Source organism: Streptomyces xiamenensis, from assembly GCF_000993785.3.
Classification (GTDB): Bacteria; Actinomycetota; Actinomycetes; order Streptomycetales; family Streptomycetaceae; genus Streptomyces; species Streptomyces xiamenensis.
In genome coordinates this window covers 686,107-1,591,699 of sequence record NZ_CP009922.3, presented here as the reverse complement: position 1 = coordinate 1,591,699, position 905,593 = coordinate 686,107, and the positions used below count along the sequence as shown (strand labels likewise).

Sequence of the window (905,593 nt, the reverse complement as noted above, 5' to 3'; positions counted from 1 at the left end):
GGCCGTGGCCAGCGGCGCGACCTCGCTGGAGGCGGCGGCACTCGTCGCGGACGCGGACACCGCCGAGGTGCCGGCCGAGGACCTGGCGGCGGTGCGGGACCTGGGCGGTCCCGGCACCCCCGTCCTGCTGGCTGGCCCCGAGGGCGACCTTCGTGCGACGATCGCGGCCTCATGAGTGACTCCCTTTCCCCGATGTCCGCGATGTTCGGCTCTGTGCCGGAGGGCTACCGTTCGGGCTTCGCCTGCTTCGTCGGCCGCCCCAACGCCGGCAAGTCGACCCTGACCAACGCGCTGGTCGGCACGAAGATCGCCATCACCTCCAGCCGCCCGCAGACCACCCGGCACTCGGTGCGCGGCATCGTGCACCGCGAGGACGCCCAGCTGGTCCTGGTGGACACCCCCGGGCTGCACAAGCCGCGCACCCTGCTGGGCCAGCGGCTGAACGACGTGGTCCGCACCACCTGGGCCGAGGTCGATGTCATCGGTTTCTGCCTGCCCGCCGACCAGAAGATCGGCCCCGGCGACCGCTACATCGCCAAGGAACTGGCGGAGATCAAGCGCACCCCCAAGATCGCGGTCGTCACCAAGACCGACCTGGTGGAGCCGAAGATCCTGGCCGAGCGACTCCTGGACGTACAGCGGCTGGGCTCCGAACTCGGCCTGGAGTGGGCCGAGATCGTGCCGGTCTCCGCCGTCGGCGACCAGCAGGTCGGGCTGCTCGCGGACCTGCTCGTCCCGCTGCTGCCGGAGGGCCCGCCGCTGTACCCGCAGGGCGATCTCACCGACGAGCCCGAGCAGACCATGATCGCCGAGCTGATCCGTGAGGCCGCGCTCGAAGGGGTACGGGACGAGCTGCCGCACTCCATCGCGGTCGTCGTGGAGGAGATGCAGCAGCGCGAGGACCGCCCCGCGGACCGGCCGCTGCTGGACATCCACGCCAACGTCTACATCGAGCGGCCCAGCCAGAAGGGCATCGTCATCGGCCCCAAGGGCAGCCGTCTCAAGGACGTGGGCACCAAGGCGCGCAAGCAGATCGAGGCGCTGCTGGGCACGCCCGTCTTCCTGGACCTGCATGTGAAGGTGGCCAAGGACTGGCAGCGCGACCCCAAGCAGCTGCGCCGGCTGGGCTTCTAGCCCCTTCCAGCCCTCGCCGTTGCCGTCACCCGTCCAGCCCGTCACCGTCGCCGTAGCGGTACGGGGTGGTGGTGCCGATCGCCTTGAAGCCCAGCCGCCGCAGAATCGGGCGGCTGTCCTCGGAGGCGTCCACCTGGAGGTGGCGGACGCCGTGCGCGGCGGCGATCCGGGCCCGCGCGGCGACCAGCGCCCGGTAGATGCCCCGGCCCCGCCAGCCGGGGGCGGTGCCGCCGCCCCACAGGCCGGCGAAGTCCGTCCCCGGATAGCGCTCCATCCGGGCCGCGCACACCGGCTCGCCGTCCTCACCCGCCAGGGCCACCAGCACGTCCACCAGCTCGGGCGAGGCGGCCAGCTGGGCGCGCACCATCGCGCCCAGCGCGGCCGGGTCCGTTCCGAACGCCGCCGCGTGCGCCCGCATCATCAGCCGCACCCCCGCCTCGTCCGTGGCGCGGTGCAGGGTGATGCCCGGCGGCAGCGCGGCCTCCGTGGACAAGGTGGCGGTCTCGGCGACCATCAGGGTCTCCGGCGTCCCCGCCCTGAACCCGGCCCGGCGCAGCCGCTCGCCCAGATCGGCCGGGCCGTCGTGGGCGTACGTCTTCCATTCGAAGCCGCGGCCGAGCCCCGTGAAGTGCGCGACCTGCGCGGCGATCGCGGCGTCCGCCGTCTCCTCGGTGAGGTCCGACCACACCACCCCGTCCCAGCCGCCCAGCTCCCGGGTCACGCGGACCACGGGCCCGCTGCGCTCGGCCGGGGACAGGTGTTCTCTCAGCTGCGCGTCGAAGCGGGCCAGCACCGCCGTGTCGTCCATCGGGCCAGCTGACCACCGGCGCCCCGCCGGCGCCACCGGTTTTGCCCGGTCTCGCATAGTGATACGGGTCGGTCCGGTCCGTACGGCGCCGGGTTAGGCTTGGCGGGCGATGCGTCACGGGAACCTGCTTCTCCTTAGCCGCCGCGGCGAGGGTCTGTAGTCGTACGGGCCGACCCCCTCCCCGCGGAGTTCGGCGCTGCCGTCGGCCGTTTTCCCGCTGAGACCCATCCAGGAGCCCCCGTGCCCAAGCCGACGCCCATCACCGCCGCCACCGCCCCTCAGCGCGCCTCCGGCATGCCGGTGCACCGCTACACCCCGTACGAGGCGGTGGAGCTGCCCGACCGCACCTGGCCCGGCAAGCGGATCACCGCCGCACCGCGCTGGCTCTCCACCGACCTGCGGGACGGCAACCAGGCGCTGATCGACCCGATGTCGCCGGCCCGCAAGCGCGCGATGTTCGACCTGCTGGTGCGGATGGGCTACAAGGAGATCGAGATCGGCTTCCCGGCCTCCGGGCAGACCGACTTCGACTTCGTGCGCTCGATCATCGAAGAGGGCGCGATCCCCGAGGACGTGACGATCTCCGTCCTGACCCAGGCCCGCGAGGAACTGATCGCGCGCACCGTCGAGTCCCTGGTGGGCGCCCCGCGCGCCACCGTCCACCTGTACAACGCCACCGCGCCGACATTCCGGCGGGTCGTCTTCCGGGGCGGCAAGGACGACGTGCGGCGGATCGCGGTGGACGGCACCCGCCTGGTGATGGAGTACGCCGAGAAGCTGCTGGACGACCGTACGGTCTTCGGCTACCAGTACAGCCCCGAGATCTTCACCGACACCGAGCTGGACTTCGCGCTGGAGGTGTGCGAGTCGGTGATGGAGGTCTGGCAGCCGGAGGACGGCCGCGAGATCATCCTGAACCTGCCCGCTACCGTGGAGCGCTCCGTACCAGCCACCTACGCGGACCGCTTCGAGTGGATGTCGCGGCACCTGTCGCACCGCGAGCACGTGTGCCTGTCGGCGCACCCGCACAACGACCGGGGCACGGCGGTGGCCGCCGCCGAGCTGGCGGTGCTGGCCGGGGCCGACCGGGTGGAGGGGTGCCTGTTCGGGCAGGGCGAGCGCACCGGCAACGTGGACCTGGTGACGCTGGGCATGAACCTGTTCTCGCAGGGCGTGGACCCGCAGATCGACTTCTCGCAGATCGACGACATCCGCCGCACCTACGAGTACTGCAACCAGATGGAGGTCCCCCCGCGCCACCCGTACGCCGGTGACCTGGTGTACACCTCCTTCTCCGGCTCGCACCAGGACGCCATCAAGAAGGGCTTCGAGGCGATGGACGCCGAGGCGGCCCGGCGCGGCGTCGGCGTGGACGAGCTGACCTGGGACGTGCCCTACCTGCCGATCGACCCCAAGGACGTGGGGCGCAGCTACGAGGCGGTCATCCGGGTCAACTCGCAGTCCGGCAAGGGCGGCATCGCGTACGTCCTGAAGACGGACCACAAGCTGGACCTGCCGCGCCGCATGCAGGTGGAGTTCTCGCGGATCATCCAGGAGAAGACGGACGCCGAGGGCGGCGAGATCACCCCGGCCGAGATCTGGCGGGTGTTCGCCGACGAGTACCTGCCGGCGGCGGACGGGGCCGGCGGCTGGGGGCGGATCGCGCTGCGCGACGCCCAGACCTCGACGACCAGCGGGGGCGGTGTGGACGCGCTCACGGTGGAGGCCGTCGTGGACGGCGCCGACACCGTGCTGACGGGGCAGGGCAACGGCCCGCTGGCGGCGTTCTTCGACGCGCTGGCGGGGGCGGGCGTGATCGGTGAAGAGGTGCGCCTGCTGGACTACGTGGAGCACACGATGAGCGAGGGCGCCGGGTCCCAGGCGGCGGCGTACATCGAGTGCGCGATCGGCGGCCGGGTGCTGTGGGGCATCGGCATCGACGCGAACATCGTGCGGGCGTCACTGAAGGCGGTCGTCTCCGCCGTCAACCGGTCCGCTCGTTAGTCACCGGAACGTGCGGGTCCGCGCCCCGGCCGGGGCGCGGATTCGTTTCGGCCGCGCATTTGGCCGGTCTGACTACTGACCCCGACGGGGGAGTGTGGTTAACATCACGTCTCACACTCGCAGTGTTGCGGGTGTGTTACGGAGGTCGGCGTGCCGAGGGTGGCAGGGACAGGTATCCGAACGGCGTGGCGGGTCATCGACGACGGGGACTTCTTCTGCCCCGGGTGCGGTGGTGACCGCTGCTATCAGCGGCTGGCCGGACGGCGGCGGATGACGCTGCTGGGAGTGCCCCTGCTGCGGCTGGGGAAGGCCGCCCCGGTGGTCTCCTGCGTCTCCTGCGCGGGCCACTACCCGCTGACCGCCCTGGACGACCCGACCACCACGGGCCTGTCCGCGCTGCTGCGGAACGCCTACCTGGTGGTGGCCCTGGCACTGCTGGCCCCCGCGGACCCCGTGACCCGGGCGGCGGCGGTCGACTCGCTGCGCGAGGCGGGCTTCCCGGAGATCTCGGCGGACGGGCTGGCCGGGCTGCCCACGGAGACCGAGGTACGGGACGCCCTGGAGCCGCTGGCCCCGCATCTCGCGCCCCAGGGCCGGGAGAGCCTGCTGCTGCACGGCGCCCGGATCGCCCTGGCGGACGGCCCGTACACCGATGCCGAACGCGTCACTCTGACCCTGATCGGCAGCTCCCTGCGCCTGGCGGCGGCGGACCGGGAACGGCTGCTGGCGGCGGCGTAGGCCGGGCGGCCCCGGCCCGTATCGCGGGTGCCGGGGGCCACGCGGCACCGGGTGGTGCGACGCTCGCCCCTCACCCCCTCCCGCGCTTGCGTCCGCTCCCGCTCTTCAACGGGGCGCGGATGAGAGGCTGTCCGGCATGGCTGTCATTCACCACACCACCCTCACCCCGACCAAGTCCGAACTGCTCGCCGCCTGGCTGCCGTCCCGGCCGTGGTACCGGGGCGGTGACGGGGAGCCGCGGCTGATCAGGGCGGGCGGGTTCCGGCTGGACGATCCGGCGGGCGAGGTCGGCGTCGAGTTCGTCATCGTGCGCGACACCTCCGGGGCCGAACCGGTCGTCTACCTGGCGCCGCTGACCTACCGCGGGGCTCCGCCGGCGGGCGCGGAGCACGCCCTGGTGGGCACCCTGGAGCACGGGGTGCTGGGGCGGCGGTGGGTGTACGACGCCTGCCACGACCCGGTGTTCGCCGCGCAGCTGCCCGCCCTGATCGAGGGCCGGGTCCTGGCCCAGGCGCAGAGCGTCAGCGACACCCCCGACGACGACGTCCTCCGCGTGTACCGCGGCACCGCGGCGCTGGCCGGAGACTTCGGCTCCGCCGGGGTCACCGACCACCGGGACCGTACGGAGCTGACGGCCGGGGACGGCAGCGTGCTGCGGGTGCGCCGGGTACTGAGCCCGGGGGCCGGTCCCGGCTCGGGCGCGCCGGCCGGTGACGCCGGTGAGGTCGAGGCGTCCTGGGAGCAGCCGGACGGCGGCCGGGAGCGCGGGGTACTCGTCACCGTACGGACCGCCCCGCCCGCTTCCTGAACCCTCACCCCGCGGCGGCGCGGGTGAAGCGGGTGCCCCAGTCGTGCAGTCGCTCGCGCAGCGCGGGCGGCTCCACGACCTCGAACTCCGCGCCGGTCATGCCCAGGGCCACTAGCGGCCACTCCAGGGAGTCGGTCGTCATCACCACCCGGCAGCGTCCGGCATCCGCAGTCTCCTCCACCGTGGCCCACTGCCCGACGCGAGCGCGGACGCCGGCGGCCGGGGCGGCCACCAGGGCCTCCACCCGGTGCGGGGCGGGCCAGGTGTCGATGCCCGCGCGGACGAAGGCGGCGGCGTCGGCGGCGGGCAGCTCGCGGGGGCGGAACCGGTCGCCGGTGCGCTCGGCCGCGCCCGCGACGCGGTCCAGGCGGAAGCTGCGCCAGTCGTGCCGGGTGAGGTCGTAGCCGACGAGGTACCAGCGGCGGCCGAGCATCACCAGACGGTGCGGCTCCAGATGCCGTTCGGTGCGCTCGCCGGCCGCCGAGGTGTAGGCGAAGCGCAGCCGTTCGCTGTCGCGGCAGGCCATGGCGACGCCGGTGAGCAGATCCGGGTCCACCGTCGGCGGGGCGGCCGAGTCGCCCCAGCCGGGGCCCGGGACGGTCACCCGGTGCAGGGCGTCCACCCGGTGCCGCAGCCGGGTCGGCATCACCTGGACGACCTTGGCCAGCACCCGCAGCGAGGACTCCGCGATGCCCTCCACCGGGCCCTGCGCGGCGGCCTGGAGACCCACCACCAGGGCCACGGCCTCCTCGTCGTCCACCACCAGCGGCGGCAGTGCGGCACCGGCGGCCAGCTGGTAGCCGCCCTCGGTGCCGCGTTGGGCCTGGACCGGGTAGCCGAGCTCGCGCAGCCGGTCGATGTCGCGGCGCAGGGTGCGCACGGAGACCCCGAGCCGCCCGGCCAGTTCGGTGCCGGGCCAGTGGCGGTGGGTCTGGAGGAGGGAGAGCAGCCGCAGGGTCCGGGAGCTGGTGTTGGCCATGCGGCCATTCTCCGGCCGCTTCAGGTCAGGAAGTGACCGCTGTGGTTCCTAGCGTGGTGGGTGTCGGGCAGGAGCGGACAGCACGTCGGAGGAGAACCACCATGACCATGGCCACCACCGCGTCCACGGGCGTCGTCAGTGATGAGCGCGCGGACCTGCTGGAGTCGCTGCGGCTGCACCGGGGCTTCCTCCGGTTCACCGTGCGCGGCGTGAACGAGGAACAGATCCGGTTGCGCACGACGGCCAGCGAGCTGTGCCTGGGCGGGCTGATCAAGCATGTGACGGCCGGGGAGCGGGGCTGGACGGACTTCATCCTGGACGGCCCCGCGGCGATGGGTGACTTCTCGGCGATGACGCCGGAGGAGCAGGAGCGGTGGGCCGCCCGGTCCGTGGTGGGGCCGGGGGAGACGCTGGAGGGGCTGCTGGAGGAGTACGCGGCGGTGGCCGCCCGTACCGACGCGATCGTGGCCACGCTCCCGGACCTGGGCGTCTCGCATCCGCTGCCGAGGGCGCCCTGGTTCGAGGAGGGCGCGCGCTGGTCGGCGCGCCGGACGCTGCTGCACATCATCGCGGAGACGGCGCAGCACGCGGGGCACGCGGACATCATCAGGGAGACGCTGGACGGCCAGAAGACCATGGGCTGAGGCCCTGGGGCGTTACGGGGCCGTCCGCTCGGCGAAGCGGACCCGGGACTCCTCGATGTGAGCGAGGTGGCGGGCGGTCCAGTCGCACATCACATCGACGGTCTCGCGCAGGGCCCGGCCCGGCGGGGTGAGCGTGTAGTCGACGCGCGGGGGCACCGTGGGGTGCACCTCGCGCTCGACCAGGCCGTTGCGCTCCAGCATGCGCAGGTTCTGGGTGAGCATCTTGTGACTGATGCCCTCGACCTCCGTGCGCAGTTCGCTGAAGCGCAGGGTGCGCTCGCCCAGGGACTCGATGATGAGCAGGGCCCATTTGTTGGCGACGTCCGAGAAGATCTCGCGGGCGAGGGAGTCGGCGCGGCGCAGATTCGCTTCGTCGGGCAGGCCGCTGAGCTGCTGGGTCACCATGAGGTTCCTCCGTCACCAAAAAGTGCGTTCTTCCAGTTCAGCGTTCACTCTCCTATGGTTCCTGAGTAACCGCAAGAGAGCGGTTGCAGGAATGCGGAGAAGAGGAAAGAACATGGCTGTGACGCTGCTGAACCCGGACGGTCTGCCGAAGATCGATGGCTACCGGCAGGTGTCGGTCGCCACCGGCTCGAAGATGGTCTTCGTCTCCGGGCAGGTCTCCTGGGACGAGACGGGTGCCCCGGTGGGGGAGGGCGATTTCGTGGCCCAGGTCGAGCGGTGCTACCTCAATGTCGGCACGGCGCTGGCCGCGGCGGGGGCGACCTTCGACGACGTGGCGAAGCTGACCGTCTACGTCGTGGACCTGACGCCGGACAAGCTGGAGCCGTTCCTGGAGGGCGTGGCGCGGGCGGCCGAGAAGCTGGGGGTCACCCCGGCGCCGCCGATCTCGGTGCTGGGTGTCGCGGCGCTGGACGTCCCCGAGCATCTGGTGGAGGTGGAGGCCACCGCGTTCATCGACTGACGGACGGACGCGTCATCAGCATCGGCAGCAATGTGGCCGAGCGCGCCCCGTTCCCCGGCATGGCCCTGTACGCGCTGAGCAAGTCGGCGCTGACCGGCATGACGAAGGGCCTGGCGCGCGACCTCGGGCCGCGCGGTATCGCGGTCACCCTGGTGCATCCCGGGCCCACCGACACGGAGGCGAACCCGGCCGACGGGCCCAACGCCGAGACCTTCGCCGGCTTCACGGCGCTGGGCCGGTTCGCCGAGCCGGCCGAGGTCGCCGCCACCGTGGCCCATCTGGCGGGGGCGGACGGCGGCTACCTCACCGGGACCGCGGTGCACGTGGACGGCGGGTTCACCGCCTGACAGTGCCGGGTGCCGACGCCCGCCGGGCGGCCCGCGCGGGCGGGGGCGTCACCCGCCCGCGCGCTCCTGCTCGGCGAGCCGGGTGCGCAGCGCGTCCAGGTCGGGCAGGAACCACAGCTGGCCGCCCCGGTTGCTCTCGCGGACGAAGTCACGCAGCGGCGTACTCCCCTCCACCTGGCGGGAGATGTCGCCGATGACCGCCAGGCCGAGGCGATAGGTGGCGAACTTCTGGACGATGTCGCCCGCGACGCGGGTGCTCAGCCGGAAGAAGTCCTCGCCCAGGCGGGCGGCCGGGAGCGCCACCCAGGTCGCGCCGAGATACCAGCCCTCGCCGATCAGATCGGTGGCGGCCCGCTCGTCCCGCACGGGCGGGCCGTCCGCCGGGCAGACCAGAACCTGGGTGCCGGAGAGCTGCTGGACGCTGTTGGCCGCCGGGCCGGTGTCGGTCGTCATCGCGGGTCCTCGTCGCTCTCGTGGTTCTCGTCGTCGGTCAGGGCGTGGATGATGCGCAGCAACTCGGCGGTGTCGGCCAGATCCCCGAGGACGATCACCTTGAGGACGGCCCGCTCCTCGTCGTAGACGCTCTCCACCCGGAGCGGGGCGCCCCGCCGGTTGTGGATCGCGGCCAGCACGGTGGTGGAGACCCGGTTGGCCTCCGCCGGGGTGATGGCGTCGATGCGCACGATCCCGGACACTTCCGCCTGGCGGCGTGCGCCCGTGCCGCCCGTGCCGCCCGGGGTGGCCTCCGTGGGGGCCGGGGCGCCGGTGAACGCCGCGAGATCCTCGCCGGTGATCCGGTACTGCCGCCCCACCCGGCTCGCCCTCAGCCGCCCGTCCCGCACATAGCCGCGCACGGTGCGCACATGCAGCCCGAGCAGACCGGCGACCTGCTCCACCGAGTAGTACCGCTGCGGCATCCGCCCCGCCATTCTCTTCCCTCACACTCCCTTGACTTCCCTCACATTACCTCAGAAGGGGAAAGAAAGGTGATACGAAGGAGTGAGACGCATGCCCGTGCCGACCGCGATGGCCTCCCGGCGGGCGAGGTGATCCACCCCCCAGCCGTCTCGGCCGCCGCTCCGCGTCGCCCCGGTGTCCCGTCCGGCAGAATGACGGCATGAGTCTGTTCCGCGACGACGGCATCGTGCTGCGTACCCAGAAGCTGGGAGAGGCGGACCGGATCATCACCCTCCTCACCCGCGCTCACGGGCGGGTACGGGCGGTGGCGCGCGGGGTACGGCGGACGAAGTCGAAGTTCGGGGCGCGCCTGGAACCGTTCTCGCACGTCGACGTGCAGTTCTTCGCGCGCGGCAGCGAGCTGATCGGCCGCGGGCTGCCGCTGTGCACCCAGGCCGAGACTATCGCCCCCTACGGCCGGCACATCGTGGGCGAGTACGGCCGCTACACCGCCGGCACGGCCATGCTGGAGACCGCGGAACGCTTCACCGACCACGAGGGAGAGCCGAACGTCCAGCAGTATCTGCTGCTGGTCGGCGGCCTGCGCACCCTGGCGAACGGGGAACGGGCGCCGGGCCTCGTGCTGGACGCGTTCTTGCTGCGGTCGCTGGCGATGGGCGGGTACGCGCCCAGTTTCGAGGACTGCGCGAAGTGCGGGCTGCCGGGGCCGAACCGGTTCTTCTCGATCGCGGCGGGCGGGGTGATATGCGGGGACTGCCGGGTCCCCGGGAGCGTCGTTCCCTCGCCCGAGGCGCTGCGGCTGCTCGGCGCGCTGCTGACCGGCGACTGGCCGGCGGCGGAGGCGGCCGAGAGCCGGCACGTACGGGAGGGCAGCGGGCTGGTGTCCGCGTATCTGCACTGGCATCTGGAGCGTGGGCTGCGTTCGTTGAGATTCGTGGAGAAGGGCTGAACGGGTTACCCTCAGCGGCAGAGCATTCGAACCGTGGAGAGTCCCCTATGGCCGCCGTCCAGCGCCGGTTTCTGTCCCGGCAGCACCGTGAGTACCGGACGCCCGATCCCCACCCCTCCGGCGCCCAGCCGCCGAAACTGCCGGGCGAGCTGATCCCGCGGCACGTGGCGATCGTCATGGACGGCAACGGCCGGTGGGCGAAGGACCGCGGACTGCCGCGCACCGAGGGCCACAAGATCGGCGAATCCGTCGTCCTCGACGTCGTCAAGGGCTGCCTGGAGCTGGGCGTCAAGAACCTCTCCCTGTACGCCTTCTCCACCGAGAACTGGAAGCGCTCCCCCGAGGAGATCCGCTTCCTGATGGCCTTCAACCGCGACGTGATCGACCGCCGCACCGAGGAACTCCACGCGCTGGGCGTGCGCATCCGGTGGGCGGGGCGCGAGCCGCGGCTGTGGAAGTCGGTGGTGACCAAGCTCAAGGCGGCGGAGGAGCGGACCCGCGACAACGACGCCATGACGCTGTACATGTGCGTCAACTACGGCGGCCGGGCGGAGATCGCGGACGCGGCGGCCCGGCTGGCGCAGGACGTGGCCTCGGGCCGGCTCGACCCGCAGAAGGTCACCGAGAAGACGGTGGCGCGGTACATGTACCACGCCGACATGCCCGACGTGGACCTGTTCGTGCGGCCCTCGGGCGAGCAGCGCACCTCCAACTATCTGATCTGGCAGAGCGCTTACGCGGAGATGGTGTTCCAGGACATCCTGTGGCCCGACTTCGACCGGCGCGCGCTGTGGGCGGCGTGCGTGGAGTACGCCTCGCGCGACCGCCGCTTCGGCGGGGCGCTGCCCAACGAGGTGCTGCTCGCGCAGGAGGCGGAGGCGGCGGCCCAGCGCGAGGTCAGCGGCTGAGGACCGGGTCGCCGACGGCGAAGACCCAGTCGGAACAGTACGACTCGGGGAGCGCCTCGATCTCCAGGCGCAGGACGTCCGTCACGTCGAGGGTGTAGGAGTCGGCGTCGCCCAGCGTGAGTGTCTCGCTCACCAGCGGCTCGCCGTCGGCGCGCACGGTGAACCGCACCGACTCCTTGACGGACGCGTCGTGGAGCCCGGCGGTGAACTCCAGGGAGGTCCAGGAGCGGCCCAGGTTGTAGGAGACCGGGCCCTCCAGGACGCAGCTGCTGAAGGTGAGGGAGTCCTGGTACTCCGTGCCGTCGATGTGCGCGGGCTCCCGCATGATCCCGTAGGGCATCTCCACCGGTTCGAGGTCGACCAGCGGGCTGACGGGCGGCGCCTCGCCCCCCTCGCCCTCGTCCCAGATCTCACCCAGGCCGAGATCGTCTCCGCCCTCGCCGACCGTCTCGGTGACGGTCTCGGTGACCGTGGCGGCCGGCCCCGCTCCGGCGCCCGCTCCGTCGCCCCCGCCGCCCAGCAGATAGCCGCCCACCCCGCCCAGCGCGATCGCCGCCACGGCCGCCGCCGCCAGCAGCGGCTCACGCACCGTCCTGCGGTGCGGGGCGGTCGCCGGGGGCAGCGGGGGCGGAGGCGGTACGGAGGGGGAGGCCGCCGCCGCGCCGCTGGTCCGCAGCGCGACCAGGCGTACCCACTCGGTCAGCGTGTGCGGCCGGCGCTCCGGGCGCGGCGCGAACAGGGTGAGAAGCCGGTCCAGCCGCTCCTGCGGCAACGCCCCCAGCCGTGGCAGCGCGCCGAACGCGTCCCGCAGCTCCTCGGCGGTGCCGGGCGGGGACTGCGCGCTGAGCAGAAAGTACGCCAGCGCCCCGAAGGCGTACCGGTCGGCCGCCGGTGAGCGCTTGCCCTCGTACACCTCGGGCGCCGCGAATCCGGGGGTCAGCCACGGCTCGGCGGTCTGATGCTCGGTGGCGAGCTTGCTCAGCCCGAAGTCCACCAGCGTCGCCTGGCCGTCGGCGTTCACCATCACATTGCCCGGCGACAGATCGCCGTGGATGACGGTCCGGCCCGAGGGGGTCGCGGCGCCCGAGTGCAGCCAGTCGAGCACCTCGGCGAGCTGCTCCAGGACGCGCAGGACGGCGCGGCGCTCGGCCGGAAACTCCAGGTGCGGGGTCAACTCCTCGCGCCAGTCCCGCAGATCGAGCCCGTCGACATGGTTCATCACCAGGCACAGGGTCCGCCCGCTCGTCTCCTCCGCCCGCCCCGCCGGATGCGGCGGCGGCCCCTCGAAGTGCTCCCTGACCCCGACCACCCCCACGCGGTGCGCGAATCGCAGCAGTTCGGCCTGCTCGTTCCACTTGGCGCTGATCTGCGCGAACCGCTGCTGGGGGACGGTGCGGCGCATGTCCAGCACTTTGACGACCACGGGCTCGGTGCCGCCGGACAGCTCGATCTCGGCGAGATACAGCACCGCCTCGCCGCCCCGCCCGATGGACCGCACCAGCCGGTACCGGTCGGCCGCCCCCTGCGGCCCCACGAACAGACTCCCCGCCACGGTGCCCCGACCTCCCCCGGAATCAAGGGCACTCAGGGTACGCGCCCGGAGTGTCAGTCGTCAGGACCCTCATCGGGCGCGAACGCCCGCCGGATCTCGTCGGCGGCTGCGGGCCGGCCGGAGTTTTCCAGGATTTTGATGATCCGATCGATGAACAGGGTGTTGTCCACGGAGATGTCCGCGTGGCGCATCAGATCGACCAGCGCCTCCACCACCGTCCGTTCCGACTCGGTGAGAGGGGCGTCCTCCACCGGTTCCGAGGGGTTCAGCGGGGAGGTGGAGACATCGGGAAGGTCCTGGTTGTTGGCCGCGGCCGACAGCAGGGTGAACAGACCGATGAGATCCGCCGTTTCGTGCAGCTTGTTTTCGTTCCTCGCGAGCCACCACACAAGGGCGCTGCCCGGATCCTTCAGCACGTCGTCCCCCAGATAGGCGCGTTTGTTCCGTTCGTGGTTGCGCTCGTGCTCCCAGACGTCCTCGTCCTTGCGGATCATGGCCAGTTTCTCCAGCCGCTCCCGGTCCGTCTCAGGGAGCGCGAGGCGTACATCGCGGGCCATGGCCATCACTCTGCGCCGGTCGTCGGGGGCGGTGAGGCCCAGTTCACCGCTGAGTAGATGCTCGGTGAGGGAGTACTGGGACGGGTGCTCGTACTGCGTGATAACCCGGGCGCGTGACAGAACTGCTCTCGCGGCGAGAGACCCTCCGTCCAGTGGTGAGTCGTCCTCTGTCTCCATCTCGTACCAGCGAACCGTGGCCGAAAACTCGAAGCGATAGTCCGGAGTGCAGCTCGGAAGGGCGACACGGTGAATGCGGTGCTCCATGTACTGCGGTCCGGCGGGGGTCGGCTCCGCGTCGGGCGCCAAGAAATAGGGATCGTCCGGCGGCGGCACCCGGTGCTCCCTTGTGGGGACCATGGTGGCCACCGACGTGCTCAGCGCGGTGACAACGAGGATGACCCAGCACCAAGGGGGCCAGCTCAAGCCGATACCGACGATGAGAAAGGCCAGGATCGACAGCACAGTGAGATAGCCGAGCAGAGTTTTGTGGTTCGCAGTCATCCGGTGGGCTCCATTTCCCTGTCCTGCACCACATCGATCGTGTCGAGAAGCAGCGAGACCGTTGTCCGTCGCTGTTCGCGTTCTTCCACGGACGCGCACGACCAGGCTCGGGCCACCGTGTACAACTCCTCGATGCTGTCCTGCCTGTCACTCACCGCCCGCACCAGCAGATCCAGCAGGAGTTCCGGGCGATGTCCCGCAGCGCAAGCTCCGAGCCACTGATGAAGCGGTCCCAGCCACAGTTCGCGCGGTTCGTCCAGGAGGACCGTGCGCCAGCAGGTTCTGAGGTCGAGGCGCACGTCCGCGCGGCCTATCAGTCCGTCATCGGATCCGATGACGTAGGGGTCGGAGAAGTCGAGGAAGAGCCGGAGATCTGCGTCGCGGTACTCTGCGCTGGCTCGGGCAAGTCGTCGTAGCAACCGGCGTCGCTGCCCGCTATCGCCGTCGACCTGACCGCGGAGTGTTTCAAAGGCGACACGCTTTCCGGCCACATCCTCGCGGCGTGCCAGATGGTGCAGGCGGACAAGTGCCTCATTCGGGCGGCTTGGCGCGAGAACATCGGCGCACACCTTGGCAATGACAGTGCGTCGGCTGTCGCCGAGGTGGCTCTGTTTCGCCCAGTTGTACAGGGTGCCTCGGAACCGGAGGGCGTACGGTTCGCTGCGCAATCCCCGCTCGAGAGCGTTCGCTGCTCCTGCCATCAGCTCACTGGGCTGGCCGGGCTCCGTCCAACTGCTGGCCAGTTCCTCCAAGTCCTGAGGCCGTCCGGTACGCAGACACTGTTCCGCGAAGCGTGCGACGAAAGCCGCACGTTCGTCAGGGGCCAGGGGAACCTCTTTGCACAGACGGTCCGCCCACTCACGGAAACCGTGGCGCAGAGCCGGTCTGTTGGTCCAGAAGTGGCGGCGCACCGCCTGGTCATAGGCGAGTCGTGGGAAATGAACCCTGCCTTCCCCGTCGGTTTCGGCGTCGATGGAGGTCAGCATCTGGGACAGGTCGTCCCGTTCCAGTACCGGAATGTCTTCCCCGTCGGGCTGACGCATCACGCCGAGCAGGATGCGAGTGCTTGTCAGTACCGCTTCCCCCGGTGCGCCGGTGAGCATCGCGGCCGACAGGAGCATGGCTCGTTGCCATGCCAGGCGGTGGCGGGTGATGCGGCTGGTGACATCGCGCGTCCAGGGACGCAGGGCGCTCAGCGCGTGGTCACACCACGTCGTGAAGGACTCGGCCGGTGTCTCGTGACGTGCGGACAGGATCAGCGTGGCCAACTCGGCGAGCGCACGAGCCGGAGCCTCGTTGAGCCACGCCGTGAGGGGAGGGTACTGAAAGTCTTTCCGCCCGAGCACGAGGCCATCGGCTCGCAAGTGGCGTTGCAAGAGGTTGATGCTATCGGGGCGGTTGAGTGAGGCGTGGAACGGCCGCAGTTCCGACGGAGTGAATTCCGGGTTCGCCGGCAGAATGACCACCAGCCGGGCATCCAGATCACGGATAGCGGCGTGGTAGGACGCCAGCCTGCGCTGAATGGCCGCGAGAGATGCGGAGTCGGAGCGGCTCAGGTCGAGCAGAAGGTGATCACCCGGCTCCACGGTGTCAGGCGCGAGGACCGGTACTCCGGGGCCGTCCGGGGTGTCCGCAAGTTCGATGATGGTGCGCCGGGAACGATGATGCGGCCGCAGCAGCATCATTGCGGCGCTCTTTCTCCCAGCTCCTTCGGGGGCACTGAGAAGTACGATTCCGTGCTCCGTCAGAAGGCGGTGGGCGACGCCCCAGCCGGCTGGGGTGGAGAATCGCCGGGCGAGCCAGCGGAGATAGTCCTGCCCGATGAATCGTGGATCGCGCTTCGTCCCCAGCAGGCCGTCCTGCAGGATGGTGAAAACGACCTGCGGACCGGATCCTGTGTTCACCGCGCCGGCGGCCCCGTTGAAGATGTTCTGGAGCGGGTCGTTCACCGAGCGTCGTCCGTGTCACTCGGCTCGGATCGGAAGAATTGCTGTCGGGCATCCCGCACGTCACCGGAGAATTGGGTGACGTGCTGCGGACCGTTTCCGGTGTTGACCACACCGTTGGGCTGGGTGAAGAGGGCACCCACACCACCGTTGTAGGTGGCTCCGGTGTCCCCGATGCGCACGTTGCCGGGGACGTTGTTCATCTGATAGGCGGTGCCACTGTTGTCGCCCATGGTTTGCGATGTCGCCATCTCGTCATCCGGGCCTTTCGTGTCCGTCTCGTCGGCCTGGTCCGCATCATGTTCCGCGAGTTCCGGCACCGTCTTGATCAGTTCCTCTCCGATGCGGTGCAGATCGGCGGGAGCGGAGCGGTGATCGAAAGTCACATACTGGTGCTCGGTAACGAACGCCAACTCCTGCGGAACTTCCGACCTCTTGGGCCATGGAGTGTTCTTTCCGATCAGCACAGGAATCACCGGGATTCCGTATTCGTGAGCCTCCACGATCTCCCGGCGAGTCCAGTCATGCGGGTTCTCCAGCGCGCGCCCGCCGTCTGCTCCCCGGAAACCTGCCCACGCGCGTCCGATGACCGCGATCACAACCTGGCAGCGGCGAATGGCATCAGGAAGTCGATGGGTGTAGTTCTCGCCGCTGTCGATCGACTGGTTGTCGAAGAAAACACGGCCATTTCCGAACCGGAGAGCTAGCTCCTGCCGGATCATAGCGGCAGCCATTTCTCCATCGCCTGTGCGATAGTTGACGAAGATTTCCGGGGAAGCGGGCATGCTTGAGGCACCTCTCTGAGAAAGTGATGAATGGGGCGCGGGGCGGTGGTCGCGCTCAGACCGCCGGCCGCAGGGAGGCCGCCATGCGAGGGGAAAGCTCCCGGACCACGCTGTGCGTACGGAAGCGATTCAGCTCGCTGTTGAGCCGGTACAGGTCGGTTCTGATCGTCGCTGAGCTCACCACATCGACCGATCGAAGCAGCGAGTCTGCTACCGCACACGCCTCGTCGATATCTCCTGCCGTGGCGTGGGCAAGGGCCTGGCGCATCCCGTACCGCGCCCTTGCTCGCATCGCGTCTGCGGGGAGGCGGTTCAATTCACGACCCAAGCGAGCAGCGGCTTCTGCGGGTCGACCGAGGTCGTACAGGCACCAGCCTTCCGCCATCGCTGTCGGATCGCTGACATGGGAGGTACCGAGAACGGGTGCCGCGTCTCCCTTCGTGGCGCGGTCGAGCAAGTCACGCGACCTGTCCAGGGCGCGTCTGCACAAGACTTCCTGGCCTGCCAGGGCGTGCCCCTGGGCCTCCTGTACCGCGGCGAGGCCACGGATGCGGTAGGAGGTGTTCTTGTCCTGTGCCGCGCGCGCCAGGGTGATGGTCCCATCCGCGTCGCCGGCGTACATCGTGACAAGCGCTCTGCGCAGTACGGCGTAGTGCGTCAGGTCGTGATCACCGCCCGAAGAGGCGAGACTGGCCGCCTCGTCGGTCCATTTCATGGCGGAGACATCGTCACCGCCTTCCTGCGCCATCCAGCCCGCGAACTCGGCATATCGCGAGGCGAGCAGCAGCAACTGGGTGCGTACGGGGTCTCCGGCCTTCGACGCGATCCCCGTCAGGGTGTGGGTTTGCGCGGTCAGCGCAGGCAGCACGGCGTGTGGCCCCGCGACCTGGCCGATCCGACGGAACTGATCGAAGAGGGAGCGGAAAAAGGCCAGTGAGACGCCCTCCTCCTTGCTGGCGGCCGGCGCTGTCTGATTCCCGGGAAGGGAACTCAAAAGCACCGAGGCAGCGCCCACCGTCACGACCTTCCGGCGAGGCGGGTCGGCGGATGAGGAGGAGAGAGACGCCAGCCTGCCGTTTGCGCCCAGAGCAGCGTCGCACAGGCGGGCCAACTGGGGAGGAGGCTGCTTGGCGCCGCGTTCGATCTTGCTCAGGTGACCCTTGCTGTAGTGGATCTTCTGAGCGAGCTGGCCGAGGCTCAGCCCGGCCAGGCTCCGTAACCTTCGTAGTTCCGCGCCGAAGCACGGATGGACTTCTTGAGTAGTGTGCTCGTGGCTCTCAGTCACAAGGAAAGCGTGCGGCACCGTGCCAGTCGCTCACAAGACGGTCAGGTGTGTTTCCCGTTTCCTCTTGCCGCCGCCGTGCACTCGTCGCAGGTGCCGAAGATCTCCACCGTGTGGCCGACGTCCGTGAAGCCGTGGTCGCGGGCGACCGCCTCGGCCCATTTCTCCACGGCCGGGCCCTCCACCTCGACGGCCTTGCCGCACAGCCGGCACACCAGGTGGTGATGGTGGTCGTCGGTGCTGCACCGGCGGTAGACGGCCTCACCGTCGCTGGTGCGCAGGACATCGACCTCACCGGCGTCCGCCAGCGACTGGAGGGTCCGGTAGACGGTGGTCAGGCCGACCGAGTCGCCGCGGTGTTTGAGCATGTCGTGCAGTTCCTGCGCGCTGCGGAACTCGTCCACCTCGGCCAGTGCCGCCGCCACCGCCGCGCGCTGGCGGGTCGACCGGCCACGGACCGGCGGTCCTGGCGTGTCCACGTCTACCACTGCTCCCTGCTGATGCTGCCGCGTCCCTGTGTGCGCCCCAAGGGTAGCGGCTCCGCTACGACGAGGCCGCCAGCGCCTTCTCGCCGGCCGGTGACGGCTGGGCGGAACGCCGGGCACGGTGTCTGGCCAGCGGCAGGGCGAGCAGCGACACCACCGCGAACAGGCCGAGCGCGATCAGGACGATCGTCGCGCCGGGGGGCACGTCCGCGTGGTACGAGGTCACCGTCCCCGAGATGGAGACCAGCACGCCCAGCGCCATCGACAGGCCCAGCGTCGCCGCGAAGCCCCGGGTGACCGCCTGGGCGGTCACCACCGGGATGACCATCAGCGCGCTCACCAGCAGCAGTCCCACCACCCGCATCGCGACCGTCACCGTGGCCGCCGCGGTCACCGCCAGCAGCAGGTTCAGGGCCCGTACCGGCAGGCCGGTGACGCGGGCGAACTCCTCGTCCTGGCAGACCGCGAACAGCTGGCGGCGCAGCGTGAAGGTGATGAGCAGGATGAACGCCGACAGGACGCAGATGGCCGTGATGTCCTGCGGGGAGACGGTGGTGATCGAGCCCCAGAGGTAGCTGGTCAGGTTGGCGGTCGAGCCACCGGGCGCCAGGTTGATGATCATCACGCCGCCCGCCATGCCGCCGTAGAACAGCATCGCCAGCGCGATGTCCCCGCGCGCCCGCCCCGAGGAGCGCAGCAGCTCCATGGCCACCGCGCCGACCGAGGAGACCAGCACCGCCATCCACACCGGGTTGGTCTGGAGCAGGAACCCCAGCGCCACCCCGGTCAGCGCCACATGGCCGATCCCGTCGCCCATCAGGGCCTGCCTGCGCTGCACGAGGAAGATCCCCACCGCGGGCGCGGCCACCCCGATCAGCAGCGCGGCCAGCAGGGCGCGCTGCATGAAGGCGTAGTCGAGGAGTTCCAGCATCACAGGATTCCCGTCTCCAGCTCGTGGGGGTGGCAGGCGTTCGTGGCCTCCACCAGGCCCGCCGACAGCGATACCGAGCGGGTGATCAGGGGCTCCAGCGGGCCCAGCTCGTGCAGCACCACCAGGGTGGACACCCCCTGTGCCAGCTGGCTGCGCAGCGTGTCCGCCAGGATCCGCTGGCTGGCCAGGTCCACTCCGGCCAGCGGCTCGTCCATGATCAGCAGCTCCGGCTCACCGGCCAGCGCCCGCGCGATGAGCACCCGCTGGTGCTGGCCGCCGGAGAGTGACTCCACCGGGTCCCGCGCCCGGTCCGCCAGGCCCACCAGTTCCAGCGCCCGCTCCACGGCGGCCCGGTCGGCGCGTCCCAGGGGCCGCAGCCGGCGCCGCGCCAGGCGGCCGGCGGACACCACTTCCCGTACGGTCGCGGGCACTCCGCCGGCCGCGGTCGAACGCTGCGGCACGTACCCGACCCGCCGCCAGTCGCGGAAGCGGCGCACCGGTGTGCCGAACAGCGTCAGCTCGCCGCCGCTGACCGGCACCTGGCCGACCGCCGCCCGTACCGCGGTGGACTTGCCCGAGCCGTTCGCGCCGAGCAGGGCCACCACCTCGCCGCGGCCCACGGTCAGGTCGACGCCGCGCAGCACGTTGCGACCGCCCAGTTCGGCGTGCACGTCGCGCAGGGTCAGCGGTATGGCGGAGTCGGATTCCATCCGGGTCTCGTCCCTTCGGTCGTCTAGGAGGAGGCGCCCAGTGCCTGGCGCAGCGCTTCCAGATTGGCGCGCATGACCTCCAGGTAGTCAGCGCCGGCGGACCGGTCGGTGATTCCCTCCAGCGGGTCCAGGACGGCGGTGGCCAGGCCGAGGTCGTCGGCGAGGGTGCGCGCGGTGGCGTCGCTGGCGAGGGTCTCGAAGAAGACGGTGGAGACGTTCTCCTGCTGGGCGACCTCGTGCAGGTCGCGCAGCCGGGCCGCGCTGGGCTCCGACTCGGGGTCCAGGCCGGCGATGGCCTCCTCGTGCAGCCCGTAGCGCTCGGCGAGGTAGCCGAAGGCGGCGTGGGTGGTGATGAAGGTCCTGGTGTCGGTGTCGGCGAGGCCGGCGGTGAACTCCTCGTCGAGGGTGGCCAGGTCGGCGACCAGCGCCTCGGTGTTGGCCTCGTAGTCGGCGGCGTTGTCCGGGTCGGCCTCGGCCAGCGCCGTGCCGACGCCCTGGGCGACCTCGGCGTACTTCACGGGGTCGAGCCAGATGTGCGGGTCCTCGGCGCCGTGGTCGTGACCGTGGTCGTGGCCGTCGTCGTCCGCGTGGTCGTGGTCGTCGTGGTCCTCGTCGTGGGCGTGGTCCTCGTCCGTGCTGTGGGCCTCCAGGGAGGTGTACGAGGTGGCCTCGGCGATGTGGGTCACGCCGGACTGGGCGATGGCCTCGTCGACGGCCGGCTGGAGCCCCTTGAGGTAGACGATCACGTCGGCCTCGGTCAGCCGGGCGGTCTCCTTGGGGGAGAGGTCGAGGTCGTGCGGCTCGACGCCGGGCTTGGTGAGCGTGCTGACCGAGACGTGCTCGCCGCCGATCCGCTCGGCCAGGAATTCCATCGGGTAGAACGAGGCCACGACGTCCAGCGTGCCGTCCGCGCTGCCGCCGCCACCTCCGCCGTCCGCGTCGGATCCGCAGGCGGTCAGGGCCAGCATCCCCAGGGCCGCCGCACCGGCGGCGAGGGTGCGGGCGGGGGATATCCGGGGGCGGCGTCGTCTGCTCATGACAGCCATTTTCAAGTGGGATGGAAACCATTGTCAAACGATCGGGAGGGTATGTGACCGGTACCTCCCGATACCCCGGATACCCGCCCGTGATCCGGCCATCACGATTTGCTGATGGGCCCTCGTACGCCGGTAATCTGGGGCCACTCCATCGTCGTCCTGAAGAGAGCACCGTGGCCGCCGACAAGATCGACACTATCGTCAGCCTCAGCAAGCGCCGTGGCTTTGTCTACCCGTGCAGTGAGATTTACGGGGGGCAGCGCGCCGCCTGGGACTACGGTCCGCTGGGCGTGGAGCTGAAGGAGAACATCAAGCGCCAGTGGTGGCGCTCGATGGTCACCTCGCGCGACGACGTGGTCGGAATCGACTCCTCCGTCATCCTGGCCACCGAGGTGTGGGAAGCGTCCGGTCATGTCGCCACCTTCTCCGACCCGCTGACCGAGTGCACCTCCTGCCACAAGCGCTACCGCGCGGACCACCTGGAGGAGGCGTACGAGGCCAAGCACGGTCACCTCCCCACCGGTGGCCTGAACGACCTCAACTGCCCCAACTGTGGCAACAAGGGCACTTTCACCGAGCCCAAGCAGTTCTCCGGACTGCTCTCCACCCACCTCGGCCCGACTCAGGACTCGGGCTCGGTGGCGTACCTGCGCCCGGAGACCGCCCAGGGCATCTTCACCAACTTCGCCTCCGTGCAGCAGACCTCGCGGCGCAAGCCGCCGTTCGGCATCGCCCAGATGGGCAAGTCGTTCCGCAACGAGATCACGCCCGGCAACTTCATCTTCCGCACCCGCGAGTTCGAGCAGATGGAGATGGAGTTCTTCGTCAAGCCCGGCGAGGACGAGCAGTGGCAGATCTACTGGATGGAGCAGCGCTGGAACTGGTACCGCGGCCTCGGTATGCGCGAGGAGAACATGCGCTGGTACGAGCACCCCAAGGAGAAGCTGTCGCACTACTCCAAGCGCACCGCCGACATCGAGTACCGCTTCAACTTCGGCGGCTCGGAATTCGGTGAGCTGGAGGGCGTGGCCAACCGCACGGACTACGACCTGAGCGCGCACTCCAAGGCGTCGGGCCAGGACCTGAGCTACTTCGACCAGGAGGCCGGCGAGCGCTGGACCCCCTACGTCATCGAGCCGGCCGCCGGTGTCGGCCGGGCGATGCTGGCGTTCATGCTCGACGCCTACGTCGAGGACGAGGCGCCCAACGCCAAGGGCAAGCTGGAGAAGCGCGTCGTGATGCGCTTCGACCCGCGCCTGGCCCCGGTGAAGGTCGCGGTGCTGCCGCTGTCCCGCAACCCGCAGCTGTCCCCGAAGGCGAAGGGGCTGGCCACCGCGCTGCGCCAGCACTGGAACATCGAGTTCGACGACGCGGGCGCCATCGGCCGCCGCTACCGCCGCCAGGACGAGATCGGTACGCCGTTCTGCGTCACCGTCGACTTCGACACCCTGGAGGACAACGCGGTGACCGTGCGCGAGCGCGACACCATGAAGCAGGAGCGGGTCTCGCTGGACCAGATCGAGTCCTACCTGGCGAGCCGTCTGATCGGCTGCTGAGCCGGTCGCAGCCGCGAGAGCGCACCGTGGCCCGGTCCCCGTACGGGGACCGGGCCACGGCCGTGTCCGGCGTCACCAGCCCGAGGTGTCCAGCTTGCAGTCGAACGGCTGCGGGAGGGTGAAGCTGTCGCCGAAGAGCGCGGTGTTGTGCCGTCGGTACCCCGCCTCTCCCGGGGAGTGGTACACGGTGACGCTGCGTTCCAGCATGTCCACCAGGAGATAGACGGGGACCCCCGCCCTGCCGTACGCCAGGACCTTGTCCACCCGGTCGATGTCGGCGGTGGCGGCCGATGTCAGCTCGGCGACCAGGGATAGAGACGCGCCGGGGAGGCGGATGCTGTCGATGTCGGTCGCTACCTCGTCCGACACATGAAGGTCGGGACCGTACGCCCTGCCCTGTCCGGGGAAGGTGAACAGGTGCGGGCTGGTGTCGATGACGTGGCCTTCGGGCTCATGGCCGGAGAGCTGGTGGACGATGCTCCGCATCACCGGGCGATAGGTGCCCTTCGACCACGGTGACACGACGATCTTCCCCTCGATGATCTCGGCCTGAAAGCCGTCAGGTACCTCCATCTGCTCCACCATGCGGCACAGTTCATCGAACGATGCCGGGGTGGCGGCCCCTATCGATTCCCGTCGCTCCATCACCATCGTCATGATGCACCTCTTCGCACAGTCGGGCCAGTAACCACACAAAGTGTAGGGGCGGCTACTCACAGCGCCCTTCAGTTCGCCTGGTTCGCTCAGGCCCGCAGGCCGCGGATCACCAGGGCGCTGACCGCCTCGAAGGACTCCTGGACGTCGGGCGCGGACCACTCGGCGGCGTGCGAGGGCTTGTGGAAGGAGGCCGTGGCCCGGAAGACGGCCCGGGCCGCGGCGGGGGCGTCCGGGGGCCCGGCGGCGAACTCCCCCGAGGCGCGGCCCGCTTCGATGATCGCGGTGAGCTGGCCGACGAGCTCGGCTATGTGCCGGGAGACCGTCTCGCGCTGCTCCTGAGCCAGCACCTGGTAGGTCGCGAAGAGTTCCGGGTCCTCCACGGCCTTGCGCCGCTTCGCCGCGAACAGGGCCCGCAGCCACCGCTCCAGGCGGCCGGCGGCCGGTCCCTCGCCGGTGGCGATCGCCGCCAGTTCGCCGGTCGCCCGGTCCAGCCAGCGCCGGGTGACGGCCTCGCGCAGCTCGGCCTTGGTGCGGAAGTGGCGGTAGACCGTGCCGTGGCTGACCCCCAGGGCGCGCGCCACGTCCACCACCGTGGCCTTGGCCGGGCCGTAGCGCCGCAGCACATCCTCGGTGGCCCGCAGGATGTCCTCGGGGGTCAGCGGCTCCGGCGGCATCGGTCCTCGGTTCGTGGTGCTCGGGTCGGGTCGGGGTCGGTCAGCTCTTCTTCTCGCTGTCCAGATGGGCCATCTGCTCCGCCGGGTAGCGGTCGCCAGCGGCGGCCCCCGCCGGCACCGCCGCCTCGATGGCGGCCAGATCACCGGCATCGAGCGTAACGTCCAGCGCGCCCAGGGCCTCACTGAGCCGCTTCCTGGTACGCGAGCCGACCAGCGGCACGATGTCCTCGCCGCGGGCCAGCACCCAGGCGATCGCGAGCTGGGCCACGGAGACGCCGCGCTCCTCGGCGATCGCCCGCAGGGTCTCCACCAGGCCGAGGTTGTGCCGCAGGTTGTCGCCCTGGAAGCGCGGGCTCGCGGTCCGGAAGTCACGGGCGTCCAGCGCGCGGTCCGGCTGCCAGTGGCCGCTGATCAGGCCGCGCGAGAGTACCCCGTACGTCGTGACGCCGATGCCCAGTTCCCGGCAGACGGGCAGGATCTCCTCCTCGATGCCGCGCGAGATCAGCGAGTACTCGATCTGGAGGTCGCTGATGGGCGCGGTCGCGGCGGCGCGGCGGATGGTGTCGGCGCCCACCTCGGAGAGGCCGATGTGCCGCACGTGTCCGGCGCGGACGAGGTCGGCGATGGCGCCCACCGTCTCCTCGATGGGCACGTCCGGGTCGACGCGGGCGATGCGGTAGATGTCGATGTGGTCGGTGCCCAGGCGCTGGAGGGAGTAGGCGGCGAAGTTCTGCACGGCGGCGGGCCGGCCGTCGTACCCGAGGAAGCCGCCCTCCACGCTGCGCAGGGCCCCGAACTTGACGCTGATCAGGGCGCGGTCGCGCAGGTCGGCGGAGAGCCCGCGCAGCGCCTCGCCGATCAGCATCTCGTTGTGGCCCATGCCGTAGAAGTCGCCGGTGTCCAGCAGGGTGATGCCGGCCTCCAGGGCGGTGTGCAGGGTGGCGACGGACTCCTCGCGGTCGGCGGCCCCGTAGAGGGCGGACATGCCCATGCAGCCGAGGCCGAGGGCGGAGACCGGTACGCCGGGGGAGGTGCCGAGAGTGCGGGTGGGTACGGCCGGGTGAGGTGTGGCTGTCATGGGTCGAGCGTGCCACATGGAATGACAGATTTCAAAATCTGTCATTCCATGTGGCGGAGGTGGGGGGTCATCGACCGGAGCCCGGGGCCCCCACCCGGCGCGGCGGAGCAGCCGGACGCGTACGGGACAATGGGGGAATGACCGCACCGCCCCTCCAGATCGGACCGCACACCGTCGACCCGCCCGTGGTGCTCGCCCCCATGGCCGGGATCACCAACGCGCCGTTCCGCACCCTGTGCCGGGAGTTCTCCGGGGGCCGGGGCCTGTTCGTCAGCGAGATGATCACCACCCGGGCGCTGGTCGAGCGCAACGAGAAGACCATGCAGCTCGTTCATTTCGACGCCGCAGAGAAGCCGCGCTCCATCCAGCTGTACGGCGTGGACCCGGTCACCGTCGGGCGGGCCGTGCGCATGATCGCCGACGAGGATCTCGCCGACCACATCGACCTGAACTTCGGCTGCCCCGTCCCCAAGGTGACCCGGCGCGGCGGCGGGTCCGCCCTGCCGTACAAGCGGCCGCTGCTGCGCGCCATCCTGCGGGAGGCCGTACGGCACGCGGGGGCGCTGCCGGTGACGATGAAGATGCGCAAGGGCATCGACGACGACCACCTGACCTACCTGGACGCGGGACGGATCGCCGTCGAGGAGGGCGTGACGTCCATCGCCCTGCACGGCAGGACCGCCGCGCAGCACTACGGCGGGCAGGCCGACTGGTCGGCCATCGCCCGGCTGAAGGAGGCCGTGCCCGAGATCCCGGTGCTCGGCAACGGCGACATCTGGACCGCGGAGGACGCGGTACGGATGATGCGCGAGACCGGCTGCGACGGGGTGGTCGTGGGGCGCGGCTGCCTGGGCCGGCCCTGGCTGTTCGGCGATCTGGTGGCCGCCTTCGACGGGCGGGGGCCACAGGCGTACGCGCGGCCCTCGCTCGCCGAGGTCGCCGAGGTGATGGTGCGGCACGCCCGGCTGCTGGGGGAGTGGCTGGGCGACGAGGCGCGCGGCGTCATCGACTTCCGCAAGCATGTCGCCTGGTACACCAAGGGCTTCTCGGTCGGCTCGGAGGCCCGGCGCCGGCTGGCGGTGGCCGGCTCCCTGGACGAGCTGGCCACCTTGCTGAACGAGCTGGACCTGACCCAGGAGTGGCCCGCGGGGGCGGACGGCCCCCGGGGCCGCACCTCGGGCCGCAACAAGGTGGCGCTGCCCGATGGCTGGCTGGGCGACCCCTACGACTGCGCGGGGGTGGCGGCCGACGCCGAACTGGACACCTCGGGCGGCTAGGTCCTGTCTGACACATGGCGCCGGTCAGGCCCGCGTTGTCTGGTGCTGGGGGCACCTCCCGGCCGAAGGCTGGGGGAGCATCGCAAGGCGGAGGGGCGTCCTCGTAGTGGGCTACTTGGGCGTCTCGACAACGCAGCGAGGTGCCGTGCCAGGCGACGTGGGCCAGGCGGGATGTGTCAGACAGGGCCTAGGCCCGGTCCGGGCGAGGCGGCCGGGGGAGCACGGCAAGTTGACCCCGTACCGGGGTGCGGCAGTGCCCCCGGCCGCCCGGACGTCACGCCTCGGGCACGGCCCGGACCTCCGGTGCGGGGGCCGCCGGTGGCGGTGTGGCCGTGCGGGCCCGGGCCGCCGCCGCGACGGCGGCGGTGAGCAGGGCCGCCGTCACCAGCGCCGCGCTCACCCACAGCGGGGAACGCAGGCCCAGCCCGGCCGCGATCACCACCCCGCCCAGCCAGGGGCCCGCCGCCGCGCCGATGTTCAGGCAGGCGGTCGCGAAACTGCCCGCCAGGGTCGGGGCACCGGCCGCCGCGTACAGCACCTGCGAGATCAGGGTGCTGCCCACCGCGAAGGACAGCGTGCCCAGGGCCGGCACCAGGACGAGCACCGCCACCGGGTGCGCGGCGCTCAGCGCGAACACCGCCCAGCCGGCCGCCAGCGCCACCCCGCCCCCGGCGAGCAGCGGCACGGGGCGCGTGTCGGCGAACCGGCCACCGATCCGCACCCCCAGGAACGACCCGATCCCGAACAGCGCCAGCAGCCCCGGCACCGCACCGGCGCCCAGCCCGGCGACCTCCGTGATCACCGGTGCCAGAAAGGTGAACGAGCAGAACGTCGCCCCGTTGACCAGCGCGCCCAGCAGCAGCGTCACCAGCAGCCGGGGCGCGCGCAGCACCCGCAGCTCGGCACGCGCGTCGAGCGGCGGTCCGTCGGTGGCGGTGCTTTCCGCGCCCTTCGGCGCGCCCGGTACGGACGTCAGCACGGCGGCGATCGCCGGCAGCGTCACCAGCGCGACCGCCCAGAACGCCGCCCGCCAGCCCCACAGCTGGCCGAGCAGCGCCCCGCCGGGCACCCCGGCCACGCAGGCGAGCGTGGTGCCGCCGAGCAGGACGGACAGTGCCCGGCCCTTGGCGTCGGCCGGGACGAGCGCGGTGGCGGTGGTCAGCCCGACCGCCATGAACCCGGCGTTCGCCAGCGCCCCGGCGACCCGGGTGGCCAGCAGGACGGCGAAGCTGCCGGTCAGCGCGCCGACGACATGGACGAGGACGAAGACGGCGAGGAACGCGGCGAGTGTCGCGCGGGGCGGCAGACGCCGGCAGAGCAGCGCCATCAGCGGGGCGCCGACCGCCATGCCGACGGCGAAGGCGGAGGTCAGCAGCCCCGCCTCGGAGAGGGAGACGCCGAGATCGGCCGCGATGTCCGGCACCAGGCCGGCCAGCATGAACTCGGAGGTGCCCTGGGCGAAGACCGCCAGCGCGAGGAGATGGACGGTGGGCGGCATGGATTCCCTGGGGTGGCCAGGCATGAGAAGGCTCCGTGAGTGATCGGTGGATACCGGTGGGGAACACGGCACCGGTCGATCGGGTGCGGCACGGAAGGAGCGTGGAACAGCACGACGGAAGCGGGCCCGCGCAGACGCACGAACGCGCAGACGCACGAATGCGCAGACACGCGAACGCGCGGACACGCGAACGCGCGGACAGCGGGGAGCACGGCACAGCACAGAGCGTGCCGGAACAGGTGATCCGTCGAGGAGGGCTCGGCCGGCGCCACCGGATGACCGGTGGCTAGCTTCTGGACGCCTCGGGACTCGACATGCCGGTCAGGCTAGCAGCCTTCCCTCTCCAGGTCGTCCAGATATCCGCTCACCGAGGCGCGGTAGCGGCGCAGATGCGGGGTGAGGGTGCGCAGCGCCAGCAGCGCCGCCTCCCGGTCCCGGCCCAGGTCGAGCAGGGCGAGCGCGGCGAACGTGTTGATCTCGTCCGTCAGCACCCCGTGCCCCGCCGCGCGTTCGGCGGCCAGCAGTGCCGCGCCCTCCTCGGCCCGGCCCAGATTGCGCAGCGTGCTGGCGTACTGGACGGCCGCCTGCACGCGCAGTTCCCCGGTGAGGCCCGCGGCGAAGGCCTCCTCGTAGAGTCCGGCCGCCGCTTCCTCGCTGTCGGTGGCGTCGTGGGCGGAGGCCAGCTCGAACAGGGCGCGGGCCTCGCCGGGCCGCTCGGCCGCCAGCGCGGCCATCCGTGCGCGGAAGGCGGCCGGTTCGAGGTCCTCGCAGGCGTCCCACAGGGCCGCCAGCCGCTCGTCCCAGCCGCCCTCGTGCGTGTCGTCGGTGCTCATGGAGCCCGACCCTCCCACGGCGCGGACCCGGCCGTCACCCGGTTTGTGCGGCCGCGGCCGGCTCGCGTACGGCCGGCGTCGCCGCGCCGACCGCCGTGCGCAGCGCCAGGGGTGCCGCCGCCGACCAGGCCTGCGGCGAGCAGGCGTGCGGGTAGGGCACCGGGCCGAGCCGGTCCTCGCGGTCGTACCCGGCGATCACCTCGGCCAGCCGCCACCCGCTGCGCGCCGCCACGTCCACGATCGCGCCGGCCACCGTACGGGCCTGCTCGTGCAGCCCGTACCGGGCCAGGCCGAGCGCGGCGATGGCGTTGTCGTGCGGCCACACGCCGCCGCGGTGGTAGGACAGCGGGTGGTACGCGCCCTGGCCGGCGGCCACGGTGCGGATGCCCCAGCCGGAGAAGAAGTCGGGGGACAGCAGCCGGCGGGCGACGGCCTCGGCCCGGTCCTGGTCCAGGATGCCGGACCACAGCAGATGGCCCGCGTCCGAGCCCAGGGCGTCCGCGCGGCGGCCGATGCCGTCCAGCGCGAGGGCGGGGAAGCGGTCGGCCGGCAGCCAGAAGTCGTTGAGAAAACGGTTCCTCAGTTGGTCGGCCCGCTCCTGGAGCCCGTCCGCGTAGCCTGCGTCGCCCCACACCGTACGGGCCAGGCCCGCGGTACGGGTCAGCGCGTCGAACGCGTATCCCTGTGCGGTGGCCGCGCTGATCACGCCCTTGGCCGGGGAACCGTCCGTGAAGCAGATCGCGCGGGCCGAATCCTTCCAGCTCTGGTTGGCGAGCCCGCCCTCGTCGGCCCGGTAGCGCAGGTAGCCGTGCTCCTCCAGGCCGCCGTCCGTCAGCATCCAGCGCACCGCGGCACGGGCGTGCGGCTCCAGGCGGCGGGCCAGCTCCGGACCGTGTGCGACGGCGTACGCGTCGAGCAGCACCAAGAAGAGCGGGGTGCTGTCGACCGAGCCGTAGTAGCGGTCGTAGGGCACCTGCCGGAAGTGGGCCAGCTCCCCGTGGCGCACCTCGTGGACGATCTTGCCCGGCTGCGCGATGCGCGCCGGGTCGGCCTCGCGGGCCTGGGCGGCGGCGAGCGCCAGCAGCGTGCCCCGGGCCAGCTCCGGGCGGTCGCGGAGGGCGAAGAGGGAGGTGATCAGGGCGTGCCGCCCCAGCAGGGTCAGGAACCACGGCACCCCGGCGGCCGGTACGTGAACCGTTTCGCCCTCCGGTCCGGTGGCGGCCATCCGCAGCCCGTCGAGGTCGGCGAGCCCGCGCTCGCAGGCCCGGTCCAGCTCCGGCCAGCCGGACGGGGCCACGCCGCGCGGTGCGCCGTCCTCCGGCGCCGCCGGCTGCGGGACGACGGCGGCGGGCACCGGCTCCGGCGCCACGTGCGGATGGGCGGTGACCCGCAGCAGCAGCTCCGCGGTGCCGTGCGGCGGGAGCCGCAGCACCCAGCACAGCCGGCGCGCGCCGCTGCCGGTCTCCTCGACGGCGTCGGGGGCCGGTTCGGTGGTGACCACCGTGCGGGCCTCCCAGTCGCGCCGCCGGTAGCCGAACTCGACGCCGTCCGGCAACGCCTGACGGGTACGCACCGCGTGCGGCTTCTCGTACCAGCGGTGATCGGAGCGCAGCTCGAACTGGTCGGCGAAGTCGGCGTCCACGGTGAGCGCGAGTAAGACGGTGGATTCCTCGCCCCGGTTGCTGCGCAGCCGCAGCCGCTCGGTCAGCGCGGCGGTGGAGACGGTCTGCTGCCGGAAGACGGTGTGGGCCGGCGCCTCCGCCCGGCTGCCCGGGCGGGTGACCACGGTGGTGGCGGTGGCGGTCAGGTCGTCGGAGGCGGGGACCAGGACGGTCGGGGTGCTGCCGTCGATCGTCAGCTGCCAGCGGCTGAGGTGCCGGGCGTCCCGCGCGAACAGGCCGTCCGGCCAGGCACCGCGTTCGCCGGTGATGTCCCCCGAGGGGCCCACCGCCGCGAAGGTCCCGTCATGGACGAGCTGTTTGTGGTGCGTGGTGGTGGTCACGAAGCCCCCCTGCGGCCTGTGGCTCGGAATGCTCGGTTGATGTGGTGGTGGCAGTGCTGGTGGAGCTGATGGAGCCGGTCGTGCCGGTGGCGCCGGTGGCCAGGCTGTCGGTGGCGCCCTGGGCCAGCAGATCGATGGTGAGCGCGGCCGTCCAGCCGAAGTCGCGGCTGCCGCGGGCCGCGCCCGTGTACGGGTCCACGTACTCGGTGAAGTCCGACGCGACGGCGGCCCGCAGCATGGCGGCGCGCAGCGCGGCGGCGCGGCGTGGCTGCCCGTACCTGCGCAGCCCGCGTTCCAGCAGCCAGTTGACGTTGAACCAGGCCGGGCCGCGCCAGTAGCGGCTGGCGTCGAAGGCGGCGCCGGTCAGCGCGTAGCTGGGCGCCATGGCGGTGATGTCGCCGAGGCCGAAGTGCGGCCCGGTGAGCGTGTCGATCAGCGCCCGGGCGACCGGGGCGGGCAGCCCCGGCACGATCAGCGGGATCAGCCCGGCCGCGCTGCGTTCGCGCACCCGTGACCCGGCGCGTACGTCGAAGCTGAAGAACTGCCCGGCGTCCTCGTCCCACAGCCGCTCGCGCAGCGCCGCGGTGCACTCCTCGGCGCGCACCAGGTGGGCGGAGGAGTCCTCGCCGATCTCCATCGCGATCTCGGCGAGCGCGTGCTCGGAGGCGATGAGCAGGGCGTTGAAGGCCGGGTCCTCGACGGCGAAGGGGTGCGGGGCGAGATCGTCGCGGTACCCGTGGTCGCGGTAGTCGAGGGCGAGCCGTACGTACTTGCGGTAGTCGAGATCCGTCGGCCGGTCGCAGGGCGCGCCGTGGGCGAGGTCGGCGCGGGTGAAGGAGCCGGGGGCGGCGGGTGGGACGGCGGCCAGCGGCTGGTCCCAGCTGGGGCTGTTGTCCATGCCGGATTCCCACGGATGGACGATCGAGGCCAGGCCGTGCCCGCCGAGGTCGCGGCGCTCGGTGAGGTAGCGCTGCCAGGCGGCCAGCTTGGGGTAGACGCGCACGAGGAAGCCGCGCCGCTGCGAGGTGTCGGGGTCGGCCTGGTGCACCAGCCAGGCGGCGAGCGCGTGGATGGGCGGCTGGACGATGCCGGAGGTCTCGGGGGCGGTCGGGGCGCCGGCTCCCGCGCCGCGCCCCGCGGTGGTGCTGCGCCAGAAGTCCGGGCTGGGGAAGTAGGCGGCGAGGGGCACCTCGGGGTGGAACACGATGTGCGGGATGCGGCCGTCCCCCCACTGGGCGGCGAGCAGGGTTTCCAGCTCTTGCTGGGCGCGCAGCGGGGACAGGTGCCGCTGGCCGATGGCGATGAAGCCGGAGTCCCAGCTCCACTGGTGCGGGTAGAGGCTGTGCGAGGGGATGGTGGAGGAGCCGGTCCAGTTGTCGAGGAGTACGTGGCAGGCACCGTCGTAGGCGCTGATCGCGTCGGGGGTGAGGGGGTGGAGGGTGCTGGTCTGTTCGGCTCGTTCCACGTGAACTCCGGAAGCAGGTTCGGGGCCACCGTTTTTGTCGATGACACCGTAGAGTTACGTCTACTTAACACGCAAAAGTAGCGCTGTAATATCTCCATCACAAGATGAAGTGGCGAACGTCATCAGATCGCGACCGGAGATGGACCGGTGCCCATGAACCAGCCCAAGCCCATGAACCAGGCGAGCGCCGGGCATCTGCTCCGGTTGATCCGCCGGGGGCAGGCGGGCACCCGGGGAGAACTGCAGCGGGTGACGGGACTGTCACGGTCCACCGTCTCCGCCCGCCTCGATCAGCTGTTCCGGGCCGGCTGGGTGCGCGAGCACGCCGGTGATCCGGTGGCGGATCCGACCGGCGGGCGCCCGGCGGTCCGACTGGAGTTCGACGGGTCGCACGCGGTGGTCCTGGTTGCCGACCTGGAGACGCGGAACGCCCGCGTGGCCGTGCTGGACCTGAGCGGCGAGGTGCTCGCCGAGCACGCGGGGCGGCTGCTGATCGACGACGGGCCCGCGGTGGTCCTCGACCGGCTCGGGGCCTGGTTCGCGGAGCTGCTGACGAAGGCCGGCACTGGCATGGAGAAGGTCTGCGGGGTCGGGCTCTCGGTGCCCGGGCCGGTGGACTTCGCCTCGGGGGAGATCGTCCAGCCGCCGATGATGCCCGGGTGGGACGGCTTCCCGGTGCGCGAGGCCCTGCGCGCGGCCCTGCTGCGCCACACGGGTGGCGGTGCGGCCGAGGGCGAGGACGGGCTGCCCGTCCTGATAGAGAACGACGCCAATGTGATGGCGTACGCCGAGCAGCGCCTGGGGTTCCCGGACTGCTCGGCGTTTCTGCTGGTCAAGGTGTCCACCGGGATCGGCGCCGGGGTGGTGGTCGACGGTGAGATGTACCGGGGCATCGACGGCGGTGCCGGGGACATCGGGCACATCCGGCTGAGCGGGTTCCCGGACGCGCTGTGCCGGTGCGGTTCGTACGGCTGTCTGGCGGCGGTGGCCAGTGGCCGGGCGCTGGCGGAGCAGCTCACGGCGGCCGGGGTACCGACGGCCTCGGGGTCCGGGGTGCGCGACCAACTGGCGATCGGGCAGCCGGACGCGGTGCGGCTGGCGCGGGCGGCCGGGCGGCAGGTCGGGGAGGTGCTGGCCACCGTCGTGACGCTGCTGAATCCCGGGGTGCTGGTGATCGCCGGGGATCTGGCGGGGCCGCCGTTCCTGACCGGGGTGCGGGAGCTGCTGTACCAGCGGGCGATGCCGCGGACCACGGCGGAACTCCAGGTGGTGACGGGCCGGCTGGGGGACCACGCGGGTCTGGCGGGCGCGGGCGCGATGGTGGTGGAGCATCTGTACGCGCCGGACCGTGCGGACGCGCGGCTGGCGGCCCGGGCGGAGGTGCGGGGCGCGCCGGCCGCACCGGGGGCACCGGCCGCGCCGGAGGCGCCGGACGTACGGGAGTCGCCGCATGCGGAGGGCCTGCCGGCCGTGCCGTCGGGACCTGCCGCGCCGCCGTTCGTTCCGGGTCGCTGACCGGTCGTTGACGGAACGCCCGGCCGGTCACGGCGGCGCGTTCCTCTGCTCCTCTTTACCTAATCTTTCCCCTTCTCTCCGGGGTTCTTTGCGCTGCTTGCAGGCATATATCCAGCTTTTGTGCGCGCGGAGTTCCCCACTTATGATGGAAGTAACGCTCAGATGAGCGTTCGCCGGGGTACTCTCCCGCTGTCAGGGCAGACAGCACCACCCCCCGGATCCCGTCCGGGGGTCCCTCAGAGGAGTCGAGTCTCGTGACGCAGACCGTGGAACCACCCTCCATATCTCCACCGTCCGTCCCTCCCACGCAGCCGGCGAAGCTGGTCTACGACTTCGCCGAAGGCAACAAGGACCTGAAGGATCTGCTCGGTGGCAAGGGCGCCAACCTGGCCGAGATGACCCGGCTGGGGCTCCCCGTCCCGCCCGGCTTCACCATCACCACCGAGGCGTGCCGCGCCTACCTGGCGAACGGCACGGAACCGGCCGGCCTGCGCGACGAGGTGCGTGCGCACCTCGACGCGCTGGAGCGGCGGATGGGCAAGCGGCTCGGGCAAGGGGCGGATCCGCTGCTGGTGTCGGTGCGCTCGGGGGCCAAGTTCTCGATGCCCGGGATGATGGACACCGTCCTCAACATCGGACTGTCGGACGCCTCGGTGGACGCGCTGGCGGCCCAGGCCGGGGATGAACGTTTCGCCTGGGACTCCTACCGGCGGCTCATCCAGATGTTCGGCAAGACGGTGCTCGGCATCGACGGCGAACTCTTCGAATCGGCGCTGGAGGACGCCCGCCGGGCGGCGGACGCCGCCACGGACGTCGACCTGGGGGCGGGCGAACTCCGCTCTCTGGTGGACACGTTCAAGTCCATCGTGCGGGAGCGGACCGGCCGGGACTTCCCGCAGGATCCGCGCACCCAGATGGACCTCGCCGTGCGCGCCGTCTTCGCCTCCTGGAACGGCGACCGGGCCCGCCTCTACCGCCGCCAGGAACGCATCCCGCACGACCTGGGCACCGCCGTCACCATCTGCGCGATGGTCTTCGGCAACCTCGGCCCCGACTCCGGCACCGGCGTCGCCTTCACCCGTGACCCGGCCACCGGACACCAGGGCGTGTACGGCGACTACCTCCCCAACGCCCAGGGCGAGGACGTGGTGGCGGGCATCCGCAACACCGTGCCGCTCGCCGACCTCGAACGCCTGGACGCCGCCTCGTACACCGGGCTGCTGCACATCATGGAGGTGCTGGAGAACCACTACCTCGACCTGTGCGACATCGAGTTCACCATCGAGCGCGGCACCCTGTGGATGCTCCAGACCCGGGTCGGCAAGCGGACCGCGGCGGCGGCCTTCCGGATCGCCACCCAACTGCTGGACCAGGGCCTGATCGACGAGCGCGAGGCACTGCGCCGGGTGACCGGGAACCAGCTGGCCCAGCTGATGTTCCCCCGTTTCGATGTCTCGGCGGCGGAGACCGACGTGCTGGGCAAGGGCATCGCCGCCTCCCCCGGCGCGGCGGTCGGCGCGGCCGTCTTCGACTCCGCGACGGCGGTGGAACGGGCGGCGCGCGGCGAGGCCGTCATCCTGGTGCGCCGCGAGACCAACCCCGATGACCTGGACGGGATGCTGGCCGCGGCGGGCATCCTGACCTCGCGGGGCGGCAAGACCTCGCACGCGGCGGTGGTCGCCCGGGGCATGGGCAAGACCTGCGTCTGCGGCGCCGAAGGGCTCGACGTCGACACCGGGCGGCGCCGCTTCACCACGGCGGACGGCAGGGTGATCGAGGAGGGCGAAATCCTCTCGATCGACGGCACCAGTGGCACCGTGCACCGCGGCCGGGTCCCGGTCGTACCGTCCGCCGTCGTCGACTACTTCGAGCACGGCACGGGCGCGGACGACGACGACCTGGTCCGCTCGGTGGACCGGATCATGCGGTACGCCGACCGCGTACGGCGCCTGGGTGTGCGCGCCAACGCCGACACCACCCAGGACGCGGCCCGCGCCCGGCGGTTCGGCGCGCAGGGCATCGGGCTGTGCCGTACCGAGCACATGTTCCTGGGCGAGCGCCGGGACATGGTGGAACGGCTCATCCTGGCCACCTCGGACGCGGACCGGGAAGCGGCGCTGGCGGCGCTGCTGCCGTTGCAGCGGGGCGACTTCACCGAGCTCTTCGAGGCGATGGACGGCCTGCCGGTGACCGTCCGGCTGCTGGACCCGCCACTGCACGAGTTCCTCCCCGACCTCACCGAGCTCTCGGTACGGGTGGCCACCGGGGACGACCCGCACGACCGGGCGCTGCTGCCGGCCGTGCAGCGGCTGCACGAGCAGAACCCCATGCTGGGGCTGCGCGGCGTCCGGCTGGGGCTCGTCGTACCCGGCCTGTTCACCATGCAGGTACGTGCCATCGCCGAGGCCGCGTCCGACCGCCGGGCGGCCGGCGGGGACCCGCACGCGGAGATCATGATCCCGCTGGTGGGCACGGTCCAGGAACTGGAGATCGTGCGGGACGAGGCCGAACGCGAGATCGCCCGGGTGGAGAAGGCCCGCGGGACGGAACTGTCCCTGTCGCTTGGCACGATGATCGAGCTGCCCCGGGCGGCACTGACGGCGGGTCAGATCGCCGGGTCCGCCGACTTCTTCTCCTTCGGCACCAACGATCTGACCCAGACCGTATGGGGCTTCTCCCGGGACGACGTGGAGGCGAGCTTCTTCTCCGCCTACCTGGAGAAGGGGATCTTCGGCGTCTCGCCGTTCGAGACGATCGACCGGGACGGCGTCGGCGCCCTCGTGCGCACCGCGGCCCGCGCCGGCCGGGCCGCCCGCCCGGACCTGAAGCTTGGCGTGTGCGGCGAACACGGCGGCGACCCCGAGTCGGTGCACTTCTTCGACGAGGTGGGCCTGGACTACGTGTCCTGCTCGCCCTTCCGCATCCCCGTGGCCCGCCTGGAAGCAGGCCGGGCGGCGACGGCGCGCGCCTAGCGACGCCGGAGCCACCGGGACGTCCGCCACCCCGACCCTCACCCGGCGGAAGGTCCCGGCCCCTCACGGGGACCCCGGGGGCGGCGCCTGTGCGGAGGCGCCGCCCCCCTTTGCCGTGTTCCCGGGCCTGTTCACCGGCGTCGTGCGTCGTCCACCGGCGACGGGCACCGGGGCGGGCGTCCGCGGTGGGCACACGGCCCGGGGCGGTTCACCCGCGAGGCGCTCCGGGGAAACGCCGCCCCCCGTACGCCTACTCGACCGGCGGGCAGGTGCCGGTTTCCTCGCCGATGGTGTTGATCTCGGCGTTGGAGCGGGGGTCCTCCGCGTAGTTGATCTGGTCGGTGCAGCTGAGGCCGGGCTCCTTGGGGGTGCCGTCCCCGGCGTCGTCCCCGGCCTCGGCGCCTTCGGTTCCCTCGGGCTCGGGGCAGGTGCCGGTCTCCTCGCCGATGGTGTTGATCTCGGCGTTGGAACGCGAGTCCCCCGCGTAGTCGAACTGGTCCGTACAGCTCTGCGCGGGATCCTTGGGGGCGTCCACCGAGGAGTCGGCCCCGGACGAGGAGGCGCCCTCGGTGTCATCACTGTCGCAGGCCGTCAGCGCCAGACAGGCCGCCACCGCGGCGATGGCCAACACCGAGATCTTCCGAACGCGCATTGCTCTTGTCCTCTGGGGGTGGGGGTCCCCGCTCGTGCGAGCGGGGCTGCTGTCTCTGCGGACATCAACCCGGCTGCCCCGGTTGCACCACACCATGCCCCAGGACACGTTCGTGACACACCCACGTGAATGAGCCCGGCGCGGTCGGGGGTCGCCGCCGAGGAAAGCGGCTTGGTCAGCAGCGGAGGCCGCTCAAGGCCGTTCGCTGATCCCCCCGTCCCCCGAGGCGCCGAGCACCCCTACCTTCGTGGACGGAGCACCGGTGCGGCCAATCATTTCGGCGTACGCTGAAAAACCAAGGTCACACGCCTGGGAGGTGCTCGTTGCTGCGCATCCATGTCACGGGGGAGGACCTGGCCCGGATACGCCTGGCGGACCGGCCGGATCCGATGTGGGAGACCGTCCTCAGCTCGCTCCGTTTCCGGGACCGGCGCGGACCGGCCTCGTACGGACGGTGGCGAGGGCAGGTGCGGGGGCGCTTACGGGCACTGCCGCACACCCTGCGGGCACTCATCCCGCTCGGCGGTTACTTCCCGGACTTCCTGACCCCGGTCACCGCCGGTGCCGACTGGGAGGAGCGGGTCGACCGGCTGCGCTCCACGCCCCGGCGGCAGTTGCGGGCCGAGATGCTCACGCTCGACGCCGAGTCCGCCGTCGCGCTGCCCGGCTGGGTACGGGAACTGGCCGACGGAGAGCGGGAGACGCTCGACAAGGTCGCCGGTGACCTCGACCGCTACTACCGGTCCGCCGTCGCCCCGCCCGGTATCTGGTCCGCCGTCCAGACCCAGGTGGACGCCGACCGCGCGCTGCGGATCCGGCATCTGACCTCCGGCGGCATCGAAGGGCTGCTGCACGGGCTGCGTCCCGTGCTGCGCTGGGAGTCACCCGTCCTGGAGGCGGACTACCCCGTCCCGCGCGAACTGCGTCTCGACGGGCGCGGGTTGCTGCTCATCCCGTCCTTCTTCTGCTGGCGCCACCCGGTGACGTTCTACGACGACGGCCCCAATCCGGTGCTGGTGTACCCGATCCAGCACACCGTGTCGACCCTGCCCGGCAGCGCCGCGCTGGGGCGGCTGATCGGCGCCACCCGCGCCCGGGTGCTGCGCTGCGTCGGGCACGGCGCCACGACCGGCGATCTCGCCCGGCGCGCCGGGATATCCGCCGCCTCCGCCAGTGAGCACGCCGGCGTCCTGCGCGAGGCGGGGCTGGTGTTGTCGGTGCGGCGCGGCAACGAGGTGCTGCACACCCTCACTCCGCTCGGCACCGAACTGCTGCCCACTCACGCGCTGGGCGCCGACCAGTGGTAGCGCCGTTCGGGGCGGCCGGTCGCCCCGTACCGCAGCCGCACCCCCACCTGCCGGGTGGAGACGAAGTATTCGAGGTAGCGGCGCGCGCTCACCCGTGACAGACCGCTGCGGACGGCGCACTCGGCCGCCGACAGGTCCTGCGCCGGGTCCAGCGCGGCGAGGGTGCCCCGGATGAGCTCGGCCGTCTGTTCGGAGAGCCCCTTGGGCAGCCGGGGCGGGGTACGGGAGGCTCCGGCGCCGAACACCCGGTCCACGTCGTCCTGTCCGGGCACGGCGATGGCCGCCAGCTCCTGTGCCCGCCGCGCGTAGTCCCGCAGCCGCTCGGCCAGCACCGGCGGGTCGAACGGCTTGATGATGTAGTGCACCGCCCCGCCGCGCAGCGCGCCCCGTACCGTCTCGGCCTCCCGGGCCGCGGTGATGACCAGCACGTCCACGTCCGAGTCCTCGTCGGCGCGCAGGTCGCGCAGCACCTCGAGGCCGCTCATGTCGGGCAGGTAGATGTCCAGCAGGACGAGGTCGGGGCGCAGCGCGGCGACCAGCGCGAGCGCCTCGGCGCCGGTACGGGCCTCCCCGACGACCGTGAAGCCGGGAACCCGTTCCACCAGCTTGCTGTGCAGCCGGGCCACCATGAAGTCGTCGTCGACGACCAGCACGTTGATCATGAGGAGGCCGCTCCTTCGCGGTCGGCGTCGCGCGGCAGCCTGGCGGTGAACGCGGCCCCGTCGACGGTGACCGCCCCGCCGCGCCGGGTGCACACCAGGCGGGTGATGGCCAGGCCCAGACCGCGGGTCGCGTCGGCGGCGGTGGCCTTGGTGGTGAAGCCGTGCCGGAAGATCTCCTCGGCGAGTTCGGGTGCCACCCCGGGGCCCGAGTCGGTGACCGTGAGCCTGACCTCCGTTTCCGTCTCGGTGAGGGCGATTTCCACCCAGCCGGCGCGGCCCGCGCCGCGCACCGCGTCCAGGGCGTTGTCCACGAGGTTGCCGACGACCGTGACCAGGTCGGAGGCGAGGGTCTCGGGGACCGGGCCGAGCGCGCTGTCGGCGGTCACCCGCAGGGCGGCGCCCTGCTCGGCGGCGAGCGACGCCTTGGCGATGAGCAGCGCGGCCAGCGACGGGTCGGCGATCTTCGAGATGACCTCGGCGGCCCGCTCGGTGTGCGCCCCGCTCACCCCCCGGACGTAGCGGGCCACTTCCGGGTACTCGCGCAGTTCGACGAGTCCGGCGATGACATGCAGATGGTTGGAGAACTCGTGTGCCTGGGCCCGCAGGGTGTCGGTGGCGCTGCGGGTGGTCTCCAGCTGGTGCTGGAGGGCGGCTATTTCGGTCAGATCGCGCATGGTGGTCACGGACCCGGCGGACTGGCCCCGGGTGATCAGCGGCATCCGGTTGAGGGTCAGCACCCGGTCGGCAGTGAACACTACCTGGTCGTGCCCGGGAGAGCGGCCGGTCAGCACGTCGTGCAGCCGGGGCTCGACACCGAGGTCGGCGAGGGTACGGCCCGGGGCGTCGCCCGGCAGTCGCAGCAGGTCCCGGGCCGCGTCGTTGACGAGGGTGACCCTGCCCTGCCGGTCCAGGCCGAGCACGCCCTCCTTGATGCCGTGCAGCATGGCCTCGCGGTGTTCGGCGAGCGCGGTGATGGCCTCCGGCTCCATGCCCAGGGTCTGCCGCTTGATGCGGCGCGCCAGCAGGTAGGAGCCGAGCGCGCCGAGCGCGCTGGCGATACCGAGATAGGCGAGCATCTGCGGGGCGGCGGCGGCGATGCGCTCGGTCAGGCTCTGGTAGTCGCGGCCGGCCGAGACGATGCCCAGCAGCCGCCCGTCCTCGCCGAAGACGGGCACGTGCGCCACCAGGGAGGTGTGGCCGTCCGCGGTGGTGATGCCGATCCAGGACCGGCCGCCGAGCACCTGCGATCCGCCCAGCGGCAGCTCGGTGCCGATCCGGCGCGGGTCGGCGGCGGTGAGCACGATCCGGTCGGTGCCGGTGATCTCCACCGTGGAGGCGCTGGAGACGCTGCGGGCGTTCTCGGCGGCCGTCTGGAGGATGCCCTCGCGGTGCGGGTCGGAGAGGCCGACCCGCACCGCGTCCTGGGCGGCGACCGTCTCGGCGACGCTCAGCAGCCGGCCGCCCTCCGCCCGCCGGAACTCGGCGTCCGCCTGCGCGACGGTGACCGCCGCGATGACGCCGAGGACCACCACGATCAGCCCCAGCTGCAGGACCAGGAACTGTCCGGCGAGGGTGAGGCGGGGCAGCCGGGCACGTACCGACATCACTGGCTCCGCCTCCCTTCTTCGGACATGCGCTGGTGTTGCATCCTAGGTACCTCAATGGCGACGGGCGGAAGGGCGGGCGGTGAGTACCACGCGAAGGACGCTGCTCGCGGGCGGCGCGGGCACCCTCGGCGGCCTGCTGCTGGGGGCGGTGGGCGCGGCCGGCTGCGCCGCGAGCGGCCCCGTGCCGCACCACGAACTGCGGCTCATGGTGCCCAACATCCCGGGCGGCGGCTACGACTACACCGCCCGCACCCTGGCCGTCACCCTGAGCGACGCCGAACTGGTGGAGGCGGTGGAGGTCTTCAACCTGACGGGCGGCTCGGGCACCGTCGCGCTGACCCGGCTCGTCCACGAGGCGGGCAACCACCGGCTGCTGCTCCAGATGGGCCTGGGCCTGGTGGGCAGCGTCACCACCCACGCCGAACGCAACCCGACCCGGATCGCGGACGCGACGCCGGTGGCGCGGCTGGTGGACGAGGCGGAGGCGGTGATCGTCGCGCCGGACTCGCCGTACCGCACGCTGGCCGCGCTCGTGTCCGCCTGGCGGGACGGCGCCCTGCGGGCGGGCATCGGTTCGCTCCCCGGCGGCCCCGACCACCTGGCGCTCATGCTGACCGCCGAGGCGGCCGGGATCGCACCCGATGACGTGCGGTCGGCCGTGTACGACGGCGGCGGCGGGCTGCTGGCGGCGCTGCTCAGCCACGGTGTGGACTTCATCATGAGCGGGATCAGCGAGTACCGGCACGCGATCGCCGCCGGGGAGCTGCGGGTGCTCGCGGTGACCGGCGAGCGGCCGCTGGCGGGGCTCGACGCGCCCACGCTGCGGGAGAGCGGGTTCGACCTGGCGGTCACCAACTGGCGCGGGCTGCTGGCCCCGCCAGGGCTGAGCGAGCGGGACCTGGCCGGGACGACGGCGGTCCTGGACGCGCTGCACGCCACCCCGCAGTGGCGGCGGGCGCTGCGGGACAACGGGTGGACGGACTCCTACCTGACGGGTGCGGACTTCGGACGGTTCCTGACGGCGGAAAACGCCCGGGTGTCCCGGCTGCTGAACGCCTTCCCGCCGGTGACCGTCGCGGCGGGGGACGCACAGACGTAACCGGTCGCCGTTCGGCGGCGGCGCGGGACCGGGCCCGCGCCGCGCTCAGTCCGCGGACGCGGCCCGCACCGGTGGCAGGGCGTCGTAGTGGACGCCCGTCAGTTCCTCCGAGCGTTCCCACAGGCGCTCGGCCAGCCGGTCGCGGCGGGTCCACGGCGCGCGCCAGCCGGCTCCGGGGCCGCCGCGCAGCCGCCGCACGCCCATCACGCTGGGCCCGGTGAACGAGTCGGCGCTCACATCGGGGGCGGTCGCCGCGTACAGCGTCGGGGTGGCGCCCACCTCCGGGTCGGTGGCGAACAGCCGGTTGCCGATGCGCGCGATGCGCCGGCCCGTGCCGCTGCCCGCCAGCCGCGGCCCCTTGGCGTGCAACGCGGTCTCCGAGTAGCCCGGATGCACGGCGGCGGCCAGCAGATCGGCACCCGACGCCTCGATCCGGCGCGCCAGTTCATGCGTGAACAGCAGATTCGCGGTCTTCGAGCGGCCGTAGGCGCGCCAGCGCCGGTAGTGGCGCTCCTCGCCCAGCACCCCGGGGCCGGTCAGATGCAGCAGGCTGGAGACCGTCACCACCCGCGCGCCCGGTGTCGCCAGCAGCTGATCGAGCAGCAGTCCGGTGAGCGCGAAGTGCCCCAGGTGGTTCACCCCGAACTGCGTCTCGAAGCCGTCCGTGGTCGTCGCGTACGGCACGGCCATCAGCCCCGCGTTGTTGATCAGCACATCCAGCGGCTGATCCGCGAACCCGGCGGCGAACGCCCGTACCGACGACAGATCCCCCAGATCCAGCAGCCGCAGCTCCGCCCGCGCCTCGGGCACCTGCCCCAGCAGCCGTTCCAGCGCCTGTGCGCCGCGCCGCCGGTCCCGGCAGGCGAGCACGACATGCGCGCCGCGCCGCGCCAGCTCACGGGCGGTGACATAGCCCAGCCCGCTGTTGGCGCCGGTCACCACGATGGTGCGGCCCCTGAGATCCGGGATGTCCCGTACCGTCCAGCCCATACCGTCAAGCGTAGGACCGTACGGCGCCGCCGGGCCAGTGTCTCAGCCCGCGATCACCTCCGCGGGGCAGCGCAGCCGCCGGTCGTGTCCGACGACGCGTTCGGGGCCGGTGAGGGTGAGCGGCAGCCGGTGCCGGATGTCGCCGCTGGAGGCGGCGAGCCGCAGTTCGAGGTCGCCGGGATCGGTGACGCGGCGGCCCGGGGCCACGGTGTACGCGGCCAGATCGGCGTGGAAGGCGAACCGCACCCGGGCGCTGGCGCCGGCCGCCAGCTCCACCCGGGCGAAGCCGATCAGCCGGTTGACGGGACGGACGACCGCGGCGACCGGATCGTGCAGATACAGCTGCACCACCTCGGTGCCCGCGAGATCACCCGTATTGGTGACGGTGATCTCGACGTCCGCGCCGCCGCCGGTGTCCGTGGTGCGGGTGGACAGCGACGGCGCGTCCCACGCGAAGGAGGTGTACGACAGCCCGTGCCCGAAGGGGTACAGCGGGGTGGGGTCGATGTTGCTGGCGTCGCCCAGCAGACCGAGCGGCGGGGCGAGGTACGTCCAGGGCTGGCCCCCCGGGAGCGCGGGCACGCCGACCGGCAGCCGCCCCGAGGGGTTGACCCGGCCGGAGAGCACCCCGGCCAGCGCCGGGCCGCCCTCCTCGCCGGGGAAGAACGTCTGCACGATCGCGGCCAGCCGGTCCGCCCAGCGGCCCAGCGCGTACGGCCGCCCCGCGCACAGCACCAGGACCACCGGCGGGCCGTCCTCGGCCGCCAGCAACTCGTCCAGCAACGCGCCCTGCCCGTCGGGCAGTTCCAGATCGGCGGCGTCGCAGCCCTCACCCGAGGTGCCGCGTCCGAACAGCCCCGAGCGGTCGCCGACCGCGACCACGACGACCTCCGCGCCGTCCGTCCCCTCCGTGGTGATCACGGCGTCGGGGAGTTCGGCGCGCAGCGACTCCAGCAGGGTCGGCACCTCAACCCCCAGGGGCAGCTCGGGGTGTTCGACCCCGACATGGCGCGGGAAGCTGTAGCAGCCGAGCATGGCCGCCACCTCGTCCGCGAACGGGCCGGTCACCGCGATCCGGGCGGTCGGCGCCAGCGGCAGCACCCCACGCGGGTTGGCCAGCAGGACGACGGACTCCTCGGCCAGTCGGCGGGCGGCGGCGCGCAGCTGCGGCGGATCGAGATCCACCGTGCCGGAACCGTCGGCCAGAGCGCTCGGTTCGGGGGACCAGCCGGGGTCCAGCAGCCCCAGTTCGGCCTTCTGCGTCAGCACCCGCAGCGCCGCCCGGTCCACCAGGGCCTCGTCGACCTCGCCGGACCGTACGGCCTTCAGCAGCGGCAGGCCGAACGCCCGTACCGCCGGCAGTTCCACGTCCACGCCCGCCGTCAGCGCCAGGGCGCCCGCCTCGGCCGGGGAGCCGGCCACCCCGTGCGTGGTCTCCAGGAAGGTCACGCCGAAGTAGTCGGAGACCACCGTGCCGGTGAAGCCCCACTCCTCGCGCAGCAGCCGGGTCAGCAGCCAGGCGTCGCCGTGGGCCGGTACCCCGTCGAGGTCGACGTACGTCGCCATCACCGAGCGGGCGCCCCCCTCGCGCAGCGCCATCTCGAACGGCGGCAGCACCACATCGGCCAGCTCGCGCGGGCCCATCGACACCGGGGCGTGGTTGCGGGCGCCGCGCGAGGACGCGTACCCGGCGAAGTGCTTGAGGGTGGCGACGACGCCGGCCGACTCCAGGCCCCGCACGTACCCGGTGGCGATGGTGGACACCAGGTACGGGTCCTCGCCGATGGTCTCCTCGGTGCGGCCCCAGCGCGGGTCGCGCACCACGTCCAGCACCGGGGAGAGCCCCTGGTGGATGCCCACCGAGCGCATGGAGTCGCCGATCAGCCGGGCGGTCTCCTCCACCAGTTCGGGGTGGAAGGTGGCGCCCCAGGCCAGCGGGGTGGGCAGCACGGTCGCCTGCCAGGCGGTGAACCCGGTCAGGCACTCCTCGTGCGCGAGCGCCGGAATGCCGTGCCGGTTGGCGGCGACGACCTTGCGCTGGTCGTCCGCCAGCGTGCGGGCGCGGTCGGCCGGATCCACCGGGTTGGTGCCGAAGGGGCGGGTCACCTGGCCCAGGCCGTGCGGCAGCAGGGCGTTCAGGTCCAGCTCGGGCTCGGTCAGCGAGCCCTGGAGCGGGGCCACGTCCTCACCGTCGCCGTCCGAGCCGGGCCAGATGCTGCTCAGCTGGGCCAGCTTCTCCTCCAGGGTCAGCCGGGCCAGGAGGTCGGCGGCGCGTTCGGCGGCCGGACGGGACGGGTCCTGCCACTGCTGGTGCTCCATGAGGGTCAGGGCTCCTTTACGGGGGGAGGGTTGCGCGCGAGGGTCAGCGACCGCCGACGCCCATCAGGCCGTTGATCAACTGGCGGCGGGCGAAAAGATAGGCGGTGAAGATGGGCACGATGGACAGCACCACGGCGGCCAGCAGGGCGGGGATGTCCACCCGGAACTCGCCGATGTAGTCGTACAGTCCGAGCGTGAGCACCCGGTTCTCCCTCGACTGGGTGAGGATCAGCGGGAACATGAACCCGTTCCAGGCGCCGAGTGCGGAGAACACGCCGACGGTGGAGATGCCGCCGCGGGTCATCGGCACCACGAGCTGCCACAGCACCCGGGCCGGGCTCGCGCCGTCCAGCGCCATCGACTCGTACTGCTCCTCCTCGATGTCGCGCATCGACCCGACCAGGATCAGCACGCTCACCGGGAGCGAGAAGGCGGCGGTGGGCAGGATGATCGCCAGCAGCGTGTCGTACAGCTGGAGTTCGGTGATCATCAGATAGACGGGGATGATCACCGCCTGGGAGGGGATCGCCAGGCCCAGCAGGAACAGCTGGAAGATCCGCCGGGAGGTCCGCGAGCGGGTCCTGATGACGCTGTAGGCCACGGTCACCGCCAGCACGATGACCAGGGCCGCGCAGGAGACGGTGACGATCAGGGTGTTGAGGAGATAGCGCGGGAAGTCGCCCTCCAGGACCCGGCGGTAGCTGTCCAGGGTGAACTCGGTGGGCAGCGAGAGCGGGCCGTTCTCCAGGTAGGTGCTCCGGCTCTGCACCGTGGACGCCACCAGGATGTACAGCGGGACGGCCACGATCACCAGCCACAGGACGGCCGCCGCCCCGGCCGGGAGATTGGCGCGGCGCCAGGCCGCCGGCCTGCGGCTGGTGCTCCTCGTGTCGCCGGTGCCGCTCATATCCCCTCCCGGGTGCTGCGCATCTTGCTGAAGCCGGTCAGCCGCACCAGCAGCAGCGAGACGGCGGTGGCAGTGATGACCAGGGCGGTGGCCACGGCGCTCGCGTAGCCGAGGTCGAACGCCTGGAACCCGGTGCGGTACATCAGGAACGGCACGATCGTCGTCGCGTCACCGGGGCCGCCGCGGGTGAGGATCAGGATGGTGTCGAAGTAGGTGAGCGCGCCCACCACCATGAGCACGGTGGAGGTGACGATGGTGTTGCGCAGCTGGGGGACCGTGATGGCGAAGAACTGGCGTACGGTGCCGGCGCCGTCGATGGACGCCGCGTCGTACAGGGACTGCGGGATCTGACGGGCCCCGCCCTGGTAGATGAGCGTGTGCAGCGGGATGAACTGCCAGGCGGTGACGAACAGGACGGCGGCGAACGCGCCGCGCGGGGAGCCCAGCAGGTCGGCCGAGGAGAGATTGAACCACTCGGCGATCTGGGCGTTGAGCCCCAGGTTCGGGTCGAAGATCGTCTTCCAGAGCAGGGCGAGCGCGACGGAGGAAGCCAGCAGCGGCAGGAAGAAGATCGCGGACAGCACGGCGCGGTTGCGCTGCCGGCCGGCCGCCCACACGCCCAGGAGCAGGGCGATCGGGGTCTGGAACAGCCAGGTGAGGAGGGTGAGCAGCAGGCTCAGGCCGATGGCCTGGCGCATGGCGTCGTCGTTCCACAGCCGGGTCCAGTTGTCGGTGCCGCTCCAGGACGGGTCGGACAGGCCGTCCCAGTTGGTGAAGGACAGATAGCCGACGATGACCATGGGCGCGGCGGCGAAGAAGACGAAGAACAGCAGGCCCGGGACCGCCCAGGCGATGCCTGGGCGGCCGGTGCGGCGCGGGGAGAGGGTGGTCACGTGGGGTGCCCGCCTACAGATTCCGCATCGCGGCGACGAACGCGTCGGGACTGATCTGGCCGCCGAACAGCTTCTCGATGTTGTCGTGCAGGGCGGGCGCGTCGCCGGCGGGCAGCGCCTGGTCCCACGAGAGCGTGAAGGACGGGGCCTCGGCGACCATGTCGTACTGGAAGCGGGCGAACTCCGGGTTGGCGTGCGAGTCCAGCAGGCTCTCGGCGCCGGAGGTGGTGGGGATGTCGCCGTTGTCGATGAGGGCCTGGGCGTACTCGTCGCTCGCGGACATCCTCAGGAACTCCAGGGCGGCGTCCAGGCGTTCGCCCTCCACGCTGGAGCTGACCGACCAGTAGTTGGTGGGGTTGCCGACGACGGCGCGCGGGTCGCCGGTACCGTCCGGGACGGTGGGGAAGGTGGCGAAGCCCAGGTCCTCGGCGGCGAACTCGGGCTGCTGGGAGAGCTGGTTGGCGTACTCCCAGCTGCCCATGAGGTGCATGACGCCGCCGCCCTGGGCGAAGAAGGTGGAGGCGCCGTCGGCGGTGTAGTTGACCGAGCGGAAGTTGTTGCCGAAGGTCCCGGCGTCCACCAGTTCCTTGACGGCCTCGGCCATCCACTGCACGGCCGGGTCCTCCCAGCCGGTCGCGTCGCCGTTGCGGATCCGCTCGAAGATCTCGGCACCGCCGCGCCGGTCGAGCAGATACTCCAGCCACATCAGCTCGGTCCACGGGTCGGCGCCGGCGACGACGGCCGGGACGGTGTCGCGGTCGATGAAGACGTCGATGACGTGGAGGAGATCGTCCCAGGTGGCGGGCGGCTCGACGCCGGCCTCGGCGAAGGCGGTCTTGTTGTAGAAGAGGATCACCGGCTGCACGCCGCGCATCGGGATGCCGTAGTAACGGCCGTCCACGGAGCCCGAGTCCAGGATGGAGGGGATGAAGGCGTCCTTGAACTCCGGGTCCTCGTCGAGGATCGGGGTGAGGTCGATCAGCATGTCCTCGGCGACGAAGTCGCTGATGCTGCCGCCGCCCCAGTTGAAGAAGATGTCGGGCGCGTTGGGGCTGCCCATGGCGGTGCGCATCCGGTCCGTGTAGTTGTCACCCGGGATCTGGACCAGATCGAGCTTGATGTCGGAGGTCTCGTTGAACTTCTCGACGAACTCTTCCTGGATGACCGTCGAGCCGTCCTGATAGACCCACACGGACAGGCTGTCGCCGTCGCCGCGGTTGGGCCCACTGCTGCCACAGGCCGCCAGGGCGGTCGCGGCAACGGCGCACGCTGCCGTGGCCGCGAGGGCACGCAGGGTACGTATACGCATCGCACACCTTCCGGAAAATCGCCGAAAATTATCGGACCAGGTGCCGAAGAAAGTTACGGCGACGGGAGGTTGGCGTCAACGGTTTGCACACGCCCGCTTTCCGCGGGTCCGGCCCCGCGGGCGGTACGGCACCGGGCGCGCGAACGTCACGCCCCGGGGCAGGGCCGGTCGCGGCACGGCGGGGGAGTGGCGGGCCCGGTGAACGTCACGGGGCCGCCGGCCGCCCGGCGCTTAGCCGTTGCGGCGTGACCGGGCGCCGGGGCGGGTGTGCACGGCCTGCGGTTCGCCCCGTCGCGTCGGCGTGCCGAGCGCCGTCCGGCCGCCGTTCCCGGACTCCGTCCCGGCGACCGGCCGGCCCAGCGGTGGTGTGGTCGGGCCGTGCGGCCGTCCAGGGCGCCGCGCGGCTCTCCGGCCCTCGGCCGGCACGGTGGTGGCCGGCGGGCACCACCGCACCACACCGTGGCTAGTCCGCCGGGCGCGGGGCGGGTGGGGCCGTGCTGGCGCGGACCACCAGTTCCGTGGCCAGTTCCAGGCGCGGGGCGTCGATGTCGCCGCCCTGTGCCTGGCGCAGCACGGTCCGGGCGGCCATCTTGCCCATCTCGGCGAGCGGTTGCCGCACCGTGGTCAGCGGCGGCGCCGACCAGCGCATCTCGGGGAGGTCGTCGAAGCCCACCACGCTCACGTCCTGCGGGACCCGCAGGCCCTTGCGGCGCAGCGCCTCGATCGCGCCGAGGGCCATCTGGTCACTCGCCGCGAACACCGCCGTCGGCGGCTCGGGCAGGGCCATCAGCGTCTCGCAGCCGGTGAACCCCGACTCGTGGTAGAAGTCGCCGGGGACGATCAGTTCGTCGTTCACCGGCACCCCGGCGTCCTCCAGCGCGGACCGGTAGCCGTCGAGCCTGGCGCGGCTGCACAGCAGGCGCGGCGGGCCGGCGATGAACCCGATACGGCGGTGGCCGAGTTCCAGCAGGTGTCCGGTGGCGGCCATGCCGCCCGCCCAGTTGGTGGCGCCGATCGTCGGGGCGTCCAGGGCGGGGGAGCCGGCCGGGTCGATCACCACCAGGGGCACGCCGAGCCGGTGCAGTTCCTTGTGCAGGACGGGCTCCAGCGCGCTGGTCACCAGGATCACGCCGTCCGAGGCGCGGGCCCGCAGGTTCTTCATCCACTGGCGCGCGGCGCCGGCCCGGTCGTGGATGGCGGAGACCACCGTGCCCACCCCCGACGCGTGGGCGACCTCCTCCACCCCCCGGATGATCTCCACCGCCCAGGGGCTGTCGAGGTCGTTGAAGACCAGGTCGAGCAGCGCCGCCCGGTCGCCGGGGGCCACGGTGCGGCGGCGGTAGCCGTACTGCCGCAGCAGGTCCTCCACCCGGGCCCTGGTGTCTGGCGCCACGTCGGAGCGGCCGTTGACCACCCGGGAGACGGTGGGCACCGAGACACCGGCCTCGCGGGCGATGGCGGTGATGGTGACCTTCCGCCGTCCGTCGCCCTGGTCCTTGTTCCCGCGCTGCACCGCCATGTTCCCCTGCTTTCTGACGACGTCCGACTCCCGCCGGAAGTTTTTCAACATTATTCCGGAAGGGTTGACGTCCGCCATGGTCACCCTTACAACGGTCCCGTCAGCCTGCGGGGGCATGACAAGGAAAGGGACGGCCATGTTTCCCCTGATGCGCAGAGCCGCGGTCGTCATCGCCGCCGGAGTCCTGCTCTCCGGTGCGGCGTTGCACGGCGGCGCACAGGCATCCCAGACGTCGGTGGAAGAATCGCCATCGGCTCAGTTGGCGACCTTACGCGAAGCCGCGTCAACAAGCGGCAAATTCATCGGAACGGCGATCGCCGACCACCGGCTCAGCGACGCCACGTACAACGGGATCGCGGCGCGCGAGTTCAGCAGCGTCACCGCCGAGAACGCCATGAAGTGGGACGCCATCCAGCCGCAGCGCGGCACGTTCAACTGGGCGGCCCCGGACCGGCTCATGCAGTTCGCGCAGGCCAACAGCCAGCAGGTGTACGGGCACACCCTGGTGTGGCACAGCCAGATGCCGGGCTGGCTCCAGAACGGCAACTTCAGCGGCACCGAGATGAACCAGATCATGAACACCCACATCTCCACGGTGATGGGCCGCTACCGCGGCCAGATCAACCGCTGGGACGTGGTGAACGAGGCGTTCAACGAGGACGGTTCGCTGCGCAACTCCAAGTGGTACCAGGTGCTGGGGCGCGACTACATCGCCAACGCGTTCCGCGCGGCGCGGGCGGCCGACCCGAACGCCAAGCTGTTCATCAACGACTACAACACCGACGGCATCAACGCGAAGAGCAACGGCATGTACAACCTGGTGCGTGATCTGCGTGCCCAGGGCGTGCCCATCGACGGGGTCGGTTTCCAGTCGCATCTCATCCTGGACCAGCTGCCCAGCGACTACCAGGCCAACCTGCAGCGGTTCGCGGATCTGGGCGTGGAGGTGGTGGTCACCGAACTGGACATCCGCATGCGGACGCCCTCCGACGCGGCCAAACTGCAGCGGCAGTCCCAGCAGTTCGCGCAGGTGGTGCAGGCGTGCCTGAACGTCTCGCGCTGCTCGGGCGTCACGGTGTGGGGCTTCAGCGACCGTGACTCGTGGGTGCCGGGCACCTTCCCGGGGGAGGGCGCGGCGCTGCCCTACGACGACAACTACCAGCCGAAGCCGGCCTACAACGGGATCCTGACGGCGTTCGGCGGCTCGCCGGGCGGCGGCGATCCGGGGCCCGGGCCGGGCGCGGACTGCACGGCCGCCTACCAGGTGGCCAACCGGTGGAACGCCGGGTCCGTGGTGGAGGTGCGGGTGACCGCCCGGCAGGCGCTGAACGGCTGGACGGCGACGTTCGCTCTCCCGGCGGGCGAGTCGGTGACCAGCTCGTGGAACACCCAGCTCACCCAGTCCGGGACGACGGTGACCGCGCGCAACGTGGCCCACAACGCCACGGTGCCGGCGGGCGGCACGTTCAGCTTCGGCTTCCAGACCAACAGCGGGGCGGTCTACTCGGCCCCGGTGGTGAGCCTGAACGGCACCGCCTGCACGGCGGGAACCGCCTGAGCCTGGCCCTTGCCGCGGGACGGCGCCGGCCGATGACCCCGCGGGGTCATCGGCCGGTGGCCGCCGGGGCGGGGCTCAGGGCTTGTCCGGCCCGGTACCGGGGAGGCCCACGTCCCCGGCCCGCGCGGTCATGGTGCGGGTGAGGAACTCCCCGGGGTCGCGCACCACGTTGTGGAAGTGGCCGAAGAGTTCGAAGCTGATCAGGCCGAAGAGCGTGGTCCACGCGGTGATCAGGGCGGGGGCCGCCTCGGGCGGCATGGTCCGGGTGTACTGGGTGAGTTCCGGGGTGACGACGTCGTGCGGCCGGCTGTTGGCGGGCGGGGCCAGGTCGCCGCGCGCGTGGGTGTCGGCGATGACGGCGATCAGGGTGAGGGCGACCCGGGACGCCGGTCCGACGGTGGACGCGGGGGCGGCGTAGCCGGGGATGGGCGAGCCGTAGATGAGCGCGTACTCGTGCGGGTGGGCGAGCGCCCACTCCCGTACGGCGTGGCAGACGGCCAGCCAGCGCTCCAGCGGGGGGCGGGACGGCGGAGCGGCCGCCAGGGCGCTCTCGGCGGCTTCACCGACCATGTCGTACGCGTCGATGATGAGCGCGGTCAGCAGGTCGTCGCGGCTGGGGAAGTAGCGGTAGAGGGCGGATGAGGCCATGCCCAGCTCGCGGGCGACGGCACGCAGGGAGAGCTTGGCGGCCCCATCGGCGGCCAGCTGCGCCCGGGCCTCGTTCTTGATGGCGGCCGTCACCTCGCGCCGGGCGCGTTCCCTGGCTCCTCTGATCGCTGTCATACGAACATTCTGCCACTGTTTCGAGAGCAGTGCTCTTGCTTGTGTGCGGTGATAGTGCAACTATTGCTCTCAAGTGAGAGCAGTGCTCTCGAAGCGAGAAGGGGAAGTGCCATGAGCGAGCAGCGGCCGGAGCGGACCGTCCACGTGAAGCAGCCCGGGTGGCTCACCAACAAGGTGTTCAACCCCCTGATGGCGTGGCTCACGCGGCGCGGCATCAGCGTCCGTGGCTCCCGCGTGCTGGCCGTGCGCGGCCGCACGAGCGGCGAGTGGCGCCGTACCCCCGTCAACCCGCTCCGGTACGACGGGCAGCTGTATCTGGTGGCCCCGCGCGGCCACGTCCAGTGGACCCGCAACATGCGGGTGGTCGGCGGCGGCGAACTGCGCCTCGGCAAGAAGGTGGAGGTGTTCACCGCCACCGAGGTCGCCGACGACGACAAGCCGGAGCTGCTGCGCGCCTACCTCAAGCGCTGGAAGGCCGAGACCGGCGCCTTCTTCAACGGTGTCGGCCCCGACTCGACCACCGAGGAACTGCGCCGCGCCGCCCCCGACCACCCGGTGTTCGCCGTCACCGTCACCGAGGTCCGCAACGGATGACGGGGCGGTCCACCCCGTTCCCGCCCGGGCTCCGGCCGTCCCGCCTCATCACCGGCTGTCGGGCCAAGGGCTCCTCCGAGGCGGGCCGACTGGCGTAGCGTTCGCCCCATGAGCGACCCCGAGCTGCTGGCGAGAATAGCCGAACGGCCCGAGCTGTTCCGGTACTTCGAGTGGCCCTGCGACTTCGACGTGACTCGTCTGGACCCGGTGGAGCCAGGGCTGTCCCTGCGGTCGGGCGCCACCCTCGTGCCCGTCGCCGGCTGCGGCGCCGGCGGCAGCTACTTCCTGGTCGACGGCACCGCCGTGCTCTACGCCTCCTCCGAGGGCGAGTGCGCGCTGATCGCCGACTCGCTGCGCGCCGCCCTGGAGCTGATGGCCGGGGTGCCCTTCTGGAAGGAGTACCTCCACCTGAGCGCGCGCGGCCGGGCCCGTCCCGTCGCCGAGGTGCTCGCCGAACTCGACGAGGAACTGGCCGAGCTTCCCGAGTTCGCCGCGAGCGGCGGCCAGTCCGCCGCCCGCGCCCTGGGGCTCGGCCGCCCCGACCGGGTCGCGCTGCTGACCGGGCTGCGGGACGCCATGGCCAGGACCAGCCCCGGCCACCTCCTGATCAACGCCGACGGGGAGCCGTACGACGAGTTCTGAGCCCCGGTGCCCCGGGCGCCGGCCCCGTGACCGCGTGATCGACGAGCGGTCCCCGCACCCGGGCGCGATGCTGGAGAGGTGAGGGAGGTGGTCGCGCATGGCAGGACCACGGCACCGGCAACCGCGCCCGCAACAGCCGTCGCAGCCGTCGCAGCACCGCAGTGACATCGGACGCCGTGTCGTCATGCTGCGCGAACGGCTCGGACTCAGCCGCGAGGACGTCGCCGACCGGGCCGGGGTCGCCCCCGAGTACCTGGCGTACCTGGAGGAGCACGCGGCCTCGCCCAGCTTCAGCTCACTGACCCGGGTCGCCCGCGCCCTGGACACCACCGTCGCCGAGCTGACCGGCTCGGACCTGTCCTCGGGCGGTGGCCACGCCAACCGCGAGGCGAAACTGGTAGCCCTCGACGCCACGGCGTCCCGGGCCCGCATCCCACAGTACGGGGTGGGCCGGATCGGCGTCGAGAACGAGCACGGACCCGGTATTTACCCCGTCAACTACTCCATCGTCGGCGACAGCGTCGTGCTGCGCACCTCCCCCGACTCTCCCGTCGCCTCCGCCGCCGGCCACGAGGTCGCCTTCGAGGTCGATCACATCGACGAGGCACGCAGTGAGGCATGGAGCGTGCTCATCGTCGGCCGCGCCTCCCTGGTCACCGACGAGGAGACCCGCCGGCAGCTGGACGAGGCCGCGCACACCGAATCGTGGGCCGGCAGCGACCGCCAGCTGTGGGTGCGGATCCGGGCCGAACGGGTCTCCGGGAGCGAGATCCAGGCCCGGTGACCGGGCTGCCGGTCAGCGCCGGCCCGCGTCCCGCACCACCCCTCCCGTGCCCGTCCCCGACCCTCCCGCGCCCGTCCCGCACCCGGCTGCCGTTGCCGACCAGGCGAACAGGGGTTCCCATGGAAAGCATGAGTGCCATCACCGTTCCGGAGCTGGAAGCGTGCCGGGCCGTCGTCTTCGACACCGACGGGGTCATCACCGACTCGGCCCCCGCACACGCCACCGCCTGGAAGGCCGCCTTCGACCCGGTGCTGCGCGAGCACGGCCAGGCACCGTTCGACGCCACCGAGGACTACCGGCGGTACGTCGACGGCAAGTCCCGGCTGGACGGCGCCGCCTCCTTCCTCACCCAGCGCGGCATCGGGCTGCCCTTCGGCGACCCCGAGGACCCGCCCGGCACGGCCAGTGTCTGTGCCGTCGCCGCCCGCAAGGAGGAGGAGTTCATGCGCCGCCTCGGCGACGGCTCGGTGGACGCGTGGCCCGGCACCGTACGTTTGCTGCACGCCCTGTACGAGGAACGCGTCCCCTGCGCCGCCGTCTCCTCCTCCCGGCACGCCCGCGACCTGCTCGCGCACACCGGCGTCCGCACCCTCTTCCAGACCGTCGTCGACGGCAACGACGCCGCGCACCTGGCGCTGCGCGGCAAGCCCGACCCCGCGCTCTTCCTGGAGGGCGCCCGCCGCCTGGGCGTCCCGCCGGACGCCTCCGCCGTCGTCGAGGACGCCCTGGCCGGGGTCGAGGCGGGCCGTCGCGGCGAGTTCTCCCTCGTCATCGGCGTGGACCGGGCCGCAACCGCCATCAGCGCGGGCGAACTGCGCGAGCACGGCGCCGACCTGGTGGTGGGCGACCTCGGCGAACTGCTGGCCCCCGAGGCGAGGTGAGCCCATGGCGACCACCATCGAGCTGGGCCGGCTGACCGACGAGTGGATCTGGGCGTACGAGGGCTACGACCCGCGCGCCGAACGGCTGCGGGAAGCCCTGTGCACCCTGGGCAACGGCTACTTCGCCACCCGCGGTGCCGCCCCCGAGGTCACCGCGGGCGCGGCCCACTACCCGGGCACATACGCGGCCGGCTGCTACAACCGGCTCACCTCCCACGTCGCGGGCCGCGACATCGAGAACGAGGACATCGTCAACCTTCCCAACTGGCTGCCGCTGCGCTTCCGCGTCCACCCGGACGACGGCCCCGCAGGCCGCTGGTTCTCCCCCGACCGCGAACGCGGCGGACTGCTGCTCTACCGGCAGTGGCTGGACCTGCGGCAGGGCACCCTCAACCGCGCGCTGCGCTTCCGCGACGCGCACGGCCGGCATCTGGGCGTCGAGCAGAGCCGCCTGGTGCACATGGGCGACCCGCATCTGGCGGCGCTGCGCACCACCTTCACCGCCGAGGACTGGAGCGGCACCATCGAGATCGACTCCGCGATCGACGGCACCGTCGCCAACACCGGGGTGCGGCGCTACCGCGACCTGGCCAGCGCCCACCTCACCCAGGTCAGGACCGGCGTGGTGGAGGAGGAGCCCGACACGGTGTGGCTGCACTGCCGCACCACCCGCTCCGCCATCCACGTCGCGCTCGCCGCCCGCACCCGCTGCGTGAGCGGGCCGCCGCCCGAACGGATCGCCGTCACCGACAAGCTGGTCGGCCGCCGCGCCGCCCAGCGGCTCACCGTCCCCCTGGCTCCCGGCGAGCCGGTCACCGTCGAGAAGACCGTCGCCCTGCACACCTCCCGCGACCGGGCGATCAGCGGCCCGCTGGAGGCGGCCGTCGAACGCGTCCGCCGGGCGGGGGACTTCGCCGAGCTGCTCGGTTCGCACGTCGCGGCCTGGGGGCGGTTGTGGCGGCGCGCGGACATCGAGGCGCCGGGCGAGGCGGGGCACATCCTGCGGCTGCACCTGTTCCACGTGCTCCAGACGCTCTCCCCGCACACCGCCGACCTGGACGTGGGCGTCCCGGCGCGCGGGCTGCACGGCGAGGCGTACCGCGGGCACGTCTTCTGGGACGAACTGTTCGTGCTGCCCTACCTGAACCTGCACTTCCCCGAGGTGTCGCGGGCGCTGCTGATGTACCGCTACCGGCGGCTGCCGCAGGCGGTGCACGCCGCCCGCGCGATCGGCCGGGACGGGGCCCGCTACCCGTGGCAGAGCGGCAGCGACGGCCGCGAGGAGACACCCGAGGTGCATCTCAACCCGCGTTCGGGACGCTGGCTGCCCGACCACTCCCGGCTCCAGCACCATGTCGGCTCGGCCATCGCGTACAACGTGTGGCGGTACGGACAGGCCAGCGGCGACACCGAGTTCCTGCACACCAAGGGCGCCGAGATGCTGGTGCAGATCGCCCGCTTCTGGGCGGACTCGGCCGTCTTCGACGCGAGCATGGGCCGCTACCGCATCCTGGGGGTGGTGGGCCCCGACGAGTACCACGAGGGGTACCCGGACGCGGACCGGCCCGGGCTCGACGACAACGCCTACACCAACGTCACCGCCGCGTGGGTGCTGGCGCGGGCGCTGGAACTCACGCGTGAACTGCCCGCCTCCCGCCGGGAGGACCTCTACGACCGCATCGACATGCGCCCCGGCGAGCCCGAGATGTGGGACGACATCTCCCGGCGGCTGCACGTGCCCTTCCACCGGGGCGTGGTCAGCCAGTTCGAGGGGTATGGCGAGCTGGCCGAGCTGGACTGGGTCGCGCTGCGCGAACGCCACGGCGACATCCGGCGACTCGACCGCATCCTGGAGGCGGACGGCGACAGCGTCAACCGCTACCAGGCGTCCAAGCAGGCCGATGTGCTCATGCTCGGCTACCTGTTCACCCCCGGCGACCTGGGGCGGCTCTTCGGCCGGCTCGGCTACGACCTGGACGAGGCGACCTGGCGGCGGACCGTCGACTACTACCTGGCCCGTACCAGCCACGGCTCCACACTCAGCGGCCTCGTGCACGCCTGGGTGCTGGCCCGCGCCCGGCACCGGGACGCCTGGGGGCAGTTGCAGGAGGCGCTGGCCAGCGACGTCGCCGACATCCAGGGCGGTACGACCGCCGAGGGCATCCATCTGGGCGCCATGGCCGGCACCCTCGATCTCCTGCAGCGCGGACTGACCGGCCTGGAGACCCGCGACGGCGTTCTGTGGATGGACCCGGCGCCGCTGCCGGAACTGTCGGAGTACGGCTTCTCGCTGCGCTACCAGAGCGACGGCGGCATCCAGGTGCGGATGAAGCCGGGCCAGCTGTGGGTCGGCGTGCCGCCGTGGGAGGAGGAGCCGGTCCGGGTGCAGCTCGCCAGGGGGTCCCCCCGGCCGGAGGCTGGGGGAGGCCAGCTGGACGGGATCGGCTTCGAGGTGGCCCCGGGCGAGGACCGGCTCATGCCGTTGCCCGGGCACACCGCCCCGTGACGCCGGCCTACGACGTCACGGTTGCCGCCGCCGGCTGACGGCGCGCCGCGAACACCGGTACGGCACGGGCGTCGTCATCGTCGTCCAGACAGCGCCCGGTCCGCAGATCGAACCGCTGCTTCAGCAGCGGCGAGGCCACGAACGCGCTGCCGCCCGCCGACCCCAGCAGCCCGCGCGAGAGCACATAGGCCCCGGTGAACGGGTCCCGGTTGCCGATCGCGTACGCCGCACCCGTACGGTCAAGGAAGACCGCGATCTGCCGCCCGTCCGGCAGCAGCGCCGCCACGCCGCGCCCCGGGACCAGCTCGTCCGCCGCGCACACCGGCACCCAGCGCCCTCCGCTGAGCACCTCCACCGTCGTCGTCGCCGTCGTCATCAGGCCCGCCCCCCGACCGGGATCTCCGGGCCGGACAGCAGCACCAGGTCCGGCTTGGACTGCCCGCGCTCGGGGACGAACCGCACGCTCGGATCGGGCACCCCCGGCGCGTTGACGAAGGAGACGAACCGGCGCAGCTTGTCCGGGTCGTTGATCGCCTGCGCCCACTCGTCGCGGTAGCCGGCCACATGTGCCGCCATCAGCGCTTCCAGCTCCTCACAGATGCCCAGGGAGTCGTGCACCACGACATCCCGTACGTGGTCGAGACCGCCCTCGATCCGCTCCAGCCACACCGAGGTGCGCTCCAGACGGTCGGCGGTGCGGATGTAGAACATCAGGAACCGGTCGATGAGCCGCACGAGTTCGGCGTCCGACAGGTCCTGCGCCAGCAGATCGGCGTGCCGCGGGGTCGCGCCGCCGTTGCCGCCGACGTACAGGTTCCAGCCGTTGGCGGTGGCGATCACCCCGAAGTCCTTGCCCATGGCCTCCGCGCACTCCCGGGCGCATCCGGAGACCGCCGACTTGAGCTTGTGCGGGGAGCGCAGCCCCCGGTAGCGCAGCTCCAGATCGATGGCCATCCGCACGCTGTCCTGCACGCCGTAGCGGCACCAGGTGGAGCCCACACAGGACTTGACGGTGCGCAGCGACTTCCCGTACGCGTGCCCCGACTCGAAACCGGCCGCCACCAGCCGCCCCCAGATGGCGGGCAGCTGGTCGACGCGGGCCCCGAACATGTCGATGCGCTGCCCGCCGGTGATCTTGGTGTAGAGGCCGAAGTCGCGGGCCACCTCCCCGATGACGATGAGCCGCTCGGGGGTGATCTCCCCGCCGGGGATGCGCGGCACGATCGAATAGGAGCCGTTGCGCTGGATGTTGGCGAGGAAGTGGTCGTTGGTGTCCTGGAGGGCGGCCTGTTCACCGTCCAGCACGTGCGTCCCGGCGCCGATGGCGGGGGCGAGCGAGGCGATGATGGAGGCGACGGCCGGCTTGCAGATCTCGCAGCCCTCGCCGCCGCGCGCCGCCTCGCGCCCGTACTGGTCAAGGAGCCGCTGGTAGCTGGTGACCCGCAGGGCCAGCACGATCTCGTACAGCTCCTGCCGGGTCTGTGCGAAGCAGCCGCACAGCCCGGTGTCGATGACCGCGCCGCCCGCCGCCAGCTCCTCGTTGACGAGCCGGCCCAGCACCTTGACGCAACTGCCGCAGCCCGTACCCGCCTTGGTGCACTTCTTCACCTCGGGGACCGAGGCGCAGGAGTGATCGGTGACGGCGGAGCGGATGGCGCCCTTGGTGACGTTGTGGCAGCTGCACACGACCGCGTCGTCGGGCAGCGCCCCCGGACCCTGCGCCGTGGGCGGGGCGAGCCCGGCGGGCAGCACCAGCTGCTCGGGCGGGGCGGGCGGCACGCTGCCGGTGAACGGGCGCAGCAGGCCGTAGGCGTCCGCGTCGCCGACCAGCACCCCGCCCAGCAGGGTGCCGTCGCCGCCGATGACCAGCTTCTTGTACACGCCGGAGCGGGAGTCGGCGTACACGACGTCCAGCGAGTCCGGCGCGGTGCCGTGCGCGTCGCCGAAGGAGGCCACGTCCACCCCCAGCAGCTTCAGCTTCGTGGAGGTGTCCGCCCCGTGGAACCCGCTCGCATCCTGCCCCGCGATGGTGCGGGCGGCGGTGGCGGCCATGTCGTAGCCGGGCGCCACCAGGCCGTACACCCGGCCGTCCGCCGCCAGGGCGCACTCGCCGATGGCGTACACGGCCGGGTCGGTGACGGACACGCAGCGCTCGTCCACCGTGATGCCGCCGCGTTCGCCGACCGCGAGCCCGGCGTCCCGGGCCAGGCCGTCGCGGGGGCGAACCCCGGCGGAGAAGATGACCAGTTCGGCCTCGACGGCGGAGCCGTCCGACAGAGACATCCCGGTGACGGTGCCGTCCTGGGGGTGGGTGAGGATGCGCTGCCCGCCCACTCCGGTGTGCACGGTCAGCCCCATGTCCTCCACGGTGCGGCGCAGCGCGGCGCCGCCGCCCTCGTCCACCTGGACGGGCATCAGGCGCGGGTTGAACTCCACGATGTGGGTGGCGAGTCCGAGCCCGCGCAGGGCGCCCGCCGCCTCCAGACCGAGCAGCCCGCCGCCGACGACGATGCCGGTGGTGGTGCGGTCGGCCTTCGCCCACTCCTCGATGGCCAGCAGGTCCTCGATGGTGCGGTAGACGAAGCAGCCGGCGGCGTCCCGGCCCTCGACCGGCGGCACGAAGGGCGCCGAGCCGGTGGCGAGGACGAGCGTGTCGTAGCGGATGACGCGCCCCGAGCGGGCGGTGACCGTACGGGCGGCGCGGTCGATGGACTCGGCCGGGTCGGACAGGCACAGCTCGATGCCGTGCAGGTCGGCGAAGCCGGTCGGGGTGAGGGAGAGTTCGTCGGGGGTGACGCCCGAGAAGTAGGAGGTGAGCTTCACCCGGTCGTAGGCGGGGCGGGGCTCCTCGGCGAGGACGATCACCCGCGAGCGGGCGGTGACGCCCCGTTCGGCCAGTTCCTCGAGGAAGCGCTGACCGACCATGCCGTGACCGATGAGCACGATGGTGCCGGTGTCCTGGGCCTTGTCCGTGTCGGTGTCCGTGGACATCAGTTTCCTCCGTCGTGGGTGAGCAGGTGCAGCAGCGGCGTGGCGGGGAGGGCTTCGTCGGACTCCCAGGCGCGGGTGAGCTGACCGACCGCGCCGAGATCGCCGACCAGTACGCCGCCGCGCAGCCGGTCGCCGCGCACGACGAGGCTGCGGTACGTGCCACGGGTGGCGTCGGTGAGCCGGACGGTGTCGTCACCGTCGGTGGGGGAGGCGGTGCCGAAGGCGGCCACGTCGATCGGGCCGGGGAGGGAGAGCCGGTACAGCGGGCGCGAGCCGTGATAGGCGGCCTCGGCGCGGCCGTTGAGCAGGTCGCCGAGCACATCGGCCTGTTCGAGAGCCGCACCGGCCAGCCCGTGGGTGACGCCCGCGTGTTCGGCGCAGTCACCGATGGCGTGGACGTGCGGCTGCGAGGTCCGCAGCCGCTCGTCCACGACGATGCCGCCGGTGCGGCCCACCGCGATCCCGGCGTCCCGGGCGAGACCGGAAAGCGGCAGCACCCCGCAGGCCAGGAACACGGTGTCGGCGGCCAGTTCATAACGCCCCCCAGCCTCCGGCCGGGGGGACCCCCGGGCCAGCAGCACGCCGCCGGGGCGCAGCCGCCGCACCCGGCACTCGGTGTGCACCTCGACGCCGAGCGCGGTCAGCTGCTCCCGCAGCAGCGTGGACGCGGCGGCGTCCAGCTGGCGTTCCATCAGCCGCTCGCCCTGCTGGACCAGCACCGTGTCCACGCCGCGCACCGCGAGGGCGGCGGCGGCCGACACGCCCAGCAGCCCGCCGCCGACCACGACGGCGCGCTCGCCCGGGTCGGCGAGGGCGTCGTCCAGGGTGCGGAAGGCCCGTACGCCTTCGGGCAGTTCCCCGTCGTGCAGCGGTGGCAGCACGGGCGCGGCGCCGGTGGCCAGCACGAGGGTGCCGTAGGGCTCCCGGGTCCCGTCGTCGCACACCACCTCGCGGGCGGCGGTGTCGACGGCGATGGCCCGTACCCCCGCGCGCCAGCGCACGCCGGGGCCCGGCGCGGGCAGGGCGATCACCTCCGGGCCGTACTGCCGCGCCAGCACCCCGGCGAGCAGCACCCGGTTGTACGCGGGGTGCCGCTCGCCCGCGATGACGGTGGTGGGCGCGTCGAGCCGGCGCGCCAGCCGGGCGGCGGCCATTCCGCCGCCGACGATCACCACAGGTTCCATGCCCTGAGCGTGCGGGCCCTCCGTTACCCGCCCGCATCACCGCCGTTTCCCCCGCGCAACGCTGCCCTCAGCGGGTGCACCGGGCCGGTGTGAGCCCTTCCGGCTGCCCGTCTCACCGCGGATTAAGGTCCGCTCAGGCCACCCTTATGCGCCCCTTAACGGCCGCTCCGCCGGCCGCGCGCGCCCGTACGCTGCCGGGCATGACGGCGACCTGGCCAGCACCTTTACGGCTCGCCCCGCACACCGTGCGCCTGGGCATGGGGCCGGCGGGCTGCTGGCCACCGGCCTGTGGGCGCTCTCCGCGCGCCCGGACGATGTGCCCGCGCCGCCGCCCGGGACGCTGTTCGCCTCCGCCGCGCGGCCGCCCGGACCGGCCGGCCCCCGGGGTGCCGCGCCGCCCCGGCCGCGCCCCGGCTCCGGACCCGACACCGGCCGTACCCGCGTCCGACCCGCACCAGTGGAGGAAAGAGATGCCCCTTCAGGTACGAACGGCCCACACGGCGGAGCTGTCGACGGCGACGCTGCGGGCGATCCGGGCGCTGCTGGGCCTGATCGAACATGACTGGGACCACGCGCTGGGCGGCATGCACACGATGGTGTGGGAGGACGACCGGCTGATCGCGCACGGCGCGGTGGTCCAGCGCCGGCTGATCCACGGCGGGCGGGCGCTGCGCACCGGGTACGTCGAGGCGCTGGGCGTCCACCCCGACCACCGGGGGCGGGGGCACGCCCGCACGGTGACGGCCGTCCTGGAACGGGTGATCGCGGCGGCGTACGACCTGGGCGCGCTGTCGGCCCCGCCCGGGGTGGCGGCGTACTGGCCGGCCAGGGGCTGGCAGCCGTGGCAGGGCCGCACCTGGGCGCTGACCCCGATGGGCATCGCGCGCACGGAGGAGTCGGACGGCACGGTGCACATCCTGCCGGGGCCGGTCCCGCTGGACGTCACGGGCGAGCTGATCTGCGACTGGCGGGACGGCGACATCTGGTAGCTCAGAGGCGAATCAGCCCCGCCCGTCGATGAGACGCCCGGCCCGGCGCGACGGTCGCGCACGCAACGGTGAGCTTCGGGGCGGCATGGGAATCGCGGCCGGGGTCCGTCTCCACACCGGGGGAAACGCGGGGTTGAGTCCCCCCGCACCGGACGCTCCATCACGTCACGAGCAGGCCCGCAGAGCCCGGATCAGCGGTCCCGGGAAGTGCGCTCGGGCCGCGTTCCCCCGGAGCCCCGGCCGAAGGCGGCGGAGATCCGCTCGTGTGCCTCGGCCAGTTCTCCGGCGGAGAACGCGCCGTGCTCCTCTTCGAAGTTCCGCAGCTCCTGGCCGAGCAGTGCGTGGCGCAGCCGCCGCGCCTCCTCTTCCGTGGCATCGCCGGACACGGTGTTCATGGTTCTTCTCGGCTCTCGTACCTGCTCGGTGGGTGGGGGCGTGGTGGCGGGCGGGGTCCCCGGATCCTGCGCCGTACCGGCGGGCCGTACACGCGGTGGTCGGGCCCCGCCGTACGGTCGGTGCGCCGCACGCGGTCGGCTCGCATCACCAAGCTCCAGGCGGTGCACGGGAGATGATGGCCCCGGTAGTCCGGGTTCTGTGGGGAGCCGTCTCGTGATGGTGTTCGTGGCTGTTCTGCTGTGGGTGTCGCCGGTGATCTTCGCCATGTCGGTGCTCACGGTGGTCGTGCAGTTGGCGCGATGGCTGCTGCCCGGGGGGTTGCCGAGGGTGCCCAGTGCCAAGCCGCTGTTGTTCGGCGCCGCGCTGGCGTGGAGCGGCGCGGGGACGCTGTACGTGCACGCGGTCGGAACGTACGCGGGAGGCTTCCTGTTTCCCGACAGCGTCTGTCTCCTCGAGCTGGGTACGGACGAGCCCCCGGAGTCGCGGCGGCACTTCCCGCTCGGCGTCGTGTGCCAGGGCACGGAGATGGTGCCGGGCTGGGTCAACCCCGCCCTGTACGCGCTGCTGGTGCTGGGCGTGGTGTCCCTGACGGCTGCCGCTGTCTACGCGTCGACCCGGCCCGACAGGAAGTCCTCCCACGTGTGACGTCCCCGGTCCGCGCCCTCGGCGGCCAGGTTGGTGCCGGCGCGCAGGGCGCGGCCGGCCTTTCCGGGGAGGGGGAGGGGGAGCACCGGGCGGCGGGTGCCGGTGGAGCGCAGGTAGGAGTGGATCAGCTCGTCCAGCCCGTACACGGTGGGGCCGGCCAGGTCGGGGACCAGGCCGGCAGGTTCGCCCAGGGCCAGTTCCGCCAACCGGGCGCCCACATCGCGTGAGTCGACCGGTTCCACGCGCACCCCGCGCGGTGCCGGAACGACCGGGAGCCGCGTCATCTTCGCCAGCACGGTGTGGAGCAACTCGTGGAACTGGGCCGCGCGCAGCGTGGTCCAGGGAATGCCGGACTCGGCGACGGCCACCTCGGTGCCGAGCTTCATGCGGTGGTACCCGATCGGGACCCGGTTCGCGCCGATGACCGAGATCAGCACCAGGTGCCGCACGCCTTCCTCGGTCGCGGCGCGCACCAGGTTGCGGGTGGCCTCGTCGTCGCCCTTGGGGCCGCCGGCCAGATGGACGACGGTGGTGGCGCCGGCCACGGCTGCCTCGACGCCCTCGTTCTCCAGCAGGTTCCCGGTCACGTACGTGAGGCCGCCGTCCTCCCCGTCGCGGCCGTCACCGGTGGGGCGGGGACGTCGGCTCAGGACGCGCACCGGGTGGCCGGCCTGCCGCAGCAGGGGGACGACGTGCTGTCCGAGGGTGCCCGTGCCGCCGGTGACCAGAAAGGGCGCTGTCATGGCTTCTCCGCATCGCAAGGGGGTTCTCTGTCTGCCATGACCCCTGGAACGGTGCCAACGTGACGCGCCGAACGTGCCGCCGCACGAGGTGTACGCGTTGCCACGAATGCCTGCGCCAACTCATCACGTTTCCCTAAGATCTGCTTCATCTTGTCGCCCGATATGGCGACAGTGTGAAACCGCAGGGAGAACGACGATGACACACGCACGCTTAACCGCGCTTCTGGCCGCCTTCGCCGTGGCCGTGCTGCTGCCGCTGGGTACGGCGGGCAGCGCCCAGGCCGCCGGGTCCGTGAAGATCACCAAGATCTACTACAACAGTCCCGGCAAGGACGACCGCAGCAACGCCAGCCTCAACGGCGAGTGGGTGCAGATCACCAACTCCACCAGCAAGGCCGTCAGTCTCAAGGGCTGGACGCTGACCGACGCCCAGAAGCACACCTACACCTTCGGCACGTTCAGCCTGGGTGCCGGCAAGTCGGTGAAGGTACGGACGGGTTCGGGCAAGAACACGGCCGCCAACGTGTACCAGAACCGTGGTGCGTACGTCTGGAACAACGACAAGGACACCGCCACCCTGCGCAAGTCCAACGGCACGAAGGTGGCTTCGTGCTCCTACAACAACTCCCGCGTGGAGTTCAAGAACTGCTGACCTCCTCGGTGACCCACGCCAGGTAGGCCGCGCTGCCGCCGGTGATCGGGGTGGCGATGATCTCGGGGGTGTCGTACGGGTGGCGGTCCAGCAGATGGGATTCCAGGGCGGGGTAGCGGGCGGCCGTGGTCTTGCAGCTCACCCGCCACTCCTGTCCCTGCTGGACCTCCCCCTCCCACCAGTACACGCTGGTGATCGGCCCCTCGATCTGCGCGCAGGCCGCCAGCCGCGCCCGCACCGCCGAGTCCGCGAGTCCGTGTGCGGACTCCTCGCTGTCCGTCGTGACGTGCACCAGTACGTGCTCGGCCGTCATGTGAGCGCCTCCCGGGGGGTGGTTCGCGGATGCCTGGTGTTCCCCGGGAGGCTATCCACTCATCCCTGCCACACGCCGGTCGCCGCAGCCTCCTTCACGTAGTCGGTGAAGTCCCGGGGAGCACGTCCCAGGGCCGCCCGTACGCCGTCCGTCACCCGTGCGTTGCGGCCGTCCAGCACGTCCGTGAACAGGTCCGCGGTGAACTCGGCCTCCGCCGGGGGCAGTCCGGCCTCCGTCAGCACGGTCCGGTACGCCCGCGGGCCCGCCCGGCGGTAGCGGATCTCCCGGCCCGCCGCCGCGGACAGTTCCCCCGCCGCCTCCTCGAAGGTGAGCAGGCGCGGTGAGGACAGCTCGTAGGTCGCACCGGCGTGCGCCGGGAGGTGGCCGGTCAGTGCCTCCACCGCGACGTCCGCGATGTCGTCGGCGTCGACGAAGGGTTCGGTCACCCCCTCCGCCGCCGGAAGGACGAACTCTCCCTGCCGCACCCCGTCCAGCAGGAAGTCCTCGCTGAAGTTCTGCGCGAACCACGAGGCCCGCAGCACCGTCCAGCTCTCCGCGCCCGCGCCCCGTACCGCGTCCTCCGCCGGTACGGCGGACGGCATGCCGCGCCCGGACAGCAGCACCAGGCGGCGCGCTCCGCGCGCCACCGCCAGCCTGGCGAAGGCGTCCAGGGTCCCGGCCGCGCCGGGCGCCGAGACGTCGGGCGCGTAGGCGAGGTAGACGGCGGACACATCCGCCAGGGCCGGCTCCCAGGTGGTGCGGTCGTGCCAGTCGAAGGGCGGCCGTCCGGCGCGTGAACCGAGACGTACGGTGATGCCGCGCTCCGTCAGCCGGGCGGCGATACGGCGGCCGGTCTTGCCGGTACCGCCCGTGATCAGCGTGGTGTTCATGCATCCCATTCCACGCCCCGGGCCGTCCGGCGGCCATCCCTCAGACGCTCGCCGCCATGTGCGGGCGTCTAATCTCTCCCTCATGGACAGTCTCGCGAGCCTGCTCGAAGGCCCCCGCGCCCACCGCGCCTTCCTGCTGCGCGCCGTCTTCGACCCGCCCTGGTGCGTACAGGTCCGGGACCGCGCCCCGCTGACCGTTCTGTGCGCCCTGCGCGACACCACCTGGATCACCCCCGGGGGCCAGGACCAGGACCAGGGCCAGGTCCAGGACCAGGAACCGGTGCGGATCGACACCGGTGACATCGCCGTGGTGCGCGGCCCCGCCCCGTACCGCGTCGGCAGTGGTACGGATGTCCCGGTGCAGGTGGTGGTGCACCCCGGGGACGTCACCACCACCCCCGAGGGCGAAGGGCTGTGCGAGCAACTGGACCTCGGCGTCCGCACCTGGGGCAGCGGACCCGACGGCGCCGCCCAACTGCTCATCGGCACCTACCACGTCGACGGCGAGGTCAGCGGCCGGCTGCTGCGGGCCCTGCCGCAGTTGCTCGTCCTGCGCGAAGCCGACTGGGACTGCCCCCTGCTGCCGCTCGTCGCCGAGGAGATCGGCAAGGACCGGCCCGGCCAGAGCGTTGTCCTGGACCGCCTGCTGGACCTGCTCCTCATCGCCGTGCTGCGCGCCTGGTTCGCCCGCCCGGAGGCCCGGGCCCCCGCCTGGTACCGGGCGCAGGCCGACCCGGTCGTCGGCCGCGCGCTGCGCCTGCTGCACGAGGACCCCGCCCACCCCTGGACGGTCGCCGCCCTCGCCGCCCGCGCCGGGGTCTCGCGGGCGGCCTTCGCCCGGCGCTTCGCGACTCTCGTCGGCCGGCCGCCCATGGCGTACCTCACCGACTGGCGACTCGCCCTCGCCGCCGACCTGCTGCGCGAACCCGCCGCCACCCTCGACGCCGTCGCCCGCCGGGTCGGCTACGGGAGCGGCTTCGCGCTCAGCACCGCCTTCAAGCGGGAACGCGGCATCAGCCCCAGCCTGCACCGCCTGAGCGCCGGATAGCGGTGGCCCTCACGCGTCCGCGCCGAGGGTGGGGGCGTGGCCTCAGCCCCAGCCGGCGCCGGGCGTGAGCGCGTCCGGCACCGCCGTCACCGAGGTGAGCACCAGCACCGCGTCCTCCAGCGCCACCACCGAGTGCCGCACCTGCGGGATCTTCATGATCTCGCCCTCCGTCAGCGGGATCCCGGCCGCGCCGTCACCGGCCGGCACCACCTGGACGGCGCCCCGCACCAGATAGAGACTGGCAGCGGGCGGCGCGTTGTGCTCCTCCAGTTCGGCGCCCGCCGTCAGCGCGATCACGCTCTGCCGCAGCGGGCCGTCGTGCAGGAACAGATGGGCGCTGCGGCCGTGCTCCGCCGCGCGGGCCCGGTCCAGATGGTGCTCGGCCAGGGCGTTCAGATGCGTGGTGTGCTGCGTGGTGTCGGTCACCCTTCCATGCTCCGGGGTGCGGGCGGCAGCGCAACCCGGTTCACCATGAAGCGCCCCCTTTCACTCCGGCCCCTTTCACTTTCTCCCCCGTCCCCCCGCCCGCCCCGCCGCGCCCTCACTCCCGCTCCACCCGCACCGCGCAGATCTTGAACTCCGGCATCCGGGAGGTGGGATCGAGCGCCGGATTGGTGAGCGTGTTCGCCCGCCCCTCACCCGGCCAGTGGAACGGCATGAACACCGTGTCCGGCCGGATACCCGCGTCGATCCGGGCCGGCGCCACCGCCCGCCCCCGTCGCGACACGACCACCAGCCGGTCGCCCTCCGCCGCCCCGAGCGCCGCCGCCAGCCGCGGATGCACCTGGACGAAGGGCCCCGGCGCCGCCGCGTTCAGCTCCGCCACCCGCCGCGTCTGCGCCCCCGACTGGTACTGCGCCAGCACCCGCCCCGTGGTCAGCAGCACCGGATACTCGGCGTCCGGCTCCTCCGCCGCCGGACGGTGCCCCACCGCCGTGAACCGCGCCCGTCCGTCCGGCGTCGCGAACCGGTCGAGGAACAGCCGCGGCGTCCCCGGATGATCCTCGGCCGGACACGGCCAGAACACCCCGCCCTCCGCCGTGATCCGCGCGTACGTGATCCCCGCGTAGTCCGCCGTGCCGCCGGCGGAGGCCCGCCGCAGCTCCTCGAAGACCCGCTCCGGCTCCTCGGGGAAACCCTCGTCCCACCCCGCGAAGTCCAGCCGCCGCGCCAGCCCGCGCAGCACCGCCAGATCGCTGCGGCACCCGTCCGGCACCGGCACCGCCCGGCGCCGCAGCTGCACCCGGCCCTCCAGATTCGTCAGCGTGCCGCTCTCCTCCGCCCACTGGGTGACCGGCAGCACCACGTCCGCCAGCCGCGCGCTCTCCGACAGCACGACGTCGCACACCGCCAGAAAGTCCAGCGACCGCATCCGTTCCTCGATGTGCGCGGCACGCGGCGCCGAGACCACCGGGTTGGAACCCATCAGCAGCAGCGCCCTGATCCCGCCCGGGTCCGGGCCGCCGAGCGCCTCCAGCAGCTCGTACGCGCTGCGCCCCGGCCCCGGCAGCACGGCGGGGTCCACGCCCCACACCCCGGCCACGTGGGCGCGCGCCGCCGGGTCGGTGAGCATCCGGTAGCCGGGCAGCTGGTCGGCCTTCTGCCCGTGCTCGCGCCCGCCCTGCCCGTTGCCCTGCCCGGTGAGACAGCCGTAGCCGGAGTACGGGCGCCCCGCCCGGCCCGTCGCCAGGCACAGATTGATCCAGGCCGAGACGGTGTCGGTGCCCTTCGACTGCTGTTCGGGCCCGCGCGCCGTCAGCACCATCGCCGCCTCCGGCGCGCAGAACAGCTCCACCGCCTCCCGCAGCTGGGGCACCGGTACCCCCGTGATGCGCTCCACCAGCTCCGGCCAGTGCGCCATCGCCTCCGCCCGCGCCTCCTCCCAGCCGCTCGTGCGCTCCGCCACGAACGCCTCGTCCACCCGCCCCCCGGCCACCACCAGGTGCAGCAGCCCCAGCGCCAGCGCCAGGTCCGTCCCCGGGCGGGGCGCCAGATGCAGATCGGCCTGTTCGGCGGTGCGGGTACGGCGCGGGTCGATCACGATCAGCGTGCCGCCGTTCGCGCGCAGCTCGGTGAAGTAGCGCAGCGCGGGCGGCATCGTCTCCGCGAGATTCGAGCCGACCAGGATGACGCAGCCGGTGCGCGGAATGTCGGCCAGCGGAAACGGCATCCCCCGGTCCAGGCCGAACGCCCGGTTCCCGGCCGCCGCCGCCGAGGACATGCAGAACCGGCCGTTGTAGTCGATCTGCGAGGTGCCCAGCACCAGCCGGGCGAACTTCCCCAGCGCGTACGCCTTCTCGTTCGTCAGCCCACCGCCGCCGAACACCGCGACCGCGTCCGCCCCGTACCGCTCCCGCGCCCCCGACAGGCCCCGCGCCACCCGCGCCAGCGCCTCGTCCCAGTCCGCGGGAGCCAGCTCGCCGTCCGCTCCGCGCACCAGCGGCCGGGTCAGCCGGGCACCCGGATTGAGTACGGCGGTGGCCGTGGCACCCTTCCCGCACAGCGCGCCCCGCTCCACCACCCGCGGAACACCCTGCGGCACCCGGCGCAGCCCCATCGCGCACTGCAGCGCGCAATACGGGCAATGCGTGTCCGTGATGTCTGTCATATCGGGGCTCATGCGGGCCATCGTGCGACGGCGGTGTTACGCGGGCCCCGCCCCGGGGTTACGGCCCCGGCGCGCATCGCTCACCCCGCGTACGGGGCGCGGGGTGAGCCCGGGGCGCGGCATTGGTGACACCCGCGCAACACAGCGGCAACGCCATGGGCCCAGGCTGGCGGCATGAGCGCCCGCACGATTCCCACCCCCACCCTGGTGGCCGTCGCCCACGGCTCTCCCGACCCCCGCGCCGAACGGAGCATCACCGCCCTGCTGCGCCTGGTGCGCGCGCTGCGGCCGGGACTGCGCGTCGAGGCCGGCTATCTGGAGAACAACACCCCGCGTCTCGCCGACACCCTGGCGGGGCTCGGCGCGGGCGGTGGTGGCCGGGCGGTGCTGGTGCCGCTGCTGTTCAGCCGGGGGTACCACGTCAAGCACGACATCCCCGGGGTGCTGGAGCGGGTACGCGGGGGCCTGACCGTGACCACCGCCGCCTGCCTGGGGCCGCACCCGCTGCTGGTCGACGCCCTGCACAGCCGGCTGGTGGAGGCCGGCTACCGGCGCTCCGCCGACCCGGACGCGGACGGTGTCGTCCTGGCGGCGGCCGGATCGCTGGACCCCGAATCGGCGGCCGGGACCGAATACACCGCCCACATGCTCGCCGACCGGCTCGGCGGCGTACCGGTACGGCCCGCGTACGCCTCGGCCGCCCGGCCCACGGTGGCCGAGGCGGTCGCCGAACTGCGCCGCAGCGGGCGGAGCAGGATCGCCGTCGCCTCCTGCTTCACCGCGCCGGGCCTGTTCGCCACCCGGTGCGCCGAGGCGGCGCCGGGGGTGGCCGCCGCCCCGCTGGGCGCGCACCCGGCGCTGGCCCGGCTGTTGCTGCACCGCTACGACCAGGCGCGCGGCGCGATCCCGGAGCCCGCCCCCACCCCGGCCCCGGCGACGCGGCGGCCCGCGCTGGTGGCGAGCGAGGGATAGCGGAGGGAGCGGCAGCCGGTTCGGCGGCCCGGCGGATCCGCGCACGTCGTCGCTGAGATCCGCGCGTTCCTGCCGTGCCCGCGGGCCGGGGTGCTGTTGTCCGGGGGGCGAGCGCGCCCCACGCCGCATCCGGCGGATCTTGTACGTTTCTCGCATGAACGGCACGGCGACCACGCGGACACGCGCCCGGACGGGGCGACCGCACCGTGACGGGAGCGGTGAGGTCTTCCCCGGCCACCCCGCGCCCCTCGCGGCGCGGCCTGCCCCCCGGGCCACCGCCGCCGGCCTCACCGACCGAGCGCACGACCACCGGCACCTCACGCGGCATGTCGGCACCACACCGGGCAGGTTCCCTACATGAAACTCGACAAGCCGCTGAGCGCTCCGGTGAGCAGCCGTCCCCCCATCGCCCTCTCGGCGGCGGGCTTCGTCAGCTGCTTCGACCGGTTCGCCATCAGCCCGCTGCTGATCCTCATCTCCACCGGGCTCGGTATCCCGCTCGGCACCGCCGTCTTCACCGCCAGCGCCTACTTCCTCGCCTACGGCCTGTCCCAGCCTCTGTGGGGCATACTCTCCGACCGCGTCGGCCGGGTCCGCGTCATGCGCTGGACGCTGCTGATCGCGGCCCTCGCCGGCGCGGTCTCCGCGCTCGCGCCCAACGCCCACGTCCTGATCGCGGCCCGGATCGTCGCCGGTGCCTGCTACGGCGCCGTCGTCCCCACCTCCCTCACCTACCTCGGCGACACCGTCCCCGCCGCCCGCCGTCAGCGCGCGCTCTCCGACCTGATGGCCGTCATGGCGGTCGGCACGGCACTGGCCACCGCCGTCGCCGGTGTGCTGGCCGAGGCCGTGGACTGGCGGCTGGTGTTCGCCGCGCCCGCCGTATGCGCGGTGATCTGCTCGTACGCCCTGCGCACCCTCCCCGAACCCCGGCGCGCCGCGAGCTCGGCGGGCGGCATCGGCGGCCACCTCGGCGCGGTGCTGCGCAACCGGTGGGCGCTCACCGTCTTCGGTCTGGCCTTCGTGGAGGGCGCGGTGCTGCTCGGCACCATGACCCTGCTGGCCACCGCGCTCCAGGCGCGTGGCGTGAGCGCGACCGTCGCCGGGCTCGCCACCGCGATGTACGGGGTCGGCGTCGTGATCTTCTCCCGGCTGGTGCGGATGCTCACCGGGCGGCTGCCGGTGTGGGGGCTGATCGCCATCGGCGGGGCGCAGATGTGCGCCGGGTACGGGATCGTCACCGCCTGGGTGACGCTGCCCGCCGTCTTCGTCACCGCCCTGCTGCTGGGCGGCGGCTGGTCGTTCATGCACTCCTCGCTCCAGACGTGGGTCACCTCGGTGGTGCCGCAGGCACGCGGCACCGCGGTGGCGTTCTTCGCCGGAGCTCTGTTCATCGGCTCCTCGGCCGCCGCGACCGCCGCCGGGCCGCTGGCCGAACGCGGGCACTACGCCCTGCTGTTCGGCATCGCCTGTGCCCTGACCGTCCCGCTCACCCTCACCGCCGCGCTGACCCGCCGCCGCTGGCGCCCGGCTCCCGAGGAACCGGTGGCGGTGCCGGGGCCCGTGACGGCGGAGCCGGCCCCGGCCGAGCCGGCCCCCGCGGAGCCGCAGACCCAGGCCGGTCCCGGCGGTCGCTGAGGGCGGGCCGGTCCGGGACCGCCACCGGGCCGCCGCACCACCGCACCACCCCGGCGGCACCCCGCTGTCATCCCCGCCGGTTAATGTCGGGATATGCAACACAGCGCCGCGTACGCCCCAGCCGATGCCGAGCGGTGGGACCCCGAGCCGGACAAACGCTCCGGGCGGACCGCATTCCAGCGGGACCGGGCGCGGGTGCAGCACTCCGCCGCGCTGCGGCGGCTGGCGGGGAAGACCCAGGTGGTCACCCCGGACACCGGCCACGGCGGTCCGACCGGAGCGGCCGTGGCCGAGCACGCCTGGGACGCCAGCCCCCGTACCCGGCTCACCCACTCGCTGGAATGCGCGCAGGTGGGCCGGGATCTGGGGACGGCCTTCGGCTGCGACTCGGACATCGTGGAGGCCGCCTGCCTCGCGCACGATCTGGGCCACCCGCCGTTCGGGCACAACGGGGAGCGGGTGCTGGACGAGATCGCCGCGCCCTGCGGCGGGTTCGAGGGGAACGCGCAGTCGCTCCGGCTGCTGACCCGGCTGGAGCCGAAACGATTCTCCGAGCCCTTCCACCGGTCCGTCGGCCTCAACCTCACCCGCGCCACCCTCGACGCCGCCACCAAGTACCCCTGGCCGCGCGGCGGCCACCCCACCGATCCCGCCTCCCCCAAGTTCGGCGCCTACGAGGACGACCTGCCCGTCTTCGACTGGCTCCGCCAGGGCGCCCCCGGCCACCGCCGCTGCTTCGAGGCGCAGGTCATGGACTGGTCCGACGACGTCGCCTACTCCGTCCACGATGTCGAGGACGGCCTGCACGCCGGGCACCTGGACCCCGCCCTGCTGCTCGCCGAGCCCGAGCGCGCCGAGATCTTCCGCGTGGTCCGGGCCCGCTACGCCCCGCCGTCCACCGGCGACACCGACCTGGCCGCCGCCCTCGACCGGCTGCTCGACCAGCACTGGTGGCCGCACGGCTACGACGGCTCCGCCACCGCCCAGGCCCGGCTCAAGGACGCCACCAGTCAGCTCATCGGACGGTTCTGCCTCGCCGCCGAGCAGGCGACCCGCGAGCGGTACGGCCCCGGCCCGCTGCACCGTTACGCGGCCGAACTGATCGTCCCGCCCGACACCCGGCTGGAGTGCGCCGTCCTCAAGGCGGTGGCCGACGTGTACGTCATGCAGCGCCCCGACCAGGAACTCCGCCGGGGCCGCCAGCGCGAGCTGCTCGCCGAACTCGGCGACGCCCTCATCCGCCGCGCGCCCCACGGACTGGACCCGCAGCACCGCGCCCTTTACGCCGCCGCGAGCGATGACGCATCCGCCCTCCGGGTGATCGTGGATCAGATCGCCGCGCTCACGGACGCATCGGCACGCTCCCTGCACGCCCGCCTCACCGCGTCGTCCCCGGGGTATGTGTGGGGGTGACCATCCCCCAGCACAGCAGGGGACACCTGCGGCAAGGAGGCAGCGCGTGGACGGTATGGACGGCATGCACCGCACGTTCGTGATCATCGGAGGAGGGCTGGCGGGCGCCAAGGCCGCCCAGACCCTGCGGGAGGAGGGCTTCGGCGGCCGGGTCATCCTCATCGGCGACGAGCACGAGCAGCCCTACGAGCGTCCCCCGCTGTCCAAGGGATACCTCGCCGGGCGTGCGGCCAAGGAGAGCGTGTTCGTCCACGAGCCGTCCTGGTACGCCACCCACCACGTCGAACTGCACCTCGGGCAGCAGGCCGTGCACATCGACCGCGAGGAGCGGGAGGTGCGGCTCGGTGACGGCGCCCGCGTGCCGTACGACGCGCTGCTGCTGGCCACCGGCGCGGAGCCGCACCGGCTCCAGATCCCCGGCGCGCGCGGCGTGGCCGGCGTGCACCATCTGCGCCGCCTCGCGCACGCCGACCATCTGCGCGCCGTGCTGGCCGACCGCACCCGGCAGGGGGAGCCGCTGGTCATCGCGGGCGCCGGCTGGATCGGCCTGGAAGTGGCGGCGGCGGCCCGCGAGCTGGGCTCGCCCGTGGTGGTCGTGGAGCCCTCGCCCACCCCCCTGCACGGCGTGCTGGGCCCGGAGCTGGGGGAGGTGTTCACCGGGCTGCACCAGGAGCACGGGGTGGAGTTCCGCTTCGGCCGCCGGCTCGCCTCGATCAGCGGGCGGGACGGGCAGGTCGCCGGGGTGGTCACCGACGACGGCGAGGAGATCCCGGCCCGCGCCGTCCTGGCGGCGATCGGGGTGCGGCCCCGTACGGCGCTGGCCGGGGCCGCCGGGCTGAAGCTGGCCGAGGACACCGGCGGGGTGGCGGTGGACGCCTCGCTGCGCACCAGCGATCCGCACATCTGGGCGGCCGGCGACATCGCGGCCTTCCCGGCGCCGGACGGCGGGCGGCTGCGGGTGGAGCACTGGGCGAACGCCCTGAACTCGGGACCCGCGGCGGCCCGCGCGATGCTCGGGCAGGAGGTGACCTACGACCGGGTGCCGTACTTCTTCTCCGACCAGTACGACGCCGGCCTGGAGTACTCGGGCTGGGCGCCGCACGGCTCGTACGACCGGGTGGTGTACCGGGGCGAGGTGGGCAAGCGGGCGTTCATCGCGTTCTGGCTGAGCGCCGAGGGCCGCGTCCTGGCCGGGCTGAACATGAACGTGTGGGACGTCACCGGGCCGATCCAGGAGCTGATCCGGTCGGGCCGCCCGGTGGACGCGGCGGCGCTGGCCGACCCGGCGACGGACCTCGGCTCGCTCTGACCCGCCGCTCCGGTTCCCCGGGCGCGGCCGGTGCCGGGGAACCGGCCGGTCCGCCGGTGTTCCGCCTGGTGTTCCGCCCGGCGCGGCATAGGGTGGCATACAGGTGCGAAGCACCGGCGCGGACGGAGCGGACGAGCGAGGTGGCGGCAGGTGGTCGTGCGGGACGCGAAGCCCGATGAGCAGACCGTGACCTCGCTGGCGGCGGCGGCAGGGACGGCGCCCTCCATGTTCAACGCGCAGCCCTGGCGGTTCCGCTACCTGCGCGACGCCGCCACCTTCCAGCTGCGCGCCGCCCTGGACCGCACCCTCCCGCACACCGACCCGCACGGCCGCGCGCTGCATCTGGGCTGCGGCGCCGCCCTGTTCAATCTGCGGGTGGCCGCCGCCCACGCGGGCTGGGAGCCGGTCGTCACCCTGCTGCCCGACCCCTACGATCCCCGGCTGCTGGCCACCGTGCGGCTGGCCCCCGCCGACGCCCCCGACCAGGAGCTGGCCCGGCTGCACCCGACCCTCACCCGGCGGCACAGCAGCCGGGTGCCGTTCCGCGACGAGCTGGTGCCCGAGCCGGTGCGCGCCAGGCTGCGCGCGGCCGCGGAGCGGGAAGGCGGTCAGCTGCACTTCCCGTCCATCTGGCACGTGCGGGCCATCCTGGAGCTGGTCCGCGACGCGGAGGGCCGCGACCGTGCGACCCCGGCGCGCGCCGAGGAGCGTGAGCGCTGGACCCGTACCCCCGAGGAGGCGCGGACCGCGACCGACGGCGTGGTGGAGCAGGTGCTCGGCCCGTACGGCGGCTACCACAGCATCCCGGTGCGGGATCTCGCCGGGCGGCACAGCGCGTTCGAGCAGGGGGACCCCACCCCGTTCGAGGAGGAACCGCAGCTGGCGCTGCTGGGCACCGCCGAGGACCGGCCGGCGGACTGGCTGCGGGCGGGGCAGGCGATGGAACGGGTGCTGCTGCTGTGCACCGAGTACGGGCTGTCCACCGGGCTCACCACCCAGGTGCTGGAGTGGTCGGAGCTGCGCTGGCCGGTGCGTGATCCCGAGTCGGGGATGGGGCAGGTGCAGATGGTGATCCGGCTCGGGTACGGGCCGCCGGTGCCCGGTTCGCCGCGCCGCCCGGTGGGGCAGATCCTGGAGATCGACTGACCGGCGAGGCGCTTCCGGCCGCCCTCACTACAGTGGCGGCATGAGTGCCATCCGTACCGCCGTCGTCCCCGTCTCCGAGGTCTTCCGGCTGCGCCGGGACGTGCTGCGTCCGGGGCTGCCGGCCGCGAGCGCCGAGTTCGCCGAGGACACGCTGCCGGGGACGTTCCACCTCGCCGCGTACGAGGGCGCCGGGACGCGGGTGCTGGGGTGCGTCACGCTGTTCCCGGATCCGCTGGACGGCGACACCACGGCGTACCGGTTCCGGGGGATGGCGAGCGACCCGGTCGTGCGTGGCCTGGGCTACGGCGCGGCCGTGCTGGCGGCGGCCGAGCGGGAGGCGGCGGAGCGCGGGGCCGGGCTGCTGTGGTGCAACGGCCGCACCGGGGCGCGCGGCTTCTACGAGCGGCACGGCTACGCGGTGCGCGGCGAGGAGTTCGTGATCGAGGGCGTCGGCCCGCACTACGTCTTCATCCGGAAGATCCCCAGCCGGGCATAACGCCACATATGCGGTTACGTTGCTCGTGGAGGTGCATGAGCGATGGCCAGACAGACCGTGGCGGAACAGTTTGTGGACACCCTGGTGCGCAGCGGGGTGCGGCGCCTGTACGGCGTCGTCGGGGACAGCCTCAACCCGGTGGTGGACGCGATCCGGCGCGACCGCTCCATCGACTGGATCCAGGTGCGGCACGAGGAGACCGCCGCCTTCGCCGCCGGTGCCGAGGCCCAGATCGCGGGCCGGCTCGCCGCCTGCGCGGGCTCCTGCGGCCCCGGCAATCTGCACCTCATCAACGGCCTGTACGACGCCCACCGCTCCATGGCGCCGGTGCTCGCCCTCGCCTCCCACATCCCTTCCAGCGAGATCGGCACCGGCTTCTTCCAGGAGACCCACCCGGACCAGCTGTTCCGCGAGTGCAGCCACTACTGCGAGCTGATCTCCAACCGGCGGCAGATGCCGCGGGTGCTCCAGACCGCGATCCAGCACGCGGTGGGCCGGGGCGGGGTGAGCGTCGTCGCGCTGCCCGGGGACATCGCGGGCGAGCAGGTCGCCGAGCGCGCCGAGGAACACGCCCTGGTCACCAGCCGTCCCTCGGTCCGCCCCGCGGACGGCGAGATCGAGAAGCTGGCGCGGATGGTGGACGCGGCGGACCGGGTCACGCTGTTCTGCGGCAGCGGGACGGCGGGGGCGCACGCGGAGGTGATGCGGTTCGCCGAACGCGTGAAGGCACCGGTGGGGCACGCGCTGCGCGGCAAGGAGTGGATCCAGTACGACAACCCGTACGACGTGGGTATGAGCGGACTGCTGGGCTACGGCGCGGCGTACGAGGCCACCCACGAGTGCGATCTGCTGCTCCTGCTCGGCACGGACTTCCCCTACAACGCGTTTCTGCCGGGCAAGGAGGTCAAGATCGCCCAGGTGGATGTCCGCCCCGAACATCTGGGCCGGCGCTCCACCCTGGACCTGGCGGTGTGGGGGGACGTGAAGCAGACCCTGGACTGTCTGACCCCGCGGGTCCGTGCCAAGACCGACCGGCGCTTCCTGGACCGGATGCTGAAGAAGCACGCGGAGGCGCTGGAGGGGGTGGTCAGCGCGTACACCAAGAAGGTGGAGAAGCACACCCCGATCCACCCGGAGTACGTGGCCTCGGTACTGGACGAGGAGGCCGCCGACGACGCGGTCTTCACCGTGGACACCGGGATGTGCAACGTATGGGCGGCGCGCTATCTCACCCCGAACGGGCGGCGGCGGGTGATCGGGTCCTTCAGTCATGGATCGATGGCCAACGCCCTGCCGCAGGCGATCGGCGCACAGTTCACCGACCGGCGGCGGCAGGTGATCTCGATGTCGGGGGACGGCGGGTTCACCATGCTGATGGGGGACTTCCTCACCCTGGTCCAGTACGACCTGCCGGTGAAGGTGGTGCTGTTCAACAACTCCACGCTCGGGATGGTGGAGCTGGAGATGCTGGTGGCGGGGCTGCCGGCGTACGGCACCTCTCACCACAACCCGGACTTCGCGGCGGTCGCGGAGGCGGTGGGGGTGCACGCGCAGCGGGTGGAGAAGCCCAAGGAACTGCGGTCCGCGCTGCGGTCCGCCTTCAAGCACAAGGGCCCGGCCCTGGTGGACGTGGTCACCGACCCGCACGCGCTGTCGATCCCGCCGAAGATCAAGGCCGAGATGGTCACCGGCTTCGCCCTGTCGGCCGGGAAGATGGTGCTGGACGGCGGCGTGGGCAAAATGGTGCAGATGGCCCGCTCCAATCTGCGTAACATTCCGCGTCCGTAAACCCGGGTCCCGTCGTTAACTCTTTCGCATGGCCTTACCGTGACAAGGGCGGTGGGATGATCAGCTGGGCCTAGGGTGAGGGAGCGGAGCGTGCCGGACCCAGTCCGAAGGAGGTTCGTGGTGACAACGGTGCTGGAGCGACCGGCGGTCGTGGCGGATGACGGCTCCCCCGGGGAGTTCGAGGATCTTCTCCAGATCGCTCTGGACCTGGACACTCCGGATGGCTTCAAGGCCGAGATCATCAAGGGGACGATCGTTGTGACGCCGTGGCAGCGGCCCTACTACTTCCGGGCCATGGAGTCCCTGAGGGAACGCCTGGCTCCGCACGTCCCCGAAGGGCACCGCGCGAGCACATCGCCCTTTCTTTTCGCCTTTCCGAAAGCCAAGCGTGCCTTCGGGCCGGATTTGTACGTGGCGGACACGGGGGCATTCGAGCAGTTGCAGGGTCCTGTCAACGGGGCCGCCCTCTCTCTCGTCGCCGAGCTGACTTCGCCCTCCACCCGCGGGGCCGACGTGAAGGACAAGCTCGCTGTGTACGGGCGCCATGTCCCCGTCTATCTGCTCCTGGACATGCAGGCCGAAGAGGCCACCGTCTTCTGGGACCCTTCGCCGAATGGGTACCGGGCCCACCGGGCCGTCTCTTTCGGACAGTCCTTGGCGATCCCCGAGCCCTTCAGCTGTGATCTCGACACCTCGGACTTCGGACGTCCTTCCGGCCCCGGGCGGTGAGGGACCGGATCGGCAGCCGAGCTGTCGGCGGTCGGCCGTAGACTGCCGGTGTGGCGGGCAGGATCAATGACGACGACGTGAAGGCGGTACGGGACGCGGTCCCGATCGACTCCGTCGTGTCCGAGTACCTCCAGCTGCGCAGCGCCGGCGGGGGCAACCTGAAGGGCCTGTGCCCCTTCCACGACGAGAAATCCCCCTCCTTCCAGGTGTCGCCCAGCAAGGGCCTCTTCCACTGCTTCGGCTGCCAGGAGGGCGGCGACAGCATCAGCTTCCTGATGAAGCTGGAGCACCTCACCTTCGCCGAGTCCGTCGAGCGGCTCGCCGCTCAGGCCGGCATCACGCTGCGCTACGAGCAGGGCGGGTACAACAGCAACCGGCAGCAGGGCGAACGCACCCGGCTGATCGAGGCGCACAAGGTGGCCGCCGCGTTCTTCACCGAGCAGCTCGCCTCGCCCGAGGCCGAGATCGGCCGCCGCTTCCTCTCCGAGCGCGGTTTCGACGAGCAGGCCGCCACCCACTTCGGCGTCGGGTACGCCCCGGCCGGCTGGGACCAGCTGGTGCGCTACCTGCGCGGCAAGGGCTTCACCGACCGCGAGCTGATCACCTCCGGCATCGCCCAGGACGGCCGGCGCGGCCCCATCGACCGCTTCCGGGGCCGGCTGATCTGGCCCATCCGCGACATCACGGGCGAGGTGGTCGGCTTCGGCGCCCGCAAGCTGCGCGAGGACGACAACGGTCCCAAGTACCTCAACACCCCGGAGACACCGCTCTACCGCAAGTCGCAGGTGCTGTACGGCATCGACCTGGCCAAGCGCGACATCGCCAAGGACAACCGCGCCGTGGTGGTCGAGGGGTACACGGACGTCATGGCCTGCCATCTGGCGGGCATCACCACCGCCATCGCCACCTGCGGCACCGCCTTCGGCGCCGAGCACATCAAGATCCTGCGCCGGGTGCTGATGGACGACAGCGGCTCGCACCGGGCCGGGGAGGTGGTCTTCACCTTCGACGGCGACGCGGCCGGGCAGAAGGCGGCGCTGCGCGCGTTCGAGGACGACCAGCGGTTCGCGGCCAGGACATCGATCGCGATCTCGCCGGGCGGGATGGACCCGTGCGACCTGCGGCTGGCGCACGGTGACCAGGCCGTGGCGGAGATGGTGGAGAACCGGACGCCGCTGTTCGAGTTCGCCGTCCAGTCGATCATCGCGCGGCACAATCTGGACACGGCGGAGGGCCGTTCGGCGGCGCTGGAGCAGGCCACCCCGGTGGTGGCGCAGATGAAGGACTCCTCCCTCCAGCACGAGTACGCCGTCCGGCTGGCCGGTCTGGTCGGCATCCCCGACGAGCGGTTCGTCGTCCAGCGGGTGGCCCAGCTGGCCCGCTGGGAGCGCGAGCGCAAGCAGCGCGGCGAGTCCCCGCGCGGGCGCAGGTCCGTTCCGGCGCCGGCGGCCCCCGCCGTGCCCGAGCGGCGCGGCCCGGCCCTCGACCCCGACAATCCGGCCCACCAGGTCGAACGCGAACTCCTGAAGCTCGCCCTCCAGTTCCCGCATCTGGTGGCACCGGCCTTCGACGCGTACGAGGAGAGCGAGTTCACCGCACCGCCGTACACACTGGTGCGCCGGCTCATCGCGGCGGCCGGCGGCGTCACCGACGCCGACGAGAACCTGGTGACCCGGGTGCTGGACGCGGCGCCGGACGACACCGTGCGCGTGCTCATCCGGGAGCTGACCGTCGAGGCGCCACTGACCTCGCGCGCCCCCGACGAGCGGTACGCGGGCGAGCATCTGGTGCGGGTCCGGCTGGCCGCCGTCGAACAGCGCATGCGTGACCTGGAGATCGTCGCGCGCCGCATCGAGGCGCAGTCCGCCAACAGCCAGGCCGCCCAGGAACGGCAGCAGCTGTGGACACTTCAGCAGTACCGCACGGCGTTGCAGGCGCGCGGCCCGGCGGCGCTGTACGGCTGACCGGGCGCCGTCCACCCCGGCGCGTGAACCCCGTGTAACAGCGGGGTAATTGGGCATAGCACACCAGGAGCCGCCAGCACAAAAAATGGACGCATGCCTCTCGTGACCGGACTGCCCCCCACGCGCCGGTCGCGATCACTGTGGAGGTCGCCCGTGTCGCCCGTGCAGAGCCAGATCCTTGATGTTCCGGCACCGGTTCGGGTCCGGAAGCCACCCGCTCCAACGGCGTCGGCGTCGGCGTCGGGCGCGTCGGCCGACCTCTTCCGGCAGTATCTGCGGGAGATCGGCCGCATTCCGCTCCTGACGGCGGCGGAGGAAGTGGAGCTGGCCCGCCGCATCGAGGCCGGGCTGTTCGCCGAGGAGCGCCTGGCGGCGGCCCACGGCGCACAGCGGCACGACCCCCGGCTCGCCCTGGACCTCGACCAGCTCGTGGTCCGCGGCCGGCGCGCGAAGCGGCAGCTGATCGAGGCGAACCTGCGGCTGGTCGTCTCCGTCGCCAAGCGGTACATCGGGCGCGGGCTGACGATGCTGGATCTGGTCCAGGAGGGCAATCTGGGGCTGATCCGGGCGGTGGAGAAGTTCGACTACGCCCGGGGCTTCAAGTTCTCCACGTACGCGACCTGGTGGATCCGCCAGGCCATGTCGCGGGCGATCGCCGACCAGGCCCGCACGATACGCGTCCCGGTGCATGTGGTGGAGCTGATCAACCGGGTGGTGCGGGTACAGCGACGGGTCCTTCAGGAGCGCGGCTACGAGCCGTCCCCGGCCGAGGTCGGCGTCCTGCTCGGTCTGACGGCGGCCCGGGTGACGGAGATCCTGCGGCTCGCCCAGGACCCGATCTCCCTCCAGTCCCCGGTGGGGGAGGAGGACGACGTCAACCTGGGCGACCTGATCGAGGACGTGGACATCCCCTCGCCGGCGGAGTCGGCGGCGTTCCTGCTGCTGCGGGAGCAGCTGGAGGCGGTGCTGTCCACGCTGGGCGACCGGGAGCGGCGGGTGGTCGAGCTGCGCTACGGCCTGACGGACGGGCGGCCCCGGACGCTGGAGGAGATCGGCCGGCTGTTCGGCGTGACGCGTGAACGCATCCGGCAGATCGAGCACAAGACGCTGGGCAAACTGCGCGACCACGCGTACGCCAACCAGCTGCGCGGCTACCTGGACTGACCGGCGGCCGGGGAGCGCGTCACCCCTGCGGGTGAGTGGTGTCCCGGACCGCCCCGTACTGCTGGCGGATGGCCTTCCCCGTGGGCAGGTCATCGCCCGGGTGGTAGGTCTCCCCGTCCTGCTCGGGCCACTTCGGCGGGGTGTCCGGGGTCAGCCGGCCCTGTTCGACCCCCAGGGCCCAGGCCGCCTGGCGGGCCGCACCCAGCGCGGTATAGGCGGCCGGGGCGGGGATCACCACCGGGGCGCCGAGCAGCGCGGGGGCGAGTTCCCGCACCGCCGGCAGGTCCGCCGCCGCGCCCAGCAGGAAGAACCGGTCGATCCGTACGCCGCGTTCGCGCAGCACGTCCGCCGCGTCCGCCAGGCCGCACAGCATCCCCTCGAACGCCGCCCGGGCCAGGTGTTCGGGCTTCATGCTCTCCCGGCGCAGGCCGGTCAGGGTGCCCGCCGCGTGCGGGAGAGCGGGCACCCGCTCGCCCGCCAGGTACGGCAGGAAGACCAGCCCGTGGGCGCCCGGCGTCGAGCGCAGCGCGAGGTCGGAGAGTGCGGGCAGGTCGCAGCCGAGCAGTTCCGCGGTGCCGCGCAGCACCCGTACCGCGTTGAGGGTGCGGACCACCGGCAGGTGATGGCCCGTGGCGTCCGCGTACGCGGTGACCGCGCCGCTGCTGTCGGGCGGCAGCGCCGCGTGGTGGACGGCGCAGACCGAGCCGGAGGCGCCGAGGGAGAGCACCGCGTCGCCGGGGCCCACGCCGAGCCCGAAGGCCGCCGCCATCGTCTCGCCCGTGCCCGCCGAGATCAGCTGGCCCTCCGGGGTGCGCCCGGCCGGCTGGGCGGGGGCGAGGACCTCGGGCAGCGCGACCGCGTGTCCCAGGGCGAGTTCGACGAGTTCGGGCCGCCACTCACCGCCCACCGGCGACCAGTAGCCGGTGCTGGAGGCCCCGCCCCGGTCGGTGGCCATGCGTGCCGGACGGCCCAGCAGTTGCCACACGAGCCAGTCCTGGGCGAGCGCCACCCCGGCGACCCGCCGCGCCGCCTCGGGGTGTTCGCGCGCGAGCCGGCGCAGCCGGGCCACCGGCTGTCCGCCCTGGGGTACGGAGCCCACCGCGCGGGTCCAGGTGTCGGGGCCGCCGAGCGCGTCGGTCAGTTCCCGGGCCGCGGCGTCGAGCGCGGCCGTGCGGGCGCGGTCCTCGCCGCCCACCCCCGGGGAGGCGGCCCGTACCGGCGCTCCGCTCTCGTCCAGCGCGACCACGGCGTGCGGCTGCGCGGCGACCCCGATCGCGGCGACGTCCTCCAGGACGCCGCCGCCGGCTGCCTCCCCCAGGGAGTGCAGCCACGCCTCGGGGGTGGCTTCTTCCTTCGGGTGGTCGGCGTGGCCGTGCCGTACCACCTGGCCCGTATCGGTGTCACAGACCACGATGCGGGTGTAAACGGACGAGCTGTCCAGACCGGCGACAATCCCCATGTGGCCGATGATGCCTCACCGCGCCGGACATCCGCCCCCGCCGATCAGTGTTGTGACAGTCCGCTCATCACTCTGTAGCGGTGGCCACGAACGTGGCGATGCCCTGGGCACGCAGCGTCTCGCGTGCCGCGGGCGACAGGCCCTCGTCCGTCACGATCGACTCGAACTCGCTCAGCGCCGCCACCCGGTACATGCCGAAGGTGCCGTACTTGGCGGACCCGGTCAGCAGCACCGACCGCGAGGCGCTCGCCATCGCCGCCTGCTTGACCTCCACCTTCGCGGAGGACGGCGTGGTCACCCCGCGCTGCAGGTCCCACGAACTGGTGGAGACGAAGGCGATGTCCAGCGCCAGCTGCGTCAGCGTCTGCGCGGCGAGCCGCCCCACGGTGGAGCGGTTGGCGTGCTCTATGCGGCCACCGGTGTGGATGACCTCCACGTCCGGGTTGCCCATCAGGGCGTTGGCCGTGGTGAAGTCGTTGGTCACCACCGTCATGCCCTGGCGCCGCACGATGTGCGGGACCAGGGCCTGACAGGTGGTGCCGGCGTCCAGGTACACGGTGGTGCCGTCCTGGAGGAGTTCCCCGGCGCGGGCGGCGATGGCGAGCTTCGCCGGCTGGTCCATGGTCGACTTGTCGATGAAGCTCGGCTCATGATGCAGCTGCCCGGCGATGCGTACCCCGCCGGGCACCGACACGGCGCGCCCCTGTCGCTCCAGCGCGGCGATGTCGCGCCGTACCGTCATGTGGGAGACCCCGAGCAGCTCGGTCAGCTGGTGCACGCTGAGCACCGAGTGCCCGCGCAGCAGCTTGATCAGCAGCTCCCGGCGCTGATCCGGGATCAGCGGGGTGTCCGCGGAGCCGGGAGACCCTTCTGACGACACCGTGGTGCCTCCTTGTGCCTGTCGGTCTTTCCGTGGACCGGCCCGGCCGGCCGGCAGAGGTCTGCCGGCCGGGCCGTCGCCGGATGGGTCAGATGACGCCGAATCCGTACAGGGCGTACACGATCGCGAAGCCGGTCACCCCGGACAGGGCCGAGGCCACCCCGATGGAGCGGATGCCCTGGCCGACCGTCATGTTGGACAGGGTGGTGGTGACCCAGAAGCCCGAGGAGTTGGCGTGCTTCATGATCTGCGCTCCGGTGCCGCACGCCAAGTAGATGGCGAGCGCGGAGATGCCCAGGCCCTCGGCGAGCGGTTCCATGATCGCCGCGGCGGTCATCACGCCGAGGATATTCGAACCGGTGATGGTGCAGATGGCCGCGGCCACCAGGAACGGCACGATGATGGGGGACAGGCCCCAGTCCTGGATCATCTCGGCGACGGAGTCCGCCACTTCGGTGTCCCGGATGATGGTGGCCAGCGCGCCGCCGACACCGGTGAGGGCGAGCGGCATGGCGGCCAGCTTCAGACCGGCCTCGAACAGGTCGTTCAGGGTCTCCTTGCTCGACCAGCGGCGGCCGAACAGCGGCAGCGCGGCCAGACAGCCGATGAACAGGGCTATGACCGGCTCACCGAGGAAGGCCAGCACCCCGCCGACGGCGTTGTCCGCCTCGAACAGGTCGACCACGAACGAGCTGGACATGATCAGCACGATCGGCAGGAAGATCGGGACCAGCGACATCCACAGCGGGGGCAGTTCGCGCTCGGTCTCGCCGTCCGCGTCGGTACCGGAACCGCCCAGGGAAAGACGGGGCTTGCCGCCGCCGTCACCCGCGGCCGCACCGGCGCCCGCGAGGTGGTCGGTGAACTCCGGCTTGGGGTCGACGTGCGTCTTGATGGTCAGCAGGTAGATCGTGGCGACGATGATGCCGGGGATGGCCACGACCAGGCCCCACAGCGTCGCCTCACCCAGGTCCACGCCCAGCAGCGAGGTGGCGGCCAGCGGGCCGGGGCCCGGCGGCACCAGCGAGGTCATCACGTAGGCGCCGATGTACAGGATCGGGCCCAGCCGCATCATCGACATCTTCGACTGGTACGCGATGGCCGAGACCACCGGGATCAGCATCAGCACGACGGTGTCGGCGATCAGCGGGATACCGACGACCGTCGAGGCCAGCGCGACGGCCCACGGCACCTTCTTGCCCGAGAACAGGCTCAGCGCCGCCTTGGTGATCCGCAGTGCCGCGCCGCTCAGCTCCAGCATCTTCCCCAGCACACAGCCGAAGATGACCAGCAGACCCACACTGGCCAGGGTGTTGCCGAAGCCGGTGGTGACCAGCTCGATCGTCTTGGCACCGCCCATGCCGAGCACCAGGCCCAGCGAGGTGACGATGATGAACAAGGTGGCCACCGGGTGGACCTTGAACTTGGCGATCAGCAGCACCAGCGCCGCGATCGCCGCGCCGAACGCGAAGAGCGTGTAGGCGTCGGACATGGCGAACCTCTTTGTTTCATGGCCGCGTCACTGCGGCCGTCCTGGGGAGGGGAGAGCGTGGGGGAGTCAGGGGGTGGTGGGGGCGGTGGGGTACGCGTCGCGCCCGGCGTTCCAGGCGGCGAGCAGGTCGGGGTCGTAGCCGCTCACGTCGTCGAGGGTGAGCAGCGAACCGGCCGCCACGTCCCGTACGAGGGTGGCGTGCGCGGCCAGGTACAGCGGCGCGGTGTCGGCCGGGGCGTCGGCGGCGGCCAGCAGCACCGGCGCCACACCTGTCACCTCGTGGTGGTGGCCGCCCATGGTCAGCACGGTGCCGGCGCTCAGGTCCTCGGTGGCGCGCCCGGCGAGTACGGCGTGCTGGGCGGGGGAGGGTGAGCCGGCGGGGATGCCGCGCAGCACGGCGTCGCGCAGGGTGGTCGGGGTCTCGACGCCCATCAGGTGGTAGGGGAGGTAGACGCAGGCGTAGCGGCCGTCGCGGCTGACGACGTGTCCCTTCTGCCGCAGCAGCTCCCAGGTGACGGTGTCGTGGGTGCGGACCACGACGAACACGCCGCCGGCGAAGCTGGCTTCCTCGGGCAGCCGCAGCACGCTGAAGACGTCCACGACACCAGGACGGGTGACGACGCCGCCGTGCTCGCGCAAGGCGTAGACGTCGGCGAGTTCGGCGGTACGGGCCACCGGGTAGTGCATCGCCTCGACATCGGGGGTGAAGCCGGTGCTCGTGGCGACGACGGACATCTCGCAGTAGTCGGCGGCGGCGCTGCGCTTGAGGCCGGCGACGGCCTCGGCGCGGGCGGCCAGGGTGGTGCGGACGCCTTCGGGGCTCTCCCGGTCCAGCTTCAGCAGGCCGCCGAGGGCCGGGGCGTCGATGGTCTCGTCGAGCTGGGTGACGGTGCCGCGCTCGGGGTCGAAGACGAGGTCGTACTCGCCGGACTTGCCGATGGCGACGATCTCCAGGCCCAGGCCGTGGGCCCAGGTGAAGAGCTGGATGAGGTTGGCGGGCTGGTCGCCGGTGGCGGTGGTGTAGACGAGACCGCTGTCGGCGGCGAGGGAGGCGAGTTCGATGCCGCTGACGGAGTCGACCTCCTTGCTGACCATCGCCACGTGGTGGCCGCCGGTGAGCGCGGTGCGCGCGGCGCGGTACCCCACGGCCGGGCTGCCGGTGGCCTCGACAAGGATGTCGTAGGCGGCGCCGGCCAGCAGGGAGATGTCCGCGATCACGGCGGTGCGTCCCGCGGCGCGGGCGGCCTCGATGCCGGCCCGGTCGGTGGCGACGGTGAGGGAGCCGGGTCCCTCGGCGGGGAAGCCCAGCTCGGCGGCGAGCGCCAGTACCCCTTCGGTGTCGAGGTCGCACAGTACGGCCGGCTCGACGTCCGGGGTGAACCGGGTCTGGGCCAGCAGCGTACGGGCGAAGCCGCCGCGCGCGCCCGTCAGTGCGTACGTGACGGTTTCCCGCGTCCCGTGCGGCTCGGCGTTCATGGTGCCCTCCTGGCGCTGGTGCTGCTGCGTGTGCTGCGTCGGCGGGTGAATCGGGTGAACCCGCCTATGCAGCGCGAACGTAACGCCAATTAACATGAGCGTCAACTGTAGTACCATAAATTCACAGATTGGCGCGGGAGCATCACGCGCCTCTCGCCTGGATACGTAGGAACGGCGTAACGGACGGTGACGACGCATGGCGGCAGGACAGGTCAGATGGGGCGGCGTGGCCGATGACTTCACCGGTGCTACCGACCTCGCCACCAACTGGGTCGCCCGGGGACTGCGCACCAGCGTGACCCTGGGTGTCCCCAGCGACGAGCAGCTCGCGGATCTGCGGGTCGCCGGGATGGACGCGGTGGTGGTCGCGCTGAAGACGCGGACCGCCCCGGTGGCGGACGCGGTACGGCAGTCCGTGGCGGCGCTCGATGCCCTGCGGCGGCTGGGCTGCGAGCGCTTCTACGACAAGTACTGCTCCACCTTCGACTCCACCCCGGCCGGCAACATCGGCCCGGTGGCCGACGCGCTGGCGGCGGAGCTCGGCGCGGACAAGGTGGTCGTGGTGCCGTCCTTCCCCGCCACCGGGCGCACGGTCTACCAGGGGCATCTGTTCGTCGGCGGGCAGCTGCTGAGCGAGAGCTCGATGCGGCACCACCCGCTGACCCCGATGACCGATTCGGACGTGGCCGCGCTGCTGCGCCCGCAGACCACCCACCGGGTGGCGACCGTGCCGCTCCAGACGGTCCGCGCCGGAGCGGCGGCCCTGCGGGCGGCGATCGACGCGGCGGAAGGCACCTACGTGGTCGTCGACGCCCTGGACGAGAGCGACCTCGCGATCATCGCCGAGGTCACCTCCGGGGACCCGCTGGTGACCGGCGGCTCGGGCCTCGCGCTGGGACTGCCCGCGGTGGCGGACGCCCCCGCCACCGACGCGATGCCGGTGACGGCGGGACACCGCGCGGTCCTGGCCGGCAGCGCCTCCTCCGCGACCCGCGGCCAGATCGCCGACGCCCGCGAGCAGCTGGCGCACCACAAGCTGGACCTGGCCGCGCTGCGGGCCGACCTGCCCGGCGAGGTCGCCCGGCTGACCGCCTGGGCGCGCGAGCGCTGGAGCCGGGCCCCCGGCGAGCCGGTGCTGGTGTATGCGGTGGACTCCCTCGACGACCTGGAGAAGGCACCGCCCGCGGGCGAACGTCCGGCCTCCGAGGTCATGGAGGAGGCGCTGGCCGGCTGCGCCACCGCCTTCGCCGAGGCCGGCGCCCGGCAGTTCCTGGTGGCCGGCGGCGAGACCTCGGGCAGCGTGGTGCAGGCACTGGACGTACAGCGCCTGGAGCTGGGCCCGTCGCTGGCGCCCGGCGTCTCGTGGGCCCACGGCACGGCGGCCGACGGCCGCGCGTACAACCTCGCCCTGAAGTCGGGCAACTTCGGCCACCGCGACATCTTCACGGCGGGCTGGCAGGCCCTTGCGTAACACACGGACCGAACGGGAGCTGGAACCGGATATGAGCAGCGACGCACGCCACGAACTCGTCGCGGCGGGGCGTGAGCTCACCGCCGCCGGGCTGAGCCCGGGCGCCTCGGGCAATCTGAGCGTCCGGATCGGCGACCGCATCTACATCACCCCGACCGGTGCCCGGCTGGACGCGCTGGACCCCGAGGGCCTGGCCGTCCTGGACGCCGGCGCCCCGGTGGACACCCCACTGGAGCGGGCACTGCTGGAAGGGCCGCGGCCCTCCAAGGAGTTCCCGCTGCACCTGGCGCTCTACCAGCGCGACCCGGAGGCGACGGCGGTGGTGCACCTGCACAGCGCGCACGCCGCCGCGTACTCGTGCCTGCCGCCCTGGTCGGACCGGAGCGCGGTGCCGCCGCTGACCCCGTACTTCGTGATGCGGGTCGGGCAGACCCCGCTGCTGCCGTACGCGGAGCCCGGCGATGTGCCGCAGGCCGTGCTCCTGCGCGAGCTGGACTTCCCGTTCCGGGCGGCGCTGCTCCAGAACCACGGCCCGGTCACCTCGGGCACCACGATGGCGGCGGCGGCCGACGCAGCTATAGAGCTGGAGGAGACCGCCCACCTCCTCCTCCTGCTGAACGGCCGCACCCCCCGGCTGCTCACCGACGCGGAGGCCACCAGCCTGGCGGAGCGCTATGGCACCCCGTGGCACCCGGGCGGCGGCCCGGCGTGACCCGCACCCGGTGGCGGCGGAACACGGCCGCCTCCACCGGACCCGACAGCCCCCGGCCCTTCCGGCCGGGGGCTGTCGGCGTGCCAGGACCGTCCGGGCCGGCCCGGACGGATCAGGTGCGCCGTGCCGGTGCCGGTCGGGGCCTGCCCAGGCGCACCGTCCTGGTCTCCTCGGTGAAGGAGCCGAACGACAGCCGCCAGCTGTCGGCGTCCGGCCAGTGGTAGGTGACGACGCCCTCCGCCGGGCGGTAGTGGGCGCTGTAGACGGTGCCGAACCCCTGCGCGTGTCCGTCCTTGTGCAGCGGCGGGCGCAGCAGGGCCGCCACATCGGGCCCCGCGGCGCGCAGGACGGCCAGCCGTTCCCGGCTGTGCCGCGCCCGCTGTGCCTCCTCCGCCTCCTTCGGCACCGTCTCGGACTGATGGTTGGCGGCGCAGGCGTCGGGGGCCTCGGTCATGGGGATGTCCGGGCCGAGATACACGGTGACGGAGCGGGTGGCGTCCACCAGGGTGAGGTTCTGCGGGATGCGGACGGGGACGGTGCGCAGCCGTGTGAGCGCCTGGTCCACGGACGTACAGGTCTCCAGCAGCCAGCGGATCACCAGCACCACCGCGAAGCCCGGCCCGTGGACCTTGCGCCCGCCGAAGGTGAGGGAGATGGCGAGACCGGCGTCGTTCATCCCGTCCAGCAGGCCCCAGCCGCCCTCCTGGGTACCGATGACGGGGCGCAGCAGGTGTGAGCGGACGAAGGTGCCCTCGACGCCGTCCGGCGCGAAGTCGTAGGTGCGCAGGAGTTCACCGCCGCTGCCGATCTGGGTGCAGCCGGACCAGAAGGGGCGGACGGCGGCCAGGGTGAGAAACGTCCCGGCGTGCGGGATGTCCTCCAGCTGGGCGGTCAGCCGGCGCAGGGACGGCAGCAGCTCCGGCAGGTGGGTCGCGAACAGCCGGCGGGCGGCAAGCGCACCCGCGTCGGTGCGGCCCTCGGCGGTCAGCCAGTCGGCGACCACGGAGGGCGGGTAGGTCTCGCGTATCAGGGCGGCCCAGCGGCCGTCGTCCCCGGCGCCGAGGTCGAGGGACCGGAACGTTTTGCTCGGGGTGGTCTCCATGGGCCGCAACGTAGTGAATTCCACCGGGAATCCGCGAGCCACGGTGATGTCCGACCGCTGAGCGAACCCGCCCGGCCGGCGGGGGGACTTCACACCACAGGGCCGGCCGGGCGGGTTCTTCCCCCTACCGTTCCGTGGTGGTCCGTGGATGTTCCACCGGGGTCGGGGAGGGGGTGTCGGAGGGCGGCGCCGCGCGGGCGGCCCGCCGGGCCCGGTCCATCACCCGCCACTGGGGGAGCAGACCGGGCAGGAGAGTGGTGATCGCGTACAGGATGCCACCGGTGACGAGCGCGGGTGCCAGTCCGATGGCGCCGATGGCGGCGCCGGCGGCCAGACCGCCGAACGGGATGCCGGACCACGCGAGCGAGCTGACCAGACCCTGGACGCGGCCCAGATGGGTGCGCGGGCTCCGTTCGAAGATCAGCGCGCTGATGATCGGATTGAGGAAGCCGCCCCCCAGGCCGCTGACGGCGAAGACCGCCAGCACCACCCACGGCGACGCGTCGGCCGCCAGGACGAGGAAGCGCGGAGCGCCCGCGATGAGGAAGCCGATGATGTAGACCGGCAGCCGGGGCAGCCGGTGGGCGAGGGCCGCCGCGGTCAGGCTGCCGGCCATGGCGGTGATCCCGGCGGCGGTGCCGAGCAGCCCGACCACCTCCGGTCCGTGTCCCGCTCCCTGAGCCCACACGGGCAGCAGCACCGACATGAACGCCGCGTCCAGCAGGTTGGTGACCGCCACCATGAGGGCGAGGGACAGCAGCAGCGGATCGCGCCGCAGCACCGTGAAGCCCTGGGCGAAGCGCCGCCAGTAGCCGTCCTCTTCGCTCTCGCCGCTCGCCGGGTCGGGCCGGGCCGGTGCGCCCATGCCACGCGGCAGGAACACGGCGATGATCAGCGAACCCAGTGCGAAACAGCCCGCGATGACGGTCAGCGAGGGCACCGGGCCGATGGCCGCCACCAGCAGGCCGGCCAGGCCGGGTCCGATGGTGGAGGCGAGGCGTTCGGTGGTGCCCGCCAGTCCGGTGGCGCGTTCCATCGGGATTCGGCAGCGTTCGGCGGCCTCCGGCACCAGCACCATCTTCGCCAGGTCGCCCGGCCCCCGGCTGGCCCCGATCAGCGCCACCAGGCCGAGCAGTACCGGAAAGGACAGGGCCCCGGCGGCGTACAGGATCGGGATGAGCAGCGCGGGCAGCGCGCTGGCCAGGTCCATGGTCCAGGAGATCCGGCGGGGCCCGATCCGGTCGACGACCGGCCCGGCCAGCCCTTTGAGCACCACGTAGGGCACCATCTCGAAGAGCGCCACCAGCCCCGTCTGCACGGCGCTGCCGGTGCTGGTGAGCACGAACCAGGGCAGGGCGAGGGTGGAGATCTTGGTGCCGGTCTGGGCCACCGCGAGCGCGCCGAGCACCCCGGCCAGCGGGCGAAGGCTGCGGCGCTCCTCCACACCCTTCATCGTTCGTCCTCGTTCTGGTCAAGCTCTCGCCCGGCGGAGTCAAAAGATCCCTCAAGGTCGGGCAAAACATGCAGCACGACCTGGACCCCTTCGGCACCTTCGGGCGCCTCCCCGGGGCCGGTGGCGGAGGCCGGCCGGTACCGGGCGACGACCTCGTCCAGCTCGTTGCGCAGTTGTCGCGCCTCCTGCTGGGTGAGTCGCAGCAGCCGATCGCCCAGGCCTAGCGTCTCGCGCCATTCGCGCGGCATGGTGTCCAGTTCGTTGAGGGTGCGCTGGGTGGCCTGGGCATGGGAGACGGCCACCGACTGGAGGAAGGCGAGGGTCGCCTCCGGCTCGCGATCGCGCAGGGTGAGGTCGCCGAAGGAGGTGAGCCGGTGGACCGAACGCCACCAGCGTTCCCGGGCGTTTCCGCGCTCCTCGTCCTCCTCCACGAAGCCCGCGGCGGAGAGCTGCCGCAGGTGGTAGCTGGTGGCTCCCGAGGTGAGCCCGAGCCGCCCGGCGAGCAGGGTCGCGGTGGAGGGCCCGTTGCGCCGCAACAGACCGAGCAACTGCACCCGCACGGGGTGGGCGAGGGCGCGCAGACCCTTGGCGTCGAGGACGACGACATCGCGGTTGTCGTGGGGGGCGTACGGGTTCTCGGGATCGGTCATGAGCACCACCCTAGAACCGCAAAGATATCTTTGCAATGACTTCTTTCCAAAGACTTCTTTGCGTTTCTCACCACTATTCTCGGCTCCGACACTGCCGCTGTGGAGGGCGCGACACACTCATGGGCACCAAACGAACCACGCTGCCGGGCGTGGGCGTTCAATACGACATCAGCACCCGGGACGGACGGCACGTCTCCGTCGTCGCCCACGAGGACGGCCGCCGCTTCCTGGGGTTCTACGACCCCGAGGACCCCGACTCCTGCCAGTGCACCGTGCCGCTGGACGCCGAGGAGGCCGCCAAACTGGCCTCCCTCATCGCGCCGGACAGCACCAGCGCCGCCTTCGCCCCCGGCGAGATCGGCCTGGACCTGATCACCGAACGCATCGCCATCGGCCCGGACTCGCCCTACCGGGGCCGCCCGCTCGGCGACACCAGGGCACGCACCCGCACCGGCGCCTCCATAGTCGCCGTGCTGCGCAGGACCGGCGCCCACCCGTCGCCCGGTCCCGACTACCGACTTGAGGCAGGGGACACGCTGCTGGTCGTGGGCACCCGCGAGGGTGTCTCCGACCTCGCCGACATCATCGCTGGGGGATAAACGCGTATGCACGAAACCACCACCATGCTCATCGAGCTGGGCGCGGTCGTGTTCGGGCTCGGCATCGTCGGGCGCCTGGCCGGCCGCCTCGGGCTCTCCCCCATTCCGCTCTATCTCATCGGCGGACTGGCCTTCGGCTCCGGCGGCCTGCTGCCGCTCACCACCACCGAGGGCTTCATCGAGATCGGCGCCGAGATCGGCGTCATCCTGCTCCTGCTGATGCTCGGTCTGGAGTACAGCCCCGCCGAACTCGTCGACAGCCTGAAGACCCAGTACCCCTCGGGCATCGTGGACTTCGTGCTGAACGCCACCCCCGGCGCGGTCGCCGGCCTGCTGCTGGGCTGGGGTCCGGTCGGCGCCACCGCCCTGGCCGGCGTCACCTACATCTCCTCCTCCGGTGTCATCGCCAAGGTCCTCACCGACCTCGGCCGCCTCGGCAACCGCGAGACCCCCGTCATCCTCGGCATCCTCGTCATCGAGGACCTCACGATGGCGGCCTACCTCCCGCTGCTCACCGCCATGCTGGCCGGCGTCGGCCTGGCCGGCGGCAGCCTCACCCTGCTGATCGCCCTCGGTACGGCCGCCACCGCGCTGTACGTGGCCCTGCGGCACGGCCGGTTCATCTCCAAGGCGGTCTCCTCCGACAACCCCGAGATGCTGCTGCTGGTCGTCCTCGGCCTGACCCTGCTGGTGGCCGGCTTCGCCCAGCAGCTGAAGGTCTCCGCCGCCGTCGGCGCCTTCCTCGTCGGCATCGCCCTGTCCGGCGAGGTCGCCCACAACACCCGCCAGCTGTTCACCCCGCTGCGCGACCTCTTCGCCGCCGTCTTCTTCGTCTTCTTCGGCCTGTCGACCGTGCCCGGCGACATCCCGCCGGTGCTGGTCCCCGCGCTGCTGCTCGCCGTCGTCACGACCATCACCAAGATCGCGACCGGCTGGTACGCGGCCAAGCGCGCCGGCATCGGGCCGCGCGGCCGGCTGCGGGCCGGCGGCGCCCTGGTGGCCAGGGGAGAGTTCTCCATCGTCATAGCGGGACTGGCCAGCGGCGTCGAACCACGCATCGCGCCGATCGCCACCGCGTACGTCCTGATCCTGGTCATCGTGGGCCCGTTCGCCACCCGCTGGGCCCAGCCGGTCGGCATGAAGGTCCTGGAATGGCGGGCCGGCCGCCGCGCCGCGACCGGGGCGAATCCCGTCACCGGACCCGCCCTGGAAGCCACCGACCCCCAGGGCGCCCCCTCCTGAACCGGGCCGCCCGCGCACTCCCACCCCCGCGCGGGCGGCCCCTCACTCTTCGTACGGATGTCCGGGCGACTCCCGTCCGCCCAGCGCAACGCCCCTGCCATGCCTCCGGGCAGCGACGGGACGGCACCCGGGCCGCGGCGACGGGCCTAGCCTTCGAGGGTGGAATGCCCCGGCTGCAACGCCCCCCAGGGGATGTCCGCCATCACCACCCGGGGCGGCGTGTACTGCTTCCCGTGCCTCACCTGTGAGCAGGTGGCCATCGTCGCCCCGGACGGCGGCTTCGCCTTCGCCACCGCGCAGCCCTGCCGCACCCCAGGCTGCGACGGCTCGACCGGCCTGTCCTACCGCTACATACACAGCGGCGTCTTCGACCGCGCCGTGCTCGAACCCTGCGACCAGTGCTACGGCGGCGACCGCACCCAGCAGTGGCCCACCCGCGTCCGGGCCCACTGACACCGCACCGCTGGCCCGCTACAGCCGGCCGTGGGCCGCCTCCTCGTGGGTGACGATGTACACGTCGAGGTAGTCGCCCGAGCCCTCCACGATCGAGGTGCCCACGCCCTTGCCCGCCAGCAGGGACTTCACCCGGCCCCGGCGGCTGGCACCGATCACCAGTTGGGTGGCGTTCACCCCACGGGCGAACTCCAGGACCGCCGCCGCCGGATCGTCGCTCGTCACCAGCTCGAAGGTGCCGCCCAGGCGTTCCACCAGCGCCCGCTGCCGGGCGATGGTCTCGCTGGGAGCCTCGCGCAGCCCGTCGTCCCGCCGGACGTGGATCGCCAGCAGTTCGCCGCCCGCCCCGCGCTGGGCGATGCGGTTGCCCCGGCGGATCAAGGTGGTGCCCTCGGCGCCGCCGGACAGCGCCACCACCACGCGCTCGCGCGTCGCCCACGGCGTCTGGATGCCCTGCTCGCCCCGGTACCGCTGCAACGCCTCCTCCACCCGGTCCGCCACCCACAGCAGGGCCAGTTCGCGCAGCGCGGTCAGATTGCCCTCCCGGAAGTAGTGGGTGAGCGCGTCGGCGACCTTGTGCCGCGGATAGATGTCGCCGTACTCCATGCGGCGGCGCAGGGCCTGCGCCGACAGGTCCACCAGCTCGATCTGGTCCGCCCGGCGCACCACCTCGTCCGGTACGGTCTCGCGCTGGACGACCCCGGTGATGTTCTCCACCACCTCGTTCAGGGACTCCAGATGCTGGATGTTGACGGTGGACACCACATGGACGCCGGCCCGCAGGAGTTCGTCGATGTCCTGCCACCGCTTGGCGTTGCGGCTGCCGGGGACGTTGGTGTGGGCCAGCTCGTCCACCAGCGCCACCTCGGGGTGGCGCGCCAGCACCGCGTCCAGGTCCATCTCGGTGAACCGCGCGCCCCGGTAGGTCATCTCCCTGCGGGGGACGGTCTCCAGCCCCTCGGCCATCCTGCGGGTGGGTTCGCGGCCGTGGTCCTCCATGAAGCCGATGACCACGTCGCCGCCGAGCGCGGCGCGCCGTCTGCCGTCCGCCAGCATGTCGTAGGTCTTGCCCACCCCCGGGGCCGCCCCCAGGAAGACGCGCAGCGTGCCACGGGACACCGCCCTCTCACCCGGCCTTCGCGGCCAGGGCCAGGTTCAGCCGCAGGACGTTGACCCGCTCCTGCCCCAGGAAGCCCAGGGTGCGGCCCTGCACGTGGGAGTCGACCAGCTCGCGCACCTGCTGTTCCGTCAGTCCGTGTGCCCTGGCCACCCGGGTCACCTGCTGGCGGGCGTACTCGGGGGAGATGTGCGGATCCAGGCCGCTGGCCGACCCGGTCAGCGGGTCCGGGGGCACCTCGTGCGCCGGTACGTGCTCGGTGCGCGCGACCGAGGACCGCCGCAGCCGTACCTCCGCGAGCAGCCGCGCGCTGCTGGGGCCGAGGTTGCTGCCGCCGGTGGCCAGCGGGTCGTAGCCGCCCGGGCGCGGATGGAACCACAGCGGGCCGCCGAAGTCCTGGCCGATCAGGGAGGATCCGACGACGCGGCCCCCGGCGTGCACGAGGGAGCCGTTGGCTTGGTCGTGGAACGCGGTCTGGGCGACGCCCCAGATGACCACGGGGTAGGCCAGCCCGCACAGCACGGTCATCAGCAGCAGGACTCGCAGGCCCGCGGCGGCCTGGCGCAGTACCGACAGGACCACGGCGCTCAGCCTCCCAGGCCCGGGATCGGGGAGATGAGCAGGTCGATGAGCTTGATGCCGATGAACGGGGTGACCAGCCCGCCCGCCCCGTACAGCGCCAGGTTGCGGCGCAGCAGCTTGGAGGCGCCCGCCGGGCGGTAGGCGACGCCGCGCAGGGCGAGGGGGATGAGGGCGACGATGATCAGGGCGTTGAAGATGACGGCGGACAGGATCGCCGACTCGGGGGAGTGCAGCGCCATGATGTTGAGGTGCCGCAGCCCCGGGTACAGCGCGGTGAACATCGCCGGGATGATCGCGAAGTACTTCGCCACGTCGTTGGCGATGGAGAAGGTGGTCAGGGCTCCCCGGGTGATGAGGAGCTGTTTGCCGATCTCGACGATCTCGATGAGTTTGGTGGGGTTGGAGTCGAGGTCCACCATGTTCCCGGCTTCCTTGGCGGCGTTGGTTCCCGCGTTCATGGCGACGCCCACGTCGGCCTGGGCCAGGGCCGGGGCGTCGTTCGTCCCGTCGCCGGTCATCGCCACCAGCCGGCCGTCCGCCTGCTCCTGCCGGATCAGGGCCATCTTGTCCTCGGGGGTGGCCTCGGCCAGGAAGTGGTCGACGCCCGCCTCGTGGGCGATGGCCTGGGCGGTGGCCGGGTTGTCGCCGGTGATCATGACGGTGCGGATGCCCATCCGGCGCAGTTCGGCGAACCGTTTCCTGATGCCGACCTTGATGATGTCCTTCAGCCGGACCACACCCAGGACCCGGGCGGGGGCGTCGGGGCCCGGCCGTTCGGCGACGACCAGCGGGGTGCCGCCGCTCGCGCTGATGGCGTCGACCAGCGGGCCGACCTCGTTGATGGAGGTGCCGCCGTTCTCCCGCACCCACTTGATGACGGCGGTGGCCGCGCCCTTGCGCACCATCCGGCCGTCGTCCAGGTCCACGCCCGACATCCGGGTCCTGGCGGAGAACGGGACGAAGTCGGCCCCGGTCACCTGGCCCTCCTCGCGGGCGCGCAGGCCGTGCCGTTCCTTCGCGAGGACGACGATGGAGCGGCCCTCGGGGGTCTCGTCGGCGAGCGAGGCCAGTTGGGCGGCGTCCGCCAGTTCGTCCTCGCCGACCCGGGGCACCGGCACGAACTCGGTGGCCTGCCGGTTCCCCAGGGTGATGGTGCCGGTCTTGTCCAGCAGCAGGGTGTTGACGTCCCCGGCCGCCTCCACCGCCCGCCCGGAGACGGCGAGCACATTGTGCTGTACCAGCCGGTCCATGCCGGCGATGCCGATGGCGGACAGCAGCGCGCCGATGGTGGTGGGGATGAGGCACACCAGCAGCGCCACGAGCACGACCACCGTCTGCTCCCGGCCGGAGTAGGCGGCGGCCGGCTGGAGGGCGGTGACGGCCAGCAGGAAGATGACGGTGAGCGCGGCGAGCAGGATGGACAGCGCGATCTCGTTGGGGGTCTTCTGCCGGGCGGCGCCCTCCACCAGGGCGATCATCCGGTCCAGGAAGCTCTCGCCCGGTTTGGCGGTGATCCGTACCACGATCCGGTCCGAGAGCACCTGCGTGCCGCCGGTCGCCGCCGACCGGTCGCCGCCCGATTCGCGGATGACCGGGGCCGATTCGCCGGTGATGGCCGACTCGTCGACGCTGGCGATGCCCTCGACCACCTCGCCGTCGCCGGGCACCGTCTGCCCGGCCTCGACGACCACCAGGTCCCCGACCCGCAGCTGTACGCCCGGGACCTCCTCCTCCCGGCCGTCCCCGTCCGGGATCAGCCGCCGGGCCACCGTTTCCCGCTTGGCCCGGCGCAGCGCCGCTGCCTGGGCCCGGCCGCGCCCCTCGGCGACGGCCTCGGCGAGGTTCGCGAACAGGACGGTCACCCACAGCCAGGCCGCCACCGCGACGGCGAAGACCCCGGGGGAGGCGGCGGCGAGCACGGTGGTGAGCAGCGCACCGGCCCACACCACGAACATCACGGGGGTACGGACCATGTGGCGCGGGTGCAGCTTGCGCAGCGCGGCCGGGAACGAGGTGAGGAGCTGGCGGGGGCTGAACGCCCCGGTGGGGGCCTTGCCGCTGGGCCCGGTCACCGCAGCCCCTCGGCCAGCGGGCCCAGGGCCAGCATCGGGAAGAACGTCAGCCCGGCCACCACCACGGCCACCGTGACCAGCAGTCCCGTGAACAGCGGGGTGTGGGTGGGCAGGGTGCCCGCCCCGGTGGGGGTGCGGTGCTGGGCGGCGAGCGCCCCGGCCAGCGCCAGCACCAGCACCATCGGCACAAAACGGCCCATCAGCATCACGAGCCCCAGGGTGGTGGTGTAGAAGGTGGTGTCCGCGCCGAGCCCGGCGAACGCGCTGCCGTTGCCGTTCCCGGCCGAGGCGTACGCGTACAGCACCTCGCTCAGCCCGTGCGGCGGGCCCGCCAGGATCCTGGCGCGCGGCTCGGGGAACGCCAGCGCCAGGGCGGTGCCCGTCAGCACCGCGAACGGCATCGCCAGGACGTACAGCGCCAGCAGCGTGATCTCCCGCTGCCGCAGTTTCTTCCCCAGGTACTCCGGAGTCCGCCCCACCATCAGCCCGGCCAGGAACACCGCCAGCATCGCCAGCACCAGCATCCCGTACAGGCCCACGCCCACCCCGCCCGGCGCGACCTCGCCCAGCAGCATGTTCAGCAGCAGCATCCCGCCGCCCAGCGGGGTGAAGCTCTCGTGCGCCGCGTCCACCGACCCGGTCGAGGTGGTGGTCGTGGCGTTGGCGTACAGGGCGCTGTTCCACACCCCGAACCGCCACTCCTTGCCCTCCGTCGCCGCACCCACCGCCTGCGGCACGTCCCCGTGGTGCGTCGCCTCGGCCGTGGTGACGGCGGCGAGCCCGATCGCCCACAGCGCGGTCATCGCCGCCAGCACCGCCCAGCCGTGCCGGGGCGAGCCGGTCATCCGCCCGAAGGTGCGGGGCAGCGCGGACGGGATCAGCAGGAGCAGGAAGACCTGGAAGAAGTTGGTGAACGGGTTGGGGTTCTCGTAGGGGTGCGCCGCGTTGGCGTTGTAGTAGCCGCCGCCGTTGCCGCCCAGCAGCTTGATGGCCTCCTGGGAGGCGACGGGGCCGCCGGTCAGCGCCTGCCGGTCCCCGCCCAGGGTGACGATCTCGCGTACTCCGTGGAAGTTCTGCACCACTCCGGCCGCCGCCATGACGATCGCGGCGAGCACCGCCAGCGGCAGCAGCACCCGCACCGTGCCGCGGACCAGGTCCACCCAGAAGTTGCCGAGCCGGTCGGTGCGGGAGCGGGCGAAGCCCCGGATCAGCGCCACCGCCACGGCCAGGCCCACGGCCGCCGACAGGAAGTTCTGCACGGCCAGGCCCGCCATCTGCGCCGGCGGCCCCAGCGTCGTCTCGCCCGCGTACCACTGCCAGTCGGTGTTGCTGACGAAGGAGAGGGCGGTGTTGAAGGCGCCGGAGGGGTGCACCCCCGCGTGCCCCTGCGCCAGCGGCAGCACCCCCTGGAGCCGCAGAAAGGCGTACAGGAACAGGGCGGAGACGGCGGAGAACGCGAGCAGCGACAGCGCGTACGCCGTCCACCGCTGGTCGGCGCGCGGGTCGACGCGGGCGATCCGGTACAGCAGCCGCTCCACGCCCAGGTGCCGCTCGCCGGTGTAGACGCGCGCCAGGTAGTCGCCGAGCGGGACGTGGACGAGGGCGAGCAGCGCCACCAGCGCGGCGATGGTCAGCAGGCCGGCGGCGGCGTCGTTCATCAGAAGCGCTCCGGGAAGAGCAGCACCCACAACAGGTAGAGCAGCAGCGCGCCACTGGCGCCGAGGCCGAGGATGTTCTCCCAGCTCACCGCTTTCCCCTGTCCGCTTCTCCGCCCGCCGGGCGAGGGTGCGGCTCGCCGGCTGTCTCGCCGTGGGCGGCCCGGTGCGCGTCGCTCACCTGGGCCACCCCCTTCACGATCAGCACCAGAACCGTGAAGCACCCGATCGTCAGCGCGATGAAGGCCACGTCTGCCATCAGCGAAGTCTGCACAGCGCGCCGAGGGGGCGGGGGGCGCGCGCCGGGTCAGCCGGGCGAACCACCCGATCGGGCCAGAGGGCTGTGCTCCGTCAGGAACCCGGCCAGGGCGGCGTTGAAGGCCGACTCCTGCTCCAGGTTCGGCAGGTGCCCGGCGGACTCGATGATCTCCAGCCGCGAGCCGGGGATGTGGCGGTGCATCAGCTCGGCCTCGGCGACCGGCGTGAACTCGTCGTGCCGGCCGACCACGATCAGCGTGGGCACGGTGATGCGCGGGAGCAGGGTGAGGTAGTCGGGGCGTTCGGCGCGCCCGCGCAGGGCGGCGGCGGCGCCGGCCGGGTCGGTGGTGTCCATCATCGCCAGTACGTGCCGGTTGACGTCCGGCCGGGTCTGGAGGGTGTCGCGGCACACCATCTTCGGCAGGGTCTCGTCCGCGTACGCGGTCATGCCCTCGCGCAACAGTCGATCGGCGGTGGTGCGGCGCACCCGGCGGGCGGGTGCGGAGTCGGCGCGCGGGCTGCCGGCGGCGAGCACGAGGGCGGTGACCCGCTCGGGGAAGAGCCGGTAGAACTCCAGGGCGATCTGGGCGCCCATGGACAGCCCGCCGACGGCGCAGCGGGCGACGCCGAGCCGGTCCAGGAGGGCCGCGAGGTCGTGGGCGAAGACGTCCAGGGTGGTGTGGTCGCCGGCGGGCGGGGTGTCGCCGTAGCCGCGCAGGTCAGGGACGATCACCCGGTGGCCGGCGGCGGCGAGGTGTTCGGTCTGGGGGTGCCACATGGTGCGGTTGAAGGGGTGCCCGTGCACCAGCAGCAGGGGTGCGCCGGTGCCCCGGTCCTCGTACGCCGTGTTCCGCATGGTTCCTCCTGTGGGACCTTGACGGATCGAGGCTATCCGGAGCAATATCCGAGTGCAATAACATCATTGAACTCAGTGCAATGTGCGGGACGAGAGCAATACGGGGTGTGGCGCATGGAGGATTACCGGCTGATCGCCGACCGGATCGCGGCGGACATCGCCGAGGGCCGGCTGCGGCCGGGCGACCGGCTGCCGCCGCAGCGGCAGTTCGCCCGCCGGCACGCCATCGCCGCCTCCACCGCCGCCCGCGTCTACACCGAACTGGCCCGGCGCGGGCTCACCGTCGGCGAGGTCGGCCGCGGCACCTTCGTGCGCGCCACCCCGATCGCCCCGGGACCCTGGCTCTCCGAACCGGCCGACCCCTCCGCCGGGCGCGTCGAACTCGGCATGAACCGCCCGGGCGCCTCCCCCGATCACGCCGCCCTGCTCGCCCGCGGGCTCAGCGGCATGCTGCGCGCCGATGTCCTCACCGCCGCGCTGTGGCAGGTCGGGGCCCGCGGCACTCCCGAGGCACGGGCCGCCGCCTCCGCCGGGCTCGCCCGCGCCGGATGGACGCCGGACCCCGCGCACACCCTGTTCACCGCCGGCGCCCGGCAGGCCATCGCCGCCACCATTTCCGCCCTGGTGCCCCGGGGGAACGGCTGGGGGTGGAACGGTTCACCTACCCGCCCGCCGCCGGGATCGCCGCGCGGCTCGGCGTCACCCTCGTACCGCTGGAGATGGACGAGGACGGGGTACGCCCCGACGCCCTGCGCGCCGCCCACCAGCGCACCCCGCTGCGCGCGGTCTACCTCCAGCCCACCCTCCACAACCCGCTCACCGTCACCATGCCCCCGCACCGGCGCGAGGCGGTCGCGGCCACCGTGCGGGAACTGGACCTGCCGCTCATCGAGGACGCCGTGTTCTCCTTCCTGCGCGAGGACGTGCCGCCGCTGGCCGCGCTCGCGCCCGACCACACGGTGCTGGTGGAGAGCCTGTCCAAGCGGATCTCGGCCGGGCTGACCGTGGGCTTCGCGTTCACCCCGCCCGCCCTGACCGAGCAGATCGCCACCGCCGTACGGTCCGGCGCGTGGACCGCGGCGCCGTACGCGCTGGCCGCCGCCACCCGCTGGCTCGCCGACGGCACGGCCGCCACCATCGCCGCCGCGAAACGGGAGGAGGCGGCGGCGCGCCAGCGCATCGCCCGCGAGCGGCTGGCCGGCTTCAGCATCCGGGCCGACGAACGCTCCGACCACCTGTGGTGGGAACTCCCCGCCCCCTGGCGCGCCGACACCTTCCTGGCCGCCGCCTCCCGCCACGGCATCGCCCTGGCCCCGGCCGCCGCCTTCACCACCAACCCGGCCCACGCCCCGCACGCGGTGCGCATCGCCCTGGCCACCCCCTCGCACCAGGTCCTCGACGCCGCCCTGGGCACCCTGGCCGAACTGGCGCGCTCCCGCCCGGAGGAGGCCCGCGAACTGGAGTGAGCGGGCGCCGCCCCCGTACGACACGCGCCGCCCCGGGGTCCCCGGGCGGCGGGCGGTCATCGCCCAGGATGGCGAGCACCGGTGGGCGCGAGGCGAGAGACGAGGGCACGCGATGACCGTGGCAGTGACCGCAGCGGGGAGCGTGGGCGGCGGGCCCGCCACCCTCCCGTGACGCCGGACGCCCCGGCCCCGGCCGCACCACCGGGCCGCAACCCGTACGTCGATCTGCTGCGGATCACCGCCGTCGGTTTCGTCGTCGTCGGCCACTGGCTGCTGACCTCCATCAGCGACCAGGGCGGCCATCTGCACGGCGAGGATGTCGTGGACGCCCTGCCGTGGACCCAGTGGCTGACCCTCTTCTTCCAGGTGATGCCGCTCATCTTCCTCGCCGGCGGCTACGCCAACGCCGTGTCCTGGTCGGGCCACCACGCCCGCGGCGAGTCCTGGGGAGGCTGGCTCGCGGACCGGGCCCGGCGGCTGCTGGTCCCCACCACCGTGTACGTGGCGGTCACCGTGCTGGCCGTGGTGGTGTGCGTGGCCGCCGGGGTGCCGGCCACCGTACGGGACGAGGTGTTCTGGGCCGTCGCCCTGCATCTGTGGTTCCTGCCGATGTATCTGCTGCTGCTCGCCCTCACCCCGCCGCTGCTGGCCCTGTGGCGGCGCCTGGGCCTGTGGCTGCCGCTGGTGTTCGCGGCGCTGAGCGCCGTGGTGGACGTGGGCGTCCTCGGCCCCGGCATCCCCGTGATCGGCTGGAGCAACTACCTGTGGGTGTGGGGCGGCCTGTACCTGCTCGGCTTCGCCTGGCGGGACGGGGCCCTCACCCGCCCCCTGCAGCTGTGGTCGGCCGCCGCCGCGGCGGCGCTGTGGGTGCTGCTGGTCGTCCCCGGCCCGTTCCCCGTCAGCACCATCGGCGTCCCCGGCGCCCGTGTCCAGAACGCCTCACCCCCCTCCATCGCCCTGTTCGCCTACTCGGTCGTCCTCATCGGCCTGCTGCTCGCCGCCGAGGACGCCGTACGCCGCAGGCTGCGCCACCCGCGCCGCGTCACCGCCGCCAACGCCGCCGCGATGCCGCTGTACCTGTGGCACATGGCACCCGCCATGGCCATCGGCGCGGTCCTCTACCCGGCCGGCCTGCTGCCGTTCGAACCCGTGGGCTCCGGCGGCTGGTGGCTGCTGCGCCCGGTGTGGGTGCTGATCTGCGCCGCCCTGCTGATCCCCCTCGTCCTGGCCATGGCCCGGCTGCCGCACCCGCCCCCGTACCCCACCCGCACCGGCTGGAGCACCGGACCGTGGCTGCTCCTCGGCGCGGGCCTGACCGCCGCCTCCTTCGGGCTCGCCCGCCTCGCCCTGCGCGGCTTCGCCCCGGACGGACGGCTGCCCGCCGTGCCCCTGCTGTGCTACGCGGTGGGCGTCGCCCTGCTGCTCGCCGTCTCCGCCGCGCCACGGACGGGTGGCGGTGTCGGGCATTCGGCGTCCGCGTAGTGCCGGATCGCGCGCCACCGCGTTGACTCACCATGTGACTCCCGGGACGACGACCACCCAGGTACGGGCCGCGCTGGAGCAGCGATTCGGCCGCGGCCGCGCCGGCGACGAGCTGGACACGATGAACCGGCACGCCGTGCTCTCCGGCGGCAAACTGCTGCGCCCTCTGGTGCTGCTGGAGTTCGGCGCCGCCACCGGCGCCCGGCCCGCCCGGCTGCTGGGCGCCGCCGAGGCCGTCGAAGTGCTGCACTCCGCCTCGCTCGTGCACGACGACATCATCGACGGCGACGACACCCGCCGCGGACAGCCCGCCCTGCACCGGGCGTTCGGCACCGAACGGGCGCTGGTGACCGGTGACGCGCTGTTCTTCATGGCGTTCAGCGCGCTCACCGGCTGCGTACGGGCCGGGGTGCCGGCCGAGACGGTGGTACGGGCCTGCGGCCTGGTCGCCGAGGCGGGCGAGGAGATCTCCCGGGGCGTGCTGCGCGAACTGGCCCTCAGCGGCGGCTGGGAGCTGCCCCCGCAGGAGTACCTGCGGATGGCGGGCGAGAAGACCGGTGCCCTCCTGGCGCTGGCCGGGCGGCTCGGAGTGGTGCTGGGCGGCGGCGACGAGCCGCGCGTGCGGGCCGCCACCGCGTACGGGCACGCGCTCGGGATCGCCTTCCAGCTGCGGGACGACCTGCTGCCGTGGACCACCGGTGAGGCGGTGGCCGGGAAACCCGCCGCCAGTGACCTGCGCAACCGGCGGGCCGCGATGCCGCTGCTGCTCGCCTGGCAGTACGCGGGGCCCGCCGACCGCGAACTGCTGACCGGGCTGCTGGCCGGCGCCGACACCCTCCCGGACCCGGAGCTGCTGGCCCGCGCCGCTCCCGTGCTGCGCCGCACCGACGCCATCGGGCGCACCGGCGAGCTGGCCCGCGCCTACGCCACCGCCGCGAAGTACGCCCTGACCGGCGGCTTCCCGCCCTCCCCGCACCGCGACCGGCTGATGGCGCTGGCCGACTGGTCCCTCACCCGCGACCGCTGAGACGACCGGCTTCCCGCCTCGCCGCGGACCGGGACGGCGGGTGGGGCCGCCCGGCACCCGGCTGCGGCAGGGCCCTTACGCGCCCCGGCCCACCATGGCCACCAGGTAGCCGGGGAAGGCGAACCGGACCGTCAGCGGGAGCGGCGCGGCCAGCTCGCGCAGGGCTGCCGCGCCGTACGCCTTGCGCAGGCTGATCACCCCGTCGTGCACATGGGTCGGCCCCCCGGTCGCGAACATGAGCGGGATCGCCGCCGCGCACACCCAGGGGCTGCGCCACGCGTCGATCAGCAGCAGCGTCCCTGCCACCCGGGTGCCCTCGCGCAGCACGGCGCGCACCTTGTCCGGCGGCAGATGGTGCAGGCTCGCCGCGAACACCGCCACGTCGAACGCCGCGTCGGGTGCGTCGATCGCCGTGGCGTCCAGCCGCCGCACCACCGCCCTGGGGTGCGCCCCCAGCGGCCCGGCCTCCAGCGCCGCCACCGCGTCCGGCGCCACATCGCTCACCGTCACCCGCGCCCCGGGGTGCCGGCGCAGCACCCGCCGGGACAGGCCGCCGGTACCGGCGCCGAGTTCGAGCACCCGGGGAGACGGGCCTGCCCCGGCCCGCTCCAGGGTCCAGCGCGCGTACCGGTCGTAGCCGCGGGTCAGCAACTGCATCCGGTGCAGGGCCCGCCGGACCCGGGCCGCCTCGTGCGGGGTGTCGGGGCGGTCGAGGTACTCGGGCTCGTCCGTCTCGTACCGCCGGTCCAGCCAGGAGGCGTGCGGGCCGCCGCGCGGCATCACGGCCGTCATTCGGGTCGCGCCATGGCCAGCAGGATGACCACCAGCACCAGGACCGGGTACAGGCTGGCCCGGTTGAAGACGGCCAGCGCCGTCTCCGGGCGCGGGTCGCGGTGCAGCGCGAGGCCGGGCACCAGCAGCGCCCAGCAGCCGGCGAGCACGGTGCCCACCACGCCGATGGCCCGGAACGAGGTCCACCCGGCGATCATCAGGGCGACCCCGCACACGAAGGTGATCAGCAGGAACGCGAGCACCAGGCGTGCGGTGACCCGGTGGCCGTAGACGACGGGCACGGTGCGCACCCCCAGGTGCACGTCCTCCTCCACGTCGGCCCAGTCGTTGACGAGGTTGCGCCCGCCGATCTCCCAGGCGGCCATCCAGCAGAAGAACAGCGGCAGCCGTACCCAGTCGACCCCGCCGCCGCCCGCCGTCACCGGGGCCAGCGCGAACCAGCCCGCGCACGCCGCCAGCCCCACGCACGCGCCGGTCAGCCAGAACTTGTGCGGGGTGACGGTGGCCAGCGCGCAGTACACCACCTGGAGCAGCGCCGCCACCACGAACAGCACCGCGCACAGCCAGTGCAGCCAGGCCGCCAGCACCAGCGCGAGGCCGCCGAGCGTCACCACCCAGGCGACCGCGCCGGGGTAGGAGAGCCGGCCCTGCGCCAGCGGATGCCGGACGCCGGTGCTGTCGATGTCGAAGCCCTCGTAGGAGCGCAGGTGGGCGAACCGCTTGCGGTCCAGCCGGTGGTCCAGCAGGTCGTTGACCGCGAACAGCGCGAAGTACCCGGCGAACGCCGCCACCAGCGCCACCCCCAGCCGGTCCAGCGGCGGGTTCGGCACCGCGATCAGCGCGCCGATCAGCGGCTGGGCGACGGACAGGGAGGCCTGCGTGCCGCGCGAGAAGCCGTACAGGGCCCGCACCCGGTCACGCATCCGGTCCGCCAGGACGGGGATCGCCATCATGCTCTCCACTCTTTACAGTTCACGTGTCCCACGAACTCACGGGCGAAGGCCGCCGCCTCGGGGCCCGGCCGGGTCAGCCGCCGCAACTCCTCCAGCGCGTCCCCGGGCGGCCGGTGCAGCAGGCGCATCAGACGCTCGGAGAAGTCCTGGGCACGGCGCAGCGCCGCGAGCCGGCGCTGCCCGTATCCGGCGAGGCCGCCGTGCAGCAGGGCGTGCGCGAGGTCGGCCGCGTCGTCGATGGCGAGGTTCATGCCCTTGGCACCGGACGGGGTCAGCAGGTGGGCGGCGTCGCCGGCCAGGAACAGCGGCCCGTGCTGGAGCGGCCGGGTGACGCGGCTGTGCATGCGCAGCGTCCGCCGCTCGTACAGCCCGCCGAGCGCGGGGCCGCCCTCCAGCCGCAGCCGCAGTTCCTCGCGCACGCGGTGATCGGGCCAGTCGGCGGGGGTGTCGCCCGCGGCGCACTGGAGGTAGAAGCGGCTGATCGCGGAGGTGCGCGGCATCATTCCGGCGAACCCGCGCTCGTGCAGCGCGTACAGCACGCCGGGGGCGGGGGCGTCGACCTCGGCGAGCACCGCGAGCCAGTCGTACGGGTAGCGCTGGGTCACCTCGCGGCGCAGTACGGGGTGGAGGGCGTGCCGGCTGACGCCGTGTCCGCCGTCGCAGCCGATGACGTAGTCGCAGTCGATCTGGAGCCGGTCGCAGCGGATGCGCCGCAGTTCCTCGACGGCGCGGGCCGGGGTCGCGAACCAGGGCAGCCGTCCGTCGGTCTCCAGGGCGGCGATCAGGTCGCGGACCAGCCACTGCTGCGGGTACACCCAGTGCCGGGCGCCGCCGGTCAGGGCCGCGTAGTCCATCCGCAGCCGCTGTCCCTGGCACAGGAACTCGCACCAGCCGTGCCGGGTGCCCTCGGCGAGCAGCCGGTCGGCGAGGCCGTGGGCGCGCAGGTAGGCGACGGTGCGTTCCTCCAGCAGCCCCGCCCGGGCGCGGCTCTCGACGCGGGCGCGCGGGTGGCGTTCGACGACCTGGCAGTCGATGCCGGCCCGGCCCAGCACATTGGCGAGCACCAGGCCCGCCGGTCCGGCGCCGATGATGCCGACCTGGGTGCGCAGTCGGCGCATCAGGGGGACACCAGGGAGGGGTGGAACAGTTCGTTGACCAGGACCAGGGGCCGGTCCCCGTGCCACAGCAGATACGTCTTGTAGCAGGCGGGTTCTCCGCTGGGCCAGCGGCGCCGGCCCACGTCCAGGACGGTGCGGCGGTGGCCGGTGCCGGCGGCGTGCAGTGCGGCGCCGATGGGAAGCCGGCCGTCCGCCAGCAGCGGCCGGATCCCCGGCAGCAGATCGTCGCGGGCGACTACCTGGTTGACCGACAGCCAGCGGCCTCCGGGGCCGGTGAGCGCGGAGTGCCGGGCGAGGACGTCCTGTTCCTCGCCGATCTCCAGCAGCGCGGGCACCGGGCGCCCGGCGCGGCCCGCGGGGATGCGGTCGGCCCGCAGCAGCCGTACCCGGGGGGCGGCGCCGGTCAGGGCGTGCAGCGCGGTGGTGGTCAGGCCGTCGCCGCTGAGGAGCATCCGGGTCAGGGGGGAGGCGAAGTCCGCGATCCGCTCGGTGAGCGTGGCGCCGCCGGTGATGTCGAAGACCTCCGTGCCGAAGGCCGCGGCCCGTAATGAGCGCACCGGCACCCTCCTCGTCTCACCCTCGCCCGGTTCACCAGAAGCACAACGTCCCCGGCACCGGGAGGTCACGGCGGATCCCCCGCATGTACGACGAGAACCGGACGCCTCCCGCTGTTACCGTCAAAACCGTCATGACCCATGGTGATCAGCCCGGTATCGATGACAGCCGGCCCCCGCCCAGAGCCGGATGGCTGGTGTGGCTGCTCGCCGCGGCGGTGATCATCGCCGCGCTGGTGCTGGCGGCGTCCCGCCGGGACGAGTTGGGCCAGGCGTTCGAGCAGTTGTCCCACGTCAATCCGGCCAAGGCGGCGCTGGCCCTGATCTGCCAGGCGGGCGCCATGTGGTGCCTGGCCGCTGTCCAGCGCTGGCTGCTGCTGACCGGCGGGCTGCGGATGGGCATGCGGCCGCTGCTGTCCATGATCCTCGCCTCCAACGCGGTGGCCGGCGCGCTCCCGGGCGGCGCCGCGTTCTCCGCCGCCTGGCTCTACCAGCAACTGCACCGCAGGGGCGCGAGCAAGGCGCTGGCCGCCGCCTCGCTGGTCATCGCCGGGGCGCTGTCCGCGCTCGGCCTGATCGCGGTGCTGGCTGCCGGGCTGCTGACGGCCGGCGCCCGGGGGCCGGCCGGCGTCCTGGGCCGGATCGGGATCGTTCTGGTGCTCCTGGCGCTGCTGGTGCTGGTCCTGGCGCGCTCGGCCGCGGTACGGGCCTGGGCACGCCGCGGATGGCGGCGGGTCCAGGCCCGGCACCGCAGGGCCAGGGAGGGCACCGAGGCGGTGAACCGGCTGCTGGTGCAGGCCCGCGCCATCCAGCCGGGCTTCCGTCCGTGGCTGCGGCCGTACGCGTACGCCCAGTTCAACTGGCTGCTGGACGCGGCCTGTCTGGTCGCCTCGCTGTGGGCGCTGGGCATCTCGGTGCCCTGGCACGGGGTGCTGATCGCGTACGGGCTGACGCAGATCCCGGGCAGTCTGCGGCTGACCCCGGGCGGGGTGGGCGTGGTGGAGGCGAGCATGGCGGCGCTGCTGGTGGTGTACGGGCTGAACGCCGCCGACGCGCTGGCGGCCACGCTGCTCTACCGGATCTGGAGCTACTGGCTGTTGCAGCCGATCGGCTGGGGCTGCTGGCTGGCGCTGTCGGTGCAGGGGCGTCGGGAGGCCAAGGGGGAGTGAGCGCGGGGGACGGCGGTCCGCCGGGCGGAATACTCTGCTGGCATGAGTGAGCGAGGGATGCAGGAGCTGGCCCTGCTGCTGCTGACGGCGCTGGCCAACGCGCCCCGGCACGGTTACGCGATCGCGCAGGAGGTCAAGGCCATCACGGACGGCCGGGTGGTGCCGCGCACCGGCGCGCTGTACGGGGCGCTGGACCGGCTGCTGGCCGATGGCCTGATCCGGGTGGAGCGTGAAGAGGTGGTGGACGGGCGCGCCCGCCGTACGTTCGCGCTCACCCCCGCCGGCCGGGACCGGCTGGCGGCGGAGGCGGAGCGGATGGCGGCCACCGCCTCCGAGGCGCGCCGGCGGCTGGGCATCGGCGGCGCCGTGCAGCCCACATGAGCCGCGGTCCGGTCCGGCTCTACCCGGCCGGCTACCGCGCCGTGCACGGCGCGGAGATCGCCGAGACGCACCGGGAGCTGACCGCCGGGCTGTCGCGCGCGGCCCGGCTGCGGGCCGACGCCGATCTGGCGGCGCACGCGCTGCGGATGCGCCTGGGGCTGGACCCGGCCGCGCCCGGCGGGCGGCTGTTCGCGCTCGCGGCGCCGTTCGCGCTGGCCACCGCCGCGGTGGTGGCCGGCCTCGAACTGACCGGCTGGTACCGGACCCTGGTGCTCTCCCCGACCACGCTGCGCGCCATGGTGGCTGGTACGGGGGCCGCGTGGGGGCTGTATCTGCTGTGCTCGCTCCTGGTGTGCGTGGGCGCGATCGTCGCGCTGACCGGGCGCTGGGTGGCCGGGGTCGCCGCGGTGACGGGCGGGCTGCTGGGGACGGTCGCGCTGTGGCCGGCCCTCGGTCCGGCGCGCGGCGGGGGCGCGCTGGTGCCGGTGCTCGCCCTGCTGACGGTGGCCGTCGTGCTGGCCCGCCCGCCGGACCGGCGGGCCGATCCCGAGGTGTGCGCGGCGGCCGGGGTGATGGCGGCGGTGGGCTGGTTCCCGCTGGTGGCCGTGGGCACCGGGGAGTTCGCGGTGAGCACGGATTACGGGGCGTGGCCGCTGCTGGTGCTGGCCGCCTCGGGCATCGTGCTGGCGGTGCGGCGGCGCTCGCGCGGGCTGTACGAACTGGGGGCGATGGCGGTGGCCTCCCCGCCGCTGATCGGCCGCGCGTACGCGGATGCCTGGCTCGATGCGTGGCCCGTGGTGCTTCTGTCTCTGGTGCTGCCGCTGGGGGCGGCGTTCACTGTCGGGGTGTGGTGGGTGCGGCGGGGGAGCTGACCGAATTGCCATAGTCCGTTGAAGTGAATAGTCTCCTGTGCGTTCCATTGTTGAGCGCGAGCAGAGAGAGCACCGCGTTGCCGTTCACGCTGTCCCACCCCGCGGCCGTCCTGCCGCTGCTGCGCCGTCCTTTCGTCCCGGCGGCCCTCGTCATGGGCGCCCTCGCCCCCGACGTCCCCTACTACCTCGGTGAGCTCGGCGTCGCCGCCACCTCGTCCGGCGACTGGTACGAGCCGTTCCTCAACGCCACCACGACGCACGGGCCCCTGACCGGGCTGCTGGTCAACCTGCCCATGGCTCTCCTGCTGGTCTTCGGCTGGCGGCTGGTGCGCGGGCCGCTGGTGGCGCTGCTCCCGGCCCGGGTGCGGGTGGGGCCACCCGCCGCCGCTCCCGGGGCCGGGCCCCGGGTGCGGGCGCGGTACGCCGGATGGCTGGTGCTCTCCGCGGTGATCGGGATCGCCACCCATCTCGCCTGGGACGCCGTCACCCACGGGGACGGCTTCCTGGTCACCCGCGCCGCCCTGCTGAGCGAGGCGGTGCTGGGCGGACTGACCGTCTCCCGGCTGCTCCAGACCCTCAGCACCGTCCTCGGCCTGGCGCTGATCGCCCGCCATCTGTGGCGGCGCCGCGACCGGACGCGGGCCGGGCACCGGGACGCGGGCAACGGCGTGGCACGGCTGAGTCGCCCGGTGCGGCTGACCGTGCTCGCGCTGCTGGCCCTGGCCACCGCGCTGGGCGTCGCCGCCGGGGCCCGCGCCGACATCGACGCCTTCCGGTACACGACCGTGGTGGACCACGAGCACCCCGTCACCCGCGTCTTCGAGGACGGCACGAGCGAGACGACGTACCCCGCCACCACCGTCCGGGCACCCTGGGGAACCTTCGCCGAGGGGGTGCTGACCGGCGCCGCCAAGCGCGGGGGCGCCGCCTTCACCGCAGCCCTGCTGCTGTACGGCGCGGCCTGGCACACGTACCGGCCGCGGGCAGGTGACGGCCCGGTCTCCTCCGAACAGCCGGTGCCCCGGGCCCCGCCGCGTGACCTGACCCCGCCGCGCGGCCCGTGCCCCCGCCGCGCGGTCAGCGGCCCCGCCGCGGGGTCAGCGGCCCCGGGTGAGGCGTTCGCCGGCAAGGCCCGGGGCAAGGCGGGCTGTGCGGGGCGGGGGGAGCCGGGTGGTGGGGGCCGGCGGGCGGGTGAAGAGGCGGGCCGCGGCGGTGGGGGAGCTGAGCGCGGGGGACTGGGTGAGGATGGCGCGCTCCAGGTCGCGCAGTTCGCGGCCCGGGGAGACGCCCAGTTCCTCGACGATCGCCGCCTTGGCCCGCCGGTAGCGTTCCAGCGCCTCGGCCTGGCGGCCACTTTGGTACAGGGCCAGCATCAGCTGGGCGCACAGCCGTTCCCTGGCCGGTTCCGCCGTGGTCACCACGCTCAACTCGGCCGTGACCTCGGCGACGCGCCCCAGCATCAGGTCGGCGGTGACCTTGTCGCTGAGCACCTGCCAGCGGTCCTCCTCCAGCGCGGTCAGCTCCGGCCAGGCGACGCCCGCCTCGATCAGGTCGGCCAGCGCGCGGCCCTGCCACAACCCCAGGGCGTAATCGAGAAGCTGAGCGGCCGACGCCCAGGAGCCGGCCGCCAGCCGCTGCCGTCCGTGCGCGACGAGACGCGCGTAGCGCGGCAGATCGATGTGGTGCGACGGCACGTGCAGGACGTAACCGTGGCGCCCGGCCGCCAGCGAGTGCGGCGTCGAGCCGTGGGTGGGTCCGCTCTCGGCCGCCAGTGTTCTGCGCAGCCCCGAGACGGCGTTCTGGAGGATCTTGCGCGCGGTGGCCGGCTCGTTGTCGCGCCACAGCGCGTCGATGAGCCGTCGCGTGGCGACCGGGGTGTTCGCGTGCAGCAGCAGGAACCCCAGCACGGCGCGCTGCCGGACACCTCCGAGCGCCAGCCGTTCGCCTTCGTGCAGTACTTCCAGCGGGCCGAGCAGGTGGAATTCCACCGCGGAACCATCCCATCTCGGGCATCTCGCGTGCGCGTGGGGGGCGTTGGCGACATTGCCAAGGCAGGACGAACGTTCCAGGGGGGACATGATCGCACGGCGCCCGCCGCCGTTGAAGGCGGTTGCGCAGTACCGGGCAGCACTGCCCGGCGCGGGCCCCGTTCCAGCTCTCCCGTGGCCGCCCGTGCCCGTTCGTAGCGGCGGAACGCCCGTCCACGCGCCGGTCATCGCCCGTCCATCGGCCGCCCCGCCGGCCGATTACCACGGGAAGAACGGCGGATGGGGGCCAGTCAATACGGTCGCTGTGCGGCTCCACCATGCGCCACCTCGATCACCACGACAGCGCCCAGCCCCTTGTCGACGCACAGGACGGTTTCCTCACCATGGCGTACTCATCCGACGAACAAGAGATCTTCGAGACGCTCCGGCAGATCGTGTCCGACACGCTGCGGGTACCGGCCGAGCGGGTGACCCGGGAATCCGTGCTGTCCGACCTCGGCATGGTCGAATCCATCAAGCTGCTGCGGGTCGCGGGCAAGGTCGAGCGGCGCTTCGACATAGAACTCGACGACAGCCTCTTCTTCCAGGGCGTCTCCCTGGGCCGGCTGGTGGAGGAGATCGCCGCGCAGCGCGCCGCCACCGTCTCCGGGGAAGCGGCGTGAGCGGTACGAGTGGCACGGGCGGCGCACCGGGGCTCGCTCCCGCCGTGCCCGCCTCCGTCACCCTGCTCGACGGCCTGTTCACGTACGCGGCCGAGCGGTATCCCGAGCAGCTGATCGGCGCCACCGACCCCCAGCAGGCCGTCACCTTCCGTCAGTTGGAGCGCGACGGGCTGGCCCTGGCCGCCGAGCTGCGCGCCCGCGGCGTCGAACCCGGCGCCCCGGTGGTCTTCCCGGCCGGTTCCCCCGCCGACTTCTTCCCGGTGCTCAACGCCATCGTGTCGGTCGGCGCGATCGCCGTGCCGGTCTCCGCGCGGGCCGGCCGCAACCAGGCGTCCGCCGCCCGGCTGCGGCACATCGTCGAGGACTGCCGAGCCGCCCTCATTCTCGCCGACGACGACGCGGTGCCGGTCCTGGCCGAGGTGCTGCCCGATGTCACCACCCAGCCGCTGAGCGAACTGCTGCGCACCGCCCGCGCGTCCGCGCCGGCCGCTCCCGGCGACGTACGCCCGCCCGGCCGTGACCCGGGGGACCTCGCCCTCATCCAGTACACCTCGGGCAGCACCTCCCACCCGCGCGGGGTCGCCCTGACCCACCGCAACGTGCTGGCCGCGCTGCGCATCATCCCGGCCGCCCTGCGGCCACGCACCACCGATGTGATCAGCCACTGGCTGCCGCTCTCCCACGACCTGGGCCTGTTCGGCTCACTGGCGTCGCTGGGCAGCGGCATCCGGGTGTGCGTGTCCGCGCCGCGCGACTTCGTCAAGCAGCCGGCCGAGTGGCTGGCCGCGTCCTGCGCGGCCGGCGCGACCATCCTGGTCGGCCCGGACTTCTTCTACCAGTACCTGGTCGAGGCGGTACCGGCGGACGAGGTGGCGGGCTTCGACCTGTCCGGCGTACGGCTGGCGCTCAACGGCGCGGAGCCCATCGACCCCGAGGGACTGGGCCGGTTCGCCCGGCACTTCGCCGCCGCCGGCTTCCGGGCCCAGGCGCAGGTGCCCTGTTACGGGCTGGCCGAGGCCACCCTGCCGGTCAGTTTCGACTCCGACAGCCGGCCCCCGACCATCGACTGGGTGGACCGCGCCGCGCTCAACGACGAGCGCAAGGCCATCCCCGCCACCACCGGCGCGCGGGGCGTCGTCAACTGCGGAACCCCCGCCCCCGGCGTCGAGGTCCGCGTCACCGCCGACGGCGAGGTGGTGGGCGAACGCGCGGTCGGCGAGATCGAGATCCGCGGCGAAGCCGTCACCGCCGGCTACTACCGCGAGCCCGCACCGTCCGGGCTGCCGGGCGGCTGGCGCGGCACCGGCGACCTCGGCTACCTGGCGGACGGCTGCGTGCACATCACCGGGCGCAGCAAGGAGATCCTGATCCTCGCCGGGCAGAACCACTACCCGCAGGACATCGAGGACGCGGTACGCGACGCCCCCGGCCTTTTCCGCCGCTCCGCGATCGCCGTCGTGCTGCCCGCCGACCCGGACGCCGGGCTGCCCGAGCGGCTGTGCGTGTTCGCCGAAGTCGCCACCGAGGGCCCGTACACCGAGACCGTCGCCGCCATCCGGCGCTCGGCCGCCGAGGTGCTGGGCGGTGCCTCCGTCGACGTGGTGCTGCTGCCCGCGCTGGCCATCTCCCGTACCACCAGCGGCAAGTTCCAGCGGCTGCTGATGCGCCGTCGGCTGCTGGAGGGCACGCTGCGCAAGGTCGTCGCCCGGGTCTCGGCCGCAGAGGCGCTGCCCGCCGCCGGGGCCGGCCGGGGAGGTGCGCCATCGCTCGGCTGACCGGCGAGGGCCCGGACGCCGCGCGCCGCGCGCGGGCGCTCGCCGCCCACCTCGGCGATCCGCTGCGCCCCGAGGGGCCGCTCACCTACGCCGCCAGTGTCCGTGACGACCGCGAACAGCGTTTCCCCGCCGAGTCGCTGGCGGCGCTCGACAGCTGGGGCTACCGCGCGTACCAAGTGCCGGCGGAGCACGGCGGACGGCTGACCTCCCTGGAGGACCTCCTCACCATCGGCCGGGTCATCGCGGAACGCGATCCGGCGGTCACCCTCATCGCCAACTCGCCACTGGGCGCCGCGATGCCGGTGTGGCTGGCGGGCAGCGCCGCGCAGCGCCGCCAGGTCGCGGACGCGGTGCTGGGCGGGGCGTACGTGGCGCTGGGCATCACCGAGCGCGCGCACGGCGCCGATCTGCTGGCGAGCGAGACGACGGTGCGCCGCGAAGGCGGCGGATACGTCATCGACGGCGAGAAGTGGCTGATCAACAACGCGGCCCAGGCCCGGTTCGTGTGCCTGCTCGCCCGCGACCCCGACCGCACAGGCATGCGCAGCCTGTCGTTCGTGCTGGTCGACCTGGAGGAACTGCCCGCCGCGTCGTACGAGATCCTGCCGCGCGTCCCCACCCACGGGGTGCGCGCCGCGCAGATCGGCGGCATCCGCTTCCACGGCGCCCGGGTGCCCGCGTCCGCGCTGATCGGACGGGCCGGCGCCGGGCTCGAACTCGCCTCCGCCTCCCTGTCGGTGACCCGCACCCTCGTCCCGGTACTCAGCCTGGGCGTGCTCGCCACGGCGCTGCGCTGCTGCACCGCGTTCCTCGCCGAACGCCGGCTGTACGGCGGCACGGCCACCGACATCCCGTACGTGCGGGAGGAACTCGCCGCGGCCCTGGTCGATCTGCGGGCGGCCGAGGCCGTGGCGCGGGCCTGCGCCCGCGCGCCGCACGTGCTGCCCGACCTGGTGCCGGTCACCTCGGCCGTCGCCAAGTACCTGGTGCCCAAGGTCGTCGAGGCCCGGATGCGGAAGCTGTCCGTGGTGCTCGGCGCCCGCTCGTACCTGCGCGAGGGCCACTGGTCGGGGCTCTTCGAGAAGCTCCGGCGCGACGTACGGCTGTTCGGACTGTTCGACGGCAGTGAGCCGGTCGTGCTCAGCTCGCTGGCGGCCCAGGCGTCGTGCCTGGACGCCCCGGCCGATCCCCGGCGGGCGGACGCCCTGTTCGCGCGCGGCGGCCCGCTGCCGTCCCTGTTCGGCCAGGACACCGGCCCGTTCGCGGACGACGACCCGGTCACGGCCGGCGTCGAGGAGACCGCCGCCGTCCTGGAGCGCCTCGGCGCCGCACACGGGGACGGCGTCCTGTGCCGGGCCGCCGCCGCGCTGCGCGCCGCCGCAGCGCGGGTACGTACCGAGGCGCGGGACGCGCTCGACCCGCGCTCGCTGGCCGGGCAGCAGTTCGCCGACCGCTACGCGCGGCTGTTCGCGGCGACCTGCCTGGCCCGTAGCGCGCCGGCCGCGGACGGGCCGCCGGCGCCCTGGCTGGGATCCGGGATCTCCGCCCTGCTGGAACCCGGCCGCCGGATGCCGGCCGGCACGGCCCGCCTGCTGTGGGAGGACGTGGCCCGCCTCGCGCGGCCCGGCACCGAGCCGGCGGACGGCCCGGCCGGGCTCGAACTGGTGGCACAAGGAGGTGAGTCCCGGTGACGACACCGACCCACACCGGCTCCGCGGCGCTCTCGCTCGAACACGCCCTCGCGGACCCGTACGACGCGCGACTCCCCGGCGGTTTCGCGCAGGCGCTGGAGGCCGACCGGCACGCCGCGTTCCCCGAGCGGCTGTGCCGCGCCGCCCTGGACCGGGGTGTCGCCGAGTGGCTCATCCCCGCCGAGTGCGGCGGTGAACTGCGCGGTATCGAGGAGGCGTTCGAACTGTGCCGGGTGCTGTCCCGGCGTGACCTGACGGCGGCCATCGCGCTCGGCAGCAATCTGCTGGCGGCGCTGCCCGTGTGGCTGCGCGGCAGCGCGGCGCAGAAGGAGAGCGTCGCGCGCCTGCTGCGGGCCGGCGGCTTCGTGGCCTTCGCGCTCAGCGAGCGCGAGCACGGCGCGGACCTGGTGGCCGGCGAGACCACCGCCACCCGCGTCCCCGACACCGAGGGAGAGGGCGACGGCTGGCGCATCGACGGCGAGAAGTGGCTCATCAACAACACCGGACACGCCGCCGCCGCGACCGTGACGGCTCGCACCGGCCGCGGCCCGCGCGGCCTGACCCTGTTCCTGGCCACCGCCCCGCACGACGGCACCGCCTGGCGGCGGCTGCCGAAGGTCGCCACCCACGGCCTGCGCGGCAGCGCCATCGGCGGCCTGACCCTGACCGGCCTGCGGGTACGCGGCACCGACGCCATCGGCCGGGTCGGCTCGGGACTGGAAACCATCCTGGAGACCTTCCAGATCACCCGCGTACTCGTCTCCGGCCTCGCCCTCGGCGCCCTCGACACCTGTCTGCGCCACACCCTGGCCTTCGCCCGCGACCGGCGGCTGTACGACGCCCCCGTCCACGACCTCGAACCGGTGGCCCGCCGGCTGATCGACGCGTTCGCCGATCTGCTGGTGGGGGAGACCGTGGCGGCCGGCGCCTGCCGGGCCGCGCACGACCGGCCCGACCAGCTGCCGCTCCAGTCGCTGTGCGCCAAGTACCTGATCCCGCACCGCGCCATGGACGCCATCGAATCGCTCAGCGTCGTGCTGGGCGCCCGTTCCTACCTCACCGGCCAGGACCAGCTCCAGGAGGCCGTCTTCGAGAAGATGCGCCGGGACTGCGCCGTCACCGGACTGTTCGACGGCTCGACCCCGGTGGTGCTGGGCGGCCTCACCGACCAGCTCACCCCGCTCGCGGAGGCCCGCGCTGCCGGCACCGTACGCACCGAGGGGCTGCCCGCCCTGTACGCCCCGGGGCCCCCGGCCACCGCGCCCGCCCCGCTCGACCCGGAACGCATGGCCCTCGACACGGACGAGGACGCCGTCACCGCCGGACTCGACCACCTCGCCGCGCTGCTCGGCGGCGAACAGCCCGTACCCGCGCTCACCCCGGCCCGGCGCGCCCTGCTGCTCGACCTCACCGAACACCTGCGCACCGCGCGCGCCGCGCTGGACGCCGAGGCCGCGGCCCTCGCGGGCGATCCGGGACAGCGGCGCGGCGCCGCCGCCTACGACCTGGCGGCCCGCTACACCCACCTGCACGCCGCCGGCGCCTGCGCCTGGCGCTGGCTGGCGCGGCACCACAGCCCCCTGAGCCCCGAGGACGCCGAGCGGGACGGCCCGTCGGCCGGGTTCCTGGACGACGGCGGCTGGCTGGCGCTGTGCCTGCGGCACCTGGCCCAGCAGGCCGGCACTCTCCCGGCCGCCCCCGTACTCGACGAGGTGGACCGCACCGCGCTCGACCTGCTGAACCAGCTCTACGACCGGAACCTGCTGTTCTCCGTGACGCGGTTCCCCCTCGCGGAAAGGACGACCCATGGGGCCGGCTGAGGAACGGGAAGCTCCCACGGAACCCGGCGATCTGGTGGTGACGTTCGCCGACGGCAGCACCACCACCGTCCGGCTCTTCCCCGCCGAGGACCCGGCCGCGCCCGTCGTGCTGTTCCTGCCCGCCATGGGCGTACGGGCCGGCTACTACGAGGTGCTGGCCGATGTGCTGGTGGAGAACGGCACGCACGTCGCGCTGGCCGACCACCGGGGCCACGGCGGCAGTTCGGTGCGCCCCGGCCGCCGGAGGACCTGGGGCTACGCCGACCTGCTGGAGGTCGAACTGCCCACGATCATCGAGGAGGTCAGGGCCGCCTTCGGCGTCGAACAGCTCGTGCTGGCCGGGCACAGCCTGGGCGGCCAGCTGGCCCTGCTGTACAGCGCCACCGCCCCCGAGCGGATCTCGCGGGCCGCCGTCATCGGCACCGGCACCGCCTGGCACCGCGTCGTGACCGGCAAGGACGCGGCGCGCCGCTACTTCGGCGTCCGGCTCACCGGGGTCGTCGCCACGCTGTGGGGCTATCTGCCGAAGTGGTTCCCGTTCGCCGGACGCGAGGCCCGGCATGTGATCCACGACTGGGTACGGGAGGGCCGCACCGGCCGCTACCAACTCTCCCGCACCGAGATCGACTACGAGGCCGCCCTGGCGAAGAGCACCGTCCCCACCCTCTTCGTCGGCTTCGCACACGACCCGCTCGTCCCCCCGGCCGGGCTGCGGCACATCGCCGACAAGGTCACCGCCGCCCCCGTCACCCTGCGCGAACTCTCGCTCGAACAGCTCCGGTTGAAGGAGCCCAGCCACTACCACTGGGCCCGGCGGCCGCAGGCGGTCGCCGACGCGCTGACCGAATGGATGGCACAGCCATGACCACCAGGACCGAACCGGGCCCCGGCATCGACGCCCTCAGCATGGCCGACGTCTACACGCCCGCCTACACCGAGCAGATCGAACGGGCCAGGCACGAGGCGTCGTTGCTGTTCGCCCGCGTCGCCATGACGCACCTGTTCGCCGAAGGGCCCGCCGCGTACCACCCGGACGCCGAGCCGCCGGCCGGCGCGATGGCCCGCCAGCCGTTCTACTTCCGCAAGAAGCTCCTCGACTACCTCGCCGACCGCGGCGAGCTGATCATCAACGGCGACACCTGCCGTCCGACCCCCGAACTCGCGGCCCGCGCCCGGATGTCCGAGGAACAGTTCCTGGGCCCCGGGGTCACCGGCTCGCCGACGATGGAGGTCATCAAGTACTTCGAGAGCGTGGTCGGCGGCGTGCTGTGCGGCCGCGACGGCCTTGTGCTGCTGGAGGAGGCGTACGGCGCCGAGGAGACGCAGCGGCTGTGGCACCACCTCATGGTGGACGCCGGCCCCAAGCGAGCGCCGAGCAAGCTGGCCGCCCGCGCCCTCGATCTGCGGCTGCGCTCCGGCGAGCCCACCGTCGTCTTCGAGGGCGGGGCCGGCATCGGCGCCACCTTGCGCGAGGCGCTGACGATCGAGGGCTTCCGGGAACGCACCGCGCACCTCGCCTCGTACGGGTTCACCGACGTCAGCCGCTCCCTGATGCAGCAGGCCCGGCGGACGTTCACCGCCGAACTGCCCGAGCTGGTGGAGCGGATGCACTTCGACCGGGTGGACCTCGATGACCTGGACGCGTACGACGATGTGCCCTATCTCCAGGACGAGGCCGCCGACCTGGTGATCTACGAGAGCGTGCTGTACGACGTGGCGAACCTGCACCAGGTACTCAGCCACAGCCGCCGGATCCTCAAACCGGGCGGCTGGCTGGTGTTCACCTTCGGCAGCCGGGGCCGCCCGGGGCAGTTCTTCCCTTTCGAGTTCTTCCAGTCGACGCTGCACAGCTTCTACCGGGCCGAACTCGATCCGCCGCGCCGGGTCAACCCCGGCTACCTCACGATGGCCGAGTGGACGGCCTCCCTGGAGAGCGCGGGCTTCGGCCGTTTCCGGGTGCTGCCCGACGCCGCCGATCACGACAAGTGGCCCTACGGAGGCATCGTCGCCGAGCGGCCGTGAGCGCGGGCACAGGCACGAGCACGAGCGGCGCCGGCAGCAGCACGGCCCGGCCCGTACCGGCGCCGGGCCGCACCCACGCGAAGGAAGGCACACACCATGAGTGACCGGATCGGCGGCCATGTGCGGGCCGCCGTGATCGGCTGCGGCTTCGGCGGGCTCGGCGCGGCGGTGCGGCTGCGCCGGGAGGGCGTGAACTCCCTGGCCGTCCTGGAGGCGGCGGGATCGCTCGGCGGCACCTGGCGCGAGAACACCTATCCCGGCGCCGCCTGCGACATACCGTCCCACCTCTACAGCTACTCGTTCGCCCCCAATCCCCGCTGGCCCCGGGTGTTCTCCGCCCAGCGCGACATCCTCGCCTATCTGGAACGGGTCGCCGACCGCTTCGACGTGCGGCGCCACATCCACCTCAACACCGCCGTCACCGCCGCCCGCTGGCAGCCCGAGCACACCCGCTGGCACCTCACCACCGACCGCGGCGAGCTGACGGCCGATGTCCTGGTGACGGCCGCCGGCATGCACTCGGCCCCGAAGATCCCCGACATCCCCGGCCTCGACACCTTTCCCGGCGCCGCCTTCCACAGCGCGTGCTGGGACCACGACCGCGACCTGGCCGGGCGGCGCGTCGCCGTGGTCGGCACCGGCGCCTCGGCCACCCAGATCGTTCCCGCCCTCCAGCCCACCGTGCGGCGGGTCACGCTCTTCCAGCGCAGCGCGCCGTGGGTGCTGCCCAAGTTCGACCGGCCCCACCCGCGCGCCGAACAGTGGCTGTACGAGCGGCTGCCGCTCCTGCGGCTGGCGCAGCGCGGCCGGTTCTGGGCGGTCGGCGAGGTCCGCAGCGATCTGCTGACCCGGCGGCTGCGCCAACTGGCGCTGGCCGAGAAGCTCGTCGCCGCGCACCTGCGGTTCGGCGTCAAGGACCCGGAGCTGCGCCGCAAGCTCACCCCCGACCACCGGATGGGCTGCAAGCGGGTGACCTTCTCCAACACCTTCTATCCCGCGGTCACCCAGGAGAACGTCGAGGTCGTCGCCTCGGGGCTGGCCCGCGTCGAGGGCGGCACCCTGATCGGGCAGGACGGCAGCACGCACGAGGCGGACACCATCGTGTTCGCCACCGGCTTTCACAACGTCGGCCGGCCCATCACCCGGCGCATCGCCGCGGCGGACGGTACGACGCTGGCGGAGGCGTGGGACAAGGGCGGCGGCATCCAGGCACTGCGCGGAACGACCATGACCGGGTTCCCCAACCTGCTGATGATGGGCGGGCCGCAGGCGGTGTCCTCCTCCAGTTCCAAGGTGCTGATGATCGAGGCCCAGCTCAGCTATCTCGCCGACTTCCTGCACCGGCTCGACGAACTGGCCGAGCCGGTCGGCGAGCCGGGCGGGGTGGCGCTCGACCCGTCCCCGGACGCGCTGCGCGCCTGGAACGCGCGGATGCGCGGCAAGCTCGCCAGGACCGTGTGGGAGACCGGCTGCGACAGCCCCTACCTGGACCACGAGGGCCGGGACGTCACGCACTGGCCGGGCACCACGACCGAGTTCCGCAGGGCGACCCGGCGGGTGGACCTGGCCGAGTACCGGGTGGTGCGCGCGGTGCGGGAGCCCGTCCGGTAGCGGCCGGGGCGGGCCCGCCCGCGCGGACCGCGCCACCTTGCTCGCGGCTCACCTGATGGCATGTCATGGACCGCGTACGGCACGTGCGTACCGCGATGAAGGAGTGGACCTCATGGACGACCGGACGACCGCCCCGTTACCCGCCCGGACGGGCCCGGGCGGGGCGCGCGGGTGAGGGCCGGCGCGGACCCCGGGGAGCTGCGGTTCCGGCTGCTGGGCCCGCTGGAGGTGCTGCGCGGCGGCGCCCCGGTACGGCTGGGCGGCTTCCACCAGCGGGCCGTCCTGGCATACCTGTTGCTGCGGCCGAACCGGGTGACGGCGACGAGCGAGCTGATCGCCGCGCTGTGGCGCGGCCCGGCCCCCGCCTCGGCGCGCAAGATGGTGCAGAACGCGGTGTGGCGGTTACGGGGACGGCTGCTGGACACCGACCCGGCCGGCGCGCCGCAGACCTCGGACGCGGCGGACGGGCGAAGGCCCGCCGCCCCCGTCGCCCTGTGGTCCCGGCCGCCCGGCTATCAGCTGAACGTGCCCCCGCACGCCCTTGACCTGCACCGCTTCCACACGCTCGCCGCCGAGGGCCGGGACAGGATGCGGGAGGGCGCGGTGGCCACCGCGTCACTGCGCTGGCGCGAGGCGCTCGCCCTGTGGCGCGGCCCGATGCTCTCCGATCTGGTCGAGACGGGCGTGCGCTGGCCCGACCTGGAGGCGGCGCAGACGGCACGCCTCGACGTCCTGGAGAAGTACTTCGACGCCGAACTCGCCCTGGGCCGGCACGACAGCGTGCTCCCCGAGCTGCGAGCGATCACCCGGGCCGAGCCGCGCGGGGAACCGTTCACCGGGCAGCTCATGCTCGCGCTGCACCGTGGCGGCCGGCGCTCCGAGGCACTGGACGTGTACGCCGCGATCCGCACCGAACTGGCCGAGGAACTGGGCCTGGAGCCCGGTCGCCGGCTCCATGAACTGCACCGGGCGATCCTCGTCGGCGACCCGGCCCTGGACCTGGACCCGGCCCGGCCGCCGGGCGGGGCACACACCGCCCTCGCCCCCGCCCCCACCCTCGTGCGCGGCCGGCCGGAGCCCGCCGCACCCGCCGCCCCTGCGGCGGAGCGCTCCGGTGCCCCGCCGGTACCCCCGCCCGCCCCGCCGGCGCCGGTGCGCGAGTGCCGTGAGGTCACCGCGGCCCTGATCAACATCTCCTTCCCCGCCGGCGATGACGACGGCGATCTGGAGCGCGTCGACGCCGAGAGCGCCGCGCTGGAGGCGGTCATCGGCGAGGAGGCCGGCCGGTTCGGCGGCACCGTCACCTCCCGGATCGGCTCCTCCTGGCTGGTGGTGCTGGGCGCCGGACGCGCCCGCGGCGACGAGCCGCTGCGCGCCGTCCAGCTGGCCCTGGCGATCCGGCAGCGGTTGCGCTGGGGCCGGCACCCCGAGCGGCGGCCGCGGATCAGGGCCGCGATCGACACCGGAGAGGCGGTGGTCCAGCACCGGCCGCAGGACGCCGTCCCCCCGGCGGTCACCAGCGCGGTGTTCGACCGTGCGCACGCGCTGCTGCCGCTCGTACCGCTGGACGAGGTGTGGGTCGGTGAGACCACGCGCGAACAGACCTGCTCGGCTCTCGACTGCCGGCCCGCCCGGGTCTCCTCGGCCGCCTGGACCGTACGGGGCATGCGCGGAAGCGACCTGGACACCGGGGAGAAGGTACCGCTCCTGGAACGGACGGAGAGCTTACGGACCCTCGCGGCCCTGCTGGACGGCGTCCCCGGCGCGGACGGGCCGCACGCCGCGCTCGTGGTGGCCGGGGCCGGGCTCGGCAAGACCGCGCTGCTGACCGCGTGCGAACGGCTGGCCACCGAGCGGGACATGCCCCGCCGCCCGCGCCCGCTGCTGGCGCACCTCGCCCCCCGCACGGTCGACGACAGCCCGCTGTTCACGGTCGCCACCGAACTGTGCGCCGCCTGCGGCATCGAGATCGAGGACCCGCCCGGCACCGCGCGGCACAAGCTGTGGACGGTCATCGAACGCGTCGCCGACGACGCCGACGAGGCCGCCCGGCTGTTCGCCCTGCTGCTGATCGTGATCGGGCACGTCCCCGACCACGAACGGACGGTGCCCGCCGACGAGGTGATGACGGCGTGGCACACCCTGCTGGAACGGCTGGCCACCGAGCGCCGGGTGATCGTGCTCATCGACGATCTGCACACCGCCGACGACGCCGTGCTGCGCCTGGTGGACCGGGCCGTGGACCCGGCCGGACGGCCGGGACAGCGGCTCACCGTGATCGCCGCGGCGCGCCCCGAACTGTTCCGGCGCCGCCCGGCGTGGGCCCCGGCGGCCGGCGGGACCGCCACCGCCCCGCGGCTGGTGCCCCTCGCCCTGGCCCCGCTGTCCGACCCGGCGGTGGCCGAACTGGTCCACGCGCTGCTGGCGGCGAGCACGTTCCCGGACGTGGAGGCGGAGCCGGAAGCGGCTGGGCCGGCGCGGGAACTGGCCGAGGCGGTGACCGCGCTCGCCTGCGGCAACCCGCTGATCGCCGCCGAGTTCGTCCGCATGGCACTGCGCCGCCCCGGCTCCCCTGCGCTCTCCCGCGACCCGCGGACCACGCTCATCCCCGGGCGGGTACGCCGGATGCTGGGCGCCGAACTCGACGCACTGCCGGCCGGCCTCGCCCGGGTGGTCCAGGACGCCGCCGCGATCGGCGACGACATCCGCGCCGACACCCTCGCCGCGCTGCGCCGTCACCCCACCGAGGAGACGGCCGAGGCACTGGGCGAACTCGCCGCGCGCGGCATCCTCGCCCCCCGCGCACCGGCGCCCGACGGCACCGCCCGGTTCGGCTTCCGGCGGCCCCTGCTGCGCGAGGTGGCGTACGCACGGCTCCCCCGGGGCGTACGCGCCGCCCGGCACGCCGCGCTGGCCGCGCACACGGGGCAGGCCGGGCCGCCGCCCGCCCTGGAACTGCTGCGGCTGCACTCCGTCATGGAACGGTGGCGCCGGTGACCGGGCGGGCGGGCAGCACCACGGTGACGACGAGACCGCCGCCCTCGCGGGGGAGCAGGGTCAGCATGCCGTGGTGGACCCGGGTGATCCGGTCGACGAGCGCCAGCCCCAGGCCGTGCCCACGGGTCCCGCCGGGGGCCGGGACTGGCCCGGGCCCCGCCGCCACCCGGCCCGCGCCGCGCAGGAACGGCTCGCGCAGCCGCGCCACGTCCTCGGCCGGCACCGGCCGCCCGGTGTTCTCCACCCGCAGCGTGACCGTGCCGGCCGCGCGGTCGTGCCGGGTGCCCACCCGCAGCGCGCCGCCGTCGGGGAGGTTGTGCCGTACGGCGTTCTGCACCAGGTTCACCGCGAGCCGGGCGAGCAGCTCGGCGTCCCCGCGTACCGGCGCGGCGCGCAGGTCGGCGTGGGCCCGGACCCCGGCCCCCTCGGCCTCGGTGGCGCACTCGGCCAGGGCGGCCGAGGCGGCCGCGGCGAGGTCGGTGTCGTCGCGGGCCGCCGTCACCTCGTTGGCGTCGGCCAGCCGCAGCAGCGCCTCGGTCACCGCGATGGCGCGTTCATTGGTGTCGGTGAGCCGTCGCAGCAGCCGGGGGTAGTCCTGCCCGGCCGGATCGCGGCGGGCCACCTCCAGCAGGGTGGAGGTCACCGCCAGGGGGGTGCGCAGCTCGTGGGAGGCGTTCGCGGCGAACCGTTCCTGCGCCGCGAAGGAGTCCTGGAGCCGCCCCAGCATGGCGTCGAAGGAGTCGGCCAGCTGCCGGAACTCGTCGTTGCGGCCCCGGAGCCCGATGCGGTGCTCCAGGGCGCCGGTCGCCGCGATCCGGGTGGCGGCGTCGTTGATGCGCCGCAGCGGGCGCAGCACCCGGCCGGCCAGGAACCAGCCGCCCACCACCCCGACCACGGCGAGCGCGGCCAGCAGATAGCCGGACACCCCCACCAGGGTTTCCAGGATCTCCTGGCGGCTGGGCGCGTACGCGCGGTCCCGGGGGTTCGCCGCGGTGAGCGGATAGTTCGGCACCTGGCGCAGCACGATGTAGACCCCGGCCAGGACGACGGCTCCGGCGGCGACGAGAAAGACCGCGTAGCCCAGGGCAAGCCGCAGCCGGGCGCTCACCCGGGGGCCGCGCGGCGGGAGAGGGAGCGGCTGCGTCACGGAGCCGGCTTCCGCAGCCGGTACCCGGATCCGTGCACGGTGGTGATGGGGTCGGGGTCGCCGAGCGCCTTGCGCAGGGTCGAGACGGTCACCCGGGGCGCGGTGGAGAACGGGTCGGCGTGTTCGTCCCAGACCTTCTCCAGCATCGTCTCGGCGCTGACCAGGCCGCCGCCGGCCCGCATGAGGAGTTCCAGCACCGCGAACTGTTTGCGGGTCAGCCGCAGGTAGCGGCCGGCCCGGTACGCCTCGTGACGGAAGGGGTCAAGACGCAGCTCGCCCCAGGTGAGCACGGGCGGCGCCGAGGCGGCCGGCCGGCGGCCCAGTGCCCGCAGCCGTACCACCAGCTCCGCCAGGGCGAACGGTTTGGTGAGGTAGTCGTCGGCGCCCAGCTCGAAGCCGCCGACCTTGTCCCGCAGCCGGGCGGCCGCGGTGAGCATGAGGACCCGCACCGCCGGGTGGTTCTCGGCGATGACCCGGCACACCTGATCGCCGTGGGTGCCGGGGATGTCGCGGTCGAGCACCACGGCGTCGTAGTCGTTGACGGAGATCCGTTCCAGCGCGGTGTCCCCGTCCAGGGCGATGTCGGCGGTGATCGCCTCCAGCCGCAGCCCTTCCCGCAGGGCCTCGGCCAGGTACTCCTCGTCCTCGACCACCAGCACGCGCACGTTCCGTTCTCCCTCCCTTCGGCCCGGCCAGTCTAGGCAGCGGCCGTGTTGCGGAAATGTGAGCCGGCGGGCTCACGGCCGCGCAACGTGCGGGCGCGTGGGATGGCCCCCGTCACGCGGCGAGGGCCGCCGCGGGAGGGAGCCATCGATGGACCGCGTCACTCATCGCCGCCCCGGCGCCGCCCCGCTGGGCATGGTGGCCGTGCTGCTGGCGGGCACGCTCGCCGGCTGTACGGCCACCGCTTCCCCCGGCGGCGGCCCGGATCCGGCGGGCGGCCCGCCCGGGGGATCGCAGGACAGCGGTTTCCTGTCCGCACCGATCTCCCCGTTCGCGGACGACTGGGCGATCACCGGGCTGGAGCCCGGGCTGCGGGCGGCGCTGCACGCGGCCGCCGAGGACGCCGCGGCGGACGGCGTGGAGCTGGTGGTGACCTCGGGTCGGCGCAGCGCCTCCTATCAGCGGGAGCTGCTGGACAACGCGATCCGGGTGTACGGGAGTGAGGAGGAGGCCAGGCGCTGGGTGAGCACTCCGGAGCTCTCCCGCCATGTCACGGGGGAGGCCGTGGACATCGGCTACACGGACGGCGCCGACTGGATGGTCCGCAACGGCGCGCGGTACGGGCTGTGCCAGACGTACGCGAACGAGATGTGGCACTTCGAACTGGTGGTCGCGCCCGGTGAGGTGTGCCCCACGGCCCGCCCGGACGCCTCCGCGGGCTGAACCGCTCCGGGCCCGTCGGCCCGTCCGTCCGCGCCCAACGCGTGGCGCCGCGAGCTCGGGTGGTGCCCGGCGGCACCCGGGTGGCGGACATGCCGCAGGCCAGGAGCGGATGCTCCTGGCCTGCTGAGGTGGGGCGGGTGGGACTCGAACCCACGGCCGACGGATTATGAGTCCGTTGCTCTAACCGGCTGAGCTACCGCCCCATCAACGGCGAGCCGCGCACACATGTGCGCGCCGTCTGCCGCAGCATAGCTGCTCATACGATCTCCCGCCCGGACTGGGGCGGTTGTACGGAGGCTACGACGGCGGTCATGGGTTGATCGGTTCCCGGTCAGCGGGCGGTGATGCATGGAGAACGCCGAAGGGCCCCTGAACGGGGCCCTTCGAGTGATGCTCCCCCGACTGGACTCGAACCAGTAACCTGCCGGTTAACAGCCGGCTGCTCTGCCAATTGAGCTACAGGGGACTGCGCCGCTCGGGTCTGCCTCCCGTTGTTCTGCGGAAGCGTTCCCTCGCTGCGGGCAATACATTAGCGCATGTGAGGCGGTGCTTCGAAATCGGTGACCGGGGCGCCCATAAGTACGACGGACAGTCCGTACGAGAAAGGACGCATCCCCATGCGCAAGCTCATCTTCGTCGCAGGTGCGGCGGTCGGCTACGTGCTCGGTGCCCGGGCCGGGCGCGAGCGGTATGACCAGCTGGCGGACGCCGCCCGCCGGTTCCTCGACCGGCCCGCCGTGCGCAACGGCATGGACACCGCCAACCAGACCGGGCGTCAGGCGGCGGCGATGGCGGCGGGCGCCGTTGTGGACCGGGCCGGCGACAAGCTGCCCGACCCGGTCGCGGAGAAGCTGCGCGAGGTGCGCCGCTCCGCAGCCGCGGAGGAAGAGGTCGCCTGAGCGGAGGGAGCCCGGCCCCCGTCGCCACCCGGCCGCCGCCTCTTGCCGGGGAAGGGCCCGGCTCGGTAGCGTGCTGTTCGACATTCCGGCATCTGACCGGCATGCCGAACAGTGAGCGAGCGGAGGCCGCGGTCATGGGGCGTCGCGTACCGGCGGTCAGCCGTGCGTTGGACATATTGGAGCTGTTCCTCGACGGGGACGGCACGCTCTCCGCGCCCGAGATCACCCGCAGGCTCCAGCTCCCGCGCACCACCGTCCACGAGCTGGTCACCACGCTGGCAGCACGCTCCTATCTCGTCCCGGTCCCCGAGCAGCCGGGCCGCTACCGCCTCGGGGTGCGCACGTACCAGCTCGGCAGCCGCTACGCCGAGCAGCTCGATCTCGCCGCCGAGGGCCAGCAGGTCGCCCGCGCCATCGCCGAGACCTGCGGGGAGACCGTGCACGTCGCCGTCCTGGAGGACGCCGACGTCATCTACATCGCCAAGGTCGACAGCACCCACGCCGTACGGATGGTCTCCGCCACCGGCCGCCGACTGCCCGCGCACTGCACGGCCGTCGGCAAGATGCTGCTCTCCACCCTGCCGCCCGAGGACCTGGCCGCCCGGCTCCCCGCCCGGCTCACCGCCATGACCCCCAACTCCCTCACCTCCCCCGAGGAGCTGCGCGCCGAGCTGGCGCGGGTGCGGGAGCGGGGCATCGCCTACGAGCAGCGCGAGTCCAACCCCGATGTGAGCTGTGTGGCCGCCCCCGTACGGGACCGGGCCGGCCGGGTGGTGGCGGCGCTGTCCGTCTCGGTGCCGATGATCCGCTGGAGCGAGGAACGGCAGCGGGAACTGGCGGAGCTGGCCGCGCGCGGCGCGGCCGATCTGTCCGAGCGGCTCGGGCATCACACCGGCAACCGGGACTGACCGCACACTTCAGGGAGAGGGTTCGCGTGGCACAGCACCTTGGGCAGGGACTCGACATCGCGATACGGGCGCGGGCGGAGCTGGGCGAGGGCCCGACCTGGGACCCGGCGGCCGGGCGGCTGATCTGGGTGGACATCCTGGGCTCCCGCGTCCACTCCCACGACCCGGCGGGCGGCACGAACACCGTCCTGCCGGTCGAGCAGCACGTCGGCGCCGCCAAACCCCGGGCCGGCGGCGGTCTGGTGGTCAATCTGCGGGACGGCATCGGCCTGTACGAGCCGGACGGCACCGGCTTCCGCTGGCTGCACCGCGAGGTCGTGCCGGGCCGCCGCGCCAACGACGCGGCGGTCGCGCCCGACGGCTCGCTGTGGGCCGGCAGCATGCGCTACGACCAGGCCACCGGCGGCGGCACGCTCATCCGGGTGGACGCGGACGGCACCGTGCACACCCTCCTCCCCGAGGTCACCGTGAGCAACGGTCTGGGCTGGAGCCCGGACGGTGGCCGGGCGTACTACGTCGACAGCCCCACCAAGCGGATCGACATCCTCACCTTCTCCGACGACGGCGAGGTGCGCCGGGCCCCGCTGGTGGACACCAGTGCGATGCCGGGCGACCCGGACGGGCTGACGGTGGACGCCGACGGCTGTGTGTGGGTGGCGTTCTGGGGCGGCGGGGCGGTGCTCCGCTACACCCCGGCGGGCGAACTCGACCGTACGGTCCCGGTGCCGGTCTCGCAGCCCACCGCCTGCGCGTTCGGCGGCGCGGACCTGACGGACCTGTACATCACCACCGCCGCCACCGGCACCGATCCGGCGGCCGAGCCGCTGGCGGGTTCGGTCCTGGTGCTGCCGGGCGCGGGCAGCGGGCTGCCGCAGCCGGCGTTCGCGGGCTGAGCCGGAGCGCTTCCGCTGGTGCGGAATGTCCCTGCCGGGGGGAAGGTTGACCAGGGAGCCGCGGTGCGCACCGTGCCGCGGCGCTCCTGAGCCGTCCCCCCCACCCGGAGGTTCTCCGTGTCCCTGCCGAGCACCGCTCTCGCCTGGCATCTGGTCGCCCGCCCGCATGGTGTCCCCACTTCCTCGGACTTCGCGCTGCGCGAGATCCCGCTGGAGGCGCCGGGCCCGGGCCGGCTGCTGGTACGCAACGTCTACCTGTCCGTCGACCCCTACATGCGCGGCCGGATGAACGACGTGCCCTCGTACGTGCCGCCCTACCGGCTGGAGGAGCCGATGGAGGGCGGCGCGGTCGGCGAGGTGCTGGCGGTGGGGGAGGGGGTCACCGGGTTCGCGCCCGGCGACCATGTGCTGCACGGCCTGGGCTGGCGTTCGCACGCGGTGGTGGACGCGGCGCGGGCCGGGCGGGTCTCGGAGCGTGACGCCCCGCTCAGCACCTATCTGGGGGTGCTGGGGATGACCGGCCTGACCGCGTACGCCGGGCTGGTGGCGGTGGCCCGGCTGACGGAGGGCGACACGGTCTTCGTCTCCGGCGCGGCGGGCGCGGTGGGCAGCGAAGTGGGGCAGTTGGCCCGGCTGCTGGGCGCGGGCCGGGTGGTCGGCAGCGCCGGCTCGGCGGAGAAGGTGCGCTGGCTGACCGAGGACCTGGGGTTCGACGCGGCGTTCAACTACAAGGACCCGGCGCCGGTCACCGAGCAGCTGCGGGAGGCGGCCCCGGACGGCATCGACGTCTACTTCGACAATGTGGGCGGGGAGCACCTGGAGGCGGCGATCGACGCGTTCCACGTCCACGGCCGGGCGGTGATCTGCGGAATGATCTCGCTCTACAACGCCACCGAGCCGCCCGCCGCCCCGCGCAACCTGAGCCAGGTCATCGGCAAGCGGCTGCGGATCGAGGGAATGCTGGTGGGCGATCACCAGGGTCTGCGCGAGCGTTTCGTCGAGCAGGCGGGCGCGTGGGTGCGGTCGGGTGAGCTGAAGTACGAGGAGACCGTGGTGGACGGCGTCGAGCACACGCTGGACGCGTTCCTGGGGATGCTGCGCGGCGAGAACACCGGGAAGATGCTGGTGCGCCTGTAGGCGCGCGGTCGGGGCCGGCGCCGACGGCGCGTGCCGGAGCCCGGGTGGGACGCCGACGGCGTTGCGCCCGGGCTCCGTTGTGCGCGGCCGTGGGCGGGATTCCGGCTTCGTGCTCCCGGGCGGTTGACCCTGTGCCGCGGCGGTTCTCCGGTGCGGTGCGTTGCGGCGCACGTTCGCAGATGCGATCTCCGTTCGGTATATCGACTACTGGCCAGTGGCCGGCGCGGTCGGCGGGACCCCGTTGACGCCGGCTCCATCCCGCCTTAGATTTTCTTTTTGTTCGAAGCTGCGACCGATGTACGAAATAACGAACACCATCGAACAACACCGTTCAGTCAGTCAGGGACCCGCATGAGTGCTCAGCAGACGACCGCCCGTTTCACCCTCGACCCCGCCTTCGCCGTCTCCGAGGTGGACCCGCGGCTCTTCGGCTCCTTCGTGGAGCACCTGGGACGCTGCGTCTACACCGGCATCTACGAGCCCGGGCACCCCGCCGCCGACGCCGCCGGACTGCGCACCGACGTCCTGGACCTGGTCCGGGAACTGGGCGTCACCGCCATCCGCTACCCCGGCGGCAACTTCGTCTCCGGCTACAAGTGGGAGGACAGCGTCGGCCCCAAGGAGGACCGGCCGCGCCGTCTGGACCTGGCCTGGCGCTCCACCGAGTCCAACCAGTTCGGGCTCAGCGAGTTCATCGACTTCGTCCGCAAGGTCGGCGGCACCCCGATGATGGCCGTCAACCTGGGCACGCGCGGGGTCGCGGAGGCCCTGGAGCTCCAGGAGTACGCCAACCACCCGGCCGGCACCGCCCTGTCCGACCTGCGCGCCGCGCACGGCGACAAGGACCCCTTCGACATCAAGCTGTGGTGCCTGGGCAACGAGATGGACGGACCCTGGCAGACCGGCCACAAGACGGCCGAGGAGTACGGGCGGCTGGCCGCCGAGACGGCGCGCGCCATGCGGCAGATCGACCCGAGTGTCGAACTCGTCGCCTGCGGCAGCTCCAACTCCGGGATGGACACCTTCGCGCAGTGGGAGGCCACCGTCCTGGAGCACGCCTACGAGCTGGTGGACCACGTCTCGCTGCACGCCTACTACGAGGAGCGGAACGGGGACCGCGACTCCTTCCTGGCCTCGGCCGTGGACACCGAGTCCTTCATCGAGAAGATCGTCGCCACCTGCGACCACGTGGGCGCCAAGCTGAAGTCGAAGAAGAAGATCAATCTCTCCTTCGACGAGTGGAACGTCTGGTACATGAACCCCGAGGCGCCGGCCCACACCGACCCGCCGCAGGAGGACTGGGCCGAGGCGCCGCGCCTGCTGGAGAACCACTACAGCGTGGTGGACGCCGTCGTCTTCGGCTCGCTGCTCATCGCACTGCTGCGGCACGCGGACCGGGTGAAGGTCGCCTGTCTGGCGCAGCTGGTCAACGTCATCGCCCCGATCCTGGCCGAGCCGGGCGGCCCGGCGTGGAAGCAGACCACCTACTTCCCCTTCGCGGCGGCCTCGAAGTACGGGCGCGGCACGGTGCTCGACGTGCGCCCGGACTCCCCGACGTACGAGACGGAGCAGTTCGGCACGGTCGACCTGCTGCACACCACGGCCGTCAAGAACGACGAGACCGGCGAGGTCACCATCTTCGCCGTCAACCGCAGCCAGACCCGGGCGCTGCCGCTGGAGGCGGTGCTGCACGGCCTGGACCTGACCCGGGTCGTTGAGCACTCGGTGCTCTCGGACGAGGACCCCGACGCGCGCAACACCCTGGAGAACACCGAGCGGGTCGCCCCGCACGCGGCCACCGGCACGACGCTCACCGACGGCACCCTGAGCGCCACCCTGGAGCCGCTGTCGTGGAACGTCATCCGGCTCGCGTGACCCCGTAGCCGCCGGCCCGCACCCCCACCGACCGGGGCCGCCGCCGCCCGCCCATCCCCGGGCGCCGGCGGTCCCACCCGCCTCCGGCTCACTTCCCGGTGCAGATGGGGCAGTTCTCCTTCCGGCGCTTGCCGTCGTAGTGCACCCACACCCACCCCTGGCCCCCGCACGATCCACAGTCAGCCATGGTGCGTATCCCCTCTCGCGGTGAGGATGTCCGTCGCCGGGAAGGCGGGATCATCCAGCCATACGTACTGTCGCTCCCGGGTGAGCCGCAGGCCCATCCGGTCCGGTCCCGGGCAGCCCCGGTCGGTCCATGCGGCGTGCACGTGCTCCGCCTCGTCCCACAGATCGCGCGGCCCGCTCTGGGTGACCTCGCCCGCCCGTACCGTGGCGCGGGAGGCGCCGCCGGCCAGTACCAGCTCCCCGTCGCGGCCCTCCCAGGGCAGATCGCCGAGGAGGACGTCGAACAGCAGCTGGAGCCCGGGCGCCGGATCGAGCAGCGGCGCCGGATCGCGGTCCAGCGCGCGCGTCCGGGGCGGCCCCGGGTCGCCGGCCGGGGTGCCCGGTCCCGTCCCGCGCTGGGAGCGCAGCGGCATGAAGGCGCAGTCCTCGTGGAAGGTCCCCAGCGCCGAACCGTCCGCGCCGACCACCAGCCGCAGCAGCCGCATCACAGGCGCGTAGGGCAGCACGATGACGCCGCCGGGGCGGGTCTGCTCGATCCAGGGGTACGGGATCTCCCGCACCCCGGCGGTGATGTGCAGCCGGTCGAAGGGCCCGTGCTCCGGCGCCCCCGCGGTGCCGTCGCCGACCACCAGACGCGGCACCGGTCCCGCCGCGCGCAGATTGCGCTCGGCGACGGCCGCCAGCGCGGCGTCGATCTCGACGGTCGTCACCCGCCCGGGGTCTCCGGTGAGGTCCGCGAGCAGCGCGGCCGTCCAGCCGGTGCCGGTCCCCACCTCCAGCACCCGGTCGCCGGGCGCGGGCGCGAGGTGCCGCAGAAAGGCGGTGATCAGCAGCGGGCTGGACGCCGAGCAGGTGGGCGCGAAGGTACGGGCCGCGTTCCGCGCCGTCAGCTCGGTCGCCCCGTCGTCCAGTTGGGTGAAGACCACGGTGTCGGAGCACACCGCCGTCCACCACAGGTCGGGATCCCGCTCCCGGTCGATCCAGTACCCGTCGCCCGCCGCGGGCTTGGCCCAGGCCGCGGTCGGAATGAACGCGTGCCGGGGCACCCGGATCAGCGCGTCGGCGAGCGGTCCCATGGGCACGGTCGAACCTCTTCGGGTGGGGGCGGCGATTCCGGCCAAGAGCCCTACCCGTCCCATATGCCGTGCAAGCCGCAGATGGGGGAGGAGCGCGTGGAACGGGACATAGGCATATGCGGCGCGGGTGCGGACCCGGCGGGCCCACGCCGCCCGCCGTGATGATCCGGGTGGCCGCGACGCCGTCCATGCCGGACATCCGGACGTCCATCACCACCACATCGGGGCACAGTTCGGCCGCCGGCGCGACCGCCTCCGCGCCGGTCCCGGCCTCGCCCACCACCTGGAGCCCGGCCGTGTCGGCGATCAGCACCCGCAGCCCGGATCGGATGAGCGGCGGGTCACCGGCCGGCAACGCCCGCACGCACAACGGGCCGCCGGTCCACCGGCGCGATCTGTGAGCCCCCCGTGAACCACCACAGGACGTCCACCGAACCGGCCCGGGGCGGGGATTGACGGAGTGAACAAGCGCTTTCTAGGTTGAGGTGTACAGGACGGTTCGGTACACGAGAGGACCCCATGAGCCGCAGCAGGCACCGCAGGCCCACCGGACGCCGCAATCTGGCCGCGGTGGGGGCCGGAGTGCTGGCCGCCGGGCTGCTGGTGCTGGCCGGCGGGACCGCCGTGAGCGCGGGTGAGTCCGCGGAGCCGGCCGGGCCGGAACACGGCCGACAGGTGCCTTCCGAGGGTCGCTGACCGGGTCGGGTCGGGGCGGCGGAACGGGCGGGACCGTGCCCGCCGCCCCTCGTCCGCCGCCGATCCCCTCGCCGGTTTCTTCGCCCGGTTTCTTCGCCGATTCCGTCGGTGATTCCCTGACATTCTTCTCCTTTGTTCTTCTCCACGTGGCGTCGATACGGGTTCGTGTTCACCTGCCACTCTCAGAGTTCCTGCGGCAGCGACAACGCGTGGACACAGGAGCGATCCCATGGGGCACGGACACCACCACCCGCACGGTCATGACCACGAACACGGTCACAGGCACGACCACGAGCACGACGGGGAACCCCGGGCGCTACCGGCCGCCATGGACACGGAGATCCCGGACAGCGAGCTGAGCCCCGATCAGCTCTCCCGGCGCTCCATGCTGCGCCGCGCCGGACTGCTGGGCGCCGGGATCGCCGGCGCGGGCGTGCTGGGGTCCTCCGCCTTCGAGGCGGCGGCCGCCGCCCCCGGCACCCGCCCCACCGGCAACAACGGCCGGGGCAACGGCAATGGCAACGGCCGGATGCTGTGGCTGGCCGGGGACCACCACATCCACACCCAGTACAGCTCCGACGGCCTGTACCGGGTCTCCGACCAGGTCCGCAACGGCGCGCGCCACGGCCTGGACTGGATGGTCATCACCGACCACGGCAGCACCAACCACTCCCGGATCGGCGTGGAGAAGGTCAACCCGGACATCAAGGCCGCCCGGGAGCGCTACCAGGACACCCTCGTCTTCCAGGGCCTGGAGTGGAACATCCCCGCCGCCGAGCACGCGACCGTCTTCGTCCACCCCGGCAAGAACGAGGTCGACGTCCTCAAGCAGTTCGAGACCGGCTACGACGGTGCCGTCAAGGGCGCCACCGCCGACACCCCGCAGAACGAGGCCCTGGCCATCTCCGGCCTGAACTTCCTCGCCGAGCAGGTCCAGCGCAAGAAGGTCAAGGCCGCGCTCATGCTCGCCAACCACCCCTCCCGCAAGGGCATCGACTCCCCGCACGAGATCCGCGCCTGGCGCGACGCGCAGCCCGGCATCGCGGTCGGCATGGAGGGCGCCCCCGGCCACCAGGCCGCCGGCATCGCCAAGCCGGGCGGCCCCGGCTCGGGCCGCGGCTACTACGACTCCAGCCCCGGCGCCGGCTCCTTCCCCGCCTACCCGGCCGAGAGCTACCGCACCTGGGGCGGCTTCGACTGGATGACCGCCACCGTCGGCGGCCTGTGGGACAGCCTGCTCGCCGAGGGCAAGCCCTGGTGGATCAGCGCCAACTCCGACTCGCACAGCAACTACGCCGACACCGCCGCCCGCCCCTCCGACACGGACTTCGACGCGAACGGCTTCCACGGCGACCCGGTGTACTCCGGCGGCCTGAACCTGGACGCCGGCGACTACTGGCCCGGCCAGTACAGCCGCACCCACGTCGGCGCCACCGGCTTCTCCTACGCCGCCGTCATGGAAGGCATCCGCGACGGCCGGGTCTGGGTGGACCACGGCGGGCTGATCTCCGGCCTCGACGCCCAGCTGCGCGGCGGCAACCGCTCCGCCACCCTCGGCGGCACCCTCCAGGTCAAGCGCGGTACGAGCGTGGAGTTGCGGCTGGAGATCGCGCTGGCCAACGGCGCCAACTGGGCCGGCTTCGTGCCCGAACTGGCCCGGGTCGACGTCATCCGGGGCGAGGTCACCGGCGCGGCGCAGGACCGCGACGGCTTCCGTGCCCCCGGCACCAAGGTCGCCCAGTCCTTCGAGGTCAACAAGTCGACCGGCTCCGTCACCCTCACCCACAAGCTGGGCAAGGTCGACCGCCCGGTGTACGTCCGGGTGCGCGGCACCGACGGCAACCGCTCGCAGGTGGGCCTGCACGGCGCCGCCACCGACCCGAACGGTCCGGCGCTGGACGTCGTCGGCGACGCCGACCCGTGGCGCGACCTGTGGTTCTACTCCAACCCCATCTGGGTGCTGCCTTCGTGAGCACGTTCCACGTCATCGGCGTCGACGCCGGGCGGGAGACCACCACCCTGCGCGCCGCCGACCATGTGCTGCACCGGCTGGCCGGCTTGCTCCCGCTGCCGGCCGGTGCGTACGCCTGCACCCACCGGGTGCGCCCGCCGGGCGAGCGGCCGGGCCTGGCCCTGTCGCTCGCGGTGCCCGCCGCCGACGCCGGGAGGGTCCTGGACCGGCTCGGCGCGCGGGCCGGCGCGGCGGGGGTGCGGTGCGGTACGGAGGCGGGCGCGGGCGCCGCGCTCGCCACGGCCGAGCACACGGGCCGTACGGGCGGCCGGGCGGTGTGCTTTCCCGGCTCCGCGGGTCTGCCCGAACGGCTGACCGTCGCCGAACTCCTCGCCACCACGGCGATCGACGCCGCCGAGGTGCTGGGCGGCACCCCGGCCGACCCGGACACGGTGCTCCTCACCCGTTCCCACGTCCGCCCCGAATGGGTGGGCGGGCGGCTGCTGCTGCGGCTGATGCCGGCCCTGGGCGGCACCTATGTGCCGTTCGAGACCCCGGATCCGCACCCCTGTTGCGGAGCGGATCACGACTGAGGGTCCGCGTCCGGCGGCGGGCCGGTGGCCGCCGCCCGCAGCCGGTCGGCCAGGGTACGGGCGGCGGCGGCCAGGGGGCTCGGCCCGACGACGGTGAAGGGGGCGTCGAACCGGGTCACGAGCGCGAGCAGAGCGGTCCATGACCACGAGCCCACCGTGAGGCGGCACGTCCGCTCGGTCAGCTCCTCCACCTCGCCGTCCTCGATCCACGGCGCGACCTCGCTCGCCGGCAGGGAGATGACGATCTCCCCGGTGCACGGCCACCGGTCCTCGGCGGCCGACCCCTTGGACCGCGCGGCCAGGAAGGTCCGCGCGTCCGGGGCCGGAAGCGGGCGGGGGGTGAAGGGGCCGCCCTGCGGCAGACGCGGGGTCACCCGGTCCAGGCGGAAGACGCGCCAGTCGTCGCGGTCCAGGTCCCAGGCGATGAGGTACCACCGGCCGCCACGGGCGACCACGGCGTGCGGCTCGGCGCGTCGCGCGGGACCGTCGGCCTCCCCGTAGCCGAAGCGCAGGACGTGCCGCCGCCGCACGGCGGCGCTCACCGTCCGGAGCACCCCGGGGTCCACGCGTGCGGCGGGTTCGGAGCCGGTGAACCGGACATCGTCGATCCGGTGGCGCAGACGCGAGGGCATCACCTGCCGTACGGTCTCCAGCGCCCGCGCCGCGGCCTCCTCGATGTCGACCCCGCTCGCGGAGGCGTTCCGCAGGGCGACCGCGATCGCCACGGCCTGGTCGTCGTCGAACAGCAACGGTGGCAGCTCCGATCCCGCGGCGAGGCGGTAACCCCCGTCCGGGCCCTTCGTTGCGCTGATCCGGTACCCGAGCTCGCGCAGCCGCCCGATGTCGCGCCGCACGGTACGCGGGCTCACCGCCAGCCGCTCGGCCAGCGTCTGGCCGGGCCAGTCGCGCCGGGTCTGCAACAGCGACAGCAACGACAGCATCCGGGAGGAACTTCCGACCATGCACCCGATCGTGCCCGAAGTGGAGGACCGCCGCTGTCCTCTACTGCCGCGAGGGTGGATCCCGCGGCGAACAGGCCGCCGAGGAACCCTCAGGAGAAGGACACCCCCATGACCATCAGGACCACCACCCACCTCAACTTCCGCGGCACCGCCGGGCAGGCCCTGGAGTTCTACCAGAGCGTGTTCGGCGGACGGCTCACCCTCGTGACGTACGGTGACCTCGGCGCGCCGAAGGACGCGCCCGGTGCCGGCAAGGTGGTGTTCGGCCAGGTCGAGAACGAGGACGGGTTCCGTGTCATGGCCTACGACATCCCCGGCACGGACGACGCCGACCCCGCCGCGGTCGCCGGGTCCACCCGCCGGGAGAACGGCATGACCCTCACCGACCGCACCTTCTTCCAGTCCGTGCGGGGCGAGACCCTCGACGAGGTCACCGGCTACTGGAAGGCGCTGTCCGACGGGGCCGACATCGTCGAGCCCCTCGCCGCCTCGCCCTGGAGCCCCGGCTTCGGCATCCTCACCGACCGCTTCGGCGTCACGTGGGTCCTCGACGTCCAGGCCCCGTACGCGGGCTGACGGCGCCCGCCCGGCCCGCCTGTGGGCCCCGGTGAGCGCGCGGCCCGCCCCCCGGCGGGCCGCGCGCTCACCGGTCAGGCGGCGCGGGCGGCGGACGCCGCGCGGGCGGCGGCCCTGGCGCGTTCCGCCGGGACGGCCAGGGTGAACGCCGCGGAACAGCCCTCGGTCAGACCGCGGGTGCCGACCCGCTCCGGGGACAGCAGGCCGTCCCGCTCCCCGCCGCCGGCGTACACGATGTCGCGGGCCAGCGTCGCCGGACCGTCACCGATGTGCTGGGCGTACGGCTCCAGTTCGTACACCTCGGCGACCAGCTCGTCCGGCAGGAACAGCTGCCCGGTGAAGTGCGTGGCCTCCGCCGCGAAGCCGCCGCTCTCCGGCTCGGCGCCCAAGTGCACCCGGACGTGGATGTGCGGGGCGCGCGGGGCGTACCAGCCCGGCACGATGGTGCGGAAGGCGACCCGGCCCTCCCGGTCGGTGACCTGGTAGCCGCGCAGGAAGGAGTCCGGGTCGGCGCCGCTGCGGTCCTCGCGTTCGGCGCGAACCTCGCCGCCCGGGTTGGCGTCGGTGTAACCCGAGTAGTACCCCCAGGCGTCGCAGTGCCAGACCTCGACGGCCGTGCCGGGCAGGGCGGCCCCGCTGCCGCCGCTGTCCCGCACCGTCAGGTCGAGGGCCAGCGGCACGCCTTGCTTGCCGTCCGTGATGTCCTGCCGGTTCTGGGCGGCGGTCAGCGTGTACGGGCCGTCCGAGCGGTGGGTGGTCAGCTCGTACCAGGAGCCGGCGGTGGTGTCGCCGGTGGCGCTCGCGGTGGGGTGGACGGGGGTGGCGGCGCCGGTGGCGGCGCTCGCGGGGCAGTGGCCGGCCAGCACAAACCCGGCGGCTCCCAGGCCGCCGATGGTCAGGATGCGACGGCGGCTGAGTCTGTAATCCGTCATGAGGATCAAGCTAGGTTCATCATGGTGCGTTGAGCAGAGTCCCGGGCTGGCCGAACAGATGTCGTCCCCGTATGGCGCACCCCGCCCCGGGCCGGCGCCCCGCGCGTTGGCGGACCACCGGACCCGCTCCCGGGTTCAGCTCATGGGCGGCGGCATGCCCTCGCCCTCGGCCCGCTCCTCGGCCTCCTCGTCCGCCACCGGGGTCACCGTCACCACCAGGTGGTCCCCCTGCGCGTCCGCCGTGATGGTGTCGCCGCGCTCGACCCGGTCGCTCAGCAGCAGCGTGGCGATCCGGTTGTCCAGCTCCGTCTGGATGGTGCGGCGCAGCGGCCTGGCCCCGTACTCCGGCTGGTGCCCGCGCTCCGCCAGCAGCCGCTTGGCGGCCGGGGTGACCTCCAGGCGCATGCCCTGGGCCCGCACCCGGCGCCGGCTGCGCTCCAGCAGCAGGTCCACCACCCGCTCCAGGTCGGCGTCCGACAGCCGGTGGAAGATGATCGTCTCGTCGATCCGGTTGAGGAACTCGGGCGGGAAGCCGCGCCGCAGCTGCTCCAGCAGTTCGGTCCTGATCTCGTCGACCTCACCGCCGTGCGACAGGATCAGGTCGGCGCCCAGGTTGCTGGTCATGATGACCACGGTGTTGCGGAAGTTGACGGTGCGGCCCTGGCCGTCCGTCAGCCGCCCGTCGTCCAGTACCTGCAGCAGCAGGTGGAACACGTCGGGGTGTGCCTTCTCCACCTCGTCGAAGAGCAGGACCCGGTACGGCTGGCGGCGCACCTGCTCGGTCAGCTGCCCGGCCTCCTCGTACCCGACGTAGCCGGGCGGGGCGCCCACCAGGCGCGAGACCGTGTGGCGTTCCTGGAACTCGCTCATGTCGAAGCGCACCATCCGGCTCTCGTCGCCGAACAGCAGCTCGGCGAGGGCCTTGGCCAGCTCCGTCTTGCCGACCCCGGTGGGGCCCAGGAAGAGGAAGGAGCCCACGGGCCGGTCCGGGTCGCCCATCCCGGCGCGGGAGCGGCGCACCGCCTCCGAGACGGCGGTGACGGCCTCCTCCTGGCCGACGATCCGCTCGTGCAGGGCGTGCTCCAGGCGCAGCAGCCGGGCCCGCTCGCTCTCGGTGAGCTGGGCGACGGGGATGCCGGTGGCGCGCGAGAGCACCTGGGCGATGTCGTCGGCGGTGACGGTGCGCACGCCCTCGTGGTGGCCGGACCCGCCGGGCGCCGTCCCCTCGGCCTCGACGGTGGCGAGCTGCCGCTTGATGTCGGCGGCCCGCTCGTAGTCCTCGACCGCGATGGCCTGGTCCTTCTCCCGGTTGAGGGAGGCGATCCGCTCGCGCCGCCGCTGCCCGTCCGCCCCGCCGGGGCCGCCGCTGAGCCGCACCCGGGCGCCGGCCTGGTCGAGCAGGTCGATGGCCTTGTCGGGCAGGAAGCGGTCGGACAGGTAGCGGTCGGAGAGTTCGGCGGCGGCGGTCAGCGCCTCGTCGGTGAAGCGCACCTGGTGGTGCGCCTCGTACGCGTCCCGCAGCCCCTCCAGGATCTGGACGGTCTCGGTGACGGTCGGCTCGGGGATGGTGACCGGCTGGAAGCGGCGCTCCAGGGCCGCGTCCTTCTCGATGTGCCGCCGGTACTCGTCCAGCGTGGTGGCGCCGACGACGTGCAGTTCGCCTCGGGCCAGGGCCGGTTTGAGGATGTTGGCGGCGTCCATGCTGCCCTCGCCGCCGGTCCCGGCGCCGACGACGGTGTGCACCTCGTCGATGAACAGGATGGTGGAGCGCTCGGTGGCCCGTACCTCGTCGATGACGTTCTTCAGCCGCTCCTCGAACTCGCCCCGGTACTTGGACCCGGCGAGCAGGGCGGTCAGGTCCAGGGCGACCACCCGCCGGTCGGCGAGGGTGGAGGGCACGTCACCGGAGACGATGCGCTGCGCGAGACCCTCGACGATGGCGGTCTTGCCGACGCCCGGCTCGCCGATCAGCACGGGGTTGTTCTTGGCGCGCCGGGAGAGGATCTCGACGGTCTGCTCGATCTCCTCGGCGCGGCCCACCACCGGGTCCAGCCGGCCCGCGCCCGCCTCCTCGGTCAGGTCGCGGCTGTACAGGTCGAGGGTGGGGGTGTTGCTCTCCCGCTCGGTGGCGGTGCCGGGCATGCCCAGCGCGCCGGGGCCGCGCACGGGCTCGGCGGGCCGGCCGGGGCGGGCGGATTCGCGCAGCCGTCCGCTGTCCACCCGGGCGTCGCCCAGCAGCAGCCGGGCCGCGGCCGATTCGGGGTCGTCCAGCAGGGCGCCCAGGATGTGCTCGGGGCCGATGTAGGACACGCCGGCCGCCCGGGAGCGGGCGTGCGCGGCGATGAGGGTGCGTTTGGCGGAGGGAGTCAGGCCCAGTGGGGTGCCGGCCCTCGTCCCCGGGTGCGGCAGGGTGTCCTCGACCCGTTCCGCCAGCCGGTCGGGGTCCGCGCCGGCGGTGGTGAGCAGCCCCCGGGACGGTTCGACCTGGGTGGCGGCCCACAGCAGGTGGCCGGTGTCCAGATCCTCGCTGCCGTCCCGGGTGGCCCGGCCCGAGGCGAGCGAGATCAGCTCGCGCGCGGCGTCGGTGAGCAGCCGCCCGATCGGCACCCGCTGGACGGCGGGGGGCGAGGCGAGCGGCGACATCCCGAAGAAGCGGTTGAGCAGATCGGAGAACGGGTCGGGCGAGGAGGACGACGACGAGGATCCGAAGGGCAAGCTCATGCTTTCCACTACAGCAAGAGCCACCAACCCCCGCAAACCGGCGCAAACCCCACCCGGCTACCCGGTCGTGAAGGTGTGCACCGTACTGCTGCGGTAGGTCTCACCGGGCCGCAGCACGGTGGAGGGGAAGCCGGGCCGGTTCGGCGAGTCGGGGAAGTGCTGGGTCTCCAGGCAGACCGCGTCGCCCTGCCGGTACGCCCGCCCCGAGGAGCCCACCAGCGAGCCGTCCAGGAAGTTGCCGCTGTACAGCTGCACCCCCGGCTCGGTGGTGGCCAGCTCCATGACCCGGCCCGAGCGCGGGTCGCGCAGCGTGGCGGCGTACCGCGGCTCCTCGCCCGCCCCGGCGTCCAGCACCAGGTTGTGGTCGTAGCCCTGCGCGTACCGCAGCTGCTCGTGCCCGGTGCGCAGATCCCGGCCGATCGGCTTGCCGGCCGGGCCCGTGAAGTCGAACGGGGTGCCCTGGACCGGGGCCAGTTCACCGGTCGGGATGAGGGTGGGCCCCACCGGGGTGTAGCGGGAGGCGGCCAGCCGCAGCTCGTGGTCCTCGACGCTCCCGCTGCCCTCCCCGCCGAGGTTGAAGTAGGTGTGGCTGGTCAGGTTGACGAGGGTGGGGGCGTCGGTGGTCGCCGTGTAGTCGATCCGGAACGCCCCGCCATCGGTGAGCGTGTAGTCCACCCGTACCTCCAGCGTTCCCGGGTAGCACTCCTCGCCGTCCGGGCTGGTCCGGCGCAGCGTGAGCCCGGTGCCCAGCGGCCCGTCGAAGGGGGTGATGTCCCACAGCCGCCGGTCGAACCCGGTGTTCCCGCCGTGCAGGCTGTGTTCGCCGCTGTTGACCGGCAGCCGGTGCTCCCGCCCGTCGAGCGTGAACCGCCCGCCGTCGATCCGGTTGCCGTAGCGGCCGATCAGCGCGCCGAAGTACGGGGACGCGCCGCCGGCCGCGTACGGCGCCAGGTGGTCGAAGCCCAGCGAGACGTTCGCGAGCCGCCCTTCCCGGTCCGGTACTTCCAGGGACTGCACGATCCCGCCGTAGGTGAGCACCGCGAGCCGCAGCCCGCCGCGCGCCAGCGTCCATCGGTCGACGCCGGTTCCGTCCGGCAGGGTGCCGAACGGGGTGCGCGCGGGCGGGGCCGCGGCCGTGCGGTGCTCCGTGGTGCTCATGTTGCCTTTTGCTCCTTCATGTGCGGGAGCGCTCCTTCATGTGCGAGCGCGGCGCTTGTTCCACACATCGAAGCCCACGGCGGCCAGCAGCACCAGCCCCTTGATGATCGACTGCCAGTCGGGACCGATCCCCACCAGCTGCATGCCGTTGTTCAGCACACCCAGCACCAGGCCACCGATCACCGCGCCCAGCACCGTGCCGACGCCGCCGCTCATGGACGCGCCGCCGATGAACGCCGCCGCGATCGCCTCCAGTTCGAAGAGCTGACCGGCGCCGGGGGTCCCCGCGTTGAGCCGTCCCGCGAACACACATCCGGCCAGCGCCGCCAGCACGCCCATGTTGATGAACACGGCCATGGTGACCCGCTTGTCCTTCACACCGGACAGCTGGGCCGCCGCCCGGTTGCCGCCCAGCGCGTACACATGCCGGCCCAGCACCGCGTTGCGCATCACGTAGCCGAGCACGATCAGCAGCCCGGACAGGATCAGCAGCACCACCGGAACACCCCGGTAGCTGGCCAGGGTCATGGTGAACGCGGCCGTCGCGGCCACGATCGCGGCGCACTTGAGGAGGAAGAGATTGCGGGGCAGCACCTCCAGCTCGTACTCCCGCTGCTGCTGCCGCTTGCGCCACTCCTGGAACAGCACCACCGCCACCACCAGCAGGCCCAGCAGCAGCGTCAGATTGTGGTAGTTGGTGTACGGGCCGACCTCCGGCAGGTACCCCTGGCTCATGTTCTGGAAGCCGCGCGGGAACGGGCCCCGGGACTGACCGTCCAGCAGCAGCTGGGTGGCACCCCGGAACAGCAGCATCCCGGCCAGCGTGACGATGAACGACGGGATGCCGATGTACGCCACCCAGAAGCCCTGCCAGGCCCCGGCCGCCGCGCCGATCAGCAGCGACAGCGTGAGGGCGAGCGGCCACGGGACCCCGTGATTGACGATCAGGACCGCCGAGGCCGCCCCGGAGAACGCCGCGACCGAACCGACCGACAGATCGATGTGGCCGTTGATGATCACGATCATCATCCCGATGGCCAGGATCAGGATGTAGCCGTTCTGCAGGATGATGTTGGTGACGTTGCCCGGCATGAGCAGATCGCCGCCGGTCCAGATCTGGAAGATCACCACCAGCACGCCGAGCGCGATCAGCATCCCGTACTGGCGCATGTTGGTGCGCACCGAGCGCAGCAACTCCGATGCCAGCACGGCCAGTCCGCCGGCCGGCCCGCCGCTCCCGCGGCCGGGCCCGGGCCCGTCACCGCCGCCCGGCGCGGGCGCGTTCTTGTCCAGCGTGACGTCGGTGCCGCTCATCCTCGTGCCTCCCCGTCCTCGTCGCCCCTGCCCCCGCCGGCCGCGCTGACAACGCTGTCAACGGGCTCCTCGGTGCGCGTCATCAGCCGCATCAGGGCCTCCTGGGACGCCTGCTCCCGCTCCAGTACGCCGGTCAGCCGCCCGGCCGCCATGGTGGCGATCCGGTCGCACAGACCCAGCAGCTCCGACAGTTCGGAGGAGATCAGCACCACCGCCCGCCCCTCGGCCGCCAGCGCGCTGATCACCGCGTAGATCTCCGCCTTGGCACCCACGTCGATGCCGCGCGTCGGCTCGTCCAGGATCAGCACCTTGGGCCCGGTGTTGATCCACTGACTGAGCACCACCTTCTGCTGATTGCCGCCGCTCAGCCGTCCCACCTGCTCGAACACCGTGGGCGTCTTGATGTTCATCGAGGTGCGGAAGCGCTCGGCGATCCGCGTCTCGGCGTGCTCGTCCACGACGCCGCGCCGCGCCATCCCCGGCAGCCCCGCCAGGGAGATGTTGCGGCTGATGGTGTCGATCAGGTTCAGCCCGTACGTCTTGCGGTCCTCGGTGACGTACGCCAGGCCGTGCGCGACGGCCTCCGGCACCGTACGGGTGGACACCTCCTCGCCGTCCACGGCCACCGTGCCGCCCTCGTACCGGCCCCAGGAACGCCCGAACAGGCTCATCGCCAGCTCGGTGCGGCCGGCGCCCATCAGCCCGGCCAGGCCCAGGATCTCGCCGCGCCGCACCTCGAAGGAGACCGAGTCGACCGACTTGCGCCGCTCGTCGGCGGGGTGGGCCACCGTCCACTCGCGCACCGCGAGCGCCACCTGTCCGGCGTCCTCGCCCTCGTAGGGCACCCGGTCGGGGTAGTAGGCGTCCAGTTCGCGGCCCACCATGCCCCGGATGATGCGGTCCTCGGTGAGGCCCTCGGCCGGCAGCGTCTCGATGGTGCGGCCGTCGCGCAGGATGGTGACGGAATCCGCGACCGACAGCACCTCCTTCAGCTTGTGCGAGATGAGGATCGCCGAGATGCCCTGGTCACGCAGCTCGCGGATCAGGTCCAGAAGCTGGCGGCTGTCCTCGTCGTTGAGCGCGGCGGTGGGCTCGTCCAGGATCAGCAGCCTGACCCGTTTGGCCAGCGCCTTGGCGATCTCCACCAGTTGCTGCTTGCCCACGCCCAGGGCGGAGATCTTCGTCTGCGGGCGCTCGCCGGTCAGCCCGACCCGGCGCAGCAGCCGCTCGGTCTCGCTCAGCGTGGTGGACCAGGAGATGAAACCGCGTCCGCCGGTGCGTTCGTTGCCGAGGAAGATGTTCTCGGCGATGGACAGCTGCGGTATGAGCGCGAGTTCCTGGTGGATGATGACGATGCCGCGCCGCTCACTGGCGCGGATGTCCTTGAAGGCGCAGGGCTCGCCCTCGAATTCGATGTCCCCCTCGTAACTGCCGTGCGGATGCACCCCGCTGAGCACCTTCATCAGGGTGGATTTGCCGGCCCCGTTCTCCCCGCAGATGGCGTGGATCTCGCCGGGCCGCACCGACATGCTGACCCCGTCCAGGGCACGCACCCCGGGGAAGGTCTTGACGATGCCGCTCATCCGCAGGACGTGTCCGGGCTCGGATGCCGTGCCGTGTGCACGTGCCATGACGTCGCTCCCGTGCTTCCGTCTGCCTCCGTCCGCCTCGCCGCTCAGCCGAGGTCCGATTCCTTGTAGTAGCCCTCGTCGATGAGGATCTGGTAGTTGGTGATGTCCATGCTCACCGGGTCCAGCAGGTAGGCGGGCACGACCTTGACACCGTTGTCGTAGCTCTCGGTGTCGTTGACCTCCGCCTCGCCGCCGGTCAGCAGCGCGTCGCTCATCGCCACGGCCTGCCGGGCCAGTTCGCGGGTGTCCTTGTAGACGGTCTGGGTCTGCTCACCGTCGATGATGGACTTGATCGAGGCCAGTTCGGCGTCCTGCCCGGTGATGACCGGGAAGGGCTGGTTGCCCGAGCCGTAGCCGATGCTCTTGAGGGAGGACAGGATGCCGATGGAGATGCCGTCGTAGGGGGACAGCACGGCGTCCAGCCGCTGGCCGGAGTAGTGCGCGGTCAGCAGGTCGTCCATCCGGCTCTGCGCGCGGCCGCCGTCCCAGGCCGCGGTGGTGATCTGGCTGAGCTTGGTCTGCCCGCTGCGGACCACCAGCTGTCCGCTGTCCAGGTAGGGCTGGAGCACGTCCATGGCGCCCTGGAAGAAGTACTGGGTGTTGTTGTCGTCCGAGGAGCCGGCGAACAGCTCGATGTTGAAGGGGCCTTCCTCGCTGCCGTCGGCCAGGCCGAGGGCCTCGACGATGTACTCGCCCTGGAGCCGGCCGACCCGCTCGTTGTCGAAGGAGGCGTAGTACTCGACGTATTCGCTGCCCAGCAGCAGCCGGTCGTAGGAGACGACGGGTATCCCGGCGTCGTGGGCCTGCTGGAGCACGTTGGTCATCGCGCTGCCGTCGATGGCGGCGATCACCAGCAGGTCGACCTGCTGGGAGATCATGTTCTCGATCTGCGAGACCTGGTTCTCGACCCGGTTCTCGCCGTACTGGAGGACCGTGTCGTAACCGGCGTCCTCGAACTGCTGGACCATGTTGTTGCCGTCCGCGACCCAGCGTTCGGACGACTTGGTGGGCATCGCGATCCCGATGGTGCCGCCCTCGGCCTCGGGATCCCGGTCACCGCCGCCGCCCCCACCCCGGTTGGAGTCCTGGCCGCAGGCGGCCAGGAGCAGGGTGAGGGCGAGGGCGGCGCCGGTGGCGGTGGTGACGCGTGTTGCGGCTCGTGCGCGAGACATGACGGGGTCACGTCCTCTCGACTCGGTGGTGCGGTGCCTTGTCTGTGCGGTGGTGCGTGGTGCGAGTCGTGCAGGTGGCGCTGTTCCTGGCGGTGTTCGGTGAGGGAAGTTGTTCGGTTGTGGTGGTGGTGCTGGCCGGCTGATTCTCCGTCAGCTCGCCGGAATGGGGAAGCGGTTGAGCGCGCCCGGAAGCCGTGAACCGAGCGGCGACATCGTGTCGGTGCCGCTCTCGCCCCCGCCGAGCCGGGCGAGCAGGTCCAGGGCGAGCCGTCCGCGCCGTACCCGTTCCCGCGCCGTTTCCAGCGCCAGGTCCCGCAGGTGCCCGCCGAACGGGTAGATGCCGGGCGCCTTGCTGAGCCCGAACTTCAGATAGATGGGCGCTCCGCGCCGGATCAGCTCCGCGATCTCGTGCATCCGGACGTAGCCGCCCAGATCGTCGGGCGCCTCCAGGTAGAAGTCGAGCGGGACCCGGCTGACCCGGCGGATCTCGGTGAGGTGCTCCAGCGTCAGGTCCGAGGGGATGTTGATGGAGTCGCCGCCGAGCCCCTCGTGGACGGAGACGGCCGCCGGGTTCACCGGGCCGATCAGCGCGGACACCTTGAAGGTGGTGTCGGCCGGCAGGTCGCCGCGCTCGCGCAGCTGGTGCAGCACCCACAGCACGCCCTCGTCCGCCACCAGCAGGCAGCGCACGCCCAGCGCGGCGGCGCGCAGGGCGTCCTCCACGCAGCCGGCGACGGCGGACTGGCCGCGGGCCCGCAGCCCGCCGCCGCCCGAGGCGGTACGGGTACCTGCCCCGATGTCCCAGGTGCCGCGCGGCCCGGTGAACAGGCACAGCTCCACCCCGGCCCGCGCGGCGGTGTCCACCATCTCGGTGATCTCGGCGTCGGTGAGCATCCACACGCCGCTGCCCTGGCTGACACGGTGGACCGGCACGCCCAGCTGGGCGGCCTCTTTCAGGACGGTGTGCAGGGCCTCGGGGCCCTCGACCGAGGGCACCTCGGTGCGCCAGCGGCCACCGTCGGGGAAGGCGTGCGGGGAGGAGTCGGCGGTGTCGCCGGCCGGTATGGCGTGGCCGAGCGAGGCCAGGGCGGCCTCGCCCGGGCGGTGCGGAAGGGCGGCGGCTGACTCAGACACGATGCTCCTGTAAGGGTTTGTTCGATATGTCGTACGTGGTTCGGACGGGATGGCGGGCGGTCACACGACTCCCCGGCACGGGGCGGTGCGGCACCGGCGGCCGGCTAGGGCGTCAACAACACCTTGCCCACCTCCGGGTCTCCGCTACCGACGAGTTCGATCGCTTCGCCGAAGGATTCCAGGGGCAGTTGATGGGTGATCAGGTCCGCCGGGCGCAGCAGCCCGCCACCGAACGCCCGCACCGCGTAGCTCCAGGCGGCGGGCGTCGCGCCGAACACCGAGGAGACGGTCAGCTGGGAGACCGACAGATGCACCGGATCGATGCCCACCGCCCCGGCCTCCGGCATCCCGGTCAGCACCACCCGCCCGCCGCGCCGCGCCAGCAGCGTGGCGTCCCGGGCGGTGGTCGGCGCCCCCGCCGTCTCGATCACCAGGTCGTAGCGCCCGTGCAGGGCGTTCGCCGCGTCCGGGGTGACCGTGGCGGTCGCGCCGAACGCCGCGGCCTGCTCCAGCGGACGCTTCCTGGGGTCGATGGCCAGCAGTTCGCCGGGGGAGGAGGCGGCCAGGAACTGGACGGCCAGCAGCCCCAGCGTGCCGGCGCCGACCACCGCGACCCGCTCGCCGGGGCTGGGCGGGGCGGCGAGCACGGCGGCGGCCACCACGGCGGCCGGCTCCAGCAGCGCGGCGGCGCTCAGGTCCACGCCGTCGGGCAGCGGGTGCAGCAGCCGGGCCGGTACGACCACGGTGTCCGCGAAGGCGCCCGGCCGCGTGAAGCCGGTCTCCTCGTACCCGGCCGTGCACAGGCTCGTCTGCCCGGTGCGGCAGCGCTCGCACATCCCGCACGCCCGGAACCCCTCGGCGACCGTCCCGCGCCCGATCAGCGAGGGGTCGACGCCCTCGCCGACCGCCTCGATCGTGCCCGCCCACTCATGCCCCGGCACGATCGGGTAGCGCACATAGCCGGGCGCGCGCGTGCCCTCGTACACCTCGCGGTCGCTGGCGCAGATCCCGGCGGCACGCACCGCCACCCGCACCTCGCCCGGGCCCGGCTCGGCGGGCGGCCCCGTCACCAGCCGGTGCCGCCCCGGCTCCTCGATCAGGACGGAGCGCGCCGTGCTGCCGCGCGTCACTTGTTCGTCCCCTCCCGCTTCTCCCAGCCCTCGGCCCACAGGTCGAACCGGGCCTGCTGCTGCGGGAACTCGGCGGCGGCGTCGGTGTCCAGCTCCACGCCGAGCCCCGGCTCCTCGGAGAGGGTGAAGTACCCGTCGACCACCTCGGGCGCCCCCTTGACGACCTTCTTGATCTCGGCGTCCGCGAAGTCGTTGAAGTGTTCGAGGATCTTGAAGTTGGGGGTGCAGCCCGCCAGCTGGAGGCTGGCCGCGGTGAGCACCGAGCCGCCGACGTTGTGCGGGGCGATCAGCACGTAGTGGGTCTCGGCGGTCGCGGCGAGCTTGCGCATCTCGGAGATGCCGCCCAGGTGCCCGAGGTCCGGCTGGATGATGTCGGCGGCCTGGGACTCGAACAGCTCGCGGAACTCGATCCGGTCGTGGATGCGCTCACCGGTGGCGATCGGCAGGGTCGTCTTTGCGGCGACCTTGGCCAGCGCCTTGAGGTTCTCCGGCGGCACCGGCTCCTCCAGCCAGGACGGCGCGAACTCCTCCAGGTCCTTGGCCAGCCGGATGGCGGTGGCGGGGGAGAAGCGGCCGTGCATCTCCAGCAGCAGCTCGCGCTCGGGGCCGATCGCGTCCCGCACCGCCTCGACCAGGGAGAGCGAGCGCACGGTCTCGGCGTGGTCCAGCTCGAAGTTGCCGGTGCCGAACGGGTCCAGCTTCAGCGCCTGGTAGCCGCGGGCCACGACGGCCTCGGCGGCCCGGTGGAAGGCCTCGGGGGTGCGCTCGACGGTGTACCAGCCGTTCGCGTACGCCTTGATCCGGTTGTCGGAGGCGTTCGCCCGGCCGCCCAGCAGCTGCCACACCGGTACGCCCAGGGCCTTGCCCTTGATGTCCCAGCAGGCGGTCTCCACACAGGCGATCGCCGACATGACGATCTCCCCGGCCCGCCCGTAGTCGCCGTACTTCATGCGGCGGACCAGGTCCTCCACGGCGAACGGGTCGGAGCCCTTGATGTGGTTGACCTCCGCCTCCCGGAGGTAGCCGATGAGGGCGTCGGTGCGGCCCAGCATCCGGGTCTCGCCGACGCCGGTCAGCCCCTCGTCGGTGTGCACCTGGACGTATGTGAGGTTCCGCCAGGGGGTACCGACGACATGCGTACTGATTCCGGTGATGCGCACGGGGACAGCCAGCCTCTCACTTGTTCGATATTTCGACAGCTGTTCGAAATGCTGGCGTGAACGTAATGAGAGCCAAGCCGCCGTGTCAATAACTTGGCCCCATTCGGCACCGACGAGCCCTACTCCATGCTGATCTGCTCATACGCCAGCGCGGCCAGCGCGGCCTGCCCCCGCGCGTTCGGGTGGAACCAGTCCCACTTGCTCAGATCGTCCGCCGTGAACTGATACCCGAAGACCGCCCCGCCGTCGTACCGGCACAGCGCGTCGGCGGCGCACACCGACTCCAGCACCGCGTTGAACTCCTCCACCCGCTCGCGCACCGCGTCCCGCCGCTCCGTCGCCTCCGGCGTGACGGCCACCGGATCGGCCAGCATCGACGGGCACACGTCCGCCACCCCCCACACCGTGCGGGCCAGCGCCGACGTACTGCCCTCCTCCCACAGCCGCAGCAGATCCGGCACGCTCGACACATAGATCTGGGTGTCCGGCAGCGACTCCCGGACGATCTCCACCGCCCGCTCGATGTCCGCGCGGAAGTCCTCGGTGTCCGTCATCGAGGCGAGATCGGGGGCGCACGCGTCATTGCCGCCGACCATGATCGTCACCAGCTCCGGATCGTGCGCCGTGACCGCCCGCGCCTGGGCCGGCAGGTCGGACGCCCGCGCCCCCGACTCGGCCAGGTTCCACGAGCGGGTGGCCAGCAGCTCGGGGTCCCCGATCAGCTGATGCGCGAGCGAGGCCACCTCAGGGTCCGTCCCGGTCGCCCAGGACACCTCGGGACAGTCGGCCAGCACCCCGCAGGCGTCGAAGGCCCGGGTGATGGAATCCCCGATCGCCGCCACCGACGCCGGGCTGGTGTTCCACGGCGGGGCGGCAGGGACCCCCGCCTCGTCCGTCGCGTTCACGGACTCGGGCTCGGAACCGGCGGGGGTCGACGTACACCCGGCCACCAGCGCCAGCGAGGCGGCGGCGGCGAGCGTCGAGGCGAGGATGGGGCGGCTGACCGGCATTCAGTTCCCTGCCCTTGAGTCATGGTGCGCTGGCACTGCGGCGGGGCCCGGGGCCACCGCCGCGCGGTAGCTTGGGTCCAGGCACTGGACGGCGAGTGGGATCGGGCCCTTCATCCAGCGTAAAAGACATGACCTCATGTCACACGCTGTCCATTTTGGCGAGAAATGATCTCCATGGTGTTTACTGTTCGTGCGCGGTACGTGGGGGTGTGGGCGCTGGTAGGAAAGACCTGGAGGACCCGATGACCACACGAGGAGTCCTGTACGTACACTCCGCGCCGCGCGCGTTGTGTCCGCACATCGAGTGGGCCGTGGCGGGAGTCCTGGGCAGTCGGGTGTCCCTCGACTGGATCAGACAGCCCGCGTCCCCCGGCACCTGGCGCGCCGAACTCTCCTGGCAGGGCGCCCCCGGCACTGCCTCCCAACTCGCCTCCGCCCTGCGCGGCTGGCATCTGTTGCGCTTCGAGGTCACCAGCGACCCCTCCCAGTCTGCGGAGGGCGAACGCTACAGCTGCACCCCTGAGCTGGGCATCTACCACGCGGTGACCGGTATCCACGGCGACATCATGATCCCCGAGGACCGGCTGCGCGCCGCCACCGCGCGCGCCGCGCGCGGCGAGAGCGACCTGCACATGGAGATCACCCGCCTGCTGGGCAAGCCGTGGGACGACGAACTCGAACCGTTCCGGTACGCGGGCGAGGGCGCCCCCGTCCGCTGGCTCCACCAGGTGGTCTGATCATGACGCGCCGCTCCGTCGCGGTCCTCGGCACCGGCATCATGGGCGCCGCCATGGCCCGCAACCTGTGCCGGGCCGGCCACGACGTACGGGTGTGGAACCGCACCCGGGCCAAGGCAGAACCCCTGGCGGCCGACGGCGCCCGGGTCGCCGAAAATCCGGCGGATGCGGTAGCCGGCGCGGACACCGTGCTGACCATGCTGTACGACGGACCGGCCACCCTGGACGCGATGCGGGCGGCGGCGGACGGCCTCGCCGAGGGCACCGTGTGGCTCCAGTCCACCACCGCCGGCACCGACTCCCTGCCCCTTCTCCTGGACCTGGCGCGGGAGCGGGGGCTGACCTTTGTGGACGCCCCGGTGCTGGGCACCAGGGCCCCGGCGGAGGCCGGTGAGCTGACCACCCTGATCGCCGGACCCACCGAGGTGTGGGAACGGATCGAGCCGGTGCTGGACGCGGTCGGCTCCCGCATCGTGTGGGTGGGCGAACGCCCCGGCCAGGCCACCCGGCTGAAGCTGGTCTGCAACACCTGGGTGCTGGCCGTCACCCACGGCGCGGCCGAGACGCTCGCCCTGGCAGAGGGCCTGGGCGTCAACTTCGACCAGTTCCTCGACGCCATCGCGGGCGGCAGCCTGGACATGGGCTACCTGCGGGCGAAATCGACGGCGGTGCGCACCCGCTCACTGACCCCGCCCAGCTTCGCCGTGGACACTGCCGAGAAGGACGCCCGGCTCATCGTGGCGGCGGGCCAGGAGGCCGGGGTCCTGCTGGACGCGACGGCGGCGGGCGCGGAGCGCTTCCGGCGGGCGGCGGCACAGGGCCACGCGGCCGAGGACATGGCCGCCTCCTACTTCGCGAGCTTCGAGCCCCCGGCCGCCGAGGGCTGACCCCCGGCATCGATCCCTGGGCGGGGGAGTGGAGAGCGGGGCGGCACCTACGCGTACACCGCGCGGATCTCCTCGGCGAGTTCCCGCATCCGCTCCCGGGCCTGCGCCGGACCGGTCACCGTGAGACTGCCGCCGAACGGCAGGAGCAGCCGGACATCCTCCACGTTCCGCCCGTTGACGGTGACGCTCACCCGCCCGCCCGCGACCGCCTCCCCGATCACCAGCCGCCGGCCGAGCATGCGCCGGGCCACACCGAGCCGTTCGGTATCGACCTCGGCCCGGATGGGGAAACCGCCCGGGTTCTCCCAGTGCGCCGTCAGCTCGGCCGCCACCCCGGCCAGGTCCGAGCCCGGACGCAGTCGCCGGGCCGCCCGTACCGGCTCCCAGTCCACGAGCCGCTCCAGCGCGTACAGCCGGGGACGCCCGGCCCGGTCGGCCACCAGATACCACCTCCCGGCCTTGGCCAGCAGGCCGTAGGGGTCCACCACCCGCCAGGCGGGCTCAGGCTCCCCCGAGCGGCGGTAGCTGATCCGCAGCCGCACCCCGCGCCGCAGGGCGTCCACCAACGCCGCCCGGGGCAGCCCTTCCGACTCCCCGGAGAACCACGGCCTGTTGTCGGTGGTGACGAGCGAACTCAACGGCAGCGCGCCGGTCCCCGCCTGGCGCGGCGCCGCCCGTATCTTGCGGCGCGCCCGGCTGCTGTCGGCGGACGCCCCCAGCTGCCCGCGCTGCGCGTCGTCCAGTCCGTGGAGCGCCAGCTGATCCCGCTCCTCCGGCGTCAGCCGCGCGGTGTCCAGCGGGCCACCGGGCAGCAGCGTCACCCCGCCCCACCGGCCGCGCCGCACGAGCAGCGGGAAGCCCGCCTCCTGGAGCCAGCGCAGATCCCGCAGCACGGTGCGCACGGACACCCCGGACTCGGCGGCCAGGTCCGCGGTGGTCGTGGCCTCCCGCGATTGCAGGGCCAGCAGCAGTGAGAAGAAACGATCCGGGGTCACGGAATCCGAGCATCGCAGAAAAGGTGACGGGATCCGTCAGGTATGACCGGCAGGCTCCGGTCGTCCACTCAGAACGACCGACCCAGGGAACGCCTCATGCCTGCCTCGATCACCTTCATCGTCTACGTCGACGACGCGCCCGAAGCCGCCCGCTTCTACGCCGACCTCCTGGAGCTCAAACCCACCTTCGAGACCCCCCGATACATCTCCTTCTCCCTCGGGGACGGCGCCGACCTGGCCCTGTGGAGCGGCCAGGCTGACGGCGGCCTGAACGCGCGGGCGCCGCGCACGGGCGAGGTCTGTCTCTGTCTGCCGGGCGCGCCCGAGTCGATCGACCGCCGGTACGAGCAGTGGGTGGCCAAGGGCGTCCGGGTGGTCAGCGAGCCGGCCGACACGGTCTTCGGACGCACCTTCGTCGTCGCGGACCCGGACGGCAACCTGATCCGGGTCGCCCCCGTCGACTGACGGCGCCCACCCCGCTCGGCCGGGAACCCAGCCGGTTCCTCCGCGCCTCGTGCTGAGCGAAGGGCGCGTCAGCCGGCCCCGGTGGTGTCAAGATGGCGGGTGTCACCGAGGACGGCGAGCTGACGGTTGTGGAAGAAGTCGTCCTCGCGCAGCGTGCTGATGCTGCCGGACGGCGCCCGGAAACTGGCGTACCCGGCCGCCTCGATCGGCATCCTGATCCAGGCCGCGACGAGGAACGTGAGGGAGCCGCCGTGCGTCACGATGATCTGGTGGCGGCAGGGGCGGGCCAGGATCCGGTCCAGTGCGGCGTACAGGCGCCGCGCCCATTCCAGCTTGGTCTCCGCGCCCGCCACGCCCTCGTCGTGGTCCATCCGTTCCCCGACGGCGGGCGGTGGGACGAACCGCCGGTCCAGCCACTCCTGCGGCCTTCCGCCCGCTTCACCGTAGGACTTCTCCCGCAGATCGCGGTCCAGGGCCGGCCGCACGCCGAACACCTCCGCCACCTCCTCGGCCGTCCGGACGGTGCGCCGCAGGTCCGAGGAGTACAGCTCCACCTCGGCGTCGTCCGGGACCTGTGCCCGCAGCGCCTGGGCGATGGAGCCGGCGGCGCGGACGCCGGCGGGCGTCAGGTGGGAGTCGTGCCACCCGCCGACGACTTTCTCGACGTGGTGGGTCGCCTCCGGGTGGGTGACGACGTACAGCGTGCGCATGGTGCGGTCCTTTCGGTGGGCGGCCCGCAACTGTGCAAGAGCCGCACCCGGTCGGGCAAACGCTTTCGCCGCCCGTCAGGGACCGGGGCGGGAACGGGGCCAGGTGCGGCAGGACCTGCACGAGCGGGCCCGCTCGACGCGCCGGAACGCACACGCGGCCGTCGGGCCCGCGCCGCCTCACATCCGCGCTCTCAGCCCGTCGCCCTCACGGACCGTCCGGGACCAGGGCGGCGAGGACGGACGGCAAGTGGGGTGGTTCCAGCGGGTCCGGCAGCGCGCCGAGTTCGGCGGGGAAGATCCACGCGTGCCCGCCCAGATTCACCTGCTCGTCGGGGAGCAGGCCGGTGCGCGCGAGCGCGGGTTGCTCCTCGGCGAACCGGGCGAGGAAGAAGTGCTCGGGCCCGACGAACCGCTTTCCGTTCCACCGGAAGTCACGGTCGACGGGCACCGACCGGTCCAGCACCGAGGCGGGATCGAGCCCGGTTTCCTCGGCCAGTTCGCGCCGTGCCGCCACCAGCGGGGTCTCGCCCGGGTCGATTCCGCCGCCGGGCGGCTCCCACAGCCACCTCCCGTCGAACGGGTCACGCCAGCGCAGAAGCAGCAGACGGCGGGCGGCGTCCAGACAGATGACCCGGGCGGCGGGCCGGTGCGTTGTCTCCACCGACCTGACGGTAGGCGGTGCGTGAGATGCCGATCAACACCGCCGGACCGCGCCGGTGAGCGGCATCCGAGGACACTCCGCCCCTGGTTTCAGTATGTGCACGTCCCGCGAATATCGTGATGGCTTGGTGGTGGATATCGGTCCCGGCGGACGGGATTCTTTTATGGCCTGGGCGGGTCAATTGCCAACAGCTCATGCGGGGTCATGGTTTTCACCTCGGGCCGCCTGGTTTCGCCCCCCACACGTTGCCGCCGCTGCTAAATTCTTTGTGATCGAGCAATGCTCCGCACACATCACTGGCAGGGTTCCGGCCTGGGGGGGACTTGGGCCAGGGAAAGGGCATGATGAGCCACTTAGGATCTTCCGGCCGCTGGGCCAGAGGACTGGTCGCCCTCACCGTGACCGCCGCGTCGACGCTCGCCGCCATGACCGCCGTGGCAGGCCACGCCGCCGCGGCAGGGCTCCCGGAAGCCGCCACAGCCGCCGACGGGCCGAAGCTCGGCGACGCCTGCACCTCCGCCGAACTCGGCACGCGCCACCCGTATCTCAAGACCACCGAAGTGTCCCCGACCATCACCCATTTCAAGGGCTGGTACGTCACCGAGGGCACCACCGGCAGCCACGAAGTCACCACCAGCACGGAGACGACCATCTCGGTCTCCGTCGGCCTTGAGGGAAAAATCGAGGCTGGTTTCAAGGTCGCGACTCTCGAAGCCGTCGCCGCGAGCCTGGGCTTGAACGTCAAGGTCGAATACTCCTCCACCAGCACCGAGTCGGACAAGGTCACGTGGAACTTCAACCAGCCGGGCTATTACGGCGTCTACAAAGGCACCAAGAAAGTCACCGGTACGTACGGAAGCCTCAACTGCAACCGCGCACAGCAGGACGACGGCAGTTGGGCGTTGCGGTGGATCGAGGGGTCCGGCAGCGGCAGCTTCACCACCTACACCACCCTTGAGGAAGGCGCGGTGCGCTGCCAGGACGATGTGCCCGCGGGCAGCATCGTGGCCAAGGCACAGAACCTCCTCGACTGCGGTTCGGCCGCCGCGCAGGCCGAGCACCCGGCGGGTGCGGTGGCGCCGACGGCCGAACAGTTGCGGGAACGCAGCGTGCGGAGCCCGGCCCTCACCGGCGGCACGTCCGCCGGACAGCCCGAGGCCACCGGGCAGGGCACGCAGGCCGCCCTTGACTGCCAGACCACCGTCTACAAGATCGCCGTACCCGGCCAGCCCTTGTCCTGGGGCGCGCCGGTCCTGGCGAGCGACGGTGTCCGCCTGCGGCCCTCGACGATCTTCAGCGCCCACCTGGACCACTGGCGCCTGTGCAACGTGACGGAGACCAACGGGGTCCTCGAGGCGTCCCTGTGGAACTGGGGCAACGGAGGGTGCGCGACCATCGCCCAGCCCACCGCGGCTGACGAACGGGCGATCCTGCGGACGGCCTCCTGCACGGAGGACGATCTCCAGCGCTTCTACATCTACCGCGACGTTCCCGGCAGTTCGCTGGTCGGTGTGCAGAACAAGTACACCGGCTCCATGATGGGCCACGACCGGTACGCGGACGGGGAGTTCATCCGCCAGTATTCCGGCGGCAGACAGGACGGTACGGGTACGTACAGCCTGATCGAAGTCTGACGGCCCACACCGTGCGGGGGTCGTGAACGGCGGGCAGGGACACTGTCCACGACCCCCGTCCTGGCCGGCCGGCGACACCGGGACCCGTCACCAACGTCCCCCGGCAACACACCTCGTGCCGTGACGGGGACGGTTCGCTGTGATCGGAATGCTGCTTGTGGGACCAACACGCGCGAAGCGGCTGGTATGACTGAGGCATGCAGGAAGAGACCGCACGCTCCGCGATCGACACGTTCATCTCCGCGTTCAACACCTCGGACGACAGTTATGTGACTGCCCTGCTCTCCCAGGCCCTGACCGCGGACGTGGTCTTCTGGGGGCCGTTGGGTCGCAGCGAAGGAATCTCCGCGGTCGAACGGTTCGTGCTGGACATCCGCCACCATCCGGCGGGGGCCGGGACGATGGTGCGCTGCTCAGCGGTGGACATGCCTGACGAATGGGCCCGGTACCAGTGGGTCTTCACCACGCCCGGTGGGGGCCCCCGCCTGGCGGGAACGGACGTCGTCCATCTGACGCGGAGCCTCATCGACCAGATCATCGTCTTCGCGGGAGAGATCGAGCCGTCCGATTCCTGAGTCATCCTTCTCCGCGGTCCTACGTCGGGAGCCGCGGTTCGCGGTCGGTCGGTCCGGGTACGCGGCCGACCACCGCCGGCCGTGTGCCCCCATCTCGCTGGTCCGTACAACTAGGGCGGACGGCCGGAGAAGGCCAGCCAGAGGGAACCGACGGCCCCGGCCACGGTGAGCACACCGAGCGCGGCGACGACGTACCGGAGCCCTAACTCCCCCACGGGCGCCGGCGACGAGGGCGGTGCCGGGGGAGGGGCGTCGTGATCGTGCGTGCCGACGTACCGCACCAGCCATCCGGTGCACGTCTCGCAGGAGTAGAACGGCGCGTGCCGGGCCCCGTGGATCACCGGCCCCAGCCAGATCACCGGCACCCCTTCCCTGCGGCACATCAGACACAGGCCGCTCTCCCACCAGCCGCTGAGCACCCCGGTCCGGGCGAACAGCAGGGGCTCCTCCGGCACCTTCACCGCACGCGCCGCAGCGGTGCGTGCAGCCTGGTGACCTCGATGGTGAGGAACTTGCCGAGGATGTAGGAGTTCCCGTCATCGAAGATGAGCTTCTTGCGGGACGGCATGAGCTCGCGCAGTTCGCGGACGCGGTGCGGGATGCCGCCCACCGAGACGACATCGCCGACGCGGACGTCGCTGCCGTTGACCACGATGGTCCGGATCAGCGGTTCGAACATGACCCCTCCTGAAGAGTGAAGATGAGGCTCTTGCCGTTCGCGGTCCGCTCGGTCCGCCAGTGCGAGGCGAGCACGTCCAGCAGTTCGAGCCCGCGCCCCGACTCGTCCTGCACGGCGGCCCGTCGACGCACGGGAACGGCGCGGCACCGGTCGTGCACCTCCACCTGCACGGAGCCGCCGAGCGGCGAGTGACACAGCACGTCGAACGAGTCGCCTGTGGCGTGCAGAACGGCGTTGGTCGCCAGTTCGGAAATCAGCAACTCGACCGCGAACCGGTCCACCCCCGGATACGGCGCGTACGCCTCCACCGCTATCCGCCGCGCCCGGCGGACAGACGCCGCGACACAGGGGTACCGCCCGACAGCCAACACGAACCCGCGCTCAAGCATGGGAAGTTCCTTCCAGCCGACCTGCGACGACCTGGGGTCACGCCCAGCGACATTGCGATGGCTGGACGTACATGAGCGAGTGTTAGGCATATCCCCGTGAGTATGCAAGGAGAGTGGTTGGAGTTCATCCTTTGGAGCAACCGCGCCTTGATGAGGCGCGCTACTCTGCTGGGTGGCGGGGTTCGACGAAGGTAAGGGAGAACTGTGTCGACGAGCGTCAACACCAGTGCCCTCGCGATCCAGCGAGACCTGGGCGAGGAACTGCGCCGCCTACGGCTGGAGGCCGGGTTCAAGACGCAGACGGCGGCTGCGAAGCCGCTGAAGTGCTCGCAGAACAAGATCTCTTACGTGGAGAGCGGCAAGCGCTGGCCGGATGAGGCGCTCCTGAAGCGGATGCTGAAGGTCTACGGTCTCTCGGAGTCGAAGAGTGCCGAGATCAGGGCCACCATCCGGACAGGCAAGTCGATCGAGCGATCGTGGTGGGACGAGCCACGGTATCGGGACCTGATCGCCGGCGGCTTGGGGAAGATCTTCCCTCTCGAAGACGGCGCAGCGAAGATCTGGAACCACTCCGGCACATTCATCCCCGGCCTGCTGCAAACCGAGGGGTACATCCAGGCTCTTGCGGCCTTCGGCCAGAGGGACGAGAGTGCCCTGCATCGTGAACTCTTCGTCGAGATGCGCCTTCGGCGGCAGCACATCCTGACCCGTACTCACCCGGTACTCATGACGGGAATGTTCCTGGAGTCGGCTCTGCGGCCCGTTGTCGGAGGCCGGGAGGTGATGCGTGAGCAACTCCAACACTTGCAGGAGATGGCCCACAAGCCGAACATCACGCTACGCGTTGTGCCGTTCTCGGCCGGGTCCGCCGCTGCTGTCGGCTCGCCGTTTACTCTGTTCGAGTTCCCGGGAGCCCACAACAAGGCGGCGGTCCTTCGCGAGATGTCGCGGGGTGACGATGACACCCACAGCGCGGCAGAGGTTCGCCGGATGCGGCGTCGTTTCAACGACCTTGCGGAGCATGCTCTGGGCCCTGGGGAGACGATTGGACTCATCGAAGAGATTGAGAAGGCGCTATGAGGGATCTCAAGCCCGATCTGTACGCTGCCCCGCTGTCAGGCGAGTGGCAGAAGTCCAGCCTGAGTTCAGGTGACGGAGACGCGTGTGTCCGGCTGATGAAAATAGATGGCGGTGTGGCACTGGGCGATTCAAAGCGTCCTGAGCTGGCCCCGCTTCGGTACACACAAGTCGAGCTAGCGGCCTTCCTTCAGGCTGCGAAGGATGGCGAGTTCGACCATCTTCTTGACAGGTGACGCCGGAGGCGCGCGTGGCGAGTGAAGAAGATTCCGATGTGGGCACTGCGCCGCTGAACGGCCACTGGATGTAGTCCAGTTACAGCGCGGTCAACGGCAACGCCCGCGTTCAGCTCATGACCATGCCCGGCGGCGTTGCCCTGGGTGATTCGAAGCGCCCCGACCTGGCGCCGCCCCACTGCATGCGAACCGGGCTTGCGGCCTTCCTCCGTGCTGCCAAGGCCGGAGCGTTCGACCGCCCCTGAGGGCGCTGAATGCCGTCCCGGGCCAGGTGACTTCGGCTGGCCGGTCAGCCCACGGAGCGCTGTTTGCGCGCGTGGGTGCGGGCCTTCATGCGGTTGCCGCAGGTGGCCATGGAGCACCAGCGGGCTGTTCCGGGGCGGCTGTGGTCGATGAGGAACAGGTTGCACTCCTCGTTCGCGCAAGGCCGCAGCCGTCGCGGCAGTTCCTTGGTGACGCGCGACCACGCCAGGACGACGCGGGCCGCGAGTTCCCTGTCCGGCGCCGCCTCCAACTCCCAGGAGACACCCGCCGGCGAGACGCCGGGGCGGAGTCGTGCCTGATCAAGCACCGTTGCCAGGCCACTGACGTCTGAGGACATCCCCCGGATCAGCCCGTGCAACGTGTCCCGTACCTGGCGTAGATGATCGCGCTCCTCGCGTGTGCCGCGTCCGCCGAGCGTCCGTATCCACTCCGCCGCGTCCTCCGCCGTCAGTGCGTCCGTGGGTCGCCCGTCGAGCACCGGGGCGCTGTTGAGCACGGCGAGCAGGAGTTCCTCGTCCTCGGCCACGCCCATGTCCCGCTCTCCTTGACACGCCCTGCTGTGCTCTGCATGATCAGCATAACCTAACCGGTAAAAATAATTTAAGGGGTTACCGTGGTCGCTGTTCATCACCGGACTGTGGACGTGGACGGTCTGACCGTCTTCTACCGGGAGGCGGGTCCCTCGGACGCCCCCGTCCTCCTGCTGCTGCACGGCTATCCGACGAGTTCGCACATGTTCCGGCACCTGATCCCCGCGCTGGCCGGCCCGTACCGGGTGATCGCCCCCGATCACATCGGCTTCGGCCGATCCTCCGCACCCGACGTGAGCGACTTCGCCTACACCTTCGACGCCCTCGCCGACGTCACGCGCGGCTTCCTGGACGTCCTCGGCGTGCACCGCTACGCGATCTACGTCCAGGACTACGGCGCGCCCATCGGCTGGCGGCTCGCGCTGGCGTCCCCGGAGGCGGTCCTCGCCGTCGTCTCGCAGAACGGCAATGCCTACGAGGAGGGGTTCGTCGAGCCCTTCTGGGAGCCCATCTGGGCCTACGGCGCGCAGCGCAGCCCGGAGAACGAGGAGCAACTGCGGCCCGCCCTGGGCCGGGAGGCCGTCGAGTGGCAGTACACGCACGGTGTTCCCGACCCCAGCCTGATCGACCCGGACGCCTGGGAGCACGACCTGGCGCTTCTCGCCCGGCCCGGCGTCGACCGGGCCCAGCTCGCCCTGTTCGGCGACTACGCCGGTAACCGCGAGCTGTACCCGGCGGTGCAGGCGTGGCTGCGGTCCAGCGGGGCGCCCGTCCTGGCGGTCTGGGGCCGCAACGACGAGATCTTCGGGCCGGAGGGGGCGCGGGCGTTCCGCCGGGACGCCCCGGACGCGGAGATCGTCCTGCTCGACGGCGGTCACTTCCTGCTGGAGAGCCACCTGGACGAGGTCGCCGCCGCCATCCTCCGGTTCCGTCCGCGTGTGCTCGGCGAGCCGGCCGGTCAGCGGTGAGGGGGGAGCGGTAACCCGGGCGGTTCCCGCCCATGAGCCGTCGGGGGAGCCGGCGGACGTGCGGGCGGGGCCTTCCCATTCGCCCCTGCCCCGGCCGTGGCGATCGTCGCGGTGATGGCTGCGCGCCCGCCCCGGGGATCCTTCGTCCGCGTCCCGGTGTGCGGGTCGCCTTCGCATCGGCGTCCCGGGCCGTTGTCAGTGCCGGCGACCATACTCGGCGGCATGCCGATCACGAACCCCCAGGCCGCCGAGCGCCGGTTCCTCGAAGTTCTCTATGCCGATGACTACTTTCCCGATCAGGTCCTGGACCGGGGCCGGGCGATCCTGACGCGGTTGTGTGAACGGATCGAGGCCGAGCGGCCGGCCGATCTCGCCGCGCTGTACGTGCTGACCCATGCCGCCACCGTGGAGTTCAACGCCCTGGAGGCCGAGTTCGAGGCAGCCGGCAGTGAGATCGAGACGGTGGCTCGCGAGGAGATCGGCGGGGACATCTGGTTCGTCGCCCAGGCGTACGGCTTCGCCGACGCGGATGTGGAGGAGCTGATCGCCCCCCGCGAGTGGTGAGGGGCAACTCGGCGCCGGGCGCCGTGCGTCGCACGCCGTGAGCCACCCGGTGGGGGCGGCTGTTCCCGCCACGGCTCTCGTCAGGCGGGCGGCCAGCCGCGCAGTGCCATGTCGGCCACGTGCTGGAGTTCGTCGCGGGTGGCGCCGCCGGCCGCCTGGACGGAGATGCCGTTGGCGAGCGTCATGAGGTAGCGGGCGAGCGCCCCGGGTTCGGCGTCGGCGGGCAGATCACCCTCGTCGGCGGCCTGCCGGAAGCGGTCGCGCAGGTGATCGACGCCCGCATTGCGCCAGTCGGCGAGCAGGTCGCGGCTGCTGACTCCGGCCTCCCCGGCGGCGAGCGCGCCCTGGACGCCGAGGCAGCCGGCGGGGCACCCGGGGCGGGTGCTGACCTCGACGGCGCCGTTCAGGAAGGCGGTGGCCACGGCCAGGGCGGTCGGCTCCCGCAAGGCCCGTGCGACGTACGAGGCGGGGCCCTCGGAGTAGCGGTCCAGGGCCTTGCGGAACAGTTCCTCCTTGTTGCCGAAGGCCGCGTACATGCTGGTGCGGTTGATGCCCATGGCCTCGGTCAGGTCGGCGAGGCTGGCGCCCTCGTAGCCCTGTTCCCAGAAGACCCGCATGGCCCGTTCCAGGGCCTCGTCCGCGTCGAACCCTCGCGGACGGCCGAGACGGCCCTTGTGTCGCGCATCCATGCGGCCCAGTCTACCTCTTCTGTACCGATCGGTTCAGAGGTGCTACGTTTCCTTTTACGTACCGATCGGTGCGGAACTCTGTGGAGGGCAGTCGCATGGGGCAACTCGAAGGCAAGACCGCTGTCATCACCGGCGGTCACACGGGGATCGGCCTGGCCAGCGCCGTACGCATGGCGGCCGAGGGCGCGCACGTGTTCATCTTCGGAAGGCGCAAGGCCGAACTCGACGCGGCGGTGGAGACCGTCGGCGCTCCGTCGGTGACCGCCGTGCAGGGTGACATCACGAACGTGGCCGACCTCGACCGGCTCTACGAGGCCGTCCGCGCCCGGGGGCGTGGCCTGGACGTGGTCTTCGCGAACTCGGCCGCGGCCTTGTTCTCGACGCTGGAGCACACCACCGAGGAGCAGGTCGAGCGGATCCTCGCCGTCAACGTGCGGGGCACCCTGTTCACCGTCCAGAAGGCGCTGCCGCTGCTCAACGACGGCGCCTCGGTGATCCTCAACGCCTCCACCGCCGCCGACAACGGCACCGAGGCGTTCGGCCTCTACGCGGCGTCCAAGGCCGCCGTCCGGTCCTTCGCGCGGACCTGGGCCAACGAACTGAAGGGCCGGGGCATCCGGGTCAACGCCGTCTCGCCCGGCCCGATCGACACCACCGGGATCAGGGATCTCTTCGGCGAGGAGCAGTTGCCCGCCGTCCGGGAGAACCTCGCCGCGGATACCGCGATCGGCCGGATGGGGCGCCCGGAGGAGGTCGCGGGCGTCGTGGCGTTCCTCGCCTCCGACCAGAGCAGCTTCATGCTCGGCGCCAACGTGTACGTCGACGGCGGCGAGAACCAGATCTGACGCGGGGCGGCAGGAGAGCGCCATCGCCTCTCGCGGTGGGCCTCCCACCGGCGTCAGGCACCGGCCCGCACGAAGAGGTCATGTGCGACCCGTCGTTGACGGCCACGACGGGGCCGGCGCGGGGACGGCGGGCCGCGCCGTGCCGGGTGGCTACGGTGCGGTGCCCCGGGAGGTGAGGCCGTGGTCGAGGAAGTCGAGTACCCGGCGCCAGGTCAGCTCGGCGGCCTCCGGGTCGTGGTCCTCGCCTTCACGGTCGATGTAGAAGTGGCCGGCGCCCGGATAGCGGAAGATCTCCAGCTCGACGCCCTGTTCCCGCGCCGCACGACGGAGCGCGGCGACGTTCTCCGGCGGCACGAAGTCGTCCGGTTCGGCCGCGTGCAACTGCACCCGCGTGCCCGGCGGGACGGACGCGGGAAGCTCGGCGGTGGCGTGCAGGAGAAGGACACCGGCGGCAGCGGTGCGCTCGGGCCACAGCTCGGTGACGACACCGGTCCCCATGGAGACACCGGCGAGCACGGTCTCCTCCGGCATGTCCCGCAGCGCCTGCCGGGCACGGTGGACCACTGTCGCCCAGCCGACCCGGTCGAGCAGCTGAAACCCCTCGTCGAGGGTGGTCGCGGTCGCGCCGCCGAACAGGTCGGGTGTGATGACCTGGTGTCCGGCGGCACGCAACCGCTCGGCGGCGAGACGTTCGGCAGGACGCAGGCCGAGGATCGAGTGGAACAGCGCGATATGAGCCATCACGTCATCCTGCCCCACCGCACCGACAGGCCCCCAGGACGTCCCGTCGCGGCGTCGGCCGTCACGGTCCGCGCGGCAGCGGCGGAACGGTGATGACGGGGGTGTAGCCCGTGTCGTGCGGGGGTTCGCCGATCGGGGCGCCGTCGACGGCCACCCAGGCGTGGGCGCCGAACGGTTCCGTACGCACCCCCGTGCACCAGGTGGGCCACACCCCGCGCGCCCGGCACAGCAGTGCGGTGGCGAGGGAGCGCGGCAGACAGCTGCGGGCGGCGGCGCAGCGCGCGCTCGCCGTGACCACCGCGTGCCGGGCCGCGGCCACCTGCTCCGCCGTGGCCGGCCGCGCGCCCCTGCGGAGCAGCTCCAGGACGCGGCGGATGCGGTACGGCCCGGCCCGCGCCAGAGGCCGGGCGGCCACCGCGCACAGCAGGGCCAGGGCGCGGTGGGGCGGGCCGGGGCGGCCGTTCTCGGTCATGGCCTCAGCTCGCCAGCAGTCTTTTTTCCCGCAGGGTGGCGAGCAGGTCGGCCACGTCCGCCTCCGCGTGGACGGCTCCAGGGTGTTCGCGCGCCAGGGCCGCGGCGGCCTGCTCGGGAGTGGCACCGTCGAGGAGATGGCGCAGCACGAGGGTGCCGGTGGGGTTGATCTGCCAGTACTTTCCGGCGCGTTCGTCGAGCAGGACCATGGTGTCGCCGGTGGTCGCCGGGGTGATGCCCGGACGCAGGGCGATGGAGGCGGGTGCGGGTGCGGTCATGGGCTCTCTCCGTTCGGGGTTGCCCGGCCGACGGGCGGCCCCGTCACGGCGGAGGCTCTCCGCAGCGGCCGGGCCGCAACCGGCGAAGCGGCCAAACCGCTCCAACGGGCGAACCCTTCGCATCACCGTCGCCGAGCGCGGTCGGTACGCGACGGGCGCTCCCCGTGAGCCCTCGCTGCCGCCGGGCGGCTCCGGACCCGGGCCAGAGGCCGCGGCGGGGAGGCGTCAGACCGGCTCGCCCGCGGTGATGCGCTTCTCGAACCAGTGGTGGGCGTACGGCTCGGCGTTGAAGGCGGGGACCTCGGTGAAGCCGTACGCGTGATAGAGCCGGATCGCCTCCGTCAGAACCTTGTTGGTGTCCAGCCGGAGGGTGTCGTAGCCATGCCCGGCCGCGCGCGCCTCCAGTTCGGTGAGGAAGCGGCGGGCCAGCCCCAGGCCCCGGGTGGCGGGGGAGACCCACATCCGCTTGACCTCGGCGGGGGCGTCGGCCGGGAGCTTGAGGCCGGCGCAGCCGACGGGTTCGCCGTGCAGCCGGGCCACCAGGAACACGCCGCGCGGCGCGCGGAGTTCGCCCGCGTCGGGGAGCAGGCTGCGGGCGGGGTCGAAGCCGGTGTCCAGGCGTTCGCCCAGCTCGGCGAAGAAGGAACGCAGGCAGTGCTGGGCGTCGGGATGATCCGGGTCCACGGGGTCGAGGGAGACGGTTCCCGCGGTGAGCAGCCGTTCGGCCTCGGCCAGGGCGGAGACCAGTCGTGCGCGCTGGGAGGTGTTCAGGGGTTCGAGCAGCGAGCCGGCCATCTCGTCGCTGCGGCGGTCGAGTTCGTCCAGTTCGGTGCGGCCGGCGCCGGTGAGGCGCACGGTGCGGACCCGCTTGTCGGACGGCAGGGGTTCCACCGTCACCAGGCCCGCCGTCTCCAGCGCGCGCAGCAGCCGGCTGACGTAGCCCGAGTCGAGCCCGAGGCGCTCGCGCAGCCGCCGTACGTCGGAGCCGCGCTCGCCGATCTCCCACAGCAGCCGCGCCTCGCCGATGGGGCGGTCACGGCCCAGGTAATGGTCGTGGAGCACGCCGACACGCTCGGTGATGGTCCGGTTGAACCGGCGGACTTGTTCGATCTGGGGCCTCTCCAGCATCCTCTGACCTTAGTCAGACAATCCGCGTTCTGTCACATCGGGGCGCGTCCGGTGATCGCTTCGCTCCTCCGCACCCCAGCACAACCGCACAAGTTCCGCGTGGCACGGGTGGCGAAGGCTCCGGCGGGTGGAGAAATAAGAGGTGCCCAGGAATGCCATGCGGTTCCGAACGACCGGTGCGGCAGCCGCCGCACTGCTGATGGTGCTGACCCTGCCCGCTTCCCCCGCCTTCGCGGACGGCGCCGGCGCCGGGGGCGGCACCGGGCCGGACCTCCGGTGCGCGGTGACGCGCGGCGCCCTGCTCCAGGTCACCCCGCTGGAGCGGTACGCCCGCGCCGAGGTGGCCGCCATGCTGGAGACCGCGACGGGCGTGCCGGCGCAGGCCGGACTCGTCCGCTACGGGGCCGCGTTCCACCGGCTGACCTACCGCACGCTCGCGCCGCACGGCGGTGCCCTCACCCACTCGGCACTGCTCGTCCTCCCCGTCCTGCCCACCGGTGCCGGTGCCACCCCGCTGCCCACCGTGTCCGGGGTCCCGGGCAGGAACGCCCGGAGCCACGACGCGTACTCCGCCGGTGGGGACGGCTCCGTTGCCGACGCCCTGCTCTACGCGGCGGGCGGATTCGCGGTCGTCGCCGCCGAGGGCCCCCGGCCCGGCCCCCACCTGTCCCCGTACGCCGTCTCCACCCGGTCCGCAGCCCTGGACTCCCTGCGCGCCGCCCGAACCGCCGCCGGGCGTCTGGGGGTACGGCTCAGCGGTGAGCTGTACGTCACCGGCCTCCCGCAGGGCGGGCAGGCCGCCACAGCGGTGGGCCGGGCGCTGCGGAGGGAAGCGGCGGGCCCGTTCGGATGGCGGGCGGCGGCGCCGGTGGCCGGGCCGTACGACCTGAGGGCCGGGCACCTGCCCGTGCTGTCCGGCGCGCACCGTGACGGTCTTTCGCAGGCGCGCTTCCTCACCTACCTCCGGGTCGCCCAGCACCGGCTGCGACCGCCGCACGGGCACCCGGGGGAGGGGCCCCGCCCTCCCTACGCCGCGCACGGGGAGCGGCAGGCCGGCGGAACGCACACCGGCGGCTGGGTCCGTGGCCACCTGCCGGAGGCCGAGGAGGAGCCGCCGGGCCGGTGGTACGCGCCACCGGGCGCTCCCGCCACGGGTGTTGACGGGGCGTGCGCCCGGGGGTCCGGCGCCCTGGTGCGGCTGCACGCGGCGGCGGGGGAGCGGGCGTGTTCACCCGGCATCCCGTCGGCCCCCGGCGCCAACGGGGCGTGCGGGGCCTGGCGGACGTGGTGGTGAGGGCCGCCGCCCGCCGGGGGCAGCGGCCAACTCGGGGCGCAGCGCCGGGTGATCGGCGCGAACCTGCGGTGCCCCGGGTTGTCGCGCGGGCCGGTGGCGCTACGCTGCCCGGGTGGCAGAACCGCTGAAGACCTGGGTCGGTGGCCGGGAGGTGGATGTTCCCAACAGCATCCCCGACATCAGAGCCGCCCTGCCCCCGCAACGACGGCCGGATTTCGACATGGCCATCAACGAGGCCGGGGTGCACGAGATCCACGCCGTGATGCGGCACTGGATGCTGGAGGCGGTACCGGACCCGGCCGCCGACGCCACGATGGAGCGCCTGGCCCGGGAAGAGGCCGAGCGGCACGGCGCCGGGTGAGGCATCGCCTCGCCTACGCGCCGCCGGCCGACGACGGCTTGCGCAAGATGCCGCGACGGTCGGAGTTCGAGAGCGCGATGGCGACGACCATCGCCCGTGACCCGTACGGGCACGGCTCCACGGAGGTCGGCGGTGACCGGGACCGCCGCGACGCCACCGTGGCGGGGGCCATCGTGCGCTACGTGGTCTCGGCCACGGTCCTGACCGTCACCGTGGTCCGGCTGATCTCGCTCTGAGTACGGCTCGGATCCCGTACGAGCGTGGCAGCCGGGCGAGTTGGCGTCCGGCTGCCGTGCGGCGGCCCTTCGGAGCGGGTGATCCGCGCGGTGACCTCGGCGCCCTCCAGGGCTGCGAGGACCGTGGTGGCCGGCTCGCGGGCGTCCGGGGACAGCTTCTCGCGGCTGCTGGAGGTCATCCGGAAGAACTGACCCGGCGCCGGTAATGGCGGGCGGCGCGGGCCCGGTCGGCGCAGGACGGCTTGCACCACTCCTGGCGGCCGTGGCTCTTGACGAAGTACCGCACGCAGCGCGGGGCCGTGCAGGCGCGCAGCCGCTCCCGCTCGGGGCCGGCGAGGAAGGTGATCGTCGCGCGGGCCAGGGCGGCGAGCAGCCGGGCGTCCGGGTCGGCGGCCGAGGGCAGTACGGTCGCCGCCGGAACGCCCCCGGCGGGCCAGTCCAGTTGGGGGGCGACGGGCTCCAGCGCGGCGGCGGCGTTGAGCCGGGCCAGCGCCTCCTCGTGCGGCATGAGCCGGTGGGCGTCCGCCGGGCTGGCCGGGCCGGGGCTGACGGTACGGGCGAACAGGGCCCGTGCCGCCGCCCGCAGGCCGGTGATCCGCAGCCGCAACTCCTCGCTCGCGCCGACGCCTTGGACGGGCAGCGCGGGCTCCCCGGCCGTCCCGCCCGCCCCGGGCAGCTCCGTCAGCCACCGCGCGAGCCCTTCGACGGTGGCCAGGTCGTCGCACACCCCGCCGGAGCCGTCGTGCCGGATCGTGCTCGCCAGGTCCAGGGCCGGCCAGCGTTCCATCGGGTCCCTCGCTCCGCTCCCTTGATGACATCGGTGCGCACAGTCTAAGGTCCTCACGGTAAATCGAAAAATTACCGTGAGAAAAGGAGGGCGCAGTGCTGCTGCTCGCCCAGATCAGTGATCTGCACCTGGACGGAACCGAGCGCGCGACCGAACGGGCCACCCGGGTCATGGAGCATCTGCGCGCCCTGCCCCGCCCCGTCGACACGCTGCTGGTCACCGGCGACATCGCCGACCACGGAACGCCCGAGGAGTACGCGGAGGCCACCCGGATCCTCAAGGCGCCGTTCCCGGTGCTGACCTGCCCCGGCAACCACGACGTCCGCGCCCCGTACGAGCGGGAACTGGGCCCCGGCAACCAGGTTCACCACTTCGGGGAGGTCGCCGTTCTGATGTGTGATGTCACCCTTGAGGGTGAGGACGAGGGGCACCTGTCCCCGGAGACAGCCGCGTGGATCGACCGCACCCTCGGCGCTCTGGCACCGGGCACCCGGGCACTGATCGCCTTCCACCAGCCGCCCGTCGCGCTGCACCACCCGCTGCCGGACGCCCACCGGCTCACCAACCCTGGCGACCTCGCGGCCCTCCTCGACGCCCATCCCGAGGTCATCGCCGTCCTGACCGGGCACGCGCACACCGCCGCCGCCTCGGTCTTCGCCGGGCGCCCGCTCCTGGTGTCCCCGGCCGTCACCTGGACGCTGCGGATGCCCTGGGAGGGCGACCGCCCGGCCGACCGGGAGCAGCCGCCCGGGCTCGCCTACCACCTCCTCGACGACGAGGGGCGGCTGACCACGCACTTCCGCGTCATCCCGTGACGGGGTTCGCGCTGGCGATCCTCCCGCTGGTCATCACGCCCGGAGCCAGCCTGGCGCTGCTCATCCGGCATGTCACCGAGGGCGGCCGGCGGCGGGCGCTGCCGGTGATCCTGGGGACGGCCACCGGGCTGTACGTCCATGCCTCGCTCGCCGTGGCCGGTCTGGCGGCCCTGGTGATGCGCTCGGAGGCGGCGTTCACCGTGGTCAGGATCGCCGGCGCCTGCTACCTCGCCGGGCTGGGGGCGTGGACGTGGTGGTCGGCCACCCGCGCCGTGCCCGCTGCGGCCGGTGGCGGCCGGGTGCGGTGGAACTCCGCCTACCCGCAGGCGCTGTTCGCCAATCTCCTCAACCCCAAGGCGGCCTCGGTCTTCCTCACGCTGGTGCCGCAGTTCGTCACGACCGACCGACCGCTGGGGGGTCAGATCCTCGCGCTGGCCACCGTGCAGGTGGTGATGGTCGGCCTGTGGCTGCTGGGCTGGGCGCTGCTGATGCGGCGGGCCGCCCCCTACCTGGAGAGCGCGCGGGTGCGCGGGGCGGTCGGCCGGGTCACCGGCGGGGTGCTCATCGTGCTCGGGGTGCGAGGGCTGGTCGGCTGGTGACCCGGCTCCCCGCGGCGCCCCGGAAACCATGGCGCCCCCGGAGCGTGACAGAAGGCCGCCCGCCCGGGAAACCCCGGGCGGGCGGCCTTCGTACGCCGTGCCCCGCGTCGCGTGTCCTGGACCCGCGAGCGAGGGCCGACGATCAGTTCGAGCGCAGTGCGAGCACCACGTTGTGGCCGCCGAAGCCGAACGAGTTGTTCAGCGCGGCGATCCGGCCCTGCGGCAGTTCCCGGGGAGCGCCGCGGACGATGTCGGCGTCCGCCACCTCCGGGTCCACCTCGTCCAGGTTGAGCGTGGCCGGAGCCAGCCGGTTGTGCAGCGCCAGGACGGTGGCCACCGTCTCCACGCCGCCCGCGCCACCGAGCAGATGACCGGTCATCGACTTGGTCGCCGAGATGGCCGCGTGGTCCAGGTCCTCGCCCAGCACCTTGCGCATCGCCTTGATCTCCGCGACGTCGCCCTGCGGCGTCGAGGTGGCGTGCGCGTTGACGTGGGCCAGTTCCTTCGGATCGAAGTCCGTCGTCTCCTGGAGGTGCTCCAGCGCCGCCGCGATCCCCCGGCCGGTCGGCTCGGGCTGCGCGATGTGGTGGCTGTCGGCCGACAGGCCCTGGCCGATGACCTCGCAGTACACCCGCGCGCCACGGCGCTCGGCGTGCTCGGCGGACTCCAGAACCACCACGCCCGAGCCCTCGCCCATCACAAAACCGTCCCGCGCCGTGTCGTAGGGGCGCGAAGCGGACTGCGGGTCCTCGTTGTTCTTGCTCATCGCCATCATGCTGGCGAACGCCGCGATCGGAAGCGGGTGGACGCACGCCTCCGTACCGCCCGCGACCACCACGTCGGCGCGCCCGCTGCGGATCATCTCCACCGCGTAACCCACCGCCTCCGAACCGGACGCGCAGGCGCTCACCGGCGCGTGCACCCCCGCCCGGGCACCGATCTCCAGACCGACGTTCGCGGTCGGGCTGTTCGGCATGAGCATGGGCACGGTGTGCGGGGAGACCCGCCGCGCGCCCTTCTCCTTCAGGACGTCGTACTGGTCGAGCAGCGTGATGACACCGCCGATGCCGGAGGCCACCACCGCGCCGAGGCGCTCGGGGATCACCCCGGACTCGTCCTCGCCGGCCTTGCCGGTGAAGCCCGCGTCCGCCCACGCCTCACGGGTGGCGATCAGCGCGAGCTGCGCCGAGCGGTCAAGACGCCGGGCGAGCGGGCGGGGCAGCACCTCGGACGGGTCCACGGCAACCGTCGCCGCGAACCGCACGGGCAGATCCGCCGCCCACTCCTGCTCCAGGGGGCGCGCGCCGGACTTCCCGGCGAGCAGCGCCTCCCATGTTGACGCGCTGTCGCCACCCAGCGGTGTGGTTGCGCCGATGCCGGTGACAACCACCGTTCGATTGGTCGCGTTCACGGGACTTTCCTATCCGCTAGTAAGGGTTCAGAGGTACAGGGGTACCGCGCCACCGCTGGGTGGCGACATGCGCCGAATCAGGTCAGCTCTGGTGCGTGAGGATGTAGTTGGCAGCGTCACCAACGGTCTTCAGGCCCTTGACGTCGTCGTCCGGGATCTTGACGTCGAAGCGCTCTTCGGCGGCCACGACAACCTCGACCATGGACAGCGAGTCGACGTCGAGGTCGTCGGTGAACGACTTGTCCTCGAGCACGTCCTCCTCGGGGATCCCGGCGATCTCGTTCACGATCTCACCGAGACCAGCGATGATCTCTTCCTTGGTGGCAGCCATTGCCGCGCTCCTTCAGTGTGCTGCGGTGGGTACCGCATCTGGGTGATGAAACGGCCCGGCGCTCGCCGTGCCGACTCAGTTGTGCTTAGGGGAGAGTAACGACCGTCGCGGCGTACACGAGACCCGCCCCGAAGCCGATGACGAGAGCGGTGTCCCCGCTCTTCGCCTGACCGGTCGCCAGCATCCGCTCCATCGCGAGCGGAATGGAGGCGGCCGAGGTGTTGCCGGTGGTTTCGATGTCGCGGGCGATCGCGACGTGCTCCGGCAGCTTCAAGGTCTTCACCATCGAGTCGATGATCCGCATGTTGGCCTGGTGCGGGATGAAGACGTCCAGGTCATCGGCGGTGATCCCGGCGGCGTCCAGCGCCTGCTGGGCCACCTTCGCCATCTCGAACACCGCCCAGCGGAAGACCGTCTGACCCTCCTGGCGCAGCGCGGGGAACTTCACCTCGCCCTGCGAGTCCACCGGCAGTTCGCTCAGGTCACCGATGCGGAACCGGTCCCACGGCACGGTCTGCGCGATGACGTCCGACTTGTCGCCCTCCGAACCCCACACGGTGGGGCCCATCGCGGGCTCCTCGGAGGGGCCGAGCACGACCGCGCCCGCGCCGTCCCCGAACAGGAAGGCCGTCGAACGGTCCTCCTTGTCGGTGAGGTCGGACAGCCGCTCCACACCGATCACCACGACGTACCGCGCGCTGCCGGAGACGATCAGGCCCTTGCCGACCGCCAGGCCGTAGCCGAACCCGGCGCAGGCGGCGGAGATGTCGAACGCGGCGGCGTTGCCGGTGCCCAGCTTGTGGGCGATCTCGGTCGCCACGGAGGGGGTCTGCATGAAGTGGGTGACGGTGGCCACCACCACCGCGCCGACCTGGTCGGCGGTGATCCCGGCATCCGCGATGGCCTTGCCCGCGGCGTCCAGCGACATCGAGGCGACCGTCTCGTCCTCGCCCGCCCAGTGCCGGGAGACGATGCCCGAACGCGAGCGGATCCACTCGTCGGAGGAGTCGATGTGCTTGAGGATCTCTTCGTTCGGTACGACGCGGGCCGGGCGGTAGCCGCCGACGCCGAGGATGCGCGCGTGCGGCGCGCCCGTGCCGGGACTGATGGTGGCGGTCATACTCGGTGGCTCCTCTTCGCCTTATTCGCTTGATGCGCCGGCGGCGGAGGCACCGGAACCGGTGCCGGCCGCGCCCGCGGCCGCGGCGAGCAGGTCGCGGGCCTCCGGCAGCTGCTCAGGGGTCTTGATCGCCAGCTGGGCGACACCCTTGAGGTTGCGCTTGGCCAGACCCGCGAGTGTGCCGCCGGGGCACAGCTCCACCAGCGCGGTCGCCTCCAGGCGCCGGAAGGTCTCGGTGCACAGGTCCCAGCGGACCGGGCTGGAGACCTGCGCGACCAGGCGCCGGACGATCTCCTTGCCGCTGGTGACGATCTCACCGTCGGCGTTCGACACGTACTGGATCCCCGGGGCCGGGTCGGCGACGCTGACGTCCCGGGCCGCCTCGTCCATGGCGGCCACGGCGGACGCCATGTGCTCGGTGTGGAAGGCACCGGCCACCTTCAGGGGGATGACCCGCGCCTTCGCCGGCTTGTCGGCGGCCAGCGCCGCCAACTGCTCCAGGGTACCGGCGGCCACGATCTGGCCGCCGCCGTTGTTGTTGGCCGGGGTCAGGCCGAGCGCGTCCAGCTTCGCCGCGACCTCCTCCGGGTCGCCGCCGAGCACGGCCGACATCCCGGTCTCGGTGACGGCCGCCGCCTCGGCCATCGCCAGACCGCGCTTGCGGACCAGCGTCATGGCCTCCTCGTCGCTCAGCACCCCGGCGATCGCCGCGGCCGCCAGCTCACCGACGCTGTGGCCGGCCGTGACACCGGTGTACGGGGTGTCCCCCAGCAGTGCGCGGGCGGACAGCAGGGAACCGGCGACCAGCAGCGGCTGAGCCACCGCCGTGTCGCGGATCTCGTCCGCGTCCGCGTCCGTGCCGTAGTGGACCAGGTCGAGGCCGATGGCGTCCGACCATGCCGTCAGCCGGTCGGCGGCACCGGGGACATCGAGCCAGGGGCGCAAGAAGCCGGGCGCCTGTGCGCCTTGGCCGGGAGCTACGAGTACGAACACCCTCACACTCTCTCTTGGCCAAGGGTGTCCCCGCCGGTGGGGACGGGGACGAAGAACGGCTGATCGAGTTGTGAGGACCCCACAAGGTAAGGGGTGGGCCTCACCCGACCGGTCACACCCGGTGCTCCCCGTCGGCGAGCCGTCCGAGCATCAGCGCGATGCGCAGCGTAAAGGCCGATCGGACATCGGACGGCGGCCAGCCGGTGACGTCGGTCACACGTCGCAGGCGGTAGCGGACGGTGTTGGGGTGAACAAAGAGCATTCTGGCCGCACCCTCCAGCGAGCTGGCCTGCTCCAGATACACGCTCAGCGTCTCCAGCAGCGCGGCCCCCGACTGCTGGAGCGGTCTGTAGATCTCCTCCACCAGAAGCGTCCTGGCCACCGGATCGCCCGCCATGGCGCGCTCCGGCAGCAGATCGTCTGCCAGGACGGGGCGCGGGGCGTCCGGCCAGGCGGCGCACGCCCGGAGCCCGGCGGCGGCGGCCTGCGCGGAGCGGGTGGCCGCCCGCAGGTCCCCGACCACCGGACCGGCCACCACAGGGCCCGAGGCGAAGGGGCCGATCAGCGACTTCGCGGCGGCCAGCGGATCGTCGCTGCCGCCGGTGATGACGACCAGGCGCTTGCCCAGCACCCCGGTCAGCACCTGGAGCTTGGCATAGCGGGCGGCCCGCCGGATCGCCTCCACCGTCAGTTCGCTGTCCCCGTTGGGCGCGCTGCCCAGCAGCACCGTCACATGGTCGGGCGAGGACCAGCCCAGCGCCGCCGCCCGGGAAAGATCACCCTCATCGGCTTCCCCGGACACCACGGCGTTGACGACCAGGGATTCGAGCCGGGCGTCCCAGGCGCCGCGCGCCTCCGCGGCCTGCGCGTACACCTGGGCGGTGGCGAAGGCGATCTCCCGGGCGTAGACCAGCAGGGCGCTCCGCAGCACCTCTTCCTGGCCGGGGGCGGCGATCTCGTCGACGGCGGTCTCGACCACCTCGATGGTGGTGCGGACCATCTCGACGGTCTGCCGCAGCGTGATCGCCCGGGTCAGCTCGCGCGGCGCGGTGCCGAACACGTCGGTGCTGATGGCCTGCGGGGTCTCGGGATGCCGGAACCACTCCGTGAACGCCGCGATACCGGCCTGGGCGACCAGGCCGATCCAGGACCGGTTCTCCGGCGGCATCGCGCGGTACCAGGGAAGCTGCTGATCCATCCTGGTGATCGCGGCCGCCGCCAGCTTCCCGGAGGATTGTTCGAGGCGGCGGACGGTGGCGGCATGCGGGTGACTCTGATCGGCATCGGACACGGGTCCAGCCTGCCTCATCCGGCGGGCGCTCATTCCCGGCGGGGGTCCGCGGGCGGTGGATACGGTGGGGCCCATGGGTGACGAACGGGTGCGAGTGCAGCGCGGTGCCGACCGCCACCGGGGCGGGGAACCGGGGGAGGGGATCGACAGCCGGTACGCGTTCTCCTTCGGCGGCCACTACGACCCGGACAACGTACGGTTCGGGCCGCTGCTCGCCTGCAACGAGGAGCGGCTGGCGCCCGGCAGCGGCTTCGGCGAGCACCCGCACCGGGACGTGGAACTGGTGAGCTGGGTGCTGGCGGGCACGCTGACGCACCAGGACGCGGCCGGCCGGACGGTCACGCTGGGCCCGGGGGACCTCCAGCACCAGTCGGCGGGCGCCGGCATCCGGCACGCCGAGCGCAACGCGGGCCCGGCGCCGCTGCGTTTCCTGCAGATGTGGCTGGAACCCGGCACGGCGGGCGGCGAGCCCCGGTACACGGTGCTGCGGTCGGTGCCGCTCGACGAGCCGTACGAGGTGCCGGGTGCGGGTGCCCGGCTGCGGGTGTGCCGCCCGGCGGCGGGCGCGGGGCTCGCCCTGCCGCCGGCGCCCCGGGTGTATCTGGTGGTGACGGCGGGGTCGGTTCGGCTGGGCGACACCGTGTGCGAGGCGTCCGACGCGGCCCGGATCACGGACGCCGCCGGGCTGACGGCGGAGGCGGGGCCGGCGGGGGCCGAGGTGCTGATCTGGGAGTTCGACGGCGGTCACGGGGCGCCCTGACCGCACGCCGCACGACGTACCGCATGACCGGGGCGGGGACGGTGCCGGGCCGGCGGGCGGCCGGGCCGCGTCCCGGGGTTCCCGGAAGGTGACGGAGGTCACACAGCGGTAATCTCGGTGATATCAACAGATTGTTTAAGGCGCCTACGGTCCAGCTATGGCCAGAGCTTGGGAGAAAGATCAGGTCCATCCCGTCGACGAGGTCCCGCGCCCCACCCGCCTGGTGGCGTTCGGACTGCAACACGTGCTCGCCATGTACGCGGGCGCCGTGGCCGTTCCGCTGATCGTCGGCGGGGCCCTGGGGCTCTCACCCGCCGAGCTGGCGTACCTCATCACCGCCGACCTGCTGATCTGCGGTGTCGCCACCCTCGTCCAGTGCGTCGGCTGGTGGCGGTTCGGGGCCCGGCTGCCCATCATGCAGGGCTGCACGTTCGCCGCCGTCACCCCGATGGTGCTCATCGGCCAGGACGGCGGACTGCCCGCCATCTACGGCTCGGTGATCGTGTGCGGCATCGCCATCATGCTGCTCGCGCCGGTCTTCGGCCGGCTGCTGCGGTTCTTCCCGCCCCTGGTGACCGGCACGGTCATCCTCGTCATCGGGCTCAGCCTGCTGCCCGTGGCCGGGAACTGGGCGGCCGGCGGGGCCGGGGCCGAGGACTTCGGCGACCCGCGCCATCTGGGCCTGGCCGGCGGCGTCCTGGCGGTGACGCTGCTCCTGCAGCGGTTCGGCCCCGGGCTGCTGGGCCGGGTCGCCGTGCTGGGCGGCATCGCCGTGGGCATGGGCGTCGCCGTGCCGTTCGGCCTCGCCGACTTCTCCGGGGTCGGCGAGGCCGACTGGCTCGGGGTCAGCACCCCGTTCCACTTCGGCGCCCCCGAGTTCCAGCTGGCCGCCATCGTCTCCATGCTGGTGGTCGCCCTGGTGACCATGACCGAGACCACCGGCGACCTGATCGCCGTCGGTGAGCTGACGGGCCGCAGGCCCGACCCGCGCCGGCTGGCCGACGGGCTGCGGGCCGACGGCCTGTCCACCGTGCTCGGCGGCGTCTTCAACACCTTCCCCTACACCGCCTACGCCCAGAACGTGGGCCTGGTCGCGCTCACCCGGGTCCGCAGCCGCTGGGTGGTCGCGGCGGCCGGCGCCATGCTGGTGGTGCTCGGGCTGCTGCCCAAACTGGGCGCCGTCGTCGCCGCCATCCCGGCGCCGGTGCTGGGCGGCGCGGGCCTGGTGATGTTCGGGACGGTCGCGGCGAGCGGACTGCGCACCCTGGCGGGTGTCGACTTCGGCGGGGAACGCGGCGGGCACGCGCTGACCGTGGTCGCCGTCTCGGTGGCCGTCGGCCTGCTGCCGGTCGGGGTGCCCGGCGTCTACGACGGGTTCCCGCACTGGTTCCAGACCATCATGGACAGCGGCATCAGCGCCGGATGCCTCACGGCGATCGTGCTCAACCTGCTGTTCCTGCACGGCCGGCAGCCACAGCCGGCCGAGGCGCCGCCGCCGACCGGGACCGCACCCGCGTCCACGACCGGCACCGTGCCGACGCCGCCGCCCGACGACGCCGCGACGGCACCACGCGGCCCCGCGGCGTAAAAGCTGTCCTCCGGGGCCCGCCCGGCGGGGCCTCGCTCAGCGCGAAGCGCCCAGCTCCGCCAGCACCGCGTCCGTGAACGGCGGCCACGCCTGCGCCGCCCACGGGCCGAACGCCCGGTCCGTCAGCGCCACACACGCCGCGCCCGCCTCCGGGTCCACCCACAGGAAGGTGCCCGACTGCCCGAAGTGCCCGAAGGTACGCGGCGAGGACGCCGCACCCGTCCAGTGCGGGCTCTTGTGATCGCGGAGGGAGAAACCGAGCCCCCAGTCATTGGGCTTCTGGTGCCCATAACCGGGCAGCACTCCGTTCAGCCCCGGGAACACCACCGAGGTCGCCTCGTCCAGCGTCTCGCGCGCCAGCAGCCGCGGCGCCTGCAACTCGGCCGCGAACGCCGCCAGATCGGTCACCGTCGAGACACCGTCCTTGGCCGGCGAGCCCGCCAGCTCCGTCGACGCCATCCCCAGTGGCTCCAGCACCGCCTCGCGCAGATAGTCCGCGAACGGCATCCCCGTCGCCTTGGTGAGATGCTCGCCCAGCACCTCGAACCCGGCGTTCGAGTACAGCCGCCGGGTGCCCGGCTCCGCCATCACCCGGTGCTCGTCGAACGCGAGACCCGAGGTGTGCGCCAGCAGATGCCGCACGGTCGACCCGGGCGGACCGGCCGGCTCGTCCAGCTCCGTCGCACCCTCCTCGACCGCCACCAGCACCGCGTACGCCGCCAGCGGCTTGGTCACCGACGCCAGCGCGAACCGCTGACCGGCCGGGCCGCGCACCCCCGCCACCCGCCCGTCCGCCAGCACCACGGCCGCCGCCGCTGACGGCACCGGCCAGCTGTCGATGATCTCCAGACTCCGCAGATTCGGCATGACCCCGACCCTAACGCGCCGCCCCGCGGCACCCGCCCGGTGGCCCTTGCCTGGAGTGCGCTCCAACTCCGTACCGTGGGCCCATGACCCTGACCCAGCAGGAGCGCACCGCCACCGGAACGGAAGACGACCTGTGCGCCTCGGTCGACCGGCCGCACCCCAGGCCCGCCGGCCAGGACCGGTACAGCATCAGCGAGGTGGCCGCCCACACCGGGCTCAGCGTGCACACCCTGCGCTGGTACGAGCGCATAGGGCTGATGCAGCACATCGACCGCTCCCACACCGGGCAGCGCCGCTACACCAACCAGGACCTGGAGTGGCTGGCCTTCGTCGGCAAGCTGCGGCTGACCGGAATGGCGGTCGCGGACATGGTCCGGTACGCCGATCTCGTACGACAGGGCGACCACACCTACCCGCAGCGCCGCGCCCTGCTCGTCGCGACCCGGGCCGAGGTGACGCGCCGGATGGCCGAACTGCACAGCACGCTCGCCGTCCTCGACTTCAAGATCGACATGTATACGACGACAGGGGAACACTCCGCATGAGCACCACCACCCCCATCGAGCGGGTGCCGCTGGGCACCGGCGGCCCGCTCGTCGGCGTCCAGGGCCTGGGCTGCATGGGCATGAGCTTCGCCTACGGCCCCACCGACGCCGACGCCGCCCGCGCCACCCTGGACCGCGCCCTGGAACTCGGCGTGACGCTCTACGACACCGCCGACATGTACGGGGCCGGCGCGAACGAGACCTTCCTCGCCCCCTTCTTCCGGGCCCACCGGGACGAGGTCACCATCGCCACCAAGTTCGCCATCGGCCTAGACCCCGACGACCCGGGCCGCCGCCTCATCCGCAACGACGCCCCGTACATCCGGCAGGCCGTCGAGGGCAGCCTGCGCCGCCTGGACGTGGACGTCATCGACCTCTACTACATGCACCGCCGCGACCCCGCCGTCCCGCTGGAGGAGTCCGTCGGCGCCATGGCCGAACTGGTCCGCGAGGGCAAGGTGAAGCACCTGGGGCTCAGCGAGGTCACCGGCGCCGAACTGCGCGCCGCCCACGCCATCCACCCCATCGCCGCGCTCCAGTCCGAATGGTCGCTGTTCTCCCGCGACGTGGAACGCACCGCCGTACCCGCCGCCCGGGACCTGGGCGTCGCCTTCGTCCCCTACTCCCCGCTCGGCCGCGGCTTCCTCACCGGCTCCTTCGCCGACGCCGGCACCGAACTCGGCGACGACGACTTCCGGCGCACCCAGCCGCGCTTCACCGGCGACAACGCCGCCGCCAACCGCGCGCTGCTGCGCCCGATCCAGGACATCGCCGCCGCCCACCGAGCCACCCCCGGCCAGATCGCGCTCGCCTGGGTGCAGCAACAGGCCACCGAGCGCGGCATGACCGTCGTCCCCATCCCCGGCACCCGCCGCCCCTCCCGCGTCGAGGAGAACACCGGCGCCACCCGCGTCCGGCTCACCGAGGAGGAGCTCACCGCCCTGGAGCCGATCGCCGCCCAGGTCGCCGGGGACCGCTACGCCGACATGTCCAGCACCTCGGCCGGACGGGAATAACCGTTCCTAAAGAGTGAGCATGAGTTGCACGTGCTCAGCCGAACGACCCGAACGGTCTTGGGCGTTCTGGTCCACCGCGTTCCTGCCGCGTCCAGCGCCAGCGGATCGTGTCCGTGGTCCGGGTACGCGGGGTGGTGTCCCTCGCTCCCTGGGTCGCCGGGTCGGGCCTGGGCGGTCCGATGCCTCACACCATCGCTCTGGTGGTGTGGGGGCGGTGCCGTCCGTCGTCTGATCCGGTGGCCGAGGGAACGTCGTCCGATCGCCACCGCTGCGGCGTAGTGCCGCGTCGCGGGGCGTCGCTTGGTGGTGAGGGGCTTGCGCCAGTGCTCGGCCCCCCACATCGAGGTGTAGGCGGGATCGACAGCGATCACGCCGATACCGGCTTCCGCGCACATCGACAGCAGACGTGCACGGACTCTGCCGGTGGGGATGCCGGAGATGAGCTGCCGGAACTTCTTCTTCCGGCCGTGCTTCTCGCGGGTCTTGGAGTCGGTGAAGTCGAGGTCTTCGATCGCGACGGCCCGCACGCCGCACTCCTGCGTCCATCGCAGGAGGCGGGTGAGGGCGTGCCGGAGCTGGGCGTCGCGGTGGCTGGCCGAACCGCTGAGGTCGTAGTCGAAGCGCCGGGGTGCGCCGACCGGGTTGCCGTACTCGTCCAGCAGCCACGCGGCCAGATGATCGGCGTTGGTGTCCATGCCGATCACACCACCGGCCCGCAGTGCGTCCAGTGGGATCACGGGCAGGTCTTTGCGGGTCCAGGACGCGTCCAGATACCAGCGGCCGGAGGCGGTGTTGAGGTGGATGCGGTAGGCCACGGCTCTGTTGCCGGTAACACGGTCGCGCCACTCCTCGCCCCGGAACGGGAACGACACCTTCGCGGCCAGCACGTAGCGGCTGTGCCGGGCGTTGGCCAGGTCGGCGAGCGGCGCGGGAAGTTTGATCGACACTCCGCCGTCGGGGGTGACGCGGATCGTCTCATTCCCGTACCGCTTGCCGGACTCGCCGTCAGCGGTGAGGAACCAGCGGGCCGCCTCCCACTGGGCACGCCACTGCTCGGGCATCTTGCCCGCGGCGTTGAGGTTATGGCGCTGGCGGAAGAGGCGACGGCCGCCACGTGTGACGGACACTCGTCCGGCTTCCCGCTCGACGCGGATCTTTTCGCACTTCTCTTCGAGGATCGCCAGACGGCGCGTCTTGACGAACCACTCGTGCTTGGACCGGTAGCCGCCGGGTTTGCCCCGGCTGCCCTTCTCCCCGACCGGGAGGGACAGGCGGTGCCGCAGGGTGCGGATACCGGCGTCCAGCGACGCCAGGTGCTGGTGCTGGGCTCGGCGGGACAGGCCCCACTGGTCGTGCGTGCTGGAGGTGACCGAGCCAGCCCACCGCGAGGACGACTCGGCGGTCAGGTCCCGCTTCCGGGCGGCCCACGTGTCGGTGGAGTGGTCCATTCCGTCACGGCGGCGCCGGGCCAGATCAGCGGAAGCGAGCCGCCCCATGTGCTCGCCGACGGCCCGCAACACCTTCTCGTCCTCGGCGGTCAGGCTCTTGAGACGGTCGCGGATACTGACGCCGGACGGCCCGTCCGCGACGAACGGCCGGGCGATCTGCCGCAGCGGTTTCTTCTCAGCCATGCTCAGCCGCCTCAAGCGCCTTGCGGGCACGGTTCTTCGCCGACCGGCGCCCGTACAGGCGGGCACAGAACGACGTCAGCACCTCCACCACATCGCGCACCAGATCGTCTTCCACCTCACCATCGTCCAGGACGACAAGGCGGCGGCCGTGCGCGGACAGGGCTGCCTCAACGAGTTCGACGTTCATCCGGCCGAGGCGGTCTTTGTGCTCGACCACGACCGTGGTCACCGCCGGGTCGGCCAGCAGCCGCTTCGCCTTCGGCCGGCAGCCGTTCATCCCTGAAGCGATCTCCGCCTCTACACGGACGACACGGTGACCGGCCTTCGCCGCCCACTCCGACAAACGGGCAACCTGACGTTCCAGGTCGGCCTTCTGGTCATGCGAGGAGACGCGGGCATACAGGCCAAGACCACCGACTGCCCCGGGAGTCGCGGCGGCTTCGATGTTCACCAGGATCGTGCGCGGCCCAACGCGCTGAGCGGGCACGGGAAGCGTCCCGTTCTTATACCACCGGTACGCGGTATGGGGGCTCACCCCCTGCGCTCGTGCCCACTCAGTCAGATTCATTCCGCGATCATAGTGCAACTAGAGGACAGCCATACACACTTATGCACGCTCAGACGACGGCAGTTTCTCACCCCCGCGCCCCGGAGCGGCGGCGCTCGATCCGCCGCAGCACCGCGTACGCCAGCCGGTACGCGAGCGACACGGCGAACGTGGCCGCGAACCGCCGCACCGGGCGCGAACGGACCAGGTACCGCAGCGCGGACCTCAGGAGTGATAGCGGCGTGCCCATCGCGGCTCCACCTCCATCCATTCCCGCCCCCAGTACCGGTCGTGCCCGCGCTCGAAGCGCTCGCGCGCCAGGTGCCGCGTCAGCAGCACCGCCGCGCCGGCCCCGCCCGCCGCCAGCAGCCCGGCCGCCGAGGACTGCACCCCTCTGGCCGCCGGGCTCGGCGGCGCCTGGGTCGGGGAGCCGTGCTGATCGAGCCAGAGCGTCACCTGCTCGCCCGGCTTGCCGCCGTGGTCCAGGCGCACGGTCTGGGTGTGCTCGGTGCCGTTCGTGTCGTTCCAGCGCACGGTCGCCGTGGTCTCCCCGTTGCTGGGCCGCACCGCCGGGCTGGGGGCGGCGGCTCGGGCGTCGTCCACGACCACCGCCGGGGTGCTGTGCCGGGTCTGCTCCTGCCGTACACCCGTGTGCCAGGTGCTGGAGAACGCCAGCACACCCATCAGCACGGGCCCGGCCACCAGCAGCACCGACAGCACCATCAGCACCACGCCCTCCACCACATCGCTGCGCCGCCGCAGTGCGGAGCGGTGCCAGCGCCACATCCGTACTCTGTCCGCCATCGCAGTCGGTCCTCGGTCCTCGCTGCCGCGTGGCCCCCGTCGTGCGGCAACCGAGTACCCGGCATCAGCCCCGTAACCCCTTCACACGACGGCGAAGGCGTACAGCGAGAACGCCGCCGCCAGCACCCCGGCCAGCGCCCGCCCACCCGCCGAGGCACCCGTCCACGGCTGCTCGAAACGCCTGGTCAGCGCCCCGATACCGACCAGCAGCACGGCGAACAGCGGCAGCCACATCAGCCGCGCCGCCACCCATCCCACGGTGGCCGGGGCCGAGGTCAGGCCCAGCACCGCCGCACCGCCGCTCAGCACGGCGGAGGGGATCGCGGCGGCCAGCATCGCGCTCTGGTGCCAGCACAGGATCGTCATCGCGCTGAGGTTGATCACCACGACCGGCGTCCACAGCGCGGGGCGGGCCAGCAGCGCCGCCAGCCGCTCGCGCACCAGCACCGCCACTCCCGACTGCGCGGCGGCCAGCGCCAGCACCAGCAGCGACGGCGGGTGGGAGTTGGTACGGGCCTCGCCCGGCACCCCCACCATCGACGCGGGGTAACCGAACACTGTCAGCAGCGTCACGAACAGCGCCAGCCCGCCGCCCAGCAGCAGCCACGCCGCCGCCCGCCGCGACAGCCGTCCCACGCCCCACACCAGCCCCAGCTGATAGCCGAACAGCCAGCCCGGCAGCAGGTTCAGCAGCCCCAGCCAGGACGGCATCGCCTCCGCGTACGGCCCGTACCGCAGCGCGTCCACCACCGCCACCGAGGCGAGCAGCGGCAGCGCCGACCACAACCCGGCGCGCTCGGCGGCGCGCAGCGCGTACGGGGTCAGCGCCGTGATCACCGCGTACACGCCGACGAACCACAGCGGCTGGACGACCAGCACCGCCGCCGTCCGCAAGGTGGCGCCCGGCACCCCGGCCAGGGACAGCGGCGGCAGCAGCGCCGCCCACACGGCGGCCACCCCCAGCACCGGCCGGCCAAGACGCACCAGCCGGCCGCGCAGCCACGTGGTGGCCGGGGTGCCGCGCTCGGCGGCCCGGCGCAGCGACAGGGCCGAGGAGTACCCGCCGACCAGGAAGAAGACGCCCAGCAGCTGGAACAGCCAGCTGGCCGGGGCGAGCGCGCCGAGAGCGGCGAGCGGGCTGCTGTTGTGCAGCGCGCCGGCCTCGTCGAGGGTGAAACCGCCGACCAGCCAGTGTCCGGCGGGCACCGACAGCAGGGCGAGCGCCCGCAGCCCGTCGACGGCACGGTCCCGGTGGGCGGGGGTGCGGGCCTCGACGGTGGAGGCGAGGGAACGCAGCTCAGTGGAGAGGGACATCGGAGCACTCCGGGGAGGTCGGGGCGCAGCCGATCAGCTCGTAGGCGCCCAGGGTGATGGCGGAGAGGTTGCGCAGCGCGTCGGTGCCGGGCGTGCCGTATCCGGCGTGGCCGCCGGCGTCGTCCGAGGTGAAGACCCGGGCGCCGTACGCGGGGTCGGTCGGGTCGGTGCCGTGACCCAGGCCCAGCACCTGGACGTTGGGGACGGCGCTGATCCAGTCGGCGGGCGCACGGGAGGCCCACACGCGGGCGCCGGTGCCCAGGGCGGCGGCGGAACCGGCGCGGGTGCCCGGGCTGCCGAGGAAGACCAGGTCGCCTGCGGCCAGGTGCGTACCGGCGTCCCGGGCGGCCAGGCCGCACACCACGGAGCCGTAGCTGTGGCACAGCACGGTGGGCGGGGCGGCGGTGGGAGCGGTGGTGACGGCGAGCCCGGCCAGGAAACGCTCCAGCCGTGGTGCCCCGGCCCGCGCCAGCCGGTCGGTCGCCTGGTCGGGGCCGACGCCGTCCGGGGTGGTGTACCCGATCCAGGCGACGGTCGCGGAGGCCGTCCCGGGGGCGTCGGCGGTCAGTTGGTCGTGCAGGGCGCGGGCCCAGGTGGTCGGCGTGTTGTACGTGTCGAGGTCGTTGTCGCTGCCCGGGACGACCACGGCGGTCCGCTCGGCGGACGGCAGATCGCCGAACACCTCGGCGAAGGTGCCCCGGCCGCGCGGATCGAAGGCGAGCAGCTGCCGGCCGGGGTCGGGCGGGACGCCGTAGTGCTCCTGCCAGGCGAGGGCGTTGGCCGCGTACCGCAGCGTGAGGGGGGCGCCGTCGAGATTGCCGACCGTCAGCGGGTGGCGGGCCGCGAGATCGCTTCGCTGGTCGCCGGTGAGGGCGGCGAAGAACGCGGCGACCTCGGCCGGTGCGGCGTCCCGCGGGTCGGGCAGCGGCACCCCGAGGCTGTCGTCCGCCCGCCACGCCGCCGCCCCGGCCGGGGGGCCCTGGACGGGCTGGGTGTGCGACCCGAAGGTCCACCCCCCGGTCGCGGTGGCGGCGGTCAGCGCGAGCAGTGTGCTGGCCAGAACCCGCGTGAGACGGCGGCGCGGCATGTCAGGTCTCCCTCCCGGGGCCGCCGGAGGAGCCGGCGGCCGGTCGGGAAGGAGAGTGCGGGGACGGCACCCGTACCCGCGTCACACCGGGGAGCCATTCCCGGTGTCATACCGGGGTAGGGGGTGCGGCGGTGGACCGCCCCGAAAGTGGGGCGGTCGTTACCGCTCGCCGGGGGAGACCAGCCCGGACTCGTAGGCGAAGATCACCGCCTGGGCGCGGTCGCGCAGGCCCAGCTTGCCCAGGACGCGGCTGACATGGGTCTTCACCGTCTGCTCCGCCACGAACAGGGACGAGGCGATCTCCTGGTTGGACTGTCCGCGCGCCACCAGCTCCAGCACCTCGGTCTCACGGGCCGTCAGCCCCTTCAGCCGCAGCGCCGGGTCCTTGCGGCGGCCGGCCGCCGGCCGGGCGGCGAAGTCGGCGATCAGGCGGCGCGTCACCGAGGGCGCCAGCAGCGCGTCCCCGGCGGCCACCACCCGCACCGCCGCGATCAGATCGGCCGGCGGCGCGTCCTTCAGCAGAAAGCCGCTGGCGCCGGCCCGCAGCGCCTCGTACACGTAGTCGTCCACGTCGAAGGTGGTCAGCATCAGCACGCGCGGCCGGTGCACCACCCCGGGCGGCGGGTCCAGCAGCCGCCGGGCCGCCTCCAGGCCGTCCATCACCGGCATCCGGACATCCATCAGCACCACGTCGGGGTGCTGGCGGCGGCTCAGCTCCACGCCCTCGGCGCCGTTGACGGCCTCGCCCACCACATCGATGTCGCTCTGCGCGGCGAGCAGCGCCGCGAACCCGGCCCGCACCATCGCCTGATCGTCGACGATCGCCACCGTGATCGGGCCGCCGGCGCCCGTGCCGGTGCTGTTCATGAGATCTCCCCCCGGGTCGGTTCGGCCAGTGGCAGCACGGCCGCCACCCGGAAGCCGCCGTCCGCCGTCCGGCCGGTGTCGAGTTCCCCGCCGACCAGGCGGGTTCGCTCCCGCATGCCGATCAGACCATGGCCGGTGCCGTGCGACTCCAGCGGGCGGGCGGGGGTGGCGGCCGGGCCGTTCACGACCTCCACCCGCAGCGCGGAGCGCGCGTCGTCGACGGCCACCGTCACCGTCACCGCGGACCCCGGGGCATGCCGTACGACGTTGGCCAGCGCCTCCTGGACGATCCGGTACGCGCTGAGGGTGACCGCCTGCGGAAGCCCGTCGGCCTCCCCGGACCGCGTCAGCCGGGCGTCCACCCCGGCGTGGACGGCCGACTCGACCAGCGCGTCCAGTTCGTCGAGACCCGGCTGCGGCGCGAGCTGCGGATCGCCGTCGCTGCCCTCGCTGCCCTCGCTGCGCAGCACGCCCAGCAGCCGCCGCATCTCCGCCAGCGACTGGCGGGCGGTGCCCGCGATGGTGGCGAACTCCTCGCGGGCCGCCTCCGGGATGCCCTCGATGCGGTACGGGGCGCTGTCCGCCTGCACGGTGATCACCGACATATGGTGCGCGACCACGTCGTGCAGCTCGCGGGCGATCCGGGCGCGCTCCTCCAGCAGGGTGCGGCGGGCCCGCTCGACCTCGCTGACGTGCTGCGCCTCGGAACGCTCGCGCACCGCGCCGCCCAGCAGCAGGACGACGCCGGACAGGACGACCAGCAGCACGTTCGAGCCGGGGGAGTGGTCGGGGTTGAGCAGACCCAGCAGGACAGCGGCGGCCACGGTCGCCAGCCAGACGGCGACCAGGGTGCGGCGCGGCAGGCGCAGGGACAGCGGCAGACACAGCAGGAGGTAGCCGATGATCGCGGGCGGCGGCCAGGGCCACGCCTGGTTGCCGAGGGTGTCGGCCCACAGGAGCAGGGCCAGGGCGGTCAGGATGTCGGCGACGAAGACGATGTACCAGGCGGACAGGGGCCGGGCGGCGGCCAGCAGGAGCGGCGCGGCCTGGGCGACCCCGAGCAGGCCGGCGAGAGCGCCGGGCAGGCCGTAGTCGTTGAGGAGGACGACGATCCCGGTGGGCAGCAGGGACGCGGCGGCGGCGAAGGCCAGCACGTGCGGCAGCACCCGCATCCACGCCCGGGGGGCACGGGCGAGCAGCGCCTCGGACGGCTCGCGAGCCCCGAGCGCCCGGGACAGCAACACTCCCTGCCGGCGCACGTCGTTCCACAACCGCCCGGCAGCCGACTCCGCAGTAGACCCCACGCGGGCCAGCGTACGACCTGCGGTCCGCCGGGCCCCGCCGGCCGCCCCGCCGTGCTTCTCCCCCGAGCGCGCCACCGTCCGTGCTCGCCGGTCGGCCCACGCTCCTACAACTCGGCCAGCAGCTCTTTCTTCTTCGTCGTGAACTCCTCGTCCGTCAGCAGCCCCGCCCCGTGCAGCTGGCCCAAGTGCCGGATGCGGTCCGCGATGTCGGCGGGGTCGGCCCGGTGGTGGTGGGCCGGGGCGCTGACCTTGGCGGGGACGGGATCGGTGGCGTGCACCGCCGCCAGGACCGCGGCGGCCAGCGGGAGCGACTCGTGGACCAGACCGTAGCCCAGGCCGAAGCACACCGCCGTGGGGTCCTGGTCGGGCTCCCCCGACGCGGGTTCCGGTTCGCCGTCCGGGCCGTGGCGCAGCAGCCGCAGATGCCCGCCGGTGATCTCCGGGGAGCGCCATTCGATGCCCGCCAGCTCGCCCACCTGGAAGAACTGGTCCCCCGCCTTCCACTTCGCCGAGGAGGCCCCCGTCGAGAACCAGCGGAAGGAGACCACGTCGCCGTCGAAGGCGACCCGCGCGTCGTACGCCTTGAACTGCAGCGGCGCGGGCGGCGCCGCCACCAGATAGCCGTCGGCCGGCTCCGCCGCGTCCGGGGGCAGCACCGCCCGCAGTTCGTCGGCGTAGTACTCGCCCAGCGTCTCCCGCTCCGCCGGCAGCAGCAGCCGGTACGGATCGGCCGAGGACTTCAGCTGCCCGGCGGCCGCGTCCAGCAGCGGGTCGGCACCCCGCCGGGGCACCGCCCGCAGCACCATCGTTCCCTTGCGCTTCCCCGGTGTGAGTTCCACCGAACTCAGCGCCTCATACGGGATACGGCGCTCGCCGAGTATCTGGAAGAGCTTCGGCGTCCGTATGCCCCGTTCGAAGCGGATGAGCACGGAGTCGGTGTCGAACTCCCAGGAGGAATGAATTCCCGCCAGCACATCACCCATGCGGGTCATCGTATGCGCCCGCGCTGACGGTTTCCCCTCGCGCGTCGCAGTGTGTCCGGTGGTCGCCAGCAAACGGTGCTACGCGCATCAAACCAGTGCCGCGCACGGGTCGGAAGGGGCGCAGTGGGTGATCCCTGGCGCGCACCGGACGGAGTCGACCGCACCGGTGGCCACGAGCGCCAGGTTGACGAGACTCTCGGCCCCCGGTTCGAAGTAGCCGCTGTGTCCCACCGCGTCGCCGGTGCCGAGCAGCCGCGCCCCGAACGCCGGGTCCGCCGGGTCCGCGCCGTGGCCCAGCGGCCCGACCTCCAGGTGCGGGACGTCGCTGATCCAGTCGTCGTCGGAGACCATCGCCCACACCCGGGCGCTGGTGCCCAGGCCGGTCACGTCCGGGGCGCGCATTCCGGGGCTGCCGGCCACCGCGATGTCGGTGACGCGTGCGGGCAGGCGGTCGGCGGCCAGGCCGCACACCACCGAGCCGTAGGAGTGGCACAGCAGCGCCACCGGGGAGTCGCCGGGCAGCCCGGTCAGGGTGGTCAGCAGCCGGTCGGCGCCCGCCTCGGCCAGGTCGCCGGTGAACGCGGACATGGCGATGCCGGAGGGCGCGTCGTAGTCGGCCCAGGCGATCACCGCCGTGCTGGTCCCGGGTTCCAGGTCCCGCTCCTCGCGGTACAGCGCCTGGGCCATGCCGACCGGTGCCGAGTACTTGCCGAAGGTCTTCTGGAAGCCCAGCAGATCGGTGTCGACGCCGGGCACGATGAGCGCGACGCGTTCCGCCGTCTCCAGGTCGCCCAGCACCTCGGCGACCTTGCCCCGGCCGGTGGGGTCGAAGGCGAGGATCTGCCGCTTCCCGTCGCCCAGGGTCTCGAAGCGGTTCAGCCGGCGCTGTGCCTCGTGCGCCCCGGCGGGGGAGAAGCCGCCGACGGCGATGCGCGCGCGTTCGGCCTCCGCGGCCTCGGCCAGCGCCACCCGGTTGGCCTCGTACCGAAGGGTGATGGGGGCACCGGCCAGATTGCCCACGACCAGCGGGTAGTCGTGCGCCAGGGTCCGCTGCTCGGCGGCGGTCAGGCCGGCGAAGAAGGCGCCGATGCCCTCGGCGGGGGTGTCCGGGCGGGGGAGGGGTTCGCCGTGCAGGGTGCCCTCGGCCCAGGCGGCGTGCTCCTGCGCGTACACGCTGGGGGGCGGCGCGTCGCCCCGCGCCATCCAGCCCGCGGTGGCCAGCACGGCGAACACCACCGCCAGGGGCATCAGGACCCGTCGGGCGGTGGTCGGCAGGCGGAAACGCTCCTGGCGGAGCGTCGCGAGAGTCAGCACTATTCGCGCATCATATGAGTCCGCCGGGCGCAAATCGGACAGCCCCGCCGTGGCGTGTGACACACCTCGACGGGGCCTGACCAGCCTTTATGTGGTACTTACGCGTCGCCGCCGGCCGTACCGGGGTGCGCGGCGGCAACATCCAGCAACTGATAGCGATCGATTGCTGTGCGGAGCACCGAGCGGTTCAGCTTGCCGTCCCGCACCAGTTCGGTCAGCACCCCGAGCACGATCGACGGGGCGTCGATGTGGAAGAAGCGCCGCGCCGCACCCCGGGTGTCGGCGAAGCCGAAACCGTCCGCGCCCAGCGACTGGTACGTACCGGGCACCCAGCGCGAGATCTGGTCGGGAACCGCCCGCATCCAGTCGGAGACGGCCAGCACCGGTCCGTGGTCGTCGTGCAGCGCCCGGGTCACGTACGGCACCCGCGGCTCCTCCTCCGGGTGCAGCAGATTGTGCTCCTCGGCCGCCAGCGCGTCCCGCCGCAGCTCGGTCCAGGAGGTCGCCGACCACACATCCGCCCGTACGTCCCACTCCTCGGCCAGGATGCGCTGCGCCTCCACCGCCCACGGCACCGCGACGCCCGAGGCCAGGATCCGCGCCGCCACGGTGCCGCCGGGGGCCGTGCGGTAGTGGTACAGGCCCTTCAGCAGCCCCTCGACGTCCACCCCCTCCGGCTCGGCCGGGTGCTGGATGGGCTCGTTGTAGACGGTCAGGTAGTAGAAGACGTCCTCGGCGTCGGGGCCGTACATCCGGCGCAGCCCGTCCCGCACGATGTGGGCGATCTCGAAGCCGAACGCCGGGTCGTACGCCACACACGCGGGGTTGGTGGACGCCAGCAGCTGGGAGTGGCCGTCCGCGTGCTGCGTCCCCTCACCGGTCAGCGTCGTACGGCCGGCGGTCGCGCCCAGCACGAAACCGCGCGCCAGCTGATCGGCCATCTGCCAGAACTGATCGCCAGTGCGCTGGAAACCGAACATCGAGTAGAAGACATACACCGGGATCAGCGGCTCGCCGTGCGTCGCGTACGCCGACCCCGCCGCGATCAGCGACGCCGTGCACCCCGCCTCCGTGATCCCGTCGTGCAGCAGCTGCCCGGTCGGCGACTCCTTGTACGACAGCAGCAGCTCGCGGTCCACCGACTCGTACGTCTGCCCCAGCGGGTTGTAGATCTTCGCGGACGGGAAGAGCGAGTCCATGCCGAAGGTGCGGTACTCGTCCGGCGCGATCGGCACGAAACGGTGGCCGATCTCCTTGTCGCGCATCAGATCCCGCAGCAGCCGCACGAACGCCATCGTCGTCGCGATCGACTGCTGCCCGCTGCCCTTGCGCAGCGCCGCGTACACGCCCTCCTGCGGCAGCTTCAGCGGGCGCGCCCGGTTCACCCGGGTGGGCACGTAGCCGCCCAGCTCCCGGCGCCGGTCGTGCATGTACTGGATCTCCTCCGACTCCCGCCCCGGGTGGTAGTACGGCGGCAGGCCCTCCTCCAGATCGCTGTCCGGGATCGGCAGCCGCAGCCGGTCGCGGAAGCCCTTGAGGTCATCGACCGTGAGCTTCTTCATCTGGTGGGTGGCGTTGCGGCCCTCGAAGTTCGGGCCCAGCGTCCAGCCCTTGACCGTCTGCGCCAGGATGACCGTCGGCTGCCCCTGGTGCTCCTTGGCCGCCCGGTACGCCGCGTAGATCTTGCGGTGGTCGTGCCCGCCGCGCCCCAGATGCAGGAGCTGGTCGTCCGTCATGTGCTCGACCATGGCCCGCAGCCGCTGGTCGCCGCCGAAGAAGTGATCGCGGATGTAGCCGCCGGTCTCGGTGGCGTACGTCTGGAACTGCCCGTCCGGGGTGGTGTTCAGCTTGTTGACCAGCACCCCGTCCCGGTCCTGGGCCAGCAGCGGGTCCCACGAGCGGTCCCACACCAGCTTGATGACGTTCCAGCCGGCGCCCCGGAAGACCGACTCCAGCTCCTGGATGATCTTGCCGTTGCCGCGGACCGGGCCGTCCAGACGCTGGAGGTTGCAGTTGACGACGAAGGTGAGGTTGTCCAGGCTCTCGCGGGCCGCGATCGTCAGCTGGCCCAGCGACTCCGGCTCGTCCATCTCGCCGTCGCCCAGGAACGCCCACACATGGGAGCGCGAGGTGTCGCAGATGCCCCGCGCCTGCATGTAGCGGTTCATCCGGGCCTGGTAGATCGCGCCGATCGGGCCCAGGCCCATGGAGACGGTCGGGAACTCCCAGAAGTCCGGCATCATCCGCGGATGCGGATAGCTGGAGAGGCCGTACGGGGCCTTGGAGCGCTCCTGCCGGAACCCGTCCAGGTTGCGTTCCGTCAGGCGGTCCAGCAGGAACGCACGGGCGTAGATGCCCGGCGAGGCGTGCCCCTGGAAGAAGATCTGGTCCCCGCCGTCGCCGCCGTCCTTGCCCCGGAAGAAGTGGTTGAAGCCCACGTCGTACAGGGAGGCGGAGGAAGCGAAGGTGGCGATGTGCCCGCCGACCCCGATGCCGGGCCGCTGGGCGCGGGAGACGGTGACGGCCGCGTTCCAGCGGGTGGCGTTGAGGATCTTTCGTTCGATCTCCTCATTGCCGGGGAAGAACGGCTCGTCCCGGGTCGCGATGGTGTTCACATAGTCGGTGCCGCTCATCTCCGGCACCGCGACGCGCTTCTCGCGGGCGCGTTCGATCAGCCGCAGCATGAGGTAGCGGGCCCGCTCCCGGCCGCGCTCGTCGACGGCGGCGTCGAGCGAGTCGAGCCATTCCCGGGTCTCCTCGGGGTCGAAATCCGGGACCTGGCTGGGCAGACCGCCAATGATGATCGGGTTGCGATCGGATCCGGAAGCCACGCTGTTCCTTCACGTCCTTCGCTGGGAGTGTGCGGTTCTGGTGGGATGTCGGTGTGTCGGATGTGTCGGATGTGGGGAGTGTGCCGGGTGGGGCGCCACGGGCGTCTCGTGTCATATCCAACGTCTGCGGCGTTTCCCACCGTTCCATCGTGTACCGGGCGGCGGCGGGAAAACATCTCTACCGGGCGGTATTCCCCACTCCGGTGGACATGGCCCGCGTACCGCCATCCGGCCGCTCCTGGGCCCAGCACACCGGGGTGCCGCCACCCGCGCGAGCGGCGTCTGCCACTATGACGCAGATCACGCAACCATGGCCGACACGGGCCCGGGGCGTCAACGACGGGCCGGGTTCGCCGGGCCGGGTACTTGCGCGATTCGCCCGGCCCGTGTGGACTACGGCAAAGCCGCGCGTCAACGCGCGGGCCCGAACCGTACTGACTGAGACAGGACAGGAGCAATCCGTGAGCGCGACCGCGGACCACGCGGAGACCAACCTTGCCGTGAGGCTGGGTTTCCAGCCCGGAATGGTGGTCCAGGAGATCGGCTACGACGACGACGCCGAGGAAGAGCTCCGCGAGGTGATCGAGGCCACCACGGGCCAGGATCTCGTCGATGAGGACTATGACGACGTCGCCGACGTGGTGCTGCTGTGGTTCCGCGAGGACGACGGCGATCTGACCGACGCGCTGGTGGATGCCATCGGGCTGCTCGACGAGGACGGGCAGATCGTGCTGCTGACGCCCAAGCCGGGCCGGGACGGTTACATCGAGCCCAGCGAGATCGGCGAGGCCGCCAAGACCGCCGGTCTGGCCCAGACGAAGAACCTCAACGCCGGCAAGGACTGGACGGGCAGCCGTCTGCTGACCCCCAAGGCGGCGCGCAAGAAGTAGCGCGCTGCACGGCCCCCGGCGCCATCCCGGCCGCCGGGGGCCGCAACGTAGGCTGGGCGCGACACATGCAACCGACACCGAAACGGATGTCCGTCCATGGCGATTGAGCCCGGCACCAAGGCGCCCGACTTCACCCTGAAGAACCAGCACGGCCAGACCGTCACGCTCTCGTCCTTCCGGGGCGAGAAGAACGTCGTCCTGCTGTTCTACCCCTTCGCGTTCACCGGTGTGTGCACCGGCGAGCTGTGCGCCCTGCGCGATGAGCTGCCGACCTTCGTCAACGACGATGTTCAGCTGCTCGCCGTCTCCAACGACTCCGCGTTCTCGTTGCGGGTGTTCGCCGAGCAGGAGGGCCTGGAGTACCCGCTGCTGTCCGACTTCTGGCCGCACGGCGAGACCTCCCGCGCGTACGGCGTCTTCGACGAGGACAAGGGCTGCGCGGTGCGCGGCACGTTCATCATCGACAAGGAGGGCGTCGTCCGCTGGACGGTCGTCAACGGCCTTCCGGACGCGCGGGACATCGAGGAGTACGTCACCGCTCTCAAGGCGCTGTAACCCGGATCACCACCCAACGCGTCGTAATGACATATTGGGGACGGTTCGTGCGTCCCCCGACGCGCTTTCGCACACGCATACCAACGGACTGGAGGACACCGTGGGAGTCAGCCTCACCAAGGGCGGCAATGTCTCGCTGACCAAGGAGGCCCCGAATCTGACGGCGGTGACCGTGGGCCTGGGCTGGCAGGCACGCACCACCACCGGAGCGGACTTCGACCTGGACGCCAGTGCCCTGCTGACCAACACCCTGGGCAAGGTCATCAGCGACCAGCACTTCATCTTCTTCAACAACCTCAAGAGCCCCGACGGCTCCGTCGAGCACATGGGCGACGAACTGGTCGGCGGCAACGCGGACGGCGGCGACGAGGAGGAGATCAAGGTCGACCTGGCCAACATCCCCCTCGAGGTGGACAAGGTCGTCTTCCCGGTCTCGATCTACGACGCCGACTCCCGCCAGCAGAACTTCGGCCAGGTCTTCGGCGCGTACATCCGCATCATCAACCAGGCGGACGGCCGCGAGCTGGCCCGCTACGACCTGACCGAGGACGCCTCGACGGAAACGGCGATGGTCTTCGGGGAGCTGTACCGGCACGGTGGCGAATGGAAGTTCCGCGCCATCGGGCAGGGCTACGCCTCGGGACTGCGGGGCATCGCACTCGATTATGGCGTCAACGTCTGACCCGTGATACGGCGCCGTGACGCCCGGCGTGGGAGACAGGACTTCTTGTGATACTGAAAACCTTCGGCTGGTCCTTCGGGGTCACCGCCATCGGACTGGCGGCAGCTTTTTACTTCTGGGGGTGGGAGGGGTTCGCCGTCGTCGCGATCCTCTCGGTCCTTGAAATCTCCCTCTCCTTCGACAACGCGGTGGTCAACGCCGGTGTGCTGAAGAAGATGAACGCCTTCTGGCAGCGCATCTTCCTCACCATCGGCATCCTCATCGCGGTGTTCGGCATGCGGCTGGTCTTCCCGGTCGCCATCGTCAGCGTCACGGCGGGTATCGGGCCCATCGACGCGGTGCAACTCGCGCTCGACAACCCCGACCAGTACCAGGAGATGGTGACGGACGCCCATCCGTCCATCGCCGCCTTCGGTGGCATGTTCCTGCTGATGATCTTCCTCAACTTCATCTTCGAGGAACGCGACGTCCACTGGCTGGGCAGGCTGGAACGCCCGCTGGCCAAGCTCGGCCGGATCGACTCCTTCGCGGTGGGCGTGGCACTGGCCGCGCTGCTGCTGACCGCCAGCACGGTCGCCACGCACGCCTACCAGCACGGCGGTACGTACTCCGACGAGTCGAGCACGGTGCTGCTGGCCGGCCTCGCCGGTGTGCTCACCTATCTGGTGGTCGGCGGGCTCTCCGGGTTCTTCGAGAACAAGCTGGAGGAGGACGAGGAGCGTGAGGAGGCCAAGGCCGAGGCCAGGGCCGAGGAGGCCAAGGCCGCCGGGCAGCAGCCCACGATGGTCGGCCTGGCCGGCCGGGCCGCGTTCTTCCTCTTCCTCTACCTCGAAGTCCTCGACGCCTCCTTCTCCTTCGACGGGGTCATCGGCGCCTTCGCCATCACCAACCACATCTTCTGGATGGCGCTCGGCCTGGGCATAGGGGCGATGTACGTGCGGTCGCTCACCATCTACCTGGTGCGCGAGGGCACGCTGGACGAGTACCGCTACCTGGAGCACGGCGCGCACTACGCGATCGGCGCGCTCGCCACCATGCTGCTGGTGAGCATCCGCTGGCACCTGCCGGAGGTGGTCACCGGCGGCGTCGGGGTCGCGCTGATCGGCCTGTCGTTCTGGTCCTCGCTACGGGCCAACCGCGCCGACGCGGCCACCCGCCGCGGCGGTGGGGACGACGGGGACGGCGGCGGAGTGGACTCCGGGAAATCCGCCATACCCTCCGGGGTGTGAGCACCGCGCGATTGCGGAAACCTAACAGGCGGGGCGCCGCTGGGCCACATGCCCAGGGCGCCCCGCCATGGTTATGCGGGTACGAGGGCGGGTGGAGTGGGACATGGCGTCGCTGTGGAGCTATCTGAGGCGCAGCCGGGAGCCGGCGCAGAAGTTCGACACGGTGGGTGGCGCGGCCAGCTACGCGTACGAACTCACCAAGCGCTACCCGGAGTTCTCCCTCACCCGGCGTGGCGCCGACACCGGCACCCTGCGGGTGGACCTCTCCTGGCGGATGCGCACCGAACTGGGCGGCTCCAGCCACCGCAAGCTGAACGCCTGGCGGCACCCGCTGGAGCTGTTCAAGCCGGCCGAGATCCAGGGGCACACCCAAGGGCTCGCCAACGTCGACTTCGACCTGGGCTGCCTGTACGAGCTGACGAACGGCACCAAGGGTGTCGTGCAGCCGCTCGGCGGGCTGACCGGGGACTTCGGCGACCCGCCGTACATCAAGCTCAGCGGTGACGACCGGTTCGGCACCGCCTCGGGCGAGCAGATGTACATCAACCTCGACAACAAGGACGAGATCAAGCGGCTGCTGATCTTCGTCTACATCTACGACGGGGTGGCCGCCTTCAGCCGGGCCAACGTGGTCATCACGCTGGTGACGAGCGACGGCAAGCACGTCGAGATCGGCCTCACCGACCCGCCGGACCAGGCGCACTCGTGCGCGGTGGTCCTCATCGAACACGAGGCGGACGGCGCCCTGGTGGCCCGCCGGCAGGTGAAGTACACCTACGGCTTCCAGTCCGAGATCGACCACCTCTACGGCTGGGGCATGTCCTGGGCGCGGGGGCGGAAGGCCGGCCGCGCCTGACCACCGGCGCCGCCCGCCGGTGACCGCGCCGATCTGAGTACCGGTACTCATGTCGGTCCTTGCACGCCACTGATAGCTTCCTGCTGCCGAATGGCTGATGCGGGGAGCTGACGTTGTCGAACGGACTGGAAGTCGATCCGGGCGAGTTGCGGGGCCTGTCGATCAACTCCGGCGTGGTCGCCGGGAATCTGGACGTGCTGCTGCGGTTGCTGCGCACCGCCGAGGGCGAAGGGGCCGCCCCCGGCGGTGGGTTCGAGGCGGTGGCCCGGCTGCGCGAGGTCCGCGCCAGCTGGGAGGAGCGGCTGGGCACCGTACGGGACGAGGCGTCCGGCATGGAGCACGGCCTGGTGACCACCGCCGGGAACTTCGAGGCCACCGAGGCCGACATCCAGGCCGGCTTCGCGGCGCTCGGCGCGCGCCTGGAGCAGGAGGCGGGGCCTTCGTGATCACCGTCTCGCAGCTGGACTCCGCCCGCCCGGCCGACTTCGCCTCCGAGGCCGAGAACTGGTCGCAGTTCACCACCTGGGCGGGTACGGCCAAGGAGTTCGTCGACCAGGAGATGGCGGACGTGCTGCGCGAGCGGTCGGGGGAGACCGTCACCGCCGCTCTCGGCCGCGTCACCGTGCTCGCCGACAACTGCGAGTACGCGCGCCTCCAGTCCGGCCTGGTGTGTGCCGCCCTGGGCGGCCTCGCCGAGGAACTGGCCGACGCGCAGCGGCGGTTGCGGTCCGCTCTGGAGGAGGCCGCCGAGCGCGGCTACCCGGTCGGGGAGGACGGCTCCGTCACCTTCCCCGCGATCGCGGGCGAGGACGGCGAACCCGGCTGGCAGGGCGGCACCGCGACCTGCGGGGGCGGCGGCCGACTGGGCGACTACCTGGACTCGGTGCGTGCCCTGATCGGTGGCCCGCACGCCATTTCCGCGCAGGGCCTGGCCCAGCGCATCGGGCGCGCGCTGCGGCAGGCGGAGGAGGTCGACGAGCGGTACGCGCGGACCCTGGCCGCCCTCGTCGTCGAACCCGGCCTGCGGATCACCGAGGCGATGTGGGCCGACGCGGGCGAGGACCTGCGGACCGTGGGCGCCGCGCTCACCGGACTGCTGTCGGCGGACGACATCCCCGCCGGGGCCCCGGCGGGGGAGAACGCCGCGTGGTGGAACGCGCTGAGCGAGCGCGAGCAGGAGACCTATCTGGCGCTGTTCCCGGCCGCCGTCGGGGCGCTGGACGGCCTGCCCGCGGTCGTGCGGGACCGGGCGAACCGCGGTGTGCTGGAGATCGAGCAGGCCCGGGTCGCCACCGAGCTGGAGGCCCACCGGGCGCTGGAGCCGGCCGCCGGGGGCCCGGCGCACGAGGAGTGGCAGCGCGCACACGACCGGCTGGAGGGCCAGTCACGGGGCATGGAGGCGATCCAGAACCGGCTGGCGGCGGGCGGTACCAACGGACTTCCCGAAACGTTCCTGCTCGGCTTCGGCACGGAGGGCAACGGCCGGGCGATCGTCGCCGTCGGCAACCCCGATCTGGCCGACCACACCGCTGTGTACGTCCCCGGGACCGGCGCCCGGCTGGAGAACGTCGAGGGCGACCTGGTGCGCGGCACCCGGCTGTGGCGCGAGAGCACGATGGCGGCCATGGGTGAGAGCGTGTCCACCGTCATGTGGCTCGGCTACGACGCCCCGCAGAACGCGATGCCCTTCGAGAAGGACGAGATCATCCCCTCGGCCACCGACCGCCGTTACGCGCTGGAGGGGGCGCCCGCGCTGCGGGAGTTCACCTCCGGCCTGGAGATCGCGGCGGGCGGCCCCGACGCGGGCCACACGACGGTGATCGGGCACAGCTACGGCAGCACGGTGGTCGGCGCGGCGGCGCGCTCCGACGGCGGGCTGGCCACCGACGACATCGTGGCGGTCGGCAGCCCCGGGATGCTGGTGCCCTACGCCAAGGACCTGGGGGTCGGCAGCGACCACGTGTGGTCGATGGCGGCGGGCACCTTCGACGACGTGGTGCCCAACGCGGGCCGGATGTTCCTGGGCGAGAACGACGTGGGGGTGGGGGTCGGCCGGTACGGCATCCCCTACCTCAAGACCGATGTGATCCCGAATGTCCCCTCGGACGAGCAGTTCGGCGCGCATATCATGGCGAACGATTCCACGGGCCACAGCGCCTACTGGGACGAGAACTCCCTGAGCCTGCGCAATCAGTCGCGGGTGATCGCGGGCCGGTACGACGACGTGGAGCTCGGATGAGCACGGGCGTACGGGGGCGGCGGCGACCGGCGGTCCCGGCCACCGCCGTACTGGCGATACTGACGGCACTGACAGCACTGACCACGGGATGCGGCGGCGCGACCATGACGACGAACGACGGGCACGACAGGCACGACGGGCAGAGCGAGCACGGAGCGCACGAGGCCGCGCCGCGTGACGGCCACGGCACGGCGCCGGTCGCGGAGAAGCCGGTGGAGACGGCGCGGCAGGAGACCCGCGCACTGTCCGAGCGGCTGCTGGAGCTGGCCGCCCCGGCCGACGGCGCGACGGTCACCGACCCGGGGCCCGGTGTCGACGTGTGCGAGGAGGACCCCGAACGCGAGCGGCTGTTCACGATGTACCACGCCTGGGGCCTGCACCGGCTGCCGCGCCAGGAGCTGGAGCAGGCCATGGACCGGCTGCGGCAGGGCCTCCCGGCGCAGGGCTGGACCGTCGTCGAGGACGGTGTCCTCGCCAACGCCAACCGCTCCCCGCACCTCCTCCTGGAGAACGCCGCCCTGCACTTCGCCGCCGACATCACCCTGGCCGGCCGGGGCGACAGCTCCCAACTCCAGATCACCCTCCAGTCGGCCTGCTTCAGCACCCCGGAGGGCGAGTCGCCGCGTGGCGAGTTCTGAGGCGGATCAGCCCGGCCCGGGCGGCAGGAACTGGGGGCCCTGGGGCGGGAGGGTGAGGTCGGGCGGTGCGGGCGGGGCCGTTGCCGGCTGGGGATAGCCGTAGCCGGCCCGGCGGCGCGGGTCCTCGGGGGGCGGGGGAGCGGCGGCCGTGACGCCGAACTCCGCGGCCAGTGCCACGAGTCCGCCCCAAAAGCCGAGCCCTGAGGCCCGGAAGTTCCAACTGCCGCCGAAGCGGTACAGCTCGCCGCAGATCACCGCCGTCTCCCCGGGCCGCGGCTCGGGCGTGAAGCGGGCCAGCGGCTCGGCGGCCGAGGCCCCGTACAGCAGCAGATGCGGATGCGTCCTGGCGGCGTCGAAGCCGGACTCCGCCGAGGCGGCCAGCACCACCCGGCCCACCGCCGGGTCCAACCGGGCCAGCTCGGCCTCCACCGTGGCCAGCAGCCCGTGGCCGTCCCGCCGTTTGGGCAGTCTGCGCACCAGACCGGTGGGGTGCCGCGGCTGGTTGTAGAAGACGAAGTCCCCCGGCGAGCGCACCCGGCCCGTGTCTGCCAGCAGCAGCGCCGACAGCTCCACGTCCGCCCCGCCGGAGCCGCGCGGTGACCAGCGCAGCACCGCCCGTACCGAGGTGACCGGCAGCCGAACGGTGGCTCCCTTGTCCAGTGCGTGCGTCATACAGAAATCCTGCCTGCCGCCACACTGGTGAAACAACGGCCCGCTTACGATGGCCGAGATCCGGTGCTGCCGACGGGGTGCCCGGGAAACATCGACCGTCCGGGGTGAAATATGCGGCATTATGGGCACCTATCGGCCGCGCAACGTCGCGTCCTCTTCCATCAGGAGCCGGCCGAATTCAGCCTGGACTCTCCCGTGGACCTGCTGGGCACCGCCCTGGGCGCTACGCTCTACAGCCCCGCGACCCGGCCCCGGCTCGCCTCGGACATCCGCAAGCAGCAGGCCGCCGGCGTGGTGTCCATGGTCCTGTGCCTTGAAGACTCCATCAGCGACGCGGAAGTTCCCGGCGCCGAGGAGAACCTGGTGCGCCAGCTCGGCCGCCTGGAGCGCGAAGACCCCGCCGATCAGCCGCCGTTGCTGTTCATACGGGTCCGCACCCCCGAGCAGATCACCGACCTCACCAGCCGGCTCGGTACGGCGGTACGGCTGCTGGCCGGCTTCGTCCTGCCCAAGTTCACCGCCGCCGCCGGCCCCGCCTTCCTCGAAGCCCTCACCGGCGCCGAGGTGATGAGCGGACGGCGACTGCTCGCCATGCCCATCCTGGAGTCGCCCGAACTGCTCCACCTCGAATCGCGCGCCGAGCACCTGACGGCCGCCGCCCGCGTCCTGGACAAGTACCGCGAGCGCATACCCGCGGTGCGGCTGGGCGTCACCGACTTCTGCTCGGCGTACGGCCTGCGCCGCACCCCCGACATGACCGCCTACGACGTGCACCTGGTCGCCTCCGTCATCGCGGACGTGGTGAACGTCTTCGGCCGCGCCGACGGCACCGGCTACACCGTCTCCGGGCCGGTGTGGGAGTACTTCCGGGCGCAGGAGCGGATGTTCAAGCCGCAGCTGCGCCGCAGTCCCTTCAGCGGGCGCGCCGAGGGGCTGCGCGAATCGCTCATCGAGCACAACATGGACGGGCTGCTCCAGGAGATCGAACTCGACCAGGCCAACGGCCTGATGGGCAAGACCTGCATCCACCCCTCGCACGTGGCCCCCGTGCACGCCCTGTCGGTCGTCTCGCACGAGGAGTTCAGCGACGCGGCCGACATCCTGCGCACCGGTCCCCACGGCGGCGGGGTGCTGCGCTCCGCCTACACCAACAAGATGAACGAAGTGAAGCCGCACCGGGCCTGGGCCGAGCGGACCATCCGCCGCGCCGAGGTGTTCGGCGTGGCCAGGGACGGCGTCGACTTCGTCGATCTGCTGGCCACCGGCATGGAGGGCGAGGGCGAATGACCGCAAGCACCTGGAACGGCGAGTGGGTGACGCGCCGGCTCGGCGTGGAGCTGCGGGGCGAGGCGGCGCGCGAGCACCTGGGCCTGGCGGTGCGGCGCAACCCCAAGCGGGCGCACCTGCTGGTGTCGCGGATCCTGGGCAAGCACGTGCCGCAGCGGCCGGGGGTGGTGTACGGCGCCGGCCTCGAACTCGGCCGCCGGGTACGGGAGCTGCTGGGCGCGGGCGCGCCGGTGGCCGTGGTGCTCGGGTACGCGGAGACCGCCACCGGGCTGGGGCACTGCGTCGCGGACGGCATCGGCGGCGGTGCGGGCGACGGCGCGCGGGACGGCGTCACGTATCTGCACTCCACCCGCCGTAACGTCCCCGGGGTCGCCCAGGTGCGGTTCGAGGAGGAGCACAGCCACCACACCGGCCATCTGGTGCTGCCCGCCGACCCGGCGCTGATGGCCGCCGACGGCGCGCTGGTCCTGGTGGACGACGAACTGTCCACCGGCCGCACGGTACGCAACACCATCACCGCCCTGCACCAACTGCGGCCCCGTGAGCGGTACGTCGTCGCCGCGCTCGCCGATCTGCGCACCGAGGAGGACCGCGCGGCGCTGGAGAAGTTCGCCGCCTCCCTCGGCACCACCGTCGATGTCGTCTCGCTGGCCGCAGGCGACGTCGTGCTGCCCCAGGACGTCCTGGAGCGCGGCCGGGCCCTGGTCGCCGAACTGGACGACCCGGCGCCGGCCCCGGCCGCACCCGCCGCCACCGGCACCGTACGGCGCCTCACCCCCGGCTGGCCCGACGCGCTGCCCGAGGGCGGCCGGCACGGCTTCACCCCCGCGCACCGGCGCCGTCTGGAGCGGGCGCTGCCCGGCCTCGCCGCGGAACTCGCCGCCGCCCTGCCGCCCGGCGCCCAGCGGGTTCTGGTGCTGGGCACCGAGGAGTTCCTGTACGTCCCGCTGCGGCTGGCCGCCGCCCTGGAGGACCGGGAGCCCGGTGTCGAGGTGCGGTTCTCCAGCACCACCCGCTCGCCCGTCCTGCCCGTCGACGACCCCGGGTACGCCATCCGTTCCCGGCTCGTCTTCCCCGCCCACGACGACCCCGCCGACGGCCCCGGGCCGCGCTATGCCTACAACATCGCGGGCCGCCCCTGGGACGCCGTCGTCGTCCTCACCGACTCGCCCGGTGACCGGCCCGAACTGCACGCCTCCGGCGGCCTGCTGGAGCGGCTCGCCGCCCACACCCCGCACGTGCTGCTGGCCACCGTCCCCGCCGCCGCCCCGCCGCTGCGCGGCCCCGCCTTCTCCTCCTACGCCCCCGACGAGGTCGCCTGGCTGCTGAAGGACCTCACCGACGTCTCCCTGGAGGCGCCCACCGAGGAACGCGAGGAGGCCATCCAGAGCGGCGGCGCCCACTACGCCGAATCACTGCCCGTCGAGTACCAGCCGAGCGCCGAGTACCAGCGGCTGTTCCACACCGCGCTCGACGCCTCCGCACACCGGATCGCCGCCGCCGTCGGCACCGTCACCGACATGGTGCTGACCGGCCGCCCCCGCCCCGTCCTGGTCTCCCTGGCCCGGGCCGGCACCCCGGTCGGCATCCTCATGCGGCGCTGGGCCCAGCACGCGCACGGCCTCGAACTCCCGCACTACGCCGTGTCCATCGTGCGTGGCCGCGGCATCGACACCACGGCGCTGCGCTGGCTGGCCGCCCACCACGACCCGGCCGACGTGGTGTTCGTCGACGCCTGGACCGGCAAGGGCGCCATCACCCGCGAACTCACCGAGGCTCTCGCCCCGTTCCCCGGTTTCGACCCGTCCCTGGCGGTGCTCGCCGACCCCGGCGGCTGTGTGTCCACCTACGGCACCCGCGAGGACTTCCTCATCCCCTCCGCCTGTCTCAACTCCACGGTCTCCGGGCTGATATCGCGGACCGTGCTGCGCGCCGACCTGATCGGCCCGCACGACTTCCACGGCGCCAAGCACTACACCGAACTCGCCGAGGCCGACCGCTCCGCACACTTCCTGGACACGGTCAGCGACCGCTTCACGCACGTGGGGGAGGACGTGGCGCGGGCCGTACCCGAACTGCTCGCCGCCGACCGCACCCCCACCTGGGCCGGCTGGCGGGCCGTGGAACGCATCAGCGAGGCGTACGGCATCGGGGACATGAACCTCGTCAAACCGGGCGTCGGCGAGACCACCCGGGTCCTGCTGCGCCGCGTCCCGTGGCGCGTCCTCACCCGGCGCGGAGCCGGCGCCGACCTCGACCACATCCGGCTGCTCGCCGAACAGCGCGGCGTCCCCGTCGAGGAGACCGACGACCTTCCCTACAGTTGCGTCGGACTGATCCACCCCCGGTACACCAAGGGCGCCACCGGCGCCGACGGAAAGGCAGCACGATGACCGGCACCGGAACCGGGACCGACACCGCCGGCGGCGGCCCCACGCTCATCGCCAGCGATCTCGACCGGACCCTCATCTACTCGCCCGCCGCCCTCGCCCTGGACATGCCGGACGCCGACGCGCCGCGCCTGCTGTGCGTCGAGGTCCACCAGGGCAAGCCGCAGTCCTTCCTCACCGAGACCGCCGCCGCGCTGCTGACCCGGCTCACCGCCGCGCCGCACGCCGTGTTCATCCCGACCACCACCCGCACCCGCAAGCAGTACCGGCGCATCAGCTTCCCCGGCCGCCCCGCCCCGTACGCGATCTGCGCCAACGGCGGACATCTGCTGGTGGACGGCGAGACCGACTGGGACTGGCACGCCCAGGTGCGGCGCACCCTGGCCGCCGAATGCGCTCCCCTGGCCGAGGTGCGGGACCATCTGCGCCGCTCCGCCGACCCCCGGTGGCTGCTGAAGGTGCGCGACGCCGAGGACCTGTTCACCTATCTCGTCGTCGAGCGCGATCTGCTGCCCGACACCTGGGCCAAGGAACTCGCCGACTGGGCCGGGCCGCGCGGCTGGACCGTCTCGCTCCAGGGCCGCAAGCTGTACGCCGTGCCGCGCCCGCTGACCAAGTCGGCCGCCGTCGCCGAGATCGCGCGGCGCACCGGGGCCGGTACGGTGCTGGCCGCCGGTGACTCGCTGCTGGACGCCGATCTGCTGCTGGCCGCCGACACCGGCTGGCGCCCCGGGCACGGCGAACTCGCCGATACCGGCTGGAGCGCCCCGCACGTCACCGCCCTGGAGGGGCGCGGGGTCAGCTGTGGGGAGGAGATTCTCCGGGCGTTCGCGCGTCACTGCGCTGTGTGAGGTGCTGACGGGCGGCGGCTTTCTCGCGCAGCCGCCGCTCCTCGGCCGCCTGCTCCGGATGCCGGGCCTGCCAGTACGGGTTGTCGTGCGGCAGCCGGCCGCTGACCCGCCCGTACATGCCGAAGAACATCAGCAACAGCCCCACCACGAAGCTGAAGAGGACGTTCTGGATGCGGAACGCCAGGAAGTTGGCGCCGGTCTCCAGCACGGCGAGGTTGTAGAAACCGCTCAGCACGAACAGGACGCCCACCACCAGGTTGAGGGTGGAGGCGAAATTGCCGCCCTTGATCATGCCGACGAACAGCAGCAGGCCGAAGACGATGGACAGCCAGCTCAGGGCGCCGTTCCCGTTCAGCCCGGCGATCGTGTTGTCCCCGGTGGAGAAGAAACCGATGCGCTGGATGACGCCGAAAACCCCGAAAACGATCAGCGCCAGCCCCATGAGCCCGGCACCGATCCGGTAGACCGTGCTCAGGCGGTGCTCGGCGGGCAGATGCTCATCGAGCCTGGCCCGCAGGAACAGACCCCGCAGTCCGACCTCGGGCATCCGGTCGTGCGAATGCGTAGTGGCCATTTCTCCACCATGGACCCCATACCGGGACGTATCAACCGCAGCAGCCGCCCCCGCAGCAGCCACCGCCGCCACCGGCGGCCGGTGCCGGGCCCGCGGCGGCCGGGGAACCCGTACCCCCGGCGACGGCGACCGCGACGGTCGACAGCAGCTTGACGGAGTCCTCGTGCCCGGCCGGACACACCGCGGGATCACCGGACGCGGCCATCGGACGGCTCAGCTCGAACTGGGTGCCACAGCTGCGGCAGCGGTACTCATAACGCGGCATGGCCACAGCCTAGGGCCTGTCTGATGGATAGCGCCGGTCAGGCCCGCGTTGTCTGGTGCTGGGGGCACCTCCCGGCCGAAGGCTGGGGGAGCATCGCAAGGCGGAGGGGCGGCCTCGTAGTGGGCTACTTGGGCGTCTCGACAACGCAGCGAGGTGCCGTGCCAGGCGACGTGGGCCAGGCGGGATCCATCGACAGGCCCTAGCGGCGCCGGATGTCCTCCACGACGGAGGAGACCAGGCTCCGTACCGCCTCCATCTCGGTCAGGAACAGCCAGTAGTCGGGGTTGCGGCCCCCCGACTCCAAAGCGGCCACCGCCCGGTCCAGCCGCTCCACCGCCGCGTCCAGCGGCCCGGCGTGCCGCGGGTCCGGGACGGACCGGCCGCTCATCGCCAGCCGCTGCCCGTCCCGGATCGCGAACCTGGTGCGCTCCGCCTCCTTCGACGGGTCGAAGGACACCTCGTTCAGCCGCCGCAGCCGCTCACCGGCCGCCGACACCGACTCATCGGTACGCCCCAGCAGGGTCTGCACCGCCGCCAGCCGTGCCGTCGCCTCGTCCCAGCGCTGCTCGTCGCGCGCCCGCTGGGCGTCACGCAGCGTGTTCTCCGCCTCCCGTACCGAGGCCGCCGCCTGCTCGGGAACGCGCTGGAGATCCTGCCAGCACGCCGCGCTGAAGCGGCGCCGCAGCTCGCTCAGTACCGGCTCCACCTGCCCGGCGCGGGTGGTGATCGCCTGAGCCCGGGTGCGCAGCGACGCCAGCCGCTTGTCGATCCCTGCCGCCCGGCGCGGCAGCTGCTCGGCCTCCGCGGTGATCGCCTCGGCCCGCCGCCGTACGTCCTCGGCGCGCCGCACGGTCGGCTGGATGCCGTGCTGGGCCGGGCCCTCGTTCAGCAGCCGCAGCTCGGGGCCGAGTGCCGCCAGCGCGGTGGCCAGCTGATCGGCGGCCAGCCGCGCCTCGCGTACCGAGTCCAGTGCGGAGGTCGCGGCCAGCAGGGCCCGCTTGGCGCCCTCCACGGCGGGGGCGACCTGGCGCAGCTGGTTCTCGGCGCGCTCCAGCAGCGGGCCCAGGCTCTCGCCGAAGCGGTCCAGATCGGCCTTGACCCGGCGCAGCTCGTCACGGACCCGGGTGAAGTCGTGCCGGGCGCGGGAGGCGGTGCCGGCGTCCAGGTCCTCGCTGTCGAGGTCGTGGGAGTCCACGGTGCGGATGTACTCGTGGCTGACCTGGTCGATGCGCTCGCCGAACGCGGCGAAGTCCGCCGCCACCCGGCCCGCCCGGCGCGTGTCGTCGGCGGCGGCGGTGATGGTCTCGATGGTGATCCGCAGCTCGCGCTGGGCGGTGTCGAGGTCGTAGAAGGCGGCGGCCGTCTCGTCCTGCGCGGCCTGCGCCTCGTTCCGCAGGTCCTCCACCCGGCCCCGGCCCCAGCGCCGTACCCCGCCGCCGGTGAACGCCCCGGGGAGGGCGAGTGCCACGGCGGGCAGCAGCGCGAGCGGCAGCAGCGCGATCCCGGCAAGTTCCTTCGCGGTACGCGTCGCCCTCACTGTGCACTCTCCCCACTCCACGACTTCCGTCATTCTTTCATCAGGAGTGGGGACAGAACATGGCCAGGTCAGTCAGAGCCGTGAACGGAAATGGCCCCGTTGTGGGTGCTGATGCCGATCCGGGCGGCGGCGTCGGCGCTGTGCGGGGCGTCCACGTCGACGGATCCGTTGTGGGTGTCGGTGTCCACCCGGTACGTACCGGCGGCCGGGACGGTGAGATCGACGCCGCCGTTGTGGGAGGTGACGGCGACCTCCTCCGGCACGGTGGTGAGGGCGAGGGTGACGCCCCCGTTATGGGTGTCGGCGGTGATCAGCGGGACATCGAGCCCGGAGCCGCTGACCTTCCCGTTGTGCGAGGCCAGCCGCAGGGAGGGGGCGCCGATGTCCCGCACGGTGACGCTGCCGTTGTCCGACTCCAGATCCAGCGGTGCGGAGAACCCGGCGGCCTCGATGGCACCGTTCGAGCCGCGCAGGGTCACGGCGAGATCGGCGGGCACCGTGATCTCGTGCCGGATGTCGCAGGTGGTGACGAACCCGTCGCAGGTGACACGCAGGGTCAGGGTGTCCCCGTCCATCTCCCAGTCGGCGTCGGTGGTGCCGCTCACCTTGCTCGCCGTGAACCAGCGGGTGACGCCGATCTCGCCGCTCAGCCCGGGGTCGGGCACCAGCCGGACGTCGCTGCCGCCCGCCTCGACGGTGAGCGTTCCGCCCTCGACACCGAAGGCGGCGTGCTCGGCGGCGCCGTCGTGCGTCTGCCGTGAGCAGCCGGTGAGACCCGCCAGCAGCACGGCGGTTCCGGCGGCGAGGACGGTGACGGGGAGGAGGGCGCGGCGCACGGTGGGACTCCTGGTGGCGGGGCGGGGAACAAGAACACCTCAACGCTAGAAACGCCGCCGCCACCTGGTAATCCTGCTGCCCGGCCGAAGCCGGGTATGGCTAACCCCACCATGGTCGGCCATGTACGCTGTTGCACATCCACGGGTGCATAGCTCAGCGGTAGAGCGCCGCCCTTACAAGGCGGATGTCGGCGGTTCGAACCCGTCTGCACCCACTCCCGTGCGATCGACCCGGCCCTGTCCCCCCCGTGGGGGGCAGGGCTTCGTGGTGTGTGGTGCGTGGTGTCCAGCGTCGGGGAGAAGGGGCGGGCCGGACGATGAACAGTGGTCTGTTCACGGTGATGTGGGGACTGACGGCGACCGCGTTCGGCTGGATCGTCGCCACGGACTTCCGTGACGCGGCACGGCGACTGGAACTGATGTCGCGGCGCTCCCTGCCGTTCGGCCTCGGCCGGCAGCCGGTACCGGTGATCGCGGGTGTTCCGGTGCTGCGGCTGGTCGCGGGCGTCTTCGGTCTCGTGGGGCCGGTTGTCCTGGTGGTGGGTCTGGTCGAACTCGCGGGCCCGGACAGCGCGGTCACCTCCGCCATGCCCCGACCGCCGTTGCCGTTCCTGCTGTTCGCCACCGTGCCCGTCGCCCTGGGGCTGTGGATCATGTGGCGGCCGTCCGGGCCGCTGCGCGGTGAGTGGGCCGGGGGCGGAGTCGTACGGCGCGCCGCCGTCGTCGTGCTGACGCTCTCGGTGCTGTGCGGGCTGTTCGCCTTCGTGTTCGACGCGATGACAGTGCAGCCGCTGTGCTGGCTGTCGGCCGCGGTGTCGGGGCTGATCCTGCTGCCGGGGCGACGGTGAACGGCGCGGACGTACGGGAGATGCCGGCGCTGCTGGCGGTGCCGTCCGGTGCCGGGTACGTCTGAGGATCTCTCGTCGGCCCCGTTCAGGCCGTGGTACTGCCGGTCCGGGTGGTGTGACGGGTGAGGCCGGTGTGGAGGGCGGCGGCGGCCACGTGGAGGAGCGCCGCCCACATCAGCAGGAGTGCGGCCGGGAGTGCCGCCAGCAGGCCGACCAGGGCCGCTCCGCAGGCCGCCGCCGTGATCTTCAGCCCCGCGCCCAGGGTGAAGACCTGGGCGCGCAGGTGGTCCGGGGCGTGATCGGCGCGGATGCGGAGGGTGGCGCTCAGCAGCGGGCCGTCGCACAGGCCCGCGAACGCGTACAGCGGCAGGCAGAGCACCGGCGACGGCGCCAACGCCGCCGCGCCCAGGGCCACTCCGGTTCCGGCCAGCGCCACCGTGACCAGCCGGGCGGGCGGTACGGGGCGGCGCAGCCGGGCGGTGGCCAGCGCGCCGGCGAGGGCGCCGAGGGCGAACACCGTCATCAGCAGGCTGCCGCCGCCGGGGAACGCCCGCTCCTCGGCGAGCAGCACGGTGGTGGTGGTCAGTCCGCCCACCCCGAGGAAGGCCAGGGAGGTGGCCGCCGTGACGGCCCGCAACTGCGGGACCCGCCACAGCGCCGTCGTACCCGCTGTCATGGCCGCCGTCACTCCGGCACGCGAGGGCGGGCGGGCGGGGGCCGGGGGCCGCGGCAGGGCCGCCGTCAGCAGGGCCGCCGTCGCGGCGGACACCGCCAGCGCCAGCATGGCCCGGGCCGGGCCGGTGAGGGCAGTCAGCACGCCCACCGCCGCCGGGGCGGCCACCGAGGCGGCGTTGTAGACGGTCGCGTCCAGGCCGTAGGCGCGGGTGCGGTCCCGGCCGGCGGGGGCGAGCCCGGCGACCAGACTGGACAGGCCGCCGGCCACCACGGGGCCGCAACTGCCGCCCGCCACCGCGATGGCCGCGGTCAGCGGCAGCGGCGCATGCCCCACGGTCGCCGCCAGGGTGGCGATGGCCGTCGCGAAGATCCCCAGCGCCGCGCCGTACCAGCGGGCCGGCAGCGCGCCCACCAGGGGCGCGGCGAGTACATGCGGCGCCATCCAGGCCGTCAGGACGAAAGCTCCCTGGGCGGCGCTGCCGGTGCGGTGCAGCGCCAGCAGGGCGAGCGCCACCGCCATGCCCTCCTCGGCCATACGTGCCAGGAAGGCCGTCGTCAGGTAACGGGACATGCGCCGGCTCCCTTCCCCCTGCACCACGCATCTGTAGCGGCTAGTTGCTATAAGACGTTACGCTCGGACCATGGTCAAGCAGGAGTTCCGTCCCGCCCAGCGGGCGATCGATCTCGCCGACGCCGTACGCGCCACCCCGGATCTCTCTCGGGAGGCGCTCGCGGAACTGCTGGTACGGCACGGGGAACGGCCCGTCGACGTGGCCGGGGAAGCGTTCGGCGAGGGCGACGCCGCCGCTCTGCGCGGCGCTGTCCAGCGGCTCCTGGACGAGGTGCTGACCGACCCCCATCCCGATCCCGCCCCGGACATCAGTGCCGACGCGCGCACCGACCGTGCCGCCCACGCCCTCAATCGCCTCCTCGCCGACTGCGGTGCCCGCCCCCGCCTCTCCCGGCACGACGGTCAGCCCTGGCACCTGCACGTCGACCGGGGCGACGACGCCGGCTGGGCGGACTGGTTCCTCGCCTCCAGCGCCCTCGCCCTGGCGCAGGTCCTCACCGAGTACGGCCGCGCCACCTGGGGCACCTGCGCCTCGCCGCGCTGCGGCACCCTCTTCCTCGGCACCGGCCCCGGCAGCCCCCGCCGTTACTGCTCCCCGGCCTGCGCCTCCCGCGAGCGGGTCGCCGCGCACCGCCGCCGTATGCGGTGAGCATTCACCGTTCCTTCGAATGGCCCGCAAACCCCTGCGGCGCAAGCACCGTTAGTCTGCTCGGAGTTGACTAATCGATGACGGAGTGAGGAGCCGGAGTGGCAGAGCTCAACGACGAGACGGGTGGTCCGGTGGACCTGCGCACGGATCAGCCGCACGCCGCCCGGATGTACGACTATCTGCTGGGCGGCAAGGATCACTACACCGTGGACGGTGAAGCCGCCGAGAAGGCGCTGACCGCCTTTCCGCTGCTGCGCACGGCCGCCCGGGAGAACCGCAAGTTCCTCGGCCGCGCCGTCCAGTACCTGGTGCGCGAGACGGGCATACGGCAGTTCATCGATCTCGGCTCCGGGCTGCCGACCGCCGAGAACGTCCACCAGGTCGCCCAGCGCCACGACCCGACCTCACACGTCGTCTACGTCGACAACGACCCGATCGTGCTCGTCTACGGCAGTGCCATGCTCGCCCAGGACCGGCGCACGGCCGTCATCCAGGGCGACGCCCGCGATCCGCGCGCGGTCCTCGATCACCCGCGCACCCGTGAACTCATCGATTTCAGCGAGCCGGTGGGCGTTCTTGCGGTCGCCGTGCTGCACTTCGTGGGCGACGAGGAGAAGCCGGAATCGATCGTGCGGACGCTGCGTGACGCCGTGCCCTCCGGAAGCCACTTCATCCTGTCGCACGCCACCGCCGACATCGCCCCCGAGGCGGCCATGGGCGTCCAGCGCGCCTACCGGGCGCAGGGCGTGCCGCTGACGCTGCGCGACAAGGCGCGTTTCACGGAGTTCTTCGAAGGGCTGGAGATCATCGAGCCCGGGGTGCAGGTCGTCTCGGACTGGCGGCCCGAGGTGCCCGAGGAGGAGCGGCCCGACCACGCCGATGTGTCCTGGTACGGAGGCGTCGGCCGACTCGCCTGACCGGCGGCGCGCGGCGGTGTTGCCCGGTGCCTACGCGGTGGCGGGCGCAGGCTGGGCGGGGGCCGGACGCAGCAGCCGGACGGCCACCGCCCCCGCCACCGCCAGGGCCACCAGCGACAGGCCGGTGCTGATCCAGCTCGCGCCCAGGATCTGGCCGCCGAGGTAGCCGATGCCGACGCTGTAGCAGGTCCACACCACGGCGGCCAGCGCCGACCACGGCAGGAAGTCCTTGGCCCGGCGGCGGGTGGCGCCGGCCCCGATCGAGACCACCGCCCGCCCGGCCGGGGCGAAGCGCGCCAGGACGACCAGCGAACCGCCGCCCCTGGCCAGCGCCGAGCCGAGTCGGACCTGGGCGCTGGAGAGGCGCCGGGAGCGGGCGATGGCGGTGTCGAAGCGGCGCCCGCCGTGCAGGGCGAGGCGGTAGGCGCACAGATCACCGAGGAACGAGGCGGTCGCCGCGCACAGCATCAGCAGGGCCAGCTGCGGCAGATGGGCTCCGGGGTTGGGGGCCGGCAGGCCCGCCACGTCCATGGCCGTACCGCCCGCGATGGTCGCCGCGGTGACCACGACGGCGCCGCTGGGGAGCACCGGGACGAACACGTCGAGCAGGATGAACAGCACGACGACGAGGTAGATCCACGGGGCGTAGAGCAGGACCCCCAAGGTCTCCAACACGTGTTCCCCGCTCCCCGCGCAGCCGTTGGGCCGTCAGCCGTCCTCGTCGCTGGATGTTCTCGATAGTGACGCATTCCTGTGCACGGTCGTTCCCCATGTCGTGCGTACACGTACCGCCGTACAGCGTACGCCCGCGTCATCCAGCCGGTGAACGCGGGTGCGTACGGCGGGCGCCCCACTCCCGAGGGGGCATCGTGTGGAAACGCCCCAGGTGAGGGGCTATGTGCAGCGGCGTGTGAGGAGAACGGACATGGGTGTGCGGAGCACGGAGATCAGTGGGGTGCGGAAGGGGCCGCGGATGCGTGTGCTGGCGCGCTCGCTGGCCCCCGCGATGGTGCTGACGCTGGCGGGCACGGGAATCGCGCAGGCACGCGCCGGGGATGACGGGGCGCACTGGCTGCGGGCGTGGGGGTACACCGTCCCGCCCGGCGAGAGCGACGGCCGTGACGCGCTGACGTACGACGAGGACCTGGTGCCCGCCGGTGCCCGGATCCAGGTGGTGCAGCGCGTGACGGGCGACGCGATGACGGTGGAGCTGGAGGTGCGCGGGGTGCTGCCGGGGCACACCTTCGGGGCGCATGTGCACGAGTCCCCGTGCGGGGAGGACCCCGCCGACTCCGGTCCGCACTACCAGAACGTGCCCGGTGAGGACCCCGGGGCGGCGAACCCCCGCAACGAGGTGTGGCTCGACTTCACCGCCGACTCCCAGGGCCGGGGCACGGCGGTCTCCCGGCACGCGTGGGTGTTCCGGCCGGGCGAGGCCAACTCCCTGGTGCTGCACGAGCACGCCACCGGGGACCACGGGGTCGCGGGCGGCAGAGTGGCGTGCCTCACGGTCGCGTTCACGGACTGAGGGTGTCGCGTACAGTGGAGGCGTCTGAAGGGGAGTAGCTCTTCGCCGGACCGTCGACATACTGGCCCCTCGGGGCCCGGCGCCCGGAGCGGACGCGTGAGCGTCCGCCAGCGAGACCTTCGGCCAGCAGTGTCCATGACGCTGCCGTGCCGAAGCGTGCGCTCTCCCGCGGATTCCTCGGCACGGCCGTCGGCCCGTCCGATCCACCCTCATGAGGAATCCCCGTGTTCTCCCTGACTACCGCCGCCGTGGTCTTCGGCGTCATCTTCCTTGCCGAACTGCCCGACAAGACCGCGCTCGCCGGTCTGCTGCTGGGCACCCGCTTCCGCGCCTCCTACGTCTTCGCCGGGGTCGCCGCCGCCTTCGCCATCCATGTGGTGCTGGCGGTGGCGGCCGGTTCGGTGCTCACCCTGCTGCCGCAGCGCCCGCTCCAGGCCGTCGTCGGCCTGCTGTTCCTGGGCGGCGGGCTCTATCTGCTGCGCAGCAAGGCGGAGGAGGACGAGGAGATCAAGGAGCCCACGAGCGCGTCCTTCTGGAAGGTCGCGGGCTCCGGCTTCATGCTCATCCTGGTCGCCGAGTTCGGCGATCTCACCCAGATCATGACCGCCAACCTGGCGGCCCGGTACGACGACTGGCTGTCGGTGGGCATCGGCGCGTTCGCGGCGCTGTGCGCGGTGGCCGGGATCGGCATCCTGGGCGGCCGGGCGCTGCTCAAGCGGGTGCCGATGCGGCTGATCACGCGGGTCGCGGCGTGCGTGATGCTGGTGCTGGCGGCCTGGAGCCTCTACGAGGCGATCGCCGGCTGAGCGTCCTCGACGAGGAGTGTGAGGGTCAGGCCCTCACCGCCCGGCAGCGGGTCGACCGTCACGTGCTCCAGGGTGGGTACGGCCACGGTCGGCCCGTGGGCGGCGGCCCGCGGGCCGATCCCCACCACGCGCATCCCGGCGGCCAGACCGGCCGCGATGCCGGCGGCGGAGTCCTCGAAGACGACGCAGTCGGCCGGCGCCATGCCCAGTTCGGCGGCGCCCTTGAGGAAGCCCTCCGGGTCCGGCTTGCTGGCGCCGACCGACTCGGCGGTGATCCGGGGCCGCGGGATGCGCAGCCCGGCCGCCGTCATCCGGGCGGTGGCGAGCGCCACATCGGCCGAGGTGACCAGGGCGTGCGGCAGGGCTCCGGCCTCCAGGGCGGCCAGGAAGCGGTGGGCGCCGGGGATCGGCACGATGCCCTCGACGTCGCTGGTCTCGGCGGCGAGCATCCGCGCGTTGTCCGCGTGGTTCAGCTCCATCGGGCGTTCCGGCAGCAACTCCGCCATGGTGGCGTACCCCTGCCGCCCGTGGACGACCCGCAGGACCTGCTCGAAGGGCACTCCGTGCTCCTCGCCCCAGGCCCGCCACAGCCGTTCGACCACCGCGTCCGAGTCCACCAGGGTGCCGTCCATGTCCAGCAGGAGGGCGCGGGCGGTGAGTACGGCGGTCGGCATCGCGGGAGCTCCAAACAGCGGACAGCACAAAACCCAGTGGCCCCGCCCGCAAGGTCGGGGAGCGGGCGGAACCACTTTGTTTTTCTACGATACAAAACGGAGCCCGGTCACCGCCAGCCCCCCCGTACCGTCATCGGTGTTCACCTCCCGGCCAGTCGCCGTTCGCCGCCCCCAGCTCGGCCGACAGCTCGCGCACCAGCACCTCCAGATCGTGCGGGCGGCCCGGACCCCACCAGTCGCCCAGCAGTGAGGCGAGTTCCTCCTCCTGGGCCCGCACCAGCGCGGCGGTCGTCGCCCGCCCCCGCGTCGTGGCGTGCAGATCCAGGCCCTCCCGCACCGCCTCGCCGCGCTCCTCCAGGGTGCGGGCGGCCCGCGTGATGACCTCGACCGGGACCCCGTGCCGGTCCGCGAGCAGCGCGGGCTCGGCCCGGCCGTCGCGGTGGATGCGCAGCAGCAGCCAGCAGGCCGCCGGTTCCAGGCCGGTGCCCGAACGGCGGGCCACTTTCTCGTACACCTCGCGCCGCCCCGCGTAACTGCCGAGCTTGGACAGCGCGCGCAGGCACTCGTCGTGCGAGGAACGCACCACCGGGGTCGGCGGTACCGTCTGTGCCGCGTCCGGCGCCTGCACGCTGCGCCGCAGGGGTTCCTCGCGCAGCAGCCAGGCCAGCACGAAGCCGATCGCCATCACCGGCACCGCGTACAGGAACACGCTGGTGATCGCGGAGGAGTAGGAGTGCAGGACGTTGACGCGCAGCCCGTCGGGGAGCAGGGCGATGCCGCGCGGGTCGTGGAGCAGCGTGTCGCGGCTGACGCCGGGCGGCGGCGCGACGCCGCGCAGATCGGCGCTGAGCTTGTCGCCGAGCAGTCGTGTGAAGACGGTGCCGAACACCGCCACGCCGAAGGCGGCGCCGATGGAGCGGAAGAAGGTCACCCCGGCGGTGCCGACGCCGAGGTTCTCGTACCCCACGGCGTTCTGGACGGCCAGCACCATCACCTGGAGCACGCCGCCGATGCCCATGCCGAAGACGAGGAAGTACAGGCTCGTCTCCCAGGTGCCGCTGGAGGGGCTGAGGTTGTGGAGCAGGATCAGCCCGAGCGCGGTGACCGCGGTGCCGATGATCGGGTAGATCCTCCAGTGGCCGGTGTGGCTGATGAGCTGCCCCGAGAGGGTCGAGGTGAACAGCAGGCCCAGCACCATCGGCAGCAGATGGACCCCTGAGAGGGTCGGCGAGATGCCCTTCACCACCTGGAGGAAGGTGGGCAGGTAGGTGATCGCGCCGAACATCGCGAAGCCCACGATGAACGCGATGCCGCAGCACAGCGAGAAGGTGCGGATGCGGAAGAGGGACAGCGGCAGGACGGGTTCGGCGGCGCGCCCCTCGACCCGGATGAACAGGGCGAGGCAGACGAGGCCGAGGACGGCGACGCCGGCGATCTGCCAGGAGGCCCAGGCCCAGGTGGAGCCGCCGAGCGAGGCGATCAGCACCAGGCAGGTGGCGACGGCGGCGACGAGGAAGGTACCCGCGTAGTCGATGGTGTGGCGCCTGCGGCGGGCCGGGAGGTGCAGCACGAGGGCGATCACCACGAGGGCGACGGCGCCGACGGGGACGTTGATGTAGAAGACCCAGCGCCAGGAGAGCCGGTCGACGAAGAAGCCGCCCAGCAGCGGGCCGAGCACGCTGGTGGCGCCGAAGACGGCGCCGAACAGGCCCTGGTAGCGGCCACGGTCCCGGGGCGGTACGAGGTCGCCGACGATCGCCATCGACAGGGCGATCAGCCCGCCGCCGCCCAGACCCTGGAAGAAGCGGAAGGCGATCAGCTCGCCCATGTTCTGCGCGAGGCCGCACAGCGCGGAGCCGATCAGGAAGATCACGATGGCCAGCTGGAACAGCTTCTTGCGGCCCCACTGGTCCCCGAGCTTGCCCCACAGCGGCGTACCGGCGGTGGAGGCGAGGAGGTAGGCGGTGACCACCCAGGAGAGGTGGTTCAGGCCCCCGAGGTCGCTGACGATGGTCGGCAGGGCGGTGGCCACGATCGTCTGGTCCAGGGCCGCGAGGAACAGCCCGAGCATGAGGGTGCCGAGCGAGAGCCACAGAGCGGCACGGGAGCGGGTCTCCGGCTCGGGCGGCGGTGGAGGGCCGGCATCGGCGGGTGTCGCGGGCTGCGCCGTCATACGGGGCGTCGCCTCCTCGCGGGGGGATGGGGGAGTGGGGAGAGAGAGGGAGAAGGGGCGGGAGGGACAGAAGGGGCCGACTGCCCTTTCGGGCACGGACGTATGAGTGCTTGTAACGGACAGCTACGGTGTTCGATTCGTTCTGCACCATCTTGTCCGTAAATTCGGGTGCTGGCTTGTTGAACGAGAGACGGGCATCACTCGTACGGGTGGTGCATAATCGCTGCCAATCGAGGGGGAAGGGTGGCGCGATGTCCCAGGACGCCGACTGCCTGATATGCGGACGCCCGGCGGACCCCAGTGGGGAGCCCGCCTGCGGGTGTCTCACGCACTCGCTGTCACGCCCCGTACCCTCCTCCGTCACCGGTCCTGATCCGGCCGATGTGGCGCTGTTTTCGGTCGAGTCCCCGCCCCAGCAGCGCCGCGCGATGCCGAGGGTGCCCCTGCAGGCCACCCCGGAGACCCGGGCCCAGGGCGCGCACCGCAAGCCCAGGCAGCGCACCCGGGCGGTCGCCGCCGCCGGCGGGGCGATGGCGGCGGCGGTGGTGGGCTGCACGGCGCTGGCCGCCTCGCTGATGGGCGGGCAGGGCCGCACCAACGAGGCCCTGGAGAAGAGCCAGGACGGCCCGATGATCTCCCTGCCGGACGGCGACCCGCTGCCGGACGGCGGTGTCCTGCCCGACGGCGGTGACCGGTGGGAGTACGGTCCCCGCCCCGGCCCGACGCCCTCGCCCTCCCCCGCGACGGGGACGGGGACGGGGACGGAGTCGGACGCCGGGAACGGCACCGGCACCGGCCGGGACACGGACGACGGCACCGTGCCGGTGCCCCAGCCCCCGCCGGTCACCGAGACAGGCGAACCGTCGCCGCCCGCCGAGCCCGCCCCGCCGCCCGCCCCCGAGAACCCGGGCGAGCCGCCCGAGGAGACGCTCCCCTCCGAGCCGCTGCCCTCACCCGACCCGCCGGGCGGCGTGCTGCGGGAGGGCGATACCGGGGAGCAGGTGGTGGAGCTCCAGCAGCGCCTCCTCCAGCTGGGCTGGGTCTACGACGGACCGGCGCACGGCACGTACGACGAACGGACCGCGGACGCGGTGGCCCGCTTCCAGATGGCGTACGGCGTGCAGGGGGACGAGTGGGGGGTGTACGGCGTGAACACGCGCCAGTCGCTGGAGCGGCACACGGCCCTGTAGGGCCTGGGTGCCGCGCCCGGACCGGTGGCACGGCGGCATCCCGCCGACGGCGCCCTACCGGCCCGGCGACGTGCCGGCCCGCACCAGGGCGCGGGCCAGACCGGCGGTCTCCGGAAGGGTGTCCAGCGCGAGGGGCTGCGTGGCGACGGCGCCCTCGTGCAGCACGAGGAGTTGAGTGGCGAGGGCGTCCGGGTGCGAGCAGCCCGCCGCGGTGGCGAGTTCCGCGAACAGGTCCCGCAGCCAGAGCTTCTGGTGCGCGGCGACGCGGTGCGCGGGGTGCGAGGGGTCCGGAAGCTCCGCCAGCGCGTTGATGAAGGCGCAGCCGCGGGTGTTGCTCCCGCTCCAGGTCCGCAGGGCCTCGAAGGGGGCGGTGACGGCCTCGGCCGGAGAGTCGCAGGCGTCGACGGCGGCCCGGACGTGAGCCCGCCAGCGCCGGTCGCGTTCCGTGAGGTAGGCGGCCACGAGGTGCTCTTTCGAACCGAACCGGTTGTACAGGGTCCGCTTGGTCACGCCGGAGTGCTCGGCGATCAGATCCACCCCGACCGCCGTGATGCCCCGGTGGTAGAACAACTCCTCCGCGGCCGCCAGAATGCGGCGGCCGGCGGGCGTCATGGGCCGCGTTTCGTCCACGACGGGCCCCCTTCACAGAACGGTGTACGGTGGGAGAAGTTCACAGATCAGTATACCTGAGGAGGTTCAAGCGATGAGTGCGTCCGATGCCATGCGAGCGGTCCGCATCACCAGGCACGGAGGGCCGGAGGTCCTTGAACCGACGGAGGTCCCCGTCCCCGCCCCGCGGGAAGGGGAGGTGCTGGTCCGGGTCGGCGCGGTGGCGCTCAACAACACCGACCTGTGGACGCGGGAGGGTGCCTACGGCCGCCCGGACGACCCCGGGGCGCTGTCGGGCTGGCGAGGCCCGATCGACTTCCCGCGCATCCAGGGCGCCGACGTGGCCGGCCACGTCGTGGCCGTCGGGACCGGCGCACCGCGGGATCTCGTGGGGCGCCGGGTGGTCCTCGACCCCGCGATCTACGACACCGAGGGGCCGGACGCCAACCCGGTGGGCCTGATGGGGAGCGAACGCGACGGCGGATACGCCGAGTACGTGACGGCGCCGGTGAAGCGGGTGCACGACGTGACGGAATCCCCGCTCACGGACGAGCAGCTCGCGACGTTGCCGACCGCCTACGGCACGGCGCTGGGCATGATCGAGCGAGGCCGGCTGCGCGAGGGCGACACCGCACTGGTCTCGGGAGCGTCCGGCGGGGTGGGCATCGCGCTGGTGCAGATCGCCCGCGCGCGCGGCGCCAGGGTGATCGCCATCAGCAGCGGAACCAAGATCGACGCGGTACGCGAGGCGGGCGCGCACGACGTCATCGACCGCGCGGGAGACATCACCGCGCAGCTCCGCGCCGCCGCCCCGCAGGGCATCGACGTCGCACTCGATGTCGTGGCGGGCGAACTGGTCGCCGAAGGGCTCCCGCTGCTGCGCGAAGGGGGCCGGTGGGTCATCGCCGGGGCGCTCGGTGGCTACGGAGTGGCCTTCGACGTACGCCGGCTCTACTTGCACAACGCCCAGGTCATCGGTTCCGCGATGCACACGCCCGCGCACTTCGACCTCCTCATGGACCTGGCGCGCCGCGCGGAGGTCCAGCCCGTCATCGCCGCCAGCTTCACCCTGGAACAGGCCGCCCAGGCGCAGGAGGAACTCTCCCGCAGGGGACACGTGGGAAAGATCGTCATGCGGCCCTGAGGTCCGTACGCGCGCGGACGCGGGTCAGGAACGGTCGCGGCGGCGGGCGCGCCACAGACCGGCCACCGCCAGCACTGCCACCGCCGACAGCGCCGCGATCACCGGCAGCGGTGAGGCGCCGTCGTCGCTCTCGCTCGCGGTGTCCTCGCTCGCGGCGGGCGCCGCCTCACCGCAGCCGGTCTCCGGGTAGCCGGTGATGCCGCACAGCATGCCGTTGGAGGCGTAGCGCAGCGGCTCGGCCACCGCCGCCAGGGCGGTGGCGGCCGTCGTTCCTGCCGCGTCGGGGGCGCACGCCGTACGGGCGGCCGGGGCACCGTCCGCCGTGCCGAAGTCGATGACCACCGCCACCCCGGCCGGATCGCCGGGGCAGATCTCCGCGTGCTCGGTCGCGCCGCGCGGGGCGGCGGGTGCGGCCGTCGCGTTCTCGCTCGTCGTGAAGTGGAAGCCGACCACATCACCCTCGGCGACGCGCGCCGTGCCCGGTCCCTCCGCCGCGTACGCCCAGCTGCCCGAGCCCGCGTCCCACTGCCAGAACGACCAGTAGGCGTAGCTCGCCGCCCACGCCTTGGCGGGCAGGCACAGCAGGAGCAGCAGGGCGGCGGACAGCGCCAGCGCGCGCCGCACCGTTACTCCTCGTCCTTCTTCGGCGCGGGGGACTCGGGCCTGTCCTGCTTACGCTCCGGCCCGGCCTGCCCCTGCTCGGGGGCGGACTGCTCCTGGTCCGGCTCCGCCGTCGCGGTCCGCGCCTGCTCAGGGGCGGGCGCGGCCTTGCGCCGCATGCTCATGACCACGCCGATGCCGATCCCGATGGCCAGACCGATCAGCAGCACCCACACCAGCGAGCCGGAGCCGCTGTCCTCCGTGGACGAGGCCGGGTCGGTGGCCATGCCCGCGCCGTCCGGGGCCGGGCCGAGCAGCGACAGCTCGCTGATCAGGTCCGTCCCGCCGAAGCTCTCCGGGGCCGCGCCCGTCGCGTGCGCGGCCAGCACCAGGGTGCCCACCGCCGCCGGGTTCGTCGCGTAGTCGGCCCAGCCGCCGTGGTGCTCGCGCAGCCAGTCGAGAACGGCCTCGGCCGACTCGCTGTGCCCGCCCGCGGCCAGCGCGATCACCGTACGGGCGGTCGAGCCGAAGTCCGGCTGCTCCTCCGCGCCGGGGAAGGCCGTGACCAGGTGCTGGCCGCCCGCCTCAAGGCGTGCGGTGAGGTAGGCGGCGCCCGCCGACGCGGCGGTCCGCGGGGTGAGTTCGGCGACCGGTTCGCCGCCGTCGCACTCCAGCGCCACCGGCGCGGTGTCGGTGCCGGGGGACACGCCCTCCGCCGGCGTGCTCGGTGTCACCAGCAGCCCGGCGCCCTGCAGGGCCAGCACCACGTCCACCGTCGCCGCGTCGTTCACCGTCAGCGCGCCCGAGTCCGGGTCCGGCTGCCAGGCGAACCCGCCGCGCTCGGCGGCCGGCGCGGTGCAGCCCAACTGCATCCCGGCCAGCGCGTCGTACGGGCTCGCGTCGCCCCGTACGACCTGCGCCGGATCCGTCCCCGCCGCCGCCAGCGCCGAGACCACCACGGCGGTCGAGCTGGCGTCGCTGGCGCCGCCCGGGTTGTAGCTCCAGCCGCCGTCCGGGTTCTGCACCCCGGTCAGCCAGTTCACCGTTCCGGCGACGGCCTCGTCGTGGCCGCCGAGCGCGGCCAGCGCCTGGAGCGCCATCGCCGTCGCGTTGGAGTCGGCCAGCGTCACATCGGCGCACGCCTCGCCCTCCGGATCGGCCCGGTAGGACAGGAACGAGCCGTCCGCGCACTGCTGTTGCAGCAGCCACTCCACGGCCTCGGGCGCCGGCGTGTAACCCGCCGCGTCCTGGGCGAGCAGCGCGACCGACTGCCGCCACACCCCGTCGTACGACGGGTCGGCGGAGCCGAACAGCGCGTCCGGGAGGGCGTCGTCCGCGGCGGGCGCGGCGACGGCACCCCACGGTGTGGTCAGGGCGATCACGGCGGCGCCGGCCAGGGCCAGGGCGCCGCGGCGCGGGAGATGCATCTGCGCTATGCCTTTCTGCGGACGGTCGGCCCACTCTATCCGCCCGGTTTCAGCCGCTTTCCCGCACGTCCGCGCCCCACTCACGGGCCGGCACGTGGTGTTCATCACCTTCCCCGGCTACGACCCGTTCGTGGTGGGCAGGCTATGTTTCTCCGGAACCTTGTGACTTACCCGTGAGTAGCCGCTTGACCGAGGGGGCCGGGCGTGACCGCAGAGGCAGGCGTGGACCGCCCACTGAGCATCGCGTTGCTGACCTACAAGGGCAACCCCTTCTGCGGCGGCCAGGGCGTGTACGTGCGGCACCTCTCCCGTGAACTCGCCGCGCTCGGCCACCGGGTCGAGGTCATGGGCGCCCAGCCCTACCCCGTCCTGGACTCCCTCGGCGAGGGCGTCACCTTCACCCCGCTGCCCAGCCTCGACCTGTACCGGCAGCCCGATCCGTTCCGCAGCCCGCGCCGCGACGAGTACCGGGACTGGATCGACCGCCTGGAAGTCGCCACCATGCGCACCGGCGGCTTCCCCGAGCCGCTCACCTTCTCGCTGCGCGCCCGCCGCGCCCTCGCCGCCCGCGCCGCCGACTTCGACGTGGTGCACGACAACCAGACCCTCGGCTACGGGCTGCTCGGGCTGCCGCAACGTCTCGGCCTGCCACTGGTCACCACCATCCACCACCCCATCACGGTGGACCGCCGCCTGGAACTGGCCGCCGCCCCCACCCGGGGCCGCCGTATGTCGCTGCGCCGCTGGTACGGCTTCACGCGCATGCAGAAACGTGTCGCCCGCCGGCTGCCGTCCGTCGTCACCGTCTCCGGCTCCTCCCGGCAGCAGATCATCGACGACCTCGGGGTCCGCCCCGACCGGGTCCGGGTCGTGCCCATCGGCGCCGACACCCGTGTCTTCCACCCCGACCCGGCCGTCCCCGAGATCGCGGGACGCATCGTCACCACCTCCAGCGCCGACGTCCCCCTCAAGGGACTGGTCCACCTCATCGAGGCGCTCGCCAAGGTCCGCACCGAACACCCCACCGCCCACCTGGTGGTGGTCGGCTCGCGCCCCCCGGCCGGCAGCCCGGTGGCCGACGCCATGGAGCGCTTCGGCTTCGAAGAGGGCAGTGGAGCCGTCGAGTTCGTCAAGGGCATCAGCGACACCGAACTCGGTGACCTGGTGCGCGGCGCCCAGGTCGCCGCCGTGCCCTCCCTGTACGAGGGGTTCTCGCTGCCCGCCGCCGAGGCCATGGCCACCGGCACCCCGCTCGTCGCCACCACCGGCGGCGCCATCCCCGAGGTCGCGGGTGCGGACGGCGAGACCTGCCTGGCCGTACCGCCCGGTGACGCCGGTGCGCTCGCCGCCGCCCTCGGCCGGCTGCTGGCGGACCGCGACCTGCGGGCGCGCATCGGCGCCGCGGGACGCGAGCGCGTGCTGGCCCGTTTCACCTGGCGGCAGGCCGCCATCGGGACGGTCGAGCGCTACCGCGCCGCCGTCACCGCCTGACCCGGTCCCGATCCTGACCCGATCAGGGATTGATCGCACAGAACCACAGCCGAAGGAGCCGCCCGGTGCTGACCGTGGACTTCACCCGCTTCCCGATCGCCCCGGGGGACCGCGTCCTGGATCTGGGCTGCGGCGCGGGACGGCACGCCTTCGAGTGTTACCGGCGCGGCGCCCACGTCGTCGCCCTGGACCGCAACGGCGAGGAGGTCCGCACGGTGGCCGGCTGGCTCGCCGCCATGCGGGAGGCGGGCGAGGCACCGGCCGCGGCGAGCGCCGTCGCCATCGAGGGCGACGCGTTCGCGCTGCCGTTCGCCGACGCCACCTTCGACGCCGTCATCATCTCCGAGGTCATGGAGCACATCCCCGACGACAAGGGCGTCCTGGCCGAACTGGTGCGGGTGCTCAAGCCGGGCGGCCGGATCGCCGTCACCGTGCCCCGGTACGGCCCGGAGCGGGTGTGCTGGGCGCTCAGCGACGCCTACCACCAGGTCGAGGGCGGCCACATCCGCATCTACCGGCCGCGCCAACTGCTCGCCCGCGTCCGGGAGGCCGGCCTGCGCCCGTACGGCAGCCACTGGGCGCACGCCCTGCACTCGCCGTACTGGTGGCTGAAGTGCGCCTTCGGCGTGGACAACGACAAGGCGCTGCCGGTGCGCGCGTACCACAAGCTGCTCGTGTGGGACATCATGAAGAAGCCGCTGGCGACCCGGCTCGCCGAGGACCTGCTCAACCCGCTCATCGGCAAGAGCTTCGTGGTGTACGCGACCAAGCCCCGGCGGCAGGTGCGCGCGTGAGCGGCAAGGACACCGGGCACGGCACCCAACGGCTCGCGCTGCCCGGTGTGTTCACCGCCGAGCAGGCCGCCGTCACCGCCGCCGCCATCGCCGGGATCCAGCGCGCGGACGGCGCCATACCGTGGTTCCGGGGGCACCACCTGGACCCCTGGGACCACATCGAGGCCGCCATGGCCCTGGACGCGGCCGGCGACCACCGCCGCGCCGCCGCCGCCTACCACTGGCTCGCCCGCCACCAGTTGCCGGACGGCTCCTGGTACGCCGCGTACGCCGACGGCGACGCCACCCGGCCCACCGACCGGGGCAAGGAGACCAACTTCTGCGCCTACGTGGCGGCAGGGGTCCTGCACCACTATCTCGCCACCGGGGACGAGGAGTTCCGGGAACGGATGTGGCCCGTGGTGTACGCGGCCGTCGAATTCGTGCTGGAACTCCAGCGCGAGGGAGGCGAGATCGGCTGGCGCCGGGACCCGGACGGCAGCGCCTGCGACGGGGCCCTGCTCACCGGCTGCTCCTCGATCCACCAGGCGCTGCGCTGCGCGCTCGCCCTGGCCGAACTGCGGGACGACCCGCAGCCGGACTGGGAACTGGCCACCGGGCGGCTCGGACACGCGCTGCGGCACCACCCCGAGTGCTTTCTCGACAAGTCGAGTTACTCGATGGACTGGTACTACCCGGTGCTCGCGGGCGCGCTGCGCGGCGCGGCGGGGCGGGCCCGGATCGAGGACCGCTGGCCGGAGTTCGTGGTCGAAGGGCTCGGCGTGCGCTGCGTGTCCACCAACCCGTGGGTGACGGGCGGGGAGAGCGCCGAGCTGGCGCTGGCCCTGTGGGCGGTCGGCGACAGCGAGCGGGCCGCGCGCGTCCTGCGCTGGATCGGACATCTGCGGGCGCCGGACGGGCTGTACTGGACCGGGTACGTGTACGCGGACGAGGCGATCTGGCCGCGCGAACGCACCGCGTGGACGGCCGGCTCCGTCCTGCTGGCGGTGGCCGCGCTGACCGGGGACGAGGCCACCGGGGCAGTCTTCGGCGGTGCGGGGCTGCCGCGCGGCCTGGAGGCCGAGGAGTGCTGCGACCGGTCCTGAACACGGCCGAGGGCGGCGGGCCGTTGCCGGCCCGCCGCCCTCGTGTGTCCGTCTGCCAGACCTGTTTACGGCCTCACGGCCCGACTCAGCCGCGCTGGATCCCGGAGGTGTCCTGGAGCACGCCGCGACGGCCGTCCTGGGTCTGGGCGACCAGGGCCTGACCGCGCTGCTCGACGGCCAGGTACCAGGTACCGGGCGCCAGCTCGGCGACCGGGGTCGGCGCGCCGTTCTCGTCGTACAGCGGGCGGGCGGCGGGCACGGCGAACCAGAACGGCTGGAAGTTCGGGTCGGCGGCGGCCGGCTGCTGCACGGCGCTCACACCGGGCTGCGAACCGTACGGCGGCTGCTGGGCACCCGGGCCGGGGTAGCCGTAACCGGCCTGCGGCTGACCGGGCTGGGGCTGACCGGGCTGCGCGCCGTACGCCTGCGGCTGACCGTAGGCGGACGGCGGGGCCTTGGGGCCACCGGCGGGGATCAGCGGAGCCTGGAGGGCGGGCACCATCGGGGCGGCGATGGCGAGCGCGGCCAGGATCAGGGTGGCGATGAACGCGAGCACGAAGCCCACGCCCTTGTTGGCCATCTCCGGGCCACCGGTCATGGTCCAGAACGCGGCCCAGAAGGAGGTCACCGACAGCGCGGTGCCCCACTGGGCCAGCTTCAGCCCGGCGAACTCCTTGTCCGCCTGCGGCAGGAAGCGCGAACCGACGATCAGGCCGCCGCCGATGATGCCGGCCAGGTAGATCGAGGGCAGCGCCGGAAAGAAGTCGGAGGACCAGCCGTTCCAGCTGCCGCCGCCGTCCGTGTCGTACAGGTCGAGAAACGAGGCGATGAAGAGCAGGACCGCTGCTCCGATCACTCCAGCGTCGCCTCGGGTGAGTGAGCGGTTGTTCACATCAGATCCTTCGTCGTCTTGTCGGTCTCGTCGTCATGGTCTGGTCAGACACTAGGCGGGCCCATCGTACGGATGAAGTCCGCCGCCGGTCCGTGGGGAGGGCTGATCTGTTTCCCAGACGGCACGCTTGTGATGTTGTCGTGACTTTCCCCACAGCGTCCGAACATCGCGTGCCGGGAACGTCCTTCCACCTGCTCAGACGCGGTCGGAAACGGTCCGCCGCAGCACCCGCAGCGAACGGCACACGGAGACCTCCGCGAAGGCCCCCGACTCCACCGCCCGCCGCCAGATCCGGTACGGGGCCTGGCCGCCGTCCGCCGGGTCGGGGAACACGTCGTGGATGACCAGCAGTCCGTCCACCGCCAGCTGCGGCACCCAGCTCTCGTAGTCCTCCACGGCCTGGGCTTCGGAGTGCCCGCCGTCGATGAACACCAGGCCGTACCGTCCGCCGCCGCCCCCGCCCAGGGCACTCGCCGCCCGGGCCGAGCCGCCGACGACGGCCACCACGTACTCCTCCACGCCCGCCTCGGCCAGGGTGCGCCGGAACAGCGGCAGCGTGTCCATCCGCCCGGGATCCGCCGGGTCGGCGGTCGCCGGATCGTGGTACTCCTCGCCCGGCTGCTGTTCCTCGCTGCCGCGGTGGTGGTCCACGGTGACCGCGACCGTACCGGCCGCGCGCGCGGCGTCCGCGAGCAGCAGGGTGGACCGGCCGCAGTAACTGCCGATCTCCAGCAGTGGCAGCCCGAGCGTCCGGGCGGCCTCCACGGCGGCGCCGTGCAGCGCCCGGCCCTCGTCCAGCGGCATGAAACCCCTGGCCCGCCGGACGTGGTCAAAGATGTCCGTGGTGTCCTCGGCTTCGGACACATCGTCCCCCTACGGTCCCCGTTGCCCGCCCCCGCGAGCTGTCCGTGGCCACCATGCTGCACCATCCCGCCGACAGCCGCGCCCCGGGGTCCCGGCACGGACCGGCCGGACCGTGGGAAGCACCCGCCCGACCGACCCGCCGACCCCCCGCGCCGTGCGAACCCGGCCGCCCGATCAGTCGGTCCGGGCCAGCGGCGAGTGGTGCAACGGCACGGGCTTGGTGACGCCCTGGTTCGCCGGCGCCGCGGACACCGGCGGCCCGTGCCCCGCGGGCGCCTCCTGCCCACCGGGCACGTACGGCACCGCCGTCTCCGGCGCGGGCCGCAGCGGCTGCGGCTCGGGGACCGGCACCAGCACCCGCTCCAGGCCCCACGGCAACTCCTCCGTCGCGTACGGCAGCAGCAGCTCCCCGGCCGCCGTCCACCGCCCGACGCCCGCCAGCCAGCCCTCCGGCGCCGCTATCGGCTGCACCTCGCGCTGCTGCGCCCGCCACACCGCCACCCACCGCACGCCGACCTCGGGCGCCGACAGCTCCAGCGCCACCGCGCACGCCTCGGGCGTCAGCATCTGCCCGGGCTGCACGGCGAAGGGTCTTATCGCCACGCCGTCCGGGTGCAGCGCCTCGGGGAAGCGCACCGGCAGCCGGCTGCCGAGCACCCCCCACCCGATGCGGTCCTCGCCCGGGGCGTCGGAGACGACCATCAGCAGCCCGCTGTCCGGGTCGGCCAGCAGCAGCCGGTCGTTGCTGTGCTCGGTGATCCGCAGCAGCTCGCTCGGGAGCCCGCCGCCCTCCACGTCCACCGTCACCGTGCGGGTGTGGCCGGTCGCCGGGTCCGTGCGGTCCAGGGCCAGCAGCCGGCCGCCCGCGTCCAGCCAGGCGCCGCCCGAGCAGTGGCCCGGGACCCGCGTCACCGGCTCGGGACCGAACGCCCCGCCGCACACCAGCCACAGCGCCGTCTCACCGGCCGCGTCGTCCGCCACCAGCGCGTACACCCGCGCCCCGTCGGGGGCCGGCGGCAGCAGCCGCAGCGCTCCCGACGACTCCAGCGCGCCCAGCGGCAGTTCGCCGGTCTCGGGCCCGGAGGGATAGAGCAGCGCCAGGTGATAGTGGCCGTCCGCGTAGCGGGCGATCAGCACCCGGCCGTCCGCGAGCGGCTGCACCGGGCTGTCCGGCTCCTCCGGCTGGCCGGCGGGCAGCGGAACGGCGTACGGTTCGGGACCGTCCAGCGTCCAGCGTTCCGTGTACCAGGCGTCTTCCGCCCCGCCCGGGGCCCGTACGAGCCGGGCGGCGTACGATCCGTCCGCCGCGATCGACATCATGAAATCGCTCACCTCCAGGCCAGGACGGTAGATTTCGCGCGCCGACCGAACAACCCGCCGTGCTCCGCTTCACGCATAAGGGTGACCCAGCGGGGTTTGCAAGATCAACCTGGGTGGGGTGTGCATCGGCCGGGCCGGGCCGGGGCCGCACCGGAAACCGGGCGGGCGCGGGGCCGGGTAGCCTGAGCGCGTGCCGCCCGTACTCTCCGATGTCATCTCCGCGCTCGACGCTCTGTGGCCCCCCGCGCTGGCCGAGGACTGGGACGCCACGGGCCTGGTCTGCGGCGATCCGCAAGCCCCCGTCTCCCGCGTACTGTTCGCCGTCGACCCGGTCCAGGAGATCGCGGACGAGGCGATCGAACGCGGCGCCCAACTGCTCATCACCCACCACCCCCTGTATCTGCGCGGTACCACTTCGGTGGCCGCCGACACCTTCAAGGGGCGCGTGGTCCACCAGCTGATCAAACACGATGTGGCGCTGTTCGTCGCCCACACCAACGCCGATCGCGCCGACCCGGGCGTCTCCGACGCGCTCGCTGGCGCCCTTGATCTGCGGGTCACCGGGCCCCTGATCCCCGATCCCACCGACCCGGCCGGACGGCGCGGACTCGGCCGGATCTGCGCGCTCGACCGGCCGCTGACCCCCGCCGAGTTCGCCCGGTACGCCGCCGAGCGGCTGCCCGCCACCGCGCAGGGCGTCCGCGTGGCCGCCGACCCGGCCGCCCCCGACCGCCCGATCCGTACGGTCGCGGTCTGCGGCGGCAGCGGGGACAGCCTCTTCGCGGCGGTCCGGGCGGCCGGCGTCGACGCCTACGTCACCGCCGACCTGCGGCACCACCCCGCCTCCGAGGCCCGTGAGCACACCGGGCTGACCCTGGTGGACGCCGCGCACTGGGCCACCGAATGGCCCTGGTGCGCGCTGGCCGCCGCCGAACTGGACGCGGTCTCCGAACGGCACGGCTGGGGGCTGCGCACGCACGTCTCCCACCGGATCACGGACCCCTGGACCGCGCACGCATCATCCGACCCCAACACCACCCCGGGAGCCCCCAACTGAAAGCCGCGCCCGTCGATCAGATCCGGCTGCTCGACGTCCAGGACCTGGACGTCCGGCTCACCCAGCTCGCACACCAGCGCAAGAACCTCCCCCAGCACGCCGAGATCCGCGCCCTGGAGGGCGAACTGACCCAGCAGCGCTCGCTGCTGGTGGCCGCCCGCACCGAGAGCAGCGACACCGCCCGCGAGCAGGCCAAGGCCGAGGCGGACGTCGACCAGGTGCGCAAGCGGGCCGCCCGCGACCAGGAGCGGCTGGACTCCGGCCTGGTCACCAACCCCAAGGACCTGTCCGGGCTGCAGAGCGAGATCGCCTCGCTCTCCCGCCGCCAGGACGACCTGGAGACCGTCGTCCTGGAGGTCATGGAGCGGCAGGAGGCCGCCGAGGCGCGCGCCGCCGAACTGGCCACCGCCGTCACCGACCTGGAGGCCAGGGAGGCGGAGCTGGTCGAGCGCCGCGACGAGGCGCTGTCCGTCATCGACGCCGAGGAGGACACCGTCCGCAAGCAGCGCGAGCAGATCGCGCAGGGCGTGCCCGCCGACCTGCTGAAGCTGTACGACCGGCTGCGCGAGAAGCAGGGCGGGGTCGGCGCGGCGCGGCTGTACCAGCGGCGTTGCGAGGGCTGCCGCCTGGAACTCGATGTCACGGTGGTGAACGAGGTGAAGGCCGCCGCCGCCGACGATGTCGTGCGCTGTGAGAACTGCAGCCGCATCCTGGTCCGTACCCCCGAGTCCGGCCTGTGAGCCGCCGCTTCATCGTGGAGGCGGACGGCGGGTCCCGGGGCAACCCGGGCCCGGCCGGGTACGGCGCGCTGGTGCTGGACGCCGCCAGCGGTGAAGTGCTGGCGGAGACCGCCGAGTCGATCGGCAGGGCGACCAACAACGTCGCCGAGTACCGGGGGCTGATCGCCGGCCTGCGGGCGGCGCACGCGCTGGACCCGTCCGCCACCGTCCTGGTGCGGATGGACTCCAAGCTGGTCGTCGAGCAGATGTCGGGCCGCTGGAAGATCAAGCACCCCGACATGCGGCCGCTGGCGGTCGAGGCCCGCGACATCTTCCGCTCGGGCGCGGTGCGTTACGAGTGGATCCCGCGTGAGCGCAACAAGCACGCCGACCGGCTGGCGAACGAGGCGATGGATGCGGCGGCCAAGGGCCGCAGCTGGCAGCCCTCCGAGTCGAAGGCACTGACCGCCGAACCCGCCGTACGGGACCGGCCCGAGCCCACCCAGCCCGAGGCGGTCACCGTCGGCACCCCGGCCGTGGGCTGGGGCGCGGATCAGGGCCCCGGCACGACGTTCGTGCTGCTGCGGCACGGCGAGACGGCGCTGACCCGCGAGAAGCGGTTCAGCGGCAGCGGCAGCACCGGGGACGCCGACCCCGAACTGGCCCCGGCCGGAGTGCGGCAGGCCGAGGCGGCGGCGGTGGCGCTGGCCGCCGCGCCCGAGGGCCGGCGGATCGAGGCGATCGTCGCCTCCCCGCTGCGCCGCTGCCGGCAGACGGCGCAGGCCGTCGCCGACCGGCTCGGCCTGGAGGTGCGGATCGAGGCGGGGCTGCGCGAGACCGACTTCGCCGCCTGGGAGGGCCTGACGTTCGCCGAGGTGAACGAGCGGCACCCGCAGGACCTGGCGCGCTGGCTCGCCTCGGCCCAGGCCGAACCCACCGGCGGCGGAGAGAGCCTCACGGCCGTGGCGCGGCGTACGGCGCTGGCCCGGGACAAGATCATGGCCCGGTACGCGGGCCGGACGGTGCTGCTCGTCTCGCACGTCACGCCGATCAAGTCGCTGCTGCGGCTGGCGCTCGGCGCGCCGACCGAGGCGATGTTCCGGATGGAGCTGTCCCCGGCGGCGCTGTCCGCGGTGACGTACTACAACGACGGGCACGCCTCGATGCGGCTGTTCAACGACACCGCGCACCTGCGGACGGCGGACGGGGCCGGCCCGCTCGGCCCGTACGCGGCGGCCCCCGCCTGGCGCTGAGCGCGGGGGCCGGGGCGCTCAGACCTGGTCGACCACGATGTCGAGCTGCCGGTCGTCGCCGGCCGGCCGCTCCACCGTGTGGCCGAGGTCGCGCAGCGCGGCGGTCAGTTCCGGGAGGGTGCCGGGCAGCTCGCCCGCGCTCAGCAGTTCCCGCACCACCTTGCCCTTGGTGGCCTTGTTGAAGTGGCTGACGACGGTCCGGGTCGGGGCGTGCAGCACCCGCACGGTGACGGTGCGCGCCGCGAGCTCGCCGGTGGGCTTCCACATGCCGCGGTAGGCGGCCGAGCGCAGGTCGAGCAGCGGGCCGCCGTCCGCCTCGGCGGCGGGCTCCAGGGCCTCGGCGAGCGGGCGGCGCCAGTAGGCGGGCAGGCCGCCGAGCGCGGGGAGCCTGACCCCGGCGCCCAGGCGGTAGGAGGGGATGCGGTCCGTCACACGCAGCGCGCCCCACAGTCCGGAGAAGATCAGCAGCGATTCCCCGGCCCGCCGCCGGGCCGCGGGCTCCAGGGTGCCGAGCCCGAGCGCGTCGTACAGCACGCCGGTGTACACCTCGCCGGCCGGTGCGGCGGGGGCGGTGCGCAGGGCGGCGTTCTTGGTGATCTCGCCGGCCAGCCGCTCGCCGAGCCCCAGGATGGTGCGCGCCTTGTCCGGGTCGGCGGCGCACAGGGCGGTCAGCTCGTTCAGCACCGTCTCGCGGGCCGCAGTCAGCGCGGGCAGGGACAGCGCCTCCGGCTCGACCGGCTCCCCGCGTTCGGGGCCGGCGGCCTTGCCCTCGGACGGTGGCAGCAGTACGAGCACGATCGGGTCTCCTCTGTGGGGCGCAAAGCAGCAGGGTACGCCGGGTAGGGTGGGAGGTGCGGCAGACGAGTCGCGCGGGCGGTCGCGTTGGTGTCCGGTTCAGGCCGGGTGCCGCCGAGGAACGTCCGGGCTCCACAGGGCAGGGTGGTAGGTAACGCCTACCTGGGGCGACCCACGGGACAGTGCCACAGAAAACAGACCGCCGGGGCCGTGCGAACGGCACCCGGTAAGGGTGAAACGGTGGTGTAAGAGACCACCAGCGACCGGGGTGACCCGGCCGGCTCGGTAAACCCCACCCGGAGCAAGGTCAAGAAGGGGCCATCGGCGATGGCCTCGCGCGGATGACTGAGGGCGGCCCGCCCGAGTCCGCGGGTAGACCGCTGGAGGCTGTCGGCGACGGCAGCCCTAGATGGATGACCGCCACCCACCCCTTTGGGGGCGGGAACAGAACCCGGCGTACAGCCCGACTCGTCTGCCGTCTCTCCGGGCGGTGGTGCGCCGCCGAGCCGTCGGGGTGACCGGGTTCGTCATCGATGCCGCATCTCCACCGGTTCCACCGGCCCGCGCCGGAATCAGGCCTCAGTCGGCGGCGCCGGTCACGGCGACGGCACTTCCCACCGTGACCGCCACCACCGTGCGCGTCACGGCGGCGCTGACCGCGTCCGCTCCCCAGGTTCCCTTCTCGTATTCCTTCGCCCGCTCGTAGACCTTCCCCGACCACGGAATGGCGGGGTGGAGGCCGGGCAGGCTGCCACTGGCGGAGAGGAGCCCGATCAGCACCGCCGTACGCTCGCCGGGCGTCCGCCCGTCCACCAGCGTGGCGCGTACCTCCCGCAGGACTTCGGCCTTGTGCCGGGTATCCGCCACGGACAGGGATGTCGTGTGGAAAAGGCCCAGCCTGCGCTTGCGCTCCCGGCTCACCACGCCCCGGTCGACGAGTCGGTCCAGGACCGTGCCGCGCAGCTCGGCGCCGATCTCGACAAGGAGCGTCTGGACGCCTCGTGTGCGTTCGGCGGTCTTCCGGTATGCGTCCCGGAGCAGCGGGTCCTCGATCGAACGGCCGGAAACGGCGTGCACCTTGAGGCCGGTCAGCCCCGTGTCGCCTTCGGCGGCCGTCACATGGCCGCGAAGGGCGAGCTCGGCCAGTACGGCTCCTCCGAGCGTGTAGTACAACGTACCCTCGCCGGCGATCGCCCCGGATGTGTCGTCCATCAGCGTGAGCAGCAGATCCTCGACGATCAACATCTCTTCCCGCATGACTTCTCCTTGAGCGGTGCCGTTCACCCTTGCGTCGTACAACTGGCGCGGTCCCGCGGTCCTTCCGCCGCTCGGTATGCCGTCCTCGGCACCCACATTAAAGTGGATGCATCAACTATATCGGGGCTGTCGATCGTCCTGTGCAACAGGTGTACAGCCTCAGGGTTGAGGTCCGACGATGCGGAATCCGACGGAGGCCCAGCAACTGGTGGACATTCTGTGCGCGGACCATGTAGATCGACCACGACGCCGGGCGCCGCGGATCTCGCACGGTGCTGGAACTCGGGTTGCACGGCGACGTCCGGCAGGCGCAGCGGGCTGTGCTGCCGGGGGTCGGGGCGGAGCGGGAGCGTGCCCATCTGGACCGGGGGCCGAGCAAGCGTGCCAAGCCGCTGGAGACCGTGGTCTCCGCCTGCACCCGCGACGTCGGGCGGCACACCCCGATCCACCCTGAGTACGCGGCCTCGGTGCTGGACGATCTCGCCGCTGAGGACGTGGTGTTCACCGTGGCGCCGGCATCGAGGCGATCCGGGTCGAGCGCTCCGAGGATGTCGTCAAAGGGCTCAAGGGTGCGCTGGCCCATGACGGACCGTTCCTGCTCGACCTGGCCCGCTCCAACCTGCGCAACGTTCCCCGCCCTTGAACTGGTCACCGCCCTCCGGGGTCCGGCCTCACGATCCCGGCGCCACCGGTACCGCGGTGGAGTGCGCCGACTGCCGTATCCGGTTCCGGAACTGGGCGGGTGAGGAGCCGACCACGCGGCGGAACGCGGTACTGAACGCGCTCTCGGAGAGGTAGCCGGTGGCCCGTGCGAGCTCGGAGATCGACAGGGAGTCACGGGCCAGGGCGTCGCGCGCGAGGCTCATGCGCCATTGGATCAGGTACTCCAACGGCGGGATCCCGACATGGCTCTTGAATGCCTGGGCGAACGCGGAACGCGACATGTGGCTGATCTCGGCGAGTTCCCTCAGGTTCCAGGAGTGGGCCAGATCCGCGTGCACGGCCCGCAGCGCGGCACCGATGCCGTCCTCGTTCAGGGCGCCCAGCCAGCCGGTGGGCCGGTCCGTCCGACCGGCGTGAGCCCGCAGCATGTGCACGAGAAGGATCTGTGCGAGGTGGTTCTGCACCAGCGGGCCGCCGGCGGCGCAGACCCCGACCTCGGTGGCCAGGAGATCGATCAGCTGCGCGAGCCGCCCGCCATGGGGATCGCCCACGCGGACGATCACCAGCGGCGGCAGAAGATCGGTCAGGAGGGCCGCGTTCCGGTCGTCGAACGCGATGTGACCGACGCACAGGTAGAGGTGCTCCTCGGACTCGGGGCCGATCCGCACGAACCCGTCCTCGGCACCCGCCCACACCCGCTCCGCCGGGCGCGGGCTCGCGTCGGGTGTGCTGGCCAGCACGTAGGGCGGCGGGTTGCCCAGCATGAAGGTGTCGCCCTCCCGCAGAGGCACCGGTTCGTGCCCATCCAGGATCAACCAGCATGTGCCGCGCACGAGGCCACCGATCCGCACGTGCGGGAACGTGTCGAAGCTCAGCGCCCACTCGCCCGCGGCCCGCAGACTCGGCCCGATCACCGTGCGGGGCCGGAGCAGACCGATCGCGTCAGCCACCGGGTCCCGGAATCCGAGCACCACACGCCACCTCCTGGACGATACGTAAAGAAACTCGGACTGTGCATCATGGATAGTACTCCCGAACTTCCGCAGTATCGATGTCGAACGGATCGGCATCGAGAGAGCGATGGAGACATCCACCATGGGACAGCTGGAAGGCAAGACGGCGGTGGTCACCGGGGGCAGCACCGGTATCGGTCTGGCCACCGCCGTGCGGCTGGCGGACGAGGGTGCGTACGTGTTCGTCACCGGGCGACGCGAGGCCGAACTGGCGGCCGCCGTCAAGACCATCGGAGCGGACCGGGCCACCGCGGTCGCCGGCGACATCGCGAACCTGGAGGACCTGGACCGACTCTACGAGGCGGTCCAGGCGCGAGGCCGGGGTCTGGACGTCCTGGTGGCGAACGCGGCGATCGGTTCGTTCATGACGCTGGAACAGACCACCGAGGAGCACTTCGACCAGACCTTCGCGGTCAACGCCCGAGGCACGCTGTTCACTGTGCAGAAGGCGCTGCCGGTGCTCAACGACGGAGCCTCGATCGTCATGGTCGGTTCGACGGCAGCCGACCGCGGGATGGAGGCGTTCGGCGCGTACGCGGCGTCGAAGGCGGCCGTCCGGTCCTTCGCGCGGACCTGGTCGACCGAGCTCAGGGGCCGCGGGATCCGGGTCAACGTGGTCTCGCCGGCGTGGATCGAGACTCCCGGGGGTACCGCCGCCTTCGGCGACGAGGAGACCGCCCGGGCCATCAAGGAGAAGGTCGCCGCGACCGTGCCCAAGGGCCGTATGGGCAGGCCCCAGGAGGCCGCCGCGGTGGTGGCCTTCCTGGCCTCGGAACAGAGCGGCTATGTCGTCGGCTCGAACGTCTACGTCGACGGCGGCGAGAACCAGACCTGAGGCACCACACGGCGGGTGGCGGCCGAAACGGCCCGGCCGCCACGCCGCTTCCGGCGCCTGCGCCTCGCGGCGTTCGGACGTACCGCCGCACCGCGGACGGCCCGCGGCAGCACGACGCATGCTCATGAGCCTTCCGTCCGGGTCAGTTGACCACGCCGTGCTCCCACGCCCACGCGGCGGTCTCCACGCGGTTGCGGGCCCGCAGTTTGTCCTGAATCCGGCTCAGGTGGCTCTTCACCGTGCTCAGGGAGAGGGTCAGCTCCTGCGCGATCTCGTTGTTCGTGCGCCCTCGCGCCACGAAGCGGACGATCTTGTGCTCCTGCGGGCTCAGCCGCTGTGCGGCGGCCGGGTTCTCGGTGTGCCGCGGTGGGCTCAGGTGCTCCAGAAGCCGCACGGTGACGGACGGAGAGATGAGGGAGTCCCCCCGGGCCGCGGCGTGCACGGCCTCGATCAGCAGCCGGGGCCCGGAGTTCTTGACCACGAAGCCGTTCGCGCCGGCGCGCAGCGCACGGTACACGTACGCGTCGAGGTCGAAAGTGGTCACGATGACGATCCTCGTGTCGTCCGTCGCGTTCCCCGGCGTCCGCCGGAGCCGCCGGGTGGCCTCGATTCCGTCCAGCTTCGGCATCCGGATGTCCATGAGACACACGTCGGGGCGTAGCCGGCGCACCACCTCGACAGCCTCCACACCGTCGGACGCCTCACCGATCACGGATATCTCGTCCTGCGCCTCCAGGATCAGGCGGAAACCCGTCCTCATCATCTCCTGGTCGTCACGGAGCATGGGCAGAACCTCGGGCAGCCCTTCAGCGGCGAGGAAGGTGTCGTACGTGCGGGCGCTGCCGAGGCGGCGGGTTCCGCCGGACGGCGTTGGCGACACGTGGGTGACCTGACGGTCGAAGGTCAGGCGTCCGTCGCGTTGATGGACCCGGAGGGGCGTATGCGGCGCCTCGGCATCGGTTCGGCGTCACATACGCCCCTCTTCGACAGCGATGACGCGGTCCCGCGTCATGAGAAGCCGTCAGGGCGACCGGGCGTCATCCGCCGTCACTTCGCGAGGAAGTCGCGGAGCGCGGTGTTGACCTCGTCGGCGTGGGTCCAGAGCAGGCCGTGCGGCGCACCTTCGACCTCGATGTAGTCGGCCTCGGGGAGCGCCTTGTGGAAACGGCGCCCGGTGGCCTCGATCGGGAGGATGTTGTCCTTCGTACCGTGCAGGATCAGTGCGGGCTTGCCGCTCGCGCGGACCGCCTCGACGTCGGTGCGGAAGTCCTCGATCCAGGCCGGCACCACGGCGTACGCGGCCACGGGAGCGCTGCCGATCGCGACGTTCCAGCTTCCGGCCACGACCTCCTCGCTGATGCGCGTACCGAGGTTCTCGTCGAGGTTGTAGAAGTCCGAGTAGAACTGCTTGAACCAGGCGTACCGATCCGCCTTCGCGGTCGCGGCGATGGTGTCGAAGACCTCCTGCGGCACCCCGTCGGGATTGTCGTCGCGGGCGACCAGGAACGGTTCGAGCGAGGCGAGGAAGGCGAGCTTCGCGACCCGCTCATGACCGTGGCGGCTCACGTAGCGGGCGAGTTCGCCGGTGCCCATCGAGAAACCGACGAGGACGACGTCGTGCAGGTCCAGGGTCTCAAGGACCGTGTTCAGGTCGGCGGCGAAGGTGTCGTAGTCGTAGCCGGAGTTCACCTTCGACGACTGGCCGAAGCCCCGGCGGTCATAGGTGATGACCCGGTAGCCCTGGGCCAGCAGCTCGCGCGTCTGGCGTTCCCAGCTGTGCCCGTTCAGGGGGTAGCCGTGGATCAGGACGACCGGCTGCCCGGAACCCTGATCCTCGTAGTAGAGCTCGACCGGCGTGCTGTTCTCCGTGCCGACGGTGATGTGACCCATGATTTCTGCCCCTTCCGGCCGGCGAAACGTAGGCCGGCCGACATCATGCGTGTGATGACGGTGTGGTGACGGAGGGTGGAGCGGGGGTGTCGCGGTTCCGCGTCGGCCCGTGGTGGGGCGCGGATCTCACTGTGTGCGTTCAACCGCTGTGACCTCTTCCCGCGGTCGCCGTGGTCAGGTCAGCGCGTTCCATGTGTCGACGACCGTGACGCGGCCACCATCGCCGGGATCGGGATCGGGAATGATCGATTCTGGGTCAACTAGGTAGACTTCGTGACCATCCAGCGTCAGTCGGCGTGCGACCTCCAGCACCATGCGCCGTGCCACGTCGTCGATCGAATGGACCCGTGTCAGGTCCAGAGCCACCCTGACGTCCGAGGACGGAATTTCCTCGGCCTCCCGCACAATTCTCTCGGCCCCGGCAAAGCCGATACCGCCTTGCAGCCGCAGGACCCGGAGCGCGCCCGGTCCGCTGCCGACGACGTGGTGGGAGCGCACGACGGCACGCGCGGCGGCGGGGACCTCCATCACATGCAGACCCATGTCCGAGGAGAATCGCTCGAACAGTGACACCCCGCGAACGCTGTTCCCGTGCCTGTCCAGTCGTGGTGAGAAGGTGGCGATGCCGATCTGCCCGGGGAGCGCGCCGATCAGGCCCCCGGCCACTCCGCTCTTCGCCGGAATACCGACCTGCGTCGCCCAGTCGCCGGCGGCGTCATACATGCCGCAGCTGAACATGACGCTCAGCACCTGACGTACCACCGTTTCCGGAACCACCTGATCACCCGAGAGAGGGTTCCTGCCGCGGTTGGCCAACGTCGCGGCCATCACGGCCAGATCCCGTGTGGTGACGAGCACGGAACACTGGCGGACGTAGCCCTCCACGATGGGCCGGGGATCGCCGGTGAGGATGCCGTGACCGCGCAGCATGTGCGCGATGGCGAGATTGCGGTGCGCGGTCTCCATCTCCGACGCACAGACCGCCTCATCCATCCGCAGCCGGCGCCCGGCGAAGGCCGAGAGGCCGTGGAGTACGCGTTCCACACGCTCCGCCGGATTCAGGTCCTCCGCTCCGGTCAGTGAGTGCACGGTGATCGCGCCGGCGTTGATCATGGGATTGAGCGGGCGCCCGGTGTCGCTTTCGAGGGAGATCTCGTTGAACGCCTCTCCGGACGGCTCGACACCGACCTTGGCGAGTACGGAGTCGAATCCGCGATCGGACAGGGCCAGTGCATAGGCGAACGGTTTGGAGATCGATTGGATGGTGAACTCGATGTCGGAGTCGCCGACACCGTAGACCTCTCCGCCGATCGTGGCGAAGGCCGCTCCGAGGCGGTCGGGGTCCGCTGCCGCCAGCTCAGGAATATATCCCGCCGGCTCTCCGGACGCGTCCGGCTCCACGTCTCCCAGCACCTCGGCCAGATAGTCGGGAATGATGGGCCGCATTCGTCCTCCATGCACAATTCACGTCGTCACGCTGTGAGAACCGGGTTGTGTGCGCCCTGGTACCGGGCGCCACCTGACAGCGCCGCACGGCGCCAAATTATCGATGCGGCCGAGGAGATGACCTCGCGGCTCGCCGGGCGTGGCGCGCGTGACCGCTCCTGGAATCCGACGAGATCGAGCTGGAGCGTCATGGACGCACCGGTGTCGCTGTTACGAGGGTTCCATGAGTTTCTCCGGAGCAGCGGCGTCGGTGAGCACGCGAAGCCGGTCGGCGTCGACATTGGCTCCGAAGGCGGGGTTTCCCGGCTCGAGCCGGATGCCCGCCGCGAGGTCGCCGATGGGGACGGGGTCGAATCCGAGCGTGTCGATCAGCATGGACACCACGGTGAGATCCTCGGGCGAGTCACCGGCGAGCGCGATGGCCTTGCGTCCGGGGGCGCCGGCGGGACGAGCCTCGTCCTCGAGGTCGTGGTAGCCCATGTGGTTGAAGGCCTTCACGACATGTGCTCCCGTCAGGAACCGCCGAACGACCTCGCTGGAAGAGGTGTCGGGCGGGAGGATCGCGTCACGGGGACCATCGACCTCCCACCAGTGGTTCATCGCGTCGATGACCAGCTTGCCCGCCAACTCCGCGCGCGGGAGGTCGCGGTGTTTGCCGAGGGGGAGAGCCAGGATCACCACGTCCGCCGCCTCCGCGGCCTGGGCCGGCCACACGGCGGTCGCCCCGGGGGTGAGGACCTTGATGGTGAGCGCGATCCTGGAGGGGTCACCGGACCCCGAGATCAGGACGCGACAGCCGGCGGCGACGGCCAGGCGCGCCAGGACGGTGCCGACTTTCCCGGCTCCCAGGATCCCGACCGTGGTGACGGGGCTGGTCATCGTGTCGCTCCCGCCGCGGCCGCGGGCCGCTCGGCCAGCAGTTCGCGGACCCGAGGGATGACCTGGGTGCCGTACAGCTCGACCGAACGCAGACGCGCGGAGGCGGAAACGGTGCCGGCCGCGGAGTAGATCAAGTCGAACCGGCCCGCGTTCAGAACTCGCACGGCACGAGCGATCTTGGTGGCGACCGTCTCCACAGAGCCGACGTACAGGGACCCGCGTTCCACCTCGGCGTTGAACTCCTCCCGGCGGAGCGGCGGCCAGCCGCGCTCCCGCCCGATCCGGTCGCGGATCTCCTTGTACCCGGGGTAGAAGAGCTCCTTGGCCTCCTGGTCGGTGGCGGCGACGAAGCCGGGCGAATGCATCCCGACCGGCTGTGCGGTCGTGCCGAACTCCTCGCTGGCACGCTGGTACAGATCCACGTAGGGAGCGAACCGGTCCGGGGCGCCGCCGATGATGGCCAGCATGAGCCGGAAGCCGTACTGGGCGGTGCGGAGCACGGACTGCGGTGTTCCGCCGACCCCGACCCAGGTGGGCAGACGCCCCGTATCGGTCTTCGGGAACACGTCCGCGTTGTGCAGAGCGGCGCGCGTGGTGCCTTCCCAGGTGACCGGCTTCTCGTCGAGGAGCCGGTGGAAAAGGTCGATCTTCTCCTCGAACAGCACGTCGTAGTCCTTGAGGTCGTACCCGAACAGGGGGAACGACTCGGTGAAGGAACCGCGTCCGAGGATCACCTCGGCGCGACCTTCGGAGAGCGCGTCGACCGTGGCGAACCGCTGGAAGACCCGCACCGGGTCGTCCGAGGACAGCACGGTCACGCCCGAGGCGAGCCGGATGCGTCGCGTGCTCGTCGCGATGCCGGCCAGCACCGTCTCAGGGCTGGAGATCGCGTACTCGGGCCGGTGGTGCTCGCCCAGCGCGACCACGTCGATACCGGCCTGGTCGGCGAGGACCGCTTCGGCCACCGCGGCGCGGATCGCCCGCGCATGGGAGAGGATCGCGCCCCGGTCGTCACGGGGCCGGTCTCCGAAGCTGTCGATACCGAACTCGATGTGCGGAGCATCCGTCGTGTTCACTGTTCAACGCTTTCGTTGTGTCGGGGTGTGGCGTGCGGCGTCCGTGACGACCCACACCATCTCCACCGATCTAGTTGACACATAAACCATGGCACTCCTTTGGTTTATGTGTCAACTATGCCGGGGTGCGGCACGTGCACGCGCGCAGCGGTGAACTGACGCCCGGGGCCTGGCCGCGGGGCCCGGGCTCACGATGCCATCCGGACTTGCCGCAGTCGGCGGATTCCCGTACCCGGGACGTTCCCGCCCGGACGGCGCGGGGCGGACGTCCGGTGATGGGGGAGGCCGTGTCCCCTCGCCGGGTCAGTCCGGCTGCTTCTCCATGTGGTCCAGGACGCGCCGGGAGATCCGGGCGAGTGCGCTGAGCTCGCTGGGTGTCAGGGCGTCGATGAGCAGGCGGCGGACGTGTTCGACGTGCTGAGGTGCGGCTGCTTCGATCGCCTCGTAGCCGGCCGGGGTGACGGTGACGAAGGCTCCGCGACCGTCCTCGGGGCATTCCTCCTTGGCCACGAGTCCGCGTTTCGCCATCCGTGTGACCTGGTGGGAAGCCCGGCTCTTCTCCCACTCCACGCGTTTGGCCAACTCCGAGAAGCGCATCCGTCCGTCGCCTCTTTCGGTAAGGCTGACGAGCACGATGTAGTCGGAGCCCGACATGCCGGAGTCGGCCTGGATGTGCCGGGACAGCCGTCCGATGAGCTTCTCCTGCATGCGGATGAAGCTGTCCCAGGCGGCCTGCTGCCCGGGGTCGAGCCAGCGTGGCGGTGCATCCATGGGGGCAGTCTAACGAAGTCGTTGACAGCTCATCTAACAGCGAGGGCGGCGGCTCGGGTCCTGAGCGCCTTCCCGCCGTGGGTCGCACCGGGCGTCCTGTCAGTCGCGTTGGGCCCCTCGGGTGACCCTGCGCGGCGAGCGCGCTGAATCCTGTGCCACAAGTTGATTAATCAACCAGAATGCGCTTCAGTTGATCCGTCAACGACATCTCCTCGGGTAGGGGTAAGAGCATGAGTGCGAAGAAGGTTGTTGCCGTCGCCGGAGCCACGGGTGCCCAGGGTGGCGGTGCCGCGCGGGCGATCCTCGCCGACCCGGACTCGGGGTTCACCGTGCGTGCGCTGACCCGGAACCCCGGCTCGCCGGCGGCCAAGGAGCTCGCGCAGCTCGGTGCCGAGGTCGTGCGGGCGGACTTCTCCGACGAGCCGACCGTGCGCGCAGCGCTCGAGGGTGCCTACGGCGCCTTCCTCGTCACCAACTTCTGGGCGCACGGTTCGGCGGCCAAGGAGAGGGAGGAGATCGAGGTTCTGGTGCGGGCCGCGAAGAGCGCCGGACTGCGGCACGTGGTGTGGTCGACGCTGGAGGACACCCGTGAACTGCTGCCGCTGCGCGACGAGCGGATGCCCGTCCTGCAGGAGCACTACAACGTCCCGCACTTCGACGTCAAGGGCGAGGGAAACGAGCTGTTCCGGCAGGCCGGGGTGCCGACCACCTTCCTGAACACCACCTTCTACTTCCAGGGCTTCCTGTCGTCGATGGGTCCCAAGCGTGCCGAGGACGGCGTACTGACGCTGACCCTGCCGTTCGAGGACGGCAAGCTGCTGGCCGGCGTGGACGTGAACGACATCGGCCGCACGGCGCTGGCCCTCCTCAAGGGCGGCGAGCGGTTCATCGGCCGGACCGTCGGTCTCGCCGGCGACCACCTGACCGGCGCCCAGTACGCGCGGAAGCTGGGCGCCGCGATCGGTGAGCCGGTGCGCTTCCAGCCGGTGCCCTACGACGTCTTCCGCTCCCTGGACATCCCGGCGGGCGAGGAGATCGCCAACATGTTCCAGTACTACGGCGACTTCGACCAGGAGTTCACCGGCGCCCGCGACCTGAACCTGCTGCGGGGGATCAACCCGGCGCTCAAGAGCTTCGACGACTGGCTCGCCGAGAACGCCGCGAACATCCAGGTGGACTGACCCGCCGCCGTCGGCAGGCCCGCTACGTGCCGGGGCGCGGCGACACGGGGTGCTTGCTCATGATCGACACGCGATTGAAGGCGTTGATGGTGATCGCCACCCAGATCGCGGCCGAGATCTGGTCTTCGGAGAGGACCCGCCGGGCGGCCTCGTAGGCGGAAGCCTGGGCCGTGGCGTCGGCCGGCTCGGTCGTGCTCTCGGCCAGCGCCAGGGCGGCGCGCTCCACAGGGGTGAACAGGGCGGTGTCCCGCCATGCGCTCAGGGTTCCGAGTCTCTGCGGTGACTCACCGGCGCGCAGCGCCGCTCTGGTGTGGATGTCCAGGCAGTAGGCGCAGCCGTTGAGTTGCGAAACGCGGATGTTGATCAGTTCCGCGGTGGTGCGGTCGAGTCCTGCCTCGGCGGCGGTGGTGCGGACCGCCTCGGCGGCCTGCACCAGTGCCTGGAAGGCATGGGGGCTCTGTTTGTCGATGAAGACCCTGCGGGGTGGGGAGCTGTGGGTGGGGTCGCTCACGTCGGGGGGCTCCTTCGGGTCGCGCCGGGAGTGGCCTGTGTCCGGGCGGGTGCTGTGGCCAGTGGCCTGCCTCCATGGCACTATAGTTGATGTGGCAACCAGATTGGGTAGGGGGTGCTCTCGGTGAGCAGTACGGAAGCCGATGCCGCGGCGCTGCTGGGCAGTGCGCCCGTCGAAGATGACCGGTCGACCGGAGCTTCCCGGGTCGATGTCCTGTCGGCGCGAGAGGTGCCCCTCGGCGGTCCGCGTGCGTTGCGCGTGCGGCGGACACTGCCGCAGCGAAAGCGCACACTCATCGGTGCCTGGTGCTTCGCCGATCACTTCGGACCTCATGGGGTCGCCGCGTCGGGTGGAATGAACATGCCCCAGCATCCGCACACCGGACTGCAGACGGTGAGCTGGCTGTTCAGCGGCGAGATCGAACACCGCGACACCCTCGGCACCCATGCCCTGATCCGGCCCGGCCAGATGAACCTCATGACCGGCGGTTACGGCATCGCCCACTCGGAGGTCTCCACCCCGAACGCCGCCGTTGTCCACGGCGTCCAGTTGTGGGTCGCGCTGCCCGGGGAACACCGCGACGCCGACCGGGACTTCCAGCACTACGTGCCCGAACTCGCGCGGGTCGACGGGGCCGGGATCAGGGTGTTCCTGGGCACGCTCGCCGGAAGCACCTCCCCGGTCCGGACCTTCACACCGCTGCTCGGCGCCGAGATCGTCATCGAACCGCACGCGACACTCACGCTCGCCGTTGACGCGGCTTTCGAGCACGGCCTGCTCGTGGACAGCGGGGACATCCGCCTGCTCGACACGGTGCTGCGGCCCGCCGAACTCGGATACGTTGCTCGCGGCGCGGACACCCTGACGCTGGTGAACGAGACCGACGCGCCGGCGCGGACGATCCTCCTCGGAGGACCTCCCTTCGGGGAGGAGATCGTCATGTGGTGGAACTTCATCGGCCGCAGCCACGAGGACATCGTGAAAGCCCGCGAGGACTGGGAGGCATCCTCCGACCGCTTCGGCGAGGAGCTTCCCGGCCGCCGCCTTCCCGCACCGGCCCTGCCGAACGCCGTCATCACACCGCGCCGGAACCCGCCGACCCGCTGACCTCCCTGACGAAAGGCACACCATGAGCGAGTCCTCCACCGCCAAGGTCGTCGAGCGTGTGGACGCCGACAGCCGGTACGAGATCCTGGTCGATGGCCGACGCGCCGGTCTGACCGCCTACCGTGACCAGGGCACGCGGCGTGTCTTCTTCCACACGGAGACCGACGAGGCATTCGCCGGCCAAGGGCTGGGCTCGCAACTGGTGCAGCAGGCACTCACCGACGTGCGCGCATCCGGGATGCGGATCGTCCCGGTCTGCCCCTACGTCGCCAAGTTCCTCAAGCGGCACGACGAGTTCGCGGACATCACCGACCCGGTCACACCTGAGGTCCTGCGATGGCTGAAGGCACAGCTCGGCTGAACCGGTCAGCCCGCGAGCTGCTTCTACAGGGCCTCGACGTCGTGGACGTTGGACATCTGCGCGAACTTCCCGTCGCGGATCCGGTACAGAGCGAACTCGTCGATCTCCATCGGCGCGCCCGTGGGGGCCACCCCGAGCCATTCCTTGGTGGGAGTACCGTGGTTGACGGAGTGGCAGGCCAGGGTTTCACCGTGGATCGCCACCTCCTTGATCTCCCAGCGCATGTCGGGAACCGCGTCCGTGATGCTCTTGAGTGCCGCGACGACATCCGCCCGCGTGGCCGGCTCGCCGTGCGAGAGGATGGACTCGTGGACGAACTCGTCCATGCGGTCGAACTCATGCGCGTTGAGCGCCTCGCAGTAGCGATCGTAGAACTCGCGCATGTCGAAGTCGGACATGACTGCCTTTCTCGCCCGGGGTCCGGACTGTGCTCGTGTGCTCACGGTTCACCCGCGACATCGATACTGCGGGAGATCGGCGACGCTCTCCATGACGCACAGTCCGACTTTCTTTACGTATCGTCCAGGAGGTGGCGTCGCCGCTCGGATTCCGGGATCACGCGCGACCTTGGCGGCCGTCTCACCGGTCTCCGTCACGATCCGTACGGCCGCGCCGAGGCCGTCGCGGCCAACGGGGCGGACGGCCACCCTCGGCCCGCTACGGCCGGCCCGCTGGGTGCGTGCCGGCGTCCACGGCCCCGGCCGGCCGGTCGTCGAACCTGCCGGGCGCGGCCTGTTCCTCCTGGACCAGCCACAGGAGGAAGTAGAGGACCGTCCACGCCGTCCAGGCCGCCTGCTCCTCTTTCGCTCCCGCTTCCAGCACGGCGTCGATCAGGCGGGCCGGGTAGGTCCCGGTCACCAGGGCGGCGCCGTCGCGGTGTGCGCACCGCCCTGCCCGAGCTCAACGACGAATTCGCCGCACAGGTCAGTTCTCTCGCCGTCACCTATCCGCCGACCGTGACGAACGCCCACCCGCTGACCGGTACCCGGGCCGGTGACCTCGCCGTCGGCGACAACGGCCTGTTCTCCTCGCTGCGCGCCGGCAGCTACCTGCTGCTCGACCTCACCGGCGGCCCGGACCGACCCCTCCACCACCTCGCCCGGCCCGGCCTGCGCGTGCACACCGGAACCCCCCACCTGCTCCCGGCCGAGTGGTCCGCCGTACGCGCGCCGCCCTCATCCGCCCCGATGGCCACGTCGCCTGGGCGAGTGGTGACAGCCGCGACACCGTGCTCGTCGACGACCTCACCTCCGTCCTCGCCACCACCCACCGAGGGTGACCCGGCCCACGGGCTGAAGCTCGGGCGGCCCTTCGGGGACGGGGAGGCTTCGTACTTTCGGCCGACCTCCGGGCCTCACATTCCACCTCTTGACCGAACCGGCCGGCCCGCCGCGCGTGAACGATGGGTCATGCATGACAAGCCGACCACCTACCCGCAGGAATTCCGTGATGCCTTCCCTGACCAGCCCCGTTGCCAAGTTGCTGCTGACCGCCTCAGCCTCGGCCCTGTCGTTGACCGCAGTCACTGGCTGCGGTGTGTTCACAGGCAGCTGGGACGTCACGCTCGAAGTGACAGGTGAGGGAAGCGGTGACGTCAGCTATGCCTTCTCCGGAGACAGCGACGGCACGTCGGAGAGCGGTGTCATGCTGCCCTGGAGCATGAGCCAGAACGTCGGGTATGGCTTCAACGACGTCGCCGTCACCGACGCGGCACCGGGAACCGTCTGCCGTATCTACGTCGACGGGAAGCTCAAGGACGAGCAGCGGGAGCCGGATGCCGAGGGCACGGTGGGATGCTTCGTGAATCTGCAGTGAGTGTGTCCTCCCGGGGAGCGGCGCAACTCGCGTGGTCCGTCGTTCCTCCTCCCCGGCCGGCGCTGTTCCGGGCGGCTCCTCCCCGCCCCTTCCGTGGTTTCGTCGCGGCGTCAACGCTTTGTCGACAGGCGGGCTTTACACATGCTCCATCCCGAGGAACGGAGCGGCCGTTCCGGTGGGGTCCGGGTGGCTACGGGGAGACATCCGGGCCCCACCGGGCGGAGTCGTCCGTGGCCGCGTGCGGTTTTCGGGGTGTCCTTCGCCAGTGAATCCCCCGACAAGGATGTTCATGCCCCTGACCGGCACCGCACCAGAACTCTCGCCAGCGGAAGTGGAGGCGGCACAGCACGCCCAGGCCCTGTACCAGATGACGACGGCGCACTGGATCACCCAGGTGGTCCGGGCCGCCGCCGTCCTGCGGGTGGCCGACCACATCGCGGACGGGGCCCGTACGGCCGAGGAGATCGCCGAGCGCGAGTCGAGCCATCCCGGCGCCACCCAACGGCTGTTGCGCGCCTGTGCCTCGATCGGGCTGCTCGCGCACGAGGGCGGCGGTCGGTTCGACCTCACGCCCGTCGGGGCGCTGCTGCGCGACGGGGTGCCCGGGTCGCTGCGGGACGCGGCGCTGCTGTCGGGGGCGCCGGCGCACTGGCAGGTGTGGCAGCCGTTCCCCGAGGCGGTGCGCGAGGGGCGTCCGCAGTGGGAACGGGCCCTGGGTTCGGATCTGTTCACGTATCTGGCCCAGCACCCCGAGGACGCCGAGCTGTTCTCGCGGGCCATGAACAACGCCACCGAGCAGGTCGTGCAGGACACGGTCGCGCTGCTCGATCTGGACGGGGCGGCCCGGATCGCGGACATCGGCGGTGCGGACGGGGCGCTGGTCCTGGGGCTGATGGCGGAGCACGCGCACCTGGAGGGCGTGGTGTTCGATCTGCCGCACGCGCTGCCGGCCGCCGAGGCGGCGGCCAAGGCGGCCGGGGTGGCGGAGCGTTTCGAGGCAGTCGCGGGGGACTTCTTCGAGAGCGTGCCGCAGGCCGACTACTACCTGCTCAAGTGGGTGCTGCACGACTGGTCGGACGAGCAGTGCGTGCGGATTCTGCGCAACTGCCGCGAGGCGGCCCGGCCGGGCGGGCGGATCCTGGTGATCGAGGCGCTGCTGGGGGAGACGGGTTCGCCCGATCCGGTCGCGCTGCTGGACATGAACATGCTGTCGGTGTCGGCGGGTCAGGAGCGTTCCCTGGAGGCGTACGACGCGCTGTTCGCCGAGGCGGGGTGGAAGCGGACGGGGCTGCGTCCCACCCGTTCGATGTTCGCGCTCATCGAGCTGGAGCGTCTGGACTGACCGTCCGGTGCTCCGGGGCCGGGCCGCACCACGGGGGCGGCCCGGCCCGTACCAACGGCCCGTTCATACAGTTGCACGGTAAACCGTCGCCTCGATCTTCATCACGTCATACATTCGTCCAATCGGCTGGAACCTGCGCCAAGGACGAGATCTATGACAACGGGGCTCCGCTTCTCCCTCCTCGGACCGGTACGCGCCTGGCACGACGGCGCCGAAATCCCGCTGGGATCGCCACAACAGCGCTCCACCCTCAGCGTGTTGCTGCTGCACGCCGGTGGCACCGTACCGGCCGGCCAGTTCGCCAGCGCGCTGTGGGACGGCGCCCCGCCCAGGGGAGCACGCGGCACGGTGCGCACGTACATCCACCGGCTGCGCCGCGCCCTGGAGCCCCAGGGCGCGCACATCGAGTCCGGCACCCACGGGTACGCGCTCATGGTCGAGCCGACCGCCATCGACGCGCACCGCTTCCGGCACCTGGTCGGCTCCGCACGCACGGCGCACGGCGCGGGCGACCACCGCGGCACCGCGCGCCTCAGCCGCCAGGCGCTGGACCTGTGGCGCGGCGAACCCCTGCGCGAGATCCACGGCGAGGCTGCCGAGCGCGAACGGGTCGGGCTGCGGCAGACCCGCACCAGCGCACTCGATCTGTACGGTTCCGCCGCGCTCACCCTGGGGCGGGACGACGAGGTCATCCAGCTGATGTCGGTTGCCGTCGTCGAGGACCCGCTGCACGAGCGGTTCCACGAACTGCTGATGCTGGCCCTGTACCGGGCGGGCCGGCAGGCCGAGGCGATCTCGGCGTACGGACGGGTACGCACCGTCCTCCGCCACGAGTTGGGCGTCGACCCCGCCGCCTCCCTCACCACCCTGTACGAGCGCATCCTGCGCGGCGACCCGGCGCTCGGCCCGCGGCACGGGGACGGGGACCACGCGCTCGCGGGTGCCCCGCCGGGCGCGGACAGCGGCACGGGCGGGGCGGCGGGCGGTGAGCCCGTGCCGCCGCGGCCCTGCGGGCCGGCACAACTGCCGCTCCCGGCACCGTTATTCATCGGGCGCGGCCCGGATCTGGCGGCAGCGCTGCGGGACATCGGACGCGGCACCCGGGTGATCGTGGTGAGCGGCATGGCGGGCGTCGGCAAGACCGAGTTCGCCACCCTCCTCGCGCACCGGCTCCGCCGCGAACACCCCGACGGGCAGCTCTACCTGAACCTGCACGGCTTCGACGCGGACCGGCCGATGATGCCCACCGCGCACGCCGTGGACCGGCTGATCGAGGCCCTGGACGTACCCCGGCAGCGGATACCGCGCGACGCGGAGGCCCGTACCGCCTTCCTGCGCCGCCAGTTGGCGGGCCGCCGCCTGCTGCTGTTCCTGGACAACGCGCGCGACGCCGCCCATGTGCTGCCGCTGATCCCCGAGTCGGCGCCGGGCCCGCTGGTGCTGGTGACCAGCCGCTCCCCGCTGGCCGGACTGATCACGGCACGCGGCGCCCGGGTGAGCGAACTGCGGCCCTTCGCACGGCAGGAGGCCCTGGAGCTGATGCGCGGCAAGCTCGGGCCCGAGCGGATGCGCGGACAGGAACGGGCGGCCCAGGACATCGTGGACTGCTGCGGCGGGCTGCCGCTGGCCCTCGCCGTGGTGTGCGCCAAGGCGATCGCCAATCCCTCGTTCTCGCTCGCCGCCATCGCCGGGGAACTGCGCGACGCGCGCGCCCGCATCTCCTTCCTCACCGGCCAGGACAGCTCGCCCGGGGTCCGCTCGGTGCTGTCCTCCTCCTACCGGGCGCTGAGCCGGGCGGCGGCCGGCCTGTTCCGGCTGCTGCCGCTGCACCCGGGCCGCTCCGCCACGGCCCCGTTCATCGCCGACCTGCTGGCCCAGCCGCTGGGCCGCGTCCAGGAGTTGCTGGACGAACTCACCGCCATGCGGCTGCTGGAGGAGCGCAGTCCCGGTCAGTACGGCTGGCACGACCTGGTACGCGCGTACGCGGTGGAGGTGCTCGCGGAGACCACCACGCCCGAGGAGCGCGACGCCGGGCTGCGGCGGGTGCTGAGCCACTATCTGCACACCGCCCACGAGGCGGCCCGGATCCTGTCCCGGCACCACGACATGCCGCCGATCCGCCCGCTGGGGCGCTGCTCGCTGAGCACGTACGCCGAGGCGCGGTCCTGGTTCGAGACCGAGCACGGGGCGATCCTGCATCTGATCGACACCGCGTACCGCGCCGGCCACGACCGTACGGTGTGGCAACTGGCCTGGATGGTGCGGCACTACCTCGACGTCAACGGGCACTGGGACGAACTGCGCGCCACCAGCACCCTGGCGCTGCGCGCGGCGGGCCGCGAGGGCAGCCGGCTCGGCATGGCCATGGGGCACCGCGGGCTGAGCCGCGCCGAGTACAACGCGGGCCAGTGGGGCGAGGCGGAGCGGCATCTGCACCGGGCGCTGGAGCTGATCGAGGGGAGGGCGATCGGCTGGTCGCCGCCTACACCCACCGGCAGCTGGCCGGGGTGCACGCGTCGGCCGGCGTGTACGAGAAGATGCTGGCCGAGGCGCGTACCTCCCTGAAGATCTTCGGCGAGCTGGGCTGGACGGTCGGGGAGGGCGCGGCGCTGAGCGTGATCGCCAAGGCGCAGGGCCGGATGCGGCGTTACGGGGAGGCACTGGTCTCGGCGGAGCGGGCGCTGAGCATGCTGGAGGAGGCCGGTGAGCTGAGCGACATGGCGCGCACGATGGACCTGATCGCGTACGCGCATCACCATCTGGGCCGGCACCGGGAGGCGATCGGGTACTGGCGGCGGGCCGCCGAACTGCACGCGTCGCTGGGCGCGGTGGACAAGCGGAACTCGCACGCCATGACCGCCCTGATCCACTCGCTGCTGTATCTGGCGGCGGACGAACGGTGGGCGGGGGAGGCGGGCCCGGCGCGGGGCACGGCGGTGCGGGCCGGGCAGCGGCTGGTGGACTATCTGGAGCTGCACCGGGCGGGCTGCCCGCCGGCGGACGTGCCGGCCGGACTCGGGGTGCTGATCGACGAGCTGCGGGGGCTCGTCGGCGAGTTGTCCCGGGTGCCGGAGCTGACGGAGACGCTGCTGCGGCGGCTGTTCGCGCTCTCGGCGCGGGCGCAGGGCCTGGGCGGGGTGATCGAGCGGCTCGTGGACACGGAGACGAGTCCGCCGCACGGGCTGCGGGCTCACCCCTGGGTGTGTGACTGACCTGAAGGTACGTTCTTACGGTGGCCGGGGCGGTTGCGTACGGTGGGGTACCACACCAGAAGTAACCATGGCGGTCCCGTACGGTCCCGCCCGGTCCGCCCCCTCGCCCCCCGGAGTGATCATGTCTCCCCTACAGCCCGCCTCCCCGGCCGCGGAGCCGCCGGCCCCGTCGCAGACCGGCACCGACGACGGGCCACGGCCGCCCGCGCTGATCGTCATCGGCCAGGAGGACGGCCCGGGCGCCGGCCAGGCCCCCGGCGAAGGCTCCGGCCCGCTGTGCGTGGACGGGGCGTGCGCGCTGTGAGGATCGATGTCTGGTCGGACGTGGTCTGCCCCTGGTGCTACATCGGCAAGCGCCGGCTGGAGAGCGCGCTGGCGCGGTTCGAGCACGCGGACGAGGTGGAGCTGCGCTGGCACAGCTTCCAGCTCGACCCCTCGCACCCGGCGGGGCTGCGCGAGCCGACCACCGCGATGCTGGAGCGGAAGATGGGCGCCGGCCCCGAGCAGATCCGCGAGATGCAGCAGCGGGTGACGGACCTCGCCGCAGCCGAGGGCCTCACGTACGACCTGGAGCGCGCGATCTCCGTCAACACCCTGGACGCGCACCGGCTGCTGCACCTCGCCGACCGGCAGGGCCTGGGCGACGCCGCGCACGAGCGGCTGCTCGCCGCCCACCTGTGCGAGGGCGCGACAGTGGACGACCTGGACACACTGGTACGGCTCGGGGTCGAGCTGGGCCTGGACGAGGCGGAGACCCGGGCGGCGCTGGCCGGCGACGCGTACGCGGACGAGGTGGCGGCCGACATCGCCGAGGCGCGGCGGATCGGGGTGAGCGGGGTGCCGTTCTTCGTCCTGGAGGGGAAGTACGGCGTTTCGGGCGCCCAGCCCGTCGACACCTTCCTGCACGCGCTGCGTACCGCCCATGCGAACCCCGCCTGAGCTGCGGAGACGTCCCCGGTTTTCTCGAGCTGCGAGGTTGGGCCATCGGAGGGAGCATGGGGGGAGAAGGAGTGGAGTGGTGCTCCCGACTCCTGTCCCAGTGTTCCCTTGGAGGTGCAGTCATGTCGTCGTCGCACCAGACATGGAAGACCAAGATCGACATCGAGGATGAGGGCCGGTCCTGCCGGGCCGAGGCCCGCTTGCAGGGCAAGACCTCGCGTGGCCTGGTGGGGGAGGGATCGGCGCAGGCCAAGCCGGGGGACGAGTACGACGCGGCGATCGGTCACGAGCTGGCGGCGGCGCGGGCACTGTCCGACCTGTCGTACCAGCTGCTGTACCAGGGCGCCCGGGACATCGAGGCGCACACCCACCAGGAAGTGACGGAGCTGCGCGAGCGCTGACGGTGCGCCGGGCGCGGTGGCGCGCGGGACACACCGTGCGCGCCGCGCCGCCGCACGCATGAGGTGCGGCATGAGCGACCTCTGTGACACGGTGTGTCCGATCGTGGCCGAAGCGTCATCGGATCGCCATGTCGTTGACGCATACCTGCCAGCCACAGGATGAGTGCTCCCGGTGCACTCATGTCCATGACGCAGATCTCCGAAGAATTCTCCGCACACCTGCGTGCCGCCGTCCGGTCCCTGGGACGGCGGAGATTCGTCACCGTGACCGGCGCCGCCGCCGCGCTCGCGTTCTCCGTGGGCCTGCCGGGGGCCGGCACCGCCCACGCCGCCGCCCCCGCCGACGCGGCGGGCCTGGACGGCAATCCCTTCACCCTCGGCGTCGCCTCCGGCGATCCACAGCCCGACTCCGTCGTGCTGTGGACCCGGCTGGCCACCGACCCGCACGCTCCGGACTCCGGCCTGCCGGCCGAACCCCTGCCCGTCCGCTGGGAGATCGCCCGCGACCGCGCGTTCGAGCGTCCGGTGGACGGCGGCACGGTCCTGGCACACCCCGAGTTCCACCACTCCGTCCATGTGGAGGCCGGCCGGCTGGCCCCCGGCACCGACTACTACTACCGCTTCCAGGCCGGGCCGTGGACCTCCACCACCGGGCGCGCTCGCACCGCCCCCGCCCGCCACGCGCGGGTCGGCGCCGGGCTGCGGTTCGCGCTCGTCTCCTGCCAGCGGTACGACCAGGGGTACTACACCGCGTACCGGCACCTGGCGGCCGAGGGGAACATCGATGCCGTCATCCACCTCGGCGACTACCTGTACGAGTACGCGATCAACGCCGCCGCCGGCGCCCGCGCGTACACCGGTGAGCAGCGGCTGCCCGCGCACTACAACCGCGAGACCGTCACCCTGGACGACTACCGGCTGCGGTACTCGCTCTACCACGCCGATCCCGACCTCCAGGCCGCGCACGCCGCGCACCCGTGGATCGTGACGTGGGACGACCACGAGGTGGACAACAACTACGCCTCCGCCGTCTCCCAGGACGACGACGCCCAGGCGGAGTTCCTGGTGCGCCGGGCGGCGGCGTACCGCGCGTACTACGAGAACATGCCGCTGCGCCGTCCTCAGCTCCCCGACGGCCCCGACCTGCGGCTCTACCGCCGGCTGCACTACGGCCGGCTGGCCCAGCTCGATGTGCTGGACACCCGGCAGTACCGGGCGGACCAGGCGAACGGCGACGGCTGGAAGCTGCCCACCGACGCCTCGCGGGCGCCTGACCGGCAGCTGCTGGGGGCGGCGCAGGAGCGCTGGCTCGCGGACGGCTGGCGCACCTCGCGCGCGGTGTGGAACCTCGTGCCGCAGCAGATCGTCGTCGCGCGCCGCCGCAACCAGCTGGCCGAGCCGTGGCCGCTGGCGATGGACGCCTGGGACGGCTATCCGTGGGCGCGGGAGCGGCTGTTGCGCACGGTCCGCGAGAGCGGGGTGCGCAACCTGGTGGTGTTCACCGGGGACGTGCACGTCCATCACGGATTCGACATCAAGGAGGACTTCGACGATCCGGCGTCCCGGACGCTCGGTGTGGAACTGGTCACCACCTCGATCTCCAGCGGCGGGAACGGGAACCGGCGGCCGGCCAACTGGGAGGCGATGATGACGGTCAATCCGCATCTGCGCTTCTACGACGGCCGGCGCGGTTATGTGCTGGTCAGCCTGGACGAGCGGCAGGTGCGGGCCGATTACCGGGTGGTCTCGGGGGTCACGGTTCCGGGCGGCGAGGTGAGCACGGCGGGCTCGTTCGTGTCCCGTGCGGGGGACCCCGGGCTCTTCCCAGCGTGATCTTACGAACGAAAACCATATAGAACGGTGGCCGGATCATGGGACGATTGGGCGGTCTCAGCGAGTACCGGAGAGGTGCATGAATCAGCCCGGCAGCCAGCCGAACACGGCCGCCCCCGCTTCCGTCCCCGTCCCCACCGCCACCCCCCTTCAGACCCAGAGCCCCGACGTCCGGCCCGCTCCCTCCGCTGCACCAGAACTCAGCAAGCGGCAGCGGGCCGGACTGCTGATCACGCTCATCCTCGGCAGCCTCTCCGCGCTGCCCGCGCTCTCCATCGACATGTACCTCCCGGCGCTCCCCGACGTCACCGAGGACCTGAACACCGGCGCCGCCACCGTCCAGCTCACCCTCACCGCCTGCCTCCTGGGCCTCGGCCTGGGCCAGCTGATCGTCGGCCCCATGAGCGACCAGCTGGGCCGCCGCCGCCCGCTGCTCGTCGGCATGGTCTGCTACGTCGCCGCCTCGCTGGCCTGCGCGGTCGCCCCCACGGTGGAGATCCTCACCGCCTGCCGGGCGGTCCAGGGCGTAGCCGGCGCGGCCGGCATCGTCATCGCCCGCGCCGTCGTCCGCGACATGTTCGACGGCCTCGCCATGGCCCGGTTCTTCTCCACCCTCATGCTGATCTCCGGCGCCGCCCCCATCCTGGCCCCCGTCTTCGGCGGCCAGCTGCTGCGGCTGACCGACTGGCGCGGCGTCTTCCTCACCCTGGCCGCCTCCGGCCTCGTCCTCACCCTGATCGTCGCCCGCTGGCTGCCCGAGACACTGCCGCCCGGCAAGCGCGACGGCGGCGGCGTGGGCGCCGCGCTGCGGGCCATGGGCGGACTGTTCAAGGACCGGGTCTTCACCGGCTATCTGCTGGTCGGCTCCCTCACCTTCGCGGCCCTGTTCGCGTACGTGGCGGCCTCGCCGTTCGTCGTCCAGGAGATCTACGGCGCCTCGCCCCAGACCTTCAGCCTGCTGTTCATGGTCAACTCCATCGCGCTGGTGGCGGTCAGCCAGATCAACGGCAAGATCCTGGTGGGCCGGGTGTCCTTCAACCGCATCATCGGCATCGGCCTCACCCTGCTGATCCTGGTCTCCGTCGCGCTGCTGCTGCTGACCGGCGGCGTCTTCGGGGAAGCCGGCCTGGTCGCGGTCTCCATCGGCCTGTTCTGCCTGATGGGCCTGATGGCCCTGGTCCTGCCCAACGCCAACTCCGAGGGCCTGATGCGCGCCCCGCACGCCGCCGGCTCCGCCTCGGCCCTGCTCGGCGCCTCGCAGTTCTTCATCGGCGCCGTCGCCTCTCCGCTGGTGGGCGTCGCCGGTGAGGACACGGCCGTCCCCATGGCGGTCGTCCAGCTCAGCTCGGTGGTGCTGGCCGCGCTGTGCTTCGTCTTCCTGTGCCTGCCCAGGCGGAACCGCGCCGTTCCCCGATGAGACCACCCGGGCGGTGGCCGTCGTCGACCACCGCCCGCAGTGGGCCGCCGGGTACGCGGTCCGTGCGGCCCCGGAGGACCGGCGCGGAGAAATCGGTGGAGGCGCGGGCCCGGAAGGTCTACCGTGGCCGGGTCCACGATCCACGCGTTCGCGATGAGGTGTATTCGATGACGGTCCGAGCAGCGGCGGCCGACTTTGGCCGGCCGTCCTTCCCCAGGACCATGACCTCATCGAACCCAAGGGACACCTCTCGTGGATCTTCCCCGCATCTTCACCCTTCGCGAAAGTAGCCACCGGCTCCACAACCCGTTCACCCCCGGCAAGCTCGCCGTCCTGGGCGAGGCGCTGCGCCTGGAGCCCGGCACCCGCGTGCTCGACCTCGCCAGCGGATCGGGCGAGATGCTCTGCACCTGGGCCCGGGACCACGGCGTGACCGGAACCGGCGTGGACATCAGCACGGTGTTCACCGGTCAGGCCCGCGCCCGTGCCGCCGAGCTCGGGGTGGCCGACCGGGTCACCTTCGTCCACGGCGACGCCACCGGCCATGTCTCGGACGAGCCGGTCGATCTCGCCGCGTGTGTCGGGGCCACCTGGATCGGGAACGGCGTCGCCGGCACCGTCGAACTGCTGGGCCGCAGCCTGCGGCCCGGCGGACTGATGCTCATCGGCGAGCCGTACTGGCGCCGGGACGTGCCGGACCGGGAGACGGCCGAAGCCTGCCTCGCCGGCGGCCCGGACGACTTCCTGGCCCTGCCGGAACTGATCGGCCACTTCGGCACGCTCGGCTACGACGTCGTCGAGATGGTGCTGGCCGACCAGGACAGCTGGGACCGCTACCAGGCGGCACAGTGGCTCAACCTCCGCCGCTGGCTCGACGCGCACCCCGACGACGAGCTGGCCGCCGAAGTACGGGCCGAACTCACCACCGAACCCGTCCGCTACACGCGGTACCAGCGGGAGTACCTCGGCTGGGGGGTCTTCGCCCTGATGGCGCGCTGATGGCTCGCTGAGGGTGCGGTCGACGCGGGCCGGGGCGGTGTGCCGCCCCGGCCCGCGCGACCCTGTGTGGGCCGGGGCGCGGGCGTCCCTCCGGGCGTCGCGGCACCCCGGTCCCACCGGGCACCCGCTCCGTCCGCGCGGCCGCGACCCGATCGCCGGGACGGACGGGAGCGGGGACGGACGGGAGCGGCCCGGGGTTCAGCCAGCCCCCTCCGCGCCTTCCGCGTCCCGTTCCCGGGACCCGTCCAGCTGGATCAGATCCCAGCGGTTCCCGTACAGGTCGCGGAAGACGGCGACCGTGCCGTACGGCTCGTGGCGCGGCGGCTCCTCGAAGACCACCCCGGCCGCCCGCATCCGCGCGTGGTCGCGGGCGAAGTCCTCGGTGTTGAGGAACCAGCCGACCCGCCCGCCCGTCTGGTCCCCCACCCGGGCCTCCTGCCCGGCGCCCACCGCTCGGGCCAGCAGGAGCCCCGACTCCCGCGCCCCCGGCGGGGCCACCACCACCCACCGCTTGCCGCCGCCCAGCGCGGTGTCCTCCACCAGCGCGAAGCCGAGCGCGTCCCGGTAGAACGCGATGGCCTCGTCGTAGTCGTGCACCAGCAGCGCCGTGAGTCCCAGATGTGCCATCCGGTGATGATGCCCGCCGTCGGGACGCCCCGGCCATCCACCCCGGCGGACGCCTACGATGGGCCGGTGAACAGCAGCACGCCCCCCGTCGCCGGCACCGCCGCGTCCCCCGCGCCTCTCGCCGCCCCCGCGCCCGCCGCGGCCGATGAGCTGCGCGGCGCGCTGGACCGGCTGCTCGACGGGCTGCCGCCCAAGCGGACGGCCGCCGCCGTGGAGCGGCTGATCACCAGCTACCGGGGCCGTACCCAGACCCACGCGCCGGTGCTGCGCGACCGGGCCGACGCCATCGCCTACGCCGCCTACCGGATGCCCGCCACCTTCGAGGCGGTCACCGCGGCGCTGGAGGCGTGCGCGGCGCGGATGCCCGCCGGCTGGGCGCCCGGCAGCCATGTGGACGTCGGTGGGGGGACGGGCGCCGCGCTGTGGGCCGCCGCCGAGGTGTGGCCCATGTCGCGCGGTGCCGAGGTCATCGACTGGGCAGGACCCGCCCTGGACCTGGGCCGTGAACTGGCCGCCGGCGCCGCCCAGCCCGCAGTCCGCTCCGCGCGGTGGCGGCAGCAGCGGATCGGTGCCGAGCCCGAACTGCCCGCGGCCGACCTGATCACCGTCTCGTACGTGCTCGGAGAGCTGACCGGGGCCGACCGCGACAGCCTGACCGACGCGGCGGCCCGGGCCGGTTCCACGGTGGTGCTGATCGAGCCGGGCACCCCGGAGGGCTATCTGCGGATCAGAGATGCCCGGGACCGGCTGGTCGCCGCCGGGCTGCGCGTCCTGGCTCCCTGCCCGCACAGCGACCGCTGCCCGATCGAACCCGGCTCCGACTGGTGCCACTTCGCCGCCCGGGTCGCGCGCTCGGCCCTGCACCGCCAGGTGAAGGGCGGCGTACTGCCGTACGAGGACGAGAAGTTCGCCTACGTCGCGGCCACCGCAGCCCCCGCCGCCGCGCCGGACAACGCGCCGCGCCCCGTCGCCCGGGTCGTGCGCAAGCCGCAACTGCGCAAGGGCCAGGTGCTCCTGGACCTGTGCACCCCGGAGGGTGCCCTCACCCGCACCACCGTCACCAAGCGGCACGGTGACACCTACCGCACCGCCCGCGACACCCCCTGGGGCGCGGCGTGGCCGCCGCCGGAGGGCACGGACGTCACACCGCGTTGACGAGCACCACGAAGACGGCGGTGCCTATGCCCACGCTCAGGATCGTGCGGCGCCCGAACGCCAGATGAACGGCGGCCGTGACCGCGACGGCGAGCAGCGCGTACGGCAGGGTGCCGGGGGCGGCGGTCAGGGTGGAGCGCAGCGAGGTGACGGCGAGGATCCCCAGGATCCCGACCGGCATCCACAGCGCGAGCCGCTGGACGACGGCCGAGCCGCGCAGGGTGCGCAGCACGGCGAACGGCACGGCGCGCAGCGCCAGCGTGATGCCGAAGACGATCGCGAGCACGGCGAGCAGATAGGGCGTACTAGGCATCGGCGCGCCTCCCTGCCAGGGCGTGGCGGGCGAGCAGCAGCCCGACGAACAGCAGCAGCGCGGTGAACAGGGCGACGTCCGGGGTCAGCAGCAGCGCCGCCGTCACCCCGGCCGCGGCGAGCAGCACCGAGGGGATCTCCCGGCGGGAGCGGAAGGCGTCGAGGGTGAGCACGGTGAACAGCGCGCACAGCGCGAACTCCAGGCCCTCGACGGGGGCGGGCAGTGCCGCGCCGAGCGCGACGCCGAGCAGGCCGCCGCCGACCCAGTAGAGCTGGCAGGCGAGTTGCATCGCCAGCAGCCGGGGCGCCGAACGTTCGGCCGCGGACTGGGTTGCGGTGACGGCGTACGCCTCGTCGATCATCGCGTACACGGCGTAGGCCCTGGCGTACCGGTTCCGCACGAGGTGCAGGGGGAACGAGAAGGCGTAGAAGACGTGCCGGAAGTTGACCACCAGCGTGGTCAGCGCCACGGCGGCCAGCGGGGTGACGGCCGCGACCATGCCGACCAGCAGCAGTTCCAGGGAGCCCGCGAAGGCGGCCACGGACAGGGCGGGCGTCAGCCACCAGGGCAGACCGGCCTGGACGACGAGCAGGCCGAGCGCGATGCCCAGCGGGAAGATCCCGAGCCCGGCGGAGAAGGAGTCGCGTACGCCGGCGGTGATCCGTTCCCGGCGGAGGCCGGGCGGGGGAGCGCAGGGGGCCGGGGGAGGGGGAGCGGTGGGGGCGGTGGGGCCGGGCGCCGTGGCCGGGCCCGGGGTGTTCTCTCGCACGTCTCCATGGTCGCGCAGAAAGCGCGCCATATGGTGGCGAACATTGCCCAAAGGAAGCTACATCGTGCAATGTATGGGCCATGGATGCCACGGATCGCGCAATCATTGCCGAGCTGGAACGGGACGGGCGGCTGACCAACGTCCAGCTGGCCCAGCGGATCGGCCTGACCACCGGCCCGTGCCTGCGGCGGGTGCAGCGTCTGGAGGCGGACGGAGTGATCCGGGGTTACCGGGCCGTGGTCGACCCGGCGGCGCTGGGCCGGTCCTTCGAGGTGCTGCTCGACCTGACCCTGGACAGTCAGGCGTCCGGGATCGTGGAGCACTTCGAGCGCACCCTCACCGAGGCCGAGGAGGTCATCGAGCTGCGCCGGCTGTTCGGCAGCCCCGACTACTTCGCGCGGGTGGCGGTGGCCGATCTCGTCGCCTACGAGGCGTTCCTGAGCGGACGGGTCATGACAATCCCCGGGGTCAGGAACGTCACCTCGCACTTCACGATGAAGAACCTCAAGCCCGCCCCGTAGACCCGCGAACGGGCGGCGGCGCCCCGGCACCGCCGCCCGTTTCCCCGGGGCTACGCATCGCGCCGCTCGCGCAGTCTCCTCAGCAGCTCCCGCTTCTGCGCCGCCGCGTCCTGGCCGGCGCCGCCCGCTCCGGCGCCGCCCCTGCCGCCGCGCAACTGCTTGCGTGACAGGTGGGTGCGCGGCCCGCCGACGCCCATCATGGCGCCACTGCGTCCCTTGCTCATGGCCGGTCCTCCTTCCTTCCGTCGCTCCGTCGTTGCGGAGTGGATCCGTCACCACCAAGGCTGAACGAGACGTATCGTCTTGTCAAACGCCTTTTCTCATTACACTGCCCTCATGGGAACGACCTCTCCGCACGACACGCCCCGCGCCACCCGGGGCCCCTCCGCCCCCGACCCCGCGCGCCGCAACCCCCGCTCCCGGCAGGCGATCTTCGACGCCAGCCTGGACCTCGTCGGCAAGGTCGGCTACGAGAAACTCACCATCGAGGCCATCGCCGCCCAGGCCGGGGTCGGCAAGCAGACCATCTACCGCTGGTGGCCCTCCAAGGCGGCCGTCCTCCTCGACGCCTTCACCGCCACCGTCGAACATCCGGACTACGACGCCGAGTTCCCCGACTCCGGCGACCTCGTCGCCGACCTCAAGGGCGTGCTGCGCGCCACCGTCGACGAGTTCAACGACCCCGCTTTCGAAGCCCCCTACCGCGCTCTGGCCATCGCCTCCGCCGGCGACCCCGAGCTGGCCCACTCCTTCGTCACCCGGCTCTCCGAACGCGGCGTCCAGGTCTACATGGACCGCCTCCGCACCGCCCAGCAGGCCGGTGAGATCGACCCCCGCACGGATCTGCGGATCGCCACCGAGCTGATCCTGTCCCCGTTCTCCCAGCGCTGGCTCACCCGCAGCGCCCCGCTCACGTACGAGTTCACCGACGCCCTCGTCGATCACGCGCTGCGCGGACTGCTCACCCGCGCCCCCCGGGAGTGACCCTCGCCGCACCCCGCCCCCATCCGCCCCCGTGGTGATGTCCGATCCGGTAATGTCACGGAGCACGCAGGACGAGCGGGACGGAAGTGAGGCGACCTCAGCCCATGGAAAAAGAGCGCAAACTTCCCCGCTGGATGCGCAGGGGCGCCCGCGCCGCCGCCGATTCGGCCGCCGCCGCCCAGGCCCGTGAGGAACTGCTGCTCGCCGCCGCCGGAGCCGGCTTCCCGCTGGCTCCCGCCGCCCACCCCCAGGGCTATGGCTGCTCCTGCGAGCGGATCGGGTGCCCCACCCCCGGACGCCACCCGGTATCCCTCGCCTGGCAGACCCAGGCGACCACCGACCCCGAACGCCTCCTGGCCTGGCTCCGCGCCGACCAGGAGGCGAATTTCATTACGGCCACCGGCGTCACCCACGACGTCCTGGACGTCCCGGCCGAGGCGGGTCACGCCGCGCTGAAACGTCTCGCCTCCGAGGGCACCGACACCGGCCCGGTCGCCATCGCCGACCCCGACCGGATGCTCTTCTTCACCGCCACCCGCGGCACCCCGGACGACGAGGACGAGTGGTGGCCCTGCGCGCTGGACTGCCTCCCCGAAACCATGGACGAGCACCCCGGCCTGCGCTGGCACTGCCGCGGCAGCTACGTGCTGGTGCCCCCGTCCCAGGTGGCGGGCGGCGGCGTCCGCTGGCTGCGCGAACCGCACCTGCCGCTGCCCGAACCGCTCACCCTGCTCGAAGCACTGACGGACGCCTGCGCCGCCGAACTGGCCAGGGAGGCCGAGAAGGAGATCCCGGCCGACTGGCTCACCGGCTGACCACCTGACCGGCGGCGCGCACCGCGCCGCGGCCGGCCACCGATGGCCGACGCCACCGGGGTGAACCGGCCCGCCGGCGCACCGTCGTCATTCGCCGATGGCCGACGTCACCCCGGTGATCCGGCTCGGCACCGCCACATCGCCCGCACCGGAAGCCGGGACGAGAGCGGCGTGCATGGCCATCCGTACCAGCGTCACCGAGGTCTCTGCGCTGCCCTCCATGAGCGCCTCCACCAGCGGATCGACCACCGGGGTCTCGCCCTCCGCCATGGTCTGCTTCTCGTGGTGCCGGGTCGCGAAGAACACCAGCGCGCCGCCGTCCGTGTCACGCAGCGCCACCGGGGCGAAACCCGGCTCGGTGGGCACCGAGTCCTGGTACTGCATGGCATAGGCCGGGTTGCTGTTGGACTCCTCGCGCCGCTCGACGGCCTCGGTGGTGTACGGACCGTCGGCGAACGGCCCGGCCTTCGACCCGAGGAAGTCGTTGTACGCCGGGCCCAGCAGCGCCGGCGGCAGGACGAGCCCCGCGTCGTCCCCGGCCGCCTGCTCGGCGTCCGCCGGGATCGGGATGTCCTCGGCGTAGCCGTCGTCGTCGACCGCGAACTCGGGCACCGCGGACGGCTCCAGCACGCTCAGATAGGACGCGAGCCACTCCTCGTCCATCCCGTTGCGGGTGAACACCAGCAGCCAGCGGTTGTCCCCGCTGCGGTTGGTGGCGGTGTCGGCCACAAAGAACTTCGGCCAGCCCGCCTGCTGCGGTATGTGGAACGTCGCGTCCGTCAGCTCCAGCGGCTCGAAGTCCGGGTTGCCGCCCGGGGTCACCTCGCCGCGCGCCACCAGGCCCGCGTGATCGATCTCGCCCAGCGGGCCGTTCTCGATCGTCTCGTTCAACTCGGCGTCGTACGCGGCATTGGACTCGTTGCTCACCTCGACGAAGCGGTCGAGCGCCGCCTCCGCCTCCTCCTCGGAGGCCGCCGGCACGATGGCGGTCTCCCCGTGCACCGTGACGCACCCCGACACGGACGCCGCCGTGGCCACAGCCATGACCACGCCCACGGCGGTCCTGGCCACCCGCGCTCGCACCCGCATCGTGAAGCCCTCCCCATACCCTCTTGCTCAGCCCCGGCCCTGTGGCCACGGGCCCAGGCATCGTAACCGTGCCCGCCGACGGCCCTCGCATGGGAGGATGCGAACCATGGTGGGGACCATGACTTTCACGGCGGCGTTACGGGAACTGCGCACCGCACAGAAGACCTCCAAGGGCGTCTCGCTCTACTCCCGCCACATCAACCGCCCGCTGGGCCGCGTCCTGGCGGCGGCTGCCTTCCGCGCGGGCCTCACCCCCAACCGGGTCACGCTGCTGTCGGCGCTGGTGAGCTACGCCGCCCTGGCGGCGGTCGCCCTGCTCCCGCCGTCATGGGCCCTCGCGGCGGGGGTGTACGCCGGGCTGGTCCTCGGTTTCGCCCTGGACTCGGCGGACGGCCAACTGGCGCGGCTGCGCCGCGAGTCCAGCGCGGTGGGGGAGTGGCTGGACCATGTGGTCGACGCGGCGAAGATCACCGCCCTGCACGCCGTCGTCCTGATCACCTTCTACCGCCACTTCGACCTGCCGCACGACGGCTGGCTCCTCCTCCCGCTGCTGTTCCAACTGGCAGCCGTGGTCATCTTCTTCGGCGGCCTGCTGCGGGAGAAACTCAAGCCGGCCCCGAAGCCCGCGCCCGGAGCCCTGGCGCCCCCACCCCCTTCCCGCGTCAGGGCGGTGGCGCTCCTTCCGGTGGACTACGGCGTCCTGTGCGCCCTGTTCCTGCTCCTGGGCAGCCAAACCGCCTTCCGGCTGGGCTACCTGGCGCTGTGTGCCGCCTACGTCCTGTTCTGCGCCGCGTTCCTGACGAAGTGGTTCTGCGAGCTCCGCTGAGCGGCGTCGGGCCACACGAGAAAGACGGACTGCCGCCGTACGAACGCCAGATGGTCGGCGGCCGATTCGGGCGACGCGCAGTACACGCGCATCGGCTCTCCCTCCCGCACCACTTCCGTGGGCCCGGTGGGAAACGCGAGCCCCCACCCCACCACGCTGACCCGGGCCCTGTCGTCCTCGCCGAAGGACTCCTCGACCAGCGCGTAGGGCCGTGGAGCGCAGCTCCGGACGTAGGCATGCAGCTTCTCGTCGTAAGGATCGTCGCCCAACTCGACGCCGTCGTGCGTCATCATGTACTCCCGCCTGTCGGAGTGTGATCTGAACAACACAGACGGTAGGGCATAATGATGCGACGGCGCAAGGTTGTGTTAATGAGGGTGGATTCAACCAAGTGAGGGAGCGGGCGGATGCCACCGAGGGGTCAGCCAACAGCCCGGCAGCAGCGTCTGGGCGCGGAGCTTCGCAAGTTGCGGGAGACCGCTGGGTTCTCAGCCAAGTACGCGGCTGAACTGCTGGGCACCAACCCGATCCAGATGAGCCATACGGAAGCCGGGCGGTCCGGGGTCAGCGAGGAACGCCTGCGGCGGATGGCGGCGCTGTACGCCTGCCAGGACCGGGCGTTGATCGATGCTCTGGTCGCCATGGCGGGGGAGAACGGTAAGGGCTGGTGGGATGCCTATCGCGACGTTCTGCCACCGGTGTCGCTGGATCTGGCCGAGCTGGAGCACCGGGCCGTCCATCTGCACCTCGTGCAGATCTCCCACATCCCTGGGCTGTTGCAGACCGAGGCCCATGCCCGTGCCAGCTTCGCCTATGCCGTCCCTGAGCTGGAGCCGGACGCACTGGACGCCCTTGTAGCACATCGGATGCACCGGCAAGTGGTCTTCGAACGCTCAACCGTGCCCGAGGTGGTGGCGATCATCCACGAGGCGGCCCTCCGGATCAGGGTCGGTGGAGTGGCTGTCGCCCGGCAGCAGTTGCGGCATCTCTGTGAGTTCTCCGAGTCGGGCCTCGTGGAGATTCGTGTCATTCCCTTCGAAGCGGACGCGTTCGCCGGTGCGGGTGCCACGATGTACTACGCGGGCGGAGCGGTGCCGCAACTCGATACGGTCCAACTGGACGCGCCCCACGGCGTCGTCTTCCTCGATGCCCTCTCGCAGCTCGCGCGCTACCGAACCCTCTTCGGCAAACTGAAGAGGGACACACTGGATGTGGTTGAGTCACGGGACCGCATCCTTCGGATCGAGCGAGAACTGTGAGGATGTCACTGTGCCCAAGGGAACGAGTTGGCAGAAGTCGAGCTTCTCCGGCAATGGTGTCGGCAATGAATGCCTGGAGATAGGCACCCCGCCGGCTGACGGCAGGCTTCGCCTGCGCGAGAGTGACGACCCCGGCATGGTCCTGAGAGCGAAGCCGCCCGCGCTGAGCGCCTTGCTCCTGGCGATCAAGGCGGGCCGGCTGCCGCGCTGAGCCGGTCAGCGACTGCCGCTCACCGCTGACGAGTTGCCATCGGAAGGTAGCGGCCCGGGGCGTCGGGCCACTTGGTCCCGATCACCTCCACCACCTCTGTTATGAGCGGTCGTTCACGCCGCCCGAACGTCCCAGTTCCCGCACGGCCACCGTGCGGAAGTCCGTCGGGGGGCGGCCGGTCAGGTGGTGGACCGTGGGGGTGGTGCGGTCCTCCGCGCCTTCCGCGATGGCGAGGTCCAGGGACGCCAGCAGCGCCGCGAACTCCGCCGGCATTCCGGCCGCCAGGTGCTCGCTCAACTGGTCGTGGCTCAGGTGCTGGTGGGTGACCGGGCGGCCGGTGACCTCGGTGAGGGTGGCGGCGATGTCGTCGAAGGCCAGCGCCTGCGGGCCGGTCAGGATCAGGTCCGTGTTGGGCGCCTCGGCGGTGGTCAGGGCGTGGGCGGCGACGGCCGCGATGTCGTCCGCGTCGATGAAGGCGACCCGGCCGGTGCCGGTCGCGGACGCCAGGGTTCCGGTGGCCCGGATGCTCCGCGCGTGGGCGTGGTCGCGCAGGAAGTTCTGCATGAACCAGGAGGGGCGCAGCACCGCCCATTCCGCGAACAGGCCGGGCAGGGCCGCGTGCACCTCGCCCACCGCCGGGCCGCCCAGGGGGATGGCCGATGAGCTGAGGAGCACCGCCCGCCGGACGCCGGCGGCGCGTGCCCGGTCCAGGAACGGCAGCATGATCCGGGCGGGGTCGGTCTCGCCCGGGGGCGGGACGAGGTAGACACGGTCGACCCCGGCGAGGGCGGCGTCGTGGGTGGCGGGGTCGTACCAGTCGAAGCGCGGGTCGCCGTTGCGGGTGGCAGCCCGGACCGGGTGGCCTGCGGCCCGCAGTTGGGCGGCGGTGCGGCTGCCGGTGGTGCCGGTCGCGCCGGTCACGAGGATGGAGGTCATCGGGTGCCTCCGGCTTCGGTGGTCGTGCGGTCCGGTGGCAGGTGTGTCCTCGCGCGGTCGGGGTTCCTCGCTGCGGCGGCCATGGGCATGGGTTTCCTCCAACGCGTACGATGCGGACCCAGGGTCCGTTACGTTGGACGATACGGACCGGCGGTCCGGATTGCAACAGGAGGAACGGCCCACCATGACCGAACGCAAGCCGCGCAAGGACGCCCTCCGCAACCGGGCGGCCGTACTGGAGGCCGCCGACACGCTGTTCGCCGACTGCGACAGCCCGGCCGACCTCACCATGGCCGACATCGCCGCGGCGGCGGGCGTCGGCAAGGGCACCCTCTTCCGGGCCTTCGGCGACCGCACCGGACTCATCCGCGCACTGTACGAGATCCGGTTCACGCCGCTCCGCGAGGCCGTCGAGACCGGACCGCCCCCACTCGGACCGGGCGCGCCCGCGCTCGAACGGGTGCCCGCCGTGCTCGACGCCGTCCTGTGCTTCAAGATCGACAACCGCCATCTCGCCCTGGCCCTGGAGGAGTCCGGCAGCGGCAGCCCGTACGAGATGGCCCACTACGACCGCTGGCACGCCCTGCTGCGCGCCGAACTGGAACGGATCCCGGAGTGGGGCGACGGCGGCTTCGCCGCGCACGCCCTCCTCGCCGCCGTCCGGGCCGACCTCGTGGAGGACCTCGTCGGGCGGCAGGGCGTCTCCCGCGCCGACCTGCGGGCCCAGCTGGCGGAGTTCACCGCCGGGGTCCTGCGCGGACACCGGGGCTGATCAGCGGTCCGCGCCCGCCGTCACCGTGTTGGCCGCGGCGATCACCGTGATGGCCGCCCACGACCACGGGTCGAGGTGCTGGTCCAGGACCAGCAGCCCGATCAGCGCGGCGAACACCGGGTTCACGCTCATGAAGACGCTGAAGAGGTGGGCGGGGACCCGGCGCAGCGCCAGCAGGTCCGCCAGGAGCGGGACGACCGAGGACAGGACGCCCGCCGCCAGCGCGCACAGCAGGGCGAGCGGGGTGGGGCCGCAGAGCCACAGGACGACCGCGCCGACCGGCAGATACAGCAGCCCGGAGACGCCCGCCGCCGCTGCCGAGCCCTCCAGACCCGGCAGCCGTCGGCCGATGGCGCGGTTCAGCAGGATGTAGCAGGCCCAGCACGCGGCGGCCGTCAGCCCCAGGGCGATGCCCGCGTAGTCGGTGCTCGGCTGCGGCCGGACCAGGACCATCACGGCCGCCGTGGCGGCCAGCGCCGACAGGACACCGGTGCGCCGCCCGGCGGTGGCCAGGGCCACGGCCAGCGGCCCGAGGAACTCCAGGGTGACCGCGAGGCCGAGCCCGATCCGGTCGATCGCCGCGTACAGGGTCAGGTTCATGGCCCCGTAGACAAGCGCGAGCGCCAGCACCAGACGCCACTGCCCGGCGCTGAAGGCCCGCAGCCGGGGGCGCCCCACGCCCAGCAGGACGGCGGCGGCCACCCACTGCCGTACGGCCACCACGCCCACCGGGCCCAGGACGGGGAAGGCGAGTGCGCCGATCGAGGCCCCGGCCTGGTTGGCCAGGCCACTGCCCACCATCAGCGATATCCCCGACGCGCGTTCTCCGGCTCTCATGCCCCGACCCTCCGCCGCGGCCGGGCGCGGACAAAATGCACCGTGCGGCGCATCTATACGCTGGACGCATGGAGGGAAAGGAACTGGAGCTGCGGCACCTGCGCTGTCTCGTCGCGATCGCCGACGCCGGCACCTTCACCGACGCCGCCATCGCGCTGGGCGTCTCCCAGGCCGCCGTCTCCCGCAACCTGCTCGCCCTGGAGCGGATCCTCGGCGTGCGGCTGCTGCACCGCACCAGCCGCACCGTCACCCCCACCGCCGCCGGGGTGCACGTCCTGGCCCGCGCCCGGCACCTGCTCGGCGAGGCCGACGCGCTCGTCGCCCGGGCCACCACCGGACACACCCGGCTCCACCTCGGGCACGCCTGGTCCGCGATGGGCGGGCACACCACCGAGTTCCAGCGGCGCTGGCACGCCCAGCACCCGGACGTCGAACTGCACCTCGTGCGCCACAACACCCCCACCAGCGGCCTGGCCGAGGGCCGCTGCGACCTGGCCCTGGTCCGGCTGCCCTTCGACACCCGCCGCTGGGCCCACGCCCTCGTCGGCCAGGAGTCGCGGGTCATCGCGCTCGCCTCCGACGATCCGTGGGCGCGGCGCCGGAGCATCCGGCTGGCCGAGATCCGCGAGCGCACCCTCGTCCTGGACCGGCGCACCGGCACCACCACCCTGGACCTGTGGCCCGAGGGCGAACGGCCCGCCGTCGAGTACACGCACGACATCGACGACTGGCTCGCCGCCATCGCCACCGGGCGCTGTGTGGGGGTGACGCCCGGCTCCACCGCCACCCAGTACCGCCGCGACGGCATCGTCTACCGGCCGCTGCGCGACGCCCCGCCCGTCCCGGTCCATCTCCTGTGGCGGCACACCGACCCGCACCCGGCGACGCAGGCCGTCGTCGACCTGCTCAGGGGCCTGTACCGCGAGGACGGCTGAGGGGACTGCCGCGGCCGCAGGGGGGCGGAACGCCCTCGCGCCGCCGTGCTGTTGACCGTGGCCGTCCGGGGCGTCCGGGATCAGTCCGAGCGGCCCGTCACCGCCACCGTGACGCCCAGGCCGATCATCGCCAGGCCGCCGGCGCCGCCGACCATGGACAGCCGCTCCGGTGAGCGCGCGAACCAGTCGCGGGCGGTGGCCGCCGTCAGGCCCCAGACGCTGTCCGAGGCCAGCGCTATCACGTTGAACACCACGCCGAGCAGCAGCATCTGGAGCGCCGGGTGCTGCTGCCCGCGATCCACGAACTGCGGCAGGACGGCCGCGAAGAACACGATCGTCTTGGGGTTGGTCACCCCGACGACGAACCCCTCCCAGAACGTACGCTTCCCGCCGCCCGTCCCCGCCCGGGCGGCGGGAAGCGCGGACGACAGGGCGCGGCGCGAGCGCCAGGCGGCCACGCCCAGATAGACCAGGTACGCTCCGCCCGCGAACTTCAGTGCGGTGAAGACCAGTGCCGAACGCTCCACCAGCTCCCCGATTCCGGCCGCAACCGCCACGATCAGCACGTACGCGCCGACCGCGTTGCCCGCGACCGTCATCAGCGCGGCGCGGCGGCCCTGGGACAGGGCCCGGCCGACCACGAACAGCACGCTCGGCCCCGGGATGATGATCAGCAGGAAGGACATGACGGCGAAGGCCAGCAGGCGGTCGGCGGAAATCATGGGGCCATCAAAGCAGCGTGCCCCGGGCCGCGTCAGCCCTGTTCCGCCCGGGTCGCCAGGGCGTCCAGCGCGCCGCGCAGCTGGGTGCTGGAGGTGTGCACGGTGTAGGGGAAGTACACGACCTCAACGCCCACCTGCCGGAAGTCGCGCTCCAGCTTCTCGCCCTTCGGCGTGCCCCGCCAGTCGTCGCCCTTGAACAGGATGTCGAAGCGCACCTGTTGCCAGGTCGTCACCTTGTCCGGCACGGTCTCCACGAACGCCGCGTCCACGTACCGGATCGATCGCACGATCTCCAGCCGCTCCACCAGCGGTATCACCGGCGGTCTGCCCTTCGCCAGCTCCGCCATCTCGTCGGATACCACCCCGGCCACCAGGTAGTCGCAGCGACTGCGCGCGTGCCGCAGGATGTTGAGATGGCCGATGTGGAAGAGGTCGTAGACGCCGGGTGCGTAACCCACCAGGTGCGGTACCCGCTGCTGCCCGTGTCCCTGCGGCATGACTCGTGCCCCCCACGCGGTCGCTGGGACCGCCCGGCCAGGGCGGCACGGGCGGCGGATCCACCCGACCTTAATCCCAAACCCTCACTCCCCGGGCCTGATTGATGACATGCGGTGCAGGTTCTGCGGATAGGGTGGACACTGAGCGCTGTCGGGATTCCCGTTCAGGGGGGAGAAGTTCGACTGTGGGCGAACGACACGAACGGCTGCTGCTGGTCTCCACGAACTACGCGCCCGAACAGGCCGGCATCGGCCCGTACGCCACCCAGCTCGCCGAGCACTGGGCGCACGCGCGCGGCGCGGAAGTACACGTCCTGGCCGGGTTACCGCACTACCCCGCCTGGCGTCTGGACCCCGCCTACCGCCATGTGTGGCGCACCGTCGACGAACGCGCCGGGGTCCTCGTCCACCGGCGCCGGCACACCGTCCCCCCGCGCCAGTCCGCGCTGCGCCGCGCGCTGTACGAGGCGACGATCCTCGGCCACGGCCTGCTGGCCCCGCCCCGCATGGGCCGCCCGGACGCCGTGGTCGCCCAGGTGCCCAGCCTCGCCGGCGGGGTGCTCGCCGCGCGGATCGCGCGCCGCCACCGCGCCCCGTACATCCCCGTCATCCAGGACCTGATGGGCGCCGCCGCCGCACAGAGCGGCATCCGGGGCGGGGACCGCGCCGCGTCCGCCGCCGCCGCCGTGGAGCGGCGCATGCTGCGCGGCGCCACGCTGGTCGGCATCATCCACGAGACGTTCCGGGAGCGGGTCCGGGCGCTGGGCGTCCCCGACGAGCGGATCCGGCTCGTCCCCAACTGGTCGCACGTGTCAGGACCGGCCACGCCGCGCGCCGCCGTCCGCGCCCGCCTGGGCTGGCCGCCGGAGCAGACCGTGCTCCTGCACTCCGGCAACATGGGCCTCAAGCAGGGACTTGAGGTGCTGATCGGCGCGGCCCGCGAGGCGCCCGAGATCCGGGTGGTGCTGATGGGCGACGGCAGCCAGCGCGAACGCCTGCGGGAGCTGGCGGCGGGAACGCCCAACGTGGAGTTCCTGCCACCCGCCGCCGACGCCGACTTCCCCGACGTCCTCGCCGCCGCCGACGCCCTCGTGGTCACCCAGCGGGCCGCCGTCCTGGACATGAGCGTCCCCTCCAAGCTCACCTCCTACTTCACCGCGGGACGCCCCGTCATCGCCTCGGTCGCGGCGGAGGGCGGAACGGCCCAGGAGATCCGCGACTCCGCCGCCGGCTGGCTGGTGGCGCCCGAGCACCCCGCCGCGCTCGCCGCCGCCGCCCGGGAACTGGCCGCCGACCCGGCCGCCGCCGACGCCATCGGCGTGCGCGGCGCCGACTACGCCCGTACCCGGCTCGGCCGCGCCGCCGGTCTCGCCCGGGTCGACGCCCTGCTGGACGAGGCCCTGGGGCGCGCGCTCCCCTCCCGTTCCGCACCCCGCCCGGAGCCCACGGACCCGGCCCTCGCGTTCAAGGAGTCCCGTTGAAGGAGGCCCCCGCGGGCAGCCCGGCCGCAGCCGCCCCGTACGACGAACCCGACCTGCTGCGCGACCAGTTCCGGCAACTGCTGCGCTACCGCCTGCTCATCGTCTGCGGCATCGTGCTGGGCCTGGCGGGCGGCGGCTGGCTGGGGCTCACGGCCAACGAGACGTACGTGGCCACCGCCGAGGTCACCGTACGCACCCCCACCGCCGACCCGTTCGCCGGCGGCACCGTCGACCGCGTCGCGATGGGCTCCGAACGCCGCACCGCCGTCAGCGACATCGTCGCCCAGCGCGCCGCCGAGGCACTCGGCGACCCCGACCGCGCCCAGCAGCTCAAGCGCGGACTCCAGGTCACCAACCCGCCCAACACCGAGGTCCTGCGCTTCGCCTACTCGGCCGACGACCCGCAGCTGGCCGCCGAGCGCGCCAACGCCTTCGTCCAGGCCTACCTCGGCAACCGGCAGGCCGACGCCGACGCCACCATCGCCGCCGGCGTCGCCTCCCTGGAGAGCCAGCGCGCCCCCCAACTGGAGCGCCGCGACGCACTGGAGGACGAACTCGGCACCCTCTTCGAGGGCAGCGCCGCCTACGACAACGCCCTCGCCGACCTGTCCGGCGTCACCAGCGCCATCTCCGACCTCAACGCCGCCATCGCCCGCCTCACCTCGCTGGACACCACCGGCGGCCGGGTCATCACCGAGGCCACCCCGCCCGGCAGCCCCTCGGGCCCCGGCCTGCCGCTGCTGCTCGCGCTCGGCTACGTCGTCGGCATCGGCATCGGACTGCTCGCCGCCTGGGTCCGGCTGGTGTTCGACCCGACCGTGCGCTCGCCCGGCGATGTCACCCGGGCCCTGCACGCCCCCGTGCTCGGCGTGCTGCCCCGGCCCGCGCGCGGCGACGGCCCGGAGGAACTGCTCGCCCAGGGCCGGCTGGCCGAGGAGTACCGCTCGGTGGCGTTCCGGCTCGCCTACGACGAGGCGTTCGCGCAGCGCCGCCGGCTGCTGGTGGTCGCGCCGCGCGGCAGCATAGAGACCCCGCTGGCCGCCGCCGTCAACCTCACCGCCGCCTTCGCCGAGATGGGCATGGACGCCCTGCTGGTGGAGGCCGACCTGCGCACCCCCACCCTGACCGAACAACTGCGGCACGCGGACGGCGTACGGCCCGGCTGGGCCAGCTCGCCCGGCGGGCGCGGCGAGAGCACCGACTGGCCCAGCGGGCTGCGGGTACCGATCGACGCGGAGGAGTCCGGCATCTTCGACCTGGTGCCCGGCCGCCGCGTGCGCAACGTGCCGCGCGCCCTGACCTCACCGGCCGCCAGCCAGTTGATCAACCACGCCGACGCCAAGGGCGCCGTGGTGGTGGTACTGGCCCCCGCCGTGCTGCTGTACGCGGACGCCATCGCCCTCACGGACCGGGTGGACGGGGTGCTGGTGGTGTGCGACCCCAGCGAGGTACACCGCGACGACCTGACCCGGGTACGGGAGTTGGTGGTCGGGGCCGGCGGCCTGCTGCTGGGGGCGGTCCTGCACTCGTGGGGCAGCGGCACCGACCCGCGCGAGGGCGAGGGCGAGGGGGATGGCGCACGTCCGGGGGAACGGACCGGCGAGGCCGAGGGCCGCGACCGCGACGGCCGGGCCCCGGCGGTCCGCCCCGTGCCGGGGCAGCCGCACGGGGCGCGGCACCGGCAGCCGCCGGGTGGCGTCAACCGGGAGCCCCAGGGGAGCAATTCGGAAACCATGGGACTGCGGATCCTCGATCCCGGCGCGCTGGGTGATCATGAAGGGCACCACTGAGCGACACCAGGGATCCGAGAGAAAGCCGTGAGCAGACCGCAGTGATACGACCCGGGCGCGCCGTCGCCTTCTCCATCGCCGATCAGGGGGTGGCGGCCCTCACCAACATCGCGGTGGTGGTGTTCGCCGCCCGCCAGTCCTCCGCCGGGGCCTTCGCCGATTTCGCCCTCGTCTACGCCGTGTTCGCCGTCCTGCTCGGCGCCTGCACCGCGTACGTCGGCCAATCGCTCGTGCTGCGCGGCGGCGCCGGCCGCGACCCCGCCGAACTGGCCAGGGACTGCCGCTCGGCCGCCCTGTTCGCGCTCGCCGCCGCCACCGCCGTGGGGCTGGTGCTGGCGCTGCCCGCGTACGCGCTGTCGGCCGGGGCGCTGGCGGCGCTGGGCGCGGTGCTGCCGATCGTGCTCACCCAGGACACCCTGCGCTACGCCTTCTCGGTGCTGCGGCGGCCCCAACTCGCGCTGGCGGCCGACGTTCTGCGGCTGGCGGTGGCCGTACCCGCGCTGTCGCTGCTGCCGGCCGGTCCCGGCGCCGCGACGCTCGTGCTGGCCTGGGGTCTTTCGGCACTGCCCGCGCTCGGGCTCGCGAGCTGGCTGCTGTACCGGGCCACCGCGGACGCGGCCGGCCGGCCGCGCCCGGCGGCGCTGCTGGCGCGCGGGCATCTGGGGCAGCGGTTCGTGGTGGAGTTCGGCGTCGGCAACGCCTCCTCGCAGCTGGCGATCATCGGGCTCGGAGCGCTGGCCAACCCGCTGGCCGTCGGCGCGCTGCGCGGCGCCGGTACCGTCTTCGGCCCGCTGAACGTGCTGTTCAACACCGCCACCGGCTTCGGCCCGCCGCTGCTCGGCGAGCAGCGATCGGGCGCCGGCAAGGCCCGTACGGCGGCGCTCGCGGGCGGCGCGCTCGCGGCGGTGGCGGCGCTCTGGGCGCTGCTGCTGTCCATGCTGCCGGACAGCTGGGGCCGCCAACTGCTGGGCGACACCTGGCAGTCGGCGTCCGCGCTCATCCCGGCCACCGGCAGCCAGTACGCGGCGATGGCCATGGGCACCTGCGGCCTGCTGGCGCTGCGCGTGCTGAGCCCGCGCGCCACCTTGCCGATCCAGCTGGTGTTCTCACTGGTCTCGGTGGTGGCCCTGCTGACCGGCTACGCGCTGGGCGGCATCCTGGGCGCGGCCTGGGGCCTGTGTGCGGGCTCGGCGGCGAAGGCGGTCGCGGCCTGGACCCGGGTGGCCTTCGAGGTGCGGGTCGCCGCCGAGCGGGAACCGGAGGCGGAACCGCCGGACGGGGAGCCGGCCCCGGAGCGGGACGGGCGGGTGGCCGGGTAGCCGGCCACCCCCTTGCCGGGCCCGTCGGCTGTCGCTGTCAGCCGAGGATCGGGATCAGGCCGAGCGCGAAGACGACGTAGAAGCCCGCCGTCACCGCCAGCCGCGCCGGGGTCAGCCGGTGCGTCCGCATCGTCAGCAGCAGATAGCCGATCGCGGCCATGGTGATCAGCCCGGACCACAGCAGCGCGCCGTCGAAGTGCCAGCGGGTGAAGATCAGTCCGATCCCGCTGGGCACGGTGGCCTGGATCATCATCGAACCCGAGATGTTGGCGAGCGCCAACTTGATCTTGCCCTGCCTGACCCAGATCACCGCGTTCATGATCTCCGGCAGTTCGGTGGCGATCGGCGACAGCAGCAGCGCGGTGACCGTCGCGGACAGCCCCAGCATGGGGCCGATGCTGTCGAGCTGACCCACGAACGCGTGGGCGGCGACGAAGATCACCGCGAGGCTGGCCAGGGTCTGGAGCACCACGGCCCAGGTCGCCGGGGAGGCGGCGTGGGGCTGGAGCTTCAGCGGCTCCAGCTCGTCCTCCTCCTCGCCGTCCAGCGAGCCCTCGGCGGCGCGGCTGTTGCGGATCTCGCGCCAGAAGTAGGCGGCGTACGCGGCGAAGAACAGCACGCCCAGCGCGGGCTTGAACGCGAACGCCACCAGGCCGAGTGCCACCTTCACGATGAAGATCGGCAGGAACCACTTCTGGTCCTTGGCCAGCCGCCGCATGTCGCGCTCGTCACCCAGCGCCTCGGACGCGGCGCCCACGCCGCCGGAGCCGGAGCCGCCGGTTGCCACCAGGGCGCGGTCCCGGCGCCGCTTGAGCAGCAGCATCGTGCCGGTCACGCCGTACGCGACGGTCGCCAGCGCGAGCGGGCCGCCCATGGCCGCTCCCACGCCGATGTCCTTGGCCTCGTCGGTGGCGCCGGTCGTCACCGCGACCAGCGTGACCACGGACTCGGGCAGCGCCGTACCGAAGGCGGCGAGGATGGTCCCGACGGCCATCTTCCCCACGTTGAGGCGCTCGCCCAGCCACTCCACGGCATTGACGAACCACTCGCACGAGAGATAGATCGCCACCGCACACAAGATGAGCAGTACGAAATGGATCACGGTTATCGTCCGGCCTTCCCGCGCGACGGCGGGGCATCGAGGACGTCCGGCGCGGGGGAGCGGCGGCAGCTTCGACCCCGCCGACGCACCGCATGACATACGTCGTCGACAAATGGGCCGAAGGTCTCGCCCGCCCGTGCACCGGCCTGGACCGGATGGCGGGCCCGGCCACCGGGAACCCGGGGGTTCCAGTGTGTCGACGACCGGTATCGCGGGGCTACTCCCCTTCGCAGCCGCCCACTGTACCTGACCTGGGCATCCGCTATCCGTGCAGCCAGATCCGGAGCGGGCCCACCGTCGCGAAGCCGTGTGCAAGGGCGGCCGTGAGGTCCTCGCCGTGCTCGTAGCCCACCACCGGCAGGCCGGGGAAGAGGTGGTGCACCGCCTCCAGTACGAACGGCCAGGCGGTATCGGGGGTGGCGTCGTCCCGCCGGAAGACGTTGGAGACGCCGATCACACCGGCGGCGCGGCCGGCCACCGCCCCGGCGACCACCCCGCGGTCACCGGGATGCCGCCCGGCCAGCACGAAGGTGTCCGGGTCGGCGAGCAGCGCGGGCGGGAAGAGAGCGGCGTCCCCGGCGCCGTCGTCCCAGGCCAGTGCCCAGGTACGCAGCGCGTCCGGGTCGCGGACCACCTCCCACCCCAGGCCGGAGGCGGTCGCCGGTGCGCCGGCCGGCCGGTGGATCCACGCCGCCTCGAACAGCACCCGGAACCCGGCCCCGGTCAGCTCCAGGTCGGCGAAGCTGTCCTTGACCGAGGCACCCGGGGTGGCCGTGTCGATCCGGGCCACCAGCGCGGCCGGGTCGGCGCCCGGCGTCAGCGTGACCGCGTCCGGGTAGTACGGCGGGGTACGGGTGGGGGCGGCCCAGGACTGCGGGCCGAAGCCGCCGCCGGTCACGCCGTGGGCGGCGCTCATCACGGCGCACCACTCGGCGTTGTTGCGGGCGGCGGCCAGGACCAGGGACGCGGGGGATTCGTTCGGTGTCACATCCGCTGATCCTGCTCCGCCCGCCCCCGTTGGTCGAACGGATTTCCGCTCCGGGGAGTCAGGGGTGCCACACTCCCGTGCCCGCCGTCTCGCGGACGTAGTCGGTGATGTCGCGCGGCGCGCGCCCCAGCGCCCGCTGGACGCCGTCCGCCAGGGTGCCGAACCGGCTCTCCGCGATCCAGCCGAACAACTCGTTCAGCAGGTCCGCGTACTCGCCGTCCAGGCCACGGCCGGTGGCGTGGCGCCGGAACTCCTCGGGCGTCAGCGGGCGGTAGCGGAGGTCCCGGCCCGTGGCCCGCGCGATCAGGGCCGCCACCTCGCCGGTGCCCAGCGTGCGCGGCCCGGTCAGTTCGTACGCCTGCCCGGCGTGGCCGTCCTCGGTCAGCGCGGCGATCGCCACCTCGGCGATGTCCCGGGCGTCGACGTACGGTTCGACGCCCTGCCCGGTGGACCAGGCGAGCTCGCCGTCCAGGACCTGGCTCAGGAAGAACGGATCCTCGCTGAAGTTCTGCGCGAACCAGGACGGCTTCAGGATGGTCCACTCCGCTCCCGACTCGCGCACCGCGCGCTCGCCCGGCAGCTTCTCCTCGCCCGCCGGCACCACCCAGTCCCGGGCGGACAGGAACACCAGCCGCCGCACGCCGCGTTCGACCGCCAGCTTGCCGAAGGCGCGCAGTGGTGTGGCCGCGTCCGCGCGCTGCGAGTCGACCAGATAGGCCGCGCGGACCCCTTCGAGGGCCGGCTCCCAGGTGTTCTCGTCGTACCAGTCGAAGCGGGTCCGCCCGCGGCGCGTCGCCTCCCGGACGGTGTGGCCGCGTTCCCGCAGCCCGGCGGCCACCCGGCGACCGGTCTTGCCGGTGGCGCCCAGGACCAGGACGGGCTGTACTGTCGTTGTCGCTGTGCTTGTCATGAGGAGAGTCAAACCCGGCAGCGGTGAGCGCGGGAATGGTTCATCGGCTCACTCGGATGTCCGATCGTCCAAACTGGGGAGCATGGACGCACTCGCCCAACTGCTGTACGAGGTACGGTCCGACGGCGCCCTCTTCAGCCGGAACCTGATGGCCCCGCCCTGGTCGGTGGGGTTCGCCGCCCGGACCCCGCTGACCCTGGTCACCATGGTGCGCGGCACCGGCCACATCCACCCGGGCGGCGGGGCCGCGCCCGTCGCGGCCGGGCCGGGCGATGTGGCCATCGTGGTGGGGGCCGAGCCGTTCACCGTCGCCGATTCCCCGGATCCCGGCACCGCCCCGCTGTACGTCGTGCACGGCCCCGACCTCTGCACGACGGCGGACGGCGAGGCGATCAGTGACGATCTGCTGCTCTCCCTGCGCACCTGCGGCAACTGCCTGGAGTGCCCGGAGGCGATCCTGCTCACCGGCACCTACCAGGTCGGGGGCCGCGTCTCCGAGCGGCTGCTGCGCGCGCTGCCCCGGGTGCTGGTCGTCGCGCACGGCGACGGGCCCCGGCCGATCCTCGACCTCGCCGCGCTGGAGATCAGCCGGGACGACCCCGGCCAGCAGGCCGTTCTTGACCGGCTGCTCGACCTGCTGCTGCTCGCCACCCTGCGCGAGTGGTTCGCCCGTCCCGAGGCCGATCCGCCGGGCTGGTACCGCGCGTTGGGCGATCCGGTGGTGGGCCCGGCGCTGCGGCTGATCCACGACCGGCCGGCCAGGGCCTGGACGGTGGAGGCGCTGGCCGCCGAATCCGGCGTCTCCCGGGCCACGTTCGCGCGCCGCTTCACCGAACTCGTCGGCGAGCCGCCGATGGCGTACCTGACGGGCTGGCGGCTGGCCCAGGCGGCCGACCTGCTGGCCCGCACCGACGCCACGGTGGAGTCGATCGCCCACCAGGTCGGCTACGGCAGCGCGTTCGGGCTGAGTGTGGCGTTCCAGCGGGTGTACGGGGTCCGGCCCAGCCACCATCGGCAGGCGGTCAGGGCGTGAGCGGGGCGGTGCTCAGGAGCCCAGCTCCCACAGGACGTGCGCCAGCGCGTCCGTGTTGAGGTCGAGCGCCGTCTGATCGATGTTGTCGAGGGTGTCGCACGCCCGGTGGTAGCAGGGGTCGAAGGCGACGCCCGCCGTACCGTTCCACTGCGCCGCCTGGGCCGCCGTCATCGTGTTGCCCGCCCCGGTGAACAGGCCGCCCACCGGGATGCCGGCGCTGCGGAACGGGACGTGGTCGGAGCTGTTGCGGGCGGCGGTGGCCGGCTCGGTGGGGATGCCGCGCGCCGCGAACCAGTCGGTGAACAGCGCCGCGATCGCCGCGTCGTCGTCGTAGACGAAGTAACCGGCGTTCGGGGAGCCGATCATGTCGAAGTTCAGGTACTCGCCGAACCGGGCGCGTTCCGTGGCGCCGAGCGAGGCGACGTAGGCGCGCGAGCCGACCATGCCCAGTTCCTCCGCGCCCCACCAGCCGAACCGCAGCTCCTTCTGCGGGCGCAGGTCGGCCCCGGCGACCGCCAGCGCCACCTCCAGGACCGCCGCGGACCCCGAACCGTTGTCGTTGACGCCCGCCCCGGACCGTACCGAGTCCAGGTGGGCCCCGGCCATCAGCACCTCGTCGGTGGCGGCGTGCGGCCAGGTGGCGATGAGGTTCCAGCTGGTGATGCCGGCGTTGGTGAAGGCGTGGCGGCTGGTCTCGTACCCGGCCTCCTCCAGCAGGCCCTCGATGTAGTCGAGGGAGGCGGCGTAACCGGGCTGGCCGTGCGCGCGGTTGCCGCCGTGCGCGGCGGCGATGGACTCCAGCTCGGTGAGGTGGCCCAGGACCCGGTCCACCTCGATGTCGGGCGCGGCGGCCGTCGTGGGGGGCGTGGCTCCCGTGGGGGCGGGTGCGGCGGTGGCACCGCCGGCGAGTCCGGCGGCGAGAGCGAGGGAGAGGGCGATGACGGGCACGGCCGGACGGCGGTAGGTCATGGACGCTCCAGAAGCGTGGGGGACTTTTGACGCGTGCACGCTCATCAGACAGATGTGCGGACCGCGCCGTCAAGAGCCCGTCAGCGCAACTGCGTCCGCGGATCCCCCCGCCAACTCGTCACCAGCGCCAGACACAGCAGCGCGATCCCGATCCGCCCCGACGCCTGGAGCAGCGAACCGCGCAGCAGGATGAAGCTGTACCCGGCCAGCACGGGCGCCACCACCGCCAGCACATTGCCCGGTGAGGGATCGTCCAGCGTCCGGGCCACATAGCGGCGGTCCGTGCGCGCCGCCAGATAGCCCACCGCGACAAAACCCGCCGCCATGCCCAGCGGGCCGAAGTCCAGCCACAGTTCCGCCCACAGCGGCGAGGACAGATTGGCGCTGGAGGTGCCCATCCAGCCGCCCACCAGGAACCCGGTGTCCTCCGGCTTGGACTCCCACACCGTGCGCGGCACGAAGAACAGCGCCGCGCCCACCACCTGGCGGCCCAGCGTGTGCCCGTTGCCGTCCCCCGCGTACGTCACCGTGTTCGCGAACATCCCCACCTGGTCGTAGTCCTTGATGACCAGCGGCTCCATCAGCGACCCGGTCTCCACCGGCTGCCGCCCCTCCTCGTCGTACCGGAACCGGTCGGTGAACGGGAACACCAGCAGCGCCACCACCAGGCCCAGCGCCAGCGCCGCCCGGTACATCACGCTGCTGCGCGGAAAGAGCGTGAACAGCAGCGCGAACAGCACCGTCAGGAACCAGTAACGGGGATTGGAGATCGGGTTGTTGACGATGACGTTGAGGACGAGCAGACCGGCCCAGCACAGCACCAGCCACAGCCGCCGCCGCGCCCGCCGCGAGGTGACCAGCCAGCGGGTGAGGAACAGCAGCGCCAGCAGCGCCGGCACGGTGCCGAAGCCGCGCAGCAGTGCGTTGCCCGCCTCGCCCCCGGCCCCGTCCGCACCGGAGGCCGTCGCCTCGTTCAGCGCGGCGCCCACTTCCTGCCGGCTGCTGAAGAAGACCGCCGGGCCGCCCAGCCGCACGATCAGCAGCCCGCTCGCCACGTACGCCACCGCGACCAGCACGAACAGCCGGCGCCGGTGCACGGTGGCGGCCGGCGCGCGCATGCTGCGCAGCGAGGGCCGGTGCCGGGCCAGCAGCGCCCCGACGTCGAAGGCGACCATCCCGGTCAGCACCAGCACGGTCGCCAGCAGCGTGTCCGAGCGCGGGCCCAGCACCGGGGTGGGATCACGGCCGAGCACCGACTGGGCGAGCGGGGCGATGCCCATCGCCAGATAGCAGAACAGCCAGAAAACGCCCTGGACCAGCCGCCGCCGCCCCGACAGCACCATGGTGCACAGCCGTACTCCGGCGTACCCGGCGACCACCAACTGAAGCCAGAACGCGGTGTCCCGCACCCCCTCACCCGGCTGCGCGGCCACCGCGAACGGCAGCAGCCCCACCACCCCGGCCACCAGCGGCACCGACAGCGGCCGTGACAGAACGGCCCGTTGTCCGGGCCCGGCCGTCAGGGGAGCCACGCGGCCGTGCCCCCCGGGATCGCCCGGCTCAACGCCCGGCCCCTGCCGGGGTGTTGGTGTGCGATCGTCGGCTCATGGTCCTTGTCGCGGCGCGGCATGGCCTCAGGCTAGCCGCAACTCACCCGCCGTACTCCGAGAAGATCCCGGCCAGTACCCGCCGGGACTCCGCCGCGGACGCCTCGTCGCTCTCCCGGCTCGCGGCCAGCACGATCAGCGCCTTCCACAGCGCCCAGCCGCGCGCCCGGGCCCAGGTCGCGTCGTCCACCCCGAGGGCCTCCCGGAAGGCCCGGCGGCTCTCGCCCGTGAACAGCGTCCAGGCGATCACCGCCTCGCACGCCGGGTCCCCGACGCCCATGCAGCCGAAGTCGATCACCGCCGACAGCCGGCCGTCCCCGTCGACCAGCAGATTGCCCCACGCGATGTCGCCGTGGAACCACACCGGTGGGCCCGGCCACCCGGCCCCCAGCGCCTTTTCCCAGATCTCGGTGGCGAGCGCCCCCGGCACCTCGCCGTCGCGCAACGCGTCGATGGCCGTACGGGTGTCCGCGTCGTAGGTCCTCAACGGCCCGCCGCGGAAGCCGGTGTGCAGCGCCGGGGCAGGTCCGCCGGTGGGGTCGATCCGCTGGAGCGCGGTGAGGAAGCCCGCCAGATCGACGGCGAAGGCCCGCACGTCGGCGATCCGGTGCTCCCGCGCCGGACGGCCCTCCAGCCAGCGGTTGACCGACCAGGGGAAGGGGAACCCCTCACCCGGCGTGCCCGCGGCCACCGGCGCCGGGATCGGCAGCGGCAGCAGCGGCGCCAGCTCCGGCAGCCAGCGCTGCTCCTTGCGGACCTGCCCCGCGTAGCCGGTGGCGCTCGGCAGCCGTACGGTCATGGTCTCCCCGAGCCGGAACGTGCGGTTGTCGTTGCCTCCGGGCAGCACCTGCTCGACGGGCAGGTGGGCCCATCGCGGGAATTGCGCGGCGATCAGCCGGCGGACCAGTGCCGCGTCGATGTGGGGGCGTACCTCCGGTTCGTTCACCGGGCCACCGTGCCCGCGCCGCTCCGGGCGGGCAACCGGTTTTCCCGGTCGGCCACGGATGCTGCCCGATCTCTTGCCACCGGGCGGTCGCACTTCTATTCTCCGATGCCAGAAAGCGCTTGCAACGGGCGTCCGGTGAGCCGTAACTGCCGGACACCCGCTGTGTTCTGCGCATCAGCCGCTACTGATCCCGTGTGACTCCGCCCGCCACGGCGCCAACCCGCCGTGGAGGGAAAGGGCGTACTGCGCCATGCCGGGATGTGGCCCCAGCGAGCGGTCGCACCACGTGTCATCCAGTAATGCCCAGCAACGCCCAGCAACCCCCCACGATGTGGAAATGAGAGGCGAGCGGAGCAATGAGAGGATCAGTCGCGCTTGTGCGACTCTGCGTGACCATGGCCCTGACGGCCCTGGTGGTCGCGACCGGCGCGTTCCTGTCGGTGCCGCAGGCATCGGCCGCGGTCGGCACCGCCACCGGTTACGCGTCCCAGAACGGCGGCACCACCGGCGGCGCCGGCGGCCAGACCGTCCGGGCCACCACGGGAACCCAGATCCACGCGGCCCTGTGCGGCCGGGCCAGCAGCAGCACCCCGATCATCATCGAGGTGCAGGGCACCATCAACCACGGCAACACCAGCAAGGTGTCGGGCGGCAGCTGCAACACCGCCGACGGGGTCATCGAACTCAAGCAGATCAGCAACGTCACGCTGATCGGCGTCGGGACCGGTGCCCTGTTCGACCAGGTGGGCATCCACGTCCGCGAGTCGAGCAACATCATCATCCAGAACGTGACCGTGCGGAACGTCAAGAAGTCGGGTTCGCCGACCTCCAACGGCGGTGACGCCATCGGCATGGAGAACAACGTCCGCAACGTGTGGGTGGACCACGTCACCCTGGAGGCGTCGGGCGGCGAATCCGAGGGCTACGACGGGCTGTTCGACCTGAAGAACAACACCCAGTACGTGACCCTGTCCTACAGCATCCTGCGCAACTCGGGCCGTGGCGGCCTGGTCGGGTCCAGCGAGAGCGACCTCTCCAACGGCTACGTCACCTACCACCACAACCTGTACCAGAACATCGACTCCCGCGCCCCGCTGATGCGCGGCGGGATCGCCCACACGTACAACAACCACTTCCTGAACATCAACGACTCGGGGATCAACTCCCGGGCCGGGGCCCGCGTCCGGGTGGACAACAACTACTTCGAGGACTCCAAGGACGTCCTGGGCACCTTCTACACCTCCGAGGCCGGCTACTGGCACGTCAACGGCAACACGTTCGACAACGTGACCTGGTCCAGCCGCGGCGGCACCACCAACCCGGCCGGCCCCAACCCGACCTCCACCACCTCGGTGAGCATCCCCTACTCCCACAGCCTCGACCCGGCCAACTGCGTGCCGGGCGTGGTCGCCCAGACGGCGGGCGCCAACAAGGGCAACCGCGTCTCGGACGGCAGCTGCACCCCGCAGAACCCCGACCCGGGCAACCCCGGCAACCCCGACCCCGGCAACCCCGACCCGGGCAACCCGGACCCCGGCACCCCCGGCGGCACCAACCTGAGCCTCACCGGTGACTCCGACGGCAGCAGCAAGGCCAGCGGCACCAGCTACGGGAACGTGCGGGACGCCAACATGAACACCTACTGGTCCCCGAACGGCACCACCGGCTCCATCTCGATCAAGTGGAGCTCCGCCACCACCGTCTCCAAGATCAACATCAGGGAGGCGTCGGGCGCCACCGGCCGCATCGGCTCCTACCGGGTGCTGAACGCCGACACCGGCGCCGTCCTGGCCACCGGCAGCGGAGCGGGCGTCATCTCCTTCCCGGCCACCTCGGTACGGAAGATCACCTTCGAGATCACCAGCGCGAGCAGCACCCCCAGGATCGCGGAGTACGAGACCTACGCCTCCTGACCGGCACAGCACCGGGGCCGGGCCGCTCCCCCGGGGGCGGCCCGGCCCACCGGCTCCGCTCAGCGCGGCGACAGGCGCAGAACGGTGCCCTCCCCGTTCGCCGACAGCAACAGCGAGCCGTCCGGCGCCAGAGCCAGCCCCGCGAAGCGCCGTGGCCGGCCCGCCACACCCGGCACCGGATCCGGCTCCTCCCGCTCGATCCCAGGGGGCAGCCCCACCGGCAGCCGCTCCGCCTCCACCCGCCGCCGTCCCGTCTCCAGACAGAACGACACCAGCCGCCGGTGCTCCGTCTCCACCGTGAACAGCTCCGAGCCGCGCACCACCAGACCCTGCGGCCCGCCGAGCCCGCTCGCGAACGTCGTCAGCGCGCCGTTCGACTCCACGCGCAGCACCGCACCCCGCCGCTCCTCACTCACATAGCAGCGGCCCTCCTCGTCGAACGCCACATCCACCGGATGGTCAAGTCCCGCCGCCAGCACGGTGATCCCGCCCGCCGCCGGCACGGCCACCACCCGGCCGGCACCGGTCTCCGCGACCACCGGCACGCCGCCCGCACCCACCGCGATCCCCATCGGCAGACGCAGGCCGGCCGCCCGTACCCGCGGGGTGCGCTCCCCGAGGTGGTACGTCAGCACCTCGCCCGTCTCGGACGTGAGGTGCAGTTCCCGGCCCAGCGCCACCACTCCGTGCGCGCCGTTGAAGATCTCCAGGGTCTGCACGCCGCCGTCCGCCCGGCCCTCGACCCGGCCCAGGCGGTAGTGGTCCGCCGCGTACACGGTGCCCCGCGCGTCCGCCGTCACCCCGAACGGGCCGTTGAGGCTCTGCGGCACCAGTTCCCGGGACCGGCCATCGGGACGCAGCACCGTGACGCCGCCGCCCGCGTAGCTGGACAGGAACATCCGGCCCGCGGCGTCGATGGCCAGGTTGTCGATGCCCGGCACTCCCGTGGCCAGCACCGAACGGCGCCCGTCGCCGAACACGTCGATCCTGGTGAGCTGCCCCGACATCCCGCTGGAGACCCCCACCAGCATCCCGTCCCGGTCGAACCGCGCCCCGACCGGCCCCGGTACGTCCGAGGCGACCAGCTCCGGGACACCGCCGTCCGGCGGGACCCGCCACAACTCGCCCACCACGATCTGCGGGTAGTACAGCAGCCCGTCCGGGCCCTGCTGCATCGCGTTGCCCATGGCCAGCCCCTCGGCCACCACCTTCGGCCCGCGCGAACCGTCCGGGAACAGCTCCAGCAGCCGGCCGTCCACCCGCATCTCGTTGACGAACAGCCGGTCGCCGATACAGGTGATGCCGTTCGGCACCTCCACCTCGTCCGACACCAGGTGGTACGCGCCGGCCGGGGTACGCCGCCACACCCGCCCGGCCGGCAGGTCGGCGATGTACATCGAGCCGTCCGCGCCGAACGCCAGGTCGTCCGGCGCCTGTACGGGGCCGTCCAGCGGCACCACCGTCTCGATCTCGCCGGAGACCGGGTCCACCGCGCTGATCGGCCCGGCCAGGAACTGCGCCACGTACAGCCGCCCGTCGGGGCCGAACGCGACACCGTTCGAACCCCACAGCGGGTTCGGCCGGTTGAGCCGCTCGATCCGCCAGCGGCGGCTGTGCGGCCGGGCCCGCCCGGTCGGATCGAACCGGGTGGGCGCCGCCAATCCCGCCGGGGCGAGGACGGCCGTCACTTGACGATCACCTCGCCGATGCCGCTCTCGGTGCGCCACTGCCGCAGCATCTCGTAGAAGGCGACGGGCCCCGCGGCGTAGGACTCGATGCGCTCGGGCACCTTGCCCTCGTTGTTGTAGTACCCGGGGGTGCACTCGGCGAGGAACACCAGCCGGGCGGGGACGGGCTGTCGCACCGTCGCCAACCACGCCTCCTCGGCCTGCGCCGACGGCTCGACCCGCCGCGCGCCGCGCGAACGCGCCTCGGCGACCACCTCCGCCACGTGCACCGCCTGATCGTCCAGCGCGTGCGTGAAGTTGACGGACACCGCGTTCTGGAGCGTGCCGAGATGGAAGAGGTTGGGGAAGCCGTGGCTGTAGAAGCCGTGCAGCGTACGCGGCCCCTCCCGCCAGTACTCGGCGAGCGTGACCCCGCCCCGGCCCCGTACCGCCAGACCCGCCCGGTCGGCCGGGCGCACCGCCGTCTCGAAGCCGGTGGCGAAGATCAGGCAGTCCAGCTCGTACGCCGTGCCGTTCACCACGACGGCGCGCTCGGTGATCCGCTCCACCCCGTGCCCGCCGGTGTCCACCAGCGTCACGTTGGGGCGGTTGAAGGTGGGCAGATAGGTGTCGCTGAAGGTGGGCCGCTTGCACATGTAGCGGTACCAGGGCTTGAGCGTCTCCGCCGTGCCCGGCTCGGTGACGACGCTCTCCACCCTGGCCCTGATCTCGTTCATCTTGCGGAAGTCGGCCAGTTCGGCGAGGACTTCGGGGCTTTCGCGGCCCGCCACCGGCATCATGGTGCGCTGGAGCTCGGCGCCCGAGGTCCAGCCGTCCGCCACCAGGTCCTCCTCGGCCTCGCCACCGGTGACCACGGTGAGGAAGTTCTCCCGGCGGTGCGCCTGCCAGCCGGGGGACAGCGAGGCCGCCCACCGCGGATCGGTGGGCCGGTTGTCGCGCACGTCGACCGAGGACGGGGTGCGCTGGAAGACGTACAACTCCTGTGCGTCCGCGCCCAGATGCGGCACGCACTGGATGGCGGTGGCGCCGGTGCCGATCACCCCGACCCGCTTGTCCGCCAGCTTGTGCAGATTGCCGTTCGCGTCGCCGCCGGTGTAGCCGTAGTCCCAGCGGCTGGTGTGGAAGGTGTGCCCGGTGAACGTCTCGATCCCCGGAATGCCGGGCAGCTTGGGCCGGTTGAAGGGCCCGCTGGAGACCACCACGTAGCGGGCCTCGACGCGGTCCCCGCGATCGGTGCGCACCGTCCAGCCCTGCGCGTCCTCGTCCCAGTCCAGGGCGGTCACCTCGGTCTGGAAGCAGGCGCCCTCGTACAGGCCGAAGTGCCGCCCGATCGCCCGCGCGTGCTGCCGGATCTCCTCACCCGGGGAGTACTTCCAGCGCGGAACGTAGCCGATCTCCTCCAGCAGCGGCAGATAGACGTACGACTCGATGTCGCAGTGGATGCCGGGGTAGCGGTTCCAGTACCAGGTGCCGCCGAAGTCGCCGGCCTTCTCGATGATCCGGATGTCCCGCAGCCCGGCCTGGCGCAGCCGCGCCCCGGCCAGCAGTCCGCCGAACCCGCCGCCGATGATGACCGCGTCCGCACTGCCGGTGACCGGCTCGCGGGTGGCGCTCTGAGCGTCGGGGCCGGTGTACGGGTCCTCCTCGTAGTACCCGAACTCGCCGGTGGTGCGCAGATACTGCCGGCTGCCGTCCGGGCGGACCCGGCGGTCGCGCTCGGCCCGGTACTTGGCACGCAGGGCGTCCGGATCGAACCCCAGGTCGTCTGTCGCTGACACGCGTAACCCTTCTGGTCGCTTCACGGAACGGGGGAGATGGTGCCGGCGCTCGTGCCGGGCGCGGCGGCGCGCAGCGCCTCGTGCCAGGGGGTGCGGGCGGCGACGGCCGCCCGCCACGGGCGGATCGCCCCGGGCGGCATGCCGACGGCGAGCGCGCCGGTGAGGTGGTCGCCGGTGCGGTAGACGGCCAGGAACCGGCGTTCGGCGAGATCGCCCGCCACGACGGCGAGTTCGTCGTGGCCGCGCAGGTGCCCGTACGCCTGGACCTTCAGGTCCTACTGGTCGGACCAGAAGTACGGCACCGGCGCGAACGGACGACGCCCCTCGGGGCGCAGCAGATTCCGGGCGGCGGCCATGCCCTGCTCGGCGGCGTGCGTACGGTGCTCGACGCGCAGCGCCGTGCCGAACAGCGGATGGTGCCAGCGCGCGACATCGCCCGCGCCGTAGACACCGGGGGCGGCGGCGCAGTACGCGTCGCACACCAGGCCGTCGTCCACCGGCAGTCCGCTGCCGGCCAGCCACTCGGTGTTCGGCCGGGATCCGATCGCCACCAGCACGTCGTCGGCCGGGATCTCCTCGCCGTCCGCCAGCCGTACGCCGCGCCCGCCGTCCAGCACCTCGCGGACGGTGACGCCGGTGCGCAGCGTGACGCCGTGCGCCCGGTGCACTCCGGCGAGCAGGTCACCGATCCGCTCGCCGACGGCGTGCGCCAGCGGGACCGGGGCCGGTTCGAGGAGGGTGACCTCCGCGCCCAGGCCCCGGGCCACCGCGGTGGCCTCCGCTCCGAGGAACCCGGCGCCGACCACCACCAGATGGCGGCCGGGGCGCAGCCGGTCCCGCAGCGCCAGAGCGTCCTCCACGGTGCGCAGCACATGGGCGGCGTCCCCGCCGGAGCCGGGGAGCAGGCGCGGCCGTACGCCGGTGGCGATGATGAGTCCGTCGTAGGGCAGGTCGCGTTCGCCCGTGCTTCCGCCGTCCGCGAGCAGGACCGTGCGGGCAGCCGGGTCCACCCCGGTGGCGGCGGTGCCCAGCCGCAGGTCCAGGCCGAGCGCGGCCAGATCGGCCGGGGCGCGCAGCGCCAGCCGCTCCGGGGCCCACTGCCCGGCGAGCACCTGCTTGGACAACGGCGGCCGGTCGTACGGCGGGTGCGGCTCGTCGCCGACGAGGGTGAGCGTGCCGTCGTACCCCTCGCGGCGCAGCGTCTCGGCCGCCGCGAGTCCGGCGGCCGAGGCGCCGACGATGACGATCCGGGTCACCGGATCACCCCTGCACCAGCCGGATCGCCGCCGCCGGGCACACGGCGGCGGCCTCCCGCACCTCGTCGTGCAGGGCGGACGGCGGCGTCTGTTCCAGCAGGATCACGACGCCGTCCTCGTCCCGCTGGTCGAAGACGCCGGGCGAAGCCACGACGCACTGACCGGAGGCCACACACTTGGGTTCGTCGATTTCTACGCGCATGATGCGATTCCTCGGAAAATGAAGGGGGTCACCAGGTGACGGGCAGGGCACGCACGCCGTAGATGGTCTCCTCGGGCACGAACTCGATCTCCTCGCACGCCACGGCCGGCCGCAGCCCCGGTGTCCGGCGGTGGAGCGTGCCGTACACGATCTGCGGCTCCGGGCGGGCGAGCGGCTGGCCCAGGCACTGGTGCGGGCCGCAACCGGACGCTGGGGTGTCGGCCATGTCTCTCCTCGGTTGTGGGGTGCACCGGGGCAGGGTGGTTTCAGGCAACCCGATGGAGCTGACACCTTGCGGTCAGTTACCTGACGACAACCTGACGTGACACAGGTCACAGAGTGCGACGGTCTCCGAGGCGCGGCGGCCCAGCCAGTAGCCGAAGCCGCGCCGGGTGTGGATCAGCGGCGGCCCCTCCCGGTCGACCTTGTGCCGCAGCCGGGAGACGAGCTTCTCGATGGCGTTGCCGGCCCGGAACTCCCCCCAGACATGGCGGCAGATCTGTTCCTTGGAGAGCACCTGCTCGGCGTTGACGAGCAGTTGGCGCAGCAGCCGGTACTCGGCGGGGGTGAGATCGAGCGGGCGTGCCCCGCGCCGGGCCTGACAGGTGGCGTCGTCCAGGACGAGATCGCCGTAGTGCTGGGCGAGTTGCTCGGGTCGCCCGGCGCCCCGGCCGCGCAGCAGCAGCTGCGTTCTGGCCAGCACCTCCGGGATCCGGACCGGCTTGGTGACGTAGTCCTCGGGCGCGGGGCGGGTGCCCAGTCCGGGGAGCAGGCTGAACAGGGAGTCGCAGTCGGTGAGGAAGAGGACGGGCGGCCGTACGGGCAGGGGCCGGCGGTGCTCGGCCAGCCGGTCGAGCCGGGGGAGCGCGACGTCGAGGATCAGCAGGTCATACCGGCGCCGGGTGAGGTGGGCCACCGCCTCACGGCCGCAGCCGCCCGTGTCGACCCGGTAGCCCGCCAGTTCGAGGGTGGTGGTGAGGAGTTCGGCGCTCGGCGGATCGCCGGCGAGGACAAGGAGCTGCTCCCCGTCCCCCCTGGCCGGCGGTGCCTTGTCGTGAGTGCTTGCCTGGGGTGCCTGCGATGCCAGCATGAAAGACCATTCGGAAGGAGCGCTTGGACTTCACGGCGAGTGGGGCGGCGGGGAGGGGGCGGGGGCAGGGGTCCGGGGGAGGGGTGGGGAGGGCAGGGGTCCGGGGGAGGGGTGGGGAGGGCAGGGGCGGGGGTTTCAGTGCCCGCGGGGGAGGCCCCGTCCGTATTCTCCTCCTCGGTGAGGTTGTCCGCGTGGGCGAGGAAGTCGTCCACCATCTTGTTGAACAGGCTGGCGAGCTGGGTGAGTTCCTCCGGTGACCAGTCGGCGAGTGCCACCTCCATGCTCCGGCCGCTGGCGTCCCGGATCTTGCGCACCGCTTCCCGGCCGGCCTCGGTGATCCGGATGCGCTGGGCCCGCCGGTCCTCCGGATCGGCGACCCGGGTCAGATAGCCGGCCCGCTGGAGATGCTGCGCCTGCCGGGTGACGTGGGACGCCTCCACGGACATCCGCAGGGCCAGCTCGCTGGGCCGCAGCGGCTCGGCCTCCGCCACCTGCCGCAGCAGGGCGGCCCCGGCCCGGTCCAGGGGGACCCCGGCCTGGGACATCAGTCGGGTGTGCTGGCGGGCGCGGGCGGTGAGGTAGGTGATGCGGTTGAGGGCGCTCTCGATGGCCAGCACCTCGGGGGAAGGTGCGCCGTCGGCGGGAGAGTCACCGGAGGAGGGGGTGGGGACTGGCATGGATCACACTCTAGTTCAGCTTTGCCTGAGTCAAGCAATGTCTTCGCCGTGATTGTTTGACTTAGGCAAGCTCATCATGTTTGCCTGAGTCAAGTAAGCCACTTCCCGGCGAAACGGCAGTTCAGACCCCCGTGCCACCTGGCACACACGTTCCCGGGAGGCCCCGGACCGGACCGCCCACGAGCGGGGGCGGTCCGTACGCCGGAACCCGTGGGGACGGGGATCGGCACCGGTTCCCGGGCCCGATCCGCGCGGGCCCGGGAACCCGCACCCGCCACCAGAGGGAGAGACGATGACCACCACCACAGGACTGCGCGACAAGAGCGTGATCGTCACCGGGGCGGGCTCGGGCATCGGCCGCGCCGCCGCCCTGCGCTTCGCCGGGGAGGGTGCGCGGGTCCTCGTCGCCGACCTTGACGGCGAGGCGGCGGAAGGGGTCGTCGCCGCCATCGGGGGCGACGGCGGCACCGCCCGCGCCGTCGTCGGCGACCTGAGCGAACAGCGCGTGGTGGACGAGGTCGTCGCCACCGCCGTGGAGGCGCACGGCGGCCTCGACATCCTGGTCAACAACGCCGGGATCATGGACCGGATGTCCGCGCTCGGCGAGACCGACGACGCCGAATGGGACCGGGTCATCCGCGTCAACCTCACCGCGCCGTTCCTCCTCACCCGCGCCGCCCTCCCGCACCTGCTGGAACGGGAGAGCGCCGCCATCGTCTTCACCGCCTCCGAGGCGAGCCTGCGCGGCAGCGCGGCGGGCGCCGCGTACACGGCCGCCAAGCACGGCATCGACGGACTGACGAAGTCCCTGGCCGTCATGTACCGCGAGCAGGGAATCCGCACCAACGCCATCGCCCCCGGCGGCACGGCCACCGGCATGCGCCCCCAGGCCGACCCGGAGGCCCACGGCCCCCGCGCCATCGGCCCCTACCTGCGCCTGGTGGGCAAGGTCTCCGAGCCGTCCGAACAGGCAGCCGCGATCGTCTTCCTCGCCTCCGACGCCGCGAGCAACATCAACGGCGCGATCCTCCCGGTGGACAACGGCTGGGCGGCCATCTGACCCCGCTCCGGCGGGTCACAGCGCCCACCAGCAGTACAGCCGCCGGCCGGAGCCCCGTGCGCGCCGGGCCAGCCCGGCCAGCGCCTCCAGGGCACCGGCCGTGTCCTCGGCGCTGATTTCCAGCTCCCGCAGCTCGCCGGTCCGCGACCACAGCCGGGCACAGCGGGCGCGGTCGTCCGCCGAAGTCGTGGCCAGGGCAGCGGTCAGCGTGTCCGTCAGGCTGACGACGAACGCCGCTTCGTCCTCCGGATCGGACAGCAACCGCCCGGCCCGGGGGAGGGCGCGGGCCTCCTCGTAGCCGCAGCCCGTCAGGATGGCTTCGAGCCGGGCCATCGCGACGACCGGGTCGATGTTCTTGAGACCGACGGTGTCGAGGCCCGCCTGCCCCGGTCCTTCCCCGGTCGGGAGCACCGCGACGGCGGCCTGATCGTCAGGGGCGGAGAAGTAGTCGCACAGAGGCATGCCGGCGATTGTGGCACCGGGGACTGACAATCCTCCCTGGCACATCCGGGGCGGCATCCGTCCGTCCCACGGAGCAGCGTTGACCCCCGCCGCCTCGGCCGCCGCGCCCTCGCCCCCCGGCGGGGCGAGGCGGCCGAGGGGCCCTGCCGACGCCGCGTCCGGGGCCGTCGGGGGGTGTGCCTGCACCGCGCCCGGGGCCCACGCGAAGCGTCAGAAGCGGTCGGCGTGGGCCGTCGCCCACTCCGTGAAGGTGCGCGCCGGGTGGCCCGTCACCCGCTCGACCGTGTCCGCGACGGTCGAGGCCTCGGGCGGCGGTGCGGCGTGCCAGTTGATGACGTAGTCGGCGTCCTCCCGGGACACCCCCTCGGCCAGCAGCCTGTCCACGGCCTGTTCGTGCGTGATCGGGGCGAACTCCACGGGGCGCCCGATGACTCCGGACAGCACGGCGATCCGCTCCCGCGTGGTCAGCGTCTCGGGCCCCGTCAGGTTGTACGCCCGCCCGGAGTGGCCGTCATCCAGCAGAGCGGTCGCCGCCACCGCGCCGATGTCGGCCTCGTGGATGACGGCACTGGGCGCGTCGTACGGTTCGCGCACCACGCCCTCGGCGCGGATCGACTCCGTCCACGTCAACGCGTTGGACATGAACTCCTGCGGCTCCAGCCGTGTCCACTCCACCCCCGAGTCCGCGACGGCCCGTTCGACCGGTCCCACCCAGCCGCCCCACACCACCGTGATGCGCCGCACGCCCGCGTCGACCGCCCGCCGCACCAACGCGGGCCCGGCCTCGCTGAGTCCCGCCGTCACCGTGATGTGCAGCCGTTCGACACCGGCGAGGGCACCGCCCAAAGTCTCGGGCGCGGTGTGCGTGCCGGTCACCACCTCCACCCCGTCCGCCGGAAGTCTTCCCGCCGCCACGGCGGCGGCCGGATCGCGGGTGAGCGCCCGTACCCGTTCGCCCCGGCGGAGCAGTTCCGCCACCACATGCCGTCCGGTGTTCCCCGTCGCGCCTGTTACCAAAGTCGTCACGTGCGGACTCCCTTCATCGCTCACGACCGTAGAAGTTCAAGCGTGGTTGAGGTCAAGTGGCTTGCCCGGAGGGGCCGTTGTGTCCGGTCGCGCATGCCGGGTCGCGCTGTGTTGACGGCTGCGGCACGCGGACGTCCCGGGTGGAGGCGGGCGGCGGGGCAACGGGAGCCCCGCTCGCCACGGACCGGGGCGTGTACCGTACGGCAGCGCTGTGGCCAGCCGGTTCGCCGGGGCGGCCGCCCAAGGTGCCGGACCGGGACGGTGCCGGTCGACCCCGGCCGACCGCGACCGGATGGCGCAATCCCCCGCAGCGTGAGGGAATTTCCCCTCACGGCAATGACCCGTGTGAGGGAATTCCCCAGCGGAATCCGTGAGCCGGAAGGGGCCGCCTCTAGCCTGACACGAGGTCAGGCGGACGACTGTGAGGTGGTCGCACCATGAGTACCGGCGAGCACGATGTTCCCGAATTCGACGGTGGGGAACAGGGAAACCGCGAGAGCCGGGAGGTCGTCGATCCGTTGCTGCGGGTCGTGGGAAAACAGATCAAGCGGCTGCGCGAGGCGGCCGGATTGACACAGCAGGAGTTCGGTGACCGGATCGGATACGGGGTCGATCAGGTGTCGGCCGTCGAACGCGGACGTCGCGCCCCGAAGGCTCCCTTCATCGACGGCGTGGAATCGGTACTCAACGCCGGCGGGGTACTGAAGGCCATTCAGGAGGACATCGACCGCGCGCGTTTCCCGGCCCGATTCCGTGACTTCGCCAAGTGGGAGCAAGAGGCTTTCAGCCTTTACTCGTACGAGCCCCTGGTCGTCCCCGGGCTGTTGCAGACGGAGAGCTACGCGCGGGCACTGATCAGCGGCCAGTGCCCGCCCACCGACGAAGAGGTGGTGGAGGAACTGGTCGCCGCGCGTATGGAGCGCCGGGGAATCTTCGAGAGCCACAAGGCGGTCGTCACCGCCTTCGTGATCGAGGAGGCCGTGCTGCGCCGCCCGGTGGGGGGCAGGGAGACGATGGCGGAGCAGTTTGACTGGCTGCTTCGGATGGGCGCACTGCGCAATGTGTCCATTCAGATTATGCCGACTGCCCAGTGGCGACACCACGGCATCTACGGCTCCATCACGCTGCTGGATACCAAGGACGGGCGCAGTGTGGCGTATACCGAGTCACAGGAGATCAGCGCGGTGATCACCGACCGCTTGAGAGTCGGTGTCCAGGCTCAGCGCCATGGCATTATCCGTATGCAGGCGCTGGACGCGGAGCGGTCCGCGCGCCTCATCGAACGATTGGCGGGAGAGCTATGAACGGTGAGCGGCCGGCTTGGCGCAAGAGCAGTTACAGCGATGGCTCCGGTGCCAACTGTATCGAAGTGGCCGCGAGTTGTGATGGCGTGCAGGTCCGTGACACCAAGGCCGCACAAAGAGCGCGGCTGTCCTTCACACGTGAGCAGTGGACGGCCTTCATAGCGGGGGCGGTGCGTGCATGATCCGGCGCCGGAGTGGGGCACGGCGACCGTGAGGGTGCCCACCTCGCCGAAGATGCCCGCCGGGCCCGTCACGGCCCGTGTCCGCGACACCCGGAACACCCGCGACACCCGGGACACCGGACTCCTCGTCGGCCTCCCTCCGACGCCATGGGCGCTGCCCGTGCGGTTCGCCACCCGGCGACAGCTGTCCGATTTGTTAGGTTCGGCTCATGCCTCTCCACCACTCGCATCGCCAGCAGCACCTTCAGTCGCGGTGGACCGCCGTGGACGACTACTTCTCCGGCCTGCTCGCGCCCGAGGACGAGGTTCTGCGGGCCGCGCTGCTCAACAGTGAAGCGGCAGGGCTGCCCCCCATCCACGTGGCGCCGAACCAGGGGAAGATGCTGCAACTGCTCGCCCAGCTCCAGGGGGCCCGGCGGATCCTGGAGATCGGGACACTCGGCGGCTACAGCACCATCTGGCTGGGCCGGGCGCTGCCCACCGACGGCAGCGGCCGCCTCATCACCCTGGAGTACGACGCGGTCTACGCGGATGTCGCCCGCCGGAATCTGCGCCGGGCCGGCCTGGCCGAGACCGTGGAGGTACGGGTGGGGGCCGCGCTCGATACGCTCGCCGCGCTGGTCGAGGAGGGCGCCGAGCCGTTCGACGTCGTCTTCATCGACGCCGACAAGCCCAATAACGCGCACTACCTGGACTGGTCGCTCAAGCTCACCTGCCCCGGCAGTCTGATCATCGGGGACAACGTGGTCCGGGACGGCGCCGTCATCGATTCCGACAGCACCGACGCGCGGGTCAAGGGCGTACGGCGGTACCTGGAACGCATCGCGCGGGACGAGCGGTTGTCCGCCACCGCCGTCCAGACCGTCGGAAGCAAGGGGTACGACGGCTTCTCCCTCGCACGTGTGATCGGTTAAACGCGCAAAGGGCCTATGTACAGGGGCGGTTCTCCTGATTGGGTGTCCTCCGGCACACACCCGTCACCTCGCGTCACCTCGCGCCACCCCACCCCGGAGCGGTCATGTTCATCGCCTATGGCGTCGTCAGCGCCCTGCTTTCCGCCATACTCATCGGCACGGCCGCCGTATCCCTGTCCGGCAATCCCCAGTACCGCGCCAACCTCCGCGCCCTGCGCGTGCCGGACGCCTGGCAACCCCGGCTGGCCCTCACCAAGCTGGCCGGCGGGATCGGGCTGCTCGCCGGCCTCGTGATCGTGCCGCTCGGCGCCGCCGCCGCCTCCGGCGTGATCTGCTACTTCATCGGGGCGGTCCTCATCCACCTGCGCGCCGGTGACCGCGGCCTGGTCCCGCCCATCGTCTCCGGCCTGCTCGCCGTCGCCGCCCTGATACTGCGACTGGCCTCCGCCTGAACCGCCGGTCTGCTTGACTGATGCCCGTGCGGGTTCTTCATGTGGTCACATTGCACACCCCGACGCACGCGTTCGGCGGCCCGACCCGGGTGGCGCTCAACCTCTGCCGGGGTCTGCGCGCACGCGGGCACGAGGCCCTCACGCTCGCGCTCGGCGACGGTTTCCCGCCCGGGGAGCCCCTGCCGCGCCACGTGGACGGGGTGCCGGTGCGGTTGTTCCCGGCCCGGCACGTACTGCCCCGCTTCGAGGTGAGCGGCATCACCTCGCCCGCCCTGCTGGCCCGCGCCCGGTCGTACATCCGCTCGGCCGACGTGGTCCATGTCCACCTGATGCGGGACCTGATCACCCTGCCCTTCGCACTGATCGCCCTGCGGGCCGGCCGGCCCCTCGTCGTCCAGACGCACGGCATGGTCGATCCGACCGACAAACGCGTCGCGCAGCTGGTGGACGTACTGGGAATGCGCCGGGTGCTCCGGCGCGCCGACGCCGTCCTGCATCTCACCGAGCGCGAGCGGCGCGAGACCGCCGCCGTCGTGGCCCCCGACCCGATCGCCCCCGCCCACCGCCTCGTCAACGGAGTGCCGGGGCGCGAACGGCGGACGCGCCTCCCCGGCCCCGGACGCCCCCCGACCGTGCTCTACCTCGCCCGCGTGCAGGAGGGGAAGCGGCCGCAGGACTTCGTACGGGCCATGCCGGCCGTGCTCGACCGGCACCCGGACGCGCGGTTCGTGCTCGCCGGGCCCGACACCGGGGCGCTCGCCGGCACACTGGCGCTCGCCGGCGAACTGGGGGTACGCGACGCGCTCGACGTGCCCGGCGGGCTCGACGGGCCCGATGTGCTGCGGCAGTTGCGGGCCGCGGACGTGTTCGTGCTGCCGTCCGTCCAGGACGCCTTCTCCGTCTCCGTCCTGGAAGCGATGTCGGTCGGCACCCCCGTCGTCATCACCGCCACCACGGGGCTCGCCCCGGACGTCGCCGGGGCGGGCGCCGGGCGGGTCGTGGAACGGCCGCAGGACATCGCGGGCGCCGTCCTGGAACTGCTGGACCCGGCGGCCAACGAGAAAGCCTCGCTGGCCGCCTGGGACCTGGTGCGGCGGCGGTTCACCCTCGACGCCGTCGTCGGCGAACTCCTCGGCATCTACGAGGGACTCGAACACCGCCGCTAGAACCGGGACTCGGCCAGCTCCCGCGCCTTCACCCCGATCTGCCAGCGGTAGAAGCTCATCGCCAGCGCGTAGTCGAGCCCGGCCCGCCCGTCCAGGAAGCCACGCTTGCAGACATACGCGTAGGCGAAGGAGACCAGCGGCTTGAACGGGGCCCGGTGGAACAGCTGCCCCTGCCGGGTCTTCGCCACCCGGATCTGCTCCCGCACCTCGGGGTTCAGCTCCAGCCACGCCTCCCAGTCCGAGTAGCGGTTGTGCCGATCGAACCACGTCCCCACCGGGTCCAGGTCCCGGTGCTCGATCGGCGCCCGCAGCCGGAACGCCGGGTGCGCCAACGGCTGGTAGTGCCCCTCCTGTTCACCCATCCCCGGCGCGTCCAGATCGTCCGGCTCGGGGAACCTGGCCCGGGTCCTGTCCAGCAGCGCCCGCTTCACGATGGTGTACCCGTGCCGCAGCCGCCGCCCGCCGAACCAGTACCCCAGCGGTATGTCGAACGCCGCCGGTTTCACCCCGCGACCGTCGAAGAAGATCCGCCGCAGCTCGGCGAGCAGCTCGGGGCTCGGCGTCTCGTCACCGTCCAGGAACAGCACCCAGTCCCTCTCGCGGTGCACATGGTCCAGGCACCACTGCTTCTTCTTCGGGTACTTCCCGTCCCAGGTGTACGGGACGATCTCGGCGCCCGCCGCCTTCGCCAGCTTCCGGGTGCCGTCCGTGCTGTCGGAGTCCACCACGACGACGGCCTCGAAGTGGTGGATGACGGAACGCACCGTGGAGGTGATGTTCTCCGCCTCGTTCTTCGTCGGGATCACCACGACGATGGGTAGTTTCCGCACCGGTGCGCTCACTCTCCTCGGGCCTGGTCCAGCAGATCCCCGTACTCGGGGCACAGGTTCTCGATCGCCGTCTCCGCCTGCGGGATCTCGCCGTCGCGCAGCGCGCCGGTGATCTCCTCACCGGTGGCGTGCCGGTCGAGGTAGCCGAGGCGCTCGCACGCCTCCGTGCCGATCTCCAGCACCGCCGCCGGGTCGGTACCGGCCGGCACGTCGGGGCTGCCGGACAGCTCGGTCACGAAGGCCCGCTGCTCCGCCGTCAGTCCACCGCCGGACGCGGACCCGCCGGCGGGCGAGCCCTGGGGCGCGGCCCCCGGATCCGCGTCGGGGTCCGCGTCGGGGTCCGTGTCGCGGTCCGGATCCGGGTCCGCCGCGCCTTCCCCTTCGCGCTCTCCCGCGCCCCCGCCGGCCTCCCGGCCCTCGCCGTCCGCCGTGCCGTCCGCCCCTGGTGCCCCGGCCGGCCCCGTCGCCCCGGGCTGCCCGGCGCCCACCGTCACCTGGCCCCCGCCGCTGCGCGCCGAGCACTGGTTCAGCACCAGCAGTCCCGCCAGCGTCGCCAGCAGCCCCAGCGCGAACAGCAGCCTGTACCTCCGCAGCCACATCATCACGGGGCCCCGAACGTCAGCAGCAGCTGCGGACGGTTGGCCTCGGCGCCCGACTCACGCGCGTACAGCCACAGACTGTCGTCCCCGTCCCCTACCAGCGCCACGTTCAACTGCCCGCCCAGCGATCCGCGCACCGTCGCCGTCGTCAGCGGCACCGTGTACGTGCCGCCCACCGACTCCGGCGCGCTCAGCGTGCCCAGCGCGCCCGTCCCCAGCGCGGGTCTGCCGGTGTACGTGGTGCCCGTCTCCGTCCAGCTCCCGGTGACCGGCAGTACCGTGAAGTCGTCCACCGACCCCGCCACCGCGTCCGTCGTCACCCGTACCCGCAGCGCGGCGCTCTTGAGCACGGTCCCGGAGGGGGCGGCCGGCAGCTGGAAGCGCAGATACGCCTCGTACCCGGGGGTGCCGCGCACCGCCAGATTCTGGTGCGTGCCGTAGTTGGCGCTGACCGCCGCCGCGTTGACGTAGGTGTCGGCCACCGGCGTCAGCTGGGTGACGGTGTCCACCGGCTGCGACGCCGCCTGGTAGTGCGCGGTGACCCGGGCCGCCGACAACTGCGCCCCGTACACGGCCGTCTCGTCCAGCTGGCCGTTGAAGAAGTCGCTGGAGGGGCGGGAGGCGAGGCTCGCCGTGCTGTCGCCGCCGACGCGCCACCAGCCGGTGCGGTTCCGCACCTGGGTGATGGACGTGTTGCTCGCGACCTGTGTGCCGTCCACGTACAGCCGCATCCCGTTCGCGCCCACCGAGGCCACGACATGGTGCCACCGGCCGTCGTTGTACCGCGCCGTGCCGCCGCTGGTGATCGTGCGCAGCGCCGTGTCGTACACCCCGAACGACAGCCGGCCGTCGTTCAGCATGTACAGGTTGTTGTCGCGCACCGAGCTCGGCTCCAGGGTCCGGTTGCCCAGCCCGATGATCTTGCCGCCCTGCGTGGTGGTGGTCTTGAACCAGGTCTCGACCGTGAACCGGGTCAGACCGGAGTAACTGCGGTCGCTGTAGGTGTACGTCGCGGACCCGTCGTGGCCCACGCCCGCCGCGCCGGGCCCGGGTACGGCGCCGGGGGTGACGCCGCGCTGCGGGCCGTTGCGGTGCACGCCGTTGGCCCGGTTGTTCGCCGAGGCGTCGGTGACCAGGTTCCCCCAGGTCTCGTCGAACCGCCAGTACAGCAGCGGGTTGTCGGCCCGCACCGCCTGCACGTACGGCTGGGTTCCGGAGGCGACCGTCGCCGACACCGGGGTGGACAGCGCCGTGGTGTTGCCTGCCCCGTCGGTCGCGGTGACCCGGTAGCTGTGGGTCTCGCCCGCCGTCACCGCCGTGTCGGTGAAGGTCTGCTGCGGGCGGCGCCAGGGCACCGACTCCACCTCACTGGTGTGGATCGGGGTGGTGGCGCCGTCGCGGTAGACGCGGTACGTCAGCAGGTGGTCGTCCAGGTCGATGCTGGGCCGCCAGTGCACCTCGATCTGGCCCGGTGTGTGCGAGGAGGCGTACACCTCGGGCACGGACGGATTCCCGGTGTCCGGGCGGTCGGCGAACCGGGTCAGGCCCCACTGCGGCTGCCCGTTGACGGTGGTGAAGCCGCCACCCACCCACAGGAAGTCGCGGTCGTCGGTGGGGTGGTCCAGGACGGCCTGGAGCACGCGCGGCCCCAGCGCCTCGCCGAGGCCGTCGTTGGTGTTGGGGAACCAGCCCAGCAGCTTGGGGTGGTTCACCGACTGCGCGAACAGGTGGTAGCGCGGCTGGTCGGGGAACTCGCCCATGCTGGAGCAGTCATGGGCGTGGTGCCCGCTGTAGAGCACGTCCTGGTACACCTCGACCGCCTGGGTGGCGCCCAGGCAGGTGTCGCGCCAGCGTTCGTTGAGGTCGCTGTGGTTGAGGGCGATCCGCCCGTCGAACACTCCCGACCCGGTGCCCTCGTTGCCGGTGTAGAAGCCGGTGGCGTCCACCGCGATGTCCTGCACGGTGGAGGTGCGCTCGATGAACCCCAGCGGATACGTGCGGACGTTGGCGCCGGTGTCGGCCCGTACCACCGCCAGCGCGTGCGAGTCGGCGCCGTTGACGGTGAAGAAGTCGCCGCCCAGGATCACCCGGCTGCCGTCCGGGGTCAGTTCCACCGCCTTGGCCGGCTCGTCGGCGTTGGCGACCCAGTCCGTCAGTGTGCCGTCCGGGGTCACGGCTGCGAACCGGGACCTGGCGGTGCTGTTGATCTGGGTGAAGTTGCCGCCCAGATAGACCCGGTCGTCGCTCACCGCGAAGGAGCGCACCATGCTGTTGGCGGCGACCGGGAAGCTCTTGCGGGTGCAGCCGGGCAGGTCGAAGGCCGCCACCGAGGAGGCCCCGACGCCGTTCACCGACCCGAAGGTGCCGCCCACGTACAGCGTCTGGCCGTCGGGGGAGACCTCCAGGGCACGGACCGTCGCCGTACCCGATCCGACGGTGAACCGCAGATCGCACGTCACCGGCTCGCCGGTGGCGGCGTCCAGGGCGACGAAATTGTCCACGGCCTGCTCCTGGGTGCCGGACGCGGCGCCCGGGGGACGGATGGTGGAGAAGGTCCCGCCCACGAACACCGTGCCGTCCGCCTCCGCCAGGGCGTGCACGATGCCGTTCGTCTGCCAGGTCGGGAGCTCGTCCGCGGTGAACCCCACGGGAGGGGTCAGCGCGTGCGCGCCCCCGCTCTCGCCGCCGACCCCGCCGCCGGCTCCCACCAGGGCCCCGGCGGCCAGCGCCAGGGCCGTTCCGTACACGGTGGCCCGCCGCCACCCACTCCGGTTCTGCCGTGCTGTCATCGCGCCCACTCCGCCTCGCCGTCCTTCACCGGTCGCTCCCCTTCACCGATCCATCCGTGACCATCCGTCCGGCGGTGGTCACGGTCCCCGCGTGTGCACGCCGCGGTCGCGGTCACCGATCCACCCGTACCCGGGCCCCGCTCAACTCCTCCTCCAGCGCGGCGATATCGGCCTTCACCATCAGCCGGGCCAGCTCGCGCCAGCGCACCGCCGGCTCCCAGCCCAGCAGCTCCCGCGCCTTGCCCGCGTCCCCGATCAGCGCGTCCACCTCGCTGGGGCGTTCGTACTTGGGGTCGAACCGCACGTGGTCCGCCCACTCCATGTCCGCCGCCGCGAACGCCTCGGCCAGGAAGTCCCGTACGGTCGCCGCGTCCCCGGTGGCCACCACGTAGTCGTCGGGCACCTCGCGCTGGAGCATCCGCCACATCGCCTCGACGTACTCCGGCGCGTAGCCCCAGTCCCGTACCGCGTCCAGATTGCCCAGATACAGCTTGTCCTGGAGCCCGGCCCCGATCCGGGCGACGGCCCGGGTGATCTTGCGGGTCACGAAGGTCTCACCACGGCGCGGCGACTCATGGTTGAACAGAATGCCGTTCACCGCGAACATGCCGTATGCCTCGCGGTAGTTGACGGTCGACCAGTAACTGAACACCTTGGCGCAGCCGTACGGGCTGCGCGGGTGGAACGGGGTCCCCTCGTGCTGCGGCGGCGGGGCCGCGCCGAACATCTCCGAGGACGACGCCTGGTACACCCGGGCCGGTACGCCGCTGGCCCGGAGCGCCTCCAGCAGCCGCAGCGAACCGAGCCCGGTGACGTCCCCGGTGTACAGCGGCGCGTCGAACGACACCCGCACGTGCGACTGGGCGCCGAGGTTGTACACCTCGTCCGGGCTGACCTCCCGCAGCAGATTGACCAGCGCCACCCCGTCCGACAGATCGGCGTGGTGCAGGATCAGCCGCCGCTCGAAGTCCTGCGGGCCCTGGTAGATGTGGTCGATCCGCTCGGTGTTGAAGGAGGAGGAGCGGCGCACCAGCCCGTGCACCGTGTACCCCTTCCCCAGCAGCAGTTCGGCCAGGTACGAGCCGTCCTGCCCGGTCACCCCGGTGATCAGCGCGGTCCTCGGCATCAGCGGTTCCCCCAGTGGGATGTGAAGTCGGCTTGTGTGAAACGGCGTTGCCGCGTGCGGGCGGGCTGGCAGAATCCGGGAGCGTGACGTCGCCCGCGCCTTCGCCCGCGCCCCCGCTCCTGCTGCCGCCCGCCGCCCGGATCTTCGTCGCCGGCCACCGCGGTCTGGTCGGCTCCGCCCTCACCCGCCTGCTGACGGCCGAGGGGTACGAGGTCCTCACCCGTACCCGTGACGAGCTGGATCTGCGCGACGCCGGGCGCACCGGCGCCTTCCTGCGCGAGGCCCGCCCCGACGCCGTGGTGCTCGCGGCGGCCCGGGTCGGCGGGATCATGGCGAACTCGCGCCATCCGGTGCCCTTTCTGGAGGACAACCTGCGCATCCAGCTGTCCGTGATCGCCGGAGCGCACGCGGCGGACATCGACCGGCTGCTGTTCCTGGGCTCCTCGTGCATCTACCCCAAGCACGCCACCCAGCCGATCACCGAGGACGCGCTCCTGACCGGCGCGCTGGAACCGACCAACGAGCCGTACGCCCTTGCCAAGATCGCCGGGATCACCCAGGTACGCGGCTACCGGCGGCAGTTCGGGCGCGCGTACATCTCGGCGATGCCCACCAACCTCTACGGGCCCGGCGACAACTTCGACCCCGAGACCTCGCACGTCCTGCCCGCCCTGATCCGCCGCTTCCACGAGGCGCGCACCTCCGGCCGCCGGGAGGTGGTGCTGTGGGGGAGCGGCACCCCGCGCCGGGAGTTCCTGCACAGCGACGACCTGGCGCGCGCCTGTCTGCTGCTGCTGCGCCGGTACGACGGGGACAGCCCGGTCAACGTCGGCTGCGGCGAGGACCTTTCCATCGCGGAACTGGCCTCTCTGGTGGCGGATGCCACCGGGTTCACCGGGGGCATCGGCTGGGACACCGGCAAGCCGGACGGCACCCCGCGCAAGCTGCTGGAGGTCTCCCGGCTGCGCGCGCTGGGCTTCACCCCGGCCGTGCCGCTGGCGGACGGCATCCGGGACACCTACCGCTGGTGGCGTGCGCAGGGCGGGCAGGACCAGCGGGCCCCGGGCGGTGAGCGGGCGGCGCGGATCGCGTAGAGGTGTCATCACCCGTGCCGCCCCTCAGTACGCGCCCCGGCCGTCCACGACGGCGCGGAACGTCCTGGCCAGCACGTCCAGATCCCCGGTCAGCGACCAGTTGTCGGCGTAGGACAGATCCAGCGCCAGGCTCTCGTCCCACGACAGCTCCGAGCGCCCGCCGACCTGCCAGGGGCCGGTGAGGCCCGGTTTCACCGACAGCCGCCGCAGCGCCGCCGATCCGTAGCGCTCCACCTCGTCGGGCAGCGGCGGGCGCGGGCCGACCAGGGACATCCGGCCGGACAGCACGTTGAGCAGCTGCGGGAGTTCGTCCAGCGAGCTGCGCCGCAGCCAGCGCCCGACCCGGGTGACGCGCGGATCGCGGCGCATCTTGAACAGCGGGCCGCCGCAGTGGTCGTTGGCGGTCTCCAGCGCCGGGCGCAGCCGTTCCGCGTCGGTGACCATGGTGCGGAACTTCCACATGGTGAACGGCTCGCCGCGCAGCCCGACCCGGGTCTGCCGGTAGAGGGCGGGGCCGCTGGAGTCGAGCCGTACGGCCAGCGCCACCGCCGCCAGCAGCGGGGCGAGCAGCAGCAGGCCGAGGGCCGCTCCGGTACGATCCAGGGCCGCCTTGAGGAACGGCTGCGGGCCGCGCCGCAGGGGCGGGACGACATGCAGCAGGCTCAGTCCCGCGGTGGCCTGGACGCGTACCCGGCCCGGCGCCACCTCGCTCAGTCCGGAGGCGATGACGAAGCCGAGCCCGGCGTCGTGCACCGCCCAGGACAGCCGGCGCAGCCGGTCGCCGGTGAGCAGCGAGCCGGGGGCGACCAGGATGAGGTCGGCCTCCAGCCGGCGGGCGGCGTCGAGCACGGTGGAGCCGTCCGGGCCCTCGGGAAGCACCTCGGACAGGGCGAGGGTGAGGGTGGGTTCGTCGGCGGTGAGCCGGCCGGTCTCCGGAGCGCCGCAGGTGAGGTGGCCGCCGCCGACGGGGACGGTGCCGATGACGACGTAGGCGTGGTCGGTGCGGGCGGCGAGCTGTGCGGTGACCGCGTCCACCGGGCCCGGTTCGCCGACGACCAGGACCCGGCACAGGGCTTGGGCGCGGCGGCGGCTGCGGGTGAGATGGCGGTGGGTGAGGGCGGCGGCGAGCGCGGTGAGGAACGGGGCCGGGGCGAGGGCGCCGACGGCGGTGAGGAGGCTGGAGGACTCGCCGGTGAGGACGCGGAGCGCGGCGAGCAGGCCGAGCAGGATGAGCCAGTCGTGCAGGGAGCTGAGCAGGCCCCGGGTCTCCCCGAGGGTGCGTAACGCGTAGCGGTGGTGGGCCGCGCGGACGCCGGCCCAGGCGGTGGCGGCGGTCGCGGCGGCGGCCAGCGGGCGGGGTTCCCCCGTGGCGGTGAAGGCGGCGAGGACGGGGACGAAGACGCCGAGGGCGTCGGTCGCCAGGGCGGTGGGGGCGTACCAGGCGGGTTTGTCGCGGCGCCGGGTGGGGGGCGGCGCGCTCGCGGCGGAAGGTCTTCGGACGGCTCCGGAGCGTGAGGTACCCAGTGGACGCATGGACCCCCCAGGTGATGCGCGATGGTGGACGCGGTGCGACGGTGCGACGGTGCGACGGTGCGACGGTGCGGCGGTGCTGAGTTGCGGAAGTGCGGCGGTACGGAGGCGGTGCGCGGTCGGCCGGACGGTTGTGCGGGTGTGGTGAATCAGCCGTGAACAGGGCGCGTCCTCACCTCCCCGTGAGTCGCGCCCGTGCAGCAGCAGAGAGCTTAGGGGAAAGGACCACCGTTTGGCGGTTGTTGGTCGAATCTTTCCCGATGTGCCGGTGTCAGCGCCTGGATTCAGTCGCTCTGCGGGGAATCACCAACCGCACACCCGTATGGGGGTGCGGCAGTACGTCGACGGGGTACTGGTAGACGGATGACAGCAGTCCGTTTGTGAAGATCTCCTCGGGCGGGCCCTCGGCGGCGATCCGCCCGCCGTGCAGCACGGCGGCCCGGTCGGCGTACGCGGCGGCGAGCCCGAGGTCGTGCAGCACGACCACCACGCCCTGCCCGGCCGCGGCCCGTTCGCGGCAGATACGCAGTACCAGTTCCTGGTGGCGCAGATCCAGCGCGGCCGTCGGCTCGTCGAGCAGCAGCAGCGGGGCGCGCTGGGCCAGGACACGGGCGAGCGCCACCCGGGCCCGCTCACCGCCCGACAGCGCGGAGAACGGCCGGGCCGCGAACGCGGTCACCTCCGTCGCCGCCATCGCCTCCGCGACCGCCCGTTCGTCGTCGTCCGCCTGCGGTGTCCCCGCCCACGGCGCGCGACCCATCGCCACCACCTCGGCCACCGCGAACGGGAACGACAGCTCGGCCGACTGCGGCAGCACCGCGCGGCGCAGCGCCAGATCGCGGGCGTCCCAGTCACCGGCCGGCCGGTCCGCGATGAACAACTCGCCCGCGTCCGGGCGCAGATCGGCGGCGAGTGCGGCCAGCAGCGTGGACTTGCCCGCCCCGTTCGGGCCGACCAGCGCCACCACCTCACCGGCGGCGACCGACAGATCCACGCCGTCCAGCACGGCGCGCCCGCCCAGCCGTACGGTCAGCCCGGCGGCGTGCGCCAGCGGCCGGCCCGGCGCGGGCGGCGCCGGGGGCCGCGGGGCGCGGGCGGTCCATCCGGTGAGCAACTGGCGGATCACGCCCAGCCTCCTTGCCTGCGACGGGTCCTGCGCAGCAGCCAGAAGAAGAACGGGCTGCCGATGAGGGCGGTGAGCACCCCGAGCGGCAGCTCGGCGGGTGCCACGAGGGTGCGGGCGCCGAGATCGGCGGCCAGCAGGACGAGCGCGCCGCCCAGCGCGCTGCCCGGGATGAGGAAGCGGTGACCCGGCCCGACCGCCATCCGCAGCAGATGCGGCACCAGCAGCCCGACGAAGGTGATCACCCCGGCCACGGCCACGGCGGCGGCGGTCAGCAGCGCCACCACCAGGATGAGGGTGATGCGCAGCCGTTCGACGTCCACCCCCAGGTGGCGCGCGGGGCGTTCGCCCAGGGCCAGCAGATCCAGGCGGCGCGCGTACAGCGGGGCGACGAGCAGCCCGGCGAGCGCGCAGGGCAGGACGGCCAGCACTTTGGGCCAGGTGGCCTGGGCGAGCGAACCGAGCTGCCAGAACGTGATCTGGCTGACCTGGGCGTTGTCGGCGAAGAAGGTGAACAGGCCGACGAGCGCGCCCGCGAAGGCGTTGACGGCGATGCCGGTGAGGATGAGGGTGACGACCTCGGTGCGCCCGGCGGAGCGCGAGAGCGCGTACACCAGCAGGACGGTGAACAGGCCGGAGACGAACGCGGCGGCCGTCACCGTCCAGTTGCCGAGGAACGTCCAGCCGAACGCGATCGTGGCGACCGCGCCCACGGCGGCGCCGAGCGAGATGCCGATCACGCCGGGTTCGGCGAGCGGATTGCCGAACACCCCCTGCATCAGGGCTCCCGCGCAGCCGAGCGAGGCGCCGACCAGCAGCGCGAGGACGACGCGCGGCAGCCGGACGTTCCACAGCACGCTCTCGGCGGTGCGGTCCATGGCCTGGCCGCCGAGCCCGGTGCGGTGGGCGACGGAGGAGAGGATGTCGGGCAGCGCGATTCGGTAGGCACCGGTGCCGGTGGCGATGAGCGCGAGCAGCACGAGGGCGGCGAGCAGACCCGCGGTGAGCAGGGCGGCGCGTCGGCGCCTGACCGGAGCCACGGGCGCGGCGCCCGGTGCCACCCGTATCGCGGCCTCGTCCACCGGCCGTCCGGTACCGGACCCGGCGGCTTGTCCGCGGCCGTCCCCCTGTCCGTGGCCGCGATCGCGGTGGAGGTCGTGAGCGGTCATGCGGCGTCGGCCCCGGCGTGGATCTGGGCGGCGAGGTCGGCCAGCACCGCGTCCGTGCGGGGGCCGTAGTTCAGCAGGACGCCGTCCGGGATGTCGGCGATCCGCCGGTCCGCGCCGGCCGGGGTCTCGGCGATTCCGGGGATCTCCAGCAGCCCGTCGATGCCACCGACGGAGTCCAGCCCCTTGGTCATCACCAGGATCACCTCGGGCGCCGCCGTCACCAGCGCCTCGCTGGTGATCGGGGTGAAGTCCTTCGTCAGCCCCGATTCCTTGCCCGCGTCGATGCCGCCGGCCGCCTCGATCAGCGAGGAGGCCCCCGACTCGGCACCGCCGATCAGATAGACGGAGGCCGTGCCGCGCAGATAGAGGAACGCCACCCGGGGCCGGTCGCCGCCGGAGGGAAGGTCCGCCCGCACGGCGGCGATCCGCTGCCCCGTACGGTCGTTCAGGACGTCCCCGGCCTCCGGCACGCCCAGTGCGCCGGCCACCGCGGTGATCCGGGCCGCCACGTCGTCCAGTTCCCCGGCGGCGTCGAAGACGACCACGGGGACGCCCGCGCCGCGGATCTGGCCGATGGCTTCGGCCGGCCCCGTGGTGGACTCGATCAGCACCACGTCCGGATGGAGCGACAGCACGCTCTCCGCCGAGACCTCATGGCCCCGGGTGACGACCGGGAGATCCGCCGCCTCCTCGAAGGTGGCGGTCACGTCCCGGCCCACGACGCGCTCGCCGAGGCCCAGGGTGTAGACGATCTCGGCGATGGATCCGGACAGCGGGATGATCCGCTCGGCGCTCTCCACCGTGATCTCCACGCCGTCCGCCGAGTCCACCGTGACCGGCAGGGCGGGCACCGGCGCGGGCCCCTCCAGGGGTTCGAGGCGGTCGGCGGGGTCGCCGGCCGGGCCCGCCGGCCCCGTGCCGGCCTGCTCCCCGGTGCCGCTGCCGCCTCCGGTAGCGGTCGCGCACCCGCCGAGGGCGAGTGTGGCGAGCAGCAGCAGTGCGGCAAGTGGGCCGCGCACTAGGTGCCGTTGTGTCACGGGGAGTCCGCCTTTCGGGCCCGGGGTTTCCGATCTGGCCACCCGTAGCTTAGGTTAGCCTAACCTCAGTTCATGGCCCCGGGTCTGCTGGAAGGAACCCGTCGATGCTGCCCAGATCCCAGCGTGCCCGCGCACTCGCCCTCGCGCTGCTCGCCCTCCTGCCGTCGCTGGTGGCGGTGCTGCTGCTGCCCGGCACGGCCCAGGCCGCCGAACGCTCTGTCTCCGGCGGCCGGCTGGACTGGGGCATCAGGTCCTCCTTCCTCACCTATGTCACCGGGCCCATCGCCCAGGGCAGTTGGTCGCTCAGCGGCGGGGCCTCCACGGTCGGAACCAGCCAGTTCCGCTTCCACTCCGCCACCGGCTCCTACGACCCGGACAGCGGCGCGGCCACCGCCGCCTACTCCGGGGGCGTGCGCTTCCTGGGGCACCAGCAGCCGGACGGCTCCTACGAACTGGACCTGACCGTCTCCAACCCCACGCTCTCCCTCTCCGGCGGCTTTGGCACCCTCTACGCCGACGTGCGCAGCAAGGCGCGCGGCAGCGGCGAGATCACCGACCGCGCCCGGGTGCCGCTCGCCTCCCTCGACCTCTCCGGCGTCGACCTGCGCGGCGGCACGCAGTTGGCGGTCTCCGGCATCCCCGCCACCCTCACGCGTGACGGCGCGACCGCCTTCGCCGGTTACTACGAGGCGGGCGACGCGCTGGACCCGGTGACCTTCACCGCCGACACCCCGGAGCGCGCCGCGCTGCCCGCCGAGGACCCCGAACCCGGCCCCGAGCCGGGTCAGGAGCCCGAGGACGGGCAGGAAGAGGAGCCCGCCGCCCGGGAGATCACCGACGCGGCCGTCGACTGGGGGGTACGGCGCACCTACCGCGAGTACGTCACCGGTGACATCGCGGCCGGGCGGTGGGAGCTGAGCGACGGGGCCCAGGACGGCGGCGCGCTGTTCCGCTTCCCGGCGGGCGAGGGCACCGTGGATCCCGAACAGGGCACCGCCGAGGCGCGTTTCACCGGAACGCTGCGCTTCACCGGCAACGACCTCGATCTCGAACTGAGCGCCGTCCGCGTGGACATCGCGGACGGCACCGGGACCCTGTCGGCCGATGTCACCACGGATGAGGGCGCCCGCGAGCGGCAGCCGCTGGTCACCTTCACCGCCGGCCCGGAACAGCTGGCCCCGGCCCACGGCCTGATCCTCATCGAGGAGACCCCCGCCCAACTGACCGACGAGGGCGCGGACATCTTCGGCCTGTACCAGCCGGGCACGCAGATGGACCCGGTCACGGTGGCCTTCGCCCTCACCGAGGACGCCCGACTCCCCGCCCTGCCCGACATCGGCAGCGACCCGGTGGAAACGGAGACGGCCGCCCCCGCACCGGAGAGCGACGCGGAAACCGAGCCCGAACCGGCCGCCGCCTCCTCTTCCTTCCCCGCCTCCCTCATCGCGGCGGGCGCCGGCACGGTCCTCGTGCCGGCCGCCCTCACCGCCTACCTCATGTCGAGGCGCCGCAGCGCGCGGCACACAGAAGATCCTTCCGGAACACCCGAGGAGTCAACGCGATCATGACGACCGCAACCCGAGCCCGTACCCGTACCGTACGGCGCGGCGGCATGCTGCTGGCGGCGGCGACCGCCACCGTGCTGTACACCACCGGCTTCGCGGCCCCGGCCTTCGCCGACGAACGGCCCGGCGCGAGCTCCTTCGAGCTGATCGACGGCACCCTGGACTGGGGCGTCAAAGCCTCCTTCAACCGCTACGTCTCCGGTCCGATAGCCGGCGGTTCGATCACCACCGCCGACGGCGCCGAGACGAACGCGGACTCCACCTTCCGCTTCACCAACGGCACCGGCGGCTACGACCTTCCCACCCACGGGGTGGACACCGCCTTCGACGGCAGCGTCCACTACGAGGGGCACCACGGCGCGCTCGACGTGAAATTCTCCGATCTGCGGGTCGTCACCGAAGGCACCGCGGGGGCCATCGTCGCGGACATCACCGTCGCCGGTGAGGTCACCGAGGACGTGGAGGTCGCCGGCCTCGACCTGTCGAGTGTCCGGCCCGGTTCGGGCGACGGCGGCGCGATGGTCTTCGCCGACATCCCGGCCACGCTGACCAAGGCGGGCGAGCAGGCGTTCTCGTACAACGGCAGCCCGATGTACCCGGAGGGCACCGAACTGGACCCGGCCACCCTGACGGTCACCCCGAAGACGGCCGAGCCGGAGCCGGAGCCCGAGAACCCGGAGAACCCGGAGAACCCGGAGAACCCCGAGAACCCGGAGAACCCCGAGAACCCGGAGAACCCGGAGAACCCCGAGAAGCCCGAGAAGCCGGACGGTGAGAACCCCGTCGACGACGAGCCGGACGCCGAGGACCCGATCCCCGCCGGGGTCGTCCACGACGGCACCCTGGACTGGGGCGTCAAGGAGTCCTTCCGCACCTACATCAACGGACCGATCGCGCACGGCGATGTGGAGCTGGCCGACGGCGCCGTCCACAGCGGTGACGGCTACCGCTTCACCGACGCCGAGGGCGAGTTCGACACCACCGAGGAAACCCTCGGCGCCGCCTTCGACGGCAGCGTCCGCTTCTTCGGCCACGCCGAGGCCGGCGGCGGGTACGCCCTCGACCTCACCTTCTCCGACTTCGCGGTGGAGATCGACGGTACCCAGGGCGAGTTGATCGCCGATGTCGTCACCAAGGACGGCACGTACGACGCCGTCACGGTCGCCGACCTCGACATCCCGGCCGGCGCCCTCACCTCCGAGGACGACGTCATCGTTCTCACGGACATCCCGGCGACGCTGACCGCCGAGGGCTCCGAGGCGTTCGCGTACAACGGCACCCCGATGTACCCGGCGGGCACCGCGCTCGACACGCTCACCGTCACGGTGGCCCTGAGCGAGGACGCCGAACTGCCCAGGGGCGAGAACCCCGGTGGCACCGGCTCCATCACCACCCCGGCCGGCACCACCCCCCAGGGCGGCGCCTCCGGCGGTGCCCTCGGTGGCGCCCTGGCCAGCACCGGCAGCGGTATCCCGCTCGCCGAACTGGCCGGTGGCGCCGCCGCCCTGAGCGCGGCAGGTGTCGCGGCGTTCTACGCCGCCCGCCGCCGCACGCTGTCGCCGGGCTGACGGTCCAGCCCGCGACAGACAGCGTGCCCGCCGGTCAACGCCCGGCCGGCGGGCACGCGCCTCCCCACCGGCCGTCATGGCCCCGGCCGGTCAGCGACGGCCGAGCAGCCTCTCGATGTCCATCAGCTGCTCGGCCGTCAACGGCCCGAACTCCATCGCCGCCGCGTTCTGTTCGGCCTGCGCCACGGTGCGGATGCCCGGGATCGGCACCGCGGCCGGGCTGCGCGCCCACAGCCAGGCCAGCGCGCCCTGCGCCGGGGTACGGCCTGCGCTGGTGAGCACGTCACGCACCGCCTCGAACTTCGCCCGCCATACGGGCTCCAGCCGACCGTCCCTGAAGTACCTCAGCCAGGCCGGCGGTTCGGCCCGGATGTCCCCGGGGCTCAGGCTCGCGCCGCCGCCCGGGACACTGTCGTACTTCCCTGTCAGCACCCCCATCGCCAGCGGCCCACGGTTGATCGCCGCCAGCCCCTCCGCCTCGCACAGCGCCAGCAGTTCGGGCGCGTCCTCCAGCACGTTGCAGTTCAGCTGCACGCTCGCGCAGTGCTCGCCGGCCGCGAACACCTTCGCCCGGTCGGGGAAATCGGTGGACCAGCCGTACGCCCGGATCAGCCCCTCGGCCACCAGCTCCTCGCACACCTCGCGCAGTTCCTCGCCCACCTCGGGCGGCGCGTGGCCGATGTGGAACTGGTAGAGGTCCAGATGGTCCGTGCCCAGACGGCGCAGGCTCGCGGTCAGCGCACGCCGCACATAGCCGGGGCTGACATCCGGATCCCGCGCCATGGTGCCGGTGGCCGGATCGAAGACGTTGCCCCACTTGGAGGCGAGCACCACCTCCTCGCGGCGCCCCTTCAGCGCCCGGCCCAGCACCTCCTCACTGTGCCCGGTGCCGTAGCAGTCGGCGGTGTCGAAGAAGGTGACACCCAGCTCCAGCGCCCGCCGTACCGCCCGCACCGACTCCTCGTCGTCCACCGCGCCCCAGCCCAGCGGCAGGCCCTCGGTGTCCTGCCACGGGCCGCCGATCGCCCAGCAGCCGAAGCCGAGCGGGCTGACAGCGATCCCGGAGCGTCCCAGTACCCGTTGTGTTGTCGTCATGCGGGGAGTCTGCACGCTGGAGTGGGCTCCAGCGGAAGGGCCGTTGCCCGGGAGTCCTACAGCGCGAAGATCCCGAACCCGAAACCGTCCGCGCTGATCGCACCGTCCCTGATCCGCACCCCGCTCACCTCCAGCGGCCGCGGCGTGCCTCCGTCCGTCCCGTACGGGAAGGTGACCGGCGCGAGCCCCGGGTTGACCGCCACCAGGTAGCGCCCGCCGCGCACGTACACCAGCGGATAGCCGGTGGAGAGCACCTCCACCGAGCCCCGGCCGCCCAGTTCGGGCGTGCCGGCGCGCAGCGCGATCAGTCGCCGCACCAGGTGCAGCAGCGAGTTCTCGTCCGCGCGCTGCGTGGCGACGTCGGGGCGGTCCGGGTCCGGGTCCAGCGGCAGATAGAACCGGTCGGCGGGGGCGGTGGAGAACCCGGCGCCCGGTGTCGCGTCCCACTGCATGGGCGTACGGGAGCCGGCCCGGTTGTACGTGGCCTCCAGCACGCTTCCCTCGTGGTCGGGCAGCCCGGGGAGGTAGCGCATGCCGATCTCGTCGCCGTAGTAGATGGCGGGCAGCGTCGGCCAGGTCAGCTGGAAGGCGAAGGCGGGCGGCAACTGCTCGGCGGTGCGCGGGCCGCAGCACAGCCGGGAGAAGTCGTGGTTGGCGGTGGGCAGCGAGATGAAGCCCTTGTCCCCGATGAGCGCGGTGGCCGAGCGCCACGCCGAGACGAACGTCTCGGCGCTGCCACGCGCCCCGGCGTCGAAGTAGCAGCTGTCGCGCTGCTCCCAGTGCTGGTGGACGGTGCCGGTGCCGTTGTTCCACAGCGAACGCATCGGCAGCCCGTCGGAGGGACCGCCGAACTGGAGCAGGAAGTCGGCGTGGAACCCGGCGGGCACCGACATCTGCGGGTCGCCCCACTCGGCGAGCAGCGCGGCCTGCCGGTGGGTGGTGTCCAGCCAGGTGCGCAGTTCGCCCCACAGCCGGCAGGTCTCCACCAGGCCCGGATCGTCCTTGACGAGGGAGTGCGCCATGTCCACCCGGAACCCGGCCAGGCCGAGCCGCAGCCAGTGGTCCATCACCTCGCGCAGCGCGGCCCGGTTGGCGCGCGGCCCCTCGGCGTCCACCGGCTGCCGCCAGGGCTCGGCCGCGTCCTGGCGGGCGTAACCGAAGTTGAGGGCGGGCTGGCTCTCGAAGAAGTTCGGCAGATAGCCGCCGGGGCGGGTGCCGGGGGAGCGGACGAAGCGGGGCGGCAGCGTGCCGTCCGCGCCGGGCTCCGCCCAGATGTACCGGTGGTCGCCGGGGTCCCGTGCCGAGGCCGTGAACCACGGGTGCTCGTCGGAGGTGTGCCCGGCGACCAGGTCCAGCATCACGCGGATGCCCAGCCGGCCCGCCTCGTCCACCAGACGCGCCAGGTCCTCTTCGGTGCCGTAGCGCGGGGCGGGGGAGAGATAGTCGCTGACGTCGTAGCCGGCGTCCCGGAAGGGGGAGGCGAAGCACGGGTTGAGCCAGACGGTGTTGACGCCCAGCCAGGACAGGTGTTCCAGATGGGCGGTGACGCCGGCGAAGTCGCCGATGCCGTCCCCGTTGGAGTCGGCGTAGCTCTGCGGATAGATCTGGTAGAGAACGGCGTCGGCCAGCCAGGACGGTGGGGGGCTGAAGGGCGGCATGCCCCTCACGTTAACGGCAGGCGGTGGCCAGATCCTGGAAGACGGAGGAGTTGAGCGCGAAGGCCCGCTTGCACTCCTCCACGATGCGCAGCCGCTCCTGGCCGTCGGCGGCGATGTCGTCCAGGGACTGGCGGTACTCGCGCTTGAAGGCGGCGGGGTTGCCGATGGCGTCGAAGACGTAGAAGTGGACGCCGGGGCCCTTGCGGGTGAAGCCCCAGGTCTTCTCGGCGGTGCCGCGGATGATCTGGCCGCCGGAGAGGTCACCCAGGTAGCGGGTGTAGTGGTGGGCGACGTAGCCGGCCGGCCAGGTGGTGGCGACCTCGGTGACGCGGGCGGCGTAGGTCTCGGTGGCGGGCAGCGGGGTGATGACGGTGCGCCAGCCGGGGCCCTCGTGCAGGTGGTCGAGGTCGGCTTCGAGGGCGGCGGTGCGCGACAGCTCGGGCCGGATGAACGGGCCGGCCACCGGGTCGGCGGCGAGGTCGGCGCTCCTGGCCTCCAGGGCGCGGTACACGAACCACAGCTGCTCGGTGTAGCGGCGGTAGGCGGCGACGCCGAGCTTCCCGCCGAGCATGTCGCTCATGAAGGAGGAGTTCTCCGCCTCGGTGTGCGCTTCGTGGGAGGCCTCGCGGATCTGGGCGGAGAACGGGGTGACGGCGAGCGGCGTGGTCAAGGGGGCCTCCGGGGACGATGGCGCGGGGCACGGCATGCTGCCGTGCCCCGCCATACTCCCTACTTAGGCTTACCTAAGTCAAGCTCTTGCCGACACGTTGTCGGTAAACATGCGGGCCTCAGGGAAGCGTCAGCACCTCCGCGCCGGCCTCGGTGACGACCAGCGTGTGCTCGAACTGGGCGGAGCGCTTGCGGTCCTTGGTGACCACGGTCCACTGGTCGTCCCACATCTCCCACTCGTGGGTGCCGAGGTTGAGCATCGGCTCGATGGTGAACGTCATCCCGGTCCGCATCACCGTCGTGGCGTTCTGGTCGTCGTAGTGCGGGACGATCAGGCCGGAGTGGAAGGAACGGTTGATGCCGTGACCGGTGAAGTCCCGCACCACGCCGTAACCGAACCGCTTGGCGTACGACTCGATCACCCGTCCGATGACGTTGATCTGCCGGCCGGGGCGCACCGCCTTGATCGCCCGGTTGAGGGCCTCCCGGGTGCGCTCCACCAGCAGCCGCGACTCCTCGTCCGCGGCCGCCTCGCCGCCCACGAAGAAGGTGGCGTTGGTGTCACCGTGCACGCCGCCCACATAGGCGGTGATGTCGAGGTTCACGAGATCGCCGTCGCGCAGCACGGTGCTGTCCGGGATGCCGTGGCAGATGACCTCGTTGACCGAGGTGCACAGCGACTTGGGGAAGCCCCGGTAGCCCAGGGTCGAGGGGTAGGCGCCGTGGTCGCACAGGAAGGTGTGCGCGATCTCGTCCAGCTTGTCGGTGGTGACCCCGTCCGCGATGTGCGCGGCGGTCTCGGCCATGGCCTGCGCGGCGAGCCGCCCGGCCAGCCGCATCCGCTCGATCGTGGCATCGTCCTGCGCCTCGGGCCCCGTGTACGGGGTGGGCCCCTTCTTGCCCACGTACTCGGGGCGGGGGATGACGGAGGGGACGGACCGCTGCGGCGAGACCGTACCGGGAACAAGAAGAGACTGGCCAGACATGCCAGCGAGTCTACGGGCGGGCAGGATGGGGGTATGGCTGCGCTCTTCCGACGACGGACCACGACCGGCAAGGCCGGCGAGTGGTACTACTGCCTCAAGCACCAGAAGGTGGAAGAAGGCCCCGAATGCCCGGCCAAGGACCGACTTGGCCCCTACGACACACCGGGCGAGGCCGCCCGGGCGATCGAGACGGCCCGCACCCGGGACGAGGAATGGCGCAAGGACCCCCGCTGGCGCGACCGCGAGCCCGAGCCGCTCAAGGACGAGGAGGACCCGCCGGCCTGACCCGGCGGCCTGACCCGCCGGACAGGACGGAGACGGGCGGGACGGGCGGCGCCATCGGGAGCCGCTCGCCCGGCCCCGGGATCGGTGACCTGCCGACCGGCACCCCGCTCGTTCTCCGGGACGGGGTGGCAGGATCGGCCCCATGACTTCTCACGATGCCGCCGCCACCCCCAAGCCCGCCCCCAAGGACCCCTGGGAACTGCCCGATGTCTCCGGTCTGGTCGTCGGGGTGCTCGGCGGAACCGGCGACCAGGGGAGAGGGCTCGCCTACCGGCTGGCCCGCGCCGGACAGCAGGTGATCATCGGCTCGCGCGCCGCCGAACGGGCCGAGACGGCCGCCGGTGAACTGGGGCTCGGGATCCGCGGCCTCGACAACGCCGGCTGCTCCCGCGAGAGCGACATCGTCATCGTCGCCGTCCCCTGGGAGGGCCACGCCAAGACCCTCACCGCGCTGCGCACCGAACTCGCCGGCAAGCTCGTCGTCGACTGCGTCAACCCGCTGGGCTTCGACAAGCGGGGCGCCTTCGCCCTCGTCCCGGAGGAGGGCAGCGCCGCCCAGCAGGCCGCCGCCCTGCTGCCCGAGTCCCGGGTCACCGCCGCCTTCCACCACCTGTCCGCCGTCCTGCTCCAGGACCCCGCGATCACCGAGATCGAGACCGACGTCATGGTGCTGGGCGAGGACCGCGCCGACTGCGAGATCGTCCAGGCGCTGGCCGGCCGCATCCCCGGCATGCGCGGCGTTTTCGCCGGGCGGCTGCGCAACGCCCACCAGGTGGAGTCGCTCGTCGCCAACCTGATCTCCGTCAACCGCCGCTACAAGGCACACGCCGGGGTCCGGCTCACCGACATCTGACCCGCTCGGGGACAATGGGGAGCATGTCTTCCAGCACCCCCGCGCCCGACACCACCACACCCGGCCCCGACCCCGCGGCCGCCCGCTCCTCACGGCGGCTCGCCCTGTACGCCCTGGCCGTCTGCGTCCTCGCGGTGGCCGCCGCGGTGGTCTCCTTCGCCCAGGCCAATTTCCTGGGCATCGTCTGGGTGCTGATCGCCGGGCTGTCCTCGAACATCGCCTGGTTCGCGTACAAGAGGGCCGCCACCGTCCGCTGACCGCGGCCGGCGGCGGCCCTCCCCGGGCCGTGCCCGGCGCCTACACCTTCTTGCGGAACTTCGAGATCGCCAGCGGCGCCGTCACCAGCGTGATCGCCACCGACCACAGCACCACCGATGCCGCCGGGCCGGCCACGTCACCGGCACCGTTGATCAGGTTCCGGGACGCCTCCGCCAGCTGCGAGAGCGGATTGACGTTCGCGAACGCCTGCAGCCAGCCCGGCATCGTCTCCGTGGGTACGAAGATCGACGAACCGAACTGCAGCGGCATCATCACCATGAACGCCATCCCCTGAATCGCCTGGGCGCTGCGCATCGTCAGCCCCAGCAGAATGAAGATCCAGGTCAGCGAGGCCCCGAACAGCGCCGCGAGACCGACCGCGGCCAGCAGCTCCACCCACCGGCCGTTGAGCTCCAGACCCACCGCGAGGCCCACCACCAGCAGCACCGCCATGGTGACCAGCAGCCGGCCGAGCTCCACGATCACCTTGGCGATCAGCACCGAGGAACGGGCTATCGGCATCGACCGGAACCGGTCCATCACGCCCTTGCTGAAGTCCTCGTGCACCCCGGTGCCCACGGACATCGCCAGGCTCAGGCCCATCATGGCCATCAGCCCGGGCACGATCCAGTTGGGGTAGCCGCCCGCCTCTCCGGCGATCGCCCCGCCGAAGACGTACACGAACAGCAGGGTCATCACGATCGGCATCAGCAGCGCGTCGGCCATCGATTCCGGGTTCTGCTTGATCTGGAGCGCGTTGCGCCGGATCAGCGCCGAGATGTGCCGCAGATTCGCCCGCGCCCCGATCCGGCCGTCGTCCGACTGCCGCTCCCCGGCGGGCACCGGCTCCGGGCGCGGCTCCGGCCGTGCCTGTGTCGTCGTCGCACTCATGCCGTGGCCGCCTCTTCTTCCTTCTCGTCCGCCTCGTCCGCCGTCGTGGCCGGCTTGCCCGTGATGGACAGGAACACCTCGTCCAGGCTGGGCAGATGGGTGCTGATGTCGGCTATCCCGAAGCCCCGTGCCCCCAGCAGCCCGACCACGGCCGTGAGCTGCTCGTCGCTGATGATCGGCACGCTCAGCGCCTCACCCGCCGCGTCGGTACCCGCCCCGGCGATGCCGTCCAGGCCCGCCTCGGTCACCGCCGCCGCCATCAGCGGCAGCTGCGCCCGGTCCACCGGGCGCACCAGCAGCGTCCGCCCGCCGACCTTCGCCTTCAGCTCGCGCACCGTGCCCTCGGCGATGACCTTCCCGTGGTCCACCACCGTCAGCTCGCTCGCCAGCTGCTCCGCCTCCTCCATGTACTGCGTGGTGAGCAGCACCGTGTTGCCGTCGGCGACGATCCGCTTCACCTCGTCCCACACCTCGTTGCGGGTCCGGGGATCCAGGCCGGTCGTCGGCTCGTCCAGGTAGAGCACGCGGGGGTGGCCGATCATCGACGCCGCCAGGTCCAGCCGGCGCCGCATCCCGCCGGAGTACTTGCCGACCGGCCGCCGGGCGGCCTCGGTCAGGGAGAACCGCTCCAGCAGCTCGTCCGCCCGCTTGCGGGAATCGGCGCGGGAGAAATCGAGCAGCCGCCCGATCATGTACAGGTTCTCCCAGCCGGAGAGCTTCTCGTCCACCGAGGCGTACTGGCCGGTCAGCCCGATGGTGCGGCGCAGCTGGCGCGCCTGGCGCACCACGTCGTAGCCCGCCACGACCGCCGTGCCGGCGTCCGGTATCAGCAGGGTGGACAGGCAGCGCACCAGCGTGGTCTTGCCCGCGCCGTTGGGGCCGAGCACGCCCATCACCGTGCCCTCGCGGACGTCGAGATCGATGCCGTCGACGGCCCTGGTCTCCCCGAAATGCTTGACCAGGCCGCGGACCTCGACGGCGTTCCGCCCGCGGCCGGGGGTGTTTTCTCGCGTCATGCGCCCCAGCCTGCCAGGGACCACCGACAAACCACCGACAGAGTGACGACACCCCCGGCCGCGGGCGATCGGCCGGTCAGGGAACGCTCAGGAACGGAAGCTGTGCTCGGGCGCCGGGTAGGTGCCCGCCACCACATCCTCCGCGAACGCCTTGGCGGCGTCCCCGAGCGCCCCGCGCAGCTGCGCGTACTGCTTGACGAAGCGCGGCATCCGGCCGCCGGGCCAGTCCGTCATCCCGGCCATGTCCGTCCACACCAGCACCTGCGCGTCGCACTCGGCGCCCGCCCCGATGCCGACCGTCGGAATGTGCAGCGACCGCGTGACCTCCGCCGACAGCTCGGCCGTCACCAGCTCCAGCACCACCGCGAACGCCCCGGCGTCCTGGACCGCCTTCGCGTCGCGCAGCAGCTGCTGGGCCGCCTCCTCGCCGCGGCCCTGCACCGGGTGGCCGCCGAAGGCCAGCACCGACTGCGGGGTGAGGCCCACGTGCGCCATCACCGGGATGCCGGCCTCCACCAGCAGCCGGATCTGATCGGCCGAGCGCTCACCGCCCTCCAGCTTCACCGCCCCGACACCGGCCTCCTTCAGCAGCCGGGTGGCGCTGCGCAGCGCCTGCGCCGGGCCCTCCTGGTACGAGCCGAACGGCAGGTCGCCCACGATCAGCGCGCGCTTGGTGCCGCGCACCACGGCCGCCGACAGCATGGTCATCTCGTCGAGGGTGACGGGCACCGTGGAGTCGTACCCGAGGTGGGTGTTGCCCATGGAGTCGCCGACCAGCATCACCGGGATGCCGGCCTCGTCGAACACGGAGGCCGTCAGCGCGTCGTACGCGGTGAGCATCGGCCACTTCTCGCCGCGTCGCTTCGCGGCCGCTATGTCACGTACGGTGATACGGCGGCTGTTCCTGCCCCCGTACAGTCCCGGTTCGCGCGGCTCGCGCGGAGCCTGGGCAGCGTTGTGCTGCGTCATCGTTGTGCTCCATTCATCGTCTCGAAGCGCCGTACGGCGTCCCCGGATCGCTTCCCATGGTCGCACCGATCCCCGGGCACGGGAAGCAGATGGGGCGGAACCCGGCACGGTCGTGTGAACGTCCTTGCTGTGAGCCGGAAGTACACCCCGGCGGCCTGCACGGATGCGCTTCGGGAGTCCCGGTTCGCGTAAGGTTCCGAGGGCACAGAGCGACGGTTGGCGAGGGCGGCGCATGGCAGTGGTGGACACCCCGGGTGACGACGACGAGAAATCGCCGGAGCCGCCCAAGGCGCCCCGGGAGCCCGCGCGCTGGGGCGATCGGGTGGGCCGCTGGCGACGTGGTGTGATCATCGCCGTGGTGGCGGTGGTGCTGGCGCTGGTGATGCTGCTGCACTCCCGGGTCCCCAACCGGATCGGGAACCTCGGCAGCCTGCTGGAAACGTTCCTGCCGTGGGCCGGCCTGGCCATCCCGGTGCTGGCTGCCTGCGCCGCGCTGCGCCGCTCGGCCACCGCGCTGGTGGCCCTGCTGGTGCCCCTGCTGGTGTGGCTGAACCTCTTCGGCGGACTGCTGCTGGACAAGACCGGCAGCGGCGGCGCCCTGATGGTGGTCAGCCACAACGTGGACGCCGACAACCAGGACCCGGCCGGCACCGCCGCGGCCCTGGCGGCGAGCGACGCCGACCTGATCGCCCTCCAGGAGCTGCCCCAGCGGCACGTGGCCACCTATGAGGAAGCCCTGGCCGCGGAGTACCCATACCACACGGTGGCGGGCACGGTCGGGCTGTGGAGCCGGCTGCCGCTGAGCGAGACCACCGAGCTGGACACCGGCATGGGCTGGACCCGGGCGCTGCGTACCTCCGTGCACACGGACAGTGGCGAGGTGGCCGTCCTGGTGGCGCACCTGCCCTCGGTACGGGTGCAGTTCCGGGCCGGGTTCACCGCCGAGCAGCGCGACGACGCCGCCGAGCTGCTGGGCCGTGCCATAGCGGACGAGCCGCTGAGCCGGCTGCTGGTGCTGGGCGACCTGAACGGCACGGTGAACGACCGCGCGCTGGCCCCGCTCACCTCCCAGCTGCGCTCGACCCAGGGCGCGGCGGGCGCGGGCTTCGGCTTCAGCTGGCCGGCGAACTTCCCGGTGACCCGCATCGACCAGATCCTGGTGCGTGAGCTGGAGCCGGTCTCCTCCTGGACCCTGCCCGCCACCGGCAGTGACCACCTCCCGGTGGCGGCCCGGCTGGACTTCTGACCCCGGCGGCGGCCGGCCGCCGGGCGGGATACGGGCGCTCTCCGGGCGGGGGAGCGGGCAGCTGCCCGTGCTCCCGGTGGCCCCGGTGGTCCCGGTCCGCTCCGGTTCGCCGCCCGGCGGTCTATGTTTGATGGCGGGGACCGCCCCCGTCAGGAGGACACGACAGACATGGCCCGTACCCGTTTCGCCCCGGACCGTGGGCTCACCAACCGCATGGTGACCACCATGTTCCTGCTCGGGCTGCTGTATGTGGTCTTCGTCGGGGTCATGATCGTCCTGCTGGGCAAGGCCTGGCCGCTCATCGTGATCATCGTGGGCGCGGTCTTCGTCGCCCAGTTCTGGTTCAGCGACCGGATCGCCGCGTACAGCATGGGCGCCCGCGAGGTCACCCCCGAGCAGGCCCCGGAGCTGCACGGCGCCGTGGACCGGCTGTGCGCCCTGGCGGACATGCCCAAGCCCAAGGTCGCGATCGCGGACACCGATGTCCCCAACGCCTTCGCCACCGGGCGCAGCCAGCACAAGTCGATGGTGTGCGTCACCACGGGGCTCCTGCGCCGCCTGGAGCCCGACGAACTGGAGGGCGTGCTGGCCCACGAGATGTCCCACGTGGCACACCGCGACGTCGCGGTGATGACCATCGCCGGCTTCCTCGGGGTGCTGGCGGGGCTGATCACCCGGATGGCCCTGTGGGGCGGCCTCGGCCGCTCGCGCAACAACCAGAACATCGCACTGCTGCTCATCCCGCTGATCAGCGCCGTCGTGTACGTCCTGAGCTATCTGCTGACCCGGCTGCTTTCCCGCTACCGGGAGCTGGCCGCCGACCGGGCCGGCGCGCTGCTGACCGGCCGCCCCTCGGCGCTGGCCTCCGCGCTGACCAAGATCTCCGGCCAGATGGCGCGGGTGCCCACCCGTGACCTGCGGCAGGCGGAGCCGTTCAACGCCTTCTACTTCGCCCCCGCGGTCTCCGGCCAGAGCCTGAGCAATCTGCTCTCCTCGCACCCCAGCCTGGAGAAGCGCCTGGACCAGCTGGGCCGCATCTCGGCGGAGCTGGGGCGCCCGTAGGATCGGCAGCGCCGTCGCCAGCCGTCAACCGTGAAGGTGCTGATCCTCCCGTGGGCTTCCTCGACATCATCCTGGGCCGCAGCAAGCCGGTGAAACCCGATCTCGATCAGCTGTTCGCGGTGCCGTCCGCGGCGCTGACCCTCGAAGCGGGCGCCGGGTTCGCCCCCACCGGGCTCGGTTCGGTGTGCTTCGCCAGCGTGGAGGGCGGGGCGTTCGCCCGCATCCAGGACGACGTACGGGGGCTGCTGGACGCCGACACCCCCGCCGGCGGGGTGCCGGTGAAGTTCAGCCAGGACGGCTACGGCTACACCTGGCTGCTCGCCGAGCACGACCCCTCCGACGCGGCGGGTCTGGTCAACGATCTGCACGCGGTGAACACCCTGCTCCAGGACGGCGGCTTCGGCCCGCAGCTGCTGTGCTCGCTGATCGGCTTCAAGGACGACCGGGACCGCCCGCTCGCCCTCGTCTACCTGTACAAGCGGGGCACTTTCTATCCCTTCGCGCCGGTGCCGGGCGGCGGCGAGCGGCGGGACACCCCGCTGGAGCTCCAGATGCGCGGACTGCTGGAGAACGATCTGCGGCTGGAGAAGGACCTCAGCCGCTGGTTCCCGGTCTGGGGCGCCCCCGGCCTGTAGCCGAGCCCCGGCGGCCTTACCTCCTCCACCTCTTCCTGCGCCCCTGACCCGGCCGATAACGCCAACCGAGGTCACATAAGCGGAATGATCCGTTCCAAACGCAAATATTCGGTCAGGATCATGCGGGCATAGATTGCCGGAAAAGGGAGCAGGGCAAGGAACTTCACGCCCCAGGAATGAACACCTGTTCATGGGAGGGGCTGAAGAGAGGAGGTCTCATGCCACAGAACGTCACCTTCCACCTGCCGTTCCAGGCCGGATCGAATCCAGAGTCAGCCCGTGCCGGGGAGCACCACCTCGCCTGGATCCGCGCCCATGGACTGGTACGCGGCGAGCGGGCCCTGAGCCGCTACCGGGAGTGGCTGCTCACCGATCTCGCCGGATACGCCTACCCGGAAGCCCGCGGCGCCGACCTCGACCTGGTCACCGACGCGGTCTGCATCGGCTTCCCGCTGGACGACCAGTTCGATGGACCACGCGGCAACGACCCCGAGCACGTCGCCCGGCTCAGCACCGAACTGGCCGCCATCCCCTACCGCGTCCCCGGCACCCCGCCCGCCCTGGACACCGCGCTCACCCGCGCCTACACCGACGTGTGGCAGCGCAGCGCCCAGGGCATGTCGGCCGCCTGGCGCACCAGGGCCGCCGCCACCTACACCCGCTTCTTCCGCGCCTACGTGGAGGAGGCCCACAACCGCCGCTCGGGCGCCGTCCTGGACGAGAAGACCTACATCACCCTGCGCCGCGAAGCCGTGGGCACCGGCCCCTGCTTCGACCTCATCGAACGCGCCGGGCACTTCGAGCTCTCCGAGGAGCTCTACTGGAGCACCGGCGTGCAGACGCTGCTGCGCTGCGCCACCGATGTGATCTTCCTGTGCAACGACGTGCACTCCCTGGAACGCGAGGAGGCCCAGGGCGACCCGCACAATCTGGTGCTCATCACCCAGCGCAGCCGCGGATGCTCCCGCGCCGAGGCCCTGGAGCGGGTCGGCACCCTGGTGGGGGACGCCGTGCACCGCTTCCAGGACACCGCGCGCACCCTCACCGAGCGGCATGCCGCCGGGCCCGAGGGCCGGCGGCTCGCCCGCCACATCGCGGGGCTGCGGCACTGGATGACGGGCAATCAGCGCTGGGGCACCGCCTCGGCCCGCTACGCCACCGAGAACATCGGCATCGAGGTGATCCCGGGCGACATCGGCTCCACTCGGCGCGAGGACGCGCTCAGCGGCCCCACAGCCGGTTCCACCAGCCGCGCCGCTCGTCCCTGAGCGCCTCGGAGCGGGACCCGGCACCGGCTTCGGCCGGGTCCCGCACCGCCGTCAGCACCCCCGACTCCGTACGCGCTCCGCGGGCCAGCCGGTCCTGCACCGCCGCGTGGGCCACCGCCCGGTGCCCCAGCTCCTCCGGGGTGAACCGGATGGGCGCGATCGGGTTCGGCGCGTCGCGCGGGGTGAACCGCACCGGCAGCCGCTCCAGATGCCGCGACCAGGTCGACGCCGACCAGCTCAGCTCGTCCGCCTCGATGGTCAGATGGATGTCCGGCAGCCGGTACAGCAGCGCCTCGATCGCCGAACCGGTGATCGCCCGCCCGATGTCCGCGCCGGGGCACTCGTGGGCCCCACTGGTGAACGACAGATGCGAGCGGTTGCCGTACATCATCGCCCCGGGCGAGGGCCGGACCACCGGGTCCACATTGCCCGCCGCCAGGCCCAGCAGCATCGCGTCGCCCTTCTTGATGTGCTGTCCGCCCAGCTCCATGTCGAACATCGCGAAGCCGCCGGGGCACACCGCGATCGGCGGCTCGTCCCACAGCACCTGCTCCACCGCCGCCGGCAGCGTCATCCGGCCACCGTGCAGCGAGCCGCGGAAGCGGGGATGGGTGAAGACCACCCGCAGCGTGTTGACGATCAGGTTGGTGGTCGTCTCGTTGGCGGACACCAGCACCAGCCGCAGATGGTGCAGCACTTCCTCGTCCGACAGACCGGCCGGGTGCTCGATCAGCCAGCTCGCCAGGTCGGACCCGGGGGCGTCGTGCTTGGCCGCCACCAGCTCCCGCAGCCGCCGCTGGATGAACTGATCCGCCGTCACCGCCTTCTCGGTGCCGATCAGCAACTGCCGCGCCGCCTCCGTCATCGGCGGCCCGTCCTCCTCTTCCAGACCGGCCAGCCGCCCCATCACCCGCATCGGTACCTGCTGCGCGTACTGGGCGAGCAGCTCCGCCTCGCCCGCGTCCACGAACTCATTGATCAGATGATTGGAGTACCGGGCCACCAGGCGGCGGATCGCCCGCCGGTCGAACCGTTCGAGGGACTCGTTGACGGCGCCGCGCAGCCGGTGGTGGACCGAGCCGTCCTGGTGCGTGGCGTCCGGCCCCCAGGCCAGCACGGGCGCGATCGCGTCGTGCGCCCCCACCACCCCGTTCTGCCAGTCCCGCCAGTTGCGGCCGTCCCGGCTGTAGCGGCGCGGATTGCGGCACACCTCCAGGATCTCGTGGTAGCCCAGCACCAGCCAGGCCGGTACGTCGCCCTCCAGCAGCACCGGGGCCACCGGCCCGTGGTCCGTCCGCAGCCGCTCGTAGAGGCCGACCGGATCGGCCGACGCCTCGGGGCCGTACAACCGGACCACCCCGCCGGGCCCGTACGGCCCGACCGGGTACCCGCGCCCCGCCGGGGCGCCCCCCGCGTGCGCCGGACAGCCGGGTGGCGGCTGCGCGCCCGTCGGCCCGAAACCGGACGGATCGGCGGCTGGCGCGCTCATCGTGTGACCTCCGACGGTGCTTGGGTGCCTCGGGTGGCATTGGTGTACAGATGACGCATCAGGGTCAGCAGCACGTCGCGGCTGGACTCCAGCATGCGCGCGTCGCAGTTGACCAGGGGGACGTCCTCGCCCAGGTCGAGCGCGGAGCGCAGCGCCGCCACCGAGTGCAGCGGCGCGTCGGGGAAGTTGTTGACCGCCACGACAAAGGGCACGTTGCCCGCCTCCAGCCGGTCCATCGCCTGGAAGCTGTCCTCGAGACGGCGGGTGTCCACCAGCACCACGGCCCCCAGCGCCCCCTCGATCACGCCGTTCCACAGGAACCAGAACCGCTGCTGCCCCGGGGTGCCGAACAGGTAGAGCACCAGCTGCTGGTTGAGGGTGATGCGGCCGAAGTCCATGGCGACGGTCGTCTCCGTCTTGCGCTCCACCCCGTGCAGCGAGTCGACGCCGACACTGTCGCGGGTCATGGTCTCCTCGGTCGTCAGCGGGCGGATCTCGCTGACCGAGCCGACCATCGTGGTCTTGCCGACGCCGAAGCCACCCACGATCACCACCTTGACGGACTTCTCCGTCGAGGCGGGCAGCAGATCCTCCGGCCGTGGGCCCAGGGAAAGGTCAGAGCCGTTGTAGTCCATCGATCAATGCCTTCAGGGTGTCGATATCGGGATCCGTCGCGGTGCGCTGGGGCGCCGCACTTCTCGCTTCCCTGACCTCCACATGGGAGTTGGCCAGCAGATCCGCCAGCAGCACATTGACCGCGCTGAACGGCAGATCGATGTACGCGGAGATCTCGGCCACGGACAGGGGGTTGCCGCACATCCGCAGAATGGCCGCCTGCTCGGGGTGCATACCGGAAGTGGGAGCGGATCGGGACACGACCAGCGTGACCAGATCCAGGACTAAATGGTCCTCCTTGCCCTCGCTGCGCCCGCCGGTGATGACATACAGCGGTACGGGGGCCTCTTCCTCCTGACCGCCCGCCCCACCGCCGTCCTCCCGCCGTTTCCGGCTCATGGCGCCGCCTGTTCGGGGGCTCGCACCGCGCTGGACAGGTGCTCGCCGAGCCGCAGCACCAGATCCCGCATCCGCTGGCTGACCATGGCGGCGCTCACCTCGGCGCTGGCGGTGACCGCCAGGTACGAGCGGGAGCCGGCCGACATCAGATAGAAGAAGCCGCCGGTCAGCTCCAGCACCACCATCCGTACGTCGTTCTCCTCGTCGGGGAACTCCATCGCCACGGACTGCGCCAGGGACTTGATGCCGGATCCGGCGGCGGCCAGCCGTTCACCGGCGTCCCGGTCGTCTCCGTGCTGGGCCATGCACAGGCCGTCCGCGGACAGCAGGACGATGTGCCGGATGCCGGGGACGGTGGCCGCCAGGTCCTTCAGCATCCAGTCCATGTTCATCAGCCGCTGTGTCACGTGCTCTACCACCTGTTACACCCTTTACTTCCGGAGGTCTTTGCCGGTCGGCTGATCGGCGGAGGAATGGTCGGTGCCGCTGGGGTGCCCGCCGTCGGCGGCGGCCAGACCGGCGAAGAAGTCGGAGACCCACAGCCCCGACTCGACCTGGCGGGCCGGTTTGCCCGCGGCCCGGTCCCGGGCGTCCACCGGATCGGGCGCGGGCGCCGGGGCGGGCTGCTGGCGGGCGGCCTGCGTGGCGGCGGCGCGCCGTGGGTTGTCGAAGGCACGGTTGCGGTGCCGTTGCGGCAGCCCGTTCTCGTTGCGCTCGTACTCGATCTCTTCGTCCTCGTCGACCGGCCGGGCCAGGCCGGGTGCCATCACCGGGTGCGGCTTGGGGCGCATGCCGGGGATCGGGTACTTGGGCTCGGGCAGCTGGGTGAGCAGCTCCTGCGGTACGAAGACCACCGCCCGTACGCCGTTGCCGGTGGAGGGGCGCAGGGTCAGCCGCAGCCCGAACCGGTTGGACAGGATGGAGGCGACCCGCAGCCCGACCCGGGCGGTCTCGCCGAGGTCGGAGAGGTCCAGGCCGTCGGCGGCCTGCTTCATCAGGAACTCGGCGTGCTTGCGGGACTCCTCGGTGAGCCCCATCCCCTTGTCCTCGATGGAGATCTCCACGCCGGCGGCGACCTCCTCGGTGTTCATCACGACCGAGGTGCTGGGCGGGGAGTAGCGGCAGGCGTTGTCCAGCAGTTCGCTGAGCACCAGGATGACCGATTCGGCGGCCGGGCCGATGACCGCGACCTCGGCGACGTGGTGCTGTTCGACGCGCAGGTACTCCTGGATGGGGGCGCTGCCGGCCCGCATCACGTCGTACAGCGAGATGGGCCGCTGCCAGCGCCGCATCGGGGCGCCGCCGCCGAGCACCGCCAGTGAGACGGCGAAGCGGCCGGTGACGTTGATGCCGTGCTCCAGGTGCATCAGGTCGCCGAGGATCTCCGGGCCGCCGTGCCGGTACTGCATCTTGTTGATGTCGTCCTGCAGGCGGTGGATCTCGGACTGGATGCGGCAGGAGATGTTGACGATGGCGCGGTTGGCGGAGTCCTTGGCGTGCTCGCGCTCCTGGACCGCGATCCCCGATTTGAACAGCGCCGTGTAGTAGGAGGCGCCGATCTCCGGGTCGCTGGAGAGCTCGCTGTGGTCGCGGGGCGCCACCTCGGAGGGCGAGGCGCCGTCCTGCACCTTGTCGAGCACCACCGGGAAGATCTTCCAGGCGAGGTGGTGGGCCTCCTTGCGGCGTGCCGCGCGCTCGGTGGCCAGCTGCTCCTTCAGCGCGGCCAGGGCCATGCCCCGGCGTGCGGCCTCCGCGGAGAGAGCGGTGACCAGGGCCGTGGTCACCACCGCGCACCAGGCGACGGCCACCCGCTGCTCGCTGCTCACCAGCAGCAGCGCGACGACGGCGCCGATGACGGTCACGGCGGGCGGAACGATCCACGCTCCGGGGCGCGGGGGGCGCTCACTCCGCTGTAATGAACCGGCTCGCACCATGGGCTTCCTCACTAGCGTTGCGATCGACAGTGGACAGAGGGCGGGGGCTGGGGACGGCAGTTGCGGATGAGGAGGGGGTATGCCTCTGACATACATGCGTCCGCTCACGGGCAGCGGCCACCCAGCCGCGACTAGCTGTAGTGGCCACAACTCGCTATGTGACAGGGAGAGTACGGGGCCGCAAGCCCCCGGCGCAGCGAGTTCGTCAAACGTCCCCCGAACGAGTCCGTGAGCGGGGGCGCGAGGGGTGCTGACAAGCCGATGAGCTGCGCGGATGCGCCGGTGCGCGCCCTGAAACACTCCCCGCGTAACCATGGCCAAAGCTTGTCGGGCGGGTGGCCGGTTCGGCTCAGCCCCGCCGGACCCGCCCCCGCTCGGCACCCGGCCGCACGCATATGACCAGCGGCGCGACGCCCCCGCACCCGGCCCGCCGTACCCCGCCGGTCACACCCGCCGCGACCGCGCCGCACCCCCCGCACGGCCCCCGTACCCCACGCCGTGCCGCACCGGCAATGCCCCGGAAACCGGATGCCCTGATACTGGGGGGCGACGGATGAGCTTCCGTGCGCCAGAATGAGCGTTGTGACCTGCGAGGATGGTGGCCATGGATAAGCAGCAGGAGTTCGTGCTCCGGACACTGGAGGAGCGGGACATCCGGTTCGTCCGGCTGTGGTTCACCGATGTGCTGGGCTTCCTCAAGTCCGTCGCCGTCGCCCCCGCCGAGCTCGAACAGGCATTTGACGAAGGCATTGGCTTCGACGGCTCCGCGATCGAGGGCTTCGCCCGCGTCCACGAGTCCGACATGATCGCCAAACCCGCGCCCTCCACCTTCCAGATCCTGCCCTGGCGCGCCGAATCCCCCGGCACCGCCCGGATGTACTGCGACATCCTCATGCCGGACGGATCCCCCTCCTACGCGGACCCCCGCTACGTCCTCAAGCGCGCCCTCGCCAAGAGCTCCGACCTCGGCTTCACCTTCTACACCCACCCCGAGATCGAGTTCTTCCTGCTCAAGGACAAGCCGGTGGACGGCTCCCGCCCCACCCCCGCCGACTCCTCCGGCTACTTCGACCACACCCCGCAGAACATCGGCATGGACTTCCGCCGCCAGGCCATCTCCATGCTCGAATCCATGGGCATCTCGGTGGAGTTCTCCCACCACGAGGGCGCGCCCGGCCAGCAGGAGATCGACCTGCGCTACGCCGACGCCCTGTCCACCGCCGACAACATCATGACCTTCCGCCTCGTCATGAAGCAGGTCGCCCTCGAACAGGGCGTCCAGGCCACCTTCATGCCCAAGCCGTTCTCCGAATACCCCGGCTCCGGCATGCACACCCACCTCTCCCTCTTCGAGGGCGACCGCAACGCCTTCCACGAGACCGGCGCCGAGTACCAGCTCTCCAAGATCGGCCGCTCCTTCATCGCCGGACTCCTGCGGCACGCCGGCGAGATCTCCGCCGTCACCAACCAGTGGGTCAACTCCTACAAGCGGATCTGGGGCGGCACCCAGCGCACCGCCGGCGCCGGCGGCGAGGCCCCCTCCTACATCTGCTGGGGCCACAACAACCGCTCCGCGCTCATCCGGGTGCCCATGTACAAGCCCGGCAAGACCGGCTCCACCCGCGTCGAGGTGCGCTCCCTGGACTCCGGAGTCAACCCCTACCTCGCCTACGCCCTGCTGCTGGCCGCCGGCCTCAAGGGCGTTGAGGAGGGGTACGAACTGCCGCCCGGCGCCGAGGACGACGTGTGGGCGCTCACCGACCGCGAACGCAGCGCCCTGGGCATCGAGCCGCTGCCGCAGAACCTCGGCGAGGCCATCAACCTCATGCAGCACAGCGAACTCGTCGCCGAAACCCTCGGCGAGCACGTTTTCGACTTCTTCCTGCGCAACAAACGCCAGGAATGGGAGGAGTACCGCTCCGAGGTCACCGCCTTCGAGCTGCGCAAAAACCTGCCCGCGCTGTGACAGGACCCGGCACCCCCTTCGGCGGCCGGCGGCAGGGCCGCTTCAGCCAGCTCGCGCGCCGCGGGTTCACCGACCCGCGCGCCGCCTCCCTGCTGCTGGACCACGAGGCGCTGCACCCGGTGGGCGACGACGGCGTGCTGCTCGACGCGCTCGCCGCCACCGCCGACCCCGACCTCGCGCTGGCGGCCCTCACCCGGCTCGCCGAGGCCCAGCCCGAAGGGGACCGGGCCGTCCTGCTCGACACCCTGCTGGCCGCCAAACCCCTGCGCGACCGCCTGCTGGCCGTGCTCGGCGCCTCCGAGGCGCTGGGCGACCACCTCGCCCGGCACCCCGTCGAATGGCGCACCCTCACCGCCTTCGACACCGCCGACCTGCACCCCGGCATCGAGGAGTTCACCGCCGCCCTCGCCGAGGCCACCGACCCCGACTCGCTGCGCGTGGGCTACCGCCGGGCCCTGCTGACCATCGCCGCCCGCGACATGACCGGCACCACCGGCTTCACCGAGACCGCCGCCGAACTCGCCGACCTCGCCACCGCCACGCTGCGCGCCGCCCTGCGCATCGCCGCAGCCGAGGCCCCCGAGGACGCCGCCGGCTGCCGGCTCGCCGTCATCGGGATGGGCAAGTGCGGCGGCCGGGAGCTCAACTACGTCTCCGACGTCGACGTCATCTTCGTCGCCGAACCGCCCGAGGGCGCCGCCGAGGACACCGAACCCGCCGCGCTGCGCGCCGCCACCCGGCTCGCCGCCCGCATGATGCGGATCTGCTCCGACACCACCGCCGAGGGCACCATCTGGCCCGTCGACGCCAATCTGCGGCCCGAGGGCCGCAACGGGCCCCTGGTACGCACCCTCTCCAGCCATCTCGCCTACTACCACCGCTGGGCCAAGACCTGGGAGTTCCAGGCCCTCCTCAAGGCCCGCCCGATGGCCGGCGACGAGGAGCTGGGGGCCCGGTACGCCGAGGCCGTCGCCCCCCTGGTGTGGGGCGCCGCCGAACGCGACAACTTCGTCCCCGACGTCCAGCGCATGCGCCGCCGCGTCGAGGAGTCCATCCCCGCCGACCGCGTCGACCGCGAACTCAAACTCGGCCCCGGCGGGCTGCGGGACGTCGAGTTCGCCGTCCAGCTGCTCCAGCTGGTGCACGGCCGCACCGACCCCGCGCTGCGCCACGCCAGCACCCTGGACGCGCTGCACGCGCTGGCCGAGGGCGGCTACATCGGCCGCAAGGACGCCGCCAGCCTCCACGACTCGTACGAGTTCCTGCGCACCGTCGAGCACCGCATCCAGCTGTACCGGCTGCGCCGCACCCACCTCATGCCCGAGGACGAGGCCGACCTGCGCCGCCTGGGCCGCTCGCTGGGCCTGACCCCCGACCCGGTCGCCGAGGTCACCGCCGCCTGGCGCCGCCACACCACCGCCGTGCGCCGGCTGCACGAGAAGCTCTTCTACCGCCCGCTGCTGGACGCCGTCGCCGGCCTGGAGGGCGGCGGGGTACGGCTGGCACCCGAGGCCGCCAGGGTCCGGCTGGTCGCCCTCGGCTACGCCGACCCGGCCGCCGCACTGCGCCATCTGACGGCCCTGGCCTCCGGCGTCACCCGCAAGGCCGCCATCCAGCGCACCCTGCTGCCCGTCCTGCTGGACCGCTTCGCCGACTCCGCCGACCCGGACGCCGGACTGCTCGGCTTCCGCAAGGTCTCCGACGCGCTGGGCACCAGCCCCTGGTACCTGCGGCTGCTGCGCGACGAGGGCGCCGCCGCCGAGAACCTCGCCCGGGTCCTGTCGGCCGGCCGGCTCGCCCCCGACCTGCTGCTGCGCGCCCCCGAGGCCGTCGCCCTGCTCGGCGACCCCGGCGGGCTCGCCCCGCGCGGCGCCACCGCCCTGCGCCAGGAGGTGCTGGCCGCCGTCGGCCGCGCGGACTCGGCCGAGGCCGCCACCGTCGCCGCCCGCGGCGTACGCCGCCGCGAACTGTTCCGCACCGCCGCCGCCGACATCGTCGGCGCCTACCGCCCCACCGAGGCACCCCCGGGCGAGGGCCAGGGCCCCGCCCTGGACCAGGTCGGCGACGCCCTCACCGACATCAACGCGGCCACCCTCGCCGGCGCCCTGCGCGCCGCCGTCCAGGCCCGCTGGGGCGACGAGCTGCCCACCCGGTTCGCCATCATCGCCATGGGCCGCTTCGGCGGCCACGAACTGGGCTACGGCTCCGACGCCGACGTCCTGTTCGTCCACGAGGCGCGCGAGGGGGCCGACCGGGCCGAGGCCGACCGCGCCGCCCTCGCCGTCGCCGGCGAGCTCACCCGGCTGCTCCAGCTGCCCTCCGGCGACCCGCCGCTGCTCATCGACACCGCGCTGCGCCCCGAGGGCCGCGGTGGCCCGCTGGTGCGCGCCCTCGACAACTACGCGGCCTACTACCGCCGCTGGTCGCTGGTGTGGGAGAGCCAGGCGCTGCTGCGCGCCCAGCCGGTGGCCGGAGACCCGGAACTGGGGGAGCGGTTCACCGCCCTCATCGACCCGCTGCGCTACCCCGAGGCCGGGCTGAGCGAGAGCGACGTCCGCGAGATCCGCCGGCTCAAGGCCCGGATGGAGGCCGAACGGCTGCCGCGCGGCGCCGACCCCACCACCCACACCAAGCTCGGCCGCGGTGGACTGTCCGACATCGAGTGGACCGTGCAGCTGCTCCAGCTGCGGCACGCCGCCGAACTCCCCGAGCTGCGCACCACCCGCACCCGCCGCGCCCTGGCCGCGGCCGAGGCGGCCGGGCTGCTGGACGCCGAGGACGCCGCCGTGCTGGACGCCGCCTGGATCCTGGCCTCACGGGTGCGCAACGCGGTGATGCTGGTACGCGGCAGGCCGCAGGACACCTTCCCCACCGACCCCCGCGAACTGGCGGCCGTCGCCCGCTACCTGGGGTACGAGCCGGGCGCCGCCCGCCAGCAGGACACCGGCAGCGGCGGCCAGATGATCGACGACTACCGCCGTACGACGCGCCGTGCCCGTACGGTGGTGGAGCGGCTGTTCTACGACGGTGACTGAGCGCGTTTCGCGCGCGGCACGGTGTCCGGCACCAGCTGGGGCAGCCGGTACGGGGACTCGGCGAACCACGTCCGGGCCACCGCGAAGCCGAACGCCAGGCAGACCAGCCCGCCCACCGCGTCCAGCCAGAAGTGGTTGGCGGTGGCCACGATCACCAGCAGCGTGAGGGTCGGGTACAGCACACCCAGGACCTTCACCCACAGCGGCTTGGACAGCAGCACGATGGTGATGCCGCACCACACCGACCAGCCGATGTGCATCGACGGCATCGCCGCGTACTGGTTGGAGACCGACTGCATGCTCTCCGACTGGAACGAGCCCCAGGTCTGGTGCACCCGCCCGGTGTCGATGAAGTCCATGCCGGCCATCAGCCGCGGCGGGGCCAGCGGGTAGAAGTAGTAGCCGATCAGCGCGATCCCGGTGGTGGCGAACAGCACCAGCCGGATCGCCCCGTACCGGCCGGGGTGCCGGCGGAAGACCCACACCAGCACGCCGATGGTCACGATGAAGTGCAGCGTGGCGTAGTAGTAGTTCATGGGCACGATCAGCCAGGTCACGGACTCGATGCCGTGATTGACCGCGCGCTCGAAACCCAGCCCGATGCTGTTCTGGAAGTCCCAGATCTGCCGCGCGTGCTCCTGCGCCCGCTCCTCGTGGGTCGGCGCCGCGTTGCGGATCATGGAGTACACGCCGTAGCTGACGGCGATGAGCAGCAGCTCGAACCAGAGGCGGGGGCGGCGCGGCACGCGCAGCGAACCCAGCCATCTCGTCCGGGACGGGGACTCGGATTGCTTGTCGGTCACGCTCCCCGCATCCACTCGCTGTTCACTGTCCGGCTCGACGCTTGTTGCCCCCATGGTCGAACAGTCTGCCAGAGACCGGAGGCCCGCCCGATCATCCTCCGGTCGGGTTCTGACCCCAGGGGGTTCCCCGTACGACGGAGGGAGCGGTGGCCGTGCTGCCGCGGACGACGAGTTCGGGCAGGAAGACGAACTCGCTGTGCGGGGTGGGGGTGCCCCCGATCTCCTCCAGCAGTGCCCTGACGGCCGCCTGGCCCATGGCCGGGACGGGCTGGCGGATGGTGGTGAGCGGCGGGTCGGTGAAGGCGATCAGCGGTGAGTCGTCGTAGCCGATCACCGACACCTCGCCGGGGACGGCGAGACCGCGCTGCCGCGCCGCCCGGATCGCACCGAGCGCCATCATGTCGGAGGCGCAGATCACCGCCGTGCAGCCGCGTTCCAGCAGGGCGGTGGCCGCGGCCTGACCGCCCTCCAGGGTGAACAGCGAGTGCTCGATCAGCCCGCGCGCCTCGTCCTCCGGGGTTCCCAGGTCCTCGGCGGCGCCGCGCAGGAAGCCCTCGATCTTGCGCTGGACGGGGACGAAGCGGGCCGGCCCCAGCGCGAGGCCGATCCTGCGGTGGCCGAGCGAGATGAGGTGGCTCATCGCCAGCCGCATGGCCGCCCGGTCGTCGGGGGAGACGAAGGGGGCCCGCACCCGTGGTGCGAACCCGTTGACCAGGACGAAGGGCACCCCGTTGCCGCGCAGTCGCTCGTAGCGTTCCACGTCGGCGGAGGTGTCGGCGTGCAGGCCGGAGATGAAGATGATCCCGGCCACCCCGCGTTCGACCAGCATCCCGGTCAGCTCGTCCTCGGTGGAGCCGCCCGGGGTCTGGGTGGCGAGCACCGGGGTGTAGCCCTGCCGGGTGAGCGCCTGCCCGATGACCTGCGCGAACGCCGGGAAGATCGGGTTCTCCAGCTCCGGGGTGATCAGCCCCACCAGGCCCGCGCTGCGCTTGGCCAGCCGCGCGGGACGCTCGTAGCCGAGCAGGTCGAGGGAGGCGAGTACGGATTCGCGGGTGGCCGCGGCGACGCCCGGCCGGCCGTTGAGCACCCGGCTGACGGTCGCCTCGCTGACCCCCGCCTGGGCTGCGATGTCAGCTAGCCGTGCGGTCACCCAGTGGACCTTACCGGCCGCCTCGGTGCGTGCCCACCGGGCCGGGGGAACTGTACCGGGATGTGTGTATTCCGGCCGGGACCAGGGCGGGCGTGTTCACCCGGACGGCCGCTGCGGCGCGCCCCGGCGCGCGGGGCGCGCACAGGGGCCGGCGGCCGGGACCGGAGCCGCCGGATCGGTTGTGGCGACAGGCTTGCAGAAATTTGCCGCAAGGTCTTTCCAAAGGATGACGTCGCTGTTACGTTCCTGATCGGCCCGGCGTGGCGAAGGAGCCGCGCCTAGGGTGGGATGCAGCCCCCTAAAACGGGCGAAACGCTTGAAGGAGTTCACATGCGGCGCAGCATAGGGACGACGACGGCCGCGGTCGCGGCGTTGGCGCTTGCGGTAACGGCTTGCGGCGGTGGTGACGGAGGGGACGGTGGCGGCGGAGCCGCCGCCGACGGTGAGCTGAGCGGCACCATCACCTACTGGGACACCTCCAACGAGACCGAGGCGGCCGTCTTCAAGGCCATCGCCGAGGAGTTCGCGACCCAGCACCCCGGCGTCACCGTCGACTATGTGAACATCGGCTTCGACGACGCGCAGAACCGTTTCAAGAACGCCGCCGCCGCCAACGAGGCCCCCGATGTGATGCGCACCGAGGTCGCCTGGGTCGCCGACTTCGCCAGCCTCGGCTACCTGTGGCCGCTGGATGACACCGCCGCCCTGGAGAACCAGGAGGACTTCGTCCCGCAGGCCTGGGCCAGCACCCAGTACGAGGGCACGACCTACGCCGTCCCGCAGGTCATCGACACCCTGGCGCTGTTCTACAACGAGCGGCTGCTGGCGGACGCCGGCGTCGAGGTGCCCACCACGCTGGAGGAGGTCAAGGACTCCACCGGCGCCTTCGAGGGCGCCGGCGCCGTCCCCATGTACATGCGCGGCGACGACCCGTACTGGTTCCTGCCCTTCCTGTACGGCGAGGGCGGCGACATGGTCGACGCCGAGGGCAAGAAGGTCACCATCGACAACGAGGCCGGCATCGCCGCCTTCACGCAGATGAAGGACATGGTCGACTCGGGCGCCGCCATCACCGACACCAGCGACGGCTGGGAGAACATGATGGGCTCCTTCACCCGTGGCGAGGTCGCCATGATGATCAACGGCCCGTGGGCCATCAACGACGCCGTCGCCGGCCTGGGCGACGACCTGGGCGTGGCCCCGGTCCCCGGCGGCTCCGCGGGCCAGGCCGCACCGCAGGGCGGCTGGAACTACGCGATCTACGCCGGCACCCCGGAAGAGGAGTCCCCGGCCGCCTTCGAGTTCGTCAAGTACATGTCCTCCGCCGCCACCCAGCAGCGGATCACCGAAGAACTGAGCCTGCTGCCCACCCGCACCTCCGTCTACGACGTCGAGTCGGTGCGGAACAACGAGATGGTGCAGTTCTTCAAGCCGGCCGTCGACGTGGCCCACGAGCGCCCCTGGATCCCGCAGGCGCAGTCCCTCTTCGACCCCATCAAGGAGAACGTGCAGGGCCTGCTGATCGGCTCCGCGTCCCCCGAGGAGGCCGCCAAGAGCACGGGTGACGCCTACCGCGACATCCTCGACGACTGGCTCGACTGAGCGGCCCGGTGCGAAACCTGTGGAAGCGTGTGACATGAAGGGCGGCCGAGACCATGGCTGAAGCGGCGATCTCCCGGCTCAAAAGAGGCACCAGGCTGCGCCGATCCCTGTCCAACTACTGGTACGCGTGGGCGATGATCGCCCCGGTGGTCGTCGTCATCACCGGCATCATCGGCTGGCCCCTGGTGCGGGGCGTCTTCCTCTCCCTCACCAACGCCAACGAGGCGAACGTCGAGCGGCAGATCGGCGTCAACAAGATCGAGGCCACCTACGAGTTCGTCGGCCTGGAGAACTACCTCGACATCCTCGGCGGCAGCGAGTTCTGGGACCGCCTGGGCTGGACCCTGGTGTGGACGGTGTCCTGCGTCAGCATCACCTTCCTCATCGGTCTCGGCCTGGCCAACATGCTCAACCGCAGCTTCCGCGGCCGCACTCTGTACCGGATGGCGCTGATCCTGCCCTGGGCGATCCCCGCCTTCGTGTCCGTCTTCGCCTGGCGGATGATCTTCAACGAGCGCAACGGCATCCTCAACAACCTCCTGGAGGGCCAGGGGATCGCCGGGGTGCACTGGCTGAGCGACCCGACCTGGGCCAAGCTCGCCGTCATCGGCGTCAACGTCTGGCTGGGCGTGCCCTTCATGCTGATCGCCATGCTGGGCGCCCTCCAGTCCATCCCGCCCGAGCACTACGAGGCGGCCGAGATGGACGGCGCCGGACCCTGGCAGCGCTTCTGGAACATCACGCTGCCCGGGGTGCGTTCGGTGTCGATGACCGTGGTGCTGCTCAGCACCATCTGGACCTTCAACATGTTCCCGGTGATCTTCCTGCTCACCCGGGGCGGCCCGGCCGGCTCCACCGACATCCTGGTGACCGAGGCGTTCCGGCTGGCGTTCATCAGAAGCCCCCGCGACTTCGCCAACTCCGCGGCCTGGGGCGTCCTGATCCTGCTGCTCCTGGTCCTGTTCGCGATCTCCTACCGGCGAGCGCTGCGCAAGCAGGGAGAGGTGTGGTAGCGATGGCCACCGAGACAACCCGTTTCACCACCGGCACCACCACGGCCGCCCCGGGCACGGGCACCGGCACCGGCGACACCCCCCAGTGGGGCGGCGCCGGCGGCGGACGCGGCAAGCGCCCGCGACGGCGCGGCGAACGCGGCCCGCTCGCCTCCTTCGGGCTGCACGCCACCTTGCTGCTCGCCGCGTTGGTGGCGGTCTTCCCGCCGGCCTGGCTGCTGGTGACGTCCTTCAAGCCCAAGGCCGACACGTTCACCATCTCGCTGCTGTCCAACTTCACGCTGGACAACTACGACCACGTGCTGAACAACACCAAGTTCCTCACCTGGTTCGGCAACTCCCTGCTGATCGTGGTCACCACCACCATCATCGGGGTGTTCATCTCCTCCACCACCGGCTACGCGCTCAGCCGCTTCCGCTTCCCCGGCATGCGCCCGCTGATGTGGACCCTGCTCATCACGCAGATGTTCCCGATGGCCGTGCTCATCGTGCCGCTGTACAACCTGATGGCCCAGTACGGGCTGCTGAACCGGCCCATCGCGCTGATCGTCACCTACCTCACCATCGCGGTGCCGTTCTGCGCCTGGATGATGAAGGGCTTCTTCGACACCATCCCCGTCTCCATCGACGAATCGGGACGGGTGGACGGTCTGTCGCCCTTCGGCACCTTCTGGCGGCTCATCATGCCGCTGGCCCGGCCGGGCCTGGCCGTCACCGGCTTCTACACCTTCGTCACCGCGTGGGCCGAAGTCGCCTACGCCACCGCGTTCATGACCGGTGAACGGCACCTCACCCTGGCGGGCGGTCTGCAGACCTTCGTCAACCAGCACACCCAGGACTGGCATCTGATGACTGCCGCCGCCGTGCTCATCGCCGTACCCGCGACCCTGGTCTTCGGCTACGCGCAGCGGCACCTGCAGTCCGGGCTCACGGCGGGCGCCACCAAGTCCTGACCCGGCCCGCACCGAGCACCGCCACCGCACCGGCCCGCGCCGGCACCCCCATCACGTACACGACGAGCCACAGGGAAGACATGACCCAGCACCTCGCCGCCCCCACCACCCCTGCCGCCGAGACGCCCGGGTGGTGGCGGGACGCCGTCATCTACCAGGTCTACCCGCGCTCCTTCGCCGACGGCGACGGCGACGGCATGGGCGACCTCCCCGGCATCCGGGCCCGCCTGCCCTACCTCGCGGACCTCGGCGTGGACGCCGTGTGGCTGAGCCCCTTCTACGCCTCCCCGCAGGCCGACGCCGGCTACGACGTCGCCGACTACCGGGCCATCGACCCCATGTTCGGCACCCTCCAGGACGCCGACGACCTCATCCGCGAAGCCCACGACCTGGGCCTGCGCATCATCGTCGACATCGTCCCCAACCACTCCTCGGACCGCCACGAGTGGTTCCGCCGCGCCCTGCGCGAGGGCCCCGGCTCCCCGATGCGCGAGCGCTACCACTTCCGCCCCGGCAAGGGCGAAAAGGGTGAAGAGCCCCCCAACGACTGGGAGTCCATCTTCGGCGGCCCCGCCTGGACCCGCACCACCAACCCCGACGGCTCGCCCGGCGAGTGGTACCTGCACCTCTTCGCGCCCGAACAGCCCGACTTCAACTGGGAGAACGACACCGTCCGGGACGAATTCCGCTCGGTGCTGCGCTTCTGGCTCGACAAGGGCGTCGACGGCTTCCGCATCGACGTGGCGCACGGCATGGTCAAGGCCGAAGGGCTCCCCGACATGGGCCACAGCGGACAGCTGAAGCTCCTGGGAACCCAGACACTGCCGTTCTTCGACCAGGACGGCGTCCACGAGATCTACCGCGACTGGCGCACCATCCTGGACGCCTACCCGGGGCAGCGCATCGGCGTCGCCGAGGCGTGGACCCCCAGCGCCGAGCGCACCGCCCGCTACCTGCGCCCCGGCGAACTCCACCAGGCGTTCAACTTCCATTACCTGAGCACCCCGTGGGAGGCCGGCGCGCTGCGCGAGGTCATCGACTCCTCGCTGGACTCCATGCGCCCGGTCGGCGCCCCCACCACCTGGGTCCTGTCCAACCACGACGTGGTGCGCCATCTCACCCGGCTCGGCGGCGACGTGGGCCGGGCCCGTGCCGCCACCCTGCTGATGCTGGCGCTGCCCGGCTCCGCCTACCTCTACCAGGGCGAGGAACTCGGCCTGCCCGAGGTCACCGAACTGCCCGACGAGGTACGGCAGGACCCGGCGTTCTACCGCCGCTCGCCGGACGAGGACAGCACCGAGGGCGATGGCCAGGACGGGCTGCGCGACGGCTGCCGGGTGCCCATCCCGTGGAGCAGCGAGGGGCCGTCGTACGGGTTCGGCACGGGGGGCAGCTGGCTGCCGCAGCCCGGCGGCTGGGCCAAGCTCGCCGTCTCGGCGCAGACGGACGACCCGGACTCCACCCTGGTGCTGTACCGCTCGGCGCTGGCCATCCGCCGCCGTCGGCCCGAACTCGGCGCGGGGGACGGAGTGGAGTGGCTGGACGCCCCCGAGGGGGTGCTGGCGTTCCGCCGCCGCGCCGCGGAGGGCGCGGACGGCGCCGACGGGGGAGCGGTGCTGGTCCTGGCCAACACCACCGGGGCCGACATCACGCTGCCCGCCGGGCTCGCACCCGCCGGCACCCTGCTGCTCGCCAGCGGCCCGGTCCCCGCCGGGGGCGACATCCTGCCCGCCGACACCACGGTGTGGTGGGCCACGCATGGCTGACGCCGCGCCCGCCCGACTCGCCGATATCGCCGGGCAGGCCGGGGTCAGTGAGGCCACGGTCAGCCGGGTGCTCAACGGAAAGTCGGGGGTCGCGGCCACGACCCGGCAGCGGGTGCTCGCCGCCCTGGACGTCCTGGGGTACGAGCGCCCGCTGCGGCTGCGGCAGCGCAGCGCGGGCCTGATCGGCCTGGTGATACCCGAGTTGACCAACCCGATCTTCCCCGCCTTCGCCCAGGTCATCGAGCAGGCGCTCGCCTCGCACGGCTACACCCCGGTGCTGTGCACCCAGAGTCCGGGCGGGGCCACCGAGGACGAACTGGTGGATCAGCTCGTGGAACGGGGGGTCACCGGCATCGTCTTCCTGTCGGGGCTGCACGCGGACACCACCACCGACCCCGACCGGTACTCCAGGCTGGCTGGGCGCGGGGTGCCGTTCGTGCTGATCAACGGCTACAACGACCGGGTGGAGGCGCCGTTCGTCTCCCCCGACGACGCGGCGGCGACCCGGATGGCCGTGCGGCATCTGCGGGATCTGGGGCATGAGCGGATCGGCCTGGCGGTGGGGCCGGCCCGTTTCGTCCCGGTGCTGCGGAAGGTGGCGGGCTTCACCGCGGAACTGGGGGAGGGGGCGCCGGTGCGGCACTCGCTGTTCAGCGTGGAGGGCGGCCAGGCCGCGGCCACCGCCCTGCTGGACGCGGGCTGCACGGGCATCGTGTGCGGCAGCGACATGATGGCGCTCGGCGCGATACGGGCCGCGCGGCAGCGCGGGCTCACCGTGCCGGGGGACGTGTCGGTGACCGGTTATGACGACTCCGACCTGATCGCGTTCACCGACCCGCCGCTGACGACCCTGCGCCAACCGGTCCGCGCGATGGCGGGCGCGGCGGTCACGACCTTGCTGGAAGAGATCAACGGAACCCAGGTCCAGCACACGGAGTTCGTCTTCCAGCCGGAACTCGTCGTCAGGGGGAGCACGGCGATCGCGCCCCAGCGCGGCAACGGGTGACGGGATGGCAGCCGTTCGACGCTAGCAGTCCGCAACTTCTTGTGTAAGAGGTTGCGGACATTCGACGTCAACATTTCCGGGGCGTGTCATGCCCCTTGACCGCCCCTGCGGGCCGCTCTACGGTCAGCCCTGCAACCTTATTGCTGAAACTTCCAAGAACCTTTCGGCAAGAAGAGTGCTCTTCCGGCACCCCCACCCGTGAGGAGATGTCATGCCCCTGATCCGTACGGCGCTCGCCGGTCTGACGGCAGCAGCCGCCGGGCTCGCGGTCTCACTCGGCGCCCCCGCCGCCAGCGCCGCACCGCCCGGCGACAAGGACGTCACCGCCGTGCTGTTCTCCTGGAACTTCGACTCCATCGCCCGCGAATGCACCCAGCGTCTGGGCCCGGCCGGGTACGGCTACGTCCAGGTCTCCCCGCCCCAGGAGCACATCCAGGGCAGCCAGTGGTGGACCGCCTACCAGCCCGTCAGTTACACGATCGGCAGCCGGCTCGGCAACCGCGCCCAGTTCCAGAACATGGTCAACACCTGCAGGAGTGCCGGCGTCGGCGTGGTCGTGGACACCGTCATCAATCACATGACGGCCGGCTCCGGCACCGGCACCGCCGGCAGCACCTACACCAAGTACGACTACCCGAACGCCCCCTACAGCGACTGGGACTTCAACGACTGCCGCCGCGAGATCGGCGACAACTACGGCGACCGTCACAACGTCCAGAACTGCGAACTGGTAGGGCTGTCCGACCTGAACACCGGCAAGGACTACGTCCGCCAGCGCATCGCCGACTACATGAACGATCTGCTCTCCCTCGGCGTCGCCGGCTTCCGCATCGACGCGGCCAAGCACATGCCCGCCGCCGACCTCGCCAACATCAAGTCCCGCCTCAGCAACCCCAACGCCTACTGGAAGCAGGAGGCCATCTACGGCGCCGGCGAGGCCGTCTCACCCACCGAGTACCGGGGCACCGGCGATGTCCAGGAGTTCCGCTACGGCACCGACCTGAAGCGGGTCTTCCAGAACGAACGGCTGGCCTACCTGAACAACTTCGGCGAGGGCTGGGGCCACATGCCCAGCGGCGGTTCCGCCGTCTTCGTCGACAATCACGACACCGAGCGCAACGGCTCCACCCTGTCCTACAAGAACGGCGCCGACTACACGCTCGCCAACGTCTTCATGCTGGCCTGGCCGTACGGCTCACCCGATGTGCACTCCGGCTACGAGTTCACCGATCACGACGCCGGTCCGCCCGGCAACGGCCAGGTGAGCGCCTGCTACGCGAACGGCTGGAAGTGCCAGCACGCCTGGCCGGAGATCTCCTCCATGGTCGGCTTCCGCAACGCCACCCGTGGCCAGGCCGTCACCAACTGGTGGGACAACGGCAACAACGCCATCGCCTTCGGCCGCGGCAGTCGGGGCTTCGTCGCCATCAACCACGAGGGCGGCTCGCTCACCCAGACCTACCAGACCTCGCTCCCGGCCGGGAACTACTGCGACGTGCAGAGCAACCGCACCGTGACGGTGGACGGTTCGGGACGGTTCACCGCCACCCTCGGCAGCAACACCGCGCTCGCCCTGCACAGCGGCGCCCGCTCCTGCTGACCGTCCGGGCCACCGACCCCGGATGACCGCGTGACGCGCGACCGCGCGCCCGCGTGACCGCTGCCCGTACGGCCCTTCGCCGTACGGGCAGCGCCGTCCCGTCTCAGCCCAGCGAACTCAGCGTCTCGCCGTGCTCCAGCGTCGCCGTCAGCTCCGCGTCCGCCTCCTGCCCGGGTGCCGGCAGCGCCATCACCCGGCCGGTGACGTGCCCCTCGACCTCGCCCTCCGCCGCGATCGAGTGGACCTCGGGACTGCCCGCGGCCAGCAGGTACCAGGAGTCGGCCGGCGACTTCCACAGCACGCCGGCCAGCACCCGCGGCTCGAACTCTCCGCAGGCCGTGCCCTCCTCCTGCCGCGCGACGACGGCACCGGGCTCACCGTCGTTCGCGGACGGGATCTGGAACTGCGCCATGGTGCGGCTGCCCGAACCCCGCCAGGTCTCGGCCCGGGTGCACACCCACTGGGCCGTACCCGCCCCGTCCGGCAGCTCCTGCTCGGCGAAGTTCCAGGTGTTCACCGAGCGCACCCCGGTCGCCGTGGCCCCGGACAGATGACAGGCGGTACGCGCCCACCGGGCGGCCGCCGTGCCGTCCGACAGCGCCCCGGCCCGCTCGCCCGGCGCACCGTACGTGAGCAGCGCCGGGGTCAGCTCCCCGAGGTCCGCCATCGCGTACGGCGCCGCCGTGCCCGCCGCCGTGAACTCCAGCACCGCGTACTCGGCGCACTGCTCCTGCGTGCCGCTCCCGGCCGGGGTGCGCACCGGGGCGCTCACCCCGTGCTCGTCGACCTCCGCGGGGACCCCGCCGCGGCCCGGGGTCAGCAGATCGGTCATCTCCAGCGACTCCACCCAGGGCGCCAGCAGATAGCGGGTGTTGCCGTCCGCCCGGTCCAGGACCACGGCGGAGGAGGCGAGGGCGTCGGCCCCGTCCACCCGGGCGAAGTCCATCACCGCGCCGCCCTCGGTTGCGCCGGCCGCCTCCGCGTACCGCACCAGCCGCATCCCGTCGTACAGCAGCACCACCGTGGCCTGGCCGACCTCCCCGGCGAACAGCAACTGCGGCGGGCCCGGGGGCGGTCCGGTCTGGGTGCCGGGCGTCGCGGAGACGCCCACCGACTCGCCGGGGCGCGCCCACACGGCCAGCGCGCGGCGCAGCAGTTCCTGGTCGTTGACGGCTTCGCCACGGGCGGGCCACACGGCGAAGTCCACCCGGGAGGAACCCTCCCACACGTCGGCGGGCATCCGGCGCAGCGTCTTGGGGTCCAGGGCTGCCTGGGCCTGCGCGTTCTCCGCGTAGGGCGGGGCGGCGGCGCCGTCCGGGCCCCAGCCGCCGGGGACCAGCGCCACGGTGCCGGCGGCCAGCGCGAGAGCGGCGGCACCGGCGAGGAAGGTGCGCTGCCGGCGGCGGCGCCTGGCCAGATCGGTGGGGCGGGCGGTCAGCGCGCACGGATCGACGAGTTCACCGCCCTCGGGCAGGGTGTCGGCGCCGCGCAGGGCCGCGCGGATGCCGTCCTCGTCCACCCCTGAGGCGGCCAGCAGGGTACGGATGGCGGGCGCGTTGAGCCCGTCGAGCCGGCGCAGCGCGTACGCCGCGCGGCCGGCTCCGGTCAGCCGCTTGAGGGCCTGTTCGAGGGCGAGTTCGGGGGTGTCGCCGGTGGCGCGCGGGAACAGCCGCAGCCCGGCCACCCGGGGCAGCCCGTAGGGGCCCGTGCGCAGCCGGGGCAGCTCGCGCCCGGCCAGCCGCACGGGGCGGGCGGCGGTCAGCGCTGCGCGCAGGACCCGCTGGCGCAGATGGAGATAGCCGGGGTCGGCGGTCGGCCCGGCTCCGGCGCGCGGTACGGGGACGGCGCCGGGGTCACCGCCCGCCGTGGGCAGCACCGCCGGCGCGGCCGTCCTGCCGCGCGGCACGGCGCGCTGGACCAGGGCGTGTGCCGTGAGCACCCGGCGGTGCCGGCCGAGGTCGTCGGGCAGGGCGAGGTAGGCCAGCCTGACCAGCCGGGGATAGTGCTCCACCAGCGCGGCGGCGGCCTGCTCGGGGCCGACGCCGGGCGCGGTCTCCCGGCGCCGGTGGCTGGTGGTCTTGACATCGGGGGAAGACAGATCGCTGGAGGACACATCCCGCTGAACGAGCGGAAGGGGCCGAGGACACGCGGGTGTTCCCGGGCGTCCGGACCGCGTCCGGTTTCTCTCCGGAGCGGTCCGTTTTTCTCCTGAAAGCCGCGCTTTGTGTCCGCCGGCTGTCTGCCGGCCGTGCGTTTCGGACCGGGTCAGCGCCGTTCGAGATAGGCGAGCACGGCCAGCACCCGCCGGTTGTCGTCGTCGGAGACCGGGAGGCCGAGCTTGGCGAAGATGTTGGAGGTGTGCTTGGCGATGGCGCGCTCGGTCACCACCATCCGCTCGGCGATGGCGGCGTTGGAACGGCCCTGCGCCATCAGCTCGATGACCTCCAGCTCGCGCGGGGTGAGCCGCTCCAGCGGGGAGTCCTGGGTGCGCTGCGCGAGCAACTGCTGGATGACCTGCGGATCCATCGCCGTACCGCCCCCGGCGACCCGGCGCACCGCGTCGATGAACTGGTCGGCGTCGAAGACCCGGTCCTTGAGCAGGTAGCCGACCCCGCCGTGGCCGTCCGCCAGCAGTTCGCGGGCGTACAGCTGCTCCACGTGCTGGGACAGCACCAGCACCGGCATGCCCGGGCGGTCGCGGCGCGCCCGGAGCGCGCACTGCAGCCCTTCGTCGGTGAAGGACGGGGGCAGCCGGACATCCACGACCGCGACGTCCGGCCGCAGTTCGGCGAGCGCCCGGGTGAGGGCGGGGCCGTTGTCGACGGCCGCCGCGATCTCGAAGCCGTGCGCCTGCAGGAGCCGGGTGAGGCCGTCCCTGAGGAGAAACAGATCTTCGGCGAGAACGACGCGCACCCGGTACCTACCTGCTTCCGCTCGTGTCCGTCGGTTCCGTCCGCCCGCCCGGAGTGGATCAGCCTACCGCCGGTTCCGGTGGCTCAGCCGCGCGGCAGCACGGTCCCCAGAACGGTGGGCAGGGTGTGCCAGTCGGAGCTGACGACGCTGGCGTGCGTGCCGGCCAGCTGCCGTACCCGCTCCAGCGCCTCGCTCTCCGCCGGCTCGGTGGGGCTGATGGCGGGCGGTACGGCGTGCGCGTCCGTCATCACCAGCAGGTAGTTGTTGCGGGCGTACCAGCCGGTGTCGATGGTGCCGCCCGCGTACGTGGGGGCGTTGCCGTCGAAGACGACGAACCACGGGCGCAGCGTGGCGTCCGCGTACCGTGTGGTGCGCGGGTCGTCGGCTTCGGCGTGGTGCACGGCGGGGAAGGCGACGGCGCGGTCCAGGTCTCCGGCGGCGGCCAGGTCGCGCAGGTGGCGGCTGTACTCGACATCGGTCCACAGGGTGTCGAAGGGGTTGCCCTCCTCGACGGTGCCGGGGATGAGGTGGAAGAGGAACTTGCCGGACAGCTCGTCGCGGGTGGGCCAGCCGTCGGCGCGCACCGCGTCGTCCAGGGTGGCGTGTCCGGCGGCCAGTTCGCCCGGCCGGTAGACGGCGTCGCCGAGGATGCCGTTCACCAGCGCGTCGAACTGGGCGGGGCCGCGCCCGAGGTTGGCGGCGAAGCCGTCCTTCATCTCCACCTTGATGAGGATGGGTCGGTGCCCGGGGTTGCCGTCGTGCCAGGCCCGCAGATCGGCGAGGCAGCCGGCCAGGCCCTGGTTGCGGGCCTTGGTGCGCAGCTCGGCGGGGGAGGAGGCGTTCTCACAGTTGTTGTCGTTGCCCAGCGGGTTGCTGTGCGAGACCCGCCAGCCGCCGCCGAAGAAGTTGGTCCAGACGTCGAGTTCCAGCATGCCGGCGCCGGAGTCCAGGCCGTCGGCGAGGTAGGGGAAGGTGCTCTTCTCGTAGGCGTTGTGGACGCCGACCATGGTGCCCGCGTCGAAGGCCAGGGCGCCGTCGGCCGAGGTGCCGGCGTCCGTCGCGCCGGCCGCCCGGGCGGCGCCGTGGGGGAGGGTGAGGGCCAGTGCCGTCGCGCTGATGAGCAGGAGGTTACGGAGGTTCCTGATGCGTCGCATACGTCGCCGCGCTCTCTTGTGGGGGGAGCAAGTCCACGCCAGCGTAAGCGAGTTGGTCTACACCTGGATGAGGTGGGGGTGAACGCGGGACCTCGCCGGGCGACCCGGGGGCGGCTGCCCGCTCGGACTCCCGGGGTGGGACGGGCACGGGGCGGACGGGCACGGGACGTACGGGACGGGTCAGCGCGCCACCGGCGGCTCGCAGGGCACCTCGATCGTCACCAGCGTCGGCCCACCGGCCGGACTGGACAGCGCGAGCACCCCGTCGAACGGACCCAGCCGCCGCTCGATGCCGCGCAGCCCCGTCCCCCCGTCCAGGGAGGCACCGCCGCGTCCGTTGTCCGTCACCGCGATCTTGAGGCTGGACTCGCCCTCCCCGTAGTAGATGTCCAGCCAGATGCGGTCGGCGCCCGAATGCTTGGCGGCGTTGGTGAGCACCTCGCTGACCGCGAAGTACGCGGCGGTCTCCACCGGTTCCGGCAGCCGCCCGGACAGCTCGACATCGACCTCCACCGGAATCCGCATCCGCAGCGCCAGCGCCTTGACGGCGTCCCCCAGACCGCGTTCGGCGAGCACCGGCGGATGAATGCCGCGCACCAGGTCGCGCAGCTCGGTCAGCGCCTCGGCGGAGGAGGCTCGGGCCTGCGCCAGCAGCTCCTTGGCCTGGGCCGGGTCCTTCTCCATCAGCGCCTCGGCCGCGCCCAGGCTCATGCCCATCGCGACCAGCCGGGCCTGCGCGCCGTCGTGCAGATCGCGCTCGATGCGGCGCAGTTCGGCGGCGGAGCTGTCCACCGCGTCGTGCCGGGTCTCGGTGAGCCGCGCCACCCGCTGGGCGAGCTGTTGCTTGTGGCTGGCGCCGATGAAGACGCGGCACAGCAGGAAGTGGGTGCGCAGCAGCAGCGGGTTGCAGCGCAGCCCCAGCAGGAAGAAGCCGGCACCGGTGAGGGCGCCGAGGACGGCCGTGAACCAGGAGCTGATGGGCACGAACGCCAGCCAGATGGTGCCGGACGCCTCGTGAATGGGCTGCCAGACGCCGGCCAGCAGCACCAGCCCGTACACCCCGTACAGCAGCAGGGAGGGCGCGAGCACCAGGACGGCGAAGCCGAGGGTGGCGTCCACCAGCAGCCACAGCAGGTCGCGCCAGGTGGCCGGGTCGCGCAGCAGACGCGTGGTCTCCTCCACCCGTGCGGCGAGCCCGTCGCGCCGGGCGTCCGGCAGCGGGCGGTAGGCGGCGTGGATGGTGACCCCGGACCAGTCGTGGGCGAGCAGCCGGCGCTGATTGGCGTGCGCGCGGGTGAGACGGACGACCAGGGGAGTGGTGAGGAAGCCGAGCCCGAGCCCGAGGAAGGCCAGGGACAGCACGGAGAGGATGAACAGCAGCAGCGAGCCGATGATCGAGGCCAGCGACAGCAGCAGTGCCCTGGCCGACGCCAGCAGGGCGTCGCGCGCCCGTTCGGTGCTCATGGTGTCCGTGTCCTCCGCCGCGTGCTGCTGTGGGTGCGTGTGTACGGAGGACAGTCTTCCGGAGAGCGCGGGCCCCGATCACGGGGGCCGCGACCCGAAGCCGTGGTGTACCCAGGTACACCGCGGCTTCGGGTCATCGGATCCGCGGCGGGTCACCCGGTCCGTGTCCGAGCTGCCAGCCACGGACCGGGGACGTTTCCGGGGGCGGGATCAGACCTGGCCGGCCTCGGCGAGCGCCGCGCCGCAGGTGTCGGTGATCAGCCGGGTGACGACGTACGGGTCGACGTTGGCGTTGGGGCGCCGGTCCTCGATGTAGCCCTTCTTGTCCCGCTCGACCTGCCACGGGATGCGGACCGAGGCACCGCGGTCGGACACGCCGTAGCTGTACTGGTCCCACGGGGCGGTCTCGTGCGCGCCGGTGAGCCGGTCCTCGACGCCCACGCCGTAGTTCTTGACGTGCTCCAGCGGCTTGCCGTCCTTGCCCAGGGACTCGCACGCGGTGATGATCGCGTCGTAGCCCTCGCGCATGGCCTTGGTGGAGAAGTTGGTGTGCGCGCCGGCGCCGTTCCAGTCGCCCTTGACGGGCTTGGGGTCCAGGGTGGCGGCCACGCCGAAGTCCTCGGCGGTGCGGTAGAGCAGCCAGCGGGCCACCCACAGCTGGTCGGCGACCTCCAGCGGGGAGAGCGGGCCGACCTGGAACTCCCACTGGCCCGGCATGACCTCGGCGTTGATGCCGGAGATGCCCAGGCCCGCCTTGAGGCAGTGCTCCAGGTGCGCCTCGACGATGTCACGGCCGTGGATCTCGTCCACGCCGACGCCGCAGTAGTAGCCGCCCTGCGGGGCCGGGAAGCCGTTCTCGGGGAAGCCGAGCGGGCGGGAGCCCTCGAAGAACGTGTACTCCTGCTCGATGCCGAAGATCGGCTCCTGCGCGGCGTACTGCTCGGCCACCGGGCGCAGCAGGGCACGGGTGTTGGACTCGTGCGGGGTGTCGTCGGTGTTGAAGACCTCGCACAGCACCAGGATGTCGTTCCCGCCGCGGATCGGGTCCGGGTAGGAGGCGACCGGCTTCAGGACGCGGTCCGAGGCGTGGCCCTCGGCCTGGTTGGTGCTGGAGCCGTCGAAGCCCCAGACCGGGGGCTCGGCGCCGTCGGCGAGGATCTTCGTCTTCGAACGCAGCTTCGCCGTCGGCGAGGTGCCGTCGATCCAGATGTACTCGGCCTTGTAGCTCACGGTCGTGCTCCTTGAGGAGTTCATCGCAGATGTCGCAATGGCGTGTGGGGGTGTGCGGGGTGGTCCATACGCTGTCGCCACCCTCGCTACCTGCGGTTTCTGACCAGTTGCCCGGTTGTTAACGAGCTGTGAACGGGGTTTGGGCCGGCGGACGGCGTGCCGGTGCGGCGGAACGGCCCTTACCCTGTGTGGCATGTCACTTCCTCTGCGCATGCGCTTCGGACTGTTCGGCACCGGCCCCTGGGCCCGGTTGACCCAGGGGCCCGCCCTGGCCGGGCACCCCGGGGTGGACTTGGTGGGCGTGTGGGGCCGCCGCCCCGAGGCGGCGCGGGAGTTGGCCGGGCGGCTGGACACCCGGGCCTACGAGGACGCCGACGCGCTGATCGCCGACTGCGACGCGGTGGCGATCGCGCTGCCGCCGGACGTCCAGGCCCCGCTGGCGGTACGGGCCGCGGCGGCCGGCCGTCATCTGCTGCTGGACAAGCCGCTGGCCACGACCGTGCCGGCGGCCCGGGAGGTGGCCGAGGCAGCCGCGGCCGCCGGGGTGGCGTCGGTGGTCTTCTTCACCCTGCACTTCACCCCCGAGTCGGCGGCCTGGCTGGTGGAGCAGCAGGAGACCGACGGCTGGGTGAACGGCCGCGCCGAGTGGTTCTCCGGCATCTTCGACGAGGGCGGCAGCGACAGCCCGTACGCCGCCTCCCCGTGGCGGCGGGAGAAGGGCGGACTGTGGGACATCGGCCCGCACGCGCTGTCGGTGCTGCTGCCGCCGCTGGGCGATGTCACCGGGCTGGACGCGATCACCGCCGCCCGGGGCCCCGGCGACATGGTGCACATGGCGCTGCGCCATGTGAGCGGCGCCTCCAGCACCCTCACGGTGAGCCTGTCGGTGCCTCCGCAGGCGTCGTCGATGTCGGCGGTGCTGCGCGGCAAGCCGGGCATCGTGACGCTCCCGGACCGGGGCGAGGCCCGGCACGTGGAGGCGTTCGGCGCGGCGATCGACGCGCTGGAGCGGGCGGCGCGGACGGGTGAGGCGCACCCGTGCGACGTACGGTTCGCGCTGCGGGTGACGGAGATCCTGGCGACGGCCGAGGGGCAACTGGGCGCGGCCGGCTGATCCCTGACCGATCCCCGGCCCGCGCCGGACCGCCGTGCCCCGGTGGGTGCCGGGCGGGCCCGGGCGCCGGTGCTCCGAACGGACGCGGGCGGTGGTGAGCCCTTCCAAGGCATGAGATCCGTTAATCATGTCATCGGAAGTCTCAGAGAAGTCCGCCGTGCCCCGCCGCGTCCTGCTCGGCGCCACCGCCTGCCTCAGCATCCTCGGCCTCGACCGCCTGCTGACCGCGTGCTCCTCCTCCGGCGCCGGTACGGGCACGGCCGGCGCGGCCCCGGGCCCCGCCGCACCGGCGGCCCCCGCCGCGGACTCCTACCGCCTGCGCCCCTTCACCTCCGGCAGTGCCGCCCGGACCACGCCACCCCGGCAGCCGCTGCCGGTGCGCGCCGAGGCCGCCCTGACCCTCGCCACCCCGGGCAAGAAGATCGCCATCACCCTGGACGACGGCCCGCACCCCACGTACACGCCCCAGGTGCTCAAGCTGCTGCGCACGTACAAGGTTCCCGGCACCTTCTTCGTCATCGGCGAGAACGCCCACTCCCACCCCGACCTGGTGCGCGCCATCGCCGACGAGGGCCATGTGGTGGCCAACCACTCCTGGAGCCATCCGCAGCTGGACACTCTCTCGCAGAAGCGGGTGCGCCGCGAGCTGGGCGACACCTGCGACATCATCCAGGACATCCTCGGCGCCCCGCCCGACCTCGCCCGCGCCCCGTACGGCGCCTGGGACAAGGCGTCCCTCACCGTCTGCGCCGAACTCGGCATGGAACCCCTGGGCTGGTCCGTCGACACCAACGACTGGGCCAGACCCGGCACCTCCAGCATCGCCGGCTCGGTCCTGGAGGGCGCCCACTCCGGGGCGATCGTCCTCACCCACGACGGAGGCGGCGACCGTTCCCAGACGGTCACCGCCCTCGGCCAGGTCCTTCCCAAGCTCCTGGACCGCGGCTACGAACTGGTCCTGCCCACCGCGCCCCCCGTCTAGGAGCGCGGAGCCCGCCCCAGCGCCGCCACCAGCTCCTGCACATTCGCGTAGCTGCTGCGCCGCGGCAGCGACCGCACCTGATCGATCAGCTCGTCCGGCGCCCGCTCCTCCAGCAGGGTGCGCAGGACCTCCGACCGCTTCGCCGGGAACCCGGTCCGCCGCAGATGCCGCGCCAGCTCGAAACGGAACGCCTCGTCGCGCACCTCCCGGTCGTCCCCCGCACCGGGTGGCGGCGTCGCGCCGTCCGCGCCCTCCACCGGCTCCGGATCCCGCCAGGCGTCGGCCCGGGTGGGCCGGTCCGCCCGCAGCACCCCTTCCACCTCGTGCTTCAGCTGATCGTCCTGATGCGCGCTCAGCCGACTGCTGCCCCGTTCCTGCATGTCAGGTCCCTCCTTCGGTGCCGGGCCCGGCGGGTACCCGGGGTTTGAGAGAGAAACCAGCGGTAACGCGGTGCGGAGCCGCGATCCCAGACCCGTACTCCGGGGCAGAAAAAAATATCTGGCCCGAAATGCGCCAAACGGGGCAATGGGTACACAATGGGAGCAAGGTCTGTAAATGAGACTGAGACAGCGCGGTCGCACGAATCCCACAGAAGGAGGCGAGTCGCATGGCCGACGTCTCACACCACAGGGGTACGGACGTCTCCCATCGCAGGGACACCAGCATGGCGGACCACCCCGACGCACGTGAGATGCGGGAGCGCTACTCCCGTGTGACAGGTGGCGCGACAGTGCCGCTGGTGGACGCACCGGTCTTCCTGGCCGGCCTGTATCTGGCGGTCTCCGCCTGGCTGGTGCCGACGTTCATCGCCGCCCAGCCGCGTCTGGGCATACACAACCTGATCCTCGGAATCGCGGTGGCGGTGCTGGCGCTGGGCTTCGCCCTGGTGCCGGAGCGGATGCACGGCATGGGCCTGGCCCTGTGCGTCATCGGAGCGTGGTCGATCGTTGCGATCTGGACGGTGGGCAGTGGCGCCAGCGGCGGCATCATCCTCAGCCAGATCATCGTCGGCGGTGTCATCTTCCTTCTGGGACTGGCAGCCACCGGCGCGGCACTGGCGATGCGCCGCAAGCGCCACACCCACAGCGAGAGGATGACGACCTGACAGGGAGTCGCACATAGACACAACAGAACAACGCCGAAAAGCCCGGCGGGCAGCCCCATCAGGGACTGCCCGCCGGTGCGTTCCGCGCCTGCGCGCGGTGCCGATCCGCTTACACGTCGAAGTACAGCTCGAACTCGTGCGGGTGCGGGCGCTGGGCCATCGGCGCGATTTCCTTCTCGCGCTTGAAGTCCACCCAGGTCTCGATCAGGTCAGTGGTGAAGACGCCACCCGCCAGCAGGTAGTCGTTGTCCTCCTCCAGGGCCTCCAGCACGGCCGGCAGGGAGGTCGGGACCTGGGCCAGCTCCGCGTGCTCCTCGGGGGCCAGCTCGTACAGGTCCTTGTCGACCGGCTCCGGCGGCTCGATCTTGTTCTTGACGCCGTCCAGGCCCGCCAGCAGCAGGGCGGAGAAGGCCAGGTACGGGTTGGAGGACGGGTCCGGGGCGCGGAACTCCACGCGCTTGGCCTTCGGGTTGGAGCCCGTGATCGGGATGCGCATCGCGGCCGAGCGGTTGCGCTGCGAGTACACCATGTTGACGGGGGCCTCGAAGCCCGGCACCAGACGGTGGTACGAGTTCAGCGTCGGGTTGGTGAACGCCAGCAGCGACGGGGCGTGCTTGAGGATGCCGCCGATGTAGTAGCGGGCCATGTCGGACAGGCCCGCGTACCCCTGCTCGTCGTAGAAGAGCGGGGAGCCGCCCGTCCACAGCGACTGGTGGACGTGCATGCCGGAGCCGTTGTCACCGAAGATCGGCTTGGGCATGAAGGTGGCGGTCTTGCCGTTGCGCCAGGCGACGTTCTTGACGATGTACTTGAACAGCATCAGATCGTCGGCGGCGGCCAGCAGGGTGTTGTACTTGTAGTTGATCTCCGCCTGGCCCGCGGTGCCCACCTCGTGGTGCTGGCGCTCGACCTCAAGACCGGCGTTGATCAGCTCCAGGGTGATCTCCGCGCGCAGGTCGGCGAAGTGGTCGACCGGCGGGGCGGGGAAGTAGCCGCCCTTGTAGCGGACCTTGTACCCGCGGTTGCCGCCCTCCTCGATGGCGCCGGTGTTCCAGGCGCCCGCCTCGGAGTCGATGTAGTAGTAGCCGGCGTTCGACTTGGTCTCGAAGCGCACGTCGTCGAAGACGTAGAACTCCGCCTCGGGCCCGAAGTACGCGGTGTCGGCGATGCCGGAGGAGGCCAGGTAGGCCTCGGCCTTCTTCGCCACGTTGCGCGGGTCGCGGCTGTACGCCTCGCCCGTGATCGGGTCCTGGATGAAGAAGTTGATGTTGACCGTCTTGTCCTTGCGGAACGGGTCGAGACGCGCGGTGGAGAGGTCAGGGACGAGCGCCATGTCGGACTCGTGGATGGCCTGGAAGCCGCGGATCGACGAGCCGTCGAACATCAGCTGCTCATCCGGGTCGAAAGCCTGGACCGGGAGCGTGACGTGCTGCATGATGCCCGGCAGATCGCAGAAGCGGACGTCGATGAATTTGACGTCGTTATCCGCAATGTACTTCTTGATCTCGTCGGCGTTCTGGAACATCCGATCGTCCTCCTTGCCCACCCATCGGGCGGGGAATGCGCAGCTCGGGTGCGGGCCCGGGGCACGGACCTGCCGGGGCCGACCCTAAGAACCGGCCATTTCTCGGGCATGACCCTCGTGTTTCGCCGATGTTAACCAGCCAACCGGAGCAACCTCCGGCGACTGGCCGGTGGGCGCCCGCGGCGGGAGCCGCCCGGAGACCGCCGGGCGGACCGCGCTACCGTGGACGGGTGGACAAAGAGGCGGACAAAGAGCTCGACAATCGACAGGTCATCGGATCCTGGCTCTCCGGCCCCCGGGCCACCGCCGAGAGCATGGGGGTCGACTTCGGCTACCGGGGCGAGCGCTTCGGCCTCCCCGAGCACGGGCCGGGCTCCATCGCCTCGCTCGGCCGGCGGGTGGCGGCCATCTGTGTCGACTGGGCGCTGTGCGCCCTGATCGCATACGGTCTGCTCGCCGACGGCCCGAGCTCGCTGGGCAACTGGACCCTGCTGGTCTTCACCGTCACCGGCATCCTCACCGTCGGCACCCTGGGCTCCACCCCGGGCAAGCGGCTGCTGGGCCTGCGCGTCGTCCACCTCAGCGGGGAGCGGCTGAGCTTCCCGCGCGCCGCCGCCCGTACGGTCCTGCTCGCGCTCGCCGTCCCGGCCCTGATCTGGGACCGCGACAGCCGCGGGCTCCACGACCGGCTCACCGAGGCCGTACAGCTCCGCGTCTGAGCCCACCGGGCCCCGACGCCGGCGGGCGACCGGGACGACCAGCGACGGCATCGCGGCACCGCGGCACCGAGGTACGGAGGACGGACACAGCGGAAGGGCCCGGCGGGATCGACCGCCGGGCCCTTCCGTTCGATGTCCACCCGTCATCCGTGACGGGTTCGCTCAGCGCCCCCTGCGCTGCTGCGGGCCGCCCTTCGGCAGCTTCATACCCTTGGGCATCGGGCCCTTCGGCAGCGGCATGTTGCTCATCAGGTCGCCCATCGCGCGCAGCCGGTCGTTCACCTCGGTGACCCGGTGGCCCGGCAGCACCCGCGGGAACTTCATGACCTTGCTCCGCAGCTTCTTCAGCGGCACCTGGTCCTCGCCGGTGCCGACGAGCACGTCGTGCACCGGCACCTCCGAGACCACCCGGTTCATCCGGCGCTTCTCGGCGGCCATGAGCGTCTTCACCCGGTTCGGGTTGCCCTCGCCGACCAGCACCACGCCGCACTTGCCGACCGCCCGGTGCACCACGTCCTGCTGGCGGTTGATCGCCACCGCCGGGGTGAACACGAAGCCGCGCCGCAGGTTCTCCAGCACGGCGGCGGCCGCTCCCGGCTGCCCCTCCATCTGGCTGAAAGCCGCCCGTTCGGCCCGCCGCCCGAAGACGATGGCCGTGGTCAGCAAAGCGACCAGGAAGCCCAGGATGCCCAGATAGATCGGGTGACCGATCAGAAAGCCGATGCCAAGGATCACACCGAAGGTGCCCAGGCCGACTGCAGAGATGACCAGGCCGATCCACCGATCGACCCGCTTGGTCATCTTGTACGTCAGAGCGATCTGCTTGAGCCGCCCTGGGTTCTCGGAATCTTGTTCCTTGTCCTTCCGCGCCATGTCGGCAAGTTTACGGCCGTCCCGCCGACACCGGCGCCCAGGGCGGCTCAGGCCGCCGGGGACGCCGCCTCGCGCCGCTCCAGCGCCTGCCGGTACAGCCGCCCCGCCCGGTACGACGAACGCACCAGCGGGCCGGACATGACCCCCGCGTAGCCGATCTCCTCGGCCTCCTGCTGGAGCTCCACGAACTCCGCCGGCTTCACCCAGCGCTCCACGGGGTGGTGCCGCGGCGTGGGCCGCAGGTACTGGGTGATCGTGACCAGCTCGGTGCCCGCGTCGTGCATCTGGCGCAGCGCGTCGCTGACCTCCTCGCGGGTCTCGCCCAGGCCCAGGATCAGGTTGGACTTGGTGACCAGGCCCGCCTCGCGCGCCCGCGTGATCACTTCCAGTGACCGCTCGTAACGGAAGCCGGGCCGGATCCGCTTGAAGATCCTCGGCACCGTCTCCACGTTGTGCGCCAGCACCTCGGGCCGCGAGGAGAACACCTCGGCCAGCTGCTCGGGCACCGCGTTGAAGTCCGGGATCAGCAGCTCCACCCCGGTGCCGGGGAGCAGCGTGTGGATCTGCCGGACCGTCTCCGCGTACAGCCAGGCCCCGCCGTCCTCCAGGTCGTCACGGGCGACCCCGGTGATGGTGGCGTACTTCAGCTCCATCTGCCGGACGGACTCGGCCACCCGGCGCGGCTCGTCCCGGTCGAGCTCGGCCGGCTTGCCGGTGTCGATCTGGCAGAAGTCGCAGCGCCGGGTGCACTGCTCGCCCCCGATCAGGAACGTGGCCTCCCGGTCCTCCCAGCATTCGAAGATGTTGGGACAGCCCGCCTCCTGGCAGACCGTGTGCAGCCCCTCCCGCTTCACCAGACCCAGCAGGTCCTTGTACTCAGGACCCATCGTGGCCCTGGTCTTGATCCACTCGGGCTTGCGTTCGATCGGGGTCTGGCTGTTCCGGACCTCAAGGCGCAGCATCTTACGACCGTCGGGCGCGACAGCGGACACGTCCGCCTCCCTACCACTTTTGGTTCATCGGCGTATCTCAGCGTACGCCTGTGCTTATGAGGTCAGACCGCGCGGGGGAGGGGGACCGTGTCCTCCAGAACCGCCCGCAGATGCTTCTCCACCACGGGCAGCACCTCCGCCACCGGCACCCGCCGCCCCAGCTCCTGGGAGAGCGATGTCACACCCGCGTCCCGGATGCCGCACGGCACGATCCGGTCGTACGAGGTGTTGTCCGGGTCGCAGTTCAGCGAGAAGCCGTGCATCGTGACGCCCTTGGCCACCCGGATGCCGATCGCGCACAGCTTGCGGTCCTCGCCGCGCTGCCCCGCGTTCGACGGCGCGTACTGGGGGCCGGCCAGCCGGGGATCGAACTCCTCGTCGTTCAGCCGCGGATCGAAGTCGAGCCTGAGCCCTCCGGTCACGGACGCCGGCGCGGGCACCGAGTCCCCCAGGACCCACACCCCGCTGCGGCCCTCCACCCGCGTGGTCTCCAGGCCGAACTCCGCACAGGTGCGGATCACCGCCTCCTCCAGCCGCCGCACGTGCGCGATCACGTCCACCGGGCGCGGCAGCTTCAGGATCGGATACCCCACCAGCTGCCCGGGGCCGTGCCAGGTGATCTTCCCGCCCCGGTCGATGTCGATGACCGGAGTGCCGTCCAGGGGCCGTTCACTGTCCTCGGTACGCCGCCCCGCCGTGTACACCGACTGGTGCTCCAACAGCAGACAGGTGTCGGGAACCTCGTCGGCGAAGCGCGCGGTGTGCACCCGCCGCTGCTCCTGCCAGGCCGCGTGATACTCGACGGCTTCGTCCCCGAAGCCCAGATGGACAAAGCGCAGCTCACTCACTGCCGCTCACTCTCCCGGTGCAGAACCACGACGCGCGCAGCGTCCCGAACCACTGTACGGCCGTGCTCCGACAGGTAAGCGTGTGCCCCGGTCCTCACACATATGGATGAATCATCCGCAGACGGGCCGATCAGGTGGGGAGAGACCGTTACATTCACGCCGTTCCAGCCGCACAGCCGTAAGGCAGGAGACCGCATCGCCGATGTCCACGGAACGACCCGGAGGGACCCCCTCCGTACCCCCACCCGCGCACGCCCCACGGGCCGTCGCGCCCGGCAGCACGCCGCCGCCGGCCCCGCCTCCCTCCGGGCAGCGCACCCCCAACCGGCAACTGGCCGCCCTGATCGCCGAAGCCGGCTTCTCGCACGCCGGTCTCGCCCGCCGCGTCGACCAGCTCGGCCTCGAACACGGGCTTGATCTGCGGTACGACAAGACCTCCGTCACCCGCTGGCTGCGCGGCCAGCGACCGCGCGGCACCACGCCCGCGCTGATCGCCGAGGTCTTCACCCGCCGCCTCGGCCGCCGGCTCTCCGCCCAGGACCTCGGTCTGGAGGCCTGCGCGCCCGTGTACGCGGGGCTCGAGTTCGCCGCGACCCCCGCCGAGGCCGTCGACATCGTCGCCGGCCTGTGGCGCAAGGACTCCGGCAGCTACGCCGAGCTGCGCAAGATCGCCTTCACCCCGGCGGGGCTCGTGGTGCCCAGCCGTGACTGGCTCATCGGGCGCCCGGACGACCGGGTGGCGCGCGGCGACCCGCCGGACCCGGTGGGCGGCATCACCGGACTGCCCAGCCTGGCCGGGCTCACCGCGCACCCCCGGGTGCCCGAACAGACCCGGCACCGCGCCGCCAGCGCCGTCGCCGCGAACCGTGCCGGGGCGGGAGGCGGCACCGACCGCGTCGAACGCGGCCCCGGGCAGCGCGTCACCGGCGGCGACATCGCGGCCCTGCGGTCGGTCGCCGAGCTGTTCCGCGCGCTCGACAACGCCTACGGCGGCGGCCACGCCCGGCAGGCGCTGGTGCGGTACCTGGAACACGAGCTGGAGCCGATGCTGCGCGGCACCTACGGGGAGCAGACCGGCCGCCGGCTGTTCTCCGCCGCCGCCGACCTGACCCGGCTGGCCGGCTGGACGGCGTACGACATCGCCGCCCACGGCCTCGCCCAGCGGTACTTCGTCCAGGCGCTGCGGCTGGCCCAGGCCGCCGGGGACCGCTCGTACGGCAGCTATGTCCTGGTGTCGATGAGCCGGCAGGCCGTCTACCTGGGGCACGGGCGCGAAGCGGTGCAGCTGGCGCGGGTCGCCCAGCAGGGCATGGCCAGCTCCGTACCACCGGCCGTCCAGGCGCTGCTGCACGCGGTCGAGGCGCGCGGGCACGGACTGCTGGGGGAGGTGCGGGCCTGCTCGGCGGCGCTCGCCAGGGCGGAGCGCGCCCTGGAGGCGGCCAGGCCGGGGGAGGAGGTGCCCACCTGGGCGCGGTTCTTCGACGAGGCGCAGCTGGCGGACGAGTTCGCGCACTGTCACCGCGACCTCCAGCAGTACCGGACCTCGGCGCGCTACGCGGAACGCTCCCTGCAACTGCGGGCCAACGGCTACGCGCGCAGCCGGCTGTTCTGCCGGGTGGTGCTGGCCACGGCGAAACTGGGCCTGGGCGACGTGGACCACGCGTGCGCCCTGGCGGTCGAGGCCGCCCAGCAGGCGACCGACATGCGCTCGGCGCGGGCGCACGAGTACCTCCAGGACTTCGAACGGCGCCTGGACCCCTACCGCGACTCGCTCGCGGTGCGGGGCTACCGGGAGAAGGTGGCCGCCCTGACCTGACACGGACGGTGCGGGCGGCCCGGCCCGGGGGCGCGGGCACAACGGGCGCGCGCCGGGTGGTTCCGGCCCCGTGCAGGGGTCGGAACCACCCGGCGCGACCCGCAACACCGGCGTGCGGGCCGGCTGGGCCGTGCCCCTGCCCGCGTCACCGGCGTCAGGCCGCGGCGCTGGTGTTCGGCTCGCTCAGCACCGGCCGCCCGAAGTCCTCCAGCAGGGCGGCGACCGCCGTCCGCGCCGTGTCCGGATCATCCGCCCCGCGGTGGTCGCCGCAGATGTACAGGCCGTCCAGCAGCCGGGTGCGGCGCGGTCCCGCGTACGGGGGCGGGTTCAGCGGTACGGCCTGCGGATCGTGGTGCGCGGCCAGCAGCCGCCACTCATGGGCCGGGGTCCCGTACAGCGCCGTCAGCTGAGGGCGGGCTGCCTTGTCCAGGATCTCGGCCGGTTCGCCCGCCGCGGGCCCCAGCACCACCGAGGTGACCAGCGCCGCGCCCTCCGGCGCCCGGGAGGGGTCGGCGGCCGAGGCGACCAGCGAGTAGCTGAGGGGCCCGCGCTCCGGCACCGCGTCGACGAGCAGCGCCGGGCCGGTCTGCGGCCCCGGCCCCGGGACGGCGTGGTGCAGCACCGTCACCGGCCGGAACCGCGGCACCCGCAGCCCCGGCAGCAGCCGCGCGGCCTCCCGCGCCCCGGTGGCCAGGACGACGGCCCGGCAGCGTACGGTCCCGTGCCGTTCCGTCTCCACCCGGGAGGTGGACACGGAGGTGACGCGTACCCCGGTGCGGACGGCATCCTCCGGCAGTCCTTCCGCCAGGCCGCGCGCGTGGGCGCCGGAGCCGCCCGCCGCCAGTGCCAGGCCCTCCCGGGCGAAGGACCGCAGCGTCAGATCGCCCAGCCGGCTGGAGGTGGCGAGCCGCGGGTCATGGAGCAGCGCCGAGAGCAGCGGACGCAGAAAGCCTTCTGCGATCCGCGCCGGTATGCCCCGCGCGGACAGCGCGTCCGCCACCGGCAGCTCCGGCCGGGCCGCCAGCCGCTCGTCGGGAAGCTGCCCGAGCCGGGCGAGGTTGGCCCGCAGCCACGAGTGGTCGAACGCGGTGATGAGCGAACGGCTCCGCCGCGCCCGGCCGTCGTCGGCGGCCACGTCCGCCGCCGTGGTGGCGCCGCCGCCCTGCGCCTCACCCACCCGGTGCACCTCACCCCGCGCCCCGTGCAGCAGCGCGCCCCCCGTCAGCCGGCACACCGCCTCCTCCGGCAGGCCCGGGGCCGTCAGCCGGCTGCTCCGGTCGAGGAGGAAGCCGTCCCGGGAGGCGGTGGCCATCCGGCCCCCGATCCGGTCGGCCGCCTCCAGGACCGTCACCGTCAGCCCGGCGTCCCGCACTCTGCGGGCGGCGGCGAGACCCGCCGTACCTGCCCCGATGACGACGACGTCGGAATCCACTGCTTGCGTTCGGCTGCTCAGCACGGGCCCTCCCATGAGGCGGTCGGCGCTTGCCGGACGGGCCATGGGTGGGCCCGCCCGCAGGGGCTGCTGCCCATTCGCGGCACGGGCAACGCCGCCCGGACCGACGCTGACCCTCTCACGACGTCCGGAATGCGGCAGAGCGCACGCACCGGGCACAGGCGCACGCAGGTCGCACTATGTGCCTCAGTACACCGCCGAACGCCGGTACATCAGCTTTCGTTGGCGAGCGCGGCCCGTACCGCGTCCTCCACGGTGGGGTGCGTGAAGGTGAAGCCGGCCTCCAGCAGCCGGCGCGGCAGCACCCGCTGGCTGCCCAGCACATCCTCCGAGAACTGGCCGAGCGCCACCCGCAGCAGCGGCGCCGGAGCCGTGAACACTGTGGGCCGGTGCAGCACTTCGCCCATCACCCGGGTCGCCTCGCGGTTGGTGACCGGATGCGGCCCGGTCAGGTTCACCGGCCCGGACAGGCCCGGCTCTTCGGCCAGCAGGAAGCGCAGCGCCGCGATGTGGTCGGCCAGCGAGATCGCGCTCCAGAACTGGTTGCCGTCCCCGAGCCGCCCGCCGAGCCCCGCCTTGAACAGCGGAAACAGCCTTCCCCACGCCCCGCCCGAGCGGGCCACCACCAGGCCGGTGCGCGCGTACACCGTACGGACCCCGGCCTCGGCCGCCGGCACGGCCGCCGCCTCCCACTCGCGGCAGACGTCCGCCAGGAAGCCGCTGCCCGCCGGGGCGTCCTCGTCCACCGGATCGGTGCCGGTGTCCCCGTACCAGCCGATCGCGCTGCCGCACACCAGCGTCCGGGGCCGGTCCGCCTCGGGCAGCGAGGCGATGGCGGCGGCGATCGCGGCGGTGCCCAGGACACGGCTGTCCCGGATCTCCTGCTTGTAGCGGGCGGTCCAGCGGTGGTCGCCGACCCCGGCCCCGGCCAGGTGCACCACGGCCTCGCAGCCGGCGATGGAGGCGGCGGTGCTCTCCTGCTGCCGGCCGCTGGGGTCCCACCACCGCTCGTCCGCCGCGCCGGGCGGGCGGCGCACCAGCCGTACGACGTCGGTGCCGTCCGCGCGCAGGGCGGAAGTGAGGGCGGTGCCGATCAGACCGGAGGAGCCGGTGACGGCGATACGGGGGCGGGGGGTGGCGGCGGGTCGCTGTGATCGCTTGGGCATGGCGGCCATGCTAAGCGCGGAAGCGGGCCCACAATCGGGGGTAGGCCGTGGCCAGCACGCCGGAGTCCTCGAAATCCACCGGTGAGCCCTCGGGTTCCTCCGGTGGTTCCTCGAAGCCGAGTTCGGGCAGTTCGACGCCGGTCAGCCGCTCGTAGGCGTCGTACGCCGCGTAGCCGACCTCCTCCGCCTCGCCGTCCTGTTCGGGGTCGAAATCCTGGGGAAGCAGTTCGGCGAGCGTGTCGGGGTCGTGCAGCGCGCCCTCGAAGACGTGCCGGCCCTGGGCGATGAGCCAGCAGCGGAAGTTCTCGAAGCAGTCGTCGCTGGCGCCGTCCAGGATCACCCAGGCGGCGCCCCACAGGTCCCAGCGGTAGGCGCGGTTGAAGCGGGCCTCGAAGTGGCGGGCGAAGTCGGTGACGGATTCCGGATCGAGATCGCTCAGACGTTCGACGATGAGGTCGGCGGTCACCACCGGGTCGCCCTCCGCCCCTTCCCGGGCGGCGTCGACGATCTCCCAGAAATCCGTTTCGTCCATCACGGGACAAGGATCCGCCGCCCGGTCGCGACACGCATCCCGAGACCACCGGAAAGTACGACAGAGGTTGTCGGGTTTCGCTGTCAGGGTGACTCCGTACGCACGCGAGGCGGCGTACGCGGCACGACACACGCAGCACGGAACACGACACACGCAGCACGGAACACGACACACGCAGCACGACGCACGACGCACGACGCACGACGCACGAACGGAAGGACACACGTGTCAGACCTGGAAACACGGACCGCACCCCTCGCCGGGAAGATCGCCCTGGTCGCCGGAGCCACCCGGGGCGCCGGCCGGGCGATGGCCGTCGAACTCGGCCGGGCGGGCGCCACCGTCTACGCCACCGGTCGCACCACCCGGGCCGCGGTCAGTGAGGTCGGCCGGGCCACCGAGACCATCGAGGAGACCGCCGAACTCATCACGGCGGCCGGCGCGGACAGCGGCAGCGGCGGTACGGGCATCGCCGTACCCACCGACCACCTCGTACCCGAGCAGGTGGCCGCCCTCACCGGGCGCATCGACCGCGAGCAGGGTCGGCTGGACATCCTGGTGAACGACGTCTGGGGCGGCGACCACCTCCTGGACGTCCACGCCACCCCCCCGATGTGGGAGATCGGCCTGGAGCAGGGCCTGCGGATGCTCCGGCTGGGCGTGGAGAGCCACATCGTCACCAGTCACTACGCGCTCCCGCTGCTGGCCCGCAACCGGGGCGGCCTGGTGATCGAGGTGACGGACGGCACGGCGGAGTCCAACCGCGACTACCGGCTGAACTTCTTCTACGACCTGGCCAAGAACGCCCCCATCCGGATGGCGTACAACCTCGGCGAGGACCTGAAGAAGTACGGCTGCACCGCCGTCTGTGTCACCCCCGGCTTCCTGCGCTCGGAGGCGATGCTGGACACCCACTTCAAGGTCACCGAGGAGAACTGGCGCGAGGGCATCGAGCGGGAACCGGCCTTCGCCATCGCCGAATCGCCCACCTACATCGGCCGCGGCATCGCCGCGCTGGCCGCCGACCCCGAGCGGGCGCGCTGGAACGGCGCCTCGCTGAGCAGCGGTGATCTGGCCAAGGAGTACGGGGTCACCGACACCGACGGCTCCCAGCCGGACGCCTGGCCGTTCATCAAAGCCCTGGCGGAGGGGAAGCAGCCGGACGCGGCCGACTACCGCTGACCCTCATCGGGCCAGGGCCGAGGCCAGGGGCAGCAGGGAGCCGGTGAGCGGGCTCCCCGGCCGGTACGCCACGCACATGACGTCCCGGTCACCGATGTCCCACGTCGCGGCGGTCGGCAGGACGGGATAGAAGTCCAGGCCGGCCGCCGCCTCGCCGGGCCAGTACGTACGGAAGCCGCGGCCGCAGCTCTCCCGGGCGAACGCCGCCACCCGTTCGCGGTCGAAGGCGCCGTCCGGGGCGGCCACGAAGCCGTACACCTGGTTGGCTGCGCCCTCCTCGTCGCACGGCACATAGCGCACCATGACCTCGCCCGCCGCCGGGGAGCGGGCGGGGTCGGTGAAGCACTCGCCGCCCTCGATGGCGAGGACCCCGCCGCTCTCGGCGGTGAGGAACGTGTCGCCCTTGCGGTCCGGCACGGCGGGCCCCGGGGCCGGAGCGGCGTCGGCGGCGGGCAGCAGTGCCACGGCCACCAGCGCCAGCGCGCCGCAGAACACCGGGACCGCCCCGCGTCTGGCTGCCATCCGCCCGCTCCTCGTACCTCGTCCGTGTCCGACCGGCCAGAAACTATCCCGTTCCGGGGACACTTCGGCGAACGGACGGCAAACGGCCAAAGGCCGCACGGCGCCCGGAACCCCACCACCCATGAGATGGCGCAGAGTTCACCCCGTGGCAAGACGGCAACAGCGGATTGTTCGGCTGATCCTGGCTGAATCCACACGCCTTGGGCACCAGGCCCGAGGAGGACACACCGAACTCGCCCGTGAAGGGTTCCTCATTCCGTGACTGCCAACACCGCACGCTGGACCATGGCGTCCACGCGTACCAAGGTCGCCGTGCTCGGCGGCGCCACGCTGCTCGCCAGCGGCGTGCTCGCCGGCCCGCTGGCCTTCGGTGACTCTCCGACCGATCCCACGCCCCACCCGGCGGCGGAGATCCACAAGCCTTCCCCGATGCCCGACCGCGTCATGCTGACGCCCACCACCACCCCGGCGACCAGCCAGAACGTCACCTGGCGGGCGGAGGCACCGGCCGGTTCGTCCCAGGCCCAGATCCTCAAGGCCCCGCGCGGCCTGGGCGATGTGAAGCCCGCCGCCGGCGAGGTCACCACGGTGAAGGCCGGCCCCGCCACCCCGGTCAACACCAACCTGGGCTACGCCTCCACGTACCACACCGTCTCCTTCTCCGACCTGGAGCCGGACACCCGCTACACCTACCGGGTCGGGGACGGCGTCAACTGGAGCGCGTGGACCGACTTCACCACCGCGGCCGAGAGCCTGGAGCCGTTCTCCTTCATCTACTACGGCGACGCGCAGAACTACATCGATTCTGCCGTTCCCCGGGTCTTCCGCCAGGCGTTCGCCGACCGGCCCGAGGCGAAGATGATCGTCAACGCCGGTGACCTCATCAACTCCCCCAACTCCGAGGAGGAGTGGGGCCAGTGGTACCAGGCCGGCGGGTTCATCGACGGCCAGGTCAACAACTTCTCCGTCACCGGCAACCACGAGTACAGCAGCGGCCGGCTGTCCGCCTTCTGGCGCCCGCAGTTCCCCTACCCCGACAACGGCCCGGGCAACGAGGAACTCAAGCAGACCGTCTATACGGTGGACTACCAGGGCGTGCGCTTCATCGGCCTGGACTCCAACTTCCAGGGCAACGCCGAGCTGATGGCCGCGCAGACCGCGTGGCTGGAGGGGCTGCTCAGCGACAACCCCAACCAGTGGACGGTGGTCACCTTCCACCACCCCGTCTACGCCATGACCGGCACCCGCAACAACGTCAACGTGCGTAACCAGTGGGGCCCGCTGTTCGAGGAGTACGGCGTGGACCTGGTGCTCCAGGGCCACGACCACGCCTACGGGCGCGGCAACCAGGTCGCCAACCGCGACTCGGTCACCGTCCACAACGGCGTCACGTACGCGGTCTCCGTCTCCGGCGGCAAGATGTACGACCTCAACAACGGTGCCAACTGGACCGACAACGGCGCCGAACTCATACGCCAGGGCGAGAACGCGCAGCTCTACCAGATGATCGACGTCACCGGGGACACCATCCGGTACGAGTCGCGGTTCGCCAACGGCGAGCACAACGACGGCTTCCTCATCCGCAAGAACGCGGACGGCGAGCGCACCGTCAACGAGATCCGCACCGAGGAGAACACCACCGGCGAGCAGGTCACCGTCGACCGGACCACCGCCCGCAAGGGCGACAAGGTCCAGGTGTCGGCGTTCGGCTACGACCCGCGCGAGCGCGTCGAGATCCGGCTGCGGACGGTGGACGGCAAGGACAAGGAACGGGTCATCGCCACGGTCGAGGCCGATGAGATCGGCCGCCTGTCGTACTCCCTGAAGCTGCCGAGCTGGGTGAAGAAGGACACCTCCTACGAGGTCTACCTCACCAGCGAGAACCAGCGGATCGACAGCCCGTCGATCGCCATCACCAAGTAGCGCCGCCGGTACGGGTCGCGGGTGCGCGACAGCCCCCGCGCCCCGTACCGCGTCCATCCCGGGAGACCGACGAACACCGTGACCGTGACCCACCGCACCCGGCTGCCCGCGCTGGCCGCCACCGCGGCGGCGGCCGTCCTCTGGGCCACCGCCGGCCCGGCGGCCCCGCCCGCCGCCGCCCACCCCTTCGGCCCGCCGTCCACCGCCACCATCAGCGCGGACGGTCCGACGGTCTCCATCGCCTGGCGCGCCGCCGAGGACGACTGGGTCGCGCTCGGCCAGGCCCTGGGCGCCCTGGAGGACCCCGCCACCGGGAACGTCTCCACCACCCTCACCGGCGAGCAGAAACTGCAAGGCTCGCAGGACGTACGGGCGTACCTGCTCGACCAGATCTACATCACCCAGGACGGCAGCCGCTGCGAGGGCGAACTGGCCTCGATGGAGAACCTGCTGGCCGAGGGTGCCCGGCTCACCTACCGCTGCCCCCGGGACGTACGGAAGGTGGACGTGACCGTCGGCGCGCTCTCCGACCTCAACGAGGCGTACCGCACCATGCTCACGGCCGAGACCCCCGCCGACCCGAGCAGCACCCTGCTCACCGCCACCGACACCACCCGGCGGATGAACTTCTCCTGGTACGCGGGCGTGCTCGCGACCCCCGGCCTGGCCGTGGCCGCCGGCACCGCCGCCGCCATCATGGCGGGCGCCGTGGCCTGGGTACTGATCGGGCGGCGGCGGGCCGGGAGGGCACGCTCATGAACGACCTCAACAGCCTGGACGGCAAGCTGATCGCCCTCTTCGACGGCCGGGCCGCCTTCTGGGTCGCGCTGCTGGTGGCCCTGGGCGTCGGCGCCGCGCACGCGGTGGCCCCGGGGCACGGCAAGAGCATCACCGCCGCCTATCTGGTGGGGGTGCGCGGGCGGTACCGGGACGCGCTGCGGCTGGGGGTGATCGTCGCGATCATGCACACCCTGTCGGTGCTGCTGCTGGCCAGCGCGTGGGTGGGGCTGACCGGGGCGGCCGGGTTCGCGACGGAGACCGTCACGGCGTGGCTCCAGGTCGCCGCGGGCGTGGTCGTCATCGCGGTCGGCGCCCACCTGGTCCACCGCCACCTGCGCACTCGCCGCAAGCGGACGCAGCACGCCCACAGCCACGCCCACGGCCACGATCATCACCACGCCCACGACCCCGACCACGGCCATGACCACAGCCACGACATCCCGGAGACCTCCCCCTGGTCCCGGCGCGGCCTGACGGCCATCGCCGTCTCCGGTGGCCTGCTGCCGTCCCCCTCGGCCTTCCTGGTCCTGGTCAGCGGCATGCTCACCGGCCGCTCCCTCAACGCCGTCATCCTGGTCCTGGCCTTCGGCGTGGGCATGGCCGTAACCCTCACGGGCGTCGGCATGCTGACGGTGCGCGGCCGTACGCTGCTGGCCGGCCGCGCGGGCGGCTCCCGGCTGGCCGCCACCGTCTCCGCCTGGACCCCGGCCATCGCCGGCGGAGCGGTCACCGCCGGCGGCTGCCTCTACCTCTTCGCCGCCGTCTCCGTCCTGACCGGCTGACCCTCCCGGCCGCTGACCACCCGCCCCCACAACCGGCCGAGGGCGGTCCGTGGCCGCCGGTGCCGCCCCCGCCGATACGTGATCGGCGGGGGCCGCACCGGATCGGAGGCCCCGACGTACAACGGAACCCGTATCCCCGCACCGTCCACCGGCGCGTCGACCATGGCGCGAGTGTGCTGTGGGGCGACGTGTCGGGCAGCCTTCAATGAGTCGAAGGCCTGATCGGGAAGCCCGGCCCAGAGCTGAGCGCGGGCCAATTCGATGTAGAAGCTACTGCGACGTTCGGCCGGGAGATCCGTTGGTGGTGTCCAATTACGGGAGATTTCCAGAGCTCGCGGGACGTGATCTCCACCGAGGGAAACTGAAAGCGAAACCTTGTGCACGATGAGGCTGGCGGGGCCGAAGGCCGTTCCCTGGTAGACACCTTCCGCGACCTGATGAGCCAGGAGGCCGGCCCTTTCCATGTGATCGATCGCAGAAGATGAATTCCCGTCGCGACCCGCCATCACAGCGGCACGCATGTGCAGGGCACCCCGCGATGCTCGTGTCCTCGTGTCTCGCGGAGCCGGGGACTCGTCGAGTGCTCGTTCCAACATCCGAAGCCCTGCGGCATGGGCCTGAGCAGCGAAAAACGTCTCAGCTCGGACGTACGCGACGGTGGCGTCGAGCGAAGCATTCTCGGCACGTGGCGCTGCCCACCGCATGATGTCGATGATGCGTGCCGAAAGATCTGGGGCGCCGTACTTGTAGGCAACCGCATCCGCAGAACGGCAAGTACTCACCAGCAGGTGGGTAATTTGTGCCGTTTCGTTGCCGGGTGCGGTGTGCAAAGCGCGCAGCAATTCAGCCAGTAGCCCGGGTGCTTGACGTGCGACCCGGAGGTATTGGGCTCCGAGACGCCACTCGGCGAGGTTCGCCGTCCCTTTCCTCAATTGGTGCAGGGGACGTACAGGCCCTTCGTCCGGCCAATCGAAGCCAGCCAACACCGCTGAAAGAGCCGGCATCTCGTCACGTACCCGGCTGGAAGCGTGCTCTCGATTCCCGTGCAAGCGCAGGACATCAACGCCGAGGGCGGCAGCCAAGGCATCGAGCACCGTCTCGCTGGCGCCCCGGGCACCTCGTTCGATCTTGCGCAGTGATCCGACATGAATGCCGGCAGCTGCTGCGAGTTGCTCCTGGGTAAGACGGGCCATACGACGCTGGTAGGCGACTCTTCTCCCGACGGCGTGGGCTGTTTCCACAGACATGTGAGGCTCCGGAAGGCGCGCGACATGTTCCGGACCGTACCGGCCAGACAGCGTTGCCGTGCCGCAATCCGGAGAACGCCAGCTACCCGGGGGACACCTCACGGATAACCGTGTTCGCCAGTTCCTCAAGAGAGCCCACGCTCCAGTCAGCGACGGCGCGGACCTTGGGATCGTCCGCCCACAAGTACCCCCATGGACCCCGCCGGATATGGGCGGTGCGCAGGCCGGCCGCGTGTGCGGGGAACACGTCGTTGGCGGGATGGTCCCCCACGTACAGAATCTCGTCCGCCGGGTGACCGGTCAGCTCGATCAGCCGGTCGAAGAACTCGGGCGGGGGTTTGGCCACCCCCCATTCGGCCGACATCGCGACCGCGTCGGCAGGCAGGTCCAGCCCGCGCAGCAACACGCCCGCTCGCTCCGTTTGGTTGCCCGCGACCACTACGCGCAGACCAGCGGCCCGCAGGGATGCCAGCGCGGCCCGCACATCCGGGTACAGGTCGTCCTCCGTGAGATCCTCGCCGCGTCCAGCCGCTTCCCGTGCCGCGTACTCTGCGGCCAGGTCCACTCCCGGCCGCAACAACCGCAGAGCCTCCGCGTTGTCCTGCCCCCGGGCCACCACTGCCCCGACAGTTGCCGACAGCGTGTGCCGGGGTACGCCCAGCCAGTCCGCCCACGCGTTCCAGTACCGGTCATCGCACGTCAATGTTTCCCCGACGTCAAAAGCCACCGCACGGATCACGCACGCCTCCCTCAAGATCAGATGCCCCATTGTGTGCATGGCCGCAGAGCCGCCGAGGATGCGAACGGTTCGCTGTGCCATGTCGGTCACTGCCGTACTTCAACCAGGCGCAGGCCGCGCAGCCGGCCGTTCCGTGCAGCATCGAGACGCTGCGGCAACAGGGCGTCCGAGTGCTCACCGGTCCGGGCCTGGACCACTACACCCCGTACCCGCCCAAGCAGGGCCTGGTCAGCAGCCGCAGGCTTCCGTGACGGGGACGGTCAGCGGGTCGGCGTCGCGGTGCTCGGTGCCCTGCTCCGCCTCGTAGGCGAAGCCCTCGCGTACCCAGTACTCGAATCCGCCGATCATCTCCTTCACCCGGTAGCCGAGTTCGGCCAGCGCCAGGGCGGCACGGGTGGCGCCGTTGCAGGCGGGGCCCCAGCAGTAGGTGACGACGGGCACCGAGGGGTCGAGGAGTTCTGCGGCGCGTTCGGGGATCAGCGCGGTCGGCAGGTGGAGGGCGCCGGGGATGTGTCCCTGGTTCCAGGACGCCGTGGAGCGGCAGTCGAGGACCACGCAGCCCGGTTCACCGCTCGCCAGCGCGGCGGCGACGTCGGACACATCCGTCTGGGAGCGGAGCGCTGCTCAGGAACCGGTTCGTCCTCGCCCGCTGACCACGGGGTATATCGGTTGGCCCGGCGGTGCTTCGCGGGCATCCTGCGACGGTGAGTGTGACGAGGTGCGCGGAGTGTGGAGCGGAGACGGCAGGGGCGAGCTGTGAGGAAAAGTTCGAGCGGCTGCTGGCCCTGGACCATTCCCAACGGGAGCCTTGGGGCCCGCTGCACGGGGTCGTCGTCGCCTGTTTCCTGCTCCAGCATCCAGGGCACCCCCTCGCCGGCCCCGGCAGGCCGGGGCCGCGCCTGGTGGTGCTCCGGGCGTTCCTCGACGGGGGCCGGGAAGGGCTCCGCGCGCTGACCGCCGCGCTGCGCCGGGGCAACTCCCACCGGCGGCGCGGTGCGCCGTCGTGGCCGGCGGAGCCGGAACTCCCGGAGCGCCCAACGCCCACCACGTTCGGGGTCACCATCGCCGACGTGTCCGTGGACGGCGGCTTTCCGGCCGCCGGCCTCGAGGAGCGGGTCCGCGCCTGGGCCGCCGCCACCCTCGCCGCCCTGGCCGGCGAGGACGCGCGCCGGCCCCCGGGTCAGGCGTAGAGCGCCGCCGAACGGCGCGTCGCCTCCGCGAAGCGGCGGCGCAGGTCCGCCGGGGCCAGGACCTCCGCCTCGGGGCCCAGCGCCAGGAGTTGCTCGAAGGCGACGTCCTGGGACTCCACCGGCAGCAGCACCGTGACCCGGCCCGTCCCGTCCGGGGCGCCGGCCGCCGCCAGGGATTCCTCCGCCGCCGTACGGTCAGTCACCCGGCGCAGGGCCCGGGTGCCCGCCTCGGTCAGGCGCACCGTCACCGTCTCGCGCAGGATCGAGCGGGCGAACTCCTTCGCCCGTTCCTCCCAGAAGGCGGGCAGGTCGAACGTCTCGTCCCGCTCGAAGCGCTCGCCCGTCGCCGTGGCCGAGGTGAAGCGGTCCACCCGGTAGACCCGTACCGAGGACCCCACCCGCGCGGCCAGGTACCACACACCGGCCTTGAGGATCAGGCCGTACGGGGCCAGCGTCCGCTCCTTCTCCCGGTAGACCACGCTCAGCACCGCGTCGTCCCACACCGCCTCCGCCACCACCGGCAGCAGCGGCGGCGGGTCGGCCGGCTGCCACCAGCCCGGGGCGTCCAGGTGGAAGCGCTGCGCCGCCGAGTCCGAGGCGTTCGCCAGGTCCGGCACGAGCGCCGCCGAGACCTTCAGCCGGGCCGCCGACGCCGCGTCCGCCAGGCCCAGGGCGTGCAGGGCCATGGGGACGCCCGACAGGAACAGCGCCTCCGCCTCGTCCCGCCCCAGTCCCGTCAGCCGCGTGCGGTAGCCCCCGACCAGCCGGTAGCCGCCGGACCGGCCCCGGTCCGCGTACACCGGGACGCCCGCCTCCGACAGAGAGGCGATGTCGCGCTGGACGGTGCGTTCGGAGACCTCCAGTTCTGCCGCCAGCTCCGCCGCCGTCATGGTCCGGCGGGACTGGAGCAGCAGGACCACTCTCATCAGGCGGGCGGCTCGCATGCCGCCATCATCACAAACGGCGAAGGGCCCGCCCACCCCCGATCCGGGGGCGGGCGGGCCCGATGGCCGCACGCGGTTACAGGCCGTAGGCCTCGCGCGCCGCCAGCACCGTCTCGCGCTTGACCTCACCGGACCGGGCCAGCCGGTCCAGCGCCGCCACCACGATCGACTGCGGGTCCACGCCGAAGTGCCGGCGGGCCGCCTCACGGGTGTCGGAGAGGCCGAAGCCGTCCGTGCCGAGCGAGGAGTAGTCCTGCTCGACCCACTGACCGATCTGGTCGGGCACCGCCCGCATCCAGTCGCTCACGGCGAGGACCGGGCCCCGCGCGCCCCGCAGCGCACGCGTCACGTACGGGACCCGGTCTTCCCCTCGAAGCTGCGCCGCGTCACAGGACAGGGCGTCACGGCGCAGCTCGCTCCAGGAGGTGGCGGACCACACGTCGGCGGCCACACCCCACTGCTCGGACAGAAGTCGCTGGGCCTCGAGCACCCAGTGGATGGCCGTACCCGACGCCATCAGCTGAACCCGCGGCGCCTCCGCCGAGGGGGCCTGCCCCTCGTTGAAGCGGTACAGGCCGCGCAGAATGCCCTCCTCCACGCCCTCGGGCATGGCGGGCTGCGGCTTCGGCTCGTTGTAGACCGTCAGGTAGTAGAAGACGTCCTCGGCGTCCGGGCCGTACATCCGGCGCAGGCCGTCCTTGACGATGACGCCCACCTCGTACGCGAACGCCGGGTCGTACGTCAGCGCCGCCGGGTTGGTGGAGGCGATCAGCGGCGAGTGACCGTCCGCGTGCTGGAGGCCCTCACCGGTCAGCGTGGTGCGGCCGGCCGTGGCGCCCACGATGAAGCCGCGGCCCAGCTGGTCGCCCAGCGCCCACATCTGGTCGCCGGTGCGCTGCCAGCCGAACATCGAGTAGAAGATGTAGAACGGGATCATCGGCTCGCCGTGCGTGGCGTACGCCGTGGCCGCCGCCGTGAAGTCGGCCATCGAACCGGCCTCGGTGATCCCCTCGTTCAGGATCTGGCCGTTGACGGCTTCCTTGTAGTGCAGCAGCTGGTCGCGGTCGACCGACTCGTAGGTCTGGCCCAGCGGCGAGTAGATCCCGGCGGACGGGAACATCGACTCCATGCCGAAGGTACGGGCCTCGTCGGGGACGATCGGCACCCAGCGCCGCCCCGACTCCTTCTCCCGCATCAGGTCCTTGACCAGCCGGACGATCACCATGGTGGTGGCGACCTCCTGCGAGCCCGAGCCCTTCTCCAGCGCCTTGAACGCCTTCTCGGACGGCTCCGGCAGCACCACCTGGTGCACCCGGCGGGCCGGCGCCGGACCACCCAGGGCCGCGCGCCGCTCCTGGAGGTAGCGCACCTCGGGGGAGTCGGGGCCGGGGTGCGCGTAGGGCACCAGATCGCCGGAGAGCTCGCTGTCCGGGATGGGAAGCTCCAGCAGGTCCCGCATGGTGCGGAACTGCTCCATCGTCAGCTTCTTCATCTGGTGGTTGGCGTTGCGCGACTGGAAGCCGTCGCCCAGGGTGTGGCCCTTGACGGTCTGGGCCAGCACCACGGTCGGGGCGCCCTTGAACTCCACGGCCGCCCGGTACGCGGCGTACACCTTGCGGGGCTCGTGGCCACCGCGCGAGGTGTGGAAGCACTCGGCGATCTTCGCGTCCGGCAGCGAGGCACCCAGCTGGGCCAGCGCCGGGTCGGTGCCGAAGAAGTGGTCGCGGATGTAGGCGACGTCGCGGGTGGCGTACGTCTGGAACTGCGCGTCCGGGACCTCCCGCAGCCGCCGTACCAGCGCGCCGGTGGTGTCGGCCCGCAGCAGGTCGTCCCAGGCGGAGCCCCACAGGGTCTTGATGACGTTCCAGCCGGCCGCCCGGAACTGGGCCTCCAGCTCCTGCACGATCTTGAAGTTCGCGCGCACCGGGCCGTCGAGCCGCTGGAGGTTGCAGTTGATGACGAAGGTGAGGTTGTCCAGACCCTCACGCCCGGCCAGCGCCAGCGCGGCGGTCGACTCGGGCTCGTCCATCTCGCCGTCGCCCAGGAACGCCCACACGTGCGAGGCGGAGGTGTCCTTGATGCCGCGGTTCTCCAGGTAGCGGTTGAACCGCGCCTGGTAGATCGCCGACAGCGGGCCTATGCCCATGGAGACGGTGGGGAACTCCCACAGCCACGGCAGCCGCCGCGGGTGCGGGTAGGAGGGCAGGCCGGCGCCGCCCGACTCCTGGCGGAAGTTGTCCAGGTGCGCCTCGGTGAGGCGGCCGTCGAGGAAGGCGCGGGCGTAGATGCCGGGGGAGGCGTGGCCCTGGATGAACAGCTGGTCGCCGGAGCCGGGCGCGTCCGCCGCGTCCTTGCCGCGGAAGAAGTGCTGGAAGCCGGTCTCGTACAGCCAGGCGGCGGAGGCGAAGGTGGCGATGTGGCCGCCCACCCCGTACCGGGCGCCCCGGGTGACCATCGCGGCGGCGTTCCAACGGTTCCAGGCGGTGACGCGGGCCTCCAGGGCCTCGTCACCGGGGAAGTCGGGCTCGGCGCCGGTGGGGATGGAGTTGATGTAATCCGTCTCCAGCAGCGAGGGCACATCGATCCCGCTGGCCTGGGCGTGCTCCACCGTACGGCGCACCAGCTGGCCGGCCCGGTGCGGGCCGGCGGCGGCGGCCACGGCGTCGAGGCTCGCGCCCCACTCGGCGGTCTCCTCGGGATCACGATCCGGCAGCTGATCGAGCGCGGAGAGCCGAAGGCGTACGGGATCGGGCATGGGTGGCCCCCTTCCGGACAGGACAATGTCATGCGGGTGTAACAACGGTTCGCTGATGACTGTAAGCCCGTGATCGATGATCGATCAAAGGTGGGTCGTAAAAAAACGCTCAGAACGGGGAAATTGGCATCCTGTGCCAGGACAATTGCGCATCTTCAGGCCCCCCGTGCACCCTGTGCCACCCCCGCCGGGTCCCCGTCCGGCACCTCCCGGCCCTCCGGAACGTGCGGCGCGCAGTTCAGCACATGCGCCTTCACCAGCTCACCGATCCGCGGATCACCCCGCGTGAACGCGTCCAGCAGCGCCTGGTGTTCCTCCGCGTACGACTGCTGCCGCGTCCCCAGCCAGCGGATCGACAGCGCCGTCCACACCTCGATCCCCAGCGACTCCCAGGTGTGCAGCAGCACCCCGTTCCCCGCCGCGCGCACCAGCTCCCGGTGGAAGGCCACCGTGTGCCCCACCTGAGCCTCCCCGTCCCCCGCCCGGTCCGCCGCGTACAGGGCCGCCACATGCGGCTCCAGCGCCGACACGTCGCGCGCCAGCCGCCCCGCCGCCAGCTCCGCCGCGATCTGCTCCAGACCGGCGCGCACCGGATACGTCTCCTCCAGCACGGACACGGTCAGCGCCCGCACCCGCACCCCCTTGTTCGGGACGGACTCGATCAGCCGCAGCGCCTCCAGCTCGCGCAGCGCCTCGCGTACCGGCGTCTGGCTGACCTCCAGCTCCACCGCGATCCGCCGCTCCACGATCCGCTCGCCCGGCTGCCAGCGCCCGCTGACGATCCCCTCCACGATGTGCTGACGGATCTGCTCGCGCAGGGAATGCACGACCGGCTGACTCATGAGTGACATCACGCTCCCTGGTACAGGCTGCCCTGGGGGTGTCTTCACAGTCCCGCCTGCCCCGCGGTGTCTGGCACGGCACCTCGCTGCGTTGTCGCATCGCCCGAATAACCCGCTATGAGGGCGACCCTCCGCCTTGCGATGCACCGCACCAGACACCGCGGGGCCCGCCCTTCGGGCGGACGGCGCCACTGTGAAGACACCCCCCAGAACAATAAGGCCGCGCCCCGCCCGGAATGCTCCGGACGGGGCGCGGCCCGCGGTGTCGCCGTGGCCTTACAGACCCAGCTCACCCTCGAACTCGCCGGCCTCCAGGCGGGCCTTCACGTCCGCCAGGTAGCGGGCGGCGTCCGCGCCGTCCACCAGCTGGTGGTCGTAGGACAGCGTCAGGTACACCATGTCGCGGATCGCGATCGTCTCACCCAGCTCGGGGTGGTTGATCACGACGGGACGGCGCACCGTGGCACCGATGCCCAGCTCGGCGACCTGCGGGTAGTTCACGATGATCGTGTCGAACAGCGCACCGCGCGAACCGGTGTTGCTGATCGTGAACGTGCCCCCGCCCATGTCGTCCGGGCTCAGCTTGCCGGAGCGGACCTTGCCGGCCAGCTCGGCGGTCTTCTTGGCGATGCCCGCCAGGGACAGGTCGCCCGCGCCCTTGATGACCGGGACCATCAGGCCCTTCTCGGAGTCCACCGCGATCCCGATGTTCTCCACATCGTGGTACGTGACGGTGTCGTCGTCGTTGAGCTTGGCGTTGACGGCCGGGTGGACCTTCAGCGCCTCGGCCGCGGCCTTCACGAAGAACGGCATCGGGGACAGCTTGGTGCCCTCGCGCGCCAGGAAGGACTCCTTGGCCCGCGCCCGCAGCTTCATGATCCGGGTGACGTCCACCTCGACCACGGTGGACAGCTGCGCCTGGTTGTGCAGCGCCTTCATCATGTTCTGCGCGATGACCTTGCGGATCCGGGTCAGCTTCACCGTCTGGCCGCGCAGCGGGGACGGGGTCTGCGGAGCCGGGGCGGCCTTCGCGGCGGCCGGGGCGGCGGCGGGCGCCGCGGCGGCCTTGGCGGCCTCGGCCGCGGCGAGCACATCCTGCTTGCGGATGCGGCCGCCGACACCGGAGCCGGTGACGGTGTTCAGGTCCACGCCGTTCTCGCCGGCGAGCTTGCGCACCAGCGGGGTGACGTACGCGCCCTCCGCGGCCGGCGCGGGAGCCGGTGCCGCGGCGGCCGGAGCCGGGGCGGGTGCGGGGGCAGGCGCGGGCGCCGGAGCTGCCGGTGCCGGGGCGGGTGCGGCGGCCTGGGGGGCCGGCGCGGGAGCCGGGGCGGCCGGAGCCGGAGCGGGAGCGGGAGCCGGGGCGGGCTCGGCAGCGGCCGGAGCCGCGTCCGCCGCACCGATCACGCCCAGCTTGCCGCCGACCTCGGCGACCTCGTCCTCGCCCACCGTGATCTCCAGCAGGGTGCCGGAGACCGGCGCCGGGATCTCGGTGTCGACCTTGTCGGTGGAGACCTCCAGCAGCGGCTCGTCGGCCTCGACCGACTCACCGACCGCCTTCAGCCAGCGGGTGACGGTGCCCTCGGTGACGGACTCGCCGAGCGCGGGCAGCACCACGTCGGTGCCGGAGGCGGCACCGCCGGACGGCGCGGCCGGAGCGGCGGGGGCGGCCGGAGCCGGGGCCTCGGCCTGCGCCGGGGCGGGCGCGGGCTCGGCCGCGGCGGGCTCCGCGGCCGGGGCGGCGGGAGCGGCGGCCGCCCCCGTACCGTCGTCGATGATCGCCAGCTCGGCGCCCACCTCGACGGTCTCGTCCTCGGCGACCTTGATGTTGGTGAGAACACCGGCGGCGGGCGCCGGGATCTCGGTGTCGACCTTGTCGGTGGAGACCTCGAGCAACGGCTCGTCGGCCTCGACACGCTCACCCTCGGCCTTCAGCCAGCGGGTGACGGTGCCCTCGGTCACGCTCTCGCCGAGCGCCGGAAGGGTTACGGAAACCGGCATGGTTTCTGTTGCTCCTTACGAGATGTGCGGTACGGATGGTGGCGCGCTCTGGTGGGCAACGCGGCCTGGGTCAGTCGTGGGAGTGCAGCGGCTTGCCGGCCAGGGCCAGGTGGGCCTCGCCGAGCGCCTCGTTCTGCGTCGGGTGCGCGTGGATGAGCTGCGCGACCTCGGCGGGCAGCGCCTCCCAGTTGTAGATGAGCTGAGCCTCGCCGACCTGCTCGCCGAGCCGGTCGCCGACCATGTGGACGCCGACGACGGCACCGTCACGGACCTGCACGAGCTTGATCTCGCCCGAGGTCTTCAGGATCTTGCTCTTGCCGTTGCCGGCCAGGCTGTACTTCAGGGTGACGACCTGGTCGGCCCCGTACCGCTCCTTGGCCTTCGCCTCGCTGATGCCCACGGAGGCGACCTCGGGGTGGCAGTACGTCACCCGCGGCACACCGTCGTAGTCGATCGGCACCGGCGACAGACCCGCCAGCCGCTCGGCGACCAGGATGCCCTCGGCGAAGCCGACGTGCGCCAGCTGCAGGGTCGGGATGAGGTCACCGACCGCCGAGATGGTGGGCACGTTGGTGCGGCAGTACTCGTCCACCAGCACGTGGCCGCGCTCCATGGCGACCCCGGCCTCCTCGTAGCCCAGGCCCTGGGAGACGGGGCCGCGGCCGATGGCCACCAGCAGCAGCTCGGCCTCGTGGACCTTGCCGTTGTCCAGGGTGACCCGGACGCCGTCGGCGGTGTACTCCACGCCCTTGAAGAAGGAACCGAGGGAGAACTTTATGCCGCGCTTGCGGAAGGCACGCTCCAGCAGCTTCGAGCTGTTCTCGTCCTCCGCCGGAACCAGGTGCGGCAGGCCCTCGATGATCGTGACCTCGGTGCCGAACGACTTCCACGCCGAGGCGAACTCGACGCCGATGACGCCACCGCCCAGCACGATCGCCGACTTCGGGACCCGGTCCAGGACCAGCGCGTGGTCCGAGGAGATCACCCGGTCGCCGTCAATGGTCAGACCCGGCAGCGACTTCGGGGTGGAGCCGGTCGCCAGGAGGATGTGCCGGCCCACGTAGCGCTTGCCGTTCACATCCACGGAGGTGGCCGACGACAGCCGGCCCTCGCCCTCCACGTAGGTGATCTTGCGCGAGGCGACCAGACCCTGGAGCCCCTTGTAGAGCCCCGCGATCACCCCGTCCTTGTACTTGTGCACCCCGGCGATGTCGATACCGTCGAAGCTGGCCTTCACGCCGAACTCCGACGCGTCGCGGGCGGCATCGGCTACCTCACCGGCGTGCAGCAGGGCCTTGGTGGGGATGCAGCCGTTGTGCAGACAGGTGCCGCCCAGCTTGTTCTTCTCGATCAGGGCGACGTCCAGGCCCAACTGCGAAGCGCGCAGGGCCGCGGCGTAACCGCCGCTGCCGCCACCGAGAATCACCAGGTCGAAAACGGTGCTGGCGTCGTTCGCCACGTCACGTTCCTCCAAGCATGGGGTTCACCGGAACCCGGTCCGCATCGACCGGCCGGCGGTGTATGTACGCCGCGTGGTGTGATGCGCGGCTCGATGTGGCTCGCCCCGGTTGGTTGAGCCCGGCCCTGTCCTGCCGGAACAACATCTTCGCACTTGTCGGCGACAAGTGAGACGCCGGGCCGGGCAGGGCCGGGGCCACCGTGACGGGCATCACGTGACGGGGCGGGTCAGCCCTGTCCCTCCAGCTCCCCGGCGGCCGCCCGCTCGGCGAGCAGCAGCAGGGTGCGCACGGCCGAACCCGTACCGCCCTTCGGGGTGTAACCGAAGGCGCCGCCCTCGTTGAAGGCCGGGCCCGCGATGTCCAGGTGCGCCCACGGGGTGCCCGCCGGGACGAACTCCTTCAGGAACAGACCGGCCACCAGGCCGCCGCCCATCCGCTCACCCATGTTCTTCAGGTCGGCGATGGTGGAGGTGCTGATGCCCTCGGCCAGATCGGCGAGCAGCGGCATCTCCCAGGACTGCTCGCCCGCGCGGCGCGCGCTGTCGTGCAGCAGACCCCGGAAGGTGTCGTCGTTGCCCATCACGGCGAAGGTGCGCTTGCCCAGCGCCAGCATCATCGCGCCGGTCAGGGTCGCCACGTCGACGATCGCGTCCGGGGACTCCTCGCCGGCCCGCACGAGCGCGTCGGCCATCACCAGCCGGCCCTCGGCGTCGGTGTTCAGCACCTCGACGGTCTTGCCGCCGTACATGCGCAGCACGTCACCGGGGCGGGTCGCCGAACCCGAGGGCATGTTCTCGGCCAGCGCCAGCCAGCCGGTGATGTTGACCTTCAGGCCGAGCCGGGCGGCGGCCACGACCGTGGACAGGACGGCGGCGGCGCCGGCCATGTCGCACTTCATCGTCTCGTTGTGACCCGCCGGCTTGAGGGAGATGCCGCCCGAGTCGTAGGTGATGCCCTTGCCGACCAGCGCGATCGTCCGGTCCGCCTCGGGGTGGGTGTGCGCCACCCGCACCAGGCGCGGCGGGGACTGCGAACCGATGCCGACACCGAGGATGCCGCCGAAGCCGCCCTCGCGCAGCGCCGCCTCGTCCAGCACCTCGACGGACAGGCCGTGTTCGGCGGCGGCCTCGGTGGCGTGCGCGGCGAAGCCGGCGGGGGTGAGGGCGTTCGGCGGGGTGTTCACCAGGTCGCGGGTGCGCGCCACCTCGGTGGCCAGCACCTCGGCCCGCGCGATCGCGTCCTGCCGGGCGGCGTCGTCCGCACCCTCGGCGTCGGCGGTCAGCACCGTGACGCGCGCCAGCGGACCGCGGTCGTCCTCGCCGGTCTTGCGGAAGGCGGTGAACGCGTAGGCGCCCAGCAGCGCACCCTCGGCGACCGCCGCGACCCGCTCCGCGTCGGAGACCGGCAGCGCGAACGCGGCGTGCTCCGTGCCGGACAGCGCGCGGGCGGCGGAGCCCGCCGCGCTGCGCAGCGTCTCCGGGTCGAAGTCCTCGCCGTCCTGCGGCGCGGAGCCGAGCCCCACCGCGATCACCAGCGGCGCGGTGGTGCCGGCCGGGGCGGGCAGCCGGGTGATCTCGTCCTTGCCACCCTTGGCACCGAGGGTGGCCAGCACGCCGGCCGCCTCGGTCAGCAGCCCGGCCGGGGCCGGGACGCCGGCGGCCGGCGCGGGGCCGTCCTCGCCCTTGACGATGCCGATGACCAGGGCATCCGCGCTCACCGCTGTCGCGGAGGTCTTGCTGAGGGTCAGTGCTGTCACGGTGCAGTTATTCCGTTTCGTCGTAGGTCGGGGCCGACGGCCCACAGGGTACGCCGGGCCGCCGTCAGCCTGCTCCCAGGGTCGCCACGAGCAGGGCGGCCGTACCGGCGGTCTCGGACAGCGCGCCCAGCACATCACCGGTCACGCCGCCCAGCCGCCGGCGGCAGCGGGCGAGCAACCCCTCGGCGGCGCACAGCCCGAGAAGAGCGGCGCAGCCGCCGAGGGGCCAGACGACGAGCGTACTGAGCGCCACGACGGAGCCGGCGACGGCGTACGCGCCGCCGCGCGGCACCACGCCGGCGACGACCGCGCCCAGGCCGTCCGCGCGGGCGGCGGGCACCCCCGCCCGGCAGCCGAGCGTGAGGGCGGTGCGCGAGACCAGGCCGCACAGCACGGCGGCGACGAGCCCGTACCGTTCCCCCGCCCCGTACAGCTGGGCGAACGCGGCGACCTGCGCGAGCAGCACGAACAGCAGCGTGACCACGCCGAACGGGCCGATGTCGGAGCGCTTCATGACGGCCAGCGCCCCCTCGGCGGGCCGCCCGCTGCCCAGCCCGTCGGCGACATCGGCGAGCCCGTCCAGATGCAGCCCGCGGCTGAGCACGGCCGGCACCGCGACGGTGCCGACGGCCACCAGCCACACCCCGAACCCCAGCCGCGACAGCCCCCAGCCGGCGCCGGCGGCACACAGCCCGATGACAAAACCCGCCACCGGGGCACACAGCATCCCCACCCGTGCGGTGTCCCGGTCCCAGCGGGGCGGCGTGCGGCCCGGCGGCAGCACGGTGAGCGTGCCGAAGGCGAACCGCAGACCGTGCCGCACTGCGTCGAAAGGGGGTGCGGGCGGCGTGGCATCCATGAGGCGGCAGCGTAGCCCCGGACGCTCAGGAGCCATGGGGCACTGGCTGTACCGCAACATCGTCGAACCGGGGAAGCTGCCGCTGCTGCTGGCGCTGGCCGCGTTCATCCTCACCTTCGTCATCACCCGCACCATCACCCGGCTGATCCGGGCCGGCCGCGGCCCTTTCCACGATGTGACGGGCGCGGGCGGCACTCACGTCCACCACGTGGTGCCGGGCGTGATCCTCATGCTCATCGGCGGCTTCGGCGGCATCGCGGCCGGTGCGGTGGGCATCACGGCGTACGTGGTGGCGGTGCTGTTCGGGATCGGCGCGGGCCTGGTGCTCGACGAGTTCGCGCTCATCCTGCATCTGCACGACGTGTACTGGAGCGAGCAGGGCCGGCAGAGCGTGGAACTCGTGGTGGTCACGGCGGCCCTGGTGGCGATGCTGCTGGCGGGGTTCGTCCCGCTGGACGTCAGGAACGTCTCGGCGGAGGAGAAGGTCACGCGCGGCAACGCCATCGCGACGGTGCTGGTGAACTTCGCGCTGGTGCTGATCACCCTGCTCAAGGGCAAACGCTGGCTGGCGCTGTGGGGGTGCTGGTCCCGCCGGTCGCCCTGTTCGGGGCGGTCCGCCTGGCCCGCCCCGACTCGCCCTGGGCCCACCGCCTGTACCGTCGCCGCCCTAAGACGGCGGCCCGCGCCGCCCGCAGGGCCGAACGTCACGACGCCCGCTGGTCGGGCCCCAGCAAGAAAGTGGAGGACTGGCTGGGCGGCACCCCGACCGACGAACAGCGCCAGAAGCGGGACGGCGGTGGCGGGGACGCGGGAGGCGCGTAGCGCCGGTGGCCCGGGACGCGGGCCCCGCGCCGCCCGGCACCGGGTGGCGCGGGCACGGCGCACGACCATCCCCCGCACCGTCAGGGCCCGCCCGCCCGGGGAGACTTACGTCGCCTCGGTGATCGCCGTCTGCGCCGCGTCGTCCCGCGCGGGCTCGGCCTCGGGGGCCGGCTCCGGCAGGACCGGGAGCTCGGCCGCCAGGTCGGCCGCCGCACGGACCAGGGGGAGGGCCAGAAGCGCCCCGGTGCCCTCGCCCACGGTCACGCCGTGATCCAGCAGCGGGTCCATCGCCATCCGGTCCAGGGCCTTGGCCTGCCCGGGCTCCCCGCTCGCCTGACCCGCCAGCCACCAGTCGGGGGAGCGGAACGCGATCCGCTGCGCCACCAGCGCGCACGCCGTGGAGACGACGCCGTCCAGGATCACCGGGGTACGCCGTACCGCGCACTGGAGCAGGAAGCCCGTCATCGCCGTCAGGTCGGCCCCGGCCACCGCCGCGAGCAGCGCCAGCTGGTCGCCCAGGATCGGCCGGCCCCGGCGCAGCCCGTCCCGGATGGCCGCGCACTTGCGCATCCACGCCAGGTCATCGATGCGGATCCCGCCGCGCCCGGTGACCACCGAGGCGTCGGTGCCGCACATGGCGGCGATCAGCACCCCGGCGGGGGTGGTGCCGCCCACCGAGATGTCCCCCAGGAGCAGCAGGTCGGTGCCGGAGTCGGCTTCCTCGTCGGCGACCGCCATCCCGGCGCGGAAGGCCGCTTCGGCCTCCTCGGGGGTCAGCGAGTTCTCGATGTCGAGCCGGCCCGAGCCGCGCCGTACCCGATAGCGGGTGACCTCCTCGGGGAGTTCCTCCACCGGGCAGTCCAGCGAGGTGTCCACGATCCGCAGCGGCACCCCGGCCCGCCGGGCGAGGATCGCCGCCGGGCTCGTACCGTCCAGGGCGGCCCGCACCAGAGTCGAGGCGCTGCCGGCCGGACGTGCCGAGACACCGAGTTCGGCGATGCCGTGGTCGCCGGCGAACAGCACCGCCTTGGGCGATTCGATCGCCCGCACCGGCACCTGTCCCTGGGCGGCGGCCAGCCAGCCGCCCAGGTCGTCCAGCCGGCCGAGTGCCCGGGCCGGCAGCCCGATCCGGGTGCGCCGGTCCTCGGCCTCCCGCCGCAGCTTGGCACTTGGCCGCTCGATGAGGTCGCCGAAGGCATCAAGGGTCAGACCACCGTCGCTCATGGGGTAGAGGCTACCTGTCCGTCACCGCAGCCCAGCGGCCCGTGGTGCGGCCCCGGCCACCCGGTCCCGGCCGGCCCCGCGCGGCGCCCGGGCGGTCAGGGCCGGAGCGTGGTCACGGTGCCCGCCACCGCCAGCAGGACCTGCTCGCACTCGGCGGCGATCGCCGCGTTGAGGCGGCCCAGTTCGTCGCGGAAGCGGCGGCCGGCCGGGGTCGCCGGGACTATGCCGGAACCCACCTCGTTGCTCACCAGCACCACTGTGCGCCCCGTGGTCCGCAGCGCCTCGGCCAGTTCCGCGGTGCGCCCGGCGACCTCGGGCAACTCCCCGGCGTCCGCCGCCTCCCAGGCGCGGGCCCGGTCCATGACGTCGGTGAGCCACAGCGCCAGACAGTCGATCAGCAGCGGCGGCCCGTCGGGGGCCTGAAGCAGCGGGACCAGGTCGCAGGTCTCCCTGGTGCTCCAGCCGCCGGGGCGCCGCTCGCGGTGGACGGCGATGCGGTGCTGCCACTCGGGGTCGGCGGGCCGCTGTCCGCCGGTGGCCACGTAGACGACGTCGGGGTACGCGGCCAGCCGCCGTTCCGCCTCGGCGGACTTGCCCGACCGCGCGCCGCCCAGGACCAGGGTCCGCCGCGGTGGCTCGGGCACGTCGCGGAAGTCCCCGACGGCCAGGGTGGTGCCGTCCGGTTCCAGCCGGGCGCCGGCCGCGGCCAGCCGGCGGCGCAGTTCGGCGCCGGGCGGTACGTCGTGGTCCAGGTGCACGGCCAGTACATCGGTGGTCCAGGTCACCGCGCCCGCCGCCCGCAGCCGGGCCAGCGCCCCGGGGCGGCCGATGACGTCCAGCAGGCACATGTCGTAGGCGGGTCCGTCGGCCGGCAGCCCGGCGGGGGCGGCGCCGGGCGGCAGGTACAGCAGCCGGCTGCCGTCGGGGCCGGTCACCGCGTAGCCGGTGCCGGGAACGTCGAGCGCCAGCGCGCGGACCCGGTGCCCGGTGATCAGGGCCAGTTCCTTGCCGTCCGGGACGCGCACCGGGGCGGGCAGGTCGGCCGGCACCTCCACGCCGGGGGAGGTGTGCGGGTGGGTGAGCAGCACCTGCCGTACGCCGTGCAGCGTCCGCCCGGCGCGGGCGGCGGCCAGGGCCGGTCCCGGGGTGAGGTCGAGCAGCAGGACCCCGTCGATCAGCAGCGCGGTCGCGTTGCGCGCGTCGGGGCCCAGCGCCCGGGCGCAGGAGGCGCACGGGCAGCCGGGGCGGGGGAGACCGGCGGGCGCGCCGGTGCCGAGCAGAGTGACGTCCACGTGCTGATCCTCTCGCCATCCGATCGCGTCCGCTGTCGCAGCCGCGCGTGGGTGGGGGGTGATCTAGTCTGCGATCAGCGGTAGCCGGAGCGGCGTGCGGGCAGTACATACCGAGATCGCACTTGTAGCAGCAGCAGTGGAAGCGGCAGAAGCGGAGGCGTCCATGGCGTGGGTGTGGCGGTTCGAGAAGGCGGACGGTTCGGTGGCCCCGGTCGGATCCGACCCGGGCGACTTCGGTACGCAGGGGGATGCGGAGAGCTGGATCGGCGAGATCTGGAAGGACCTGCTGGCGGAGGGCGTGGACCAGGTGACGCTGCTGGAGGACGGCAGCAAGGTGTACGGGCCGATGAGCCTGCACGAGGCGGCGGACGACAGCTGACCCCGGGGCGGGCCCGGAGGGGGAACCGGCACCCCGTCAGTCGGGGCCGGATCATCGTGTGTTCGGCTTGTCGTACCCGAGTTTCCCCGCCTCGTACGCCACGATGGCCCCACGCGCCACGGAGGGACGGGCGATCCGCCGGTCTCCCGCCCCTCCGCACGGGGGCGCGGGTGAGCGACGAGAGCGGGCGAACACCTCGATGACGCACCCACCACAGGCCGCCGGCCGACGCCGGACCCGCAGCGGGAGAGCGGTGGCGGTGGCCGTCGCCGCGGTCGTCCTGGCCGTCCTCCCGGCGGCGGCCCGGGCCATCGTCGGAGGCGAGAGGGCGACCGGGGAATACCCCTTCGTCACCGCCGTCTCCGGCCAGCGCGACAAGGGCGGGCCCGCCTTCCGCTGCGGCGGATCCCTGATCCACGAGCGGTGGGTCCTGACGGCCGCGCACTGCGTGGCCGACGGCGACGCCACCGTGGACCCCGCCCAGCTCTCGGTGCGGGTGGGCTCCCGGGACCGCACCGCCGGGGGCGCCGTGGCCGGAGTCTCCGAGGTCCTCGTCCACCCCGGCCACGCGCCGCGGGAGTCCTGGCACGCGGACCTCGCCCTGCTCCGGCTGGACCGGGCGGTGGACCTGGAGCCCGTCGAGCTCGCCGGCACCCCCGCCCAGCCGGGCGACCGCGTCCGCGTCCTCGGCTGGGGCCTCCTCGGCACCACCCACCCCGCTCCGCCGGCCGCACTGCACCAGCTCGACACCGAGGTGATCCCGGACGCCGCATGCCGCACCGGCGGACCCCACGAACTCACGGAGGGGGACCTCTGTGTCAGCCCCGACCCGGCCGACGGCACGTGCTACGGCGATTCCGGCGCCCCCGTCCTGCGGTACGCCGACGGCCGTCGGCAGCTGACCGCCGTCGTCTCCCGCGACCTCGCTCCCGGCGGCGCCTCCGAGGAGTGCGGCGTCCACCACGGCGTGCACGTCAGCGTCCCGCACCACGCGCGGTGGGTCGCGAGCGTCCTGAACGCCGGCTGACCTGACCGGCGTACGGGTCCCCCGGCCCCGTACGCCGCCCGCCCCTCACACCTCGCCCAGCGTCACCTTCGTGTCGTGCCGGTCGCCGTTGCGCAGATACCCCACCGCCACCTCGTCGCCCGGCTGGTACGCCGCGAGCGCCTCCGACAGCGTCACCACATCGGTCACCGGCTCCTCGCCGAGCCGCACCAGGACATCCCCGGCCCGCAGCCCCGCGTCCGCCGCCGGGCCGTTCTCCGTCAGGTCCACGATCGCCGCCCCGATCGGCTGGAACCCGTCGCCCAGGATGGTCCGCACCGTCACCCCCAGCGCCGCCCGCCCCGACCGGGTCACTTTCCCGTCCTCGATCATCTGGTCGGCCAGATCGGTGACCGTGCGCGAGGGGATCGCGAACCCGATCCCGGGCGCCTGGCCCCCGCCCAGCTGCGGATCGCGCGCCGCCAGCGTGGGGATGCCGACCACCTCACCCTTGAGATTGACCAGCGCGCCTCCGCTGTTGCCCGGGTTGATGGCCGCCGAGGTCTGCACCAGGTCGCCCAGCGTCGCCTGGCCCTCGCCCTCGCTCACCGAGCGGCCCACCGCCGAGACGATGCCCTGGGTGACGCTGGAGGACAGCCCCAGCGGGTTGCCCATCGCCAGCACGATCTGCCCCACCTCCACCCGACCGCTGTCCCCGAACGTGGCGGGCCGCAGCCGGTCCGGCCTGTCGTCCAGCACGATGACGGCCAGGTCCTGCGGGGCGTAGGTGGCCACCAGGGTGGCCGGCAACGGCTGCTGCTGATCCGCCAGCAGCACCTCGAACTCCTGCTCCTCACCCACCACATGGGCGTTGGTGACGATGTGCCCGTCGCCGTCGTAGATGATCCCCGAGCCCAGCCCGTCCCGCGTGGTGATCTGCACGACCGACGGCAGCACGTCCGACACCACCTGCTGGTACGCGTCCTCCAGCGCCCCCGCGTCGGCCCGCGGCGCGGTGTCGGCGGCCGGCGCCGTACCGTCCGACCGGGTGCAGCCGGCCAGCAGCGCGCACAGGGCGCCGAGCGCGGCCAGCGCGCGGAGGGGGCGTTGGAGGGGGAGCGCTGAGGGACCGGGGATCGGCGTCATACAGCGGATTGTGACGGCGCACGCCCCCGGGGCGGCGCATATGCGCTACGCCATTCCGGGGGCGTGTGGGGGAAACGAACGGCTCAGCGGCCGGTACGGGGCGCCTCGCCCCGCTTGATCTGCGGCTTCGGCAGCCGCATCCGGCGCAGCTGGAGGGTACGCATCAGGGCGTACGCACGCGCGCCGCGGTGGCTCTCGTTCGGGTAGTGCTCCGCGAGCGCCTTCTTCAGCTGGCGCGAGGAGACCACCGAGTCCATCACGATCATGAGGATGACACCGAGCCACAGCAGCATCGCGATCGGCGCGGCCGACGGGATCATGCTGAGGACCAGGATCAGCACGGCGATGGGCAGGAAGTACTCCGCCACATGCCACTTGCTGTCGGTGAAGTCCCGCGCGAAGCGGCGCACCGGGCCGCGGTCACGCAGCGGCAGATGCCGCTCGTCACCGCTCAGCAGCGCCTCGCGCTGCTTGGCCAGCGCCACCTTGCGGGCCTCGCGCTGCCGCTTGGCGGCCTCCTTGCGGGAAGCCGGCGGCTTCACGACGGCACGCCGCAGGGCCTCCGCCTCGCTGCGCTTGGGGGTGGGCCGCCCCTTGGGCGCCTGGGCGTCACGGATCTGCGGCTCGGCCACCGTCGCGGGGGCCTGCTCTTCTTTCGCACGGCTTCGGAACACATCTCCAGGGTACGGGGTGAGCCACGGGAACCGTGAGCCCCCTGCGGCAACCCCGGTATCACCCAGGGTCGCCCCTCCACCCTGCGCCGGACTCGGTCCGGTATCGATCCTCCTGCGGGATGACCCGATTCCGGGCCGGACAGTGCGCTAATGGGAGAGCGCCCCGTAGGCTAGGGGATCAAGCAGGAGAATGGTCTTTAGGTCCGAGTCCGTCACGAAGGGGGCGCCCAGGCCGATGAGTGGTTTGATGAAGCGGATGGGGATGATCTTCCGCGCGAAAGCCAACAAGGCCCTGGACCGGGCCGAGGACCCGCGCGAGACGCTCGATTACTCGTACCAGAAGCAGCTGGAGCTGCTCCAGAAGGTACGCCGTGGAGTCGCCGACGTGGCGACCTCCCGCAAACGCCTTGAGCTCCAGCTGAACCAGCTGAACGGCCAGTCCTCCAAGCTGGAGGAGCAGGGCAAGAAGGCCCTGGCCCTGGGCCGTGAGGACCTCGCCCGCGAGGCCCTGACCCGGCGCTCCGCGCTCCAGCAGCAGGTCTCCGACCTGCAGACGCAGCACGAGACGCTCCAGGCCGAGGAGAACAAGCTGACCCTGGCCGCCCAGCGGCTGCAGGCCAAGGTGGACGCCTTCCGCACCAAGAAGGAGACCATCAAGGCCACCTACACCGCGGCCCAGGCGCAGACCCAGATCGGCGAGGCGTTCTCCGGCATCTCCGAGGAGATGGGCGACGTCGGCCTCGCGATCCAGCGCGCCGAGGACAAGACCGCGCAGCTCCAGGCCCGCTCCGGCGCCATCGACGAGCTGCTGGCCTCCGGCGCCCTGGACGACCCGACCGGGACCTCCAAGGACGACCTGACGGCCGAGCTGGACCGCATCTCCTCCAACTCCGACGTGGAGCTGGAGCTGGAGCGGATGAAGGCCGAGCTGTCCGGCGGCAGCAGCGGCGGCCGGGCCGCGATCGAGGGCGGCAACGGCTCCGCCACGCGGGGCGACCAGCAGGAGTCCCCCCGGTTCGACAAGCAGTGACAGCCTGTCCGCGCTGAAGAAGACCCACAGGGGCAAGGAGAGCGGTGTGATCGTACGGATCATGGGTGAGGGGCAGGTGAAGCTGGATGACAGCCACTTCCCCAAGCTCAATGAACTCGACGACGAGCTGACGGCCGAGGTCGAGGCCCATGACGAGGAGGGATTCCGGCGGACGCTGACCGCGCTGCTGGACGCCGTCCGGGGCATGGGCACACCGCTGGACGCCGACGCGCTCGAACCGTCCGATCTGCTGCTTCCCCCGCCGGACGCGAGTATCGACGAGGTCCGCGCGATGCTCACCGACGACGGCCTCATCCCGGACTGACCCGGCCCGCCCGCGGGCCGGTCCCACACCGGACCGGCCCCCGAGGTGGCGTCCCACCGGCCCCCTCACGCCGCTGCGTACGCGGCCGGTGCCGCAGGACGGCCCCTGCTCGTACTCTGGCACAGTGACTGCTCACCCCGGCACCCCCGCCCGCCCGCGGCCCTGGCTGCTGCACCCGCTGGTCGTGGACGCGCTGGTGGCCTCGGTGACGCTGCTGATCGTGCTCGTCCTGTCGGTCACGATCAACAAGCACCCCGGTGGCGGCGACGGCTTCGGCCAGCGCCCGCTGCCCCTCCACACCGTCGTCACCGCGCTGCTGGGCGCGGGCGCGCTGGTGCTGCGCCGCCGCCATCCGGGCCCGGTGCTGTGCGCCACCATCGTGCTGACGCTCGTCGAGCTGATCATGGGCACGTTCTCGCACTCGCCCGGCGAGCGCCACACCTCGATGATGGGCATGGTGGCGGTGGCCCTGTTCACCCTGGCCGCCTCCACCGACCGCCCCACCACACTGCGGGTGGGCACCTGCACGCTGGCCCTGATCACGGTGGCCGGCATGCTGCTGGGCGCTCAGCCCTGGTACACCTCGGAGAACTTCGGCATCATCGCCTGGACCGCGCTGGCCGGTCTGGCGGGCGACGCCGTGCGCCACCGGCGGGCCGCCGTCAACGCGATACGCGAGCGGGCCGAGCGAGCCGAGGCCACCCGCGAGGAGGAGGCGCGCCGCCGGGTCGCCGAGGAGCGGCTGCGGATCGCCCGAGAACTCCACGACGTCGTCGCCCACCACATCGCCCTGGTCAATGTGCAGGCCGGGGTCGCCTCCCATGTCATGGACAGCCGCCCCGACCAGGCCAAGGAGGCGCTCGCCCAGGTACGGCTGGCCAGCCGGCAGGCGCTGAGCGAGCTCCAGACCACGGTCGGGCTGCTGCGGCACCGCGACGATCCGGTCGCCCCCACCGAGCCCACCAAGGGCCTGGCGGTGCTCGGTGACCTCGTCGACGGCTTCAGCCGCGCCGGGATGGCGGTGGCCGTCGAGCGCGGGGACGGCGAGGAGGAACGCGCGCTGCCCGCCGCCGTGGACCTGGCCGCCTACCGGGTGGTCCAGGAGGCGCTCACCAATGTGCACAAACACGCCGGGCCCGACGCCAAGGCACGGGTGCGGATCTCCCGCGCGGGGCGGGGGGACTCCGCGCGGCTCGAGGTGATGGTGCTGGATGATGGGCACGGCGGTGCCGCCGCGCCGCCGCGCGCCCCGGCCGCCGGTGGCGGCCACGGACTGACGGGCATGCGCGAGCGGGCCGCCGCGCTCGGCGGCAGCTGCGAGACCGGGCCGGTGCCCGGCGGCGGGTTCCGGGTACGGGTGGTGCTGCCGCTGCGTTCGCCGGGCGGCCCCGCCGTGGAGCGGTCGGAGGCCGCCGACCGTGGCTGGGTGCGTCCGTGTGGCTGAGAGGGTGTGGGCATGATCCGGGTGATCCTGGCCGATGACCAGGCGCTGCTGCGCAGCGCGTTCCGGGTGCTGGTGGAGTCGGAGCCCGACATGACGGTCACCGGTGAGGCGTCGGACGGCGCCGCGGCGCTGGCACTGGTGCGTGAGCGGGGCGCCGATGTGGTGCTGATGGACATCCGGATGCCCGGGCTCGACGGGCTCGCCGCGACCCGGGAGATCAGCGCCGACCCGGCGCTGAGCGCGGTGCGGGTGGTCATTCTGACCACCTTCGAGTCGGACGACTACGTGGTGGAGTCGCTGCGGGCCGGCGCCTCCGGGTTCCTGGGCAAGGGTGCCGAGCCGGGCGAGCTGCTGTCGGCGATCCGGCTGGTGGCGGCCGGGGAGGCGCTGCTGTCACCGGCCGCGACGCGCTCGCTGATCACCCGCTTCCTGGCCACCGGGGACCACGGCGCGGCGGGTGGTGGCGCGGCGGCCGACCTCCAGGTGCTGACGGCCCGCGAGCGCGAGGTGCTGGTGGAGGTGGCGGGCGGGCTGTCCAACGACGAGATCGCGGCCCGCTTCGAGGTGAGCCCGCTGACGGTGAAGACCCACATCAACCGGCTGCTGACCAAGCTGGCGGCCCGGGACCGGGCCCAGCTGGTGATGACCGCGTACGAGACGGGTCTGGTGCGGCCCCGCTTCCCCGGCTGAGGGCCGGGCACGGGGGCCCCGTGCGGGGCCCCCGTGGTGTCGTGCGGGTCAGGGCAGGGCGAGCATCTGCTCCAGGGCCAGCTTGGCGTACTTCTCGGTCTGCGGGTCGACCGTGATGCGGTTGACGGTGCGCCCCTCGGCCAGCGCCTCCAGCGTCCACACCAGGTGGGGCAGGTCGATGCGGTTCATGGTGGAGCAGAAGCAGACGGTCCGGTCGAGGAACACGATCTCCTTGCCCTCGGCGGCGTAACGATTCGCCAGCCGGCGGACCAGGTTCAGCTCGGTGCCGATCGCCCACTTGGAGCCGGCCGGGGCCGCGTCCAGGGTGTTGATGATGTACTCGGTCGATCCGACGTAGTCGGCGGCGGCGACCACCTCGTGCCGGCACTCGGGGTGCACCAGGACGTTGACGCCGGGGACCCGGGCCCGGACGTCCTCCACCGACTCCAGCGAGAACCGGCCGTGCACCGAGCAGTGGCCGCGCCACAGGATCATCTTCGCGTCGCGCAGCTGCTGGGCGGTGAGCCCGCCGTTCGGCTTGTGCGGGTTGTAGAGGACGCAGTCCTCCAGGGACAGGCCCAGGTCGCGCACGGCGGTGTTGCGGCCCAGGTGCTGGTCGGGGAGGAAGAGCACCTTCTCGCCCTGCCCGAAGGCCCAGCGCAGGGCGCGCTCGGCGTTGGAGGAGGTGCAGATGGTGCCGCCGTGCCGGCCGGTGAAGGCCTTGATGTCGGCGGAGGAGTTCATGTACGAGACGGGCACGGTCCGCTCGGCGACCCCGGCCTCGGTGAGGACGTCCCAGGCCTCGGCCACCTGCTCGGCGGTGGCCATGTCGGCCATCGAGCAGCCGGCGGCCAGGTCGGGCAGGATGACCCGCTGGTCGTCGGTGGTGAGGATGTCGGCGGACTCGGCCATGAAGTGCACGCCGCAGAAGACGATGTACTCGGCGTCGGGGCGGGCTGCGGCGTCACGGGCGAGCTTGAAGGAGTCGCCGGTGACATCGGCGAACTGGATGACCTCGTCGCGCTGGTAGTGGTGGCCCAGGACGAAGACGCGCTCGCCCAGCCGCTCCTTGGCGGCGCGGGCCCGGGCGACCAGGTCGGGGTCCGAGGGGGAGGGGAGGTCGCCGGGGCAGTCCACGCCGCGCTCGCTGGCGGCGTCGGCCTCGCGGCCCAGCAGCAGCAGGGCCAGGGGAGAGGGCTGGACATCCAGGGGATCGGCGGTGCTCGGGGCGGTGTTCACGGCCACCCAACCCTTTCCGGCGCGTCCACGCCTTTTCGTCTATCTGACGTTATGGATGATAGCCGCTTCGCGTCAGTTTGACGACGCTGAAAGCGTCAATGTGACGCATCCCCGGTTTCGGGTCCTCGGGGGTGTGCGAGCATGGGAAGAAGGGAAAAACACCCGCCCAGAACCGGAATGATTCCGTAGGGCTTTCTGTTGGAGCAGCCGGCAGAGGATTCCGTACTACCCGGGAGAGAAGCAGATGTCCGTATCGGACCAGACCGTTGTGAGCGACGGCATCATCCTTTCCGACGCGGCCGCGGCCAAGGTCAAGAGCCTGCTGGAGCAGGAAGGCCGGGAAGACCTCGCACTGCGCGTGGCGGTCCAGCCGGGTGGCTGCTCCGGGCTGCGCTACCAGCTCTTCTTCGACGAGCGCTCGCTCGACGGCGATGTCGTCAAGGACTTCGACGGCGTCAAGGTCGTCACCGACCGGATGAGCGCCCCGTACCTGGGCGGCGCCTCCATCGACTTCGTCGACACCATCGAGAAGCAGGGCTTCACCATCGACAACCCCAACGCCACCGGCTCCTGCGCCTGCGGCGACTCCTTCAACTGAGTCGCACACACCAGCACGCGCGCGAAGGGCGGCGGCCCCCTGATGGGGCCGCCGCCCTTCGCCGTGCCACGGCCTGTGGTGCGCCGCCGCTCAGCTCACCGGGATCTCCTGACCCCACTCGTCGACCAGCGTCCGGTCGCCGATGGGGGAGTCCAGCGTCAGCTCACCGGTCTGCTCCTCGGCCACCAGGATGCACGCGTCGTACGGATCACCCGGCACCTCCTCGACCAGCACCCGCACCTCGTCCGCCGACTCCTCGGCGACCAGGCGGTACTCGGCGCACACCCCGGTCCAGTAGGTCAGGTCGAGCGCGGTGTCCTGCGGGTCGTAGGACTCGACGGAGGTCCCGGTGTACCCGGGCTCCTCCCCGCCGTCCGAGCCACCGGTCGTGCCGCCGTCCCCGGGGTACGCCGGCTCGGCCGACCCGGCGGAGGAGCCGGAGTCGGGGTACGAGCCGTCCGGGATCCCGTCGAACTCCACCGCCGGGTACTGGAGGGTGCTGCCGAACCCGTCGCCGCCGCTCAGGGTGTAGGACCAGCCCGGCACCAGCGTGGACGGGGTGAAGTCGTTCTCCTGCCACAGCATCAGGACCTGCTCGGCGCCGGTCACCTCCAGCTGTTCGACGACCGGCTCGGGCAGCTCGATCGGCTCCGGCAGCGGCACCGGCTTGCACTCCGCGACCGTCGCCCCGGCGGACTCGCCCTCCGGGTCGCCGTCGATGTGCGGCATCTCCTCGGGCAGCAGTGTCGGACAGTCGGCGAAGCCGGGCTCCATCCGGGCCAGCGGGCCCGCCTCGGCCGCGTTGCGTGCGTCCAGCGTCTCCTGGGCGCTCAGCATCTCCCGCTCCCGCTCCGCCACCGGCTCGCCGACCGATCCGGAGGCGGAGACGATCGCGCCCTGCGACGACACCGTGATCTCGGTCTCCAGACCGTGGGCCCGCAGACCGTCCACCATGCGGGGGAACAGCAGCGTGCGGTTCCCGTCGTGGCGATCCAGCTCCTCCACCGGCGCGTCCGTCAGCCCCAGCAGGTCGAGCAGCGGTGCGGCGGCCGCCAGCGCCTCCTCCCTGGACGGTGCGGGCCCCACGGGCTCCGCCGGCACTCCCTCGCTGCTCACGATGGTGTGCGGGTCATCCGGATCGCTGGGCTCCACCGTCGTGTACGCGTCGACCCCGGATTCGGCCGAGTAGAACCACTGACCCGTCTCCCTGGTCGCCGAGAGATAGGAGCCGTTCGCGTCCGGCCCGGCGGCGTGCCACCAGTGGCCGTCGCTGAGCCTGGGCTCCCCCTCCACCCCGAGCGCCGCGGCCAGTTCGGCCACCCGCTCCTCGTCGATCCCCTCCGCGAATCCGTACACCGCCGCGCTCCCCGGGCCCTGCGGCAGCGGCCCGGTGGCCACCAGCTCCGATCCCCAGTACCCGCCCGGCCAGTCGGCGACCCCTTCTCCCGCGGTGCGCGACCCGGGATCGCTCCACTCCGGTTCCAGGGCTCCCTCCCACTCCCCGCCCCCGCCCTCGCCGCCGCCGAGCACCGCCTGCGCGCCGAAGAGGCCGCCCGTCAGCAGGGCGACGCCCAGGGCTCCCGCGGTGACGGTCAGCCAGCGCGGGCGTTCCCTGCGGGGTGGCTCCTGCGCCGGGGTGAGCACTTCTGTCTCGTCCGACTCTTCCGTCACGGCCAAGCTCCTTCCATGGGCTCTTACCACTGGGACGGAACGACCCCGCGCCGGGTTCCTGGGGCCACCGGTAGCCTGGTCGGGCCGATATCCGTGCCTCCCCGGGAGCAGTCCACCGTGCGCATCGCCGTCTCCGGCTCCATCGCCCATGACCATCTGATGACCTTCCCCGGTCGGTTCGCCGACCAGTTGGTGGGGGATCAGCTGCACACCGTCTCGCTCTCCTTCCTCGTCGACGCCCTGGAGGTGCGCCGCGGCGGGGTCGGCGCCAACATCTGCTTCGGGATGGGGCAGCTCGGCGCCCGCCCAATCCTGGTGGGCGCGGCCGGCGAGGACTTCGAGGAGTACCGGGCCTGGCTGGACCGGCACGGCGTGGACACCTCCGCCGTACGGATCTCCGAGGTGCTGCACACCGCCCGTTTCGTGTGCACGACGGACGCCGACCACAACCAGATCGGCTCCTTCTACACCGGCGCCATGAGCGAGGCCCGGCTGATCGAGCTGGCGGCGGTGGCCGCCCGCGTCGGTGACCTGGACCTGGTGCACATCGGGGCCGATGACCCCGAGGCGATGATGCGCCACACCGAGGAGTGCCGCACCCGGGGCATCCCCTTCGCCGCCGACTACTCGCAGCAGCTGGCGCGGATGGACGGCGAGGACATCAAGAACCTCACCGAGGGCGCCGCCTACCTCTTCAACAACGAGTACGAGAAGGCCCTCATCGAGACCAAGACCGGCTGGTCGGCCGAGGAGGTGCTCAGCAAGGTCGGCACCCAGGTCACCACGCTGGGCGCGCGCGGGGTGCGGATCGACCGGGCGGGCCAGGAGACGATCTTCGTCGGCTGCGCCCAGGAGGAGTCGAAGACCGACCCGACCGGCGTCGGCGACGCCTTCCGCGCCGGGTTCCTGGCCGGGCTGGCCTGGGGCGCCTCGCTGGAGCGTTCCGCCCAGGTGGGCTGCATGCTGGCCACGCTGGTGATCGAGACGGTCGGCACCCAGGAGTACACGCTGCGCCGGGGCGCCTTCATGGAGCGCTTCACCAAGGCGTACGGCGCGGACGCGGCGGCCGAGGTCCGCGAGCACCTGCTCTAGGGAGCCTCCGGGCTCCGGTGCCGCCTGCGCTGCTCCCGCACCTCACCCGAGGTGGCGGGAGGGGCGCCCCCGGAGCGGGCCGTCCGGGTGATTTCCCCGGCGCGATGTTCCGGCGCGGCCAGATGCCGTGCCCCGGCCGTTCACTCCGCCCGGCGGACCCGGTACGCGGTGGCGCCCGCGTCCGCTTCGCTCTCGCCCAGATAGTCGTGGTGGTGGGTGTGGCACCAGGCGGGGATGTCCAGACGGGCGGCCTCGTCGTCGGACAGGACGGTGACCACCGCGCCCACCGGCACGGTGCCGATCACCGCCGCCAGCTCGATCACCGGGACCGGGCAGCGCTTGCCGAGCGCGTCCACCGTCACCCCGTCCGGGCCGCTCGCCACCACCACCGGCTCGGCGTCCGGCACCAGCTGGGCACGGACGGAGCCGACCGCCTCGGGGAGGGTGGCCAGGAAACGGTTCACCTCCCCGCGGCTGGTCCCCGGCGGCAGCGAGACCCGCACGTTGCCCTCCGAGAGCACGCCCATCGCCCGCAGGACATGGCTGGGCGTGAGCGTCGAGGAGGTGCACGAGGAGCCGGAGGAGACCGCGAAGCCGGCCCGGTCCAGGGCGTGCAGCAGCGCCTCGCCGTCCGCGTAGAGGCAGGAGAAGGTGACCAGGTGCGGCAGCCGCCGCACCGGGTCGCCCACCACCTCGGTGTCGGGGACGAGTTCCGGCACCCGGTCCCTGATCCGGTCCACCAGGGCGGTCAGCCGCTCCGCCTCGGCCGCGGCCTCCTGGTGGACCGCGCGCAGCGAGGCCGCCGCCGCCACGATCGCCGGGATGTTCTCGAAGCCGGCCGCCCGGCCGCGTTCGCGCTCGTCGGCGGGCGGCGGGGGAGCGAACCGTACGCCCTTGCGCACCACGAGCAGCCCCACCCCGGCCGGGCCGCCCCACTTGTGCGCGCTGGCCGCCAGCAGCGACCAGTCGCCGGGCACCGGACCCCAGGGCAGCGACTGGGCCGCGTCCACCAGCAGCGGGACCCCGGCCGCCCAGCACAGCTCGGCCGCCTCCGCGACCGGCTGGGCGGTGCCCACCTCGTGGTTGGCGGACTGGAGGCAGACCAGCGCTGCCGGGTCGCCGTCGCCCAGCGCCTGCCGCAGGGCGTCGGTGCGCAGCCGTCCGGTGCGCTCGACCGGCAGTTCGGTGACGGTGCCGCCCGCCGCCTCGTGCGTCCCTGCGGCGTGCAGTACGGCCGAGTGCTCGACCGCCGACACCAGCAGCCGCCGGCTCACCCGGCGGCGGCCGGCCAGTGCGCCCGCGATGCCGGTGTGCAGCGCACGGGTACCCGAAGGGGTGAACGTCAGTTCGTCGGGGCGGCAGCCGACCGCTTCCGCCGCCGACTCGCGCGCCGCGTCCAGCAGCATCCTGGCCCGGCGGCCCTCACGGTGCGGGCGGCCTGGGTCGGCCCACCCGTCGTCGAGCGCGGCCAGCAGGGCCTGCCGGGCGACCGGGTGCAGAGGGAGGGAGGAGGCGGCATCGAAGTAGGACACCCCCTGAACGTAGCGCCCCCGCGTCAACCCGGTGCCCGCGGCCACCCGGTATCGAACCCCTGTGCCCGACGCGCTCGCACGGCGTCAGAAGGGGGCGCTGAGCGGGGACTCGGCGGGTGGGGGAACCGGCGCGCCGGGTTGGGCACCCTCCCCGCACGACCTCAAATAGCGTCCAGTAGGGTTTGCACCGCATAAACATCCAAACCCCTGCCCGTGTCAGGGCCGGTGCCCCCGCCCCGGGCGAAGGCAGTGGCCGTATACCGCGGGCGAGACTCTCGGGAAGGCGCTACGTGAGTCCCAACGGCTCCGACCGCTCGTCGCGGCGCCCGGTGCGGCGGATCCTGCCGCAGGCGTTGCTCGCGGGCTTGGTCCTGGCGACCGCGACAGGTTGCACATCCGAGGACTTCCCCCGTCTCGGTATGCCCACTCCGGTGACGGAGGAGGCGCCGCGCATTCTGTCCCTGTGGCAGGGCTCGTGGGCCGCCGCTCTGGTGACGGGCGTACTGGTGTGGGGGCTGATCCTGTGGAGTGTCTTCTTCCACCGCCGGTCCAGGACCAAGGTGGAAGTGCCGCCGCAGAACCGGTACAACCTGCCCATCGAGGCGCTGTACACCCTGGTTCCGCTGGTGATCGTCTCGGTCCTCTTCTACTTCACCGCACGTGACCAGACCAAGCTCCTGGAGACCTCGGACCAGCCGGACCACGTGATCAACGTGGTCGGTTTCCAGTGGAGCTGGGCCTTCAACTACCTGGAGCCGGTCGGACATCTGTCCGAGGAGACCGAGACCCAGAAGTTCGCCCAGAACGCTCCCGAGCTGGCGTCCATCCCCGACCGCTTCATGGAGGCCGTCCCGGAGAACGCGGACGGGGTCTACACCGTGGGCGCGCTGGACGACCGCGACCCGGACACCGGCAACCCCGGGCCCACCCTGTGGCTGCCCGAGGGCGAGACGGTTCAGTTCATCATCACGTCGCGGGACGTCAACCACTCCTTCTGGGTGGTTCCGTTCCTCATGAAGCAGGACGCGATCCCCGGGCACACCAACCGCTTCGAGGTGACCCCGAACAAGCAGGGCACCTTCATGGGCAAGTGCGCCGAGCTGTGCGGCGAGGCCCATGCCCGGATGCTCTTCAACGTGAAGGTCGTCTCCCCCGAGGAGTACCAGCAGCACCTCCAGGATCTGGCTGCCCAGGGTCAGACGGGCTTCATCCCGGCGGGCATCGAGCAGACGGAAGCCGCCACTAACGCGGAGACGAACCAGCCGTGACAATCCTTGACACCCCACAGGAGGCCGGCGCCGCGAAGGCAGTGCCGCCGGTGCGCCGGAAAGAGCCCGGCAATATTGTGATCAAGTGGCTCACCACCACGGATCACAAGACGATCGGCAATATGTATCTGCTGACGTCGTTCATCTTCTTCATCATCGGCGGCGTCATGGCGCTCATCATGCGCGCCGAGCTGGCCAGGCCGGGTCTGCAGCTGGTCTCCAAGGAGCAGTTCAACCAGCTGTTCACCATGCACGGCACGGTGATGCTGCTGCTCTTCGCGACCCCGCTGTTCGCCGGGTTCGCGAACTGGATCATGCCGCTGCAGATCGGCGCGCCCGATGTGGCGTTCCCGCGGCTGAACATGCTGGCGTACTGGCTGTACCTCTTCGGCGGTCTGCTGGTGATCGCGGGCTTCTTCACCCCGCAGGGCGCCGCGAGCTTCGGCTGGTTCGCCTACTCACCGCTGTCCGACGCGGTCCGCTCGCCGGGCGTGGGCGCCGACATGTGGGTGATGGGGCTGGCCTTCTCCGGCTTCGGCACCATCCTGGGCGCGGTCAACTTCATCACCACCATCATCTGCATGCGCGCCCCCGGCATGACGATGTTCCGGATGCCGATCTTCACCTGGAACGTCCTGCTCACCGGTGTGCTCGTGCTGCTGGCCTTCCCCGTGCTGGCCGCCGCGCTGTTCGCGCTGGCCGCCGACCGGGTGTTCGGGGCACAAATCTTCAATCCGGCCAACGGCGGCTCGATTCTGTGGCAACACCTCTTCTGGTTCTTCGGCCATCCAGAGGTGTACATCATCGCGCTGCCGTTCTTCGGCATCATCTCGGAGATCATCCCGGTCTTCAGCCGCAAGCCGATCTTCGGTTACATCGGTCTGGTCATCGCGACCATTTCCATCGCCGGTCTGTCGGTGACGGTGTGGGCGCACCACATGTACGTGACGGGAGCGGTACTCCTACCGTTCTTCTCGTTCATGACCTTCCTGATCGCGGTACCGACCGGTGTGAAGTTCTTCAACTGGATCGGCACCATGTGGAAGGGGTCACTGAGTTTCGAGACCCCGATGCTGTGGTCGATCGGCTTCCTGGTCACGTTCCTCTTCGGTGGTCTGACCGGTGTCATCCTGGCCTCGCCGCCGCTGGACTTCCATGTCTCGGACACCTACTTCGTGGTGGCGCACTTCCACTACGTGGTGTTCGGCACCGTGGTCTTCGCGATGTTCGCCGGCTTCCATTTCTGGTGGCCGAAGTGGACCGGCAAGATGCTGGACGAGCGTCTCGGCAAGATCACCTTCTGGACGCTGTTCATCGGCTTCCACGGCACCTTCCTGGTCCAGCACTGGCTGGGCACCGAGGGCATGGTGCGGCGGTACGCGGACTATCTGGCCGCGGACGGCTTCACCGCGCTGAACACCATCTCCACCATCAGCTCGTTCCTGCTGGGCATGTCGATGCTGCCGTTCTTCTACAACGTCTGGAAGACGTGGAAGTACGGGAAGCCGGTCAACGCCGACGACCCGTGGGGCTACGGCCGCTCGCTGGAGTGGGCGACCTCCTCCCCGCCGCCGCGGCACAACTTCGTCACCCTGCCGAAGATCCGCTCCGAATCGCCGGCGTTCGACCTGCACCACCCGGAGCTGGCCGTGCTGGACGCGCTGGAGAACACCGATCCCCGCACCGCGGTGACCGGTGGGACCGAGAGCAAGCCGACCGAGGGCCGCACCGAGTCCGAGGGAGACGCCAAGTGAAGATCCAGGGTTACCTCTTCAGCGGCATCGCCCTGTTCATGCTGGGCGCGGCCATCGTCTACGGACTGTGGTCCAAGGAGCCGGTGGGCACCACCGCCCTGTTCCTGTCCTTCTCGCTGGCCGCGATGATCGGGTTCTACCTGGTCTTCACGGCCCGCCGGGTGGACACCGGGGCGCAGGACCGCAAGGACGCCGACATCGCGGACGACGCGGGGGAGCTCGGCTTCTTCGCGCCGCACAGCTGGGCGCCGCTGGTGCTGGCGCTCGGTGGTCTGACCGCCTTCATGGGGCCGGTGTTCGGCTGGTGGCTGGCGTTCTTCACCGCGCCGCTGCTGCTCGTCGGTCTGTGGCTGTGGGTCTTCGAGTTCTACCGGGGCGAGAACCAGAACCAGTAGCCGCGACGTCCCGCGCACGTACCGCCGCCGGCCCCCGGGGAAGCCTCCCCGGGGGCCGGCGGCGTGCCGGGGAGAGGCGACGCGACCGGTGGGTCCCCCGAATGCGGGAACTCCGCGCGCCCTGTCGGAGTATTATTCGTATTTTGTGACCATGGGTCACGAAAGAGGCATCTCGGACAGCGCGCCCATCAGGGCGGTCGCATCCCGCCGGACGGCGCTCAGCTGCGCCCTGATACTCGCCCCGCTGATGGTCTGGGTCACCGCGTGCAGCGATGCCTCCAGATCCCTCACGGGCAAGCCCTACGACGCCACGGAACAGCTCTCCTTCGGCCCCGCCGGGGACAGCGACGCCGCCGTCAACCCCGACGAGCCACTGAAGATCACCAGCAAGGACACCGACGGCCGGATCACGGACGTGGTGGCCACCGACGCGATCGGCCGCACCGTCACCGGACAGCTGTCCGAGGACGGCAGCAGCTGGCACAGCACCAGCCCGCTGGCGGCCGGGGCCAGCTACACCATTCAGGTGAGCACCGAGAACGACGGCCGCCCGGGGCGCGGCACCCACACCTTCAGCACCGGCGACTCGGACGCCTCCCCCCTCGACGTCGAACTGGGCCCCACCGCGGGCACCTACGGGGTCGGTCAGCCGCTCACCGCGGAGCTCAGCGAGGAGGTCGCCGACCCGGCCGAACGCCTCCTGGTGGAGAGCGCCCTCACGGTCGCCTCCGAGCCCCAGGTGGAGGGCTCGTGGCACTGGGTGGACGACACCCTGCTGCACTACCGGCCCAAGGAGTACTGGCCGGCCGGGGCCAGCGTCACGGTCAGCTCCCAGCTCGCCGGACTGCACATCAGGGACGGACTGCGCGGCGGTGCCGGGCAGGAACTCCAGCTCACCATCGGCGACCGCGTGGAGGCCGTGGCCGACATCAGCGGCCACCACATGACCGTCTCCCGCAACGGCGAGGTCCTGCGCACCCTGCCCATCACCACCGGAAAAGTGGGATTCGCCACCCGCGACGGCAAGAAGGTCGTCCTCGGCCAGGAGCAGAACGTCCGGATGACCGGCACCAGCATCGGCATCCCGGCCGGCAGCTCCGAGTCGTACGACCTCGATGTCTCCTGGGCCACCCGGCTCACCTGGAGCGGCGAGTACGTGCACGCCGCGCCCTGGTCGGTGGGCTCCCAGGGCAACTCCAACGTCAGCCACGGGTGTACCGGAATGAGTGACGCCGACGCCCGCTGGTTCTTCGAAACCGTGCGCCAGGGCGACATCGTCGAACACATCAACGGATACGGCGAGGACATGGCGCCCTTCGGCAACGGCTTCGGCGACTGGAACCTGTCCTGGGACGAGTGGCTGGCGGGCAGCGCGCTCCACCAGGCGCCCGACCCGGCCGGCGCCTCCGGCAGCCCCAGCCGGCTCGCCCCGGCGCTCTGAGAGCCCGCCAGAGCTCCTGGGAGCCGCCCTGTGGCCCCGGCCCCGTCCAGTGACCGGCCGGGGCCTCAGCCAGGGCTCTCCCGGCTCAGGCGACGGCAGGCAGCCGCGAGCGCAGCAGTTCCGCCAGGGCGGCCGCCAGCTGGACCGGGTCCACCGGGTGCGGTACGGCCGACTCCGCCCGGCTCCAGGTCGCCAGCCAGGCGTCCTGGGGCCGTCCGATCAGCAGCAGCACGGGCGGGCAGTCGAAGATCTCGTCCTTGATCTGCCGGCACACGCCCATGCCGCCCGCCGGGACGGCCTCGCCGTCCAGCACGCACACATCGATGCCGCCGCGCTCCAGTTCGGACAGCACGGCGGGCAGGGTGGCGCACTCCACATACTCCACCGCCGGGGCGTCCGAGGCGGGGCGGCGGCCGGCCGCCAGACGTACCTGTTCGCGGGTGTTCGCGTCGTCGCTGTAGACCAGCACCGTTGCGGTCCGCTGCATCGTTCCTCCGCGTGAATGGACGGGTAGCGTGGCCCGGATGCTACTCCGTCGGCACCGCCCGGCGGCAGGGGTCGTCAACCTCGGAGTGGCCCCGCGTCGTCCCAGGACATACCGCTTGGACACACCGAATGGCACCCCCCGGCTAAGCGCCGGATAAGCGACCGACATAATGTCCGGCGTGGCGACAGCAACAGCAGTAGAAACCGGGCGCGCACACCCCTCGGTCAACAGGCCGAATGTCACCAGCGTCGGAACCGTCATCTGGCTGAGTTCCGAGCTGATGTTCTTCGCGGCGCTCTTCGCGATGTACTTCACCCTGCGATCGGTGATGGGAGCGGACTTCTGGACGGATAAGGCGGATACCCTCAACGTCCCCTTCGCCCTGGGCAACACCTCGATCCTGGTGCTCTCTTCCCTGTTCTGCCAGCTCGGCGTCTTCGCCGCCGAGCGCGGCGACGTGAAGAAGCTGCGCCTGTGGTTCGTGGTCACCTTCGTCATGGGCGCGGTCTTCATCGGCGGCCAGGTGACGGAGTATGTGGAACTGGTGCACGAGGGCGTCACGCTGTCCTCCGACCCGTACGGGTCCGCCTTCTACCTCACCACCGGCTTCCACGGCCTCCACGTGGTGGGCGGACTGATCGCCTTCCTGCTGGTCCTGGGACGGACCTACGCGGCGCGGCGGTTCACCCACGAGCAGGCCACGTCGGCCATCGTCGTGTCCTACTACTGGCACTTCGTGGATGTCGTCTGGATCGGCCTCTTCGCCACGATCTACCTGATCAAGTAGCCGGTCGCCGCACCGGACGCGCTCCGACGCACACCTCAAGCACCGACGCAGCAGATCCTGACACCGGGGTAATCCGTGAAAAAGCTCTCCGCACGACGGCGCCATCCGCTGGCTGCGCTCGTCGTCCTTATCTTCGCGCTGGCGGTCACCGGGGGGCTGTACGCCGTACTGGCGCCCTCGGGTGAGGCCCAGGCCGAGGAAACGGCCCAGACCCTCGCCATCGAGGAAGGCAAGGCGCTCTACTCCGTGGGCTGCTCCAGCTGCCACGGCAACGAGGGCCAGGGCGGCACCGGTGGACCCTCTCTGGTGGGTGTCGGTGCCGCTTCCGTCGACTTCCAGGTGGGCACCGGCCGGATGCCCATGGCGCAGCCGGGCCCGCAGGCCGAACGCAAGCCCACCGTCTACAACCAGGCCGAGATCGACCAGCTCGCCGCGTACATCGCCTCCCTGGGCCCCGGCCCGGCCGTGCCGGAGTCCGACGCGTACGACCCCGCCCAGGGTGACCCGGCGCGCGGTGGCGAACTGTTCCGCACCAACTGCTCGCAGTGCCACAACTACACCGGTCAGGGCGGTGCGCTGACGCACGGCAAGTTCGCCCCCAACCTGGCGGACGTGAACCCGCGTCACCTGTACGAAGCCATGCTGACCGGCCCGCAGAACATGCCCTCCTTCCCCGACGGGGTGCTCCCCGAGGACGCCAAGCGCGACATCATCGCCTGGCTGGACGCGACCAACACCTCCGAGTCGCCCAACCCCGGCGGTCTGAGCCTGGGCGGATACGGCCCGGTGGGTGAGGGCTTCTTCGCCTGGACCATCGGCATCGGCATGCTGATCGCCGTGGCCGTGTGGATCGCCGCCCGCAGCGCGAAGGCGAAGAAGTCATGAGCAATCCCGACGACAACGACTCCCGGAACTCCCACAACAACGTGTCTGACGAACACCTGCCGAGCGAGCAGGAGCGTGGCGCGGTGGCCCCGGCGGACGATCCGTTCGCCGACCCCGGACTGCCGCCGCACGAACACCGCAGGCAGGACATCGACGAGCGGGCCGCCAAACGGTCCGAGCGCACCGTGGCCCTGCTGTTCACGGTGTCCATGCTGTCCACCATCGGCTTCATCGCCTCCTACGTGGCGATCCCGATCGACAAGATCGTCTACATCTGGCCCTTCGGTCACATCAGCGGGCTCAACTTCGCCCTCGGTCTGACCCTGGGTGTCGCCCTCTTCTGCATCGGCGCGGGCGCGGTCCACTGGGCCCGCACGCTGATGTCCGACGAGGAGATGAGCGACGAGCGACACCCGATCGAGGCCACGCCCGAGGTCAAGGCCCAGGTCCTGGCGGACTTCGCCCAGGGCACCAAGGAGTCGCAGTTCGGCCGGCGCAAGCTGGTGCGGACCACGCTCTTCGGCGCGCTGGCGCTGGTACCGCTCTCCGGAGTGGTGCTGCTGCGCGACCTCGGCCCGCTGCCCGGCACCAAGCTGCGCCACACCATGTGGAAGCCCGGCTCGCTGATCATCAACGAGAACACGATGCAGCCGCTGCGGCCCGAGGACATCACGCTCGGTTCGCTGACCCAGGCCATGCCGGAGGGTCTCGACCCGCACGACCACAACTTCCAGGTCGAGATCGCCAAGGCCGCGGTCATGCTGGTCCGCCTGGAGCCGGACGACATCAAGGACCCGAAGTCGGCCGAGTGGGGCCACGAGGGCATCCTGTGCTTCTCCAAGATCTGCACGCACATCGGTTGCCCGGCCACCCTGTACGAGCAGCAGACCCATCACGCGCTGTGCCCCTGCCACCAGTCGACGTTCGACCTCGCCGACGGGGCCCGGGTGCTGTTCGGTCCCGCGGGCCACCCGCTGCCGCAGCTGCGTATCAAGGTGAACGACGACGGTTACCTCGAAGCCCTCGGTGACTTCGAGGAGCCGCCCGGCCCGAGCTTCTGGGAGCGCGGATGAGTACGGCAACCAAGAACGCCGAGGCTCCCGAGGCACCGTCCTCGCGGGGCAAGGCGCCCGCCGGCGAGCGCATCGCCGACTGGGCGGACGGCCGGGTGGGGATCTACTCCCTCGCCAAGGCCAACATGCGCAAGATCTTCCCGGACCACTGGTCCTTCCTGCTGGGTGAGATCTGCCTCTACGCCTTCATCATCCTCATCGCGACCGGTGTCTATCTGACGCTGTTCTTCGTGCCGAGCATGGCGGAGGTCGAGTACCACGGCTCCTACGCGCCCATGAACGGGCTGCTGATGTCCGAGGCGTACGCCTCGACGCTCGACATCAGCTTCGAGGTCCGCGGTGGTCTGCTCGTGCGGCAGATCCACCACTGGGCCGCGCTGATCTTCGTGGTCGGCATCTTCATGCACATGATGCGGGTGTTCTTCACCGGTGCCTTCCGCAAGCCGCGTGAGGTCAACTGGGTCTTCGGCTTCCTGCTCTTCGTGCTGGCGATCCTCACCGGTCTGACGGGCTACTCGCTCCCCGACGACCTGCTCTCCGGTGTCGGTATCCGCTTCTCCGAGGGCGCGATGCTCGCCGTCCCGGTGGTCGGCTCCTACATCCAGATGTTCGTCTTCGGCGGGGAGTTCCCCGGCACGGACATCATCCCGAGGTTCTTCGTCGCGCACGTGCTGCTGCTGCCCGGCATCATGGCGGCGCTGGTGGTGGCCCACCTCATCCTGATCGTGTTCCACAAGCACACCCACTACGCCGGGCCCGGCCGCCGCAACACCAACGTGGTCGGTTTCCCGCTGTTCCCGGTGTACATGGCCAAGGCCGGCGGGTTCTTCTTCCTGGTCTTCGGTGTGATCGCGATCATCGCCGCGACCACGACGATCAACGGGGTGTGGGTGCTCGGTCCGTACCGGCCGGACCAGATCACCTCCAACGCGCAACCGGACTGGTATCTGGGCTTCTCCGAGGGCCTGGTGCGTCTGATGCCGGGCTGGGAGTGGGTGATCCCGGGCGGGTACACGCTGAACTTCGGTCTGCTGGTGCCGCTGGCGGTCTTCCCGCTGATGCTGATCATCATCGCGGTGTACCCGTTCTTCGAGAGCTGGGTCACCAAGGACCGGCGCGAGCACCACATCGCGGAGCGGCCGCGCAACGCGCCGACCCGTACCGCGTTCGGTGTGGCGTGGATCAGCTGGTACCTGGTCGCCCTGGTGGCCGGTGGCAACGACGTGATCGCGCTGAAGTTCGGGCTGTCGATCAACACCATCACCTGGGTCTGCCGGGTCGCGTTCTTCGTCCTGCCGGTGCTCGTCTTCTGGGCCACCCGCCGGGTGTGCCTGGGCCTGCAGCGCCGGGACAAGGAGAAGGTGCTGCACGGCCGGGAGACCGGTGTGATCAAGCGGCTGCCGCACGGCGAGTTTATCGAGGTGCACGAGCCGCTGGACCGCGAGCAGCTGCACACGCTCACCGCGCACGACCAGTACAAGCCGGCCGAACTGCCGCCTGCGACGGACGAGAACGGGGTCCGGAACAAGGTCGGCGTCATCGAGCGGATGCGGGTCAAGGTCAGCCGCGGCTACTTCGGCGAGAGCGGTCAGGTCACCAAGCCGACCGCCGAGGAGTACCGCGAGATCACCGAGGGGCACGGCCACCACTGAGCCGCGTTCCGCGCTGACGGGTCAGAGCCCCGGTCCGATCTTCGGACCGGGGCTCTTGCCATGTCGCGGGCAGGTTAGGCTGCCCCGCAGAAGATCCCCGGATCCCCCCAGAGGTGAGCCATGAGCACTGTGCCCCCCGTCGGCGACGACGCCGCGGCGGCCCGCGCCTGGCCGGACATCCTCACCGCCCTCATCGCCGGAACCGACCTCTCCACCGGGGACACCGCCTGGGCGATGGACCGCATCATGCGCGGCGAGGCCACCGACGCGCAGATCGCCGGATTCGCGGTAGCGCTGCGCGCCAAGGGCGAGACGGTCGGCGAGATCGCCGGCCTCGTCCGGGCCATGTACGCGCACGCCCGGCTGATCGAGGTCCCCGGCCCGGCCGTGGACATCGTGGGCACCGGCGGCGACCGGGCCAAGACCGTCAACATCTCCACCATGTCCGCCATCGTGGTGGCCGGCACCGGCGCCAAGGTCGTCAAGCACGGCAACCGGGCGGCCTCCAGCGCCAGCGGCGCCTCCGACGTCCTGGAGAAGCTGGGCGTCAACCTCACGCTGCCTCCCGAGCGGGTCGCCGAAGTGGCGCAGGAGGCGGGCATCACCTTCTGCTTCGCCGCCAACTTCCACCCCGCGCTGCGCCATGTGGCGGGCGCCCGGCGCGAGCTGGGGGTGGCGACCCCGTTCAACTTCCTGGGGCCGCTGACCAACCCGGCCCGGGTCCGGGCCCAGGCCACCGGCGTGGCCGACGCCCGGATGGCCCCGATCATGGCCGGAGTGCTGGCCGAACGGGGCAGCTCGGCGCTGATCTTCCGCGGCGACGACGGCCTGGACGAGCTGACCACCACGGCCACCTCCACCGTGTGGGTGGTCCGGGACGGGGCGGTGCGCCAGGAGACCTTCGACCCGCGCGAGGTGGGTCTGGAGCTGGTGCCGGTGTCCGCGCTGCGCGGCGCCGACGCCTCGTACAACGCGGACGTGGCGCGCCGGCTGCTGGCCGGTGAGCCGGGCCCGGTACGCGACGCGGTCCTGCTGAACTCGGCCGCCGCGCTGGTGGCGCTCGCTCCCTCGGACGCCCCGCTGGCCGAGCAGATCGCGGCGGGCATGACCCGGGCGGCGGCCTCCGTCGACACCGGCGCCGCCCGCGAGACCCTGGAGCGCTGGGTGAGCGCGACCCACCGCTGACCGCTCCTGTCCCCGGACTCCGTCCGGCAGGTGCCCCCTGGCCCGGGTGGCCGCCGGCCCGTGCGGCGTGGCGGCCACCGGTGCAGGATGGGCGGTATGTCCGATGATGGCGAAGGGGCCGACGCGGTCGTCTGTGCCGGGCTTCGCTACGCCTTCGACGGAACCGGAGCCGTCGACGGAGTCGACCTGACGGTCCGTACCGGCGAGGTCTTCGGCCTGCTGGGCCTGGGGGTACCTCCCGGACGAAGTCTGGGGGAGGAGCGGGCAAGACCACCGCGATCCGCACCATCACCACCCTGCTGCCGGTGCCCTCCGGCATGGTCCGGGTCTTCGGCCGGGACGCCGCCCGGCAGAAGATGGCCGTCCGCCGGCTGCTCGGCTACGTGCCGCAGGCGCTGTCGGCGGACGCCGACCTCACCGGGCGGGAGAACGTCAGCCTCTTCGCCCGGGTGTACGACGTGGACCGCCGCGAACGCGCCGCCCGGGTGGCGGCGGCCCTCACCGCGGTCGGACTCACCGAGACCGCCGACCGGCGGGCCGCCACGTACTCGGGCGGCATGATCCGCCGCCTCGAACTCGCCCAGGCGCTGGTCAGCGGGCCACGGCTGCTGGTCCTCGACGAGCCCACCATCGGGCTGGACCCGATCGCGCGCACCAGCGTGTGGCGGCGCATCGACGAGGTCCGGGCCGCCACCGGGATGACCGTCCTGGTCACCACCCACTACATGGACGGGGCCGAACAGCACTGCGACCGCGTCGCCCTGATGCACCGGGGCACCATCCGGGCCCTCGGCACCCCGCGTGAGCTGCGCGAACAGGTCGCCGGGGAGCGCGGCGCCAAGGCCCCGCCCTCCCTGGAGGACGTCTTCCGCCACTACGCGGGGGACACCTTCGAGGACGAGGGAACGGAGGGCTACCGCGATGTCAGAAGCACCCGGCGCGCCGCCTCCCGGGGAGGCTGACCTCGGCCCGCTGCTCACCCCGCCCCGGGCCCCTTCTACGGCATCACGATCATCTGGGAGCGGGACGCCGGGGTGCTGACGAAACTCATGGTCACCCCGACGCCGCGGGCCGCGCTGGTGATGGGCAAGGCATTCGCGGCCGGGGTGAAGGCGCTGATCCAGGCGGTGGTGGTGATCGTCATCGCCACGCTGCTCGGCGTGTCGTTCCTGTGGAACCCGCTGCGCCTGCTGGGGGTGGTGGTGGTCGTGGTGCTCGGCTCGGTGTTCTTTTCCTGCCTGTCCATGACCATCGCCGGCATCGTCCTCACCAGGGACCGGCTCCTGGGCATCGGACAGGCCATCACCATGCCGCTGTTCTTCGCCTCGAACGCCCTCTACCCGGTGGAGCTGATGCCCGGCTGGCTGCGGGCGGTCGCCGCCGTCAACCCGCTGAGCCATCAGGTGGACGCCCTGCGCGGCCTGCTGATCGGCACCTCCGACCGGCTGCTGCTGGATCTGGGCGTCCTGGTCCTGTCGGCGGCCCTGGCCGTCACCGCCGCCTCGCTGCTGCTGCCGCGCCTGGCGCGCTGAACGCCGGGCGGGCTCCGTCCCGGCGGCGCCGCTTCAGGCGTCGAGGCCGATCGCGAAGGCCGCCTCCAGGTCGTGCTGGGAGTAGGCGCGGAACGCGATGTGGGTTTCGGTCGACTCCACGCCGGGAACCTTGCTGATCCTGCCGGGGATCACGTCCGCCAGGTCGTCGTGGCGGGGGACGCGGACGATGGCGATCAGGTCGTGCGCGCCGGTCACCGAGTACACCTCGCTGACCCCCTCCAGGGCCGCGATCGCCTCCGCGATCTCCGGGATGCGGTCCACGCTGGTCTTGATGAGCACGATGGAGGTGATCACGGCTTGGCCTTCCCTGGACGCCGGTCGCGGTACGCCGCTCACCTTAGCCCGCGCGCCCCCGTCGTCCGCCGGACGGGCGATCCCCGGCGCTTGAGCACACGGGCCAGTACGCAGGCCGTAGGGTGACCGTGCGGATGATGACAGCCTCCCCCGGACCCCTCTTCGGGAGGTACCCCCGGCCGGGCAGTTCAGAAAGTAGGCGAAACCATGGCGCATTCTCGGCCAACGGATGCTGACGGACGGGTGTGACCGGTCATGGATGCCACGGATGGCGATGAGGGAGCGGAGCCCGCAGAGAGCCTGGACCGTCCGCTGCCCGAGAAGGTCCGGCACCGTGTGATCGTGCTGGCCGGAGACGCCTTCGCCGGCCTCACCGTCAACGAGCTGCCGCCGGTCCTGCGGCAGTACGCGCGGTTCACCCCCGCCCGCCGGATCCGGCACGGCGGCGCCGCCATCGCCACCGCCCTGGAGAACGACACCCTCTTCCGGCACCGCGTCGCCGCCCGGCTGCGTGCCGCCGAACCGGAGTTGTCCGAGGCTGTGGAGGGCGGCACCCCGCCCGCCGCCGCCGATCCGGTCGCGGTCGCCGCCATCGCCTATCTGCTGCGGCCCCCCGGCTGGGCCAAGCTGGTGGCCGCCGCCGGCGAGGAGGCGCAGCGCGCCCAGGACGAGCGCGCCGGTGAGGAGCGCGAGCGCGAACTCGCCCGGCTGCGCTCCGAGCTGGCCGACGCCCGGACCACCGCGCGTACCGACAGCGAGCGGCTGCGCACCGAGCTCGAAGCGGCCCGCAAGGAGACCGACGCGGTGCACCGCAAGCTGCGCAGCGCGCTCAGCGACGTGCGGCGCGGCGAGGCCACGGTGCGCAAGCTGCGCGAGGAACTGGAGACGGTCCGCGCCGAGGCCGGTGCCGCCCGTGCCGCGGCGGACAGCGAAGCGCGGCGGTTGCGCGCCCGGCTGGCCGAGGCCGAGACCACCCTGGAGTCGGGCCGCAGGGCGGCGCGAGAGGGGCGGGGCATCGAGGACATGCGGCTGCGGCTCCTGCTGGACACCGTGCTGGACGCGGCCCAGGGGCTGCGCAGGGAACTGGCCCTGCCGCCCGCCCAGCTGCGGCCCGCCCAGACGGTCGACGCGGTGCGCCCGGGGGAGCTGTCACCGCAGGACGTCGCCCATCGCGCGCTGGCCGAGGACGATCCGGCGCTCCTGGACCAGTTGCTGGCGCTGCCCCAGGCCCATCTGGTGGTCGACGGCTACAACGTGACCAAATCCGGTTATCCCACCCTGCCGTTGGAGAAGCAGCGGGCTCGGCTGCTGCGCGGACTCGCGGTGCTGGCCGCGCAGACCGGCGCCGAGATGACCTGCGTGTTCGACGGCGCGGAGCTGGCCGCGCCGGTGCTGCTGACGCCACCGCGCGGGGTGCGGGTGCTGTTCAGCAACCCGGGGCAGACCGCCGACGAGCTGATCCGGCGGCTGGTGCGCGCCGAACCCCCGGGCCGCCCCGTGGTGGTGGTCTCCTCCGACCGGGAGGTCGCCGACGGCATCGCACGCGCCGGGGCGCGTCCCGCCGCCTCCGCCCTGCTGCTCAAACGCCTTGCCCGGACATGATCCGATTGTGCCGATCTTGCCCGTCCTGCGGATATTTCCCCCGGTCGGCCGCGGTGTGACCGCTTCTGTGCCGCACACTGGGTGACCCGTGGTCGCTCGGCGTGTGAGGTAAGTAAAAAAAGCCCACAGGGATTTGAATGAGGGAACAACGCCTCGCTAGGGTCGGGCCTCGAACCTTCGCGCGGTCGCTCACCCATCCCGGGGGGCCGTGAGGGTACCGCCGATTCCGCGGCCGATGCGCGGAGCCGGGGCCAAGCCCCCACACCCGGCAGGCGGCTGAGGAAGAAGGAGCTCGCCCCAGTGGCGTCCCACCGTCGTCCCAAGCCCCCGAGCCGTACGCGGGTGACCGTCTTCGGCGCCACCGCGGCCGCCACCGTAGCCCTCAGCTCCCAGGCAGCCCACGCCGAGACCAAGGAACAGGTCCAGGAGCGGGTTGACGAGCTCCACCACGAAGCGGCCGTCGCGACCGAGGAGTGGAACGGGGCCAAGGAGCGCGAGGAAGCGCTCCAGGAAGAGGTGGAGACCCTTCAGGACTCCGCCGCCCGCGGCCAGGAGGAGCTCAACGAGCTGCGCTCCGGCCTCGGTTCCATCGCCGCCGCCCAGTACCGCACCGGTGGCCTGGACCCCTCCGTGCAGCTCTTCCTGTCCGGTGACCCCGACGCGTACCTCGAACGCGCCTCCACGCTCAGCCAGGTCAGCGGCAAGCAGGCCGAGACGCTGCAGCTCATCGAGTCCAAGCAGCGCACCCTGTCCCAGCAGCGCGACGAGGCCACCGAGAAGCTCGCCGAGCTCGAGGAGACCCGGGACGAGCTGAAGGACCGCAAGGACACCATCCAGGGCAAGCTGAGCGAGGCGCAGTCCCTGCTCAACCAGCTCACCGAGGAGGAGCGCGCGGCGATCGCCGCCGCCGAGGCCGAGGAGGCGGCTGCCGCCCAGGCGGAGGCCGAGCGCGCCAACCGCAGTGGCAGCGACGGCCGTCCGGTGCTGGACGGCAGCGGCTCAGCCCGTGGCCAGTCCGCGCTCTCCGCCGGCGCCACCAAGGTCGGCTCCCCGTACCAGTGGGGTGCCACCGGGCCCAACTCCTTCGACTGCTCCGGCTTCGTGAGCTGGTCGTACTCGCAGGCCGGCGTCACCCTGCCGCGTACCTCCCAGGCGCAGGCCAACGCGGGGACCCGGGTCAGTGAGAGCCAGCTGGCGCCCGGCGACATCGTGTTGTTCTACGGCGACCTGCACCACGTGGGGATCTACGCCGGCAACGGCCAGGTGCTGCATTCGCCGGGCACCGGCAAGTACGTCGAGTACACCGGGCTGCACACCATGCCGTTCCAGTTCGGCGTCCGGGTCGGCTGACCCGGCACGTTCCTCCATCCGGGTGAATCGGCGGCCGGACACCGTGGCCGCCGACCCCCGCTGACCTGCGGCGCTTCTCTGGCTCGCCGGACAACATCCGGCCCGGGATGCGCTGTACCCGGCCGCGCCGCAACTAGATTCTGCCCCCTTCAGGTACCCCACCGAAGGGAACACGGCGCGCAGTGGCAACCCACCGGCGACCCCCGCAGCACGGCCCGGCCCGCGCGGCCCGCGCCTCCGTCCTGTCCGCCGCGGCGAGTGCCGCGGTCGCCCTGAGCAGCGCGCCCGCCGTGGCCGAGCCCGTCCCCAGCAGCGCCGGCGCCGCCGAGCGAGTGGACCGGCTCTTCGCCGAGGCCGAGCGCGCCGTGGAGGCGTACAACGGCACCTCGGAACGGGTCGAGGAGCTGACCGCCGAGGCCGAGCTCTACCAGCGGCGGGTGGAGACCGGCAGGCAGGCCGTCAACGAGACGCGCCGCTCCCTGGGTTCGGCCGCCGCCGCGCACTACCGGGCCGGCGGCATCGACCCCACCGTCACCCTCATGCTCTCCGACGACCCGGACAGCTATCTCGCCCGCGCCGCCACGCTGAACCGGGTCAGCACCAGACGCTCGGGTGAGCTGCGCGAGCTGCAGGCCGCCCAGCGCACCCTGGAACAGCGCCGTGCCGAGGCCGGCGACAAACTCGACGAACTCGCCGCCGAACGCGAGGTGCTCGCCCGCGAGAAGCGCACCGTGCTGCGCAAGCTCGCCACCGCCCAGGCCCAGTACGACCGGCTCACCGCCCGCGAACAGGCCGACCGGGAGGCGCGCGAGCAGGCCGCGGCCACCACCGCCCCCACCGCCGCCACCGCCACCCCGGCCTCCGAGCCCAGCGCGACCGGCCGCGGCGCCACCGCGCTCGCCGCCGCCCACAGCGCCCTCGGCAGCCCCTACGCCTGGGGCGCGGCCGGCCCGAACTCCTTCGACTGCTCGGGACTGACCCAGTGGGCCTACCGCCAGGCCGGGATCTCCCTGCCCCGCACCTCCCAGGCCCAGGCGGCGGCCGGCACCGCCGTACCGCTGTCCGCCGCCCAGCCGGGCGACCTCGTCGTCTACCGCGGCGACGCCAGCCACATCGCCCTGTACGTGGGCGGCGGCCAGGTCATCCACGCGCCCTACCCCGGCGCCCAGGTACGCATGGAGCCGGTCGGCATGATGCCGCTGCACTCCGTGGTCCGACCCTGAACCCCGGCCCGGGCCCCGCCACCGGATACGCTCGCCCGTGATGCGTAAGACATTGATCGTCACCAATGACTTCCCGCCGCGCCCCGGCGGCATCCAGGCGTTCCTGCACAGCATGGCGCTGCGCCTGGAGCCGGACCGGGTGGTCGTGTACGCCTCCACCTGGAAGCGCGACAAGGAGGGCCGGGCGGCCACCGCGGCCTTCGACGCCGAGCAGCCGTACCCGGTCATCAGGGACCGCAGCACCATGCTGCTGCCCACCCCGCGCGTCACCCGCCGCGCGGTCAACCTGCTGCGCACCCACGGGTGCGAGTCGGTGTGGTTCGGCGCGGCGGCGCCGCTGGGCCTGATGGGGCCGGCCCTGCGCAAGGCGGGCGCCCGGCGGCTGGTGGCCACCAGCCACGGCCACGAGGCCGGCTGGGCCCAGCTGCCCGCCGCCCGGCAACTGCTGCGCCGCATCGGCGAGGGCACCGACACGGTGACGTATCTGGGGGAGTACACCCGCTCACGGATCGCCTCGGCGCTCACCGAGGAAGCCGCCGGACGCATGGTGCAACTGCCGCCCGGCGTGGACGAGAAGCTTTTCCACCCCGGATCGGGCGGCGACAAGGTCCGCGCCGAACTGGGCCTCACCGACCGTCCCGTGGTGGTGTGTGTCTCCCGCCTGGTGCCGCGCAAGGGCCAGGACACCCTGATCAGGGCCATGCCCCGGATCCTGGCCGCCGAGCCGGACACCGTCCTGCTGATCGTCGGCGACGGCCCCTATCGCAGGGACCTGGAGAAGCTGGCGCGGGAGAGCGGGGTGGCCGGCTCCGTCCGGTTCACCGGGCCCGTCCCCTGGGAGCGGCTGCCCGCCCACTTCGGGGCCGGCGACGTGTTCGCCATGCCCTGCCGCACCCGGCGCCGCGGCCTCGACGTGGAGGGCCTGGGCATCGTGTACCTGGAGGCGTCGGCCACCGGACTGCCGGTGGTCTCCGGCGACTCGGGCGGCGCGCCCGACGCGGTGCTGGACGGCGAGACCGGCTGGATCGTCCGCGGCGGGGCCCCCGGCGCCGCGGCCGAGACCGCCGAGCGCATCGTCACCCTGCTGCGTGACCCGGGGCTGCGGCGGCGGATGGGCGAGCGCGGGCGGCAGTGGGTCGAGGAGAAGTGGCGCTGGGACCTGCTGGCGCAGCGGCTGCGTGAACTGCTCTAGCGACGGCCCGCGATAGCCTTCCCGGTGACACTCACCCCCCACGACACGACGACAGCGCGCGCGGAACAAGGAGCCACCGGGATGGCCGAACACACCAGGTCGAGCATCACCATCGACGCCACACCGGCCGAGGTCATGGCGGTGATCGCCGACTTCGGCCGCTACCCCGAGTGGACGGGAGAGGTGCGGGAGGCCGAGGTGCTCGGCACGGACGGGCGCGGGCGCGCCGAACAGGTGCGGCTGCTGCTGGACGCCGGCGCCATCAAGGACGAGCACACCCTGGCGTACACCTGGTCGGACACCGACGAGGTCAGCTGGTCGCTCGTGAAGTCCCAGATGCTGCGCTCGCTCGACGGCTCCTACCGGCTGGTGCCGGTGGACGGCGGCACGCACACCGAGGTCACCTACCAGCTGACCGTGGACGTGAAGATCCCGATGCTGGGCACCATCAAGCGCAAGGCCGAGAAGGTCATCATCGAACGCGCCCTGGACGGGCTGAAGAAGCGGGTGGAGAGCGGCGAGGCGACCGCCGGATGACGTCGGCACGGGTGCTGCTGGTCACCGGGCCCGGCGGGGCCGGCACGACGACCGTCGCGGCCGGCACCGCGCTGGCGGAGGCACGGGCCGGGCGCTCGGTCCTGCTGCTCGGCGAGCGCGTCGGGACACTCTCCGGGGTGGCGGCCGTCCGCCCCGACACCGGGCAGTGGTTCCGGGACGGCGTACTGGGGATCCAGCGGCAGACGGGCACCGACCTGCTGCACGAGGACGAACTGACCGCGCTTCCCGGCAGCGAGGGGCTCGCCCTGCTCACCGCGCTGGCGCAGGCGCACCGCTCCGGGCGGTGGCAGACCCTGGTCGTCGACCTCCCGCCGGTCACCGAGGCGATCCGGCTGCTGGCCCTGCCCGAACTGCTGGCCCGCTACGTACGCAGGCTGCTCCCCGGCGGCCGCCCGGCCTCGCTCCTCGCCCAGCTGGCCGGCCTGCCGTACGAGGCGGCCGGACGCTGGGCCGGGGAACTCGATGAGCTGCACGCCCTGCTGACCTCACCGGCGACGGCGGTGCGGCTGGTGGTCGAACCCACGGCACAGGCACCCGCCACCGTACGGATGGCCAGGGCCGGACTCGCCCTGCACGGGCTGGCCCTGGAGACGGTGATCGCCAACCGGGTGCTGCCCTCCGGCTCCCCGGACCCCTGGCTGCGCGAGGTGGCGGCGGCACAGCAGTCGGCCCTCGACGCGCTCCCGGCCGAGACCCGCGACCTCCCGCACCTGGGCGGCACCCCCGGCGAGGCGGAGCTGACGGAGCTGGCCGCGAGCGGGGCGCTGGACTGGGCCCCGGCGGGCGAGCCGCGGCGGCTCACCCCGGTCCTCGACGACGGGCCGGTGTGGCGGCTGCCGCTGCCCGGCGCGAACCGCTCGGAACTGGACCTGGTGCGGCGCGGCGACGAACTCTTCCTCACGGTCGGGCCGTTCCGCCGCGCGGTGCCGCTGCCCGCCGAGCTGCGGCACCGCGAGGTGACCGGCGCGGCCCTGGAGGAATCGGGGGCGCTCGCCGTACGGTTCGCCCCCGATCCGGGGTAACGTCGGGGAATCCACGACGCGCAGCTGTGCCAGGAGAACGCCATGAGCGAACCCACCGAGCAGCCATCCGACGCCGACCCGCACGCCTGGGAACAGGCCTGCGCGGAAGATCTCGCCGCCGAGCGGGCCCGGTTCCGCGAACGCACCGGACAGTCCTCGCACGGGGACACCGCCGAGGAACTGCGCAAGCTCATGACGGCGATCACCGAGGAGGCGGGGCGGATCGGGGCCCGGTTCGGGGCGGACGCCACACTGCTGGCCGCCCGCGCCCGGTCGGCGGTCAACCCCGACGTGCTCCAGCACCTGTCCAACGCGGGCGCCGAACTCGTGGCCGCCTACCGGGCCGCGGTGATCGGGTACCAGCGGCAGAGCACCGAGGACGGGCTCGGGGCCGAGGAGCGCGGTGACGCCCGCGACGCTCGTGACGACCGTGACGGAGAGGAACCTTCCGGTCCGGCCCAGCGCATTGATCTGGACTGATCGCGAGGTACGGTGTTCGCCGGCGGGGACCGACTGACCTTATCGAGGATTTCATGGGACTGACCATCGGCGTTGACATCGGCGGCACCAAGATCGCGGCCGGTGTGGTCGACGAAGAGGGCACGATCCTCGACACCAGCACCGTGCCCACGCCGCCCACCCCCGAGGGAGTGGTGGAGGCCATCGCCGAGGCCGTCAAGACCGTGGGACGCGGCAGCAAGTGCGAGGCCGTGGGCATCGGCGCGGCCGGCTACGTCGACGACAAGCGCGCCACGGTCCTGTTCGCCCCGAACATCAAGTGGCGCCACGAGGCCCTCAAGGACAAGGTCGAACAGCGCGTCGGGCTCTCGGTCGTCGTCGAGAACGACGCCAACGCCGCAGCCTGGGGCGAGTACCGCTTCGGCGCGGGCGCCGGGCACGACGACGTCGTCGTCATCACCCTCGGCACGGGCCTGGGCGGCGGCATCATCATGGGCGGCCGGCTCTACCGCGGACGGTTCGGCGTCGCGGGCGAGTTCGGCCACATCCGGGTGGTACCGGACGGCCTGCTGTGCGGCTGCGGAAGCCAGGGCTGCTGGGAGCAGTACGCGTCGGGCCGCGCCCTGGTGCGCTACGCCCGGCAGCGGGCCAGCGCCACCCCCGAGGCCGCGAGCATCCTGCTGGCGGAGGGGGACGGCACCCCCGAGGGCATCGAGGGCCGCCATGTCTCCGCCGCCGCGCGGCAGGGCGACCCGGTGGCCATCGACTCCTTCCGCGAACTGGCCCGTTGGGCCGGTGCCGGGCTCGCCGACCTGGCCTCCCTGTTCGACCCCTCCGCCTTCATCGTGGGCGGCGGCGTCTCGGACGAGGGCGACCTGGTCCTGGAGCCGATCCGCAAGTCCTTCCGGCGCTGGCTGGTCGGCAGCCGCTACCGGCCGCACGCCCAGGTGGTGGCCGCCCAGCTCGGCGGCCGCGCCGGCCTGGTCGGCGCGGCGGACCTGGCCCGCCAGGGTTAGGGCTTCTCCGACGGGTTCCGCCCGGCCCGGCCGGCCCGCACCCGGCTGCCGTCAGCCCACCTCGAGCGCCGTCCCGTACAGGCGGCGCACGTGCAGCCGGATGACCACCCGGCGTTCGGCGACCTGCTGCTCCAGGAACGCGCTCTCGTCCGCGGGCCGCAGGTCGGCCGGCAGCATGTCGAGCAGTTCGCGGCCGACCGCGTCGCCCGGGCTCGTGGTGATCTCCGAGACCTCGGCCTCGCCCTCGGCGACCGCGAACGACCACACGTCGCCGCCCGGCACATGCAGGGCGGCGTGCGGGTCGCGGCGGATGTGCCCGGGCTTGGCGCGGTCGGCCGTGGTGGAGATCCGCACGACGCGGGCCGCCGGGTCCCAGTGGTACAGCATCGTGGTCAGGTGCGGGTGGCCGCTGCGCCGCACGGTGGCCACGGTGCCGAACCGCTGGGCGGCCAGCAGCGCGGACAGCGCGTCGTCGGTGAGGGAGCGGGGCCCGGGTCGATCCGTCATGACGCGATCAACCGCGCTGAGGGCCCCGGCATTCCACCGCCGGGCGTGCACCGGCGCTAGCCTCGGGCGTATGCCCGCCGTCGTGCGCCTGCTCAGCTACAACGTCCGCTCGTTGCGTGATGACACCGCCGCGCTGGCCCGGGTGATCCGGGCCTGCGCACCGGATGTGGTCGCCGTCCAGGAGGCGCCCCGGTTCGCCGGATGGCGGCGCCGGGCCCTGCGGCTGGGGCGGGCCACCGGGCTGCTGTACGTCAGCGGGGGCGCCCCGACCTGCGGCACCATGATCATGAGCACCCTGCGGCCGACGGTGGAGCGGGTGGCGGAGGTGACCCTCCCGTACACTCCCGGGCTGCACCGGCGCGGACTGGCCTGCGCCGTCCTGCGCTTCGGCGCCGGCGCCCGGCTGGCCGTGGTCAGCTGCCATCTGGGGCTGCGTGCCGCCGAGCGGCGCCGGCACGCGCCGCTGGTACGGGAGCAGTTGGCGGGGCTCGGCGCGCCCGCCGCCGTACTGGCGGGCGACCTCAACGAGCCGCCGCGGGGCGCGGCCTTCCGGTATCTCACCCGCGATCTCACTGACGGCTGGGCCGCCGCTCCCCGGGGCGGGGAGCACACGTACCCCGCCACCGGCGCGGTCAGCCGTATCGACGCCGTGCTCAGCACCGAACGGGTCACCGTGGAGGAGTGCGGCGTCCCGCTCGGCCACCCCGGCGTCACGGAGCACGATCTGCGCGCCGCCAGTGACCATCTGCCGGTCCTGGCCACCCTCCGGGTGCCCTGAGGCTGCCCCGTCAGACCACGGCGCCGCTGCCCGGGTCCGTCCAGTCGTCGTCGCCGTCCCGCATCCGCGAGATCAGCGTGGCGAAGCCACCCAGGAAACCGCCGACCCCCAGGGTGACGATCCACCAGGTCATCTCCTGCTGGAGGAGCACCGAGCCGAGCAGCAGCAGCGGCCCGCCCAGCACCGCCACCCAGGCGAGCTTCGTGGTCAGGTCCGTCTCGGGCAGCGGCGGCGGGTCCGGCGGGACGAAGTGGTCGCCGTCGGGGTCCTCGCCGGGACCCCAGTCGCGCGGGCCGCTGCCGGACCACGCGCCGGTACCCGTACCGGAGACGGTGCCGCCGCCCTCCTTGCCGCTCTCCGCGCCGGCCGCACCGGTCCCACCGGCTTCGGCACCGGCCGTACCGGTCCCACCGGACACACCCGTCCCGCCGGCCTCCGCGCCGGACTCCCGGTCCGGCTCGGCGGGCGGCACCCGGTCCACGGTGTCGGTCAGATCCAGCTCGTCGCCCTTGGGCCAGACCCCGGGCGGATCGGCCGGCTCCTCGCCGTATCCGGCGACGATCTGAGCCCAGGCGGCTTCCTCGTCGATCGGGTCGCGGCCGTCGCCGCGCTCCTGGTCACGTTCCGTCACTGGCGGTCTTCCTCGTCGCGGGGCGGATGACGCGGGTGATGAAGGCGTCCGTCTCCTGAAAGATACGCTCCGCGTCATGGTCCAGGGTGGCCACGTGATAGCTGTTCTCCAGCACCAGCTCGGTGACATCCGTGGAGGACACCGAACCCAGCACCACGGCCGAGTCACCCGGTGGCACCACATGGTCGACCGCGCTGTGCATCAGCAGCAGCGGCTGCGTGACCTGCGGCAGTTCGCCGCGTACCAGATGCACCAGCTGCCGCAGCGCGTACGCCGCGGGCAGAGGCACCCGGTCGTAGCCGACCTCGGCCGGGGCGTCCGGCCTGCGGATGTCTCCGACCACCCCGCGCGCACTGGGCAGCACGTGCCGCAGCAGCGGCAGCGCGAACCCCTGGACGCGCGGGAAGGTGATCGCCGGGTTGACGACCGCGACGCCGGCGATCCGGTCCCCGTGCAGGGCGGCCAGCCGCAGCGCCAGCGTGCCGCCCATCGACAGGCCGCACACGAACACCCGCTCGCAGCGGTCCCGCAGCTCCCGCAGTTCACGGTCGACGGCCGCGTACCAGTCCTGCCAGCCGGTCACCCGCAGATCCCGCTGCGCGGTGCCGTGCCCCGGGAGCAGCGGCAGAGCCACGGTGTGACCGCGTTCGGCCAGGTGCCGTGCCCAGGGCCGCAGGGGCTGCGGGGTGCCGGTGAAGCCGTGGCACAGCAGCACACCGGTGGCCGACCCCGCGTGGGAGAAGGGTTCGGCTCCGCTCAGCAGGGGCATGGGGGCCTCCGTTCGGTGCGGGGGTGCGGCCAGCCTACGTGGGCCCGGAGGCGCCAAGAACAGTAAATCCCCAGTAGGGTCGGGCACGAAAGAACACAGGAGGTTGGCGGAGTGCTGTACGGCGCGATGAAGATTTCCGTCGGAGCAGGGCTGAAGCTGGCCTTCCGACCATGGGTGGAGGGGCTGGAGCATGTGCCCTCCGAAGGGCCCGCGATCCTGGCGAGCAATCACCTGTCCTTCTCGGACTCCTTCTTCCTCCCCGTGGTGCTGGACCGCAAGGTCACCTTCATCGCGAAATCCGAGTACTTCACCTCCCCCGGGGTCAAGGGGAAGCTGACGGCGGCGTTCTTCAAGGGCGTCGGGCAGCTTCCGGTGGACCGCTCCGGCACCCGCGGGGCGGGCGAGGCGGCGGTGCGCAGCGGCATAGCGGTCATCGAGCGCGGCGAACTGTTCGGCATCTACCCGGAGGGCACCCGTTCCCCGGACGGCCGCCTGTACCGGGGCCGGCCCGGCGGTCTGGCCCGGGTCGCGCTGGCGACGGGCGCGCCCGTCCTGCCGGTGGCCATGATCGACACCGAGAAGATCCAGCCGCCCGGGAAGGTGATGCCCAAGCTGATGCGCCCCGGCATCCGGATCGGCGCGCCGCTGGACTTCAGCCGCTATCAGGGCATGGAGGGGGATCGCTTCATCCTGCGTTCGGTCACCGACGAGGTGATGTACGCGATCATGAAGCTGTCCGGACAGGAGTACGTGGACACCTACGCCTCGGTGGTCAAGAAGGCCATGGAGGAGGAGGCGAAGCGGAAGAAGGCGGAGGCCAAGGAAGCCTCGCCGGACTGAGGGGGAGGGTCACCGGCGGATGGCTGACAAGGCGCAGGCGGGGGAGGACCGGGGCACGGCGGAGCCGTCCTCGGGCATATCGGTGGAGCAGCCGCTGTGGCGGGCGCTCACCGGGTACCGGGTGGTCACCCTCGGCTACGCGCTGGCGGTGTTCGCGCTCGGCTACCGGGACTACGGCCGGCCGCTGCTCGGCGTCGGCTACCTCGCGCTGCTGACGGCCTGGACCCTGCTGACCCTGCCGAGCGTCTCCTCGGCCGAGCGCTGCACGGGCCGGTTCCTGACGGCGGACCTGACGATGGCGGTGAGCGGCATCCTGCTCAGCTCGCTGGCCGATCCCGCCGGCCGGGTGGGGCCCACCCTGCCCTCGATCTGGGTGGCGGGCCCGGTGATCGCGGTGGCCATCAAGAGCGGCTGGCGGTGGGCCGCGTTCGGCTCCGCGCTGGTGGGCGCCGCCAATCTGCTGGAGGACGGGCACTTCTCGCGCAGCGCGCTGCACAACGTGCTGCTGGTGTGCGTGGCGAGCATCGCGATCGGCTACGTGGTGGAGGTGGCGCGGGCCAGCGAGCGCACCCTGGCCAGGGCGCTGCGGATCGAGGCCGCGAACCGGGAGCGCGAACGGCTGGCCCGGGACATCCACGACAGCGTGCTCCAGGTGCTGGCCATGGTCCAGCGGCGCGGCACGGCCATCGGCGGTGAGGCCGCCGAGCTGGGGCGGCTGGCGGGCGACCAGGAGGTGGCGCTGCGGGCACTGGTCACCGGGCAGCGGCAGGAGGGCGCGGGCGGGCCGCCACCGGGCGCGGCCTTCGACGGGCTCCTCTCCGGGGAGCGGCACGCGGCCCCGGGGGACCCGGACGCCGAGATCGATCTGCGCACGCTGCTCACCCTCGCGGCGGGCGGCCCCGGCGGGCCCGTCACGTACGCGGGCCCCGGCTGCCCCGTACCGCTGCCGGCGGACACCGCACGGACCGTGGCCGCCGCCGTCGGCGCAGCCCTGGACAATGTGCGCAGCCACGCGGGCGGCCCGGCGGGGGAGCCGGCGGCCGCCTGGATTCTGCTGGAGGACGAGCCGGAGGAGATCACCGTGACGGTGCGCGACGACGGCCCCGGCATCCCCGAGGGGCGGCTGGCGGCGGCGGAGGCCGAGGGCCGGATGGGCGCGGCGCTGTCCATCCGGGGACGGATGCGGGAGCTGGGCGGCAGCGCGCGCTGGATCTCGGTGCCCGGGCAGGGCACCGAGGTGGAGCTGCGGCTGCCCCGCAAGCGCGGGTGGAAGGAGGCCGGCCGGTGAGCGCGGGACAGCCGGTGACGGTGATGGTCGTGGACGACCATCCGATGTGGCGTGACGCGGTCGCCAGGGATCTGGGGGCGGCCGGGTTCGACGTGGTGGCCACCGCGGGGGACGGCCCGCAGGCGGTGCGCCGGGCCCGGGCGGTACGCCCCGACGTGCTGGTGCTCGACCTGAACCTGCCGGGGCTGCCCGGGGCGGAGGTGTGCCGGCGGCTGGCCGGCGCTCCCGGGGCGGGCGGCGAGCAGGGGCCCCGGGTGCTGGTGCTGTCGGCCAGCGGTGAGCAGGAGGACGTGCTGGAGGCGGTGAAGGCCGGTGCCACCGGCTACCTGGTGAAGTCGGCCAGCGCCGAGGAACTGGCCGAGGCCGTGCGGCGGACCGCCGGGGGCGATCCGGTCTTCACCCCCGGCCTGGCCGGCCTGGTGCTGGGGGAGTACCGGCGGCTGGCCTCGGGGCCGCCCCCGGGGAGCGGGGGCGGCCTTGAAGTGCCGCAGCTGACCGAGCGGGAGACGGAGGTGCTGCGGCTGGTCGCCAAGGGGCTCACCTACCGGCAGATCGCCGACCGGCTGGTGATCTCGCACCGCACCGTGCAGAACCATGTGCAGAACACCCTCGGCAAGCTGCAACTGCACAGCCGGGTGGAGCTGGTGCGCTACGCGATCGAACGCGGACTCGACACCGAGTGATCCAGCAGCTCGGCGACGATCGCCGGGCCGCCCAGGGTCAGCACCGACTCGGGATGGAACTGCACGGAGGCGAAGCCCTCCCCGCGCAGCGCGTACACGTCCCCGGTGGCCTCGTCGCGGCTGACCTCGATGGCGTGCGCGCGCAGTTCGTGCGCGGTGTCCTGATCGCAGCGGGCGGTGAACGAGTTGTAGCAGCCGACGGTCTCGGGCCGGCCGAAGAAGTCGATCCGCTCCTGTGCCCCCTGGAACGGATGTGCCTTCCGGAGGAGTTCCAGGCCGAGTTCGGCGGCGATCAGCTCGTGGCCCAGGCAGACCCCGAGGACGCCGCCGGGGTGCGGCCCGGCCAGCAGGGTGGCCGTCAGCGTCCGCAGCAGCCGCATCTTGGGGTCGGCGGTGTCGTTGGGGTCGCCGGGTCCGGGGCCCAGCACCACGGGCCCGGGGTGGGCGGCGGCGCGGGCGGGCAGCCCGGGGGCGTCGTAGCGTTCCACCGTGACGTCGGCGCCGGTGGTGCGCAGCAGGTGGGCGAGCATCGTGGTGAAGGTGTCCTCGCCGTCGACCACCAGCACCCGCCCGCTCCCGGTGGGGCGGCGCGGGGCGAGGTCCTGCATCCGCAGCCAGAACGGCGCGAGGCCGGCGCGGCGGCCGTCCAGGGCGGCCCGCACCCGGGGGTCGGCGGCCAGGGCGCGGCCCGCGGGGGCGGCGGGCGCGGCGGAGGCACCCCGTACCGGCCGCTCGCCGGGGGCCGCGGTCACCGGCTGCCCTAGTGCGGCCAGCACCCCGGCGGCCTTGGCGTGCGTCTCGGCGACCTCGCCGGCCGGGTCGGAACCGCGCACCAGGGTGGCGCCGACCGGCAGCCGCAGCGCCCCGTCGGGCGCGATGTCCACGGTGCGGATGAGGATCGGTGAATCCAGGGTCTGGGTCCCGGTGGCGTCGTGCCCCAGCAGCGCGAGCGCGGCCCCGTAGTAGCCGCGTCCGGTCGGCTCGTGGCGGCGGATGACCCGGCAGGCGTTCTCCACCGGGCTGCCGGTGACGGTGGCGGCGAACATCGTCTCGCGCAGGACCTCGCGCACGTCCAGGGTGCTGCGCCCGCGCAGTTCGTACTCGGTGTGCGCCAGATGCGCCATCTCCTTCAGCCGGGGGCCGATCACCACCCCGCCCCGGTCGCCGACCGCGCACATCATCTTCAGCTCCTCGTCGACGACCATCGACAGTTCCTCGATCTCCTTGGGGTCGCCGAGGAAGTCCAGCAGCCCCTGCGGGTCGGGTCCGGTGGCCGGGTAGCGGTAGGTGCCGCTGATGGGGTTCATGACGACGGTGCCGCCGCGCATCCTCACGTGCACCTCGGGGCTGGCGCCGACCAGGGTGCGCTCGCCGGTGTGCACCACGAACGTCCAGTACGCGCCGCGTTCGCCGGCCAGCAGCCGGCGGAAGAGGGCGAGCGCGTCCCGCCGGGCGAAGCCGTCGATACGGCCGGTGAACGTCCGCCGGATCACGAAGTTGGCGCCCTGACCCGCGCCGATCTCCTCGCGCAGCACGGTGCGCACGATCTCCTCGTACGCCGGGTCGTCGACGTCGAAACGGCCCTCGGCGACGGAGACGGCGTGCGCGGGCAGCGCGTCGAGGGCCCGCGCCAGCGGCAGCTCCTCCACCCGGTCCGGGACCAGGACGGACAGCGGGGTGCCGTCGTCGGTGACCTCGAAGCCGCGCTCGGCGATCTGCCGGAACGGAATCAGGGCCAGCGCCCCGATGCCGGGCCGCTCGGGCAGCGGGAGGGCGCCGATCCGGTCGACCTCGTGGACCGGGCCGGTCAGTACCTCGATGGTGCCCTCGCCGGAGCGCACCCGCCCCGGGGTGCGCCGGTGCAGGAGGGCGAACGGCTCGCCGCCGTTCAGCAGCCGCTCGATGACGGCTGCGGGTGATGAGTGGTGCCCCATGGTGACAACCCCTGTCCTGGATGGGGAAGGGGCGACCCGATGGCCTGCGAACGCCGAAGGCCGCCCCTTCGGGCGGCCTTCGCGTCGTGCTGCGGGATGCGCGCAGTCAGTGGGCCGCCGAGGGAGCGGGCCACCACCAGTTACGGGTCTGCTGCGTGCGCATGCGGTGGACTATAGCGCCCGAGTGGCCCCTGTCTCACTTCGCGGGCGCGGGGAAACGCCACCCGTACGAACCCGTAACCTTGGGCGCGTGACCGTGAACGCTGACAGCAGCTTCTCCATCGCTTCCTCCTGGCGAGACCTGCCCGCGGCGCAGCAGCCCGAATATCCGGACCTCGAGGCTCTGCGCGCTGTGACCGCGGACATCGAGGGCTATCCGCCGCTGGTGTTCGCCGGCGAGGCGGACCAACTGCGGGCCCGGCTGGCGAGCGTGGCACGGGGCGAGGCGTTCCTGCTCCAGGGCGGCGACTGCGCCGAGGCGTTCGACCAGGTCAGCGCCGACCAGATCCGCGCCAAGCTGAAGACCCTGCTCCAGATGAGCGCGGTCCTCACGTACGCGGCCGCGGTCCCGGTGGTCAAGGTCGGGCGCATCGCCGGCCAGTACTCCAAGCCGCGTTCTAAGTCGACCGAGACCCGCGACGGGGTGTCGCTGCCCTCCTACCGGGGCGACTCGGTGAACGGCCCCGAGTTCACCCCCGAGGCCCGGATCCCGGACCCGGAGCGGCTGCGCCGGATGTACCACGCCTCGGCCGCCACGCTGAACCTGGTGCGCGGCTTCACCACCGGCGGGTACGCGGACCTGCGGCAGGTGCACGCCTGGAACCAGGACTTCGTGCGCACCTCCGCCTCCGGCCAGCGCTACGAGGCGCTGGCGCGGGAGATCGACAACGCGCTGAACTTCATGAAGGCGTGCGGCGCGGACCCGGCCGAGTTCCACTCGGTGGAGTTCTACGCCTCGCACGAGGCGCTGCTGCTGGACTACGAGGCTGCGCTGACCCGCGTGGACTCGCGCAGCGGGCGGCTGTACGACGTCTCCGGCCACATGGTGTGGATCGGGGAGCGGACCCGCCAGCTGGACGGGGCGCACATCGCGTTCGCGGCCTCCATCTCCAACCCGATCGGGGTGAAGATCGGCCCGACCACGACTCCGGAGGAGGCGCTGGCGCTGATCGACCGGCTCGACCCGGAGCGGGAGGCGGGGCGGCTGACGTTCATCACGCGGATGGGGGCGGACAAGATCCGCGACCTGCTGCCGCCGCTGGTGGAGCGGGTCACGGCGTCCGGCGCCGAGGTGGCGTGGGTGTGCGACCCGATGCACGGCAACACCTTCGAGGCGGCCTCCGGGCACAAGACGCGGCGCTTCGACGACGTGCTGGACGAGGTGAAGGGCTTCTTCGAGGTCCACAAGGGCCTGGGCACCCACCCCGGCGGCATCCATGTGGAGCTGACCGGCGACGACGTCACCGAGTGCGTCGGCGGCGGCAACGAGATCCTCGTCGATGACCTGCACCAGCGCTACGAGACGGCCTGCGACCCCCGGCTGAACCGCAGCCAGTCGCTGGATCTGGCCTTCCTGGTGGCGGAGATGTACCGGGGCTGAGGCCACCGGAGAACAAGGGCAGGGCCCCGGAGTGCGGCAGCGCACACCGGGGCCCTGTTCTCTGTCCGGCGACGGGAAGGTAAGGTGAGGTTTGCCTTACTAAGACCGGAAGATCACTGCGGGAGGTGGAGCGGGTGTACGTCTGCTCGTGCTTCGGCATCACCGAGGACCAGGTCCGCGCACACGCGGCCGCGGGCGCCTGTACCCCCCGCCAGATCGCGGCCACCAGCGGGGCCGGCACGGACTGCGGCTCGTGCGTCCGCCGCATCCAGGGCCTGCTGGGCCGCCCCTGCCCCCGCCGCGAACCGGCCGCCGCCGCGCCCGCGACCGAGTCCGCCGCCGTGCCCACGACCGCCCGGCCCCTCCCCGCCGCCCCGGCCCCCGCGCTTTCCCCGCTGCCCACGGCAGTCTGAGCCCCCTGCGACCCGGGCGCCGTGCTGCGCCCGCCGGGCGGGACAGCCGCTCGGGTGGGGCTGCCCCGCCCGCGGCACCAGACGCCAGACGTCAGGCTTCGTCGGGCTGTTCGATCAGCTGGGCGATGTACAGGGGTTCGCCCAGCTTCTCGATGAGGTCGAGCTGGGTGTCGAGGTAGTCGATGTGGTGCTCCTCGTCCTTCAGGATCGACTCGAAGATCTTCGCCGAGGTGATGTCCGACTTGGCGCGCATGAGTTCGACGCCGCGGCGCAGGCGGTCGATGGCCTCCACCTCGATCTGGCGGTCCGCCTGGAACATCTCGGTGACCGTCTGGCCCACCCGGACATGGAAGAGCCGCTGGTAGTTGGGCAGCCCTTCCAGGAACAGGATCCGGTCGGTGAGGACCTCCGCGTGCCGCATCTCGTCGAAGGACTCGGCGCGGGTGTACTTGGCGAGCTTCACCCAGCCGAAGTTCTCCTGCATCTTCGCGTGCAGGAAGTACTGGTTGATGGCCGTCAGTTCAGCGGTGAGCTGTTCATTCAGGAACTCGATGACCTCGGGATCGCCCTGCATGGCAGCGCGCTCCTTCCGCGAGAAGGGGCAGGTGTTCGAGGCATCGTGGCACCCCCGGGGGATTACGTCCAGTAAGCGAAGGCTTACCGAATTACCCCGTTTCCGGGGAGTTCTCGCCGGGGCAGGGGTGGCGGTGCGGACTGTGCATGTCAGGTCTGTCACCATAGAGGGATGGGTCACCCGGAAAGCCGTTCGGAGGAGGAAGCGGACACGCGACAGGCGGCCGGAGGGCTGCCCCCGGGACAGCGTGAGCAGCGCGGCTGGCCGGTCACCCACTACGGGCCCGTGCCGCGGTTCAGGGCCGAACGCTGGGAGTTCCGGATCTTCGGCGCGACCGCCACCGGCGACAAACGGTGCTGGAACCACGAGGAGTTCAGCGCTCTGCCGTACGAGACGGTGGTCGCCGATCTGCACTGTGTCACCAAGTTCAGCATGCTGGGCGCCGAATGGGGCGGGGTGCGGGCCAGCACCCTGCTCTCCCTCGTACCCCCCGCGCCGGGCGTCACCCACGTGATGGTGTGGGCCGAGTACGGCTACAGCGCCAACCTGCGGCTGGCCGACTTCGCCGACGGGCACAGCGTGTTCGCCACCCATCGCGACGGTGAGCTGCTGACGGCGGAGCACGGGTTCCCGCTGCGCCTGGTGGTGCCGCGGCTGTACGCCTGGAAGGGCCCCAAGTGGGTGCGCGGCGTGGAGTACATGACCGCCGACCGCCGCGGGTTCTGGGAGGAGCGCGGCTACCACAACCTGGGCGACCCCTGGCGCGAGCAGCGCTACAGCTATCAGGAGGAGCCGGGTGACGGTCCCGAGCTGTGAGCCGGTGTCTTCCTGAGCTCCTTCAGCAGGGCCACGTCCGCCGCGTGACCCTCGGGTCCGCCCGGGGTCTCGACGATCAGCGGGACGCCGGCGGTCGCCGGGTGGCGCAGCAACTCGGCGAAGGCGGCGCGGCCGATGTGGCCGACGCCGATGTTCTCGTGGCGGTCGCGCCGCGATCCGGCCGGTGCCTTCGAGTCGTTGGCGTGGATCAGCCGCAGCCGGTCCGGGCCGGCCACCCGTACCAGCTCGTCCAGAGTCGCGCGCGCCCCGCCCGGGGCCGCCAGATCGTGGCCGGCCGCGAAGACATGGGCGGTGTCCAGGCAGATCCCCACCCGGGGGTGGCCGCGCAGCGCGGCCAGGTACGGCTCCAGATCAGCGATCCGGGAACACAGGGAGGCGCCCTGGCCCGCGGTCGGTTCCAGCAGCAGGTACGGGTCCTCGTCGTGGGTCAGCTCGTCCAGCAGCGGCAGCAGCAACTCCCCGGTCTGGGCCAGCGCCGAGTCCCGGCTGCGTCCGCCTGTCGCCGAACCGGTGTGCACCACCACTCCCCGGGCGCCGATCGCCCGGCCCCGGCGCAGCGAGTGCCGCAGTGAGCGCACCGAGCGCTCGGCGGTGACCGGATCGGCGGAGCCCGGGTTGATCAGATAGGGCGCGTGGACGTACGCGGGCAGCCGCCGCTCGGCGCACCCGGCGCGGAACTCCTCGTCCTGACCCGGGTCCCCGGGCGGGGTGGCCCAGCCGCGCGGGTTGGCGACGAACACCTGGAGCGTCTCCGCGCCCAGTGTGGCGGCGTACGCAAGGCCACGGGCGGCCAGGCCCCCGGCTACGGGGACATGGCCGCCCATGGGATTGCGGTCGCGATCTGAGGTCACCCGGAAAGCTTGCCAGGTGCGGGTGTGAGGTGCCGCCGGGGGCCGCCGGTCAGTAGGGACCGTTCACGTTGTCGATGGAACCGTAGCGGTCCCAGGCGTAGTTGGCGGCGGCCACGATATTGGCGACCGGGTCGTAAAGGCTGTAGGGAGTGCCTTCCACGTGATAGGCGTCGAAGGTCGGCTGAATCACCTGGAGCAGCCCGATGGAGGGCGTGCCATTGATCCAGTTGATGTCCCAGTCATTGATCGCGTTGGGATCACCGCTGGATTCCCGCATGATGTTGCGGTAGAGCCCGTCGTAGGAGCCCGGAATTCCGTGCTCGGCCATGATGTCCAGCGCCTCGCGGATCCAGCCGTCCAGGTCGTCGGTGTAGGTGGGGGCGGCGGGCGCCACCGGCTCGGCGGCCGGGGCCGGTGCCTCGGGGGCGGCGGTGACCTCGGCGGCGGCCGTCTCGGCCGCGGCCAGCGCCTCGCGCTCGGCGGCGCGGCTGGCGGCCTGCTCCGCGGCGACCCGCTCGGCCTCCGCCTGCTGCGCGGCCAGTTCCTGGGCGGCCTGGACGGCCTGCTCGGCGGCGACGCGCTCGGCCTGCCGGGAGGGGGACTCGGGGGCCAGCGCGCGCAGGGTCTTCTGCAGGGACTGGGCCACGTCCTGGGGGGCGGAGCCGTCGGCCTCGGCCGCGCCACCGTCGTACCGCTGCTGACCGGGGACGTCGTTGGCCTTCAGCACCCAGGCGACCGACCGGTCCGCGGAGTCCGCCGCGGCGGACTCGTGGGCGCTCGCGGTGGGTACGAGGGTGAAGGCGATGGCCGCCATGCCGCAGCCGGCGACGGCCGTCGTGGCGGACTTCTGGAGCCGGGAGAAGCGACTTCGGCGGGGAGTGGGGAGCTGAGCGGTCATGCGGGGGACCTCACGTTCTCGCGAATGCTGCGACGGCCTTTCGTAGCAGCAGCGGAAAACCCCGCGCAAAGGTCACGAATACTAATGAGGTTAGTGCTGGGGGGAATCATCCCCGGGGGGTTCCCCGAGGGGTTCCCGAGGATTGTTCCCGGAATTTGCCCGGCTTTTTACGGCCTGCGGCGCGCAGGTGAAAAACACTAAGCGCGGTCGTATGTGACGCCCGCCCTATGGCGCGCATCACAGCGGCGGGGGTCCTCCGCGGTACGGAATGTGACCCCCGCCTCAGTGCGTACGGTCCTCAGCGCACCCAGATGGTGATGGTCGATCCGCGCGGGGCGGTGTCACCGCCGTAGATCGACTGGTTGAAGACGGTGCCGGTGAAGAAGAGCCGGTTGACGTTGACCTCGAAGCCCGCGTCCTCCAGGATCCGCCGGGCCTCGCTCTCCGACTCGCCGCGTACGTCGGGCACCTCGATCATCTCCTGGCCCTTGGAGATGGTGAGGGTGATGACATCGCCCTCACCCGCGCTCTCGCCGGGCGTGGGGGACTGTTCGGCGACGGTGCCCGACTCCTCCTCGGAGAACACCCGCTCCGGGGCCACCTCGACCTCGAAGCCGGCCTCCGTCAGCTGCTGCATGGCGGTGCCCTCGGCCGTACCGATGACCTCGGGCACCTCGATCTCGGCGCCGCGGCTGACCACCAGCGCCACCGCCGCGTCGGGGCGCTTCTCGGTGCCGGGCGCCGGGTCGGTGGAGATCACCGAGCCCCGCGGTACCTCGGTGGAGAACTCCCGGGTCTCGGTGCCCGGGGTCAGGCCGGCCCGGGTCAGCTGTTCCTTGGCGTCCGCCAGCGGGATGCCGCGCAGATTGGGCACGACGGCCACGGGCGGGCCCTGGGAGACGGTGAGGGTGACGGTGGCGTTCTTGCGCACGCGGTCGCCGCGCGCCGGGTCGGTGGAGATGACATGGCCGGGCTCCACGGTCTCGTGGTACGCCTCGTCGACCGCCACCTTCAGCCCGGCCTCGCGCAGGGTCTGCTCGGCCTCGGCCTGCGGCACCCCGTACACCCCGGGGGTGTGCAGGAACTGCCCGGAGTTGATGTACCAGATGCCCGCGCCGATGCCCAGGACGGCCAGCACGGCGGCGACCATGGCCAGGACGGCGCGGCGCGGCAGCTTCCGCCGGACCGGCGGCGCGGCGGCGCGGTCGTCGTCGTCCCCGTTGTGCGACAGCGGCGGCAGCAGCTCGATCCGGGCGGTGTGGTTCACCGCGTCGCGGTCGGGGCCGTCCGGGGCGGTGGAGCGCACGCCGGCCGGGCGGGGCACCACACTCGTCCGTTCGTCGGGGTCGGCGGTGGCCGGGACCGCGGCGGTCTTGTCGGCGTCCGTCGTGCCGCCGGCGCTCTCGCCCGCCGGTACCTGGGTCGCCGCCGGCGGCTGGAGGTCCAGCTCCTCGTCGGTCAGCTCATCCCGTATCGCGCGGACCAGCGCCAGCAGCCCGGCGGCGTCCCCGGGCCGGTCCTGGGGCGTCCTGGCGGCGGCGCGCGCCACCAGGGTGTCCAGGGCCGGTGCCAGCCCGGGCACGGCCTGCGAGGGCGGCGGCACGTCCCGGTGGACGTGTGCGAACAGCACCTGGGCCGGGGAGTCGCCGGTGTGCGGCTTGGCACCGGTCAGCAGTTCGTACAGCAGCACCCCGCAGGCGTAGACGTCGGCGCGCTGGTCGGCGGTGCCGTGCTCGATGCGTTCGGGCGCCAGGTACGAGATGGTGCCCAGCAGGGTGCCGGTGTCGGCGGAGGTCTGGTGGTCGACGCCGCGCGCCAGACCGAAGTCGGCGACCTTGACCCGGCCGTTCCCGCCGATCAGGACGTTCTCGGGCTTGATGTCGCGGTGCACGAGCCCGGCCCGGTGGGCGGCGGCCAGACCGGCCAGCAGCGGCTCGACGATGTCCAGCACGGCCCGCGGCGACAGCGCGCCGCGCTCGCGCAGCAGGTCACGCAGGGTGCAGCCGGCCACGTACTCCATGGCCAGATAGACGTAGTCCCCGTCGCGGCCCTGGTCGAGCACGCCGACGATGTTCTGGTGGTCGAGGCGGGCCACCGACTTGGCCTCGCGGATGAAGCGCTCGGTGAAGTCGGCGTCGTCCGCCAGCGAGGGGTGCATGACCTTGACGGCCAGCTCTCGTTCGAGGCGGGTGTCCACCGCCCGGTAGACCGTGGCCATGCCGCCGACGGCGATCCGCTCGTCCACGCGGTAACGGCCGTCGAGTACATGCCCGATCAGCGGGTCCTCAAGGGTGGTGTCCACGGCTGTTGAGTCTACGGTCTGCCGCGGACACCCACCCGGCCGCCGCGGTCCTGTGATCAGGACCGCAGCGAAACAGTGACGGAAGTGTCAGCTCCCCGTTGCCAGTCCGAGCAGGGAGCGGATCTCGATCTCCGTGTCGATGCCGAGGGTGCCGTAACCCTGCTCGTAGTTCTCCCACACCGCCGCCTCGTCACCGGCGTCCGACAGGTCCTGCCAGTACGGCAGGCTGCTCTCGCGGGCGTCGATCAGCTCGCCGACCAGCGACTCCACTTCGGCGTCCGACCAGGTGGCGGCGGAGAGCGCGGCGATCTCGTCCTCGATGACGGACGCCATGGCCTCACCCCACGACCGGAAGGCGGGGACGCCGGAGTCCTCCGACGGCTCCATCCACGACTCGGTGTCCAGCGCGCCGGTGATCTCCAGGTAGCCCAGGGCGTCGGCGCTCAGCGCGCTCTCGTCGGGGCGCAGCGACTCGGACATCGACCGGCCGCTGGCGAGCCCGAAGAAGCACAGGATCTCGCGGTCGCCCATGCTCCAGCTGGCTTCCTCGGGGTGGTAGTAGAAGATGCCGGTGTCCTCACCGAGCGTCCAGGTGTCCAGGATGTAGGGCTGGACGAGCCGGTTGCACTCGGCGTTGGCGATCTCCACCATCTCGTCCATGCCGGGGAAGCTGTCGTACCCGGTGACCTCGAAGGAGCCGAACGCCTCGGCCTCGTGCGGCACGTCGCAGGGGTAGAGGGTGACATCGGTCTCGCTGCCGCCCTCCTCGCCCTGGTAGTCGGAGAGGCCGCTGGTGTCGAAGCAGTCGCCGACGGCGATGTCGAAGACGGTGATCCCCTCGCCGTCCGGCGCGACCTCGCGCCCGGGGTCGCCGTTCTCCTCGTCGGTGGCCGACTCGCTGGGGGAGGGGGTGGGGGTCGCCTCGCTGCCCTTGTCGTCCTTGAGGAACACCGTGGGGACCAGGATCGCCAGCGTGATGATCTGCACGGCGGCCAGGGCGATACCGGCGATGGCCAGCGGCCTGCCGCGTTCCCCGGTCTTTTTCACCTGGTTGAGACCCAGGATGCCCAGGATCAGCGCGATCGGTGCCATGGCGAGCAGGCCGGTCACCAGCGAACCGACGGCCAGGCCGTTGGTCTTGGCCGGCGGCTGCGGCTGCCCGTACGGCGGCGGGACGGGACCGCCGGGGTACCCGGGGCCTCCCGGGTAGCCGGGGCCGCCGGGTGGCGGGTAGCCGTAGCCCTGCGGCGCGCCGGGCACCGGCGCCTGGCCCGGGTAACCGTAGCCCGCGCCCGGGGCGGCGGGTCCGGGCGGCGGGGAGGCGGAGGCGTACGGGTTCTGGCCCTGCTCCGGTCCCGGCGGCGGCGGTTGCGGCGGTGTGCTCACGGTCGTTCTCTCCTTCAGCTGCCGCTCGGGAGACAGGGCCGGCCCGCGGCTCGCGATCCCCCGTAACGGACAGAATGGTCCCCCAGATCCGGCGATCGTATATCAGTGCGATCGGATCAAAATGCCGGTCGTTCGGGGTCCAGCTCCGCCCGCCCCTCCAACGGCGAGGAGGCCAGGGCGAAATGCCGCCGCGGAATCCGCCCCGCGCCGAACGCCAGCCGCCCCGCCTCGACCGCGTGCCGCATCGCCCGCGCCATCGGCACCGGACGCTGCGCCCTGGTCACCGCCGAGGCCAGCATCACCCCGGCGCAGCCCAGCTCCATGGCCAGCGCCGCGTCCGAGGCGGTGCCCGCGCCCGCGTCCAGGATCACCGGCACCCCGGCCCGCTCGGTGATCAGCGAGAAATTGTGCGGATTGCGGATGCCGAGCCCCGAGCCGATCGGCGAGCCCAGCGGCATCACCGCCGCGCACCCCGCCTCCTCCAGATGCCGCGCCAGCACCGGGTCGTCATTGGTGTAGGGGAGCACCGTGAAGCCGTCGTCCACCAGCGTCTCGGCGGCGTCCAGCGTCGCCACCGGATCCGGCAGCAGGGTGCGCTCGTCGGCGATGACCTCCAGCTTGACCAGCGCGGTGCCCAGCGCCTCGCGCGCCAGCCGCGCGGTCAGCACCGCCTCGCCCGCGGTGAAACAGCCCGCGGTGTTCGGCAGCGGCGCGATGCCGAGGTTGCGCAGGATGCCGAGCACCGAGCCCCGTACCCCGGGATCCACCCGCCGCATCGCCACCGTCGTCAGCTGGGTGCCGGAGGCGGCCAGGGCGCGCTCCAGCACCTCGGGGCTGGGGGCGCCGCCGGTGCCCATGATCAGCCGGGAGGTCAGCCGCAGCGGGCCGAGCACCAGGACATCGTCCCCGTCCCCCGGCGGAGGGCTCGCGGCGGCGTTCGCGGGATCGTCCGCCGCGCCGGTCGTGAGGTCGGTCATCGGTCGTCAGCCTCCCTGGACGGCGGTCAGGATCTCCACCCGGTCACCCGGCGCCAGCGTGGTGCCGTGCCAGCGGGCCCGGGGGACCACGCACTCGTTGACCGCCGCCGCGACCCCCGCCCCCGTGTCGCGCGAGAGCAACTCGGCGACCAGATCGGCCAGGGTCGTGCCGGGCGCCAGCTCGCGCGGGGCGCCATTGACGGAAACGGTGGGGGACCCGCTCATACCGGCACCACCGAGGGGAATCGCAGCGGGCTGAAGGGCCGCGCGATCGCCGGGACTTCGCCGGTGACCAGCGACTCGGCCAGGACCTCCCCGGTCAGCGGGGTGAGCAGCACCCCGTTGCGGTGGTGCCCGGTGGCCAGCTGGAGCCCCGGCAGCGCGGTGGGCCCCAGCAGCGGCGCGTTGTCCGGGCTGCCGGGCCGCAGCCCCGCGAGGCATTCGCGCAGCGGCAGCTCGGTGATGCCCGGCACCAGTTCGTGCGCGTCCCGCAGCAGCTGATAGACGCCGCCCGCGGTCACCGTGGTGTCCCAGCCCTGCTCGCAGGAGGTGGCGCCCACCACGAGTTCGCCGTCGGCGCGCGGCACCAGGTAGACGGCCGAGCCGCGCACCACCGCCCGCACCGTGCGGGAGAGGAACGCGCCGCCGCCCGCGCCCTCCGGCACCGGCGGCATGTGCAGCCGCAGCACCTCGCCCTTGACCGGCCGGACCGGCGGGGCGATCCCGGGCGGCAACCCCGGCAGTTCACCGCTGTGGCTGCCGGCCGCCAGCACCGTACGGGCGGCCGACAGCGCCGTACCGTCCGCCAGGACCGCGCCGGTGGCCCGGTCCCCGGTGACGGTGAGTTCGCGCACCCGCTCGCGGTGGAAGGTGACACCGGCCCGTTCGCAGGCGGTCAGCAGCGCGGCGGCCAGCCGGCGCGGGTCGACCTGGTGGTCGCCGTCCACCCGCAGCCCGCCGCGCACCCCCGGGGCCAGCATCGGCTCCAGCCGCCGGCACTCGCGGCCGGTGAGCCACTGCGAGCGCAGCCCGCACCGCTGGTGCAGCGCGTGCACCTCACGCAACTGGGCACGGTCGTCCGCGTCCAGCGCGACGGCCAGGGTGCCGCAGGCGCGGAAGCCGACACCGGATCCCGCGGCGTCCTCCAACTCGGCGGCGAAGTCCGGGTAGCGGGCGGCCGAGGCGAGGTTCAGTTCGAGGAGCGGCTCCTCGCCGTGGTGCAGTTCGGTGACGGCGGCCAGCATGCCGGCGGCCACCCGCGCGGCGCCGCCGCCCGGCGCCGGGTCGGCGACGGCGACACGCAGCCCCCGCCCGGCCGCCCGCCAGGCGGTGACCAGACCGATGACGCCGCCACCGATGATCAGGACATCGGACGTACGGCCTGCGGACGCTGAGGGCACGGACCTCACCACGCGGCTGCTCCCTTCGCCGGCATGACCCGGATCAGGTTCGTACGGTCGGAGGCCGCCCGCCTCCCTCTCAGCCCGGACCGCCGGGCTCCCGTGTGCTCTGTCGCCCGCCACAGTAGTACGGGCGGGGCCGGGGACGAAAAGCCCCCGCAGCCCTGCGGCTTCCCGCCCCCGTGCCGGACGTCCGCGCGGCGGACCGGTGTTCGCGCCGCGCACCGGCCGCGACCGGAGATTCCGTGGAGCGCGGCAGGGCCGGGCCCCGTGCCGCGCGCGTAGGGTGGCCGCGTGGAACAACGGGATCAGCGGGTCGTCATCGCCGGGGCCGGGCTCGCCGGCGCGCAGACCGCGGTGCGGCTGCGCGAAGCGGGCTGGGCCGGAACCGTCACCGTGGTCGGGGCCGAGCGCCACCGGCCCTACGACCGCCCGCCGCTGTCCAAGGACGTGCTGCTCGGCAAGGCCGAAGGCGCGCCCCTCGACGTGGACTTCGACACCCTCGGCATCGAACTCCTGCTGGGCCGCACCGCCACCGGAATCGACGCCGGCGCCCGCGCGCTGCGCACGGACGCCGGAGCCGTGCCGTACGACCAGCTGGTCATCGCCACCGGAGCCGAGGCGCTGGCCCTGCCCGGCAGCGAAGGGACCCCCGGCGTCCACGTGCTGCGCACCCTGGACGACGCCGCCCGGCTGCGCCCGCTGCTGACAGCCCGCAGCCCGCTCGTCGCGGTCGGCGCCGGCTGGATCGGCGCCGAGGTCGCCACCGCCGCCCGCGCCGCGGGGGCCCCCGTCACCGTGCTGGAGGCCGCCGGCCACCCGCTGCCCGGCGCGCTGCCGCCGGAACTCACCGAACCGATGCGCCAGTGGTACGCGGACGCCGGCGCCGAACTGCGCACCGGCGCCCGGGTGGCGGCCGTCCGGCCGGGTGAGGTGGAGCTGGACGGCGGCGAGCTGCTGCCCGCCGGCGCCGTGCTGGTCGGCATCGGCTCCCGCCCCGCCACCGGCTGGCTCGCCGGCAGCGGCGTCGAACTGGCCGCCGACGGCTCGGTCCGCGCGGACGACCGGCTGCGCACCTCGCTGCCCGGGGTGTACGCGGTCGGCGACTGCGCGTCCTTCCCCTCGGCCCGGTACGGCCGCCGGCTGCTGGTGCACCACTGGGACAACGCCCTGGCCGGGCCCGCCACCGTCGCCGCCCAGATCACCGGGACGGCCGACACGGCGTACGACCCGGTGCCGTACTTCTGGAGCGAGCAGTTCGGCCGTTTCGTGCAGTACGCCGGGCGGCACGCTCCGCACGACACGCTGCTGTGGCGGGGCGACCCCGCCGCCGGGAGCGCCCCGGGCGCCGCCTGGTCGGTGTGCTGGCTGGACGGCGCCGGGGTGCTGCGGGCGGTGTGCGCCGTGGACCGGCCCCGCGACCTGGCCCAGGGCCGCCGGCTCATCGAACGCGGTGCCCGCCTCGACCCGGTGCGCGCCGCCGACCCCGCCGTGCCCCTGAAGAACGCGACGGCCTGAACGGCACGGGGCGGCCCCCGCACGGCGGTACCGTCCCTCCGCTGCCACTCCCCGATGACGCCTGTCAGTCGGAGGTGGCAGGCTTGAGGCGTGACCGAGATTGATGCGAAAACCGAAGCTCTCGTCCCCGACTGGCTCACCCTCCCCGACATCGCCGAAGCGCTGGACGTGGAAGTGACCCGGGTTCGTCAGCTGGTCAAGGAGGGGCAGCTGATCGCCGTGCGCCGGGGCGAGAACCGGGTGCTCCAGGTGCCGTCCGCCTTCATCGGCGAGGGCAGGATCGTCAAGGGCCTGGCCGGCACCCTGACGCTGCTGCGCGACGACGGCTTCACCGACGGGGAAATGCTGGAGTGGCTCTTCACCCCGGACGACAGCCTGCCCGGCACCCCCGCCGACGCCCTGCGGGAGAATCGCGGGACCGAGGTGAAGCGGCGGGCCCAGGCCCTGGCCGTGTGACGGCCGCACGCGCGACCACCCGACCGCTTGACCGTACGACCGCCTGACCGGTGGCGCGGCACCCTTGGTGCCGCGCCACCGCACCGACCTGCCAAGCACCACCGAGGGGGAGAGCCGTGACCGACGGCATCGCCGGCGCCCGGCTGTATCTGTGCACCGATGCCAGGAAGCGCCAGGGCGACCTGCCCGCCTTCCTGGACGCCGTCCTGGCCGGCGGCGTGGACATCGTCCAACTGCGCGACAAGAGCCTGGAGGCCGCCGAGGAGCTGGAGCTTCTGGACGTCTTCGCCGACGCCTGCCGGCGGCACGGCAGGCTCCTCGCGGTCAACGACCGCGCCGATGTCGCGCACGCCGCCCGCGCCGACGTGCTCCACCTCGGGCAGGGCGATCTGCCGGTGCCCGCCGCCCGCGCGCTGCTCGGCACCGGGGTGCGCATCGGGCGCTCCACCCACAGCGAGGCCCAGGTCGACGCCGCCCTCGCACAGCCCGGCGTGGACTACTTCTGCACCGGCCCCGTGTGGCCCACCCCCACCAAACCGGGCCGCTCCGCCCCCGGGCTGCCCCTGGTGCGGTACGCGGCCGCCCGCCGCCCCGAGCGGCCCTGGTTCGCCATCGGCGGCATCGACGCCGGCAACCTGGATCAGGTGCTGGAGGCCGGGGCCCGCCGGATCGTGGTGGTACGGGCGCTGACCGAGGCCGGGGACCCCGGTGCGGCGGCGAGCGCGCTGGCCGCGCGGCTGCGCGCCGCGTGACGCCGTACGCCCGTCCGCAACCCGGACACACATGGGAGATTTCCGTCGCTCTGGGTAGCCTGCGGCCATGGCCCTTGGGATTCCGTCCACGATGAATGACCGGGCGCACACGGTGCGCGACCTTCTCGCCGCCGGCAAGCGTTCGTACTCCTTCGAATTCACCCCGCCCAGAACCGAGCAGGGCGAACGCACCATGTGGAACGCCATTCGCCGGGTCGAGGCCGTGGGGCCGACCTTCGTGTCCGTGACCTACGGCGCCGGCGGCTCCTCGCGCGAGCGCACGGTGCGGGCCACCGAGCGGATCGCCACCGAGACCACGCTCACCCCGGTCGCCCACCTCACGGCCGTCAACCACTCGGTGGCCGAGCTGCGGAACATCATCGGGCAGTACGCGGGCGCCGGCATCCGCAACATGCTCGCGCTGCGCGGCGACCCGCCCGGCGACCCGATGGGGCAGTGGAACCGGCACCCCGAGGGTGTGACATACGCCGCGGAACTCGTGAGTCTCATCAAGGAGTCGGGCGATTTCTGTGTCGGGGTCGCGGCATTTCCGGAGATGCATCCGCGTTCCACCGACTGGGAGACGGATATCCGGCATTTCATCAACAAGTGCCGGGCGGGGGCGGACTTCGCGCTCACCCAGATGTTCTTCGACCCCGAGGACTACCTGCGGCTTCGTGACCGGGTGGCCGCCGCGGGATGCGATGTCCCGATCATCCCGGAAATCATGCCCATCGCGAATCTGCGGCAGATCGAACGCTTCAAGGAGCTCAGCAACTCCTCCTTCCCCGAAGAGCTGGAGAATCGGCTCCGCGCGGTCAAGGACGACCCGATGGCTGTACGCTCGGTCGGGATCGAGTTCGCCACCGAGTTGTGTGCACGGTTGATGGATGAGGACATCCCCGGTCTGCACTTCGTCACCCTGAACACGACGCTGCACTCGACGGCGACGCTGGACGTCTACAAGAACCTCGGTCTGCACCGGGCGGGCCTGGAACAGCGCTGAAGCACAGCTGAGAGGGGCGTACATGGGCTGGGCGGTCCTCTACATCGCGTTCGGAATCGTGGCCCTGTGGCTGCTCGGGGAGGTCCTGCTCCAGTACAAGGCGAGACTGCGCTGGCGGCTGCTGGCCTTCTCCGGCTTTCTGGCCGTGGTCCTCGGCGTGGTGCTGCCGAACGTTCCGGTGATCGCGCTGGGCACCCTCGCGTTCGCCACCGGCCAGACCTTCGTCACGCTGTCCTTCCGGCGCGGGTTCTCCACCGGCTGGGCGCTGGGCGGCCAGCCGGGCAACAGCAAGCGCCGGCGGCGCGAAGGCGCCGAGGAGAGCGGCGAGATGCGTCCGCTGGACCCGGTCGAGGAGAGCGAGGCCGGGTCCGACGGCCCACCCCCGCCCGCGCCGCCCGCCGCACCGGGGGAGCCCGGCGCGGACGGCGGCGGCTACGACGCGTGGGACTACGACCCGCAGACCGCCCACCAGGGCGAATCCGCGCCGCAGGAGCAGGACCCGTACGCCGGGCACCAGGCGGGGGCGCAGTCCCCGGAGACGGTGTACGGGGACGGCTACCACGAGCAGCAGCAGCCCTACGACGCGGCGGGCACCGGGTACGACCCGGCCCAGCAGCCCTACGGGGACCCGCAGCAGCAGCCGTACGCCGAGCCCTACGCCGGCGCCGGGGCGACCGCGGCGTACGAGACCTACGGCGCCCCGTACGGCGACCCGCAGCAACAGCAGTACGCGCAGCAGGAGTACGCCGACCAGTGGCAGACGGCCGCGGCCGACGCCTACTACCAGGAGACCCCGCCCGGCGGGGTCTGGGTCCCCCAGCAGCGCGAGACCGCCGCCCCCGCCCCCGCGCAGGACAGCGGCTACGGCTACCCGCCCCAGCAGGACACCTACCCCCCGCAGCAGCACCCGGGCGGCTACGACCCGGCGGCCGACCAGGGGTACTACTACAACGAGCAGCAGCAGCGCTACTGACCGCCGGACGGGGCCGCGCACAACGGCCCCGCCCCGCACGTCAGTAGGAGCCGCGCCAGCCGGGGCCCTCCACGATCAGACCGGTGGCCAGCGCCCCCGACATGCCGGTGTGTGCCAGCCCGCCGCCCGGGTGCGCCAGGGCGCCGGCCCGCCAGGCGCCCGGCAGGCGGCCCGCGTTGGGGGCGGCGAGCAGTTCGCCGTCCGCCCCGGCCAGGGCGGGCGCCGGGATCACCCCGCCGGGCATGCCGGTCTCCCGCTCGATGTCCAGCGGGGTACGCACCTGGTGCCAGCGCACGTTCTCCAGGCCCGCCGCCGTCAGCAGCCGGTCCGTCCAGCGCTCCACGGTGGCGGCCTCCCGCCAGTCCACGGCCCCCTGCGGCGGCGCCAGCGCCGACACGACCGCCGTGTGCCCCGCCGGGCCGGTGCCGGTGGCGGGCCACAGCGTCGCGTCGTCGGGCCGCAGCACCCGTACGACCGGCCCGCCGTCCGCCGGGTGCACCAGCAGCCGGTGCGCCGTGCCCGGCGGGCGGGCGCCGTCCAGCGCCAGCAGCACCGTGAACCGGCTCTCCCCGCGCGGCGCGGCGCCGAGCCCCGGGGCGCTCCACACCACGTGGTCGGCCGACACCCGTTCACCGTCGGCCAGTTCGACTCCGGCCGCCTTCCCGTCGCGTTCCAGGATCCGCCGCGCCTCGGCCCCGTGCACGAACTCCACGCCGCGCTCCGCGCACCGTTCGCGCACCGCGTCCACCAGCGCGGCGATGCCGCCCACCGGGTACCAGGTGCCGAACGTCTGCTCCACATAGGCCAGTACGGTCGCGGAGGCGGGTGCCCGCTCGAACCGGATGCCGTACTCCTCGACGGTGCCGGCCAGCAGGGCCGTCAGCCGGGCGTCGCCCAGCTCCCGTTCCGCCACCGCGGGCAACCCCGGCCCCCGGGCGGGGGCCCGGCGCCGCAGCAGCCCGGTGCGCCGGGGCGGCAGCGCCGGGTACGGGTCGGGCAGCAGGGCCGCCCGTCCGGCCGCCGAGGTCAGCGGCTCCTCCACCAGCGGCCGCCGGGTGGCCTCCCAGGTCTGCCGGGCCCGCCCCTGCAACGCGTGCCAGCGCTCTCCCGCACCGGCGCCGAGCGCCTCGTCCAGAGCCTGTCCCACCCCGCCCCGGGAGAAGCCGGGCAGCCGCAGCCGGGTGCCGTCCGCGAACCGGTGCTCGGCGGCCGGATCGACCCGCCGCAGCTCGACGCACTCCTCCAGGGGCCGCTTGCCGGTCTTGATGAACAGGTCCCGCCACACCGCCGGCAGCCACAGCAGTCCGGGTCCGGTGTCGAAGGTGAAACCGTCCCGCTCGAACCTGCCCGCCGCTCCGCCCGCCCGTCCGCCGCGTTCCAGCACCGTCACCCGATGCCCCGCCACGGCCAGCCGGGCCGCCGTCGCCATGCCGCCCATACCGGCACCGACCACCACCACTCGCGCCATGCGCCGCACCCTACCCGGGGCCGTGCGGGCCGGTTCGAACGGTCTCCCCGGGGCCTGGGCGGTCCGTGCCGGGGCGTCCCGCGGGTCCGGCGGGCACAAAGGTACCTAGCCGGGGGCCGGCCTACTCAGAGACCGGATGAGTACCGGCCTGAGCACGAGAGCGGATGGGCGGGAGTGCCGCCGGACGGCAGGCTGTCGATCAGCGGGAACCGGGGTCCGCACCGCCGGCACGGGGCGGCGGAGCGGCTCCGGGCCCCGGCTCTCCCGCGCCGACCCTGCGCACCGCTGCTTGTCGCGCTCGCGGCACCGACCAGGGCGCAGGACGAGGGCGCAGGACGAGGGCGCAGGACCACGGCGCGGCTCAGGGCGCGTCCGCCCGCACCCGGCCGTGCAGCAGCCGGGCCAGCGCCAGATGAACATCGCGCAGCGGCCGTTCGGGATGGAACGAGAGCCAGTCCAGGGCCCCCACCAGGATCATCCCCACTAACGCGCCCGCCGTCAGCTCCACATCGAGCGCCGGGTCCAGCTCCCCGCCCTTCACCCCCTCGTGCAGCACGCGCTCCACCACCTCCACCGCCTGCCGCCGGGCGGACAGCAAGGTGGCGTGCCAGGCCCGGTGGGTACGCCACAGCTCGGCGGTGAACAGCCGGGTGAGCGAGGGATTGCGTTCGATGAACACCAGCCCGGCCAGGGCTATCGCCGACAGCCGCCCGACCGCGTCCGTCCCCCGGTCCAGCGCCGCCTCGTCGGCCCGGTGCAGCTCGCCGGCGAGCCGGCCCACCCCATCCCGCAGCACTTCCTCGAACAGCTCGCTCTTGCCGGCGAAGTTGTAGTAGACGGTGCCCTTGGCGACCCCCGCGCGCTCGGCGATCTCCTCCACCGTCGTGGCGGAGAAGCCCTGTGCGGCGATGAGCGTCACCGCCGCGTCGTAGAGCCTTTGCCGCGTCGCGTTGCGACGGTTGCTGATCGCGCGTGTCATGCGCCGATTCTCTCCTCACCACAAGGCTGTTGGGGCCCGCGGGGCGTATGTGCAGGTGTTTGCAGTGCTCAGCGCGGATTGTCAGTGGCATGCGTCAGCATGTGCCCAGATGCGAAGAACGGACCGACACACGAAGAGCAGCACCGCCGAATGACGACTGGAGGCTCGTCATGACCGGAATCCCCGCCGACGTGCACCGGGTGCCGCGCCGCGCCCCGGCGCCGCCCGCCGCCCTCGATCTCCTCGCCCAGGCCGCGCGCGGGCTGGACGAGGCCGCCACGCTGCCCGACCCGGGCGAGGCGTACGTGGCCGCCCATCTCGCCGCGCTGCGCACCGCCGCGGCCGTGGTCGCCGCCCGGGGCCGCCCCGAGCCGACCGCGCGGGGCCGCAGCCGGATCCGCAGCGTGTGGGAGGTGCTGCCGGAGATCGCCCCGGAACTGTCCGAGTGGAGCACCCTGTTCGCCGCCAGCGCCGCCCGCCGGGCCCGGATAGACGCCGGGATACGCCGGGCCGCCGATCTGCGGGAGGCCGCCGAGCTGCGGCGGGCGGCCGGGTTCTTCCTGCGGCTGGTGGAGTCCATGCTGATCAGGCAGCCGGTGCTGCGGACCGAGGACCCCGGAGGTCCGGTGCCGAAGTAGGCTGTGGCTGCCCGCGTACGGCGGGCCGCGCACCCGCAGGACCGGCGGTACGCGGCAGCACAGCAGTACACAGCACTTCGAGGAGCCGCCCGTCATGCCGTCCAACCCCCCGGCCCGGGACGCGGGCGGACCGCTGTCCCCGGGGCCGCACACCGTGCTGCGCACCGGCGTGGTGTGGGAGGTGCTGCGTCGTGCCCTCACCGAGCGGGCCGCCGAGACCGGCCGGCCGGTCCTGGACGTGCTGGACACCGGAGGCGGCAGCGGCAGCTTCGCCGTGCCCGTGGCCGGGCTCGGCCACCGGGTGACCGTCGTGGACCCGAGCCCCAACGCGCTCTTCGCCCTCCAGCGGCGGGCCGCCGAGGAAGGCGTGGCGGACCGGGTGCACGGCGTGCAGGGCGACACCCAGGGCCTGCTGGACGTCGCCGAGCCGGGCGGCTACGACATGGTCTTCTGCCACGGGGTGCTGGAGTACGTGGACGATCCGCGCGCCGGTCTGGCCGCCGTGGCCGGGGCCCTGCGTCCCGGTGGCGGCACGCTGAGCCTGCTGGCGGCCGGGGTGGGCGGGGCGGTGCTCTCCCGTGCCCTGGCGGGGCGCTTCAAGGAGGCCAGGAGGGCGCTGGGCGACCCGGACGGCCGCTGGGGCGAGGCCGACCCCGTACCGCGCCGCTACACGCCCCAGGAGCTGGCCGCGCTGGTCACCGAGGCGGGGCTGGAGCCGGGGGCGGTGCACGGGGTGCGGATCTTCGCCGATCTGGTGCCCGGAGTGCTGGTGGACACCGAGCCGGACGCGCTGCGCGCGCTGGCGGCGCTGGAGGCCGAGGCGGCCGAGCTGCCGGCCTTCCAGGCGGTCGCCGGACAGCTGCATCTGCTCGCCCGGCTGCCCCATGAGGCGCCGGGCCGCCAAATGTGATCTCCGCCCCGTATTATCGGCAGTCAGCCCTCCGGCATGACCCGGGTCGGGGACGGGAAAGACTTGTCCGATCCCGTGGATCCGCGTCACCCGGCGGGTGGGTGAAATTGGCGAACTGGGGTGGGTTTCACAGGGAGCCTTCCCTGCCTATCCTGGAAAGAGTCGGAAACGGTCGCCTCCGCGGCCGGCGAGTAGGAGGACTCCGTGCCGCTCTCGGACCACGAGCAGCGCATGCTCGAACAAATGGAGCGAGCGCTGTACGCCGAAGATCCCAAGTTCGCGACAGCGCTTGAGGGCAGTGAGCTGCGGACGTTCACCCGCAAGCGGGTGTACCAGGCGATCGCCGGATTCCTGGTGGGCATCGCGCTCCTGATGGGCGGCATGGTCGCCCAGCTGATCTGGCTCAGCGTCGTCGGTTTTGTGATCATGCTGGGGTGTGCGGTCATCGCCGTCACCGGCTGGCGGAAGGCTCCCGCGCCCGGCGAGGGGGCGGCCCCCGCGGGCGGCGGCAAGGGACAGCGGCCGCACAAGCAGCGGCGTTCGATGATGACCCGTATGGAGGAGCGCTGGCAGCGCCGCCGCGATGATCGCGGCGATTGAGCGAAGATCCCCGGGATTCCGGGGGTGAAGGTGCGGAAGGGCCCGCCGGTCCGGGAACCGGCGGGCCCTTCCGTTGTGCTTCTGGGTGCCCGTTCTTTCCCTTTCCGGGCTTTCAGGCTTTCCGCATTTTCCCGAGGAATGCGGTGCGGCGTTCACGCAGCCGCCGGGCGGCCCGCAGCCGTTGTTCACTCATCCGGTAAGTCACCCGAATGGCGGAGCGCGGCAACAGCAGTGCCCGCCACCGGGTCCCGCGCCCGACCCCGGCCCGCAGCCCGGCCAGGGCCGTCCGTACGTCCCGGGCCGGCCCCTCGTCCGCCGGCTCCGCCCCCGGCGCACCGGCCCCGGGCGGCGCGGGCGCGTACAGCTCCCGCTCCACCCCGGTGGCCAGCCGGTGGACGGCGTCCCGGGCCGCGGCGTCCAGGGGGATCACGGTGGTGATCCTGGTGGCGGACTGCCGCGGCGTCTCCGCCGCCAGCGGCCCGAGCCCCAGGTCCCAGGCGCTGTCGCTCAGCTCCTGCCAGGCGGCCGTCGCCCCCGCACCGGGCGCCAGGCGCCTAGACCGCACCCGCTCGCGCCACAGCGGCGGCACGGCGAGCACGGCGAGCAGCGCCAGCGCGGCGCCCGCCCCCCACAGCCACGGCCCCGGGGAGGGCCCGCCGCCGGAACCGCCGCCGGCCGGGGCGGGGGCCTCGCTCTCGCACGCGGCTGCCTCCCGCACCGGGTCGCAGGTCTCCGGGTCGGTGGGCGCCGGCGAGTTCTCGGGGGCCTCCGGCTCCGCGGTCTCCGTGTCCTCCTCGCCCGGCTGGGCCGGGTCGGGGCGGTCGGCCTCCGGGAGCGTGTAATCGGGGGTGTTGCCCTGTCCCGGGGTGGGCTCGAAGCGGGTCCAGCCCACGCCCTCGAAGTACAGCTCGGGCCAGGCGTGCGCGTTGTGCAGGCCGACCCGGTAGGAGCCGTCCACCTGCCGGTCGCCCGGAGTGAAGCCGACCGCCACCTGCGCCGGGATGCCCAGGGTGCGCGCCATGGCCGCCATGCTGAACGCGAAGTGGACGCAGAAGCCCTCGCGGTCCTCCAGGAACGCGGCGATCGCCTCACTGCCGCTGCCCGAGGAGACATCGGTGTTGTACCGGAAGCCGCCGTCCTTGGCGAACCAGTCCTGGAGCGCCACCGCCCGCGCGTGGTCGTCGGCGGCGTCGGCCGTGACCTCCCGCGCCAGCTCGGCGACGACCTCCGGAAGGTCGGGGGGCACCTGGGTGTAGTAGGAGGCGAGGTTGGCGGGGGCGGGCGGCGCCCCGGCCAGCTGCTCGGCGGTGGGCTGCACCTGGCGGTGCGTCACCGTCCAGGTCCGGCCCTGGGTGGTCATCCGCCCGTTGTCCGAGACCAGGGTCTGCGAACCGCGGTCGAACCACCACGCCCCGTCCGTCATCACCGACACCGCCGGGTAGGGCACCGGCAGCGAGGTCTGCGCGTACGAGCCGCTGGCCTCTATCTCCGTGGTCATCTCCTGGAAGGCCACGCCGGGGCCGAGTCCGGGTACCAGCCACGGGGCCGCGGGCACCTCGTTCTCCAGCCAGCGCGAGGACTTCCACTCGCTGCCGGTGAACTCGTCCAGCGCCACCAGCCGCAGATACATGCCGGTGGGGTCGCCGCCCTCGGTGCGGTAGGTGAGCACCTGCTGGTTCTGCGGCTGGTTCAGCTGGTCCTGGAGTGCCACCACCGGGTTGACCGAGCTGATCGGGCCCGAGCCGCCGGTGCCGGTGCCCGAGCCGCGGCCGTCCAGGTCCAGCAGGCCCTCGCCCAGCGTGGGCATCAGGACGGGCGCCAGCACCGCGGCGCCCAGCGTCAGCGCGCCGATCCGCCGGCCGGCCCGCAGCCGGGGCCCCGCCGACTGCGCGGGCGGCGCCGCGGCGGCAGGCTGTCCGTACCCGTATCCGCGGGCCGGCCCCGGGCCGGTGAAGTAGCGGCCCCAGCGGTCCAGCCGCTCCTGGCCCTCGGCCAGCAGAAGCAGCAGATAGCCCGCCGCCGCTGCGAGGAAGTACAGCCAGCCGGCCTGCTCCTGGTTGACCCCGGCCGCTATCGAGTACAGCGCCAGCAGCGGCAGCCCCGCCGCCGCGGCGCTCGCCGAGGTGACCGCCAGGACATCCACCAGCAGCCCGATCAGCAGCACCCCGGCCAGCAGCATCAGCCGGATGCCGTCCGTCATCGGGGCCGGTGCCACGTAGTGGCCGATGTCCTCGGCGCCCGCCGACAGCAGCTCACCGAACCGGCCGAACGCCTCGGGCCCCGGCAGCAGGCCGCCCAGCGCGTACGCGGACACCGTGCTCACCGTCACCAGCAGCAGCGACACCAGCACCTGGGCCGCGACCGCCAGCGCGGCGGGCGCGCCCAACCGCCGCGCCACCATCCCGGTGGCGGTCTGGGCGGCCAGCAGCAGCCCGGCCTGCACCAGCCAGCCGCTGTCCCTCACCAGCGGCAGCAGCGCCGCCGCCGAGCCCATCGTGGCCAGCCACGCCGCCAGCGCGACCCTCGGCCTGGTCTCCAACACCGCTCACAGCCCCCTGTACGCGCCGGCTCGTTCCCCGTCGGCCTGCTGCCACACCTGCGCCAGCGGCACCCCGGGGTGCAGCGGCAGCGCGGCCCAGCCGCTCTCCCGCAACTGCCCCAGCGCCCCGGCCTCCACCGCCGGGTCCAGCTGGCCCGCCGCCACGAAGGCGACCCCCCCGGACGCCCGCTGCCGCAACCGCGCCAGCTGGGCGATCGCCGCCGCGTCCGGCGCGCCGAGAAAGGCGATCAGCAATCCGGTCTCGGTGCCGGCCAGCGCGGCCAGCGCACCGTCGAGATCCGACCTGGGGGCGGATACGGCCTGGGTGTCGGTCACCAGGTCCAGCGGCCCGGGCAGGGGGGAGTGGTCCAGGACCGCCAGGGCGTCCATCATCAGGCCCATCGTCTCCGCGCTGTCCGCCACCTGCTGGTCGGGCGCCGGGACCAGATGACCCGTGTCGGTCACCAGCCGCACCTGGTAGCCGCGTTCGGCCAGGTGCGAGATCACCGAGGCGGCCCCGGAGACCGCCCGCTCGAAGGGCGCCTGCGGCCCCGAACCCGCGTAACCCGAACGCCGCGTGTCCAGCAGCACGGTGCACTGGGCGCGCGGCGGCTGTTCCTCGCGGCGCACCATGAGCGTGCCCCGGTGCGCGGTGGACCGCCAGTGCACCCGGCGCAGATCGTCCCCGTACCGGTAGTCGCGGGGAATGATGTCCTCCTCGCCGGTCACCGCCATGGACCGCTGCCCGCTCTCGCCCTGCCCGCCCGAGGCGCCGCCCAGCCGTACGGCCGGCAGCCGCTCGATGTGCGGCAGCACAGTCATCACGTCGTACGCGTCGAAGGAGCGGTGCAGTTCGACCATGCCGAACGGGTCGGCCAGCCGCAGCTCCAGCGGCCCCAGCGGATAGCGCCCGCGCTGGTCGGAACGGACCCGGTAGCTGACCTCGCGCTGACCGCCAGGCTCGATCCGGTCCAGCACGAACCGCGGCCGGGGCCCCAGCACGTACGGCACCCGGTCCTGGAGCATCAGCTGACCGCTGGGCAGCCGGAACCAGTTGTCCACCCGCAGATGCACCCGGGACTCGCCGCCGGCCGGCACCCGCGCGGGGGACAGCCGGCGCGAGGCCGAGACCCGGTTGCGGGTGAGGTACAGCACCAGGACGCACACCACCGGCAGCGCCGCGAGCAGCGCGCCGACCCGCAGCAGATCCGGCTGGCCCAGCAGATAGGCGCACACCGAGGCGGCGGCGCCGGCGGCCAGGAACGACCGCCCGCGCGTCGTCAGGCCGCCGAAGGCCGCCCGCAGCGGCCCGCGCCCGTCCCCGTCGCCGCCGGGCATCAGTAGCCCCGGTGCTGCGGGGCGCCGTACGGGGAGGGCACCGCCGTACGGTGCACGATCTCGGTGACGATGTGCTCCGAGGTACGCCGGTTCAGCTGCGCCTGGGCGGTGGGCAGCAGCCGGTGCGCCAGCACCGGAACGGCCAGCGCCTGCACGTCGTCGGGCAGCACGTAGCCGCGCCCGCACAGCGCGGCGGACGCCTTGGCGGCCCGCAGCAGTTGCAGGGTGGCGCGCGGCGAGGCACCAAGACGCAGCTCGGCGTGGGTGCGGGTGGCGATCACCAGGTCCACCGCGTACCGGCGGACCGCGTCCGAGACATGGATCTCGCGCACCGCCTCGATCAGCTTCACCACGTCCTGGGCGCTCGCCACCGGCTGGAGCGCGTCCAGCGGGGAGTAGCCGCCGTGCGACTGCAGCATCCGCAGCTCGGCCTCGGGGTCCGGATAGCCCACCGAGACCCGGGCCATGAAGCGGTCGCGCTGCGCCTCGGGCAGCGGATAGGTGCCCTCCATCTCCACCGGGTTCTGGGTGGCGATCACCATGAACGGGTCGGGCAGCGGATAGGTGCGGCCGTCCGCGGTGACCTGGCGCTCCTCCATCGCCTCCAGCAGCGCCGACTGGGTCTTGGGCGAGGCGCGGTTGATCTCGTCGCCGATCATGATCTGGGCGAACACCGCGCCCGGCTTGAACTCGAATTCCCTGGTCTGCTGGTCGTAGACGCTGATCCCGGTGATGTCCGAGGGCAGCAGGTCCGGGGTGAACTGCACCCGCCGCACCGTGCAGTCGATGGCCCGGGCCAGCGACTTGGCGAGCATGGTCTTGCCCACCCCGGGCACGTCCTCCAGGAGCAGGTGCCCCTCGGCCAGGAGCACGGTCAAGGAGATGCGTACGACCTCCGGCTTGCCCTCGATCACGCGCTCCACGGCGCGGCGCACCTGCTCCGCCGTGGCGCTCAGATCGGTGAGCTTCGTCTGCTCCTCATAGGTCGTCAACCGGCCCTCCTCGGCCCGCACTGCTGTCTCGGTCCCCACCCTGAACGGCGCGGACGCTGCCGGATACGACGACACCGGAAACGTGCCGGGAGGTCGCCCTCCGGCAGCCATTCTTCACGCCCCCGGTCCCGGCCGTCACCGGCCGGCGGTGTCCTGCGGGTCGATCTCGCGGAGCAGACCCGAGGTCACGTCGAACACAAATCCGCGTACGTCATCAGTGTGCAAGAGGAACGGCGAGGTCCGCACGCGTGCCATCGACTGGCGTACGTCCTGGTCCAGATCGGTGAACGACTCGACGGCCCAGCTCGGCTTCTGACCCACTTCCAGCTCCAGCTCGTGCCGGAACTCCTCGGTGAGTTGCAGCAGGCCACAGCCGGTGTGGTGGATGAGGACGACGGAACGGGTGCCGAGACCGCGCTGAGAGATGGTCAGCGAGCGGATGATGTCCTCGGTGACCACGCCGCCCGCGTTGCGGATCGTGTGACAGTCGCCCAGATCCAGGCCGAGCGCGGCGTGCAGATCGAGACGGGCGTCCATGCAGGCGACAATCGCCACTTTCCGCACGGGGCGGGCGTCCATCCCGGGATCGGTGAACGTCGTGGCGTACTGCTGATTGGCTGAGACCAATTCATCTGTGACCGATTTTGCCATGCCCCGACGGTATTACGTGGCGCCCGCTCACGGATACCGGAGCCCGTCCGTGAGACCGGACGTCACAGCGGAAACGTGTCACACCCGCCCCCCGGGGGTGACCGGAGTCACCCCGGGAAGCGCACGGCCGAAACACGAACACACACCCCGAACCTCAATGATTGACCCACCAGGCGTGTGGACTAAGGTGACGCGCACCGGGAGGCGGGCCGGGCCGCCAGAGCCACCGTCTTCGTACCGCACCGCTCACCTCGGAAGGCGCATGACCACCAGCAACGACCGGCCCCCGCACACCCGGCACCGCCCGGTCATGCTCCAGCGCTGCCTCGACCTGCTCGCGCCCGCGCTCGACGCGCCCGGCGCCACCGTCGTGGACTGCACCCTGGGCCTGGGCGGCCACAGCGAGGCGCTGCTCGGTGCCTTCCCGCAGGTCCGGCTCATCGGCCTGGACCGCGACACGCGCGCCCTGGAGCTGGCCGGCGCCCGGCTCGCCCCGTACGGCGACCGCGCCACCCTGGTGCACGCGGTGTACGACGAACTCCCCGCCGTCCTCGCCCGGCTCGGCACCCCGCGGGTCGCCGGCATCCTCTTCGACCTGGGCGTCTCCTCCATGCAGCTGGACGAGGCCGATCGCGGCTTCGCCTACTCCCAGGACGCCCCGCTGGACATGCGGATGGACCAGACCACCGGGCTCAGCGCCGCCGAGGTACTGAACACCTATCCGCCCGGTGAACTCGTCCGCATCCTGCGCGCCTACGGCGAGGAGAAGTTCGCCCGCAAGATCGTCGAGGCCGTCGTCGCCGAACGGGCGAAGCAGCCGCTGACCTCCAGCGCCCGCCTGGTCACCCTCATCCGCGACGCCCTGCCGCAGGCCGCCAAGCGCACCGGTGGCAACCCGGCCAAGCGCACCTTCCAGGCGCTGCGCATCGAGGTCAACGGCGAGCTGTCCGTCCTGGAGCGCGCCATGCCCGCCGCCGTCGACGCCCTGGCGGTCGGCGGCCGGATCGCGGTGCTCTCCTACCACTCGCTGGAGGACCGCCTGGTCAAGCGGGTGCTGGCGGACGGCGCCCGCAGCACGGCCCCGGCCGGTCTGCCCGTGGTCCCCGAGGAGTACCAGCCACGGCTGAAGCTGCTCACCCGGGGCGCCGAACTGCCCACCGACGAGGAGATCGCCGAGAACAAGCGGGCCGCACCCGCCCGGTTGCGCGGCGCCGAGCGGGTGCGGGAGCGGGTGCGGTGAGCCCGAAACGGCGCGAGCCGGGCCCGCAGACCCGCATCGCCCGGCTGACGGGTCTGGTGCCGGCGGGCCGCGGCTCCGCCGCCCGTACGCCGTTCGTGCTGCTGATCGTCCTGCTGCTGGGCGCCGGGATGCTGGCCCTGCTGCTGCTGAACGCCTCGCTCAACCAGGGCTCCTTCGAACTGAGCGAGCTCCGCCGGCACACCCAGGAACTCACCGACGAACAGCAGGCGCTGCAGGCCGAGGTGGACGCCTTCTCGGCGCCCGGCGCGCTGTCCGAACGTGCCCGTGAACTGGGCCTCGTCCCGGCCGGCCCGCCCGCCTTCCTGGACCGCGACGGCACCGTGACCGGCGAGCCCTCCCCGGCCCCGGAACCGCCACCGGACCCCGAGGAGTCCGACACCACGGACGGTACGAACGGCACGGACGGTACGGACCCGGCGGACACCCCGGAGACCCCGGAGACCCCGCAGGACCCGGACACCCCGGACGGGACCGACCCGACGGACGAGAGCGGCCCGGCGGACGCCGGACCGGACGGCAGCGAGGACGGCGCCGCGGCCGGAACACCGGACACGGACCCGGTGGACCCCGCCGACCCGGTGGCGCCCGAGGAGGAGACGGACCAGTGAGCGGATCGGCCGGCAACCGCGGCGGGGGAACCCGGCCCCCCGCCCCCCGTCGCCCCCGGAAGCCCGGCGGCTCCCGCGGCGGCCACCCCCGCCCCGCCACCGTGCGCCCCAGGCTGCGGCTCGTCAGCCTCGGCCTCGCCCTCGTCATGGTGGCCTTCACCGTGCGGCTGCTCCAGGTCCAGGCCGTGGACGCCGCCACCTACACCGACAAGGCCGCCGTCAACCGCTACGTCACCGTGCCGCTCGCCGCCCAGCGCGGCGACATCACCGACCGCAACGGCACCGCGCTGGCCACCACCGTCGACGCGTACGACATCACCGCCGACCCCTTCCTGTTCACCGAGGAACAGACGGGCGTCCCCGACGCCCCCGCCCAGGCCGCCGCCCTGCTCGCCCCCATCCTCGACCGCGACGAGGACACCCTGACCGCCCTGCTGTCCGAGCCGGACTCCCGGTACGCCGTGCTCGCCCGCAAGCAGACCCCGCAGATCTGGCGGCAGATCAAGGACCTGCGCGGCAACCTCAGCGAGGCCGCGGCCAAGGGCACCGGCGACCAGGTGCTCTCCGGCGTCTTCGCCGAGAAGAACGCCAAGCGCGTCTACCCGGGCGGTGACCTGGCCGCGGCCACCCTCGGCTTCGTCAACGCCGAGGGTGTCGGCGGCGGTGGCCTGGAGGCCCAGCTCAACACCGCGCTGGCCGGCGAGGACGGCACCATCACCTACGCCCAGTCGGGTGGCCGCCGGGTGCCCACCGCCGGTTCCCAGGAGCAGCCCGCCGTCCCGGGCACCGACATCGAGCTGACCATCGACCGCGACATCCAGTGGGCCGCGCAGAACGCCATCAGCCGGCAGGTCGAGGAGTCCAAGGCCGACGACGGCTACGTCATCGTCCAGGACAACACCACCGGCGAGATCCTCGCGCTGGCCGGGGCCCCCGGCTACGATCCCAACGATCTTTCCTCGGTCACCAGCAGCGACGTCCTGCGCAACGCCGCCCTGCTGGACGCCTACGAGCCGGGCTCCACCCTCAAGGTCGCCACCATGGCCGCCGTCCTCGAGGAGGGCGTCGCCACTCCCGGCACCCACGTCACGGTCCCCAACCGGCTGCCGCGCGCCGACCGCAACTTCGCCGACGACCACGACCACGAGACGTACTACCTCACCCTGGCCGGCGTGCTCGCCCGGTCCAGCAACATCGGCACCATCCTCGCCGCCGAGGAACTGGGCGACACCCAGCCCGAGGCGAACGAGGTCCTGCACTCCTACCTCACCCGCTTCGGCTTCGGACAGCCCACCGGGCTCGGCTTCCCCGGCGAGACCTCCGGCATCCTCGCCGCCCCCGGGGACTGGAACACCTCCCAGCAGTACACGATCCCCTTCGGCCAGGGCATGTCCGTCAACGCTGTCCAGGCCGCCTCGGTGTACTCCACCGTCGCCAACGGCGGCGAGCGCATCGCCCCCACCCTGATCCGCGGCTACACCGGCCCCGACGGCACCTACGAGCCCTCCCCCGAGCCCGCCCGCGAACGGGTGATCAGCGAGGAGACGGCGGCCACGCTCGGCGAAATACTGGAGACCGTCGTCACCGCCCCCGAGGGCACCGGCAGCGCCGCCCAGATCCCCGGCTACCGGGTGGCGGGCAAGACCGGTACCTCCAACCGGGTGGATCCGCTCACCGGCCGCTACTCCGGCTACACCGCGTCGTTCGCGGGCTTCGCGCCCGCCGACAACCCCCGCATCACGGTCTACTGCGCCGTGCAGAACCCCACCAAAGGCAGTTACAACGGCAGCAAGGTGTGCGGACCGGTCTTCAACGAGGTCATGGACTTCTCCCTGAAGGCGCTCCAGGTCCCGCCCACCGGCACGGACTTTCCGGGCCTTCCCGTCACGTTCGACCCCAACGACTGACCGAAGCGGAGAGCAAGCACGTGAGAACGATCACCGAGGGCGAAGGAAACGCCCCGCTGGGCGCGGCATCCGGCCGCACCTCACTTCGCGGCACCCCCACCACGCCGGGTACGCTCACCGCCGTGCCCCACGCTGATCTCACCCCGTCGGCGCCGCCCCGCCCGGCACGGGTCTCCCCCGTACCGCTGGCGCAGCTGGCCGGGCTGCTGGGGGTCGCCGAACCCGCCGCCGCGCACGCCGGTACCGCCGTCACCGGCATCACCCACGACTCGCGCGCCGCCCTCCCGGGTGACATCTACGCCGCGCTGCCCGGCGCCCGCTTCCACGGCGCCGACTTCTGCGCCCAGGCCGCGAGCCGCGGCGCGGTGGCCGTACTCACCGATCCCACCGGCGTCGAACGCGCCGCCGCCGCCGGGCTGCCCGTCCTCACGGTCCTCGACCCCCGCACCCGGATGGGTCAGCTGGCCGCCACCATTTACGGCGAGCCAGGCGCCGGGCTGCTGAAGATCGGCATCACCGGCACCTCCGGCAAGACCACCACCGCCTACCTGGTGGAAGGCGGGCTACGGGCCGCGGCCAAGGAGGGCGAGCCGACCGGGCTGATCGGCACGGTCGAGACCCGCATCGGGGACCAGCGGGTGAAGTCCGAGCGCACCACCCCGGAGGCCACCGAGCTGCAGGGACTGTTCGCCGTGATGCGCGAACGCGGGGTGACCTCGCTCGCCATGGAGGTCTCCAGCCACGCGCTGGTGATGGGCCGGGTGGACGGCGTCGTCTTCGACGTGGCGGTCTTCAACAACCTCAGCCCCGAGCACCTCGACTTCCACCCCGACATGGCCGACTACTACGCCGCCAAGGCGCAGCTGTTCACCAAGGCCAGGGCCCAGGCCGGGGTCGTCAACATCGACGACGAGTACGGCCGCCGCCTCGCCGGTGAGGCCGAGATCCCGATCACCACCTTCTCCGCCGAGGGCCACCCGGACGCCGACTGGCGCGCCGGGGACGTCACCCTGGGCCCGCTCGGCTCCACCTTCACCGCCATCGGGCCCGGCGGGGTACGGGTGTCCGCCACCGCGCCGCTGCCCGGCCCGTTCAACGTCGCCAACACCCTCGGTGCCATCGCCGCCCTGGCCGTGGCCGGTATCGACCCGGTCACCGCGGCCGGCGGTATCGCCACCGTCCCCGGCGTCCCGGGGCGCCTGGAGCGGGTGGACGCAGGGCAGCCCTACCTCGCCGTCGTGGACTACGCGCACAAGCCGGACGCCGTCGAATCGGTGCTGTACGCCCTGCGCAAGGTCACCGAGGGCAAGGTGCACGCCGTGCTGGGCTGCGGCGGCGACCGCGACCCGCACAAGCGGCCCGCCATGGGCGCCGCGCTCGCCCGGCTCGCCGACACCGCCGTGCTCACCTCCGACAACCCGCGCTCCGAGGACCCGCTGGCCATCCTCGCCGCGATGCTCGCCGGCGCCGCCGAGGTGCCCGTTCACGAGCGCGGCACCGTTCTCCTGGAGGAGGACCGCGCCGCCGCCATCGCCCTGGCCGTCGCTCGCGCCGAGGCCGGCGACACCGTCCTGGTGGCCGGCAAGGGCCACGAGCTGGGCCAGGACATCGCCGGAGTCATCCGGCCCTTCGACGACCGAACCGAACTGCGTGCCGCCATCGAGCGGGCCGCGGTTGCCCATCCGCCCTCACGCCACAACGCCACGCGAGGCCCACTGAAGTGATCCCTCTTCCCGTTGCTGAGCTCGTCACGGTCGTACGGGGCACCCCGCACGACATACCGGAGCCGCCACCTCCCGTCACCGGGCCCGTGGTCATCGACTCCAGGGAGGCCGTCCCCGGCGCCCTGTTCGCCGCCCTGCCGGGCGACCGCGTCGACGGCCACGACTTCGCCGACCGGGCGGTCGCCGCCGGCGCGGCCGTCGTCCTGGCCACCCGCCGCCTCGGCGCCGGGGTGCCCACGGTCGTGGTCGACGACGTCACCGAAGCGCTGGGTGCCCTCGCCCAGCACACGGTGCGCCGGCTCGGTACCCCGGTCATCGCCCTCACCGGCTCCTCCGGCAAGACGAGTACCAAGGACCTCACCGCCCAGCTGCTGGAGCGCGTGGGCCCCACGGTCTACACCGCCGAATCGTTCAACAACGAGATCGGCCTGCCGCTGACCGCGCTGCGCCTGACCGGGGAAACCCGTCATCTCCTGCTGGAGATGGGCGCCCGCGGGATCGGCCACATCCGCTATCTCACGACGCTGGCCCCGCCCACCATCGGCATGGTGCTGAACGTGGGCACCGCCCACCTGGGCGAGTTCGGCAGCCGGGAGGCGATCGCGCGGGCCAAGGGCGAGATCGTCGAAGGGCTGCCGCCGGCCGAGGAGGGCGGGGTGGCGATTCTCAACGCCGACGACCCCCTGGTGCGCGCGATGAGCGAGCGCACCCGCGCCCGTACCGTGTTCTTCGGGGAGGCCGAAGAGGCGGACATCCGCGCCGAAGACGTCCATCTGACCCCTCAGGGACGCCCCGCGTTCCGCCTCAAGACCCCCACCGGGTACGCCGACGTGACCATGCGGTTGTACGGTGAGCACCATGTGTCGAACGCGCTTGCCGCTGCGGCTGTTGCGCATGAGGTAGGCATGTCCGCTGCGGAGATCGCTCAAACGCTTTCCGCCGCGGGCCCGCTCTCGAAGTGGCGGATGGAGGTCACCGAGCGAGCGGACGGCGTGACGATCGTCAACGACGCCTACAACGCCAACCCGGATTCCATGCGGGCCGCCCTGCGCGCACTCGCCGCCATGGGCGGCGCCGCCGGAGCCGGGGGAGGCCGTACGTGGGCGGTGCTCGGCGCCATGGCCGAGCTGGGGGACGACGCGCTCGCCGAGCACGACGCCGTCGGACGGCTCGCCGTCCGGCTCAACGTCAGCAAGCTTGTGTCCGTGGGCGGTCAAGAGGCCGCCTGGCTGGACATGGGCGCCAAGAACGAGGGTTCGTGGGGTGAGGAGTCGGTGCACGTGTCCGACGCTTCGGCAGCGGTGGAGCTGCTGCGCGGTCAGTTGCGGCCGGGAGATGTGGTGTTGGTGAAGGCGTCCAGGTCGGTGGGCCTGGAGCAGGTCGCCATCGCACTGGCCGGCGACGTCGACGGCGTTGGTGAGGTCGCCGCCCGATGAGGCAGATCCTCTTCTCCGGTGCCATCGGGCTGTTCCTCACCCTGATCGGCACCCCGCTCCTGATCAAGCTGCTCGCCCGCAAGGGCTACGGCCAGTTCATCCGGGACGACGGCCCGCGCGGCCACGCCGGCAAGCGTGGCACCCCCACCATGGGCGGTATCGCGTTCATCCTGGCCACCCTGATCGCGTACGCCGCGACCAAGATCATGACCAGCTCCGCGCCCACCGTCACCGGGCTGCTGGTGCTGTTCCTGTTCGCCGGGATGGGCCTGGTCGGCTTCCTCGACGACTACATCAAGATCGTCAAGCAGCGCTCGCTCGGTCTGCGGGCCGGCGCCAAGATGCTCGGCCAGTTCTTCGTCGGTATCGCCTTCGCGATCCTCGCGCTGAACTTCTCCGACTCGCGCGGCCTGACCCCCGGCTCCACGCACCTGTCCTTCACCCAGGACTTCGGCTGGTCCATCGGCCCGGTGCTGTTCGTGCTGTGGGCGCTGTTCATGATCCTGGCGATGTCCAACGGCGTGAACCTGACCGACGGCCTGGACGGCCTGGCCACCGGTGCCTCGGTGATGGTCTTCGGCGCCTATGTCTTCATCGGCGTGTGGCAGTACGGCCAGACCTGCGCCAACGAGCTGACCGCCGGGGCCACCTGTTACGAGGTGCGCGACCCGCTGGACACCGCCGTGGTCGCCGCCGCCATGATGGGCGCCCTGTTCGGCTTCCTGTGGTGGAACACCTCGCCCGCCAAGATCTTCATGGGCGACACCGGCTCGCTGGCCCTGGGCGGCGCCCTGGCCGGTCTGGCCATCGTCTCCCGCACCCAGCTGCTGGTGGCCCTGCTGGGCGGTCTGTTCGTCCTGATCACCATGTCCGTGGTGATCCAGGTCGGCTCCTTCCGGCTCACCGGACGCCGGGTGTTCAAGATGGCACCGCTCCAGCACCACTTCGAACTGAAGGGGTGGAGCGAGGTTCTGGTCGTGGTCCGATTCTGGATCATCCAGGGCATCTGCGTGATTGTCGGTATCGGAGTCTTCTACGGCGGATGGGTGGCGGACTGGTGAGCGAGTTCTCCGGGCAGCGGATCACCGTCGCCGGACTCGGCGTGAGCGGCATCTCCGCTGCCCGCGCCCTGGCCGGCCTCGGCGCCCGCGTCACGGTGGTCGACGGCGGCGACGGCGAGCGGCAGCGCGGCGCCGCCGCCGAGCTGGAACGGGCCCACACCGGCATCACGGTGCGGCTCGGCGACGGCGCCACCCTCCCGGAGGGCACGGACCTGGTGGTCACCTCGCCCGGCTGGCGGCCGGACAGCGCGCTGTTCGCCGCCGCCGGGTCGGCCGGGGTCGAGGTCGTCGGCGACGTCGAGATCGCCTGGCGGCTGCGCGGCCCCGACGCCCCGCCGTGGCTGGCCGTCACCGGCACCAACGGCAAGACCACCACCGTACAAATGCTCGCCGCCATCCTCACGGCGGCGGGCCTGCGCACGGCGGCGGTCGGCAACATCGGCACCCCGATCATCGACGTGGTGCTCTCCGGCGAGCCGTACGACGTGCTCGCCGTCGAACTCTCCAGCTACCAGCTGCACTGGGCGCCCTCGGTGCGCCCGCACTCGGCGGCAGTGCTCAACCTCGCCCCCGACCACCTCGACTGGCACGGCTCGATGGCCGGCTACGCCGCCGACAAGGGCCGGATCTACGAGGGCAACACCGTCGCCTGCGTCTACAACGCGGCCGACCCCGCCACCGAGGACCTGGTCCGCGAGGCGGACGTGGTCGAGGGCTGCCGCGCCATCGGCTTCACCCTGGGGACCCCGGGGCCCTCCCAGCTGGGCGTGGTGGACGGCGTCCTGGTCGACCGCGCCTTCATCCCCCAGCGCCACCGGCAGGCCCAGGAGCTGGCCGAGGTCACCGATGTGACCCCGGCCGCCCCGCACAACATCGCCAACGCGCTGGCGGCGGCGGCCCTGGCCCGCGCCTACGGCGTCGAACCCAGGGCGGTACGGGACGGGCTGCGCGCCTTCACCCCCGACGCGCACCGCATCGCGCACGTCGCGGACGTGGCGGGCGTCTCCTACGTGAACGACTCGAAGGCCACCAACACCCACGCCGCCCAGGCCTCGCTGGCCGCCTACGAGTCCATCGTGTGGATCGCCGGCGGCCTGGCCAAGGGCGCCACCTTCGACGACCTGGTCAAGACGGCCGCCGGCCGGCTGCGCGGCGCCGTACTGATCGGCGCCGACCGGCAGCTGATCGCCGACGCCCTGGCGCGACACGCGCCGGATGTCCCGGTCGTCGGCCTCGACCGGACCGACACTGAAGCGATGGCCGCCGCCGTACGGGAGGCGACCGCGCTCGCCCGCCCCGGTGACACCGTCCTGATGGCCCCGGCCTGTGCGTCGATGGACATGTTCACCAACTACAACGAGCGCGGCGAGGCGTTCGCGGCGGCCGTCGCGGACCTGACCGACTGACCCCGCCACCTCCGGCCGCCGGCGGGACACCGAGGAGGGGACGGAGCGATGACGCCCTGCCTGCCGTCGAGGGCGGAGCACAGGCCCCCCGGACACCGGCCGGCCACCACCCGCCGGGAGACCGCCGCCCACCCGCGCCCCGCTCTCCCGGCACCGGCCGCGCGGCCGGTGCCGTACCGCCGTGTTGCGACGGCCGCCGGTGCGGCCATGATGTTCCGTCCAGGTGCCGCAGAGCGGTGGGGGAGAGCGTGAGACGTACGGGTGCTGATGGGTCAGGTGGCCGGCGCTGGCTGCCGGCGGCCGTGCTGCCCGCCGTGGCACCGGCCGGTGCCGAGGGGCTCGTGCTGCGCGAGGCGCGCGGCCGGACGCCGTCGGCCCGGGGAAAGGTGGCCCCGGCCCCGCGCCGGTCCCCGGCCGCCGTGTCCCGGACGAAGTCCGCGCCCGCCGCGACCGGGAAGCGTGCCCCCAGGCCGCCTTCACGGCCCTCCAGAGCGCCGCGCACGCCGCGCTTCGTGCGCCGCCTCCGGCGCACCTGGGACCGGCCGCTGACGGCCTATTACGTGCTGCTCGGCACCGGGCTGCTGTTGGCCTTCCTCGGCCTGGTGATGGTCTTCTCGGCCTCCCAGATCCAGGCGTTGCGCTGGGGGCTGCCCGCCACGTACTACTTCCACAAGCAACTGCTGGCCTTCGCCGGCGGCGCGGTGCTGCTCATCCTCGCCATGCGGATGCCGGTCAGGCTGCTGCGCGCGCTGACCTATCCGTTCCTCGCCGTCACCGTCGGCCTGCTCGTCCTCGTCCAGGTGCCCGGCATCGGCGTCGAGGTGAACGGCAACACCAACTGGCTCGATCTGGTGGGCGGGTTCCGCCTCCAGCCCAGCGAGTTCGCCAAACTCGCCCTGGTGCTGTGGGGCGCCGATCTGCTCGCGCGCAAGGGGGACAGGGCGCTGCTCGGCCAGATCCGGCACCTGCTCATCCCGCTGATCCCGGGCGCGCTGCTCGTCTACGGCCTGGTGATGCTGGGCGGCGACATGGGCACCGTGGTCATCCTCACGATGATCCTGTTCGCCCTGCTGTGGCTGGCCGGCGCCCCCACCCGGCTGTTCACCGGTGTGCTGGCCACCGCCGCCGGTCTCGCGGCGCTGTTCATGGCCGCCGCCCCGCACCGCATGGACCGGCTCGCCTGCGTCGGCGCCACCGAGCCGGGCGACGGAGACCGCTGCTGGCAGGCCGTGCACGGCATCTACGCCCTCGCCAGCGGCGGCTGGTTCGGCTCGGGGCTGGGCGCCAGTGTGGAGAAATGGGGTGAACTCCCCGAGCCCCACACGGACTTCATCTTCGCCATCACGGGGGAGGAGCTCGGTCTTGCGGGGACGCTGTCGGTGCTCGGTCTCTTCGCGGCTCTAGGCTATGCGGGTATCCGCGTGGCCGGACGCACGGAGGACCCCTTCGTGAGGTATGCCGCGGGCGGGGTGACAGCCTGGATCATGACCCAGGTCGTGGTGAACATCGGCGCGGTGCTGGGACTGCTTCCCATCGCCGGGGTGCCCCTCCCGCTGTTCTCGTACGGGGGGTCCGCCCTGCTGTCCACCATGTTCGCGGTCGGGCTGCTGATCGCTTTCGCGCGCAGCGACCCCGCCGCCGGGGCGGCCCTGGCCATGCGGAAACCTGGGCTCATTGGTAAGTCGATGAGACGGCGCGCGAAGAAGGCGCCGTCCGGAGAGCGGTGAAATTCGGTGCATGTTGTACTCGCCGGCGGGGGGACCGCCGGTCACATCGAGCCCGCGCTCGCCCTCGCGGACGCCCTGCGCAGGCAGGACCCGACCGTGGGGATCACGGCCCTCGGCACGGAGCGCGGCCTGGAGACCAGGCTGGTGCCCGAGCGCGGCTACGAACTCGGCCTGATCCCGGCCGTACCGCTGCCCCGCAAGCCGACCCCCGAGCTGATCACCGTCCCCGGGCGGCTGCGCGGAACGGTCAAGGCCGCCGAGGAGATCCTGGAGCGCACCAAGGCGGACTGCGTGGTGGGCTTCGGCGGCTACGTGGCCCTGCCGGGCTACCTGGCCGCCAAGCGGCAGCGGGTGCCGATCGTGGTCCACGAGGCCAACGCGCGTCCCGGACTCGCCAACAAGATCGGCGCCCGGTACACGAAGTTCGTCGCCGTCTCCACTCCGGACAGCAAGCTGCGGCACGCCCGCTACGTGGGCATCCCGCTGCGCCGTTCGATCGCGACCCTGGACCGGATGGCGGTACGGGCCGAGGCGCGCGCCGCGTTCGGGCTCGACCCCAATCTGCCCACCCTGCTGGTGTCGGGGGGTTCGCAGGGCGCGCGGCGCCTGAACGAGGTCGTCCAGGCCTCGGTGACGGTCCTTCAGCGCTCCGGCGTGCAGATCCTGCACGCGGTCGGTCCGAAGAACGACCTGCCGCAGGTGGAGACGATGCCCGGGATGCCGCCGTACGTCCCGGTACCGTATGTGGACCGCATGGACCTCGCGTACGCGGCGGCCGACATGATGCTGTGCCGCGCGGGCGCGATGACCGTCGCCGAACTGTCGGCCGTCGGGCTGCCCGCCGCCTACGTCCCGCTGCCGATCGGCAACGGCGAACAGCGGCTGAACGCCCAGCCGCTGGTGAAGGCCGGCGGTGGACTGATCGTGGACGACGCGGAGCTGACGCCGGAGTGGGTCAAGGGCAACGTCCTGCCGGTGCTGACCGATCCGGGTCGGCTGCTGGCGATGTCCAGGGCGGCCAGTGAGTTCGGCCGGCCGGACGCCGACGATCTGCTCGTCGGCATGGTGCACGAGGCGATCGCGGCCCGCAAGGCATAGCGGGCGGCTGAGGAAGGCGAGGGAGCGTGGCCGGAGCCGGCAGCGTCGCCCAGCGGCGACAGGTGAAGGCACCGCCCGGGGGCGGGCAGCGCCCGCCGGGCCGCCGGCTGCTGCCGCGCTCCCGGATCCTGCCGGCGCTGCTGCTGGTGGCGGCCGTCGGGCTGGCCGGCTTCGGCGCCTGGGCGCTGTACGGCTCGCAGTGGCTGCGCATCGAGAAGGTGTCGGTGAGCTGGGAGCCGGAGAGCCGACGGGAACTGACCGGCGATCAGGTGCTGTCGGTGGCCGCGGTTCCGCTGGGTGCGCCGATGGCCTCGCTGGACAAGGAGGCGATCGAGGCGCGGCTGCTCGCCGAACTGCCCCGGCTGAAGTCGGTGCGGGTGGTCCGCGCCTGGCCGCACGGGGTGGGTCTGAAACTGACCGAGCGCGAGCCGCAGGCCCAGCTGCCGGCGCCCGGCGGCTACGCCGAGGTGGACGACGAGGGCGTGCGGTTCGCGGAGATCGCCGAGCCGCTGCCCTCCGTACCGCTGCTGGAGCTGGACATGGAGGACAGCCCCAGCGCCCGCCGGTTCGGTGAGGAGCGCACGCTGCGCGACGCGGTGGCGGTGGCGTCGGCGCTGCCCGGGCCGCTGGCCGGGGAGACCTCGGTGATCCGGATCGTGTCCTACGACGCCATCACCCTTGAACTATCAGATGATCGCACCGTGCGCTGGGGGAGTCCGGAGGACTCCCCGGCGAAGGCGGAAGCGCTGACCATACTGATGAAAGCGGCCCCGGACGCCCGGCACTTCGATGTGAGCGTGCCCAGCGCCCCCGCCGCGTCGGGGGGTTGACGATGGATACCTGGTTCGCCGCACCAAGCGTGATCACATAGGGTGAAAAGAAAAACGGGAGGTTCGGCGTGTTCGTTGAACGCGTACCACATGTCGACTTAGTGTCCGTTCCGAGCAATCCAAGGAACGACCAGCACAGCTAACCCTAAACTTGAGCGTTAGGGTCGGGTCGGCTTTCCCAAACCGTCCCATCGGTATCCTTCGGCGCACCGCTGCATCCGCGGAGCGGCGATACGTAATCGAGGCGAGAGGCCTTCGACGTGGCAGCACCGCAGAACTACCTCGCAGTCATCAAGGTCGTCGGTATCGGCGGCGGTGGCGTCAACGCCATCAACCGGATGATCGAGGTCGGTCTCAAAGGCGTCGAGTTCATCGCGATCAACACCGATGCGCAGGCGCTGCTGATGAGCGACGCCGACGTCAAACTCGACGTCGGCCGTGAGCTCACCCGTGGCCTGGGCGCCGGAGCCGACCCGGAGGTGGGCCGCAAGGCCGCCGAGGATCACCGCGAGGAGATCGAGGAGGTCCTCAAGGGGGCCGACATGGTCTTCGTCACCGCGGGCGAGGGCGGCGGCACCGGCACCGGCGGCGCGCCGGTGGTCGCGAACATCGCCCGTACCCTCGGCGCCCTGACCATCGGCGTGGTCACCCGGCCCTTCACCTTCGAGGGCCGCCGCCGCGCCAACCAGGCCGAGGACGGCATCGCCCAGCTGCGCGACGAGGTCGACACCCTCATCGTCATCCCCAACGACCGCCTGCTGTCCATCTCGGACCGCCAGGTCAGCGTCCTGGACGCCTTCAAGTCCGCGGACCAGGTGCTGCTGTCGGGTGTGCAGGGCATCACCGACCTCATCACCACCCCCGGTCTGATCAACCTGGACTTCGCCGACGTCAAGTCCGTGATGTCGGAGGCCGGCTCCGCCCTGATGGGCATCGGCTCGGCGCGCGGCGACGACCGCGCGGTGGCCGCCGCCGAGATGGCGATCTCCTCCCCGCTGCTGGAAGCCTCCATCGACGGGGCACGCGGGGTGCTGCTGTCCATCTCCGGCGGTTCCGACCTCGGTCTGTTCGAGATCAACGAGGCCGCCCAGCTGGTGAGCGAGGCCGCCCACCCCGAGGCCAACATCATCTTCGGCGCGGTCATCGACGACGCGCTGGGCGACGAGGTCCGGGTCACCGTCATCGCGGCCGGCTTCGACGGCGGCCAGCCGCCGGCCCGCAGCCGGGACCGGGTGCTCGGTTCGTACAGCGCCAAGGAGGAGTCGCCGGCGCCGGCGGCCAAGGACCGCGGCACGGACGGCGACAGTGAGCGCCCCTCCTTCGGCGGGCTCGGCACGCTGCCCTCCCGTGAGCCGGCCGAGCGTGAGGCGCCCGCGGTCACCGAGCCGGTCGCCGAGCGGCCCGAGACGCCGGCCTCGCTCAGCCCCCAGGTGCCCTCGGCCCGCCCGTACGACGGCGGTCAGGCCGAGGAGCTCGACGTCCCCGATTTCCTCAAGTGATCCTTTGCTGACGTGATAGACCGACAGAGCATGGCGAGCGGCGCGCATTTCGCCTTCACCGACCGGTGGGGCGGGGTGAGCGCCGCTCCGTATGACACGCTCAATCTGGGCGGCGCGGTCGGTGACGACAGCGCCGCCGTCGAGGCCAACCGGGCGCGCGCGGCGGCCGATCTGGGTCTTGACCCGGCCGCGGTGTGCTGGATGACGCAGGTGCACGGCCGGGAGGTCGCGGTCGCCGAGGGCCCGTGGCCCGGTGGACTGGCCCCCCGCGCGGACGGGGTGGTGACCGCCCGGCGCGGTCTGGCCCTCGCGGTGCTCACCGCCGACTGCACCCCCGTTCTGCTGGCCGACGCCACCGCCGGAGTGGTCGGCGCGGCGCACGCCGGGCGGCCGGGGCTCGCCCTCGGGGTGGTGCCGGCCACCGTCGAGGCGATGGTGGCGCTGGGTGCCGAGCCGGAGCGGATCACCGCCAGGACCGGACCCGCGGTGTGCGGCCCCTGTTACGAGGTGCCGGCCGCGATGCGTGACGAGGTCGAGGCCGCGGTGCCGGGCAGTGGCTGCTTCACCCGGGGCGGTACTCCCGGGATCGACATCGGTGAGGGCGTGCGCCGGCAGCTGGCGGGCGCCGGGGTCACCGACTTCCTGCTCTCCCCGGTGTGCACGCTGGAGTCCGCCGACCACTACTCCTACCGCCGGGACCGGACCACCGGACGGCAGGCCAGCTATGTATGGGTGTCCCCCCTATGAGTGAGCGCGAGCAGGAACTGAGGTCGGGGCTCGCCCGGGTGGAGGAGCGCATTGTCCGCGCGTGTGGTGCGGCGGGGCGCGCGCGGGAGGACGTCACGCTGGTGGTGGTGACCAAGACCTACCCGGTGGAGGATGTGCGGCTGCTGGCGGGCCTGGGAATCCGGCATTTCGCGGAAAACCGGGACCAAGAGGCGGCACAGAAGGCGGCGGCCTGCGCGGATCTTTCACTGAACTGGCACTTTGTGGGTCAGTTGCAGACCAATAAGGTCCGCTCGGTGGCCGGATATGCCGATTATGTGCATTCGGTGGATCGGCTGCGGCTGGTCGGCGCGCTCTCCTCGGCGGTGGCCGCCGCCGGGCGCCCGCCGTTGCGGGTACTGGTTCAGGTCGCCCTGGAGAAGGAATCCGGACAGGGCGCCGGCCGGGGCGGGGTAGCGCCGGAGGGCGTGGAGGAGTTGGCGCACGCGGTGGCGGACGCCCCCGGCCTGGAGCTCGCCGGACTCATGACGGTCGCCCCGCTGAGTGGGGCGTACGCCGGGCGCCCGGCGTACGCCTTTGAACGGCTGTGGGAAATCTCAAGGGACCTGCGCGCCACGCATCCTGCTGCCACCATGGTTTCGGCGGGTATGAGCGCCGACCTGGAGGAGGCGATCGGGGCGGGGGCGACACACGTACGCGTCGGCAGTGCGGTACTCGGAGTCCGCCCCGCCCTCGGGTAACGTCGCCAAACGAGTCGGAACACTGCCGAAAATATGGTCATTCCCGATACATTCGGGCACAGTGACGTGGATTGACGGCCCATCCGGGGCGGTGCCGATCCACCAGAGAGCGGAGGATCCAGTCGATGGCTGGCGCGATGCGCAAGATGGCGGTCTACCTCGGCCTCGTGGAGGACGACGGCTACGACCGCCCGGGGTACGGCCCCGACGACGATTTCGAACCCGAGCCCGAGCCGGAGCGCGCACGGCGCCAGCAGGCGCACGAACCGCCGCCCCGGGAGCGGGTGGAGGAGCCGGTGCGGGCGGTGCATCCGCCGGCCCAGCGGGAGAGTGAACCGGCCCCGGCGCCCCTCCTGTCGGAAAACAGACGACCTGGGAGGATCGCTCCCGTGTCTTCCATCACATCCGAACGACCCCACGTCGAGAAGAGCGCACCGGTGATCATGCCCAAGGTCGTGTCCGAGCGGGAGCCGTATCGCATCACCACGCTGCACCCGCGCACCTACAACGAAGCCCGTACGATCGGGGAACACTTCCGCGAGGGAACCCCGGTGATCATGAACCTCACGGAGATGGACGACACGGACGCGAAGCGACTTGTCGACTTTGCCGCTGGCTTGGTCTTCGGTCTGCATGGCAGCATCGAGCGCGTGACGCAGAAGGTCTTCCTTCTGTCGCCTGCTAACGTCGATGTAACGGCGGAGGACAAGGCCCGGATCGCTGAGGGCGGGTTCTTCAACCAGAGCTGACACGACAGCAACCGGACGAGAGCGAACCCGGCCAACCGGCCGGGCAGGGCAGGGGAGAGGGACACCCAGGATGGGCATCGTACGAGACGTGATCCTGATCGCCTTGTATTGCGTCCTCGGACTTCTGCTCTTCCGGCTGGTGATGGACTACGTCTTCATGTTCGCGCGCTCATGGCAGCCCGGACGGGCGATGGTCGTCGCCCTGGAGGCCACCTACACTGTCACCGATCCGCCGCTGAAGGCGCTGCGAAAGGTGATTCCTCCGCTGCGCTTCGGGGGTGTGGCGCTTGATCTGTCCTTCTTCGTACTCATGATCATCGTCTACATCCTGATCAACGTCGTGGCCGGGCTGTGAACGAGTACGGTCTTGCCGATATGCTGACGAAATACGTTGAGGTGAAGAGATGCCGTTGACCCCCGAGGACGTGCGGAACAAGCAGTTCACCACTGTCCGTCTCCGCGAAGGCTATGACGAGGACGAGGTCGACGCCTTCCTCGACGAGGTCGAGGCAGAGCTGACCCGGCTGCTGCGGGAGAACGAGGACCTGCGCGCCAAACTCGCGGCCGCCACCCGCGCCGCCGCCCAGAACCAGCAGAACATGCGCAAGCCGGAGCCCCAGGAACGCCCCGGGCCCGGTGGCCCCGGCGGGCCCGGTGGCCCGCCGGCCATATCCGGTCCGCAATCCGGCCCCCAGCAACAGCAGATGGGCGGCCCGCCCCAGCTGCCGGGGCCCGGTGGTCCGATGGGTCCGGGTGGTCCCGGTGGTCCCGGTCAGATGCAGCAGCACCAGCAGATGGGCGGCCCCGGCCCGATGGGTCACGGCCCCGGCCCCGGTGGACCGATGGGTCCCGGTGGCCCCAACCCGCTGGGCGGCCCCGGTGGTCCCGGTGGTCCCGGTCAGATGCAGCAGCACCAGCAGATGGGCGGCCCCGGCCCGATGGGCCACGGCCCCGGCCCCGGCGGCCCCGGCCCGATGCAGCAGCCCGGCGGCAACGAGAGCGCTGCCCGTGTGCTCTCCCTCGCGCAGCAGACCGCCGACCAGGCGATCGCGGAGGCCCGTTCCGAGGCCAACAAGATCGTCGGTGAGGCGCGCAGCCGTGCCGAGGGTCTGGAGCGGGACGCCCGTGCCAAGGCCGACGCGCTGGAGCGGGACGCCCAGGAGAAGCACCGGGTCGCGATGGGCTCCCTGGAGTCCGCCCGCGCCACCCTGGAGCGCAAGGTCGAGGACCTGCGCGGCTTCGAGCGGGAGTACCGCACGCGACTGAAGTCGTACCTGGAGAGCCAGCTGCGTCAGCTGGAGAGCCAGTCCGACGACTCGCTCGCCCCGCCGCGCACCCCGGCGGCCGCTTCGCTGCCGCCATCCCCGCAGCCCTCGCTGGCCTCGGCCGGCGCGCCGTCCGGCCCGGGCGGCGGCATGGGCGGCGGACACCAGTCCATGGGTGGTCAGCAGCAGATGGGCGGCCCCGGTCACAACGGCACCCACGGCGGCCACCCCGGTGGCGGTCACGCGGGTCCGCCGTCCTACGGCGGCCAGCAGGGGATGTCCCCGGCGATGACCCAGCCGATGGCGCCGGTCCGCCCGGCCGGCCCGCAGCCGGTCCAGCAGCAGGCCCCGTCCCCGATGCGCGGATTCCTGATCGACGAGGACGACAACTGACGGCGCCCACCACGGCGTAACGCGTCGGCATATCACCAACGAGGCCGGGCCCGGACATCTTGTCCGGGCCCGGCCTCGTTGCCGTGTGCGCGGGGGAGCGATCAGGTCGGTGTGCCGGGCGGGCCACCCGGCCCGCCCGGCACACTCCCCGTGCCGCTACACCCGGCGCAGGTGGAAGGTGAGGGTCAGATCCTCGTCGCTGAAGGCCGGGCCGAAGGCGTCGGTGGCCTCGCCCTCCGCGAAGTCCGTGGCCAGCACCTCCGTGGAGATCAGCGCCTGGTGGTCCGCCAGGGCGCGGCTCACCTCCGGGTCGGTGGCCGCCCAGCGCACCGCGATCCGGTCGGTGACCTCCAGGCCGCTGTTCTTGCGGGCCTCCTGCACCAGCCGGATGATGTCCCGGGCGATGCCCGCCCGGCGCAGCTCCGGAGTGATCTCCAGGTCCAGCGCCACGGTCGCGCCGGTGTCCGAGGCCACCGACCAGCCCTCGCGGGGCGTTTCGGTGATGATGACCTCTTCCGGGGTGAGGGCGATCCGCTCGCCCTCCACCTCGACCGCGGCCGTGCCGGCCCGCAGCGCCGCCGACAACTCGGTGGCGTCCGCCGCCGCGATGGCCTGCGCGACCGGCTGGGTGCGCTTGCCGAAGCGGCGCCCCAGCGCCCGGAAGTTGGCCTTCGCGGTGGTGTCCACCAGCGAGCCGCCCATCTCGGAGAGCGCGGCCAGCCCGGTGACGTTCAACTCGTCGGCGATCTGCTCCCGCAGGTCCTCGCCGAGCAGTTCGAAGCCCTGCGCCGCGACCAGCGCCCGGGACAGCGGCTGCCGGGTCTTCACCCCGGACTCGGCGCGGGTGGCCCGGCCCAGCTCCACCAGGCGGCGCACCAGCAGCATGTCCTGCGACAGATCCGCGTCCACCCGGGACGGGTCGGAGTCCGGCCAGTCGGCCAGGTGTACCGAATCGGGGGCGCCGGGGGTCACCGGCACCACCAGGTCCTGCCAGACCCGTTCGGTGATGAACGGCACCAGCGGGGCCATCAGCCGGGTCACGGTCTCCAGCACCTCGTGCAGGGTGCGCAGCGCGGCCGGCTCGCCCTGCCAGAAACGGCGGCGGGAGCGGCGCACGTACCAGTTGGACAGATCGTCGACGAACGTCGAGATCAGCTTGCCGGCCCGCTGGGTGTCGTAGGTGTCCATGGCCTTGGTGACCATTTCGACCAGGGCGTTCAGCTCGCTGAGCAGCCAGCGGTCCAGCAGCGGCCGGTCGGCCGGCGCCGGGTCGCCTGCGGCCGGGGCCCAGGACGCGGCGCGCGCGTACAGGGACTGGAAGGCGACGGTGTTCCAGTAGGTGAGCAGTGTCTTGCGCACCACCTCCTGGATGGTGCCGTGGCCCACCCGGCGGGCCGCCCACGGGGAGCCGCCCGCCGCCATGAACCAGCGCACCGCGTCCGCGCCGTGCTGGTCCATCAGCGGGATGGGCTCCAGGGTGTTGCCCAGGTGCTTGGACATCTTGCGGCCGTCCTCGGCCAGGATGTGGCCCAGGCAGACGACGTTCTCGTAGGAGTTCTTGTCGAAGACCAGGGTGCCCACGGCCATCAGGGTGTAGAACCAGCCCCGGGTCTGGTCGATGGCCTCGGCGATGTACTGGGCCGGGTAGTGCTTCTCGAACTCCTCGCGGTTGCGGTGCGGGTAGCCCCACTGCGCGAACGGCATGGCGCCCGAGTCGTACCAGCCGTCGATGACCTCCGGGACCCGGGTGGCGGTGAGCGAGCAGCCCTCGGCCGTGCAGGGGAAGGTGATCTCGTCGATGTACGGGCGGTGCGGGTCCAGCCCCGACTGGTCGGTGCCGGTCAGCTCGCTCAGCTCGGCGAGCGAGCCGACACAGGTGCGGTGGTCCTCGGCGCAGCGCCAGATGGGCAGCGGGGTGCCCCAGTAGCGGTTGCGGGACAGCGCCCAGTCGATGTTGTTGTTGAGCCAGTCGCCGAAGCGGCCGTGCTTGACGGACTCCGGGTGCCAGGTCGTGTTCTCGTTCTCCCGCAGCAGGGCGTCCTTGACCTGGGTGGTGCGGATGTACCAGGACGGCTGTGCGTAGTAGAGCAGCGGGGTGTGGCAGCGCCAGCAGTGCGGGTAGCTGTGCTCGTAGGCCAGGTGCTTGAAGAGCAGACCGCGCTCGCGCAGGTCGGCGGTGAGCGCCTCGTCGGCCTTCTTGAAGAACTGGCCGCCGACCAGCGGGACCTCCTCGGCGAAGGTGCCGTCCGGGCGGACCGGGTTGACGACCGGCAGGCCGTACGCGCGCCCGACCCGCAGGTCGTCCTCGCCGAAGGCGGGCGACTGGTGGACCAGACCGGTGCCGTCCTCGGTGGTGACGTAGGTGTCGTTGACGATGTAGTGGGCGGCCTCGTCGAAGGGGACCAGCTCGAAGGGGCGCTGATAGGTCCAGCGTTCCATCTCGGCGCCGGTGAAGGTCTCGCCGGTGGCCCGCCAGCCCTCGCCCAGGGCGGTGCTCAGCAGTGCCTCGGCGACGACCAGCCGCTCGGCGCCGTCGGTGGCCACGGCGTAGGTGACCTCGGGGTGGGCGGCGACGGCGGTGTTGGAGACCAGGGTCCAGGGGGTGGTGGTCCACACCAGCAGGGCCGCCTGTCCGGCGAGCGGGCCGGAGGTGAGCGGCATCCGGACGTAGACGGAGGGGTCGACGACCGTCTCGTAGCCCTGGGCCAGCTCGTGGTCGGACAGGCCGGTGCCGCAGCGCGGGCACCAGGGCGCGACCCGGTGGTCCTGGGTGAGCAGACCCTTGTTGAAGATCTCCTTGAGCGACCACCACACGGACTCGATGTACTGCGGGTCCATGGTGCGGTAGGCGTCGTCGAGATCCACCCAGTAGCCCATGCGCGTGGTCAGCTCGGAGAAGGCGTCCGTGTGCCGGGTGACCGACTCGCGGCACTTGGCGTTGAACGCCGCGATGCCGTACGCCTCGATGTCCTGCTTGCCGGTGAAGCCCAGCTCCTTCTCCACCGCCAGCTCCACGGGCAGGCCGTGGCAGTCCCAGCCGGCCTTGCGGCTGACGTGGTAGCCGCGCATGGTGCGGTAGCGGGGAAAGGCGTCCTTGAAGACCCGCGCCTCGATGTGGTGGGCTCCCGGCATGCCGTTGGCGGTGGGCGGGCCCTCGTAGAACACCCACTCCGGGCGCCCCTGGGACTGCTCCAGGGTGCGGTTGAACGTCTTGTTCTCGCGCCAGAAGTCGAGGACCGCGTGTTCGAGCGCGGGCAGATCGACTTGGGCCGGCACGGGGCGGTACTGCGTCATCGGCATTCCTCCGGCGGACACACTGATCTCCGTCGGAGGGACGAGAGCCCGGCTCGGGCGCCCGCGGTACCACCCTCCTTGGCCGGGGCGCGGTGCTGACCGCCTCCTCGGCCCCCTCATTGGGCCGCGATGCCGGCTCTACTCACCCACCGGGACACAGCTGGTCCCGGTGTGGCTTTCCTCCGGCGGCTCCGGGGTGATCTTCGCGCCGCGCACGCCCCCGGGCTCGCACCGTCCCCGGGTCGCTCCTGGCTGCCGGACGGCGCTACTCGTCCCCATCCATGCCTTTCGCTGCGCCCCAGTGTACGGGGCGTCGCGCAGGGGGAACGACCGGTTATCCGGGGGCCGGGCGGGGCACAACGCAGGAGGATCGGCGCGTCCCCGTTGCCGCTCACCCCGGGTCGATTTATCGTTCCGGTCACAATGCGCGAGCAAGATCACACTATGTGAAGGGGCCGCCGCGATGGTGGCGAGCGATACCGGCGATTCATCGGACGGCACTCCGGCCGAGTCCGGGAAGAAGACCACGGCCAAGACGACGAAGAGCACGCGGAAGCCGGCGAAGAAGGCGGCGAGGAAAAGCGTGCCGAAGGCGGCGGCGGAGGAGACGGCCCAGAGTGCCGCCCCCGCGAAGCGGACGGCCGCGAGCAGGCCGGCCAAGAAGTCCACGACGGACGAGACGGGAGTCAAGAAGGTGGCTGCGAAGAACACCACGACGGAGACGACGGAGACGACCGAGGACTCGGCCGCCGCGGTGCCCGCCGCCCGGGCCGCCGCCCCCGGGGAACTGCCGGTCCGGCCGGGCGAGGACCCCTGGACACCGCAGGAGGTCGCCGAGGCCCGCAGCGAGCTGACGGGCGAGGCGGACCGGCTGCGGACCGAGATCGCCGCGTCCGAGGACGCGCTGGCCGGGCTGATGCGTGACTCGGGCGACGGTGCCGGGGACGACGAGGCGGACACCGGCTCGAAGAACATCACCCGCGAGCACGAGCTGGCGCTCGCGGCCAACGCGCGCGAGATGCTCTACCAGACGGAGAAGGCGCTGGACCGGCTGGCGGCCGGCACGTACGGAACGTGCGAGGTGTGCGGCAAGCCGATCGGGAAGGCCAGGATGCAGGCGTTCCCCCGCGCGACGCTGTGCGTCGAGGACAAGCAGCGGCAGGAACGGCGGGTCTGACGGCGGGCGTGCCGGTCGTCGGGTGATCGGACCGGCCCGTGTCGTACCCTCAACGTGTGAGCGAGGCGGAGCGCACCATCGAGACACCCGAAGATTCCTCCCGTCGTCCGGAGCCGGACGAGCCCGTGGAGGAAACGGCACCCCAGGCGGAGGCGGCCGCGGACGCGGCGGACGAGCCCGGGGCCGGGCCCGCGGCGCCTCGGCGCCGCCGGGTCGGCGTGCTGGCGGTGGTGGCGGCGTTCGCCTTCGTGCTGGACCTCGTCACCAAGATCGCCGCGGTGGAGTGGCTGGAGCACCAGCGCTCCATCGACATCATCGGCGACTGGCTGCGCTTCTCGGTGATCCGCAACGGCGGGGCCGCCTTCGGCTTCGGCGAGGCGCTGACCGTCTTCCTGACGGCCGTGGCCGCCATCGTGGTGGTGGTGATCATCCGGCTGGCCCGCAAGCTCTACAGCACACCGTGGGCGATCGCGCTGGGGCTGCTGCTGGGCGGGGCGTTCGGCAACCTCACCGACCGGCTCTTCCGGGCCCCGGGGGTCTTCGAGGGCCACGTCGTGGACTTCATCTCCGTCCAGCACTTCTCCGTGTTCAACCTGGCCGACTCGGCGATCGTCTGCGGTGGCATCCTCATCGTCATCCTCTCCTTCCGGGGCCTTGACCCGGACGGCACCGTGCACAAGGACTGACCGGCCTCGGGCATACTCGTTCGGGTGAGCGCGCATCCCGAGACCCGGACCCTTCCCGTACCCGACGGCCTGGAAGGGGAGCGGGTCGACGCCGCCCTCGCCCGGATGCTCGGCTTCTCCCGCACCAAGGCGGCCGAGCTGGCCACCGAGGGCAAGGTGCGGCTGGACGGCGCCGAGGTCGGCAAATCCGAGCGGGTGACCGGCGGCTCCTGGATCGAGGTCGAGATTCCCCCGCCGCCGGGCGCGGTGACCGTGGTGGCCGAGCCGGTCGAGGGCATGGAGATCGTGCACGACGACGACGAACTGGTCGTGGTCGACAAGCCGGTGGGGGTCGCCGCCCACCCCAGCCCCGGCTGGACCGGACCCACCGTGATCGGCGGCCTCGCCGCGGCCGGCTACCGCATCGCCACCTCCGGCGCGGCCGAACGGCAGGGCATCGTCCACCGGCTGGACGTGGGCACCTCGGGACTGATGGTCGTCGCCAAGTCCGAGCGCGCCTACTCGGTGCTCAAGCAGCAGTTCCGCGAGCGCACGGTCGACAAGCGCTACCAGGCCCTCGTCCAGGGCCACCCCGACCCGCTCAGCGGCACCATCGACGCGCCCATCGGGCGCCACCCCCAGCACGACTACAAGTGGGCGGTCACCGCCGAGGGCAAGCCCTCGGTCACGCACTACGACCTGATCGAGGCGTTCCGGGCGGCGAGCCTGCTCGACATCAAGCTGGAGACGGGCCGCACCCACCAGATCCGGGTGCACATGTCCGCGCACCGGCACCCCTGCGTCGGGGACCTGACGTACGGCGCCGACCCGACGCTCGCCAAGCGGCTGGGGCTCACCCGGCAGTGGCTGCACGCCGTGCGGCTCGGGTTCACCCACCCCGGCGACGGACAGTGGGCGGAGTTCGCCAGCCCCTACCCGGAGGACCTCCAGCGGGCCCTGGACCGCGTGCGGTCCGAGAGCGCCTGATCGCCTGACGGCGCCGGGGGCCTTGTCCGGACGTTTGCCCCGAACGCACAGGGGTCCCTTTAGGATCAACTGAATGGACCAGCTCACGCTGCTGTTCGCCCTGCTGCTCGGTGCCGTGGTCACCGTGCCGCTGGGCGACCGGATCTCCCTGCCCGCGCCCGTGCTGATGACCCTGTTCGGCGGTGCGCTGGCCCTGCTGCCGTTCGTACCGAACGTCGAGATCGCCCCCGAGCTGATCCTGCCCCTGGTGCTGCCACCGCTGCTCTACGCGGCCGTCCAGCGCACGTCCTGGCGGCAGTTCACCGCCAACCTGCGGCCCATCCTGCTGCTGGCGGTGGCCCTGGTCTTCGTCACCACCGCCGCCGTCGCCGCGGTGGCGCACGCGATCGTCCCGGGCCTGCCGCTGGCCGGCGCCGTGGCGCTGGGCGCGCTCGTCGCACCCCCCGACCCGATCGCCGCCACCGCCGTGGCCGGACGGATCGGACTGCCCCGCCGGATGGTGTCCATCCTGGAGGGCGAGGGCCTGTTCAACGACGTCACCGCCATCACCCTGTACCACGTGGCCATCGCCGCGACCGTCACCGGCACCTTCTCGGTGGGCTCGGCGGGCGCCGAACTGCTGCTGTCGGCGGCGGTGGCGATCGTGGTCGGCGTCGTGCTGGGCTGGGCGACGGTCAAGGTCCTCGCCCTGCTGGGCGACGCGACCCTGCGCACCGGGATGACGCTGCTGGTGCCCTTCGCCGCCTACGTGATCGCCGAGCAGACCCACGGCTCCGGGGTGCTCGCCGTCCTCGTCACCGCCATTTTCCTGAGCGAGGGCTCCGCGGACGCCGACGACGTCGCCGGGCGGATGACCGGACAGGCGTTCTGGTCGATCATCGACACCCTGGTCACCGGTGTCGCCTTCGGACTGATCGGCCTGGAACTGCACACCGTGCTCGGCACCGCCACCGACCGCTGGCGGGAGATGCTGCCGGCCGCCGGACTCGTCCTCGCCGTGGTGATCCTCGTCCGGCTGCTGTGGCTGCTGCCCGCCTCCTGGCTCACCCAGCGGCTGCACCGGCGCACCGACTACGCCGAGGAGATCCCGGTCAGCCCGCGCGAGACCCTGGTGATGTGGTGGTCGGGGATGCGCGGGGTGGCCTCGGTGGCCCTGGCCCTGGCCATCCCGCTGTCCACCGACACCGGCGCCGACTTCCCCGAGCGCGACGCCCTCGTCTTCGTCGCCTTCGTGGTGGTCCTCGGCACGCTGCTGCTCCAGGGACTGACGCTGCCCTGGCTCGCCGGGAAGCTGGGAGTGCGCGCGGACAGCGGCGTCGAGGAGGAACTGGAGCACCAGCTGGCGATGCGGGCGGCCAAGGCCGCCAAGCGGCGGCTGCGGGAGATCGAGGAGGCGGAGGGCGAGGACCTGCCCGAGGAGGTCTCGGAGATCCTGCTGCGCCGCGCGTACGACATCGGGGTGCGGATCTCGCCGCGGATCGCGGACGACGAGCGGCGCGACGCCTTCCACAAGCGGGCCGGCTATCTCAAGCACGTGCACCGGCTCAACGCCGAACTGCTGTCGGCGGCCCGGCACGAGGTGCTCGCCGCACGCAGCGAGCCGGGTTCCGACCCGGAGGTGGTCGACCGGGTGCTGCGTCAGCTGGACCAGCGCAGTCTGTAGACCGGTACGGGCCCGGCCCCGGAGTCCCGGCGCGGGGGAGCGGATCTCAGGGGGAGGGGTGGTCCTCGGTGCCGGAGGGGGATATCGCCGCGGGGGAGTGCGCCACCCTGGGCAGGGCGTGCGGGTGGTGGTCCCGCAGCCAGGCGATCAGCTCCTCGCGGACCGCGCAGCGCAGCGTCCAGGCGTCCCCGGAGTCCTTGGCCGACATCGCCGCACGGACCTGGATCGTGGTCGGCGTGCTGTCGGTCACCACCAGGCTCCACACCCGGCCGTCCCAGTCCGCGCGGCCCAGCAGGAACTCCTGGAGCCGCTTGCGCAGCGCCGGGATCGGGGTGGCGTGGTCCAGGTGCAGATACACCGTCGCGGTGATCTCGTGGCCGCCGCGCGACCAGTTCTCGTAGGGGCGGCTGTTGAAGTACGACACCGGCATCGTCAGCCGGCGGTCGTCCCAGATGCGGATGGTGAGGAAGGCCAGCGACAGTTCCTCGACGGTGCCCCACTCGCCGTCCACCACGACCGTGTCGCCGATCTTCACCGACTCGCCGAAGGCGATCTGCAGGCCGGCGAACAGGTTGCCGAGCATCGACTGGGCCGCCACACCGGCGATCACGCCGATCACACCGGCCGAGGCCAGCATCGAGGTGCCCAGCGCCCGCAGATCCGGGAAGACCAGCAGTATCGCCACCGCCGACGCCACGATCGCCAGGATGGTGGTGACCACCCGGCGCAGCATCGTCAGCTGGGTGCGGAACTGCCGGACCCGGGCCAGGTCCTCCGTCCTGGCCTCGTACCGGGCCAGGGTGTTCTCGGCGACCGCGTCGGCCGCGCGGATCGCCAGCCAGGCGGCGGAGGCGATGGTGAGGGTGGCCAGGATCTTGGGCACCACGTCGCCCTTGCCCAGCGACAGCTCCCACACCGCGTAGCTGATCTGCACGGCGCCCGAGGCGAGCAGCACCTGCAGCGGCGGCTGGCAGCTGCGCAGCAGGGACCACAGCCGGGTCTCGGGGTGGCGGGCGTCGGCGGCGCGCAGCGCGCGGTCGATCAGCCAGCCCATGAGCAGGGTGAGGGCGACGGTGCCACCGATCACCAGCAGTGGCCGCAGCACATCATCCATCGGTGGTTCAGTCCTCCGTCGTCGTGGTCCCCTGCGGGCCTGTATGCCGCGCGCTCACCCGGCCAGGCTACTGGCAGGATGAGGGCGCAGAGCAAGAGTGCCCCCTCCGGAAAGCGATCCCACCATGGCCGACGTTGTGCTGTTCCACTCCGCGTACGGGCTGCGGCCCGCCGTGCACACGGCGGCGGAGCGGCTGCGGGCCGCCGGGCACCAGGTGCACGTGCCCGACCTCTACGACGGGCGGACCGCCGGGACCGTGGAGGAGGGGATGGAGATCAAGGACGACATCGGCACGGACGAACTGCTGCGCCGTGCCGTCGCCGCCGCCGCCCCGTACTCGGACAAGGGCCTGGTGTACGCGGGCTTCTCGCTGGGTGCCTCGCTGGCGCAGACGCTGGCGCTGGGGGATGTGAAGGCGCGCGGGCTGCTGCTGCTCCACGGGACGGGGGACATCGCCGATGACGCGTCCTCGCCCGGGCTGCCCGTGCAACTGCACGTGGCCGACCCGGACCCGTTCGAGCCGCACGACTGGCAGACCGCCTGGTACCTGCGGATCGGGCGGGCCGGCGCGGACGCGGAGGTCTTCCCCTACGCGGGTGCGGGGCACCTGTACACCGACCCGGAGCTGCCGGACTACGACGCGGAGGCGGCGGAGGCCACCTGGCGCGTCGCGCTGGCGTTCCTCGACGAGGTGGGGTGACCCCCGGCCCCCACGGTGTGGGGGCCGGGGGCCGGCCCGGGTGCCTCAGCCCTGGGAGGCGGCGGCCAGGGCCGCGTCCAGGCTCTCGGGGGTGTACGGGGTCTCGATGAGCTGCCCGTTGATCTTGACGGCCGGGGTTCCCTCGACCTCGGGGTCGGCGTTGAACTTGTCCCCCATCTGAACGGCCCACGTGGCGTAGGTGCTGTTCGTGATGGCGTCCTGGAAGTCCTGGTTGTCCTTGAGCTCCGGGACGGTGTCGCCGATCTCGATCAGGTACTCGTCGGTGAACCCGTCCGTGCGCTCGTTGGGGTGCCAGTCGGCCGAGTAGAGGGCCTCGTGGAATCCGAGGAAGGCCTCGGGGCTGACGTTGAGGGCAGCGCCGAGGGCGGAGACGGCGTTCTTGGAGCCGTCGCCGGGGAAGTTGTTGTCCAGGAAGGTGCCGAAGACGAACTCGACCTTGTAGCTGCCGTCCTCGATGCCCTGCTTGAACGTCTCGCCCATCGTCTGTTCGAAGGTGGCGCAGACCGGGCAGCGCGGGTCCTCGTACAGGGTGACGGTGTTGGCGGCGTCCGGGTCGCCGACCTGGACGGTGAGGCTGTCGTCACCGGAGGTGTTGGCCGGGGCCTCGGTCGGGTAGTTGGCCGCGTTCTCGGCGTCGGCGTCGGTGTCGTCGGTGGCGGGGGCGCCGTTGTCGACGATGTCGCGCGCGGCGCTCCAGTCGGTGCTGTCACCGCCACCGCCGCTGTTGTTGGCGATGGCGAAACCTATGCCGCCGGCTATCGCCAGGATGGCGAGGACCGAGCCGCCGACGGTCAGCTGCCGGCGGATCTTGTCGCGCTTCGCCTGCTTGTCGCGTTCCGCCTTCAGGCGTTCGCGGGCCTCGCGCTTGGCTTCCTGGGAGTTGCGCTTGCTCATGATCGGGTTCTCCGTGAGGTGTGGGGTTCCGGTGCTGCGTGGAGCGGTCAGGCCGCGAGGGCCGGGCCGCGCGGCGGACCGCGCAGGGACACGGAGTGGGTGAGCAGCGCGCCGGCGCCCAGCGGGCGGGGCCGCAGAGCGGCGTACCGTACGGGCCCGCGGCCGGCCGTGGCGGCGGCCCGGTGGACCGCGACGGCGATCAGCAGCGGCCGGAAGGTGGCGGCCACGGCGGCGTGCAGCAGCCGGGCCAGCGCGGCCTCGCCGCAGCGCAGCCAGGCCGCGGCGGCGAGCCCCACCGTGAGGTGGGCGCCGAGCAGCAGCCAGGGCAGCGCCGGGTGGACGGGGGTGGCCAGCGGGGTCTGCTCACCGGTGGCGAGCCGGGCCAGGGGCGTACCGACGTCGCCGCCCGCGCAGAACAGGTTCAGGCCCATGAAGTGCAGCGGGCGGACCAGGCCGCCCGCTCCGGTGCCGTAGCAGGCGGTCTGGCCGGCGGTGAAGATCGTGTCCGCGGCGAGCTGGAGGGGCAGCAGGAGTCCGGCGATGTGCCAGAAGCGGCGCTCGCCGGTCCCGGCGAGCACGTACGCCACGGCGAAGATCACCACGGTGACGGCGGCCACGGTGGGGACCGGCAGCGGCGTACCGGACAGCAGGACGTGCGCGGCGGACGCCAGCGCGACGCACAGCGCGCTGAAGACGGCCGCGCGCGCCGTGCGTATGCCGGGTCCGCTGACTATGCCCATCGAGCCGAGTGTGCCACGGGTGGGCCCGTGGCCGGTATGGGGGTGACGGAGGTGACCGTCACAACGCGATACCGGCCCAGGCGGAGGGACCGAATCCGCCCTTGATGTCCGAGGCGATGTTGTCCGGGTTCACCAGGAAGCCGAGCTCGAAGATCGTCGTCTTCTGCCGGCCCTCGACCTTGAGGCGGACCGGGGAGTCCCCGGGGTGGGCCTTGAGGGTGCGCTTGAGCTCACGGACGGCGCGGCCGTTGATCCGGTGCTCGGGGAGGACGAGCAGGACCGGGGGCTTGCCGCCGTGCTCGGCCGAGGAGATGTCCAGGGCGGTGATCTCCTGGCCGAAGATGCTGATGGCCCCGTCGCGCTCGTTGATGCGGCCGCGGACCGAGAGCACGTTGTCGTCGATCAGCTCGTGCTGGACGAGGGCGTACGACTTGGGGAAGAACAGCACCTCGCAGCTGGCGTCCCGGTCGGCGATGGTGACGATGGCCCACGGGTCGCCCTGCTTGTTGAGGCGGCGGTCGATGCCGGTGATCAGTCCGGCGATCTTGGTCTCGCCCTCGGTGCGGCCGGAGGCGAGCAGCTCGGCGATGGAGGTGTCGCGGCTGCGGGCCAGGATGTGCTCGGCGCCGTCCAGGGGGTGCGAGGAGACGTACAGGCCGAGCATCTCGCGTTCGAGGGAGAGCTTGGCCTTGCGGTTCCACTCCTGCTCGCTGACCTCGAAGTCCAGACCGATGGTCGGGATGTCGTCGCCGGTGTCGATGGAGCCGAAGAGGTCGTCCTGGCCGATGGCCTGCTGCTTCTTGACGGGGATGACGGCGTCCACGGCGGTCTCGTGGATGTCGCACAGGCCCTTGCGGGTGTGGCCCAGGGAGTCGAAGGAGCCGGCCTTGATGAGGGAGTCGATGGTGCGCTTGTTGCACACCACGATCTCGGACTTGTCGAGGAAGTCGGCGAAGGAGGTGTACTTGCCCTTGGACTTGCGGGTGCTCACCAGGGATTCGATGACGTTGGCGCCGACGTTGCGGATGGACTGGAGGCCGAAGCGGACGTCCTCGCCGATGGCGGAGAAGTCGGCGACGGACTCGTTGACGTCGGGGGAGAGGATCTTGATGCCCAGGCGGCGGCACTCCGCCAGGTAGATGGCGGTCTTGTCCTTGTCGTTGTCGACGGAGGTGAGCAGGGCCGCCATGTACTCGGCGGGGAAGTTGGCCTTCAGGTAGGCGGTCCAGTAGGCGACCATGCCGTACGCGACGGTGTGCGACTTGTTGAACGCGTACCCGGAGAAGGGGACCAGCACGTCCCACACGGCCTGGATGGCCTCGTCGGAGTAGCCGCGCTCGCGGCAGCCCTTCTGGAAGGGGATGAACTCCTTGGCGAGGACCTCGGGCTTCTTCTTGCCCATGGCGCGGCGCAGCAGGTCGGCCTGGCCCAGGCTGTAGCCGGCCAGGATCTGGGCGGCCTTCTGCACCTGCTCCTGGTAGACGATGAGGCCGTAGGTCGGGTCGAGGATCTCCTGGAGCGGCTTCTCCAGCTCCGGGTGGATCGGGGTGATCTCCTGGCGGCCGATCTTGCGCAGCGCGTAGTTGGTGTGCGAGTCGACGCCCATCGGGCCGGGGCGGTAGAGCGCGAGGACGGCGGAGATGTCGTCGAAGCGGTCGGGCTGCATCAGGCGCAGCAGGGAGCGCATGGCCGTGCCGTCGAGCTGGAAGACGCCCAGGGTGTCGCCGCGGGCGAGGAGTTCGTAGGTGGGCTTGTCGTCCAGTTCGATGGTGCTGGTGTCGACGTCGATGCCGCGGTTCTCTTTGATGATCTTGATGGCGTGATCGATGATGCCCAGGTTCCGCAGACCCAGGAAGTCCATCTTGATCAGGCCCATCTCCTCGCAGTCGGGATACGAGAAGCCGGTGATGATGGTGCCGTCGCGGTCCCGCTTGTGCATCGGGATGAGGTCGAGGAGCGGGGTGCGGGAGAGGATGACGGCGGCGGCGTGCACGCCCGTGCCGCGGGTGAGGCCCTCGATGCCGCGCGCGGTGTCGATGATCTTCTTGACGTCGGGCTCGTTCTCGTACATCGAGCGGATCTCGGCGGCCTCGGAGTACCGGGGGTGTTCCGGGTCGAAGATGCCGGACAGCGGGATGCCCTTGCCCATGACGTCCGGCGGCATCGCCTTGGTGATGCGGTCGCCCATGGAGAAGGGGAAGCCGAGGATGCGGTTGGCGTCCTTGACGGCCGCCTTCGCCTTGATGGTGCCGAAGGTGTTGACCTGGGCGGTGTACGCCTCGCCGTACTTGTCGGTGAGGTAGCGCACCATGACGTCGCGCTGGCGGTCGTCGAAGTCGAGGTCGACATCCGGGGGGTTGATGCGCTCGGGGTTGAGGAACCGCTCGAAGAGCAGGCCGTGCTTGAGCGGGTCGACGTCGGTGATGCGGGTCAGGTACGCGACGAGGGAGCCGGCCGCCGAGCCTCGTCCCGGGCCGACGGGGACGCCGTTGTCGCGGCCGTACTTGCAGATGTCGGAGACCACGAGGAAGTAGGAGTCGAAGCCCATCGGGGTGATGACCGACAGCTCGGTCTCCAGGCGCTCCAGCACCTCGGGCTCGGGGTTGTCGCCGTAGCGCTCCTTGATGCCGCGCTCGCACTCCTTGCGCAGCCAGCTGGCCTGGGTCTCGCCCGCGGGGACGTCGAACTGCGGCATCTGGTCCTCGTAGGCGAACACCTCCTTGTACGACTCGACGCGCTCGGCGATCAGCAGCGTGTTGTCGCAGGCCTCGGGGAGTTCGGAGAACAGCTGCCGCATCTCGGCGGAGGTCTTGATGTAGTAGCCGGTGCCGTTGAACTTGAAGCGGTTGGTGTCCGCCTTGTTCTTGCCCACGCCCACGCACAGCAGGCTGTCGTGGTCGTCCGCCTGGTCCTCGGTGACGTAGTGCGAGTCGTTGGTGGCCAGCAGCGGGATGTTCAGCTGCTTGGCGATGCGCAGCAGGTCCTCGCGAACGCTGCGCTCGATGTCCAGGCCGTGGTCCATCAGTTCCAGGAAGTAGTTCTCTTTCCCGAAGATGTCCTGGTACGTGGCGGCGGCCTTGACGGCCTCGTCGTACTGGCCGAGCCGGAGCCGGGTCTGCACCTCGCCGGAGGGGCAGCCGGTGGTGGCGATGATGCCGGTGGCGTGCTGGGAGATCAGCTCGCGGTCCATGCGGGGCTTCATGTAGTAGCCCTCGAAGGAGGCGAGGGAGGAGAGCCGGAAGAGGTTGCGCAGCCCCTGGGCGTTCTGCGCCCACATGGTCATGTGGGTGTAGCGGCCACCGCCGGAGACGTCCTTGCCGCCCTCGCCGCTGGCGTCCTGGCCGCGTCCGCTGCCGCCCCAGAAGACCTGCTTCTTGTGGAAGCGGGACTCGGGCGCGACGTACGCCTCGATGCCGATGATCGGCTTGACGCCGGTCTTGCTCGCGGTGCTGAAGAATTCGTAGGCCCCGAACATGTTGCCGTGGTCGCTCATCGCGACGGCGGGCATCCCCTGGCGTTCGACTTCGGCGAACAGCTTGCCGTTCTTCGCGGCCCCGTCGAGCATCGAGTACTCGGTGTGAACATGCAGGTGAACGAAGTTGTCGGCCACGGTGGTAGGGACTCCTCGCGGGGTGGGGCTCAGGGGGGTGTGGGGGTTCCCCACCCTAACGCGATGAGGCCGGTGGGCCGGTGGGTGACGTGGGTGAAGGTGTGCGGGAAATCCGGTCCCTGTGAGGGGGTGGGCCCGGGAGCGGGTCTATTCCGTGGGGCTCGTCGTCGACCAGGATGTCGAACTCGGCGTTGTCCCCCCTCGGCCGAGGTCGTGGTGATGGTCACGCCGTAGGTCCGGCCGCCCGCCGTCAGCCCGCGGCGGATGCTCGCCCCGACCTGCGCAGGTGAGGTCCTCGGCGCAGGTGAGGTCGTCGGGGGCCTGGCCGACCCGCCCCTCCAGCGCTGCGGACGCCTGCTCGGCCGCCTCGTCGGGGACAGACGCGGGTCGCCCGCGCTCCGGTTCGACGGCGGCATGAAGCGAGATGATGTTGAGATTTTCGCGCCGGTGTCGCTCCCGGGAGGTCGCCTGCGCGCGGCGGCGTTCAGCGGGCGGCAGCCGGGGCGTGCGTGGCGTCGTGAGAAGGATGTTCCGGTCTTGATCGGATCATGAGATCGCCTTTACCGGAAAAGGAAACTGCTTTGCCCGAATGAGTAATTGACGGCGTTACCTTCGATGTGGAGTGAATGGCCCGCTTGAGGGGTGGAATGCCGTGGAAGCCAGAATGATTGAGAAGGCCGTATTTCTCCTGCGTGAGGCGCATGTCTCGCGTGGTGCGGTGATACGGGCGCTGGCCGAGTATTTCCCGGGGACCGCGTTCGACGATCGCACGCGGTGTGTGTACGAGGCGTGGGACCAGGTGCATCAGGGTGCACCGGCGCTCCCTTCCGTTCCCTCGGAGCTGTCCCAGGCACGCACGTTCGCGGCGGCGCACGAACGGCACGGATTCTCCGACTGAGCGGCGACGGAATCGCGCACACGGCGAGGGCGCACCCCGGCGGGGGTGCGCCCTCGTGCTGTGGTCAGTTGTGGCCGAAGCGGCGGGGTTTGCCGGAGGGGGACTCGGACTGCTCGCGTATCTGCTGCTGCTCACGTTCGTTCATGCGGCGTTCGTCGTCGCCGGAGCGTCCGCTTCTGGGCTGCTGCTGATCGCGGCCGCGTTTCTTCTTGCTCATGATCGCCTCCAGGCTGCGGGAATCAGTGGGCGCGATCAGATTCGCATGATCGTACAGACTTCGCATTTCGGGCAGGTTGCGCGATGTCTCCTGTATGACCGGTTCCGGTCCGACTCGCCACGCCGATGATCGAGTTCAGGCTGATAACGGTGACGCGGTCGGGCAGACTCCAGAAAACGGCTCGGTGAAAGAGGTGCCACGTGGACCGCTGCGTCGTCCTGGTCGATGCCGGATATCTGCTCGGGGCCGCCGCGAGCCTCCTGGCGGGTGAACCCTCCCGCCCCCGCATCAGCGTGGACCACACCGCCCTCATCCAAGGGCTGCGGGAGGGCGCGGAGGCGGACACCGGCTGCGATCTGCTGCGCATCTACTGGTTCGACGGCGCCCCGGACCGGGTCCCGCAGCCCGAACACCGGCGACTTCGCGTCATGCCCCGTGTCACCGTAAGGCTGGGCGCCCTCACCCGCAGCGACGGACGGTGGGCGCAGAAGGGCGTGGACGCCGCCATGCACGCCGAACTCACCGAACTGGCGCGGAACCGGGCCTGCGCCGACATCGTGCTCATCACGGGTGACGGCGATCTGCTCCCGGGCCTGGTGTCCGCCAAGGAACACGGGGTCGCCGTGCACCTGTGGGCGGTCCAGGCCGCCGACGGCGACTACAACCAGTCCGAGGACCTCGTCGCCGAGGCGGACGAACGACGGGTGCTCGACCGGGCCTGGATCACCAGGGCCATCCGGGTGAAGGAGGCCCAGCCGCAGCCGAGGCCCGAGATCGCCGCGATCCTCTCCGCCCCGCCCGCCCAGGCCAAGAACGGCGAACAGGTCCGGGCCACCACCGCCGCCGTCAGCACCGAGCCGTGCCCCACCGCCACCGAGACCGAGCCGGTGGGAAAAGTGCCCACCCCCAAGGACCTCGCCTCGCTGGGCCGCCCCGCGCAGGCACCCCCGACCTCCGCCACGCTGCGCTGGTCCTCCGACCGCGGATGGGTGGAGCGCGGCCCCGAGGAGTCGCCGGAGACGGCGGCGCTGCCGATGCTGTCGCACCTGACGACCGCCGAGCAGCGCTGGGCCGACCGGGAGGAGGACATCACGGCGGTCAGCGGTGACCCCTTCGAGGTCGGCCAGGTCTTCGCCCGCCGCTGGGCGGAACGGCTCGGCGGCACCAAACCGTTCGTACAGCTGTCGGCCCTGTCCGCCGACTACCCGCGCATCCCGCACCGCATCGACGGCGAGCTGCTGCGCTACGCGGCCCGCTTCGGACTGCTGGCGCACAAGGACGACCAGATCGACGAACGGGACCGGTACGCGATCCGGGCCGGGTTCTGGCGGGAGATCGACGAACGGACGGACACGGTCCGCACCGCGGGCCCCGAATCCTGAGGCCCGTCCCCCAAGAAGGCCCCGGGTCCCCGGCGACGGCGGGCGCCACGTAGGGTCAGGGGCTGTGGGCCCCATTACCGCATGGGTCGGGCGGTCGAAGTCCGGCGTTCAGCAGACAGCGGCGGACAGCGGTGATGCTGTGACCGCGCTGACCGTGCGCGGGCTCGTCAAGACCTACCCGGCGCCGCGCGGTTGGCGGCGTTCCCGGGGCGCCCCTGTGGTGGCCAGCGACGGCGTGGACCTCGACGTCACGGCCGGAGAGATCTTCGGCCTGCTGGGGCCCAACGGGGCCGGCAAGACCACCCTCGTACGACAGCTCACCGGGCTCCTGCGACCCGACGCCGGGAGTATCGAACTGCTGGGGCACGACCTGGTGCGGCACCCGCGGCGCGCCGCCCGGCTGCTGGCGTACCTGGGGCAGGAATCCAGCGCGCTGGACGAACTGACCGTGGCGCTGGCCGCCGAGACCACCGCACGGCTGCGCGGGCTGGACGCCGCGGCGGCGCGGCGGGAACGGGACGCCGTCATCGAGGAGCTGGGCCTGGGGCCCCTCGCCGGGCGGCCGCTCAAGAAGCTCTCCGGCGGGCAGCGCCGGCTGGCCTGCGTGGCCACCGCCCTGGTGGCCGGCCGCCCCGTCCTCGTCCTGGACGAGCCCACCACGGGCATGGACCCCGTCGCCCGGCGCGCGGTGTGGGCCGCCATCGACCGGCGGCGCGCGGAGTACGGGACCACCGTGGTCCTGGTGACCCACAACGTGATCGAGGCGGAGACCGTGCTCGACCGGGTCGCCGTCCTCGATGCGGGCCGGGTCATCGCCTGCGACACCCCCGGCGGGCTGAAGGCCCTGGTGGGGGACGAGGTGCGGCTGGACCTGGTGTGGCGCGACGAGCCGCCGCTGTGGGTGCCGGCCATCGCCGCGCTGCGCCCCGGGGCCGTGGAGGCCGGGCGGCGCTGGACACTGCGGCTGCCCCCCGAGCGGGCGCGGGCGGCCGTGACCGAGGTGACCACCGGGCCGGCGTTCGCCGCCCTCGACGACTTCACCCTGGCCACCCCCACGCTCGAGGACGTCTACCTCGCGCTGGGCGGCCAGGGGGACGGGCTGGTACGGGCGTGAGCGCTTCCGTTCCCCATCCGCTGGCTCCCGCCGTACGGCTGTGGCCCTCGCTGCGGGCCGTCTATGTCGCGCAGCTGTCGCGGGCGCGGGTGGCCAGGATCCCGCTGCTGTTCGTGGCCACCTTCCAGTCCATCGGGATCATGATCCTGATGCGCGGGGTGGTCGACGGCGGCACCGGGGACGAGGCGCGGGCGGTCGTGGCGGGCTCGTCGGTGCTGGTGGTGGCGTTCGTCGCGCTGAACCTGCTGGCCCAGCACTTCGGGCAGCTGCGGGCGAGCGGCGGCATCGACCACTACGCGACGCTGCCGGTGCCGGCCGCCTCGGTGGCGCTGGGGACGGCGGCGGCGTACGCCTCGTTCACGGTGCCGGGGGTGATCGTCACGGCGGTCTCCGGCAGTCTGCTGTACCAGTTGCCGCTGGGCGGACTGTGGGTGCTGCTGGCGGTGATCCCGCTGGCCGGGGCCGCGCTGGCGGGGCTCGGGGCGGCGCTCGGACTGCTGGCGCCCCGGCCCGAGCTGGCCACCCTGTGCGGGCAGCTGGGCATGTCGGCGGCGCTGCTGCTGGGCGTCCTGCCGGCCGGGCGGATGCCGGAGCCGGTGCGATGGCTGCGCGAGCTGCTGCCGTCCACCTACGGGGTGGAGGCGCTGGCCGAGGTGCTGCGGCCGGGGCCGGACTGGGGGTCGGTGGTCGCGAACCTCGGGGTGTGCGCGGCGGTGGGGGCGCTGGCGCTGACCCTGGCGACCTGGGCCTACCGGCGGGCGGCCATCAGCCGGGTGTTCTGACCCGGTGCCCGCTGTTCAGCCGTTGGACCAGTTCCGGGTGGACAGCACCAGCCGATAGCCGTCGGGGTCCTGGACCGTGACGCCCCAGCTGTCCCAGTACGGATTGTGTGCCCGGACGCGTCGGCCGCCGTGCTCTTCGAGCCGGTTCACCAGGGAGTCGGGGACGGGCGTGCCCAGGTAGAGAACCAGCAGGTCCTCGGGGGTGGGCCGGGGCTCCACGGTGGCCAGCGGGTCCTGCACGAGCTCCAGGTGCCAGGAGGCGTCCGGGCGGCCGAGCATGAGCAGGTGGTGGCGGTGGGCGGGTGTGCCGTCGGCGGCCTGCCGGTACAGCACCTGGAACCCGAGGCCGTCGTGCCAGAAGCGCTCCGCCGCGCCGAGGTCCCGGGAGGGGCGGGCGATGCGCAGGTGGGGGGTGAGGTCGACCGCGTCGGACATGAGGTGCTCCTGTCGTTGTCGTTGCCGCGCCGTGAGCCTAGTGAGCGGTCGGGACGGGCGCCTCGGGCGCCGGCCCTGGGGCGGGAGTCGGACCGGGTCTCGGTCGGGCGACCCTTGCCACGGTGTCGATGATCCGCTCATACATCCGAACGGCCCTACCGATGCCCGAACAGGTGGCCGGTGCTGGCAGGATGTTGGGGTGATCGCGCCCCAGCCTTCCGAGGACCACCGCTCGCCCGCCATGGGCGGCGGCCATGACCCCTGGTCGGTTCCCGCCCAGCCCCCGCCGGAGCGTGCGCGCCCGCAGTGGGGCCGGGAGACAGGGACCGCGCTGCTGGTGGCGCTCCCCGTCGCGGTACTGGCCGGGCTGGCGCTCGGCGCGCTGTGGCCGCTGCTGGCGCCCCGGGTCCCCGTGGTGTCCAACGGCCGCGCGGTGATGCTCCAGAACTCCGAGGGGCAGCAGTCGATCGCGATTGACGGGACGTTTCTGCTGACCGGCCTCGCGGTGGGGGCGGTCGCCGGGACGCTGGTCTTCTTGCTGCGGCGGCGCAAGGGCGGGATCGCCGAGGTGCTCGGGCTCGCCGCCGGCGCGCTGGCCGGCGCCTTCCTCGCCTGGCGCGTCGGCATCTGGCTGGGGCCCGAGCAGGACCTGGTGGCGCACGCACGCCGGGTGGGGGAGGGCGTGGTCTTCGACGGGCCGCTCAAGCTGGAGGCGAAGGGCGTCCTGGTGGGCCTGCCGTTCGGCGCGGTCGGGGCCCATCTGCTGTGCACCGCGCTGTGGGGTCCGCGCGATCCGCTGCCCGCGCCGGGACGGACGGTGCCGCAGTGGCCGTCCAAGCCGTCCAGGCCCTCCGCCTGACGGGCACGGCCCCGCCCGGCGGTCTCAGTCCTTGCCGATCGGGGCCGTCACCGCTGAGGTGAGGGCGATCAGATCGGCCGGGGCCAGCTCGATCTCCAGACCGCGCCGGCCGGCCGAGACGAAGACCGTCCCGTATCCGGTGGCGGAGGCGTCCAGCACGGTGGGCAGCCGCTTGCGCTGGCCCAGCGGTGAGATGCCGCCCCGTACGTAGCCGGTGGTGCGCTCCGCCGCCGCCGGATCGGCCATCGCCGCGCGCTTGCCGCCGACCGCCGCCGCCAGGGCCTTGAGATCGAGGGAGCCGGCGACCGGCACCACCGCCACGGTCAGGGCCCCGTCCACCTCGGCGACCAGCGTCTTGAAGACCTGCCGGGGATCGTTGCCCAGCGCCCGGACCGCCTCCTCGCCGTACGAGGAGGAGCCGGGATCGTGGTCGTAGGCGTGCAGGGTGAACCGTACGCCCGCCCCGGTGGCCGCCACCGTGGCCGGAGTGCCGCCCCCGCCCGTCCGCTGCTTCTTCTTCGCCACCGCCGGCCTCTCAGTTCATGCTGGTGGGGCGCAGCGTGTACTCGGCGCCCGGAACCGAGGGCAGCCTACTGATCAGGGTCGTCTCACGGCGCAGGATTTTCAGCTCCTCCGCCAGCCGGGTCGCGGTGTCCTTGGCCTGGAGCAGCCGCTGCTTGTCCGAGGTGTACATGACGGTGGCCGCCGCCACCAGGTACGAGACGACCGAGGGGTCCTCGGGCAGTTCCTGACCGGAGGCCAGGGTGCGTTCGTTGGCGCCCGCCAGCTCCTTCTGGTAGCCGCGGAACGCCCGCAGCACCCCGGAGGCCAGGGCCCCGGCGCCCTCGCCGGGATCCTCCGGCAGGGTCTCCACCTCCGCCGTGAGATACGGGCCGCTGCTCTCCACGGACAGCAGCCGGAACCGCGTCGTCCCGGTGGCCAGCACCTCGTAGCCGTCGGCGGCCGCCTCCGGCTCGCCCTCCTCGGCGAGCACGGCCGCCGCCGAGGACGCGCGCGGCCGGATGGTGGAGGCGTCCGCGATGCAGCCGACCCCGTGGAAGGAGTCCATCGGATCGGCGGCGAAGCCCGCTCCCGGGCCGGCCTCCGGCAGCGGCGCGTCGGGCTCGGGCAGTCCGATGGCGCTGGGCGCCACCTCGTGTCCGTCCCTGATCGCGACCACCCCGAACGGTCGTGGACCGTCCTCGGGGAGGTCCAGCAGATCCCGCATCAGGGCCCGGTAGCGCGCCTCGAAGACGTTCAGCGGCAGCACGAGCCCGGGGAAGAGCACGGTGTTGAGCGGAAACAGTGGCAGGCGCGTGGTCGTCACGACCGGCCAGCCTACTGGCTGTGTGGCCCCCCGCAACGGTGGGTCGCCGCTCATCCGGGGACCGCATGGTGAAACGCGCGATCGCCGTGTCACAGGGGTCTGAGAGACTGGAGAAGTGCTGAACCGAATCGATCTGCGCGATTCTCCCTCGTCAGAGGGTGCGATCGACCGCGACCTGCTGCCCCGCGCCGAACTCGACGTCGAGGCCGCCCTGGAGAAGGTGCGGCCCATCTGCGAGGACGTGCGCCATCGTGGCACGGCGGCGCTGGTCGAGTACGCACGGCGGTTCGACCGGGTGGAGATCGAGCGGGTACGGGTCCCGGCCGACCGGATCGAGCGGGCGCTGGCCGAGCTGGATCCCGCCGTGCGGGCGGCGCTGGAGGAGTCGATCCGGCGCGCGCGTCTGGTCCACCGGGACCAGCGGCGTACCGACTCCACCGTGCGCGTGGTGCCGGGCGGCACCGTCAGCGAGCGGTGGGTGCCGGTGGAGCGCGTCGGGCTGTACGTGCCCGGCGGGCAGGCGGTGTACCCGTCGTCCGTGGTGATGAACGTGGTGCCCGCGCAGGAGGCGGGTGTCGCCTCGCTGGCGGTCTCCTCGCCCCCGCAGCGCGAGCACGGCGGGCTGCCGCACCCCACCATCCTGGCGGCGTGCGCGCTGCTGGGCGTCGACGAGGTGTACGCGGCCGGCGGCGCGCAGGCGATCGCCATGTTCGCCTACGGCACCGACGAGTGCGCCCCGGCGCAGCTGGTGACCGGCCCCGGCAATGTGTACGTGGCGGCGGCGAAGCGGCTGCTCAAGGGCCGGATCGGGATCGACGCCGAGGCCGGGCCCACGGAGATCGCGGTGCTGGCGGACGACAGCGCCGACCCGCGCCACGTGGCGGCCGACCTGATCAGCCAGGCCGAGCACGACGAGCTGGCGGCGGCGGTGCTGGTGACCGACTCGGCGGCGCTGGCGGAGGCCGTCGAGGCGGAGGTACGGGCGCAGGTCGCACTCACCAAGCACCAGGAGCGGGTGACGGCGGCGCTGACCGGCCGGCAGTCCGGGATCGTACTGGTGGACGGTGTCGAGCAGGGGCTCGCGGTCGTCAACGCGTACGCGGCCGAGCACCTGGAGATCCTCACCCGGGACGCGGCGGCGGTCGCGGCGCGGGTGCGCAACGCCGGCGCGGTGTTCGTCGGCCCCTGGGCGCCGGTCTCGCTGGGCGACTACGCGGCCGGCTCCAACCACGTCCTGCCCACCGGTGGCTGCGCCTGCCACTCCTCGGGCCTCTCCGTGCAGTCCTTCCTGCGCGGCATCCATGTCGTGGAGTACGACCGCGCGGCGCTGGCCGAGGTGGCCGGCCACGTGGTCACGCTCGCGGAGGCGGAGGATCTGCCCGCCCACGGTGCCGCGGTGAAGGCACGGTTCGATGGGAAGGTTCCGGACAGCAAGTGACCCGTATCGACGACTTGCCGCTGCGCGACGAACTGCGCGGCAAGACCCCCTACGGCGCGCCGCAGCTCGATGTGCCGGTGCGCCTGAACACGAACGAGAACCCGTACCCGCTGCCCGACGCGCTGGTGCGCCGGATCGCCGAGCGCGTCTCGGACGCGGCGCGCGGGCTGAACCGCTACCCGGACCGGGACGCGGTGGAGCTGCGGACGGCGCTGGCCGGCTATCTGACGCAGACCACCGGGTACGCGGTCGGCCCGCGGCAGGTGTGGGCCGCCAACGGCTCGAACGAGATCCTCCAGCAGCTGCTCCAGGCGTTCGGCGGTCCCGGGCGCACGGCGCTCGGCTTCGACCCCTCGTACTCCATGCACGCGCTCATCGCGCGCGGCACCGGCACGGGGTGGGTCTCCGGGGCGCGGGACGAGGCGGACTTCACCATCGACGAGCCGGCCGCGGTGGAGTTCGTCACCGCGCACCGGCCCGACGTGCTGTTCATCTGCTCACCGAACAACCCGACCGGTACGGCGGTCGAGCCCGACACCGTCCTGGCGCTGTACGACGCGGCCCAGCGGGCGGCGAAGGGCCGGCACGGCGCGCTGGTGGTGGTCGACGAGGCGTACGCCGAGTTCAGCCACCGGCCCTCGCTGCTGCCGCTGATCGAGGGCCGGCCGAACCTGGTCCTCTCGCGGACCATGTCCAAGGCGTTCGGGGCGGCCGGGCTGCGGCTGGGCTATCTGGCCGCGGACCCCGCGCTGGTGGACGCCGTGCAGCTGGTCCGGCTGCCGTACCACCTGTCCGCCGTCACCCAGGCCACCGCGCACGCCGCGCTGGAGTTCGCCCCCACGCTGCTGGGTTACGTCCAGGAGCTGAAGTCCGAACGCGACCGGCTGGTGCGCGAACTGCGGGCGATGGGCCTGGACGTGACGGAGTCGGACGCCAACTTCATCCAGTTCGGGAGCTTCGCCGATCCGCACGCCTTCTGGGAGAAGGTGCTGGAACACGGCGTGCTCATCCGGGACAACGGGGTGCCGGGACGGCTGCGCGTCAGCGTCGGCACCCCGGCCGAGAACGACACGTTCCTGGAGGCGGCGCGGGCCGCGCTCAAGGAGACGCAAGCAGCAGCACCAGAGAGCGAGGAACGCCCATGAGCCGCGTGGGGCGGGTGGCACGGACCACCAAGGAAACGTCGGTCGTCGTCGAGATCGACCTCGACGGCACCGGGCAGGTCGATGTGTCGACCGGGGTCGGCTTCTACGACCACATGCTCGACCAGCTGGGGCGGCACGGGCTGTTCGACCTGACCGTGAAGACCGAGGGTGATCTGCACATCGACACCCACCACACCATCGAGGACACGGCGCTGGCACTCGGCGCGGCGTTCAAGCAGGCGCTGGGCGACAAGCGCGGGATCGTCCGGTTCGCCGACGCCTCCGTGCCGCTGGACGAATCGCTGGCGCGGGTGACGGTGGACCTGTCGGGCCGGCCGTACCTCGTGCACAGCGAGCCGGAGGGCATGGCGCCGATGATCGGGTCGTACGACACGACGATGACCCGGCACATCCTGGAATCGTTCGTGGCGCAGGCGCAGATCGCACTGCACGTCCACGTGCCGTACGGGCGCAACGCGCACCACATCGTGGAGTGCCAGTTCAAGGCGCTGGCGCGGGCGCTGCGCGGCGCCAGCGAGATCGACCCCCGGCAGACCGGGATTCCGTCGACGAAGGGCGCGCTGTGAACTGGGCCTCGATCCTGCTGTTCGCGGGCGGGCTGTTCCTGGGCGGGGGCACGTACTCCTTCATCCAGCAGAAAATGCCGCGCGGCGTCACCGTGCTGTTGGGCATAGGCGCCCTGATGTGTGTCGTGGCCGGTGTCATGGTGCTGGAGGTGTGGGAGTGACGGCCTCGGTGGTCGTGTTCGACTACGGCTTCGGCAACATCCGCTCCGCGGAGCGGGCGCTCGCCCGGGCCGGGGCCCAGGTGGAGATCACCCGGGACTTCGACACCGCGCTGAACGCGGACGGCCTGCTGGTGCCCGGCGTCGGCGCCTTCGCCGCCTGCATGGCGGGCCTGCGCGAGGCGCGCGGCGACTGGGTCATCGGGCGGCGGCTGGCCGGGGGCCGGCCGGTGCTCGGGATCTGCGTGGGGATGCAGATCCTGTTCGCCCGCGGCATCGAGCACGGCGTCGAGAGCGAGGGCCTGGACGAATGGCCCGGCACGGTCGGACCGCTGACGGCCGACGTGGTGCCGCACATGGGGTGGAACACGGTGACGGCGCCCGCGGGGTCACGGCTGTTCGCGGGCCTGTCGCAAGAGGACCGCTACTACTTCGTGCACTCGTACGCGGTGGCCGAGTGGGAGCTGGAGGCGCACAACGAGGCGCTGACCGCCCCGCTGGTCACCTGGGCCACCCATGGTGCGCCCTTCGTCGCGGCGGTGGAGAACGGCCCGCTGTCCGCGACACAGTTCCACCCGGAGAAGTCCGGCGATGCCGGGGCCCAGCTGCTGAAGAACTGGATTGAGACGCTGTGACGAACACCGCGAACACCGCGAAGTTGGAACTCCTGCCGGCCGTCGACGTACGGGACGGGCAGGCCGTACGGCTGGTGCACGGCGAGTCGGGGTCGGAGACCTCCTACGGCGACCCGCTGGCCGCCGCCCTGGAGTGGCAGCGGGCGGGCGCCGAGTGGCTCCACCTGGTGGATCTGGACGCGGCGTTCGGAACCGGCGACAACCGCGAGCAGATCGCGGACGTGGTGCGCTCGATGGACATCAAGGTCGAACTGTCCGGCGGCATCCGGGACGACGCCTCGCTGGCGGCGGCCCTGGGCACCGGCTGCACCCGGGTCAACCTGGGCACGGCGGCGCTGGAGTCGCCCGCGTGGGTGGCGCGGGTGATCGCCGAGTACGGCGACCGGATCGCGGTGGGGCTGGACGTGCGCGGCACGACGCTGCGCGGGCGCGGCTGGACGCGGGACGGCGGCGACCTGTACGAGACGCTGGCCCGGCTCGACTCCGAGGGCTGCGCGCGGTACGTGGTGACCGACATCGCCAAGGACGGCACCCTTCAGGGCCCCAACCTGGAGTTGCTGAAGAACGTGTGCGCGGCGACCGACCGTCCCGTGGTGGCCTCCGGCGGCGTGTCCTCCCTCGATGACCTGCGGGCCCTTGCGACGCTGGTGCCGCAGGGTGTGGAGGGTGCGATCGTCGGCAAGGCGCTGTATGCCAAGGCATTCACGCTGGAGGAGGCGCTGAAGTCCGTATGAGCGGCAGCACGTGGGAAGACACGCTCGGCTCGGCGCGGGCGGTGGCGGCCGGGGACCGGGTGCTGGTCTCCGGGACGGCGCCGCTCGCGGACGGCGGCCGGATGTCGGTGTCGGCCACCGACGACCCGTACGAGCAGACCCGGGCCGCCTTCGGCGACGCGGTGGAGGCGCTGCGGCCGTACGGCCTGGGCCTGGAGGCCGTGGTGCGCACCCGCATGTACCTGAGCCACGTCCGGGACGTGGAGGAGGTGGCCCGGGCGCACCGGGAACTTTTCGAGGCGGTACGGCCGGTGTCGACCGTCCTCGTGACCGCCGGATTCGTGGACCCGAGGGTGCTGGTGACGGTGGAGCTGGAAGCGTACCGAGGGGATGAGCGGGGATGAGCCTGGCGATACGGGTCATTCCGTGCCTGGACGTGGACGCCGGCCGGGTGGTCAAGGGCGTCAACTTCCAGAATCTGCGCGATGCCGGGGACCCGGTGGAGATGGCCAAGGTGTACGACGCGGAGGGCGCCGACGAGCTGACCTTCCTCGACATCACCGCCTCCTCGGGCAACCGGGAGACCACCTACGACGTGGTGCGGCGCACGGCGGAGCAGGTGTTCATCCCGCTGACGGTGGGCGGCGGCGTACGCACCACGGACGACGTGGACCGGCTGCTGCGGGCGGGCGCCGACAAGGTGGGCGTGAACACGGCGGCCATCGCGCGGCCCGAGCTGATCCGCGAGATCGCGGAGCGGTTCGGCAGCCAGGTGCTGGTGCTGTCGGTGGACGCGCGGCGGTGCCCCGAGGGCACCGTGACGGCCTCGGGCTTCGAGGTCACCACGCACGGCGGCCGGCGGGGGACGGGCATCGACGCGGTGGAGTGGGCGGAGCGGGCCGCGGGCCTGGGCGCCGGTGAGATCCTGCTCAACTCGATGGACGCCGACGGCACGAAGGACGGCTACGACACGGCGATGATCGCGTCGGTGCGCAAGCGGGTGAGCATCCCCGTGATCGCGTCCGGCGGGGCGGGCCGGCTCGACCACTTCCCGCCGGCCATCGAGGCCGGAGCGGACGCGGTGCTGGCGGCGTCGGTGTTCCACTTCGGGGATCTGCGGATCGGCGAGGTGAAGGGCGCCCTGCGGGCGGCGGGACATCCGGTGCGCTGAGGCACCGCCCCAGCGGGCCGGGCACGTTGAGCGACTCCGCACGGGTCGCTCAACGTGCCCGGCCCGCGCCATACCGTTCGCACAACGCTGCTAAGGTCAGGCGTTTGTGCTGAACGGGTGAAGAGGGTGGGTCATTGATGAACGCGCCACAGTGCTGGAACTGTTGGCAGCAGCCGGCCGCCTTGCCGGACGGGCTGTGTCAGCCGTGCGCGCAGGCGGTTCCGTATCCGCAGCGGCAGCCGCAGGGCGTGCCGCCGTACGCCGGGGCGCCGCAGGGCGGACCGCAGCCGTACCCCGTGCCGCATGGTGGACCGCAGCCGTACCCCGTGCCGCATGGTGGACCGCAGCCGTACTACGGTGCTCCGCTCCAGCCGTATCCGCCGCACGGGCCGGCTCACTTCGCCGACCCGCAGGGGCTGGCGACGGCGGTCACGGTGCTGTTGGGGGTGTGCATAGCCGCCTGGACCGTCGCCGTGCTGGCGGGCGGACAGTTGTACGGGTTGCTGCTCGATGTGGAGCAGGGGCGCTTCGTCAGCAGTAGCGAGGCGGACAGCGCCGATTCCTTCTATACGATGTCCGGCATCCTGCAGGCGTTGGCGATGCTGGCCACCGCCGTGGTGTTCATCATGTGGTTCTACCGGGTCAGGGTGAACGCCGAGGTCTTCGACCCGTACGGGCAGCGGATGAAGCGGGGCTGGGCGGTGGGCGGCTGGCTGGTGCCGATCGTCAACTTCTGGTTCCCGAAGAAGATCGCCAACGACATCTGGCGGGCCAGTGCCCCCGGCGGGGAGCGCCAGGGGACCGGGGTGCTCACCGCCTGGTGGGTGTTGTGGCTGATCACGGCATTCCTGGACAGGGCGTCCTTCCGGACCATGAACCGGGAGGAGGCGAGCTTCGCCGAGGAACTGAGCAATATGCAGCAGTCGGTCAGTATGACGCTCGTGAGTGATCTGCTGGGCATCGTCGCCGCGGTGCTGGCCATCATCGTCGTCCGCCGGCTGACCCAGTGGCAGCTCATGAAGTACGCGCAGGGCCCGATGCCGATGCCGAAGGCCGCGCCGTACCCGCCGGTCACCGCGCCCTGGCCGCCGCAGGCGCCCGGCGCGCCCGGCACACCGGGCACTCCGCCGCCCCCGATGTGACCCCGAGCGGCACGGCGGCTCCGTCGCCGTGCCGCCCCGGCCGAGCAGCGGCGGCTGCGCCACAGTGCCTCGGCGGCCCCGGTGCGAACGCACCGGCCCGGCGCACCGGGACGATCGGTGTGCCGGGCCGGAGTGTGGGGTGCGGCTCAGCGCTTGCGCAGGGCCCGCAGGTATTCGCGGTTCATGGTCGTGATCGAGGTCAGCGGGATGCCCTTGGGGCAGGCCGTCGCGCACTCGCCGGTGTTGGTACAGCCGCCGAACCCCTCGGCGTCCATCGTGCCGACCATGTCCAGGACCCGGCTCTCCCGCTCCGGGGCGCCCTGCGGCAGCACGTTGAGATGGACCACCTTCGCCGAGGTGAACAGCATCGCCGAACCGTTGGGGCAGGCCGCCACGCAGGCCCCGCAGCCGATGCACTCGGCGTGCTCGAACGCGGCGTCCGCGTCCGGTTTGGGCACGGGCGTGGCATGGGCCTCGGGGGCGGCGCCGGTCGGCGCCGTGATGTAGCCGCCCGAGCCGATGATCCGGTCGAACGCCGACCGGTCCACCACCAGGTCCTTCACCACCGGGAAAGCCGCCGCCCGCCACGGCTCGATGTCGATCGTGTCGCCGTCCGCGAAGTTCCGCATGTGCAGTTGGCAGGTGGTGGTGCGCTCCGGGCCGTGCGCCGAGCCGTTGATGACCATCCCGCAGGCGCCGCAGATGCCCTCCCGGCAGTCGTGGTCGAAGGCCACCGGCTCCTCGTCCGCCAGGATCAGCTCCTCGTTGAGGGTGTCCAGCATCTCCAGGAAGGACATGTCCGGGGAGATCCCGGAGACCTGATAGGTCGTCAGTCTTCCCTGGGCGTCCGGGCCCGGCTGGCGCCAGATGCGCAGGGTCAGGTTCATCGTCTTGGTGCTCACGCGTAGCTCCGCTGGGTGGGGTGGACGTACTCGAAGGTCAGCTCCTCGCGATGCAGTACGGGCGGGCTGCCCGTACCCCGGAACTCCCAGGCCGCCGCGTACGTGAACTCCTCGTCCCTGCGCTCCGCCTCCCCGTCCGGGGTGCGGCTCTCCTCACGGAAGTGGCCGCCGCAGGACTCGCCGCGGTGCAGGGCGTCCAGACACATCAGCTCGGCGAGTTCCAGATAGTCGGCGATGCGGTTGGCCTTCTCCAGCGACTGGTTGAGGTCCTGCCCGGAGCCGGTCACCTTGATCCGCTGCCAGAACTCCGCCCGCAGCGACGGGATACGGGCCAGCGCTTCGCGCAGCCCCTCCGCCGACCTGGCCATCCCGCAGTGGTCCCACAGCAGTTCGCCCAGCTCCCGGTGGAAGGAGTCGGGGGTGCGGTCACCGTTGTTGGAGACCAGCCGGTAGAGCCGGTCGCTGACCTCGAAGACCGCGTCGGTGACGGCCGGGTGGTCCTGCGGCACCTGCTCCAGACCGGGGTTGCGCCCCAGGTAGTCGGCGAGCGTGGCGGGCAGGATGAAGTAGCCGTCGGCCAGGCCCTGCATCAGCGCGGAGGCGCCCAGCCGGTTGGCGCCGTGGTCGGAGAAGTTGGCCTCACCGATGGCGAACAGGCCCGGGATCGTGGTCTGGAGGTCGTAGTCCACCCACAGCCCGCCCATGGTGTAGTGGATCGCGGGATAGATGCGCATCGGCACCTCGTACGGATTCTCGGCGGTGATCCGCTCGTACATCTCGAAGAGGTTGCCGTAGCGCGCCTCGACCGCTTCCCGGCCCAGCCGGGCGATGGCGTCGGCGAAGTCCAGGTACACGCCCTGTCCGCCGGGGCCCACCCCGCGGCCCTCGTCGCAGACGTTCTTCGCGGCCCGCGAGGCGATGTCGCGCGGCACCAGGTTGCCGAACGAGGGGTACTGGCGTTCCAGGTAGTAGTCCCGCTCCGCCTCCGGGATCTCGGCCGCCGGACGTGCATCGCCCGCGCGGGCCGGCACCCAGATGCGGCCGTCGTTGCGCAGCGACTCGCTCATCAGGGTCAGCTTCGACTGGTGGTCGCCCGAGCGCGGGATGCAGGTGGGGTGGATCTGGGTGAAGCACGGGTTGGCGAAGTACGCGCCGCGCCGGTGGGCCCGCCAGATCGCCGTGGCGTTGGAGTTCTTGGCGTTGGTGGAGAGGTAGAAGACGTTGCCGTAGCCGCCGGAGGCCAGCACGACGGCATCCGCCACATAGGTGTCGATGCGCCCGGTGAGCAGATCGCGCGCCACGATGCCGCGCGCCCTGCCGTCGACGACGATCAGGTCCAGCATCTCGGTGCGGGCGTGCAGGGTGACGTTCCCCGCGTCGATCTGCCGGGACAGCGCCTGGTAGGCGCCCAGCAGCAGTTGCTGTCCGGTCTGGCCGCGGGCGTAGAACGTACGGGAGACCTGGACCCCGCCGAACGAGCGGGTGTCCAGCAGCCCGCCGTACTCCCGGGCGAACGGCACGCCCTGCGCCACGCACTGGTCGATGATCTCCACCGACAGCTGGGCGAGGCGGTGCACATTGGACTCGCGGGCCCGGAAGTCGCCGCCCTTGACGGTGTCGTAGAAGAGGCGGTGGATGGAGTCGCCGTCGTTGCGGTAGTTCTTGGCGGCGTTGATGCCGCCCTGCGCGGCGATGGAGTGGGCGCGGCGCGGCGAGTCCTGGTAGCAGAACTGCTCGACGTGGTACCCGGCTTCGGCGAGGGTGGCCCCGGCAGCGCCGCCCGCCAGACCCGTACCGACCACGATCACCGTGTGTTTGCGGCGGTTGGCGGGGTTGACGAGTTTCGCCTCGAAGCGGCGGCGGTCCCAGCGTTCGGCGATCGGACCGTCGGGCGCGGCGGTGTCGCGCAGCGGGGTCTTCGCCGTGGCGTAGTCGGCGTACGGGGGCAGCTGGTCGGTGATCTCGGTCATCTCAGTCATGTCTGTCAGCTCACGATTCCGGTCATGACGGCGAGGGGTACGGACACGAAGCCCGCGGTCAGCAGGAGCGCGAGGCCGTTGGCGGTGGCGCGCAGCGCGCGGTCGCGGGTGCGGCTGTTCAGGCCGAGGGTCTGCACGGCGCTCCACAGTCCGTGCCGGATGTGCAGCCCGACGGCGACCAGCGCGGTGATGTAGATGACGTTGCCGTACCAGGTGCTGAAGGTGGCGACGACGTTCTCGTACGCCTCGCCGTGCACGCCGTGCGGGTTCACCGTGCCGGTGGTGAGGTCCAGGATGTGCCAGACGATGAACAGCGCCAGGATGACCCCGCCCCAGCGCATGGTGCGGGTGGCGTAGGTGGTGCGGCGGCGGGTGTGCGCGTACCGGACGGGGCGGGCGGCCCGGTCCAGGCGGCTGAGCTGGTACGCGCTCACGCCGTGGGCGACGACGGCGGCGAGCAGCGCGACGCGGGCGATCCAGATGAACCACTCGTGGCCCAGGAACGGCTCGCCGATGGTGCGCAGCCAGTGCGCGTAGCCGTTCATGTCGTCGGGTCCGAAGAAGACCTTCAGATTGCCGAGCATGTGGCTGATCAGGTAGAGGAGCATGATCAGCCCGGAGACGGCCATCACGATCTTCTTGCCGATGGTGGATCGCCAGATGAGGACAGGGGTGCTGCGGCTGCTCGTCCGCGTCGCCAGAGCCATGACACCCGACGGTAGGGAGTGGCGCCGCGATCCGTCCAAGACATAGAACAGGTCATCTCGATAGCTGATGCCTATCATCGCGGGTAGGGTGGGTGGTCATGCAGTTCCAGCAGCTCCGCTATTTCGCCGCCGTCGCGGACACCCGGCACTTCACCCGCGCCGCCGAGCGCGAGCACGTCGCCCAGCCGTCGCTGTCCCAGCAGATCCGGGCGCTGGAGCGGGAGCTGGGCGCGGAGCTGTTCCACCGGGCGCGCGGGCACATCACGCTCACCGACGCCGGGACGGCGCTGCTGCCGCTGGCCCGGCGGATCCTGGCGGACGCGGAGACCGCGCGCCGCGAGGTGCAGGAGGTGGCACAGCTGCGGCGCGGGCGGGTACGGCTGGGCGCCACCCCGAGCCTGTGCGCCTCGCTGGTGCCGGACGTGCTGCGGACCTTCAAGGACCGCTACCCGGGCGTCGACCTGCTGGTGCACGAGGGCGGCTCGCGGGACCTGGTGCGGCTGCTGGCGTCCGGGGAGCTGGATCTGGCCCTGGTCATCACCCCGCTCCAGGCGGACGCGCCGGCGCTGGTGACCAGCGAGCTGCTGCGGGAGGAACTGGTGCTGATCTCCGCGCCGGACGGGCCGCAGGTACCGGGTGCGGGGCGCGGCCGGGCACCGGGGCGGGGGAGCGGGCGCGGGCGCCGGGCCATCGGGGTGGCGGACCTGCGGGAAGTGCCGCTGGTGATGTTCCGGCGCGGCTACGACCTGCGGGAGCTGACGGTCGCGGCGTGCCAGCAGGCCGGGTTCGAGCCGGTGTTCAGCGTGGAGGGTGGGGAGATGGACGCGGTGCTCGGCTTCGTGCGGGCCGGGCTGGGGGTGGCGGTGGTGCCCAGCATGGTCGCGGCCCGCTCCGGGCTGCCCACGACCCCGTTCATGTCCCCGGGCCTGCACCGTACGGTCTCGGTCGCCCACCGCGGGGACGTCTCACCACCCCGGGCGGCACGCGAGCTCCAGCGGATCCTGATGACCCACCGGGGCGGGCTGTAGGCGCCATCGGGAGGCACCGGCCACCCGCCTCGGGCGGGGCCCTCCCGAGCCCGGACGCGGGCGCGGGCGCGAGGTGAGCCACGGGAAGCGCCGCCGAGAGTGATCGTGGCCTGCCGGCGGGCCGGCGAGGGTGCCGCTGGGCTTCGCGGAAGGCCCATCAGGCGGGTTCGGCGTTGAGGACGCGGCCGGCGGGGCTGCGGGTGTGGAGCCAGGCGGGCAGGGCGGTCAGCGCCGCTACCGCCAGCAGTACGGCCGGGGCCGCCGCCGCGAGCCAACTGCCCGGGGGGAGTACCACCACCGGGCTGAACACCGCGAACAGGCCGATCCCGATCGGGATCCCCACCGCGGTCGCAACCACGGCGGGCAGCAGTTGTGCCACGCAGAGCGCCGCGACGACCTGGCCGGGGGTGGCGCCGAGGGTGCGGGTGACGGCCAGGGCGCGCCGGGCCTGCACCGCGGTGCTCCAGCTGACGAAGACGGTGTTGAGCACGCACAGCGCCCCGAGGGCGACCGTGACACCGAGCATGACCTGGCCTGTCACGGCGTCGCGGATCTCCTGGACGGTGGACGTTCCCTGGGCGGTCTCCGCCGCGAGCGACACCTGGAAGGTGAGGACCGCGGTCACCATCACCATGGTGGCGGCGGGGCCGACGGCGCTCAGGACCGCGCGTCCGGGACGCCGTGCGATCAGCCGCACTCCGATCAGGAGCGGGGTGGGCAGATGGGCCGTCACAGCCGTCAGCCGGGGACGGTGTGCGGTCAGGTGGGCGGGGTCGGCGAGGGTGTCGGCGGTGCTGGAGCGCACGGTGCGCAGGACGGGGCCGAGCGTGGCGATCGAGGTGACCAGCAGGGCGAGCGCGGTCGCGGCCACGACGATGCCGGCCGTCGGAGGGCCGGCTGTGTTGAGCAGCCCCGCACTGGGGTCGGCCAGCGCGGGCGCGGTCAGACAACCCGCGATGACCCCGGCGGCGGCTGCCACCACGGTGAGGAGCAGGTACTGCGCGAGCAGCAGCGCGGCCACGGTACGTGGCGTGGCGCCGACCGCCTTGAACAGAGCCGCGCGCCGGCGGTCCCGCGGGGCGCGCACGGCGGCGAGCGACGCGAGGGTGACCAGCGAGGCCGCGGCGAGGAGACCCCCGCCGACGACCAGCGTGGGCCGGACGGATCCCAGCAGCCGTGTGTCCCCCTCGAGGAAGGTCTGCCAGGGACGGGTGTTGACCCACTCCTGCCCCCTGAGGTCGTCGATGAACGCGCTGTCCGCCCAACCGCGTGCCGCCTCGGGGTCGGACAGCTTGATGTTCAGCAGGTACAGCGGGGAGGTGTTCCCGGCCGCCGCGCGGGCGTCTTCGGTGGTGAGCCAGATCCGGCCGCCGCCGTCGGACGGCCCCGGGCCCTGGGCCCAGTTGCCCCACGGATAGACGGCGGTGGCCGCGCTGATGGCTGTACCGACAACCGGGTACTCGCGCTCGCCGATGGTGACACGGTCTCCGACACGCACGCCGAGTGCCTGGGCGAAGCCGCGTTCGATGACGGCGCCGCCGCCGCGTACCCACGTGCCGGACGTCACCAGTGGCCGGTCCACGGCGGACGCGGCGCGCTCGCGCCCCTCAACCGTGGTGTTCTCCGTCCGTCCGTTGGCGCGGACCGTCGTGGAGAAGCCGGGGACCGGGTCGGCGAGCGTGTCCACGCCGGGGGCGTCCGCGATGCGTCCGGCCAGGGCGAAGGGGTCCGCAGAGGTGGTGATGGCCGTGACGTCCGGCCCCGAGGTGGCCTCACGAGTCCTTGTGTAGCCGCTGGCCACGGAGTTCTCGGTAGCCATTCCCAGGGTCAGCGACGTGGTGGCGGCGGTGGCCGCGAGGAGGAACACGAGGGCCTCGCCGGGCCGGCGCCGCAGGTCCCGTGCGACGAGCCGCCAGATCAGCAGCAGACGTCCCATGGTCACCTCTCCCAGCCGAGAAGCCCGCCGAGCCGCGAGCCGCCCACAACCAGGGGAGTGTCCCCGGCCGACACCCCGTCGCGAAGGGAAACGACCCGGTCCGCGGTGGCGGCCACGCGTTCGTCATGGGTGACGAGTACGAGGGTCTGCCCAGCGGCCCGCAGGTCGGCGAAGAGGCGCAGGATGTCGTGGGTCGCGGCGGTGTCGAGGTTCCCGGTGGGCTCGTCGGCGAAAACCACGAGAGGTGTGTTGACCAGGGCACGGGCGATGGCGACACGCTGCCGCTGACCCCCGGACAACTCGGAGGGCAGGTGCCGGTCCCGGTCGGCCATCCCGACACGGTCGAGAAGGGCGGCGGCGCGACCGCGGGCGGTGCGCGGTGCGTCACCGGCGAGCAGCGCGGGCAGTTCGACGTTCTCGGCCGCGGTCAGTTCGTCCATCAGCTGGAAGTCCTGGTGCACGAAGCCGACGGTGCGGCGCCGCAGCCGAGCGAGCGCGCGCTCGCCGAGCAGATCGATGCGCCGCCCACCGAGCCACACCTCACCCTCGTCGGGTCGGTCGAGGCCGCCCAGCAGACGCAGCAGAGTCGACTTGCCGCAGCCACTGGGACCGGTCACGGCCAGCATCTGCCCGGTGGGTATGTCGAGGTCGACCCCATCGACGGCCGTGATCGCGTTGTCACCGTGCCCGTGGACCCGGGTCAGGCCGACGGCCCGCAGCACCGGATCCGCCGTCACGGTCCCGAAGTCGCCGCGCCGGTACAGCCCTCTGCCCCTCCGTCCGCCTCGCGTCGTCATCCGTTTCCTCCGTCTTTCCTGTACGGGGTGAGGGTTGCCCAGGTCCGCTCGCACGCCTCCAACCAGCACAGATCGGCCTGCAACCGGAGTGCGACGCCCTCCAGCAGCAGCCCGGGCTCGCAGTCCGTGCCGTGAGTGAGGACGGCGTGCTGAGCCTCGGCGAGGCTGCGCCTGAGCTCGCGGCGCCGGGCCTCGACGAGCGCGAGTGGCTCCGCCATGCCCGACTCGGCGGCGGCCACCAGCTTCAGATGGAACTCCGCCACGTCCGCCTTGGGCCCGGCGGGCTCGGCCAGCCACTCGGCCACCCGCTCCCGTCCGGCGCCGGACAGCGCGTACACCTTGCGTCGCGGGCCACGCGCGGACGCGTCCTCGCGTTCTTGTACGACCAGACCCGCCTTCTCCAGCCGGGCGAGCGTGACGTACACCTGCCCGGCATTGAGTGTCTCGCCGAGCGGCCCGAGCGCGGCGAGCAGCCGCCCGCGCAGGTCGTATCCGTGCGAAGGCTCCTTGACCAGAAGCGCCAGCACCACGTCCTGCACCGGGCTGCTTCCCCCTTCTCTGCGATGTTCAATAGATAGCGGTTAGCTAAAAGCGAGTCAAGCCGCCAAGGTGGTCAAGAACTGCGGACTCGCCGTTTCTGCGACACATGACCGGCAGCCGTGACGCATGCTCAGAAGCTGTCACAGGGCGCTGAAGTGCTCGTGGCCGGGCCGCTCGGTCACCTCGCTCGCCGAACTGGTGGGGGTGCCGCCGTGGACACTCACCACCACATCCGGGCCGCGCGACCGGCGGGCAGGCGCCGTTGCCCAGAGGCCCGACGGCGCCGACGGCGCAGCCCGGGGCCGGCGGGACCCATCCCGGCGTGCTGTGCCTCGGTCGCTCGCCCCCGGGATGCGACAGACGGCGAAGGGTGAGGGCGGGCCGCACGGCGTTTCACGCGGAGCGGCCAGAGGTGCGGCGGCCGGGCGGCGTGCGCGTGGTGCCCCCGGTCGTCCGCACCTCGACCGGTGGGAGGCGCCGCCGCACGGAGGCCGGGGCCGCTCAGCGGGTGGTGGAAAGGCCCTCGGGCTCCTCGGCGCTCTCCGCGCCGTTCGCCGCCGCCTTCCCCGCGAAGCGGTACTGCACCGCCAGGGCGGCCAGGGCCAGCAGCCCGCCCGCCAGCAGGACCATCGGGAGCAGCATCCACACGAAGACCACGCACATCACGGCGGCCAGGGCCAGCAGCAGCGAGCCGGCGAGATCCTCCCGGGCGGCCACCGCCGCCTCGCGGACGGCGCGGCCCGCGGTGGCGTCCCGGTGCCACGCCGCGGCGGTGCGCAGCAGCAGCACCGCCCACACCGCCAGCGCCGTCATCGACACCAGCCGGACCGCGGCCCCACCGGGCAGCAGCCCCGTCTCGGCCAGCGACAGATTCCACAGCAGCAGCAGAGCGGCGGCCGGGAAGGCCAGCGCCAGTGGCCACAGGGCGCGACAGGCGGCGGTGAAGTCCGCCCAGACGTCCGCCATCCGTACGCTGTCGCCGGTCAGCTGGCGCCGCAGGTGGGCGATGCCGGCCGCCAGCGCCGGCAGGGCGGTGATCAGCGGGGCGGCCAGGACGGCCACCAGCACGCCGGTGATCACCACCTCGCCGAACAGCGTGAGACCCGCCCTGACACCGCCGCCCGCGCCGGCTCTGCTCGCCATGCCCGATCAGCCCTTCAGACCCGAGGTCGCCACACCGTCGACGATATAGCGCTGGAAGAGCATGAAGAAGATGATGACCGGGGCAAGGGCCAAGACCGCCGCCGCCATCTGGGCGCCGTAGTCCGAGACCGAGGTCTGGTCGGAGAACTGGCGCAGCATCAGCGGCAGCGGGTACTTGTCCGGGCTGCGCAGATAGATCAGCGGGGCCAGAAAGTCGTTCCAGCTCCAGATGAAGGCGAAGATCGAGGCGGTGGCCAGCACCGGCCGCATCAGCGGCAGCATGATGAACCAGTAGATCCGGCCGTGGCCGGCGCCGTCGATGCGCGCCGACTCGTCCAGCTCGCGCGGCACCCCGCGCATGAACTGCACCATGAGGAAGACGAAGAACGCCTCGGCCGCCAGGAATTTGCCGATCAGCAGCGGGATGTAGGAATCCGTCCAGCCCAGTTCGTTGAACATGATGAACTGCGGAATGATCACCACGTGGAACGGCAGCAGCAGCGTGCCGATCATCAGGCCGAAGTACAGCTTCCGGCCCGGGAATTCGATGCGGGCGAAGGCGTAGGCGGCCACCGAACAGGACAGGCAGACACCCACCACCGAACCGATGCCGAGAATCATCGAATTGCTGAAGAAGGTCCAGAAGGAAACCCCGCCGATGCCCTCGAAAGCACGGGTGAAGTTGCCCAGGGTGGTTTCCCGCGGAATCAGCCCGACCTCGCCGATGATCTGATTCGACGGCCGGAACGAGGACAGCAGCATCCATACCCCGGGGTAGAGCATCACGATGCCCAGCGCCCAGGTGATCCCGTGGAACAGTACGGTCTTTCCACCGCCGCGCAGTTTCGCCTTCCGCCGGGCCGCCTGTGCCTCCACGGAACGGGTTTCGGCGGCGGACGGTGCGGGTGGGGGTGTTTCCCCGGTGAGGGTGGGAGTGGTGTTGCTCATCGTGTCTCCCCGCCGTAGTGCACCCAGTATTTCGAGGTCTTGAAGAAGATCAGCGTGATGATGCCGACGACGATCACCAGCAGCCACGCCATCGCGGCCGCGTAACCGAGCTGCCCCTGGCCGAAGCCGCGCTGGTAGAGATACAGCGTGTAGAACAGCGTCGAGTTCGCGGGACCGCCCTTGCCACCGGAGATGATGAAGGCGGAGGCGAAGACCTGGAAGGAGTTGATGGTCTCCAGCACCAGGTTGAAGAACAGCACCGGCGAGAGCATCGGCAGCGTGATCCGGAAGAACTTGCGCAGCGGACCGGCGCCGTCCACCTCGGCGGCCTCGTACAGCTCGTTCGGGATCTGCTTCAGACCCGCCAGGAAGATCACCATCGGGGCACCGAACTGCCACACCGCCAGCAGGATCATCATCGGCAGCGTCATGTCCGGGTTGCCGACCCAGCCGCCGGGCTTCATCCCGAAGAACTGGCCGATCTCGTCCACGATGCCCTGGTCGTTGAACATCGCCTTCCAGATGATGGCGATGGAGACACTGGCGCCGATCAGCGACGGCGCGTAGAAGAGCGAGCGGTAGGTGCCCTGGCCGCGCCGCCGGTTGTTCAGCAGCATCGCCACGCCCAGCGCGGCGGCCAGCTTGATCGGGGTGCCGACGACCGCGTACAGGCCGGTGACCTGCACCGAGTCCATGAAGCGCGGGTCGTCGAAGAGCCGGGTGAAGTTGTCGAAGCCGACCCAGCCCCAGTCCCGGATCGGGTGGAAGTTGGTGAAGGAGAGGTAGAGCGAGGCGATCATCGGGCCGGCTGTCAGGGTGATGAAGCCCAGCAGCCAGGGGGCGAGGAAGGCGTAGCCGGCCCGGGTCTCAGCACCCCGCCGCGGCGGGCGCCCATTGCGCGGTCGCCGGGCGGGGGTGCTGTTCGCCGATTCCCGGGACGCCTCATGCGTGAGTGACACGAGGAATCATCCGTTCGGTGCGTCTGTGAGGGGACTCCGGGGATACCGGTCAGCGGACGAGGTGGTTGCCCGCCTCGGAGAACCAGCGCTGGACGAAGGCGTCGGTGTCGATCTGGCGGAAGTCGAACTCCTTGGCCAGCACCTCGACGTACTCGGTCTCCACCGCGCCGAAGCCCTCGGGCTGGAACGGCACCGTGGCCGTCATGTAGCCCTCGTCACGGGCCTTCTGCTGGTACTCGATGACCCGCTCGTTCAGGCTGCCCGGCTCGATCTCCAGGGCGTCGAGCCGCTCGGCAGAGGCCGGCACGCCCAGGTCGGTGCCGATGATGGCGCCGGCCTCGGGGGAGTTGATGAGGAAGTCGACCAGCAGGGCCGCCTCTTCGGGGTGCTTGGTGTTGGCGCCCATGCTCAGCTGCATGGTCGGCTTGAAGAACATGTGCTTCTGGCCGTCGGCACCGCTGGGCACCGGCATCAGCTGGACGTTGTCGCTGTCGAGGTCGTGCGAGTAGTTGTGGATGAAGTTGTCCCAGTGGAACTCCATCACGGCCTCGCCGTTGGTGAACCCGCCCAGCGGGTCCAGCTGTTCGACCCGCTCGGCGGGGAAGATCTGGTTGTCGGGAGAGCGCAGGGAGGCCGCGCTGTCGATGAATTCCCGCATGTCGTCCTCGGTGAAGTTCAGTTCACCGGTCTCGCTGAACGGCTCGATGCCCTGCTGCACCAGGTGCTGCATGAACAGCCACCACACCATGGTCGGGTCGTTGGCGCCGTACACGCGCGGGCTGTGGTCCGCGCCGGCCGCGCTCACCTCGGAGAGGAAAGCGAAGTACTCGTCCCAGGTGTAGTCCCAGTCCGGTATCTCCAGGCCGAGTTCCTCGATGAGATCCGGGTTGTACATCAGGGTGAGGGTATTGGTGCCGGTGGGGATGGCCACCAGCTCGCCATTGGCCTCGCCGGAGCTGAGGAGTTCGGCGTCGATCTGCGAGGTGTCCAGCTGATTGCCGGCGTAGTCGTCGAAACCGAGCAGCAGGCCCGAGCCCGCGTACTCCAGAAGCCTGGAGGCGTCCATCTGGAAGACGTCCGGGAGTTCACCGGAGGTGGCGTCCGTGGAGCGCTGCGTCCAGTAGTCGGGGAACGCGGCGAAAGACGTCTGGACCTTGATGCCCGGGTTCTGGTCCTCGAACAGATCGATGGCCTGCTCATAACGGGAGGCCCGCTCGTCGCCGCCCCACCAGGTGAACTTGAGGGTGACATTCCCTCCGTCACTACTGCCGCCATCGGAGCCGCACGCCGTAAGGGCCAGAGATCCGGCTGCGGCGATCGCGAGACCACGCAGCGCGGTCTTCTTGAATGACATGTAGAGCCTCCTTGCTCCGTTATGCACAACGGCACTCCACGGGAGGTGTCAATGGCTTCTGATCGCCTTACCGGCCCCCGGTGACACCCGAAGTGAATCGTTACAATACCGCCGGGGCCTGCTCCGGCAACCGGGCGGCGGATAACTTTTCGGAAACGCCGACGTCACGTCGGCGGGGTACGAACACGGCCGGGCGGCCCGTTGATCGGGCCGCCCGGCGCTTTCGGACCGTGGTCGAACTATGTTCGGTCCTGGTGATTCATGCGCTGACCTGCGCTGTTATGGGGATCGAGGTTCGCCCGGTCAGTGGGCCTTCGGCGCCGCCACGTACTGGATCCGCGGCTTCGAGGGCCGGCTCATCCCGTCCCCGATGAAGAAGGAAGGATGGGGCGGCTGGTTGTACGCGACGTTCTGCCACGCGATCGCCAGCCGGTACTGCGGGTCGTGCATGAGCGTGCGCAGCCGCAGATCCGTCTCCTCCACCGTGGTGAACACCCGCAGCGCGGAGTCGTCCTGGGTCCGGTAGACGACCTCCTCGCGCCAGTCCCCGTACAGGTCCGCCTGGATCACCGGCGTGCCCTTGGTCCAGTTGTTGGAGTAGACGCCCTGCGGGTGGAAGATCTCCACCTGCTCCTGGTTCTCCCAGTCCCACTTGGCGATGAACGGCACACCGGCCGGGTCGTTCGCCTCGTCGAAGGTGTGGTCCAGGATCTCCCGCAGCGGATCGCCGTCCCACCAGATCATGAAGTTGGCCGACGGGATGTCCGTGCCGATCAGGGTGCCGTCCGCGGCGCGCAACTGTCCCTCGCGCGAGTTCCATGCCCCGGTGGCGGTCACCGCCCAGCCCTCCGCACCCGGATGGGTCGGGTCGATGTCGCCCACCGCGCCCCGGCCGATGTCCCGGGTGGCCGGCATGTCGTACAGGATCTCGCCGCTCGCCGCGTCCCGGAGCGTCGCGCCCCGGTTGCCGGACGCCGACATGCTCTCGTGCGCGGCGAACACCTCCAGGCCCGGCCGGGAGGGGTCGAAGTCGCCCACGTGCAGCGCGTCGCCGTGCCCGAGCGTGGTGTTGTACAGCGGGGTGCCGTCGTCGTCGATCGTCAGCTGGCCGTAGACGATCTCGTCCCGGCCGTCGCCGTCCACGTCCGCCACCGACAGGCTGTGGCTGCCCTGCCCCTCGTACTGGCGGCCCCACTCCTTCGAGTCGAACGTCCAGCGCTCGGTGAGGGCGCCGTTCCGGTAGTCGTAGGCCACCAGCACCGTACGGGTGTAATAGCCGCGCGCGAAGACCACACTGGGGCGCTCGCCGTCCAGGTAGGCCACCCCGGCCAGGAAGCGGTCCACGCGGTTGCCGTAGCCATCTCCCCACTCGGCGACATTGCCGCGCCCCGGCGCGTAGTCCACGGTCTCCACGGCCGCGCCGCTCTCGCCGTCGAAGACGGTCAGGAACTCGGGTCCGGACAGGATGTAGCCGCCGGAGTTGCGGTGGTCGGCCGCCGGATCGCCGAGCACCGTACCGGTGCCGTCGACGGTGCCGTCCGCCGTCTTGACCGCGACCTCCGCCTTCCCGTCACCGTCCAGGTCGTAGACCATCAGCTGGGTGTAGTGCGCCCCGGCCCGGATGTTGCGGCCCAGGTCGATGCGCCACAACTGCTCGCCGTCCAGGGTGTAGGCGTCGATGTAGACATTGCCGGTGTACCCGGAGTGGGAGTTGTCCTTGGCGTTGCTCGGCGACCACAGCTGGACGATCTCGTACCGGCCGTCGCCGTCGAGGTCGCCGATGCTCGCGTCGCCCAGGTGGTACGTGTACTCCACGCCGTCCGGAGTCGTCCCGCCGGCCGGGCGGCTGACCGGGATGTCGCGGTACTGCTGCGACCAGACGCCGAACTCCTCGGTGCGCTCCCCGCGCGGGCCGTTGCCGCCCTGCACGACGGCGACCTGGTAGCGGGAGTCCGCGGTGCCCTGCGGATCGGTGTAGTTGGTGGCGCCGCGCACCGGCTGCCGGGTGATGCGCTCGCCGTCCCGGTAGACGTGGAAGGAGATGTGGTCCGGGTCCAGGCCCAGCATCCGCCAGCCCACGTACACGCCGTCCTCGGTGAGCACGGCCACCGGAGCGCGGTCCAGCTGCTCCATCGCGCGGACCGGCGCGGGGGAGGGGCGGCCCGCGGGCGCCGCGGTGCCCGCCGGGGCGGTCAGCAGCGACGCGGCGGTGGCCAGGGCGGCCAGCCCGGCGACGGCCAGGGTGCGGGTGGATCTTCGGACGGTTGCGGCTCGGAAAGCCATCCTTGCTCCTTGGTGCGATGGGCGCGAGGTTCTCGCGGGGTCGGTGGGGTGGCCCGGCCCGTGACGTGCCCCGGCGGAAAGAGGCCGCCGGGAGCCGGGCCTGGCCGGGGAAGGGGTCAGCCGACCTTCGTCAGCTCAAGTCCGTTGAGATGGGCGGTCTGACCGGAGATGGTGACGTTCAGCTGCCCGTCGGTGACGGTGATCCCGTTGAACGTGGCCTTGGTGACGGCGCCGGTTCCGGCCGAGACCTGGCCGTGGTCCACGCCCTCGAAGGCGAGGACGGTACGGGCGGAGCCGAGCAGATCGCCCACGTGGACGGTGGCCGAGTACGTGCCGTTGGGGACATCGGCCCGGAACTCGTAGGTGCCGCCGAAGTACGCGACGAAGTCCCGCTGCACGGCGTCCAGCGCACCGCCCCGGTCGCGGTCGATGACATTGGCGGTGCTGGTGAAGCCGTAGCCGCGCTGCGCGGTGTACAGCGTCTGGGTGTTGACCTCGGTGTAGCCGGCCGCGACCACCTGGCCCACCGGGCCGAAGTCGTAACGGTGGTCGGCGGAGCGGGTGGTGAGGGTGAGCGGGTCGGAGGGGGCCGACTCGCCCCGGGCGTTGACCGCGATCACCCGCACCTGGTGGGCGCTGCCCTCGGCCAGGCCGCCGATGTCGGCCAGCGGGAGGGTGGAGGTGGTGGCCAGCGTGTACTGGCTGTCGGGTGCGCCCTGCGGCTTGCGCTGGACCCGGTAGATGTCGGCGCCGGCCACCGCGTTCCAGGTGAGCCGGGCACCTTGATTGGAGATGTTCTGCGCGGCGAGCCCGCCGGGCTTGGCCGGGACGGCGCCCGGGGTGCCGGCGCCGGTGACGCGGCCGGCGAGCGGGGTGTTGAGGGCGGCGACGTCCTGGGCGACCAGGCGGGCCATCTGGATGGCGCCGTACTCCTGGAAGTGGGTGTCGTCCACGGTGCCGGTGGGCCGGTTGGGGTAGACGCCGGCCGGGACGTGCAGGAAGACCGACTTGGCCTCCTCGGGACCGATGCCGTCCAGGTAGGCGCGGGAGGAGGCGGACAGGTCGATCAGCGGCACGTTCTCCTCCTGCGCGACCGCGATGGCGCGGTCCACGTACTGCGGGAAGGAGACGTTGAACCGGCCGGTGTCGGCGTTGAAGGAGCGGCGCGAGACCGGGGTGACGACGACCGGGATGGCGCCGCGTTCCTTGGCGCCCCGGATGTAGTCGTTGCGCAGGAATTCCTTGTAGTCGTCCGGCGGGGTGTAGCGCTCGGGCCGGTCGACCGTGGCGTCGTTGTGGCCGAACTGCACGAAGAGATAGTCGCCCGGCTTGATCTGGCCGAGGATGGCGTCGAGCCGTCCCTCCTCGATGAAGCTGCGGGAACTGCGGCCGCCGATCGCGTGGTTGGCGATGGTGACGTCATCGGTGAAGAACCGGTCGAAGACCTGGCCCCAGCCCGCCTGGGGGACCCAGTACGGGTCGTAGGTCTGTACGGTGGAGTCGCTGGCGAGGTACACGGTGATCGGCTCGGCGGCCTGGGCCTGGCCCGGCAGCGCGAGGCCCACCACGGCGGTCGCGGCGGCGGCGACCGAGGTGATCACGGTGCGCAGCAGGCCACGGCCGCGCCTGTGGCGGTGGCGGTGGCCGTGCGGGGGTCTCGGGGTGGGTGTAGCAGCACTTCCGCCCATCATCACTCCTATGTGGTGGGTGGTACGGGGCGCGGCGCATGCGGGCGTGGTGGCACACCCAACGAATCTGAATCGATTCATTAGTCATGCGCACGACACAGTGCAAGCGCTTGCTGATTCGCGGGGAGTGTTGCCAACCGGTCACCGGACTGTCAAGACGTCTGCACGCATTCGCACGTGAGCGAACAGGAACGTGCAGGTGGTGCGGTCAGGACGGGGCGATCCCCAGCGCCCTGGCCGCCACCTCGTACACCAACTGCTCCTCGGGCGCCCGGTTTTCCTTCAGCTCCTCCAGCCGGTCCGGGCCGAACCAGCCGTAGCGCGGATGCTTGGACCACTCAAGGCGCGGCGCGGACAGATCCCCCTCCACCTCCACCAGGTAATCCACCTCGTGCCGCAGGCCGAGACCGTCGTCGCCCTCCCAGGTCAGCACCCCCAGGGAGCGCCGCACCCGGCGCACCCGCCAGCCGGTCTCCTCCGCCACCTCGCGGACCAGCGCCGCCAGGACGCTCTCGCCCGGTTCGACGTGGCCGCCCACCAGATCCCAGGTGTCGGGGAACAGCCGGCGCTGAGCCGAACGCCGTTGGGCGAAGACCTCACCGCGCTCATTGACCACCGCGGCCCCCACGGCCCACAGCTCACCCGCCCCGGGCTCCGGGAACTCGACGCCTTCATCGATCAGTACGGGAACGGTGCCATCGGCCATGCCGCCACTCTAGGACGGCGGTACGCTGCCGCGCTGCCCCGCATGACACCTCCGCCGCCGTCGCCCGCGCTGCTACCCTGCGATCCCGCCCGGGACCTGGAACGCCCCATGGTCGAGCGGCTGCCGGCGTGGCGTCGTGACAGCACCGCCCCGGTGACCCCCCGCCCCCGCCTCAGCCGGTCAGGCCCATCTTCGCCGTACCGGCCGCCCGGACCGCCGCCTCCTCGCCGTCCAGGGAGACCTTCGCCGCCCGCTGCCGGCCCGAGGAGAACAGCAACAGCTCGCCCGGATCCCCGGTGACCGTGACCACCGGCGTGCCCTTCTGGGCCACCACCGTCTGCCCGTTCGGCCGCCGCAGGACCAGGCCCACCGGGCTCCGGCGGCCCATCAGCCGCGCCGAGGACTCCAGACGCTTCCACAGCGCCTCGGTGAACACCGAATCCAGCTCCCGCGGCTTCCACAGGGACCCCGCCCGCCGCACGTCCTCGGCGTGGATGAAGAACTCCACCGTGTTCGCCGCCTCGTCGATCGGCTTCAGCGAGAACGGCGAGGTACGCCCGGGGCCCGACCGGATCAGCTCCAGCAGCTCCGCGTACGGCTTCGCGGCGAACTCCGTACGGATGTTCTCGCCGCGCGCCGCCAGCGGCTTGATCACCATGCCCGCCGCCGCGTCCGGGCGGCGCTCGCGCACCACCACGTGCGCCGCCAGGTCACGGGTGTTCCAGCCCTCGCACAGCGTCGGGGCATCGGGCCCGGCCTCTTCCAACAGGTCGGCGAGCACCAGTCGTTCACGTTTGGCATGGGTAGACATGCCTCCAGACTAGGACGCCCTCCCGCACACCGGCCATCCACCGCGCCGCGCCCGGCACAATAGGGGTATGGCCCGCACCGCATCCGACCTCGACCCCGCCGTCGCCGCCCGCCTCAAGCGCAACGCCGACGGCCTGGTCCCCGCCATCGCCCAGCAGTACGACACCGGCGAGGTGCTCATGCTCGGCTGGATGGACGACGAGGCACTGCACCGCACACTCACCACCGGCCGCTGCACGTACTGGTCCCGCAGCCGCGGCGCCTACTGGGTCAAGGGCGACACCTCGGGACACCACCAGCACGTCAAGTCCGTCTCCCTCGACTGCGACGGCGACACCCTGCTGGTCAAGGTCGACCAGGTCGGCGCCGCCTGCCACACCGGGGACCGCACCTGCTTCGACGCGGACCCCCTCCCGGTCAGCGGCGGGCAGTAGGCTCACCAGCCATGACGCACCAGGCAACGCCGGACCTCGACCGCTTCCGGATACTGGCCAAGGACCGCAGAGTCATCCCGGTCACCCGCCGGCTGCTCGCCGACGGCGACACCCCCATCGGCCTCTACCGCAAGCTCGCCGCCGAACGCACCGGCACCTTCCTCCTGGAATCCGCCGAGAACGGCCGCACCTGGTCCCGCTACTCCTTCATCGGGGTCCGCAGCGCCGCAGCCCTCACCGTGCGCGACGGCCAGGCGCACTGGCTGGGCACCCCGCCGGTCGGCGTCCCCACCGGCGGCGACCCGCTGCACGCCCTGCGCGCCACCCTCACCGCGCTGCACACCCCGCGCGAGCCGGGCCTGCCCCCGTTCACCGGCGGCATGGTCGGCTACCTCGGCTACGACGTGGTCCGCCGCCTGGAGCGCATCGGCGAGCACACCCGCGACGAGCTGGGCCTGCCCGAACTGACCATGCTCCTCGCCTCCGACCTCGCCGTCCTGGACCACCGCGACGGCACCGTGCTGCTCATCGCGAACGCCATCAACCACAACGACCGCGCCAGCGGCGTCGACGAGGCGTACGCGGACGCCGTGGCCCGCCTCGACACCATGACCGCCGACCTCGCCCGCCCCGTACCGGCCGAGGCCGCCCCCCTGCCGCCCTCCGAACTGCCCCCGTACACCGCGCACTGGGGCGGCGCCGACTTCCGCGCCGCCGTCGAGGACGTCAAGGAGCACATCCGGGCCGGCGACGCCTTCCAGGTGGTGCCCTCGCAGCGCTTCGAGACCCCGTGCGAGGCGAGCGCCCTGGACGTCTACCGGGTGCTGCGCGCCACCAACCCCAGCCCGTACATGTACCTCTTCCGCTTCGACGGCTTCGACATCGTCGGCTCCAGCCCCGAGGCCCTCGTCAAGGTCGAGGACGGGCGCGCGATGCTGCACCCCATCGCCGGCACCCGCCCGCGCGGCGCCACCCCGCAGGAGGACGCCGACCTCGGTACGGAACTGCTGGGCGACCCCAAGGAACGCGCCGAGCATCTGATGCTCGTCGACCTCGGCCGCAACGACCTGGGCCGGGTCTGCGCCCCCGGCAGCGTCGAGGTGGTCGACTTCATGACGGTCGAGCGCTACAGCCACGTCATGCACATCGTCTCCACCGTCACCGGCACCCTGGCCCCCGACCGCACCGCCTTCGACGCGCTCACCGCCTGCTTCCCGGCGGGGACCCTGTCCGGCGCCCCCAAGCCGCGCGCGCTGCAGATCATCGAGGAACTGGAGCCGGTACGGCGCGGGCTGTACGGCGGCTGTGTCGGATATCTCGACTTCGCGGGCGACGCGGACACCGCCATCGCCATCCGCACCGCGCTGCTGCGCGAGGGCACCGCATACGTCCAGGCCGGCGCGGGTGTGGTCGCCGACTCCGACCCGGTCGCCGAGGACACCGAGTGCCGCAACAAGGCGGCGGCGGTACTCAGGGCGGTAGGAACCGCCGCAAAGCTGCGCGGTAGCGTGGAGAGGTGACTCGTGAGCCGGCCAGCAGCAGCCCCACCCGCGCCCCGCGCCGCGCGCTCGGCGCGGCGCTGCTCAGCGGCGCCGCCGGGGCCGCCATCGTCCTGATCGCCGCCGGCCAGACCTGGGGCGAGGGCGAGGCGAGCCAGTCCGGGTTCGGCGCCGGCGAACTGCCCGTCACGGCGAGCGGCAGCGCCGTCTCGGACCTGCCGAGCGCGCTGGCGCTCGTCGGGCTCGCGTCGCTGGTCGCGGTGTTCGCCGTACGCCGCACCGGGCGGATGATCGTCGCCTCCGTCCTCGCGCTGAGCGGGGCCGGCGCGATCGGCGCCGCGCTGGTGGGGGCCTCCGACACCCGGGCCCTGGAACGGGCGGCGGCCGACGCGCTCGGGCTGACCGAGGCCGCGGTGACGAGCGTCAGCCACACGGGCTGGCCGTGGCTGTCGGCGCTCGGCGGGCTGCTGCTGCTGATCGCCGGGCTGCTGGCGCTCAGTTACGGGCGGCAGTGGCCGGCGATGTCCGGCCGCTACGAGCGCGGTGAACGGGGCGAGCGCGGTGAACGGCGGGGCCGCCGCACCGCCGTGGACCCGGACCGGCCGGAGGACATCTGGAAGGCCCTGGACCGGGGCGAGGATCCGACGACCTAAGGCCGTCCGTTCGGGACCAAGGGCCTCATCCGTCCTCCGGGAGGGGCCTGACACAATGGCGGTCGGGCGTACCCCACCACCGAGGAACACAAGGAGCATCAGCATGGCGGGCCACGATGACCACGGCAACACCCCTGCCGCCTGGACCGGCGTCATCATCATGATCGCCGCCTCGATCGTCGGCGGTTACTTCATGGTCGCGGGCCAGCCCTTCGTGGGCCTGGGCGCGTGGGTCGGCCTGTCCGCCGTCGGCGTCGTCGCCGGGCTGGCCATGCGTGCGGCGGGCTACGGCAAGAAGCCCGAGACCCTTCCGGCGCAGCGCACCGCCCCGGCGGCGGAGCGCACCGACGAGCCGGCCCCGGCACCGGCCGCCGCCGGCAGCTGACCGGCACGGCGCGACCTTTTCGCGGCGCGGCACCGATCCCCCGATCGGCGCCGCGCCGTTGCGCGTCCCGGTCCGGGTACGGATGCTGGGCGGGTGCCGGACTCCGCGCAGCCGCCCACCGTCCGTTCCGCAGCCCGCATGACCGTGCGGGTCCGGGCGCGGCGTGCCGCCGCCCCGCTCGCCGCGCTCGGCACCGCGGGCGCCGCCTGGGCGGTGGTCGCCGCGGTGGACCCGGGCGCGCCCTCCAGCCCCTATCCCGCCTGCCCGCTGCCCGCGCTGACCGGCTGGCAGTGCCCCGGCTGCGGGGGCCTGCGCGCCGCCCACGCCCTGGCGCACGGCCGGCTGGGGGAGGCGCTCGCGTCCAACGCGCTGGTGGTGCTCGCCGCGCTCGTCCTGGGCGTCGCCCTGCTGTGGTGGCTGGTCCGGGAGGTGCGCGGCAGAACGGGGGCGGTGCCCGTACCGGCCGCCCCGTACCGCTGGGCGCTGCTGGGAGGTATGGCGGCCTTCACGGTGCTGCGCAATCTGCCCCTCCCCCCGCCGTGGGCGTAACCTCTGCCCCGAGCCGGATACCATCGGTGTGTCCGACCCATCCCGATCCCGCCCTGACGACAGGAGGCCGCCGCGTGAGTGTGCTCGACGAGATCATCGAAGGTGTACGCGCGGACCTCGCCGAACGGCAGGCGCGTGTCAGCCTCGACGAGCTCAAGCAGCGCGCCGCGAAGGCGCCCGCGGCCAGGGACGGGGTCGCCGCCCTGCGCGGCGACGGGGTCCGGGTGATCTGCGAGGTCAAGCGCTCCAGCCCGTCCAAGGGCGCGCTGGCCGCGATCGCCGACCCGGCCGGGCTCGCCGCCGACTACGAGGCGGGCGGCGCCGCGGTGATCTCCGTCCTGACGGAGGAGCGCCGCTTCGGCGGCTCGCTCGCCGACCTGGAGGCGGTCCGCGCCAAGGTCGACATCCCGGTGCTGCGCAAGGACTTCGTCGTCACCTCCTACCAGCTGTGGGAGGCGCGGGCGTACGGCGCCGACCTGGTGCTGCTGATCGTGGCCGCCCTGGAGCAGGACGCGCTGGTGTCGCTGGTGGAGCGGGCCGAGTCGATCGGTCTGACGCCGCTGGTGGAGGCGCACGACGAGGACGAGGCGGAGCGGGCGGTGGCCGCCGGCGCGAAGATCATCGGGGTGAACGCGCGCAACCTGAAGACCCTGGAGGTCGACCGGGGCACCTTCGCCCGGGTCGCCCCCGAGATCCCCGACCGCCTGATCAAGGTCGCCGAGTCGGGCGTGCGTGGGCCGCACGACCTGATCGCGTACGCCAACGAGGGCGCCGACGCCGTACTGGTCGGCGAGTCGCTGGTGACTGGGCGCGACCCGCGTACGGCGGTGGCCGACCTGGTGGCGGCCGGCGAGCACCCCGCGCTGCGGCACGGGCGCTGATCACGATGCCCGCCGTCACCCCCACCGACTTCCCCCGGCTGGCCCGGGGCGCCGCGCCGCGCGGCTGCCGCGCGCCCGCCCGGCGGATCCTTGGGCGGCGGGTGCGGTACCACATCGGCAGCGAGCCGGGACAGATCAGCGGGCGGCGATGGCCGGGCCGGCGGGGGCCGGCGGCCGTCGCGTAACCGGCGCTGCGGCGTGTTCACCGCGCCGCCCCGACGCGGCGCGCCCGCGGCGTTCCGATGACTCACGGCCGGGGGCCGGGGGTCGCGAACCTGTACGCGAACGGCCCGCGGGCCGTGCCGCGGGCCGGGTCCTGATCCGGGTCCACCCCGGATCCCCGGCTGCGCCGTGCCGCCCCTCCCCTCCGCCACCCGTTTCTCCCTCACCCGTTCCGTCGCTGACGCCCGGAGGGCTCACACATGTCCGACGTGTACTTCCATCCCGACCCGCAAGGGACGGTCCCCGACGCCGCGGGGTACTTCGGCGCCTTCGGCGGCACCTTCATCCCCGAGGCGCTGCGCGCCGCCGTCGAGGAAGTGGCCGCCGAGTACGAGAAGGCCAAGGCGGACCCCGCCTTCGCCGCCGAGCTGAACGACCTGCTCGTCGACTACACCGGCCGCCCCTCGCCGCTGACCGAGGTGCCGCGGTTCGCCGAGCACGCCGGCGGGGCCCGGATCTTCCTCAAGCGCGAGGACCTCAACCACACCGGCTCGCACAAGATCAACAACGTCCTGGGGCAGGCCCTGCTCACCCGCCGGATGGGCAAGACCCGGGTCATCGCCGAGACCGGCGCCGGCCAGCACGGCGTGGCAACCGCCACCGCCTGCGCCCTGTTCGGCCTCGACTGCACCATCTACATGGGCGAGATCGACACCGAGCGGCAGGCGCTCAACGTCGCCAGGATGCGCATCCTGGGCGCCGAGGTGATCCCGGTGGGCTCCGGCAGCCGCACCCTCAAGGACGCCATCAACGAGGCGTTCCGCGACTGGGTCGCCAACGTGGACACCACCCACTACCTCTTCGGCACGGTCGCGGGACCGCACCCCTTCCCCGCCCTGGTGCGCGACTTCCACCGCGTCATCGGGGTCGAGGCGCGGCGGCAGATCCTGGAGCGCACCGGCCGGCTCCCCGACGCCGTGGCCGCCTGTGTGGGCGGCGGTTCCAACGCCATCGGCCTCTTCCACGCGTTCATCCCGGACGGCGATGTCCGGCTGGTCGGCCTGGAGGCGGCCGGGCACGGCGTGGAGTCCGGCGAGCACGCCGCGACCCTGACCGCCGGCGAGCCCGGCATCCTGCACGGCTCCCGCTCGTACGTGCTCCAGGACGACGAGGGCCAGATCACCGAGCCGTACTCGATCTCGGCCGGCCTGGACTACCCGGGCATCGGCCCCGAGCACGCCTACCTCAAGGACAGCGGGCGCGGCGAGTACCGCCCCGTCACCGACGACCAGGCGATGCGCGCGCTGCGGCTGCTGTGCCGCACCGAGGGCATCATCCCGGCCATCGAGAGCTCGCACGCCCTCGCCGGCGCCCTCGACCTGGGGCGCGAACTCGGCCCCGAGGGGCTGATCCTGGTCAACCTCTCCGGCCGGGGCGACAAGGACATGGACACCGCCGCCCGCTACTTCGGGCTCTACGACGGCGACAACGGCGACAGCGAGGGAGCGGCGTCATGACCGGAAACCTGGAGCTGCTCGGCACCACCCTGGCCGCCGCCCGCGCCGAGGACCGCGCCGCGCTCATCGGCTACCTGCCGGCCGGCTTCCCCACCGTCGACGGCGGCATCCGCGCGGCCATCGCCATGGTGGAGGGCGGCTGCGACGTCATCGAGATCGGGCTGCCGCACAGCGACCCGGTCCTGGACGGTCCGGTCATCCAGACCGCCGACGACATCGCGCTGCGCGGAGGAGTGCGGATCGAGGGCGTGCTGCGCACGGTCCGCGAGGTGTACGAAGCCACCGGGGCACCGGTGCTGTGCATGACGTACTGGAACCCCGTGGACCGGTACGGCGCCGAGCGGTTCGCCGAGGAACTCGCGGCGGCCGGCGGGGCCGGCTGCATCCTGCCCGACCTGCCGGTGGAGGAGTCCGAGGTGTGGCGCAAGGCGGCCCAGCACCACGGCCTGGCCACCGTGTTCGTGGTGGCGCCCAGCAGCAGGGACGCCCGGCTGGCGACCATCACGGCGGCCGGCAGCGGCTTCGTGTACGCGGCCTCGCTGATGGGCGTCACCGGCACCCGCGAGTCGGTGGGCCGGCAGGCGTCCGACCTGGTGCGCCGTACCCGGGCCAGCACCGAACTGCCGGTGTGCGTGGGCCTGGGCGTCTCCAACGCGGCGCAGGCCGCCGAGGTCGCCGCCTTCGCTGACGGGGTCATCGTGGGCACGGCGTTCGTGAAGGAACTGCTGGCCCACCAGGGCGACGAGCGAGCCGGTCTGGACGCGGTGCGCGCCCTGGCCGGGCAACTGGCCGCCGGGGTGCGCCGGTCCGGCTGACGCGGGACCGCAGGGCCGTCCCCGGGCTGCACGGCACGGGGACGGCCGGGCCCGATAAGGTCTGGCCCCATGGGGAGTATGGGGGCCACACCACAGGGGCCTTGGCAGCCGCCGACGACCGTGGAAGCGGGACTGTACGCGGCCGGGATGAACGGCGACTGGCCGGCGTTCTTCGACGTGCTGGCGGGCACCGACCTGTTCTTTCCGATGTCGCGGGAAGTGGTGGACGCGGTGCCGGGCGGGTTCCGCTTCGCGCCGTTCCGCGATCCCCAGGTGGAAGGGCTGTGCGTGGCCGTCTTCACCCGCGGGATGCTGCCGCCCCCGGTGGCGGGCCAGGTCTTCGAACGCGGCAATCTGGGCCCGCTGGCCAAGGCCTGGCCCAAGACCGTCAGCTGGCTGGCGGTGAACCCCGGGACGCCGGTGGAGACCTTCGTACCGGCCGACCCGCGGCAGTGGAAGCGGCACGCCAAGCGGGCCCGCGAGGAGCCGCGCCTGAAGACGCTGTGGACCGGGCCGCGCACCGACGCCATGGCGCACGGCATGGCCTGCGGCGCGCTGCTGCTTGTCAACAACGGCACCCTGTGGAACCAGCTCGGCTGGCAGAACGGCGGCTACTCCGAGACCCGTGAACTGCTGAGGACCTGGTGGGGGATCACCGGCCGGGAGGGCTGGCTGGAGGCTGAGGAGGGCCTGCTGCGCGGCGAGTTGTCGCCGCCGGCGTGGGAGTTCTGTCTGCGGGTGCGGCACGCGCTGATCCAGGAGTACGGGGTGGTGCCGGGCGCGGTGAAGTGGCGGGAGACCTCCGAGCGGGTGCTGCTGGCGCGTACCGCCGAGGTGGTCGACAAGACCGGCCGGCCCCCGCAGTTCGACCTGGACGCGGACATCACCCTGGCGCAGGACCTGATCGGCAGGATCCTGCGGTACGAGGCGCGGTTCCGCGCGGACGGCATCCTGGCGGCGGACGCGTCGGTGCGCTCCGTCCTGGCCTGGGACTTCGGGCGCGCCTCCTTCATGGCGCGGGACGGCCTGGGCGCGCGGTACTGCGACACCCATGAGGCGGAGACGGCGCTGCTGCGGGCGGGCGCGGCGGCGCGCCGGACGTACGTCTCCTGGCCGGACTTCGCGGCCGGGTACATCCTGGGGCGCTGCCTGCACTTCGACGACGAGACGTTCGGCGACTGGTACCGGGAGATGCTGGAGGTGCACCACCTCCTCAGCACGGAGCCGGAGAGCCCGTGGCTGACGGTGCCCTGGGACATCAAGGAAGTTCAGGCCGACCTGAGTTGAGCCGGGCGGATGACTGATCTCCTCCCCGTCGTCCTGCCGTCCGCCGCCGTCCCGCGCGCCCTGTTCGGCGCGGCCACGGTCGCCGTCGCGTGGTGGTGAACCGTGTCCTGACGGCGGGAGACTCGTTGGCCCAGGCGTGAGCCAGAAGAACCGTGACGGAAAAGGCAGGGCCCGCGACCGGATGCGGGAGGAGCGCGAGCGCGAGAAGGCCGCGGAGCGGCGGATGCGTTCGCTCAAGGTCGGCGGAACGGCGGCCGCGATCCTCGCCGTGGCCGGCGTCATCGGCGTGCTGGCCGCCAACTCGGGCGGCACCAGCAACGAGGGCCCCCCGGCGGCGCCGATCACGGTCGGCGAATCGACGGCCCCCGCCACGCTGGCCGTGTACGAGGACTTCCGCTGCCCGGCGTGCGGGCAGTTCGAGAACGGCTTCCGGGATGTCATCCACGAGCTGACGGACGCCGGGAAGCTGAAGGTGGACTACCACCTGGTCACGATCATCGACGGCAACCTCCGCGGCCAGGGCTCGACGAACGCGGCGAACGCCGCCCAGTGCGCCAACGACCAGGGCAAGTTCTCCCCGTACCACGACGTGCTCTTCGAGAACCAGCCGGCCGAGGCGGACGACGCGTTCGCGGACAAGGACCTCCTGATCGACCTGGCCGGCCAGGTCGACGGGCTGGACAACGAGACGTTCCGGACCTGCGTGGCGGACGGCACCCACGACGAGTGGGCTCAGCGCAGCAACGCCGACTTCATGAACTCCGGCTTCAACGCCACCCCCACCATCCTGCTCAACGGCGAGAACCTCTACGGCAACACCTCGGAGCCGCTGACCCCGGACACCCTGCGCAACAAGGTCAACCAGCTGGCGGCGAGTTCCTAGCCACCGGTCACAATCCGGTCTCACGGAGCGCCGGTTGCCCCCCTTGCCCCGGTCTGTCCGCCGGAAGCAACGGCCGCGACCGGTGTCCGGCTTGCGAAGGCCGCGTGAAGATCACAGTCTGTCCCCCACGAAAGCGTCTTTTCCGTGGGGGACAGCTGTGTGTCGTCATGATGCTCCCGCCGTGAGGGGCTCTCCGGCTGTGCCCCCAGCGAGTGGCCGGTGGCCTTTCCGGGTGGGCCCGAACCGGGACCCACCGCCGGGCGTGCCGGTGAGGCGGGTCCGGATTCCGGCGCGCAGCCCGGCAAGCATCCTGTGGAGGAATGCTCTGGAGGCGAACCGGCGGAGTCGCCCGTCTGCCGCAAGGCGGATCCGGCCTCACCGTGAGCGGGGACGGGGAAGCCCCGGCAAGCGGGCCCGAGCGTCGGTTTCCCGATCTTCTCCGGTCGTGTCCGGGGTGCGCTTTGGTCGGTCGCGGGGATGCGTCCCCGCCGAGGGAGTGACCGTTTGGCTCCGGCAGGATCCCTGTGTGAGCCGTCGCCCGGCTGCGGCTGGGGCACATGTTGAAAGGTGGCCCAGGCGTACCGGACGGGTTTATCCGAGTGATTCCAGTTATCACTGGCCGCGCTTTGCGGTGAAGAGTTCTGCCAGGATCTCGTGGGACGTGACCCGTCTCCCCCGGGGAAGCGAGGTCCGGGCATGGGTTGTGGCGTGGATCGACTGTTGGCGAAGTTCATCTGGAGTTCGAATGAATGACCCGGTATTCATCATTCGTGATCGGGAAAATCGGACCGATGACGGGACGGGCATCGAGTTCGGCGGCGTCCTCACCCATGCCGACCTGAGCGGCGCGCTGCGGGCGCGCCGGTGGGGACTGGTGGGGCCCTTCGTCTTCTACCTTCTGCTCCTCGGAGCGATTGCCGCCGCGTTCCAGGACGATCTCCTGGAGGGGTTCAGCAATCAGGCGGTTGCTCTCGTGGACATCTTCGTTGCGATTCTCGTCGGCCTGACGGTATGGAGAGTCTTCCACTGGTTTCTCATCATGCTTCGCGTCCGGCGCATCAGGCGGAATGGTGGTATTCATTTCAGGATTGGAAATTCCAGCGCAGAGGTCATCGAGGGCAAGGCGTCCCATCGCTTCTCTTTGCATCATTTCCCGTTCTGGGTCGAAACGAAGCGATCATTCGTACTGGTGTCATCGAGATCTCCGTTTTCGACAGTTCTGATGCTTCCCAAGAGATTGGCCGGAGGAGAAGCCGGGGTGGACCGCTTGAGGGCGCTGCTCGCCGAGACACGGGAGCCGCTCAGCAGAGAAGGGGGGCGGCGTGAGAGGACGGGGGGCGGGACGGCGTCTGACGCGATCCGGCGCTGACGGCCCTGGACTCGCCTTCGGCCGGCTCCAACGGGCGCTCTCCGCGACCTCGGCGAGCGGGAAGTATCGGCCGGTGTGGATGGTTGCTCCTGCGACCCCGATGGCCTCACGCCCGGTGCAGCCGCGCGGCCAGCGCATCCGAGTGGGCACACAGTGTGATCCCGGTTGGGAAAGCGGGCCGTGGATTCCCGGGTGGGCGTCCGGCGCGGTAGCGTCGGGGACACCATGGAGATCCTTGCCTCTATTCCCAGCCCAGGCACCAGCGAGGTCCATCTCGGGCCCCTGCCCCTGCGTGGCTATGCCCTGTGCATCATCATCGGTGTCTTCGTCGCCATCTGGCTCGGCGGGAAGCGCTGGGTCGCCCGGGGCGGACAGCCCGGGACCGTCGCCGACGTCGCCGTGTGGGCCGTGCCCTTCGGCCTGGTCGGCGCCCGGTTGTACCACGTGATCACCGACTACCAGCTGTACTTCGGTGAGGACCGCGACTGGGTCAACGCGTTCAAGATCTGGGACGGCGGTATCGGCATCTGGGGCGCGATCGCCGGTGGCGCCGTCGGTGCCTGGATCGCGTGCCGGCGGCGCGGGATCCCGCTGCCCGCCTTCGCCGACGCCGTGGCGCCCGGTATCGCGTTCGCACAGGCGATCGGTCGCTGGGGCAACTGGTTCAACCAGGAGCTGTACGGCAAGCCCACCAATCTGCCCTGGGCCCTGGAGATCGACAACGGCATTGATGTCGGTACCTTCCACCCCACCTTCCTGTACGAGTCGCTGTGGTGCGTGGGCGTCGGTGTGCTGGTGATCCTGGCCGACCGGCGGTTCAAGCTGGGGCACGGCCGGGCGTTCGCGCTGTATGTCGCCGCCTACACCGCGGGCCGCTTCTGGACCGAGTACCTGCGGATCGACGAGGCCCACGAGGTGCTGGGCCTGCGCCTGAACAACTGGACCTCCATCGTCGTCTTCCTCGCCGCCGTGGCCTACCTGGTGATCTCCGCCAAGCGCCGGCCGGGCCGGGAGGAGATCGTCGAGCCGGGGGCCGGGGAGGAGCAGGCCGGAGCCGAGACCGACGCCGACACCCCGGACGGTGACGGTGACGCCGACGCCGACGCCGCCGGGAAGGGTGACGGCGAGAAGGAGCCCGCCGCCAAGGGCCGGGTCGGCCTGGCCAAGGGCGACGACGGCGACGGCACCGACAAGGCGGGGGCCACCTCCGCGTCATGACGGGTTCTGCCGAGGCCCACCACCGGCACCGCGACGTGAGCGGAGGCTGGCTGCGTCCCACGGTCTTCGGGGCGATGGACGGGCTGGTCTCCAATCTCGGGCTGATCAGCGGTGTCGTGGGGTCCTCGGCGTCGGCCCACACCATCGCCATCGCGGGGATGGCGGGCCTGGCCGCCGGGGCGTTCTCGATGGCGGCCGGGGAGTACACCTCGGTCGCCTCCCAGCGAGAGCTGGCACTGGCCGAGATCGAGGTGGAGCGGCGCGAGCTCGCCCACAACCCCGACGACGAGCTGGCCGAGCTGACCGCGGTCTATGTGGGACGCGGGGTCGAGCCGGAGCTGGCCCGGGAGGTCGCCCGGCAGCTGTCCCGCGATCCGGACCAGGCGCTGGAGATCCACAGCCGGGAGGAGCTGGGGGTCGGCCCTTCCGATCTGGCCTCGCCGATGGTCGCGGCCCTGTCCTCCTTCGGGTCCTTCGCGGTCGGGGCCCTGCTGCCGGTGCTGCCCTATCTGCTGGGCGGCACGGCCTTCTGGCCCGGCCTGCTCCTCGCGCTCGCCGGGCTCTTCCTGTGCGGCGCGGTCGTGTCCCGGGTGACGGCCCGCTCCTGGTGGTTCAGCGGGCTGCGGCAGCTGCTGCTGGGGGCCGCGGCGGCCGGCCTGACGTACGGGATCGGCGCGCTGCTCGACAACGCCCTGAGCTGACCCCTTCGCCCGGATCGTCCGGGAATATACCGGGTGACCCCGCACGCTATGTACTCATCGGCGTGCCCATGGGTGAGCTTTGTTTCCGGAGGGTTTCAGTTCGTTTCCTGCGGGCATGAGGCTTCCACGCCTGCCAGCGCCGACATATCCGCCATTCTCCGGCCGGAGCCCGGCAGAACGTAGTCCGCATCGTGGACAGAGGTATCCACTTCTCGGGAACCTCGCCATCGTGTAACCTGCACGAAAATTTAAGCCAGCCAGGGCCAGCGTCGTCCCTCGGTACACAACACCTACCAAGAGACGACGGGAGAGCCGATGCGTTCTGCGTCCCACCCGGTGAAGCAGGGTATGTACGACCCGGGCAATGAACACGACGCCTGTGGCGTCGGCTTTGTCGCCACCCTGACGGGCGAGGCCAGCCACGAGCTGGTCGATCAGGCGCTGACCGTGCTGCGGAACCTCGAGCACCGCGGCGCCACCGGCTCCGACCCGGACACCGGGGACGGCGCGGGGATCCTCATCCAGATCCCCGATGCATTTTTGCGGGATAACGTTCCTTTCGGTCTCCCCGAGGCCGGCTCCTACGCGGTCGGCACCGCCTTCCTCCCGGTGGACGCGGACGAGAACGCCACCGCCACCACCGCCATCGAGGCCATCGCCGCCGAAGAGGGCCTGACCGTCCTCGGCTGGCGCGAGGTGCCGGTCGCCCCCCAGCTGCTCGGCGCCGCCGCCCGCGAGGTCATGCCCGCCTTCCGCCAGCTCTTTGTCCACGATGCGGACGGCGGACGGACAGGCATCGAGCTGGAACGGCGCGCCTTCGTCCTGCGCAAGCGCGCCGAACGCGAGACCGGCGTCTACTTCGCCTCGCTGTCGGCGCGCACCCTGGTCTACAAGGGAATGCTCACCACCGGACAGCTTGAGCCGTTTTTTCCTGATCTTTCAGACCGTCGCCTGGCTTCGGCCATCGGCCTGGTCCACTCCCGGTTCTCCACGAACACCTTCCCGAGCTGGCCGCTCGCACACCCCTACCGGTTCGTCGCCCACAACGGTGAGATCAACACCGTGCGCGGCAACCGCAACTGGATGCGCGCCCGCGAGTCCCAGCTGGCCTCGCCGCTGTTCGGCGAACGCATCGGCGACCAGGACGCCCTGGACCGGATCTTCCCCGTCTGCACCCCGGACGCCTCCGACTCCGCCTCCTTCGACGAGGTCCTCGAACTGCTCCACCTCGGTGGCCGCTCCCTGCCGCACTCCGTGCTGATGATGGTCCCCGAGGCGTGGGAGAACCACGAGTCGATGGACCCCGCCCGGCGTGCCTTCTACCAGTTCCACTCCACCCTGATGGAGCCCTGGGACGGCCCCGCCTGCGTCGCCTTCACCGACGGCACCCAGGTCGGCGCCGTACTGGACCGCAACGGGCTGCGCCCCGGCCGGTACTGGGTCACCGACGACGGGTTCGTCGTCCTCTCCTCCGAGGTGGGCGTCCTCGACATCGACCCGGCCACCGTCGTGCGCAAGGGCCGGCTCCAGCCCGGCCGGATGTTCCTCGTCGACACCGCCGAGCACCGCATCATCGAGGACGACGAGATCAAGGCGGGCCTGGCCGCCGAGCACCCCTACGCGCAATGGCTGGAGGAGGGCCTCATCGGCCTTGCCGACCTGCCCGAGCGCGAGCACGTCGTCCACACCCACGCCTCCGTCACCCGCCGCCAGCAGACCTTCGGCTACACCGAGGAAGAGCTGCGTATCCTGCTCGCTCCCATGGCGGGCAGCGGCGCCGAGCCCATCGGCTCCATGGGAACGGACACCCCCATCGCGGCGCTCTCCGACCGGCCGCGGCTGATCTTCGACTACTTCACCCAGCTCTTCGCCCAGGTCACCAACCCCCCGCTGGACGCCATCCGCGAGGAACTGGTCACCTCCCTGCACTCCTCCCTGGGCCCCCAGGGCAACCTGCTGGACCCCTCGGCCGCCACCTGTCGCTCCGTGAACCTCCCGTTCCCGGTCATCGACAACGACGAGCTGGCCAAGCTGATCCACATCAACGCCGACGGCGACCTCCCCGGCTTCGGCTCCGCCACCCTGTCCGGCCTGTACCGGGTCAGCGGCGGCGGCGCCGCGCTCGCCGACCGCCTCGCCGAGATCCGCGCCGAGACGGACGCCGCCATCGCCGACGGCGCCCGCCTCATCGTCCTCTCGGACCGGCACTCCGACGCCGAGCACGCCCCGATCCCCTCGCTGCTGCTCACCTCGGCCGTGCACCACCACCTCATCCGCACCAAGCAGCGCACCCAGGTCGGGCTGCTCATCGAGGCCGGCGACGTCCGCGAGGTGCACCACGTCGCCCTGCTCATCGGCTACGGCGCCGCCGCCGTCAACCCCTACCTCGCCATGGAATCGGTCGAGGACCTGGTCGCCCGCGGCACCTACCTGCCCGGCATCGAGGCCGAGACCGCCATCAAGAACCTCATCAAGGCGCTCGGCAAGGGCGTCCTGAAGGTCATGTCCAAGATGGGCATCTCCACCGTCGCCTCCTACCGCGGCGCCCAGGTCTTCGAGGCCGTCGGTCTCGACGAGTCCTTCGTCGACACCTACTTCCACGGCACCACCACCAAGATCGGCGGCGCCGGCCTCGACGTGATCGCCCAGGAGGTCGCCGCCCGGCACGCCAAGGCGTACCCCGCCTCCGGCATCGCCCCCGCCCACCGCGACCTGGAGATCGGCGGCGAGTACCAGTGGCGCCGCGAGGGCGAACCGCACCTGTTCGACCCCGACACCGTCTTCCGGCTCCAGCACGCCACCCGGCAGCGCCGCTACGACATCTTCAAGCAGTACACCGAGCGGGTGAACGAGCAGGCCGAGCGGCTGATGACGCTGCGCGGACTGTTCCGGCTCAAGGACGGCGAGCGCGCTCCCGTCCCGCTGGAGGAGGTCGAGCCGGTCAGCGAGATCGTCAAGCGCTTCTCCACCGGCGCGATGAGCTACGGCTCCATCTCCCAGGAGGCGCACGAGAACCTCGCCATCGCCATGAACCGGCTGGGCGCCAAGTCCAACACCGGTGAGGGCGGCGAGGACTCCGAGCGGCTCACCGACCCCGAGCGCCGCAGCGCCATCAAGCAGGTCGCCTCCGGACGCTTCGGCGTCACCAGCGAATACCTGGTGCACTCCGACGACATCCAGATCAAGATGGCCCAGGGCGCCAAGCCCGGCGAGGGCGGCCAGCTGCCCGGCCACAAGGTCTACCCGTGGGTCGCCAAGACCCGGCACGCCACCCCCGGCGTCGGCCTCATCTCGCCGCCCCCGCACCACGACATCTACTCCATCGAGGACCTCGCCCAGCTCATCCACGACCTGAAGAACGCCAACCCGGCCGCCCGCATCCACGTGAAGCTGGTCTCCGAGGTCGGCGTCGGCACGGTCGCGGCGGGCGTCTCCAAGGCACACGCCGACGTGGTCCTCATCTCCGGACACGACGGCGGTACGGGCGCCTCCCCGCTCACCTCCCTCAAGCACGCCGGCGGTCCCTGGGAACTCGGCCTGGCGGAGACCCAGCAGACGCTGCTCCTCAACGGGCTGCGCGACCGCATCGTCGTGCAGACCGACGGACAGCTCAAGACCGGCCGCGACGTGCTGATCGCCGCGCTCCTCGGCGCCGAGGAGTACGGCTTCGCCACCGCGCCGCTGGTGGTCTCCGGCTGCGTCATGATGCGGGTGTGCCACCTGGACACCTGCCCGGTCGGCATCGCCACCCAGAACCCGGTGCTGCGCGAACGCTTCAGCGGCAAGCCCGAGTTCGTCGTCAACTTCTTCGAGTTCATCGCGGAAGAGGTGCGCGAACTCCTCGCCGAGCTGGGCTTCCGCACCCTGGAGGAGGCCGTCGGTCACGCCGAACTGCTGGACGTGACCCGCGCGGTCGACCACTGGAAGGCCGCCGGTCTGGACCTGGCCCCGCTGCTGCACGTGCCCGACCTGCCGGCCGGCGCGCCGCTGCACCGCACGATCGCCCAGGACCACGGCCTGGAGAAGGCCCTGGACAACGAGCTGATCCGGCTCTCCGCCGACGCCCTCACGGCCGACACCGCCGAGGACGCCCGGCCGGTGCGCGCCCAGGTCGCCATCCGCAACATCAACCGCACGGTCGGCACCATGCTCGGCCACGAGGTGACCAAGAAGTTCGGCGGCGCCGGACTGCCCCAGGACACCATCGACATCACCTTCACCGGCTCCGCCGGCCAGTCCTTCGGCGCCTTCGTGCCGCGCGGCGTCACCCTGCGCCTGGAGGGCGACGCCAACGACTACGTCGGCAAGGGCCTGTCGGGCGGGCGGCTGATCGTTCGGCCCGACCGCGGCGCCGAGCACCTGCCCGAGTACTCCACCATCGCCGGCAACACCCTCGCCTACGGCGCCACCGGCGGCGAACTGTTCCTGCGCGGCCGGGTCGGCGAACGCTTCTGCGTCCGCAACTCCGGCGCCACCGTGGTGGCCGAAGGCGTCGGCGACCACGGCTGCGAGTACATGACCGGCGGCCACGCCGTCGTCCTGGGCGAGACCGGACGCAACTTCGCGGCCGGCATGTCCGGCGGCGTCGCCTACGTCATCGACCTCGACGAGCACAACGTCAACCCCGGCATGGTCGCCGTCGAGACGCTGAGCGAGACCGACCGGGACTGGCTGCACGAAGTGGTGCGCCGCCACGCCGAGGAGACCGGATCCACGGTCGCCGGCAAGCTGCTGAAGGACTGGGACGCTGCCGTCGCCCGCTTCAGCAAGATCATGCCCACCACGTACAAGGCCGTGCTCGCCGCCAAGGACGCCGCCGAGCGCGCCGGACTCGGCGAGTCCGAGACCCACGAGAAGATGATGGAGGCGGCGACCCATGGCTGACCCGAAGGGCTTTCTCACCACCGGCCGCGAGACCGCCACCTCCCGGCCCGCAGCCGAACGCGTCAAGGACTGGAACGAGGTCTACGTCCCCGGATCGCTGCTGCCCATCATCAGCAAGCAGGCGTCGCGGTGCATGGACTGCGGCATCCCGTTCTGTCACAACGGCTGTCCGCTGGGGAACCTGATCCCCGAGTGGAACGACTACGCCTACCGCGAGGACTGGGCCGCGGCCAGCGAACGGCTGCACGCGACCAACAACTTCCCGGAGTTCACCGGGCGGCTGTGCCCCGCACCGTGCGAGTCGGCGTGCGTGCTGGGCATCAACCAGCCCGCCGTCACCATCAAGAACGTCGAGGTCACCATCATCGACAAGGCGTGGGAGGCCGGGAACGTCACCCCGCAGCCGCCGCAGCGCCACTCCGGCAAGACCGTCGCCGTCATCGGCTCGGGCCCCGCGGGCCTGGCCGCCGCCCAGCAGCTCACCCGGGCCGGGCACACGGTCGCGGTGTACGAGCGCGCCGACCGCATCGGCGGCCTGCTGCGCTACGGCATCCCCGAGTTCAAGATGGAGAAGCGGCACATCAACCGGCGCATCGAGCAGATGCGGGCGGAGGGCACCAAGTTCCGCACCGGCGTGGAGATCGGCCGCGACATCGACGCGGCGAAGCTGCGCAAGCGCTACGACGCCGTCGTCATCGCCGCCGGTGCCACCACGGCGCGCGACCTGCCGGTGCCCGGACGCGAACTGAACGGCGTCCACCAGGCGATGGAGTACCTGCCGCTGTCCAACAAGGTGCAGGAGGGCGACTTCATCACCGCCCCGATCAGCGCCGAGGGCAAGCACGTGGTCGTCATCGGCGGTGGCGACACCGGCGCCGACTGCGTGGGCACCGCCCACCGGCAGGGCGCGGCCTCCGTCACCCAGCTGGAGATCATGCCCCGGCCGAGCGAGGACCGCCCCGCTCACCAGCCGTGGCCCACGTTCCCCATGACCTACAAGGTCACCTCCGCGCACGAGGAGGGCGGCGAGCGGGTCTACTCCGTCTCCACCACCCACTTCGAGGGCGACGAGGACGGCAACGTGCAGTGGCTGCACCTGGTCGAGGTCGAGTTCATCGACGGCAAGCTCACCCAGAAGCCGGGCACCGAGCGGAAGATCCCGGCCCAGCTGGTCACCCTCGCCATGGGCTTCACCGGCACCGACCAGGAGAACGGCCTGGTGCGGCAGTTCGGCGTCGACCTCGACGCGCGCGGCAACATCGCGCGGGACGCGGACTACGCGACCAGCGTCGACGGCGTGTTCGTCGCCGGTGACGCCGGGCGCGGCCAGTCGCTCATCGTGTGGGCGATCGCCGAGGGCCGCGCGGCGGCCCGCGGTGTGGACCGTTTCCTGACCGGCGCGCCCAGCGCCCTGCCCTACCCGATCCGGCCGACCGACCGCTCCCTGACGGTCTGACGCCCGGCCCGGGTGCGGACTCCGTCCCGCCCGGGCCCCACCGGCTTCCGTACAGCGTCGTACGGAAAGTGGCCACGGCGCCTGCCTCTCCCCGACCGAGTGAGGGCAGGCGCCGAGGCATGTCCGCAGGCGGGCCGGGGAGGGGGGAGGAACTCGGGGGAGCCATCCCCCCGCAGCCGGCCGCGCCGTATCTGCCCGCCTGGGTGGTGGCCACGCCGGCCGGTGGCGCGGCGGTGGCGGTGACGCCCCCGGCGGCCGGGGCCGCGGTCCGGTTCACCGCGAGGAGGAAAGCGGTGCCCCGGAGACCGCGTCGATCACGGGGCGGTCGCCCAGCGCCGACTCCAGACCGATCCGGTACGGGTCGGACAGCCACTGCTCCGTACAGGCCACCGTGGGATCGGGTACGTTCCAGCCGCCCACGATCAGCAGCTCCTCCGTCTCCCGCAGCCAGGCGCCGAACTCCGTATCGCAGGCGCCATGGCCGACGTGGACGGTGAGCGCGGTGTCCGCCGGGGAGACGGCGTTCATCCCGGACAGCGGCAGCAGCTGCGCGCCGCCGCCGTCGAAGGGCCCCGGGTCCGGCCACGCGCCGACGATCTCCTCCGCCCGCTCCTCGAAGAGCACCGGTGAGACCGTCGCAGGGGTGGCGTCTACGGGAGGCGGCGGGTACGGCGCCGGTTCCAACGGTGTGATCCCCTTCTGCAGCTGATGCTGCGTCAGCAACATCGCGCCCAGCATCGCGCCCAGCCCCACGCCCGCGATCGAGAAGCCCAACACCGTCCCGATGACGACCGATCTGGTGATCCGTGGCCGCATCCCATCCCCCTCCGTCGGCACTGGTCGTACCAAATCCCTGGGACGGTCCGTACCTTCGGTCGGTTCCTCCACGACCTCCAGTGGTCCAGGCCACAAACGGTGCCATTCCGTGATGCCAGGACCTGGAAGGCGTGAACACAGCGCTGTCACAATCAACGCTCCATCCGGCTGGATGATCTCCCTACCTTCAGGAGGGGACTGACCATGTCGCACACCCCCGGCCACTTCGGCACCCCAGCCCGCCGCCTCCTCGCCGGTGCGGCCGTGCTGTCCCTCGGCCTGCTCACGGCCTGCGGTAGCGACTCCAACTCCGGCGACAGCGCGGCGAAAACCCTCGACGTCTGGATCATGGAAGGCACCAACCCCGACGCCGGCCCCTACTTCGAGGAACTGGGCGCCGCGTTCAAGGAACAGACCGGCGCCGAACTCAACGTCCAGTTCATCCAGTGGGCCGACGCCCACGACCGGATCACCACCGCCATGGCCGGCCGCGAACTCCCCGACGTCGCCGAGATCGGCACCACCTGGGCCCTGGAATTCGGAGCCGTCGGCGCCCTGCGCGACCTCGCCGGCGACATCGAGGCCGACGGCCTGGGCGGCGACCTCGTGCCCGCCCTCCACGAGGCCGGCACCGTCGACGGCGCCACCTACGGCATGCCCTGGCACGCCGGCACCCGCTCCCTGATGTACCGCGCCGACCTCTTCGCCGAACACGGCCTCCAGCCGCCCACCTCCTGGGACGAACTCCGCGACGTCGCCCTCCAGCTGAAGGAACTGGAGCCCGACATGATCCCGTTCCCGGTGATCGGCGGCACCGAGTACACCGTGGACCCCTTCATCTGGGGCGCGGGCGGCCAGATAGCCCAGGCCGACGACGACGGCACCTGGACCTCCACCATCAACGCCCCCGAGGCCGTCGCCGGCATCGAGTTCTACACCTCGCTCGCCACCGAACACGGCCTGTCCGTCGCCGCCGCCGAGACCTGGCTGGAAACCGACCAGCTCCAGAGCTTCCAGACCGGCCAGGCCGCCATGGTCATCAACGGCAACTGGACCGTCAACACCCTCCTGGAGGACGACCCCACCTGGGCCGACCGGCTCGGCGTCGTCCCCATCCCCGGCCGGCAGCCCGGCACCTACAATCCCTCCTTCGTCGGCGGCTCACTCCTCGGCGACTTCAACAGCGACGAACCCGAACTCGCCTGGGAACTCATCAAGCTCATGTCCACCGGCGAGTACGGCGCCCGGTGGGCCGAGCAGTCCGGCTTCTTCCCCGGCCAGCAGTCCCTCCTCGAAGACGTGGCGGACCGGGCAGGACCCCTCGTCGCCCCCTTCGCCACCCAGATGCTGGAGGCCGGTGCCAGCGTGCCGGTGACCGAGCTGTACGGCCAGGTCCAGGGCGCCCAGGTCATCCCGCGGATGCTCCAGTCCATCCTCTCCGGCTCGGCCACCGTGCAGGAAGCCGCCGACACGGCGGCAGCGACCATGGACGAGACCTTTGGCAACTAGCCGATGAGCACCGACACCACCGACCCCGCGCGGCACCGGAACGGAAACCGGCGCCGCGACCGGGGCCGGACACCGGACCCCGAACGGGAACGGCACCTCGCCCGCCGCCGCGCACAACGCACCCGCGCCCTGCGCCCCTGGCTGCTGCTCGCCCCCGCCCTCGCCGTCCTGGCCGTCCTGCTGCTGTGGCCCCTGCTGCGCGTGGTGCTCCTGTCCTTCCAGGACTACGGCCTGCGCCAGATCTACACCGGCACATCGAACTACACCGGTCTCGACAACTACCGCACCCTGCTGGGCGACAGCGCCCTGTGGTCCACGGTGCTGCCCAACACCGTCGTCTTCGCCGTCGTCTGTGTCGCCCTCACCGTCATCACCGGCACCCTCGTCGCCCTCCTGCTGCAACGCCTGGGCACCGTATGGCGGGTCATCTGCTCCACCGTGATCATGATGGCCTGGGCCATGCCCGCCGTCACCGGCACCTACGTGTGGATCTGGATCTTCGACCCGCTCAACGGCATCGTCAGCGGCGGCCTGGACTCCCTGGGCCTGATCGAACCCCGCGAGACCAACTGGTTCACCGACCGATGGTCCTTCTACGCCATCGCCACCCTCAACGTCGTGCACCACGGCTTCCCGTTCGTGGCCATCACCGTCTTCGCCGGGCTGCTCACCATCCCCAGGGAACTCCCCGAGGCCGCCCTGATGGACGGGGCCAACGCGTGGCAGCGGTTCTGGAAGATCACGGTGCCGACCATCAAACCGGTCTTCATGGTCGTCACCATCCTGTCGACCATCTGGGACTTCAAGGTCTTCGCCCAGATCTACCTGATGCCGGGCGGCTCGGGCTCCAACCCCGACATCTTCAACCTCGGGGTCTGGTCCTACCACCAGTCCTTCGTCAAGAACCAGTACGGCATGGGCTCGGCCATCGCCGTCCTGCTCACCCTGCTGCTGCTCGCCATCACCGTGGCGTACATCAGGGCCCTGTTCAAGGAGAGGGACGAACTCTGACGATGGCGACCACCCCGACCCCGGCCCCGAAGACGCCCCCGGCCCCGGCCCCGAAGACGGCAGCCGGGACGGCCGGCGGCCGCGCACGCCGCGCCGGGCCGGCCCTGGCCGTCGCCGCGCTGCTCGCCTTCTCCCTCTTCCCCGTCTACTGGATGGTGTCCTCCGCCTTCGACCCCGGAGCCGGCACCCGCGGCGCGTCCGTACTGCCCTCCGGCTTCACCCTCGACCACTTCCGGTACGTCCTGGACACCGGCGACTTCACCACCTTCCTCGCCAACTCCGCCCTCGTCGGCGCCGGTACCGTGCTGCTGTCGGGGCTGCTCTCCCTGTTCGCCGCGGTTGCCGTGGCCCGCTTCCGGTTCCGGATGCGGACCAAGGTGCTGGTGATGATCCTCATCGTGCAGATGGTGCCGCTGGAGGCCCTCGTCATCCCGCTGTTCCTCCAGATGAGCGACCTCGGGATGCTCAACAGCCTGCTCGGGCTGACCGTGGTCTACCTGGCCTTCTCCCTGCCGTTCGGCATCTGGACGCTGCGCGGCTTCGTCGCCGCCGTCCCCCGGGAGATCGAGGAGGCCGCCTACCTGGACGGCTGCGGCTGGTGGCGGATGTTCCGCTCCGTCCTGCTGCCGCTGGTGGCCCCCGGACTCGTCGCCACCAGCATCTTCGCCTTCATCGTGGCCTGGAACGAGTTCATCTTCGCCTTCACCTTCATGCAGGACGACAGCAAGTACACGGCCGCCGTCGGACTGCACCGGTTCTTCGGCCAGTACAGCACCGACTGGGGCGCCGTCATGGCCGGCTCCACCCTCATCACCGTGCCGGTACTCATCTTCTTCGTCGTGGTGCAGCGCCGGCTCGCCGGGGGACTGGCGGCCGGAGCCATCAAGTAGCGGTCCCGGCCCCCGCCGTCCGTCAGGTGTCGCAGTCCAGGACCGTACGGCACAACCCGCAGCGGGCCCGGCGCCGCCCCGCCACCGGCAGCCGCAACCGCTGTCCGCACACCGGGCAGCCGAACACCACCTTCAGCGGCTCCCCCTGCTCGAAGGCGTACCCCGCGCCGCCCTCACCCGGCACCGAGCGCCCCCGTACCGCCAGCGCCCGCTCCGCCGCGTACCGCTGCCGCACCGCCCAGGGGCCGCCCGCCAACGGCGGCCGCACCGCGTCCCGTTCCGCCAGCCGGCGGCCCGCCTCGTACGCCTCGTACGCCTGCGGGCTGGTGAACCAGATCCGCGGGTCCTCCCCGAACACCGCCGCCCGCCGCGCCAGGACGTACCCGTACTCCTGCGGCGTCAGATAGCCCAGCCGCTGCGAACCGAGCGCGTCCTCGCGGAACGCGTCCAACAGCAGCCAGCCCGTGCCCAGATACGCGGCGGCCGTGTCCGTGAGAATCTCGTCCTCGGCCGTCACCGGCAGCGACAGACCGGCCCGGTGCAGGTACACGTGCATCACCTCGTGTGCCAGCACCCCGCCGATGTCACGCCGCTGACCGTCGAACCGGCGGTGCAGATCAACGGTGTACACGCCACCCGGCGCCGCCTCGACCTCCACCCACGCCGCCTCCGGCATGTCATCGCGGAACCGCACCCGCACCGGCCCCGGCGGCAGCCCCAGATGACGCACCATCACCAGCGCCACCCGCTCCACCCCGGCGGCCAGATCCTCGGCGTCGTCGAACGCCACATCCACCGGGAGCACGCTCGTCGCGAAGCCCCGCACCGTCTCCGGGGACAGCCCGCGGTACAGCGCCGTGACCGCCGAACGCACCGACGCCAGATGAGGAAACGCCCCGCGGGCGGCGGCGGAACTCAGGGCAACTGCCCGTAGCAGAGACAGAACGGATGACCGGCGGGATCCTCGTACACCCGGAACCCCCGGGTCTGACCGCCGCTGTCGTGCAGGAACCGCGCCCCCAACGCCAGCACCTCCTCCTCCGCGCGCAGCACATCCTCGCGGGTGGGCACGTCGAAATCGAGATGCATCTGCTGGGGGTGCGAGGGATTCGGCCAGCGGGGCGGCTGGTGGTCGGGCGCGTACTGGAAGGCGATCTTCCGGCGGGTCGCCGCGTCGGTGAGCGTCACCCACGGCGGCGAGGAGTCATCCAGCTCCCAGCCGAGGATCGAGCCGTAGAAGCGGGCCAGGGCCATCGGGTCCGGACAGTCGATCACTGTGCACTGCAAGGTCGCGATCATGCAGGCAGCATAAGCCGCATAGGGTATACGGCATGAACGACATCGACGACGACGTGCGCGCGGAGCTGACACGGCTGCGGGAGAGCATCGACAACATCGACGCCGCCGTCGTCCACATGCTGGCCGAACGCTTCAAATGCACCCAGCAGGTCGGCCGCCTCAAGGCGGGCCACCAGCTGCCGGCCGCCGATCCGGCGCGCGAGGCACGCCAGATCACCCGGCTGCGGCAGCTGGCGGAGAACGCCCACCTGGACCCGGCGTTCGCCGAGAAGCTGCTGAACTTCATCATCGCGGAGGTCATCCGGCACCACGAGACCATCGCCAACGAGTCCGTGAGCAAGGAAGACACCGCAGGCCGATAACCGCCCCATGCCCGGAGGCGGTTGGGGCCCGCGGCGACACCCGCCCCGGCCTCGCCCCCAGCGGTCCTCCCGACCCGCCGAGGATCACAGTCCCGTCACGCGGCACACACACCCCGCGAGCGCGGGGAAGGGTGACGGGATGACACGGAACCGCGTGATTGCCGCTGTTGCTGTTCTCTCGCTCCTGTCGCTCGCCGGGTGCGGCTCGGGCGGCGAGGACGACACGGCCACCCCCACCCCCACGCCCATCCCCGAGCCGCCGGAGGTCACCGGCACGCCCGATCCGCAGCAGCCCGGCTGGGTCCTCTCCGACCTCGGCGGGGAAGTGGAGCTCGACGACGGGCTCCGCCTGTCCGCGGAGGTCGGCGAGGTGTTCGTCCCCGACGATTTCGGCAGCTACGACGACAGCGGCAGGTACGCGCTGGTCGTGGTCTCCGCCACGAACGGCACCGGCGCCCCGCTGACGCTGGACGGGATGGTGGTCGAGTGCGTGGTGGACGGCATACCCGCCGAGCGGGCGACCTTCGACGGCATCACCGTCGCACCGCCGTCCGCTGTCGAAGAGGGAGCGGAGGCCACGTGGTCGGAGGCGTGCTCCCTCGGCGAGGGTCAGGGACTGGAGTTCGGTCTCGGGATCGGCGATCGCGACGCGGTGTGGTTCATGGGAGCCGTCGAGGGGTGAGCTTCCCCCGGTCCGGGAGGCCACCGCCCCCCTCGGACGCCCCCTGGGTACACGTCACGATCACAGAATCATCACATCGAACCCGAACGTCTGCGCGTTCGGGTCTCCTTCGCGCAGGATCGGTCTTCCCCCACACCGCCACGACCGTGCTCGCCGATGACCCATGGGGTGGACCATGACCCAACCGCCGCAGCAGCCCGCCTACCCGCCACACCCCCAGCAGGGACCCCCGCCCACCGTCCCGGGGCCGTACACGGTCCCGGGACCGAAGAAAAAGGGCCAGGGCAAGACCATCCTCACGCACGCCGCCGTCGGGATCGTCTGCCTGCTGATCGGTGTGGGCCTGGGGGCCGGGGGCACGGAGCAGGAAGAGGCATCCGCCTCTCCCAGGGCCGGTGATCCGCCCGCGACATCCCCCGAGGCGGAGCCGGCCGAAGAGGAATCCCCGGAGCCCGAGCCCGAGCCGGAACCCGAGCCGGAGCCGGAGCCGGAGCCGGAACCCGAACGCGAGCCGGAACCCGAACCCGAACCGGAGCCGGAGAACACCACCTTCGGGCCGGGCACCTACCTGGTCGGCGAGGACATCGACCCCGGCGAATACCGCACCGACGGCGGGGGAGACAGCCTCATGGGCGCCTGCTACTGGTCCCGCAACAGTGACGCCTCCGGAGAGTTCGACTCCATCATCGCCAACGACTTCTTCGAGGGGCCCGGCCGCGTCACCGTCAACACCGGCGAATACTTCGAAACCAGCGGCTGCACCTGGAAACAGGTCTGACGTCTCGCGCCCACACCCACGACGAGCAGTCCGGCACGGCCCACCCTTTGGCAGCATGACCCCCATGGCCACACTGACGCGTGACGAAGCCCGGACCCGGGCCGGACTGCTCGAAGTCCACACCTACGCCATCGACCTCGACCTCACCCGCGGCGAGGACACCTTCGCCTCCACCACCACCGTCCGCTTCAGCACTCGCGAGGCCGCCGACACCTTCATCGAGTTCCGCCCCCACACTCTGCACCGCGCCACCCTCGACGGCCACGATCTCGACCCCGGCACCCTCGTCGACGGCCGGCTGCCGCTGACCGGACTCGCCGTGGGCCCCCACGAACTCACCGTCACCGCCGACATGCCCTACTCCCACACCGGAGAGGGCATGCACCGCTTCACCGACCCGGCGGACGGGCTCACCTACCTCTACAGCATGTGCTGCATGACCGACGGCCCGCTGGTCTACGCCGCCTTCGACCAGCCCGACCTCAAGGCCACCTTCGACGTCACCGTCACCGCCCCCGAGGAGTGGACCGTCCTCGGCAACGGCATCGCCACCCCCGTCGCCGGCGCCCCCGGCCGCTGGCGCTGCGCCACCACCCCGCCCATCAGCACCTACCTGATGGCGGTCGCCGCCGGCCCGTACCACTCGGTACGCACCGAGCACGCCGGACTGCCCTTCGGCATCCACGTACGGCAATCCCTCGCCCCGTACCTCGACCAGGACGCCGACGAGATCCTCGGCATCACCCGGGCCGTCTTCGACCGCTACCACGAGATCCTCGACGAGCCCTACCCCTTCGACTCCTACGACCAGGCCTTCGTCCCCGAGTTCAACGCCGGGGCGATGGAGAACCCGGGCCTGGTGACGCTGCGGGACGAGTACATCTACCGCTCGGCGGTGACCGACACCCAGCGGCAGCTGCGCGGCGTCGTCATCGCGCACGAGATGGCCCACATGTGGTTCGGCGACCTCGTCACCCTGCGCTGGTGGGACGACATCTGGCTCAACGAGTCCTTCGCCGAGTTCATGGGCTACCAGGTACTCGCCGACGCCGTACCCCACTTCACCCCGTGGACCGAGTTCGCCGTGGACCGCAAGTCCTGGGGGTACGACGCCGACCAGCGGCCCACCACCCACCCCGTCGCGCCCGAACCGGACGGCGTCCCCGACACCGCCTCCGCCTGGCTCAACTTCGACGGCATCTCCTACGCCAAGGGCGCCTCCGCGCTGCGGCAACTCGTCACCTGGCTGGGCGAGGACACCTTCCTGGCCGGCGTCAACGACCACTTCGCCCGGCACCGCTTCGGGAACGCCACCCTCGCCGACTTCATCGACGCCATGGCCCGCGCCTCCGGGCGCGACGTCCACGGCTGGGCGGACGCGTGGCTGCGCACCAGCGGACCCGACCTCCTGGCCCCCCGCGTGCGGGAGACCGAAGAGGGATGGGCCGTGACGCTGACCCACGAGGGAAGCCGCCCGCACCGGCTGCGGCTGGGCGTGTACGACGGCGCGCGGCACCGGGAGACACTGGACGTCGAACTGGGCGCCGACGAGCCCGCCCAGGAGGTGACCGCCGGCGGCCACCGCCCCGACCTGCTCATCGTGAACGACGGCGACCTGACCTACGCCAAGGTACGACTGGACACGCCGTCCTGGGACACGGCACAGCGCGTGCTGTCCGACCTGCCCGACCCCCTCACCCGCACCGTGGTGTGGAACGCGGCACGGGACATGGTGCGCGACGCCGAACTCGCCCCGCGGGCCTACCTGGAGGCGGCCCGCAGACACCTGCCCGCCGAACCGGAGACCGCCATCGTCGAAGGCGTCCTCTCCTTCGCCACCGGCCAGATCGCGAACCGCTACCTGCCGACGGCGGCCGGCCGCACCGAAGCCCTCGGTCTGCTCTCCGACATGGCCGCCGACCTGCTGAACCGGGCACGGGAGACGAAGGACGAGGCGAAACAGCTCATCGCCGTACGGACCGCCATCCGCTGCGCGACCACCGAACGCCCGCTGCGGGAGTGGCTGGCGGACGACGCCATCGGCGGCGACCCGGAACTGCGCTGGCAGATCCTCTACCGGCTCGCGGCCCTGGGCGCAACGCAGGAGGCAGAGATCCGGGCGGAGGCCGAACGGGACCCGGGAGCCAAGGGCGAGGAGGGCGCCGCCCGCTGCCTCGCGGCCCTGCCGCAGGAAGCGGCGAAGGCCGCCGCCTGGGACGCGCTCTTCGACCCGGCGGACGTGCTGTCCAACTACCTCTTCACGGCCACGGCCCAGGGCTTCTGGCAGGCGGAGGAGGCACAGCTGGAGCTGCTGCGCCCGTACGTGGCACGCTACTTCCCGGCCGCGGCGGGCGTGGCCACCCGTCGGGGGCACGCCCTGGCGGTGGCCGCGGCGAAGGCGGCCTTCCCGCATCCGTTCACGGAGCGGGCCACGCTGACCCTGGCGGAGGCGGCACTGCGCGAGGACCTCCCCGCCGCCCTCCACCGCAAACTGACCGACGAGACGGATGACCTGCGCCGCGCCCTGCGGGTGCGGTCCAGGAGCTGACGGCCGCCCGGCACCCGGCCGGCCCGGGAGGGGCCGGCCGGGGCCGGGTCGTGGCGTGCGTCGGAACTCCTCCACGGCGTGACGGGTGCGGGTCTCCACCATCTCTGAGCACCTGTCATTTTCCGTGATCGCTTTATGCCGAGATGCGGAATTCTTTCTCCGTTCGTTTCTTCGTATGGTGATCGCGCCGTCCCCGGTGGCGGCAGCGCATTCACCGCAATCCCTGCACCCACCCCACCGGCACGCGAAGTTGGCGGGAAGGGACACCCCCCGGGTCACCCGAACGGGGGAAGAATGGCATTCCGTGGGATCGACGGTCCGCGTGGCGCGTAGCTTGTGGCCACTCATCCGCCCTCGTCGAAAGGGCTCTCCCATGCCTGCCTCACCTCCCCACGACCCCACCCTGCTCGCCGGCGGCACCGGCGGTCCGCGCGCCCTGCGGCCCCTGGTCGACACCGTGTTCACCGCCCTCACCGACGGTGCCGCCGCCCGGTGCGGGCCCTTGCCCGGTGGGGGACCGGACGGCGTGGCAAGACGGGTCGCCGACCACGGCACCCCCGTCCTGCCCGAGCAGGGGCACGGCGCCCACGACGCCCTGCGCGAACTGGTGTACGTCCTGGCCGAGGGCGCCGCCGATCCGGCGGACCCGCACTGCGCCGCCCATCTGCACTGCCCGCCGCTGGCCGTGGCCACCGCCGCCGACCTGGCCGCCTCCGCGCTGAACCCGTCGATGGACTCCTGGGACCAGGCCCCCGCCGCCTCCGCCCTCGAAGAACGGGTCGCCGCCGGGATCGGAGCCCTCGTGCACCCCTCGGGCCGGGACCCCGACGCACTCGTCACCACCGGGGGCACCGAGTCCAACCTGATCGGCGTCCTCCTCGCCCGCGAGGTCCACGGCCGGCGCCTGCGGCTGATCTGCGGCGCCGACGCGCACCACAGCGCACACCGCGCCGCCTGGCTGCTCGGCCTCGACACCCCCCTGGTGCTCCCCACCCCGCGCGGCGTGCTCGACCCCACGACGGTCGACGAGGCACTCGCCGGACTCGACGCGCTGGAGTGCCCGTCCCCGCGACCGCCCACCCCCGCCGTCGTCTTCGCCACCGCCGGCACCACCGACACCGGCGCCATCGACCCGCTCGGCGCGCTCGCCGACGTGGTGGCCGCCCACCGCCCGACCCGCGCCGTCACCCTGCACGTCGACGCCGCCTACGGCGGCCCGCTGCTGTTCAGCGACCGGCACCGCACCCGCCTCGCCGGGGTGGAACGGGCCGACACCGTCACCCTCGACCTGCACAAGCTCGGCTGGCAACCGGTCGCCGCCGGGCTGCTCACGGTCCCCGACCGCACGGCCCTCGCCCCGCTCGCCCACCGCGCCGAATACCTCAACGCGGACGACGACACCGAGGCGGGCCTGCCCGATCTGCTGGGCCGTTCCCTGCGGACCACCCGCCGCCCGGACATCCTCAAGATCGCCGTCACCCTGCGCGCCCTGGGCCGGCGCGGCCTCGGCGAACTGGTCGACGCAGTCTGCGCCGCCGCCCACCAACTCGCCGATCTGATCGAGGCCGAGCCCCTGCTGCGGCTCCGCGCCCGCCCCGGGATCAGCACCGTGCTCTTCCGCCCGCAGAACGCCACCGACGCCCAGGTCGCCGCCGTCCGCCGCGGCCTGCTCCACGAAGGGCACGCGGTCCTCGGCCGGGCCCGGGCGGTGGACCCGGCCACCGGCCACCCCGCCCTGTGGCTCAAGGTCACCCTCCTCAACCCCCACACGCAGGAGAGCGACCTGCACGGCCTGCTCAAACTCGTCCTCGATCAGCACCAGCACCAGCACCGTCACCAGCGCCAGGAGCGGGACCCGCGACGATGACCCACCCACAGCCCCACGACCTCGTCGGCATCGGCATCGGCCCCGCCAACCTCTCACTCGCGGCCCTCGCCCACACCCAGCCCGGACTGAAAGCCGCCTGGTACGAGCAGCGCCCCGCCTTCCACTGGCACCCCGGACTGCTGATCGAGGGCGCCACCCTGCAAGTGCCCTTCCTCGCCGACCTCGTGACCCTGGCCGACCCCACCAACCCGTGGAGCTTCCTCAACTACCTGCGGCAGCACCAGCGGCTGTACCCCTTCTACTTCTCCGAACGCTTCCACAGCCCGCGCGCCGAGTACGACCACTACTGCCGCTGGGTCAGCCGCCAACTGCCCTCCCTGCACTTCCGGCACCACATCGACGCCGTGCGCTGGAACCCCGAACAGGCCCTGTTCGACATCGACTACACCCGCCTGGGCCCCAACGGCGAGGCCGAGGCGGTCGGACGCTCCCACGCCCGCCACCTGGCCATCGGCATCGGCACCGCCCCGCACATCCCCGAGGCCCTGCGCCCGCTCGCCGAGCGGCCCGTCGTCCCCGTCGTGCACTCCGCCGACTACCTCGACCACCGCGAACAACTCCTGGAAGCCGGGCACATCACCGTCGTCGGCTCGGGCCAGTCCGGCGCCGAGGTCTTCCTCGACCTGCTGCGCCGCCGCCCGCCCGGGCGCGAACGGCTGCACTGGATCACCCGCACCCCGGCCTTCGCGCCGATGGAGTACAGCAAGCTCGGGCTCGAACACTTCACACCCGACTACACCCGGTACTTCCACGCCCTGCCGGAGCAGCGCCGCGACGAACTGGTGGCGCGTCAGTGGCAGCTGCACAAGGCGATCGACCACGAGACGCTGGCGGCCATCCACGACGAGCTGTACCGGCACAGCATCGGAGGCGGCTGGCCGGACGTGGTCCTGACCCCCGGGGTGAGCGTCCGCACGGCCGGGCGGCTGGGCACGACGCAGGTCGAACTCCACCTCGACCACGCCGAACAGGGAGAGCGCTCCCGGCTGGTGACCGAGGCCGTGGTGATGGCCACCGGCTACCGCGAGCGCCCGCTGGACCCGCTGCTGGCCGCGCTCGATCCGGTGCTGCGCCGGGACGCGGCGGGGCGTGTCGTGGTGGACGAGGAGTACCGGCTGGTGCTGGACAGGGAGGTGACCGGGTCGGTGTACGTACAGAACGCGGAGCGGCACACGCACGGGGTCGGGGCGCCGGATCTGGGCCTGGTCGCGCATCGCAGCGCCACCATCCTCAACGCGCTGACCGGGCAGGAGCGTTATCCGCTGCCGGAGCGGAGCGCGTTCACCACCTTCGGGCTGCGGCGGACGGGTGCGGGCGGCGCGGGACCGGGGGCGGCCGGACCGTCGCAGGGGGTACGGAGGGTGGGCGTGTAGCTCCCGGGGCCGGCCTGCGGACCGAAGGGGATGGTGAGGATCGAAACCGTCTGAATATTCCGAACATATGCCGCCCGGAAATGCCGGACGGCTCAAAAGAGCGGTCTTCTGCTCATGGGCGAGTTGTCAATGCCTCTTTAATTTCAGGTCGTTGCCTGGTCACTTTCCGATAGCTCTCTACCCGCTGGTACGGCCTACTGTTGAGGTATGCGCCGAGCAAAAATTGTCTGCACACTTGGGCCCGCCACTGACTCATATGAGCGCATCGCCGCGCTTGTCGAAGCAGGAATGGACGTAGCCCGGCTCAACCTCAGCCACGGCGGCCACCGCGATCACGAACAGCGCTACCGGCGCGTCCGCCGCGCCGCCGCCGAATCGGGGCGCAGCATCGGAATTCTGGCCGATCTCCAGGGCCCGAAAATCCGGCTCGGCAGCTTCCGCGAAGGCCCCGTACTCCTTGAACCCGGCGACGCGTTCACCATCACCACCGAGGACATCGAGGGCGACCAGTACCGCTGCGGCACCACGTACACCGGACTCGCCACCGACGTGCGCCCCGGTGAACGCATCCTCATCGACGACGGGCGCGTCGCCCTCGACGTCACCGCCGTCGAAGGACCGGAGATCCGTACCACCGTCGCCGAAGGCGGCATGATCTCCGACCACAAGGGCATCAACCTCCCCGGCGTCGCCGTCTCCGTACCCGCCCTGTCGACCAAGGACATCGACGATCTGCGCTGGGCCCTGCGCACCGGCGTCGACATCATCGCCCTCTCCTTCGTGCGCACCGGCGACGACATCAAGGACGTGCACCGGGTGATGGCCGAGGAGGGCCGCTTCCTCCCCGTCATCGCGAAGATCGAGAAGCCGCAGGCCGAGGAGAACCTCCAGGACATCGTCGACGCCTTCGACGGCATCATGGTCGCCCGCGGCGACCTCGGCGTCGAAGTGCCCCTCGAAGTTGTCCCGATGCTCCAGAAGCGCGCCATCAAGCTCGCCAAGCGCAACGCCAAGCCGGTCATCGTCGCCACCCAGATGCTCGACTCCATGATCGACGCCTCCCGCCCCACCCGCGCCGAGGCATCCGACGTCGCCAACGCCGTCATGGACGGCACCGACGCCGTCATGCTCTCCGGCGAGACCAGCGTCGGCCGCTACCCCATCGAGACGGTGCGCACCATGAGCCGCATCGTCACCGCCGCCGAGGAAGAGGTCCTCGCGCGCGGCCTCGTACCGCTGGAAGAGGCCACCAAGCCCCGCACCCAGGGCGGCGCCGTGGCCCGCGCCGCCGCCGAGATCGGCGACTTCCTGGGCGCCACGCTCCTGGTCGCCTTCACCCAGAGCGGCGACACCGCGCGCCGGCTCTCCCGGTACCGCTCGCCCATCCCCGTCATCGCCTTCACCCCCGACCCCGCCACCCACGCCCAGCTCACCCTCACCTGGGGCGTGGAGACCTACCTGGTGCCCACCGTCCGCTCCACCGACGAGATGGTGAGCCAGATGGATGAGCAGCTGCTGCGCATCGGCCGGTGCGCCAAGGGCGAGATCGTGGTGGTGACCGCGGGGTCGCCGCCCGCCATGGCCGGGACCACCAACCTGGTACGCGTGCACCACGTCGGCGAGGACGACGCCCCGCACTGATCTCCCGCACCACCTCCCCGCTCCGACCTCCCGCGCCGGCGTCCCACCGACATCCGCGGGGCGCGGTGCGCGTGTGCGGGTACGCCTCGCACACGCGCGCACGCGCACCGGGAAGGAGCGCTTCCGGGCGCCGCGCAGATTGGGCGGCGCCCCTTGTCATGCCGGGCGACGGCATGGTTGGCTTTTGGCGATTTCCGATTGAAAGCGCTTACTATCGCACAGCCAGGAGTCGCACCGCATGGCTGACCAGCCCGCCCGCACCCGCATCCGCACCGCCGTCGTCGGCACCGGAGGCATCGTCACCGGCGCCCACCTCCCCGCGATCGCCGCGCACCTCGACGAACTCGAACTCGTCGCCGCCGTCGACATCGACCAGGCCCGCCTCGACGCCTTCCACGCCACGGCCACCGCCATCGACGGCATCGGCCCCGTCACCGGCCACACCGACCTGGCCACCATGCTCGCCACCGAGCGCCCCGAGCTCGTCCTCCTGGGCACCCCACCCTCCCTCCACCACCAGCAAGCCCTCGCCGCGCTGGCCGCCGGAGCCTGGGTCTGGGCCGAGAAGCCGCTGTGCCTCACCCTCGCCGAATTCGACGACATCGCCGCCGCCGAAGGTGACGACACCGGCCACGGCCCCTACGCCGCCGTCGTCGCCCAGCACCGCTACGGCTCCGGCACCACCCACGCCCGCCGCCTGCTGGCCACCGGCGAACTCGGCGCACCACGCGTCGCCCACTGCCAGACCACCTGGTACCGCGACACCGACTACTACGCCGTCGACTGGCGCGGCCGCTGGGCCACCGAGGGCGGCGGCCCCACCATGGGCCACGGCATCCACCAGACCGACCTGCTGCTCCACCTCCTCGGCGACTGGACCGAGATCCGCGCCCTCGCCGGCCGCCTCGTCCACGACATCGAGAGCGAGGACGTCTCCACCGCCCTCGTCCGCTTCGCCGACGGAACCATCGCCACCGTCGTCAACAGCGTGCTCTCCCCCGACCAGGTCAGCCGCATCCGCATCGACTGCGACGACGCCACCGTCGAACTCACCCACCTCTACGGGCACACCAACGACGACTGGCGCTACACCCCCCGGCCCGGCATCGACGAGGACCGCGTCACCCAGTGGCGCACCAACCCCGACAACACCCCCAGCTCCCACGCCGCCCAGCTCGCCGGCATCATCGACGCCTTCCGCGCCGGCACCCGCCCACCCGGCAGCGGCGACGACGCCCGCCGCACCATCGAACTCAACGCCGCCCTGTACAAGGCCGCCTTCACCGGCCGCCCCGTGCACGCCGGCGAGATCACCGCGGGCGACCCCTACTACACCGCCATGCACGGCAACCACCCCGACTGGGCCCCGGCCCCCGCCACCGAGGAGCAGCAGTGACCGTCGCCCCCCTCACCGTCACCCACGCCCACGGCGACCGCATCACCGTCACCGCCGCCGGCACCGACATCCTCGCCTACGTCTACCGGCCCGACCCGGACGCCTACGAATCCCCCAAGCCGTACGCCCACCCCCTGCGCACCCTCGCCGGCAACCTCGTCACCGGCTACCGGCCCAACGACCACCGCTGGCACAAGGGCGTCCAGATGACCGCCAGCCACCTGTCGGAACAGAACTTCTGGGGCGGCAACTCCTACATCCACGGCCAGGGATACCAGCGCATCCCCGAACGGGTCGGCTCCATGCGCCACGACGGCTTCGACACCGTCACCGCCACCCAGGACCGCGCCGACATCACCGAGAACCTCACCTGGGTCAACCACGCCGGCCAGGACTGGGCCCGCGAGACCCGCACCCTCGCCGTGCACTCCGCCGACACCGGCGAAGGCGCCTGGACCCTGGAATGGTCCATCGACCTCACCAACGTCCGCGGCGAACCCCTGCGCTTCGGCAGCCCCACCACCGCCGGCCGCACCATGGCCGGCTACACCGGACTCCAGTGGCGCGGCCCCCGCGACTTCACCGGCGGCCAGGTCATCACCCCCACCGGCCCCAGCACCGACGCCGACACCATGGGCACACCGGCCGCCGACGTGCCGTGGATCGGCTTCACCGCCCAGCACGACGACCACGACGGCCACTCCACCCTCATCTTCGACCACGCCCCGGAGAACAGCGGCGAGGCGGCCATCCACCCCTCGCACTGGTTCGTCCGCTCCACCCCCATCCCCACGGTCGCCTTCTCCTGGGCCTTCTTCGACGAGTTCGAACTCGCCGACGGGGAATCCTTCCGCTACCGCTACCGCGTCGTGGTGGCGGACGGCGCATGGGACACCGACCGCATCGCCGGCTACCTCAAGCACCACCCCTGGTAAGGACGGGACGGCACACATGACCACCCTGCACAACCCCCTCCCCGGCGCCGTCGGCGTCTCCCACATCTCCGCCTACGACTGGCTCGCGGCGGACGGAGCCTGCGGCGGCAGCCCCCACATGCACCTCGCCTGCACCGAGGCCTACGTGGTGACCGCGGGGGAGGGGGCGGTGCAGACCCTCACACCGGACGGCTACACGGAAACCCCGCTGCACCCCGGCGTCATCGCCTGGTTCACCCCCGGCACCGTCCACCGGATGATCAACGGCGACGGCGCCCTGCGGGTCACCGTCCTCATGCAGAACAGCGGCCTCCCCGAGGCGGGCGACGCCGTCTTCACCTTCCCGCCGGAGATCCTCGCCGACGCCGAACGGTACGCGGCCGCCGCCGCGCTGCCCGGCAAGGAGGGCCCGGCCGTGGCAACGGCGGCCCGGGCCCGCCGGGACCTGGCCATCGCGGGGTACGAGGTGCTGCGCACGGCCCTGCGGGACGGGGACACCGCCCCACTGGAAGCCTTCCACCGCGCGGCGGCGCGACTGGTGGCGCCGAAGGTCGCCGAATGGCACACCCGCTGGCAGGACGGGGCGCTGGCCGCCGCGCGCAGGACGGAGGAACACCTCAAGGCACTGGCCGAGGCGGACCCCACCCACCTCGCGGAGGCGCGGATCACCACGAGCACCCCCACCAGGGCCGCCGGCTACGGCATGTGCGGCCGCCGCCAGGAGTACGAGATCCCGGGCACGACGCTGCCGTACTACGGGGAGTAGGCAAGCGAGTACGCTCGCGCCAATGAGGCATGCGAACTGGCAGAAACTGCGCAACGAGGTCATGAGCCGCCCCGGAGCGGGGGTCGCCTACGAGGCGGCCCGCCGCCGGTACGAGCGGGAGGAGGCTGCCCGTGAGGCACTCAATACTTCGCCCCGACGTGAGCATCCATGAGCGCCACGGACTCCTTGCGAGCCACAGAAACGTTGAACGGGTCAGCGCCGCGCGCCAGGATCGTCCACCGGACGCCAACCATGCGCAGGGCTTCGGTGAACAGGGCCCGGATGTCGTCGGACTTGTTGCTGAAGAAGTAACGCGGGTACTCATACCGTTTCCGCTCCCCGCCAACGACCTTGGTCGTCCAGTTGACGATCCGGCAGCCATCGGAGTGGATGAGCCCCCGGATGAACTCCCAAGGGTGCGCTTCAACGATGTCCTGCTGCCAGGCTTCGAGAGCGACGCGTCGCCGGTACTTCTTGCCGGGGCCGTGCTGAGGGAAAAGGCATGTCCAGTGCCTGGTGAAGGACTTCACTTCGGTGCAGCCGGTCAGCTGGCGCCGCCGGACTCGGGGCAGCGGCATGACTGCTCGCATGGCGTCTTCCGCTGCCGTGATCAGCCCCGGCCATGAGTCACAGCAGAAGATCGACAGGTGGTGTTGCTTCGGCTTGGAGACGATGTGGCCATCGCCGAGATAGAGCCCGAGTACGTAGCTGTATGCCCTGCGGTCGAAGTCACGCGGACAGCATCGTGGGCAATCATGAGTGCGTTCGATCGTGATCCCCAGCGCCCGCCGCTCTTCGTGGCGCCACCAGCTGATGGTGCCGTGTGGGACGTTGAGTCGATTGGACACTTCGGCGTAAGAAGCGCCCTGCCTGATCATGGCGAGGGCATGTGAGCGGATCGCATATCCGTGCTGTTCCATGGGGTGATGCTGGCCCGCACCAAATCGCTCCGGGGCATCCGCTGGGATGTTCACCCGAATGTGTGCGATGGTCCACGGTGAAGAACCAACGATCCTGCACCTTGGAATCGAAGGTAATGTGCCCCGGGTGGGATTCGAACCCACGCTGTATGCTGTTTGAGAGCACTGCCTCTTCCGCTGGGCTACCGGGGCGCCCTGCGAAGTGAAGGCTACCGGAAACCCGCCGTGCCTCAAACTTATCCCGGATAGGTAGTCTCGTGGGTGCCCCCTTCTGGCAGGAAACGAGGAGCATCGTGAGCACCCCCGAGGTCCCCGACGAGCCCACTGGCACCGACACCGGCACCGGCGCGGGAAGCGCGCATGTGCCGCCGCTGACCACCCGTGTCGTCATCGCCGAGGACGAGGCCCTGATCCGGCTGGATCTCAAAGAGATGCTGGAGGAGGAGGGGTACTCCGTCGTCGGTGAGGCCGGTGACGGTGAGCGGGCCGTTGAGCTGGCGCGGGAGCTGGCGCCGGATCTGGTCATCCTCGATGTGAAGATGCCGGTCATGGACGGCATCTCCGCCGCCGAGAAGATCGCCGGGGAGGGCATCGCCCCGGTGCTGATGCTGACCGCCTTCTCGCAGCGCGACCTGGTGGAGCGGGCGCGGGACGCCGGCGCCATGGCGTACCTGGTGAAGCCGTTCAGCAAGAGCGATGTGATCCCGGCCATCGAGATCGCGGTGTCCCGTTTCACCGAGCTGAAGACGCTCACCCAGGAGGTCGCCGACCTGGCGCAGCGGCTGGAGACCCGGAAGCTGGTGGACCGGGCGAAGAGTGTGCTGCAGACGCAGTACGGGCTGTCCGAGCCGGCGGCGTTCCGGTGGATTCAGAAGACGTCGATGGACCGGCGGTTGTCGATGCATCAGGTGGCGGAGGCCGTGATTCAGGACGCCGAGGAGAAGAAGCAGCGCAAGTAGGTTTGAGCTGAGGGTGGATGGGGAAGCCGGGCAAATTTTGCCCGGCTTCCCCATGTTGTTGCTCCTTCGGGGGTGGCGTCATGGGTTGGCTGGAATGTTCGCTCAGCGGTAAGCAGTGTTCTGTTTCCGACGCGTGACGCACATCACGAGGCGGTCACATCTGTGTCGGCTGTCTATCTGCGCCGTATACCTGGGCAATAGATTCCGCACACGCCATGCGGATGTCGTAGGGCGTTCATATAGATCTTGTGGCTGCCTCCAGGGGGTTTCCTCGTGCTCAACAGATCCATCGTGAAGCTGGCGATACCTGTCGCCATCGGCGCGCTCGCGCTCACCGCGTGCGGCAGCGACGATGGCGGCAGTGACGGCGGCGGTGGCGGAGGCGGCGGCGGTACGACGTACAAGATCGCCTTTCAGGGGCCGCTCTCCGGCAAGAACGTCGCCCTGGGCGAGAACATGCAGAACGGTATCCAGCTGGCCATCGACGAGGCGAACGCCTCGGGCGACTACGACTTCACCCTGGAGTACGTGGCCACGGACGACCGCGGTGAGCCGGGTCAGTCCTCGGCCGCGGCGCAGCTGGTCATCGACGATTCCGATGTGATCGCCGCGATCGGCCCCGCGTTCTCGGGCCCGGCCGAGGTGGCGGCGCCGCTGTACGGCGAGGCCGGCCTGCTGGCCGCCTCCTCGTCGGCGACGAACCCGACGCTGACCGAGCAGGGTTTCCCGACGTTCCTGCGGGCCGTTCCCAATGACAACGCGCAGGGCGCGGGCATGGCGCAGTTCCTGGCGGCGCAGGACGGCGTGGAGAAGGTCATCGTCGTCGACGACGTGTCGCCGTACGGTGAGGGCCTTTCCGATGTCGCGGTGGAATCGCTGACGGAGCTGGGCATTGAGGTGGAGCGCGCGAGTGTTCCGGCCGACACCCCGGACTACAGCGGTGCCGCGCGCAACGTGGTGCAGTCCGGTGCGGACGCCATGATCTACGCGGGTTACTACGAGGCGCTCGGTCCGTTCGCGGTCAGCCTGGAGTCGGCCGGTTTCGACGGCATCGGCGTCTCGGGCGACGGCAGCAATGACGTGCAGTTCATCTCGCTGGCGGGTTCGGCCTCGGACCAGTGGTACCTGACATGCCCGTGCACGGACGCCACGGCCGAGGCGGCGACGGTCGACTTCGCCGAGCGGTACCAGACGGCGTTCAACCAGCCGCCGGGTACGTACTCGGCCGAGTCGTACGACGTGGCGCAGATGATCATCGGCGCGATCGCGGAGCTGGGTGCGGACGCGAACCGTGAGTCGGTGTACCAGGCGGTCGCGACCGGTTCGTACGAGGGGCTGACGAAGACCTTCGAGTTCGACGAGACGGGTGAGTTCACGAACGATGCCATCTTCATCTACCAGGTGGAGGGTGACGGCATCGAGTACCTGGGGCCGATCGAGGAGTTGACCGGCGGCTGATTCGGCGGGATTCCGTCGCTTTCCCAGTCTCTTGGCGGGGCGCGGTGTTCTCATCGCGCCCCGCTCGCTTTGTCTCCGTTCCCACAAGGAAGTCAGCTCCATGTCCCTCCAGGATTTCTGGGACGTTCTCGTCCTCGGGGTGGTGCTCGGCTCGCTCTATGCCGTCATCGCCATTGGTTACACCCTTGTTTACGGTGTTCTTCAGCTTCTCAACTTCGCGCACAGCGAAGTGTTCATGTCCGGCGGTTTCGGCGGACTCATCATTTTGACGATCGTGGTTCCGGCCGCCGATCCCAGTGGGATCCAGTCGGTGGGTTATGTGCTGCTCGGCATCGCGGCGGGGGCGTTGATCGGTGGCGGTGTGGCGTTCGGTCTGGAACGGGTGGCGTATCGCCCGTTGCGCCGACGGGGCGCGCCGCGGCTGGTGTTCCTGATCACCGCGATCGGTGCGTCGTTTTTCATCTACAACCTGGCGGGGAAGGTGTTCGGCCGCAACGCGGCGCGGATGCCGACGATGTACGAGAACAAGACGCTGTTCACGCTGTTCGGCACGCCGATCAATGTGACGCAGGCGCTGGTGGTCGCGTCGGCGGTGCTGATGCTGATCCTGGTGGACTTCGTGGTGAATCGCACCAAGCTGGGGTCGGGTATCCGGGCGGTGGCGCAGGACCCGGAGGTCGCGTCGCTGATGGGGGTGAACATCGACCGCGTGGTGTCGCGGACCTTCGTGCTGGGCGGCCTGATGGGTGGTGTGGCCGGCTTCCTGTACGGGACGACGACGCAGGTCTGGTACACGATGGGCTTCCTGCCGGGCATCACGGCGTTCGCCGCGGCGGTGCTGGGGGGTATCGGCAATGTGCGCGGGGCGATGCTCGGTGGTCTGCTGCTGGGCGTGGTTGAGGCCATGACGGTGGAGATCTGGGGCGATTCCTGGCGTTACGTCGGGGCGTTCGCGGTGTTGGTGGCGGTGCTGATGTTCCGTCCGACCGGAATTCTGGGCGAGCGGGTGGCGAGGACGGCATGAGCACGGTGAAGGAAACGAAGGGCAGGGGTTCCGGCGGGGAGCGGATGCCCTCCGCCGCGAAGCTGCGGCAGGTGCGCTGGTATCAGGAGCCGCGCTGGAAGCGGCTGGGTGCGCTGCTGGTGCTGGCGGTGGTCGGCGCGCAGGTGACCGGGGTGCAGGGCACCTCGACGGACATCTTCTACGCGCTGGGGGAGAACTTCACCGGTTCCGGGATCTGGATCTGGCTGGCGCTGTGCGTGGGTGTGTGGCTGATCCGGGAGTTCCTGAGCGCGCCGGTGAACGGCGCCTGGACGTCATTGCGGGACCAGGTCTCGCCGCCGGTGGCGCGGGTGCGCGGGGTGTGGCAGGGCGATCCGCGGCTGCGGTACGGCGGCGGGGGTGTGCTGCTGATCGTTCTGATCGCGCTGCCGTTGTGGGTGTCGACGTACTGGCAGCAGGTGATGGTGGACCAGATCGCCATCTTCGTGCTGCTGGCGATCGGCCTGAACGTGGTGATCGGCTGGGCGGGCATGCTGGATCTGGGCTTTGTGGCGTTCTTCGCCATCGGGGCCTACTCCGCCGCGTACTGGACGGGTTCGCTGCCGGTCGAGCCGCCGATGGTGCTGAACACCTTTCTGGTGATCCCGATCGCGATCGTGACGTGTCTGCTGGCGGGGGTGCTCCTGGGGGCACCGACGCTGCGGCTGCGGGGTGACTATCTGGCGATCGTGACGCTGGGCTTCCACGAGATCGTGTACCTGGCGGCCCGTAACTGGACGGATTTCACCGGTGGTTCGCGCGGTGCGCGGATGTCGGAGCGGTTCGTGATCGATCTGGGGTTCTGGCGTTTCGAGTGGGGTCTGGACCCGAAGCCGTACTACTGGCTGCTGCTCGGTTTCATCGTGGTGATCATCTTCCTGTTCCTGCGGCTCGAGCACTCGCGGGTGGGCCGGGCCTGGACGGCGATCCGCGAGGACGAGGTGGCGGCGGCCGCGACCGGTGTGAACACGGTGCGGATGAAGCTGCTGGCGTTCGGCATCGGGGCGTCGACCTCGGGTGTGGCCGGGGTGGTGTACGCGAGCAAGGTGGCGTACATCTCGCCGGAGAACTTCGTGCTGCTGATGTCGATCCTGGTTCTGGCGTACGTCATCTTCGGTGGCATGGGCTCGGTGCCGGGTGTGCTCGCGGGAGCGGCGCTGCTGGTGTGGCTGCCGGAGTTCCTGCGCGATTCGGTGGATCCGCAGGACCGTTTCATGTATCTGGGCGCGCTGCTGGTGATCATGATGATCTACCGGCCGCAGGGTCTGCTGCCGTCCAAGCGCAGACAGCGTGAGCTCCAGCTGGCGGAGGTGAAGGCGTGATGGCCGCGGCGGAGCGGATCCAGGAGACGCGGCCCGAGGTGGCCGCGGAGAATGTGCTGGAGGTTTCGGGTGTCACCCTGCGGTTCGGGGGGCTGACGAGCCTGAACGATGTGGCGCTGTCGATGGGCCGCGGGGAGATCCTGGCGATCATCGGGCCGAACGGCGCGGGCAAGACGTCGTTCTTCAACTCGCTGACCGGCGCGTACATCCCGCAGGAGGGTTCGATCGGCTTTCTGCCGCGCGGCGGCGGCCGGCACGAGTTGCGGGGCTGCAAGCCGCATCTGGTGTCGCGGCGCGGGGTGTCGCGCACGTTCCAGAACATCCGGCTGTTCGGGGCGCTGACGGCGCTGGAGAACGTGAAGATCGCGGTCGAGACGCGGCAGAAGACGGATGCCCTGTCGATCATGCTGGGGCTGCCGCACGCCCGGCGTGCGGAGCGGGAGAGCGACCGGCGCGCGCACGAGGTGCTGTCGTTCGTGGGTCTGGAGGGCCGGCTGAACGAGCTGGCGTCCTCGTTGAGTTACGGCGAGCAGCGGCGTTTGGAGATCGCACGGGGGCTGGCGACCGATCCGGAGCTGTTGCTGCTGGATGAGCCGGCGGCGGGTACGAACCCGACCGAGAAGCGGGATCTGGAGGATCTGATCCGCCGGATCAACACCGATCTGGGCGTGAGCGTGCTGCTGATCGAGCACGACATGCGGCTGGTGATGTCGGTGGCGGACCGGGTGGTGGTGCTGAACTTCGGCAAGAAGATCGCCGAGGGCACGCCGGCGCAGGTGCAGCGGGATCCGGCCGTGATCGAGGCGTATCTGGGCGCGTCGGCGGAGGAGGACGCGGCGGCGGTGGCCGATGTGGTGGCCGCGCAGGCGGAGTCCGAGGGCGATGTGGCCGAGGGTGAGAGGTGAAGGGCGCATGAGTACGCAGCTGGAGAAGGACCCCGCGGGGGGTCCCACGACGGACGCACCGGCGCCGGCGCTGCTTGAGCTGCGCGATCTGCATGTGTTCTACGGTGCGATCGAGGCGCTCAAGGGTGTCGAGCTGACGGTGGCCGAGGGTGAGGTCGTCGCCCTGCTGGGCGCGAACGGCGCGGGTAAGTCGACGACGCTGAAGACCGCCTCGGGGATGCTGAAGCCGCGTTCGGGTGAGGTGGTGCTGCGCGGGGAGCGGGTGGACGGCATCCCCTCGCACGAGCTGGTGAAGTTCGGCATCGGCCATGTGCCGGAGGGCCGGCGGGTGTTCGCCCGGATGACGGTGCTGGAGAACCTGCAGATGGGCGCGTACCGGCTGCGCCGCCCCGATCCGGCGGACCTGGACCGGGTGTTCACGCTGTTCCCGCGGCTGGCGGAGCGCCGCAAGCAGGTGGCGGGGACGCTGTCCGGCGGTGAGCAGCAGATGCTGGCGATCGGGCGGGCCCTGATGGGCAAGCCGGAGCTGCTGCTGCTGGACGAGCCGTCGATGGGTCTGGCGCCGCTGATCGTGCAGCAGATCTTCGACATCCTGCGGGAGATCAACGAGCAGGGCACGACGCTGCTGCTGGTGGAGCAGAACGCCTCGCAGGCGCTGCAACTGGCCGACCGCGGCTATGTGCTGGAGACGGGTGCGGTGGTGATGTCGGACGAGGCGTCCGAGCTGTTGTCGCACCCGCGGGTGCGGGCGGCGTATCTGGGGGAGGCCGCCGAGTAGCGGCCGCCCCCCGATGCGCCGGGCCCCGCCTTCCCGTTCAGTGGGAGGCGGGGCCCGCGGCGTCCGCGTTGCCGTGGGGTGCGGCGGGGCGCAGGGCGCAGGTGAGGCGTGCGGTGCACACCCGCTTGCCGCTGTCGTCGGTGATGACGATCTCGTAGGTGGCCGAGGTGCGTCCGGCGTGCACGGGGGCGGCGGTGCCGGTGATGATGCCCGAGCGTACGGCGCGGTGGTGGGTGCAGTTGAGGTCGACGCCGACGGCGATCTTCTGCGGGCCGCCGTGCAGCATGGCGCCGACCGAGCCGAGGGTTTCGGCGAGTACGGCGGAGGCGCCGCCGTGCAGCAGCCCGTAGGGCTGGGTGTTGCCCTCCACGGGGAGGGTGCCGACGACCTTGGCGGGGGCGGCCTCCAGGACGCGCACGCCCATGCGTTCCCCGAGGGCGCCGGCGGAGAACAGCCGGGGCAGGTCGAAGCCCAGGCCGGCCCACTGCTCGATGGTCTCGTGCGGGAACCGGGTGCTGGTGGTCTGGTCGGTCATGGCGGTACGGCTCCGATCGTGCGTCGCTTGTGGCGCGTGGGTCGTGACATGACGGGACGGTGGTCCGTACAGCGTTGTATCAGGTGGCGTCGGGGCCGGTGGGGGTGAGGCGGACGATGAGGGATTTGCTGGTGGGGGTGTTGGACTTGTCGGCGGTGGAGTCGAGCGGGACGAGCACGTTGGTCTCGGGGTAGTACGCGGCGGCGCAGCCGGGCGCGGTGGGGTAGTGCACGACGCGGAAGCCGGGGGCGACGCGTTCGCTGCCGTCGGTCCACTCGCTGGTGAGGTCGGCGTAGGAGCCGTCGGGCAGGCCCAGGCGCTGTGCGTCCTCGGGGTGGACGAAGACGACGCGGCGGCCGTTCTTGATGCCGCGGTAGCGGTCGTCGAGGCCGTAGATGGTGGTGTTGTACTGGTCGTGCGAGCGCAGCGTCTGGAGCAGCAGCCGGCCTTCGGGGACGTGGGGCCAGGTGAGCGGTTCGGCGGTGAAGTTGGCCTTGCCGGTGGCGGTGGGGAAGGTGCGGCTGTCGCGGGGCGGGTGCGGGAGGGCGAAGCCGCCGGGCCGGGCGACCTTGGTGTTGAAGTCGGTGAACCCGGGGACCACGCGGGCGACGGCGTCGCGGATGCGGCCGTAGTCGGCGGCGAACTCCTCCCAGGGGGTGCTGCTTCCGGGACCCAGGACGCGGCGGGCGAGGTCGCACAGGATGGCGGTCTCGGAGCGCAGCTGGGGTCCCGCGGGGGCGAGCCGGCCGCGGGAGGCGTGCACCATGCCCATGGAGTCCTCGACGGTGACGAACTGTTCGTCGCCCCCGGGGGAGCGGTCGCGTTCGGTGCGGCCGAGGGTGGGGAGGATGAGGGCGCGGCGGCCGGTGACGCAGTGCGAGCGGTTGAGCTTGGTGGAGATCTGCACGGTGAGCCGGGCCCGGGTGAGGGCGGCCTCGGTGAGGTCGGAGTCGGGGGTGGCGGAGACGAAGTTGCCGCCGACGGCGAAGAACACCTTGACGCGGTCGTCGCGCAGCGCGCGGATGGTGTCGACGACGTCGAGGCCGTGCTCGCGCGGCGGTGTGAAGCCGAATTCGCGTTCGAGGGCGTCCAGGAGCTGCGGGGTGGGGCGTTCGACGATGCCCATGGTGCGGTCGCCCTGGACGTTGCTGTGGCCGCGCACGGGGCACACGCCGGCGCCCGGCCGGCCGATGTTGCCGCGCAGCAGGAGGAAGTTGACGATCTCCTGGATGGCGGGCACCGAGTTCTTGTGCTGGGTCAGGCCCATGGCCCAGCACACGATGATGCTGCGTGAGGCGAGGATCATCTCCAGGGCGGACTCGATGGCCTCGCGGGTGAGCCCGGTGGCCTCCAGGGTCTCGTCCCAGGTGGCGGTGCGGGCGGCGGTGGCGAAGTCCTGGAAGCCGTGGGTGTGGTCGCGGATGAACGCGTCGTCGGTGGCGCCGTCGCGTTCCAGCAGCAGTTTGTTCAGCAGCCGGAACAGGGCCTGGTCGCCGCCGATCCGGATCTGCAGGAAGAGGTCGGTGAGGCTGGTGCCGGGGCCGGCCAGGCCGCGCGGGGTCTGCGGGTTGTGGAAGTTCTGCATGCCCGCCTCGGGCAGCGGGTTGATCGTCATGATCTTGGTGCCGGCGCGCTTGGCGCCCTCCAGGGCGGTCAGCATCCGCGGGTGGTTGGTGCCCGGGTTCTGTCCGGCGACGATGATCAGGTCGGCCTTTTCGAGATCCTCCAGCAGCACGCTGCCCTTGCCCACGCCGATGGTGTCGCCCAGGGCGTAACCGGAGGACTCGTGGCACATGTTGGAGCAGTCCGGCAGGTTGTTGGTGCCGAACTCGCGGGCGAACAGCTGGTAGACGAACGCGGCCTCGTTGCTGGTGCGGCCCGAGGTGTAGAAGGCGGCCTCGTCGGGCGAGTCCAGCGCCTTCAGCTCGTCGGCGATCAGGTCCAGGGCGGCGTTCCAGCCGATCGGGGTGTAGTGGGTGGCGCCCTCGGCGAGGTACATCGGCTCGGTGAGCCGGCCCTGCTGCCCGAGCCAGTACCCGGAGCGCTCGCGCAGTTCGGCCACCGGGTGCTCCGCGAAGAAGGCGCGGGTGACCCGCCGCAGGGTGGCTTCCTCGGCCACGGCCTTGGCGCCGTTCTCGCAGAACTCGGCGGTGTGGGTCTTGCCCGGCTCCGGCCAGGCGCAGCCGGGGCAGTCGAAGCCGTTCGGCTGGTTGACGCGCAGCAGAGTGAGCGCGGTGCGCCGTATCCCCATCTGCTGCTGGGCGGCGCGCAGGGCGTGGGTGATCGCCGGCAGGCCGACGGCGGATTCCTTCGGGGCGCTGACCTCCGGGGCGTCCTGGACCGGATCGGAGGCGGGCGGCTTGGCAGACATGGGGCGGCTCCCTTGACCTTGACGGCGGGTGACGGCTCGGTACGGGGTCGGACATGATCGTGCCATGCCGGGCGGCGGCGGGCACCGTGCGGGGCCGCGCGGGGTGCACAGGGCGGATGTCGTCGCAGGCGGGGACTGTCAGTGGTCCGTGGGAGGATCGCTGTGTGGCTGAGAACGCATCGCAAACCGAGACGACCCCGGCGCCGCGCCTGCTCCTGCTGGACGGGCACTCGCTGGCGTACCGCGCGTTTTTCGCGCTGCCCGCGGAGAACTTCACGACGGCCGTGGGGCAACCGACGAACGCGATCTACGGCTTTGCCTCCATGCTGGCGAACACCCTGCGTGATGAGCAGCCCACGCATCTGGCGGTGGCGTTCGATGTCTCGCGCAAGACCTGGCGCTCGGACCGTTACGACGGTTACAAGGCGACCCGTTCGGCGTCCCCCGACGAGTTCAAGGGGCAGGTGGAGCTGATCGGGGAGCTGCTGGACACGATGCGGGTGCGCCGGTTCGCGGTCGACGGTTTCGAGGCCGACGACGTGATCGCCACCCTTGCGACCAGGGCGGCCGACGAGGGTTTCCACGTGTCGATCGTCACCGGTGACCGGGACTGCTTCCAGCTGGTGAGCGACCGGGTCACGGTGCTGTATCCGACGAAGGGCGTCTCGGAGCTGACCCGGTTCACCCCGGAGAAGGTCGAGGAGCGGTACGGGCTGACCCCGGCCCGCTACCCGGACTTCGCGGCCCTGCGCGGCGACCCGTCCGACAACCTGCCCGGCATCCCGGGGGTGGGGGAGAAGACGGCGGCCAAGTGGATCCACCAGTTCGGTTCGCTGGACGAGCTGCTGGAGCGGGCGGATGAGGTGAAGGGGAAGGCCGGCGCCAATCTGCGCGAGCACCTGGACTCGGTCCGGCTGAACCGGGAGCTGACCGAGCTGGTGCGGGACATGGAGCTGGAGTGCGGCCCGGTGGACCTGGTGCGCTCGCCCTATGACCGCGAGGCCATGACGGTCCTGCTGGACGTCCTGGAGTTCCGCAACCCCAGCCTGCGGGAGCGGCTGTTCGCGGTGGACCCGGGCGCCGAGGGCGAGGAGACGGTGCTCGCCGAGGGCGTCACCGTGGAGGGCACGCTGCCGGCGGCCGGCGAGCTGGGGGCCTGGCTTGCCGAGCACGGCGGGCAGCGGCTGGGTGTGGCCACCCTGGACGACTGGAAGCTGGGCGCGGGCGCGGTGCGCGCCGTGGCGCTGGCGACCGGTGAGGGGCCCGCGCTCTGGTTCGACCCGGCCGCTGTCGACGCCGACGACGAGCGGGCGTTCGCCGCCTGGCTGGCCGACGCCGACCGCCCGAAGGTGGTGCACGGCGCCAAGGGCCTGCTGCGGGTGTTCGCCGAGCACGGCTGGGGCCTGGCCGGGGTCGGTATGGACACCGCGCTCGCCGCCTACCTGGTGCAGCCGGGGCGCCGCTCCTTCGCGCTGGACGCGCTGAGCGTGGAGTTCCTGGGCCGGGAGCTGGACAAGCCGGAGGACGACGGCGGCCAGCTGGCGTTCGGCGCCGACGACGAGGCCGAGGCCTACAACCTGATGCGCCAGGCGCGCACCGTGCTGGACCTGGGCGCGGCCTTCGAGGGCCGGCTCACCGAGGTCGGCGCCGCCGGGCTGCTGCACGATCTGGAGCTGCCGGTCTCCGCGCTGCTCGCCCGCATGGAACGGTCCGGCATCGCCGCCGACCGGGCCCATCTGGAGCGCATGGAGCAGCGGTTCGCCGCCGCCGTGCAGCAGGCGGTGACCGAGGCGCACGCCTCGGTGGGCCACGAGTTCAACCTCGGGTCGCCCAAGCAGCTCCAGGAGGTTCTCTTCGGCGAGCTGGGCCTGCCGAAGACGAAGAAGACCAAGACCGGCTTCACCACGGACGCCGACGCCCTCGCGTGGCTGGCGGGGCAGACCGAGCACGACCTGCCGGTGATCATGCTGCGCCACCGGGAGCAGGCGAAGCTGCGCACCACGGTGGAGGGGCTGATCAAGACGATCGCCTCGGACGGCAGGATTCACACGACCTTCCAGCAGACGGTGGCGGCCACCGGCCGGCTGTCCTCCACCGACCCCAACCTGCAGAACATCCCGGTCCGTACGGACGAGGGGCGCGCCATCCGCGGCGGCTTCGTGGTCGGCGAGGGCTTCGAGACGCTGCTGACCGCCGACTACAGCCAGATCGAACTGCGGGTGATGGCCCATCTGTCGGAGGACGCCGGGCTGATCGAGGCCTTCACCTCCGGGGAGGACCTGCACACCACGGTGGCCTCGCAGGTCTTCGGCGTCGGCAAGGACGCCGTGGACGCGGAGATGCGCCGCAAGATCAAGGCGATGAGCTACGGCCTGGCGTACGGGCTCTCTGCCTTCGGGCTCTCCCAGCAGCTGTCGATCAGCCCCGACGAGGCGCGGAAGCTGATGGACACCTACTTCGAACGCTTCGGCGGGGTACGGGACTACCTCCAGCGCGTGGTGGACGAGGCGCGGGCCACCGGGTACACCGAGACGGTGCTGGGCCGCCGCCGCTATCTGCCGGACCTCACCAGCTCCAACCGGCAGCGCCGCGAGATGGCCGAGCGGATGGCGCTGAACGCCCCGATCCAGGGCACCGCGGCGGACATCGTGAAGATCGCGATGCTGCGGGTGGACGAGGCCCTCACGGAGCAGCGGCTGACCTCGCGGATGCTGCTCCAGGTCCACGACGAAATCGTGCTGGAGGTCGCGCCGGGCGAACACGAGGCGGTGGAGGCCCTCGTGCGTGAACAGATGCCGAACGCGGTCAGCCTGCGGGCGCCGCTGGATGTCTCGGTCGGCTGGGGCCCGACGTGGGAGGCGGCCGCCCACTGAGCGGGGCAGGGGAGAGGCCACGGGACGGGGCTGTACCGGCGGGATGCCGGTGCGGCCCCGCCCGTGCGTTGGTGCGCTCCCGGCGCCTCCGGCGGGCGGTGGCCCGGCCGCACCCGGGCGGGAAACCCCAAGTTCCTCAAAGTGTCACGGGGTTGGGACAGATGCGCAGGGTCGGACGCCTGCGGGCAGGGATGTTCGCACGTATCGTAATGTCGAACTCGTCGATGGGGACTTGGCGTGATCGGGAGGGGACGCGTGTGACGTTGCGCATCGGGAAGATCCGCAGGGGGATATCCGGCTCGGCCGTGGCGGCGGTCGCCATGGCCGCGCTGACCGCCTCCCAGGCGTCCGAGGTGCTGGGCGCCGAGCCTGCGGCCGAGCAGGACCCGAGGGAGAACACCGCACAGGGGGAGCCGGAGTACGCGCAGGAACATCTCGGCCTGCCCTATCACACCGATCTTCCGCCACTGCTTCCGATCGGCCCGGCGGAGCCGCCCCTGGACCTCGGGTACGACCCGGACGGTGAGGGCGAGGCGGGCGGCGGTGGCGGCCTCGCCGGAGCCGCGGAGGCCGGGATCCCGGCGACCGTCCTGGACGCGTACCGGCAGGCCGAGGCCGCGGTGGCACACTCCACCCCCGGTTGCGGACTGGACTGGCAGGTCCTGGCGGCGATCGGCAAGGTCGAGTCCGGCCATGCGAGCGGCGGCCGGGTGGACGCCGACGGCAACACCCTCAACCGGATCACCGGACCACAGCTCAACGGCAACGGCTTCGCCCGGATCCTGGACACCGACGGCGGACGCTGGGACGGCGACCCGGTCTTCGACCGGGCGGTGGGGCCGATGCAGTTCATCCCCTCCACCTGGGCGATGTGGGGCGCGGACGGCAACGGGGACGGCGTCAAGGACCCCAACAACGTCTACGACGCGGCCCTGGCGGCCGGGAACTACCTGTGCGCCGGCGGTCGCGACCTGACCACCGAGGACGGCCTCAACCGCGCGCTGCTCAGCTACAACCACTCGTGGGACTACGTCCGCACGGTGCGCTCCTGGCTCGACTTCTACTACGAGGGCACCCACGAGGTCCCGGACGGTACGGGGCAGCTGCCCACCAGTCCCGGCCCCGGCAAGCCCTCGGACGGCGGAGGGGACGCCGGGCGGGAGCAGAACGCGGAGCGCGAGCCGCAGGCCCCCGGTGCGGAGGAGGGGAAGCGGCCGTCCGGCGAGAAGCCCACCGCCCCGAAGCCCGCGGACCCCGTCGAGGGTGGCATCAAGCCCATCGACCCGCCTCCGGCCCCGGACCCGAGCGACCCACCCGGGGAGGACCCGGACACCGAGGACCCGGACACCGAGGACCCGGATCCGGAGAACCCCGAGGAGCCGGGCGAGCAGCCCGAGTGCCCCGTGGACCCGGACGAGGAGGAGCCCGGCGAGGACTCCGGCACCGAGGACGGCGCGCAGGAGAGCGAGGACGCCTCTCCCGGCACGGACGGAACCGGTGACGCGGACGGCGAAGGCAGCGAGGACGACGGGGAGGAGTCCGAGGGGTCCGAGGACCCCGAGGGGATCGAGGGCTGCGACGACGACGAGGAGACCGACGAGGACGGGGACGAGGACGCCGGCGACGAGGAGGGGGATGCCTCGCAGGGCGAGGACCCCGTGACACAGAGCGCCGCTACGCTCACCCGCCGCGTCTGATCCACCCCCACCACGCACGGCGCGTCCGGGCCACCGAGGCCCCGGGCGCGCCGTTTGCGTACGATCGGCGGCGCGCCACGCCCGGCGGGAGGGTGATGTACGTCCCGCCCGACCCGTGAACTGCCGGTTTTGGCTGGATATCGCATGGCGTGGGGCGAACCACGCATTGACCCTGCCCGGATGCGCCCGTATGCTATAAGACGCGCTGCGGGCCTGTGCGCCTCGGACGGAGCAGGCCGCGCTCGCATCTGTTGTATGTCCCCTCGGTTTTCGGGGCGCTTCCGGAAGGTGACTTCTGGAGAGCGCTTCTCAGGCTGTCCGGCTTCGGCAGTGCGATACGGGCCCCATGCGTAGCAGTGCCTACGACACCCTGTCCGTACCGGAGCCCTTTACCACATGACGAGCAGCACCGAGACCACCGTGACCACCCCGCAGGTTGCGGTCAACGACATCGGTTCCGAGGAAGACTTCCTCGCCGCGATCGACGAGACGATCAAGTATTTCAACGACGGCGACATCGTCGACGGCGTCATCGTGAAGGTCGACCGGGACGAGGTCCTGCTCGACATCGGCTACAAGACGGAAGGGGTCATCCCCTCCCGCGAGCTGTCGATCAAGCACGACGTGGACCCCAACGAGGTCGTGGCCGTCGGTGACGAGATCGAGGCCCTTGTTCTCCAGAAGGAGGACAAGGAAGGCCGTCTGATCCTGTCCAAGAAGCGCGCGCAGTACGAGCGTGCCTGGGGCACCATCGAGAAGATCAAGGACGAGGACGGCATCGTCACCGGTACCGTCATCGAGGTCGTCAAGGGTGGTCTCATCCTCGACATCGGCCTCCGTGGCTTCCTGCCGGCGTCCCTGGTCGAGATGCGTCGTGTCCGCGACCTCCAGCCGTACGTCGGCAAGGAGCTCGAGGCCAAGATCATCGAGCTGGACAAGAACCGCAACAACGTGGTCCTGTCCCGCCGCGCCTGGCTGGAGCAGACCCAGAGCGAGGTCCGCCAGACCTTCCTCACCACCCTCCAGAAGGGTCAGGTGCGCTCCGGCGTCGTCTCCTCCATCGTCAACTTCGGTGCCTTCGTGGACCTGGGCGGCGTGGACGGTCTGGTCCACGTCTCCGAGCTGTCCTGGAAGCACATCGACCACCCGTCGGAGGTCGTGGAGGTCGGTCAGGAGGTCACCGTCGAGGTCCTCGACGTCGACATGGACCGCGAGCGCGTCTCCCTGTCGCTGAAGGCGACCCAGGAAGACCCGTGGCAGCAGTTCGCCCGCACCCACCAGATCGGCCAGGTCGTTCCGGGTAAGGTCACCAAGCTGGTGCCCTTCGGTGCGTTCGTCCGCGTCGACGAGGGCATCGAGGGTCTGGTCCACATCTCCGAGCTGGCCGAGCGCCACGTGGAGATCCCGGAGCAGGTCGTCCAGGTCAACGACGAGATCTTCGTCAAGGTCATCGACATCGACCTGGAGCGCCGCCGCATCAGCCTCTCGCTGAAGCAGGCCAACGAGAACTTCGGCCCGGACCCGCTGGCCGTCGAGTTCGACCCGACCCTGTACGGCATGGCCGCGTCCTACGACGACCAGGGCAACTACATCTACCCCGAGGGCTTCGACCCCGAGGCCAACGACTGGCTGGAGGGGTACGACAAGCAGCGCGAGGAGTGGGAGCGCCAGTACGCGGAGGCGCAGACCCGCTTCGAGCAGCACCAGGCGCAGGTCGTCAAGTCCCGCGAGGCGGACGCCCAGGCCGAGGCCGAGGCGGCGGGTGCCGGTGTTCCGGCTCCGCAGTCCGGCAGCGGCGGCGGCGGGGGTTCCTACTCCTCCGAGGGCGCTGAGGACACCGGCGCGCTGGCTTCCGACGAGGCGCTGGCGGCGCTCCGCGAGAAGCTGGCCGGCGGCCAGAGCTGAACGCTCACCGCTGATCCCGCCGACTGAGGTGGGCTGACTCCGTCAGGGCCCGCACCCCATCAGGGGTGCGGGCCCTGACGCGTGTCCGGAACGGGGCGGGGCCCGGCGGTACAAGCGGGCGGGAACGGGAATGCCTTGCTGTCACGGGGCGTTCTGCACTGTGCACGCAAGACGGCGGAAGGGGTGCGGTGACGGTGCGGGATCCGCAGGAGTTGTACACATGGGACGCTCGTGGTCTCCGGGTGGCCGAGCAGAGCGCGGACGGAGTGGGTGGCGCCGGGCCGGTGCTCATCCACCAGTTCGACGGCTTCATCGACGCGGGGGAGACCGGAACGCAGCTGATCGAGCAACTGCTGGACGGCCGCCCCTACACCACGGTGGCCCGGTTCGACCACGACCGGTTGATCGACTACCGGGCGCGGCGCCCCGCGATGACGTTCCGGCGCGACCGCTGGACGGCGTACGAGACACCGTCCCTGGAACTGCGTCTGGTGCACGACGACACGCATCAGCCGTTCCTGGTGCTGTCGGGCCCGGAGCCCGACGTGGAGTGGGAGCTCTTCGCGGCCGCCGTGCGGCAGATCGTGGAGCGGCTGCGGGTACGGCTCGCGGTGACCTTCCACGGCATCCCGATGGGGGTGCCGCACACCCGGCCGGTGGGGCTGACGCCGCACGGCAACCGTACGGATCTGCTGCCCGGGCACCGGGGCATGTTCGACGAGGCGCAGGTGCCGGGGAGCGCGGCGGCGCTGGTCGAGCTGCGGCTGGCCGAGGCCGGGCACGATGTGCTGGGGGTCGCGGCCCACGTACCGCACTACATCGCGCGCTCGCGCTACCCGGACGCGGCGCTGGTGGTGCTGGAGGCGGTCACCGGGGCGACGGGCCTGGTGCTGCCGCAGGTGGCGCACGCGCTGCGCAACCGGGCGCTGAAGACCCAGAACGAGATCGAGCGGGAGCTCGCCGAGGGCGACTCCGAGCTGGTGGCGGTGGTACGCGGCCTGGAGCAGCAGTACGACGCGCTGGCGGGGGCGGCGACGCGCGGCTCGCTGGTGGCGGAGCCGGCCGAACTGCCGTCCGCCGACGAACTGGGCGAGGTCTTCGAGCGGTTCCTGGCCGAGCGGGAGCAGGGGGACGGCGACCGGTGACGTAGCCTGCGGGCATGCTGAGCGTGGGACTGACCGGCGGGATCGGGGCGGGCAAGAGCGAGGCCGTGCGGCTGCTGGCCGCGCACGGCGCGGTGATCGTGGACTCGGACCGGATCGCGCGGGAGGTGGTGGCGCCCGGCACACCGGGGCTGGCGGCGGTGGTCGAGGAGTTCGGGCCCGGAGTGCTGGCGGCCGACGGGACGCTGGACCGGCCGGGTCTTGGCCGCGTCGTCTTCGCCGACCGGGAGCGTCTGGCGGCACTCAACGCGATCGTGCATCCGCTGGTCGCGCGGCGCTCGGCGCAGTTGCAGGCGGAGGCCCCCGAGGACGCGGTGGTGGTGCACGACGTGCCGCTGCTGACCGAGAACGGGCTGGCGGACCGGTACGACCTGGTGGTGGTCGTGGATGCGGCGCCCGAGGTGCAGCGGGATCGGCTGGTGCGGCTGCGGGGGATGAGCGAGGAGGACGCCCGGGCCCGGATGGCGGCCCAGGCCGGCCGCGAGGAGCGGCTGGCGATCGCCGATGTGGTGCTGCACAACGACGGCACCCGGGAGGACCTGGCGGAGCAGGTCGACCGGCTGTGGGAGCGGATCGGCGGCGGGCGGGGATGAACCGGGGCGGGTCCCGGTGGGTGTCCGGGCGTGGTGCCCGTACCCGGTGAGTTTGCCGGGGCCCGGAGCGTCCCGGGGACTCACTCGGAACGTTTGATCCGGATTCTGGCCTTGCGGCGCAGTCGCCGCATCCGGTCGCTGCGCTCCCGCGAGTAGCGGTCCAGCTCCTCCATCACCCGCAGGGACCGCTTCTCCACGTCCAGCTCGTCGAGCATCCGGTCCGCCTCGGCCAGCATCGAGCCGTGGAACTGCCACTGCCGGGGATGCTCCTGCACCCCCGCGAGCATCAGCCGTGCCAGCCGCTCCCGGCTGGCACGGCTGGCCTCCAGCTGCTTCATGAGGTTGTCCTCCGCCTCCTCCGCGGCGGCGTTCACCTGGCTGGTGATGAGTGTGGCGAAGCTGTCCACGGCGCTCGCCAGGTGCGCGAGCAGATCGCGCAGCGCCGGGCCCACGTCCGGGGGGACCAGGGGCTCGCCGGTGCGCCGGGCGGCGATGTCCGTCTGCGAGCGGGACATGGTGCGCAGGATGACGGCGCAGACCTCCAGGGTGTCCAGGCCGGTGCGCAGCACGATCCTGGTCAGCAGGCCCTCCTTCACCCGCGGGTTCAGCCGCAGGCTCTCCTCGGCCTGCCGCAGTGAGGCGTCCACGTACGTGATGTCCTGGTCGAGCTGCCGGGCCTCGTCCAGCTTCTGCTCCGCGCGGGTGACGGACAGCCGCTGGGTCTCCGACTGTTCCGCCAGCCGCAGCAGCAGATCGCGCATCCGGGCCGCGAGGTCCTCGATGTCCTCGCCCGCGGTCTGCACCCACACCGGTGGCACGAAGATCACGTTGAACAGCAGCCCGACCACCGCGCCGATCAGGGTCTCGGCGACCCGGTCCCAGGCGGTCTCGGCGACCTGCGCGACGCCGAGCACCAGCATGGCGCTGATGGCCACCTCGGGGACGAACTCGCTCACCCGCACCACGTGCCCCACGGACAGCGCGCAGAGGATGAGCAGTCCCAGGCTCCACCAGCTGAGTCCGACGATGGCGCTGAAACCGGCCGCCACGACGACGCCGACCACCACGGAGGTCACCCGGCGGATGCCGCTGGTGATGGTGGCGTACAGGGTGACCTGGACGACGAGCAGGGCGGTGAGCGGGGCGAGCAGCGGAGCGCTGACGTTGGTGAGCCACAGCGCGGCGAGGTAGGCGAGGGTGGCGGCGGCGGTGGAGCGCAGCGTCTGGGCGACGACCGGCTCCCGGCCGCCGCGCTTGGCGAGGTCGACGACTTGCTCGGACAGATCGGGCACGCTGCCGCCCTTCTGGTGCTTCTTCCCGCCGCTCACACCCATGTGGCTGGACCAGATACCACACCTTAATATGACAAAAAGGATGGCAGCCATTGGTCGGGGGCCACACAGCAGGGAGGACCCAGTGAAGGCGGTTGTGTATCAGGAGCCTTTCTCCGTCGAGGTCAAGGACGTCGAGGACGCCCGAATACAGGCGCCGAACGACGCCATCGTCCGGGTGACGACGGCGGCGATCTGCGGGTCCGACCTCCATATGTACGAGGGCAGGACGGGCGCCGAGCCGGGCATCGTCTTCGGCCACGAGAACATGGGCATCGTCGAGGAGGTGGGATCCGGCGTCACCACCGTCAAGAAGGGCGACCGGGTCGTGATGCCGTTCAACGTGGCCTGCGGCTTCTGCAAGAACTGCCTGGCCGGGAGGACCGGCTTCTGTCTGACGGTCAACAAGGGGTTCGCGGGCGGCGCGTACGGCTATGTGTCGATGGGGCCCTACATGGGCGGCCAGGCCGAGTACCTGCGGGTGCCGTACGCCGACTTCAACTGTCTCCAGCTGCCGATGGGGGAGGAGCACGAGGACGACTTCGCACTGCTCGCGGACATCTTCCCCACCGGCTACCACGCCGCCGAGATGGCACAGGTGTCCCCGGGGGAGTCGGTGTGCGTCTTCGGCGCGGGGCCGGTGGGCCTGATGGCGGCCTACTCGTCGATCCTGCGCGGCGCCGCCCAGGTGTTCGTGGTGGACCGCCAGCCCGACCGGCTGCGGCTCGCGGAACGGATCGGTGCCGTCCCCATCGACTTCGGTCAGGGCGATCCGGTCGAGCAGATCAAGGACCGCACCGGGGGCGAGGGCACCGACAAGGGCATCGACGCGGTCGGCTACCAGGCCACGGTGCGCGAGGGCGACGAGCAGCCGGCGGTGGTGCTCAACACACTGATCGAGTGCGTGCGGCCCACCGGGATGCTCGGCGTCGTCGGCCTGTACGTCCCGGCCGACCCCGGCGGCCCCTCGGAGAGCGCCAAGCACGGAGAACTGCTCTTCAAGATGGGCCGCTTCTTCGAGAAGGGCCTGCGGATGGGCACCGGCCAAGCCAATGTGAAGGCGTACAACCGGCAGCTGCGGGACATGATCGTCGCCGGCCGGGCCACCCCGAGTTTCCTGGTCTCCCACCGGCTGCCGCTGAGCGAGGCCCCCGACGCCTACCAGCACTTCGACCAGCGGGACGACGGCTGGACCAAGGTCCTTCTCAAGCCGGCCATGGCCTGAACGGACGCCCGACGTCAACCTGCTCGCCGCACCTTCCACCGTGCGGGTGAATCGGGATGCGGCGGGCACTGGGGCGGGCGGCGTGCGGGCAGGTTCCGGTCGGCGAGCAGGGCTGCCGCCGACCGGAAGGGGGAGCGAGACGATGCCGGAGACCACGGACACCGGGCTGCCGGGGGCGCCGACACCGCAGGCGGTGGGGGAGTTCTACGACGCGAACAACCGGGCGATCACCGAGATCTACGGTGGCAGCATGCACTACGGGTACTGGCTGGGCCCGGACGACACCAGCGACTTCGCCACCGCCGGGCAGCGCCTCACCGACCTCCTGATCGGCCGGCTGGGCGCCGGGCCCGGGGACGAGGTGCTCGACCTGGGCTGCGGCACCGGCGGGCCCGGCGTGCGGCTGGCACGGGCGACCGGCGCGCGGGTCACCGGCGTGTCCATCAGCGCCGGGGACGTCGCCCTGGCCGGGGCCCGGGCGGAGGCCGAAGGGGTGGCGGGACAGGTCCGCTTCGAGCTGGCCGACGCCATGGAACTGCCCTACCGGGACGCCTCCTTCGACGCCGTGCTCGCCTTCGAGTCCATCGTCCACCTCCCCGACCGGGGCCGGGCCCTGCGGGAGATCGCCCGGGTGCTGCGCCCCGGCGGCCGGCTGGTCCTCACCGACCTGGTGGAGCGCGGCGCCCAGGAGGAGGACGAGCACAAACGGCGCGCGGTCGCCGAGATGCTGGCGATCTGGCGGGCCGCCCCGATGACGCGCGCCGAGGACTACCCCGGTTTCGCCCGGGACGCCGGACTGGTGATCGACGAGATCGCCGACATCACCGAACACACCAAGTACACCGCCGCCCACATCTACACCGGCACCCGCGACCATCTGCGGCGGCACGGCGAACTCCCGCCGGACCTGGCCCGCATCCACGCGATGGGCGAGCACGTCGACTGGGCGGAGTTCACCGCGGCCGAGCAGAGCGACGGCATGATCATCGTGGTGGCGCACCGCCCGCACACCGTCACATGAGCAGCACGGCCGCGCCGTTCACCCGGTCCGCCGCCAGGTCCTCCAGTGCGCGGTCGGCCTCCGCGAAGGGATAGGGGGTGACGGTCGTGCGCACGGAGTGGGCCTGCGCCGAGGCGAGGAAGGTCCGGCCGTCCTCGCGGGTGTTGGAGGTGACGCTGCGCAGCGTGCGTTCGTGGAAGAGGTGGCGCTCGTAGTCCAGGGCGGGGATGGGGGAGAGGTGGATGCCGGCGACGCTCAGGGTGCCGCCCGCGTCCAGCGCCGCCAGGGCGGTGGGGACCAGGTCGCCGACCGGGGCGAACAGGATCGCCGCGTCCAGGGGTTCGGGCGGGGTGTCCTGGGCGCCGGCGGCCGAGGCGGCGCCCAGCTCCAGGGCCAGCCGCCGGGCCTCGGCCGAGCGGGTGAGCACATGCACCGTGGCGCCCTCGGCCATGGCCACCTGCGCGGTCAGATGTGCGGAGCCGCCGAAGCCGTAGATGCCCAGTCGTCCGCCCGGCGGCAGTTCGGCGCGGCGCAGCGCGCGGAACCCGATGATGCCCGCGCACAGCAGCGGCGCCAGTTCGGCGTCGGAGTAGCCGCCGGGCAGTGAGTAGGCGTACGCGGCCGGGACGGTGGTGTACTCCGCGTAGCCGCCGTCCGCGTCCCAGCCGGTGTAGCGCGAGTGCGGGCACAGATTCTCCCGTCCGTGCCGGCAGAAGCGGCAGTGCCCGCAGGTGTGGCGCAGCCACGGGACGCCCACCCGGGAGCCGACCGGATGGCCCTGGGCGCGCGGTCCGGCGGCGACGACCTCGCCGACCACCTCGTGCCCGGGGACCACCGGTGACCGGTGCGGCGGCAGGTCCCCGTCCCGCACGTGCAGATCGGTGCGGCACACCCCGCAGGCCCGCACCTGTACCAGCAGTTCGTCCTCGGCCGGGTGCGGCACCGGGAGTTCGGCCGCCTCCAGGCGGCCGGGGGTCCGTACCGTCCAGGCGCGCATCGTCGCGGGCACCGTTCCGGGGTTATCGGCAGTCATGTCCGACAAGGTAGTGGTGCCGGTGGTGCATTGGCCGGGAGGCGACCCGCTCGTTTTGAGATGCACACCTGACGGTCAATAGGATCCGCCAATGATCATAAGAAAGTGGTCGGTTGCCCTGAGCGGGCTGCTGACCGTCCTGATGGCGGGCGCGTTCGCGCCCAGCGCCCTCGCCGATGGTGTGGCGCGCGAGGGCGAGCCACCGCCCCGAGTGGAACTGGTCCTCGATGTCAGCGGTTCCATGAAAGAACGCGACATGGCCGGCGGGCAGTCGCGGATCGCGGCGGCCCAGCAGGCGTTCAACGAGGTGCTCGACGCGATGCCGGAGGAGGTGCACCTCGGCATCCGCACCCTGGGCGCCGGCAACCCCGGCGACGACAAGGTCGCCGGGTGTCTCGACAGCGACCAGCTGTACCCCGTGGGGCCGGTGGACCGTCTCGAGGCCAAGACCGCGGTGGCCACGCTGCGCCCCACCACCGGTTTCACCCCGATCGGCCTCGCGCTGCGCGAGGCCGACAACGACCTCGGCGACGACCCCGGCACCCGCCGGATCGTGCTCATCACCGACGGCGAGGACTCCTGCGGCCAGCCCGACCCCTGCGTGGTCGCCCGTGAACTGGCGGCCAGCGGCACCCACCTGGTCATCGACACCCTCGGCCTGACCCTGGACGACGCCGTGCGCGAGCAGCTCAGCTGCATCGCCGAGGCCACCGGCGGGACGTACACCGCCGTCCAGGACGCCGACCAGCTCGCCGACCGGATCGGGCAACTCGTCCGCCGCGCGGATGTGCCGGTGGAGAACCCGGCCGCCGTCGAGGGCGCCACCGTGTGCGCCGACGCGCCGCTGCTGGGCGCCGGGGTCTACATCGACCGCGCCGAGTTCGGCGAGCCCCGCTGGTACCGGGTGCCGGTGCGCCCCGGCCAGGAACTGCGGGCCTCCGTGAGCGTGGCCGCCGACCGGGCGATGGACCCCGACCACGGGGTGCTGCTGCGCGCGGTGAGCGAGGACGGCCAGGAGCTGACCCGTGGCACCGGCGCCGGACACGGCCGTACCGATGTGATGTCCACCGGGCTGCGCTACCCGCTGCCCGAACCGGAGGAGGGCGACTCCTCCACCGCCGTCGCCGTGTGCCTGAAGGTCTCCAACTCCTTCTCCGTCCCCGAGGGCCAGCCCCGTACCCCCGGCCTGCCGGTGGAGCTGTCCGTCGACGTGGTGTCGGGACCCGACAACCCCTCGGACGTCGCGGCCTTCGGCCTCGCCCGGGGCTGGGTGCCGCTGTTGCTGCTGACCGTCGTCGGCCTGGTCGCCGGCGTGCTGTGGGGCCTGCTGGTCCGCATGGGGATCGCACTGGGGAGGGCCCACTGATGCGACAGGGACTGCGACGTACGATCCAGGGCGCGGCACTGCTGCCGCTCGTGGGGCTGCTGCTCACCGGCGCCGGAACGGGCACGGCCGCCGCCGAGGACCAGGCGGCCCCCGGCGAGGCGGGCACCAACTTCCGTACCGCCACCGTCATCGACCAGGACGAGAGTGCCACCGCCACGGCCTCGACCGGCGACTACCTGTACTGGACCTTCCCGGCCGGTGCCGGGCAGACCGCCACCGCCGAGGCCACCGTCACCCTGCCGGACCCGGCGGCGCGCAGCGGCCCGGTCACCTGGCAGCTGGACGTGTACGACGGGCTGCGCCGCCGGCAGGCCTGCACCGAGGGGCAGCAGACGGTGACCGCGGCGGAGAGCGCCGCCTCGCTGACCTTGAGCTGCACCCTGCGCCCGGTGAAGGCGTGGTCGGAGCCGTGGGCGGACGACCCGCTGCCCGGCGCCTACTACCTGCGGCTGACCGTCGTCGAGCTGCCCGAGCGTGACCTGGGCCTCGGCGTCTCCACGCAGGTGCAGGTCAGCGCCGTGGAGTCGGGTGGCGCGCGGGCGAGCGGCGGAGAGCTGTCCGAGCCGCTGATCCCGATGGCCAGGGCCGGTTCGATCGTCGACCTGGAGGCCGACCCGGACGCCGAGGACAGCGGTGACGACGACACGGCCAGCGGCGTGCGGCCGGTGGCGGTCAGCGAGCCCGAGTCCGGCTGGATGGGCTCGTGGTGGACCGATCGCTGGGTGTGGACGGCGGCCGGCGGCGTGCTGGGCGCGATCGCCGGCGTGGCCGGCTATGTGCTGATCCGGCCGCGGCACCGGGAGAGCTGACCCGCGCGGGCGTGATGAGGCGAGGGACCGGCCGCCGGGGCACGACAGCCCCGGCGGCCGGTCCCGTTCCCGGCCGGACGTCGTCACCCCCGCCGGTGCCCGCACCGGTCCGCGGTGCCGTGGTCCGGCCGGGCGGAGTGCGCCGGCGGCGGTGAGGGTAGCGGAGTTGCCGGAGAACTGGGCGGTGTACGGCCGGGTTTGACCCCCGGGAGGATGATGTGGGGCTGATTCGCTGTCAACTGGCTGACAGCGCCATCACAATGCGTGTATGAGCGATGGCCAAGCGGAACTTCCCGAGCCCCACCGCGTCATCAGCATGACGCGTTTCGATGACCCGGTGTCGGTGATCTCCGATACGGAGGCATGGCGGGCGCGGGACACCTACCCGGACATCATGGGCAGAGGACCGATGTTCGCCCTGGTCGAGCAGGAGGCCGACGGCCGGTGGCGGGTGCTGCTCGCCGATGAGGGCAATCCGCAGGGGTGCCGGGACGAGCTGGCCCGGGAGTGCCGGCTGCGGGCGGCCGACGCGGTGGCGGTGAAGGACCGGGAGGCGCAGCGGCTGTGGCTGACCGGGGCGCGCCGCATGGACTGGGAGAAGCTCAACGAGCTGAAGGTGGGCGAGCACCGCTTCCGGATCGCCCGTGGCGACATGTTCATCCGCATGGGGCCCGACGGGCCCGAGCCGCCCCGGCCCAGCGACCCCGATCCGATGCGGCCGGGCGAGGGGCACCGGGCGAGGCCGCGTACCAGGGGATTCCTGATCGACCCGGCGGCCGCCACCGGCATGTCCGAGGGCATGCTGCGCATCGATCTGCTGAGCTTCGTGTACCCGTCATCCCGGGTGCCGCACGATGTACGGGCCGATTCGCTGCGGGCGTTGCAGAGCCACCCGGGCGGGGTGCTGCTGCCTCCGGTGTTCGCCATCACCGAGTTCACCGAGGGGCGCTGGACGCCGATGACCGGTGGCGCGGACACCCCGCAGGAGATCCGCGACACGCTGGTGACGTATCTGCGGGACGTGGCGCCGGCGGTGTACGCCGAGGACGCGGTGCCGGCGGCGCACTTCCGCGCGGCGGCCGAGGCGTTGGCGGGCACCCGGCGCGACGAGGTGCGATGCGCCGACCGGCACTACCGGGTGATGCGTCTGGAGCGGCTGATCCGGGTCGGGCCCGACGGGCCCGAGTCACCGCGGGCCTCCGACTGGGACCCGGAGCTGCCGGTGGAGGCCCAGGCCGAACGGGACCGGCTGAACGGGGTGCGGTACGGGGCCAACTGACCTGCGCCGACCGCGCCGCGTGGGCCACCGCTCAGAGCAGCCGCTGGATCTCGCCGTGCACCCGGTAGAAACCGCCGGGGGAGGTGTGCAGCGAGTCGACGACGTAGCGGGCGCCGGCCTGCCGTATGTGCCGGGGGAACTGCACGTTCCAGGTGGGGTCGTAGCCCGCGCTGGTGACCCGCATCCGCAGCCGGGAGCCCTCCTGGACGCATTCGACGACCACCCCGTTCGCCGGTACCGAGGCCACCGCCCGCACGCTCTCCGCGGACCGGGCGGGGGTGAAGGTGGGCATGCCGGCGGCGGACTTGATGTCCACGGCGGTGGGGACCGTACCGCGCTGGGCGTCCGCGATGGCCGCCTCGCTCGCGTCGACGCAGGCCAGCGAGCCGTCGGTGGTGACGATGTACAGCTTCTGGTCGCGGTACTGCATGGACAGGGCGGAGCCGGCGCCGGTGCCCAGCTTCCACAGCCGGGTCCCGTCCTCGGCGAAGCAGTACACGGAGGAGGACGAGTCACCGGCGAAGACGTAGCGGCCGCCGGGCGCGGTGGCGCACGAGTAGACGACGGAGTCGCAGGAGTAGGTGGCTTCCACCCGGCCGGTGTCCTTGGCCAGCCGCTGCACCACTCGCCGGTCGGTGCCCGCGTACACCGAGCGGTCCTCCTGCCAGCCGAAGAGCACCGAGCCCCGGGTCCGGGTGTGCCACAGCTCGCCCGAGCCGTCCCGGCTGTACGCGGTGACACCGTCCCCGTGGCCGTGGTAGACGGCGTGGTCGTCGCGGCGCACCATCCAGGCGTGGTCACCGGAGCTCTTGCGGGACCACTGGAACTCGTCCTCGTGGTCGATGACCGTCAGCCCGCCCTGGCGGTCGGCGACGTTGAGCACCCCCTCGTGGATGTCGAGCCAGAAGATGTCGACATCGGTGGCTATCTCGTAGGCGGCGAAGGGCAGCTTGGAGGAGAGGTCGTAGACGGTGCCGTCGTCGCAGCCGGCGTAGATCCAGAAGTCGTCCGCGACCAGGCACTTGACCCCCTCGGGCAGCCGGTAGCGCGCGAGTACCTCGCCGTCGTGGCCCAGGGTGTAGACGTCGCCGTTCTGGTTGCCCACCCAGCAGCGGTCCTCGTCGATGTGGATCCCGAACGCGGCGGCGTCGGTGCGGAACCGCCACAGCACCGGGGCCACCGAGCGGGCGGTGGAGGGCGCCGAGGTCACCTGGCGGCGGGTCACCGGGCGGGCGGCGCGGCCACCGGGAACGGCCGGCGCGTACCCCTTGCGGACCTTCTCGCCGATCTTCCTGGCCGCCGCCGCCTTGGCCTTCTCCGCGCTGGGGAAACTCTGGGTCTTCAGCTGCCCGCCGGCGCCGATCCGCCCGTACCGTACGCTCACCGCCGTGCCGTCCACCGTCACCTCGTAGAACTTGTGCGCGCCGCCGCCGTCTTCGGACAGCTCGAGGTACGTGGTGGTGGACATGGCGATCTCCCTGCCGTTGTGTCGGTCGCGTCAGTGGTCACAACGTAGAGGCGCGCACTGACAATTGACCGGGCGGCGATAGCGTGGCGGTATGACTATCGACGCGGATGAGGTGCATGGGCGTGGTGGGCCCACCGGGACCACCGAGGTGCGGGCGGGCTCGCTGGGGGTGGTGCGTGCCGAGTACGCGCCCGAGTTCGACGGCGACCCCGACCCGGGCGAGATCGTGTGGACCTGGGTGCCCTACGAGGAGAACGACGGCCGCGGCAAGGACCGCCCGGTGCTGGTGGTGGCCAGGGAGGACGCCGGCACCGTGCTCGCCGTACAGCTGAGCAGCAAGGACCGGGACGGTGACCCCGAGTGGTTCCCGCTGGGGACCGGTCCGTGGGACCGCACCGGCCGGGAGTCGTGGGTGGACCTGGAGCGGGTGCTGCGGGTGCATCCGGAGGGCATGCGGCGCGAGGCGTGCGCACTGGACCGGGCCCGGTACCAGAGTGTGGTGCACAGCCTCCAGGCGCGGCACGGCTGGCGGTGACGCCACGGCCCGGCCGGGGTGGGCCGGGCCACCGGGGCGGAATATGCCTCAGCACACTTTGATCACAGACGGTACGGCCTTGATCGATTCCGCCTTAATATCCTCACAAATGACCAGGTGGGGAGATGCAGGGTGCGTGCAGTCGAGGTAACCGTCGATCACTTCAGCTATGGGTCGATCACCCCGGTACTGGGCTATCTGATGGCGGTACTGGGCGCCGCCCTCGGCCTGCGCTGCGCCGCGCGGGCCCTGCCCGGGGGGTCCGACGGCGGCCGGCGGCCGGGCTGGCTGGCCCTGGGCGCCCTGTCACTGGGATCCGGCATCTTCACCATGCACTTCATCGCCATGATGGGCTTCACCACCGGCGGGGTGCACATCGCCTACGACCTGGGGCGGGCCTTCGCCAGCCTCGCCATCGCCATCGTGGTGGTGGCCATGGGGCTGCTGCTGGTCGCGGCCACCCGGCGCACGGCCCCCGCCGTACTCGGCGGCGGACTCATCACCGGGCTCGGGGTGGCGGCCATGCACTACGTCGGCATGAGCGGCCTGGTCATGGCGGCCGAGGTGCGCTACGAGCCGCTGTACGTGGCGGCGTCCGTGGTCATCGCGGTGGTCGCGGCCGTCCTGGCCCTGTGGTGCGCCGTCGCGGTGCGCGGCCTCAAGGCGGCGGTCGGGGCCAGCGCACTGCTGGGCATCGCCGTCAGCGGCATGCACTACACGGGCATGGCGGCGATGTCGGTGCACGCGCACACCGTCAGCGCTCTGGAGACCCGGGCGCCCATCGAGACACTCATGCCGATCCTGATCGTTCCGCTGCTGCTGATGTTGCTCACCGGGCTCTTCGTGGGCCTTGATCCGATGGCTTCGCGGACCGAGGAAAGGGCGCCGCAGCGCATTTGATGCCGCTTTCCTGTGGCCCTCGACACAGCGCATCCGGACCTTACGAAGGGCCGTAGGAGAGAAATGTGACCAAAGGCCGGGACTTTCGTCCCGGCGCCCCGGGGAATTCGGCAGGGGGCGGCCGGGAATTCCGGCAGGCGGCGGCCGGGCGCTGCCCCGAGCCCCGGGGGCCGGGGCGGCGCCGCAGGCGGGGCGGGAAAGATGGGTGCGCCGGGGTTTTTCCGGCCCTGTTAAGGGACCTTTTTCCCCTCTCCGCGCTACGCCTTCCGATAGTAATAAGGGCGTTTGAATGCCGGGGAATCGGTCGCTAAGAATGGGTGTTGTTCCGGCCGATGGTCGAATATCCCCGAGCACCGCGAGGTAATCCCCGAATGTCGAACCGCATCACGAACCGCATCGCCAAGGTCTCCAATGTCCGCACCCGTGCCGCCGTCCTGGCCGCAGGCCTGGGGGCATCGGCGGTCCTGACGGTCGGCGTGGCGACGGCCGCCGAGGGTTCCCAGCAGACCCCGGACCTGTTCGCCGCCCACACCGCCAGCCAGCTCGCCGACTCCACCGGCGCCCAGGCCGACGCCGTGACCGCCACCCAGAAGTCCTGGGTCAGCCCGATCGGCGGCGACTACAGCCTGAGCGCGAAGTTCGGCAACAGCGGTGACCGCTGGGCCAGCAAGCACAGCGGCCAGGACTTCGCCGTACCGGTGGGCACCGACGTGCGCGCCGTGCACAGCGGCACCGTCGTGAAGGCCGGTGGCAACGGCGCCGGTGACGGCCCCGCGTACGGCAACGCCATCGTGATCAAGCACGACGACGGCAGCTACTCGCAGTACGCCCACCTGAACAAGATCGACGTGAAGGTCGGCCAGAAGCTGAACACCGGCGACAAGATCGCCGAGTCCGGCAACACCGGAAACAGCAGTGGCCCGCACCTGCACTTCGAGATCCGGACCACCCCGGACTACGGCAGCGCCGTGGACCCGGTGGCCTTCATGCAGAGCAAGGGCGCCTCGTTCTGACGCCTGCCGCCCCGCTCCACCGACCGCGCCCCGTCCGGCACCGCACAGGTGCCGGGCGGGGCGCCGCCATGCGCGGACCCGCACCGGAGCCGCCCGGAACAGCGGCTCCGGCAGGACCCCTCTCCGGCGCCGGCCGTGCCCCGCCAACACGCGGTGGCGGGGCACGGACACCGGCCCCGGGCAACCTCCCGGCCCGCGATCCGCGTTCTCAGCCGCCGATGGCCTCCCGCACCACGTCCGGGAAGTTGGTGATGATCCCGTCCACCCCGAGCCCCGCGATCCGGGCGGCGGTCGGACCGTCGTTGATCGTCCAGGCGTTGACCTCCAGCGGCTCCCCGTGCACGCCGTCCACCGCCTGGATGGCCGCCACGTACTCGGCGGTCAGATCCGTGTACCGGGGGCCGATCTGGTCGGAGAACTCCGCGTAGGCGGGCAGCTCGGCCACCTTCGGGGTGCCGAGGAAGCCGGTCTTCACCTCCGGTGCCTGTTCGTGCACCGTGCGCACCGAGTCAGCGCTGAAGCTCTGGAGCACCACCCGCTCGCCGGGGTACTCCTCCTCCAGCCAGCCCGCGTCGTCCAGCACCCGCAGGATCTGCCGCTCCACACCCGGGTACAGCTCGGGCGACTTGATCTCCAGCAGCAGCTTCTGCCCGTTCGCCGTCAGCCGGTGCAGGAACTGCCCCAGCGTGGGGACCCGCTCGGCCACGAACTCGTCACCGAACCAGCTGCCGGCGTCCAGCCGGGCGATCTCCCGGGAGGTGAAGTCGGCGACGTTCCACGGCGCGCGGTCGGGAAAGACCGCCGCCGCGTTGGTGGTGCGCGCCAGCGTGGTGTCGTGCATCAGGATGAGTTTGTGGTCCTTGGTGCGCTGGACATCGACCTCCACCCACTCGGTGTTCAGCCGCGCGGCCTCGTCGGCGGCCACCAGGGTGTTCTCGGGCGCGTATCCGGAAGCACCGCGATGGGCGACGATCAGCGGAGTGGCGGTGCCGGTGAGGGTCGTCGTGCTCCCCGCCGGAGCGGCAGCGGCGCCGCCGGCGGGAATCACGGTGAGCAGGAGCGTGATGACACCGAGGGCGGCCGCCGCGACCGCCGATCCGGGGCGTTTCGACACAATGACTCCGATGCGTCGGTGATAGGACGTGATGATCTTTTCCCCGCGTATGCCCTCACCAGACAGAAAAACGATGACCTACGGCTGAACAGGTAGCGACAATCTGTCACCAACGGTGGTCCCGAAGCGCTTCGGAGCCGATTGTCAGAGCCGGGTCGTACCGTGGAGGACATGCGGCCCGTTTCCCACATCGAACGTACGGTGGCGCCCTTCGAGGTCGTCAGTCCCTATCAGCCCAGCGGCGACCAGCCGGCGGCCATCGCCGACCTGGAGCGCCGGATCAAGGGCGGTGAGAAGGACGTCGTCCTGCTCGGTGCCACCGGCACCGGCAAGTCGGCCACCACGGCCTGGATGATCGAACGGGTCCAGCGCCCCACTCTGGTGATGGCGCCCAACAAGACGCTGGCCGCCCAGCTGGCGAACGAGTTCCGCGAACTGCTGCCGAACAACGCCGTCGAGTACTTCGTCTCGTACTACGACTACTTCCAGCCGGAGGCGTACGTCCCCCAGACGGACACCTACATCGAGAAGGACTCCTCGATCAACGAGGAGGTGGAGCGGCTGCGGCACAGCGCCACCAACTCGCTGCTCACCCGGCGTGACGTGGTCGTGGTGGCCTCCGTCTCCTGCATCTACGGCCTGGGCACCCCGCAGGAGTACGTGGACCGGATGGTGCCGCTCAAGGTGGGCGAGGAGATCGACCGGGACGCGCTGCTGCGGCGCTTCGTCGACATCCAGTACGCCCGCAACGACGTGGCCTTCACCCGGGGCACCTTCCGGGTGCGCGGGGACACCATCGAGATCTTCCCGGTCTACGAGGAGCTGGCCGTCCGGATCGAGATGTTCGGCGACGAGATCGAGGCGCTGTCCACCCTCCACCCGCTCACCGGCGAGGTCATCTCCCACGAGGACCACCTGTACGTGTTCCCCGCCTCGCACTACGTGGCCGGTCCCGAGCGGATGGAACGCGCCATCGCGGGGATCGAGAGCGAGCTGGCCGAGCGGCTGGCCACGCTGGAGCGGCAGGGGAAGCTGCTGGAGGCCCAGCGGCTGCGGATGCGTACCACCTACGACATCGAGATGATGCGCCAGATCGGCACCTGCGCGGGCATCGAGAACTACTCGATGCACATCGACGGCCGTGCCCCCGGCACCGCGCCGCACACCCTGCTGGACTACTTCCCCGATGACTTCATGCTGGTCATCGACGAGTCGCATGTCACCGTCCCGCAGATCGGCGCCATGTACGAGGGGGACGCCTCCCGCAAGCGCACCCTCGTCGACCACGGCTTCCGGCTCCCTTCGGCGGTCGACAACCGGCCGCTGAAATGGGAGGAGTTCCTGGAGCGGATCGGCCAGACGGTGTACCTGTCGGCGACCCCCGGCTCGTACGAGCTGTCGCGCGGCGACGGCGTCGTGGAGCAGATCATCCGGCCCACGGGTCTGGTGGACCCGGAGGTCGTGGTCAAGCCCACCGAGGGCCAGATCGACGATCTGGTGCACGAGATCCGCACCCGCACCGACAAGGACGAGCGGGTCCTGGTCACCACGCTGACCAAGAAGATGGCCGAGGACCTGACCGACTACTTCCTGGAGCTGGGCATCCGGGTCCGCTATCTGCACAGCGACGTGGACACCCTGCGCCGGGTGGAGCTGCTGCGCGAGCTGCGGGCCGGCGAGTACGACGTGCTGGTCGGCATCAACCTGCTGCGGGAGGGGCTCGACCTGCCCGAGGTCTCCCTGGTGGCGATCCTGGACGCCGACAAGGAGGGCTTCCTGCGCTCCGGCACCTCGCTGATCCAGACCATCGGCCGGGCCGCCCGTAACGTCTCCGGGCAGGTGCACATGTACGCGGACCGGATCACCGCCGCCATGGAGCGGGCCATCGAGGAGACGAATCGGCGCCGCGCCAAGCAGATCGCGTACAACGAGGAGCGGGGCATCGACCCGCAGCCGCTGCGCAAGAAGATCGGCGACATCGTGGCGACCATCGCCCGCGAGGAGGTCGACACCCAGGAACTGCTGGGCTCCGGGTACCGCAAGGGCGGAGAGCCGGCCAAGGGCAGGGGCAAGGCCCCGGTGCCGGCCAAGGTGGCCCGGGAGAACGCGGGCACCGAGCAACTGACCGAGCGGCCCGCCGCGGAGCTGGCGGAGACCATCGAGGCGCTCACCGAGCGGATGCGGTCGGCTGCCGCCGAGCTTCAGTTCGAGGTTGCGGCCCGGCTGCGGGACCAGGTCTCCGACCTGAAGAAGGAACTGCGTCAGATGCGTGAGGTGGGCCTGCGCTAGCGTCGCCCTTGACTCTTTCTTTACCGGAGTCGCCTGACAAGGAAGGGGAGCTGTTGTGGGCGTCAATCTCTCGAAGGGACAGGCCGTCAGTCTGGTCAAGTCCGGGGGCGGCGGTCTGTCCGCCGTACGGATGGGGCTCGGCTGGCAGGCGGTGCGGCGCGGGTTCTTCAGCAAGATGCTCGGTGGCGGCGGGGAGATCGACCTCGACGCCTCCGCGGTGCTGTACGCCGGGACCGAGTCCAAGGACGTGGTGTTCTTCCAGAAGCTCACCAGTGACGACGGCTCGGTGATCCACACCGGGGACAACGTCGTGGGCGGCGCGGGCCAGGAGGACGACGAGTCGATCATCGTCGACCTCGCCCGGCTGCCCGCCGCCGTCGACACCATCGTCTTCACCGTGAACTCGTTCACCGGCCAGACCTTCGCCGAGGTCGAGAACGCGTTCTGCCGGCTGGTGGACGAGACCACCGGCGAGGAACTGGCCCGCTACACGCTGGCCGGCGGCGGCGCGCACACCGCGCAGATCATGGCCAAGGTCAGCCGCGGTGACAGCGGTGAGTGGCGGATGACGGCGATCGGCGAGCCCGCCTCCGGGCGGACCTTCCAGGACCTGCTGCCCGCCATCGCCCCGTACCTGTAGCCGGGAAGCGGCCCGGGGGCCGGGGGCCGGAGCCGATCGACCCGGCTCCGGCCCCGGCCGTACCTCACGCCGCGCTCAGCGGGTGATGCGTACGGTCACCCGCTCCCGTACCCCGCTCACCCGTACCTCGAGGGTGACCTCGCCGGCCCGCAGCCCCGTCAGCAGACCGGTCGCCGGGTCGAAGGCCGCCACCTGCCCCCGCTGCGCCCCGCCGGGCGGCCCCACGTACAGACCGCGCGACCCCGACCAGTCGGCGCTCACCGGGAAGGCCACCGGCACCTCCCGCGCCCCGGCTCCGGTGCCCTGCGACACCGTCGCCGCCACCCGCTCCGCACCGCCGGCCGGCAGCGCCGCCGGGGCGTCCAGTGTCAGGGCATCCACATGGGGCCTGGTCTGCACCGAGAGCCACCCGCCACCCCCGCCGTGACCACGCGCCCCGCCCTCCCGCGGCCGGGCGCCCGTGGTGCCGTCGATGCCCACCAGGGCCCATCCGGTGAATCCGCCCTCCCCCGGGGCGGCGGCCGGCGCCTTCCCCGCGTCCCCGCCGATCACATACGGCACCCCGTCCCGCCAGGAGCTGTCGAAGACCCCGACATGCGCCCCGAAGAACGCCACGTCCTTGCCCGAGGAACGGCGGAAGTCCGCCAGCCAGCGCTCCAGCAGCGCCGCCTCCATGCGATCGGTGAGCTGACTGGCCGGCCGGACGGTCGGATCACGCGGCGGCACATGACTGAGCACCACCACCGAGCGCACCGACCGGTCCTCCGCCGCCGCGTCCAGTTCCGCCCGCAGCTGCTGGAACTGCGCGAACCCCCCGCCCCTGAGCGTCAGCGACGAGGTGTCCAGGGCGATGAAGCGGGTCCCGCGGTGGTCGAAGGTCTGCCGGGCGGGCCCGATGATCTCCTCGAACAGCCCGATGGAGCCACCCATCACCTCATGGTTGCCTGGCAGGTAGTACCAGGGCAGCGCGTCACCCAGCTCCTCCTCGATCATCTCCCGGGCGAACTCCAGATCGGCCCGCGAGCCCTCGTCCACCCAGTCCCCGTTGATCACCACGAAGTCGGGCTCTGCCGCCCGCGCCTCGCCCAGGGTGCGCCGGGCCGCCGCCGCGATGGCGCTGTCCGGGTCCCGGGCCACGAACTGGGCGTCCGAGACCACCGCGAAGCGCCACTCCCGCGCCGCCACCTCCCGCCCGGCCCCGATCAGCGGCCCGCTCCGGGCGCCGTCCGGCGGCAGCTCCGCCTCGGGGGCGGTGCGCACCGTCAGCCCGTCGATGGCGACCGAGCCGGTGTACGCGGCGTCCGGCCGGGTCTCGGCCACGTAGAAGCGGTGCACCGAGACCGGCAGCGCGATGCCCTCGGGGACCTCGAAGACCACCTGCCGCCAGCCCCGCCAGGTGATGTGCTCGCCGCGCAGCACCTGATCGGTGCCGGCCGCGTCCCGTAGCTGCAGCGAGGGCCAGCCGCCGTGCCCGTCCCCGTCGATCCACAGGGCGAAGCTCTGCGGCCGGCCGGACACCGGCAGATCGCCGGGCGGGGTGGCGTACGCGGCGCGGGTCGCGGTGCTGAGGGTGAAGTCGTACTCCAGGCGCAGCGCGCCGCCCCCGTCCTGCCCGGCCGGTTCCGGGGTGATGCCGCCGGCGGCGCGGGCGTGGCTGAACGTCCACTCCGCCGCGTCCTCGAAGTCGGCCACGGTGCTCTCCTCGCCGCCGACGGTGACGGCCAGGACGGTGCTGCGCCCGCCGGCCGCGGCCCGAACCTCCCCGGCGGCACCGTCCGACCCCTCGGCCGCCGTGACCGTGAACCCGCCGGCCGCCGGGTCCGGGTCGATGGTGAACAGCGCGCGGTCGTACTCCAGCGTCACATCGGCCGGCTCGACGGGGGCGCTGTTCCCCTCGTCGTCCTGGCCGAGGAGCCCGAACCCGGCGCTCTCCCCGGGCCCGGCGAGACCGACGCGGCGCGCGGTCGGCTCCAGCCGCTCCAGCGCGCCGAGCACGGTCAGCTCGACGGTGCCGGTGGCCCCGCCCCGCCCGGCGGTCACCGTGGTGCTGCCCGTGCGCCGCGCGGTGAACACGCCGTCGGCGCCCACCGAGCCGATGGCCGGCCGTGCCGAGCTCCAGGCCGGGCGCGCGGGCGCCGGGCCGTACGTCTCGTCGTGGCCGGTCGCCGCCAGCGCCCGGGTCAGCCCGGGGAAGACCCGTCCGGGATGCCCGCCGGGCACCGGGTCCGCGGTGGGGGCACGCTCCGGATCGGCCACCGTCTCCACCCGGAACCCGGTCGCCGTGCCGCTGCCGGTCGGCACGGTGACGGCCAGACCGTTGGGCACCGGCCGCTCGGCGCCGTCCGAGGGGCGGTTGACCAGCCGCGGCTCGTGATCGCCCGGCCGCCGGGCGAGCAGGGTGCTGGAGCCGCCGCCGTCCAGGTTGAGCGCCGTGTACGCGCCGAGGTCGGCGAGCAGCACCGCCAACTCGGTGAGGGTGGCGCCGCCCGAGTGCTGCTGCCGGCCGTCCACCGAGACCAGGAACATCTCGCCGCCGTCCCGGGAGAAACCCACTGCCGTACGGGGTGCCGCGGTGTTGTTGGGCCGGCCCTCCCAGTTCTGCGGCTCGCCGTCGATGACCAGCAGGCCCCGGCCGCCCACCGCCTCCTCCGGCAGCGGTCCGCCGTCCCCGGTGCGCGGCCCGTACTCCAGGGCCACCCCGTCGCCCGGTGCGAGCGCGGCCAGCGTCCCGGCGCCGGCGTCGCGGCCCAGCAGCACCGTGGCGCCGGGCGGGATCCGCTCGCGGCCCGCGCGCTCCGACACCGACACCACCACGTCCTCACGCACGAGGACCTCGGTGACCCGCGCCGCCCCGGGAACGGTCAGCGCCCGGTCGGCCCCGCCCCAGCCGGCCGTGTACACGCCGATGCCCCCGGCGGGCACCCGCGCCGCGTTGTGGGAGGCGAGCGGAGCCACCCCGTCCGGGAGCAGCACGGTGCCTTCGAACCTGAGGTCCAGCAGGCGCCCGGTGTCACCGGGGCCCAGGCCCACCGCCTCGGTGGGAGCCCCGTCCGAGGCGGAATGCCGCAGCTCGCCGCCGCTGATGCCGGGGCCAAGCGGCGCGAGAGAGCCATTGATGTCGAAGAAGTCGGCGTTGACGGCCGCCACCGTGGCGCGCCCCGGGCCGGGGTCGTGGTCGCGGACGAGTTCGCTCAGTGGCGCGGCGTCCGACACGTCGTCAGGTGCCACGGACTCCACCCGGGCCCCGGCGGTCAGATCGATCGTGACGGCGTGCGCGCTGCGCCAGCCGGTGGGCTCCAGGCTCTGAAGGCTGGTCAGTTCGGTGCCGGGGCCCAGTGGCTGGACGGCGCGCGACAGTTCGAGGCCGCCGCCCCCGGTGCTCGGGGCGGCGACGGCGGGCCCGGACGGCAGCAGGGTCACGGCGAGCGCGGCGATCGCCGCGGCCACGACCGGGGCCCTGGCGCGCAGAACGTCCCCGGCTCGGCTGTGTCGTGGTGTGCTCGGTGCGCGGTGGATCACCAGGACTCCCTCGGACGCGTCGGCATCGGGTGCCTCAGCGTTCCAAGGGAGGCGGCGCCGCACCAGTGCGACGCCGCCAATTTCCGGCGAACTCCGGTCAACGGAGCCGGACGGCCTACTTCTTGGCGGTGCTCTTCCGCCCGGCCGCGGCCTTCTTGGCCGGCGCCTTCTTCCGGGTGGTGCGCCGCGCCGGGGTGGCGTCGCTGAACCGGTCGCCCAGCACCTCGCGCAGGAACTTCCCGGTGTGGCTGGCCGGGACGGCCGCCACCTCCTCGGGGGTGCCCTCCGCGACGACGGTGCCGCCGCCGTACCCGCCTTCGGGGCCCATGTCCACGACCCAGTCGGCGGTCTTGATGACATCGAGGTTGTGCTCGATGACGATCACCGTGTTGCCCTTGTCCACGAGGCCGGAGAGCACCTCGATGAGCCGCCGGATGTCCTCGAAGTGCAGCCCGGTGGTCGGTTCGTCCAGCACGTAGACGGTGCTGCCGGTGGAGCGCCGCTGCAGCTCGGAGGCCAGCTTGACGCGCTGCGCCTCGCCGCCGGAGAGCGTGGTGGCGGGCTGCCCCAGCCGTACGTAGCCCAGGCCCACGTCGTTGAGGGTGCGCAGATGACGGGAGATGGCCGGCACCGCCTCGAAGAAGTCCATGGCCTCCTCGATGGGCATGTCCAGCACCTCGGCGATGGACTTGCCCTTGTAGTGCACCTCCAGCGTCTCCCGGTTGTACCGGGCGCCGTGGCAGACCTCGCACGGGACGTAGACGTCCGGCAGGAAGTTCATCTCGATCTTGATGGTGCCGTCGCCCGAGCAGTTCTCGCAGCGGCCGCCCTTCACATTGAACGAGAAGCGGCCCGGCAGATAGCCGCGGACCTTGGCCTCCATCGTCTCCGCGAACAGCTTGCGGACGTGGTCGAAGACACCGGTGTACGTCGCCGGGTTGGAACGCGGGGTGCGGCCGATCGGCGACTGGTCGACGTGCACCACCTTGTCGACGAGGTCGTCGCCGGTGACCCGGGTGTGCCGCCCGGGCACCGCCTTGGCGCGGTTCAGCTCGCGCGCCAGGTGGGTGTAGAGGATGTCGTTGACCAGCGTGGACTTGCCGGACCCGGAGACTCCGGTGACCGCGGTGAGCACCCCGACCGGGAAGCTCACGTCGACGTTCTTCAGGTTGTGCTGCCGGGCGCCGTGCACGGTCAGCCGGCGCTTGGGGTCGGCCGGGCGCCGTACCTCGGGCATCGGGATGGAGCGGGCACCGGTGAGGTACTGGCCGGTGATCGACTCCTCGTTGGTCAGCAGCTCAGCCAGCGGGCCGCTGTGCACGACCTTGCCGCCGTGCTCGCCGGCCCCGGGGCCGATGTCCACCACCCAGTCGGAGGTCTTGATGGTGTCCTCGTCGTGCTCGACGACGATCAGGGTGTTGCCCAGGTCGCGCAGCCGCACCAGGGTCTCGATCAGCCGGTGGTTGTCGCGCTGGTGCAGACCGATGGACGGCTCGTCCAGGACGTAGAGCACCCCGACCAGGCCCGAGCCGATCTGGGTGGCCAGCCGGATGCGCTGCGCCTCGCCGCCGGAGAGCGACCCCGCGGCGCGGTTGAGGGAGAGGTAGTCCAGGCCGACGTCGACCAGGAACCGCAGCCGCTCGTTGACCTCCTTGAGGACCCGCTCGGCGATGGCTTTCTCCCGGGCGTCCAGCTTCATGCCGCGCAGGAAGTCGGAGCACTCGCTGATGGACATCGCCGAGACCTCGGCGATGGACTTGCCCTGCACCGTGACGGCCAGCACCAGGGGCTTGAGCCGGGTGCCGTGGCAGGCGGGGCAGGGCGCCTCGCGCATGTAGCCCTCGAACCGCTCGCGCCCGGCGTCGGTGTCGGCCTCCGCGTAGCGGCGGCGCAGGAAGGGGATGACGCCTTCGAAGGCGGTGGCGTAGGCCCGCTCCTGGCCGTGCCGGTTCTCGTAGCGGACCTCGATCTTGGTGCGGTGGCCGTTGAGCAGGGCCTTCTTCGCGCGCTGCGGCAGCGCTTCCCAGGGCACGTCGGTGCGGAAGCTCAGGGCGTCGCCCAGGGCGGCGATGAGGTGGTGGAAGTAGCCGCGGGTGTGGCCGTGGGACCACGGGTGGATGGCGCCCTCTTCCAGCGACTTCTCCGGGTCCGGGATGATCAGCTCCGGGTCGACCTCCATCCGGGTGCCGATGCCGGTGCACTCGGGGCAGGCGCCGAAGGGGGAGTTGAAGGAGAAGGAGCGCGGCTCCAGTTCCTCGAAGGAGAGATCGTCGTACGGGCAGTACAGATGCTCGGAGAACATCCGTTCCCGCTGGGGGTCGTCCTCCGGGAGGTCGACGAAGTCGAGCACCACCATGCCGCCGGACAGGCCGAGCGCCGTCTCCACGGAGTCGGTCAGCCGCCGCTTGGCGCTGTCCTTGACGGTGAGCCGGTCGACGACCACCTCGATGGTGTGCTTCTCCTGCTTCTTCAGCTTGGGGGGCTCCGCGAGCTGGATGGTGGCGCCGTCCACCCGGGCCCTGCTGTAGCCCTTGGTCTGCAGGTCGGAGAAGAGATCGACGAACTCGCCCTTGCGCTCGCGCACCAGCGGTGAGAGCACCTGGAAGCGGCTGCCCTCCTCCAGCGCCAGCACCTTGTCCACGATGGCCTGCGGGGACTGGCGGGCGATGGGCCGGCCGCACTCGGGGCAGTGCGGCTTGCCGATGCGGGCGAACAGCAGCCGCAGGTAGTCGTAGACCTCGGTGATGGTGCCCACCGTCGAGCGCGGGTTGCGCGAGGTGGACTTCTGGTCGATGGACACCGCCGGGGACAGACCTTCGATGAAGTCCACGTCCGGCTTGTCCATCTGGCCCAGGAACTGCCGGGCGTACGCGGACAGCGACTCGACGTAGCGGCGCTGGCCCTCGGCGAAGATCGTGTCGAAGGCCAGGGACGACTTGCCCGAGCCCGACAGGCCGGTGAAGACGATCAGGGCATCGCGCGGCAGGTCGAGCGAGACATTCTTGAGGTTGTGTTCGCGAGCTCCGCGAACGGTGAGCCGGTCGGCCACGCGGATGGCACCTTTCGTGTGAAGAACGGGGACCCCATGGCGCACGGAGCACCCCCGTCCAAGAGTAGGGGCGGCGGAATGAAGCAAGGCCGATGCGGCCTCGAGCGGCGCCGAACCAGCCTATAGCACGTGCGTTCGATTCCCGGGCGGATATCGCCATCTTCACTCGAAGGAGTGGACCCGGATAGCGTGTGATCATGACGAAGCCCACCGGTGACCTCATCGGTCTGCGGGACGCCACCCGGCGCCTGCTGACCGCCCTCGACGTCCTGGACGACGCGGACCTCGCCGCGCTCTCCCAGCTGCCCGGCTGGACCCGCGGCCACCTCACCACGCACCTCGCCCGCAACGCCGACGCCCTCGGCAACGTGCTCGCCGGCCGTCCCATGTACCCGGGCGAGGAGGCCAGGGACGCCGACATCGAGCGCGGCGCGGCACGGCCCGCCGCCGAGCAGCTCGCCGACGTGCGCGACAGCGCCGCCCGGCTCGCCGACGCCTTCGAGGCGCTGCCCGCCGAGCGCTGGCAGACCACCGCCGAACTGCGCAACGGCGTCCGCGACCGGCTCTCCGCCCTGCCGCTGCGCCGCTGGGTGGAGATCGAACTGCACCACGTCGACCTCGGCATCGGGCACACCATCGACCGGCTCCCCGGCACCTTCACCGACCGTACCGTGGACTACCTCACCCGCCGGTTCACCGGCCACCAGGACCTGCCGCCCCTCGACCTGCGTGCCGAGGACGGGCGCAGCTGGTACAGCGGAGGACACGACGGCGCCCGGGTCGTGGTGGCCGGCGCCCCCACCGCCCTCGTCGGCTGGCTCTCGGGCCGCACCACCGGCTCCGGCCTCACCACCAGCGGCGGTACGCTCCCTGTCCTGCCCCCGCTCTGACACACTGGCCGCCATGTCGTACACCGGAAATGTCACGGTCGGCGGGCCGGCGGACGCCCACGAGCTGGCCCGCCTGATCATCTCCAAGGCGGCGGTCGGCCCCATGAACAACAACGCCTACCTGCTGCGCTGCCGGGCCACCGGCGCCCAGCTGCTCGTCGACGCCGCCGCCGAGCCCGCCACCCTCCTGGAGCTCATCGGCGACGACGGCATCACCGCCGTCGTCACCACCCACCGGCACGGCGACCACTGGGGCGCCCTCGCCGAGGTCGTCGCCGCCACCGGCGCCACCACCTACGCCGGGCGCCCCGACGCCGAGGGCATCCCGGTGCCCACCGACGTCCCGCTGGACGACGGCGACACCCTCACCTTCGGTGACATCGAACTCACCGTACGCCGCCTCACCGGTCACACCCCCGGCTCCGTGGCCCTGGTCTACGACGACCCCGACGGCCACCCGCACCTGTTCACCGGAGACAGCCTCTTCCCCGGCGGCGTCGGCAACACCCACGGCGACCCGGCCGCGTTCGCCGCCCTGCTGCACGACGTGGAGACCCGGCTGTTCGCCACCCTTCCGGATGAGACCTGGGTCTACCCGGGGCACGGCGCCGACACCACCCTGGGCGCCGAACGCCCCCAGCTCCCCGCCTGGCGCGAGCGCGGCTGGTAGGTGCCGGCCACCTCGCACGGCCGCCCGGTGACCATGAAGTGTCGGTGCCCGGCAGTAGGGTTACGCACATGGCCGACCCCTCCAGCTACCGCCCGAAGCCGGGCGAGATCCCCGAAGACCCGGGCGTCTACCGCTTCCGCGACCAGCACGGCCGGGTCATCTACGTCGGCAAGGCCAAAAGCCTGCGGCCGCGGCTGTCCTCCTACTTCCAGGACCTCACGGGACTGCATCCGCGCACCGCCACCATGGTCACCACCGCCGCCTCCGTGGAGTGGACCGTGGTCGCCACCGAGGTGGAGGCGCTCCAGCTGGAGTACACCTGGATCAAGGAGTACGACCCCCGCTTCAACGTCAAGTACCGCGACGACAAGAGCTACCCCTCGCTCGCCGTCACCATGAACGAGGAGTTCCCCCGCGCCCAGGTCATGCGCGGGCCCAAGCGCAAGGGCGTACGGTACTTCGGCCCCTACGGGCACGCCTGGGCCATCCGCGAGACCGTCGATCTGCTGCTGCGGGTCTTCCCCGTACGCACGTGCTCCGCCGGGGTCTTCAAGCGCGCCCACCAGATCGGCCGCCCCTGCCTGCTGGGCTACATCGACAAGTGCTCGGCCCCCTGCGTCGGCCGGGTCAGCCCCGAGGAGCACCGCCAACTCGCCGAGGAATTCTGCGACTTCATGGCCGGCCGCACCGGCACCTACCTGCGCAGGCTGGAAGCCGAGATGCACGAGGCATCCGAGGACATGGAGTACGAGCGGGCGGGCCGGCTGCGCGACGACATCGAGGCGCTGCGGCGCGCCATGGAGAAGAACGCCGTCGTCCTCGCCGACGCCACCGACGCCGACCTCATCGCCGTGGCCGAGGACGAGCTGGAGGCCGCCGTCCAGATCTTCCACGTGCGCGGCGGCCGGGTGCGCGGCCAGCGCGGCTGGGTCACCGACAAGGTCGAGCACGTCGCCACCCCGCAGCTCGTCGAGCACGCGCTCCAGCAGCTGTACGGCGAGGAGTGGGGGGACGAGGCCGGCGCCGGCGGCACCGGTGGCGTCCCCCGCGAGGTTCTGGTCCCCACCCTGCCGGAGGCCGAGGCGGCGCTCACCGACTGGCTCGGCGAACGGCGCGGCTCCCGGGTCAGCCTGCGCGTTCCGCAGCGCGGCGACAAGAAGGACCTCATGGCCACGGTGCAGCGCAACGCGCAGCAGGCGCTCGCCCTGCACAAGACCAAGCGTGCCTCCGACCTGACCACCCGCTCCCGGGCCCTGGAGGAGATCAGCGAGGCACTCGGCCTGGACTCGGCGCCGCTGCGCATCGAGTGCTTCGACATCTCCCACCTCCAGGGCGAGGACGTGGTCGCCTCCATGGTCGTCTTCGAGGACGGCCTGGCCCGCAAGAGCGAGTACCGCCGCTTCCAGATCAAGAGCTTCGCCGGACAGGACGACGTCCGCGCGATGCACGAGGTGATCTCGCGCCGCTTCCGCCGCTACCTGCGGGAGAAGGAGAAGAGCGGCGGCTGGGTCGAGGAGTCCCCCGAGAGCGAGGCGAACGGGAACGGCGAGGCCGAGGGTGCCGGCGTGCGGCCGGGAGAGGCCGTCCACGGGGAGACCCGGAGTGCGGAGACTCCTCACGAGGAGACCCACCGTGAGGACGCCCACCGTGAGGAGGACGGCCGCCCCAAGCGCTTCGCGTACCCGCCGCAGCTCGTCGTCGTCGACGGCGGCGCCCCCCAGGTGGCCGCCGCCCGGCGGGCCATGGACGAGCTGGGCATCGACGACGTGGCCGTGTGCGGCCTCGCCAAGCGCCTCGAAGAGGTCTGGCTGCCCGGCGACAGCGACCCCGTCATCCTGCCCCGCACCAGCGAGGGGCTCTACCTCCTCCAGCGGGTGCGCGACGAGGCGCACCGTTTCGCCATCCGCTACCAGCGCGGCAAACGGGCACAATCGATGAGGAAGGGGCCACTGGACGCGGTCCCCGGCCTCGGCGAGACCCGCAAAAAGGCGCTGCTGAAGCACTTCGGCTCCGTCAAGCGGCTGCGCACCGCCTCCGTGGAGGAGATCTGCGAGGTTCCCGGCATAGGCCGGAAAACCGCGGAGACGGTGCTCGCCGCGCTCGCCGAGGGCGGCCCGGCCGCCCCGGCCGTCAACACGGCCACCGGCGAGATCATCGAGGACTGAGCGGTCCGACCCCGGGGTGCGCCGTCCGGCCACAGGCCGGGGGCGTCACGTCCACCCGCCCCACCCCGTACCACCCGCACCACATCACCCACACACCACACAACGGCGGGGGAAGAGAGATCATGAGCGAACACAGCAGAACCGAAGAACAGCCGGAACCCACCGTCAACGGGACCGTCACCGCCAGTGAGGAGAGCGGTCCCACTCCCGAACTGGTGATCATCTCGGGCATGTCGGGGGCCGGCCGCAGCACCGCCGCCAAGTGTCTGGAAGACCTCGGCTGGTTCGTGGTCGACAACCTGCCGCCGTCCCTGATCCCCACCATGGTCGACCTCGGCGCACGCTCCCAGGGCAACGTCGCCCGGATCGCCGTCGTCGTGGACGTCCGCGGCCGCAGCTTCTTCGACAGCCTCCGGGAATCCCTGGCCGACCTCGACGCCAAGTCCGTCACCCGGCGCATCGTCTTCCTGGAGGCGTCCGACAACGCCCTCGTCCAGCGCTTCGAGTCCGTCCGCCGCCCGCACCCCCTCCAGGGCGACGGCCGGATCGTGGACGGCATCGAGGCCGAACGCGACCTGCTGCGCGAACTGCGCGGCGACGCCGACCTGGTGATCGACACCTCCAACCTCAACGTCCACGAACTGCGCGCCAAGATGGACGCCCAGTTCACCAGCGGTGACGAGCCGGAACTGCGCGCCACCGTCATGTCCTTCGGCTACAAGTACGGCCTGCCGGTGGACGCCGACCACGTCGTGGACTGCCGCTTCCTGCCCAACCCGCACTGGGTCCCCGAACTGCGGCCCTTCACCGGCACCAGCGAGCAGGTCGCCGGCTACGTCTTCGACCAGCCCGGCGCCAAGGAGTTCCTGGAGCGCTACGCCGAACTGCTGCACCTGGTGGCCACCGGCTACCGTCGTGAGGGCAAGCGCTATGTGACCATCGCGGTCGGCTGCACCGGCGGAAAGCACCGCTCGGTGGCCGTCTCCGAGCGGCTGGCCAAGGTGCTCGCCGCCGAAGGCATCGAAACCGTCGTCGTACACCGGGACATGGGGCGCGAATAACATGCCACGAAAGGCCGCCCGGCAGGGCCGGGACCCCGAGCACCGTCGCACCGTCATGCGGCGGATCGGCCGCACCGGCCGTGCCCCGCGGCGCGGCGCCCAGCCCAAGGTGGTCGCCCTGGGCGGCGGCATGGGGCTGTCCGCCTCACTCACCGCGCTGCGCCGCATCACCGGTGATCTCACCGCCGTGGTCACCGTCGCCGACGACGGTGGCTCCAGCGGCCGGCTCCGCGACGAGCTGGGTGTCCTGCCCCCGGGCGACCTGCGCAAGGCCCTGGCCGCGCTGTGCGGCGACGACGACTGGGGCCGCACCTGGTCCGAGGTCGTCCAGCACCGTTTCAAGAGCGAGGGCGCCCTGCACGACCACGCGGTCGGCAACCTGCTGATCGTCGCGCTGTGGGAACAGCTGGGCGATCACGTCCAGGCCCTCGACCTGGTCGGCAAACTGCTGGGCGCGCACGGCCGGGTGCTGCCGATGTCGGCCGTGCCGCTGGAACTGGAGGCGCTGGTACGCGGGCACGAGAGCGGCCGTCCGCAGGCGCTCAGCCGGGTACGGGGCCAGGCCACCGTCGCGCTGACCCCGGGCGAGGTGCTCCAGGTGGTCCTGGTGCCGCACGACCCGCCGGCCGTCCCCGAGGCGGTGCAGGCCGTCCTCGACGCGGACTGGGTGATCCTGGGCCCGGGTTCGTGGTTCTCCTCGGTGATCCCCCATCTGCTGGTCCCCGAACTGCTGGACGCCCTCACCCGTACCAAGGCCCGCCGGGTGCTCTCGCTCAACCTCGCACCGCAGCCCGGGGAAACTGATGGCTTCTCCCCGCAGCGTCATGTGGAGGTTTTGGTACAACACGCCCCTAAACTCGCCTTTGACGTGGTGCTGGCCGACCGGGCAGCGGTGCCCGACCAGGAAAGCCTGAGCCTGGCCGCCGAGCGGCTGGGGGCTTCGGTCCAGCTGGCCCCGGTGGCCGCCGCCGGTGACCCGCTGACCGGCGGCGGCTCCGCACGGCACGACCCGGAGCTGCTGGCCGCCGCGTATGACCGTATTTTTCGTATGCATGGAAGGATCGGCCCATGGCGATGACGGCCGCGGTGAAGGACGAGATCTCACGGCTCCCCGTCACCCGCACCTGCTGCCGCAAGTCGGAGGTGTCGTCGGTCCTGCGGTTCGCCGGCGGCCTGCACCTGGTCAGCGGGCGGATTGTGATCGAGGCGGAGCTGGACACCGGAATCGCCGCCCGCCGGCTGCGCCGGGACATCCTGGAGATCTTCGGACACTCCTCCGACCTGGTGGTGATGGCCCCGGGCGGGCTGCGGCGCGGCAGCCGCTATGTGGTGCGCGTGGTGGCCGGCGGCGATCAGCTGGCCCGGCAGACCGGTCTGGTGGACGGCCGCGGCCGTCCCATCCGCGGGCTGCCGCCGCAGGTGGTCTCCGGGGCGACCTGCGACGCGGAGGCCGCCTGGCGCGGCGCGTTCCTGGCCCACGGCTCGCTCACCGAGCCCGGCCGGTCCTCCTCCCTGGAGGTCACCTGCCCGGGGCCGGAGGCGGCGCTGGCCCTGGTGGGCGCCGCCCGCAGGCTCCAGATCGCCGCGAAGGCGCGCGAGGTGCGCAGTGTGGACCGCGTCGTCGTCCGGGACGGTGACGCGATCGGCGCCCTGTTGACCCGGCTCGGCGCGCACGAGTCCGTGCTGGCCTGGGAGGAGCGCCGGATGCGGCGCGAGGTGCGGGCCACCGCCAACCGGCTGGCCAACTTCGACGACGCCAATCTGCGCCGTTCGGCCCGCGCCGCGGTGGCGGCCGGGGCCCGGGTGCAGCGCGCCCTGGAGATCCTGGGCGAGGAGGTTCCCGAGCACCTGGCGGCGGCCGGGCGGCTGCGCATGGAGCACAAGCAGGCTTCCCTGGAGGAGTTGGGGGCGCTGGCCGACCCGCCGCTGACCAAGGACGCGGTCGCCGGCCGGATCCGGCGGCTGCTGGCGATGGCCGACAAGCGCGCCCAGGACCTGGGCGTTCCGGGCACCGAGTCCAACCTCACCGAGGAGATGGTCGGCTGAGCCGCACCCGTGGTGCCGTCGGGCACCCGATCCCGCCGCCTGTCCCCGGCCGATGTCACCGCTTGGACCCGGGCGCGGTAGGGTCGGAAGAGGTCGGGGACGTCCCATACAGCATCGCCGGAATCCGCATCCGGCGTACCAACGAGGAGATCGGTTCGTGACGATCCGCGTAGGAATCAACGGCTTTGGCCGTATCGGCCGCAACTACTTCCGCGCGCTCCTTGAGCAGGGTGCAGATGTTCAGGTCGTTGGCGTCAACGACCTGACCGACAACGCCACCCTGGTTCATCTGCTGAAGTACGACAGCATCCTCGGCCGCCTCAAGGAAGAGGTGAGCCACACCGAGGACACCATCACGGTGGGCAACCAGACCTTCAAGACCCTGGCGGAGCGCGACCCGGCGAACCTGCCGTGGGCCGAGCTGGGCGCCGACATCGTGATCGAGTCCACCGGCATCTTCACCAAGCGTGAGGACGCCGCCAAGCACCTGGCCGCCGGCGCCAAGAAGGTCCTGATCTCCGCCCCGGCGAAGAACGAGGACGTGACCGTGGTCCTGGGCGTCAACCAGGACGCGTACGACCCGGCGCAGCACGACATCATCTCCAACGCCTCCTGCACCACCAACTGTGTGGCGCCGATGGCGAAGGTCCTGGACGAGAGCTTCGGCATCGTCAAGGGTCTGATGACCACGATCCACGCGTACACCAACGACCAGCGGATCCTGGACTTCCCGCACAGCGACCCCCGCCGGGCCCGGGCCGCCGCGATCAACATCATCCCGACCAGCACGGGTGCCGCCAAGGCCACCGCCCTGGTGCTCCCGCAGCTCAAGGGCAAGCTGGACGGCATCTCGATGCGCGTGCCGGTCCCCACCGGCTCGGTCACCGACCTGGTCGTGGACCTGGACCGTGAGGTCACCGTCGAGGAGGTCAACGCCGCCTTCCAGGCCGCCGCCTCCGGCGAGCTGAAGGGCATCCTGGAGTACACCGAGGACGCCATCGTCTCCTCGGACATCGTGAACTGGCCCGCGTCCTGCACCTTCGACGCGCAGCTCACCATGGTCCAGGGCAACCAGGTCAAGGTTGTCGGCTGGTACGACAACGAGTGGGGCTACTCCAACCGCCTCGTCGACCTGACCGTCTACGTCGGCGACCGCCTGTGACCCGCTGACCGTTCCCACGGTCAGGGCCACAGCGGTCGTACGGGCACCGGCCCTTCCACAGGCACCGGTCCGGCACGCAGCCAGGGCCCGCGAGCCGCGCACCACGCGCGTCGCGGGCCCTGTGCGTGCGGTCTCGGCCGCCCCGGAGCGGCACGGGCCCGCCCTCACGAGGAGCGCATCACACGTATGAAGACGATTGACGATCTTGAGGTCGCCGGGCGGCGGGTCTTCGTCCGCGCCGATCTGAACGTCCCGCTGGAGAGCGGGAAGATCACCGACGACGGCCGCATCAGGGCCGCCGTTCCGACGATCCGGAAGCTGGCCGAGGCCGGCGCCAAGGTGATCGTCGCCTCCCACCTCGGCCGCCCCAAGGGTGCCCCGGACCCGGCGTTCTCGCTGGCTCCGGTCGCCGCCCGGCTCGGTGAACTGCTCGGCGGCCCGGTCGCGTTCGCCTCCGACACGGTCGGCGAGAGCGCGCGTGCCACCGTGGCGGGCCTGGCCGACGGCCAGGTGGCACTGCTGGAGAACCTGCGCTTCAACCCCGGCGAGACCAGCAAGGACGATGCCGAGCGCGGCGCCTTCGCCGAGCAGTTGGCGGGGCTCGCGGACGCGTACGTCGGGGACGGCTTCGGCGCCGTGCACCGCAAGCACGCCTCCGTGTACGACCTCCCGGCCCGGCTGCCGCACGCCGCCGGCGGGCTGATCGCCACCGAGGTGGGTGTGCTGAAGCAGCTCACCGAGGACGTCCGCCGCCCCTACGCGGTGGTACTCGGCGGCGCCAAGGTCTCCGACAAGCTCGGGGTCATCGACCACCTGCTGGAGCGCGCCGACCGGATCCTGATCGGCGGCGGCATGGTGTTCACCTTCCTCAAGGCCCAGGGCCACGAGGTCGGCGCCTCGCTCCTCCAGGAGGACCAGCTCCCCGTGGTGCGCGAGTATCTGCGCCGGGCCGCCGAGCGCGGCGTGGAGTTCGTGCTGCCGGTGGACGTGGTCGTGGCCAAGGAATTCCCCGACCTGGCCACCAAGGCGCCCGCGCACCCCACCGTGGTGCCGGCCGACGCCATCCCGGCCGGCGGGCTGGGCCTGGACATCGGCCCGCGCACCACCGAGCTGTACGCGGCCAAGCTCGCCGACGCCGCCACCGTCTTCTGGAACGGCCCGATGGGTGTCTTCGAACACCCGGACTTCGCGGCGGGAACCCGCGGGGTCACCCAGGCGCTGCTGGACTCGCCCGCCTTCACCGTGGTCGGTGGCGGCGACTCGGCCGCGGCGGTGCGCATCCTCGGCTTCGACGAGACGGCGTTCGGCCACATCTCGACCGGAGGCGGCGCCAGCCTCGAATACCTGGAGGGCAAGACCCTCCCCGGCCTCGCCGCACTGGAGGACTGAACCATGGCACGTACCCCGTTGATGGCGGGCAACTGGAAGATGAACCTCAACCACCTCGAGGCCATCGCCCAGGTCCAGAAGCTGGCCTTCGGCCTGTCGGACAAGGACTTCGCCGCGGTGGAGGTGGCCGTGCTGCCGCCGTTCACCGATCTGCGCTCGGTACAGACGCTGGTCGACGGCGACAAGCTGAAGATCAAGTACGGCGCCCAGGACGTCTCGGCGCACGACTCCGGCGCGTACACCGGGGAGATCTCCGGCGCGATGCTCGCCAAGCTGAACTGCACGTACGTGGTGATCGGCCACTCCGAGCGCCGGCAGTACCACGGCGAGGACGACGCCACCTGCAACGCCAAGGTCAAGGCCGCCTACCGGCACGGCCTCACCCCGATCCTGTGCGTGGGGGAGGGCCTGGAGGTCCGCAAGGCCGGCGGCCAGGTCGCCCACACGCTGGCCCAGCTGGACGGCGCGCTCAAGGACATCCCCGCGGAGCAGGCGGCGAGCGTGGTGATCGCCTACGAGCCGGTGTGGGCCATCGGCACCGGCGAAGTGGCCACCCCCGACGACGCCCAGGAGGTGTGCGGGGCGATCCGTGCCCGGCTGGCCGAGCTGTACGACGCCGACCTGGCGGACGGGGTCCGCATCCAGTACGGCGGCTCGGTGAAGTCCGGCAACGTGGCCGCGATCATGGCGCAGCCCGATGTGGACGGCGCCCTGGTGGGCGGTGCGGCGCTGGACTCCGACGAGTTCACCAAGATCGTGCGGTTCCGCGATCAGTAACGGTTCGGCCGTGCACTAGCGATACCCTGTCCGGGGGCCGGACCGGTGACGTCCCACGTCTCCACCCGGCCCCCGATGCCCTGTACATTGTGTGTGTCCATCCGTCCGAGAGAGTTGGTCCCAGTCGTGGAATTGGCGCTCCAGATCGCCCTGATCGTCTTCAGCTTCCTCTTGGGGCTGCTTGTGCTCATGCACAAGGGAAAGGGCGGCGGCCTCTCCGACATGTTCGGTGGCGGCATGCAGTCCTCGGTGGGCGGTTCGTCGGTCGCCGAACGCAACCTTGACCGGATCACCGTGATCGTCGGGCTCGCTTGGTTTGTGATCATCGTGCTGCTCGGTCTGCAGATGAAGTCCTGAACCACCGCACGTCCCCGCGCGAGCGGGGACGGTCCGCGATCCCTCGTAACTCGGGCACTGGACGTGCGTTGAGCCTTGCATAGACTGAGGCGACTTCTTAGCACGTGTAGTGAGGCAGGGAGTTACGACAGTGGCAGGTGGCAACGCGATCCGGGGCAGCCGGGTCGGCGCGGGGCCCATGGGCGAGGCAGAGCGGGGCGAATCCGCGCCGCGGCTGCGGGTCTCCTTCTGGTGCGCCAACGGACACGAGACACAGCCGAGCTTCGCCAGCGACGCCCAGATCCCGGACACCTGGGACTGCCAGCGCTGCGGCTTCCCGGCCGGCCCGGAACGCGAGGCCCCGCCGGCCCCGCCGCGTACGGAGCCGTACAAGACCCACCTGGCCTACGTCCGCGAACGCCGCAGCGCGGCGGACGGCGAGGCCATCCTGGCGGAGGCCCTGGCGAAACTGCGCGGCGAGATCTGACGCCGTCCGCCGATTCCGCTGTGAGCGTACGGTGGGTCACCGACGCCTCACGGCATGGACTCATGCGGTGATCATCTTTTACGATCTTGAGCCATGTGGTCGCGGCGTGTGACGTATGGGGCGCGTGGGGGCATGATCGCCCGCTCGTTAGGGGTGTTTCTGCTGGGCGCGGCGATGTCGCTCGGCCTGCTCGCCGTCCCGGCGGGTGCGGGGGAGCGCCCGCAGGCCCCGGAGGTCCGCGTCTACCACGGGAAGATCACCATCCCGCAGAATCCCGTGGCGGCCCATGAGCCGGCGGAGAACCCCGCGGCGTACGCGGTGACGGCCGGAAACGAGAACGGGCGGATCGTTGTCCGGGGGCGGGTCACCCTCGGCGCTCCGCGTGACCCGCGTGACGGAGCGGCTCATGAGGCCGCCGCCGATGTCACCTTCCCCCGGGAGCACTTCAGCGGCGATCCCGCTGAGGTGCCGCTCTCCGGTATCGCCCCGGCCGCCGATCGGAACGGCCCCTTCCCGGACCTCTCCTGCGCTGTGCCCGGCCTCCCCGCCGAGGGCGGCGGGTTCCCTCTCCACGCGGCGCGCGAGGCCGTCCAGTGGCCGCCTGTGCTGCCGATTCCCGCGAACTCCGGCTTCACATGAAGGGGCGAGCACACGGACGGGTGCCGCCTCGCGTGGTGCGGGGATCGACTAGCTTGTGAGGAGTGACGAAGAACAACAACGCCGGCGAGCGTCGTGGCAGGGTGGACCGTACGGGTGAGTGGCAGGCGCTCGGGGAGCATCGGGAGGCGCTGGGAGAGGTCTCGCTCCGGGAGCTGTTCGCCAAGGACCCGGAGCGGGCCGAGCGGCTCGCTCTGCCCGTCGGGGATCTCCATGTGGACTTCTCCAAGCAGCTGGTGACCGATGAGACCCTGCGGCTGCTGCGCGAACTGGCCGCCGCCCGGGGGGTCGCCGAGCTGCGGGACGCCATGTTCCGGGGCGAGCGCATCAACACCACCGAGGACCGGGCCGTGTTGCACACCGCGCTGCGCGCGCCCCGGGACGCGGTGATCGAGGTCGACGGCGAGAACGTGGTACCGGCCGTGCACGCCGTCCTCGACAAGATGGCCGGCTTCGCGGACCGGGTGCGCTCGGGCGAGTGGAAGGGGCACACCGGGGAGCGGATCACCACCGTCGTCAACATCGGCATCGGCGGCTCCGATCTGGGGCCCGCGATGGCGTACGAGGCGCTGCGGCCGTTCACCGCGCGGGACATCGCCTTCCGGTTCGTCTCCAACGTCGACGGTGCCGATCTGCACGAGGCGGTGCGGGATCTCGATCCGGCGCGGACCCTGTTCATCGTCGCCTCGAAGACCTTCACGACCATCGAGACGATCACCAACGCCACCTCGGCGCGCGGGTGGCTGCTCGACGGGCTGGGCGGCGACGTCGGCGCGGTCGCCAAGCACTTCGTCGCCGTGTCGACCAACGCCGGCAAGGTCGCGGAGTTCGGCATCGACACCGACAACATGTTCGAGTTCTGGGACTGGGTCGGCGGCCGGTACTCCTACGACTCGGCCATCGGCCTGTCCCTGATGATCGCGATCGGCCCCGAGCGGTTCCGCGAGATGCTCGGCGGGTTCCACCTGGTCGACGAGCACTTCCGCACGGCGCCGGCGGAGCAGAACGTACCGCTGCTGCTGGGGCTGCTGGGGGTCTGGTACGGGGCGTTCCACGACGCGCAGTCCCATGCCGTGCTGCCGTACAGCCACTACCTGTCGAAGTTCACCGCCTACCTCCAGCAGCTGGACATGGAGTCCAACGGCAAGCGGGTGGACCGTCAGGGCGAGCCGGTGAGCTGGCAGACCGGGCCCGTGGTGTGGGGCACGCCGGGCACCAACGGCCAGCACGCCTACTTCCAGCTGCTGCACCAGGGAACGAAGCTGATCCCGGCCGATCTGCTCGGGTTCGCCCGGCCGGTGGCCGAGCTGGCGCCCGATCTCGCCGCCCAGCACGACCTGCTGATGGCCAATCTCTTCGCGCAGGGTCAGGCGCTGGCCTTCGGCAAGACCGCCGAGGAGGTGCGGGAGGAAGGTGTCGCCGAGGAACTGGTGCCGCACCGGACGTTCCCGGGGAACCGGCCCACCACGACGATCCTGGCCACCGAGCTGTCCCCGTCCGTCCTGGGACAGCTGATCGCTCTGTACGAGCACAAGGTGTTCGTCCAGGGCGCCATCTGGGACATCGACTCCTTCGACCAGTGGGGAGTCGAGCTGGGCAAGGTCCTGGCCAAGCGCGTGGAGCCCGCCCTCACCGAGGGGGCCGAGGTGCCGGGACTCGACGCCTCGACCGGGGCCCTCGTCAGCAGGTACCGGGAGCTGCGTGGGCGCTGAGCCCCCGCCCCCCGGCGCCCCCCGGCGGCGGCCTGGTCAGGCCGTCGCCGGCGGGTACAGCTGGGGTGGCAGCGCCGAGGCCGCCGCGCGGTCCAGGAGCCACAGGGTGCGGCTGTGCCCGTACGCGCCCGCCGCCGGTGCCTGCAGCTCGCCCGGTCCCGACAGCGCGATCCGCGCGGCCTCCGCCTTGTCCTCGCCCGCCGCCAGCAGCCACACCTCACGTGCGGTGCGGATCGCCGGCAGGGTGAGGGAGATCCGGGTGGGCGGCGGCTTGGGAGCACCGTGCACCGCCACCACCGGACGTTCCCTCTCGTGCAGCGCCGGATGCTCGGGGAACAGCGACGCCACATGGGTGTCGGGGCCCACCCCCAGCAGCAGCACGTCGAAGCGCGGCACCGTGTCGTGGTTCAGCACGTCGCGCGCCGTGGCCAGCTCCGCCGCGTAGCCCTCGGCCGCCGCCTCCGCGTCATTGCCCCACGGGCCGTCGGAGGCCGGCATCGGATGGACCCGGGCCGGGTCCACCGGCACCTGGTCCAGCAGCGCCGCACGCGCCTGCACCTCGTTGCGGTCCGGATCCCCTGCGGGCAGGAAGCGCTCGTCCCCCCACCACAGATCCAGCCGCGCCCAGTCCACCGCGTCCCGCGCGGGGGACGCGGCCAGCGCCGCCAGCAGCCCGTTGCCGTTGCGGCCACCGGTCAGTACCACCGACGCCGAGCCGCGCGCCGCCTGGGCGTCCACGATCTTCGTGATCAGCCGGGCGGCGGCGGCCTGCGCCATCAGTTCCTTGTCGCGGTGGACGACCACCTGCGGGGTACCCGTCACTGCCGCGCTCCCGCCGTCGCGCCGAACCGCAGCGCGTCCGCGTACGCCTCGTCCGGGTCCAGACGCCGCAGTTCCTCCGCGATCAGCTCCGCCACGGTGCGCCGGTGCAGCGCCACACTGCGGTCGGGCTGCCCCGGCACCGCCAGCTTCGCCAGCGAACCGGTGGGCCGGTCCAGGCAGATCGTGCCGTCCTCGGTGAGCAGCCGCACCGCCGTGATCCCGGGGCCGGGTGTGACCACCCGCTCCACCGGGACGCCGAGCCGCTGCGCCAGCCACAGCGCCAGCAGCTCGGTGGAGGGGCTGTTGCTCTCGCCCTCGACCACGGCCGAGCTGATCGTGCCGTGCTTCTGGTCGAGCGCCGCCGCCAGCACACTGCGCCACGGAGTGATCCGGGTCCACGCCAGATCGGTGTCGCCCGGCGAGTAGACCTCCGCCCGTGCCGCGAGCGCCGCCACCGGGTCCTCCGTCGCGGCCGCGTCCATGATGCGGCGCTGCGCCAGCGTCCCCAGCAGATCGCGCTCCGGGTGGGCCGGGGCGTCCTGCGGCCACCACACCACCACCGGGGCGTCCGGCAGCAGCAGCGGCAGCACCACGCTGTAGGCGTGCGCCGACAGTTCGCCGTGCAGCCGCAGCAGTACGGTCTCCCCGCTGCCGGTCTCCCCGCCCACCCGCACCTCGGCGTCCAGATGCGCGCCGGCCCGGTCCCGGGAGGAACGCCCGGGGCGCCGGATGACGACCAGGATGCGCGACGGGTGCTCCGTCGACGCGTCGCTGGCCGCCTTCAGGGCGTCGTAGTGGTTGCCCTCGTCGGTGACGATGACAAGGGTCAGCACTATGCCCACCGCCGGGGTTCCCGTCGCGCGCCGCGCCCGGACCAGGGCGGCGTTGATCTGACTGACTGTGGTGTCCGTGAGGTCGATCTTCATGGGCGCCGCCAGCTCCGTCCGTCGAGCGCGAGCATGTCGTCCGCCGCCTGCGGGCCCCAGGTACCCGCCGGGTACGGCTCGGGGCGGCCGTGAGCGGCCCAGAACTCCTCGACCGGGTCGAGGATCTCCCAGGAGCGTTCCACCTCCTGGTGCCGCGGGAACAGGTTGGCGTCCCCGAGCAGCACGTCCAGGATGAGCCGCTCGTACGCCTCGGGGCTGGACTCCGTGAACGACTCCCCGTACGCGAAGTCCATCGTCACGTCCCGGATCTCCATCTGGGTGCCGGGCACCTTGGAGCCGAACCTGATGGTGACGCCCTCGTCCGGCTGCACCCGGATCACCAGCGCGTTGTTGCGCAGTTCCTGGGTGTCGGTGGCGTCGAAGGGGGAGTACGGGGCGCGCTGGAAGACCACCGCGATCTCGGTGACCCGGCGGCCCAGACGCTTGCCGGTGCGCAGATAGAACGGCACCCCGGCCCAGCGCCGGTTGTCGATCTCCAGCTTGATCGCGGCGTAGGTGTCGGTCACCGACTTGGGGTCGATGCCGTCCTCCTCCAGATAGCCGGCCACCTTCTGGCCGCCCTGCCAGCCGCCGGTGTACTGCCCGCGCACCGTGTGCCGGCCCAGGTCCTGCGGCAGCCGTACGGCGCTGAGCACCTTCAGCTTCTCGGCGACCAGGGACTCGGCGTCGAAGCCCGAGGGCTCCTCCATCGCGGTGAGCGCCAGCAGCTGGAGCAGGTGGTTCTGGATGACGTCACGGGCCGAGCCGATGCCGTCGTAGTAGCCCGCCCGGCCGCCGATGCCGATGTCCTCGGCCATGGTGATCTGCACGTGATCGACGTACGACCGGTTCCACAGCGGCTCGAACAGGGTGTTGGCGAACCGCAGCGCCATGATGTTCTGGACGGTTTCCTTGCCCAGGTAGTGGTCGATGCGGAAGACCTCGTGCGGCGCGAACACGTCGTGCACGACCGCGTTCAGCTCCTGCGCGGAGGCCAGATCGTGCCCGAACGGCTTCTCGATCACCGCCCGCCGCCAGCTGTCGCCCTGCCCCTCGGACAGGCCGTGCTTCTTGAGCTGACGCACCACCGTGGGGAAGAACTTCGGCGGTACGGAGAGGTAGAAGGCGAAGTTGCCGCCGGTGCCCCGCTCCTTGTCCAGCTCCTCGATCGTCGTGCGCAGCGTGTCGAACGCCACGTCGTCGTCGAAGGTGCCCGGCACGAAGCGCATGCCCTCGGCCAGCTGCTCCCACACCTCCTCACGGAAGGGGGTGCGGGCGTGCTCCATCACGGAGTCGTGGACGACCTGGGCGAAGTCCTCGTGCGCCCAGTCCCGGCGGGCGAACCCGACCAGGGAGAAGCCCGGGGGCAGCAGCCCCCGGTTGGCGAGGTCGTACACCGCCGGCATGAGCTTCTTGCGGGAAAGGTCGCCGGTGACCCCGAAGATCACCAGGCCCGACGGCCCCGCGATACGCGGGAGCCGCCGGTCCTGCGGGGTGCGCAGCGGGTTGGCACGGACGCCGGGGATCTGCCCGGCGCCCGGCGCGTTCGCAGCTGAGCCGCTCACCGTCGCTCAGTCCTCCCCGCCGGCGAGCCGCTCGAGTTCGGCCTGGGTGGAGTCGAGCAGCGCGGTCCACGCCGACTCGAACTTCTCCACGCCCTCCTCCTCCAGCACCCGTACGACGTCGTCGTACGAGATGCCGGCGGCGGCGAGCGCGTCCAGGTCGGCGCGGGCCTGCTCGTAGGTGCCGGCGATGGTGTTGCCGGTGATCTGCCCGTGGTCCTCGGTGGCCTTGAGGGTGGCCTCCGGCATGGTGTTCACGGTGCCGGGGGCGACCAGCTCGGTCACGTACAGGGTGTCCGGGTAGGACGGGTCCTTCACACCGGTGGACGCCCACAGCGGACGCTGCTCGTTGGCGCCGGCCTTGGCCAGGGCGGCCCAGCGGTCGGAGGCGGTGACCTCCTCGAACGCCTGGTAGGCGAGGCGCGCGTTGGCCACCGCGGCCTTGCCGCGCAGCTGCTCCGCCTCCCCGCCCAGCTCCGCCAGCCGCTTGTCGATCTCGGTGTCGACCCGGGAGACGAAGAAGGACGCCACGGAGTGGATCGTCGACAGGTCAAGGCCCTTGGCCTTCGCCTGCTCCAGACCGGTCAGGTAGGCGTCCATCACCTCGCGGTAGCGCTCCAGGGAGAAGATCAGCGTGACGTTGACGCTGATGCCCAGGGCGATCGTCTCGGTGATGGCGGGCAGCCCGGCCCGGGTGGCCGGGATCTTGATGAGCGTGTTGGGCCGCTCCACCAGCCACGCCAGCTGCTTGGCCTCGGCGACGGTCGCCTCGGTGTGGTGCGCCAGACGGGGGTCCACCTCGATGGACACCCGGCCGTCGCGCCCGTCGGTCGCGTCGTACACCGGCCGCAGCACGTCGGCGGCGTCGCGCACGTCGGCGGTGGTGATCATGCGGACGGCCTCTTCGACCGTGACCTTGCGGGTGGCGAGGTCGGCGAGCTGGCTCTCGTAGCCGTCGCCCTGGGAGATCGCCTTCTGGAAGATCGCCGGATTGGTGGTCACCCCGACGACGTGCTGCTGGTCGAGCAGTTCGCCGAGGTCGCCGGACGTGATGCGCTTGCGCGACAGGTCGTCCAGCCAGATCGCGACACCCTCCTCGGAGAGTCGCTTGAGTGCGTCGGTCATGAGAATCGCATCCCCTGCTTGCTTGTCTGTCTGTCTCAGCGCTCTGCGGCGGCCAGGGATTCCCGGGCCGCCTGGGCGACGGCCTCGGGGGTGATCCCGAACTCCCGGTAGAGCGTCTGGTAGTCGGCGGACGCACCGAAGTGCTCCAGCGAAACGATCCGCCCGGCGGTGCCCACGTAGCGGTACCAGGTGAGGCCGACCCCGGCCTCCACGGCGACCCGGGCCGCCACGACCGGCAGCAGCACATGGTCGCGGTAGGACTGATCCTGCTCCTCGAACCACTCCACGCACGGCATCGACACCACCCGGGTGGGGATGCCCTCGGCCTGGAGCACCTCGCGGGCGGCGACCGCCAGCTGGAGCTCGGAGCCGGTGCCGATGAGGATGAGGCGCGGAGTGCCGCCCTCGGCCTCGGTGTGGATGTAACCGCCGCGCACGGTGTCCTCGTTCGGCGCGTAGGTGGGCACGTTCTGCCGGGTGAGGGCGAGGCCGTGCGGGGCCGGGTGGGTGGCGTACCGCTCCAGGATCTCGCGCCACACCAGCACGGTCTCGTTCGCGTCGGCCGGGCGCACGATGTTCAGGCCCGGGATGGCGCGCAGCGCGGACAGGTGCTCCACCGGCTGGTGGGTCGGGCCGTCCTCGCCGAGACCGATCGAGTCGTGCGTCCACACGTAGGTGACGGGCGCCTGCATCAGGGCGGCCAGCCGGACGGCGGGGCGCATGTAGTCGGAGAACACCAGGAAGGTGCCGCCGTAGACGCGGGTGTTGCCGTGCAGGGCGATGCCGTTCATGGCGGAGCCCATGGCGTGCTCACGGATGCCGAAGTGCACGGTGCGGCCGTACGGGTCCGCCTCGGGCAGCGGGTTGCCGGCCGGGAGGAAGGACGAGCTCGCGTCGATGGTGGTGTTGTTGGAGCCGGCCAGGTCGGCGGAGCCGCCCCACAGCTCGGGGATGACCGGGCCCAGTTCGGTGAGCACCTTGCCGGAGGCCTTGCGGGTGGCGACGTCCTTGCCGGCCGGGAAGGACGGCAGGGCCTTCTCCCAGCCCTCGGGCAGCCGGGCGGCGCGGATGCGGTCGAACTCGGCGGCGCGCTCCGGGTTGGCCTCGCGCCAGGCGGCGAGCTCCTCGTCCCAGGCGGCGCGGGCCCGCTGGCCCCGTACGGTTGCCGCCCGGGTGTGGGCGATCACCTCGTCGGAGACCTCGAAGGTCTTGGTCGGGTCGAAGCCAAGCAGCTCCTTGGTGGCCGCGACCTCCTCGGCGCCGAGCGCCGAGCCGTGCGCGGCCTCGGTGTTCTGGGCGTTCGGGGCGGGCCAGGCGATGATCGAGCGCGCGGCCACGATGGAGGGCCGGTCGGTGACCGCCTGGGCGGCGAGCAGCGCCTCGTGCACGGCCTTGGGGTCCAGGTCGCCGTTCTCCAGCGGGGCGACCCGCTGGATGTGCCAGCCGTACGCCTCGAAGCGGGCCAGGGTGTCCTCGGAGATCGCCGTCTCGGTGTCACCCTCGATGGAGATGTGATTGTCGTCCCACAGCAGGACGAGGTTGCCGAGCTTCTGGTGGCCGGCCAGCGAGGCGGCCTCGGCCGAGACACCTTCCTGCAGGCAGCCGTCACCCGCGAACACCCAGATGGTGTGGTCGAAGGGGGAGGTGCCGGGGGCGGCGTCCGGGTCGAACAGACCGCGCTCGTAGCGGGCGGCCATCGCCATGCCCACGGCGTTCGCCACGCCCTGGCCCAGCGGCCCGGTGGTGGTCTCCACCCCCACGGTGTGCCCGTGCTCGGGGTGCCCAGGGGTGCGGCTGTCCCAGGTACGGAAGGACTTCAGGTCCTCCAGCTCCAGGCCGTACCCGGCCAGGTACAGCTGGATGTACAGCGTGAGGCTGGTGTGACCCACGGACAGCACGAATCGGTCCCGGCCGGTCCAGTCCGGCTCGGACGGGTCGTGCCGCAGCAGCTTCTGGAACAGCACATAGGCGGCGGGCGCCAGGGACATCGCCGTGCCGGGGTGGCCGTTCCCGACCTTCTGTACGGCGTCCATGGCCAGAACACGAACGGTGTCGACGGCCCGCTGGTCCAGCTCGGTCCAGTCGAGGGCTGAGGTGGTCGGCTTGGTGCTCACCCTGCGTCAGGGCTCCTCTCCGCGGTCGGGTAGGTCCGGTGATGCGTTCTCCCACCGGAAGCGGCGCGAGGCTCACCGGGCGGTGCCGAGCCTACCTCTGGCGGGCGTCGCCCCTGTGGCCGCGTTCATCCAGTGGGCGGGCCGCGCCCGGCGACGGTGCCGGCCGTGACGGCGATGACGCGCACCACCATTCCAGGGCGTACCGCGCCGTCGCGGGCGGCGCGCCCGCGCGGGGGCCACCCCGAAGACAAGGTGGGTATCTCGGGCGTCTAGAGTGACGGTGTTCATGTGAGGGGCGTCCGTGAGCGGCCCGTGGCGGAGAACCGTCGCGTCGCCGGAGCCCCGACGCTGATCTCGCAGAATCAGGGGTGTCCGTGACGGCCGTCGATTCCCGTCCGGTGGCAGAGCGCGGTACCGGCTCCGGCCAGTGGACGCGTGGAGCCCGGATCAGGGCGTTCATCGCGCTGACCAAGCCCCGCATCATCGAGACCTTGCTCATCACCACCATCCCGGTGATGTTCCTCGCTCAGCAAGGGGTTCCCGACCTCTGGTTGGTGATCGTTACCGTTACGGCGGGTTATCTGTCGGCGGGCGGCGCCAACGCGCTGAACATGTACTACGACCGCGACATCGACGCGCTCATGCACCGCACGTCGAACCGGCCGCTGGTCACCGGGATCGTCAGCCCGGCGGAATGCCTGGTCTTCGGCATCTCGCTCGCGGTGGTCTCCACCGCGATGTTCGGCCTGCTGGTCAACTGGCTGTCGGCGGCGCTGGCGCTGGGCGCGCTGCTGTTCTACGTCCTCGTCTACACCATGTGGCTCAAGCGCCGTACCGCGCAGAACATCGTGTGGGGCGGCATCGCCGGCTGTCTGCCGGTGGTCATCGGCTGGTCCTCGGTGACCAACTCGCTGTCCTGGGCCGCGGTGATCCTCTTCCTGGTCATCTTCTTCTGGACCCCGCCGCACTACTGGCCGCTGTCCATGAAGGTCCGCGAGGACTACGCGCGGGCCGGGGTGCCCATGCTGCCCGTGGTCGCGAGCAACAAGGTGGTGGCCCGGCAGATCGTCGTCTACAGCTGGGTGATGGTCGGGGTCTCGCTGCTGCTGTGGCCGCTGGGGTACGTCGGGTGGTTCTACCCGGCCGTCGCGGTGGCCGCCGGCGTGTGGTGGCTGTGGGAGGCGCACACGCTCCAGGCGCGCGCCCGGGCCGGGATGACCGGCTCCCGGCTCAAGGAGATGCGGCTGTTCCACTGGTCCATCACCTACGTCTCCCTGATCTTCATCGCGGTGGCCGTCGACCCGTTCCTGCGCTGAGGCCGGGCGCGCCCGGAAGAAGGGGCGAGCGGGCCCTTCCTCCGGGGCATCGGGTGCAATCCCCGGAGGAACGGACGAACGGTCCACGGGCGCTCCCGGCCGCCGGCCGGGGGGTGTTCCCCCACCCGATTACCGCGCCGTAACATGCCGGGCATGACAACCCGCACCGACCGGGCAGGCAAGCGGCTCACCCGGCAGATCACCGCCTTCGCCCGCTCCCACGGCGGCTCCGCCGAGGCCACCGTGAGCCACGTCGGCGCACGCGGTGCCCGTATCGTCCTCGTGGCCGCCGACGGCGACTGGGGAGATCTGATGGCACTGGACGGCGACACCGCCCGGCAGGCCCTCGAAGCAGCGGGAATCACCCCCCGGGACGGTTTCGACGCCCCGCTCGCCGCGAAGGTACGCACCGGGCCCTACGAATGGACCCGCATGGCGGGCCTCCAGATCGGCGGACCCCGCAATACCTGAAAGCGGTTTCGGGCGTTAGGCGGAATATGCACACCTCGCCCCTGGTGGATCAGCACGGTCACGGCGTGCTCCACGGGGAACTGGGCCTCGGCACCTTCGAGCGGCAACTCGCCGCCGCGCTCGGCGGACCCGCCGGCACCGGGAGTTCCTACGACACCACCACGGGCCTCGCGCTGCGCCGCTGGTGCCCCCCGCTGCTCGGGCTGCCCCCGCACACCACGGCCGTGCGCTACCTGGCCCGGCGGCGAGAACTCGGGGCGTACGCGGCCACCCGGGCCCTGCTGCGCGGCAGCGGCATCCACACCTACCTCGTGGACCCCTCGATACCCGGCGAGGGAGAGGGAACCGGGGACGGGGAGAGCGACGCGGTGACGGATGTCCGCGAACTCGCCGCCGCCGCCGGCTCCCGGGCCCACGAACTGGTCGCCCTCACCGCGCTCGCCGCCCGGGTCGCCGACCGCGGCGGGGGAGTGCGCACCTTTCCGCAGGACATCGCCCAGGCCCTGCACTCCGCCGCCCGGTGCGCCGTCGCCTTCGTGTGCGACGCGGCGACCCTGCGGGACGGCGCACCGCCGGAACCCGCCGAGGTACGCCGCGCGGCCGGCCGCTGGCTCGCCTGCGGCCGGCGCCGTACCGAGCCCGCCCTCACCGGGCACCTGCTGTGGGCCGCGTTCGCCTGCGGGCTCCCCGTACAACTGCGCTGCGCCGACCCCCGGCCGCTGATCCCGCTGCTGCGCGCGACCGCCGGCCGGGCCGTCATCGTGCTGCTGCCGCGCCGCCCGCACCACGAGGCCGCGGCCCGGCTGGCCGCGGCCTTTCCGCATGTCTACGCCGATGTGGGTCCGGAACCGGCCGTCACCCTGGCACGGGCGCCGTTCGGCAAGCTGCTGTTCTCCACCGGGGCGCGCGGGCTGCCCGAACTCCACGTGGTGCGGGTGCGGCAGTACCAGCGGGCCATGACACGGCTGCTGGGGGAGTGGATCACCCAGGGGGAGTGCTCGCGGGCGGACGCCCGGCGGATCGCCGACCGCATCAGCGGCGGCACCGCCCGCGGCGTCTACCGGCTGGAGGAACGGGCCCCCGCGCAGCGCGTGCCTCAGACGGGCTGAGGTTCCCTCGCCGCCGGGTCACCCGCCGGGGGCTCCGCGCGGACCTCGGGGCCCGGCGCGAGCCCGCGCTCCCGGGTGGACAGCAGCAGCCGCAGCATCGCGATCCACACCAGCGTCGATCCGAACATGTGGATCCCGACCAGCCACTCCGGCTCGTCCAGCGCGTACTGCACATAACCGATCGCGCCCTGGGACAGGACGATCAGCAGCAGATCGCGGGAACGGGCGCGCGGCCCCGCCGGGGCGTCCACCAGACGCAGCACCAGCCACACGGCGAGCGCGCCGAGCGCCACCGACCAGGCGAGCATCGAGTGCACCCGGGTGACGGTCTCCCAGTCGAACGGCATCCGCTCGATGTCCCCGCTGTCCCCGGCGTGCTTGCCACTGCCCGTCACGGCGGTGCCGGCCACCAGCAGGACCCCGGTGAGCACGGTCAGGCCGAACACGGCACGGCGCACCGGCACACCCACCAGCGGGCGCGGCGGGTCGTCGCCCTCGCGGGCGCGCAGCCAGGTGAGGGTGGTGGTGGTCAGCAGCGCCATCGCGGCCAGGAAGTGGCCGGCGACGATCCACGGGTTCAGCTCGGTGAGCACGGTGATGCCGCCGATGACGGCGTTGCTCATGACCACCCAGAACTGGGCCCAGGCCATCCGGGTCAGCGGGTGGCGGCGCGGCTTGGCCGCGCGGGCCGCGATGATCGTCCAGCCGACGGCGGCGGAGACCACGTACGTCAGCATCCGGTTGCCGAACTCGATCAGCCCGTGCACCCCCATCTCGGAGGTGGTGGTGAGCGAGTCGTCGGTGCACTTGGGCCAGGTGTCGCAGCCGAGGCCGGAGCCGGTCAGCCGGACGGCGCCACCGGTGACGATGATGAGCACGCTCATCACCAGCGCGGTGAACGCGGCGCGGCGCACGGTCTCGGGACGCGGCGTCCAGCGCTCGGCAATGTACGCGAGGGGGTTTCGCACTGCTTTCAGCACCCGCTCATGGTAGGCCCCGAGCTTGTGCGCGTTTTCACGAGGGGGTGGGTTCGGCCCGTTCCCGGTCATTCCCAGCGGAAGAAGCGGGCGGCGGCGGTCAGCGAGACCACGGACCACGCGGCCAGGACGGCCGCCTGGCCCCAGGGCATGGCGGCGCCGTCCTGGAGGACGTCGCGCAGACCGGTGGACAGGGCGCTGACCGGCAGCAGTTCCAGGAGACCGCGCAGGGCGTCGGGGAAGTTCTCCAGCGGGACGACCACGCCACCGCCGAGCAGCAGCAGGATGAAGATCAGATTGGCCGCCGCGAGGGTGGCCTCGGCGCGCACGGTGCCCGCCAGCAGCAGGCCCAGACCGGAGAACGCGGCGGTGCCCAGCAGCATCAGCACGGCCGGGGCCAGCGGATTGCCGCGCGGGGACCAGCCCAGGGCCAGCGCCGTACCGGTGAGCAGAACCGTCTGGAGCGCGAGGGTGACCAGGACGGCGCAGGTCTTGCCGCACAGCAGGCCCCAGCGCGGCAGCGGGGAGGCGCCGAGCCGCTTGAGGACGCCGTAGCGGCGCTCGAAGCCGGTGGCGATCGCCTGGCCGGTGAAGGCGGTGGAGACCACGGCCAGGGCCAGGATGCCGGGGGCGAGGAAGTCCACGCGCTCGCCGTCGCCGGTGTCCACGATCCGCACCGCGCTGAACAGGACGAGCAGGAGGGTCGGGATGACCACGGTGAGCAGCAGCTGCTCGCCGTGGCGCAGCAGCATCCGCGTCTCCAGGGCGGCCTGGGCGGCGATCATCCGGGACAGCGGGGCGGGCGCGGGCCGCGGGGTGAGGGCGGTGCCGGTCGCCTCGGTGGCGGTCATGAACGCAGCTCCTTGCCCGTCAGTTCGAGGAAGACATCCTCCAGGGTGTGCCGGCGGGTGGTGATGCGGTCCGGCATGACGCCGTGCTGGGCGCACCACGCGGTGACGGTGGCCAGCAGCCGGGGGTCGATCTCGCCGGAGACGCGGTAGGAGCCGGGCACCGGCTCGCTGACGTCGCTGCCGGCCGGGAGCGCGGCCTTGAGGGAGGTGAGGTCGAGGGCGGGCGGACCGCCGAAGCGCAGGGTGTCGGCGGCACCGCCCTGGCACAGCGCGGCGGGGCTGCCGTGCGCGATGACCTTGCCGCCGTCGATGATGGCCACCTCGTCGGCCAGTTCCTCGGCCTCGTCCATGAAGTGGGTGGTGAGCACGGTGGTGACGCCGGCGGCGCGCAGCTCGCGGACCAGCTCCCAGGTGGCGTGGCGGCCCTGGGGGTCCAGGCCGGCGCTGGGCTCGTCCAGGAAGACCAGCTCGGGTCGGCCGACGACGGCCAGGGCGAGCGCGAGCCGCTGGCGCTGGCCGCCGGAGAGCCGGCGGTAGGGGGTACGGCCGCAGGAGGCGAGGCCGAGCCGCTCGGCGAGGGCGTCGACATCGAGGGGGTGCGCGTACAGGGTGGCCATGTGCCGCAGCATCTCCAGGGCGCGCACGCCGGGGTAGACGCCGTCGCTCTGGAGCATGACGCCGATCCGGGGCCGCAGGGCGGCGGCCTCCGCGGGGAGGTAGGGGTCGAGCCCGAGCACCCTGAGCGTGCCCGCGTCGGGCCGCCGATAGCCCTCGCAGGCCTCGATGGTGGTCGTCTTGCCCGCCCCGTTGGGCCCGAGGACGGCGGTGACGGTGCCCCGCCCGACGGTGAGATCGAGCCCGTCGACGGCGGTGACCTCCCCGTACCGCTTGACCAATCCCACGGCTTCGACGGCCGCCCCGGCCCCTGCGGTCTGCATGCGCACGAGTCTAGGACCTCGGCCGCCCGCCCCGGCCTCCCGGCCTCCCGGCCTCCCGGTCACCGGGAGGCCGGGGCCGCCGTCCTCAGGCTCGCGGCAGCAGCTTCGTTCCCTCGTCCGTGAGGTGGACCGGCGCCCCGGTGCGCACGGACTCGTTGGCGGCCACGCCCGTCAGGACGCTGCGGATGCCGTCGCGGTAGCCGGCCTGGCGGGCCAGCGGGTCGTTGTCGGGGCCGCGGAAGACGTCGTTCAGCAGCAGCCGGTCGCCGCCGCCGTGACCGCCCTCGCCCGAGGGGATCTCGATCTCCTCGGCCCGCTTCCAGTGCTCCTGGAGCGTGAGGCGCTCCGAGACGCCCTCGGCCTTCGACTTGCTGGCCGCCGAGGGGTCGACCGCGGCGTGCGGCGGGGTCCAGGAGCGCTCGACGACCTCCAGCTCCAGGCGTCCTCGGGTGCCGTTGAAGACGGCCCGGTAGCCCTCGTACGGGGAGTGGGCGTTCAGCGAGTACGTCAGGAGCGCGCGGTTGTCGTACCGCACCAGCACCGACATGTTGTCCTCGATCGTCACCCCGTCCGCGAACACGTCCTGGTCGCGGATGTAGCCGTCCTCGTGCTCGGCGTCCAGGTACAGCGCCTTGAGCTTCGGGTCGATCGAGATGTCCAGGATGAACGGGTCGGAGCCCAGGCCGGGCGAGCCCTGGCCGCGCTCGGGGCGCTCGCCCGCCTGCTCGGCGCCGGCCTCCTCGCTGCCGTAGAACCGCAGGTCCGCCTGGGAGAACACCAGCTCGGGGCTGGCCGCCAGCCACCAGTTGACCAGGTCGAAGTGGTGGGTGGACTTGTGCACCAGCAGCCCGCCGGACTCGTGCTTGCGCCGGTGCCAGCGGCGGAAGTAGTCGGCGCCGTGGATGGTGTCCAGCGCCCACTCGAAGTGGACCGAGGTGACATCGCCGATCCGGCCGTCCGCGATGACCTGCCGTACCGCCGAGTTGCGGGGCGAGTAGCGGTAGTTGAAGGTGACGACCAGTTGCCCGGGGTTGCGCTCCGCGGCGTCGGCGATCCGCGCGCAGCTCTCCGCGTCGATCGTCAGCGGCTTCTCCACCACGACGTCCCGGCCGGCGTCCAGCGCCGCGCACACGTAGTGGGCGTGGGTGGAGTCCATGGTGGTGACCACGACCACGTCGGCCTGCTCCAGCAGCGCGTCGAACGCGTCGGGGGTGTACGTCGGCACCGCCTCGCGCCCGGTGGCGGTGATGAGCTGGTTGTAGTAGTCCATGCGCGTGCGGTTGATGTCGCAGAGCGCGCTGATCTGTCCGGTGTCGCTCCAGTCGCCCAGCAGCGCGTCGACATACATCTGCGCCCGGTTGCCGAGTCCGACGAAGGCGTAGCGGCGGGTCATCCCTGGTTCTCCCTGTGTGGCGGTGGTACGGCCGACGGCCCGCGCACCCACCGTGAGGGGGTGCGCGGGCCGGCTCGGTGTTACTTGCTGAGGACGGAGTTGGCCTCGCTGATGAAGCCGGAGGCGGCCTCCTGCGGGGTCATCCGGCCGAAGACGACCTCCTGGCCGTACCGCTCCAGCATGGCGGGCATCTCGCCGGCACCGTTCGGGTTGGCCTTGGGCGGGTCGTTCAGTTCGTCGGCGAGCGCGCCGATGAACTCCAGGGACGCCTGGTCGGTCTCGGGCAGACCGGCGCGGATCTCCTCCAGGACGGCCTCGTTGCGGGGCAGGCCGCGGTCGGAGCCGATGATGGCGGCGGCCTCGGGGTCGTTCACCAGGAAGTCGACGAGCTGGCCCGCGGCCTCCTTCTTGCCGCTGCTGGCCGCGACCGACCAGAACATGTTGGGCTGCAGGAAGTGGCCGCCGCTGACGGCGTCCGCGTCCTTGGGCATCCGCAGCAGCACGATCTCCGAGCCGGAGCCGGTGGTGATGGCGTTCAGCTGGTTGGACCACCACATGCCGAAGGCACCCTTGTTGGTGGCGACCAGCGAGGCCTCGACACCGGTGGAGCCGAGTTCGGCGCTGCGCGAGGCGTCGGGGCTGGCCTTGGAGTCGATCAGGTCCTGCTGGAAGGTGTACCAGTCGGCGATGACCTCCTCGGACATCCCGATCTTGCCGTCCTCGCCGTAGAAGATCTCGCCGTGCTGCTGGGCGTAGATGTTGAGGTAGGCGTCGTTGAAGCTCAGCTGGGTGCCGTAGGTGCCGTCGCCGGTGGCGGCGGTGACCTCGGCGGCGAAGTCGCGGTAGTCGTCCCAGGTCCAGGTGGTGTCGTCGGGCAGTTCGATGCCCGCCTCGTCCAGGACGGTCTTGTTGGCCGCGATGATGAAGGCGTTGACGCCGGTGGGTATGGCGTACTGGGTCCCCTCCAGCTGGCCGGACTGCAGCAGCTGGGGGTCCAGACCGCTCATGTCCACCAGGCCGTCGAGGTCGGCGAGCGCGTTGCGGGTGCCGAACTCGCCCATCCGCCGGATCTCGGTGGAGAACACGTCGGGGGCGTCACCGGAGGCCATCTGGGTGGTCAGCCGGTCGTAGTAGTTGTCCCAGTCGGAGTACTCCATCTCGACCTTGATGTCCTCGTTCTTCTCCATGAAGAGGTCGAGGACTTCCTCGGTGATCGCCTGGCGGGTGTCGTTGCCCCACCAGGCGACGCGCAGGGTGGTCGTGCCGTCGCCGCCGCCGCTGTCACCGCCGCCGCAGGCGGCCGTGAGGGTCAGGGCACCGGCCACGAGGAGCGCCGAACAGAGCTTCGTCGCACCGTTCTTTCTGCCGTTCACTGAAACTCCTTGTCGATACAGACGCGAGAAGGGGGGACTACTTGAGGCCGGTGGTGGCGATACCGCGCACCAGGTACTTCTGGCCGGCGAGGAAGAACCCGAAGATCGGGCCGAGGGAGAGCACCGAGATGGCGAACATCGGGCCCCACGAGGACTCTCCGCTGGAGTCCAGGAACGTGCGCAAGGCCACCGGAACGGTGAACTTGTCCGGGTTGGTGAGGAAGATCAGCTGGCTCAGGAAGTCGTTCCAGGTCCAGATGAACGTGAAGATCGCCGTGGTGGCCAGGGCGGGCGTGGACAGCGGCAGGATGATCCTGGTGAAGATCCGCCAGTGGCCCGCGCCGTCGATGACGGCGGCCTCGTCCAGCTCCCGGGGCAGCGTGCGGATGAACTGCACCATCAGGAAGATGAAGAAGGCGTCGGTGGCCAGGAACTTCGGGACGATCAGCGGATAGAAGGTGTTGATCCAGCCCAGGTCCGAGAACAGGATGTACTGGGGAACGATCACCACGTGCAGCGGCAGCATGATGGAGCCGAGCATCAGGGCGAAGAAGATCTTCTTGAACGGGAACTCGAGCCGGGCGAAGGCGTAGGCGGCCAGCGAGCAGGCCACCAGGTTGCCGACGATGGAGAAGCCGGTGATGATCGCCGAGTTCAGGAAGTAGTGGCTGAACGGGTAGCGCAGCGCGTCCCAGCCGTTGGAGAAGTTGTCGAAGGTGAAGCTGGAGGGCCACAGCCCCGGCTCGCGGAAGATCAGCTCCTCCGGCTTGAGGGAGCTGGAGATCATCCACAGGACCGGGTACAGCATGACGAACCCGAACGCGATGAGCAGGATGTGCGTCAGGATGCGTTTGCCGGCCAGGGCCTTCAGGACACGGGCGAACAGGGTGTCGTTCAGTTCGGGGTGACCGTTGCCGTCGCGGGCGGCGCCTGCGCGGGCGTCGGGGCGCGGTTTGACGTTATTTGTCACTGTAGAACACCCAATACTTTGACATGAGGAAGTTCACCCCGGTCAGCGCCGCGATGATCAGGACCAGGACCCACGCCATCGCCGACGCGTAGCCCATCTCGAAGCTGTTGAAGCCCTTCTGGTACACGTGCATCGTGTAGAGGAGCGTCGAGTCGGCCGGGCTTCCGTTTCCGCCGCTGATGACGAACGCCTGCGTGAAGGACTGGAAGGCGTTGATCAGCTGGAGGATGAGGTTGAAGAAGATGATCGGCGACAGCAGCGGCAGGGTGATGGAGAAGAACTGCCGGGCCTTGCTGGCCCCGTCCAGGCTGGCCGCCTCGTAGTAGCTGGTCGGGATCTGCCGCAGACCGGCCAGGAAGATGACCATCGGGGAGCCGAAGGTCCACACGTTGAGAATGATCAGGGTGCCCAGCGCCGTGTCGGGGTGGGAGACCCAGCCCATGCCCTCGATGCCGAAGATGCCCAGGAACTCGTTGACCAGGCCGTCGGCGCCGAAGATCTGCCGCCACAGGATGGCGATGGCCACGCTGGAGCCGAGCAGCGAGGGCAGGTAGTAGACGGAGCGGTAGATGGGCAGTCCGCTCACGCCCCGGTCCAGCACCATCGCCAGGGCGAGCGCGAAGGCCAGCTGCAGCGGTACGGAGACGAAGACGTAGATGGCCGTGTTGGTGAGGGCTTTGATGAACCGCGGGTCGTCCTGGAACATCCGCGTGTAGTTGTCGAAGCCCACCCACTGCGAGTCGCCGATCAGGCTGTAGTCCGTGAAGGACAGATACAGCGAGGTCAGCAGGGGGCCGGCGGTGATGGCGATGAGGCCGACGAACCAGGGCAGCAGGAAGAGGTAGGCGGTCAGGTACTCCTTGCGCCGCCGTTTGCGCAGCGCGCCCTTGGTGTCCGCCACGGGAGGGCGGTCAGTGGCGCCCGGTGGCCTGGGGCGCACCTGGGTGTCGGTCATGCGGGAGCGCTCCTTTCGAGGAGACGAGGGGCAGCACACCGAGCGTGTTGAGGGACGACGCGGGGTCCGGGTTGGTGCTCCGTTAATACAACCGGTTGCAGCAGGCTGGTGTAACCAGCAAGAAACGTCAAGGGTCTGGACGGATTTTCATGGCAACCGATTGCAGGCTATGGTGACCGCCGTGACAGAGAGACGACTGTGGAGGGGGGCGGGCGCTCATGGCGGTGACCATCCGTGATGTGGCCCGAGCCGCCGGCGTTCATGTGTCCACGGTCTCCCGGACATTCTCGGCACCGAACCTGGTCAAAGTCGACACCCGGGAACGAGTTCTCGCGGCCGCGGCCGAACTCGGCTACCGCCCCAACCAGGCGGCCCGTGCGCTGACCACCGGCGTGACCCACAACCTGGGCCTGATCGTCGCCGACATCGCCAATCCGTTCTTCCCGCCGCTGATCAAGTCCGCCCAGTCCTACGCGAGGGTGCGCGGCTATCAGGTGTTCGTGGCCGACACGGACGAGGACCCGCGGGCCGAGGAGGAGCTGATCTCGATCCTCGCCAAGCAGGTGGACGGGGTGGTGCTGGTCAGTCCCAGACTGTCGAACGCCGCGATCGCGGGGCTGAGCGCCGATCTGCCGTTCGTGGTCGTGAACCGCAATGTCAAGGGTCTGCCCGCGGTGCTCATGGACATCGGCAGCGGTGCGGCGACGGCCGTGGAGCACCTGGCCGGGCTCGGCCACCGCCGGCTGATGCTGCTGGGCGGGCCACGCGGCTCGTGGACCAGCGAGCAGATGCGCAGGTCGGCCGCCGCGGCGGCCGAGCGGTCCGGGGTGTCGCTGGAGATCACCGGGCCGAACGCGCCCACCGAGCGGGGCGGCCGGCTGGCCGCCGCCGCGGTGCTGGAGGCGGGCGCCACCGGGGTCATCGCGTACAACGACCTGATGGCGATCGGCACCATCGAGGGGCTGTCCGGCAGTGGCGTCGAGGTGCCGCGCGAGGTCAGCGTGGTCGGGGTGGACGACACCGTCGCGGGCCGGGTGGCCCGGCCCAAGCTCACCACCATCGCGATGCCCACCCAGGAGGCGGGCCGCTCGGCCGTCGATTTGCTCCTGCACGCGATCGACATGCCGGGCGGGCGGGGCGCGGCCAAGACCACGCTGGAGACCTCGCTGGTGGTCCGGGAGTCGACCGCGCCTCCGCCACCACTCAAGTAAGGCAAGGCTTACCTATTCTCTGACCCCCGTCCGCGCATACCGGGCGGGGGTTAGGCATGCCTTACGTGACGTACCGCATTTCCGGGAACCGGAACGCGGCTTGCTCGCTTTGCGGGAATTACGCAACAATGGCGTTGTGAAAAACGGCGAGGCGCAGCGTACGACGCCGGTGGCAGCGGATGCCACCGGCGCCGCCCCGTTGTCCGCACCGGACGGGGAGCAGCACGGCACCCGGCAGCGGGTGGCCCGTTCCATCCTGGATCACGGCCCCTCCACCGCCGCCGAGCTGGCCGACCGGCTCGCCCTCACCCAGGCCGCCGTGCGCCGGCACCTGGACGCACTGGTCGCCGACGGCACGGTCGAAGCCCGCGAGAAGCGGGTCTACGGCTCCCGGGGCCGGGGCCGGCCCGCCAAGGTCTTCGCGCTCACCGACGGTGGCCGCGACGCGTTCGACCACGCCTATGACGCGCTGGCCGTCGAGGCACTCGGCTTCATCGCCCGCGCCGCCGGCGGCGGGGAGAGCGGCGCCGCCGCCGTCCTCGCCTTCGCCCGCGAGCGGGCCGCCGCGCAGGGCGAGCGCTACCAGCAGCTGCTGGCCGGCGCGAGCCCCGCCGAGCGCACCCGGGCGCTGGCCGAGGCCCTCACGCAGGACGGGTACGCTGCGATGGCGCGCACCGCACCCGGCGCGCCGGGGGAGCAGCTGTGCCAGCACCACTGCCCGGTGGCGCACGCCGCCGAGCGTTTTCCCCAGCTGTGCGAGGCGGAGGCCGAGGTCTTCTCCCACCTGCTGGGCACCCATGTGCAGCGGCTCGCCACCATCGCGCACGGCGACGGCGTCTGCACCACCTTCGTCCCCTCCGCGCCACCGGCCGGCCACCGGCCGTCACCGGCGCCGGAGACACCCACCACCGCGACACCACGCACAGCCGGGAGGAACCCCGCATGACGCTCCCCACGGAGACCGCCCACCCCGAACTCGAAGGGCTGGGTACCTACGAATACGGCTGGGCCGACTCCGACGCGGCCGGCTCCGCCGCCAAGCGCGGACTGAGCGAGGATGTCGTCAAGGACATCTCGGGCAAGAAGTCCGAGCCGGAGTGGATGCTCAACCAGCGCCTGAAGGGCCTGAAGCTGTTCGGCAAGAAGCCGATGCCCACCTGGGGCTCGGATCTGTCGGGCATCGACTTCGACAACATCAAGTACTTCGTGCGCTCCACCGAGAAGCAGGCCACCAGCTGGGAGGACCTGCCCGAGGACATCAAGAACACCTACGACAAGCTGGGCATCCCGGAGGCCGAGAAGCAGCGGCTGGTCGCCGGTGTCGCCGCCCAGTACGAGTCGGAGGTCGTCTACCACCAGATCCGTGAGGACCTGGAGCAGCAGGGCGTCATCTTCCTGGACACCGACACCGCGCTCAAGGAGCACCCGGAGCTGTTCCAGGAGCACTTCGGCACCGTGATCCCGGCCGGCGACAACAAGTTCTCCGCGCTGAACACGGCGGTGTGGTCGGGCGGTTCGTTCATCTACGTGCCGCCGGGCGTGCACGTGGACATCCCGCTCCAGGCGTACTTCCGCATCAACACCGAGAACATGGGCCAGTTCGAGCGGACCCTGATCATCGTCGACGAGAACGCCTACGTGCACTACGTCGAGGGCTGCACCGCGCCGATCTACAACTCGGACTCGCTGCACTCGGCGGTCGTGGAGATCATCGTCAAGAAGGGCGGCCGCTGCCGCTACACGACCATCCAGAACTGGTCGAACAACGTCTACAACCTGGTGACCAAGCGGGCGGTGGCCTACGAGGGCGCCACCATGGAGTGGGTCGACGGCAACATCGGCTCCAAGGTCACCATGAAGTACCCGGCCATCTACCTGATGGGCGAGCACGCCAAGGGCGAGACCCTGTCCGTGGCCTTCGCGGGCGAGGGGCAGCACCAGGACGCCGGCGCCAAGATGGTGCACATGGCGCCCCGCACCTCCTCCAACATCGTCTCCAAGTCGGTGGCGCGCGGCGGCGGTCGCACCTCCTACCGCGGTCTGATCGAGATCGGTGAGGGCGCGGAGGGCTCCAAGTCCAACGTGCTGTGCGACGCGCTGCTGGTGGACACCGTCTCCCGCTCCGACACCTACCCCTACGTCGACGTCCGTGAGGACGACGTGACCATGGGGCACGAGGCCACCGTCTCCAAGGTCAGCGACGACCAGCTGTTCTACCTGATGAGCCGCGGCCTGTCCGAGGACGAGGCGATGGCCATGATCGTGCGCGGCTTCGTCGAGCCGATCGCCAAGGAACTGCCCATGGAGTACGCCCTGGAGCTCAACCGGCTGATCGAGCTGCAGATGGAGGGCTCGGTCGGCTGACCCCGCCCGCCCCCCTGTGTGAGCCGTTTCCCCTATCAAGAGAGTGAGCACGACGAGACCCATGGCTGAGGCCCCAAGCAATCCGGTCGCGCTGGCGGCGGAGTCCACCGTCGCCACCCGGATGAGCGCCCCGCCGTCCTTCAATGTGGCCGACTTCCCGGTGCCCACCGGCCGCGAGGAGGAGTGGCGCTTCACTCCCCTGGCACGGCTGCGCGGCCTGCACGACGGCACCGCCACCGGTGGTGGCAGTGTCAAGGCCGAGGTGATCGCCCCCGAGGGTTCCGGCGTCACGGTGGAGACCGTGAGCCGCGACGACGCCCGGGTCGGCAAGGCGGGAACCCCGGTGGACCGGGTCGCCGCGCAGGCGTTCAGCACGGTGGAGAAGGCCACCGTGATCACCGTGCCCGCCGAGGCCGTCCTCGGTGAGCCGGTGCGGGTGTCCGTGCACGGCGAGGGCGGGGTGACCTTCGGGCACACCGTCTTCGAGGTCGGCGCCTTCGCCGAGGTCGTGTTCGTCCTGGACCACACCGGCGACACCGTGCGCGCCGCCAACGTCGACTTCGTCGTCGGCGACGGCGCCAAGGTCACCGTGGTCTCCGTCCAGGACTGGGCCGACACCGCCGTGCACTGCTCGCAGCACAACGCGCTGATCGGCCGCGACGCCACCTTCAAGTCCGTGATCGTCACCTTCGGCGGCGACGTGGTCCGCATCCACCCCCGGGTGACCTACGCGGGCCCCGGCGGCGAGGCCGAGCTGTACGGCCTGTACTTCACCGACGCCGGCCAGCACCAGGAGCACCGCCTGCTGGTGGACCACTCCGCCCCCAACTGCCGCAGCAACGTGGCGTACAAGGGCGCGCTCCAGGGCACGGACGCGCACGCGGTGTGGATCGGCGACGTGGTGATCCAGGCCGCCGCCACCGGCACCGACACCTACGAGCTGAACCGGAACCTGGTCCTCACCGACGGCGCCCGGGTCGACTCGGTCCCCAACCTGGAGATCGAGACCGGCGAGATCGCCGGCGCCGGCCACGCCAGCGCCACCGGACGCTTCGAGGACGAGCAGCTGTTCTACCTGATGGCGCGCGGCATCCCGGAGGACGAGGCCCGCCGCCTGGTCGTCCGCGGCTTCTTCGCCGAGCTGATCCAGCAGATCGGCGTCCCGGACGTCGAGGAGCGGCTGATCGCCAAGCTCTCCGCCGAACTGGAGGCGTCGCACGCATGAGCACACCACAGGCGTCCTATGTGCGGGCCTGCGTGCTGGGGGACCTCGCGGAGGACACCCCCAAGCGCGTGGAGGTCGGCGGGGTGCCGGTGGCCGTGGTCCTTACCGAGGGCGAGGTCTTCGCGGTCCACGACATCTGCTCGCACGCCAATGTCTCGCTCTCCGAGGGTGAGGTGGAGGACTGCCGGATCGAGTGCTGGCTGCACGGCTCCAGCTTCGACCTGCGCACCGGCAAGCCCTCGGGCCTGCCGGCGACCCGCCCCATCCCCGTCTATTCCGTCAAGATCGAAGGAGACGGCCCCGGCGCCGCTGTGCTCGTCTCCGTCACCCAGGAGTCCTGAAGCACCCATGGCAACCCTTGAGATCCGCGACCTGCACGTCTCCGTCGAAGCCGAAGGCGGACCCACCGAGATCCTGCGCGGCGTCGACCTGACCGTGAAGCAGGGCGAGACCCACGCCATCATGGGCCCCAACGGCTCCGGCAAGTCCACCCTGGCCTACTCGCTGGCCGGCCACCCCAAGTACACCGTCACCGGCGGCACCGTCACCCTCGACGGTGAGGACGTACTGGAGATGACCGTCGACGAGCGCGCCCGTGCCGGCGTCTTCCTGGCGATGCAGTACCCGGTCGAGGTCCCCGGCGTCTCCGTCTCCAACTTCCTGCGCACCTCCGCCACCGCCGTGCGCGGCGAGGCACCCAAGCTGCGTACCTGGGTGAAGGAGGTCAAGGAGGCGATGGCCCGCCTGGAGATGGACCCGGCCTTCGCCGAGCGCAACGTCAACGAGGGCTTCTCCGGCGGTGAGAAGAAGCGCCACGAGATCCTCCAGCTTGAGCTGCTCAAGCCGAAGATCGCCATCCTGGACGAGACCGACTCCGGGCTGGACATCGACGCGCTGCGCATCGTGTCCGAGGGCGTCAACCGGGTGCGCGAGGCGGGCGAGTCCGGCACTCTGCTGATCACCCACTACACGCGCATCCTGCGCTACATCAAGCCCGACCACGTGCACGTCTTCGCCGGTGGCCGGATCGTCGAGTCGGGCGGCGCCGAGCTGGCCGACAAGCTCGAGGCCGAGGGCTACGAGGCGTACACGAAGGGTGGTGGCGCCTCATGACCGAGCCACGGGCGGGCCGCCCCGGTCTCCCGGCCGGCCTCCTGGACACCGAGGCGATCCGCAAGGACTTCCCGATCCTGGACCGCGTGGTCCACGACGGCACGAGGCTGGTCTACCTGGACAACGCGGCTTCCTCGCAGAAGCCGCGCCAGGTGCTGGACGCGATGAACACGTACTACGAGCGGCACCACGCCAACGTGCACCGGGGTGTGCACGTGCTGGCGGAGGAGGCCACCGAGCTGTACGAGGGCGCCCGGGACAAGGTCGCCGCGTTCATCAACGCGCCCAGCCGGGACGAGGTGATCTTCACCAAGAACGCCTCGGAGTCGCTGAACCTGGTGGCCAACATGCTCGGCTGGGCCGACGAGCCCTACCGGGTGGACTCGGGCACCGAGATCGTCATCACGGAGATGGAGCACCACTCCAACATCGTGCCGTGGCAGCTGCTGGCGCAGCGCACCGGAGCGCAGCTGAAGTGGTTCGGGCTCACCGACGAGGGCCGGCTCGATCTGTCGAACATCGATCAGATCATCACCGAGCGGACCAAGATCGTCTCGTTCGTGCTGGTGTCCAACATCCTCGGCACGCACAACCCGGTGCGGGAGATCGTCCGGCGGGCGCACGAGGTCGGCGCGCTGGTGCTGATCGACGCCTCGCAGGCCGTTCCGCACGCCACGCTGGACGTGCAGGACCTGGGCGCCGACTTCGTGGCCTTCACCGGTCACAAGATGTGCGGCCCGACCGGGATCGGGGTGCTGTGGGGCCGGCAGGAGCTGCTGGAGGACCTGCCGCCGTTCCTGGGCGGTGGCGAGATGATCGAGACCGTCTCGATGCACTCCTCCACCTACGCCCCGGCGCCGCACAAGTTCGAGGCGGGCACCCCGCCGATCGCCCAGGCGGTCGGCCTCGGGGCGGCCGTGGACTACCTCAGCGGCATCGGCATGGACCGGATCGCGGCGCACGAGCACGCCCTGACCGAGTACGCGCTGGCGCGGCTGGCCGAGGTGCCGGACCTGCGGATCATCGGCCCCCGGACGGCCGAGGACCGGGGCGCCGCCATCTCCTTCACCCTGGGTGATATCCACCCGCACGATGTGGGTCAGGTGCTGGACGAGCGGGGCATCGCGGTGCGGGTGGGTCACCACTGCGCACGGCCGGTGTGCCTGAGGTACGGAATTCCGGCGACCACGCGGGCGTCGTTCTATCTGTACACCTCGCCCGCCGAGGTGGATGCCCTGATCGAGGGGCTGGAGTACGTACGCGGCTTCTTCGGATGAGGTGCCCCTGAGCATGCGGCTGGAATCGATGTACCAGGAAGTGATCCTCGATCACTACAAGCACCCGCACGGGCGCGGTCTGCGCCCGGGCGACGCCGAGGTGCACCATGTCAACCCGACCTGCGGTGACGAGATCACCCTGCGGGTGCGGATGGACGGGACCACCATCGGTGACGTCAGCTACGAGGGGCAGGGCTGTTCGATCAGCCAGGCCAGCGCCTCGGTGCTGAACGACCTGCTGGTCGGCAAGGAGCTGGCGGACGCGCGGCGGATCCAGGAGACCTTCCTGGAGCTGATGCAGTCCAAGGGCCGGCTGGAGCCGGACGACGCGATGGAGGACCTGCTGGAGGACGCGGTCGCGTTCGCCGGGGTCTCCAAGTACCCGGCCCGGGTGAAATGCGCACTGCTGAGCTGGATGGCTTGGAAGGAAGCAACCGCCCAGGCCCTGAAGGAGGCGGCATGAGCGAGACGACAGGCGGCACGGCCACGACGGCCCAGCCGGCGAGCGAGGAAGAGATCCGCGAGGCGCTGTACGACGTCGTGGACCCCGAGCTCGGCATCGACGTGGTGAATCTCGGACTGATCTACGGGATCCACGTCGACGAGGAGAACATCGTCACCCTCGACATGACGCTGACGTCGGCGGCGTGCCCGCTGACGGACGTCATCGAGGACCAGGCGAAGTCGGCCACCGACGGGCTGGTGAAGGACCTGAAGATCAACTGGGTCTGGATGCCGCCGTGGGGGCCCGACAAGATCACCGATGACGGGCGCGAGCAGCTGCGCGCGCTGGGCTTCAACGTCTGAGACGTGAGGCCGCACCGTTCGTGCGGGAGGCGGGGCCGGCCGGCCCCGCCTCCCGCTTTTTCCGTGCCGGGCGCCCCGGCTAGGCGTGGTCGGCCAGCTGCTGGTGTCCCTGGACGCGGGCGCAGTGGGCGCAGCAGTACATGTGGCCGTCCGTCGTCTCCACGCCGTGGCCCATGATGCGGCACTGACAGTTCTCGCAGACCGGGGCCATCCGCTGGATGGCGCATTCGAAGCTGTCGAAGACATGCACCTCGCCGGCGGCGCGCACCTCGAAGGTCAGCTGGTAGTCGTTGCCGCAGACCTCGCACTGGGCCATGGGTGATCCTCTCTCCGTCTGTCGTCCGTCGTGATCCGTGCTCAGGATGCGCGGGCGGGGGAGAGCGCCCCGGGTGGCGCGCGGGGTGGGTCACTCCGGTGGGGAGCCGATCTCACCCGGCGTCGGTGCCTGATCAGGCGGCCGGCGATCGACCCGGGCGAACCTTTCGGCCTCCCACCGTCGCCACGGCCCCGGGCACCCTCCCCGGCGCGACGCCCTCCCGGCCGTCGCGCACGGGTACGGGCCGGCACATCGTCACTACGCTCCGGTGCATGGCCTACGTTCTGCTCGCCGGGGCGATCCTCTTCGAGATCGCCGGCACCACCCTGATGAAGTTCAGCGACGGCTTCACCAAGTTCTGGCCCACGCTGGGCACCCTGGCCGGCTACGCCGTCGCCTTCATCCTGCTCGCCCGGGTCCTCAAGACCATCGATGTCGGCGTCGCCTACGCCATCTGGGCCGGCGCCGGCACCGCCCTGATCGCCGCCATCGGCATGCTCTTCCTCGGCGAGAGCGTCACCGCCGCCAAGGTCGCCGGCGTCGCCCTCGTCATCGGCGGCGTCACCCTGCTCAACCTCGGAGGAGCCCACTGACGGCCCGCCGCCACGACCCGGAACGGCGGCGGCGCCCCATCGACGCGACCACCGCCGCCCCGCGCGCCCACGTGCCCGACGAGCCACCGCGCGCGCCGTCCCCGCCCCTTGCGGACGGGCCGCTGATCCGGCACCTCCGCACCAAAGGCAGCCACCACCCCCACGCCGTCGCCGACCAGGTCAACCGGCGGATACCGCCATCCGGGACCGGTTGGCCAGCCGCGCCGCCCACCGGCTAGCGTCTGGGGCATGACCGACGCAACCGCCTCCGCACCCACCCCCCGTACCACCGGTGCCGTCGCCGCCGGCCTGGCCACCCTCGCCGCCGACGGCACCGTGCTCGACACCTGGTTCCCCGCCCCGGCCCTCAGCGACGAACCCGGCGAGGCCGGCAGCGAACGCCTCACCCCCGAGCGCGCCGCCGAACTCCTCGGCTCCGCCGCCCCCCAGGCGCTGGGCCCCGACCCGGTGCGCGGCGTCGAGGTCGTGGCGGTCCGTACGGTCATCGCCTCCCTCGACGACAAGCCGCTGGACGCCCACGACGTCTACCTGCGCCTGCACCTGCTCAGCCACCGCCTGGTGCGCCCGCACGGCCTGAGCCTGGACGGCATCTTCGGGCTGCTCGCCAACGTCGCCTGGACCACCCTCGGCCCGGTCGCCGTGGAGCGCGTCGAGGAGACCCGGCTGGCCGCCCGCGCCGCCGGCACCGCGCTGAACGTCACCAGCGTCGACAAGTTCCCCCGGATGACCGACTACGTCGTCCCGGCCGGGGTCCGCATCGGCGACGCCGACCGGGTCCGGCTCGGCGCGCACCTGGCCGCCGGCACCACCGTCATGCACGAGGGCTTCTGCAACTTCAACGCCGGCACCCTCGGCAACTCCATGGTCGAGGGCCGCATCAGCGCGGGCGTCGTCGTCGGCGACGGCACCGACGTCGGCGGTGGCGCCTCCATCATGGGCACCCTGTCCGGCGGCGGGAAGCAGACCATCACCATCGGCGAACGCTGCCTGCTCGGCGCCGAGTCCGGCATCGGCATCTCGCTGGGCGACGACTGCGTGGTGGAGGCCGGCCTGTACGTCACCGCCGGCACCCGCGTCACCCTGCCCGACGGCACCATCGAGAAGGCCGCCGCGCTCTCCGGCGCCAACAACCTGCTCTTCCGCCGCAACTCCACCACCGGCACGGTCGAGGCGCTGCAGCGCACCGGCTCCTGGGGCGGCCTCAACGAGGCGCTGCACAGCCACAACTGACACCGTTCACCCCCGCCGGTGCGAGATCATGATCCGATGATGATTGATCTCACGGCCGGCATACGGTACGTGGTGCTGGGCCAGCGATGGCTCGCCCAGCACCCCGGACGGTACGGCCGCGCCCTGCTGCCCGCGCTGATCGCGCTGGTGCTGTACGCGGCGGCGCTGCTCGTCCTGCTGCTCAACGCGGGCGATCTCGCCGCCTGGATCACGCCCTTCGCCGACGACTGGGAATCCCCCTGGCGCGCTCTGGTGCGCGGCCTGGCCGTCGCCCTGCTGCTGGCGGCCGGACTCGCACTCGCCGTCCTGACCTTCACCGCCGTCACCCTCGTCATCGGCGACCCCTTCTACGACGCGCTGTCGGCCGCCGTGGAGGAGAGCGAGGGCGCGTGCCCCGCGGCCCCCGAACGGCCGCTGTGGCGTGAGCTGTGGGCCGCCCTGGTGGAGGCGCTGTACGTGCTGTGGCGCGCCACGCTGTGGACCGTGCCGCTGTTCGTCCTCGGCTTCCTGCCGGTACTCGGGCAGACCGTGATCCCGGTGATCGGCTTCGCCGTCTCCGGGTTCTTCCTCACCCTGGAACTGGTCTGCTACGCCCTGGGGCGCCGTGGCATCGACGTCCGCGAGCGGCTGCGGATGCTGCGCGGGCGCCGCTGGCTGGCGGTCGGCTTCGGCGTCCCGCTGGTGGCGGCCTTCATGGTGCCGCCCCTGGCGATCTTCCTGATGCCGGGCGCCGTCGCCGGGGCCACGCTGCTCGCCCGCGACCTCGTCGGGGACGGCGCGACGCGGCAGCTCGCCGCCGACCCGGACCCGGACCCGGATCCGGACGCCGACGGTGGCACCGGCACCGGCCCCGACCTCACGAAGCGGGCGCCAGCACAGCCTTGAGCTCCTCCACCAGCCGGCCGGTGAACTCCTCACCGGCCGGCAGCAGCGGCCCGCGTACCGGACCGCCCGGCATCCCGGCCGCCGCGAACAGCGCCTTGACCGACACCGTGCCGGGCACCCCGGTCATCATCGTGTCCACCAGGGGCAGCAGCCGCCGGTGCAGCAGGGTGGCGGTGGCCAGGTCGCCCGCGTCCACGGCGTCCAGCACCGCGCGCACCTGCGGCCCCGCCACATTGGCGACGGTGCTCACATAGCCGGTGGCGCCGAGCGCGTACAGCGGCAGATGCAGCTCGTCGCAGCCCGAGTAGTACGCCAGATCCGTACTCTCGATGACCAGACCCGACTTCAGCAGGTCGTACGCGCAGTCCTTGACGGCGCGGATCCGCGGATGACCGGCGAGCCGCCGCAGCGAATCGGCGGTCAGCTCCGTCCCCGCGCCGGTACGGGCCGGGATGTCGTACAGCATCACCGGCAGTTCGGTGGCGTCCGCGACCGTCTCCAGATGGCGGACGATGCCCTCCTGGGTGGGGCGCGAGTAGTACGGGGTGACCACCAGCAGCCCGTGCGCGCCCGCCGACGCCGCGGCCCGGGCCAGCGCGACCGTGTGCCGGGTGTCGCTGGTGCCGACCCCGGCGATCACCGAGGCGCGGTCACCGACGGCCTCCAGGACCGCGCGCAGCACCGCGTCCTTCTCCGCGTCGGTGGTGGTCGCCGACTCGCCGGTGGTCGCGTTGAGCACCAGGGCGTCGCAGCCGCCCCGGTCCACGAGATGAACGGCGAGACGGGCGGTGCCCTCCAGATCGAGGGCACCGCCCGCCGTGAACGGGGTGATCATGGCCGCGGCACGGCGGCCGAAGGGGGGTTCGGGGCGCATGGCCCCACCGTAACGGCCCCCGCTCAGGGCTTGAAACGGATTACCTGCGGATCGTGATCACTGGCCTGATCGGCGAACTCGGCGTTGATGTGCACGATGTCGTAGTCGAACTTCTTGATGCCGGGCGTCACCAGCGTCTGGTCCAGCACCTGCGCGTTGCCGTTGAAGAGGTACGTGTAGCGGTCGGCGGCCGGCAGCGAGTACACCGCGCTGCGCAGCACCCCGCCGGAGGTCAGCGCCGCGGTGGTGCCGGAGAACTCGAAGTCGTTGATGTCACCGAGGACCACCACCTGGGCGTTCTTCTGGACCCGGACGATGTCGCGGACGAAGGAGTTGACCAGCTCGGCCTGGGCCAGGCGCTGGGTCTCGCTGGAGCGGGTCGGCGGCTGGTACCGCGCGTACAGGGACTGGTCCCCGCCCTTGGAGTTGAAGTGGTTGGCGATCACGATCACCGGGGTGCCGCGGAAGCTGAACTCGCCGGCCAGCGGCTTGCGGCTGGCGTTCCAGGCCGCGTCGGCCGGCTCGATCCGGCCGGGGGAGTGGGTGAGCGCCGCCTTGCCGCGCTCCTTGACGACGGAGGCTGCGGTCGTGGCGTCGCCGCCGGGACGGTCGGTGAAGGAGACCCGGTCCGGGTTGAAGAGGAAGACGTTGCGGATGTTGCCGCCCGGCTGACCGCCGTCCTTGCCGTCCTCGGGGTCGATGCCGCGCCAGTCGTAGCGGGGGCCGCCGGCCGCGACGATCGCGTCGGTGAACCGGGTCAGGGTCTGCTCGGCGCTCACGGTGCCGTCGTCCACCGCGCCGTTGTCGTCCTGGATCTCCTCCAGGGCGACGATGTCGGGGGAGGCGAGGTGATCGACGATGCCGGCGGCCAGCCGGTCGAACTTCGCCTGGTCGTTGCCGGGGTTCAGGTTCTCCACGTTGTAGGCGGCGACCGCCAGTTCCTTGCGCTCCTGGGCGCGGGTGGTCTCCGGCTCGATGCCGCCGGAGGTGACGGTGCCCAGCTCACGGGCGGCCACCAGATAGCCGCCGAACTCGTCGAAGTCCAGCGGTCCCGCCGTGACCCCGCTCAGCGTGTCCCCGGTGTTCGCGGTGGGGAACGGCGCCTGGCCCACCGGTACCAGCGACTCCACCTTCAGCCGCCCCGGGTTGGGGTCCTCGTACGAGGCGTAGCGGGTGCCGCCGCGCGAGGTGGCGTTCAGCTCGGGCTGGACGTTGACCCACAGCTCGTAGTACGCGGTGCTGGGGCCGACGATGGCGGCGTCCTCGACCTGGACGTTCATGCCCTCCAGCGAGGCGTACAGGTCCAGCGCGTACTTCTCGGGCTCCAGCGGCAGGTTCTCGATGCTGTTGCCGTCGGCCGTATCGCCCTCGGGCGCGTACCGGGCCGGGATCGCGCCGGCGTCCAGGACGACGGGCGCGGGCAGTTCGTTCCCGGAGGAGACCACGGAGACGGTGGGCCGGGAGATCTGGGTCAGCGAGGTGTCGCCCCGGGCGACGCCGCCGTAGTAGTACTCGGTGACGGAACCGCTGACGGTCACCGAGTCGCCGACCGCGACGGTGGGCGCCGCGTTGGTGAAGACGAAGATGCCCTCACTGGTGGCCGGGTCGTCGTCGGGCCGCGGGTCCTGGATCCAGAAGCCGCGCGAGCCGTACGTCCGTACCCCGGTGACGATTCCGGGCACATCGGTGACCTGCTCGCCCCGGAACGGGGAGATGCGGGTGTTTCCCTGGATGTCGTGGATGCGCAGCTCGCCGGTGTCGGCGGCGGAGGCCGAGAAGGGCGAGGTGACCAGGAGCGTGGCGCCGAGAGCGGCCGAGACGCCGAACGCGCCCACGGCGGTGGCGCGTCTGGACGGGCGGGACAGAGCGAACAAAATGCCCTCCGGGGGCGGGTGGGGACCTGTTGGGGACGGGGCTGCACTTCTACGCGCGTAAAGCTCCCGTACGCGCCGTGGGTTGTCAACGCCTGGCAGGGGTCGGCCGGGGGACTTTCCCGTGAACCGGCGCCGAAGGCTCGCGGGCCGGTGCGCTGTGTCTTTGGGCGTGCTGTGGATCACGCTCTAGGCTGAACCGACACGCCATCGTTGCCGAGGAGCCCCCACATCATGTCCGGTGCGGACCTGCCCACCCTGCCCCCCGTGCGGCTGCCCACCGAGGCGGAACTGGCGCGCGACGCGCTGGCCGTCCCGCTGGTCACCCGGGCCGCCGCCCTCGCCCGCTGGGCCCGCCCCGGGGTCCCGGTCGGCGCCGGGGCGGAGCTGCTCGCCGAAGGACTGCCGGAGGCGATCGCGGCGCTCGGCCTGGACGCGCACGAGTACGCCACGGAACTGACCGTCGAGGCCTGGAACTTCGCCGTCGACACCGGGCTCGTCGACGTCACCGAGGAGGAGGGCGAGCCCGGCACCGCGGCCGGCACCGCCGCGCCCGGCGCGGAACTGGAGCGGCTGACGGCCGGCACGCCCGAGGAGATCCTCGACATCTGGGCGGACGGCCTGGAAGCCGTGCTCGCCGACGCCGCGACCCCCACCATCGAAGATCTGCTGGGCGATGACCTGGAGTCGTTCGACCCCGAGACCTTCGACCTGGACACCCTGGAGTGGGACCCGGACGAGGAGGCCGCCTTCCTGGACTCCGCCCTGGCCCAGCTCTATCTGCTCGCCGCCACCGACGAGGACGTGGCGGCCGGCGCCATGGTCCCGCTCCCGGTGGTCGCCGCCGCGCTCGTCGTCCCGGACGGGGAGGAGCCCGAGGACGGCGAGGAGCCCAGCGACGAGACCCTGGAAGAGGTCTCGTCGGTGATGATGCGGCTGGACGAGCAGTTCCGGGTCCTGGAGGGCACCGGACTGCTGGAGTACGACCCGGTCGACCAGACCCTCATCGTGGCCGAGGGCGAGGAGGCGGCGGACGAACTCCCGGCGGAGGAGGAGGACCTGACCCGCTACGGCCAGGTGCGCCTGACCCCGCTCGGGGTGTACGGCGTACGCCGCCGGATGCGGGAGGCGGGCCTGAACGCCCCGGCCGTCGGCGATCTGGCCACGGCCGGCGCGGGGGCGCTGCTGACCGAACTCCCGCACCGCGCGCACGGCGCGGCCCAGGCGGAGGCCGAGGCCTGGCTGGCGGACCGCGACCCGCTGACCGCCGCCCGGGAACTGCTGACGGCGGCGCGCGGCACGGACGAGGACGCGCCGCTGCGGCGGCTGGGCTGCCAGCTGGCGCTCGCCCTCGTGGGCGCACCGGCGGAGCCGGCCCTGCGGGAGGTCCTGGCGGACCGCGAGCTGGGCGGCCTGGCGCGTGTCTGGCTGGCCGAACGCGGCGCCGCGGACGTACCGCCGCCGGACGAGGACCTGATCTTCTGGCTGACGATCGACACCCTCGCGGCCCAGCTGGCGACGGTCGACGAGGAAGAGGAGGACGAGGAGAACGAACTCCGCACCCTCATCGACGGCCTGACGGTCCAGCACAGCTCCTTCTTCGAGCACGCCTGGCGGGTCGATCACCCCGCGACGGCCGAGGTCCTGGAGGCCATGGGCCGGCTGCACCCCGACCGCGCCCTGGCCGAGGAGGCGCGCAAGGCGGCGCTGCGGGCGCGCGACCGCGGGGAGTAGCGAAACAAGGAAGCTCCCCGCACCTCGGGTGCGGGGAGCTTTCCGGTGCCGGGCACCGCTCAGCGGATGCTGCCGATCCACTGGGGGTCATCCGCCCAGAGGTCCTCGTCGTCGCCCCAGTAGGAGGCGGTGATGAGGATGTCGGCGCCGTGCGCCCCGGTGTCGAACGCCCAGCTCTGGCTCTTCTCGGTGCTCACGCCCGGGGCGAGACGGCCGGTCAGCCGCTGGTCGCCCTCGTACATGCCGAACTGCACCTCGCCGCCGCTGGTGGCACCGGCCACGCTCAGCGCGAGCGAGTCGAGGTCGGCCGGCGCGTCGCCGGTGTTGGCCACGGTCACGTGCACCCGGAACGGGGTCAGCCCCTCCTCCGGCCGTTCCCACTCCTCGATGCCGGCCGGGTCGAGGGTCTCGATCCGGTCGACGGTGACGGCGAGTCCGCTGTGCTCCCAGGTGTGGGTGGCGCCGAGGTCGAGGTCGTCCTGCCCCCGGGTGTCCGGTGCGGGCGGCTCCTGCGTCTCCTCCTCGCCGGCCTCGTCGTCGGACGCGTCGTCGTCCCCGGGGGGCTGACTCTGCGTCGGAAGGGGCAGGGCCGCGTCGCTGTCGTCGCAGGCGGCGGTGAAGGTCAGGGCCACCGCCGCCGCGCAGGCGGCGGCGGCGCGGCGTGCGCGCATGTTCATGAGTCCCCCGAGGACATGCAGATGATGTGGTGATCATGCAGCGTAGCCGTTCGGCGGACGCCCGCGCACCCTACGCGAGGCCGAGCGGATGCTCGGTGAAGTGCCCCAGGGAGACGAAGCCGAGCCTGCGGTAGACGGGTTCGCCCTGTGCGGAGGCCTGCAGCACCACCGTGCGCGCGCCCGTCCCGTACGCGGTGCGCAGCGCGGCGGCGGTCATCGCCGTGCCGTGGCCGCGCCCGCGGTGGGCGGTGAGGGTGCTGATGTTGTAGAGACCGGCCACGCCCGCGTGGTGGAACACCTCGGCCGAGCTGACCGGGCGGTCCCCGTCGTACCCCACCAGGTACCGCGCCGCACTGTCCGGGGCGAGCGCGAAGCCGGCGGCGCGGCGGAAGAACTCCACGACGGTGGCCGAGGCCGGCTCCCAGTTGGCGGACAGCACGGCGGCGTAGTCCGCCAGTTGGGCGGCGGTGATCACCGGACGGATGGTGAGACCACGGGGCGTGGGGGCCGCGGGGGGCGGTGGCTCCGCGAGGGCCTTCCACATTGCGGCTTCCCGCTCGGCCGCGCCGAACCCGGCGGCGGCGAGTCGCTCGCCGAGGTCGGCGGGGGATGAGGCGGGCCCCACCCACCAGGAGAACGGCCGGCCGGTGGCCGCCAGGTTGCGCGCCGTCTCGGCGATCCGGGAGTCGGCGGCCCCGGGCGAGAACCGTGCCCCGGCCACGATGTTGAACGTGTCATCGGCCAGCCCGCTGTCGGCGATCAGCAGATCACCCTCCTCGGCGACGGACGCGCCGGGCAGCCGCCGGTGCAGATGGCAGGCGTGCTCGGCCAGGTTCCGCTCCATCAGGGCCGCGATCCCGTCCGTCCCGTCCGTCCTGCCGCTCTCGTCCCACATCCGCCCTGGCTCCGCTCACTCGTGTCCCGGTATCGGCCGCGCGACCACCTCATCACAAGCCGCTCAAGACGGACACCGGATTTCGGTGGACGCCGGGCGGGCCCGCACGTCCCCGTGTCCGGGTCCTTGACGGGGGTGGGGGCCGTTGCGAGGATCCCGGATGGGCCGGGTCCCCTTGCGCGCGCCAGCCGTAAGCGCTTTCGCCCGGCCAGTGGTCACCGCACGCTCCTCCGGTTCGCGAGTACCGGGTACGGGACAGTTCCGCGCTTCTCGTGAATCGATTCAGCACACTCCCCCCACCGTAGGAGAGAACGCATGGGAACGCGCAAGATCAGAGCCGTGACGCCCTTCCGCAGGCGGAGGTCCTCCCTGGTCGTCGCCGGCTTCCTCGCCATGGTCACGGCCGCCGCCACCCTCACCGGGGCCGGCGGTGCCTCCGCCGCCGATGCGGCCGACGCCCGCACCACCGCCGCCGACCGAGTCACCGCCGGTGATGTCGGCGCCCTGGCCTGCGGCGACTCCGGGGCACACGCCCAGGCCGTGCAGAACGGCACCACCTGGACCGCGCCCGGGTACTCCGGCACCGACATGCTCGCCGCCATGCGGGCCGCGGTGAACAGCCTGACCCCGGGGCGCACCAGCAAGCAGCGCGTCGTGGTGCGCGGGTCCGGGAACATGCCCGCCAACCAGTCGCTGGATCTGCCCAGTTACACCATCCTGGAGGTCTGCGGCACGATCAACGTCACGGGCACCCCGGGCGGTGACCACGCCGTGGTGCGCGGGCGCAACGTGACCGACATCGAGGTGCCGTACCTCAACGTCACCGGCGCCCCCTACTTCGGGGTGTTCGTGCGCAACGGGACGAACATCACCCGCGGCCAGCTCGATCTGCGGCTCTCCGGCGGGCTCGGCGTCCGGATCGACAACCACAGCAACCGCGACGTCCGTACCCGCAATGTCCGCATCGACAACGTCTACGTGTCCGGTACCAACAACCACGGGGTGGAGACGTACGGGGTCGACGGGCTGACCATCGGGACCGTCACCGCCAGGAACACGGCCTACTCGGGGCTCCTGCTGAACGACACCATCAACGCCACCGTGCAGCGGGTCGACGGCCAGGGCACCGGGACGGGGACCGGCTACGCGGCGTTCCGGATGGCCAACCGCAACGGCCGGGTCGGGGACGGCTACCCCACCAACATCCGGGTGGGCGAGGTCATCGCCCGTGGCGGCGGGCGCGGGATCTTCTGCGTGTCGGAGAGCGGCGGCGCCGTGATCGACCGCATCGACATCGCGCAGACCGGCAGCAACGCCATCCTCATCGAGAACTGCTACAACGTGACCCTCGCAGCCGTCGGCGGCACGGTCAGCGGCCCCGGGGACATCCGGATCGCCGCCCGTACGGAGTTCGCCAACACCCGGGACGTCACCCTCCAGAACCTCACGGTGACCAACTCGGCGGTCAATGAGAACCCGTGCGGCGTGAACATCCAGTTCCGCAACCTCACCCTGAACAACTCCAGTCGCAACACCTGTAGTTGATCGCAGCGGCGGGGCACCGGCCGGCCCGTTCGCGCGGATGTGCGCGGCGGGCCGGCCGGTGGCTCGTAGAAAGCCCTTTCCCCCAGTTCTGTCCCAACCGTTGACGTCCCCCGCGCCTCCCTCTAGCGTGCGCTGTGCATCTCATACGTCATACGCCATATCTCATATACGAGACGAGCCAGCCCACGCCATGAGCCCCCCGCGTCCCGGCACACTCCCGGTTCCCGTCCCCATCCCCTCCCGGACCAGCTACGTCCTGGAGCATCTGACCCACGCCATCCTCAGCGGAGCGCTGGCGCCCGGGTCGCCCCTGGTGGAGACCGAACTGGCCGCCGGCTTCGGGGTGTCCAAGACCCCGGTCCGCGAGGCGCTGAAGACCCTCGCGGGCCGTGGGCTGGTCGAGATGAACGAGTACAGGGGCGCCGCCGTACGCACCGTGGACGCCGGCATGGCCCGCGCCGTGTACGACATCCGGCAGCTGCTGGAGCCCGAGGCGCTGCGCCGCACCGTCGCCGCCGGCCGCGAGCTTGCCCCGGCCCGGGAGGCCCTGGCCCGCGCGCTGGCCGCCACCGACGCCGCCGACCGCGCCGAGGCCAACCGCGACTTCCACCGCGCCCTGTACGCCCCCTGCGGCAACCCGCTGCTGGTGAAGACCCTTGACGACCTGCGCGATCAGGCCGCCCTCGTCTCCTCCGTCGCCTGGCAGATCACCCCCAGCTGGGACGGCGAGGCGGACGAGCACCGGGCGATCCTGGCCCGCGCCGAGGAGGGCGACGCCGACGGCGCCGCCCGGCTGTTGCACGCGCACATAGCGGGGTTCGTGTCCCGGGCGTTCCCCGAGGACGCGCTCCCCAAGGAAGGCAGTGAGAAGACACCATGACCGACTTCGCGGCCCAGCGCGCCGCCCTCGCCGATGTGGTGGCCATCCCGGTCACCCCGTTCGACGCCGAGGGCGCGCTCGACCAGGACACCTACCGCGCGCTGCTGCGCAGGCTCCTCGACGGCGGCATCCGGACCCTCACGCCGAACGGCAACACCAGTGAGTTCTACTCCCTCACCCCCGCCGAGCGCCGCCTGGAGGTCGAACTGACCGTCGCCGAGGCGGGCGACGAGGCGCAGATCGTCGTCGGGATCGGCCTGGATCCGGCCACCGCCGTCGCCGACGCCCGCGCCGCGGCCGACGCCGGCGCGCACCTCGTCATGGTGCACCAGCCCGTGAACCCGTACGTCTCGGCCGAGGGCTGGGTGGAGTACCACCGCGTCATCGCCGAGGCCGTGCCCGGTCTCGGCGTGGTCCCCTACGTGCGCAACCCCCTCCTGGAGGGGTCGGCGCTGGCCCGGCTCGGTGAGCTGAGCCCCAACGTCATCGGCGTGAAGTACGCCGTGCCGGACGCCGTACGGTTCGCCACCTTCGCCCGCGAGGCGGGCCTGGACCGGTTCGTGTGGGTGGCCGGCCTCGCCGAGCTGTACGCGCCCGGCTACTTCGCCACCGGCGCCACCGGCTTCACCTCGGGCCTGGTGACCGTCGCGCCGTCCGTCTCCCTCGACATGCTGACCGCGCTGCGCGCCGGCGACTACCCCGCCGCCATGAAGGTCTGGGAGCGGATCCGCGGTTTCGAGGAGCTGCGCGCCGCCCAGCAGTCGGCCAACAACGTGTCCGTGGTCAAGGAGGCGCTGGCCGTGCTGGGCCTGGCCCGCCGCGACATCAGGCCGCCCAGCGCCCCGCTGTCCGCCGAGGGCCGCGCGGCCGTGGCCGCCATCGTCGAAGGGTGGGACGTGCGATGAGCGAGGAGACCGCGAACCCCGCCGAGGACTTCGACCCGGCCACCCTGCGCAGCCACCAGTGGTACGGCACCGACGGGCTGCGCTCGTTCTCGCACCGGGCCCGTACCCGGCAGCTGGGCTATCTGCCCGAGGAGCACATGGGCAAGCCCGTGATCGCCATCCTCAACACCTGGTCGGACATCAACCCCTGCCACCAGCATCTGCGCGAACGGGCCGAGGCCGTCAAGCGCGGGGTGTGGCAGGCCGGCGGCTTCCCGCTGGAGTTCCCCGTCTCGACGCTCTCCGAGACGTACCAGAAGCCCACCCCCATGCTGTACCGCAACCTGCTCGCCCTGGAGACCGAGGAACTGCTGCGCAGCTACCCGGTGGACGGCGCGGTGCTGATGGGCGGCTGCGACAAGACGACCCCGGCGCTGCTGATGGGCGCGGCCAGCGTCGACCTGCCCACCGTCTTCGTGCCGGCCGGGCCGATGCTGCGCGGCCACTGGCGCGGCGAGACGCTCGGCTCGGGCACCGACATGTGGAAGTACTGGGACCAGAAGCGGGCCGGGAAGATCGGCGACTGCGAGCTGGCCGAACTGGAGTGCGGACTGGCGCGTTCGCCGGGCCACTGCATGACCATGGGCACCGCCTCCACCATGACCTCCGCCGCCGAGGTCCTGGGCGTCACCGTCCCCGGCGCCGCCTCCATCCCGGCCGTGGACTCCGGCCACAGCCGGATGGCCGCCGCCGCGGGGCTGCGCGCCGTGGAGCTGGTCAAGCGCGGTGAGAAGCTCTCGAAGTTCCTCACCCGCGAGGCGTACGAGGACGCCGTCACCACGGTGCTCTCGCTGGGCGGTTCCACCAACGCCGAGATCCACCTCATCGCGATGGCCGGCCGCTCGGGCGTGGACCTGACCCTGGACGACTTCGACCGCATCGCCCGCACCGTCCCGGTGCTGGCCAACCTGCGGCCCGGCGGCGCCCACCTCATGGAGGACTTCCACTACGCGGGCGGCCTTCCGGGACTGCTCGCGCGCCTGGGCGAGACGCACCTCCACCTGGACCGGCCCACCATCAGCCACCCCAGCCTGCGCGAGCAGCTGGCCGGCGCCCTCGTCCACGACGACGACGTCATCCGCACCCTGGACAACCCGCTCGCCCCCGAGGGCGGCGTCGCCGTGCTGCGCGGCAACCTCGCCCCCGACGGCGCCGTCATCAAGCACATCGCCGCCGAGCCGCACCTGCTCCAGCACACCGGCCCGGCCGTGGTCTTCGACGACTACAAGACCATGCAGAAGAACATCGACGACCCGGAGCTCGGCATCACCGCCGACAGCGTCCTGGTGCTGCGCGGCTCGGGCCCCCTCGGCGGCCCCGGCATGCCCGAGTACGGGATGCTGCCGATCCCCGACTACCTGCTCAAGGAGGGCGTCACCGACATGGTGCGGCTCTCCGACGCCCGGATGAGCGGCACCAGTTACGGGGCCTGTGTGCTGCACATCGCCCCCGAGTCGCATGTCGGCGGGCCGCTGGCGCTGGTGCGCACCGGTGACCTCATCACCCTGGACACCGAGGGGCGCCGCCTCCACCTCCACGTGGACGACGAGGAGCTGGAGCGCCGCCGCGCCGACTGGCAGGCGCCGCCGCTGCGGTACGGGCGCGGGTACGGCGTGCTGTACGAGCAGCACATCACCCAGGCCGACACCGGCTGCGACTTCGCCTTCCTCTCCCAGCCGGGCGAGGTGCCCGAGCCGTACGCGGGCTGAAGGGCCACTCATGACAACGAACAGCAACAGCCCGCTTCCCGTGGTGCTCGTGGGCGCCCGGGGGCACGGCCGCTGGCATCTGCGCAATCTGCGCCGGCTGACGGCGAGCGGCGCCGTCACCCTCGCCGGGATCTGCGAACTCCAGCCGCTGACCGCCGAGGAGCTGGGCGAAGGGCTCGGCGCCCCTGTCCAGTCGGCCGACCTCGCGGAGCTGCTGGAGCGCACGGGTGCCCGGATCGTCATCATCTGCACGCCCATCCACACCCACGCCGATCTGGCGCTGACCGCAGCCGGGGCCGGCGCGCACATCCTGCTGGAGAAGCCGCCGGCCCCCTCGCTGGCCGAGTTCCGGCGGATGGCGGACGGGATCGCGGCGGCCGGTGTGCGGTGCCAGATCGGCTTCCAGTCGCTCGGCTCGCACGCCCTGCCGTACCTGCGGGGGCTGATCGACGGCGGTGCGATCGGGCACGTGAACGGGTACGGGGCCGCCGGTGCCTGGGTGCGGGAGGAGGCGTACTGGCAGCGCGCGCCGTGGGGCGGTCTGCGCCGCACCCCGGACGGCCGCGATGTGGTGGACGGGGTGCTCACCAACCCGCTCGCGCACGCGGTGGCCACCGCCCTCCACCTCGCCGGGGCCGACCGCGCGCAGGATGTCGACACGGTCGAGCTGGAGCTGTACCGGGTCAACGACATCGCCTCGGACGACACCTCCGCCGCCCGGATCACCACGCAGGACGGCACCCGCGTGGTCACCGCCGTCACGCTGGCCGCCGAGCGTCCGGGCGAGCCGTACGTCGAGGTGCACGGCGAACGGGGCCGCATCACCTTCTGGTACAAGCAGGACCGGGTGCTGCTGGAACGCGAGGGCCACGAGCCGGAGTACAGCGACCACAGCCGGACCGATCTGCTGGAGAACCTGATCGCCCATCTGCGCGACCCGGCCACCGCGCTGCTGGTGCCCCCGGAGCGCACCGGCGCCTTCATGCGGCTGGTGGAGGCGGTACGCACCGCGCCCGAACCACGGGTGCTGCCGGACGCGGCCTGGCGCACGGAGCCCGCCGTGCAGGGGCCGCGCCGCGTCATCGACGGTGTCGACGCGCTGACCGCCGCCGGGGCGCGGCGGCTGGCGCTGTACTCCGAACTGGGGGCGCCCTGGGCCGGCTGACCCGGCCCGTACGCCACCCCTCGCGGTCGCCCCGCTGGGCCCGCTTGTCCGCATTCCCCTTTGTTCACCGCCGAATCGAAGGAGTCGCCATGCCCGTACGCCGTCTGAGAGCCGGTGCCCTCGCCGGGTGCGCCGCGCTGGCCGTGGGCCTGCTGCCCCTGGGGGCCACCGCCCGGGCCGCCGGCCCCGCTTGCCTGCCGGACCCCTCCCGTACGGTCCTGGGTGCCGGTGACGGCTGGGGTGCGGCAGAGGGCGGGGTGACCGGGGGGTCGGAGGCCGACCGGGCGCACACGTACACGGTCACCGACCGCGCCGGGCTGGTCGCCGCGCTCAACGACCAGGACCCCACCCCCAAGATCATCAAGATCAGGGGGACGGTCGACGTCAACACCGACGACGCGGGCCGGGTGCTCGGCTGCGCCGACTACGCGGTCGACGGCTACACCATCGAGGACTATCTCGCCGCCTACGACCCGCAGGTGTGGGGCTGGGAGAGCGAGCCGGAGGGTCCCCTCGAGGACGCCCGGCACGCCTCCCAGCTCGCCCAGCGCGAACGGGTACGGCTGTCGGTCGGCTCCAACACCACCATCATCGGCGAGGGCCGCGACGCCCGCCTGCTGGGCGCCAGCCTGAGCGTCCAGAACGCCGAGAACGTCATCATCCGCAACCTCACCCTGGAGGACGCCGCCGACTGCTTCCCCTCCTGGGACCCCACCGACGGCCAGTTCGGCAACTGGAACTCCGAGTACGACGCCATCGAGCTGCGCGGCTCACGCCACGTGTGGATCGACCACAACACCTTCACCGACGGCCGCAACCCCGACAGCGGGCTGCCGCACTACTTCGGGCGGCTGTACCAGCAGCACGACGGGCTGCTGGACATCGTGCGCGGCACGGACCTGGTGACGGTCAGCTGGAACGTCTTCCGCGAGCACGACAAGACCATGATCATCGGCAACGGTGACGGCGCGGGCGCCGACGACCGGGGCCGGCTGCGGATCACCCTGCACCACAACCTCTTCCACAACGTCAACGAGCGGGCGCCCCGGGTCCGCTTCGGCCAGGTGGACGTCTACAACAACCACTACCGGCAGGACGAGGGCGGCCGGTTCGGCTACAGCTGGGGTGTCGGCTTCGAGTCCCGTCTCGTCGCCGAGCACAACGCGTTCACGCTCGCCCGGGGGACCACCGCCGACCGGGTCATCCGGCCCTTCAACGACGGCCAGTCGCTGACCGCGGGCGACAACTGGTTCAACGGGCGCCCGGTGGACCTGATCGCCGCCTACCACGCCACCGGACCCGCGCGCACGGTCGGCGAGGACGCCGGCTGGACCCCCGCGCTGCGCACCCGGGTCGACCACCCGGCGGCGGTGCCGGTCCTGGTGGGCCTGTACGCGGGCAGCGGCCGGCTCATCGGCTGATCCGCGCGCCGTTGCGCGACGGTGCCCCGGCGGGCGCACGCCCGCCGGGGCACCGTCGCGCGGGCATACTTTCGGACAACGGAACGGATGAAAAGGCACAGTGTTGAGCGAGACGCACGGCCGCACGGCCCGGGGGTTCGAGCCGGTGCGGGAGGAACTGGCGGCGCTGCTCGCCGCCGACCCGGAGCACTCGGCGCAGGTCGCGGCGTATCTGCACGGCCGCCCTGTCGTCGATCTGTGGGGCGGTCCCGGCCTCGGGGGTGATGCGCTGATCGGTGTGTTCTCCTCCACCAAGGGCGCCGCCTATCTGACCGCCGCGCTGCTGGCACAGGAGGGAGTGCTGCACCTCGATCGCGAAGTGCGGCACTACTGGCCGCGGTTCGCCGCGGCCGGCAAGGAACGGGTCACCCTGCGGCAGCTGCTGACCCACCGGGCGGGCGCGATCGGCACCGAGGCCGGTTTCGGCCTCGCGGAGTTGGCGGACGACCGCGCGCTGGCCGAACTGCTGGCCCCGCACCCCCCGTACTGGAACCCGGACAGCGGGCTCTTCGGCTACCACACGGCGACCATCGGCGCGCTCCTCGGCGAGGTGGTGCGCCGGGCGACCGGACGCACGCTCCAGCAGGTGTACGAGGAGCGGATCCGCCGCCCGTACGGCATCGAGATGTTCCTGGGACTGCCGCAGGAGTACGAGGAGCGGGTGGCGACCGTGCTGCCGCCGCAGCCGCTGCCGGAGAACCCGTTCGCGCCCGACCGCCTCGGCGGCATCGCGGGCAACGAACACCGCCCGGACGCGGGGCCGCTGTGGGAGTGGCCCAACTCCCGGTCGTTCCGGGCCGGTGGCCAGGCGTCGGCCGGGGGAGTGGGCAGCGCGCGCGGCTTGGCCCGGCTCTACGCGGCGGCGGTGCACGGTACTGCGGACGAGGACGGCACCCGCCGGCCGCCGCTGCTGCGCCCGGATACCTACGGCGGCTGGGCGCTGCCGCAGGTGGCGGGCCAGGACCTGGTGCTGGACATCCACCGCCCGTACGGCGTCGGCTTCATGATCGGGCTGCCGTTCCTGGGCGCCGGGTCCTTCGGACACGACGGGGCGGGTGGCTCGATGGCCTTCGCGGATCCGCGTTCCGGCCTCACTTTCGGCTATGTGCGCCGCCGTTTCCCGGTACCGGGCGGTGCCGGGCCCGACGCGGAACGGCTGGCCCGTACCGCGCGGGCCTGTGCGCTGGCCCTGGGCGGGTGAAGGGGCAGCCGGCCGCCGGGCGGGCCCTGGACAGGACCCGCCCGGCCGCGCCGGGTGCGCCGCCGCGCTCAGTCCGCCTCGGGGGTCGGGTGCGGCCGGTGCCCGACCGGCCACTGGGGCGGACTGGTGACGAAGTGCCCGCCCAGGTGCGCCTGGTCGGGGTTGGCCAGGTCCAGCTCGCCCTGTTCGGCGATCAGCTTCTCCGCGAACTTCTCGGAGTCGTCCTGCGGTGCGTAGCCGAGCCCGCGCGCGGTGGCCAGGTCCCACACCAGGCGGGTGTTGGCCGAGGAACCGTAGACGACGGTGTGGCCGACCTCCCGTGCCGTCAGCGCGGCGTGGAAGAGCCGGGCCCCGTCCTCCGGGCTCAGCCACATCGACAGCATCCGCACCGAGTTGGGTTCGGGGAACAGCGACCCGATCCGGACGGACACCGTCTCCATGCCGTGCTTGTCCCAGTACAGCTGGGCCAGGTCCTCGCCGAAGCACTTGGACAGGCCGTAGAAGGTGTCGGGCCGGTGCGGGGCGTCGGCCGGCAGCAGCGGGGTGTCCGCGCCGGCGGCGGGCCACGGGTGGTAGCCCATCGCGTGGTTGCTGGAGGCGAAGACGACCCGGCGCACGCCTTCCTCTCGGGCGGCCTCGTAGAGGTTGTAGGTGCCCTCGATATTGGCGCGCAGGATCTTCTCGAAGGAGGACTCCAGGGAGATCCCCGCGAGATGGAGAATGGCGTCGGTCCCGCGCACCGCCTCACGCAGTGCGTCCCGGTCACCGAGGTCGGCGGTGATGGCCTCGGGGGCTCCGGGCACGGGGACCACATCGAGCAGCCGCAGCGTATAGCCGTAAGCGGGGAGCAGTTCCCGCATCAGGGTGCCCACGCCGCCGGCGGCTCCGGTGAGCAGAACCGTGGATCCGGTACGACCTGTGGGCTCAGCGGCACTCATCGAGTCTCCATCCATAAATATCGTTCATATATCGGGACACGCTAAGTGGTCGCCGTGTGCCCGTCAACGTGCTGTCAATGACCTGTTGACCATTGATTCCGTACTCATCTAGCGTGGTCGTTCAGGTATATGGACGATAGTCATCATCCTGTACGAGTCCCTGGGGGCCCGCATGACGACCACCTCACTCGCCACCCGGCTGGCGGGTCCGCTCTTCTTCCCCGTGACCGCCTACGGACCGGACGGCGCTCTCGCCACCGACACCTACCGCGCCCATCTGCGCGCCGGGATCGAGGCGGGCGCCGGAGCCATCTTCGCCTGTTGCGGGACCGGGGAGTTCCACGCCCTGACCCCCCAGGAGTTCCGCACCTGCGTCGCCGCCGCCGTCGAGGAGGCCGCCGGACGCGTCCCCGTGGTCGCCGGCACCGGCTACGGCACCGCCCTCGCCGTGGACTTCGCGCGCAGCGCGGAGGCCGCCGGCGCCGACGGACTGCTCGCCCTGCCGCCCTACCTGGTGCGCGCCGAACAGCACGGCCTGCTCGACCACTACACCCGGATCGCCGCCGCCACCAGCCTGGACGTCATCGTCTACCAGCGCGACAACGCCGTCTTCACCCCCGCCACCGTCGTCGAACTCGCCCGCGTCCCCGGCATCACCGGCTTCAAGGACGGCCTGGGCGACCTCGACCTGCTCCAGCGCGTCATCAGCGCGGTGCGCACCGAAGCCCCCGGCGAGGAGTTCCGCTACTTCAACGGACTGCCCACCGCCGAACTCACCCAGAGCGCCTACCGCGCCCTGGGCGTGGACCTCTACTCCTCCGCCGTCTTCTGCTTCGCCCCCGAGATCGCCCTCGCCTTCCACACCGCGCTCGCCACCGGCGACCGGGACACCGCCGCCCGGCTCCTGGACGGCTTCTACCGGCCCCTGGTCGAGCTGCGCGACCGGGGCAAGGGCTACGCCGTCTCCCTGGTCAAGGCCGGAGTACGGCTGCGCGGCCTGGACGTCGGCCCGGTGCGCGCCCCGCTCACCGAGCCCACCCCCGCCCACGTCACCGAACTCGCCGCGCTCATCGAGCGCGGCCTCACCCTGCTAGGACGCTGACCCGATGCCGATGCGCACCGCCGCCTTCCTCTACCCCTGGGACGTCACCGGCGACCCCGCCGCCCCCGAGCTGATCGCCGGCCTCGGCGTCCAGCAGGTCACCCTCGCCGCCGCGTACCACGCCACCCGCGCCCTCACCCCGCGCCACCCCGGCCACCGCATCGTCACGGCCCGGCACTCCGCCGTGTACTACCCGGCCGACCCCGCGCACTGGGCGGGATCCGCGCTGCGCCCCGCCGCCCAGACCTGGCTGCCGGGCGACGACCCGTACGGCGAGGCCGCCGGCGCGCTCACCGCCGCCGGGCTCGACGTCCACTCGTGGGTGATCCTCGCCCACAACTCCCGGCTCGGCCGCGAGCACCCCGACAGCACGGTGCGCAACGCGCACGGCGACCACTACCCCTGGGCGCCGTGCGTCGCGCGCCCCGAGGTGCGCGCGTACGCGGTCCGGCTGGCCGCCGAGGCCGCGGTGCGCCCCGGCACCACCGGCACCGAGCTGGAGTCCTGCGGCTGGTACGGCCTGGAGCACCCGCACGCGCACGACAAGATCGCCGGGGCCCCGCTGGGGGAGTACGGGCGGTGGCTGATGTCCCTGTGCTTCTGCGCCGTGTGCGAGCGGGGGTACGCGGAGCACGGCGCCGACCCGCGGGGTCTGCGCGCCCGGGTACGGGAGCTGCTGGCCCCCGCCTGGGAGGGGCGGGCCGTCGAGGGCGAGCTGAGCGGGGTGGACGCGGCGGCGGTGGCCGGCTGGCGCGACGCGGCGGCCGACACCTTCCAGCGGGAGACGGTGGCCGCCGTACGGGAGCGGGCCCGCGAGCGCGGACTGCCGCACTTCCGGGTGCTGCTGCACGCCCACCCGGCGCCGCGTGCCCTGGGTGCCAACGCCGGCGTCGGTCCGAAGGCGGTGCTGGACCACGCGGACGGGGTGGTGCTGCCGTGCACCGGCGGCGAGCAGGACCGTACCGCCGTGCTGCCGCCGTTCGCCGCGCACCGCCGGGCGGACACCGTGCTGGCGGCCAACTTCCAGGTCGTCGCGGGAATGGGCGGCAGCCCCGGTACGCTGGTGGACGACGCCGCACACGCCGCCTCTCTGGGCGCCACCGAACTGCGGCTCTACCACGCCGGCCTGGCCACCGCCGATGATCTGGCCCTGGTCCGGCACGCTCTCGCCCGGCTGCCCTGAGCGGTGCCCTGAGAACGCGATTCCGTAACGGTGCGGCATCGTGTTACACCGCGTAAACCTTTCCGGCTGGCTTGGCAGGCAGAATCCCCCGGTCGCACACCTTCGTGCCACCCGGACCACATCACCGAGGAAGCCCATGCCGCCCCGCCCCGCGCTCATCGAACGTGCCGACACCTTCTTCCAGATATCGGCGCGCGGCTCCACCCTGGGCCGGGAGGTGCGCGGCGGGCTCGCCACGTTCTTCGCCATGGCCTACATCCTGGTACTGAACCCGATCATCCTCAGCGGCGCCGAGGACGCCTACGGCAACCAGCTGGACTTCCAGCAGGTGGTCACCGTCACCGCGCTGGTGGCGGCGATCATGACCGTGCTGATGGGCATCACCGCGAACCTGCCGCTGGCGCTGGCCGCCGGGCTCGGCATCAACGCGATGGTCGCCTACCAGATCGCGCCCCGGATGAGCTGGCCCGACGCCATGGGCCTGGTGGTGATCGAAGGGCTCATCCTGTGTGCCCTGGCGGCCACCGGGCTGCGGCAGAAGGTGATGGACGCGATCCCGATGGCGCTCAAGCAGGCCATCGGGGTCGGCATCGGCATGTTCATCGCCCTGATCGGTTTCGTGAACGCCGGCTTCACCGCCCCCGGCGACGGCACCCCGCTGTCCCTGGGCGCCACCGGCGAGCTGACCGGCTGGCCGGTGCTGGTGTTCTGCCTGGGCCTGCTGCTGACGCTGGCGCTGATGGCCCGCAGGACCAAGGGCGCCATCCTCATCTCGATCGTCGTCACCACCGTCGTGGCGATCATCATCAACAGCATCGCCGACATCGACGACCTGGCCTGGGGCCTGACCGTGCCCCAGTTGCCGGACGACATCGTCGGCACCCCCGACTTCGGCCTGCTCGGCCAGTTCAGCCTGCTGGGCGCGTTCGGTGAGATCACCTGGATCACCGTGCTGCTCATCACCTTCACACTGTTCCTGACCGACTTCTTCGACAGCATGGGCACCGCGGTCGCCGTCTCCGGCGAGGCCGGGCTGCTGGACGAGAAGGGCCGGGTGCCGCGGTTGGGCCGGCTGCTGTTCGTGGACGGCCTGGCGGCCGCCGCCGGCGGCGCGGCCTCCGCCTCCTCCGGCACCTCGTACATCGAGTCGGCGGCCGGCGTCGGTGAGGGCGCCCGTACCGGCTTCGCCAACCTGGTCACCGGCGCGCTGTTCGCGCTGGCGCTGCTGTTCGCCCCGCTGGCGGCGGTGGTCCCGGCCCAGGCGGCGGCGCCCGCGCTGGTGGCGGTCGGCTTCCTGATGATGACGCAGGTGGCCCGGATCGACTGGAACGACTACACCCTGGCCGTCCCGGCGTTCGTCACCATCGCCGTGATGCCCTTCACCTACTCGATCACCAACGGCATCGGCGCCGGCTTCGTCACCTACGTGCTGATGAAGATCGCGACCGGCCGGGTCCGCGAGATCAACTGGATGCTGTGGCTGACCGGCGCCCTGTTCGTGATCTACTTCGCGATCGACCCGGTGCAGCAGGTGCTCGGCGTCAGCTGACGCCCGGGAGAACGGCACGACGACGCCCCCCGGCCCGTCATCACGGGCCGGGGGGCGTCGCGCGTCGCGTCGGGCACTGCGTCACAGATGACGGGTGGCCAGCGTCAGCCGGTCCCGCGCGTGCAGCATCGCCTCCTTGATCTGCTGCTCGTGGGAGGGGGTCAGCCGGGCCACCGGGACCGAGCAGCTGATCGCGTCGCGCGCCGGGGTCCGGTACGGGATGGCCACCCCGTAGCAGGTCAGCCCCACGGTGTTCTCCTCGCGGTCGATCGCGTAGCCGCGCTCGCGCACCGTTCCCAGCTCCTCGATCAGCTGCTCGCGGTCCGTGACGGTGTGCTCGGTCAGCGCCTCCAGCTCCGGCGGCAGCAGCTCCCGGATCCGCTCGTCCGGATACGTGGCCAGCAGCGCCTTGCCCAGCGAGGTGGAGTGCGCCGGCAGCCGGCGGCCGACCCGGGTGAACGGGCGCAGATAGTGGTCCGATTGCCGGGTGGCCAGATAGACCACGCTGGTGCCGTCCAGGCGGGCCAGGTGGATGGTCTCGGTGGTCTCGTCCGAGAGCCGGTCCAGCGTCGTGCGCGCGGCGGCCACCACCTCGTCGCCGTCGATGTACGAGGTGCCCACCAGCAGTGCCCGCACCCCGATGCCGTACCGGGTGCCGGTCGGGTCGGTCTCCACCCAGCCGAGCTCCACCAGGGTGCGCAGCAGCATGTACAGACTCGACTTCGGGTAGCCGACCGCCGACTGCACGTCGGCGAGCGAGTGCATACCGGGACGCCCCGCGAAGAACTCCAGCAGTTCCACGGTCCGCACCGCGGATTTGACCGGGGATGCGCCTGTCTCACCGGCTGCCATCGACCTTGACCCCTTTGTTCGAACCGCTATAGAGTCACTGCACGTTCCCTATTCACATACAGGGACGGTGTTCAGCATATCGAACGTTCAGTGCGGGAGGAACGACCGGTGCCAGCAGAACCAGTGTGGAGCGTGGACCCCCGGACCGGAAAGCGGCGGGAACAGGTCACCACCGAGGCCACGGCCGCCGACGTGGACCAGGCCGTCCGCGCCGCGCACGCCACGGTGGGGCGGCTCGCCGACCGTGACACCCGGATCGCCCTGCTGCGGGCCGCCGCGGACGCGCTGGAGGCCGACCGCGAGGCCATCATCGCCGCGGCCGACGCCGAGACCGCCCTGGGCCTGCCCCGGCTGACCGGCGAGCTGGGCCGCACCACCGGCCAGCTGCGCGCCTTCGCCGACGAGGTCGAGGACGGCGCCTACCTCGGCGTCATCATCGACCACGCGGATGCCTCCCTCACCCCGCCCCGGCCCGATCTGCGCCGCTACAAGATCCCGCTGGGCGTGGTCGCGGTCTACTCCGCCTCCAACTTCCCGCTCGCCTTCTCCGTGCCCGGCGGCGACACCGCCTCCGCGCTCGCCGCAGGCTGCCCCGTCGTCGTCAAGGCCCACCCCGACCACCCCGCCACCTCCGCCCTGACCGGTGCTGCGCTGCGCCGTGCCGCCGCGCAGGTGGGGCTGCCGGAGGACGTCGTCTCGGTGGTGCACGGCTTCGAGGCCGGCATCGAGCTGATCAAGCACCCGCTGGTCTCGGCGGCCGGTTTCACCGGCTCGGTACGCGGCGGACGCGCGCTGTTCGACGCCGCCGCCGCCCGGCCCACCCCCATCCCCTTCCACGGCGAGCTGGGCAGCCTCAACCCGGTCGTCATCACCGAGGCCGCCGCCGCCGAGCGCGCCGAGGAGATCGGCGAGGGCCTGGCCGGCTCGGTCACCCTGGGCACCGGCCAGTTCTGCGTGAAGCCCGGACTCGTCCTCGCCCCGCAGGGCGAGGCGGGCGACCGGCTGGTGGCCACCCTCGGCGAGAAGCTCGCCGCCGCCGCCCCCGGGGTCCTGCTGGACACCCGGATGCGCGACAACTTCATCAACGGCGTCGCCGCCCGTACGGAGCTGGCGGAGGTCACCACCAGCACCGCCGCCGGCGGCGGCGAGGAGCAGACGGTCGTCCCCGGCTTCCTCACGGTGCCCGCCGCCCGGCTCGCGGAGGACGGCAGCGCCCACGAACTGCTGATCGAGGAGTGCTTCGGGCCGGTCACCGTGATCGCCCGCTACACCGACAGCCAGCAGGTCAGCCAGGTGCTCGACCGGCTGCCCGGCAACCTCACCGCCACGGTGCAGCTGAGCACGGCCGAGGCGGCGGGGGAGAGCGGCGACGGCGCCGCGCTCGTCGCCGAGCTGACCCCGCTGGCCGGCCGGGTCCTGGTCAACGGCTGGCCCACCGGCGTCGCGGTCACCCCCGCGCAGCACCACGGTGGCCCGTACCCCGCCACCACCTCCACCTCCACCTCGGTGGGCGCCACGGCCATCGAACGCTGGCTGCGCCCGGTCGCCTACCAGTCCACCCCCCAGGCCCTGCTCCCGCAGGAACTGAAGGACGCCAACCCGCTGGGCCTGCCCCGCCGGGTGAACGGCAAGCGCGAGGGCTGACCGCCCGGCCGCGCACGACGGCGCCGGCGCACCGCGCCGCGAGGGCCGGAAGCCATGGCTTCCGGCCCTCGCGGCTGTGCCCGCGGCCCGGCCCGCCGGTCTCCCGCAGGCCCGTGCGACACGGCCGCGAGTCGCAGATCCGCTGTCCGGCGAAAACTGGTCGTGTTGTCACCTTTGATGCTTCACGCGACCCCTGATCGCTCCTAACCTCTCGGAAATGTCCTGTTTCCGGAAGTAAGGATCAGCGGATGTCCGTCCAGCGTCGCCCGGTCTTCCCTGAGTTCGACCCGGACGAGGTGAGTTCCAACCTCTCGGCCAACCGGCCCTTCCACGAGGTCGCCGCCGCCCGGTTCAGCCGGCGGTCCGTGCTCGCCTCCGGTGCCGTCGCCGCCGCGGCCGGGTTTCTCACCGGGAGTACCGGTACCGCCCAGGCCACCCCAGGCCCCGCGCCGGCGGAGCCCACCGGCCGCCGGCCCACCCTCGGCTTCACCCCGGTCCCCACCTCCGACGCCGACGGGATCACCCTCCCCGCCGGGTACGAGGCACAGGTCATCATCCCCTGGGGCACCCCGATCCGCCCCGGCGGACCCGCCTGGCGCAAGGACGCCTCCAACTCCGCCGCGGACCAGGCCGAGCAGGTCGGCATGAACCACGACGGCATGCACTTCTTCCCGCTCGGCAAGGGCGCCGAGGGCAGCCGCCGCGGCATGCTCGTCCTCAACCACGAGTACATCGACCAGCAACTCCTCTTCCCGGACGGCGACGCCGAGATGACCCGCGAGAAGGTCGCCAAGGCCCTCGCCGCGCACGGCGTCAGCATCGTCGAAATCGTCCGCACCGACGACCGCGGCTGGCAGGTCGCCGACTCCCCGCGCGCCCGGCGCGTCACCACCGACACCCCCGTCACCTTCTCCGGACCGGTGGGCCCGCGGCACCCCGCGCTGCGCGCCGACGGCCCGCCCCGGGGCACCATCAACAACTGCTCGCACGGCGTGACCCCCTGGGGCACCTACCTCGCCTGCGAGGAGAACTTCAACGCCTACTTCGGCACCGAGCGCGCCGGTTGGGAACCCACGCCCGAGCAGGCCCGGTACGGCATCGACCACGAGGGCTTCGGCTACCGCTGGCACGAGGCGGACCCCCGCTTCGACATCGCCGTCAACCCCCACGAGGCCAACCGGTTCGGCTGGGTCGTGGAGATCGATCCCATGGACCCCGACGCGGTCCCCGTCAAACGCACCGCGCTGGGCCGCATCAAGCACGAGGGCTGCGTCACCACCGAGGCGCGCGGCCGGATCGTCGCCTACACCGGGGACGACCAGGACGGCGACTACCTCTACAAGTTCGTCGGCGAGGGCACCTGGCGCGACCAGCGCGCCCGGGGCCGCAGCCCCCTGGACCACGGCACGCTGTACGTCGCCCGGTTCGAGGACGACGGCAAGGGCCGCTGGCTGCCGCTCACCCACGGCACCGGGCCGCTGACCCGCGCGGGCGGCTGGGCGGACCAGGCCGATGTGCTGCTGCGCACCCGCGAGGCCGCCGACGCGCTCGGCGCCACCCCGATGGACCGCCCCGAGTGGATCGCCGTCAACCCCGCCAACCAGGACGTCTACTGCTCGCTCACCAACGGCAGCGGCCGGGGCGGCGCCGCCAACCCCCGTACGCCCAACCCGTACGGGCACATCATCCGCTGGCGCGAGTCCCGAGGTGACAACACCGCCACCACGTTCACCTGGGACATCTTCCTGCTGGCCGGCGACCCGGCGTACGACGAGCGCACCGATCTCAGCGAGGACACCCGCTTCGGATCGCCCGACGGCCTGTGGTTCGACCCGGACGGCCGGCTGTGGATCCTCACCGATGTCTCCAACTCCTCCCAGAACCTGCCGGAGAAGGGTTACGACCGCATCGGCAACAACCAGATGCTCGCCGCCGACCCGCACACCGGCGAGATCCGGCGCTTCCTCACCGGGCCGCGCGGCTGCGAGATCACCGGGGTGATCACCACCCCCGACCAGCGCACCCTGTTCGTCAACGTCCAGCACCCCGGCGAGGCCACTCCCGCCTGGGGCGAGCCGACCCCCGGCAACCCCCGGGCGGTCAGCAACTGGCCCGACTTCGACCCCGAGGGCCGCCCGCGCTCCGCGACCCTCGCCATCCGCCGCACGGACGGCGGCGTCATCGGCGCCTAGCGACCGGCCCGTGAGCCCGATCCCGAGCCCGCCCCCGTACCGGCAGCCGGTACGGGGGCGGCCCGTCGGCGGTGGCGGCACGGCTCACACGGGCGGTTCCGGGTCGTACTGGATGCCCCGGCGCACGGCCCGGGCGCGTTCCTCGCCCGCCAGCCGGACCACCAGATGCAGCGCCATGTCGATGCCCGCCGAGACCCCGGCCGAGGTGATCAGGTCGCCGTCGTCGACGAAGCGGGCCTCGCGGCGCACCTCGATGGTGGGGTCCAGTTCCGCGAGCCGCTCCAGCGAACCCCAGTGGGTGGTGGCGGGGCGCCCCCTCAACAGGCCGGCCGCCGCGTACACCAGGGAGCCGGTGCACACGCTGGTCAGCAGCGGAACCCGGTCCCGCTGGGCACGCAGCCACGCCAGGTGCTCGGCGTCCGTCAGCTGCGGCCGGGTGCCCTGCCCGCCCGGGTGCAGGAGAACGTCGAGGGCGGGCATCGTGTCCCGGGCGTGATGGGCCGCGACCGTCAGGCCCTTGGCACACTCCACGGGCGCGCCGTCGGCGGAGAAGGTGAACACCTCCCAGCCGTCCCCGGGGAAGTTCCGCGTCCAGTACGCGAGCACCTCCCACGGTCCGATCGCGTCCAACTCCTCGACCCGGGGGAACAGCGCGATGCCGATCCTTCTCATCTCGTCCATGCGGTCATCCCACTACGTGGACTGACGGCGCACCAACTCGGTGGGCAGAATCACCGCCGAGGTGTCCTCCCCGCTGATCCGGGCGAGCAGCAGCCGCACCATCTCCTGGCTGATCCGGTCCCACGGCTGCCGGATCGTGGTCAGCGCGGGCCGTGAGGCCACCGCCGCCGAGGAGTCGTCGAAGCCGCCGACCGCCACGTCCTGCGGCACCCGCCGGCCCGCCGCCGTCAGCGCGGCCAGCGCGCCCTGCGCCATCAGGTCCGAGGCGACGAACAGGGCGTCCAGATCGGGTCGGCGCGCCAGCAGCGCGGTCGCCGCGGCCTCGCCGCCCTCCCTGCTGTAGTCCCCGGTGGCGATCAGCTCCTGAGCGACCGGCAGCCCCGACTCGGCCAGCACCTCCCGGTAGCCCGCCAGCCGTTCCACCCCGCCCGGGGTGTCCAGCGGGCCGGTGACCGTGCCGATCCGGCGCCGGCCAAGACCCACCAGGTGGCGCACCATCTCCCGGGCGCCGTCCCGGTCGTCCGCCGCCACGTGCGCCATCCGCCCGCCGGGGCCCATCGGTTTGCCGCACAGCACCACCGGAACCCCTGCCTCGGCCAGCTGTTCGGCCACCGGATCACCGGTGTGGCTGGAGACCAGCAGCACCCCGTCCACGTGCCCGGAGGTCACGTAGCGCAGCAGCCGCCGCTGTTCCTCCCTGGTCCCCGCGATCATCATCAGCAGCGGGATGTCGTGCGCGGCCAGCGCCTGGGTGCAACCGCGCAGCAGCACATTGAAGTTCGGGTCCTCGAAGAACTTCTCCTGCGGCTCCGTCAGCAGGAACGCCGCCGACCCTGACCGGCCGGTGATCAGCGAACGCGCATGCCGGTTCAGGACGTAACCGGTCTTGCGGATGGCCTCCTCCACCGCCTTGGCCGAGACGGCCGAGACGTTGTGGCCGCCGTTGAGGAACCGGGAGACGGTGCCCCGGGAGACACCGGCCTCCCGGGCCACGTCGTGGATCGTCGGCGCCCGCCGGCGCCGCGCTGGTACGGACATGGTCATGACTTTACGGCGCCCGAGAGCAGGTCAAGGCTCCAGAACCGCTGGATGAACAGGAACAGCGCGATCAGCGGGAGCACCGCCAGCAGCGCGCCGATGATCACCAGGGTGTACAGCGCCGGGGTGTTGGCGCCCTGGTTGAGGAGCGTGAAAAGTCCCAGCGTCAGCGGGAACTTCTCGTCGTCGCTGAGCATGATGTACGGCAGCAGGAAGTTGTTCCAGATGGCCACGAACTGGAAGAGGAAGATCGTCACCAGACCCGGCGCCATCATCGGCAGCGCCACGGTACGGAAGATCCGCCACTCCCCGGCACCGTCCATCCGGCCCGCCTCCACCACATCGGGCGGCACGGCCGCCGCCGCGTAGATCCGCGCCAGATAGATGCCGTACGGGGAGAGGATCACCGGCAGCAGCACCGACAGATGACTGTCGGTCAGCGACACCTCGGCCATCAGCAGATACTGCGGCACCGCCAGGATCACCGGCGGCATCAGCACACCGGCCAGCAGGATGTTGAAGATGGTCTCGCGGCCCCGGAAGCGGTACTGCGCCAGCGCGTATCCGCTGACCGCCGACACGGCGGCGGACAGCAGCGCGCCCAGCCCCGCGTACAGCGCCGAGTTGGCCATCCACGTCCAGTAGACGCCGTCCCGGTACGCCGACAGATCGCTGAGGTTCTCCGCGAAGCCGGTGCCGGGCCAGAAGGTGAACGTGGAGAACAGCTCGCTGCCGGACTTGGTGGCGGCCATCACCACCCACACCACGGGGAGCAGGCAGTAGGCCGCGCCCAGGAACAGCGCGGCCGTGGGCAGCCAGCCGCCCCGGCGCCGGGCACGGAGGGTGGTGGTCGGGGCGGTCATCGGTTCTCCTCCCGCCGGGAACGGGCGTTGGCCACCCGCAGAAAGCCGAAGGACAGCGCGAACGTCACCGCGGCGATGATCACGGCGGTGGCCGAGGCGGAGTGGATGTCGCCGCCCACGAAGGCGTCCTGGTACACCTTCATCAGCGGACTCCAGTTGGTGGACAGGCTGTTGGTGAGCGGCCGCAGCGTGGTCGGCTCGTTGTAGACCTGGAGGGTGGCGATGACCGAGAAGAAGAAGGTCAGCACCAGCGAGGGCGCCACCATCGGGATCTTGATCCGCCAGGCGATCTGCCACTGCGAGCAGCCGTCGAGCCGGGCCGCCTCGTACACCTCGGCGGGAATGGCGCGCAGCGCCGTGTAGATGACGATCATGTTGAAGCCGGTGCCGCCCCACACCGCGATGTTGGCGAGCGCGATGTACAGGGCGCCGCCGCTGAGCAGGTCGGGCTGCGGCAGCCCGAAGGAGTCCAGCAGGTAGTGCAGCGGGCTGACCGAGGGCAGGTAGAGGAAGCCCCACAGCAGCGCCGCGATCACCCCGGGGATGGCGTACGGCAGGAAGATCGCCAGCCGGGTGAAGGCACGGCCGCGGACCCGGTCGGAGTCCAGCATCAGCGCGAACACCAGGGCCAGGCCCAGCATCACCGGGACCACGATCAGGCCGTAGATCAGCACCCGCAGGGCACCGTCCAGCAGCACCGGGTCGCTCAGCGCCGCCGTGTAGTTGGAGAACCCGGCCCACACCTCGGAGCGGGCGCCGCTGCCCAGGCCCAGGCCCTTGACCTCGATCTTGCGCAGCGACAGGTAGATCGCGTAGCCGATGGGGAGCGCGAAGAACAGCGCGAACAGCACCCCGGCGGGAAGGAGGAACGCGTAGGGGGCGCGCCGCGGCGCCCCGTACGACGTGCGGTGCTTCTTCACTCCGTGACCTGGAAGCCGTGGCCGGCGAGGTCGTCGACGGTGGCGCGCTGCATGAGGGTCAGCGCGGCGCCGAAGTCGCTCCGGTCGCGGGCGGCCTGGGCGAACACGTCGTTGAACGTGGAGTAGGCGACGTTGGTGTTGGGGCCCCAGGCGGCGGGCGCGGTGCCCTCGGCCACCTCGGCGGCGACGGTGTAGAAGTCGGGCTGGTTGGCGAAGAACTCGGGTGCCTGGGCGAGCGCCTCACCGGTCTGGGCGGCGGTGGCGGCCGGGTAGATCCCGCCGTGGGTGACCAGGGCCGACAGCGCCTCGGGGTCGGTGTTCAGCCAGGTGGCGAACCGCGCGGCCGCGTCCTTGTCGCCCGCGTCGTTGGTGACGGCGGTGGTGGAGCCGCCCCAGGTGCCGGTGATGTTCTCGCCGGCGTTCCACTGGGGGAGCGGGGCCATGGCCCACTTGCCGGCCGTGTCGGGGGCCGCGGTGGTGAGGGTGCCGGGGGCCCACACGGCGCTCACCCAGGCGATCTGCTCGCCGGTGTTGAGGGCGTTGTTCCAGGCCGGGGTGTACATGGGCTGGTTGTCGATGGCGCCCTCGGCGACCAGGCCGCCCCAGAAGTCGGCGACCTTCCCGGTGGCCTCGTCGTCGATGGCGACCTTCCACTGATCGCCCTCGGTGGTCCACCACTGGGCGCCGGCCTGCTGGGCGAGCCCGGCGAACAGGCCCGCGTCGTTGGCGGAGAAGGTGGTGAGCGCCTTGTCCGGCTGCTGCTCCTTGAGGTCGCGGGCGGTGTCGGCGAACTCGTCCCAGGTGGTGGGGACGGTCAGCCCGTACTCCTCGAAGAGGTCGGCCCGGTAGTAGAACATCAGCGGACCGGAGTCCTGGGGGATCGCGTACACGGCGTCGGTGCCGAGGGTGACCTGCTGCCACAGTCCCGGGGCGAAGGCGTCCTCGGCGTCGCCGGCCTGGCCGGATATGTCGGCGAGGACATCGTTGCTGACCAGGGTGGGCAGCGCCTGGTACTCGGCCTGCATCAGGTCGGGGGCGTTGCCCGCCTTGGCTGCGGTGATGGTCTTGGTGACCAGGTCGTCGCCGCTGGCCTGCTTCTTCACCGTGACCTGGACGTCGGGGTTGGCGTCGTTCCACAGCTTGACGACTTCGTCCATGCCCGGGGCCCAGGCCCAGTAGGTGAGCTTGACGGGGCCGGAGGACGAGGAGGAGTCGTCCGAGGAGCCGCCGCAGCCGGTGAGGGCGAGGGACGAGACGACGGTGGCGGCCAGTACCGCGACGGTGCGGTGATTCATGTTGCCTCCCTGGCAGGGACTGTGAGCGTTCACAGTAGAGAAACAGAACAGACACTTGTCAATGGTTGATGCTGTGCGGTTATGTTGGTGTGATGCAGCCGACGGAGGCTGTGCACGTTCCCAGCGATGCCCAGGAGTTTCCATGCCGCACGCCGCCCCCCAGGGCCTGGACCGCCTCGCCTACGGCGGTGACTACAACCCCGAGCAGTGGCCCGAGGAGACCTGGGAAGAGGACATCGCGCTCATGCGCGAGGCCGGTGTGACCATGGTCAGCGTCGGGATCTTCTCCTGGGCCAAGCTGGAGCCGAGCCCGGGCGTGTACGACTTCGGCTGGCTGGACCGGCTGCTCGCCCTGCTGCACGACGCCGGCATCCGGGCCGACCTGGCCACCCCCACCGTGGTCCCGCCCGCCTGGTTCTACCGCGCGCACCCCGATGCGCTGCCGGTCAGCCGCGCGGGCGTGCGCTGGGAGTTCGGCTCCCGGGGCGCCATCTGCCACAGCTCGCCCGCCTACCACGAGGCCGCCGCCGGCATCACCCGCGCCCTGGGCGAGCGCTACGGCAGCCACCCCGCCGTCGCCATGTGGCACGTCCACAACGAGTACGGGGTCCCCGTCCTGGAGTGCTACTGCGAGACCTCCGCCGCGCACTTCCGCCGCTGGCTCACCGAGCGCTACACCACCCTGGACGCGCTGAACGCCGCCTGGGGCACCGCCTTCTGGGGCCAGGCGTACGGCGACTGGGAGGAGATCCAGCCGCCCCGGGCCACCCCCACCACCTGCAACCCCGCCCAGCGGCTCGACTTCGCCCGGTTCGCCAGCGACAGCGCCCTGGAGAACTTCCGCCGCGAGCGCGACCTGCTGCACCAGCTGTCACCGGGCATCCCCGTCACCACCAACTTCATGGTCTCGCCCACCCAGTGCGACACCATCGACTACTGGAAGTGGGCCCAGGAGGTGGACATCGTCACCAACGACCACTACCTGGTGGCCGAGGACGACCGCAACCACATCAATCTCTCGATGGCCGCCGACCTCACCCGCTCCGTCGGCGGCGGCAAGCCCTGGCTGCTGCTCGAACACTCCACCAGCGGCGTCAACTGGCAGACCCGCGGCATCAGCAAGCGCCCCGGTGAGATGGCCCGCAACAGCATGGCCCACGTCGCGCGCGGCTCCGAGGGCGCCATGTTCTTCCAGTGGCGGGCCTCCCGCTTCGGCGCCGAGAAGTTCCACTCGGCGATGGTGCCGCACGCCGGCACCGACAGCCGGATCTGGCGCGAGGTGGTGGCGCTGGGCGCCGACCTCGGCTCGCTGTCCGGCCTGCGCGGCACCCGCACCGTGGCGGACGCCGCGATCGTGTGGGACTGGCAGTCCTGGTGGGCGCAGAAGCTGGAGTGGCGCCCCAGCGAGGACCTGGACACCCGCGAGCGCGCCGAGGCCGTGTACGCGGCTCTCTTCGACCGCCATCTGACGGTCGACTTCGCGCACCCCGAGGCCGATCTCAGCGCCTATCCGCTGGTGGTCGTGCCCGCGCTGTACCTGATGACGCAGGCGGCGGGCCGCAACCTGCGCGCCTACGTCGAAGGCGGCGGCACCCTGGTCGTCGGCCACTTCTCCGGCATCGTCGACGAGCACGACGCCGTGCACCCCGGTCCGCACCCGGGCGCGCTGCGGGACGTCCTGGGGCTGACCGTGGAGGAGTTCCAGCCCCTGCGCCGGCACGAGCGGGTCACCCTGGAAGGCCCCGACGGCCACCGTCTCACCGCCGATGTGTGGGCCGAGACGGTGGTGGCGCGCGGAGCCGAGCCGGTGTGGACGTACACGGACGGCCCGGCCGCCGGCTGCCCCGCCGTGACCCGGCACGAGCTGGGCGAGGGCAGCGCCTGGTACCTCTCCACCCGGCTGGACGCGGACGGTCTGGACACCGTGCTGGCCGCCGCCGGGCTGGACGCCCGGATCGCCCCCCGCGAGGACCTGCCGCGCGATGTCGAGGTGGTGCGCCGTGAAGGCGCCGCCGGCCGCTACGTGTTCGTCATCAACCACACCGCCGCCGACGCCGAGGTGCCGGTGGGCGGCGCCGGGCGCGAGCTGTTCGGCGGCCGGCGCGTGGAGGGTGACCTGTCCGTACCGGCGGGCACCGTCCGCGTGCTGCACCTCGACGACTGACCCGGGCGTCCCCCGGCACCGCATCGCCGGCGCCGGGGGACCCCGTATCCACGCACCACCGGGCCACCAGGAACAGCGCCATCCCCCACCGTTCAGGCACCATTCAAGGAAGGGACCCCTGACGATGCGCCGACGCAGTGTGCTCCGCCTGGGCACGGCGGCTCTCGCCACCCCCGCCGTGCTCGCCGCCCTCCCCGTATCCGGCGCGCAGGCCGCCGCGCTGAACATCCGGGGCGTCGACCTGTCCTCGCTCCCCAAGGGCGAGGACAAGGGCGCTGTCTTCCGCTACGCGGACGGCACCCGGGGCGACGCCGTCCGGATCCTGCGCGAGGCCGGCGCCAACTGGGCCCGGATCAAGGTCTGGGTGAACTCCGCCGACGGCTACCACGGCAAGCGGCAGCTGCTGGCCATGGCCCGCCGGATCCAGGCCCAGGGCATGCGACTCCTCGTGGACTTCCACTACTCCGACACCTGGGCCGACCCCGGCAAGCAGTTCAAGCCCGCCGCCTGGAACAGCCTCACCGGCACGGCGCTGGAGACGGCGGTACGGGACCACACCGCCGACATCCTCGGCTCCCTCGCCCGGCAGAGCACCCCCGCCGCCATGGCGCAGATCGGCAACGAGATCAACGGCGGCATGCTGTGGCCCGACGGCCGCTCCACCGACTGGGACAAGCTGGCGGGACTGCTGAACGCCGGGGCCCAGGGGGCCCGTTCCGCCTCACCCGGCACCCGGCTCGCCCTGCACCTGGCGGAGGGCGGTGACAACGGCGGTACCCGCTGGTGGTTCGACAACGCCACCTCGCGCGGGGTCCCCTTCGATGTGATCGCCCTGTCCTTCTACGGCTACTGGCACGGGACACTGGCCCAGCTCCGCACCAACCTGCACGACGCGGCGAGCCGTTACGGCAAGGACGTGCTGGTGGCGGAGACGGCGTACCCGTTCCGGCTCGGCAGCAAGGACAACCACGAGGACATCATCGCCAGTCCCTCGCAGCTGGTCCCCGGCTACCCGGCCACCCCGCAGGGGCAGACCGCCTGGATGCGGGACATCGGCCAGGTGGTGGCCTCGGTGCCGGGCGGCCGCGGGCTGGGGATCTTCTACTGGGAACCGGCGTGGACGGCGGTGCCGGGCAACGGCTGGGACGAGACCGACCCGTCCTCGGGCAACGGCTGGGAGAACCAGGCGCTGTTCGACTACAACGACCGTGCGCTGCCCGCCATGTGGTGGGCGTAACGGGGCAGAAGACAGGACAGGGAAGGGCCCCGGCGCCGCTGGCGGGGCGCCGGGGCCCTCCCCAGCCGTATCACTGATCCCGGTTACCGCACCGGGGTGAAGTCCCGGGCCCCGATGTAGTCGGGGCGCGGGACCGGCGCGGCGAACGGCTCCACAGCTGTGTTCTCCACGCTGTTGAACACGATGAACACATTGCTGCGCGGGTACGGGGTGATGTTGTCCCCCGACCCGTGCATGCAGTTGCAGTCGAACCAGGTGGCGGAACCGGCCGCACCGGTGAACAGCTTGATGCCGTGCTCCTGCGCGAACCGGGTGAGCGCCTCGTCGGACGGGGTCCCGGCGTCCTGCATCTGCAGCGACTTCTTGTAGTTGTCCCTGGGCGTCTCACCGGCGCAGCCCAGGAACGTCCGGTGCGACCCCGGCATGATCATCAGGCCGCCGTTGGTGTCGTAGTTCTCGGTCAGCGCGATCGACACCGAGATCGTGCGCATCCGTGGCAGCCCGTCCTCCGCGTGCCAGGTCTCGAAGTCCGAGTGCCAGTAGAAGCCACTGGCGCCGAACCCCGGCTTGACGTTGATCCGCGACTGGTGGACGTACACCTCGGAGCCCAGTATCTGGCGCGCCGTCCCCACCACCCGGGGGTCGCGCACCAGATCGGCGAAGACCTGGCTGAGCTTGTGCACTTCGAACACCGAACGGATCTCCTGCGACTGCGGCTCGATGATCGAGCGCTCGTTCGCCCGGATGTCCGGGTCCGCGATCAGCCGGTCGAGTTCGGCGCGGTACACCGCCACCTCGTCCGCGGTGATGAGCTGATCGACGGCCAGGAAACCGTCCCGCTCCAGACCGGCCAGCTGCTGCGCGCCGACCGGCCCGGCGGTGCCGGGCGGGGACCACACCACCGGATCCTGCCGCGGGGTGGACACCTCGGTGGCGCCACGGGTCGGGTACAGGTCAGCGGTGCGTTCGCGGGCGATGGTCATGGTGCGTGCCTTCCCTTTCCGGTTCCGGGTGGTGGTGCCGCCGTCGGCGGCTGTGCGCTCAGCTCACCTCGGGTTCGGTGAGCAGCGGGTAGACGCCGTTCTCGTCGTGGTCCTCGCGGCCGGTGACCGGCGGGTTGAAGACGCAGAGCACCTTGAAGTCGGTGACCGGCCGGACGGTGTGCTTCTCGTGACCGTCCAGCAGATACATCGTCCCCGGGGTGATGCGGTGCTTCTCGCCGGTGTTGTCGTTGGTGAGCTCGGCCTCGCCCGACACGCAGAAGACCGCTTCCACGTGGTTGGCGTACCACATCGAGGTCTCGGTGCCGGCGTACAGCACCGTCTCGTGGAGGGAGAACCCGACGCGCTCCTTGGCCAGGATGATGCGCTTGCTGCGCCAGGTGCCCGACGCGGATTCGATGTCCCGGTCGGTGCCCTCGATGTCGCTGATGGATCGGACGATCACGGTGTTCGACTTCCCTTCTCGTGGCTGTCTCGGTGCTGATCGGTCGGACGGTCGGTGGACCGGACGCGACGGTGGGCCCGCCTCCGGCCGGAGGCGGGCCCACCGGCCGCTCAGTCGGTGTCGCGGATGGCGCGGGTGACGATGCGCAGGCCCTCGTCCAGTTCCTCGGGGGTGATCGTCAGGGCCGGGAGGAACTTGACGACCTCGCTCTGCGGGCCGGAGGTCTCCAGCAGCAGGCCGAGTTCGAAGGCGCGCTTGCACACGGCGGTGGCGCGCTCCGGGTCCTGGAACTCCAGTCCCCAGACCAGACCGCGTCCGCGGTAGGAAGCCCCGGCGTGCGCGTGTTCGGCGACGATCTGGCGCAGCGCCTGTTCCACCCGCTCACCGCGGGCCAGGGTCTGCTTCTCCATCTGGCCGTCGCTCCAGTACGTGTTGAGCGCGGCGGCGGCGGTGACGAAGGCCGGGTTGTTGCCGCGGAAGGTGCCGTTGTGCTCACCCGGCTCCCAGACGTCCAGTTCGGGACGGAAGAGGGTCAGCGCCAGCGGCAGCCCGTAGCCGCCGATCGACTTCGACACGGTGATGATGTCCGGGACGATGCCCGACTCCTCGAAGGAGAAGAACGCCCCGGTACGGCCGCAGCCCATCTGGATGTCGTCGACGATCAGCAGCATGTCGTGGCGCCGGCACAGATCGGCCAGCGCGCGCAGCCACTCGGGGCGCGCCACGTTGATCCCGCCCTCGCCCTGGACGGTCTCCACGATCACGGCGGCGGGCTGGTTCAGCCCGGACCCGGAGTCCTCCAGCAGCCGCTCGAACCAGATGAAGTCCGGGGTCTGCCCATCCAGGTAGTCGTCGAACGGCATCGGGGTGCCGTGCACCAGCGGGATGCCGGCGCCGGCCCGCTTGAAGGCGTTGCCGGTGACCGCGAGCGAGCCGAGCGACATGCCGTGGAAGGCGTTGGTGAAGGAGACGATCGACTCGCGGCCCTTCACCTTGCGGGCCAGCTTGAGTGCTGACTCCACCGCGTTGGTGCCGGTGGGGCCGGGGAACATCACCTTGTGGTCCATGTCCCTGGGGCGCAGCACGACGTCGCGGAAGGTCTCCAGGAACGCCCGCTTGGCGGTGGTGGACATGTCCAGACCGTGGGTGATCCCGTCGCGCTCCAGGTAGTCGATGAGGGCGCGTTTGAGGACGGGGTTGTTGTGCCCGTAGTTCAGCGACCCCGCCCCGGCGAAGAAGTCGAGGTAGGTGCGGCCGTCCTCGTCGTACAGGTAGCTGCCGTGGGCCCGGTCGAAGATGGTGGGCCAGGAACGGCAGTAGCTGCGGACTTCGGACTCCACGGCCTCGAAGACGCTCAGATCGGGCTGGGTGATGGTCACGGCGTTCTCCCTGGGGGATGCGGTACGCGAGTGGCTTGGGGAAGTGGGGTGGGGGAGGGGAGCGGCGGCCTAGGGCCCGCCGGGTGCCGGGACGGGGCCGATCCGGTAGAGCACCTCCGGCTCGTGTCCGTTCTCGGGGAAGGCCCCGGAGTCGAACAGGACCTCCCGTTCGAGCCCGGCGCCGTGACGCTCGGCGAAGGAGGCGAACAGCCGGTTGGAGGCGGTGTTGTCCGGTGTGATGGTGGTCTCCACCGTGTCCACCCCCCACTCGCGGCCGGTGCGCAGGACCAGGCCGTCCAGCATCGCCGCGGCGAGTCCCTTGCCGCGCTGTGCCGCGTCGACGGCCACCTGCCAGATGAGCAGGGTGCGCGGGGCCTCGGGGCGGGTGTAGCCGGTGATGAACCCGACCGGTTCACCGGTACGGTCCCTCGCCACGATCGAGGTGCCCGCGTAGTCGCGGCACCACAGAAGGTAGCTGTAGGAGGAGTTCAGGTCGAGGGCCTTGGAGTCACGGGCGATGCGCCACAATGCTGCTCCATCCTCAAGACGCGGGCTTTCCAGTCGTAGTCCGCCGGCTATTTCGATGAATTCCTGGTCGGCACGTGCATGGTCTGCTTGTGCGGGGGTCATGCCCATCGAATTTACCGAGCATGGGAGGAAATCGCATCGCGAGAGGGGGTTACCCGGGCGGTGGGCGATATGTTATGGGGGCGGCCCCGTGATCGCCTGAAGGCTTGGCGACTTGCCCGGATATTTCGGTTAGTTACCGTGACAAATGGGGCGACGATCTGTCGTTTGTCACGGATGCGTAACGAAGCTGTGACCTGTTCACGGGGTTGTGTGGTGCATTACATCCACCACAATGCGCGCGTTTGAGGTCCGGAAAACGGGGCAGGAGGCCCTTGATATGTCGGCCAAAACATTCACCCGGAAAGAGCAGTCCGCGCGATGGTTGAAAAGGCACTGAATTGACGCGTGCCATTCACCGGAAAGCACCTTCGGCGGAGAACGGGCCGCCCACTCCCGTCGCCCGGAGGAGGTAACGGTCGCGCTCGGGTTCCCGTTCGCCCGCCGGATGGTCGTACTGCGCGGCGAACACATGCGTCCCGGCCGGCACCTCGGCCCCGGCCCGCAGCTCCCACCGGTGGACCAGCTGCCCCGCCTCCTGGCTCACGGTGAGCTCGAAGTCCTCGCCGGGCAGCGTCCGCCAGGCCCCCGTCGAGCGCACCCCCTCCCCGCCGGTCACCCGCAGTTCCAGCGTGAACGCGGTCAGTGGCTCCGCCGTGCGCACCGTGACATTGCTCTGCGACCAGAAGGCGTGCGAGCCCGGATCCACCTCGCCCAGCGCGCTCAGCGGCCCGGCGGTCACCGCCGCGGGCGGCGGCGCCTCACCCGCCGGCGGCACCGGGTCGGGGCCCGCGGCCGGGCCCCACCAGGCCACCGCCACCGCGAGCACCGCCGCGGCACCGACGGCCCGCGCCCGGGCCGGCAGCGCGGCAGGCCACGGCACGCGGCGCGGCGTACGCTCCGGGAGCCCGCCGCCGTCCGCGATGCCCGCGCTCACCCGCGCCCGCATCCGCTCCCGGTCCGGCCGGTGCGCGCCGGCCGCCTCGCGCAGCGCGCCGGTCACCCCGGACGGCTCCGTGCGCTCCGCCATCAGCTACTCCGTTCCACCGGTCCGGTGCGCAGCGCCCGCAGGGGCGGGCCACCGCCCTCGCCGCGGCCGGCCTCACCCGGCGTCAGCAACCGCTCCAGCTCGGCGATGCCGCGCGAGGTCTGGCTCTTCACCGTACCGACCGAGATGCCCAGCGTGCGGGCGGTCTCGCGTTCGGACAGGTCGAAGGCGTGCCGCAGCACCACACAGGCGCGCTTGCGGTAGGGCAGCCGGCCCAGCGCGGCCCGTACATCGAGCACCGCGGGTACGTCCGGGCCGTTGGTGTGGGTGCTGTGCTGCGACCAGAACAGCGCGATCCTGCGCCGCTCGCGGGTTCTGCTGCGGATCCGGGAGCGCGCCATATTGGCCACCACGCCCCGGGCGTACGCGATGGGGCGGTCGGCGGCCCGTACCCGCTCCCAGCGGTGCCAGATGGCGACCAGCGCGTCCGCGGCCAGGTCGTCGGCGCTCTCGGCGCCGTCCGGCCCGCCGAGCAGCAGGTGGGCGAGCCTGGCGAGTTCGGCGTGGTGCCGTTCGAAGAACGCGTCGAACTCCGCGCTGAAATCCTCGCTGGGGTCGGCCACGCCGGCCTCCTTGGTGTTGCGGACCCGGTTCTCCCGTCGAACCCCCCGTCCTGGTTCGACACGTCGTGCACCACGCGGACCAACGTCCGGACCCCCGGCGACGCTGGAGACTAGCAGCCAATTTGTAGGCTGCCGAGCATGATTGACGACACACCGGCGATGCACATCAAGGGACGGGTCCTGCTGGGCCCGGCCGCGGTGGACGGTGCGCGGGCCGAATGGCGGGTGCGGGACGAACTGTGGGTCGTCGGCGGCCGGATCACCTTCCGGCGCCCCGTGGGGGTGCGGGAGATGACCACGGTCAGCGGCTGGGTGCTGCCCGGCCTGGTGGACGCGCACTGCCATGTCGGACTGGACGCGCACGGCGCCGTGGACCGGGCCACCACGGAACGGCAGGCGCTGACGGAGCGGGACGCGGGTGCCCTGCTGCTGCGGGACGCGGGCTCGCCCGCCGACACCCGCTGGATCGACGACCGCGCCGACCTCCCGCACCTCATCAGGGCCGGCCGGCACATCGCCCGCCCCCGGCGCTACATCCGCAACTACGCCGAGGAGGTCGAGCCCGCCGCGCTCGCCGCGACGGTACGGGAGCAGGCCCGCCGCGGCGACGGCTGGGTGAAGCTGGTCGGCGACTGGATCGACCGCGAGCGCGGCGACCTGACGCCGTGCTGGCCCGCCCCGGCGCTGCGCGAGGCCGTCGCGGCGGCGCACGAGGAGGGCGCGCGGGTCACCGCGCACTGTTTCGCCGAGGACTCGCTGCGCGATCTGGTGGAGGCGGGCATCGACTGCGTGGAGCACGCCACCGGGCTGACCCGGGAGTTGATCCCGCTGTTCGCGGAGCGCGGGGTGGCGATCGTGCCGACGCTGGTCAACATCGCCACCTTCCCCCGGCTCGCGGAGGGCGGGGAGGCGAAGTTCCCCCGCTGGGCGGACCACATGCGGCGGCTGCACGCCCGCCGGTACGACACGGTGCGGGCGGCGTACGACGCGGGGATCGCGGTCTTCGCCGGAACCGACGCCGGGGGCTCGCTGGGGCACGGGCTGATCGCCCAGGAGGTGGCCGAACTGCGGGCGGCCGGGCTGCCGGTGCACGCGGCGCTGGGCGCGGCGTCCTGGCGGGCGCGACAGTGGCTGGGTCGTCCGGGTCTGACAGAGGGCGCCCCGGCCGATCTGGTGGTGTACGGGGAGGACCCGCGGGCCGAACTCGCGGTGCTGGCCCGCCCGCGCCGGGTGGTACTGCGGGGGCGTGTGGTGGCCTGAGGGAGCGCGCGTCCGGGTGAAAACGGGGACGTGGGAGAACAGGAGTGGCCCAGGATTCGCATGCCTGAGCGACTTTGCCCCGTTCGGGTGAAGTGCCCGAAGACTGCTGACGTTTCCATGTTTGAACGTCAAGGATGGCGGAGTCCCAGTCGCCAACGCGTGTGATGTCCCCCATCGGCACGCGTGGCGGCGCCAACTTTTCTGTGGGGGTTCCACACGTGTACAACTCTGCCTTCCGCCGGTCAGCCGTCCTGCTGGCCACCGCCGCGCTGCTGGGGGCCGCGGGCCCCGCGTACGCGACGACCGGCGGGGACAGCGCCGGTGAGGAGCGCGACGGCCGCGGCTCGGCCCGCGCCACCGTGCTCCGCACCGGACTGGACGTCGGACTGCTCAACCGCACCGTCCAGCTGCCGCTCGAACTCACGCTCAACGAGGTGAACGCCCCCGAGACCGAGGGCACCGCCGACAAGACCGCCCTCAGCGCCACCCTCGACGGGGTGGACGGCGGCCGCCCCTTCCAGGTGCTGCGCGCCGATGTCGCCTCCGCCTCCGCGACCGCCACCGCGGACGGCACCGAGGCCGAGGTCTCGCTCGCCGAGGCGAAGATCCACGTCCCCGGGCTGCCGCTGCTGTCCGTGGTCGAACTGGAGGCCGTCACCGCCCGCGCCGTCTGCGCCACCGGGGCCGCCCCCGTCGCCGAGGCCAACCTCGGCGCGAGCGTCACGGTGCTCGGCAAGGAGATCACCCTCAGCACCGGCGGCAGCACCACGGTGGAGGTGCCCGGGGTCGGCTCCGTCCAGCTGGACCTGTCCAGCACCGAGACCACCACCGACACCGCCGCCGCCAGTGCGCTGGACCTCCAGATCTCCGTCAACCCGCTCAAGCTCAACGTCGCCGAGGTCGAGGGCCGCATCACGCTGGCCGAGGTCGGCTGCACCACCCCGGACGGCACGCGGGACCCGGGCGAGGAGGAGGAGCCCGAGCGCGAGGAGCCCGAGCCGCCGGCCGAGGAGGAGCAGCCGGAGCCGCAGGGCCCCAGCACCCAGACCGGTGACCGGAGCGAGGTCGACCAGCGCACCCCGGACCTGGCCGCCACCGGAGGCGACCCCCGCACGCCGTACCTCGCGGGCAGCGCCATCGCCCTGCTGGGCGGCGGCGGCATCCTCCTGGTCGCCCGGCGCCGCGCCATGGCGGCGGCAGCCGCCCGCAGGACCGCCGAGGGCTGATCCCGCTCTGATCGCCCTCGTTCCGTAGCGGTGCCCCCGGCCCTTGTCCCGGGCCGGGGGCACCCCGGAGGAGGACGCTCGACCGAGCGCGCTCAGAACGCGATCAGAACGCGATCAGATAGATCCCGAAGACGACCGCCGCGGCACACAGCGCGAAGCAGGTGTAGGCGATCAGCTTGCTCAGCGTCACGGCGAGCCTCGGCCGGGCGGCGGCGGTCGCCGTGACGCCGTCCTGGGCGGATCCGGTGACGATGCCGACCGTGAACAGGCCGACCAGCGCCACCGTCATCAGGATGGAGACCAGGACGACCTCGCCCAGTACGGACCACTCGATGTTCATCGCTGTTACCTCAGACCGTCGTGGTGGGCTTGTCGGGTACGGACGGCTCATCGCCGGCCCGGGCGGCGGAGGCCGCCTGCGGAATCGTCACCTGGAGCGGTATGGCGACCGCCCCGGGCATCGCGGCCGGCTCCGCGTCCGCACGGCCGGCGCCACCGCCGGCCACCGGCTCGTTCACGTCGTTCACGTCGTTCACGTTCGAGTGGTCCACCGGGTCGCGCCGCGACCGCAGGAAGATGGCGGTGCTCACCACGATCAGCAGCGCCAGCACCGCGCTGACACCCCAGGTGCCCTGCTCCGCCAGCAGCGCGCCCAGCGCGCCGATGATGCCGGCGGCCGGCAGCGTCAGCCCCCACGCCACCACCATCTTGCGCGCCGTGGACCAGTGCACCACGCCGCCCTTGCGGCCCAGGCCGCAGCCCATGACCGCCCCCGAGCACACCTGGGTGGTGGAGAGCGCGAAGCCCATGTGGGAGGAGGCCAGGATCGTGGTCGCCGCGCTGGTCTGGGCCGCGAAGCCCTGCGGCGGCTGAATGTCGGTGAGGCCCTTGCCCAGCGTGCGGATGATCCGCCAGCCGCCCAGGTAGGTACCGAGCGCGATCGCGATCCCGGCCGAGGCGATCACCCACATGGGCGGATCCGAGTCCGGGGCCAGCGCCCCGCCCGCGATCAGCGCCAGGGTCATCACGCCCATCGTCTTCTGCGCGTCATTGGTGCCGTGCGCCAGGGAGACCAGCGCGGCCGAGCCGATCTGGCCCGCCCGGTACCCCTTGGACGTGGCCCGCTCATCCGCGTTGCGCGCCACCCGGTACGTCAGGCGGGTCGCCCACATCGCGGCGAACCCCGCCACCAGCGGCGCCACCAGCGCCGGCACGATCACCTTCATCACCACGGCGTCACCGTGGATGGCGTCCAGGCCCACCGAGGCGATGGTCGCCCCGATCAGTCCGCCGAACAGGGCGTGCGAGGAACTGGAGGGCAGCCCCACCAGCCAGGTGAGCAGGTTCCAGATGATGGCGCCCACCAGACCGGCGAAGATCACCTCGGGCCGGACACCCGCCGACTCGTCGATGATCCCGCCCGAGATGGTCCGCGCCACCTCGACCGACAGAAAGGCGCCGACCAGGTTGAGGACGGCCGACATGGCCACCGCCGCCTTGGGCTTCATGGCCCCGGTGGAGATGGTGGTGGCCATGGCGTTGGCCGTGTCATGGAAGCCGTTGGTGAAGTCAAATACCAAAGCCGTGACGATCACGATCGCGATCAACAGCGTGATGTGTTCCATCCACCGGACAATCAGTTCGACGGGGCAAGGCCGCGGTGAACGTAAAAGAAACAGATGAACGGAAAGTGAACTGCTGGCAGCCACCTGGTGCTGTGTCCCAAGGACCCTTGTCAGAACGGTGAATGCGCAGGTGAACGAGGCGCATTACACCCCCTTCGCACACCCTCTTCACCCCGCCCCGAGTGGCCGCGCTCCACGTCCACCCGCATGCTGGAGCCATGGTCCGGCGCACTACGGCGGCGATGACCGCCACAGCCCTGCTGGGAGCCACCGCCGCGGCAGCCGTGGCGGCGGTACGCAGCGGCAGACGAGCCACCACCCCGGTCGGCTTCACCGGCGTCCCGCTGACGGTGCATGCCACCGCCGCCGGACGCATCACCCTCACCCGCACGCTGGAAACCCTGCGCCCGGGCACGTACGCGCTGGTGGCGAGCCACGGCGACCCGCCCGCCCGGGCCGTCGTCGGTGAACTGCTCGACGTACCCGCCGGCGACCGCACCGTCGTACGCCGCCTGATCGGCACCACCCCGGAGGAGGGCCCACGGCTCACTCCCGGCACCCACGTCACCGTCACCCCGCAGCTCTACCAGGGCGACCCGCTCACGGCGCTCGGCATCCCGTACACCGACATCACCGTCCCCGGTGAACTGGGCGCACTGCCGACCTGGTGGGTCCCCGGGGACCGCGACACCTGGATCATCGCCCTGCACGGCGGACTCGGCGCCACCCGCGAACAGGCGCTCAACCTGCTGCCCCGCTGGCAGCGGGACCAGTTCCCGGTGCTGATCCCCCGCTACCGCGGCGATCCGGGCGGTCCCGGCGCCCCTCGCACCCGCCAGGACAGGAACCGGTTCGGCGCCGCCGAATGGCACGACGCCGACGCCGCCATCCGGCACGCCCTGCACCTGGGCGCCAGCCGGGTGATCCTGCACGGCTGGTCCACCGGCGCCACCATGGCCCTGTACGCCGCCGCCCACTCCCCGCTCGCCCGCCACGTCGCCGGACTCGTCCTCGACTCACCCGTCCTGGACCGGGCCGCCACCCGGCGCGCGCTGGCCGCCCGGCGCGGTGTCCCCACCCCGCTGCTGCCGCTGGCCGTCGCCGGCGCCCAGGGCGGGCTCCTGCCGCACGACGCCGACCCGCCGCCGCTGATCACCGGGCCACACGGCAAGCCGCTGCCGGTGCTCATCCTGCACGGCCCCGGCGACACCGTGGCCCCCTGGGACGCCTCCCGGGCCCTGGCCGCACGGCACCCCGAGGCCGTCGTCCTGCACACCGTCCGACAGGCCGAGCACGCCGCCATGTGGAACGCCGACCCGGCCGACTACGAGGACGTCCTGCGGCGCTTTGTCACCCCCCTCATGTGAGCGCGGACGACCGCCGTTTGGGCTTTCGAGCCCTCAGCGGTGAAACTGCTCGGGTGACGTCCCGAACTCCGCGCGAGCCCCGGTTGCACCTGGTCCCCGAAGTGCCCGCCCAGCCCGGCGCCGCGGGCCGGCGAACCCGAACCCGCCCCGCCGCACGACGCACCCCCACCCCGCCCCGCGGCATCCCGCCGCGCGCCGAGCTCGCCCGGCAGGCCCGCGACCGGCTGGCCGACGCCGTACGCGTGGCCCGCTGGGCCCAGCTCACCGGCAGCGCCCCGGACGCCGCCACCGACCGGGCCGCCGCGGCGCTGCGGCTCAGCCCCGCCCAACTGCGCGAACTGTGGGGCAACGCCCGCCTCGCCGGCCTCGTCGAACAGGGCGACCCCGGACCCGGCAGCACCGCCGGAGAGGTACGCGGCGGCTGGCGGCTGCGCGCCTGGGACAGCGACGACACCGCCGTGCTGCGCGGCTGGGTCGCCCTCTTCGACGCCTGGTCCCTGGCCCGCCCCGCCCCGGGCGACGCGGACACCACCCTGGTCGCCGAGATCATCACCGCCGTCCCGCAACTGCTCGCCTTCATGCAGCTGTCCGACGGCCCCGTCACCGCCGTGGAACTCCTGGACCTGCTGCGCCAGCGCGTCACCGAGCTGCGCGAAGGCCGGCCGGGCAGCGGGCCCGCCCCGGCCGCCGCCGCCTCGATAACCCCCGATCCCGAACTCGTACGGCTGCTGGGCTGGGCCCTGGACGCGCTCGCCGCCGTCGGCGCCCTCACCCTGCACGCCCGCTACGGCGACACCCCCGCCAGGGCCCGGCTCACCCCGCTCGGCGGCTGGGCGATGTGGACCAAGCTGGAACAGATCTGCATCGCCGCCCAGAGCCCGGCCGGCAACATCGAACAGTCTGCCGTGGGCATGCTGCGCGGCTGCGCCGGACTCACCCCCGGCCCCGCCCGCGCCGAGTACCGCGCCTGGCTGGCCGCCCGCCCCACCGGGCCCGCCGTCGACGAGCTGCTGGAGGCCGCGCGCGGCGAGGACGCCCTCATCCGCGGCCTGGCCTTCGACGCGCTGCGGGTGGTCGGCGCCCCCGCCCGCACCGCCGTACGGGCCGCCGCCGCGGAGGCCGGACTGCGGCCCTACGCGCTGCTGTGGCTGGCCGAGCACGAGGGGGAGGGCGCGGACGCCGACCCGGAGGAGGCGCCGCTGACCGTCCTCACCCGGCAGGAGGCCACCTGGCTGTGGGTGGACACCGCCTCGGCGGCCCACGAGCACGGCTCGGGACAGCTCCTGCTGGACCACCTCGACTCGGCCGTCCAGCCCTCCATCCCCGAACTGCTCACCGAGATCCGCACCTGCGGCCACCCGCACACCGTGCAGGTCCTGCTCGCGCTGGCCGCCGCCCACCCCGACCCCGCCACCGCCAAACGCGTCCGCCGGGCGGCCTTCCAGGTCCACAACGGCGGCGTCTGAGGGCGTCCCGGGGGTTTCCGGGGGCGGGCGGGGCGCGAAAAAGGTTTGCGAGCCCCCGGTAAACTACCCCGTATGGACATCTCGCTCCTCGTTGCTTAGCGGACGTACCCGCTCCACAAGAAGCTTCTGCCCGTACGTCCTCACCTGGAGTGTTCCTGTGATTACCGCAACCGGTGTCGAGCTGCGCGCCGGCGCCCGCGTTCTGATCGAATCCGCGTCCTTCCGCATCGCCCGGGGCGACCGGATCGGTCTGGTGGGCCGCAACGGCGCCGGCAAGACCACCTTGACCAAGTGCCTGGCCGGCGAGGGCATCCCGGCCGGCGGCACCATCACCCGCGGCGGCGAGACCGGCTATCTGCCGCAGGACCCGCGCACCGGCGACCTCGACGTGCTCGCCCGCGACCGGGTGCTCTCCGCCCGCGGCCTGGACACCGTGCTGCGCGGCATGCGCGAGAACGAGCAGCGGATGGCCACCGGCAAGGGCGCCACCCGCGAGCGCGCCATGAAGAAGTACGAGCGTCTGGAGACCGAGTTCCTCACCAAGGGCGGGTACGCCGCCGAGGCCGAGGCGGCCACCATCGCCGCCAGCCTCGGCCTGCCCGACCGGGTGCTCGGCCAGCCCCTGCACACCCTCTCCGGCGGCCAGCGGCGCCGCGTCGAGCTGGCCCGCATCCTCTTCTCGGACGCCGACACCCTGCTGCTCGACGAGCCCACCAACCACCTGGACGCCGACTCCATCGCGTGGCTGCGGGACTTCCTGAAGACCTACCGGGGCGGGCTCGTGGTCATCTCCCACGACATCGAGCTGGTGGAGACCGTCGTCAACAAGGTCTTCTACCTCGACGCCACCCGCTCCCAGATCGACATCTACAACATGGGCTGGAAGCAGTACCTGGCCCAGCGCGAGGCGGACGAGCGGCGCCGCAAGCGCGAGCGCGCCAACGCCGAGAAGAAGGCCGCCGCCCTCAACGCCCAGGCCGACAAGATGCGCGCCAAGGCCACCAAGACCGTCGCGGCCCAGAACATGGCCCGCCGCGCCGAGCGGCTGCTGTCCGGCCTGGAGGAGGCACGGCAGCAGGACAAGGTCGCCAAGCTGCGCTTCCCCGACCCCGCCCCGTGCGGCAAGACCCCACTGATGGCCGAGGGCCTGTCCAAGTCGTACGGCTCGCTGGAGATCTTCACCGATGTCTCGCTCGCCATCGACAAGGGCTCCCGGGTGGTGATCCTGGGCCTCAACGGCGCGGGCAAGACCACCTTGCTGCGGCTGCTGGGCGGCGTGGAGAAGCCCGACACCGGCCAGGTCACTCCCGGCCACGGGCTCAAGCTCGGGTACTACGCCCAGGAGCACGAGACGCTGGACCCCGAGCGCACCGTGCTGGAGAACATGCGCACGGCCGCCCCCGACATGGACCTGGTGGCCATCCGCAAGACGCTGGGCTCCTTCCTGTTCTCCGGCGACGACGTGGACAAGCCGGCCGGGGTGCTCTCCGGCGGCGAGAAGACCCGGCTGGCCCTGGCCACCCTGGTCGTCTCCTCCGCCAATGTGCTGCTGCTGGACGAGCCCACCAACAACCTCGACCCGGCCAGCCGCGAGGAGATCCTGGGCGCGCTGCGCACCTTCACCGGCGCGGTGGTCCTGGTGACCCACGACGAGGGCGCCGTGCAGGCGCTCGAACCGGAGCGGATCATCCTGCTGCCGGACGGCGTGGAGGACCTGTGGGGCAAGGACTACCTGGACCTGGTGGCGCTCGCCTGATGACGGCCCGATCCACCGGATGTGATCATCCGGGATGGATCATTCGGCCCAGTCTTGATCCTTCATATGAGTGAGGGCGGCTCGTACCGCGGCGTGTCAGTGCGCCGGTCGTACGACCGCCCTCCTCACGTGCGCACGCCCGCCGCGCCACCTCGCTGACCAGCGGATTCGGTCCTGGCCCCGCCACACCCGCGCGGCCCGCGGCGCGAGAGTCCTCCGCCGTACGGACGCGACGCGCCGGGAAGCCGTTGTCCGCTTGTCGTACGGACATCGTCGAATGGGTGGCCAGGAAGCGGGATAGGGGTGATCATGAGAGTCAGTTCGGAGAGTCCAACAGCGCACTTCCCACGAGGAGGCACGGGTGGCCGAGACTCTGAAGAAGGGCAGCCGGGTAACCGGCGCCGCACGCGAGAAGCTCGCGGCGGACCTCAAGCGTAAATACGAATCCGGCGCGAGTATCCGGGCCCTGGCCGAGGAGACCGGCAGGTCCTACGGCTTCGTGCACCGCATGCTCAGCGAAGCCGACGTCACCCTGCGTGGCCGCGGCGGCGCGACCAGAGGAAAAAAGTCCCCGGCGGCCTGATCACACCGCCGCCGGGGGCGGATAACCTGACCCGATGACGCTGCTGGAGAAGGACGGTGTACGGGTCACCGTCGACGCCGACGGTGCCCTGGCGACCGTCACCCTGACCAACCCGGCCAAGCGCAACGCCCAGACCCCTGCCCTGTGGCGGGCGCTGGCCGAGGCCGGGCGGCGTCTGGACGGCGCCGTACGGGTCGTCGTGCTGCGCGCCGAAGGGGTTTCCTTCTCCGCCGGTCTCGACCGGCGGGCGTTCACCCCAGAGGGCATCGACGGTGAGGTGTCCTTCCCCGCCCTGGCCCGCCGCCCGGACGGGGAGATCGACGCCGTCATCGCCGAGTACCAGGAGGCGTTCACCTGGTGGCGCCGCAGCGACCTGATCAGCGTCGCCGCCGTGCAGGGGCACGCCATCGGCGCGGGCTTCCAGCTCGCCCTCGCCTGCGATCTGCGGATCTGCGCCGACGACGTCGCTTTCGCGATGCCCGAGACCACCCTGGGCCTGGTGCCCGATCTCGGTGGCACCAAGCCGCTGGTCGAACTGCTGGGCTATCCGCGTGCGCTGGAGGTGTGTGCCACCGGCCGCACCCTCCACGCCGAGGAGGCCGAGCGCACCGGCCTGGCCAATCTGGTGGTCCCGGCGGCGGAACTGGCCGCCGCCATCGAGGACCTGACCACCGCGCTGCTCGCCGCACCGCGCGCGGCGGTGACCGAGACCAAGGCACTGCTGGCGGCGGCGTCCGCCCACACCCCCGAGGTACAGCGCGAGGCCGAACGCGCCGCCCAGACCCGCCGGCTGCGGGACCTGACCGGCCTGGGCGAGTGAGCGCACGGTCCGAGCCGGCGGCCTCCGGTGGGGCACCTCCCGGTGCCGGCCGGGGGAGCGGCCCGACCAGCGAAGACCCGAAAGAGACGGCCTAACCGGCGGACGGCAGCTGACCGTCTGGCACCACGTCGGTCACCACGGCGGACACCCGCACCGGGCCCGGCGCCTCGTCGTCCAGCGCGGCGGCGGCGGCCAGCCGGGCCTCCCGGACGACGTCCAGCACCCGGCGGCCGTCCGTCACCGCAAGCACCAGCCGGACCAGCCGGCACGGCGGCTCCGCGCTGTCGGTGATCTCGACGCGGTGCGGCAGCGCGTACACCCCGGGCACCACCCGCACCGCCGCGGCCACCGCGCCCCCGCCCGCGCGGTCCGCCGGCCCCGGCGCCGTCGCGGTCACCTCCGGCCCGCCGGCCTCCCCGGCATCCTCGATCAGCCCGGCCACCCGCAGATCGATGGTGGCCACCGCGAGCCCCAGCCGGTCGCGGGCCGCCTGGGCCAGCGCCAGCCGCAGCGCATTGGCGTACTCGGGCAGCGGCTGGTGCACCGGGGCCGCCACGGTGGCCGTCATGGCCAGCGGACCGGGTGGCAGCGCGCTGGCCGGCGGGGGCACCGCCGCGGGCGCCGGCTCCGGCTCGGTGACCGCGAGCCGCAACTCCTCGACGCGCGCCGCGGGTACCGCCGCCGCCACCGCCCGGCGCAGCGCCCCGGCGGCCGCCCGCTCCGCCAGCCACGCCCCGTCGGCCGCCGAACCGAGCGGCACCAGCCGCCCCAGTTCCACCTGCTGACGTACCGCGTGCAACAGCCGCTCGTCGCTCATCGTCCGCATCCCTTCGCCGCGACCAGCATGCGCCATGCGTGGAGCGGCGTGTCAGCGGGCACGCGTAGGGTTGCCGGCGGACGGTGAATTGACCACCGTTCGGATGATGTGGATGTCGAAGTGGGGTGAGGTTCCGTGTCCGATACCGAAACCGAGGTCGGGACGACGACCGAGCTGCCCGGCAAGTCCCTCGCGGGGCGCCGTGGCACCGGCGATCCCGCCACCCGGGGGCGCACCACCATCGCCGACGGCGTGGTGGCCAAGATCGCCGGGATGGCGGCCCGGGACGTGGTGGGCGTGCACGCGATGGGCAGCGGCCTCGCCCGCACGTTCGGCGCCGTACGGGACCGGGTGCCTGGCAGCGGCAAGTCCGCCACCCGGGGCGTCAAGGCCGAGGTCGGGGAGGTGCAGACGGCGCTCGATCTGGAGATCGTCGTCGAGTACGGGGTCTCCATCGGCGATGTGGCGCGCACCGTCCGGGAGAATGTGATCACCGCGGTGGAGCGCATGACCGGACTGGAAGTGGTCGAGGTCAATATCGCCGTGGTGGATGTGAAGTTGCCCGACAGCGAGGAAGATGACGAGGACTCCCGCCCGGCGTTGCACTAGGGCTTGTCCGACGGATAGCGCCGTTAAGGCCCGCGGTGTCTGGTGCTGGGGGCACCTCCCGGCCGCCAGGCTGGGGGAGAGACGCGGGCCAGGCGGGATCCGTCGGACAAGCCCTGGGACAGCACCAGGGGTTACCGGGGCGTCGCGCGGCGAAGGAGCGGACGGATGAGCATGGCGGTGGTCGGCATGGTGGCCGGCATGGCACTGGGATTCGCCGGGTATTTCGGCGGATTCGGGGCCTTCTTGCTGGTCGCGGCGTTGGGAGCGATCGGGTTCGTGGCCGGCCGGTTCGCCGACGGCGACCTGGAGCCCGGGGACTTCTTCCGGGTCAGGGACCGCGGCGAGCGGGATCGGCGGAGGTGAGATCCGATGACATCGGTGGTGCCCGCCGCTGAGCGCGGCGCGACCCGGATCACCGAGCGCGTGGTGGCCAAGCTCGCGGCCCAGGCCGCGCGCGAGGCACTCGGCCGCCCCGCGCCCGGCGCGCGGCCCTCCGCCACGGCGGTGCTGCGCCCCACCCGGGGCCCGGCCAGGATCCGGGTCGCCGTGGAACTGTCCTACCCCTCCGACATCGGCGCCCAGTGCGGGGCGGTGCGCCGGCAGATCGTCTTGCGGATGAAGGAGCTGGCCGACCTCGACGCACCGGAGGTGGCCGTCGACGTGGAACGGCTGCACTCGGCGGAGTCGCGCGGCGCGAGTGCGGGGAGAGTCCGGTGAGCGAGGAGCGGCCGGTCTCCCTGGCCAAGGAGCCGGAGAAGGAGCCGCAGCCGGACGTCACCCCCGCCGGTGGCATGGCCGTGTCCTCCTCGGCGGCGCGCTACGAACCGGAGGGCGTCGGCGGCCAGGAGCCGGCCGGCCGCTTCTGGTCGGTGCGCCGCTGCCCGGCCGCGTTCGTGGCCCTCGTCCTGCTCCTGGCCGCCGCCCTGCTGCTGTACGACGTCGCCTCGGTGCGCGCCGACCGCCCGGTCGGTGCCTGGCGGCGACGGCTCGCCGACGAGTTCGCCACCCGCCCCCTGGACGACCCGTGGGTGATCGCGGCGGCCGGGTCCGCCGTGGTCCTCGGGCTGGTGCTGATCGTGCTGGCCCTGACCCCGGGGCTGCGCGGGCTGCTGCCCATGCGCCGGGACAGCGCGGTGCTGCGTGCCGGCATAGAGCGCCGCGCGGCGGCCGTGGTGCTGCGTGACCGAGGGCTCCAGGTGCCGGGGGTGCGGGCGGTACGCGTCCGGGTCGGCCGGCGGCGGGTGCGGGTCCGGGCGCAGGCGCACTTCCGGGATCTGCACGAGGTGCGGGCCGATCTCGACGAGGTCCTGGAGGACGGCATCGCCGGGCTCGGCCTGGCCAGACAACCGGCGCTGACCGTCCAGGTCCGCCGGCCGAAGGGATGAGACCACGATGCTGCGGATCACCAACCGGATCCTGCTCGCCCTGACCGGTCTAGGTCTGCTGACCGTCGGCCTCGCCGTGCTGTTCGCGGCCCTCGACCTGCCCGGCCGCTGGGGCATCACCCTGCCGTCCGGCTACACCTGGCGCGGCCCGGGCAACGTCCTGCTGGGCGCGGACGGCCGGACCCGCTGGCACGAGGCGGGCTGGTTCTGGCCGGTGGTCCTGGGCCTGCTCGGCCTGCTGGTGCTGCTGGCCCTGTGGTGGCTGCTCGCCCAGCTGCGCCGCCGGCGGCTGAGCGAGATCCTGGTGGACAGCGAGGACGGAGTGGGCGCGCTGCTGCGCGGGCAGGCGATGGAGGAGGTCGTGAGGGCCGAGGCGGAGTCGCTGCCGGGCATCGACCACGCGACGGTCACCCTCACCGGCCGTCGCACCGAGCCCCGGGCCCGGGTGGGTCTGCTGCTCTCCCCGCAGGCCGAACCGGCGGACGTGGTCCGGCGGCTGGAGGCCGAGGCGCTCGCCCACGCCGGCCGCTCGGCCGGTCTGGAGTCCCTGCCCACGGAGGTCCGGCTGCGCGCGGCGAAGCATCCGCCGGAGCGCGTCAGCTGACCTGTCCCCTACGGGCGCCTCAACCGCCGGTGGCGGCGGCCGGTTCCCTGTGCGGGGCGGGGGAGGGAGCGGGTGTCCGGTGCTGCTTCCCGGCCTCCGCCTCGCGGTCCTTGACCTCGCGGCGCAGCAGGATGATCCATCCCGCCGGGACACCGGCGGCGAAGATCCACCACTGGATGGCGTAGGCGAAGTGCGCGCCGATCCCGGTGTGGTCGGGGGCGTCGCGCGGCAGCGGCGCGCCCTCCGCCCCGTCGGCGGGTGAGCTGTCCGTCAGGTCGATGAACCCGGCGAGCATCGGCGTGCCCAGCGCCTCGGCGCGCTGTTCGCTGTTGACCAGCATCACCATGCGCTCCGGCAGGCCGGGCCGGTCCTTGATGCCGGTGTTCGCGGTGGTCTCGTCCACCATCAGCCGCCCGGTCACCGTGATCTCGCCGGCCGGCGGGTCCGGCACCTCGGGCGCCACCGTCACATCGCCGCCGGCCGGCACCCAGCCGCGGTTGACGAGCACCGCCGTGCCGTCGTCCTGGAGCAGCGGGGTCAGCACCAGATAGCCGACCTCGTCGTTCGGCCCGGTTCTGGAGCGGGTCAGCACCTCGTGACCGGCGTCGTACACGCCGGTGGCGGTCACCGGCCGGAAGCGGTCCTCCGGGTCCGGGCCGGTGCCCACCGAGGTCAGCTCGGTCATCGGCACCACGGGTGCCGCCAGGCTCTGGGAGATCAGATCGTTCCGGGCGACCCGCTGCTCATGCCGGTGCAGCTGCCAGAAGCCCAGCCAGACGAAGGCCGGGATCAGCGCGAGTGCGACCAGCGTGAGAGTCACCCACTGCCGCGTCAGCAGAAAGCGGTACACGGCTGACGACGTTACCCGAACGTGGTCAGACCTCCGGCGCCGGGGCCACCTCCCGCAGCAGATGCGTGAACGCCGCCTCGTCCAGCACCGGAGTGCCGTACGCCCTGGCCTTCGCCACCTTGCTGGTGGGTGCCTGCGGGTCGTTGGTGACCAGCACACTGGTCAGCCGGGACACGCTGGTGGCGATGTGCAGACCGGCCTCGAACGCCTGGTCCTCCAGCAGTTCCCGGTCCACCGAGGTGTCCCCGGAGAACGCGACCCGCATGCCCTGGGTCAGCCGCCCGCCCGGCTCGTAGCGGCCCGGGTTGGGGTACGGGCACGGCGGGCGCCGCTTCGCCGCCCGCCACCCGGGCTGCCAGCCCGCCCCGCTGCCGCCGGACGCCCGTGCCGCGCCGCCCGACGCGGCCTGCGGCCAGTCGGTGACCGGCAGACACGCCAGCAGCGGAAGCGGCAGCCGCAGCCGCGCGGCCCGCTCCAGGCTGGGCCGGAACGCCTCCGCCAGCACCCGTGCGTCGTCCAGCGCGTGGTGCGCGCGCCGCTGCTCCACCCCGAAGTGGGCGGCGAGCGTCTCCAGGCGGTGGTTGGCCAGCGGCAGGCCCAGCGCCTTGGACAGCTGGATGGTGCACAGCCGCTGCTCCACCGGCGCCACGCGCTTGGCCCGCGCGTACTCGCGGGCGATCATCTTCCAGTCGAAGACGGCGTTGTGGGCGACCAGCACCCGCCCTTCGAGGCGTTGCGCGAAATCGCCGGCGATCTCGGCGAACAGCGGCGCGTCGGCCAGCATGTCGCTGGTCAGCCCGTGAATCCAGGTCGGGCCCGGGTCACGCTCCGGGTTGACCGGCGTGTACCAGTGATCCTCCACCTCCCCCCTGGCGGTCAGTCGGTAGACCGCCGCCGATACGATCCGGTCATCCGGTGCGAGCCCCGTGGTCTCCACATCCACCACCGCGTACCCGCCGGGGTATCCGGTGGGCCAGGGCACGCCCGCCGCCTGCTGTGCGGGAACCTCAACTGTGGTTGCCTGGTGGTCTTCGAGCATGGTCCCTGAGGATACGGGCCGCCACCGACAGCGCCCCCACCGCCGCCGGGAGTTGACCGCCCTGTCACAGGGGTGACGTACCCTGCCAAACATGTTGTCGGACACCTACGGCCGCGTCGCCACCGATCTGCGGGTCTCCCTGACCGACCGTTGCAATCTGCGGTGCACCTATTGCATGCCGGAAGAGGGCCTGCGCTGGCTGTCCAAGCCCGAACTGCTGACCGACGACGAGATCGTCCGCCTGGTGACCGTCGCCGTGCGGGAACTCGGCGTCACCGAGGTCAGGTTCACCGGCGGTGAGCCGCTGCTGCGCCCGGGTCTGGTGTCCATCGTGGAGCGGTGCGCCGCGCTGTCACCCCGCCCCCGGCTCTCGGTGACCACCAACGGCATCGGCCTGGAACGGGTGGCGGGCGCGCTGCGCGCCGCGGGCCTGGACCGGGTCAATGTGTCCCTGGACACCCTCGACGCGGACACCTTCCGCACCCTCACCCGCCGCGACCGGCACGCCGACGTGCTGCGCGGTCTCGCCGCCGCCCGCGCCGCCGGGCTCGACCCGGTCAAGGTCAACACCGTGCTCATGCCCGGCGTCAACGACACCGAGGCCGCGGACCTGCTGGCCTGGGCCATCGCGCACGACTACGAACTGCGCTTCATCGAACAGATGCCCCTGGACCCGCAGCACGGCTGGCAGCGCGACACCATGGTCACCGCGCAGGACATCCTGCGCGACCTCGCCGCCCGCTTCACCCTCGTCCCCGAGAGCGAGGCGGCACGCGGCGCCGCGCCCGCCGAACGCTGGGTGGTGGACGGCGGACCGCACCGGGTCGGGGTGATCGCCTCCGTCACCCGGCCGTTCTGCCGCACCTGCGACCGCACGCGGCTGACGGCCGACGGGCAGGTGCGTACCTGCCTGTTCGCCCGTGAGGAGTCCGATCTGCGCGGTGCGCTGCGCGACGGCGCCGACGACGCGCAGCTGGCCGCGCGCTGGCGCACCGCGATGTGGGGCAAGAAGGCCGGCTCCGGGCTCGATGACCCGTCCTTCCTCCAGCCGCAGCGCCCCATGTCCGCCATCGGCGGCTGAGGCGCCCGCGCCCGCCGGTCAGCCCTCTCCGGAGCGCTCGGCCGCCTGCCACTGTGCGAGCGGCACCACGTCCTTCAAGAACCCGCGCACGCTCAGGAACTGCGCGAGATGCTCACGGTGTTCCTCGCACGCCAGCCAGGTCTTGCGGCGCTCGGGGGTGTGGAGTTTCGGATTGTTCCAGGCCACGACCCAGGCGGCGGGCGCACGGCAGCCCTTGGCGGAACAGATCAGCGGATCATCGCTGGTGGGTTCATCGGACACGGAATCCATCCAACACCCTGACTCCGGACATGGCGACGCCGGGCAGCCACGGGGGGAGCCGCCCGGCGTCGGTCCGTCGCTCCGACGGGGGATACGGAGCGCTCTTGAAGTATGACATGCAATGCACGCCGGTGTGCAGCCGAACAGCCCAATTTCCGTTGAGCTTTTCTTGAGCTTCGCAACTGAATACATCAAGGAGCTTGTTCGCGCTGTCTGTTGGTCTCCGGTGCGGAATCCGTCACCGGTGGCAGCGCCGATCGGGAAGCGCTGGTGATGAAGGTGGACGGCATGGCCGGAGAGTTTTCCCGGCCCGCATTCGCGATCACCACCGCGATGTACGGCATGACCGTTCCCACCGCCAGAGTTGCGACCGCAAGCGGCCTGCTGAGGTCCCACAGCACGAATGTGAGAAGGACCGCAGCCGTACGGATCAACATGGAAATGACATAACGTCGCTGCCGGCCGCGCACATCCTCCGCAAGCCCGCGCCGGGCCCCGGTGATCCGGTAAACGGACGCATCCGGGGCCCCGCTCCGCCGCCACCGCGCCATGCCGCACACTCCTCACTCGGAGCCGGCCGCCGCCCTGGATCAGCGGCGCACCAGCAGTGCGAGCTTACGCCCGGCCTTCAGGTACACCCCGGCCGGCCGCTCCCCGGTGTCCTGCGCGGCGGTCGCCTCCTCGGCCACCTCCGCCAGCGACCGGGTCACCGCCGCCTCGCCCAGCACCTGGGCACGCTGCTCGCCGTCGCCGTACTCCAGCACCAGCCGCAGCGCGTTCTGCTTGGCCAGCCGACGCGCCGCCGACGAGGACGCGGTGAACTCCAGCACCTTCGTCAGCACCGTGTCGACGCGCTCCGCGCCGTGCTCGGCCAGCTCGACCTCGGGCAGCGCGGCCACCTCGGTGAAGCTCTTCTTCGAGAACTGGGCGGTGAATCCGGCCCGCGCCGCCATCGCCGACTCCACCCCGTACAGCGCGGCCACCATCTCCCCGGCCAGCACCTTCTTCAGGTCCATCGGGTGCAGCGAACCGTCCGCCACCCGGGCCAGCGCCCCGGTGATCTCCGGATCGGTCCACTCGGTCCACGCGCGCAGGTAGGGCTCCATCAGCCGGTCGGGCACCGACATGATCTTGCCGAACACATCGTCGGCCGGCGCCGAGAGCCCCACGTAGTTGCCCTTGGACTTCGACATCTTGGCCCCGGTGCCGTCGGTGCCCTCCACCAGCGGCATCGTCACCACCAGCTGCGGCTTCAGCCCGTAGATCTCCATCACGCGGCGGCCCATCTGCATGTTCAGCAGCTGGTCCACCCCGCCCAGCTCGATGTCCGCGTCGATCTCGGCCGAGTCGATCGCCATCGCCACCGGGTAGATCAGCTCCGACATGGTCAGCCCGTGGCCGCCCTCCAGGCGGGTGCGGAAGTCCTCGCGCTGGAGCAGCGAGGACGCCGGCACCTGTGCCAGCACCCCGATCAGCTTCGGCAGCGTGATCCCGGTCAGCCACTCGCTGTTGTGCCGGAACTCCACCCGCTCGAAGTCGAAGAACGGCTTCACCTGGCCCCGGTAGCCGGCCAGGTTCGCCGCGATGTCCTCGTCCGACAGCGGCGGCCGCTCCGCGGAACGCCCCGACGGGTCGCCGATCTTCGCCGTGATGTCGCCGATGATCAGCGTCACCCGGTGGCCCATCCGCTGGAAGCGGCTGAGCACGATTACCGGCACGGCGTGCCCCAGGTGCACGTCGGCCGCCGTCGGGTCGATGCCGAGCTTCACGTGCAGCCCGCGCCCCTCGGCCCGCGCCGCCTCGATGTCCGCCGCCAGCTTGTCCACCGACGGCAGCACCTCGACCGCGCGGGCCGCGATCAGCTCCGCCTGTTCCCTCGCCGGCAGATCGGTCAGGTCCAGATAACGCCGCGATCCCGTCTCCTCCAGCAGCTGCCGCACGGTGGTGTCGGAGGAGAGGTCCTGCGCGAGCAGCGCGGATGCGCGCTGCACGGAGTCGCCGAGGCGTGTCACGTTCAGTCCTGAAGGTCGACGGTCGGAAAGGAAAACAAGAACAACAGGCAGAGTCTAAGGGCTGTCCCGTCATCCGCGCCGGGCCAGCGCACGGTGTCAGACGCGGTGCATCGCAAGGCGCTGGATGGCCCCCGTACCGGGCGTACTCGGGCGGTCCGGCAACGCGGCGAGGTGCCGTGGCCGGCGCCGTGCGCCCGGCGGGGAGGACGGGACAGCCCTTGTGGTCACACCCCGGGGCTCACCGAGCTCATGTTGAAGCCCGGCACCCGCAGCGCGGGCATCGCGGTCCGCGGGAAGTAGTCGCCCCACTCCCGCGACCGGGTCACCTCGGTGCGCCCTGCCTCGGTGGCCCGGGCCAGGATGTCCACCGGGGACTCGTTGAAGCGGAAGTTGTTCACCACCCCCGCCACCTCCCCGTTCTCCACCAGGTACACCCCGTCGCGGGTCAGTCCGGTCAGCAGCAGGGTGGCCGGATCGACCTCGCGGATGTACCACAGCGAGGTGATCAGCAGGCCCCGCTCGGTGTCCGCCACCAGCTCGTCGAGGGAACGGGTCCCCCCGGCCTCCAGCAGCAGGTTGTCGGTCAGCGGCGCCACCGGCAGCCCGGTCACCTCCGCCGAGTCCCGGGTGGTCGGCAGCTGCCGCAGCACCCCGTCCCGCACCCAGTCGGTACGACCCAGCGGCAGCCCGTTGTCGAACACCGACACCTCGGGGGTCAGACCACCCCCCGAGGCGTGCGCGATCAGGAACGGCGCCGCCTCCACCCCGGCCGCCGCCGGATCGCTGTACAGGTCCACCGGCAGCCCGGACAGTTTCTCGCCCACCCGGGTGCCGCCGCCCGCGCGGCTGAACACCGTACGGCCGTCGTGGGACCGTCGCGCGTCCGCCGTCCAGTACAGGTAGATCAGCAGATCGGCCACCGAGGACGGCGGCAGCAGCGTCTCGTACCGCCCGGCGGGCAGGTCCACCCGCCGCTCCGCCCAGCCCAGCCGCCGTGCCAGGTCCGCCTCCAGAGCGGCCACGTCCACGTCCGAGAAGTCGGCGGTGGGCACCGTCACATAGGAGGAGCGGGTACGGTCCGGGGACTTCGCGTTGATCTCCACGTGCCCGGCCCGCTGGTCGTGCCGCAGCCGCAGCCCGCCCGAGGTGCCCAGGTAGGTGGAGGTGATGTCGTGGCTGGCGAAACCGAACAGCTCCCGGTCCGCCGCCCGTGAGCGGGCGAAGCTCTCGCCGAGCGCCGGCGCGAACTCCGCGAAGATCTCCGGCGAGGTGACCTGCGGCTCCTCCGTGAAGCCGCCATCCGCGCCCGCCGGCGCGCCGTCCCCGGTCAGCAGCGGCCGGGCGTCCTCGGCGGCCGGCGCCTGCCGCGCGGCCTCTTCGGCGGCCCGCACCAGCGGTTCCAGATCGGCGTCGGTCACCGCGCCCTGCGAGACCACCCCGGCGGCGGTGCCCCGCGCCCCGTCCACCGTGGCGATGACGGTCAGTGTCCGGCCCCGGGTGACCCCGTTGGTGGTCAGCGAGTTGCCCGCCCAGCGCAGATTGGCGCTGGAGTTCTCCTCCGCGAGCACCACCAGACCATCGGCGCGCGACAGTCCCAGCGCCCGCTCCACGATCTCGTGCGGCCTGCTGTTCTTCCCGCTCATCGGCCCGCCTCCGCGGTGGTGTTGAGAATGTTGACGCCCCGGAACAGCGCGGACGGGCAGCCGTGCGAGACCGCCGCCGCCTGGCCCGGCTGGGCCTTGCCGCACATGAAGGTGCCGCCCAGCACATAGGTCTGCGGCCCGCCGACCGCCTCCATCGAGCCCCAGAAGTCGGTGGTCGTGGCCTGGTAGGCGACGTCCCGCAGCTGGCCGGCCAGCCGGCCGTTCTCGATCCGGAAGAACCGCTGCGCCGTGAACTGGAAGTTGTAGCGCTGCATGTCGATGGACCACGAGTTGCGGCCCACCGCGTAGATGCCGCGCTCCACCCCGGCGATCAGCCCCGCCGTATCCGGCCCCTGCGGGTCCGGCTGGAGCGAGACGTTCGCCATCCGCTGGATCGGCACATGGGAGGAGGAGTCCGCGAACGCGCAGCCGTTGGAGCGGTCGAAACCCTGCAGCCGCGCCGTGCGCCGGTCCATCTGGTACCCGACCAGGGTGCCGTCCCTGACCACGTCCCAGGACTGGGTGCGCACCCCCTCGTCGTCGAAGCCGGTGGTCGCCAGGCCGTGCTCGACGGTGCGGTCACCCGTCACATTCATCAGCGGCGAGCCGTACTTCAGCTTCCCCAACTGGTCGAAGGTCGCGAACGAGGTGCCCGCGAAGGCCGCCTCGTAGCCCAGGGCCCGGTCCAGCTCGGTCGCGTGCCCGATCGACTCGTGGATGGTGAGCCACAGATTCGACGGGTCCACCACCAGGTCGTACGCGCCGGCCTCCACCGACGGCGCGGCCAGCTTCTCGGCCAGCAGCGACGGGATCTGCTCCAGATCCGCGTCCCAGTCGTACCCGGTGCCGGTCAGGTACTCCCAGCCGCGCCCGGCGGGCGGCGCCAGGGTGTTCATGGTGTCGAACCGGCCGCTCGCGGAATCCACGGCGGTCGCGGTCAGCTCGGGATTGATCCGCACCCGCTGCTGCGTGGTGACGGTACCGGCGGTGTCGGCGTAGAACTTGTTCTCCTGGACCGCCCACAGCCGGGTGTCCACGTAACTGATCCCCGGCGCCGCCAGCAGCCGCTCGCTCCAGTCGGCGAACAGCGCGGTCTTCTCCGCGTCGGGGATGTCGAAGGGGTTGATCTCGTAGGAGGAGACCCAGGTCTGCTCGCCGTAGGAGGGCTCGGGGGCCAGCTCCACCCGGGCGGTGGACCCGGACGCCGCGCTGATCTTCGCCGACAGCTTCGCCATCGCCACGGCCTGCCCGGCGACCCTCGCGGCGGCGTCCATCGTCAGATCGACACCGGCGGCGAAACCCCAGCTGCCGCCGTGCACCACCCGGACCGCGTATCCGGTGTCGGTGACGTCCGAGGAGCCGGCCGGACGGGCGTTGCGCAGCATCCAGTTGGCGCTGCGCACCCGCTCGAAGCGGAAGTCCGCGTGCTCGGCGCCCAGCGCCTTCGCCCGCGCGAGGGCGGCATCGGCGAGCTGTCGCAGCGGAAGCGCGAGGAAGCTCTCATCGATGGATGGGGGCACAGTCTCTCCTGTCCATGGCCATCTTGGGTGGTCCGGGGCATGGCACAGCCCCCGGGAACCACCGATCATGCCCGTTCGGCGCGCCGCTGCCCAGGCGGAAACCGGGAGAACGCCCCTGGGCGGGCGTCCGTCACCTCACCTGCCCCGGTACCGGCGGGAGGGGAACGGCCGACCCGGGCCGGGTTCCGATCACCACCGTGTCGGCCAGCTTCTCGTGCAGCCCCTGCTTGAAGGGGGCGTCCCACAGGCACCAGGCGGCGATCAGCGCCCCGGCGCCGGCGATGAATCCGGCGAACAGGGTGCCGAAGAGATACGACCACTCGCGGCCGATGCCGCGCAGCAGCCCGACCCGGCCGCCGTCGCGCAGCCGGACCACCCGCAACCCGAACAGCCACTTGCCGAGCGTGCGACCACCGGTGAGCCAGTGCGCCAGCGGGTCGTACAGCAGCAGATAACCCAGCGCGAACCACACCGACCACAGGACGTTCGCGCCCCGCTCGCCCGAGTCGTCGCCGGCCAGTGCGAGTCCGGTCCACAGCAGCGCGAAGAACAGCACCAGCAGCAGACCGAAGTCCACCAGCCGCGCGTAGAGCCGGTACGCGGGGCGGGCCAGCACGGACAGCGGCGGACCGTAGCCGGGGTGCACCGGGCCGGGCGGCGGCACGATCACGTACGGGGGCGGCTGCGCCGGATACGCGTACCCAGGCGGGGGATGGGGCCCGGCGTACGGGGGCGGGTAGCCGGTGGGCCCCGGGTATCCCCGCGGGTACGGCGGCGGATGGCCGGGAACCGGCCCCGGCGGCCCGGGCGGCGGGCCCGGAGGAAGGCTCGGCGGCGGGGATATCGGCGGCTGCTCGGACATGTGCGAACCGTAATGGATCCGCCGCACCAGCGGCGACGGCCCTTGCCGGCCCCAACTGCCGTCCGACCAGCGGTTGTCCCCTGCGGGCGTCATATTCCGAGCGCTTTTCGCGGCCCGGGACATCCTTTCCCCACGCCCCCGCCACCTGCGGCGGAACCCTCCGCGACTGCCGAGAGTAGCGACTCATGTCCGGAGCGGGACTGGCTAGCCGGGGCTTGTTTTCGCCACGCTCGGTCCATGGAGCAGGAGCTGATCCCCACCGAGGCCATGACGTCGTTCAGCAAGTCGTTCAGCGCGACCCCGCACGCCGTACGCCAGGCCCGGCAGCTCGTCGGGGACCGGCTCGCCCAGTGGGGCGTTCCGGCCGGCTGCCCCGCCGCCCGCACCGTCGCCCTGCTGGTCGGTGAACTCGCCGCGAACGCCGTACGGCACGGGTCCGCCCCGGGGCGCGGCTTCACCCTGGCCGTGGCGATGGCCGCCCTCGCGCCCGGTGGCGCGGCGGGCCCGCGCGAGGGTGCCGCCGCCGTACCGCTGCGGATCGAGGTGACCGACTCCCGGGCGGACCGCTACCCGGTGCTGCGCCCCTTCGGCGGCGAGCAGGAGAACGGCCGCGGTCTGCTGCTGGTGGACGCCTTCGCCGCCGCCTGGGGTGTGGCCAGTGCGCCGCAGGGCAAGACCGTGTGGTGCGAATGTCTGCTGCATCCTGCCGAAATGGCGCCGCGGATGTAGGAATCCCACAGGCCCCCGGCACTGCGCCTGTCAGCCCCCGATCCCTGTCCGCTCTACCGGGCGGGCTAGTTTGGTGGCGAGCACATGTCGCAGAGAAGGGGTGATCCCTTGAGTCGCTCGGTACTCGTCACCGGAGGGAACCGCGGAATCGGCCTGGCCATCGCCCGTTCCCTCGTGGACGCGGGTGACAAGGTCGCCATTACCTTCCGTTCCGGAGAACCGCCCCAGGAACTGGTGGAGCGGGGCGTGCTGCCGGTCAGGTGTGACATCACCGAACCGGAGCAGGTGGAGCAGGCATACAAAGAGATCGAGGAGAAGCACGGCAAGGTCGAGGTGCTGGTGGCCAACGCCGGCATCACGCGCGACCAGTTGCTGCTGCGGATGTCCGAGGAGGACTTCGCCTCGGTCGTGGAGACCAACCTCACCGGGACCTTCCGGATGGTCAAGCGCGCTTCCAAGGGCATGCTGCGGGCGCGCACCGGCCGGATCGTGCTGATCTCCTCGGTGGTGGGCCTGATGGGCTCGGCGGGGCAGGCCAACTACGCGGCCTCCAAGGCCGGTCTGGTCGGTTTCGCGCGCTCCCTCGCCCGCGAGCTGGGCTCCCGGAACATCACCTGCAACGTGGTGGCCCCCGGGTTCGTGGACACCGACATGACGCGGGTGCTCAGTGACGAGCAGCGCGCGGGCATCGTGGAGCAGGTGCCGCTGGGCCGTTACGCCCAGCCCGATGAGATCGCGAACGCGGTCCGCTTCCTGGCCTCCGACGAGGCCGCGTACATCACCGGAGCCGTCATCCCCGTTGACGGCGGATTGGGCATGGGGCACTGAACCATGAGTGGACTTCTTGTCGGTAAGCGCATCCTGGTCACCGGGGTGCTCACCGAGTCGTCGATCGCCTTCCACACCGCCAAGCTGGCCCAGCAGGAGGGTGCCGAGGTCGTCCTGACCGGTTTCGGGCGGCTCTCCCTGGTGGAGCGGATCGCCAAGCGGCTGCCCAAGCCGGCGCCGGTGATCGAGCTGGACGTGCAGAACAAGGACCAGCTGGCCTCGCTGGCCGACGCGGTGCGCGAGCACGTCGACTCGCTCGACGGTGTCGTGCACTCCATCGGCTTCGCGCCGCAGGACGCGCTCGGCGGCAACTTCCTCAACACCGAGTGGGAGTCGGTGGCCACGGCGGTCGAGGTCTCCGCCTACTCCCTCAAGTCGCTGACGATGGCGCTGCTTCCGCTGCTGGAGCAGCGCGGCGGCTCGGTGGTCGGCATGGACTTCGACGCCCAGGTGGCGTGGCCCAAGTACGACTGGATGGGCGTGTCCAAGGCGGCGCTGGAGGCCACCTCGCGCTACCTCGCCCGTGACCTGGGCGAGAAGAACATCCGCGTCAACCTGGTCTCGGCCGGCCCCATCAAGTCGATGGCGGCCAAGTCGATCCCCGGTTTCGAGGAGCTGGCGGACGTGTGGAACACCCGCTCGCCGATCGGCTGGGACCTCGAGGACCCCGAGCCCGCGGCCCGCGGTGTGGTGGCCCTGCTGTCGGACTGGTTCCCGAAGACCACCGGCGAGATCGTGCACGTCGACGGTGGCGTGCACATGATGGGTGCCTGAGCACGGCACGGCTGAACACGGCGGCGGCCGGTACGGAGGGGAGACCCTTCCGTACCGGCCGCCGCCGCGTGGTGTCTCAGGAGGCCCCGGCGGCCGCCGCGGTGAAGGCGCGGCAGGTCCGGGTGTGGGCGGCGGCCTCGCGCTCGGCCCGCGCGGCGTCCCGCTCGCGGACGGCGGTCAGCAGCCGGGCGTGGTCCATGTACGACTCGGGGTCGAGCTGGTCGCCCACGTCGTGGCGCAGGAAGGTGCGCAGGACGGTGCCCAGGTCGGCGTACAGGCCGGTGAGCACCTCGTTGTGGGAGGCCTTGACGATCCCCAGGTGGAAGGTGGCGTCCGCCTCCACGAACCGTTCGACCTCCCCGGTGCGCCAGGCGGCCTCGCGGGTGGTGAGCAGGGCGTCGAGGCGGCGCAGATCGGCCGGGGTCCGGCGCTCGGCGGCCATCCGGGCGGCGGCGGTCTCCAGCGCGCCGCGCAGTTCGGCGACATGGCGCGGGTCGGCGTCGGCGAACCGGCGGTGCATCACCCCGGCCAGTTCGCTGGTGGCCACCACATAGGTGCCCGAGCCCTGCCGGATGTCGAGCAGCCCGTTGTGGGCCAGTGCGCGGATGGCCTCACGGACGGTGTTCCTGGCCACCCCCAGCTGTTCGACCAGCTCGGGCTCGGTGGGGATGCGCGATCCCACCGGCCAGGCGCCCGAGGTGATCTCGTTCCGCAACTGGTCGATCACCTGGTCGGCGAGGGCCGAGCGGCGGGGGGAGGTGAGTGACATGGTTCTCCTGTCAGCTGCAGGAATCTCTTAATGACCCATTCATTGGATGATTCTATGATGAGGTCATGTCGTTGGCGAAGCATGACCGTATCTCCGCAGAGGACGCACCCGCACCCGCAGCCGGCCGGACTCCGCTCCGTACCGCACTCGCCACGGTGATCACCCCCGTGGCGCCGTGGCTCCTCGCCGTCGGCCTCGCCCTGGCGGCCCTCAACCTCCGCCCCGCGATATCCGCGCTCGCCCCGCTGCTCGAAGAGGTGCGCGCCGACCTCGGCATGAGCGGCACCGTCGCCGGGCTGCTCACCTCCGTACCCGCCCTGTGCTTCGCCGTCTTCGGCATCACCGCCCCGGCCCTGTCCCGCAAATACGGCCCCGTCGCGGTCGTCGCCGCCGGCATGGCCGCCGTCGCCGCCGGACTCGGCCTGCGCTCCCTGGCCGGCGGAACCGGCGTCTTCCTCGCCTCCAGCGCCCTCGCCCTGGCCGGCATCGCGGTCAGCAACATCCTGATGCCGGTCATCGTCAAGCGGTACTTCCCGGACCGCATCGGCAGCATGACCGGCCTCTACACCATGGCCTTGTCCCTGGGCGCCGCCGGAGCCGGGGCCATCACCGTGCCGGTGGCGAGCGCCCTGGGCGACAGCTGGCGGCTGGGCATCGGCGTCTGGGCCCTCCCCGCGGTGCTGGCCGCAACCGTCTGGCTGACCGTGCTCATCCGCGGCCGCGCCGTACCGGCCGCCCCCGCCCCCGCAGCCGCCGCGGCCGGCAACGGCACCGCCCGGGCCACCACGACCATGACCCGCCCCGACGGCACCCCCGTGCGCCTGCTGCGCTCGCCCACCGCCTGGGCCCTCGCCTGCTTCTTCGGCCTCCAGGCCACCGCCGCCTACATCATCATGGGCTGGCTGCCGCAGATCTTCCGCGACGCCGGAGTCCCCGCCGGCACCGCGGGCGTCCTGTTCGCCGTCGCCATGGGCCTGAGCGTCCCGCTGTCCTTCGTCGTCCCCCGCCTGGCCACCCGGATGCGCCGACAGGGCCCGCTGCTCACCGTGCTGGCCTCCTGCGGCCTCGCCGGATACGCCGGGCTGTGGCTGGCCCCGCACGGCGGCGCCTGGGCCTGGGCCGCCCTCCTCGGCATCGCCAACTGCTCCTTCCCGGTGGCCCTGGCCATGCTGGGGCTGCGCGCCCGCAGCGCCCACGGAGTGGTCCGGCTGTCCGCCTTCGCCCAGAGCACCGGCTACCTCATCTCGCTGCCGGGACCGCTGATCGTCGGCGTGCTGAACGAGACCACCGGCAGCTGGAGCCTCCCGCTGCTGTTCATGGCCACGCTGATGGCCCTCCAGATCGTCGCGGGCGTCCTGGCCGGCCGGGACCGGCACATCGAGGACGGCGCGTGAATGGCAGACTGGGCCCATGCCAGCTCTTGAACCGAACCCCACCGGCGGACAGCGCACCCTGCTGCGGATCCTCGGCGTGATGCTCGCGGTCAGCGTCGTGATCGGGGTGATCGCGACCTTCGCCGCCGGCAACTGACCGGGCGGCCCCGCCCCGGCGCACCGGCGGTGGGGCAGGCCCCACCATCCCCTAGGGGGCCATCGTCAGGGGAGCGTGGGTGGCTTACCCGATGGGCCCGAAGAGCCCGCCCGCCTACCGTGGACGTATCGCGGCGATGACCCCGCGGACCACGGATGGAGGCGCGCCCATGAGCGGTCGCACGGCCCTGATGACCAACCCCCGCCACCGGGCGGCGGCCGGCAGCGACATCCGGCTGCGCTGGTGGGCCCTGGCCCTGCCCGTCGCGGCGTTCAGCGCCCTGCTGTTCCTGCTCGCCGCCAGTGCCCAGGCCGATGCGAGCGGCGGGCCGCAGCCCGTCTCCCAGCTGGTCGAGCACGCCAGGAGCAGCTGGCTCGGCTGAGGCCGGCTCCCGCTTCCCCCGGGTTCTCCAACGGCCGTCACCCCAGGGCACGTTTCATGCAAAGCTGGGACACATGAGCGTTGACGCACCCCGCAGGATCGTTCTTTTCCGACACGCCAAGGCCGACTGGCCCGACGTCTCCGATCATGATCGCCCGTTGGCGGAGCGGGGCCGCAAGGACGCCCCGGTGGCGGGCCGATGGCTCGCCGGCACCGGCGTCACCCCCGACCTCGCCCTGTGCTCCACCGCGGTCCGCACCCGGGAGACCTGGAAGCTGGCGGTCCCCGAACTGCCCCAGCGGCCCCGCACCGTCTACGAGGACCGGGTCTACGAGGCCTCGCTCGGCGAGCTGATCGCCCTCGTCAACGAGACCGCCGACGAGGTGCGCGATCTGCTGCTCATCGGCCACAACCCCGGACTGCACGCACTGGCCGACGCCCTCGCGGGCGAGTCGGAGGGGGACGTGCTCTCCCGGATGAACCGCTCCGGATTCCCCACCGCGTCCCTCGCCGTGCTGGCCTTCACCGGTGACTGGAAATCCGTGGAACACGGCGTGGCCCGCCTGGTGGCCTTCTGGACGCCGCACTCCTGACACCCCCGGCGGCGGGAGCCCACCGGAGCCTCAGCTCCCGGCGTCCGCCGCCTCGACTTCCTCCCGGGTGATCCCCAGCAGATACAGCACCGTGTCCAGGAACGGCTCGCTCAGCGCGGTGTGCGCCGCCCGCCGCACCAGCGGCTTCGCGTTGAACGCCACCCCGAGCCCGGCCGCGTTCAGCATGTCCAGGTCGTTCGCGCCGTCCCCGATCGCCACCGTCTGGGCCAGCGGCACCCCGGCCGCATCGGCGAACCGCCGCAGCAGCCGCGCCTTGCCCGCCCGGTCCACGATCTCCCCGGTCACCCGCCCGGTCAGCTTCCCGTCCACGATCTCCAGCGTGTTCGCCGCGGCGAAGTCAAGACCCAGCTGCTCCGCCAGCGCGTCCGTGACCTGGGTGAAGCCGCCCGAGACGACCCCCACCTGGTAGCCCAGCCGCTTGAGGGTACGGATCAGGGTGCGCGCCCCCGGGGTCAGCCGCACCTCCGAGCGCACCTTGTCCACCACCGAGGCGTCAAGCCCCTCCAGCAGCGCCACCCGGGCGTGCAGCGACTGCTCGAAGTCCAGCTCCCCGCGCATCGCCGCCGCCGTCACCTCGGCGACCTGCTCCTCACAGCCCGCGTGCGCCGCGAACAGCTCGATGACCTCGTCCTGGATGAGCGTGGAGTCGACGTCCATCACCACCAGACGCTGCGCGCGCCGGTGCAGCCCGGCCGAGACCACCGCCACGTCTATGGACCGCACCGACGCCTCGGTCGCCAGCTCGGTGCGCAGCTTCTCGGTCGGCACCCCGGAGACATTGAACTCGACGGCCGTCAGCGGATACTTCGCCAGCCGGAAGATCCGGTCGATGTTGCCGCCGCAGCCGGTGATCCGGGCCGCGATGGCGGCGGTGTCCTCCGCGCTGAGCGGATTGCCCAGCACCGTCACGTGGGAGCGGCCGTCGCCCCGGGCCGGGTTGTCGCCCAGACCCGAGATGATCTCGGCCTGCATGCCCAGGCCCTCGGCCCAGCCGTGGACGGTGGCACGCAGTTCGCCCTCCGTCCCCGAGCCGCCGGCCGGCGCGCTCACCAGGGCGCACAGCACTATGCGGCCCCGTGTCACGACCTGCTCGATGTCGATGACCGTCACATGAAAGGCGGCGAGCGTCTCGAAGAGACCGGCGGTCAGACCCGGCCGGTCCCTGCCGAAGATCTTCACCAGCAGCGTGGGCGTCTGTGCGGGGATCATGGTGCCCACCACGGTAGTCGCTCCCGGTTGCGGGACGATGACCACGGGCCGCCATGCGGAGGAACGGAGAGGAAGGTCACAGAGTTGCCGACGCTTCGCACCAGCTCCGTGACTATCCGGGCCCGACTTTCCGTTTCCGGCCCGGGACTGGAATAGTGCCTGGACGGTGTTCGACCATCCCGGACCCTCATGTCGAGGGGGTCGGTCGGGGGACAACTTTGTGGGGCATGGAGTGCCAGAACTCGTACTCGAACTGAACGGTCAGACCTGGTCGTTGGACCCGACCCGGTCATACGGAGTGGGGCGGGACCCGCAGGGCGACCTCGTCCTGCAGGACGCCCGGGTCTCCTGGCGGCATGCCACGGTGCGGTGGGGCGGCCAGAACTGGATCCTGGAGGACCACGGCAGCACCAACGGGACCTACGCCCAGGGGCAGCGCGTCCAGGAACTGCCACTCGGCCCGGGATCGGTCATCCATCTGGGCAACGCCACCGACGGACCGCGGCTCACCTTCTCGGGAACCGCGCCCGTCCCCCAGCAACAGCAACAGCAGGAGCCGCAGCAGCACCAGCAGTACCAGCAACCGCAGCAGGCCCCGCAGCAGGCGTTCGGGGACCCGGTGCCCGTGATGGCGGGCCACGCGCCCGCCATGCCGCCGCACCAGCCGCCCGGTCACCAGCCCCCCGGCCACCAGCCGGGCGCCGACCCGGCCGGCGCGGGCGACCGCGGCGCCACCACGTTCCACCACCTGGCGGTCGGCCAGGTCACCCGCATCGGCCGTGCGCTGGAGAACGAACTGGTGGTCTCCGACCTCCAGGTCTCCCGCCACCATGCCGAATTCCTGGCCCACTCGGACGGCCGCTACGAGCTGCACGACCTCGGCAGCCACAACGGCACGTACGTCAACGGCCAGCGGATGGACAAGAACGGCCGCCGCTACCTGGGCCAGAACGACACCGTCGGCATCGGCCACTCCACCTTCCGGCTGGTCGGCAACCAGCTCCAGGAGTTCGTCGACACCGGTGAGGTCTCCTTCTCGGCGCGCCACCTGACCGTCCAGGTCAACAACGGCCGCACCACCATCCTCAACGACGTCTCCTTCGGCGTCCCCGAGAAGTCCCTGATCGGCGTCATCGGCCCCTCGGGATCCGGCAAGTCCACCCTGCTGCGCGCCCTCACCGGCTACCGCCCCGCCACCTACGGCGAGGTGCTGTACGACCACCGCAACCTGTACACGCACTTCGCCGAGCTGCGGCACCGTATCGGCCTCGTCCCCCAGGACGACATCCTGCACAAGGAACTGCCCATCCGGCAGGCCCTGCGGCTGGCCGCCCAGCTCCGCTTCCCCGGCGACGTCGCCGAGGCCGAGCGCAACGCCCGGGTCGAGGAGGTGCTCGGCGAACTCAAGCTCGACATCCACGCCACCAAGCGCATCTCCTCGCTCTCCGGCGGCCAGCGCAAGCGCGTCTCCGTCGCCCTGGAACTGCTCACCAAGCCGTCGCTGATCTTCCTGGACGAGCCGACCTCGGGCCTGGACCCGGGCATGGACCGCGACGTCATGCAACTGCTGCGCGGCCTGGCCGACGACGGCCGCACCGTCCTGGTCGTCACCCACTCGGTGGCCGAGCTCGGCCTGTGCGACCGGGTGCTGGTCATGGCCCCCGGCGGCGGCGTCGCCTACTTCGGCCCGCCGGACGAGGCGCTGAACTTCTTCGGCTACGACAACTGGGCCGACGTCTTCTCCGCCTTCGAGAACTACCGCGACTACGACTGGATGGGCCGCTGGCGCGGCTCGCAGCACTACCAGATATACGCGGCCGACCTCGACGCCGTGCAGCCGCAGGCCGCCAACTTCCAGCCGGTGGCCGCCGCCGCCGAACAGAAGGCCCAGACCTGGGGCTCCCAGGTGTGGACCCTGATGCGCAGATACGCGGCGGTGATCTTCGCCGACAAGGGCTTCCTCGGCCTCACCGTCGCCCTGCCGGTCATCCTGGGCGCCGTCTCCCTGGCCATCCCCGCCGACTTCGGCCTGGGCTACGGCAGACCGGAGAACGGCGGCCGCAACAGCCAGGCCAGCATCATCCTGCTGGTCCTCGTGGTCGGCATGTGCTTCTCCGGCGCCGCCAACGCCGTACGGGAACTCATCAAGGAACGGGTGATCTACGAACGCGAACGGGCGGTCGGCCTCTCCCGCTCCGCGTATCTGATGTCCAAGGTCTTCGTGCTGGGCATCGTCACCATCTTCCAGGCGGCCATCCTGGGCGCCATCGGCTTCGGCCCCCGCGAGATGCCCGCCGAGGGCGTGCTGTTCACCAGCTCTCCCGCGCTGGAGATGACCCTGGTGATCATGGTCCTGGGCTGCACCTCCATGATGATCGGCCTCGTCATCTCCTCGCTGGTGCGCACCTCCGAGATGACCATGCCGCTGCTGGTGATGATCTCCGTGGTCCAGCTGGTGTTCACCGGCGCCCTCTTCGAGGTGCACGGCAAGCTCGGCGTGGAACAGCTCGCCTGGCTGATGCCCTCCCGCTGGGCCCTGGCCGGCACCGCCACCACCGCCGACCTCAACACCCTCACCGCCTCCATCGCCGACCCCGACGCCGGCGGCGACCCGCTGTGGAACCACGCGGCCGGCTGGTGGCTCCTGGACGTCTCCATGCTGATCGCCCTCGGCGTCGCCTGCGGCTTCCTCGTGATGAAGTTCCTGCGCCGCCACGAGCCCGAGGTCATGCGCGACTGACACCGGGCACCGCGACCGCGCGGCACCCCGCACGCTCCACCCACGACGGTGGTGGCACCCCGCACGGGGCGCCACCACCGTCGTGTCGTCCACCGGTCCTAGGACCCCCGACGCACCCACCCACCGCCGCGGACCGATCCGCCCGGGCCCTCCGCCCCGGTAGCGTTCCCCCCATGGTCAGAAGAACCGGCCTGGCCGCCGTCAGCGCCGCCCTGCTCGCCATGAACCGCACCCTGGAGGTGCGCGACGTGCTGCAGACCATCGTCTCCAGCGCGCGCGAACTGCTCGACGCCCGCTACGCCGCCCTCGGCGTACCCGACGGCGCCGGCGGCTTCGCGCAGTTCATCGTCGACGGCATCAGCGACCGCCAGTGGAAGGCCATCGGCCCGCTGCCCCGCCAGCACGGCATCCTCGCCGCGATGCTGCACGAGGCCACCGCCGTACGCCTCGCCGACGTCCGCCAGGACCCGCGCTTCGAGGGCTGGCCGGCCGCCCACCCCGAGATGTCCGACTTCCTGGGCATGCCCATCGCCGACGGCGACGAGGTCCTGGGCGCCATCTTCCTGGCCACCAAGCGCGGCACCCCCGAACACCGCCGCACCCCGGGCGACGGCTGCGCCTTCACCGCCGAGGACGAGGAACTGCTGGGCATCCTCGCCCAGCACGCCGCCATCGCCCTCACCAACGCCCGGCTGTACGAACGCAGCCGCGAGCTCACCATCGCCGAGGAACGCGCCCGCCTCGCCCACGAACTGCACGACGCCGTGGCCCAGAAGCTCTTCTCGCTGCGGCTCACCGCCCAGGCCGCCACCACCCTCATGGACCGCGACCCCACCCGCGCCCGCAGCGAACTGCGCCAGGTCACCCGGCTCGCCGCCGAGGCCACCGACGAACTGCGCGCCGCCGTCATCGAACTGCGCCCCGCCGCCCTGGAGGAGGACGGCCTGGTCGCCACCCTGCGCGCCCAGATCCAGGTCCTGGACCGCGCCCACCCGGCCCGGGTCACCCTGGTCGCCGGTGAGGCCAAGGCGCTGCCCGCCGCCCAGGAGGAGGCCCTGTTGCGGGTCGCCCAGGAGGCGCTGCACAACGCGCTGCGGCACGCCGCGGCGGCCAAGGTCACCGTGAGCCTCGACCAGCACCCCGGCGGCCGGGCGGTGCTGCGCGTCAGCGACGACGGCACCGGCTTCGACCCGGAGGCGGTGCGCAGCGCGGGGCGGCACCTGGGCCTGGTCTCCATGCGCGACCGTGCCCAGGCGGTCGGCGGCGCCCTGACAGTGCGCTCGGCGCCCGGAGCGGGCACCGTGATCGAGATGGAGGTACCCGGTGTCTGACGTCATCCGTGTGCTGCTGGTCGACGACCACCAGGTCGTACGGCGCGGGCTGCGCACCTTCCTGGAGATCCAGGACGACATCGAGGTGGTCGGTGAGGCCGCGGACGGCCCCGCCGGGGTGGCCCGGGCCGAGGAACTGCGCCCCGACGTGGTGCTCATGGACGTCAAGATGCCCGGCGGGGACGGTGTGGAGGCCCTGCGCAAGCTGCACGAGCTGGGCAACCCGGCCCGGGTGCTGATCATCACCAGCTTCACCGAGCAGCGCACCGTGGTCCCCGCGCTGCGCGCCGGGGCGGCCGGCTACGTCCACAAGGACATCGACCCCACCGCGCTGGCGGGGGCGATCCGTTCCGTGCACGCCGGGCATGTGCTCCTGCAGCCCGAGGTGGCCGGCGCGCTGCTGGCCCAGGAGACGCCGTACGGCGGCAGCGGGCGCGGCGGGCAGCTCACCGAGCGGGAACGGGAGGTGCTGGCGCTGATCGCCCGGGGCCGCTCCAACCGGGAGATCGCCCGTGACCTGGTGCTGTCGGAGAAGACCGTGAAGACCCACGTGTCCAACATCCTGATGAAGCTGGATCTGGCCGACCGCACCCAGGCGGCGCTGTGGGCGGTACGGCACGGAGTGGCCGACTGACGCGCGGCGTAGCGGCCGGCTCGCCCCGACAGGTGTGCGATCCGGCGCGGGATTCATTCGGTCGAGTGGATGTCCCCCACATGGCGGAACCCGATCGGGCGTGACGCGTTCTGCAGGACATGCCGCGGCAACCTGGCCGCGGCAGCGTCCGAAAGGTTCGTTTCATGAACAGCATGAAGAAGATCGCCGTCGTCTCCGCCGTGGCCGGCGGTCTGGCCGCCGCCGGTGCCGGTGTGGCCACCGCCGCCTCCGGTGCCCACGGCAACGCCGTGCACTCGCCCGGCGTCATCTCCGGCAACGTGGTCGAGGCCCCCATCCACGTGCCCGTCAACGTCGTCGGCAACACCGTCAACGTCATCGGCCTGCTGAACCCGGCCTTCGGCAACTTCGGCCTGGCCCACTGACCCACCGGGTCCATCTCCTGAGGACGGGCGGTCGCGCGCGCAGCTGATCGGCCTATTGGGCCGAACGGCGGTTGTCGCCCGGCGCCCCCGTGTCATCCGGACACGCCCAGCGTTGTGCAGCGCGTGGCTCTTCCGTCGGAGTCACCGCCAAGAACCGTCCCAGGAGGATCGCACGTCATGAACACTGCGAAGAAGGCCGCTTTCGTGCTCGCTGTCGCCGGTGTCGCCGTCGGCAGCGCCGCCGGCATGGCCACCGCCCACGGCGGCGCGAGCGCCAAGGCCGGGGCCGTCCACTCGCCGGGTGTCATCTCCGGCAACATCGTTCAGATCCCGGTGGACGTGCCGATCAACATCGTCGGCAACACCGTCAACGTGATCGGCATCCTGAACCCGGCGTTCGGCAACGTCGGCGCCATCGTCTGACGCCACCCCCCACGGTCATCACGGCCCCGCGGATCCCATCCCCCGCGGGGCCGTGATCCGTTCCGGCACAGCACAGCACAGCACGGCCTGCCCTCATGTCGTCCCGCCCGCGCCCCTCAGCCGCGCTGCCGCTCCAGCTCCTCCGCGTACGCGTTGTACGCCGCCACCCGCGCCCGCCGCGCCGCCCGCTCCACCGGGCGCAGCAGCCGGTCCCGCTCCGCGATCTCCGCCGCGCTCACCGCCCCCCCGTGATCGCCGCCCCCGGCCAGCTCCACCAGCCCGGCCACCCGCTGCGCCAGCTCCAGCACCCGCGCCGCGCGCGGCGGATACCCCGGCGCCAGCAGCTGCCGACCCCGCTCCATCCGCGCCCGGTACGCGTCCAGACGTGCCCGGGTCGCCGCCCCCGCCCCCGCGACATCCAGCGTCATCAGCGCCGCAGTCGTCTCCCGCAGCACCTCGTTCAGCTCCCGCTCCGCCTCACCGAGCGAGGGCACATCGGCCGGCGGCGCCTGCCGTACCGGCACGCAGCGCCACACCACCTGGGTCAGCACGTCCCCGGCCGGGCCGGCCGCGCTCACCTCCGGAATCAGCCCCAGCGCCGTGTCCGCCCCCGCCGCCCGTCCGGGGGCGCCCGCGGCCAGGACCGCCTCCCCGGCCTCCAGCGCCCGCTCGTTGAACTCCGGCGGCCCGCACAGGCCCAGCGGATGCCCGGGCGCGGGCAGCGCGATCCGCAGCCCCGCCACGCCCAGCGCCCGCAGCCGGCCGAAGGCCAGGGTCAGCCCCACCGGCCCCGGCTCCCCGGGCAGCTCCACCACCCGGTGCGAGGCATCGTCCGCCACCGCACGCGTGGCGGCCTCGTCGGGGGACACCAAACCGGCCAGCAGAGCGTTGCCCCAGGCGGCGAACCGCCCGGCACGAGGTTCATCGAGCATGGCCTCAGCATAGGGAAGAAGGCCCAAGGGCCCTCCTGACGCCCGGGACATGACGGGTGTGGCGTAAGTTTTGTTCCGGGGAAGTGCCGGCAGGCACGGTCAGACGGCGACTGCAATGGGAGAGACCGCGCGCATGAGCGATGTACTGGAGCTGGTGGACGTATCCGTGGTCCGCGATGGCCGCGCTCTGGTGAACGACGTCTCCTGGTCGGTCGCCGAAGGCGAACGATGGGTGATCCTCGGTCCCAACGGAGCCGGCAAGACGACCCTGCTGAACATCGCGTCCAGCTACCTCTTCCCCACCACGGGAAGGGTGCAGATCCTCGGCGAGAAGCTCGGCGGCGTCGACGTCTTCGAGCTGCGCCCGCGCATCGGCATGGCCTCCAGCGCCCTGGCCGGCAAGCTCTCCCAGCGGGCCACCGTCCTGCAGACGGTGCTCACCGCCGCGTACGGCATGACCGCCGGCTGGCAGGAGAGCTACGAGGACGTCGACGAGCGGCGCGCCCGCGCCTTCCTCGACCGGCTGGGCATGAGCGAGATGCTCGACCGCAGGTTCGGCACCCTCTCCGAGGGTGAGCGCAAGCGCACCCAGGTCGCCCGCGCCCTGATGACCGACCCCGAACTGCTGCTGCTGGACGAGCCCGCCGCGGGGCTGGACCTCGGCGGCCGCGAGGACCTGGTGCGCCGGCTGGGCCGGCTCGCCCGTGACCCCTACGCGCCCGCCATGATCATGGTGACCCACCACGTCGAGGAGATCGCCCCCGGCTTCACGCACGTGCTGCTCATCCGGCAGGGCAAGGTCCTGGACGCCGGTCCCGTGGACAGCGTCCTCACCTCCGCCGCGCTCTCGCACTGCTTCGGCCTGCCGCTCATCGTGGAACGCCAGGGCGACCGGTTCACCGCCCACGGCCTTCCCCTGGCGTAGCGGCCCAACCCCCGGATTCCGGCCGGTCTCTGACGAATTCCGGCCTGTTCGCCCGGCGTCGGCGCCCCTACCATGGGCCGTGTGGACTTCTGGGTGTGGTGGCTGATCGCCGCCGGAGGATTTTCGATCGCGCTCGTCCTGACCGCGATGCCCGAACTCGGCATGCTCGCCATCGGGGCGGCCGCCGCCGCGGCCTCCGGCGCGGTCACCGACAACATCGCCCTCCAGGTCGTCGTGTTCGCCGTCGTCTCCACGGCTCTGCTCGTGGTCGTACGGCCCATCGCCCGCCGCGCCAGAGTGCTGCCCCCCAAACTCAGCTCGGGCGTGGACGGACTCCGGGGCCGCACCGCGGTCGTGCTGGAACGGGTCGACTCCCGCGACGGCCGGATCAAGCTCGCCGGCGAGGAATGGTCGGCCCGCGCCCTGGACAGCGACATCACGCACGAACCGGGCGACGAGGTCAGCGTGGTGGAGATCGACGGAGCCACAGCCATCGTGATGTGATGGACCCCATACAGACAACCGTTCAACTCATCTAGCCGCAGGGGGAGTCACGGTGGACGCCATCATCATCGTGCTGGTCATCCTGGTGGTGCTGGTCATCATCGCGCTCGTCCAGACAATCCAGGTCATCCAGCAGGCCAGCGCCGCGATCGTCGAACGATTCGGCCGTTACACCCGCACCCTGAACGCGGGCCTCAACATCGTGGTCCCGTTCATCGACCGCATCCGCAACCGCATCGACCTCCGCGAACAGGTCGTGCCCTTCCCGCCGCAGCCGGTGATCACCCAGGACAACCTGGTGGTCAACATCGACACCGTCATCTACTACCAGGTGACCGATGCCCGCGCCGCGACCTACGAGGTCTCCAACTACATCCAGGCCATCGAGCAGCTGACGGTCACCACCCTGCGCAACATCATCGGTGGCATGGACCTGGAGCGCACCCTCACCTCCCGCGAGGAGATCAACGCGGCTCTGCGCGGCGTCCTCGACGAGGCCACCGGCAAGTGGGGCATCCGCGTCAACCGCGTCGAGCTCAAGGCCATCGAGCCGCCGACCTCCATCCAGGACTCGATGGAGAAGCAGATGCGCGCCGACCGGGACAAGCGCGCCGCGATCCTCCAGGCCGAGGGTGTCCGGCAGTCCGAGATCCTCCAGGCCGAGGGTGCCAAGCAGTCCGAGATCCTGCGCGCCGAAGGTGACGCCAAGGCATCGGCCCTGCGCGCCGAGGGTGAGGCCCAGGCCATCCGCACCGTCTTCGAGGCGATCCACGCCGGCGACGCCGACCAGAAGCTGCTTTCGTACCAGTACGTCCAGATGCTGCCGAAGATCGCCTCCGGCGACTCCAACAAGCTCTGGATCGTGCCCAGCGAGATCGGCGACGCCCTCAAGGGCCTGGGCGGCAACCTCAACCGGATCACCGGCAACGGCACGGGCAACGGCGGCCCCGACGGGGGCGCCACCGACCCGAACGCGCTGAGCAAGCCCTCGGTCGGCCGGCAGCAGCCGCGTATCGAGTGAGCACGGTGCCACCACGCTGAAGGGCGCGGGCCCCGACCGGAGAACGGTCGGGGCCCGCGCCCTTGTCACGGTGTGCCGAGCAGGTCGTACGGGCCCGACGGATCAGGCCGACTCGGCCAGGGGGACCCCCACCCTGGCCCCAGCCGGGGGGACCCCCACCCAGCCTTCGGTCGGCGGCGCCCCCAACGGCGGCCCTTCACCCTCCCGCAACCCCAGGGCGAGCCACAGCGCGTCCGCCGGCGTCGGCTCGAAGGGCTGGACCAGCAGCGGCATCCCCGCCTGGGCAGGCGTCCGGTTCGCCTTGCGGTGGTTGTCCTCGGCACACGCCGCCACCGTGTTCAGCCAGGTGTCCCCACCACCCCGGGAACGCGGCACGACGTGATCGATGGTGGTCGCCCGGCGCCCGCAGTACGCGCACCGGTGCCGGTCCCGTACCAGCACCCCACGCCGCGACCACGGGGCGCGTTGTCGGAAGGGCACCTTCACGAACCGCCGCAGCCTGATCACCTGGGGCACCGGCAGTTCCACCGCCGCCGCCCGCACCCGCAGCCCCGGATGCGCGTGCTCCACCACCGCCTTGTGCTGGATGACGAGCACCACCGCCCGCCGCAGCGACACCGTCGACAGCGGCTCGTAGGTCGCATTGAGCACCAGCGTCTGCCGCATCCCGCCCACCTCCCCTTGAGCTGCCCGCCCCCGCGGCGGGATGGCTCTCACTCTGCCGGGGCCCGGTGAGCCCGACAATGCAATTTCCAGGGAGGTAACAAAAACGGGAGATGACGGTTAAACCCCCGGTGAGGGATCGATCGGGCACCGCCCGGCACCGGGGGATCACCGTACGGTCAGCCGCCCGCGGGCACCTCGTACTCACCGATGAGCTGGGCCCGCCCCAGAGCGTGGAAGCGCAGCATGAACCCCACCTGCGCCGGGGTGGCGTCGGCTCCCGGACCCAGCTTCTCGCTGTCCACCGCGTACACCGTGAAGACATAGCGGTGCGGCCCGTCGCCGGCCGGCGGCGCGGCGCCCCCGAAGTCCCGGGTGCCGTAGTCATTGCGTACATGCACCGCGCCCTGCGGCAGCCCGGCCATCGCCCCACTGCCCGCCCCGGCCGGCAGCTCGGTCACCGAGACCGGGATGTCGAACAGCGACCAGTGCCAGAACCCGCTGCCGGTCGGTGCGTCCGGGTCGTAGCAGCTGACGGCGAAGCTCTTGGTGCCCTCGGGGAAGCCCTCCCAGCGCAGCTGCGGGGAGGTGTTGCCGGCCGCGTACACCTGTGCCTCGCCGAGCCGGGCGCCCGGGGCCAGGTCGTCGCTGGTCACGGTGAAGGACGCCACCGGCGGATGAAAGTCGTGGGGGAGCGGACGGCGGGCGGACTCGGACGTCATGTGCCTCTCCTCGGCATCGGGAAGGGTGGTGCCGATCACCCTAGCCAGCGCCTGCCACGCCTGATGCGGTACTACTCGTGCCATGACCGAACCAGCTCCGCACCGCCTGGACCTCACGGGGGTGCGCGACCGGGACGCGCTGCTGCGGCGGTGCGCCGAGGACCTGGGGTTCCCCGACTATTTCGGGCACAACTGGGACGCGCTGGACGATTGCCTGCGCGATCTGATGTGGTGGGGCGAGCCCCCGGCGGTCGGCTGGGTGATCGCCGTACGCGGCTGGGACGAGCTGTGCCGGGAGCTGCCGGAGTCGGCGCGGGTCCTGGGGGAGATCCTGGCGGACGCCGCGACCCACTGGCGGAACCAGGGCGTTCCCCTGACTGTGACACTGGATGACGATGAGCCGCGACCACACCACTGAGCCCCTGCCCCGTGCCTTCTTCGACCGCCCGGTGCTGGAAGTGGCGCCCGACCTGCTGGGCCGCACCCTGGTCCGGCGGTCGGCGGAGGGCACCATCACGCTGCGGCTCACGGAGGTGGAGGCGTACGCCGGTGAGATCGACCCCGGCTCGCACGCCTTCCGGGGCCGGACGCAGCGCAACGCCTCGATGTTCGGCCCGCCAGGGCACGCGTACGTCTACTTCACCTACGGCATGTGGCACTGCCTGAACCTGGTGTGCGGCCCGGACGGGCACGCGAGCGGGGTCCTGCTGCGAGCCGGGGAGGTGCTGACGGGAGCGGAGCTGGCCCGGCCGCGCCGGGCCTCGGCCCGTGGGCGCGACCACGAGTTGGCCAAGGGGCCTGCCCGGCTGGCGACCGCGCTGGACGTGGACCGGGTGCTGAACGGCACCGATGTCTGCGGTGCGGACCCCGACGACTTCGACCTGCGGGTGCTGGCAGGCACCCCGGTGCCGAAGAACCGGATCAGCACCGGGCCGCGCACCGGCGTCGCCGGCGACGGAGGCGTCCATCCGTGGCGCTTCTGGATCGCCGGCGACCCCACGGTGAGTCCGTACCGGCCGCACCAGCCCAAGCGCCGGACCAGGCAACTTGACGCGGATGTCGTCGGGCCGTAATGTAGATCGAGTCGCTTGAGGCGGCAACCCCAGGGAAGCGGTCGGAAGATCGCCCGGGGAAGCCTCGGAAGCGACACCCACTCCATCTGATCGGAACTTCCCAGTTCTGGTTTCTTTGGTGCGCTCATTGAGTAGCCGAAGAAAGCGAAAAGGGCCCGATTAGGAGCCGGCCGGAAAGTCGGCTAGAGTAGTGGACACGAAGGGAAAGCCCGGAGGGGCCCGAGAGGGAACCAAAGGAAGCATCCGTTCCTTGAGAACTCAACAGCGTGCCAAATAGTCAATGCCAGCAGTCTTTAAAAGACACAGCATTTACTGAGTCTGCATCTCGACCTCGTCTGAGGTGCAGCATTTAAGCGAGGATTTTCCTTGCTCTTACATGAAGCATTCATGGAGAGTTTGATCCTGGCTCAGGACGAACGCTGGCGGCGTGCTTAACACATGCAAGTCGAACGATGAACCGGTTTCGGCCGGGGATTAGTGGCGAACGGGTGAGTAACACGTGGGCAATCTGCCCTGCACTCTGGGATAAGCCCGGGAAACTGGGTCTAATACCGGATACGACACATGAGCGCATGCTCGTGTGTGGAAAGTTCCGGCGGTGCAGGATGAGCCCGCGGCCTATCAGTTTGTTGGTGGGGTAGTGGCCTACCAAGACGACGACGGGTAGCCGGCCTGAGAGGGTGACCGGCCACACTGGGACTGAGACACGGCCCAGACTCCTACGGGAGGCAGCAGTGGGGAATATTGCACAATGGGCGAAAGCCTGATGCAGCGACGCCGCGTGAGGGATGACGGCCTTCGGGTTGTAAACCTCTTTCAGCAGGGAAGAAGCGAAAGTGACGGTACCTGCAGAAGAAGCACCGGCTAACTACGTGCCAGCAGCCGCGGTAATACGTAGGGTGCAAGCGTTGTCCGGAATTATTGGGCGTAAAGAGCTCGTAGGCGGCCTGTCGCGTCGATTGTGAAAGCCCAGGGCTTAACCCTGGGTCTGCAGTCGATACGGGCAGGCTAGAGTTCGGTAGGGGAGATCGGAATTCCTGGTGTAGCGGTGAAATGCGCAGATATCAGGAGGAACACCGGTGGCGAAGGCGGATCTCTGGGCCGATACTGACGCTGAGGAGCGAAAGCGTGGGGAGCGAACAGGATTAGATACCCTGGTAGTCCACGCCGTAAACGGTGGGCACTAGGTGTGGGCAACATTCCACGTTGTCCGTGCCGCAGCTAACGCATTAAGTGCCCCGCCTGGGGAGTACGGCCGCAAGGCTAAAACTCAAAGGAATTGACGGGGGCCCGCACAAGCGGCGGAGCATGTGGCTTAATTCGACGCAACGCGAAGAACCTTACCAAGGCTTGACATACACCGGAAACGGCCAGAGATGGTCGCCCCCTTGTGGTCGGTGTACAGGTGGTGCATGGCTGTCGTCAGCTCGTGTCGTGAGATGTTGGGTTAAGTCCCGCAACGAGCGCAACCCTTATCCTGTGTTGCCAGCGGATCCCTTCGGGGGTGCCGGGGACTCACGGGAGACTGCCGGGGTCAACTCGGAGGAAGGTGGGGACGACGTCAAGTCATCATGCCCCTTATGTCTTGGGCTGCACACGTGCTACAATGGCCGGTACAATGAGCTGCGATACCGCGAGGTGGAGCGAATCTCAAAAAGCCGGTCTCAGTTCGGATTGGGGTCTGCAACTCGACCCCATGAAGTCGGAGTCGCTAGTAATCGCAGATCAGCATTGCTGCGGTGAATACGTTCCCGGGCCTTGTACACACCGCCCGTCACGTCATGAAAGTCGGTAACACCCGAAGCCGGTGGCCTAACCCCTTGTGGGAGGGAGCTGTCGAAGGTGGGACTGGCGATTGGGACGAAGTCGTAACAAGGTAGCCGTACCGGAAGGTGCGGCTGGATCACCTCCTTTCTAAGGAGCTTCTAGGCTGCCTTTTGGTAGTCCAGAGCCACTACGCCGGCGAGTGTCCGGCGGTGGTTTGCTCATGGGTGGAACATTGACTGCAACATTTGGTTCGCTGTTGGGTGTCTGAAGGTACGGCGGTTCTCCGCTGAATCTTCGGTTGTTGTTTGAGAATTGCACAGTGGACGCGAGCATCTGTGGCCAAGTTTTTAAGGGCGCACGGTGGATGCCTTGGTACCAGGAACCGATGAAGGACGTGGGAGGCCGCGATAGTCCCCGGGGAGTTGTCAACCTAGCTGTGATCCGGGGGTTTCCGAATGGGGAAACCCGGCAGTCGTTATGGGCTGTCACCCACTGCTGAATGTATAGGCGGTGTGGAGGGAACGCGGGGAAGTGAAACATCTCAGTACCCGCAGGAAGAGAAAACAACCGTGATTCCGGGAGTAGTGGTGAGCGAAACCGGAGGAGGCTAAACCGTATGTGTGTGATACCCGGCAGGGGTTGCGCATGCGGGGTTGTGGGAGCTTTTTTGATCGTTCTGCCGGACGGTCGGTGAGTAAGAAACTGTGTGGATAGGCGAAGGGCATGCGAAAGGCCCGGCGTAGAGGGTAAGACCCCCGTAGCTGAAATCTGCATGGCTCACTTAAAGGTTTCCCAAGTAGCATGGGGCCCGAGAAATCCTGTGTGAATCTGGCGGGACCACCCGTTAAGCCTAAATATTCCCTGGTGACCGATAGTGGATAGTACCGTGAGGGAATGGTGAAAAGTACCGCGGGAGCGGAGTGAAATAGTTCCTGAAACCGTGTGCCTACAAGCCGTGGGAGCGTCGTCATGCGCACTTGTGTGTATGGCCGTGACTGCGTGCCTTTTGAAGAATGAGCCTGCGAGTTTGCGGTGTGTTGCGAGGTTAACCCGTGTGGGGTAGCCGTAGCGAAAGCGAGTCCGAACAGGGCGACTCAGTAGCATGCCCTAGACCCGAAGCGGAGTGATCTAGCCATGGGCAGGGTGAAGCGAGGGTAAGACCTCGTGGAGGCCCGAACCCACCAGAGTTGAAAATCTGGGGGATGACCTGTGGTTAGGGGTGAAAGGCCAATCAAACTCCGTGATAGCTGGTTCTCCCCGAAATGCATTTAGGTGCAGCGTCGTGTGTTTCTTGCCGGAGGTAGAGCACTGGATAGGTGATGGGCCTTACCGGGTTACTGACCTTAGCCAAACTCCGAATGCCGGTAAGTGAGAGCGCGGCAGTGAGACTGTGGGGGATAAGCTCCATGGTCGAGAGGGAAACAGCCCAGAGCATCGACTAAGGCCCCTAAGCGTGTGCTAAGTGGGAAAGGATGTGGAGTCGCAGAGACAACCAGGAGGTTGGCTTAGAAGCAGCCACCCTTGAAAGAGTGCGTAATAGCTCACTGGTCGAGTGATTCTGCGCCGACAATGTAGCGGGGCTCAAGTACACCGCCGAAGTCGTGTCACTGCAACAATACTTCTAACGAAGGTTGTGGTGGGTAGGGGAGCGTCGTGTGCCGGGTGAAGCAGCCGTGGAAACGAGTTGTGGACGGTATGCGAGTGAGAATGCAGGCATGAGTAGCGATACAAGAGTGGGAAACTCTTGCGCCGATTGACTAAGGGTTCCTGGGTCAAGTTGATCTGCCCAGGGTAAGTCGGGGCCTAAGGCGAGGCCGACAGGCGTAGTCGATGGATAACCGGTTGATATTCCGGTACCCGTTGTGGAGCGCCAACGCTGAATCAGGCGATGCTAAGCCCGCGAAGCCGCCATCTGTCCCTTCGGGGGTGGGTGGAGTGGTGGAGTCGGTGGTCCAGACCTGTAGTAGGTGAGTGATGGGGTGACGCAGGAAGGTAGTCCAGCCCGGGCGGTGGTTGTCCCGGGGTAAGGGTGTGGCCCGTGGAGCAGGTAAATCCGTTCCACACGAGGGTGAGACCTGATGCCGAGCCGATTGTGGTGAAGTGGATGATCCTATGCTGTCGAGAAAAGCCTCTAGCGAGTTTCACAATGGCCCGTACCCTAAACCGACTCAGGTGGTCAGGTAGAGTATACCGAGGCGTTCGGGTGAACTATGGTTAAGGAACTCGGCAAAATGCCCCCGTAACTTCGGGAGAAGGGGGGCCATTTCTGGTGATGAGACTTGCTCTCTGAGCTGGGGGTGGCCGCAGAGACCAGCGAGAAGCGACTGTTTACTAAAAACACAGGTCCGTGCGAAGCTGTAAGGCGATGTATACGGACTGACGCCTGCCCGGTGCTGGAACGTTAAGGGGACCGGTTAGTCACATTTCGGTGTGGCGAAGCTGAGAACTTAAGCGCCAGTAAACGGCGGTGGTAACTATAACCATCCTAAGGTAGCGAAATTCCTTGTCGGGTAAGTTCCGACCTGCACGAATGGCGTAACGACTTCTTGACTGTCTCAACCATAGGCCCGGTGAAATTGCACTACGAGTAAAGATGCTCGTTTCGCGCAGCAGGACGGAAAGACCCCGGGACCTTTACTATAGCTTGATATTGGTGTTCGGTTCGGTTTGTGTAGGATAGGTGGGAGACTGTGAAGCCTGGACGCTAGTTCAGGTGGAGTCGTTGTTGAAATACCACTCTGATCGTGCTGGATGTCTAACCTGGGTCCGTGATCCGGATCGGGGACAGTGTCTGGTGGGTAGTTTAACTGGGGCGGTTGCCTCCTAAAGAGTAACGGAGGCGCCCAAAGGTTCCCTCAGCCTGGTTGGTCATCAGGTGGTGAGTGTAAGTGCACAAGGGAGCTTGACTGTGAGACTGGCAGGTCGAGCAGGTGCGAAAGCAGGGACTAGTGATCCGGCGGTGGTTTGTGGAAGCGCCGTCGCTCAACGGATAAAAGGTACCCCGGGGATAACAGGCTGATCTTCCCCAAGAGTCCGTATCGACGGGATGGTTTGGCACCTCGATGTCGGCTCGTCGCATCCTGGGGCTGGAGTTGGTCCCAAGGGTTGGGCTGTTCGCCCATTAAAGCGGTACGCGAGCTGGGTTTAGAACGTCGTGAGACAGTTCGGTCCCTATCCGCTGTGCGCGTTGGAGTCTTGAGAAGGGCTGTCCCTAGTACGAGAGGACCGGGACGGACGAACCTCTGGTGTGCCAGTTGTTCTGCCAAGGGCATGGCTGGTTGGCTACGTTCGGAAAGGATAACCGCTGAAAGCATCTAAGCGGGAAGCCTGCTTCGAGATGAGGACTCCCACCCACTTGATGGGGTAAGGCTCCCTGTAGACGACAGGGTTGATAGGCCAGATATGGAAGCCTCGTGAGAGGTGGAGTTGACTGGTACTAATAGGCCGAGGGCTTGTCCTCAGATGCTCGCGTCCACTGTGAATTTGTCTTAGACAACTATGATTTCTTCAAACTGAAAAGTGTGCTTGTTCACGCTGAGACGTTTGTAAGCGTTTCGGTGGTCATGGCGAAAGGGAAACGCCCGGTTACATTCCGAACCCGGAAGCTAAGCCTTTCAGCGCCGATGGTACTGCATGGGGGACCGTGTGGGAGAGTAGGTCGCCGCCGAACAATCTTTGAGAAGACCGGTTGGTCTTTCAGCACACTTGCTGAAAGACCAACCGGTCTTTTTTATTGCTCGTAGGAACAGGAGCTGTACCCCATGTCGTATTCACCCGAGGACCGATCTGAGAGGCGAGGACCCCGGCGTGATGACCGGCCTCGCCGTGATGGTGACCGGCCGGCGTTCCGGCGCGATGACCGCAGGGACGACCGTGACCGGCCCCGCCGCGATGACGCTCCGCGTCGTGAGGGAGAGCGCCCGCCTTTCCGGCGCGACGGTGACCGTCCCTCGTACCAGCGTGATGACCGTCCCCGCCGTGACGGCGACCGGCCGCCTTTCCGCCGTGACGACCGCCCGCCGTATCAGCGGGATGACCGGCCTCGCCGCGATGGCGACCGTCCCGCGTTCAAGCGTGATGACCGCCGCGATGACCGGCCGCGTCGTGACGGTGACCGGCCGGCCTTCCGTCGGGACGGTGACCGTCCCTCGTACCAGCGTGATGACCGTCCCCGCCGGGACGGTGACCGGCCTCCGTTCAAGCGTGATGACCGTCCCCGCCGGGACGGTGACCGGCCTTCGTATCAGCGGGATGAGCGTCCGCGTCGCGATGGCGACCGGCCTCCGTTCAAGCGTGATGACCGCCGTGATGAGCGTCCGCGTCGGGACGGGGATCGTCCGCCGTATCAGCGTGATGACCGGCCGCGTCGCGATGGTGACCGGCCGGCCTTCCGTCCGGACGGTGACCGTCCCTCGTACCAGCGTGATGACCGTCCCCGCCGTGACGGCGACCGGCCTCCGTTCCGCCGTGACGACCGTCCCCGCCGTGAGGGGGACCGGCCGCCTTTCCGGCGCGACGGTGACCGTCCCTCGTACCAGCGGGACGACCGCCCGCGTCGCGATGGCGACCGGCCTCCGTTCAAGCGTGATGACCGCCGCGATGACCGGCCGCGCCGTGACGGCGACCGGCCTCCGTTCAAGCGTGATGACCGTCCCCGCCGTGAGGGGGACCGGCCGCCTTTCCGGCGCGACGACCGCCGGGATGATCGGCGTGATGACCGCCGTGGTGGCGGGTTCCGGCGTGATGACCGGGGCGGGTCGCGTGGTGGCGGCGGCTACCGGGGGAGCGATGACCGGCGTGGGGGCGGCTTTCGGCGGGACGACCGCGGGCAGCGCGGACCGGCGCCGCGGAGGCTGTCGATCCCTGACGATGTGACCGGCGCCGAGATCGACCCCTCGGTGCGGCAGGAGCTGATGAGCCTGCCGAAGACCCTCGCCACCGATGTGGCGCGGAACCTGGTGATGTGCGCCCAGCTGCTGGACGAGGACCCCGAGCGCGCGTACGCGTACTCGCGGGTCGCGCTGCGGCTCGCCTCGCGGGTGGCCGCCGTGCGAGAGGCCGCGGGGTTCGCCTCGTACGCGGTGGAGAAGTACGCCGAGGCGCTCGCCGAGTTCCGGGCGGCGCGCCGGATGTCCGGGGCCGACCACCTGTGGCCGGTCATGGCCGACTGCGAGCGTGGGCTCGGGCGCCCGGAGCGGGCGCTGGCGATGGCCGGTGAACCCGAGGTGCGGCGGCTGGACAAGGCCGGCCAGGTCGAGATGCGGCTCGTCGCGGCCGGCGCCCGGCGGGACATGGGAGAGGCGGAGGCCGCCGTCGTCACGCTCCAGAGCCCCGAGCTGAACTCCAGCTCCACCCAGCCCTGGGTCGCCCGACTGCGGTACGCGTACGCGGACGCGCTGCTCGCGGTGGGGCGTGAGGCCGAGGCCCGCGACTGGTTCGCCAAGACGCTGGACGCGGACTCCGGCGGGATCACCAACGCCTCGGACCGGCTGGCCGAACTGGACGGGGTGGAGTTCGTGGACGCGCTCGATCCCGAGCTCGGCGAAGAGGACTGACCGCCACGTGTGACCGAAGCGGCGGGAGGGGATGCGTTCCCTCCCGCCGCTTCGTCGTGCTCAGGCGAATTTCGCGATCGGGTTGTCCAGGGTGCCGACGAACTGGAGGGCGGCCGAGGGGTCGGTCAGGTTGACCATCTGCTGGTTGTTGCGCAACTGGAGGCGGTTCAGGCAGGACAGCGCGAAGGTCTCCGTGAACAGGTCGTATCGCTTGAACCGGTCGGCCAGTTCGGGGTGCAGCTCCTGGTAGTCGCTGACGCAGCCGGCCACGGTCCCCCAGAAGGCGTCCTCCGTCAGCACGCCGGCCTCGGCCAGGGTGCTGTTGAGGAAGCGGAGGAAGCAGTCGAAGACATCCGTGAAGAGCGCGAGCGGCCGCTCCTCCTCGGGGATGTCCATCCTGATGCGCTCGATGCCGGCCGGGATCGGCGTCGCCGGGTCGAAGACCGCGATCTCCTCGGCGATGTCCTTCATGACGGCCCGCTCGGGGACGCCGTCGCGCAGCACCAGGATGACGTTCTCACCGTGCGGCATGTAGACCAGGCCGTACCGGTAGAAGCAGTGCAGCAGCGGCGCGAGGTAGGCGTCCAGGTAGCGGCGCAGCCACTCCTCGGGGGCCAGCCCGGAGTCCTTGATGAGCGTGGCGGCCAGCGCTTCGCCCCGGGCGTCCACATGCAGCAGGGACGCCATGGTGGCGAGGCGCTGACCGGGTTCCAGGGACGGTACCGGGCTCTCCCGCCACAGGGCGGCCAGCATCTTCAGGTACGGGGAACCCTTGGCGGCGACGCTCTCGTACTGGGGGTGGTGGTAGCCGATGGCGGCGCGTTCGCGCAGGATGCCGAAGCCCAGCGCGCGCAGCCGGGGGTCCGCGCTCACCAGGTCGTGCAGCCAGTCGTTGATGGCCGGTGTCACTTCCATGTAGGCGGCGGAGAGTCCGCGCAGAAAGCCCATGTTGAGGACGGACAGGGCGGTTTTCACGTAGTGCTTGCCGGGTGCGTCGGTGTTGAAGAAGGTACGGATCGACTGCTGGGCGCGGTAGCTGTCCTCGCCGGGGCCGAGGCACACGAGGTGCCGCTGGGCGACCTCGGCGGCGAAGGTGACGGAGATCCGGTTCCACCACTGCCAGGGGTGGACGGGGATGAGCCGGTAGTCGTCCGGTTCCAGGCCCTGCCCGGTGAGGTGTGCGGCGAAGGCGTCCCGTTCGGCGGGGGAGAGTTCGGCGGCGATCAGGTCCTCGTAGTCGATCCCCGCGCCGGCCGAGAAGGTGGTGAGGTCGCGGCGCGCGGCGAGCCATATCAGCCGGACGGGGGCGCCGGTCTCCGGCGCGTACGCGTGGTATTCGGCGGCGTCGAAGCCGAGGCGGCCGTTGTTGGCGACGAAGCAGGGGTGGCCCTCGGTCATGCCGGCTTCGATGGTCTGGAAGTCGGCGCGGGCCAGTTCGGCGGCGGAGGGACGGCGGATGGCCGGGTCGGTGCTGAGTTCTCCGGCCAGTTTGTGGGCGGCGCCCGCGAGCGTGCTGCTGATCTCTTCCAGGTAGACCGGCAGGATCGTGTCGCCCAGTCCGAGCGCGGTGCGCAGCTCGATGAAGAAGTCGAGTGCGGAGAGCGGAAGTTCGGTGCCGTCGCGGCGGTGGCGGGTGATGCTGTCGGCGTCGATCTGCCAGTGGTCCAGGGCACGGCGGCGGGCCGTGAAGCGGTAGATGACCGTGCCGTCGTCGGTGGGGACGGTGAAGTGGCCCGGGTGGTCCGGGTCCTCGGTGGGGGTGAGCAGCCGCTCGTGGGAGAACTCGGCGAGCGCCTTGCGTATCAGCCGGCGGCCGGCCTGCTCCCACAGCGCGGGGGTGAGGTGGGCGACGGCCTGGTGGGGGTCCTGGGGGTGCATGGCGGGGCGTGCTCCTTAGTCGGTGGCTGCCGGGTGCTGCCGGAGGGAAGCGGCCAGGTACTGGTCGCGGGTGCAGAAGCTCAGCAGGGCTTCCTTTCCGGGCAGTTCGACACGGGCGGCCACCTGGAAGCCGACGGCGGCGTTGAGGACGTGGACGGCGCGGTTGCGGGCGTCGGGCTCGACGACGACGCGCTGCGTGGCGGCGTCGCTGAACAGGAGTTCCATGACCGTGGTGATGACGGCGAGGGTGAAGCCGTGCCGGGGAGTGTCGGTGGGGGCGGTGAGGAAGTGCATGCCCACGTCGCCCTCCTGGACGGGGTAGACCTTGCCGACGGGCTCGTGGGCCGGGTCGTACCGCTCGGTCAGGAAGGCGGGGTTTCCGTCGTGCAGCCCGAGGTAGGCATGGTGTGCGGTGGACGCGGCGATGGTGTCGAAGTAGCCGCGCACCTGCTCCCGCGTGGTGTTCTGCATCAGCCAGAACGCCGATTTGGGGTGGGTGAGCCAGCTGTGCAGCAGTGGGGTGTCGGCGGCCGGGTCGACGGCGCGGACAGTGAACCGGCCGAGTGCGTCGTCGGTTCTGGTGAACAGGGTGGTGCTCATGCGGCTCCCGGGTGCGATGGGGCAACTCGGAAGTGAGGTTAGCCTAACCTAATTTTCTGGGGCAATGGGCCCTTGCTCCGGCTCCTCCTCCAGCGGGCGCAGCACCAGCCCCGAGGCCGGTTTGGGGCCGAAGGAGGTGGACTTGCGCGGCATCATGATGCCCGCCTCCGCCAGCGAACGAACCGTCTCCTCGGAGACCGGGCGCAGCAGTACTGCGGTGCCACCGGTGTCCAGGCCCTGGGCGAGCGCGGCGTCGGCCTCGTGCAGATAGCGGACGGCCCCCGGCCGGTCGGGGACGCCCCACACCGCCTCCAGCAAGGTGGTGTGCAGGACGGTGGCGTCCAGGGCCCGCCAGGCGGCGGGGCGGTGGGCCGGGATCGTACGCGCCAGCAGCGCCGGGTCGGGGCGGTCCAGCAGGTGGAGTTCGCCCGCGGCCGGGCCGGCCAGCAGGAAGGCGGTGCCCTCGGTGGCGGCGAGGGTGCGCAGGGCCTCCCCGGGCGGGGCGGTCAGCGGGCGTACGCGGAACGCCGCGGTGGCCCGTACCCGCTCCAGCGCCTGTGCGGCGGGGAGTTGGGGGAGCACCCGGTGGATGGCCTGGACCCGCAGCGGATGGCGGGCGGTGTTGACCAGCAGGACCAGGGTGCGGTCCCAGGGCGGTCGGCCGGCGTGTTCGTCGCGCAGCCGCAGCGCGGTGGCCCAGCGGTGGTGGCCGTCGCTGATCAGTGCGCGGTGCCGGCGCAGGGCGGTGCGCAGCCGGGCGAGGGTGTCCGGACCGGTCACCGCCCACAGCCGGTGTTCGATGCCGTCGGCGGTGCGGGTTGCCAGCAGCGGAGTGGTGCGGACGGTCTCCTCGATGACGGCGTCGGCGTCGTCGGGTTCCGCGGCCCGGTAGGAGAGCAGCAGGGGTTCGAGGTTGGTGCCGGTGGCGCGGGTGAGGGCGGCGCGGTCGGCGACCACGTCCGGCATGACGTCCTCGTGCGGCAGGACGGTCCCGGAGCCGGGCTCGGTCAGCCGCAGGGCGCCGATCACGCCGCGCTGGTGCACGGCGTGCGGGCCGCGTTGTTCGTACACGTACAGGGCGGACCGCGCGTCCTGGGTGAGGACGCCCTCGGCGCGCCAGTGGCGCAGCGTCCGGGCGGCGCGGCGGTGGCCCTCGGCAGGGTCGGCGGCCTGCGGAAGGATCAGGCGCACGATGTTGTACGGGTCGGCGGTGCGCAGTTCGTTCAGCCCGTCGGGGCGGACCACCACGTCGTACGGGGGCGAGGTGACGGCGGCCGGGTCGCTCACCCGCCCAGGGGCGTAACGCAGTCCCCGGAATGGGGCGAGATCCAGTCCGCCGGGGCCGGCGGGGACGTCGGAAGCCATCCCGGCATGCTATGCCGAATGCCCTTGTCCGGGGCAGATGGGGGCGATCGGCGGTGGTGGGGGATGATCGGGGTGTTATGGCTGATGACAGGGTTGAGACAAAGGTCAGGACGAGCCCGGCGGGGAGCGAGCGCGCGCTGTTCACGGCGTACGACACCGCGCTGCTGGACCTGGACGGGGTGGTGTACGCGGGCGGCGAGGCGCTGCCGCACGCGGTGGACTCGCTGCGGGCGGCGCGGGAGGGCGGGATGCGGCTGGCGTACGTCACCAACAACGCCTCCCGTACGCCGCGCACCGTGGCCGGGCATCTGACGGAACTCGGGGTGCCGGCCGAGGAGGCCGAGGTGGTGACCTCGGCGCAGGCGGTGGCGCGGGTGATCGCCGAGCGGCTGCCGTCGGGGGCGCGGGTGCTGTGCGTGGGGGGTGAGGGGCTGCGGGTGGCGCTGGCCGAGCGGGGGCTTCGGCCGGTCGCCTCGGCGGACGACGATCCGGTGGCGGTGGTGCAGGGGTACGGCGGTCCCGAACTCCCCTGGGGGGCGCTGGCGGAGGCGACGCTGGCGGTCAACAGGGGGCTGCCGTGGTTCGCGTCGAACACGGATCTGACGATCCCCAGCGGGCGGGGCATCGTGCCGGGCAACGGCGCGGCCGTAGAGGTCGTACGGATCGGGTCCGGGGGGCGGGTGGAGCCGGTGGTGGCCGGGAAGCCGCTGCCGCCGATGCACCGGGAGACGATTCTGCGGACGGGTGCCGAGCGGCCCCTGGTGGTGGGGGACCGGCTGGACACCGATATCGAGGGCGCGTTCAACGGGCGGGTGGACTCGCTGCTCGTGCTGACGGGCGTGACGGACGCCGCGGGCGCGGTGGCGGCCAGGCCCGAGCACCGGCCCACGTATGTGGCGGCGGATCTGCGCGACCTGCTGGTGGGGCAGCCCGCCGTGGTGGCGGAGCCGGGCACCGGCGGCGGGTTCGGGTGCGGCGGCTGGCGGGCGGTGGCCGGGGAGCGGGCGCTGGAGCTGACCGGGGGCGGGGACCCGGTGGACGCGCTGCGGGCGCTGTGCGCGGCCGGCTGGACGGCGGCCGGGGACGGTGCGTGTGGCCTCGACGTGCCGGCGGGTCTTGCCGGGCTGCTGGCCGACCGGCGGTGAGCCGGCGGACGGCGTGGCCCCGGCCGGCGGGGACCGAGCCGTTCGCGTGGTCCCTGCGGGCGGCCGGCGCGGGCGATGTCGGGCCGATCGCCGCACTGCGGGCTGTGGTGATGCGCGCGGACCTGGAACGGCTGGGGCGCTATGACGAGCACCGGGTGCGGCAGCGGCTGCGCGACGGCTTCTGTACGAGCGGCACGGGTTCACCGTGACCGGCCAGGGCTCCGTCGATGTGTTCATGCTGCGGCGGCCGTCGGCGCGGGACGAATGACGGGCGGTCCGGTACGGGTGTGGCGTGGCCCGCACCGGACCGCCCGGGTCGGCCGCTCGATCGGATCGGCCGGTCAGGTCGGGCGGTCGTGCCGGTCAGTCGTTGTCCTCGGCCTTGGCCGGGCCGGTGGAGATCTGGGCGATGAGGTCGTCCTCGGTGGTGCCCTTGCGCCAGTAGCCGGTGAACTTGATGCTCTTGCGGTCGATGCCCCGGTCGTCGACCAGGTGACGGCGCAGGGCGCGCACCGAGCCCGCCTCGCCGGCGATCCACGCGTAGGGGCGCCCGGCGGGCAGGTGGGTGGCGCGTACCGAGTCCAGCAGGGTGGTCTCGTCGTCGCGGACGATCCAGGTGATGTCGGCGTCGGCCTTGGTGCTCAGCTCCTGGCGGTCCTCGTGGTGGGCGACCTCCAGCCAGACCTTCGCGGGGATGCCGGGCGGCAGCCAGTCCAGGATGCCGGCGACGGCGGGCAGCGCCGTCTCGTCACCGGTGATGAGCATCCACTCGGCCTCGGGGGGCGGGCGGAAATCGACCGCGGCGTTGTCCTCCTCGACCGGGCCGAGGATGGCGATGGCGTCCCCGGGGGCGGCCTTCTCGGCCCACCGGGACGCCGGGCCGCCGTGTTCGCCGTGCAGGGCGAAGTCGATGTCCAGCTCGTCCGGGCCGCGGCGCTGCTCGCGGGCGGTGTAGGTGCGCATGATGCCGCGTTTGGCCGGGTCCATCTGCTGCCAGGCGGGCCACCAGCCCTGTCCGGCGTCCCGGGGGATGGCCACCTCGTGGTCGCCGGGCTGGGGCAGGAAGAGCTTGAAGCGCTGGTCGCGTCCTCCGCTGGCGAGCCGGCCGAGCCGGTCGCCGCCGAGGGTGACGCGGGTGAAGCTGGGGCTGAGCCGGGTCGTTCGGAGCACCTGGAGATCGAAGAACTCGAAGGGCGCGGCGGTCATGTGTCGTGTCCTCTCGTTTCGGTCGTGGGATTCAGCCCGGCGGGCGTGCGGTGGTGCGGTCCGTGGCCGTGGGCCTCCCGGCCGGCAGGCCCGGACGTGTTGCCGGCGCCCGGTCCGCCGCCCGCCCGGGGAGGCGGTGGCGCGACAGGAGCGCGGTGCGGGGCAGCGTCATAGGGGCCTGGTCTCTCGGGAAGCCGGAACAGAAGGTTAGGCTAACCTAACTTTCGCGTCGAGCGTGAGGGGCCCAGAGGGAGTTGCGAGTGACGGGGGAAGCGCTCACGGTGGCCGGTTCCGCGCCGGCGGCGCCCCAGGACCGTACGCGGGAGCCCCGCCCACCAACCCCGGGTCGGCCGCCCGCTCCCCGTGGCCGCTGTCCACCGAACGCCGGGCCGCAGGACCGTGAGAGTGGGGCGGCGGGGTTCGGGGGCGGGCAGGCGGTAGCGTCGGGCGCATGGATGAGTCCACGCCCACGCGGCAGCCGGAACCGGTCGAGGTGCCCCAGCAGGACGAGGGGCCGCGACCGCTGGGGATCGGGATCAGCACCACCGGGCACCCGGGTGTGGACGCCGTACTGGCCCGGCTGACCGACGCCGATCACCTCGCCGTCGGCGGTCATGGGGAGGTGTACGAGGATGTTCACCGCGGGCTGCGTGACACGCTGACCGCGCTCGATGTCCCGCACCCTCATCCCGTGACCCCCAGGAGCTGAGCCACCCGTGGCAGCGACCCGCCGACGCCTGTCCCGCCTCGACGCCGAACTGGTGCGGCGCAAGCTCGCCCGCTCGCGCGAGCACGCCAGGACGCTGATCGAGACCGGCCGGGTGTCGGTGGACGGTCTGGTGGCCGCCAAGCCCGCCACCCAGGTCGCCACCAGCGCGGCCCTGCTGGTGCGCGAGGACGCGGACGACCCCGGCTACGTCTCGCGCGGCGGCCACAAACTCGCGGGCGCGCTGGAGGCATTCACCCCGCTCGGGCTGCGCGTGGAGGGCCGCCGCGCGCTGGACGCCGGGGCCTCCACCGGCGGGTTCACCGATGTGCTGCTGCGGGCCGGCGCGGCCCATGTCATCGCCGTGGACGTGGGCTACGGGCAACTCGCCTGGTCGCTTCAGGCCGACGAGCGCGTCACCGTACAGGACCGGACAAATGTGCGGGAGATGACACTCGAACAAATTGGCGGGCGGCCGGCGGAACTGATCGTCGGTGATCTCTCGTTCATTCCCCTGGGACTGGTGCTGCCCGCCCTGATCGCCTGTGCCGCGCCGGACGCCGATCTGGTGCTGATGGTCAAACCGCAGTTCGAGGTCGGCAAGGAACGGCTCGGCAGCGGCGGCGTCGTGCGCAGCCCGCTGCTGCGCGCCGAGGCGGTCACCGCCGTCGCGGGACGAGCGGCGGAGCTGGGCCTCGGCGTGCGGGGCGTCACCGCCAGTCCACTGCCCGGACCCTCGGGCAACGTCGAATACTTCCTGTGGTTGCGCGCCGGCGCACCCGCACTCGACCCCGCCGATGTCGAACGCGCCGTGACGGAAGGGCCCCAGTGACCACCATCAACCCGCCGCGTACCGTCTTTCTGCTCGCCCACACCGGGCGGCCGGCCGCCGTGCGCAGCGCCGAACTCGTGGTGCGCGGGCTGCTGTCGCACGGAGTGGGGGTGCGGGTCCTGGCCGAGGAGGCCGCGGACCTGCCGATGCCCGGGCACGGCGCCTACGACGACCGCGTGGAGTGGGTGGAGGCCGGCCCCGGGGTGGCCGACGGCTGCGAACTGCTGATCGTGCTCGGCGGCGACGGCACCCTGCTGCGCGGCGCGGAACTCGCGCGGGCCTCGGGGGTGCCGATGCTCGGGGTGAACCTGGGCCGGGTCGGATTCCTCGCCGAGGCGGAGCGGGACGACCTGGACCAGGTCGTGGACCGGGTGGTCACCCGCGCCTACGAGGTCGAGGAGCGGATGACCCTCGATGTGCTGGTCAGCGACGACGGGCAGGTCATCCACCGGGACTGGGCGCTGAACGAGGCCTCGGTGGAGAAGGCCGCCCGCGAGCGGCTGCTGGAGGTCGTCATCGAGGTGGACGGCCGCCCGGTCTCCGGCTTCGGCGGGGACGGAGTGGTGTGCGCCACGCCCACCGGCTCCACCGCATACGCCTTCTCGGCCGGCGGACCGGTGGTGTGGCCCGAGGTCGAGGCACTGCTGATGGTGCCGATCAGCGCGCACGCGCTGTTCGCGAAGCCGCTGGTCACCGCGCCGGGATCGGTGCTCGCGGTGGAGGTGCGCCCGGACACCGGACCGGGTGTGCTGTGGTGCGACGGGCGGCGCACGGTCGAACTGCCCGCCGGTGCGCGGGTGGAGGTGCGGCGCGGTCTGGTGCCGGTCCGGCTGGCGCGGCTGCACCGGGCGCCGTTCACCGACCGGCTGGTGGCCAAGTTCGCCCTGCCGGTGGCCGGATGGCGCGGCGCTCCGCACTGATGTTCGACCCCGGGCGTCGCCACATCCCCCGATGACCTCGTATGGTCGTATCCGTGTTGGAGGAGATGCGGATCAAGGACCTGGGCGTGATCGACGACGCGATCGTCGAACTGTCCACCGGCTTCACCGCGGTGACCGGCGAGACCGGCGCCGGCAAGACCATGGTCGTCACCAGCCTCGGCCTGCTGCTGGGCGGCCGGGCGGACGCCGCGCTGGTGCGTGCCGGGGCCGCGGCGGCCGTCGTGGAGGGCCGCATCAGCCTGCCCCCCGGAGCGCCGGCCGCGCACCGCGCCGAGGAGGCCGGTGCCGAACTGGACGAGGGTGCGCTGCTCATCAGCCGCACCGTCTCCGCCGAGGGACGTTCCAGAGCGTACGTCGGCGGCAGGTCGGTGCCGGCCGGGCTGCTGACGGAGCTGGCCGACGAGCTCGTCGCGGTGCACGGCCAGACCGACCAGCAGGGGCTGCTGCGCCCGGCCCGGCAGCGCGAGGCGCTCGACCGGTACGCGGGCGAGGCCGTCGCCGTGCCGCTGGCCGGCTACCGCGAGGCGTACCGGCGGCTGCGTGATGTCTCCGCCGAGTTGTCGGAGCTGACCACGCTGGCCAGGGAACGGATCCAGGAGGCCGATCTGCTGCGCTTCGGCCTGGAGGAGATCGCCGCCGCCGAGCCGCGCCCCGGTGAGGACGGCGAACTCACCGCGGAGGCCGCGCGGCTCGGCCACGCCGAGGCGCTCGCCTCGGCCGCCGCCGTCGCGCACGGCGCGCTGGCGGGCGACCCCGCCGACCCGGCGGGCGTGGACGCCGGGGTGCTGGTCGGCGGCGCGCACCGGGCGCTGGAGGCGGTGCGCGGCCACGACGCCGAGCTGGCCGAGCTCGCCGACCGGCTGGCCGAGGTGCACATCCTGCTCACCGACGTGGCGGGTGAACTCGCCTCCTACGCCGACGGCCTGGACGCCGACCCGCTGCGGCTCGCCGCCGTCGAGGAGCGGCGCGCGACCCTGGCGCACCTGATCCGCAAGTACGGCGGCGGTCCCGAGGAGACGGCGGCGGGCGACGGTTGCTCGGCGCTGCTGGTGTGGGCCGAGGGCAGCGCCGCCCGGCTCGCCGAGCTGGAGGGCGACGACGAGCGGATCGAGGAGCTGACCGCCGAGCGTGATGCCCTGCGCTCCGAGCTGAGCGTGCTCGCGCAGACCCTCAGCGACGCCAGGGCGGAGGCCGCCAAGCGGTTCGGGGAGGCCGTCACCGACGAGCTGACCCAGCTGGCGATGGCGCACGCCCGGATCGAGGTCGCGCTGCGGCACACCGAGGCCGCGCTGCCCGCCGAGGGCATCGAGGTCGGCGGCCGCACCGTGGCGTACGGGCCGCACGGGGTGGACGAGGTCGAGCTGCTGCTGGCCCCGCACCCCGGGGCCACGGCCAGGCCGATCGCCAAGGGCGCCTCCGGGGGTGAGCTGTCGCGGGTGATGCTGGCCATCGAGGTGGTCTTCGCGGGGTCGGCACCGGTGCCCACCTATCTCTTCGACGAGGTGGACGCCGGGGTGGGCGGCAAGGCGGCCGTCGAGATCGGCCGCCGGCTGGCGAAGCTGGCGGACTCCGCGCAGGTGGTGGTCGTCACACACCTGCCGCAGGTCGCGGCCTTCGCGGACCGGCATCTGGTGGTGGAGAAGACCAACGACGGATCGGTCACCCGCAGCGGCGTGCAGTCCGTGCACGGCGAGGGCCGGGTACGGGAGTTGTCCCGGATGCTGGCGGGGCAGGAGGACTCCGCGCTCGCCCGCGCGCACGCCGAGGAGCTGCTGGCCACCGCAGCCCGGCTGGGACGCCGCCGGTAGTCCAGGAGAGTGGCGCGCGCTACCGCGATGCCGTCGCGAGCTGGCATTCTGGACGCCCCGCGCGGTGTGTGACCGCGAAGTGACCCAGCACACAGTCGAGGAGAGGAGCGTGCCGGCCATGCCCGTCGTGCCGCCAGTGGCCGGACGTGCCCCGCAGCTGCATGTGGTCCAGCTGCTCGGCGGGGGCAGTGCCGGCACGGGGGCGCATGTGCGCTCGCTGGCGGCGGGGCTCGACGCCCGGGGCGTGCGCGTGACGGTATGCGCCTCTCAGTACGCCGAGCGCCGTTACGACTTCGCCGGCACCGGCGCCCGCTTCATCCCGCTCCCGGTACGGGCCCAGGCGGATGCCGTCCGCACCCTGCGGGCGATCTGCTGCGACGCGGACCTGGTGCACGCCCACGGCATGCGGGCCGGTCTGGTCGCCGCGCTGGCACTGCGGCGCCGCGCGGTCCCGCTCGTGGTCACCTGGCACGCCCGCCCCGGCGACCAGGGCGTACGGGAGCGGCTGCGCCGGCTGACCGAACGCTGGGTGGCACGCGCCGCCTCCGTGGTGCTGGGCGCCACCTCCGACCTGGTGGACCGGGCCCGACGGCGCGGGGCGCGTGACGCCCGGCTGTCGCCGGTGGCGCTGCCCGCGCAGCGCACCGGGCGCAGCGGTGAGGGCGAGCCGCACAAGGTACGGGCGGAGCTGGGCGTCGTCGACCGGCCGCTGCTGATCGCCGAACAGGGCCACGACCTGCTGCTGGCCGCCGCGCGCGGCTGGCGCGGTCTTGACCCGCAGCCGCTGCTGGTGATGGCGGGGGAGGGGCCGCAGCGCGGCGCCTGGCAGCGGCGCATCGAACGCGAGGGCCTGCCGGTGCGGCTGCTGGAGCGCGCCCAGGACGTGCGGCGGCTGCTTCCGGTGGCCGACGTGGCGCTCGCCGCGCCGCGCTGGGAGGCCAGGCCGCAGCTGGCGCAGGAGGCGCTGCGCGGCGGGGTGCCGCTGGTGGCGACGGCGGTGGGCGGCGTACCGGAGCTGGTGGGTGACGCGGCGGTGCTCATCCCCTACGGCAACCCGGGGGCGCTGGCGAGCGCGGTGCGCACCCTGCTGGAGAACCCGGACCACCGGGCGGCCCTGACGCTGGCGGGCCGTGCCAGGGCCCGTTCCTGGCCGACGGAGGACACCACGGTGGCGCAGGTGCTGAGCGTCTACGACGAGCTGTCCGGCGCCCGCTAGCGGGCGTGCCGGTACCCGGCGGCGGCCGGCTCGCGGCCCGGCCGCCCGGGTCAGTGGTGCCAGGGGAGAACGACCGGGGTGGGCGGCACCCGGCCGGCGGCCAGATCGGCGGCCAGGTCCGCCAGGCCCAGAGGGTGGACGGTTTCGGTGGTCACCGCCAGCTCCCCGACCGGCCACCAGCGGTGCCCCGCGAGGTGCCGGGTCTCGTGAGCCTCCTGGCCGCCCATCTCCACATGGTGCGCCGTGACCCCGAGGTGGAAGAAATCGTCCTGGAAGACGCCCCTGGCCCAGCCGAGGTCCGCGTACCCGGATGTCTCGGCGATCTTCGGCCCCAGGTCCCGCGGCCGTACGGCCAGACCCGTCTCCTCGCGCAGTTCTCTGGCTGCCGCCGCGGCCGGGGTCTCGCCGTCCCGCACTCCGCCGCCGGGCGTGTGCCAGCGGTGCCCGGCCTCCGGCATCCCCGGACGGTCGAGGGACTTCCACAGCAGCACCCGGTGCGCGCCGTCGATCAGGATCACCCGGGCGGAACGGTGGCGGCTCGCCTCGGCTTCGGACATCCCCGCAGACTACCCGTGGGGGCCGGAGGGCCGCGGGAGTGCCGCCGCCCCTAAGTCGAGGCGCGCACCACCAGTTCGGCGGGGGTGATCACCGGGGCCGGCGGGGCGGTTCCGGCCTCCGGTGCGGGGGTCAGCCGGCGGAGCAGGAGTTCGGCCATCAGACGGCCCATCAGCTGCACGTCCTGACGGACCGTGGTCAGGGCGGGTTCGGCCCAGGCGGCCGGTTCCAGATCGTCGTAGCCGGCCACCGCCACGTCCCGCGGCACCCGCAGGCCGTGCCGGCGCAGCGTGCGCAGCGCGCCGGTGGCCATCAGGTCGTTGCCCGCGAAGACCGCGTCCAGATCGGGGGAGCTCTCCAGCAGCCGCGCCATCGCCGCCTCCCCGCCCTCCGCGGTGAAATCACCGTGCGCCAGCAGCGCCGGGTCGGGCGCGGTCCGGCCGAGCGCGTCCAGGTACCCGGCGAGCCGGTCCTGCGCCGCAGTCTGGTCCAGCGGTCCGGTGATGACGGCGATCCGTCGCCGGCCGCGCGCCAGCAGGTGCTCCGCCGCCTGCCGTGCCCCGTCGCGGTTGTCCGTGTCCACGTACAGCAGTCCGGTTTCCCGCTCGGCGCCCGGCCAGCCGGGGCGCCCGCCGAAGACCGTCGGCAGTCCGCAGGACCGGGCCAGCGCCGGCAGCGGCTCGTCGTTGTGCAGCGAGAACATCAGTACGCCGTCCACGTGGCCGCCCGCCAGATAGCGGCCGATGCGGTCGTCGTCGCCCGGCCGCTCCACCAGCATGAGCAGCAGCTGGGTGTCGTGGGCGGCGAGTTCGCGGCCGATGCCGCGCAACTGCTGGGCGAAGAAGGGGTCGGCGAAGACCCGCGCCTCCGGTTCGGCGATCACCACGCCCACAGCGCCGGTACGGCGGGTGACCAGGGAGCGGGCCGCGCTGTTGGGCACGTACCCGAGCGCCGCCACCGACCGCCGGACCCGCTCGCGCAACTCGGCCCGTACGCCGGGCGTTCCGTTGACCACCCGGGAGACGGTGGCGCGCGAGACGCCCGCGTGGGCGGCGACGGCTTCGAGCGTGGGGTGGTGTGCTGACACTTAGGACCCTCTTAAGTCGCGGGCCCTTGACCGTACCGCCCGCCCCCGGCAATGTGCTGGACAACGCCTGAGAGCGCTCTCACAAGCTCCCCCCACGGGACCCGTCCGATGCAACACCGCACCCCCACACGGAAGATGTGCACTGTCATGAGCATGAAACAAGCAAGGTGGCTCGCGGCCGGGGCCGCCGCCGTCACCGCGCCGGCGGCCTCCGCCGCCGTCCTGCTGCCGACCGCGAGCGCCCAGGAGCCCGGCACCCTCGCCGAGGTCTGGCGCGCCGGCTTCCCCACCCCCACCGCGGCCACCGAGCCCGGTCATTCCCTGCTCGTCGACAATGTCTCCGTCCAGATCGGTGAGGTGTGATCCCGATGGTCAACCGCAGGAACCTGCTCAAGGGCGCCGCCGCCGGCGCCATCGCCGTCCCGGCCGCCGGACTGCTCGCCACCCGGGCCTTCGGCGGCACGGACACCGCCGTCGCACCGCCCTCGGCCGCCGCCACCCTCCCCGTGCACATCGTCAACAACACGGGGGAATGGGCCAACAGTTCGGTGTACCTGTACGTCGTCGGCAACGTCGACGGCCGTCAGGTACGGCTCACCCCGGACGGCGCGCTCGCCCCGATCTCGCTCGACGACAACGGCCCGGACGGCTTCACCGACTACGCCATCCCGCTGGCCGGCTCCGGCACCACCACCCTGCACCTGCCGTACATGTCGGGCCGGATCTACACGGCGCTGGGCGCCAAGCTGAAGTTCAAGGCGGTGGCGGACGGCAACGGCGCCCCGGCGCTGGCCTACCCGGCGGGCTGGGTGCCCACCGACCCCAACTACGACGTGCTGCACGACTGCGCCGAGTTCACGTACAACGCGGACGGCATGTTCTGCAACGTCACCATGGTCGACATGTTCAGCGTCCCGCTGGACGTCCGGCTCCAGGGCACCGCCGACCAGACCGCGGGGGTGCTCAAGCCCGGTGGCCGGCAGCAGATCTTCACCGAGGTCGGCCGGAACGACACGTACGCGCCGCTGGTGATCGGCGACCGCCGGGTGCTGGCCCCCAGCCACGGCCTGGACGCCGGGCTCTTCCCCAGTGGCTACTTCGACGCGTACATCGACCGGATCTGGGGCGAGGGCCACCAGCTGAACGTCCGCACGAACGAGGGCTACTTCACCGGCCGGGGCAGTGGCGGGCGGCTGGTCTTCAACGGCCCCGCCGAGGTGGCGTTCGACCGCCCCACCACCCGCGACGTGCTGTTCTGCGACGGCGCCCTGCACGCCCCCAACGACGGGATGCGCGGCCCGGTGGCCGCCATCCTGGGCGCCGCGCTCAACCGCACCACCGCGCACAGCCACATCGAGCAGCCGGTCACCGACGCCGCCGCGTTCTACCAGGGCGACGTCACCCACCACTACGCCAAGGCGCTGCACGCCGCCATGGAGGACGGGCGGGCCTACGGCTTCGCCTTCGACGACGTCGCCGACTTCGCGTCCTACATCCAGGACCACGCGCCGCAGCAGTTCACGCTCACCCTCAGCCCCTTCTGAGGCGAAGGACCACGCGTCCCCCCAACCGCCGGTGGCCGCCCCTGACTCCGAGTCGGGGCGGCCACCGGTGCGGTATGCGGGCGGGCGTCAGCCGCCGTACGCGCCCGATGCGGTCAGCCGCAGCGCCGTGTCGATCAGCGGCACGTGCGAGAACGCCTGCGGGAAGTTCCCCACCTGGCGCTGCCGGCGCGGGTCCCACTCCTCGGCCAGCAGACCGAGGTCGTTGCGCAGCGACAGCAGCCGCTCGAACAGCTTGCGGGCCTCGTCCACCCGGCCGATCATCGCCAGGTCGTCCGCCATCCAGAACGAGCAGGCCAGGAACGCGCCCTCGTCGCCCTCCAGACCGTCGACACCCGCCTCGTCACCGGCGGTCGGGTAGCGCAGGATGAAGCCGTCCAGGGTGGACAGCTCGCGCTGGATCGCCTCGATGGTGCCGATGACGCGCTTGTCGTCGGGCGGCAGGAAGCCCATCTGCGGGATCAGCAGCAGGGAGGCGTCCAGTTCCTGCGAACCGTAGGACTGGGTGAAGGTGTTGCGTTCCTTGTCGTAGCCGTGCTCGCACACGTCGCGGTGGATCTCGTCGCGCAGATCGCGCCACCGCTCCAGGGGGCCGTCCACCTCGCCCGACTCGATGAGCTTGACGGTGCGGTCCACCGCGACCCAGGCCATCACCTTCGAGTGCACGAAGTGGCGGCGCGGACCGCGCACCTCCCAGATGCCCTCGTCCGGCTCGTTCCAGTGGTCCTCCAGGTAGCGGATGAGCTTCAGCTGGAGAAGATTGGCGTGATCGTTGCGGGCCAGGCCGGTCATGTGGCCCAGATGCAGCGCCTCGGTCACCTCGCCGTAGACGTCCAGCTGGAGCTGGCCGGCCGCGCCGTTGCCGATCCGGACCGGCTGCGAGTTCTCGTAACCGGGCAGCCAGCTCAGCTCGGCCTCCGCCAGCTCCCGCTCGCCCGCCACCCCGTACATGATCTGGAGGTTCTCCGGGTCGCCGGCCACCGCGCGCAGCAGCCACTCGCGCCAGGCCCGGGCCTCCTCGTGGTAGCCGGTGCGCAGCAGCGAGGAGAGCGTGATCGCCGCGTCCCGCAGCCAGGTGTAGCGGTAGTCCCAGTTGCGCGAGCCGCCGATCTCCTCGGGCAGCGAGGTGGTGGGCGCCGCGACGATGCCGCCGGTGGGCGCGTACGTGAGGGCCTTGAGGGTGATCAGTGAGCGGACCACCGCCTCGCGGTAGGGACCGTGGTACGTGCAGTGGCTGACCCAGTCGCGCCAGAACTCCTCGGTGGCGGCGAGCGCCTCCTCGGGCTGCGGCACCGCGGGCGGCTCCTTGTGCGAGGGCTGCCAGCTGATGGTGAACGCGATCCGGTCGCCGGGGGCGACCGTGAAGTCGGAGTAGGTGGTGAGGTTCTTGCCGTACGTCTCGGCCGAGGTGTCCAGCCACACCGAGTCGGGCCCGGCGACGGCGACCGTACGGTCGTCGACCTTGTGCACCCACGGCACCACCCAGCCGTAGGAGAACCGCATCCGCAGCGCCGAACGCATCGGCACCCGGCCGCTGACGCCCTCCACGATCCGCACCAGCTGCGGGGCGCTGTCGTCGCGCGGCGGCATGAAGTCGGTCACACGCACGGTGCCGCGCGTGGTGTCCCACTCGGACTCCAGGATGAGCGAATCGCCCACGTAACGGCGCCGGGTGGCGGGCGGAGGCGGCACGTCCTTGCCGTGCGCGGGCCCGATGCGCCAGAAACCGTGCTCATCCGTGCCGAGCAGGCCGGCGAAGACCGCGTGCGAGTCGAAACGGGGCAGACACAGCCAATCGGCCGAGCCGTCCCGGCAAACGAGGGCGGCGGTCTGCATGTCGCCGATGAGTGCGTAATCCTCGATGCGCCCGGCCACTTGCATCTCCAGTCGAACGGTGGGGCAGCCCCGTGGGACGTGCGTGATGTACGTCGCTCAATTGAGCGTCCGAGCAATATACGACGCCTCGCGGGTCCTCGCGCGCCATCCGTGTACCGCCCGGCTACAGCCCGCTCACTGATACGCTGGTAGCCCGTGGAGCGGAGGGCAGCAGGACCCCCGAGCCGCATCCGACCTCGCGACCACGGGAGCCCGCTTTGGCCACTGTCTCCAGTCCCCACAAGACGACCAAGCACATCTTCGTCACCGGCGGGGTCGCCTCCTCGCTCGGCAAGGGACTCACGGCGTCCTCGCTCGGCGCACTGCTCAAGGCGCGCGGGCTGCGCGTCACCATGCAGAAGCTGGATCCGTATCTGAACGTGGATCCCGGCACCATGAACCCCTTCCAGCACGGCGAGGTCTTCGTCACCAACGACGGAGCAGAGACCGACCTGGACATCGGCCACTACGAGCGGTTCCTCGACGTCGATCTGGACGGCACCGCCAACGTCACCACCGGGCAGATCTACTCCACCGTGATCGCCAAGGAACGGCGCGGCGAGTACCTGGGCGACACCGTGCAGGTCATCCCGCACATCACCAACGAGATCAAGCACCGCGTGCGGCGGATGGCCACCGACGACGTGGACGTGGTGATCACCGAGGTGGGCGGCACCGTCGGCGACATCGAGTCGCTGCCGTTCCTGGAGGCCGTGCGCCAGGTGCGCCACGAGGTCGGGCGCGACAACGTCTTCGTCGTGCACATCTCGCTGCTGCCCTACATCGGCCCCTCCGGCGAGCTGAAGACCAAGCCCACCCAGCACTCGGTGGCTGCGCTGCGCAACATCGGCATCCAGCCCGACGCGATCGTGCTGCGCGCCGACCGCGAGGTGCCGCTGGCCATCAAGCACAAGATCTCCCTGATGTGCGACGTCGACGAGGCCGCCGTGGTGGCCTGCATGGACGCGCCCTCGATCTACGACATCCCCAAGGTGCTGCACACCGAGGGCCTGGACGCGTACGCGGTACGCCGGCTCGACCTGCCGTTCCGCGACGTGAACTGGACCCAGTGGAACGATCTGCTGCGCCGCGTCCACCACCCCGCGCACGAGGTGACGGTGGCGCTGGTGGGCAAGTACATCGACCTGCCCGACGCCTACCTGTCGGTCACCGAGGCGCTGCGGGCGGGCGGCTTCGCCAACAACGCCCGGGTGAAGATCAAGTGGGTGACCTCGGACGACTGCAAGACGCCGGGCGGCGCCGCCGAGCAGCTGGCCGACTGCGACGCGGTGTGCATCCCCGGCGGATTCGGTGACCGGGGCGTGGACGGCAAGATCTCCGCGATCACCTGGGCCCGGGAGAACCGGGTGCCGCTGCTGGGCCTGTGCCTGGGGCTCCAGTGCGTGGTCATCGAGGCCGCGCGCAACCTGGCCGGGATCGAGGGGGCGGACTCCACCGAGTTCGACCGCGCCACCGCGCACCCGGTGATCTCCACGATGGCCGAGCAGCTGGACATCGTGGCCGGTGAGGGCGACATGGGCGGCACCATGCGTCTTGGCCTGTACCCGGCGAAGCTGGCCGAGGGCTCGATCGTGCGCGAGGTGTACGGCGGCGAGCCGTACGTCGAGGAGCGCCACCGGCACCGCTACGAGGTCAACAACTCCTACCGCCAGGACCTGGAGAAGAAGGCGGGGCTGGTCTTCTCCGGCACCTCGCCCGACAACAAGCTGGTGGAGTACGTGGAGTACCCGCGCGAGACCCACCCCTACCTCGTCGCCACCCAGGCCCACCCGGAGCTGCGCTCCCGGCCGACCCGTCCGCATCCGCTGTTCGCCGGCCTGGTGAAGGCCGCCGTCGAGCGAAAGGCCTCCTGACCGACCATGCCCCGCGAACTGCGTGACACCCCCGACGCCTGGCCGGTGAACGCCACCGCCACCCCCTTCACCGGCAACAAGACCAGCGTCCGCACGGACGACGTGGTGATGCCGGACGGATCGGTGGTGCGCCGCGACTACCAGGTGCACCCCGGCTCGGTGGCCGTCCTGGCGCTGGACGACCAGGACCGGGTGGTGGTCATCCGCCAGTACCGGCACCCCGTCCGCGCCCGGCTGTGGGAGATTCCGGCCGGTCTGCTGGACGTGCCCGGCGAGAACCCGCTGCACGCCGCCCAGCGCGAGCTGTACGAGGAGGCGCACATCAAGGCCGAGGACTGGCGGGTGCTGGCCGATGTGTACACGACACCCGGCGGCTGCGACGAGGCGGTGCGGATCTTCCTGGCCCGCGGGCTGTCCGACGCGGAGGGCGAGCGGTACGCGGTCTCCGAGGAGGAGGCCGACATGGATCATGCCCGGGTGCCGCTGGCCGAACTGCTGAGCGGGGTGCTGGCCGGGGAACTGCACAACAACTGCCTGGTGGTGGGTGCTCTGGCACTCGCCGCGGCCCGGGCGGGGGACGGTGAGGACGCGTTGCGGCCGGCGCTGGCGCCCTGGCCGGCGCGTCCGTTCCCGGCGTAGGCCCGTACCGGCCGTGCCGTGGTGGCGGGCGCGCGTCACCGGGCGTGTCCGCCCGCTCCGGCCCCGGGTGGGCGGCGCGCGGCGAGGTGCCGTGCGCCGTCCCGTCTCCGGCGGGGGCGCGGCGCTGACCCGGTCCGCGCTCCCGCCGGGTGCTCCGCCACCCGGTGCGGATCCGCTGCCCGCACCGGGGTACCGCCGCTTCCCTCCGGTGCCCGCTGCCCGCCCCGCTCACGGCGGGGGAGGCCCGGGACCGGGGAGGGGGCCCGTGTCCTGGCGGGGCGCACGCCCCCGGTGGCATACGCTGCGCTCACCACTCACCACGCACGCGAAGCAGAGGGCGCGCAGTGACGGAAGCGGCGGTTGACGGGTCCCCCGGCCTCGGGGGACTGCTCGGGCGGCAGAGCGAACTCGCGCGGTTGCGCGCCGACATCGACGGGGCCGGCCTCGACACCATGGCCGGCCGGCCCGCGCCGCGCAGCCGGGTGCTGCTGGTGGCCGGGCGCCCGGGCAGCGGCCGTACCGCTCTCGCCGAGGAGTTCGCCCAGGAGCAGCTCGCCACCGGCCGCTATCCGGACGGCCTGCTGCGCGCCCGGCTCACCGATCCCGGCGGCGAACCGGTTCCCCTGGAACGGGTCACCCGCGAACTGCTGACGGCCCTGGACGTGCCGGCCCCGGCCGGCGCGGACGAGGACGACCTCACCGATGTGCTCCGTACCGCCCTCGCCGGACACCGCGCGCTGCTGCTGCTCGACGACGTGAAGGACGCCGGACAGCTGGCCGAGCTCATCCCCGACACCCGGGACTGCCTGGTGCTCGCGGTCTCGCGCGGCCCGCTCACCGGCATCCCCGATGTCCGTCCGTGCACCCTGGGCGCCCTGGACCCGTCGGCCGCCCTGAGCCTGCTGCGGCGCGGCGCCGGGGAGATCCGGATCACCGTGGACCCCACCGCCGCCGACCGGCTGATCGTGGCCTGCGGCGGGCTGCCGGCCGCCGTCGTGCTGGCGGCGGGATGGCTGGCGATGCGCCCCGAGTCGACCATCGCCGAAGCTCTGGCCAAGATCACCCGACCGGATGACGCGGACGGTCTGGGCGGCGCCGAGGACCCGGTGGCCCTGGCCTTCCGCCTGGTGTACGCGGCGCTGCCGTCCGGCGCGGCCCGCACCCTGCGGCTGATGGCGCTGGCACCGTCCGGAGTGCTGGACGCGCACACCGTGGCCGCGCTCACGGGCTGCGCGCTGGGGGCGGCGCGCGGGGCGCTGGAGAACTTCGCGCTGCTGGGCCTGGTACGCCCGGCCCCGCCCGGCGGCGAGCGCGGCGAGTACCGGGTTCCGGGCGCGCTCGACCCGCTGCTGCGGATCCTGCTGCGGACGCGGGAACGACCCGCCGAGGTGTTGCTGGCGCGGGCCAGGATGCTGGAGCGCGCGGTGCGCCGGCTGCGCGCCTGCCAGGCCGTCACCGAGCCGCTGGGCAGCCCTGCCCGGCAGTGGCTGTCCGGGCTCCCGGCGGCGCTGCGCTTCGAGGACCCGGCGGACGCGGCCCGCTGGCTCGCCGCCCGGCTGCCGGCGCTGACCGCCGCCGCCCGGATGGCGGTGGCGGACGGCGGGGATCTCGACACCCTGGCCCGGCGGCTGATCGGGGCGCTGGCCGGTGCCCTGCTGGCGCACCGGGACCGGGACGGCGCGGCCCCCGAGCTGTACCGGCTGCACGAACTCGTGCTCGACGTGGCGACCCGGCGCGGTCTCGCGGGGGAGCGCGCGGCGGCGTTGCTGGGGCTGGGCGACCTGGACCTGGCGGCCGGCCGCCCCGTCCTGGCCCTGGAGCGGTACCGGGCGGCGCTGGACGCCGCACGCGCGGACCGGGGCGGTCCGGACGGCCCGCTCGCCGCCCGGGCCCTGGAGTCGGTCGGCGACACCTACGCGGAGCTGGCGGACTGGCAGCGCGCGGCCGACTGGTACGGGCGGGCGCTGGCGATCCAGCAGTCGCGCGACGAGCCCGCGGCGGTGGCCCGGCTGCACGGGCGGATCGGGGCGGCCCTCACCCGTACCCGGCACTGGACCGAGGCGCTGCGCGCCTGGCGGGCGGCGGCCGCGGCGCACCGCAGGGGAGGGGACCGGCTCGGTCAGGCGGCGGCGCTGGCGGATCTGGCCACCGTCCAGGAGTACGCGGGCCGGCCGCAGGAGGCGCTGCGCAGCGGCGAGGAGGCGCTGCGGCTGGCGGGCGAGGCGGGGGATCCGGAGCTGGCGGTGCAGGTGCGGCTGCTGCTGGCGCGGATGGCGGAGCGGATGGGGAGGATGGCCCAGGCGGCCAGGTACCGGGCGGCGGGGTCCGGCGCCGCCCTGGAATCCTCTGTGGTCACCGAGGATGGACCTTGCGAAACATAGAGTTCACTGGGTGGTGATCGAATGAATGTAAGGCTGGACAGGGATCATCCCTTCATTAGACTGGTCTGACAGCTTTCCGTTCTGCCTTTGGCAATGACGCAAGAGGACCGTGATCGACGTGAAGGTCGGAATTCCCCGCGAGGTCAAGAACAACGAGTTCCGGGTCGCCATCACCCCCGCCGGCGTGCACGAGCTGGTCACCGCCGGACACCAGGTCGCCGTGGAAAGCGGCGCGGGTCTCGGCTCCGCCATCACCGACGAGGAGTACGCCGCCGCCGGCGCCTCGATCGTCCCCACCGCCGACGAGGTGTGGTCCGGGGCCGAACTGCTGCTGAAGGTCAAGGAGCCGGTGGCCGAGGAGTACCACCGGCTGCGCAAGGGCCAGATCCTGTTCACGTACCTCCATCTGGCCGCCTCGCGGGAGTGCACCCAGGCACTGCTGGACTCCGGCACCACGGCCATCGCCTACGAGACGGTCGAGACCGCCGGGCGCGCCCTGCCGCTGCTGGCCCCCATGTCGGAGGTGGCCGGCCGCATCGCGCCACAGGTCGGCGCCTACCACCTGATGCGCTCGGCGGGCGGCCGGGGCGTGCTGCCCGGCGGCGTACCCGGTACCGCGCCCGGTGAGGCGGTCGTCATCGGTGGCGGGGTCTCCGGCTGGCACGCCACCCAGATCGCCATCGGTCTGGGCTTCCATGTGACGCTGCTGGACCGGGATGTGGCCAAGCTGCGGGAGGCCGACCGGATCTTCGGCACCCGGGTGAAGACCATCGTCTCCAACGTCTTCGAGCTCGAACGAGCCGTGCTCGCCGCCGATCTGGTGATCGGCGCGGTGCTCATCCCGGGCGCGCGGGCGCCAAAACTGGTCAGCAATGAGCTGGTGGCGCGGATGCGCCCCGGAAGTGTCCTTGTCGACATCGCGGTCGACCAGGGCGGCTGTTTCGCCGACTCCCGCCCCACCACGCACGCGGAACCCACCTTCCGGGTGCACGATTCGGTCTTCTACTGCGTGGCCAACATGCCCGGCGCGGTGCCCCACACCTCCACATATGCCCTGACCAATGCCACGCTCCCGTATATCGTGGAGCTGGCGGGACACGGCCTGACCGGCGCCCTGCGCCGCGATCCGGCGCTGGCCCTGGGCCTCAACATCCATGAGGGACAGGTCGTCTACGGCCCCGTCGCCGAGGCCCACGGAATGCCCCACGCCGAACTGGCCGCGGTTCTGGCCTGATCCGATCGTTCCGTCAACCGGAGGCGTCAACATCGGGAAGATCACATCCTCTTGTCGACACATCGGCTGACAGGAGGGCGCCGGTTTCCCGCCGGTGCCCCTTTCAACCAAGTGGGTACTGCGGGAACGGACCTTGAAACGCCTCTCGCACTCTTGACAGGGGGGTGTGCGAAGCCCGACACATCGGTACCGGTCCGGCGGATTGTGTTGCCGCTGACCGCCGACACGCCATAGAGTCGCCAATCGTCGGCATGGTGCAACGCTGACTCTGTCCAGAAGTTTCCTGATCCCCTAGGAGGTAGGACGACTTGTGAATGAGTCGACAATTACTCCCCGGGGTGGACACGCGGGCAGCGGCTCCGTCGCCGTCCGTACCTTCGCAACTCACCAAAGCCACGCGACCATGACAGCGCCTCAGAGCACGGACGGCCACGACGTGAAAGACGCCGACCGTATCCCCGATGACGCAGAACTGCCCGACGGACAGTTCTACGACCCGGACGCGGAATACGAACCCGACCCCGAGTACGCGGCGACCATCGCGCCCGACGCGGCCCGACAGCGCCGCGAGCGCATCGGCCCCACCGGGCGCCCGCTGCCGTACTTCCCGATCCCCGGCCCGCTCACCGAGCGCGGCCCGGCCAAGATCATCGCCATGTGCAACCAGAAGGGCGGCGTCGGCAAGACGACCTCCGCCATCAACCTGGGCGCGGCGCTCGCCGAATACGGCCGCCGCGTACTGCTGGTGGACTTCGACCCGCAGGGTGCCCTGTCGGTCGGCCTGGGGGTCAACCCCATGGAGCTGGACCTCACCATCTACAACCTCCTGATGGAACGCGGCATGGCCGCCGACGAGGTGCTGCTGAAGACCGCCGTGGCCGGCATGGACCTGTTGCCCAGCAACATCGACCTGTCGGCCGCCGAGGTACAGCTGGTGAGCGAGGTGGCGCGCGAGTCGACCCTCAGCCGCGCCCTGCAACCGCTGCTGCCCGACTACGACTTCATCGTCATCGACTGCCAGCCCTCGCTCGGCCTGCTCACCGTGAACGCGCTCACCGCGGCCCACAAGGTGATCGTGCCGCTGGAGTGCGAGTTCTTCGCGCTGCGGGGTGTGGCGCTGCTGACGGAGACGATCGAGAAGGTGCAGGAGCGGCTCAACCCGCAGCTGAGCCTGGACGGCATCCTGGCCACCATGTACGACTCCCGTACGGTGCACAGCCGTGAGGTGCTGGCGCGGGTCGTCGAGGCGTTCGACGACAGCGTGTACCACACGGTGATCGGACGTACCGTGCGCTTCCCGGAGACCACGGTCGCCGGTGAGCCGATCACCACGTACGCCTCCAACTCGGTGGGCGCGGCCGCCTACCGCCAGCTCGCCAGGGAGGTGCTCGCCCGGTGCCACGCCGAGTGAGTCTCCCGGCAGCCGACGAACTGTTCCGCAGCACCGGGGGGTCGGCGGCCGTCCAGTCCTCCCAGCCCGCTCAGCCCACCCAGACCTCCGGCCCGAACGAGCAGGCACAGCCGCCTTCCTCCGCCGACGGCCCGGCGCCCACGGCGCCGGGCGGCGGGGGCGGCGAGGCCGGTGCCCAGGCCGCGGTGCCGGGGCAGGGCAAACGGCGGTCGGCGCAGCAGCAGCCGACAGCGGCGGCGGGCGCGGGGGCCGCCGCGGCGGGGCCGGGGCAGGCACAGCAACAGCCGCGCAAGGGGCGCTCGGCGCGACGGCCGAGCGGGCGGGAACGGCACGACGAGAAGATCACGGTCTATGTGTCCGCCGAGGAACTGATGGACCTGGAACACGCGCGGCTCGTGCTGCGCGGCGAGCACGGACTGGCCGTCGACCGCGGCCGGATCGTCCGCGAGGCGGTCGCGGTGGTCCTGGCGGACCTCGAATCACGGGGCGACGCCAGCATCTTGGTGCGGCGGTTGCGGGGCCGCTGAGGCCCACCGCATGACGCGGGCAAGACCGGACGGCACTTCGCGTCGCGGCACGTCCCAATTGTCAGCACCGAGGGGTAATGTGCCCCGCGATGCCCCCCGCCGACCCCTCCACCCCGAGACGCCGCCGCCCCCTGGGCCGCGGCGCGGGAGCGCTGCCCGCGCCCGGGCACGCGGGTACGGCGGACGGTGACGAGGGGACGCGGCCACCGGCGTCCTCGCGGGGCGCGGCGGCGGGCGGCGCACCGCCCGCCGAGGTGTCCGTGCCACCGCCGCAGACACCGGCGGAGCCGGACAGCGGCGCGGCTCCCGCGCACCGCCCCGGGGACGGGGCCGGCCACGTCGGGGGCGGCGGGGCCCCGCCCGACCCGGACGCGGACCCCGCCGGCGAGGCGAGCGCCCCGGGGGAGGGGCGGTTCCGGCTCGTCCTGGACAACTTCGAGGGCCCCTTCGACCTGCTGTTGCAGTTGATCTCGCGGCACAAGCTCGATGTGACCGAGATCGCCCTCTCCCGGGTCACCGATGAATTCCTCGCCCATCTGCGGGCCATGGGCCCCGACGGCGATCTCGACCAGACCACCGAGTTCCTCGTCGTCGCCGCCACCCTCCTCGACCTCAAGGCCGCCCGGCTGCTGCCCGCCGCCGAGATCGAGGACGAGGGCGACCTGGCCCTGCTGGAGGCCCGCGACCTGCTGTTCGCCCGGCTGCTCCAGTACCGCGCGTACAAACGCGTCGCCGAGATCTTCGCCGAGCGGCTCACCGGCGAGGCGCTGCGCCACCCGCGTACCGTCGGCCTCGAACCGCACCACGCGCAGCTGCTGCCCGAGGTGATGATCAGCGTCGGCCCCCAGGGGTTCGCCGCGCTCGCCGTGAAGGCCATGCAGCCCAAGCCGGTGCCCCAGGTGTACGTCGACCACATCCACGCGCCGCTGGTCTCCGTACGGGAGCAGGCCGTCCTCGTCGTGGAGCGGCTGCGGGGGGCCGGGCAGGTGTCCTTCGCCGAGCTGACCGCCGATGCCCCCGACACCCTCACCGTCGTGGCCCGCTTCCTCGCCCTGCTGGAGCTGTACCGCGAACGCGCCGTGCACCTGGATCAGCCCGAGGCCCTGGGGCCGCTGCTGGTGCGCTGGAGCGCCGCCCCGGAGGAGGCCGGGCGGACGCTGGTCACCGATGAGTTCGATCAGGAGGCACCCCATGAGTGAACCGGCCCCACCGCCCGCGCTCAAGCCGTCCCTGGAAGCCGTGCTCATGGTCGTCGACGAGCCGGCGACCGAGGAACACCTGGCCAAGGTCCTGGACCGGCCGCGCCGGGAGATCGCCGACGCGCTGCGCGAGCTGGCCGACGAGTACACCGCGCAGAACCGCGGATTCGAGCTGCGGTACGTCGCCGGCGGCTGGCGCTACTACACCCGGGCGCGGTACGCCGAGGCGGTGGAGAGCTTCGTGCTGGACGGGCAGCAGGCCCGGCTCACCCAGGCCGCGCTGGAGACGCTGGCGGTCGTCGCGTACCGGCAGCCGGTCAGCCGTTCCCGGGTCTCCGCCGTGCGTGGCGTGAACTGCGACGGGGTCATGCGCACCCTGCTCCAGCGCGGGCTGATCCAGGAAGCGGGCACCGAACCCGAAACAAGTGCGATCCTGTACGGGACGACACACTACTTCCTGGAGCGATTGGGCCTCACCGGCCTGGACGAGCTCCCGCAGCTGGCTCCCTTCCTTCCCGAGGCCGATCAGGTCGAGGGCGAGAGCCAGGAAGGAGTGCCGTCGTTCGAAGTTGACGACAGCGGCGAGACTCCTACGGATCATTGATGCGAAGCAGCGGCAATAACAGCAACCGGAACCACCGGGGCGCGGGCAACAGCCGCGACGACAAGCAGAAGCGGACGGGCAGGCCCCCCCGTCCCGAAGAGCGCAGGTACGGCAAGCAGGGCGGCCCGGGCGGGCCCGCCAAGCCGGCCCGCAAGCGTCCGGCGCCCGCGCGGTCGCGCGAGTACGACGCCCAGATCGAGGAGCGCAACCGCGCCCGGCACGACAAGCCGGCGCCGAAGCTCCCCAAGACCCACGGGGAGCCGGAGGGCGAGCGCCTGCAGAAGGTGCTGGCGCGTGCCGGGCTCGGTTCCCGCCGGGCCTGCGAGGAGCTGATCGACCAGGCCAGGGTGGAGGTCAACGGCAAGATCGTCACCGAGCAGGGCCGCCGGGTCGACCCGGACAAGGACGAGATCAAGGTCGACGGGCTGACCATCGCCTCCCAGTCGTACCTGTTCTTCGCCCTCAACAAGCCGGCCGGCGTCGTGGCCTCCATGGAGGACCCCGAGGGCCGGCAGTGCCTGGGCGACTACGTGCAGAACCGGGAGACCCGGCTCTTCCACGTCGGGCGTCTGGACACCGAGACCGAGGGCCTGATCCTGCTCACCAACCACGGCGAGCTGGCGCACCGCCTGACCCACCCCCGCTACGGCGTCAAGAAGAGCTACCTCGCCGCCATCCGCGGGCCCATCCCGCGTGACCTGGGCAAGCGGCTCAAGGACGGCATCAAGCTGGAGGACGGCTACGCCCGCGCCGACCACTTCAAGGTCGTGGAGAACACCGGCAACAACTACCTCGTCGAGGTGAGCCTGCACGAGGGCCGCAAGCACATCGTGCGGCGGATGCTCGCGGAGGCCGGGTTCCCGGTCGACAAGCTGGTGCGTACCCACTTCGGCCCGCTGGCCCTGGGCTCGCAGAAGTCGGGCTGGCTGCGCCGTCTCACCAACACCGAGGTGGGCCAGCTGATGCGGGAGGTCGGTCTGTGACCGTCCGCTGACCCCATTACGCTGGTCGGATGCGCACCGCCCTGGTCATCGGCACCGGTCTGATCGGTACCTCCATCGCTCTCGCGCTCAGCGCGCGCGGCGTACGGGTGCACCTGGAGGACCGGGATCCGGACCAGGTCCGTACCGCCGCCGCGCTGGGGGCGGGTACCGAGGAGCCGGTGACGGGGCGGGTGGAGCTCGCCGTCGTCGCCGTTCCCCCGGCGTACATCGCCGCCGCGGTGGCGGACGTGCAGCGGCGTGCGGTGGCGGACGGCTGCATCGACGTGGGCAGCGTCAAGGGCGGTCCGCGCCGCGAGCTGGCCGCGCTCGGCGGCGACCCGGCCGGCTACCTGGGCACCCACCCGATGTCCGGCAAGGAGCGGTCGGGGCCGCTGGCGGCCACCGCCGATCTCTTCGAGGGCCGGCCCTGGGTGCTGACCCCCACCCCCGAGACCCGCACCGAGGTGCTCAACCTGGTGCTGGAGCTGGTCGCGCTGTGCCGCGCGGTTCCGGTGGTGATGGAGGCCGACGCCCACGACCGGGCCGTCGCGCTCGTCTCGCACACCCCGCAGCTGATCTCCAGCCTGGTGGCGGCCCGGCTGGAGCACGCCGAGGAGTCCGCGGTACGGCTGTCGGGGCAGGGCATCCGTGATGTGACCCGGATCGCGGCCTCCACACCGCAGATGTGGCTGGACATCCTGTCCGCCAACCCCGGCCCGGTCGCCGATGTGCTGGCCGCGCTGGCGGGCGATCTGGAGGAGACCGTGCGCTCGCTGCGCGCGATGGAGTCCGGGGACCAGGAACGGCGCGCGGGCGGGGCGGCCCGGATCGAGACGGTGCTGCGGCGCGGCAACGCGGGCCGCGAGCGGGTGCCGGGCAAGCACGGCGCGGCGCCCGCCGTGTATGAGACGGTCGGAGTGCCGATCACCGACCGGCCGGGGGAGTTGGCCCGGATCTTCGCGGACGCGGGCGCGGCGGGCGTCAACATCGAGGATGTCCGCATCGAACACGCCACCGGCCAGCAGGCCGGTCTGGTGCAGCTGATGGTGGACCCGATGGCGGCGCCGCGGCTGATCGCCTCGCTGCGCGAGCGCGGCTGGGCGATACGGCAGTGACTCCGGCTCGTACATCTGTGCGGGAAGTGTGGGCGGGGGCCGGGCGTGGGCCCGGGGGCCGGTACCCTTGGCCGGGGCCGATCGCTGCCTGATCCAGGGAGCGCGCCCCCTCCCGCCCGCCGCTGAGAAAGGTGCGCAGCCACGTGTCCGCACATCCCGTCATCGTCGCCATCGACGGCCCTTCCGGAACGGGCAAGTCCAGCACCTCCAAGGCGGTGGCCGCGCGACTGGGCATGGGCTACCTCGACACCGGGGCGCAGTACCGCGCCATCACCTGGTGGATGCTCAGCAACGGCGTCGACGTGAACGACCCGGCCGCGGTCGCCGCCGTGTCCGGCAAGCCGGACATCGTCTCCGGCACCGACCCGCTGGCCCCCACCATCACGGTGGACGGGACGGACGTGGCGGGCCCGATCCGCACCCCCGAGGTCACCGGCGCGGTCAGCGCGGTCAGCGCGGTCCCCGCGGTGCGCACCCGGATCACGGAGCTGCAGCGCACTATCGCGGCGGACGCCCCCGGCGGGATCGTCGTGGAGGGCCGGGACATCGGCACCACCGTGCTGCCCGACGCCGACGTGAAGATCTTCCTGACCGCGGCCCCCGAGGCGCGCGCGGCGCGGCGCAGCGGTGAGCTGAAGGCCACCGGCCCCGGCGCCCCCGACCTGGCCGCCACCCGGGAGGCGCTGATCAAGCGGGACGCCGCCGACTCGGGCCGCAAGACCTCCCCGCTGGCCAAGGCCGGCGACGCCACCGAGATGGACACCACCGAGCTGACCCTGGAACAGGTCATCTCCTGCGTGATCAGCGTCATCGAGGACGCGGAGCGGAAGCAGCGACTGCCGTGACCGTCTCCCGTGCCCCCGTCGCACCCACCGAACGCGGCGCCGAGGTCGGCCGGCGGATCGGGGTCGGCCTGATGTACGGGCTCTTCCGGCCCCGGGTGCTGGGTGCCTGGCGGGTGCCGGCGGCCGGGCCCGCGATCATCGCCGTCAACCACACGCACAACGTGGACGGCCCGATGGTGATGGGCGTGGCCCCGCGGCCGGTGCACTTCCTCATCAAGAAGGAAGCGTTCATCGGACCGCTCGACCCGTTCCTGCGCCGCATCGGCCAGATCGAGGTGGACCGCGACACCACCGACCGCACCGCGATCACCTCCGCCCTCGACGTACTCAAGAACGGCGGGGTGCTGGGCATCTTTCCCGAGGGCAGCCGGGGCGAGGGCGACTTCGCCGCGCTGCGGGCCGGTCTGGCGTACTTCGCCGTGCGCTCCGGCGCCCCGGTGGTGCCGGTGGCGGTGCTGGGCAGCACGGAGCGGCGCGGTCGGCTGATACAGGGGCTGCCGCCGCTGCGCGGCCGGCTCGACGTGGTCTTCGGCGACCCGTTCACGGTGGGCGAGGGCGGCCGCCGCACCAGGGCGGCGCTGGACGCCGCCACCGTACGGCTGCGGGACGGGCTGACCGCGCACCTGGAAAAGGCACGGCGGCTCACCGGCCGCTGAGCGACACTGGAGGATGCGGCACCGGCTCCCGGGCCGGCCGCCGCCCTCCATCCCTTTCGTTTTCGTTTCTTCGCATTGAGGACCACACCCATGAACGACCAGAACGATCCCGGCGACGCGGGCGGGCACGGTGCGCTGGGCGACGCCGAGTACGCGGAGTTCATGGAGCTGGCCGCGCAGGAGGGCTTCGACGCCGAGGAGATCGACAGCGAGCTGGCGGCGGCCAACGCCGGGCCGCTGCCCGTGCTCGCCGTCGTGGGCCGCCCCAACGTCGGCAAATCGACGTTGGTGAACCGGATCATCGGCCGCCGCGAGGCCGTGGTCGAGGACCGCCCGGGCGTCACCCGCGACCGCGTCACCTACGAGGCCGAGTGGGCGGGCCGCCGCTTCAAGGTGGTGGACACCGGCGGCTGGGAGCAGGATGTCCTCGGTATCGACGCCTCCGTCGCGGCTCAGGCCGAGTACGCCATCGAGGCCGCCGACGCCGTGGTCTTCGTGGTGGACGCCGCCGTGGGCTCCACGGACACCGACGAGGCCGTGGTCAAGCTGCTGCGCAAGGCGGGCAAGCCCGTGGTGCTGTGCGCCAACAAAGTGGACGGCCCCTCCGGCGAGGCCGACGCCGCCTACCTGTGGTCCCTGGGCCTCGGCGAGCCCTACCCCGTCTCCGCGCTGCACGGCCGGGGCACCGGCGACATGCTGGACGCGGTCCTGGAGGCCATGCCGGAGGCGCCCCCGCAGACCTTCGGCAGCGCGCCCGGCGGCCCGCGCCGGATCGCCCTCATCGGGCGCCCCAACGTCGGCAAGTCCTCGCTGCTGAACAAGGTGGCCAAGGAGGACCGGGTGGTCGTCGACGCCACCGCCGGCACCACCCGCGACCCCGTGGACGAGCTCATCGACCTCGGCGGCAAGGTCTGGCGCTTCGTGGACACCGCCGGCATCCGGCGCCGCGTCCACTTCCAGGACGGGGCCGACTACTACGCCTCGCTGCGCACCGCCGCCGCCCTGGAGAAGGCGGAGGCCGCGGTCGTCCTCATCGACGTCACCGAGCCGATCAGCGTGCAGGACACCCGCATCATCACCATGGCGGTGGAGGCCGGCCGGGCGCTGGTGATCGCGTACAACAAGTGGGACCTCATGGACGAGGAGCGCCGCTTCTACCTGGAACGGGAGATCGAGCGCGACCTGGTGCAGGTGCAGTGGGCGCCGCGCGTCAACATCTCCGCCTTCACCGGCCGGCACATGGAGAAGCTGGTGCCGGCCATCGAGACCGCGCTGGACGCCTGGCAGACCCGGGTGCCCACCGGCAAGCTGAACGCCTTCCTCGGTGAGCTGGTGGCCTCCCACCCGCACCCGGTGCGCGGCGGAAAGCAGCCCCGGATTCTGTTCGGCACCCAGGCCGGGACGAAGCCGCCGCGCTTCGTCCTGTTCGCCTCGGGCTTCCTGGAGGCCGGCTACCGGCGCTTCATCGAGCGCCGCCTGCGCGAGGAATTCGGCTTCGAGGGCACCCCGATCAAGGTGTCGGTGCGGGTGCGCGAGAAGCGCGGCCGGGTCAAGAAGTAGCCGCACGGCCCGGCCGCCCGCTCACCCGCCCGCGTCACGCCGGGCCGGAGGCAGCGCGGCCGGGAAGGACCGGCCGGTGGTGGACACCTCCCCGTAGTACGAGGAGGGGAGGTGCCCCTGCTCCGGCCGCCCGTAGTACCGCCAGCTCGCCGCCCCGCTGCTGGTGCCGGTGCCGCGGATGGTGCCGAATCCCTCGAACCGCAGGTCCTCCTCGCCCGAGCGGTCCCCCGGCAGCGCCCGGAACAGCCGCCGGTACTCGTCGTAGAGCGAGTCGAAGATCGGGGTCTCCGAAGCGGTGTGGCCGTGATCGTACGGAGCCCTCCGTGCGTGCGCACCGGACTGGCCGGGAATCGCGGCGTGGGCGGGGGCATGCTGAGGTCGGGTGGATTCGTAAGGGTGCACGCCCGGTCAACGATCATCCGGGGCGGCGGATGCGGGGCGCCGCGCCCGGATACCTGATCGCGTCAGCCGGGCGGGCGGCTCAGGTGCCCGCCAGCGGCATCGCGGCGGCCACCAGCAGCCCGCCGGCCGCCGCCTTCTCCAGCGCGTCCCGCAGCAGGTCCTCCCGCGGCTGCTGGCCGATCGAACCGGCCGGGGCCGCGTACACCAGCACCGTCTGCTTCTGGTTGGCGGTCGAGCGCCAGCCGTCGGTGACCGCCAGCGGCTGGTGCGCCTGCCACCAGGCAGCTGTCTGGCCGGTGGCCGCGTCCGCCTGGAGCACCGAGTGCAGCTGTCCCATGGCCAGCAGCACCGACCAGCCGGGAACCTGGGAAGGAGCCTTGGAGACATCGGTGACCGGCAGGAAGCCGGCCTCGATCAGCAGCGGCAGGAAATCGTCGCCGGGGCCGTCCGAGCCGGGCCGGGCCACCGGACCCGACGGCTCCACGACGAGCGCCGGGTAGAGGTCCTCACCGATCAGGATCTGGCCGCAGGTCACCCCGAGCACCACCTGGCCGGTGGCCTCCTCCAGCTCGGCGGCCAGCGGGGTGCCGGGGGCAGCCGTGGGCTCGGCGACGGTGGACTGGCCGGTGATCGAGGCCACCGCCCCGCGCAGCTGCTCCTCGGAGACCGTCACCACCTGGGAGGGGATGCAGGCGGCGTGGGCGAAGGCGAGCACCGCCGTCTCGCCGCCGACGAAGAGCACGGTGGACGTGCGCTCCTGGCCGGTGTCGCCCGGGGTGCGGCACGAGGTGCAGTCATAGGTGCCGGGGGCGTTCTCGCCCGCGAGCAGCCGTGCCGCTTCGGCCTCGCCGATCTCGGCGCGAACCTCGTCACTGACGTCGAGCAAGGGGGACATGTGGCTCCTCGGTTGGGTATCGCGGCCCGCTGCCGTCGCGGGCCCCGTGCACAACGGCCGGGGCGGCGCGAGGGTCACGCCGAGGGCGCGTGATTCGCACACACGGGTACGGGGGCGCGCCCGGTTCGCACGTCTGCGCGAGTGTCGAGTGCGCCGATGAAGTGGCCGGTTCGGTGCGGTGCCCGGAGTGCGGGAACACGGCCGGCAGCGGAAAAGCGGACGGGTGTCCGAGGCCATTCCGGAAGGCCGGATTCGGTGCCGTTGCGGTGATTTCCACGAACCGGCGGAAGGGAAAAGCGGAGGAATTCTCCATTACACGAAGCGCACGAACCACCGGGCGGTGGCCGGCCGGGTCGACCGTGACACAAGCGTGACAGTCCGCTGATCGGGGCGGGACGTCCACCGGCTACTTCCGGGGGCGGCGGGCCCGGCATACGGTGGGGGCATGACCCCATCACAGCCCTGGCGCCCCTCCCGCCCCCAGACGCCGGACGACGACCCCGACGCCTACGTGGGGCTGGCCGCAGACCGGGCCGAGCGGCAGGCCGCCGAGCGCGGCTGGGGAACCGTACGCCGGCTCGCGCCCGACGCGATCATCACCATGGAGTACATGCCGGGCCGGCTGAACCTCGCGGTCAAGGACGGTGAGGTGGTGCGCTGCTGGCAGGGCTGAACGGGCCGCCCAGCGGCTCGACGGGCCGCACCGGCGGATGCGCTCCGGGCGGCCGGGTCTCCGGCTGGTGCGGCCGGGCCGGGGTGCGGTGGGTGGTGCCGATCCGGGCCGTGATCGCGGCGGGCCTGGCGGGCGCCGTCAGGGTATCGGGGAGGGCTGCCACCGGAGCCCCCGGTGGCGGCGAAAGGCTGTGCCGCGAGCGCACGGGTTGTCCCCGCAGCCGGTCCCGCAGCACCATCACCCGGCGCTCCACCTCGCGGATCACCGGCTCGCACCACGGCAGCGCCAGCAGGATCAGCAGCCCCGCCGCCCAGCCGAGCAGGACATCGCTCACCCAGTGCGTGCCCAGGTAGACGGTGGTGGCGCCCACGCCCAGCGCGAAGACCGCGGCGATCACCGACAGGATGCGGCGGGCCTGCGGCGTGGTGGCCAGATACGCGAGAATCCCCCAGGTCACCACGGCATTGGCGGTGTGACCCGAGGGAAATATATCGCCGTTCAACCACATCTCGTTGGAGCCGATGTCATTCGCGTAGTGCGGGCCCTCCCGGCGCATACCGAACTTCGCGCCACCGACCGTGACGTTCAGCGCCAGCAGCGCCACCGCCATGACCAGCAGCGGACGCAGCGTGCGCTGGCGCCACGAGCGCCAGCCCAGCCAGGCGGCCACCAGCACCGCGGTGGGCCCGCGCTGCCCCAGCACCACGAAGTAGTCGAGGAAGGCGTGCAACTGCGGCCACTGCTTGTAGGGCCGGAACAGCATCACCTGCCAGTCGAGCCTGACCAGCCAGGACGTGCTCAGCACCGCCGCCACGATCGCCGCGTACGAGCCCAGCGTCGCCCACAGGAGTGCGATCCGGGTGCGGCTCATGCCGGGAGCCGCGACGGCCGGTCGCTGCGGCTCCTGCTCGAGGCGGGCAAAGAATCGGTCGGTACGCACTCCAGCAAGATTACAGCCGGTGATAGGAGAGCTTCGACTCCAGCCTGCTTTCGTGATGCCGATGTGATGTGCAGCAGGGTTTTTCCGGGGGTCATTGGCCCGGAGTTCCCCCGCTGTTCACCCGGCTTTACGGAATAGCAGAAAGCCATGATTTGCCGATCTGGGGATGATGGTACGGCCATTCGGATTGTTTTCCCCTCAGGGCTTTCCGGGTGACATGGAGACCGTGTGCGGGCCCTGCGGGAAGGGACCGCGGTCCCTGGGGGTCCGGCCGGTCCCTGACGTACGCTGTGGCTCGTCCGCCCACCCCGCCCGTCCCCAAGGTGCCCGCGCCCATGGCGAGTCCGCTCCCCGCCGAAGACCGAAACCGCTGGACGGTTCTGGTCGTGCTCTGCGTCAGCCTGCTGCTGGTCGCCATCGACGCGACCGTGCTGCACGTCGCCGTGCCCGCCGTCACCGAGGACCTGCGGCCCGGCGCGGTCGAGCTGCTGTGGATCGTGGATGTCTACCCGCTGGTGTGCGCCTCGCTGCTGATCCTCTTCGGCACCCTCGGTGACCGGATCGGCCGGCGCCGGGTGCTGCTGATCGGCTACGCCTGTTTCGGCCTGGCCTCCGCGCTGGCCGCGTACGCCGGCACCCCCGCGGTGCTGGTGCTCGCCCGCGCGCTGCTGGGGGTCGGCGGGGCGATGATCATGCCGGCCACGCTGTCCATCCTGCGGCAGGTCTTCCCCGACCGCAGGGAACGCGCCCTGGCGATCGGCATCTGGAGCGCCGTCGCGGCCGTCGGCGCCGCGATCGGGCCACTGGTGGGCGGTGTGCTGCTGGAGCACTTCTGGTGGGGCTCGGTCTTCCTCATCAACATCCCCCTGATGGTCCTGTGCCTGCCTGTGGCCCGCTGGCTGCTGCCGGAGTCCACCGGCGAGCGCGAGGGCCCGTGGGACGTGACCGGCGCCCTGCTGGCCGCCGGCGGTCTGTTCACCGTGATCATGGCGCTCAAGCGGGCCGGCGGCGGGGAGCTGTACAGCCCGCTCACCCTGCTCGCCGCGGTGGCCGGCGGGGTGCTGCTCTTTCTCTTCGTCCGCCGGCAGCGCGGCCAACGGCATCCGCTGATCGACCTGCGCGCCTTCGCCCGGCCGGCCTTCGGCACCTCGGTCGGGTGCATCGTGCTGACCGTGCTGGCACTCGTCGGGCTCGCCCTGATCGCCGCCCAGTACCTGCAGCTGGTGCTCGGCCTCTCCCCGTTGCAGACCGGGCTGCGGCTGCTGCCGCTCAGCCTGGCGGCGATCGCCGCGGGCCTGGTGGGCGCCCGGCTGCTGCACCGGCTCGGCCCGCGCCTGATGGTCTCGCTCGGGTTCGTCCTCACCGCCTTCGCCGTCCTCGTGCTGATGTCACTGGGGGAGCAGGACCGCCCGGCGCTGATGGCCACCGGTTTCGTGCTGCTGGGCTTCGGCCTGGAGACCACCCTGTTCGCCTCCTACGAGTCGATGCTCTCCGACGCCCCGGCCGGCCAGGCCGGCGGTGCGGCAGCGATCGGTGAGACGGCCTACCAGTTCGGCGCGGGCCTGGGCATCGCGCTGCTGGGCAGCATCATGAACGCCGTCTACGGCCCCGCCGTCCGCGGCGCCCAGGGAGTGGGGACCGAGGAGTCGGCGGCGGCGGCGCACTCCTTGGGAGAGGCGTACTCGGTGGCCACCCAAGTCGGCGGCGGGCCGGGACTGGCGCTGCGGCAGACCGCCCGGGACGCGTACGTCCACGGCATGCACATGACGCTGATCGCCAGTGCCGTCCTGCTGCTGCTCGGCGCGCTGGCCGCGCTGCGGCTGCCCCGCGACCTCGCGACGGCCCCGGCGGCCGAGGCCCGACCCCCGGGCGGGGCGCGCACGGGCGCCGGAAGCGGCGCCGCGCCGGTGCCCGGCCCCCGCGCCGCGGAGCCCGGCCCGCGACGCGCCCCGGAGGAGCCGCCGCTCTTGCCCAGCGGGGTTACCCGGCCGTAACGTCGGCCGCTCCGAGCGCACCTGGAGGCCCCGCATGCCCACCGGCTCCCCACCGCCCTTCGACCCGGCCGACCCGCTGGGCCTGGATGACCTGCTGAGCCCCGAGGACCTCGCGGTGCGGCGGACCACCCGGCGGTGGGCCACCGACCGGGTGCGGCCGCACATCGCCCGCTGGTACGAGGACGGCCGGGCGCCGGTCACCGAGCTGGCCAGGGAACTCGGTGAACTGGGCGCGCTGGGCATGTCGCTGGAGGGCTACGGCTGCGCCGGCGCGTCCGCCGTGCAGTACGGGTTGACCTGCCTGGAGCTGGAGGCCGCCGACTCCGGCATCCGCTCGCTGGTCTCGGTGCAGGGCTCGCTGGCCATGTACGCCATCCACCGCTACGGCTCGCCCGGGCAGCGCGAACGCTGGCTGCCGCCGATGGCGCGCGGTGAGACCATCGGCTGCTTCGCGCTCACCGAGCCCGACCACGGATCGGATCCGGCCGCGATGCGTACCCGGGCCGAACGGGACGGCGGTGACTGGGTGCTGACGGGCCGCAAGATGTGGATCACCAACGGCTCGGTGGCCGGCGTGGCGGTGGTGTGGGCCCGCACGGAGGACGGAGTCCGGGGCTTCGTGGTGCCCACGGACCGGCCCGGCTTCACGGCGCGGGAGATCCGCCACAAATGGTCACTGCGCGCATCCGTCACCAGTGAACTCGTCCTGGACGGGGTACGGTTGCCGGCCGACGCCGTACTGCCCGGCGCGCGGGGGCTGGGTGCGGCGCTGGGGGCGCTGGGTCACGCCAGGTTCGGCATCGTGTGGGGCGCCCTGGGGGCCGCCAGGGACTGTTTTGAGACAGCCCTGACCTACGCGGGGGAGCGCGAACAGTTCGGGCGGCCGATCGCCGGTTTCCAGCTCACCCAGGCGAAGCTGGCGGACATGGCGCTGGAACTGCACAAGGGGCTGCTGCTGGCACACCACCTGGGCCGCCGGTTGGACGCGGGACGGCTGCGCCCGGAGCAGGTGAGCTTCGGCAAGCTGAACAATGTCCGGGAAGCGCTGGAGATCTGCCGCACCGCGCGCACGATCCTGGGCGCGAACGGGATCTCGCTGGAGTATCCGGTGCTGCGGCACTGCGGGAATCTGGAATCGGTGCTCACCTACGAGGGCACCAGCGAGATGCATCAACTGGTGCTGGGCAAGGCTCTCACCGGACTTGAGGCATTCCGGGGCTGACGCCCCGAACACGCGCCGCGTGGTGCGCGCCCGGGCGGGCGCGCACCGGCTGTGACGGCTCAGCTCTGGTTGAAGAAGCCGGTGGCGTGCCGGCGGCTGTCGCTGACCACCTTGTAGTCGCCGGGGGTCAGCAGGAAGACGCGGTTGGCCACCCGGTCGATGGAGCCGCGCAGGCCGAAGATCAGGCCCGCCGCGAAGTCGACGACGCGTTTGGCGTCGCCGGGCTCCATGGCGGTGAGGTTGATGACCACCGGGACCCCGTCACGGAACAGTTCCCCGATGCGGCGGGCGTCGCGGAAGCTCTCCGGCGTCACCGTCGCGATCCGGCCGCTGTCGCCCTCGGGCTCCGGCTCCTCCACCACCCGCACCGCGGGGTCGGTGGCCCACGGCTCGGCGCTGTCGCCCGGCTCGGGTCCCTCGGCGTACTCGTCGTCGTAGTAGCGCATCTCGCGGTCCTCGACGAGGCCGAGCCAGGCGCTCGCCTTGCGTACCGATCCCATGGATGCCTCCTCTCTAACGCGGCTCGAAACCGCCCACACCCCTATCGTCATCCATGATGCGGATGATGCGCCAAGTGGATTGGCGCCGGAACTGGATTTCGTGACGGTTCTGGTGCAATCGATTATGGCGCCCCATCAGGAGAAGCGGCGCGCCACTCAACTGACGGAGAGTGAGTTTCGGGCACGGGGCCGATCGGGTGGGGAGGTTCCGTGGAGTGGCTGAAACTTGTTCTTGGCAATCGGGGCGCCTGTGGTGAAGATTCGGTGCAGCGCTTGTCAGGGTCATGCCGATGAACACGGCGGCACGGCCCCGGCCACGCCTCACGGGCCCACACATCCAGCGGGCCCCAGATTCCCCACGGAGGAAATCGTGAGTTCCGAGCGCCCCAACCCCCACAGACGCCTCGTCAAGCGGCTGCGGCTGATCGCCGCCGCCTCCGGCGTGGCGGCGCTGACAGCCTTCGTGCTGCCCAGCACCGCCGCCGCCGAGCCGGTGCAGACCTTCAGCACCGCGCAGCTGGCCACGGCGGACAGCGCCGTGCTCGCCGCCGACATCGCGGGAACCGCGTGGACGGTGGACGAGGAGACCGGCCAGGTCGTCGTCACCGTGGACTCCACCGTCACCCGGGAGGAGATCGCGGAGATCAAGGACAGCGCGGGCTCCCTGGCCGGGGCCATCAGCATCGAGCGCACTCCGGGCACGCTGGAGAACTACCTGTCCGGCGGGGACGCCATCTACGCGAGTGGCTGGCGCTGCTCCGCGGGCTTCAACGCCACCCGCGGCGGTACGACGGTCCTGCTGACCGCCGGCCACTGTACGGACGGAGCGGGCACCTGGTGGGCCAACTCCGCCCGCACCACCGTCATCGGTTCCACGATCGGCTCCAGCTTCCCCGTCAACGACTACGGGCTGATCTCGTACACGAACTCCTCGCTGGCCCGTCCCAGCAACGTCTACCTCTACAACGGCACCTACCGGACCATCACCGGCGCGGCCAACGCCACCAACGGCCTGGCCGTGCAGCGCTCCGGTTCCACCACCGGGCTGCGCTCGGGCTCGGTGACCGGCCTGAACTACACCGTGAACTACGGCGGCGGTGACATCGTCTACGGGATGATCCGTACCAATGTCTGCGCCGAGCCCGGCGACAGCGGCGGCCCGCTGTTCTCCGGCAACACCGCCATCGGTCTGACCTCCGGCGGCAGCGGCAACTGCAGCGTCGGCGGCACCACGTACTTCCAGCCGGTCACGGCGGCGCTGAGCGCCTACGGGGCCAGCATCCCGTAACGGGCCGGGTCCCTCCGGGGAGCCCTCGCCACCACTCGCCGCCCCCGTCCGGGTCACCCGGACGGGGGCGGCCGTATGGGGAGCGTGCGCACGGCGGATGTCACGAAAACCGGACTCCTGCGAACGATGAGCGAACCCCGAGCGGTGATTTTCAGACAGGTCTAGTCCTTACCCAGGGCGAGCTGACGGGTGCTCAACGCGCGTAGCGTGGCGAAGTGTCGAGGAATATCGGGCGAGTTCGGGACACATCGTCTGGACGTGCGTGCGAGGGGCGAACGGCCGTGTCGGGCGTGAAGTCGTTCTTGTGTGGGCCGGGGCAGGATGGGAATACTCGCCATCACCGCTTGGCATGAACGTGGCTGAAGAGCCAGGTTCCTGCTCTCTCCGGAGCCAATGGGCTCCAACCCCCACAGGAGGAAACGAGCGTGACAAACCGACGCATGTCCGCGCGGCGTATCACGATGGCCGCCACCGGCGTTGCCGCACTGCTGGCCGGGACGTTCACCATGTCTCAGGCGAACGCCCAGACCCCCACCTTCACCCCGGATGTCCTGTCCTCGCAGGCGGCCGTCGAACTGGCGACCACCCTGGAGGACACGCTGTCCGCCAACACGGCCGGCACCTTCTACGACGCCCAGACCGAAACCCTCGTGGTGAACGTCACGGACACCGCCGCCGTCTCCGAGGTCCAGGCCACCGGTGCCGAAGCGCGCCTGGTGGACCACACCCTGGCCCAGCTGGAGGCCGCGGCCGACGAGGTCGAGGAACTCGCCGTGCCCGGCACGGCCTGGGGCATCGACCCCGTCTCCAACGCCGTCAAGGTGACGGTGGACTCCACCGTGACCGGCGACGCGCTCGCCGAGCTCCGCAGCGGCGTGGAGGCCCTGGGCGGCCAGGCCGTCCTGGAGCAGGTCGAGGGCGAGTTCTCGCCCTACATCGCGGGTGGTGACGCCATCTACACCTCCGGCGCCCGCTGCTCGCTCGGCTTCAACGTCACCATCGGTGGCCAGCGCGGCTTCCTGACGGCCGGTCACTGCGGCTCGACCGGCAGCAGCTGGTCGGCCACCTCCGGCGGCGCCGCCTTCGGCACCCTGAGCACCAGCGTGTTCCCGGGCTCCGACTACGCGGCCGGCAGGTACAGCTCCAGCATCGCCAGCCCCAGCTCGGTGAACCTGTACAACGGTTCCACCCGCTCCATCACCGGTGCGGCCAACCCGGTCGTCGGCCAGACGGTCGAGCGCTCCGGCTCCACCACCGGTCGGCACAGCGGCACGGTCACCGCGCTGAACGTGTCGGTCACCTACCCGCAGGGAACGGTGCGCGGCACCATCCAGACCACCGTGTGCGCCGAGCCCGGTGACAGCGGCGGCGCCCTCTTCTCGGGCAACACCGCACACGGCCTGACCTCGGGCGGCAGCGGCAACTGCTCCAGCGGCGGTACCACCTTCTTCCAGCCGGTGGTCGCGGCGCTGAACGCGGTGGGCGCCACCATCCCGTAACAGGATCCCCACAGTCCACGGCCTGCCGCCGCGCGCGGCGGGACCCGGTGACACACTGCGAAGCCCCCGGCCCGGGAATGGGCCGGGGGCTTCGGTTGTGTGTGGACCCATGGGGGGACGTGGCGTGTTCGGCATCATCAGGCCCTGTCGGCACCGGCTGCCGGCCGGACTCGGCGAGCAGTGGATGGCGCATTTGTGCGGCCTGTGCCTGGCCCTGCGCGGCACGCACGGTCAGGCGGCCCGGCTGGCGACGAACTACGACGGCCTGCTGATATCCGTGCTGTACGAGGCCCAGGCCGCGCCGGAGTCCGGGCCGGTGCGGCGTACGGCCGGTCCGTGCCCGCTGCGCGGCATGCGCACGGCCTCGGTCGCCAGGGGAGAGGGCGCGGCGCTGGCGGCCGCCGTCTCCCTGGTGCTGGCCTCGGCCAAGCTGCGCGATCACGCGCTGGACGGGGACGGGGCGCTGCGCCGCCGTTCGCTGGCGGTGGCGGCCGGGCGGGTGGCGCGTGGCTGGGAACGGGCCGGGGCCAGGGGCGGGGCGGCGGTGGGGTTCGACGCGACGCTGCTCACGGACGCCATCGGCCGGCAGCAGGAGCTGGAGGCGGCGGCGGTGCCGGGCGGGGCGCTGCTGACCGTGACCGAGCCGACCGAGACGGCGACGGCCGCGGCGTTCGCGCACACGGCCACCCTGGCGGGGCGTCCGGGCAACGCCCGGGCGCTGGCGGACGCCGGACGGTACTTCGGGCGGCTGGCGCATCTGCTGGACGCGGTGGAGGACCAGGATCAGGACGCGCGGGACGGTGCCTGGAACCCGCTGACCGCGACCGCCACCTCGCGGGCGGAGGCACGGCGGCTGTGCGACGACGCGGTGCTGGGGGTGCGACTGGCCCTGCGGGAGGCGGAGTTCCGCGACGAGCGGCTGGTGCATGTGCTGCTCGTGCACGAGCTGCGGCGGGCGGTGGACCGTACCTTCGCCGGTCCCGGCGGGGCGGCATGCCGGCACGGTGCCACCGCGCAGGCGACGCCCGATCTCACGGATCCGCCGGACCTCGGGCGCCGTCGGCGGGGCTGGGCGGCCGGCTGCCTGGTCTGGTCGGGCATGTTCTGCACCTGCCAGATCTGCTGCCGCGAGGACTACACGGATCCGTGGACCGGCAAGCAGCGGCACGGCTGCTGTCACTACTGCGACTGCTGCAGCGGGTGCGACTGCTGCTCGTGCTGTTCCTGCGGTGGGGACGGCGACGACGGCGGGTGCTGCGACAGCTGCGACTGCAACTGCGGCTGCGACTGCTGACTCGGGAACAGCTACGGGGCCCTGCGGGAGGGCGCGGACGAGCCGCAGGCCCGGGCCGCGGACCCGCCTCATCCGGTCGCGGCGGCCGGGGAACGTCCTGAGCCGCCCGGGGGTGCCGGCCGTCGGGGCCGGCACCCCCGGGCGGTCGGCGCTCAGCCGCGCTCGGCCGCCACCAGCTCCGCGATCTGGACGGCGTTGAGCGCCGCGCCCTTGCGGAGGTTGTCGTTGGCGACGAACAGGGCCAGACCGTGGTCCACTGTCTCGTCACGGCGGATGCGGCCCACGTAGCTGGCGTCGCGGCCGGCCGCCTGCTGCGGGGTGGGCACGTCCGACAGAACCACACCCTCGGCGTCCGCCAGCAGCTCGCGGGCCCGGTCGGGGCTCAGCGGCTGGTCGAAGCGGGCGTTGATCTGGAGGGAGTGGCCGGAGAAGACCGGCACCCGCACACAGGTACCGGACACCTTCAGGGCCGGGATCTCCAGGATCTTTCGGCTCTCGTTGCGGAGCTTCTGCTCCTCGTCGGTCTCGTCCAGGCCGTCGTCCACGATGGAGCCGGCCATCGGCAGCACATTGAAGGCGATGGGCCGCACGTAGTTGTTCGGGGCGGGGAAGTCCACCGCGGTGCCGTCGAAGGTCAGCCGGGTGGCGTCCTGGGCGACGGCCGCCCGCGTCTGCTCGTCCAGCTCGGCGACGCCGGCCAGGCCACTGCCGGAGACCGCCTGATAGGTGGCGACGACCAGGGAGGTGAGCCCGGCGGCGGCGTGCAGCGGACGCAGCACCGGCATCGCGGCCATGGTGGTGCAGTTCGGGTTGGCGATGATGCCCTTGGGGCGGTCGGCGATCGCGTGGGGGTTGACCTCCGAGACCACCAGCGGGACCTCGGGGTCCATGCGCCAGCCGGAGGAGTTGTCGATCACCACGGCACCCGCGGCGGCGACCTTCTCGGCCAGCGCCCTGGAGGTGGCCTTGCCCGCCGAGAACAGCACGATGTCCAGGCCGGAGTAGTCGGCGGTGGCGGCGTCCTCGACGGTGACCTCGCCGCCCTGCCACGGCAGCGTACGGCCCGCGGAACGGGCGGAGGCGAACAGCCGCAGCTGATCGGCCGGGAACTTCCGTTCTGCCAGAATCCCGCGCATCACACCGCCGACCTGGCCGGTGGCTCCGACGATCCCGATCTTCATGTGGCTCCTTGCGTCCATGACTGTCCAGCTCACGTCCCGTGCGCCGGGGCTTCTACCCTGCCTTGTCCATTCGACAACAGCTAATTCTTTGATGTCGGTCACGTCCGGTGGGGGAGACCGTGAAGATACTTCTGTATGGAAGTAACGCCCATGAAACGCGGCCGAACTAGCCTCCGGGTGACCGGCGCGTACCGCCCGGTGACGACGGCGAGGTGGAACGACGGATGCGACTGACCCCGCACGAGCAGGAGCGGCTGCTGATCCATGTGGCGGCCGACGTGGCCGCCCGGCGGCGCGACCGGGGGCTGCGGCTCAACCACCCGGAGGCGGTCGCCCTGATCACCTCGCACCTCCTGGAGGGCGCCCGCGACGGCCGCACCGTGGCCGAACTCATGGCCTCCGGGCGCGAGGTCCTCACCCGCGCCGAGGTGATGGAGGGCGTCCCGGAGATGATCCACGACGTCCAGGTCGAGGCCACCTTCCCGGACGGCACCAAGCTCGTCACCGTCCACGAGCCCATCGTCTGACCTCCGACCCGGCGGGAGTACCCCCCTGTGATCCCTGGCGAGATCCGCTACGCCGACACCCCCGTCCCGCTCAACGAGGGCGCGCCGGTCACCCGGCTGACCGTACGGAACACCGCGGACCGGCCCGTGCAGGTCGGCTCGCACTACCACTTCGCCGAGGCCAACCCCGGCCTGGACTTCGACCGCGCCGCCGCGCACGGCAAGCGCCTGGGCATCGCGGCGGGCACCGCCGTCCGCTTCGAGCCCGGCATCCCGGTGGAGGTCGAGCTGGTACCGATCGCCGGCCGCCGGATCGTCCCGGGGCTGCGCGGCGAGACGAACGGACCGCTGTGAACGGCGTACGCGGGGCCGCGGCCGGACCGCCGGTACCCCGCGCGCTCCGGTGCGGGGCGGCAGCGGGCGCTGGTGCGCAATCGGCTGCGGAAACGAACGGAAGGACGGGCGATGGCTGAACTCGGCAGGGCGGCGTACGCGGATCTCTTCGGCCCCACCACCGGGGACCGGGTGCGGCTGGCCGACACGGATCTGTTCATCGAGATCGAGGAGGATCTGTGCGGCGGCCCCGGCCGGGCCGGTGAGGAAGCCGTCTTCGGCGGCGGCAAGGTCATCCGCGAATCGATGGGCCAGTCCCGGGTCAGCCGCGCCGAGGGCGCTCCCGACACGGTGATCACCGGCGTGATCGTCCTGGACCACGACCGGACCGGCAAGGCCGACGTGGGCATCAGGGACGGCCGGATCACCGCGCTCGGCAAGGCGGGCAACCCCGACACCATGGACGGGGTGCATCCCGAGCTGATCATCGGTCCGGAGACCGAGATCATCGCGGGCAACGGCAAGATCCTCACCGCCGGCGGCGTCGACGCCCACGTCCATCTCATCTGCCCACAGATCGCCCAGGAGTCCCTCGCCTCCGGTGTCACCACCCTCGTCGGCGGCGGCACCGGCCCCGCCGAGGGCTCCAAGGCCACCACCGTCACCCCCGGCGCCTGGCACCTGGCCCGGATCTTCGAAGCCATGGACGGCTACCCCGTCAACCTCGGGCTGCTCGGCAAGGGCAACACCACCGCCCAGGACGCCCTGCGCGCCCAGCTGCGGGCGGGCGCCGTCGGCTTCAAGATCCACGAGGACTGGGGCGCCACCCCGGCCGTCATCGACGCCTGTCTGCGGGTGTGCGACGAGTCCGGCGCCCAGCTCGCCCTGCACACCGACACCCTGAACGAGGCCGGGTTCGTCGCCGACACCCTCGCCGCGATCGGCGGGCGGTCCATCCACGCGTACCACACCGAGGGCGCCGGCGGCGGGCACGCGCCCGACATCATCACCGTGGTCTCCGAACCGCACGTGCTGCCGTCCTCCACCAACCCCACCCGGCCGCACACCGTCAACACGGTCGAGGAACACCTCGACATGCTGATGGTCTGCCACCACCTCAACCCGGCTGTCCCCGAGGACCTGGCCTTCGCCGAATCCCGCATCCGGCCCACCACCATCGCGGCCGAGGACATCCTGCACGACCTCGGGGCCATCTCGATCCTGTCCTCCGACTCCCAGGCCATGGGCCGCGCGGGCGAGGTCATCCTGCGCACCTGGCAGACCGCGCACGTGATGAAGCGGCGGCGCGGCGCGCTGCCCGGGGACGGCCCCGCCGACAACCACCGGGCCCGCCGCTACGTGGCCAAGTACACGATCAACCCGGCGATCGCGCAGGGCCTGGACCACGAGATCGGCTCGGTGACCCCCGGCAAGCTCGCCGATCTGGTGCTGTGGCAGCCGGCGTTCTTCGGTGTGAAGCCGGACGTGGTGCTCAAGGGTGGCCAGATCGCGTACGCCCAGATGGGCGACGCCAACGCCTCCATCCCCACACCGCAGCCGGTGCTGCCCCGGCCGATGTTCGGCGGTGTCGGCCGTGCCCCGGCGGCCAACTCCGTCAACTTCGTCACCGAGGCCGCCGTGCACGACGGGCTGCCCGAGCGCCTTGGAGTGGGGAAACGGTTCACCGCGATCCGCGACACCCGGCGGACCGGAAAGGCCGACATGCGCAACAACGACGCGCGGCCCCATGTCACCGTCGACCCCGACACCTTCACCGTCACCATCGACGGCGACCGGGTCGTACCCGAACCCGCCACGGAACTCCCCCTGGCCCAGCGTTACTTCCTCTTCTGATGCCGGCCGCCGCACTGCTGCTGCTCGCCGACGGCCGCTTCCCCGCCGGATCCCACGCCCACTCCGGCGGGGCGGAGGCCGCCGTACGCTCCGGACACCTCACCGGCCCCGGGGACCTCGCCGGCTTCTGTCACGGCCGGCTGCACACCACCGGCCTGGTCGCCGCCGCCCTCGCCGCCGCCGGGGCCGCCGGCCACGACCCGGGAGAACTCGACGCCGCGGCCGACGCCCGGACCCCCGCGCCCGCCCTGCGCGTCGCCGCACGCCGGCTGGGGCGGCAACTGCTGCGCGCCGCCCGTGCCACCTGGCCCGACCCCGCCCTCGACGCCGTCGCCCGCCGCCACCCCGGCGGCCTCCACCAGCCCGTCGTGCTGGGTCTGGCCGCTCGTGCCGCGGGGCTCACCCCGTACGACGCCGCCCAGGCAGCCGCGTACGAATCCGTCAGCGGCCCGGCCACCGCGGTGGTACGGCTGCTGGGGCTGGACCCCTTCGACGCCACCGCGCTGCTCGCCCGCCTCGGCCCCGGGATCGACGCCGTGGCCGCCCGCGCCGTACAGGCGGCGCTGGCCCTGCCCGCGCACGGCACCGACGCCCTGCCCGCCGCCTCCGCCCCGCTGCTCGACATCGCCGCGCAGCAGCACGCCGTGCGGACCGGCCGGCTGTTCGCCTCCTGACCGCCGCCCCACCGCCTTCCGAGGAGACCGCCCATGCACCTGAACCATCCCGAAACCTTCCCGGAGCGGCACACGCACGGGGCCGGGCCTTCCCCAAGCACTTCGGGCGGGGCACACCTCACGCGCCCGGACGGCCGGCGGCGCGCCCTGCGCATCGGGCTGGGCGGACCGGTCGGCTCCGGCAAGACCGCCACCGTCGCCGCCCTGTGCCGGGCGCTGCGCGCCGACCTGTCCATCGCCGTGGTGACCAACGACATCTACACCCGCGAGGACGCCGACCATCTGCTGCGCGAGGCCGTCCTGCCGCCCGAGCGGATCACGGCGGTGGAGACCGGCGCCTGCCCGCACACCGCGATCCGCGACGACATCTCCGCGAACCTGGAGGCCGTGGAGGAACTGGAGGACGCCAACGGCCCGCTGGATCTGATCCTGGTGGAGTCAGGCGGCGACAACCTCACCGCCACCTTCTCCCGGGGCCTGGTGGACGCGCAGATCTTCGTCATCGACGTCGCGGCGGGGGACGACATCCCGCGCAAGGGCGGTCCCGGGGTGACCGGCGCCGACCTGCTGGTCGTCAACAAGACCGACCTGGCCCCGTACGTCGGCTCCGACCTGGAGGCGATGGCGCGCGACGCGAAGGCGCAGCGCGGGGACCTGCCGGTCGCCTTCACCTCGCTGCGGGCGCCGGACGGGGTGGCGCCGGTGCGGGAGTGGGTACGGGAGCGGCTGGCCGCGTGGGCCGCACCGGACCCGGCGGCCGTATGACCGTCCGGGCGCGGGCCAGGATCACGGCGGCACCCGGTGGCCGGCTGCCGGTGCTGAGCGGTGAGGGGCCGCTGGCGGTACGGCGCACCCGGCCCCGGGAGCGAGCCGGGGGGACGTGGGCGCAGGTCACGACGGTCGGCGGGATGAGCGGGCCGCTGGGCGGCGACCGGCTGCGGATGTCCGTGACGGTGGAGCCCGGCGCGGCGCTGCGGGTGACCTCGGCGGCGTCCATGGTGGCCCTGCCCGGGCCGGGCCGGGACGGCGCTGAGGCATCCTACGACACCGAGCTGACGGTGGGGGAGAGCGGCGTTCTGCACTGGTGGCCGGAGCCGCTGATCTGTGCGGCGGACAGTGTGCTGAGGATGACCACCCGGGTGGCCCTGGCGCCGGGCGCCCGGCTGTGGCTGCGGGAACAGCAGATCCTGGGGCGCGCGGGTGAACCGGCGGGGCGGCTCAGCACCCGCCTGATCGTGCGCGGGGGCGGGCGGCCCCTGCTGGACCAGGAATTGAGCTTCGGCCCCGGGGTTCCGGGATGGCGCAGCGGTGCGGTGCTCGGATCGCACCGGGCCGTGGGCCAACTGCTGGTGATCGACCCCGACTTTGGGAAACGGCCGGTGGAACCGGAGCTGCTCGGCCCCACCGCCGTCCTGACCCCGCTGGCGGGCCCCGGCGCCCTGATCACGGCCCTGGCCCCGGACGGCCTGGCACTCTCCCGCCTGCTGGCGCGCGGCGAGGACCTGATCACCGCCGGGCTGCGGTCGGGGTGAGGACGGAGTGGCCCCTCCCCTCCGGGGGCGGCGGCGCGGGGGTGTGCCGCATGGCGGGCCGCGTGGGCCAGGTCTGCGCCGCCAGGAGCCGGTAGCCGCCGTCGAGGGTCTGGCGCCGGGTCCTGGCCAAAGGCGCGCCCCGATCTCGCGGCCGGTCAGCGCGGTCCTGTGGGGCGGGCGCCTCTGAGGAACTGTGTCACCGCGGTGTCCACGAGTCCCTCGAGCCGTCCCGGCTCGATCATGCCGCTGTTGACCATGGACGTGATCCCCAGGACGGTGGCGTAGATGATGAGCCCGATGTCCTCCGGGTCGCCCTCCTCCAACGCGCCGCGCTCCTGGCCCTCTTCGATCAGGTCGCTGATCTGCCCGAACGCGGCCGCCGCGGCCTCGGCGACCGCGGTCGCCCCCGGGCGGTGCTTGCTGGAGTTCATCAGCCCCGTCAGCGCGGCGTTCTCGGTCGCGAACCGGGCGTAGGCCCACGCGAAGGCGTGCAGGCGAGCGGGCAGATCGTCCTCGTCGTCGATCTCGTCCACCGCGGCCCGCAGCTGGGCGCCCAGGCGGACGAATCCCGACTCGGCGAGGGCGTCCAGCAGCGCGCGGCGGTCCGCGAAGTGCCGGCGGGGCGCCGCGTGACTCACTCCGATATCCCGTGCCAGGTCCCGCAGGGAGAGCTGCTCGACCCCGTGCGCCCTCAGACTGCGCTCCGCCGCGTCGAGCAGCACCGTGCGGAGATTCCCGTGGTGATAGGGGCGCTGCTGGCTGGTGTCTGGCATGGAGCCAGCCTACTCAGCACAATGTTTCCATTGACAACAATGTTGCCAGTGGCTACTCTCGTGCCATGTCCAGATTCTCCCCGGCCGACCTTCCCGACCTGACCGGCCGCACCGCTGTCGTCACCGGCGCGAACAGCGGTATCGGGCTTGTCACCGCCCGCCTACTCGCCGAGCACGGTGCGCGGGTGGTCCTGGCCGTACGCGATCCGGACAAGGGGGAAGCGGTGGCGGCCACCATGACGGGCACGGTCCAGGTGCACACCCTCGATCTCGCCGACCTCTCCTCCGTACGGGCGTTCGCCCACCACCTCCCGGGCCCCGTCGATCTGCTGATCAACAACGCTGGTCTCTCCCTGGGGCCGCTCTCCCGGACCGCGGACGGATTCGAGTTGCAGTTCGGGACCAACCACCTGGGCCACTTCGCCCTGACGAACCTGCTCCTGCCACGCATCAGGGGACGGGTGGTGACGGTGGCCTCACTCGGGCACCGGATCGGCTCCCTGGACTTCTCCGACCTCCAGTGGGAACGCAGGCCGTACCGGCCGAACGCCGCCTACGCGCAGTCCAAGCTGGCCAACCTCCTGTTCGCCGCCGAACTCCAGCGCAGACTCACCCGCGCGGGATCACGCGTCATCTCCACGGCCGCGCATCCCGGCATCTCCTCGACGAACCTGATGCGAGCGGAGGAGAAGCCCTCCCTCGGTTTCCGCGTCGAGAAGTTCCTTGTCGGGCTCGGCGCCCACAGCGCCGAGGACGGAGCCCTGCCCACCCTGTACGCCGCCACCGCGGACCTTCCCGGCGACAGCTATGCCGGCCCCGACCGGCTGTGGGGCATGCGCGGTGCGCCGACGCTGGTCGGACGGGCCGCCCGAGCACGTGACGGCTCGGCGGCACGGCGGCTGTGGGAGGTGTCGGAGGAACTGACCGGCACGCGCTTCCCCCTCGACACACCCACGCCCCCTGCCTCGTGAAAGGAACCACCGCTGTGACCCGTCCACGGAAAGACCCGCGGAAGAAGCCTCAGAAGAACGAACTCGCCGTCGTCTCCGGGGCGTCGTCGGGCATCGGAGCCGCGACGGCGCAGACCCTCGCCGCCATGGGCTACCACGTCCTCGCCGGGGTACGCACCGACAGCGAGGCCGACGCCGTCCGGGCCGACGGCGTCGAACCGGTCACCCTGGACATCACCGTCCCGGAACACATCGAGGCCCTGGCCCGACGGATCGCCGACGACCCCGATCGGCGCGTCCTGCGTGTCCTGGTCAACAACGCGGGGATCGAGATCAACGCCCCCGTCGAGGTGCTGCCCCTTTCCCTGTGGCGCGAGCAGTTCGAGGTGAACCTCTTCGGGCACATCGCCGTCATCCAAGGACTCCTGCCCTTCCTGCGGCGGAGCCGGGGCAGGATCGTCAACATCAGTTCCGTGGGCGGGGTGGCCGCGCTGCCCGTCTTCGGGGCCTATGCGGGAACCAAGTTCGCCCTGGAGGCGGCCAGCGACTCCCTGCGCCGCGAAGTCGCGGCGCACGGCGTGCAGGTGGTCGTCGTCCAGCCCGGCGGTGTCCGGACCGAGATGGCCGCCCGCAGCGGTGACATCTCCCTCGAACTCGCCGCCGGGATGAACACCGAGCACCAGCGCCTCTACGGCGACCTCATCAACGCGACGGTGTCGTCGAACACAGCCTTCCTGGAACGCGCCCTTCCGGCGGCCAACGCGGGGGCCAGGATCGCCAGGGTGGCGACCACACCCCGCCCACGCACCAGGTACACCCTCGGTACGGACGCCGCCTTCATCATCCCTCTCGCCCGTTTCCTGCCGGCCCGGCTGCTGGACGGCATCCTCGCGGTGAGCCACCGGTCCCGGAAGCAGAAATCTGCACCCACGCCCGCACCCGAGTCCGTAGGAAGTCCTTCATGACCATGCTCGCCGACCGCATCGAACTGATCGAACTGATGGGCCGCTACGCCGACATCGCCGACCTCAAGGACTTCACCCGCCTCCCCTCCCTCGTCTACGCGGACTCGGTGACCCTCGACTTCTCCTCGGTCATCGGCCTGCCGCCGACGACCGTGCCGCTCGAGGAGTACGTCCACGTGCTGGGCCAAGCCTTCGCCCCCTTCTCCGCCACCCATCACACCATCACAGGCCACGTCGTCGGCATCGACGGCGATCGCGCGGCCCTCCACACGCACGTCCGCGCCGAACACTGGGTGCCGAAGGAGCGGGCAGGCGGCGGGCCGGACCGATGGCTGGTCGTCGGCTTCTACGACAACGAAGCCGTCCGGACACCGCGCGGCTGGCGCCTCAACAGCGTCAAGCTCACCGCCACCCACCAGGAGAACAGCCACCTCGCAGGAGCTGTCCCAGGCACCTGAGCACGCCGCTCAGCTCCTGGCACCGCTTGTACGGCGGGCCTGTCCCGTGGACGGTGCGACGGGCTTCAGCCGAGGATGCCGCGTTCGTACGCCGTGGCGACGGCTGCCGCGCGGTCCTTGACGCCCAGTTTGGTGTAGAGATGGGCGAGATGGGTCTTCACGGTGGCCTCACTGATGAACAGCTCGGCGGCGATCTCCCGGTTGGAGCCGCCCTTGGCGACGAGCCCGAGCACCTGGCGTTCGCGGACGCTCAGCGCTTCGCCGACGGGCTCGCGTACCCGGGAGACCAGCCGTGTCGCCACGGCCGGGGAGAGCACCGTACGGCCCTCCGCCGCCGCCCGGACCGCCGCGAACAGGTCCTCGCGCGGGGTGTCCTTGAGCAGATAGCCGGTGGCGCCCGCCTCGATGGCCGGGAGGGTGTCGGAGTCGGTGTCGTAGGTGGTGAGGACCAGCACCTTGCTGCTCAGGCCGCGACGGCCGAGCTCGCGGATGGCCGCAACTCCGCCGCCGCCCGGCATCCGCAGATCCATCAGCACCACGTCCGGCGTCAGGCGCCGCGCCAGCTCCACGCCCGTGGGCCCGTCCGCCGCCTCGCCGAGGACTTCGAACTCGGGCGCGGTGGCGAACATGCCGCGCAGGCCGTCCCGGACGACGGGGTGGTCGTCAACGATCAGCAGGGTGATGGGGCGCTGTTCAGCCATGGCGCACCAACGGTACGCGAGCGGAGACCGCCGTGCCCTGGCCGGGCTCTGATTCGACGTCCACCGTGCCGGCCAGCCGTGCCGCCCGGGCCCGCATCCCGCCGAGCCCGAAGCCGCCGGGGCTCTCCCTCGGGTGCGGCACCCGGAGGTCGAATCCCCGGCCGTCGTCGCGCACGTCCAGGGTCACCTCGTCGTCCATGTAGGACAGCGTGACCCCGACCCGGCCTGCCTCCGCGTGCCGCCCGGCGTTGGCCAGCGCCTCCTGGGCGATGCGCAGCAAGGTGGCCTCCACCTCCTCGTGCAACGGCTCCACGGTGCCGGTGATGGTGAACATCGCCTGCACCCCGAACTCCTCCGTCCACGCGTCCACGGCCTTTTTGAGGGCCTCGGCCAGACTGTGGTGCTCCAGCGCCCCCGGGCCCAGGTTCTGCACCGAGCGGCGGGCCTCGCCCAGGCTCGTCCTGGCCAGCGTCGCGGCGCGGGTCACATGGGCCCGGGAGGTGGCCTCGTCGGTGGCGGCGGTGGCGGCCTGGAGCTGGGTGATGATCCCGGTGAGCCCTTGGGCGATGGTGTCGTGGATCTCGGCCGCCAGCCGCTGCCGTTCCTGGGTGACCCCGGCCTCCCGGGCCTGCACGACCAGCATGTTCTGCAGGGCGGCGTTGTCCCGCAGCGCCTGCTCCAGATGGGTGTTGGCGCGCTCCAGTTCCTCGATGGTGGCGGCCCTGGCACGGGCGCGCTCCTCCTCGCGGCCGCCGAGATGGCCGAACACCAGGGTGAGGGAGCCGTGCAGCACGAACAGCGCCCCGAACGCGCCCCAGGACACGGCCCCCTGCGGCGGGAAGCCCCCCATGTTGGAGCCGGCCATGATGACCGCGGTGGCCAGCAGCCCGGCCCGGACGGCCCGGCCGGGCAGCAGCCGGCCCGGGTCGAAGTAGCCGAGCACCGCGTAGACACCGAAGAACGGGTTGATCCAGTTGAGGGCGAAGGCGAGCGCGGCCCTCATCCAGTAGTACACCTGGCCGCCGGCCGAGCCCGGCGGGTCGCCGAGGCGCAGCGCCCGCCCCCGCCACACCTGGAGGGCGACGGCGGCGGTCACCAGCACACCGCCGACGTACAGACCCCTGGGCGTGGTGATGATCCCGAAAGTGAGCAGGGACAGCAGCACGCTGAGCCCCAGCGCGCCGTAGGGGCCCCAGCGGTAGAACCGCTCCCAGCCCTCCTCGACCGTGATCCGGCTGTCCGTCATGCCCCCCAGCATGCCGTCCGTCTCCCCTTCGCCCGCACGCACGGTGCTACTCCCAGCGGAACCGGCGGACGGCCACGGCTGTCAGCACCAGCGCCCACAGCGCGGTCAGCCCCAGCGGTGCCCAGCCGGGCCAGCTGCCGGTCGCGGCCTGGTCCAGGGCCTGGGAGGCGGCCCCGAACGGGGTCAGCTGGACGATCTCGCGCAGGGTGTCCGGCATCGTCTGCACCGGCAGCCACACACCGGCGGTGAACATCGCCGGGAAGAAGACGATGGTGCCCACCGTCTGCGCGATCTTGCTGGTGCGGGAGACGGCCGCGATGGTGGCCCCCAGCGCCAGAGCGGCCCCCGCCGTGAGGACCACCGCCAGGACGTACCCGGCGAGCTGCCCCGGCAGCGCCACGTCGAACACCACTCTGCCCACCGTCAGGGCCAGCAGCACGGACAGGGCGATCGCCGCCCCGTGCAGCACCAGCTGTGCCGTCAGCAGACTCTGCGGCCGGGCCGGGGTGGCGGACAGCCGGCGCAGGATGCCGCGCTCGCGGTATCCCACCAGCACCGCCGGCATCGACTGGATACCGGCCACGATCATCGACAGCAGGACGGCCACCGGCACATAGAGGTCGATGACCCGCCGGCCGTCCAGATCCTCGCCCACCTCGCGGAAGGCCGGGATCAGCCCCAGGATCGTGATCAGCGCGGTGGGGAAGACCAGAATCCAGAAGATCGCCCCCGGCTCCCTGCCGAACAGCCGGAACTCGCTCTTCAGCACCGCCCGGGAAGCATGTGTGGTCGACATGTCAGCTCTCCTTCGCGGTCAGGCCGAGATAGGCGTCGTCAAGGGTGGCGTCGGTGACCCGCAACTGCCGGACCGTGATCCGCTGCCGGGCCAGCAGGGCGATGACCGCGTTGGCCGACGCGTCGTCGCCCTCGATCACCAGCCGGTCGTCCTTGCGCCGCTCCCAGCGCACCAGCGGCAGCGCGGCCAGTTCGTCGTCGCTCAGCGGCCGGGACGGGACGAAGGAGATGACCGTGGAACCGGTCGCCCGCTCGATCAGCCCTTGCGGTGTGTCGAGCGCCGCGATCCGCCCGCCGTCGATGACCGCGACCCGGTCGCACAGCCGCTGGGCCTCCTCCATGAAGTGGGTGACCAGCAGTACCGTGACGCCCGAGTTCCGTACCTCCTCGATCAGCTCCCACGTCTCCCGCCGGCCGTGCGGATCGAGCCCCGTCGTCAGCTCGTCCAGCACGACCACCCGCGGACCGCCGATCAGGGCCAGCGCGATGAACAGCCGCTGCTGCTGACCGCCCGACAGCTTCGCGAACCGCGTCTCCAGCCGGTCACCCAGGCCCAGCCGCTCCGCCAGCGGCCGCCAGTTGGCCGGCCGCCGGTAGAACGAGGCGTACAGCTCCAGTGCCTCCCGGACCGTGAGCTTGGGCTGGAGCGCGCTCTGCTGCAGCTGCGCCCCCAGCAGTTCGGTCACCCCCGCGCGGTCCTTCAGCGGGTCGAGCCCCGCCACCCGCACATGCCCCTCGTCCGGCACCCGCAGACCCTCGACGCACTCCACCGTCGTGGTCTTGCCCGCCCCGTTCGGCCCGAGGATGCCGAAGATCTCCCCCTCGTCGACGGAGAAGGACACCCCGTCGACCACGGGCCTGCCCCCGTAACGCTTGCGCAGCCCGCTGACTTCGATGATTGCCATGCCCACCAGGGTTCCGCGGCGGGCACCCCCCGCCACATCGCCCACCGGGCCAGACCTCGCATCCCCCGATCGGTGGATGCCGGCATCATCCCTGCCCGGCGCTCCGCAGCAGGTCCGGCAGCTTGCGCATGTCCTCGAACACCACCGTGTCCGCGCCCTCCAGCCACGGCGCCGGGGTCAGCCCGCCCGCGTACCCGAAGGACCGCATCCCGGCCGCCCGCGCCGCCCGCACCCCGTACTGGCTGTCCTCCACCACCGCGCAGCGCTCCGGCTCCACCCCCAGCCGCTGGGCGGCGTGCAGGAACAGATCCGGCTCCGGCTTGCCCCGCGCCACCTCCGAGGCGCTGAAGATCCGCCCCTCGAACCGCTCCCACAGGCCGGTGCGGCCCAGCGTGCGCCGCATCTTCTCGTGCGAGCCGCTGGAGGCGATGCAGCGCGGCAGCACGATCGCCTCCAGCGCCTCGAGGACCCCGGGTACCGGCAGCAGCTCCGCGTCGATCGCCGCCGCCAGCCGGGAGCGGTACAGCGCGTTCCACCGTGCCGCCGCCTCCTCGCCCAGCCGCTCGGCGACCTGCGCGCTCACCGAGCGCTCGGAGCGCCCCAGGAACCGGTCGACGATCTCCCGCTCGGTCAGCGGCCAGCCCAACTCGGCGCCCAGCTCCACACACACGCGCAGCGCCAGGGGCTCGCTGTCCACCAGCACCCCGTCGCAGTCGAAAATCACCAGTTCGATAGCGGAAGACACCCCCGCACCCTACCCCCGCCGCCGGTACGCCCCCGGGCCCCGCCCGCGTCCGGTAGGTTACGCACCGTGGAGGAACTGGATCGCCGGATCGTGGAGTTGCTCGTCAAGGACGGGCGGATGAGCTATACCGACCTCGGAAAGGCCACCGGGCTTTCCACCTCGGCCGTGCACCAGCGGGTACGCCGCCTGGAACAGCGCGGCGTCATCCGCGGCTACAGCGCCATCGTCGACCCGCAGGCCATCAGTCTGCCGCTGACCGCCTTCATCTCCGTCAAACCGTTCGACCCCAGCGCCCCCGACGACATCGCGGAGCGGCTCGCCGAGGTGCCCGAGATCGAGGCCTGCCACAGCGTCGCCGGCGACGAGAACTACATCCTGAAGGTCCGGGTCGGCACGCCCATCGAGCTGGAGCACCTGCTGGCCCGGGTCCGTTCGCTGGCCGGCGTCTCCACCCGCACCACCGTCGTCCTGTCCACCCCGTACGAGGCCCGCCCGCCCCGGATCTGAGCCCCGCGCCCGCACCGGGGAGACTGGGCCCATGACCGACAGCTCCACCAGCACCACCCCCGGGCGGCCCCGCACCGTACTGCTGCGCCGCGGCGAGGTGCACAGCCCCGCCGATCCCTTCGCCACCGCGATGGCCGTCGAGGGCGACCGCATCGCCTGGGTCGGCTCCGAGGGCGCCGCCGACTCGCTCGCCGCCACCGCCGACGAGGTGATCGACCTCGACGGGGCCCTCGTCACCCCCGCGTTCACCGACGCGCACGTGCACGCCACCGCCACCGGGCTCGCGCTCACCGGGCTCGACCTCACCGGCTCCGCCACCCCCGGCGAGGTGCTCACCCGGATCCGGGAGTACGTCGCGGGCCGCCCGGCCGGCGCGGCGCTGCTGGGCCACGGCTGGGACGCCTCGGGCTGGCCCGGCGGACGCCCGCCCACCCGCGCCGAACTCGACGAGGCGGCCGGCCACCGCCCGCTCTACCTGACCCGCGTCGACGCCCACTCCGCGCTGGCCACCACCGCCCTGCTCGACCTGGTGCCCGGCGTCACCGCCCTGCCCGGCTACCGGGCGGACGGCGCACTCACCGGGGACGCCCACCACGCAGTACGGCACGCCGCCGACGCCGCCCTCACCGACGCCCAGCGCGCCGACGCCCAGCGCGCCACACTGCGCCGCGCCGCCGCCCTGGGCATCGGCACCCTGCACGAGTGCGCCGGGCCCGACATCTCCAGCGAGGACGACCTCAGGGGGCTGCTCGCGCTCGCCGCCGCCGAGCCCGGCCCGCGCGTCGTCGGCTACTGGGGCGAACTGGTCACCGGCGCCAAGGACGCCGCCCGGGTGCGCGACCTCGGCGCGATCGGCGCGGGCGGCGACTTCTTCGCGGACGGCTCCCTGGGCTCCCACACCGCCCACCTGCACGCCCCGTACCACGACGCGGACCACACCGGCACCGCCCACCTGGACGCGGACACCATCGCCGCCCACGTCGCCGCCTGCACCGAGGCGGGGCTCCAGGCCGGCTTCCACGCCATCGGCGACGCCGCCATCGGCTCCGTCACCCAGGGCGTGCGCGCAGCCGCCGAGCAGGTCGGGCTCACCCGGGTGCGTGCCATGCGGCACCGCGTCGAACACGCCATGCTGCTCACCGCCGGGCACATCGACGCCTTCGCCGAACTCGCCCTGACCGCTTCCGTACAGCCCGCCTTCGACGCCGCGTGGGGCGGCGAGAGCGGCATGTACGCGCAGCGTCTGGGCGCCGACCGGGCCCGTACGCTCAACCCGTACGCCGCCCTGCTGCGAGCCGGGGTGCCGCTGGCCCTGGGCTCCGACGCCCCCGTCACCCCGCTCGACCCGTGGGGGACGCTGCGCGCCGCCGCCTTCCACCGCACCCCCGAACACCGGATCTCGGTGCGCGCCGCCTTCACCGCGCACACCCGCGGTGGCTGGCGCGCCATCGGCCGTGACGACGCGGGCGCCCTGGTGCCCGGCGCGCCCGCCGACTACGCGCTGTGGAGCACCGGGGAGCTGATCGTCCAGACCCCCGACGACCGCATCGCGCGCTGGTCCACCGACCCGCGGGCCGCCACGCCGGGGCTGCCCGATCTCACCCCGGGCGGTCCGACCCCCGACTGTCTGCGCACGGTGGTGGCCGGACGGACCGTCCACGACCGGCTGAATGAGTGATCCGCGGACCCGGTGATACCGCCGAACGATGTGTGCTGGGTCTGTCGGTCCGGCGGCGCGGGCTGGCACTGACCTGGAGTTTTGATGAGAATCCCCAGGTCAGAAGAGTGTTGACAGGCGGCGGTCGGCGAGCGGTAGGTTCGGCCGGGTCCACCACAGGACGTCCGGCCGGCGCTCTTTCCGCGCAGTCGTCGAACGCTGCTGGGCCAGAGGGTGGGGCGCCGCTGATCCGGCGCCCCGTCACTGGGAGCCAGGTCCAGCGCCCGCGGCACGGGGGCGGAGGTTTCGTCCGGCCGGCTGGTGCGACCCGGGTGGGGCCCGGATGCTCAGTAGACAACGGCTTTCGGTCGACCCGCAGCCAGCGGGTCCCAGGTCGGCCCGAAGGGCACCCGGGCCCCGATCCCGCAGCGCGATGGTCTCCGCACGGGGCACCCCTGCTCGATGAGGCGGGGGAGGAACCCTGCCGGGCGGTGTATCCGAGGTACCGTCACCTCAGCACCGCTCGACCGAGGAAGGCCACGACTGTGCCATCGGGCCCTGAGACCACCGCCGTGACCGGCCCCCAGGACGGCGACGCCGGCACGCGGCCGGTCATCCCCGCCGCCTCGCTCCCCGCCGACCCGGGCGGCGACGGCGCGGCCGGCGCCGCGCGCGCCGCACGGGACGCGCCGGCCGGGCGGCGTCCGGGCCGGCTGCGCCGGATCGGCGCGGCCGCCCGGCGGCACTGGCCGGCCTCGCTGGCCGCCGCGGGCGCCGGGGTGGCCCTGGCGCTGGCCTTCCCGCCCTACGACGTGTGGCCGCTGTCGGTGCTGGCGGTGGCCGTGCTGTCGCTGGTCACCCGGGGCCGCACCGGCAAGCAGGGCGCCTGGTTCGGCCTCGCGTTCGGCTTCCCGTTCTTCCTGGTGCTGCTGAAGTGGCTGAACACCATCGGCTGGGACGTCGTCGTCGGACTCTCCCTGCTCCAGGCGCTGTTCATGATGGTGATGGGCTCCGCCCTCGCCCTCACCTCCCGGCTCCCGGCCTGGCCGCTGTGGGCCGCCTGTCTGTGGGTGGCCGAGGAACTGGTCCGCGACCGGCAGCCGCTGGGCGGCTTCCCCTGGGGGCGGCTCGCGTTCGCCAACACCCAGACCCCGTACACCCCGCTGGCCGCGCTCGGCGGCGCGCCGCTGGTGACCTTCGCCGTGGCGCTCAGCGGCGCCCTGCTGGCCTGGGCAGCCTGGGCGGGATGGCGGCTTGCCGCCGAGCACCGGGCCCGCCCCGCCGGCGCGCGCGGGGCCGCCCCCCTGGCGCGGCGCGCGCTGCCCGCCGCCGGCGCGGCCTCCCTCGCCGCCGCCGTGGGCCTGTCCGGCTACGCCGTCCCGGTCGGCACGGACGCCGCCGACACCGTGCGGATCGCCGTCGTGCAGGGCAATGTGCAGCAACCGGGCATGGACTTCCTCGGCCGCCCCATGCTGATCCTCAACAACCACGTCGAGGCCACCGAGCAGCTCGCCGCCGATGTCGCGGCCGGCCGGGTCGAACAGCCCGATCTGGTGATCTGGCCGGAGAACGCCTCCGACCTCGACCCGTACAAGTACCCCGAGGCACGCCGGGCCATCGAGCGCGCGGTCGCCGCGGTCGGGGTACCGGTCCTGGTGGGCGCGCTGGTCGACCACCCCACCAGGGAGGGGTACGTCGAGAACCAGGGCATCGTGTGGGACCCGGTCACCGGCCCCGGCGCCTCGTACACCAAGCAGCACCCGGTGCCGTTCGGCGAGTACGTGCCGTTCCGGGAGCAGCTGAGCACCTTCATCTCCCGGCTCGACCGGGTGCCGCGCGACTTCTGGCCCGGTGACCACACCGGGGTGCTGGACGTCGGCCCCGCCCGGCTCGGCGATGTCATCTGCTTCGAGGTGGCCTATGACGGCATCGTGCGGGACACCGTCAACGCCGGGGCCCGCGCCCTGGTCATCCAGACCAACAACGCCACCTACGGCAAGACCGGGCAGCCCGAGCAGCAGCTCGCCATGTCCTCGCTGCGCGCCGTCGAGCACGGCCGGGCGATCGTCACCGCCGCGCCCAGCGGGCTGAGCGCGATCGTGGCCCCGGACGGCACGGTGGAGCAGGTGACCGAGGAGTTCACCCAGGACGTGCTGGTCGGCGAACTGCCGTTGCGGGACGCCCGTACGGTCGCCGACCGGGTCGGCGCGGCCCCGGAGTGGGCGCTGGCGGGCCTGGGGGCACTGGCGTGGCTGGCCGTGCCGGTACGGGCGAGATGGGGGCGCCGCGAGGAGAACGCGGCGCGCGGGGACCAAGGGGACGGAGCGGCCGGCGCCGGGGCGACCCCGTGACGCAGGACCCGGCGGACGGCCGGGTGCTGGTGATCATCCCGACGTACAACGAGGCCCAGAACCTGCCGCCGCTGCTGGAACGGCTGCGTCTGGCCGTCCCGGAGTGCGACATCCTGGTCGCGGACGACAACAGCCCGGACGGCACCGGCCGGATCGCCGAGGAGGCCGCCGCCGGTGATGCACGGATCCGGGTGCTGCACCGCGCGGGCAAGGAGGGCCTGGGCGCCGCCTATCTGGCCGGTTTCGCGTGGGGCCTGGAGCGCGGGTACGACGTGCTGGTGGAGATGGACGGCGACGGCTCGCACCAGCCGGAGGAGCTGCCCCGGCTGCTGCGGGCGGTGCGCGGCGGGGCGGACGTGGTCATCGGTTCGCGCTGGGTACCGGGCGGCCGGATCGTGCACTGGCCCAAGTACCGGGAACTGCTGTCCCGGGGCGGAAGCACGTACTCGCGGCTGCTGCTGGGGCTGCCGATCCGGGATGTCACCGGGGGGTTCCGGGCCTTCAGGGCCCATGTGCTGGACGCCGGGCTGCTGGCCGACGTGGCCTCGCAGGGGTACTGCTTCCAGGTGGACCTGGCCCATCGGGCGGTGCGGGCCGGGCACCGGGTGGCCGAGGTGCCGATCACGTTCGTGGAGCGTTCGCACGGCGACAGCAAGATGAGCCGGGACATCGTGGTGGAGGCGTTGTGGCGGGTGACGGCGTGGGGAGTGGCCTCCAGGTTCAGGAAACTGACCCGGACCGGCACACTGGAATCATGACAAGCGGCATCCCGAACCCGTACGAAGGCGCCCGCGGGCGTCCCCATGGCGCGCACTCGGTCGCGACGCGGCGCCGTTCCCGGCCGCTGCTGCCCCTGGGGGTGGCGATCTGGGCGGTCCTGGAGATCTGGCTGCTGACGCTGGTGGGGCAGGCGTGGGGCGGGCTCACCGTCTTCCTGCTGCTGGCCGGCGGGCTGCTGGTGGGCGCGCTGGTGATCAAGGTGGCGGGGCGGCGGGCCTGGCAGCAGCTGACGGCGAGCGTACGGGCGGCTCAGCAGCCGGGCGAGCAGAAGCCGGCGGCCGCTCCCGGGCGGCGCCGCAGCAACGCGCTGACCATGCTCGGCGGCCTGATGATCATGGTGCCGGGTCTGCTGTCGGACGTCCTCGGTCTGCTGCTGGTCTTTCCGCCCACCGCCGCGCTGCTCACCCGATTGGGCGGACACTGGCTGCGGCGCAGCACCGGGCCCATCGGCTCGCTCTTCCATGACGTGCGGAGCGCGAACCAGCAGATGCGGATGCGGCGCCCGGACGGCAAGGTCGTCCAGGGCGAGGTGCTCGACGAGGACGACGACGAGGGCGGGCACGGGGGCCGGGGGCCGCGGGACGGCGGCGGCCACCCGTAGCCGTACGGTCCCAGCACCGCGCGAGGGCCCGGGTCACCTTTCGGTGACCCGGGCCCTTCCGCGATCCGTGCGCCGCTCCGTCAGGCGGATTTGCGGCTGTCGCGCGGGTGCACGGCGATGTTCATGGCGCCGGAGCGCAGGACGGCCAGCCGCTCGGCCAGCACCTCCTCCAGCTCCTCACGCGTGCGCCGTTCCATCAGCATGTCCCAGTGTGTACGCGCGGGCTTGCCCTTCTTCTCCTCGGGGCTCTCGCCGTCCACGAGCAGGGCCTGCGCGCCACAGACCTTGCACTCCCACTCCGGCGGGATCTCTGCCTCGACCGAGAACGGCATCTCGAATTGATGTCCGTTCTGGCATGCGTACTCCACGGCCTGGCGAGGTGCCAGGTCGATGCCGCGGTCGGTCTCGTAGCTGGTCACCACGAGCCGCGTGCCGCGAAGAGCTCGCTCACTCATGAATCGTGCCTCCCGGGCTCATCGCCCACAGGACAGGTGTCGCTGTCGTCATCGGTCAGGTCAACGTCCGGTCGGCGGTAAAGATTCCCGTGTGGGTCATGCGTCGCCCGTCGTGCCGCCTCTTCTTGTACCCACCGACGTCCGGTTTGTCACATCAGGGCTGAGATGTCACCCGGCGTCCGCACAGGATGGCTCGCGGTTACGGTCCGTCCGATGGGATCGAACGCGTAGAATACCCGTCCGCCGCCCCTGCGTCGAAATCCGGTCGGACATCCGCTCGGATGGCGACGGGATCATTGTGCCGAAAAGCCGCAGGAAGAACTGCGCCACCGGGCCGATGGTCAGCGCGAAAACGGCCGTACCGATCCCCACCGTGCCACCCAGCGCGAACCCCACCGCGAGCACCAGCACCTCGATGCCGGTCCGCACCAGCCGCACCGAACGTCCGGTGCGCCGGTGCAGACCCGTCATCAGGCCGTCCCGGGGACCCGATCCCATCCGCGCCGTGATGTACAGGCCGGTGGCCGCCCCCAGCAGCACGATGCCGCCCAGCATCAGGCCCACCCTGGCCGCCCACGCGTCCGCCGCCACCTCGGGGAAAACGGCCAGCACGGCGTCCAGCGACAGGCCGACCAGCACCACGTTGGCCACCGTGCCCACCCCGGGGCGCTCCCGCAGCGGGATCCACAGCAGGAGCACCAGCGCGCCCACGATGATCGAGACGGTGCCCATGGTGGCGCCCGTCTGCCGGGATATCCCCTGATGGAGTACGTCCCAGGGGTTGGTGCCCAGCTCGGAACGGACCAGCAGGGCGGCCGCGGTGCCGTAGAGCACCAGCCCGACGAGCAGTTGAAGGAGACGGCGGGCCCGGTGCATCTGGACTCCTGGAGGGTGGCACGAAAACTTTCCCGAACTGGACTGACACATGGCATTGTGTGACCCGGTTGGATCGCCGAACCATGGCCAATCGAGGAAGGGTGGCCCGCAAGTAATGCCCCAGTGGACCTCAACCGTGGGCGCCGCCCAGCTGGCCCGGCTGCTCGGCTCCCAGCACTCCGCCCCCGCCGCGGCGCCGGGGCGCCGCGCCCCCGCCTACCGGAACCTGGCCGACGGTGTCCGCCTGCTGGTCCTGGAGGGCCGGGTACCGGTGGCCGCCCGGCTGCCCGCCGAACGGGAACTCGCCGCCGCCCTGTCGGTCAGCCGCACCACCGTGGCCGCCGCCTTCGACGCGCTGCGCGCCGAGGGCTTCCTGCAGTCCCGGCGCGGCGCCGGCAGCTGGACGGCGGTCCCGCCGGGCAAGCCGCTGCCCACCCGCTCGCTCGACCCGCTGCCTCCCGAATCGGCCGCCGGGATCATCGACCTGGGCTGCGCCGCGCTGACCGCCCCCGAACCCTGGCTGACCCAGGGCTTCCACAGCGCGCTGGGCGCCCTGGGCCCCGCCGCCGGCACGCACGGCGACTTCCCGGCCGGGCTGCCCGCGCTGCGCCGGGCGCTGGCCGACCGGTACACGGCGCGCGGCGTACCCACCATGCCCGAGCAGATCATGGTGACCACCGGGGCGATGGGCGCGGTGGCCGCCATCTGCCGGATGTTCACCCCGGCCGGCGAACGGGTGGCGGTGGAACACCCCAGCTACGCCAACGTGCTCCAGCTGATGCGGGAGGCCGGGGTGCGGCTGGTGCCGGTGCCCATGCTCGACAACGGGCTCGGCGGCTGGGACCTGGCCGGCTGGCGCCGGGTGCTGCGCGAGGCGGCACCGCGCATGGCGTACGTGGTCGCCGACTTCCACAACCCGACCGGAGCGCTGGCCGGTGACGAGCAGCGCCGCGAACTGGTCGCCGCCGCACGGGCGGCCGGCACCGTCCTGGTGGTCGACGAGACCATGGCGGACCTCGCGCTGGACCGGGCGCCCGGTGAGGCGGCGCCGCGACCGGTGAGCGGCTTCGATCCCGGCGGCTCGACCGTCATCACGGTGGGCTCGGCCAGCAAGTCGTTCTGGGCCGGTATGCGGATCGGATGGGTGCGGGCCACCCCGGACGTGATCCGCGAACTGGTGGCGCGGCGCGCCTACGCCGACCTGGGCACCCCGGTGGTGGAACAGCTGGCGATCGCCGCGCTGATGACGGAGGGCGGCTGGGAGGCGGCCGTCGAGGAGCGCCGGGAGCGGATCCGCGAGCACCGCGCGGCGATCGTCCCGGCCCTGCGGGCCCACCTGCCCGAGTGGGAGTTCGCGGTGCCCAGCGGCGGGCTGACGCTGTGGGTGCGCACCGGAGGGCTGTCCGGTTCGCGGATCGCGGACGCCGGTGAGCGGTTCGGCGTACGGGTGCCGTCCGGGCCGAGGTTCGGGGTGGACGGGGCGTTCGAGGGCTACGTGCGGATCCCGTTCACCATCGGGGAACCCGCAGCCTCCGAGGCGGCGGCCCGGCTGGCGGCGGCGGCCCGGTTCGTGGCCGAGGGAGCGCGGTACGGAACACAGACACCGAGGGGGTACACCGCATGACGGGCGTAGGCCGGATCAGGGCTGCCGACGCGGGGGAGCTGGAGCGGCTGCGGGAGATCGAACGGGCGGCGGGCGAACCCTTCCGCGCCCTGGGCATGGCGGCGGTCGCGGACGACGAACCGCCCTCGCACGCGGTGCTGGACGGCTACCGGCGGCGCGGGCGGCTGTGGGTGTGGGACACGGGGGCCGGTGAGGTGGGCGGCTATCTGCTGGCGGACGAGGTGGACGGGGCCGTGCACATCGAGCAGGTGTCGGTCCACCCCGACCGGGCGCGGCGCGGCATCGGCCGGGCCCTGATCGACGCGGCGGCCGAGCCCGGTGTGCCGCAGACCCTGACCACCTTCACGCAGGTGCCGTGGAACGCCCCGTACTACGCCCGGCTGGGCTTCCGGGAGGTGCCGGCACGGGAGCTGACCCCGGGGCTGCGCGCGATCCGCGCCCACGAGGCGGAACTGGGCCTGGACCGCTGGCCCCGGATCTGCATGCGCAGGCCCGGCGGGCGGGCCGCGCCCGCCGGGGGCGGGCCGGGCGGTGCGGGGGACGCGGGGAGGGAGTAGCCGTACGCCGCCGAAGCCGCTGCGGGGTTACGCGGGCGCGCGTCCGTGGGGCCGAGCGGGCCCCGTGGCCCGGCGGCTCCCGGTGGATCACTTGGCGTCCGCGTAGCACTCGGCCACCGCCGTCGTGAACGGGAAGCGGACCGGGCCGGGGCCGAAGGTGGTGGTCGCCGCGGTCTGCGCCGCGTGGACCAGGGCGGCGCGCACCCGGTCCGTTTCCTCCTGCGGGCAGTGCACGATCACCTCGTCGTGCTGGAAGAACACCAGCTCGGCCCGCATCCCGCGCAGCGCCGAGCGCAGCGCGGCGAGCAGCAGCAGCGCCCATTCGGCGGCGCTGCCCTGCACCACGAAGTTGCGGGTGAAGCGGCCCCGGGCGCGGGCCGCGGGGGAGGTGTCCGACCAGTCGTCGGTGTTCGGCTCCGGCGGGCAGGTGCGGCCCAGCCAGGTGCGGACCAGGGCGGCTCGCTCCCCGGCCCGCGCCGCCTCGTCCACGTAGGCCACGGCCGCCGGGAAGCGGCGGCGCAGGTCGGCCAGGTGCTTCAGGCCGTCCCCCGAGGTCTGCCCGTAGATCGCGCCGAGCAGCGCCAGCTTGGCCTGTTCCCGGTCGCCGGAGAACCCCCGGTGCGACAGTGCCGTGTACAGGTCGCCCGCCCCGCCGGCCACCTCCATCAGTCCGCTGTCGCCGGAGATCGCCGCCAGCACCCGCGGCTCCAGCTGGTCCGCGTCCGCCACCACCAGCCGCCATCCCGGGTCGGCGACCACCGCGCGCCGTACCACCCGGGGGATCTGGAGCGCTCCGCCGCCGTTGGAGGTCCAGCGGCCCGAGGGAGCGCCGCCGGGGATGTACTCGGTGCGGAAGCGGCCCTCCCGCACCCAGGTGCGCAGCCAGGACCAGCCGTGCGCGGTGTGGATGCGGTACAGCTTCTTGTACTCCAGCAGCGGTTCCACCGCCGGGTGGTCGATCTCGCGCAGCTCCCAGGCCCGGGTGGAGGTGAGCTTGATGCCGGCCTGCCCGAAGGCTCGGATGATGTCGGCGGGCAGGTCAGGACGTACCCGCCGGCCGTGTCCGAAGGCGTGGGAGATCTCCTCGGCCAGTTCGGCCAGCCGCCGCGTCTCCTGACCGCCGGGGTAGCGCTCGCCGAGCATCTCGTCGAGCATCGCGCGGTGGATGTCGGCCCGCCACGGGAGCCCGGCCCGGGTCAGGTCGGCGGCGACGAGGGTGCCGGCCGATTCGGCGGCCAGCAGCAGCCGCATCCGGCCGGGGCGGTCGGTCCGCGCGGTGCGCACGAGCTGGTCCGCGTACACCTCCACGAGCGCGGTCAGCGGATCGGTGCCGGCGGGCGGTGGTGGCGGGCCGGTGTCGAAGAGGGAGGGCTGCCCGGAGTCGGCGGCGGCCGGCCGGGGGTCCTCGGGGGCCGGCCTTCCGTGCAGCCGCGCCCAGGCGGCCGGCAGCGAACGGGGCAGCCCGAACCCGCCGTCGTACCCGAGCAGCAGCGCCTCGGCCGCCTCCACGTCGTAGCACCGCTCCACCCGTACGCCCGCCGCCAGCAGCCGCGGGTAGAGCGCGGCGGTGGAGCGCCACACCCAGCGGGCGACTCCGGGCCGTGCGGTGATCGCGGTGGCCGCGTCCGGCTCGTGCGCCACCGGCCCGCCCGGCCGGCCCCGCTCGTCCAGGGCGCACACCAGGGCCGAACCGTCGGGTTGCTCCGCCAGGGCCCAACGGCCCCCGTATTCGTACACATTCTCGATTCTTGCAGGTGTCACCGACGGGCGCGCCACACGCCGCACCGCAGGGCCGTTCGCACACCTGAGCGACTTGCTGGACCGTCCGCTCCGCCGGGCCCTCCTCGTACGAGGACGGCGCGGCCTATGATCGCGGCGTGAACAGCAGTGAGCAGCAGGCCCGCCCGCCGGTCGTGGCCACCGGGGACACCGACCGCAGCGACCCCGCGTACCGGGCCTGGCTCAAGGACGCGGTGCGCAAGGTCCAGGCCGACGCCAACCGCAGCGCCGACACTCATCTGCTGCGCTTCCCACTGCCGGAGTCCTGGGGCATCGACCTCTACCTCAAGGACGAGTCCACCCACCCCACCGGCTCCCTCAAGCACCGCCTGGCCCGCTCACTGTTCCTGTACGGCCTGTGCAACGGCTGGATCCGCCCCGGGCGGCCGGTGATCGAGGCGTCCAGCGGCTCGACCGCCGTCTCCGAGGCGTACTTCGCCGGCCTGATCGGCGTCCCGTTCATCGCCGTCATGCCGCGCACCACCTCCAGCGCCAAGACCCGGCTGATCGAGTTCCACGGCGGGCGCTGCCACCTGGTGGACGACCCGGCCACGGTGTACGAGGTCTCCGCCGCGCTCGCCGCCGAGCAGGGCGGGCACTACATGGACCAGTTCACCTATGCCGAGCGCGCCACCGACTGGCGCGGCAACAACAACATCGCCGAGTCGATCTACCAGCAGCTGCGCCTGGAGCGCTACCCCGAACCGGCCTGGATCGTGGCCACCGCGGGCACCGGCGGCACCTCGGCGACCCTGGCCCGCTACGTCCACTACATGCAGTACGACACCCGCATCTGCGTCGCCGACCCGGAGAACTCCTGCTTCTACGACGGCTGGCTGGCCGGCGACCCGGGCGCGGTGAGCGACTGCGCCTCGCGCATCGAGGGCATCGGCCGGCCCCGGATGGAGCCCAGCTTCATGCCCGGCGCCATCGACCGGATGATGAAGGTGCCCGACGCCGCCAGCGTGGCCGCCGTACGGGCGCTGGAGGGCGCCATCGGCCGCAAGGCGGGCGGCTCCACCGGCACCGGGCTGTGGAGCGCGCTGAAGATCGTCGCCGAGATGGTGGAGCAGGGGCGTACCGGCTCGGTGGTCACGCTGATCTGCGACCCCGGCGACCGCTATCTCGACAAGTACTACTCGGACGACTGGCTGGCGCGGCAGGGCCTTGACGTGGACCCCTACCGCCGCGCCATCGACGGTTTCCTGCGCACCGGGCGGTGGAGCTGCTGACGGCGCGCGGCGGCGGCGCCCGGGTCAGCCGCCGTTGCCGCCGGTGTCCGGGCCCGCGATGATCAGCTCGGCGAACTGCTCCGCGATCTCCTCCCGGTCGGCCGCCGCGAGCCCGGCGTCCATCACCAGGGTGTCCACCTCGTCCAGTGAGGCGAACGAACTCAGCCCCGTGGTGCCCCACTTGGTGTGATCCGCGACCACCACCACCCGGCGCGCCGAGCGGATGAAGTGCCGGTTGGTCTCCGCCTCGGCGAGGTTGGGCGTCGAGCACCCGGCCTCCACCGAGATGCCGTGCGTGCCGAGGAAGAGCACATCGAAGTGGAGCGAGCTGATCGCCGCGTCCGCCACGGGGCCGACCAATGTCTCGGAGGGCGTGCGCACTCCGCCGGTCAGCACCACCGTGGCCGCTCCGCTCTCCGCGCCGCGCCCCTCCGCCGGGCGGCGTGCCGCGTGGAAGACGTCCGCGACCCGCACCGAGTTGGTGACCACGGTGAGGTCCGGGATGTCCACCAGCTGCTGGGCGACGGCGAAGGTGGTGGTGCCGCCCGCGAGCGCCACCGCGGTGCCGGGCACGACCAGGGCAGCCGCCGCGCGGGCGATGTCGCTCTTGGCGGTCAGCTCCAGCTCCGACTTCGCCTCGAAGCCCGGCTCATGGGTACGCGCCTGATCGACCGGCACCGCGCCGCCGTGCACCTTCTCCAAGGTGCCCTGCCGGGCGAGTACGTCCAGGTCCCGCCGGACCGTCATGTCCGAGACCTGGAGCATCCGCGTCAACTCGCTGACCCGGATTCCACCTCGGCGGCGAACCTCCTCCAGGATCAGGGCGCGTCGCTGCCCCGCCAGCAGGTTCTGGTTGTCGGCCACGGGATCCTCTCCGGGGTGCCGGGGGACGTCCGCGCGTGCGCGGGGAGCGCTTGACCGGCGTTCGCCCCATTGGCTGATGAAGGAGTCATCTTCGCATGTTCGAACCACCACTGACGCGGAGAAGCCTCTAGTCATGAGCACCTCACCGGAACCCGGGGTGGAGCTGCTGGTACACGGGGTCGGCGGAACCACGCCGCAGAAGATGCTCGAGGACCCCCGTACCACCCGCATCACCGGCGACAACACGGCCTCCGTCCACCGGCGTACCGACGACGCGGCCGACCGGCCCTGGGACGACGGCACTCCGCTGCGCGAGGCGTACTCCTGGTCCAACCTGACCTCGGGCAACGGCGCCCGCGCCCTGTGGCTGCTGTTACTCCCCTTCATGGTCGTCAACCTCGCGCACTGGATGCGGCCCGACGTCCGCGGCACCCGCCGCACCCAGCGGCTGTATGACCTGCTGGTACGCCTGCTCGCCCTCTCCCTCACCGTGCTGCTGGTCGCCGGGGCCTGCTCGGCGGCGCTCGACCTGCTCGCCTGGCAGTGCGGCGCCTCGGCGGCCTGCACCGCCGACGTCTCCTGGCTGGCCTTCTGGGGCCCCGACGGCGGCTGGTGGGCTCAGCCCGGGCGCCGCCTGGCGCTGGCCACCGTGCTGCCGCTGGCCCTGACCGCGCTGCTGTGGTGGCTCTCGCACCGCACCTGGAGCGCGTACGAGTCGGCCTCACCGCCGGTGCGCACCCTGGCGGACGGCCCCGAGCGGCCGCTGCTGAGTCTGCCCGGCTTCTGGTACGGGCGCACCCTGGTCAGCCGGCTGCGGGCCGCGCACACCGCGGTCGGGCTGCTGACCATCACCGCGGTCCTGCTGACCGCGACGGGAACCTTTGAGCGCACGGTGTGGTGGTGGGCGCTGACCGTACTGACCGCGAGCGGCTGGGTGGCGGTGGCGGCCATGGAGGCGGGGCACGGCCGCAGCGAGGAGGAACCGGACGAGTCGGGGGCGCCCGCGGTGGTCAGCGCCTTGCCGTGGGCCTCGCTGGCGCTGCTGGCGGTGACGCTGGTGCACACCGGCTGGAGCCGGCCGCAGTGGACCGCCGAGGGCGCGCTCCCGGCGGGCGACGCCTTCTATCCGGTGCTCGCCATCGTCCAGGGGGTGCTGGTGCTCGGCCTGGCGCTGACCGCCTTCCATCTGCACCGGCACGCGCCGAGCACCGACCGGGGCGCGCTGCTGGGGATCGGCGGGGCCTCGGTGGCGATGATCGCCTGCGCGCTGGGCGGCATGCTCACCGGCGCGGTGGTGCAGTGGCTGGGCGCCTGGCTGGAACCGGAGTCGGCCGCCACCGGCGGCCCGGAGGCGGTGATCGCGGGTCCGCCGGTGCAGCTGAGCTGGCAGTCCAGCGCCATTCCCGCGCTGCTGGTGGTGCTGCTGGTGCTGCTGGTGGTGGCGCTGCGGACGGTGGCGCGGCGTCGCGCCGCGCTGGAACCGGGGATCGTGCACCGCTACGCCCGGGAGAACTGCCCGCCGGACCAGGACCGCAGCCGCGCCATCGCCTCCGCCGTCGCCCGGGCCCGCCTCACCGACGCGGCGCCGAAGCTGATAGGGGTGCTGACGGCGGCCTCGGTGGTGCTCGGGATCGCGGTGGTGGCCGGAACGCTGACCGGCGAGCCGCCGGCGGTGGCGGCGGCGGACGCCCCCGCGCCGGTGCGGGGGTTCGCGGAGTTCTCGCAGACGCTGGGGTCGTGGCTGGCCGGGTTCATGGTGGTGGCGCTGCTGGCGGTGGGCCGGCGCGCGTACCGGGACGCGGCGGCGCGGCGCACCATCGGCATCCTGTGGGACGTCGGCACCTTCTGGCCGCGCGCGGCCCACCCGTTCGCGCCGCCGTGCTACGCGGAGCGGGCGGTGCCCGATCTGTCGTGGCGGATGGGCACCTGGATCGACTCGACCGGCGGCCGGGTGATCATCTCCGGTCACTCGCAGGGCAGCGTGCTGGCGGCGGCGGCCGTGTGGCAGCTGGATCCGGCCACCCGCAGCCGGGTGGCGCTGCTGACGTACGGCTCCCCGCTGGAACGGCTGTACAGCCGGTGGTTCCCCGCGTACTTCGGGGCCCGCCGGCTGGACGCGCTGCGCGCGGAGCTGCCGTGCTGGAGCAATCTGTGGCGCGAGACCGATCCGATCGGCGGCCCGGTGGGGCAGGAGCCGGTGGATGTGGGACCGCTGCCCGACCCCCTGTACTACGGGCGCAATCTGCGCCGCCCGCTGCCCGAGCCGATCCTGGGGCACGCCGACTACGCGGCGGACCCGGCCTTCGGACGGGCGCGGGCGGATCTCTTCGAGCGGCTGGCGGGCGGCGGGGCGGGTGTGGCGCTGCCGCACCAGCAGCCGGGGGAGGGGGCCGCGGAGAAGGCGCCGTGAGGTGGCGGGACGCGCGGTGCACCCGGGCGCACCGCCCGCGCACCGCCCGTGTCAGTGGCCCGGCAGGTCCTCCGGGTACAGCAGCGTCAGATCCTCGGTGCTGGGGTCGGAGAGCTGGGCGACCCGGCCGGCGTGCCGTTCGACCATCGCCTCGAAGGTCTGGCGCGCGGTGCGGCCGTTCCCGAAGGTGGGCCCCTTGGGGAGGTCGGTGAAGTGCTTCAGCAGCGCCTCCTCGGCGCCTTCGCCCAGCGCGTACTCCTGGTCGCCGGCCTGCTGGCGGACGATGCTCAGCAGTTCCTCCGCGTTGTAGTCGCCGAAGGTGATGGTGCGCGAGAAGCGGGAGGCGACCCCGGGGTTGACGGCCAGGAAGCGCTCCATCTCCGCCGTGTAGCCGGCGACGATGACGACGACCGCCTCGCGGTGGTCCTCCATCAGCTTCACCAGGGTGTCGATCGCCTCCTTGCCGAAGTCGCGCCCGGCGTCCTCGGGGGACAGGGCGTACGCCTCGTCGATGAACAGCACCCCGCCGCGCGAGCGGTCGAACGCCTCCTGGGTGCGGATCGCGGTGGAGCCGATGTGCTCGCCCACCAGATCGACCCGGGAGACCTCCACGAGGTGGCCGCGCTCCAGCACCCCGAGGGAGTGCAGGATCTCGCCGTACAGCCGGGCCACCGTGGTCTTGCCGGTACCGGGGGAGCCGGTGAACACCAGGTGGCGGCGGACCGAGGCGGCCTTGAGACCGGCGGCCTGGCGGCGCCGGCCCACCTCGATCATGTCGATGAGCGCCTTGACCTCCTGCTTGACGCTGTCCAGGCCGACCAGGGACTCCAGTTCGGCCAGTACTTCGTCCGAGGGGCGGCTCGCGGCGGGCTCCTCGGCGGGCGCGGCGGTCGCCGGGTCCGCGGCGGCCGGCGGCTGCTTCGCCTTCGCGGTGGCCTTGACCTGCGTCACCGGCGGGGCCACCGGCTCGGGCGTGACGCTCTCGCCCGGCGCGACCGCCTCGTCGCTGTGGCAGTCCGTCAGCACCGGGCTCTTCTCGGAGAACACGTAGCCGCCGCGCGCGCACCGCTCCGTGCGGCAGCGGATGAGCTCGCTGCGGCAACCGTCGATGATGTGGAAGCCGTAGCCGCGTGAGCCCGTCACCCGGCACCGGGTGAAGGTGCCCTTGCCGCGCGCCGAGACGTAGAAACCGGCCTCGGCGGGCGCGGTGATCACACAGTCCTCGACGGCGGGGTCGGCGTCCTTGCTGACGATGACGCCCGTGGTGGCCTGGTCGATGGTGCAGCCGGTGACCGTCCCCCCGCTGCCCCGGTCGCGGAACCAGGCGCCGGTGCCCACCCGGTGCATCCGGGTCGCGTCCACCCGGGCGGTGGCACCGTCGCTCACCGAGATCGCCGAGCCGCGCACGTGCTCGATCTCGCTGTCCACCACATCGGCGCGCGAACCCGCGTCCAGGACGAACAGCGCGTCGGGCACATGGTCGACGGTGCAGGACTCCAGTACGGTCGTCGCGCCGTCGCTGACCCACACCGCCGGGTAGTCACCGGTCGACTCGTGGATGCGGGTGTGGTGGGCGTCCACGTGGGTGCCCGGGTCCCACACCGACACCCCGTTGCGGCCGAACCGCCGCACGGTGGAGCGCACCAGGGTCAGTACCGAACGCGACCGCAGGTCCAGCGCGTTCTCCGGGATGTCGTGGATCTCGGAGTCGGTCAGGGTCAGGACGGCCTCCGACTCCAGCGTGACGCCGTCCCCGGTGGTGGCGCTCACCCGGCAGTCGGTCAGGTGGGCGGTGGCGCGCTCGGCCAGCCGCACCCCGGCCCCCTTGATGTCGTGGATGTCGCAGTCCACCGCGTCCACCGCGCTGTCCGCGCCCACCACGGCGAGCCCGGCGCCCTGGCCGCGCCGCACCCGGCAGCGTTCGAGCCGCAGGTGGGCCGGGCCGCGCACCGAGATGCCGGTCTGTCCCGACTCGGTGATCTCGCACTCCTCGAACAGGCCGCCGGCACTGTCCAGGACGCTGATCCCGGTGCCGGTGGCGTTGCTGACCGCGCAGCGGCGCACGGTGGGCCGTGCGCCGCCGCGCACCTCTATGCCGGAGGCGGAGGAGGTGCGGACGAGCAGTTCGGCCAGCTCCGGCGTGCTGTTCTCGATGAGGACGGCGGGGGCCGCGATGTCCTGGCCCTCGATGCGCAGGCGCTGCACGATGGCGGAGCCGCGTACGGTCAGCGGTACGCCGTCGGCGGGCGCGATCCGGGCCGAGCCCTCTTTCTCCTCGGGGCCGCGTACGGTGACGGACTGCTCGATCACCAGGTTCTCGCGGTAGGTGCCGGGGCCCAGCACGAGGATGTCACCGTCCGCGGCGGCGGCCAGGGCTTCGGTGACGGTGCCATAGACGGCGGTCCGGCGCCGCCAGCGGGAAGTTCCGGTGTGCGTGACCTGGACCGAGCCTTCTGCCATGGACTTGTGTGCCCCAACCTGATGCGATGACGGAGCGCGCTGACACGCGTACGAGAACCCACCGTAGCGTGCTGCGGGCTGATGGGATGACCGCAGCGGCCTGCGCAAACACTATCTCGCACATCCGCTCGTGCTCGCCCCAAAGAGTCACCGATGGTGGGGACTTGGGGACGCTCCGTGGTGGCGCGGGGAGAAAAGGCGCTCGGATACCCCTGATGATTTTACGAGAATCCTCAAATGGCCTTCTCTTTTGAGTGATTGCCGGGTGTCTTTCCTTCCTCCTACCGTCTCGCACCATGACGACTTCGACGGAACCGTCCTCCGGCGGCAACCCTTCCCACGCCCAGTTGAGCCTGGCCACCGCGGCCGCCCGCAATCTCGCCACCACCACCAAAACGCCCCCGCAGATGCAGGGCATCACCTCCCGGTGGCTGCTCAAAGTCCTGCCCTGGGTGCAGGTTTCCGGCGGTACGTTCCGGGTGAACCGGCGCCTTAGCCACACTCTCGGAAACGGCCGGATCGAATTCGTGTCCACCGGCGCCGAAGTGCGGGTCATCCCCGCGGAACTCGCCGAACTCCCGGCCCTGTCCGGATTCACCGACGAGGAGGTCCTCGCGGAACTCGCCGCCTCCTGCGTGCAGCGGGACTTCACTCCCGGCGAGACGATCCTCGAAGCCGGCGCGCCCGCCGACACGGTGGTCCTGATCGCCCACGGCAAGCTCAGCGAACGCGGCGCCGGACTCTACGACGCCGAGACCGAGTTCCGGGTACTCGCGGACGGCGACTTCTACGGGGACGCCGCCCTCACCGGCGCCGACGCCGAGACCGGCCGCCTCGAACACGGACTGACGGCCCTGACCAGCGGCACCGTCCTCACCTTGAGCCGGGCCGCCTTCGACCGGGTGCGCGAGCGATCCGAGACGCTGAGCGCCCACCTGGCCCGGGCCGGCGACCGGGACGCCTCCGCCCGGTCCCACAACGCCCACGGCGAATCCGCCATCGAACTCGCCTCCGGGCACGCCGGGGAACCCGACCTCCCCGGCACCTTCGCCGACTACGACCTCAGCCCCCGCGAGTACGAGCTGAGCGTCGCCCAGACCGTGCTGCGCGTCCACACCCGGGTCGCCGACCTGTACAACGAGCCGATGAACCAGGTCGAGGAGCAGCTGCGGCTGACCATCGAGGCGTTGCGCGAACGCCAGGAGCACGAGCTGGTCAACAACCGCGAGTTCGGCCTGCTGCACAACGCCGACCTGCGGCAGCGCATCCACACCCGCTCCGGCCCGCCCACCCCCGACGACCTCGACGAACTCCTGGCCTCCGTCTGGAAGGAGCCCAGCGTCATCCTGGCCCACCCCAAGGCCATCGCCGCCTTCGGCCGGGAACTCAGCCGCCGCGGCCTCTACCCCGCCAACGCCGACCTCGACGGCCACGCCGTCCCGGCCTGGCGCGGCGTCCCCGTCCTGCCCTGCGACAAGATCCCGGTCACCGACCGCGGCACCACCTCGATCCTCGCCCTGCGCACCGGCGAGAAGGCCCAGGGCGTCGTCGGACTCCACCGCACCGGAATCCCCGACGAATACCAGCCCAGCCTTTCCGTGCGCTTCATGGGTATCAATGAGAAGGCCGTCATCTCCTATTTGGTGAGCGCCTATTACTCGGTGGCCGTTCTGGTGCCGGACGCGCTCGGCATTCTCGAGGACGTGGAGATCGGGCACTGACCATGACGACTTCCCTCGATCCGGCGGCCTCCGTACCGCCCGCCGCCTCCAGCCTCGACACCGCTGCCGCGCGGAATCTCGCCAGCACCACCAAGACGCCCCCGCAGATGCAGGGAATCTCCTCGCGGTGGCTGCTGAAAATCCTGCCCTGGGTGCAGGTCTCGGCCGGCACCTTCCGCGTCAACCGGCGGCTCACCCACACAGTCGGGAACGGCCGGGTGGAATTCGTCAGCTCCGGCGCGCAGGTCCGGGTCATCCCGGCCCAGCTCACCGAACTGCCCGCGCTGCACGGCATCACCGACCACGAACTGCTCACCACCCTCGCCGGCCACTGCGAACAGCGCGAGTACGGGCCGGGCGACGTCATCGCCGCCCTCGGCCGGCCGGTCGAGGAGATCCTGCTGATCGCCCACGGCAAGATCAGGAAGCTCGGCCCCGCCGCCTACGACGAGGCCGCGGAGCTCGGCACCCTCGCCGACGGCGACTTCACCGGTGACGACGCCCTGGCCGCCCCCGAACCCGGTACCTGGCCGCACACCCTCAAGGCCGTCACCCGCTCCACCGTCCTGGCCCTGCCGCTCGCCCGGGTCCGCGCGGTCGCCGACGTGGCGCCCGCGCTCCGCACCCATCTGGAAGAGGTGGCCGCCGCCGCCCGCAGCGCCCCCGCGCGCAACAAGCGCGGCGAGGCCGACATCGCGCTGGCCGCCGGACACACCGGCGAGCCCGCACTGCCCGGCACCTTCGCCGAGTACGACCTGCACCCGCGCGAGTACGAGCTGAGCGTCGCCCAGACCGTGCTGCGCGTCCACACCCGGGTCGCCGACCTCTACAGCGAACCCATGGACCAGGTCGAGGAGCAGCTGCGGCTGACCATCGAGGCGTTGCGCGAACGCCAGGAGCACGAGCTGGTCAACAACCGCGAGTTCGGCCTGCTGCACAACGCCGATCTGCGGCAGCGCATCCACACCCGCACCGGGCCGCCCACCCCCGAGGACCTCGACGAACTCATCTCACGGCGCCGCAAGACCCAGTACCTGCTGGCCCACCCGCGCACCATCGCCGCCTTCGGGCGCCAGTGCAGCGCCCGGGGGATCTATCCGCAGGACACCGAGATCGACGGCGTACGGCTGCGCTCGTGGCGCGGCATCCCGCTGCTGCCCTGCGACAAGATCCCGGTGACCGCAGCCGGCACCAGCTCCGTCCTCGCCCTGCGTACCGGTCAGGAGAACCAGGGTGTCGTCGGGCTGCATCAGACGGGAATTCCCGATGAATACGAACCCAGTCTGAACGTCCGCTTCATGGGCATCAACGACAAGGCGGTGATCTCCTACCTCGTCAGTGCCTACTACTCGGCGGCCGTCCTGGTGCCCGACGCCCTCGGCATTCTGGAGGACGTCGAAATCTGACCGTAATCCACCGCCGCTTTTCGGACAGCACGAACGCCGGCCACCGCGGGGGTTTCGCCCGGAGCCCCCGCGGGCCGGTTTACCGCAACCGGTGACGAACCCGCCCGCGCCGCCCTACTGCTCGCTCCAGTAGCCGCCCTGATGACCCTGACCCTGCCCCTGCTGAGCCGCACCGGGGTACGGGTGCTGCTGATGCTGCTGCTGCGCCGCCGGGTACTGACCCTGGTACCCCTGCGCCTGTCCCGGTCCCTGCCCCGGTCCGTGGCTCTGCTGGGCGGCCTGCGCGTAGTTCTGGCCCTGCCCCTGGCTGTGCCCCTGGTTCGGGTAGCCGTACCCGCCGGGCTGCACCGGTCGCGGCGCCGCCGGACGGGGCGCGGCGGCGGCCGGCCGCATCTGCTGCGGGGCCGGTGCGGGCGCCCCCTGCTGGCCCGGGTACGGCCGCTGCACCGGCGCCTGCTGGGGTATGTAGGCGGCCGGAGCCTGCGGCGCGGGCGCCGGAAGCTGCTGGCGCGCCGGCATCGCCGACTGGTACTCGGGGTAGCCGTTCGGCTGGTAGCCGTGCTGCTGCGGGGCCGGGGCGGGCGAGGCCGCCGAGGGCAGGGCCGGCAGCGCGGGCAGGGCCGGCTGGGCGCTGGGCACGGGGTTGGCGGACGGGAAGCCGTGCAGCTGATCGTAGGGCAGCGAGACCCGGATGGGGGCGATCTGCGGGGTTCCCCGCTCGGCCACCAACCTGTCGTAGATGGGCGTGTCAGGGAATGACGGTGAGGAGTAGCCACCGCCGTAGGGGCGAGGGGAGGTCATGCTCCATAAGTTAAGCCCACCGTGTGGTGGTTGGGGAGAGCGATTAGCGGGTCTTTTACCGTCCCCGGAGGGTCCCCGAGCACGCGATACCCGTGAATATCGGGAAAACCGGAGAAAAATGGCCGATGAGTGATCACATACCGCCGCCGCGCCCCCGCCGACGGGGGCGTACCCGAGGGTAGTTGGACCGGTGGTGCATAGTTGATGACGCGCCCCAGGACAGCGGCGCGCCGGCCCGGCCACCCGACGCGGAGGAAGCGAAGATGCTCAAAGGTGCCAATGTCCCGGTGACGGCACGCTCGGTCCGTGTCGAGATCGGCTGGCAGGCCGCCCCCGGCGCACCCGACGTGGACGCCTCGGCGCTGCTGCTCGCCGACCGCAAGGTCCGCTCGGACGACGACTTCATCTTCTACAACCAGCCCCGGCACGCCTCGGGCGCCGTGCGGCACGAGGGCAAGCAGCCCACCGGCGGCACCGTCACCGACCGGCTCGGCGTCGACCTGGGCTCCGTGGAGCCCGGCATCGAGACCGTGGTGCTGGCCGCCTCCGCCGACGGCGGCGCCTTCGGCGCGGTGCCCGGACTCCACATTCGGCTGCTGGACGGCGACACCGGTGCCGAACTCGCCCGCTTCGACAGCGAGGACGCCTCCACGGAGACCGCGTTCGTCCTGGGCGAGCTGTACCGGCGCGGCGGCGGCTGGAAGTTCCGCGCCGTGGGCCAGGGTTACGACAGCGGGCTGAGCGGGCTCGCCACCGACTTCGGCATCTCGGTGGACGACACCCCGGCGCCGCCCGCCGCCCCGCCCGTACCGGCCCAGGCGCCACCGCCGCCCGCCGCCCGGCCCGCTGCCGCGCCCGCCGCCCCGGTCCGGCTGAGCAAGGTCACGCTCACCAAGAGCGCCCCCAGCATCTCGCTGGCCAAGCAGGGCGCCACCAGCGGCACCATCCGCGTCAACCTCAACTGGCAGGAACGCGCCCAGGAGCAGCAGAGCTGGAAGCAGAAGTTCAGCAAGGCCATGGGCGGGGCCCTCGACCTCGACCTGTGCGCCCTGTTCGAGCTGGCCGACGGCCGCAAGGGTGTCGTCCAGGCCCTGGGCAACGCGTTCGGCGCCCTGCACCAGCCCCCGTACATCCACCTCGACGGCGATGACCGCACGGGTGCGGTGGCCGCCGGCGAGAACCTCACCATCAACCTCGATCACGTCCGTGATCTGCGTCGCATCGTGATCTTCGTGACGATCTACTCCGGCGCCGCGAGCTTCAAGGACATCGCGGCCACCGTCACGCTCACCCCGCAGAACGGCGCCCCCGTCGAGTTCACCCTCGACGAGTGCACCGTCGACTCCCCGGTGTGTGTCCTGGCCCTGCTCACCAACACCAACGGCGAGCTGATCGTCCAGCGCGAGGCCCGCTACCTGGTGCCCGAGCCCCGGGTCAGCCCGCAGCGCACCGTCGACTACGCCTACGGCTGGGGCATGCAGTGGACCCCCGGCAGCAAGTGAACGGATCCCCGCGCACGTAGGCTGGCGGGTGTGAAGATCGCACTCGTCGACTCCGGTCTTGGGCTGCTGGCCGCCGCTGCCGCCGTACGCCGGCAGCGGCCCGACGCCACCCTGCTGCTCTCCGGCGACCCCGAGGGCATGCCCTGGGGCCCCAGGACCCCGCAGGACATCACCGCCCGGGCGCTGCAGTGCGCCCGGGCGGCCGCCCGGCACCGCCCCGACGCTCTGATCGTCGCCTGCAACACCGCCTCGGTCCACGCCCTGGAGGCGCTGCGGGCCGAGCTGGAACCGGGCATCCCGGTCATCGGCACGGTGCCCGCCATCAAGCCGGCCGCCGCCGCGGGCCGCCCCTTCGCGATCTGGGCCACCCCCGCCACCACCGGCAGCCCCTACCAGCGCCGGCTCATCGCGGACTTCGCCGGGGGTGCCACCGCCACCGAGGTGCCCTGCCACGGGCTCGCCGACGCCGTGGAACGCGCCGACCGCGACGCCGTCGCCGCCGCCGTGACGGCCGCCGCCGCACTCACCCCGGCCGGCACCACGGCCGTCGTGCTCGGCTGCACCCACTACGAACTCGTCACCGGCCCCATCCGGGAGCACCTGGCGCACCTGGGCCCGGTGCCGCTGTACGGCTCGGCGGACGCCGTCGCCGCGCAGGCGCTGCGCCGGATCGGTGCCGCGCCCGCGCCGGACGCGCCCGCCACCGGCGCTCTGCTGGTGCTGGCGGGCGGCCGGGAGGCACCGCTGCCGGCCGCCGCCCTCGCCTACCCGGAGACGCGCGGACTGAGCGGCGACCCGAACCAGGTCGCCGCGTCCGCGACCCGGGCCCGCGCGATCCGGGCCAGCTGACGGTCGGCGAGCGGTGGCAGGGCGTCCGGTGCGAACCAGCCGACCTCCGAGGACTCGTCGTCATTGACCCGCGCCGTGCCCCCGACGGGGCGGCAGCGGAAGCAGATGTCCATGTACTGGCACCGGTCGCCGTTCGGGTACTCCACGACATCGGTCGGCCCGACCGACACCACCCGTTCCACCTCGACCTCGACGGCGGTCTCCTCGTACACCTCGCGCACCGCCGTCAGGGCCGGCTCCTCGCCGGGCTCCGGGATCCCGCCGATGACGGTCCACGCGCCGTTGTCCGCCCTGCGTACCAGCAGCACCCGCTCCCGGTCATCGATGACGACGGCGCTGACGCCCGGCAGCCACAGCAACTGGTGCCCTGCGGACCGCCGGAGGTCGCGAATGAAGTCTGGGGTAGCCATGGCCCGACCCTAGCCGTCCCGGAGGGGCCGGAGCAGGGCGTGACCGGGGGCGGACCGGTCAGTCATGCGGCCCGCGGACTCCGCCCTCCAGCGTCCTGATGACGCGGTCCAGGGCGATGTGCCGGGGCGTGCCGTTCTTGTCCGTCAACTCCCAGCCGGCGGGGATCAGGTACCACAGGGTGCGGATGAACCAGTCGAGCTCCAGCTCGTGGTCGAAGTAACGCTCCCGCTGGCCGCGTTGGAAGAGCATGGCGACCGGCATGTGCGCCCGTTCCCAAGCCGTGTCGTCCCAGTCGCCCGCGCCGACCTCGTTGAACAGGAAGCCGACCCGGAATCCGAGGTCGAACATCGTCCGTACCAGCCGGCGGAAGGCCTCGGAGACCGGGCCGTCGTCGGGTCTGGCCTCCGCTGGGCCGGTCCCCGCGCAGTCGACCAACAGGGCCCGGACCGGCGCCGACCGATCGGGAAGTAGCGGTGCGAAGTACTGCGGCGGACCTCGGCCACGTGGGCGATGTCCCGCCGGCCGGCACCCGCCCGAGCCACGACCGGGTCGGCCCGGGCCGGGCGGCCCTCAGATCTTGCGGAAGGTGTAGGCGTCCCCGGCGGCGTCCGCCACCGCCTGGAGGTCCGCCCCCGCCGAGGCCGTGACCACCGCCGCCACCGCGCCCTCCACGAACGGGGCGTCCACCAGCCGGGTACGCGGCGGCAGCTCGTCGCCCTCGGCCAGCAGCGCCTGCACGGTGAGCACCGCGCTGCCCAGGTCCGCCAGCACCGCCACCCCCGCGCCCCGGTCCACCCGGCGCACCGCCTCGGTGATCAGCTCCGCGTTGGTTCCCAGACCGCCGTCCGCGTCACCGCCGGCCGCCGCCAGCAGCGTCAGCCGCCCGCCGCCGGCCAGCCCGGCCGCCAGCCGTACCACCGACTCCGCGACCTCCTTGCTGTGCGAGACCAGCACGACCCCGACCAGCGCCTCCTCCTCAGACATCGCCGGCCACCTCCGCCAGGGTCGCGAACAGCAGCGCCGAGGACGTCGCCCCCGGATCCTGGTGCCCGATGCTGCGCTCACCCAGATAGCTGGCCCGGCCGCGCCGCGCCCGCATCGGGATGGTGGCCTCCGCCCCGCGCGCGGCCGCGTCCCGCGCCGCCGGATAGGACTCGGCCAGCGCCCGGACCCCCGGGATCAGCGCGTCCAGCATCGTCTTGTCACCCGCCTCGGACTTGCCCAGCGTCCCGACCGCCCGCACGCCCTCGTCGAGCGCGGCCCGCAGTTCGGCGTCCGACACCTCGGGCGCGTCGCCCAGCGCCTTGCCGGTACGCCGCAGCAGCGTCCCGTACAGCGGCCCCGACGCCCCGCCGACCTTGGAGATCAGCGTCCGCCCGGCCAGCATCAGCACCGCGCCGGGTGTGAGCACCACATCGGGCTCCTGAGCAGCCAGCGCCTCGGACACCGCCCGGAAGCCGCGCCGCATATTGGCGCCGTGATCGGCGTCGCCGATGGCCGCGTCCAGCTCCGTGAGCCGGTCGGCCTCCTCCTCCACGGCCCGTGTCGTCGCGGTGAGCCAGCGACGGAAGAATTCCGCGTCCATCCTCGTCCTCACACTCCCCTGGCTCAACGGCCCCAGCGCAGCCCCGGCGTGCTCACCGGCGCGTCCCACAGCCGCAGCAGCTCCTCGTCCACCTGGCACAGCGTCACCGAAGCGCCCGCCATGTCGAGCGAGGTGACGTAATTGCCGACGAGGGTACGCGCCACCGGGATCCCGCGGGCCGTCAGAACCCGCTGCACCTCGGCGTTGAAGCCGTACAGCTCCAGCAGCGGCGTCCCGCCCATGCCGTTGACCAGCGCCAGCACCGGACCGTCCGGGCGCAGATCCTCCAGCAGCGCGTCCACCGCGACATCCGCGATCTCACCCGAGGTCATCATGGCGCGCCGCTCGCGGCCCGGCTCGCCGTGGATGCCGATGCCCAGTTCCAGTTCGCCCGCCGGCAGATCGAAGGTGGGGCCGCCCTTGGCGGGAGTGGAGCAGGCGCTGAGCGCGACCCCGAAGCTGCGGGAGGAGTCGGAGACCTGGCGGGCGATCGCCGCCACCCGGTCCAGGTCCGCGCCCTCCTCGGCGGCGGCGCCGGCCAGCTTCTCCACGAACAGGGTGCCGCCGGTGCCGCGCCGGCCGGCCGTGTAGGTGCTGTCGGTGACGGCCACATCGTCCTGGACGAGGACCTTGGCGATCTGTACGCCCTCGTCCTCGGCCAGTTCGGCCGCCATGTCGAAGTTGAGGACGTCGCCCGTGTAGTTCTTGACGATCAGCAGCACACCGGAACCGCTGTCGACGGCGGCGGCCGCTCGTACCATCTGATCGGGAACGGGAGAGGTGAAGACCTCCCCGGCACAGGCGGCGTCCAGCATGCCGGGGCCGACGAAGCCGCCGTGCAGCGGCTCGTGACCCGATCCGCCGCCGGAGACCAGGCCCACCTTGCCGGCCACCGGGGCGTCCCGCCGCACGATCACCCGGTTGTCGACGTCGACGACCAACTCCGGGTGGGCCAGGGCCATTCCGTGCAGTGCGTCGGAGACCACCCGTTCCGGGACGTTCATCAGCATCTTCATTCGGCCAGCCTACGGACGCGGGACCGGTACGGCACCCGGGCGCGCGGCGTCCGGGGGAGCGGGAACCCGGAGAGCGCGGGCGGGCCGGATGCGGAGCGGCGCCGCGCCGCACAGGGTGAGGGAGGAGGGGGACGCGGCGGCGGGCGGAGGAGGCCGAGGTGACGCACAGCAGACTGCGGGTGGCGCTGCTCATCGCGCTGACCTTCGCCACCGGCTCGGTGGACGCCGTCAGCTATCTGACCCTGGACCGGGTCTTCACCGCCAACATGACCGGCAACGTGGCGCTGCTCGGCTTCGCCGCCGCGGGGCACGGCGAGATCCCGCTGCTGCGCACGGGCATCGCGCTGGCGGCGTTCGTGGTCGGCGCGGTGGCGGCCGGACGGGTCGTACGGGAGACGGTGCCGCCCGGCGCCTGGCCGGCCCGGGTCGTCGCGGCACTGACCGCGAGCACCCTGACCCTGGTCCTGGTGACAGCCCTGTGGGCGGTCGCCACCCGTGACGTGCTGGCCGGGCTGCTCGGCTTCGCCATGGGGCTGCAGGGCGGCGCCGTCCGGCGGCTGGGCGTCGCCGACCTGCCCACCACCGTCATCACCAGCACGCTCACCGCGCTGGCGATCGCCGAGTCCCCGCGGCGGAGGCGCAGGCCGGCGGCCCCGGTGGCGCTGCTGCTGGGCGCCTTCGGCGGGGCTCTGCTGATTCACTGGCATCCGCTCCTGGGTCTGTTGCCGGCGCTGCTCACCCAGGTGGCGGTACTGGTGGTGGCCGCCGCCTGGGGTAAACCGGTGGCGGCGGGGCCGGGTGGTGGGGGAGGGTCGGCGCCATGGTGTCGATAGTGGAGAACGTGGCGATCGACTGCGCGAACGCCTACGAGCTGGCCGAGTTCTGGAGCAAGGTGACCGGATACCCGCAGCACGCGGAGGACGGTCCCGGCGCCGAGGAGACCCAGGTGCTGCTGCCCTCCGGGCCGCTGCTGCACTTCAACCAGGTGCCGGAGCCCAAGACCGTCAAGAACCGCATCCACCTGTGTCTGCGCCCGGACACCAGCTGCGAGGAGGAGACCGCACGGCTGCTGGACCTCGGCGCCACCCTGGTCGCGGACCACCGGCGGCCCGACGGAACAGGGTGGGTCGTCCTGGCAGATCCGGAGGGCAACGAGTTCTGTGTGCTGCGCAGCGCGTCCCAGCGCGCCGAGCACGCCGCCGACGGCTGAGCGGTCGGACCGGGCCCGACCGGTCCCGGTCCGGCGTCAGGCCCGCATCAAGTCCGCCAGCTGCTCCAGTTGCGCCCCGTCCTCCAGAGCCGAACCCACTCCCACCGCCCGGCAGCCGGCCGCCAGGAAGTCCTGGGCGTTGTAGGCGTCGACGCCGCCCGTCGCCACCAGCGACACGTCGGGGAACGGGGCGAGCTGGGCACGGACCCAGCCCGGGGTCAGCTGGGCGGCCGGGAACACCTTCAGCCAGCCGAGGCCGAGCGCCAGCGCCTGCGCGATCTCCGTGGCGCTCGCGACCCCCGGCAGATACGGCAGTCCGTGCTCACCGCAGGCCCCGGCCACCTCCGGCAGCATCCCCGGTGAGACGGCGAACGCGGCGCCCGCCACCGCCACCTCCCGCACCTGCGCCGCCGAGAGCACGGACCCGGCCCCGACCGGCAGCCCGCGCTCGGCCCCGGCGGCGACGGCGGCCCGCAGGGAGGAGAACGCGGACGGATCCTGGACCGGCACCTCGACCATCCGGATACCCAGGTCCCAGGCCCGCTCGCACAGTTCCACGGTGGCTTCCGGGTCGTAGCCCCGGAAGATCCCCATCACCGGGACACCGGCGAACGCCTCGTCGAAGAACGTGGAGCGGGGGAGGGGAAGATCCGTCATCGGGGCGACTCCTGTATGGCGCTGGGCGGTCCGTCCTTGTTCCCGCATCATCGGGCACGGTGCGCCCCGCGGCGCGCGCCGCGCGGGGCCGGCGCCCACGCGTGCCGTCGATCAGCTCACGGGCCCGGTCCGGGTACCGCGCGTACCCGCGCCGGGTGGTCGGCTTCGGCCCGGCCGGCGCCACCCGTCGGCGCCTGCGCCGAACGCCCGTCACCGCCGTCACCGCCGCCGCCCGCTGATCCGGGCCCCGCACCGCGGCACGCCGCCCGGCGAAGGCGGTCACCTCCTTGAGTGACGCGCTGCCGGACCCGATGGCCGCCGTGGCCGCCGCCCGGGCCGCCTCCAGCGCCTCCCCGGCCCGGCCGCTCACCGTCACGGGAGCGGATGGGGCCGTCATACTGGCCCCTGCGGAGACGTCTCCGCCCGGGTCGGGAATGGCGGAAGAAGGGGGACATGACGGAGCGTCCGGTGATTCACGGCCGGTATCAGCTGCTGGAGCTGATCGGCCGGGGCGGCATGGGGGAGGTCTGGAGCGCCAGGGACGAGGCACTGGACCGGCGGGTGGCCGTCAAATGCCTCAAGCCGCTGGGGTCGGGGCGCGAGGAGTCCTTCCTGCGGGTGCTGCGGCAGCGCTTCCGGCGCGAGGCGCGGGTGGCGGCCGGGCTCCAGCACCGGGGGATCACCGTCGTCCACGACTTCGGCGAGGACGACGGACTGCTGTACCTCGTCATGGAACTGCTCGTCGGCCGCAACCTCAGCCAGGTGCTGAACGAGGGCGGCGGCGCCCCGCTGCCCGTCGAGGACGTCACCGACATCGCGGCCCAGACCGCCGCCGCCCTCGCCTACACCCACGAACAGGGTGTGGTGCACCGCGACCTCAAGCCGGCCAACGTGATGCGGCTGACCGACGGCACCGTCAAGATCTGCGACTTCGGCATCGCCAGGCTCGCCCACGACATCGGGTTCTCCACCAAACTGACCGGCTTCGGCATGGCCATGGGCACCCCGCACTACATGTCGCCCGAGCAGATCGCCGGACAGCCCGTGGACCACCGCGGCGATCTGTACTCGCTGGGCTGTGTGCTGTACGAGCTGGCCACCGGCGCACCGCCCTTCGACCTCGGCGACCCCTGGGCCATCCTGATCGGCCACCGCGACCACCTCCCGGTACCGCCCAGCAGCCACCGCCCGGAGATCCCCGAACCGCTGGACCGGCTGATCCTCGCGCTGCTCGCCAAACGTCCCGAAGACCGCCCGGCGGACGCCGCTGTGCTGGTACGGGAGCTGGACGCCGGCCCGGTGACCCCGGCCGGCGGCAACGGCGGCGGCAGCGGCGTCGACGGCGAGGGACCGCTGCCGGAGTGGACCCGCGGGATGCGCGCCGGATCCCGGGCCAGCGGCTCGTGGTCGCTGCGCCTGCCGCCCCCCGACCGCACGTCCGGCCTCACCGGACCGTGGACCGGCCCGGTCACCAGCACGCTGCCCGGGCCGCGCCCCGCCCCCGAGTACCTGGCCGTGCTCGCCGGACGGCACCGCGCCGCCCTCGCGCTGGGCCGTCTCGACCGCTGGCCCGAGGCGTACGAGGCACACCGCGCGCTGGCCGCCGAACGCGAACGCGCCCTGGGAGCCGCTCATCCGGACACTCTGGCCAGCCAGTACCAGCTCGCCCACGCGCTGCGCCGCCTGGGCCGCTGGGCCGAGGCGCTCGCCGCCCACCGGCCGGTCGCCGCCACCGGGGCGCCCGAGGCGCTGGACGCCCGGTTCGAGATGGGCATCTGCCTGGGCCGGCTCGGCCACCCCGACCAGGCGCTGGCCCTGTACCAGGAGCTGATCGCGGTGTGCGCCGGCCGGTTCGGGGACCGCCATCCGCGGACGCTGCGCGCCCGGCACGGCCGGGGCATCTCGCTGGGGCGGCTGGGCCGCTGGGCGGAGGCACTGGCGGAGGCCCGGCAGGTGTGGTCGCTGCGCGCCAGGGTGCTGGGCCCCGACGACCGGGACACCCTCGTCAGCCGCCGCGAGATCGCCATCGCGCTGGGCTGGCTGGGCCGCTGGGCGGAGGCGCTGACCGAGTACCGGCAGGTGCGCCGGGCCCGGGAGAAGGTGCTCGGCGCCGCCCATCCGGACACCGCCACCAGCCGCAACGACGAGGCGTACTGCCTGGAACGCCTGGGCCGCCCGCAGGAGGCGGCACTGCTGTACCGGCGGGCGGCCGACGGCTGGGACAACGGGTGGGAGAGCGGCTGGGACAGCGGTGCCGGTCCCGGCGGATGACCGGCGCGGGCCACGTACCATTGCGGGTATGTCCTTTCTCCGCCGCCGCAGCGCCGCGTCCCCCGCGGGCCCGGACTTCGACGTACTGGCCATGGATCCCGGTGACTGGCCGGGAGTTCTGGGCGCCGGCCTGCTGCCCGCGCCCGACGGGAGCTGCCAGGGTGTGGTGCTGCGCTACGACCTGTTCGGCGGGCGCGGCCCCGCGATGGTCATCGGCAACCTCCCGCAGGGATCGCCGGCCCGCGACATCGAAGAGGACGATGTGCCCTTCGAGGTGCATCAGCTGCTCGCGGCCCTGGAGATCGACGAGGACGTGCGGGTCATCGGGTCCGAGGACATCCCGGTGATGCACGACGACAACCTGCTGATCGTGCACCGGATCACCTGCTCGGAGAGCCGGGTGTCCTGCGTGCAGTTCGACCGCAGCGACGGGGTGCTGGTCACCATCGCCAGCTGGGAGCGGCCGATCACCGACGAGCTGTACCAGCTGCTGAAGCCGCTGCCCGCGGAGATGTTCCAGCAGTAGCGCACGGCGCGGCCGGGGCCGGCCCGGGCCGCCTCAGGAGGGCGGCAGCAGGCGCACGTCGGCCGCCCGTACGTACCCGATCCGGTGGCCGACCTGGATCTGGTGGTACTCCTCGCCCCTGATCACCCGGTGCCGCGCCGGGTCGAAGGAGCGTGCCGCGAGGAACTCGGCGGATGTGCTCAGCCCGAGCGCGTACTCCTGGTCCGCCGGGAACTCCGCGATCGGCGTCACCTTCTCCGGCGGCAGGTCCTGCGGATAGGCGGCCGCCTCGGGGTAGGCGCGGCCGTACACCGGTACGGTGTCCCCCTTGCCGGTGCCGCTCAACCCGGTGACGCGCGCGCCGTCGGCGCGGTACGCGGTCCGGGCGTCCGGCGGGTTGTGGAACCAGCCCTTGCGGCCGTCGTACCAGATCGCCGTCCACTCACCGCGCTGCTCGGCGAGCACGAAGGTCTGTCCGGCCCCGGCGCGGGCGCCGGTGTCCCCGATGTCCAGCGAGGAGTTGCCCAGCAGCGGCGCCTTCGGGTCGGGGGAGGAGCGCAGCGCCACCCCGGAGAAGCCGTCGCCCGTGCCGCCCGCGTACGGCGGGTCGATGACCACCAGCGGGCCGTCGGCCACTTCCTCGGCCCCCGATCCGAAGGGCGCCCCGAGCAGGTCGAAGTAGTGCGCCCAGTCCCAGTACGGGCCCGGGTCGTTGTGCATGGCGGAGGCGTTCTCGGGCAGCATGGGCGGCACATTGTGGTGGCCGATGATGTGGTGCCGGTCCAGCGGGATGTCGTACGCGGCGGCCAGGTGGCGCACCAGGCGGGCGGAGGAGCGGTACATGGCCTCCGTGTACCAGGCGGTGGGCTCGGCCAGGAAGCCCTCGTGCTCGATGCCGATGGACTTGCTGTTGACGTACCAGTTCCCGGCGTGCCAGGCGACGTCCGAGGTGGGCACGTGCTGGGCGATCAGGCCGTCCGAGGAGCGCAGGGTGTAGTGCCAGGAGACGTAGCGCGGGTCCTCGATCAGCTCGGTCATGCTGTCGAAGTAGCCCTCGACGTCGTGGATGACGATGTATTCCACGCGCTGTGAGGCGGGCCGGTCGGCCTTGTCGTGGTTGCCGTAGTCGGGTTCGCCGTCGGCGCCGGGGTACTCCTCGTACGCGGCGGGCTGCCACACGCAGGTCACGTCGGCGGGGCATTCGGTGGCGTCCGCCGTGGCGTTCGCGGCGCCGGGCAGGCCGAGCAGCGCCAGTTGGGCGGTGGCGGGGGACAGGCGCGGGTGGGCGGGCAGGTGCAGGTACTGGCCCTCCGGGGTGCGGCGGGCCTGGCCCTCGGCGAGGACGGTGTACAGCTCGTCGGCGAAGGCCGCGGCGCCCTGCGCGGTGTCGGCGCCGGAGTAACGGGCCACCGCCCCGTACCAGTTCGCCGGGTCGGGGCTCGCGGGCAGGCCGAGGTCGCGCTGGGCGCGGGCGAGGAGCGCGGCCCCGCCGGCGGCGTTGGCGGCCCGGTCGGTGCGCAGCCGTTCGGCGGGCAGGCCGGTCAGTTCGGCGGCGCGCTTCACGGTGGCCCAGCCGGGGCCGTCTTCCCGCAGATGCATCGGGCCGTGGCCGCCGGTGACCGAGGGGGCGCCGTCGTGGTGTTCCCAGCGGGAGTGGAGGTAGCCGAGGCCGAGCAGGAGCGCCTCGGGCACCTCGTAGCGCTCGGCGGCGGCGCCGAACGCCTGCCGCAGGGACGTTTCGTGCGGCGGTGCCGGTGCCGGTGCCGCGGCGAGTGCGCCGCCGGGGAGCAGCAGTGCCGTCGCGACGGCGAGGCCAAGGGCGGCGCGGGACGCGCGGCCGCCGGCGCGGTGTACGGACTCCACGCTCGTATGACTATATGTCCGCTATGCGCGAGTCAACGACCTCACCCGCGCGCCGCCCGGCCCGCACCGCCTCAGCGCGTCCCCACCGCCGCCCGTACCGCCCGCCGCGCCAGCGCCCAGTCGTCGTGCAGCCGGCGCAGCAACAGCCGCTGCTCCTCGCCGTACGCCATCCCGCCCGCCGTCGCCGGACCCGGCGCCGCCCGCATCGCCCGCTGCACCGCCTCCTCACAGATCCGGATCTCCCGGGTGAGGATCAGCATCAGATTCACCAGGAAGGCGTCCCGTCCGGCCGGGCCCGACGTCTGCGCCGTCTGGCTGATCCGGCGGCGCGCCAGCGGCGCGTCCCCCAGACACGCCCACAGCGTCGCCAGGTCGTACCCCGGCAGGTACCAGCCCGCCGCGTCCCAGCCCACCAGCACAGGGCCGGTCGGCGACAGCACCACACTGCTCACCAGCGCCTCGCCGTGGCAGAACTGCCGCGGCAGCTCCTGCCCCGGGTCCCGCAGCCCGCGCAGCCCGTGCAGCAGCGCCTGCAGATCGCCGATGTCGCGATCGGTGAGCAGCCCCAGCGCGTGGTAGCGGGCCAGCTGCGCCGGATAGTTGACGGCGTCGTCGAAGGCACCGGGCGGCGGCTGCCACTGGCCGAGCCGCACCAGCGCGCCCAGCAGTGCCCGCTCGTCCGCCACGCTCGGCGGCGACAGCGGATGCCGCACGCCGGCGGCCGGCCGCCCCGGGATGAACTCCGTCACCAGCGTGCAGCTGTGCGGATCGGCGGCCACCAGCTTCGGCACCCGGACCGGCGGCCGGTGCCGTACGAAGCTGCGGTACGCCGCTATCTCCTGCCGGGCCCGTTCGGCCCGCGCCGGTTGGGCGGGGGCGTCCAGCAGGCACTTGGCGACGGCCGCCCGCCGCCCCGTCATCCCGGCGATCACCAGGGAGGGGCCGCGCTCCCGCAGGACCTGGACCGCGCTGAACTCCGGACAGATCTCCTGCACCGCGGCCAGCGCCGCACGCAGCCGGGCCCCACGCGCACCCGAGAGGTCCAGCCGGGCACCGCCCGGCGGCGGGACGGCACGGCCGCCGGCCCGGACGGGTCGCTCAGCGGTGAGTGCGGCGGTCTGGGCGCCTGCGCCGGTCCGGTCGGCCAGGCGCGGCCGGGGCCGGTTGAACACGGGTGAGGGTGCTGAGTACATGGGCGGGCAGGGTCCCTTCGTACGCCGGTACGTTCGAGGGCGCTCCCGGCCCGGGCCCGCACGGGCATCCTGGGGAATGCCCGCCGGAGACCGGGACGGGGTTGCGCGGTTCTACAGCACCGCCCCGGGCGGGTGGCGCACCACCAGGCGGACCCTGGCGAACCCTGGCGAATGGGCATCGCGACCCTCCTTGGCGGTTACTGTCAACTCAGCCGAGATCCTGGGGGCTTGACGTGAGCAGACGACCCAACACCCGCCTGGCCGACCTGTTCAGGCTGGCGGGGTGGTCCAAGGGCGAACTCGCCCGCCTGGTCAACCGCCAGGCGGCCGCCCAGGGCCATCCCCAGCTGTCCACGGACACCTCACGGGTACGGCGCTGGATCGAGGTGGGGGAAACCCCCCGCGATCCGGTGCCCGGGGTGCTGGCGGCGCTGTTCACCGAGCGACTCGGCCGTGTCGTGACCATCGAGGATCTCGGGTTGCGCCGGCCAGGGGATGCGGGGACACGCCAGTCCATCAACGGGCTGCCGTGGGCTCCCCGGCGGACAGCCGAGGTTCTCACCGAATTCACGGGAATGGACCTCATGCTCAACCGACGCGGCATGGTGGGCGCGGGCGCCGCGCTCGCCGCAGGCTCCGCACTCAGCGACGCCATGCACGACTGGCTTCTGACCCCTCCCGGCTCAGGTGCCTCCTCCCCCTCCGAACTCACTTCCGGCAGTATCGATTCAGCGGGCCTCGACCGGTACGAGGCGGCCCCGGTCGGCTCCGAGGAGATCGACGCCCTGGAAAGCTCCGTCGACATCTTCCGCGCCTGGGACGCCAAGAAGGGCGGCGGACTGCAGCGCAAGGCGGTGGTCGGCCAGCTCAACGAGGTGGGCGGCATACTCGCCTACCGCCACCCCCGCATCTGCAGCGGCGGTTGTGGGGGGTGGCGGCCAACCTGGCCGTCCTGGCGGGCTGGATGTCCCACGACGTGGGCCTGGAACCCACCGCACAGAAGTACTTCGTGATAGCCGCCCACGCGGCCAAGGAGAGTGGTGACCGGCCCCGGACCGGCGAGGCGCTGTCCCGGGCGGCACGCCAGATGGTGCACCTGGGCCGGCCCGACGAGGCGCTGGACCTGATGCAGCTCGCCAAGCGCGGCGCCGGGGACGAGGCGCTGCCGCGCACCCGCGCCATGCTGTTCACCATCGAGGCGTGGGCACAGGCGTCCCTGGGACGCGGGCAGTCGATGCGCCGTACCCTGGGCGAGGCCGAGGACCTGTTCGTCTCCGACCGCACCGACGTGCCGCCGCCGAGCTGGATGCAGATGTTCGACGAGGCGGATCTGCACGGGATGCAGGCCCTGGCGTACCGCACCCTGGCCGAACACGACCCGGCGGCGGCCCGGATCGCCGAGCGGCACGCCAACGAGGCGCTGGCGCTGCGGATCAAGGACCGGCAGCGGGCCATGCTGTTCGACCAGATCTCGCTGGCCTCCGCGCACTTCATCGCGGACGAACCCGATCAGGCCACGAACACGGCGCGGCTGGCCCTGCACAGCATCCGCGAGAACTCGTCCCTGCGGACCTGGGACCGGCTGCGCCAGATGTACCGGCTCAGCGCCTACTACCGGGGCTACGCCACGGTGGACGAACTGCGGGAGGAACTGGAGGCCGCCATGCCCAGGGCACTGCCCTCGGGCAGCGCCAGGGTCTGAGGGCTGTCCGGCACATCCCGCCCACCCGGGGACACCTCCCGGCCGCCGGGCCGGGAGCGTCGCGGGCCGGGCGGGAGGTGACAGCCCTCCGGCCCCGCGCACCCGGGTGCCCTCCGCGGACCGGGCCACCCGGCGCGCCGGGCCGCTCCGGGAGAATCCCGCCCACCTGATGGAGGGAGATCCGATGGGCGAGGTGGACACGGCCGTCGCGGCCGGGACCGGTGCCCGGGTCCCGCACCCGATCACGGACGCCGACCGCGAGGGGAGTCACCGCCCGCCGGGCACTGTGCGCACCGACGGCGCGTGAGCCGGGATCGGGCACGGAGCGGGCACCGAACGGGTGGGGGACGCGCCGGGACAGTCATCCGGGGCGGATCACGGACACCGGCGGACGCCGTCCGTCACGGCCGGATCCGCACCACCAGCACACACGCGTCGTCCTCGCGCGGCATCCCGGCCTCCTGCGACGCGGACACCAGGACCCGCAGACACTCCCCGGCGCTGCCCGCCGCCGCCAGCCGGCCGGCCAGCGCCAGCAGCCGCTCGTTCCCGTCGTGATCCTCCCGCGGCGCCCCGGCGGCCCGGCTGTCCGAAAATAGCCCGTCGGTGTGCAGCACCAGCACGTCCCCGGGCTCCAGCCGTTCCACCCGCTCCTCGTACCCCGCCCCCGACAGCGTGCCCAGCAGCGGGCCCACCGGCCGCGCCAGCGCCCGCCCCGCGCCCGCCCGGCACAGCAGCGGCGCCGGATGGCCCGCCTGCGCCCAGGTCAGCAGCCGTTCGCCCGGCTGGTAGCGGCAGCACAGCGCGCTGGCCAGCAGCGGATGACTGCCCAGATCGAGCAGTTCGTTGAGATGCCCCAGCACCGTCCCGGGGCCCGCCCCCGTCAGCGCGATCCCGCGGATCGCCCCCAGCGCCGTCGCCGTACCCGCCGTGGCCACCGCCCCCCGGCCCGGCAGATCGCCCAGGCTCAGCACGGTGCCGCCGTCCGCGAGCTCCAGCGAGTCGTACCACTTCCCGCCCGGCGCCCCGCCGTCCAGCGCGGGCAGATAACGGGCGGCCAGCTCCAGCGAACCGGACGGTCCGCGCTGCGCCGGCACGGTCCGTGACGCCGGTCTCGCCAGCCAGGGCGCGGGACCGCTCTCCGCCGGTTCCTGGAGTTCCACCGTCAGCCGGTGCCCGGCCAGCGCCAGCCGTCGCAGCTGCCGCGTCTCTTCCCCCGGCCGCCCCTCCTCGTCCTCCCGCTCCCTGTCCTCCTCGTCGAGCCCGGTGATGTCACGGATCACCGCCCACATCGCGACGGTGCCACCCGCCTCGTCCAGCACCGGTTCGCCCGCCATCCGCACCGTGCGCCGCGAACCGTCGGGGCGGTTGACGCGGAACTCGCAGTCCATCGCCCGCCCGTCCACCAGACAGCCGGTCATCGCGGCCGACAGCGCCGGCTGATCCGCGGCCACCAGGCAGGACGGCAGCTGGTCCAGGGTGAGCGGCCCGTCCCGTTCCGAGCGCCCGAAGATCGCGAACAGCTCCTGCGACCACACCGCCCCATCCGTCAGCAGGCTCCACTCCGCACTGCCGATCCGCGCCCCCAGCCGTACCGTCCCGGCCTCCTCCGCCGCCCGCGCCGGATGCGCCGCGGCTCCGGGCAGCTGCGGAGCTGCGGCCGGTAGCGGCCGCAGCTCCGCCAGCTGCCGGCCGAACTCGTCCAGCCGCTCGGTCGCCGCGTCCCAGGCCGCCCGGCGCAGCGGCGAGCGTTCCGCGTGCCGCAGCGTCCGCGCGTCCTCCCGCAGCCGGCGGGCCCTGGCCATCAGGGTGTCGAACTGATCGAGGGTGTCGAAGGTGTCGCTCCCTGCTGGCAGATCGTTCGCGGAGGATTCCGAATGGGGGGAGGAGAGCATGTCTGATCCCTGATACCTGGTACGGCGCGCGGTTCGTGCCGGACACCGACGCCGGTCGGAACCAGGCGCGGTTGACTACCGACTGTGCCATGCCGCGCGCCGCTCCGTAAGAGATTCGGCCGCTTGCCGCCGGGGCATGGCCGAGGACACTTCGACAGCGGGCCGACCGCAGGTGTAGACAGGCTTCCAACGGCAAGGATGACCGGCGTCCCACTGCTCGATCCGGAAATCCCGTTGCCACCGGACTTCCCCAACCGGATGCTGACTCATATGTTCGCCAGTCCCATCGAAACAGACATAGCGCCCAGCGGAACCCTTCTCGGGCTTCTCCAGCGAGGGCGCGGCGACGGATGGCTGCACGCCCTCGCGGCGCCACGGCCGGACGCCGTCGCCGCGCTGAACCACTGCGTGCTCCGCGACCCACGCCCGGACTGGCAACTCGAACACCGGTCGCTCTACTACGCGCGCCTCTACCGCGAGCTGGACGCCCCGCTCGACGCCATCGGCGAGCACCTCTTCGACCCCGTCGACGCCTTGGAGGAGTGCGAGCAGCGCACCGGACTCGCGCTGTCCGTCCTGGGCCACCTGGTGACCGCGGGGCGGCAGGACGCGCTGGCGCTGCTGCGCCGGTACGCGGTGACCGGCGCCAACTGGCGCTGGGCCCTGGACGAGCTGGCGGTGCGCGAGGACGACGCCGGGCTGCGCGAACTGGGCCCCGCGATCCTGGCCCGCTTCCCCGGCACCGAGGCAGGCGAGCGCGCCCTCATCGAAGCCGTCCGTGACTCCTTCGAACCCCGCCCCTGGCACCTGTGGGCCGAGGACCCCGCCCGCTCCGGCCAGCGCGAGCGGCTGGCCAGAGCCCTGGAGATCGGCGATTTCGACCGCTGGCAGCGCCAGCTGCGCCCGCCGACCCCGCAGCCGGGCTGGAGTGTGCGTGCCGTCCTGGACTGGGCCAGGGAAGGGTACGAACAGACCCCGCGCCAGTGGCGGGAGGCCGCCGCGGCTCGCTGTCTCGGCGCGGTGGCGGGCCCCGGCGACCGCGAGGTGCTGCTCCGGGCGGCCGTGGAAGGGCCCAGCCCGGTGGTGCGGGCCGCCGCCCTGCGCCACCTCGCCGAACGCGGCGACCCGGCCGTCTTCGAGCTGATCCAGCGGGCGGCGGAGGAGCCGGACGAGGAGCTGGCCCAGGCGGCGGTCACCGCGTACGCCCGGATGAACGACGACGGCGCGCTGCGCCAGGCGCGCGGCTGGCTGGAGCGGACGGACGAACTGGGCCGCACCGCCGCCGTGATGCTCGCCCGCCGCGGCTCCGCGCCGGACGCGCCGGGCGTGCTGGCCGCGCTGCGCCGGGTGGTGCGCACCAGGGGTACCGACGCCAAGGAACTGCGGGCCCTGGTGGAGGGCTCGGCCCGGCTGGCCATAGGACCGGCGGTGCCGGTGCTGCGGCACATCTACCGGCAGACCATCTCCTCCCAGCTGCGCGGCCACACCGCCCGGGCGCTGGCCGTCACCGACCCGACGTTCGCCTCGGGGTTCGCGGTGGAGTGCCTGTGGGACTGCGAGGAGGAGACCAGGGAGGTCGCCGCCCACCATGCCGCCACGGCGGACGCCCGCGTCCTGGACCGGCTGCGTTCCCTGGCAGCGGACCCGGCCGAGCAGGAGGGCGTCCAGACGGCGGTCAGGGGCCGGCTGGCACCGTCCTGAGCGGGCGGGTGCCGCAAGGGCGGACACGCCGGCTGCCCCGCGCGCCCGCGGCCGGCCTTACGGCGCTGCAATCGCCCCCGTGCTGAGCTGAGTTCATGAAGAGCACAGCGAACGACGGACGGGTGGGGCGGGCGCCCCGGAAGCTGCGGGTGTGGTGCGCGGCCGGCGCGGTGGCGGCCGGGGCAGTGGTGGGCGCCCCACCGGCACAGGCCATCACCGGTGGCGAACAGGCCACCACCACCTACTCCTTCATGGCCTCCCTCCAGGACACGGGCGGCGAACACTTCTGCGGCGGCACGCTCATCGCGGCGCGGTGGATCCTCACCGCCGAGCACTGCGTGCTGGCCGACCCGGGCGACGCCGAGAGCGACCTGCGGGATCCGGCCACGATCCAGGTCCGGGTGGGCAGCAACGACCGCACCCGGGGCGGCGAGGTGCGTCGCGGCGAACGGATCGTCGCCGCCCCGGCGGACCCGGACAGCGGCCAGGACATGGCCCTGCTCGCATTGGACGCCCCGGTCGCGGCCGCGCCCGCCGCCCTGCCCCGCCGGGCCCCGGACACCGGGGACCCCGTGCGCACCATCGGCTGGGGCGACCACCGGCTGCCGGAGAACCCGGGCGACCCGTGGGGACCGCGTCCGGTGAAGCTGCGGCAGCTGGATTCGCGCCTCATCGCCCCCGAACGCTGCACCGGCATCAGCGGCGAACCCATCCTTCCCGGGGAGCTGTGCGTGCGGGCCCTGCCCGGTGAGGGCAGCACGTGGCCGCAGACCGCGCGGGCGGGCGACTCCGGCGGCCCCCTGCTGACGCGGACCCACGGCACCTGGACCGTCGTCGGGGTGGTCTCCCGGGGCAGCCTCGACCAGCACGGCGTCTACGGTTCCAGCCACGCCGAGCGGGAGTGGATCCGGGACACCGTCACCGGGTGACACCGCGGCCGCTCACCCGCCCGCCGCCCCTCACGCGCGGCGACGGTACGTATGCTCGGCGTCACGCAGGGTCTCCGGATGACCGAGGAGCGCGGGTGAGCGGACGCTGGGAGTTCTGGGTCGACCGGGGCGGCACCTTCACCGATGTGGTGGGGCGGCGGCCCGACGGTTCGCTGGCGACGGCCAAGCTGCTGTCGCACGATCCCGGGCGGTACCGCGACGCCGCCGTCGCCGGGATCCGGCGGATGCTGGGCCTCGCGCCCGGCGAGGAGGTGCCCGCCGAGCGGATCTCCGTCGTGAAGATGGGCACCACCGTGGCCACGAACGCGCTGCTGGAGCGGCGCGGTGAGCCCACCGTGCTGCTGATCAGCGCCGGCTTCCGGGACGCCCTGCGCATCGCCTACCAGAACCGGCCGCGGCTCTTCGACCGGCGGATCGTGCTGCCGCGGGCGCTGTACGAGCGGGTCATCGAGGTGCCGGAGCGGGTCGGTGCCCACGGGGAGATCGTCGCCGCCCTCGACGAGCACGCCCTGCGCGCCCGCCTGCGCCGGGCCCACGCCGCCGGGTACCGCAGCGCCGCCGTCGTCCTCCTGCACGGTTACCGGTACCCGCAGCACGAGCGGGCCGTCGTCCGGCTCGCCCGGGAGGCGGGGTTCACCCAGGTGTCCGCCTCCCACGAGGTCAGTCCGCTGATCCGGCTCGTCACGCGCGGGGACACGACGGTCGTCGACGCGTATCTCTCCCCCGTGCTGCGCCGGTACGTGGCGCGGGTGGCGGGCGAACTGCGCGGCGTACGGCTGATGTTCATGCAGTCCAGCGGCGGCCTGCGGGAAGCCGGCCACTTCCGCGGCAAGGACGCCGTCCTGTCCGGGCCGGCCGGTGGGGTGGTCGGGATGGCACGCAGTTGCGCCGAGGCCGGCCACGACCGGGTCATCGGCTTCGACATGGGCGGCACCTCCACCGATGTCTCGCACTACGCGGGGGAGTTCGAGCGGGTCTTCGGCACCGCCGTCGCCGGGGTCCGGATGGGCGCGCCGATGATGGACATCCACACCGTGGCGGCCGGTGGCGGCTCGCTCCTGTGGTTCGACGGGACGCGCTACCGCGTCGGCCCCGAGTCGGCGGGCGCGGTGCCGGGCCCGGCCTGCTACCGGCGCGGCGGGCCGCCGACGGTCACCGACGCCAATGTGATGCTGGGACGCGTCCAGCCAGGACACTTCCCCGCCGTGTTCGGTCCGGGCGGGGACCAGCCGCTGGACGCCGCCGTGGTGCGGGAGGAGTTCGCGCGGCTCGCACGGGAGATCTCCGGCGCGACCGGGGACACCCGCACCCCGGAGCGGGTCGCGGCCGGTTTCCTGGAGATCGCGGTGCTCGGCATGGCCAACGCGGTGAAGAAGATCTCCGTGCAGCGCGGTCACGACGTCACCCGGTACGCCCTGGCGAGTTTCGGCGGCGCCGGCGGGCAGCACGCGTGCGCGGTCGCCGACGCGCTGGGCATCGAGACCGTCATCGCCCCGCCGCTGGCCGGAGTGCTCTCCGCGTACGGGATCGGGGTGGCGGACGCCACCGCCCTGCGGGAACACTCCATCGAGACGGAGCTCACCCCCGAAACCCTGGGCGGCGTACGGGAGATGTGCCGGGAACTGGCGCGGCGGGCCCGCGCCGAACTGCTCTCCGACGGCATCCCGCCCGAGTCCGTCCGCACCGTCTCCCGGCTCCATCTGCGCTACGCGGGCACGGAGGCCGACCTGCCCGTCGAGCTCGGCGAACTCGACGCCATGACCGAGGAGTTCACCGCCGCCCACCGGGCCCGCTACGGGTTCGCCATGGACAAACCACTGGTCGTCGCGCTGGCGGTCGCCGAAGCCGTGGGGGCCGCGGGGCCGGCCGCACCGGGGAGGCCGACCCCGGCGCGCGGCGCGGACGAGCCGCCACCGGAACCCGTCGACCGGGTACGGATGTACGCGGCGGGACGCTGGTACCCGCGGGCCGCGCTCCACCGGCGGGCCGATCTGCGGGCCGGGGACGCCGTGGAGGGGCCGGCGATCATCGCCGAGCCGGACGCCACGACCGTCGTCGACCCGGGGTGGCGGGCCGAGTCCGGGCCGCGGGGACATCTGATCCTGCGGCGGGTGCGGGACCGGCCGCGCACCGCCGCCGTGGGCACCGCGGTGGACCCGGTGCGGCTTGAGATCTTCAACAACCTCTTCATGGCGATCGCCGAACAGATGGGCGTGCGGCTGGAGAACACCGCGCACTCCGTCAACATCAAGGAGCGGCTGGACTTTTCCTGCGCCCTGTTCGACGCCTCGGGGAACCTGATCGCCAACGCGCCGCACATCCCGGTGCATCTGGGCTCGATGGGGGAGTCCATCAAGGAGGTACTGCGGCGCAACGCCGGCACGATGCGCCCCGGCGACGTGTACGCGATCAACGATCCGTATCACGGCGGGACCCATCTGCCCGATGTCACGGTCGTCACCCCGGTGTTCGGCGAGGGCGGCGGAGCCGGGACGGACGGGCCGCAGCTGCTCTTCCTCGTCGCCTCCCGCGGGCACCACGCCGAGATCGGCGGCATCACGCCCGGCTCCATGCCCGCCTTCAGCCGCACCATCGACGAGGAGGGCGTGCTCTTCGACAACTGGCTGCTGGTGCGCGACGGCGTCCTGCGCGAGGCCGGGACCCGGGCGCTGCTCACCGGGGCCCGCCACCCCTCCCGGAACCCGGACGCCAATCTCGCCGACCTGCGCGCCCAGATCGCCGCGAACGAGAAAGGCATCGCCGATCTGCGCGCCCTGATCGACCAGTTCGGCCTGGACGTGGTGCACGCCTACATGGGGCACGTCCAGGACAACGCCGAGGAATCGGTGCGCCGCGTCATCGGGGCGCTGCACGACGGCTCGTACCGCTACGAGACCGACGCCGGGGCCGTCATCCGGATCGCGGTCACCGTGGACCGCACGAACCGGTCCGCCGTGCTCGACTTCACGGGCACCTCCGCGCAGCGGCCCGACAACACCAACGCGCCCTCCTCGGTGGTGATGGCGGCGGTGCTGTACGTCTTCCGTACCCTCATCGCGGACGAGATCCCGCTCAACAGCGGGTGCCTCAAGCCGCTGGAGGTACGGATTCCGCCCGGCTCGATGCTGGCGCCCGCCCATCCGGCCGCCACCGTGGCCGGCAACGTCGAGACCTCCCAGGCGGTCACCGGCGCCCTGTACGCCGCGCTCGGGGTCCAGGCCGAGGGGTCGGGCACCATGAACAACCTCACCTTCGGCAATGACCACGTCCAGTACTACGAGACGATCGCCAGCGGGTCCGGCGCCGGGGACGGGTTCCGCGGCGCCGACGCCGTGCAGACCCACATGACCAACTCCCGGATCACCGACCCCGAGGTCCTGGAGTGGCGCTACCCGGTCCGGGTGGAGGAGTTCCGCGTCCGCGAGGCCAGCGGCGGGCCCGGCCTCCGGCGCGGCGGGAACGGGGTGCGGCGGCGGATCCGGTTTCTGGAGCCGATGACGGTCACCGTGCTGTCCGGCCACCGGCGGGTGCCCCCGTACGGCATGGCGGGCGGCGGGCCCGGCGCGCTCGGCCGCAACGCGGTGCGCCGTGCCGACGGCCGTACGGAGCCGCTCGCCGGTGCCGACACCGCGCGGGTCGCGGCCGGGGACGAGGTGATCATCGACACGCCGGGCGGCGGGGGGTACGGGCCACCCGCCCCCGGCCCCCGCCCGCACCCGGCGCGGTCCGGCGAAGAGGACGAGTTCTAGGGAACGCCCGGCCCGTACCGGCCGGCGTGCGGCGCGAACAGGTCCAGCAGCCGGGTGCGGGCCGCCCGCACCCGGAAGGCCAGGATCTCGGCGATCACCCGCAGCAGCGCGTACCCGAAGTCCGGATCGTCGTCGCACACCGCCTGCACCTGCGCCCCGTCGAACTCGTACGCCCGCACCGGACTGAGCGCCTCCGCACCGAAATCCCACTCGTACGGCGGAAACAGCCACGACCAGCCCAGCAGATCGCCGGTCTCCAGCGAGGTCACCGGGGTCGGGCGCGGGCCCGACAGCTGCATGTCCAGGGTGACGGTGCCCGAGCGCAGCACCCAGAACCGGTCTGCGCGCCCCTTCTCCTCGAAGATCCGTTCGCCCTGGTCGAAGGACACCTCCTGCGCCAGTGCCATCAGCCGCTCCCGGTGCGTGGGCGGCAGCACCCGCAGCAAGCGCGTGGAAGCCGTCATCGCCGCGCCTCCTCCCGTGCCTTCCCGTTCTCTCCATGGCACCCCATTCGGGCGCATCCCGCATCCCCGGCCGCCTGCCGCGCCGCCCCGGCCTCCACCGCCCCCGCTCCCGCCGCGCGCCCGCCCGGCCCCCGGCGTTCAATGGGGGCAGGGAAAGGGCCCGCCCCAGCGGCCGAGGAGGAATGTGACCGCCAGCCCCGATCCACTGCCCCTGGACGCCGCCGTGGTACTGGTGCTCGGCGCGCGCGACGAGGTACTGACCTGTACCCCGGACGCCGCGGAACTGCTGGGGCGGCCCGCCGAGCACATCACCGGGCAGCGCCTCGACCAGCTGCTGGATCGCGTCGAACACGGCTGCGCCACCCTCGCCCGCCCCGGGCGCCCGGATTCCCTGCGCCTGCGGCTGACCACCGTCGATCTTCCCGGCGGTGGCACCGCGCGCCGCCTGGTAACCCTCACCCCCGAGGACGCGGCGCACCGCCACGAGGAGGACCAGGCGCTGGTCCGCGCGCTGTTCTCGCAGCGCCGCGTCGGCATCGCCATCCACCGCACCGACCTGCGAATCACCCGCATCAACCTCACCCCGCAGGTGCTGCTGAGCGCCACGAAGACCGATGAAGGGCAGGCGCGGCCGTCGCCGCTGCCCGCCCCGATCAGCGCCATGCTGGTTCCCGAGGACGCCGACGCCCTCAGCGGCCGGCTGCGCCAGGTCGTGGACAGCGGCGAGCCCGTCATCGACTGGGAGCACACGGCACGGCTGCGGGACGCGCCCGACGACGAACGGGTGCTCAGCATCCAGATGTTCCAGCTGCGCGACCGCGCCGAACGGGTCCAGGGCGCCGTCAGCATCTTCACCGACATCACCGAGCAGTACATCTCGCGCCGCCGGATGGCCCTGCTGCACGCGGTCGCCGAACGCATCGGCGCCACCCTCGACATCGCCGCCAACGCCCAGGAACTGGCCAAGGTGCTGGTGCCCGGCTTCGCCGACCTCGCCGGCGTCGACATCTCCGGACTGATGCTCGGCGGCGACGAACCCGAGTGGACCGTGCCCGGCGCACAACTGCGCCGGCTCGGCGGCGAGATCGCCCACGGAGAGTGGCCCGCCGAGGTCTACCCGCCCGGAGCGCTCTTCCGCGTCGAAGAGTTCGCAGACCCCCGGCTGACCGGCGACCGCGCGCTGCGCGAGCCGCTGCCCGAGGCGGTGCGGACCACGCCGCTGACCCCGCCGGGCGCCGAGCCGGGACCGGCCGCGTACCAGCTGCCGCAGGGGCCGGGGTCACGGATGATCGTGCCGCTCACCGCCCGTGGCCAGGTCCTGGGCGCCCTGCACCTGTGGCGCGCGCCGGGGCGGCTCACCTTCACCCTCCAGGACGCCTGGCTCGGCGAGGAGATCGGCTCCCGGGCCGCCCTCAGCCTCGACAACGCGCGGCGTTACACCCGCGAGCACCGCACCGTCGAATCGCTCCAGCGCAGCCTGCTGCCGCAGCCCGTCGTCGAGCTGAGCGCCGCCCGCACCGCCGGCAGCTACGTCGCGGCCCGCACCGCCGCCGGTACGGGCGGCACCTGGTACGACGTGATCCCGCTCTCCTCCGCGCGGGTCGCGTTCGTCATCGGTGACATCGCCGGGCACGGCCTGAACGCCACCGCCACCATGGGCCGGCTGCGTACCGCCGTACAGACCCTCGCCGACCTCGACCTCGCCCCCGAGGAACTGCTCACCCGCCTCGATGACCTGGCCATCCGGCTGGCCGACGCCGAGCAGGAACCGCGCGACGGCACCGGGGCGGTCGGCGCGACCTGCCTGTACTGCGTGTACGACCCGGTCAGCGGTGACTGCACCATGGCGGGCGCCGGACGGGTGCCCCCGGTCCTGGCCCTGCCGGGACGGCCGCCGGAGGTCGTGCCGCTGAAGGCGGGACCGCCGCTGGGAGTCGGCGGCACCCCCTTCGAATCCGTCCGGGTGCGGCTCGAACCGGACAGCTGGCTGCTGCTGTTCAGCGACGAACTGGTCGCCGCCAGGGCCGGCGACGGTGACATCCTCGAACCGGCGGAGAACACCCCGGAGGAGCGGATGGAACTGCTGCGCGCCGAACTCTCGGCGGCAGGCGACCGCACCCCCGCCGAACTGGGCCGCGCCGTCCTGGACGCGCTGCTGCCCCGCCGCACACCCGACAGCGAGGTGGCGCTGCTGGTCGCCCGGGTCCGCACCCTGCCCGAGGACGCCACGGCGCACTGGAGTTTCGCCGCCGACCCCGCCGTGGTGGGCGAGGCCCGCAACGCCGTCCTCGACCGGCTGACGGAGTGGGGGCTGGACGCCAACGTCTTCGCCACCGAACTGATCGTCAGCGAACTGGTCACCAACGCCATCCGGTACGCGGGCGGCCCCGTCGAACTGCGGCTCATCCGGGACGAGACGCTCATCTGCGAGGTCTCGGACCCCAGCGAGACGCAGCCGCACCTGCGCCGCGCCCGGCCCACCGACGAGGGCGGCCGGGGACTGTTCCTGGTCGCGCAGCTCGCCCATCGCTGGGGCAGCCGCTACACCTCCCGGGGCAAGACCATCTGGACCGAACAGCTCCTGGACACGGAACCGGGGTAGGCGATGGTGGACGGCGGACCGGAGCGCAGAGCCGGGGCCATGGCCGGCGGCGCCATGCCGGACCGGTCCAGCGGAGCCCTGACCGACCTGATGCGGCAGGCCGTCTTCGTGCAGGACGAGAGCGGCGCCATCATCCTGTGGGGCCCGGAAGCCCAACTGCTGTTCGGCTACCCGCCCGAGCGGGCGCTGGGGCAGCAGGCCGCTGACCTGCTGCTCCCCGACGGGCCCACCGGGCCGGCGCGGGAATGGCAGCGTACGGCGCGCACCGGGCGCGAGTGGGCGGGCGTGCTGCCGGCCCGGCACGCCGACGGGCACACCCGGCTGGTCGAGGTCCGCAGCCGCCCCGCCCCGGCGCCCGGCGGCGCCGTCTGCATCCTCAGCCAGGCCGCCGACGCCGGCACCCTGCGCGAACTCGCCTCCGACCTCGCCCTGTCCACCGGGCTCATCAACCAGTCCCCGGTCGCCCTGGGCCTGTTCGACACCGATCTGAACTGGCGGCGGGTCAACCCCGCGCTCGCCCGGCTGCACGGGGTCCCGGCATCCGAGCTGATCGGCCGCTCGTTCGGCGCGACACTGACCGAGACCGACGTCAGCGGCGTCGGCGAGGTGCTGCGCCGGGTCCTGGAGACCGGCCGCCCCGTCATCGACCACCGCACCACCGGACGTACCCCCGCCGACCCCGACCGCGACCACGTGTGGTCCGCCTCCTTCTACCGTCTTGACGAGCCGGACGGGCGCCCGCTGGGCGTGGCGATGTCCGCCATCGACGTCAGCGAACGGGTGCGCGCCAACAACGAGGTGGCCAGGGCCCGGATACGGCTCGCGCTGATCGCGGAGGCGGGCACCAGGGTCGGCACCACCCTCGATCTGCGGCAGACCGCGCACGAACTGGTGCGGGCCGCCGTACCGCGCTACGCCGACCTGGCGGGCGTCGACATCCTCGACGCGGTGCTCGGCGGCGGCGCGGCCCCGCCCGTCCAGCGCGACGGTTCGGCGGTCTTCCGGCTGCTGGCGTTCGCCGGCGGCGAGGGCACGGCGCTGGAGCCGGCGGCGCGGGACATCGGCAGCCCGGTGACCTTCGGCCCGGCCAGGATCAACACCCAGGCGGTGCGGCACTCCCGCCCGATCCTGCTGGCGAAGGCCACCGCGCAGGGGCTGCGGCGGCTGACCCGCGACGAACGGGAGGCACGGCTGCTGGAGTCCGCCGGGGTGCACTCCGTCCTGGTCACCCCGCTCATCGCACGCGGCGAGGTGCTGGGCACCCTCACCCTCATGCGGACCACCGGCAGCCGGGCGTTCGACGAGGAGGACCGGGAGCTGGCCGGGGAGCTGGCGGCGCGCGCCGCGATCAGTGTCGACAACGCCCGGCTGTACACCAGGGAACGGAACACCGCGCTCACCCTCCAGCGCAGCCTGCTGCCGCAACTGCCTCAGGAACGCTCGGACATCGAGATCGCCTACCGCTACCGGCCCGCCGTCTCCGAGGTCGGCGGGGACTGGATCGATGTGCTGCGGCTGCCCGGGGGGCGGTTCGGCCTGGTGGTGGGCGATGTGATGGGCAAGGGGGTGCGGGCCGCGGCCATCATGGGGCAACTGCGCTCCACCATCCGGGCGCTGGCCCGCATGGGAGTGCCCCCGGCCGAACTGCTGGGGCATCTGGACGGCATCGCGGAGTTCCTCGGCGACTCGATCGCCACCTGCCTGTACGCGGAGTGCGACCCCCGCGAGGGATGGTGCGAGCTGGCGAGTGCCGGGCACCTGCCCCCGGTGCTGGTGCAGCCGGACGGGCGGGGCGAGTTGCTGCGACTGCCCCGGGCGGTGCCGCTGGGGGTGGGCGGTGTGCCGTTCCTGAGCGTCCGGTTGCGGCTGGCCCCGGGGGCGACACTGGCGCTGTTCACGGACGGTCTGGTGGAGGAGCGCGGACACTCGATCGACGAGGGGCTGCGGGCGGTGCTGCGGCTGCTGGAGGGGCCGGCCGGTTCACTGGAGGAAACCTGCGACACTGTGCTGGGCATCCGGGGGCGCGACACCGCTCCGCAGGACGATGTCGCGCTGCTGGTGGCGCGGGTGCACCGGGGTGGGGCCGACAGCGAGAAGCGGTCCGCGTGACCGGCCGCTGTTCCGCCGTGCCCGCGACCGCGCCCATGGCCGAGGCCGGGGCGGGAGCCGAAGTCGAAGCCTGAGCCGCCCTGTCCGTATCCGTACCAAACGAACCATCCACACCATCCGAACGATCTGGGTCATCCGAACCATCCGTGCCGAATCGATCAATGTCCGTGCCACCGCTTAGTGTGGGATCCGTGACCGCACCAGCAGGAACGACCCACGCGACCCCGGCCCCGGGTCCCGCCGCCGACGAAGGGCTCGCCCGGCGGCTGCGCGCGCTGGCCTGCACCGCGCCCCTGCACGACCTGGACGCCCGCAAGGCCAACCTCGCCGGCGAGTACGGCACCTACGCCATGGCGGAGGTCGCGCTCGCCGCCATCGATCTGGTCACCCTCAGCATGGACTTCGACACCGGGGCCGACCACGAGCAGGTCGTTCTGCGGCTGCTGCCGCGCGTCGCGGCCCAGGCGCCGCGGCGGGCCGCCGCCGAACACGAGCGGGTGGCCCGCTGGGTGCTCGACAACCTCATCAACGTCGGCAGCGTGGACCGCGGTTTCCGCGCCGTCTACGGCACCTTCGGGCCCGACGGCGCCTATGTGCGCCGCGACTACGACTTCAAGCTGATCGAGGAAGTGCCGGGGCCTGGCGGCGGGGTGTACCTGCGCACCACCGACGAGGCCGTCAACGTCCTGGTCGGCGCGCTGGACACCGACGTCACCAGCGCCCAGATCGCCGCCGAGGTCAAGCTGGAGGTGCTGATCAGCCGTGGCCGGCTCGCCGACGCCCAACTCGCCGCCGAGGCCGCCCGCTACCGCACCGTCCAGTACGCCGAGACGCTGCGCCGCGCCCTGGAGGCCACCCGGCGCAACGTCCGTGCCGTCGACTGGCTGCGCACCGTGCCCGACCTCATCGGCGAGGCGCTGGAGCACATCGCCGACCGCTACCGGCACGAGAACGCCATCCTCACCAACATCCGGCGCGCCAGGGACGAGGCCATAGAGCCCGAGAACAAGCTGCGCGCCGCAGAACTGGTCGACATCGTCAAGGACTGCATCCGCCGCCACACCCAGCTCCAGTCCCGGCTGCTGGAGGCCGGGCCGCTGTTCCGCGCCGAGCAGGACCGGCAGGCGTTCGCCCCGCGGGCCGCCCGGGCCGGCGTCGACCTCTACGGTCAACTGCTGGCCCCGCTGCTGCCCGAGCCGCTGGAGCGGGCCGCCCGGGTCACCGACGCCTACTTCGCCAAGGGCACAGGACCGCGCACCCCCGGTGCGGTGCGCCTGGCCGACCTGACCGAACTGCTGCTGACCCCGCCCGCGCCCCGCGAACACCTCGGCGCGGAACTGCCGGAGCCGGACCTCGTCGCCACCCCCGACGACTCCCGCTTCAGCGAGGAACAGCTGGCCGCCGCCCTGGAGATACTGGACCTGCCGCCCGACGCCCCGCGCCGGCTGTCCGGACTGCTGGAGCAGGCCCGCCGCAAGGCCCCCGCGGACCCGGAACTGCCCTATCTGCTGACCCTGCTGGCCGTGCACGCCGCCAGCCCTCCGGTGGGCACCGCCTATCGGCAGGGCGAACGCCGGCTGCTGTTCGCCGTCGACGACGGCACGGTGCTGCGGGACCCGGAGTTCGGCGGCGCCGACCTGATCGTCGGCACCGCACTGCTGGACGCGGCCTCGATGGCCGCCGACCGCTCGGAGAGCACGTCATGACCACCGCAGCCGACGCCCTGGGAACGGAAGGCGACGACGAGGGCGCCGCGCCCCCGCCGTCGGCAGCCGCCCCCGTCACCCCGGCGGACGCCGCCGACGCCGCACGGCTGGTCAGCTTCGGGCTCCAGCCCAAGCTGCTGCCCGCCCGCGACGCCGAATACGCGGGACTGCTGCGCCGCTACCAGGAGGAGCCCACGTTCGCCCGGCTCGCCGACGCCGTCGCCACCGGGCTCGGGCTGGTCGTCCTGGAGGTGTCCACCCGCGCCGGGATGGCCATGACCGCCGCCGAGGACTCCGTGTTCGCGGTCCGCATGAGCGAGTACGCCCGCCGCACCACCGCCGACTCCACCGACCGCTTTCTGCACGGCCTGGCCCATCTCGCCGTCGCCGCTCTGGCCTTCCCGCGCCCCCAGGACCTCGCCGACGACGGCTACATCGGCCGCATCACCATCAACGGGGTGGACTCCTTCGTACGGCAGGCCTGCCGGCGCCTGGAGCAGCGCGCCGCCGAGGAGGGGGAGAACACCGACCCGGCCTCCGGCGCGCCCGGCCTGGAAGCCGCCTGGCGGGTGTACGCGCGGCGCAGTGCCACCGGGGCGACCAAGGACGCGCGGCGGCTGGCCGGTTCCACCACCGGCATCGTCGGCAAGGCGGTGGCGTTCCTCACCGACTCCGGCTTCCTCCAGCGCACCGGGGACGACGCGGGCGGCGCGTACCGCACCACCGCCCGCTACCAGCTCCAGGTCCGCGACATGGCGGCCGGGGCCGCGCTGAGCGAACTGCTGGAGCTGGGCATCGTGCCGGTGAGCGACGGCAGCGCCTCGCTGCTGCCACCCGACACCACCGACGACCTCGACCTGGTGGACGGCGCGGGACTGCCGTTCCACAGCTGACCGTTCCGCTTCCGGCCCCGCCCTCGGCCGTTCCCCGCCGGCCGGCCACCCGACACCACCACGACCTACGAGAGCCCAGCCACATGTACGAGTTGTCCCGGGTCCGCCTCTACTCGATCGGACCGGCCGGCGCGCGCTACGCCGACACCGTCCTCGATCTGCGCGGAGTCGGCGATGTGGTGCCCACCCCGGCCCCCGCCCAGGCGGACTTTTTCGAGGAGGAGCCCACCGGGCCGCCGCGCCGCCCCGCGCCCGCCGGGGTGCTCTTCCTGGAGAACGGCGGCGGCAAGTCCGTCCTGCTGAAGCTGATCTTCTCGGTGATGCTGCCCGGCCACCGCAACACGCTGGGCGGGGCCAGCTCCGGTGTGCTCCGCAAGTTCCTGCTCGCGGACGACTGCGGTCACGTGGCCCTGGAGTGGCAGCACACGCTCACCGGCGAGAGCGTGGTGGTCGGCAAGGTCAGCGAGTGGCGCGGGCGCCAGGTGTCCGGCGACCCGCGGAAGTTCGCCGAGGCCTGGTACTCCTTCCGGCCCGGCCCGGGGATGAATCTGGACTCGCTGCCGGTGGCCGAGTCCACCGCGCTGCGGCCCCGCGAGGACCGGGGCGAGGGCGCCTCCGGTGCGCGCGGACGGCGCCGCACCATGAAGGGGTTCCGGGACGTCCTCACCGAGACCGGCAAGGCCTACCCGAACCTGGACGTGGTGTGGGAGGAGATCCACGAACGGTGGATCGAGCAGTTGCAGCGGCTCGGCCTGGACCCGGAACTCTTCCGCTACCAGCGCGAGATGAACGCCGACGAGGGTGAGGCGGCCGGGCTCTTCGCGGTCAAGAACGACTCCGACTTCACCGATCTGCTGCTGCGCGCGGTCACCGACACCCGGGACACGGACGGGCTCGCCGACCTGGTGCACGGCTTCGCCCACAAACTGGGCCGCCGCGCCGAACTGACCGCCGAACGCGACTTCACCGCAGGCTCCCTTGACCTGCTGGGCCGCATCTCCGAGTCCGCCGCCGAGTGCGAGCAGGCCCGTACGGTGCACGGCACCGCCGAGCGGCGGGTACGCGCCCTGGCCGCCCGGCTGGCCTCCCGGGGCAGGACGGAGCGTGACCGGGCGGCGGAGCTGGCCGCCGGGGTCGAGTCGGCACAGGCGGCGGTCGCCGCCGCCGAGCACGAGCGCGCCGACGCCTCCCTGATCGCGGCCGAACTGGCCTACCGCCACGCCTCGCTGGCGCTGGCGGCGGCCGAGCGGGCGGCGGCGGCGCAGCGCCGGGAGCTGACGGACGCCAGGACGCTGCAGGCCGCGTGGCAGGCGGCCGAGACCGTACTGGCCCACCGGGCCGCCGCTGACCGCTCGGCCCGGGTGGCGGCGGCCATCCAGGAGGCGGAACGGGACGCGGCCCCCGCGCTGGCGGCCCGCGGCAAGGCGGCGGGCGAGCTGGTACGGGCGCTGCACGCGGCGGCCGAGGACAGCGAACGGGCGGCCGGCGAACAGGAGGAGCGCTCCGCCGGGCTGCAGCGTGAGTCCGAGTCGGCGCACCGTGATGCCACGGCGGCGGCCACCGCCGCCCAGCGGGCCCGCAGCGAGTCCGAGCATCTGCGCCAGCGGCTGGCCGAGGTCGAGGCGGAGACGGCGGAAGCGGTCCGCAACGGCTGGCTGGAGGGCGCGGACCCGGCCCGAGCCGCCCTGTCCGCCTCCGACGCGGAGAAGTCGGCGACGGCCGCCTGGGAATCGGCGCGCGAGGCGGCGATCCGCGCAACGGAACAGCTGCGCGACGCCACCACGGCCCAGGCGGGCGCCGATCTGCTCGCCGCCCGCTCGATGGACGCGGCGCAGGCGGCGCAGGCCGCCTGGGAATCCGAGCACGCCACCGCAGGCGCGCTGGCCCGCGAACCACGGCTGGCCGAACTGCTCAGCCTGGCCCCCGGCCGCCGCCCGGCCGGGGACGGCGGCGACACCTCGCGGGACGCCACCACGCCCGAGTCCGCCACCGGCCGCCAGGAGGACGGGCCGCTCACCGCCGAGGAGCTGGACCGCAACGCCGAGGCGCTGACCGCTCTGCTGGAGGAGCGGGTCGGCGGGGCCGAGCGGCTGCTGTTCGAGCTGCGCACCGCCGCCGCCGACGACTCGCGGATCCTCGGCGCGCTCGGGGACGGCGGGCTGCTGCCGCCGGGCCCCGACGTGCTGGCCACCGTCGAGTTCCTCGGCGAGCACGGCATTCCCGCGCTGCCCGGCTGGCGCTATCTCGCCCAGGCCGTGGACCCCGCCGACCACGCCGCCGTGCTCGCCGCCCGGCCCGAGCTGGTCGACGGCGTGATCATCACCGACCCCGGCAGCCACGCCCGCGCCCGCGAGGCCCTGGCGGGCGCGGCCCTGCTGCCCCGCTCCACCGTCGCGGTCGGCACCGCCGCCGCCCTGCTCGCGCCCACCCCGCCGGCCGGCGGGGTGGACAGCGGCGTCTTCCTCGTCCCGCCCAACCCGGCCATGCACGACGAACGCGCCGCCGACGACGAGCGGCAGGCACTGCGCCGGCGCGCCACCGAGCGCGACACGGAGATCCGTGCGCTGGCCGCCCGGCTCGCCGGGGACCGTACGCTCGCCGCCCGGCTCGCCTCCTGGCGGGCCGGCTGCCCCGCCGGACGGCTGGCCGAACTGGCCGCCGCCGCACGGGAGGCGAAGGAGAGCGCCGCCACCGCCTCGCAGCGGCTCGCCCACGCGGCCACCGCCCGCGCCGAGGCCGAGGAGATCGCCGGCGAGGCCACCCGCGTCCGCGACGAGGCCCAGGAACGCGTGCAGCGCGCCCGCCGCTCCGCCGACGCCCTCGCCGGGCTGGCGTTCCGGCTGCGCGAACGCGCCAACTGGCAGCTCAGAGTCCGTGAACTCGCCGTCGAGGCGGCCGAGTCGGAGGCCACCGCCACCGAGTGCCTGGAGCGGGCCAGGGCCGCCGACGAGGACCGCCGCGCCGCCCAGCGCACCGCCGACGACACCCGCCGCACCGCCCGCGCGCTGCGCGCCGAACGGGCCCAGGTCACCGGCGCCCCCGACGAACTGCCCGCAGAGGTACCGTCCACCGCGCTGCCCGATCTGCGCGAGGCGTACCGCACCGCCTCCCAGCTGTACGAGAAGGTCGGCGTCGGCGCCGACCTGCGGGCCGAACAGGCCCGCGCCGAGGGCGACGAGAGCGCCGCCAGCGCCGCCCTGGAGCGGCTGACCAACAAGGTCCGTACCCGGGCCGCCAAGCTCCTGGCCGAACTCGACGGCGCCGACGGCCCCTCCCGGCAGGCGGCCGCCGCCCGCGCCGAGTCACACGTCCAACTGCTGGAGTCCCGCTCCTCCACCGCCAGCGAGCAGCTCGGCCGGCTGCGCGGCGAGGCCGAACGGCTCGCCCCCGAGCAGGGCGACGCCCACACCGGCCTCCCCGAGGACCGGGTCCCGGCCGACGCCGAGCACGCCCGCGACCTGCTGCGCACCGCCACCGCCGAACTCGCCGCCCGGGAGGACACGTTGCACGCCGCCCGGGCCGCCCACGAGGAGCTGCTGCGCGAGCATCACACCGCCCGCGACGGCGCCGGCGGCTTCGAGGAGACCGCCGCCCTGCTCCGCGATCTGCTGCGCGACCCGCAGCCCGACCAGCCGGCCGCCGAGGGCACCGAGCCCGACGACACGCCCTACCCCGGCACGCTCGCCGAGGCCCGGCAGTCCGCCACCGACGCCCGCCGCGCCCTGCGCACGTGCGCCACCGCGCTCTCCGCGGCCGACAGCGCCGTCCGCGAGGCGGGCGACCTCCTCGTACGGCACGCCAACGCCGCCCGCTACGAACAGGTACGCACCCCCGCCCGGCAGCAGATCCGCGAGCTGCCCGCCGCCGCGCTGCCCGAACACGCCACCGCCTGGGCCGAGGCGTTCGCCCCCGGCTGCGCGTCCTCACCGATGAACTCGCCCAGCTCGAACGCAACCGCGACTCCATCGTGGACCGGCTGCGCGGCCTGGTGGAGTCCTCCCTGGCCACTCTGCGCTCCGCCCAGCGGCTGTCCCGGCTGCCCGAAGGGCTCGGGGAGTGGTCGGGGCAGGAGTTCCTGCGTATCCGGTTCGAGGACCCGGACCAGGCCACCCTGAGCGAACGGCTCGGCGAGGTCATCGACGAGACCACCCGCGCCGCCGTCAAGAAGAACTCCGACCTGCGCCGGGACGGCATGTCCCTGCTGCTGCGCGGCACCCACGCCGCGCTGCGCCCGGGCGGTGTGTCCGTGGAGATCCTCAAGCCGGACGCCGTGCTGCGCGCCGAGCGGGTGCCGGTCGGACAGATGGGCGACGTGTTCTCCGGCGGCCAGCTGCTGACCGCCGCCATCGCCCTGTACTGCACCATGGCCGCGCTGCGCAGCAACGACCGGGGCCGGGACAAGCACCGGCACGCCGGCACCCTGTTCCTCGACAACCCCATCGGCCGCGCCAACGCCACCTATCTGCTGGAGCTCCAGCGGGCGGTCGCCGACGCGCTGGGCGTCCAGCTCCTCTACACCACAGGGCTGTTCGACACGACCGCGCTCGCCGAGTTCCCGCTGGTCATCAGGCTGCGCAACGACGCGGACCTGCGGGCCGGGCTCAAGTACATCAGCGTCGAGGAGCATCTGCGGCCCGGGCTGCCGCAGCAGCGCGGCGCTGAATCAGAGGCCATCCACGGGGAGATCACCGCCACCCGGGTCTACCGCAAGCCCGCCGACAGCCCGGAGGCGCCGGCTCACTGATCGTAGTGCCACAGGGAGGTGCGCCGGCGGGCCACACTGCTCGGTACGGACATCACGCCGTTCCGCTGCCGCCACGCCTGCCGGGTGATCCAGATGTCCAGCACCGCCCAGGTCGCCACGACCGTGGAGGCCACCGACGAGATCGTCATCGGCAGCGCCAGCCAGGATCCGGCCAGCGTGCACAGCAGGACCACGACGACCTGACTGAGTGTCAGTGCGATGATGATGACGGCCCGCACCGCCGCGTTGCGCACCGGATCGGGCATCCGGGGTCTCGCATACACTCCGCCGTCCTCCGGTACGGTGAGATGTGCTGGTATGTCCTGCCGCTCCATGGTACGGCCCCGCCCCGCTCACGCCCTCACCAAGTCCTCACGCCCAGCCGCTATCAGCGGTAGTAGGCTCGCGCTGTCGCAGCACGCAACAGCACGGACACACCCCTGGGAGGGCCCGCACGTGCGAGGGAAGTCGATCCGACGGAAGATAGGGGCCCTGCTGCTGGTACCCCTGCTGTCGCTCGTGTCGATCTGGGCGTTCGCCACGGCCATCACCGTCGCCGAGGCCAGATCCCTGCTCGCCGTCGCCTCCGTCTCCGACAGACTCGGCACCCCCGCCGAGAGCGTCATCCACGCCATCCAGCAAGAGCGCCGCCAGACCCTGGTGTTCCTCGCCGACCCGCGCCGCTCGGACGCCCTCGCTCAGCTGCGCACCACCCAGGAGTCCACCGACAACACCGTTGCCGAGGTACGCGAAGAAGCCGCGGGCGGCGCTCGCGACGACCTCAACGGGGGCGCCAAGGAACGGCTGGACGCCTTTCTGTCCGGTCTGGACGGTCTTTCCGCGCTGCGCGATCAGGTCCACAGCAACACCATCTCCCGTACCGCCGCACTCAATGCCTACACGGTCGTCATCGACCCGGGATTCCGGTTCCTGGCCGCCCTGCACCTCGTGGAGAACGTCGACCTCGACCGGCACGGCCGCGCCGTCGTCGGCATCGCGCAGGCCCGCGAGTACCTCTCGCGCGAGGACGCGCTGGTGGCCGGGGCGCTGGCGGCGGGGCGCATCACCGACACCGAACTGCGCCAGGTCGGCGACCGCATCACCGAACGCGACCTGGCCTACACCACCTACCTCCCCGACCTCCCGCTGCACGACCAGCAGGCCCACGACACCTTCTGGGACACCGGCCCCGGCCACGTCCTCACTGTCGTCGAGGGCCGGCTGCTGGACGGCGGCACCCGCTCCGCCCGCGCCGACCAGTGGGTGGACACCGGCGGCAATGCCCTGGAACAGCTGCGCTCCCTCGGGGAGGCCGCCCAGGAGCGCTACCAGGACGCCGTCGACCCCGAGGCCACGGCCGTGCTGGTACGGGCCGGGGCGGCCGGCGTGCTCGGCGCCGCCGCCGTGATCCTCTCGCTGATCGTCTCGCTGCGCATCGGCAGTGCGCTGATCCGCGACCTGATGACGCTCTCCAAGGAGGCCAAGGACGCCGCCGAGGTACGGCTGCCCGGCGTGCTGCGCCGCCTGGCAGCCGGCGAGCGGGTGGACGTGGAGACCGAGGCACCGCACCTGGAGTACGGCCGCGACGAGGTCGGCCAGGTCGGCCAGTCCCTCAACACCCTGCAGCGCGCCGCAGTCGCCGCCGCCGTCGAACAGGCCACCGTGCGGCGCGGCATCTCCGACGTCCTGGTCAATCTGGCCCGCCGCAACCAGGTGCTGCTCCACCGTCAGCTGGGCCTGCTGGACGCGATGGAGCGGCGCACCGACGACGCCGACGAACTCGCCGATCTCTTCCGCCTCGACCACCTCACCACCCGGATGCGCCGGCACGCCGAGGGCCTGGTCATCCTCTCCGGCGCGGCCCCGGCCCGGCAGTGGCGCAAGCCCGTCCAGCTCATGGACGTGGTGCGGGCGTCGGTGGCCGAGGTCGAGGACTACGAGCGCGTGGAGCTGCACCGGATGCCCCAACTGGCGGTGGCCGGCGGCGCGGTGGCCGACCTGACGCATCTGATCGCGGAACTCCTGGAGAACGCGACGGTCTTCTCCCCGCCGCACACCGCCGTTCAGGTGTCCGGGGAACGGGTCCCGCACGGCTACACCCTGGAGATCCACGACCGGGGCCTGGGCATGACCGCCGAGGCGCTCCACGAGGCCAACGAAAGGCTGGCGCACACCCCCGAGTTCGACCTGTCCGACACCGACAGGCTCGGCCTGTTCGTGGTATCCCGGCTGGCGGAGCGGCACGGGGTGCGCGTCTCCCTGAAGGAGTCCCCGTACGGCGGCACCACCGCGGTCGTGCTGCTGCCCGGCGAACTGCTCACCGAGACCGGCGACGGCCCCGGGGAGCGCAATCCGCTGCCCGAACGCCCCGCGCCGCCCGAGCTGTTGAACGGCCCGGTGGACGGGCCCGTCGAGCTGGAGGCGCCGGTCGGCTTCCGGAGCCTGGAGCATGCCGGGGAGGGCGCACGCGGCTTCGGTCCCTACCCCTTCCCCGACGACGGCGATGGCGACGGCGACGGGCGGCGCGGCGAACGGCCCCGGCACGCCCGCCCCGACGAGTACCCCGCACACCACGAACCCTCCGCGTACCCCGCGCCACCGCGCCCCGCGGACCCCGTGGATCAGGCCGAGCACACCACCGCGGCCGATCCCGCACCGCCCATCCCGCTGCCGCAGCGGCGCCGCACCCCGGTGCTGGTCGCCGACCACGGGCGGCAGGTCGGCGAACCACCGGGCGAGGAGAATCCCGCGCCCGGTCACCAGGAGGAGGACGGCGGTGGCACCACCGTCGCCGGGTTGCCGCGCCGGCAGCGCCGCACGCCGCCCGCCTCCGCCCCCGCCGCGGTCCCCGACACCTGGGACGACGAGGAGCCGGGCGCCCACGCCACCGTCACCGACCTGACGGAGCAGGACGCCGACGAGGTGCGGGCCAGGATGGCCGCACTGCAACTCGGCTGGCGGCGCGGCCGGCAGCACAACGACCACCGCGACAACCGCAACGACACCAGGCGGGACGATGACCCGCAGGCACCGACACCGTAAGGGGCAGACCCATGACTGCACCGGGGGCCGACGCCCAGGACGGCACACCTCAGGATGGTGAGCGGCTCGACTGGCTGCTCGACGAACTCGTCGGACGAGTGGCGGGAATCCGCCATGCGCTGATACTCTCCGCCGACGGTCTGGCGCGCGGCGCCTCCCAGGCGCTGAGCCGGGAGGACAGCGAGCAACTGGCGGCCGTGGCCTCCGGGTTCCACTCACTGGCCAGGGGGGTGGGACGCCACTTCGCGACCGGCGGGGTCCGCCAGACCCTGGTGGAGCTGGATGACGCGTTTCTCTTCGTGGCCGCGGCGGGCCAGGGCAGCGCGCTCGCCGTCTTCGCCGAGATCGAGGCGGACATAGGACAGATCGGCTACGAGATGACGCTGCTGATCAAGCGGGTCGGCGCGCACCTGGGCACCGCGCCGCGCGGTGGCCCGGGCGAGAGCTGACCGGCCGGCCGATGAGCCACGGCTGGTTCGACGAGGAGGCGGGACCCATTGTGCGGCCCTACGCGATGACGCGCGGCCGCACCCGCGGGACCGTCGATCACCCCCTCGACCTGATCGCCCTGGTGACGGCCAAGACCGGTGACCAGGAGGGCGCGGCCGGAACCGGCAGCGATCTCACCGACCGCGAACTGGCCCCCGAGCACGCCGAGATCATGCGCCGCTGCCGCCGTACCACCGAGTCGGTGGCGGAACTCGCCACCGGCCTCGACCTGCCGGTCGGGGTGGTACGGGTGCTCATCAGTGATCTGCTCGACGCCGGTCTGGTACGGGTCAGCCGCCCGGTCCCCGCCTCCCAGTTGCAGGACGACAGCACACTCCGTGAGGTGATCGATGGTCTCCGGGCCCTTTGAACGCGGCCGCGGCAGGTCCGCGGACCCCACGGCACTGAAGATCCTCGTCGCGGGGGCCTTCGGTGTCGGGAAGACGACGCTGGTCGGCGCCGTCAGCGACATCAAGACCCTCCAGACGGAGGAGTCGCTGACGGAGGCCGGACGGCCGGTGGACGACATCCGGGGGGTGGCGGGGAAACGATCCACCACCGTGGCAATGGACTTCGGCCGGATCACCATCAGCGACTCGGTGATCGTGTACCTCTTCGGCACACCGGGGCAGGAGCGGTTCCGCTTCCTGTGGGACGAGCTGGCGCGCGGGGCGCTGGGCGCGCTGATCCTCGTGGACACGCGGCGACTCGCGGACAGCTTCTCGGTGGTCGACTTCTTCGAGACCCGGGGGCTGCCGTTCGCGGTGGCGGTCAACTGCTTCGAGGGGGCCGTGCGTTACCCGCCGGAGCAGGTGCGGCGCGCGCTGGATCTGGACGAGGACGTCCCGGTGCTGCTGTGCGACGCACGCGAGCGTTCCTCGGCCAGGGACGCGCTGGTCGCGGTGGTGGAGCACGCGCTGCACCGGTCGGCACGGCAGCGCTCAGCCGTGTCCTGAACGGGAGTTGCGGCCGTGACGTCCTGAGGTTGTCCCGCCCGTGTCGCGAAAAGGTGACAACGCCCGGAAGGGCGAAACCATTCGGCGCGCCCGGCGCGTCGGTGATCAGCGACGGTGGCGGTCATCGGGACCCACGGGGGTGGCTCCGGTGGCCGCCGCCGTTGCCCGTGTCAACGACCGAGTGAGTCCAGGGACACGGGGAAGTCGAAGAAGGTCTCCGGGTACGGTTCGGCCCGGTGGCCGAAGTGCCACCATTCGGTCTCCACCGGTGCGAACCCCTCCGCCCCCAGGGCTGAGGCCAGCACCCGGCGCGCGGCCCGTGCCTCCCCGGGGACGTCGGGGGAGTCGCCGTGCGAGCGCGGATCGAAGAAGTCGAATCCGGTGCCCATGTCCACCGGATCGCCCCCGTCCGCCCCGGTCAGCGTCAGATCGACCGTACTGCCTCTGCTGTGACCCGACTTCTCGGCCAGGTAGCCGTCCTCGACCAGCCGCTCCTTGGGCACCCGGGGATAGAACTCCGCCCGGGTGCGGCCGTCCTCGGGCTGTTCCATCCAGCGCAGGAAGTGGTCCACGGCACGCTGCGGCCGATAGCAGTCGTACACCAGCAGCCCGTAGCCCTGGGCCTCCAGCGCGCGGGCGGCGCGTTCCAGGGCGTGCGCCGCGTCCGAGGTGAGCAGGCACTCGGCCTGTTCGTACCCGTCCACCCGCTCGCCGGTGAAGTTGTGCGGACCCGCGTACCGCATCTCCTGCCGGATGGCCGGGGCGACCTCGCGCAGCGCCACGAAGTCGGCGGGGGCGGTGTCCGTGACCGCCGGCGGCCCCTGCGAGCCGGACAGCGGCAGGACGAGAGCGGTACCGGCGACCGCGGCGACGGCCAGCAGGGCGGGGGAGCGGCGCATAACCGGTTCCTATCAGGGGTGGTCCCGTGCCGCGACAGGTGTGCGGCCAAGGTGGTGACGGTGTGCCGGATTCTTCACGTACCGGGTGCTGGGCGACGGGGTTACCCGCTCGTAACGTGAGGGGTACTCAGCAGTAACTGTGGTCCGGACCCCAGCAGCTGCCGCGCTGTCACCCCCCCATGTGAGTCCAGCGAGGAGCCGCCCCGTGAAGCTGCCCCGGAACGACACCCGTATCCGCACGAGACGACTGACCACCGGCCTGCTGCTGGCCGCCCTGCTCGCCGTGCTGCCCGCCCCGGCCACGGCCGCCACCGCCCCCGCCTCCACCGGTGCCCCGGCCGCTGCCGCCGCCACCGGCGGCTGGAACAAGGAGAACTGCGTCCCCGCCGCCGCCCACCCCCGCCCCGTGGTCCTGGTGCACGGCACCTTCGCCGACGGCACCAACAACTGGCTGGGCCTGGCGCCCTATCTCGTCCAGCGCGGCTACTGTGTCCACTCCTTCGACTACGGCCGGCTGCCGGGCGTGCCGCTCGTCGGCGGCCTGACCCCGATGGAGGACTCGGCCGGTGAACTCGCCGCCCATGTCGACCGGGTCCTGGCCCGCACCGGGGCGAGCGAGGTCGACCTGGTCGGCCACTCGCAGGGCGGCCTGATGCCCCGCTACTACCTCAAGCACCACCCGGGAGCGGCGGACAAGGTCAACGCGTTCGTGGCGATCGCTCCCAGCACCAACGGCACCACCCTGCTGGGACTCACCAAGCTGCTCGACCTCTTCCCCGGCCTGGACCGGGCCATCGCCGAGGCCGCCCCCGCCCTGTCCCAACAGGTCGCCGGTTCCGACTTCCTGCGGGAACTGAACGCCGACGGCTACACCGTGCCCGGTGTCACGTACACGGTGATCGCCACCCGGTACGACGAGGTGGTCACCCCGTACCGCTCGCAGTTCATCGAGGAGCCGGGGGTACGCAATGTGCTGCTCCAGGATCTGTGCCCGCTGAACATCTCCGAGCACGCGACGATCGGCCTGCTCGACCGGACGGCCTTCCACGAGACGGCGAACGCCCTCGACCCGGCGAACGCGCGGCCGACGAACTGCTGGTCCTTCCTGTCCTAGTTCGCCTCGTAGAGCCCTTCGGCGTAGCGGGGACCGTAGTGCTCCTCCAACTGCGCCAGGGAGTCGGCGGGACGCTCCAGCGCCTGGGCGATCCGGGCCCGGCTGGGCAGTGCCTCGGGCTGCCAGCTGTCCGGGTCCCAGGTGTGGGAGCGCAGGAACGCCTTGGAGCAGTGGTGGAAGATCTCCTCGATCTCCACCACCAGGGCGAGCTTGGGACGGTTGCGCCGCACGATCATCTCGTCCAGGAACGGCGCCTCGCGCACGATCCGGGCGCGGCCGTTGATCCGCAGGGTGTCGCCGCGTCCGGGCAGCAGGTAGATGAGCCCCACCCGCGGGTTGGCGAGGATGTTGCGGAACCCGTCCAGGCGCTTGTTGCCGGGGCGCTCGGGGATGGCGAGGGTGCGGTCGTCCAGCACGAGCGTGAAGCCGGGCGGATCACCCTTGGGGGAGACGTCGCAACTGCCGTCGGCGGCGCTGGTGGCGATCAGGCACAGCGGTGAGCGGGCCAGCCATGCGCGGTCCAGGGCGTGCAGCGCGGTGCGCGCCTTGTCCCGGGTGTACGGGGCGGGTTCGCCGACCAGCTCGCGCAGTTCACTCTCGGAGGTGACTTCCACGAAGGTGTCGGGTGCCGACGTCATCGCGCTCCCCTTTCCGGGTCTGCCCCCCAGGTGCTGACAGCACGAAGCGTACGGCGGTGCCGCCGTCTCCCCTGAAGGTGGGGGCCGGGAGACGGCGGCACCGGTTCACGGGCCGCGCCGGTCAGGCGCGGCGAGCGGCGGCCGCCCGGCGCCGGGCGGCCAGCAGGAGCGTGGCGGTGCCGACGCTCAGGGCCGCGGCGCCGCCCAGGGCGAGCGCGGTGGTGGCGGAGCCGCCACCGGTGGCGGCCAGTTCGCGGTCATCGGCCGGCTCGGTGTCCGGTTCGGTGTCCGGGGCGGTGACGGCGTCGTCCGTGCCGCCGGCCGGGGCGGGGCGGTTGGCCTCGGGCACCGCGTCCTCCTCCCGCTGATCGCCGGCGGCGGGCTTCTCGTGCCCGTCGTGCGGGTCCTCGCCGTGCTGGTCGTGGTCACCGTGGTCGCCGTGGCCTTCGTGGCCCCCGGGCTCCGGCTCGGCGGCCGGCGGCGCCGGTTCGATCACCGGGTCGCCGCCCCCGCCCGTCGCACCGCTGCCGCCGAACACCACGTCCGAGCAGGTGTAGAACGCCTCGGGGCTGTCGCTGCGCTGCCAGACGCTGTACACGAGGTGCCGTCCCGAACGCTCGGGCACGGTCATGTCGAAGACGTACGAGCCGCCCTCCAGCGGCGGGTCGGTCACCTGGCCGAACGACTCCAGGTCGGACCAGCGCAGCGGGGCGGTGGGGTCGTACCCCTCCTTGGTGATGAACAGTTCGAAGCCGCCGCGGTGCGGTGCCGTGGCCCGGTAACGGAAGGTGTGCGGCCCCGCGGCGAGTTCGGAGGCCGGCCAGTCCGCGCGCGCCTGGTCGAGCCCGGCGTACTTGTCGCGGCCCGCGCTGCACAGCTTGCCGTCCGGAATCAGTTCCCGGTGGCGGCCGGCGGCGTCGGCGAGGTTGACCTCGTTCCAGTCGTACAGCGGCTGGGTGCCGCCGATGGCCACCAGGTCGCGGCACGCGGCCGACACCGGGCTCTCCGGTCCCTCGTCGAAGCAGGTCTTCACCCGGCTCACCGGGTCCTCCAGCGAACCGTGGGCGCCGGCCGGGGTCGCGGTGGCCAGGGTGATCATCAGCGGTGCTACGGCCAGGGCGGCGACCGTGGCGGCGGTGCGCGGCGCAGTCATCGTGGAACGTCTCCTCGGATCGGGGGCCCGGGCCGTGACGGGGGATCAACGGCCCGGGGAGTGAGCACGCTAGCCGCCGGACAGGGCCCGATCCTGGCGGGAAGCGGCCTTTCACGGGTCTTTAAGTCCGGGCTAAGGACGGGCGCAAGGCGGGGTTAAGCACGGAAGGGGCGGGTGGGGCACCTCGGGTGGACGGTGGACTTTCGGTCATAGGGCCCGGGGTGGGACAGGCATGGTTGACATGGTTAGGTATGCCTAACCTAAATTGATCGACGACCGAGCCGCACTCGACCGCCGCGCACCACCCGCACGACCCGCACGACCCGCCCCACCGTCAACGCAAGGGACCGTACAGAGCCCATGAGCATGCCCGGCCACGCACCAACCGTGCCCGTGCCCCCCACCCTGCTGGAGCCCGACCTGCTGGCCGCCGACCCGGCGGGACTCGCCGACGTCGGCCGGCTGGTCACCGAGATCACCCGCGAAGCCGCCGGCGCCCTGCGCCGCCGCACCGGCCCGCTGCCCGCCCAGACCCCCCGCCAGCTGGCGGCCCTTGTGGACCGCCAGCTCCCCGACGGGCCGATACCCCGTCACGGCGGGGGACGGGAAGCCGTTCTCGCGCTGGCCCGCGCCTACGCGGCCGGCACCGTGGACCTCGCCGATCCGCGCGCCGCCGCCCACCTCCAGCCCCCTTCGCTCAGCGTCGCCGCCGCCGCCGACGTCCTCGCCTCCGTCTTCAACGCCTCGGTCGACACCTGGGACTCCGGCCCCTACGCCGTGGAGCTCGAACGCCGCCTCATCACCGCCCTCACCGACCTCGCCGGCTACGGGCCGGCCGCAGGCGGGGTCCTCACCCCCGGCGGCAGCGCCTCCAACCTCCAGGCCCTGCTCATCGCCCGCGACACCGCCCTGCGTCCGGGCCGCGACGTACGCGCCGTGGGGCTGAGCGGGCTGACCGTACGCCCCGTTCTCTACTGCTCCGAACTGGCCCACTTCTCCATGGCACGGGCCGCCGCGCTGCTGGGACTCGGCGAGGACGCCGTACGTCCCGTCGCCGCCGACGAACACCACCGGATGCGCCCAGAGGAACTCGACCGCGCGCTGCGCACCCGGGCCGCCGACGAACTCCCCATCGCCGTCGTCGCCACCGCCGGAACCACCGACTACGGCTCCATCGATCCGATGCCGCAGCTCGCCGCCATCGCCCGCGACCACGGGATCCGGCTGCACGTGGACGCGGCGTACGGCGGCGGCGCGCTGTTCTCCGCCCGGCTGCGCCCCCTGCTGGACGGCATCGAACTCGCCGACAGCATCACCATCGACCTGCACAAGACCGCCTGGCAGCCGGCCGCCGCCAGCGCCCTGCTGCTGCGCGACCGGGCCGGCTTCACCACCACCACCGGGCTGCGCGTCGCCTACCTCAACCCGGAGGACGACGGCGAGGCCGGCTACGACGGGCTGCTGGGCCACTCCCTGCAGACCACCCGGCGGGCCGACGCGCTCAAGGTCGCCGCCACCTTCCTCGCCCTGGGGCGGGAGGGAGTCGGCGCCATGCTCGACGCCTGCCACGACCTCGCCCTGCACGCCGCACGCTCCGTGGCCGCCCATCCGCGCCTGGAACTGACCACGGAACCCGTCCTCACCACGGTCGTCTTCCGCTACCGGCCGCGCACGACCACGGACCCCGCCACCGTCGACGCCATCAACGGCGCGCTGCGCCGGCGCCTGCTGCGCGAGGGCAGTGCGCTGATCGGCCGCACCGAGACCGAGGGCGCGGTCCAGCTGAAACTCACCCTGCTCAACCCGCAGGCCAGGACGAGCGACATCGAGGAAATGCTGGCCGCCGTGGACGCGGCCGGGGCGGCCGAGGAGGAAGCGCACCATGTCTGAGAAGGAAACCGGAACCGTCCTCGACCTTGCGGCGGTCGGTATCGGCCCGTTCAACCTGTCGCTGTCGGCCCTGGCCGACGACGTACCCGGCCTGACCTACGCGGCGTACGACCAACGCCCGCACTACGACTGGCATCCCGGGCTGATGTTCGACTGGGCGAAGCTCCAGGTCGGTTTCCTCGCCGACCTCGTCTCGCTGATCCGGCCCACCAGCCGCTGGTCGTTCCTCAACTACCTGGTCGAGCACGACCGGATGTACCCGTTCTACATCTCCGAGCGCTTCCACATCCCACGCCGGGAGTACGCCGACTACTGCGCATGGGCGGCGGCCCGCATACCCGGGCTGCACTTCGGCACGTCGGTGGACGCGGTGGAGTGGGACGCCCGGCGCGATCTGTGGCTGCTGACGCTGCGGGACGTGGCGACGGGCACCGTCCGGGTCCAGCCGGCCAGGAACATCACCCTGGGCATCGGCACCGAGGCGGCGCTGCCCGCACCACTGAAGGATCTGGCCGGCCACCCCAGGGTCATCCACTCCGGCGAACACCTGCACCGGATCGAGGAGTTCGCGGCGGCCGGGGTACGCGACATCACGGTGCTCGGCTCCGGCCAGTCCGGGGCCGAGGTCTTCCTCGACCTCCTCCGCCGGCAGAAGGAGAGCGGCTGGGCGGTCAACTGGCTCACCCGGTCATGGGGGTTCGCGCCGCTCGACTACTCCAAGCTGGTGCTGGAGTACACCACCCCGGAGTACATGCGGTACTTCCACGCCCTGGAGCCCGGGGTGCGCGACCGGCTGATCGCCTCGCAGTGGCAGCTGTACAAGGGCATCGACTCGGAGACGATCGACCTCATCCACGAGGAGCTGTACGACCATCTGCTGGACGGCGACCGGCCGCCGGTGACCCTGCTGCCGGCCACCGCGCTCACCGCGGCGGAGACGGCGGAGACGGGGCGGCGCGGGAAAACGATCCGCCTGACGACGGCCCACGCCGACACCGGCGAGCGGGCGGTACGGGAGACGGAGGCGGTCATCGCGGCCACCGGCTACGCGCCGCGCCGCCCCGCGTGCCTGACCCCGGTGGACAAACTGATCGCCTGGGACACCAAGGGCCGGTACGACATCACCGAGGGCCACCGCGTGCTGACCGTCCCCGAGGTGGGAGCCGGGCTCTACGTCCAGAACGCCGAACTTCACACCCACGGAGCCGCCGCCCCCGACCTGGGCATCGGCGCCTACCGCGGCGCCCTGATCCTGAACGCGGTCAGCGGCAGGGACACCTTCCCCATCCCGCGCCGTACCGCGTTCCAGACCTTCGGCCCCCAGTAGCGCTCCGGGCCCGGCCGCGCGCGGCGGCCGGGCCCGGACCCGAGCGGTCCCCAGCGGCCTTCGGTGTCCTCTCCCCTGGCCCGATCGTCCGCCCACCGGACATGATGGGCTGGTCTGTCGGAGGAGCACCGACAGCGCGGACACGTGGGGGAGTCGGTCGCATGAGGGACACGTACTGGGACGAAGCCGCGGCGACGTTCGACGAGGAACCCGACCACGGCCTGCGGGATCCGGCGGTACGGGCGGCGTGGGACGCGCGGCTGCGCTCTTGGCTGTCCGGGCGGCCCTCGCGGGTCCTGGACCTGGGCTGTGGAACGGGCAGTCTGTCGGAACTGGCCGTGGAACACGGCCACACGGTGACGGCGATCGATCGGTCCGAGCCGATGGTGCGGCTCGCCGGGGCCAAACTGGCCGGCGGTACCACCACCCTGGCGGTGGGTGACGCCGCCCACCCGCCGCTGCGCGCCGGGTCGTTCGACGTGCTGCTGGTGCGCCATGTGCTGTGGGCGCTGCCCGACCCGCGGGCTGTCCTGTCCCGCTGGGCCGCCCTGGTCCGGCCCGGGGGCCGGCTGATCCTGGTGGAGGGCCGCTGGGGCGAGTCGGCCCCGACGGGCATCGCGGCGACCGAACTGCGCGCGATGCTCTCGTCCTTGCCGGACATTCCCCCCGCCGCGATCCGCCACGACGACCTGACGGACGACCCGGCCCTGTGGGGCCGCCCGGTGCGGGACGAGCGCTACGCCCTGGTCGCACGCACCATGACGGCCTGAACCGGACCGGGCGGCGGCCCCGAAGGGCCCGCACCGCTCGCCGGGCGCGGCGACGTGCCGCACCGGTGTCCGCCGAGGCCATGTGCGGTCGGCGGGAGGGAGTTTGGACAACCACGGGCCGCCCGGTAGGTTGCGGGTCACTGTCCGTGTGTTCGAGGGGTGAGGCGTCATACAGCGCAGGCCGGGCGGCGAGCACACCCAACGGGGCCGGGGCCAGGCACCGGGTCCGCAAAAAGTCTTAGCCCCGGCGACGTGATCGTGAAGATCAGCGGTCCACCGGGGCTTGTCACTTGTTACCTTACCCGATTTCTCAGCAGGAGGAACCTGTGACGCAGGTATCCCCGGTTCCCGCGCCGGGGCCGTGGGTGGAGAACTGGCTGAGCCCCGCCCGGTACGCGGTCTACCTGACCGCGGCCGACGGCGATCGCGCCCGCGCCCTGGCCCTCTACGAGTGGAACACGGCCCTGGCCTGCGCGGTCCTGCGCGATCTGAGCCACTTCGAGATCGCGCTGCGCAACGCGTACGCGCGGGCACTGGACACCACCTGGACCGGCACCGGGCACTGGCTGGACGACCCGGGCAGCCCGCTGCGGGCCCCGCTGATCCGGATGCGCAAGAGCCGGCGCGGTCCACGGCGGCGGGTCGACATCAACGACAAGACCCGCGGCGCCATCGACGGAGCCCGCAAACGGTACGGGCGCACGGCTCCCCCGGGAAAGGTCATCGCGGAGCTGTCGCTGGGCGTGTGGCGGTACCTGTCCACCTCCGCCCACGAGAAGACACTGTGGGTGCCTCATCTCCATCGCGCGTTCCCACCCGGCACCCACCGCGCGACGGTCGACCAGCTCATCGGCGCCCTGCACGAGCTGCGCAACCGCGCCGCGCACTGGGAACCTCTGCTGACCGCGCCCGTAGCCCTGCGGACGAAGGACCTGCTGACCGTCACCGGCCTGCTGAGCCCGGAGCTCGCCGCCTACATACAGCACACCAGCCAGGTCGGGCCGACACTCGACCGGCGTCCCTGACCGGCCGGGGCACGCGGGCCCCGGCCACCCCCGGGAGGGCGGCCGGGGCCCGCGCGCGTGTTGCGTGACGCGCTACGCCTCGTCCGGCCGCATCGCCGCCGCCAGCCGCAGGTGCGGAGCCGCGTCCGCGTCCCGCCCCTGCCGCTGACCGGCGTCCCTGACCGGCCGGGGCACGCGGGCCCCGGCCACCCCCGGGAGGGCGGCCGGGGCCCGCGCGCGTGTTGCGTGACGCGCTACGCCTCGTCCGGCCGCATCGCCGCCGCCAGCCGCAGGTGCGGAGCCGCGTCCGCGTCCCGCCCCTGCCGCTCCAGCGTGCGGCCGAGCAGCAGCCGCAGGTAGGCGTCGTCAGGGGTGTCCCGGGTCAGCCGCTCCAGCGTCACCCGGGCCCGCTCCAGCTGCGCGGAGTGGTAGTACGCCCGTGCGGCCAGCACCTGGACGGCGCGGTCCGTCCCGTGCTCGGCCAGCAGGGGCCGCAGCAGGGTCAGCGCGCCCAGCGGGTCGCTCTTGTCCAGCAGTGATTCCGCCTGCCGCAGGCGCCGCACCTCCTCGGGGAGCTCCCGGACCGGCGGGGCCTGGGCCGCGTCCCGCAGGAACGCGGCCATCGCGTCCGGGTGCTGGGCTCCCGCCAGGGCCAGGGTGCCGGCCACCAGGGTGGGGGAGGTGCGTACACCGATGGCCTTGCCGCGCAGCAGCGCCTCCTTCACCTGTTGCGTGCCGCCCCCGGCGGCCAGCAGTGCGCCGCCGTGGCCGAAGCCCGCCGTGCGGGCCACGCGCTCCAGGACGGCCGGGTCGCTGATGTCCTGGGCGTCCACGAAGTGCGCCTTGAGGACTTCTTCCACCACCGCGTTCTGGAGCTCCGCCCCGCCCTCCTCGTACGCGAGGGCGATCAGCCGGTGCGCCGGTCCGCTGTCCGCGCGCCACACCGCGCCGAAGGGGGTGCCGAGCCCTTCGTCCGCCGCGATCCGCGAGACCCGGGCCCGGTTCTCGCCGGGCGTCACGTCCTCGGGTCCGCAGGCGTCCAGCGCGTCGTCGACCAGCGGATCGATCTGCCATTCCGCCAGCGGCTCGGCCTTCGCCGGCGCCATGGGGTCGATGCGGTAGGGCTGCCACACGACCTCGACCGGCTCGCCCTGCCACGCGGCGAGGGCCGCTTCGAGCCGCCGCTTGCCGATGTACGCCCAGGGGCAGACGACATCCGCCCAGATCTCGATACGCATGCCGCCAATATAAGCAACAGGTGTTGGTTATGCAACATCTGTCGTACACTGCCGCCGTGAACCCCGACGATCCCCGCGCCCGCCGCACCCGCGAACGCCTGCGCGCCGCCGCGCTCGAACTCGCCGGTGAGCGCGAGCTCAGCGCCATCACCATGTCCCTCATCGCCCGGCGGGCCGCGATCAACCGCGCCACCGTCTACGCGCACTACGCGGACCTCGACGCCCTGGTGACCGACGCGATGGACGACGCCATCGGCCGGCTCGCCCGGGCCGCCGCGCTCTGCCCGCTCCAGGCCCCCGCGACGCCCCGCCGCCGCCCCTCCTGGACCTCTTCACGGAGGTCGAGGCCGGCGCCGTGCTCTACCGACGGATGCTCTCGGAGGGCGGCAGCGCCCGGTTCGCCCGGCGCATGCAGCACCGCCTCGCCGGCGGTCTCGCCGAACGCTTCGCGCAGGGCCGCCGCCCGCCGGGCGCCGCCGACGTCCCCCTCGATCTGCACGCCGGCTATCTGGCCGGCGCGCTGTGCGGGGTGATCACCACCTGGATCAGCGCGGACCCGCCCGTGCCGGCCGCCGACGCCGCACTCGCCACCTGGCGCATGCTGCGCGTGTGACGGCGGTCGCACGGGGCGTTCCCGGCGGCCGGGGCATCCCGGTGGGCGGGGTCGCCGGGATGCCCCGCCCGCCCGGCACCCGTCAGCCCAGCTGGATGGAGCGCTTGGCCAGCCCGCCCCAGAAGCCGTCGATGACCGACCGCTGGGTGGCCAGCTCCGCCTCGCCCGCGCCGAGGGTCACGAACAGCGGGGCGAAGTGTTCCGTACGGGGGTGGGCGATCCGCCCGGCCGGCGAGGCGTGTTCGAAGTCGAGCAGCGCGTCGATGTCGCCGGCGCCCAGCGCCTCCTCGCCCCAGGCGTCGAACTCCCGGGACCAGCCCGGCGCCTCCTGGGGCCCACTGCCCCAGGTGAAACCGCTCAGATTGTGGGTGAAGAAGCCGCTGCCCACGATCAGCACCCCCTCGTCCCGCAGCGGCGCCAGCCGCCGGCCGAGGGCCAGCAGCCGCTGCGGGTCGAGGGTGGGCATGGATACCTGGAGCACCGGGATGTCCGCGTCCGGGTACATCTCCTTCAGGGGTACGTAGGCCCCGTGGTCCAGCCCGCGCGCCGGGTCCTCGTGCACGGGGGCGCCCGGCCCGCCGACCAGGGCGCGCACCCGCGCGGCCAGCTCGGGAGCCCCGGGCGCCGCGTAGGTCACCTGGTAGTAGTGCGCGGGGAAGCCGCCGAAGTCGTACACCAGGGGCACGGTGCGGGTGGCGCCGATGGTGAGCGGGGCGGACTCCCAGTGCGCGGAGACGATCAGGATCGCCCGGGGCCGCGGGAGTGCGGCGGACCAGCCCGCCAGCTGCCGGGTCCACAGCGCGTCATCGGCCAGCGGCGGCGCTCCGTGACTGAGGTACAGCACGGGCATCCGGTCGGCTGCGGTGGTCATGACACTCCTCGAAGGGGAAAGCGGCCTGCTCCGGGTGGGTCCCGGAGCAGGCCGGGGTCAGTCCCGGAGCTGTGTTCAGTTCCGGATGAGCAGGGTGATGCCCGCGACCACCAGGGCGAACGCCAGTGCGGCGACGCCGTGCACCAGCCGGTGCTCACGCACCTGCTCGGGCAGCGGGAGGACGTGGTCGACCGCGTACCGGCCGGGGCCGGACAGGGTCAGGGCGACGGCGGACAGGCCCAGCAGCAGCGGCAGTTCGAAGCCGCCGATGAATGGGTCGTCCCAGTGCGCGGACACGATGACGTTGAGCATGGTGCCCACGATCGCGGCGCCCGCCAGCGGGGTGAGCAGCCCGAGGGCGAGTCCGAGGCCGCCCAGGGTCTCCGAGAGCCCGGCGATCAGCGCCATGGTGCTGCCGGAGGGGTAGCCGAGGAACTCGAAGAACTGGCCGGTGCCGTCCAGGCCGCCGCCGTCGAACCAGCCGAACAGCTTCTGCGTGCCGTGCGCGGCCATGGTCAGCCCGACGGCCAGGCGCAGCACGAGCAGTCCCAGGTCGGTGCCGCTGGGTGCGGTGCGCTCGCCGCCGCCGAGTGCGGCACGGGACATCAGAGGTGTGGGGGAGGTCATGTGTGAGGTTCTCCAGGTGGACGTTGTCGTTCAAATTCGAACCACGTTTCCAGGAGCGTACGGGACGGTTCGAATTTGAACAACCACGTACGATGGAGGCATGGCGACGACGCGATGGCTGGACGAGCAGGAGATGGCCGCCTGGATTTCCTTCCTCGAGGTGACCCATCGCGTCTTCCGCTCCGTGGAGACCCAGCTCAAGGAGGACGAAGGGCTCTCCCACCCCCAGTACGAGATCCTGGTGAAGCTGGCCGCGGCGGGCGAGGGCGGACTGCGCATGACGGTCCTGGCCGATTCGCTCATCACCCCCAAGAGTGGGCTGACCTACCAGGTCGGCCAGCTGGAGAAGCGGGGCCTCGTCCTGCGCAGGGCCTGTGACGCCGACGTGCGCGGGGTCACCGCGCGGATCACCGCCGAGGGCATGGATGTCCTGCGGGCTGCGGCCCCCGGGCACGTGGCGCGCGTGCGCGAGGTGCTCATCGACCAGCTGGACCGACGGCAACTGCTCGCCCTCGCGGACGCCCTGGGCACGGTCAACGCCCGGCTGCGGGAACAGGCCGACGGGCCGGTGGGCGCGCCCTAGCAGCGGCCCGGACGGGAACCGGCGGTCCGCCGGTCCGCCGACCGGCCACGGAGCGGGGACAATGGGCGGCGTGAAGATCGTCATCGACGCCGCCTCCGCGACCGCCCCGTTCGAGCAGCTGCGCTCCCAGCTCGCCGCACAGGCCCGCGCCGGCACCCTGCCCGTCGGATACCGGCTGCCGACCGTACGCGGTCTCGCCGAGCGGCTCGGCCTCGCCGCCAACACCGTCGCCAAGGCGTACCGGGCCCTGGAGAGCGACGGCGTCATCGAGACCCGGGGCCGCAACGGCACCTTCGTCGCCGCCGCGGGGGACGCCGCGAGCAGGGAGGCGGCGACGGCGGCCCTCGACTACGCGCGCCGCGCCCAGCGTCTCGGCCTGGACCACGACGCCGCGCTGGCCGCCGTCCACGACGCCCTGCGCGCCACCTACACGAGCTGATGGTCTGTACAAGCGTTGACAGGCGCGGACCGGATGACGGGATGACCACCCTGTCCCGGAACGCGTTCTTCCCCTCCCAGGGCCAGGAGTGACGCGCGTCAACGGAGGGTGTGCGGGCGAGAATGACACTGCACGCTCAGGAGAAATGCTGGGGGAAGTGGAGGCCAAGTGACCGGAGTTCCTGTCATAGCGGCGGACGGTGCGACGGTCACGCTGGGTGACACCACACTGCTCGCGCCCACGACGTTCAGCGTACGGCCGGGTGAACTCTGGTGCCTCACCGGAAGCAACGGATCGGGGAAGACCACGCTCCTGCGTGCCTTCCTCGGCAGCCGCAGCCTGAGCGCCGGCTCGTGCTCGGTGAAGGGCGAACCCGCCGACCCGGCCCGCCCCCGCCAACGCCGTCTCCTGGCCTCGCTCGTCGAGCCGATCCCCATCGCGCGCGACATGACCCTGCACGAGCAGGTCATGCTCGTCGCCGCCTCCTGGTACGGCAACACCCCGGAGACCGGCGAACACGCCGAAGCCGTCATCGAACGGCTGGGGCTGTCCGCGCTGGCCGAACGCTTCCCCCACCAGGTCTCCTCCGGACAACTTCAGCTGTTCAGCCTCGCGCTCACGCTGGTCCGCCCCGCCGAGGTCGTCCTGCTCGACGAGCCTGAACGGCACCTCGACGCCCATCGCGTCCACCTGGTCGCCACCCTGCTCACCGAACGCGCCCGCAACGGCACCGCGTTCCTGGTCGCCACCCACGAACCCGCCCTGGTGGACGCCTGCGACGGCCGCGTGGAGCTGGGATGATCACCACGCCCGGCGTCACGCCCCCCGACGCCGACGACGAGGCGGACCCCGGCCCCGGCACCGGGGCGGCGGGGCGCGTCCAGGCCGTACGGCATCACTACGCCCACCGAGGCGACCGCGCCACGGTGCGGGGCCGCGCGTACACCGTCTATCTCATCGCGCTGTTCGCCCTGATCTACCTCGTGCCGGTCCTCTACACCGCCAGCACCTCACCGCCCCTCCTCGCCGTGCGGACGCCGACCGCGGCGGCGCCCCTGACCTGCGCCCTCGCCCTGGCGGGCTGCTGGGGCGCCCAGCTCACCGGCCGGTTCTGGGGACCGCTGGTGCTCCAGCCGTTCCTGCTGCACGTGTTCATGTCCACCGACATGTCGCCGATGAGCTACCTCGGCACGATCGCCAGGCGCCGGCTGGCCGCCGCGGGCACCGCCGTCCTGCTGGCCGCGATCACCGCCGCCTACCTCACCACCGACCTGTTCGACCGTCCGAGCACCGCGCTGCCGGGCGTCGCGGTCGCGGCGGGCGTGAGCGTCCTGGCCGCGGTGGCCTGGCTGTGGGGCCAGGTCCGGGCGGTGCGCGACAACCTTCTCCTCGCCTCGGCCGCCGGCGGCGTGGCCCTCCTCGTGAGCGCCCTGAGCCTGGCGGTCCCGGACGGCGAGGGCGGCCTGTGGCTGGTGGCCGGCGTCTCGGCGGCCGGCGCCGCCCTCCTGGGGCGGGCGGCCTTCCGCTCGATCCGGACGATCGACCTCGCCCGGCTGGCCCGCGAATCGGCCCGCGCCTCCCAGGCCCGGACGTACGCGGGGACGGGAACCCTCCACCACGCCCTGGACCTGTACCGCCCGGAGCCACGCGGGCTCACCTCCGCGCTGATCCGCCCCGACGGGCGGCTGCGCGGCCACCTCACCCAGGGCGCCGTCCGCGCGCTGCGCACCCGCGGCCGCGCCCTCGCGGCCGTGCTGCTCCTGCTGACCGGCGGCGCGGTGCTCACCCGCGGGGTGGCCGGGCCGGAGGGCGGCCTGTCGCTGTCGCTGTGGCTGGCCGGGGCGATCGCGGTCTACCTGGGATCCGGCTGGGTGAGCGAGACCTGGCGCGGCCTGCGCGACGAGCTGACCCTGGCGCCGCTGCTCGGCGAGTGGTGGGGAGGGACGCCCGCCCGCACCCTGGCCTGGCCCCTCACCGCCGTGGCGACCGGGGCGGGGCTGGGGGGCGCCCTCGCGCTCCTCCTCCCATGGCCGCTCACCGGCCGGCCGGCGGCGCACGCGGTGCTGCTCGCCGCGGGCTCCGTGGTGCTGGTGCTCGGCGCCAGATTCCTGCGGGAGATGAAGCTGAACCTGCCGCTGGAACTGCTGCTCCCGGTCGTCACGCCGCTCGGTGACCTGTCCGGGCTGCGCATCGTGGCGTGGCAGTTCGACGGCTTCGTCGCCGTGCTGATCGGCGTCGCCGTGCTGAACGCCGTGCCCTCGGCCCCCGGCGCGGGCGCCCTCGCGGTCCTCATCGCCGCCGGCTGCGTCTGGGCCGGACTCCGGCGGACGGGCTGGGCACACCGGGGCCTGCTGTACCGTCTCCGCCGCGTATAGGCGGGGGTGTTCGGGGAACTGCCACGGCGGGGGACGAGGGCCCCTCCGGTTCCCGGTGCGGATGTCGCCTTCCCCACCGGGGCGCACAGGCCCTCAACCGTGGCAGCACCACCCGGTGCGCAGCGGGCCTACACGGCCCGCGCGCCCCCGCCCCACAGCCACACCGTGGTGTCCGGGGGCAGCTTGCCGTTCTCGATCCGGTCACTGGAGAGCAGCACACCCCAGTCCTTCGCCAGCGGATACGGCTCGGAGGAGAGGTTCACCGCGCAGCGCAGCACCGCCGCCCGCTCGAACGACAGCACCCCCGGGGGCGCCTCCAGCCAGCGCAGCGACTCCGCCGCGAACCCGCGCTGCCCGCGCCGCAGCCGCAGCGCCGAGCGGTACAGCTCCAGCATCGACCCGGGCGTGCCCGACTGCGTCTGCGCCGTGCGCCCGTGCCACTCGCGGGGCTGGGGCAGCCACGGCTTGCTGCCGCGCGGCCCGAAGCCGAACGGCGCCTCCGCCCCCGACCACGGCATCGGCACCCGGCAGCCGTCCCGGCCGCGCACGGTCCCCCCGGTGCGTTCCCAGGTCGGGTCGCGCAGCAGCGCCTCCGGGATGTCCTCGACCTCCCACAGGCCCAGTTCCTCGCCCTGGTAGAGGTACGCGTTCCCCGGCAGCGCCAGCATCAGCAGGGCCGCCGCGCGCGCCCGGCGGGTGCCCAGGTCGAGGTCGCACGGGCCGGCCGACTCGATGTCGTACCCGTGCTCCCCCAGCAGCGTCTCCTTGCGGCCGAAACGGGTGACCTGCCGGGTGACGTCGTGGTTGGCCAGCACCCAGGTGGCGGGCGCGCCCACCTCGCCGTGCGAGGCCAGATTGCGGTCGATGACGGAGCGCAGCGCCTCCGGCTCCCAGGGGGCGGTCAGGAACGGGAAGTTGAACGCGGTGTGCAGTTCGTCGGAGCGCAGATAGTTCGCCAGCCGGTCCTCACGGACATGCGCCTCGGCCACGAACACCCGGTCCCCGGCGTAGCTGTCGGCGATCTTCCGCCAGCTCTGGTAGATCTCGTGGACGTCGTCGTGGTCCCAGTGCGGATGCCCCTCGCGGTGCCGCTCGTGCTCGAACAGCAGTTCCTCGGGTATGCCCAGGTCCGGCAGCGCCGGGTCCTTGGCCAGGCCGTGCGCCACATCGACGCGGAAGCCGTCCACGCCCCGGTCGAACCAGAACCGAAGAATCGATTCGAACTCCGCGCGCACCTCCCGGCTCGCCCAGTTGAGATCGGGCTGCTCGGGCGCGAACAGATGCAGATACCACTGCCCCGGAGTGCCGTCCGGATCGGTGGTTCGGGTCCAGGCCCGGCCGCCGAACCGGCTGCGCCAGTCGTTGGGCGGCAGCGACCCGTCCGGGCCGCGCCCGTCACGGAACAGATAGCGGTCGCGCTCGGGCGAACCGGGCGGCGAGGCCAGCGCCTCGGCGAACCAGGTGTGCTGGTCGGAGGTGTGGTTGGGGACGATGTCCAGCAGGACACGGATGCCGTGCGCGTGCGCTTCGGCGATCATCTCCTCCGCCTCGGCGAGTGTGCCGAAGGACGGATCGATGGCCCGGTAGTCGGCGACGTCGTAGCCGCCGTCCTTCATGGGGGAGGGGTACCAGGGGGTCACCCAGATGGCGTCGACGCCCAGCTCCTTCAGGTACGGGAGCCGGGCCCGCAGTCCGGCGATGTCGCCGATCCCGTCGCCGTTGCCGTCGGCGAAGCTGCGGATGTAGACCTGATAGCTGACGGCCGTACGCCACCAGGGCGTGGCCGGTGTCCGGTGAATACGGGTGCGGGGCACGTATCTTCCATTCCTCTTGCGAGTTGACCCTGGGAGATGCGCGGCTTCAGCGGCTCACCGCGCAGTGGTGCGGGTGTGCTGGTCCGGGTGACGTTCGGGTGGTCCGCCCGGGTACGGGGCGGAGTCCGCCGCGGGTTCGGGCGGATGCTCGGGACTGGTCCGGGGGCCGGCCACGCGGGCCGCTCCGGTGGTGCCCCGGACCACGAGCCGGGTGGGCACCACCACCTCGGTCGGCTCCTCGCTCGCCCCGGACAGCGCGTCCAGGATCTGGCGGGCCAGCAGCTCCCCTTGGTGGGCAACGGATTGCGCGATGGTGGTGAGGTTCAGCAACTCGGCCGTCTCGTGGTCGTCGAACCCGATGACCGAGACATCGTCGGGGGCCCGCAGGCCCATTCTGGTCAGGGTGCGCAGCGCGCCGAACGCCATCAGGTCGGACTCCGCGAACACGGCGGTCGGCGGGTCGGGAAGGCTCAGCAGCCGGGCCATCGCGGAGGCGCCCTCCTCGATGCCGAAGTTGCCGGGGGCCTCCAGCTCGGGCTCGTACGGGATGCCGGCCTCGGCCAGCACCGAACGGTAGGCGTGCTCACGGACGATGGGCGTGGTGAAGCCCCTCGGGTCGCCCAGCGCACCGGTGATCATGCCGATCCGCCGGTGCCCGAGGTTGATGAGATGGCGCACCGCCGTGGTGGCGCCCTGGGCGTTGTCGATGGAGACGTGCCAGCAGCCCGGCACCCGGGTGCCCAGGACGGCCACCGGTACCTCCATCGAGACCAGCGCCTCGGACTCCGCCTTGGACAGCGGGAGGTTGAGGACGATCAGCGCGTCCACCCGGCGGCGCAGCGGCATCCGGGCGAAGAACCGTTCATGGACGCGGGCATCGCCCAGGTTGTACAGGAGCAGGTCCAGGTCGTTGGCGCGCAGCACCGCGTCGATGCCGGAGAGCACCTGGCTGTAGAACCACCGGTTGACGAACGGCAGTACGACACCGATGGTGCCGGTCCGGCCCGAAGCGAGGCTGGAGGCGTGCGGGGAGATCGCGTACGAGAGTTCCTCCGCCGCCCGCAGCACCCGGTCCCGGGTCGTCTCGGAGACATTCGGCAGACCCCGCAGCGCGCGCGAGACGGTGGCCGTGGACACCTTCGCGCGTCTGGCGACATCGATGATGCTGGCGGCCATACGCTCTGCTGACCCTCCGTTCGCTGCGAGGAGCCCGAACGTACTGCCGATGACGGAGGGAATGCAATCGTTTACATGAAAAGATCTTCGATATCCGCCATGCCGGGTGGCGGTGGTCGGTTGAAGCATCAAAAGCGCAGATGAGAGATGTGAAAGGTGATGTAAACGTGTACATGTCCCGGCGTTGCCGCGCGGGTGGGTGCCCTCGGGGAGCGGAGCCGGCCGGGGCGGGCGGGCGGATGAGTGGCCGGATTCGTACGGTCCTGCCCGCCCCGGCCAGCCAGGGTCAGCCGCCGAGCTTGGTGAGGGCGGTGGCCGTGGTGTCCTTGAACGCGGTCACCGGCGCCTGCGCCAGATCGCCCATCTCGCCCCACACGACGACGGTGACGGTGTCACCGTCGCGGCCTATGCCGAACAGGTGCACGCCGGTTCCGGCCTGCGGCGGCGCGACGTGCACCCCGAAGACGCGCGCCCCGTCGGCGGCGTCCACGGTGCCGTAGTCGTCCCAGGCGGCGCCCGCGCCGGGGTTCTCGCGCAGCCAGTCGGCGGCGCAGTCGGCCGCGGCGTCGGAGAGTTCGGCGGCCAGCGCCTGGGCCTCGGCGTTGCCGCCGGTCTCCACGACGAGCTGACGTGCCGTGGTGTCCAGGTCGGTGTGGTACTCCCGGACCCAGGTCCCGGCGGCCGGCAGTTCCACCTCCTCGAAGCAGAACAGCGGCAACTCGGGCTGCCCGTGCCGCGGGCTCTGCGCGAACCACTGCGAGGAGGAGTGCGGCGGCAGGTCACCGGGCTCCAGGAACGCCGGCACCGGCGTCTTCGGGGCAGTGGTCGCCGTCGCGGCACCGGCGGCCGGCGCGAACGCGGCGACGGCGGCCAGCGCCCCGGCGGCCAGGGCGGTACGGGTCAGGATGCGGGTGCGGGTGCGTCGCATGGGTGGGTCCCCTCCAGGTGATGCTCGGTGTGACACCCGAAACCCTGTGCTTCCCGTCCGGGATCCGGCAACGCTTGCGGCCCCGACCGGGACGGCGGAACCATTCCACCCCCACTGACGTGGGACGATGCGGAGGGCTGGAATGGTGGAACGGGACGGCGGACAGGGCGGGGGAGGCCATGGAGGACGCGACACCGGCACAGGAATTCGCGCGGGCGCTGCGTGAGCTGAAGGAACGTTCGGGGCTCAGCTTCGGCGCGCTGTCCACGCGGCTGCACACCAGCACCTCGACGCTGCACCGCTACTGCTCGGGAGCGGCGCTGCCCCAGGAGTACGCGACGGCCGACCGCCTCGCCGCGCTGTGCGGGGCCACCGAGCCGGAACGGCGACACCTGCACCGCCTGTGGGTGCTGGCCGACGCCCAGCGCGGCGCCACCCCGGCCAAAGCCGCGCCCGGCCCCCCGGCGGAGCCCACCGCCGTACCTTCCGACGTACCCCCGGCGGAGCCCACCGCCGAACCCCCCGCCGCGCCCGGCCCGGCCCGCCCGTGGTGGCGCCGGCGGCCCACCGCGCGGCTGACGGTGGGGCTCGCCGCGCTGCTGCTGGCCGCCGCGCTCACCCTCGACGCCGCGGGCGGGGCGAAGGCCGGGACGGCGGGGGAGAACGCGGCGCCACTGGAGTGGACCACCCGCTCCCACGTCTGGGCCTTCGGCTGCGGTCACCGCTACCTGGTGGACGCCGGGCCGCAGGATGTCCCGGCACCGCCGGTCGCCCAGGACGCCGAGCGCTGGTCGGCCGCCCGGCGGGCCGTGCACGCGGAGGCGGCCATCGTCGAGATCACCCTGACCGCCGAACCGGGTACCGGCGCCCCGGTCGTCGTGGAGGCGGCCCACATCCGGATCGCCGAGCGCCGCGCACCGCTGCCCTGGCCGGTGTACCGCATGGACAACGGCTGCGGCGGCTCCCTGGCCCCCGCAGCCTTCGGCGTCGACCTGGACGCCGACCGCCCGCTGGCCCACCCGATCGCCGGCGGCGACGCCGCCACCGGCGAGGAATTCCCCGCCCCCCGCCTCCCCTTCGCCCTCGGCGCGGACGAGCCGCTGCTGCTGCGCTTCGAGGCCAGGGCCGCAACCGGCGACGTCGACTGGTACATCGAACTCGACTGGAACAGCGGCGGGCGCTCCGGCACCACGCGTATCGACGACGACGGCCGTCCCTTCCGCACCAGCGGCACCACCGGACCCGTTCTCGTCCACGACATCCCCACCGGCCGCTGGCTGCCGGAGTGAGGCAGGATCGGGTCATGAGCAACCTCGACCAGCGCCCCGCCCCCACCCCCTGCGGTGCCGAGCCCAGGACCGGCCCCGTGCACGAACTCCTCGCGGGCCGTGAGGTCCCGCTCGGCGAGAGCACCGTGGTACGCCGGCTGCTTCCCAGCCTCGGCCGCCGCATGGTGGGCGCCTGGGTGTTCGTCGACCACTACGGCCCCGACGACATCGCCGACGAGCCCGGCATGCAGGTGCCCCCGCACCCGCACATCGGCCTGCAGACCGTCAGCTGGCTGCACGCCGGGGAGGTGCTGCACCGTGACAGTCTCGGCAGCCTGCAGACCGTCCGCCCGCGCGAACTCGGCCTGATGACCTCGGGGCGCGCCATCGCCCACTCCGAGGAGTCGCCGAGCCCGCACCGCAACGCCCCGATCCTGCACGGCGCCCAGCTGTGGGTGGCGCTGCCGGGCGAACACCGCCACACCGCGCCCTCCTTCGAGCACCACACCACGCTGCCGGTGCTGCGCGGTGGCGGCGGGCTCTCCGCCACCGTCATCCTGGGCGAACTCGACGGGGCCGCCTCGCCCGGCACCACCTTCAGCCCGCTGGTGGGGGCCGACCTCGCGCTGGCCGCCGGCACCGACACCGCGCTGCCGCTGACCGAGGACTTCGAGTACGCGGTCCTGTCGATGTCCGGCGCCCCCGAGATCGACGGCGTGCCGCTGCCCCCCGGTTCCCTGCTCTACCTGGGCGAGGGCCGCCGCCACCTGCCGCTGCGCTCCGACCACGACGCGGCGGTGATGCTGCTGGGCGGTGTCCCCTTCGAGGAGGAGATCGTCATGTGGTGGAACTTCATCGGCAGGTCGGCGGAGGACATCGTCCAGGCGCGCGCCGACTGGGAGGAGGGCAGCCGCTTCGGCGAGGTGAAGGGCTACGCGGGCGACCGCCTGTCCGCCCCCGCCCTTCCCCCGGTACCGCTCAAACCCCGGGGCCGCACGCGCTGACCCCGGTCTTTTCCCGGCCAAAGGCTCGTTCCTCCGTTCTTCCGCGGGGATGTGGCCCGCCGGTTCGCGCTGCCCGCAGGTCCTCCGGGGTCGCTTCGGAACAGCTCGGCCGTGGCTCCCGATGTCCCCGGCCGGGGACATCGGTGGAATGGGCACGTCCGTACCGCGAAGTATGGTTCAGCAGGTGGAGTTGGTCTGGGTGAGCAGGCCCATCCGCCGCGGCAGGAGGACGTATTCACCGCCGGCTCCCGGATCCATGCCCTGACAGAGGAACTGAAGCCGGCACGGGTGGATGGTCAGCGTCCGGGTGCTGGAGGGTCGGCTGATCCTGTGTCACCGGGAACATCCGTTTCTTCACCTGTGTGATGTCGCGCGTGCCGCTCGGCTGACCCGGCCGTGCGCAGGTGGGGCATGGCGTGGTCGGCCCCGGTGGCAGCTGCCACGTGTGCTGGACGGTGCGGGTGGGGCGCCGGCACGCTGCCCCACCCGCACCGGCGGACCGGCGCGGGCCGCGAACGTCGTGAACCCGTTCCCACGCCGGCGCCCTGTGCCCTGTGTCAGCCCACGCGCGCGAGCTGCCATTGCTGGTTGGTGCCGCCCCAGTCGCTGTACTGGACGATGTTGGCTCCGTCGGCGGTGGAGGCTCCCTGGACTTCGAGGGCTTTGCCGCTGTTGCGGTTGATGAGCCGGATGTTTCCGCTGCCGGAGTCGGCTGCTCGCCATTGCTGGTTGGCGGCGTTGTTGTCGCTCCACTGGACGATGGCGCCGCCGTCTGCGGTGGACCAGTTGTGGACGTCGAGGACCTTGCCCGAGTGGCGTGAGCGCAGCCGGTAGTAGCCTCCGCCGGAGTCGACGAACTGCCACTGTTGCTGAGCCTGGTCGTTGCGTGACCACTGGGTGATCCGGGCGCCGTCGTTCGTCGCCAGGTTGTACACGTCGAGCGCCTTGCCGCTGTTGCGATTCACCAGCACGTACCACGCACTCGTGTCGATCCCGCCGGGAGGCTGTGTGCCGCCCGAGTTGAGGGCGTTGAGCACAGCGGTGTAGGCCGCCTTCTTGTTCCCCGCCCCATCGAACAGCAGCGGATTCTGGCCCGTGCGCCACGAGTCGCTGTCCCGTACGCCCCACACGGTGATGCCCGTGCAGCGGCTCACGGCCAGGCAGGCACGTGTGACGGCGGCATAGGCGTTCGCCTGATCGGCACCCGCGATGTCCAGTTCGGTGATCTGCACGTCCACCCCGAGGTCGGCGAACCTCTGGAGATTCGCCTGGTAGTCACCGGGTGCGGAGTTCGTCAGATGGGACTGGAACCCCACGCAGTCGATCGGCACTCCGCGGGCGACGAAGTCGCGCACCATGTTGTAGATACCGGTGCTCTTGGCGTTGATACCGTCGGTGTTGTAGTCGTTGTAGCAGAGCTTGGCCCCGGGATCCGCGGCACGTGCCGTGCGGAACGCGACCTCGATCCAGTCGTTGCCGGTGCGCTGGAGGTTGGAGTCACGCCGTCCCCCGCTGCCGCCGTCGGCGAACGCCTCGTTCACCACGTCCCAGGAGTGAATCTGGCCCCGGTAGTGGCCGGCCACCTGGTTGATGTGGTTGATCATCGCGGAGCGGAGCGTGCTGCCTTCCAGGCCCTGCGCCCACCCCGGCTGCTGCGAGTGCCACACCAGGGCGTGGCCCCTGACGGACATGCCCTGCTGGCGGGCGTGGTTGACGATGCGGTCACCGGCGGAGAAGTTGAAGGAGCCGCGGGAGGGTTCGGTGGCGTCCCACTTCATCTCGTTCTCGGCGGTGAGGCTGTTGAACTCCCTGTTCACGATCGTGGTGTAGGCGCTCTCGTTGAGCTTGTGCCCGGCGACCGCGGCGCCGAAATAGCGTCCGCGTTCGGCGGCCGATGTTCCCAGCGTGGTGCCCGCCGCAGCGGTGCCCGCCGATGCCACGACGGTGCCGCTGGCGATGAGTACGGCCGCCAGGAGCATGACGAGCAGTCTGAAGCGGCGTAACAGGGCGCTGTGTGGAGCCGGTTGTGCGGTGAGGATCATCTGGTGTCCTTCCGATCAGATGGAGCGGGCGGAAATCTGGGGACCGGACTCAGGAGGCCGAGACGTGGAAGGACTCCGCTGAACCGATCGTCGTGGCGGCGGCGACCAACGGCTGGGCCCCCGCCGTGACATAGCGGTCGTTGGCGTGCGCGCGCAGGCTGATGGAACCGTCGCCGTTGTTGATCCGGGTGAAGGTCTCCCACGGGCCGACGGCGGAACGGTTGGCGATGAGAGGACTGGCTCCGGCGTTCTCCGCGCACACGTACTGGCCGTTGACCAGCGCGCGCAGGGCCACCGAACCACCGCCGGTGTCGACCAGCTCAAAGCGCTCCCACGGGCCCACTGTGGGCCGGTTGGCGATGAGGGCTTCGGCTCCGGCGTTCTCCGCGCACACGTACTGGCCATTGGCCGCGGACCGCAGCGCGACCGCCGGGCCGGATTCGGCCGGGGTGAGGACGGACTCCCAGCGGGTACGGCTCCCGGCCGCGCCGGCGGGCAGTCGGTCGCGGGCCGCCGTGTCCCCGTACAGGCTCCAGCGCATCCAGTCCACATACGTGTTCACGGTCTGGGTGTGGTTGACGCCGCTCCAGATGTACTCGTCGTGGCCGGTGCCCAGATGGGTGAGGAACGCCTTGGGCGCCGGCAGCTCGGTGTACGCCTGCCGAGCCGAGGAGTACTGGCAGATGGGGTCCTGGTCGCCGTGGACGAACAGGACCTTCGCCGCCGGGCGTCCGGAGGGGTTGCCCATGTCCACGGTGGCGAACGGTACGGCGGCCACGACGCGCTCGTCGGGCCACGCGGTGAGCAGGCCGTGCGTGGTCATCCCACCGAGGGAATGCCCCGCGATGCCGACGCCGGTGGCGGTGTCCAGGCGCCCGGCGAAAGGGGAACCGGCAGTGGTGTTGAGGGCCAGGGTGCGGGTGATGACCTCGGAGACGTCCTGGGACTGGTTGCCGTTGTAGACATCCCCGATATTGCCCGGGGTGCCGGTCGAGGTGGTGGGGAAGACCGGGGCCGGCACCACGAAGCCGGCCTCCGCCAGCGGGCGGATGAGCGGTGCGTAGCTCTCCGGGTTGCCGCCCAGACCGTGGCTGAACTCGACCACCGGGAAGACCCCGTTGGCGATGGCGGCATCGCGCACCGGGTTGCCGCCCGGGTTCCCGGTCGCCGGGTAGAAGATCCGGGTGACCAGGCGGCGGCCTCCGCGGTTCCAGTCGAACTCGCGTACGCCGATGGCGAAGCGCTGGGTCGGTGCGTCGAGCGGTCCGGCGGCCGTCGCCGGACCGGCGCCGAGCAGGGGTGCGCCCAATAATGCCGTGCTCATGCCAAGTGCTCGGCTCAGGACGGTGCGGCGTCGTAGTGACATCGGTACTCCTTGATCAAGATGCGGGATTGCGAGAACCGCCGCCCCTGGTCGGAGCGGAAGGTGTGCGCGGGCACGGCCGCGCCGGACTGGCGGGCGAGCATGGTGCTGGAGTTGCGGCGTGCGCGTTCCGTCGGAGCGAGGTGCGGGCCCCGGGGTGTGAAGAGTGCTCTCGTTCCCGGGAGGTGTGGCCTCCGGGGCGGGGAAACTCTCCGGCTCGGGGGAAGTGCCGAGAAGAACGATCAAGAGTGCGGTGTGCCGGGGGGAGCGGAGGTCATCCCCACCGTAGCCGCATTCGATATACCGGACGCCGACCGGCTTGCCAAACAGCAAGGATGATGGAGCATGGCGCGAGCCGCGTCAATGACTCCGGTTCGGATTCGTTGTCGGTCCCGCGCAGCGCGGCCCCGGCCAGGCATCGTCCCTGGTGGCGGGCCTGTCGTCCGGCGGCTTCCCGGGGCCGGCCCGGCCCCGCGGGCACCCGCGCGGTGTGTGGGTACGCACAGGCTTGACGGGGTGGCCCGGCACTTCTACCGTTCCGCATCGATGGAACCGTCGGCCTTGTCGGTCGCTCAGGAGGGGTGGCCGCCACCGGGCTGACGTTCCTCACGCGCTTTCGTGGGAGCGCTCCCGCCCGTGCAGACGCCGAACGCGGGCTGCGGCGCTCTCACGCGCCAGTGCCGTTCCGGCAAGGTTCGTGACAGTGGAGAAGGGAGACTTCGGCGGCCGTGGCCGCCGCCTCTGAGGGGTCACCCGAGCGGCGCCCCCCGTGCAACGGCTGGAAGGAGGGCGGGTACGAGGTCGCGGTGTCCCGCATGCGGGCTGCGCGCGGTGACCAAACGCCCGGTGTCCCGGAAAGAGCGTGGGACCTGGGCCGCCCGCTCGGACGCGTCGGCCCGGGTCAGTAGGCTGTCCGAATGGGTGAAACGCTGGATCCCGGGCCGTTCTACCACGGCACGAAGGCTGATCTTCGGGCCGGAGACCTGCTGACCGCGGGCTTCCGTTCCAACTACCGGCCAGAAGTCGTCATGCGTCACATCTACTTCACGGCGCTTCGCGACGGTGCCGGCCTCGCGGCCGAGCTCGCCGCCGGGGACGGTCAGCCGCGGGTCTACCTGGTCGAGCCGACCGGTGACTTCCAGGACGACCCCAACGTGACCGACAAGAAGTTTCCCGGCAACCCGACCCGCTCCTATCGCAGCGAGGAACCGCTGCGGATCCTCGGCGAGGTGGACGACTGGACGCGACTGACCCCGGACGCGCTGCGGGACTGGCGTACTCGCCTCGCCTCGGTCCGGGGAGAGATCATCAACTGACCGTCTTCGCGTCGCACGCCATCGGGCACCACTGCTACGGGCCGGGTGGCGGATCGATGTCTCCGGCCACACGCGCAGGCCGCATGACCGCCGGGTGGCGGCCGCTGCTCACGGTGCCAGGAAGCCGGTGATCCGTTCGCGCAGGGTTCGCGGGTCCAGGCCCTGCCCGGTCAGGTGCTCGTCGAGTTGTCCGTAGCGGCGCAGCTCCCGGCGGCCGACGCCGAGGCCGAGCACGCGGTGGGGTACGTCGGCCAGCGCGTCGTTCACCTGCCGGGTCGAGGTTCCCTCGTGGTACGGCTCCACGACCACCACGTCCGCCGCCTCGGCGACAGCCGCGGCGGTGCGGAGCGTGGCCGCGTCGAAGGGGCGCACGGTGCTCGCGTACAGCACCGTCACATCCAGGCCGGCGACGGCGCCGAGTACGTTCTCCAGCATCGGGCCGACCGCCACGACCACGCCGCCGCGGCCCTCTCGCAGGGTCAGGAAGCGGGCGCCGTCGACCGCGCGCGGTTCCTGGTTGGTCTGTTCGGACAGCCGGAGGTAGACCTTGTCGTCGCCGGCGGCCACGGCGTGCCGCAGCAGTGCCTCGGCCTCGTCCGGGTGACCGGGGACATGGACGGTCCAGCCGTCCAGGCTGTCCAGCAGGGCCACGTCGCCCGGTGACATGTGCGTGAAGCCACCGGCGGGCCAGTCGTAGGAGCCGGCCGCGCTCACCAGCACCCCGCCGACGCCCTGGTGGCCGAGGTCCAGCTTCAGCTGCTCGAAGGGGCGTTCCACCAGGAAGCTGGCGAAGGTGTGCATGATCGGGCGCAGGCCGGTGAGGGCCAGCCCCCCGCCCACGCCGACGAGCAGCTGTTCCCTGATGCCGACGTTCACCACCCGGTCCGGGTGTCGGCCCTGTGCCCGGGTGAAGCCGTCCCTGCCGATCTCGGCGAGTACGACGGCGAGGCGCGGGTCCTCGTCCAGCAGTCGGGACGTGACGGCGGTGAAGCGCTCACGCATGGTGTCCATGGGGGAAGGCCCTCTCGTGATAGATCGTGGAACGTCGTGGAGCGGGGGACGGGGGTCCCTCACGCGACTTTGGGTTCGCCCGTGTCCTTGGGCTCCACCTGGGCGACCACCGCGTGCGGGCGTCCTGGGTGCGGGGCGGTGAACGCCCGGTGCAGCGCCTCGTGATCGCGCCCGTCCACGGTCACCGCCGACCATCCGGCGGCCTGGAACTGCGCGGCGATCCCGCCGTGCCAGCCGTGCGTGGCCGAGGAGTTGTCGATGACCAGCGTGTGCAGCCGGGAGAGCCCGGCGGCGCCGGCGTACGCGATGGCCTCGTGATTGCTGCCCTCGTCCAGTTCGGCGTCGCCGACCAGTACCCACACCGCCGGGTCGTCGAGCCCCTGGGCCCGCAGGCCCAGCGCCGTGCCGACGGCCAGCGGCAGGCCGTGCCCCAGCGACCCGCTGCCGATCTCCGCGCCCGGGACCAGCGTCCGGTCCGGGTGGTGCCCGAGAGGGGAGTCGTACGTGCCGAAGTCCGGCAGCCATGTCCTCGGGAAGAAGCCCTTGGCGGCGAGGACCGCGTAGTAGGCCATCGGGCCGTGCCCCTTGGAGAGCAGGAACCGGTCCCGCCCCGGGTCCTTGGCGGTCTCGGGGGAGACCCGCAGCACCCGGTCGTAGAGGACCCACAGCGCGTCCAGCGTGGATGTCGCGGCCGGGCCGTGCTTCTCGGCCCCGGTCATCAGCCCCATCAGGGAAGCCAACTCACCGAACCCGGCGACACCGTTCTCCGTCTGCGTCCTGATCGCGTTCGTCATGATCAGCACGTTAGAACTTCAAGTGCTGTTGAAGTCAAGAGGGTCCGCACCGGCCCCGGCGTTGCGCCGAGCGGGTGAGGGACGGGGGAGTGGTCAGGGCGATTGGAGTGTCCCGCATCGGGTACCCGGCTCGTCCGCGTGCCCGCCGTTGACCTTGCGGCCGGACCGCGCGGGCCGGGGCCGCGCAGCTATGGGCCGGCCGCGACGTGAGCGAGGACTGGGAGCGCGCGCATGGGTGAGAAGGTGGCGGATTTCCTGCTGCGGCGGCTGCGGGAGTGGGATGTCGAACACGTCTTCGGCTATGCCGGGGACGGGATCAACGGACTTCTCGCCGCGTGGGGGAGGGCCGCGGACGACCCCATGTTCGTGCAGGCACGGCATGAGGAGATGGCGGCCTTCGAGGCCGTCGGCTACGCCAAGTACTCCGGCCGGCTGGGCGTCTGCGTGGCGACCTCGGGGCCCGGAGCCATCCATCTGTCCAACGGCCTGTACGACGCGAAGCTCGATCATGTGCCGGTGGTGGCGATCATCGGCCAGACCAACCGCAGCGCCATGGGCGGCTCCTACCAGCAGGAGGTGGACCTGGCGAACCTGTTCAAGGACGTCGCCTCCGACTTCCTGGAGACCGTCACCGTTCCCGAGCAACTGCCCAACGTGCTCGACCGCGCCATCCGCACCGCGTACGGCCGGCGCACGGTCACCGCGGTGATCGTCCCCGCCGACGTGCAGGAGCTGGAGTACGAGGCGCCGTCGCACGCGTTCAAGATGGTGCCCTCCTCGCTGGGACTTGGCCGCTCGGCCCCGGTCCCGGCCCGGGAGGACCTGGAACGGGCCGCCGCCGTGCTGAACGCCGGCGAACGGGTGGCCGTGCTGGTGGGCCAGGGCGCCGCCGGGGCCCGCGCGGAGGTGGAGCAGGCGGCCGAGGTGCTGTCCGCCGGGGTGGCCAAGGCACTCCTGGGCAAGGACGTGCTCTCCGACGAACTGCCGTACGTCACCGGGGCCATCGGACTGCTGGGCACCCGGCCCTCGTACGAGCTGATGCAGGGGTGCGACACCCTGCTGACGATCGGCTCCAGCTTTCCGTACGCCCAGTTCCTGCCGGAGTTCGGTCAGGCCAGGGCGGTGCAGATCGAGATCGACCCGCACATGGCGGGCATGCGCTACCCGTACGAGGTCAACCTCATCGGGGACGCCGCGACCGCGCTGCGGGAGCTGCTGCCGCTGCTGGAGCCGAAGAAGCACGGAAAGTGGCGCAAGGACCTGGAGCGCGACGTCGCCCGCTGGTGGGAGGTGATGGACCGGCGGGCCGCCACCGAGGCCGACCCCGTCAACCCCGAGTACGTGGCCGCCGCCCTGTCGCCGCTGCTGCCCGACGACGTCATGCTCGCGGCGGACTCCGGCTCGGCGGCCAACTGGTACGCGCGTCATCTGCGGCTGCGGCCGGGGATGAGCGGCTCCCTGTCGGGCACGCTGGCCACCATGGGCCCGGGCGTCCCCTACCTCATCGGCGCCAAATTCGCCCACCCGGAACGGCCGGCGATCGCGCTCGTCGGCGACGGCGCGATGCAGATGAACGGGATGGCGGAGCTGATCACCGCCTCACGCTACTGGCGGCGCTGGAGCGACCCGAGGCTGATCGTGGGCGTGCTCAACAACCAGGACCTCAACCAGGTCACCTGGGAGATGCGGTCGATGTCCGGCGCCCCGCAGTTCGAGCCCTCCCAGCACCTGCCCGACGTCCCGTACGCGGAGTTCGCCCGCTCCATCGGCCTGCACGGCATCCGGGTCGACGAGCCGGGCGGCGTCGAGTCCGCCTGGCGGCAGGCGCTCGCGGCCGACCGGCCCTGCCTGCTGGAATTCGTCACCGATCCCGCGGTGCCGCCGATTCCCCCGCACGCCACCTGGGAGCAGGCCCAGGCCACCGCCGAAGCGCTGTTGCGCGGTGACAGCGACCGGACGAATGTGGTGAAGAGAGGCATCAAGCAAAAGGTCCAGGAGTTCCTTCCGGATCTCAAGGGCCTCAACCGCGGCTGACCGTCACCGTCGACGCATGCCATGCCCCACGGAACCGGCCCCCCGGACGCACCGCCCGGTGCGGGGAGGCGACAGGAGCGCGCATGACGACCACCTCACCACCGGCCCTCGGCAGAGTCCTCACGGTTCCGGGTGTCTACCCGCCGCAGTACGACAGCCGGCTCATGGCCGGTGCGCTGGCCCGCGAGCGGACCGGCCCGGGCACCTCCGTGCTGGACCTGTGCACCGGCAGCGGGGTGCTCGCCGTGCGCGCCGCCCTCACGGGCGCCGATGTGACCGCCGTGGACATCGCCCGCCGCGCGGTACTGACGGCCCGGCTGAACGCCCTGCTGGCCCGCGTGACCATCGACGTGCGCCGGGGGGACCTGGCCGCAAGCCTGCGGGGCCTGACCTTCGACCTGGTGGTCAGCAACCCGCCGTACGTACCGGCCCCGCCCCGCCGGCCGGCCCGTCACGGGGCCCGCGTGGCCTGGGACGCGGGTGCCGACGGACGGACCCTGCTGGACCGTATCTGCGCCACCGCCCCCGGGCTGCTGCGCCCGCGCGGTGTGCTGCTCCTGGTCCACTCCACCCTGTGCGGAACGGAAGACACCCTGCTGCGGCTGCAGCGGTCAGGACTGCACGCCACCGTCGGCGACCGGGCCCGGATACCGCTGGGCCCCGTCCTGCGGCAGCGCGCCCCCTGGCTGCGCGCCCAAGGGCTGCTGGAACACGGCCAGGACGAGGAGGAGCTGGTGGTCATCCGTGCCGAAAGACTCTGAACGGCCCTGCCGGATACGGCTCGACGCGGACGGACCCATCCTGGTGGAAGGGCCCGTGGAGGTCGTCCTCCCGGACGGCACCGTCGTGTCCTCCCAGCGGTTCCAGGTCGCCCTGTGCGCGTGCCGGCGCAGCCGCAGCTATCCGTGGTGCGACACCAGCCACCGCCGCCGGTCCCGCGGGAACGACCGGCGGAACTCACCCGAACGGCGGCCCGGGCCCGGATCGCCGCCTCCCGGCGGAACGGAGGAAGCCCCGTGACCACGCTGCCGCTGCGCGTCACCGCGTCCCCTCCGCTGCCCCCGGCCAGGGGCGACCTGTCGGGCGCGGTGATCGCCGCCCTGCGCGGGGCGGCGAGTCCGCTGCCACGGGCCGCCGCGGTCTCCGGCGCCGATCCCTACGGAGCGGATCTGCAACTGGCCCTGTACCTCCTGTACGAACTGCACTACCGGGGCTTCGCCGGCATCGACGACGCTTACGAGTGGGACCCCGCGCTGCTGCGGCTGCGCGCCGACGCGGAGGACCGTTTCCTGACGGCCCTGCGGCGGGACACCACCACCGGTGAGAACGCCGAGCAGGCCCTGGGCGAACTGCTCGTGGAACCGGTCGGCGACAGCGGGGACAGCGTGAGCCACCACCTCGCCGGGGAAGGCACCCTGTGGCAGGTGCGGGAGTACGCGGCGCTGCGTTCCCTCTACCACCTCAAGGAGGCGGACCCGCACCTGTGGGTCGTGCCCCGGCTGCGAGGGCGGGCGAAGGCCGCGATGGTCGCCATCGAGTACGACGAGTTCGGGGCGGGGCGCGCCGATCGGGTGCACGCCGAGCTGTTCGCGGCGCTGATGAGGGATCTCGGCCTGGACCCGGCCTACGGCCGGTACCTCGACGCGGCCCCGGCACCGGCCCTGGCCACGGTCAACCTCATGTCGCTGTTCGGCCTGCACCGGTCGCTGCGCGGGGCGCTGGTGGGCCACTTCGCCGCGGTGGAGGTGACGTCCCCGCCGGCCTCCCGCCGGCTGGCCGCCGCGATGCGCGGGTGGGCGCGGGCCCGGCCGCCGTGCGCTTCTACGACGAACACGTGGAGGCGGACGCCGTGCACGAACAAGTGGTCCGTCACGATGTCGTGGGAGGTCTGCTGGCGGACGAGCCCGCGCTGGCGGCCGATGTGGCCTTCGGCATCGGGGCGACCGCTCATCTGGAGGACCGTCTGGCGGGGGAGGTGCTGACCGCCTGGCGCTCGGGTGAGTCAGCGTTGCGCTCACCCCTGGCAGGGCCCGGCGCCTGACGGGCGGTGCTGCCCGCGCGCCGCGCGGCGGGGGCGGCGTTGGCCCCGGGCGCGCCGTGGCACGCCGCCGCCCGGGTGGGCAAAGGCCACATGCACCGTCCCGGCCGCCGTGCGCACGCCTGCCACCCGTCCGCCCCGCACTGAGACCTCGGTGACCCGCTCCCCGCACCGTACGGTGATACCGCGCCGGCTCGGTCCGCGGACGAGCGCCGCCGTCAGCTCCCCGGGCCCCCGGAGCCCGGCCGGTGCCCGGAGGGCAGCGACGCCCGCTCGTCCACCAGCCGTTCCAGCCGGGCGAGCATCCCGCGGTGCCGCAGTTGCTGCACCGCGTCCAGGACGGCGTTGTGCACGGTGCCTCCGAAGCCGCGCAGCGGGTGCTCGTCCATGATGACCAGGGTCTCCTCGCCCCACGGGCGGATGTCCAGGGAGATGCGCGCGGTGCCGAGCCGCCCGCTGTCGACCTCCAGCTCCAGGGCCCGAGGTGGCTCGCAGCGCCGCACCCAGGTGCGGCCGTGCAGATCCTTGCGGCCGAGGCGCACGGTGTAGGCCAGCGCGGAGCCGACTTCGGGCCACTCGCCCTCCGCCGGTGCGGAATCCTTGGTGCCGACCACCCAGGCGGCGTACTGGGAGGGGTCGGCCAGGACGTCCCACACCGTGTCGGGTGGATGGGCGATCAGTCGGTGCCGTACGGCCATGGATGCCTCCAGACGCCTGGGCGAGCGGTACGGAGCCTGCCCTCACGGTGTCGCGCTGTGCCTGTTCAGGGGGGAGGGCGCCGCGTTCTTCCTGTACGGATGGAAGCACTTTCCGGACCGCGCGGCAGCTCGTAGGGGCGGTCGGACGGCCCCGCCGCGCACGTTTGCCGCCGGTCCCGCCGGGCAGCCGACGTGGCTGTGAGGAGGCGTGTGCGGAAGGACGGTACGGGGACCGGTCCACGCGGTGACGGTACGAGTGGCGGTGCTGCGGGACCGGCTGCGGCAGGCCGTGCGCACACCCGGCTGGGAGCGGGAGGACCTGCTGCTCCAGCTGAAGACGGTGGCCGCGGCGGTGGCCGCCTGGTCCCTGGCCTCCTGGTTGCTGGCGCCGGGCGTCGCCACCTTCGCCCCGTTCACCACACTGCTGGCCATCCAGGGAACGGTGCACCGCTCGATCCAGCAGTCCTGGCGCTATCTGGCGGCCGTCACGCTCGGGGTGGTGCTGGCCGCCGTCTTCGGCTCGGCCGCGGGACGCACCGCGTGGACCCTGGCCGTGCTGCTCCTGGTGGCGCTGGCCCTCTCCCGGGCGCAGCCGCTGGGCGCGCAGCGGCTCCAGGTGCCGGTCACCGCACTGTTCGCCTTCTCCACCGGCAACGGGGAGTGGGACTACGGCGCCGGGCTGGCGGCCGCGGTGCTGATCGGGATCGGCTGCGGCCTGGTGGCCGTCGTGGTGCTGGCGCCGGCGGTGCACCACCGGGACGCCGACCGGTCCATCGCGTACCTTGCCGGGCGGGTCGGCGATCTGGCGGCCGGCGTCGCGCGCAACCTGCGCGAGGGCGGACCGGGAGAGGCGGAGACCCGTGCCTGGTGGGACGAGGCGCAGGCACTGCGGACCATGGCCCGTCAGGCCCGGGCGACGGTGGAGCTGGGCGAGGAGAACGTCCGGCTCAATCCGCGGCGGCTGGTGAGCGGCGGCCTGCTGAGCCTGCCGGATCACCACGCCCGGGTGACCGCCCTGGAGCGTGCCGCCTACCAGCTGGAGTCCGTCGTCCGGGGGCTCGACTACGCGGCCGGGCGCGACAACCGGGCGGCGCTGGCCGGCGACTTCCTCCTTCCCTTCGCCGGGCTGCTGGAGGACATCGGCCGGGCGGCGCATCAGCTGGGTGAGAGCGGTTCCGCGGCGCCCGCCGGAGAGGGTGGCCCGGAGCCGGACGGCGGTCCGGTGGCCACCGGTCGGCGCCGGGCCGCCGAACTGGCGGGCAGCAGCCGCCGGGCGGACCTGCGGGCACCGGGCGAATGGCCGCTGTACGGGGCGCTGCTCACCGATGCCCGGCGGGCCCTGGACGACCTGGCCCGCGCTCCCGGCCCGCCCTGGACCTGACGGGCGCTGCGCGCCTGACCCCCGGTCCGCACCGGACCGGCTACGCGGCGCGTTCGGCTGCCGCCCCGGCCAGCTGGTCGAAGGTACGGACCAGCACCGCGCGGCGTTCTTCCTTGTACTCCCGCGAGGGTTCCAGCTCGTCGATGGTCCGCTCCCAGACGGCCATGAAGTGCTTCTTCCACCTCTCCACCACCTCCGGGCGCAGCGGCGTGTCGGAGGTGTGGCCGGCCCGGACCAGGACGTGCAGCAGCTCCAGCTGACACGGCACGGCCACCCCCCAGTACTCGTCGGGCTCGATGGCGACCGGATCCCCCTCCATGACCTCGGCCACCTCCGCGACGAGCCGATCCATGAAGGAGGACAGATAGTCCCTGGCCGTGTCGCTGTCGAAGTTCCCACTGCCCCAGGTGCCCACGGTCTCTCCTCCGCATGGTGGTGTCACATCACGACGGGGCCATCGAAGCAGGGAGCACTGACAACGGGGGGCGAGGAGGCTCATCGCCGGGGCCGGGGCCGGAAAAGTTGGACGGTGATGTCGAGAATCCGTGTCCGGCTCCGTCCCCGGGGTGAACGCGACCACAATGGGTCGCACGCGCACCGAGGAGAACCACGATGGCCAAGTACCTGCTGCTGAAGCACTACCGCGGCGCCCCGGCCGCCGTCAACGACGTGCCGATGGACCGGTGGAGCCCCGAGGAGATCTCGGCCCACATCCAGTACATGAACGACTTCGCCGCCCGCCTGGAAAGCAGCGGCGAGTTCGTCGACGGTCAGGCACTCGCCCCCGAGGGAGCGTGGGTCCGGTACGACGGTGAGGGGCGCCCGCCGGTTACCGACGGGCCGTTCGCGGAGACCAAGGACCTCATCGCCGGCTGGATGATCATCGACGTGGACAGCTACGAGCGCGCCGTCGAGCTGGCCGGAGAACTGTCGGCCGCCCCGGGAGCCGGCGGCAGGCCGATCCACGAGTGGCTGGAGGTGCGCCCGTTCCTGACCGCGCCGCCCACCGTCACCGAATGACCTCATCCATGGACGAGGCCCTGCTCAGGAGCCTCATCCCGGGCGTCATCACCGTCCTCGTCCGCCGCGGAGCCGACTTCGCGGCGGCCGAGGACGCCGTGCAGGAGGCGCTGATCGAGGCGCTCCGGCACTGGCCGGCGGAACCCTCCCCGGGATCCGCAGGGCCGGCGGAGCCCCTCCGGGACGCCAAGGGCTGGCTGATCACGGTGGCCTGGCGCAGGTTCCTCGACGCGACCCGCGCGGACACCGCGCGACGCCGGCGCGAGGATCTCGCCGAGGAGGAACCCGCCCCCGGGCCCGCGCCCGCCGTGGACGACACGCTCCAGCTCTACTTCCTGTGCGCCCACCCGTCGCTCACCCCCGCGTCGGCGGTCGCCCTCACCCTGCGCGCCGTCGGCGGCCTCACCACCCGCCAGATCGCCCGGGCCTACCTGGTGCCCGAGGCCACGATGGCGCAGCGCATCAGCCGCGCCAAGCGCACCGTCTCCGGCGTGCGGTTCGACCGGCCCGGCGATGTCGCCACCGTGCTGCGTGTCCTCTACCTCGTCTTCAACGAGGGCTACTCCGGCGACATCGACCTCGCCGCCGAGGCCATCCGCCTCACCCGGCAGCTCGCGGCCCGCGTCGACCACCCCGAGGTCGCCGGGCTGCTCGCCCTCATGCTGCTGCACCACGCCCGGCGTGCCGCCAGGACCGCGGCCGACGGCAGCCTGGTGCCGCTCGCCGAGCAGGACCGCGGCCGCTGGGACACGGCGCTGATCGCCGAGGGGGTGCGGATCCTGCAGGCGGCTCTCGCCCGCGACCGGCTGGGCGAGTTCCAGGCCCAGGCCGCCGTCGCGGCGCTCCACGCCGACGCACCCACGGCCCGGGAGACCGACTGGGCGCAGATCGTCGAGTGGTACGACGAGCTGACGCGCCTGACCGACAGCCCGGTCGTCCGGCTCAACCGCGCGGTCGCCGTCGGGGAGGCCGAAGGGCCGGACGCCGGCCTGGCGGCGCTCTCGGGGCTGGACGCCGCACTGCCCCGGTACACCGCGGTGGCGGCCTACCTCCATGAGCGCCGGGGCGACCTGACGACAGCGGCACGGCTGTACTCCGAGGCGGCCCACCTGGCCCCCCATCTCGCCGAGCGGGACCACCTCACGCGCCAGGCCGCCCGGCTCAACGCCCGCCGGCAGCGCTGACGGGCCCCGGTGGGCGCACGGCGTGCCCGTTTCCGTTACGCGCCCGGCTCCGCCGCGCAGGCGAGGTCCCCGGACGGGCGTTCCCCGGAGGTGAGGAACGCGGTCGCCGCGTCCTTCGCGCACGTGTTGCCGCCGAACGGGTAGACACCGTGCCCGCCCTGGTCGGCGGTCACCAGTGTGGCCCGGTCCCCGAACGCCCGCCGCAGCTCCACGGCGCCGGCCAGCGGTGTTCCGGGGTCGCGCTCGTTCTGCACGATGAGGACGTTCGAGGGCCCCCGGTCATCGATGCGCACCGGCGGCCCGACCCGCTCGGACGGCCAGAACGCGCACGGACCGATGCTCGCGGTGGACCCGCCCAGCATCGGGTACCTGATCCGGTCGACCGCGACGTTGCGCTGGTACTCCCGCACGGTCCCGGGCCAGCGGGAATCACCGCAGATCACATGGAGCCGGGACGCCATGAGGTTCTCCAGGTCCCCCGACGGCGGCGGCAGACCGGGCGGCAGCGGGCTGCCCGTGTCGAGCGCCTGCCACATCCCTGCCAGCATGGGCATCAGTGCGTCGCTGTAGAGGTATTCGAAGGTGAGGGCGCGGAACAGGGTCCCGTCGACGCCCTCGACCGGCGCCGCCTCCAGCCGTTCCGCCAGCTCGAAGAACGTCGCGCGCACCTGTTCCGGGGTGCTGCCCAGGCCGTACTCGGGGCGGGCCGCGGCGAACGCCGCGAAGTCCGGGAAGCGGTCCTCCAGTCCACGGGCGAACATCCGCATGGCCGTGACGTCGTAACCGCCGGGCCCCAGGCTGCTGTCGAGCACGATCCGGTCGCCGCCGTGCGGGAACATCGTCGCGTACACCGCGCCGAGGTAGGTGCCGTAGGAGGCGCCCAGGTACGAGATCGTCGGCTCGCCGAGCGCGACCCGGATCGCGTCCATGTCGCGCGCGGTGTTCGCGGTGGTGGTGTGCGGCAGCATCCACGCGGTCTCCGAGGCGGCGCAGCTCTCGGCGACGGTCCGCGCGTATCCCGCCTCCCGCGTGACGTCGGCGGCGGTGTGCGCGTACGGCGCGAAGGCGCCGCGCTGCTGCTGTTCCTCCGTCAGGTCGCAGGTCACCGGGGTGCTGTGGCCGACGCCGCGGGGGTCGAAGCCGATCAGGTCGTAGGAGTCCAGCACCTCCTGCGGCAGCCCCGCGGCGGCGAGCACGGCGGGGTAGCCGAGGCCGGGGCCGCCGGGGCCGCCCGGGTTGGTCAGCAGCACGCCGCGGCGCTGTGCCGGTTCCTCGCTCGCCAGCCGGGAGATGGAGATCTCGATCCTCCGTCCGTCCGGATCGCCGTAGTCCAGCGGGACGTCGAGCGTCGAGCACTCCAGACGGGGCGCGGCGACCTCCTCGGGGCACGGGCCCCACCGCACGGTGTCCGGTGCCGCGGCCGCCGCCGCCCCAGGAAGCGCGGTCGCCACCACGAGGGCGGCGAGCGCGAGGGACAAGGTTCTGGGCATCGGATGTCCTCCTCGGAGCGCAGGGGGCACCGGAACGGGCCCGTGCGGCACGACGTCCGCAGGCCGTCCGCCCGGAACGGCCACGTTTTCCACGGCACGGCCCAGTGTTCTCGCCGCGCCACCGCGCCAGTAGTGACAAACGTCAGCGCCCCGGCAGCCGGGGAAACGGACGCTAGGTCCCGCCGAAGCCCGTGAGCACGAGGGCGACTTCGGATGCTCCGTCGATCGCCCCAACGGCGCTCCGCCGGGAGCCGGCCGGAGGAACAGGTGCGGGACCCGATAACCCGTTGCCCGGGGGCGGGGGTTCTCCTAGCCTCCGGGGGTGGTCGAGTCCGGATACGAGGAGTTGGTCGCCGCCGCGATGGCGGCTCCGGTCGGGGGCTGGGACTTCGGCGCGCTGGCCGGACGGGTGCGGGGCTCGGATCCGTCCTGGTCCTACCAGCGCGCGGCCCGCACCCGCCTCGCAGGAGCGGAACGTCTGCTGGACATCGACACCGGCGGCGGTGAACTGCTGTCCGGGCTCGGGCCGCTGCCCCGGCACACCTGGGCGACCGAGGGATGGCCACCCAACCTCCCCGTCGCCCGGGCGCGGCTCGAACCGCTGGGGGTCACCGTCCTCCCGGCCCCCGACTCCGGAATCCTGCCGCTGCCCGACGCGTCGGTCGATGTCGTGCTCAACCGCCACGGGCGGCTCGCGGCCCGGGAGATCCGGCGGGTGCTGCGCCCCGGGGGCACCTTGCTGACCCAGCAGGTGGGCAGCGAGGACTGCGCCGGGCTGAACGACCTGCTCGGCGCCCCGCCCGCACATCCCCCGGGCAGCTGGACCCTGGACACCGCGCGCTCGGCGCTCGCCGACGCGGGTCTGGAGCCGGTGCTGGCGCAGGAGGAGTACCCGGTCCTCTCCTTCCACGACATCGGCGCCGTCGTCCACCACCTGCGCCTGGTGGCGTGGCAGATCCCCGACTTCGGCCCCGCGCGCTACGACGCGGCGCTGCGCCGCCTGGATCGCGGGATCCGTGCGGAGGGACGCCTGGACGTACGGGCCCACCGGTTCCTGATCGCCGCCGACCGGCCCCGGATCCCGTCCGCGCCCCGGGGCGCCTGACCGGCCGCACCGCACCGCCCGTACCGCACCGCGCCGTCCGTGCCGCGGGCCCCGGCCCGCCTCACACGGTGTAGTCGCCCGTCAGCATCGCCGAGGCCAACTCGACGCGGGAACGGTAGCCGGCGCGCTTGAACAGCCGCGTCATCCGGCTCTCCACGCTCTTCTCACTGCACCCGAGCGCGACCGCCATCTCCCGGTTGGTCAGGCCCTCGGTCACCAGCACCGCCAGCAGCCGCTCGTTCTCCGCGATCGTCGCGCTGCGGCCCGGCACCGGCACCCCCTGCTCCCGCATCAGATTCCGCAACTGGGCCTTGCGCAGCAGCGCGTCGAGATCGCCGTACACCGCGTACGCCTCCCGCAGCAGCCCCGGGTCGGCCTGCCCGTGGCGGACCACGGTGACCAGGGTGTCCGCCAGTTCCAGCGGCTGGTCGCGGTGCCGGGCCAGGGCCACCGCCTCCGCCGCGGCAGCCGGGTTGCGGTGTGCCATGGAGGTGGCGATCAGATGGCACAGCCGGCTGCGCCCGGTGCCGGTCAGCTCCGCGACCCGGGCAACCTCCCGCGCGCAGCGCCTGGCCGCCGCCGGGTCGCCCGCGTTCAGCTCCATCTCGGTCCTGCGCAGCCACAGTTCGTCGGTGCCGATGACCAGGCCCAGCCGTTCGGCCAGGGCGAGCGCGTCGCTGATCACCCGGTGGGCGCGCTCGGTCGCCCCCAGGGACTGCTCCTGCTCCGCCTCGGGCCCGGCCAGCAGATGCGGCAGCATGGAGTGCACGCCACGGGCGTTCTCGATCACCGACCTGGCCTGGTTGATCCGGCCGCGCGCGCCCAGGATGACGCTCATCTCCCGGGACGCCATCGTGTGGCTGGTCAGGTCACCGACCCACCCCCCGGTGGCCAGGGCACGCCGGGCGAGGTCCAGCGCCCGGTCCCAGTGCCCGGACTGGCTGTCCGCCACCACCTGGTCGGAGACGGGCCGGTACCCCGAGGGCAGGCCGTACGTCTCCAGCAGCCGCTGCGCGGGCGCCAGTTCGCCGAAGGTCATCAGGGTCCTGGTGAGCCAGGACAGCCGCTGGAAACGGTGCCGGGGCCCACGTTCCCACAGCGGCCACCGGGTCGGATCGGCGACGGCCCGATCGAAGTCCCGGGGCCGGCCCAGGAAGGCGTGCGAGATCTCGTCCAGGATCTGGCCCACTCCGGCGACGAAGTCGTTGTCCGCGCTCCACTCCTCCCGGGTCGCCGCCAGATGGTCGGCGGCCTCCTGCCACCGCTCCAGGAGGCACAGGGCGTTGTACCTGCAGATGATGCGGTGCCCCGGGCCGCCGGGGAGCGTGCGCCAGCCCTCGTCGGCGAGGGCGGTGAGCGCCGCCTGGTCGGACATCCCGGCCAGCGAGACGATGTACACCATCTCCATCTCGAGCAGGTTCTCGGCGGTCACCAGGTCCGCGTACCGTGACAGCACCGCCCACGCGCTCTCCCGGGCCTCCGCGTGGCGCAGATGGATCGTGCAGGTGGAGGCGTGCACGGTCAGGACCCTGGCCCGTGGTTCCGGCTCGGTGATCAGGTCCAGGGCGGCACGCAGCCAGCGTTCGGCGGAGTGGCCGTCCTCCAGCATCGCGGCGCTGCCGTGCCGGAACAGTTCCTCGGCGGCCCGCGCCGGGTCCACGAACCGGCCTGCGGTGACGAGGTGTTCGGCGAAATAGCAGCCCTGGGCGGTGGCCGTACCCGACCACACGGCGGTGACGGCCAGTTGGGAGAGCCTGCGCCGTTCGTACTGTCCCAGGCAGGCGGTCAGCGAGGACGCGTGCAGTGGCAGCCGGAACCGCCAGTGCCCGGGCTCGGGCCCGTGACACACCAGCCCTTCGGCGCGCAGTGAGTCCAGCGTCGCGCGCACCTCGTCCTCGCCGGTGTCCAGCGCCTCGGCGATCAGCCGGGTTGCGGCGGAGCCCAGCGGGTGCAGCACTGCCAGGGCCTTGACCACCGGCCACACGGGCGCGCCGAGGCCGCGCAGATGCTCGACGCAGGGCTGCCCGGGCGGCATCTCGGGCGGGCGGTCCGGCGAGGCGAGATAGGCGTGCCGGTCGACCACGCGCAGCGACCCGGCGCGTCGGTACCCCGCCACGGCACCGAGCGCGGCGGAGGGTATGCCCCGGCAGTCCCGGCGCAGCCGTTCGGAGAGCGAGGCGGACGGGATGGCCTGCAACTCGTGGGCGACGAGGGCGTCGATCTCACGGGAGTGCAGCGGACGCAGGGGCACCACGTGCGCGAGTCCGGCGGTCCGCAGCCGCTCCAGCGTGACCCGGTCGTTCTCCGTGGTGGCGGGCAGGGTGCGGAAGGTGCACACGAAGGTGACCGGACTCCCGGCCAGCGAGCGGAGCTTGGGCAACAGCACGCCACGCGAGGCCGGGTCGGCCCAGTGCAGATCGTCGATCAGCACGAACAGTGGCTCCCCGGACTTGACGGCGGCCCGTAGCACGGCGGTCAGGTGCCGTCCGGCCTCCGGATGCGTCACCGGGGCAGCGGCGTGGGGCGCCCGGCGGGTATCGGTTCCCCGGTGCAGGGCGCCGAGTTCGGCGGAGAGCCGGGCAGCCAGGGAGTAGGGACGGTCACGCTCGTTGCGTGCCACCCGCAGCGCCAGGACGTGGTGGCCGCGCTCGGCGAGCCCGTCCCCGACGGCGGCGAGCACCGCGCTGCGGCCGATGCCCAGGGGTCCCGTGACCAGGACCAGCGGCCCGTTGCCGGGCGCGGTGGCGGTGTCGATGACGCGTGTGACGGTGCTGGTGCGGCCCGGCAGCCCGTGCGGGGGCCGAACCGTGGTGACCTGATCGGGCAGGCTGTCGATCACCCGGGCAGCATGCCCACAGCTTCGCCGCGCATTCGCACATCTTCGACCTGTAAAGCCTTCTGCACAATGAGAGTTCGGCCCAATGGCGCCCCCGGGCCGAGGCGTGACATCCCCCACAAGGAGGCGGCCGTGGCCCGAGACCGTAGCGCGCTCGTGGGAAGGGAACGGGAACTGACGCTGCTGTGCGGGCTGCTGGCGGCGGACGCCGGCTCCCTGGTCGTTCTGCGCGGTCCGTCCGGCATCGGCAGATCGGCGCTGCAGGAGGAGGTGGGCCGTGCCCTGCGCGGGCGGGGGGTCCGGGTGCTGCCGGTGCGCTTCGGCGCCGGGCGGGGGGAGCGGGGTGCCGACGACACCTACGGGATCGGACCGCTGGTGGGCAGCGTGCGCGAGCGCTTCGAGGAGTTCGCGGACGCGCAGCTCGCCGACGCGCTGCAGCCGGTGGCCCGGCTGAGCCAGACCCCGGGCGGGGACGCGCGGGGGTGGGCGCCCTCCATGGTGGGTGAACTGGGCGCGCTCTTCGAGCGGATCGGCCTGCGGGGGCGCACCGCGCTGCTCGCCGACGACGCGCACCTGGTGGCCGAGCCCGCGCCGTTGCTCGCCGCCGCCCGCCGCTGCGGCTGGCCGGTGCTGGTCACCTGCGAGCAGGGCACCGAACACAGCCCGGGCGCGGCTGAGCTGTTCACCGCGGCCGACCGGGTCATCACCCTCGGGCCGCTGGCCGACGCCGATGCCGAAGCGCTGGTGCGCCGGACGGTGGGCGCCCGGCTGGACGAGGCCGTGCCGGACGCGCTGCGCACGGCGCTCGGACCGCTGTTCACGCACCCGGGCACCTTGCTGAGCACCCTCGCCGACCTGCGGGAACGGGGCCGGCTGACCGCCTTCCGCGGTCGGCTGTGCCTGCGCGCACCGGCCGAGCCCATCGCGTTGCCCGACAGCCACCCGCTCTTGCGCCGGGCCGCCTCCCACGGCCCGCTCGCGCCCTGGCTGGTGTCCTCGGTCGCCGTGTGGGACGGCATCAGCGTGGACGATCTGCCGCTGCTGGCCGAGACGATCGGCGCGGACCTCGCGGCCTGCGGCCGTACGCTGGACCGGTTGATCGAGGCGGGCGTTCTGGTCGCCGACGTGGCGGGCCGGGTGAACTGCCGCTGCCCCGCCCTGGCGGCCGCGGCCGTCCGGCGCACCAAGGTCTTCTGGGGCGCCGGGCTGCACGCGTCGATCGCCGAACGGCTGCTGGCCCGGCAGCGCGGCGGCGGCGGGGTGGATCCGGTGGCCCTGGCCGACCACATCGCGCGCGGCGGGGCGGCGGTGGACCTCGGCGAGGACATGACCGGCCGGTTGCTGGACCTGGCGGCGGCCACCGCCGGGGAGGAACCGGAGCGGGCAGCCCTGCTGTGCGCCGCCGCGCTGCACCGCCTGCCGCCCACCGCGCCCGAACACGCCACGGCGCTGACCACCTTGCTCACCCTCGTCGTGCGCACCGGGCAGTACGCCCTGCTGGGTGATGTGCTGAGTGGCTACCCCGATCCGGACGGACCCCAGGTGCCCGACGGGCCTCAGGTGCCGGCCGCCGTACCCGCACCGCTGGCCGAACTCCGGCTGGCGGCCACCCTTGTCGCCGTGCACACCGGCGAGCCGCCCGCCGAGCCGGCCCTGCGGTCACTGCTGGACGAGGAATTGCCCGGCGGCGGCCGGATCGGCTTCGCGCAGTGGTGGTTCGGCCGCCAACTGTCGGCCGGCGGGCGGGCGGAAGAGCGTCCGGAAGGGAGGGCGCCGATCCACTGGCCGGGCGTCCCCGGCCTCATCTCGTCCGACGAGATGGAGATACTGAGCGCCGCGCTGTACGGGGACGCCGAGGTCTGCGAAGGCGCCTGGCGCCGCGCGGGCCGCCCCGCCCCCTCCCCGGAACTGGACGCGCTGCACGACGCCGCGGCCGTGCTGGACATCGCGACCGTGACCCGGGTCGTCCTCGGCGACCGCTACCGGGTGCCGGAGACCGGTCCGCTGGGCGTCTACCAGCGGGTGGTGCGCTCTCACCGCGACGCCGACTGGTCCCAGGCCATGTCCGCGGTCCGCGAGCTGGAACTCTCGGGCCACACCGACACCCTGGTGCACCACGCGGCCCGGCTGTTCGCCGCCGACATCTGCGCCGCCCGGGGAGAGTTCCGGCAGGCGGCGGAGTGGCTGGCCGCCGCCGCGCCCGCCCCCCGGCTCGCGGCGCTGCGCGCCTGGGCGCGGATCGGCCTGTTCAGCCGGATGGGCCAGGACCGGCGGGCGGTGCGGCAGGCCAGGAAGTTCTGCCGCCATCTGCACCGGGCCGGGCTGCGGGTGGGGATGGACCTGCTGCTCATGCGGGCGGTGGGGATCGCCGTCTACGTCAAGGACCACGACAGCGCCGCGTATCTGCTGGAGCAGACCGAGCAGTTGCACCGCGTGGGCGGCCGCACCCTGATGACGGAGAGCGTCCATCTGGCGCGCGGCCTGGTACGTCCCGACATCGTCCATGCCCGGGTCGCCACCGGCCTGGCGCGTGACCGTGGCGACAAGGCGGCGCTGCTGGACTCCTGCCTGGTCGTCGCCCGGTTCGCCGAGGACCCCCGGCCGTGGCTGCGGGAGGCGCACGAAGTGGCCACGCACTGCGGGGCGTCCGTGCTGCTGGAGCGGATCCGCGCGGTCACCAGGGAGCGCGGGGTGCCCGCCCCGCGCGCCCGCGGCCGGCGCGGGCCGGCGGCCGGGACGGAGGCGGCCATCGTCGAGCTGATCGGCGCGGGGATGACGAACCGTCAGATCGCGCAGCGGCTGGGGATCAGCGAGAAGACCGTGGAGCACTATCTGACCCGGCTGTTCGCCCGCACCGGCTGCCGCTCCCGGGTCGAACTCGCCGCCGCCAGCCTGGGCGGACGGCTGCCCGCCCCCTGACCCGGGGCACCGGGCCCGCGCCGGCCGCCGGTGGGCCCCGCGGCACGCCGGACCAAAGATGCCAACCCGTGGTCCCTCTCGGGACCAGCTCGGCGCACCGTACGGACACCCCCCGGACCCCCTCCCTACCGTCGATGCCATGACCGACATCGATGTGCCCCAGGTCGCCGATCCCGAGGTGGCCGCCATGGTGCGAGCCGAGGTGGAGGGCCGCTGGCCGCTCGGCGTTTCGGGCCTCGACGAAGTGGTGCGGTACGGGCTGGTCCCCTTCGGCAAGATGATGGGCCCCTGGCTGCTCATCCGCTCCGCCCTGGCGGTCGGGGGTGACATCGCCACCGCCCTGCCCGCCGCCGTCGCCCTGGAGTGCGTCCAGGTCGGCGCCATGATGCACGACGACATCATCGACTGCGACGCCCAGCGCCGCAGCAAGCCGGCCGCGCACACCGTCTTCGGTGAGCCGACCGCGATCGTGGGCGGCGACGGCCTGTTCTTCCACGGCTTCGCCGCCCTGTCCGAGTGCCGGGAGGCCGGCGCCCCCGCCGAGCGGGTCGCCCAGGCGTTCACCGTGCTGTCCCGGGCCGGGCTGCGGATCGGCAGCGCGGCCCTGCGGGAGATCCGGATGAGCCGCGAGATCTGCTCCGTCCAGGACTACCTCGACATGATCGCGGACAAGAGCGGCGCCCTGCTGTGGATGGCCTGCGGCGTCGGCGGCACGCTCGGCGGCGCGGACGAGGCCGCCCTGAAGGCGCTCAGCCAGTACAGCGACCAGCTGGGCATCGCCTACCAGATCCGTGACGACCTCATGGCGTACGACGGGACGCGGGCCGGCAAGCCGAACATCTCCGACGTCCGCAACGGCCGGCCCACGCTGCCCGTGCTGCTCGCCCACGAACGCGCCCCCAGGGAACAGCAACTGCGCATCGAGCGGCTGCTCGCCGACACCGCCGCGCCGGCCGCCGAGCGCTACAAGGCCATGGCCGATCTGGTCGGCGCCTACGACGGGGCACAGGCCGCCAGGGAGGTGTCGCACCGCCACGTACAGCTGGCCACGCGGGCGCTGCAGACCCTCCCGCCCAGCCCGCACCGCGACGCGCTGGAGGACCTCACCGTGCCGGGCCGCCTGGTGTAACGCGCACTCACCCCGAGGAGCTGGCCCCATGACCTGCCCGACCTACGCGACGTATCTGCGCCTGGACGAACTGCTCTCGCTGCAACAGCCCCTCACCCCCGTGGAACAGCGGGACGTGAGCGACAGCGAGCGGCTGTTCATCGTCGTCCACCAGGCCTCGGAGACCCTGCTCAGCCAGGTCCTCGTCGACCTGCGGCACATCGACGCCGGCCAGTGCGAACCCGCCTGCTACGCCCACCGCTCGAACCGGGCGACCCGGCTCATCGACGCGCTGGAAGGGCAGTTGACGCTGCTGCGGGGCACACTGCGGCGGGAGGAGTTCCTGGCGTTCCGCGACCGGTTCGGCACGGCCAGCGGGCTCCAGTCCGAGCAGTTCCGTGAACTGTTCACGCTGACGCGGCGGCTGGCCGCCGACGGCACCGGCCCCTACGAACGGCTCGGCGGCGCGGTGCGGCGCTGGCGGCGCACCCATCTGGAGCTGGTCGGCCACATGCTCGGCGACGCGCCGGGCAGCGGCGACACCTCAGGCGCCGCGTTCCTGGCCGCACGCCTGGAGGACACCCCGCCCCGGCCGGGGACGGCCGACGCCGACGCCCACAGCGCCGGGCCGGACGGCACGGAGCAGCCGCGCCCCCAGCACGTGCGGACCGGTCGGCGGCCCTCGCTCGGCGAGGTGGTCGTGCTCGGCGGCAGCGTCGCCGGCCTGCTGACCGCGCACGTCCTCGCCCGGTACGCGGACCGGGTGACGATCCTCGAACGCGACCGGATCGGCGACACCCCGGCGCCCCGGCCCGGCGTGCCGCAGTCCCGCCACACCCATGTGCTGCTCACCAGCGGCATCAACGCCCTGGGGGCGCTGCTGCCCGACCTCGTCCCCGAACTGACGGCGGCCGGCGCCCCGCGCCTCGCGGTCCCCGGGGACCTCGGGGTGTGGCTGGGCGGGCAGTGGATCTCCCGCCGCAACCCCTCCAGGCCGATCCTCACCCCCTCCCGTCCCCTGCTGGAACACCACGTGCGGCGCCTGGTGCTGGCCCACCCCCGCGTCCACCTGCGCACCGGCGCCGAGGTCACCGGGCTGCTGGGCCGGCCCGACCGCGTCACCGGCGTGACCCTGCGCGGTCGCGGCACCGACCGGCCGGGCCCCCGGGAACTGCGGGCCGACCTCGTCGTGGACGCCACCGGCCGCTCCAGCCGTACCCCCCGGTGGCTCGCCGACCTCGGCGGCACTCCGCCCGCCGAGGAGGTGGTGGAGACCGGCCGGGGGTACGCCACCTGTGTCTTCGAGGCCGACGAACCACCGGGCGATCTGCGGGGGTTCTACATCGTGCCCGACGCGGGGGCACCGCTCGGCGCGATCATCATGCCGCTGGAGGACGGCCGCTGGTCGGTCACCCTCTCCGGGCTGCGCGACCAGGCGCCGCCCAACGACGCGGACGGCTTCGTCGAGTTCGCCCACCGGCTGCCGCACCCGGCGCCGTACAAGTGGCTCAGCACCGCGGAACCGGCCGGCCGGCCCGTGGGCTACCGGCACACCGCCAACCGGCGCCGCCGCTACGACCGGCTGGACCGCGCCCGCACCGGACTGCTCGTCGTCGGGGACGCGGCCTGCGCGCTCAACCCCGTCTACGGGCAAGGGCTTTCGGTCGCCGCCCTGAGCGCGCTGGCGCTGGCCGAGACGCTGGCCGGCGCCGGGCGGACCCCGTCCGTCCACACGCTCCAGCGGGCGGTCCTGCACGCCTCCCGTACGGCCTGGGAGGTCGCGACCGGCGCGGACAGCCCCATGCCGGGCGCCACCGGCAACGCGGCCCGCACCGGCCCCGCCGCCCGCGTCCTCACCCGCTACCTCGACCGGGTGCGCGACCACGTGCCGGGCGACCCGGTGGTGTGCACCGCCAACCGGGACGTCCTGTTCCTGCTGGCACCGCCCCACACCCTGCTCACCTCGCCCCGGGTCCTGCGCCGGACCCTGCTGACCCCCGCGGTGCCGACCCCGCGCGATCTGCCCACGCCGTGACCACCACCAGCCGACAGCGAAGGTGCACCATGCCACTGCCCAGCGCGTCACCCCTCCGCCCGCCGGCGGTCCCGAACGTGCCCGTGCCCGGTGCGGGCGGAGGGCGGACCGCATGACGACGACCCCGATCAGAACGCTCTCCGCGAGCCTGGACACCGGCCGCTCCCTGCTCGAACCCGCCCTGCGGGACACCGTGGGAAGCCGGCTGAACCCCGAGATGCGGCGCATCGCCCAGTACCACCTCGGCTGGGCCGACGCCGACGGCCGGCCCACCGGCAGCTGGGGCGGCAAGCTGGTGCGCCCCACCCTGTCCCTGCTCTCGGCTCGGGCGGCGGGCGGCATCGCGGCCGACGGCATCGCGGCGGCGGTGGCCATCGAGCTGGTCCACAACTTCTCGCTGCTGCACGACGACATCATGGACGGCGACGCGACCCGGCGCGGACGGGCCACCGCCTGGACGGTCTTCGGGGTGCCGCACGCCATCCTGGCCGGCGACGCCATGGTCACCGCCGCCACCAGCGCGCTGCTCGACGCCCCGCACCCGGGGGCGCGCGCGGCCACCGCCTCGCTGATGACCGCCACCCAGCGGATGATCAGCGGCCAGGCATCCGATGTGGCCTTCGAACGGCGCGAGGACGTCCCGCTCGCCGAGTGCGTCCGGATGGCCGGGGACAAGACCGGAGCCCTGCTGGGCTGCGCCTGCTCGCTGGGCGCCGAACTCGTGGGCGCCGAACCCGTCCTGGTGGACCGGCTCGCCGCTTTCGGCGAACACATCGGGCTGGCCTTCCAGCTCATCGACGACCTGCTGGGCATCTGGGGCGACCCGGAGCGCACCGGCAAGCAGGTGGGCGCCGATCTGCGGGTGCGCAAGAAGTCCCTGCCCGTGGTGGCCGCCCTCAACGCGGACCGTACCGAGGAACTGCGCGCCCTGTACCTGCGCGCCGAGCCCCTGACCGAGGCCGAGGTCCATCGCGTCGCCGACCTCGTCGAACGCGCCGGCGGCCGGGACTGGGCGCGGCAGGAGGCGGACCGTCAGCTGGCGGCGGCCGAACGCTGCCTGGCGGAGGCCGGGCTCGCGGACGCGCCGCACGCCGAGTTCCTGGAGATCGGCGGATTCATCGTCGGCAGGCGCTTCTGACCCCGCGCCACTCCCGCACCCCCGCACCGCGGCCCCCCGCGCCCGCACCCCCATCCAGAGAGGCACTTCCGCCATGCCCGATCCCAAGGTGCTCCCGTTCGCGGCCCGCGCCGCCGGCTGCCCCTTCACCCCCGCGCCCGAGCTGTACGCCATGCAGAAGGACGAGGAACTGCCCCGCATCGGCGTACCCAGCCCCATCCTCGACGAGTTCGAGGCCGTCGCCATCACCCGTTACGAGGACGCCCGCGCCCTGCTGAGCGACGAACGCCTGCGCATGGGCTTCGTCTTCGACCCGGACGCCCCGCGCAGCATGCTCAACCAGCCCGGCAACCTGCTCAACTACAACGGCGCCGACCACACCCGGCTGCGCCGCATGCTCACCGGCGCCTTCACCGTCAAGCGCGTGCGTGCCCTCCAGCCCACCATCGAGAAGATCGTCGCCTCGCGGCTGGACGCCCTGGAGGCCGCCGGTCCCGGCGCCGACCTGATCTCCACCTTCTGCACCCCCATCCCGACGCTGGTCATCTGCGAACTCCTGGGCGTCCCCTACGAACACCGGGAGGACTTCCAGCGCCGCGCCCAGGTGGGCCTGGACGTCAACGCCACCCGTGAGGAGCACATCCGCAACCTCATGGAGATGGACGCCTACATGGGCGAGCTGGTCGCCGCCCACCGGCGCAGCCCCGGCGACAACCTGCTGGGCGCCGTGGTGCGCGAGCACGGCGACCAGCTGAACGAGGACGAACTGGTCGGCATCGGCAACATGCTGCTGGTCGCCGGACACGAGACCACCGCCAGCATGCTCTCGGCCGGCAGCACCCTGCTGCTCCAGCACCCCGACCAGCTCGCCGTCGTGCGCGACGAACCCGAGGCCGTGGACGGCGCCATCGAGGAACTGCTGCGCTACATCTCGCCCGCCATCACCATGCCGCGCGAGGCCGCCGAGGACATCGAGGTCCGCGGGCGGACGATCAAGCAGGGCGAACGCGTCGTGCTGTCGGTGCTGGCCGCCAACCGCGACCACACCCTGGCGGACGGGGACCTGGACACCCTCGACGTCCGCCGCACCCCGCCGCCGCACGTCGTCTTCGGCTACGGCGCCCACCAGTGCCTGGGGCAGCAACTGGCCCGCGCGGAACTGCGGACGGCGCTGCCCGCCCTCTTCCGCCGGTTCCCCACGCTGCGCCTGGCCGCCCCGCAGGAGGAGATCGACTACCGCACCACCACCCTCGTCTTCAGCGTCAACGCGCTGCCGGTCACGTGGTGACGCCGTGAGGAAAACCGGAGACACCATGGTCCTGCGGGTCGAGATCGATGAGCCGCGCTGCGTCGCCGCCGGGCACTGCGTGACAGCGGCCCCCGAGGTGTTCGACCAGCGCGACTCCGACGGCGTGGTGGTGCTGCTCGACGCGGCGCCGCCGGCCGGTGAGCGCGAACGGGTCAGGGAGGCGGCGCTGCTGTGCCCGGCCGCCGCCATCCTGCTGCACGAGCGCGACGGTGCGTGATGTCCGCGCGCAGTGATGTCCTGATCGTCGGCGCCTCGGCGGCCGGTCTGGCCACCGCCGAGTCCCTGCGCCGGCGCGGCTTCACCGGCACCGTCCGCCTGGTGGGGGAGGAGCCGCACCCGCCGTACGACCGGCCGCCGCTGTCCAAGCAGGTCCTGCTGGGCACCTGGGACGCCGGCCGTACGGTGCTGCGCCCGCCCGCCGACCTGGCCTGCCAGGGCATCGAGGTGCTGCCGGGCCGCCGGGCGGTGGCCGTGGACACCGGTCGGCGCGAGGTGACGCTCGCCGACGGGACCCGGCTCGGCTACGGCGACCTGGTGCTCGCCACCGGGCTGACGCCCCGCCGGCTGCCGGCGTTCGAGGGCGTGGCCGGGGTGCACACGCTGCGCACCCTGGACGATGTGCGGCGGCTGCGCGCCGCCCTGGCCGCCGCCCGCCGCCTCGCCGTGATCGGCGCCGGGGTGCTCGGCTGCGAGATCGCCGCCACGGGCCGGGCGCTGGGCCTGGAGGTGACCGTGATCGACCCGGCGCCGGTGCCGATGGCCGACCGGCTCGGCGCCGGCACCGGCCTGCGGCTCGCCGCCCTGCACCGTGAGCACGGCGTGCGGCTGCTGACCGGCACCAAGGCGGAGGCCCCGGTCACCGCGGGCGGGCGGGTCACCGCGGTGGTCACCTCCCAGGGGCCGGTGCCCGCGGACGCCGTGGTGATCGCGGTCGGCTCGCTGCCCGCCACCGACTGGCTGCGCGGGAGCGGACTGCCGCTGGACGACGGGATCGTGTGCGACGCCCGGTGCCGGGCGGCCGACCACGTGTACGCCGCCGGTGACGTGGCCCGCTGGTGGCACCCGGGCCAGGGCCGCACGGTGCGGCTGGAGAACCGCTCCAACGCGGCGGAACAGGCCCTCGCCGTCGCCGACAACATCCTCGGGGCCGACCGGGCCTACACCCCGGTCCCGTACTTCTGGACCGACCAGCACGGCGTACGGGTGCAGATCTTCGGCGACCCGGCCGCCGGCGACCACCTGCGGGTGACCGAAGGGGACCCGGACAGCGGCCCGTTCACCGCGGTCGCCGAGGCCGGCGGACGCCCCGTCGGCGTCATCGGCTGGAACAGCCCGCGCGGCGCGCGCCGGGCACGCCACCTGCTCACCGACGCCTGAGCGGCGCCCGCCCCACCCCCGGGGCCCGCCGCGCCCCGAGAGAACAAGGACCCCGACATGTCACAGCACACGGCCCCTTCCGGAGAGCGAACGATGATCGACGAAGACGTACCGGTACTCATCGTCGGCGGTGGCGGCTGCGGGCTCACCGCCTCGCTGTTCCTGTCCGACCTGGGCATCCGCCATCTGCTCGTCGAACGGCGCGAGTCCACCTCGGTGCTGCCCAGAGCGCACTACCTCAACCAGCGCACCATGGAGATCTTCCGCCAGCACGGCGTCGCCGACGACGTGTACGCGCTCAGCGCCCCGCTGGCCAACATGAGCGAGGTGGCCTGGCGCACCTCCCTGGCGGGCGACGGCCCCCTGGACGCACGGGACCTGCACCGGATGGACTCCTTCGGCGGCGGCAGCACGGAAGTCCCGTACGCGGCCGACAGCCCCTGCCCCTCCACCAACCTGCCGCAGCACCGGCTCGAACCGCTGCTGCGCCGGCACGCCGAGGAACGGGCCCCCGGCATGGTGCGCTTCCACCACATGATGGAGGAGTTCACGCAGGACGAGGACGGGGTGACGGCCAGGATCACCGACCGGGCCACCGGCACCACCCGCACCGTACGGGCCCGCTATCTGCTGGGCGCCGACGGCGGACGGAGCATCGGCGACACCCTCGGCGTCACCATGGAGGGCCAGGGCGGCGCGTGGAACGTCATCTCCGTGCACTTCAGCGCCGACCTGTCGCGGTGGTGGAGCGGCGACAAGGTGCTCATCACCAACTTCGTCAGCCCCGACGGCGGGCTCATCTCCCGCTACGGCATGGTCGCCATGGGCCCGCACTGGGGCCTGGCCTCCGAGGAGTGGGCGCTCCACTTCCACCTGCCGGCCGGCGTCGACCTGGACCTGGGCGAGGAAGCCACCATCGCCCGGGTGCGGGAACTGCTCAAGCTGCCCGACCTGGACGTCACCGTGCACCAGGTGAGCCGGTACACGCCGGAGGCGGTCATCGCCGACACCTTCCGGGTGGGCCGGGTCCTGCTGGCCGGGGACGCCGCGCACCGCCAGCCGCCGGCCACCGGCCTGGGGCTGAACACGGCGGTCCAGGACGCGCACAACGCCGCCTGGAAGCTGGCCGCCGTCCTGGGCGGCACCGCCGACGAGGCGCTGCTGGACAGCTACGAGGCCGAACGGCTGCCGGTGGCGCGCCGCTCCATGGAGTGGGCGTTCTTCGCCTTCCGCAACCACGGCGTGCTGCACGCCGGTCTGGGCCTGATGCCCGGCGCGCCGCCCGAGGTCACCCAGGCCAACTTCCGCGCCCTGTTCGCCGACACCCCGATGGGCGACACGCTGCGCGCCAGGACGGCCGAGGTGTTCGCGACCCAGCGCGTGGAGTACCAGGCGCACGACATCGAGATCGGCTTCCACTACGAGCAGGGCGCCCTCGTCCCGGACGGCACCGAGCGCCCGCCACTGGACCCCATGGGCAGCGCCCACCACCCCGTCACCCGGCCGGGCCACCGGCTGCCGCACGCCTGGCTCTCCCGGGGCGCCGAACGCGTCAGCACCCAGGACCTGGTGGGCCGCGCGGGCGGCTTCGTGCTGATCACCGGGCCGGCGGCGGACGGCTGGCGGCTCGCGGCCAAGCGGGTGGCGCAGGCGTACGGCGTGCCGCTGGACGTGGTGTCCATCGGCGCCGACGACGAGACGGCACGCTACCGGGACGCCGAGGGCGCCTGGTCCGCCGTGCGCGGGGTGGGCGACGACGGCGCCGTCCTGGTCCGTCCCGACCAGCACATCGCCTGGCGCGGGGCGTCGGCGAGCCCGTACGCCGAGCGGGAACTGGACGAGGCCCTGGCCCGTGCCCTGGGCCGGCCGGCGGGCGCGACCACGGGGCGGCCGTGATGACGGACCTCGACGGCGAACACCTCGTCCGCGCGTTCCTGTCCGCGATGGGGCCGACCCCGGCCGCCGTCCGCTCGGCCGTGGACCGGTACCTGACCGACGACTGCGTGTGGGAGAACCCGGGTTCCCCGGTGTGCGTGGGCAAGGGGCAGATCCTCGGCCTCATGCCGGCCGACTTCGCGCAACTGGAGTACCGCTTCCGGCACGTCGCCACCGCGGGCGACACCGTCCTGGTGGAGCGGGTGGAGAACATGCTGCGCACCGACGGCACCCCCATCGCCCGCAACCTCAAGGTGATGGCCGCCTTCGAGGTGCGCGACGGCCGCATCGCCGCCTGGCGGGACTACTTCGACATCACCCGCCTCATCTCCGACGACGACGAGGAAGGGTGAGGAACGGACATGACGACCACACAACCCGACAGCAAGGGCCTGTGCGCGGAACTGGTGGAACGCGTCCACGCCATCGGGCCCGTCCTCGCGGACGGGGTCGCCGAGGGCGACCGCGAACGGCGGCTGCCCGACGCCTCGGTGCGGGCCATCGACAGCTCCCAGGTGGGCATGGTGTGGACCGCGAAGGAGTACGGCGGCCTGGAGGGCGACGTACGCACCCTGAGCGAGGTCACCAAGGCCCTGGCGCACTACTGCCCGTCCACCTCCTGGGTGGTCAACAACATCAACGGCTCCAACCTGCTCGCCACCCGCTTCCCGCGCCGGGCCCGGGACGAGGTGTTCGGTGACCACCCGGGGGCGAAGCTCGCCTCGGTGTTCGTGGCGCCCGGCCGGGCGGTCCCGGCCGACGGCGGCCATGTGCTGACCGGGCAGTGGCCGTACGCCTCGGGGATCCTGCACGACGACTGGGCGATCCTGAGCGCGAAGGAGACGAGCCCCGACGGGGAGACCGTACGCCCCCTGTCGGTGCTGGTCCCGGTGGCCGAACTGACCGTCGAGGACACCTGGTCCACGGTGGGCATGCGCGCCACCGGCAGCCACACAGCCGTCGCCCACGAGGTCTTCGTCCCCGCACACCGCGTGCTGCCCCTGCCCACCCAGCTGGGGCGGGCGCACGTCACCGATGTCTCGCTGCCCCCGCTGCTGCGCTCCCCTGCGGTGGCGGCCATGGCGGTCATCTGCGCCTCGGTGGTGCTGGGTGCCGGCCAGGCCGCGCTCGCCTTCGTCCAACAGCGGGCTCCGCAGCGCGGCGTCACCCCGACCGTCTACAAACGCCAGCCGGACTCGGGGGCGTTCGTGGCCTCGCTGGGCCGCACCGCGCTCACCGTCGACGCCGCCGGGATGCACGTGCGCCGGGCGGCGGAGAGCATCGACGCGGCCGCCGCGGCGGCGGTCGCCCTGTCCGAGAGCGAGCTGCGCCGCATCCGCGGGGACGTCTCCCAGGCGGCCCAGCTGGTGACCGGTGCCCTCGATGACCTCATGTGGGCCCACGGGGCGGCGTCCTTCGCCGAGGCCAACCCGCTCCAGCAGTACTGGCGGGACGCCAACACCGCCGCCCGGCACGCGATGCTCAACGTCCAGGTCGGCCACGAACTGTACGGCGGCTCCTTCTTCGGCCTCGACTCCATCGTCCCCAGCCTCTGACACCCCTGCCCCCGCCCCGAAGGAACCCCATGGACTGGCTGCCCCCCTTCCTCATCCCGATGTCGCAGGTCGCACCGGTCACGGTGGGGGCGGCCGACGTTCCCGGCTGGCTGTTCTGGTCCGTGGCCGGACCCACGGCGCTGGGCTGGATCGCCACCTATGTGCTGGCGATCCGGCTCGCGCTGCGGGAGGGCTGGACCGCCATCCCCGCCCCGCTGGTGGCGGTGAACTTCGCCTGGGAGTTCAGCCTGACGTTCGTGCTGGAACAGACGGAGACACAACGGCAGATCAATGTCCTGTGGTGCGTCTTCAACGTCGTCCTGCTGTATCTGGCGTTCCGGTACGGGCCGCGCGACTATCCGGCGCTCACCCTGCGGGCCTTCCGGTGGATGATGACCGGGGTGCTGCTGTGGGCGGCGGTGATCGTGGTGGTGGGCGCCAACGAGTTCCACGACCGGGACGGCATGTACACCGGCATGATCATCCAGGTGCCGCTGAGCGCCTCGTTCCTGCTGCTGCTCAAGCGGCGCGGTTCCAGCGCGGGTCAGTCGATGCACATCGCGGTCACCAAGTTCACCGGCTCGCTGTTCGCGGGGATGACCGCCCTCGTCGTCTACCCCTCGCACCATCTGCTGCAGGTCCTGGTGGTGACGTATGTCGCCCTGGACATCACCTACATCGTGCTGCTGCGCCGCACGATGCTCCGCGAGGGCCGGCCGCTGTGGGCCCTGCGTGCCCCCGCGTCCGGGACGGGTCCGCTGCCGGAGCCCGGCGCCGCGCCGCCGCCGGCGTCCCTCCGGCGTACGGCTGCGGGCGCGCGGTCAGATGACGCCGCTGCGTAGCGCGTAGGCGACCGCGTGCGGCCGGTTGCGCAAGTTCAGCCGCCGGGTGACCCCGAAGATGACGCGCTTGACGGCCCGTTCGGACAGGCACATCTTGACGGCGATCTCGGCGGTGTCCAGGCCCTCCGACATGAGCCGCAGCACACCGATCTCGCGCGGGGTCAGCCCGGAGGTGTGCAGGCCGGACGGGGAGAGCACCTCGCGCTGGATCCGTTCGATCTGCCGCAGTAACTCGCCCAGCATCTTCGGCGGGAGCACCCCGCCGCCGGCCGCCGCGGTCAGCACCGCCTCCTCGATGCGGCCGGTGGTGGCCGCGGCGCGCGGCAGCACGGCCACCACGTTGCACTCCACCGCGGCGAACAGCTCGGCCCGGTCGATCTCGGACGGGATGAGCACCACCGGTATGCCCAGGGAGTCCTTGAGCCTGCGCAGCGCCGACATGACCTCCACGGTCATCCGCTCGGCGACGAAGACGGCGACGTCGACCGGGCCCCGGTATTCACCGGTGGCAACCTCGATGTTCGCCGTCGAACCCAGATGATTGCGCACGGCCGTATAGGTGAGCGGATCGGGTGCGCGCACGATCGCTTTCACGGTGCGTGTCGTGGTGTCGGTCGTCACTGGAGGACCTCCAAGAATTCACAGGACGTTCGCCGGGGCATACAGCAAGAGCCGTGGCGGGCGCCGGTCGCCATGGTTTCAGGAAGAAAGTTCTCCCCCCGTTTCCCCTGTGTTGCGTCCATGAGACCGGGAAATTTACGCGTGGAGGTCGGGCGACACCGAAGATCCGGCACGGAAGTACGGCTTGGGGCCGCATGGTCATCTTCTCGTGCATTTCCTCGTCACCACGTCAAAACTCCCCGAGAGTGGCCTCATTCGGTCATTGGCAGTCGGAAAGACAACTGCAAAGACCATACTGTGGCCGACTTCGGGGAGTCGACGAGATCGGGCTGTTCTCGTTCCCGCCAGGGGAATCCCTCATTCAGCCCACGACGACGGTGGGAGAGCCTTCGTCCGCGGGCTCCATCTCCTCGGCGATGCGCAGCGCTTCCTCGATCAGGGTCTCCACGATCTTGGACTCGGGGACGGTCTTGACCACCTCACCCTTCACGAAGATCTGCCCCTTGCCGTTGCCGGAGGCCACCCCCAGGTCCGCCTCGCGCGCCTCGCCGGGGCCGTTCACCACACACCCCATCACCGCGACCCGCAGCGGCACTTCCATGCCCTCCAGGCCGGCGGTGACCTCGTCCGCCAGCTTGTAGACGTCCACCTGGGCCCGCCCGCAGGACGGGCAGGAGACGATCTCCAGCTTGCGCGGCCGCAGGTTGAGCGACTGGAGGATCTGCCCGCCGACCTTGGCCTCCTCCACCGGCGGTGCCGACAGCGACACCCGGATGGTGTCGCCGATGCCCCGGCGCAGCAGCGCCCCGAACGCGACGGCCGACTTGATGGTGCCCTGGAACGCGGGACCGGCCTCGGTGACGCCCAGGTGCAGCGGATAGTCGCAGCTCTCCGCGAGGAGCTCGTACGCCCGGATCATGATCACCGGATCGTTGTGCTTGACCGAGATCTTCAGGTCGTGGAAGCCGTGTTCGGCGAAGAGCGAGGCCTCCCACAGCGCGGACTCGGCCAGCGCCTCCGGGGTCGCCCGGCCGTACTTCGCCATCAGCCGCCGGTCCAGCGAGCCCGCGTTCACCCCGATCCGGATCGGGGTGCCGTGCTCGGTCGCCGCCTGGGCGATCTCCCCGACGCGGTCGTCGAACTTCTTGATGTTGCCGGGATTCACCCGCACGGCCGCGCAGCCCGCCTCGATGGCCGCGAACACGTACTTGGGCTGGAAGTGGATGTCGGCGATCACCGGGATCTTGGACTTCCTGGCGATCTGCGGCAGCGCCGCCGCGTCGTCGGCGCTGGGGCAGGCCACCCGCACGATGTCGCAGCCGGCCGCCGTCAGCTCCGCTATCTGCTGGAGCGTGGCGTTGACGTCCGCCGTGACGGTCGTCGTCATCGACTGCACGGAGATCGGGTGTTCACTGCCCACCCCCACCGAGCCCACCCGCAACTGCCGCGTCTTGCGGCGGTCGGCGAGCGTGAGCGGCGGCGGAGCGGGCATACCGAGCGCGACCTGGGTCACCGCGGTGTCCTTTCCAAGTGGGGTACGGGAGGTGCCGGAACGGCACGGTGCAGCGACAGGACGGTCTCGGCGACGGACTCCGCGCTCAGACCGTGTTCGGCGAGGATGGCGGACCGCTCCCCGTGGGTGAGGAACGCCCGGGGCAGCCCCAGCGTGTGCACCGGCGTCCCGATCCGGGCGTCCGCGCACGCCTGGGTCAGTGCCGCGCCCACACCACCGGACCGCAGCCCGTCCTCCAGCGTGAGCACCAGCCGGTGCCGGGACACCAGATGGACGAGCGTGGGGTTGACCGGCAGCAGCCAGCGCGGATCGACGACGGTGACCCCGATGCCCCGCCGGGCCAGCAACTCCGCCGCGCGCACCGCGGGTCCCGCCAGCGCACCGGCGGAGACCAGCAGCACGTCCAGCGGACGCGAGCGGGTGCGGTGCAGCACGTCGAGCCCTTCGAGCCGGGTGAGGGCGGGGATGTCGGGCCCCGGGGATCCCTTGGGGAACCGCAGCGCCGTCGGCGCGTCCCGGGTGGCCACCGCCTCGCCCAGCAGCTCACCGAGCTGACGGGCATCGCGCGGGGCCGCGACCCGCATGCCGGGCACCGCGCCCAGCAGCGCCATGTCCCACATGCCGTGGTGGCTGGCGCCGTCCGGGCCGGTGATGCCCGCCCGGTCCAGCACGAAGGTCACCGGCAGCCGGTGCAGCGCCACATCCATCATGATCTGGTCCAGCGCCCGGTTCAGGAACGTGGCGTACAGACACACCACCGGGTGCAGACCGCCCATGGCCAGCCCGGCGGCGCTGGTGGCCGCGTGCTGCTCGGCGATGCCCACGTCGAAGACCCGCTCGGGGAAGCGCCGCGAGAACGCGCGCAGGCCCACCGGCTCCAGCATCGCGGCCGTCAGCGCCACGACCTCGGGCCGCTCGGCGGCCACTCGCTCCAGCTCCGTGCCGAACGTCTTCGTCCAGCTGACCGACGAGCCGCCCGGCCGCGGCCGGCCGGTCGCCGCGTCGAGGACGCCGATCCCGTGCATCCGGTCGGCCTCGTGGTTCTCGGCGGGCGCGTAACCGCGGCCCTTCTCGGTGACGCAGT

At 72.3% G+C, this 905,593-nt stretch carries 826 protein-coding genes, 4 tRNA genes, 3 rRNA genes, 1 other RNA gene, 19 pseudogenes and 1 riboswitch (2 of these 854 running past the window's edge); of the genes and pseudogenes, 482 read left to right on the top strand and 371 right to left on the bottom strand.

Going from position 1 to position 905,593, the window contains the following annotated elements; genetic code table 11:
- Together SXIM_RS07295 and era are read left to right on the top strand one after the other, a co-directional pair.
- Nucleotides 1-175, top strand: partial view of a cytidine/deoxycytidylate deaminase family protein gene (locus SXIM_RS07295; RefSeq protein WP_030725836.1) — the 3' portion only. It extends 170 nt beyond the left edge of the window; only the last 175 of its 345 coding nucleotides appear in the window; the start codon falls outside the window, past its left edge; it ends in the stop codon at nt 173-175.
- Nucleotides 172-1,134 carry a GTPase Era gene (gene era / locus SXIM_RS07290; RefSeq protein ID WP_234306722.1) on the top strand — a complete coding sequence of 321 codons (963 nt, stop codon included), beginning with the start codon at nt 172-174 and terminating at the stop codon, nt 1,132-1,134. Before SXIM_RS07295 ends, era begins: the two co-directional genes overlap by 4 nt.
- Nucleotides 1,135-1,159: 25 nt before the next feature.
- On the opposite strand, the gene SXIM_RS07285 is transcribed toward era, so the two are convergent.
- On the bottom strand, nt 1,160-1,942 hold the full coding sequence (locus SXIM_RS07285) for a GNAT family N-acetyltransferase (protein ID WP_046723331.1): 783 nt from the start codon (nt 1,940-1,942) through the stop codon (nt 1,160-1,162).
- Nucleotides 1,943-2,236: 294 nt separating this feature from the next.
- On the opposite strand from SXIM_RS07285, the gene leuA reads away from it, so the two are divergent.
- The 3 genes from leuA (at nt 2,237) to SXIM_RS07270 (ending at nt 5,492) form a co-directional block, all read left to right on the top strand.
- Nucleotides 2,237-3,946, top strand: a complete 1,710-nt coding sequence (leuA, locus tag SXIM_RS07280) for a 2-isopropylmalate synthase (protein WP_234306741.1) — start codon at nt 2,237-2,239, stop codon at nt 3,944-3,946.
- 159 nt (nt 3,947-4,105) lie between these two features.
- Nucleotides 4,106-4,684, top strand: coding sequence for a hypothetical protein (locus SXIM_RS07275; RefSeq protein WP_078635051.1), 579 nt, complete (start codon nt 4,106-4,108; stop codon nt 4,682-4,684).
- A 136-nt stretch (nt 4,685-4,820) separates the two neighbouring features.
- Nucleotides 4,821-5,492, top strand: coding sequence for a maltokinase N-terminal cap-like domain-containing protein (locus SXIM_RS07270; protein ID WP_046723328.1), 672 nt, complete (start codon nt 4,821-4,823; stop codon nt 5,490-5,492).
- 4 nt (nt 5,493-5,496) lie between these two features.
- Here the strand turns inward: SXIM_RS07270 and SXIM_RS07265 are convergent, their stop codons facing one another.
- Nucleotides 5,497-6,471 carry a helix-turn-helix transcriptional regulator gene (locus SXIM_RS07265; protein WP_046723327.1) on the bottom strand — a complete coding sequence of 325 codons (975 nt, stop codon included), beginning with the start codon at nt 6,469-6,471 and terminating at the stop codon, nt 5,497-5,499.
- A gap of 101 nt (nt 6,472-6,572) precedes the next feature.
- Between SXIM_RS07265 and SXIM_RS07260 the strand changes: the two genes are divergently transcribed.
- Nucleotides 6,573-7,115, top strand: coding sequence for a DinB family protein (locus tag SXIM_RS07260; RefSeq protein ID WP_246156848.1), 543 nt, complete (start codon nt 6,573-6,575; stop codon nt 7,113-7,115).
- A gap of 12 nt (nt 7,116-7,127) precedes the next feature.
- Here the strand turns inward: SXIM_RS07260 and SXIM_RS07255 are convergent, their stop codons facing one another.
- Complete coding sequence (locus tag SXIM_RS07255) at nt 7,128-7,520, bottom strand: winged helix-turn-helix transcriptional regulator (protein ID WP_030725854.1); 393 nt, start codon at nt 7,518-7,520, stop codon at nt 7,128-7,130.
- Nucleotides 7,521-7,632: 112 nt separating this feature from the next.
- On the opposite strand from SXIM_RS07255, the gene SXIM_RS27960 reads away from it, so the two are divergent.
- Together SXIM_RS27960 and SXIM_RS27955 are read left to right on the top strand one after the other, a co-directional pair.
- A complete protein-coding gene (locus SXIM_RS27960) occupies nt 7,633-8,040 on the top strand; it encodes a RidA family protein (RefSeq protein ID WP_030725855.1) in 408 nt (135 codons plus the stop codon).
- A gap of 5 nt (nt 8,041-8,045) precedes the next feature.
- Nucleotides 8,046-8,387: pseudogene (locus SXIM_RS27955) on the top strand (SDR family oxidoreductase); the annotation flags it as partial.
- A 48-nt stretch (nt 8,388-8,435) separates the two neighbouring features.
- Here the strand turns inward: SXIM_RS27955 and SXIM_RS07245 are convergent.
- Both SXIM_RS07245 and SXIM_RS07240 read right to left on the bottom strand, forming a co-directional pair.
- The gene (locus SXIM_RS07245) at nt 8,436-8,840 is read right to left on the bottom strand and encodes a DUF4180 domain-containing protein (protein ID WP_030725858.1); all 405 of its coding nucleotides are present in this window, start codon (nt 8,838-8,840) and stop codon (nt 8,436-8,438) included.
- A complete protein-coding gene (locus tag SXIM_RS07240; protein ID WP_246156847.1) occupies nt 8,837-9,316 on the bottom strand; it encodes a helix-turn-helix domain-containing protein in 480 nt (159 codons plus the stop codon). The genes SXIM_RS07245 and SXIM_RS07240 overlap by 4 nt, the downstream gene beginning before the upstream one ends.
- Before the next feature lie 188 nt (nt 9,317-9,504).
- Here SXIM_RS07240 and recO point away from each other — a divergent pair, with 188 nt between their 5' ends.
- Together recO and SXIM_RS07230 are read left to right on the top strand one after the other, a co-directional pair.
- The gene (recO, locus tag SXIM_RS07235) at nt 9,505-10,254 is read left to right on the top strand and encodes a DNA repair protein RecO (RefSeq protein WP_046723323.1); all 750 of its coding nucleotides are present in this window, start codon (nt 9,505-9,507) and stop codon (nt 10,252-10,254) included.
- A gap of 47 nt (nt 10,255-10,301) precedes the next feature.
- On the top strand, nt 10,302-11,162 hold the full coding sequence (locus SXIM_RS07230; protein WP_030725867.1) for an isoprenyl transferase: 861 nt from the start codon (nt 10,302-10,304) through the stop codon (nt 11,160-11,162).
- On the opposite strand, the gene SXIM_RS07225 is transcribed toward SXIM_RS07230, so the two are convergent.
- The 9 genes from SXIM_RS07225 to SXIM_RS07185 form a co-directional block, all read right to left on the bottom strand.
- Nucleotides 11,152-12,714 carry a protein kinase domain-containing protein gene (locus SXIM_RS07225; RefSeq protein WP_078846857.1) on the bottom strand — a complete coding sequence of 521 codons (1,563 nt, stop codon included), beginning with the start codon at nt 12,712-12,714 and terminating at the stop codon, nt 11,152-11,154. The two genes, SXIM_RS07230 and SXIM_RS07225, sit on opposite strands and share 11 nt — an antisense overlap.
- Nucleotides 12,715-12,767: 53 nt before the next feature.
- A complete protein-coding gene (locus SXIM_RS07220) occupies nt 12,768-13,772 on the bottom strand; it encodes a hypothetical protein (protein WP_043176744.1) in 1,005 nt (334 codons plus the stop codon).
- A complete protein-coding gene (locus SXIM_RS07215) occupies nt 13,769-15,721 on the bottom strand; it encodes a hypothetical protein (protein ID WP_046723321.1) in 1,953 nt (650 codons plus the stop codon). The genes SXIM_RS07220 and SXIM_RS07215 overlap by 4 nt, the downstream gene beginning before the upstream one ends.
- Nucleotides 15,718-16,503 carry a TIR domain-containing protein gene (locus SXIM_RS07210; RefSeq protein ID WP_078846856.1) on the bottom strand — a complete coding sequence of 262 codons (786 nt, stop codon included), beginning with the start codon at nt 16,501-16,503 and terminating at the stop codon, nt 15,718-15,720. Before SXIM_RS07210 ends, SXIM_RS07215 begins: the two co-directional genes overlap by 4 nt.
- A 55-nt stretch (nt 16,504-16,558) precedes the next feature.
- Nucleotides 16,559-17,788: a helix-turn-helix domain-containing protein gene (locus SXIM_RS07205; RefSeq protein ID WP_046725496.1), complete on the bottom strand. Its 1,230-nt coding sequence runs from the start codon at nt 17,786-17,788 to the stop codon at nt 16,559-16,561.
- Between the two features lie 41 nt (nt 17,789-17,829).
- Nucleotides 17,830-18,264 carry a Fur family transcriptional regulator gene (locus SXIM_RS07200; RefSeq protein ID WP_030725885.1) on the bottom strand — a complete coding sequence of 145 codons (435 nt, stop codon included), beginning with the start codon at nt 18,262-18,264 and terminating at the stop codon, nt 17,830-17,832.
- Nucleotides 18,265-18,328: 64 nt separating this feature from the next.
- On the bottom strand, nt 18,329-19,201 hold the full coding sequence (locus tag SXIM_RS07195; RefSeq protein WP_043176745.1) for a metal ABC transporter permease: 873 nt from the start codon (nt 19,199-19,201) through the stop codon (nt 18,329-18,331).
- Nucleotides 19,201-19,911 carry a metal ABC transporter ATP-binding protein gene (locus tag SXIM_RS07190; RefSeq protein WP_046723319.1) on the bottom strand — a complete coding sequence of 237 codons (711 nt, stop codon included), beginning with the start codon at nt 19,909-19,911 and terminating at the stop codon, nt 19,201-19,203. The genes SXIM_RS07195 and SXIM_RS07190 overlap by 1 nt, the downstream gene beginning before the upstream one ends.
- A gap of 23 nt (nt 19,912-19,934) precedes the next feature.
- Entirely contained in the window at nt 19,935-20,948 is a 1,014-nt protein-coding gene (locus tag SXIM_RS07185) for a metal ABC transporter substrate-binding protein (protein WP_046723317.1), read from the bottom strand.
- Between the two features lie 173 nt (nt 20,949-21,121).
- Between SXIM_RS07185 and SXIM_RS07180 the strand changes: the two genes are divergently transcribed.
- Nucleotides 21,122-22,504 carry a glycine--tRNA ligase gene (locus tag SXIM_RS07180; protein WP_030725899.1) on the top strand — a complete coding sequence of 461 codons (1,383 nt, stop codon included), beginning with the start codon at nt 21,122-21,124 and terminating at the stop codon, nt 22,502-22,504.
- Between the two features lie 72 nt (nt 22,505-22,576).
- On the opposite strand, the gene SXIM_RS07175 is transcribed toward SXIM_RS07180, so the two are convergent.
- The 3 genes from SXIM_RS07175 to SXIM_RS07165 form a co-directional block, all read right to left on the bottom strand.
- Nucleotides 22,577-23,161, bottom strand: a complete 585-nt coding sequence (locus SXIM_RS07175; RefSeq protein ID WP_046723315.1) for a Uma2 family endonuclease — start codon at nt 23,159-23,161, stop codon at nt 22,577-22,579.
- Nucleotides 23,162-23,247: 86 nt separating this feature from the next.
- Entirely contained in the window at nt 23,248-23,835 is a 588-nt protein-coding gene (locus SXIM_RS07170) for a TetR/AcrR family transcriptional regulator (protein ID WP_046723313.1), read from the bottom strand.
- Nucleotides 23,836-23,875: 40 nt separating this feature from the next.
- The gene (locus tag SXIM_RS07165; RefSeq protein ID WP_046723311.1) at nt 23,876-24,913 is read right to left on the bottom strand and encodes an aldo/keto reductase; all 1,038 of its coding nucleotides are present in this window, start codon (nt 24,911-24,913) and stop codon (nt 23,876-23,878) included.
- Nucleotides 24,914-25,050: 137 nt separating this feature from the next.
- Here SXIM_RS07165 and dusB point away from each other — a divergent pair, with 137 nt between their 5' ends.
- Nucleotides 25,051-26,190: a tRNA dihydrouridine synthase DusB gene (dusB, locus tag SXIM_RS07160; protein ID WP_030725907.1), complete on the top strand. Its 1,140-nt coding sequence runs from the start codon at nt 25,051-25,053 to the stop codon at nt 26,188-26,190.
- A 274-nt stretch (nt 26,191-26,464) separates the two neighbouring features.
- On the opposite strand, the gene SXIM_RS07155 is transcribed toward dusB, so the two are convergent.
- The 4 genes from SXIM_RS07155 to SXIM_RS07140 all read right to left on the bottom strand — a co-directional run bounded on the left by SXIM_RS07155 (nt 26,465) and on the right by SXIM_RS07140 (nt 31,988).
- Nucleotides 26,465-27,688, bottom strand: a complete 1,224-nt coding sequence (locus SXIM_RS07155; protein ID WP_046723309.1) for a Cmx/CmrA family chloramphenicol efflux MFS transporter — start codon at nt 27,686-27,688, stop codon at nt 26,465-26,467.
- Between the two features lie 326 nt (nt 27,689-28,014).
- On the bottom strand, nt 28,015-28,521 hold the full coding sequence (locus SXIM_RS07150) for a tetratricopeptide repeat protein (protein ID WP_046723308.1): 507 nt from the start codon (nt 28,519-28,521) through the stop codon (nt 28,015-28,017).
- Nucleotides 28,522-28,555: 34 nt separating this feature from the next.
- A complete protein-coding gene (locus tag SXIM_RS07145) occupies nt 28,556-30,523 on the bottom strand; it encodes an amylo-alpha-1,6-glucosidase (protein WP_046723306.1) in 1,968 nt (655 codons plus the stop codon).
- Complete coding sequence (locus SXIM_RS07140) at nt 30,486-31,988, bottom strand: MGH1-like glycoside hydrolase domain-containing protein (protein ID WP_030725920.1); 1,503 nt, start codon at nt 31,986-31,988, stop codon at nt 30,486-30,488. The genes SXIM_RS07145 and SXIM_RS07140 overlap by 38 nt, the downstream gene beginning before the upstream one ends.
- Before the next feature lie 153 nt (nt 31,989-32,141).
- Between SXIM_RS07140 and SXIM_RS07135 the strand changes: the two genes are divergently transcribed.
- Together SXIM_RS07135 and ppdK are read left to right on the top strand one after the other, a co-directional pair.
- Nucleotides 32,142-33,503 (top strand): ROK family transcriptional regulator, encoded by a 1,362-nt coding sequence (locus SXIM_RS07135; protein WP_234306724.1) that lies wholly within the window; start codon nt 32,142-32,144, stop codon nt 33,501-33,503.
- Nucleotides 33,504-33,769: 266 nt separating this feature from the next.
- On the top strand, nt 33,770-36,475 hold the full coding sequence (ppdK, locus tag SXIM_RS07130) for a pyruvate, phosphate dikinase (RefSeq protein WP_246156960.1): 2,706 nt from the start codon (nt 33,770-33,772) through the stop codon (nt 36,473-36,475).
- 250 nt (nt 36,476-36,725) lie between these two features.
- Here the strand turns inward: ppdK and SXIM_RS07125 are convergent, their stop codons facing one another.
- Nucleotides 36,726-37,127 carry a hypothetical protein gene (locus SXIM_RS07125; RefSeq protein ID WP_046723304.1) on the bottom strand — a complete coding sequence of 134 codons (402 nt, stop codon included), beginning with the start codon at nt 37,125-37,127 and terminating at the stop codon, nt 36,726-36,728.
- Nucleotides 37,128-37,450: 323 nt separating this feature from the next.
- Here SXIM_RS07125 and SXIM_RS07120 point away from each other — a divergent pair, with 323 nt between their 5' ends.
- Nucleotides 37,451-38,434, top strand: coding sequence for an ArsR/SmtB family transcription factor (locus tag SXIM_RS07120; protein WP_030725927.1), 984 nt, complete (start codon nt 37,451-37,453; stop codon nt 38,432-38,434).
- On the opposite strand, the gene SXIM_RS07115 is transcribed toward SXIM_RS07120, so the two are convergent.
- The gene (locus SXIM_RS07115) at nt 38,407-39,096 is read right to left on the bottom strand and encodes a response regulator (protein WP_030725929.1); all 690 of its coding nucleotides are present in this window, start codon (nt 39,094-39,096) and stop codon (nt 38,407-38,409) included. The genes SXIM_RS07120 and SXIM_RS07115 overlap by 28 nt on opposite strands.
- Nucleotides 39,093-40,700, bottom strand: a complete 1,608-nt coding sequence (locus SXIM_RS07110; RefSeq protein ID WP_030725932.1) for an ATP-binding protein — start codon at nt 40,698-40,700, stop codon at nt 39,093-39,095. Before SXIM_RS07110 ends, SXIM_RS07115 begins: the two co-directional genes overlap by 4 nt.
- 82 nt (nt 40,701-40,782) lie before the next feature.
- Here SXIM_RS07110 and SXIM_RS07105 point away from each other — a divergent pair, with 82 nt between their 5' ends.
- Nucleotides 40,783-41,802: a Bug family tripartite tricarboxylate transporter substrate binding protein gene (locus SXIM_RS07105; RefSeq protein ID WP_030725935.1), complete on the top strand. Its 1,020-nt coding sequence runs from the start codon at nt 40,783-40,785 to the stop codon at nt 41,800-41,802.
- A 45-nt stretch (nt 41,803-41,847) separates the two neighbouring features.
- Here SXIM_RS07105 and SXIM_RS07100 read toward each other — a convergent pair whose 3' ends face one another.
- From SXIM_RS07100 to SXIM_RS07075, 6 genes are all read right to left on the bottom strand, one after another.
- A complete protein-coding gene (locus SXIM_RS07100; RefSeq protein ID WP_046723302.1) occupies nt 41,848-42,792 on the bottom strand; it encodes an oxidoreductase in 945 nt (314 codons plus the stop codon).
- Between the two features lie 42 nt (nt 42,793-42,834).
- Nucleotides 42,835-45,111 carry a beta-xylosidase/alpha-l-arabinosidase gene (locus SXIM_RS07095; RefSeq protein ID WP_030725938.1) on the bottom strand — a complete coding sequence of 759 codons (2,277 nt, stop codon included), beginning with the start codon at nt 45,109-45,111 and terminating at the stop codon, nt 42,835-42,837.
- Between the two features lie 43 nt (nt 45,112-45,154).
- On the bottom strand, nt 45,155-46,018 hold the full coding sequence (locus SXIM_RS07090) for a carbohydrate ABC transporter permease (RefSeq protein WP_030725941.1): 864 nt from the start codon (nt 46,016-46,018) through the stop codon (nt 45,155-45,157).
- Entirely contained in the window at nt 46,015-46,911 is an 897-nt protein-coding gene (locus SXIM_RS07085; protein ID WP_030725945.1) for a carbohydrate ABC transporter permease, read from the bottom strand. The genes SXIM_RS07090 and SXIM_RS07085 overlap by 4 nt, the downstream gene beginning before the upstream one ends.
- A gap of 13 nt (nt 46,912-46,924) precedes the next feature.
- Nucleotides 46,925-48,220, bottom strand: coding sequence for an extracellular solute-binding protein (locus tag SXIM_RS07080; RefSeq protein ID WP_030725948.1), 1,296 nt, complete (start codon nt 48,218-48,220; stop codon nt 46,925-46,927).
- A gap of 463 nt (nt 48,221-48,683) precedes the next feature.
- Nucleotides 48,684-49,739, bottom strand: coding sequence for a LacI family DNA-binding transcriptional regulator (locus SXIM_RS07075; protein ID WP_046723297.1), 1,056 nt, complete (start codon nt 49,737-49,739; stop codon nt 48,684-48,686).
- Between the two features lie 148 nt (nt 49,740-49,887).
- Here SXIM_RS07075 and SXIM_RS07070 point away from each other — a divergent pair, with 148 nt between their 5' ends.
- Nucleotides 49,888-51,297: a glycoside hydrolase family 10 protein gene (locus SXIM_RS07070; protein WP_234306725.1), complete on the top strand. Its 1,410-nt coding sequence runs from the start codon at nt 49,888-49,890 to the stop codon at nt 51,295-51,297.
- Nucleotides 51,298-51,372: 75 nt separating this feature from the next.
- Here SXIM_RS07070 and SXIM_RS07065 read toward each other — a convergent pair whose 3' ends face one another.
- On the bottom strand, nt 51,373-52,080 hold the full coding sequence (locus SXIM_RS07065) for a TetR/AcrR family transcriptional regulator (RefSeq protein WP_030725957.1): 708 nt from the start codon (nt 52,078-52,080) through the stop codon (nt 51,373-51,375).
- A 111-nt stretch (nt 52,081-52,191) separates the two neighbouring features.
- Here SXIM_RS07065 and SXIM_RS07060 point away from each other — a divergent pair, with 111 nt between their 5' ends.
- The 5 genes from SXIM_RS07060 (at nt 52,192) to SXIM_RS07040 (ending at nt 57,487) form a co-directional block, all read left to right on the top strand.
- Nucleotides 52,192-52,674, top strand: coding sequence for a nitroreductase family deazaflavin-dependent oxidoreductase (locus SXIM_RS07060; protein ID WP_030725960.1), 483 nt, complete (start codon nt 52,192-52,194; stop codon nt 52,672-52,674).
- A 108-nt stretch (nt 52,675-52,782) separates the two neighbouring features.
- Nucleotides 52,783-53,316 (top strand): hypothetical protein, encoded by a 534-nt coding sequence (locus SXIM_RS07055; RefSeq protein WP_052384983.1) that lies wholly within the window; start codon nt 52,783-52,785, stop codon nt 53,314-53,316.
- A 97-nt stretch (nt 53,317-53,413) separates the two neighbouring features.
- A complete protein-coding gene (locus SXIM_RS07050; protein ID WP_043176749.1) occupies nt 53,414-54,100 on the top strand; it encodes a helix-turn-helix domain-containing protein in 687 nt (228 codons plus the stop codon).
- A gap of 128 nt (nt 54,101-54,228) precedes the next feature.
- On the top strand, nt 54,229-54,981 hold the full coding sequence (locus tag SXIM_RS07045) for an HAD family hydrolase (RefSeq protein WP_030725969.1): 753 nt from the start codon (nt 54,229-54,231) through the stop codon (nt 54,979-54,981).
- A 4-nt stretch (nt 54,982-54,985) separates the two neighbouring features.
- Complete coding sequence (locus SXIM_RS07040) at nt 54,986-57,487, top strand: glycoside hydrolase family 65 protein (protein WP_046723293.1); 2,502 nt, start codon at nt 54,986-54,988, stop codon at nt 57,485-57,487.
- A 7-nt stretch (nt 57,488-57,494) separates the two neighbouring features.
- Here SXIM_RS07040 and nirD read toward each other — a convergent pair whose 3' ends face one another.
- From nirD to SXIM_RS07025, 3 genes are read right to left on the bottom strand one after another with little or no spacing between them, the layout of a single operon-like run.
- Nucleotides 57,495-57,863: a nitrite reductase small subunit NirD gene (gene nirD, locus SXIM_RS07035; RefSeq protein WP_030725975.1), complete on the bottom strand. Its 369-nt coding sequence runs from the start codon at nt 57,861-57,863 to the stop codon at nt 57,495-57,497.
- Nucleotides 57,863-60,478 (bottom strand): nitrite reductase large subunit NirB, encoded by a 2,616-nt coding sequence (gene nirB / locus SXIM_RS07030; protein WP_046723291.1) that lies wholly within the window; start codon nt 60,476-60,478, stop codon nt 57,863-57,865. The genes nirD and nirB overlap by 1 nt, the downstream gene beginning before the upstream one ends.
- Nucleotides 60,478-61,662, bottom strand: a complete 1,185-nt coding sequence (locus SXIM_RS07025; protein WP_030725981.1) for an NAD(P)/FAD-dependent oxidoreductase — start codon at nt 61,660-61,662, stop codon at nt 60,478-60,480. The genes nirB and SXIM_RS07025 overlap by 1 nt, the downstream gene beginning before the upstream one ends.
- A gap of 470 nt (nt 61,663-62,132) precedes the next feature.
- Between SXIM_RS07025 and SXIM_RS07020 the strand changes: the two genes are divergently transcribed.
- Entirely contained in the window at nt 62,133-62,651 is a 519-nt protein-coding gene (locus SXIM_RS07020; RefSeq protein WP_030725984.1) for a GNAT family N-acetyltransferase, read from the top strand.
- Between the two features lie 191 nt (nt 62,652-62,842).
- Here the strand turns inward: SXIM_RS07020 and SXIM_RS07015 are convergent, their stop codons facing one another.
- A complete protein-coding gene (locus SXIM_RS07015) occupies nt 62,843-63,046 on the bottom strand; it encodes a hypothetical protein (protein ID WP_078846854.1) in 204 nt (67 codons plus the stop codon).
- A 226-nt stretch (nt 63,047-63,272) separates the two neighbouring features.
- Here SXIM_RS07015 and SXIM_RS07010 point away from each other — a divergent pair, with 226 nt between their 5' ends.
- Nucleotides 63,273-63,692: a hypothetical protein gene (locus SXIM_RS07010; protein WP_148236077.1), complete on the top strand. Its 420-nt coding sequence runs from the start codon at nt 63,273-63,275 to the stop codon at nt 63,690-63,692.
- Here the strand turns inward: SXIM_RS07010 and SXIM_RS07005 are convergent.
- Complete coding sequence (locus SXIM_RS07005; RefSeq protein ID WP_046723289.1) at nt 63,650-64,435, bottom strand: SDR family oxidoreductase; 786 nt, start codon at nt 64,433-64,435, stop codon at nt 63,650-63,652. The genes SXIM_RS07010 and SXIM_RS07005 overlap by 43 nt on opposite strands.
- A gap of 196 nt (nt 64,436-64,631) precedes the next feature.
- On the opposite strand from SXIM_RS07005, the gene SXIM_RS07000 reads away from it, so the two are divergent.
- Nucleotides 64,632-65,087, top strand: coding sequence for a lamin tail domain-containing protein (locus SXIM_RS07000; RefSeq protein ID WP_030725996.1), 456 nt, complete (start codon nt 64,632-64,634; stop codon nt 65,085-65,087).
- Here SXIM_RS07000 and cutA read toward each other — a convergent pair.
- Together cutA and SXIM_RS06990 are read right to left on the bottom strand one after the other, a co-directional pair.
- Entirely contained in the window at nt 65,074-65,400 is a 327-nt protein-coding gene (gene cutA / locus SXIM_RS06995; protein WP_030725999.1) for a divalent-cation tolerance protein CutA, read from the bottom strand. The two genes, SXIM_RS07000 and cutA, sit on opposite strands and share 14 nt — an antisense overlap.
- Before the next feature lie 59 nt (nt 65,401-65,459).
- The gene (locus tag SXIM_RS06990; RefSeq protein ID WP_420707191.1) at nt 65,460-66,290 is read right to left on the bottom strand and encodes a Rossmann-fold NAD(P)-binding domain-containing protein; all 831 of its coding nucleotides are present in this window, start codon (nt 66,288-66,290) and stop codon (nt 65,460-65,462) included.
- Between the two features lie 82 nt (nt 66,291-66,372).
- Between SXIM_RS06990 and SXIM_RS06985 the strand changes: the two genes are divergently transcribed.
- Complete coding sequence (locus tag SXIM_RS06985; RefSeq protein ID WP_030726005.1) at nt 66,373-67,338, top strand: AraC family transcriptional regulator; 966 nt, start codon at nt 66,373-66,375, stop codon at nt 67,336-67,338.
- 42 nt (nt 67,339-67,380) lie between these two features.
- Here SXIM_RS06985 and SXIM_RS06980 read toward each other — a convergent pair whose 3' ends face one another.
- The gene (locus SXIM_RS06980) at nt 67,381-67,764 is read right to left on the bottom strand and encodes a cupin domain-containing protein (protein ID WP_078635058.1); all 384 of its coding nucleotides are present in this window, start codon (nt 67,762-67,764) and stop codon (nt 67,381-67,383) included.
- A gap of 115 nt (nt 67,765-67,879) precedes the next feature.
- Entirely contained in the window at nt 67,880-69,946 is a 2,067-nt protein-coding gene (locus tag SXIM_RS06975) for a molybdopterin oxidoreductase family protein (RefSeq protein ID WP_030726010.1), read from the bottom strand.
- A 174-nt stretch (nt 69,947-70,120) separates the two neighbouring features.
- Between SXIM_RS06975 and SXIM_RS06970 the strand changes: the two genes are divergently transcribed.
- The 10 genes from SXIM_RS06970 (at nt 70,121) to SXIM_RS06925 (ending at nt 82,565) form a co-directional block, all read left to right on the top strand.
- On the top strand, nt 70,121-70,918 hold the full coding sequence (locus SXIM_RS06970) for a sirohydrochlorin chelatase (RefSeq protein WP_043176753.1): 798 nt from the start codon (nt 70,121-70,123) through the stop codon (nt 70,916-70,918).
- Between the two features lie 357 nt (nt 70,919-71,275).
- The gene (locus tag SXIM_RS06965) at nt 71,276-72,556 is read left to right on the top strand and encodes an MFS transporter (RefSeq protein WP_234306726.1); all 1,281 of its coding nucleotides are present in this window, start codon (nt 71,276-71,278) and stop codon (nt 72,554-72,556) included.
- 93 nt (nt 72,557-72,649) lie between these two features.
- A complete protein-coding gene (locus SXIM_RS06960) occupies nt 72,650-73,969 on the top strand; it encodes a deoxyguanosinetriphosphate triphosphohydrolase (RefSeq protein ID WP_030726019.1) in 1,320 nt (439 codons plus the stop codon).
- A 55-nt stretch (nt 73,970-74,024) separates the two neighbouring features.
- Entirely contained in the window at nt 74,025-75,278 is a 1,254-nt protein-coding gene (locus SXIM_RS06955; RefSeq protein ID WP_030726022.1) for an NAD(P)/FAD-dependent oxidoreductase, read from the top strand.
- A 156-nt stretch (nt 75,279-75,434) separates the two neighbouring features.
- Nucleotides 75,435-76,424, top strand: coding sequence for an Acg family FMN-binding oxidoreductase (locus tag SXIM_RS06950; protein WP_030726024.1), 990 nt, complete (start codon nt 75,435-75,437; stop codon nt 76,422-76,424).
- A gap of 40 nt (nt 76,425-76,464) precedes the next feature.
- Nucleotides 76,465-76,920: a GNAT family N-acetyltransferase gene (locus SXIM_RS06945; protein WP_046723287.1), complete on the top strand. Its 456-nt coding sequence runs from the start codon at nt 76,465-76,467 to the stop codon at nt 76,918-76,920.
- Nucleotides 76,921-76,962: 42 nt separating this feature from the next.
- Nucleotides 76,963-78,708 carry a pyruvate dehydrogenase gene (locus SXIM_RS06940; protein WP_046723285.1) on the top strand — a complete coding sequence of 582 codons (1,746 nt, stop codon included), beginning with the start codon at nt 76,963-76,965 and terminating at the stop codon, nt 78,706-78,708.
- A 120-nt stretch (nt 78,709-78,828) separates the two neighbouring features.
- Complete coding sequence (locus SXIM_RS06935) at nt 78,829-79,437, top strand: Uma2 family endonuclease (RefSeq protein WP_030726034.1); 609 nt, start codon at nt 78,829-78,831, stop codon at nt 79,435-79,437.
- A gap of 50 nt (nt 79,438-79,487) precedes the next feature.
- Complete coding sequence (gene dnaG / locus SXIM_RS06930; protein ID WP_030726037.1) at nt 79,488-81,401, top strand: DNA primase; 1,914 nt, start codon at nt 79,488-79,490, stop codon at nt 81,399-81,401.
- Nucleotides 81,402-81,554: 153 nt separating this feature from the next.
- Nucleotides 81,555-82,565, top strand: coding sequence for an RNA polymerase sigma factor (locus SXIM_RS06925; protein ID WP_052384986.1), 1,011 nt, complete (start codon nt 81,555-81,557; stop codon nt 82,563-82,565).
- Between the two features lie 19 nt (nt 82,566-82,584).
- On the opposite strand, the gene SXIM_RS06920 is transcribed toward SXIM_RS06925, so the two are convergent.
- The 4 genes from SXIM_RS06920 to SXIM_RS06905 all read right to left on the bottom strand — a co-directional run bounded on the left by SXIM_RS06920 (nt 82,585) and on the right by SXIM_RS06905 (nt 87,872).
- A complete protein-coding gene (locus tag SXIM_RS06920) occupies nt 82,585-84,024 on the bottom strand; it encodes an FGGY-family carbohydrate kinase (protein WP_030726043.1) in 1,440 nt (479 codons plus the stop codon).
- Between the two features lie 67 nt (nt 84,025-84,091).
- Nucleotides 84,092-84,904 carry a DeoR/GlpR family DNA-binding transcription regulator gene (locus SXIM_RS06915; protein ID WP_030726046.1) on the bottom strand — a complete coding sequence of 271 codons (813 nt, stop codon included), beginning with the start codon at nt 84,902-84,904 and terminating at the stop codon, nt 84,092-84,094.
- Between the two features lie 88 nt (nt 84,905-84,992).
- The gene (locus SXIM_RS06910; RefSeq protein WP_030726049.1) at nt 84,993-86,396 is read right to left on the bottom strand and encodes a GntP family permease; all 1,404 of its coding nucleotides are present in this window, start codon (nt 86,394-86,396) and stop codon (nt 84,993-84,995) included.
- 66 nt (nt 86,397-86,462) lie between these two features.
- Nucleotides 86,463-87,872: a homoserine dehydrogenase gene (locus SXIM_RS06905; RefSeq protein ID WP_030726052.1), complete on the bottom strand. Its 1,410-nt coding sequence runs from the start codon at nt 87,870-87,872 to the stop codon at nt 86,463-86,465.
- A 196-nt stretch (nt 87,873-88,068) separates the two neighbouring features.
- Between SXIM_RS06905 and otnK the strand changes: the two genes are divergently transcribed.
- Both otnK and SXIM_RS06895 read left to right on the top strand, forming a co-directional pair.
- Nucleotides 88,069-89,343, top strand: a complete 1,275-nt coding sequence (otnK, locus tag SXIM_RS06900; RefSeq protein WP_046723283.1) for a 3-oxo-tetronate kinase — start codon at nt 88,069-88,071, stop codon at nt 89,341-89,343.
- A 31-nt stretch (nt 89,344-89,374) separates the two neighbouring features.
- The gene (locus tag SXIM_RS06895) at nt 89,375-90,055 is read left to right on the top strand and encodes a class II aldolase/adducin family protein (protein ID WP_030726058.1); all 681 of its coding nucleotides are present in this window, start codon (nt 89,375-89,377) and stop codon (nt 90,053-90,055) included.
- 112 nt (nt 90,056-90,167) lie between these two features.
- Here the strand turns inward: SXIM_RS06895 and SXIM_RS06890 are convergent, their stop codons facing one another.
- From SXIM_RS06890 to SXIM_RS06880, 3 genes are all read right to left on the bottom strand, one after another.
- Nucleotides 90,168-91,157 (bottom strand): acyl-coenzyme A--6-aminopenicillanic acid acyl-transferase, encoded by a 990-nt coding sequence (locus SXIM_RS06890; protein WP_046723281.1) that lies wholly within the window; start codon nt 91,155-91,157, stop codon nt 90,168-90,170.
- A 124-nt stretch (nt 91,158-91,281) separates the two neighbouring features.
- A complete protein-coding gene (locus tag SXIM_RS06885; RefSeq protein WP_030726063.1) occupies nt 91,282-92,610 on the bottom strand; it encodes an MFS transporter in 1,329 nt (442 codons plus the stop codon).
- A complete protein-coding gene (locus SXIM_RS06880) occupies nt 92,607-93,260 on the bottom strand; it encodes an ArsR/SmtB family transcription factor (RefSeq protein WP_030726066.1) in 654 nt (217 codons plus the stop codon). Before SXIM_RS06880 ends, SXIM_RS06885 begins: the two co-directional genes overlap by 4 nt.
- A gap of 119 nt (nt 93,261-93,379) precedes the next feature.
- On the opposite strand from SXIM_RS06880, the gene SXIM_RS06875 reads away from it, so the two are divergent.
- The 3 genes from SXIM_RS06875 to SXIM_RS06865 all read left to right on the top strand — a co-directional run bounded on the left by SXIM_RS06875 (nt 93,380) and on the right by SXIM_RS06865 (nt 95,554).
- Complete coding sequence (locus tag SXIM_RS06875; RefSeq protein ID WP_030726069.1) at nt 93,380-93,859, top strand: cation:proton antiporter regulatory subunit; 480 nt, start codon at nt 93,380-93,382, stop codon at nt 93,857-93,859.
- A 6-nt stretch (nt 93,860-93,865) separates the two neighbouring features.
- Nucleotides 93,866-95,101 carry a cation:proton antiporter gene (locus SXIM_RS06870; RefSeq protein ID WP_030726071.1) on the top strand — a complete coding sequence of 412 codons (1,236 nt, stop codon included), beginning with the start codon at nt 93,866-93,868 and terminating at the stop codon, nt 95,099-95,101.
- Nucleotides 95,102-95,260: 159 nt separating this feature from the next.
- Complete coding sequence (locus SXIM_RS06865; protein ID WP_148236076.1) at nt 95,261-95,554, top strand: hypothetical protein; 294 nt, start codon at nt 95,261-95,263, stop codon at nt 95,552-95,554.
- 18 nt (nt 95,555-95,572) lie between these two features.
- Here SXIM_RS06865 and SXIM_RS06860 read toward each other — a convergent pair whose 3' ends face one another.
- Genes SXIM_RS06860 through SXIM_RS06835 form a run of 7 tightly spaced genes read right to left on the bottom strand, consistent with a single transcriptional unit; the run spans nt 95,573 to nt 102,094 of the window.
- On the bottom strand, nt 95,573-96,673 hold the full coding sequence (locus SXIM_RS06860) for a universal stress protein (protein ID WP_030726075.1): 1,101 nt from the start codon (nt 96,671-96,673) through the stop codon (nt 95,573-95,575).
- Nucleotides 96,674-96,680: 7 nt separating this feature from the next.
- Nucleotides 96,681-97,262 carry a potassium-transporting ATPase subunit KdpC gene (gene kdpC / locus SXIM_RS06855; protein WP_043176852.1) on the bottom strand — a complete coding sequence of 194 codons (582 nt, stop codon included), beginning with the start codon at nt 97,260-97,262 and terminating at the stop codon, nt 96,681-96,683.
- Nucleotides 97,259-99,325: a potassium-transporting ATPase subunit KdpB gene (kdpB, locus tag SXIM_RS06850; protein WP_030726080.1), complete on the bottom strand. Its 2,067-nt coding sequence runs from the start codon at nt 99,323-99,325 to the stop codon at nt 97,259-97,261. Before kdpB ends, kdpC begins: the two co-directional genes overlap by 4 nt.
- A complete protein-coding gene (gene kdpA / locus SXIM_RS06845; protein ID WP_030726083.1) occupies nt 99,322-100,983 on the bottom strand; it encodes a potassium-transporting ATPase subunit KdpA in 1,662 nt (553 codons plus the stop codon). Before kdpA ends, kdpB begins: the two co-directional genes overlap by 4 nt.
- Entirely contained in the window at nt 100,983-101,072 is a 90-nt protein-coding gene (locus SXIM_RS06840) for a potassium-transporting ATPase subunit F (protein WP_107046929.1), read from the bottom strand. Before SXIM_RS06840 ends, kdpA begins: the two co-directional genes overlap by 1 nt.
- Entirely contained in the window at nt 101,069-101,239 is a 171-nt protein-coding gene (locus SXIM_RS27295) for a hypothetical protein (RefSeq protein ID WP_158707966.1), read from the bottom strand. The genes SXIM_RS06840 and SXIM_RS27295 overlap by 4 nt, the downstream gene beginning before the upstream one ends.
- 48 nt (nt 101,240-101,287) lie before the next feature.
- Nucleotides 101,288-102,094: an alpha/beta fold hydrolase gene (locus tag SXIM_RS06835; protein WP_030726087.1), complete on the bottom strand. Its 807-nt coding sequence runs from the start codon at nt 102,092-102,094 to the stop codon at nt 101,288-101,290.
- Nucleotides 102,095-102,208: 114 nt separating this feature from the next.
- On the opposite strand from SXIM_RS06835, the pseudogene SXIM_RS06830 reads away from it, so the two are divergent.
- The 3 genes and pseudogenes from SXIM_RS06830 to SXIM_RS06820 all read left to right on the top strand — a co-directional run bounded on the left by SXIM_RS06830 (nt 102,209) and on the right by SXIM_RS06820 (nt 106,069).
- Nucleotides 102,209-103,560: pseudogene (locus SXIM_RS06830) on the top strand (aminotransferase-like domain-containing protein).
- A gap of 168 nt (nt 103,561-103,728) precedes the next feature.
- Nucleotides 103,729-105,042, top strand: coding sequence for an acyltransferase family protein (locus tag SXIM_RS06825; RefSeq protein WP_046723278.1), 1,314 nt, complete (start codon nt 103,729-103,731; stop codon nt 105,040-105,042).
- Between the two features lie 34 nt (nt 105,043-105,076).
- Nucleotides 105,077-106,069, top strand: a complete 993-nt coding sequence (locus SXIM_RS06820) for a polyprenyl synthetase family protein (protein ID WP_046723276.1) — start codon at nt 105,077-105,079, stop codon at nt 106,067-106,069.
- 75 nt (nt 106,070-106,144) lie between these two features.
- On the opposite strand, the gene SXIM_RS06815 is transcribed toward SXIM_RS06820, so the two are convergent.
- From SXIM_RS06815 to SXIM_RS06800, 4 genes are read right to left on the bottom strand one after another with little or no spacing between them, the layout of a single operon-like run.
- Nucleotides 106,145-106,861, bottom strand: coding sequence for a class I SAM-dependent methyltransferase (locus tag SXIM_RS06815; RefSeq protein ID WP_046723274.1), 717 nt, complete (start codon nt 106,859-106,861; stop codon nt 106,145-106,147).
- Complete coding sequence (locus SXIM_RS06810) at nt 106,858-107,814, bottom strand: UbiA family prenyltransferase (protein ID WP_234306727.1); 957 nt, start codon at nt 107,812-107,814, stop codon at nt 106,858-106,860. The genes SXIM_RS06815 and SXIM_RS06810 overlap by 4 nt, the downstream gene beginning before the upstream one ends.
- Complete coding sequence (locus tag SXIM_RS06805) at nt 107,811-108,932, bottom strand: FAD-dependent monooxygenase (protein WP_046723273.1); 1,122 nt, start codon at nt 108,930-108,932, stop codon at nt 107,811-107,813. The genes SXIM_RS06810 and SXIM_RS06805 overlap by 4 nt, the downstream gene beginning before the upstream one ends.
- Nucleotides 108,932-109,489: a chorismate--pyruvate lyase family protein gene (locus SXIM_RS06800; protein ID WP_053116120.1), complete on the bottom strand. Its 558-nt coding sequence runs from the start codon at nt 109,487-109,489 to the stop codon at nt 108,932-108,934. The genes SXIM_RS06805 and SXIM_RS06800 overlap by 1 nt, the downstream gene beginning before the upstream one ends.
- Before the next feature lie 131 nt (nt 109,490-109,620).
- Here SXIM_RS06800 and SXIM_RS06795 point away from each other — a divergent pair, with 131 nt between their 5' ends.
- From SXIM_RS06795 to SXIM_RS06780, 4 genes and pseudogenes are all read left to right on the top strand, one after another.
- Nucleotides 109,621-110,655 (top strand): lysylphosphatidylglycerol synthase transmembrane domain-containing protein, encoded by a 1,035-nt coding sequence (locus tag SXIM_RS06795; protein ID WP_078635063.1) that lies wholly within the window; start codon nt 109,621-109,623, stop codon nt 110,653-110,655.
- 42 nt (nt 110,656-110,697) lie between these two features.
- Nucleotides 110,698-111,036 (top strand): PadR family transcriptional regulator, encoded by a 339-nt coding sequence (locus SXIM_RS06790; RefSeq protein ID WP_030726121.1) that lies wholly within the window; start codon nt 110,698-110,700, stop codon nt 111,034-111,036.
- Nucleotides 111,033-111,908, top strand: coding sequence for a hypothetical protein (locus SXIM_RS06785; protein WP_107073909.1), 876 nt, complete (start codon nt 111,033-111,035; stop codon nt 111,906-111,908). The genes SXIM_RS06790 and SXIM_RS06785 overlap by 4 nt, the downstream gene beginning before the upstream one ends.
- A 23-nt stretch (nt 111,909-111,931) precedes the next feature.
- Nucleotides 111,932-112,612: pseudogene (locus SXIM_RS06780) on the top strand (DUF4184 family protein); the annotation flags it as partial.
- A 393-nt stretch (nt 112,613-113,005) separates the two neighbouring features.
- On the opposite strand, the gene SXIM_RS06775 reads toward SXIM_RS06780, so the two are convergent.
- Entirely contained in the window at nt 113,006-113,896 is an 891-nt protein-coding gene (locus tag SXIM_RS06775; RefSeq protein WP_052384991.1) for an AfsR/SARP family transcriptional regulator, read from the bottom strand.
- A 317-nt stretch (nt 113,897-114,213) separates the two neighbouring features.
- Between SXIM_RS06775 and SXIM_RS06770 the strand changes: the two genes are divergently transcribed.
- The 8 genes from SXIM_RS06770 (at nt 114,214) to SXIM_RS06735 (ending at nt 126,474) form a co-directional block, all read left to right on the top strand.
- Complete coding sequence (locus SXIM_RS06770) at nt 114,214-114,558, top strand: acyl carrier protein (RefSeq protein WP_030726132.1); 345 nt, start codon at nt 114,214-114,216, stop codon at nt 114,556-114,558.
- Complete coding sequence (locus SXIM_RS06765; RefSeq protein ID WP_053116117.1) at nt 114,555-116,333, top strand: AMP-binding protein; 1,779 nt, start codon at nt 114,555-114,557, stop codon at nt 116,331-116,333. The genes SXIM_RS06770 and SXIM_RS06765 overlap by 4 nt, the downstream gene beginning before the upstream one ends.
- A gap of 176 nt (nt 116,334-116,509) precedes the next feature.
- Nucleotides 116,510-118,024 (top strand): acyl-CoA dehydrogenase family protein, encoded by a 1,515-nt coding sequence (locus SXIM_RS06760; protein ID WP_053116116.1) that lies wholly within the window; start codon nt 116,510-116,512, stop codon nt 118,022-118,024.
- Complete coding sequence (locus SXIM_RS06755; RefSeq protein ID WP_053116114.1) at nt 118,021-119,844, top strand: acyl-CoA dehydrogenase family protein; 1,824 nt, start codon at nt 118,021-118,023, stop codon at nt 119,842-119,844. The genes SXIM_RS06760 and SXIM_RS06755 overlap by 4 nt, the downstream gene beginning before the upstream one ends.
- On the top strand, nt 119,831-120,709 hold the full coding sequence (locus SXIM_RS06750) for an alpha/beta hydrolase family protein (protein WP_053116112.1): 879 nt from the start codon (nt 119,831-119,833) through the stop codon (nt 120,707-120,709). The genes SXIM_RS06755 and SXIM_RS06750 overlap by 14 nt, the downstream gene beginning before the upstream one ends.
- Nucleotides 120,706-121,866 (top strand): class I SAM-dependent methyltransferase, encoded by a 1,161-nt coding sequence (locus tag SXIM_RS06745; RefSeq protein WP_046723269.1) that lies wholly within the window; start codon nt 120,706-120,708, stop codon nt 121,864-121,866. Before SXIM_RS06750 ends, SXIM_RS06745 begins: the two co-directional genes overlap by 4 nt.
- A gap of 96 nt (nt 121,867-121,962) precedes the next feature.
- Nucleotides 121,963-123,477, top strand: a complete 1,515-nt coding sequence (locus SXIM_RS06740) for a flavin-containing monooxygenase (protein ID WP_030726149.1) — start codon at nt 121,963-121,965, stop codon at nt 123,475-123,477.
- Nucleotides 123,478-123,648: 171 nt separating this feature from the next.
- Complete coding sequence (locus tag SXIM_RS06735) at nt 123,649-126,474, top strand: ATP-binding protein (protein WP_053116110.1); 2,826 nt, start codon at nt 123,649-123,651, stop codon at nt 126,472-126,474.
- Here the strand turns inward: SXIM_RS06735 and SXIM_RS06730 are convergent.
- Both SXIM_RS06730 and SXIM_RS06725 read right to left on the bottom strand, forming a co-directional pair.
- A complete protein-coding gene (locus SXIM_RS06730; protein ID WP_046723267.1) occupies nt 126,452-127,621 on the bottom strand; it encodes a sensor histidine kinase in 1,170 nt (389 codons plus the stop codon). The genes SXIM_RS06735 and SXIM_RS06730 overlap by 23 nt on opposite strands.
- Complete coding sequence (locus SXIM_RS06725) at nt 127,618-128,286, bottom strand: response regulator transcription factor (RefSeq protein ID WP_046723266.1); 669 nt, start codon at nt 128,284-128,286, stop codon at nt 127,618-127,620. The genes SXIM_RS06730 and SXIM_RS06725 overlap by 4 nt, the downstream gene beginning before the upstream one ends.
- 148 nt (nt 128,287-128,434) lie before the next feature.
- Here SXIM_RS06725 and SXIM_RS06720 point away from each other — a divergent pair, with 148 nt between their 5' ends.
- On the top strand, nt 128,435-129,007 hold the full coding sequence (locus tag SXIM_RS06720; RefSeq protein ID WP_046723264.1) for a M15 family metallopeptidase: 573 nt from the start codon (nt 128,435-128,437) through the stop codon (nt 129,005-129,007).
- 129 nt (nt 129,008-129,136) lie between these two features.
- Here SXIM_RS06720 and SXIM_RS06715 read toward each other — a convergent pair.
- Both SXIM_RS06715 and SXIM_RS06710 read right to left on the bottom strand, forming a co-directional pair.
- Nucleotides 129,137-129,210: transfer RNA gene (locus SXIM_RS06715), tRNA-Ile, on the bottom strand.
- Nucleotides 129,211-129,400: 190 nt separating this feature from the next.
- Nucleotides 129,401-129,473: transfer RNA gene (locus tag SXIM_RS06710), tRNA-Asn, on the bottom strand.
- A 151-nt stretch (nt 129,474-129,624) separates the two neighbouring features.
- Between SXIM_RS06710 and SXIM_RS06705 the strand changes: the two genes are divergently transcribed.
- The 5 genes from SXIM_RS06705 to arfA all read left to right on the top strand — a co-directional run bounded on the left by SXIM_RS06705 (nt 129,625) and on the right by arfA (nt 134,719).
- Nucleotides 129,625-129,906, top strand: a complete 282-nt coding sequence (locus SXIM_RS06705; RefSeq protein WP_030726162.1) for a hypothetical protein — start codon at nt 129,625-129,627, stop codon at nt 129,904-129,906.
- 134 nt (nt 129,907-130,040) lie between these two features.
- On the top strand, nt 130,041-130,814 hold the full coding sequence (locus SXIM_RS06700; RefSeq protein ID WP_030726165.1) for an IclR family transcriptional regulator: 774 nt from the start codon (nt 130,041-130,043) through the stop codon (nt 130,812-130,814).
- Between the two features lie 26 nt (nt 130,815-130,840).
- Nucleotides 130,841-131,707: an SMP-30/gluconolactonase/LRE family protein gene (locus SXIM_RS06695; protein WP_046723262.1), complete on the top strand. Its 867-nt coding sequence runs from the start codon at nt 130,841-130,843 to the stop codon at nt 131,705-131,707.
- A gap of 117 nt (nt 131,708-131,824) precedes the next feature.
- On the top strand, nt 131,825-132,844 hold the full coding sequence (locus SXIM_RS06690; protein ID WP_030726180.1) for an NADP-dependent oxidoreductase: 1,020 nt from the start codon (nt 131,825-131,827) through the stop codon (nt 132,842-132,844).
- A 351-nt stretch (nt 132,845-133,195) separates the two neighbouring features.
- Nucleotides 133,196-134,719 carry an arabinosylfuranosidase ArfA gene (gene arfA / locus SXIM_RS06685; RefSeq protein WP_030726183.1) on the top strand — a complete coding sequence of 508 codons (1,524 nt, stop codon included), beginning with the start codon at nt 133,196-133,198 and terminating at the stop codon, nt 134,717-134,719.
- 179 nt (nt 134,720-134,898) lie between these two features.
- Here the strand turns inward: arfA and SXIM_RS06680 are convergent, their stop codons facing one another.
- On the bottom strand, nt 134,899-135,981 hold the full coding sequence (locus SXIM_RS06680; protein ID WP_046723260.1) for a protein-L-isoaspartate O-methyltransferase family protein: 1,083 nt from the start codon (nt 135,979-135,981) through the stop codon (nt 134,899-134,901).
- Between the two features lie 217 nt (nt 135,982-136,198).
- Nucleotides 136,199-136,264 (bottom strand): annotated as a pseudogene (locus SXIM_RS28695) (hypothetical protein); the annotation flags it as partial.
- Between the two features lie 236 nt (nt 136,265-136,500).
- Here SXIM_RS28695 and SXIM_RS27290 point away from each other — a divergent pair.
- From SXIM_RS27290 to SXIM_RS06665, 3 genes are all read left to right on the top strand, one after another.
- Nucleotides 136,501-136,677 (top strand): hypothetical protein, encoded by a 177-nt coding sequence (locus SXIM_RS27290; RefSeq protein ID WP_158707967.1) that lies wholly within the window; start codon nt 136,501-136,503, stop codon nt 136,675-136,677.
- A gap of 229 nt (nt 136,678-136,906) precedes the next feature.
- Nucleotides 136,907-138,649, top strand: coding sequence for a PHP domain-containing protein (locus SXIM_RS06670; RefSeq protein WP_046723255.1), 1,743 nt, complete (start codon nt 136,907-136,909; stop codon nt 138,647-138,649).
- Entirely contained in the window at nt 138,646-139,221 is a 576-nt protein-coding gene (locus tag SXIM_RS06665) for a hypothetical protein (RefSeq protein ID WP_030726194.1), read from the top strand. The genes SXIM_RS06670 and SXIM_RS06665 overlap by 4 nt, the downstream gene beginning before the upstream one ends.
- Here SXIM_RS06665 and SXIM_RS06660 read toward each other — a convergent pair.
- The gene (locus SXIM_RS06660; protein ID WP_030726196.1) at nt 139,212-140,183 is read right to left on the bottom strand and encodes a helix-turn-helix transcriptional regulator; all 972 of its coding nucleotides are present in this window, start codon (nt 140,181-140,183) and stop codon (nt 139,212-139,214) included. The genes SXIM_RS06665 and SXIM_RS06660 overlap by 10 nt on opposite strands.
- Before the next feature lie 108 nt (nt 140,184-140,291).
- Here SXIM_RS06660 and SXIM_RS06655 point away from each other — a divergent pair, with 108 nt between their 5' ends.
- Entirely contained in the window at nt 140,292-140,759 is a 468-nt protein-coding gene (locus SXIM_RS06655) for a VOC family protein (protein WP_030726199.1), read from the top strand.
- A gap of 74 nt (nt 140,760-140,833) precedes the next feature.
- On the opposite strand, the gene SXIM_RS27285 is transcribed toward SXIM_RS06655, so the two are convergent.
- The 10 genes from SXIM_RS27285 to SXIM_RS06605 form a co-directional block, all read right to left on the bottom strand.
- Nucleotides 140,834-141,691, bottom strand: a complete 858-nt coding sequence (locus SXIM_RS27285; protein ID WP_052384997.1) for a dioxygenase family protein — start codon at nt 141,689-141,691, stop codon at nt 140,834-140,836.
- A 135-nt stretch (nt 141,692-141,826) separates the two neighbouring features.
- Nucleotides 141,827-144,412: an ATP-dependent Clp protease ATP-binding subunit gene (locus SXIM_RS06645; RefSeq protein WP_046723254.1), complete on the bottom strand. Its 2,586-nt coding sequence runs from the start codon at nt 144,410-144,412 to the stop codon at nt 141,827-141,829.
- A 57-nt stretch (nt 144,413-144,469) separates the two neighbouring features.
- The gene (locus SXIM_RS06640) at nt 144,470-145,570 is read right to left on the bottom strand and encodes an aldose epimerase family protein (RefSeq protein WP_030726206.1); all 1,101 of its coding nucleotides are present in this window, start codon (nt 145,568-145,570) and stop codon (nt 144,470-144,472) included.
- Between the two features lie 36 nt (nt 145,571-145,606).
- The gene (gene mmsB, locus SXIM_RS06635) at nt 145,607-146,884 is read right to left on the bottom strand and encodes a multiple monosaccharide ABC transporter permease (protein ID WP_030726209.1); all 1,278 of its coding nucleotides are present in this window, start codon (nt 146,882-146,884) and stop codon (nt 145,607-145,609) included.
- Nucleotides 146,881-148,515: an ATP-binding cassette domain-containing protein gene (locus tag SXIM_RS06630; RefSeq protein ID WP_078635074.1), complete on the bottom strand. Its 1,635-nt coding sequence runs from the start codon at nt 148,513-148,515 to the stop codon at nt 146,881-146,883. Before SXIM_RS06630 ends, mmsB begins: the two co-directional genes overlap by 4 nt.
- Before the next feature lie 44 nt (nt 148,516-148,559).
- On the bottom strand, nt 148,560-149,687 hold the full coding sequence (gene chvE, locus SXIM_RS06625; RefSeq protein WP_046723252.1) for a multiple monosaccharide ABC transporter substrate-binding protein: 1,128 nt from the start codon (nt 149,685-149,687) through the stop codon (nt 148,560-148,562).
- Between the two features lie 150 nt (nt 149,688-149,837).
- The gene (locus tag SXIM_RS06620) at nt 149,838-150,821 is read right to left on the bottom strand and encodes a hypothetical protein (protein WP_030726216.1); all 984 of its coding nucleotides are present in this window, start codon (nt 150,819-150,821) and stop codon (nt 149,838-149,840) included.
- Between the two features lie 104 nt (nt 150,822-150,925).
- Nucleotides 150,926-151,951: a zinc-dependent alcohol dehydrogenase gene (locus tag SXIM_RS06615; protein ID WP_030726219.1), complete on the bottom strand. Its 1,026-nt coding sequence runs from the start codon at nt 151,949-151,951 to the stop codon at nt 150,926-150,928.
- Nucleotides 151,948-153,111, bottom strand: a complete 1,164-nt coding sequence (locus SXIM_RS06610) for a mandelate racemase/muconate lactonizing enzyme family protein (protein WP_030726222.1) — start codon at nt 153,109-153,111, stop codon at nt 151,948-151,950. Before SXIM_RS06610 ends, SXIM_RS06615 begins: the two co-directional genes overlap by 4 nt.
- 119 nt (nt 153,112-153,230) lie before the next feature.
- Complete coding sequence (locus SXIM_RS06605; RefSeq protein ID WP_030726225.1) at nt 153,231-154,121, bottom strand: GDSL-type esterase/lipase family protein; 891 nt, start codon at nt 154,119-154,121, stop codon at nt 153,231-153,233.
- A 242-nt stretch (nt 154,122-154,363) separates the two neighbouring features.
- Here SXIM_RS06605 and SXIM_RS06600 point away from each other — a divergent pair, with 242 nt between their 5' ends.
- The gene (locus SXIM_RS06600; RefSeq protein WP_030726227.1) at nt 154,364-154,858 is read left to right on the top strand and encodes a DUF3145 domain-containing protein; all 495 of its coding nucleotides are present in this window, start codon (nt 154,364-154,366) and stop codon (nt 154,856-154,858) included.
- Between the two features lie 2 nt (nt 154,859-154,860).
- Entirely contained in the window at nt 154,861-155,745 is an 885-nt protein-coding gene (locus tag SXIM_RS06595) for an NAD(P)-dependent oxidoreductase (RefSeq protein ID WP_046723250.1), read from the top strand.
- A 47-nt stretch (nt 155,746-155,792) separates the two neighbouring features.
- On the opposite strand, the gene SXIM_RS06590 is transcribed toward SXIM_RS06595, so the two are convergent.
- The gene (locus tag SXIM_RS06590; protein ID WP_030726233.1) at nt 155,793-156,740 is read right to left on the bottom strand and encodes a helix-turn-helix transcriptional regulator; all 948 of its coding nucleotides are present in this window, start codon (nt 156,738-156,740) and stop codon (nt 155,793-155,795) included.
- Nucleotides 156,741-156,836: 96 nt separating this feature from the next.
- On the opposite strand from SXIM_RS06590, the gene SXIM_RS06585 reads away from it, so the two are divergent.
- A complete protein-coding gene (locus SXIM_RS06585; protein WP_046723248.1) occupies nt 156,837-157,205 on the top strand; it encodes a VOC family protein in 369 nt (122 codons plus the stop codon).
- 68 nt (nt 157,206-157,273) lie between these two features.
- On the opposite strand, the gene SXIM_RS06580 is transcribed toward SXIM_RS06585, so the two are convergent.
- Together SXIM_RS06580 and SXIM_RS06575 are read right to left on the bottom strand one after the other, a co-directional pair.
- Entirely contained in the window at nt 157,274-157,915 is a 642-nt protein-coding gene (locus tag SXIM_RS06580) for a histidine phosphatase family protein (protein ID WP_046723246.1), read from the bottom strand.
- 205 nt (nt 157,916-158,120) lie between these two features.
- The gene (locus tag SXIM_RS06575; RefSeq protein WP_046723244.1) at nt 158,121-158,576 is read right to left on the bottom strand and encodes an NUDIX domain-containing protein; all 456 of its coding nucleotides are present in this window, start codon (nt 158,574-158,576) and stop codon (nt 158,121-158,123) included.
- Between the two features lie 344 nt (nt 158,577-158,920).
- On the opposite strand from SXIM_RS06575, the gene SXIM_RS06570 reads away from it, so the two are divergent.
- The gene (locus SXIM_RS06570; protein ID WP_046725483.1) at nt 158,921-160,210 is read left to right on the top strand and encodes a hypothetical protein; all 1,290 of its coding nucleotides are present in this window, start codon (nt 158,921-158,923) and stop codon (nt 160,208-160,210) included.
- A 197-nt stretch (nt 160,211-160,407) separates the two neighbouring features.
- Complete coding sequence (locus SXIM_RS06565) at nt 160,408-160,785, top strand: hypothetical protein (protein WP_030726243.1); 378 nt, start codon at nt 160,408-160,410, stop codon at nt 160,783-160,785.
- Between the two features lie 110 nt (nt 160,786-160,895).
- Here the strand turns inward: SXIM_RS06565 and SXIM_RS06560 are convergent, their stop codons facing one another.
- From SXIM_RS06560 to SXIM_RS06550, 3 genes are read right to left on the bottom strand one after another with little or no spacing between them, the layout of a single operon-like run.
- Nucleotides 160,896-161,240 (bottom strand): hypothetical protein, encoded by a 345-nt coding sequence (locus SXIM_RS06560; RefSeq protein WP_043176759.1) that lies wholly within the window; start codon nt 161,238-161,240, stop codon nt 160,896-160,898.
- Between the two features lie 2 nt (nt 161,241-161,242).
- Nucleotides 161,243-161,464 carry a hypothetical protein gene (locus tag SXIM_RS06555; protein ID WP_046723241.1) on the bottom strand — a complete coding sequence of 74 codons (222 nt, stop codon included), beginning with the start codon at nt 161,462-161,464 and terminating at the stop codon, nt 161,243-161,245.
- On the bottom strand, nt 161,449-161,853 hold the full coding sequence (locus tag SXIM_RS06550; RefSeq protein WP_043176761.1) for an ATP-binding protein: 405 nt from the start codon (nt 161,851-161,853) through the stop codon (nt 161,449-161,451). The genes SXIM_RS06555 and SXIM_RS06550 overlap by 16 nt, the downstream gene beginning before the upstream one ends.
- 204 nt (nt 161,854-162,057) lie before the next feature.
- On the opposite strand from SXIM_RS06550, the gene SXIM_RS06545 reads away from it, so the two are divergent.
- The 3 genes and pseudogenes from SXIM_RS06545 to SXIM_RS28690 all read left to right on the top strand — a co-directional run.
- A complete protein-coding gene (locus SXIM_RS06545) occupies nt 162,058-162,933 on the top strand; it encodes a helix-turn-helix domain-containing protein (RefSeq protein WP_046723240.1) in 876 nt (291 codons plus the stop codon).
- A complete protein-coding gene (locus SXIM_RS06540) occupies nt 162,930-163,166 on the top strand; it encodes a DUF397 domain-containing protein (RefSeq protein ID WP_078846847.1) in 237 nt (78 codons plus the stop codon). Before SXIM_RS06545 ends, SXIM_RS06540 begins: the two co-directional genes overlap by 4 nt.
- Nucleotides 163,167-163,252: 86 nt before the next feature.
- Nucleotides 163,253-163,411, top strand: a pseudogene (locus SXIM_RS28690) (DUF397 domain-containing protein); the annotation flags it as partial.
- Nucleotides 163,412-163,455: 44 nt separating this feature from the next.
- Here SXIM_RS28690 and SXIM_RS06530 read toward each other — a convergent pair.
- On the bottom strand, nt 163,456-163,962 hold the full coding sequence (locus SXIM_RS06530; protein WP_046723238.1) for a CGNR zinc finger domain-containing protein: 507 nt from the start codon (nt 163,960-163,962) through the stop codon (nt 163,456-163,458).
- Between the two features lie 81 nt (nt 163,963-164,043).
- Between SXIM_RS06530 and SXIM_RS06525 the strand changes: the two genes are divergently transcribed.
- Together SXIM_RS06525 and SXIM_RS06520 are read left to right on the top strand one after the other, a co-directional pair.
- The gene (locus SXIM_RS06525) at nt 164,044-164,928 is read left to right on the top strand and encodes an alpha/beta fold hydrolase (protein ID WP_046723237.1); all 885 of its coding nucleotides are present in this window, start codon (nt 164,044-164,046) and stop codon (nt 164,926-164,928) included.
- A 222-nt stretch (nt 164,929-165,150) separates the two neighbouring features.
- Nucleotides 165,151-165,492 (top strand): DUF5713 family protein, encoded by a 342-nt coding sequence (locus SXIM_RS06520; protein WP_046725481.1) that lies wholly within the window; start codon nt 165,151-165,153, stop codon nt 165,490-165,492.
- Nucleotides 165,493-165,572: 80 nt separating this feature from the next.
- Here the strand turns inward: SXIM_RS06520 and SXIM_RS06515 are convergent, their stop codons facing one another.
- A complete protein-coding gene (locus tag SXIM_RS06515; RefSeq protein WP_030726264.1) occupies nt 165,573-166,181 on the bottom strand; it encodes a TetR/AcrR family transcriptional regulator in 609 nt (202 codons plus the stop codon).
- Between the two features lie 95 nt (nt 166,182-166,276).
- Between SXIM_RS06515 and SXIM_RS06510 the strand changes: the two genes are divergently transcribed.
- Nucleotides 166,277-167,026, top strand: a complete 750-nt coding sequence (locus SXIM_RS06510) for an SDR family NAD(P)-dependent oxidoreductase (RefSeq protein ID WP_030726266.1) — start codon at nt 166,277-166,279, stop codon at nt 167,024-167,026.
- Between the two features lie 150 nt (nt 167,027-167,176).
- Here the strand turns inward: SXIM_RS06510 and SXIM_RS06505 are convergent, their stop codons facing one another.
- The 4 genes from SXIM_RS06505 to SXIM_RS06490 all read right to left on the bottom strand — a co-directional run bounded on the left by SXIM_RS06505 (nt 167,177) and on the right by SXIM_RS06490 (nt 169,644).
- Nucleotides 167,177-167,767: a dienelactone hydrolase family protein gene (locus SXIM_RS06505; RefSeq protein WP_046723236.1), complete on the bottom strand. Its 591-nt coding sequence runs from the start codon at nt 167,765-167,767 to the stop codon at nt 167,177-167,179.
- A gap of 61 nt (nt 167,768-167,828) precedes the next feature.
- A complete protein-coding gene (locus SXIM_RS06500) occupies nt 167,829-168,239 on the bottom strand; it encodes a lasso peptide biosynthesis B2 protein (protein ID WP_030726272.1) in 411 nt (136 codons plus the stop codon).
- Nucleotides 168,240-168,243: 4 nt separating this feature from the next.
- A complete protein-coding gene (locus SXIM_RS06495) occupies nt 168,244-168,516 on the bottom strand; it encodes a lasso peptide biosynthesis PqqD family chaperone (RefSeq protein ID WP_030726275.1) in 273 nt (90 codons plus the stop codon).
- A gap of 225 nt (nt 168,517-168,741) precedes the next feature.
- Complete coding sequence (locus tag SXIM_RS06490) at nt 168,742-169,644, bottom strand: bifunctional helix-turn-helix transcriptional regulator/GNAT family N-acetyltransferase (protein WP_375878998.1); 903 nt, start codon at nt 169,642-169,644, stop codon at nt 168,742-168,744.
- A 157-nt stretch (nt 169,645-169,801) separates the two neighbouring features.
- Between SXIM_RS06490 and SXIM_RS06485 the strand changes: the two genes are divergently transcribed.
- From SXIM_RS06485 to SXIM_RS06475, 3 genes are all read left to right on the top strand, one after another.
- Nucleotides 169,802-170,938: a hypothetical protein gene (locus SXIM_RS06485; RefSeq protein ID WP_053116108.1), complete on the top strand. Its 1,137-nt coding sequence runs from the start codon at nt 169,802-169,804 to the stop codon at nt 170,936-170,938.
- A 112-nt stretch (nt 170,939-171,050) separates the two neighbouring features.
- The gene (locus tag SXIM_RS06480; protein ID WP_030726283.1) at nt 171,051-171,299 is read left to right on the top strand and encodes a hypothetical protein; all 249 of its coding nucleotides are present in this window, start codon (nt 171,051-171,053) and stop codon (nt 171,297-171,299) included.
- Entirely contained in the window at nt 171,296-171,535 is a 240-nt protein-coding gene (locus SXIM_RS06475) for a hypothetical protein (protein WP_030726286.1), read from the top strand. Before SXIM_RS06480 ends, SXIM_RS06475 begins: the two co-directional genes overlap by 4 nt.
- Here SXIM_RS06475 and SXIM_RS06470 read toward each other — a convergent pair.
- A complete protein-coding gene (locus SXIM_RS06470; protein WP_148236075.1) occupies nt 171,478-171,714 on the bottom strand; it encodes a hypothetical protein in 237 nt (78 codons plus the stop codon). The two genes, SXIM_RS06475 and SXIM_RS06470, sit on opposite strands and share 58 nt — an antisense overlap.
- On the bottom strand, nt 171,711-172,322 hold the full coding sequence (locus tag SXIM_RS06465; RefSeq protein WP_046723232.1) for an ABATE domain-containing protein: 612 nt from the start codon (nt 172,320-172,322) through the stop codon (nt 171,711-171,713). The genes SXIM_RS06470 and SXIM_RS06465 overlap by 4 nt, the downstream gene beginning before the upstream one ends.
- Nucleotides 172,323-172,420: 98 nt before the next feature.
- Between SXIM_RS06465 and SXIM_RS06460 the strand changes: the two genes are divergently transcribed.
- Nucleotides 172,421-173,137 carry a metallophosphoesterase gene (locus tag SXIM_RS06460; RefSeq protein WP_174864357.1) on the top strand — a complete coding sequence of 239 codons (717 nt, stop codon included), beginning with the start codon at nt 172,421-172,423 and terminating at the stop codon, nt 173,135-173,137.
- Nucleotides 173,134-173,736 (top strand): LysE family translocator, encoded by a 603-nt coding sequence (locus SXIM_RS06455; RefSeq protein ID WP_030726295.1) that lies wholly within the window; start codon nt 173,134-173,136, stop codon nt 173,734-173,736. The genes SXIM_RS06460 and SXIM_RS06455 overlap by 4 nt, the downstream gene beginning before the upstream one ends.
- 142 nt (nt 173,737-173,878) lie before the next feature.
- Here the strand turns inward: SXIM_RS06455 and SXIM_RS06450 are convergent, their stop codons facing one another.
- From SXIM_RS06450 to SXIM_RS06430, 5 genes are all read right to left on the bottom strand, one after another.
- Nucleotides 173,879-175,147, bottom strand: coding sequence for a beta-ketoacyl-[acyl-carrier-protein] synthase family protein (locus SXIM_RS06450; RefSeq protein ID WP_030726297.1), 1,269 nt, complete (start codon nt 175,145-175,147; stop codon nt 173,879-173,881).
- Between the two features lie 82 nt (nt 175,148-175,229).
- Complete coding sequence (locus SXIM_RS06445) at nt 175,230-175,478, bottom strand: acyl carrier protein (RefSeq protein WP_030726299.1); 249 nt, start codon at nt 175,476-175,478, stop codon at nt 175,230-175,232.
- 85 nt (nt 175,479-175,563) lie between these two features.
- Complete coding sequence (locus tag SXIM_RS06440; RefSeq protein WP_030726301.1) at nt 175,564-176,598, bottom strand: ketoacyl-ACP synthase III; 1,035 nt, start codon at nt 176,596-176,598, stop codon at nt 175,564-175,566.
- A 21-nt stretch (nt 176,599-176,619) separates the two neighbouring features.
- Complete coding sequence (locus SXIM_RS06435; protein WP_030726302.1) at nt 176,620-177,591, bottom strand: ACP S-malonyltransferase; 972 nt, start codon at nt 177,589-177,591, stop codon at nt 176,620-176,622.
- Between the two features lie 112 nt (nt 177,592-177,703).
- Nucleotides 177,704-178,900, bottom strand: a complete 1,197-nt coding sequence (locus SXIM_RS06430) for a PucR family transcriptional regulator (protein WP_043176764.1) — start codon at nt 178,898-178,900, stop codon at nt 177,704-177,706.
- Nucleotides 178,901-178,955: 55 nt separating this feature from the next.
- Here SXIM_RS06430 and SXIM_RS06425 point away from each other — a divergent pair, with 55 nt between their 5' ends.
- Both SXIM_RS06425 and SXIM_RS06420 read left to right on the top strand, forming a co-directional pair.
- Nucleotides 178,956-179,642 (top strand): pirin family protein, encoded by a 687-nt coding sequence (locus SXIM_RS06425; protein ID WP_046723228.1) that lies wholly within the window; start codon nt 178,956-178,958, stop codon nt 179,640-179,642.
- Nucleotides 179,643-179,799: 157 nt separating this feature from the next.
- On the top strand, nt 179,800-181,230 hold the full coding sequence (locus SXIM_RS06420) for a nucleobase:cation symporter-2 family protein (RefSeq protein WP_078846846.1): 1,431 nt from the start codon (nt 179,800-179,802) through the stop codon (nt 181,228-181,230).
- Between the two features lie 36 nt (nt 181,231-181,266).
- On the opposite strand, the gene SXIM_RS06415 is transcribed toward SXIM_RS06420, so the two are convergent.
- Nucleotides 181,267-182,097, bottom strand: coding sequence for a serine hydrolase domain-containing protein (locus SXIM_RS06415; RefSeq protein WP_046723227.1), 831 nt, complete (start codon nt 182,095-182,097; stop codon nt 181,267-181,269).
- 83 nt (nt 182,098-182,180) lie between these two features.
- On the opposite strand from SXIM_RS06415, the gene SXIM_RS06410 reads away from it, so the two are divergent.
- A complete protein-coding gene (locus tag SXIM_RS06410) occupies nt 182,181-182,642 on the top strand; it encodes a MerR family transcriptional regulator (protein WP_030726313.1) in 462 nt (153 codons plus the stop codon).
- Nucleotides 182,639-183,658: an aldo/keto reductase gene (locus tag SXIM_RS06405; RefSeq protein WP_030726315.1), complete on the top strand. Its 1,020-nt coding sequence runs from the start codon at nt 182,639-182,641 to the stop codon at nt 183,656-183,658. The genes SXIM_RS06410 and SXIM_RS06405 overlap by 4 nt, the downstream gene beginning before the upstream one ends.
- On the opposite strand, the pseudogene SXIM_RS06400 reads toward SXIM_RS06405, so the two are convergent.
- The 11 genes and pseudogenes from SXIM_RS06400 to aceE (SXIM_RS06355) form a co-directional block, all read right to left on the bottom strand.
- Nucleotides 183,619-185,289 (bottom strand): annotated as a pseudogene (locus tag SXIM_RS06400) (IS200/IS605 family accessory protein TnpB-related protein). The gene SXIM_RS06405 and the pseudogene SXIM_RS06400 overlap by 40 nt on opposite strands.
- Entirely contained in the window at nt 185,282-185,857 is a 576-nt protein-coding gene (locus tag SXIM_RS06395) for an IS607 family transposase (protein ID WP_030726319.1), read from the bottom strand. Before SXIM_RS06395 ends, SXIM_RS06400 begins: the two are co-directional and overlap by 8 nt.
- Nucleotides 185,858-185,924: 67 nt before the next feature.
- Nucleotides 185,925-186,086, bottom strand: a complete 162-nt coding sequence (locus tag SXIM_RS27280; protein ID WP_158707969.1) for a hypothetical protein — start codon at nt 186,084-186,086, stop codon at nt 185,925-185,927.
- Nucleotides 186,062-186,640 (bottom strand): Rv1733c family protein, encoded by a 579-nt coding sequence (locus tag SXIM_RS06390; protein WP_148236074.1) that lies wholly within the window; start codon nt 186,638-186,640, stop codon nt 186,062-186,064. The genes SXIM_RS27280 and SXIM_RS06390 overlap by 25 nt, the downstream gene beginning before the upstream one ends.
- Nucleotides 186,641-186,721: 81 nt before the next feature.
- Nucleotides 186,722-187,954: an acyltransferase family protein gene (locus SXIM_RS06385; RefSeq protein WP_046723226.1), complete on the bottom strand. Its 1,233-nt coding sequence runs from the start codon at nt 187,952-187,954 to the stop codon at nt 186,722-186,724.
- Nucleotides 187,938-189,041: an alpha/beta hydrolase gene (locus SXIM_RS06380; protein ID WP_046723224.1), complete on the bottom strand. Its 1,104-nt coding sequence runs from the start codon at nt 189,039-189,041 to the stop codon at nt 187,938-187,940. Before SXIM_RS06380 ends, SXIM_RS06385 begins: the two co-directional genes overlap by 17 nt.
- A gap of 159 nt (nt 189,042-189,200) precedes the next feature.
- Nucleotides 189,201-189,908, bottom strand: coding sequence for a response regulator (locus SXIM_RS06375; protein ID WP_046723223.1), 708 nt, complete (start codon nt 189,906-189,908; stop codon nt 189,201-189,203).
- Nucleotides 189,905-191,212 carry a sensor histidine kinase gene (locus SXIM_RS06370; RefSeq protein ID WP_030726334.1) on the bottom strand — a complete coding sequence of 436 codons (1,308 nt, stop codon included), beginning with the start codon at nt 191,210-191,212 and terminating at the stop codon, nt 189,905-189,907. Before SXIM_RS06370 ends, SXIM_RS06375 begins: the two co-directional genes overlap by 4 nt.
- A gap of 104 nt (nt 191,213-191,316) precedes the next feature.
- Nucleotides 191,317-192,195: a DUF4429 domain-containing protein gene (locus SXIM_RS06365; protein ID WP_046723221.1), complete on the bottom strand. Its 879-nt coding sequence runs from the start codon at nt 192,193-192,195 to the stop codon at nt 191,317-191,319.
- Between the two features lie 87 nt (nt 192,196-192,282).
- Nucleotides 192,283-193,509, bottom strand: a complete 1,227-nt coding sequence (locus SXIM_RS06360; RefSeq protein WP_030726340.1) for an alpha/beta hydrolase — start codon at nt 193,507-193,509, stop codon at nt 192,283-192,285.
- Between the two features lie 98 nt (nt 193,510-193,607).
- Nucleotides 193,608-196,340 (bottom strand): pyruvate dehydrogenase (acetyl-transferring), homodimeric type, encoded by a 2,733-nt coding sequence (gene aceE / locus SXIM_RS06355; protein WP_030726344.1) that lies wholly within the window; start codon nt 196,338-196,340, stop codon nt 193,608-193,610.
- Nucleotides 196,341-196,801: 461 nt separating this feature from the next.
- Between aceE (SXIM_RS06355) and SXIM_RS06350 the strand changes: the two genes are divergently transcribed.
- From SXIM_RS06350 to SXIM_RS06315, 8 genes are all read left to right on the top strand, one after another.
- Nucleotides 196,802-197,230, top strand: coding sequence for a DUF3052 domain-containing protein (locus SXIM_RS06350; RefSeq protein ID WP_030726347.1), 429 nt, complete (start codon nt 196,802-196,804; stop codon nt 197,228-197,230).
- A gap of 96 nt (nt 197,231-197,326) precedes the next feature.
- On the top strand, nt 197,327-197,785 hold the full coding sequence (locus SXIM_RS06345; RefSeq protein WP_030726350.1) for a peroxiredoxin: 459 nt from the start codon (nt 197,327-197,329) through the stop codon (nt 197,783-197,785).
- A gap of 100 nt (nt 197,786-197,885) precedes the next feature.
- The gene (locus SXIM_RS06340) at nt 197,886-198,467 is read left to right on the top strand and encodes a TerD family protein (protein WP_030726353.1); all 582 of its coding nucleotides are present in this window, start codon (nt 197,886-197,888) and stop codon (nt 198,465-198,467) included.
- A 47-nt stretch (nt 198,468-198,514) separates the two neighbouring features.
- Nucleotides 198,515-199,696: a DUF475 domain-containing protein gene (locus tag SXIM_RS06335; RefSeq protein WP_107073906.1), complete on the top strand. Its 1,182-nt coding sequence runs from the start codon at nt 198,515-198,517 to the stop codon at nt 199,694-199,696.
- A 103-nt stretch (nt 199,697-199,799) separates the two neighbouring features.
- Nucleotides 199,800-200,552, top strand: coding sequence for a Tellurium resistance (locus SXIM_RS06330; RefSeq protein ID WP_030726357.1), 753 nt, complete (start codon nt 199,800-199,802; stop codon nt 200,550-200,552).
- Nucleotides 200,553-200,665: 113 nt separating this feature from the next.
- Nucleotides 200,666-200,998, top strand: coding sequence for a hypothetical protein (locus SXIM_RS06325; protein WP_030726360.1), 333 nt, complete (start codon nt 200,666-200,668; stop codon nt 200,996-200,998).
- The gene (locus tag SXIM_RS06320) at nt 200,995-202,791 is read left to right on the top strand and encodes an alpha/beta hydrolase (RefSeq protein ID WP_046723220.1); all 1,797 of its coding nucleotides are present in this window, start codon (nt 200,995-200,997) and stop codon (nt 202,789-202,791) included. Before SXIM_RS06325 ends, SXIM_RS06320 begins: the two co-directional genes overlap by 4 nt.
- Nucleotides 202,788-203,429 carry a hypothetical protein gene (locus SXIM_RS06315; RefSeq protein WP_046723219.1) on the top strand — a complete coding sequence of 214 codons (642 nt, stop codon included), beginning with the start codon at nt 202,788-202,790 and terminating at the stop codon, nt 203,427-203,429. The genes SXIM_RS06320 and SXIM_RS06315 overlap by 4 nt, the downstream gene beginning before the upstream one ends.
- Nucleotides 203,430-203,435: 6 nt before the next feature.
- Here SXIM_RS06315 and SXIM_RS06310 read toward each other — a convergent pair whose 3' ends face one another.
- Nucleotides 203,436-204,101: a TerD family protein gene (locus tag SXIM_RS06310; RefSeq protein ID WP_046723218.1), complete on the bottom strand. Its 666-nt coding sequence runs from the start codon at nt 204,099-204,101 to the stop codon at nt 203,436-203,438.
- 111 nt (nt 204,102-204,212) lie between these two features.
- On the opposite strand from SXIM_RS06310, the gene SXIM_RS06305 reads away from it, so the two are divergent.
- The 3 genes from SXIM_RS06305 to SXIM_RS06295 are packed head-to-tail and all read left to right on the top strand — an operon-like array spanning nt 204,213 to nt 208,629.
- Entirely contained in the window at nt 204,213-205,388 is a 1,176-nt protein-coding gene (locus tag SXIM_RS06305) for an HpcH/HpaI aldolase/citrate lyase family protein (RefSeq protein WP_030726372.1), read from the top strand.
- Entirely contained in the window at nt 205,385-207,781 is a 2,397-nt protein-coding gene (locus SXIM_RS06300; protein ID WP_030726375.1) for a phosphoribosyltransferase, read from the top strand. Before SXIM_RS06305 ends, SXIM_RS06300 begins: the two co-directional genes overlap by 4 nt.
- Nucleotides 207,778-208,629 carry an HAD family hydrolase gene (locus SXIM_RS06295; RefSeq protein ID WP_046723217.1) on the top strand — a complete coding sequence of 284 codons (852 nt, stop codon included), beginning with the start codon at nt 207,778-207,780 and terminating at the stop codon, nt 208,627-208,629. Before SXIM_RS06300 ends, SXIM_RS06295 begins: the two co-directional genes overlap by 4 nt.
- On the opposite strand, the gene SXIM_RS06290 is transcribed toward SXIM_RS06295, so the two are convergent.
- The 4 genes from SXIM_RS06290 to SXIM_RS06275 form a co-directional block, all read right to left on the bottom strand.
- Nucleotides 208,577-209,203: a DUF4383 domain-containing protein gene (locus SXIM_RS06290; RefSeq protein ID WP_030726382.1), complete on the bottom strand. Its 627-nt coding sequence runs from the start codon at nt 209,201-209,203 to the stop codon at nt 208,577-208,579. The genes SXIM_RS06295 and SXIM_RS06290 overlap by 53 nt on opposite strands.
- 31 nt (nt 209,204-209,234) lie before the next feature.
- Complete coding sequence (locus tag SXIM_RS06285) at nt 209,235-209,468, bottom strand: FmdB family zinc ribbon protein (protein ID WP_030726385.1); 234 nt, start codon at nt 209,466-209,468, stop codon at nt 209,235-209,237.
- Nucleotides 209,469-209,667: 199 nt separating this feature from the next.
- Nucleotides 209,668-211,038 carry a hypothetical protein gene (locus SXIM_RS06280; protein WP_046723215.1) on the bottom strand — a complete coding sequence of 457 codons (1,371 nt, stop codon included), beginning with the start codon at nt 211,036-211,038 and terminating at the stop codon, nt 209,668-209,670.
- Between the two features lie 35 nt (nt 211,039-211,073).
- Nucleotides 211,074-211,841 (bottom strand): DUF4097 family beta strand repeat-containing protein, encoded by a 768-nt coding sequence (locus tag SXIM_RS06275; protein WP_046723213.1) that lies wholly within the window; start codon nt 211,839-211,841, stop codon nt 211,074-211,076.
- Between the two features lie 143 nt (nt 211,842-211,984).
- Here SXIM_RS06275 and SXIM_RS06270 point away from each other — a divergent pair.
- Nucleotides 211,985-212,056: transfer RNA gene (locus SXIM_RS06270), tRNA-Val, on the top strand.
- A 102-nt stretch (nt 212,057-212,158) separates the two neighbouring features.
- Complete coding sequence (locus SXIM_RS06265; protein ID WP_053116104.1) at nt 212,159-212,689, top strand: hypothetical protein; 531 nt, start codon at nt 212,159-212,161, stop codon at nt 212,687-212,689.
- Nucleotides 212,690-212,774: 85 nt separating this feature from the next.
- Here the strand turns inward: SXIM_RS06265 and SXIM_RS06260 are convergent, their stop codons facing one another.
- The gene (locus tag SXIM_RS06260) at nt 212,775-213,935 is read right to left on the bottom strand and encodes an MFS transporter (protein WP_046723211.1); all 1,161 of its coding nucleotides are present in this window, start codon (nt 213,933-213,935) and stop codon (nt 212,775-212,777) included.
- 70 nt (nt 213,936-214,005) lie between these two features.
- Here SXIM_RS06260 and SXIM_RS06255 point away from each other — a divergent pair, with 70 nt between their 5' ends.
- Both SXIM_RS06255 and SXIM_RS06250 read left to right on the top strand, forming a co-directional pair.
- The gene (locus SXIM_RS06255) at nt 214,006-214,584 is read left to right on the top strand and encodes a CGNR zinc finger domain-containing protein (RefSeq protein ID WP_046723209.1); all 579 of its coding nucleotides are present in this window, start codon (nt 214,006-214,008) and stop codon (nt 214,582-214,584) included.
- A gap of 98 nt (nt 214,585-214,682) precedes the next feature.
- A complete protein-coding gene (locus tag SXIM_RS06250; protein ID WP_030726404.1) occupies nt 214,683-215,501 on the top strand; it encodes an SAM-dependent methyltransferase in 819 nt (272 codons plus the stop codon).
- Between the two features lie 30 nt (nt 215,502-215,531).
- Here SXIM_RS06250 and SXIM_RS06245 read toward each other — a convergent pair whose 3' ends face one another.
- Nucleotides 215,532-216,176: a DedA family protein gene (locus SXIM_RS06245; RefSeq protein ID WP_030726407.1), complete on the bottom strand. Its 645-nt coding sequence runs from the start codon at nt 216,174-216,176 to the stop codon at nt 215,532-215,534.
- 298 nt (nt 216,177-216,474) lie between these two features.
- On the opposite strand from SXIM_RS06245, the gene SXIM_RS06240 reads away from it, so the two are divergent.
- Nucleotides 216,475-217,029 (top strand): superoxide dismutase family protein, encoded by a 555-nt coding sequence (locus SXIM_RS06240; RefSeq protein WP_078847069.1) that lies wholly within the window; start codon nt 216,475-216,477, stop codon nt 217,027-217,029.
- A 224-nt stretch (nt 217,030-217,253) separates the two neighbouring features.
- The gene (locus SXIM_RS06235) at nt 217,254-217,835 is read left to right on the top strand and encodes a TMEM165/GDT1 family protein (RefSeq protein WP_030726411.1); all 582 of its coding nucleotides are present in this window, start codon (nt 217,254-217,256) and stop codon (nt 217,833-217,835) included.
- Here SXIM_RS06235 and SXIM_RS06230 read toward each other — a convergent pair.
- On the bottom strand, nt 217,814-218,509 hold the full coding sequence (locus SXIM_RS06230; RefSeq protein WP_046723207.1) for an HAD-IA family hydrolase: 696 nt from the start codon (nt 218,507-218,509) through the stop codon (nt 217,814-217,816). The two genes, SXIM_RS06235 and SXIM_RS06230, sit on opposite strands and share 22 nt — an antisense overlap.
- 130 nt (nt 218,510-218,639) lie before the next feature.
- Nucleotides 218,640-220,682, bottom strand: coding sequence for an MDR family MFS transporter (locus tag SXIM_RS06225; RefSeq protein ID WP_030726414.1), 2,043 nt, complete (start codon nt 220,680-220,682; stop codon nt 218,640-218,642).
- Between the two features lie 428 nt (nt 220,683-221,110).
- Here SXIM_RS06225 and SXIM_RS06220 point away from each other — a divergent pair, with 428 nt between their 5' ends.
- Nucleotides 221,111-221,872, top strand: a complete 762-nt coding sequence (locus SXIM_RS06220; RefSeq protein WP_148236073.1) for a peptidoglycan-binding domain-containing protein — start codon at nt 221,111-221,113, stop codon at nt 221,870-221,872.
- A gap of 54 nt (nt 221,873-221,926) precedes the next feature.
- Here SXIM_RS06220 and SXIM_RS06215 read toward each other — a convergent pair whose 3' ends face one another.
- The gene (locus SXIM_RS06215; RefSeq protein ID WP_043176771.1) at nt 221,927-222,484 is read right to left on the bottom strand and encodes a TetR/AcrR family transcriptional regulator; all 558 of its coding nucleotides are present in this window, start codon (nt 222,482-222,484) and stop codon (nt 221,927-221,929) included.
- A 91-nt stretch (nt 222,485-222,575) separates the two neighbouring features.
- Here SXIM_RS06215 and SXIM_RS06210 point away from each other — a divergent pair, with 91 nt between their 5' ends.
- Nucleotides 222,576-223,625, top strand: a complete 1,050-nt coding sequence (locus SXIM_RS06210) for a zinc-binding dehydrogenase (RefSeq protein ID WP_046723205.1) — start codon at nt 222,576-222,578, stop codon at nt 223,623-223,625.
- Nucleotides 223,626-223,649: 24 nt separating this feature from the next.
- Here the strand turns inward: SXIM_RS06210 and SXIM_RS06205 are convergent, their stop codons facing one another.
- Together SXIM_RS06205 and SXIM_RS06200 are read right to left on the bottom strand one after the other, a co-directional pair.
- Complete coding sequence (locus tag SXIM_RS06205) at nt 223,650-224,249, bottom strand: SCO2322 family protein (protein ID WP_030726424.1); 600 nt, start codon at nt 224,247-224,249, stop codon at nt 223,650-223,652.
- Nucleotides 224,250-224,251: 2 nt separating this feature from the next.
- Nucleotides 224,252-225,652: an SCO2321 family membrane protein gene (locus SXIM_RS06200; protein WP_053116098.1), complete on the bottom strand. Its 1,401-nt coding sequence runs from the start codon at nt 225,650-225,652 to the stop codon at nt 224,252-224,254.
- 204 nt (nt 225,653-225,856) lie between these two features.
- Here SXIM_RS06200 and SXIM_RS06195 point away from each other — a divergent pair, with 204 nt between their 5' ends.
- From SXIM_RS06195 to SXIM_RS06185, 3 genes are all read left to right on the top strand, one after another.
- Entirely contained in the window at nt 225,857-227,143 is a 1,287-nt protein-coding gene (locus SXIM_RS06195; protein WP_030726430.1) for a glycosyltransferase family 4 protein, read from the top strand.
- Between the two features lie 65 nt (nt 227,144-227,208).
- Entirely contained in the window at nt 227,209-227,937 is a 729-nt protein-coding gene (locus SXIM_RS06190; protein ID WP_030726433.1) for a class I SAM-dependent methyltransferase, read from the top strand.
- Between the two features lie 47 nt (nt 227,938-227,984).
- Nucleotides 227,985-229,022, top strand: a complete 1,038-nt coding sequence (locus SXIM_RS06185; protein ID WP_046725469.1) for a prenyltransferase — start codon at nt 227,985-227,987, stop codon at nt 229,020-229,022.
- An 85-nt stretch (nt 229,023-229,107) separates the two neighbouring features.
- On the opposite strand, the gene SXIM_RS06180 is transcribed toward SXIM_RS06185, so the two are convergent.
- The 3 genes from SXIM_RS06180 to SXIM_RS06170 form a co-directional block, all read right to left on the bottom strand.
- On the bottom strand, nt 229,108-229,914 hold the full coding sequence (locus SXIM_RS06180) for a DUF5336 domain-containing protein (RefSeq protein ID WP_030726437.1): 807 nt from the start codon (nt 229,912-229,914) through the stop codon (nt 229,108-229,110).
- A gap of 195 nt (nt 229,915-230,109) precedes the next feature.
- A complete protein-coding gene (locus tag SXIM_RS06175) occupies nt 230,110-230,718 on the bottom strand; it encodes a class I SAM-dependent methyltransferase (RefSeq protein WP_174864356.1) in 609 nt (202 codons plus the stop codon).
- A gap of 234 nt (nt 230,719-230,952) precedes the next feature.
- The gene (locus SXIM_RS06170) at nt 230,953-232,098 is read right to left on the bottom strand and encodes a hypothetical protein (protein ID WP_043176773.1); all 1,146 of its coding nucleotides are present in this window, start codon (nt 232,096-232,098) and stop codon (nt 230,953-230,955) included.
- 190 nt (nt 232,099-232,288) lie between these two features.
- On the opposite strand from SXIM_RS06170, the gene SXIM_RS06165 reads away from it, so the two are divergent.
- From SXIM_RS06165 to SXIM_RS06155, 3 genes are read left to right on the top strand one after another with little or no spacing between them, the layout of a single operon-like run.
- Nucleotides 232,289-233,155, top strand: coding sequence for a Nif3-like dinuclear metal center hexameric protein (locus SXIM_RS06165; RefSeq protein WP_046723201.1), 867 nt, complete (start codon nt 232,289-232,291; stop codon nt 233,153-233,155).
- A complete protein-coding gene (locus SXIM_RS06160) occupies nt 233,152-233,895 on the top strand; it encodes a zinc ribbon domain-containing protein (protein ID WP_030726448.1) in 744 nt (247 codons plus the stop codon). The genes SXIM_RS06165 and SXIM_RS06160 overlap by 4 nt, the downstream gene beginning before the upstream one ends.
- Nucleotides 233,892-235,127: a bifunctional RNase H/acid phosphatase gene (locus SXIM_RS06155; protein WP_046723200.1), complete on the top strand. Its 1,236-nt coding sequence runs from the start codon at nt 233,892-233,894 to the stop codon at nt 235,125-235,127. The genes SXIM_RS06160 and SXIM_RS06155 overlap by 4 nt, the downstream gene beginning before the upstream one ends.
- Nucleotides 235,128-235,145: 18 nt before the next feature.
- Here SXIM_RS06155 and yaaA read toward each other — a convergent pair whose 3' ends face one another.
- Nucleotides 235,146-235,922: a peroxide stress protein YaaA gene (gene yaaA, locus SXIM_RS06150; RefSeq protein ID WP_030726453.1), complete on the bottom strand. Its 777-nt coding sequence runs from the start codon at nt 235,920-235,922 to the stop codon at nt 235,146-235,148.
- Nucleotides 235,923-235,988: 66 nt separating this feature from the next.
- Between yaaA and rnpB the strand changes: the two genes are divergently transcribed.
- Nucleotides 235,989-236,397: RNase P RNA component class A (gene rnpB / locus SXIM_RS06145), an RNA gene on the top strand.
- A gap of 104 nt (nt 236,398-236,501) precedes the next feature.
- Here rnpB and SXIM_RS06140 read toward each other — a convergent pair.
- Nucleotides 236,502-237,275, bottom strand: coding sequence for a GOLPH3/VPS74 family protein (locus SXIM_RS06140; RefSeq protein ID WP_246156844.1), 774 nt, complete (start codon nt 237,273-237,275; stop codon nt 236,502-236,504).
- 575 nt (nt 237,276-237,850) lie between these two features.
- A complete protein-coding gene (locus tag SXIM_RS06135) occupies nt 237,851-238,816 on the bottom strand; it encodes an AraC family transcriptional regulator (protein WP_246156843.1) in 966 nt (321 codons plus the stop codon).
- 121 nt (nt 238,817-238,937) lie between these two features.
- Here SXIM_RS06135 and SXIM_RS06130 point away from each other — a divergent pair, with 121 nt between their 5' ends.
- Nucleotides 238,938-239,690 (top strand): SDR family NAD(P)-dependent oxidoreductase, encoded by a 753-nt coding sequence (locus SXIM_RS06130; RefSeq protein WP_046723198.1) that lies wholly within the window; start codon nt 238,938-238,940, stop codon nt 239,688-239,690.
- A 142-nt stretch (nt 239,691-239,832) separates the two neighbouring features.
- Here the strand turns inward: SXIM_RS06130 and SXIM_RS06125 are convergent, their stop codons facing one another.
- The 6 genes from SXIM_RS06125 to SXIM_RS06100 all read right to left on the bottom strand — a co-directional run bounded on the left by SXIM_RS06125 (nt 239,833) and on the right by SXIM_RS06100 (nt 245,752).
- On the bottom strand, nt 239,833-240,474 hold the full coding sequence (locus SXIM_RS06125) for a response regulator (RefSeq protein WP_046725466.1): 642 nt from the start codon (nt 240,472-240,474) through the stop codon (nt 239,833-239,835).
- 263 nt (nt 240,475-240,737) lie between these two features.
- Nucleotides 240,738-241,580, bottom strand: a complete 843-nt coding sequence (locus tag SXIM_RS06120; RefSeq protein ID WP_046723197.1) for an alpha/beta fold hydrolase — start codon at nt 241,578-241,580, stop codon at nt 240,738-240,740.
- Nucleotides 241,581-241,754: 174 nt separating this feature from the next.
- Nucleotides 241,755-243,026 carry a glutaminase gene (locus SXIM_RS06115; protein ID WP_046723195.1) on the bottom strand — a complete coding sequence of 424 codons (1,272 nt, stop codon included), beginning with the start codon at nt 243,024-243,026 and terminating at the stop codon, nt 241,755-241,757.
- Nucleotides 243,027-243,236: 210 nt separating this feature from the next.
- Nucleotides 243,237-243,905, bottom strand: a complete 669-nt coding sequence (locus SXIM_RS06110; protein WP_030726484.1) for an NADPH-dependent F420 reductase — start codon at nt 243,903-243,905, stop codon at nt 243,237-243,239.
- On the bottom strand, nt 243,902-244,981 hold the full coding sequence (locus tag SXIM_RS06105; RefSeq protein WP_030726486.1) for an LLM class flavin-dependent oxidoreductase: 1,080 nt from the start codon (nt 244,979-244,981) through the stop codon (nt 243,902-243,904). Before SXIM_RS06105 ends, SXIM_RS06110 begins: the two co-directional genes overlap by 4 nt.
- Before the next feature lie 303 nt (nt 244,982-245,284).
- Complete coding sequence (locus SXIM_RS06100; RefSeq protein WP_030726488.1) at nt 245,285-245,752, bottom strand: MarR family winged helix-turn-helix transcriptional regulator; 468 nt, start codon at nt 245,750-245,752, stop codon at nt 245,285-245,287.
- A gap of 230 nt (nt 245,753-245,982) precedes the next feature.
- Between SXIM_RS06100 and SXIM_RS06095 the strand changes: the two genes are divergently transcribed.
- The gene (locus SXIM_RS06095; protein ID WP_030726491.1) at nt 245,983-246,933 is read left to right on the top strand and encodes an NmrA/HSCARG family protein; all 951 of its coding nucleotides are present in this window, start codon (nt 245,983-245,985) and stop codon (nt 246,931-246,933) included.
- 22 nt (nt 246,934-246,955) lie between these two features.
- Here the strand turns inward: SXIM_RS06095 and SXIM_RS06090 are convergent, their stop codons facing one another.
- Entirely contained in the window at nt 246,956-247,444 is a 489-nt protein-coding gene (locus tag SXIM_RS06090) for a carboxymuconolactone decarboxylase family protein (protein ID WP_030726494.1), read from the bottom strand.
- A gap of 123 nt (nt 247,445-247,567) precedes the next feature.
- Between SXIM_RS06090 and SXIM_RS06085 the strand changes: the two genes are divergently transcribed.
- On the top strand, nt 247,568-248,551 hold the full coding sequence (locus tag SXIM_RS06085; protein WP_078847068.1) for a pirin family protein: 984 nt from the start codon (nt 247,568-247,570) through the stop codon (nt 248,549-248,551).
- A 22-nt stretch (nt 248,552-248,573) separates the two neighbouring features.
- A complete protein-coding gene (locus tag SXIM_RS06080; RefSeq protein WP_046723193.1) occupies nt 248,574-248,912 on the top strand; it encodes a GNAT family N-acetyltransferase in 339 nt (112 codons plus the stop codon).
- 23 nt (nt 248,913-248,935) lie between these two features.
- Here the strand turns inward: SXIM_RS06080 and SXIM_RS06075 are convergent, their stop codons facing one another.
- From SXIM_RS06075 to SXIM_RS06065, 3 genes are all read right to left on the bottom strand, one after another.
- Nucleotides 248,936-249,310, bottom strand: coding sequence for an ester cyclase (locus SXIM_RS06075; RefSeq protein WP_046723191.1), 375 nt, complete (start codon nt 249,308-249,310; stop codon nt 248,936-248,938).
- A gap of 259 nt (nt 249,311-249,569) precedes the next feature.
- Nucleotides 249,570-249,770: a hypothetical protein gene (locus SXIM_RS06070; protein WP_053116096.1), complete on the bottom strand. Its 201-nt coding sequence runs from the start codon at nt 249,768-249,770 to the stop codon at nt 249,570-249,572.
- Nucleotides 249,767-250,033, bottom strand: a complete 267-nt coding sequence (locus SXIM_RS06065) for a hypothetical protein (RefSeq protein ID WP_053116095.1) — start codon at nt 250,031-250,033, stop codon at nt 249,767-249,769. Before SXIM_RS06065 ends, SXIM_RS06070 begins: the two co-directional genes overlap by 4 nt.
- Nucleotides 250,034-250,062: 29 nt before the next feature.
- On the opposite strand from SXIM_RS06065, the gene SXIM_RS28495 reads away from it, so the two are divergent.
- The 11 genes from SXIM_RS28495 to SXIM_RS06015 all read left to right on the top strand — a co-directional run bounded on the left by SXIM_RS28495 (nt 250,063) and on the right by SXIM_RS06015 (nt 260,870).
- Complete coding sequence (locus SXIM_RS28495) at nt 250,063-250,191, top strand: aromatic-ring hydroxylase C-terminal domain-containing protein (RefSeq protein ID WP_281289035.1); 129 nt, start codon at nt 250,063-250,065, stop codon at nt 250,189-250,191.
- A gap of 170 nt (nt 250,192-250,361) precedes the next feature.
- Entirely contained in the window at nt 250,362-250,727 is a 366-nt protein-coding gene (locus SXIM_RS06060; protein WP_046723189.1) for an MmpS family transport accessory protein, read from the top strand.
- 289 nt (nt 250,728-251,016) lie between these two features.
- Nucleotides 251,017-252,069, top strand: coding sequence for a methyltransferase (locus tag SXIM_RS06055; protein WP_030726510.1), 1,053 nt, complete (start codon nt 251,017-251,019; stop codon nt 252,067-252,069).
- A gap of 153 nt (nt 252,070-252,222) precedes the next feature.
- A complete protein-coding gene (locus SXIM_RS06050) occupies nt 252,223-254,634 on the top strand; it encodes an AfsR/SARP family transcriptional regulator (RefSeq protein ID WP_053116093.1) in 2,412 nt (803 codons plus the stop codon).
- Nucleotides 254,577-255,281 carry a hypothetical protein gene (locus SXIM_RS06045; RefSeq protein WP_046723188.1) on the top strand — a complete coding sequence of 235 codons (705 nt, stop codon included), beginning with the start codon at nt 254,577-254,579 and terminating at the stop codon, nt 255,279-255,281. Before SXIM_RS06050 ends, SXIM_RS06045 begins: the two co-directional genes overlap by 58 nt.
- 121 nt (nt 255,282-255,402) lie before the next feature.
- Nucleotides 255,403-255,585, top strand: coding sequence for a hypothetical protein (locus SXIM_RS06040; RefSeq protein WP_148236071.1), 183 nt, complete (start codon nt 255,403-255,405; stop codon nt 255,583-255,585).
- Entirely contained in the window at nt 255,573-256,220 is a 648-nt protein-coding gene (locus SXIM_RS06035; RefSeq protein ID WP_218941156.1) for a DsbA family oxidoreductase, read from the top strand. The genes SXIM_RS06040 and SXIM_RS06035 overlap by 13 nt, the downstream gene beginning before the upstream one ends.
- Before the next feature lie 122 nt (nt 256,221-256,342).
- Entirely contained in the window at nt 256,343-256,621 is a 279-nt protein-coding gene (locus tag SXIM_RS06030) for a dsRBD fold-containing protein (protein WP_030726522.1), read from the top strand.
- A 186-nt stretch (nt 256,622-256,807) separates the two neighbouring features.
- Nucleotides 256,808-258,454: an alkaline phosphatase D family protein gene (locus SXIM_RS06025; RefSeq protein WP_107073976.1), complete on the top strand. Its 1,647-nt coding sequence runs from the start codon at nt 256,808-256,810 to the stop codon at nt 258,452-258,454.
- 79 nt (nt 258,455-258,533) lie between these two features.
- Complete coding sequence (locus SXIM_RS06020; protein ID WP_030726528.1) at nt 258,534-259,871, top strand: multidrug effflux MFS transporter; 1,338 nt, start codon at nt 258,534-258,536, stop codon at nt 259,869-259,871.
- A gap of 252 nt (nt 259,872-260,123) precedes the next feature.
- Complete coding sequence (locus SXIM_RS06015; RefSeq protein ID WP_046723182.1) at nt 260,124-260,870, top strand: SAM-dependent methyltransferase; 747 nt, start codon at nt 260,124-260,126, stop codon at nt 260,868-260,870.
- A gap of 198 nt (nt 260,871-261,068) precedes the next feature.
- Here SXIM_RS06015 and SXIM_RS06010 read toward each other — a convergent pair whose 3' ends face one another.
- On the bottom strand, nt 261,069-261,497 hold the full coding sequence (locus tag SXIM_RS06010) for a VOC family protein (protein WP_046723181.1): 429 nt from the start codon (nt 261,495-261,497) through the stop codon (nt 261,069-261,071).
- Nucleotides 261,498-261,563: 66 nt separating this feature from the next.
- Between SXIM_RS06010 and SXIM_RS06005 the strand changes: the two genes are divergently transcribed.
- Nucleotides 261,564-262,652, top strand: a complete 1,089-nt coding sequence (locus SXIM_RS06005; protein ID WP_046725464.1) for a small ribosomal subunit Rsm22 family protein — start codon at nt 261,564-261,566, stop codon at nt 262,650-262,652.
- Here the strand turns inward: SXIM_RS06005 and SXIM_RS06000 are convergent.
- Together SXIM_RS06000 and SXIM_RS05995 are read right to left on the bottom strand one after the other, a co-directional pair.
- Nucleotides 262,639-262,965: an AzlD domain-containing protein gene (locus tag SXIM_RS06000; RefSeq protein WP_030726541.1), complete on the bottom strand. Its 327-nt coding sequence runs from the start codon at nt 262,963-262,965 to the stop codon at nt 262,639-262,641. The genes SXIM_RS06005 and SXIM_RS06000 overlap by 14 nt on opposite strands.
- A complete protein-coding gene (locus SXIM_RS05995; RefSeq protein ID WP_046725463.1) occupies nt 262,958-263,734 on the bottom strand; it encodes an AzlC family ABC transporter permease in 777 nt (258 codons plus the stop codon). The genes SXIM_RS06000 and SXIM_RS05995 overlap by 8 nt, the downstream gene beginning before the upstream one ends.
- 80 nt (nt 263,735-263,814) lie before the next feature.
- Here SXIM_RS05995 and SXIM_RS05990 point away from each other — a divergent pair, with 80 nt between their 5' ends.
- On the top strand, nt 263,815-264,255 hold the full coding sequence (locus SXIM_RS05990; RefSeq protein ID WP_046723180.1) for an Lrp/AsnC family transcriptional regulator: 441 nt from the start codon (nt 263,815-263,817) through the stop codon (nt 264,253-264,255).
- Nucleotides 264,256-264,305: 50 nt separating this feature from the next.
- Here SXIM_RS05990 and SXIM_RS27275 read toward each other — a convergent pair whose 3' ends face one another.
- Complete coding sequence (locus SXIM_RS27275) at nt 264,306-264,479, bottom strand: DUF6243 family protein (protein ID WP_168222753.1); 174 nt, start codon at nt 264,477-264,479, stop codon at nt 264,306-264,308.
- Between the two features lie 112 nt (nt 264,480-264,591).
- Here SXIM_RS27275 and SXIM_RS05985 point away from each other — a divergent pair, with 112 nt between their 5' ends.
- Nucleotides 264,592-265,239, top strand: coding sequence for a TetR/AcrR family transcriptional regulator (locus SXIM_RS05985; RefSeq protein ID WP_030726550.1), 648 nt, complete (start codon nt 264,592-264,594; stop codon nt 265,237-265,239).
- A 104-nt stretch (nt 265,240-265,343) separates the two neighbouring features.
- Nucleotides 265,344-266,054: a bifunctional DNA primase/polymerase gene (locus tag SXIM_RS05980; RefSeq protein ID WP_030726553.1), complete on the top strand. Its 711-nt coding sequence runs from the start codon at nt 265,344-265,346 to the stop codon at nt 266,052-266,054.
- 87 nt (nt 266,055-266,141) lie between these two features.
- Here SXIM_RS05980 and SXIM_RS05975 read toward each other — a convergent pair whose 3' ends face one another.
- Complete coding sequence (locus tag SXIM_RS05975) at nt 266,142-267,143, bottom strand: SCO2278 family lipoprotein (RefSeq protein WP_030726556.1); 1,002 nt, start codon at nt 267,141-267,143, stop codon at nt 266,142-266,144.
- 118 nt (nt 267,144-267,261) lie between these two features.
- Here SXIM_RS05975 and SXIM_RS05970 point away from each other — a divergent pair, with 118 nt between their 5' ends.
- Complete coding sequence (locus SXIM_RS05970) at nt 267,262-267,969, top strand: CDP-alcohol phosphatidyltransferase family protein (RefSeq protein WP_246156842.1); 708 nt, start codon at nt 267,262-267,264, stop codon at nt 267,967-267,969.
- Here SXIM_RS05970 and SXIM_RS05965 read toward each other — a convergent pair.
- Nucleotides 267,915-268,262: a hypothetical protein gene (locus tag SXIM_RS05965; RefSeq protein ID WP_046723179.1), complete on the bottom strand. Its 348-nt coding sequence runs from the start codon at nt 268,260-268,262 to the stop codon at nt 267,915-267,917. The two genes, SXIM_RS05970 and SXIM_RS05965, sit on opposite strands and share 55 nt — an antisense overlap.
- Nucleotides 268,263-268,376: 114 nt before the next feature.
- Between SXIM_RS05965 and SXIM_RS05960 the strand changes: the two genes are divergently transcribed.
- Together SXIM_RS05960 and SXIM_RS05955 are read left to right on the top strand one after the other, a co-directional pair.
- Nucleotides 268,377-269,228 carry a helix-turn-helix domain-containing protein gene (locus SXIM_RS05960; protein ID WP_046723177.1) on the top strand — a complete coding sequence of 284 codons (852 nt, stop codon included), beginning with the start codon at nt 268,377-268,379 and terminating at the stop codon, nt 269,226-269,228.
- Between the two features lie 10 nt (nt 269,229-269,238).
- A complete protein-coding gene (locus SXIM_RS05955; protein WP_246156841.1) occupies nt 269,239-269,439 on the top strand; it encodes a DUF397 domain-containing protein in 201 nt (66 codons plus the stop codon).
- A 99-nt stretch (nt 269,440-269,538) separates the two neighbouring features.
- Here the strand turns inward: SXIM_RS05955 and SXIM_RS05950 are convergent, their stop codons facing one another.
- Nucleotides 269,539-270,375 (bottom strand): NAD-dependent epimerase/dehydratase family protein, encoded by an 837-nt coding sequence (locus SXIM_RS05950; RefSeq protein ID WP_046723173.1) that lies wholly within the window; start codon nt 270,373-270,375, stop codon nt 269,539-269,541.
- Nucleotides 270,376-270,559: 184 nt separating this feature from the next.
- Between SXIM_RS05950 and SXIM_RS05945 the strand changes: the two genes are divergently transcribed.
- Nucleotides 270,560-271,147: a TetR/AcrR family transcriptional regulator gene (locus tag SXIM_RS05945; RefSeq protein ID WP_046723172.1), complete on the top strand. Its 588-nt coding sequence runs from the start codon at nt 270,560-270,562 to the stop codon at nt 271,145-271,147.
- Here the strand turns inward: SXIM_RS05945 and SXIM_RS05940 are convergent, their stop codons facing one another.
- On the bottom strand, nt 271,148-271,984 hold the full coding sequence (locus SXIM_RS05940; RefSeq protein WP_425473455.1) for an EamA family transporter: 837 nt from the start codon (nt 271,982-271,984) through the stop codon (nt 271,148-271,150). It lies immediately after the preceding gene.
- Between the two features lie 68 nt (nt 271,985-272,052).
- Here SXIM_RS05940 and SXIM_RS05935 point away from each other — a divergent pair, with 68 nt between their 5' ends.
- On the top strand, nt 272,053-272,919 hold the full coding sequence (locus SXIM_RS05935) for a LysR family transcriptional regulator (RefSeq protein ID WP_030726579.1): 867 nt from the start codon (nt 272,053-272,055) through the stop codon (nt 272,917-272,919).
- 80 nt (nt 272,920-272,999) lie between these two features.
- On the opposite strand, the gene SXIM_RS05930 is transcribed toward SXIM_RS05935, so the two are convergent.
- Complete coding sequence (locus SXIM_RS05930; RefSeq protein ID WP_030726582.1) at nt 273,000-273,641, bottom strand: LysE family translocator; 642 nt, start codon at nt 273,639-273,641, stop codon at nt 273,000-273,002.
- Between the two features lie 32 nt (nt 273,642-273,673).
- On the bottom strand, nt 273,674-274,138 hold the full coding sequence (locus SXIM_RS05925; protein WP_030726585.1) for an FAD synthase family protein: 465 nt from the start codon (nt 274,136-274,138) through the stop codon (nt 273,674-273,676).
- A 185-nt stretch (nt 274,139-274,323) separates the two neighbouring features.
- Between SXIM_RS05925 and SXIM_RS05920 the strand changes: the two genes are divergently transcribed.
- Genes SXIM_RS05920 through SXIM_RS05910 form a run of 3 tightly spaced genes read left to right on the top strand, consistent with a single transcriptional unit; the run spans nt 274,324 to nt 278,728 of the window.
- On the top strand, nt 274,324-275,619 hold the full coding sequence (locus SXIM_RS05920) for a glycosyltransferase (protein WP_046723167.1): 1,296 nt from the start codon (nt 274,324-274,326) through the stop codon (nt 275,617-275,619).
- The gene (locus tag SXIM_RS05915; protein WP_046723166.1) at nt 275,616-277,409 is read left to right on the top strand and encodes an LPS biosynthesis protein; all 1,794 of its coding nucleotides are present in this window, start codon (nt 275,616-275,618) and stop codon (nt 277,407-277,409) included. Before SXIM_RS05920 ends, SXIM_RS05915 begins: the two co-directional genes overlap by 4 nt.
- Before the next feature lie 44 nt (nt 277,410-277,453).
- Nucleotides 277,454-278,728, top strand: coding sequence for an MATE family efflux transporter (locus tag SXIM_RS05910; protein ID WP_046725461.1), 1,275 nt, complete (start codon nt 277,454-277,456; stop codon nt 278,726-278,728).
- 37 nt (nt 278,729-278,765) lie between these two features.
- On the opposite strand, the gene SXIM_RS05905 is transcribed toward SXIM_RS05910, so the two are convergent.
- The 3 genes from SXIM_RS05905 to SXIM_RS05895 form a co-directional block, all read right to left on the bottom strand.
- Entirely contained in the window at nt 278,766-279,797 is a 1,032-nt protein-coding gene (locus SXIM_RS05905; RefSeq protein ID WP_246156840.1) for a sodium:calcium antiporter, read from the bottom strand.
- A 295-nt stretch (nt 279,798-280,092) separates the two neighbouring features.
- On the bottom strand, nt 280,093-280,746 hold the full coding sequence (locus SXIM_RS05900) for a hypothetical protein (protein WP_246156958.1): 654 nt from the start codon (nt 280,744-280,746) through the stop codon (nt 280,093-280,095).
- Nucleotides 280,747-280,876: 130 nt separating this feature from the next.
- Nucleotides 280,877-281,728 (bottom strand): NmrA family NAD(P)-binding protein, encoded by an 852-nt coding sequence (locus SXIM_RS05895; RefSeq protein WP_046723161.1) that lies wholly within the window; start codon nt 281,726-281,728, stop codon nt 280,877-280,879.
- A gap of 82 nt (nt 281,729-281,810) precedes the next feature.
- Here SXIM_RS05895 and SXIM_RS05890 point away from each other — a divergent pair, with 82 nt between their 5' ends.
- Complete coding sequence (locus SXIM_RS05890; RefSeq protein WP_046723160.1) at nt 281,811-282,761, top strand: AraC family transcriptional regulator; 951 nt, start codon at nt 281,811-281,813, stop codon at nt 282,759-282,761.
- Between the two features lie 12 nt (nt 282,762-282,773).
- On the opposite strand, the gene SXIM_RS05885 is transcribed toward SXIM_RS05890, so the two are convergent.
- The 3 genes from SXIM_RS05885 to SXIM_RS05875 form a co-directional block, all read right to left on the bottom strand.
- Nucleotides 282,774-283,730, bottom strand: coding sequence for a M28 family metallopeptidase (locus SXIM_RS05885; protein ID WP_046723159.1), 957 nt, complete (start codon nt 283,728-283,730; stop codon nt 282,774-282,776).
- A gap of 80 nt (nt 283,731-283,810) precedes the next feature.
- The gene (locus SXIM_RS05880; RefSeq protein WP_046723158.1) at nt 283,811-285,262 is read right to left on the bottom strand and encodes a hypothetical protein; all 1,452 of its coding nucleotides are present in this window, start codon (nt 285,260-285,262) and stop codon (nt 283,811-283,813) included.
- Nucleotides 285,263-285,380: 118 nt separating this feature from the next.
- Nucleotides 285,381-286,283, bottom strand: coding sequence for an aminoglycoside phosphotransferase family protein (locus SXIM_RS05875; protein WP_046723157.1), 903 nt, complete (start codon nt 286,281-286,283; stop codon nt 285,381-285,383).
- A gap of 356 nt (nt 286,284-286,639) precedes the next feature.
- On the opposite strand from SXIM_RS05875, the gene SXIM_RS05870 reads away from it, so the two are divergent.
- Nucleotides 286,640-288,196 (top strand): pectate lyase family protein, encoded by a 1,557-nt coding sequence (locus SXIM_RS05870; protein ID WP_046723156.1) that lies wholly within the window; start codon nt 286,640-286,642, stop codon nt 288,194-288,196.
- Between the two features lie 59 nt (nt 288,197-288,255).
- On the opposite strand, the gene SXIM_RS05865 is transcribed toward SXIM_RS05870, so the two are convergent.
- The 7 genes and pseudogenes from SXIM_RS05865 to SXIM_RS05835 form a co-directional block, all read right to left on the bottom strand.
- Complete coding sequence (locus tag SXIM_RS05865) at nt 288,256-289,884, bottom strand: virginiamycin B lyase family protein (protein WP_053116089.1); 1,629 nt, start codon at nt 289,882-289,884, stop codon at nt 288,256-288,258.
- Entirely contained in the window at nt 289,881-291,662 is a 1,782-nt protein-coding gene (locus SXIM_RS05860; protein WP_078846842.1) for a flavin-containing monooxygenase, read from the bottom strand. The genes SXIM_RS05865 and SXIM_RS05860 overlap by 4 nt, the downstream gene beginning before the upstream one ends.
- A 20-nt stretch (nt 291,663-291,682) precedes the next feature.
- Nucleotides 291,683-292,918, bottom strand: a pseudogene (locus tag SXIM_RS05855) (NAD(P)/FAD-dependent oxidoreductase).
- A gap of 4 nt (nt 292,919-292,922) precedes the next feature.
- Nucleotides 292,923-293,120 (bottom strand): ferredoxin, encoded by a 198-nt coding sequence (locus SXIM_RS05850; RefSeq protein WP_030726625.1) that lies wholly within the window; start codon nt 293,118-293,120, stop codon nt 292,923-292,925.
- A 28-nt stretch (nt 293,121-293,148) separates the two neighbouring features.
- Entirely contained in the window at nt 293,149-293,346 is a 198-nt protein-coding gene (locus tag SXIM_RS05845; RefSeq protein WP_046723154.1) for a hypothetical protein, read from the bottom strand.
- 72 nt (nt 293,347-293,418) lie between these two features.
- Complete coding sequence (locus SXIM_RS05840) at nt 293,419-294,210, bottom strand: response regulator transcription factor (RefSeq protein ID WP_046723151.1); 792 nt, start codon at nt 294,208-294,210, stop codon at nt 293,419-293,421.
- A gap of 149 nt (nt 294,211-294,359) precedes the next feature.
- A pseudogene (locus tag SXIM_RS05835) lies at nt 294,360-294,887 on the bottom strand (MarR family winged helix-turn-helix transcriptional regulator); the annotation flags it as partial.
- Between the two features lie 292 nt (nt 294,888-295,179).
- Here SXIM_RS05835 and SXIM_RS05830 point away from each other — a divergent pair.
- On the top strand, nt 295,180-295,947 hold the full coding sequence (locus SXIM_RS05830; RefSeq protein ID WP_046723149.1) for an SDR family NAD(P)-dependent oxidoreductase: 768 nt from the start codon (nt 295,180-295,182) through the stop codon (nt 295,945-295,947).
- A gap of 15 nt (nt 295,948-295,962) precedes the next feature.
- Here SXIM_RS05830 and SXIM_RS05825 read toward each other — a convergent pair whose 3' ends face one another.
- Both SXIM_RS05825 and SXIM_RS05820 read right to left on the bottom strand, forming a co-directional pair.
- On the bottom strand, nt 295,963-296,409 hold the full coding sequence (locus SXIM_RS05825) for a hypothetical protein (RefSeq protein ID WP_053116088.1): 447 nt from the start codon (nt 296,407-296,409) through the stop codon (nt 295,963-295,965).
- A 210-nt stretch (nt 296,410-296,619) separates the two neighbouring features.
- Complete coding sequence (locus SXIM_RS05820) at nt 296,620-297,435, bottom strand: NmrA family NAD(P)-binding protein (RefSeq protein ID WP_030734792.1); 816 nt, start codon at nt 297,433-297,435, stop codon at nt 296,620-296,622.
- Between the two features lie 437 nt (nt 297,436-297,872).
- Here SXIM_RS05820 and SXIM_RS05815 point away from each other — a divergent pair, with 437 nt between their 5' ends.
- The 5 genes from SXIM_RS05815 (at nt 297,873) to SXIM_RS05795 (ending at nt 301,453) form a co-directional block, all read left to right on the top strand.
- A complete protein-coding gene (locus SXIM_RS05815) occupies nt 297,873-298,739 on the top strand; it encodes a helix-turn-helix domain-containing protein (protein WP_078635632.1) in 867 nt (288 codons plus the stop codon).
- Nucleotides 298,736-298,921, top strand: a complete 186-nt coding sequence (locus SXIM_RS05810) for a DUF397 domain-containing protein (RefSeq protein WP_078635630.1) — start codon at nt 298,736-298,738, stop codon at nt 298,919-298,921. The genes SXIM_RS05815 and SXIM_RS05810 overlap by 4 nt, the downstream gene beginning before the upstream one ends.
- Before the next feature lie 209 nt (nt 298,922-299,130).
- Nucleotides 299,131-299,835: an O-methyltransferase gene (locus SXIM_RS05805; protein WP_046723147.1), complete on the top strand. Its 705-nt coding sequence runs from the start codon at nt 299,131-299,133 to the stop codon at nt 299,833-299,835.
- Between the two features lie 104 nt (nt 299,836-299,939).
- Nucleotides 299,940-300,287, top strand: coding sequence for a DoxX family protein (locus tag SXIM_RS05800; RefSeq protein ID WP_030734785.1), 348 nt, complete (start codon nt 299,940-299,942; stop codon nt 300,285-300,287).
- Nucleotides 300,288-300,313: 26 nt separating this feature from the next.
- Entirely contained in the window at nt 300,314-301,453 is a 1,140-nt protein-coding gene (locus tag SXIM_RS05795) for a glycosyltransferase (RefSeq protein WP_046725457.1), read from the top strand.
- Here SXIM_RS05795 and SXIM_RS05790 read toward each other — a convergent pair.
- The 4 genes from SXIM_RS05790 to gmd form a co-directional block, all read right to left on the bottom strand.
- The gene (locus SXIM_RS05790) at nt 301,450-302,283 is read right to left on the bottom strand and encodes a glycosyltransferase family 2 protein (RefSeq protein WP_030734781.1); all 834 of its coding nucleotides are present in this window, start codon (nt 302,281-302,283) and stop codon (nt 301,450-301,452) included. The genes SXIM_RS05795 and SXIM_RS05790 overlap by 4 nt on opposite strands.
- A gap of 8 nt (nt 302,284-302,291) precedes the next feature.
- The gene (locus tag SXIM_RS05785) at nt 302,292-302,888 is read right to left on the bottom strand and encodes a hypothetical protein (RefSeq protein WP_148236070.1); all 597 of its coding nucleotides are present in this window, start codon (nt 302,886-302,888) and stop codon (nt 302,292-302,294) included.
- Nucleotides 302,885-305,671, bottom strand: coding sequence for a CBM96 family carbohydrate-binding protein (locus tag SXIM_RS05780; protein ID WP_246156839.1), 2,787 nt, complete (start codon nt 305,669-305,671; stop codon nt 302,885-302,887). The genes SXIM_RS05785 and SXIM_RS05780 overlap by 4 nt, the downstream gene beginning before the upstream one ends.
- 112 nt (nt 305,672-305,783) lie before the next feature.
- Nucleotides 305,784-306,797, bottom strand: a complete 1,014-nt coding sequence (gmd, locus tag SXIM_RS05775) for a GDP-mannose 4,6-dehydratase (RefSeq protein WP_030734776.1) — start codon at nt 306,795-306,797, stop codon at nt 305,784-305,786.
- Between the two features lie 83 nt (nt 306,798-306,880).
- On the opposite strand from gmd, the gene SXIM_RS05770 reads away from it, so the two are divergent.
- Nucleotides 306,881-307,891, top strand: coding sequence for a GDP-L-fucose synthase family protein (locus SXIM_RS05770; RefSeq protein WP_046723146.1), 1,011 nt, complete (start codon nt 306,881-306,883; stop codon nt 307,889-307,891).
- A 24-nt stretch (nt 307,892-307,915) separates the two neighbouring features.
- On the opposite strand, the gene SXIM_RS05765 is transcribed toward SXIM_RS05770, so the two are convergent.
- From SXIM_RS05765 to SXIM_RS05750, 4 genes are all read right to left on the bottom strand, one after another.
- The gene (locus SXIM_RS05765) at nt 307,916-309,424 is read right to left on the bottom strand and encodes an exopolysaccharide biosynthesis polyprenyl glycosylphosphotransferase (RefSeq protein ID WP_046723145.1); all 1,509 of its coding nucleotides are present in this window, start codon (nt 309,422-309,424) and stop codon (nt 307,916-307,918) included.
- Nucleotides 309,425-309,692: 268 nt separating this feature from the next.
- On the bottom strand, nt 309,693-310,544 hold the full coding sequence (locus SXIM_RS05760) for a heme ABC transporter ATP-binding protein (RefSeq protein WP_425473482.1): 852 nt from the start codon (nt 310,542-310,544) through the stop codon (nt 309,693-309,695).
- A complete protein-coding gene (locus tag SXIM_RS05755; RefSeq protein ID WP_234306916.1) occupies nt 310,544-311,713 on the bottom strand; it encodes a FecCD family ABC transporter permease in 1,170 nt (389 codons plus the stop codon). The genes SXIM_RS05760 and SXIM_RS05755 overlap by 1 nt, the downstream gene beginning before the upstream one ends.
- The gene (locus SXIM_RS05750; protein WP_046723144.1) at nt 311,710-312,750 is read right to left on the bottom strand and encodes a heme/hemin ABC transporter substrate-binding protein; all 1,041 of its coding nucleotides are present in this window, start codon (nt 312,748-312,750) and stop codon (nt 311,710-311,712) included. The genes SXIM_RS05755 and SXIM_RS05750 overlap by 4 nt, the downstream gene beginning before the upstream one ends.
- Before the next feature lie 104 nt (nt 312,751-312,854).
- Here SXIM_RS05750 and SXIM_RS05745 point away from each other — a divergent pair, with 104 nt between their 5' ends.
- Nucleotides 312,855-314,318 (top strand): HtaA domain-containing protein, encoded by a 1,464-nt coding sequence (locus SXIM_RS05745; RefSeq protein WP_046723142.1) that lies wholly within the window; start codon nt 312,855-312,857, stop codon nt 314,316-314,318.
- The gene (locus tag SXIM_RS05740) at nt 314,315-315,883 is read left to right on the top strand and encodes an HtaA domain-containing protein (RefSeq protein ID WP_107073902.1); all 1,569 of its coding nucleotides are present in this window, start codon (nt 314,315-314,317) and stop codon (nt 315,881-315,883) included. The genes SXIM_RS05745 and SXIM_RS05740 overlap by 4 nt, the downstream gene beginning before the upstream one ends.
- A 90-nt stretch (nt 315,884-315,973) precedes the next feature.
- On the opposite strand, the gene SXIM_RS05735 is transcribed toward SXIM_RS05740, so the two are convergent.
- From SXIM_RS05735 to map, 4 genes are all read right to left on the bottom strand, one after another.
- Complete coding sequence (locus SXIM_RS05735; protein WP_046723141.1) at nt 315,974-316,978, bottom strand: aldo/keto reductase; 1,005 nt, start codon at nt 316,976-316,978, stop codon at nt 315,974-315,976.
- 56 nt (nt 316,979-317,034) lie between these two features.
- A complete protein-coding gene (locus tag SXIM_RS05730) occupies nt 317,035-318,636 on the bottom strand; it encodes an alpha-amylase family glycosyl hydrolase (protein WP_030734753.1) in 1,602 nt (533 codons plus the stop codon).
- A gap of 10 nt (nt 318,637-318,646) precedes the next feature.
- Nucleotides 318,647-319,342: a biliverdin-producing heme oxygenase gene (locus tag SXIM_RS05725; protein WP_046725453.1), complete on the bottom strand. Its 696-nt coding sequence runs from the start codon at nt 319,340-319,342 to the stop codon at nt 318,647-318,649.
- 82 nt (nt 319,343-319,424) lie between these two features.
- Nucleotides 319,425-320,291 carry a type I methionyl aminopeptidase gene (gene map / locus SXIM_RS05720; RefSeq protein ID WP_046723140.1) on the bottom strand — a complete coding sequence of 289 codons (867 nt, stop codon included), beginning with the start codon at nt 320,289-320,291 and terminating at the stop codon, nt 319,425-319,427.
- 33 nt (nt 320,292-320,324) lie between these two features.
- Between map and SXIM_RS05715 the strand changes: the two genes are divergently transcribed.
- The 3 genes from SXIM_RS05715 to SXIM_RS05705 all read left to right on the top strand — a co-directional run bounded on the left by SXIM_RS05715 (nt 320,325) and on the right by SXIM_RS05705 (nt 321,686).
- A complete protein-coding gene (locus SXIM_RS05715) occupies nt 320,325-320,576 on the top strand; it encodes a hypothetical protein (RefSeq protein WP_030734741.1) in 252 nt (83 codons plus the stop codon).
- Between the two features lie 142 nt (nt 320,577-320,718).
- The gene (npdG, locus tag SXIM_RS05710; RefSeq protein ID WP_030734738.1) at nt 320,719-321,429 is read left to right on the top strand and encodes an NADPH-dependent F420 reductase; all 711 of its coding nucleotides are present in this window, start codon (nt 320,719-320,721) and stop codon (nt 321,427-321,429) included.
- Between the two features lie 23 nt (nt 321,430-321,452).
- Nucleotides 321,453-321,686, top strand: a complete 234-nt coding sequence (locus tag SXIM_RS05705; RefSeq protein WP_043177987.1) for a hypothetical protein — start codon at nt 321,453-321,455, stop codon at nt 321,684-321,686.
- A gap of 40 nt (nt 321,687-321,726) precedes the next feature.
- Here SXIM_RS05705 and SXIM_RS05700 read toward each other — a convergent pair whose 3' ends face one another.
- From SXIM_RS05700 to panB, 3 genes are all read right to left on the bottom strand, one after another.
- On the bottom strand, nt 321,727-322,578 hold the full coding sequence (locus SXIM_RS05700; RefSeq protein ID WP_030734735.1) for an ABC transporter permease: 852 nt from the start codon (nt 322,576-322,578) through the stop codon (nt 321,727-321,729).
- Nucleotides 322,575-323,594, bottom strand: coding sequence for an ATP-binding cassette domain-containing protein (locus tag SXIM_RS05695; protein ID WP_046723139.1), 1,020 nt, complete (start codon nt 323,592-323,594; stop codon nt 322,575-322,577). The genes SXIM_RS05700 and SXIM_RS05695 overlap by 4 nt, the downstream gene beginning before the upstream one ends.
- 87 nt (nt 323,595-323,681) lie before the next feature.
- Nucleotides 323,682-324,563, bottom strand: a complete 882-nt coding sequence (gene panB / locus SXIM_RS05690) for a 3-methyl-2-oxobutanoate hydroxymethyltransferase (RefSeq protein WP_046723138.1) — start codon at nt 324,561-324,563, stop codon at nt 323,682-323,684.
- 232 nt (nt 324,564-324,795) lie between these two features.
- Here panB and SXIM_RS05685 point away from each other — a divergent pair, with 232 nt between their 5' ends.
- The 4 genes from SXIM_RS05685 (at nt 324,796) to SXIM_RS05670 (ending at nt 328,774) form a co-directional block, all read left to right on the top strand.
- Nucleotides 324,796-325,809 carry an endonuclease/exonuclease/phosphatase family protein gene (locus tag SXIM_RS05685; protein ID WP_046723137.1) on the top strand — a complete coding sequence of 338 codons (1,014 nt, stop codon included), beginning with the start codon at nt 324,796-324,798 and terminating at the stop codon, nt 325,807-325,809.
- 168 nt (nt 325,810-325,977) lie between these two features.
- Complete coding sequence (htpX, locus tag SXIM_RS05680) at nt 325,978-326,871, top strand: zinc metalloprotease HtpX (RefSeq protein WP_030734723.1); 894 nt, start codon at nt 325,978-325,980, stop codon at nt 326,869-326,871.
- 50 nt (nt 326,872-326,921) lie between these two features.
- Entirely contained in the window at nt 326,922-327,506 is a 585-nt protein-coding gene (gene pspAB, locus SXIM_RS05675; RefSeq protein ID WP_046723135.1) for a PspA-associated protein PspAB, read from the top strand.
- A gap of 218 nt (nt 327,507-327,724) precedes the next feature.
- Entirely contained in the window at nt 327,725-328,774 is a 1,050-nt protein-coding gene (locus SXIM_RS05670; protein ID WP_052385343.1) for a terpene synthase family protein, read from the top strand.
- Here SXIM_RS05670 and SXIM_RS27270 read toward each other — a convergent pair.
- Genes SXIM_RS27270 through SXIM_RS05645 form a run of 5 tightly spaced genes read right to left on the bottom strand, consistent with a single transcriptional unit; the run spans nt 328,728 to nt 333,139 of the window.
- Nucleotides 328,728-330,263: a cytochrome P450 gene (locus tag SXIM_RS27270; RefSeq protein ID WP_030734714.1), complete on the bottom strand. Its 1,536-nt coding sequence runs from the start codon at nt 330,261-330,263 to the stop codon at nt 328,728-328,730. The genes SXIM_RS05670 and SXIM_RS27270 overlap by 47 nt on opposite strands.
- On the bottom strand, nt 330,260-330,898 hold the full coding sequence (locus tag SXIM_RS05660; RefSeq protein WP_030734711.1) for a GTP-binding protein: 639 nt from the start codon (nt 330,896-330,898) through the stop codon (nt 330,260-330,262). The genes SXIM_RS27270 and SXIM_RS05660 overlap by 4 nt, the downstream gene beginning before the upstream one ends.
- Nucleotides 330,879-331,277 (bottom strand): DUF742 domain-containing protein, encoded by a 399-nt coding sequence (locus SXIM_RS05655; RefSeq protein ID WP_030734708.1) that lies wholly within the window; start codon nt 331,275-331,277, stop codon nt 330,879-330,881. The genes SXIM_RS05660 and SXIM_RS05655 overlap by 20 nt, the downstream gene beginning before the upstream one ends.
- A complete protein-coding gene (locus SXIM_RS05650; RefSeq protein ID WP_234306915.1) occupies nt 331,274-331,684 on the bottom strand; it encodes a roadblock/LC7 domain-containing protein in 411 nt (136 codons plus the stop codon). The genes SXIM_RS05655 and SXIM_RS05650 overlap by 4 nt, the downstream gene beginning before the upstream one ends.
- Nucleotides 331,685-331,708: 24 nt before the next feature.
- Nucleotides 331,709-333,139 carry an ATP-binding protein gene (locus tag SXIM_RS05645; RefSeq protein WP_053116087.1) on the bottom strand — a complete coding sequence of 477 codons (1,431 nt, stop codon included), beginning with the start codon at nt 333,137-333,139 and terminating at the stop codon, nt 331,709-331,711.
- 676 nt (nt 333,140-333,815) lie between these two features.
- Here SXIM_RS05645 and SXIM_RS05640 point away from each other — a divergent pair.
- The gene (locus SXIM_RS05640) at nt 333,816-335,177 is read left to right on the top strand and encodes a glutamine synthetase family protein (RefSeq protein ID WP_030734699.1); all 1,362 of its coding nucleotides are present in this window, start codon (nt 333,816-333,818) and stop codon (nt 335,175-335,177) included.
- A complete protein-coding gene (locus tag SXIM_RS05635; RefSeq protein WP_046723133.1) occupies nt 335,174-338,212 on the top strand; it encodes a bifunctional [glutamine synthetase] adenylyltransferase/[glutamine synthetase]-adenylyl-L-tyrosine phosphorylase in 3,039 nt (1,012 codons plus the stop codon). The genes SXIM_RS05640 and SXIM_RS05635 overlap by 4 nt, the downstream gene beginning before the upstream one ends.
- On the opposite strand, the gene SXIM_RS05630 is transcribed toward SXIM_RS05635, so the two are convergent.
- Nucleotides 338,197-339,015 (bottom strand): phosphatase PAP2 family protein, encoded by an 819-nt coding sequence (locus SXIM_RS05630; protein WP_030734693.1) that lies wholly within the window; start codon nt 339,013-339,015, stop codon nt 338,197-338,199. The genes SXIM_RS05635 and SXIM_RS05630 overlap by 16 nt on opposite strands.
- Before the next feature lie 91 nt (nt 339,016-339,106).
- Nucleotides 339,107-340,165: a LacI family DNA-binding transcriptional regulator gene (locus SXIM_RS05625; RefSeq protein ID WP_030734690.1), complete on the bottom strand. Its 1,059-nt coding sequence runs from the start codon at nt 340,163-340,165 to the stop codon at nt 339,107-339,109.
- Nucleotides 340,166-340,495: 330 nt separating this feature from the next.
- Here SXIM_RS05625 and SXIM_RS05620 point away from each other — a divergent pair, with 330 nt between their 5' ends.
- The 6 genes and pseudogenes from SXIM_RS05620 to SXIM_RS05595 all read left to right on the top strand — a co-directional run.
- On the top strand, nt 340,496-341,767 hold the full coding sequence (locus SXIM_RS05620) for an extracellular solute-binding protein (RefSeq protein WP_046723131.1): 1,272 nt from the start codon (nt 340,496-340,498) through the stop codon (nt 341,765-341,767).
- 53 nt (nt 341,768-341,820) lie between these two features.
- Nucleotides 341,821-342,780, top strand: coding sequence for a carbohydrate ABC transporter permease (locus tag SXIM_RS05615; RefSeq protein WP_030734684.1), 960 nt, complete (start codon nt 341,821-341,823; stop codon nt 342,778-342,780).
- Between the two features lie 2 nt (nt 342,781-342,782).
- The gene (locus SXIM_RS05610; RefSeq protein ID WP_030734681.1) at nt 342,783-343,733 is read left to right on the top strand and encodes a sugar ABC transporter permease; all 951 of its coding nucleotides are present in this window, start codon (nt 342,783-342,785) and stop codon (nt 343,731-343,733) included.
- An 80-nt stretch (nt 343,734-343,813) separates the two neighbouring features.
- Nucleotides 343,814-345,499 (top strand): glycoside hydrolase family 13 protein, encoded by a 1,686-nt coding sequence (locus tag SXIM_RS05605; RefSeq protein WP_030734678.1) that lies wholly within the window; start codon nt 343,814-343,816, stop codon nt 345,497-345,499.
- Nucleotides 345,492-346,505 carry a LacI family DNA-binding transcriptional regulator gene (locus tag SXIM_RS05600; protein WP_046723130.1) on the top strand — a complete coding sequence of 338 codons (1,014 nt, stop codon included), beginning with the start codon at nt 345,492-345,494 and terminating at the stop codon, nt 346,503-346,505. Before SXIM_RS05605 ends, SXIM_RS05600 begins: the two co-directional genes overlap by 8 nt.
- A 211-nt stretch (nt 346,506-346,716) precedes the next feature.
- Nucleotides 346,717-348,102, top strand: a pseudogene (locus SXIM_RS05595) (alpha-amylase); the annotation flags it as partial.
- Nucleotides 348,103-348,208: 106 nt separating this feature from the next.
- On the opposite strand, the gene SXIM_RS05590 reads toward SXIM_RS05595, so the two are convergent.
- The 5 genes from SXIM_RS05590 to glnII form a co-directional block, all read right to left on the bottom strand.
- Nucleotides 348,209-350,218 (bottom strand): hypothetical protein, encoded by a 2,010-nt coding sequence (locus SXIM_RS05590; RefSeq protein WP_234306914.1) that lies wholly within the window; start codon nt 350,216-350,218, stop codon nt 348,209-348,211.
- A gap of 152 nt (nt 350,219-350,370) precedes the next feature.
- The gene (locus SXIM_RS05585; protein WP_030734666.1) at nt 350,371-351,018 is read right to left on the bottom strand and encodes a response regulator transcription factor; all 648 of its coding nucleotides are present in this window, start codon (nt 351,016-351,018) and stop codon (nt 350,371-350,373) included.
- Nucleotides 351,019-351,101: 83 nt separating this feature from the next.
- Nucleotides 351,102-352,172 carry a phosphatidylinositol-specific phospholipase C domain-containing protein gene (locus tag SXIM_RS05580; RefSeq protein ID WP_046723127.1) on the bottom strand — a complete coding sequence of 357 codons (1,071 nt, stop codon included), beginning with the start codon at nt 352,170-352,172 and terminating at the stop codon, nt 351,102-351,104.
- A 180-nt stretch (nt 352,173-352,352) separates the two neighbouring features.
- Entirely contained in the window at nt 352,353-353,636 is a 1,284-nt protein-coding gene (locus SXIM_RS05575; protein ID WP_046723125.1) for a sensor histidine kinase, read from the bottom strand.
- A 210-nt stretch (nt 353,637-353,846) separates the two neighbouring features.
- Nucleotides 353,847-354,866: a glutamine synthetase gene (gene glnII, locus SXIM_RS05570; protein WP_046723124.1), complete on the bottom strand. Its 1,020-nt coding sequence runs from the start codon at nt 354,864-354,866 to the stop codon at nt 353,847-353,849.
- Between the two features lie 211 nt (nt 354,867-355,077).
- Here glnII and SXIM_RS05565 point away from each other — a divergent pair, with 211 nt between their 5' ends.
- Both SXIM_RS05565 and SXIM_RS05560 read left to right on the top strand, forming a co-directional pair.
- Nucleotides 355,078-355,980 carry a Gfo/Idh/MocA family protein gene (locus SXIM_RS05565; protein WP_046723122.1) on the top strand — a complete coding sequence of 301 codons (903 nt, stop codon included), beginning with the start codon at nt 355,078-355,080 and terminating at the stop codon, nt 355,978-355,980.
- A 157-nt stretch (nt 355,981-356,137) separates the two neighbouring features.
- Nucleotides 356,138-356,962, top strand: coding sequence for a polysaccharide deacetylase family protein (locus SXIM_RS05560; RefSeq protein ID WP_030734652.1), 825 nt, complete (start codon nt 356,138-356,140; stop codon nt 356,960-356,962).
- On the opposite strand, the gene SXIM_RS05555 is transcribed toward SXIM_RS05560, so the two are convergent.
- Nucleotides 356,959-357,342, bottom strand: a complete 384-nt coding sequence (locus SXIM_RS05555; protein ID WP_030734648.1) for a DUF2795 domain-containing protein — start codon at nt 357,340-357,342, stop codon at nt 356,959-356,961. The genes SXIM_RS05560 and SXIM_RS05555 overlap by 4 nt on opposite strands.
- 227 nt (nt 357,343-357,569) lie before the next feature.
- Here SXIM_RS05555 and SXIM_RS05550 point away from each other — a divergent pair, with 227 nt between their 5' ends.
- The gene (locus SXIM_RS05550; protein ID WP_030734645.1) at nt 357,570-358,067 is read left to right on the top strand and encodes an SPW repeat protein; all 498 of its coding nucleotides are present in this window, start codon (nt 357,570-357,572) and stop codon (nt 358,065-358,067) included.
- 109 nt (nt 358,068-358,176) lie between these two features.
- Here the strand turns inward: SXIM_RS05550 and glnA are convergent, their stop codons facing one another.
- A complete protein-coding gene (glnA, locus tag SXIM_RS05545) occupies nt 358,177-359,592 on the bottom strand; it encodes a type I glutamate--ammonia ligase (protein ID WP_030734642.1) in 1,416 nt (471 codons plus the stop codon).
- A 314-nt stretch (nt 359,593-359,906) separates the two neighbouring features.
- On the opposite strand from glnA, the gene SXIM_RS05540 reads away from it, so the two are divergent.
- On the top strand, nt 359,907-360,311 hold the full coding sequence (locus SXIM_RS05540; RefSeq protein ID WP_046725450.1) for an RDD family protein: 405 nt from the start codon (nt 359,907-359,909) through the stop codon (nt 360,309-360,311).
- 162 nt (nt 360,312-360,473) lie between these two features.
- On the opposite strand, the gene SXIM_RS05535 is transcribed toward SXIM_RS05540, so the two are convergent.
- From SXIM_RS05535 to lipB, 3 genes are all read right to left on the bottom strand, one after another.
- Nucleotides 360,474-361,184, bottom strand: coding sequence for a DUF4191 domain-containing protein (locus tag SXIM_RS05535; RefSeq protein WP_030734634.1), 711 nt, complete (start codon nt 361,182-361,184; stop codon nt 360,474-360,476).
- 47 nt (nt 361,185-361,231) lie between these two features.
- Nucleotides 361,232-362,176 carry a lipoyl synthase gene (lipA, locus tag SXIM_RS05530; protein WP_030734631.1) on the bottom strand — a complete coding sequence of 315 codons (945 nt, stop codon included), beginning with the start codon at nt 362,174-362,176 and terminating at the stop codon, nt 361,232-361,234.
- A 62-nt stretch (nt 362,177-362,238) separates the two neighbouring features.
- The gene (gene lipB, locus SXIM_RS05525) at nt 362,239-363,024 is read right to left on the bottom strand and encodes a lipoyl(octanoyl) transferase LipB (protein WP_030734628.1); all 786 of its coding nucleotides are present in this window, start codon (nt 363,022-363,024) and stop codon (nt 362,239-362,241) included.
- 202 nt (nt 363,025-363,226) lie between these two features.
- Here lipB and SXIM_RS05520 point away from each other — a divergent pair, with 202 nt between their 5' ends.
- A complete protein-coding gene (locus SXIM_RS05520; RefSeq protein ID WP_246156837.1) occupies nt 363,227-364,840 on the top strand; it encodes an NsdA family TPR-like regulatory protein in 1,614 nt (537 codons plus the stop codon).
- Nucleotides 364,841-364,994: 154 nt separating this feature from the next.
- Here SXIM_RS05520 and SXIM_RS05515 read toward each other — a convergent pair whose 3' ends face one another.
- From SXIM_RS05515 to SXIM_RS05505, 3 genes are all read right to left on the bottom strand, one after another.
- Nucleotides 364,995-366,296 (bottom strand): FAD-dependent oxidoreductase, encoded by a 1,302-nt coding sequence (locus tag SXIM_RS05515; RefSeq protein ID WP_030734623.1) that lies wholly within the window; start codon nt 366,294-366,296, stop codon nt 364,995-364,997.
- Between the two features lie 209 nt (nt 366,297-366,505).
- Nucleotides 366,506-367,468, bottom strand: coding sequence for a TIGR01777 family oxidoreductase (locus SXIM_RS05510; RefSeq protein WP_046723119.1), 963 nt, complete (start codon nt 367,466-367,468; stop codon nt 366,506-366,508).
- 1 nt (nt 367,469) lies between these two features.
- Entirely contained in the window at nt 367,470-367,991 is a 522-nt protein-coding gene (locus tag SXIM_RS05505) for a DUF4240 domain-containing protein (RefSeq protein WP_046723117.1), read from the bottom strand.
- Nucleotides 367,992-368,216: 225 nt separating this feature from the next.
- On the opposite strand from SXIM_RS05505, the gene SXIM_RS05495 reads away from it, so the two are divergent.
- Entirely contained in the window at nt 368,217-369,173 is a 957-nt protein-coding gene (locus tag SXIM_RS05495) for an SDR family oxidoreductase (RefSeq protein WP_420707227.1), read from the top strand.
- A gap of 3 nt (nt 369,174-369,176) precedes the next feature.
- Here the strand turns inward: SXIM_RS05495 and SXIM_RS05490 are convergent, their stop codons facing one another.
- Nucleotides 369,177-369,695, bottom strand: coding sequence for a hypothetical protein (locus tag SXIM_RS05490; RefSeq protein ID WP_046723115.1), 519 nt, complete (start codon nt 369,693-369,695; stop codon nt 369,177-369,179).
- Nucleotides 369,696-369,953: 258 nt separating this feature from the next.
- Here SXIM_RS05490 and SXIM_RS05485 point away from each other — a divergent pair, with 258 nt between their 5' ends.
- From SXIM_RS05485 to SXIM_RS05475, 3 genes are all read left to right on the top strand, one after another.
- Nucleotides 369,954-371,618: a purple acid phosphatase family protein gene (locus SXIM_RS05485; RefSeq protein WP_246156836.1), complete on the top strand. Its 1,665-nt coding sequence runs from the start codon at nt 369,954-369,956 to the stop codon at nt 371,616-371,618.
- A gap of 84 nt (nt 371,619-371,702) precedes the next feature.
- Complete coding sequence (locus SXIM_RS05480) at nt 371,703-372,377, top strand: hypothetical protein (RefSeq protein ID WP_148236069.1); 675 nt, start codon at nt 371,703-371,705, stop codon at nt 372,375-372,377.
- A complete protein-coding gene (locus SXIM_RS05475; RefSeq protein ID WP_046723110.1) occupies nt 372,374-373,180 on the top strand; it encodes a nickel/cobalt transporter in 807 nt (268 codons plus the stop codon). The genes SXIM_RS05480 and SXIM_RS05475 overlap by 4 nt, the downstream gene beginning before the upstream one ends.
- Here the strand turns inward: SXIM_RS05475 and SXIM_RS05470 are convergent.
- Nucleotides 373,144-374,427, bottom strand: coding sequence for a helix-turn-helix domain-containing protein (locus SXIM_RS05470; protein WP_078846840.1), 1,284 nt, complete (start codon nt 374,425-374,427; stop codon nt 373,144-373,146). The genes SXIM_RS05475 and SXIM_RS05470 overlap by 37 nt on opposite strands.
- A gap of 82 nt (nt 374,428-374,509) precedes the next feature.
- Nucleotides 374,510-375,196, bottom strand: a complete 687-nt coding sequence (locus tag SXIM_RS05465; RefSeq protein ID WP_375879921.1) for an HAD family hydrolase — start codon at nt 375,194-375,196, stop codon at nt 374,510-374,512.
- 44 nt (nt 375,197-375,240) lie between these two features.
- Between SXIM_RS05465 and SXIM_RS27265 the strand changes: the two genes are divergently transcribed.
- Nucleotides 375,241-375,417 (top strand): hypothetical protein, encoded by a 177-nt coding sequence (locus SXIM_RS27265; protein WP_168222750.1) that lies wholly within the window; start codon nt 375,241-375,243, stop codon nt 375,415-375,417.
- On the opposite strand, the pseudogene SXIM_RS05460 reads toward SXIM_RS27265, so the two are convergent.
- Nucleotides 375,395-375,790, bottom strand: a pseudogene (locus tag SXIM_RS05460) (rhodanese-like domain-containing protein); the annotation flags it as partial. The gene SXIM_RS27265 and the pseudogene SXIM_RS05460 sit on opposite strands and share 23 nt — an antisense overlap.
- A gap of 80 nt (nt 375,791-375,870) precedes the next feature.
- Between SXIM_RS05460 and SXIM_RS05455 the strand changes: the two are divergent.
- On the top strand, nt 375,871-376,356 hold the full coding sequence (locus SXIM_RS05455) for a DUF5946 family protein (protein ID WP_246156835.1): 486 nt from the start codon (nt 375,871-375,873) through the stop codon (nt 376,354-376,356).
- On the opposite strand, the gene SXIM_RS05450 is transcribed toward SXIM_RS05455, so the two are convergent.
- The 7 genes from SXIM_RS05450 to SXIM_RS05420 all read right to left on the bottom strand — a co-directional run bounded on the left by SXIM_RS05450 (nt 376,347) and on the right by SXIM_RS05420 (nt 386,970).
- Entirely contained in the window at nt 376,347-377,300 is a 954-nt protein-coding gene (locus tag SXIM_RS05450) for a helix-turn-helix transcriptional regulator (RefSeq protein WP_046723107.1), read from the bottom strand. The two genes, SXIM_RS05455 and SXIM_RS05450, sit on opposite strands and share 10 nt — an antisense overlap.
- 76 nt (nt 377,301-377,376) lie before the next feature.
- Complete coding sequence (gene aceE, locus SXIM_RS05445) at nt 377,377-380,055, bottom strand: pyruvate dehydrogenase (acetyl-transferring), homodimeric type (protein WP_030734583.1); 2,679 nt, start codon at nt 380,053-380,055, stop codon at nt 377,377-377,379.
- 155 nt (nt 380,056-380,210) lie between these two features.
- Nucleotides 380,211-380,897 carry a GntR family transcriptional regulator gene (locus tag SXIM_RS05440; protein WP_043177983.1) on the bottom strand — a complete coding sequence of 229 codons (687 nt, stop codon included), beginning with the start codon at nt 380,895-380,897 and terminating at the stop codon, nt 380,211-380,213.
- 276 nt (nt 380,898-381,173) lie between these two features.
- Nucleotides 381,174-382,895, bottom strand: a complete 1,722-nt coding sequence (gene sucB / locus SXIM_RS05435) for a 2-oxoglutarate dehydrogenase, E2 component, dihydrolipoamide succinyltransferase (RefSeq protein ID WP_030734577.1) — start codon at nt 382,893-382,895, stop codon at nt 381,174-381,176.
- Between the two features lie 70 nt (nt 382,896-382,965).
- Nucleotides 382,966-384,354 carry a dihydrolipoyl dehydrogenase gene (gene lpdA, locus SXIM_RS05430; protein WP_030734574.1) on the bottom strand — a complete coding sequence of 463 codons (1,389 nt, stop codon included), beginning with the start codon at nt 384,352-384,354 and terminating at the stop codon, nt 382,966-382,968.
- 227 nt (nt 384,355-384,581) lie between these two features.
- Nucleotides 384,582-386,111 (bottom strand): leucyl aminopeptidase, encoded by a 1,530-nt coding sequence (locus SXIM_RS05425; RefSeq protein WP_030734570.1) that lies wholly within the window; start codon nt 386,109-386,111, stop codon nt 384,582-384,584.
- A 64-nt stretch (nt 386,112-386,175) separates the two neighbouring features.
- Nucleotides 386,176-386,970, bottom strand: a complete 795-nt coding sequence (locus SXIM_RS05420) for an adenosylcobinamide-GDP ribazoletransferase (protein ID WP_046723105.1) — start codon at nt 386,968-386,970, stop codon at nt 386,176-386,178.
- Between the two features lie 34 nt (nt 386,971-387,004).
- Between SXIM_RS05420 and SXIM_RS05415 the strand changes: the two are divergent.
- Nucleotides 387,005-387,792 (top strand): annotated as a pseudogene (locus tag SXIM_RS05415) (hypothetical protein).
- A 105-nt stretch (nt 387,793-387,897) separates the two neighbouring features.
- Here the strand turns inward: SXIM_RS05415 and SXIM_RS05410 are convergent.
- Both SXIM_RS05410 and SXIM_RS05405 read right to left on the bottom strand, forming a co-directional pair.
- Nucleotides 387,898-389,016, bottom strand: a complete 1,119-nt coding sequence (locus SXIM_RS05410) for a nicotinate-nucleotide--dimethylbenzimidazole phosphoribosyltransferase (RefSeq protein ID WP_030734564.1) — start codon at nt 389,014-389,016, stop codon at nt 387,898-387,900.
- A 95-nt stretch (nt 389,017-389,111) separates the two neighbouring features.
- Nucleotides 389,112-390,308 (bottom strand): bifunctional adenosylcobinamide kinase/adenosylcobinamide-phosphate guanylyltransferase, encoded by a 1,197-nt coding sequence (locus SXIM_RS05405; protein WP_046723103.1) that lies wholly within the window; start codon nt 390,306-390,308, stop codon nt 389,112-389,114.
- A 163-nt stretch (nt 390,309-390,471) separates the two neighbouring features.
- On the opposite strand from SXIM_RS05405, the gene SXIM_RS05400 reads away from it, so the two are divergent.
- Both SXIM_RS05400 and SXIM_RS05395 read left to right on the top strand, forming a co-directional pair.
- The gene (locus tag SXIM_RS05400) at nt 390,472-390,687 is read left to right on the top strand and encodes a hypothetical protein (protein ID WP_030734562.1); all 216 of its coding nucleotides are present in this window, start codon (nt 390,472-390,474) and stop codon (nt 390,685-390,687) included.
- Between the two features lie 259 nt (nt 390,688-390,946).
- Nucleotides 390,947-391,714 (top strand): S1 family peptidase, encoded by a 768-nt coding sequence (locus SXIM_RS05395; RefSeq protein WP_158708049.1) that lies wholly within the window; start codon nt 390,947-390,949, stop codon nt 391,712-391,714.
- A 45-nt stretch (nt 391,715-391,759) separates the two neighbouring features.
- On the opposite strand, the gene SXIM_RS05390 is transcribed toward SXIM_RS05395, so the two are convergent.
- Both SXIM_RS05390 and SXIM_RS05385 read right to left on the bottom strand, forming a co-directional pair.
- Nucleotides 391,760-392,818 (bottom strand): S1C family serine protease, encoded by a 1,059-nt coding sequence (locus SXIM_RS05390; RefSeq protein WP_030734559.1) that lies wholly within the window; start codon nt 392,816-392,818, stop codon nt 391,760-391,762.
- Between the two features lie 83 nt (nt 392,819-392,901).
- Nucleotides 392,902-393,492: a DUF3043 domain-containing protein gene (locus tag SXIM_RS05385; protein WP_043177980.1), complete on the bottom strand. Its 591-nt coding sequence runs from the start codon at nt 393,490-393,492 to the stop codon at nt 392,902-392,904.
- Between the two features lie 247 nt (nt 393,493-393,739).
- Here SXIM_RS05385 and SXIM_RS05380 point away from each other — a divergent pair, with 247 nt between their 5' ends.
- The 4 genes from SXIM_RS05380 to SXIM_RS05365 all read left to right on the top strand — a co-directional run bounded on the left by SXIM_RS05380 (nt 393,740) and on the right by SXIM_RS05365 (nt 396,981).
- On the top strand, nt 393,740-394,522 hold the full coding sequence (locus tag SXIM_RS05380) for a PspA/IM30 family protein (protein WP_030734554.1): 783 nt from the start codon (nt 393,740-393,742) through the stop codon (nt 394,520-394,522).
- A 46-nt stretch (nt 394,523-394,568) separates the two neighbouring features.
- Nucleotides 394,569-394,847, top strand: a complete 279-nt coding sequence (gene pspAA / locus SXIM_RS05375; RefSeq protein ID WP_019433754.1) for a PspA-associated protein PspAA — start codon at nt 394,569-394,571, stop codon at nt 394,845-394,847.
- Between the two features lie 124 nt (nt 394,848-394,971).
- The gene (locus tag SXIM_RS05370) at nt 394,972-396,291 is read left to right on the top strand and encodes a sensor histidine kinase (RefSeq protein ID WP_046723102.1); all 1,320 of its coding nucleotides are present in this window, start codon (nt 394,972-394,974) and stop codon (nt 396,289-396,291) included.
- Between the two features lie 12 nt (nt 396,292-396,303).
- Nucleotides 396,304-396,981 carry a response regulator gene (locus SXIM_RS05365; RefSeq protein ID WP_030734551.1) on the top strand — a complete coding sequence of 226 codons (678 nt, stop codon included), beginning with the start codon at nt 396,304-396,306 and terminating at the stop codon, nt 396,979-396,981.
- 48 nt (nt 396,982-397,029) lie between these two features.
- Here SXIM_RS05365 and nadA read toward each other — a convergent pair whose 3' ends face one another.
- Nucleotides 397,030-398,220: a quinolinate synthase NadA gene (nadA, locus tag SXIM_RS05360; protein WP_030734549.1), complete on the bottom strand. Its 1,191-nt coding sequence runs from the start codon at nt 398,218-398,220 to the stop codon at nt 397,030-397,032.
- A 244-nt stretch (nt 398,221-398,464) separates the two neighbouring features.
- On the opposite strand from nadA, the gene SXIM_RS05355 reads away from it, so the two are divergent.
- Nucleotides 398,465-398,818 carry a HesB/IscA family protein gene (locus tag SXIM_RS05355; protein ID WP_030734546.1) on the top strand — a complete coding sequence of 118 codons (354 nt, stop codon included), beginning with the start codon at nt 398,465-398,467 and terminating at the stop codon, nt 398,816-398,818.
- A gap of 90 nt (nt 398,819-398,908) precedes the next feature.
- Here the strand turns inward: SXIM_RS05355 and SXIM_RS05350 are convergent, their stop codons facing one another.
- Complete coding sequence (locus SXIM_RS05350; RefSeq protein ID WP_046723101.1) at nt 398,909-400,489, bottom strand: hypothetical protein; 1,581 nt, start codon at nt 400,487-400,489, stop codon at nt 398,909-398,911.
- Nucleotides 400,490-400,606: 117 nt separating this feature from the next.
- Between SXIM_RS05350 and SXIM_RS05345 the strand changes: the two genes are divergently transcribed.
- Entirely contained in the window at nt 400,607-401,581 is a 975-nt protein-coding gene (locus tag SXIM_RS05345; RefSeq protein ID WP_030734540.1) for a carbohydrate kinase family protein, read from the top strand.
- A gap of 140 nt (nt 401,582-401,721) precedes the next feature.
- On the opposite strand, the gene SXIM_RS05340 is transcribed toward SXIM_RS05345, so the two are convergent.
- Nucleotides 401,722-403,113, bottom strand: a complete 1,392-nt coding sequence (locus SXIM_RS05340; protein WP_030734537.1) for a cysteine desulfurase/sulfurtransferase TusA family protein — start codon at nt 403,111-403,113, stop codon at nt 401,722-401,724.
- A gap of 290 nt (nt 403,114-403,403) precedes the next feature.
- Here SXIM_RS05340 and ctaC point away from each other — a divergent pair, with 290 nt between their 5' ends.
- The 4 genes from ctaC to SXIM_RS05320 all read left to right on the top strand — a co-directional run bounded on the left by ctaC (nt 403,404) and on the right by SXIM_RS05320 (nt 407,971).
- On the top strand, nt 403,404-404,381 hold the full coding sequence (gene ctaC, locus SXIM_RS05335; RefSeq protein WP_030734534.1) for an aa3-type cytochrome oxidase subunit II: 978 nt from the start codon (nt 403,404-403,406) through the stop codon (nt 404,379-404,381).
- Nucleotides 404,378-406,135, top strand: a complete 1,758-nt coding sequence (ctaD, locus tag SXIM_RS05330) for an aa3-type cytochrome oxidase subunit I (protein WP_046723099.1) — start codon at nt 404,378-404,380, stop codon at nt 406,133-406,135. Before ctaC ends, ctaD begins: the two co-directional genes overlap by 4 nt.
- Nucleotides 406,132-406,530, top strand: a complete 399-nt coding sequence (locus SXIM_RS05325) for a cytochrome c oxidase subunit 4 (RefSeq protein WP_030734529.1) — start codon at nt 406,132-406,134, stop codon at nt 406,528-406,530. The genes ctaD and SXIM_RS05325 overlap by 4 nt, the downstream gene beginning before the upstream one ends.
- A 151-nt stretch (nt 406,531-406,681) precedes the next feature.
- Complete coding sequence (locus SXIM_RS05320) at nt 406,682-407,971, top strand: L,D-transpeptidase (protein ID WP_046723097.1); 1,290 nt, start codon at nt 406,682-406,684, stop codon at nt 407,969-407,971.
- Between the two features lie 85 nt (nt 407,972-408,056).
- Here SXIM_RS05320 and SXIM_RS05315 read toward each other — a convergent pair whose 3' ends face one another.
- A complete protein-coding gene (locus SXIM_RS05315) occupies nt 408,057-408,458 on the bottom strand; it encodes a response regulator transcription factor (RefSeq protein ID WP_030734524.1) in 402 nt (133 codons plus the stop codon).
- Between the two features lie 169 nt (nt 408,459-408,627).
- Between SXIM_RS05315 and ctaE the strand changes: the two genes are divergently transcribed.
- The 7 genes and pseudogenes from ctaE to SXIM_RS05280 form a co-directional block, all read left to right on the top strand.
- Nucleotides 408,628-409,245, top strand: coding sequence for an aa3-type cytochrome oxidase subunit III (gene ctaE, locus SXIM_RS05310; RefSeq protein ID WP_030734513.1), 618 nt, complete (start codon nt 408,628-408,630; stop codon nt 409,243-409,245).
- A gap of 75 nt (nt 409,246-409,320) precedes the next feature.
- A complete protein-coding gene (gene qcrC / locus SXIM_RS05305) occupies nt 409,321-410,130 on the top strand; it encodes a cytochrome bc1 complex diheme cytochrome c subunit (RefSeq protein ID WP_030734511.1) in 810 nt (269 codons plus the stop codon).
- Nucleotides 410,127-411,203 (top strand): cytochrome bc1 complex Rieske iron-sulfur subunit, encoded by a 1,077-nt coding sequence (gene qcrA, locus SXIM_RS05300; protein WP_046723095.1) that lies wholly within the window; start codon nt 410,127-410,129, stop codon nt 411,201-411,203. The genes qcrC and qcrA overlap by 4 nt, the downstream gene beginning before the upstream one ends.
- Complete coding sequence (gene qcrB / locus SXIM_RS05295) at nt 411,200-412,855, top strand: cytochrome bc1 complex cytochrome b subunit (protein ID WP_030734507.1); 1,656 nt, start codon at nt 411,200-411,202, stop codon at nt 412,853-412,855. The genes qcrA and qcrB overlap by 4 nt, the downstream gene beginning before the upstream one ends.
- Before the next feature lie 120 nt (nt 412,856-412,975).
- A complete protein-coding gene (trpD, locus tag SXIM_RS05290) occupies nt 412,976-414,040 on the top strand; it encodes an anthranilate phosphoribosyltransferase (RefSeq protein WP_030734505.1) in 1,065 nt (354 codons plus the stop codon).
- 96 nt (nt 414,041-414,136) lie between these two features.
- Nucleotides 414,137-415,002 (top strand): annotated as a pseudogene (locus SXIM_RS05285) (ABC transporter ATP-binding protein).
- Nucleotides 415,003-415,035: 33 nt separating this feature from the next.
- A pseudogene (locus tag SXIM_RS05280) lies at nt 415,036-415,572 on the top strand (ABC transporter permease); the annotation flags it as partial.
- Nucleotides 415,573-415,605: 33 nt separating this feature from the next.
- On the opposite strand, the gene SXIM_RS05275 reads toward SXIM_RS05280, so the two are convergent.
- Complete coding sequence (locus tag SXIM_RS05275) at nt 415,606-415,887, bottom strand: Lrp/AsnC ligand binding domain-containing protein (RefSeq protein ID WP_030734501.1); 282 nt, start codon at nt 415,885-415,887, stop codon at nt 415,606-415,608.
- A gap of 255 nt (nt 415,888-416,142) precedes the next feature.
- Here SXIM_RS05275 and SXIM_RS05270 point away from each other — a divergent pair, with 255 nt between their 5' ends.
- The 8 genes from SXIM_RS05270 (at nt 416,143) to SXIM_RS05235 (ending at nt 424,309) form a co-directional block, all read left to right on the top strand.
- Entirely contained in the window at nt 416,143-417,489 is a 1,347-nt protein-coding gene (locus tag SXIM_RS05270) for an NYN domain-containing protein (RefSeq protein ID WP_030734499.1), read from the top strand.
- Between the two features lie 300 nt (nt 417,490-417,789).
- A complete protein-coding gene (locus tag SXIM_RS05265; RefSeq protein ID WP_043177970.1) occupies nt 417,790-418,839 on the top strand; it encodes a C40 family peptidase in 1,050 nt (349 codons plus the stop codon).
- 182 nt (nt 418,840-419,021) lie between these two features.
- Complete coding sequence (locus tag SXIM_RS05260; protein ID WP_030734494.1) at nt 419,022-420,062, top strand: C40 family peptidase; 1,041 nt, start codon at nt 419,022-419,024, stop codon at nt 420,060-420,062.
- A 40-nt stretch (nt 420,063-420,102) separates the two neighbouring features.
- The gene (locus tag SXIM_RS05255; RefSeq protein ID WP_046723093.1) at nt 420,103-421,254 is read left to right on the top strand and encodes a glycosyltransferase family 4 protein; all 1,152 of its coding nucleotides are present in this window, start codon (nt 420,103-420,105) and stop codon (nt 421,252-421,254) included.
- A gap of 81 nt (nt 421,255-421,335) precedes the next feature.
- Entirely contained in the window at nt 421,336-421,791 is a 456-nt protein-coding gene (locus SXIM_RS05250; RefSeq protein WP_030734488.1) for an SRPBCC family protein, read from the top strand.
- A complete protein-coding gene (locus SXIM_RS05245) occupies nt 421,788-422,834 on the top strand; it encodes an ArsA family ATPase (RefSeq protein WP_046723091.1) in 1,047 nt (348 codons plus the stop codon). Before SXIM_RS05250 ends, SXIM_RS05245 begins: the two co-directional genes overlap by 4 nt.
- Nucleotides 422,835-422,876: 42 nt before the next feature.
- On the top strand, nt 422,877-423,314 hold the full coding sequence (locus SXIM_RS05240) for a DUF5304 family protein (RefSeq protein WP_046723089.1): 438 nt from the start codon (nt 422,877-422,879) through the stop codon (nt 423,312-423,314).
- A 53-nt stretch (nt 423,315-423,367) separates the two neighbouring features.
- Nucleotides 423,368-424,309: an ROK family glucokinase gene (locus SXIM_RS05235; RefSeq protein ID WP_046723087.1), complete on the top strand. Its 942-nt coding sequence runs from the start codon at nt 423,368-423,370 to the stop codon at nt 424,307-424,309.
- 51 nt (nt 424,310-424,360) lie between these two features.
- Here the strand turns inward: SXIM_RS05235 and SXIM_RS05230 are convergent, their stop codons facing one another.
- Nucleotides 424,361-424,816 carry a TIGR03618 family F420-dependent PPOX class oxidoreductase gene (locus tag SXIM_RS05230; protein WP_046723083.1) on the bottom strand — a complete coding sequence of 152 codons (456 nt, stop codon included), beginning with the start codon at nt 424,814-424,816 and terminating at the stop codon, nt 424,361-424,363.
- Nucleotides 424,817-424,886: 70 nt separating this feature from the next.
- On the opposite strand from SXIM_RS05230, the gene SXIM_RS05225 reads away from it, so the two are divergent.
- Nucleotides 424,887-425,594, top strand: coding sequence for an endonuclease/exonuclease/phosphatase family protein (locus SXIM_RS05225; RefSeq protein ID WP_046723081.1), 708 nt, complete (start codon nt 424,887-424,889; stop codon nt 425,592-425,594).
- 10 nt (nt 425,595-425,604) lie between these two features.
- Here SXIM_RS05225 and SXIM_RS05220 read toward each other — a convergent pair whose 3' ends face one another.
- A complete protein-coding gene (locus SXIM_RS05220; RefSeq protein ID WP_425473454.1) occupies nt 425,605-426,303 on the bottom strand; it encodes a hypothetical protein in 699 nt (232 codons plus the stop codon).
- Nucleotides 426,212-426,994 (bottom strand): alpha/beta hydrolase, encoded by a 783-nt coding sequence (locus SXIM_RS05215; RefSeq protein WP_030734467.1) that lies wholly within the window; start codon nt 426,992-426,994, stop codon nt 426,212-426,214. Before SXIM_RS05215 ends, SXIM_RS05220 begins: the two co-directional genes overlap by 92 nt.
- 111 nt (nt 426,995-427,105) lie before the next feature.
- Here SXIM_RS05215 and SXIM_RS05210 point away from each other — a divergent pair, with 111 nt between their 5' ends.
- From SXIM_RS05210 to SXIM_RS05200, 3 genes are read left to right on the top strand one after another with little or no spacing between them, the layout of a single operon-like run.
- Entirely contained in the window at nt 427,106-427,834 is a 729-nt protein-coding gene (locus SXIM_RS05210; RefSeq protein WP_043177966.1) for a lysophospholipid acyltransferase family protein, read from the top strand.
- A 19-nt stretch (nt 427,835-427,853) separates the two neighbouring features.
- Nucleotides 427,854-429,122, top strand: a complete 1,269-nt coding sequence (gene macS / locus SXIM_RS05205) for a MacS family sensor histidine kinase (protein ID WP_174864309.1) — start codon at nt 427,854-427,856, stop codon at nt 429,120-429,122.
- Nucleotides 429,123-429,145: 23 nt separating this feature from the next.
- Nucleotides 429,146-429,805: a response regulator gene (locus SXIM_RS05200; protein ID WP_046725443.1), complete on the top strand. Its 660-nt coding sequence runs from the start codon at nt 429,146-429,148 to the stop codon at nt 429,803-429,805.
- Here SXIM_RS05200 and SXIM_RS05195 read toward each other — a convergent pair.
- Nucleotides 429,772-431,739 (bottom strand): anthranilate synthase family protein, encoded by a 1,968-nt coding sequence (locus tag SXIM_RS05195; protein ID WP_043177964.1) that lies wholly within the window; start codon nt 431,737-431,739, stop codon nt 429,772-429,774. The genes SXIM_RS05200 and SXIM_RS05195 overlap by 34 nt on opposite strands.
- A 250-nt stretch (nt 431,740-431,989) precedes the next feature.
- On the opposite strand from SXIM_RS05195, the gene SXIM_RS05190 reads away from it, so the two are divergent.
- Together SXIM_RS05190 and SXIM_RS05185 are read left to right on the top strand one after the other, a co-directional pair.
- The gene (locus SXIM_RS05190) at nt 431,990-433,339 is read left to right on the top strand and encodes a class II 3-deoxy-7-phosphoheptulonate synthase (RefSeq protein WP_030734454.1); all 1,350 of its coding nucleotides are present in this window, start codon (nt 431,990-431,992) and stop codon (nt 433,337-433,339) included.
- 134 nt (nt 433,340-433,473) lie between these two features.
- The gene (locus SXIM_RS05185; protein ID WP_053116324.1) at nt 433,474-433,752 is read left to right on the top strand and encodes a (2Fe-2S)-binding protein; all 279 of its coding nucleotides are present in this window, start codon (nt 433,474-433,476) and stop codon (nt 433,750-433,752) included.
- Nucleotides 433,753-433,843: 91 nt separating this feature from the next.
- On the opposite strand, the gene bfr is transcribed toward SXIM_RS05185, so the two are convergent.
- The gene (bfr, locus tag SXIM_RS05180; RefSeq protein WP_030734448.1) at nt 433,844-434,326 is read right to left on the bottom strand and encodes a bacterioferritin; all 483 of its coding nucleotides are present in this window, start codon (nt 434,324-434,326) and stop codon (nt 433,844-433,846) included.
- Between the two features lie 171 nt (nt 434,327-434,497).
- On the opposite strand from bfr, the gene SXIM_RS05175 reads away from it, so the two are divergent.
- The gene (locus SXIM_RS05175; protein ID WP_030734445.1) at nt 434,498-435,142 is read left to right on the top strand and encodes a sulfite oxidase-like oxidoreductase; all 645 of its coding nucleotides are present in this window, start codon (nt 434,498-434,500) and stop codon (nt 435,140-435,142) included.
- Here the strand turns inward: SXIM_RS05175 and SXIM_RS05170 are convergent.
- The 7 genes from SXIM_RS05170 to thiO all read right to left on the bottom strand — a co-directional run bounded on the left by SXIM_RS05170 (nt 435,109) and on the right by thiO (nt 442,977).
- A complete protein-coding gene (locus tag SXIM_RS05170; protein ID WP_046723076.1) occupies nt 435,109-435,987 on the bottom strand; it encodes a deoxyribonuclease IV in 879 nt (292 codons plus the stop codon). The two genes, SXIM_RS05175 and SXIM_RS05170, sit on opposite strands and share 34 nt — an antisense overlap.
- A 76-nt stretch (nt 435,988-436,063) precedes the next feature.
- Nucleotides 436,064-436,912 (bottom strand): transglycosylase SLT domain-containing protein, encoded by an 849-nt coding sequence (locus tag SXIM_RS05165; RefSeq protein WP_030734439.1) that lies wholly within the window; start codon nt 436,910-436,912, stop codon nt 436,064-436,066.
- A 298-nt stretch (nt 436,913-437,210) separates the two neighbouring features.
- Entirely contained in the window at nt 437,211-439,214 is a 2,004-nt protein-coding gene (pknB, locus tag SXIM_RS05160; RefSeq protein ID WP_046723074.1) for a Stk1 family PASTA domain-containing Ser/Thr kinase, read from the bottom strand.
- An 87-nt stretch (nt 439,215-439,301) separates the two neighbouring features.
- A complete protein-coding gene (locus tag SXIM_RS05155; RefSeq protein ID WP_030734434.1) occupies nt 439,302-440,600 on the bottom strand; it encodes a DUF4190 domain-containing protein in 1,299 nt (432 codons plus the stop codon).
- A 116-nt stretch (nt 440,601-440,716) separates the two neighbouring features.
- Nucleotides 440,717-441,577, bottom strand: coding sequence for a thiazole synthase (locus SXIM_RS05150; protein ID WP_078846836.1), 861 nt, complete (start codon nt 441,575-441,577; stop codon nt 440,717-440,719).
- Nucleotides 441,578-441,583: 6 nt separating this feature from the next.
- Nucleotides 441,584-441,802, bottom strand: a complete 219-nt coding sequence (thiS, locus tag SXIM_RS05145) for a sulfur carrier protein ThiS (RefSeq protein ID WP_030734428.1) — start codon at nt 441,800-441,802, stop codon at nt 441,584-441,586.
- On the bottom strand, nt 441,799-442,977 hold the full coding sequence (thiO, locus tag SXIM_RS05140; protein WP_030734426.1) for a glycine oxidase ThiO: 1,179 nt from the start codon (nt 442,975-442,977) through the stop codon (nt 441,799-441,801). The genes thiS and thiO overlap by 4 nt, the downstream gene beginning before the upstream one ends.
- 19 nt (nt 442,978-442,996) lie before the next feature.
- A riboswitch (TPP riboswitch) is annotated at nt 442,997-443,082 on the bottom strand.
- A gap of 189 nt (nt 443,083-443,271) precedes the next feature.
- On the opposite strand from thiO, the gene SXIM_RS05135 reads away from it, so the two are divergent.
- From SXIM_RS05135 to SXIM_RS05115, 5 genes are all read left to right on the top strand, one after another.
- On the top strand, nt 443,272-444,495 hold the full coding sequence (locus tag SXIM_RS05135; RefSeq protein WP_046723072.1) for an NAD(P)/FAD-dependent oxidoreductase: 1,224 nt from the start codon (nt 443,272-443,274) through the stop codon (nt 444,493-444,495).
- Between the two features lie 90 nt (nt 444,496-444,585).
- On the top strand, nt 444,586-444,951 hold the full coding sequence (locus SXIM_RS05130) for an Rv2175c family DNA-binding protein (protein WP_030734420.1): 366 nt from the start codon (nt 444,586-444,588) through the stop codon (nt 444,949-444,951).
- Between the two features lie 116 nt (nt 444,952-445,067).
- Nucleotides 445,068-445,703 (top strand): thiamine phosphate synthase, encoded by a 636-nt coding sequence (gene thiE, locus SXIM_RS05125; RefSeq protein WP_046723070.1) that lies wholly within the window; start codon nt 445,068-445,070, stop codon nt 445,701-445,703.
- Between the two features lie 67 nt (nt 445,704-445,770).
- Nucleotides 445,771-446,709, top strand: a complete 939-nt coding sequence (metF, locus tag SXIM_RS05120) for a methylenetetrahydrofolate reductase [NAD(P)H] (protein WP_030734415.1) — start codon at nt 445,771-445,773, stop codon at nt 446,707-446,709.
- A gap of 22 nt (nt 446,710-446,731) precedes the next feature.
- Nucleotides 446,732-447,682, top strand: coding sequence for a hypothetical protein (locus SXIM_RS05115; RefSeq protein WP_030734413.1), 951 nt, complete (start codon nt 446,732-446,734; stop codon nt 447,680-447,682).
- Between the two features lie 40 nt (nt 447,683-447,722).
- Here SXIM_RS05115 and SXIM_RS05110 read toward each other — a convergent pair whose 3' ends face one another.
- Together SXIM_RS05110 and SXIM_RS05105 are read right to left on the bottom strand one after the other, a co-directional pair.
- On the bottom strand, nt 447,723-449,150 hold the full coding sequence (locus tag SXIM_RS05110) for a phytoene desaturase family protein (RefSeq protein ID WP_030734410.1): 1,428 nt from the start codon (nt 449,148-449,150) through the stop codon (nt 447,723-447,725).
- Nucleotides 449,151-449,511: 361 nt separating this feature from the next.
- Nucleotides 449,512-450,129 carry a TetR/AcrR family transcriptional regulator gene (locus SXIM_RS05105; protein WP_030734407.1) on the bottom strand — a complete coding sequence of 206 codons (618 nt, stop codon included), beginning with the start codon at nt 450,127-450,129 and terminating at the stop codon, nt 449,512-449,514.
- Nucleotides 450,130-450,299: 170 nt separating this feature from the next.
- On the opposite strand from SXIM_RS05105, the gene SXIM_RS05100 reads away from it, so the two are divergent.
- The 3 genes from SXIM_RS05100 (at nt 450,300) to SXIM_RS05090 (ending at nt 452,277) form a co-directional block, all read left to right on the top strand.
- Complete coding sequence (locus SXIM_RS05100) at nt 450,300-450,767, top strand: SAV_6107 family HEPN domain-containing protein (RefSeq protein ID WP_046723067.1); 468 nt, start codon at nt 450,300-450,302, stop codon at nt 450,765-450,767.
- Nucleotides 450,768-450,861: 94 nt separating this feature from the next.
- Nucleotides 450,862-451,677, top strand: coding sequence for a methyltransferase (locus tag SXIM_RS05095; RefSeq protein ID WP_246156834.1), 816 nt, complete (start codon nt 450,862-450,864; stop codon nt 451,675-451,677).
- A gap of 204 nt (nt 451,678-451,881) precedes the next feature.
- Nucleotides 451,882-452,277: a DUF3040 domain-containing protein gene (locus SXIM_RS05090; protein WP_046723065.1), complete on the top strand. Its 396-nt coding sequence runs from the start codon at nt 451,882-451,884 to the stop codon at nt 452,275-452,277.
- Between the two features lie 112 nt (nt 452,278-452,389).
- On the opposite strand, the gene SXIM_RS05085 is transcribed toward SXIM_RS05090, so the two are convergent.
- From SXIM_RS05085 to SXIM_RS05070, 4 genes are all read right to left on the bottom strand, one after another.
- Nucleotides 452,390-454,819, bottom strand: coding sequence for a transglutaminase TgpA family protein (locus SXIM_RS05085; protein WP_246156833.1), 2,430 nt, complete (start codon nt 454,817-454,819; stop codon nt 452,390-452,392).
- Nucleotides 454,820-454,822: 3 nt separating this feature from the next.
- Nucleotides 454,823-456,154 carry a DUF58 domain-containing protein gene (locus SXIM_RS05080; protein ID WP_043177955.1) on the bottom strand — a complete coding sequence of 444 codons (1,332 nt, stop codon included), beginning with the start codon at nt 456,152-456,154 and terminating at the stop codon, nt 454,823-454,825.
- On the bottom strand, nt 456,154-457,146 hold the full coding sequence (locus SXIM_RS05075; protein ID WP_043177954.1) for an AAA family ATPase: 993 nt from the start codon (nt 457,144-457,146) through the stop codon (nt 456,154-456,156). Before SXIM_RS05075 ends, SXIM_RS05080 begins: the two co-directional genes overlap by 1 nt.
- Nucleotides 457,147-457,281: 135 nt before the next feature.
- Nucleotides 457,282-457,797 (bottom strand): beta-class carbonic anhydrase, encoded by a 516-nt coding sequence (locus SXIM_RS05070; protein WP_043177952.1) that lies wholly within the window; start codon nt 457,795-457,797, stop codon nt 457,282-457,284.
- A gap of 262 nt (nt 457,798-458,059) precedes the next feature.
- Here SXIM_RS05070 and rsmH point away from each other — a divergent pair, with 262 nt between their 5' ends.
- The 16 genes from rsmH to SXIM_RS04990 all read left to right on the top strand — a co-directional run bounded on the left by rsmH (nt 458,060) and on the right by SXIM_RS04990 (nt 476,227).
- Complete coding sequence (rsmH, locus tag SXIM_RS05065; protein WP_046723063.1) at nt 458,060-459,037, top strand: 16S rRNA (cytosine(1402)-N(4))-methyltransferase RsmH; 978 nt, start codon at nt 458,060-458,062, stop codon at nt 459,035-459,037.
- Nucleotides 459,034-459,666, top strand: coding sequence for a cell division protein FtsL (gene ftsL, locus SXIM_RS27650; protein ID WP_053116085.1), 633 nt, complete (start codon nt 459,034-459,036; stop codon nt 459,664-459,666). The genes rsmH and ftsL overlap by 4 nt, the downstream gene beginning before the upstream one ends.
- Nucleotides 459,663-461,573 carry a peptidoglycan D,D-transpeptidase FtsI family protein gene (locus SXIM_RS05055; RefSeq protein ID WP_030734382.1) on the top strand — a complete coding sequence of 637 codons (1,911 nt, stop codon included), beginning with the start codon at nt 459,663-459,665 and terminating at the stop codon, nt 461,571-461,573. Before ftsL ends, SXIM_RS05055 begins: the two co-directional genes overlap by 4 nt.
- A 20-nt stretch (nt 461,574-461,593) precedes the next feature.
- Nucleotides 461,594-463,297: a UDP-N-acetylmuramoyl-L-alanyl-D-glutamate--2,6-diaminopimelate ligase gene (locus SXIM_RS05050; RefSeq protein ID WP_046723062.1), complete on the top strand. Its 1,704-nt coding sequence runs from the start codon at nt 461,594-461,596 to the stop codon at nt 463,295-463,297.
- On the top strand, nt 463,294-464,733 hold the full coding sequence (locus SXIM_RS05045; protein WP_046723059.1) for a UDP-N-acetylmuramoyl-tripeptide--D-alanyl-D-alanine ligase: 1,440 nt from the start codon (nt 463,294-463,296) through the stop codon (nt 464,731-464,733). Before SXIM_RS05050 ends, SXIM_RS05045 begins: the two co-directional genes overlap by 4 nt.
- Nucleotides 464,730-465,794 carry a phospho-N-acetylmuramoyl-pentapeptide-transferase gene (mraY, locus tag SXIM_RS05040; protein ID WP_030734370.1) on the top strand — a complete coding sequence of 355 codons (1,065 nt, stop codon included), beginning with the start codon at nt 464,730-464,732 and terminating at the stop codon, nt 465,792-465,794. The genes SXIM_RS05045 and mraY overlap by 4 nt, the downstream gene beginning before the upstream one ends.
- Nucleotides 465,776-467,200 carry a UDP-N-acetylmuramoyl-L-alanine--D-glutamate ligase gene (gene murD, locus SXIM_RS05035; RefSeq protein ID WP_174864308.1) on the top strand — a complete coding sequence of 475 codons (1,425 nt, stop codon included), beginning with the start codon at nt 465,776-465,778 and terminating at the stop codon, nt 467,198-467,200. The genes mraY and murD overlap by 19 nt, the downstream gene beginning before the upstream one ends.
- A 386-nt stretch (nt 467,201-467,586) precedes the next feature.
- Entirely contained in the window at nt 467,587-468,927 is a 1,341-nt protein-coding gene (ftsW, locus tag SXIM_RS05030) for a putative lipid II flippase FtsW (protein ID WP_030734334.1), read from the top strand.
- A 6-nt stretch (nt 468,928-468,933) separates the two neighbouring features.
- Nucleotides 468,934-470,025: an undecaprenyldiphospho-muramoylpentapeptide beta-N-acetylglucosaminyltransferase gene (gene murG, locus SXIM_RS05025; protein ID WP_030734331.1), complete on the top strand. Its 1,092-nt coding sequence runs from the start codon at nt 468,934-468,936 to the stop codon at nt 470,023-470,025.
- Nucleotides 470,026-470,051: 26 nt separating this feature from the next.
- Nucleotides 470,052-470,855, top strand: a complete 804-nt coding sequence (locus SXIM_RS05020; protein ID WP_030734328.1) for a cell division protein FtsQ/DivIB — start codon at nt 470,052-470,054, stop codon at nt 470,853-470,855.
- 260 nt (nt 470,856-471,115) lie between these two features.
- Entirely contained in the window at nt 471,116-472,354 is a 1,239-nt protein-coding gene (gene ftsZ / locus SXIM_RS05015; RefSeq protein ID WP_030734325.1) for a cell division protein FtsZ, read from the top strand.
- A gap of 30 nt (nt 472,355-472,384) precedes the next feature.
- The gene (pgeF, locus tag SXIM_RS05010; protein ID WP_046723055.1) at nt 472,385-473,101 is read left to right on the top strand and encodes a peptidoglycan editing factor PgeF; all 717 of its coding nucleotides are present in this window, start codon (nt 472,385-472,387) and stop codon (nt 473,099-473,101) included.
- The gene (locus SXIM_RS05005; protein ID WP_030734318.1) at nt 473,098-473,820 is read left to right on the top strand and encodes a YggS family pyridoxal phosphate-dependent enzyme; all 723 of its coding nucleotides are present in this window, start codon (nt 473,098-473,100) and stop codon (nt 473,818-473,820) included. Before pgeF ends, SXIM_RS05005 begins: the two co-directional genes overlap by 4 nt.
- A gap of 125 nt (nt 473,821-473,945) precedes the next feature.
- The gene (locus tag SXIM_RS05000) at nt 473,946-474,569 is read left to right on the top strand and encodes a cell division protein SepF (protein ID WP_030734315.1); all 624 of its coding nucleotides are present in this window, start codon (nt 473,946-473,948) and stop codon (nt 474,567-474,569) included.
- A 70-nt stretch (nt 474,570-474,639) separates the two neighbouring features.
- The gene (locus tag SXIM_RS04995; RefSeq protein WP_019433675.1) at nt 474,640-474,924 is read left to right on the top strand and encodes a YggT family protein; all 285 of its coding nucleotides are present in this window, start codon (nt 474,640-474,642) and stop codon (nt 474,922-474,924) included.
- 49 nt (nt 474,925-474,973) lie between these two features.
- Complete coding sequence (locus tag SXIM_RS04990) at nt 474,974-476,227, top strand: DivIVA domain-containing protein (protein ID WP_046723054.1); 1,254 nt, start codon at nt 474,974-474,976, stop codon at nt 476,225-476,227.
- Between the two features lie 156 nt (nt 476,228-476,383).
- Here SXIM_RS04990 and ileS read toward each other — a convergent pair whose 3' ends face one another.
- Entirely contained in the window at nt 476,384-479,527 is a 3,144-nt protein-coding gene (gene ileS / locus SXIM_RS04985; RefSeq protein ID WP_030734307.1) for an isoleucine--tRNA ligase, read from the bottom strand.
- A 457-nt stretch (nt 479,528-479,984) separates the two neighbouring features.
- Between ileS and SXIM_RS27645 the strand changes: the two genes are divergently transcribed.
- The 4 genes from SXIM_RS27645 (at nt 479,985) to SXIM_RS04965 (ending at nt 484,013) form a co-directional block, all read left to right on the top strand.
- Nucleotides 479,985-480,698: a TraR/DksA family transcriptional regulator gene (locus SXIM_RS27645; RefSeq protein ID WP_030734304.1), complete on the top strand. Its 714-nt coding sequence runs from the start codon at nt 479,985-479,987 to the stop codon at nt 480,696-480,698.
- 56 nt (nt 480,699-480,754) lie between these two features.
- Complete coding sequence (gene lspA / locus SXIM_RS04975) at nt 480,755-481,384, top strand: signal peptidase II (RefSeq protein ID WP_030734301.1); 630 nt, start codon at nt 480,755-480,757, stop codon at nt 481,382-481,384.
- A 24-nt stretch (nt 481,385-481,408) separates the two neighbouring features.
- Nucleotides 481,409-482,350 (top strand): RluA family pseudouridine synthase, encoded by a 942-nt coding sequence (locus SXIM_RS04970; RefSeq protein WP_030734298.1) that lies wholly within the window; start codon nt 481,409-481,411, stop codon nt 482,348-482,350.
- 73 nt (nt 482,351-482,423) lie between these two features.
- On the top strand, nt 482,424-484,013 hold the full coding sequence (locus tag SXIM_RS04965; protein WP_030734295.1) for a Na+/H+ antiporter: 1,590 nt from the start codon (nt 482,424-482,426) through the stop codon (nt 484,011-484,013).
- A 46-nt stretch (nt 484,014-484,059) separates the two neighbouring features.
- Here SXIM_RS04965 and SXIM_RS04960 read toward each other — a convergent pair whose 3' ends face one another.
- Nucleotides 484,060-485,127: a mechanosensitive ion channel family protein gene (locus SXIM_RS04960; RefSeq protein ID WP_030734292.1), complete on the bottom strand. Its 1,068-nt coding sequence runs from the start codon at nt 485,125-485,127 to the stop codon at nt 484,060-484,062.
- A gap of 124 nt (nt 485,128-485,251) precedes the next feature.
- Between SXIM_RS04960 and SXIM_RS04955 the strand changes: the two genes are divergently transcribed.
- Entirely contained in the window at nt 485,252-485,827 is a 576-nt protein-coding gene (locus tag SXIM_RS04955; protein ID WP_030734290.1) for a dienelactone hydrolase family protein, read from the top strand.
- Between the two features lie 45 nt (nt 485,828-485,872).
- On the opposite strand, the gene SXIM_RS04950 is transcribed toward SXIM_RS04955, so the two are convergent.
- From SXIM_RS04950 to dnaE, 3 genes are read right to left on the bottom strand one after another with little or no spacing between them, the layout of a single operon-like run.
- Entirely contained in the window at nt 485,873-486,742 is an 870-nt protein-coding gene (locus SXIM_RS04950) for a thioredoxin domain-containing protein (RefSeq protein WP_030734287.1), read from the bottom strand.
- A gap of 47 nt (nt 486,743-486,789) precedes the next feature.
- The gene (locus SXIM_RS04945) at nt 486,790-487,482 is read right to left on the bottom strand and encodes a hypothetical protein (protein WP_030734284.1); all 693 of its coding nucleotides are present in this window, start codon (nt 487,480-487,482) and stop codon (nt 486,790-486,792) included.
- 58 nt (nt 487,483-487,540) lie between these two features.
- Entirely contained in the window at nt 487,541-491,092 is a 3,552-nt protein-coding gene (gene dnaE / locus SXIM_RS04940; RefSeq protein ID WP_030734282.1) for a DNA polymerase III subunit alpha, read from the bottom strand.
- Nucleotides 491,093-491,756: 664 nt separating this feature from the next.
- Between dnaE and SXIM_RS04935 the strand changes: the two genes are divergently transcribed.
- Nucleotides 491,757-491,990 carry a hypothetical protein gene (locus SXIM_RS04935; protein ID WP_046723052.1) on the top strand — a complete coding sequence of 78 codons (234 nt, stop codon included), beginning with the start codon at nt 491,757-491,759 and terminating at the stop codon, nt 491,988-491,990.
- Between the two features lie 64 nt (nt 491,991-492,054).
- On the opposite strand, the gene SXIM_RS27260 is transcribed toward SXIM_RS04935, so the two are convergent.
- Nucleotides 492,055-492,207 (bottom strand): hypothetical protein, encoded by a 153-nt coding sequence (locus SXIM_RS27260; RefSeq protein ID WP_158708048.1) that lies wholly within the window; start codon nt 492,205-492,207, stop codon nt 492,055-492,057.
- A gap of 200 nt (nt 492,208-492,407) precedes the next feature.
- Here SXIM_RS27260 and SXIM_RS04930 point away from each other — a divergent pair, with 200 nt between their 5' ends.
- The 3 genes and pseudogenes from SXIM_RS04930 to SXIM_RS04920 all read left to right on the top strand — a co-directional run bounded on the left by SXIM_RS04930 (nt 492,408) and on the right by SXIM_RS04920 (nt 495,485).
- A complete protein-coding gene (locus SXIM_RS04930) occupies nt 492,408-493,589 on the top strand; it encodes an NYN domain-containing protein (RefSeq protein ID WP_030734274.1) in 1,182 nt (393 codons plus the stop codon).
- A gap of 64 nt (nt 493,590-493,653) precedes the next feature.
- Nucleotides 493,654-494,334, top strand: a pseudogene (locus tag SXIM_RS28685) (ABC transporter ATP-binding protein); the annotation flags it as partial.
- Between the two features lie 206 nt (nt 494,335-494,540).
- The gene (locus SXIM_RS04920) at nt 494,541-495,485 is read left to right on the top strand and encodes an ABC transporter permease (RefSeq protein ID WP_342783639.1); all 945 of its coding nucleotides are present in this window, start codon (nt 494,541-494,543) and stop codon (nt 495,483-495,485) included.
- 15 nt (nt 495,486-495,500) lie between these two features.
- Here SXIM_RS04920 and SXIM_RS04915 read toward each other — a convergent pair whose 3' ends face one another.
- A complete protein-coding gene (locus SXIM_RS04915) occupies nt 495,501-495,920 on the bottom strand; it encodes a VOC family protein (RefSeq protein ID WP_030734265.1) in 420 nt (139 codons plus the stop codon).
- A 199-nt stretch (nt 495,921-496,119) separates the two neighbouring features.
- Here SXIM_RS04915 and SXIM_RS04910 point away from each other — a divergent pair, with 199 nt between their 5' ends.
- Nucleotides 496,120-496,779, top strand: coding sequence for a hypothetical protein (locus SXIM_RS04910; protein WP_046723047.1), 660 nt, complete (start codon nt 496,120-496,122; stop codon nt 496,777-496,779).
- A 24-nt stretch (nt 496,780-496,803) separates the two neighbouring features.
- Here the strand turns inward: SXIM_RS04910 and ybaK are convergent, their stop codons facing one another.
- Both ybaK and SXIM_RS04900 read right to left on the bottom strand, forming a co-directional pair.
- Nucleotides 496,804-497,304 (bottom strand): Cys-tRNA(Pro) deacylase, encoded by a 501-nt coding sequence (gene ybaK, locus SXIM_RS04905; protein WP_030734258.1) that lies wholly within the window; start codon nt 497,302-497,304, stop codon nt 496,804-496,806.
- Nucleotides 497,305-497,314: 10 nt separating this feature from the next.
- Nucleotides 497,315-498,106 (bottom strand): LON peptidase substrate-binding domain-containing protein, encoded by a 792-nt coding sequence (locus SXIM_RS04900; RefSeq protein ID WP_030734255.1) that lies wholly within the window; start codon nt 498,104-498,106, stop codon nt 497,315-497,317.
- A 115-nt stretch (nt 498,107-498,221) separates the two neighbouring features.
- Between SXIM_RS04900 and hisD the strand changes: the two genes are divergently transcribed.
- From hisD to SXIM_RS04860, 9 genes are all read left to right on the top strand, one after another.
- Entirely contained in the window at nt 498,222-499,544 is a 1,323-nt protein-coding gene (gene hisD / locus SXIM_RS04895; RefSeq protein WP_030734254.1) for a histidinol dehydrogenase, read from the top strand.
- A complete protein-coding gene (locus SXIM_RS04890) occupies nt 499,541-500,689 on the top strand; it encodes a histidinol-phosphate transaminase (protein ID WP_030734249.1) in 1,149 nt (382 codons plus the stop codon). Before hisD ends, SXIM_RS04890 begins: the two co-directional genes overlap by 4 nt.
- Entirely contained in the window at nt 500,686-501,276 is a 591-nt protein-coding gene (gene hisB, locus SXIM_RS04885; protein WP_030734246.1) for an imidazoleglycerol-phosphate dehydratase HisB, read from the top strand. The genes SXIM_RS04890 and hisB overlap by 4 nt, the downstream gene beginning before the upstream one ends.
- Entirely contained in the window at nt 501,273-501,437 is a 165-nt protein-coding gene (locus tag SXIM_RS27255) for a hypothetical protein (protein WP_030734244.1), read from the top strand. Before hisB ends, SXIM_RS27255 begins: the two co-directional genes overlap by 4 nt.
- Complete coding sequence (hisH, locus tag SXIM_RS04880; protein ID WP_030734242.1) at nt 501,434-502,069, top strand: imidazole glycerol phosphate synthase subunit HisH; 636 nt, start codon at nt 501,434-501,436, stop codon at nt 502,067-502,069. The genes SXIM_RS27255 and hisH overlap by 4 nt, the downstream gene beginning before the upstream one ends.
- The gene (gene priA, locus SXIM_RS04875) at nt 502,066-502,803 is read left to right on the top strand and encodes a bifunctional 1-(5-phosphoribosyl)-5-((5-phosphoribosylamino)methylideneamino)imidazole-4-carboxamide isomerase/phosphoribosylanthranilate isomerase PriA (protein ID WP_030734238.1); all 738 of its coding nucleotides are present in this window, start codon (nt 502,066-502,068) and stop codon (nt 502,801-502,803) included. Before hisH ends, priA begins: the two co-directional genes overlap by 4 nt.
- Nucleotides 502,800-503,186, top strand: coding sequence for a Rid family hydrolase (locus tag SXIM_RS04870; RefSeq protein ID WP_030734234.1), 387 nt, complete (start codon nt 502,800-502,802; stop codon nt 503,184-503,186). Before priA ends, SXIM_RS04870 begins: the two co-directional genes overlap by 4 nt.
- Entirely contained in the window at nt 503,183-503,953 is a 771-nt protein-coding gene (hisF, locus tag SXIM_RS04865) for an imidazole glycerol phosphate synthase subunit HisF (RefSeq protein WP_030734232.1), read from the top strand. The genes SXIM_RS04870 and hisF overlap by 4 nt, the downstream gene beginning before the upstream one ends.
- 137 nt (nt 503,954-504,090) lie before the next feature.
- A complete protein-coding gene (locus SXIM_RS04860) occupies nt 504,091-505,095 on the top strand; it encodes a DUF4328 domain-containing protein (protein WP_078846835.1) in 1,005 nt (334 codons plus the stop codon).
- Nucleotides 505,096-505,241: 146 nt separating this feature from the next.
- Here the strand turns inward: SXIM_RS04860 and SXIM_RS04855 are convergent, their stop codons facing one another.
- From SXIM_RS04855 to SXIM_RS04845, 3 genes are read right to left on the bottom strand one after another with little or no spacing between them, the layout of a single operon-like run.
- Complete coding sequence (locus tag SXIM_RS04855; protein ID WP_046725437.1) at nt 505,242-505,982, bottom strand: succinate dehydrogenase/fumarate reductase iron-sulfur subunit; 741 nt, start codon at nt 505,980-505,982, stop codon at nt 505,242-505,244.
- An 11-nt stretch (nt 505,983-505,993) separates the two neighbouring features.
- A complete protein-coding gene (locus SXIM_RS04850; protein WP_425473481.1) occupies nt 505,994-507,946 on the bottom strand; it encodes a fumarate reductase/succinate dehydrogenase flavoprotein subunit in 1,953 nt (650 codons plus the stop codon).
- 35 nt (nt 507,947-507,981) lie between these two features.
- The gene (locus SXIM_RS04845; protein ID WP_046723042.1) at nt 507,982-508,683 is read right to left on the bottom strand and encodes a succinate dehydrogenase cytochrome b subunit; all 702 of its coding nucleotides are present in this window, start codon (nt 508,681-508,683) and stop codon (nt 507,982-507,984) included.
- Between the two features lie 98 nt (nt 508,684-508,781).
- Between SXIM_RS04845 and SXIM_RS04840 the strand changes: the two genes are divergently transcribed.
- Nucleotides 508,782-509,711, top strand: coding sequence for a LysR family transcriptional regulator (locus SXIM_RS04840; protein ID WP_046723040.1), 930 nt, complete (start codon nt 508,782-508,784; stop codon nt 509,709-509,711).
- A gap of 157 nt (nt 509,712-509,868) precedes the next feature.
- On the opposite strand, the gene SXIM_RS04835 is transcribed toward SXIM_RS04840, so the two are convergent.
- The 11 genes from SXIM_RS04835 to SXIM_RS04785 form a co-directional block, all read right to left on the bottom strand.
- Entirely contained in the window at nt 509,869-511,647 is a 1,779-nt protein-coding gene (locus tag SXIM_RS04835) for an FtsX-like permease family protein (RefSeq protein ID WP_046723039.1), read from the bottom strand.
- Between the two features lie 2 nt (nt 511,648-511,649).
- Nucleotides 511,650-512,444 (bottom strand): ABC transporter ATP-binding protein, encoded by a 795-nt coding sequence (locus SXIM_RS04830; RefSeq protein ID WP_078635610.1) that lies wholly within the window; start codon nt 512,442-512,444, stop codon nt 511,650-511,652.
- Nucleotides 512,441-512,983: a PadR family transcriptional regulator gene (locus SXIM_RS04825; protein ID WP_030734208.1), complete on the bottom strand. Its 543-nt coding sequence runs from the start codon at nt 512,981-512,983 to the stop codon at nt 512,441-512,443. Before SXIM_RS04825 ends, SXIM_RS04830 begins: the two co-directional genes overlap by 4 nt.
- Before the next feature lie 502 nt (nt 512,984-513,485).
- Nucleotides 513,486-514,127 carry a hypothetical protein gene (locus SXIM_RS04820; protein WP_046723038.1) on the bottom strand — a complete coding sequence of 214 codons (642 nt, stop codon included), beginning with the start codon at nt 514,125-514,127 and terminating at the stop codon, nt 513,486-513,488.
- A gap of 6 nt (nt 514,128-514,133) precedes the next feature.
- Nucleotides 514,134-515,075, bottom strand: a complete 942-nt coding sequence (locus SXIM_RS04815) for a carbohydrate ABC transporter permease (protein ID WP_324604833.1) — start codon at nt 515,073-515,075, stop codon at nt 514,134-514,136.
- A complete protein-coding gene (locus SXIM_RS04810; RefSeq protein ID WP_030734201.1) occupies nt 515,072-516,034 on the bottom strand; it encodes a carbohydrate ABC transporter permease in 963 nt (320 codons plus the stop codon). The genes SXIM_RS04815 and SXIM_RS04810 overlap by 4 nt, the downstream gene beginning before the upstream one ends.
- Nucleotides 516,035-516,083: 49 nt before the next feature.
- The gene (locus SXIM_RS04805) at nt 516,084-517,388 is read right to left on the bottom strand and encodes an ABC transporter substrate-binding protein (RefSeq protein ID WP_030734198.1); all 1,305 of its coding nucleotides are present in this window, start codon (nt 517,386-517,388) and stop codon (nt 516,084-516,086) included.
- A 303-nt stretch (nt 517,389-517,691) separates the two neighbouring features.
- A complete protein-coding gene (locus tag SXIM_RS04800; protein ID WP_046723037.1) occupies nt 517,692-519,671 on the bottom strand; it encodes a rhamnogalacturonan lyase in 1,980 nt (659 codons plus the stop codon).
- Between the two features lie 116 nt (nt 519,672-519,787).
- The gene (locus SXIM_RS27250; RefSeq protein ID WP_052385331.1) at nt 519,788-521,272 is read right to left on the bottom strand and encodes a GDSL-type esterase/lipase family protein; all 1,485 of its coding nucleotides are present in this window, start codon (nt 521,270-521,272) and stop codon (nt 519,788-519,790) included.
- 295 nt (nt 521,273-521,567) lie between these two features.
- Nucleotides 521,568-522,065 (bottom strand): NUDIX hydrolase, encoded by a 498-nt coding sequence (locus SXIM_RS04790; RefSeq protein WP_030734190.1) that lies wholly within the window; start codon nt 522,063-522,065, stop codon nt 521,568-521,570.
- A gap of 172 nt (nt 522,066-522,237) precedes the next feature.
- Complete coding sequence (locus tag SXIM_RS04785; RefSeq protein WP_030734187.1) at nt 522,238-522,876, bottom strand: TIGR03085 family metal-binding protein; 639 nt, start codon at nt 522,874-522,876, stop codon at nt 522,238-522,240.
- Nucleotides 522,877-522,943: 67 nt separating this feature from the next.
- Between SXIM_RS04785 and hisI the strand changes: the two genes are divergently transcribed.
- From hisI to SXIM_RS04730, 10 genes are all read left to right on the top strand, one after another.
- Complete coding sequence (hisI, locus tag SXIM_RS04780; protein ID WP_030734184.1) at nt 522,944-523,309, top strand: phosphoribosyl-AMP cyclohydrolase; 366 nt, start codon at nt 522,944-522,946, stop codon at nt 523,307-523,309.
- Between the two features lie 11 nt (nt 523,310-523,320).
- A complete protein-coding gene (locus tag SXIM_RS04775) occupies nt 523,321-524,829 on the top strand; it encodes an anthranilate synthase component I (protein ID WP_030734181.1) in 1,509 nt (502 codons plus the stop codon).
- Nucleotides 524,826-525,461, top strand: a complete 636-nt coding sequence (locus tag SXIM_RS04770) for a TIGR02234 family membrane protein (RefSeq protein WP_030734178.1) — start codon at nt 524,826-524,828, stop codon at nt 525,459-525,461. Before SXIM_RS04775 ends, SXIM_RS04770 begins: the two co-directional genes overlap by 4 nt.
- Before the next feature lie 103 nt (nt 525,462-525,564).
- Nucleotides 525,565-525,846 (top strand): HGxxPAAW family protein, encoded by a 282-nt coding sequence (locus SXIM_RS04765; protein ID WP_030734175.1) that lies wholly within the window; start codon nt 525,565-525,567, stop codon nt 525,844-525,846.
- Nucleotides 525,847-525,984: 138 nt separating this feature from the next.
- Nucleotides 525,985-526,395, top strand: a complete 411-nt coding sequence (locus SXIM_RS04760; protein ID WP_046725434.1) for a DUF2752 domain-containing protein — start codon at nt 525,985-525,987, stop codon at nt 526,393-526,395.
- A gap of 74 nt (nt 526,396-526,469) precedes the next feature.
- Nucleotides 526,470-527,276, top strand: a complete 807-nt coding sequence (trpC, locus tag SXIM_RS04755; RefSeq protein WP_046723035.1) for an indole-3-glycerol phosphate synthase TrpC — start codon at nt 526,470-526,472, stop codon at nt 527,274-527,276.
- A 422-nt stretch (nt 527,277-527,698) separates the two neighbouring features.
- Entirely contained in the window at nt 527,699-528,955 is a 1,257-nt protein-coding gene (gene trpB / locus SXIM_RS04745) for a tryptophan synthase subunit beta (RefSeq protein WP_030734166.1), read from the top strand.
- Entirely contained in the window at nt 528,952-529,770 is an 819-nt protein-coding gene (gene trpA / locus SXIM_RS04740) for a tryptophan synthase subunit alpha (RefSeq protein WP_046723031.1), read from the top strand. Before trpB ends, trpA begins: the two co-directional genes overlap by 4 nt.
- A 120-nt stretch (nt 529,771-529,890) precedes the next feature.
- Nucleotides 529,891-531,057, top strand: a complete 1,167-nt coding sequence (locus tag SXIM_RS04735; protein WP_234306909.1) for a DUF1266 domain-containing protein — start codon at nt 529,891-529,893, stop codon at nt 531,055-531,057.
- Nucleotides 531,058-531,193: 136 nt separating this feature from the next.
- Nucleotides 531,194-531,940: a DsbA family protein gene (locus SXIM_RS04730; RefSeq protein ID WP_043177936.1), complete on the top strand. Its 747-nt coding sequence runs from the start codon at nt 531,194-531,196 to the stop codon at nt 531,938-531,940.
- A 730-nt stretch (nt 531,941-532,670) separates the two neighbouring features.
- On the opposite strand, the gene SXIM_RS04725 is transcribed toward SXIM_RS04730, so the two are convergent.
- Nucleotides 532,671-533,072: a hypothetical protein gene (locus SXIM_RS04725; protein WP_148236067.1), complete on the bottom strand. Its 402-nt coding sequence runs from the start codon at nt 533,070-533,072 to the stop codon at nt 532,671-532,673.
- Nucleotides 533,073-533,534: 462 nt separating this feature from the next.
- Here SXIM_RS04725 and lgt point away from each other — a divergent pair, with 462 nt between their 5' ends.
- The 4 genes from lgt (at nt 533,535) to SXIM_RS04705 (ending at nt 541,568) form a co-directional block, all read left to right on the top strand.
- Entirely contained in the window at nt 533,535-534,527 is a 993-nt protein-coding gene (gene lgt / locus SXIM_RS04720) for a prolipoprotein diacylglyceryl transferase (RefSeq protein ID WP_046725433.1), read from the top strand.
- A complete protein-coding gene (locus SXIM_RS04715) occupies nt 534,524-535,228 on the top strand; it encodes a VIT1/CCC1 transporter family protein (RefSeq protein ID WP_046723027.1) in 705 nt (234 codons plus the stop codon). Before lgt ends, SXIM_RS04715 begins: the two co-directional genes overlap by 4 nt.
- Before the next feature lie 315 nt (nt 535,229-535,543).
- Nucleotides 535,544-540,112 (top strand): glutamate synthase large subunit, encoded by a 4,569-nt coding sequence (gltB, locus tag SXIM_RS04710; RefSeq protein ID WP_078846833.1) that lies wholly within the window; start codon nt 535,544-535,546, stop codon nt 540,110-540,112.
- The gene (locus SXIM_RS04705; protein WP_030734139.1) at nt 540,105-541,568 is read left to right on the top strand and encodes a glutamate synthase subunit beta; all 1,464 of its coding nucleotides are present in this window, start codon (nt 540,105-540,107) and stop codon (nt 541,566-541,568) included. The genes gltB and SXIM_RS04705 overlap by 8 nt, the downstream gene beginning before the upstream one ends.
- Before the next feature lie 273 nt (nt 541,569-541,841).
- Here the strand turns inward: SXIM_RS04705 and SXIM_RS04700 are convergent, their stop codons facing one another.
- Nucleotides 541,842-542,384, bottom strand: a complete 543-nt coding sequence (locus SXIM_RS04700; protein WP_053116083.1) for a hypothetical protein — start codon at nt 542,382-542,384, stop codon at nt 541,842-541,844.
- A gap of 204 nt (nt 542,385-542,588) precedes the next feature.
- Here SXIM_RS04700 and SXIM_RS04695 point away from each other — a divergent pair, with 204 nt between their 5' ends.
- The 3 genes from SXIM_RS04695 to SXIM_RS04685 are packed head-to-tail and all read left to right on the top strand — an operon-like array spanning nt 542,589 to nt 545,794.
- Nucleotides 542,589-543,893, top strand: coding sequence for a sugar ABC transporter substrate-binding protein (locus SXIM_RS04695; protein ID WP_046723024.1), 1,305 nt, complete (start codon nt 542,589-542,591; stop codon nt 543,891-543,893).
- A gap of 3 nt (nt 543,894-543,896) precedes the next feature.
- A complete protein-coding gene (locus tag SXIM_RS04690; RefSeq protein ID WP_078635604.1) occupies nt 543,897-544,904 on the top strand; it encodes a carbohydrate ABC transporter permease in 1,008 nt (335 codons plus the stop codon).
- Between the two features lie 2 nt (nt 544,905-544,906).
- Nucleotides 544,907-545,794 (top strand): carbohydrate ABC transporter permease, encoded by an 888-nt coding sequence (locus tag SXIM_RS04685; RefSeq protein ID WP_246156832.1) that lies wholly within the window; start codon nt 544,907-544,909, stop codon nt 545,792-545,794.
- Between the two features lie 22 nt (nt 545,795-545,816).
- Here SXIM_RS04685 and SXIM_RS04680 read toward each other — a convergent pair whose 3' ends face one another.
- Nucleotides 545,817-546,668, bottom strand: a complete 852-nt coding sequence (locus tag SXIM_RS04680) for a hypothetical protein (RefSeq protein ID WP_234306906.1) — start codon at nt 546,666-546,668, stop codon at nt 545,817-545,819.
- Between the two features lie 41 nt (nt 546,669-546,709).
- Complete coding sequence (locus tag SXIM_RS04675; RefSeq protein WP_030734122.1) at nt 546,710-547,093, bottom strand: VOC family protein; 384 nt, start codon at nt 547,091-547,093, stop codon at nt 546,710-546,712.
- Between the two features lie 32 nt (nt 547,094-547,125).
- Between SXIM_RS04675 and SXIM_RS04670 the strand changes: the two genes are divergently transcribed.
- From SXIM_RS04670 to SXIM_RS04625, 10 genes are all read left to right on the top strand, one after another.
- Entirely contained in the window at nt 547,126-547,455 is a 330-nt protein-coding gene (locus tag SXIM_RS04670) for a chorismate mutase (protein WP_030734120.1), read from the top strand.
- Between the two features lie 139 nt (nt 547,456-547,594).
- Nucleotides 547,595-548,137 (top strand): hypothetical protein, encoded by a 543-nt coding sequence (locus tag SXIM_RS04665; RefSeq protein WP_030734117.1) that lies wholly within the window; start codon nt 547,595-547,597, stop codon nt 548,135-548,137.
- A gap of 175 nt (nt 548,138-548,312) precedes the next feature.
- A complete protein-coding gene (locus SXIM_RS27640) occupies nt 548,313-548,915 on the top strand; it encodes an Rv1352/Rv1906c domain-containing protein (RefSeq protein WP_053116082.1) in 603 nt (200 codons plus the stop codon).
- Between the two features lie 64 nt (nt 548,916-548,979).
- The gene (pepN, locus tag SXIM_RS04655) at nt 548,980-551,463 is read left to right on the top strand and encodes an aminopeptidase N (protein WP_046723021.1); all 2,484 of its coding nucleotides are present in this window, start codon (nt 548,980-548,982) and stop codon (nt 551,461-551,463) included.
- Between the two features lie 373 nt (nt 551,464-551,836).
- Complete coding sequence (locus tag SXIM_RS04650) at nt 551,837-553,330, top strand: pyridoxal phosphate-dependent decarboxylase family protein (RefSeq protein ID WP_030734107.1); 1,494 nt, start codon at nt 551,837-551,839, stop codon at nt 553,328-553,330.
- Nucleotides 553,327-554,724 carry a lysine N(6)-hydroxylase/L-ornithine N(5)-oxygenase family protein gene (locus tag SXIM_RS04645; protein WP_030734104.1) on the top strand — a complete coding sequence of 466 codons (1,398 nt, stop codon included), beginning with the start codon at nt 553,327-553,329 and terminating at the stop codon, nt 554,722-554,724. Before SXIM_RS04650 ends, SXIM_RS04645 begins: the two co-directional genes overlap by 4 nt.
- A gap of 207 nt (nt 554,725-554,931) precedes the next feature.
- The gene (gene pyk / locus SXIM_RS04640) at nt 554,932-556,365 is read left to right on the top strand and encodes a pyruvate kinase (RefSeq protein ID WP_046723019.1); all 1,434 of its coding nucleotides are present in this window, start codon (nt 554,932-554,934) and stop codon (nt 556,363-556,365) included.
- Nucleotides 556,366-556,603: 238 nt separating this feature from the next.
- Nucleotides 556,604-557,761, top strand: coding sequence for a Gfo/Idh/MocA family protein (locus tag SXIM_RS04635; protein WP_030734098.1), 1,158 nt, complete (start codon nt 556,604-556,606; stop codon nt 557,759-557,761).
- Complete coding sequence (locus SXIM_RS04630; protein WP_030734095.1) at nt 557,758-558,696, top strand: DUF6807 domain-containing protein; 939 nt, start codon at nt 557,758-557,760, stop codon at nt 558,694-558,696. Before SXIM_RS04635 ends, SXIM_RS04630 begins: the two co-directional genes overlap by 4 nt.
- A gap of 16 nt (nt 558,697-558,712) precedes the next feature.
- On the top strand, nt 558,713-559,462 hold the full coding sequence (locus SXIM_RS04625; protein ID WP_030734092.1) for a cupin domain-containing protein: 750 nt from the start codon (nt 558,713-558,715) through the stop codon (nt 559,460-559,462).
- 140 nt (nt 559,463-559,602) lie between these two features.
- On the opposite strand, the gene SXIM_RS04620 is transcribed toward SXIM_RS04625, so the two are convergent.
- Both SXIM_RS04620 and SXIM_RS04615 read right to left on the bottom strand, forming a co-directional pair.
- The gene (locus SXIM_RS04620) at nt 559,603-560,382 is read right to left on the bottom strand and encodes a hypothetical protein (RefSeq protein WP_030734089.1); all 780 of its coding nucleotides are present in this window, start codon (nt 560,380-560,382) and stop codon (nt 559,603-559,605) included.
- Nucleotides 560,383-560,501: 119 nt separating this feature from the next.
- Nucleotides 560,502-560,574: transfer RNA gene (locus tag SXIM_RS04615), tRNA-Leu, on the bottom strand.
- A gap of 101 nt (nt 560,575-560,675) precedes the next feature.
- On the opposite strand from SXIM_RS04615, the gene SXIM_RS04610 reads away from it, so the two are divergent.
- From SXIM_RS04610 to SXIM_RS04585, 6 genes are all read left to right on the top strand, one after another.
- Nucleotides 560,676-561,341 (top strand): ANTAR domain-containing response regulator, encoded by a 666-nt coding sequence (locus tag SXIM_RS04610; protein WP_030734086.1) that lies wholly within the window; start codon nt 560,676-560,678, stop codon nt 561,339-561,341.
- Nucleotides 561,342-561,614: 273 nt separating this feature from the next.
- Nucleotides 561,615-562,799, top strand: coding sequence for a branched-chain amino acid ABC transporter substrate-binding protein (locus tag SXIM_RS04605; RefSeq protein WP_030734083.1), 1,185 nt, complete (start codon nt 561,615-561,617; stop codon nt 562,797-562,799).
- 100 nt (nt 562,800-562,899) lie between these two features.
- Nucleotides 562,900-563,823 (top strand): branched-chain amino acid ABC transporter permease, encoded by a 924-nt coding sequence (locus SXIM_RS04600; protein ID WP_030734803.1) that lies wholly within the window; start codon nt 562,900-562,902, stop codon nt 563,821-563,823.
- A complete protein-coding gene (locus tag SXIM_RS04595) occupies nt 563,820-565,163 on the top strand; it encodes a branched-chain amino acid ABC transporter permease (RefSeq protein ID WP_046723016.1) in 1,344 nt (447 codons plus the stop codon). Before SXIM_RS04600 ends, SXIM_RS04595 begins: the two co-directional genes overlap by 4 nt.
- Nucleotides 565,163-566,068: an ABC transporter ATP-binding protein gene (locus SXIM_RS04590; protein WP_030734078.1), complete on the top strand. Its 906-nt coding sequence runs from the start codon at nt 565,163-565,165 to the stop codon at nt 566,066-566,068. The genes SXIM_RS04595 and SXIM_RS04590 overlap by 1 nt, the downstream gene beginning before the upstream one ends.
- A gap of 7 nt (nt 566,069-566,075) precedes the next feature.
- Nucleotides 566,076-566,846, top strand: a complete 771-nt coding sequence (locus SXIM_RS04585) for an ABC transporter ATP-binding protein (protein ID WP_030734075.1) — start codon at nt 566,076-566,078, stop codon at nt 566,844-566,846.
- 37 nt (nt 566,847-566,883) lie between these two features.
- On the opposite strand, the gene SXIM_RS04580 is transcribed toward SXIM_RS04585, so the two are convergent.
- Nucleotides 566,884-567,381, bottom strand: a complete 498-nt coding sequence (locus SXIM_RS04580; RefSeq protein WP_030734072.1) for a PaaI family thioesterase — start codon at nt 567,379-567,381, stop codon at nt 566,884-566,886.
- A 79-nt stretch (nt 567,382-567,460) separates the two neighbouring features.
- Nucleotides 567,461-569,752, bottom strand: coding sequence for an FdhF/YdeP family oxidoreductase (locus tag SXIM_RS04575; RefSeq protein WP_046723015.1), 2,292 nt, complete (start codon nt 569,750-569,752; stop codon nt 567,461-567,463).
- A 164-nt stretch (nt 569,753-569,916) separates the two neighbouring features.
- Between SXIM_RS04575 and polA the strand changes: the two genes are divergently transcribed.
- From polA to coaE, 5 genes are all read left to right on the top strand, one after another.
- A complete protein-coding gene (gene polA, locus SXIM_RS04570; RefSeq protein WP_046723014.1) occupies nt 569,917-572,625 on the top strand; it encodes a DNA polymerase I in 2,709 nt (902 codons plus the stop codon).
- A 257-nt stretch (nt 572,626-572,882) separates the two neighbouring features.
- A complete protein-coding gene (locus tag SXIM_RS04565) occupies nt 572,883-574,322 on the top strand; it encodes a lytic transglycosylase domain-containing protein (RefSeq protein ID WP_246156831.1) in 1,440 nt (479 codons plus the stop codon).
- A 396-nt stretch (nt 574,323-574,718) separates the two neighbouring features.
- Complete coding sequence (gene rpsA / locus SXIM_RS04560) at nt 574,719-576,227, top strand: 30S ribosomal protein S1 (protein ID WP_030734059.1); 1,509 nt, start codon at nt 574,719-574,721, stop codon at nt 576,225-576,227.
- A gap of 194 nt (nt 576,228-576,421) precedes the next feature.
- Entirely contained in the window at nt 576,422-577,372 is a 951-nt protein-coding gene (locus SXIM_RS04555) for a proteasome assembly chaperone family protein (RefSeq protein WP_030734056.1), read from the top strand.
- 14 nt (nt 577,373-577,386) lie between these two features.
- Nucleotides 577,387-577,983: a dephospho-CoA kinase gene (coaE, locus tag SXIM_RS04550; RefSeq protein ID WP_030734053.1), complete on the top strand. Its 597-nt coding sequence runs from the start codon at nt 577,387-577,389 to the stop codon at nt 577,981-577,983.
- A gap of 80 nt (nt 577,984-578,063) precedes the next feature.
- Here coaE and SXIM_RS04545 read toward each other — a convergent pair whose 3' ends face one another.
- Entirely contained in the window at nt 578,064-579,317 is a 1,254-nt protein-coding gene (locus SXIM_RS04545) for an FUSC family protein (RefSeq protein ID WP_234306904.1), read from the bottom strand.
- A gap of 82 nt (nt 579,318-579,399) precedes the next feature.
- On the opposite strand from SXIM_RS04545, the gene SXIM_RS04540 reads away from it, so the two are divergent.
- Both SXIM_RS04540 and SXIM_RS04535 read left to right on the top strand, forming a co-directional pair.
- A complete protein-coding gene (locus SXIM_RS04540) occupies nt 579,400-580,539 on the top strand; it encodes a glutathione-independent formaldehyde dehydrogenase (protein ID WP_030734048.1) in 1,140 nt (379 codons plus the stop codon).
- 142 nt (nt 580,540-580,681) lie between these two features.
- Entirely contained in the window at nt 580,682-581,560 is an 879-nt protein-coding gene (locus SXIM_RS04535; RefSeq protein WP_046723013.1) for an SAM-dependent methyltransferase, read from the top strand.
- On the opposite strand, the gene SXIM_RS04530 is transcribed toward SXIM_RS04535, so the two are convergent.
- Nucleotides 581,553-582,536: a zinc-dependent alcohol dehydrogenase family protein gene (locus SXIM_RS04530; protein ID WP_046723012.1), complete on the bottom strand. Its 984-nt coding sequence runs from the start codon at nt 582,534-582,536 to the stop codon at nt 581,553-581,555. The two genes, SXIM_RS04535 and SXIM_RS04530, sit on opposite strands and share 8 nt — an antisense overlap.
- Nucleotides 582,537-582,663: 127 nt before the next feature.
- Between SXIM_RS04530 and SXIM_RS04525 the strand changes: the two genes are divergently transcribed.
- The 3 genes from SXIM_RS04525 (at nt 582,664) to SXIM_RS04515 (ending at nt 586,047) form a co-directional block, all read left to right on the top strand.
- Nucleotides 582,664-583,938, top strand: a complete 1,275-nt coding sequence (locus SXIM_RS04525) for a VWA domain-containing protein (RefSeq protein ID WP_046723010.1) — start codon at nt 582,664-582,666, stop codon at nt 583,936-583,938.
- Nucleotides 583,938-584,768 (top strand): hypothetical protein, encoded by an 831-nt coding sequence (locus tag SXIM_RS04520; protein ID WP_053116081.1) that lies wholly within the window; start codon nt 583,938-583,940, stop codon nt 584,766-584,768. The genes SXIM_RS04525 and SXIM_RS04520 overlap by 1 nt, the downstream gene beginning before the upstream one ends.
- Before the next feature lie 268 nt (nt 584,769-585,036).
- Nucleotides 585,037-586,047 carry a DUF5954 family protein gene (locus SXIM_RS04515; protein ID WP_148236066.1) on the top strand — a complete coding sequence of 337 codons (1,011 nt, stop codon included), beginning with the start codon at nt 585,037-585,039 and terminating at the stop codon, nt 586,045-586,047.
- A 31-nt stretch (nt 586,048-586,078) separates the two neighbouring features.
- Here SXIM_RS04515 and SXIM_RS04510 read toward each other — a convergent pair whose 3' ends face one another.
- Nucleotides 586,079-587,515 (bottom strand): WGR domain-containing protein, encoded by a 1,437-nt coding sequence (locus SXIM_RS04510; RefSeq protein ID WP_030734036.1) that lies wholly within the window; start codon nt 587,513-587,515, stop codon nt 586,079-586,081.
- Nucleotides 587,516-587,606: 91 nt separating this feature from the next.
- Here SXIM_RS04510 and SXIM_RS04505 point away from each other — a divergent pair, with 91 nt between their 5' ends.
- From SXIM_RS04505 to SXIM_RS04495, 3 genes are all read left to right on the top strand, one after another.
- Nucleotides 587,607-588,050 (top strand): type II toxin-antitoxin system PemK/MazF family toxin, encoded by a 444-nt coding sequence (locus SXIM_RS04505; RefSeq protein WP_030734035.1) that lies wholly within the window; start codon nt 587,607-587,609, stop codon nt 588,048-588,050.
- Between the two features lie 132 nt (nt 588,051-588,182).
- Nucleotides 588,183-588,950, top strand: a complete 768-nt coding sequence (locus tag SXIM_RS04500; protein WP_030734033.1) for an MHYT domain-containing protein — start codon at nt 588,183-588,185, stop codon at nt 588,948-588,950.
- A 371-nt stretch (nt 588,951-589,321) separates the two neighbouring features.
- Nucleotides 589,322-589,963: a M23 family metallopeptidase gene (locus tag SXIM_RS04495; protein WP_030734031.1), complete on the top strand. Its 642-nt coding sequence runs from the start codon at nt 589,322-589,324 to the stop codon at nt 589,961-589,963.
- A gap of 208 nt (nt 589,964-590,171) precedes the next feature.
- On the opposite strand, the gene SXIM_RS04490 is transcribed toward SXIM_RS04495, so the two are convergent.
- Complete coding sequence (locus SXIM_RS04490) at nt 590,172-591,077, bottom strand: glycerophosphodiester phosphodiesterase (RefSeq protein WP_030734029.1); 906 nt, start codon at nt 591,075-591,077, stop codon at nt 590,172-590,174.
- A gap of 171 nt (nt 591,078-591,248) precedes the next feature.
- Here SXIM_RS04490 and uvrB point away from each other — a divergent pair, with 171 nt between their 5' ends.
- Complete coding sequence (gene uvrB, locus SXIM_RS04485) at nt 591,249-593,366, top strand: excinuclease ABC subunit UvrB (RefSeq protein WP_030734026.1); 2,118 nt, start codon at nt 591,249-591,251, stop codon at nt 593,364-593,366.
- 55 nt (nt 593,367-593,421) lie between these two features.
- Nucleotides 593,422-594,006 carry a TerD family protein gene (locus tag SXIM_RS04480; RefSeq protein WP_030734023.1) on the top strand — a complete coding sequence of 195 codons (585 nt, stop codon included), beginning with the start codon at nt 593,422-593,424 and terminating at the stop codon, nt 594,004-594,006.
- 75 nt (nt 594,007-594,081) lie between these two features.
- On the opposite strand, the gene SXIM_RS04475 is transcribed toward SXIM_RS04480, so the two are convergent.
- Together SXIM_RS04475 and uvrA are read right to left on the bottom strand one after the other, a co-directional pair.
- Nucleotides 594,082-597,453, bottom strand: coding sequence for a phosphodiester glycosidase family protein (locus SXIM_RS04475; protein WP_046723007.1), 3,372 nt, complete (start codon nt 597,451-597,453; stop codon nt 594,082-594,084).
- A 187-nt stretch (nt 597,454-597,640) separates the two neighbouring features.
- A complete protein-coding gene (gene uvrA / locus SXIM_RS04470) occupies nt 597,641-600,574 on the bottom strand; it encodes an excinuclease ABC subunit UvrA (RefSeq protein WP_046723005.1) in 2,934 nt (977 codons plus the stop codon).
- A 197-nt stretch (nt 600,575-600,771) separates the two neighbouring features.
- Between uvrA and SXIM_RS04465 the strand changes: the two genes are divergently transcribed.
- From SXIM_RS04465 to pgi, 13 genes are all read left to right on the top strand, one after another.
- A complete protein-coding gene (locus tag SXIM_RS04465) occupies nt 600,772-601,464 on the top strand; it encodes a maleylpyruvate isomerase family mycothiol-dependent enzyme (protein WP_030734015.1) in 693 nt (230 codons plus the stop codon).
- 13 nt (nt 601,465-601,477) lie between these two features.
- Nucleotides 601,478-602,134: an MBL fold metallo-hydrolase gene (locus SXIM_RS04460; protein ID WP_046723003.1), complete on the top strand. Its 657-nt coding sequence runs from the start codon at nt 601,478-601,480 to the stop codon at nt 602,132-602,134.
- 68 nt (nt 602,135-602,202) lie between these two features.
- A complete protein-coding gene (gene uvrC / locus SXIM_RS04455) occupies nt 602,203-604,299 on the top strand; it encodes an excinuclease ABC subunit UvrC (protein ID WP_046723001.1) in 2,097 nt (698 codons plus the stop codon).
- A 122-nt stretch (nt 604,300-604,421) separates the two neighbouring features.
- Nucleotides 604,422-605,360, top strand: a complete 939-nt coding sequence (gene rapZ, locus SXIM_RS04450; protein WP_030734006.1) for an RNase adapter RapZ — start codon at nt 604,422-604,424, stop codon at nt 605,358-605,360.
- A gap of 55 nt (nt 605,361-605,415) precedes the next feature.
- Nucleotides 605,416-606,438: a gluconeogenesis factor YvcK family protein gene (locus SXIM_RS04445; RefSeq protein WP_107047043.1), complete on the top strand. Its 1,023-nt coding sequence runs from the start codon at nt 605,416-605,418 to the stop codon at nt 606,436-606,438.
- The gene (whiA, locus tag SXIM_RS04440; protein WP_030734000.1) at nt 606,429-607,406 is read left to right on the top strand and encodes a DNA-binding protein WhiA; all 978 of its coding nucleotides are present in this window, start codon (nt 606,429-606,431) and stop codon (nt 607,404-607,406) included. The genes SXIM_RS04445 and whiA overlap by 10 nt, the downstream gene beginning before the upstream one ends.
- A 157-nt stretch (nt 607,407-607,563) precedes the next feature.
- Nucleotides 607,564-608,568: a type I glyceraldehyde-3-phosphate dehydrogenase gene (gene gap / locus SXIM_RS04435; RefSeq protein ID WP_030733997.1), complete on the top strand. Its 1,005-nt coding sequence runs from the start codon at nt 607,564-607,566 to the stop codon at nt 608,566-608,568.
- A gap of 186 nt (nt 608,569-608,754) precedes the next feature.
- Nucleotides 608,755-609,957: a phosphoglycerate kinase gene (locus SXIM_RS27950; RefSeq protein ID WP_030733994.1), complete on the top strand. Its 1,203-nt coding sequence runs from the start codon at nt 608,755-608,757 to the stop codon at nt 609,955-609,957.
- A 3-nt stretch (nt 609,958-609,960) separates the two neighbouring features.
- Nucleotides 609,961-610,734, top strand: coding sequence for a triose-phosphate isomerase (gene tpiA / locus SXIM_RS27945; protein WP_030733991.1), 774 nt, complete (start codon nt 609,961-609,963; stop codon nt 610,732-610,734).
- 132 nt (nt 610,735-610,866) lie between these two features.
- Complete coding sequence (gene secG / locus SXIM_RS04420) at nt 610,867-611,091, top strand: preprotein translocase subunit SecG (protein WP_375878650.1); 225 nt, start codon at nt 610,867-610,869, stop codon at nt 611,089-611,091.
- A 130-nt stretch (nt 611,092-611,221) separates the two neighbouring features.
- Nucleotides 611,222-611,557, top strand: a complete 336-nt coding sequence (locus SXIM_RS04415; protein WP_019433819.1) for an RNA polymerase-binding protein RbpA — start codon at nt 611,222-611,224, stop codon at nt 611,555-611,557.
- A 132-nt stretch (nt 611,558-611,689) separates the two neighbouring features.
- Entirely contained in the window at nt 611,690-612,196 is a 507-nt protein-coding gene (locus SXIM_RS04410) for a hypothetical protein (RefSeq protein WP_148236065.1), read from the top strand.
- Nucleotides 612,197-612,297: 101 nt separating this feature from the next.
- Entirely contained in the window at nt 612,298-613,926 is a 1,629-nt protein-coding gene (gene pgi, locus SXIM_RS04405; protein WP_425473480.1) for a glucose-6-phosphate isomerase, read from the top strand.
- Between the two features lie 36 nt (nt 613,927-613,962).
- Here pgi and pgl read toward each other — a convergent pair whose 3' ends face one another.
- The 5 genes from pgl to tkt are packed head-to-tail and all read right to left on the bottom strand — an operon-like array spanning nt 613,963 to nt 620,475.
- Nucleotides 613,963-614,748 (bottom strand): 6-phosphogluconolactonase, encoded by a 786-nt coding sequence (pgl, locus tag SXIM_RS04400; RefSeq protein WP_078846832.1) that lies wholly within the window; start codon nt 614,746-614,748, stop codon nt 613,963-613,965.
- Nucleotides 614,745-615,674: a glucose-6-phosphate dehydrogenase assembly protein OpcA gene (gene opcA, locus SXIM_RS04395; protein ID WP_030733976.1), complete on the bottom strand. Its 930-nt coding sequence runs from the start codon at nt 615,672-615,674 to the stop codon at nt 614,745-614,747. Before opcA ends, pgl begins: the two co-directional genes overlap by 4 nt.
- A complete protein-coding gene (gene zwf / locus SXIM_RS04390; protein WP_234306902.1) occupies nt 615,671-617,239 on the bottom strand; it encodes a glucose-6-phosphate dehydrogenase in 1,569 nt (522 codons plus the stop codon). Before zwf ends, opcA begins: the two co-directional genes overlap by 4 nt.
- Before the next feature lie 6 nt (nt 617,240-617,245).
- A complete protein-coding gene (gene tal, locus SXIM_RS04385) occupies nt 617,246-618,361 on the bottom strand; it encodes a transaldolase (RefSeq protein ID WP_030733970.1) in 1,116 nt (371 codons plus the stop codon).
- A 35-nt stretch (nt 618,362-618,396) separates the two neighbouring features.
- Nucleotides 618,397-620,475 (bottom strand): transketolase, encoded by a 2,079-nt coding sequence (gene tkt / locus SXIM_RS04380; RefSeq protein WP_030733967.1) that lies wholly within the window; start codon nt 620,473-620,475, stop codon nt 618,397-618,399.
- A 374-nt stretch (nt 620,476-620,849) separates the two neighbouring features.
- On the opposite strand from tkt, the gene SXIM_RS04375 reads away from it, so the two are divergent.
- The 3 genes from SXIM_RS04375 to SXIM_RS04365 all read left to right on the top strand — a co-directional run bounded on the left by SXIM_RS04375 (nt 620,850) and on the right by SXIM_RS04365 (nt 623,371).
- A complete protein-coding gene (locus SXIM_RS04375) occupies nt 620,850-621,791 on the top strand; it encodes a heme o synthase (protein ID WP_030733963.1) in 942 nt (313 codons plus the stop codon).
- Nucleotides 621,792-621,944: 153 nt separating this feature from the next.
- Nucleotides 621,945-622,262, top strand: coding sequence for a hypothetical protein (locus SXIM_RS04370; protein ID WP_030733960.1), 318 nt, complete (start codon nt 621,945-621,947; stop codon nt 622,260-622,262).
- Between the two features lie 26 nt (nt 622,263-622,288).
- Nucleotides 622,289-623,371 (top strand): hypothetical protein, encoded by a 1,083-nt coding sequence (locus SXIM_RS04365; protein WP_030733959.1) that lies wholly within the window; start codon nt 622,289-622,291, stop codon nt 623,369-623,371.
- Here SXIM_RS04365 and SXIM_RS04360 read toward each other — a convergent pair.
- The 7 genes from SXIM_RS04360 to SXIM_RS04330 all read right to left on the bottom strand — a co-directional run bounded on the left by SXIM_RS04360 (nt 623,359) and on the right by SXIM_RS04330 (nt 630,828).
- On the bottom strand, nt 623,359-624,348 hold the full coding sequence (locus tag SXIM_RS04360; protein WP_046725424.1) for a COX15/CtaA family protein: 990 nt from the start codon (nt 624,346-624,348) through the stop codon (nt 623,359-623,361). The two genes, SXIM_RS04365 and SXIM_RS04360, sit on opposite strands and share 13 nt — an antisense overlap.
- Nucleotides 624,349-624,416: 68 nt before the next feature.
- On the bottom strand, nt 624,417-625,199 hold the full coding sequence (locus SXIM_RS04355; RefSeq protein ID WP_030733955.1) for an ABC transporter permease: 783 nt from the start codon (nt 625,197-625,199) through the stop codon (nt 624,417-624,419).
- Entirely contained in the window at nt 625,196-626,137 is a 942-nt protein-coding gene (locus SXIM_RS04350; RefSeq protein WP_046725423.1) for an ABC transporter ATP-binding protein, read from the bottom strand. The genes SXIM_RS04355 and SXIM_RS04350 overlap by 4 nt, the downstream gene beginning before the upstream one ends.
- An 85-nt stretch (nt 626,138-626,222) precedes the next feature.
- Nucleotides 626,223-627,530, bottom strand: a complete 1,308-nt coding sequence (locus tag SXIM_RS04345) for a Gfo/Idh/MocA family protein (protein WP_030733951.1) — start codon at nt 627,528-627,530, stop codon at nt 626,223-626,225.
- A gap of 80 nt (nt 627,531-627,610) precedes the next feature.
- Nucleotides 627,611-628,903 (bottom strand): ABC transporter substrate-binding protein, encoded by a 1,293-nt coding sequence (locus SXIM_RS04340; RefSeq protein ID WP_030733949.1) that lies wholly within the window; start codon nt 628,901-628,903, stop codon nt 627,611-627,613.
- Nucleotides 628,904-628,940: 37 nt separating this feature from the next.
- A complete protein-coding gene (locus tag SXIM_RS04335; RefSeq protein WP_199811815.1) occupies nt 628,941-629,873 on the bottom strand; it encodes a carbohydrate ABC transporter permease in 933 nt (310 codons plus the stop codon).
- Entirely contained in the window at nt 629,863-630,828 is a 966-nt protein-coding gene (locus tag SXIM_RS04330) for a carbohydrate ABC transporter permease (RefSeq protein ID WP_030733945.1), read from the bottom strand. The genes SXIM_RS04335 and SXIM_RS04330 overlap by 11 nt, the downstream gene beginning before the upstream one ends.
- Before the next feature lie 218 nt (nt 630,829-631,046).
- Between SXIM_RS04330 and SXIM_RS04325 the strand changes: the two genes are divergently transcribed.
- From SXIM_RS04325 to SXIM_RS04285, 9 genes are all read left to right on the top strand, one after another.
- Entirely contained in the window at nt 631,047-632,039 is a 993-nt protein-coding gene (locus tag SXIM_RS04325; protein ID WP_030733943.1) for a LacI family DNA-binding transcriptional regulator, read from the top strand.
- A 136-nt stretch (nt 632,040-632,175) separates the two neighbouring features.
- Nucleotides 632,176-632,985: a helix-turn-helix transcriptional regulator gene (locus SXIM_RS04320; RefSeq protein ID WP_030733941.1), complete on the top strand. Its 810-nt coding sequence runs from the start codon at nt 632,176-632,178 to the stop codon at nt 632,983-632,985.
- Complete coding sequence (sufB, locus tag SXIM_RS04315; RefSeq protein WP_030733939.1) at nt 632,982-634,403, top strand: Fe-S cluster assembly protein SufB; 1,422 nt, start codon at nt 632,982-632,984, stop codon at nt 634,401-634,403. The genes SXIM_RS04320 and sufB overlap by 4 nt, the downstream gene beginning before the upstream one ends.
- 61 nt (nt 634,404-634,464) lie before the next feature.
- Nucleotides 634,465-635,628, top strand: coding sequence for a Fe-S cluster assembly protein SufD (gene sufD, locus SXIM_RS04310; RefSeq protein WP_046722994.1), 1,164 nt, complete (start codon nt 634,465-634,467; stop codon nt 635,626-635,628).
- Nucleotides 635,625-635,969, top strand: a complete 345-nt coding sequence (locus SXIM_RS04305) for a non-heme iron oxygenase ferredoxin subunit (RefSeq protein WP_030733935.1) — start codon at nt 635,625-635,627, stop codon at nt 635,967-635,969. Before sufD ends, SXIM_RS04305 begins: the two co-directional genes overlap by 4 nt.
- A gap of 7 nt (nt 635,970-635,976) precedes the next feature.
- Nucleotides 635,977-636,741, top strand: coding sequence for a Fe-S cluster assembly ATPase SufC (gene sufC, locus SXIM_RS04300; RefSeq protein WP_030733933.1), 765 nt, complete (start codon nt 635,977-635,979; stop codon nt 636,739-636,741).
- Nucleotides 636,738-638,018, top strand: a complete 1,281-nt coding sequence (locus SXIM_RS04295; RefSeq protein WP_030733931.1) for a cysteine desulfurase — start codon at nt 636,738-636,740, stop codon at nt 638,016-638,018. The genes sufC and SXIM_RS04295 overlap by 4 nt, the downstream gene beginning before the upstream one ends.
- A 13-nt stretch (nt 638,019-638,031) precedes the next feature.
- Nucleotides 638,032-638,481, top strand: coding sequence for a Fe-S cluster assembly sulfur transfer protein SufU (gene sufU / locus SXIM_RS04290; protein ID WP_030733929.1), 450 nt, complete (start codon nt 638,032-638,034; stop codon nt 638,479-638,481).
- Nucleotides 638,478-638,825 (top strand): metal-sulfur cluster assembly factor, encoded by a 348-nt coding sequence (locus tag SXIM_RS04285; protein ID WP_046722993.1) that lies wholly within the window; start codon nt 638,478-638,480, stop codon nt 638,823-638,825. Before sufU ends, SXIM_RS04285 begins: the two co-directional genes overlap by 4 nt.
- Nucleotides 638,826-638,904: 79 nt before the next feature.
- Here the strand turns inward: SXIM_RS04285 and SXIM_RS04280 are convergent, their stop codons facing one another.
- Nucleotides 638,905-639,141, bottom strand: coding sequence for a hypothetical protein (locus tag SXIM_RS04280; protein WP_030733924.1), 237 nt, complete (start codon nt 639,139-639,141; stop codon nt 638,905-638,907).
- Between the two features lie 272 nt (nt 639,142-639,413).
- On the opposite strand from SXIM_RS04280, the gene SXIM_RS04275 reads away from it, so the two are divergent.
- From SXIM_RS04275 to SXIM_RS04265, 3 genes are all read left to right on the top strand, one after another.
- A complete protein-coding gene (locus SXIM_RS04275; protein WP_030733923.1) occupies nt 639,414-639,734 on the top strand; it encodes a DMT family transporter in 321 nt (106 codons plus the stop codon).
- Between the two features lie 249 nt (nt 639,735-639,983).
- Nucleotides 639,984-640,985: a 2,3,4,5-tetrahydropyridine-2,6-dicarboxylate N-succinyltransferase gene (dapD, locus tag SXIM_RS04270; RefSeq protein ID WP_046722991.1), complete on the top strand. Its 1,002-nt coding sequence runs from the start codon at nt 639,984-639,986 to the stop codon at nt 640,983-640,985.
- Between the two features lie 39 nt (nt 640,986-641,024).
- Nucleotides 641,025-641,870: an EI24 domain-containing protein gene (locus tag SXIM_RS04265; protein ID WP_043178001.1), complete on the top strand. Its 846-nt coding sequence runs from the start codon at nt 641,025-641,027 to the stop codon at nt 641,868-641,870.
- Here the strand turns inward: SXIM_RS04265 and dapA are convergent.
- Nucleotides 641,842-642,744, bottom strand: coding sequence for a 4-hydroxy-tetrahydrodipicolinate synthase (gene dapA / locus SXIM_RS04260; protein ID WP_046722990.1), 903 nt, complete (start codon nt 642,742-642,744; stop codon nt 641,842-641,844). The genes SXIM_RS04265 and dapA overlap by 29 nt on opposite strands.
- Before the next feature lie 23 nt (nt 642,745-642,767).
- Complete coding sequence (locus SXIM_RS04255) at nt 642,768-644,618, bottom strand: endonuclease/exonuclease/phosphatase family protein (RefSeq protein WP_030733915.1); 1,851 nt, start codon at nt 644,616-644,618, stop codon at nt 642,768-642,770.
- 231 nt (nt 644,619-644,849) lie between these two features.
- Here SXIM_RS04255 and SXIM_RS04250 point away from each other — a divergent pair, with 231 nt between their 5' ends.
- Complete coding sequence (locus SXIM_RS04250; RefSeq protein ID WP_046722988.1) at nt 644,850-646,349, top strand: hypothetical protein; 1,500 nt, start codon at nt 644,850-644,852, stop codon at nt 646,347-646,349.
- A 59-nt stretch (nt 646,350-646,408) separates the two neighbouring features.
- Here SXIM_RS04250 and SXIM_RS04245 read toward each other — a convergent pair whose 3' ends face one another.
- Nucleotides 646,409-647,020: a DUF4352 domain-containing protein gene (locus SXIM_RS04245; RefSeq protein WP_168222747.1), complete on the bottom strand. Its 612-nt coding sequence runs from the start codon at nt 647,018-647,020 to the stop codon at nt 646,409-646,411.
- A gap of 76 nt (nt 647,021-647,096) precedes the next feature.
- On the bottom strand, nt 647,097-647,870 hold the full coding sequence (locus SXIM_RS04240; RefSeq protein WP_046725421.1) for a GNAT family N-acetyltransferase: 774 nt from the start codon (nt 647,868-647,870) through the stop codon (nt 647,097-647,099).
- 366 nt (nt 647,871-648,236) lie between these two features.
- On the opposite strand from SXIM_RS04240, the gene SXIM_RS04235 reads away from it, so the two are divergent.
- From SXIM_RS04235 to SXIM_RS04205, 7 genes are all read left to right on the top strand, one after another.
- Nucleotides 648,237-649,466, top strand: coding sequence for a hypothetical protein (locus tag SXIM_RS04235; protein WP_053116080.1), 1,230 nt, complete (start codon nt 648,237-648,239; stop codon nt 649,464-649,466).
- Nucleotides 649,467-649,656: 190 nt separating this feature from the next.
- Nucleotides 649,657-650,346, top strand: coding sequence for a GntR family transcriptional regulator (locus tag SXIM_RS04230; RefSeq protein WP_046722983.1), 690 nt, complete (start codon nt 649,657-649,659; stop codon nt 650,344-650,346).
- Nucleotides 650,343-651,251, top strand: a complete 909-nt coding sequence (locus tag SXIM_RS04225) for a dihydrodipicolinate synthase family protein (RefSeq protein WP_030733904.1) — start codon at nt 650,343-650,345, stop codon at nt 651,249-651,251. Before SXIM_RS04230 ends, SXIM_RS04225 begins: the two co-directional genes overlap by 4 nt.
- Nucleotides 651,248-652,999 (top strand): L-arabinonate dehydratase, encoded by a 1,752-nt coding sequence (gene araD / locus SXIM_RS04220; RefSeq protein WP_046722981.1) that lies wholly within the window; start codon nt 651,248-651,250, stop codon nt 652,997-652,999. The genes SXIM_RS04225 and araD overlap by 4 nt, the downstream gene beginning before the upstream one ends.
- Nucleotides 653,000-653,009: 10 nt before the next feature.
- Nucleotides 653,010-654,164 carry a Gfo/Idh/MocA family protein gene (locus SXIM_RS04215; RefSeq protein ID WP_046722979.1) on the top strand — a complete coding sequence of 385 codons (1,155 nt, stop codon included), beginning with the start codon at nt 653,010-653,012 and terminating at the stop codon, nt 654,162-654,164.
- Between the two features lie 89 nt (nt 654,165-654,253).
- A complete protein-coding gene (locus SXIM_RS04210; RefSeq protein WP_046722978.1) occupies nt 654,254-655,585 on the top strand; it encodes a pectate lyase family protein in 1,332 nt (443 codons plus the stop codon).
- Nucleotides 655,586-655,685: 100 nt separating this feature from the next.
- Nucleotides 655,686-656,825 (top strand): serine hydrolase domain-containing protein, encoded by a 1,140-nt coding sequence (locus tag SXIM_RS04205; protein ID WP_107073896.1) that lies wholly within the window; start codon nt 655,686-655,688, stop codon nt 656,823-656,825.
- Nucleotides 656,826-656,893: 68 nt separating this feature from the next.
- Here the strand turns inward: SXIM_RS04205 and SXIM_RS04200 are convergent, their stop codons facing one another.
- The gene (locus SXIM_RS04200) at nt 656,894-657,763 is read right to left on the bottom strand and encodes an NAD-dependent epimerase/dehydratase family protein (RefSeq protein ID WP_046722977.1); all 870 of its coding nucleotides are present in this window, start codon (nt 657,761-657,763) and stop codon (nt 656,894-656,896) included.
- Between the two features lie 172 nt (nt 657,764-657,935).
- Between SXIM_RS04200 and SXIM_RS04195 the strand changes: the two genes are divergently transcribed.
- The 3 genes from SXIM_RS04195 to SXIM_RS04185 all read left to right on the top strand — a co-directional run bounded on the left by SXIM_RS04195 (nt 657,936) and on the right by SXIM_RS04185 (nt 661,597).
- A complete protein-coding gene (locus SXIM_RS04195) occupies nt 657,936-658,865 on the top strand; it encodes a 5-dehydro-4-deoxyglucarate dehydratase (protein ID WP_030733891.1) in 930 nt (309 codons plus the stop codon).
- A 10-nt stretch (nt 658,866-658,875) separates the two neighbouring features.
- Nucleotides 658,876-660,048, top strand: coding sequence for a hypothetical protein (locus SXIM_RS04190; RefSeq protein WP_046722976.1), 1,173 nt, complete (start codon nt 658,876-658,878; stop codon nt 660,046-660,048).
- A gap of 136 nt (nt 660,049-660,184) precedes the next feature.
- Nucleotides 660,185-661,597, top strand: coding sequence for an NCS2 family permease (locus SXIM_RS04185; protein WP_030733887.1), 1,413 nt, complete (start codon nt 660,185-660,187; stop codon nt 661,595-661,597).
- Between the two features lie 81 nt (nt 661,598-661,678).
- Here SXIM_RS04185 and SXIM_RS04180 read toward each other — a convergent pair whose 3' ends face one another.
- Nucleotides 661,679-662,449, bottom strand: coding sequence for an IclR family transcriptional regulator (locus tag SXIM_RS04180; RefSeq protein WP_030733885.1), 771 nt, complete (start codon nt 662,447-662,449; stop codon nt 661,679-661,681).
- Between the two features lie 123 nt (nt 662,450-662,572).
- On the opposite strand from SXIM_RS04180, the gene SXIM_RS04175 reads away from it, so the two are divergent.
- Both SXIM_RS04175 and SXIM_RS04170 read left to right on the top strand, forming a co-directional pair.
- Nucleotides 662,573-664,093 (top strand): aldehyde dehydrogenase (NADP(+)), encoded by a 1,521-nt coding sequence (locus tag SXIM_RS04175; RefSeq protein WP_030733884.1) that lies wholly within the window; start codon nt 662,573-662,575, stop codon nt 664,091-664,093.
- A 248-nt stretch (nt 664,094-664,341) separates the two neighbouring features.
- Nucleotides 664,342-666,285: a PhoX family protein gene (locus SXIM_RS04170; protein WP_046722975.1), complete on the top strand. Its 1,944-nt coding sequence runs from the start codon at nt 664,342-664,344 to the stop codon at nt 666,283-666,285.
- An 84-nt stretch (nt 666,286-666,369) separates the two neighbouring features.
- Here SXIM_RS04170 and SXIM_RS04165 read toward each other — a convergent pair whose 3' ends face one another.
- The 5 genes from SXIM_RS04165 to SXIM_RS04145 are packed head-to-tail and all read right to left on the bottom strand — an operon-like array spanning nt 666,370 to nt 671,082.
- Nucleotides 666,370-666,966, bottom strand: a complete 597-nt coding sequence (locus SXIM_RS04165) for a DJ-1/PfpI family protein (RefSeq protein ID WP_218941155.1) — start codon at nt 666,964-666,966, stop codon at nt 666,370-666,372.
- A 12-nt stretch (nt 666,967-666,978) separates the two neighbouring features.
- Complete coding sequence (locus SXIM_RS04160) at nt 666,979-668,010, bottom strand: LacI family DNA-binding transcriptional regulator (protein WP_046722974.1); 1,032 nt, start codon at nt 668,008-668,010, stop codon at nt 666,979-666,981.
- Nucleotides 668,007-668,867, bottom strand: a complete 861-nt coding sequence (locus SXIM_RS04155; RefSeq protein WP_030733877.1) for a carbohydrate ABC transporter permease — start codon at nt 668,865-668,867, stop codon at nt 668,007-668,009. The genes SXIM_RS04160 and SXIM_RS04155 overlap by 4 nt, the downstream gene beginning before the upstream one ends.
- Nucleotides 668,864-669,787: a carbohydrate ABC transporter permease gene (locus tag SXIM_RS04150; protein ID WP_030733875.1), complete on the bottom strand. Its 924-nt coding sequence runs from the start codon at nt 669,785-669,787 to the stop codon at nt 668,864-668,866. Before SXIM_RS04150 ends, SXIM_RS04155 begins: the two co-directional genes overlap by 4 nt.
- Entirely contained in the window at nt 669,784-671,082 is a 1,299-nt protein-coding gene (locus SXIM_RS04145) for an ABC transporter substrate-binding protein (protein ID WP_030733873.1), read from the bottom strand. Before SXIM_RS04145 ends, SXIM_RS04150 begins: the two co-directional genes overlap by 4 nt.
- A gap of 142 nt (nt 671,083-671,224) precedes the next feature.
- Here SXIM_RS04145 and SXIM_RS04140 point away from each other — a divergent pair, with 142 nt between their 5' ends.
- Both SXIM_RS04140 and SXIM_RS04135 read left to right on the top strand, forming a co-directional pair.
- Nucleotides 671,225-673,246 (top strand): beta-galactosidase, encoded by a 2,022-nt coding sequence (locus SXIM_RS04140; protein WP_046722972.1) that lies wholly within the window; start codon nt 671,225-671,227, stop codon nt 673,244-673,246.
- 124 nt (nt 673,247-673,370) lie between these two features.
- Nucleotides 673,371-674,483 carry a glycoside hydrolase family 53 protein gene (locus SXIM_RS04135; RefSeq protein WP_168222746.1) on the top strand — a complete coding sequence of 371 codons (1,113 nt, stop codon included), beginning with the start codon at nt 673,371-673,373 and terminating at the stop codon, nt 674,481-674,483.
- Between the two features lie 83 nt (nt 674,484-674,566).
- Here SXIM_RS04135 and thpD read toward each other — a convergent pair whose 3' ends face one another.
- From thpD to SXIM_RS04105, 6 genes are all read right to left on the bottom strand, one after another.
- Nucleotides 674,567-675,466, bottom strand: coding sequence for an ectoine hydroxylase (gene thpD, locus SXIM_RS04130; RefSeq protein ID WP_030733867.1), 900 nt, complete (start codon nt 675,464-675,466; stop codon nt 674,567-674,569).
- A 58-nt stretch (nt 675,467-675,524) separates the two neighbouring features.
- Nucleotides 675,525-675,929: an ectoine synthase gene (locus tag SXIM_RS04125; protein ID WP_030733865.1), complete on the bottom strand. Its 405-nt coding sequence runs from the start codon at nt 675,927-675,929 to the stop codon at nt 675,525-675,527.
- A 110-nt stretch (nt 675,930-676,039) separates the two neighbouring features.
- Nucleotides 676,040-677,308: a diaminobutyrate--2-oxoglutarate transaminase gene (gene ectB, locus SXIM_RS04120; protein WP_030733863.1), complete on the bottom strand. Its 1,269-nt coding sequence runs from the start codon at nt 677,306-677,308 to the stop codon at nt 676,040-676,042.
- Nucleotides 677,309-677,377: 69 nt separating this feature from the next.
- On the bottom strand, nt 677,378-677,938 hold the full coding sequence (gene ectA, locus SXIM_RS04115) for a diaminobutyrate acetyltransferase (RefSeq protein WP_046722969.1): 561 nt from the start codon (nt 677,936-677,938) through the stop codon (nt 677,378-677,380).
- A gap of 352 nt (nt 677,939-678,290) precedes the next feature.
- Nucleotides 678,291-678,965, bottom strand: a complete 675-nt coding sequence (locus SXIM_RS04110; RefSeq protein WP_046722968.1) for a hypothetical protein — start codon at nt 678,963-678,965, stop codon at nt 678,291-678,293.
- Nucleotides 678,965-679,546: a SigE family RNA polymerase sigma factor gene (locus SXIM_RS04105; protein ID WP_046722967.1), complete on the bottom strand. Its 582-nt coding sequence runs from the start codon at nt 679,544-679,546 to the stop codon at nt 678,965-678,967. The genes SXIM_RS04110 and SXIM_RS04105 overlap by 1 nt, the downstream gene beginning before the upstream one ends.
- Before the next feature lie 138 nt (nt 679,547-679,684).
- Here SXIM_RS04105 and SXIM_RS04100 point away from each other — a divergent pair, with 138 nt between their 5' ends.
- On the top strand, nt 679,685-680,806 hold the full coding sequence (locus SXIM_RS04100; RefSeq protein ID WP_234306901.1) for an amidohydrolase family protein: 1,122 nt from the start codon (nt 679,685-679,687) through the stop codon (nt 680,804-680,806).
- Between the two features lie 164 nt (nt 680,807-680,970).
- Complete coding sequence (locus SXIM_RS04095) at nt 680,971-682,032, top strand: SCO1860 family LAETG-anchored protein (protein ID WP_030733853.1); 1,062 nt, start codon at nt 680,971-680,973, stop codon at nt 682,030-682,032.
- A 103-nt stretch (nt 682,033-682,135) separates the two neighbouring features.
- Here the strand turns inward: SXIM_RS04095 and SXIM_RS04090 are convergent, their stop codons facing one another.
- On the bottom strand, nt 682,136-682,372 hold the full coding sequence (locus tag SXIM_RS04090) for a hypothetical protein (protein ID WP_046722966.1): 237 nt from the start codon (nt 682,370-682,372) through the stop codon (nt 682,136-682,138).
- Between the two features lie 10 nt (nt 682,373-682,382).
- Entirely contained in the window at nt 682,383-683,657 is a 1,275-nt protein-coding gene (locus tag SXIM_RS04085; RefSeq protein WP_030733849.1) for an inorganic phosphate transporter, read from the bottom strand.
- Nucleotides 683,658-683,875: 218 nt separating this feature from the next.
- Here SXIM_RS04085 and SXIM_RS04080 point away from each other — a divergent pair, with 218 nt between their 5' ends.
- The 5 genes from SXIM_RS04080 (at nt 683,876) to SXIM_RS04060 (ending at nt 689,649) form a co-directional block, all read left to right on the top strand.
- The gene (locus SXIM_RS04080) at nt 683,876-685,024 is read left to right on the top strand and encodes an alpha/beta hydrolase (protein ID WP_046722965.1); all 1,149 of its coding nucleotides are present in this window, start codon (nt 683,876-683,878) and stop codon (nt 685,022-685,024) included.
- 53 nt (nt 685,025-685,077) lie between these two features.
- A complete protein-coding gene (locus tag SXIM_RS04075) occupies nt 685,078-686,490 on the top strand; it encodes a hypothetical protein (protein ID WP_375879707.1) in 1,413 nt (470 codons plus the stop codon).
- Nucleotides 686,491-686,647: 157 nt separating this feature from the next.
- Nucleotides 686,648-688,246, top strand: a complete 1,599-nt coding sequence (gene abc-f, locus SXIM_RS04070) for a ribosomal protection-like ABC-F family protein (protein ID WP_030733844.1) — start codon at nt 686,648-686,650, stop codon at nt 688,244-688,246.
- A gap of 361 nt (nt 688,247-688,607) precedes the next feature.
- Entirely contained in the window at nt 688,608-688,829 is a 222-nt protein-coding gene (locus SXIM_RS04065; RefSeq protein ID WP_030733842.1) for a helix-turn-helix domain-containing protein, read from the top strand.
- Between the two features lie 34 nt (nt 688,830-688,863).
- Entirely contained in the window at nt 688,864-689,649 is a 786-nt protein-coding gene (locus SXIM_RS04060) for an enoyl-CoA hydratase/isomerase family protein (protein ID WP_046722963.1), read from the top strand.
- Between the two features lie 91 nt (nt 689,650-689,740).
- On the opposite strand, the gene SXIM_RS04055 is transcribed toward SXIM_RS04060, so the two are convergent.
- Complete coding sequence (locus SXIM_RS04055) at nt 689,741-690,466, bottom strand: hypothetical protein (protein WP_046722962.1); 726 nt, start codon at nt 690,464-690,466, stop codon at nt 689,741-689,743.
- Between the two features lie 174 nt (nt 690,467-690,640).
- Here SXIM_RS04055 and SXIM_RS04050 point away from each other — a divergent pair, with 174 nt between their 5' ends.
- The 5 genes from SXIM_RS04050 (at nt 690,641) to amaP (ending at nt 693,064) form a co-directional block, all read left to right on the top strand.
- Nucleotides 690,641-691,075, top strand: coding sequence for an Asp23/Gls24 family envelope stress response protein (locus SXIM_RS04050; RefSeq protein ID WP_046725418.1), 435 nt, complete (start codon nt 690,641-690,643; stop codon nt 691,073-691,075).
- A gap of 165 nt (nt 691,076-691,240) precedes the next feature.
- Nucleotides 691,241-691,438: a hypothetical protein gene (locus SXIM_RS04045; RefSeq protein WP_046722961.1), complete on the top strand. Its 198-nt coding sequence runs from the start codon at nt 691,241-691,243 to the stop codon at nt 691,436-691,438.
- Nucleotides 691,439-691,444: 6 nt separating this feature from the next.
- Nucleotides 691,445-691,792 carry an Asp23/Gls24 family envelope stress response protein gene (locus SXIM_RS04040; RefSeq protein WP_030733832.1) on the top strand — a complete coding sequence of 116 codons (348 nt, stop codon included), beginning with the start codon at nt 691,445-691,447 and terminating at the stop codon, nt 691,790-691,792.
- The gene (locus SXIM_RS04035) at nt 691,789-692,460 is read left to right on the top strand and encodes a DUF6286 domain-containing protein (protein WP_053116079.1); all 672 of its coding nucleotides are present in this window, start codon (nt 691,789-691,791) and stop codon (nt 692,458-692,460) included. Before SXIM_RS04040 ends, SXIM_RS04035 begins: the two co-directional genes overlap by 4 nt.
- A gap of 7 nt (nt 692,461-692,467) precedes the next feature.
- Nucleotides 692,468-693,064, top strand: coding sequence for an alkaline shock response membrane anchor protein AmaP (gene amaP / locus SXIM_RS04030; RefSeq protein WP_030733828.1), 597 nt, complete (start codon nt 692,468-692,470; stop codon nt 693,062-693,064).
- Nucleotides 693,065-693,083: 19 nt separating this feature from the next.
- Here amaP and SXIM_RS04025 read toward each other — a convergent pair whose 3' ends face one another.
- Together SXIM_RS04025 and SXIM_RS04020 are read right to left on the bottom strand one after the other, a co-directional pair.
- Complete coding sequence (locus SXIM_RS04025; protein WP_046722960.1) at nt 693,084-693,914, bottom strand: SURF1 family cytochrome oxidase biogenesis protein; 831 nt, start codon at nt 693,912-693,914, stop codon at nt 693,084-693,086.
- Nucleotides 693,915-693,939: 25 nt separating this feature from the next.
- The gene (locus SXIM_RS04020; protein WP_030733824.1) at nt 693,940-694,953 is read right to left on the bottom strand and encodes a DEDDh family exonuclease; all 1,014 of its coding nucleotides are present in this window, start codon (nt 694,951-694,953) and stop codon (nt 693,940-693,942) included.
- Nucleotides 694,954-695,044: 91 nt separating this feature from the next.
- Here SXIM_RS04020 and moaA point away from each other — a divergent pair, with 91 nt between their 5' ends.
- Complete coding sequence (gene moaA, locus SXIM_RS04015) at nt 695,045-696,034, top strand: GTP 3',8-cyclase MoaA (RefSeq protein ID WP_030733822.1); 990 nt, start codon at nt 695,045-695,047, stop codon at nt 696,032-696,034.
- An 18-nt stretch (nt 696,035-696,052) separates the two neighbouring features.
- Here the strand turns inward: moaA and SXIM_RS04010 are convergent, their stop codons facing one another.
- The 6 genes from SXIM_RS04010 to SXIM_RS03985 all read right to left on the bottom strand — a co-directional run bounded on the left by SXIM_RS04010 (nt 696,053) and on the right by SXIM_RS03985 (nt 702,332).
- Nucleotides 696,053-696,304 carry a hypothetical protein gene (locus tag SXIM_RS04010; RefSeq protein WP_046722958.1) on the bottom strand — a complete coding sequence of 84 codons (252 nt, stop codon included), beginning with the start codon at nt 696,302-696,304 and terminating at the stop codon, nt 696,053-696,055.
- 182 nt (nt 696,305-696,486) lie between these two features.
- Nucleotides 696,487-696,846 carry a DUF3099 domain-containing protein gene (locus SXIM_RS04005; RefSeq protein ID WP_078635598.1) on the bottom strand — a complete coding sequence of 120 codons (360 nt, stop codon included), beginning with the start codon at nt 696,844-696,846 and terminating at the stop codon, nt 696,487-696,489.
- A gap of 39 nt (nt 696,847-696,885) precedes the next feature.
- Nucleotides 696,886-698,307, bottom strand: a complete 1,422-nt coding sequence (tyrS, locus tag SXIM_RS04000) for a tyrosine--tRNA ligase (protein WP_030733816.1) — start codon at nt 698,305-698,307, stop codon at nt 696,886-696,888.
- Between the two features lie 224 nt (nt 698,308-698,531).
- Entirely contained in the window at nt 698,532-699,950 is a 1,419-nt protein-coding gene (locus tag SXIM_RS03995) for a metallopeptidase TldD-related protein (protein ID WP_046722956.1), read from the bottom strand.
- Nucleotides 699,947-701,470: a TldD/PmbA family protein gene (locus SXIM_RS03990; RefSeq protein ID WP_030733812.1), complete on the bottom strand. Its 1,524-nt coding sequence runs from the start codon at nt 701,468-701,470 to the stop codon at nt 699,947-699,949. Before SXIM_RS03990 ends, SXIM_RS03995 begins: the two co-directional genes overlap by 4 nt.
- A 130-nt stretch (nt 701,471-701,600) precedes the next feature.
- Nucleotides 701,601-702,332: an RDD family protein gene (locus tag SXIM_RS03985; RefSeq protein ID WP_148236064.1), complete on the bottom strand. Its 732-nt coding sequence runs from the start codon at nt 702,330-702,332 to the stop codon at nt 701,601-701,603.
- Nucleotides 702,333-702,569: 237 nt separating this feature from the next.
- Here SXIM_RS03985 and SXIM_RS03980 point away from each other — a divergent pair, with 237 nt between their 5' ends.
- From SXIM_RS03980 to fabI, 3 genes are all read left to right on the top strand, one after another.
- Nucleotides 702,570-703,061: an ATP-binding protein gene (locus SXIM_RS03980; RefSeq protein ID WP_046722952.1), complete on the top strand. Its 492-nt coding sequence runs from the start codon at nt 702,570-702,572 to the stop codon at nt 703,059-703,061.
- 108 nt (nt 703,062-703,169) lie between these two features.
- Complete coding sequence (gene fabG / locus SXIM_RS03975) at nt 703,170-703,889, top strand: 3-oxoacyl-[acyl-carrier-protein] reductase (RefSeq protein ID WP_043177904.1); 720 nt, start codon at nt 703,170-703,172, stop codon at nt 703,887-703,889.
- A 3-nt stretch (nt 703,890-703,892) separates the two neighbouring features.
- Nucleotides 703,893-704,663: an enoyl-ACP reductase FabI gene (gene fabI, locus SXIM_RS03970; RefSeq protein WP_030733804.1), complete on the top strand. Its 771-nt coding sequence runs from the start codon at nt 703,893-703,895 to the stop codon at nt 704,661-704,663.
- Nucleotides 704,664-704,739: 76 nt separating this feature from the next.
- On the opposite strand, the gene SXIM_RS03965 is transcribed toward fabI, so the two are convergent.
- Nucleotides 704,740-705,432: a FadR/GntR family transcriptional regulator gene (locus tag SXIM_RS03965; protein ID WP_030733802.1), complete on the bottom strand. Its 693-nt coding sequence runs from the start codon at nt 705,430-705,432 to the stop codon at nt 704,740-704,742.
- A gap of 65 nt (nt 705,433-705,497) precedes the next feature.
- Here SXIM_RS03965 and SXIM_RS03960 point away from each other — a divergent pair, with 65 nt between their 5' ends.
- The 4 genes from SXIM_RS03960 to SXIM_RS03950 all read left to right on the top strand — a co-directional run bounded on the left by SXIM_RS03960 (nt 705,498) and on the right by SXIM_RS03950 (nt 707,936).
- Nucleotides 705,498-706,826: a CynX/NimT family MFS transporter gene (locus SXIM_RS03960; protein WP_030733800.1), complete on the top strand. Its 1,329-nt coding sequence runs from the start codon at nt 705,498-705,500 to the stop codon at nt 706,824-706,826.
- A 16-nt stretch (nt 706,827-706,842) separates the two neighbouring features.
- Nucleotides 706,843-706,962: an SGM_5486 family transporter-associated protein gene (locus SXIM_RS28490; protein ID WP_262832665.1), complete on the top strand. Its 120-nt coding sequence runs from the start codon at nt 706,843-706,845 to the stop codon at nt 706,960-706,962.
- Between the two features lie 169 nt (nt 706,963-707,131).
- Nucleotides 707,132-707,344, top strand: coding sequence for a hypothetical protein (locus SXIM_RS03955; RefSeq protein ID WP_030733798.1), 213 nt, complete (start codon nt 707,132-707,134; stop codon nt 707,342-707,344).
- Nucleotides 707,345-707,417: 73 nt separating this feature from the next.
- A complete protein-coding gene (locus SXIM_RS03950) occupies nt 707,418-707,936 on the top strand; it encodes a SixA phosphatase family protein (RefSeq protein WP_030733796.1) in 519 nt (172 codons plus the stop codon).
- 30 nt (nt 707,937-707,966) lie between these two features.
- On the opposite strand, the gene serB is transcribed toward SXIM_RS03950, so the two are convergent.
- A complete protein-coding gene (gene serB, locus SXIM_RS03945; RefSeq protein WP_030733794.1) occupies nt 707,967-709,166 on the bottom strand; it encodes a phosphoserine phosphatase SerB in 1,200 nt (399 codons plus the stop codon).
- Between the two features lie 232 nt (nt 709,167-709,398).
- Here serB and SXIM_RS03940 point away from each other — a divergent pair, with 232 nt between their 5' ends.
- The 5 genes from SXIM_RS03940 to SXIM_RS03920 all read left to right on the top strand — a co-directional run bounded on the left by SXIM_RS03940 (nt 709,399) and on the right by SXIM_RS03920 (nt 714,698).
- Nucleotides 709,399-711,906 carry an ABC transporter ATP-binding protein/permease gene (locus tag SXIM_RS03940; protein ID WP_030733792.1) on the top strand — a complete coding sequence of 836 codons (2,508 nt, stop codon included), beginning with the start codon at nt 709,399-709,401 and terminating at the stop codon, nt 711,904-711,906.
- Between the two features lie 173 nt (nt 711,907-712,079).
- Nucleotides 712,080-713,237: a GAF domain-containing sensor histidine kinase gene (locus tag SXIM_RS03935; RefSeq protein WP_030733790.1), complete on the top strand. Its 1,158-nt coding sequence runs from the start codon at nt 712,080-712,082 to the stop codon at nt 713,235-713,237.
- Complete coding sequence (locus tag SXIM_RS03930) at nt 713,230-713,871, top strand: response regulator (protein WP_030733788.1); 642 nt, start codon at nt 713,230-713,232, stop codon at nt 713,869-713,871. Before SXIM_RS03935 ends, SXIM_RS03930 begins: the two co-directional genes overlap by 8 nt.
- A 164-nt stretch (nt 713,872-714,035) precedes the next feature.
- Nucleotides 714,036-714,275 (top strand): chaplin, encoded by a 240-nt coding sequence (locus SXIM_RS03925; RefSeq protein WP_030733786.1) that lies wholly within the window; start codon nt 714,036-714,038, stop codon nt 714,273-714,275.
- A gap of 177 nt (nt 714,276-714,452) precedes the next feature.
- On the top strand, nt 714,453-714,698 hold the full coding sequence (locus SXIM_RS03920) for a chaplin (RefSeq protein WP_030733784.1): 246 nt from the start codon (nt 714,453-714,455) through the stop codon (nt 714,696-714,698).
- 116 nt (nt 714,699-714,814) lie between these two features.
- Here the strand turns inward: SXIM_RS03920 and SXIM_RS03915 are convergent, their stop codons facing one another.
- Nucleotides 714,815-715,630 carry a hypothetical protein gene (locus SXIM_RS03915; protein WP_030733782.1) on the bottom strand — a complete coding sequence of 272 codons (816 nt, stop codon included), beginning with the start codon at nt 715,628-715,630 and terminating at the stop codon, nt 714,815-714,817.
- 133 nt (nt 715,631-715,763) lie between these two features.
- Between SXIM_RS03915 and SXIM_RS03910 the strand changes: the two genes are divergently transcribed.
- From SXIM_RS03910 to SXIM_RS03900, 3 genes are all read left to right on the top strand, one after another.
- Complete coding sequence (locus SXIM_RS03910; protein WP_030733780.1) at nt 715,764-716,555, top strand: ABC transporter ATP-binding protein; 792 nt, start codon at nt 715,764-715,766, stop codon at nt 716,553-716,555.
- Nucleotides 716,556-716,627: 72 nt separating this feature from the next.
- Nucleotides 716,628-717,059: an NfeD family protein gene (locus tag SXIM_RS03905; RefSeq protein WP_030733778.1), complete on the top strand. Its 432-nt coding sequence runs from the start codon at nt 716,628-716,630 to the stop codon at nt 717,057-717,059.
- Nucleotides 717,060-717,111: 52 nt separating this feature from the next.
- Nucleotides 717,112-718,080, top strand: a complete 969-nt coding sequence (locus SXIM_RS03900; protein WP_030733776.1) for an SPFH domain-containing protein — start codon at nt 717,112-717,114, stop codon at nt 718,078-718,080.
- A gap of 102 nt (nt 718,081-718,182) precedes the next feature.
- On the opposite strand, the gene SXIM_RS03895 is transcribed toward SXIM_RS03900, so the two are convergent.
- Entirely contained in the window at nt 718,183-718,746 is a 564-nt protein-coding gene (locus SXIM_RS03895; RefSeq protein ID WP_046722950.1) for an HNH endonuclease, read from the bottom strand.
- A gap of 176 nt (nt 718,747-718,922) precedes the next feature.
- Nucleotides 718,923-719,465 carry a YbhB/YbcL family Raf kinase inhibitor-like protein gene (locus tag SXIM_RS03890; RefSeq protein ID WP_030733773.1) on the bottom strand — a complete coding sequence of 181 codons (543 nt, stop codon included), beginning with the start codon at nt 719,463-719,465 and terminating at the stop codon, nt 718,923-718,925.
- 82 nt (nt 719,466-719,547) lie between these two features.
- Here SXIM_RS03890 and SXIM_RS03885 point away from each other — a divergent pair, with 82 nt between their 5' ends.
- The 7 genes from SXIM_RS03885 (at nt 719,548) to SXIM_RS03855 (ending at nt 727,860) form a co-directional block, all read left to right on the top strand.
- Nucleotides 719,548-719,883, top strand: a complete 336-nt coding sequence (locus SXIM_RS03885; protein WP_030733771.1) for a barstar family protein — start codon at nt 719,548-719,550, stop codon at nt 719,881-719,883.
- Nucleotides 719,855-720,538: a DNA-3-methyladenine glycosylase gene (locus SXIM_RS03880; protein ID WP_030733769.1), complete on the top strand. Its 684-nt coding sequence runs from the start codon at nt 719,855-719,857 to the stop codon at nt 720,536-720,538. The genes SXIM_RS03885 and SXIM_RS03880 overlap by 29 nt, the downstream gene beginning before the upstream one ends.
- Before the next feature lie 384 nt (nt 720,539-720,922).
- Nucleotides 720,923-722,452: ribosomal RNA gene (locus SXIM_RS03875) — 16S ribosomal RNA — on the top strand.
- 190 nt (nt 722,453-722,642) lie between these two features.
- Nucleotides 722,643-725,765: ribosomal RNA gene (locus SXIM_RS03870) — 23S ribosomal RNA — on the top strand.
- Nucleotides 725,766-725,858: 93 nt separating this feature from the next.
- Nucleotides 725,859-725,975 (top strand): 5S ribosomal RNA (gene rrf / locus SXIM_RS03865).
- Together the 16S, 23S and 5S rRNA genes form the textbook arrangement of a ribosomal RNA operon.
- A 140-nt stretch (nt 725,976-726,115) precedes the next feature.
- Nucleotides 726,116-727,180, top strand: coding sequence for a hypothetical protein (locus SXIM_RS28485; RefSeq protein ID WP_148236063.1), 1,065 nt, complete (start codon nt 726,116-726,118; stop codon nt 727,178-727,180).
- The gene (locus SXIM_RS03855) at nt 727,177-727,860 is read left to right on the top strand and encodes a hypothetical protein (RefSeq protein ID WP_234306778.1); all 684 of its coding nucleotides are present in this window, start codon (nt 727,177-727,179) and stop codon (nt 727,858-727,860) included. The genes SXIM_RS28485 and SXIM_RS03855 overlap by 4 nt, the downstream gene beginning before the upstream one ends.
- 60 nt (nt 727,861-727,920) lie before the next feature.
- Here the strand turns inward: SXIM_RS03855 and SXIM_RS03850 are convergent, their stop codons facing one another.
- From SXIM_RS03850 to SXIM_RS03840, 3 genes are read right to left on the bottom strand one after another with little or no spacing between them, the layout of a single operon-like run.
- Nucleotides 727,921-729,738, bottom strand: a complete 1,818-nt coding sequence (locus SXIM_RS03850; RefSeq protein ID WP_046722948.1) for an IucA/IucC family protein — start codon at nt 729,736-729,738, stop codon at nt 727,921-727,923.
- A 15-nt stretch (nt 729,739-729,753) separates the two neighbouring features.
- Nucleotides 729,754-730,338, bottom strand: a complete 585-nt coding sequence (locus SXIM_RS03845; protein WP_046722947.1) for a GNAT family N-acetyltransferase — start codon at nt 730,336-730,338, stop codon at nt 729,754-729,756.
- Between the two features lie 48 nt (nt 730,339-730,386).
- Nucleotides 730,387-731,703 (bottom strand): DUF1015 family protein, encoded by a 1,317-nt coding sequence (locus SXIM_RS03840; protein ID WP_043176951.1) that lies wholly within the window; start codon nt 731,701-731,703, stop codon nt 730,387-730,389.
- Between the two features lie 77 nt (nt 731,704-731,780).
- On the opposite strand from SXIM_RS03840, the gene SXIM_RS03835 reads away from it, so the two are divergent.
- Together SXIM_RS03835 and SXIM_RS28785 are read left to right on the top strand one after the other, a co-directional pair.
- Complete coding sequence (locus tag SXIM_RS03835; RefSeq protein ID WP_030728223.1) at nt 731,781-732,848, top strand: HAD hydrolase-like protein; 1,068 nt, start codon at nt 731,781-731,783, stop codon at nt 732,846-732,848.
- A pseudogene (locus tag SXIM_RS28785) lies at nt 732,845-733,045 on the top strand (hypothetical protein); the annotation flags it as partial. The gene SXIM_RS03835 and the pseudogene SXIM_RS28785, both read left to right, overlap by 4 nt.
- 166 nt (nt 733,046-733,211) lie before the next feature.
- On the opposite strand, the gene SXIM_RS03825 reads toward SXIM_RS28785, so the two are convergent.
- Complete coding sequence (locus SXIM_RS03825) at nt 733,212-734,054, bottom strand: siderophore-interacting protein (protein ID WP_030728216.1); 843 nt, start codon at nt 734,052-734,054, stop codon at nt 733,212-733,214.
- Nucleotides 734,055-734,505: 451 nt separating this feature from the next.
- On the opposite strand from SXIM_RS03825, the gene SXIM_RS03820 reads away from it, so the two are divergent.
- The 5 genes from SXIM_RS03820 (at nt 734,506) to SXIM_RS03800 (ending at nt 739,557) form a co-directional block, all read left to right on the top strand.
- On the top strand, nt 734,506-734,763 hold the full coding sequence (locus SXIM_RS03820) for a hypothetical protein (RefSeq protein WP_046722946.1): 258 nt from the start codon (nt 734,506-734,508) through the stop codon (nt 734,761-734,763).
- Between the two features lie 7 nt (nt 734,764-734,770).
- Nucleotides 734,771-735,592, top strand: a complete 822-nt coding sequence (locus SXIM_RS03815; protein WP_030728210.1) for a TlyA family RNA methyltransferase — start codon at nt 734,771-734,773, stop codon at nt 735,590-735,592.
- The gene (locus SXIM_RS03810) at nt 735,589-736,512 is read left to right on the top strand and encodes an NAD kinase (RefSeq protein WP_030728207.1); all 924 of its coding nucleotides are present in this window, start codon (nt 735,589-735,591) and stop codon (nt 736,510-736,512) included. Before SXIM_RS03815 ends, SXIM_RS03810 begins: the two co-directional genes overlap by 4 nt.
- A 41-nt stretch (nt 736,513-736,553) precedes the next feature.
- Nucleotides 736,554-738,341, top strand: coding sequence for a DNA repair protein RecN (gene recN, locus SXIM_RS03805; protein ID WP_030728204.1), 1,788 nt, complete (start codon nt 736,554-736,556; stop codon nt 738,339-738,341).
- A 118-nt stretch (nt 738,342-738,459) separates the two neighbouring features.
- Entirely contained in the window at nt 738,460-739,557 is a 1,098-nt protein-coding gene (locus SXIM_RS03800; RefSeq protein WP_030728201.1) for a glycosyltransferase family 4 protein, read from the top strand.
- Nucleotides 739,558-739,607: 50 nt separating this feature from the next.
- On the opposite strand, the gene SXIM_RS03795 is transcribed toward SXIM_RS03800, so the two are convergent.
- Together SXIM_RS03795 and SXIM_RS03790 are read right to left on the bottom strand one after the other, a co-directional pair.
- On the bottom strand, nt 739,608-740,114 hold the full coding sequence (locus tag SXIM_RS03795; RefSeq protein WP_030728199.1) for an NUDIX domain-containing protein: 507 nt from the start codon (nt 740,112-740,114) through the stop codon (nt 739,608-739,610).
- A gap of 50 nt (nt 740,115-740,164) precedes the next feature.
- Nucleotides 740,165-741,199, bottom strand: coding sequence for a LacI family DNA-binding transcriptional regulator (locus tag SXIM_RS03790; RefSeq protein WP_030728196.1), 1,035 nt, complete (start codon nt 741,197-741,199; stop codon nt 740,165-740,167).
- 153 nt (nt 741,200-741,352) lie between these two features.
- Between SXIM_RS03790 and SXIM_RS03785 the strand changes: the two genes are divergently transcribed.
- Both SXIM_RS03785 and SXIM_RS03780 read left to right on the top strand, forming a co-directional pair.
- The gene (locus SXIM_RS03785; protein ID WP_053116077.1) at nt 741,353-741,562 is read left to right on the top strand and encodes a hypothetical protein; all 210 of its coding nucleotides are present in this window, start codon (nt 741,353-741,355) and stop codon (nt 741,560-741,562) included.
- 5 nt (nt 741,563-741,567) lie between these two features.
- A complete protein-coding gene (locus SXIM_RS03780) occupies nt 741,568-742,743 on the top strand; it encodes a beta-1,3-glucanase family protein (RefSeq protein WP_030728191.1) in 1,176 nt (391 codons plus the stop codon).
- Between the two features lie 87 nt (nt 742,744-742,830).
- Here the strand turns inward: SXIM_RS03780 and SXIM_RS03775 are convergent, their stop codons facing one another.
- Nucleotides 742,831-744,642, bottom strand: a complete 1,812-nt coding sequence (locus SXIM_RS03775) for a glycoside hydrolase family 15 protein (protein WP_030728189.1) — start codon at nt 744,640-744,642, stop codon at nt 742,831-742,833.
- A 212-nt stretch (nt 744,643-744,854) separates the two neighbouring features.
- On the opposite strand from SXIM_RS03775, the gene SXIM_RS03770 reads away from it, so the two are divergent.
- From SXIM_RS03770 to der, 13 genes are all read left to right on the top strand, one after another.
- Nucleotides 744,855-746,510, top strand: a complete 1,656-nt coding sequence (locus SXIM_RS03770; protein ID WP_030728187.1) for a CTP synthase — start codon at nt 744,855-744,857, stop codon at nt 746,508-746,510.
- A gap of 6 nt (nt 746,511-746,516) precedes the next feature.
- Nucleotides 746,517-747,149 (top strand): NUDIX domain-containing protein, encoded by a 633-nt coding sequence (locus SXIM_RS03765; protein WP_030728185.1) that lies wholly within the window; start codon nt 746,517-746,519, stop codon nt 747,147-747,149.
- Nucleotides 747,150-747,493: 344 nt separating this feature from the next.
- Nucleotides 747,494-749,530, top strand: a complete 2,037-nt coding sequence (locus tag SXIM_RS03760) for a tetratricopeptide repeat protein (RefSeq protein WP_030728183.1) — start codon at nt 747,494-747,496, stop codon at nt 749,528-749,530.
- A gap of 118 nt (nt 749,531-749,648) precedes the next feature.
- A complete protein-coding gene (gene ald, locus SXIM_RS03755) occupies nt 749,649-750,764 on the top strand; it encodes an alanine dehydrogenase (RefSeq protein ID WP_030728181.1) in 1,116 nt (371 codons plus the stop codon).
- 310 nt (nt 750,765-751,074) lie between these two features.
- Nucleotides 751,075-752,175: a ParA family protein gene (locus tag SXIM_RS03750; RefSeq protein WP_078635192.1), complete on the top strand. Its 1,101-nt coding sequence runs from the start codon at nt 751,075-751,077 to the stop codon at nt 752,173-752,175.
- Nucleotides 752,160-752,702: a hypothetical protein gene (locus tag SXIM_RS03745; protein ID WP_078635190.1), complete on the top strand. Its 543-nt coding sequence runs from the start codon at nt 752,160-752,162 to the stop codon at nt 752,700-752,702. The genes SXIM_RS03750 and SXIM_RS03745 overlap by 16 nt, the downstream gene beginning before the upstream one ends.
- Nucleotides 752,703-752,791: 89 nt before the next feature.
- The gene (locus SXIM_RS03740) at nt 752,792-753,901 is read left to right on the top strand and encodes a segregation and condensation protein A (protein ID WP_030728173.1); all 1,110 of its coding nucleotides are present in this window, start codon (nt 752,792-752,794) and stop codon (nt 753,899-753,901) included.
- Nucleotides 753,894-754,505, top strand: coding sequence for an SMC-Scp complex subunit ScpB (scpB, locus tag SXIM_RS03735; protein WP_030728170.1), 612 nt, complete (start codon nt 753,894-753,896; stop codon nt 754,503-754,505). Before SXIM_RS03740 ends, scpB begins: the two co-directional genes overlap by 8 nt.
- Nucleotides 754,505-755,488 carry a pseudouridine synthase gene (locus SXIM_RS03730; RefSeq protein WP_030728167.1) on the top strand — a complete coding sequence of 328 codons (984 nt, stop codon included), beginning with the start codon at nt 754,505-754,507 and terminating at the stop codon, nt 755,486-755,488. The genes scpB and SXIM_RS03730 overlap by 1 nt, the downstream gene beginning before the upstream one ends.
- 29 nt (nt 755,489-755,517) lie before the next feature.
- Nucleotides 755,518-756,603: a prephenate dehydrogenase gene (locus SXIM_RS03725; protein ID WP_046722941.1), complete on the top strand. Its 1,086-nt coding sequence runs from the start codon at nt 755,518-755,520 to the stop codon at nt 756,601-756,603.
- Between the two features lie 143 nt (nt 756,604-756,746).
- Nucleotides 756,747-757,448: a (d)CMP kinase gene (cmk, locus tag SXIM_RS03720; RefSeq protein WP_046722939.1), complete on the top strand. Its 702-nt coding sequence runs from the start codon at nt 756,747-756,749 to the stop codon at nt 757,446-757,448.
- The gene (locus SXIM_RS03715; protein WP_030728159.1) at nt 757,445-758,104 is read left to right on the top strand and encodes a lysophospholipid acyltransferase family protein; all 660 of its coding nucleotides are present in this window, start codon (nt 757,445-757,447) and stop codon (nt 758,102-758,104) included. Before cmk ends, SXIM_RS03715 begins: the two co-directional genes overlap by 4 nt.
- A gap of 90 nt (nt 758,105-758,194) precedes the next feature.
- Nucleotides 758,195-759,664 carry a ribosome biogenesis GTPase Der gene (gene der / locus SXIM_RS03710; RefSeq protein ID WP_030728156.1) on the top strand — a complete coding sequence of 490 codons (1,470 nt, stop codon included), beginning with the start codon at nt 758,195-758,197 and terminating at the stop codon, nt 759,662-759,664.
- 21 nt (nt 759,665-759,685) lie between these two features.
- Here the strand turns inward: der and SXIM_RS27925 are convergent, their stop codons facing one another.
- Both SXIM_RS27925 and SXIM_RS03700 read right to left on the bottom strand, forming a co-directional pair.
- Nucleotides 759,686-760,066, bottom strand: a complete 381-nt coding sequence (locus SXIM_RS27925; RefSeq protein ID WP_246156830.1) for a hypothetical protein — start codon at nt 760,064-760,066, stop codon at nt 759,686-759,688.
- A gap of 79 nt (nt 760,067-760,145) precedes the next feature.
- Complete coding sequence (locus tag SXIM_RS03700) at nt 760,146-760,961, bottom strand: hypothetical protein (RefSeq protein ID WP_030728149.1); 816 nt, start codon at nt 760,959-760,961, stop codon at nt 760,146-760,148.
- A gap of 445 nt (nt 760,962-761,406) precedes the next feature.
- Here SXIM_RS03700 and SXIM_RS03695 point away from each other — a divergent pair, with 445 nt between their 5' ends.
- On the top strand, nt 761,407-761,634 hold the full coding sequence (locus tag SXIM_RS03695) for an I78 family peptidase inhibitor (RefSeq protein WP_030728147.1): 228 nt from the start codon (nt 761,407-761,409) through the stop codon (nt 761,632-761,634).
- Here SXIM_RS03695 and SXIM_RS03690 read toward each other — a convergent pair.
- A complete protein-coding gene (locus tag SXIM_RS03690) occupies nt 761,597-762,505 on the bottom strand; it encodes a phosphatase PAP2 family protein (protein WP_046722937.1) in 909 nt (302 codons plus the stop codon). The two genes, SXIM_RS03695 and SXIM_RS03690, sit on opposite strands and share 38 nt — an antisense overlap.
- 404 nt (nt 762,506-762,909) lie before the next feature.
- Between SXIM_RS03690 and SXIM_RS03685 the strand changes: the two genes are divergently transcribed.
- Nucleotides 762,910-764,568, top strand: coding sequence for an MFS transporter (locus SXIM_RS03685; RefSeq protein WP_046722936.1), 1,659 nt, complete (start codon nt 762,910-762,912; stop codon nt 764,566-764,568).
- A 34-nt stretch (nt 764,569-764,602) separates the two neighbouring features.
- Nucleotides 764,603-765,790, top strand: a complete 1,188-nt coding sequence (locus SXIM_RS03680; RefSeq protein WP_046722935.1) for an acyl-CoA dehydrogenase family protein — start codon at nt 764,603-764,605, stop codon at nt 765,788-765,790.
- 59 nt (nt 765,791-765,849) lie between these two features.
- Here SXIM_RS03680 and SXIM_RS03675 read toward each other — a convergent pair whose 3' ends face one another.
- Nucleotides 765,850-766,290 carry a cell division protein SepF gene (locus SXIM_RS03675; protein ID WP_030728139.1) on the bottom strand — a complete coding sequence of 147 codons (441 nt, stop codon included), beginning with the start codon at nt 766,288-766,290 and terminating at the stop codon, nt 765,850-765,852.
- A 370-nt stretch (nt 766,291-766,660) separates the two neighbouring features.
- Here SXIM_RS03675 and SXIM_RS03670 point away from each other — a divergent pair, with 370 nt between their 5' ends.
- The 3 genes from SXIM_RS03670 to SXIM_RS03660 all read left to right on the top strand — a co-directional run bounded on the left by SXIM_RS03670 (nt 766,661) and on the right by SXIM_RS03660 (nt 770,371).
- On the top strand, nt 766,661-767,578 hold the full coding sequence (locus SXIM_RS03670) for a S1 family peptidase (RefSeq protein ID WP_030728136.1): 918 nt from the start codon (nt 766,661-766,663) through the stop codon (nt 767,576-767,578).
- 425 nt (nt 767,579-768,003) lie between these two features.
- Complete coding sequence (locus SXIM_RS03665; RefSeq protein ID WP_030728132.1) at nt 768,004-769,077, top strand: S1 family peptidase; 1,074 nt, start codon at nt 768,004-768,006, stop codon at nt 769,075-769,077.
- A gap of 124 nt (nt 769,078-769,201) precedes the next feature.
- Nucleotides 769,202-770,371, top strand: a complete 1,170-nt coding sequence (locus SXIM_RS03660; RefSeq protein ID WP_030728129.1) for a DUF5685 family protein — start codon at nt 769,202-769,204, stop codon at nt 770,369-770,371.
- A gap of 152 nt (nt 770,372-770,523) precedes the next feature.
- Here the strand turns inward: SXIM_RS03660 and SXIM_RS03655 are convergent, their stop codons facing one another.
- Nucleotides 770,524-771,552 (bottom strand): aspartate-semialdehyde dehydrogenase, encoded by a 1,029-nt coding sequence (locus tag SXIM_RS03655; protein WP_030728126.1) that lies wholly within the window; start codon nt 771,550-771,552, stop codon nt 770,524-770,526.
- A gap of 224 nt (nt 771,553-771,776) precedes the next feature.
- Between SXIM_RS03655 and SXIM_RS03650 the strand changes: the two genes are divergently transcribed.
- The 6 genes from SXIM_RS03650 to SXIM_RS03625 all read left to right on the top strand — a co-directional run bounded on the left by SXIM_RS03650 (nt 771,777) and on the right by SXIM_RS03625 (nt 776,451).
- Nucleotides 771,777-772,079 (top strand): urease subunit gamma, encoded by a 303-nt coding sequence (locus SXIM_RS03650; RefSeq protein WP_030728123.1) that lies wholly within the window; start codon nt 771,777-771,779, stop codon nt 772,077-772,079.
- A gap of 27 nt (nt 772,080-772,106) precedes the next feature.
- Nucleotides 772,107-772,412: an urease subunit beta gene (locus tag SXIM_RS03645; RefSeq protein ID WP_030728120.1), complete on the top strand. Its 306-nt coding sequence runs from the start codon at nt 772,107-772,109 to the stop codon at nt 772,410-772,412.
- Between the two features lie 111 nt (nt 772,413-772,523).
- Nucleotides 772,524-774,245, top strand: a complete 1,722-nt coding sequence (locus SXIM_RS03640) for an urease subunit alpha (protein ID WP_046722928.1) — start codon at nt 772,524-772,526, stop codon at nt 774,243-774,245.
- Complete coding sequence (locus tag SXIM_RS03635; protein WP_030728115.1) at nt 774,245-774,919, top strand: urease accessory protein UreF; 675 nt, start codon at nt 774,245-774,247, stop codon at nt 774,917-774,919. The genes SXIM_RS03640 and SXIM_RS03635 overlap by 1 nt, the downstream gene beginning before the upstream one ends.
- Before the next feature lie 33 nt (nt 774,920-774,952).
- Nucleotides 774,953-775,684 (top strand): urease accessory protein UreG, encoded by a 732-nt coding sequence (gene ureG, locus SXIM_RS03630; protein WP_046722927.1) that lies wholly within the window; start codon nt 774,953-774,955, stop codon nt 775,682-775,684.
- A complete protein-coding gene (locus SXIM_RS03625; protein ID WP_030728109.1) occupies nt 775,681-776,451 on the top strand; it encodes an urease accessory protein UreD in 771 nt (256 codons plus the stop codon). Before ureG ends, SXIM_RS03625 begins: the two co-directional genes overlap by 4 nt.
- Before the next feature lie 155 nt (nt 776,452-776,606).
- Here SXIM_RS03625 and SXIM_RS03620 read toward each other — a convergent pair whose 3' ends face one another.
- A complete protein-coding gene (locus SXIM_RS03620; protein WP_030728107.1) occupies nt 776,607-777,224 on the bottom strand; it encodes a TetR/AcrR family transcriptional regulator in 618 nt (205 codons plus the stop codon).
- 65 nt (nt 777,225-777,289) lie between these two features.
- Here SXIM_RS03620 and SXIM_RS03615 point away from each other — a divergent pair, with 65 nt between their 5' ends.
- Genes SXIM_RS03615 through SXIM_RS03605 form a run of 3 tightly spaced genes read left to right on the top strand, consistent with a single transcriptional unit; the run spans nt 777,290 to nt 779,597 of the window.
- Complete coding sequence (locus SXIM_RS03615; protein ID WP_046722926.1) at nt 777,290-778,195, top strand: oxidoreductase; 906 nt, start codon at nt 777,290-777,292, stop codon at nt 778,193-778,195.
- A gap of 14 nt (nt 778,196-778,209) precedes the next feature.
- On the top strand, nt 778,210-779,139 hold the full coding sequence (locus SXIM_RS03610; RefSeq protein ID WP_046722925.1) for an SDR family NAD(P)-dependent oxidoreductase: 930 nt from the start codon (nt 778,210-778,212) through the stop codon (nt 779,137-779,139).
- Nucleotides 779,136-779,597, top strand: coding sequence for a nuclear transport factor 2 family protein (locus tag SXIM_RS03605; RefSeq protein WP_046722924.1), 462 nt, complete (start codon nt 779,136-779,138; stop codon nt 779,595-779,597). Before SXIM_RS03610 ends, SXIM_RS03605 begins: the two co-directional genes overlap by 4 nt.
- 65 nt (nt 779,598-779,662) lie before the next feature.
- Here SXIM_RS03605 and SXIM_RS03600 read toward each other — a convergent pair whose 3' ends face one another.
- From SXIM_RS03600 to SXIM_RS03580, 5 genes are all read right to left on the bottom strand, one after another.
- Complete coding sequence (locus SXIM_RS03600) at nt 779,663-780,298, bottom strand: response regulator (protein ID WP_030728094.1); 636 nt, start codon at nt 780,296-780,298, stop codon at nt 779,663-779,665.
- A complete protein-coding gene (locus tag SXIM_RS03595; RefSeq protein ID WP_107073973.1) occupies nt 780,291-781,544 on the bottom strand; it encodes a sensor histidine kinase in 1,254 nt (417 codons plus the stop codon). The genes SXIM_RS03600 and SXIM_RS03595 overlap by 8 nt, the downstream gene beginning before the upstream one ends.
- A 46-nt stretch (nt 781,545-781,590) precedes the next feature.
- Nucleotides 781,591-782,340 carry an ABC transporter permease gene (locus SXIM_RS03590; RefSeq protein ID WP_030728088.1) on the bottom strand — a complete coding sequence of 250 codons (750 nt, stop codon included), beginning with the start codon at nt 782,338-782,340 and terminating at the stop codon, nt 781,591-781,593.
- A 1-nt stretch (nt 782,341) separates the two neighbouring features.
- On the bottom strand, nt 782,342-783,244 hold the full coding sequence (locus SXIM_RS03585) for an ABC transporter ATP-binding protein (RefSeq protein ID WP_030728085.1): 903 nt from the start codon (nt 783,242-783,244) through the stop codon (nt 782,342-782,344).
- An 85-nt stretch (nt 783,245-783,329) separates the two neighbouring features.
- Nucleotides 783,330-783,989 carry an HAD family hydrolase gene (locus SXIM_RS03580; protein WP_030728083.1) on the bottom strand — a complete coding sequence of 220 codons (660 nt, stop codon included), beginning with the start codon at nt 783,987-783,989 and terminating at the stop codon, nt 783,330-783,332.
- A 66-nt stretch (nt 783,990-784,055) separates the two neighbouring features.
- On the opposite strand from SXIM_RS03580, the gene SXIM_RS03575 reads away from it, so the two are divergent.
- The 5 genes from SXIM_RS03575 (at nt 784,056) to fxsA (ending at nt 789,885) form a co-directional block, all read left to right on the top strand.
- Nucleotides 784,056-784,496: an Lrp/AsnC family transcriptional regulator gene (locus SXIM_RS03575; RefSeq protein ID WP_030728082.1), complete on the top strand. Its 441-nt coding sequence runs from the start codon at nt 784,056-784,058 to the stop codon at nt 784,494-784,496.
- Between the two features lie 31 nt (nt 784,497-784,527).
- A complete protein-coding gene (locus SXIM_RS03570; protein WP_030728079.1) occupies nt 784,528-786,174 on the top strand; it encodes an amidohydrolase in 1,647 nt (548 codons plus the stop codon).
- 524 nt (nt 786,175-786,698) lie between these two features.
- A complete protein-coding gene (gene lnt, locus SXIM_RS03565) occupies nt 786,699-788,504 on the top strand; it encodes an apolipoprotein N-acyltransferase (protein WP_030728076.1) in 1,806 nt (601 codons plus the stop codon).
- Nucleotides 788,429-789,262: a polyprenol monophosphomannose synthase gene (locus SXIM_RS03560; RefSeq protein ID WP_375878490.1), complete on the top strand. Its 834-nt coding sequence runs from the start codon at nt 788,429-788,431 to the stop codon at nt 789,260-789,262. Before lnt ends, SXIM_RS03560 begins: the two co-directional genes overlap by 76 nt.
- Nucleotides 789,259-789,885, top strand: coding sequence for an FxsA family membrane protein (gene fxsA / locus SXIM_RS03555; protein WP_046722919.1), 627 nt, complete (start codon nt 789,259-789,261; stop codon nt 789,883-789,885). The genes SXIM_RS03560 and fxsA overlap by 4 nt, the downstream gene beginning before the upstream one ends.
- An 80-nt stretch (nt 789,886-789,965) precedes the next feature.
- Here the strand turns inward: fxsA and SXIM_RS03550 are convergent, their stop codons facing one another.
- Together SXIM_RS03550 and yczE are read right to left on the bottom strand one after the other, a co-directional pair.
- Nucleotides 789,966-790,340: an RNA polymerase-binding protein RbpA gene (locus SXIM_RS03550; protein WP_026047558.1), complete on the bottom strand. Its 375-nt coding sequence runs from the start codon at nt 790,338-790,340 to the stop codon at nt 789,966-789,968.
- Between the two features lie 168 nt (nt 790,341-790,508).
- On the bottom strand, nt 790,509-791,216 hold the full coding sequence (gene yczE / locus SXIM_RS03545; RefSeq protein WP_043176946.1) for a membrane protein YczE: 708 nt from the start codon (nt 791,214-791,216) through the stop codon (nt 790,509-790,511).
- A 115-nt stretch (nt 791,217-791,331) separates the two neighbouring features.
- On the opposite strand from yczE, the gene yczR reads away from it, so the two are divergent.
- Complete coding sequence (yczR, locus tag SXIM_RS03540; RefSeq protein WP_046722918.1) at nt 791,332-792,840, top strand: MocR-like transcription factor YczR; 1,509 nt, start codon at nt 791,332-791,334, stop codon at nt 792,838-792,840.
- Complete coding sequence (locus SXIM_RS03535; RefSeq protein WP_046722917.1) at nt 792,837-793,397, top strand: GNAT family N-acetyltransferase; 561 nt, start codon at nt 792,837-792,839, stop codon at nt 793,395-793,397. The genes yczR and SXIM_RS03535 overlap by 4 nt, the downstream gene beginning before the upstream one ends.
- Nucleotides 793,398-793,484: 87 nt before the next feature.
- Here the strand turns inward: SXIM_RS03535 and SXIM_RS03530 are convergent, their stop codons facing one another.
- The gene (locus SXIM_RS03530) at nt 793,485-795,134 is read right to left on the bottom strand and encodes a bifunctional 3'-5' exonuclease/DNA polymerase (protein WP_046722916.1); all 1,650 of its coding nucleotides are present in this window, start codon (nt 795,132-795,134) and stop codon (nt 793,485-793,487) included.
- A 140-nt stretch (nt 795,135-795,274) separates the two neighbouring features.
- On the opposite strand from SXIM_RS03530, the gene SXIM_RS03525 reads away from it, so the two are divergent.
- On the top strand, nt 795,275-796,408 hold the full coding sequence (locus tag SXIM_RS03525; protein WP_030728052.1) for a PLP-dependent cysteine synthase family protein: 1,134 nt from the start codon (nt 795,275-795,277) through the stop codon (nt 796,406-796,408).
- A gap of 24 nt (nt 796,409-796,432) precedes the next feature.
- Here the strand turns inward: SXIM_RS03525 and SXIM_RS03520 are convergent, their stop codons facing one another.
- Complete coding sequence (locus SXIM_RS03520; RefSeq protein WP_030728049.1) at nt 796,433-797,272, bottom strand: DeoR/GlpR family DNA-binding transcription regulator; 840 nt, start codon at nt 797,270-797,272, stop codon at nt 796,433-796,435.
- A 133-nt stretch (nt 797,273-797,405) separates the two neighbouring features.
- Between SXIM_RS03520 and SXIM_RS03515 the strand changes: the two genes are divergently transcribed.
- Nucleotides 797,406-799,682, top strand: a complete 2,277-nt coding sequence (locus SXIM_RS03515) for a hypothetical protein (protein WP_046722915.1) — start codon at nt 797,406-797,408, stop codon at nt 799,680-799,682.
- A 51-nt stretch (nt 799,683-799,733) separates the two neighbouring features.
- Here the strand turns inward: SXIM_RS03515 and SXIM_RS03510 are convergent, their stop codons facing one another.
- Nucleotides 799,734-802,142: a right-handed parallel beta-helix repeat-containing protein gene (locus SXIM_RS03510; protein ID WP_046722914.1), complete on the bottom strand. Its 2,409-nt coding sequence runs from the start codon at nt 802,140-802,142 to the stop codon at nt 799,734-799,736.
- A 296-nt stretch (nt 802,143-802,438) separates the two neighbouring features.
- Between SXIM_RS03510 and SXIM_RS03505 the strand changes: the two genes are divergently transcribed.
- Nucleotides 802,439-803,863, top strand: coding sequence for a family 2B encapsulin nanocompartment shell protein (locus SXIM_RS03505; protein WP_030728041.1), 1,425 nt, complete (start codon nt 802,439-802,441; stop codon nt 803,861-803,863).
- 2 nt (nt 803,864-803,865) lie between these two features.
- The gene (locus SXIM_RS03500; RefSeq protein WP_046722913.1) at nt 803,866-805,269 is read left to right on the top strand and encodes a family 2B encapsulin nanocompartment shell protein; all 1,404 of its coding nucleotides are present in this window, start codon (nt 803,866-803,868) and stop codon (nt 805,267-805,269) included.
- Between the two features lie 114 nt (nt 805,270-805,383).
- Here the strand turns inward: SXIM_RS03500 and SXIM_RS03495 are convergent, their stop codons facing one another.
- Nucleotides 805,384-806,070, bottom strand: coding sequence for a DUF6643 family protein (locus SXIM_RS03495; RefSeq protein WP_324604806.1), 687 nt, complete (start codon nt 806,068-806,070; stop codon nt 805,384-805,386).
- Nucleotides 806,071-806,333: 263 nt separating this feature from the next.
- Between SXIM_RS03495 and SXIM_RS03490 the strand changes: the two genes are divergently transcribed.
- Nucleotides 806,334-807,572, top strand: a complete 1,239-nt coding sequence (locus SXIM_RS03490; RefSeq protein WP_030728032.1) for a TerD family protein — start codon at nt 806,334-806,336, stop codon at nt 807,570-807,572.
- A gap of 30 nt (nt 807,573-807,602) precedes the next feature.
- Nucleotides 807,603-808,421, top strand: coding sequence for a glutamate racemase (locus SXIM_RS03485; protein WP_046722912.1), 819 nt, complete (start codon nt 807,603-807,605; stop codon nt 808,419-808,421).
- Here SXIM_RS03485 and SXIM_RS03480 read toward each other — a convergent pair.
- From SXIM_RS03480 to dhaK, 5 genes are all read right to left on the bottom strand, one after another.
- On the bottom strand, nt 808,337-808,831 hold the full coding sequence (locus SXIM_RS03480; protein ID WP_030728026.1) for an NUDIX hydrolase: 495 nt from the start codon (nt 808,829-808,831) through the stop codon (nt 808,337-808,339). The genes SXIM_RS03485 and SXIM_RS03480 overlap by 85 nt on opposite strands.
- Before the next feature lie 58 nt (nt 808,832-808,889).
- Nucleotides 808,890-809,180, bottom strand: a complete 291-nt coding sequence (locus SXIM_RS03475; RefSeq protein WP_148236062.1) for a hypothetical protein — start codon at nt 809,178-809,180, stop codon at nt 808,890-808,892.
- Between the two features lie 222 nt (nt 809,181-809,402).
- On the bottom strand, nt 809,403-809,816 hold the full coding sequence (locus tag SXIM_RS03470; RefSeq protein WP_030728020.1) for a PTS-dependent dihydroxyacetone kinase phosphotransferase subunit DhaM: 414 nt from the start codon (nt 809,814-809,816) through the stop codon (nt 809,403-809,405).
- Complete coding sequence (gene dhaL, locus SXIM_RS03465) at nt 809,809-810,417, bottom strand: dihydroxyacetone kinase subunit DhaL (RefSeq protein WP_030728017.1); 609 nt, start codon at nt 810,415-810,417, stop codon at nt 809,809-809,811. Before dhaL ends, SXIM_RS03470 begins: the two co-directional genes overlap by 8 nt.
- A 23-nt stretch (nt 810,418-810,440) precedes the next feature.
- The gene (gene dhaK, locus SXIM_RS03460; protein ID WP_046722910.1) at nt 810,441-811,433 is read right to left on the bottom strand and encodes a dihydroxyacetone kinase subunit DhaK; all 993 of its coding nucleotides are present in this window, start codon (nt 811,431-811,433) and stop codon (nt 810,441-810,443) included.
- Between the two features lie 158 nt (nt 811,434-811,591).
- Between dhaK and SXIM_RS03455 the strand changes: the two genes are divergently transcribed.
- Both SXIM_RS03455 and SXIM_RS03450 read left to right on the top strand, forming a co-directional pair.
- A complete protein-coding gene (locus tag SXIM_RS03455) occupies nt 811,592-812,266 on the top strand; it encodes a YoaK family protein (protein WP_046722909.1) in 675 nt (224 codons plus the stop codon).
- On the top strand, nt 812,254-812,643 hold the full coding sequence (locus tag SXIM_RS03450; protein ID WP_046722908.1) for a VOC family protein: 390 nt from the start codon (nt 812,254-812,256) through the stop codon (nt 812,641-812,643). The genes SXIM_RS03455 and SXIM_RS03450 overlap by 13 nt, the downstream gene beginning before the upstream one ends.
- Before the next feature lie 36 nt (nt 812,644-812,679).
- On the opposite strand, the gene SXIM_RS03445 is transcribed toward SXIM_RS03450, so the two are convergent.
- Nucleotides 812,680-813,300 carry a bifunctional 4-hydroxy-2-oxoglutarate aldolase/2-dehydro-3-deoxy-phosphogluconate aldolase gene (locus tag SXIM_RS03445; RefSeq protein WP_030728008.1) on the bottom strand — a complete coding sequence of 207 codons (621 nt, stop codon included), beginning with the start codon at nt 813,298-813,300 and terminating at the stop codon, nt 812,680-812,682.
- 453 nt (nt 813,301-813,753) lie between these two features.
- Between SXIM_RS03445 and SXIM_RS03440 the strand changes: the two genes are divergently transcribed.
- Together SXIM_RS03440 and SXIM_RS03435 are read left to right on the top strand one after the other, a co-directional pair.
- On the top strand, nt 813,754-815,571 hold the full coding sequence (locus tag SXIM_RS03440; protein ID WP_046722907.1) for a serine/threonine-protein kinase: 1,818 nt from the start codon (nt 813,754-813,756) through the stop codon (nt 815,569-815,571).
- Between the two features lie 28 nt (nt 815,572-815,599).
- The gene (locus SXIM_RS03435) at nt 815,600-816,097 is read left to right on the top strand and encodes a hypothetical protein (protein ID WP_030728004.1); all 498 of its coding nucleotides are present in this window, start codon (nt 815,600-815,602) and stop codon (nt 816,095-816,097) included.
- A 33-nt stretch (nt 816,098-816,130) separates the two neighbouring features.
- Here SXIM_RS03435 and SXIM_RS03430 read toward each other — a convergent pair whose 3' ends face one another.
- Entirely contained in the window at nt 816,131-817,939 is a 1,809-nt protein-coding gene (locus SXIM_RS03430; RefSeq protein WP_046722905.1) for an N-acetylmuramoyl-L-alanine amidase, read from the bottom strand.
- 71 nt (nt 817,940-818,010) lie between these two features.
- On the bottom strand, nt 818,011-819,132 hold the full coding sequence (locus tag SXIM_RS03425) for an aminoglycoside phosphotransferase family protein (protein WP_046722904.1): 1,122 nt from the start codon (nt 819,130-819,132) through the stop codon (nt 818,011-818,013).
- A gap of 233 nt (nt 819,133-819,365) precedes the next feature.
- Here SXIM_RS03425 and SXIM_RS03420 point away from each other — a divergent pair.
- Together SXIM_RS03420 and SXIM_RS28480 are read left to right on the top strand one after the other, a co-directional pair.
- A pseudogene (locus SXIM_RS03420) lies at nt 819,366-820,834 on the top strand (DNA-binding protein NsdB).
- Between the two features lie 184 nt (nt 820,835-821,018).
- A complete protein-coding gene (locus SXIM_RS28480; RefSeq protein ID WP_267880985.1) occupies nt 821,019-821,141 on the top strand; it encodes a hypothetical protein in 123 nt (40 codons plus the stop codon).
- A gap of 94 nt (nt 821,142-821,235) precedes the next feature.
- Here the strand turns inward: SXIM_RS28480 and SXIM_RS03415 are convergent, their stop codons facing one another.
- Entirely contained in the window at nt 821,236-822,729 is a 1,494-nt protein-coding gene (locus SXIM_RS03415; protein ID WP_046722902.1) for a PP2C family protein-serine/threonine phosphatase, read from the bottom strand.
- Between the two features lie 270 nt (nt 822,730-822,999).
- On the opposite strand from SXIM_RS03415, the gene SXIM_RS03410 reads away from it, so the two are divergent.
- From SXIM_RS03410 to SXIM_RS03400, 3 genes are all read left to right on the top strand, one after another.
- Entirely contained in the window at nt 823,000-824,430 is a 1,431-nt protein-coding gene (locus SXIM_RS03410) for a HEAT repeat domain-containing protein (RefSeq protein WP_030727988.1), read from the top strand.
- A gap of 95 nt (nt 824,431-824,525) precedes the next feature.
- The gene (locus tag SXIM_RS03405; RefSeq protein WP_052385061.1) at nt 824,526-825,359 is read left to right on the top strand and encodes a S1 family peptidase; all 834 of its coding nucleotides are present in this window, start codon (nt 824,526-824,528) and stop codon (nt 825,357-825,359) included.
- A 95-nt stretch (nt 825,360-825,454) separates the two neighbouring features.
- Entirely contained in the window at nt 825,455-829,129 is a 3,675-nt protein-coding gene (locus SXIM_RS03400) for a hydantoinase B/oxoprolinase family protein (protein ID WP_046722901.1), read from the top strand.
- Here the strand turns inward: SXIM_RS03400 and SXIM_RS03395 are convergent.
- Nucleotides 829,126-829,593, bottom strand: a complete 468-nt coding sequence (locus tag SXIM_RS03395; protein ID WP_030727979.1) for a Crp/Fnr family transcriptional regulator — start codon at nt 829,591-829,593, stop codon at nt 829,126-829,128. The genes SXIM_RS03400 and SXIM_RS03395 overlap by 4 nt on opposite strands.
- 184 nt (nt 829,594-829,777) lie before the next feature.
- Between SXIM_RS03395 and SXIM_RS03390 the strand changes: the two genes are divergently transcribed.
- From SXIM_RS03390 to SXIM_RS03370, 5 genes and pseudogenes are all read left to right on the top strand, one after another.
- Nucleotides 829,778-832,195, top strand: coding sequence for an ATP-binding SpoIIE family protein phosphatase (locus SXIM_RS03390; protein WP_043176945.1), 2,418 nt, complete (start codon nt 829,778-829,780; stop codon nt 832,193-832,195).
- Between the two features lie 3 nt (nt 832,196-832,198).
- Nucleotides 832,199-834,304, top strand: a complete 2,106-nt coding sequence (locus SXIM_RS03385) for a SpoIIE family protein phosphatase (protein WP_246156829.1) — start codon at nt 832,199-832,201, stop codon at nt 834,302-834,304.
- 161 nt (nt 834,305-834,465) lie between these two features.
- Nucleotides 834,466-836,010, top strand: a complete 1,545-nt coding sequence (locus SXIM_RS03380; RefSeq protein WP_043176944.1) for a hypothetical protein — start codon at nt 834,466-834,468, stop codon at nt 836,008-836,010.
- Nucleotides 836,007-836,903 (top strand): hypothetical protein, encoded by an 897-nt coding sequence (locus tag SXIM_RS03375; protein WP_046722900.1) that lies wholly within the window; start codon nt 836,007-836,009, stop codon nt 836,901-836,903. The genes SXIM_RS03380 and SXIM_RS03375 overlap by 4 nt, the downstream gene beginning before the upstream one ends.
- 83 nt (nt 836,904-836,986) lie before the next feature.
- Nucleotides 836,987-841,647: pseudogene (locus SXIM_RS03370) on the top strand (coiled-coil domain-containing protein).
- Here the strand turns inward: SXIM_RS03370 and SXIM_RS03365 are convergent.
- A complete protein-coding gene (locus SXIM_RS03365; RefSeq protein ID WP_234306765.1) occupies nt 841,641-841,982 on the bottom strand; it encodes a hypothetical protein in 342 nt (113 codons plus the stop codon). The pseudogene SXIM_RS03370 and the gene SXIM_RS03365 overlap by 7 nt on opposite strands.
- A 121-nt stretch (nt 841,983-842,103) precedes the next feature.
- On the opposite strand from SXIM_RS03365, the gene SXIM_RS03360 reads away from it, so the two are divergent.
- Genes SXIM_RS03360 through SXIM_RS03345 form a run of 4 tightly spaced genes read left to right on the top strand, consistent with a single transcriptional unit; the run spans nt 842,104 to nt 846,134 of the window.
- A complete protein-coding gene (locus SXIM_RS03360; protein WP_046722899.1) occupies nt 842,104-844,689 on the top strand; it encodes a sensor histidine kinase in 2,586 nt (861 codons plus the stop codon).
- Between the two features lie 11 nt (nt 844,690-844,700).
- Nucleotides 844,701-845,138: a roadblock/LC7 domain-containing protein gene (locus tag SXIM_RS03355; protein WP_030727951.1), complete on the top strand. Its 438-nt coding sequence runs from the start codon at nt 844,701-844,703 to the stop codon at nt 845,136-845,138.
- Between the two features lie 11 nt (nt 845,139-845,149).
- Nucleotides 845,150-845,548, top strand: coding sequence for a DUF742 domain-containing protein (locus tag SXIM_RS03350; RefSeq protein ID WP_030727948.1), 399 nt, complete (start codon nt 845,150-845,152; stop codon nt 845,546-845,548).
- Nucleotides 845,529-846,134 (top strand): GTP-binding protein, encoded by a 606-nt coding sequence (locus SXIM_RS03345; protein WP_030727946.1) that lies wholly within the window; start codon nt 845,529-845,531, stop codon nt 846,132-846,134. Before SXIM_RS03350 ends, SXIM_RS03345 begins: the two co-directional genes overlap by 20 nt.
- A gap of 170 nt (nt 846,135-846,304) precedes the next feature.
- Here the strand turns inward: SXIM_RS03345 and SXIM_RS03340 are convergent, their stop codons facing one another.
- The gene (locus SXIM_RS03340) at nt 846,305-847,033 is read right to left on the bottom strand and encodes a M15 family metallopeptidase (RefSeq protein WP_030727944.1); all 729 of its coding nucleotides are present in this window, start codon (nt 847,031-847,033) and stop codon (nt 846,305-846,307) included.
- A 247-nt stretch (nt 847,034-847,280) separates the two neighbouring features.
- On the opposite strand from SXIM_RS03340, the gene SXIM_RS03335 reads away from it, so the two are divergent.
- Nucleotides 847,281-848,147, top strand: coding sequence for an esterase/lipase family protein (locus SXIM_RS03335; protein WP_168222799.1), 867 nt, complete (start codon nt 847,281-847,283; stop codon nt 848,145-848,147).
- On the opposite strand, the gene SXIM_RS03330 is transcribed toward SXIM_RS03335, so the two are convergent.
- Nucleotides 848,144-848,785: a pyridoxamine 5'-phosphate oxidase family protein gene (locus SXIM_RS03330; protein ID WP_030727939.1), complete on the bottom strand. Its 642-nt coding sequence runs from the start codon at nt 848,783-848,785 to the stop codon at nt 848,144-848,146. The two genes, SXIM_RS03335 and SXIM_RS03330, sit on opposite strands and share 4 nt — an antisense overlap.
- Before the next feature lie 121 nt (nt 848,786-848,906).
- Nucleotides 848,907-849,938, bottom strand: coding sequence for a lytic polysaccharide monooxygenase auxiliary activity family 9 protein (locus SXIM_RS03325; RefSeq protein WP_046722898.1), 1,032 nt, complete (start codon nt 849,936-849,938; stop codon nt 848,907-848,909).
- Nucleotides 849,939-850,325: 387 nt separating this feature from the next.
- On the opposite strand from SXIM_RS03325, the gene SXIM_RS03320 reads away from it, so the two are divergent.
- From SXIM_RS03320 to SXIM_RS03305, 4 genes are all read left to right on the top strand, one after another.
- Nucleotides 850,326-851,828: a pyridoxal phosphate-dependent decarboxylase family protein gene (locus SXIM_RS03320; protein WP_046722897.1), complete on the top strand. Its 1,503-nt coding sequence runs from the start codon at nt 850,326-850,328 to the stop codon at nt 851,826-851,828.
- A complete protein-coding gene (locus tag SXIM_RS03315) occupies nt 851,821-853,155 on the top strand; it encodes a lysine N(6)-hydroxylase/L-ornithine N(5)-oxygenase family protein (protein ID WP_030727930.1) in 1,335 nt (444 codons plus the stop codon). The genes SXIM_RS03320 and SXIM_RS03315 overlap by 8 nt, the downstream gene beginning before the upstream one ends.
- A 161-nt stretch (nt 853,156-853,316) precedes the next feature.
- Nucleotides 853,317-853,925, top strand: a complete 609-nt coding sequence (locus SXIM_RS03310; RefSeq protein ID WP_046722896.1) for a class I SAM-dependent methyltransferase — start codon at nt 853,317-853,319, stop codon at nt 853,923-853,925.
- 326 nt (nt 853,926-854,251) lie between these two features.
- On the top strand, nt 854,252-854,950 hold the full coding sequence (locus SXIM_RS03305; RefSeq protein WP_030727924.1) for an Abi family protein: 699 nt from the start codon (nt 854,252-854,254) through the stop codon (nt 854,948-854,950).
- Nucleotides 854,951-855,183: 233 nt separating this feature from the next.
- Here SXIM_RS03305 and SXIM_RS03300 read toward each other — a convergent pair whose 3' ends face one another.
- On the bottom strand, nt 855,184-856,167 hold the full coding sequence (locus SXIM_RS03300) for a DsbA family protein (protein WP_030727921.1): 984 nt from the start codon (nt 856,165-856,167) through the stop codon (nt 855,184-855,186).
- Nucleotides 856,168-856,196: 29 nt separating this feature from the next.
- Between SXIM_RS03300 and SXIM_RS28680 the strand changes: the two are divergent.
- Both SXIM_RS28680 and SXIM_RS27915 read left to right on the top strand, forming a co-directional pair.
- Nucleotides 856,197-856,337, top strand: a pseudogene (locus tag SXIM_RS28680) (hypothetical protein); the annotation flags it as partial.
- A 185-nt stretch (nt 856,338-856,522) separates the two neighbouring features.
- Entirely contained in the window at nt 856,523-856,780 is a 258-nt protein-coding gene (locus SXIM_RS27915) for a hypothetical protein (protein ID WP_246156996.1), read from the top strand.
- An 82-nt stretch (nt 856,781-856,862) separates the two neighbouring features.
- Here SXIM_RS27915 and SXIM_RS03290 read toward each other — a convergent pair whose 3' ends face one another.
- Both SXIM_RS03290 and SXIM_RS03285 read right to left on the bottom strand, forming a co-directional pair.
- Nucleotides 856,863-857,651, bottom strand: coding sequence for a dioxygenase family protein (locus tag SXIM_RS03290; protein ID WP_046722895.1), 789 nt, complete (start codon nt 857,649-857,651; stop codon nt 856,863-856,865).
- Nucleotides 857,652-857,726: 75 nt separating this feature from the next.
- A complete protein-coding gene (locus SXIM_RS03285) occupies nt 857,727-858,278 on the bottom strand; it encodes a DoxX family protein (protein ID WP_046722894.1) in 552 nt (183 codons plus the stop codon).
- Nucleotides 858,279-858,378: 100 nt separating this feature from the next.
- Here SXIM_RS03285 and SXIM_RS03280 point away from each other — a divergent pair, with 100 nt between their 5' ends.
- From SXIM_RS03280 to SXIM_RS03265, 4 genes are all read left to right on the top strand, one after another.
- Nucleotides 858,379-858,861 (top strand): MarR family winged helix-turn-helix transcriptional regulator, encoded by a 483-nt coding sequence (locus tag SXIM_RS03280; protein ID WP_030727912.1) that lies wholly within the window; start codon nt 858,379-858,381, stop codon nt 858,859-858,861.
- A gap of 61 nt (nt 858,862-858,922) precedes the next feature.
- Nucleotides 858,923-859,300, top strand: a complete 378-nt coding sequence (locus SXIM_RS03275) for a GntR family transcriptional regulator (protein WP_030727909.1) — start codon at nt 858,923-858,925, stop codon at nt 859,298-859,300.
- A 168-nt stretch (nt 859,301-859,468) separates the two neighbouring features.
- Nucleotides 859,469-860,101 (top strand): ABC transporter ATP-binding protein, encoded by a 633-nt coding sequence (locus tag SXIM_RS03270; protein WP_030727906.1) that lies wholly within the window; start codon nt 859,469-859,471, stop codon nt 860,099-860,101.
- Nucleotides 860,098-861,675 (top strand): hypothetical protein, encoded by a 1,578-nt coding sequence (locus SXIM_RS03265; RefSeq protein ID WP_046722893.1) that lies wholly within the window; start codon nt 860,098-860,100, stop codon nt 861,673-861,675. The genes SXIM_RS03270 and SXIM_RS03265 overlap by 4 nt, the downstream gene beginning before the upstream one ends.
- A gap of 128 nt (nt 861,676-861,803) precedes the next feature.
- Here the strand turns inward: SXIM_RS03265 and SXIM_RS03260 are convergent, their stop codons facing one another.
- The 3 genes from SXIM_RS03260 to SXIM_RS03250 form a co-directional block, all read right to left on the bottom strand.
- On the bottom strand, nt 861,804-863,489 hold the full coding sequence (locus tag SXIM_RS03260) for a glycoside hydrolase family 13 protein (RefSeq protein ID WP_046722892.1): 1,686 nt from the start codon (nt 863,487-863,489) through the stop codon (nt 861,804-861,806).
- Between the two features lie 54 nt (nt 863,490-863,543).
- Nucleotides 863,544-864,665 carry a LacI family DNA-binding transcriptional regulator gene (locus SXIM_RS03255; RefSeq protein WP_030727901.1) on the bottom strand — a complete coding sequence of 374 codons (1,122 nt, stop codon included), beginning with the start codon at nt 864,663-864,665 and terminating at the stop codon, nt 863,544-863,546.
- A gap of 286 nt (nt 864,666-864,951) precedes the next feature.
- Nucleotides 864,952-865,593 (bottom strand): hypothetical protein, encoded by a 642-nt coding sequence (locus tag SXIM_RS03250; protein ID WP_046722891.1) that lies wholly within the window; start codon nt 865,591-865,593, stop codon nt 864,952-864,954.
- Nucleotides 865,594-865,772: 179 nt separating this feature from the next.
- Here SXIM_RS03250 and SXIM_RS03245 point away from each other — a divergent pair, with 179 nt between their 5' ends.
- Together SXIM_RS03245 and SXIM_RS03240 are read left to right on the top strand one after the other, a co-directional pair.
- Nucleotides 865,773-866,882 (top strand): helix-turn-helix domain-containing protein, encoded by a 1,110-nt coding sequence (locus SXIM_RS03245; RefSeq protein ID WP_030727897.1) that lies wholly within the window; start codon nt 865,773-865,775, stop codon nt 866,880-866,882.
- Nucleotides 866,883-866,896: 14 nt separating this feature from the next.
- Complete coding sequence (locus SXIM_RS03240; RefSeq protein WP_046722890.1) at nt 866,897-867,865, top strand: pirin family protein; 969 nt, start codon at nt 866,897-866,899, stop codon at nt 867,863-867,865.
- A gap of 557 nt (nt 867,866-868,422) precedes the next feature.
- Here the strand turns inward: SXIM_RS03240 and SXIM_RS03235 are convergent.
- Both SXIM_RS03235 and SXIM_RS03230 read right to left on the bottom strand, forming a co-directional pair.
- Complete coding sequence (locus SXIM_RS03235; RefSeq protein ID WP_030727891.1) at nt 868,423-869,844, bottom strand: endo-1,4-beta-xylanase; 1,422 nt, start codon at nt 869,842-869,844, stop codon at nt 868,423-868,425.
- A gap of 112 nt (nt 869,845-869,956) precedes the next feature.
- The gene (locus tag SXIM_RS03230; protein ID WP_078635180.1) at nt 869,957-871,273 is read right to left on the bottom strand and encodes an alpha/beta hydrolase; all 1,317 of its coding nucleotides are present in this window, start codon (nt 871,271-871,273) and stop codon (nt 869,957-869,959) included.
- A 914-nt stretch (nt 871,274-872,187) separates the two neighbouring features.
- Between SXIM_RS03230 and arr the strand changes: the two genes are divergently transcribed.
- Nucleotides 872,188-872,586 (top strand): NAD(+)--rifampin ADP-ribosyltransferase, encoded by a 399-nt coding sequence (arr, locus tag SXIM_RS03225; RefSeq protein WP_030727886.1) that lies wholly within the window; start codon nt 872,188-872,190, stop codon nt 872,584-872,586.
- 108 nt (nt 872,587-872,694) lie between these two features.
- Here arr and SXIM_RS03220 read toward each other — a convergent pair whose 3' ends face one another.
- Nucleotides 872,695-873,597: a transketolase C-terminal domain-containing protein gene (locus tag SXIM_RS03220; protein ID WP_030727884.1), complete on the bottom strand. Its 903-nt coding sequence runs from the start codon at nt 873,595-873,597 to the stop codon at nt 872,695-872,697.
- 59 nt (nt 873,598-873,656) lie between these two features.
- Complete coding sequence (locus tag SXIM_RS03215) at nt 873,657-874,391, bottom strand: transketolase (RefSeq protein ID WP_030727881.1); 735 nt, start codon at nt 874,389-874,391, stop codon at nt 873,657-873,659.
- A gap of 231 nt (nt 874,392-874,622) precedes the next feature.
- Between SXIM_RS03215 and SXIM_RS03210 the strand changes: the two genes are divergently transcribed.
- The 4 genes and pseudogenes from SXIM_RS03210 (at nt 874,623) to SXIM_RS03195 (ending at nt 878,466) form a co-directional block, all read left to right on the top strand.
- Complete coding sequence (locus SXIM_RS03210) at nt 874,623-876,425, top strand: thiamine pyrophosphate-requiring protein (protein ID WP_046722889.1); 1,803 nt, start codon at nt 874,623-874,625, stop codon at nt 876,423-876,425.
- Between the two features lie 83 nt (nt 876,426-876,508).
- Nucleotides 876,509-877,186, top strand: a complete 678-nt coding sequence (locus SXIM_RS03205; RefSeq protein ID WP_046722888.1) for a HemK2/MTQ2 family protein methyltransferase — start codon at nt 876,509-876,511, stop codon at nt 877,184-877,186.
- Nucleotides 877,170-877,445 carry a CDGSH iron-sulfur domain-containing protein gene (locus SXIM_RS03200; protein ID WP_046722887.1) on the top strand — a complete coding sequence of 92 codons (276 nt, stop codon included), beginning with the start codon at nt 877,170-877,172 and terminating at the stop codon, nt 877,443-877,445. The genes SXIM_RS03205 and SXIM_RS03200 overlap by 17 nt, the downstream gene beginning before the upstream one ends.
- Nucleotides 877,442-878,466 (top strand): annotated as a pseudogene (locus SXIM_RS03195) (iron-containing redox enzyme family protein). Before SXIM_RS03200 ends, SXIM_RS03195 begins: the two are co-directional and overlap by 4 nt.
- 215 nt (nt 878,467-878,681) lie before the next feature.
- Here the strand turns inward: SXIM_RS03195 and SXIM_RS03190 are convergent.
- Nucleotides 878,682-879,161 (bottom strand): SRPBCC family protein, encoded by a 480-nt coding sequence (locus tag SXIM_RS03190; protein WP_046722886.1) that lies wholly within the window; start codon nt 879,159-879,161, stop codon nt 878,682-878,684.
- Nucleotides 879,162-879,405: 244 nt separating this feature from the next.
- On the opposite strand from SXIM_RS03190, the gene SXIM_RS03185 reads away from it, so the two are divergent.
- Complete coding sequence (locus SXIM_RS03185) at nt 879,406-880,542, top strand: aromatic acid exporter family protein (RefSeq protein WP_030727872.1); 1,137 nt, start codon at nt 879,406-879,408, stop codon at nt 880,540-880,542.
- A 40-nt stretch (nt 880,543-880,582) separates the two neighbouring features.
- Here the strand turns inward: SXIM_RS03185 and SXIM_RS03180 are convergent, their stop codons facing one another.
- Nucleotides 880,583-880,957 carry a DUF4259 domain-containing protein gene (locus SXIM_RS03180; RefSeq protein ID WP_030727871.1) on the bottom strand — a complete coding sequence of 125 codons (375 nt, stop codon included), beginning with the start codon at nt 880,955-880,957 and terminating at the stop codon, nt 880,583-880,585.
- A 197-nt stretch (nt 880,958-881,154) separates the two neighbouring features.
- Here SXIM_RS03180 and SXIM_RS03175 point away from each other — a divergent pair, with 197 nt between their 5' ends.
- Both SXIM_RS03175 and SXIM_RS03170 read left to right on the top strand, forming a co-directional pair.
- The gene (locus tag SXIM_RS03175) at nt 881,155-881,562 is read left to right on the top strand and encodes a YciI family protein (protein WP_030727870.1); all 408 of its coding nucleotides are present in this window, start codon (nt 881,155-881,157) and stop codon (nt 881,560-881,562) included.
- An 8-nt stretch (nt 881,563-881,570) separates the two neighbouring features.
- Nucleotides 881,571-882,746, top strand: a complete 1,176-nt coding sequence (locus SXIM_RS03170; protein WP_046722884.1) for an RNA polymerase sigma factor — start codon at nt 881,571-881,573, stop codon at nt 882,744-882,746.
- 35 nt (nt 882,747-882,781) lie between these two features.
- Here the strand turns inward: SXIM_RS03170 and SXIM_RS03165 are convergent, their stop codons facing one another.
- A complete protein-coding gene (locus SXIM_RS03165; RefSeq protein ID WP_046722883.1) occupies nt 882,782-884,236 on the bottom strand; it encodes an alpha/beta hydrolase in 1,455 nt (484 codons plus the stop codon).
- Nucleotides 884,237-884,558: 322 nt separating this feature from the next.
- Between SXIM_RS03165 and SXIM_RS03160 the strand changes: the two genes are divergently transcribed.
- The gene (locus SXIM_RS03160; RefSeq protein WP_218941154.1) at nt 884,559-885,341 is read left to right on the top strand and encodes a methyltransferase domain-containing protein; all 783 of its coding nucleotides are present in this window, start codon (nt 884,559-884,561) and stop codon (nt 885,339-885,341) included.
- A gap of 61 nt (nt 885,342-885,402) precedes the next feature.
- Here the strand turns inward: SXIM_RS03160 and SXIM_RS03155 are convergent, their stop codons facing one another.
- Nucleotides 885,403-888,180, bottom strand: a complete 2,778-nt coding sequence (locus tag SXIM_RS03155) for an AAA family ATPase (protein ID WP_046722881.1) — start codon at nt 888,178-888,180, stop codon at nt 885,403-885,405.
- 129 nt (nt 888,181-888,309) lie between these two features.
- Here SXIM_RS03155 and SXIM_RS03150 point away from each other — a divergent pair, with 129 nt between their 5' ends.
- The 11 genes from SXIM_RS03150 (at nt 888,310) to SXIM_RS03100 (ending at nt 902,375) form a co-directional block, all read left to right on the top strand.
- Nucleotides 888,310-891,096 (top strand): helix-turn-helix transcriptional regulator, encoded by a 2,787-nt coding sequence (locus tag SXIM_RS03150; RefSeq protein ID WP_158707981.1) that lies wholly within the window; start codon nt 888,310-888,312, stop codon nt 891,094-891,096.
- Nucleotides 891,097-891,235: 139 nt separating this feature from the next.
- A complete protein-coding gene (locus tag SXIM_RS03145) occupies nt 891,236-892,225 on the top strand; it encodes a polyprenyl synthetase family protein (protein WP_030727859.1) in 990 nt (329 codons plus the stop codon).
- A gap of 28 nt (nt 892,226-892,253) precedes the next feature.
- Nucleotides 892,254-894,239: a tryptophan 2,3-dioxygenase family protein gene (locus SXIM_RS03140; protein WP_078846823.1), complete on the top strand. Its 1,986-nt coding sequence runs from the start codon at nt 892,254-892,256 to the stop codon at nt 894,237-894,239.
- Nucleotides 894,240-894,351: 112 nt separating this feature from the next.
- The gene (locus tag SXIM_RS03135) at nt 894,352-895,377 is read left to right on the top strand and encodes a polyprenyl synthetase family protein (RefSeq protein WP_046722880.1); all 1,026 of its coding nucleotides are present in this window, start codon (nt 894,352-894,354) and stop codon (nt 895,375-895,377) included.
- Between the two features lie 73 nt (nt 895,378-895,450).
- Nucleotides 895,451-896,644 carry a cytochrome P450 gene (locus SXIM_RS03130; protein ID WP_030727853.1) on the top strand — a complete coding sequence of 398 codons (1,194 nt, stop codon included), beginning with the start codon at nt 895,451-895,453 and terminating at the stop codon, nt 896,642-896,644.
- A gap of 25 nt (nt 896,645-896,669) precedes the next feature.
- Nucleotides 896,670-896,882, top strand: a complete 213-nt coding sequence (locus SXIM_RS03125) for a ferredoxin (RefSeq protein ID WP_174864352.1) — start codon at nt 896,670-896,672, stop codon at nt 896,880-896,882.
- On the top strand, nt 896,882-898,042 hold the full coding sequence (locus SXIM_RS03120; RefSeq protein WP_046722878.1) for an NAD(P)/FAD-dependent oxidoreductase: 1,161 nt from the start codon (nt 896,882-896,884) through the stop codon (nt 898,040-898,042). Before SXIM_RS03125 ends, SXIM_RS03120 begins: the two co-directional genes overlap by 1 nt.
- A 93-nt stretch (nt 898,043-898,135) precedes the next feature.
- Nucleotides 898,136-899,938, top strand: a complete 1,803-nt coding sequence (locus tag SXIM_RS03115; RefSeq protein WP_046722877.1) for an FAD-dependent monooxygenase — start codon at nt 898,136-898,138, stop codon at nt 899,936-899,938.
- Nucleotides 899,938-900,330 carry a limonene-1,2-epoxide hydrolase family protein gene (locus SXIM_RS03110; RefSeq protein ID WP_030727843.1) on the top strand — a complete coding sequence of 131 codons (393 nt, stop codon included), beginning with the start codon at nt 899,938-899,940 and terminating at the stop codon, nt 900,328-900,330. The genes SXIM_RS03115 and SXIM_RS03110 overlap by 1 nt, the downstream gene beginning before the upstream one ends.
- 9 nt (nt 900,331-900,339) lie before the next feature.
- Complete coding sequence (locus SXIM_RS03105; protein WP_046722876.1) at nt 900,340-901,533, top strand: acyl-CoA dehydrogenase family protein; 1,194 nt, start codon at nt 900,340-900,342, stop codon at nt 901,531-901,533.
- A 29-nt stretch (nt 901,534-901,562) separates the two neighbouring features.
- Nucleotides 901,563-902,375, top strand: coding sequence for a transmembrane-type terpene cyclase (locus SXIM_RS03100; RefSeq protein WP_030727837.1), 813 nt, complete (start codon nt 901,563-901,565; stop codon nt 902,373-902,375).
- On the opposite strand, the gene SXIM_RS03095 is transcribed toward SXIM_RS03100, so the two are convergent.
- The 3 genes from SXIM_RS03095 to SXIM_RS03085 all read right to left on the bottom strand — a co-directional run.
- Nucleotides 902,355-902,969, bottom strand: coding sequence for a helix-turn-helix transcriptional regulator (locus SXIM_RS03095; protein ID WP_046725409.1), 615 nt, complete (start codon nt 902,967-902,969; stop codon nt 902,355-902,357). The genes SXIM_RS03100 and SXIM_RS03095 overlap by 21 nt on opposite strands.
- A 388-nt stretch (nt 902,970-903,357) precedes the next feature.
- A complete protein-coding gene (gene ispG, locus SXIM_RS03090) occupies nt 903,358-904,509 on the bottom strand; it encodes a flavodoxin-dependent (E)-4-hydroxy-3-methylbut-2-enyl-diphosphate synthase (RefSeq protein WP_199811763.1) in 1,152 nt (383 codons plus the stop codon).
- Nucleotides 904,506-905,593, bottom strand: partial view of a 1-deoxy-D-xylulose-5-phosphate synthase gene (locus SXIM_RS03085; RefSeq protein WP_030727829.1) — the 3' portion only. The gene runs 724 nt beyond the window's last position; only the last 1,088 of its 1,812 coding nucleotides appear in the window; the start codon falls outside the window, past its right edge — the gene reads right to left on this strand; the stop codon is at nt 904,506-904,508. Before SXIM_RS03085 ends, ispG begins: the two co-directional genes overlap by 4 nt.

Excerpts from the sequence above, each read along its gene's own strand:
- era (WP_234306722.1), top strand. The coding sequence starts at position 172 with ATGAGTGACTCCCTTTCCCCGATGTCCGCGATGTTCGGCTCTGTGCCG.
- SXIM_RS07285 (WP_046723331.1), bottom strand. The coding sequence starts at position 1,942 with ATGGACGACACGGCGGTGCTGGCCCGCTTCGACGCGCAGCTGAGAGAA.
- leuA (WP_234306741.1), top strand. The coding sequence starts at position 2,237 with ATGCCGGTGCACCGCTACACCCCGTACGAGGCGGTGGAGCTGCCCGAC.
- SXIM_RS07270 (WP_046723328.1), top strand. The coding sequence starts at position 4,821 with ATGGCTGTCATTCACCACACCACCCTCACCCCGACCAAGTCCGAACTG.
- SXIM_RS07265 (WP_046723327.1), bottom strand. The coding sequence starts at position 6,471 with ATGGCCAACACCAGCTCCCGGACCCTGCGGCTGCTCTCCCTCCTCCAG.
- SXIM_RS07260 (WP_246156848.1), top strand. The coding sequence starts at position 6,573 with ATGACCATGGCCACCACCGCGTCCACGGGCGTCGTCAGTGATGAGCGC.
- SXIM_RS07255 (WP_030725854.1), bottom strand. The coding sequence starts at position 7,520 with ATGGTGACCCAGCAGCTCAGCGGCCTGCCCGACGAAGCGAATCTGCGC.
- SXIM_RS27960 (WP_030725855.1), top strand. The coding sequence starts at position 7,633 with ATGGCTGTGACGCTGCTGAACCCGGACGGTCTGCCGAAGATCGATGGC.
- SXIM_RS07245 (WP_030725858.1), bottom strand. The coding sequence starts at position 8,840 with ATGACGACCGACACCGGCCCGGCGGCCAACAGCGTCCAGCAGCTCTCC.
- SXIM_RS07240 (WP_246156847.1), bottom strand. The coding sequence starts at position 9,316 with ATGGCGGGGCGGATGCCGCAGCGGTACTACTCGGTGGAGCAGGTCGCC.
- recO (WP_046723323.1), top strand. The coding sequence starts at position 9,505 with ATGAGTCTGTTCCGCGACGACGGCATCGTGCTGCGTACCCAGAAGCTG.
- SXIM_RS07230 (WP_030725867.1), top strand. The coding sequence starts at position 10,302 with ATGGCCGCCGTCCAGCGCCGGTTTCTGTCCCGGCAGCACCGTGAGTAC.
- SXIM_RS07220 (WP_043176744.1), bottom strand. The coding sequence starts at position 13,772 with ATGACTGCGAACCACAAAACTCTGCTCGGCTATCTCACTGTGCTGTCG.
- SXIM_RS07210 (WP_078846856.1), bottom strand. The coding sequence starts at position 16,503 with ATGCCCGCTTCCCCGGAAATCTTCGTCAACTATCGCACAGGCGATGGA.
- SXIM_RS07195 (WP_043176745.1), bottom strand. The coding sequence starts at position 19,201 with ATGCTGGAACTCCTCGACTACGCCTTCATGCAGCGCGCCCTGCTGGCC.
- SXIM_RS07190 (WP_046723319.1), bottom strand. The coding sequence starts at position 19,911 with ATGGAATCCGACTCCGCCATACCGCTGACCCTGCGCGACGTGCACGCC.
- SXIM_RS07185 (WP_046723317.1), bottom strand. The coding sequence starts at position 20,948 with ATGAGCAGACGACGCCGCCCCCGGATATCCCCCGCCCGCACCCTCGCC.
- SXIM_RS07175 (WP_046723315.1), bottom strand. The coding sequence starts at position 23,161 with ATGACGATGGTGATGGAGCGACGGGAATCGATAGGGGCCGCCACCCCG.
- SXIM_RS07170 (WP_046723313.1), bottom strand. The coding sequence starts at position 23,835 with ATGCCGCCGGAGCCGCTGACCCCCGAGGACATCCTGCGGGCCACCGAG.
- SXIM_RS07165 (WP_046723311.1), bottom strand. The coding sequence starts at position 24,913 with ATGACAGCCACACCTCACCCGGCCGTACCCACCCGCACTCTCGGCACC.
- dusB (WP_030725907.1), top strand. The coding sequence starts at position 25,051 with ATGACCGCACCGCCCCTCCAGATCGGACCGCACACCGTCGACCCGCCC.
- SXIM_RS07155 (WP_046723309.1), bottom strand. The coding sequence starts at position 27,688 with ATGCCGCCCACCGTCCATCTCCTCGCGCTGGCGGTCTTCGCCCAGGGC.
- SXIM_RS07150 (WP_046723308.1), bottom strand. The coding sequence starts at position 28,521 with ATGAGCACCGACGACACGCACGAGGGCGGCTGGGACGAGCGGCTGGCG.
- SXIM_RS07135 (WP_234306724.1), top strand. The coding sequence starts at position 32,142 with ATGAACCAGCCCAAGCCCATGAACCAGGCGAGCGCCGGGCATCTGCTC.
- SXIM_RS07125 (WP_046723304.1), bottom strand. The coding sequence starts at position 37,127 with ATGCGCGTTCGGAAGATCTCGGTGTTGGCCATCGCCGCGGTGGCGGCC.
- SXIM_RS07115 (WP_030725929.1), bottom strand. The coding sequence starts at position 39,096 with ATGATCAACGTGCTGGTCGTCGACGACGACTTCATGGTGGCCCGGCTG.
- SXIM_RS07110 (WP_030725932.1), bottom strand. The coding sequence starts at position 40,700 with ATGTCGGTACGTGCCCGGCTGCCCCGCCTCACCCTCGCCGGACAGTTC.
- SXIM_RS07100 (WP_046723302.1), bottom strand. The coding sequence starts at position 42,792 with ATGGGCTGGACGGTACGGGACATCCCGGATCTCAGGGGCCGCACCATC.
- SXIM_RS07095 (WP_030725938.1), bottom strand. The coding sequence starts at position 45,111 with ATGGAGCACCAGCAGTGGCAGGACCCGTCCCGTCCGGCCGCCGAACGC.
- SXIM_RS07090 (WP_030725941.1), bottom strand. The coding sequence starts at position 46,018 with ATGAGCGGCACCGGCGACACGAGGAGCACCAGCCGCAGGCCGGCGGCC.
- SXIM_RS07080 (WP_030725948.1), bottom strand. The coding sequence starts at position 48,220 with ATGCGTATACGTACCCTGCGTGCCCTCGCGGCCACGGCAGCGTGCGCC.
- SXIM_RS07075 (WP_046723297.1), bottom strand. The coding sequence starts at position 49,739 with ATGGCGGTGCAGCGCGGGAACAAGGACCAGGGCGACGGACGGCGGAAG.
- SXIM_RS07070 (WP_234306725.1), top strand. The coding sequence starts at position 49,888 with ATGCGCAGAGCCGCGGTCGTCATCGCCGCCGGAGTCCTGCTCTCCGGT.
- SXIM_RS07065 (WP_030725957.1), bottom strand. The coding sequence starts at position 52,080 with ATGACAGCGATCAGAGGAGCCAGGGAACGCGCCCGGCGCGAGGTGACG.
- SXIM_RS07060 (WP_030725960.1), top strand. The coding sequence starts at position 52,192 with ATGAGCGAGCAGCGGCCGGAGCGGACCGTCCACGTGAAGCAGCCCGGG.
- SXIM_RS07055 (WP_052384983.1), top strand. The coding sequence starts at position 52,783 with ATGAGCGACCCCGAGCTGCTGGCGAGAATAGCCGAACGGCCCGAGCTG.
- SXIM_RS07050 (WP_043176749.1), top strand. The coding sequence starts at position 53,414 with ATGGCAGGACCACGGCACCGGCAACCGCGCCCGCAACAGCCGTCGCAG.
- SXIM_RS07045 (WP_030725969.1), top strand. The coding sequence starts at position 54,229 with ATGAGTGCCATCACCGTTCCGGAGCTGGAAGCGTGCCGGGCCGTCGTC.
- SXIM_RS07040 (WP_046723293.1), top strand. The coding sequence starts at position 54,986 with ATGGCGACCACCATCGAGCTGGGCCGGCTGACCGACGAGTGGATCTGG.
- nirD (WP_030725975.1), bottom strand. The coding sequence starts at position 57,863 with ATGACGACGGCGACGACGACGGTGGAGGTGCTCAGCGGAGGGCGCTGG.
- nirB (WP_046723291.1), bottom strand. The coding sequence starts at position 60,478 with ATGTCCACGGACACCGACACGGACAAGGCCCAGGACACCGGCACCATC.
- SXIM_RS07025 (WP_030725981.1), bottom strand. The coding sequence starts at position 61,662 with ATGGAACCTGTGGTGATCGTCGGCGGCGGAATGGCCGCCGCCCGGCTG.
- SXIM_RS07020 (WP_030725984.1), top strand. The coding sequence starts at position 62,133 with ATGCCCCTTCAGGTACGAACGGCCCACACGGCGGAGCTGTCGACGGCG.
- SXIM_RS07015 (WP_078846854.1), bottom strand. The coding sequence starts at position 63,046 with ATGAACACCGTGTCCGGCGATGCCACGGAAGAGGAGGCGCGGCGGCTG.
- SXIM_RS07005 (WP_046723289.1), bottom strand. The coding sequence starts at position 64,435 with ATGACAGCGCCCTTTCTGGTCACCGGCGGCACGGGCACCCTCGGACAG.
- SXIM_RS07000 (WP_030725996.1), top strand. The coding sequence starts at position 64,632 with ATGACACACGCACGCTTAACCGCGCTTCTGGCCGCCTTCGCCGTGGCC.
- cutA (WP_030725999.1), bottom strand. The coding sequence starts at position 65,400 with ATGACGGCCGAGCACGTACTGGTGCACGTCACGACGGACAGCGAGGAG.
- SXIM_RS06990 (WP_420707191.1), bottom strand. The coding sequence starts at position 66,290 with ATGAACACCACGCTGATCACGGGCGGTACCGGCAAGACCGGCCGCCGT.
- SXIM_RS06985 (WP_030726005.1), top strand. The coding sequence starts at position 66,373 with ATGGACAGTCTCGCGAGCCTGCTCGAAGGCCCCCGCGCCCACCGCGCC.
- SXIM_RS06975 (WP_030726010.1), bottom strand. The coding sequence starts at position 69,946 with ATGACAGACATCACGGACACGCATTGCCCGTATTGCGCGCTGCAGTGC.
- SXIM_RS06970 (WP_043176753.1), top strand. The coding sequence starts at position 70,121 with ATGAGCGCCCGCACGATTCCCACCCCCACCCTGGTGGCCGTCGCCCAC.
- SXIM_RS06965 (WP_234306726.1), top strand. The coding sequence starts at position 71,276 with ATGAAACTCGACAAGCCGCTGAGCGCTCCGGTGAGCAGCCGTCCCCCC.
- SXIM_RS06960 (WP_030726019.1), top strand. The coding sequence starts at position 72,650 with ATGCAACACAGCGCCGCGTACGCCCCAGCCGATGCCGAGCGGTGGGAC.
- SXIM_RS06955 (WP_030726022.1), top strand. The coding sequence starts at position 74,025 with ATGGACGGCATGCACCGCACGTTCGTGATCATCGGAGGAGGGCTGGCG.
- SXIM_RS06945 (WP_046723287.1), top strand. The coding sequence starts at position 76,465 with ATGAGTGCCATCCGTACCGCCGTCGTCCCCGTCTCCGAGGTCTTCCGG.
- SXIM_RS06940 (WP_046723285.1), top strand. The coding sequence starts at position 76,963 with ATGGCCAGACAGACCGTGGCGGAACAGTTTGTGGACACCCTGGTGCGC.
- SXIM_RS06920 (WP_030726043.1), bottom strand. The coding sequence starts at position 84,024 with ATGGGGATTGTCGCCGGTCTGGACAGCTCGTCCGTTTACACCCGCATC.
- SXIM_RS06910 (WP_030726049.1), bottom strand. The coding sequence starts at position 86,396 with ATGTCCGACGCCTACACGCTCTTCGCGTTCGGCGCGGCGATCGCGGCG.
- SXIM_RS06905 (WP_030726052.1), bottom strand. The coding sequence starts at position 87,872 with ATGAACGCCGAGCCGCACGGGACGCGGGAAACCGTCACGTACGCACTG.
- otnK (WP_046723283.1), top strand. The coding sequence starts at position 88,069 with ATGGCGGCAGGACAGGTCAGATGGGGCGGCGTGGCCGATGACTTCACC.
- SXIM_RS06895 (WP_030726058.1), top strand. The coding sequence starts at position 89,375 with ATGAGCAGCGACGCACGCCACGAACTCGTCGCGGCGGGGCGTGAGCTC.
- SXIM_RS06890 (WP_046723281.1), bottom strand. The coding sequence starts at position 91,157 with ATGGAGACCACCCCGAGCAAAACGTTCCGGTCCCTCGACCTCGGCGCC.
- SXIM_RS06885 (WP_030726063.1), bottom strand. The coding sequence starts at position 92,610 with ATGAAGGGTGTGGAGGAGCGCCGCAGCCTTCGCCCGCTGGCCGGGGTG.
- SXIM_RS06880 (WP_030726066.1), bottom strand. The coding sequence starts at position 93,260 with ATGACCGATCCCGAGAACCCGTACGCCCCCCACGACAACCGCGATGTC.
- SXIM_RS06875 (WP_030726069.1), top strand. The coding sequence starts at position 93,380 with ATGGGCACCAAACGAACCACGCTGCCGGGCGTGGGCGTTCAATACGAC.
- SXIM_RS06870 (WP_030726071.1), top strand. The coding sequence starts at position 93,866 with ATGCACGAAACCACCACCATGCTCATCGAGCTGGGCGCGGTCGTGTTC.
- kdpA (WP_030726083.1), bottom strand. The coding sequence starts at position 100,983 with ATGAACGACGCCGCCGCCGGCCTGCTGACCATCGCCGCGCTGGTGGCG.
- SXIM_RS27295 (WP_158707966.1), bottom strand. The coding sequence starts at position 101,239 with ATGGCAGACGTGGCCTTCATCGCGCTGACGATCGGGTGCTTCACGGTT.
- SXIM_RS06835 (WP_030726087.1), bottom strand. The coding sequence starts at position 102,094 with ATGCGGAACACGGCGTACGAGGACCGGGGCACCGGCGCACCCCTGCTG.
- SXIM_RS06815 (WP_046723274.1), bottom strand. The coding sequence starts at position 106,861 with ATGACGGCCGTGATGCCGCGCGGCGGCCCGCACGCCTCCTGGCTGGAC.
- SXIM_RS06810 (WP_234306727.1), bottom strand. The coding sequence starts at position 107,814 with ATGATGGCGATCCCCGTCCTGGCGGACCGGATGCGTGACCGGGTGCGG.
- SXIM_RS06805 (WP_046723273.1), bottom strand. The coding sequence starts at position 108,932 with ATGCGCCGACTGCGCACCCAGGTCGGCATCATCGGCGCCGGACCGGCG.
- SXIM_RS06795 (WP_078635063.1), top strand. The coding sequence starts at position 109,621 with ATGACCCATGGTGATCAGCCCGGTATCGATGACAGCCGGCCCCCGCCC.
- SXIM_RS06790 (WP_030726121.1), top strand. The coding sequence starts at position 110,698 with ATGAGTGAGCGAGGGATGCAGGAGCTGGCCCTGCTGCTGCTGACGGCG.
- SXIM_RS06785 (WP_107073909.1), top strand. The coding sequence starts at position 111,033 with ATGAGCCGCGGTCCGGTCCGGCTCTACCCGGCCGGCTACCGCGCCGTG.
- SXIM_RS06770 (WP_030726132.1), top strand. The coding sequence starts at position 114,214 with ATGCGCCACCTCGATCACCACGACAGCGCCCAGCCCCTTGTCGACGCA.
- SXIM_RS06750 (WP_053116112.1), top strand. The coding sequence starts at position 119,831 with ATGGGGCCGGCTGAGGAACGGGAAGCTCCCACGGAACCCGGCGATCTG.
- SXIM_RS06745 (WP_046723269.1), top strand. The coding sequence starts at position 120,706 with ATGACCACCAGGACCGAACCGGGCCCCGGCATCGACGCCCTCAGCATG.
- SXIM_RS06740 (WP_030726149.1), top strand. The coding sequence starts at position 121,963 with ATGAGTGACCGGATCGGCGGCCATGTGCGGGCCGCCGTGATCGGCTGC.
- SXIM_RS06720 (WP_046723264.1), top strand. The coding sequence starts at position 128,435 with ATGGACCGCGTCACTCATCGCCGCCCCGGCGCCGCCCCGCTGGGCATG.
- SXIM_RS06705 (WP_030726162.1), top strand. The coding sequence starts at position 129,625 with ATGCGCAAGCTCATCTTCGTCGCAGGTGCGGCGGTCGGCTACGTGCTC.
- SXIM_RS06700 (WP_030726165.1), top strand. The coding sequence starts at position 130,041 with ATGGGGCGTCGCGTACCGGCGGTCAGCCGTGCGTTGGACATATTGGAG.
- arfA (WP_030726183.1), top strand. The coding sequence starts at position 133,196 with ATGAGTGCTCAGCAGACGACCGCCCGTTTCACCCTCGACCCCGCCTTC.
- SXIM_RS06680 (WP_046723260.1), bottom strand. The coding sequence starts at position 135,981 with ATGGGACCGCTCGCCGACGCGCTGATCCGGGTGCCCCGGCACGCGTTC.
- SXIM_RS27290 (WP_158707967.1), top strand. The coding sequence starts at position 136,501 with ATGAGCCGCAGCAGGCACCGCAGGCCCACCGGACGCCGCAATCTGGCC.
- SXIM_RS06670 (WP_046723255.1), top strand. The coding sequence starts at position 136,907 with ATGGGGCACGGACACCACCACCCGCACGGTCATGACCACGAACACGGT.
- SXIM_RS06660 (WP_030726196.1), bottom strand. The coding sequence starts at position 140,183 with ATGGTCGGAAGTTCCTCCCGGATGCTGTCGTTGCTGTCGCTGTTGCAG.
- SXIM_RS06655 (WP_030726199.1), top strand. The coding sequence starts at position 140,292 with ATGACCATCAGGACCACCACCCACCTCAACTTCCGCGGCACCGCCGGG.
- SXIM_RS27285 (WP_052384997.1), bottom strand. The coding sequence starts at position 141,691 with ATGACGGATTACAGACTCAGCCGCCGTCGCATCCTGACCATCGGCGGC.
- SXIM_RS06645 (WP_046723254.1), bottom strand. The coding sequence starts at position 144,412 with ATGAGCTTGCCCTTCGGATCCTCGTCGTCGTCCTCCTCGCCCGACCCG.
- SXIM_RS06640 (WP_030726206.1), bottom strand. The coding sequence starts at position 145,570 with ATGAGCACCACGGAGCACCGCACGGCCGCGGCCCCGCCCGCGCGCACC.
- mmsB (WP_030726209.1), bottom strand. The coding sequence starts at position 146,884 with ATGAGCGGCACCGACGTCACGCTGGACAAGAACGCGCCCGCGCCGGGC.
- SXIM_RS06630 (WP_078635074.1), bottom strand. The coding sequence starts at position 148,515 with ATGGCACGTGCACACGGCACGGCATCCGAGCCCGGACACGTCCTGCGG.
- chvE (WP_046723252.1), bottom strand. The coding sequence starts at position 149,687 with ATGTCTCGCGCACGAGCCGCAACACGCGTCACCACCGCCACCGGCGCC.
- SXIM_RS06605 (WP_030726225.1), bottom strand. The coding sequence starts at position 154,121 with ATGCCGGTCAGCCGCCCCATCCTCGCCTCGACGCTCGCCGCCGCCGCC.
- SXIM_RS06600 (WP_030726227.1), top strand. The coding sequence starts at position 154,364 with ATGACCACACGAGGAGTCCTGTACGTACACTCCGCGCCGCGCGCGTTG.
- SXIM_RS06595 (WP_046723250.1), top strand. The coding sequence starts at position 154,861 with ATGACGCGCCGCTCCGTCGCGGTCCTCGGCACCGGCATCATGGGCGCC.
- SXIM_RS06585 (WP_046723248.1), top strand. The coding sequence starts at position 156,837 with ATGCCTGCCTCGATCACCTTCATCGTCTACGTCGACGACGCGCCCGAA.
- SXIM_RS06580 (WP_046723246.1), bottom strand. The coding sequence starts at position 157,915 with ATGCGCACGCTGTACGTCGTCACCCACCCGGAGGCGACCCACCACGTC.
- SXIM_RS06570 (WP_046725483.1), top strand. The coding sequence starts at position 158,921 with ATGAGCCACTTAGGATCTTCCGGCCGCTGGGCCAGAGGACTGGTCGCC.
- SXIM_RS06565 (WP_030726243.1), top strand. The coding sequence starts at position 160,408 with ATGCAGGAAGAGACCGCACGCTCCGCGATCGACACGTTCATCTCCGCG.
- SXIM_RS06555 (WP_046723241.1), bottom strand. The coding sequence starts at position 161,464 with ATGTTCGAACCGCTGATCCGGACCATCGTGGTCAACGGCAGCGACGTC.
- SXIM_RS06550 (WP_043176761.1), bottom strand. The coding sequence starts at position 161,853 with ATGCTTGAGCGCGGGTTCGTGTTGGCTGTCGGGCGGTACCCCTGTGTC.
- SXIM_RS06540 (WP_078846847.1), top strand. The coding sequence starts at position 162,930 with ATGAGGGATCTCAAGCCCGATCTGTACGCTGCCCCGCTGTCAGGCGAG.
- SXIM_RS06530 (WP_046723238.1), bottom strand. The coding sequence starts at position 163,962 with ATGGGCGTGGCCGAGGACGAGGAACTCCTGCTCGCCGTGCTCAACAGC.
- SXIM_RS06520 (WP_046725481.1), top strand. The coding sequence starts at position 165,151 with ATGCCGATCACGAACCCCCAGGCCGCCGAGCGCCGGTTCCTCGAAGTT.
- SXIM_RS06515 (WP_030726264.1), bottom strand. The coding sequence starts at position 166,181 with ATGGATGCGCGACACAAGGGCCGTCTCGGCCGTCCGCGAGGGTTCGAC.
- SXIM_RS06510 (WP_030726266.1), top strand. The coding sequence starts at position 166,277 with ATGGGGCAACTCGAAGGCAAGACCGCTGTCATCACCGGCGGTCACACG.
- SXIM_RS06505 (WP_046723236.1), bottom strand. The coding sequence starts at position 167,767 with ATGGCTCATATCGCGCTGTTCCACTCGATCCTCGGCCTGCGTCCTGCC.
- SXIM_RS06500 (WP_030726272.1), bottom strand. The coding sequence starts at position 168,239 with ATGACCGAGAACGGCCGCCCCGGCCCGCCCCACCGCGCCCTGGCCCTG.
- SXIM_RS06495 (WP_030726275.1), bottom strand. The coding sequence starts at position 168,516 with ATGACCGCACCCGCACCCGCCTCCATCGCCCTGCGTCCGGGCATCACC.
- SXIM_RS06490 (WP_375878998.1), bottom strand. The coding sequence starts at position 169,644 with ATGCTGGAGAGGCCCCAGATCGAACAAGTCCGCCGGTTCAACCGGACC.
- SXIM_RS06485 (WP_053116108.1), top strand. The coding sequence starts at position 169,802 with ATGCGGTTCCGAACGACCGGTGCGGCAGCCGCCGCACTGCTGATGGTG.
- SXIM_RS06470 (WP_148236075.1), bottom strand. The coding sequence starts at position 171,714 with ATGACCTCCAGCAGCCGCGAGAAGCTGTCCCCGGACGCCCGCGAGCCG.
- SXIM_RS06465 (WP_046723232.1), bottom strand. The coding sequence starts at position 172,322 with ATGGAACGCTGGCCGGCCCTGGACCTGGCGAGCACGATCCGGCACGAC.
- SXIM_RS06445 (WP_030726299.1), bottom strand. The coding sequence starts at position 175,478 with ATGGCTGCCACCAAGGAAGAGATCATCGCTGGTCTCGGTGAGATCGTG.
- SXIM_RS06440 (WP_030726301.1), bottom strand. The coding sequence starts at position 176,598 with ATGACCGCCACCATCAGTCCCGGCACGGGCGCGCCGCACGCGCGCATC.
- SXIM_RS06430 (WP_043176764.1), bottom strand. The coding sequence starts at position 178,900 with ATGAGGCAGGCTGGACCCGTGTCCGATGCCGATCAGAGTCACCCGCAT.
- SXIM_RS06425 (WP_046723228.1), top strand. The coding sequence starts at position 178,956 with ATGGGTGACGAACGGGTGCGAGTGCAGCGCGGTGCCGACCGCCACCGG.
- SXIM_RS06420 (WP_078846846.1), top strand. The coding sequence starts at position 179,800 with ATGGCCAGAGCTTGGGAGAAAGATCAGGTCCATCCCGTCGACGAGGTC.
- SXIM_RS06415 (WP_046723227.1), bottom strand. The coding sequence starts at position 182,097 with ATGCCGAATCTGCGGAGTCTGGAGATCATCGACAGCTGGCCGGTGCCG.
- SXIM_RS06410 (WP_030726313.1), top strand. The coding sequence starts at position 182,181 with ATGACCCTGACCCAGCAGGAGCGCACCGCCACCGGAACGGAAGACGAC.
- SXIM_RS06405 (WP_030726315.1), top strand. The coding sequence starts at position 182,639 with ATGAGCACCACCACCCCCATCGAGCGGGTGCCGCTGGGCACCGGCGGC.
- SXIM_RS06395 (WP_030726319.1), bottom strand. The coding sequence starts at position 185,857 with ATGAATCTGACTGAGTGGGCACGAGCGCAGGGGGTGAGCCCCCATACC.
- SXIM_RS27280 (WP_158707969.1), bottom strand. The coding sequence starts at position 186,086 with ATGGGCACGCCGCTATCACTCCTGAGGTCCGCGCTGCGGTACCTGGTC.
- SXIM_RS06390 (WP_148236074.1), bottom strand. The coding sequence starts at position 186,640 with ATGGCGGACAGAGTACGGATGTGGCGCTGGCACCGCTCCGCACTGCGG.
- SXIM_RS06385 (WP_046723226.1), bottom strand. The coding sequence starts at position 187,954 with ATGTCCCTCTCCACTGAGCTGCGTTCCCTCGCCTCCACCGTCGAGGCC.
- SXIM_RS06380 (WP_046723224.1), bottom strand. The coding sequence starts at position 189,041 with ATGCCGCGCCGCCGTCTCACGCGGGTTCTGGCCAGCACACTGCTCGCG.
- SXIM_RS06375 (WP_046723223.1), bottom strand. The coding sequence starts at position 189,908 with ATGAACAGCACCGGCACGGGCGCCGGCGGCCCGATCACGGTGGCGATC.
- SXIM_RS06365 (WP_046723221.1), bottom strand. The coding sequence starts at position 192,195 with ATGGGTGATGTGCTGGCGGGAATTCATTCCTCCTGGGAGTTCGACACC.
- SXIM_RS06345 (WP_030726350.1), top strand. The coding sequence starts at position 197,327 with ATGGCGATTGAGCCCGGCACCAAGGCGCCCGACTTCACCCTGAAGAAC.
- SXIM_RS06330 (WP_030726357.1), top strand. The coding sequence starts at position 199,800 with ATGGCGTCGCTGTGGAGCTATCTGAGGCGCAGCCGGGAGCCGGCGCAG.
- SXIM_RS06315 (WP_046723219.1), top strand. The coding sequence starts at position 202,788 with ATGAGCACGGGCGTACGGGGGCGGCGGCGACCGGCGGTCCCGGCCACC.
- SXIM_RS06310 (WP_046723218.1), bottom strand. The coding sequence starts at position 204,101 with ATGACGCACGCACTGGACAAGGGAGCCACCGTTCGGCTGCCGGTCACC.
- SXIM_RS06305 (WP_030726372.1), top strand. The coding sequence starts at position 204,213 with ATGCGGCATTATGGGCACCTATCGGCCGCGCAACGTCGCGTCCTCTTC.
- SXIM_RS06300 (WP_030726375.1), top strand. The coding sequence starts at position 205,385 with ATGACCGCAAGCACCTGGAACGGCGAGTGGGTGACGCGCCGGCTCGGC.
- SXIM_RS06295 (WP_046723217.1), top strand. The coding sequence starts at position 207,778 with ATGACCGGCACCGGAACCGGGACCGACACCGCCGGCGGCGGCCCCACG.
- SXIM_RS06290 (WP_030726382.1), bottom strand. The coding sequence starts at position 209,203 with ATGGCCACTACGCATTCGCACGACCGGATGCCCGAGGTCGGACTGCGG.
- SXIM_RS06285 (WP_030726385.1), bottom strand. The coding sequence starts at position 209,468 with ATGCCGCGTTATGAGTACCGCTGCCGCAGCTGTGGCACCCAGTTCGAG.
- SXIM_RS06280 (WP_046723215.1), bottom strand. The coding sequence starts at position 211,038 with ATGACGGAAGTCGTGGAGTGGGGAGAGTGCACAGTGAGGGCGACGCGT.
- SXIM_RS06265 (WP_053116104.1), top strand. The coding sequence starts at position 212,159 with ATGAACAGTGGTCTGTTCACGGTGATGTGGGGACTGACGGCGACCGCG.
- SXIM_RS06260 (WP_046723211.1), bottom strand. The coding sequence starts at position 213,935 with ATGTCCCGTTACCTGACGACGGCCTTCCTGGCACGTATGGCCGAGGAG.
- SXIM_RS06255 (WP_046723209.1), top strand. The coding sequence starts at position 214,006 with ATGGTCAAGCAGGAGTTCCGTCCCGCCCAGCGGGCGATCGATCTCGCC.
- SXIM_RS06240 (WP_078847069.1), top strand. The coding sequence starts at position 216,475 with ATGCGTGTGCTGGCGCGCTCGCTGGCCCCCGCGATGGTGCTGACGCTG.
- SXIM_RS06230 (WP_046723207.1), bottom strand. The coding sequence starts at position 218,509 with ATGCCGACCGCCGTACTCACCGCCCGCGCCCTCCTGCTGGACATGGAC.
- SXIM_RS06225 (WP_030726414.1), bottom strand. The coding sequence starts at position 220,682 with ATGACGGCGCAGCCCGCGACACCCGCCGATGCCGGCCCTCCACCGCCG.
- SXIM_RS06220 (WP_148236073.1), top strand. The coding sequence starts at position 221,111 with ATGCCGAGGGTGCCCCTGCAGGCCACCCCGGAGACCCGGGCCCAGGGC.
- SXIM_RS06215 (WP_043176771.1), bottom strand. The coding sequence starts at position 222,484 with ATGACGCCCGCCGGCCGCCGCATTCTGGCGGCCGCGGAGGAGTTGTTC.
- SXIM_RS06210 (WP_046723205.1), top strand. The coding sequence starts at position 222,576 with ATGAGTGCGTCCGATGCCATGCGAGCGGTCCGCATCACCAGGCACGGA.
- SXIM_RS06200 (WP_053116098.1), bottom strand. The coding sequence starts at position 225,652 with ATGCATCTCCCGCGCCGCGGCGCCCTGGCCCTGGCCGGCGCCGCCGTG.
- SXIM_RS06175 (WP_174864356.1), bottom strand. The coding sequence starts at position 230,718 with ATGCCGCTGGACGAGGGCCGGGCGCTGCACGGCGCCGCCGTGGAGGCC.
- SXIM_RS06170 (WP_043176773.1), bottom strand. The coding sequence starts at position 232,098 with ATGATGTCGATCGCGGCGGACGGATCGTACGCCGCCCGGCTCGTACGG.
- SXIM_RS06130 (WP_046723198.1), top strand. The coding sequence starts at position 238,938 with ATGGGACAGCTGGAAGGCAAGACGGCGGTGGTCACCGGGGGCAGCACC.
- SXIM_RS06125 (WP_046725466.1), bottom strand. The coding sequence starts at position 240,474 with ATGCTCCGTGACGACCAGGAGATGATGAGGACGGGTTTCCGCCTGATC.
- SXIM_RS06120 (WP_046723197.1), bottom strand. The coding sequence starts at position 241,580 with ATGGGTCACATCACCGTCGGCACGGAGAACAGCACGCCGGTCGAGCTC.
- SXIM_RS06115 (WP_046723195.1), bottom strand. The coding sequence starts at position 243,026 with ATGCGGCCCATCATTCCCGACTATCTGGCCGAGGTGCTGGGAGACGTG.
- SXIM_RS06110 (WP_030726484.1), bottom strand. The coding sequence starts at position 243,905 with ATGACCAGCCCCGTCACCACGGTCGGGATCCTGGGAGCCGGGAAAGTC.
- SXIM_RS06100 (WP_030726488.1), bottom strand. The coding sequence starts at position 245,752 with ATGGATGCACCGCCACGCTGGCTCGACCCCGGGCAGCAGGCCGCCTGG.
- SXIM_RS06095 (WP_030726491.1), top strand. The coding sequence starts at position 245,983 with ATGAGTGCGAAGAAGGTTGTTGCCGTCGCCGGAGCCACGGGTGCCCAG.
- SXIM_RS06080 (WP_046723193.1), top strand. The coding sequence starts at position 248,574 with ATGAGCGAGTCCTCCACCGCCAAGGTCGTCGAGCGTGTGGACGCCGAC.
- SXIM_RS06075 (WP_046723191.1), bottom strand. The coding sequence starts at position 249,310 with ATGTCCGACTTCGACATGCGCGAGTTCTACGATCGCTACTGCGAGGCG.
- SXIM_RS06060 (WP_046723189.1), top strand. The coding sequence starts at position 250,362 with ATGCCTTCCCTGACCAGCCCCGTTGCCAAGTTGCTGCTGACCGCCTCA.
- SXIM_RS06055 (WP_030726510.1), top strand. The coding sequence starts at position 251,017 with ATGCCCCTGACCGGCACCGCACCAGAACTCTCGCCAGCGGAAGTGGAG.
- SXIM_RS06050 (WP_053116093.1), top strand. The coding sequence starts at position 252,223 with ATGACAACGGGGCTCCGCTTCTCCCTCCTCGGACCGGTACGCGCCTGG.
- SXIM_RS06040 (WP_148236071.1), top strand. The coding sequence starts at position 255,403 with ATGTCTCCCCTACAGCCCGCCTCCCCGGCCGCGGAGCCGCCGGCCCCG.
- SXIM_RS06030 (WP_030726522.1), top strand. The coding sequence starts at position 256,343 with ATGTCGTCGTCGCACCAGACATGGAAGACCAAGATCGACATCGAGGAT.
- SXIM_RS06025 (WP_107073976.1), top strand. The coding sequence starts at position 256,808 with ATGACGCAGATCTCCGAAGAATTCTCCGCACACCTGCGTGCCGCCGTC.
- SXIM_RS06020 (WP_030726528.1), top strand. The coding sequence starts at position 258,534 with ATGAATCAGCCCGGCAGCCAGCCGAACACGGCCGCCCCCGCTTCCGTC.
- SXIM_RS06010 (WP_046723181.1), bottom strand. The coding sequence starts at position 261,497 with ATGGCACATCTGGGACTCACGGCGCTGCTGGTGCACGACTACGACGAG.
- SXIM_RS06000 (WP_030726541.1), bottom strand. The coding sequence starts at position 262,965 with ATGCCTAGTACGCCCTATCTGCTCGCCGTGCTCGCGATCGTCTTCGGC.
- SXIM_RS05990 (WP_046723180.1), top strand. The coding sequence starts at position 263,815 with ATGGATGCCACGGATCGCGCAATCATTGCCGAGCTGGAACGGGACGGG.
- SXIM_RS27275 (WP_168222753.1), bottom strand. The coding sequence starts at position 264,479 with ATGAGCAAGGGACGCAGTGGCGCCATGATGGGCGTCGGCGGGCCGCGC.
- SXIM_RS05985 (WP_030726550.1), top strand. The coding sequence starts at position 264,592 with ATGGGAACGACCTCTCCGCACGACACGCCCCGCGCCACCCGGGGCCCC.
- SXIM_RS05980 (WP_030726553.1), top strand. The coding sequence starts at position 265,344 with ATGGAAAAAGAGCGCAAACTTCCCCGCTGGATGCGCAGGGGCGCCCGC.
- SXIM_RS05975 (WP_030726556.1), bottom strand. The coding sequence starts at position 267,143 with ATGCGGGTGCGAGCGCGGGTGGCCAGGACCGCCGTGGGCGTGGTCATG.
- SXIM_RS05970 (WP_246156842.1), top strand. The coding sequence starts at position 267,262 with ATGACTTTCACGGCGGCGTTACGGGAACTGCGCACCGCACAGAAGACC.
- SXIM_RS05965 (WP_046723179.1), bottom strand. The coding sequence starts at position 268,262 with ATGATGACGCACGACGGCGTCGAGTTGGGCGACGATCCTTACGACGAG.
- SXIM_RS05960 (WP_046723177.1), top strand. The coding sequence starts at position 268,377 with ATGCCACCGAGGGGTCAGCCAACAGCCCGGCAGCAGCGTCTGGGCGCG.
- SXIM_RS05950 (WP_046723173.1), bottom strand. The coding sequence starts at position 270,375 with ATGACCTCCATCCTCGTGACCGGCGCGACCGGCACCACCGGCAGCCGC.
- SXIM_RS05945 (WP_046723172.1), top strand. The coding sequence starts at position 270,560 with ATGACCGAACGCAAGCCGCGCAAGGACGCCCTCCGCAACCGGGCGGCC.
- SXIM_RS05940 (WP_425473455.1), bottom strand. The coding sequence starts at position 271,984 with ATGAGAGCCGGAGAACGCGCGTCGGGGATATCGCTGATGGTGGGCAGT.
- SXIM_RS05935 (WP_030726579.1), top strand. The coding sequence starts at position 272,053 with ATGGAGGGAAAGGAACTGGAGCTGCGGCACCTGCGCTGTCTCGTCGCG.
- SXIM_RS05930 (WP_030726582.1), bottom strand. The coding sequence starts at position 273,641 with ATGATTTCCGCCGACCGCCTGCTGGCCTTCGCCGTCATGTCCTTCCTG.
- SXIM_RS05925 (WP_030726585.1), bottom strand. The coding sequence starts at position 274,138 with ATGCCGCAGGGACACGGGCAGCAGCGGGTACCGCACCTGGTGGGTTAC.
- SXIM_RS05900 (WP_246156958.1), bottom strand. The coding sequence starts at position 280,746 with ATGAGCGCCGCCCACGGCGTGACCGGCGGCGGCTTCGGCCCGCAGTCC.
- SXIM_RS05895 (WP_046723161.1), bottom strand. The coding sequence starts at position 281,728 with ATGACAAGCACAGCGACAACGACAGTACAGCCCGTCCTGGTCCTGGGC.
- SXIM_RS05890 (WP_046723160.1), top strand. The coding sequence starts at position 281,811 with ATGGACGCACTCGCCCAACTGCTGTACGAGGTACGGTCCGACGGCGCC.
- SXIM_RS05885 (WP_046723159.1), bottom strand. The coding sequence starts at position 283,730 with ATGACCTACCGCCGTCCGGCCGTGCCCGTCATCGCCCTCTCCCTCGCT.
- SXIM_RS05870 (WP_046723156.1), top strand. The coding sequence starts at position 286,640 with ATGAGAGGATCAGTCGCGCTTGTGCGACTCTGCGTGACCATGGCCCTG.
- SXIM_RS05850 (WP_030726625.1), bottom strand. The coding sequence starts at position 293,120 with ATGCGCGTAGAAATCGACGAACCCAAGTGTGTGGCCTCCGGTCAGTGC.
- SXIM_RS05845 (WP_046723154.1), bottom strand. The coding sequence starts at position 293,346 with ATGGCCGACACCCCAGCGTCCGGTTGCGGCCCGCACCAGTGCCTGGGC.
- SXIM_RS05840 (WP_046723151.1), bottom strand. The coding sequence starts at position 294,210 with ATGCTGGCATCGCAGGCACCCCAGGCAAGCACTCACGACAAGGCACCG.
- SXIM_RS05830 (WP_046723149.1), top strand. The coding sequence starts at position 295,180 with ATGACCACCACCACAGGACTGCGCGACAAGAGCGTGATCGTCACCGGG.
- SXIM_RS05825 (WP_053116088.1), bottom strand. The coding sequence starts at position 296,409 with ATGCCTCTGTGCGACTACTTCTCCGCCCCTGACGATCAGGCCGCCGTC.
- SXIM_RS05815 (WP_078635632.1), top strand. The coding sequence starts at position 297,873 with ATGAGTACCGGCGAGCACGATGTTCCCGAATTCGACGGTGGGGAACAG.
- SXIM_RS05810 (WP_078635630.1), top strand. The coding sequence starts at position 298,736 with ATGAACGGTGAGCGGCCGGCTTGGCGCAAGAGCAGTTACAGCGATGGC.
- SXIM_RS05805 (WP_046723147.1), top strand. The coding sequence starts at position 299,131 with ATGCCTCTCCACCACTCGCATCGCCAGCAGCACCTTCAGTCGCGGTGG.
- SXIM_RS05800 (WP_030734785.1), top strand. The coding sequence starts at position 299,940 with ATGTTCATCGCCTATGGCGTCGTCAGCGCCCTGCTTTCCGCCATACTC.
- SXIM_RS05780 (WP_246156839.1), bottom strand. The coding sequence starts at position 305,671 with ATGACAGCACGGCAGAACCGGAGTGGGTGGCGGCGGGCCACCGTGTAC.
- gmd (WP_030734776.1), bottom strand. The coding sequence starts at position 306,797 with ATGCCGAGGACCGCGCTGATCACCGGGGTGACCGGGCAGGACGGCTCG.
- SXIM_RS05765 (WP_046723145.1), bottom strand. The coding sequence starts at position 309,424 with ATGCGTCCACTGGGTACCTCACGCTCCGGAGCCGTCCGAAGACCTTCC.
- SXIM_RS05755 (WP_234306916.1), bottom strand. The coding sequence starts at position 311,713 with ATGACCGCTCACGACCTCCACCGCGATCGCGGCCACGGACAGGGGGAC.
- SXIM_RS05745 (WP_046723142.1), top strand. The coding sequence starts at position 312,855 with ATGCTGCCCAGATCCCAGCGTGCCCGCGCACTCGCCCTCGCGCTGCTC.
- SXIM_RS05740 (WP_107073902.1), top strand. The coding sequence starts at position 314,315 with ATGACGACCGCAACCCGAGCCCGTACCCGTACCGTACGGCGCGGCGGC.
- SXIM_RS05735 (WP_046723141.1), bottom strand. The coding sequence starts at position 316,978 with ATGACGACAACACAACGGGTACTGGGACGCTCCGGGATCGCTGTCAGC.
- SXIM_RS05730 (WP_030734753.1), bottom strand. The coding sequence starts at position 318,636 with ATGCCGCCCTTCAGCCCCCCACCGTCCTGGCTGGCCGACGCCGTTCTC.
- SXIM_RS05725 (WP_046725453.1), bottom strand. The coding sequence starts at position 319,342 with ATGCCGTGCCCCGCGCCATCGTCCCCGGAGGCCCCCTTGACCACGCCG.
- map (WP_046723140.1), bottom strand. The coding sequence starts at position 320,291 with ATGTCTGGCCAGTCTCTTCTTGTTCCCGGTACGGTCTCGCCGCAGCGG.
- SXIM_RS05715 (WP_030734741.1), top strand. The coding sequence starts at position 320,325 with ATGGCTGCGCTCTTCCGACGACGGACCACGACCGGCAAGGCCGGCGAG.
- npdG (WP_030734738.1), top strand. The coding sequence starts at position 320,719 with ATGACTTCTCACGATGCCGCCGCCACCCCCAAGCCCGCCCCCAAGGAC.
- SXIM_RS05705 (WP_043177987.1), top strand. The coding sequence starts at position 321,453 with ATGTCTTCCAGCACCCCCGCGCCCGACACCACCACACCCGGCCCCGAC.
- SXIM_RS05700 (WP_030734735.1), bottom strand. The coding sequence starts at position 322,578 with ATGAGTGCGACGACGACACAGGCACGGCCGGAGCCGCGCCCGGAGCCG.
- SXIM_RS05695 (WP_046723139.1), bottom strand. The coding sequence starts at position 323,594 with ATGACGCGAGAAAACACCCCCGGCCGCGGGCGGAACGCCGTCGAGGTC.
- panB (WP_046723138.1), bottom strand. The coding sequence starts at position 324,563 with ATGACGCAGCACAACGCTGCCCAGGCTCCGCGCGAGCCGCGCGAACCG.
- SXIM_RS05685 (WP_046723137.1), top strand. The coding sequence starts at position 324,796 with ATGGCAGTGGTGGACACCCCGGGTGACGACGACGAGAAATCGCCGGAG.
- htpX (WP_030734723.1), top strand. The coding sequence starts at position 325,978 with ATGGCCCGTACCCGTTTCGCCCCGGACCGTGGGCTCACCAACCGCATG.
- SXIM_RS05670 (WP_052385343.1), top strand. The coding sequence starts at position 327,725 with ATGCCACAGAACGTCACCTTCCACCTGCCGTTCCAGGCCGGATCGAAT.
- SXIM_RS27270 (WP_030734714.1), bottom strand. The coding sequence starts at position 330,263 with ATGAGCGCGCCAGCCGCCGATCCGTCCGGTTTCGGGCCGACGGGCGCG.
- SXIM_RS05660 (WP_030734711.1), bottom strand. The coding sequence starts at position 330,898 with ATGGACTACAACGGCTCTGACCTTTCCCTGGGCCCACGGCCGGAGGAT.
- SXIM_RS05655 (WP_030734708.1), bottom strand. The coding sequence starts at position 331,277 with ATGAGCCGGAAACGGCGGGAGGACGGCGGTGGGGCGGGCGGTCAGGAG.
- SXIM_RS05640 (WP_030734699.1), top strand. The coding sequence starts at position 333,816 with ATGGATAAGCAGCAGGAGTTCGTGCTCCGGACACTGGAGGAGCGGGAC.
- SXIM_RS05620 (WP_046723131.1), top strand. The coding sequence starts at position 340,496 with ATGCGGCGCAGCATAGGGACGACGACGGCCGCGGTCGCGGCGTTGGCG.
- SXIM_RS05615 (WP_030734684.1), top strand. The coding sequence starts at position 341,821 with ATGGCTGAAGCGGCGATCTCCCGGCTCAAAAGAGGCACCAGGCTGCGC.
- SXIM_RS05610 (WP_030734681.1), top strand. The coding sequence starts at position 342,783 with ATGGCCACCGAGACAACCCGTTTCACCACCGGCACCACCACGGCCGCC.
- SXIM_RS05605 (WP_030734678.1), top strand. The coding sequence starts at position 343,814 with ATGACCCAGCACCTCGCCGCCCCCACCACCCCTGCCGCCGAGACGCCC.
- SXIM_RS05600 (WP_046723130.1), top strand. The coding sequence starts at position 345,492 with ATGGCTGACGCCGCGCCCGCCCGACTCGCCGATATCGCCGGGCAGGCC.
- SXIM_RS05580 (WP_046723127.1), bottom strand. The coding sequence starts at position 352,172 with ATGCGACGCATCAGGAACCTCCGTAACCTCCTGCTCATCAGCGCGACG.
- SXIM_RS05575 (WP_046723125.1), bottom strand. The coding sequence starts at position 353,636 with ATGAGCACCGAACGGGCGCGCGACGCCCTGCTGGCGTCGGCCAGGGCA.
- SXIM_RS05565 (WP_046723122.1), top strand. The coding sequence starts at position 355,078 with ATGCGCTTCGGACTGTTCGGCACCGGCCCCTGGGCCCGGTTGACCCAG.
- SXIM_RS05555 (WP_030734648.1), bottom strand. The coding sequence starts at position 357,342 with ATGCAGGAACGGGGCAGCAGTCGGCTGAGCGCGCATCAGGACGATCAG.
- SXIM_RS05550 (WP_030734645.1), top strand. The coding sequence starts at position 357,570 with ATGGCCGACGTCTCACACCACAGGGGTACGGACGTCTCCCATCGCAGG.
- glnA (WP_030734642.1), bottom strand. The coding sequence starts at position 359,592 with ATGTTCCAGAACGCCGACGAGATCAAGAAGTACATTGCGGATAACGAC.
- SXIM_RS05540 (WP_046725450.1), top strand. The coding sequence starts at position 359,907 with ATGGGGGTCGACTTCGGCTACCGGGGCGAGCGCTTCGGCCTCCCCGAG.
- SXIM_RS05535 (WP_030734634.1), bottom strand. The coding sequence starts at position 361,184 with ATGGCGCGGAAGGACAAGGAACAAGATTCCGAGAACCCAGGGCGGCTC.
- SXIM_RS05520 (WP_246156837.1), top strand. The coding sequence starts at position 363,227 with ATGTCCACGGAACGACCCGGAGGGACCCCCTCCGTACCCCCACCCGCG.
- SXIM_RS05510 (WP_046723119.1), bottom strand. The coding sequence starts at position 367,468 with ATGGCCGCCATGCCCAAGCGATCACAGCGACCCGCCGCCACCCCCCGC.
- SXIM_RS05505 (WP_046723117.1), bottom strand. The coding sequence starts at position 367,991 with ATGGACGAAACGGATTTCTGGGAGATCGTCGACGCCGCCCGGGAAGGG.
- SXIM_RS05490 (WP_046723115.1), bottom strand. The coding sequence starts at position 369,695 with ATGGCAGCCAGACGCGGGGCGGTCCCGGTGTTCTGCGGCGCGCTGGCG.
- SXIM_RS05475 (WP_046723110.1), top strand. The coding sequence starts at position 372,374 with ATGAACGACCTCAACAGCCTGGACGGCAAGCTGATCGCCCTCTTCGAC.
- SXIM_RS05470 (WP_078846840.1), bottom strand. The coding sequence starts at position 374,427 with ATGTCTGTGGAAACAGCCCACGCCGTCGGGAGAAGAGTCGCCTACCAG.
- SXIM_RS05465 (WP_375879921.1), bottom strand. The coding sequence starts at position 375,196 with ATGGGGCATCTGATCTTGAGGGAGGCGTGCGTGATCCGTGCGGTGGCT.
- SXIM_RS05450 (WP_046723107.1), bottom strand. The coding sequence starts at position 377,300 with ATGCGAGCCGCCCGCCTGATGAGAGTGGTCCTGCTGCTCCAGTCCCGC.
- aceE (WP_030734583.1), bottom strand. The coding sequence starts at position 380,055 with ATGCCCGATCCCGTACGCCTTCGGCTCTCCGCGCTCGATCAGCTGCCG.
- SXIM_RS05440 (WP_043177983.1), bottom strand. The coding sequence starts at position 380,897 with ATGAGTCAGCCGGTCGTGCATTCCCTGCGCGAGCAGATCCGTCAGCAC.
- sucB (WP_030734577.1), bottom strand. The coding sequence starts at position 382,895 with ATGCCGGTTTCCGTAACCCTTCCGGCGCTCGGCGAGAGCGTGACCGAG.
- SXIM_RS05420 (WP_046723105.1), bottom strand. The coding sequence starts at position 386,970 with ATGGATGCCACGCCGCCCGCACCCCCTTTCGACGCAGTGCGGCACGGT.
- SXIM_RS05410 (WP_030734564.1), bottom strand. The coding sequence starts at position 389,016 with ATGAGCGACGGTGGTCTGACCCTTGATGCCTTCGGCGACCTCATCGAG.
- SXIM_RS05400 (WP_030734562.1), top strand. The coding sequence starts at position 390,472 with ATGGCGTGGGTGTGGCGGTTCGAGAAGGCGGACGGTTCGGTGGCCCCG.
- SXIM_RS05390 (WP_030734559.1), bottom strand. The coding sequence starts at position 392,818 with ATGACGCCGATCCCCGGTCCCTCAGCGCTCCCCCTCCAACGCCCCCTC.
- SXIM_RS05380 (WP_030734554.1), top strand. The coding sequence starts at position 393,740 with ATGAAGCGGATGGGGATGATCTTCCGCGCGAAAGCCAACAAGGCCCTG.
- SXIM_RS05365 (WP_030734551.1), top strand. The coding sequence starts at position 396,304 with ATGATCCGGGTGATCCTGGCCGATGACCAGGCGCTGCTGCGCAGCGCG.
- SXIM_RS05355 (WP_030734546.1), top strand. The coding sequence starts at position 398,465 with ATGTCCGTATCGGACCAGACCGTTGTGAGCGACGGCATCATCCTTTCC.
- SXIM_RS05320 (WP_046723097.1), top strand. The coding sequence starts at position 406,682 with ATGGGTCACGAAAGAGGCATCTCGGACAGCGCGCCCATCAGGGCGGTC.
- SXIM_RS05315 (WP_030734524.1), bottom strand. The coding sequence starts at position 408,458 with ATGCAGCGGACCGCAACGGTGCTGGTCTACAGCGACGACGCGAACACC.
- ctaE (WP_030734513.1), top strand. The coding sequence starts at position 408,628 with ATGTCCGGCGTGGCGACAGCAACAGCAGTAGAAACCGGGCGCGCACAC.
- qcrA (WP_046723095.1), top strand. The coding sequence starts at position 410,127 with ATGAGCAATCCCGACGACAACGACTCCCGGAACTCCCACAACAACGTG.
- qcrB (WP_030734507.1), top strand. The coding sequence starts at position 411,200 with ATGAGTACGGCAACCAAGAACGCCGAGGCTCCCGAGGCACCGTCCTCG.
- trpD (WP_030734505.1), top strand. The coding sequence starts at position 412,976 with ATGAGCACTGTGCCCCCCGTCGGCGACGACGCCGCGGCGGCCCGCGCC.
- SXIM_RS05270 (WP_030734499.1), top strand. The coding sequence starts at position 416,143 with ATGGATGCCACGGATGGCGATGAGGGAGCGGAGCCCGCAGAGAGCCTG.
- SXIM_RS05255 (WP_046723093.1), top strand. The coding sequence starts at position 420,103 with ATGCGTAAGACATTGATCGTCACCAATGACTTCCCGCCGCGCCCCGGC.
- SXIM_RS05250 (WP_030734488.1), top strand. The coding sequence starts at position 421,336 with ATGGCCGAACACACCAGGTCGAGCATCACCATCGACGCCACACCGGCC.
- SXIM_RS05245 (WP_046723091.1), top strand. The coding sequence starts at position 421,788 with ATGACGTCGGCACGGGTGCTGCTGGTCACCGGGCCCGGCGGGGCCGGC.
- SXIM_RS05240 (WP_046723089.1), top strand. The coding sequence starts at position 422,877 with ATGAGCGAACCCACCGAGCAGCCATCCGACGCCGACCCGCACGCCTGG.
- SXIM_RS05235 (WP_046723087.1), top strand. The coding sequence starts at position 423,368 with ATGGGACTGACCATCGGCGTTGACATCGGCGGCACCAAGATCGCGGCC.
- SXIM_RS05230 (WP_046723083.1), bottom strand. The coding sequence starts at position 424,816 with ATGACGGATCGACCCGGGCCCCGCTCCCTCACCGACGACGCGCTGTCC.
- SXIM_RS05225 (WP_046723081.1), top strand. The coding sequence starts at position 424,887 with ATGCCCGCCGTCGTGCGCCTGCTCAGCTACAACGTCCGCTCGTTGCGT.
- SXIM_RS05220 (WP_425473454.1), bottom strand. The coding sequence starts at position 426,303 with ATGACGCGGAGCGTATCTTTCAGGAGACGGACGCCTTCATCACCCGCG.
- SXIM_RS05215 (WP_030734467.1), bottom strand. The coding sequence starts at position 426,994 with ATGCCCCTGCTGAGCGGAGCCGAACCCTTCTCCCACGCGGGGTCGGCC.
- macS (WP_174864309.1), top strand. The coding sequence starts at position 427,854 with ATGGCTGACAAGGCGCAGGCGGGGGAGGACCGGGGCACGGCGGAGCCG.
- SXIM_RS05200 (WP_046725443.1), top strand. The coding sequence starts at position 429,146 with ATGGTCGTGGACGACCATCCGATGTGGCGTGACGCGGTCGCCAGGGAT.
- SXIM_RS05195 (WP_043177964.1), bottom strand. The coding sequence starts at position 431,739 with ATGGGGCACCACTCATCACCCGCAGCCGTCATCGAGCGGCTGCTGAAC.
- bfr (WP_030734448.1), bottom strand. The coding sequence starts at position 434,326 with ATGCAGGGCGATCCCGAGGTCATCGAGTTCCTGAATGAACAGCTCACC.
- SXIM_RS05175 (WP_030734445.1), top strand. The coding sequence starts at position 434,498 with ATGGGTCACCCGGAAAGCCGTTCGGAGGAGGAAGCGGACACGCGACAG.
- SXIM_RS05170 (WP_046723076.1), bottom strand. The coding sequence starts at position 435,987 with ATGGGCGGCCATGTCCCCGTAGCCGGGGGCCTGGCCGCCCGTGGCCTT.
- SXIM_RS05165 (WP_030734439.1), bottom strand. The coding sequence starts at position 436,912 with ATGACCGCTCAGCTCCCCACTCCCCGCCGAAGTCGCTTCTCCCGGCTC.
- SXIM_RS05150 (WP_078846836.1), bottom strand. The coding sequence starts at position 441,577 with ATGACCGACCTCACGACCGGCGCGGCGGACGATCCCGCGAACGCCGCC.
- thiS (WP_030734428.1), bottom strand. The coding sequence starts at position 441,802 with ATGAGCGGGTCCCCCACCGTTTCCGTCAATGGCGCCCCGCGCGAGCTG.
- metF (WP_030734415.1), top strand. The coding sequence starts at position 445,771 with ATGGCCCTTGGGATTCCGTCCACGATGAATGACCGGGCGCACACGGTG.
- SXIM_RS05115 (WP_030734413.1), top strand. The coding sequence starts at position 446,732 with ATGGGCTGGGCGGTCCTCTACATCGCGTTCGGAATCGTGGCCCTGTGG.
- SXIM_RS05110 (WP_030734410.1), bottom strand. The coding sequence starts at position 449,150 with ATGGCGCGAGTGGTGGTGGTCGGTGCCGGTATGGGCGGCATGGCGACG.
- SXIM_RS05105 (WP_030734407.1), bottom strand. The coding sequence starts at position 450,129 with ATGACACGCGCGATCAGCAACCGTCGCAACGCGACGCGGCAAAGGCTC.
- SXIM_RS05100 (WP_046723067.1), top strand. The coding sequence starts at position 450,300 with ATGACCGGAATCCCCGCCGACGTGCACCGGGTGCCGCGCCGCGCCCCG.
- SXIM_RS05095 (WP_246156834.1), top strand. The coding sequence starts at position 450,862 with ATGCCGTCCAACCCCCCGGCCCGGGACGCGGGCGGACCGCTGTCCCCG.
- SXIM_RS05080 (WP_043177955.1), bottom strand. The coding sequence starts at position 456,154 with ATGCCCGGCGGCGACGGGGACGGGCGCGGGCCGCTGCGGGCGGCCTTC.
- SXIM_RS05070 (WP_043177952.1), bottom strand. The coding sequence starts at position 457,797 with ATGGCAAAATCGGTCACAGATGAATTGGTCTCAGCCAATCAGCAGTAC.
- rsmH (WP_046723063.1), top strand. The coding sequence starts at position 458,060 with ATGACCACCAGCAACGACCGGCCCCCGCACACCCGGCACCGCCCGGTC.
- mraY (WP_030734370.1), top strand. The coding sequence starts at position 464,730 with ATGAGGCAGATCCTCTTCTCCGGTGCCATCGGGCTGTTCCTCACCCTG.
- murD (WP_174864308.1), top strand. The coding sequence starts at position 465,776 with ATGGGTGGCGGACTGGTGAGCGAGTTCTCCGGGCAGCGGATCACCGTC.
- pgeF (WP_046723055.1), top strand. The coding sequence starts at position 472,385 with ATGGCGAGCGGCGCGCATTTCGCCTTCACCGACCGGTGGGGCGGGGTG.
- SXIM_RS05005 (WP_030734318.1), top strand. The coding sequence starts at position 473,098 with ATGAGTGAGCGCGAGCAGGAACTGAGGTCGGGGCTCGCCCGGGTGGAG.
- SXIM_RS05000 (WP_030734315.1), top strand. The coding sequence starts at position 473,946 with ATGGCTGGCGCGATGCGCAAGATGGCGGTCTACCTCGGCCTCGTGGAG.
- SXIM_RS04995 (WP_019433675.1), top strand. The coding sequence starts at position 474,640 with ATGGGCATCGTACGAGACGTGATCCTGATCGCCTTGTATTGCGTCCTC.
- SXIM_RS04990 (WP_046723054.1), top strand. The coding sequence starts at position 474,974 with ATGCCGTTGACCCCCGAGGACGTGCGGAACAAGCAGTTCACCACTGTC.
- ileS (WP_030734307.1), bottom strand. The coding sequence starts at position 479,527 with ATGCCGATGACGCAGTACCGCCCCGTGCCGGCCCAAGTCGATCTGCCC.
- SXIM_RS27645 (WP_030734304.1), top strand. The coding sequence starts at position 479,985 with ATGGTGGCGAGCGATACCGGCGATTCATCGGACGGCACTCCGGCCGAG.
- SXIM_RS04965 (WP_030734295.1), top strand. The coding sequence starts at position 482,424 with ATGGACCAGCTCACGCTGCTGTTCGCCCTGCTGCTCGGTGCCGTGGTC.
- SXIM_RS04960 (WP_030734292.1), bottom strand. The coding sequence starts at position 485,127 with ATGGATGATGTGCTGCGGCCACTGCTGGTGATCGGTGGCACCGTCGCC.
- SXIM_RS04955 (WP_030734290.1), top strand. The coding sequence starts at position 485,252 with ATGGCCGACGTTGTGCTGTTCCACTCCGCGTACGGGCTGCGGCCCGCC.
- SXIM_RS04950 (WP_030734287.1), bottom strand. The coding sequence starts at position 486,742 with ATGAGCAAGCGCAACTCCCAGGAAGCCAAGCGCGAGGCCCGCGAACGC.
- SXIM_RS04945 (WP_030734284.1), bottom strand. The coding sequence starts at position 487,482 with ATGGGCATAGTCAGCGGACCCGGCATACGCACGGCGCGCGCGGCCGTC.
- SXIM_RS04935 (WP_046723052.1), top strand. The coding sequence starts at position 491,757 with ATGATTGAGAAGGCCGTATTTCTCCTGCGTGAGGCGCATGTCTCGCGT.
- SXIM_RS27260 (WP_158708048.1), bottom strand. The coding sequence starts at position 492,207 with ATGAGCAAGAAGAAACGCGGCCGCGATCAGCAGCAGCCCAGAAGCGGA.
- SXIM_RS04915 (WP_030734265.1), bottom strand. The coding sequence starts at position 495,920 with ATGTCCGACGCGGTCGACCTCACCCCCCACCTGCGCATCGCCCGCCCC.
- hisB (WP_030734246.1), top strand. The coding sequence starts at position 500,686 with ATGAGCCGCGTGGGGCGGGTGGCACGGACCACCAAGGAAACGTCGGTC.
- SXIM_RS04870 (WP_030734234.1), top strand. The coding sequence starts at position 502,800 with ATGAGCGGCAGCACGTGGGAAGACACGCTCGGCTCGGCGCGGGCGGTG.
- hisF (WP_030734232.1), top strand. The coding sequence starts at position 503,183 with ATGAGCCTGGCGATACGGGTCATTCCGTGCCTGGACGTGGACGCCGGC.
- SXIM_RS04860 (WP_078846835.1), top strand. The coding sequence starts at position 504,091 with ATGAACGCGCCACAGTGCTGGAACTGTTGGCAGCAGCCGGCCGCCTTG.
- SXIM_RS04855 (WP_046725437.1), bottom strand. The coding sequence starts at position 505,982 with ATGAACCTGACCCTGCGCATCTGGCGCCAGCCGGGCCCGGACGCCCAG.
- SXIM_RS04845 (WP_046723042.1), bottom strand. The coding sequence starts at position 508,683 with ATGGCTCTGGCGACGCGGACGAGCAGCCGCAGCACCCCTGTCCTCATC.
- SXIM_RS04840 (WP_046723040.1), top strand. The coding sequence starts at position 508,782 with ATGCAGTTCCAGCAGCTCCGCTATTTCGCCGCCGTCGCGGACACCCGG.
- SXIM_RS04835 (WP_046723039.1), bottom strand. The coding sequence starts at position 511,647 with ATGGGACGTCTGCTGCTGATCTGGCGGCTCGTCGCACGGGACCTGCGG.
- SXIM_RS04830 (WP_078635610.1), bottom strand. The coding sequence starts at position 512,444 with ATGACGACGCGAGGCGGACGGAGGGGCAGAGGGCTGTACCGGCGCGGC.
- SXIM_RS04820 (WP_046723038.1), bottom strand. The coding sequence starts at position 514,127 with ATGGCGAGCAGAGCCGGCGCGGGCGGCGGTGTCAGGGCGGGTCTCACG.
- SXIM_RS04815 (WP_324604833.1), bottom strand. The coding sequence starts at position 515,075 with ATGAGCAACACCACTCCCACCCTCACCGGGGAAACACCCCCACCCGCA.
- SXIM_RS04805 (WP_030734198.1), bottom strand. The coding sequence starts at position 517,388 with ATGTCATTCAAGAAGACCGCGCTGCGTGGTCTCGCGATCGCCGCAGCC.
- SXIM_RS04800 (WP_046723037.1), bottom strand. The coding sequence starts at position 519,671 with ATGGCTTTCCGAGCCGCAACCGTCCGAAGATCCACCCGCACCCTGGCC.
- SXIM_RS04790 (WP_030734190.1), bottom strand. The coding sequence starts at position 522,065 with ATGGCCGATGGCACCGTTCCCGTACTGATCGATGAAGGCGTCGAGTTC.
- SXIM_RS04785 (WP_030734187.1), bottom strand. The coding sequence starts at position 522,876 with ATGTCTACCCATGCCAAACGTGAACGACTGGTGCTCGCCGACCTGTTG.
- hisI (WP_030734184.1), top strand. The coding sequence starts at position 522,944 with ATGGCCCGCACCGCATCCGACCTCGACCCCGCCGTCGCCGCCCGCCTC.
- SXIM_RS04775 (WP_030734181.1), top strand. The coding sequence starts at position 523,321 with ATGACGCACCAGGCAACGCCGGACCTCGACCGCTTCCGGATACTGGCC.
- SXIM_RS04765 (WP_030734175.1), top strand. The coding sequence starts at position 525,565 with ATGGCGGGCCACGATGACCACGGCAACACCCCTGCCGCCTGGACCGGC.
- SXIM_RS04760 (WP_046725434.1), top strand. The coding sequence starts at position 525,985 with ATGACCGTGCGGGTCCGGGCGCGGCGTGCCGCCGCCCCGCTCGCCGCG.
- trpB (WP_030734166.1), top strand. The coding sequence starts at position 527,699 with ATGTCCGACGTGTACTTCCATCCCGACCCGCAAGGGACGGTCCCCGAC.
- trpA (WP_046723031.1), top strand. The coding sequence starts at position 528,952 with ATGACCGGAAACCTGGAGCTGCTCGGCACCACCCTGGCCGCCGCCCGC.
- SXIM_RS04725 (WP_148236067.1), bottom strand. The coding sequence starts at position 533,072 with ATGGGACGCCTTGCCCTCGATGACCTCTGCGCTGGAATTTCCAATCCT.
- lgt (WP_046725433.1), top strand. The coding sequence starts at position 533,535 with ATGGAGATCCTTGCCTCTATTCCCAGCCCAGGCACCAGCGAGGTCCAT.
- SXIM_RS04715 (WP_046723027.1), top strand. The coding sequence starts at position 534,524 with ATGACGGGTTCTGCCGAGGCCCACCACCGGCACCGCGACGTGAGCGGA.
- gltB (WP_078846833.1), top strand. The coding sequence starts at position 535,544 with ATGCGTTCTGCGTCCCACCCGGTGAAGCAGGGTATGTACGACCCGGGC.
- SXIM_RS04705 (WP_030734139.1), top strand. The coding sequence starts at position 540,105 with ATGGCTGACCCGAAGGGCTTTCTCACCACCGGCCGCGAGACCGCCACC.
- SXIM_RS04700 (WP_053116083.1), bottom strand. The coding sequence starts at position 542,384 with ATGCGGCCACGGATCACCAGATCGGTCGTCATCGGGACGGTGTTGGGC.
- SXIM_RS04695 (WP_046723024.1), top strand. The coding sequence starts at position 542,589 with ATGTCGCACACCCCCGGCCACTTCGGCACCCCAGCCCGCCGCCTCCTC.
- SXIM_RS04690 (WP_078635604.1), top strand. The coding sequence starts at position 543,897 with ATGAGCACCGACACCACCGACCCCGCGCGGCACCGGAACGGAAACCGG.
- SXIM_RS04685 (WP_246156832.1), top strand. The coding sequence starts at position 544,907 with ATGGCGACCACCCCGACCCCGGCCCCGAAGACGCCCCCGGCCCCGGCC.
- SXIM_RS04675 (WP_030734122.1), bottom strand. The coding sequence starts at position 547,093 with ATGATCGCGACCTTGCAGTGCACAGTGATCGACTGTCCGGACCCGATG.
- SXIM_RS04670 (WP_030734120.1), top strand. The coding sequence starts at position 547,126 with ATGAACGACATCGACGACGACGTGCGCGCGGAGCTGACACGGCTGCGG.
- SXIM_RS04665 (WP_030734117.1), top strand. The coding sequence starts at position 547,595 with ATGACACGGAACCGCGTGATTGCCGCTGTTGCTGTTCTCTCGCTCCTG.
- SXIM_RS27640 (WP_053116082.1), top strand. The coding sequence starts at position 548,313 with ATGACCCAACCGCCGCAGCAGCCCGCCTACCCGCCACACCCCCAGCAG.
- pepN (WP_046723021.1), top strand. The coding sequence starts at position 548,980 with ATGGCCACACTGACGCGTGACGAAGCCCGGACCCGGGCCGGACTGCTC.
- SXIM_RS04650 (WP_030734107.1), top strand. The coding sequence starts at position 551,837 with ATGCCTGCCTCACCTCCCCACGACCCCACCCTGCTCGCCGGCGGCACC.
- SXIM_RS04645 (WP_030734104.1), top strand. The coding sequence starts at position 553,327 with ATGACCCACCCACAGCCCCACGACCTCGTCGGCATCGGCATCGGCCCC.
- pyk (WP_046723019.1), top strand. The coding sequence starts at position 554,932 with ATGCGCCGAGCAAAAATTGTCTGCACACTTGGGCCCGCCACTGACTCA.
- SXIM_RS04635 (WP_030734098.1), top strand. The coding sequence starts at position 556,604 with ATGGCTGACCAGCCCGCCCGCACCCGCATCCGCACCGCCGTCGTCGGC.
- SXIM_RS04625 (WP_030734092.1), top strand. The coding sequence starts at position 558,713 with ATGACCACCCTGCACAACCCCCTCCCCGGCGCCGTCGGCGTCTCCCAC.
- SXIM_RS04620 (WP_030734089.1), bottom strand. The coding sequence starts at position 560,382 with ATGGAACAGCACGGATATGCGATCCGCTCACATGCCCTCGCCATGATC.
- SXIM_RS04600 (WP_030734803.1), top strand. The coding sequence starts at position 562,900 with ATGTCCCTCCAGGATTTCTGGGACGTTCTCGTCCTCGGGGTGGTGCTC.
- SXIM_RS04595 (WP_046723016.1), top strand. The coding sequence starts at position 563,820 with ATGAGCACGGTGAAGGAAACGAAGGGCAGGGGTTCCGGCGGGGAGCGG.
- SXIM_RS04590 (WP_030734078.1), top strand. The coding sequence starts at position 565,163 with ATGGCCGCGGCGGAGCGGATCCAGGAGACGCGGCCCGAGGTGGCCGCG.
- SXIM_RS04585 (WP_030734075.1), top strand. The coding sequence starts at position 566,076 with ATGAGTACGCAGCTGGAGAAGGACCCCGCGGGGGGTCCCACGACGGAC.
- SXIM_RS04580 (WP_030734072.1), bottom strand. The coding sequence starts at position 567,381 with ATGACCGACCAGACCACCAGCACCCGGTTCCCGCACGAGACCATCGAG.
- SXIM_RS04575 (WP_046723015.1), bottom strand. The coding sequence starts at position 569,752 with ATGTCTGCCAAGCCGCCCGCCTCCGATCCGGTCCAGGACGCCCCGGAG.
- rpsA (WP_030734059.1), top strand. The coding sequence starts at position 574,719 with ATGACGAGCAGCACCGAGACCACCGTGACCACCCCGCAGGTTGCGGTC.
- coaE (WP_030734053.1), top strand. The coding sequence starts at position 577,387 with ATGCTGAGCGTGGGACTGACCGGCGGGATCGGGGCGGGCAAGAGCGAG.
- SXIM_RS04545 (WP_234306904.1), bottom strand. The coding sequence starts at position 579,317 with ATGGGTGTGAGCGGCGGGAAGAAGCACCAGAAGGGCGGCAGCGTGCCC.
- SXIM_RS04535 (WP_046723013.1), top strand. The coding sequence starts at position 580,682 with ATGCCGGAGACCACGGACACCGGGCTGCCGGGGGCGCCGACACCGCAG.
- SXIM_RS04530 (WP_046723012.1), bottom strand. The coding sequence starts at position 582,536 with ATGCGCGCCTGGACGGTACGGACCCCCGGCCGCCTGGAGGCGGCCGAA.
- SXIM_RS04525 (WP_046723010.1), top strand. The coding sequence starts at position 582,664 with ATGATCATAAGAAAGTGGTCGGTTGCCCTGAGCGGGCTGCTGACCGTC.
- SXIM_RS04520 (WP_053116081.1), top strand. The coding sequence starts at position 583,938 with ATGCGACAGGGACTGCGACGTACGATCCAGGGCGCGGCACTGCTGCCG.
- SXIM_RS04515 (WP_148236066.1), top strand. The coding sequence starts at position 585,037 with ATGAGCGATGGCCAAGCGGAACTTCCCGAGCCCCACCGCGTCATCAGC.
- SXIM_RS04510 (WP_030734036.1), bottom strand. The coding sequence starts at position 587,515 with ATGTCCACCACCACGTACCTCGAGCTGTCCGAAGACGGCGGCGGCGCG.
- SXIM_RS04505 (WP_030734035.1), top strand. The coding sequence starts at position 587,607 with ATGACTATCGACGCGGATGAGGTGCATGGGCGTGGTGGGCCCACCGGG.
- SXIM_RS04495 (WP_030734031.1), top strand. The coding sequence starts at position 589,322 with ATGTCGAACCGCATCACGAACCGCATCGCCAAGGTCTCCAATGTCCGC.
- uvrB (WP_030734026.1), top strand. The coding sequence starts at position 591,249 with ATGCGGCCCGTTTCCCACATCGAACGTACGGTGGCGCCCTTCGAGGTC.
- SXIM_RS04465 (WP_030734015.1), top strand. The coding sequence starts at position 600,772 with ATGACGAAGCCCACCGGTGACCTCATCGGTCTGCGGGACGCCACCCGG.
- SXIM_RS04460 (WP_046723003.1), top strand. The coding sequence starts at position 601,478 with ATGTCGTACACCGGAAATGTCACGGTCGGCGGGCCGGCGGACGCCCAC.
- uvrC (WP_046723001.1), top strand. The coding sequence starts at position 602,203 with ATGGCCGACCCCTCCAGCTACCGCCCGAAGCCGGGCGAGATCCCCGAA.
- rapZ (WP_030734006.1), top strand. The coding sequence starts at position 604,422 with ATGAGCGAACACAGCAGAACCGAAGAACAGCCGGAACCCACCGTCAAC.
- SXIM_RS04445 (WP_107047043.1), top strand. The coding sequence starts at position 605,416 with ATGCGGCGGATCGGCCGCACCGGCCGTGCCCCGCGGCGCGGCGCCCAG.
- whiA (WP_030734000.1), top strand. The coding sequence starts at position 606,429 with ATGGCGATGACGGCCGCGGTGAAGGACGAGATCTCACGGCTCCCCGTC.
- SXIM_RS27950 (WP_030733994.1), top strand. The coding sequence starts at position 608,755 with ATGAAGACGATTGACGATCTTGAGGTCGCCGGGCGGCGGGTCTTCGTC.
- tpiA (WP_030733991.1), top strand. The coding sequence starts at position 609,961 with ATGGCACGTACCCCGTTGATGGCGGGCAACTGGAAGATGAACCTCAAC.
- SXIM_RS04410 (WP_148236065.1), top strand. The coding sequence starts at position 611,690 with ATGATCGCCCGCTCGTTAGGGGTGTTTCTGCTGGGCGCGGCGATGTCG.
- opcA (WP_030733976.1), bottom strand. The coding sequence starts at position 615,674 with ATGAAGATCGACCTCACGGACACCACAGTCAGTCAGATCAACGCCGCC.
- tal (WP_030733970.1), bottom strand. The coding sequence starts at position 618,361 with ATGACCGACGCACTCAAGCGACTCTCCGAGGAGGGTGTCGCGATCTGG.
- SXIM_RS04370 (WP_030733960.1), top strand. The coding sequence starts at position 621,945 with ATGACAACCCGCACCGACCGGGCAGGCAAGCGGCTCACCCGGCAGATC.
- SXIM_RS04365 (WP_030733959.1), top strand. The coding sequence starts at position 622,289 with ATGCACACCTCGCCCCTGGTGGATCAGCACGGTCACGGCGTGCTCCAC.
- SXIM_RS04355 (WP_030733955.1), bottom strand. The coding sequence starts at position 625,199 with ATGACCGCCACCGAGGCGACCGGCACCGCCCTCACCCCGCGGCCCGCG.
- SXIM_RS04350 (WP_046725423.1), bottom strand. The coding sequence starts at position 626,137 with ATGCAGACCGCAGGGGCCGGGGCGGCCGTCGAAGCCGTGGGATTGGTC.
- SXIM_RS04345 (WP_030733951.1), bottom strand. The coding sequence starts at position 627,530 with ATGACCCGCCGCTACGCCTTCGTCGGACTCGGCAACCGGGCGCAGATG.
- SXIM_RS04330 (WP_030733945.1), bottom strand. The coding sequence starts at position 630,828 with ATGACCGACACCCAGGTGCGCCCCAGGCCACCGGGCGCCACTGACCGC.
- SXIM_RS04325 (WP_030733943.1), top strand. The coding sequence starts at position 631,047 with ATGGCGGTGACCATCCGTGATGTGGCCCGAGCCGCCGGCGTTCATGTG.
- sufB (WP_030733939.1), top strand. The coding sequence starts at position 632,982 with ATGACGCTCCCCACGGAGACCGCCCACCCCGAACTCGAAGGGCTGGGT.
- sufD (WP_046722994.1), top strand. The coding sequence starts at position 634,465 with ATGGCTGAGGCCCCAAGCAATCCGGTCGCGCTGGCGGCGGAGTCCACC.
- SXIM_RS04305 (WP_030733935.1), top strand. The coding sequence starts at position 635,625 with ATGAGCACACCACAGGCGTCCTATGTGCGGGCCTGCGTGCTGGGGGAC.
- sufC (WP_030733933.1), top strand. The coding sequence starts at position 635,977 with ATGGCAACCCTTGAGATCCGCGACCTGCACGTCTCCGTCGAAGCCGAA.
- SXIM_RS04295 (WP_030733931.1), top strand. The coding sequence starts at position 636,738 with ATGACCGAGCCACGGGCGGGCCGCCCCGGTCTCCCGGCCGGCCTCCTG.
- sufU (WP_030733929.1), top strand. The coding sequence starts at position 638,032 with ATGCGGCTGGAATCGATGTACCAGGAAGTGATCCTCGATCACTACAAG.
- SXIM_RS04285 (WP_046722993.1), top strand. The coding sequence starts at position 638,478 with ATGAGCGAGACGACAGGCGGCACGGCCACGACGGCCCAGCCGGCGAGC.
- SXIM_RS04280 (WP_030733924.1), bottom strand. The coding sequence starts at position 639,141 with ATGGCCCAGTGCGAGGTCTGCGGCAACGACTACCAGCTGACCTTCGAG.
- SXIM_RS04275 (WP_030733923.1), top strand. The coding sequence starts at position 639,414 with ATGGCCTACGTTCTGCTCGCCGGGGCGATCCTCTTCGAGATCGCCGGC.
- dapD (WP_046722991.1), top strand. The coding sequence starts at position 639,984 with ATGACCGACGCAACCGCCTCCGCACCCACCCCCCGTACCACCGGTGCC.
- SXIM_RS04265 (WP_043178001.1), top strand. The coding sequence starts at position 641,025 with ATGATTGATCTCACGGCCGGCATACGGTACGTGGTGCTGGGCCAGCGA.
- dapA (WP_046722990.1), bottom strand. The coding sequence starts at position 642,744 with ATGCGCCCCGAACCCCCCTTCGGCCGCCGTGCCGCGGCCATGATCACC.
- SXIM_RS04250 (WP_046722988.1), top strand. The coding sequence starts at position 644,850 with ATGTCCGGTGCGGACCTGCCCACCCTGCCCCCCGTGCGGCTGCCCACC.
- SXIM_RS04245 (WP_168222747.1), bottom strand. The coding sequence starts at position 647,020 with ATGCGCGCACGCCGCGCCGCCGCCGCCTGCGCGGCGGCGGTGGCCCTG.
- SXIM_RS04240 (WP_046725421.1), bottom strand. The coding sequence starts at position 647,870 with ATGGAGCGGAACCTGGCCGAGCACGCCTGCCATCTGCACCGGCGGCTG.
- SXIM_RS04235 (WP_053116080.1), top strand. The coding sequence starts at position 648,237 with ATGGGAACGCGCAAGATCAGAGCCGTGACGCCCTTCCGCAGGCGGAGG.
- SXIM_RS04230 (WP_046722983.1), top strand. The coding sequence starts at position 649,657 with ATGAGCCCCCCGCGTCCCGGCACACTCCCGGTTCCCGTCCCCATCCCC.
- SXIM_RS04225 (WP_030733904.1), top strand. The coding sequence starts at position 650,343 with ATGACCGACTTCGCGGCCCAGCGCGCCGCCCTCGCCGATGTGGTGGCC.
- araD (WP_046722981.1), top strand. The coding sequence starts at position 651,248 with ATGAGCGAGGAGACCGCGAACCCCGCCGAGGACTTCGACCCGGCCACC.
- SXIM_RS04215 (WP_046722979.1), top strand. The coding sequence starts at position 653,010 with ATGACAACGAACAGCAACAGCCCGCTTCCCGTGGTGCTCGTGGGCGCC.
- SXIM_RS04210 (WP_046722978.1), top strand. The coding sequence starts at position 654,254 with ATGCCCGTACGCCGTCTGAGAGCCGGTGCCCTCGCCGGGTGCGCCGCG.
- SXIM_RS04200 (WP_046722977.1), bottom strand. The coding sequence starts at position 657,763 with ATGAGTGCCGCTGAGCCCACAGGTCGTACCGGATCCACGGTTCTGCTC.
- SXIM_RS04195 (WP_030733891.1), top strand. The coding sequence starts at position 657,936 with ATGACGACCACCTCACTCGCCACCCGGCTGGCGGGTCCGCTCTTCTTC.
- SXIM_RS04190 (WP_046722976.1), top strand. The coding sequence starts at position 658,876 with ATGCGCACCGCCGCCTTCCTCTACCCCTGGGACGTCACCGGCGACCCC.
- SXIM_RS04185 (WP_030733887.1), top strand. The coding sequence starts at position 660,185 with ATGCCGCCCCGCCCCGCGCTCATCGAACGTGCCGACACCTTCTTCCAG.
- SXIM_RS04180 (WP_030733885.1), bottom strand. The coding sequence starts at position 662,449 with ATGGCAGCCGGTGAGACAGGCGCATCCCCGGTCAAATCCGCGGTGCGG.
- SXIM_RS04170 (WP_046722975.1), top strand. The coding sequence starts at position 664,342 with ATGTCCGTCCAGCGTCGCCCGGTCTTCCCTGAGTTCGACCCGGACGAG.
- SXIM_RS04165 (WP_218941155.1), bottom strand. The coding sequence starts at position 666,966 with ATGGACGAGATGAGAAGGATCGGCATCGCGCTGTTCCCCCGGGTCGAG.
- SXIM_RS04160 (WP_046722974.1), bottom strand. The coding sequence starts at position 668,010 with ATGACCATGTCCGTACCAGCGCGGCGCCGGCGGGCGCCGACGATCCAC.
- SXIM_RS04155 (WP_030733877.1), bottom strand. The coding sequence starts at position 668,867 with ATGACCGCCCCGACCACCACCCTCCGTGCCCGGCGCCGGGGCGGCTGG.
- SXIM_RS04145 (WP_030733873.1), bottom strand. The coding sequence starts at position 671,082 with ATGAATCACCGCACCGTCGCGGTACTGGCCGCCACCGTCGTCTCGTCC.
- SXIM_RS04140 (WP_046722972.1), top strand. The coding sequence starts at position 671,225 with ATGCCGCACGCCGCCCCCCAGGGCCTGGACCGCCTCGCCTACGGCGGT.
- SXIM_RS04135 (WP_168222746.1), top strand. The coding sequence starts at position 673,371 with ATGCGCCGACGCAGTGTGCTCCGCCTGGGCACGGCGGCTCTCGCCACC.
- thpD (WP_030733867.1), bottom strand. The coding sequence starts at position 675,466 with ATGACCATCGCCCGCGAACGCACCGCTGACCTGTACCCGACCCGTGGC.
- ectA (WP_046722969.1), bottom strand. The coding sequence starts at position 677,938 with ATGACCCCCGCACAAGCAGACCATGCACGTGCCGACCAGGAATTCATC.
- SXIM_RS04110 (WP_046722968.1), bottom strand. The coding sequence starts at position 678,965 with ATGGCGGAGCGCACGGAGCCGTCCGGGGTGACCGGCGCGCTGCGCGAG.
- SXIM_RS04100 (WP_234306901.1), top strand. The coding sequence starts at position 679,685 with ATGATTGACGACACACCGGCGATGCACATCAAGGGACGGGTCCTGCTG.
- SXIM_RS04095 (WP_030733853.1), top strand. The coding sequence starts at position 680,971 with ATGTCCCCCATCGGCACGCGTGGCGGCGCCAACTTTTCTGTGGGGGTT.
- SXIM_RS04090 (WP_046722966.1), bottom strand. The coding sequence starts at position 682,372 with ATGAACATCGAGTGGTCCGTACTGGGCGAGGTCGTCCTGGTCTCCATC.
- SXIM_RS04085 (WP_030733849.1), bottom strand. The coding sequence starts at position 683,657 with ATGGAACACATCACGCTGTTGATCGCGATCGTGATCGTCACGGCTTTG.
- SXIM_RS04080 (WP_046722965.1), top strand. The coding sequence starts at position 683,876 with ATGGTCCGGCGCACTACGGCGGCGATGACCGCCACAGCCCTGCTGGGA.
- SXIM_RS04060 (WP_046722963.1), top strand. The coding sequence starts at position 688,864 with ATGACGCTGCTGGAGAAGGACGGTGTACGGGTCACCGTCGACGCCGAC.
- SXIM_RS04055 (WP_046722962.1), bottom strand. The coding sequence starts at position 690,466 with ATGAGCGACGAGCGGCTGTTGCACGCGGTACGTCAGCAGGTGGAACTG.
- SXIM_RS04045 (WP_046722961.1), top strand. The coding sequence starts at position 691,241 with ATGAGCATGGCGGTGGTCGGCATGGTGGCCGGCATGGCACTGGGATTC.
- SXIM_RS04040 (WP_030733832.1), top strand. The coding sequence starts at position 691,445 with ATGACATCGGTGGTGCCCGCCGCTGAGCGCGGCGCGACCCGGATCACC.
- amaP (WP_030733828.1), top strand. The coding sequence starts at position 692,468 with ATGCTGCGGATCACCAACCGGATCCTGCTCGCCCTGACCGGTCTAGGT.
- SXIM_RS04020 (WP_030733824.1), bottom strand. The coding sequence starts at position 694,953 with ATGCTCGAAGACCACCAGGCAACCACAGTTGAGGTTCCCGCACAGCAG.
- moaA (WP_030733822.1), top strand. The coding sequence starts at position 695,045 with ATGTTGTCGGACACCTACGGCCGCGTCGCCACCGATCTGCGGGTCTCC.
- SXIM_RS04010 (WP_046722958.1), bottom strand. The coding sequence starts at position 696,304 with ATGGATTCCGTGTCCGATGAACCCACCAGCGATGATCCGCTGATCTGT.
- SXIM_RS04005 (WP_078635598.1), bottom strand. The coding sequence starts at position 696,846 with ATGGCGCGGTGGCGGCGGAGCGGGGCCCCGGATGCGTCCGTTTACCGG.
- SXIM_RS03995 (WP_046722956.1), bottom strand. The coding sequence starts at position 699,950 with ATGAGCGGGAAGAACAGCAGGCCGCACGAGATCGTGGAGCGGGCGCTG.
- SXIM_RS03985 (WP_148236064.1), bottom strand. The coding sequence starts at position 702,332 with ATGTCCGAGCAGCCGCCGATATCCCCGCCGCCGAGCCTTCCTCCGGGC.
- SXIM_RS03980 (WP_046722952.1), top strand. The coding sequence starts at position 702,570 with ATGGAGCAGGAGCTGATCCCCACCGAGGCCATGACGTCGTTCAGCAAG.
- fabI (WP_030733804.1), top strand. The coding sequence starts at position 703,893 with ATGAGTGGACTTCTTGTCGGTAAGCGCATCCTGGTCACCGGGGTGCTC.
- SXIM_RS03965 (WP_030733802.1), bottom strand. The coding sequence starts at position 705,432 with ATGTCACTCACCTCCCCCCGCCGCTCGGCCCTCGCCGACCAGGTGATC.
- SXIM_RS03960 (WP_030733800.1), top strand. The coding sequence starts at position 705,498 with ATGTCGTTGGCGAAGCATGACCGTATCTCCGCAGAGGACGCACCCGCA.
- SXIM_RS28490 (WP_262832665.1), top strand. The coding sequence starts at position 706,843 with ATGCCAGCTCTTGAACCGAACCCCACCGGCGGACAGCGCACCCTGCTG.
- SXIM_RS03955 (WP_030733798.1), top strand. The coding sequence starts at position 707,132 with ATGAGCGGTCGCACGGCCCTGATGACCAACCCCCGCCACCGGGCGGCG.
- SXIM_RS03950 (WP_030733796.1), top strand. The coding sequence starts at position 707,418 with ATGAGCGTTGACGCACCCCGCAGGATCGTTCTTTTCCGACACGCCAAG.
- serB (WP_030733794.1), bottom strand. The coding sequence starts at position 709,166 with ATGATCCCCGCACAGACGCCCACGCTGCTGGTGAAGATCTTCGGCAGG.
- SXIM_RS03935 (WP_030733790.1), top strand. The coding sequence starts at position 712,080 with ATGGTCAGAAGAACCGGCCTGGCCGCCGTCAGCGCCGCCCTGCTCGCC.
- SXIM_RS03925 (WP_030733786.1), top strand. The coding sequence starts at position 714,036 with ATGAACAGCATGAAGAAGATCGCCGTCGTCTCCGCCGTGGCCGGCGGT.
- SXIM_RS03920 (WP_030733784.1), top strand. The coding sequence starts at position 714,453 with ATGAACACTGCGAAGAAGGCCGCTTTCGTGCTCGCTGTCGCCGGTGTC.
- SXIM_RS03915 (WP_030733782.1), bottom strand. The coding sequence starts at position 715,630 with ATGCTCGATGAACCTCGTGCCGGGCGGTTCGCCGCCTGGGGCAACGCT.
- SXIM_RS03910 (WP_030733780.1), top strand. The coding sequence starts at position 715,764 with ATGAGCGATGTACTGGAGCTGGTGGACGTATCCGTGGTCCGCGATGGC.
- SXIM_RS03905 (WP_030733778.1), top strand. The coding sequence starts at position 716,628 with ATGGGCCGTGTGGACTTCTGGGTGTGGTGGCTGATCGCCGCCGGAGGA.
- SXIM_RS03895 (WP_046722950.1), bottom strand. The coding sequence starts at position 718,746 with ATGCGGCAGACGCTGGTGCTCAATGCGACCTACGAGCCGCTGTCGACG.
- SXIM_RS03890 (WP_030733773.1), bottom strand. The coding sequence starts at position 719,465 with ATGACGTCCGAGTCCGCCCGCCGTCCGCTCCCCCACGACTTTCATCCG.
- SXIM_RS03885 (WP_030733771.1), top strand. The coding sequence starts at position 719,548 with ATGACCGAACCAGCTCCGCACCGCCTGGACCTCACGGGGGTGCGCGAC.
- SXIM_RS03880 (WP_030733769.1), top strand. The coding sequence starts at position 719,855 with ATGACGATGAGCCGCGACCACACCACTGAGCCCCTGCCCCGTGCCTTC.
- SXIM_RS28485 (WP_148236063.1), top strand. The coding sequence starts at position 726,116 with ATGACCGGCCTCGCCGTGATGGTGACCGGCCGGCGTTCCGGCGCGATG.
- SXIM_RS03850 (WP_046722948.1), bottom strand. The coding sequence starts at position 729,738 with ATGCACCCCCAGGACCCCCACCAGGCCGTCGCCCACCTCACCCCCGCG.
- SXIM_RS03845 (WP_046722947.1), bottom strand. The coding sequence starts at position 730,338 with ATGAGCACCACCCTGTTCACCAGAACCGACGACGCACTCGGCCGGTTC.
- SXIM_RS03840 (WP_043176951.1), bottom strand. The coding sequence starts at position 731,703 with ATGGCTTCCGACGTCCCCGCCGGCCCCGGCGGACTGGATCTCGCCCCA.
- SXIM_RS03835 (WP_030728223.1), top strand. The coding sequence starts at position 731,781 with ATGGCTGATGACAGGGTTGAGACAAAGGTCAGGACGAGCCCGGCGGGG.
- SXIM_RS03825 (WP_030728216.1), bottom strand. The coding sequence starts at position 734,054 with ATGACCGCCGCGCCCTTCGAGTTCTTCGATCTCCAGGTGCTCCGAACG.
- SXIM_RS03820 (WP_046722946.1), top strand. The coding sequence starts at position 734,506 with ATGGATGAGTCCACGCCCACGCGGCAGCCGGAACCGGTCGAGGTGCCC.
- recN (WP_030728204.1), top strand. The coding sequence starts at position 736,554 with ATGGTCGTATCCGTGTTGGAGGAGATGCGGATCAAGGACCTGGGCGTG.
- SXIM_RS03800 (WP_030728201.1), top strand. The coding sequence starts at position 738,460 with ATGCCCGTCGTGCCGCCAGTGGCCGGACGTGCCCCGCAGCTGCATGTG.
- SXIM_RS03795 (WP_030728199.1), bottom strand. The coding sequence starts at position 740,114 with ATGTCCGAAGCCGAGGCGAGCCGCCACCGTTCCGCCCGGGTGATCCTG.
- SXIM_RS03785 (WP_053116077.1), top strand. The coding sequence starts at position 741,353 with ATGAAACAAGCAAGGTGGCTCGCGGCCGGGGCCGCCGCCGTCACCGCG.
- SXIM_RS03780 (WP_030728191.1), top strand. The coding sequence starts at position 741,568 with ATGGTCAACCGCAGGAACCTGCTCAAGGGCGCCGCCGCCGGCGCCATC.
- SXIM_RS03775 (WP_030728189.1), bottom strand. The coding sequence starts at position 744,642 with ATGCAAGTGGCCGGGCGCATCGAGGATTACGCACTCATCGGCGACATG.
- SXIM_RS03765 (WP_030728185.1), top strand. The coding sequence starts at position 746,517 with ATGCCCCGCGAACTGCGTGACACCCCCGACGCCTGGCCGGTGAACGCC.
- SXIM_RS03740 (WP_030728173.1), top strand. The coding sequence starts at position 752,792 with ATGCCCCCCGCCGACCCCTCCACCCCGAGACGCCGCCGCCCCCTGGGC.
- scpB (WP_030728170.1), top strand. The coding sequence starts at position 753,894 with ATGAGTGAACCGGCCCCACCGCCCGCGCTCAAGCCGTCCCTGGAAGCC.
- SXIM_RS03730 (WP_030728167.1), top strand. The coding sequence starts at position 754,505 with ATGCGAAGCAGCGGCAATAACAGCAACCGGAACCACCGGGGCGCGGGC.
- SXIM_RS03725 (WP_046722941.1), top strand. The coding sequence starts at position 755,518 with ATGCGCACCGCCCTGGTCATCGGCACCGGTCTGATCGGTACCTCCATC.
- der (WP_030728156.1), top strand. The coding sequence starts at position 758,195 with ATGAACGACCAGAACGATCCCGGCGACGCGGGCGGGCACGGTGCGCTG.
- SXIM_RS03700 (WP_030728149.1), bottom strand. The coding sequence starts at position 760,961 with ATGTCCCCCTTGCTCGACGTCAGTGACGAGGTTCGCGCCGAGATCGGC.
- SXIM_RS03695 (WP_030728147.1), top strand. The coding sequence starts at position 761,407 with ATGACCCCATCACAGCCCTGGCGCCCCTCCCGCCCCCAGACGCCGGAC.
- SXIM_RS03690 (WP_046722937.1), bottom strand. The coding sequence starts at position 762,505 with ATGAGCCGCACCCGGATCGCACTCCTGTGGGCGACGCTGGGCTCGTAC.
- SXIM_RS03685 (WP_046722936.1), top strand. The coding sequence starts at position 762,910 with ATGGCGAGTCCGCTCCCCGCCGAAGACCGAAACCGCTGGACGGTTCTG.
- SXIM_RS03680 (WP_046722935.1), top strand. The coding sequence starts at position 764,603 with ATGCCCACCGGCTCCCCACCGCCCTTCGACCCGGCCGACCCGCTGGGC.
- SXIM_RS03675 (WP_030728139.1), bottom strand. The coding sequence starts at position 766,290 with ATGGGATCGGTACGCAAGGCGAGCGCCTGGCTCGGCCTCGTCGAGGAC.
- SXIM_RS03655 (WP_030728126.1), bottom strand. The coding sequence starts at position 771,552 with ATGAAGATCGGGATCGTCGGAGCCACCGGCCAGGTCGGCGGTGTGATG.
- SXIM_RS03650 (WP_030728123.1), top strand. The coding sequence starts at position 771,777 with ATGCGACTGACCCCGCACGAGCAGGAGCGGCTGCTGATCCATGTGGCG.
- SXIM_RS03640 (WP_046722928.1), top strand. The coding sequence starts at position 772,524 with ATGGCTGAACTCGGCAGGGCGGCGTACGCGGATCTCTTCGGCCCCACC.
- SXIM_RS03635 (WP_030728115.1), top strand. The coding sequence starts at position 774,245 with ATGCCGGCCGCCGCACTGCTGCTGCTCGCCGACGGCCGCTTCCCCGCC.
- ureG (WP_046722927.1), top strand. The coding sequence starts at position 774,953 with ATGCACCTGAACCATCCCGAAACCTTCCCGGAGCGGCACACGCACGGG.
- SXIM_RS03625 (WP_030728109.1), top strand. The coding sequence starts at position 775,681 with ATGACCGTCCGGGCGCGGGCCAGGATCACGGCGGCACCCGGTGGCCGG.
- SXIM_RS03620 (WP_030728107.1), bottom strand. The coding sequence starts at position 777,224 with ATGCCAGACACCAGCCAGCAGCGCCCCTATCACCACGGGAATCTCCGC.
- SXIM_RS03615 (WP_046722926.1), top strand. The coding sequence starts at position 777,290 with ATGTCCAGATTCTCCCCGGCCGACCTTCCCGACCTGACCGGCCGCACC.
- SXIM_RS03605 (WP_046722924.1), top strand. The coding sequence starts at position 779,136 with ATGACCATGCTCGCCGACCGCATCGAACTGATCGAACTGATGGGCCGC.
- SXIM_RS03600 (WP_030728094.1), bottom strand. The coding sequence starts at position 780,298 with ATGGCTGAACAGCGCCCCATCACCCTGCTGATCGTTGACGACCACCCC.
- SXIM_RS03595 (WP_107073973.1), bottom strand. The coding sequence starts at position 781,544 with ATGACGGACAGCCGGATCACGGTCGAGGAGGGCTGGGAGCGGTTCTAC.
- SXIM_RS03590 (WP_030728088.1), bottom strand. The coding sequence starts at position 782,340 with ATGTCGACCACACATGCTTCCCGGGCGGTGCTGAAGAGCGAGTTCCGG.
- SXIM_RS03585 (WP_030728085.1), bottom strand. The coding sequence starts at position 783,244 with ATGGCAATCATCGAAGTCAGCGGGCTGCGCAAGCGTTACGGGGGCAGG.
- SXIM_RS03570 (WP_030728079.1), top strand. The coding sequence starts at position 784,528 with ATGACCGACAGCTCCACCAGCACCACCCCCGGGCGGCCCCGCACCGTA.
- SXIM_RS03560 (WP_375878490.1), top strand. The coding sequence starts at position 788,429 with ATGGGGGCGCCGCGAGGAGAACGCGGCGCGCGGGGACCAAGGGGACGG.
- fxsA (WP_046722919.1), top strand. The coding sequence starts at position 789,259 with ATGACAAGCGGCATCCCGAACCCGTACGAAGGCGCCCGCGGGCGTCCC.
- SXIM_RS03550 (WP_026047558.1), bottom strand. The coding sequence starts at position 790,340 with ATGAGTGAGCGAGCTCTTCGCGGCACGCGGCTCGTGGTGACCAGCTAC.
- yczE (WP_043176946.1), bottom strand. The coding sequence starts at position 791,216 with ATGCACCGGGCCCGCCGTCTCCTTCAACTGCTCGTCGGGCTGGTGCTC.
- yczR (WP_046722918.1), top strand. The coding sequence starts at position 791,332 with ATGCCCCAGTGGACCTCAACCGTGGGCGCCGCCCAGCTGGCCCGGCTG.
- SXIM_RS03535 (WP_046722917.1), top strand. The coding sequence starts at position 792,837 with ATGACGGGCGTAGGCCGGATCAGGGCTGCCGACGCGGGGGAGCTGGAG.
- SXIM_RS03515 (WP_046722915.1), top strand. The coding sequence starts at position 797,406 with ATGAGCACCTCACCGGAACCCGGGGTGGAGCTGCTGGTACACGGGGTC.
- SXIM_RS03510 (WP_046722914.1), bottom strand. The coding sequence starts at position 802,142 with ATGGCAGAAGGCTCGGTCCAGGTCACGCACACCGGAACTTCCCGCTGG.
- SXIM_RS03505 (WP_030728041.1), top strand. The coding sequence starts at position 802,439 with ATGACGACTTCGACGGAACCGTCCTCCGGCGGCAACCCTTCCCACGCC.
- SXIM_RS03500 (WP_046722913.1), top strand. The coding sequence starts at position 803,866 with ATGACGACTTCCCTCGATCCGGCGGCCTCCGTACCGCCCGCCGCCTCC.
- SXIM_RS03495 (WP_324604806.1), bottom strand. The coding sequence starts at position 806,070 with ATGACCTCCCCTCGCCCCTACGGCGGTGGCTACTCCTCACCGTCATTC.
- SXIM_RS03490 (WP_030728032.1), top strand. The coding sequence starts at position 806,334 with ATGCTCAAAGGTGCCAATGTCCCGGTGACGGCACGCTCGGTCCGTGTC.
- SXIM_RS03480 (WP_030728026.1), bottom strand. The coding sequence starts at position 808,831 with ATGGCTACCCCAGACTTCATTCGCGACCTCCGGCGGTCCGCAGGGCAC.
- SXIM_RS03475 (WP_148236062.1), bottom strand. The coding sequence starts at position 809,180 with ATGTTCGACCTCGGATTCCGGGTCGGCTTCCTGTTCAACGAGGTCGGC.
- SXIM_RS03470 (WP_030728020.1), bottom strand. The coding sequence starts at position 809,816 with ATGTCTGAGGAGGAGGCGCTGGTCGGGGTCGTGCTGGTCTCGCACAGC.
- dhaL (WP_030728017.1), bottom strand. The coding sequence starts at position 810,417 with ATGGACGCGGAATTCTTCCGTCGCTGGCTCACCGCGACGACACGGGCC.
- dhaK (WP_046722910.1), bottom strand. The coding sequence starts at position 811,433 with ATGAAGATGCTGATGAACGTCCCGGAACGGGTGGTCTCCGACGCACTG.
- SXIM_RS03450 (WP_046722908.1), top strand. The coding sequence starts at position 812,254 with ATGGTGTCGATAGTGGAGAACGTGGCGATCGACTGCGCGAACGCCTAC.
- SXIM_RS03445 (WP_030728008.1), bottom strand. The coding sequence starts at position 813,300 with ATGACGGATCTTCCCCTCCCCCGCTCCACGTTCTTCGACGAGGCGTTC.
- SXIM_RS03440 (WP_046722907.1), top strand. The coding sequence starts at position 813,754 with ATGACGGAGCGTCCGGTGATTCACGGCCGGTATCAGCTGCTGGAGCTG.
- SXIM_RS03435 (WP_030728004.1), top strand. The coding sequence starts at position 815,600 with ATGTCCTTTCTCCGCCGCCGCAGCGCCGCGTCCCCCGCGGGCCCGGAC.
- SXIM_RS03425 (WP_046722904.1), bottom strand. The coding sequence starts at position 819,132 with ATGTACTCAGCACCCTCACCCGTGTTCAACCGGCCCCGGCCGCGCCTG.
- SXIM_RS28480 (WP_267880985.1), top strand. The coding sequence starts at position 821,019 with ATGGGCGAGGTGGACACGGCCGTCGCGGCCGGGACCGGTGCCCGGGTC.
- SXIM_RS03415 (WP_046722902.1), bottom strand. The coding sequence starts at position 822,729 with ATGCTCTCCTCCCCCCATTCGGAATCCTCCGCGAACGATCTGCCAGCA.
- SXIM_RS03410 (WP_030727988.1), top strand. The coding sequence starts at position 823,000 with ATGTTCGCCAGTCCCATCGAAACAGACATAGCGCCCAGCGGAACCCTT.
- SXIM_RS03405 (WP_052385061.1), top strand. The coding sequence starts at position 824,526 with ATGAAGAGCACAGCGAACGACGGACGGGTGGGGCGGGCGCCCCGGAAG.
- SXIM_RS03395 (WP_030727979.1), bottom strand. The coding sequence starts at position 829,593 with ATGACGGCTTCCACGCGCTTGCTGCGGGTGCTGCCGCCCACGCACCGG.
- SXIM_RS03385 (WP_246156829.1), top strand. The coding sequence starts at position 832,199 with ATGGTGGACGGCGGACCGGAGCGCAGAGCCGGGGCCATGGCCGGCGGC.
- SXIM_RS03380 (WP_043176944.1), top strand. The coding sequence starts at position 834,466 with ATGTCCGTGCCACCGCTTAGTGTGGGATCCGTGACCGCACCAGCAGGA.
- SXIM_RS03375 (WP_046722900.1), top strand. The coding sequence starts at position 836,007 with ATGACCACCGCAGCCGACGCCCTGGGAACGGAAGGCGACGACGAGGGC.
- SXIM_RS03365 (WP_234306765.1), bottom strand. The coding sequence starts at position 841,982 with ATGGAGCGGCAGGACATACCAGCACATCTCACCGTACCGGAGGACGGC.
- SXIM_RS03355 (WP_030727951.1), top strand. The coding sequence starts at position 844,701 with ATGACTGCACCGGGGGCCGACGCCCAGGACGGCACACCTCAGGATGGT.
- SXIM_RS03350 (WP_030727948.1), top strand. The coding sequence starts at position 845,150 with ATGAGCCACGGCTGGTTCGACGAGGAGGCGGGACCCATTGTGCGGCCC.
- SXIM_RS03345 (WP_030727946.1), top strand. The coding sequence starts at position 845,529 with ATGGTCTCCGGGCCCTTTGAACGCGGCCGCGGCAGGTCCGCGGACCCC.
- SXIM_RS03340 (WP_030727944.1), bottom strand. The coding sequence starts at position 847,033 with ATGCGCCGCTCCCCCGCCCTGCTGGCCGTCGCCGCGGTCGCCGGTACC.
- SXIM_RS03330 (WP_030727939.1), bottom strand. The coding sequence starts at position 848,785 with ATGACGTCGGCACCCGACACCTTCGTGGAAGTCACCTCCGAGAGTGAA.
- SXIM_RS03325 (WP_046722898.1), bottom strand. The coding sequence starts at position 849,938 with ATGACTGCGCCGCGCACCGCCGCCACGGTCGCCGCCCTGGCCGTAGCA.
- SXIM_RS03315 (WP_030727930.1), top strand. The coding sequence starts at position 851,821 with ATGTCTGAGAAGGAAACCGGAACCGTCCTCGACCTTGCGGCGGTCGGT.
- SXIM_RS03310 (WP_046722896.1), top strand. The coding sequence starts at position 853,317 with ATGAGGGACACGTACTGGGACGAAGCCGCGGCGACGTTCGACGAGGAA.
- SXIM_RS03300 (WP_030727921.1), bottom strand. The coding sequence starts at position 856,167 with ATGCGTATCGAGATCTGGGCGGATGTCGTCTGCCCCTGGGCGTACATC.
- SXIM_RS03290 (WP_046722895.1), bottom strand. The coding sequence starts at position 857,651 with ATGACCACCGCAGCCGACCGGATGCCCGTGCTGTACCTCAGTCACGGA.
- SXIM_RS03285 (WP_046722894.1), bottom strand. The coding sequence starts at position 858,278 with ATGACCTCCCCCACACCTCTGATGTCCCGTGCCGCACTCGGCGGCGGC.
- SXIM_RS03280 (WP_030727912.1), top strand. The coding sequence starts at position 858,379 with ATGGCGACGACGCGATGGCTGGACGAGCAGGAGATGGCCGCCTGGATT.
- SXIM_RS03275 (WP_030727909.1), top strand. The coding sequence starts at position 858,923 with ATGGGCGGCGTGAAGATCGTCATCGACGCCGCCTCCGCGACCGCCCCG.
- SXIM_RS03265 (WP_046722893.1), top strand. The coding sequence starts at position 860,098 with ATGATCACCACGCCCGGCGTCACGCCCCCCGACGCCGACGACGAGGCG.
- SXIM_RS03255 (WP_030727901.1), bottom strand. The coding sequence starts at position 864,665 with ATGGCCGCCAGCATCATCGATGTCGCCAGACGCGCGAAGGTGTCCACG.
- SXIM_RS03250 (WP_046722891.1), bottom strand. The coding sequence starts at position 865,593 with ATGCGACGCACCCGCACCCGCATCCTGACCCGTACCGCCCTGGCCGCC.
- SXIM_RS03245 (WP_030727897.1), top strand. The coding sequence starts at position 865,773 with ATGGAGGACGCGACACCGGCACAGGAATTCGCGCGGGCGCTGCGTGAG.
- SXIM_RS03240 (WP_046722890.1), top strand. The coding sequence starts at position 866,897 with ATGAGCAACCTCGACCAGCGCCCCGCCCCCACCCCCTGCGGTGCCGAG.
- SXIM_RS03235 (WP_030727891.1), bottom strand. The coding sequence starts at position 869,844 with ATGCTCCTGGCGGCCGTACTCATCGCCAGCGGCACCGTCGTGGCATCG.
- SXIM_RS03230 (WP_078635180.1), bottom strand. The coding sequence starts at position 871,273 with ATGTCACTACGACGCCGCACCGTCCTGAGCCGAGCACTTGGCATGAGC.
- arr (WP_030727886.1), top strand. The coding sequence starts at position 872,188 with ATGGGTGAAACGCTGGATCCCGGGCCGTTCTACCACGGCACGAAGGCT.
- SXIM_RS03220 (WP_030727884.1), bottom strand. The coding sequence starts at position 873,597 with ATGGACACCATGCGTGAGCGCTTCACCGCCGTCACGTCCCGACTGCTG.
- SXIM_RS03215 (WP_030727881.1), bottom strand. The coding sequence starts at position 874,391 with ATGACGAACGCGATCAGGACGCAGACGGAGAACGGTGTCGCCGGGTTC.
- SXIM_RS03210 (WP_046722889.1), top strand. The coding sequence starts at position 874,623 with ATGGGTGAGAAGGTGGCGGATTTCCTGCTGCGGCGGCTGCGGGAGTGG.
- SXIM_RS03205 (WP_046722888.1), top strand. The coding sequence starts at position 876,509 with ATGACGACCACCTCACCACCGGCCCTCGGCAGAGTCCTCACGGTTCCG.
- SXIM_RS03190 (WP_046722886.1), bottom strand. The coding sequence starts at position 879,161 with ATGGCCGTACGGCACCGACTGATCGCCCATCCACCCGACACGGTGTGG.
- SXIM_RS03175 (WP_030727870.1), top strand. The coding sequence starts at position 881,155 with ATGGCCAAGTACCTGCTGCTGAAGCACTACCGCGGCGCCCCGGCCGCC.
- SXIM_RS03170 (WP_046722884.1), top strand. The coding sequence starts at position 881,571 with ATGGACGAGGCCCTGCTCAGGAGCCTCATCCCGGGCGTCATCACCGTC.
- SXIM_RS03165 (WP_046722883.1), bottom strand. The coding sequence starts at position 884,236 with ATGCCCAGAACCTTGTCCCTCGCGCTCGCCGCCCTCGTGGTGGCGACC.
- SXIM_RS03145 (WP_030727859.1), top strand. The coding sequence starts at position 891,236 with ATGACCGACATCGATGTGCCCCAGGTCGCCGATCCCGAGGTGGCCGCC.
- SXIM_RS03140 (WP_078846823.1), top strand. The coding sequence starts at position 892,254 with ATGACCTGCCCGACCTACGCGACGTATCTGCGCCTGGACGAACTGCTC.
- SXIM_RS03135 (WP_046722880.1), top strand. The coding sequence starts at position 894,352 with ATGACGACGACCCCGATCAGAACGCTCTCCGCGAGCCTGGACACCGGC.
- SXIM_RS03130 (WP_030727853.1), top strand. The coding sequence starts at position 895,451 with ATGCCCGATCCCAAGGTGCTCCCGTTCGCGGCCCGCGCCGCCGGCTGC.
- SXIM_RS03125 (WP_174864352.1), top strand. The coding sequence starts at position 896,670 with ATGGTCCTGCGGGTCGAGATCGATGAGCCGCGCTGCGTCGCCGCCGGG.
- SXIM_RS03120 (WP_046722878.1), top strand. The coding sequence starts at position 896,882 with ATGTCCGCGCGCAGTGATGTCCTGATCGTCGGCGCCTCGGCGGCCGGT.
- SXIM_RS03115 (WP_046722877.1), top strand. The coding sequence starts at position 898,136 with ATGATCGACGAAGACGTACCGGTACTCATCGTCGGCGGTGGCGGCTGC.
- SXIM_RS03110 (WP_030727843.1), top strand. The coding sequence starts at position 899,938 with ATGACGGACCTCGACGGCGAACACCTCGTCCGCGCGTTCCTGTCCGCG.
- SXIM_RS03105 (WP_046722876.1), top strand. The coding sequence starts at position 900,340 with ATGACGACCACACAACCCGACAGCAAGGGCCTGTGCGCGGAACTGGTG.
- SXIM_RS03100 (WP_030727837.1), top strand. The coding sequence starts at position 901,563 with ATGGACTGGCTGCCCCCCTTCCTCATCCCGATGTCGCAGGTCGCACCG.